This window comes from Suttonella indologenes, from assembly GCF_900460215.1.
Taxonomy (GTDB): Bacteria; Pseudomonadota; Gammaproteobacteria; order Cardiobacteriales; family Cardiobacteriaceae; genus Suttonella; species Suttonella indologenes.
This window is the reverse complement of the sequence record NZ_UHIA01000004.1, coordinates 668,357-1,591,102: the sequence shown is the minus strand read 5'-3', so window position 1 is coordinate 1,591,102 and position 922,746 is coordinate 668,357. Positions and strand designations below refer to the sequence as shown.

At 48.5% G+C, this 922,746-nt stretch carries 846 protein-coding genes, 15 tRNA genes, 3 other RNA genes, 51 pseudogenes and 1 CRISPR repeat array (1 of these 916 running past the window's edge); of the genes and pseudogenes, 422 read left to right on the top strand and 493 right to left on the bottom strand.

Features of this window, described 5'->3' with window-relative positions; genetic code table 11:
• On the bottom strand, positions 1-8 hold the start of the coding sequence (azu, locus tag DYC63_RS11820) for an azurin (RefSeq protein WP_115219382.1). It extends 484 nt beyond the left edge of the window; only the first 8 of its 492 coding nucleotides appear in the window; its start codon is at positions 6-8; its stop codon lies beyond the left edge, outside the window.
• Between the two features lie 216 nt (positions 9-224).
• On the opposite strand from azu, the gene aroG reads away from it, so the two are divergent.
• The 3 genes from aroG (at position 225) to DYC63_RS11805 (ending at position 2,197) form a co-directional block, all read left to right on the top strand.
• On the top strand, positions 225-1,277 hold the full coding sequence (gene aroG, locus DYC63_RS11815) for a 3-deoxy-7-phosphoheptulonate synthase AroG (protein ID WP_115219381.1): 1,053 nt from the start codon (positions 225-227) through the stop codon (positions 1,275-1,277).
• Positions 1,274-1,621 (top strand): hypothetical protein, encoded by a 348-nt coding sequence (locus DYC63_RS11810; protein WP_115219380.1) that lies wholly within the window; start codon positions 1,274-1,276, stop codon positions 1,619-1,621. Before aroG ends, DYC63_RS11810 begins: the two co-directional genes overlap by 4 nt.
• Before the next feature lie 129 nt (positions 1,622-1,750).
• A complete protein-coding gene (locus tag DYC63_RS11805; RefSeq protein ID WP_115219379.1) occupies positions 1,751-2,197 on the top strand; it encodes a hypothetical protein in 447 nt (148 codons plus the stop codon).
• Positions 2,198-2,421: 224 nt separating this feature from the next.
• Here DYC63_RS11805 and dhaK read toward each other — a convergent pair whose 3' ends face one another.
• The 4 genes from dhaK to DYC63_RS11785 all read right to left on the bottom strand — a co-directional run bounded on the left by dhaK (position 2,422) and on the right by DYC63_RS11785 (position 7,385).
• Positions 2,422-3,486, bottom strand: a complete 1,065-nt coding sequence (gene dhaK / locus DYC63_RS11800) for a dihydroxyacetone kinase subunit DhaK (RefSeq protein WP_115219378.1) — start codon at positions 3,484-3,486, stop codon at positions 2,422-2,424.
• A 76-nt stretch (positions 3,487-3,562) separates the two neighbouring features.
• Positions 3,563-4,297, bottom strand: a complete 735-nt coding sequence (locus DYC63_RS11795) for an MIP/aquaporin family protein (protein ID WP_115219377.1) — start codon at positions 4,295-4,297, stop codon at positions 3,563-3,565.
• Positions 4,298-4,300: 3 nt separating this feature from the next.
• Positions 4,301-5,794: a glycerol kinase GlpK gene (glpK, locus tag DYC63_RS11790; protein ID WP_115219376.1), complete on the bottom strand. Its 1,494-nt coding sequence runs from the start codon at positions 5,792-5,794 to the stop codon at positions 4,301-4,303.
• A 25-nt stretch (positions 5,795-5,819) separates the two neighbouring features.
• Positions 5,820-7,385 (bottom strand): glycerol-3-phosphate dehydrogenase/oxidase, encoded by a 1,566-nt coding sequence (locus tag DYC63_RS11785; RefSeq protein WP_115219375.1) that lies wholly within the window; start codon positions 7,383-7,385, stop codon positions 5,820-5,822.
• Positions 7,386-7,689: 304 nt separating this feature from the next.
• Between DYC63_RS11785 and brnQ the strand changes: the two genes are divergently transcribed.
• Entirely contained in the window at positions 7,690-9,024 is a 1,335-nt protein-coding gene (brnQ, locus tag DYC63_RS11780) for a branched-chain amino acid transport system II carrier protein (RefSeq protein WP_115219374.1), read from the top strand.
• Here brnQ and DYC63_RS11775 read toward each other — a convergent pair.
• The gene (locus DYC63_RS11775; protein ID WP_115219373.1) at positions 8,978-9,655 is read right to left on the bottom strand and encodes a thiamine diphosphokinase; all 678 of its coding nucleotides are present in this window, start codon (positions 9,653-9,655) and stop codon (positions 8,978-8,980) included. The two genes, brnQ and DYC63_RS11775, sit on opposite strands and share 47 nt — an antisense overlap.
• A 180-nt stretch (positions 9,656-9,835) precedes the next feature.
• Between DYC63_RS11775 and glpT the strand changes: the two genes are divergently transcribed.
• Positions 9,836-11,299: a glycerol-3-phosphate transporter gene (gene glpT, locus DYC63_RS11770; RefSeq protein ID WP_115219372.1), complete on the top strand. Its 1,464-nt coding sequence runs from the start codon at positions 9,836-9,838 to the stop codon at positions 11,297-11,299.
• A gap of 629 nt (positions 11,300-11,928) precedes the next feature.
• Positions 11,929-12,819, top strand: a pseudogene (locus DYC63_RS11760) (IS256 family transposase, variant Zn-binding type); the annotation flags it as partial.
• 388 nt (positions 12,820-13,207) lie between these two features.
• Here the strand turns inward: DYC63_RS11760 and lpdA (DYC63_RS11750) are convergent.
• Both lpdA (DYC63_RS11750) and trxB read right to left on the bottom strand, forming a co-directional pair.
• On the bottom strand, positions 13,208-14,956 hold the full coding sequence (lpdA, locus tag DYC63_RS11750; RefSeq protein WP_115219370.1) for a dihydrolipoyl dehydrogenase: 1,749 nt from the start codon (positions 14,954-14,956) through the stop codon (positions 13,208-13,210).
• A 21-nt stretch (positions 14,957-14,977) separates the two neighbouring features.
• Entirely contained in the window at positions 14,978-15,925 is a 948-nt protein-coding gene (gene trxB / locus DYC63_RS11745; RefSeq protein ID WP_115219369.1) for a thioredoxin-disulfide reductase, read from the bottom strand.
• An 89-nt stretch (positions 15,926-16,014) separates the two neighbouring features.
• Between trxB and ruvX the strand changes: the two genes are divergently transcribed.
• From ruvX to DYC63_RS13860, 15 genes and pseudogenes are all read left to right on the top strand, one after another.
• Positions 16,015-16,419 carry a Holliday junction resolvase RuvX gene (gene ruvX / locus DYC63_RS11740; protein ID WP_115219534.1) on the top strand — a complete coding sequence of 135 codons (405 nt, stop codon included), beginning with the start codon at positions 16,015-16,017 and terminating at the stop codon, positions 16,417-16,419.
• Between the two features lie 69 nt (positions 16,420-16,488).
• Positions 16,489-16,872, top strand: coding sequence for a response regulator (locus tag DYC63_RS11735; protein WP_115219368.1), 384 nt, complete (start codon positions 16,489-16,491; stop codon positions 16,870-16,872).
• A gap of 13 nt (positions 16,873-16,885) precedes the next feature.
• Positions 16,886-17,251, top strand: a complete 366-nt coding sequence (locus DYC63_RS11730) for a response regulator (protein WP_115219367.1) — start codon at positions 16,886-16,888, stop codon at positions 17,249-17,251.
• Positions 17,248-17,781, top strand: coding sequence for a chemotaxis protein CheW (locus tag DYC63_RS11725; RefSeq protein WP_115219366.1), 534 nt, complete (start codon positions 17,248-17,250; stop codon positions 17,779-17,781). The genes DYC63_RS11730 and DYC63_RS11725 overlap by 4 nt, the downstream gene beginning before the upstream one ends.
• 13 nt (positions 17,782-17,794) lie before the next feature.
• Positions 17,795-19,099: a methyl-accepting chemotaxis protein gene (locus DYC63_RS11720; RefSeq protein ID WP_245888195.1), complete on the top strand. Its 1,305-nt coding sequence runs from the start codon at positions 17,795-17,797 to the stop codon at positions 19,097-19,099.
• Positions 19,100-19,146: 47 nt separating this feature from the next.
• The gene (locus tag DYC63_RS11715) at positions 19,147-28,755 is read left to right on the top strand and encodes an Hpt domain-containing protein (protein WP_115219365.1); all 9,609 of its coding nucleotides are present in this window, start codon (positions 19,147-19,149) and stop codon (positions 28,753-28,755) included.
• Positions 28,748-29,191, top strand: coding sequence for a hypothetical protein (locus DYC63_RS11710; RefSeq protein ID WP_115219364.1), 444 nt, complete (start codon positions 28,748-28,750; stop codon positions 29,189-29,191). The genes DYC63_RS11715 and DYC63_RS11710 overlap by 8 nt, the downstream gene beginning before the upstream one ends.
• Complete coding sequence (locus DYC63_RS11705) at positions 29,191-30,153, top strand: acetyl-CoA carboxylase carboxyltransferase subunit alpha (protein WP_115219363.1); 963 nt, start codon at positions 29,191-29,193, stop codon at positions 30,151-30,153. Before DYC63_RS11710 ends, DYC63_RS11705 begins: the two co-directional genes overlap by 1 nt.
• Positions 30,154-30,256: 103 nt before the next feature.
• Entirely contained in the window at positions 30,257-31,528 is a 1,272-nt protein-coding gene (gene tilS, locus DYC63_RS11700; protein WP_115219362.1) for a tRNA lysidine(34) synthetase TilS, read from the top strand.
• Positions 31,529-31,547: 19 nt separating this feature from the next.
• Positions 31,548-33,182 (top strand): CTP synthase, encoded by a 1,635-nt coding sequence (locus DYC63_RS11695; RefSeq protein ID WP_115219533.1) that lies wholly within the window; start codon positions 31,548-31,550, stop codon positions 33,180-33,182.
• Positions 33,179-33,991 (top strand): 3-deoxy-8-phosphooctulonate synthase, encoded by an 813-nt coding sequence (kdsA, locus tag DYC63_RS11690; RefSeq protein ID WP_115219361.1) that lies wholly within the window; start codon positions 33,179-33,181, stop codon positions 33,989-33,991. Before DYC63_RS11695 ends, kdsA begins: the two co-directional genes overlap by 4 nt.
• 25 nt (positions 33,992-34,016) lie before the next feature.
• Positions 34,017-35,309: a phosphopyruvate hydratase gene (gene eno / locus DYC63_RS11685; RefSeq protein ID WP_115219360.1), complete on the top strand. Its 1,293-nt coding sequence runs from the start codon at positions 34,017-34,019 to the stop codon at positions 35,307-35,309.
• A gap of 6 nt (positions 35,310-35,315) precedes the next feature.
• Positions 35,316-35,855 (top strand): FtsB family cell division protein, encoded by a 540-nt coding sequence (locus DYC63_RS11680; RefSeq protein ID WP_115219359.1) that lies wholly within the window; start codon positions 35,316-35,318, stop codon positions 35,853-35,855.
• 99 nt (positions 35,856-35,954) lie between these two features.
• Complete coding sequence (aroB, locus tag DYC63_RS11675) at positions 35,955-37,049, top strand: 3-dehydroquinate synthase (protein ID WP_115219358.1); 1,095 nt, start codon at positions 35,955-35,957, stop codon at positions 37,047-37,049.
• Positions 36,988-37,820 (top strand): annotated as a pseudogene (locus tag DYC63_RS13860) (inositol monophosphatase family protein). Before aroB ends, DYC63_RS13860 begins: the two are co-directional and overlap by 62 nt.
• Before the next feature lie 199 nt (positions 37,821-38,019).
• Here DYC63_RS13860 and DYC63_RS11660 read toward each other — a convergent pair.
• Together DYC63_RS11660 and DYC63_RS11655 are read right to left on the bottom strand one after the other, a co-directional pair.
• Positions 38,020-38,556 (bottom strand): IS630 family transposase, encoded by a 537-nt coding sequence (locus DYC63_RS11660; protein WP_245888020.1) that lies wholly within the window; start codon positions 38,554-38,556, stop codon positions 38,020-38,022.
• Positions 38,556-38,858: an IS630 transposase-related protein gene (locus tag DYC63_RS11655; RefSeq protein ID WP_112863885.1), complete on the bottom strand. Its 303-nt coding sequence runs from the start codon at positions 38,856-38,858 to the stop codon at positions 38,556-38,558. Before DYC63_RS11655 ends, DYC63_RS11660 begins: the two co-directional genes overlap by 1 nt.
• Positions 38,859-38,901: 43 nt before the next feature.
• On the opposite strand from DYC63_RS11655, the gene DYC63_RS11650 reads away from it, so the two are divergent.
• The gene (locus tag DYC63_RS11650; RefSeq protein ID WP_115219355.1) at positions 38,902-39,753 is read left to right on the top strand and encodes a calcium/sodium antiporter; all 852 of its coding nucleotides are present in this window, start codon (positions 38,902-38,904) and stop codon (positions 39,751-39,753) included.
• 154 nt (positions 39,754-39,907) lie between these two features.
• On the opposite strand, the pseudogene DYC63_RS11645 reads toward DYC63_RS11650, so the two are convergent.
• Positions 39,908-40,798: pseudogene (locus DYC63_RS11645) on the bottom strand (IS256 family transposase, variant Zn-binding type); the annotation flags it as partial.
• Between the two features lie 392 nt (positions 40,799-41,190).
• Between DYC63_RS11645 and DYC63_RS11635 the strand changes: the two are divergent.
• Entirely contained in the window at positions 41,191-42,465 is a 1,275-nt protein-coding gene (locus DYC63_RS11635; RefSeq protein ID WP_115219354.1) for an O-acetylhomoserine aminocarboxypropyltransferase/cysteine synthase family protein, read from the top strand.
• 93 nt (positions 42,466-42,558) lie between these two features.
• A pseudogene (locus tag DYC63_RS11630) lies at positions 42,559-43,306 on the top strand (IS30 family transposase); the annotation flags it as partial.
• 296 nt (positions 43,307-43,602) lie between these two features.
• On the opposite strand, the gene DYC63_RS11625 reads toward DYC63_RS11630, so the two are convergent.
• Entirely contained in the window at positions 43,603-43,791 is a 189-nt protein-coding gene (locus DYC63_RS11625) for a ribbon-helix-helix protein, CopG family (protein ID WP_115217619.1), read from the bottom strand.
• Positions 43,792-44,075: 284 nt separating this feature from the next.
• Here DYC63_RS11625 and DYC63_RS11620 point away from each other — a divergent pair.
• Positions 44,076-44,360, top strand: a pseudogene (locus tag DYC63_RS11620) (IS30 family transposase); the annotation flags it as partial.
• Here the strand turns inward: DYC63_RS11620 and DYC63_RS11615 are convergent.
• From DYC63_RS11615 to DYC63_RS13255, 10 genes and pseudogenes are all read right to left on the bottom strand, one after another.
• Positions 44,337-44,606, bottom strand: coding sequence for a toxin-activating lysine-acyltransferase (locus DYC63_RS11615; RefSeq protein WP_218564626.1), 270 nt, complete (start codon positions 44,604-44,606; stop codon positions 44,337-44,339). The pseudogene DYC63_RS11620 and the gene DYC63_RS11615 overlap by 24 nt on opposite strands.
• Positions 44,607-44,735: 129 nt before the next feature.
• On the bottom strand, positions 44,736-45,263 hold the full coding sequence (locus DYC63_RS13575) for a hypothetical protein (protein WP_115219353.1): 528 nt from the start codon (positions 45,261-45,263) through the stop codon (positions 44,736-44,738).
• Complete coding sequence (locus tag DYC63_RS11605) at positions 45,250-45,504, bottom strand: hypothetical protein (RefSeq protein ID WP_115219352.1); 255 nt, start codon at positions 45,502-45,504, stop codon at positions 45,250-45,252. Before DYC63_RS11605 ends, DYC63_RS13575 begins: the two co-directional genes overlap by 14 nt.
• A gap of 62 nt (positions 45,505-45,566) precedes the next feature.
• A pseudogene (locus DYC63_RS11600) lies at positions 45,567-46,457 on the bottom strand (IS256 family transposase, variant Zn-binding type); the annotation flags it as partial.
• A gap of 72 nt (positions 46,458-46,529) precedes the next feature.
• The gene (locus DYC63_RS13010; protein WP_218564624.1) at positions 46,530-47,459 is read right to left on the bottom strand and encodes a VENN motif pre-toxin domain-containing protein; all 930 of its coding nucleotides are present in this window, start codon (positions 47,457-47,459) and stop codon (positions 46,530-46,532) included.
• Between the two features lie 25 nt (positions 47,460-47,484).
• Positions 47,485-47,805 (bottom strand): hypothetical protein, encoded by a 321-nt coding sequence (locus DYC63_RS11585; RefSeq protein ID WP_147284963.1) that lies wholly within the window; start codon positions 47,803-47,805, stop codon positions 47,485-47,487.
• Positions 47,799-49,352 carry a VENN motif pre-toxin domain-containing protein gene (locus DYC63_RS11580; protein ID WP_115219350.1) on the bottom strand — a complete coding sequence of 518 codons (1,554 nt, stop codon included), beginning with the start codon at positions 49,350-49,352 and terminating at the stop codon, positions 47,799-47,801. The genes DYC63_RS11585 and DYC63_RS11580 overlap by 7 nt, the downstream gene beginning before the upstream one ends.
• A 210-nt stretch (positions 49,353-49,562) precedes the next feature.
• Positions 49,563-49,862 (bottom strand): hypothetical protein, encoded by a 300-nt coding sequence (locus DYC63_RS13005; protein ID WP_218564623.1) that lies wholly within the window; start codon positions 49,860-49,862, stop codon positions 49,563-49,565.
• Positions 49,859-50,074, bottom strand: coding sequence for a hypothetical protein (locus tag DYC63_RS11570; protein WP_115219349.1), 216 nt, complete (start codon positions 50,072-50,074; stop codon positions 49,859-49,861). The genes DYC63_RS13005 and DYC63_RS11570 overlap by 4 nt, the downstream gene beginning before the upstream one ends.
• 93 nt (positions 50,075-50,167) lie before the next feature.
• Positions 50,168-51,367, bottom strand: a pseudogene (locus DYC63_RS13255) (IS256 family transposase); the annotation flags it as partial.
• A gap of 67 nt (positions 51,368-51,434) precedes the next feature.
• Here DYC63_RS13255 and DYC63_RS11555 point away from each other — a divergent pair.
• Complete coding sequence (locus tag DYC63_RS11555; protein WP_147284962.1) at positions 51,435-51,857, top strand: hypothetical protein; 423 nt, start codon at positions 51,435-51,437, stop codon at positions 51,855-51,857.
• 54 nt (positions 51,858-51,911) lie between these two features.
• On the opposite strand, the gene DYC63_RS11550 is transcribed toward DYC63_RS11555, so the two are convergent.
• Positions 51,912-51,998, bottom strand: a tRNA-Leu gene (locus DYC63_RS11550).
• 21 nt (positions 51,999-52,019) lie between these two features.
• A tRNA-Thr gene (locus DYC63_RS11545) sits at positions 52,020-52,095 on the bottom strand.
• 195 nt (positions 52,096-52,290) lie between these two features.
• On the opposite strand from DYC63_RS11545, the gene ttcA reads away from it, so the two are divergent.
• Positions 52,291-53,160 (top strand): tRNA 2-thiocytidine(32) synthetase TtcA, encoded by an 870-nt coding sequence (gene ttcA / locus DYC63_RS11540; protein WP_115219347.1) that lies wholly within the window; start codon positions 52,291-52,293, stop codon positions 53,158-53,160.
• A gap of 63 nt (positions 53,161-53,223) precedes the next feature.
• Positions 53,224-53,300: transfer RNA gene (locus DYC63_RS11535), tRNA-Arg, on the top strand.
• A gap of 356 nt (positions 53,301-53,656) precedes the next feature.
• Here the strand turns inward: DYC63_RS11535 and DYC63_RS11530 are convergent.
• Positions 53,657-54,154 (bottom strand): c-type cytochrome, encoded by a 498-nt coding sequence (locus DYC63_RS11530; protein ID WP_172459504.1) that lies wholly within the window; start codon positions 54,152-54,154, stop codon positions 53,657-53,659.
• 109 nt (positions 54,155-54,263) lie between these two features.
• Between DYC63_RS11530 and DYC63_RS11525 the strand changes: the two genes are divergently transcribed.
• Positions 54,264-55,199, top strand: a complete 936-nt coding sequence (locus DYC63_RS11525) for an RluA family pseudouridine synthase (protein WP_115219345.1) — start codon at positions 54,264-54,266, stop codon at positions 55,197-55,199.
• The gene (gene sppA / locus DYC63_RS11520; RefSeq protein ID WP_115219344.1) at positions 55,199-56,143 is read left to right on the top strand and encodes a signal peptide peptidase SppA; all 945 of its coding nucleotides are present in this window, start codon (positions 55,199-55,201) and stop codon (positions 56,141-56,143) included. The genes DYC63_RS11525 and sppA overlap by 1 nt, the downstream gene beginning before the upstream one ends.
• On the opposite strand, the gene DYC63_RS11515 is transcribed toward sppA, so the two are convergent.
• A complete protein-coding gene (locus DYC63_RS11515; RefSeq protein ID WP_115219343.1) occupies positions 56,087-56,677 on the bottom strand; it encodes a Maf family protein in 591 nt (196 codons plus the stop codon). The two genes, sppA and DYC63_RS11515, sit on opposite strands and share 57 nt — an antisense overlap.
• Before the next feature lie 28 nt (positions 56,678-56,705).
• On the opposite strand from DYC63_RS11515, the gene DYC63_RS11510 reads away from it, so the two are divergent.
• A complete protein-coding gene (locus tag DYC63_RS11510; protein ID WP_245888188.1) occupies positions 56,706-57,608 on the top strand; it encodes an LpxL/LpxP family acyltransferase in 903 nt (300 codons plus the stop codon).
• Here the strand turns inward: DYC63_RS11510 and DYC63_RS11505 are convergent, their stop codons facing one another.
• Positions 57,609-58,271: a heme exporter protein CcmB gene (locus DYC63_RS11505; RefSeq protein ID WP_115219342.1), complete on the bottom strand. Its 663-nt coding sequence runs from the start codon at positions 58,269-58,271 to the stop codon at positions 57,609-57,611.
• Between the two features lie 111 nt (positions 58,272-58,382).
• Here DYC63_RS11505 and DYC63_RS11500 point away from each other — a divergent pair, with 111 nt between their 5' ends.
• Positions 58,383-58,616, top strand: coding sequence for a hypothetical protein (locus DYC63_RS11500; protein WP_115219341.1), 234 nt, complete (start codon positions 58,383-58,385; stop codon positions 58,614-58,616).
• A 41-nt stretch (positions 58,617-58,657) separates the two neighbouring features.
• Here the strand turns inward: DYC63_RS11500 and DYC63_RS11495 are convergent, their stop codons facing one another.
• Genes DYC63_RS11495 through smpB form a run of 3 tightly spaced genes read right to left on the bottom strand, consistent with a single transcriptional unit; the run spans position 58,658 to position 60,129 of the window.
• Entirely contained in the window at positions 58,658-58,936 is a 279-nt protein-coding gene (locus tag DYC63_RS11495; protein WP_218564621.1) for a GNAT family N-acetyltransferase, read from the bottom strand.
• Positions 58,920-59,648: an MBL fold metallo-hydrolase gene (locus tag DYC63_RS11490; RefSeq protein ID WP_115219339.1), complete on the bottom strand. Its 729-nt coding sequence runs from the start codon at positions 59,646-59,648 to the stop codon at positions 58,920-58,922. Before DYC63_RS11490 ends, DYC63_RS11495 begins: the two co-directional genes overlap by 17 nt.
• 10 nt (positions 59,649-59,658) lie before the next feature.
• The gene (gene smpB / locus DYC63_RS11485) at positions 59,659-60,129 is read right to left on the bottom strand and encodes an SsrA-binding protein SmpB (RefSeq protein ID WP_115219338.1); all 471 of its coding nucleotides are present in this window, start codon (positions 60,127-60,129) and stop codon (positions 59,659-59,661) included.
• A 58-nt stretch (positions 60,130-60,187) separates the two neighbouring features.
• Here smpB and DYC63_RS11480 point away from each other — a divergent pair, with 58 nt between their 5' ends.
• The 18 genes from DYC63_RS11480 to lpxC all read left to right on the top strand — a co-directional run bounded on the left by DYC63_RS11480 (position 60,188) and on the right by lpxC (position 78,599).
• Positions 60,188-60,628 (top strand): type II toxin-antitoxin system RatA family toxin, encoded by a 441-nt coding sequence (locus DYC63_RS11480; RefSeq protein WP_245888185.1) that lies wholly within the window; start codon positions 60,188-60,190, stop codon positions 60,626-60,628.
• Positions 60,609-60,893: an RnfH family protein gene (locus DYC63_RS11475; protein ID WP_115219336.1), complete on the top strand. Its 285-nt coding sequence runs from the start codon at positions 60,609-60,611 to the stop codon at positions 60,891-60,893. Before DYC63_RS11480 ends, DYC63_RS11475 begins: the two co-directional genes overlap by 20 nt.
• Before the next feature lie 299 nt (positions 60,894-61,192).
• Positions 61,193-61,648 carry a division/cell wall cluster transcriptional repressor MraZ gene (mraZ, locus tag DYC63_RS11470; protein WP_115219335.1) on the top strand — a complete coding sequence of 152 codons (456 nt, stop codon included), beginning with the start codon at positions 61,193-61,195 and terminating at the stop codon, positions 61,646-61,648.
• Positions 61,645-62,571 carry a 16S rRNA (cytosine(1402)-N(4))-methyltransferase RsmH gene (gene rsmH, locus DYC63_RS11465; RefSeq protein ID WP_115219334.1) on the top strand — a complete coding sequence of 309 codons (927 nt, stop codon included), beginning with the start codon at positions 61,645-61,647 and terminating at the stop codon, positions 62,569-62,571. The genes mraZ and rsmH overlap by 4 nt, the downstream gene beginning before the upstream one ends.
• Positions 62,568-62,834 carry a cell division protein FtsL gene (gene ftsL / locus DYC63_RS11460; RefSeq protein WP_115219333.1) on the top strand — a complete coding sequence of 89 codons (267 nt, stop codon included), beginning with the start codon at positions 62,568-62,570 and terminating at the stop codon, positions 62,832-62,834. Before rsmH ends, ftsL begins: the two co-directional genes overlap by 4 nt.
• A gap of 2 nt (positions 62,835-62,836) precedes the next feature.
• On the top strand, positions 62,837-64,705 hold the full coding sequence (locus DYC63_RS11455) for a peptidoglycan D,D-transpeptidase FtsI family protein (protein ID WP_115219332.1): 1,869 nt from the start codon (positions 62,837-62,839) through the stop codon (positions 64,703-64,705).
• Positions 64,692-66,131: a UDP-N-acetylmuramoyl-L-alanyl-D-glutamate--2,6-diaminopimelate ligase gene (locus DYC63_RS11450; protein ID WP_115219331.1), complete on the top strand. Its 1,440-nt coding sequence runs from the start codon at positions 64,692-64,694 to the stop codon at positions 66,129-66,131. The genes DYC63_RS11455 and DYC63_RS11450 overlap by 14 nt, the downstream gene beginning before the upstream one ends.
• Complete coding sequence (locus tag DYC63_RS11445) at positions 66,128-67,450, top strand: UDP-N-acetylmuramoyl-tripeptide--D-alanyl-D-alanine ligase (protein ID WP_115219330.1); 1,323 nt, start codon at positions 66,128-66,130, stop codon at positions 67,448-67,450. Before DYC63_RS11450 ends, DYC63_RS11445 begins: the two co-directional genes overlap by 4 nt.
• 4 nt (positions 67,451-67,454) lie before the next feature.
• Complete coding sequence (mraY, locus tag DYC63_RS11440; protein ID WP_115219329.1) at positions 67,455-68,537, top strand: phospho-N-acetylmuramoyl-pentapeptide-transferase; 1,083 nt, start codon at positions 67,455-67,457, stop codon at positions 68,535-68,537.
• Positions 68,538-68,539: 2 nt separating this feature from the next.
• Positions 68,540-69,838 (top strand): UDP-N-acetylmuramoyl-L-alanine--D-glutamate ligase, encoded by a 1,299-nt coding sequence (gene murD, locus DYC63_RS11435; protein ID WP_218564620.1) that lies wholly within the window; start codon positions 68,540-68,542, stop codon positions 69,836-69,838.
• Complete coding sequence (ftsW, locus tag DYC63_RS11430) at positions 69,829-71,034, top strand: putative lipid II flippase FtsW (RefSeq protein WP_115219327.1); 1,206 nt, start codon at positions 69,829-69,831, stop codon at positions 71,032-71,034. The genes murD and ftsW overlap by 10 nt, the downstream gene beginning before the upstream one ends.
• Positions 71,031-72,125 (top strand): undecaprenyldiphospho-muramoylpentapeptide beta-N-acetylglucosaminyltransferase, encoded by a 1,095-nt coding sequence (gene murG / locus DYC63_RS11425; protein ID WP_115219326.1) that lies wholly within the window; start codon positions 71,031-71,033, stop codon positions 72,123-72,125. Before ftsW ends, murG begins: the two co-directional genes overlap by 4 nt.
• A complete protein-coding gene (gene murC / locus DYC63_RS11420) occupies positions 72,122-73,555 on the top strand; it encodes a UDP-N-acetylmuramate--L-alanine ligase (protein WP_115219325.1) in 1,434 nt (477 codons plus the stop codon). The genes murG and murC overlap by 4 nt, the downstream gene beginning before the upstream one ends.
• On the top strand, positions 73,552-74,481 hold the full coding sequence (locus tag DYC63_RS11415; protein ID WP_115219324.1) for a D-alanine--D-alanine ligase: 930 nt from the start codon (positions 73,552-73,554) through the stop codon (positions 74,479-74,481). The genes murC and DYC63_RS11415 overlap by 4 nt, the downstream gene beginning before the upstream one ends.
• Positions 74,478-75,296: a cell division protein FtsQ/DivIB gene (locus DYC63_RS11410; protein WP_115219323.1), complete on the top strand. Its 819-nt coding sequence runs from the start codon at positions 74,478-74,480 to the stop codon at positions 75,294-75,296. The genes DYC63_RS11415 and DYC63_RS11410 overlap by 4 nt, the downstream gene beginning before the upstream one ends.
• Complete coding sequence (gene ftsA / locus DYC63_RS11405; RefSeq protein ID WP_115219322.1) at positions 75,293-76,522, top strand: cell division protein FtsA; 1,230 nt, start codon at positions 75,293-75,295, stop codon at positions 76,520-76,522. The genes DYC63_RS11410 and ftsA overlap by 4 nt, the downstream gene beginning before the upstream one ends.
• The gene (gene ftsZ / locus DYC63_RS11400; protein ID WP_112863921.1) at positions 76,513-77,676 is read left to right on the top strand and encodes a cell division protein FtsZ; all 1,164 of its coding nucleotides are present in this window, start codon (positions 76,513-76,515) and stop codon (positions 77,674-77,676) included. Before ftsA ends, ftsZ begins: the two co-directional genes overlap by 10 nt.
• Entirely contained in the window at positions 77,676-78,599 is a 924-nt protein-coding gene (gene lpxC, locus DYC63_RS11395) for a UDP-3-O-acyl-N-acetylglucosamine deacetylase (protein WP_115219321.1), read from the top strand. The genes ftsZ and lpxC overlap by 1 nt, the downstream gene beginning before the upstream one ends.
• Before the next feature lie 99 nt (positions 78,600-78,698).
• Here lpxC and DYC63_RS11390 read toward each other — a convergent pair whose 3' ends face one another.
• The 7 genes from DYC63_RS11390 to DYC63_RS11360 form a co-directional block, all read right to left on the bottom strand.
• On the bottom strand, positions 78,699-79,241 hold the full coding sequence (locus tag DYC63_RS11390; protein WP_115219320.1) for a hypothetical protein: 543 nt from the start codon (positions 79,239-79,241) through the stop codon (positions 78,699-78,701).
• Between the two features lie 54 nt (positions 79,242-79,295).
• Positions 79,296-79,886: a PqiC family protein gene (locus DYC63_RS11385; protein ID WP_115219319.1), complete on the bottom strand. Its 591-nt coding sequence runs from the start codon at positions 79,884-79,886 to the stop codon at positions 79,296-79,298.
• 1 nt (position 79,887) lies between these two features.
• Positions 79,888-81,537, bottom strand: a complete 1,650-nt coding sequence (locus DYC63_RS11380; RefSeq protein WP_115219318.1) for a PqiB family protein — start codon at positions 81,535-81,537, stop codon at positions 79,888-79,890.
• Positions 81,518-82,141, bottom strand: a complete 624-nt coding sequence (locus tag DYC63_RS11375; protein ID WP_172459503.1) for a paraquat-inducible protein A — start codon at positions 82,139-82,141, stop codon at positions 81,518-81,520. Before DYC63_RS11375 ends, DYC63_RS11380 begins: the two co-directional genes overlap by 20 nt.
• Complete coding sequence (locus DYC63_RS11370) at positions 82,131-82,763, bottom strand: paraquat-inducible protein A (protein WP_115219316.1); 633 nt, start codon at positions 82,761-82,763, stop codon at positions 82,131-82,133. Before DYC63_RS11370 ends, DYC63_RS11375 begins: the two co-directional genes overlap by 11 nt.
• 51 nt (positions 82,764-82,814) lie before the next feature.
• Entirely contained in the window at positions 82,815-83,486 is a 672-nt protein-coding gene (locus tag DYC63_RS11365; RefSeq protein ID WP_115219315.1) for a Bax inhibitor-1/YccA family protein, read from the bottom strand.
• 114 nt (positions 83,487-83,600) lie between these two features.
• Positions 83,601-84,119: an adenine phosphoribosyltransferase gene (locus tag DYC63_RS11360; protein WP_115219314.1), complete on the bottom strand. Its 519-nt coding sequence runs from the start codon at positions 84,117-84,119 to the stop codon at positions 83,601-83,603.
• A gap of 108 nt (positions 84,120-84,227) precedes the next feature.
• Here DYC63_RS11360 and DYC63_RS11355 point away from each other — a divergent pair, with 108 nt between their 5' ends.
• The 5 genes from DYC63_RS11355 to acnA all read left to right on the top strand — a co-directional run bounded on the left by DYC63_RS11355 (position 84,228) and on the right by acnA (position 89,385).
• Positions 84,228-84,662, top strand: a complete 435-nt coding sequence (locus tag DYC63_RS11355) for a DUF1249 domain-containing protein (protein ID WP_115219313.1) — start codon at positions 84,228-84,230, stop codon at positions 84,660-84,662.
• Positions 84,659-85,162, top strand: coding sequence for a paraquat-inducible protein A (locus DYC63_RS11350; protein WP_115219312.1), 504 nt, complete (start codon positions 84,659-84,661; stop codon positions 85,160-85,162). Before DYC63_RS11355 ends, DYC63_RS11350 begins: the two co-directional genes overlap by 4 nt.
• A complete protein-coding gene (locus tag DYC63_RS11345) occupies positions 85,152-85,904 on the top strand; it encodes a TatD family hydrolase (RefSeq protein ID WP_115219311.1) in 753 nt (250 codons plus the stop codon). The genes DYC63_RS11350 and DYC63_RS11345 overlap by 11 nt, the downstream gene beginning before the upstream one ends.
• Before the next feature lie 2 nt (positions 85,905-85,906).
• Complete coding sequence (locus DYC63_RS11340; RefSeq protein ID WP_115219310.1) at positions 85,907-86,656, top strand: tRNA threonylcarbamoyladenosine dehydratase; 750 nt, start codon at positions 85,907-85,909, stop codon at positions 86,654-86,656.
• Between the two features lie 80 nt (positions 86,657-86,736).
• Entirely contained in the window at positions 86,737-89,385 is a 2,649-nt protein-coding gene (acnA, locus tag DYC63_RS11335; RefSeq protein WP_115219309.1) for an aconitate hydratase AcnA, read from the top strand.
• 104 nt (positions 89,386-89,489) lie between these two features.
• Here acnA and DYC63_RS11330 read toward each other — a convergent pair whose 3' ends face one another.
• Together DYC63_RS11330 and aspA are read right to left on the bottom strand one after the other, a co-directional pair.
• Positions 89,490-90,800: an anaerobic C4-dicarboxylate transporter gene (locus tag DYC63_RS11330; protein WP_425452126.1), complete on the bottom strand. Its 1,311-nt coding sequence runs from the start codon at positions 90,798-90,800 to the stop codon at positions 89,490-89,492.
• A gap of 59 nt (positions 90,801-90,859) precedes the next feature.
• Positions 90,860-92,257, bottom strand: coding sequence for an aspartate ammonia-lyase (aspA, locus tag DYC63_RS11325; RefSeq protein ID WP_115219308.1), 1,398 nt, complete (start codon positions 92,255-92,257; stop codon positions 90,860-90,862).
• 206 nt (positions 92,258-92,463) lie between these two features.
• Here aspA and DYC63_RS11320 point away from each other — a divergent pair, with 206 nt between their 5' ends.
• Together DYC63_RS11320 and DYC63_RS11315 are read left to right on the top strand one after the other, a co-directional pair.
• Complete coding sequence (locus tag DYC63_RS11320) at positions 92,464-93,744, top strand: putative DNA modification/repair radical SAM protein (RefSeq protein WP_115219530.1); 1,281 nt, start codon at positions 92,464-92,466, stop codon at positions 93,742-93,744.
• On the top strand, positions 93,722-94,483 hold the full coding sequence (locus DYC63_RS11315; protein WP_115219307.1) for a TIGR03915 family putative DNA repair protein: 762 nt from the start codon (positions 93,722-93,724) through the stop codon (positions 94,481-94,483). The genes DYC63_RS11320 and DYC63_RS11315 overlap by 23 nt, the downstream gene beginning before the upstream one ends.
• A 7-nt stretch (positions 94,484-94,490) precedes the next feature.
• Here DYC63_RS11315 and DYC63_RS11310 read toward each other — a convergent pair whose 3' ends face one another.
• The 3 genes from DYC63_RS11310 to DYC63_RS11300 are packed head-to-tail and all read right to left on the bottom strand — an operon-like array spanning position 94,491 to position 97,514.
• Positions 94,491-95,237: an amino acid ABC transporter ATP-binding protein gene (locus DYC63_RS11310; RefSeq protein WP_115219306.1), complete on the bottom strand. Its 747-nt coding sequence runs from the start codon at positions 95,235-95,237 to the stop codon at positions 94,491-94,493.
• Position 95,238: 1 nt separating this feature from the next.
• A complete protein-coding gene (locus DYC63_RS11305) occupies positions 95,239-96,342 on the bottom strand; it encodes an amino acid ABC transporter permease (RefSeq protein ID WP_115219305.1) in 1,104 nt (367 codons plus the stop codon).
• Positions 96,342-97,514, bottom strand: coding sequence for an amino acid ABC transporter permease (locus DYC63_RS11300; RefSeq protein ID WP_218564618.1), 1,173 nt, complete (start codon positions 97,512-97,514; stop codon positions 96,342-96,344). The genes DYC63_RS11305 and DYC63_RS11300 overlap by 1 nt, the downstream gene beginning before the upstream one ends.
• Positions 97,515-97,600: 86 nt before the next feature.
• Between DYC63_RS11300 and DYC63_RS11295 the strand changes: the two genes are divergently transcribed.
• From DYC63_RS11295 to DYC63_RS11285, 4 genes and pseudogenes are all read left to right on the top strand, one after another.
• Positions 97,601-99,535, top strand: a complete 1,935-nt coding sequence (locus tag DYC63_RS11295) for an ATP-binding cassette domain-containing protein (RefSeq protein ID WP_115219304.1) — start codon at positions 97,601-97,603, stop codon at positions 99,533-99,535.
• A 38-nt stretch (positions 99,536-99,573) separates the two neighbouring features.
• A complete protein-coding gene (locus tag DYC63_RS11290) occupies positions 99,574-100,119 on the top strand; it encodes a hypothetical protein (RefSeq protein ID WP_115219303.1) in 546 nt (181 codons plus the stop codon).
• Positions 100,120-100,249: 130 nt separating this feature from the next.
• A pseudogene (locus tag DYC63_RS13855) lies at positions 100,250-100,361 on the top strand (IS30 family transposase); the annotation flags it as partial.
• A 44-nt stretch (positions 100,362-100,405) separates the two neighbouring features.
• Positions 100,406-102,112, top strand: coding sequence for an AMP-binding protein (locus DYC63_RS11285; RefSeq protein WP_115219302.1), 1,707 nt, complete (start codon positions 100,406-100,408; stop codon positions 102,110-102,112).
• A 591-nt stretch (positions 102,113-102,703) separates the two neighbouring features.
• Here the strand turns inward: DYC63_RS11285 and ilvC are convergent.
• The 3 genes from ilvC to ilvB all read right to left on the bottom strand — a co-directional run bounded on the left by ilvC (position 102,704) and on the right by ilvB (position 106,122).
• A complete protein-coding gene (gene ilvC / locus DYC63_RS11280; RefSeq protein ID WP_115219301.1) occupies positions 102,704-103,717 on the bottom strand; it encodes a ketol-acid reductoisomerase in 1,014 nt (337 codons plus the stop codon).
• Positions 103,718-103,858: 141 nt separating this feature from the next.
• Positions 103,859-104,371 carry an acetolactate synthase small subunit gene (ilvN, locus tag DYC63_RS11275; RefSeq protein ID WP_115219300.1) on the bottom strand — a complete coding sequence of 171 codons (513 nt, stop codon included), beginning with the start codon at positions 104,369-104,371 and terminating at the stop codon, positions 103,859-103,861.
• Positions 104,368-106,122 (bottom strand): biosynthetic-type acetolactate synthase large subunit, encoded by a 1,755-nt coding sequence (gene ilvB, locus DYC63_RS11270; protein WP_115219299.1) that lies wholly within the window; start codon positions 106,120-106,122, stop codon positions 104,368-104,370. The genes ilvN and ilvB overlap by 4 nt, the downstream gene beginning before the upstream one ends.
• A gap of 278 nt (positions 106,123-106,400) precedes the next feature.
• On the opposite strand from ilvB, the gene DYC63_RS11265 reads away from it, so the two are divergent.
• Positions 106,401-106,661 carry a Killer protein gene (locus DYC63_RS11265; RefSeq protein WP_115219298.1) on the top strand — a complete coding sequence of 87 codons (261 nt, stop codon included), beginning with the start codon at positions 106,401-106,403 and terminating at the stop codon, positions 106,659-106,661.
• On the top strand, positions 106,658-106,951 hold the full coding sequence (locus DYC63_RS11260; RefSeq protein WP_115219297.1) for a HigA family addiction module antitoxin: 294 nt from the start codon (positions 106,658-106,660) through the stop codon (positions 106,949-106,951). Before DYC63_RS11265 ends, DYC63_RS11260 begins: the two co-directional genes overlap by 4 nt.
• Before the next feature lie 122 nt (positions 106,952-107,073).
• Here the strand turns inward: DYC63_RS11260 and DYC63_RS11255 are convergent, their stop codons facing one another.
• Positions 107,074-107,337: a helix-turn-helix domain-containing protein gene (locus DYC63_RS11255; RefSeq protein WP_115219296.1), complete on the bottom strand. Its 264-nt coding sequence runs from the start codon at positions 107,335-107,337 to the stop codon at positions 107,074-107,076.
• A pseudogene (locus DYC63_RS11250) lies at positions 107,321-107,694 on the bottom strand (type II toxin-antitoxin system RelE/ParE family toxin). The gene DYC63_RS11255 and the pseudogene DYC63_RS11250 overlap by 17 nt, the downstream one beginning before the upstream one ends.
• A 385-nt stretch (positions 107,695-108,079) precedes the next feature.
• Between DYC63_RS11250 and DYC63_RS13850 the strand changes: the two are divergent.
• A pseudogene (locus DYC63_RS13850) lies at positions 108,080-109,240 on the top strand (ESPR domain-containing protein); the annotation flags it as partial.
• A 269-nt stretch (positions 109,241-109,509) separates the two neighbouring features.
• On the opposite strand, the gene DYC63_RS13250 reads toward DYC63_RS13850, so the two are convergent.
• On the bottom strand, positions 109,510-109,746 hold the full coding sequence (locus DYC63_RS13250) for a hypothetical protein (RefSeq protein WP_245888180.1): 237 nt from the start codon (positions 109,744-109,746) through the stop codon (positions 109,510-109,512).
• Here DYC63_RS13250 and DYC63_RS11245 point away from each other — a divergent pair.
• A complete protein-coding gene (locus tag DYC63_RS11245; protein ID WP_245888178.1) occupies positions 109,745-113,854 on the top strand; it encodes an autotransporter-associated beta strand repeat-containing protein in 4,110 nt (1,369 codons plus the stop codon). The genes DYC63_RS13250 and DYC63_RS11245 overlap by 2 nt on opposite strands.
• A 67-nt stretch (positions 113,855-113,921) precedes the next feature.
• On the opposite strand, the gene DYC63_RS11240 is transcribed toward DYC63_RS11245, so the two are convergent.
• Entirely contained in the window at positions 113,922-114,683 is a 762-nt protein-coding gene (locus tag DYC63_RS11240; protein WP_115219294.1) for a methyltransferase domain-containing protein, read from the bottom strand.
• 295 nt (positions 114,684-114,978) lie between these two features.
• On the opposite strand from DYC63_RS11240, the gene DYC63_RS11235 reads away from it, so the two are divergent.
• Positions 114,979-115,791: a ferritin-like domain-containing protein gene (locus DYC63_RS11235; protein ID WP_218564616.1), complete on the top strand. Its 813-nt coding sequence runs from the start codon at positions 114,979-114,981 to the stop codon at positions 115,789-115,791.
• 78 nt (positions 115,792-115,869) lie between these two features.
• On the opposite strand, the gene pyrC is transcribed toward DYC63_RS11235, so the two are convergent.
• A complete protein-coding gene (gene pyrC / locus DYC63_RS11230) occupies positions 115,870-116,907 on the bottom strand; it encodes a dihydroorotase (protein WP_115219293.1) in 1,038 nt (345 codons plus the stop codon).
• 69 nt (positions 116,908-116,976) lie between these two features.
• Positions 116,977-118,776, bottom strand: coding sequence for a M61 family metallopeptidase (locus tag DYC63_RS11225; protein WP_115219292.1), 1,800 nt, complete (start codon positions 118,774-118,776; stop codon positions 116,977-116,979).
• Positions 118,777-118,873: 97 nt separating this feature from the next.
• Between DYC63_RS11225 and DYC63_RS11220 the strand changes: the two genes are divergently transcribed.
• From DYC63_RS11220 to DYC63_RS13845, 4 genes are all read left to right on the top strand, one after another.
• The gene (locus tag DYC63_RS11220; protein WP_115219291.1) at positions 118,874-119,185 is read left to right on the top strand and encodes an ATP-dependent Clp protease adaptor ClpS; all 312 of its coding nucleotides are present in this window, start codon (positions 118,874-118,876) and stop codon (positions 119,183-119,185) included.
• A gap of 14 nt (positions 119,186-119,199) precedes the next feature.
• Positions 119,200-121,491, top strand: coding sequence for an ATP-dependent Clp protease ATP-binding subunit ClpA (gene clpA / locus DYC63_RS11215; protein WP_115219290.1), 2,292 nt, complete (start codon positions 119,200-119,202; stop codon positions 121,489-121,491).
• Positions 121,492-121,779: 288 nt separating this feature from the next.
• Positions 121,780-121,905 carry a type B 50S ribosomal protein L36 gene (ykgO, locus tag DYC63_RS11210; RefSeq protein ID WP_115219289.1) on the top strand — a complete coding sequence of 42 codons (126 nt, stop codon included), beginning with the start codon at positions 121,780-121,782 and terminating at the stop codon, positions 121,903-121,905.
• A 211-nt stretch (positions 121,906-122,116) separates the two neighbouring features.
• A protein-coding gene (locus tag DYC63_RS13845; RefSeq protein WP_425452125.1) for an IS630 family transposase occupies positions 122,117-123,006 on the top strand; the annotation gives its coding sequence in 2 pieces (ribosomal slippage) (positions 122,117-122,432 and positions 122,432-123,006; 891 coding nt in all).
• On the opposite strand, the gene DYC63_RS11200 is transcribed toward DYC63_RS13845, so the two are convergent.
• From DYC63_RS11200 to DYC63_RS11170, 7 genes are all read right to left on the bottom strand, one after another.
• Entirely contained in the window at positions 122,988-123,221 is a 234-nt protein-coding gene (locus DYC63_RS11200; RefSeq protein ID WP_115219288.1) for a hypothetical protein, read from the bottom strand. The genes DYC63_RS13845 and DYC63_RS11200 overlap by 19 nt on opposite strands.
• 26 nt (positions 123,222-123,247) lie before the next feature.
• Entirely contained in the window at positions 123,248-123,964 is a 717-nt protein-coding gene (locus tag DYC63_RS11195) for a hypothetical protein (protein WP_115219287.1), read from the bottom strand.
• Between the two features lie 132 nt (positions 123,965-124,096).
• A complete protein-coding gene (locus DYC63_RS11190) occupies positions 124,097-124,831 on the bottom strand; it encodes a hypothetical protein (protein ID WP_115219286.1) in 735 nt (244 codons plus the stop codon).
• 11 nt (positions 124,832-124,842) lie between these two features.
• The gene (locus DYC63_RS13840; RefSeq protein ID WP_425452136.1) at positions 124,843-125,037 is read right to left on the bottom strand and encodes a DUF4261 domain-containing protein; all 195 of its coding nucleotides are present in this window, start codon (positions 125,035-125,037) and stop codon (positions 124,843-124,845) included.
• Positions 125,038-125,049: 12 nt separating this feature from the next.
• Positions 125,050-125,466, bottom strand: a complete 417-nt coding sequence (locus tag DYC63_RS11180; protein WP_115219284.1) for an AHH domain-containing protein — start codon at positions 125,464-125,466, stop codon at positions 125,050-125,052.
• Between the two features lie 36 nt (positions 125,467-125,502).
• Positions 125,503-126,231: a hypothetical protein gene (locus DYC63_RS11175; RefSeq protein WP_115219283.1), complete on the bottom strand. Its 729-nt coding sequence runs from the start codon at positions 126,229-126,231 to the stop codon at positions 125,503-125,505.
• A gap of 11 nt (positions 126,232-126,242) precedes the next feature.
• Positions 126,243-126,530 carry a DUF4261 domain-containing protein gene (locus DYC63_RS11170; protein ID WP_115219282.1) on the bottom strand — a complete coding sequence of 96 codons (288 nt, stop codon included), beginning with the start codon at positions 126,528-126,530 and terminating at the stop codon, positions 126,243-126,245.
• A 132-nt stretch (positions 126,531-126,662) separates the two neighbouring features.
• Between DYC63_RS11170 and DYC63_RS13835 the strand changes: the two genes are divergently transcribed.
• A protein-coding gene (locus tag DYC63_RS13835) for an IS630 family transposase (RefSeq protein ID WP_425452125.1) occupies positions 126,663-127,552 on the top strand; the annotation gives its coding sequence in 2 pieces (ribosomal slippage) (positions 126,663-126,978 and positions 126,978-127,552; 891 coding nt in all).
• A gap of 31 nt (positions 127,553-127,583) precedes the next feature.
• On the opposite strand, the gene acs is transcribed toward DYC63_RS13835, so the two are convergent.
• Both acs and gluQRS read right to left on the bottom strand, forming a co-directional pair.
• Positions 127,584-129,524, bottom strand: coding sequence for an acetate--CoA ligase (gene acs / locus DYC63_RS11160; RefSeq protein WP_115219281.1), 1,941 nt, complete (start codon positions 129,522-129,524; stop codon positions 127,584-127,586).
• 187 nt (positions 129,525-129,711) lie between these two features.
• Complete coding sequence (gene gluQRS / locus DYC63_RS11155; RefSeq protein WP_115219280.1) at positions 129,712-130,596, bottom strand: tRNA glutamyl-Q(34) synthetase GluQRS; 885 nt, start codon at positions 130,594-130,596, stop codon at positions 129,712-129,714.
• 333 nt (positions 130,597-130,929) lie between these two features.
• On the opposite strand from gluQRS, the gene DYC63_RS11150 reads away from it, so the two are divergent.
• From DYC63_RS11150 to secF, 9 genes are all read left to right on the top strand, one after another.
• Entirely contained in the window at positions 130,930-132,267 is a 1,338-nt protein-coding gene (locus DYC63_RS11150; RefSeq protein WP_115219527.1) for an anaerobic C4-dicarboxylate transporter, read from the top strand.
• A 186-nt stretch (positions 132,268-132,453) separates the two neighbouring features.
• Positions 132,454-133,416: a TAXI family TRAP transporter solute-binding subunit gene (locus DYC63_RS11145; RefSeq protein ID WP_115219279.1), complete on the top strand. Its 963-nt coding sequence runs from the start codon at positions 132,454-132,456 to the stop codon at positions 133,414-133,416.
• 79 nt (positions 133,417-133,495) lie between these two features.
• On the top strand, positions 133,496-136,156 hold the full coding sequence (locus tag DYC63_RS11140; RefSeq protein WP_115219278.1) for a TRAP transporter permease: 2,661 nt from the start codon (positions 133,496-133,498) through the stop codon (positions 136,154-136,156).
• A gap of 15 nt (positions 136,157-136,171) precedes the next feature.
• Positions 136,172-136,582: a universal stress protein gene (locus DYC63_RS11135; protein WP_115219277.1), complete on the top strand. Its 411-nt coding sequence runs from the start codon at positions 136,172-136,174 to the stop codon at positions 136,580-136,582.
• Between the two features lie 84 nt (positions 136,583-136,666).
• Positions 136,667-137,641 carry a peptidoglycan-binding domain-containing protein gene (locus DYC63_RS11130; RefSeq protein WP_115219276.1) on the top strand — a complete coding sequence of 325 codons (975 nt, stop codon included), beginning with the start codon at positions 136,667-136,669 and terminating at the stop codon, positions 137,639-137,641.
• Positions 137,642-137,752: 111 nt separating this feature from the next.
• Positions 137,753-138,868, top strand: a complete 1,116-nt coding sequence (tgt, locus tag DYC63_RS11125; RefSeq protein WP_115219275.1) for a tRNA guanosine(34) transglycosylase Tgt — start codon at positions 137,753-137,755, stop codon at positions 138,866-138,868.
• Between the two features lie 197 nt (positions 138,869-139,065).
• On the top strand, positions 139,066-139,479 hold the full coding sequence (gene yajC / locus DYC63_RS11120; protein WP_115219274.1) for a preprotein translocase subunit YajC: 414 nt from the start codon (positions 139,066-139,068) through the stop codon (positions 139,477-139,479).
• Between the two features lie 41 nt (positions 139,480-139,520).
• A complete protein-coding gene (gene secD, locus DYC63_RS11115; protein WP_115219273.1) occupies positions 139,521-141,386 on the top strand; it encodes a protein translocase subunit SecD in 1,866 nt (621 codons plus the stop codon).
• Between the two features lie 37 nt (positions 141,387-141,423).
• Positions 141,424-142,314: a protein translocase subunit SecF gene (gene secF, locus DYC63_RS11110; protein ID WP_245888175.1), complete on the top strand. Its 891-nt coding sequence runs from the start codon at positions 141,424-141,426 to the stop codon at positions 142,312-142,314.
• Between the two features lie 109 nt (positions 142,315-142,423).
• Here secF and DYC63_RS11105 read toward each other — a convergent pair whose 3' ends face one another.
• Positions 142,424-142,729 carry a chorismate mutase gene (locus DYC63_RS11105; protein WP_115219271.1) on the bottom strand — a complete coding sequence of 102 codons (306 nt, stop codon included), beginning with the start codon at positions 142,727-142,729 and terminating at the stop codon, positions 142,424-142,426.
• A gap of 45 nt (positions 142,730-142,774) precedes the next feature.
• Here DYC63_RS11105 and DYC63_RS11100 point away from each other — a divergent pair, with 45 nt between their 5' ends.
• The 8 genes from DYC63_RS11100 (at position 142,775) to DYC63_RS11065 (ending at position 151,485) form a co-directional block, all read left to right on the top strand.
• Positions 142,775-143,533, top strand: coding sequence for an ABC transporter permease (locus DYC63_RS11100; protein ID WP_115219270.1), 759 nt, complete (start codon positions 142,775-142,777; stop codon positions 143,531-143,533).
• Positions 143,530-144,099 carry a D-glycero-alpha-D-manno-heptose-1,7-bisphosphate 7-phosphatase gene (locus DYC63_RS11095; RefSeq protein ID WP_115219269.1) on the top strand — a complete coding sequence of 190 codons (570 nt, stop codon included), beginning with the start codon at positions 143,530-143,532 and terminating at the stop codon, positions 144,097-144,099. The genes DYC63_RS11100 and DYC63_RS11095 overlap by 4 nt, the downstream gene beginning before the upstream one ends.
• Position 144,100: 1 nt before the next feature.
• The gene (locus DYC63_RS11090; RefSeq protein WP_245888173.1) at positions 144,101-144,841 is read left to right on the top strand and encodes a lysophospholipid acyltransferase family protein; all 741 of its coding nucleotides are present in this window, start codon (positions 144,101-144,103) and stop codon (positions 144,839-144,841) included.
• A complete protein-coding gene (locus tag DYC63_RS11085) occupies positions 144,838-145,551 on the top strand; it encodes a methyltransferase domain-containing protein (RefSeq protein WP_115219268.1) in 714 nt (237 codons plus the stop codon). Before DYC63_RS11090 ends, DYC63_RS11085 begins: the two co-directional genes overlap by 4 nt.
• Positions 145,533-146,504 (top strand): tRNA 5-methoxyuridine(34)/uridine 5-oxyacetic acid(34) synthase CmoB, encoded by a 972-nt coding sequence (gene cmoB, locus DYC63_RS11080; RefSeq protein ID WP_245888171.1) that lies wholly within the window; start codon positions 145,533-145,535, stop codon positions 146,502-146,504. The genes DYC63_RS11085 and cmoB overlap by 19 nt, the downstream gene beginning before the upstream one ends.
• A gap of 45 nt (positions 146,505-146,549) precedes the next feature.
• On the top strand, positions 146,550-149,408 hold the full coding sequence (locus DYC63_RS11075; protein WP_281267776.1) for a DNA translocase FtsK: 2,859 nt from the start codon (positions 146,550-146,552) through the stop codon (positions 149,406-149,408).
• Between the two features lie 71 nt (positions 149,409-149,479).
• On the top strand, positions 149,480-150,178 hold the full coding sequence (gene lolA, locus DYC63_RS11070; protein WP_172459502.1) for an outer membrane lipoprotein periplasmic chaperone LolA: 699 nt from the start codon (positions 149,480-149,482) through the stop codon (positions 150,176-150,178).
• The gene (locus DYC63_RS11065) at positions 150,178-151,485 is read left to right on the top strand and encodes a replication-associated recombination protein A (RefSeq protein WP_115219265.1); all 1,308 of its coding nucleotides are present in this window, start codon (positions 150,178-150,180) and stop codon (positions 151,483-151,485) included. The genes lolA and DYC63_RS11065 overlap by 1 nt, the downstream gene beginning before the upstream one ends.
• Positions 151,486-151,575: 90 nt before the next feature.
• Here DYC63_RS11065 and DYC63_RS11060 read toward each other — a convergent pair.
• Positions 151,576-152,466: pseudogene (locus DYC63_RS11060) on the bottom strand (IS256 family transposase, variant Zn-binding type); the annotation flags it as partial.
• A gap of 592 nt (positions 152,467-153,058) precedes the next feature.
• On the opposite strand from DYC63_RS11060, the gene DYC63_RS11050 reads away from it, so the two are divergent.
• Both DYC63_RS11050 and DYC63_RS11045 read left to right on the top strand, forming a co-directional pair.
• The gene (locus DYC63_RS11050; protein ID WP_115219264.1) at positions 153,059-153,256 is read left to right on the top strand and encodes a CsbD family protein; all 198 of its coding nucleotides are present in this window, start codon (positions 153,059-153,061) and stop codon (positions 153,254-153,256) included.
• Positions 153,257-153,269: 13 nt separating this feature from the next.
• Positions 153,270-153,431 (top strand): DUF1328 domain-containing protein, encoded by a 162-nt coding sequence (locus DYC63_RS11045; RefSeq protein WP_115219263.1) that lies wholly within the window; start codon positions 153,270-153,272, stop codon positions 153,429-153,431.
• A gap of 93 nt (positions 153,432-153,524) precedes the next feature.
• Here the strand turns inward: DYC63_RS11045 and DYC63_RS11040 are convergent, their stop codons facing one another.
• The 4 genes from DYC63_RS11040 to DYC63_RS11025 all read right to left on the bottom strand — a co-directional run bounded on the left by DYC63_RS11040 (position 153,525) and on the right by DYC63_RS11025 (position 160,229).
• The gene (locus DYC63_RS11040; protein WP_115219524.1) at positions 153,525-153,890 is read right to left on the bottom strand and encodes a murein L,D-transpeptidase; all 366 of its coding nucleotides are present in this window, start codon (positions 153,888-153,890) and stop codon (positions 153,525-153,527) included.
• A 204-nt stretch (positions 153,891-154,094) separates the two neighbouring features.
• Positions 154,095-154,598, bottom strand: coding sequence for an outer membrane protein assembly factor BamE (locus tag DYC63_RS11035; RefSeq protein WP_115219262.1), 504 nt, complete (start codon positions 154,596-154,598; stop codon positions 154,095-154,097).
• A gap of 46 nt (positions 154,599-154,644) precedes the next feature.
• A complete protein-coding gene (locus tag DYC63_RS11030; RefSeq protein ID WP_115219261.1) occupies positions 154,645-159,588 on the bottom strand; it encodes a YadA-like family protein in 4,944 nt (1,647 codons plus the stop codon).
• Positions 159,589-159,770: 182 nt separating this feature from the next.
• Positions 159,771-160,229, bottom strand: a complete 459-nt coding sequence (locus tag DYC63_RS11025; RefSeq protein WP_115219260.1) for a DciA family protein — start codon at positions 160,227-160,229, stop codon at positions 159,771-159,773.
• Between the two features lie 130 nt (positions 160,230-160,359).
• Here DYC63_RS11025 and secA point away from each other — a divergent pair, with 130 nt between their 5' ends.
• Genes secA through metK form a run of 3 tightly spaced genes read left to right on the top strand, consistent with a single transcriptional unit; the run spans position 160,360 to position 164,614 of the window.
• Complete coding sequence (secA, locus tag DYC63_RS11020) at positions 160,360-163,059, top strand: preprotein translocase subunit SecA (protein ID WP_115219259.1); 2,700 nt, start codon at positions 160,360-160,362, stop codon at positions 163,057-163,059.
• Positions 163,059-163,469 carry a (deoxy)nucleoside triphosphate pyrophosphohydrolase gene (locus DYC63_RS11015; RefSeq protein ID WP_115219258.1) on the top strand — a complete coding sequence of 137 codons (411 nt, stop codon included), beginning with the start codon at positions 163,059-163,061 and terminating at the stop codon, positions 163,467-163,469. Before secA ends, DYC63_RS11015 begins: the two co-directional genes overlap by 1 nt.
• Complete coding sequence (gene metK / locus DYC63_RS11010; protein WP_115219257.1) at positions 163,466-164,614, top strand: methionine adenosyltransferase; 1,149 nt, start codon at positions 163,466-163,468, stop codon at positions 164,612-164,614. The genes DYC63_RS11015 and metK overlap by 4 nt, the downstream gene beginning before the upstream one ends.
• 104 nt (positions 164,615-164,718) lie before the next feature.
• Here metK and DYC63_RS11005 read toward each other — a convergent pair whose 3' ends face one another.
• Positions 164,719-166,080, bottom strand: a complete 1,362-nt coding sequence (locus DYC63_RS11005) for a Na+/H+ antiporter family protein (protein ID WP_115219256.1) — start codon at positions 166,078-166,080, stop codon at positions 164,719-164,721.
• Between the two features lie 229 nt (positions 166,081-166,309).
• On the opposite strand from DYC63_RS11005, the gene DYC63_RS11000 reads away from it, so the two are divergent.
• Genes DYC63_RS11000 through DYC63_RS10985 form a run of 4 tightly spaced genes read left to right on the top strand, consistent with a single transcriptional unit; the run spans position 166,310 to position 170,028 of the window.
• Positions 166,310-167,293, top strand: a complete 984-nt coding sequence (locus DYC63_RS11000) for an SPFH domain-containing protein (RefSeq protein ID WP_115219255.1) — start codon at positions 166,310-166,312, stop codon at positions 167,291-167,293.
• Between the two features lie 2 nt (positions 167,294-167,295).
• A complete protein-coding gene (locus DYC63_RS10995) occupies positions 167,296-167,748 on the top strand; it encodes an NfeD family protein (protein ID WP_115219254.1) in 453 nt (150 codons plus the stop codon).
• Complete coding sequence (locus tag DYC63_RS10990; protein ID WP_147284961.1) at positions 167,741-168,502, top strand: phosphodiester glycosidase family protein; 762 nt, start codon at positions 167,741-167,743, stop codon at positions 168,500-168,502. The genes DYC63_RS10995 and DYC63_RS10990 overlap by 8 nt, the downstream gene beginning before the upstream one ends.
• 14 nt (positions 168,503-168,516) lie before the next feature.
• A complete protein-coding gene (locus tag DYC63_RS10985; protein WP_115219252.1) occupies positions 168,517-170,028 on the top strand; it encodes a Ppx/GppA phosphatase family protein in 1,512 nt (503 codons plus the stop codon).
• Between the two features lie 118 nt (positions 170,029-170,146).
• On the opposite strand, the gene DYC63_RS10980 is transcribed toward DYC63_RS10985, so the two are convergent.
• From DYC63_RS10980 to rnpB, 3 genes are all read right to left on the bottom strand, one after another.
• Positions 170,147-170,887: a carbonic anhydrase gene (locus DYC63_RS10980; RefSeq protein ID WP_115219251.1), complete on the bottom strand. Its 741-nt coding sequence runs from the start codon at positions 170,885-170,887 to the stop codon at positions 170,147-170,149.
• 639 nt (positions 170,888-171,526) lie between these two features.
• Positions 171,527-171,602: transfer RNA gene (locus DYC63_RS10975), tRNA-Arg, on the bottom strand.
• 8 nt (positions 171,603-171,610) lie between these two features.
• Positions 171,611-171,943, bottom strand: an RNA gene (gene rnpB / locus DYC63_RS10970) — RNase P RNA component class A.
• A 59-nt stretch (positions 171,944-172,002) separates the two neighbouring features.
• On the opposite strand from rnpB, the gene DYC63_RS10965 reads away from it, so the two are divergent.
• The 3 genes from DYC63_RS10965 to DYC63_RS10955 are packed head-to-tail and all read left to right on the top strand — an operon-like array spanning position 172,003 to position 175,100.
• On the top strand, positions 172,003-172,566 hold the full coding sequence (locus DYC63_RS10965; RefSeq protein ID WP_218564615.1) for a LemA family protein: 564 nt from the start codon (positions 172,003-172,005) through the stop codon (positions 172,564-172,566).
• Positions 172,567-172,589: 23 nt separating this feature from the next.
• Complete coding sequence (locus tag DYC63_RS10960) at positions 172,590-173,192, top strand: LemA family protein (protein ID WP_115219249.1); 603 nt, start codon at positions 172,590-172,592, stop codon at positions 173,190-173,192.
• Between the two features lie 9 nt (positions 173,193-173,201).
• Positions 173,202-175,100 (top strand): M48 family metalloprotease, encoded by a 1,899-nt coding sequence (locus DYC63_RS10955; protein ID WP_115219248.1) that lies wholly within the window; start codon positions 173,202-173,204, stop codon positions 175,098-175,100.
• A 46-nt stretch (positions 175,101-175,146) separates the two neighbouring features.
• Here the strand turns inward: DYC63_RS10955 and DYC63_RS13830 are convergent, their stop codons facing one another.
• From DYC63_RS13830 to DYC63_RS10925, 6 genes are all read right to left on the bottom strand, one after another.
• On the bottom strand, positions 175,147-175,584 hold the full coding sequence (locus DYC63_RS13830; RefSeq protein WP_115219247.1) for a PTS sugar transporter subunit IIBC family protein: 438 nt from the start codon (positions 175,582-175,584) through the stop codon (positions 175,147-175,149).
• Between the two features lie 114 nt (positions 175,585-175,698).
• A complete protein-coding gene (locus tag DYC63_RS10945; protein WP_115219246.1) occupies positions 175,699-177,066 on the bottom strand; it encodes a patatin-like phospholipase family protein in 1,368 nt (455 codons plus the stop codon).
• A gap of 116 nt (positions 177,067-177,182) precedes the next feature.
• Positions 177,183-177,259, bottom strand: a tRNA-Asp gene (locus tag DYC63_RS10940).
• A gap of 4 nt (positions 177,260-177,263) precedes the next feature.
• Positions 177,264-177,339, bottom strand: a tRNA-Val gene (locus DYC63_RS10935).
• A 111-nt stretch (positions 177,340-177,450) separates the two neighbouring features.
• A tRNA-Asp gene (locus tag DYC63_RS10930) sits at positions 177,451-177,527 on the bottom strand.
• A gap of 4 nt (positions 177,528-177,531) precedes the next feature.
• Positions 177,532-177,607, bottom strand: a tRNA-Val gene (locus DYC63_RS10925).
• Between the two features lie 254 nt (positions 177,608-177,861).
• On the opposite strand from DYC63_RS10925, the gene typA reads away from it, so the two are divergent.
• The 3 genes and pseudogenes from typA to DYC63_RS10910 all read left to right on the top strand — a co-directional run.
• On the top strand, positions 177,862-179,688 hold the full coding sequence (typA, locus tag DYC63_RS10920; RefSeq protein WP_115219245.1) for a translational GTPase TypA: 1,827 nt from the start codon (positions 177,862-177,864) through the stop codon (positions 179,686-179,688).
• Between the two features lie 192 nt (positions 179,689-179,880).
• Entirely contained in the window at positions 179,881-182,121 is a 2,241-nt protein-coding gene (gene cas3, locus DYC63_RS10915; protein ID WP_115219244.1) for a CRISPR-associated helicase Cas3', read from the top strand.
• Positions 182,122-182,284: 163 nt separating this feature from the next.
• Positions 182,285-182,878 (top strand): annotated as a pseudogene (locus DYC63_RS10910) (IS982 family transposase); the annotation flags it as partial.
• A gap of 52 nt (positions 182,879-182,930) precedes the next feature.
• Here the strand turns inward: DYC63_RS10910 and DYC63_RS10905 are convergent.
• Positions 182,931-184,097 carry an IS256 family transposase gene (locus DYC63_RS10905; RefSeq protein ID WP_115219242.1) on the bottom strand — a complete coding sequence of 389 codons (1,167 nt, stop codon included), beginning with the start codon at positions 184,095-184,097 and terminating at the stop codon, positions 182,931-182,933.
• 51 nt (positions 184,098-184,148) lie between these two features.
• Here DYC63_RS10905 and DYC63_RS13825 point away from each other — a divergent pair, with 51 nt between their 5' ends.
• Positions 184,149-184,490, top strand: a complete 342-nt coding sequence (locus DYC63_RS13825; RefSeq protein ID WP_425452135.1) for a transposase — start codon at positions 184,149-184,151, stop codon at positions 184,488-184,490.
• A gap of 406 nt (positions 184,491-184,896) precedes the next feature.
• Here the strand turns inward: DYC63_RS13825 and DYC63_RS10895 are convergent, their stop codons facing one another.
• The 6 genes from DYC63_RS10895 to DYC63_RS10865 form a co-directional block, all read right to left on the bottom strand.
• Entirely contained in the window at positions 184,897-185,541 is a 645-nt protein-coding gene (locus DYC63_RS10895) for a DUF2959 domain-containing protein (protein ID WP_115219240.1), read from the bottom strand.
• Between the two features lie 62 nt (positions 185,542-185,603).
• Positions 185,604-186,290 carry a M48 family metallopeptidase gene (locus DYC63_RS10890; protein ID WP_115219239.1) on the bottom strand — a complete coding sequence of 229 codons (687 nt, stop codon included), beginning with the start codon at positions 186,288-186,290 and terminating at the stop codon, positions 185,604-185,606.
• 115 nt (positions 186,291-186,405) lie between these two features.
• Positions 186,406-187,803: an APC family permease gene (locus DYC63_RS10885; protein WP_245888162.1), complete on the bottom strand. Its 1,398-nt coding sequence runs from the start codon at positions 187,801-187,803 to the stop codon at positions 186,406-186,408.
• Positions 187,804-188,141: 338 nt separating this feature from the next.
• On the bottom strand, positions 188,142-188,552 hold the full coding sequence (locus tag DYC63_RS10875) for an OsmC family protein (RefSeq protein WP_115219237.1): 411 nt from the start codon (positions 188,550-188,552) through the stop codon (positions 188,142-188,144).
• 25 nt (positions 188,553-188,577) lie between these two features.
• A complete protein-coding gene (locus DYC63_RS10870) occupies positions 188,578-190,032 on the bottom strand; it encodes a sensor histidine kinase (RefSeq protein WP_172459499.1) in 1,455 nt (484 codons plus the stop codon).
• 55 nt (positions 190,033-190,087) lie between these two features.
• Positions 190,088-190,777 carry a response regulator transcription factor gene (locus tag DYC63_RS10865; RefSeq protein WP_115219235.1) on the bottom strand — a complete coding sequence of 230 codons (690 nt, stop codon included), beginning with the start codon at positions 190,775-190,777 and terminating at the stop codon, positions 190,088-190,090.
• A gap of 100 nt (positions 190,778-190,877) precedes the next feature.
• Here DYC63_RS10865 and DYC63_RS10860 point away from each other — a divergent pair, with 100 nt between their 5' ends.
• The 4 genes from DYC63_RS10860 to DYC63_RS10845 all read left to right on the top strand — a co-directional run bounded on the left by DYC63_RS10860 (position 190,878) and on the right by DYC63_RS10845 (position 194,522).
• Positions 190,878-192,296 (top strand): DegQ family serine endoprotease, encoded by a 1,419-nt coding sequence (locus tag DYC63_RS10860; RefSeq protein ID WP_115219234.1) that lies wholly within the window; start codon positions 190,878-190,880, stop codon positions 192,294-192,296.
• Positions 192,297-192,536: 240 nt separating this feature from the next.
• Positions 192,537-192,794, top strand: coding sequence for a hypothetical protein (locus DYC63_RS10855; RefSeq protein WP_115219233.1), 258 nt, complete (start codon positions 192,537-192,539; stop codon positions 192,792-192,794).
• Between the two features lie 11 nt (positions 192,795-192,805).
• On the top strand, positions 192,806-193,480 hold the full coding sequence (locus tag DYC63_RS10850) for a TonB-dependent receptor (RefSeq protein WP_115219232.1): 675 nt from the start codon (positions 192,806-192,808) through the stop codon (positions 193,478-193,480).
• Between the two features lie 133 nt (positions 193,481-193,613).
• Positions 193,614-194,522 carry a TonB-dependent receptor domain-containing protein gene (locus DYC63_RS10845; RefSeq protein WP_218564658.1) on the top strand — a complete coding sequence of 303 codons (909 nt, stop codon included), beginning with the start codon at positions 193,614-193,616 and terminating at the stop codon, positions 194,520-194,522.
• A 60-nt stretch (positions 194,523-194,582) separates the two neighbouring features.
• Here DYC63_RS10845 and DYC63_RS10840 read toward each other — a convergent pair whose 3' ends face one another.
• From DYC63_RS10840 to DYC63_RS10800, 9 genes are all read right to left on the bottom strand, one after another.
• On the bottom strand, positions 194,583-195,440 hold the full coding sequence (locus DYC63_RS10840; protein ID WP_115219231.1) for a polyprenyl synthetase family protein: 858 nt from the start codon (positions 195,438-195,440) through the stop codon (positions 194,583-194,585).
• Between the two features lie 5 nt (positions 195,441-195,445).
• Positions 195,446-195,754: an exodeoxyribonuclease VII small subunit gene (locus tag DYC63_RS10835; protein WP_115219230.1), complete on the bottom strand. Its 309-nt coding sequence runs from the start codon at positions 195,752-195,754 to the stop codon at positions 195,446-195,448.
• A 5-nt stretch (positions 195,755-195,759) separates the two neighbouring features.
• Positions 195,760-196,707 carry a ribosome small subunit-dependent GTPase A gene (rsgA, locus tag DYC63_RS10830; RefSeq protein WP_115219229.1) on the bottom strand — a complete coding sequence of 316 codons (948 nt, stop codon included), beginning with the start codon at positions 196,705-196,707 and terminating at the stop codon, positions 195,760-195,762.
• A gap of 3 nt (positions 196,708-196,710) precedes the next feature.
• A complete protein-coding gene (locus tag DYC63_RS10825; protein WP_245888160.1) occupies positions 196,711-197,457 on the bottom strand; it encodes an MlaA family lipoprotein in 747 nt (248 codons plus the stop codon).
• A complete protein-coding gene (locus DYC63_RS10820; protein WP_245888158.1) occupies positions 197,429-198,550 on the bottom strand; it encodes an AI-2E family transporter in 1,122 nt (373 codons plus the stop codon). The genes DYC63_RS10825 and DYC63_RS10820 overlap by 29 nt, the downstream gene beginning before the upstream one ends.
• Before the next feature lie 64 nt (positions 198,551-198,614).
• Positions 198,615-199,172 (bottom strand): hypothetical protein, encoded by a 558-nt coding sequence (locus DYC63_RS10815; RefSeq protein ID WP_115219227.1) that lies wholly within the window; start codon positions 199,170-199,172, stop codon positions 198,615-198,617.
• A 1-nt stretch (position 199,173) separates the two neighbouring features.
• The gene (locus DYC63_RS10810) at positions 199,174-199,368 is read right to left on the bottom strand and encodes a hypothetical protein (protein WP_115219226.1); all 195 of its coding nucleotides are present in this window, start codon (positions 199,366-199,368) and stop codon (positions 199,174-199,176) included.
• Positions 199,369-199,585: 217 nt separating this feature from the next.
• Positions 199,586-201,865: a nitric-oxide reductase large subunit gene (locus DYC63_RS10805; RefSeq protein WP_115219225.1), complete on the bottom strand. Its 2,280-nt coding sequence runs from the start codon at positions 201,863-201,865 to the stop codon at positions 199,586-199,588.
• A gap of 345 nt (positions 201,866-202,210) precedes the next feature.
• On the bottom strand, positions 202,211-203,380 hold the full coding sequence (locus tag DYC63_RS10800; RefSeq protein ID WP_115219224.1) for a uroporphyrinogen decarboxylase/cobalamine-independent methonine synthase family protein: 1,170 nt from the start codon (positions 203,378-203,380) through the stop codon (positions 202,211-202,213).
• Positions 203,381-203,567: 187 nt separating this feature from the next.
• Between DYC63_RS10800 and DYC63_RS10795 the strand changes: the two genes are divergently transcribed.
• The 9 genes from DYC63_RS10795 (at position 203,568) to DYC63_RS10755 (ending at position 213,948) form a co-directional block, all read left to right on the top strand.
• Positions 203,568-204,080 (top strand): hypothetical protein, encoded by a 513-nt coding sequence (locus tag DYC63_RS10795; protein WP_115219223.1) that lies wholly within the window; start codon positions 203,568-203,570, stop codon positions 204,078-204,080.
• A gap of 10 nt (positions 204,081-204,090) precedes the next feature.
• Complete coding sequence (locus tag DYC63_RS10790; protein ID WP_115219222.1) at positions 204,091-204,465, top strand: hypothetical protein; 375 nt, start codon at positions 204,091-204,093, stop codon at positions 204,463-204,465.
• A 6-nt stretch (positions 204,466-204,471) separates the two neighbouring features.
• Complete coding sequence (locus DYC63_RS10785) at positions 204,472-205,182, top strand: RDD family protein (RefSeq protein ID WP_115219221.1); 711 nt, start codon at positions 204,472-204,474, stop codon at positions 205,180-205,182.
• Complete coding sequence (locus DYC63_RS10780; protein WP_172459498.1) at positions 205,179-206,150, top strand: stage II sporulation protein M; 972 nt, start codon at positions 205,179-205,181, stop codon at positions 206,148-206,150. The genes DYC63_RS10785 and DYC63_RS10780 overlap by 4 nt, the downstream gene beginning before the upstream one ends.
• On the top strand, positions 206,137-207,519 hold the full coding sequence (locus DYC63_RS10775; protein ID WP_115219219.1) for a hypothetical protein: 1,383 nt from the start codon (positions 206,137-206,139) through the stop codon (positions 207,517-207,519). Before DYC63_RS10780 ends, DYC63_RS10775 begins: the two co-directional genes overlap by 14 nt.
• Positions 207,516-208,727, top strand: coding sequence for a DUF4350 domain-containing protein (locus DYC63_RS10770; protein WP_115219218.1), 1,212 nt, complete (start codon positions 207,516-207,518; stop codon positions 208,725-208,727). The genes DYC63_RS10775 and DYC63_RS10770 overlap by 4 nt, the downstream gene beginning before the upstream one ends.
• A complete protein-coding gene (locus tag DYC63_RS10765; protein ID WP_245888156.1) occupies positions 208,720-209,712 on the top strand; it encodes an AAA family ATPase in 993 nt (330 codons plus the stop codon). Before DYC63_RS10770 ends, DYC63_RS10765 begins: the two co-directional genes overlap by 8 nt.
• A 4-nt stretch (positions 209,713-209,716) precedes the next feature.
• Positions 209,717-211,024: a DUF58 domain-containing protein gene (locus DYC63_RS10760; protein WP_115219217.1), complete on the top strand. Its 1,308-nt coding sequence runs from the start codon at positions 209,717-209,719 to the stop codon at positions 211,022-211,024.
• Between the two features lie 83 nt (positions 211,025-211,107).
• Complete coding sequence (locus DYC63_RS10755; protein WP_115219216.1) at positions 211,108-213,948, top strand: valine--tRNA ligase; 2,841 nt, start codon at positions 211,108-211,110, stop codon at positions 213,946-213,948.
• A gap of 354 nt (positions 213,949-214,302) precedes the next feature.
• On the opposite strand, the pseudogene DYC63_RS10750 reads toward DYC63_RS10755, so the two are convergent.
• Both DYC63_RS10750 and aat read right to left on the bottom strand, forming a co-directional pair.
• Positions 214,303-215,009, bottom strand: a pseudogene (locus DYC63_RS10750) (IS30 family transposase); the annotation flags it as partial.
• A 290-nt stretch (positions 215,010-215,299) separates the two neighbouring features.
• Positions 215,300-216,112, bottom strand: a complete 813-nt coding sequence (aat, locus tag DYC63_RS10745) for a leucyl/phenylalanyl-tRNA--protein transferase (RefSeq protein WP_245888154.1) — start codon at positions 216,110-216,112, stop codon at positions 215,300-215,302.
• Here aat and bamA point away from each other — a divergent pair.
• The 11 genes and pseudogenes from bamA (at position 216,111) to DYC63_RS10690 (ending at position 229,567) form a co-directional block, all read left to right on the top strand.
• The gene (bamA, locus tag DYC63_RS10740; protein WP_245888152.1) at positions 216,111-218,411 is read left to right on the top strand and encodes an outer membrane protein assembly factor BamA; all 2,301 of its coding nucleotides are present in this window, start codon (positions 216,111-216,113) and stop codon (positions 218,409-218,411) included. The genes aat and bamA overlap by 2 nt on opposite strands.
• Positions 218,411-219,046, top strand: coding sequence for an OmpH/Skp family outer membrane protein (locus tag DYC63_RS10735; protein WP_115219215.1), 636 nt, complete (start codon positions 218,411-218,413; stop codon positions 219,044-219,046). Before bamA ends, DYC63_RS10735 begins: the two co-directional genes overlap by 1 nt.
• Before the next feature lie 9 nt (positions 219,047-219,055).
• On the top strand, positions 219,056-220,039 hold the full coding sequence (gene lpxD / locus DYC63_RS10730) for a UDP-3-O-(3-hydroxymyristoyl)glucosamine N-acyltransferase (protein ID WP_115219214.1): 984 nt from the start codon (positions 219,056-219,058) through the stop codon (positions 220,037-220,039).
• Between the two features lie 17 nt (positions 220,040-220,056).
• Positions 220,057-220,521, top strand: a complete 465-nt coding sequence (gene fabZ, locus DYC63_RS10725; RefSeq protein WP_172459517.1) for a 3-hydroxyacyl-ACP dehydratase FabZ — start codon at positions 220,057-220,059, stop codon at positions 220,519-220,521.
• Between the two features lie 17 nt (positions 220,522-220,538).
• A complete protein-coding gene (gene lpxA, locus DYC63_RS10720) occupies positions 220,539-221,312 on the top strand; it encodes an acyl-ACP--UDP-N-acetylglucosamine O-acyltransferase (protein ID WP_115219212.1) in 774 nt (257 codons plus the stop codon).
• Positions 221,313-222,467, top strand: coding sequence for a lipid-A-disaccharide synthase (gene lpxB, locus DYC63_RS10715; RefSeq protein WP_115219211.1), 1,155 nt, complete (start codon positions 221,313-221,315; stop codon positions 222,465-222,467). It abuts the gene before it with no gap.
• Positions 222,464-223,033 (top strand): ribonuclease HII, encoded by a 570-nt coding sequence (locus tag DYC63_RS10710; protein ID WP_115219210.1) that lies wholly within the window; start codon positions 222,464-222,466, stop codon positions 223,031-223,033. Before lpxB ends, DYC63_RS10710 begins: the two co-directional genes overlap by 4 nt.
• Positions 223,030-226,575, top strand: a complete 3,546-nt coding sequence (dnaE, locus tag DYC63_RS10705) for a DNA polymerase III subunit alpha (RefSeq protein WP_115219209.1) — start codon at positions 223,030-223,032, stop codon at positions 226,573-226,575. The genes DYC63_RS10710 and dnaE overlap by 4 nt, the downstream gene beginning before the upstream one ends.
• A 17-nt stretch (positions 226,576-226,592) precedes the next feature.
• Positions 226,593-227,585 (top strand): annotated as a pseudogene (msrAB, locus tag DYC63_RS10700) (bifunctional peptide-methionine (S)-S-oxide reductase MsrA/peptide-methionine (R)-S-oxide reductase MsrB); the annotation flags it as partial.
• The gene (locus DYC63_RS10695) at positions 227,575-228,828 is read left to right on the top strand and encodes an O-antigen ligase family protein (protein WP_172459497.1); all 1,254 of its coding nucleotides are present in this window, start codon (positions 227,575-227,577) and stop codon (positions 228,826-228,828) included. The pseudogene msrAB and the gene DYC63_RS10695, both read left to right, overlap by 11 nt.
• Positions 228,821-229,567: a pseudouridine synthase gene (locus DYC63_RS10690; RefSeq protein WP_115219206.1), complete on the top strand. Its 747-nt coding sequence runs from the start codon at positions 228,821-228,823 to the stop codon at positions 229,565-229,567. The genes DYC63_RS10695 and DYC63_RS10690 overlap by 8 nt, the downstream gene beginning before the upstream one ends.
• On the opposite strand, the gene DYC63_RS10685 is transcribed toward DYC63_RS10690, so the two are convergent.
• On the bottom strand, positions 229,533-230,057 hold the full coding sequence (locus DYC63_RS10685) for a Smr/MutS family protein (RefSeq protein WP_115219205.1): 525 nt from the start codon (positions 230,055-230,057) through the stop codon (positions 229,533-229,535). The two genes, DYC63_RS10690 and DYC63_RS10685, sit on opposite strands and share 35 nt — an antisense overlap.
• A gap of 69 nt (positions 230,058-230,126) precedes the next feature.
• Here DYC63_RS10685 and dapB point away from each other — a divergent pair, with 69 nt between their 5' ends.
• The 18 genes from dapB to DYC63_RS10595 are packed head-to-tail and all read left to right on the top strand — an operon-like array spanning position 230,127 to position 248,872.
• Complete coding sequence (gene dapB, locus DYC63_RS10680) at positions 230,127-230,924, top strand: 4-hydroxy-tetrahydrodipicolinate reductase (protein WP_115219204.1); 798 nt, start codon at positions 230,127-230,129, stop codon at positions 230,922-230,924.
• A 54-nt stretch (positions 230,925-230,978) separates the two neighbouring features.
• Positions 230,979-231,281: a lipopolysaccharide assembly protein LapA domain-containing protein gene (locus DYC63_RS10675; protein ID WP_115219203.1), complete on the top strand. Its 303-nt coding sequence runs from the start codon at positions 230,979-230,981 to the stop codon at positions 231,279-231,281.
• Positions 231,282-231,286: 5 nt separating this feature from the next.
• Entirely contained in the window at positions 231,287-232,435 is a 1,149-nt protein-coding gene (locus tag DYC63_RS10670; protein WP_115219202.1) for a lipopolysaccharide assembly protein LapB, read from the top strand.
• Entirely contained in the window at positions 232,432-233,145 is a 714-nt protein-coding gene (gene pyrF / locus DYC63_RS10665) for an orotidine-5'-phosphate decarboxylase (RefSeq protein ID WP_115219201.1), read from the top strand. The genes DYC63_RS10670 and pyrF overlap by 4 nt, the downstream gene beginning before the upstream one ends.
• Positions 233,142-233,891 carry a CDP-diacylglycerol--serine O-phosphatidyltransferase gene (gene pssA, locus DYC63_RS10660; protein WP_115219200.1) on the top strand — a complete coding sequence of 250 codons (750 nt, stop codon included), beginning with the start codon at positions 233,142-233,144 and terminating at the stop codon, positions 233,889-233,891. The genes pyrF and pssA overlap by 4 nt, the downstream gene beginning before the upstream one ends.
• Positions 233,888-234,592, top strand: coding sequence for a hypothetical protein (locus DYC63_RS10655; protein ID WP_115219199.1), 705 nt, complete (start codon positions 233,888-233,890; stop codon positions 234,590-234,592). The genes pssA and DYC63_RS10655 overlap by 4 nt, the downstream gene beginning before the upstream one ends.
• Entirely contained in the window at positions 234,589-235,266 is a 678-nt protein-coding gene (locus DYC63_RS10650; protein ID WP_172459496.1) for a TIGR04211 family SH3 domain-containing protein, read from the top strand. Before DYC63_RS10655 ends, DYC63_RS10650 begins: the two co-directional genes overlap by 4 nt.
• Before the next feature lie 32 nt (positions 235,267-235,298).
• Positions 235,299-236,123 (top strand): prolipoprotein diacylglyceryl transferase, encoded by an 825-nt coding sequence (lgt, locus tag DYC63_RS10645; RefSeq protein ID WP_115219197.1) that lies wholly within the window; start codon positions 235,299-235,301, stop codon positions 236,121-236,123.
• Positions 236,124-236,126: 3 nt separating this feature from the next.
• Positions 236,127-236,903: a thymidylate synthase gene (locus tag DYC63_RS10640; protein ID WP_115219196.1), complete on the top strand. Its 777-nt coding sequence runs from the start codon at positions 236,127-236,129 to the stop codon at positions 236,901-236,903.
• Between the two features lie 57 nt (positions 236,904-236,960).
• Positions 236,961-239,273, top strand: a complete 2,313-nt coding sequence (gene mrcB / locus DYC63_RS10635; protein ID WP_245888149.1) for a penicillin-binding protein 1B — start codon at positions 236,961-236,963, stop codon at positions 239,271-239,273.
• Positions 239,274-239,328: 55 nt separating this feature from the next.
• Complete coding sequence (locus DYC63_RS10630; RefSeq protein WP_115219195.1) at positions 239,329-240,294, top strand: tetratricopeptide repeat protein; 966 nt, start codon at positions 239,329-239,331, stop codon at positions 240,292-240,294.
• Positions 240,295-240,310: 16 nt separating this feature from the next.
• Positions 240,311-242,317, top strand: a complete 2,007-nt coding sequence (gene yoaA / locus DYC63_RS10625; RefSeq protein ID WP_115219194.1) for a DNA repair helicase YoaA — start codon at positions 240,311-240,313, stop codon at positions 242,315-242,317.
• Positions 242,301-242,963 carry a tRNA (adenosine(37)-N6)-threonylcarbamoyltransferase complex dimerization subunit type 1 TsaB gene (gene tsaB / locus DYC63_RS10620; protein WP_115219193.1) on the top strand — a complete coding sequence of 221 codons (663 nt, stop codon included), beginning with the start codon at positions 242,301-242,303 and terminating at the stop codon, positions 242,961-242,963. Before yoaA ends, tsaB begins: the two co-directional genes overlap by 17 nt.
• Positions 242,963-243,367 carry an acyl-CoA thioesterase gene (locus tag DYC63_RS10615; RefSeq protein ID WP_115219192.1) on the top strand — a complete coding sequence of 135 codons (405 nt, stop codon included), beginning with the start codon at positions 242,963-242,965 and terminating at the stop codon, positions 243,365-243,367. The genes tsaB and DYC63_RS10615 overlap by 1 nt, the downstream gene beginning before the upstream one ends.
• Positions 243,360-244,841, top strand: coding sequence for a GTPase (locus DYC63_RS10610; protein WP_115219191.1), 1,482 nt, complete (start codon positions 243,360-243,362; stop codon positions 244,839-244,841). The genes DYC63_RS10615 and DYC63_RS10610 overlap by 8 nt, the downstream gene beginning before the upstream one ends.
• On the top strand, positions 244,828-246,111 hold the full coding sequence (locus DYC63_RS10605; RefSeq protein WP_115219190.1) for a GTP-binding protein: 1,284 nt from the start codon (positions 244,828-244,830) through the stop codon (positions 246,109-246,111). The genes DYC63_RS10610 and DYC63_RS10605 overlap by 14 nt, the downstream gene beginning before the upstream one ends.
• A complete protein-coding gene (tldD, locus tag DYC63_RS10600) occupies positions 246,108-247,532 on the top strand; it encodes a metalloprotease TldD (protein ID WP_115219189.1) in 1,425 nt (474 codons plus the stop codon). The genes DYC63_RS10605 and tldD overlap by 4 nt, the downstream gene beginning before the upstream one ends.
• Positions 247,529-248,872 carry a TldD/PmbA family protein gene (locus DYC63_RS10595; RefSeq protein ID WP_115219188.1) on the top strand — a complete coding sequence of 448 codons (1,344 nt, stop codon included), beginning with the start codon at positions 247,529-247,531 and terminating at the stop codon, positions 248,870-248,872. The genes tldD and DYC63_RS10595 overlap by 4 nt, the downstream gene beginning before the upstream one ends.
• Positions 248,873-248,946: 74 nt before the next feature.
• Here the strand turns inward: DYC63_RS10595 and frdD are convergent, their stop codons facing one another.
• Genes frdD through frdA form a run of 4 tightly spaced genes read right to left on the bottom strand, consistent with a single transcriptional unit; the run spans position 248,947 to position 252,214 of the window.
• On the bottom strand, positions 248,947-249,297 hold the full coding sequence (frdD, locus tag DYC63_RS10590; protein ID WP_115219187.1) for a fumarate reductase subunit FrdD: 351 nt from the start codon (positions 249,295-249,297) through the stop codon (positions 248,947-248,949).
• A 10-nt stretch (positions 249,298-249,307) separates the two neighbouring features.
• Complete coding sequence (locus DYC63_RS10585) at positions 249,308-249,700, bottom strand: fumarate reductase subunit C (protein ID WP_115219186.1); 393 nt, start codon at positions 249,698-249,700, stop codon at positions 249,308-249,310.
• Positions 249,690-250,448, bottom strand: coding sequence for a succinate dehydrogenase/fumarate reductase iron-sulfur subunit (locus DYC63_RS10580; protein WP_115219185.1), 759 nt, complete (start codon positions 250,446-250,448; stop codon positions 249,690-249,692). Before DYC63_RS10580 ends, DYC63_RS10585 begins: the two co-directional genes overlap by 11 nt.
• The gene (gene frdA, locus DYC63_RS10575) at positions 250,445-252,214 is read right to left on the bottom strand and encodes a fumarate reductase (quinol) flavoprotein subunit (protein ID WP_115219184.1); all 1,770 of its coding nucleotides are present in this window, start codon (positions 252,212-252,214) and stop codon (positions 250,445-250,447) included. Before frdA ends, DYC63_RS10580 begins: the two co-directional genes overlap by 4 nt.
• A gap of 158 nt (positions 252,215-252,372) precedes the next feature.
• Between frdA and DYC63_RS10570 the strand changes: the two genes are divergently transcribed.
• The 5 genes from DYC63_RS10570 (at position 252,373) to DYC63_RS10550 (ending at position 255,626) form a co-directional block, all read left to right on the top strand.
• Positions 252,373-252,915 carry a hypothetical protein gene (locus DYC63_RS10570; protein WP_115219183.1) on the top strand — a complete coding sequence of 181 codons (543 nt, stop codon included), beginning with the start codon at positions 252,373-252,375 and terminating at the stop codon, positions 252,913-252,915.
• A 1-nt stretch (position 252,916) separates the two neighbouring features.
• On the top strand, positions 252,917-254,134 hold the full coding sequence (locus tag DYC63_RS10565; RefSeq protein WP_115219182.1) for a pyridoxal phosphate-dependent aminotransferase: 1,218 nt from the start codon (positions 252,917-252,919) through the stop codon (positions 254,132-254,134).
• A 69-nt stretch (positions 254,135-254,203) separates the two neighbouring features.
• Positions 254,204-254,279: transfer RNA gene (locus tag DYC63_RS10560), tRNA-Asn, on the top strand.
• An 8-nt stretch (positions 254,280-254,287) separates the two neighbouring features.
• A tRNA-Asn gene (locus tag DYC63_RS10555) sits at positions 254,288-254,363 on the top strand.
• Between the two features lie 285 nt (positions 254,364-254,648).
• Entirely contained in the window at positions 254,649-255,626 is a 978-nt protein-coding gene (locus tag DYC63_RS10550; protein WP_218564614.1) for a polyprenyl synthetase family protein, read from the top strand.
• 374 nt (positions 255,627-256,000) lie between these two features.
• Here DYC63_RS10550 and purM read toward each other — a convergent pair whose 3' ends face one another.
• The 7 genes from purM to DYC63_RS10515 form a co-directional block, all read right to left on the bottom strand.
• The gene (gene purM, locus DYC63_RS10545) at positions 256,001-256,996 is read right to left on the bottom strand and encodes a phosphoribosylformylglycinamidine cyclo-ligase (protein ID WP_115219181.1); all 996 of its coding nucleotides are present in this window, start codon (positions 256,994-256,996) and stop codon (positions 256,001-256,003) included.
• Complete coding sequence (gene purC / locus DYC63_RS10540) at positions 256,993-257,718, bottom strand: phosphoribosylaminoimidazolesuccinocarboxamide synthase (RefSeq protein WP_115219180.1); 726 nt, start codon at positions 257,716-257,718, stop codon at positions 256,993-256,995. Before purC ends, purM begins: the two co-directional genes overlap by 4 nt.
• Before the next feature lie 20 nt (positions 257,719-257,738).
• Positions 257,739-257,999 carry a hypothetical protein gene (locus DYC63_RS10535; protein ID WP_115219179.1) on the bottom strand — a complete coding sequence of 87 codons (261 nt, stop codon included), beginning with the start codon at positions 257,997-257,999 and terminating at the stop codon, positions 257,739-257,741.
• A gap of 18 nt (positions 258,000-258,017) precedes the next feature.
• Positions 258,018-261,734, bottom strand: a complete 3,717-nt coding sequence (locus DYC63_RS10530) for a phosphoribosylformylglycinamidine synthase (RefSeq protein WP_115219178.1) — start codon at positions 261,732-261,734, stop codon at positions 258,018-258,020.
• Positions 261,735-261,797: 63 nt separating this feature from the next.
• A complete protein-coding gene (locus tag DYC63_RS10525) occupies positions 261,798-262,262 on the bottom strand; it encodes a SoxR reducing system RseC family protein (protein WP_115219177.1) in 465 nt (154 codons plus the stop codon).
• Between the two features lie 46 nt (positions 262,263-262,308).
• Complete coding sequence (locus tag DYC63_RS10520; RefSeq protein WP_115219176.1) at positions 262,309-262,929, bottom strand: YcbK family protein; 621 nt, start codon at positions 262,927-262,929, stop codon at positions 262,309-262,311.
• 88 nt (positions 262,930-263,017) lie between these two features.
• Positions 263,018-263,094, bottom strand: a tRNA-Met gene (locus tag DYC63_RS10515).
• A 146-nt stretch (positions 263,095-263,240) separates the two neighbouring features.
• Here DYC63_RS10515 and DYC63_RS10510 point away from each other — a divergent pair.
• A complete protein-coding gene (locus tag DYC63_RS10510; RefSeq protein ID WP_115219175.1) occupies positions 263,241-263,426 on the top strand; it encodes a hypothetical protein in 186 nt (61 codons plus the stop codon).
• Here the strand turns inward: DYC63_RS10510 and DYC63_RS10505 are convergent.
• Positions 263,423-263,794, bottom strand: a complete 372-nt coding sequence (locus DYC63_RS10505; RefSeq protein ID WP_115219174.1) for a YraN family protein — start codon at positions 263,792-263,794, stop codon at positions 263,423-263,425. The two genes, DYC63_RS10510 and DYC63_RS10505, sit on opposite strands and share 4 nt — an antisense overlap.
• A gap of 8 nt (positions 263,795-263,802) precedes the next feature.
• On the opposite strand from DYC63_RS10505, the gene rsmI reads away from it, so the two are divergent.
• The 7 genes and pseudogenes from rsmI to DYC63_RS10460 all read left to right on the top strand — a co-directional run bounded on the left by rsmI (position 263,803) and on the right by DYC63_RS10460 (position 270,950).
• Positions 263,803-264,654, top strand: a complete 852-nt coding sequence (rsmI, locus tag DYC63_RS10500; RefSeq protein WP_115219173.1) for a 16S rRNA (cytidine(1402)-2'-O)-methyltransferase — start codon at positions 263,803-263,805, stop codon at positions 264,652-264,654.
• Positions 264,655-264,688: 34 nt separating this feature from the next.
• A complete protein-coding gene (gmk, locus tag DYC63_RS10495) occupies positions 264,689-265,300 on the top strand; it encodes a guanylate kinase (RefSeq protein WP_115219172.1) in 612 nt (203 codons plus the stop codon).
• Positions 265,301-265,390: 90 nt separating this feature from the next.
• On the top strand, positions 265,391-266,341 hold the full coding sequence (locus tag DYC63_RS10490; protein WP_115219171.1) for a DMT family transporter: 951 nt from the start codon (positions 265,391-265,393) through the stop codon (positions 266,339-266,341).
• Positions 266,342-266,398: 57 nt separating this feature from the next.
• Positions 266,399-267,268 (top strand): annotated as a pseudogene (locus DYC63_RS10485) (IS30 family transposase).
• A 228-nt stretch (positions 267,269-267,496) separates the two neighbouring features.
• Positions 267,497-268,543 (top strand): hypothetical protein, encoded by a 1,047-nt coding sequence (locus tag DYC63_RS10480; protein ID WP_115219170.1) that lies wholly within the window; start codon positions 267,497-267,499, stop codon positions 268,541-268,543.
• 266 nt (positions 268,544-268,809) lie between these two features.
• Positions 268,810-269,771: pseudogene (locus DYC63_RS13565) on the top strand (IS5 family transposase).
• Positions 269,772-269,909: 138 nt separating this feature from the next.
• On the top strand, positions 269,910-270,950 hold the full coding sequence (locus DYC63_RS10460; protein WP_115219168.1) for a DUF1848 domain-containing protein: 1,041 nt from the start codon (positions 269,910-269,912) through the stop codon (positions 270,948-270,950).
• Between the two features lie 159 nt (positions 270,951-271,109).
• Here DYC63_RS10460 and DYC63_RS10455 read toward each other — a convergent pair whose 3' ends face one another.
• Both DYC63_RS10455 and DYC63_RS10450 read right to left on the bottom strand, forming a co-directional pair.
• On the bottom strand, positions 271,110-272,219 hold the full coding sequence (locus DYC63_RS10455; protein WP_115219167.1) for an alpha/beta fold hydrolase: 1,110 nt from the start codon (positions 272,217-272,219) through the stop codon (positions 271,110-271,112).
• Between the two features lie 134 nt (positions 272,220-272,353).
• Positions 272,354-275,737: a chromosome segregation SMC family protein gene (locus DYC63_RS10450; protein ID WP_115219166.1), complete on the bottom strand. Its 3,384-nt coding sequence runs from the start codon at positions 275,735-275,737 to the stop codon at positions 272,354-272,356.
• A 132-nt stretch (positions 275,738-275,869) separates the two neighbouring features.
• Between DYC63_RS10450 and DYC63_RS10445 the strand changes: the two genes are divergently transcribed.
• Complete coding sequence (locus DYC63_RS10445) at positions 275,870-277,624, top strand: SulP family inorganic anion transporter (RefSeq protein WP_172459495.1); 1,755 nt, start codon at positions 275,870-275,872, stop codon at positions 277,622-277,624.
• Positions 277,625-277,807: 183 nt separating this feature from the next.
• Positions 277,808-278,278 carry a copper resistance protein NlpE gene (locus DYC63_RS10440; RefSeq protein ID WP_218564612.1) on the top strand — a complete coding sequence of 157 codons (471 nt, stop codon included), beginning with the start codon at positions 277,808-277,810 and terminating at the stop codon, positions 278,276-278,278.
• Between the two features lie 46 nt (positions 278,279-278,324).
• Here DYC63_RS10440 and DYC63_RS10435 read toward each other — a convergent pair whose 3' ends face one another.
• The 12 genes and pseudogenes from DYC63_RS10435 to DYC63_RS10380 all read right to left on the bottom strand — a co-directional run bounded on the left by DYC63_RS10435 (position 278,325) and on the right by DYC63_RS10380 (position 288,147).
• Entirely contained in the window at positions 278,325-278,768 is a 444-nt protein-coding gene (locus DYC63_RS10435) for a DNA polymerase III subunit chi (protein WP_115219164.1), read from the bottom strand.
• Positions 278,765-279,619, bottom strand: coding sequence for a D-amino-acid transaminase (locus DYC63_RS10430; RefSeq protein ID WP_115219163.1), 855 nt, complete (start codon positions 279,617-279,619; stop codon positions 278,765-278,767). The genes DYC63_RS10435 and DYC63_RS10430 overlap by 4 nt, the downstream gene beginning before the upstream one ends.
• An 83-nt stretch (positions 279,620-279,702) precedes the next feature.
• On the bottom strand, positions 279,703-280,692 hold the full coding sequence (locus tag DYC63_RS10425; RefSeq protein ID WP_115219162.1) for a hypothetical protein: 990 nt from the start codon (positions 280,690-280,692) through the stop codon (positions 279,703-279,705).
• A gap of 371 nt (positions 280,693-281,063) precedes the next feature.
• A complete protein-coding gene (locus DYC63_RS10415) occupies positions 281,064-281,951 on the bottom strand; it encodes a DMT family transporter (protein WP_115219160.1) in 888 nt (295 codons plus the stop codon).
• 5 nt (positions 281,952-281,956) lie between these two features.
• On the bottom strand, positions 281,957-283,774 hold the full coding sequence (locus DYC63_RS10410; RefSeq protein WP_115219159.1) for a peptidylprolyl isomerase: 1,818 nt from the start codon (positions 283,772-283,774) through the stop codon (positions 281,957-281,959).
• Positions 283,775-283,925: 151 nt separating this feature from the next.
• A complete protein-coding gene (gene pdxK / locus DYC63_RS10405) occupies positions 283,926-284,765 on the bottom strand; it encodes a pyridoxine/pyridoxal/pyridoxamine kinase (RefSeq protein WP_115219158.1) in 840 nt (279 codons plus the stop codon).
• Positions 284,762-284,959 (bottom strand): hypothetical protein, encoded by a 198-nt coding sequence (locus DYC63_RS10400; RefSeq protein ID WP_115219157.1) that lies wholly within the window; start codon positions 284,957-284,959, stop codon positions 284,762-284,764. Before DYC63_RS10400 ends, pdxK begins: the two co-directional genes overlap by 4 nt.
• A gap of 9 nt (positions 284,960-284,968) precedes the next feature.
• Positions 284,969-285,769, bottom strand: coding sequence for a Cof-type HAD-IIB family hydrolase (locus DYC63_RS10395; protein ID WP_115219156.1), 801 nt, complete (start codon positions 285,767-285,769; stop codon positions 284,969-284,971).
• A gap of 20 nt (positions 285,770-285,789) precedes the next feature.
• Positions 285,790-285,912 (bottom strand): annotated as a pseudogene (locus DYC63_RS13820) (IS30 family transposase); the annotation flags it as partial.
• 6 nt (positions 285,913-285,918) lie between these two features.
• The gene (locus tag DYC63_RS10390; RefSeq protein ID WP_115219155.1) at positions 285,919-287,445 is read right to left on the bottom strand and encodes an AmpG family muropeptide MFS transporter; all 1,527 of its coding nucleotides are present in this window, start codon (positions 287,443-287,445) and stop codon (positions 285,919-285,921) included.
• A gap of 122 nt (positions 287,446-287,567) precedes the next feature.
• Entirely contained in the window at positions 287,568-287,858 is a 291-nt protein-coding gene (locus DYC63_RS10385; protein WP_115219154.1) for a HigA family addiction module antitoxin, read from the bottom strand.
• A gap of 10 nt (positions 287,859-287,868) precedes the next feature.
• Positions 287,869-288,147, bottom strand: a complete 279-nt coding sequence (locus tag DYC63_RS10380) for a type II toxin-antitoxin system RelE/ParE family toxin (RefSeq protein ID WP_115219153.1) — start codon at positions 288,145-288,147, stop codon at positions 287,869-287,871.
• A 217-nt stretch (positions 288,148-288,364) separates the two neighbouring features.
• Here DYC63_RS10380 and leuB point away from each other — a divergent pair, with 217 nt between their 5' ends.
• From leuB to leuD, 3 genes are read left to right on the top strand one after another with little or no spacing between them, the layout of a single operon-like run.
• On the top strand, positions 288,365-289,414 hold the full coding sequence (gene leuB / locus DYC63_RS10375) for a 3-isopropylmalate dehydrogenase (RefSeq protein WP_115219152.1): 1,050 nt from the start codon (positions 288,365-288,367) through the stop codon (positions 289,412-289,414).
• A 10-nt stretch (positions 289,415-289,424) separates the two neighbouring features.
• Positions 289,425-290,822, top strand: a complete 1,398-nt coding sequence (gene leuC, locus DYC63_RS10370) for a 3-isopropylmalate dehydratase large subunit (protein ID WP_342769731.1) — start codon at positions 289,425-289,427, stop codon at positions 290,820-290,822.
• A complete protein-coding gene (gene leuD / locus DYC63_RS10365; RefSeq protein ID WP_115219150.1) occupies positions 290,822-291,397 on the top strand; it encodes a 3-isopropylmalate dehydratase small subunit in 576 nt (191 codons plus the stop codon). Before leuC ends, leuD begins: the two co-directional genes overlap by 1 nt.
• A 60-nt stretch (positions 291,398-291,457) precedes the next feature.
• On the opposite strand, the gene DYC63_RS10360 is transcribed toward leuD, so the two are convergent.
• From DYC63_RS10360 to DYC63_RS10350, 3 genes are read right to left on the bottom strand one after another with little or no spacing between them, the layout of a single operon-like run.
• Entirely contained in the window at positions 291,458-293,404 is a 1,947-nt protein-coding gene (locus DYC63_RS10360; RefSeq protein ID WP_115219149.1) for a sucrose-specific PTS transporter subunit IIBC, read from the bottom strand.
• A complete protein-coding gene (locus DYC63_RS10355; protein WP_115219148.1) occupies positions 293,401-294,342 on the bottom strand; it encodes a carbohydrate kinase family protein in 942 nt (313 codons plus the stop codon). The genes DYC63_RS10360 and DYC63_RS10355 overlap by 4 nt, the downstream gene beginning before the upstream one ends.
• A 12-nt stretch (positions 294,343-294,354) precedes the next feature.
• Entirely contained in the window at positions 294,355-295,770 is a 1,416-nt protein-coding gene (locus DYC63_RS10350) for a sucrose-6-phosphate hydrolase (protein WP_115219147.1), read from the bottom strand.
• A 233-nt stretch (positions 295,771-296,003) separates the two neighbouring features.
• On the opposite strand from DYC63_RS10350, the gene DYC63_RS10345 reads away from it, so the two are divergent.
• Complete coding sequence (locus DYC63_RS10345) at positions 296,004-296,288, top strand: hypothetical protein (protein WP_115219146.1); 285 nt, start codon at positions 296,004-296,006, stop codon at positions 296,286-296,288.
• A 36-nt stretch (positions 296,289-296,324) separates the two neighbouring features.
• Here DYC63_RS10345 and DYC63_RS10340 read toward each other — a convergent pair whose 3' ends face one another.
• On the bottom strand, positions 296,325-297,707 hold the full coding sequence (locus DYC63_RS10340; protein WP_115219145.1) for an alanine/glycine:cation symporter family protein: 1,383 nt from the start codon (positions 297,705-297,707) through the stop codon (positions 296,325-296,327).
• Positions 297,708-297,921: 214 nt separating this feature from the next.
• On the opposite strand from DYC63_RS10340, the gene DYC63_RS10335 reads away from it, so the two are divergent.
• The 4 genes from DYC63_RS10335 to pfkB are packed head-to-tail and all read left to right on the top strand — an operon-like array spanning position 297,922 to position 301,740.
• Positions 297,922-298,293: a DUF6394 family protein gene (locus DYC63_RS10335; RefSeq protein WP_115219144.1), complete on the top strand. Its 372-nt coding sequence runs from the start codon at positions 297,922-297,924 to the stop codon at positions 298,291-298,293.
• Positions 298,294-298,335: 42 nt separating this feature from the next.
• A complete protein-coding gene (locus tag DYC63_RS10330; RefSeq protein WP_245888147.1) occupies positions 298,336-300,006 on the top strand; it encodes a potassium channel family protein in 1,671 nt (556 codons plus the stop codon).
• Complete coding sequence (locus tag DYC63_RS10325; protein ID WP_115219142.1) at positions 300,003-300,755, top strand: alpha/beta fold hydrolase; 753 nt, start codon at positions 300,003-300,005, stop codon at positions 300,753-300,755. The genes DYC63_RS10330 and DYC63_RS10325 overlap by 4 nt, the downstream gene beginning before the upstream one ends.
• A 40-nt stretch (positions 300,756-300,795) precedes the next feature.
• Positions 300,796-301,740 (top strand): 1-phosphofructokinase, encoded by a 945-nt coding sequence (gene pfkB / locus DYC63_RS10320; protein ID WP_115219141.1) that lies wholly within the window; start codon positions 300,796-300,798, stop codon positions 301,738-301,740.
• Between the two features lie 109 nt (positions 301,741-301,849).
• Here the strand turns inward: pfkB and DYC63_RS10315 are convergent, their stop codons facing one another.
• Complete coding sequence (locus DYC63_RS10315; protein WP_115219140.1) at positions 301,850-302,626, bottom strand: exodeoxyribonuclease III; 777 nt, start codon at positions 302,624-302,626, stop codon at positions 301,850-301,852.
• 25 nt (positions 302,627-302,651) lie between these two features.
• On the opposite strand from DYC63_RS10315, the gene pyrE reads away from it, so the two are divergent.
• The 4 genes from pyrE (at position 302,652) to DYC63_RS10295 (ending at position 305,430) form a co-directional block, all read left to right on the top strand.
• The gene (pyrE, locus tag DYC63_RS10310) at positions 302,652-303,308 is read left to right on the top strand and encodes an orotate phosphoribosyltransferase (RefSeq protein WP_172459515.1); all 657 of its coding nucleotides are present in this window, start codon (positions 302,652-302,654) and stop codon (positions 303,306-303,308) included.
• Positions 303,309-303,415: 107 nt separating this feature from the next.
• Complete coding sequence (gene trxA / locus DYC63_RS10305) at positions 303,416-303,748, top strand: thioredoxin (RefSeq protein ID WP_115219138.1); 333 nt, start codon at positions 303,416-303,418, stop codon at positions 303,746-303,748.
• A 65-nt stretch (positions 303,749-303,813) separates the two neighbouring features.
• Positions 303,814-305,076: a transcription termination factor Rho gene (gene rho / locus DYC63_RS10300; protein ID WP_115219137.1), complete on the top strand. Its 1,263-nt coding sequence runs from the start codon at positions 303,814-303,816 to the stop codon at positions 305,074-305,076.
• A complete protein-coding gene (locus tag DYC63_RS10295; RefSeq protein ID WP_115219136.1) occupies positions 305,077-305,430 on the top strand; it encodes an ABC transporter in 354 nt (117 codons plus the stop codon).
• An 880-nt stretch (positions 305,431-306,310) separates the two neighbouring features.
• Here DYC63_RS10295 and DYC63_RS10290 read toward each other — a convergent pair.
• The 11 genes and pseudogenes from DYC63_RS10290 to ettA form a co-directional block, all read right to left on the bottom strand.
• A pseudogene (locus DYC63_RS10290) lies at positions 306,311-306,421 on the bottom strand (hypothetical protein); the annotation flags it as partial.
• Positions 306,422-306,426: 5 nt separating this feature from the next.
• Positions 306,427-306,606, bottom strand: a pseudogene (locus tag DYC63_RS10285) (FAD-dependent oxidoreductase); the annotation flags it as partial.
• A gap of 99 nt (positions 306,607-306,705) precedes the next feature.
• Complete coding sequence (locus DYC63_RS10280; protein ID WP_115219135.1) at positions 306,706-308,127, bottom strand: surface lipoprotein assembly modifier; 1,422 nt, start codon at positions 308,125-308,127, stop codon at positions 306,706-306,708.
• A gap of 259 nt (positions 308,128-308,386) precedes the next feature.
• Positions 308,387-308,989 carry a transferrin-binding protein-like solute binding protein gene (locus DYC63_RS12420; RefSeq protein WP_147284942.1) on the bottom strand — a complete coding sequence of 201 codons (603 nt, stop codon included), beginning with the start codon at positions 308,987-308,989 and terminating at the stop codon, positions 308,387-308,389.
• Complete coding sequence (locus tag DYC63_RS12720; RefSeq protein WP_172459494.1) at positions 308,980-309,543, bottom strand: hypothetical protein; 564 nt, start codon at positions 309,541-309,543, stop codon at positions 308,980-308,982. Before DYC63_RS12720 ends, DYC63_RS12420 begins: the two co-directional genes overlap by 10 nt.
• A 725-nt stretch (positions 309,544-310,268) precedes the next feature.
• Positions 310,269-310,661 (bottom strand): RNA-binding S4 domain-containing protein, encoded by a 393-nt coding sequence (locus tag DYC63_RS10265; RefSeq protein ID WP_115219134.1) that lies wholly within the window; start codon positions 310,659-310,661, stop codon positions 310,269-310,271.
• Positions 310,661-310,969, bottom strand: a complete 309-nt coding sequence (gene minE / locus DYC63_RS10260; RefSeq protein ID WP_115219133.1) for a cell division topological specificity factor MinE — start codon at positions 310,967-310,969, stop codon at positions 310,661-310,663. The genes DYC63_RS10265 and minE overlap by 1 nt, the downstream gene beginning before the upstream one ends.
• 3 nt (positions 310,970-310,972) lie before the next feature.
• Complete coding sequence (gene minD / locus DYC63_RS10255; protein WP_115219132.1) at positions 310,973-311,788, bottom strand: septum site-determining protein MinD; 816 nt, start codon at positions 311,786-311,788, stop codon at positions 310,973-310,975.
• Between the two features lie 32 nt (positions 311,789-311,820).
• Complete coding sequence (minC, locus tag DYC63_RS10250) at positions 311,821-312,561, bottom strand: septum site-determining protein MinC (RefSeq protein ID WP_115219131.1); 741 nt, start codon at positions 312,559-312,561, stop codon at positions 311,821-311,823.
• A gap of 78 nt (positions 312,562-312,639) precedes the next feature.
• A complete protein-coding gene (gene rapZ, locus DYC63_RS10245) occupies positions 312,640-313,500 on the bottom strand; it encodes an RNase adapter RapZ (RefSeq protein WP_115219130.1) in 861 nt (286 codons plus the stop codon).
• A gap of 396 nt (positions 313,501-313,896) precedes the next feature.
• The gene (gene ettA, locus DYC63_RS10240; RefSeq protein WP_115219129.1) at positions 313,897-315,561 is read right to left on the bottom strand and encodes an energy-dependent translational throttle protein EttA; all 1,665 of its coding nucleotides are present in this window, start codon (positions 315,559-315,561) and stop codon (positions 313,897-313,899) included.
• A 65-nt stretch (positions 315,562-315,626) separates the two neighbouring features.
• Here ettA and ubiA point away from each other — a divergent pair, with 65 nt between their 5' ends.
• Positions 315,627-316,484: a 4-hydroxybenzoate octaprenyltransferase gene (ubiA, locus tag DYC63_RS10235; RefSeq protein ID WP_115219128.1), complete on the top strand. Its 858-nt coding sequence runs from the start codon at positions 315,627-315,629 to the stop codon at positions 316,482-316,484.
• 390 nt (positions 316,485-316,874) lie between these two features.
• On the opposite strand, the gene DYC63_RS10230 is transcribed toward ubiA, so the two are convergent.
• The 5 genes from DYC63_RS10230 to ggt form a co-directional block, all read right to left on the bottom strand.
• Positions 316,875-319,043, bottom strand: a complete 2,169-nt coding sequence (locus tag DYC63_RS10230; RefSeq protein ID WP_115219127.1) for a TRAP transporter permease — start codon at positions 319,041-319,043, stop codon at positions 316,875-316,877.
• Positions 319,044-319,113: 70 nt separating this feature from the next.
• Positions 319,114-320,094, bottom strand: a complete 981-nt coding sequence (locus DYC63_RS10225) for a TAXI family TRAP transporter solute-binding subunit (protein ID WP_115219126.1) — start codon at positions 320,092-320,094, stop codon at positions 319,114-319,116.
• A 211-nt stretch (positions 320,095-320,305) separates the two neighbouring features.
• Complete coding sequence (locus DYC63_RS10220; RefSeq protein ID WP_115219125.1) at positions 320,306-321,013, bottom strand: YggS family pyridoxal phosphate-dependent enzyme; 708 nt, start codon at positions 321,011-321,013, stop codon at positions 320,306-320,308.
• Positions 321,006-321,479: a transcriptional repressor gene (locus tag DYC63_RS10215; RefSeq protein ID WP_115219124.1), complete on the bottom strand. Its 474-nt coding sequence runs from the start codon at positions 321,477-321,479 to the stop codon at positions 321,006-321,008. Before DYC63_RS10215 ends, DYC63_RS10220 begins: the two co-directional genes overlap by 8 nt.
• Before the next feature lie 92 nt (positions 321,480-321,571).
• The gene (gene ggt, locus DYC63_RS10210) at positions 321,572-323,338 is read right to left on the bottom strand and encodes a gamma-glutamyltransferase (RefSeq protein WP_115219123.1); all 1,767 of its coding nucleotides are present in this window, start codon (positions 323,336-323,338) and stop codon (positions 321,572-321,574) included.
• Between the two features lie 165 nt (positions 323,339-323,503).
• Between ggt and DYC63_RS10205 the strand changes: the two genes are divergently transcribed.
• Both DYC63_RS10205 and tadA read left to right on the top strand, forming a co-directional pair.
• The gene (locus DYC63_RS10205) at positions 323,504-324,460 is read left to right on the top strand and encodes a hypothetical protein (RefSeq protein WP_115219122.1); all 957 of its coding nucleotides are present in this window, start codon (positions 323,504-323,506) and stop codon (positions 324,458-324,460) included.
• A gap of 28 nt (positions 324,461-324,488) precedes the next feature.
• On the top strand, positions 324,489-324,962 hold the full coding sequence (gene tadA, locus DYC63_RS10200) for a tRNA adenosine(34) deaminase TadA (RefSeq protein WP_115219121.1): 474 nt from the start codon (positions 324,489-324,491) through the stop codon (positions 324,960-324,962).
• A gap of 35 nt (positions 324,963-324,997) precedes the next feature.
• Here tadA and DYC63_RS10195 read toward each other — a convergent pair whose 3' ends face one another.
• Positions 324,998-326,131 (bottom strand): DNA recombination protein RmuC, encoded by a 1,134-nt coding sequence (locus DYC63_RS10195; protein WP_115219120.1) that lies wholly within the window; start codon positions 326,129-326,131, stop codon positions 324,998-325,000.
• 74 nt (positions 326,132-326,205) lie between these two features.
• Here DYC63_RS10195 and DYC63_RS10190 point away from each other — a divergent pair, with 74 nt between their 5' ends.
• The 8 genes from DYC63_RS10190 (at position 326,206) to DYC63_RS10155 (ending at position 333,358) form a co-directional block, all read left to right on the top strand.
• A complete protein-coding gene (locus DYC63_RS10190; RefSeq protein WP_115219515.1) occupies positions 326,206-326,772 on the top strand; it encodes a pseudouridine synthase in 567 nt (188 codons plus the stop codon).
• Between the two features lie 10 nt (positions 326,773-326,782).
• Positions 326,783-327,811 carry an anthranilate phosphoribosyltransferase gene (trpD, locus tag DYC63_RS10185; protein WP_115219119.1) on the top strand — a complete coding sequence of 343 codons (1,029 nt, stop codon included), beginning with the start codon at positions 326,783-326,785 and terminating at the stop codon, positions 327,809-327,811.
• Between the two features lie 3 nt (positions 327,812-327,814).
• A complete protein-coding gene (gene trpC / locus DYC63_RS10180; protein WP_115219118.1) occupies positions 327,815-328,606 on the top strand; it encodes an indole-3-glycerol phosphate synthase TrpC in 792 nt (263 codons plus the stop codon).
• A gap of 8 nt (positions 328,607-328,614) precedes the next feature.
• Positions 328,615-329,265 (top strand): uracil phosphoribosyltransferase, encoded by a 651-nt coding sequence (gene upp / locus DYC63_RS10175; RefSeq protein WP_115219117.1) that lies wholly within the window; start codon positions 328,615-328,617, stop codon positions 329,263-329,265.
• The gene (locus DYC63_RS10170) at positions 329,252-329,959 is read left to right on the top strand and encodes a DUF3108 domain-containing protein (protein WP_115219116.1); all 708 of its coding nucleotides are present in this window, start codon (positions 329,252-329,254) and stop codon (positions 329,957-329,959) included. The genes upp and DYC63_RS10170 overlap by 14 nt, the downstream gene beginning before the upstream one ends.
• Positions 329,956-330,888: a glycosyltransferase family protein gene (locus DYC63_RS10165; protein ID WP_115219115.1), complete on the top strand. Its 933-nt coding sequence runs from the start codon at positions 329,956-329,958 to the stop codon at positions 330,886-330,888. The genes DYC63_RS10170 and DYC63_RS10165 overlap by 4 nt, the downstream gene beginning before the upstream one ends.
• A 184-nt stretch (positions 330,889-331,072) precedes the next feature.
• Entirely contained in the window at positions 331,073-332,386 is a 1,314-nt protein-coding gene (locus tag DYC63_RS10160) for a hypothetical protein (RefSeq protein ID WP_147284960.1), read from the top strand.
• 3 nt (positions 332,387-332,389) lie between these two features.
• The gene (locus DYC63_RS10155; protein ID WP_115219113.1) at positions 332,390-333,358 is read left to right on the top strand and encodes a KamA family radical SAM protein; all 969 of its coding nucleotides are present in this window, start codon (positions 332,390-332,392) and stop codon (positions 333,356-333,358) included.
• A 50-nt stretch (positions 333,359-333,408) separates the two neighbouring features.
• On the opposite strand, the gene DYC63_RS10150 is transcribed toward DYC63_RS10155, so the two are convergent.
• Positions 333,409-334,098: an NBR1-Ig-like domain-containing protein gene (locus DYC63_RS10150; RefSeq protein WP_115219112.1), complete on the bottom strand. Its 690-nt coding sequence runs from the start codon at positions 334,096-334,098 to the stop codon at positions 333,409-333,411.
• A 330-nt stretch (positions 334,099-334,428) separates the two neighbouring features.
• Between DYC63_RS10150 and DYC63_RS10145 the strand changes: the two genes are divergently transcribed.
• From DYC63_RS10145 to thrC, 4 genes are all read left to right on the top strand, one after another.
• Positions 334,429-338,895: a beta strand repeat-containing protein gene (locus DYC63_RS10145; RefSeq protein WP_115219111.1), complete on the top strand. Its 4,467-nt coding sequence runs from the start codon at positions 334,429-334,431 to the stop codon at positions 338,893-338,895.
• Positions 338,896-339,157: 262 nt separating this feature from the next.
• Positions 339,158-340,468: a homoserine dehydrogenase gene (locus DYC63_RS10140; protein ID WP_115219110.1), complete on the top strand. Its 1,311-nt coding sequence runs from the start codon at positions 339,158-339,160 to the stop codon at positions 340,466-340,468.
• 3 nt (positions 340,469-340,471) lie between these two features.
• Positions 340,472-342,148, top strand: a complete 1,677-nt coding sequence (recJ, locus tag DYC63_RS10135; RefSeq protein WP_245888141.1) for a single-stranded-DNA-specific exonuclease RecJ — start codon at positions 340,472-340,474, stop codon at positions 342,146-342,148.
• 17 nt (positions 342,149-342,165) lie between these two features.
• Positions 342,166-343,584, top strand: a complete 1,419-nt coding sequence (gene thrC, locus DYC63_RS10130) for a threonine synthase (RefSeq protein ID WP_115219109.1) — start codon at positions 342,166-342,168, stop codon at positions 343,582-343,584.
• Positions 343,585-343,654: 70 nt separating this feature from the next.
• Here thrC and ulaG read toward each other — a convergent pair whose 3' ends face one another.
• Entirely contained in the window at positions 343,655-344,746 is a 1,092-nt protein-coding gene (gene ulaG, locus DYC63_RS10125) for an L-ascorbate 6-phosphate lactonase (RefSeq protein ID WP_115219108.1), read from the bottom strand.
• A 243-nt stretch (positions 344,747-344,989) separates the two neighbouring features.
• Between ulaG and DYC63_RS10120 the strand changes: the two genes are divergently transcribed.
• From DYC63_RS10120 to DYC63_RS10105, 4 genes and pseudogenes are all read left to right on the top strand, one after another.
• Positions 344,990-346,813 (top strand): PTS ascorbate-specific subunit IIBC, encoded by a 1,824-nt coding sequence (locus tag DYC63_RS10120; protein WP_115219107.1) that lies wholly within the window; start codon positions 344,990-344,992, stop codon positions 346,811-346,813.
• 23 nt (positions 346,814-346,836) lie between these two features.
• The gene (locus DYC63_RS10115) at positions 346,837-347,313 is read left to right on the top strand and encodes a PTS sugar transporter subunit IIA (protein WP_218564655.1); all 477 of its coding nucleotides are present in this window, start codon (positions 346,837-346,839) and stop codon (positions 347,311-347,313) included.
• A gap of 27 nt (positions 347,314-347,340) precedes the next feature.
• Positions 347,341-348,012 carry a 3-keto-L-gulonate-6-phosphate decarboxylase UlaD gene (locus DYC63_RS10110; protein ID WP_115219105.1) on the top strand — a complete coding sequence of 224 codons (672 nt, stop codon included), beginning with the start codon at positions 347,341-347,343 and terminating at the stop codon, positions 348,010-348,012.
• Positions 348,013-348,168: 156 nt separating this feature from the next.
• A pseudogene (locus DYC63_RS10105) lies at positions 348,169-348,516 on the top strand (IS30 family transposase); the annotation flags it as partial.
• 182 nt (positions 348,517-348,698) lie between these two features.
• Here the strand turns inward: DYC63_RS10105 and DYC63_RS13435 are convergent.
• The 5 genes from DYC63_RS13435 to yjgA form a co-directional block, all read right to left on the bottom strand.
• Positions 348,699-349,649, bottom strand: coding sequence for a bifunctional transcriptional activator/DNA repair enzyme AdaA (locus tag DYC63_RS13435; protein WP_342769729.1), 951 nt, complete (start codon positions 349,647-349,649; stop codon positions 348,699-348,701).
• A 43-nt stretch (positions 349,650-349,692) separates the two neighbouring features.
• Positions 349,693-350,229, bottom strand: coding sequence for an IS630 family transposase (locus DYC63_RS10095; RefSeq protein ID WP_245888020.1), 537 nt, complete (start codon positions 350,227-350,229; stop codon positions 349,693-349,695).
• Positions 350,229-350,531 carry an IS630 transposase-related protein gene (locus DYC63_RS10090; RefSeq protein WP_112863885.1) on the bottom strand — a complete coding sequence of 101 codons (303 nt, stop codon included), beginning with the start codon at positions 350,529-350,531 and terminating at the stop codon, positions 350,229-350,231. The genes DYC63_RS10095 and DYC63_RS10090 overlap by 1 nt, the downstream gene beginning before the upstream one ends.
• A gap of 192 nt (positions 350,532-350,723) precedes the next feature.
• Complete coding sequence (gene hemW / locus DYC63_RS10085; RefSeq protein ID WP_115219103.1) at positions 350,724-351,869, bottom strand: radical SAM family heme chaperone HemW; 1,146 nt, start codon at positions 351,867-351,869, stop codon at positions 350,724-350,726.
• Entirely contained in the window at positions 351,869-352,456 is a 588-nt protein-coding gene (gene yjgA, locus DYC63_RS10080) for a ribosome biogenesis factor YjgA (RefSeq protein WP_115219102.1), read from the bottom strand. The genes hemW and yjgA overlap by 1 nt, the downstream gene beginning before the upstream one ends.
• Before the next feature lie 69 nt (positions 352,457-352,525).
• On the opposite strand from yjgA, the gene dacB reads away from it, so the two are divergent.
• The 6 genes from dacB to lpdA (DYC63_RS10050) all read left to right on the top strand — a co-directional run bounded on the left by dacB (position 352,526) and on the right by lpdA (DYC63_RS10050) (position 361,514).
• On the top strand, positions 352,526-353,941 hold the full coding sequence (gene dacB / locus DYC63_RS10075; protein ID WP_115219101.1) for a D-alanyl-D-alanine carboxypeptidase/D-alanyl-D-alanine endopeptidase: 1,416 nt from the start codon (positions 352,526-352,528) through the stop codon (positions 353,939-353,941).
• Positions 353,938-354,720, top strand: a complete 783-nt coding sequence (locus DYC63_RS10070; RefSeq protein ID WP_218564610.1) for a L,D-transpeptidase family protein — start codon at positions 353,938-353,940, stop codon at positions 354,718-354,720. Before dacB ends, DYC63_RS10070 begins: the two co-directional genes overlap by 4 nt.
• Before the next feature lie 30 nt (positions 354,721-354,750).
• A complete protein-coding gene (locus DYC63_RS10065; RefSeq protein ID WP_115219100.1) occupies positions 354,751-355,740 on the top strand; it encodes a TAXI family TRAP transporter solute-binding subunit in 990 nt (329 codons plus the stop codon).
• Between the two features lie 267 nt (positions 355,741-356,007).
• The gene (locus DYC63_RS10060) at positions 356,008-358,833 is read left to right on the top strand and encodes a 2-oxoglutarate dehydrogenase E1 component (protein ID WP_115219099.1); all 2,826 of its coding nucleotides are present in this window, start codon (positions 356,008-356,010) and stop codon (positions 358,831-358,833) included.
• Positions 358,834-358,855: 22 nt separating this feature from the next.
• Complete coding sequence (odhB, locus tag DYC63_RS10055; RefSeq protein ID WP_115219098.1) at positions 358,856-360,013, top strand: 2-oxoglutarate dehydrogenase complex dihydrolipoyllysine-residue succinyltransferase; 1,158 nt, start codon at positions 358,856-358,858, stop codon at positions 360,011-360,013.
• A 58-nt stretch (positions 360,014-360,071) separates the two neighbouring features.
• Complete coding sequence (lpdA, locus tag DYC63_RS10050) at positions 360,072-361,514, top strand: dihydrolipoyl dehydrogenase (protein WP_115219097.1); 1,443 nt, start codon at positions 360,072-360,074, stop codon at positions 361,512-361,514.
• A 53-nt stretch (positions 361,515-361,567) separates the two neighbouring features.
• Here lpdA (DYC63_RS10050) and DYC63_RS10045 read toward each other — a convergent pair whose 3' ends face one another.
• The 3 genes from DYC63_RS10045 to DYC63_RS10035 all read right to left on the bottom strand — a co-directional run bounded on the left by DYC63_RS10045 (position 361,568) and on the right by DYC63_RS10035 (position 365,927).
• Entirely contained in the window at positions 361,568-362,251 is a 684-nt protein-coding gene (locus DYC63_RS10045) for an energy-coupling factor ABC transporter permease (RefSeq protein ID WP_115219096.1), read from the bottom strand.
• Entirely contained in the window at positions 362,235-365,684 is a 3,450-nt protein-coding gene (gene mfd / locus DYC63_RS10040) for a transcription-repair coupling factor (protein ID WP_115219095.1), read from the bottom strand. The genes DYC63_RS10045 and mfd overlap by 17 nt, the downstream gene beginning before the upstream one ends.
• Positions 365,685-365,850: 166 nt before the next feature.
• Positions 365,851-365,927: transfer RNA gene (locus DYC63_RS10035), tRNA-Ile, on the bottom strand.
• A 334-nt stretch (positions 365,928-366,261) separates the two neighbouring features.
• On the opposite strand from DYC63_RS10035, the gene DYC63_RS10030 reads away from it, so the two are divergent.
• Positions 366,262-367,248: an asparaginase gene (locus DYC63_RS10030; protein ID WP_245888140.1), complete on the top strand. Its 987-nt coding sequence runs from the start codon at positions 366,262-366,264 to the stop codon at positions 367,246-367,248.
• A 222-nt stretch (positions 367,249-367,470) separates the two neighbouring features.
• On the opposite strand, the gene DYC63_RS10025 is transcribed toward DYC63_RS10030, so the two are convergent.
• From DYC63_RS10025 to DYC63_RS10010, 5 genes are read right to left on the bottom strand one after another with little or no spacing between them, the layout of a single operon-like run.
• Positions 367,471-367,929, bottom strand: coding sequence for a DIP1984 family protein (locus tag DYC63_RS10025; RefSeq protein WP_115219093.1), 459 nt, complete (start codon positions 367,927-367,929; stop codon positions 367,471-367,473).
• Positions 367,926-368,057 (bottom strand): hypothetical protein, encoded by a 132-nt coding sequence (locus tag DYC63_RS13430; RefSeq protein WP_281267775.1) that lies wholly within the window; start codon positions 368,055-368,057, stop codon positions 367,926-367,928. Before DYC63_RS13430 ends, DYC63_RS10025 begins: the two co-directional genes overlap by 4 nt.
• Complete coding sequence (locus DYC63_RS10020; protein WP_218564609.1) at positions 368,054-368,413, bottom strand: hypothetical protein; 360 nt, start codon at positions 368,411-368,413, stop codon at positions 368,054-368,056. The genes DYC63_RS13430 and DYC63_RS10020 overlap by 4 nt, the downstream gene beginning before the upstream one ends.
• Positions 368,414-368,418: 5 nt before the next feature.
• Positions 368,419-369,426: a multifunctional transcriptional regulator/nicotinamide-nucleotide adenylyltransferase/ribosylnicotinamide kinase NadR gene (nadR, locus tag DYC63_RS10015; RefSeq protein WP_115219092.1), complete on the bottom strand. Its 1,008-nt coding sequence runs from the start codon at positions 369,424-369,426 to the stop codon at positions 368,419-368,421.
• 2 nt (positions 369,427-369,428) lie between these two features.
• Positions 369,429-370,757: a deoxyguanosinetriphosphate triphosphohydrolase gene (locus DYC63_RS10010; protein ID WP_115219091.1), complete on the bottom strand. Its 1,329-nt coding sequence runs from the start codon at positions 370,755-370,757 to the stop codon at positions 369,429-369,431.
• 233 nt (positions 370,758-370,990) lie between these two features.
• On the opposite strand from DYC63_RS10010, the gene DYC63_RS10005 reads away from it, so the two are divergent.
• A complete protein-coding gene (locus tag DYC63_RS10005) occupies positions 370,991-373,507 on the top strand; it encodes a TonB-dependent receptor (protein WP_172459493.1) in 2,517 nt (838 codons plus the stop codon).
• Positions 373,508-373,577: 70 nt separating this feature from the next.
• Here the strand turns inward: DYC63_RS10005 and DYC63_RS10000 are convergent, their stop codons facing one another.
• From DYC63_RS10000 to DYC63_RS09980, 4 genes are all read right to left on the bottom strand, one after another.
• A complete protein-coding gene (locus DYC63_RS10000) occupies positions 373,578-374,690 on the bottom strand; it encodes an anhydro-N-acetylmuramic acid kinase (protein WP_115219089.1) in 1,113 nt (370 codons plus the stop codon).
• Complete coding sequence (gene ppk1, locus DYC63_RS09995; protein WP_115219088.1) at positions 374,690-376,825, bottom strand: polyphosphate kinase 1; 2,136 nt, start codon at positions 376,823-376,825, stop codon at positions 374,690-374,692. The genes DYC63_RS10000 and ppk1 overlap by 1 nt, the downstream gene beginning before the upstream one ends.
• 215 nt (positions 376,826-377,040) lie before the next feature.
• Positions 377,041-377,271, bottom strand: coding sequence for an HP1242/YdcH family protein (locus tag DYC63_RS09985; RefSeq protein WP_115219087.1), 231 nt, complete (start codon positions 377,269-377,271; stop codon positions 377,041-377,043).
• A 92-nt stretch (positions 377,272-377,363) separates the two neighbouring features.
• Complete coding sequence (locus DYC63_RS09980) at positions 377,364-380,279, bottom strand: mechanosensitive ion channel domain-containing protein (RefSeq protein WP_172459492.1); 2,916 nt, start codon at positions 380,277-380,279, stop codon at positions 377,364-377,366.
• A 179-nt stretch (positions 380,280-380,458) separates the two neighbouring features.
• Here DYC63_RS09980 and DYC63_RS09975 point away from each other — a divergent pair, with 179 nt between their 5' ends.
• On the top strand, positions 380,459-381,247 hold the full coding sequence (locus tag DYC63_RS09975; protein ID WP_115219085.1) for a hypothetical protein: 789 nt from the start codon (positions 380,459-380,461) through the stop codon (positions 381,245-381,247).
• A gap of 49 nt (positions 381,248-381,296) precedes the next feature.
• Here DYC63_RS09975 and hisA read toward each other — a convergent pair whose 3' ends face one another.
• From hisA to DYC63_RS09895, 16 genes are all read right to left on the bottom strand, one after another.
• Positions 381,297-382,466, bottom strand: coding sequence for a 1-(5-phosphoribosyl)-5-[(5-phosphoribosylamino)methylideneamino]imidazole-4-carboxamide isomerase (gene hisA, locus DYC63_RS12755; RefSeq protein WP_218564608.1), 1,170 nt, complete (start codon positions 382,464-382,466; stop codon positions 381,297-381,299).
• 10 nt (positions 382,467-382,476) lie between these two features.
• A complete protein-coding gene (gene argB / locus DYC63_RS09965) occupies positions 382,477-383,364 on the bottom strand; it encodes an acetylglutamate kinase (protein ID WP_115219084.1) in 888 nt (295 codons plus the stop codon).
• A gap of 22 nt (positions 383,365-383,386) precedes the next feature.
• Positions 383,387-384,013, bottom strand: coding sequence for an imidazole glycerol phosphate synthase subunit HisH (gene hisH / locus DYC63_RS09960; protein WP_115219083.1), 627 nt, complete (start codon positions 384,011-384,013; stop codon positions 383,387-383,389).
• Positions 384,014-384,604 (bottom strand): imidazoleglycerol-phosphate dehydratase HisB, encoded by a 591-nt coding sequence (gene hisB / locus DYC63_RS09955; RefSeq protein ID WP_115219082.1) that lies wholly within the window; start codon positions 384,602-384,604, stop codon positions 384,014-384,016.
• Positions 384,601-384,993 carry an MliC family protein gene (locus tag DYC63_RS09950; RefSeq protein WP_115219081.1) on the bottom strand — a complete coding sequence of 131 codons (393 nt, stop codon included), beginning with the start codon at positions 384,991-384,993 and terminating at the stop codon, positions 384,601-384,603. Before DYC63_RS09950 ends, hisB begins: the two co-directional genes overlap by 4 nt.
• Before the next feature lie 9 nt (positions 384,994-385,002).
• Entirely contained in the window at positions 385,003-386,871 is a 1,869-nt protein-coding gene (locus tag DYC63_RS09945; protein WP_115219080.1) for a lytic transglycosylase domain-containing protein, read from the bottom strand.
• A gap of 15 nt (positions 386,872-386,886) precedes the next feature.
• Positions 386,887-387,579, bottom strand: coding sequence for a lytic transglycosylase domain-containing protein (locus DYC63_RS12980; RefSeq protein ID WP_218564607.1), 693 nt, complete (start codon positions 387,577-387,579; stop codon positions 386,887-386,889).
• Positions 387,579-389,105, bottom strand: coding sequence for a lytic transglycosylase domain-containing protein (locus DYC63_RS09935; RefSeq protein WP_245888138.1), 1,527 nt, complete (start codon positions 389,103-389,105; stop codon positions 387,579-387,581). Before DYC63_RS09935 ends, DYC63_RS12980 begins: the two co-directional genes overlap by 1 nt.
• Positions 389,098-389,973: a DUF4339 domain-containing protein gene (locus tag DYC63_RS09930; protein ID WP_115219079.1), complete on the bottom strand. Its 876-nt coding sequence runs from the start codon at positions 389,971-389,973 to the stop codon at positions 389,098-389,100. The genes DYC63_RS09935 and DYC63_RS09930 overlap by 8 nt, the downstream gene beginning before the upstream one ends.
• A gap of 9 nt (positions 389,974-389,982) precedes the next feature.
• Entirely contained in the window at positions 389,983-391,056 is a 1,074-nt protein-coding gene (locus DYC63_RS09925) for a toxic anion resistance protein (protein WP_115219078.1), read from the bottom strand.
• Entirely contained in the window at positions 391,037-391,906 is an 870-nt protein-coding gene (locus tag DYC63_RS09920; protein ID WP_115219077.1) for a 5-bromo-4-chloroindolyl phosphate hydrolysis family protein, read from the bottom strand. The genes DYC63_RS09925 and DYC63_RS09920 overlap by 20 nt, the downstream gene beginning before the upstream one ends.
• Before the next feature lie 84 nt (positions 391,907-391,990).
• Complete coding sequence (locus DYC63_RS09915; RefSeq protein ID WP_115219076.1) at positions 391,991-392,419, bottom strand: DUF2147 domain-containing protein; 429 nt, start codon at positions 392,417-392,419, stop codon at positions 391,991-391,993.
• 66 nt (positions 392,420-392,485) lie between these two features.
• Entirely contained in the window at positions 392,486-392,995 is a 510-nt protein-coding gene (locus DYC63_RS09910; protein WP_115219075.1) for a YqiA/YcfP family alpha/beta fold hydrolase, read from the bottom strand.
• The gene (gene dksA, locus DYC63_RS09905; protein WP_115219074.1) at positions 392,995-393,432 is read right to left on the bottom strand and encodes an RNA polymerase-binding protein DksA; all 438 of its coding nucleotides are present in this window, start codon (positions 393,430-393,432) and stop codon (positions 392,995-392,997) included. Before dksA ends, DYC63_RS09910 begins: the two co-directional genes overlap by 1 nt.
• 58 nt (positions 393,433-393,490) lie before the next feature.
• Entirely contained in the window at positions 393,491-394,354 is an 864-nt protein-coding gene (locus DYC63_RS09900) for a metal ABC transporter permease (protein WP_115219073.1), read from the bottom strand.
• Positions 394,351-395,058: an ATP-binding cassette domain-containing protein gene (locus DYC63_RS09895; protein ID WP_115219072.1), complete on the bottom strand. Its 708-nt coding sequence runs from the start codon at positions 395,056-395,058 to the stop codon at positions 394,351-394,353. Before DYC63_RS09895 ends, DYC63_RS09900 begins: the two co-directional genes overlap by 4 nt.
• 43 nt (positions 395,059-395,101) lie before the next feature.
• Here DYC63_RS09895 and priA point away from each other — a divergent pair, with 43 nt between their 5' ends.
• The 5 genes from priA (at position 395,102) to dusA (ending at position 401,266) form a co-directional block, all read left to right on the top strand.
• Positions 395,102-397,285, top strand: a complete 2,184-nt coding sequence (priA, locus tag DYC63_RS09890; protein WP_115219071.1) for a replication restart helicase PriA — start codon at positions 395,102-395,104, stop codon at positions 397,283-397,285.
• A 61-nt stretch (positions 397,286-397,346) separates the two neighbouring features.
• Entirely contained in the window at positions 397,347-397,877 is a 531-nt protein-coding gene (locus DYC63_RS09885; RefSeq protein WP_115219070.1) for a DUF4112 domain-containing protein, read from the top strand.
• A 62-nt stretch (positions 397,878-397,939) separates the two neighbouring features.
• Complete coding sequence (gene argS, locus DYC63_RS09880) at positions 397,940-399,721, top strand: arginine--tRNA ligase (protein WP_245888136.1); 1,782 nt, start codon at positions 397,940-397,942, stop codon at positions 399,719-399,721.
• Positions 399,718-400,293, top strand: a complete 576-nt coding sequence (locus DYC63_RS09875) for an SPOR domain-containing protein (protein WP_115219068.1) — start codon at positions 399,718-399,720, stop codon at positions 400,291-400,293. The genes argS and DYC63_RS09875 overlap by 4 nt, the downstream gene beginning before the upstream one ends.
• On the top strand, positions 400,283-401,266 hold the full coding sequence (gene dusA, locus DYC63_RS09870; RefSeq protein ID WP_115219067.1) for a tRNA dihydrouridine(20/20a) synthase DusA: 984 nt from the start codon (positions 400,283-400,285) through the stop codon (positions 401,264-401,266). The genes DYC63_RS09875 and dusA overlap by 11 nt, the downstream gene beginning before the upstream one ends.
• A gap of 341 nt (positions 401,267-401,607) precedes the next feature.
• Here dusA and purN read toward each other — a convergent pair whose 3' ends face one another.
• The 3 genes from purN to hisN are packed head-to-tail and all read right to left on the bottom strand — an operon-like array spanning position 401,608 to position 403,706.
• On the bottom strand, positions 401,608-402,177 hold the full coding sequence (purN, locus tag DYC63_RS09865; protein ID WP_115219066.1) for a phosphoribosylglycinamide formyltransferase: 570 nt from the start codon (positions 402,175-402,177) through the stop codon (positions 401,608-401,610).
• Entirely contained in the window at positions 402,174-402,926 is a 753-nt protein-coding gene (locus tag DYC63_RS09860; RefSeq protein ID WP_115219065.1) for an SDR family NAD(P)-dependent oxidoreductase, read from the bottom strand. The genes purN and DYC63_RS09860 overlap by 4 nt, the downstream gene beginning before the upstream one ends.
• A 9-nt stretch (positions 402,927-402,935) precedes the next feature.
• The gene (gene hisN, locus DYC63_RS09855; RefSeq protein ID WP_115219510.1) at positions 402,936-403,706 is read right to left on the bottom strand and encodes a histidinol-phosphatase; all 771 of its coding nucleotides are present in this window, start codon (positions 403,704-403,706) and stop codon (positions 402,936-402,938) included.
• Between the two features lies 1 nt (position 403,707).
• On the opposite strand from hisN, the gene waaC reads away from it, so the two are divergent.
• The 11 genes and pseudogenes from waaC to DYC63_RS09800 all read left to right on the top strand — a co-directional run bounded on the left by waaC (position 403,708) and on the right by DYC63_RS09800 (position 418,204).
• Positions 403,708-404,745, top strand: coding sequence for a lipopolysaccharide heptosyltransferase I (waaC, locus tag DYC63_RS09850; RefSeq protein WP_172459491.1), 1,038 nt, complete (start codon positions 403,708-403,710; stop codon positions 404,743-404,745).
• On the top strand, positions 404,742-405,083 hold the full coding sequence (locus DYC63_RS09845; RefSeq protein ID WP_172459490.1) for a DUF423 domain-containing protein: 342 nt from the start codon (positions 404,742-404,744) through the stop codon (positions 405,081-405,083). The genes waaC and DYC63_RS09845 overlap by 4 nt, the downstream gene beginning before the upstream one ends.
• Positions 405,080-405,772 (top strand): NAD-dependent deacylase, encoded by a 693-nt coding sequence (locus DYC63_RS09840; protein WP_115219062.1) that lies wholly within the window; start codon positions 405,080-405,082, stop codon positions 405,770-405,772. Before DYC63_RS09845 ends, DYC63_RS09840 begins: the two co-directional genes overlap by 4 nt.
• Positions 405,773-405,810: 38 nt before the next feature.
• Entirely contained in the window at positions 405,811-407,958 is a 2,148-nt protein-coding gene (locus tag DYC63_RS09835) for a carboxy terminal-processing peptidase (protein WP_115219061.1), read from the top strand.
• A 17-nt stretch (positions 407,959-407,975) separates the two neighbouring features.
• Positions 407,976-409,961, top strand: coding sequence for a transketolase (gene tkt, locus DYC63_RS09830; RefSeq protein WP_115219060.1), 1,986 nt, complete (start codon positions 407,976-407,978; stop codon positions 409,959-409,961).
• A 54-nt stretch (positions 409,962-410,015) separates the two neighbouring features.
• On the top strand, positions 410,016-411,176 hold the full coding sequence (locus DYC63_RS09825; RefSeq protein WP_115219059.1) for a phosphoglycerate kinase: 1,161 nt from the start codon (positions 410,016-410,018) through the stop codon (positions 411,174-411,176).
• A gap of 456 nt (positions 411,177-411,632) precedes the next feature.
• On the top strand, positions 411,633-412,280 hold the full coding sequence (locus DYC63_RS09820; RefSeq protein WP_115219058.1) for a hypothetical protein: 648 nt from the start codon (positions 411,633-411,635) through the stop codon (positions 412,278-412,280).
• Entirely contained in the window at positions 412,277-412,732 is a 456-nt protein-coding gene (locus DYC63_RS09815; protein WP_115219057.1) for a hypothetical protein, read from the top strand. The genes DYC63_RS09820 and DYC63_RS09815 overlap by 4 nt, the downstream gene beginning before the upstream one ends.
• Positions 412,728-413,009: pseudogene (locus tag DYC63_RS09810) on the top strand (hypothetical protein); the annotation flags it as partial. The gene DYC63_RS09815 and the pseudogene DYC63_RS09810, both read left to right, overlap by 5 nt.
• 495 nt (positions 413,010-413,504) lie before the next feature.
• Positions 413,505-413,879: a hypothetical protein gene (locus DYC63_RS12710; RefSeq protein WP_172459489.1), complete on the top strand. Its 375-nt coding sequence runs from the start codon at positions 413,505-413,507 to the stop codon at positions 413,877-413,879.
• Positions 413,880-414,334: 455 nt separating this feature from the next.
• Positions 414,335-418,204 carry a calcium-binding protein gene (locus DYC63_RS09800; protein ID WP_115219054.1) on the top strand — a complete coding sequence of 1,290 codons (3,870 nt, stop codon included), beginning with the start codon at positions 414,335-414,337 and terminating at the stop codon, positions 418,202-418,204.
• A gap of 66 nt (positions 418,205-418,270) precedes the next feature.
• Here DYC63_RS09800 and DYC63_RS13225 read toward each other — a convergent pair whose 3' ends face one another.
• From DYC63_RS13225 to DYC63_RS09790, 3 genes are all read right to left on the bottom strand, one after another.
• A complete protein-coding gene (locus DYC63_RS13225) occupies positions 418,271-418,465 on the bottom strand; it encodes a hypothetical protein (RefSeq protein ID WP_245888133.1) in 195 nt (64 codons plus the stop codon).
• Positions 418,466-418,587: 122 nt separating this feature from the next.
• A complete protein-coding gene (locus DYC63_RS09795; protein WP_115219053.1) occupies positions 418,588-421,065 on the bottom strand; it encodes a molybdopterin guanine dinucleotide-containing S/N-oxide reductase in 2,478 nt (825 codons plus the stop codon).
• Positions 421,058-422,221: a NapC/NirT family cytochrome c gene (locus tag DYC63_RS09790; RefSeq protein WP_115219052.1), complete on the bottom strand. Its 1,164-nt coding sequence runs from the start codon at positions 422,219-422,221 to the stop codon at positions 421,058-421,060. The genes DYC63_RS09795 and DYC63_RS09790 overlap by 8 nt, the downstream gene beginning before the upstream one ends.
• Positions 422,222-422,506: 285 nt before the next feature.
• On the opposite strand from DYC63_RS09790, the gene moeA reads away from it, so the two are divergent.
• The 14 genes and pseudogenes from moeA (at position 422,507) to DYC63_RS09720 (ending at position 438,468) form a co-directional block, all read left to right on the top strand.
• The gene (gene moeA, locus DYC63_RS09785) at positions 422,507-423,727 is read left to right on the top strand and encodes a molybdopterin molybdotransferase MoeA (protein ID WP_115219509.1); all 1,221 of its coding nucleotides are present in this window, start codon (positions 422,507-422,509) and stop codon (positions 423,725-423,727) included.
• Positions 423,727-424,710, top strand: coding sequence for a GTP 3',8-cyclase MoaA (gene moaA / locus DYC63_RS09780; RefSeq protein ID WP_115219051.1), 984 nt, complete (start codon positions 423,727-423,729; stop codon positions 424,708-424,710). Before moeA ends, moaA begins: the two co-directional genes overlap by 1 nt.
• A gap of 11 nt (positions 424,711-424,721) precedes the next feature.
• Entirely contained in the window at positions 424,722-425,243 is a 522-nt protein-coding gene (gene moaB, locus DYC63_RS09775) for a molybdenum cofactor biosynthesis protein B (RefSeq protein WP_115219050.1), read from the top strand.
• A complete protein-coding gene (gene mobA / locus DYC63_RS09770) occupies positions 425,236-425,820 on the top strand; it encodes a molybdenum cofactor guanylyltransferase (RefSeq protein WP_115219049.1) in 585 nt (194 codons plus the stop codon). Before moaB ends, mobA begins: the two co-directional genes overlap by 8 nt.
• Complete coding sequence (moaC, locus tag DYC63_RS09765; RefSeq protein ID WP_115219048.1) at positions 425,807-426,298, top strand: cyclic pyranopterin monophosphate synthase MoaC; 492 nt, start codon at positions 425,807-425,809, stop codon at positions 426,296-426,298. The genes mobA and moaC overlap by 14 nt, the downstream gene beginning before the upstream one ends.
• Complete coding sequence (moaD, locus tag DYC63_RS09760) at positions 426,288-426,527, top strand: molybdopterin converting factor subunit 1 (RefSeq protein ID WP_218564605.1); 240 nt, start codon at positions 426,288-426,290, stop codon at positions 426,525-426,527. The genes moaC and moaD overlap by 11 nt, the downstream gene beginning before the upstream one ends.
• The gene (locus DYC63_RS09755) at positions 426,528-426,953 is read left to right on the top strand and encodes a molybdenum cofactor biosynthesis protein MoaE (RefSeq protein WP_115219046.1); all 426 of its coding nucleotides are present in this window, start codon (positions 426,528-426,530) and stop codon (positions 426,951-426,953) included.
• A 1-nt stretch (position 426,954) separates the two neighbouring features.
• A complete protein-coding gene (locus DYC63_RS09750; RefSeq protein ID WP_115219045.1) occupies positions 426,955-427,137 on the top strand; it encodes a hypothetical protein in 183 nt (60 codons plus the stop codon).
• A 4-nt stretch (positions 427,138-427,141) separates the two neighbouring features.
• Positions 427,142-428,152: a HesA/MoeB/ThiF family protein gene (locus DYC63_RS09745; RefSeq protein ID WP_115219044.1), complete on the top strand. Its 1,011-nt coding sequence runs from the start codon at positions 427,142-427,144 to the stop codon at positions 428,150-428,152.
• A complete protein-coding gene (modB, locus tag DYC63_RS09740) occupies positions 428,152-428,850 on the top strand; it encodes a molybdate ABC transporter permease subunit (RefSeq protein ID WP_115219043.1) in 699 nt (232 codons plus the stop codon). Before DYC63_RS09745 ends, modB begins: the two co-directional genes overlap by 1 nt.
• Positions 428,850-429,536 (top strand): sulfate/molybdate ABC transporter ATP-binding protein, encoded by a 687-nt coding sequence (locus DYC63_RS09735; protein WP_115219042.1) that lies wholly within the window; start codon positions 428,850-428,852, stop codon positions 429,534-429,536. Before modB ends, DYC63_RS09735 begins: the two co-directional genes overlap by 1 nt.
• A 63-nt stretch (positions 429,537-429,599) precedes the next feature.
• A pseudogene (locus DYC63_RS09730) lies at positions 429,600-429,851 on the top strand (transposase); the annotation flags it as partial.
• A gap of 902 nt (positions 429,852-430,753) precedes the next feature.
• Positions 430,754-431,329: a hypothetical protein gene (locus DYC63_RS09725; protein ID WP_115219041.1), complete on the top strand. Its 576-nt coding sequence runs from the start codon at positions 430,754-430,756 to the stop codon at positions 431,327-431,329.
• Positions 431,330-431,409: 80 nt separating this feature from the next.
• Positions 431,410-438,468, top strand: coding sequence for a SwmB domain-containing protein (locus tag DYC63_RS09720; RefSeq protein WP_115219040.1), 7,059 nt, complete (start codon positions 431,410-431,412; stop codon positions 438,466-438,468).
• Between the two features lie 615 nt (positions 438,469-439,083).
• On the opposite strand, the gene ccmA is transcribed toward DYC63_RS09720, so the two are convergent.
• From ccmA to rph, 11 genes are all read right to left on the bottom strand, one after another.
• Complete coding sequence (gene ccmA / locus DYC63_RS09715) at positions 439,084-439,740, bottom strand: heme ABC exporter ATP-binding protein CcmA (RefSeq protein ID WP_115219039.1); 657 nt, start codon at positions 439,738-439,740, stop codon at positions 439,084-439,086.
• Positions 439,737-441,020: a tetratricopeptide repeat protein gene (locus DYC63_RS09710; RefSeq protein WP_115219038.1), complete on the bottom strand. Its 1,284-nt coding sequence runs from the start codon at positions 441,018-441,020 to the stop codon at positions 439,737-439,739. The genes ccmA and DYC63_RS09710 overlap by 4 nt, the downstream gene beginning before the upstream one ends.
• Positions 441,017-441,487: a cytochrome c-type biogenesis protein gene (locus tag DYC63_RS09705; protein WP_172459487.1), complete on the bottom strand. Its 471-nt coding sequence runs from the start codon at positions 441,485-441,487 to the stop codon at positions 441,017-441,019. The genes DYC63_RS09710 and DYC63_RS09705 overlap by 4 nt, the downstream gene beginning before the upstream one ends.
• Positions 441,484-442,212, bottom strand: a complete 729-nt coding sequence (nfsA, locus tag DYC63_RS09700) for an oxygen-insensitive NADPH nitroreductase (protein WP_115219036.1) — start codon at positions 442,210-442,212, stop codon at positions 441,484-441,486. Before nfsA ends, DYC63_RS09705 begins: the two co-directional genes overlap by 4 nt.
• A gap of 4 nt (positions 442,213-442,216) precedes the next feature.
• Complete coding sequence (locus DYC63_RS09695) at positions 442,217-442,765, bottom strand: DsbE family thiol:disulfide interchange protein (RefSeq protein WP_115219035.1); 549 nt, start codon at positions 442,763-442,765, stop codon at positions 442,217-442,219.
• Positions 442,762-444,705, bottom strand: coding sequence for a heme lyase CcmF/NrfE family subunit (locus DYC63_RS09690; protein ID WP_245888132.1), 1,944 nt, complete (start codon positions 444,703-444,705; stop codon positions 442,762-442,764). Before DYC63_RS09690 ends, DYC63_RS09695 begins: the two co-directional genes overlap by 4 nt.
• The gene (ccmE, locus tag DYC63_RS09685; RefSeq protein WP_115219034.1) at positions 444,702-445,166 is read right to left on the bottom strand and encodes a cytochrome c maturation protein CcmE; all 465 of its coding nucleotides are present in this window, start codon (positions 445,164-445,166) and stop codon (positions 444,702-444,704) included. Before ccmE ends, DYC63_RS09690 begins: the two co-directional genes overlap by 4 nt.
• Positions 445,163-445,342 (bottom strand): heme exporter protein CcmD, encoded by a 180-nt coding sequence (ccmD, locus tag DYC63_RS09680; RefSeq protein ID WP_115219033.1) that lies wholly within the window; start codon positions 445,340-445,342, stop codon positions 445,163-445,165. The genes ccmE and ccmD overlap by 4 nt, the downstream gene beginning before the upstream one ends.
• Positions 445,342-446,061 carry a heme ABC transporter permease CcmC gene (gene ccmC, locus DYC63_RS09675; protein WP_425452134.1) on the bottom strand — a complete coding sequence of 240 codons (720 nt, stop codon included), beginning with the start codon at positions 446,059-446,061 and terminating at the stop codon, positions 445,342-445,344. Before ccmC ends, ccmD begins: the two co-directional genes overlap by 1 nt.
• Positions 446,062-446,179: 118 nt before the next feature.
• Positions 446,180-446,782, bottom strand: coding sequence for an RdgB/HAM1 family non-canonical purine NTP pyrophosphatase (gene rdgB / locus DYC63_RS09670; protein ID WP_115219031.1), 603 nt, complete (start codon positions 446,780-446,782; stop codon positions 446,180-446,182).
• Entirely contained in the window at positions 446,779-447,501 is a 723-nt protein-coding gene (gene rph, locus DYC63_RS09665; RefSeq protein ID WP_115219030.1) for a ribonuclease PH, read from the bottom strand. The genes rdgB and rph overlap by 4 nt, the downstream gene beginning before the upstream one ends.
• A 70-nt stretch (positions 447,502-447,571) precedes the next feature.
• Here rph and DYC63_RS09660 point away from each other — a divergent pair, with 70 nt between their 5' ends.
• Entirely contained in the window at positions 447,572-448,495 is a 924-nt protein-coding gene (locus DYC63_RS09660) for a YicC/YloC family endoribonuclease (protein ID WP_115219029.1), read from the top strand.
• A 206-nt stretch (positions 448,496-448,701) separates the two neighbouring features.
• Here DYC63_RS09660 and DYC63_RS09655 read toward each other — a convergent pair.
• The 5 genes and pseudogenes from DYC63_RS09655 to DYC63_RS09635 form a co-directional block, all read right to left on the bottom strand.
• Positions 448,702-449,324, bottom strand: a pseudogene (locus DYC63_RS09655) (IS5 family transposase).
• A 186-nt stretch (positions 449,325-449,510) separates the two neighbouring features.
• The gene (locus DYC63_RS12740; RefSeq protein ID WP_174892112.1) at positions 449,511-450,098 is read right to left on the bottom strand and encodes a hypothetical protein; all 588 of its coding nucleotides are present in this window, start codon (positions 450,096-450,098) and stop codon (positions 449,511-449,513) included.
• 36 nt (positions 450,099-450,134) lie between these two features.
• Positions 450,135-450,554, bottom strand: a complete 420-nt coding sequence (locus DYC63_RS09645) for a hypothetical protein (protein ID WP_115219028.1) — start codon at positions 450,552-450,554, stop codon at positions 450,135-450,137.
• A gap of 136 nt (positions 450,555-450,690) precedes the next feature.
• Positions 450,691-450,909 (bottom strand): annotated as a pseudogene (locus DYC63_RS13220) (transposase); the annotation flags it as partial.
• A 196-nt stretch (positions 450,910-451,105) separates the two neighbouring features.
• Positions 451,106-451,402 (bottom strand): hypothetical protein, encoded by a 297-nt coding sequence (locus DYC63_RS09635; RefSeq protein WP_115219027.1) that lies wholly within the window; start codon positions 451,400-451,402, stop codon positions 451,106-451,108.
• A gap of 217 nt (positions 451,403-451,619) precedes the next feature.
• On the opposite strand from DYC63_RS09635, the gene DYC63_RS09630 reads away from it, so the two are divergent.
• The 6 genes and pseudogenes from DYC63_RS09630 to DYC63_RS09610 all read left to right on the top strand — a co-directional run bounded on the left by DYC63_RS09630 (position 451,620) and on the right by DYC63_RS09610 (position 454,793).
• On the top strand, positions 451,620-451,868 hold the full coding sequence (locus DYC63_RS09630) for a hypothetical protein (protein WP_115219026.1): 249 nt from the start codon (positions 451,620-451,622) through the stop codon (positions 451,866-451,868).
• Between the two features lie 67 nt (positions 451,869-451,935).
• A complete protein-coding gene (locus DYC63_RS09625; RefSeq protein ID WP_115219025.1) occupies positions 451,936-452,175 on the top strand; it encodes a hypothetical protein in 240 nt (79 codons plus the stop codon).
• 25 nt (positions 452,176-452,200) lie between these two features.
• Positions 452,201-452,440, top strand: coding sequence for a hypothetical protein (locus DYC63_RS09620; RefSeq protein WP_115219024.1), 240 nt, complete (start codon positions 452,201-452,203; stop codon positions 452,438-452,440).
• A gap of 148 nt (positions 452,441-452,588) precedes the next feature.
• Positions 452,589-452,765 (top strand): hypothetical protein, encoded by a 177-nt coding sequence (locus DYC63_RS12705; protein WP_172459485.1) that lies wholly within the window; start codon positions 452,589-452,591, stop codon positions 452,763-452,765.
• A gap of 301 nt (positions 452,766-453,066) precedes the next feature.
• A pseudogene (locus tag DYC63_RS09615) lies at positions 453,067-453,575 on the top strand (IS5 family transposase); the annotation flags it as partial.
• Positions 453,576-453,779: 204 nt separating this feature from the next.
• Positions 453,780-454,793, top strand: a complete 1,014-nt coding sequence (locus DYC63_RS09610; RefSeq protein WP_115219023.1) for an IS5 family transposase — start codon at positions 453,780-453,782, stop codon at positions 454,791-454,793.
• A 349-nt stretch (positions 454,794-455,142) separates the two neighbouring features.
• Here DYC63_RS09610 and DYC63_RS09600 read toward each other — a convergent pair whose 3' ends face one another.
• From DYC63_RS09600 to DYC63_RS09570, 7 genes are read right to left on the bottom strand one after another with little or no spacing between them, the layout of a single operon-like run.
• The gene (locus DYC63_RS09600) at positions 455,143-455,499 is read right to left on the bottom strand and encodes a DUF59 domain-containing protein (RefSeq protein WP_115219021.1); all 357 of its coding nucleotides are present in this window, start codon (positions 455,497-455,499) and stop codon (positions 455,143-455,145) included.
• 11 nt (positions 455,500-455,510) lie between these two features.
• On the bottom strand, positions 455,511-455,951 hold the full coding sequence (gene sufU, locus DYC63_RS09595) for a Fe-S cluster assembly sulfur transfer protein SufU (RefSeq protein ID WP_115219020.1): 441 nt from the start codon (positions 455,949-455,951) through the stop codon (positions 455,511-455,513).
• Positions 455,948-457,189 (bottom strand): SufS family cysteine desulfurase, encoded by a 1,242-nt coding sequence (locus tag DYC63_RS09590; RefSeq protein ID WP_245888129.1) that lies wholly within the window; start codon positions 457,187-457,189, stop codon positions 455,948-455,950. The genes sufU and DYC63_RS09590 overlap by 4 nt, the downstream gene beginning before the upstream one ends.
• A complete protein-coding gene (gene sufD, locus DYC63_RS09585; protein ID WP_245888128.1) occupies positions 457,146-458,282 on the bottom strand; it encodes a Fe-S cluster assembly protein SufD in 1,137 nt (378 codons plus the stop codon). Before sufD ends, DYC63_RS09590 begins: the two co-directional genes overlap by 44 nt.
• An 8-nt stretch (positions 458,283-458,290) precedes the next feature.
• A complete protein-coding gene (gene sufC, locus DYC63_RS09580) occupies positions 458,291-459,058 on the bottom strand; it encodes a Fe-S cluster assembly ATPase SufC (RefSeq protein ID WP_115219018.1) in 768 nt (255 codons plus the stop codon).
• A gap of 13 nt (positions 459,059-459,071) precedes the next feature.
• On the bottom strand, positions 459,072-460,517 hold the full coding sequence (sufB, locus tag DYC63_RS09575) for a Fe-S cluster assembly protein SufB (RefSeq protein WP_115219017.1): 1,446 nt from the start codon (positions 460,515-460,517) through the stop codon (positions 459,072-459,074).
• A gap of 17 nt (positions 460,518-460,534) precedes the next feature.
• Positions 460,535-460,978 carry an SUF system Fe-S cluster assembly regulator gene (locus tag DYC63_RS09570; protein ID WP_115219016.1) on the bottom strand — a complete coding sequence of 148 codons (444 nt, stop codon included), beginning with the start codon at positions 460,976-460,978 and terminating at the stop codon, positions 460,535-460,537.
• Between the two features lie 250 nt (positions 460,979-461,228).
• On the opposite strand from DYC63_RS09570, the gene DYC63_RS09565 reads away from it, so the two are divergent.
• Both DYC63_RS09565 and modA read left to right on the top strand, forming a co-directional pair.
• On the top strand, positions 461,229-462,407 hold the full coding sequence (locus tag DYC63_RS09565) for a M20 aminoacylase family protein (RefSeq protein ID WP_115219015.1): 1,179 nt from the start codon (positions 461,229-461,231) through the stop codon (positions 462,405-462,407).
• Positions 462,408-462,417: 10 nt separating this feature from the next.
• Positions 462,418-463,176 carry a molybdate ABC transporter substrate-binding protein gene (gene modA, locus DYC63_RS09560; RefSeq protein WP_115219014.1) on the top strand — a complete coding sequence of 253 codons (759 nt, stop codon included), beginning with the start codon at positions 462,418-462,420 and terminating at the stop codon, positions 463,174-463,176.
• A 47-nt stretch (positions 463,177-463,223) separates the two neighbouring features.
• On the opposite strand, the gene DYC63_RS09555 is transcribed toward modA, so the two are convergent.
• A complete protein-coding gene (locus DYC63_RS09555) occupies positions 463,224-463,937 on the bottom strand; it encodes a hypothetical protein (RefSeq protein WP_172459482.1) in 714 nt (237 codons plus the stop codon).
• Positions 463,938-464,231: 294 nt separating this feature from the next.
• On the opposite strand from DYC63_RS09555, the gene DYC63_RS09550 reads away from it, so the two are divergent.
• Positions 464,232-465,215 carry an LLM class flavin-dependent oxidoreductase gene (locus tag DYC63_RS09550; protein ID WP_115219012.1) on the top strand — a complete coding sequence of 328 codons (984 nt, stop codon included), beginning with the start codon at positions 464,232-464,234 and terminating at the stop codon, positions 465,213-465,215.
• A 46-nt stretch (positions 465,216-465,261) separates the two neighbouring features.
• Here the strand turns inward: DYC63_RS09550 and DYC63_RS09545 are convergent, their stop codons facing one another.
• Positions 465,262-467,304 (bottom strand): M3 family metallopeptidase, encoded by a 2,043-nt coding sequence (locus DYC63_RS09545; RefSeq protein WP_115219011.1) that lies wholly within the window; start codon positions 467,302-467,304, stop codon positions 465,262-465,264.
• Between the two features lie 260 nt (positions 467,305-467,564).
• Here DYC63_RS09545 and glnE point away from each other — a divergent pair, with 260 nt between their 5' ends.
• A complete protein-coding gene (gene glnE, locus DYC63_RS09540) occupies positions 467,565-470,342 on the top strand; it encodes a bifunctional [glutamate--ammonia ligase]-adenylyl-L-tyrosine phosphorylase/[glutamate--ammonia-ligase] adenylyltransferase (protein ID WP_115219010.1) in 2,778 nt (925 codons plus the stop codon).
• Positions 470,343-470,401: 59 nt separating this feature from the next.
• Here glnE and der read toward each other — a convergent pair whose 3' ends face one another.
• From der to DYC63_RS09485, 11 genes are all read right to left on the bottom strand, one after another.
• Positions 470,402-471,781: a ribosome biogenesis GTPase Der gene (gene der, locus DYC63_RS09535; protein ID WP_115219009.1), complete on the bottom strand. Its 1,380-nt coding sequence runs from the start codon at positions 471,779-471,781 to the stop codon at positions 470,402-470,404.
• 9 nt (positions 471,782-471,790) lie between these two features.
• Positions 471,791-472,942, bottom strand: a complete 1,152-nt coding sequence (gene bamB, locus DYC63_RS09530) for an outer membrane protein assembly factor BamB (protein WP_115219008.1) — start codon at positions 472,940-472,942, stop codon at positions 471,791-471,793.
• On the bottom strand, positions 472,939-473,583 hold the full coding sequence (locus tag DYC63_RS09525; RefSeq protein ID WP_115219007.1) for a YfgM family protein: 645 nt from the start codon (positions 473,581-473,583) through the stop codon (positions 472,939-472,941). The genes bamB and DYC63_RS09525 overlap by 4 nt, the downstream gene beginning before the upstream one ends.
• A 2-nt stretch (positions 473,584-473,585) precedes the next feature.
• The gene (gene hisS / locus DYC63_RS09520) at positions 473,586-474,845 is read right to left on the bottom strand and encodes a histidine--tRNA ligase (RefSeq protein ID WP_115219006.1); all 1,260 of its coding nucleotides are present in this window, start codon (positions 474,843-474,845) and stop codon (positions 473,586-473,588) included.
• A complete protein-coding gene (locus DYC63_RS09515) occupies positions 474,838-475,833 on the bottom strand; it encodes a helix-turn-helix domain-containing protein (RefSeq protein ID WP_115219005.1) in 996 nt (331 codons plus the stop codon). The genes hisS and DYC63_RS09515 overlap by 8 nt, the downstream gene beginning before the upstream one ends.
• A 2-nt stretch (positions 475,834-475,835) precedes the next feature.
• Positions 475,836-476,603 carry a tetratricopeptide repeat protein gene (locus DYC63_RS09510; protein ID WP_115219004.1) on the bottom strand — a complete coding sequence of 256 codons (768 nt, stop codon included), beginning with the start codon at positions 476,601-476,603 and terminating at the stop codon, positions 475,836-475,838.
• Positions 476,600-477,700 (bottom strand): dual-specificity RNA methyltransferase RlmN, encoded by a 1,101-nt coding sequence (gene rlmN, locus DYC63_RS09505; protein ID WP_115219003.1) that lies wholly within the window; start codon positions 477,698-477,700, stop codon positions 476,600-476,602. Before rlmN ends, DYC63_RS09510 begins: the two co-directional genes overlap by 4 nt.
• Positions 477,701-477,702: 2 nt before the next feature.
• The gene (gene ndk, locus DYC63_RS09500) at positions 477,703-478,131 is read right to left on the bottom strand and encodes a nucleoside-diphosphate kinase (RefSeq protein WP_115219002.1); all 429 of its coding nucleotides are present in this window, start codon (positions 478,129-478,131) and stop codon (positions 477,703-477,705) included.
• Positions 478,132-478,217: 86 nt separating this feature from the next.
• Positions 478,218-478,877: an N-acetylmuramate alpha-1-phosphate uridylyltransferase MurU gene (gene murU, locus DYC63_RS09495; protein WP_115219001.1), complete on the bottom strand. Its 660-nt coding sequence runs from the start codon at positions 478,875-478,877 to the stop codon at positions 478,218-478,220.
• The gene (locus tag DYC63_RS09490) at positions 478,877-479,887 is read right to left on the bottom strand and encodes an aminoglycoside phosphotransferase family protein (RefSeq protein WP_115219000.1); all 1,011 of its coding nucleotides are present in this window, start codon (positions 479,885-479,887) and stop codon (positions 478,877-478,879) included. Before DYC63_RS09490 ends, murU begins: the two co-directional genes overlap by 1 nt.
• A gap of 4 nt (positions 479,888-479,891) precedes the next feature.
• Entirely contained in the window at positions 479,892-480,512 is a 621-nt protein-coding gene (locus DYC63_RS09485; protein WP_115218999.1) for a thiol:disulfide interchange protein DsbA/DsbL, read from the bottom strand.
• A 135-nt stretch (positions 480,513-480,647) separates the two neighbouring features.
• On the opposite strand from DYC63_RS09485, the gene hemB reads away from it, so the two are divergent.
• Genes hemB through DYC63_RS09460 form a run of 5 tightly spaced genes read left to right on the top strand, consistent with a single transcriptional unit; the run spans position 480,648 to position 485,149 of the window.
• Positions 480,648-481,664 (top strand): porphobilinogen synthase, encoded by a 1,017-nt coding sequence (gene hemB, locus DYC63_RS09480; RefSeq protein ID WP_115218998.1) that lies wholly within the window; start codon positions 480,648-480,650, stop codon positions 481,662-481,664.
• Complete coding sequence (gene aroE / locus DYC63_RS09475; protein ID WP_115218997.1) at positions 481,661-482,437, top strand: shikimate dehydrogenase; 777 nt, start codon at positions 481,661-481,663, stop codon at positions 482,435-482,437. The genes hemB and aroE overlap by 4 nt, the downstream gene beginning before the upstream one ends.
• Positions 482,434-483,486, top strand: coding sequence for an iron-sulfur cluster carrier protein ApbC (gene apbC / locus DYC63_RS09470; RefSeq protein ID WP_115218996.1), 1,053 nt, complete (start codon positions 482,434-482,436; stop codon positions 483,484-483,486). The genes aroE and apbC overlap by 4 nt, the downstream gene beginning before the upstream one ends.
• A 2-nt stretch (positions 483,487-483,488) precedes the next feature.
• On the top strand, positions 483,489-484,055 hold the full coding sequence (gene dcd / locus DYC63_RS09465) for a dCTP deaminase (RefSeq protein WP_115218995.1): 567 nt from the start codon (positions 483,489-483,491) through the stop codon (positions 484,053-484,055).
• A 2-nt stretch (positions 484,056-484,057) separates the two neighbouring features.
• Positions 484,058-485,149 carry an endonuclease/exonuclease/phosphatase family protein gene (locus DYC63_RS09460; RefSeq protein WP_115218994.1) on the top strand — a complete coding sequence of 364 codons (1,092 nt, stop codon included), beginning with the start codon at positions 484,058-484,060 and terminating at the stop codon, positions 485,147-485,149.
• Positions 485,150-485,196: 47 nt separating this feature from the next.
• Here DYC63_RS09460 and DYC63_RS13425 read toward each other — a convergent pair whose 3' ends face one another.
• The 5 genes from DYC63_RS13425 to DYC63_RS09440 all read right to left on the bottom strand — a co-directional run bounded on the left by DYC63_RS13425 (position 485,197) and on the right by DYC63_RS09440 (position 489,192).
• A complete protein-coding gene (locus tag DYC63_RS13425; protein WP_281267774.1) occupies positions 485,197-485,325 on the bottom strand; it encodes a hypothetical protein in 129 nt (42 codons plus the stop codon).
• A 70-nt stretch (positions 485,326-485,395) separates the two neighbouring features.
• On the bottom strand, positions 485,396-486,268 hold the full coding sequence (locus DYC63_RS09455) for a DUF368 domain-containing protein (protein ID WP_115218993.1): 873 nt from the start codon (positions 486,266-486,268) through the stop codon (positions 485,396-485,398).
• Positions 486,258-487,118 carry a hypothetical protein gene (locus tag DYC63_RS09450; RefSeq protein ID WP_112863912.1) on the bottom strand — a complete coding sequence of 287 codons (861 nt, stop codon included), beginning with the start codon at positions 487,116-487,118 and terminating at the stop codon, positions 486,258-486,260. The genes DYC63_RS09455 and DYC63_RS09450 overlap by 11 nt, the downstream gene beginning before the upstream one ends.
• A complete protein-coding gene (locus tag DYC63_RS09445; RefSeq protein ID WP_281267773.1) occupies positions 487,118-488,383 on the bottom strand; it encodes an HlyC/CorC family transporter in 1,266 nt (421 codons plus the stop codon). The genes DYC63_RS09450 and DYC63_RS09445 overlap by 1 nt, the downstream gene beginning before the upstream one ends.
• Positions 488,384-488,397: 14 nt before the next feature.
• The gene (locus tag DYC63_RS09440) at positions 488,398-489,192 is read right to left on the bottom strand and encodes a cytochrome C assembly family protein (RefSeq protein ID WP_115218991.1); all 795 of its coding nucleotides are present in this window, start codon (positions 489,190-489,192) and stop codon (positions 488,398-488,400) included.
• A gap of 117 nt (positions 489,193-489,309) precedes the next feature.
• On the opposite strand from DYC63_RS09440, the gene ffh reads away from it, so the two are divergent.
• Entirely contained in the window at positions 489,310-490,668 is a 1,359-nt protein-coding gene (ffh, locus tag DYC63_RS09435) for a signal recognition particle protein (protein ID WP_115218990.1), read from the top strand.
• Positions 490,669-490,810: 142 nt separating this feature from the next.
• Here the strand turns inward: ffh and DYC63_RS12975 are convergent, their stop codons facing one another.
• From DYC63_RS12975 to ribF, 5 genes are all read right to left on the bottom strand, one after another.
• Positions 490,811-491,281 (bottom strand): restriction endonuclease, encoded by a 471-nt coding sequence (locus tag DYC63_RS12975; RefSeq protein WP_218564602.1) that lies wholly within the window; start codon positions 491,279-491,281, stop codon positions 490,811-490,813.
• The gene (locus DYC63_RS12970; protein WP_218564601.1) at positions 491,224-491,742 is read right to left on the bottom strand and encodes a hypothetical protein; all 519 of its coding nucleotides are present in this window, start codon (positions 491,740-491,742) and stop codon (positions 491,224-491,226) included. The genes DYC63_RS12975 and DYC63_RS12970 overlap by 58 nt, the downstream gene beginning before the upstream one ends.
• Positions 491,743-492,100: 358 nt before the next feature.
• The gene (gene lspA, locus DYC63_RS09425) at positions 492,101-492,580 is read right to left on the bottom strand and encodes a signal peptidase II (protein WP_115218989.1); all 480 of its coding nucleotides are present in this window, start codon (positions 492,578-492,580) and stop codon (positions 492,101-492,103) included.
• Positions 492,577-495,354 (bottom strand): isoleucine--tRNA ligase, encoded by a 2,778-nt coding sequence (gene ileS / locus DYC63_RS09420; protein WP_115218988.1) that lies wholly within the window; start codon positions 495,352-495,354, stop codon positions 492,577-492,579. The genes lspA and ileS overlap by 4 nt, the downstream gene beginning before the upstream one ends.
• Before the next feature lie 2 nt (positions 495,355-495,356).
• The gene (gene ribF, locus DYC63_RS09415) at positions 495,357-496,295 is read right to left on the bottom strand and encodes a riboflavin biosynthesis protein RibF (protein ID WP_172459481.1); all 939 of its coding nucleotides are present in this window, start codon (positions 496,293-496,295) and stop codon (positions 495,357-495,359) included.
• A gap of 145 nt (positions 496,296-496,440) precedes the next feature.
• On the opposite strand from ribF, the gene DYC63_RS09410 reads away from it, so the two are divergent.
• Entirely contained in the window at positions 496,441-497,856 is a 1,416-nt protein-coding gene (locus DYC63_RS09410; protein ID WP_115218986.1) for an MBOAT family O-acyltransferase, read from the top strand.
• Entirely contained in the window at positions 497,843-499,246 is a 1,404-nt protein-coding gene (locus DYC63_RS09405) for an SGNH/GDSL hydrolase family protein (RefSeq protein ID WP_115218985.1), read from the top strand. Before DYC63_RS09410 ends, DYC63_RS09405 begins: the two co-directional genes overlap by 14 nt.
• A gap of 159 nt (positions 499,247-499,405) precedes the next feature.
• On the opposite strand, the gene DYC63_RS09400 is transcribed toward DYC63_RS09405, so the two are convergent.
• From DYC63_RS09400 to DYC63_RS09380, 5 genes are all read right to left on the bottom strand, one after another.
• Complete coding sequence (locus DYC63_RS09400) at positions 499,406-503,209, bottom strand: UvrD-helicase domain-containing protein (protein ID WP_115218984.1); 3,804 nt, start codon at positions 503,207-503,209, stop codon at positions 499,406-499,408.
• Complete coding sequence (truD, locus tag DYC63_RS09395) at positions 503,202-504,209, bottom strand: tRNA pseudouridine(13) synthase TruD (RefSeq protein ID WP_115218983.1); 1,008 nt, start codon at positions 504,207-504,209, stop codon at positions 503,202-503,204. Before truD ends, DYC63_RS09400 begins: the two co-directional genes overlap by 8 nt.
• Positions 504,202-506,289: a 3-hydroxyacyl-CoA dehydrogenase NAD-binding domain-containing protein gene (locus tag DYC63_RS09390; protein ID WP_115218982.1), complete on the bottom strand. Its 2,088-nt coding sequence runs from the start codon at positions 506,287-506,289 to the stop codon at positions 504,202-504,204. Before DYC63_RS09390 ends, truD begins: the two co-directional genes overlap by 8 nt.
• A 59-nt stretch (positions 506,290-506,348) precedes the next feature.
• On the bottom strand, positions 506,349-508,055 hold the full coding sequence (locus DYC63_RS09385) for a proline--tRNA ligase (protein ID WP_115218981.1): 1,707 nt from the start codon (positions 508,053-508,055) through the stop codon (positions 506,349-506,351).
• A 62-nt stretch (positions 508,056-508,117) separates the two neighbouring features.
• Positions 508,118-508,615: a hypothetical protein gene (locus tag DYC63_RS09380; protein ID WP_115218980.1), complete on the bottom strand. Its 498-nt coding sequence runs from the start codon at positions 508,613-508,615 to the stop codon at positions 508,118-508,120.
• Between the two features lie 157 nt (positions 508,616-508,772).
• Between DYC63_RS09380 and DYC63_RS09375 the strand changes: the two genes are divergently transcribed.
• Positions 508,773-509,756, top strand: coding sequence for a malate dehydrogenase (locus DYC63_RS09375; RefSeq protein ID WP_115218979.1), 984 nt, complete (start codon positions 508,773-508,775; stop codon positions 509,754-509,756).
• A gap of 77 nt (positions 509,757-509,833) precedes the next feature.
• Complete coding sequence (locus tag DYC63_RS09370; RefSeq protein WP_115218978.1) at positions 509,834-510,427, top strand: glutathione S-transferase family protein; 594 nt, start codon at positions 509,834-509,836, stop codon at positions 510,425-510,427.
• Positions 510,428-510,547: 120 nt separating this feature from the next.
• Here DYC63_RS09370 and DYC63_RS09365 read toward each other — a convergent pair whose 3' ends face one another.
• Genes DYC63_RS09365 through DYC63_RS09350 form a run of 4 tightly spaced genes read right to left on the bottom strand, consistent with a single transcriptional unit; the run spans position 510,548 to position 512,959 of the window.
• Positions 510,548-511,057, bottom strand: coding sequence for a hypothetical protein (locus DYC63_RS09365; protein ID WP_115218977.1), 510 nt, complete (start codon positions 511,055-511,057; stop codon positions 510,548-510,550).
• Between the two features lie 3 nt (positions 511,058-511,060).
• Positions 511,061-512,002: a D-2-hydroxyacid dehydrogenase gene (locus tag DYC63_RS09360; protein WP_115218976.1), complete on the bottom strand. Its 942-nt coding sequence runs from the start codon at positions 512,000-512,002 to the stop codon at positions 511,061-511,063.
• A 10-nt stretch (positions 512,003-512,012) separates the two neighbouring features.
• A complete protein-coding gene (locus DYC63_RS09355) occupies positions 512,013-512,600 on the bottom strand; it encodes a MarC family protein (RefSeq protein ID WP_115218975.1) in 588 nt (195 codons plus the stop codon).
• Entirely contained in the window at positions 512,600-512,959 is a 360-nt protein-coding gene (locus tag DYC63_RS09350; protein WP_172459480.1) for an ArsC/Spx/MgsR family protein, read from the bottom strand. Before DYC63_RS09350 ends, DYC63_RS09355 begins: the two co-directional genes overlap by 1 nt.
• 44 nt (positions 512,960-513,003) lie before the next feature.
• Here DYC63_RS09350 and DYC63_RS12965 point away from each other — a divergent pair, with 44 nt between their 5' ends.
• Genes DYC63_RS12965 through dinB form a run of 3 tightly spaced genes read left to right on the top strand, consistent with a single transcriptional unit; the run spans position 513,004 to position 514,726 of the window.
• On the top strand, positions 513,004-513,168 hold the full coding sequence (locus DYC63_RS12965; protein WP_218564600.1) for a hypothetical protein: 165 nt from the start codon (positions 513,004-513,006) through the stop codon (positions 513,166-513,168).
• Complete coding sequence (locus tag DYC63_RS09345; protein WP_218564599.1) at positions 513,165-513,653, top strand: LysE/ArgO family amino acid transporter; 489 nt, start codon at positions 513,165-513,167, stop codon at positions 513,651-513,653. Before DYC63_RS12965 ends, DYC63_RS09345 begins: the two co-directional genes overlap by 4 nt.
• On the top strand, positions 513,650-514,726 hold the full coding sequence (dinB, locus tag DYC63_RS09340) for a DNA polymerase IV (protein ID WP_115218973.1): 1,077 nt from the start codon (positions 513,650-513,652) through the stop codon (positions 514,724-514,726). Before DYC63_RS09345 ends, dinB begins: the two co-directional genes overlap by 4 nt.
• A 130-nt stretch (positions 514,727-514,856) precedes the next feature.
• Here the strand turns inward: dinB and DYC63_RS09335 are convergent, their stop codons facing one another.
• From DYC63_RS09335 to DYC63_RS09315, 5 genes are all read right to left on the bottom strand, one after another.
• Positions 514,857-515,693: an NAD-dependent epimerase/dehydratase family protein gene (locus DYC63_RS09335; protein ID WP_115218972.1), complete on the bottom strand. Its 837-nt coding sequence runs from the start codon at positions 515,691-515,693 to the stop codon at positions 514,857-514,859.
• On the bottom strand, positions 515,690-516,103 hold the full coding sequence (locus tag DYC63_RS09330; protein ID WP_115218971.1) for a hypothetical protein: 414 nt from the start codon (positions 516,101-516,103) through the stop codon (positions 515,690-515,692). The genes DYC63_RS09335 and DYC63_RS09330 overlap by 4 nt, the downstream gene beginning before the upstream one ends.
• A 123-nt stretch (positions 516,104-516,226) precedes the next feature.
• On the bottom strand, positions 516,227-516,712 hold the full coding sequence (locus DYC63_RS09325) for a DUF2269 family protein (RefSeq protein ID WP_115218970.1): 486 nt from the start codon (positions 516,710-516,712) through the stop codon (positions 516,227-516,229).
• Positions 516,709-517,086 carry a DoxX-like family protein gene (locus DYC63_RS09320; protein WP_115218969.1) on the bottom strand — a complete coding sequence of 126 codons (378 nt, stop codon included), beginning with the start codon at positions 517,084-517,086 and terminating at the stop codon, positions 516,709-516,711. The genes DYC63_RS09325 and DYC63_RS09320 overlap by 4 nt, the downstream gene beginning before the upstream one ends.
• Before the next feature lie 106 nt (positions 517,087-517,192).
• The gene (locus DYC63_RS09315) at positions 517,193-517,711 is read right to left on the bottom strand and encodes a GbsR/MarR family transcriptional regulator (protein WP_115218968.1); all 519 of its coding nucleotides are present in this window, start codon (positions 517,709-517,711) and stop codon (positions 517,193-517,195) included.
• 500 nt (positions 517,712-518,211) lie between these two features.
• On the opposite strand from DYC63_RS09315, the gene DYC63_RS09310 reads away from it, so the two are divergent.
• Entirely contained in the window at positions 518,212-518,616 is a 405-nt protein-coding gene (locus DYC63_RS09310; protein ID WP_115218967.1) for an LLM class flavin-dependent oxidoreductase, read from the top strand.
• Positions 518,617-518,631: 15 nt separating this feature from the next.
• On the opposite strand, the gene DYC63_RS09305 is transcribed toward DYC63_RS09310, so the two are convergent.
• Positions 518,632-520,014: a surface lipoprotein assembly modifier gene (locus tag DYC63_RS09305; RefSeq protein ID WP_172459479.1), complete on the bottom strand. Its 1,383-nt coding sequence runs from the start codon at positions 520,012-520,014 to the stop codon at positions 518,632-518,634.
• A gap of 57 nt (positions 520,015-520,071) precedes the next feature.
• Positions 520,072-520,854, bottom strand: a complete 783-nt coding sequence (locus DYC63_RS09300) for a hypothetical protein (protein WP_115218965.1) — start codon at positions 520,852-520,854, stop codon at positions 520,072-520,074.
• 151 nt (positions 520,855-521,005) lie between these two features.
• Between DYC63_RS09300 and DYC63_RS09295 the strand changes: the two are divergent.
• Both DYC63_RS09295 and dgt read left to right on the top strand, forming a co-directional pair.
• Positions 521,006-521,230, top strand: a pseudogene (locus DYC63_RS09295) (helix-turn-helix domain-containing protein); the annotation flags it as partial.
• A gap of 130 nt (positions 521,231-521,360) precedes the next feature.
• Positions 521,361-522,605: a dGTP triphosphohydrolase gene (gene dgt, locus DYC63_RS09290; RefSeq protein WP_115218963.1), complete on the top strand. Its 1,245-nt coding sequence runs from the start codon at positions 521,361-521,363 to the stop codon at positions 522,603-522,605.
• Here dgt and DYC63_RS09285 read toward each other — a convergent pair.
• Positions 522,494-523,246, bottom strand: a complete 753-nt coding sequence (locus tag DYC63_RS09285) for a zinc-binding dehydrogenase (RefSeq protein ID WP_245888229.1) — start codon at positions 523,244-523,246, stop codon at positions 522,494-522,496. The genes dgt and DYC63_RS09285 overlap by 112 nt on opposite strands.
• A 21-nt stretch (positions 523,247-523,267) precedes the next feature.
• The gene (locus DYC63_RS12415; RefSeq protein ID WP_147284957.1) at positions 523,268-523,489 is read right to left on the bottom strand and encodes an alcohol dehydrogenase catalytic domain-containing protein; all 222 of its coding nucleotides are present in this window, start codon (positions 523,487-523,489) and stop codon (positions 523,268-523,270) included.
• A 213-nt stretch (positions 523,490-523,702) separates the two neighbouring features.
• On the opposite strand from DYC63_RS12415, the gene tsaD reads away from it, so the two are divergent.
• Entirely contained in the window at positions 523,703-524,716 is a 1,014-nt protein-coding gene (gene tsaD / locus DYC63_RS09280) for a tRNA (adenosine(37)-N6)-threonylcarbamoyltransferase complex transferase subunit TsaD (RefSeq protein ID WP_115218961.1), read from the top strand.
• A 60-nt stretch (positions 524,717-524,776) separates the two neighbouring features.
• Positions 524,777-525,094: a hypothetical protein gene (locus DYC63_RS09275; RefSeq protein ID WP_115218960.1), complete on the top strand. Its 318-nt coding sequence runs from the start codon at positions 524,777-524,779 to the stop codon at positions 525,092-525,094.
• A gap of 97 nt (positions 525,095-525,191) precedes the next feature.
• Here DYC63_RS09275 and DYC63_RS09270 read toward each other — a convergent pair whose 3' ends face one another.
• Positions 525,192-525,710: a disulfide bond formation protein B gene (locus DYC63_RS09270; protein WP_115218959.1), complete on the bottom strand. Its 519-nt coding sequence runs from the start codon at positions 525,708-525,710 to the stop codon at positions 525,192-525,194.
• A gap of 136 nt (positions 525,711-525,846) precedes the next feature.
• On the opposite strand from DYC63_RS09270, the gene DYC63_RS09265 reads away from it, so the two are divergent.
• A complete protein-coding gene (locus DYC63_RS09265; protein ID WP_220116651.1) occupies positions 525,847-526,230 on the top strand; it encodes a YqcC family protein in 384 nt (127 codons plus the stop codon).
• Here the strand turns inward: DYC63_RS09265 and DYC63_RS09260 are convergent.
• The 18 genes from DYC63_RS09260 to DYC63_RS09175 form a co-directional block, all read right to left on the bottom strand.
• Complete coding sequence (locus tag DYC63_RS09260; RefSeq protein ID WP_115218958.1) at positions 526,227-526,874, bottom strand: FmdE family protein; 648 nt, start codon at positions 526,872-526,874, stop codon at positions 526,227-526,229. The two genes, DYC63_RS09265 and DYC63_RS09260, sit on opposite strands and share 4 nt — an antisense overlap.
• Positions 526,875-526,896: 22 nt before the next feature.
• Complete coding sequence (gene mnmE / locus DYC63_RS09255) at positions 526,897-528,249, bottom strand: tRNA uridine-5-carboxymethylaminomethyl(34) synthesis GTPase MnmE (RefSeq protein WP_115218957.1); 1,353 nt, start codon at positions 528,247-528,249, stop codon at positions 526,897-526,899.
• Positions 528,246-529,913 carry a membrane protein insertase YidC gene (yidC, locus tag DYC63_RS09250; RefSeq protein ID WP_245888120.1) on the bottom strand — a complete coding sequence of 556 codons (1,668 nt, stop codon included), beginning with the start codon at positions 529,911-529,913 and terminating at the stop codon, positions 528,246-528,248. The genes mnmE and yidC overlap by 4 nt, the downstream gene beginning before the upstream one ends.
• A 1-nt stretch (position 529,914) precedes the next feature.
• Positions 529,915-530,151 (bottom strand): membrane protein insertion efficiency factor YidD, encoded by a 237-nt coding sequence (gene yidD, locus DYC63_RS09245; RefSeq protein WP_115218955.1) that lies wholly within the window; start codon positions 530,149-530,151, stop codon positions 529,915-529,917.
• Positions 530,151-530,504 carry a ribonuclease P protein component gene (gene rnpA / locus DYC63_RS09240; protein WP_115219506.1) on the bottom strand — a complete coding sequence of 118 codons (354 nt, stop codon included), beginning with the start codon at positions 530,502-530,504 and terminating at the stop codon, positions 530,151-530,153. The genes yidD and rnpA overlap by 1 nt, the downstream gene beginning before the upstream one ends.
• 13 nt (positions 530,505-530,517) lie before the next feature.
• Complete coding sequence (gene rpmH, locus DYC63_RS09235) at positions 530,518-530,655, bottom strand: 50S ribosomal protein L34 (protein WP_115218954.1); 138 nt, start codon at positions 530,653-530,655, stop codon at positions 530,518-530,520.
• A gap of 240 nt (positions 530,656-530,895) precedes the next feature.
• Complete coding sequence (gene recR, locus DYC63_RS09230; protein ID WP_115218953.1) at positions 530,896-531,504, bottom strand: recombination mediator RecR; 609 nt, start codon at positions 531,502-531,504, stop codon at positions 530,896-530,898.
• A gap of 1 nt (position 531,505) precedes the next feature.
• Positions 531,506-531,832 (bottom strand): YbaB/EbfC family nucleoid-associated protein, encoded by a 327-nt coding sequence (locus DYC63_RS09225; RefSeq protein WP_115218952.1) that lies wholly within the window; start codon positions 531,830-531,832, stop codon positions 531,506-531,508.
• Positions 531,833-531,841: 9 nt separating this feature from the next.
• Positions 531,842-533,620, bottom strand: coding sequence for a DNA polymerase III subunit gamma/tau (gene dnaX / locus DYC63_RS09220; RefSeq protein WP_115219505.1), 1,779 nt, complete (start codon positions 533,618-533,620; stop codon positions 531,842-531,844).
• Positions 533,621-533,647: 27 nt separating this feature from the next.
• An RNA gene (gene ffs / locus DYC63_RS09215) (signal recognition particle sRNA small type) lies at positions 533,648-533,744 on the bottom strand.
• Positions 533,745-533,936: 192 nt separating this feature from the next.
• Positions 533,937-534,173, bottom strand: coding sequence for a hypothetical protein (locus DYC63_RS09210; RefSeq protein ID WP_115218951.1), 237 nt, complete (start codon positions 534,171-534,173; stop codon positions 533,937-533,939).
• Positions 534,174-534,387: 214 nt separating this feature from the next.
• A complete protein-coding gene (locus DYC63_RS12695) occupies positions 534,388-534,669 on the bottom strand; it encodes a hypothetical protein (protein WP_172459478.1) in 282 nt (93 codons plus the stop codon).
• Positions 534,670-534,726: 57 nt separating this feature from the next.
• Positions 534,727-534,921 carry an acyltransferase family protein gene (locus DYC63_RS09200; protein WP_115218949.1) on the bottom strand — a complete coding sequence of 65 codons (195 nt, stop codon included), beginning with the start codon at positions 534,919-534,921 and terminating at the stop codon, positions 534,727-534,729.
• Between the two features lie 324 nt (positions 534,922-535,245).
• Positions 535,246-536,016 carry a transporter substrate-binding domain-containing protein gene (locus DYC63_RS09195; protein WP_115218948.1) on the bottom strand — a complete coding sequence of 257 codons (771 nt, stop codon included), beginning with the start codon at positions 536,014-536,016 and terminating at the stop codon, positions 535,246-535,248.
• Entirely contained in the window at positions 536,013-536,753 is a 741-nt protein-coding gene (locus DYC63_RS09190; RefSeq protein WP_115218947.1) for an ABC transporter permease, read from the bottom strand. Before DYC63_RS09190 ends, DYC63_RS09195 begins: the two co-directional genes overlap by 4 nt.
• On the bottom strand, positions 536,753-537,490 hold the full coding sequence (locus DYC63_RS09185; RefSeq protein ID WP_115218946.1) for an ABC transporter permease: 738 nt from the start codon (positions 537,488-537,490) through the stop codon (positions 536,753-536,755). Before DYC63_RS09185 ends, DYC63_RS09190 begins: the two co-directional genes overlap by 1 nt.
• Entirely contained in the window at positions 537,490-538,248 is a 759-nt protein-coding gene (locus tag DYC63_RS09180; RefSeq protein ID WP_115218945.1) for a transporter substrate-binding domain-containing protein, read from the bottom strand. Before DYC63_RS09180 ends, DYC63_RS09185 begins: the two co-directional genes overlap by 1 nt.
• Positions 538,249-538,256: 8 nt before the next feature.
• The gene (locus tag DYC63_RS09175) at positions 538,257-539,033 is read right to left on the bottom strand and encodes an ABC transporter ATP-binding protein (RefSeq protein WP_115218944.1); all 777 of its coding nucleotides are present in this window, start codon (positions 539,031-539,033) and stop codon (positions 538,257-538,259) included.
• A 129-nt stretch (positions 539,034-539,162) separates the two neighbouring features.
• On the opposite strand from DYC63_RS09175, the gene dapE reads away from it, so the two are divergent.
• Together dapE and DYC63_RS09165 are read left to right on the top strand one after the other, a co-directional pair.
• Complete coding sequence (gene dapE, locus DYC63_RS09170; protein WP_115218943.1) at positions 539,163-540,308, top strand: succinyl-diaminopimelate desuccinylase; 1,146 nt, start codon at positions 539,163-539,165, stop codon at positions 540,306-540,308.
• A pseudogene (locus tag DYC63_RS09165) lies at positions 540,309-540,455 on the top strand (GlpM family protein); the annotation flags it as partial. It lies immediately after the preceding gene.
• 8 nt (positions 540,456-540,463) lie between these two features.
• Here DYC63_RS09165 and DYC63_RS13560 read toward each other — a convergent pair.
• The 4 genes and pseudogenes from DYC63_RS13560 to DYC63_RS09145 all read right to left on the bottom strand — a co-directional run.
• A pseudogene (locus DYC63_RS13560) lies at positions 540,464-540,541 on the bottom strand (DUF1287 domain-containing protein); the annotation flags it as partial.
• Between the two features lie 148 nt (positions 540,542-540,689).
• Positions 540,690-542,120 carry a GNAT family N-acetyltransferase gene (locus DYC63_RS09155; protein WP_115218941.1) on the bottom strand — a complete coding sequence of 477 codons (1,431 nt, stop codon included), beginning with the start codon at positions 542,118-542,120 and terminating at the stop codon, positions 540,690-540,692.
• A gap of 13 nt (positions 542,121-542,133) precedes the next feature.
• Positions 542,134-543,198, bottom strand: a complete 1,065-nt coding sequence (aroC, locus tag DYC63_RS09150) for a chorismate synthase (RefSeq protein WP_115218940.1) — start codon at positions 543,196-543,198, stop codon at positions 542,134-542,136.
• Positions 543,199-543,207: 9 nt separating this feature from the next.
• Positions 543,208-543,744 (bottom strand): adenylate kinase, encoded by a 537-nt coding sequence (locus DYC63_RS09145; protein ID WP_115218939.1) that lies wholly within the window; start codon positions 543,742-543,744, stop codon positions 543,208-543,210.
• A gap of 144 nt (positions 543,745-543,888) precedes the next feature.
• On the opposite strand from DYC63_RS09145, the gene gcvH reads away from it, so the two are divergent.
• From gcvH to DYC63_RS09070, 15 genes and pseudogenes are all read left to right on the top strand, one after another.
• Positions 543,889-544,251: a glycine cleavage system protein GcvH gene (gcvH, locus tag DYC63_RS09140; RefSeq protein ID WP_115218938.1), complete on the top strand. Its 363-nt coding sequence runs from the start codon at positions 543,889-543,891 to the stop codon at positions 544,249-544,251.
• Positions 544,252-544,253: 2 nt separating this feature from the next.
• A complete protein-coding gene (gene gcvP, locus DYC63_RS09135) occupies positions 544,254-547,103 on the top strand; it encodes an aminomethyl-transferring glycine dehydrogenase (RefSeq protein WP_115218937.1) in 2,850 nt (949 codons plus the stop codon).
• 398 nt (positions 547,104-547,501) lie between these two features.
• Positions 547,502-548,332 (top strand): archaetidylserine decarboxylase, encoded by an 831-nt coding sequence (gene asd, locus DYC63_RS09130; protein ID WP_115218936.1) that lies wholly within the window; start codon positions 547,502-547,504, stop codon positions 548,330-548,332.
• Positions 548,329-548,781: a ribonuclease HI gene (gene rnhA / locus DYC63_RS09125; RefSeq protein WP_115218935.1), complete on the top strand. Its 453-nt coding sequence runs from the start codon at positions 548,329-548,331 to the stop codon at positions 548,779-548,781. Before asd (DYC63_RS09130) ends, rnhA begins: the two co-directional genes overlap by 4 nt.
• A pseudogene (locus tag DYC63_RS13555) lies at positions 548,778-549,652 on the top strand (DMT family transporter). The gene rnhA and the pseudogene DYC63_RS13555 overlap by 4 nt, the downstream one beginning before the upstream one ends.
• Positions 549,653-549,718: 66 nt before the next feature.
• The gene (gene glyA, locus DYC63_RS09115; RefSeq protein WP_115218934.1) at positions 549,719-550,972 is read left to right on the top strand and encodes a serine hydroxymethyltransferase; all 1,254 of its coding nucleotides are present in this window, start codon (positions 549,719-549,721) and stop codon (positions 550,970-550,972) included.
• Positions 550,973-550,981: 9 nt separating this feature from the next.
• A complete protein-coding gene (nrdR, locus tag DYC63_RS09110; RefSeq protein ID WP_115218933.1) occupies positions 550,982-551,440 on the top strand; it encodes a transcriptional regulator NrdR in 459 nt (152 codons plus the stop codon).
• Positions 551,421-552,551 (top strand): bifunctional diaminohydroxyphosphoribosylaminopyrimidine deaminase/5-amino-6-(5-phosphoribosylamino)uracil reductase RibD, encoded by a 1,131-nt coding sequence (gene ribD, locus DYC63_RS09105; protein WP_115218932.1) that lies wholly within the window; start codon positions 551,421-551,423, stop codon positions 552,549-552,551. The genes nrdR and ribD overlap by 20 nt, the downstream gene beginning before the upstream one ends.
• Before the next feature lie 4 nt (positions 552,552-552,555).
• Positions 552,556-553,197: a riboflavin synthase gene (locus DYC63_RS09100; protein ID WP_115218931.1), complete on the top strand. Its 642-nt coding sequence runs from the start codon at positions 552,556-552,558 to the stop codon at positions 553,195-553,197.
• Positions 553,198-553,215: 18 nt separating this feature from the next.
• On the top strand, positions 553,216-554,322 hold the full coding sequence (gene ribBA / locus DYC63_RS09095; RefSeq protein WP_115218930.1) for a bifunctional 3,4-dihydroxy-2-butanone-4-phosphate synthase/GTP cyclohydrolase II: 1,107 nt from the start codon (positions 553,216-553,218) through the stop codon (positions 554,320-554,322).
• Positions 554,323-554,334: 12 nt separating this feature from the next.
• Complete coding sequence (ribH, locus tag DYC63_RS09090; RefSeq protein WP_115218929.1) at positions 554,335-554,814, top strand: 6,7-dimethyl-8-ribityllumazine synthase; 480 nt, start codon at positions 554,335-554,337, stop codon at positions 554,812-554,814.
• A gap of 72 nt (positions 554,815-554,886) precedes the next feature.
• Positions 554,887-555,381, top strand: a complete 495-nt coding sequence (gene nusB, locus DYC63_RS09085) for a transcription antitermination factor NusB (RefSeq protein WP_115218928.1) — start codon at positions 554,887-554,889, stop codon at positions 555,379-555,381.
• Between the two features lie 44 nt (positions 555,382-555,425).
• Positions 555,426-555,614 carry a 2-hydroxymuconate tautomerase gene (locus tag DYC63_RS09080; protein ID WP_115218927.1) on the top strand — a complete coding sequence of 63 codons (189 nt, stop codon included), beginning with the start codon at positions 555,426-555,428 and terminating at the stop codon, positions 555,612-555,614.
• Positions 555,615-555,617: 3 nt separating this feature from the next.
• Positions 555,618-556,253 (top strand): endonuclease III, encoded by a 636-nt coding sequence (nth, locus tag DYC63_RS09075; protein ID WP_115218926.1) that lies wholly within the window; start codon positions 555,618-555,620, stop codon positions 556,251-556,253.
• Positions 556,254-556,256: 3 nt separating this feature from the next.
• Positions 556,257-556,469: a hypothetical protein gene (locus tag DYC63_RS09070; RefSeq protein WP_115218925.1), complete on the top strand. Its 213-nt coding sequence runs from the start codon at positions 556,257-556,259 to the stop codon at positions 556,467-556,469.
• A 417-nt stretch (positions 556,470-556,886) separates the two neighbouring features.
• Here the strand turns inward: DYC63_RS09070 and gatB are convergent, their stop codons facing one another.
• The 11 genes from gatB to DYC63_RS09015 all read right to left on the bottom strand — a co-directional run bounded on the left by gatB (position 556,887) and on the right by DYC63_RS09015 (position 569,008).
• Complete coding sequence (gene gatB, locus DYC63_RS09065) at positions 556,887-558,308, bottom strand: Asp-tRNA(Asn)/Glu-tRNA(Gln) amidotransferase subunit GatB (protein ID WP_115218924.1); 1,422 nt, start codon at positions 558,306-558,308, stop codon at positions 556,887-556,889.
• Between the two features lie 60 nt (positions 558,309-558,368).
• Positions 558,369-560,570 (bottom strand): type IV pilus secretin PilQ, encoded by a 2,202-nt coding sequence (locus DYC63_RS09060; protein WP_115218923.1) that lies wholly within the window; start codon positions 560,568-560,570, stop codon positions 558,369-558,371.
• A gap of 23 nt (positions 560,571-560,593) precedes the next feature.
• Positions 560,594-561,160 carry a pilus assembly protein PilP gene (locus tag DYC63_RS09055; protein WP_115218922.1) on the bottom strand — a complete coding sequence of 189 codons (567 nt, stop codon included), beginning with the start codon at positions 561,158-561,160 and terminating at the stop codon, positions 560,594-560,596.
• A 12-nt stretch (positions 561,161-561,172) separates the two neighbouring features.
• Positions 561,173-561,844: a type IV pilus inner membrane component PilO gene (locus DYC63_RS09050; protein WP_115218921.1), complete on the bottom strand. Its 672-nt coding sequence runs from the start codon at positions 561,842-561,844 to the stop codon at positions 561,173-561,175.
• 17 nt (positions 561,845-561,861) lie between these two features.
• Entirely contained in the window at positions 561,862-562,458 is a 597-nt protein-coding gene (locus DYC63_RS09045) for a PilN domain-containing protein (RefSeq protein ID WP_115218920.1), read from the bottom strand.
• Complete coding sequence (gene pilM / locus DYC63_RS09040; RefSeq protein ID WP_115218919.1) at positions 562,458-563,477, bottom strand: type IV pilus assembly protein PilM; 1,020 nt, start codon at positions 563,475-563,477, stop codon at positions 562,458-562,460. The genes DYC63_RS09045 and pilM overlap by 1 nt, the downstream gene beginning before the upstream one ends.
• Positions 563,478-563,515: 38 nt before the next feature.
• Entirely contained in the window at positions 563,516-564,787 is a 1,272-nt protein-coding gene (locus DYC63_RS09035) for a citrate synthase (RefSeq protein WP_115218918.1), read from the bottom strand.
• Between the two features lie 86 nt (positions 564,788-564,873).
• The gene (locus tag DYC63_RS09030; RefSeq protein ID WP_115218917.1) at positions 564,874-565,119 is read right to left on the bottom strand and encodes a type B 50S ribosomal protein L31; all 246 of its coding nucleotides are present in this window, start codon (positions 565,117-565,119) and stop codon (positions 564,874-564,876) included.
• A gap of 105 nt (positions 565,120-565,224) precedes the next feature.
• On the bottom strand, positions 565,225-566,358 hold the full coding sequence (gene dnaJ, locus DYC63_RS09025; RefSeq protein WP_115218916.1) for a molecular chaperone DnaJ: 1,134 nt from the start codon (positions 566,356-566,358) through the stop codon (positions 565,225-565,227).
• A gap of 51 nt (positions 566,359-566,409) precedes the next feature.
• Positions 566,410-568,323 carry a molecular chaperone DnaK gene (dnaK, locus tag DYC63_RS09020; RefSeq protein ID WP_115218915.1) on the bottom strand — a complete coding sequence of 638 codons (1,914 nt, stop codon included), beginning with the start codon at positions 568,321-568,323 and terminating at the stop codon, positions 566,410-566,412.
• Positions 568,324-568,423: 100 nt separating this feature from the next.
• The gene (locus tag DYC63_RS09015) at positions 568,424-569,008 is read right to left on the bottom strand and encodes a nucleotide exchange factor GrpE (RefSeq protein WP_115218914.1); all 585 of its coding nucleotides are present in this window, start codon (positions 569,006-569,008) and stop codon (positions 568,424-568,426) included.
• A gap of 84 nt (positions 569,009-569,092) precedes the next feature.
• On the opposite strand from DYC63_RS09015, the gene DYC63_RS09010 reads away from it, so the two are divergent.
• From DYC63_RS09010 to DYC63_RS09000, 3 genes are all read left to right on the top strand, one after another.
• Positions 569,093-571,087, top strand: a complete 1,995-nt coding sequence (locus DYC63_RS09010) for a hypothetical protein (RefSeq protein ID WP_115218913.1) — start codon at positions 569,093-569,095, stop codon at positions 571,085-571,087.
• Between the two features lie 94 nt (positions 571,088-571,181).
• A complete protein-coding gene (locus DYC63_RS09005; protein WP_147284956.1) occupies positions 571,182-571,391 on the top strand; it encodes a hypothetical protein in 210 nt (69 codons plus the stop codon).
• A gap of 81 nt (positions 571,392-571,472) precedes the next feature.
• Positions 571,473-571,667, top strand: a complete 195-nt coding sequence (locus DYC63_RS09000; protein ID WP_115218911.1) for a hypothetical protein — start codon at positions 571,473-571,475, stop codon at positions 571,665-571,667.
• 24 nt (positions 571,668-571,691) lie between these two features.
• Here DYC63_RS09000 and DYC63_RS08995 read toward each other — a convergent pair whose 3' ends face one another.
• Positions 571,692-571,901, bottom strand: coding sequence for a SlyX family protein (locus DYC63_RS08995; protein WP_115218910.1), 210 nt, complete (start codon positions 571,899-571,901; stop codon positions 571,692-571,694).
• Between the two features lie 165 nt (positions 571,902-572,066).
• On the opposite strand from DYC63_RS08995, the gene DYC63_RS08990 reads away from it, so the two are divergent.
• The 8 genes from DYC63_RS08990 (at position 572,067) to DYC63_RS12410 (ending at position 577,067) form a co-directional block, all read left to right on the top strand.
• Entirely contained in the window at positions 572,067-572,822 is a 756-nt protein-coding gene (locus DYC63_RS08990) for a phosphatase PAP2 family protein (protein ID WP_115218909.1), read from the top strand.
• A 39-nt stretch (positions 572,823-572,861) separates the two neighbouring features.
• Positions 572,862-573,197: an outer membrane protein assembly factor BamE gene (locus tag DYC63_RS08985; protein WP_172459477.1), complete on the top strand. Its 336-nt coding sequence runs from the start codon at positions 572,862-572,864 to the stop codon at positions 573,195-573,197.
• Positions 573,198-573,203: 6 nt separating this feature from the next.
• The gene (gene serS / locus DYC63_RS08980; RefSeq protein WP_115218907.1) at positions 573,204-574,481 is read left to right on the top strand and encodes a serine--tRNA ligase; all 1,278 of its coding nucleotides are present in this window, start codon (positions 573,204-573,206) and stop codon (positions 574,479-574,481) included.
• A gap of 9 nt (positions 574,482-574,490) precedes the next feature.
• On the top strand, positions 574,491-574,829 hold the full coding sequence (locus DYC63_RS08975; RefSeq protein ID WP_115218906.1) for an HIRAN domain-containing protein: 339 nt from the start codon (positions 574,491-574,493) through the stop codon (positions 574,827-574,829).
• Between the two features lie 50 nt (positions 574,830-574,879).
• Entirely contained in the window at positions 574,880-575,212 is a 333-nt protein-coding gene (locus DYC63_RS13210) for a hypothetical protein (RefSeq protein WP_245888112.1), read from the top strand.
• Positions 575,098-575,580 (top strand): phosphate signaling complex protein PhoU, encoded by a 483-nt coding sequence (gene phoU / locus DYC63_RS08970; RefSeq protein WP_245888226.1) that lies wholly within the window; start codon positions 575,098-575,100, stop codon positions 575,578-575,580. The genes DYC63_RS13210 and phoU overlap by 115 nt, the downstream gene beginning before the upstream one ends.
• 68 nt (positions 575,581-575,648) lie before the next feature.
• Positions 575,649-576,413, top strand: a complete 765-nt coding sequence (locus DYC63_RS08965; protein WP_115218904.1) for a C40 family peptidase — start codon at positions 575,649-575,651, stop codon at positions 576,411-576,413.
• Between the two features lie 192 nt (positions 576,414-576,605).
• Positions 576,606-577,067, top strand: coding sequence for a hypothetical protein (locus DYC63_RS12410; protein WP_147284955.1), 462 nt, complete (start codon positions 576,606-576,608; stop codon positions 577,065-577,067).
• Here the strand turns inward: DYC63_RS12410 and DYC63_RS08960 are convergent.
• The 8 genes from DYC63_RS08960 to DYC63_RS08925 all read right to left on the bottom strand — a co-directional run bounded on the left by DYC63_RS08960 (position 577,000) and on the right by DYC63_RS08925 (position 583,731).
• Positions 577,000-577,898, bottom strand: a protein-coding gene (locus DYC63_RS08960) for an IS630 family transposase (protein ID WP_115218903.1) whose coding sequence is annotated in 2 segments (ribosomal slippage) — positions 577,000-577,583 and positions 577,583-577,898 — 900 coding nt in all. Because the reading frame shifts where the segments join, the coding sequence is not laid out codon by codon here. The two genes, DYC63_RS12410 and DYC63_RS08960, sit on opposite strands and share 68 nt — an antisense overlap.
• Positions 577,899-578,218: 320 nt before the next feature.
• Positions 578,219-578,998, bottom strand: coding sequence for a twin-arginine translocase subunit TatC (gene tatC, locus DYC63_RS08955; RefSeq protein WP_245888111.1), 780 nt, complete (start codon positions 578,996-578,998; stop codon positions 578,219-578,221).
• Between the two features lie 7 nt (positions 578,999-579,005).
• On the bottom strand, positions 579,006-579,515 hold the full coding sequence (gene tatB / locus DYC63_RS08950; RefSeq protein ID WP_115218902.1) for a Sec-independent protein translocase protein TatB: 510 nt from the start codon (positions 579,513-579,515) through the stop codon (positions 579,006-579,008).
• A gap of 17 nt (positions 579,516-579,532) precedes the next feature.
• Complete coding sequence (tatA, locus tag DYC63_RS13550) at positions 579,533-579,763, bottom strand: twin-arginine translocase TatA/TatE family subunit (protein ID WP_115218901.1); 231 nt, start codon at positions 579,761-579,763, stop codon at positions 579,533-579,535.
• A gap of 12 nt (positions 579,764-579,775) precedes the next feature.
• Positions 579,776-580,093 carry a phosphoribosyl-ATP diphosphatase gene (locus DYC63_RS08940; protein ID WP_115218900.1) on the bottom strand — a complete coding sequence of 106 codons (318 nt, stop codon included), beginning with the start codon at positions 580,091-580,093 and terminating at the stop codon, positions 579,776-579,778.
• Positions 580,083-580,469, bottom strand: coding sequence for a phosphoribosyl-AMP cyclohydrolase (gene hisI / locus DYC63_RS08935; RefSeq protein ID WP_115218899.1), 387 nt, complete (start codon positions 580,467-580,469; stop codon positions 580,083-580,085). The genes DYC63_RS08940 and hisI overlap by 11 nt, the downstream gene beginning before the upstream one ends.
• On the bottom strand, positions 580,462-582,540 hold the full coding sequence (gene pta, locus DYC63_RS08930; RefSeq protein ID WP_115218898.1) for a phosphate acetyltransferase: 2,079 nt from the start codon (positions 582,538-582,540) through the stop codon (positions 580,462-580,464). Before pta ends, hisI begins: the two co-directional genes overlap by 8 nt.
• 9 nt (positions 582,541-582,549) lie before the next feature.
• Positions 582,550-583,731, bottom strand: coding sequence for an acetate/propionate family kinase (locus DYC63_RS08925; RefSeq protein ID WP_115218897.1), 1,182 nt, complete (start codon positions 583,729-583,731; stop codon positions 582,550-582,552).
• A 659-nt stretch (positions 583,732-584,390) separates the two neighbouring features.
• Between DYC63_RS08925 and DYC63_RS08920 the strand changes: the two genes are divergently transcribed.
• The 6 genes from DYC63_RS08920 to DYC63_RS08895 all read left to right on the top strand — a co-directional run bounded on the left by DYC63_RS08920 (position 584,391) and on the right by DYC63_RS08895 (position 590,791).
• Positions 584,391-585,575, top strand: a complete 1,185-nt coding sequence (locus DYC63_RS08920) for an efflux RND transporter periplasmic adaptor subunit (RefSeq protein WP_172459476.1) — start codon at positions 584,391-584,393, stop codon at positions 585,573-585,575.
• Entirely contained in the window at positions 585,575-587,515 is a 1,941-nt protein-coding gene (locus DYC63_RS08915) for a MacB family efflux pump subunit (RefSeq protein WP_115218895.1), read from the top strand. The genes DYC63_RS08920 and DYC63_RS08915 overlap by 1 nt, the downstream gene beginning before the upstream one ends.
• Position 587,516: 1 nt before the next feature.
• Positions 587,517-588,920 carry an efflux transporter outer membrane subunit gene (locus DYC63_RS08910; protein ID WP_172459475.1) on the top strand — a complete coding sequence of 468 codons (1,404 nt, stop codon included), beginning with the start codon at positions 587,517-587,519 and terminating at the stop codon, positions 588,918-588,920.
• 300 nt (positions 588,921-589,220) lie between these two features.
• Positions 589,221-589,580 carry a roadblock/LC7 domain-containing protein gene (locus DYC63_RS08905; protein WP_115218893.1) on the top strand — a complete coding sequence of 120 codons (360 nt, stop codon included), beginning with the start codon at positions 589,221-589,223 and terminating at the stop codon, positions 589,578-589,580.
• Positions 589,581-589,605: 25 nt separating this feature from the next.
• A complete protein-coding gene (locus DYC63_RS08900; protein WP_115218892.1) occupies positions 589,606-590,064 on the top strand; it encodes a PAS domain-containing protein in 459 nt (152 codons plus the stop codon).
• A complete protein-coding gene (locus DYC63_RS08895) occupies positions 590,057-590,791 on the top strand; it encodes a PhnD/SsuA/transferrin family substrate-binding protein (protein WP_115218891.1) in 735 nt (244 codons plus the stop codon). Before DYC63_RS08900 ends, DYC63_RS08895 begins: the two co-directional genes overlap by 8 nt.
• Before the next feature lie 179 nt (positions 590,792-590,970).
• On the opposite strand, the gene galE is transcribed toward DYC63_RS08895, so the two are convergent.
• Positions 590,971-591,987: a UDP-glucose 4-epimerase GalE gene (gene galE, locus DYC63_RS08890; protein WP_115218890.1), complete on the bottom strand. Its 1,017-nt coding sequence runs from the start codon at positions 591,985-591,987 to the stop codon at positions 590,971-590,973.
• A gap of 60 nt (positions 591,988-592,047) precedes the next feature.
• On the opposite strand from galE, the gene DYC63_RS08885 reads away from it, so the two are divergent.
• From DYC63_RS08885 to DYC63_RS08870, 4 genes are all read left to right on the top strand, one after another.
• Positions 592,048-593,130, top strand: a complete 1,083-nt coding sequence (locus DYC63_RS08885) for a hydroxymethylglutaryl-CoA reductase (protein ID WP_245888109.1) — start codon at positions 592,048-592,050, stop codon at positions 593,128-593,130.
• Positions 593,127-594,164, top strand: a complete 1,038-nt coding sequence (fni, locus tag DYC63_RS08880) for a type 2 isopentenyl-diphosphate Delta-isomerase (RefSeq protein ID WP_115218888.1) — start codon at positions 593,127-593,129, stop codon at positions 594,162-594,164. Before DYC63_RS08885 ends, fni begins: the two co-directional genes overlap by 4 nt.
• Positions 594,165-594,166: 2 nt before the next feature.
• Positions 594,167-595,336: a hydroxymethylglutaryl-CoA synthase gene (locus tag DYC63_RS08875; RefSeq protein WP_115218887.1), complete on the top strand. Its 1,170-nt coding sequence runs from the start codon at positions 594,167-594,169 to the stop codon at positions 595,334-595,336.
• A 150-nt stretch (positions 595,337-595,486) separates the two neighbouring features.
• Positions 595,487-595,759 carry an IS630 transposase-related protein gene (locus tag DYC63_RS08870; RefSeq protein ID WP_245888108.1) on the top strand — a complete coding sequence of 91 codons (273 nt, stop codon included), beginning with the start codon at positions 595,487-595,489 and terminating at the stop codon, positions 595,757-595,759.
• Positions 595,760-595,833: 74 nt separating this feature from the next.
• Here DYC63_RS08870 and DYC63_RS13815 read toward each other — a convergent pair.
• The 23 genes and pseudogenes from DYC63_RS13815 to prfB all read right to left on the bottom strand — a co-directional run.
• Positions 595,834-595,941, bottom strand: a pseudogene (locus DYC63_RS13815) (IS30 family transposase); the annotation flags it as partial.
• 352 nt (positions 595,942-596,293) lie between these two features.
• The gene (betA, locus tag DYC63_RS08865; protein ID WP_115218886.1) at positions 596,294-598,006 is read right to left on the bottom strand and encodes a choline dehydrogenase; all 1,713 of its coding nucleotides are present in this window, start codon (positions 598,004-598,006) and stop codon (positions 596,294-596,296) included.
• A gap of 190 nt (positions 598,007-598,196) precedes the next feature.
• A complete protein-coding gene (betB, locus tag DYC63_RS08860) occupies positions 598,197-599,714 on the bottom strand; it encodes a betaine-aldehyde dehydrogenase (protein ID WP_115218885.1) in 1,518 nt (505 codons plus the stop codon).
• A gap of 893 nt (positions 599,715-600,607) precedes the next feature.
• Positions 600,608-600,904 (bottom strand): HigA family addiction module antitoxin, encoded by a 297-nt coding sequence (locus tag DYC63_RS08855; protein ID WP_112861265.1) that lies wholly within the window; start codon positions 600,902-600,904, stop codon positions 600,608-600,610.
• 9 nt (positions 600,905-600,913) lie between these two features.
• Positions 600,914-601,193 (bottom strand): annotated as a pseudogene (locus DYC63_RS08850) (type II toxin-antitoxin system RelE/ParE family toxin).
• 528 nt (positions 601,194-601,721) lie between these two features.
• A complete protein-coding gene (locus DYC63_RS08845; RefSeq protein ID WP_147284954.1) occupies positions 601,722-602,552 on the bottom strand; it encodes a hypothetical protein in 831 nt (276 codons plus the stop codon).
• A 462-nt stretch (positions 602,553-603,014) separates the two neighbouring features.
• Positions 603,015-603,104: a BrnA antitoxin family protein gene (locus DYC63_RS13205; protein WP_245888103.1), complete on the bottom strand. Its 90-nt coding sequence runs from the start codon at positions 603,102-603,104 to the stop codon at positions 603,015-603,017.
• A 7-nt stretch (positions 603,105-603,111) separates the two neighbouring features.
• The gene (locus DYC63_RS08840; protein WP_245888101.1) at positions 603,112-603,309 is read right to left on the bottom strand and encodes a hypothetical protein; all 198 of its coding nucleotides are present in this window, start codon (positions 603,307-603,309) and stop codon (positions 603,112-603,114) included.
• Between the two features lie 59 nt (positions 603,310-603,368).
• Positions 603,369-603,701 (bottom strand): addiction module antidote protein, encoded by a 333-nt coding sequence (locus tag DYC63_RS08835; RefSeq protein ID WP_218564596.1) that lies wholly within the window; start codon positions 603,699-603,701, stop codon positions 603,369-603,371.
• Entirely contained in the window at positions 603,698-604,003 is a 306-nt protein-coding gene (locus DYC63_RS08830) for a type II toxin-antitoxin system RelE/ParE family toxin (RefSeq protein WP_115218883.1), read from the bottom strand. Before DYC63_RS08830 ends, DYC63_RS08835 begins: the two co-directional genes overlap by 4 nt.
• A gap of 520 nt (positions 604,004-604,523) precedes the next feature.
• Complete coding sequence (locus tag DYC63_RS13415; RefSeq protein ID WP_281267781.1) at positions 604,524-605,093, bottom strand: VapE domain-containing protein; 570 nt, start codon at positions 605,091-605,093, stop codon at positions 604,524-604,526.
• The gene (locus DYC63_RS13410; RefSeq protein ID WP_281267772.1) at positions 605,090-605,848 is read right to left on the bottom strand and encodes a VapE domain-containing protein; all 759 of its coding nucleotides are present in this window, start codon (positions 605,846-605,848) and stop codon (positions 605,090-605,092) included. Before DYC63_RS13410 ends, DYC63_RS13415 begins: the two co-directional genes overlap by 4 nt.
• The gene (locus DYC63_RS08820; protein WP_115218882.1) at positions 605,845-606,042 is read right to left on the bottom strand and encodes a hypothetical protein; all 198 of its coding nucleotides are present in this window, start codon (positions 606,040-606,042) and stop codon (positions 605,845-605,847) included. The genes DYC63_RS13410 and DYC63_RS08820 overlap by 4 nt, the downstream gene beginning before the upstream one ends.
• Positions 606,039-606,212, bottom strand: coding sequence for a hypothetical protein (locus tag DYC63_RS12690; protein ID WP_172459474.1), 174 nt, complete (start codon positions 606,210-606,212; stop codon positions 606,039-606,041). Before DYC63_RS12690 ends, DYC63_RS08820 begins: the two co-directional genes overlap by 4 nt.
• Before the next feature lie 45 nt (positions 606,213-606,257).
• The gene (locus tag DYC63_RS08815; RefSeq protein ID WP_115218881.1) at positions 606,258-606,842 is read right to left on the bottom strand and encodes a tyrosine-type recombinase/integrase; all 585 of its coding nucleotides are present in this window, start codon (positions 606,840-606,842) and stop codon (positions 606,258-606,260) included.
• 217 nt (positions 606,843-607,059) lie between these two features.
• Positions 607,060-607,150 (bottom strand) — tRNA-Ser (locus tag DYC63_RS08810).
• Between the two features lie 9 nt (positions 607,151-607,159).
• Positions 607,160-609,241 (bottom strand): polyribonucleotide nucleotidyltransferase, encoded by a 2,082-nt coding sequence (gene pnp / locus DYC63_RS08805; RefSeq protein ID WP_115218880.1) that lies wholly within the window; start codon positions 609,239-609,241, stop codon positions 607,160-607,162.
• Between the two features lie 18 nt (positions 609,242-609,259).
• A complete protein-coding gene (rpsO, locus tag DYC63_RS08800) occupies positions 609,260-609,526 on the bottom strand; it encodes a 30S ribosomal protein S15 (protein WP_115218879.1) in 267 nt (88 codons plus the stop codon).
• A 111-nt stretch (positions 609,527-609,637) separates the two neighbouring features.
• Positions 609,638-610,102, bottom strand: a complete 465-nt coding sequence (locus DYC63_RS08795) for an S-ribosylhomocysteine lyase (RefSeq protein ID WP_115218878.1) — start codon at positions 610,100-610,102, stop codon at positions 609,638-609,640.
• 53 nt (positions 610,103-610,155) lie between these two features.
• Positions 610,156-612,345 carry a 3'-5' exonuclease gene (locus DYC63_RS08790; protein WP_115218877.1) on the bottom strand — a complete coding sequence of 730 codons (2,190 nt, stop codon included), beginning with the start codon at positions 612,343-612,345 and terminating at the stop codon, positions 610,156-610,158.
• Positions 612,346-612,395: 50 nt separating this feature from the next.
• Positions 612,396-613,325 carry a L,D-transpeptidase family protein gene (locus DYC63_RS08785; RefSeq protein WP_115218876.1) on the bottom strand — a complete coding sequence of 310 codons (930 nt, stop codon included), beginning with the start codon at positions 613,323-613,325 and terminating at the stop codon, positions 612,396-612,398.
• A gap of 78 nt (positions 613,326-613,403) precedes the next feature.
• Positions 613,404-614,909, bottom strand: a complete 1,506-nt coding sequence (gene lysS / locus DYC63_RS08780) for a lysine--tRNA ligase (protein ID WP_115218875.1) — start codon at positions 614,907-614,909, stop codon at positions 613,404-613,406.
• Positions 614,906-616,007, bottom strand: a protein-coding gene (prfB, locus tag DYC63_RS08775) for a peptide chain release factor 2 (RefSeq protein WP_115219502.1) whose coding sequence is annotated in 2 segments (ribosomal slippage) — positions 614,906-615,934 and positions 615,936-616,007 — 1,101 coding nt in all. Because the reading frame shifts where the segments join, the coding sequence is not laid out codon by codon here. Before prfB ends, lysS begins: the two co-directional genes overlap by 4 nt.
• 116 nt (positions 616,008-616,123) lie before the next feature.
• On the opposite strand from prfB, the gene purD reads away from it, so the two are divergent.
• The 7 genes and pseudogenes from purD to DYC63_RS08745 all read left to right on the top strand — a co-directional run bounded on the left by purD (position 616,124) and on the right by DYC63_RS08745 (position 622,233).
• Positions 616,124-617,383, top strand: a complete 1,260-nt coding sequence (gene purD, locus DYC63_RS08770; RefSeq protein WP_115218874.1) for a phosphoribosylamine--glycine ligase — start codon at positions 616,124-616,126, stop codon at positions 617,381-617,383.
• Between the two features lie 194 nt (positions 617,384-617,577).
• Positions 617,578-618,585, top strand: a complete 1,008-nt coding sequence (gene gap / locus DYC63_RS08765) for a type I glyceraldehyde-3-phosphate dehydrogenase (protein ID WP_115218873.1) — start codon at positions 617,578-617,580, stop codon at positions 618,583-618,585.
• Positions 618,586-618,672: 87 nt separating this feature from the next.
• A pseudogene (locus DYC63_RS13545) lies at positions 618,673-618,870 on the top strand (cold shock domain-containing protein); the annotation flags it as partial.
• A gap of 129 nt (positions 618,871-618,999) precedes the next feature.
• Positions 619,000-619,356 (top strand): guanyl-specific ribonuclease, encoded by a 357-nt coding sequence (locus DYC63_RS13540; protein ID WP_342769728.1) that lies wholly within the window; start codon positions 619,000-619,002, stop codon positions 619,354-619,356.
• A 1-nt stretch (position 619,357) separates the two neighbouring features.
• Positions 619,358-619,696: a barstar family protein gene (locus DYC63_RS08755; protein WP_115218871.1), complete on the top strand. Its 339-nt coding sequence runs from the start codon at positions 619,358-619,360 to the stop codon at positions 619,694-619,696.
• A gap of 2 nt (positions 619,697-619,698) precedes the next feature.
• Complete coding sequence (locus tag DYC63_RS08750; protein WP_115218870.1) at positions 619,699-620,547, top strand: DNA ligase; 849 nt, start codon at positions 619,699-619,701, stop codon at positions 620,545-620,547.
• A gap of 9 nt (positions 620,548-620,556) precedes the next feature.
• Positions 620,557-622,233, top strand: a complete 1,677-nt coding sequence (locus DYC63_RS08745) for a formate--tetrahydrofolate ligase (protein ID WP_115218869.1) — start codon at positions 620,557-620,559, stop codon at positions 622,231-622,233.
• A gap of 510 nt (positions 622,234-622,743) precedes the next feature.
• Here the strand turns inward: DYC63_RS08745 and DYC63_RS08740 are convergent.
• From DYC63_RS08740 to yiaK, 6 genes are all read right to left on the bottom strand, one after another.
• Positions 622,744-624,222, bottom strand: a complete 1,479-nt coding sequence (locus tag DYC63_RS08740; RefSeq protein ID WP_115218868.1) for an FGGY-family carbohydrate kinase — start codon at positions 624,220-624,222, stop codon at positions 622,744-622,746.
• 62 nt (positions 624,223-624,284) lie between these two features.
• Positions 624,285-625,262 (bottom strand): TRAP transporter substrate-binding protein, encoded by a 978-nt coding sequence (locus DYC63_RS08735; RefSeq protein WP_115218867.1) that lies wholly within the window; start codon positions 625,260-625,262, stop codon positions 624,285-624,287.
• Between the two features lie 23 nt (positions 625,263-625,285).
• Positions 625,286-626,566 (bottom strand): TRAP transporter large permease subunit, encoded by a 1,281-nt coding sequence (locus DYC63_RS08730; RefSeq protein ID WP_115218866.1) that lies wholly within the window; start codon positions 626,564-626,566, stop codon positions 625,286-625,288.
• Entirely contained in the window at positions 626,563-627,045 is a 483-nt protein-coding gene (locus tag DYC63_RS08725) for a TRAP transporter small permease (RefSeq protein ID WP_115218865.1), read from the bottom strand. Before DYC63_RS08725 ends, DYC63_RS08730 begins: the two co-directional genes overlap by 4 nt.
• Positions 627,046-627,054: 9 nt before the next feature.
• The gene (locus DYC63_RS08720) at positions 627,055-627,522 is read right to left on the bottom strand and encodes a NanQ anomerase/TabA/YiaL family protein (protein WP_115218864.1); all 468 of its coding nucleotides are present in this window, start codon (positions 627,520-627,522) and stop codon (positions 627,055-627,057) included.
• Positions 627,523-627,531: 9 nt separating this feature from the next.
• On the bottom strand, positions 627,532-628,533 hold the full coding sequence (gene yiaK / locus DYC63_RS08715) for a 3-dehydro-L-gulonate 2-dehydrogenase (protein WP_115218863.1): 1,002 nt from the start codon (positions 628,531-628,533) through the stop codon (positions 627,532-627,534).
• 348 nt (positions 628,534-628,881) lie between these two features.
• On the opposite strand from yiaK, the gene DYC63_RS08710 reads away from it, so the two are divergent.
• The 4 genes from DYC63_RS08710 to lhgO all read left to right on the top strand — a co-directional run bounded on the left by DYC63_RS08710 (position 628,882) and on the right by lhgO (position 633,925).
• A complete protein-coding gene (locus DYC63_RS08710; RefSeq protein ID WP_115218862.1) occupies positions 628,882-629,880 on the top strand; it encodes a TAXI family TRAP transporter solute-binding subunit in 999 nt (332 codons plus the stop codon).
• 137 nt (positions 629,881-630,017) lie between these two features.
• Entirely contained in the window at positions 630,018-632,144 is a 2,127-nt protein-coding gene (locus DYC63_RS08705; RefSeq protein WP_115218861.1) for a TRAP transporter permease, read from the top strand.
• A 28-nt stretch (positions 632,145-632,172) separates the two neighbouring features.
• Positions 632,173-632,622, top strand: coding sequence for a DUF302 domain-containing protein (locus DYC63_RS08700; RefSeq protein WP_115218860.1), 450 nt, complete (start codon positions 632,173-632,175; stop codon positions 632,620-632,622).
• 100 nt (positions 632,623-632,722) lie between these two features.
• Positions 632,723-633,925, top strand: coding sequence for an L-2-hydroxyglutarate oxidase (lhgO, locus tag DYC63_RS08695; protein ID WP_115218859.1), 1,203 nt, complete (start codon positions 632,723-632,725; stop codon positions 633,923-633,925).
• Between the two features lie 108 nt (positions 633,926-634,033).
• On the opposite strand, the gene DYC63_RS08690 is transcribed toward lhgO, so the two are convergent.
• The 6 genes from DYC63_RS08690 to DYC63_RS08660 form a co-directional block, all read right to left on the bottom strand.
• Positions 634,034-634,366 (bottom strand): zinc ribbon domain-containing protein YjdM, encoded by a 333-nt coding sequence (locus DYC63_RS08690; protein WP_115218858.1) that lies wholly within the window; start codon positions 634,364-634,366, stop codon positions 634,034-634,036.
• Positions 634,363-635,016: a fumarylacetoacetate hydrolase family protein gene (locus tag DYC63_RS08685; RefSeq protein ID WP_115218857.1), complete on the bottom strand. Its 654-nt coding sequence runs from the start codon at positions 635,014-635,016 to the stop codon at positions 634,363-634,365. The genes DYC63_RS08690 and DYC63_RS08685 overlap by 4 nt, the downstream gene beginning before the upstream one ends.
• Before the next feature lie 119 nt (positions 635,017-635,135).
• Positions 635,136-638,987, bottom strand: coding sequence for a calcium-binding protein (locus tag DYC63_RS08680; RefSeq protein ID WP_172459472.1), 3,852 nt, complete (start codon positions 638,985-638,987; stop codon positions 635,136-635,138).
• Positions 638,988-639,642: 655 nt separating this feature from the next.
• Positions 639,643-640,152, bottom strand: coding sequence for a hypothetical protein (locus DYC63_RS12405; RefSeq protein WP_147284953.1), 510 nt, complete (start codon positions 640,150-640,152; stop codon positions 639,643-639,645).
• Positions 640,153-640,373: 221 nt separating this feature from the next.
• Positions 640,374-640,694, bottom strand: coding sequence for a hypothetical protein (locus DYC63_RS08665; RefSeq protein WP_115218853.1), 321 nt, complete (start codon positions 640,692-640,694; stop codon positions 640,374-640,376).
• A complete protein-coding gene (locus DYC63_RS08660; RefSeq protein WP_147284952.1) occupies positions 640,687-641,196 on the bottom strand; it encodes a hypothetical protein in 510 nt (169 codons plus the stop codon). The genes DYC63_RS08665 and DYC63_RS08660 overlap by 8 nt, the downstream gene beginning before the upstream one ends.
• A gap of 393 nt (positions 641,197-641,589) precedes the next feature.
• On the opposite strand from DYC63_RS08660, the gene DYC63_RS08650 reads away from it, so the two are divergent.
• The 7 genes from DYC63_RS08650 to DYC63_RS08620 all read left to right on the top strand — a co-directional run bounded on the left by DYC63_RS08650 (position 641,590) and on the right by DYC63_RS08620 (position 651,600).
• Positions 641,590-642,546: a YheT family hydrolase gene (locus DYC63_RS08650; RefSeq protein ID WP_115219501.1), complete on the top strand. Its 957-nt coding sequence runs from the start codon at positions 641,590-641,592 to the stop codon at positions 642,544-642,546.
• On the top strand, positions 642,539-644,545 hold the full coding sequence (gene uvrB, locus DYC63_RS08645; RefSeq protein ID WP_115218850.1) for an excinuclease ABC subunit UvrB: 2,007 nt from the start codon (positions 642,539-642,541) through the stop codon (positions 644,543-644,545). Before DYC63_RS08650 ends, uvrB begins: the two co-directional genes overlap by 8 nt.
• Positions 644,546-645,354: 809 nt before the next feature.
• A complete protein-coding gene (locus DYC63_RS08640; RefSeq protein ID WP_115218849.1) occupies positions 645,355-646,512 on the top strand; it encodes an alpha-hydroxy acid oxidase in 1,158 nt (385 codons plus the stop codon).
• A 149-nt stretch (positions 646,513-646,661) separates the two neighbouring features.
• The gene (locus tag DYC63_RS08635; protein ID WP_115218848.1) at positions 646,662-648,257 is read left to right on the top strand and encodes an L-lactate permease; all 1,596 of its coding nucleotides are present in this window, start codon (positions 646,662-646,664) and stop codon (positions 648,255-648,257) included.
• A gap of 204 nt (positions 648,258-648,461) precedes the next feature.
• Positions 648,462-649,124, top strand: coding sequence for a BON domain-containing protein (locus DYC63_RS08630; RefSeq protein WP_115218847.1), 663 nt, complete (start codon positions 648,462-648,464; stop codon positions 649,122-649,124).
• Positions 649,125-649,144: 20 nt separating this feature from the next.
• Entirely contained in the window at positions 649,145-650,989 is a 1,845-nt protein-coding gene (gene ilvD, locus DYC63_RS08625) for a dihydroxy-acid dehydratase (protein WP_218564595.1), read from the top strand.
• A 65-nt stretch (positions 650,990-651,054) separates the two neighbouring features.
• Positions 651,055-651,600, top strand: a complete 546-nt coding sequence (locus DYC63_RS08620) for an NADPH-dependent FMN reductase (RefSeq protein WP_115218846.1) — start codon at positions 651,055-651,057, stop codon at positions 651,598-651,600.
• 56 nt (positions 651,601-651,656) lie between these two features.
• Here the strand turns inward: DYC63_RS08620 and DYC63_RS08615 are convergent, their stop codons facing one another.
• From DYC63_RS08615 to DYC63_RS08575, 9 genes are read right to left on the bottom strand one after another with little or no spacing between them, the layout of a single operon-like run.
• Positions 651,657-653,069, bottom strand: coding sequence for a DHA2 family efflux MFS transporter permease subunit (locus DYC63_RS08615; RefSeq protein ID WP_115218845.1), 1,413 nt, complete (start codon positions 653,067-653,069; stop codon positions 651,657-651,659).
• Complete coding sequence (locus tag DYC63_RS08610; RefSeq protein WP_115218844.1) at positions 653,070-654,254, bottom strand: O-succinylhomoserine sulfhydrylase; 1,185 nt, start codon at positions 654,252-654,254, stop codon at positions 653,070-653,072.
• Positions 654,255-654,261: 7 nt separating this feature from the next.
• Positions 654,262-655,092, bottom strand: coding sequence for a CvpA family protein (locus DYC63_RS08605; RefSeq protein ID WP_115218843.1), 831 nt, complete (start codon positions 655,090-655,092; stop codon positions 654,262-654,264).
• Between the two features lie 7 nt (positions 655,093-655,099).
• A complete protein-coding gene (locus DYC63_RS08600; RefSeq protein WP_115218842.1) occupies positions 655,100-655,798 on the bottom strand; it encodes an SPOR domain-containing protein in 699 nt (232 codons plus the stop codon).
• Positions 655,791-657,080 carry a bifunctional folylpolyglutamate synthase/dihydrofolate synthase gene (locus DYC63_RS08595; protein ID WP_245888098.1) on the bottom strand — a complete coding sequence of 430 codons (1,290 nt, stop codon included), beginning with the start codon at positions 657,078-657,080 and terminating at the stop codon, positions 655,791-655,793. Before DYC63_RS08595 ends, DYC63_RS08600 begins: the two co-directional genes overlap by 8 nt.
• Complete coding sequence (accD, locus tag DYC63_RS08590; protein ID WP_115218840.1) at positions 657,077-658,159, bottom strand: acetyl-CoA carboxylase, carboxyltransferase subunit beta; 1,083 nt, start codon at positions 658,157-658,159, stop codon at positions 657,077-657,079. Before accD ends, DYC63_RS08595 begins: the two co-directional genes overlap by 4 nt.
• A gap of 10 nt (positions 658,160-658,169) precedes the next feature.
• The gene (gene trpA, locus DYC63_RS08585) at positions 658,170-658,976 is read right to left on the bottom strand and encodes a tryptophan synthase subunit alpha (protein WP_115218839.1); all 807 of its coding nucleotides are present in this window, start codon (positions 658,974-658,976) and stop codon (positions 658,170-658,172) included.
• Between the two features lie 7 nt (positions 658,977-658,983).
• Complete coding sequence (gene trpB, locus DYC63_RS08580) at positions 658,984-660,189, bottom strand: tryptophan synthase subunit beta (RefSeq protein WP_115218838.1); 1,206 nt, start codon at positions 660,187-660,189, stop codon at positions 658,984-658,986.
• A complete protein-coding gene (locus tag DYC63_RS08575) occupies positions 660,186-660,809 on the bottom strand; it encodes a phosphoribosylanthranilate isomerase (RefSeq protein WP_115219499.1) in 624 nt (207 codons plus the stop codon). Before DYC63_RS08575 ends, trpB begins: the two co-directional genes overlap by 4 nt.
• Positions 660,810-660,951: 142 nt before the next feature.
• On the opposite strand from DYC63_RS08575, the gene DYC63_RS08570 reads away from it, so the two are divergent.
• The 3 genes from DYC63_RS08570 to DYC63_RS08560 all read left to right on the top strand — a co-directional run bounded on the left by DYC63_RS08570 (position 660,952) and on the right by DYC63_RS08560 (position 664,488).
• The gene (locus tag DYC63_RS08570; protein WP_115217415.1) at positions 660,952-661,416 is read left to right on the top strand and encodes an invasion associated locus B family protein; all 465 of its coding nucleotides are present in this window, start codon (positions 660,952-660,954) and stop codon (positions 661,414-661,416) included.
• 67 nt (positions 661,417-661,483) lie between these two features.
• Positions 661,484-662,152 carry an HAD-IB family phosphatase gene (locus DYC63_RS08565; protein WP_115217414.1) on the top strand — a complete coding sequence of 223 codons (669 nt, stop codon included), beginning with the start codon at positions 661,484-661,486 and terminating at the stop codon, positions 662,150-662,152.
• The gene (locus DYC63_RS08560) at positions 662,149-664,488 is read left to right on the top strand and encodes an ATP-binding protein (RefSeq protein WP_172459471.1); all 2,340 of its coding nucleotides are present in this window, start codon (positions 662,149-662,151) and stop codon (positions 664,486-664,488) included. The genes DYC63_RS08565 and DYC63_RS08560 overlap by 4 nt, the downstream gene beginning before the upstream one ends.
• 483 nt (positions 664,489-664,971) lie before the next feature.
• Here the strand turns inward: DYC63_RS08560 and rlmB are convergent, their stop codons facing one another.
• From rlmB to DYC63_RS08450, 22 genes are all read right to left on the bottom strand, one after another.
• Positions 664,972-665,703, bottom strand: coding sequence for a 23S rRNA (guanosine(2251)-2'-O)-methyltransferase RlmB (gene rlmB / locus DYC63_RS08555; RefSeq protein WP_115217355.1), 732 nt, complete (start codon positions 665,701-665,703; stop codon positions 664,972-664,974).
• Complete coding sequence (gene rnr, locus DYC63_RS08550; RefSeq protein WP_115218836.1) at positions 665,700-668,063, bottom strand: ribonuclease R; 2,364 nt, start codon at positions 668,061-668,063, stop codon at positions 665,700-665,702. The genes rlmB and rnr overlap by 4 nt, the downstream gene beginning before the upstream one ends.
• Positions 668,064-668,129: 66 nt before the next feature.
• Positions 668,130-670,013 (bottom strand): polysaccharide biosynthesis protein, encoded by a 1,884-nt coding sequence (locus DYC63_RS08545; protein ID WP_115219498.1) that lies wholly within the window; start codon positions 670,011-670,013, stop codon positions 668,130-668,132.
• A gap of 2 nt (positions 670,014-670,015) precedes the next feature.
• Complete coding sequence (locus DYC63_RS08540; RefSeq protein WP_115218835.1) at positions 670,016-671,197, bottom strand: DegT/DnrJ/EryC1/StrS family aminotransferase; 1,182 nt, start codon at positions 671,195-671,197, stop codon at positions 670,016-670,018.
• Positions 671,198-671,214: 17 nt separating this feature from the next.
• On the bottom strand, positions 671,215-671,958 hold the full coding sequence (locus DYC63_RS08535; protein ID WP_115218834.1) for a Fic family protein: 744 nt from the start codon (positions 671,956-671,958) through the stop codon (positions 671,215-671,217).
• 24 nt (positions 671,959-671,982) lie between these two features.
• Complete coding sequence (locus tag DYC63_RS13405) at positions 671,983-673,227, bottom strand: NeuD/PglB/VioB family sugar acetyltransferase (RefSeq protein WP_115218833.1); 1,245 nt, start codon at positions 673,225-673,227, stop codon at positions 671,983-671,985.
• Positions 673,228-674,361 carry a glycosyltransferase family 4 protein gene (locus DYC63_RS08525; RefSeq protein ID WP_115218832.1) on the bottom strand — a complete coding sequence of 378 codons (1,134 nt, stop codon included), beginning with the start codon at positions 674,359-674,361 and terminating at the stop codon, positions 673,228-673,230.
• 2 nt (positions 674,362-674,363) lie between these two features.
• On the bottom strand, positions 674,364-675,542 hold the full coding sequence (locus DYC63_RS08520; RefSeq protein ID WP_115218831.1) for a glycosyltransferase family 4 protein: 1,179 nt from the start codon (positions 675,540-675,542) through the stop codon (positions 674,364-674,366).
• Positions 675,539-676,102 carry an acyltransferase gene (locus DYC63_RS08515; RefSeq protein ID WP_172459470.1) on the bottom strand — a complete coding sequence of 188 codons (564 nt, stop codon included), beginning with the start codon at positions 676,100-676,102 and terminating at the stop codon, positions 675,539-675,541. The genes DYC63_RS08520 and DYC63_RS08515 overlap by 4 nt, the downstream gene beginning before the upstream one ends.
• A 4-nt stretch (positions 676,103-676,106) precedes the next feature.
• Positions 676,107-676,826, bottom strand: a complete 720-nt coding sequence (locus tag DYC63_RS08510; protein WP_172459469.1) for an O-antigen ligase family protein — start codon at positions 676,824-676,826, stop codon at positions 676,107-676,109.
• A 395-nt stretch (positions 676,827-677,221) separates the two neighbouring features.
• Positions 677,222-678,388 carry an MATE family efflux transporter gene (locus tag DYC63_RS08505; RefSeq protein WP_115218828.1) on the bottom strand — a complete coding sequence of 389 codons (1,167 nt, stop codon included), beginning with the start codon at positions 678,386-678,388 and terminating at the stop codon, positions 677,222-677,224.
• 66 nt (positions 678,389-678,454) lie between these two features.
• Positions 678,455-679,483, bottom strand: a complete 1,029-nt coding sequence (locus DYC63_RS08500; RefSeq protein WP_115218827.1) for an NAD-dependent epimerase/dehydratase family protein — start codon at positions 679,481-679,483, stop codon at positions 678,455-678,457.
• Positions 679,484-679,584: 101 nt separating this feature from the next.
• The gene (gene tviB, locus DYC63_RS08495) at positions 679,585-680,859 is read right to left on the bottom strand and encodes a Vi polysaccharide biosynthesis UDP-N-acetylglucosamine C-6 dehydrogenase TviB (RefSeq protein WP_281267771.1); all 1,275 of its coding nucleotides are present in this window, start codon (positions 680,857-680,859) and stop codon (positions 679,585-679,587) included.
• 38 nt (positions 680,860-680,897) lie between these two features.
• Positions 680,898-682,061 carry an LPS O-antigen chain length determinant protein WzzB gene (locus DYC63_RS08490; protein ID WP_115218825.1) on the bottom strand — a complete coding sequence of 388 codons (1,164 nt, stop codon included), beginning with the start codon at positions 682,059-682,061 and terminating at the stop codon, positions 680,898-680,900.
• A 15-nt stretch (positions 682,062-682,076) separates the two neighbouring features.
• Positions 682,077-683,369, bottom strand: coding sequence for an adenylosuccinate synthase (locus DYC63_RS08485; RefSeq protein ID WP_115218824.1), 1,293 nt, complete (start codon positions 683,367-683,369; stop codon positions 682,077-682,079).
• The gene (locus DYC63_RS08480) at positions 683,366-684,466 is read right to left on the bottom strand and encodes an ATP phosphoribosyltransferase regulatory subunit (RefSeq protein WP_115218823.1); all 1,101 of its coding nucleotides are present in this window, start codon (positions 684,464-684,466) and stop codon (positions 683,366-683,368) included. Before DYC63_RS08480 ends, DYC63_RS08485 begins: the two co-directional genes overlap by 4 nt.
• Positions 684,463-684,657: a DUF2065 domain-containing protein gene (locus DYC63_RS08475; protein WP_172459468.1), complete on the bottom strand. Its 195-nt coding sequence runs from the start codon at positions 684,655-684,657 to the stop codon at positions 684,463-684,465. The genes DYC63_RS08480 and DYC63_RS08475 overlap by 4 nt, the downstream gene beginning before the upstream one ends.
• Positions 684,654-685,541 carry a protease modulator HflC gene (gene hflC, locus DYC63_RS08470; RefSeq protein ID WP_115218821.1) on the bottom strand — a complete coding sequence of 296 codons (888 nt, stop codon included), beginning with the start codon at positions 685,539-685,541 and terminating at the stop codon, positions 684,654-684,656. The genes DYC63_RS08475 and hflC overlap by 4 nt, the downstream gene beginning before the upstream one ends.
• A 9-nt stretch (positions 685,542-685,550) precedes the next feature.
• The gene (hflK, locus tag DYC63_RS08465; RefSeq protein ID WP_115218820.1) at positions 685,551-686,882 is read right to left on the bottom strand and encodes an FtsH protease activity modulator HflK; all 1,332 of its coding nucleotides are present in this window, start codon (positions 686,880-686,882) and stop codon (positions 685,551-685,553) included.
• Positions 686,883-686,891: 9 nt separating this feature from the next.
• Positions 686,892-688,181, bottom strand: a complete 1,290-nt coding sequence (gene hflX / locus DYC63_RS08460) for a ribosome rescue GTPase HflX (RefSeq protein WP_115218819.1) — start codon at positions 688,179-688,181, stop codon at positions 686,892-686,894.
• 183 nt (positions 688,182-688,364) lie between these two features.
• Positions 688,365-688,664 carry an RNA chaperone Hfq gene (gene hfq / locus DYC63_RS08455; RefSeq protein ID WP_115218818.1) on the bottom strand — a complete coding sequence of 100 codons (300 nt, stop codon included), beginning with the start codon at positions 688,662-688,664 and terminating at the stop codon, positions 688,365-688,367.
• A gap of 147 nt (positions 688,665-688,811) precedes the next feature.
• Complete coding sequence (locus tag DYC63_RS08450; protein WP_245888096.1) at positions 688,812-689,681, bottom strand: prohibitin family protein; 870 nt, start codon at positions 689,679-689,681, stop codon at positions 688,812-688,814.
• 137 nt (positions 689,682-689,818) lie between these two features.
• On the opposite strand from DYC63_RS08450, the gene DYC63_RS08445 reads away from it, so the two are divergent.
• Both DYC63_RS08445 and DYC63_RS08440 read left to right on the top strand, forming a co-directional pair.
• On the top strand, positions 689,819-690,487 hold the full coding sequence (locus DYC63_RS08445; RefSeq protein WP_115218817.1) for a 4'-phosphopantetheinyl transferase family protein: 669 nt from the start codon (positions 689,819-689,821) through the stop codon (positions 690,485-690,487).
• Positions 690,488-690,660: 173 nt separating this feature from the next.
• Positions 690,661-691,047 carry a DUF4878 domain-containing protein gene (locus DYC63_RS08440; RefSeq protein WP_115218816.1) on the top strand — a complete coding sequence of 129 codons (387 nt, stop codon included), beginning with the start codon at positions 690,661-690,663 and terminating at the stop codon, positions 691,045-691,047.
• A gap of 103 nt (positions 691,048-691,150) precedes the next feature.
• Here DYC63_RS08440 and putA read toward each other — a convergent pair whose 3' ends face one another.
• On the bottom strand, positions 691,151-694,753 hold the full coding sequence (gene putA / locus DYC63_RS08435; RefSeq protein WP_115218815.1) for a bifunctional proline dehydrogenase/L-glutamate gamma-semialdehyde dehydrogenase PutA: 3,603 nt from the start codon (positions 694,751-694,753) through the stop codon (positions 691,151-691,153).
• Positions 694,754-694,951: 198 nt separating this feature from the next.
• On the opposite strand from putA, the gene lhpI reads away from it, so the two are divergent.
• Together lhpI and DYC63_RS08425 are read left to right on the top strand one after the other, a co-directional pair.
• Positions 694,952-695,893, top strand: coding sequence for a bifunctional Delta(1)-pyrroline-2-carboxylate/Delta(1)-piperideine-2-carboxylate reductase (gene lhpI / locus DYC63_RS08430; protein ID WP_115218814.1), 942 nt, complete (start codon positions 694,952-694,954; stop codon positions 695,891-695,893).
• Between the two features lie 79 nt (positions 695,894-695,972).
• A pseudogene (locus tag DYC63_RS08425) lies at positions 695,973-696,197 on the top strand (MFS transporter); the annotation flags it as partial.
• 136 nt (positions 696,198-696,333) lie between these two features.
• Here the strand turns inward: DYC63_RS08425 and DYC63_RS08420 are convergent.
• A pseudogene (locus DYC63_RS08420) lies at positions 696,334-697,326 on the bottom strand (sodium:solute symporter family transporter); the annotation flags it as partial.
• Here DYC63_RS08420 and DYC63_RS08415 point away from each other — a divergent pair.
• The 10 genes and pseudogenes from DYC63_RS08415 to DYC63_RS08370 form a co-directional block, all read left to right on the top strand.
• Positions 697,317-697,895 (top strand): annotated as a pseudogene (locus DYC63_RS08415) (HlyD family type I secretion periplasmic adaptor subunit); the annotation flags it as partial. The pseudogenes DYC63_RS08420 and DYC63_RS08415 overlap by 10 nt on opposite strands.
• Positions 697,892-699,379: a TolC family protein gene (locus DYC63_RS08410; protein ID WP_115218812.1), complete on the top strand. Its 1,488-nt coding sequence runs from the start codon at positions 697,892-697,894 to the stop codon at positions 699,377-699,379. The pseudogene DYC63_RS08415 and the gene DYC63_RS08410, both read left to right, overlap by 4 nt.
• Positions 699,380-699,913: 534 nt before the next feature.
• A complete protein-coding gene (locus DYC63_RS08405) occupies positions 699,914-700,276 on the top strand; it encodes a hypothetical protein (protein ID WP_147284951.1) in 363 nt (120 codons plus the stop codon).
• Positions 700,277-700,280: 4 nt separating this feature from the next.
• Complete coding sequence (locus tag DYC63_RS08400; RefSeq protein ID WP_147284950.1) at positions 700,281-701,774, top strand: hypothetical protein; 1,494 nt, start codon at positions 700,281-700,283, stop codon at positions 701,772-701,774.
• 3 nt (positions 701,775-701,777) lie between these two features.
• On the top strand, positions 701,778-702,299 hold the full coding sequence (locus tag DYC63_RS08395; RefSeq protein ID WP_115218809.1) for a hypothetical protein: 522 nt from the start codon (positions 701,778-701,780) through the stop codon (positions 702,297-702,299).
• A gap of 176 nt (positions 702,300-702,475) precedes the next feature.
• The gene (locus tag DYC63_RS08390) at positions 702,476-703,207 is read left to right on the top strand and encodes a hypothetical protein (protein ID WP_072281770.1); all 732 of its coding nucleotides are present in this window, start codon (positions 702,476-702,478) and stop codon (positions 703,205-703,207) included.
• Between the two features lie 18 nt (positions 703,208-703,225).
• Positions 703,226-704,926 carry a hypothetical protein gene (locus tag DYC63_RS08385; RefSeq protein WP_115218808.1) on the top strand — a complete coding sequence of 567 codons (1,701 nt, stop codon included), beginning with the start codon at positions 703,226-703,228 and terminating at the stop codon, positions 704,924-704,926.
• Positions 704,927-704,970: 44 nt separating this feature from the next.
• Positions 704,971-705,441, top strand: a complete 471-nt coding sequence (locus DYC63_RS08380; protein ID WP_147284949.1) for a hypothetical protein — start codon at positions 704,971-704,973, stop codon at positions 705,439-705,441.
• Between the two features lie 2 nt (positions 705,442-705,443).
• The gene (locus DYC63_RS08375) at positions 705,444-705,635 is read left to right on the top strand and encodes a TolC family protein (RefSeq protein ID WP_147284948.1); all 192 of its coding nucleotides are present in this window, start codon (positions 705,444-705,446) and stop codon (positions 705,633-705,635) included.
• A 403-nt stretch (positions 705,636-706,038) separates the two neighbouring features.
• Positions 706,039-706,674, top strand: a complete 636-nt coding sequence (locus DYC63_RS08370) for a hypothetical protein (protein WP_115218805.1) — start codon at positions 706,039-706,041, stop codon at positions 706,672-706,674.
• A 92-nt stretch (positions 706,675-706,766) separates the two neighbouring features.
• On the opposite strand, the gene DYC63_RS12685 is transcribed toward DYC63_RS08370, so the two are convergent.
• A complete protein-coding gene (locus tag DYC63_RS12685) occupies positions 706,767-707,024 on the bottom strand; it encodes a hypothetical protein (protein WP_172459467.1) in 258 nt (85 codons plus the stop codon).
• A 250-nt stretch (positions 707,025-707,274) separates the two neighbouring features.
• Here DYC63_RS12685 and DYC63_RS08365 point away from each other — a divergent pair, with 250 nt between their 5' ends.
• Positions 707,275-714,486 (top strand): putative Ig domain-containing protein, encoded by a 7,212-nt coding sequence (locus DYC63_RS08365; RefSeq protein ID WP_172459466.1) that lies wholly within the window; start codon positions 707,275-707,277, stop codon positions 714,484-714,486.
• Between the two features lie 127 nt (positions 714,487-714,613).
• Here DYC63_RS08365 and DYC63_RS08360 read toward each other — a convergent pair whose 3' ends face one another.
• A complete protein-coding gene (locus DYC63_RS08360; RefSeq protein WP_115218803.1) occupies positions 714,614-714,889 on the bottom strand; it encodes a hypothetical protein in 276 nt (91 codons plus the stop codon).
• A 110-nt stretch (positions 714,890-714,999) separates the two neighbouring features.
• Between DYC63_RS08360 and DYC63_RS08350 the strand changes: the two are divergent.
• Positions 715,000-715,890, top strand: a pseudogene (locus tag DYC63_RS08350) (IS256 family transposase, variant Zn-binding type); the annotation flags it as partial.
• A gap of 260 nt (positions 715,891-716,150) precedes the next feature.
• Here DYC63_RS08350 and putP read toward each other — a convergent pair.
• The 4 genes and pseudogenes from putP to DYC63_RS08330 form a co-directional block, all read right to left on the bottom strand.
• Positions 716,151-717,671 carry a sodium/proline symporter PutP gene (gene putP, locus DYC63_RS08345; protein WP_115217353.1) on the bottom strand — a complete coding sequence of 507 codons (1,521 nt, stop codon included), beginning with the start codon at positions 717,669-717,671 and terminating at the stop codon, positions 716,151-716,153.
• 263 nt (positions 717,672-717,934) lie between these two features.
• Positions 717,935-718,315 (bottom strand): annotated as a pseudogene (locus tag DYC63_RS08340) (amino acid ABC transporter ATP-binding protein); the annotation flags it as partial.
• Positions 718,316-718,458: 143 nt separating this feature from the next.
• A complete protein-coding gene (locus DYC63_RS08335; protein WP_115218799.1) occupies positions 718,459-718,995 on the bottom strand; it encodes a GDYXXLXY domain-containing protein in 537 nt (178 codons plus the stop codon).
• A complete protein-coding gene (locus DYC63_RS08330; RefSeq protein ID WP_115218798.1) occupies positions 718,992-720,239 on the bottom strand; it encodes a DUF2157 domain-containing protein in 1,248 nt (415 codons plus the stop codon). The genes DYC63_RS08335 and DYC63_RS08330 overlap by 4 nt, the downstream gene beginning before the upstream one ends.
• Before the next feature lie 281 nt (positions 720,240-720,520).
• Here DYC63_RS08330 and rsxA point away from each other — a divergent pair, with 281 nt between their 5' ends.
• From rsxA to DYC63_RS08285, 9 genes are all read left to right on the top strand, one after another.
• Positions 720,521-721,096 carry an electron transport complex subunit RsxA gene (rsxA, locus tag DYC63_RS08325; protein ID WP_115218797.1) on the top strand — a complete coding sequence of 192 codons (576 nt, stop codon included), beginning with the start codon at positions 720,521-720,523 and terminating at the stop codon, positions 721,094-721,096.
• Positions 721,093-721,653, top strand: coding sequence for an electron transport complex subunit RsxB (rsxB, locus tag DYC63_RS08320; RefSeq protein ID WP_115218796.1), 561 nt, complete (start codon positions 721,093-721,095; stop codon positions 721,651-721,653). Before rsxA ends, rsxB begins: the two co-directional genes overlap by 4 nt.
• Positions 721,640-724,093 carry an electron transport complex subunit RsxC gene (gene rsxC / locus DYC63_RS08315; RefSeq protein WP_172459465.1) on the top strand — a complete coding sequence of 818 codons (2,454 nt, stop codon included), beginning with the start codon at positions 721,640-721,642 and terminating at the stop codon, positions 724,091-724,093. Before rsxB ends, rsxC begins: the two co-directional genes overlap by 14 nt.
• Entirely contained in the window at positions 724,090-725,049 is a 960-nt protein-coding gene (locus tag DYC63_RS08310; protein WP_115218794.1) for an RnfABCDGE type electron transport complex subunit D, read from the top strand. Before rsxC ends, DYC63_RS08310 begins: the two co-directional genes overlap by 4 nt.
• Positions 725,049-725,648: an RnfABCDGE type electron transport complex subunit G gene (locus tag DYC63_RS08305; RefSeq protein ID WP_115218793.1), complete on the top strand. Its 600-nt coding sequence runs from the start codon at positions 725,049-725,051 to the stop codon at positions 725,646-725,648. Before DYC63_RS08310 ends, DYC63_RS08305 begins: the two co-directional genes overlap by 1 nt.
• Entirely contained in the window at positions 725,638-726,288 is a 651-nt protein-coding gene (locus DYC63_RS08300) for an electron transport complex subunit E (RefSeq protein WP_115218792.1), read from the top strand. Before DYC63_RS08305 ends, DYC63_RS08300 begins: the two co-directional genes overlap by 11 nt.
• An 11-nt stretch (positions 726,289-726,299) precedes the next feature.
• Positions 726,300-727,073 carry an NERD domain-containing protein gene (locus DYC63_RS08295; protein ID WP_115218791.1) on the top strand — a complete coding sequence of 258 codons (774 nt, stop codon included), beginning with the start codon at positions 726,300-726,302 and terminating at the stop codon, positions 727,071-727,073.
• A gap of 42 nt (positions 727,074-727,115) precedes the next feature.
• On the top strand, positions 727,116-728,705 hold the full coding sequence (locus tag DYC63_RS08290) for a peptide chain release factor 3 (RefSeq protein ID WP_115218790.1): 1,590 nt from the start codon (positions 727,116-727,118) through the stop codon (positions 728,703-728,705).
• A 62-nt stretch (positions 728,706-728,767) separates the two neighbouring features.
• Positions 728,768-730,585 carry a 3'-5' exonuclease gene (locus DYC63_RS08285; protein WP_115218789.1) on the top strand — a complete coding sequence of 606 codons (1,818 nt, stop codon included), beginning with the start codon at positions 728,768-728,770 and terminating at the stop codon, positions 730,583-730,585.
• A 213-nt stretch (positions 730,586-730,798) separates the two neighbouring features.
• Here the strand turns inward: DYC63_RS08285 and DYC63_RS13810 are convergent.
• From DYC63_RS13810 to aceE, 6 genes and pseudogenes are all read right to left on the bottom strand, one after another.
• A pseudogene (locus DYC63_RS13810) lies at positions 730,799-730,909 on the bottom strand (IS30 family transposase); the annotation flags it as partial.
• 11 nt (positions 730,910-730,920) lie between these two features.
• Positions 730,921-732,144, bottom strand: coding sequence for an HlyD family type I secretion periplasmic adaptor subunit (locus DYC63_RS08280; protein WP_115218788.1), 1,224 nt, complete (start codon positions 732,142-732,144; stop codon positions 730,921-730,923).
• 11 nt (positions 732,145-732,155) lie between these two features.
• The gene (locus DYC63_RS08275; RefSeq protein ID WP_115218787.1) at positions 732,156-734,363 is read right to left on the bottom strand and encodes a type I secretion system permease/ATPase; all 2,208 of its coding nucleotides are present in this window, start codon (positions 734,361-734,363) and stop codon (positions 732,156-732,158) included.
• Between the two features lie 35 nt (positions 734,364-734,398).
• Complete coding sequence (locus tag DYC63_RS08270) at positions 734,399-736,078, bottom strand: TolC family protein (protein ID WP_115218786.1); 1,680 nt, start codon at positions 736,076-736,078, stop codon at positions 734,399-734,401.
• A 22-nt stretch (positions 736,079-736,100) separates the two neighbouring features.
• The gene (gene aceF / locus DYC63_RS08265) at positions 736,101-737,723 is read right to left on the bottom strand and encodes a dihydrolipoyllysine-residue acetyltransferase (protein ID WP_115218785.1); all 1,623 of its coding nucleotides are present in this window, start codon (positions 737,721-737,723) and stop codon (positions 736,101-736,103) included.
• 22 nt (positions 737,724-737,745) lie between these two features.
• Positions 737,746-740,400, bottom strand: a complete 2,655-nt coding sequence (aceE, locus tag DYC63_RS08260) for a pyruvate dehydrogenase (acetyl-transferring), homodimeric type (RefSeq protein WP_115218784.1) — start codon at positions 740,398-740,400, stop codon at positions 737,746-737,748.
• A gap of 221 nt (positions 740,401-740,621) precedes the next feature.
• Here aceE and DYC63_RS08255 point away from each other — a divergent pair, with 221 nt between their 5' ends.
• Positions 740,622-742,007 carry an OmpP1/FadL family transporter gene (locus tag DYC63_RS08255; protein WP_218564591.1) on the top strand — a complete coding sequence of 462 codons (1,386 nt, stop codon included), beginning with the start codon at positions 740,622-740,624 and terminating at the stop codon, positions 742,005-742,007.
• A 68-nt stretch (positions 742,008-742,075) separates the two neighbouring features.
• Here the strand turns inward: DYC63_RS08255 and serA are convergent, their stop codons facing one another.
• From serA to DYC63_RS08240, 3 genes are all read right to left on the bottom strand, one after another.
• On the bottom strand, positions 742,076-743,290 hold the full coding sequence (gene serA / locus DYC63_RS08250) for a phosphoglycerate dehydrogenase (RefSeq protein ID WP_115218782.1): 1,215 nt from the start codon (positions 743,288-743,290) through the stop codon (positions 742,076-742,078).
• A gap of 569 nt (positions 743,291-743,859) precedes the next feature.
• Positions 743,860-743,936, bottom strand: a tRNA-Arg gene (locus DYC63_RS08245).
• Between the two features lie 79 nt (positions 743,937-744,015).
• On the bottom strand, positions 744,016-744,789 hold the full coding sequence (locus tag DYC63_RS08240) for a tellurite resistance TerB family protein (RefSeq protein WP_115218781.1): 774 nt from the start codon (positions 744,787-744,789) through the stop codon (positions 744,016-744,018).
• Between the two features lie 68 nt (positions 744,790-744,857).
• Between DYC63_RS08240 and DYC63_RS08235 the strand changes: the two genes are divergently transcribed.
• Entirely contained in the window at positions 744,858-745,361 is a 504-nt protein-coding gene (locus DYC63_RS08235) for a retropepsin-like aspartic protease family protein (protein WP_115218780.1), read from the top strand.
• 38 nt (positions 745,362-745,399) lie between these two features.
• On the opposite strand, the gene ilvE is transcribed toward DYC63_RS08235, so the two are convergent.
• From ilvE to DYC63_RS13805, 6 genes and pseudogenes are all read right to left on the bottom strand, one after another.
• Positions 745,400-746,395: a branched-chain-amino-acid transaminase gene (ilvE, locus tag DYC63_RS08230; RefSeq protein WP_115218779.1), complete on the bottom strand. Its 996-nt coding sequence runs from the start codon at positions 746,393-746,395 to the stop codon at positions 745,400-745,402.
• Positions 746,396-746,452: 57 nt separating this feature from the next.
• Entirely contained in the window at positions 746,453-747,247 is a 795-nt protein-coding gene (locus DYC63_RS08225) for a sulfite exporter TauE/SafE family protein (protein ID WP_115218778.1), read from the bottom strand.
• Positions 747,237-747,689 carry a hypothetical protein gene (locus DYC63_RS08220; RefSeq protein ID WP_115218777.1) on the bottom strand — a complete coding sequence of 151 codons (453 nt, stop codon included), beginning with the start codon at positions 747,687-747,689 and terminating at the stop codon, positions 747,237-747,239. The genes DYC63_RS08225 and DYC63_RS08220 overlap by 11 nt, the downstream gene beginning before the upstream one ends.
• A 2-nt stretch (positions 747,690-747,691) precedes the next feature.
• A complete protein-coding gene (gene glyS, locus DYC63_RS08215; protein ID WP_115218776.1) occupies positions 747,692-749,755 on the bottom strand; it encodes a glycine--tRNA ligase subunit beta in 2,064 nt (687 codons plus the stop codon).
• Positions 749,756-749,757: 2 nt separating this feature from the next.
• A complete protein-coding gene (gene glyQ / locus DYC63_RS08210) occupies positions 749,758-750,657 on the bottom strand; it encodes a glycine--tRNA ligase subunit alpha (RefSeq protein ID WP_115218775.1) in 900 nt (299 codons plus the stop codon).
• Positions 750,658-750,779: 122 nt separating this feature from the next.
• Positions 750,780-750,886, bottom strand: a pseudogene (locus DYC63_RS13805) (IS30 family transposase); the annotation flags it as partial.
• Between the two features lie 384 nt (positions 750,887-751,270).
• Here DYC63_RS13805 and cls point away from each other — a divergent pair.
• Both cls and DYC63_RS12680 read left to right on the top strand, forming a co-directional pair.
• Complete coding sequence (gene cls / locus DYC63_RS08205; protein WP_115218774.1) at positions 751,271-752,734, top strand: cardiolipin synthase; 1,464 nt, start codon at positions 751,271-751,273, stop codon at positions 752,732-752,734.
• A gap of 118 nt (positions 752,735-752,852) precedes the next feature.
• Entirely contained in the window at positions 752,853-753,011 is a 159-nt protein-coding gene (locus tag DYC63_RS12680) for a hypothetical protein (RefSeq protein WP_172459464.1), read from the top strand.
• Between the two features lie 108 nt (positions 753,012-753,119).
• On the opposite strand, the gene asd (DYC63_RS08200) is transcribed toward DYC63_RS12680, so the two are convergent.
• The 3 genes from asd (DYC63_RS08200) to gpmA form a co-directional block, all read right to left on the bottom strand.
• Positions 753,120-754,232 (bottom strand): aspartate-semialdehyde dehydrogenase, encoded by a 1,113-nt coding sequence (gene asd, locus DYC63_RS08200; RefSeq protein ID WP_115218773.1) that lies wholly within the window; start codon positions 754,230-754,232, stop codon positions 753,120-753,122.
• 348 nt (positions 754,233-754,580) lie between these two features.
• Positions 754,581-755,417 (bottom strand): hypothetical protein, encoded by an 837-nt coding sequence (locus DYC63_RS08195; RefSeq protein ID WP_115218772.1) that lies wholly within the window; start codon positions 755,415-755,417, stop codon positions 754,581-754,583.
• 242 nt (positions 755,418-755,659) lie between these two features.
• The gene (gene gpmA, locus DYC63_RS08190) at positions 755,660-756,403 is read right to left on the bottom strand and encodes a 2,3-diphosphoglycerate-dependent phosphoglycerate mutase (protein ID WP_115218771.1); all 744 of its coding nucleotides are present in this window, start codon (positions 756,401-756,403) and stop codon (positions 755,660-755,662) included.
• Positions 756,404-756,530: 127 nt separating this feature from the next.
• Between gpmA and DYC63_RS08185 the strand changes: the two genes are divergently transcribed.
• The 3 genes from DYC63_RS08185 to DYC63_RS08170 all read left to right on the top strand — a co-directional run bounded on the left by DYC63_RS08185 (position 756,531) and on the right by DYC63_RS08170 (position 758,825).
• On the top strand, positions 756,531-757,619 hold the full coding sequence (locus DYC63_RS08185) for a DUF3100 domain-containing protein (RefSeq protein ID WP_115218770.1): 1,089 nt from the start codon (positions 756,531-756,533) through the stop codon (positions 757,617-757,619).
• A 68-nt stretch (positions 757,620-757,687) separates the two neighbouring features.
• A protein-coding gene (locus DYC63_RS13800; protein ID WP_425452112.1) for an IS630 family transposase occupies positions 757,688-758,586 on the top strand; the annotation gives its coding sequence in 2 pieces (ribosomal slippage) (positions 757,688-758,003 and positions 758,003-758,586; 900 coding nt in all).
• A complete protein-coding gene (locus DYC63_RS08170) occupies positions 758,583-758,825 on the top strand; it encodes a hypothetical protein (RefSeq protein ID WP_115218769.1) in 243 nt (80 codons plus the stop codon). Before DYC63_RS13800 ends, DYC63_RS08170 begins: the two co-directional genes overlap by 4 nt.
• A gap of 122 nt (positions 758,826-758,947) precedes the next feature.
• Here DYC63_RS08170 and DYC63_RS08165 read toward each other — a convergent pair whose 3' ends face one another.
• From DYC63_RS08165 to DYC63_RS13795, 5 genes and pseudogenes are all read right to left on the bottom strand, one after another.
• Positions 758,948-760,228: a DUF2254 domain-containing protein gene (locus tag DYC63_RS08165; protein WP_115218768.1), complete on the bottom strand. Its 1,281-nt coding sequence runs from the start codon at positions 760,226-760,228 to the stop codon at positions 758,948-758,950.
• A 46-nt stretch (positions 760,229-760,274) separates the two neighbouring features.
• Complete coding sequence (dld, locus tag DYC63_RS08160) at positions 760,275-761,972, bottom strand: D-lactate dehydrogenase (protein ID WP_115218767.1); 1,698 nt, start codon at positions 761,970-761,972, stop codon at positions 760,275-760,277.
• Between the two features lie 347 nt (positions 761,973-762,319).
• Entirely contained in the window at positions 762,320-762,856 is a 537-nt protein-coding gene (locus tag DYC63_RS08155) for an IS630 family transposase (RefSeq protein ID WP_245888020.1), read from the bottom strand.
• The gene (locus DYC63_RS08150) at positions 762,856-763,158 is read right to left on the bottom strand and encodes an IS630 transposase-related protein (RefSeq protein ID WP_112863885.1); all 303 of its coding nucleotides are present in this window, start codon (positions 763,156-763,158) and stop codon (positions 762,856-762,858) included. Before DYC63_RS08150 ends, DYC63_RS08155 begins: the two co-directional genes overlap by 1 nt.
• A 176-nt stretch (positions 763,159-763,334) precedes the next feature.
• Positions 763,335-763,511 (bottom strand): annotated as a pseudogene (locus tag DYC63_RS13795) (IS5/IS1182 family transposase); the annotation flags it as partial.
• Positions 763,512-763,513: 2 nt separating this feature from the next.
• On the opposite strand from DYC63_RS13795, the gene DYC63_RS08145 reads away from it, so the two are divergent.
• The gene (locus DYC63_RS08145; RefSeq protein ID WP_245888088.1) at positions 763,514-763,945 is read left to right on the top strand and encodes a glutamine--tRNA ligase; all 432 of its coding nucleotides are present in this window, start codon (positions 763,514-763,516) and stop codon (positions 763,943-763,945) included.
• A gap of 97 nt (positions 763,946-764,042) precedes the next feature.
• On the opposite strand, the pseudogene DYC63_RS08140 reads toward DYC63_RS08145, so the two are convergent.
• A pseudogene (locus DYC63_RS08140) lies at positions 764,043-765,224 on the bottom strand (DEAD/DEAH box helicase); the annotation flags it as partial.
• 2 nt (positions 765,225-765,226) lie between these two features.
• On the opposite strand from DYC63_RS08140, the pseudogene DYC63_RS08135 reads away from it, so the two are divergent.
• The 4 genes and pseudogenes from DYC63_RS08135 to DYC63_RS08120 form a co-directional block, all read left to right on the top strand.
• Positions 765,227-765,460, top strand: a pseudogene (locus DYC63_RS08135) (divalent metal cation transporter); the annotation flags it as partial.
• 49 nt (positions 765,461-765,509) lie between these two features.
• Positions 765,510-765,848, top strand: a pseudogene (locus DYC63_RS08130) (Fe/S-dependent 2-methylisocitrate dehydratase AcnD); the annotation flags it as partial.
• An 80-nt stretch (positions 765,849-765,928) separates the two neighbouring features.
• Complete coding sequence (locus DYC63_RS08125; protein ID WP_115218765.1) at positions 765,929-767,854, top strand: nuclease-related domain-containing DEAD/DEAH box helicase; 1,926 nt, start codon at positions 765,929-765,931, stop codon at positions 767,852-767,854.
• A gap of 169 nt (positions 767,855-768,023) precedes the next feature.
• Complete coding sequence (locus DYC63_RS08120; RefSeq protein WP_115218764.1) at positions 768,024-768,824, top strand: cation efflux transmembrane domain-containing protein; 801 nt, start codon at positions 768,024-768,026, stop codon at positions 768,822-768,824.
• A gap of 56 nt (positions 768,825-768,880) precedes the next feature.
• On the opposite strand, the pseudogene DYC63_RS08115 reads toward DYC63_RS08120, so the two are convergent.
• The 4 genes and pseudogenes from DYC63_RS08115 to DYC63_RS08100 form a co-directional block, all read right to left on the bottom strand.
• Positions 768,881-769,231: pseudogene (locus tag DYC63_RS08115) on the bottom strand (hypothetical protein); the annotation flags it as partial.
• 245 nt (positions 769,232-769,476) lie between these two features.
• Positions 769,477-769,845, bottom strand: a complete 369-nt coding sequence (locus tag DYC63_RS12945; protein WP_218564586.1) for a hypothetical protein — start codon at positions 769,843-769,845, stop codon at positions 769,477-769,479.
• Positions 769,846-770,199: 354 nt separating this feature from the next.
• Positions 770,200-770,664, bottom strand: a complete 465-nt coding sequence (locus DYC63_RS08105) for a tRNA (cytidine(34)-2'-O)-methyltransferase (RefSeq protein WP_115218762.1) — start codon at positions 770,662-770,664, stop codon at positions 770,200-770,202.
• Position 770,665: 1 nt separating this feature from the next.
• A complete protein-coding gene (locus DYC63_RS08100; protein WP_115218761.1) occupies positions 770,666-771,433 on the bottom strand; it encodes an ATP-binding protein in 768 nt (255 codons plus the stop codon).
• Between the two features lie 144 nt (positions 771,434-771,577).
• On the opposite strand from DYC63_RS08100, the gene DYC63_RS08095 reads away from it, so the two are divergent.
• From DYC63_RS08095 to DYC63_RS08085, 3 genes are all read left to right on the top strand, one after another.
• Entirely contained in the window at positions 771,578-772,429 is an 852-nt protein-coding gene (locus DYC63_RS08095) for a hypothetical protein (protein WP_115218760.1), read from the top strand.
• A gap of 123 nt (positions 772,430-772,552) precedes the next feature.
• Entirely contained in the window at positions 772,553-773,311 is a 759-nt protein-coding gene (locus tag DYC63_RS08090; protein WP_172459463.1) for an esterase/lipase family protein, read from the top strand.
• 107 nt (positions 773,312-773,418) lie between these two features.
• Positions 773,419-773,649, top strand: a complete 231-nt coding sequence (locus tag DYC63_RS08085; protein ID WP_115218758.1) for a hypothetical protein — start codon at positions 773,419-773,421, stop codon at positions 773,647-773,649.
• A gap of 1,027 nt (positions 773,650-774,676) precedes the next feature.
• Here the strand turns inward: DYC63_RS08085 and DYC63_RS08080 are convergent.
• Positions 774,677-776,044 carry an L-serine ammonia-lyase gene (locus tag DYC63_RS08080; protein ID WP_115218757.1) on the bottom strand — a complete coding sequence of 456 codons (1,368 nt, stop codon included), beginning with the start codon at positions 776,042-776,044 and terminating at the stop codon, positions 774,677-774,679.
• 166 nt (positions 776,045-776,210) lie between these two features.
• Between DYC63_RS08080 and DYC63_RS08075 the strand changes: the two genes are divergently transcribed.
• The 4 genes from DYC63_RS08075 to DYC63_RS08060 all read left to right on the top strand — a co-directional run bounded on the left by DYC63_RS08075 (position 776,211) and on the right by DYC63_RS08060 (position 779,652).
• A complete protein-coding gene (locus DYC63_RS08075) occupies positions 776,211-777,110 on the top strand; it encodes a metal ABC transporter substrate-binding protein (protein ID WP_115218756.1) in 900 nt (299 codons plus the stop codon).
• A 73-nt stretch (positions 777,111-777,183) separates the two neighbouring features.
• Positions 777,184-777,960 (top strand): metal ABC transporter ATP-binding protein, encoded by a 777-nt coding sequence (locus DYC63_RS08070; RefSeq protein WP_115218755.1) that lies wholly within the window; start codon positions 777,184-777,186, stop codon positions 777,958-777,960.
• Positions 777,953-778,798 (top strand): metal ABC transporter permease, encoded by an 846-nt coding sequence (locus DYC63_RS08065; protein WP_115218754.1) that lies wholly within the window; start codon positions 777,953-777,955, stop codon positions 778,796-778,798. Before DYC63_RS08070 ends, DYC63_RS08065 begins: the two co-directional genes overlap by 8 nt.
• Entirely contained in the window at positions 778,795-779,652 is an 858-nt protein-coding gene (locus DYC63_RS08060) for a metal ABC transporter permease (RefSeq protein WP_115218753.1), read from the top strand. Before DYC63_RS08065 ends, DYC63_RS08060 begins: the two co-directional genes overlap by 4 nt.
• On the opposite strand, the gene DYC63_RS08055 is transcribed toward DYC63_RS08060, so the two are convergent.
• Positions 779,585-780,391, bottom strand: coding sequence for a carbon-nitrogen hydrolase family protein (locus DYC63_RS08055; protein ID WP_115218752.1), 807 nt, complete (start codon positions 780,389-780,391; stop codon positions 779,585-779,587). The genes DYC63_RS08060 and DYC63_RS08055 overlap by 68 nt on opposite strands.
• Positions 780,392-780,488: 97 nt before the next feature.
• On the opposite strand from DYC63_RS08055, the gene ybaK reads away from it, so the two are divergent.
• The gene (ybaK, locus tag DYC63_RS08050; RefSeq protein ID WP_115218751.1) at positions 780,489-780,968 is read left to right on the top strand and encodes a Cys-tRNA(Pro) deacylase; all 480 of its coding nucleotides are present in this window, start codon (positions 780,489-780,491) and stop codon (positions 780,966-780,968) included.
• Between the two features lie 93 nt (positions 780,969-781,061).
• Here ybaK and DYC63_RS08045 read toward each other — a convergent pair whose 3' ends face one another.
• The gene (locus DYC63_RS08045; RefSeq protein WP_115218750.1) at positions 781,062-782,153 is read right to left on the bottom strand and encodes a 5-methyltetrahydropteroyltriglutamate--homocysteine S-methyltransferase; all 1,092 of its coding nucleotides are present in this window, start codon (positions 782,151-782,153) and stop codon (positions 781,062-781,064) included.
• A gap of 155 nt (positions 782,154-782,308) precedes the next feature.
• On the opposite strand from DYC63_RS08045, the gene DYC63_RS08040 reads away from it, so the two are divergent.
• Both DYC63_RS08040 and DYC63_RS08035 read left to right on the top strand, forming a co-directional pair.
• A complete protein-coding gene (locus DYC63_RS08040) occupies positions 782,309-783,739 on the top strand; it encodes an SLC13 family permease (RefSeq protein WP_115218749.1) in 1,431 nt (476 codons plus the stop codon).
• Between the two features lie 60 nt (positions 783,740-783,799).
• A pseudogene (locus tag DYC63_RS08035) lies at positions 783,800-784,154 on the top strand (isocitrate/isopropylmalate family dehydrogenase); the annotation flags it as partial.
• Between the two features lie 81 nt (positions 784,155-784,235).
• On the opposite strand, the gene DYC63_RS08030 reads toward DYC63_RS08035, so the two are convergent.
• The 16 genes from DYC63_RS08030 to DYC63_RS07955 all read right to left on the bottom strand — a co-directional run bounded on the left by DYC63_RS08030 (position 784,236) and on the right by DYC63_RS07955 (position 800,644).
• Positions 784,236-785,231, bottom strand: a complete 996-nt coding sequence (locus DYC63_RS08030; RefSeq protein ID WP_245888086.1) for a glycosyltransferase family 90 protein — start codon at positions 785,229-785,231, stop codon at positions 784,236-784,238.
• Positions 785,222-786,193 carry an AEC family transporter gene (locus tag DYC63_RS08025; protein WP_115218747.1) on the bottom strand — a complete coding sequence of 324 codons (972 nt, stop codon included), beginning with the start codon at positions 786,191-786,193 and terminating at the stop codon, positions 785,222-785,224. The genes DYC63_RS08030 and DYC63_RS08025 overlap by 10 nt, the downstream gene beginning before the upstream one ends.
• A 232-nt stretch (positions 786,194-786,425) precedes the next feature.
• Positions 786,426-788,505: direct repeats of the CRISPR family, unit length 32 nt; unit sequence GTTTCAACACACGCACCCCTGCGGGGTGCGAC.
• A gap of 197 nt (positions 788,506-788,702) precedes the next feature.
• Positions 788,703-788,996, bottom strand: coding sequence for a CRISPR-associated endonuclease Cas2 (gene cas2, locus DYC63_RS08020; RefSeq protein WP_115218746.1), 294 nt, complete (start codon positions 788,994-788,996; stop codon positions 788,703-788,705).
• Positions 788,997-789,027: 31 nt separating this feature from the next.
• Positions 789,028-790,041, bottom strand: a complete 1,014-nt coding sequence (gene cas1c / locus DYC63_RS08015) for a type I-C CRISPR-associated endonuclease Cas1c (protein ID WP_115218745.1) — start codon at positions 790,039-790,041, stop codon at positions 789,028-789,030.
• Entirely contained in the window at positions 790,042-790,917 is an 876-nt protein-coding gene (locus DYC63_RS08010) for a PIN domain-containing protein (RefSeq protein ID WP_147284947.1), read from the bottom strand.
• Positions 790,893-791,168 (bottom strand): PIN domain-containing protein, encoded by a 276-nt coding sequence (locus DYC63_RS13390; protein ID WP_115218743.1) that lies wholly within the window; start codon positions 791,166-791,168, stop codon positions 790,893-790,895. Before DYC63_RS13390 ends, DYC63_RS08010 begins: the two co-directional genes overlap by 25 nt.
• Positions 791,169-791,187: 19 nt before the next feature.
• On the bottom strand, positions 791,188-791,787 hold the full coding sequence (gene cas4, locus DYC63_RS08000) for a CRISPR-associated protein Cas4 (RefSeq protein WP_342769727.1): 600 nt from the start codon (positions 791,785-791,787) through the stop codon (positions 791,188-791,190).
• A 97-nt stretch (positions 791,788-791,884) separates the two neighbouring features.
• Positions 791,885-792,253, bottom strand: a complete 369-nt coding sequence (locus tag DYC63_RS07995; RefSeq protein ID WP_115218741.1) for a hypothetical protein — start codon at positions 792,251-792,253, stop codon at positions 791,885-791,887.
• Positions 792,254-792,293: 40 nt separating this feature from the next.
• Entirely contained in the window at positions 792,294-793,136 is an 843-nt protein-coding gene (cas7c, locus tag DYC63_RS07990) for a type I-C CRISPR-associated protein Cas7/Csd2 (protein ID WP_115218740.1), read from the bottom strand.
• Positions 793,137-793,151: 15 nt separating this feature from the next.
• Positions 793,152-795,167: a type I-C CRISPR-associated protein Cas8c/Csd1 gene (cas8c, locus tag DYC63_RS07985; RefSeq protein WP_115218739.1), complete on the bottom strand. Its 2,016-nt coding sequence runs from the start codon at positions 795,165-795,167 to the stop codon at positions 793,152-793,154.
• Positions 795,164-795,898 carry a type I-C CRISPR-associated protein Cas5c gene (gene cas5c / locus DYC63_RS07980; protein ID WP_115218738.1) on the bottom strand — a complete coding sequence of 245 codons (735 nt, stop codon included), beginning with the start codon at positions 795,896-795,898 and terminating at the stop codon, positions 795,164-795,166. The genes cas8c and cas5c overlap by 4 nt, the downstream gene beginning before the upstream one ends.
• 22 nt (positions 795,899-795,920) lie before the next feature.
• The gene (gene cas3, locus DYC63_RS07975) at positions 795,921-798,356 is read right to left on the bottom strand and encodes a CRISPR-associated helicase Cas3' (RefSeq protein WP_115219495.1); all 2,436 of its coding nucleotides are present in this window, start codon (positions 798,354-798,356) and stop codon (positions 795,921-795,923) included.
• A 147-nt stretch (positions 798,357-798,503) separates the two neighbouring features.
• On the bottom strand, positions 798,504-798,965 hold the full coding sequence (locus DYC63_RS07970) for a hypothetical protein (protein WP_115218737.1): 462 nt from the start codon (positions 798,963-798,965) through the stop codon (positions 798,504-798,506).
• 2 nt (positions 798,966-798,967) lie between these two features.
• Positions 798,968-799,906: a hypothetical protein gene (locus DYC63_RS07965; RefSeq protein WP_115218736.1), complete on the bottom strand. Its 939-nt coding sequence runs from the start codon at positions 799,904-799,906 to the stop codon at positions 798,968-798,970.
• Positions 799,907-800,005: 99 nt separating this feature from the next.
• The gene (locus tag DYC63_RS07960) at positions 800,006-800,317 is read right to left on the bottom strand and encodes a helix-turn-helix domain-containing protein (protein WP_115218735.1); all 312 of its coding nucleotides are present in this window, start codon (positions 800,315-800,317) and stop codon (positions 800,006-800,008) included.
• Between the two features lie 51 nt (positions 800,318-800,368).
• Positions 800,369-800,644: a helix-turn-helix domain-containing protein gene (locus tag DYC63_RS07955; protein WP_115218734.1), complete on the bottom strand. Its 276-nt coding sequence runs from the start codon at positions 800,642-800,644 to the stop codon at positions 800,369-800,371.
• Between the two features lie 79 nt (positions 800,645-800,723).
• On the opposite strand from DYC63_RS07955, the gene DYC63_RS07950 reads away from it, so the two are divergent.
• Together DYC63_RS07950 and DYC63_RS12400 are read left to right on the top strand one after the other, a co-directional pair.
• A complete protein-coding gene (locus DYC63_RS07950) occupies positions 800,724-801,395 on the top strand; it encodes an XRE family transcriptional regulator (RefSeq protein WP_115218733.1) in 672 nt (223 codons plus the stop codon).
• A 155-nt stretch (positions 801,396-801,550) separates the two neighbouring features.
• Positions 801,551-801,952: a hypothetical protein gene (locus DYC63_RS12400; RefSeq protein ID WP_147284946.1), complete on the top strand. Its 402-nt coding sequence runs from the start codon at positions 801,551-801,553 to the stop codon at positions 801,950-801,952.
• Positions 801,953-802,274: 322 nt separating this feature from the next.
• On the opposite strand, the gene DYC63_RS12665 is transcribed toward DYC63_RS12400, so the two are convergent.
• From DYC63_RS12665 to DYC63_RS12660, 17 genes are all read right to left on the bottom strand, one after another.
• Complete coding sequence (locus tag DYC63_RS12665) at positions 802,275-802,448, bottom strand: DUF7210 family protein (RefSeq protein ID WP_172459462.1); 174 nt, start codon at positions 802,446-802,448, stop codon at positions 802,275-802,277.
• A 10-nt stretch (positions 802,449-802,458) separates the two neighbouring features.
• On the bottom strand, positions 802,459-803,208 hold the full coding sequence (locus tag DYC63_RS07940) for a phage tail tube protein (protein ID WP_115218731.1): 750 nt from the start codon (positions 803,206-803,208) through the stop codon (positions 802,459-802,461).
• Position 803,209: 1 nt separating this feature from the next.
• On the bottom strand, positions 803,210-803,680 hold the full coding sequence (locus tag DYC63_RS07935; protein ID WP_115218730.1) for a phage tail terminator protein: 471 nt from the start codon (positions 803,678-803,680) through the stop codon (positions 803,210-803,212).
• On the bottom strand, positions 803,680-804,147 hold the full coding sequence (locus DYC63_RS07930) for a phage protein Gp36 family protein (protein WP_115218729.1): 468 nt from the start codon (positions 804,145-804,147) through the stop codon (positions 803,680-803,682). Before DYC63_RS07930 ends, DYC63_RS07935 begins: the two co-directional genes overlap by 1 nt.
• Positions 804,147-804,413, bottom strand: a complete 267-nt coding sequence (locus tag DYC63_RS07925) for a DUF7210 family protein (RefSeq protein WP_115218728.1) — start codon at positions 804,411-804,413, stop codon at positions 804,147-804,149. The genes DYC63_RS07930 and DYC63_RS07925 overlap by 1 nt, the downstream gene beginning before the upstream one ends.
• Positions 804,410-805,357, bottom strand: a complete 948-nt coding sequence (locus DYC63_RS07920) for a major capsid protein (protein ID WP_115218727.1) — start codon at positions 805,355-805,357, stop codon at positions 804,410-804,412. Before DYC63_RS07920 ends, DYC63_RS07925 begins: the two co-directional genes overlap by 4 nt.
• Before the next feature lie 8 nt (positions 805,358-805,365).
• Complete coding sequence (locus DYC63_RS07915) at positions 805,366-805,683, bottom strand: hypothetical protein (RefSeq protein ID WP_115218726.1); 318 nt, start codon at positions 805,681-805,683, stop codon at positions 805,366-805,368.
• A 3-nt stretch (positions 805,684-805,686) separates the two neighbouring features.
• Complete coding sequence (locus DYC63_RS07910; RefSeq protein ID WP_115218725.1) at positions 805,687-806,619, bottom strand: peptidase; 933 nt, start codon at positions 806,617-806,619, stop codon at positions 805,687-805,689.
• Between the two features lie 266 nt (positions 806,620-806,885).
• A complete protein-coding gene (locus DYC63_RS07905) occupies positions 806,886-807,323 on the bottom strand; it encodes a phage virion morphogenesis protein (RefSeq protein ID WP_115218724.1) in 438 nt (145 codons plus the stop codon).
• Between the two features lie 105 nt (positions 807,324-807,428).
• A complete protein-coding gene (locus tag DYC63_RS07900) occupies positions 807,429-808,724 on the bottom strand; it encodes a phage head morphogenesis protein (protein ID WP_115218723.1) in 1,296 nt (431 codons plus the stop codon).
• A complete protein-coding gene (locus DYC63_RS07895; protein WP_115218722.1) occupies positions 808,717-810,174 on the bottom strand; it encodes a DUF935 domain-containing protein in 1,458 nt (485 codons plus the stop codon). The genes DYC63_RS07900 and DYC63_RS07895 overlap by 8 nt, the downstream gene beginning before the upstream one ends.
• Positions 810,175-810,250: 76 nt before the next feature.
• Complete coding sequence (locus tag DYC63_RS07890) at positions 810,251-810,622, bottom strand: hypothetical protein (protein ID WP_115218721.1); 372 nt, start codon at positions 810,620-810,622, stop codon at positions 810,251-810,253.
• The gene (locus tag DYC63_RS07885) at positions 810,619-811,080 is read right to left on the bottom strand and encodes a Panacea domain-containing protein (protein ID WP_115218720.1); all 462 of its coding nucleotides are present in this window, start codon (positions 811,078-811,080) and stop codon (positions 810,619-810,621) included. The genes DYC63_RS07890 and DYC63_RS07885 overlap by 4 nt, the downstream gene beginning before the upstream one ends.
• Positions 811,081-811,225: 145 nt before the next feature.
• Positions 811,226-812,677 carry a terminase large subunit domain-containing protein gene (locus DYC63_RS07880; RefSeq protein ID WP_115218719.1) on the bottom strand — a complete coding sequence of 484 codons (1,452 nt, stop codon included), beginning with the start codon at positions 812,675-812,677 and terminating at the stop codon, positions 811,226-811,228.
• Positions 812,678-813,217 (bottom strand): DUF3486 family protein, encoded by a 540-nt coding sequence (locus tag DYC63_RS07875; RefSeq protein ID WP_115218718.1) that lies wholly within the window; start codon positions 813,215-813,217, stop codon positions 812,678-812,680. It lies immediately after the preceding gene.
• Positions 813,217-813,528: a VpaChn25_0724 family phage protein gene (locus DYC63_RS07870; RefSeq protein WP_115218717.1), complete on the bottom strand. Its 312-nt coding sequence runs from the start codon at positions 813,526-813,528 to the stop codon at positions 813,217-813,219. Before DYC63_RS07870 ends, DYC63_RS07875 begins: the two co-directional genes overlap by 1 nt.
• 2 nt (positions 813,529-813,530) lie before the next feature.
• Positions 813,531-813,668, bottom strand: coding sequence for a hypothetical protein (locus DYC63_RS12660; RefSeq protein WP_172459461.1), 138 nt, complete (start codon positions 813,666-813,668; stop codon positions 813,531-813,533).
• Between the two features lie 11 nt (positions 813,669-813,679).
• Here DYC63_RS12660 and DYC63_RS07865 point away from each other — a divergent pair, with 11 nt between their 5' ends.
• Positions 813,680-813,988: a hypothetical protein gene (locus tag DYC63_RS07865; RefSeq protein ID WP_115218716.1), complete on the top strand. Its 309-nt coding sequence runs from the start codon at positions 813,680-813,682 to the stop codon at positions 813,986-813,988.
• A 9-nt stretch (positions 813,989-813,997) separates the two neighbouring features.
• On the top strand, positions 813,998-814,246 hold the full coding sequence (locus tag DYC63_RS07860) for a transposase (RefSeq protein ID WP_115218715.1): 249 nt from the start codon (positions 813,998-814,000) through the stop codon (positions 814,244-814,246).
• A gap of 50 nt (positions 814,247-814,296) precedes the next feature.
• On the opposite strand, the gene DYC63_RS07855 is transcribed toward DYC63_RS07860, so the two are convergent.
• The 4 genes from DYC63_RS07855 to lpxK all read right to left on the bottom strand — a co-directional run bounded on the left by DYC63_RS07855 (position 814,297) and on the right by lpxK (position 819,290).
• Entirely contained in the window at positions 814,297-816,309 is a 2,013-nt protein-coding gene (locus DYC63_RS07855) for a transglutaminase TgpA family protein (RefSeq protein WP_115218714.1), read from the bottom strand.
• Positions 816,309-817,241: a DUF58 domain-containing protein gene (locus DYC63_RS07850; RefSeq protein ID WP_115218713.1), complete on the bottom strand. Its 933-nt coding sequence runs from the start codon at positions 817,239-817,241 to the stop codon at positions 816,309-816,311. The genes DYC63_RS07855 and DYC63_RS07850 overlap by 1 nt, the downstream gene beginning before the upstream one ends.
• The gene (locus DYC63_RS07845) at positions 817,238-818,170 is read right to left on the bottom strand and encodes an AAA family ATPase (RefSeq protein ID WP_115218712.1); all 933 of its coding nucleotides are present in this window, start codon (positions 818,168-818,170) and stop codon (positions 817,238-817,240) included. Before DYC63_RS07845 ends, DYC63_RS07850 begins: the two co-directional genes overlap by 4 nt.
• 118 nt (positions 818,171-818,288) lie before the next feature.
• The gene (gene lpxK / locus DYC63_RS07840) at positions 818,289-819,290 is read right to left on the bottom strand and encodes a tetraacyldisaccharide 4'-kinase (protein ID WP_115218711.1); all 1,002 of its coding nucleotides are present in this window, start codon (positions 819,288-819,290) and stop codon (positions 818,289-818,291) included.
• Positions 819,291-819,444: 154 nt separating this feature from the next.
• Here lpxK and DYC63_RS07835 point away from each other — a divergent pair, with 154 nt between their 5' ends.
• The 6 genes from DYC63_RS07835 to bfr (DYC63_RS07810) all read left to right on the top strand — a co-directional run bounded on the left by DYC63_RS07835 (position 819,445) and on the right by bfr (DYC63_RS07810) (position 824,196).
• Complete coding sequence (locus DYC63_RS07835) at positions 819,445-820,389, top strand: AEC family transporter (RefSeq protein WP_115218710.1); 945 nt, start codon at positions 819,445-819,447, stop codon at positions 820,387-820,389.
• A gap of 90 nt (positions 820,390-820,479) precedes the next feature.
• On the top strand, positions 820,480-821,514 hold the full coding sequence (locus DYC63_RS07830; RefSeq protein WP_115218709.1) for a methionine ABC transporter ATP-binding protein: 1,035 nt from the start codon (positions 820,480-820,482) through the stop codon (positions 821,512-821,514).
• Positions 821,495-822,148 (top strand): methionine ABC transporter permease, encoded by a 654-nt coding sequence (locus DYC63_RS07825; RefSeq protein WP_115218708.1) that lies wholly within the window; start codon positions 821,495-821,497, stop codon positions 822,146-822,148. Before DYC63_RS07830 ends, DYC63_RS07825 begins: the two co-directional genes overlap by 20 nt.
• A 21-nt stretch (positions 822,149-822,169) precedes the next feature.
• Positions 822,170-822,952 carry a MetQ/NlpA family ABC transporter substrate-binding protein gene (locus DYC63_RS07820; protein WP_115218707.1) on the top strand — a complete coding sequence of 261 codons (783 nt, stop codon included), beginning with the start codon at positions 822,170-822,172 and terminating at the stop codon, positions 822,950-822,952.
• Positions 822,953-823,248: 296 nt separating this feature from the next.
• Complete coding sequence (gene bfr / locus DYC63_RS07815) at positions 823,249-823,713, top strand: bacterioferritin (protein ID WP_115218706.1); 465 nt, start codon at positions 823,249-823,251, stop codon at positions 823,711-823,713.
• 12 nt (positions 823,714-823,725) lie between these two features.
• Positions 823,726-824,196 carry a bacterioferritin gene (gene bfr, locus DYC63_RS07810; RefSeq protein WP_115218705.1) on the top strand — a complete coding sequence of 157 codons (471 nt, stop codon included), beginning with the start codon at positions 823,726-823,728 and terminating at the stop codon, positions 824,194-824,196.
• Between the two features lie 150 nt (positions 824,197-824,346).
• Here bfr (DYC63_RS07810) and DYC63_RS07805 read toward each other — a convergent pair whose 3' ends face one another.
• Both DYC63_RS07805 and DYC63_RS13185 read right to left on the bottom strand, forming a co-directional pair.
• Entirely contained in the window at positions 824,347-824,568 is a 222-nt protein-coding gene (locus tag DYC63_RS07805) for a (2Fe-2S)-binding protein (protein ID WP_172459460.1), read from the bottom strand.
• 159 nt (positions 824,569-824,727) lie between these two features.
• Positions 824,728-825,237, bottom strand: a complete 510-nt coding sequence (locus DYC63_RS13185; RefSeq protein ID WP_245888080.1) for an IS256 family transposase, variant Zn-binding type — start codon at positions 825,235-825,237, stop codon at positions 824,728-824,730.
• Positions 825,238-825,266: 29 nt separating this feature from the next.
• Here DYC63_RS13185 and DYC63_RS07795 point away from each other — a divergent pair, with 29 nt between their 5' ends.
• Both DYC63_RS07795 and DYC63_RS07790 read left to right on the top strand, forming a co-directional pair.
• Positions 825,267-825,569, top strand: coding sequence for an IS630 transposase-related protein (locus tag DYC63_RS07795; RefSeq protein ID WP_112863885.1), 303 nt, complete (start codon positions 825,267-825,269; stop codon positions 825,567-825,569).
• Positions 825,530-826,105: an IS630 family transposase gene (locus DYC63_RS07790; protein WP_115217955.1), complete on the top strand. Its 576-nt coding sequence runs from the start codon at positions 825,530-825,532 to the stop codon at positions 826,103-826,105. The genes DYC63_RS07795 and DYC63_RS07790 overlap by 40 nt, the downstream gene beginning before the upstream one ends.
• 9 nt (positions 826,106-826,114) lie before the next feature.
• Here DYC63_RS07790 and DYC63_RS07785 read toward each other — a convergent pair.
• From DYC63_RS07785 to metG, 6 genes and pseudogenes are all read right to left on the bottom strand, one after another.
• Positions 826,115-826,507: pseudogene (locus DYC63_RS07785) on the bottom strand (transposase); the annotation flags it as partial.
• Between the two features lie 518 nt (positions 826,508-827,025).
• Positions 827,026-827,658 carry a thiamine phosphate synthase gene (gene thiE / locus DYC63_RS07780; RefSeq protein WP_115218701.1) on the bottom strand — a complete coding sequence of 211 codons (633 nt, stop codon included), beginning with the start codon at positions 827,656-827,658 and terminating at the stop codon, positions 827,026-827,028.
• A 1-nt stretch (position 827,659) separates the two neighbouring features.
• Entirely contained in the window at positions 827,660-828,436 is a 777-nt protein-coding gene (gene thiM / locus DYC63_RS07775) for a hydroxyethylthiazole kinase (protein WP_115218700.1), read from the bottom strand.
• Between the two features lies 1 nt (position 828,437).
• Positions 828,438-828,878 carry a ribosomal protein S18-alanine N-acetyltransferase gene (gene rimI / locus DYC63_RS07770; protein WP_218564585.1) on the bottom strand — a complete coding sequence of 147 codons (441 nt, stop codon included), beginning with the start codon at positions 828,876-828,878 and terminating at the stop codon, positions 828,438-828,440.
• The gene (locus tag DYC63_RS07765) at positions 828,862-829,656 is read right to left on the bottom strand and encodes an alpha/beta hydrolase (protein ID WP_172459458.1); all 795 of its coding nucleotides are present in this window, start codon (positions 829,654-829,656) and stop codon (positions 828,862-828,864) included. The genes rimI and DYC63_RS07765 overlap by 17 nt, the downstream gene beginning before the upstream one ends.
• 19 nt (positions 829,657-829,675) lie before the next feature.
• On the bottom strand, positions 829,676-831,697 hold the full coding sequence (gene metG / locus DYC63_RS07760) for a methionine--tRNA ligase (protein ID WP_115218697.1): 2,022 nt from the start codon (positions 831,695-831,697) through the stop codon (positions 829,676-829,678).
• Positions 831,698-831,862: 165 nt separating this feature from the next.
• On the opposite strand from metG, the gene DYC63_RS07755 reads away from it, so the two are divergent.
• A complete protein-coding gene (locus tag DYC63_RS07755; protein WP_115218696.1) occupies positions 831,863-832,657 on the top strand; it encodes a TatD family hydrolase in 795 nt (264 codons plus the stop codon).
• A gap of 41 nt (positions 832,658-832,698) precedes the next feature.
• Here DYC63_RS07755 and DYC63_RS07750 read toward each other — a convergent pair whose 3' ends face one another.
• A complete protein-coding gene (locus DYC63_RS07750; RefSeq protein WP_115218695.1) occupies positions 832,699-833,037 on the bottom strand; it encodes a glycine zipper 2TM domain-containing protein in 339 nt (112 codons plus the stop codon).
• 70 nt (positions 833,038-833,107) lie between these two features.
• Positions 833,108-834,496: an argininosuccinate lyase gene (argH, locus tag DYC63_RS07745; protein ID WP_115218694.1), complete on the bottom strand. Its 1,389-nt coding sequence runs from the start codon at positions 834,494-834,496 to the stop codon at positions 833,108-833,110.
• A gap of 73 nt (positions 834,497-834,569) precedes the next feature.
• Here argH and hemC point away from each other — a divergent pair, with 73 nt between their 5' ends.
• The 5 genes from hemC (at position 834,570) to DYC63_RS07720 (ending at position 840,187) form a co-directional block, all read left to right on the top strand.
• Complete coding sequence (gene hemC / locus DYC63_RS07740; RefSeq protein WP_115218693.1) at positions 834,570-835,496, top strand: hydroxymethylbilane synthase; 927 nt, start codon at positions 834,570-834,572, stop codon at positions 835,494-835,496.
• Positions 835,497-836,225 carry a uroporphyrinogen-III synthase gene (locus DYC63_RS07735; protein WP_115218692.1) on the top strand — a complete coding sequence of 243 codons (729 nt, stop codon included), beginning with the start codon at positions 835,497-835,499 and terminating at the stop codon, positions 836,223-836,225.
• A 2-nt stretch (positions 836,226-836,227) separates the two neighbouring features.
• Entirely contained in the window at positions 836,228-837,766 is a 1,539-nt protein-coding gene (locus tag DYC63_RS07730) for a uroporphyrinogen-III C-methyltransferase (RefSeq protein WP_115218691.1), read from the top strand.
• Between the two features lie 10 nt (positions 837,767-837,776).
• Positions 837,777-839,033: a heme biosynthesis protein HemY gene (locus DYC63_RS07725; protein WP_115218690.1), complete on the top strand. Its 1,257-nt coding sequence runs from the start codon at positions 837,777-837,779 to the stop codon at positions 839,031-839,033.
• 77 nt (positions 839,034-839,110) lie between these two features.
• The gene (locus DYC63_RS07720) at positions 839,111-840,187 is read left to right on the top strand and encodes an AI-2E family transporter (protein WP_115218689.1); all 1,077 of its coding nucleotides are present in this window, start codon (positions 839,111-839,113) and stop codon (positions 840,185-840,187) included.
• Between the two features lie 304 nt (positions 840,188-840,491).
• Here the strand turns inward: DYC63_RS07720 and DYC63_RS13790 are convergent.
• Positions 840,492-840,601, bottom strand: a pseudogene (locus tag DYC63_RS13790) (IS30 family transposase); the annotation flags it as partial.
• A gap of 178 nt (positions 840,602-840,779) precedes the next feature.
• On the opposite strand from DYC63_RS13790, the gene DYC63_RS07710 reads away from it, so the two are divergent.
• A complete protein-coding gene (locus DYC63_RS07710) occupies positions 840,780-841,553 on the top strand; it encodes a formate/nitrite transporter family protein (protein WP_115218687.1) in 774 nt (257 codons plus the stop codon).
• A gap of 51 nt (positions 841,554-841,604) precedes the next feature.
• On the opposite strand, the gene manA is transcribed toward DYC63_RS07710, so the two are convergent.
• The 7 genes from manA to trmA all read right to left on the bottom strand — a co-directional run bounded on the left by manA (position 841,605) and on the right by trmA (position 848,396).
• Positions 841,605-842,798, bottom strand: coding sequence for a mannose-6-phosphate isomerase, class I (gene manA / locus DYC63_RS07705; RefSeq protein ID WP_115218686.1), 1,194 nt, complete (start codon positions 842,796-842,798; stop codon positions 841,605-841,607).
• Positions 842,795-843,283, bottom strand: coding sequence for a DUF986 family protein (locus DYC63_RS07700; protein ID WP_115218685.1), 489 nt, complete (start codon positions 843,281-843,283; stop codon positions 842,795-842,797). The genes manA and DYC63_RS07700 overlap by 4 nt, the downstream gene beginning before the upstream one ends.
• 150 nt (positions 843,284-843,433) lie before the next feature.
• Complete coding sequence (locus DYC63_RS07695; protein ID WP_172459457.1) at positions 843,434-844,285, bottom strand: PTS mannose transporter subunit IID; 852 nt, start codon at positions 844,283-844,285, stop codon at positions 843,434-843,436.
• Between the two features lie 11 nt (positions 844,286-844,296).
• Positions 844,297-845,097, bottom strand: a complete 801-nt coding sequence (locus DYC63_RS07690) for a PTS mannose/fructose/sorbose transporter subunit IIC (protein ID WP_115218684.1) — start codon at positions 845,095-845,097, stop codon at positions 844,297-844,299.
• Between the two features lie 11 nt (positions 845,098-845,108).
• Entirely contained in the window at positions 845,109-846,125 is a 1,017-nt protein-coding gene (gene manX, locus DYC63_RS07685) for a PTS mannose transporter subunit IIAB (RefSeq protein ID WP_115218683.1), read from the bottom strand.
• A gap of 117 nt (positions 846,126-846,242) precedes the next feature.
• A complete protein-coding gene (locus tag DYC63_RS07680; protein ID WP_115218682.1) occupies positions 846,243-847,277 on the bottom strand; it encodes an oxidoreductase in 1,035 nt (344 codons plus the stop codon).
• Positions 847,278-847,292: 15 nt separating this feature from the next.
• Positions 847,293-848,396 (bottom strand): tRNA (uridine(54)-C5)-methyltransferase TrmA, encoded by a 1,104-nt coding sequence (gene trmA / locus DYC63_RS07675; RefSeq protein ID WP_115218681.1) that lies wholly within the window; start codon positions 848,394-848,396, stop codon positions 847,293-847,295.
• A 141-nt stretch (positions 848,397-848,537) separates the two neighbouring features.
• On the opposite strand from trmA, the gene gyrB reads away from it, so the two are divergent.
• The 3 genes from gyrB (at position 848,538) to DYC63_RS07660 (ending at position 852,177) form a co-directional block, all read left to right on the top strand.
• The gene (gyrB, locus tag DYC63_RS07670; RefSeq protein WP_115218680.1) at positions 848,538-850,928 is read left to right on the top strand and encodes a DNA topoisomerase (ATP-hydrolyzing) subunit B; all 2,391 of its coding nucleotides are present in this window, start codon (positions 848,538-848,540) and stop codon (positions 850,926-850,928) included.
• Between the two features lie 70 nt (positions 850,929-850,998).
• Positions 850,999-851,691 carry an aspartate/glutamate racemase family protein gene (locus DYC63_RS07665; protein WP_115219493.1) on the top strand — a complete coding sequence of 231 codons (693 nt, stop codon included), beginning with the start codon at positions 850,999-851,001 and terminating at the stop codon, positions 851,689-851,691.
• 9 nt (positions 851,692-851,700) lie between these two features.
• A complete protein-coding gene (locus DYC63_RS07660) occupies positions 851,701-852,177 on the top strand; it encodes an EamA family transporter (RefSeq protein ID WP_115218679.1) in 477 nt (158 codons plus the stop codon).
• Between the two features lie 26 nt (positions 852,178-852,203).
• Here the strand turns inward: DYC63_RS07660 and DYC63_RS07655 are convergent, their stop codons facing one another.
• The 4 genes and pseudogenes from DYC63_RS07655 to DYC63_RS07640 form a co-directional block, all read right to left on the bottom strand.
• Entirely contained in the window at positions 852,204-853,625 is a 1,422-nt protein-coding gene (locus DYC63_RS07655) for an NAD-dependent succinate-semialdehyde dehydrogenase (protein ID WP_172459456.1), read from the bottom strand.
• A 53-nt stretch (positions 853,626-853,678) separates the two neighbouring features.
• On the bottom strand, positions 853,679-854,845 hold the full coding sequence (locus DYC63_RS07650) for an iron-containing alcohol dehydrogenase (RefSeq protein WP_115218678.1): 1,167 nt from the start codon (positions 854,843-854,845) through the stop codon (positions 853,679-853,681).
• 12 nt (positions 854,846-854,857) lie between these two features.
• Positions 854,858-855,648, bottom strand: a pseudogene (gene attM, locus DYC63_RS13380) (AttM family quorum-quenching N-acyl homoserine lactonase).
• A gap of 94 nt (positions 855,649-855,742) precedes the next feature.
• Complete coding sequence (locus DYC63_RS07640; protein ID WP_115218677.1) at positions 855,743-856,762, bottom strand: LacI family DNA-binding transcriptional regulator; 1,020 nt, start codon at positions 856,760-856,762, stop codon at positions 855,743-855,745.
• 162 nt (positions 856,763-856,924) lie between these two features.
• Here DYC63_RS07640 and DYC63_RS07635 point away from each other — a divergent pair, with 162 nt between their 5' ends.
• From DYC63_RS07635 to recF, 6 genes are all read left to right on the top strand, one after another.
• Positions 856,925-857,773: a toxin-antitoxin system YwqK family antitoxin gene (locus tag DYC63_RS07635; RefSeq protein ID WP_115218676.1), complete on the top strand. Its 849-nt coding sequence runs from the start codon at positions 856,925-856,927 to the stop codon at positions 857,771-857,773.
• Positions 857,766-858,635 (top strand): hypothetical protein, encoded by an 870-nt coding sequence (locus DYC63_RS07630; protein ID WP_115218675.1) that lies wholly within the window; start codon positions 857,766-857,768, stop codon positions 858,633-858,635. The genes DYC63_RS07635 and DYC63_RS07630 overlap by 8 nt, the downstream gene beginning before the upstream one ends.
• Positions 858,636-858,736: 101 nt before the next feature.
• Positions 858,737-860,050, top strand: coding sequence for a DEAD/DEAH box helicase (locus tag DYC63_RS07625; protein WP_115218674.1), 1,314 nt, complete (start codon positions 858,737-858,739; stop codon positions 860,048-860,050).
• Positions 860,051-860,146: 96 nt separating this feature from the next.
• Positions 860,147-861,157 (top strand): tryptophan--tRNA ligase, encoded by a 1,011-nt coding sequence (gene trpS / locus DYC63_RS07620; RefSeq protein WP_115218673.1) that lies wholly within the window; start codon positions 860,147-860,149, stop codon positions 861,155-861,157.
• 15 nt (positions 861,158-861,172) lie between these two features.
• A complete protein-coding gene (locus DYC63_RS07615) occupies positions 861,173-862,669 on the top strand; it encodes a YifB family Mg chelatase-like AAA ATPase (protein WP_115218672.1) in 1,497 nt (498 codons plus the stop codon).
• The gene (recF, locus tag DYC63_RS07610; RefSeq protein WP_115218671.1) at positions 862,669-863,745 is read left to right on the top strand and encodes a DNA replication/repair protein RecF; all 1,077 of its coding nucleotides are present in this window, start codon (positions 862,669-862,671) and stop codon (positions 863,743-863,745) included. Before DYC63_RS07615 ends, recF begins: the two co-directional genes overlap by 1 nt.
• 84 nt (positions 863,746-863,829) lie before the next feature.
• Here recF and DYC63_RS07605 read toward each other — a convergent pair whose 3' ends face one another.
• The 3 genes from DYC63_RS07605 to dtd are packed head-to-tail and all read right to left on the bottom strand — an operon-like array spanning position 863,830 to position 866,348.
• A complete protein-coding gene (locus tag DYC63_RS07605; protein ID WP_115218670.1) occupies positions 863,830-865,323 on the bottom strand; it encodes an Rne/Rng family ribonuclease in 1,494 nt (497 codons plus the stop codon).
• 9 nt (positions 865,324-865,332) lie between these two features.
• On the bottom strand, positions 865,333-865,908 hold the full coding sequence (locus DYC63_RS07600; RefSeq protein WP_115218669.1) for a Maf family protein: 576 nt from the start codon (positions 865,906-865,908) through the stop codon (positions 865,333-865,335).
• On the bottom strand, positions 865,905-866,348 hold the full coding sequence (gene dtd / locus DYC63_RS07595; protein ID WP_115219491.1) for a D-aminoacyl-tRNA deacylase: 444 nt from the start codon (positions 866,346-866,348) through the stop codon (positions 865,905-865,907). The genes DYC63_RS07600 and dtd overlap by 4 nt, the downstream gene beginning before the upstream one ends.
• Positions 866,349-866,410: 62 nt before the next feature.
• Between dtd and pyrB the strand changes: the two genes are divergently transcribed.
• Positions 866,411-867,457: an aspartate carbamoyltransferase gene (gene pyrB, locus DYC63_RS07590; protein WP_115218668.1), complete on the top strand. Its 1,047-nt coding sequence runs from the start codon at positions 866,411-866,413 to the stop codon at positions 867,455-867,457.
• A gap of 10 nt (positions 867,458-867,467) precedes the next feature.
• Positions 867,468-867,806: a P-II family nitrogen regulator gene (locus tag DYC63_RS07585; RefSeq protein WP_115218667.1), complete on the top strand. Its 339-nt coding sequence runs from the start codon at positions 867,468-867,470 to the stop codon at positions 867,804-867,806.
• A gap of 130 nt (positions 867,807-867,936) precedes the next feature.
• Here the strand turns inward: DYC63_RS07585 and purE are convergent, their stop codons facing one another.
• From purE to DYC63_RS07565, 4 genes are read right to left on the bottom strand one after another with little or no spacing between them, the layout of a single operon-like run.
• On the bottom strand, positions 867,937-868,464 hold the full coding sequence (gene purE / locus DYC63_RS07580; RefSeq protein WP_115218666.1) for a 5-(carboxyamino)imidazole ribonucleotide mutase: 528 nt from the start codon (positions 868,462-868,464) through the stop codon (positions 867,937-867,939).
• Positions 868,461-869,585, bottom strand: a complete 1,125-nt coding sequence (locus DYC63_RS07575) for a 5-(carboxyamino)imidazole ribonucleotide synthase (protein WP_115218665.1) — start codon at positions 869,583-869,585, stop codon at positions 868,461-868,463. Before DYC63_RS07575 ends, purE begins: the two co-directional genes overlap by 4 nt.
• On the bottom strand, positions 869,585-870,157 hold the full coding sequence (locus DYC63_RS07570; protein WP_115218664.1) for an L-threonylcarbamoyladenylate synthase: 573 nt from the start codon (positions 870,155-870,157) through the stop codon (positions 869,585-869,587). The genes DYC63_RS07575 and DYC63_RS07570 overlap by 1 nt, the downstream gene beginning before the upstream one ends.
• A complete protein-coding gene (locus tag DYC63_RS07565) occupies positions 870,145-870,699 on the bottom strand; it encodes a transglycosylase SLT domain-containing protein (RefSeq protein WP_115219490.1) in 555 nt (184 codons plus the stop codon). Before DYC63_RS07565 ends, DYC63_RS07570 begins: the two co-directional genes overlap by 13 nt.
• On the opposite strand from DYC63_RS07565, the gene DYC63_RS12655 reads away from it, so the two are divergent.
• Positions 870,698-870,904: a hypothetical protein gene (locus tag DYC63_RS12655; protein ID WP_172459455.1), complete on the top strand. Its 207-nt coding sequence runs from the start codon at positions 870,698-870,700 to the stop codon at positions 870,902-870,904. The genes DYC63_RS07565 and DYC63_RS12655 overlap by 2 nt on opposite strands.
• Positions 870,858-872,501 carry a glutamine--tRNA ligase/YqeY domain fusion protein gene (locus DYC63_RS07560; RefSeq protein WP_115218663.1) on the top strand — a complete coding sequence of 548 codons (1,644 nt, stop codon included), beginning with the start codon at positions 870,858-870,860 and terminating at the stop codon, positions 872,499-872,501. The genes DYC63_RS12655 and DYC63_RS07560 overlap by 47 nt, the downstream gene beginning before the upstream one ends.
• A 97-nt stretch (positions 872,502-872,598) precedes the next feature.
• On the opposite strand, the pseudogene DYC63_RS07555 reads toward DYC63_RS07560, so the two are convergent.
• Positions 872,599-872,951: pseudogene (locus DYC63_RS07555) on the bottom strand (restriction endonuclease); the annotation flags it as partial.
• A gap of 92 nt (positions 872,952-873,043) precedes the next feature.
• On the opposite strand from DYC63_RS07555, the gene orn reads away from it, so the two are divergent.
• From orn to DYC63_RS07535, 3 genes are all read left to right on the top strand, one after another.
• Positions 873,044-873,589 (top strand): oligoribonuclease, encoded by a 546-nt coding sequence (gene orn, locus DYC63_RS07550; RefSeq protein WP_115218662.1) that lies wholly within the window; start codon positions 873,044-873,046, stop codon positions 873,587-873,589.
• Between the two features lie 75 nt (positions 873,590-873,664).
• On the top strand, positions 873,665-874,087 hold the full coding sequence (locus DYC63_RS07540; protein ID WP_115218661.1) for a response regulator: 423 nt from the start codon (positions 873,665-873,667) through the stop codon (positions 874,085-874,087).
• Positions 874,084-874,296 (top strand): winged helix-turn-helix domain-containing protein, encoded by a 213-nt coding sequence (locus DYC63_RS07535; protein ID WP_115218660.1) that lies wholly within the window; start codon positions 874,084-874,086, stop codon positions 874,294-874,296. Before DYC63_RS07540 ends, DYC63_RS07535 begins: the two co-directional genes overlap by 4 nt.
• A gap of 348 nt (positions 874,297-874,644) precedes the next feature.
• Here the strand turns inward: DYC63_RS07535 and DYC63_RS07530 are convergent, their stop codons facing one another.
• The 3 genes from DYC63_RS07530 to DYC63_RS12650 form a co-directional block, all read right to left on the bottom strand.
• Positions 874,645-875,700, bottom strand: coding sequence for a mevalonate kinase family protein (locus DYC63_RS07530; RefSeq protein ID WP_115218659.1), 1,056 nt, complete (start codon positions 875,698-875,700; stop codon positions 874,645-874,647).
• A 90-nt stretch (positions 875,701-875,790) separates the two neighbouring features.
• Positions 875,791-875,916 carry a hypothetical protein gene (locus tag DYC63_RS13375; protein ID WP_281267768.1) on the bottom strand — a complete coding sequence of 42 codons (126 nt, stop codon included), beginning with the start codon at positions 875,914-875,916 and terminating at the stop codon, positions 875,791-875,793.
• On the bottom strand, positions 875,916-876,077 hold the full coding sequence (locus tag DYC63_RS12650) for a hypothetical protein (RefSeq protein ID WP_172459454.1): 162 nt from the start codon (positions 876,075-876,077) through the stop codon (positions 875,916-875,918). Before DYC63_RS12650 ends, DYC63_RS13375 begins: the two co-directional genes overlap by 1 nt.
• Before the next feature lie 98 nt (positions 876,078-876,175).
• Between DYC63_RS12650 and DYC63_RS07525 the strand changes: the two are divergent.
• A pseudogene (locus tag DYC63_RS07525) lies at positions 876,176-876,343 on the top strand (inorganic phosphate transporter); the annotation flags it as partial.
• Between the two features lie 45 nt (positions 876,344-876,388).
• Here the strand turns inward: DYC63_RS07525 and DYC63_RS07520 are convergent.
• The 13 genes from DYC63_RS07520 to ssrS all read right to left on the bottom strand — a co-directional run bounded on the left by DYC63_RS07520 (position 876,389) and on the right by ssrS (position 888,233).
• Positions 876,389-878,989: a restriction endonuclease gene (locus DYC63_RS07520; protein ID WP_115218658.1), complete on the bottom strand. Its 2,601-nt coding sequence runs from the start codon at positions 878,987-878,989 to the stop codon at positions 876,389-876,391.
• A 5-nt stretch (positions 878,990-878,994) separates the two neighbouring features.
• Positions 878,995-879,261, bottom strand: coding sequence for a type II toxin-antitoxin system RelE/ParE family toxin (locus DYC63_RS07515; RefSeq protein ID WP_072281006.1), 267 nt, complete (start codon positions 879,259-879,261; stop codon positions 878,995-878,997).
• Positions 879,261-879,539, bottom strand: coding sequence for a type II toxin-antitoxin system RelB/DinJ family antitoxin (locus DYC63_RS07510; protein WP_115218657.1), 279 nt, complete (start codon positions 879,537-879,539; stop codon positions 879,261-879,263). Before DYC63_RS07510 ends, DYC63_RS07515 begins: the two co-directional genes overlap by 1 nt.
• A 94-nt stretch (positions 879,540-879,633) precedes the next feature.
• Entirely contained in the window at positions 879,634-881,493 is a 1,860-nt protein-coding gene (locus tag DYC63_RS07505; protein WP_425452133.1) for a site-specific DNA-methyltransferase, read from the bottom strand.
• A 408-nt stretch (positions 881,494-881,901) separates the two neighbouring features.
• Entirely contained in the window at positions 881,902-882,342 is a 441-nt protein-coding gene (locus DYC63_RS07495) for a polyhydroxyalkanoate synthesis regulator DNA-binding domain-containing protein (RefSeq protein ID WP_115218655.1), read from the bottom strand.
• A gap of 2 nt (positions 882,343-882,344) precedes the next feature.
• On the bottom strand, positions 882,345-882,584 hold the full coding sequence (locus DYC63_RS07490; RefSeq protein WP_115218654.1) for a hypothetical protein: 240 nt from the start codon (positions 882,582-882,584) through the stop codon (positions 882,345-882,347).
• Positions 882,581-883,465 carry an EamA family transporter RarD gene (gene rarD, locus DYC63_RS07485; RefSeq protein ID WP_115218653.1) on the bottom strand — a complete coding sequence of 295 codons (885 nt, stop codon included), beginning with the start codon at positions 883,463-883,465 and terminating at the stop codon, positions 882,581-882,583. The genes DYC63_RS07490 and rarD overlap by 4 nt, the downstream gene beginning before the upstream one ends.
• Entirely contained in the window at positions 883,458-884,504 is a 1,047-nt protein-coding gene (gene metA / locus DYC63_RS07480; RefSeq protein WP_115218652.1) for a homoserine O-succinyltransferase MetA, read from the bottom strand. Before metA ends, rarD begins: the two co-directional genes overlap by 8 nt.
• A gap of 1 nt (position 884,505) precedes the next feature.
• Entirely contained in the window at positions 884,506-885,324 is an 819-nt protein-coding gene (locus tag DYC63_RS07475) for an ATP-binding protein (protein ID WP_115218651.1), read from the bottom strand.
• A 52-nt stretch (positions 885,325-885,376) separates the two neighbouring features.
• Entirely contained in the window at positions 885,377-885,667 is a 291-nt protein-coding gene (gene hpf, locus DYC63_RS07470) for a ribosome hibernation-promoting factor, HPF/YfiA family (RefSeq protein ID WP_115218650.1), read from the bottom strand.
• A gap of 245 nt (positions 885,668-885,912) precedes the next feature.
• Entirely contained in the window at positions 885,913-886,794 is an 882-nt protein-coding gene (locus tag DYC63_RS07465; RefSeq protein ID WP_115218649.1) for an alpha/beta fold hydrolase, read from the bottom strand.
• A gap of 1 nt (position 886,795) precedes the next feature.
• On the bottom strand, positions 886,796-887,845 hold the full coding sequence (locus DYC63_RS07460) for an NADP(H)-dependent aldo-keto reductase (RefSeq protein ID WP_115218648.1): 1,050 nt from the start codon (positions 887,843-887,845) through the stop codon (positions 886,796-886,798).
• A gap of 206 nt (positions 887,846-888,051) precedes the next feature.
• A non-coding RNA gene (ssrS, locus tag DYC63_RS07455) (6S RNA) lies at positions 888,052-888,233 on the bottom strand.
• Positions 888,234-888,445: 212 nt separating this feature from the next.
• Between ssrS and DYC63_RS07450 the strand changes: the two genes are divergently transcribed.
• Positions 888,446-890,311: a TonB-dependent receptor domain-containing protein gene (locus tag DYC63_RS07450; RefSeq protein WP_115218647.1), complete on the top strand. Its 1,866-nt coding sequence runs from the start codon at positions 888,446-888,448 to the stop codon at positions 890,309-890,311.
• Positions 890,312-890,326: 15 nt separating this feature from the next.
• Positions 890,327-891,280, top strand: a complete 954-nt coding sequence (locus DYC63_RS07445; RefSeq protein ID WP_115218646.1) for an ABC transporter substrate-binding protein — start codon at positions 890,327-890,329, stop codon at positions 891,278-891,280.
• Positions 891,281-891,326: 46 nt separating this feature from the next.
• Here the strand turns inward: DYC63_RS07445 and DYC63_RS07440 are convergent.
• Positions 891,327-892,404, bottom strand: a pseudogene (locus DYC63_RS07440) (IS30 family transposase).
• 448 nt (positions 892,405-892,852) lie between these two features.
• On the opposite strand from DYC63_RS07440, the gene DYC63_RS07430 reads away from it, so the two are divergent.
• From DYC63_RS07430 to DYC63_RS07420, 3 genes are all read left to right on the top strand, one after another.
• Positions 892,853-893,620, top strand: coding sequence for a transporter substrate-binding domain-containing protein (locus DYC63_RS07430; protein WP_115218645.1), 768 nt, complete (start codon positions 892,853-892,855; stop codon positions 893,618-893,620).
• A gap of 84 nt (positions 893,621-893,704) precedes the next feature.
• On the top strand, positions 893,705-894,463 hold the full coding sequence (locus DYC63_RS07425; protein WP_172459453.1) for a substrate-binding periplasmic protein: 759 nt from the start codon (positions 893,705-893,707) through the stop codon (positions 894,461-894,463).
• 240 nt (positions 894,464-894,703) lie between these two features.
• Entirely contained in the window at positions 894,704-896,032 is a 1,329-nt protein-coding gene (locus tag DYC63_RS07420) for an aminopeptidase P N-terminal domain-containing protein (RefSeq protein WP_115218643.1), read from the top strand.
• A gap of 181 nt (positions 896,033-896,213) precedes the next feature.
• On the opposite strand, the gene DYC63_RS07415 is transcribed toward DYC63_RS07420, so the two are convergent.
• The 3 genes from DYC63_RS07415 to DYC63_RS07405 form a co-directional block, all read right to left on the bottom strand.
• A complete protein-coding gene (locus DYC63_RS07415; protein ID WP_147284943.1) occupies positions 896,214-896,417 on the bottom strand; it encodes a hypothetical protein in 204 nt (67 codons plus the stop codon).
• 84 nt (positions 896,418-896,501) lie between these two features.
• A tRNA-Leu gene (locus DYC63_RS07410) sits at positions 896,502-896,588 on the bottom strand.
• A gap of 92 nt (positions 896,589-896,680) precedes the next feature.
• A complete protein-coding gene (locus DYC63_RS07405) occupies positions 896,681-897,814 on the bottom strand; it encodes a cysteine desulfurase family protein (RefSeq protein ID WP_115218641.1) in 1,134 nt (377 codons plus the stop codon).
• 207 nt (positions 897,815-898,021) lie between these two features.
• On the opposite strand from DYC63_RS07405, the gene fdnG reads away from it, so the two are divergent.
• The 6 genes from fdnG (at position 898,022) to hrpA (ending at position 908,750) form a co-directional block, all read left to right on the top strand.
• Positions 898,022-901,138 (top strand): formate dehydrogenase-N subunit alpha, encoded by a 3,117-nt coding sequence (gene fdnG, locus DYC63_RS07400; RefSeq protein ID WP_115218640.1) that lies wholly within the window; start codon positions 898,022-898,024, stop codon positions 901,136-901,138.
• Positions 901,139-901,156: 18 nt separating this feature from the next.
• On the top strand, positions 901,157-902,083 hold the full coding sequence (fdxH, locus tag DYC63_RS07395) for a formate dehydrogenase subunit beta (RefSeq protein WP_115218639.1): 927 nt from the start codon (positions 901,157-901,159) through the stop codon (positions 902,081-902,083).
• Positions 902,083-902,754, top strand: a complete 672-nt coding sequence (locus tag DYC63_RS07390; RefSeq protein ID WP_115218638.1) for a formate dehydrogenase subunit gamma — start codon at positions 902,083-902,085, stop codon at positions 902,752-902,754. The genes fdxH and DYC63_RS07390 overlap by 1 nt, the downstream gene beginning before the upstream one ends.
• Before the next feature lie 12 nt (positions 902,755-902,766).
• Complete coding sequence (fdhD, locus tag DYC63_RS07385; protein ID WP_218564580.1) at positions 902,767-903,615, top strand: formate dehydrogenase accessory sulfurtransferase FdhD; 849 nt, start codon at positions 902,767-902,769, stop codon at positions 903,613-903,615.
• Positions 903,612-904,502, top strand: coding sequence for a formate dehydrogenase accessory protein FdhE (locus DYC63_RS07380; protein WP_115218636.1), 891 nt, complete (start codon positions 903,612-903,614; stop codon positions 904,500-904,502). Before fdhD ends, DYC63_RS07380 begins: the two co-directional genes overlap by 4 nt.
• Positions 904,503-904,835: 333 nt before the next feature.
• Positions 904,836-908,750 carry an ATP-dependent RNA helicase HrpA gene (hrpA, locus tag DYC63_RS07375; protein ID WP_115218635.1) on the top strand — a complete coding sequence of 1,305 codons (3,915 nt, stop codon included), beginning with the start codon at positions 904,836-904,838 and terminating at the stop codon, positions 908,748-908,750.
• 94 nt (positions 908,751-908,844) lie between these two features.
• On the opposite strand, the gene DYC63_RS07370 is transcribed toward hrpA, so the two are convergent.
• From DYC63_RS07370 to DYC63_RS07345, 6 genes are all read right to left on the bottom strand, one after another.
• Positions 908,845-909,621: a metallophosphoesterase gene (locus tag DYC63_RS07370; protein ID WP_115218634.1), complete on the bottom strand. Its 777-nt coding sequence runs from the start codon at positions 909,619-909,621 to the stop codon at positions 908,845-908,847.
• Complete coding sequence (locus DYC63_RS07365) at positions 909,622-910,155, bottom strand: flavodoxin (protein WP_115218633.1); 534 nt, start codon at positions 910,153-910,155, stop codon at positions 909,622-909,624.
• A gap of 17 nt (positions 910,156-910,172) precedes the next feature.
• Positions 910,173-911,045 (bottom strand): bifunctional methylenetetrahydrofolate dehydrogenase/methenyltetrahydrofolate cyclohydrolase FolD, encoded by an 873-nt coding sequence (gene folD, locus DYC63_RS07360; RefSeq protein WP_115218632.1) that lies wholly within the window; start codon positions 911,043-911,045, stop codon positions 910,173-910,175.
• A 9-nt stretch (positions 911,046-911,054) separates the two neighbouring features.
• Positions 911,055-912,098: an N-acetyl-gamma-glutamyl-phosphate reductase gene (gene argC, locus DYC63_RS07355; RefSeq protein ID WP_115218631.1), complete on the bottom strand. Its 1,044-nt coding sequence runs from the start codon at positions 912,096-912,098 to the stop codon at positions 911,055-911,057.
• 3 nt (positions 912,099-912,101) lie between these two features.
• Positions 912,102-912,515, bottom strand: coding sequence for an HIT family protein (locus DYC63_RS07350; protein WP_115218630.1), 414 nt, complete (start codon positions 912,513-912,515; stop codon positions 912,102-912,104).
• A gap of 130 nt (positions 912,516-912,645) precedes the next feature.
• Positions 912,646-913,653 (bottom strand): amino acid ABC transporter substrate-binding protein, encoded by a 1,008-nt coding sequence (locus DYC63_RS07345; protein WP_115218629.1) that lies wholly within the window; start codon positions 913,651-913,653, stop codon positions 912,646-912,648.
• Positions 913,654-913,952: 299 nt separating this feature from the next.
• On the opposite strand from DYC63_RS07345, the gene DYC63_RS07340 reads away from it, so the two are divergent.
• From DYC63_RS07340 to epmA, 4 genes are all read left to right on the top strand, one after another.
• Positions 913,953-914,105: an entericidin A/B family lipoprotein gene (locus tag DYC63_RS07340; protein WP_115218628.1), complete on the top strand. Its 153-nt coding sequence runs from the start codon at positions 913,953-913,955 to the stop codon at positions 914,103-914,105.
• Between the two features lie 104 nt (positions 914,106-914,209).
• Positions 914,210-914,821, top strand: coding sequence for a pseudouridine synthase (locus tag DYC63_RS07335; protein ID WP_115218627.1), 612 nt, complete (start codon positions 914,210-914,212; stop codon positions 914,819-914,821).
• Positions 914,822-914,891: 70 nt separating this feature from the next.
• The gene (locus tag DYC63_RS07330; RefSeq protein WP_115218626.1) at positions 914,892-916,202 is read left to right on the top strand and encodes an NCS2 family permease; all 1,311 of its coding nucleotides are present in this window, start codon (positions 914,892-914,894) and stop codon (positions 916,200-916,202) included.
• A 38-nt stretch (positions 916,203-916,240) separates the two neighbouring features.
• A complete protein-coding gene (gene epmA / locus DYC63_RS07325; RefSeq protein ID WP_115218625.1) occupies positions 916,241-917,197 on the top strand; it encodes an EF-P lysine aminoacylase EpmA in 957 nt (318 codons plus the stop codon).
• Between the two features lie 129 nt (positions 917,198-917,326).
• Here epmA and grxD read toward each other — a convergent pair whose 3' ends face one another.
• Positions 917,327-917,650: a Grx4 family monothiol glutaredoxin gene (grxD, locus tag DYC63_RS07320; protein WP_115218624.1), complete on the bottom strand. Its 324-nt coding sequence runs from the start codon at positions 917,648-917,650 to the stop codon at positions 917,327-917,329.
• A 66-nt stretch (positions 917,651-917,716) separates the two neighbouring features.
• Here grxD and DYC63_RS07315 point away from each other — a divergent pair, with 66 nt between their 5' ends.
• The 4 genes from DYC63_RS07315 to hisF are packed head-to-tail and all read left to right on the top strand — an operon-like array spanning position 917,717 to position 921,220.
• Positions 917,717-918,889 carry an aspartate aminotransferase family protein gene (locus DYC63_RS07315; RefSeq protein WP_115218623.1) on the top strand — a complete coding sequence of 391 codons (1,173 nt, stop codon included), beginning with the start codon at positions 917,717-917,719 and terminating at the stop codon, positions 918,887-918,889.
• Positions 918,883-919,740, top strand: a complete 858-nt coding sequence (locus DYC63_RS07310; RefSeq protein WP_115218622.1) for a 23S rRNA (adenine(2030)-N(6))-methyltransferase RlmJ — start codon at positions 918,883-918,885, stop codon at positions 919,738-919,740. The genes DYC63_RS07315 and DYC63_RS07310 overlap by 7 nt, the downstream gene beginning before the upstream one ends.
• Positions 919,741-919,742: 2 nt before the next feature.
• Entirely contained in the window at positions 919,743-920,459 is a 717-nt protein-coding gene (locus DYC63_RS07305) for a glutamine amidotransferase-related protein (protein ID WP_115218621.1), read from the top strand.
• Complete coding sequence (hisF, locus tag DYC63_RS07300; RefSeq protein ID WP_115218620.1) at positions 920,456-921,220, top strand: imidazole glycerol phosphate synthase subunit HisF; 765 nt, start codon at positions 920,456-920,458, stop codon at positions 921,218-921,220. Before DYC63_RS07305 ends, hisF begins: the two co-directional genes overlap by 4 nt.
• Before the next feature lie 93 nt (positions 921,221-921,313).
• On the opposite strand, the gene DYC63_RS12925 is transcribed toward hisF, so the two are convergent.
• Together DYC63_RS12925 and DYC63_RS07290 are read right to left on the bottom strand one after the other, a co-directional pair.
• Positions 921,314-921,511, bottom strand: coding sequence for a hypothetical protein (locus tag DYC63_RS12925; protein WP_218564579.1), 198 nt, complete (start codon positions 921,509-921,511; stop codon positions 921,314-921,316).
• Complete coding sequence (locus DYC63_RS07290; protein WP_172459451.1) at positions 921,508-922,722, bottom strand: ATP-binding protein; 1,215 nt, start codon at positions 922,720-922,722, stop codon at positions 921,508-921,510. Before DYC63_RS07290 ends, DYC63_RS12925 begins: the two co-directional genes overlap by 4 nt.
• Between the last annotated feature and the right edge of the window lie 24 nt (positions 922,723-922,746).

Sequence of the window (922,746 nt, the reverse complement as noted above, 5' to 3'; positions counted from 1 at the left end):
TTTTTCATAGAAGTTCCTCTTCAGTTAATCAAAATAATGCAATTTGCATTGTGCTGATAATAGCGCAATTATCGTCTTGAGGTAAAGTTATTAAACAAAATGGTAAGGTGTTGATAGAAATCAATCCTAAGCGGGACTTAATAAGTCGGCGGAATACTTTGTCAATCTTGTTATTTAAGGCTATGATGCGATGTTTGATTATTGATTTGTCTTAATGAGGATTTATGAAAAATACAGATGATTTGCGCATTACCCAAATTCGCGAACTATTGCCGCCGATTGCTTTGCTGGAAAAATATCCCCTAAGCCAAGCGGCGGCGGAAGTTACGCAAAACACGCGCGATAAAATTCATGCCATGCTGCACGGGCAAGACCGCCGTTTACTGGTCATTATCGGACCTTGCTCGATTCATGATACCGAGCTGGCGAAAGATTACGCCCGCCGCTTGCTGCCGCTGCGCGAGCAATATCAAGACAGCCTTGAAATCGTTATGCGGGTCTATTTTGAAAAACCGCGCACCACGGTCGGTTGGAAAGGCTTTTTAAACGATCCTTTCTTAGACGGCAGCTTTGCCATCAATGACGGCTTGCGCCACGCCCGACATCTATTATTATCGCTCAATGAAATGGGCATGCCGGTGGCGACCGAATTTTTAGACATGATTACCCCGCAATACATTGCCGATATGGTTGCATGGGGCGCAATCGGCGCGCGTACCACCGAAAGTCAAGTGCACCGCCAATTGGCATCGGGCTTATCCTGCCCCGTAGGCTTTAAAAACGCCACTAACGGCGACATGCAGATAGCCGTTGATGCCATCGCTTCCGCCAATGCGCCGCACGCCTTTTTATCCGTGACCAAATTCGGGCATTCCGCCATTGTGAACACCAAAGGCAATGAAGATGCACATATTATCCTGCGCGGCGGCAGCAAAGCGCCGAATTACGATGCGCAATCGGTCGCCGACTGCGAAGCCCTATTGGAAAAAACAGGACTGCCGGCAAAAATTATGATTGATTTCAGTCACGCCAATTCCTTAAAGCAATATGAGCGGCAAATGCTGGTCGGTGCAGATGTCTGCGCGCAAATCCAAGCGGGAAATGCGGCGATTTTCGGCGTGATGATTGAAAGCCATTTGGTCGCCGGCAGCCAAAAATTGATTGACGGCAAAGCGGAAGTTTATGGACAAAGCATTACCGATGCCTGCATCGGTTGGGAAGATACCGAGAAAATTCTTGCCGAATTGGCACAAGCCGCCAAAGCGAGAATGGTATGAAAAACGTCTTTTTCATTGTCTTGATAGGGGCGGCATTGACAGGCTGCGCCAATCAACAGGGTACGGGCGTCGGGCAGCAGCTTGCCGCCACATGGCTGAATAATGAATGCCACCGCTATATCGAAGGGCAGCAAATTTGGCAGCTGGGCAAAATTGCCTTGGGTAATGATGCCGATTTCTATAAAAAGCAGGTCTGCCAATGCGCTTCGCAGGAAGCGGCAAAAAATATGAACACTGAGCAAATGATCGGGTTGGCGAACGAGCGTAAGCGCCCGCAGATTTTACTTGAGATGATTGCGCCGACGGTGGTGGTTTGTTATCGGGAATTAAAAGGTCTGTTTTAATCCTGCTGCAAAAGCATATGAGAAAGCGCTGAATACCGTTTTTTTGAAGTTAAAAGGCGATATTTATTAATAAGCGCTATAATAGGCGGCGCATTTAATTGAAATGCCCCTAACGTTTAAGGAATCAATATGAAAAAATTATTAGCGATGAGTTTATTAGCCGTATGCAGCCATCATGCCTTTGCACAAATGGAGAGCTTTGACGACATTTTCCACACAGGAGAGGAATCTGAGAAAGTTGCCGAATCGATGATGCAGGAAGTGATGATGTCGGTGATGACTGCCGCTATGGCAAACGGCGGCAAAGAAATCGATGAAAAAGAAGTCGCTCAAAAAATGTTTCAAGGTATGTCAAAACATGCTGAGCCCTTGAAAGCGGCGATGCAGAAAGATTGCGCTGCAGAGGAAGATGCCAAGGCTTGCGCTTGTTTTTATGATCAAGTCGATTTAAAAGAGATGTTTTCTGCGCTGGAAAGAGCGGTCGTGAATGCGAAATCTGAGGAAGATGTCGATAAATTGATGCGGCCTTATATGGAAGGCGTGGAAGCGAAAAAAGCGCAGTGTAAATTAGACTAAGCACGACGCATTGCCGATGAATATCATCAAAGAATGGAAAAATTTAATATAGTCAATTCATGACAAAGTTGCACACCTAAAAATACCAAGCTTTACTATTGTGCGGGCTAACATATAAAAGCTGTGTCTTTATTTGAGCTGAATTGACTATACATTGATTTTATGTTTCTACTTCTTTGATTCGCATAAAGGCTAGGAATTCCTAGCCTTTTTTATGTTCCAAATCACCAAGTCATGCCGGGGGTTTTGACCGGCGCATCCCAGTATTTGAGAAGCATGTCGTCCACGCGGGTTAAGGTAATGGAGATGCCTTGCATATCCAGCGAGGTGCAGTAAGAACCGACAAGACTGCGGGCAATTTCAATGCCCTGTTCTGCGCAGCGCTGCTGCAGACGATGATAGACGCCGTACAGTTCTGATACCGGTACGCTGCCGAGATTGTTCACTAAGGCAATGACTTTATCGCCGCTTTTCAACGGACTTTTCTCGCTGATTTCTTCGTCCCAAGCGCGACTTTCTCTGTTCCAGTTGCGCAGGGTGCGGCTGTAGGTGCCATTTTCAATCAAGGTAGCGAACATTTGATCGACGACGGTATCAAGATTTTGATATTGACGGCGTTCGATGCCAGGCTCGCCGTGTATGCCGACGCCAAATTCGATTTCGTTTTCCGTCAATATGAAAGACGGTTTGCCGGCTGCCGGCACGGTGCAGGCGTCTAGGGCGATACCGATGGAGAAGCCTTCGTTATTGATGTGTTTGCCGAGTTGCACCAATTCGTCAAGACTGACGCCGTCGCGCGCCGCTGCGCCGAGGAGTTTTTCCATGATGACGGTATTGGCAACGCCGCGTCGTCCTGTCGTCCACGTGCTGTCTTTAACCGCAACGTCGTCATCAACCAGTACAAAACCAACATCTATGTCTAAATCTTGTGCCAATTCGGTGGCGGTTTCAAAATTAAGCACGTCGCCGGTGTAGTTTTTCACAATCAGCAATACGCCTTTGCCGGCATCGACCGCTTGCGCGCAGGCCAATACTTGGTCGGGCGTGGGCGAGGTAAAGATTTCTCCGGGCACACCGCCGTCTAACATGCCGTCGCCGATAAAGCCGCAGTGCATGGGTTCGTGTCCGCTGCCGCCGCCGCTGACCAAGGCGACTTTATCGGCTATCGGCGCGTCTTTTCTGGTGATGAAAGTTGGGTCGCTGTGTAATTTCAATCCGTCATGGGCGCTGACAAAGCCTTGCAATTGTTCCGTTAAAACAGTTTCTACACGGTTAATGAGTTTTTTCATAATGTATCATTCCTTATTAAAAATAAAGGGCTTAGTACGGTAAAGCACCAAGCCCTTGTGTTTATTTAGCCATCGGCTAATTAAAAATATGATAAACGATGGCGGCTAAAATAGCACCTGCGACAGGACCGGCACATGGAATCCAGCCGTATTCCCAATCCGGACGGGTGTTGAATTTGCTGCCGATGAAGGTTAATACCGCGCGCGGCGCATTATCACGTGCCGGGTTGATGGCATAACCTGTGGTTCCGCCTAAGCTCAAACCGATTGACCACACTAAGAGCGCGACCGGTAAAGCACCCAATGAGCCTAAGCCGATAGGCGTTGCGTCCGCCGTGCCGGGAGCGAATTCCGCGCCGACAATGTAAAGAATGACGAATATCAAAACGAACGTGCCGATGACTTCGCTGATGAAGTTGTTGCGGTAATTGCGGATGGCAGGCTCGGTGCAGAAGCATGCACGTTTAGCGCCCTCATCTTCCGTTACTTTGAAATGGTCGATATACACGGTATAGACCAACAAAGCGCCCAAAGCACTGCCGATGAATTGCGCGATGATATAAGGTACGACGCTGCCCCAGGCAAATTTGCCGGCTGCCGCCAAACCGATGGTCACCGCCGGATTGAGATGCGCGCCTGAAGCGCCTGATACCAAGACTGCAACATAAACGGCAAATGCCCAAGCGGTGGTAATCACAATCCAGCCGCTGCTGTTACCTTTGGTGCCTTTCAGTACGACGTTTGCCACCACACCATTACCTAACAATATCAAAATCATGGTACCGACGAGTTCTGACATAAAAGGACTCATAGCTTACTCCTCAACCCACTGTTGTGCCGCTTTCACTGCTTTGTTCCAATAGCGCAAGATTTTTTCCAGTTTTTCTTTTTCCATCTCAGGACTGAAACTGCGATCTCGCTGCCATTGGTCGCTGATTTCTTCGGTACTGTTCCAGAAACCGACTGCCAAACCTGCCAAATAGGCGGCTCCTAAAGCAGTGGTTTCCAATACTTTCGGACGAATAATATCGAATTGGAAGACATCGGCTTGAATTTGCATGAGCAAATCACTGGCAGATGCGCCGCCGTCAACACGGAATTCTTGGGTTTCCTGACCAATGTCTTTTTCCATTGCCCGCACGATGTCATGCACTTGCAGAGCAATGCCTTCTAAGGTCGCGCGTGCGATGTGGGCGTCGGTGGTGCCGCGCGTGATGCCGATGATGGTGCCGCGCGCGTATTGATCCCAATAAGGTGCGCCCATGCCCGCCAAGCAAGGTACGAAATAGACGCCGCCGTTGTCTTCAACGGTTGCCGCCAAGCTGTTAATCGCATCGGAGGTACGGATGGCACGCAAGCCGTCGCGCACCCATTGAATGGCCGCTCCACCTACGAATACGCCGCCTTCCAGCGCATAAGTGATTTTATCGCCGATTTTCCAAGCAACGGTCGAAAGCAGATTGTTTTTCGATTCCACCACTTCCTCACCGGTATTCATCAGCAAGAAGCAGCCGGTGCCGTAGGTGTTTTTGACCATGCCTTTTTTGGTACACATTTGTCCGAATAAAGCCGCTTGTTGGTCGCCGGCAATCCCTGCAATCGGCACTTTGCCGCCCAGAATGTAGCGACTATCGACATAGCCGTAAATTTCGCTGGAAGATTTGACTTCCGGTAGCAGCGATTTAGGCACTTGGAAGAGTTCGAGCAATTCATCATCCCATTGCATGGTGTGAATGTTGAACAACATGGTACGGCTGGCATTACTCGGGTCGGTTACATGCACTTTGCCTTCGGTCAAACGCCATACCAGCCAGCTGTCCACCGTGCCGAATGCCAATTCGCCTTTTTCCGCTTTCTCGCGCGCGCCTTCGACATTATCCAAAAGCCAACGCACTTTGCTGGCGGAGAAATAGGCATCGATGACCAATCCTGTTTTTTTGCGGATGAACTCTCCGTGTTCTTCTTTCAAGCTGTCGCAATAGCGCGCGGTGCGGCGGTCTTGCCAGACAATCGCGCGCGCAATCGGTTCGCCGGTTTTTCTGTCCCAAATCATCGTGGTTTCGCGTTGGTTGGTAATCCCCACCGCCGCGATTTCATCTTCACGCACCCGCGCTTTGGCAATCGCTTCCTGCATGACGGAAAGCTGCGTACTCCAAATCGCCTCGGGGTTATGTTCTACCCAGCCCGGCTCCGGAAAATGCTGCGTGAAATCTTTTTGTGCAACGTTTACGATTTCTCCTTGGTGATTAAATATAATCGCACGCGAAGAAGTGGTGCCTTGGTCAAGGGCAATCACGTATTTTGTCATGTCTAATCTCCTGTTTCTCTATGATTTATGACAAAGTATATTGCGCGACTAAGGATTTGAAGCTCTCAATCTCGCTATTTAGGCGAACGCTGTCCCAATTCAGACGCGTCGCCATAAATTCTGCGACTTTCTGTGCCGCTTCGCCGGCAGCGCGGGCGTCTAAGAATAATAAACGGATACGGCGCGCCAATACGTCTTCCAGTGTCAGCGCCAGTTCATGCTCAATCGCCCAAGCCACTTGCGCCAAAGTATAAGGATAGTTAGCGTGAATTTTCTCTGCCAATTGACTGTCTTGTACAGCTAAAGCATTAATTTTTTCCGCATCCGAACCATAAACCGCCATATGGCTGTCGTCTAAATGCGCGCCGCTGAGGCTGCCATGCAATGCCATATCCACCGTTTGACAGGCTTTCTGCGGCAATAAGCCGGCATTAATCGCAGCATCGACGGTATCTTCGGCCATTTGGCGGTAAGTTGTCCATTTGCCGCCGAAGATATGTACCAAACCGGAATTGCTGACCTCGACTTTATGGCTGCGCGAGACTTCTTTAGTGGATTTGCCCTCTTCTTTCGGCGCGGCAAGCGGACGCAGTCCGACGAAAATGCTGCGCACATCGGCGCGCGTCGGTGCGCGTTTGAGGTAATCTTTGGCGGTTTTGAGAATGAATTCAATCTCTTCTTCCAAGGGCTTAGGCTCGTAATGCACGTCTTTAATCAAGGTATCGGTAGTACCGACCACTAATTTGCCATGCCAAGGTACAGCGAACAAGACGCGCCCGTCGCTGGTTTTCGGTACCATCAAAGCATCCTCGCCGGGCAGGAAATCGCCGTCGATAACGATATGTACGCCTTGACTAGGCACAATACGCGCTTTTTCGCCGGGTTCGTCCATCGCAATGATGTCATTGGCAAAAACGCCTGTGGCATTGATGATGGCTTTGGCTTTCAAATTGTATTCCGTGCCACTGATAGCGTCTTTGCAGCTCAGTCCGCAAATTTTGCCTTCCGCATTTTTCTCCAAAGCCGTAACCGCGCAATAATTGAGTACGGTCGCGCCTTTATCGATGGCAGTTTGCGCCAAAGTCAAAGCCAAACGCGCATCGTCGAATTGACCGTCGTAATAGCATACGCCGGCGCGCAGTTTTTCTTCTTTAACGCCGTTTAAACGTCGGCGTGATTCTTGTTCAGACAGATAGCGCGTTTTGCCAATACTGAGTTTGCCGGATAAGCGGTCATAAAGCCATAAGCCGAAGGTGTAATAGGGCGCGGTCCACCATTGTTCGCCGGGGATAATAAAGGCTTGGTTTTTAAACAAATGCGGTGCGTTTTTAGCAAGACGTCCGCGTTCGCGCAAAGCCTCGCGTACCAATGCCACATCGCCTTGTGCCAAATAACGCACGCCGCCGTGTACCAATTTGGTCGAACGGCTGGAAGTGCCTTTGGCAAAATCTTTGGCTTCCAATAATAGCGTGGCGTAACCGCGGCTTGCCGCATCAAGCGCCGCGCCCAGTCCTGTTGCACCGCCGCCGATAATAATCAGATCCCATTCTTCTTGGGTGGATAATTTTTCTATTCCAGCTGCTCTGTGCATATTACTGCTCCTCATGTTCGAAAATGCAGAATGTAGCACTTGCATGATTTTTTTGACAAGATAAATATGTCATGAAATTGATAAATAACGGTGTTTTTTAGCAATTTTAAGTGGGAAATTCCGCAAATTTTATGTGATTTTTTAGAAATCGTATTCATAAAGCTTAGAGTTGGGTAGCTTGTACCGTATAAAGTAACTTGCACCGTATAAAGAGGACAGCAGTGATTTTATTCGCCAAAGATGACATATAGGTAAGTTAAGCGGTATGATGCGGATTCGTTTAGACACCAAGGAGCTTTAGAGAATGTCTTATCAGAAAAAAAGAGTGCCGGTATTGGCACTGGGCTTAATGCTATTTGCTTTGTTTTTTGGCGCTGCCAATCTGATTTTTCCGCCTTTTTTAGGTTTACAGGCCGGCGAACAAGTGCAGTCTGCAATTTTAGGCTTTTTAATCACGGGCGTGGGCTTGCCGCTCTTAGCCATTGTCGCAGTTGTGCAAAGCGGCGAATATGAATTGGAAAAACTGGCAGGGCGGGTGCATCCGATTTTCGGAGTAGCTTTTACGGTGGCTTTGTATTTATCCATCGGTCCTTTATTCGCTATTCCGCGCACCGCAACGGTGTCTTATGAAATCGGCATCATGCCCTTTATCGGCGAGGCAAGCGACACAACAAAAGCGGTTTTGCTGTTTTGCAGCAGTGCGGTATTTTTCGGCATTGCCTGCTTTTTGGCATTAAGCCCGAGCAAATTGGTCGATCGTATCGGCAAAATCTTGACGCCTCTGCTGTTATTAGCGATTGCCGGCCTGATTGCCGCGGCAATTATCTCACCCTTAGGCGGAGAAGAAGCAGTGCTGCCTGCGGCACAGGCGGACTATGCCAGTCAAGCAATGGTTAAAGGCTTTTTAGAGGGATATAACACCATGGATGCTTTGGCGGCATTGGTCTTTGTGGTGATTGTCATCAATGCGATTAAGGCATTCGATGTGCAAGATTCCTTATTAGTCAGTCAATTGGCTTTTAAGGCTGCTTTGATTGCCGCCTTCTGTTTGGCAATGGTATATTACTTTATCAGTCTGCTTGGCGCCGCCAGCGTGCATTTGGGCATGGAAATGAAAAACGGCGCACAAATCCTTGCTGCCGTCACGCAGCATTATTTCGGCTTGGCGGGAAAAATCGTCTTGGCAAGCATTGTCTTATTGGCTTGTTTGACGACCGCTGTCGGTCTGATTAGCGCTTGCGCAAGCTATTTTACGCAATTATATCCGCGCCTTAGCTATCGCCAATACGCTTATTTATTCACCTTGGTCTCGTTGATTTTGGCTAACAAAGGTTTGAACGGAATTATCGCCTTTTCTATTCCGGTATTGGTCTTGCTCTATCCTTTAACGATTGTATTGGTTGCCTTGCTTTTGTTGGATAAATTATTTGCCGGCAAAACACATGTGTATGCCTTAACCATGTTTATCACCTTGGTATTTGCCTTAATGGATAGCTATCAGGTCAGTTTCGGTTTTAGCGATGTGCTGAAGCAATGGCTGAGCGAAAATCTGCCTTTGTACCAATACGGTCTGGCATGGTTGCCGCCGGCCTTTATCGTGTTTGTGATTTCTGCTCTGATTCCGCGCAATCATCGCTAATCTCCGGCAGGGACAGCGGCGCTAAAAATACTAAAGCCGTACCGCTGTTCCAAGACATGCCTGCCGTCTCTGCCTGCATCTCATTGCGTGCAAAGGCGGCAATATGCGCTTCTGCGGTGGCGTTTTCTACCGTCCAACGTAATCCCCGATAAGACAAAGCCTGCAAAGTATCAAAAGCAAAAAGGCTGACCTTATCTCCCACGCTGCCTTGCCACTGAATACTTACTTTTCCCTGTGCCTTCACAATTGTGGCATTGTTGCGCCAGAGAATCGCAGGTGCGGCAATTTGCGGCAAGACCCATAAATTGGCAAATTCATGATCCGCTTCATCACCGCCGCTGCCTAAGATATAGAGCACACTGTTTGGAAAATGCTTGTCCGCATATGCCAGTGCCAATTCAAAATCGGTTTGGGATTTATCGCTTGGGAATGTGCTGCGCACAATGGCGCTGCGCTTTGCGTTTATTTCGCTGCTGTCAAAATCGCCAATCCACAAATCCACAGTCCAAGCGCAGGTTTCGGCATATGCAATGCCGCCGTCAACAGCAATCACAAAATCCTCTTTATCAGGCGCAATAGGGGCAGGGCTATAATCGCCGGCAAGTAAAATCCAAACTTTTTTTCTATGCATCTGTGTTACTTCATGTGGAAAAGGGAGAAAATAAAACAAAATAAAACAAAATAAAAAATATGTAAATACGGATATTTGGCAATAAAACGGTAACAAACATTTGATAAGGTGCGCGGCAGAGTTTACACTGCTTATGCCCAAAAGGTAACTATCTTTATTTTTTATTGTTCAGGAGTGATTATGATTGGTTTTTTAAAACCGGCAGAACATAAGCCTCGCTTACCTGCCGAACAAATTGATCCCACTTATCGCCGCCTGCGTTGGCAGGTATTTGCCGGGATTTTCTTCGGCTATGCGGCGTATTATTTTGTCCGCCGCAATTTCGACCTTGCCATGCCGGGTATGATTGAAGCAGGCATGTATACCAAGGCGGAATTAGGCGGTATCGGCACGGCAATCGGTCTTGCCTATGGTTTGTCGAAATTCTTTATGGCATCCATTTCCGACCGCGCCAATGCCCGGGTTTTCTTATCGCTGGGTTTGGTCTTATCGGGCTTAACTATGATGGCAATGGGCTTGTTCCCTTGGGCGACCTCTAGCGCCTTCATCATCTTTGTATTGCTGTTTATCAACAGCTGGTTCCAAGGTATGGGCTGGCCGCCTTGCGGACGCACAATGGTGCATTGGTGGTCAAAATCCGAGCGTGGTACGATTGTATCGGTATGGAACTGTGCGCATAATGTCGGCGGTTTGATGCCTAGTGTGATGGTTTTATTGGCAGGTTTCATTTTCTCGCAAACCCACGGTGTAGAAGCCTCTCATAAAGATATTTGGCGCGAAGCCCTGTGGTATCCGGGTTTGGCAGCAACAGTTATCGCCATTCTTATTTTCTTCTTGATGCGCGATACGCCGCAATCTTGCGGATTGCCGCCGATTGAAGAATACAAAAACGATTATCCGGACGATTATGACGAAAAAACCTATGAGCATGAACTTTCAACCAAAGATATTTTCGTTACCTACGTCCTGAAAAACCGTTTGCTGTGGTACATTGCGGTTGCTAACGTCTTCGTTTATCTGATTCGCTACGGCATTCTTTCTTGGTCGCCGACCTATCTCAGCGAAGAGAAACACTTTGACTTCAAAGGCACCGCCTATGCTTACGGTATCTACGAATTAGCCGCCATTCCCGGTACCTTATTATGCGGTTGGGTATCGGATAAAGTATTTAAAGGCAAGCGCGGTTTGACAGGTTTTATCTTTATGATTTTAACCACGATTGCCGTTATCGCTTTATGGCTTAATCCGGCAACTCCGGTTGATGCGGCGGGTAATGTGGTGGCGGAATATGCCAATTTACCTTGGTATAAAAACCCTTATCAATTTACCGATTTCTTGCTCATGACCACCGTCGGTTTCCTTATTTATGGTCCGGTGATGTTGATTGGTTTGCATGCTCTGGAACTGGCACCTAAAAAAGCGGCAGGTACGGCAGCAGGCTTTACCGGTTTATTCGGCTATCTCGGCGGTACAGTGTCTGCTTCCGCCGTAGTCGGTTGGGCAGCGGAACATTACGGTTGGGACGGCGGTTTCTATGTGATGATCGCAGGTAGTGTTCTTGCCGTTATCTTGTTATTCATTACCATGATTGAAGAAGGAAAACATAAAGCGCGTATCGCTGAAAGTGAGCGTCTTAAGCCCTAATCTTCGATAGATAAGTAGAGAAAGGGAAGCATATGCTTCCCTTTTTTGCATTATGATGCGGGAAACTGAAAAAGTATAGTTGATTTATAATATACTCACCAAACCCCAAAATATAGTCGAAGAATTGAAAAACTGATACAAAGTGGCGAGTTGTATACGTTAGAGAAAGTACGGAAAAGTGAGTCAAAACTGTAACTCTTTTTAAATTCTTTGACTATAGAGCTTTTTCCATGTCTTTTACCCAGCTTTCATAGCGGTTGATGCTTTGAATGGCGCGCTCATTAGCGGCGTTGTATAGTTGAAGAATTGAAAAAATGGTACGAGGTAGCGAGCAGCAGGCAGTACAGTGAATGCGGCAAAGTGAATCGAATCTGTAACTCTTTTTAAATTCTTTGATTATATAGTCAATTCATAACAAAGTTGCACACCTAAAAATATCAAGCTTTACTATTGTACGGGATAACATATAAAAACTGTGTCTTTATTTGAGCTGAATTGACTATAGCATTCAATGTAGGCATTTAATTTCTCGGGGAAAGGGACATTTTAGGTGCTAAAAAGTTTGAAAAACCTTATTCTGTAAGGCTTTTAGCGAGGTCAAAAGCTTTGAACACAAAAAATGCTTTTTCTGTGGCTCAAAACAGGTCAAAAAAGACGGCAGACAAAATCATCAGCAACGATACAAATGCCGGCAATGCGGTAAGCGTTTTAGCAGCAAAAAGCGTCTTAACCCTCAAGAGTTGTGGACACTTTATAGTAGCGGCAAACAAAGCATGCAAGAGCTCGCCCAACGTTTTTCCTGCAGCCGTAAAACCATTGCTAGATATCTCAAACAAGCCCAACTTAGAGAGCCTGAACAACGGCATTTTTCATCAGTCAATATCATCATGGATACTACCTACTTTGGACGTAAATTTGGTGTGATGGTGCTGTATGACAGCATCAGCCGACAAGCCTTATCGGTCAGCGAGGTTAAATCAGAAAGCAATGCATTGTATCGACAAGCCATACGAGAGCTACAAGAAAAAGGAATACATATTCAGAGTATTATCTGCGATGGCAGAAGAGGATTAACCTCATTATTTCCCGATATTCCCATACAGCTTTGTCAATTCCACCAAGTCAAAACCATTAACCGTTATCTGACAAGAAAACCTCAAACAGCAGCGGCAGTAGATTTAAAACAACTTGCCTTAAGCCTAAAAAACAGCAGCAAAGCGGCATTTGAAGAGCATTTGAATAACTGGCATAAGCAGCATAAAGACTTTCTCAACGAACGTAGCTCAAATCCCGAAACAGGTAAATCACACTATAGGCACAAACGTTTAAGAAGTGCTTATAACAGTCTGAGGCGCAATCTGCATTGGCTTTTTACCTTTGAAGATTATCCGGAGTTAAACCTGCCAAAAACCACCAATTTGCTTGAAGGAAAATTTGGTGATCTGAAAAGACTTTTAGCTTGTCATTGTGGCATGGGAAAGGACAATAAGGTTAAGTTTATAAAAGATTATTTTGCTTAAAAAACGCTAGATAGCACCTATTTTGTCCCTTAGGGCTAAAGAACTCGAAAACAGCACCTAAAATGTCCCTTTGCTCAATTTCTCAGAATTGTTGTCCTGGGCAAAGCTAGGCAGGGTAGTCATCGCCAAAGCAATCGCGCAGCTGATAGATTTCATGTTCATCAATTTTTCTTATGTAAATAAAAGGGAGGGCGATAATAGCAGCAGATGAATAAATTTGCGACACTTTTTTAGAGCTAGAGCTAGAGCTAGAGCTAGAGCTAGAGCTAGAGCTAGAGCTAGAGCTAGAGCTAGAGCTAGAGCTAGAGCTAGAGCTAGAGCTAGGATAGGTGATTATATTATAAGCAAAAAAGCCCGCTGTGGCGGGCTTTTGAGTGTGAAAACGCTCTTAGCGTTTTTTCTGCGGCGGAAGGTCGGTGCAACTGCCTTCAAAGACTTCTGCCGCTAGTCCGATGCTTTCGCCCAAGGTGGGGTGCGGATGAATGGTCAGGGCAATGTCGGCAGGAACGGCGTTCATTTCAATCGCCAATGCGATTTCGCCGATCATATCGCCGGCATTCGGGCCGACAATGCCGCCGCCGATGACGCGACCGTTGTTTTTATCGACAATCAGCTTGGTAAAGCCGTCTTCGCAGCCGTTGGCAATGGCGCGTCCCGATGCCGCCCAAGGGAAGACGGCTTTTTCAATCGCGATGCCGTCGTTTTTCGCACTCGCTTCGGTTACGCCGACCCATGCCACTTCCGGAGAGGTGTAGGCAACGCCGGGGATGACGCGCGCGTCGAAGAAGGCTTTGTGTCCGGCGGCGACTTCGGCGGCAACGTGGGCTTCATGCACGGCTTTATGGGCGAGCATGGGTTGTCCGACGATATCGCCGATGGCGAAGATATGCGGCTGGTTGGTACGCATTTGTTTGTCCACGGGAATAAAGCCGCGTTCGTCCACGTTCACGCCTGCCGCTTCGATATTGAGGGCTTTGCCGTTCGGACGGCGTCCGACGGCGACCAGCACGCGGTCGTAGCGTTGCGCTTCGGCAGGCGCGCCTTCACCTTCAAAGCGCACGTAAATGCCGTCTGCTTTGGCTTCCGCACCCACGGTTTTGGTCTTGAGCATGAGGTTTTCAAATAAATCCGGATTGCGTTTTTGCCAGACTTTGACGAGGTCTTTGTCCGCTCCTGCCATCAGTCCGTCCATCATTTCTACGACGTCAATTTTGCTGCCTAAGGCGTGATAGACGGTCGCCATTTCCAAGCCGATGATGCCGCCGCCGACAACCAGCATTCTGGCGGGTACATCTTGCAGTTTCAGTGCGCCGGTGGAGTCAATCACGCGCGGGTCCTCGGGCATGAAAGGCAGTTTGACGCTTTCGGAGCCGGCAGCGATGATACACTGTTTGAATTGAATTTTTTTCTCGCCTTCAGCGGTGCTGACAGTGAATTCATGGCTGCCGCTAAAACGCGCTTCGCCTTGTATCACATTGACTTTGCGCGCTTTTGCCATGCCTGCCAATCCGCCGGTGAGTTTTTTGATCACGCCTTCTTTATGTGCGCGCAGGGCATCAAGATCGATTTCGGGTTTGGCAAAGCGGACGCCGCTTTTAGCAAGCGAGGCGGCTTCTTCCATGACTTCGGTAACATGTAACAAGGCTTTGGACGGAATGCAGCCTACGTTTAAGCATACGCCGCCTAAGGTGGAATAGCGCTCGATAAGGGTAACGTTCAAGCCTAAATCCGCTGCGCGGAAAGCGGCGGAATAACCGCCCGGACCGGCACCTAAGACGACTAAATCCACTGCGCCTTCAGGGGCTTTGCTCGATGCAGGGCTGTCGGCTGCGGAGTTTGCCGCCGCTGGTTCTGTTTTTTCGCTAGGCGTTTCAGTCGGTTGGGCAGTAGCGGTGTCGTCGGCGCTTTCAACGCTGCCGATTTGATCACCTGCTTTGACTTTATCGCCGACTTTGACGCTCAGATTGGTAATTTTACCCGCCGCAGTTGCCGGGACTTCCATTGAAGCCTTATCCGATTCAAGCACGATGAGTGAGTCGTCAAGAGCGACGGTGTCGCCGACTTTCACGAGAATTTCGATAACATCAACGGAATCAAAGTCGCCAATGTCAGGAATAATAAGAGGACTGTTAGCCATGGGAACTCCTGTGTGTGAAAATTAAGAAAGAGGATTGTGGGCAAGGAAACGTTCGGCATCAAGCGCCGCCATGCAGCCGCTTGCCGCCGAGGTAATCGCTTGACGGTAAATTTGATCGGCAACGTCGCCTGCGGCAAAAATGCCCGCGATGCTGGTTTGGGTCGCATTGCCCTGCGAGCCGCCTTGTACGCGCAGATAGCCGTTATCCATTTCCAGCTGTCCTGCAAAAATGCCGGTATTGGGCTGATGCCCGATGGCAATAAAAATGCCGTCAACGGCAATCTCTTCGCGCTGACCGTTATTATTGACTAATCTTGCGCCGGTAACCCCGCTCTGATCGCCCAGCACTTCTTCTAATTGGCTGTTGAGTTTGAGTGCGATTTTGTCTTCGGCGACTTTTTGCATGAGTTCGTCAATCATGATTTTTTCCGCGCGGAAGCTGTCGCGGCGATGCACGAGGGTCACTTTTTCGGCAAGATTGGCAAGATAAAGCGCTTCTTCAATTGCGGTATTGCCGCCGCCGACCACGAGAACGGGTTTTTTGCGATAGAAAAAGCCGTCGCAAGTCGCACAGGCGGATACGCCGCGACCTTTAAAAGCAGTTTCAGAAGGCAGTCCTAAATATTTGGCGCTGGCGCCGGTGGCGATAATTACGGCTTCGGCGCTATAGCTGTCGCGTTCGCCGTTCAGAGTAAAGGGGCGGGCGGAAAAATCGACCGATTGAATGTAGTCATTGATGATTTGTGTGTTGAAACGCTGCGCATGCGCCAGCATTTGTTCCATCAATACAGGGCCTTGAATGCCTTGGGCAGCGCCCGGCCAGTTATCGACGTCCGTAGTGGTGGTCAATTGTCCGCCGGGTTCCAATCCGGAAATAATGACGGGATTCAAGCCTGCGCGCGCGGCGTAAATCGCCGCCGTGTATCCGGCCGGGCCGGAACCGATAATGATTAAGCGGTGTTTTTGCATGATTTTTCCTTGTTTACGAGCCGTTCGGATACTTGCTCAACGATAGTTAGCAAGGCATTATAGCGGTTTCGGCACAAAATGGGGGAATGATGACAGTTACATGGGTTTTAGGTATCGATATCGGGCAGCGTAAAACGGGTTTGGCAATCGGGCAAAGCATGACCGGTTTAGCAAAGCCTTTGGCCTTATTGAAAATACCGGTGCGAACGCTGCAGGCGGCACATTTTCAGTCCTATATTAAGGAATGGAAGGTTAATGCGGTGGTCATCGGTTTGCCGCGTTTGGTAGACGGCAAAGCGCATCCTTTGCAAGCCGAGATCGAAAGAATTGCCGAGGCTTTGCGCCAAGCATATCAATTGCCGGTGCATTATGCCGATGAGATGTTGAGCAGCCATGAAGCGCGGCAGCGTTTCGGCAAAAGAGAGGAGTATGACAGCGCGGCGGCGGCGGTCATGGTGGAGTCGTATTTTGCAGAGAATTCTTATCGCATTTAGGGCGTATTTGCGCTATGCTATCAAATGATTTTGGAATATGTTCACAGTTAGGAATAATAAGGAGTAGTTGTGGCTGGAAACAATAGTGATGTCAAAGTGTTAATTGTAGATGATAGCGGCACGATTCGTAAAACAGCGGAAGCTATTTTAGGCAAGGAAGGCTTTACGGTGGCAACTGCTGAAGATGGTTTTGCGGCATTATCAAAGATTATCGCATTTAAGCCAAGTATTGTTTTTCTCGATATCATGATGCCGCGTTTGGACGGTTATCAGGTTTGCTCAGTCATCAAAAGCAATCCGGATTTTAAGACGACGCCAGTCATTATGTTGTCAAGTAAGGATAGTGTGTTTGATAAGGCGCGCGGAAAAATCGTAGGTTCTGATTACTTTATGACCAAACCCTTTTCGCGCGATGAATTATTAGGCGCAATTCAAAAACATGTTAAAAGTTAATTAAGGATAAAAGATGAGCGCAACTATTTTAGTCATAGATGATTCGCCAACAGAAGCAGGTATTGTTAAGAAAATTCTTGAGCAAGCAGGTTATCGCGTTTTGTGGTCTGAAAATGCGACTATTGGTATCGAAACAGCGATTAATCAGCAGCCGCAATTGATTTTGATGGATGTGGTAATGCCCGGCATGAGCGGCTTCCAAGCCACACGAAAATTAACTAAAAATCCGCAAACCCAACATATTCCAATTTTGATGTTAACTACAAAAGACCAAACCTCGGATGAATATTGGGGAATGAAAAACGGCGCCAGCAAATACATGATTAAGCCGCCAACGAAAGAAGTATTATTAGCCGCAATCGAAGAGTTATTAGTATGAGTGCCGATGTGCAAGCGGATGCGTCACCATTTCAGACCTTGCTTCATTATGCCGAGATGAGCCGTGAACGGCGTGAAATGCGCGTTAATCATGGCGATTATACGGACGGTTATTTGGCATTTAATGTTAGCGACGACTATTATTTGATAGGAATGACGCAAGTATTGGAAGTGGCGACTGATGTAGGCAATATTACGCCTTTGCCTTTTAGCCCTAATTGGCTATTAGGGCTGACCAGTCATCGCAGCGAAGTGTATTCTGTCGTGGATTTCGGACGATTTTTAGGTAAAAAATCGCGTCCGACAACAGGCAGACAGCAAATAAAAAACTTCATTTTATTACGCGATGTCGGACAGGGATATATCTTAAAAGTAGACCACGTTTATGGAATTCGTTCTTGCGAAATCGGCTTATTGCAATCTCAATATGGATGGATTGATGGGCATGCGCATATGGAAGAAAAGGATTGGATGCGGATTAATTTAGCAAATCTTGTTGCAGATACCGCATTTGTTCAAAGCATACAATAAGGCAGAAATAATTATGGTAAAAAATCGTAAAACAAATAAAACAGCAAGTAAATCGAGTGCTGTTTCTTCTTTAGTATTGGCATTGTTGGCGGTGACCGCGATTGCGACCTTGGCAACAATTCTCGGTTTATTGATGGGGAATGCAGAAGCGCCATTTTCATTATTCGGCGCGGTTGAATTAAGTACGGATAAAATAAAATATTTAGTAATAGGATTGGTTGCTCTTTATATCGCTTGTGCTTTGTTGTGGGCAGGTAGCGTATTGAAAGATTATAGTGAAGCAAAAGCAACTATTGCAGAGCAGGAAAGAAAAGCGGAGCAGGGTCAAGAAGCTATTTTGCGTTTGATGAATGAATTGTCCGAGTTCTCAAATGGTGATTTGACGGTTGAGGCTTTGGTAACCGAAGATATTACAGGCTCAATTGCCGATTCGGTAAACTATGCGATTGAATCGATGCGCGAGTTAGTAGGTACGATTAACCGTACTTCAACGCGTGTAGCCGATGCGACAGTCGGTACGAAACAAATCGCAGAAGAAATGCAGGCGTCTTCTATTCGTCAAGCAGATAAAATCAATTCCATTACAGACGTTATTGCCAACATGGTACATTCTCTTGACCATGTTGCTTCCAGTTCAACAGATTCTGCGGAAATCGCACGTAACTCGGTAAATATCGCCCAAGAAGGTGCGCGTCGTGTAAACGACACTATCAACGGCATGAATCTGATTCGAGAAAATATTCAAGAAACATCTAAACGTATTAAACGTTTGGGTGAAAGTTCGCAAGAAATCGGAAATATCGTTGAAATTATTAAAGGCATTGCCGATCAAACCAGTATTTTGGCATTGAATGCCGCTATTCAGGCAACCACTGCCGGTGAGGCGGGGCGCGGCTTTGCGGTTGTTGCCGACGAGGTTCAGCGTCTGGCGGAACGTTCGTCGAATGCGACCAAACGAATCGAGTCTTTGGTAAAAACCATTCAGACGGATACGAATGAAGCCGTGGCATCGATGGAAAAATCTACTCGCGAAGTAGTATCGGGCGCCAATATTGCGGAAGAGGCAGGTTCTTCTTTGAATAAAATTCAAGATGTATCCACATCGCTTGCCGGTATGATTGAAAAAGTTTCTGATTCTACGCGTAAAGTATCGCGTATGGCTGAAGGCGTGTCTGACGATATGCATGAGATTAATGCGATGGCGACCGTCACTTCAGCAAACGTATTAAAAACTTCTAATGCGATTACGAATTTAAGTCGATTGTCCGAAGATTTGGAAACCTCTGTTTCCGGATTCAAATTGCCGCAAGGTTATTAAGTTTTTCACCGCATTTCAGGAAGAATTAAGGCTCTTAAGGGGATTACATGAGTAACGAAATTGCCAATCAACTTTTGGTGCGTGTCCAAAATGAGATGGCACACAATATCACAACTGTTAAAAAGCAATTAATTGAATGGTTGGAACGTCCGGAATCCGGAGGCGTTGACGCTTTTGCTGAGCAGCTTTCAGAAGTAAGCGGCGGACTCGCGCTGCTTAACCGCAACAATGCCGCTCAATTATGTGCGGTTCTTGCTGACAGTGTAAAAACCTTAGATGATAAGTATCGCGATAAAACAGTACAGGAAAGCGAGTTTAGCGAAATTGGAGCAGAGATAGCCTCCGGCTTATTACTGCTTAATGACTATATTACTCGCTTATCCTTTATTGAGCCGACAGACGAGCGTCTTTTAAATGAGGCTGCACAAGCGATTGAATCGATTTTAGCCGGCAACGGTGTTGCGGCAATCACGGTGAAGCCTAAAATTGATCGCGAAACTTATCAAGCCTTATCTGCCAAAGTAACAGAAGTCTTAGAAACCAGTCGTAATCAAATTGAACAGTATGGTGTCCATGCGAATAAGCAATTCGATGTTACCTCTGTAATCGGACATAATAAAAATCTAATCAGTTTATTTGAAGTATTGGATTTAAAAGTACCGCAATTATTGCTTAAACAGATTAACCAAATGTTGGACGAGCAATTATCAGAATCCCAGTGGATTGATATTGCAGAAGCGATGATTTTAGTTGAAGAAACGCTAAAACATGCGCAATACGAAGCGGAAGATGTTGCCGATTATCGCAGCGCGATTACGGAACAAAGTGCTTATTCGCGTTCTTTAGAAATTCAAAAATTATTGCGTGACACAGGCGAAATCGCTCGACAATTTTATGAGAGTTTGCGCAAAAGTTTAACCAATATTGAAACGGTTTCAACTGAGCAGCCTTGGAAAGAAGCAGCTTTAAGAACTTCTCATTTTGCTTCTATAGCGCATTTAGTGGGAGAAAAGCATTTATCTGCCGCTTTGAACCAGTTGTCATTGCAATTTGCAGAAATCTCTTTGCAAACATCTGCGAATGCGGATGCTTATCCGGCAGCTATTGATGTCTTGATTGCTGCCGAATATATTTTTAATGATTTGAGCGATACCGCTAAAATCAATCATTCTGACGTAGATTATTTAAAACAAGTATCTGATGCTTTAAATACATTTTACAAGCCTTCAAATCAGGCGAAATCTTTACTGCTTGATTTTATTAAACATGAAGAGAAACTTGAGGAAGCTCAAGTTAAAAATGAAGATGCAGATCTTGCTAATGGTTTAGATGATTTATTAGACGGACTTGATGCTTTAGATTCGCATTTTGACGGTTCGCTTGCTGAGATTGAAAAAGATGTAGAATCTGATCAAGAAGAGGAACTGCCTTCTGCAGTTGCCATTACAGGGCAAGCCAATGAAGATCAGGCAGCTGCCGCAGCAGGCGCCTATCAAGCTTATTTTGCAGGCAAGTCTTTAAATGAGTTATCAACATTAAGCGTGCCGGCAGGAAAAGAAAATTTCCTAGAAAGCCATGACAGTGCCGTCATGGATGATGAAATTCGTGAATTTTTTCTTGAAGAATTAGCGGAGAAGATTCAAGAAATTCGAGATGAATTAGAACCTTGGCAAGCTAATCCTTATGAGCAAGAGCATATTGGCGTCGTACGCCGTGCATTCCATACCATAAAAGGTTCGGGACGCACGGTAGGTTATGAGGCTTTAGGAGAATGCGCTTGGCAGCATGAGCAAATGCTCAATCGGGTGATTGATAAAACCTTTGATGTTAATGCGACCATTCAGAACTTAATTACCGATACGGTTGAATTATTACGTATTCTTACCGTGGGCGAAGATTTTGTCGAGCATCAGCCAGCATTATTAATGCAAGCAAGCTTGGCGGAGCATATTACGAATTATCTGAGCGAGCATAAAGATGCGGATGAGCAAGTGCTTGCCCAATACGCTAATTCTGTTCGTGCAGCATTAACTGATGATGCAAAACATGCACCGCAAATTATAGAGAAAATCACGGGAAAATTAACGGCTGTAGAAAAACAGACTCCTCTTTCCGATTTATCTTCGGCTGAGTCAAATATTATCGGCGAAGCAACAAATACTGTTGCGACAGCTGCCACCATTCCGTCCTCTGGCGATTTTTCTACTGTAGATGAAAAATCTGTCAGCAGTGATGTAAGTCCTAAGTCTGATTCAGTATCTGATATTTCATTTGCCGATGAAAATGATTTGATTAGAACAGCAGAAAATTCTTCTGTAGATGCCGCTGCTGAAAAAGAACCGGCACAGACGTTTTCTCTTGATTTTGCAGATACTGAACGGTCTGAAGAAGCTTCTACAATAGCCGATTTATCTGTGCATTCAAATGAAAAAGCAGGTGAAGATTCCGGTATTTCTTTAGATGTTGATACTAAAGCTATTTCAGATAATGTATCGCAACAGACGAAAGGAGAGGACGCTTTTGTTGATCGCAGTGTAAGTAGTGATATTTCTTCTATTTCTTTAGATGCCGCAGAGAGTGAGGCGGATTTCTTAGCAGATGATATATCCGCAACTGTTGCGCAAGATCAATCAAGTACTCTTTCAGATAATGTAGAACACAAAGAGGAAATCCAAGCTGCAAATACATATGCTTTTGGACAGCCTTTCTATGCCGACAAAACCTTAGCTGATTTAGATAATATTTCATCTGTTGGTGATAAAAATGTAGTGTCTGATCAAGATCAACAAGCTGTAGATCAAGATATCTTAGAGATTTTCCTTGAGGAATTAGACACCACTGTAGAGCAGATCGATCAAACTTTGTCGCAATGGAAAAGTGCTCCGCAAGATAAGGGCTTAGTTGAAGAAGTTCGCCGGGCTTTCCATACGATAAAAGGTTCTGGAAAAATGGTGGGCTATCAAGACTTGGGAGATTTTGCTTGGCAATATGAGCATTTGCTCAATTCCATTGCTGAATCTTATTTTCCAACAAATGATTTAGTTCTAAATGCTGTAGCAGATGCAAATGATTTGCTGAAGATTTTGCGTACAGAAGACGGTTTTAACGAGCATAAAGCTTCTTTATCTCTGCAAGGACAGGTTGCCCATCAAGCGCGCGAGCATTTAATGGCAAGCCCTGAGATGTCTTCTGCAGAACAGGCGGATTTAGCGCGTAATTTATATGCTCAATTTGCTGCCAAGTCTGATTCGGCAGAAACAGTATCTCAAGATACTGTACATGCTGATCTTCAGATTGATAAAGTTACAGCAGCGGAAGAAGACACGATTTCTCAAACAGCCTTGCATGCAGATGTAGATCTGTTTGCAGATGAACAACATTCTATTTCGCAGCCTATTGATGCAAATATCTCTACCTCTATTGATGATTTTTCAAGAGAGCAGCAAGGGTCGCGATCATCAACTGTTTTTGTTACGCAAACGCTTGAATCGGCAGCTGTAGCATCGCCGCAGTCTGTTGCTCAGAAAACTCAAGCGCTGGATGATGCTTTTGAACCGGCGGCAACAGAGCAAAAAGTCGTATCGCCCGCCGCTTATGATGAAGCTATTGTAGAAAAATTAGCTAAAGAAGTCAGTGCGGTAATCGGACATGGTTTGCATAGTATCGATATTCATGATGAAGATGACAAGTCTTTGCTGCGTGATATGGTATCTGCTCGAATTTCTCAGCAAGAGCATTCCTTATCATCCGAGCAGATGGCTTCATTGAGTGCTCAGGTATCGGCGCAATTAGCAGGGAAAGTCACGATAGGCGATTTGTCGGAAATTTTGCCGGCCTCAGCGCTTGATGCGCAGGATTCTGCCGCACCCACGATTAGTGCAAGCGTATCTCATATCGTTGCATCGCCGGAGGCTGTCGCTTATCGCCATATCGCGAATATGCTACAAAGAAGTTTAGCTGCTCAGCCTTTAGATGAAGATGATGAAGCCATTTTAGCGCAGCAATTAGATAAAGAATTCAGCCGCTTGGGGCATTCTTTGGATGATGTGAAAGAACGTGCGGAACTACAGGCGCAATTATCAGCAGCCTTTTCCGGTTCTGCAGCAGATAATCCTGCTTATGAAAAGCTTTTATCTAATGTTTTGTCAAAAGCCGCGGAAAATGCGCTTAGCGATGATAATGTGCGTTTAGATGATGCTGTTATGCAGCGCCTAGTCGCTACGGTATCTCGTATGAGTGATATGCAAACAGATAGCGATGACGTTGAAATCTTAAGAGAACAAATTCAAGCGGCTATTGCTAAGCATACGGCAGATGTTGCACAGCAGGAAGTGCTTGAAGCATCGGTAGCTATCGCATTAAAAGAAAACTTTGCACAAGAATCGGCTGCTTCGGCATTACTTGATGAAGTTTTTGCAGATGAGGATGATTCAGCATCTATTCAAACAAGCGCTGCAACAGATCTTGCAGAGAATGTGATTGAAGATAAGCTGCTTAATACTGAAGTATCATTAGCATCGTCTGTGGAGAAAAGTCAAGCGGTTTCGTTTAGTGAAACAGAAGAGAGCAATGATGCGATTACGGAGTTCTTTGCCGATGCGGATAATGCGGAAGCTCAATTTGCATCGCCGGTAGAATCAAGTCATGTTGCTCCATCAACTGATGCGGCTTTGTCTAGCGGCGAGCAAGGATCAAGTGACGCGATTACGGACTTCTTTGCCGATGCCGATAATGCGGAAGCTCAATTTGCATCACCGGTAGAATCAAGTCATGTTGCTCCATCAGCTGATGCGGCTTTGTCTAGCGACGAGCAAGGATCAAGTGACGCGATTACGGACTTTTTTGCCGATGCGGATAATGCGGAAGCTCAATTTGCATCGCCGGTAGAATCAAGTCATGTTGCTCCATCAGCTGATGCGGCTTTGTCTAGCGGCGAGCAAGGATCAAGTGATGCGATTACGGACTTCTTTGCCGATGCGGATAATGCGGAAGCTCAATTTGCATCGCCGGTAGAATCAAGTCATGTTGCTCCATCAGCTGATGCGGCTTTGTCTAGCGGCGAGCAAGGCTCGAGCGATACGATTACGGACTTCTTTGCCGATGCCGATAATGCGGAAGCTCAATTTGCATCGCCGGTAGAATCAAGTCATGTTGCTCCATCAACTGATGCGGCTTTGTCTAGCGACGAGCAAGGCTCAAGTGACGCGATTACGGACTTCTTTGCCGATGCGGATAATGCGGAAGCTCAATTTGCATCGCCGGTAGAATCAAGTCATATTGCTCCATCAGCTGATGCGGCTTTATCTAGCGGCGAGCAAGGATCAAGTGACGCGATTACGGACTTCTTTGCCGATGCCGATAATGCGGAAGCTCAATTTGCATCGCCGGTAGAATCAAGTCATGTTGCTCCATCAACTGATGCGGCTTTGTCTAGCGGCGAGCAAGGATCAAGTGATGCGATTACGGAGTTCTTTGCCGATGCCGATAATAATGCTGAAGTGCAATTTGCAGATTCGGTAGCAGAAAATGAAGCGCATGAGATGGTAGATGCCTTAATTTCAGAGATTGAATCTCAGTCGGAGGTATCGGTAACAGATGAAGTAAATGCCGGTTTATCTAAAGATGATAAGCAAGATGCGGCTTCAGTTAATGAGATGGATGCTGATGATAAAGCCTTAATGGATGAGATGTTGAGAAATGTTGCTCAAGAATTGGCAGCAGAGCCGGCAGGTTTTTCCGATACGGCTAGCGAAACCTCTTTTGACGATATGCTACAAAATTCGGCTGAATCTCATGATGAGATTGCTTCTTCGTCAGCTGAGCATATTTCTGCAGGACAAAATGTTACAAGAGCAAAAGCTGATAAGGTGGATTATGTAGACAGCAGAAGCGGCGATATCGTTTTCAATTCCTCTGCTTCGAGCGCTACCGGTATTGCCGGCATGACACCTTCTTTAAGTAGTGCCAATGCGCCAAAAGCCAATGCACATTCCGCCAGCCGTTTATCTGATGAATTATCAAAAATCTCTGCGCATCCGAGTTTGGAAAATGCGGTAGGCGCAAAAGAGAGCGAACAGCATCAGTCAAGCGGTTTGGGTAAATTCTTAAATGCTGTTGATAAATTCGAGTCTTTATCACAGCAAGTAGAAGACAATAGTACCCCTGAAATGTTGGACAATTTAATCGAGTCTGTCTACGACATTGAAGATTCTATTGAAGCGGGCAGCGTTCCGGATTGGATTTGGCGGATGTTGGATGCTATTGAGCAGTTATTGTTAGCTCATCGCAACCAAGGTTCCGGTATTTCTTTGAGTGCTGCTTCTATTTTAAGGCAAAGCATTGATTTAATAGAGAACTTTGATGATGATAATAGTGCGGAAGAAGCCATTCAAACAATCAACAGTTTGATGCAAACACGACAAGAATTGGGTATTAGCAATACTCATATGACGCGTGAAATTGCGCCTATCGCGACTTCCGCTCCTGTCAGCCAAAATTGGGACGAATGGATTCCGGATCCTAATCATGGAACGGAATTGGCGGAAACGTTCTTGGATGAGGCGGTGCTTTTATTAGGTAGAAGTCAGTTAGAGGCAGAACGTTGGGATCAAAATCGCGGCAGTATTACACATCTGGATGCTATCCGCCGCGATATGCATACGCTAAAAGGCGGAGCACGTATGTCTGGTTATTTAGCCTTGGGCGATTTGACACATGCCATTGAATCCATGATTGAAAGTCTTGTAGATGGACACAGCGAAGCTAATAACCAAGCAGTTGCGGTATTAAGCGGCGCTTTGTGGCAAGCCATGATTATGTTGGATGCGGTGCGTGACGGATTCCTCCCGCAAACAGATCCTTATATGCTCAATAACATCAATCGCTTCTTAAATTTGCCATTACCTTATCCTGAAGTGGCAGAGCAGGAACTGCGTTTGCGTGAAGCTCAAGCTGAGGAAGAGCTAAGCAAAGAAAATGCGGCATCAATGCAAGAGGCGGCTGTTTCTGCAGCTGAAGAAATACATGAAGCTGAGGAAATGGCAACGGCTTTTGATGAGAATATCGACCCTATTTTGGTAGATATTTTCACTGATGAAGCACAGGAATTGATTGATCAGGCAGAAGCCTTATTTGCTCAGGATTTGAAAAATGAAGCCGTGGTAGAAGAGCTGAAACGCAATATGCATACCTTGAAAGGTGCAGCGCGTTTAGTAGGTTTGACCGCTATTGGCGATACTTCGCATCTGATGGAGTCATTGATTGAACAACTTGCCGATTACAATGAAACCAAAATGCGTCAGGCTAAAAATTTGCTCAATATGGGGCATGAAGCTTTATATGGCATGTTGGATAGCGTTTTACGCAAAGAAATGCCAATTCCTGCAAAATCTTTGAATGAATCTTTGACGATCTTTGCTAAAGAGGGACGTTTTGTGCAGCCGAATGCAGAAGCGCCGGCTGCTGCTGTTGAGTCTGCTACAAGCGATGAGACGCCTGTAGCCAAACAAGCACAAGCAGAGCAGCATCCTCCTGTTCAAGTATCGGATGTCGCCTCTTCTGCAGCAGTAGAACAAGCTCAAGATGCGGCTCCTTCTGCTTCGCCTGAAAACGATGTTAAGGCAGAAAAACCTGCTGAATCGCCACAAGAGAGTGCTCAAAAAGATGCTGCTTCTTCAAGCATTGCTAAAGAAGCGGCGCCGGATCCGTCTATCACCCAAGAAGCCGATAAACCGCAAGCGGCACAAAAAGAATCTCATGCTGCCGAAGCAGAGAAACCGGAAGCACCGAAACCGATTTCAAGCGCTCCTGAAGCGGCAAAATCTGATACGGCGCCGGCGGGAGTGCAGCGTTATGTGCGTGTAGATGCGGATTTGCTCGACGAGATGATTGCAATGGTCGGCGAAACGGCGATTATGCGCTCCCGTCTGGAAAACGTTTCCAGCGAATCGACATTTAACCTAAATGAGCTTACGCGTATTGCTAACCGTATTGATGAACAAATGCGGCGCTTGGATAATGAAACGGAAGCACAAATGCTCTTCCGACGTGAAGCACAGACGAATGATGACGAACATTTCGATCCTTTGGAAATGGACCGTTTTACTGAAATTCAGCAGTTATCACGCCAATTATCCGAAGCGATCAATGACTTGAAAAATGTGCAGGAAACATTGGCGCATGAAAATGCTTTGATACGCAATATTTCTATCCAACAGGGATTTATTCAAAGAGGCATTCAAGATCGTCTGCTAACCACCCAACTGCTGCGTTTTGACGTGAATGAGGCACGTTTGAAGCGTTTAGTGCGTCAAACGGCGAAATCCGTTGATAAGGATATCGAGTTAATTATTGAAGGCGGTCATGTCGAACTTGAAAGACGCTTGATAGAAGAAGTCTTGCCTGCTATCGAGCACATGATTCGTAACTCGGTAGGGCATGGTATTGAAACACCTGCCGAGCGTAAAGCTGCCGGTAAGCCTGCTCAAGGCATCGTCAAATTAACGGTTGCTGCGAAATCTTCAAATGTGGAAATCCGCATTTTAGATGACGGTCGCGGTTTTGATTATGACCGTATTCGCGAGAAAGCGCGCAGCAAAGGTTGGTTGGATGAAAGCAGAGCGCAAGATCAGCATTATCTCAATACCTTGATGATGCGCTCCGGTTTTTCAACAGCGCAAGCCGTAACCCAATTGTCGGGTCGTGGTGTCGGTATGGACGTAGTGAATGAAATGGTTAAGCAACGCCGCGGTCAATTGATTGCAGAATCTATCCCCGGCAAAGGCGCGCAATTTACCATTTTGATGCCGTTTACCATGAGTATTTCCGAAGTACTGTTGGTTGAAGTGGCAGAACAAACTTATGCCGTGCCGATGAACACAGTGGCGGCGATTGCTCAAGTGCCGCGCGAAGACTTGCAACGCAGCCATGCAGGCGAAGAAGTGTATATTCAATACGACGGTATGGATTACCGCCTCTATATGTTGGGTGATTACTTCAAATCCGATGAATATCAATTTGCAATAGATTCGGCGACGGCGCCGGCGCTCTTCATCAATGCCAGCGGCGAACCGACAGCCTTCTATGTGGATCGTGTCGCCAACCGCGTAGAAGTGATTGTGAAGAACGTTAACCGTCAAGTATTGAATATTCCGGGTATTTCCGGTGCAACGATTTTGGGTGACGGTAATGTGATTCCTGTGCTTGAGCCGCTTGATTTGGCTCGCCGCATCGGCAGCTTGAGTCAATACCACAGCAGCGCATCGGCGGAAGAAGCCTTTGTACCGAATATTTTGGTTGTGGATGACTCGGTAACTATGCGTAAGGTATCGACCCGACTCTTAGAGCGTAACGGCTATATTGTCGAATCTGCCAAAGACGGCTTGGATGCGATTGATGTGCTGCAACGCTTTACGCCGGATTTGATTTTGTTGGATATTGAAATGCCGCGTATGGACGGATTTGAGTTTGCCAGCCATGTTCGTCAGAACAGCCAAGTTTCGGAAGTGCCGATTATCATGATTACCTCGCGTACGGGTGATAAACACCGTGAACGGGCGGATCAGATTGGGATTCAAGATTATTTGGGCAAACCATACCGTGAAGACATTTTGATTGAAACTATTGAATCGTTATTGGGAGATAAGGCAAATGACTAATTTAGATGTGGTATTGCTGCCTTGCCGCGGTCAGCAATGGTTATTGTTTCCTCAAGCCGTCGTCGGGCGCGTATATCCTTATGCGCCGACCCTAACTGCCGAAAATGCGAGCGAATTTGTCGTCGGCAGTATGTTGGTGCAAAATGAGAAAATGCCTGTGTTGGATTTTGACTTTGCCGGCACGGAAGACAGCTATGACGGCGTGTATCGCATTTTATTGGTATCGACGATTACCAATCAGTCTATGTATCGCCGCTATGCGGTGATTAGTTATGGCGAGCCGGAATTATTGAATATTCACGAGGAAGACATTCAAACGCTCAAAGGCGGTCATCATCGTTTTATTCCGCAGCAAGTTGCTATTGTAGGGCATGAGAATAAAACGATTTTCCTGCCGGACTTGCCTTTATTCGAAAGCGAACTGAGGATGAGATAATGAATCCCGATTATTTGGATTTTGAGCAGCCGATTGCGGAATTGGAAAAAAAGCTAAGCGAATTACGCCAGTTTAGTGCGGAACGTCCTGAAATGAATTTCAGCGAGGAAATCCAGAAACTAGAAAATAAATCCAAAAGTCTGAGCAAAAGCATTTTTGAAAGTTTGGATGATTGGCAAATCGCACAAATGGCGCGTCATCCTCAGCGTCCCTATACCTTAGATTATCTGCCGCGCGTGTTTAGCGATTTTCGCGAATTACACGGCGACCGCCATTATGCCGATGATGCGGCAATTGTCGGCGGACTGGCGCGTTTGAACGGGCGCAGCGTGATGGTCATCGGGCATGAAAAAGGACGTGATACTAAAGCCAAAGTGAAGCGTAATTTCGGTATGCCGCGTCCGGAAGGTTATCGCAAGGCTTTGCGCCTAATGAAACTGGCAGAACGCTTCCAAATTCCCGTGATTACCTTTATTGATACGCCGGGCGCTTATCCTGGCATCGGCGCGGAAGAGCGCGGACAAAGCGAGGCGATTGCGCGCAATTTATATGAAATGGCCATCCTTGCTGTGCCGACGATTGCCTGCATCATCGGCGAAGGCGGCTCTGGAGGGGCTTTGGCGATTGGCGTGGCGGATAAGGTGATGATGCTGCAATACAGCATGTATTCCGTAATTTCGCCGGAAGGCTGCGCGTCGATTTTGTGGCGCGATGCGGCAATGGCGGCAGAAGCGGCGGAAGCCATGCAAGTGACCTCTAAGCAATTGCAAAAACTCAATTTAATTGATGAAGTGATTGCAGAGCCTTTGGGCGGTGCGCATCGTAATATTGAGGAAATGAGCCATATTCTGCGTGAGACTTTTTCGCGTACTTTGGCGGCACTGGAGCAAGAGGATAAAGCCCTGCGTATGCAAAAACGTTTTGAAAAATTGCGTGCTTACGGGCAATTTAGCGGTGAATGATGATAGCACTAACAAACGTCATGCTTTTGCATGGCGTTTTTTCTTTTCTCATTGTGCGAGCTTAACTGAGCATTTGGATTATGGGGCAGGGGAGTAATCTGCGATGTCCGGATTAGGAGAGGAGTTTTTCGCTTGGCAGGCACAGTACCGCCCGCGGGAATATTTGCTAGCTTGCAGCGGCGGCGTGGACAGCATGGTTTTGCTGCATGAATTGCATGATGCGAAAGCGCGGCTGAGCGCGCCGCTGCGAGTGATTTATATCAATCACGGCTGGCATGAGCAGGCGGCGGCATGGGGCGAGTTGGTGCAGAAAACCGCATACGATTATGGCTTTTCCTGTCAGATAGTGCCGCTGAATTTAGCCAAGCAGGGTAATGCGGAGGCGCAAGCGCGCGAGGCGCGTTATGCGGTATTTGCGCAGACCTTAGCCGAAAGAGGAGTCTTATTAACCGCCCATCATCAGGACGATCAGACGGAAACTTTTTTGCTTAATTTATTGCGTGGCAGCGGTATTGAGGGACTGTCCGCCATGCCCGCCAGACGCGCTTTTGCACAGGGCGAGCATTGGCGTCCTTTATTGATGAGCAGCCGTGCGGATTTGGAACACAGACTTGCCCTTTACGGGCTGAATCATGTCTGCGACGACAGCAATGCGGATGTCCGCTACCGCCGCAATTGGCTGCGGCATGAGGTCTTGCCCTTATTGCAAAGCCGCTATCCGCAAGCGATGGCTTCGATTGCACAATCCGCCGCCCATGTCGCAGAAGCCCGCGGACTGCAAGAGCAATGGCTGGATGGCTTGTTGTCGCAACATCAAACGGCTTTTCCGCTTGCACCCTATCGGGATAAATCTCTAGCGCAACTGGCGATTTTTCTGCGCCGCTGGTTGGTCTTGCAGGCTTTGCCGCTGCCGCCGCGTACGCGTTTGCAGGAGTTTTTGCGCCAAATCGCCGCAGGAGCGGATTATGCGGCGATTGAATATGCCCAAACGTTGCTCTATTACTATGACGATGCGATTTATTATCTGCCGCGGCAAGCGCCTAGTGCGCCGCCGCCTTTTGCCCTAACAACCGATTGGGTGGGTATCGGGCAGCTTGAGGTGCAGGCAGGGCAGGAATTATTGCGCGGCAAAGACTGCCGCTGGGCATTGTATCCGCCGGCGCAAGCCTTTCGCCCTGTCGGGAAAAGGCATGCCAAACCTTTGAAAGAATGGCTGCGTTTGGCAAGAATCGCGCCGCCGCTGCGCCGCCGTCTGCCCTTGCTGTGGGTGGACGGGCAATTGGCTTGGGTAGGAGAATTGGGGGCTGCGGCGGCATTTGCGGAGCTGGTTATGCTATGGCATAGAAAGCCTAATTCTGATACTATTGCGCGGTAAATTCAGCTTGGGATTAGCGATGACAAAATTCATATTTGTAACGGGCGGCGTGGTCTCCTCATTAGGTAAGGGCATCGCCGCCGCTTCTTTGGGCGCGATTTTGGAATCACGCGGTCTGCGTGTCACCATGATTAAGCTGGACCCTTATATTAATGTGGACCCGGGCACGATGAGTCCTTTCCAGCACGGCGAAGTATTTGTAACCCACGACGGCGCGGAAACGGATTTGGATTTAGGGCATTATGAGCGTTTTGTGAATATGCGCGCCACACAATTCAACAATTGCACTACAGGGCGCATTTATCAGGAAGTGATTCGGCGCGAGCGGCGCGGCGAGTTTTTAGGCGCGACGGTGCAAGTCATTCCGCATATTACCGATGCCATCAAATCCTATGTCTTGCGCGCCGCAGAAGGCGCGGATATTGCGATGGTGGAAGTCGGCGGCACGGTCGGCGATATCGAATCCCTGCCGTTTATGGAGGCGATTCGCCAATTGGGCACGGAAGTCGGACGCAGCCGTGCGATGTATATCCATCTGACCTTATTGCCTTATATTTCTGCCGCCGGAGAGTTGAAAACCAAGCCGACGCAGCACAGCGTTAAAGAATTGCGCTCAATCGGCATTCAGCCGGATATGCTGATTTGCCGCGCCGATCGCGAATTGCCCGAAGAAGAGCGGCGCAAAATCGCCCTATTTACCAATGTGTCCGCCGATGCGGTGGTCACGGGCTTGGATGTCGGCAATATTTATGAAATTCCGTTGCTGTATCATCATCAAGGCGTAGATGAGCTAGTTATGCGCCATTTTGCGATTACGGATGCGAAAGCGGCGGATTTGTCGCAATGGCAGCATGTCGTTGACACGATTAATACCATGCAGGAACAAGTTACCATTGCCATGGTGGGAAAATACGTCGATTTGACCGATGCTTATAAATCGCTTAACGAAGCGCTTTTCCACGGCGGCATTCATACGCAGACCAAGGTCAATATCCGCTATATCGATTCGGAAGATTTACACCAAAAAGGCACGCATTTGCTGGCGGGCGTGGATGCCATCGTCGTTCCCGGCGGCTTCGGCAACCGCGGCATCGAGGGCAAATTGCTGGCGGTGCAATATGCGCGCGAAAACAAAATCCCTTATCTAGGTATTTGTCTGGGCATGCAAATTGCCGTGATTGAATATGCGCGCAATGTTCTAGGTATTGAAAAAGCGGGCAGCACGGAATGGCAGGACGACAATCTCGAGCCGGTCATCGCTCTGGTCGCACAATGGGTCAACGAGCGCGGCGAGAAAGAGCATCGCGATGCGCAGGCGGATTTAGGCGGCACGATGCGTTTGGGCACATTGCCGGCAAAATTGAAATCGGGCAGCAAAATCGCGCACATTTACGGCGGCGAATTGATGAACGAGCGCCACCGCCACCGCTATGAAGTCAATACCCACTATGAAAAACGCCTGGAAGAAGCTGGGCTGAAAATTTCAGGCCGCTCGGCGGACAACGGTTTGGTGGAAGTGGTGGAAATTCCCGAGCATCCTTTCTTTGTCGCTTTACAATCGCATCCGGAATTCACCTCGACCCCGCGCAAAGGGCATCCGCTCTTTACGGCATTTGTGCAGGCGGCTAAACAGCATCAGGAGCAGAAAGCATGAAATTATGCGGTTTTGAAGTTGGTAATCGGCAGCCCTTTTTCCTCATTGCAGGCACTTGCGTGATTGAATCTGAGGCGATGACCATGTCCACAGCGGAAACGCTGAAAAAAATCACGCAGGATTTAGGCATTCCGTTTATTTATAAATCCTCTTTCGATAAGGCGAACCGTTCCTCCGGCAACAGCTATCGCGGCTTAGGCATGGCGAAAGGCTTGGAAATTCTGGCGAAAGTTAAAGCGGAATTGGAATTGCCGGTGCTGACGGATGTGCATGAATACACGCCCTTAGACGAAGTGGCGGATGTGGTCGATGTCTTGCAAACCCCAGCATTCCTATGCCGGCAAACCGATTTTATTACCAATGTTTGCCGGCAAGGCAAGCCCGTCAATATTAAAAAAGGGCAGTTTCTCGCTCCTTGGGATATGCAGCATGTGGCGGAAAAAGCCAAAGCAACCGGTAATCAGCAGATTATGCTGTGTGAGCGCGGCGCCTCTTTCGGTTATAACAATCTGGTTTCCGATATGCGTTCGCTGGCGGTAATGGCGGGTTTTGATTGTCCGGTCGTTTTTGACGCCACCCATTCCGTCCAATTACCGGGCGGGCAGGGCGCTTCTTCAGGCGGTCAACGCGAATTCGTGCCGGTGTTGGCACGGGCGGCGGTGGCGGTCGGCGTAGCGGGACTCTTTATGGAAACCCATCCCGAGCCGGAAAAAGCCTTATCAGATGGTCCGAACGCCGTGCCTTTGGCAGAGATGCAAGCCTTATTGAGCAGATTGCAAGCCTTTGATGCGGTAGCGAAAAGCCTTTAAAGATTTTTTACATAGGAGAAAGACAATGAGCGTAACGATTGAAAAAATCCAAGCGATTGAAATTTTAGACTCACGCGGTAATCCTACCGTTCAAGTCATTGCCCAATTGAGCGATGGTGCGGTCGGCAAAGCCGGCGTGCCTTCAGGTGCTTCTACCGGTTCGCGCGAAGCCTTGGAAATGCGCGACGGCGACAAAGCGCGTTATTTGGGTAAAGGCGTGAAAAACGCGGTGGCAAACGTCAATGAAAAATTTGCGCCGGCGCTGAAAGGCAAATCGATTGACGATTTGGAAGCCTTAGACAAAATCATGCTGGACATGGACGGCGATGCCTTTAAGAAAAACTTGGGCGCAAACGCCATCTTAGGCGTGTCTTTAGCCTTAGCCCATGCCAAAGCCGCCAGCGTGAAAAAACCTTTGTACGAAGTGCTACACGTAACAAATGACTACGTTCTGCCGGTGCCGATGATGAACATCATCAACGGCGGCGAGCATGCCGACAACTCCGTCGATATTCAAGAATTCATGATTATGCCGGCGGGATTTGATTCTTTCAGCGAAGCCTTGCGCGCCGGTGCGGAAATTTTCCACACCTTGAAAAAAGTATTGAACGACAAAGGTTTGAATACTGCAGTCGGCGATGAAGGCGGTTTTGCCCCTGATTTGCCTTCTAACGAAGCGGCTTTTGAAGTGATTATGCAGGCGATTGAAAAAGCAGGCTATAAAGCAGGCGAGCAAATTTATCTGGCGATGGACGCCGCTGCTTCCGAGTTCTACAAAGACGGCAAATACGTGCTGGCTTCCGAAGGAAAATCTTACACTTCAGCGGAATTCGTGGATTATTTGGCGGGTCTGTGCGAGCGTTATCCGATTGTATCGATTGAAGACGGCTTGGACGAAAGCGATTGGGAAGGCTGGAAATTGCTTACCGAAAAACTGGGCGGCAAAGTGCAATTGGTCGGTGACGATTTATTCGTAACCAATACTAGCATCTTGAAAGAAGGTATCGACAAAGGCATTGCCAATGCGATTTTGATTAAGCCGAACCAAATCGGCTCGCTGCAAGAAACCATGCAGGCCATCAAAATGGCAAATGATGCCGGCTATGCTGCGGTCATTTCGCACCGCTCCGGCGAAACCGAAGACACCACGATTGCCGACATCGCTGTAGCCACGACGGCGACCCAAATCAAAACCGGTTCTCTCTGCCGTTCAGACCGCGTTGCGAAATACAACCGCTTGCTGACCATTGAGGCTGAATTGGGTGAAAAAGCCAAATACGGCGGCAAAGCGGCTTTATTGGGCAAAATCAAAAACTAAGATTTTGTGAAAAAAAGCCGACGCTTTATCACGTTTGTCTTGTTGGCGGCGATTGCCGCCGGCTTGGCGGCGTTTAATTATTACCTTTGGCGACTGCAAGAAAGCAAGCGCCAACATATCTTCGGGCTTGAAACCCAAGTGCTTTGGCACGAAAAAGAAAATCAGCAATTGCAGGCGCGCAATCAGCGCAAAGCACAAGAAGTGGAAACCCTGCGTTCGCCGGAATCGTTTTTTATTTACGAAGAAAAAGCGCGCAAGGAATACGGCATGATCGGCGAGAACGAAACCTTTTTTATGCTGCGCGATGTCGACATCGGCCATATTGCCGATATTCAAGGCTTGCCCGATATGACGGACAATCCGCTGGGCGCCGAAATGGTGCGCGACAGCAGTGCCGTGCCGACAGCCGGTATCGACAGTATCCGCTTGGAATCAGTGGGCGAAGATGTGATTATGGCGCCTGATGTGCAGCCTGCCTCTGCCGCAGAGTCGCTTGAAAATTTGCCGGAGCCTGTTTTGCAGCTCGAGTCTTTACAAAGACCTTAAATCTCTATTTATCAATCCGTTTGCGGATTTTTCGCTTTCTAATTTACCTTATTTAACGGATAATTCGGCTTTCACAGCATCTGTCATTAAGGATTTCTTATGCAATTAAGCCTTCAATTACCGCCGGCAGCGGCGCATTCCTATCCCATTTTGATTGAATCGGGTCTGTGGCGGCAAGCCGATGTGTGGCGGCAATTGGCGCCGCATCGCCAAGTCTGCATTGTGAGCAATCCCTCGGTTGCGCCTTTGTATCTTGCGCAGATTAAAGCCGCTTTGGGCGATAAGGAAATCATTGAAGTGCTGATACCCGATGGCGAGCAGTATAAAAATCTCGAAGAATATGCCAAGGTGTTGGATGCCTTGATTGCGCACCGCTTCGGGCGCGATGCCTTGATTATCGCCTTGGGCGGCGGCGTGGTCGGCGATTTGGCGGGCTTTGCCGCGGCAAGTTATCAACGCGGTATGGATTTTATTCAATGTCCGACCACTTTATTGGCGCAGGTGGATTCCTCCGTCGGCGGCAAAACAGGCGTCAATCATCCCTCGGGCAAAAACATGATCGGCGCTTTTCATCAGCCGCTTGCCGTTTTGATTGATATCGATACCTTGAACACGCTGCCGGCACGCGAATTTTCCGCAGGTTTGGCGGAAGTGATTAAATACGGCTTGATTAACGATATTGCGTTTTTCGAATGGCTGGAAAGCAATATCGGCGGCATTATGGCGAAGGATAAAAAGCTCTTGATTAAAGCGATTGCGCATTGCTGTCAAAACAAAGCCGATGTCGTCTGCGCTGATGAAAAAGAGCATGGGCAGCGCGCCCTGCTCAATTTGGGGCATACTTTCGGACATGCTTTGGAGTCCATCAGTCTTTACCGTTTATGGAAGCATGGGGAAGCGGTGGCAATCGGCATGCGTATGGCGGCGGAATTGGCGCATTTGCGCGGCGAATTAAAGGCATCAGAATTGACACGCATTATTGCCTTATTGCAGGCGGCGCAATTGCCGATTGATATGGACGAAGAATTTAGCGTAGAAGAGGTGTATAATGCCATGTTTTTGGATAAAAAAGTACGCAGCGGCAAATTGCGCTTGGTTGCCATGAGCAGTTTGGGACAATGCCGCATTGACGATGAGATTCCCGCCGAGCAAATTCTTGCCGCCATCCGCCTTGCAGGAGTACGCCATGACTAAAGATGAGATTAAGCTTGCCTATACGCAAGCCATGCAATGGGTGCAGGAAGCGGGTGATTATCTGCGCCAAGCGATGCAGGAAGGATTTAGCGTCAATCATAAGGCTGACGCCCATGATTTGGTGACGACGCTGGATATTGAGATTGAAGAGCGGCTGAGTCAAGCCATTCGCCGCCATTATCCCGAGCACCGCATTTGCGGCGAAGAAAGCCAAAGCAGCGGCGCTACTCAGTTGAGCGAATTGGCCGGTGCGGTGTGGTTTATCGACCCGATTGACGGTACGATTAATTTTGTCAAACAGCAACGCGATTTCGGCATTATGCTGGCTTTATATATCGACGGCAAAGCCAGTTCGGGATTATTTACGATGTGATGCGCGATGATTTTTATCATGCTTCCTGCGGCGAGGGCGCTTATCTCAACAGACGGCGTATAGCGCCGCCACCTGATGCCCGATTGGCAGACAGCATCGTGATTCTCGAAAGCGGCGCAATTAAGCGCAATGATCCTTTAAGCCGCTATGCCTTAGAGCATTGTTTGAGTGCACGCGTGGTCGGCAGCACGGCTATTCTTACGGGCATTATTGCCGGCGGACGTGCCGCCGCCTTTATCAGCGTGCGGCAAATGCCTTGGGGTATCGTTCCTGCAATTGCCATTTTGGGCGAGCTGAATATCCACATCACGCAACATGACGGCAGCCCCATGTCTTTATTGCAGGGCGAAAACTGCCTGATTGCGCAGGAACAAGTACATCAAGAAATGTTGCGGTAATGCTTGGTGATTATAATGATGGGAATCGCGCCGATTAGGGCGCGCTTTTTTTTGGGAGAAGAGAAAAATATGTGGCTGTATTTATTAGCAATGATAGTGGGATTAAGCGTGTTGGTGTACAGCGCCGATGTCTTTATTGACGGTGCCAGTCATTTGGCTAAGAAATTTCATGTGCCAAAAGTTATTATAGTCAAGGAAATCAAAAAGAGTTACAAATCCACAAGAAGTAAAAGAATAGTTTATCGATGCAATTTAATCGCCAATCCTTGCGTTTACGTTTAAGCCAAGCCCACATTTTCTCGATTGGGTTCAGATCCGGACTGTATGGCGGCAGCCATAAAATATGATGTCCCGCATCTGCAATAAGCTCTTGGGTATCCTGTCTTTTGTGAAAGCTGGCATTGTCCATAATAATGACGCTGTTTTCAGGCAATTGTGTTAACAGCAATTCTTCTACCCAACAATGAAATACATCACTATTAATACTGCAATCGTAAAGCCCTACCGCAAACAACTTGTTCTTATGTATTGCCCCAATAGCATTGCTTTGATTCTTGAGTTGCCAGTTGTACTTTCCTAAACAAGGACAGCCTTTGTGGGAATAGCCGTAAGCTCTGTTCTCATGAGATTTAAAGCCGCTTTCATCTAAGTAAATCAGGGTTCTGCCTTCAGCTTCAAATGCCGCTAACTGCTTAAGAAATAATAGGCGCTGTTGTTTGTCTGCTTTCGGATGAATTAAGGTCTTTTTTTTCGAGTAATGCCGACACGTTTTAATGCTATGGCAATAGCTCTGTCGCTACAGTTAAAGCGTCTTGCCCGTTCATAGCAATAGTCATCAGGATAAGCTTGGACGTCAGCCATTAAAGCTTCATTATCGATTTTTGCCGGTTTGCGTTCGTACTTCTTGCGTTCTATGCTTTTCTTCCAACGTTGAATAGTTGTTGCGCTGAGTCGATATTCTTCAACAAGCTTTCTGTAGCTATGACCTGATGCCAGCTTGTTCAATATCATTTGTCTGTAATCTTTTGAGTATGCCATAAGTTTTAGTGTAACTGTTTTTTGATTCCTTGACTATATCGGCATGTTTATTATCGGCGTGGGCACCTCGGCACCCGAGATGGTGGTGTCTGTTTTATCTGCAATGGAAGGCAGTTCGGGTTTGGCACTGGGCAATGCCTATGGTTCCAATGTCGTTAATATTACTTTGGTACTGGGATTGACTGCCGTCATCAGCCCTTTATTTATTCAGCCGACAGTGGTTAAAAAAGATTTTATTTGGCTGTTTGCGATAACGGCGCTTGCTTTATGGCAATTATGGGATAAGCAGCTTAGTCGTTTTGAAGGTTTTATCTTATTGTTTGTATTATTTGTTTTATTAACGCAGCAATTTATAGAAGCCAGAAAATCGGCTAAAGACAGCGCTGCCGCCTTGGCAGAAGAGGAACTGTCGCAATTGCAGGAAATTAAAATACCGCTTGCTTTGGCAAAACTAACGGGCGGATTGATTGCCTTGATTATCAGTTCGCGCTTGATTGTATGGGGTGCGGTAGAACTGGCGCAGCTTTGGGGTTTATCTGAATTGATTATCGGTTTGACGATTGTTGCGATCGGTACTTCTTTGCCCGAATTGGTCTCATCTGTTATGGCGGCAAGGCGCGGCGAGCATGAAATGGCTTTAGGGAATGTAATCGGTTCTAATATTTTTAATACCTTAGCGGTGGTTGGTTTGGCGTCGGCGATTTCGCCTTTTAACATTGCTCCTGAAATTTTGCGCCGCGATATTTTTGTGATGGTGGCGCTTACGGTCTTGTTATTTGTGCTGTGTTTGTGGGCTTTGCGCAATGGCGGACGTATGGGCAGAAGTGCCGGTGCCATATTAACAGCTTCGTTTATTGTCTATACGCTGTGGTTATTACATGATGCTTTGACTTAAAGGTTTATCTGTTTGAAAAATAATTATAAGTTTATGTAAGGTGTTTTGCTGCAATGCAACATAAAAATCTCGAGTAATGAGCAAAGGGACATTTTAGGTGCTGTTTTCGAGTTCTTTAGCCCTAAGGGACAAAATAGGTGCTATCTAGCGTTTTTTAAGCAAAATAATCTTTTATAAACTTAACCTTATTGTCCTTTCCCATGCCACAATGACAAGCTAAAAGTCTTTTCAGATCACCAAATTTTCCTTCAAGCAAATTGGTGGTTTTTGGCAGGTTTAACTCCGGATAATCTTCAAAGGTAAAAAGCCAATGCAGATTGCGCCTCAGACTGTTATAAGCACTTCTTAAACGTTTGTGCCTATAGTGTGATTTACCTGTTTCGGGATTTGAGCTACGTTCGTTGAGAAAGTCTTTATGCTGCTTATGCCAGTTATTCAAATGCTCTTCAAATGCCGCTTTGCTGCTGTTTTTTAGGCTTAAGGCAAGTTGTTTTAAATCTACTGCCGCTGCTGTTTGAGGTTTTCTTGTCAGATAACGGTTAATGGTTTTGACTTGGTGGAATTGACAAAGCTGTATGGGAATATCGGGAAATAATGAGGTTAATCCTCTTCTGCCATCGCAGATAATACTCTGAATATGTATTCCTTTTTCTTGTAGCTCTCGTATGGCTTGTCGATACAATGCATTGCTTTCTGATTTAACCTCGCTGACCGATAAGGCTTGTCGGCTGATGCTGTCATACAGCACCATCACACCAAATTTACGTCCAAAGTAGGTAGTATCCATGATGATATTGACTGATGAAAAATGCCGTTGTTCAGGCTCTCTAAGTTGGGCTTGTTTGAGATATCTAGCAATGGTTTTACGGCTGCAGGAAAAACGTTGGGCGAGCTCTTGCATGCTTTGTTTGCCGCTACTATAAAGTGTCCACAACTCTTGAGGGTTAAGACGCTTTTTGCTGCTAAAACGCTTACCGCATTGCCGGCATTTGTATCGTTGCTGATGATTTTGTCTGCCGTCTTTTTTGACCTGTTTTGAGCCACAGAAAAAGCATTTTTTGTGTTCAAAGCTTTTGACCTCGCTAAAAGCCTTACAGAATAAGGTTTTTCAAACTTTTTAGCACCTAAAATGTCCCTTTCCCCCGAGTAATTGTATTTTTGTAACATATTGTTTTTATATAAAAACAAGCAGTGAATAAAAATTCATTATTTTTTATCAAAATTACTTGACGCAGTGCAGCAAACTGCCTATAATGCGCCCCAACATCATCGATGTTATCTCCTCTATATCCTCCTTTGGTGGTTGTTGGCCGAGTCGTTCGACTCGGCTTTTTTTATTCTGCATTTCCTGCCGCGGTTTTACTGCTTTACAATACCGCTTCCCGATAAGATTAATGGTCTGTCGGATATTCGATGAGAACGAGTAAGGAGTAGAGAATGAAACAAGCCACACAATTACTACATGCGGGCTATTCGCCTGATCCAAGCACGAAAGCCGTTGCGGTGCCTTTATATCAAACCGCAAGTTATGCCTTCGATAATACGCAGCACGGCGCGGATTTATTTAATCTTGAAGTGCCGGGTAATATTTATACGCGCATTATGAATCCCACCACCGATGTCTTGGAGCAGCGTTTGGCGGCAATAGAAGGCGGTATTGCCGCCTTATGTCTTGCCAGCGGTATGGCGGCGATTACTTATGCCATTCAAACCGTGGTAGAGGCGGGCGATAATATCATCGCCACCAAAACCTTGTATGGCGGCACTTTCAATTTATTTTCCCATAGCTTGCCCAAGCAGGGGATTGAAGTGCGTTTTATCGATGCAGATGCGCCTGAGCAAATTGCCCAATATGCGGATGCGCGTACCAAATTAGTTTTTGCCGAAAGTATCGGTAATCCTGCAATGAATGTATTGGATATTCCGGCTTTTGCCGCTGCGGCGCATGAGCAGCAATTGCCTTTGGTGATTGATAATACGGTAGCCAGTCCCGTTCTATGCCGTCCGCTGGCTTTGGGAGCGGATATTGTGATTGAATCTTTAACCAAATATATCGGCGGACACGGTACAAGTATCGGCGGCGCCATTATTGACGGCGGGCATTTTGATTGGACTCAAAGCGAGCGTTTTCAGGTCTTAAATACGCCGGATACTGCTTATCACGGTGTGAATTACACAGAGCATTTCGGTAAGGCGGCCTATATTGCGCGTGCGCGCGTCGCGCCTTTACGCAATATGGGAGCGGTAATCAGCCCTTTTAATGCTTTTTTAATTCTGCAAGGTTTGGAAACTTTGGCTTTGCGTATGGACAGACATTGCGAAAACGCTCTGAAAGTAGCGCAATTTTTACAGCAGCATCCGCAGGTGGCATGGGTAAATTATGCAGGATTGTCAGACAGTTCTTACCACGACTTGATTGTACGCGACTTTTCCGGCAAAGCTTCGGGCTTGCTAAGTTTCGGCATTAAAGGCGGTATGGCGGCAGGAATAAAATTTATCGATGCTTTGCAATTATTTACCCGCTTAGTCAATATTGGTGATGCCAAATCTTTAGCGACGCATCCGGCAAGCACCACGCATCGTCAGTTAAACGAGCAGGAGCTTGCCGCCGCAGGCGTGAGCACAGACATGCTGCGTTTGTCTATCGGGATTGAAGATATTGAGGATTTGCTGACGGATTTAAGGCAGGCATTGGCTGCAGCGGAAGTTTAATCATTCAAACGGCTTGAATTTACAATCCAAGTGCAAAAAAAGAAGCATTCATAATAGAGTATCATTTTGTTCCCCAACAAAAAAGACTCTAAAATGAACGCTTCTTACCGACATCCTACACTTTCAGAACGGGAAAGCATAATGATTCTGCTCGCTCAAGGCAAAAAACAGTCCGAGATTGCCCGACAATTAGGGCGGAGCTGCAGCACCATTTCCCGTGAGCTAAAAAGGCATGCACTCAAAGTATATCGAGCGAGTTCGGCGCACAGCAGCTATCAAAAGCATCGGAAAAAGTGCAAAGCGATACCCAAATTATAGTCTCTTAACTTCAAAATGAGATTATTCTAAGCGCTTCTCCTGACAAAATGTGTATCTCTAAGTCTCATTTTGAAGTTAAGGTACTATAAAACGGGCGGAATATCGTCATTTGCTGCAAAGCAAGGTGTTGGACGGCAAGTGGTCGCCCGAACAGCTCAGCAAGCGCTTAGAATTTGAACAATCTGATTTATCAATCAGTTTCAATACAATTTACCGCGCGATTCATCAAGGTTAGCTAGATATCGGTGAAGGCAAAGCAAGCCGAAAATTACGCCATAAAGGCAGAACAAGACGGAGAAAAAATCATCTTGAAAAGCGTGGAAAAATCACGATTTCGCACACATTGGAGGAACGCCCGATTTCAGCGCAAAACCGCAGCCATTTCGGACATTAGGAAGCGGATACGGTATTGGGTGTCGCAGGCGGTGCCTGTTTGCTTACTTTGACGGAACGCAAAAGCCGTTTTGAGTTGGTGAAAAAGATTGCAGGCAAAAAAGCATTGTTGGTGAAAGAGGCGATGATATGTAAGGCGCGGCGCATTTTTGCATTTTCCGCGCATTAATTTTGCATTGCTGCAAATAAAAGACGCGCAAAAACTATACCCCAAACTCAGTATAAACCACCGCCGGCGCTTCGCCCAGCACCTCTTTTGTCGCCACATCGTAATAGACGGTTTTCCCGTCTCGGCGCTGCCGTGCAAGATAACCTCCGTGCCGTTGGGCGTTTGTGCCACTAGCACACCACCACCGCGATTGCCCGTGATTTTTGCCGTGGCGCGTGGGTGAGCGGCAAAAAGCTGATTAAACTGCTGATAAAGGTTCATGCTATATTCTCTTGTTTTTTATAGGCTTCTAGGGCGGCGATAAATAAGGCATTATTTGCCAAGCCTTGCTCTGTGGCGATACGCTCGAATTCCTCGACGACGGCTATCGGCAGTTTAAAGGCTTTTAGCTTGACATCTCGCCGTGCATCGCTTTCTGCCTGTATTTGATTGCGTGTTTTTGCCATTTGCTTTTCCCTGTGTTTTTGTTATGATTTGGAGAACAGAGGCGGCTGCCACCGCCCCTGTTTTACTACACTACCAAGCTGGTACGCTTAGTAGGAGTAAGAGGATGAAAACTGTGATTTTCATCTTTATCTCCAGTCAGCCCCCATCGAAAGCTGGGGGTTTACTTTATCAGCGCCTTGCTGATGCGCATATTATAGGTTATCCTACTAAATGAAGCAAGTATTTACTTGCTTTTTCTTTGTTATTTATCCAAATATCTATCTAAAATAACAGTTTGCCACAGATAATACTGCTTACACCGCATAAATTACGGTCAATTACGCCGGACAGAGGCAAGGAATTTGCCAAACATAGTTTAGTTACGCAAGCATTAGGCGCAGCCTTTTATTTCCCCGAGCCGCATCAGCCGTGGCAAAGAGGTACAAATGAAAATACAAACGGGTTGCTCAGGGAGTTTTTCCCCAAGCAACAGGATATAAACCGGTGGAGCGATGATTATATTCAATCGGTCGTCGACAAATTAAATCTACGACCGAGAAAGTGTTTAGGCTGGAAAACACCTTATTAAGTTTACTTTAAAAAAGTATTGCACTTGGTTTGATAATTCAAGAGTTAAAATTCTCAAACCCTTATCCGAGCCTTTATGATATAAGGCACGTACAATCGTATTGGGAAATAACCGGCGTACCGCCAAGCGCATTTGATGGCTGTGTCCCAATGGCGCAAACCATTGAATCAGCCAAATATTGTCGCCACAGTTCCAATCGCTGTTGTCGCGCAAATGGCGGTCGGTTTGATACAAAGTTATATTCATATCAAAAACCAAAAAAAAAAGATATTTATGATGATAGACAGCCTGAAAAGGAGTTAAGGGTGCTGTGGTTATGTTGCACGGACAACGAGTGTTCACGCTATGCTTTCTAGTGATTCAGGATAATCACAATTAATATAAATACCTGAATTTTAATTTTTTTGAGACAATATAATCAATATCGTCTCTATTTATATAACCAGCAGCTTCTTTTATTTCAATATTATCTAATTTACCGTTCATTACAGGTAAAGACCCATAAATAATAAATTTATTTCTCAAAGTTTTTTTACTAATTAATATATCATCTTCCATAAGTAATTCAGCATAATTTTTCGCTTTTGTTTGAAATCTAAACAATATTTTTCCTGTGTAAATTCTTGCATATGTAGGAGAATTTATACCACAATTTTTGCATAGATGAACAATAGAAATACATTGTCCATCTATGCAATAATGAGCCAGTTTTTGTTGGTCAAGATAACGGCAATATATATAATACATACTGCAAAATATTATCACCAATAATGTAAAACTTATTTTTAGGATATATGTTTTACGATACCATATCGTATGGTATATACCGTATATTGCAAGAAATATCGGAATAAGTATTAGTAATAAAGAGGAAAAAATGACTAAATTATTAACGAATTCCATTAAATATCTCTCCAATACTTGGTATATTATTAGGAACTATATATTTTATGTTATCTTTTATCCATATTCTTTGTTGTCCTAAGTCGTAACCATATTTACTTTTATAGTATTGATACGGTAATTCACCATACATAGGAGCAGAACCATAAGTTTTATCAGTAAACACATTTAATAAAACTCCTGTCTTACCACCCTGTTGTAATGCTCCACTGGCTTGTTGAAATTCAGGGCAAAGGGACATTTTAGGTGCTGTTTTCGAGTTCTTTAGCCCTAAGGGACAAAATAGGTGCTATCTAGCGTTTTTTAAGCAAAATAATCTTTTATAAACTTAACCTTATTGTCCTTTTCCATGCCGCAATGACAAGCTAAAAGTCTTTTCAGATCACCAAATTTTCCTTCAAGCAAATTGGTGGTTTTTGGCAGGTTTAACTCCGGATAATCTTCAAAGGTAAAAAGCCAATGCAGATTGCGCCTCAGACTGTTATAAGCACTTCTTAAACGTTTGTGCCTATAGTGTGATTTACCTGTTTCGGGATTTGAGCTACGTTCGTTGAGAAAGTCTTTATGCTGCTTATGCCAGTTATTCAAATGCTCTTCAAATGCCGCTTTGCTGCTGTTTTTTAGGCTTAAGGCAAGTTGTTTTAAATCTACTGCCGCTGCTGTTTGAGGTTTTCTTGTCAGATAACGGTTAATGGTTTTGACTTGGTGGAATTGACAAAGCTGTATGGGAATATCGGGAAATAATGAGGTTAATCCTCTTCTGCCATCGCAGATAATACTCTGAATATGTATTCCTTTTTCTTGTAGCTCTCGTATGGCTTGTCGATACAATGCATTGCTTTCTGATTTAACCTCGCTGACCGATAAGGCTTGTCGGCTGATGCTGTCATACAGCACCATCACACCAAATTTACGTCCAAAGTAGGTAGTATCCATGATGATATTGACTGATGAAAAATGCCGTTGTTCAGGCTCTCTAAGTTGGGCTTGTTTGAGATATCTAGCAATGGTTTTACGGCTGCAGGAAAAACGTTGGGCGAGCTCTTGCATGCTTTGTTTGCCGCTACTATAAAGTGTCCACAACTCTTGAGGGTTAAGACGCTTTTTGCTGCTAAAACGCTTACCGCATTGCCGGCATTTGTATCGTTGCTGATGATTTTGTCTGCCGTCTTTTTTGACCTGTTTTGAGCCACAGAAAAAGCATTTTTTGTGTTCAAAGCTTTTGACCTCGCTAAAAGCCTTACAGAATAAGGTTTTTCAAACTTTTTAGCACCTAAAATGTCCCTTTGCCCGAAATTCATCAAAAGTTTTTCCATTAACAGCAGCATTCATACCTGCTAAGATGTTTCCAGCATCTCTCAATGAAATATATTTACCCTGAAATAAAAATCCATGATATGAACCAGCACCAGGATAATTGCTTTTTATATCGTATTCTCCTCCTGGAAGACTTTTTCTAGCAACAGTAGTATCCCATTGACCCCATGCTTTATCATTAAGTTGATAGATATATGGTTCTATATTTTCCCCAAAATGTATGATACCAAAAGATTTCCCTGATTCTGGACTAGTAAATGAGTCCTGCCACATTACTTGACCTACAACTTTTTTGGGTGAATTATACAATTCATCAAAGTCTGTCAAATTAGGACAATTATTTCTAGCAATAGGGTAGCAAACATAATCATATTGATAGATATTGTAGTCATCATTAGGAATATTACGGATAACTACCCCGTTTTTATCAACATAAAGGCTATTATTCTCCACCGCACTTTGCGCATTCAGGCTGCCTTGCGCTGCATCTGTTGCGCTGTTGCCCACTGCTGCACCCGTAGCTGTACCCAATAAATTTGTAATCGCTGTTACAGTCTCTTTCTCTTCTGCCGTTAAGTCGCTGCCTTTGTCTTTGCCATATAACCATTTACTGATGTAAGGCGCAACCGCCTCCGCACCACCTGCACTCAATGCGCCTGCTAGGGCGTTATTGTCTCCTGCTGCTGCAACCGCTGCGCCCAGTATCGCATGGGCCAGCACATGAGCAGCTTGTTGTTTTTCTGTTAATTTGCCATCAGCATTATCTTTAGCTAATTCTTTGAATTTTTGACCAATTTCATATGAAATCATCGGCGAAACAGTCGCTGCTGCAATACCTACGCCACTTTGCGTAGGCGCACTTAAGCCTGTAGCAATCATGTTCACTAAAACATTGCCATACCAACTACGCTTGCCGGTATCCTTTATGAAAATATTTATGATTTAAATATAACAGAAAAGATGAATAATTATTTTCTAACATTATCGTTGGATAATGATTATTTTCATAATAAAAATCTTGCAATTCCTCATTATTGTTAATAGATATTAATTCCTTTTTTATTTCATTTAAAATATTCTCCCCACAATAATCAATATATTCAATTGATTTATACCAATCTAATAAATCATCGATTGTATTAAAATTAGAAATCCATATATATTCTTCAGCACCATAATCTACAGCAATCTTGACTAATATTTTATTGTCATTCATAGTTACCATTTTATACCACCTTCATCTTCAATAAATTTGTTGATATATTTAGTTGTTCTTTTTGCATCTCTAGTATTCGGAAATATGGTTCCACCCATCGGATTTAAGGGATCAATAATTAAAATATCTTTTTTATCAGGAGATAGATATATAGTTTTGCCTGAATTAACAGATATTTTTTGCCCTGACATAACATATTCTATTTTATTGTATAATTGAACGTCAGTTAAATTAGCATATCTATCGCTACGTACAGTTCTTATTTTTTCAAAAATTGCAACTTGAGGCGCTTTCGTCAAAACGTTATCAGAAAGTTTCAATGCTTTTGTAGCTTTGCTTAATTTTCCAACAGGTACTAATTCCGTTACATTTGTTGGAATAAGTAATTCACCTGTTGCATAGGCCATCGCACCAACTGCTGCTTTAGGATTTACTCCTAAAATTTCATATCCACCAGAAGTTGCCCAGGCTTCAATTGCATCATCTAATTGAGATTTATATTTCTTCGTGAGTTCAATATCTCCTTTTTTGTAAGCATCAATCAAACCATCAAGAGCTTCTCTAGACTTTGTATCTAAATACTTTCTTGCATCGCCTAATTTTTTTAAAGCATCTTCTTTTAATCCATTATTCTGCACCGCATTTTGTGCTAATCCACCCGACACAATGACATCAGCACCACTATTTCCTACGGTCGCACCCATCGCAGAACCAGCCATTCCTAATATGGCACTAATCGTTTGTTTTTGTTTTGATGTTAGTTTATCGGCATCAGACGTTCCATACAAAAATTGACTTACTTTAGGTGCTAATACTTCTGCACTACCTGCTGCCAAACCTGCACTTAAAGCATTATTATCGCCTGCTGCTGCAACTGCTGCCGCAACCACTCCTTGAGCAACACCATGTAAAACCGTACCTTCATATTCATGTAATGCACCACCTGTTTTAAACAGTTCGCCAACCTTTTGCGTTACCAATGGGCTAGCAGTTGCAATCAGGTTACCTGAAACACTGTTGCTTGGCGTACTTAAACCTGCTGCAACGCTATCTAATACAAAGCCAATGCCATTAAGTTGCGCCACTTTCGCATCATATTCTGCTTGGGTGATTTCACCAGCATCTAATTGAGCTTTCGCCGTATCATGAGCTTTGTTAATTTCAGCTTTAGCAGCTTGGCGATTTTGGTTAAATGCCTGTGTTACTTTAACTTGCAAATCCAACTCGTTTTGCACCGCTTCTTGGTCAAATACGTTGTTCAGGCTGCCTGAATGTGCTTGTGCCGTTTCAGTTGCCGTTGTGGTGTAAATGGCTTTTTTGCTTTGCTCCGCCGTTTTGCCGGTTAGCCGGATTTGTGCGGCTTCGTCGGTAATGCGGATATTTTGGGTGTTGATGCCGCTTCGGGTTACGCTGCTTTGGCTGTCTTGGTCGCTGCCATAACCCACTGATGAACTTGTACCGTTTTTATCGGCTACGGTTTTTAAATGACTTTCTTGCGGATTGTTTTGTTCTCCTTGTCCCAGTGTTTTACCGCTTACGGCAACACTTGCACCCAATCCAAAACTTTTGCCTTCGTAATGGCTGTGGTTGTGGATGTCGCTGTGGGTGAGTGTGCCTGTTGTGATGCGATTTTTGCCTTTGTTTTCTACGCTTTGGGTGCTGGTGATGAGCTCGCCTTTGAGGTCTGTATGGTTTCCGACCTTGATTTGATAGCCGTCATCGCCTGCGTAAATACCGCTTTGTTCGGTAACAATAGTATTTCATTATTACTGCTCTCTGTGTTTCCGATCTGCCATCTTTTGCCTACGACGTATTTCAGATAAACGTATTAATCCTTTATCATTCATACATTGTTCTACTAATACTGAACCACCATTTCTCATATATTTGTCAGAACATTCTTTCCATGCAGCATTAGCTTTAGCTTTGCTAACATGACTACCAAGTGCAAAATCTCTATCTACATTATATCCTCCTCTAATACCGTATCCTATATCAAATATTCCATCTGGTGTACAACTACACATCAGGAGAATACAATATACCGTGGTTATATATTTCTTCATTTATGAACTCCTTGCTCTTTATATTCATCTGAAATATTTGGAACACCTGTTATTTCACTAATCCCTTTATAAATACCATCATAATTCCATCTGTTCCCTATTCCTTTTTCAGGTCTATTGCTACCACGCAATCCCTGTTCAACTGCTTCTACCGTTCCAATACCTTGTGTATTGTGAACTGATGTGCTGTTTTTCAAATTAAGCCAACGCATAAACCAGTTATTGGTTTTTCCTACTGGGAAACTGCTATAAGTGGGCGGATTATTACCAAGTAAGAGGGCGTTCAGAAATCTGTGTCAGTTCAATCAAAGGCTTATCACCTTATCTAAGCGCCCGGGGAAATGGATAGACAACTGCATCATAGTTTGTCCCCAATTGTTGATAGGTCTTGTCCATTTCTCACCGGCATTTAACATAGCCACATACAGTAATTTAAGCAAGCTGTTTTCATTGGGGAAAGCACCTTTAGTTTTAGTCAACTTACGAAACTGGCGATGCAGCGCTTCAACCGTATTGGTGGTATAAATGGGCTTCCTGACTGCCTCAGGGTACTTAAAATAAGCCGATAGTAAATGCCATTTCTCTCGCCAAGAAGCTATCACCGCAGGATATTTACTGCCCCAGAGTCTGTCGAGTTCATCAAGGGCCAATTCGGCAGATTCTTTATTAACCGCCTTATACACAGGCTTTAAATCACACATAAAGGCTTTTTGCTCCTTGCTGGCTATGTAACGAATACTGTTACGGATTTGATCAATCACGCACAACTGTACCTCGGTATTAGGAAATATCGCCTCAATGGCTTCAGGGAAGCCTTTTAAACCATCGACACAAGCAATAAGAATATCTTCTACACCACGATTGTGTAAATCCGTCAGCACAGACAGCCAATAATTGGCGCCCTCACTTTCAGAGCAGTAAAGTCCAATAAGCTCTTTATGCCCCTCGGTATTGAGGGCTAACAGTGTATAGACTGCTTTATTGACATAGCGTCCCTCATCTTTGACCTTTATAGTGAATAGCATCAAGCCATACGATATAGTCAAAGAATTGAAAAAGTATTACAGCGTTGGCTCGCCTTGCCGTACGCTCTTGTATTGTCTGCGGCTCGCCGCCTTGTACTACTTTTTCACTTCTCCGACTATAGGATAAACGCTATCCAGTGCTCTGGATTGCCAGGCTTTAAGTTGTGGAATAAGTTGGTCGGTGATACTGCTGATGGCGGCTTCTGAAACCTCAAGCTGATAAATCTCGCTAATATGCTCTTTGATAGCGCTATAGCTCATCCCGTGCGAGAACGGCGATAAGATATGATTGTCTATTTCAGGGCTGAGCTTAGTTTGGTGTTTCTTGACTAAGACAGGCTCAAATTCTCCATTGCGCTCACGAGGAGTTTCAAGTTCGAAGCTGCCAAGTGCCGATTTGACCGTCTTTTTACTGTAACCGTTACGGCGGTTATTACTATTGAGATTCTGCCCAAGATAACTTTCTATTTCAGCTGATAAAAAAGTCAAAGTGTTGCATAATGTCATTCCTTGTTTTCTGGATAGTTTATGGGAGTGACACAGTTTTTTGAACACTACCAAAGCCGTCGCTGAAGAGTTTAAGGCCATGTATCCATACCGCAGCGTCTTCATTGTCGGTGACAATGATCAACACAACGTCAGCAAAGGGCTTAACAATAGTGGTTTAGACAGTGCGCGGAAAGCCGCTCATGCCGTCAATGGCCGCTACGCTGTGCCAAAATTCACTTCAGCTCAAAGAGGCAAGGAGTTTAGTGATTACTCTGACTTACATCGCGTCGCAGGTTTGCAAGCAGTGAAGTGGCAAATCCAAGCTGGCTTAGTTATGGCACGTGTCAACGTCAATGAAGATAAAGAGCGTCATCAGTCTCAAGAGCGGAGTCATAATCGCGTGGAAGAGCAGAAGGAAGTGCGTAAGCACAAGCTTGAAGAGAAGGAGGCGAGAGAGAAAAAGCGCGGAAGGTTAATTTAAGTACGCCATCCTTACGCCAGTCATAAGAAAATTTTGTTAATAAACAGTTTTATGTGGTGCCCAGAAGAGGATTCGAACCTCCACGACCGTGAAGTCGCTAGCACCTGAAGCTAGTGCGTCTACCAATTCCGCCATCTGGGCTTTTGGGAAGTTTTAAAAGAATGGAGCCGGAGACAGGATTTGAACCCGCGACATCCTCATTACAAGTGAGGCGCTCTACCAACTGAGCTACACCGGCTGTGTATCAGATAGAGCGCGCATTTTAGCGGAAAAAAAGAGGCTGTCAAGCAAATTCAGAAAAAATTTTTTACTTGCTGTTATCATAGCGGCGCTTGAGATGGGCGGATTATGGTCTGTCTCAATATTTTAATAGCGATGTATGGCATTTCTATTTTACAAGATATTGAAAATAGAAACATAAAAAAGGATATTCATGAGCGTTACTTATAATAAATTGCATAAGCGTCTGCGGCGTTTGATAGGCAAGGCGATTCAAGATTTTCAGATGATAGAAGAGGGAGATCATGTGATGGTCTGCCTCTCAGGCGGCAAGGATTCTTATACTTTATTGGATATGTTGCTGTCTTTGCAGCAAAGCGCGCCTGTGGATTTTAAAATTACCGCGGTGAATTTAGATCAAAAGCAGCCCGGCTTTCCCGAACATGTGTTGCCTGAATATTTGCAGAGTATCGGCGTGGATTATCATATTATCGAAAGCGATACCTATAGTATCGTAACGGATAAAATCGAGGCGGGAAAAACGATGTGTTCTTTGTGTTCGCGTCTGCGCCGCGGGCATTTATATACTTTTGCGGAGGCGCACGGCATGAATAAGATTGCCTTGGGACACCATCGTTTTGACATTATGGAGACTTTTTTCCTGAATTTATTTCACGGCGGACAGCTTAAAGCTATGCCCGCCAAATTGCAAAGTGATGATGGTAAGCATATTGTGATTCGCCCTTTGGCTTACTGTGATGAACGTGATATTGCCAAATACGCGGCATGGAAGGCTTTTCCGATTATTCCCTGCAATTTATGCGGTTCGCAAGAAAACTTACAGCGTCAGGCGGTCAAAGAAATGTTATTGGAATGGGATAGACTGCAGCCGCAGCGGGTTGAGAATATTTTTGCCGCTTTGGGACGCGTACGCCCTTCACATTTATTAGATGGCGAGTTATTTGATTTCGCTTCATTAGGGGCAAAATCGGAAGCCAATAACTGGTTTGTTGATAATGACAAAGAAGATAAGGACGTTTTGCAGGAGATGCCCTTAATATTTTTCCCAAAAACAGCTGATTAAGTAAATAGTTTGGGTTTTACTTGACCAAAAAGACAATTTTACGCATAATGCGCGCTTCACAACGCGCCCGTAGCTCAGCTGGATAGAGTACCTGGCTACGAACCAGGCGGTCGGAGGTTCGAATCCTTCCGGGCGCGCCAAATCTAAGACCACCGAATCATCGGTGGTTTTTTATAGGTTTAACTTTCATAATCTATGACTTCTTTTTTTGATTTTGTATCAGCGATATTAAACGGTATTTTTAAAAATTGCCGGTTTAATGCTGCATCATGCTAATTGTCTGTCAATATTGTTGAGATGTGCCGGTATTTGACGTGAAGTATGAAATTGAAAAATCGCGTAGCTGCAGCTGCGGTGTCCTAAGGTTCTAGTAATTGCTAAAATTTATATTTGTCTCAGGCAGGGGTGGTATCGCCTGCATTTAAGATGTTTTTCAGCGAAGAATAAAGTAGATATATTGCTATAAAAAATGCCCCTTGCGGGGCATGAGATGAATTTATTGTGCTTCCGCGACAGGCAGGCTGCCGGTGTCGATGTCGGCTTTGATGAGCATGAAGGAGACCATTTTTTTGAAGTCTTCGTCGCTGATTGCCGCGCCGCCTTTTGCCGGCATAGCGTTGATGCCTTTAATGCCTTGTTCAGCAAGCGCTTCTACACTGCCACGTTCGTCAATTTTGGCTTGCCATGCGGCTTGGTTGCCTTGAACGGGGGCGCCTGAAATGCCGGTGGCATGACATGCGGCGCAGACTTTGTCGTAAGTGGCTTGCACGTCAAGTACGGCAGCAACAGCTTCGACAGGAATATCGCTGGATAATGTAAGTTTGCCGAAGGGAGCAAGGTTGCCTGCTTGCAGTTCGGTTTTGTCTAGGGTGTGCCCGGTGATGTCGGTGCCGCCATAGAAGAAGAAGGGAAGAATCAGGAAGAGGGGCATGAAGATGCCTGCAACCCACATGATTGCTTTTGCGTAAGGCGGTATGGTTTCGATTTTTGCCATGATGAACTCCAAAAAAGGTAGAATTACTTTTTTATAATGCGGACGAAATTTTAGCATAGTTTGCAGGAAAAGCGGCAATTGCTGTGAGGTGTTTTTTAAGGAGTTGTTTTTGAATAAACTTGATGTTGAAAGCGTGCATTTTATTAAGGTGGAGAGTGGCGACGAGGGGCAACGGATAGATAATTTTATCCGCAAGCGTTATCCGAGTTTGCCCAAGAATCGGATTTATCAGATGCTGCGCAAGGGCGAAGTGCGTTTGAATAAAAAACGCGTCAAGCCTACCGATAGGCTGACTGCCGGCGATGAGTTGCGGATGCCGCCGATTATTGATGCGCAGCGCGCTTTGACGACGGTGCCGCCGTTTTGGCTGGAGCGGATTCGGCAGGCGGTGATTTATGAAGATGCGCATTTTCTGATTTTGAATAAGCCTGCCGGTATCGCGGTGCATGCGGGCAGCAAGCAGCAGTACGGCTTGATTGATGCGGTGCGCGCGATTTGGGGCGAGGGTTATGCGGAATTGGCACATCGTCTTGACCGCGATACTTCCGGCGTTTTAGTACTGGGAAAAAACCGTGCCGCTTTGGCGGGTTTTCAGGCGGCGATGCATTCCGGCGAGGTCAAGAAGCGTTATTGGGCTTTGGTCAGCGGTAAATGGAATCCGCAAATTAAAGAGGTACGCATTCGTTTGGAAAAAGCAATGTTGCAGGGCGGCGAGCGCATGGTGCTGAGCAGAGGCGAGGGACAATGGGCGCGGACGTATTTCTGCATTTTGCGCGATTTTAAAGAAGCGACTTTGCTTGAGGCTGTTTTGGATACGGGGCGTACGCATCAGATTCGCGTCTCGGTGCAGAGCAAGGGACACGGTATCGGCGGCGACGGTAAATACGGCGACGATGCCTTTAACCGTCGTTTGCGCAAGGCGGGTTTTCACGGCATGTTTTTGCATGCTAAGGAAATTCAGTTTGCCTATGAGGGCGATGAGATTTGCGTGCAGGCGCCTTTGCCTGATGCGCATCAGCAATTGTTAGATAAGGGGAATTTTTAATGACTTTAGATGAAGAACGTGCTTTGGCAGCAGTGGCGCATGAGGCGATTAAGGAGATGCGCGCGCGCCGCCGTTGGAAGATTGCTTTTCGCATTGTGATGATTTTATTGGTGCTGCTGTATGTGGCGGCGATTGCTACCCGTGGTTTTAAAAGAGAGACTTTGCCGAAGGGCGATTTTGTAGCGATGGTGCGCGTAAACGGCGTAATCAGCGCCGATGATTACGCCAATGCCGAGGATGTGAATCAGGCTTTGGGCAAGGCTTTTGCCGCAAAAGGGGTGAAAGCGGTGTTTGTCGACATCAATTCGCCCGGTGGTTCGCCGGTGCAATCGGGCAAGATTTATCGCGAGATTATGCGCTTAAAGCAAGAGCATAAGGTTCCCACCTATGCCTTTATCAATGATATGGGGGCTTCCGGAGCTTATTATGTGGCGGCGGCGGCAGATAAGATTTATGCCGATCCTTCCAGCGTGGTGGGCTCGATCGGCGTGATTTCGCAGGGCATGGGCTACGGCGATTTGCTGGATAAATTGGGTTTGCAAAACCGTACTTATAAGGCGGGCGAACACAAGGATTTCCTCAATGGCGCCAAACCCGAAGATCCACAGGAATTGGCGCATATGCAGGGCTTGCTGGATAATTTGCACCAGCAGTTCATTACGGCGGTTAAGACAGGACGCGGCGAGCGTTTGCAGGATAATCCTGATTTGTTCAGCGGTTTGTTTTGGTCGGGCGAGCAGGCGTTGGCTTTAGGTTTGGTCGATGCTTTAGACGATATGACGGTGGTGCTGAAGTCCGAATTTAAGAACGCAGAGGTGGTCGATTACACCGCTGCGCGTTCGATGTGGGAGGAAGTGCTGCGCCATACGGCAATGCAGAGCAAGGCTTCATTGCGCCAGATAGGGGGCGTCGGTGAGCAGGTTGAGGCGATATTGCGCAAATAGCTCTTGCAGGGCGATGAGCGGCAAGCCGATGAGGGCATTGGGATCGCGTCCGATGAGGCGCGAGAACAGCAAAATGCCCAAGCCTTCCGATTTAAAGCTGCCGGCGCTGTTGAGCGGCAGCTCGCGTTCGACATAGATGCGGATTTCTGCGGGGCTGAGTTCGCGGAATTGGACGCTGAAAGGTTCGACAAGAGAATGCAGGATATCGCCTCGGCGCAGGCAGAGTCCGGTAAAAAATTGCACTTCCCGCCCTGAAAAGCGCGAGAGTTGCGCGATGGCATTGGTGATGTTGTGCGGTTTGCCGAGTATGTCGCCGTCGATGGTAGCGACTTGATCGCTGCCGATAACGAAGGCTTCTTTAGACGCATCGACGGCTCGGGCTTTGCTGCGCGCAAGGCGTTCGACCAGAGCCTGAGGGCTTTCATGCGGCAGGGGGCTTTCGTCGATATTCGGGCTTTGGGCGCTAAAGCGCAGCCTGAGGTTCTCCAATATGGCTTTGCGAAAGGGCGAGGTTGAGGCTAAGATGATTTCCATAATATTTTGCTCGTAAAAAGGACATAGTGTGCAGGATTTGAAGGCAATTCGCCATCTGAAATTTATCGCTTACTGGTTTTTGCTGGGCTTGCTGTGGTTGGCGGTGCAATTGCCTTGGCGGGCGCGTATGGCGCTTGGTGCTTGGATTGGACGCCTGATGTTTGCCCTGGCGAAAAGCCGCCGCCATATCACGGAAGTGAATTTGCGCCGCGTATTTCCGCAGCGCTCGGAGCAGGACTTGCAAAGAGCTTTGCGTCAATATGCCGAGAGCGTCGGGCAGGGTATGATTGAAACGGGCATGGGCTGGTTTTGGTCGGAGGCGCGTTTGCGCAAGATTTCGCAGATTGAGGGCGATGCGGCGGCATTGGCGAAAGTGATGGATAAGCAGCAACCGGTGGTTTTAGTGGGACTGCATACTACGCTGATGGAATTGGGCGTGCGTTTGCTGGGCATCTATGTGGATTCGGCGGGCATGTATCGCCCCTTAAGCAATCCTTTTTTTCATGAATGGATTAAGTATCAGCGCGGACGTTCGGCAACGGAATTGGTGCATTTCAAGGATATGCGCGCGGTGCTGAGGATTTTGCAGTCCGGCGGCAATTTATGGTATGCCCTGGATCAGGATATGGGTATCCGCACCGGCGTGTTCGCGCCTTTTTTCGGGATTGAGGCTTGTTCGGTAAATATTTTGCCGAAATTATCGCAGCGTACGGCGGCAGCGTGGATTCCGGTGTTTATTTGGCGTGAGGGGCGCGAGTATGTGGTGCGCGTGGGGGCGGAAATTCCTCAATATGAGGGGCAGAGCGATACAGAAGTAATGACGGCGGTCAATGCCGCTTATGAGGTGGAAATCCGCCAATATCCTGAGCAGTATTTTTGGCTGCACCGCCGTTTTAAAACGCGCCCCGAGGGCGAGAAGCCTTGGTATTAGTCAGGGCAATGCCTGCGCTTTGATTGCCATACTGCTGAAAGGCAGGGCGATGAGCAGGGAAAAAAGCATGAGGGCGCCGAGCAATGCCATTTGTCCGGTGCCGGAAAAGCCGAGCAGCACGTCATGCGTGGCTTGCACGCCTATAATTAGGGTGGGAATGTAAAAAGGCACAACGATAAGAAAGAGCAAAAAGCTGTTGTGCGATTCGCCAAGCGTCAGCGTCGCGCCGATTGTGCCGGTAAGCAGAAGACAAAGACTGCCCAGCATCAATAGCACCGTCAGTTGCGGCAACACGCCAAGCGGAATATGGAGCATAAAGGCAAAGAGCGGCAGGCAGAGCAAGAGCGGTAAAATAAAGCGCAGCCATGTGGCGATGATTTTGGCGGCAATGCTCAGCCATAAGTCCTCGAGATGGATGCGGTCTTGGGAAAGGGTGCCGTCGTTAAAATCGCTGCGCAAGAGTTGTTCCGCACCGAGCAGGGTGGCAAGCAAGAGAGCGAGCCATAGCGCGGCAGGGGCGCTATTTTGCAGTGCCTGATTATCCGCACCCAGAGATATGGGAAAGAGGCAGAGGGTCAGAGCAAAGAAAACGAGAGGTTGGATAATACTTTGCGGATTGCGCCAATTGGCAATTAGTTCGCGACGAATGAATAAAATAAGCATGTTTAAATAAATTTTATGTTAATTGCTTGCAGATTGGTTTTTCTTAAATATAATACCGCATAAAATTAGTGTAAAGTACTTCAATATACGGCTTTTGTGAGGCTATTGTAGATGAAAAAAGCAAGTTGGGACATCGATGATGTATTGCAACGTCATGGCACTTTAATGATTAAGCTGTGGTTGCAGGCGGCAAAGCGCAGCGGATTAACTAAAGAAGACAGCAGTTTAATATTAAGAGAAGCAACGACAGGCAATTATCTGCATTTGATTTCCACGCTGCAAAAATATAGTGTACCGACTGATAAACGTTTAGCTTCCGGACAGCAAAATTATATAGGTAAATAAAACGCCACGTTAAAAACCGCCGTAAGGCGGTTTTTTCATGCTCAATTACCGGCTATTACGTCGCGGTATTTTTCCGCATGGCGGTCGAACATGCTTTGCACATAGCTGCATTGCGGCACAATTTTGACTTGGTTTTCGCGGGCGTAGGCGGCAAGTGCGTCGAGCAATTGCTTGGCAATGCCTTGTCCGCGGGCGGCAGGGCTGACGTAGGTATGATCAGCGATGATTTGCTGCTCCGATGCCAAGGGGACGAAGGTAATTTCGCCTAAGATATCGGCGCCTTTGAGGTAGGAAAAACCGTTTTCATTTTGTTGAATCATCATCTTCTCCTGTGTTGTGTAGGACTGCTTGCAGCGCGCTGCGGCTGATAGGACCGTAGGGCATGCTGCGTGTTTTAGCCGCTAATTGATTGCGGTAGCGGATAAAATCGGCTTCATCATCTATCATGAGGAAAGGATTGCCGGCAAATTGTTCGCCGAGGGTGGATTCCTGCGCGATGCCGTAGTCGTGTCCGACCCAAATGCGCGTATGGGCGGGAAGTTGTTTTAGTTTTTGCAGGCTGTGGAATAGAGCGGCAGCATCGCCGCCTGTCAGATCGGCGCGTCCGCAGCCGTAAACAAAGAGGGTGTCGCCGGTGATGAGGTCGTCACCGATACGGTAGCAGGTGCCGCCTGCGGTGTGTCCGGGCGTGTCGATGACGGAAATCGTGCTATCTGCGAATTGGATTTCATCGCCCTCACTGAGCAAAATGGCGTCTTCGGGGCAGTCTTTCCATAGCGGATATTCTTTGGCATTGATGAAAAGGCTGACGGCTTCGTCATATAAATCCATGACGGCATTGACATGGTCATGGTGGCTGTGCGTAAGTAAGATGCCGACAAGTTGCAAACCTTCTTCCGCCAGCACTTCTTTGATGCCTTCCGCATCCCAAGCGGGATCGACGACCATGGCTTCTTTATGCACATGATCGGCGATGATGTGGATGAAATTATCGTGGTCTTCGGTAATCAGTTGAATGATTTCATGTGCCATGAGTTTGCTCCTATTGATGATTTTTCATAACGCGGGCTTTTTCGCGCTGCCAGTCGCGTTCTTTATTGACTTGGCGTTTATCGAATTCTTTTTTGCCTTTGGCGATGGCGACATCGACTTTGACAAAGCCGTTTTTCCAATACAGATTGATGGGGGCGAGGGTGTAGCCGTCGCGTTGTGCCGCGCCGATTAATTTGGCGATTTGATGTTTGTGCAAGAGCAGTTTGCGCGTGCGCTGCGGATCGGGGAAGACGTGCGTGGATGCCGACGGCAGGGGATTGATAAAGGCGGCGAATAAAAAGACTTCGCCGTTTTTAATCAGGATATGGCTTTCTTTGATTTGTACGCGCCCGGCACGCAAGGCTTTGACTTCCCAGCCTTCTAAGGCGATTCCCGCTTCAAAATGCTCTTCTAAAAAATAGTCGTGAAAGGCTTTGCGATTGGTGACAATGTTATTGTCCTGAGTTTTTTTCTTTTTCATGGTATCGATTTGCTTGGGCAGGGGTTACAATGCCGCTGTTGATATGAGGGAAGCTATTGTGCCACAAATCCGAAAATCTAAAAAATTACCTTTTTCTGCACAGCAGATGTTCGACTTGGTTGCCGATGTGGAGCAGTATCCGCAATTTCTGCCTTGGTGTGCGGCGGCAAGATTAGTGAAGCGCGATGAGACGGAAATCATCGGTACTTTGATTGTGGAAAAAGGCGGTTTACGCAAATCCTTTACTACGCGCAATCGCTATCAATATCCGCAATGGATGAATATTGCTTTGGTGGAAGGACCGTTTAAACATTTGTCAGGACGCTGGGAGTTTCTGCCGCAAGAGCAAGGCGGCTGCGAAGTGCGCTATGAAATGAATTTTGAGGTGCCGTTTTTCCTAGCCCCGATTTTAGGCGGCGTGATGGAGTATATGGCGAATACGATGGTGGGAGCTTTTGCAGAAAGGGCGGCGCAGGTATATGGACAAAGTGCTGATTAATATAGAAGTTGCCTACGGCGAAGCGGCTAAGCAAAAAATCATTGCCTTGCAGGTTTATGAAGGAATTACGGCGCATCAGGCGGTGGAACGTTCGGGGATTGTGCGCTTTTTTCCGCATTTGGATTTAAGCAATATAGAGGTCGGTATTTTTAGCAATGCCTGTGCTTTGGATACGCCTTTGCGGGCGGGCGATCGGGTGGAGATTTACCGTCCTTTGCTTTGCGATCCTAAAGAAATGCGCCGGCAAAGAGCGCGAAAAAAATAGCGGCGCTTGTGGATAAGTGCAAAAAAAACGAAAAAATTTTTTTCTTGACAAAAAATAGCGGAAAAAAATTAGTGCAGCGACGTTAAGTCGCTGTTTTTATGCTCGAAATAAATCATCCCACAATCTTGCACCAAAGATGGAAAAATAAGGTTTTTAGGTAGAAATCGGGCTTTTTATCCACAATAAAGGCGACTTATCCACAATCAGAGAAAGGCTAAGTTTAGGCTGCATTGCAAAAAAAAGAGAGCTGTCTATAATGTGGGAAAAAGTGCAACGTAAGACCAAAAAAGACCAAAATCATGTTTCGCGGTATCTATGAATTATCCTTAGACACAAAAGGGCGCCTTTCAGTGCCGGCGAAGCTGCGTGCGATTTTGGAGGAAGAAAGTGAAGGTTTGGTGACCTTAACGGCTGATTTAGATAAGAATTTGCTGATTTATACTACGAGCGAATGGCAAAAAGCCTCGAGCAAATTGGAAAGATTGTCCAGCGTCGAACCACGCGCACGCTTTATCAAGCGTCTTTATCTGGGTCATGCCAGCGATTGCGAATTAGACAGCACGGGGCGGATTTTGATTCCGCCGATGCTGCGCAAATATGCCAATTTGGATAAGAAAGTGGTGCTGACTGGTATGGGCAATAAATTAGAGCTGTGGAATCAAGAAGCTTGGGAGCAAATCAATTTGGCGGGTATCGAAGCCCTTTCTGCCGAAGGATTTGATTTCGGGGAAGAAATCGGGGCATTGTCTATATGAGTGCACATATTTCGGTTTTGCTGCAGGAATCGCTGTCAGCGCTTGAGATTCGTCCCGACGGCTGGTATTTGGACGCGACCTTCGGACGCGGCGGACATAGTCGCGCGATATTGGCGCAGCTTAATGAGCATGGGCGTTTGTACGCTGTGGATAGAGATGCGCAGGCGGCGGCGGAAGCGGCTTCCATTAGCGATCCGAGGTTTTATTTTGCCAAAACGCCTTTCGGGAATATTGGCGAGGCTTTTTCCGCCGAGCAAGGCTGGCGGACAGGCTGTTTGCATGGCGTTTTGTTTGATTTAGGCGTGTCTTCGCCGCAATTAGACGAGGCGATGCGCGGTTTTTCTTTTAATAAAGAAGGACCTTTGGATATGCGCATGGATCAGGAAAGCGGCATGTCAGCGCGCGATTGGCTGTTTTCGCATGATGAGGCGGCATTGGCACGCATTATTCGCGATTTGGGCGGCGAGCCGCATACGGTAGCGAAAAGAATTGCCAAGGCGGTTTTTGCAGTTCGCGAGCGTTTGCAGACGACGACGCAATTGGCGGAAGTAGTAGCGGCAGCGATGCCGAAAAAGTTTTATCGTCCTAATTTCCACCCTGCCACGCAGACTTTTCAGGCGCTGCGCATGGCGGTCAATGACGAATTGGGCGAGATTCAGCGCGGATTGGATGCTGCGGTGAATTTATTGACAAGCGGCGGTGTGCTGGCGGTTATCAGTTTTCACGGCGGCGAGGATGCGTTGGTCAAACGCTTTATTCGTGCGCAGGAAGGCGAGGCTTTGCCGGCGGAAATACCGAGCGATAGAGGGCGGGTCAATCAGGTTTTAGCCTTGGTTAACCCTGTGATTAAGCCGTCGGCAAAGGATGTGGCGGCAAATCCGAGATGTAGAAGTGCACGCTTAAGGAAGGCGGTAAAATTATGAAATGGTTGGCATTGATTTTTGCAGGATTATTGTGCGGCGTGGCAATCAACGGCGTGCGTACGGCGGTTTTCGCGCAGGAACATAATTCTTTAGTGGCTGAGGTTCAGCAGTTGAAAAATACCCGCAATCAGCTCAATGCCGATTGGACGCAATTATTGCTGGAGCAAAAAACTTTGGCCAATGACCATATGGTGGAGCAGGCGATTGCCAATGGTTTGAATCTGCATATGCCGCAGGCCAAACAAGTGGTGTATTTGCAATAGCCATGAGTATTAAGGCAAGACAATATGGAAAAAACCGCCGCCTAAGCTTTGTCTTAGGCATTTTGGCTTTAGCGACCTTGGGAATTGCCGCTAAGCAGGTATATTTGCAGACCGTTCAAAGCACGGAATTGATTAAATCGGCGGATAAGCGGACCGTGCGCGCAGTGTACGAGAGTGCTTTGCGCGGCATTATTTTAGACCGCGAAGGTGAGCCTTTGGCGGTGAGTTCGCCCGTGAGTTCGATTGTCGCCAATCCCAGACAGATGATGAGCACTTTGAAGGGTGATTTTCAGCGTTTATTGACGCAATGCCGCGAGAATGCACAGAGCGATGCGCAATGTCCGAGCGTTTTGGATAGCAATTTCAGCGAGGAATTACGCGAATTGCGTTATCGCAGAACGCGTTTGCAGCCTTTGGCGGATGTGTTGGCGATGGATGTGGTGGATTTGATTAACCGCGTGGAAGAGCGTTCTGCACGCGGTTTTTATTATCTCAAGCGGCAGGTGCCGCCTGCGCAAAGCGAGGCGGTCATGGCATTGGCTTTGCCGGGGATTAGTAAGGAGGACAGTTTTCAGCGTTTTTATCCTGACGGCGAATTGACGGGGCAGATTGTCGGCTTCACGGATGTAGAGGATAGAGGGCAGGAAGGCATCGAGCGGCAATACGACGATTGGCTGTCGGGACAGAAAGGCAAAATGCTGGTCTTGATCAATGCCAGACGCAATCCTTTGAGCGTGGTGCGCGAAGAGGTTGCCACGGCGCAAGGGCAGAATTTGCAACTCTCGATCGATAAGCGGATTCAGTATTTGATGCGGCGTGAATTATTGGGCGTGATGGAAAGTTATCGTGCTTTATCGGCTTCGGCGGTCATGGTAGACGTGCAGAGCGGCGAGATTTTGGGCATGGTTTCTTTGCCGGACGGCAATCCGAATAATCCTGCCGAACGTATTCCCGAATTGATGAAAAATCATGTGATTACAGATGTGTTTGAGCCGGGTTCGACAATTAAGCCGATTGCGGTGGCGGCGGCGATGCAGGCCGGTGTGATTAGTGCCAAAACGCAATTTTCCAGCGGTACGATGCGCATCGGCGCAAATAGGGTGCGTGATGTCCACAATTACGGTTCATTAGATACCACGGGCGTGATTCGCAAATCCTCGAATGTAGGCATGGCAATCATGAGTCAAAAATTGCCGCGCGGACAGTATTTCGATTTCTTGGGTAATATGGGATTCGGACAATTGTCGGGTTTGAATTTCCCCGGCGAGCAGCGCGGCTATTTGCCGGCAAATCAAAAATTAGGCGATTTCAGCTATGCCACGACCTTTTTCGGCTACGGTATTTCCACCACCGCCCTGCAAATCGCCCATGCTTACGCGACGATAGGCAATAACGGCGTGAAAGTACCGCTGACTTTAACCAAGCGCAATACGGCGGAAGCAGGGGTACAAGTCATCAAGCCGGAAGTGGCGCAGCAGGTGCTGGCGATGATGCAGACCGTGGTGGAAAAGGGCGGCACGGGCACGCGTGCGGCAATGGAAAGCTATACCTCGGCCGGCAAAACCGGCACCTCGCATAAAGTCGGCAGAGGTGGTTATATGAAAGATAAATACCGCGCTTTGTTTGCGGGGCTGGCGCCGGCTAAAAATCCGCGCATCGCCTTGGTGATTGTGGTGGACGAGCCGCAGGGCGAATATTACGGCGGCTTGGTCGCTGCACCTTCTTTTGCCAAAATTGCGGAAAGTTCGCTCAAATTATTAGGCGTGTTGCCGGATAACATCGGCAAGAGCAGCGAGGTTGAATTGACGGTGGATAAAGCCGTATTTGAAGACAATGATTTAGCGGGGGTATCCGCCTTTGAAACTGAGTAAATTTTTAGCCGCTATCGGGCAAGACTGTGCGCAAGAAGCGGATGTGCAGGCGATTAGCAATGATAACCGCCAATTGGATAAACGCACATGGTGGCTGGCGGCGCGCGGCGTGCATGGACATGCCCTGGATTATTATCGGCCTGCGCAAGATTGCGCGGGCATTTTCTATGAACCGCCCTATGACAATCCGCCGCTTCATGCGATTGCGGTGCCGGATTTGGCGCAGAAAATCGGCGTCTTGGCGGATGCTTTTTATGATTATCCTTCCCGACAAATGCGCCTTATCGGCGTGACGGGAACGGACGGCAAATCTTCTTTAGTGCATTTTCTGGCGCAGGCTTTGGATGCGGCGATGATCGGCACGATTGGTTACGGTCATTTGGCGGCATTGCAAAAGGCTTCGCATACCACGCCGGATGCCTTGCGCGTGCAGCAATTATTGCGGCAGTTCGCCGACGAAGGGCGGCAATGCACGGCAATGGAAGTCTCTTCTCATGCCTTGGTGCAGGGCAGGGTGGCGGCGGTGCGCTTCGATACGGCGGTATTTAGCAATTTAAGCCGCGATCATCTGGATTATCATCAGGATATGGAAGACTATTTTCTGGCAAAAGCACAATTGTTCGCGCGCCCGATTCGTCATGCCCTGATTAATACCGATGATGCTTACGGACGGCGTCTGATAGAAGAAGGGCACATTCATCCGCAGGCGGAGATTTGGTCGCTCAGCGCCGAAGGCAGACCTTTGTCCGCCGCCCATCATCAATTAAGCGCGCAGGACGTGCGGCTCAATGCCGAGGGTCTGGCATTTACCCTACATTACAAAGGACAGAGCCAAGCGGTGCAAAGCCGTCTGCTGGCACGTTTTAATGTGGCGAATTTACTCAATGTCGCTGCCTGCCTGCTCAGCGGCGGTCAGGATTTGGCACAGACGGCAGTGGTATTGGCGCGTTTGCAGGGCGTACCGGGGCGGGTGGAAAAAATCGATTTGGGCGAAGGCAGGGCGGCGATTGTCGATTATGCGCATACCGCCGGTGCGATTGAAAGCGTGCTGCAAGGCATTCGTCCGCATGTGCAGGGTAAATTATCGCTTATTTTCGGCTGCGGCGGCGACCGCGATGCCGGCAAACGTCCTTTGATGGCGGCAGCGGCAGAGCGTTTTGCCGATACGGTTATCGTTACCGACGACAATCCGCGCAGCGAAGACCCGCAGGCGATTATCGCCGATATCATGCAGGGTTTTGAGGCACCAGAAAAAGTGCAAATCATACAGCCGCGCGAGGCGGCGATTAGGGCGGCATTGGAGCAGTTGCAGGCAGGCGATACCTTGCTGATTGCCGGCAAAGGGCATGAAAACTATCAAATTATCGGCACAAGCGTATATGAATATTCCGATCGGGCGGTGATTAGGGCATGGAAAACAAAATGATATTGAGCAGCGCCGAAGTCTGCGCCATTACCGGCGGCAGCCTGATAGGCAATAGCGACTGGCTGTGTCAAGCGGTGTCGACGGATACGCGCAGCTTACAGGCGAGCGATGTGTTTGTGGCTTTGCGCGGCGCCAATTTTACGGGAGAAGATTTCTTGGCGGCGGCGGCAACAGCAGGCGCGGCAGCGGCAATCGTGCAAGAAGCGCGTCCAATCGATATACCGCAAATCGTGGTCAAAGACAGTTTGCAAGCCCTGAAAGACTTGGCGGCGGCACGGCGCGCGCGCAGTCGGGCGACCTTTATTGCCCTGACGGGCAGCAACGGCAAAACCAGCACCAAAGAAATGCTGGCGCGCATTTTGGCGCAGCGGGGAAAAACCTTGGCGACCTTGGGCAATTTGAACAATGACATCGGCGTACCGCTGACTTTATTGCGCCTGCAAGGCGACGAAGATTTTGCCGTGATTGAAATGGGGGCGAATCATATCGGCGAAATCCGCCGATTGGTTGAGATTGCCCGTCCCGATATCGCCTTGATTACCAATGTGGCGGCGGCGCATTTGCAGGGCTTCGGCTCTCTGGAGGGCGTGGCGGAGGCCAAAAGCGAAATATACCGCTACAGTGAGGCGGCTTTGGTCGTCAATGCGGCTTTGCCTTGGGCGGCGCAATGGCGGCAGGCATTTGCCGACAGACGCATAAAAACCTTTTCATTAACAGGGGATGGCGATATTATCGCGCCTTTTGTCGCACCTGACGGCAGCCGTTTTAGCCTTTCTGTTGCGGGCGAGACGGCGGAAATCGCATGGCAATTGCGCGGTCGGCACAATGTGGCGAATGCTTTGGCGGCTTGTGCGGCGGCATATTTGGCGGGCTTATCGCTGAGCGATATGGCGCAGGCGCTGAACGGCTTGGTCTTGCAGCAATCGCGTTTAAGCGCCTTTCGTTTCGGACGGCATGTGATTTATGACGACAGCTATAATGCCAATCCCGCTTCTTTCCAAGCGGGGATTGATGTGATTGCCGCCGCGCCCAATGCCTTGGTGATTGCCGGCGCGATGGGCGAACTGGGTGCAGACAGCGAGGCTTTGCATCGTGAGGTGGCGGAATATGCGCGCGCCAAAGGGGTTGCGCGTTTTTGGAGCTTGAATGCGCCGGCTTACGGCGCGCAGGATTTTTCTTCGCTGGAGGCATTGGCGGCGGCGTTTAGGACGGCTTTGGCGGAAGAAGAAGCGCTGACGGTATTGGTAAAAGGCTCGCGCAGTGCGCAAATGGAGCGTTTGTTTGCGGCGGCGCAGTTAGAAGACTATAGAAAAGGATAATATTATGCTTTACGCACTCGCCGAATGGCTGAATAATTATTTTACGCCTTTTAATGCATTTACTTATTTGACTTCGCGGATTATTTTGGGTGCGCTGACGACACTTCTGCTCTCCATCTTTTTAGGCGGCAAGATGATTGTGTGGCTGAAAAAAATGCAGATGGGGCAGTTTGTGCGTGATGACGGGCCGCAGACGCATTTGAAGAAAAGCGGCGTGCCGACCATGGGCGGCGCCTTGGTTATTTTCTCGATTGCGGTTTCGATGTTGCTGTGGGCGGATTTGCGGGTGGCTTATACTTGGATTACCTTGTTTGTGCTGATCAGTTTTGGTGCGGTAGGCTGGTTGGACGATTACCGCAAAGTGAAAAAGAAAAATAGCAAGGGGTTGAGTGTGAAAGAAAAATATCTGTTTTTATCGGCGGCAGCCCTGCTCACCGCGCTGTGTTTGTTTTGGCTGGCGAAACGCCCGATTGAAACGGCTTTGATAGTGCCCTTTTTTAAAAATGTGGAATGGCAGATGGGTTGGCTGTTTGTGCCTTTTGTCTATTTCGTGCTGACGGGCTCGAGTAATGCCGTCAATCTGACCGACGGATTGGACGGCTTGGCGATTATGCCGGTGGTATTGGTGGCGGCGGCTTTATGCGTCTTCGCTTATTTATCGGGCAGTCCGGCTTTTGCCAATTATCTGCATATTCCCGCCATTCCCGGCGCCGGCGAGGCGGCGGTATTTTGCGCGGCGATTGCCGGCGGCGGCTTGGGCTTTTTATGGTACAACGCCCATCCTGCGCAAGTCTTTATGGGCGATGTCGGCTCTTTGGCTTTGGGCGCGGCTTTGGGCGTGGTCGCCGTGATTGTGCGTCAAGAATTGGTGTTTGCCGTGATGAGCGGCATATTTGTGGCGGAAGCCTTGTCGGTCATCATTCAGGTCTCGGTGTATAAGCGCACGAAAAAACGCGTATTCCGCATGGCGCCTTTGCACCATCATTTTGAATTGAAGGGTTGGCCGGAGTCGCGCGTGGTGATTCGCTTTTGGATTATTACGGTGATTTTGGTCTTAATCGGTTTATCAACTTTGAAGTTCCGCTAATGATGATGCAGGAAAAATTAGCCGCTTTGCGTTTACCCGAACCGATTGCGGTCGTAGGAATGGGCGTTTCGGGTAAGAGCGCTTTTCGATATTTGCAGGCGGCAGGCTATCAGGTGCAAGCCTTTGACGGCAAAGCCCAAGGCGAGATTTTGCCCTTATGCTTGGATGATCCGGCGCAATTCGCCGCTTTTGCTACATTAATCGTCAGCCCGGGGATTGACCGCCGTACAGCGGCGATTGCTTCTGCTGGCGGCGAGGTTATCAATGATGTCGAGCTGTTTGCACGTTTGGTGGAAAAGCCTGTCTTGGCAGTAACCGGTTCAAACGGCAAATCGACGGTGGTGTCGATGTTGGCGGAAACCTTGAGCGCTTTAGGACAGCGTGTGCGCCTATGCGGCAATATTGGCCGTCCTGTTTTGGAGGCTTTGTTCGACGCGCCGCAAGAAACCGATTGCTATGTGGTGGAATTATCCAGCTACCAATTGGAAGTCTGTCCTTCTTTGCAGATTGCGGTGGGCGCGATTGTCAATATTACGCCCGATCATCTCGACCGCTACGACAGTTTTGCCGATTATGCGCAGGCAAAAGCCAATTTGGCGCGCCAATCGGCGGTCTGCGTGCTCAATGCCGACGATGCGCAATGCACGGCATTGGCGGATTTGGCGACACAAACGCTGTTTTACGGCAAGGGACAGGCGGTCTGTGTGCAAGATGACGCCCTATGGCTAGACGGCGAAAAAGTTTTGGATACCCGTCAATTAAGTGTTTACGGCGCGCATAATGCCGCCAATGCTTTGGTCGCTTTGCTGATGCTACGCGCTTTCGGAGCGGATATGGCGGAGGCTGCCGCGGCTTTATGTCTGTTTAAAGGTTTGCCGCATCGCATGGTTTTGGTCGGCGAATATGGGGGTGTGCGCTATCTGAACGATTCCAAGGCGACCAATATCGGCGCTACCGCCGCCGCTTTGGCGGGCATCAGCGCGCCGATATATCTGATTGCCGGCGGTGTGGGCAAAAATCAGGATTTTAAGGAGTTGGCGCAGGTGATTTTGCAGTCCAGCGTGAAAAAAGTCTTGCTTATCGGGGTGGATAACCGCGATATGCAAGCGGCATTGCAGACCGGCGGCATCGATTATGTCGATTGCGGCGAGATGCATCATGCGGTGCAATATGCCAAGCAGGCGGCACAAGCCGGAGATTGGGTGCTGCTTTCGCCGGCAACGGCGAGTTTCGACCAATTCAGCGGCTATGATGCGCGCGGTTCCTGCTTTGCCTATGAGGTGCAAAACCAATGCCAGTAAATTCACCGCACCTGTTTAATCCTGTGGCGGATTTTCACGCCCAGCAAGACCAAAATACCAATCGCTGGCAGGGCTTGGCCTTTCCGGATATTTGGCTCTTGTTGGCGATTATGTGCCTGATGTGCGTCGGCATGGTCATGGTAACTTCCGCTTCCGCGCCTTTGGCGGCGGCGCAGGGCAAAGAGAGCGTTCATTATGCGCTGCGCCAAGCGGTTTATTATGGCTTGGGTCTGTTTATGCTGGTGGCGATGCTGCGCATTGAAAGTGAGAAGCTGCGCCGCAGAAGTCATCTGATTATCGCCTGTTGTTTTATCTTATTGATTGCGGTGCTGATTCCGGGGATTGGGCGGCAAGTCAACGGCGCGCAACGCTGGATTAATTTAGGCATTTTCAATTTGCAGGCGGGGGAAGTGATGAAGCTGGGGGCGATTATTTTTGCCGCCGCGTTTTTTCATCGGCACCGCGTGAGTTTGCGCCATTCTTTTTGGAAGATTTCGCAGGTCATGATGTTTTTAGGCGTAACGGCAGGCTTATTGCTGGCAGAACCCGATTTCGGCACGACGGTCGTGGTCGGGGCGACGGTGCTGATTATGCTGTATTTGGCAGAGGCGAATCTTTGGTATTTGGCGCTGTACGGCTTAGGCGCATTGCTCTTAGGTGTAGCAGTGATTGTCATTGAGCCTTATCGTTTGCAGCGCATCACTTCTTTCTTAAAGCCCTTTGATTTCGCCGATGACGAGGGCTATCAATTGGTACATTCTTTGATTGCCATCGGTCGCGGCGAGATTGAGGGCGTGGGCTTGGGCGAGAGTATTTTCAAACATCAGTTCGTGCCGGAAGCACATACCGATTTCATTTTTGCAATTATCAGCGAGGAATTCGGGCTTATCGGCGCATTATTGGTCATGGGATTGTTTGCGCTCTTGATTTGGCGCGCTTTTGCTACGGCGGCGCTGGCGCATCGGGTGCGCAAAAATTTCGCCAGTTTGCTGGCTTGCGGCATCGGCACATGGCTGGGTATTCAGAGTTTGATTAATTTCGGCGTGGTTAACGGCAGTTTGCCGACCAAGGGTTTGACCTTGCCGCTGATTAGCTACGGCGGCAGTTCGGTCATCATTACCTGCATGGCATTAGGGATTTTGCTGCGCATTGATGCGGAGTCGCGCTTTGTGGCAAAACGCGAGGGGAAAATATGACAGAGTGGAGTGGAAAAACGGTGCTGATGATGGCGGGGGGGACGGGCGGACACGTCTATCCTGCTTTGGCGGTGGCGCAGGCTTTGGCGGTACGCGGCGCAGAGATTCATTGGCTGGGCAATGCCGACGGCTTTGAGGCGGCGAAAGTCGCGCAAGCCGGCTTTACTTTACATGATATTCAAGTCAAGGCTTTGCGCGGCAAGGGCTTGATTGGTTGGCTGAAAGCGCCTTTTATGATTTATGCGGCGCTCAAGCGCGTCAAAGCGGTTATGCGCCGTTTACGTCCGGCAGTCGTTATCGGTATGGGCGGCTTTGTCTCGGGGCCGGGAGGCTTGGCGGCAAAGCAGCTGCGCATTCCTTTGGTCATTCATGAGCAGAACGCCGTCATGGGCATGACGAATACATGGCTGGCGAAATGGACGGATAAGGTCTTGTTAGCCGATAAGCGTGCGGCGGATAAACTGCCTGTCGGCAAGGATTTTGTGGAAACCGGCAATCCGGTGCGTACCGATATTGCCGCCTTGGAAGCGCCTGAAAAACGCTATGCCCAGCATTACGGCAAAATCCGTCTGCTGGTTTTGGGCGGCAGTCAGGGGGCAAAAGCATTAAACGAATTATTGCCGCAGGCTTTGGCATTGATTCCTGAAGACAGCCGCCCGCGCGTGACTCATCAAGTCGGCAGCAAATGGCTAGAAGCAACCGAGGCTTTGTATGCGCAATCGGGCGTGAAAGCCAAGGTTTTGCCTTTTATCGAAGATATGGCGCAGGCCTATGCCGAAGCGGATTGGGTCTTGGCGCGTTCGGGCGCGGCGACGGTGGCGGAGATTGCTACGGTCGGCATTGCCGCCGTATTCGTGCCTTTCCCGCATGCCGTCGATGACCATCAAAGCGCCAATGCACAGACTTTGGCGGCACTTGGAGCAGCCGAGATTGTGCAGCAGAGCAATCTCGATGCGCAGACATTAGCTGCCTTGATTCAGGCGCGCGATTTGCGTGAAGATTTGGCGGCGCAGGCGGCGCTTGCGCGGCAAGTAAGCCATGCGCAGGCTTTGGATAAGATTTTGCACAATATTGAGGAAGTACTGCGATGAAAGCAGCAGATATTCATTTCGGGCGCATCGAGCGCCGTCAGATGCGCCGCGTACAAAACATCTTTTTTGTCGGTATCGGCGGCGTGGGCATGAGCGCGATTGCCGAGGTATTGATTAATTTAGGCTATCAAATCAGCGGTTCGGATCAAAAAGCATCCGCGATTAGCGAAAAATTGGCGGCGCAAGGGGCTAAGATTTTCTACGGGCATCATGCCGATAATGTCGAAGGGGCGCATGTGGTGGTTACCTCTTCCGCCATCGCCAAAGACAATCCCGAGGTATTGTGCGCACGCGAATTGGGCATTCCCGTGATTCGGCGGGCGGAGATGTTGGCGGAAATCATGCGTTTTCGCTTCGGAATTGCCATTGCCGGCACGCATGGCAAAACCACGACTACCAGCCTGACCGCCAGTATTTTGACCGATGCCGGCTTAGACCCGACCTTTATTATCGGCGGCGTGCTGACGGCGGCGGGAAGCAATGCGCGTTTGGGCGAGGGGCAGTATTTGGTCGCCGAAGCTGATGAATCCGATACCTCGTTTTGGCTGCTGCAACCGATGATTTCGATTGTAACCAATATCGACGCCGATCATTTGGAGAATTATGAGCACAGCTATGAGGTGCTGAAAGCAGGCTTTGTGCGCTTTTTGCATAATCTGCCTTTTTACGGCTTGGCGGTCTTGTGTATTGACGATCCCGGCGTGCGCGCGATTTTGTCGGAGGTGGCGCGCCCGATGCGCACTTACGGTATTTCCAAAGATGCGGACGTGCGCGCGCTTAATGTGCGTCAGGAAGGCATGCAGATGCGCTTTGACGTGATTGACGATGCCAGCAATACCACTTTCCCCGTGACTTTGAATATGCCGGGCAAACATAATGTACTTAATGCCTTGGCGGCGATTATTGTCGGCGAGGAATTGGGTCTGGATCGCGAGGCGATTATCAGCGGTTTGGCGGCGTTTCGCGGCGTAGGACGGCGTTTTACCCATCACGGTCGCTTGAAACATGCGCGCGGCGAAGCGGATATTTTTGAAGATTACGGGCATCATCCCAATGAGATTAAAGCCGTTTTGGCAGCGGCGCAGGAGGGCTTCGCAGGGCGGCGGATTGTGCCGGTCTTCCAGCCGCACCGTTTTACCCGCACCCGCGATTTGCTCGATGATTTCGCCGAAGTCTTGAGCGAGTGCGAAGTTTTGGTGCTGACCGATGTCTATAGCGCCGGCGAAGCGCCGATTGCAGGAGCAGATACCAAAGCCCTCAGCCGCGCCATTCGCGCGCACGGACGCGTCGAGCCGATTGTGATTGCCGATAAAAACGACATCACGGCCTATTTGCGCGAGCATTTGCTGCAAGATGAGGATGTGGTGATTTTCTTAGGCGCGGGCGATATCGGACGCTTGGCAAAAGAGATTGTGGCGGAGGAAGCATGAAGCAGTTTGGCAAGGTTGCCGTCTTATACGGCGGCGATTCCGCAGAACGCGAAGTCTCTTTAATCAGCGGACAGGCGGTATATGAGGCTCTGTGTCGTCAAGGCATCGATGCGCATTTGGTGGATAGTCGAGATCGTCAGGCAGTACTGAATTTAGGCAATCAGGGTTTTGATCGTGCTTTCGTGATGTTGCACGGTCGCGGCGGCGAAGACGGACAAATTCAGGGCGTCTTGCAATGGCTGGGCATTCCTTATACCGGCAGCGGCGTGATGGCTTGCGCCTTGGCGATGGATAAAATCATGACCAAGCAAGTCTGGGCGAGCTACGGTTTACCGGTGCTGAAAGACTATGTTTTGCAAGGCAATGAAAGCTATGATGAAGTCTGTGCTTTGCTTAAAGTGCGGGATTTTGCCGTCAAGCCCGCTTTGGAAGGCTCCAGCGTCGGGATTAGTCGCGTGCGTAATGCCGGCGAATGGCAGGCTGCTTTAAGCCATGCCAAAGTCGGCGAGCAGAAAGTGATGGTTGAGCCTTGGGTGGAAGGACGGGAGTTGACCTGTGCGGTCGTGGATAATCAAGTCCTGCCCTTAATTGAGATTATTACCGGCAAAACGCATGATTTCTATGATTTTCATGCCAAATACCAAGCCGAGGATACCTATTATCTCTGTCCTGCGCCCTTAGATGCGGACTTAAGTGCGGAAATCGCCGCGCTGACCGCCAAGGCTTTTGCGGTGCTGGATGCCCGCGCTTGGGGGCGGGTAGATATTATGTTAGACCAAGAAAACCGTCCTTGGCTCTTGGAAATCAATTTAGCCCCCGGCATGACCTCGCATTCTTTAGTACCGCAGGCGGCGGCACAAGCGGGCATGGATTTTGACGCCTTAGTGCTGCGCGTTTTGACGCAAACCTTAGAGAGTCCTGCATGATTGCCAATCAGCGTCCCAAGCGGAGAACTTCCGTCGGTTCTTTGACGCAGGATAAGCGCAAGCGTTCTGTGCTGGGATTTTTAGCCAGTTTGCTGCTGACGCTGTTTTTGTTGCTGGTTATCGGATTATGCTCTTGGCTTTTGTGCCAACGCTTAACTCAAGATGCCTTTTTGCCGCTTAAACGCGTGGTTTTGCTGCGTCCTTTGATCTATGCCGACGGCAATCAGCTGACGGAAAAAGTGCAACATTTCGGGCGCAACGATTTATTGCAAATCGATGTGAGCTTGCTGGCGGCGGAATTGCGCAAGCAAGATTGGGTCAAATCCATTGTGGTCAGCAAAGAATGGCCGGACGCGCTGCGCATTGACGTGCAGGAGCGCGTGCCGCTGCTGCGCTGGGGCGACAGGCATTTTTTGGATAATGAGGCGGCGATTTTCGCTTTGCCGGAATCGCCTGCTTTGGCGATGCTTTTCCCGGTGCACGGACCGCAGGGCAGCGAGGCGCAGGTCTTGGATATGTATCTGCATCTGAATCCTTGGCTGAACGCGCAAGGCTTGCCGCTGCGCCGTTTACGCTTAGATGAGCGTCATGTCTGGCATCTGTATTTGGCCAACGGCATCGAAGTGATTTTAGGACGCGAAGAATTAAATAAACGACTGAAAAAATTAGTGGTAATTAAAGAAAAAATGTTAAATCGTTATGGGCAGTATATTTCTACCTTAGATTTGCGTTATGCAGACGGCTTTTCCGTGCGTTGGAAAGCGGGGGTCAGTCCTGTGAGCGAGAAAATAAAAAACGAGAAGGCCGGAAAATGAGTGCAATAGAAAATATTCAAGCCGTCATCGATATTGGCAGTTCGCGTTTGCGCGTATTGATTGCGCAAAGCAATACGGAAGGAAAATTCAGTGTCTTAGGCTGCGGCGTGGTCAATGCCGAAGCGGTGAAAGCCGGCGTGATTAAAGATATTGCCGCCGCAAAACAGGCATTGCATTATGCGATTGAAGAAGCCGAACGCCAATCCGGCTATGAAATCCGCAATGTCGATGTGGCAATCGGCGGAGAATACGTCATGGGGCTGAATAGCGAAGCGCAGATTTTTGTTTCAAATCAGCAAGTCGGCAATGCTCATATGCGCGAATTGGTTTTGCAGGCGCGGCATAAAGTCAGCGAGCCGAGCCAGCAAATTCTGCATATCTTGGCGCAGCAATACGTTTTAGACGGACGCTATGAAGTAGCCTACCCCGAATCCATGCCGGCGCGGCAGGTGAATGCCAGTTATCACGTTCTGCGCGCCGATCAAACCATGTGCGCCACCATCAAGCGTTGCGTGGAAGCGGCAGGGGTCGGCGTGAATGCCATCGTTTCCAGCGCTTTGGCGTCTTCTTATATGGCGACCACCGCGGAAGAGCGCGAGATGGGCGTATGTCTCTTGGATATCGGCGCCGGCACCAGCGATTTTATGATTTGGTTAAACGGCGTGCCGATTGCCAGCGGCGGACTGACCATCGGCGGCGAGCAAGTTTCCAGCCATTTGGCAGGCAAATATTCCACCACGCGCCAATATGCGGAAATGCTCAAATGCCAGCAAGGCGCGATGCTGCTGCCGCTGATGAAAACGCAGTTTTTGGAATTGCCGCATACGGGGCTGCGCAGCGGACGCAAAATCGAAAGCGCGGATTTCGTTGCCGCCATCCATGAAAGCTATGCGCAATTATTCCAGCATTTTGAAGCCGCTTTGCGCCGCTTGGGCATGAGGGAAATCCCGATTCACAGCATCGTGATTACCGGCGGCGCGGCGCAACTGCCGGGGCTGACGCATTATTTAGAAGAAAAATTCGCTTTGCCGGCGCGTTTGGCGAAGCCGTATTTCATTGAAGGACTGGCCGATCACCTGCAATACGATGCAGGCATGACGGGTGTTTTGGGAATTGCCAAATTGCTATACGAGCCTTTGCCGGACCATGTTTGGGAAATTCAGCCAAAACGCGATATAATCCGCAAGTTAAAACACATTTTTGGAAGAGGTAGCCAATGGGCATAGAATTTGTCGGTCAGGAAGACAGTCGTAGCGAAACAGGTTCGCCGGTGCTTATCCGCGTAGTCGGCGTGGGCGGCGGCGGTTGTAATGCGGTCAAACATATGAGCGATTTTGATTTACAAGGTGTGGAGCTGATTTGTGCAAATACGGATTTGCAAGCGTTAAGAAACAGCCCTGTTCAACAAAAATTGCAATTAGGCGTGGAAACCACGCGCGGCATGGGTGCAGGCTCGCAGCCGGAAGTCGGACGCGCCGCCGCCGAAGAAGATCGCAAGCGTATTCGTGAAGTTCTGGAAGGGGCGGATATGATTTTCATTGCTGCCGGCATGGGTGGCGGCACCGGTACCGGCGCGGCGCCGGTGATTGCGGAAGTGGCGCGCGAAATCGGCATCACCACATTGGCCATCGTCACCAAACCTTTTGATTTTGAGGGTTCAAGACGTATGCGCATCGCCGAGCAAGGCGTTGAAGCTCTAAAAGCTAATGTGGATTGCTTGGTCGTCATTCCCAATGAGCGTATTTCGGAAGTGATGAGCGATGATATGCCGATGAATGAGGCTTTCCGCGCCGTGGATGATGTACTAAAAAACGGTGTACGCAGCATTGTCGGCGTTATCCAAAAACACGGACAACTCAATATCGATTTTGCCGATATTAAAACCATCATGTCCGCACGCGGTATCGCTATTTTGGGCTCAGGCGAAGCGCAAGGACCGGATCGTGCCGCCACCGCAACGCATAAGGCGATTTCTTCGCCTTTATTGGAAAATATCGATATTTCACGCGCCACCGGCATTATGTTTAGCGTATCTGCTCGCAAAGTCACTAAAAAAGACTTCACAACCGCGGGCAAACTGATTGAATCGGCTTTGCATTATCCGGATCCCTTGGTTATTGCCGGTATGTATGATGACGAAAGCATTCCGGAAGACGTGGTACGCGTTACCTTACTAGCCACCGGAATCAGCGATGAAGAAGATGCCTTTGACAGTGGCAATCTCTTCGGCTTCGGTACGCCGAACAATGCGCAAACTATCCCTGCTGCAGAAATGCCTATTAACCCTGCAGCGGAAAACACTCAAAAAGTCGGACAAAAAGGCGATGGGCATTTAAGCGGTTTGAATATCCCTTCAATCCTGCGCAGAAAGGCAAAATAATGCTGCGTCAGCGTACCATCAAGCAAGCCATTTCAGGTTCCGGCATCGGCGTGCATAGCGGCAAGCAATGCGATATCCGCCTACTGCCCGCGCCTGTCGGCACAGGTATCGTCTTTCGCCGTACGGATATCCATCCTATGGCGGAAGTGCCTGTTAATGCGCGCGATGTACGCGACACGCAATTATGCACCGCAATGGTTGTAGACGGCGTGCGCATCGCGACCGTCGAGCATCTGATGTCCGCCCTTGCCGGCTTAGGCATCGATAACCTCTATATCGAGCTGAATTCGCCTGAAGTGCCGATTATGGACGGCAGCGCCGCTCCCTTTATTTATCTCCTGCAACAGGCGGGCATCCGCGAGCAAGACGGGGCAAAACGCTTTATCCGCATCAATGAAAGCATTGAAGTGCGCGAAGGTGATAAATGGGCGCGGCTTTCGCCTTATCAAGGCTACCGCCTAGACTTTACCATTGCTTTTAACCATCCTGTCTTTCGCCATCGCAATGATCATGTGCGCTTGGATTTTTCCACGCGCGATTACATCCGCGATATTAGCCGCGCGCGTACTTTCGGCTTTTTGCGCGATATTGAATTTTTGCAAAGCCACGGCTTAGCCTTAGGCGGCAGCTTGGATAATGCGGTTGTGGTGGATGAATTTCGTATTATGAACGAGCAGGGATTGCGTTTTGACGATGAATTCGTGCGTCATAAACTGCTTGATGCCGTCGGCGATTTATACATGCTCGGCGCGCCGCTTTTGGCTTGGTATCAGGGCTATAAATCAGGGCATGATTTAAACAACAAACTCTGCCTCGCGGTACTTGAAACGCAGGGCGTTTGGGAATGGACGGGATTGGATCCCAATCAGCAACATAGCTTGGATTACGGCTACGGCAAACAGGATTTCTTAGCTTACGCTTAGTAGGCAGCATTCTTTAAGAATGAATGGCATCATCACTTGAGACGGCAAGCACAGCATTCTCATTTCTTCTGATTCATTTTATGCTCTGCGTTTAGCAGCTTAAAAAACATCATCTCCCTGATTCTTAGTATGACTTTCATTGTGATTTTCTTGATGGACAAAGAGTTTTTTTGCCAGACTTTCGCGTTCCTCGCTGTGGAAGCGTTGCCGCCATGCGTACATAACGGTATTACGCAGATGGTTTTGTGCATCTTCGAATTGTGAAATGATGCCTAATGAGGAGGCTATCGCCGCTTCGCGCAGATGATTGCTCAATTGTGTGAGAATAGGGTTGTTTTCAACAGTGTCGGCAATATCATTAGCCATAATGACATTTTTGCCTTGATAAAGACGTTGGATATTGATAAAAGCCAGCATTTGATACATGACGTCAGCGAGGGCGAAAAATTTTTCCTGCAAATCTTGCTGCTGCGCCTGGAGATGTTGATATTGCGCTGCTAAGGTTTGATAATGCTGTATAAGCGCTTGCGCAGAAAGTGCATTCTCTTGCGGTTTTTGTTCTGCGGCAGTAATCTGCACTTCTTCAACGTCTTCATCTAAAATATTTTTGAATACTAATGGGTTAAAGTCATTATTATCCATAGTTTTCCTCAGCAGTATTTATTAAAAGATTGAAATTTTTTGTGAATAGTACGGTTAGTTTTTATCTTTGGCAAGACTTTGGGCAATGGCGGCGCTAAGCGCTTCCAAGGCTTTTTGGTAGGTCTTTGCCAGCGTATTGCCGGCGGTATTTTCCAAGGGATATTCGCGATTGAATTGATGTAGCGCCAATCTGTTGCCGTCTTTATCATGAATCTGCCATGTGGCGGCGGCTTGGAAGCGTTGATTTTCGGCATAGCCGATCATTTCGATGATGCTGATGTCGATGATGCGGTCGGGGCGGATATTTTGTGCTAACGGATAGCTGTAGAATTCTTGGCTGTTCAGTCGTTTGCTGATATGCAGAGCGAGCAGGCGCTTGATATTGTCTTCAGGATAGTCCACCCAGCGGCGGTTGGGATCGCGGTTGACACTGCCGTCGGTATTAAAGAAGAGGATATATCGGTTGGTCAAATAATCAGGGATAGTGACGTAGCGCATGGCGTAAATGCCTTGGTCGGCAATCGGGCTGATGATTTCGCTTGGATCGGGCGGTACGACCGGTAGGAGGTAGTAGGTGGTGCTTTTTTTGGCGCAAGCGCTGAGAATGAACATAGCGCTGCACAGCAGAAAGGTTTTTATAGGCATATTAATCTCCGAAAATCAGTGAATTAGGCTTGGCATCAATTTGCAGCATGACGCGATCAATGCTTTTGGCGGTTTTTTCCAAGGCTTGCATGGTTTGGTTGAGGTTGAAGTAGAGATTGGAGCTTGGACTGATGCCGTAAAGAGTTTGTTCTAATTGTTTGCTCACACTGGCAATTTGGCTGTTGAGTCCGCGCAGCAGGGTATTGGCGCTTTGACTGGTGCTTTGTACGGAAGCAAGGGTTTGCTCGAATTGGGCGAGAGTGCTGTTAATCGAGCCGGCAAGTTCTTGTACTTCTTTTTGCGAGACGGCGTCATGGATTGCGCCCATTGTACTGTTTGCTTTGGCAAAAAGGCTATCAAAGGGCAGTTTTTTAACGCGTTCGACAATGATGCCGATGTCTTCGGTAATTTTATTTAGACCGGTGTTTTTGGTCGGCATGATGCTGTAGGCGCTATAGCTGTCTTTGGTCAGTTTGCCTTCCGGCTCTTTGTGATACATGCTCAGACGGACGAATTTTGTCCCGGTGATGAGGTTGGCGGATTCCAGACTGGCTTTAAGTCCTTTGCTGACAAGGTTATCAAAAATGGCGGCATCTGCTTCCAGATTCTCAAAGGCCTCTTCGCCATTAACGCGGGTGATGCGCTCCGGCTCGACTTCAATTAATACGGGCATCACGGCTTGTTCTTTTTTCTCGTCGTAAATGAGACGGATGTCGATGACTTGACCGATTTCAATGCCGTCGAATTCTACGCGGGCGCCGGCTTTCAGTCCGCGCAGGCTGTCGCTGAAATATAAGACGTAGTATTGTTTTTGATAGTTAATCGATTGGTAGATGTCTTTTTCATTTTCATAGAGCGTGAATAGGGTGTCTTCATCCAGATGTTTTTCTTCCTGATTAAGGCTCATCGGGGTGGAGAAGGTGATGCCGCCTAGGGCAAGAGTTTCAAGGGATTCCATTGAGATTTCCGCGCCATTAGGTCCGATGGCAAAGTTTACGCCGCTAATGTTCCAAAATTTGGTATTGCTGTTGATGAGTTGGTCATAGGGGCGGTTGATAAAGGCTTCAACATAGATGCGGTCGAATTCGTCATTGAATTGGACGGTCTCGATTTGTCCGACTTTGATGCCGCGATAGTACACCGGAGAGCCGCTATACAGTCCTTTAGCGGTGTTGGTTACCATGCGCACGCGGATGCCGATGTCACCGGCATCTATTAACGGTGCTTTGTCCAAGCCGACAAAACGGCGGGCTTTTTCTTCTGAAATGCCGGGTTCTATGGCGATAAAACTGCCGGAGACGATGGTATCCAAGCCGGTGATGCCGCTGAGGCTGATTTGCGGACGTACGACCCAAAATTTGGCATCTCGGCGCAGTAAGGAGGTGGCATTATGCGTCATTTGCGCGCTGACGATCACTTTTTTCAAATCTTCGGTAAAGGCAATACTGCTGACGGTGCCGATTTCCACGGCGCGATAGCGAATTTTGGTACGGTTGGCTTCAATGCCTGCCGCGTTTTCTAGCTCGATTTGGATGCTTGGTCCGAGTCGGTTATAGCGTGCATAGGCAAGATATAAGCCTGCTGCCAAAGCAAAGACTGGTAGCAGCCATAAGAAGGAAAAGCGGTTTTGTTTACGTTCTGGTTCTTGCATGATGTCGGTAATTATCCCAAAGAAGTCTGATATCGAAGGTTTCGGTTGCTATCATTGTGAAAACAACGACGCCCGTAAAAGCAAAAATACCTATACCCGGATTGATTTGCGCTAAGCGTCCGTGAATAAGTGCGCCGAGCAGGGCGACGACAAAGACGTCAATCATCGACCAACGCCCGATGAAATGAATGAATTTGTAGAGTTTGGTTTGGAGTTTAGGCGGTCGTTGCGGATGTTGGTGTAAGAGCAAATAAATCAGCACCGCGATTTTGAAAAAAGGGGTGAAAATGCTGGCGGTAAAAATAATGATGGCAATGCCGTAGGAGCCGTGATGCCATAGCAGCACAATGCTGCTGAAAATGGTATCCGCTTGACTAGGGCGGCTGAGATAGCTGGTATAGGTAATAGGCAGTAAATTGGCAGGAAAAAAGAGAAAAATTGAGGTCAGCAAATAGGCCCAAGTGCGACGGATACTGTCGGGTTTGCGGCTGTGCAGATGCGCATTGCAATGTCGGCAGCGCTGCGCCTGCATTGATACGACCGAGCCGCAGGCAAGACAGTTGATTTTTTGCGCATCGCGTGCGGTAGTAGGGCTAATTATCATGTTCTTCATAAGCTTGGAAGATGGCGTCATTCACGTCAAAGCGGCTTTCAATTAAGATTGAGCAGAATATCAGGGCGGCAAATGCCCAAAAACCGCTTTCGAATTTCACGCTTGCCATGGTCATGATTTTAACAAGCGTCACCACCACGCCTAAAAGATATACCTCCAACATATTCCAAGGGGAAATATGATGCAGCCAATGCAGGAAACGCCGCGTTAAGCGGTGCATAAATTGAAAACGAAAACTGATAATCACCCATAAAATGGCGCTTAAATAATAAAGCGGCAAGACCATGATAAAGAGCATGACCATCACGCCAAGCATGGGTAGGGCATTATCAAATAAGGATCTGACGCTGGAAAAAACCGATATGGTGGTGATTTCTCCGCGCATACTGAGTGTAATAAAAGGGAAGCTGTTAGCAATAATAAATAAAATCAGCGCGGTGAGTGTAAAAATAAAAGCTTGACGGAAGTCCGCGTGTCCGTCGATTAATCTGGTACCGCAAGCAGTGCAAAGAAGTTTTTCTTGAGCCCTGAGATCTTTCGGACGTTGGTAAAGCGCATCGCAGGCAGGACAGGCAATAAGTTCGCTATGCGGTTTTAAAGAATGGTGTGTCATCAGCAATAAAAATCCAGACACCGCAAGGGTGTCTGGATAGCGTATTTTATATTAATCGTTGCCAGCGATGCCGAGCAAATTCAGCAGGCTGACAAAGATATTGAAGAGGTTGATAAAGAGGTTTAAGGTGGCAAGGATGTAGTTGTCTTCTTCTCCGCGCATAATGCGGCTAGTGTCGAATAAGACATAGCCTGAGAAAACCATCAAGCAAGCGCCTGAAATAACAGCGCTTAATGCCGTCATGTTAAATAATAAAGCGCCGATTGAAGCCAATAAGACAACAATCATACCGACGAATAAGAAACCGCCTAAGAAGTTGAAATTCTTGCCAGTTTTCAATACATAAGCTGATAAGGCAAAGAAAATGACCGCTGAGCCGACTAGGGCTTTAACAACGACATTGCCTAAACCGTAAGCAACGTAGAAGTTGAGAATATTAGATAAGGAAACGCCCAAAAAGCCTGTGAAGGCGAAGAGCAGAATGATGCCTAAGCCGTTATTGCGGTTTGCGCTGATGCCGAAGGTCAGACCGAAGAAGCCGACAAGATAAATAAACCAAGGAATGCGTCCGATGCCCATTTTCATGCCGACAAAGGCGCAGAAGGCGCTAAAAAGTACGTTTGCCGCCAATAAAATATAAGTTTGGCGCAAGACTTTGTTGCGTGCTAAGAGCGAGCCTTCCGAGGCATAATCAATCGTGGTTTGAGTATTGTTAAATTGCATAGATGTTCTCCTGTCATGTAAAGTAAAGAAAGCGCAAGGATTGTAGCCGAGCATTGCTTTGCTGTAAAGCTGCTAAGGTTGACCTTCTTAATTTGTAATCTTTTAGCTTAGAAATTAGTTCTTAATCAGGCTTAAGACGGGAATATCGGGCAGTTTTTGCCGTCCGGCGAGGGCTTCGATTTCAAGCAAAAATGCGGCGCCGACGACTTCGGCTTGCAAGGATTGCAAAAGTTGGATGCAGGCACTCATCGTGCCGCCGGTCGCCAACACGTCGTCCACCATTAAAATACGCATGCCGGCTTTGACGTCGTCGCGATGTACTTCCAAAATGTCTTGTCCGTATTCCAAATCATAGACGGCTTGCGCGACAGGACGCGGCAATTTGCCGGGTTTGCGCAAAGGAATAAAGCCGATGCCCAGACGTTGCGCCAAAGCGGAAGCAAAGATGAATCCGCGCGCTTCGGGGCAAGCCAAGACGTCCGGACGGATGCCGTCTTGCAAACAGAATTGCGCCATTTCTTCAATGGCGGCGGAAAATCCCTGTCCGTCCGCCAATAAAGGCGTGATGTCTTTGAATTGAATGCCTGCTTTCGGATAGTCGGGAATGGTGATGACCAAGTCTTGCCAGCTCATGATTGCGCTCCGTAAAAAAAGTGTAGTGTAGCAAATTTGGTGCGCTTCGTAGCTTGAAAAAAATCTCTCGGGTCGCCACAATGCCGACTGTTTTTTAAGATTTAAATTATGTTACGTCCGCAAATTTTTCAACGCAAAGAGTCTTTATTGCCGCTTTATGAGCAGAACTATATGTTATTCCGCTTGATTTTGCCGAATATGCCGAATGAGAAGGGCTGGTTTGCTTTGGAAGCGCAGGGACGCCTGCCTGTTTATGTGCATCGATTAAGCGCTCAGCCCTATACCAGCGAATGGCTATTGGGGCATTTTTTTCCTCAACGCCAACGCCGTTTTTCGCCGGATTATACGATTCGCGTCTATCACGATGCACGTTTGGTAGAGGCTTTGCCGCCGATGCAAAAGCCGGTGGGCGAGGTCAGGGCGTATAAATTGGCATTGAACCGCGCTTTGGGAGAATGGCTGGATTATTGCCACCGTCATCGTTACCGCTTGAATGCGGCTGCGGCGACGGCAGATCTACCGCTCTTGGAGGATTTGAAATGAGCGCTTACTTGCAAGATGCGCCGTGGCGTCTGTGTCTGTTATTGCTGCTATGTGCCGGTTTGCTCTGTTTCGGGGTGGGGATTATGTTGCCGATGATGACGGTTAAAAAGCTGGTGCTGATGCGCAATACTTTTACGGTCTTGGGCGGAATCGGCGAATTATTGGCGGATAAGACTTTCGGCTTGGGCTTGCTCTTATTGTTTTTCAGCGTATTTTTCCCTTTAACGAAATTTTTGCTGATGATGGCTTATGTCTGGCGCTATCCGCAATCGCGCGATTTATTGGTTCATTGGCATCATTGGCTGACCAAGGCGGCAAAATTTTCGATGCTAGATGTGTTTGTGGTCGCGCAATTGCTGATGATTATGAAATTGGGCTGGATTGTGGAAGTGGAAATTCACAGCGGCATTTATTGGTTTACCGCGGCGGTCATGATTTCATTGGCGGCGGGTATGCTGATTGACCAGAATATTGCCAAGAGAAGCGGCCATGTTGATTGATAGCCATATCCATTTTGATTTTTTCGATGACGAGGAACGTGCGGCGCAGTGGGCGCGAGCGCAGGAGGCAGGGGTGTCGCAATTAATGATTCCGGCGGTGGCGCGCGTGCATTGGGAGAGAATCGCGGCAATTTGCGCGGCACAGGGCTTTTTGCCGGTCTATGGTTTGCATCCCTTGTATGTGGCGGAACATCGTCCGGAAGATATTGCTGCTTTAGCGGAGTTTATCCGTCTTCATCCTTGCTACGGCATCGGCGAATGCGGTTTGGATTATTATGTGCCGCTGGATAAAAAGCAGCAGGATTATTATTTTGAAGCGCAAATCGAGATAGCCCTCGCCCATGATTTGCCTTTGATTGTGCATGCGCGCAAATCTTTAGAGGCGGTTTTGCAGACCCTGAAACGCTATCCGAAAGTACGCTTTGTGGTGCATAGTTTTACCGGCTCGGATCAGCAATTGGCGCAATTATTGGATTTGGGCGGCTATATCGGTATCGGCGGCACGGCGACTTATCCGCGCGCCCAGCGTTTGCGCCGCCAATTGGCAGTAGTACCCGCAGAGCGCTATTTATTGGAAACCGATGCGCCGGATCAGCCTTTATTCGGCTATCAAGGACAATATAATGAGCCGATGCGCGTGGCGGAGGTGGCGGCGGTATTGGCGCAATTACGCGGCGAATCGCCGGCACAAATAGCCGCGGACAGCAGTCGCAATTTTCAACGATTATTTTTACAGGAGTAACTATGCCGTATTTTCAAGCGAGAACCGATATTTTAATCGGCGAAGCGGCACGGCGCTTTTTAAGCGAAAAAACGATGATGGTCGCGGGTTTGGGCGGAGTCGGCGGTCAGGCGGCGGAAGCCTTGGCGCGCGCCGGCATCGGACATTTGATTTTATTGGATCACGACAAAGTCTCGCCCTCGAATATCAACCGCCAACTGCTTGCCCTGCATAGCAATATCGGGCAATTGAAAACGCAAGCGGCGGCAGCGCGTTTAAAAGACATCAATCCCGAAATCCGCCTGACCTTATTGGAGCAATTTTTGCAAGCCGACGGCGCAGAGGCGCTGTTTGCAGAATATCGCCCCGATTATTTGCTCGACTGCATCGATTCTATCGCCTGCAAGGCGGCAATGGTCAAAGCTGCGCAGACGCAGAAAATTCCCGTGATTTCTGCTATGGGCGCGGGCAATTGTCTGGATGTTAGCAAAGTCGGCATCGCCAAATTGGAAAAAACCACGGCTTGTCCTTTGGCACGGGAAATGCGCCGCCATATAAAAGCCTTGCGAGGCAGTTTGCGCTATCCGGTGGTGTATTCCACTGAAGAACGCCGCCAGCCTTTGCCACATGCGCCGGTCGGCGGCGATAATCCCGGACGCGCACGCGCGGTAAACGGCACGATTTCCTATCTGCCGGGCTTGTTCGGCATGATGATGAGCGGATATGCAATCAATGACTTGCTGCAAAAAAGCGGCTTGCTTAGCGATAAATGAGAAAATGCTAAGCTCGGTCTAGCATTTGCCGACCGATTTAGCGTAAACTAGATTAAATTTACAAAAGAAGAGAGGCAGTGATGAACACAAATCCCAATAAAACAGATATTTTGAAGGTCAATGGCAAGGAATATACTTATTATCCGCTTGCCAGCGTAACCTCGTCCGAACATTTGGCAAAATTACCGTTTTCTATCAAAATCTTGCTTGAAAATCTGCTGCGTACCACAGACGAAGAAAGCGTAACCACAGATGACGTGATGGCATTAGCCACATGGACGCCGAGCAGCCTTAGTGAAAAAGAAATTTCTTTCAGCCCCAGCCGCGTGATTTTACAGGACTTTACCGGTGTGCCTTGCGTGGTCGATTTGGCGGCGATGCGCGATGCGATGGTCAATTTGGGCGGCGACCCTAATAAAATTAATCCGCAAGTGCCGGTGGATTTGGTTATCGACCATTCCGTGATGGTGGATTATTTCGGTAGCGACGAAGCCTTGGAAAAAAACGCCGAATTGGAATTCGAGCGCAACCACGAGCGCTATCAATTCCTGCGTTGGGGGCAAAAAGCCTTTAACCGTTTCCGCGTCGTGCCGCCGGATACCGGCATCGTGCACCAAGTGAATTTGGAATATTTGGCGGAAGTCGTCTTCCAAAATAATGACAGCGGCACAACGTTGGTCTATCCCGACAGTTTGGTCGGCACCGATTCCCACACCACCATGATTAACGGCTTGGGCGTGCTCGGTTGGGGCGTGGGCGGTATTGAAGCCGAAGCTGCCATGCTCGGACAACCGATTACCATGCTGGTGCCTGATGTCGTAGGCTTTGAATTAACCGGCAAATTAAAATCTGGCGTAACCGCCACCGATTTGGTCTTAACCGTCACCCAAATGCTGCGCAAATTAGGCGTAGTGGGCAAATTTGTGGAATTCTTCGGCGACGGCTTGGCGGATTTGCCATTGGCGGATCGCGCCACCATCGCCAATATGGCGCCGGAATACGGTGCAACCTGCGGTATCTTCCCGATTGACGACGAAACCTTGAACTATATGCGTCTCTCCGGTCGCAGCGAAGAATTGATTAACTTAACGCGCGAATACGCCAAAGCACAAGGCATGTGGCGCAATACCGGCGATCGTCCTAGCTATACCGAAACCCTGACCTTAGACATGAGCACCGTCGTACCCTCGGTTGCAGGCCCGAAACGTCCGCAAGACCGTTTGGATTTAAATCTGCTCAGCCAAAAAGCGCATGAATTTGTGCCGCAGGAACGCAAAAGCGCGCAAGTAACCTTAGACGGCGAAACCTTCATTTTGCAAGACGGCGACGTAGTCATCAATGCCATTACCAGCTGCACCAATACTTCCAACCCTTCGGTACTGCTCGCCGCCGGATTGGTTGCGAAAAAAGCGGTAGAAAAAGGGCTGAAACGCAAACCTTGGTGTAAAACCTCCTTAGCCCCCGGCTCGCAAGTCGTTACCGATTATCTTGCTAAATCAGGACTGTTGCCTTATTTAGAGCAAGTCGGCTTCCATGTGGTCGGTTACGGCTGCACCACCTGCATCGGCAACTCGGGACCTTTGCCCGATCCTGTCGGCGACGCCATTGACGCCCATGATTTAACAGTCGCCTCCGTACTCTCCGGTAACCGCAATTTTGAAGGACGCGTCCATGCCAAAGTCAAAATGAACTTCTTGGCATCGCCGCCTTTAGTCGTGGCATATTCCCTGCTCGGCACGGTATTGAAAGACATTACCACCGAAGCCATCGGACAAAATGACAAAGGCGAAGACGTATATTTGAAAGACATCTGGCCGAGCCCTGAAGAAGTGCAGGCGCAATTATCCGCCATTCAGCGCGAGATGTATGTCAGCGGCTATGACGATGTGTTCAAAGGTTCGGAAATGTGGCAAAACATCGAAATCAGCGAATCGCAAATCTATGATTGGGACGACAGCTCGACTTACATTAAAAACCCGCCGTATTTCCAAGGCATGAGCAAAGAAGCCCCCGAAAGCTTGCCGCAAATCAAAGGTGCGCGCGTCTTGGCGCGTTTGGGCGACTCGATTACGACCGACCACATTTCGCCGGCAGGTTCTTTCAAAGCGGAAACGCCGGCAGGTCAATATCTAGTGGCACGCGGCGTTGAGCCGAAAGACTTCAACTCCTACGGTTCGCGTCGCGGCAATGATGATGTGATGGTGCGCGGCACTTTCGCCAATATCCGCCTGCGCAATGAAATCGCCCCTGGCACGGAAGGCGGCTTTACCACCAATTATCTCAGCGGTGAAGTAGAAACCATCTATGAGGCTTCAATGGCTTATCAAGCCGCCGGCGTGCCGCTGATTGTGATTGCCGGTCAGGAATACGGCACAGGTTCTTCACGCGACTGGGCAGCAAAAGGCACAATTTTGCTGGGCGTAAAAGCCGTGATTACCGAGAGCTTCGAACGTATTCACCGCTCTAATCTGGTCGGCATGGGCGTACTGCCTTTGCAATTCAAAGACGGTGAGAATCGCGACAGCCTTGGTTTGAACGGCAATGAAGTTTTTGATTTCGATACCTTAAACAAAGGCGCGAAAGTCTTAGGCGTTACCGCCACTTCCCCTGACGGCAGCGTGAAAAAATTCGAAGTGCGCGTGCGCATCGATACGCCGAAAGAATGGGCGTATTACCAACACGGCGGCATTTTGCAATATGTGCTGCGTCAATTGGATAAAAACGCTTAATAGCTATTACACAAACAAAATGCCGCTTGCGCGGCATTTTTAATGCCCGTAAATAAAGCGCCTGCAGTAATCTGCAGGCGCTTGCTGTAGCGGATTTATCGGAATCAGATGAAGATGCCGCCTACTAAGAAACCGAAAGCGACGCTGAGTGCAATTGCTATCGTTCCCGGCAAAATGAAGGGATGGTCGAAAACGTATTTGCCGATGCGCGTCGAGCCGGTATCGTCCATTTCCACCGCTGCCAATAAGGTCGGATAGGTCGGCAGAATAAAGAGCGCGCTCACTGCGGCAAAGGAAGCCACCACAGATAAAGGACTCACGCCAAGAGCGATTGCCGCCGGCAATAAGGCTTTAGCGGTTGCCGCCTGCGAATAGAGCAACATACTGGCAAAGAATAAGACGACTGCTAAGAGCCAAGGATAATGTTGCAGTAAATTACCTGAAAATTCTTTGATGCTGTCGATATGACCGGTGACAAAAGTGTCGCCCAGCCAAGCAACACCAAGCACACAGATGCAAGCGCTCATGCCGCTTTTAAAAGTCGAGCTGTTCAGTACTTCCGAAGTGTTGATTTTAGCAAACAAGGCAATTAAAGCCGCCGCTAAGAGCATGAATGACATAATCGCTTCGTTTCTGCCCAAAGTCGGATTTTCAATGAGTTTGACGGTGTCGCTGATAGCAGTGGCATAGCACACGACAATCACGATGGTCGCCACAAAGATAGCCACTGAGAGTTTGGCATAGGGTTTAAGCTCAATTTGGCTGATGCCGCGCAATTGGGTTAAGCCTTTGGCTAAACGATCTTGATAAACGGGATCGTCTTTTAAGTCTTTGCCCATGAAGTTGCAGAAGAAAGCGGTAATCATGCAAGCGGTAAAGGTTGTCGGAATGCAGATGGCGAGCAGAGTCAAGTAACCGATGCCGAGCGGCTCAAGCATACCGCTCACCGCAACTACCGCCGCAGAAATAGGAGAGGCGGTAATTGCAATTTGCGAAGCCACAACCGCGATAGACAGCGGACGCGAAGGACGGATGCCCTGTTCTTTCGCTACTTCGGTAATCACCGGCAGAACGGCAAAGGCGGTGTGTCCCGTACCGGCCAAAATGGTGAGAAAATAAGTCACGGTGGGGGCGAGATAGGTGATGTGTTTAGGATGCTTGCGCAAGATTTTCTCGGCTATCGAGACCAAATAATCTAAACCACCCGAGACTTGCATGGCGGCAATGGCGGCAATGACCGACATGATGATTAAAATAACGTCAATAGGAATCTTGCCGGGATTCATGCCAAGCAATAAACATAAAACGACGACTCCGGCGCCGCCGGCATAGCCTACGCCGATCGAACCAAGTCGCGCGCCGAAATAAATCGCGCCTAAAACAACGGCGAGTTGTAATATCCAAATATATTCCATAACAAAGTCCTCATGATAAGCAATAAAAACCAAGCGCTATAAGCGCTTGGCATTTGTTTTTAGGCTTTACGCGGATAGACCATATTTTCAGGTGCGATAATCTCGTCTAATTTATCTTTATCGAGCAAACCTTCTGACAAAACGATGTCGTAAACGCTGCCGCCTGTCTGCTGCGCGACACGTGCCACATGGCTAGAAGCCTCATAGCCGATATGCGGATTCAAAGCGGTTACCAGTCCGATATTCGACAAGACTTGTTCGCGGCAATGTTCTTCATTCATTTCGATGCCGTCGATGCATTTTTGTGCGAAAGTTTCGCAAATATGCGCCAACATATTGATACCGGTGAATAAATTAAAGGCAATGACAGGTTCGAAAACATTGAGCTGCAATTGTCCCGCCTCGGAAGCCAAGGCGACGGAATGGTCGATGCCCATGACATGGAAGCAGGCTTGATTGACTACCTCAGGAATCACAGGATTGACTTTGCCCGGCATGATGGAACTGCCCGGCTGCATTTCTGGCAGACGGTATTGCGCCAATCCTGCACGCGGACCGGAAGATTGCAGGCGCAAATCATTGGCGATTTTCGATAAACGCGTCGCCAATAAACGCAAATTGCCGGATAGAGCGACATATACACTGGTGTCTTGCGTGGCTTGGACCAAATCCGCAGCGGTGTGATAAGGCTTGCCGGTCAGATTGGCAAGTGCCGCCGCACAAGCTTCCGCATAGCCCGCCGGTGCATTTAAGCCGGTGCCGATGGCGGTGGCGCCCATATTGATTTCATAGAGTTGCTCGCGGGTTTGCTCAATGCGCGCCATTTCTTTTTCAATCATGGTCGCAAAGGATTGAAATTCCTGTCCTGCCGTCATGGGCACCGCATCTTGCAAATGGGTGCGCCCCATTTTTAATTTGTCGCCAAAGGCTTTGCTTTTATTGAGGAAGCTGTCGTGCAAGATTTGCATTTTGCCTAAAAGACGGACGCAGTAATCGTCAAGGGCGAGATGCAGGGCGGTAGGGTAGGCGTCATTGGTAGATTGCGAGAGATTGACGTGGTTATTCGGGTGGACGAATTGATATTGTCCTTTTTCATGCCCCAGTAATTCCAAAGCTCGGTTGGCAATGACTTCATTGGCATTCATGTTGGTGGAAGTGCCGGCGCCGCCTTGGAACATATCCACGATGAATTGCTCATGTAATTGATTTGCCAATAATTCATCACAGGCAGAGCAAATGGCGTCTTTAATCTCTGCCGCCAATACGCCGACTTCATGGTTGGCAATTGCCGCCGCTTTTTTCACATTGGCAAAAGCGCGGATGAAGGTGGAAAATTGATGCAGACGCACATTGGTTACATTGAAGTTTTCAAAGGCACGCAGGGTTTGAATGCCGTAATAGGCATCGGCGGGAATGTCTCGATAACCGAGTAAATCATGTTCTTGACGAGTGCTCATTCAGTGCTCCTTTTCTCTGTTAATCACAGACGATATTATAAAGTTTTTAGCAAAAGATATAAAGGCTTTTGAGGTTTTTATTGTTTATTACTTTATTTTTCGTTGAAATTTTGTTGATTGATTTTGACTTGCTAGCTGTTACCTATTTTTCCGTCATGAAAAAAACATGGTTTTCTTTGTATAATGCGCTGCTTGGCGGGGGAAAAATGAATACGGAAAAATTACTGAAAAAATTAGGGATTTTGGCGGACGCTGCCAAATACGACGTCTCTTGCTCTTCCAGCGGCGGCAAAAGGCAGAACGGCGGCGCCGGAATGGGCAATTCCGCCGTCTCGGGCATTTGCCACAGCTTCACGCCGGACGGACGCTGCATTTCCCTCTTGAAAATCCTGCTGACGAACCATTGCATTTACGATTGTGCTTACTGCGTATCAAGACGCAGCAATGATATTGCGCGGGCGGCGTTTACGGTGCAGGAAGTTGTGGATTTAACGTTGAATTTTTACCGCCGCAATTATATTGAAGGACTGTTTTTGAGTTCCGGCATTTTCAAAAATCCCGATTACACCATGGAACGCTTGGTGCTGATTGCCAAAAAACTGCGCTTGGAGCATCAATTTCACGGCTATATTCATTTGAAGACCATTCCCAAAGCCTCACCGGAATTGCTTGATGAAGCGGGTTTGTATGCCGACCGTCTCAGCATCAATATGGAGATTCCGACCATTTCGGGCTTGAAATTATTAGCGCCCGAGAAGAATCATCAGGATATAACTCAGCCGATGCGCCATATCAATAACAGTATTATCGCGTATCAAGACAGCCGCCGCCGTTTGCGCAGCACGCCCAAATTCGCCCCCGCAGGACAAAGCACGCAGTTCATTATCGGTGCGACGGGGGAAACGGATAAGCAGGTCATTCAGGCGGCGGATCATTTTTACCGCGCATACGGCTTGAAGCGGGTTTATTATTCGGGCTATGTGCCGGTCTTGGCGGATAAGCGCCTGCCGGAGGTGTCGGCGCAAGTGCCGCTGCGGCGAGAAAACCGCCTTTATCAGGCGGATTGGCTGATGCGTTTTTACGGTTTTGCCGCGCAGGAGCTGGTCGATAACAGTCAGCCTTTTTTGGATTTGGATATTGATCCCAAATTGGCTTGGGCTTTGCGTCATCGCCATGTGTTTCCGATTCGCCTGCAAACGGCGGCTTTAGAAATGATTCTGCGCGTGCCGGGAATCGGTTTGAAATCGGCGCGGAAAATCATTCAGGCAAGGCGCTATCGGCGCATTACGTTGGAGATATTGAAGCAGATGGGCGTGGCGACGAATCGCGCCCGCTATTTCATCGATTTGGCGGAAACACTTACCAGCACCGCTGAATTGGATAATCCGCACCTGCGCGAGCTGCTGCTTGCCGACAGCCGCAGTAAATGGCAGCGCGGCAGCATGCAGCAAATGGCTTTGTTTGATGGCGTATCAACTGATTTATGACGGCAGCTTTGAGGGCTTATTAAGCGCGGTTTTCCATGTCTATGCGGCGAAACTGCCGCCGGAGGCGGTCGGGATTAGCGCGCAGATGCAGGCGCAAAGCGGGGATTTATTCGCCCAATCGATATGGATTGCCAGCAATGCCGAGCAGGCGGAGCGGGTTTTCAAACGCCTGCAACAGCAATTGCACAGAGGCGCGGACAGGCAATTGCTTTACGGTTTTCTGTATGCGCACCCTACGATGGCGGATACCTTTCTGCGCCTTGTGCGTCAGGCATTGGCGCATCCGCAGCGCGGCTTTTTTGCCGATAAGGGCAATCCCGATGTGCTGCAATGGGGAAAATGGGCGCAGGCGGTGAGCAAGGAAAAGCACCGCATGGAAGCCTTTGTACGTTTTGAAGCGCATGATAATGAGGTCTTTTTTGCCGGCATTGCGCCGGATTACGATATTTTGGCGCTGATTGCGCCGCATTTTCGCCGCCGCTATCCGCAGATGCGCTGGGCGATATACGATCGCCGCCGCGCCTACGGCATTTATCATGAAGACGGACGGCTCATGCTGCTGGATACGCTGCTGGAGCAGGCAAGAAAAACGCAGCTGAGCGAGGCGGAAGCGCATTATCAAGCGCTGTGGCGGCAGTATTTTAAGAGCACAACGATTGATAACCGGCGCAATACGGCGCTGCAAGCCAGACAGATGCCGCGCCGCTATTGGCGCTATCTGACGGAATTGCAGCCTTAGCGGCGGTTTAATGCTGATTGTGCAAAATTTGGCTGAGGAATTCTTGGGCGCGCGGATGTTTGGGTGCTTGGAAAAATTGCTCGGGACTGTCGATTTCGATGATTTGCCCTTTGTCCATAAAGACGACGCGGTCGGCGACTTGGCGGGCAAAGCCCATTTCATGGGTCACGCAGAGCATGGTGATATTGCTTTCTTCTGCCAATTCTATCATCACATCCAGCACTTCTTTAATCATTTCGGGGTCGAGGGCGGAGGTGGGTTCGTCAAATAAAATGACTTCGCAGTCCATGCACAGGGTGCGGGCGATGGCGACGCGTTGCTGCTGCCCGCCGGAGAGTTGTCCGGGAAATTTTTCCGCCTGCTCGGCAATGCCGACGCGTTCGAGGAATTGCCGCGCTTTGTTTTCCGCCGCCTGTTTGGGCAGGCGGTTGACCCAAATCGGTCCGAGCGTGAGATTGTCCAAGATGCTGAGATGCGGAAAGAGGTTGAATTGCTGAAAGACCATGCCGACTTTGCGCCGCAGATTGCGGGTTTGCTGCAAGCTGCCGTCCAACAGTTCGCCGTCTAGGTAGATATACCCTTCTTGGTAGTCTTCCAAGCGGTTGATGCAGCGGATGAGGGAGGATTTGCCCGAGCCGGAAGGCCCGCAGATGACAAGGCGTTCGCCGCGTGCGACTTCAAGAGTAATCTCTTTGAGGGCATGGAATTTGCCGTACCATTTATTGAGCGCCTGTATTGAAATCATGGGATTCATATTAGTGTCCTTGATGATAATGTTTTTCCACGCGGTAGCTGAAGCGCGTCATGCCGTAGCAGATAATGAAATAGACGAGGGCGGTAAAGGCATAGCCTTCCATGCCCAGCCCCAGCCATTCGGGGGATTGGCTGGCGGAATGGACGATGCCTAGGAAGTCGTATAAGCCGATGATAGAGACGAGGGTGGTTTCTTTGAACAGTCCCACATAGGTATTGGTAATGGCGGGAATGACGAGGCGCAGGGCTTGCGGCAGAATAATCAGGCGCATTTTCTGCCAGTAACTAAGCGCGATGCTGTCGGCGGCTTCGTATTGTCCTTTAGATAGTCCCTGCAAGCCGCCGCGTACGACTTCCGCCATATAGGCGGAGGCGAATAATGCCACGCCGATAAGGGCGCGGATGAGGTTATCTATCGTCATACCGGTCGGGAAAAACAGCGGCAGCATGATGGATGACATGAAAAGTATCAGAATCAGCGGCACACCGCGCCATAATTCGATAAAGCCGATGCAGAGCCAGCGAATCAGGGGCATGTCGGAGCTGCGCCCCAGAGCCAGCAAGATGCCCAGCGGCAGGGAAAAGAGAATGCCCGCCGAGCTGATGACAAGGCTTAACATCATGCCGCCCCATTTATTGGTCGGCACGGATTCCAAACCGAAGCTGCCGCCGCGCAGCAGTATCCAGCAGATAATCGGCATCAGGAGCATATTGGCAAGCACCGCCCAATGGCGGACGTGCTTTTTGGAGAAGATGACCGAGAGCAGAAACAGCGGCACAATCAAAAAGAATACCAAGCTTACGCGCCAGCGTTCTTCATCGGGATAGAAGCCGTAGAAAAATTGCCCCAAGCGTGCGCCGATAAAAGGCCAGCAAGCGCCTTCATGAAGGGCGCAGGCGGCTTTGTCGCTGCCCTGCCAAGTGGCGTCGATAATCAGCCATTTGACAAGCGGCGGCAGTATCCATGCAAGAAACAGCAGGCTGAACAGAGTCAGCAGACTGTTGCCCCAACTGGAGAAGAGACGTTGTTTGAGCCAAGCAGTCAAGCCGGTGCTGCCGGCAGGCGCGGGACGTTCGGGGAGATAGTCGTACATCTGCGGGGTCATTAGCGTTCCTTAATCGCGCTGCGGCGGTTGTAGAGGTTCATGGCGAGCGAAATCAGCAGGCTGATGCTCAGGTAGATCGCCATGGTGATGGCGATGATTTCAATCGCGCGTCCTGTTTGGTTGAGCGCCGTGCCGGTAAATACCGAGACCAAATCGGGGTAGGCAATGGCGGCGGCAAGCGAGGAGTTTTTTACGACGTTTAAATATTGATTGCTCAGCGGCGGAATGATAACGCGCAATGCCTGCGGCAGAATGACGAGCCGCATGATGCGGCTTTGCGGCAAGCCTAATGAGACGGCGGCTTCGCTTTGTCCTTTGGCTACCGATTGAATGCCGGCGCGGACGTATTCGGCGATGTAGGCGGCGCTGTATAGGGTCAGGGCGAGCCAGAGGGCGGCGAATTCGGGCAGGACGGTAATGCCGCCGCGGTAGTTAAAGCCGCTTAAAACGGGCAGTTCGTAGTCGTCGGGGCCGATATTGGCGAAATAGTAAATAAGCGGGGCGGCGATTATCAGCAGGGGATAGAGCCAAGCAAGGGAAAGAATGTTGCCGCTTTTTTGCTGGCGGCGACGGTTCCAATAATGCAGGGCGAAGCTGAGTATTAAAGCGGCAAGGGCGATCAGCAATGTTTGTTGCAAAAGCGGCTGCCAATGCGGGGCGGCGAGGCTGAGTCCGCGGTTGCTCAATACGGCTAGGCAGCTTTGGTTTTCGTCGCAGCCGAGGGTCAGGGTACTGGCGCGCGGCATGGGCAGAACGGACAGTACCGCGAAATACCAAAAGAAGATTTGCAATAGCAGGGGGATGTTGCGGAAAACGTCGATATAAATGCCGGTCAGGGCGGAAACCAGCCAGTTTTTAGACAGGCGCAGGGTGCCGCAGATTATGCCGAGTAGGGTGGCGGCGCTGCCGGCAAGAGCGGAGAGCAGCAAGGTGTTGAGCAGTCCGACGAGGAGAACGCGGGCGATGGAGTCGTCATGCGTGTAGGGAATGAGGCTTTGGTCGATGTCAAAACCGGCGCGGCTGCCGAGAAAAGCGAAATCCACGCTTTGCCCGATTTGTTGCAGATTATTGCGGGCGTTGTGGGCGAAAAAGGCAAGGCAGGCAATGACGAGCAGAAAGGCGATGAGTTGAAAACACAGGCGGCGGGTATTGGGTCGCGATAAAAAAGTCATAAATAGGTAGTCTCAAAACAAGTGCGCATGATACCGCAAAGCCGCTGATGCTAAAATAACCTTTTCTTATATGTTCGGGAATGCCTATGCCTTTATTAAGCGCGCGTGATTTGTCTTTGGCTTTCGGTTGGAAACCTTTGCTGGATAAAGTGAATTTCAGTATTGAAAAAGGGGAGAAAATCGCTCTTTTAGGTCGCAACGGCGAGGGAAAATCGACTTTGTTAAATGTGATTCGCGGTCTGCTCAGTCCTGACGAGGGCGAGATTCAGGCGGCGCAAGGTCTGCAAATCGCCTATTTGCCGCAAGATCCGCCGACGGCGGATGCGCGTTCGGTGGCGGAGGTTCTGCGTGAGGAAATGCAGGAAGTCTATCAGGCGATTGCTGATTATCAGCGTTTGTCCGCCGACTTCAAGGACAGCGACAGCGCGGAATTGGCGCGTTTGGAGAGTTTGATTCAAGCGGCGGACGGTTGGACTTTAGAGGCGCGGATTGAGCAGTTGCTGACGCAGTTCGGCTTGAATGCTCAGGCAAAGATGGCGGAGTTGTCGGGCGGTTGGCGGCGGCGCGTGTGGCTGGCGCGCGTGTTGTTGCGCAAACCGGATATTTTGCTGCTCGATGAGCCGACCAACCATTTGGATATCGGCGCCATTACGTGGCTGGAGCAGTTTTTGCAGCGTTTTGCCGGCGCGGTGATTTTTGTTACGCATGACCGCGCTTTCATGCGCGCGGTGGCTAATCGGATTTGGGAATTGGATCGCGGACGTTTGCTGGATGTGGCGGCGGATTATGCGCGCTTTTTGCGTACGCGCGAGGAAGTTCTGCATGCGCAGGCGCAGGCGCAGGCGCGTTTCGATAAGAAATTGGCGGAAGAGGAAGTGTGGATTCGTCAGGGCATCAAGGCACGACGCACGCGCAACGAAGGGCGGGTGCGGGCGCTGAAAGCCATGCGTATGGAACGCGCGCGGCGAATTGCGCAGCAGGGCAAGGCAAACATCAGCATCGATGCCGGAGAACGCAGCGGCAAGCAAGTGATTGTGGCGGAAAATCTGCATTTTGTGCATGAGCATGCGCCCGCCATGATTGTGAATTTCAGCGATATTATCGAGCGCGGCGAAAAAATCGGTTTAATCGGCGCAAACGGAGTCGGTAAAACGACTTTGCTTAATGTGCTGCTGGGCAAACTCGAGCCGCAGCAGGGTAGGGTACGCTTAGGTACGCAGTTGGAAATCGCTTATTTCGACCAGTTACGCAGCCAGTTAAATGAGCAGGACACCTTGCGCGAGAGTTTGGGGCAGGGCAAGGATTTCATCGAAATCAACGGCGGGCGCAAACATGTCACCGCCTATCTGCAAGATTTTCTCTTTCCGCCCGAGCGTTGGAATACGCCGGTGTCCGCGCTTTCCGGCGGTGAGCGGGCGCGTTTAATGTTGGCAAAATTATTGGCGCAGCCGGCGAATCTTTTGGTTTTGGATGAACCGACCAATGATTTGGATGTGGAAACCCTGGAATTATTGGAAGAAATGCTGGGCGGCTATAAAGGCACGGTGCTGATTGTCAGCCATGACCGTGAGTTTTTAGACGAAGTGGTAACGCGCTCTTGGGTGTTTAACCGTGCCAAATCGCGGATTGAGCAAGTGCCGGGCGGTTTTGCCGATTGGTTGGAACAAGGCGGAGCAATTGAGCAATTAGAGGCGGAAAATCCGCCGCCAAATGAGAAAAACAATTCCTCAAGACTTGAAAAAAATGCCGTTGCCGCAGACAATAGCAAGGCAAATGCTGAAAAATCAGAGAGCAAAGTCAAATTAAGCTATAAATATCAGCGCGAATTAGAGGCATTGCCGGCTGTTATCGAAGCCAAAGAAGCAGAGATTGCCCAGCTGGAAATGCAGATTGCCGCATCGGATTTTTATCAGCAAAGCCATGAGTTGCAAAACGCTGCTTATACGGCATTGCAAACGGCTCAGCAAGAACTCGATGCCTTGCTTGAGCGTTGGATGGATTTAGAAGCAGGAAATGTCTAATATCTGCTTGTTATGGATAATTCTTAAAGGGAGTGAATATGTCAGAGAATGTTAAAGATGTGTATTGGGTGACGCATACGCGCGAGATTGCCGGCAATTATAGCTACACCATCAATGGGCGTCAGGATACGGCGGAATATGTGGTTGAAGGCGAAGATGCGTTGCGTCAGCGTTATGAAGCCTTGATTAAGCAAAATAACTTGCATAATCTGGCACCTGATATTGCCGCTTTCCCCGGAGCAATCGATGCGGTTTTTTGCAGCAAGGAAAAAACCGTTGTTCTTTTCTGCGATCAAACCGAATTAAATAGCACGCATAAATTCAAAGGCGCGCATGATCAAATCGTGAAAATGCGTTTGAAAAACTTAGTTGCGGCGAGCAAAAACGGAGAGCGCGATTGGTTGATTGCTTCAGACGACTATCAAACCGTTATGGTCCGCAAATCGATTGTTAAACGGATTTATCAAGAAAATACACATGTAATGTTTGAGTTTAATAACGAACGTCCGGATTATTTAAGCGATTGGGATACGACGCCGAAGGCTACGGAATATTTGGCAAAATTCCAAGAGCAAATGTTTTAATATGCCAAAACAAGCGGTTTTGAGTTCTTCAAAACCGCTTTTATGGTTCTGTATTTCAAAAAATACGATAAATCTCTCGTCGAAATAACAAGACTTGAACGCAGTATTAGTATTATTTGAAAAATAGAGCTTATATAGTCGGAGAAGTGAAAAAGTAGTACAAGGCGGCAAGCCGCAGACAGTATCAAGAGAGTACGGCAAGGCGAGCCAACGCCGTAATACTTTTTCAATTCTTCGACTATATCAAACCTTGTGAAATGTTAAACCATAAATTGCGGAATAAAATATGATTGCAGATCCTGCTAGCCATAAACCTTGGTTGTCTCAATACCACAGCGACACACCTCATCATTTACCAGCAGCAGAATATACGAATTTAGCTGAATTCATTGAAAAAATGGTAGAACGCTACGGCGAGCTGCCGGCGTTTAGCAATTTTAATACAAGTCTCAGTTTTCAAACGCTATTACGCCGTGCAAAGGCCTTTGCCGCTTATTTGCAGCAAGAACTCGGCTATCAAAAAGGCGATCGTTTGGCTTTAATGATGCCCAATATTTTGCAATATCCGGTCGTATTATACGCCTGCTACCTTAGCGGTATTGCCGTGGTCAATATTAATCCGCTTTATACCGCACGCGAATTAAAACATCAGCTCAAAGATTCCGGCGCACGCGGAATCGTCATCGTTGAAAACTTTGCCCATACTTTTGCCCAAGTGCAATCTGAATTGCCGCAGGTGAAAGATGTGATTATTACCCGTTTTGGCGACGAGCATCACTTTTTAAAAGCTTGGATGGTGAATTTCGTCGTGAAATATGTACGCAAATTGATTCAGCCTTTTCAAATCGAGCGCGCTTTGTCTTATAAAGAAATCATGGCAAAAGGTATGCAATTATCCTTTCAGCCGGTCGAAATTGCGGCAAATGATATCGCCATGTTGCAATATACCGGCGGCACTACCGGCGTGGCGAAAGGCGCCATGCTCAGCCATGCGAATTTATTGGCCAATATCGCCCAAGTAAAGGCTTGGGTGGGCAGCGCGATTAAAGAACCTTCGCTGATTTGTATCACGCCTTTGCCGCTGTATCATATTTTCTGCTGTACGGTGAATGCATTATGTTTTCCTAGTTTGGGTATGCATAATGTTTTGGTAACCGATCCGCGCGATATGAAAAGTTTTATCGGCATTTTAAAACGCTATCCTTTTACTGTGATGACCGGTTTGAATACCTTGTTTAAAGGTTTGTTAAATCAAAAGGATTTTGCGCAATTGGATTTTAGCAAAGTGCGTTTTGTGGTCTCCGGCGGTATGCCGTTGGAGAAAATCGTCTCGGAACAATGGCAAAAAGTTACCGGCAATGTGATGATTGAGGGCTACGGTTTAACGGAAACCTCGCCGATTGTTTGTGCCAATCTGTTGGAAAATAAGCAGTTTACCGACGGTATCGGCTATCCGATGCCGGATACGGAAATCAGTATTCGCGATAATCAGGATAATCCTCTGCCTGTTGATGAAGCGGGCGAATTATGGGTACGCGGACCGCAAGTTATGATCGGCTATTGGAATCAAACGGAAGAATCGCAGAAAGCACTGACTGCCGACGGTTGGTTTAAAACCGGCGATATTGCGCGTATGAATGCGCAAGGTTTTGTGAAAATTGTCGATCGTAAAAAAGATATGATTTTGGTCTCAGGCTTTAATGTTTATCCTAATGAAGTGGAAGCTGTATTGTCAGAACATCCCGCAGTGCATGAATGCGCAGTCATTAGCGTAAAACATAGTAATACCGGTGAGGCGGTAAAAGCCTTTATTATCGCTAAGGGCAATCAGCAAATCAGCGAGCATGAATTGCGTGAATTTGCCAAGCAGCATTTGACGAACTACAAGCGCCCTAAAATTTACGAGTTTATCGAGGAATTGCCCAAATCTAATGTAGGGAAAGTCTTAAGACGCAAATTGAGCGAAAGTGAGCGGCAAAAAAATTCTGAATAATAGGTTCTTAGTTATAGTCAATTCATGGCAAGATTAATCATTTTTCAAACGGGTAGATCGGATACTTGTATCCGATCTACTTCTTTATAAATTAGTAATTTAGATATTTATATCCAATACAGTTTGTCATGGCGTGTGCTTTCAGCATAAACCGCCTAAGCTTAAAAATATAATGTTCGTATTTGTCATGGGTCAACTATATAACGATTGATTTTGTGCTGTAGTCGGAGAAGTGGAAAAGTAGTACAAGACGGCATTTACGCCGCTTTAAAGAAAAAATTGCTGCATAAAAAAGGGCTAAGCCCCGTATTATAGCTTCTTCAGATTAAAATGAAGCTATACAGAAACTTAGTCCTTTCTTTGCCGTTTGCAATAATTGCTTCTATAATCAAAGATTTCAAAAAGAGTTACAGTTTTGATTCAGTTTGCCGTACTCTCTATACTCATCTTGTGTCACTTTTTCAATTCTTCGACTATATCGGCAAACCGATTTGAGAAGGCTTTGGCACCGCCATATCGTCGAAGAATTGAAAAAACATGAGGGATTTGTCTTGCATGTTTTTCCGCTTCTTCGATCGGCTGATGAAAAACTTAGTTTTTCTCTTTATCTACCAAACGGTTGGCTTTAATCCAAGGCATCATGTCGCGCAGTTTGCCGCCCACGATTTCGATTTGGTGTTCCGCATTTTGACGGCGGCGGGCGGTCATAGCCGGTGCGCCCATGCGGTATTCGTTGATAAAGGATTTGGCATAGTCGCCGTTTTGAATGTTTTTCAGGCATTCTTGCATTGCCCAGCGACTTTCTTCGTTAATTACTTGCGGACCGGTAACGTATTCGCCGTATTCCGCATTATTAGAGATGGAGTAGTTCATATTGGCGATGCCGCCTTCGTAAATCAAATCCACAATCAGTTTGAGTTCGTGCAGGCATTCAAAATACGCCATTTCAGGTGCATAGCCGGCATCGACTAAGGTTTCAAAGCCGGCTTTAATCAGCTCGACTGCGCCGCCGCAGAGAACGGCTTGTTCGCCGAAGAGGTCGGTTTCGGTTTCTTCTTTGAAGCTGGTTTCGATGATGCCGGCTTTGCCGCCGCCGTTCGCCACGGCATAGGCTAAAGCGAGGTCGCGGGCTTTGCCGCTTTGGTTTTGATGCACGGCAATCAGATGCGGTACTCCTCCGCCGCCTTGGTAGGTGCTGCGTACGGTATGGCCGGGGGCTTTCGGTGCAACCATGATGACGTCTAAATCTTGGCGCGGATTGACTTGTCCGTAATGCACGTTAAAGCCGTGGGCAAAGGCAAGTGCGGCGCCTTCTTTAATGTCGGCTTCGATTTGCCGATAGACTTCGGCGATGTTTTCATCAGGCAGCAGAATCATCACAACGTCCGCGGCTTTAACGGCTTCATTGACTTCTTTGACCGTCAGTCCTGCATTTTCGGCTTTTTTCCAGCTGGCGCCGTTTTTGCGCAAACCGACGATGACGTTCACGCCGCTTTCATGCAGGTTGTTGGCATGGGCGTGTCCTTGCGAGCCGTAGCCGATGATGGCAACGGTTTTGCCTTGCAATACGCTCATATCGGCATCTTTATCGTAAAAAACTTTCATGGATTCTCCAGTTCGTTAAAGGTAAAAAAATGTGCGGCTTTGCCGCGTTTATATCGCTTCCGAAATCAAAACCAAGCGCGGTATTCAATCGCTTGATGCAGCAATTGAGCGGCATGCGCGTGGTTTTGATTTCAGAATACATTACAGATCAAGGCATTTGCCGGAACCTGTCACCGCCAATCCTGTCACGCCGGTGCGCGCGATTTCGCGGATTTTCTTGTGATCCAGCATGGCAAGAAAGGCGTCGAGTTTGCGCGGGCTGCCGCTGATTTCAATCACGATGGTGCTAGGGTGCATGTCGACCACGCGCGCACGGAAGACATCGCTTAATTGCAGCAGATTGGGGCGGTCTTTTTCATCGGCGATGATTTTGACCATCATCATTTCGCGGTCAATCAGCTCATGTTCTTCGATATTGACGAGTTTGATGACGTCTATCAATTTATTGAGCTGCTTATTGATTTGCTCGATGATTTGATTGTCGCAGAAGGTCGTGAGCGTGAGGCGCGAGATGCTGGGATCTTGCGTCGGCGCGACGTTCAGGCTTTCGATGTTGAAGCCGCGCGCGGAAAACAGCCCGACCACGCGCGATAAAGCGCCTGCTTCGTTTGCCATTAAAATGGAAATAATGTGGCGTTCCAGTTGTGTTTTCATACCAGCACCATGCCTTCGTCTGATTGTTTATTGGCTTTTTCATGATGCGCGCCGAGCATCATTTCGTTTTGACCGCCGCCCGCCGGAATCATGGGGAAGACGTTTTCGCTAGGGTCTGTGGCGATATCCACAAAGACGGTTTTGTCTTTCATGGCAATGACTTCCGCCAGTTTTTGCCGTAAATCCTGCGGTTTTTCAATGCGCACGCCGTGATGCCCGTAGGCTTCTGCCAGTTTGACGAAATCCGGCAGGCTTTCCATATAGCTCATGGAATAGCGTTTGTCATAGAAAAATTCCTGCCATTGCCGCACCATGCCTAAGTAGCCGTTATTCAGGCAAATGATTTTCACCGGCACATGATATTGCAAAGCGGTGGTCATTTCTTGCAGCATCATTTGAATCGAGCCGTCGCCGGTGATGCAAAACACGTCTTCTTCCGGACGCCCCAATTTTGCACCGATGGCGGCAGGATAGCCGAAGCCCATCGTGCCCAGTCCGCCGGAGTTAATCCAACGCCGCGGCTCATGGAAACGGAAATACTGCGCCGCCCACATCTGATGCTGTCCGACGTCGGAAGTAATCACGGCATTGCCGCCCGTCAGCTCGTACAAGGTTTGAATCACCTGCTGCGGTTTAATCACGTCTTCGCTTGGCGAAATGTCCAAGCAGCGGATGCTTTGCCACTCGGCGATTTGCTGCCGCCATTCCGCCGTTTGCGCCGGATCGGCAGTGCTGTCACCCAATAAGCGCAGCATCTCGCTCAATACGGATTTGACCGAGCCGACAATCGGAATATCCACTTTCACATTCTTCGCAATTGAGGAAGGATCGATGTCGATATGGATAATCTTGGCGGAAGGGCAGAATTTGGCGATATCACCGGTAACGCGGTCGTCAAAACGCGCACCCACCGCAAAAAGCACATCGCAATGATGCATCGCCATATTGGCTTCATAGGTGCCGTGCATACCGAGCATGCCCAAAAATTGCTTGTCATTACCGGGGTAAGCGCCCAAGCCCATCAGAGTATTGGTTACGGGCAAATTCAACTGCTTTGCTAAAACCGTCATCTGCTCCGCCGCATTATCCAACACCACACCGCCGCCCGAATACAGCATCGGACGCTTGGCGCGGCTCAGCAATTTCAAGGCTTTTTTGATTTGTCCGATATGACCATCCACCGTAGGTTGGTAAGAATGGATATGGATTTCATCGGGATAGCTAAAAGAAGCAAAGGCGGCAGTGACGTCCTTGGGCACGTCAATTAAAACCGGACCGGGGCGGCCGCTTGAAGCAATATAAAAAGCTTTTTTAATCGTCTCCGCCAATTTGTTAATATCTTTGACCAAAAAGCTATGCTTGACCACAGGACGCGTAATCCCCACCGCATCCACCTCTTGGAAAGCATCATTGCCAATCAAAGAAGACGGCACCTGTCCGGAAAACACCACCATCGGAATCGAATCCGCATAAGCCGTGCCGATGCCGGTAACCGCATTCGTCAAACCGGGACCGGAAGTCACAATCGCCACACCGACCTTGCCGGTGGCGCGGGCATAGCCGTCTGCCGCATGAATCGCGCCCTGCTCATGCCGCGCCAATACATGCACCAAACCCTCTTGTTGATACAAGGCATCATAAATATAAAGCACCGCACCGCCGGGATAACCGAACACATATTCCGTTCCCTCCGCAAGTAAGGCCTCCACAATAATTTCAGCACCGCTTAAATGATGTTTTTTCTTTGCCATATGAATCTTCTTTAATTAAGTCAAAGCGAGCGCCAAATGTAATCGCCGCATGCGTATCGGTCAAGCAAAAAAAACGCCGATTGCCGCAAGTAACAAAAAACAATCGCTTTTCATTTTGTCTTGCAGACAAGTGTTTTTGATATTTATTTATTTAAAAACAATTTATTAAATAAATACTTTCAAAGGAAAACATCCTCATCTCAATAAAAAATTTTTTGAAGTAAAAAGCAAAAACTCATTTTGTTGCGCAGTCCGCAACAGAGAATTATACTGACAGCATGATTACAGACATCCGACACGCAGGACTGGAAAAGTTCTACCGCACCGGCAATACCGCCGGCATCAATGCCGCTCACGCCAAAGCATTGCGCTTTGTGCTGCTGAGCTTGGACAGCGCCTATTGCGCGCAAGACCTGCCCCTACCGCATATGCAGCTTGAGCAAAACGGCGAAAACTATCGTCTCAGTGGCACATTCGGGAGCTTAGGCTTCCATTTTGCCCAAGGCAATATCGCCATTCGGGAGTATCAAGACGCATGAGCATGCACAATCCGCCGCATATCGGCGAAGTCATTCAGCACTTATATTTGCAGCCCTTAAATATCAGCCTGCGCGAAATGGCGCAATATTTGGACATCTCGCCCTCGACGCTCAGCCGCCTGCTCAACGGCAACAGCAACCTCAGTCCCGACATGGCATTGCGCCTCAGCAAAACCTTAGGACGCAGCGCGGAAAGCTGGCTGACTATGCAAAGACATTATGATTTATGGCAGGCGCGGCGGCGCGTATCCCTGATAGCGGTCAGTCGTCTGTATCCGGAAAAAGATTAGATGCGGTCAATCAAAATGACGGCATGGTATTGCCATGCCTATGCTGCGGTTTGCAGCTAAGTAATCCTTATTGATACGAACCGGACTATAGCTGTTGAAACATAAAAACTAGATAATTGATATTATTCAATGCTGATGTTTAATTTACCACCCAAAATTTGTACATAGCGCGCAAGCGTCGCTAAATTCAAATTTTGCGTATTCTCGATTTGACTAATTGCCGATTGCGAAATACCCATTTTCTGTGCAAGCTCGCTTTGACTAAGCCCCGCTTTTTTACGCAATTGCGCTAAATCCAACTGCAACAGCGTCTCTTGCGCCTGCATATGAATCTTTTCCCGCCGCTCATGCGGCAAAGCCGCCATTACATCATCTAAGCTTCTCATTTGATTTTCCTTTCAGAGACTGCAAATAATATTCTGATTGCAAATACTGTTTATAAATTTCTTCAGCAAGCGGTATCATTTTTTGATAAAAACGCTTATCGCCTGTCTTATCGCCCCACACAGCATCACTACTTGACGAATAGGGTCGAAAACAAAAAGTAGCCGATAAGGTTTTCCCTGATGTTGCACACGCAATTCCTTCAAATTAGATAAAGAAGCGCCCTTGAGCGTATCGACATAAGGTCTGCCAAGCTGTGAACCTTTGTTTTTTAACACATTGAGATAATGCAAAATGCTATCTTGCTCCTCATCATCCAATCCTTGAAACCAAGCATCAAAAGCATCAGTAAAAATCACCTGTCACATCGTTGTCATATCCAAGTTTTTTAGAAATTATAAGTTCTGACTTATTGCGTTTCAAGAAAAGTCGCTCAAATATAGAAGACAGAACACCGATGGACGAGGCGAAGGCATTATGATTTATGGCAGGCAAAAGCTATTGAAAGCTTAGTCATGGACTAGCGCTTCAGTAGCAAAGATGTAGTGATTCTTTGGAATTTTTATCAAAACGCAAAAATGTCGACTTTTCAGACAAAATTCCCTGTGCTTTTATTATAAAATATAAAAGCCTGTATTCCATTATTTGTACATATGAAAATGGTTTTAGGTCGAATGCAAAAACGGATTTGAATACCGTTTATAGCAAGCAATCCGGCATTTATCACATATTAGGAGATGTTTTATGAATCGTATCTATCGTATTGTTTTCAATTATGCCTTGGGTATTTGGCAATGTGTTTCCGAATGCGCTCGTGCGCAAGGAAAAGGGAGCAAGCCGAGAAGAAAGCTGTCTTCTATCATGCTCATCGGATTATTAAGCTTCGGAAAAACAGCTTGGGCGGTGGATTATACAACTGACACGATTATTTCTCATCCGAATGATTTAAACGGTGCCACACATACGATTAGCAATGGATCAATAGTTGATTTTAATAGTTATGCATTACCGCTGACAGTAGATAATGCTAATGTAAAAATCACGGACGGAAGCCTGAAATCCGTTGCTCGTTTAAGTGTTGGGGATATTTCGGGTAATTCAGGAAGCGTTCAATTATCTGATAATAATGCTCTTATAGAAGCAGAAAGCATGTATATCGGCAATAATGGAAACGGCGATGTTAACGTATCTGCAGGAACGATAAAAACTACAAGAATTCTTATTATCGGCAGTGAATCCGGCAGTATTGGTACAGTAAATCTTACGGGGTTAAATTCTAAAATTGAAAGTAATTATTATACAACTATAGGAAATGACGGCACAGGAACATTAAATTTAACAAATCAATCAAGCATTGATTCCAAGCGAATCGATATTGGTAATACAAGTAACGGCAAAGGAATAATGACGGTATCAGATAATGCTAAAATAACTTCCGATATCCTAGTCGTAGGTGTTAAAGGAAATGGTTTTCTTGAAATTAAAAATAGCCAAAATAATGTTATTGATCAGTTGAGCATTTCTAATAGTAAAGATTCTATTGGTAAAGTAGTTCTGGAGGAAAGTAGCTTAAAAGCAAACTCTCGATTAGGTGTCGGCTGGTTTAGCAAGGGAGAATTAACGCTAGATAAATCTAATCTTGAAACAAACTTTTTAGTATCAGGAGTATTCAATGATTCTTCCGGGAGTATAGATAGTAAGGATAGTGCTATTAATGCTGAAGAAGTTAGTATTGGATTTGGATCTGAAAGTCATGGCACTTTAAACTCTCTAAATACTACTATTAATAGCACAGATTTCGAGATAGGTGGTGACCGTAATAGCACCGGCATTGTAAGTATCAGTGATGACAGCACCATCAATACTAGCAAAACAATGGCAATAGGTTCATATGGAAAGGGAACTTTAAATGTCAAACAAAGTACTATTAATAATGAAAATACTATTATTAGCGATAAATCAGGTTCAAATGGAACATTTAACCTTATAGACAACAGCACATTGACTAATAATGGATATATCCATATCGCTAATCAAGAATCTACTGCCGGAACATTCAATATCACAAACAGCAAACTCGATATCAATAAATATCTTTTAGTAGGTAATGAAGGAAATGGAAAATTAGATACAAACAATGCCGCTATGACTATCAATTCCGGATTATTGCTTGCTTATAGTAATACCTCTACAGGCATGGTAAATACAAGTGCCAGTACGCTTAATGTTTCTGAAATAAGTATTGGCATCAGCGGAAAAGGACAATTTAATGTTTTTGATAATAGTGAGATAAATACAGGAACTTTATTTCTTGCTAAAAAGCAAGATGCCCAAGCAGAAATGAATATAAGTAACAGTAATATTACAGCAAGAAAAGATGTTGTTGTCGGTGGTTCTGGTAAGGCAAGCATGAATATTAAAGATGATAGCAGATTAAACAGCCCTATCTTAATAGCAGGTGATGAAGAAACAGGAGTCGGTACGATTCGTACAGAGAATGCTGAATTGAATATTTCTACTGAAGCTGCGATTGGCTACAAAGGTTTTGGAGAATTACATGCGGATAATAGTAAGATAAACAGCCAGCAATTCGATGTGGCATCAGGTTCGGGTACAGGCAAGGTCTCTCTTAACAATCAGAGTATACTTGCCGTACAAGATATAATACATATTGGCAGAGAAGGGAACGGAACACTAAGCGGCAGGGACAGTAGCATTGAAGCCAAGCGTACTATTATTGCTCACGAAACAGGCACAAATGCTGATTTATCGCTTAATAACAGTCAACTAAATTCCGAAACTTTTATTCTTGTAGGCAATCAAGGAACAGGAAAACTTTCCGCCGACAACAGCGTTATAACAAGTAAATACATGATGATCGGCTATGAACAAGGTAGTCAGGGCGAAGTTAAGCTAAATAATAATAGTCGCGCTACCTTAACGGATGTAGTATCTGTTGGTTCCTATGGAGAGGGTACTTTAAATGTCAAAAATTCAGCTATTAACGCTAAAGTCGTCAATATAGGAGAAAAAGCAAAAGGCTTAGCACAGTTTTCCGATGCCGCAAGTTTGAATACAGAAACGTTATTTATCGGTTTTGAAAGCACTAGTTCCGGAGAACTTACCATGATAGGCGATAATACCCTATTAGATGCTTCTGACATTACTTTTGGCAAAGGATCGAAAGCACATCTCAATCTGCATCAGGGAGCAATCGCCAGTACAGAAAATATCTTCAAAACAGATAGTACTGCAAACGACACCAAACTCAGCTTAGATAATGCCACTCTTCGCCTAACCGCTGATCAAAATGAATTGTTTAAAAATTTTTCTGATAATGACAAAATTGAACTGAATACAGGCGGCGCTACATTTGAAACCGATCATACTGTGAAAATAGTTGATACCGCCCGAATCAGCGGCAGCGGTAATCTGATTAAATCGGGCAGCGGCACTTTAAGCCTTAACATCGATAATAAAGCCTATACAGGCAAAACCACAATTGCCGACGGTGCGCTCAATATTCAAGCTGACCATGATGCGGCTTTCACTACGCCTATCGACGGCAGCGGTAATTTGATTAAATCGGGCAGCGGCACTTTAAGCCTTAACATCGATAATAAAGCCTATACAGGCAAAACCACAATTGCCGACGGTGCGCTCAATATTCAAGCTGACCATGATGCGGCTTTCACTACGCCTATCGACGGCAGCGGTAATCTGATTAAATCGGGCAGCGGTACTTTAAGCCTTAACATCGATAATAAAGCCTATACAGGCAAAACCACAATTGCCGACGGTGCGCTCAATATTCAAGCTGACCATGATGCGGCTTTCACTACACCTATCGACGGCAGCGGTAATTTGATTAAATCGGGCAGCGGTACTTTAAGCCTTAACATCGATAATAAAGCCTATACAGGCAAAACCACAATTGCCGACGGTGCGCTCAATATTCAAGCTGACCATGATGCGGCTTTCACTACGCCTATCGACGGCAGCGGTAATTTGATTAAATCGGGCAGCGGCACTTTAAGCCTTAACATCGATAATAAAGCCTATACAGGCAAAACCACAATTGCCGACGGTGCGCTCAATATTCAAGCTGACCATGATGCGGCTTTCACTACGCCTATCGACGGCAGCGGTAATCTGATTAAATCGGGCAGCGGTACTTTAAGCCTTAACATCGATAATAAAGCCTATACAGGCAAAACCACAATTGCCGACGGTGCGCTCAATATTCAAGCTGACCATGATGCGGCTTTCACTACACCTATCGACGGCAGCGGTAATTTGATTAAATCGGGCAGCGGCACTTTAAGCCTTAACATCGATAATAAAGCCTATACAGGCAAAACCACAATTGCCGACGGTGCGCTCAATATTCAAGCTGACCATGATGCGGCTTTCACTACGCCTATCGACGGCAGCGGTAATCTGATTAAATCGGGCAGCGGTACTTTAAGCCTTAACATCGATAATAAAGCCTATACAGGCAAAACCACAATTGCCGACGGTGCGCTCAATATTCAAGCTGACCATGATGCGGCTTTCACTACACCTATCGACGGCAGCGGTAATTTGATTAAATCGGGCAGCGGTACTTTAAGCCTTAACATCGATAATAAAGCCTATACAGGCAAAACCACAATTGCCGACGGTGCGCTCAATATTCAAGCTAACCATGATGCGGCTTTCACTACGCCTATCGACGGCAGCGGTAATTTAATTAAATCGGGCAGCGGCACTTTAAGCCTTAACATCGATAATAAAGCCTATACAGGCAAAACCACAATTGCCGACGGTGCGCTCAATATTCAAGCTGACCATGATGCGGCTTTCACTACGCCTATCGACGGCAGCGGTAATTTAATTAAATCGGGCAGCGGCACTTTAAGCCTTAACATCGATAATAAAGCCTATACAGGCAAAACCACAATTGCCGACGGTGCGCTCAATATTCAAGCTGACCATGATGCGGCTTTCACTACGCCTATCGACGGCAGCGGTAATTTGATTAAATCGGGCAGCGGCACTTTGACTCTCAACAGCAGTAGCAAACAATGGCTTGGCGAAACACATATTGATGAAGGAAGGCTCAAACTGATTGGCGATTATGCAATGCGTGGCGACGAGGTCTTAGCAATCGCTCTGCATGGTACTGGCAATGATGAGAAAGGTCAGTTGTCGGTTGAGGGCAATGCCCATTTGGACGGTACGCTGAAAATAAAAGCCTCTGATGTTATCAAAGGCTTAATCCATGGCGGTAATTTTAATCAAGAATGGTTCAATGTCGTTGAGACCACCGGCACAAGAAGCGGCGAATTTGCGCATTTAGCCATAGTGGATACAAGCGGTGCCGCAATTGACAATTCCGGCATTACGGCGGATTACAGCGACAACAAAGCCGTGCATTTAAAAGCCAGACCTGTTTTGGTCGATGGTTTTGTCGATGCGGTAAAGGCGGATAATAAACCTGCATTGCTGCCGATTGCAGATGCGCTGGACGACATGAGCACCGCTTCAAGTTTGGGGCAAGTGCTTAATCTTGGCTCGGCCGGATTAAGCGATGCTCAAAAAGCTCAGGGCATAGCGGAATTAAGCCCGATGGGCGCCAATCCTTGGCTAATTGCTAATCAGCAACACCACATGCAGATTGCCGTTGACAGGCGCGATATTGACCGCGAACGTCATATTTGGGCAAAAGGGATTGTCGGCGCAAGCCGCTTGAAAGCGGATAACAGCGGTTACTTAGGCTATGATGCCAAAGACAGAGGCATTGTTATCGGGGCGGATATGCCGATAAACGACGGCAATCTGGGCTTGGTCTTAGCTTATGTGAAAAGCGATGCCGACAGTCTGGGTTTGGCTCGGCAGCATATTGAGACAAAAAGCTATCAACTGATGCTTTACGGTGATTATGATTTTGCCGATTTTTCCGTACACGGCAAACTGGGTTTAGGACGCAGCAATATTGAAGGCAGCCGCCATATCAATACGTTGACTGCCGGCAACCCTGTCGTCGCCAAATCCGATTACGATGCCAATGCCTTCCAAGCGCAACTGGAATTGCGCCGCTCCTTCGCCGTCGGCAAAGGCAGCATTACGCCTTTCGCAGCGCTGCATTATGCCGATATTTCCAGCGATGCTTATCAGGAAAGCGGCGCAGGCGTGTTTAATTTAGGCGTAGGCAAAGCACGTTATCGAGATTTCAGTCCTTCTGTCGGCGTTTATATCAATCAGGCGATTAACCCTCAATTTGCCATTACTGGCAGTCTGTCCGCCGCTTTGCACACAGGCGACAGAAGCTTTGACAGCCGTGCGCATTTTATCGGTACGGATAACAGCGATTTTGCCATGCAAGGTCAAAAACTGGGCAAAGGCTCGCTGAACGCCGGCATCGGCCTTTCCTACCAAACCGGCGCAAACAGCAGTCTGCATTTGGACTACCAAGGCAAATGGCGCGGCGATTATCATAATCAAGGCGTGAATTTAGGCTTCAAGATGAAATTCTAAATACCGCTGATGCTGCTTTGTCAGCAAGGTTAAAAAATCGCTCTTATCGAGCGATTTTTTTTATGGATTAATCCTTGCGCCACAGGCTGTGAATATAGCGCGCGATAGACAGAAATTCCGCGCGTTCGGATAAGGCGACTTCATGTGCGATGATGTTTTCCGGCGTATTGGCTTCGCGGTCTTTAGGTTTCATATAGTCGTAAAAACAGCGGATCCCGCTGATACTTAGCGCCTGCAATCCCTGTGCGGCGGCTTGAGTCTGCACCCATTGCAACTCGCGCGGATAATCAGGCGTGAGTTTGGCGCGTTTTTTGGCTTTCAGCCCCGCATCGACATAATCGAAATTGCCGAAGACGTGTTGGGTAAATTCCAATGCCAAGCGGTTGTAAAACATAAAGGATAGACAGCCGCCTTTCTTTAATGCCTTGACGCAGGCGGCAAACAGCGCTTCGCCTTGCGCCACCCATTCCAAAACGGCATGACACAGCACGAGATCAAATTCGCCGACGGCAAGCTCGGGCGGCAGCGACAAGGCATCGGCTTCCAGACAATGCAAGGATAAGTGCGCGGCCTGCGCGGCGGCTTGGGCTTTTGCCAATAAGGGCGGCGATTGATCGATAAGGGTGACTTCATGCCCCAAACCGGCGCACCATAGCGCCATTTGTCCTGCACCGCCGCCGATATCCAGAATCTTCAGCGGCTCTTGATTAAGCAGCGGGGCTAAATCGCGTTGCAAGACGGCAAGGCGGATAGCGCCTTTGGGACTGTCGTAAATGGCTTTTAAAAAATGCGCGTCAATGGCGGCAAAATAATTCTCGGCGCGTGGCATGTAGGCTCTCGATGTTTAAAGCAGGCAGTATAGGCGATTGCGCCTGCGCCTTGCCAGAAATAGCTGTTTTTGCCGCTCATTCCTTAATTTTATGATGAGAGTATTCCAAGCGTTTCTCCTGAAAAAATCCGCATCTCTCAGCCTCATTTTGACCTTAAGGTACTATATAGCTTCTTCAGATTAAAATGAGATGAGAAAATTTTCAACATATTGAAAAATATTTCAATATGTTGCTTTAAGGCATATCATTTTAATCTGAAGAGACTATAAAATGCCTGTTTTTTAGGAGCAAAACATGCAAGCAGATTTATATCAAGCGATTTACCAAGCCTTGATGAGCAATGACCCTGACGACAAAATCCGCCAAACCTATGCTTTGTATTACGCTTATCGCGATGGTTTATTCGAGCGCAAGCCTTGTGCCGTGCAATCGGTGCCGGATGCGGGGCGCCCCGCCAAGCCGGTATTGGTTGCGCCTAAAGATGTACCGCGCCGCCGCATGGGCAGCAAAGAAGGTTTGCAGGCGATGCTGCATGCCATTGCCCATATTGAATTTAATGCGATGAATTTGTCGCTGGATGCGGCTTACCGCTTTCAGGAGATGCCCGAAGAGTATTACCGCGACTGGATTCGCGTGGCAAAAGAAGAGGCCTACCATTTCAGTTTAATTGTGCAGCGCCTGCGCGAGCTGGGCGCGGATTACGGCGATTTTCCCGCCCATGCCGGCTTATGGGAGGCCTGCGTGGAAACCGAGCATGATGTGATGGTGCGCATGGCATTGGTGCCGCGTGTGATGGAAGCACGCGGACTGGACGTTACCCCGCAAATCCAAGAAAAATTGCGCCAAGTCGGCGAGGAACGTACCGCCAGATTACTCGATATTATTTACCGCGACGAACACGGGCATGTGGCGATTGGCTCGCATTGGTTCAAATATTGCTGCGAGCTGCGCAATTTGGACTACCGCAGCACCTTTGCCGACTTGCTGACCGGCTATTTGCGCAACAAAATCAAAGGCCCTTTCAATATGCAGGCGCGTTTGCAGGCGGGTTTTGACGATTTGGAAATGGCGATGTTGGAAGAAATCGGCGCGGAAAACAGCGAGTGATGTGGGTGTTTGTTTACGCGATATGCCGCAATATTGCGGCATATGCTGATGATTTATTAAAACGTGCCTATTGTTGAATCAAATCTCCATAGACCATTGCCATTCGCTGCCGCCTTCCAGCGCGACGACCGTGCTGTCTTCCAAATAAGGCAGATGTTCGGGGATGCGCATGGCTTGTTTTTTCAGAACGATTTCGCCGCTGTTATACGGCAGTCCGTAATAATCCGCGCCAAAGCGGCAGGCGAAGTCTTTTAATTTGTCCAGTTTGCCGACGCTGTCAAAGACTTGTGCATAGAGTGCCGGCGCATGCCAAGCGGTGTAGCAGCCCGCGCAGCCGCAGGCGTTTTCTTTCGTGTGTTTGGCATGCGGGGCGCTGTCCGTGCCTAAGAAAAAGCGCGGGTCGCCACTGGTGGCGGCGTCAATCAGAGCGAGGCGGTCGCTTTCGGTTTTCAGAATCGGCAGGCAGTAGTAATGCGGTTTGACGCCGCCGACGAGCAGACGATTGCGGTTAAAGAGCAGATGCTGCGGCGTGATGGTGGCGGCGAGATGTTCGCTTTGGCTGCGGATGTATTGCACCGCTTGGGCGGTGGTGATGTGTTCCATCACGATTTTTAAGGCAGGGAAGTTGCGCCGCAGCGGCATGAGTATGCGCTCGATAAAACGGCTTTCGCGGTCGAAGATGTCGATGTCGGCATCGGTCACTTCGCCGTGAATGAGCAGCAGCAGTCCTTCTTTTTGCATGGCTTCCAAGACGGGGGCAAGGCTGTCGACGTTTGCCACACCTTGCGTGGAATTGGTGGTCGCGCCTTTGGAATACCATTTGATGGCGACGACGCCGGCGGCTTTGGCTTGGCGGACGGTGTCGGGGCTTAAATGTTCGCTGAGATAAAGACTCATCAGCGGCGTGAAATCATGCTCGGGCGGTATGTGGGCAATGATGCGTTCGCGATAGCTTTGTACGGCGGCGATGCTGTCCACCGCCGGCACGAGATTCGGCATGATAAGGGCACGCGCGCACCAACGGCTGGTGTCGGCAACGGTGCGTTTGAGCGCGGCGCCGTCGCGAAAATGCACGTGCATATCGTCAAAGCGCGGCAGGGTAATGCTTGTGGTCATGAGTCCTTCTCCTGTTTGGGTTTAGCATCTGTCTTTATTATAGTGAATTTGCCGCCGGGCGGCAGGCGTTCAGCGTTTGGCAGAACGTGTCCGCCACCATTGTCTGCGGCGGTCTGCCGCCTCGTTTTCCGCTTGTTCGTCAATGCTGAGCCAAGCGGTATCGTAATTGGCGAGACGGAGTTTCCATGAGTATTCATGGTGCAGCCCGTCGCGCAGAATGTGTATGCTGACGGTTTCGCCGCCGCTGCCGCGCATGAGGCGCCGCCATAGATTCGCCGCATTCGCCTGTTCGCCGCAGACGGCAATAATTTCGTCATTAGCGGCGATGCCTGCTTTTGCCGCCGGGCTGTCGGGGTCATTGAGGCGGACGTAGAATTTGCCTTGCTGTTCTTGCCAGCGGATGCCCGCTTCCGTGACGGCGGTCAGCTGATGATTGCCGATGGCGTTCGCTTCTTGCGGCGGCGCGTAGTATTTCAGGCGTAATCCGAAGGTTTCGGCGGCAAATTCCAAGGGCAGGTAGTCGCATTCATGTATGAGACGGCGGATGAAGTCCGCAAATTCCGCCTGCCGCTCGGGCGGCAATCGGCTTTGTGCGTGGCGGATAAAGTCCGCTTCGTCAATGCCTTGTGCGCGGTATGCCGCCTGTTGCCAGATTTCGGCAAGGCGCTGGTCGAGTCCTTGCCGATCCAAGCTGTAGCGGTGCAGATAGGCGTCGATACACCATGCGGCAAGCGCGCCGTGTATGTAGTAGTTGGTGGAAATATTGGGGGCGTTTTCTCCGCCGTTGTAGAGTTTGGTCCACGATTCGAGGCTCGAGCGAGCAAGGGTCTGATAGTGTTGCCCTTGTCTTTGCAGATGGCGGCTGATGTCTTGGCTGAAAAGGCGCAGATATTGCGCTTTGTCGATGGTATTGGCGCGCAGCAGAATGAGGCTGTCGAAATAGGCGGTAAAGCCTTCAAAGAGCCAAAGCATGTCGCTGATGTGTTCGTGTTCAAGTTCATAGCCTTTGGCATAGGCTTTGGGGCGCAGAGATTTGACGTTCCAAGTATGGAAATATTCGTGTGAGAATAAATTAAGTAGCTGAATATAAGATTGTTTATTGCCATGACTAAAGGCTTCGCGGGAAGAAATGAGCAGGGTGCTGCGTTGGTGTTCCAGTCCGCCGTAGCCGTTTTCGGTTAAGAAGAGCAGAAAACTGTAAAACGGCACGTCTTCGGGCAATCCGCCGAATTGGGCGATGGTATTGCGGCAGATGTCGGCAATATCATTGTCGAGCAATTTCAGCGCGATATCGTCTTCTTGTCCGTGATGTCCGCAGACGGCAATTTCATGGCGGATACCGCCGGCTTCAAATTCGCAGCGCAGCAAATCGCGGGCGAACATCAGCGGCGTGTCGATGAGCGTTTGGTAATCGTCAAATTGCCATTGATTATCGGTACTGGCAATGGCGCCGGCGCTGTGCCAATCGCGGCGGCTTTCATCGGGCTGCCAGATGAGATGATGCTCAGCTTGTTCCGCACCGCGCACGGCAAGGCAGGCGCAGGCAGGGTTTATCATCGCGCGGACGTCGTCTAAATAGCAGCCGCGCACGGAATAATCGCGAGCATAGACCTCGTATTCCACCAGCCAGTCGCCCGCCTCGCCCTGCGCCGACCAAGCGGAAGGATTATCGAGCTGCCAAGCAACGGTTTTACCGTTGTTTTCTACTTTGAGGATATTGAGATAGCGCGAGAAATCGCGGCGCGTGTAGCTGCCGGGAATCCAAATCGGCAAATAGCATTGCAATTTTTCGCCGGCTGAGGCAATCTGCAAACGGATGCGCAGGCGGTGCGCGCTATGGGGCATGAGGCGGTAAATGAGTGCGGACATGAGGATTTCCAAATTGAAAGCTAAGCCGCTATTGTGCGGCTTGATTTTGCCGCTTTCAACCCCATCAAGGCGAGAGCGAAAACAGGACAGGTGAATAATGACGGAGCGGCAGGGCGAATACGGCGCCGATGTGGAATTGGCAAAACCGGAGATTGAAGAACCGCGTTTATACGAGGTGGTGCTACTCAATGATGATTACACGACGATGGAATTTGTGATTGAGGTATTGCAACGCTTCTTTAAAAAAAACGCGGAGGAAGCGGAGACGATTATGTTTGCCGTGCATGAAAAAGGCTCGGCGGTGGCGGCGATTTATCCGCTGGAGATTGCCGAAATGCGCAAAGAACAAGTGATTGATTATGCGCGGGCGCATGGGTATCCTTTGATGCTCACGCTGCGTTCGCATTAAGGAGGGATTTTATTATGTTATCTAATGCTTTAGAACAGGCGATTGACCGCGCTTACCGCAGCGCACAGAGTGCGCATCACGAATTTTTAACACTTGAGCATTTATTGCTTGCGCTCTTGGACGAGCAAAGCGTGATTGACGCCCTATTGAATTTGGGCGCGAATTTGAACGAATTGCGCGAGCAGTTGAATCAATATCTGGAAGAATATTGCCCGAAACTGGCGCAGGAAAGCAGCGAGGGCACCAAGCCGACGATGGTTTTCCAAAGAATGATTCAGCGCAGCGTATTGAATGCGCGCAATGCCGGCAAAGACGAAGTGTCTTGCCTGAATGCGGTGATTGCGATTATTAGCGAGCGCGACAGCTATGCCGCTTTCTTTTTGCGCAAGCAGGAAATTACACGCTTGGATTTGGCGACTTACGCCGCGCACGGCAGCGCGCGTGCCGCCGAACACAACAACGAAAACGAAGAAGATGGCAAGCAGGCGCCGCGTCAGTCCGCCGTGCAGGAATTTACCGTGAATTTGAATGAAAAAGCACGGCAGGGACGCATCGATCCCTTAATTGGGCGCGATAAAGAAATTGAGCGCACCATGCAAAGCCTGTGCAGACGACGCAAAAACAATCCCATCTTGGTGGGCGAAGCCGGCGTAGGCAAAACCGCGATTGCCGAAGGACTGGCAAAGGCGATTGTAGACGGCAAAGTACCTGAAATTCTGGCGGATGCCACCGTATTCAGCCTAGACATCGGAAATTTGATTGCCGGCACCAAATACCGCGGCGATTTTGAAAACCGCATCAAAGCCTTATTGAAAGAATTGGCGCAAATTAAGAATGCCATTCTTTTCATTGACGAAATTCACACCATTATCGGTGCCGGCGCTACCAACGGCAGCACGATGGACGCTTCCAATCTCATCAAACCCGCCTTGGCAAACGGCGAATTGCGCTGCATCGGCGCGACCACCGACCAAGAATACCGACAAATTTTCGAGCAAGACCATGCCTTGGCGCGGCGTTTCCAAAAAGTCGATGTGGCGGAGCCGAGCTTGGGCGATGCGGTGGAAATCCTGCGCGGCTTGCGCAAGCGTTACGAAGATTTCCATGCGACGCAATATTTAGACGAAGCCCTTGATGCGGCGGTCAATCTGTCAGACCGCTACATCAATGACCGCCGCCTGCCCGATAAAGCCATCGATTTGATGGACGAGGCAGGAGCAAGATTGAAATTATTGCCGCAGGAAGAACGCGCCAATGCCATTGACGCCATCATGATTGAGCAATTGGTGGCATCGATTGCCAAAATTCCGGAAAAAAGCGTCTCTCAAGACGACCGCAATCTATTGCGTACCCTTGAGCGAGATTTGAAAACTGTCGTTGTCGGGCAAGACGAAGCGATTACCTCGCTGAGCAATGCGATTAAACTCAGCCGCGCAGGACTGCGGGATAAAGAAAAACCTATCGGCAGCTTCTTATTCACCGGCCCGACAGGTGTGGGGAAAACCGAAGTCTGCCGCCAATTGGCGCATGTATTGGGGATAAAATTGCTGCGCTTTGATATGAGCGAATATATGGAAGCGCATACCGTATCGCGCCTAATCGGCGCGCCGCCGGGCTATGTTGGCTATGAAAAAGCGGGACTGCTTACGGAAAAAATCCAGAAAAATCCTCATGCCGTGCTGCTCTTGGACGAAATCGAAAAAGCGCATCCCGATATTATGAATATTCTTTTGCAAATCATGGATCACGGCACGCTGACCGACGCCAACGGGCGCGAAGTGAATTGTCGCAATCTGATCATCATCATGACCAGCAACGTCGGCGCTTTTGAAATGGAGAAAAACCGCATCGGCTTCGGCAATACGGCGGATAGCAATTTGGCAAAAGGACGCTCGGAAGAAGCGATTAAACGCTATTTCACGCCCGAATTCCGCAATCGTCTGGATGCGATTATTCCCTTTGCGCCGCTGTCCAAACAAAGCATTGAGCATGTGGTGGATAAATTCATTATCGAATTGGAGCAGCAATTGGAAGACCGCCATATCAGCATCAGTCTCTCGCCCGAAGCGAAAAACTGGCTGGCGGAAAAAGGCTATGACCCCAAAATGGGCGCACGCCCGATGGCACGCCTCATTCAAAAGCATATCAAGCAAGCCTTGGCGGAAAAAATGCTCTTCGGCGAATTGGCGCAGCATGGCGGTCATGTGGAAGTCTTATTAAAAGACGGCGAATTACTGTTGGAAACCGAAATCAGCGGCGAATTTACCGACACTTCATTGCTCAATACCAATAGCGAACTGTATTAGAAAAGCATTTATGGTGTGATTCATAACAAAAACGAACGCTATATTTTAAATCTTAGATTAGGGTTCGTGCCTGATTAACACAAGTTATGACAAATTATATTGGGCATAAAATCCTAACTTACTAATTTATAAAGATGTAGGTCGGATGCAAGTATCCGACCTACAAGAGATTAATTTTGTCATGAATTGATTATATTTGCTGTTTAAACGCCGCTTCAGCGGCGTTCGACTTGCACAGTCGCGAAAAAAGCATATAATGTTACACTGTTTCAAATAAAGGAGCTCAACATGCAAGTATTATCTTCACTGAAATCGGCTAAAATACGCAGCCGCGATTGCCAAATCGTACGTCGCCGCGGCAAAATCTTCGTGATTTGCAAATCTAATCCGCGTTTTAAAGCGCGTCAGCGTTAAACGCCGAAACAGGAAAGCAGCCAAAGGGCTGCTTTTTTTATGCTTGAATTTACTATCAGAACTTATAGTCAATTCATAGTAAAATTAATTATTTTTCAATCGGGTAGGTCGGATACTTGTATCCGACATGACTTAAAATATAGTCGATTCAACCCGAAGCCAAACATATGATAAAATCTATCCCACCATCATTTGATAGGCTACACCCACAATGGCATACCCAATCGAACTGAAACAAAAAGCTTTAGCCTACCTAGACCAAATCGGCAACATCAGCAAAGTCTGTGTTGCCTATGGCATTTCTCGCAACACCCTATATGAATGGATTAAAAAACAGAAACAAGGAGATCTGTCCTGTAAAAGCGGCGGCAGCCGCGGGATAAAGCTGGATAGAGCGCAACTTAAAGCTTTTGTCGAACAAAATCCGGACCTATATCTACACGAGATAGCCCAACATTTCGGCTGTGCCAAAACAACCGTATTTTATGCCCTGCAATCGCTCAACATGAGTCTTAAAAAAAGACAAGCACCTATAAAGAGCAAAGCTGGGAAAAAATCAAAGACTACCAAAACACACTAAGCAGGCTGCTATCAACTCAAGATAGCGAGCTTGTTTATATCGATGAGACAGGCATTGATACTTATCTGTATCGAACGCATGCAAGAAGCCTAAAAGGACAAAAGGTATTTGATAAAGTGAGCGGCAAACGCTATCAAAGAATATCGCTTGTGGCGGGACAAATCGGCAACAAAGCTAAAGATCTGATTGCCCCTCTTATCTACAAGGACACCATCATAAGCAAATTATTTGAAACCTGGTTTGAACAAATGCTCTTACCTTGCTTAGACGAACACAGCGAACAGATAGGGAAGCCTTGTATCATCATTTTAGACAATGCAAGGTTTCATAGAATGAAGAAATTAACAGAGCTTGCTAATCAGACTAAACACAAGCACGTCATCTTAGCGCTACCGCCTTACTCTCCGGAGTTAAATCCCATTGAAAAGACGTGGGCTAATATCAAACAATGGTTGAGAAGCCATTTGTCAGAGTTTGAGACGGTAGAGAATGGATTGTCGTACTATTTTGGTTTGAATTGACTATAAATAAGTTTGCAAGATTTCATGTTCCATTGCTCTAGCATATTCTGTTCTGCTAGTACTTGGTGAAGTGCATCAGAAAAAAAGAAAGAACCTCGAAATGTACGGTCATGCCATACGTCAACATCACAATCAAGAGCGAATAAATTTTGAATTTGTGTCCCATAAGTTTCAAATACATTAACAGGAATAATGTGGTGAGCTTGTTGTGTCATAAAAATTTCTCCAAATAATTAAAAAATCAAACCAATTTACAAGTGTGCATATCCCAATATTTATCAAAGCCTGCTTGTTTCATCGCTTGATAGAGGTCATCAGACATAAAAATTGACCTTAATAACTTAGGGTCATGCCATAAATCTACGCTACAATCTAAAGCAAGCTTAGAAAGCTGATATTGGTCATCTCTAAAAAACTGTCCTGAAAAGCCAAATTTATCTTTGGCTATAGGCACTCGACTTAAACTGCTATCAGGCTGTTCTTCTGTAACATACTCATGTCTTTCATAAATATTTAGAAAATAGAAAACTTCATCTGTTACTCGTCCACCTGTTGATAACGCATAAATTTGTACAGGGGTTAAGAGATTTTCACCCATCTTAAATTGCTGTAAAATATCCGCACAGGCTTTTCTAAATAAAAAACCACCATTATCTATAAAAAACATTGGTTCTGAATCGACAGGAAGCTTACTGTTAGTATCTTCTATCCAAATACAATCAGGCGTTATCTTGCTTTGGGCAAAAAAATTACTAGTATTTGAAAGTTTTAAAGATAGAGCAAAATAATCTTCTTTTTTTTTCAATAATTCTGAATTTTCTGTTTGTTCATAACCTCGATAGATATTTCTATATTTTTGATATTCAAATTCCTTTGAATTAACAGAGGCTTCCATATCGTACTGCTTAACCATTTCGTAATTTTTATCAGCAACCCAAACATTTTTACCATTACTCATCTCAATTCTCCTCACACAATCGCAACTTTCAAAGAAAATTCATTTATAACGTAGCCGACAAAGACAGCTTCAGGAATAATGTGATGAACTTGCTGAATACCCATAAAAATTCTCCAGAATTAACAAAATAAATTAAACTAAGTTGCAGGTTTGCATATTCCAGTAACGCCAAACATTTGGCTCAAGACACTTGATCAACTCTGACTCTACTAACACTTGATGCAAGTTTTCAGACATAAATATTTTTCCTAAAAAGCTAGGGTCATACCATATATCCACGTCACACTCCAAGGCTGATTCAGAAACATCAAGTTTTCTATCTTTATTAACATAGCCTGTATATACCAGTTTATTTTCTCCGCTGGTCATAGCTTTAAGACCATTATCAGGTTGAGAAAAGCAGACATATTCACGTTGTTCACATAAATTTAGAACATAAAAAGTCTCATTTGACCATTGTTCACCAGTTTCTATGATATAAATTTTTACAGGAATTAAGGTGGTCTGTCCTAGTCGGAATTGATTAAAAATAGTGGCGACTTCTTCTCTAAAGATGATTCCATTACTGCTAATTCTAAATATCAGGTCTTTCTCTTTAGGAGAATCATTCTCATGATTTGATATCCATAAACTATCAGGTAATACTTCAAGTTTTCTAAAGTCATGATTAGCTTTTTCGAAGTAAAATTCGTGAGTGCTAAGTTCTTCAACTTTCTGAACCAACTCCGAACTAGCCCTGTTTTTACGACGTGCAATTTCAGCTTTGTAATAAGCAGGATAGTCAAATAATCCAGGTATATTTACCCCAATAGAATAATGCTCAATATTGGAATATTCACCGTAATATACATTCTTCTCATTACTCATCTCAACGCTCCTCACACAATCGCAATTTTTAAAGAAAACTCACACGGAGCATATACACTCTTAGACCGACTAATCTGCCACTTCTGCTCCGCACTAAATCCCACCGTTTCACCATATTTTAACACCACATCTGACCCAATAATATACGCACACATACTCGTCAAAGATGTATGTAACGTCCGAATATCGACCTTGCTATTTAAAATCGAGGAAATTGTTTAAAGCGGTTGCATCAAATCCATCACCATTGTTGATGGTGGGATACCTTTTGTTAAAGCCTCTTTTAAGCCAGCTTGTAAATCTAGCACCATTAACTTTTTATCAACATCGTTGATACTCTTATTATCAGGGTCAAAAATCTCTGCAAGTCGAGTCTTTACAACTGTATCGTAAGCAGGATGACTGCCAGAGTGAGATGTCGCTCCAATGGGAATATCACCAAATAAATTAGGATTTTCTGCTAGTAAATTACCAACTTTACTTGCATCACTATCTTGTGGGTGCAAATGGATGAAATTGCTACCTATTTGTTGAAATTCTCTGCCATTTTCTAAATCAAAAACTCTTGCAATATCTTCAGCATAAGTATCGAAAACATTTTTTGGGATAATATGATGAACTTGCTGAATACCCATAAAAATTCTCCTAAAATCAATGAACTAGTATAAAATTTAAACTAAAGTGCAAATATTCATAAACCAAACAGATATACCATCTCTAGCTTTCACTAAATTTGCATCAAGTAAAGCATGATATAGCTCATCAGACATAAAAATACTGCTTAGATATCTGGGGTCATGCCATATATCTACATCACAATCAAGGGCAGATTTAGAAACTTCTAATAATTCACTATTTTTGACAGAACCTGTAAATACCAGTTTGTCTTTTTCTGTAATCATCGTTTTAAGACTATTATTAGGCTGTGACATACAGACATATTCACGCTGTTCGCATAGGTTAAAAAAATAAAAAGTTTCATCTGACCATAATTCACCAGTTTCTATGATATGAATTTTTACAGGAGTCAATGTGGTTTGACCAAGTCGTAATTGATTAAAAATATTGACAACGTTTTCTCGAAAAACAATACCACCATTAATAATACTAAAGACATTATCTGAATCTTTTGGAACTTCTAAATTATCATTAGACACCCATAAGCTATCAGGTAATACTTCTAGCTTTTTAAATTTTTGGTTAGCTATCGCATAGTCATAGGCGTGAGCATTAAGTTCTTTGACTTTTTGAGACAATTCTGGGTTATTCCTGTCTTTACGCCGCGCTATTTCAGCTTTGTAATAAGCAGGATAGTCAATTAATCTAGGTATACTTGTTCCTATAGAACAATGTCCAATATTGCCATACTTGCCGTAATATACTTTTTGCTCATTATTCATCTCAACACTCCTCACGCAATCGCAATTTTTAAAGAAAACTCACACGGAGCATACACACTCTTCGACCGACTAATCTGCCACTTCTGCTCCGCACTAAATCCCACCGTTTCACCATATTTTAACACCACATCTGACCCAATAATATACGCACACATACTCGTCAAAGATGTATGTAACGTCCGCATATCCACCTTGCTATTTAAAATCTCCATCTCATCCTTGCCGAACTTCGGCATACCTGACGTATAAAGCTGATTTCCCTGCTCCGTCTGCCCCATCCCTACAAACACCCAAATCATGATAGGTAACTCACTATTTGGCAGATACTGCAACGCCACCTTGCGATAAAACTCCGCACTATAGTCGATTCAACCCGAAGCCAAACATATGATAAAATCTATCCCACCATCATTTGATAGGCTACACCCACAATGGCATACCCAATCGAACTGAAACAAAAAGCTTTAGCCTACCTAGACCAAATCGGCAACATCAGCAAAGTCTGTGTTGCCTATGGCATTTCTCGCAACACCCTATATGAATGGATTAAAAAACAGAAACAAGGAGATCTGTCCTGTAAAAGCGGCGGCAGCCGCGGGATAAAGCTGGATAGAGCGCAACTTAAAGCTTTTGTCGAACAAAATCCGGACCTATATCTACACGAGATAGCCCAACATTTCGGCTGTGCCAAAACAACCGTATTTTATGCCCTGCAATCGCTCAACATGAGTCTTAAAAAAAGACAAGCACCTATAAAGAGCAAAGCTGGGAAAAAATCAAAGACTACCAAAACACACTAAGCAGGCTGCTATCAACTCAAGATAGCGAGCTTGTTTATATCGATGAGACAGGCATTGATACTTATCTGTATCGAACGCATGCAAGAAGCCTAAAAGGACAAAAGGTATTTGATAAAGTGAGCGGCAAACGCTATCAAAGAATATCGCTTGTGGCGGGACAAATCGGCAACAAAGCTAAAGATCTGATTGCCCCTCTTATCTACAAGGACACCATCATAAGCAAATTATTTGAAACCTGGTTTGAACAAATGCTCTTACCTTGCTTAGACGAACACAGCGAACAGATAGGGAAGCCTTGTATCATCATTTTAGACAATGCAAGGTTTCATAGAATGAAGAAATTAACAGAGCTTGCTAATCAGACTAAACACAAGCACGTCATCTTAGCGCTACCGCCTTACTCTCCGGAGTTAAATCCCATTGAAAAGACGTGGGCTAATATCAAACAATGGTTGAGAAGCCATTTGTCAGAGTTTGAGACGGTAGAGAATGGATTGTCGTACTATTTTGGTTTGAATTGACTATAAAAAAAAGCGGCGTTTGCCGCTTTTTTCATTTATTCAAACGATTATGGATAAGGTCTTCTACGACTTGCGGATCGGCGAGGGTGCTGGTGTCGCCAAGGCTGTCGATTTCATTGGCGGCGATTTTGCGCAGGATGCGGCGCATGATTTTGCCCGAGCGGGTTTTGGGCAATGCCGGCGCCCATTGGATGATGTCCAGTCCGAAAATCGGCCCAAGTTCGCGGCGCACGAATTTTACGAGTTCGTTTTTTAAGGCGTCGGAGGGGTCGGCATCGCTCATCAAGGTGACATAGGCGTAAATGCCTTGTCCTTTGATGTCATGTGGATAGCCTACGATTGCCGCTTCGGCTACGGTGGGATGCAGTACCAGCGCGCTTTCCACTTCGGCGGTGCCGATGCGGTGTCCCGAGACGTTCAGCACATCATCTACACGTCCGGTGATCCAATAGTAGCCGTCTTCGTCGCGTTTGGCGCCGTCGCCGGTGAAGTATTTGCCGGCAAAGGCACTGAGATAGGTTTGAATGAAGCGTTCGTGGTCGCCCCAGATGGTGCGCATCATGCCCGGCCAGTCTTGTTTGATGATTAAGAGTCCTTCCGCCGCGCCTTCGAGTTCATTGCCTTCATTGTCCACAATTGCGGGATTGACGCCAAAGAAGGGCAGGGCGGCGGAGCCGGGTTTGAGTGCGGTCGCGCCCGGTAGCGGCGTGATGAGGTGTCCGCCGGTTTCGGTCTGCCACCATGTATCGACGATTTGGCATTGTCCTTTGCCGACGATTTCATGATACCAATGCCATGCTTCGGGGTTGATGGGTTCGCCGACCGTGCCGAGGATGCGCAGGGTGCTGCGGTCGGTTTTTTCGACGAATTGATTGCCTTCGCGCATGAGGGCGCGGATGGCGGTGGGGGCGGTGTAAAAGAGGTTGACTTTATGTTCGTCCACTACCTGCCAGAGGCGCGAGGCGTCGGGATAGTTGGGTACGCCGCCGAAAATCAGCGATACCGCGCCGTTGGCAAGCGGACCGTAGACGCAATAGCTGTGTCCCGTTATCCAGCCGATATCGGCGGTGCACCAATAGATGTCGCCTTCGTGATAATCAAAGGTGTATTTAAAGGTTGTCGCCGCATAGAGCAGATAGCCGGCGGTGCTGTGGACGACGCCTTTGGGTTTGCCGGTCGAGCCGGAGGTGTAGAGAATAAAGAGCGGGTCTTCGGCATCCATCGGCTCGCAGGGGCAGTCTGCGGAGGCGTTTTTCATTTCTTCGTGATACCAAAAATCGCGTCCTTGCTGCCAGTAGATTTGTTCTTTATTGACTTGCACCACAATGACGGCGCTGACTTGCGGGCATTTTTTCAGCGCTTTATCGACATTGCGCTTCACATGGGTGAATTTGTCGCCGCGATAGCCGGCATCGGAGGTGACGACCACTTTGGCATCGGCGTCATTGATTCGATCCGCCAGCGCATCGGCGGAAAAGCCACCGAAAACCACGGAATGCACGGCGCCGATACGCGCGCAAGCCAGCATCGCCACCGCGGCTTCTTCAATCATCGGCAGATAGATGACTACGCGGTCGCCTTTTTCCACGCCGCGTGCTTTTAAAACATTGGCGAATTTGCAGATTTGCGTATGCAATTCGCGGTAGCTGACGCGGTAAGAGCGCCCGAGTTCATTATGCTCGAAGATAAAGGCGGTTTGGCGACCGCGTTCGTCGAGATGGCGATCCACACAGTTATAGCAGACATTCAGCTCCGCGCCTTCAAACCAGCGGATGCGTCCTGTCTGCAAATCGGAATTGTGGACGGTGTCCCAAGTTTTGTAAAAACTTAATAATTCATCGGCTTTTTCCGCCCAGAACTGCTCGGGATGACTGATGGATTGCGCATAGAGTTTTTCATAGGCGGCTTGGTCAAGATGCGCATGTTCGGCAACCGGCGCAGGCACGGGATAGACGGCTTGGATACGGCTCATGTGATGCTCCTCATGGTTATTGTGAATGTGTTGCAGCTGACTTGTTAAGTCAAAGCGAATTTACGTATTTATATCTATTCCTCATAAAAGCATTTAAGCACAACAAGTGGCTTTTGCAAAGAATTTCGTTAACAATCGAGTTTATTTGTTTTATCTCACTTTCAAACACAATACTTATCATCAATTCTCATAAGGAGATGTCGGGCAAAGAGGCTCTCGACCATCTGGCGGCGGCACGGGCAAGAATATGCTGCGGACTGTCGCTGCTGCGTAAGCCGCTGCAATCCTGATGCAAAAAAGCCAAAGCGGTGAGCAAATTCGCGCTCGCTTGTCGGTCGTCAATGGCGGCGGCATGGTTTTGTTTGCTGAGTTTGCGTCCTTGCGCGTCCAGCGCTAAGGGCAAATGCAGGGTTTGCGGCATGGGATAACCGAGCAGTTCTTGTAGAACACGCGAGATGCAGGTCGCGGCGAGCAAATCCGCCCCGCGCACGATATGGCTGATATTTTGCAGGGCGTCATCCACCACCACCGCAAGCGCGTAGGCGATGTCGCCGTCACGTCGTTTTAATACGGGATCGCCGATTTCTGTTGTTAAATCATAGCGGCATAAGCCGGCATGTAGGTCTGTAAAGCGGCAGAGTTGTGCGGGCAGGGCAAGGCGCAAGGTGCGCTGCGGCGGCATTTCGCCCAATCCGTTTTGGCGGCAGGTTTGCGGATAGACTTTGCCTAATGCGCCCATATGCGCTTGGGCTTGCCAGTCTTTGCGGTGGCAGTCGCAGAGATAAAGGTGGGGACGCAAGCGCCGTAAAGCCTGTTCATAATCTTGAAGATGCCGGCTTTGAATGCGAATGTCTTCATCGGATTGCAGTCCGTGGGCGGCAAGGCTGTGCAAGATACTCGTCTGATGCGCGGCTTTTGAGCGCTGGCTGTCCACATCCTCAATCCGAATCAGCCATGCGCCTTGATGATGTCGCGCATCCAAATAGCTGCCCAAGGCGGTGCAGAGCGAGCCGAAATGCAGGGGACCGCTAGGGGTGGGGGCAAAGCGTCCGCGGTAAGAAGAGGTGTTCATAAAATTTTTTAGCTTTTGTATGGATTAAATTATTTCAAAATATTTAACAGGGAAATATCACGTTTTTTATAAAAAGCATGACAGCTAGGTATCAAAAGAGTATTCTATTACCTAGAAGTAATTAAGCATAATCATCTATAGTTTCTTAAATCAAAACGAGAGGAATATGTGCACAATGGCAAGAGAAAGCAATGTGATATTGTCTTGTTTTGATTTAAGAAACTTTGTGTTTGGGCTTGGCTGCTTCCTTCTATTCAGTTGATTTTATAGCAATGGGAGTGCGTTTATATGTTTGATGATTTTTCGGTTTATGCCTCAATGATTCATGAAATCATACTCTACGGCGGATTTTTGTTCTTGCTGCTCATGCTCTATACGGGTAGCCGTTTTGGAGGAATCGGGCTCGGCGTGGTGTCGGGTATCGGTTTGCTGATAGAGGTCTTCATTTTTCGTATGCCGATCGGTAAAGCGCCTACAAATGTGATGTTGATTATTTTAGCTGTCGTCACCTGTGCGTCTATCTTGGAAGCGGCGGGCGGCTTGAAATATATGCTGCAAGTTGCCGAGCGTATTTTGCGTAAAAATCCGAAACGCGTCACGCTCTTAGGTCCGATGGTTACTTATGTGATGACTTTCCTCTTAGGCACGGGGCATTCCGTGTATTCCATCATGCCGATTATCGGCGACGTGGCCTTGAAGAATAATATCCGACCCGAGCGCCCGATGGCGGCAGCTTCCGTCGCTTCGCAATTGGCGATTACTTCCAGTCCTTTGTCTGCCGCGGTGGCGGAGTATTTGCTGCAGATTGCGAAAATTCCCGGCTATGAGCATATTTCCCTGCTTAACATCATCAGCGTGACCGTTCCTGCGACTTTCTTAGGCATGTTGGCTTTGTCTTTATACAGCATGTATCGCGGCAAAGAATTGGAGGATGATCCGGAGTATCAACGCCGTTTGCAAGATCCGATTTGGCGCGATCGCATTCTTAATACTACCAGCACCAGTTTGAATGACACATTGCCGGCAGGGGCGAAAAAAGCGGTGTATTTATTCCTTGGGGCTTTGTTGGCGATTGTCGTGGTGGCGATGGTGCCGGAAATCCGCACAATCGGCGAGGGAGAGAAAATAAAACCGATTTCCATGTCCTTGATTATTCAAATGATGATGTTGGCATTCGGCGGTATTATTCTGATTGCGACCAAAATCAATCCCCAAACCGTACCCAATGGCGTGGTGTTTAAATCGGGAATGGTGGCTTGTATTGCCATTTACGGTATTGCTTGGATGAGCGATACCTATTTCCAATTTGCTATGCCTGAATTTAAAGAGACGGTAACGGGTATGGTGAATACCTATCCTTGGACTTTTGCCTTCGCGCTGTTTGCCGTATCCGTAGTGATTAACAGCCAAGCGGCGACGGCGGTGATGATGTTGCCGGTGGGCATTCAGCTCGGTATTGAACCTAAGGTCTTAATCGGTTTGATTCCGGCGACTTATGCCTATTTCTTCATTCCGAATTATCCCTCGGACATTGCAACGGTCAATTTCGATGTAACGGGCACCACCAAAATCGGCAAATACTATTTCAACCACAGCTTTATGCTGCCGGGCTTGATTGGGGTGACGGTGGCTTGCTTGGTCGGTATGGCAATTGCCAAAGTTTTGATTTAATCAATTAAGCTGATATTTTTTTATCAACCCAATCAGGTAATTGATTGGGTTGTTTTTTTAGCCTTAACTAAGCAGTGTGAAAAATTTTTGTTGTATAGATGATACTTGAATTCGAAGTGTTTTTAATGATAAAAAATAGACATGCGATACTCGCATTTTCACATTTTTATCATTTAGGAGATTAACATGCGTAAAACCTTACTCAAAACCTCTTTGGCAGTTGCTTGTTCGGCAATGGCGGCGACTTCAATCGCAGAATCTTTCGTCACTATCGGCACCGGCGGTCAAACAGGGGTCTATTATGTAGTAGGGCAATCTGTTTGCCGCTTGGTAAACCGTGATACCGCGACTACCGGCATCAAATGTAATAACCCTTCAACCGGCGGCTCGGTGGATAATCTGAATGCGATTGCTGCCGGCGAACGCCAGATGGGCACCGTACAATCAGACAGCGAATTTCGCGCCTATCGCGGTTTGGGCGAGTTTGAAGGTAAGAAAATTGAAAAATTGCGCACCATGTTCTCGATTTATCCGGAAGCCTTTACCGTGGTGGCGCGTGCAGATACCGGCGTGAAAACCTTTGACGATTTGAAAGGCAAGCGTGTGAATATCGGTAATCCGGGTTCCGGCACGCGTACCACGATGGAAGCTCTGATGAAAGAAAAAGGTTGGACGACCGCCGATTTCGCCGTGGCGGCAGAATTAAAACCTGCGGAAATGGCTTCGGCGCTTTGCGATAACAATCTGGACGTCATTGCTTATACCGTCGGTAATCCCTCAGGCGCGATTAAAGAAGCCGCCGCTTCTTGTGCTTCTACCTTGGTAACGGTCAGCGGTCCGGAAGTGGATAAACTCTTAGCCGATAACTCTTATTTCGCTAAAGTAACTATCCCCGGCGGCACTTATGACGGCAGCCCGAACGATACCGATACTTTAGGCGTGATGGCTTTGTTAGTCACTTCAAGCGATGTGCCGGATGAAGCCGTTTATCAAGTGACTAAAGCGGTATTTGATAATTTCGAGCGTTTCCAAAAACTGCATCCGGCTTTTGAAAACAGCACGCCTGAAAAAATGGTGACCGAAGGCATTTCTGCACCGTTAGCGGAAGGTTCGAAAAAATATTTTATGGAAAAAGGCTGGATTAAATAATCTAGCGCCGATTTAATGATACAGCCGCCTCGCTTTGGTGAAGGCGGCTGTTTCTTACAAATAAAATAAGAAGGGAAATATGACAGAAAAAGCCTTAGCAAGTTCTGAAGATTTGGAAGATCTTGTTGCCTCGAATGACACGGGCGGACGTCTGCCTAATAAAAAAGCGGTGCGCCGTTTGATATTTTGGGTGGCGGTTGCTTGGTCTTTGTTCCAAATTTACTATGCCTCGCGTCTGCCCTATGAATTTCAAAATTTATTGAATTCCATCGGATTGAATACTTGGAATGTAGTGGTGGATGATACGCGGGCGCGTTCTATCCATTTGGCATTTGCGCTTTTTTTGGCTTTTCTCTCTTATCCTGCCTTTAGAAATTCTCCGCGTCATTATGTGCCTTGGCAAGATTGGCTGCTCGCCTTCGGCGGCGCTTTTTTAGCCATGTATTACATTTTCTTTTATCAAGACTTGATTCAGCGCGTCGGCGCGCCGGTTACGCAAGACATCATTGCCGGTTGTCTGGGTATTTTAATTTTATTAGAAGCGACACGTCGCAGTCTGGGTCTGCCGCTGGTGATTATTGCAGGCGGATTTTTACTGTATAACTATGTGGGACAATTTTTCCCGATTGCTTGGATGGTCTCGCATCGCAGCGGCTCTCTGAGTCAAATGATTAATCAGCAATGGATTACCACCGAAGGGGTATTCGGCGTGGCTTTGGGCGTTTCGACCAAATACGTGTTCTTATTTGTCTTATTCGGCGCCTTATTGGATAAGGCAGGTGCAGGTAATTATTTCATCAAAACCGCCTTTGCTTATTTGGGGCATTTTCGCGGCGGACCGGCAAAAGCGGCGGTAGTCGCCTCTGGTTTGACGGGCATCATTTCCGGTTCTTCCATTGCCAATGTGGTCACCACCGGTACTTTTACCGTGCCGATGATGAAACGCGTCGGGTTTTCAAAAGAAAAAGCGGGGGCGGTGGAAGTCGCCTCGTCTATTAACGGACAAATCATGCCGCCGGTAATGGGCGCAGCGGCGTTTTTGATGATCGAATACGTCAATATGCCGTATAGTCAGTTGATTAAACACGCATTCTTGCCGGCAGTAATTTCCTATATCGCCTTGGTCTATATCGTGCATTTGGAAGCCTGCAAGCAGAATATGCAGGGTTTACCGCGCACCGACCCGCCTAATCCGCTTTTGATTAGCCTGATGCGTTTAATCAGTATGGTCAGTGTGACGGTTATGTTGGCATTTGCGGTCTATTACGGCATGGGTTGGCTGAAAAAACTCACGCCTGATTTTGCTTTCCCGATTTTATGTCTCATCTTATTCTCCGCCTATGTGCTTTTGGTGCGGCGAGTGGCACAATTCCCTGATTTAGTACCGGATAATCCTAATGATCCAGTGGTGAAACTGCCTTCTGTCAAGCCGACCGTCAATGCCGGTTTGCATTTCTTAATACCGGTGGTGATTTTGATTTGGTGCTTGATGGTAGAAAAATTATCTCCCGGCCTATCTGCTTATTACGGCACGATTGCCCTGATTTTTATCCAATTGACTCAGCGCCCTTTACTGAATTTCTTCCGCAAAACAGGGCATATCAAAGCCGCCTTTAAGCAAGGTTGGCAGGATGTATTAGACGGTTTGGAAACCGGCGCACGCAATATGATCGGTATCGGCATTGCCACGGCAACCGCAGGAATTATCGTGGGTGTAGTGGCTTTAACGGGCTTCGGCTCGCAGCTGTCGAATATTATTGAAGTATTGTCGATGGGCAATATTATTTTAATGCTGCTCTTGGTTGCCGTGTTCAGCCTGATTCTGGGCATGGGTTTGCCGACGACGGCAAACTATATCGTGGTCTCCTCTTTAATGGCGGTGGTGATTGTAGAAGTCGGGCGGCAAAACGGTTTGGTGGTGCCGCTGATTGCCGTGCATTTGTTTGTCTTTTATTTCGGCATCATGGCGGATGTGACCCCGCCGGTCGGTTTGGCAAGCTTTGCCGCAGCAGCGATTTCCGGCGGCGATCCGATTAAAACGGGCTTGGTTGCGTTTTGGTACAGTATGCGTACCGCTTTGCTGCCTTTCCTGTTTATTTTCAATACCGATTTGCTCTTATTGAATGTCGGCTTTATGCAGGGTGTGATGATATTTATTGTTGCCACGATTGCCATGTTGGCATTTACCGCCGCCAGTATGGGTTGGTTCTTGAGAAAAAATAACTGCTTGGATACCCTCTTGCTCTTATTGGTCACGGCGATTTTATTCCGCCCGGGATTCTTTATGAATTATATTTCGCCGAGCACACGCGATATTGCACCCGAGCAATTGGTCAGCGAGATTATGACGGTGCCGGTCGGATCGGATATGGAATTTTATGTCGGCGGTATGAATGAATATGGGCGTCCGATTACTTTTTATGCACATGTGCCGGTAGGAGAGGGCGATAACGGCGAAGAACGCCTGCAAAATATGGGCTTGACGATTATCGATACCGGCGAAGAAGAAGAGATTGACGGCGAAATGCGTCGTAAATTCCTCATTGACGATGTGGCCTTGGATTCTACTGCAAAAGCCGCAGGTTTGGATTGGGATCAAACGCTGATTTCTCTCAAAGTACCGGTGGCAGACAGTTTGTCGCGCTATTGGATGTATATCGTCGGTCTGGCATTATTGGCTCTGGCTGCATTCATGCAATTGAAAAGACGTGAAAAATCGCCCGATATTGCTTCTTCTTAAACTTGTGAGGTTCATATGTATCAGAAAATTTTTGTGGCGGTGGATTTGGAACATGAGGCTTCTGCCAAAAAGAGCATTCATGCTGCGCGGCAATTAGGCGGCGAGAGCGCACAATATATTATTGCCAGCGTTCTGCCTTTTAGCAGCAGTAGCATGGTCAGCAATTATTTGCCGAAAGATTATCGCAAACGTGTCAAAGACGAAGTACATGCCCGTTTGGACGAATTGGTAATGACCTTTCAATGGCAGGATAACGTCAAAACCGAGATTTACAGCGGTTCCATCTATGAAGAATTGACTGATGCGGCAAAAGCCTTACATTGCGATGTGCTGCTGATCGGTTCCGGTCGCAACGGACACGGATTGGGCGGCAATGCCCAACGCGTGGCGCAATTTTTCAATCAATCCGTTCTGATTGTGCGTTAAATTATTTTGATTATTGCTCGGTTTGGGCTAAAGTATGCGCTGTTGTAAAACAGCTTTGAAAAAAACTCTGATGAAGGAGACACTATGAAAAAGAAAATTTCTACCCTGCTGATTGCGGCTGCCGTGGTAAGCATGGCGCAAGCGCAAGAGGCTAGTACCCTTGCAGCTGACGAAGCGGCCATCGGCAGCAATGTGCAAAGTTTGCCGGTGCCGCAAGTCACTGCCGGACAATGCCAAGCCTTAGTGGTTGTGCCTGCGCAATTCGAACCGCGCTCAGAGCAAGTGGAAATCAAAGAAGCGGCGACAACGTTTGAAATCGTGCCGGCAGAATACGAGTGGACGGAAGAGCAAGTCATGGTCAAACCTGCGGGCGAAGAATTGAGAATCGTGCCGGCAACCTATAAAACCGTTACCAAAGAAATCGAAATCGAACCGGTTACCGTAGAAAAAACCGTTGTTCCACCGAAATACACCGAAGTCAGCGACGAAATCGAAGCGCGTCCGGCATATTTGACCGCGCATAATCAAGGCGGCAGCCGTACTTTCCAATCGGTAGGCGAGGCTTTGCGTTTGACTGAAGTGCCTGTGCAAAAAGAAAGCATCACGCGCCAAGTGGTGCAAGAGCCTGCGCGCGTAGAAGACAAAGAAATCGAAGCGAAATTTGAAACCATTGAAGTGCAAGAGCTGGACCAAGAAGCCACGGTCGAGCGCGTGCCTTTTGAAGCGGAATACAAAACCGTACGCGTGCGCAAACTCGTGAAAGAAGCCGAAGAGCGCGAAGTGGAAATTCCTGCCGAATACGCGGAACTGAAAGTGTTCGACAAAGTCGCCGATGCGCAAATGCGTTGGGAACAAGTACTGTGCTCGCATGAAGTGAATGAAAACACCATCCGCGCCGTGCAGGTCGCTTTGAATAAAGCCGGCTATAACACCGGTACGCCGGACGGCGCTTTAGGCCCTGCAACGATGAGCGCTTTGGAACGTTATCAGCGCGACAACAATTTAGCCACCGGCGGCGTGACCATGGAAACCATGCGTGCGCTGGGTGTGTCTAACTAATCTGTCCCTTAAGGACGAAGGAAGGCTTTAGCCTTCCTTTTTTGTTTTGAATTCAGGCTTGTTCGGCGCACAATGCGGATGTTGCACCGAACAGACGGCAAGGAAATCTAGATGAAATATACACTTTTGGCTCAAGACGGCAATGCGCGCCGCGGCTATCTTACTTTCCCCAATGGACAAGTGGTGCAAACTCCTGTGTTTATGCCCGTCGGTACTTTGGGTACGGTCAAGGGGCTTTCTGTTGAAGAATTGCATGGCATCGGCGCGGAAATTATTTTGGGCAATACCTTTCATTTAATGCTGCGCCCCGGTGAGGATATTGTGCAGGCGCACGGCGGTTTGCATCAGTTTATGAATTGGGACAAACCGATTTTGACTGATTCAGGCGGTTTCCAAGTCTTTTCATTGGCGAAAATCCGCAAAATCAGCGAAGAAGGCGTGCGTTTTCGTTCGCCGATTGACGGCAGCGAAGTCTTTTTAACGCCCGAGCGATCCATGCAGGTGCAGCGCGCGCTCAACAGCAATATTGTGATGCAGTTTGACGAATGCACGCCTTATCCCGCCACGCACATGGAAGCGGCGAATTCCATGCGCCTGTCTTTGCGCTGGGCGGCGCGTTCCAAAGCCGCACATGCCGGCAGTCCGAATCATTTGTTCGGCATCGTGCAAGGCGGCGTATATGAGGATTTGCGCCGCGAATCGGCACAGGCGCTGGCGGCTATGGATTTGCCCGGCTATGCCATCGGCGGCTTGGCGGTCGGCGAGCCCAAAGAAGCGCGGGAACAAACCCTAGACGTTACCATGCCTTTGATGCCTCAAAACAAACCGCGTTATTTGATGGGCGTAGGCAAGCCGGTGGATTTGGTGGAAGGCGTGCGCCGCGGTGTGGATATGTTTGACTGCGTCATGCCTTCGCGCAATGCCCGCAATGCCTATCTCTTTACGCGTTTCGGCGTCTTGAAATTGCGCAACAGCCGTTATAAAAACGATTTACGTCCGATAGAAGAGGGCTGCAATTGTTATACCTGCCGCCATTACAGCCGCGCATATCTGCATCATTTGGACAAATGCAATGAGATGCTTGGTGCGCGTTTAAACACCATTCACAATCTGCATTACTATGTGCATTTGATGCATGCGATGCGGGCGGCGATTGAGCAGCAGACTTTTGATGCTTTTGCGCGCGAATTTTACGCCTTACAAGCTGAGGGCGTAGCAGGGTATTAAGATATGTTATAGTCGAAGAATTGAAAAAGTATTACGGCGTTGGCTCACCTTGCTGTACTGTCTGCGGCTCGCCGCCTTGTACTACTTTTCCACTTCTCCGACTATAAGCCGCCTTGCAGCACTGCACTTGGACAAACAAGCCCTGTCGAATTAGGCTATAATCTCCGCTTTTCGTATTTAATCATTAAGGAGCAACCATGTTTTTGATTCAACCTGCTTATGCGCAAGCTGCCGCCCAACCTTCAGCCGCCGGCGGCGCTTTCAATTTGATTTTGATGTTCGCCATTTTCGGCGTGATGTGGTTTTTGATGATTCGCCCCCAGCAAAAACGCGCGAAAGAGCACCGCGCCATGATTGAAGCCCTGAAACGCGGCGATGAAGTGCTGACCAACGGCGGCTTGATGGGACGGATTGTCGCCCTAGGTGATTTTGCCGTCGATATCGAAATTACCAAGGGTACGGTCGTACGCATGCAGCGCCCTTTTATCGCCCAAGTATTGCCTAAAGGCAGCTTGAAAGGCGAACTCAGCAGCTCAGTTGCCGCCAATGATGAAAGTGCTGCTGTTGCCGCTGAAGAAAGCAGCGATAACAACGACAAACCTCAAGCCTGATTTTACTAGGGGTTTTATGCCCCTTTCACAAAGGATAGCGCATGTATAAAGCCTTCCCGACTTGGAAATATTTCCTGATTATCGCCGTTGTTACCCTCGGCTTTTTCTTTGCCCTGCCGAATTGGTTTGGCAAAAGTCCCGCCGTGCAATTGCAATTTAGCGATGCACAGGCGGCGCAAGCAGCGGCAAACGCCATTCCCACTGCGCTGGAAAGCGCGCAGATTGATTACCGCCGCCTGCAAGTCAAAGACAGCAAAATAGACGTTCTGTTTGCCGATACCGATGCGCAGATTCTGGCACGCGATCAATTGCAAAAACAATATCCTGCCGCGAATGTGGCGGTAAATCTTCTGTCCAACACGCCAAATTGGCTACAAAGCATGGGCTTGACGCCGATGAATTTGGGCTTGGATTTGCGCGGCGGCGTTTCTTTCTTGCTGCAAGTGGACAGCAAGGAATTGTTCGATCGTAAATCGGCGGAATTATTGGATTTGTCACGTAGTACTTTGGAAAAAGCCAATATCGCATTGGTAGATTCGCAAGCGCGCGACAGCGGCGGCGCAGTATTGTTCTTTGCCGATAGCGAGGCGCGCACGCAGGCGGAAAATCAACTCTTTACCGTCTTGCCTGCGGAAGTGCAGCGTTTGAGCAGTGAAGAGGGCGGGCGTTTTGCTTTGTCTTTGCAATACAGCGAAGAGGGCATCAATGCGCAGAAGCGCCGTGCAGCGGAGCAAAACCGTGTGCGCATGGCAGGACGTGTGAACAGTTTGGGCGTGGCGGAACCTTCGATTCAGGTGGTGGGCAATGACCGCATTTTGGTGCAATTGCCGGGCATTCAAGACGTAAACCAAGCCAAAGAATTGCTAGGTTCGACCGCGACATTGGAATTTTATCTTGTTGATGAAACAGGCGATTTGGCAACGGCGGCGCGTTTGAAACGTGCGCCTTTCGGCAGCAAATTGGCGTATTTTGAAGACGGTACGCCGATTTTACTCAAACGCCGCGTGATTATGAGCGGCGAGCATATTGTCGATGCCACCGCCGGCTATGGACAGCAATCCGCAGGTCCGCAAGTCGATGTGGTCTTGGATTCCGCCGGCGGCGCGCAAATGAACGACATCACGCGCGAAAATCTGCAAAAAGCCATGGCGACGGTGTATGTGGAATATATTCCTGTCACGAAAGCAGATGCCGAGGGCAAAACCTTTACCGAAGTGGAAAAACGCGAGACGGTGGTCAATTCCGCAACCATTCAAGGACAATTTTCCAGCCGCTTCCAAATCACGGGCGTTCATCCGATTGAGCGTGCGCAGAAATTGGCCGCGACTTTGCGCGCCGGCTCTTTGGTTGCGCCGGTCTATATCATTGAAGAGCGCACCATCGGGCCTTCGGCAGGACAGAAAAATATTGATCAGGGCGTGAATGCCGCCATTTGCGGCTTGGCGCTGATTATCGTCTTTATGTGGGCGTATTATCGCAAACTCGGCTTATTGGCGAATATCGCTTTGATAGTGAATTTAATGCTGCTGGTGGCATTGATGTCTTTCATCGGCGCGACCTTGACCCTACCGGGGATTGCGGGGATTGTGCTGACCTTGGGCATGGCGGTGGATGCCAATGTCTTGATTTATGAGCGTATCCGCGAAGAAATCGATGCGGCGGCTTTATCAGTGCGCGATGCGGTGCGGGCGGGCTTTAATAATGCTTTCTCGACCATTGTCGATGCCAATATCACGACTTTGATTGTCGCTATATTGCTGTTCAGCTTCGGCACCGGTCCGATTAAGGGCTTTGCAGTGACCTTATCCGTGGGGATTTTGACTTCGATGTTTACCGCGATTTTGGTCACGCGCGCCCTTGTGGAATATATCGTTTTGCGCCAAGCGCAGCCGAAAATCAGTTTGTGAGGCCGCTATGAGATTTACTTTTCCGAAACTTCCTTTTATGCGTTACAGCCGCCATGGCTTGCTGTTTTCGTTGGTATTAAGCATTTTGTCTATTGTGCTGATTACTTTTCGCGGCTTTAATTTCGGCTTGGAGTTTACCGGCGGCGCGACCTTGGAATTGCAATTTGCGCAAGCGGTCAATATTGCCGAAGTACGTGAAGAAATCGCCGGCATTCATGACAAAGCCAATGTGATTCAATACGGCAGTGCGCACGATGTGCAGATCAGCTTCGGCGAAGTGCAGGAAAAAAGCACCGATGCCATGATGGCGGAAATGTTCGGCACTTTGAAAAGCAAATATCCCGAAGTGAAATTAATCGGGCAGGCCAAAGTAGGCGGGCAATATCGCGAGGAATTGATTGAAAAAGGCATTACCGCCTTATTGCTGTCCTGCATCGGTATGATTGTTTATTTGAGCATGCGCTTTGAATGGAAATTCGCCATCGGCGCAGTCGCCGCGCAAATGCACGACGTATTGGTGGTGGCGGCATTATTTTCTTTAATGCAGTGGACTTTTGATTTGAATGTCTTGGCGGCGCTATTGGCGGTCTTGGGTTATTCGGTTAACGATACGGTGGTTTTATACGACCGCATTCGCGAGAATCTGAAGAAATTGCCTGCGCAAACGCCTGAAGAAGTGATCGATATTTCCATTCAGCAAACTATGATGCGCACTTTTGTGACCAGTTTGACGACGATGCTGTCTGTGTTTGCCCTGCTCTTTTTGGGCGGCGAAACCTTATTCGGCTTTGCGGCGGCGATGATTGTGGGGATTGTCTTTGGCACCTATTCTTCCATTTTCGTGGCAACCGCGATTGTGAAGACGATGCAGCTCAAGCATGAGGATTTATTGCCCAAAGCGCGACGACAAATCGATGATTTGCCTTAGGCGCTTTTGTATCATCGGCGCAGTGGAAAAACAAATGCCAGTATTGTCTAATACTGGCATTTGCCTTTGCTTATGCTGCAATATTCGCGCTAAGGCTGTGCTTTGAGGCTTATCCGTTTTGATGCAGCTTGTCCCATTCGCGGGTTTCGCGCGCGATGGATTCTTCAATCAAAAAGCGGTAAATCGTTTCCAGATAGCGGCGTTCGATGCCGAATTGATCGGCAAGCGGAGAGACTTTGCGGATAATCTCTTCAATGCGATCTTCCAAGCGCACGTTTTCACGCAGAGGCTTGAGGGGCGCGGCGCGATGAATGAGGAGCAGGCGGCGGCAGAGCAGGGTAGCCAGTTCTTGGTCGAGGGCGTCGATTTCTTGGCGCAGCGCGAGCAGGGCGGCGGAAGGTTGGAAGTCGTTCATCGTGTTTCCTTGTATTGAGTCGAAGATTTTTTAGGAATTGTAACAATGTTCAATGCTTTTTTCTCTCTTGTGGGGCGTGAAATCCGGCGTTTTCTGCGTCTGTGGACGCAAACGCTCTTGCCTTCGGTTGTAACCACTATTCTGTATTTCCTGATTTTCGGGCGCTTAATCGGGACGCGTATCGGCAGTTTTCAAGGCGTGGATTATGCGGCTTTTATTGCGCCGGGGCTGATTATGATGGCGGTCATCAATAATGCCTATAACAATGTGGTCAGCTCTTTTTACGGCGCGCGTTTTAGCAATTATGTCGATGAATTGCTGATTTCGCCGATGTCCAACGGCATGATTTTGCTGGGCTATGTCTTGGGCGGCGTGCTGCGCAGTCTGGCGGTGGGGATATTGGTGACGGCGGTGGCGATGTTTTTTACCGATATCCGTTTGGCGCATCCTGTGGTCATGCTGACGGTCTTGCTTTTGACGGCGGTGGTATTTTCTTTGGCGGGCTTTATCAATGCCTGCTATGCGCGCGGTTTCGATGATGCGGCGATTGTGCCGACTTTTGTGCTGACGCCTTTGATTTATTTGGGCGGCGTGTTTTATTCGGTGGCGATGTTGCCGCCGTTTTGGGCGACGGTATCGCAGATTAATCCGATTTTGTATATGGTCAATGGTTTTCGCTACGGCTTATTGGGGATTAGCGATGTGTCGCTGGTTTTGACGATCGGCTTTTTATTGCTTTTTATGGCGGTTTTGCTGTATTGGGCGCTGTATTTAATGGATAAGGCGGGGAAATTGCGCAAATGACGGCGGTAGATTTGAGTAAGGGCGTGGTTTTATTAGACCGCGACGGGGTGATCAATAAGGATCGCGGTACTTATGTCAGTAAGCCTAGTGAGCTGATTGTCTTGTCGAATGCTTTGCGCGCTATTGCGCGTTTGACGGCGGCAGGTATCCGCATCGGCATTTGCACCAATCAAGGCGGTATTGCGCGCGGCATTTATGATGAGGCGATATTGGCGGAGATTCATGCCAAAATGATGGCGGCGGTGCATGATTTCGGCGGCGAGATTGAGCATATTGTGTTCTGCCCGAGTTACGATAATGCCGATCCGCGGCGCAAACCCAATCCGGGCATGCTCTTGGAGCAGGCGGCGTATTTCGGTTTGGCGGATTTAGTCGGCGTGCCTTTTGTGGGCGATAATGTGGTCGATGTGCAGGCGGCACGTGCGGCAGGCGCTGTGCCCGTATTGGTAAAGACGGGCAAAGGGCGGCAGGTGGCGGCGCATCACCGCGATCAGCTGCAAGAGGTTAAGATTTATCCGAATCTTGAAGAAGCGGCGGCGGATTGGCTGAGAAAAAAGAGAGTCTAAAATGTTGATGAAAATTCGTACGGTATTGTTTTATGTGTGCTGGGGTATTGCTACGGCGATTTGGTCGCTGTTGATTGTGGCAATGATTGTCCTGCCTTATCGCCGACGTTTGCTGTGGGCGACGGGTTGGGCGGATACGAGTATTTGGCTGGCACGCGTTCTTGCCGGCATCGATTATCAGGTGCATGGGCGGGAACATTTGCCTGATAGAGCGATGGTTTTCGCCAGCAATCATCAATCGACTTGGGAAACTTTGTTTTTGCCGACTTTATGGCGCGATCAGGTGTGGGTCTTGAAAAAAGAATTGACCCAAATTCCGATTTTCGGCTGGGCTATGGCTTTGCTGCGCCCGATTGCGATTGACCGCAGTCAGCGCAAACAGGCGATGCAGCAGGTAATTGAGCAGGGCAGGGCAAAAATCGAAGCGGGTTTGTCGGTGGTCATGTATCCCGAGGGACACCGCTTTGCGCCCGAAGTGCCGTTGAAATTCAAATCGGGTGCGGCGCGTTTGGCGCATAATCTGCAAGTGTCGATTATCCCGATTGCCCATAATGCGGGACAATTTTGGCCGAGACGCGGCTGGCTGCATAGCGGTACGGTGCAGGTTTTTATCGGTAAAGCGATTGACCCTGCCGATTTCGAGACGGTAGAAGCTTTCAATCAGGCTTTGGAAGATTGGGTGCGTGTGCATCGCGATCAAGCCGTGCAAGCGGAAAATGCCCGCCGCGGGGTGAGTGCATGAGCGGTTTTGCGCAGGATAATTTATTTGATGCGCCGCAGGCGGTGGTGGATTTTCAATTTGACGAGCGCACGGTGGCGGTGTTTGCCGATATGATTCATCGCAGCATTCCCGCCTATGCCGGCTTGTTGCAGATGACGGCGGTGGTGGCGGGGCAATTTCTGCGCGACGGCGATCATGTCTATGATTTGGGCTGCTCATTGGGCGGCGTGAGTCTGGCGCTGCGGCAATTCGTGCCGGCGCAATTGCGGATTTCGGCATTGGATTTGTCGGAGGCGATGGTTAAGCGTCTGCGCGATTATCTATCCGGTGTCGGAATTGAGAATATCGAAGTCATTCAGGCGGATCTTCAAGATTATCCTTTGCAGCCTTGCCGCGTGGCGGTGCTGAATTTCGTGCTGCAATTTATTGCACCCGAAGTGCGCGATGCGGTGTTGGCAAACATTTATGCCGCTTTACCGCAGGGTGGCGCCTTATTGATTGCGGAAAAAACGCGTCCCGAAGATACGCGTATGCAAAGCTGGTATGAGGCCTTTAAGCGTTCGCAGGGCTATTCCGAATTGGCGGTGGCGCAAAAACGCGAATCTTTGGAGCATGTAATGAAAACCGATGTCGCCGCAGTGATTGAAGCGCGTTTGCATAAAGTCGGTTTTCAGCAGATTGTGCCTTATTATCAAGGTCTGCCTTTTAAGGCATGGGCGGCAATCAAATGAATGCTTTGTTTGATCGGCAATGGCAGGCATTATTGGCGCAGCGCCCCGATTGCGCAGCCTTGACGGCGCAAGTGCGGCAGCAGTTTGAAGACGTTTATGCGCGTCGGCATCGTCAGTTCGACGTATGGTTGGCGGCAATTGAGACTTTAGCGCTACCGGAGCAATGGCAGCAGACGCTAGATGCGCCGATTATCGCTGCGCAGGCGGCAGGTCTTGACGAGGCGGCTATCGCCGAATGTGCGCGCTTGCTGATGCCGTGGCGCAAAGGTCCTTTTCAGTTGGGCGGCTTGGCATTGGATTGCGAATGGCGCAGCGATATGAAATATCAGCGCTTACTGGATGCCGGATTGGATGTAAAAGGTCGGCAGGTATTGGATGTCGGCACAGGGAACGGCTATTTTCTCTACCGCTTATTGGGTAGCGGCGCGGATTTGGCGGTGGGCTTGGATCCCTCATGGCATTATTTTGTGCAGTTTTTGTTTTTGCAGAAGTTTATGCGTCAACCGCGCGCCGCCTTTTTGCCGCTGACTTTGAATGAAGCGCCCTTAAGCGGTTTTGACTGTACCTTGTGCATGGGCGTTTTATATCATCGCCGTGACCCGATCGCCTTTATCGGGCAATTGCGCGATACCCTGAAGCGCGGCGGACAATTGGTCTTGGAAACCTTGGTAGTTGAGGGCGACAGTCAAAGCGTCTATATGCCCGCAGGGCGTTATGCCGGCATGCATAATGTCTGGTTTTTGCCCAGCGTTGCCGCGCTTGAGCGTTGGTTAGTCCGCTTGGACTTTACGATCGAGCATAGCGGTCAGCCGGTGCCGACGACCGCTGCCGAACAAAGGCGTACCGCATTTATGACGAGCTATTCTTTAAGCGAATTTTTGCAAGAAGCGGCAGAGCAGGGATTGCACGAACCGTCACCGCAGCGAGCCATTGTGATTGCGCGCAAAGATTAGCCTTCAATCTGTTACAATAAGTTTTTAATACTAGCCACATCGATTATGCAAGAAGAAACAACGTCAACCTATCGTCCGAAATTTCATTCCATACTGTATCGTGGTTTTACCGACCCTTGGTTTTTGATTTTAGTGCCGTTGGCGGTGCTTATTTTCTTAATTCTGATTGGTTATCATGCCGGCGATCCGGGCTGGACGCATTCGGGCAGCAATCCTGAAGTGCGGCATTTTTTCGGCAAAATAGGGGCTTATAGCGCCGATGTGTTGCTGTCTTTTCTCGGCTATGCGGCTTATTTATTGCCCTTAGGCTTTTTGGCGACGGCTTGGGCATCGGCTAAAGATGAACGTGGCGGCGGGGAAATCGTATTATGGAAATCGATCGGTTTGGTCGGTGCGGTATTGAGCTTAAGCGGTATTTTGACTTTTCATTGGCAGAGCGCCATCAATAGCGTGGCGATTACCGGCGGCGGTATTTTAGGGCAGAAAATGTCGGGCGAATTGCTGAAAATGATGCCGATTTTCCTGCTGATGTTGATGTACAGCCTGATTTTTTTAGTGGCATTGACCCTGATGTTTAATCTTCGTTGGCTGTCGATATTGGCTGCGCTCGGCTATTTCCCTGCCAAAGTCTTGCAGGCGGTGATGGCAACCAAGGCAGCACATCAGCAAGAGCGTGAGCAGCCGACGCCGAATCCCGAGCAATCCCAAGCGCAGCGTGAAACGATTTCTTCGCGTCTGCAAGGGGAGCCGAGTATTGTGCCGTCGAGTCATGTTACAGCTAAAGCCAGTCCTGCTGCTATCTCTGCCGAAGAAGCGACGCAAGATATGACTTTGGCAGAGCGTATGGCATTGTTATCATCGCCGCAGCCGCCAAAAGAAATGCCGGAAAGGCCGGCGGAAATTGTCGATAATCAGCCTGTCGCGGTAGAAAATATCGAATCGCCTTTGCATCGTAGCGAGCCGGGTTTGAGTTTGAATTGGGCGGATTATAAAAAGCAGGCGGCGACGATTCCACATGCGCACACAAGCGATGAATCGGCAAGAACGTCGGAAGCGGTAAAGCAAGAAGCAGCGCCAATCCAAACGTATACATCGCCTGAAACACCTAAAGCCGCGCCGATTATCAATCCTCATACCGCGGCAAGCAACCCTTTTGCCGCTTATGATGCTTTTCAAGAAGAGAAAACGATTGTTAATCAGCCTGTTGTAACAGAAAACAGCACCGCTGACGACGAAGATTTCTTTGAAATTGAGGACAAAGCCGAATCGGTGGCGGCAGACACGGCAACGGCTGCCGTAGAAGCTGAAAATAATGATAAGAAGCAAACAGAAGATGGCAGCGTGTTGCGGATTCGCGCTTCCGCTTTAGCGTCGAATTTCCAATCTCAAGCTGCCGACAGCGATTATCAGCTGCCCAGTTTGGCATTGCTGAAAATCAGTCCGCCTAAGCGAACGCCGGACAGCGCCAGTCAATTCCGCCTGCTTGCGCCTTTAGTGGAAAGCGCTTTGCAGAATTACAAACTGGATGTGCGTGTGGTCGGGGTTGATGTCGGACCGGTAGTCACGCGTTTGGAATTGGAATTGGCGCCGGGTATCAAGGTAAATCAAATTTCTAATTTAGACAAAGATTTGGCGCGCAGCTTGTCAGTGTCGAGTGTGAGAGTGGTGGAAGTTATTCCCGGCAAGCCTTATGTGGGCTTGGAAATTCCGAACAAACAGCGCGAAATCGTGCATCTGCGCGATATTTTGGAATCGGCGACTTATCAAAAAGAACGTTCGCCGCTGACGGTGGTTTTGGGTTCGGATATTGCCGGTGCGCCGAAAGTGGCGGATTTGGCGAAAATGCCGCATTTATTGGTCGCCGGTACGACGGGCTCGGGTAAATCGGTAGCGATTAATGTGATGTTGGCAAGTATGTTGTTCAAAGCCACGCCTGATGAATTAAAGCTGATTTTGATTGATCCCAAAATGTTGGAAATGAGCATGTATGAAGATATTCCGCATTTGCTCACGCCGGTGGTTACCGATATGAACGATGCCGAAAATGCCCTGCGCTGGGCGGTGGCGGAAATGGAACGCCGTTATCTGCTGATGTCGGCGTTTAAAGTGCGCAATATCATCGGTTTCAACGATATGATTCGCGACAAACAAGCCCGAGGCGAACGCATTGACGATCCGCTGTGGCGGGCGGAAGATCATTTGGGCTTGGCGAATCAGCCGCCGCAAATCGAGCCTCTGCCTTATATCGTGATTGTGATTGACGAGCTTGCCGATATGATGATGGCGGTTGGGAAAAAAGTGGAAGAATTGATTGCGCGGATTGCGCAGAAAGCGCGGGCGGCGGGGATTCATTTGGTCTTAGCGACGCAGCGTCCTTCCGTGGATGTGATTACGGGCTTGATTAAGGCGAATGTGCCGACGCGTTTGGCTTTCCAAGTTTCTTCTAAAATCGACTCGCGTACCATTATCGACGGTCAGGGAGCGGAAACCTTGCTAGGGCACGGCGACGGTCTGTATGTGCCGCCGGGCAGTTCCGCGCCTTTGCGCGTGCACGGCGCTTTTATTGAAGACGGCGAAGTCGATGCCCTGACCGTCTATTTAAAAACCCAAGGCAAGCCGCAATACGAAGAAAGCATTACCAATCCTGTGCCGGCTTCATCATTGGGCGCATTCGGTGCGCAAGAGAAAAGCGATGATCCGGAGCAAGACCCTTTATATGACGAAGCCTGCCAAATCGTTTTAGAAAGCGGCAAAACCAGCATCTCTTATCTGCAACGCCGTCTGCAAATCGGCTATAACCGCGCTGCAAGAATTATCGAGGCAATGGAAGTCGCCGGTTTATTGAGCATGGCGGATAATAACGGTGCGCGCAAGCTTATCGGCGGCGGACAGCAGGATTACTAAAATGGCATATGCTGTTCATGGCACAGATAGCAAGGCTGTGTCAGCATAAGGCTTTTACTAGAGGAATACCCATGAAAAAATTATTATTGGTTGGCATCTTAGTGGCAACATCTACGATCACGCATGCGCAATTGTTCAATATCAATCCGCAGGAAAGCGCGACAAGCCAAACTGTAAACGCCGCCGCATCCGCAGACGTAAGCGCCTTTGTGCAATATTTTGCCGATACTCAAGATTTGCAGGGCAATTTCACCCAAACCGTACACGGACAACGCGGGCTTGAACAAAGCCAAGGCAAAATGTGGATTAGCAAACCGGGTAAATTCTACTGGGATTATCAAGGCGCCAATGCGCAGAAAATCATTAGCAACGGCAGCAAAGTCTGGCAGTATGATATAGATTTGGAACAAATTTCCGTGCGCGGTCGCGATGAACTGGTCGGCGATGTGGCGATGGATATTTTGAGCGGTACACGCGAAATTCAAGAACTCTTTGCCATTAACGCAGTGGCGCAGCCGCAATTACCGGTCGCCTTGCAGGCTTTGGCAAAAGACGGACAAAGCTACCGCCTCACTCCTTTAAGCGAGCAAGACGGCTATGATACGGTCTGGATCGTGATGAAAAACAATCAGTTAGCCGCTTTGGCGGTGGATACGGGGCGCGGTCAGCAAACCGTGATCGAATTTAGCCAATTGCAGCGCAATGTCGGCATTGCCGCCGGTCAATTTGAATTTACTCCGCCGGCGGGAGTAGATGTCATCGGCGAATAATGCAAGATTCCTTATTTGCCGCCGGCGTCAGCGCCCCCTTAGCGGAGCGTCTGCGCCCTAAAACATTAGCCGACTATGTCGGGCAGCATCATATCTTAAGTATCGGCAGCCCGCTGACAGCCGCGATTGAGCAAAACAAACCCTTCTCTATGCTGTTGTGGGGACCGCCGGGTTGCGGCAAAACTACGTTAGCCTTGCTGCTTGCCGATACCTTCGATGCCGCTTTTATCCGTTTGTCGGCAGTCTTTTCAGGTGTGAAAGAAGTGCGCGAAGCGGTAGCGCAGGCGCAAGCTAATCGCCGCCTCGGCAGACGCACCATTTTATTTATTGATGAGATTCACCGCTTTAATAAGGCACAGCAAGATGCTTTTCTGCCCTATGTTGAAGACGGCACATTGATATTGATTGGCGCGACGACCGAAAATCCGGCATTTTCGCTTAACAATGCCTTACTCTCGCGTTTGCGGGTTTTGCACCTGCAAGCCCTAGATGAAGAAGCCTTACGGCAAACGCTGAATAAGGCTTTGGAAAAGCTCGGTAAAAAGGAATTAAGGGATGCGCCCGCCTTAAGTATCATCGCCTATCATGCCGCAGGCGATGCGCGCAAAGCCTTGGCTTGGTTAGAAGAATGGCTGCTGCTGCTTGCGCAGGGATTTGATGCCGACGCCGCCTTGGAGCAAGCCATGGCAGATCAACCAAAAGCCTTTGATAAGCAGGGCGATTGGTTCTATGAATTACTGTCCGCATTCCATAAATCCTTACGCGGTAGCAGTCCGGACGGCGCGATGTATTGGTTTGCGCGCATGGTGGACAGCGGCGCAGATCCTTTAGTGATTTGCCGTCGTATGCTCTGCGTGGCAAGCGAAGATATCGGCAATGCCGATCCGCAAGCCTTAGGCATTGCGCTCAATACCTATCAAAGTTATGAAAGGCTCGGCGCACCCGAAGGCTATCTCGCCATTGCACAATGTATTACCTATCTTGCCCTTGCGCCGAAAAGCAATGCCGCTTATCTGGCGATGCAGACGGCATTTCAATACGTGCGCAATCATCCTAGCGCTGCGGTGCCGAAACATCTGACCAATGCGCCTACCGCCCTACATAAAGCCGAAGGGCATCATCGCGGTTATCGCTATTCGCATGACGAAGCTTTTGCCTATAGCGCAGGGCAGCGCTATTTGCCGGAAGGGATGGAGAATATCTCTTTTTATCAACCCAATGAACGCGGTTTTGAAATCAAACTCAAAGACAAATTAGCCAAATTGCGCGAGTTGGATGCTCAGGCACAGGCAAATAAAGGTATTTAAAATACTGAAATTTAGAGCAAAGGGACATTTTAGGTGCTGTTTTCGAGTTCTTTAGCCCTAAGGGACAAAATAGGTGCTATCTAGCGTTTTTTAAGCAAAATAATCTTTTATAAACTTAACCTTATTGTCCTTTTCCATGCCGCAATGACAAGCTAAAAGTCTTTTCAGATCACCAAATTTTCCTTCAAGCAAATTGGTGGTTTTTGGCAGGTTTAACTCCGGATAATCTTCAAAGGTAAAAAGCCAATGCAGATTGCGCCTCAGACTGTTATAAGCACTTCTTAAACGTTTGTGCCTATAGTGTGATTTACCTGTTTCGGGATTTGAGCTACGTTCGTTGAGAAAGTCTTTATGCTGCTTATGCCAGTTATTCAAATGCTCTTCAAATGCCGCTTTGCTGCTGTTTTTTAGGCTTAAGGCAAGTTGTTTTAAATCTACTGCCGCTGCTGTTTGAGGTTTTCTTGTCAGATAACGGTTAATGGTTTTGACTTGGTGGAATTGACAAAGCTGTATGGGAATATCGGGAAATAATGAGGTTAATCCTCTTCTTCCATCGCAGATAATACTCTGAATATGTATTCCTTTTTCTTGTAGCTCTCGTATGGCTTGTCGATACAATGCATTGCTTTCTGATTTAACCTCGCTGACCGATAAGGCTTGTCGGCTGATGCTGTCATACAGCACCATCACACCAAATTTACGTCCAAAGTAGGTAGTATCCATGATGATATTGACTGATGAAAAATGCCGTTGTTCAGGCTCTCTAAGTTGGGCTTGTTTGAGATATCTAGCAATGGTTTTACGGCTGCAGGAAAAACGTTGGGCGAGCTCTTGCATGCTTTGTTTGCCGCTACTATAAAGTGTCCACAACTCTTGAGGGTTAAGACGCTTTTTGCTGCTAAAACGCTTACCGCATTGCCGGCATTTGTATCGTTGCTGATGATTTTGTCTGCCGTCTTTTTTGACCTGTTTTGAGCCACAGAAAAAGCATTTTTTGTGTTCAAAGCTTTTGACCTCGCTAAAAGCCTTACAGAATAAGGTTTTTCAAACTTTTTAGCACCTAAAATGTCCCTTTCCCCGAAATTTAAGGATATAGTCGAATGATTGAAAAAGTATTACGGCGTTGGCTCGCCTTGTACTACTTTTTCACTTCTTCGATTATATTTTAGAGACTGGAAAGTAACACAAGCGAACTATATCGCAGTCATTTTTCAATTATTCGGTCATCGTCAAACACCAATCTTTAATATTAGTATGACTTTCTCTTCATAATTTTGAGAGAGTGAATATTAGATAGCCTGATAGTAAATTGCTTTTTGCTGTTAAATATCAAGAGATGAATATTTGTTATAGAATAAATGTCATGATAATCAAAAAATTAGTATTCTTCTTATGAATGTTATAATATCATAAGAAAATTTGTCATAGAAAACTATTTACCATCACTTTGCAGAATATGTGAATTTCTTTTCATTATGCTAGGCAAATCGCGATTTTGCAGTTATTATTTTACCCGTTAATTTTAACAATTAACAACCACAAACTAACTATTTTCAAAGATTAGGAGCTAATCATGAATAAAGATATTTTAGAAGGTAAATGGGAACAGTTAAAAGGAAAAGCAAAAGAGAAATGGGGTGAATTGACCAATGATGATTGGGATGTTGTTGCAGGACAACGCGACCAATTAGTCGGGCGTATTCAAGAGCGCTACGGTCGTTCTAAAGAAGAAGCTGAAAAAGAAGTTGACGATTGGTTTAGTAACAATTAATTAAGGAATATATATGCTGAATTATGCAATTGGATTTTTTGTCGTTGCTTTGATTGCTGCTGTTTTAGGATTCAGTGGTTTAGCGGGAGCAGCGGCAGGTATCGCAAAAATTTTATTCTATGGTTTTCTGATTTTGGCGATTGTATCGTTTATTTTCGGCAAAAGAAAAAAATAGAACGGCGAATGTTAAAAGGGGCTTTGAAGCTCCTTTTTTAATGCCTTGATTAATAATCTTATTTAGAGATAACGGTTCTCTTTTTTGACACGTTTATTCTATTTCTAAAATCACATATTGTTTTAAACGCTCATAAATGCTATCGCTTACATTGATGCAGCCGTTAGTCATGATACGATCGCTTATAATCGGCGAAGCAAGACGTTCCAAGCGGCGTTCCGCAGGTCTTTCCGTCCAAACACGGTGCAGGGCAAAGGTAAAATCCGCTGTCCAATGAAAGCCGATGACATCGCCGCCGTAGCCTTTTAAATCCGTTGCGACCAAGGTCATTTTAAAGCGGCCTTTGGGTGTAGTTTTCCCGACTAATACGGCATGGCAGTCGCCGCTGTCAGCAAAGCATAATTCTGCCTTATCCAAAGAAACGCGCACAATCTTTCCTTGTACTTGTGCCGCTTGCATTAAATAAGCTTCGCCTTCATCGCCTTCTAAAATGCGTACGCGTTCTTGCGAAAAAGCCGCCTGACTACTCAGCAAAGCTAGGCAGCAGGCGGCACGATATAGTACCTTAACTTCAAAATGAGACTTAGAGATACACATTTTGTCAGGAGAAGCGCTTAGAATAATCTCATTTTGAAGTTAAGAGACTATAAAACCAAGCAATCATTATTGGCGGATACGCACAGGCGGTTGTACCACCTCGCGGATAATGACTTTTTCCGCTTTAGGGACAGGTGGCGGGCATACGGCATCTTTAGGGAATACCGGATTCCAATAGAAGCTGCGGGCAAATTTGTTTTTGTCGTAAATCACTTTATATTGGCAAGTCGTGATGCCGTCAACGCCCGAGGTATTATCCGGATCTGCCGGCACGCCGGGGGTGTAGAAATGGAAGAGATAATCCCATTCGCGCACGCCGAACATGCCTTCGTCATAATGCGGACGACCTAAGATTTTATAGATATCGTCTTTAGTTAAACCCGGGCGCATTTTATCCAACTCGTCAGCAGTGGGGAAAGTACCGCGATCATTATTAAAAGTGAGCGAATAAGGCTCGGGGAAGACGGGATTATCCATTGTGCCGTCGGCTTTGACATTGCTTTTGGTGGCGCAAGCTGCCAAGCCTAATATGGCGACTGCCGCTACACTGATATTTAAGAATGTTTTCATTATATGTTCCTTTTATTGCTGCCGCCTTTAGCAGGCGGCAAATACTTTACCATTGGTAACCGATAGCGGCGCTTGCGCCAAAATGGCCGCGGGAATTACCATTGGCCGTGCCTTTGATAATCCAGTTGCCGCCGTCGCTGATGCTCGATACGCCAACCGCATAGCCCATTTCACCGCGATACACGCTTGTGCCGACGGCAATCATGTTTTTGCCCGGCAGATAGGCTTGCGGCAGACCTGCGGTCGCCATTGCCGCAGCAGTGCCGGCATTGGCATTGGCATTCACATCGCCGATACGCTGATCTAAGTAATTAATGGCATTGTTATTGGCAGATTGAACCGAACGCAATTGTGCGACGTTTACCGCATCATTATCACGCGAACCTGCCGCTACACCGGTGATTTGGCGGTTTTGCGTTTCGCTGCCGACGGCAACCGCGCCTAAAGTATTTTGCGCAGTCGCGAGCACTTCTTGGCGTGCTTGAGCAGAAGCGCCCGGCATTACGAATACCGTGCTGCCCTTATAGACTGTGCCTACAGCACCGCCGATTTGTGCGCTGCTTGTCGCAGCTGCCGTCATGCCGGCGCGAGTGGCGGCAGAATTTGCACCCAGTGCCACGCCGTCTTTCACTTCCACTTTGGTCGCATTACCCAAAGCGACCGCATTGCTCATATCGCCGTCATAAACTTTGATTTGATGCGTTTCTTGAACATATTTTCCAGCCGCCGCATCCCATTTCATGGTCGCAACAGCCTGCATTGTGCCGACGCCGCTGCCAATTTGCACATTATTACCCATAACGAACACATTCTGCGATTGTTGGTTAATGGCATTGTTATTGCCAATGCTGTAACTGTTATCGCCTTGAATCACGCTCGGATCGCCGATGGCGGCCGAATTATTACCGGAAACCAGATTGCCGGTACCGATGCTAATGCTATTATTACCTGTTGCTTGCGCACCGTTACCCATAGCAATCGCATTGCTGCCGGAAGCACTGGACTTAACACCGATTGCCGTAGCATAGCTACCTACCGCACTGGAGTCTTCGGTATTAATGAATGAGCCTGAATTATAATTTTTACCGTCATTGGTATGGAAGAAGCGGATACCTTCAGCATTCATGTTATTAATCGCTTCTTTTAGCGTGATATTGCGCTTCTCGGTTTGACCTTGAACATCGTAAGTTAAAATCGGATCAGTACCGATAATGTTATTGACAATATTATTTGTGACTTGATTGGTAATATTCTTGGTGACAACTGTATTTACATTTTGCATTACTGCCTGCAAATCACCGACATTCACCGCATTATTCAAGGTATTGCCGCCGGCATTATTAATGGCATTGGCAATTGCCGTTTTATCCGCAGCACTTGGTGCGGCAGGATTGCTGACCGTCACATCATCGCGCACGCCGCTGGCAACATTGCTTATTTGCACAGGATTATTGCCCTTGCCTTGAATGGCAACCGTGTCGCTCGGCGTAGATTGGTCGGCAAGATTACTATTAACATAAGCCAGCGGACTATCGACTTTAATCGTCGTATTTTTGCCATCCGTATTATCCACGCTGACCGTTGTGCCTCTACCGTTGACAAAATTCACGCTGTCGCCGGCATTGACCAAATCTTTTTGCACGCCGTTACCTTGCACATTCCAACCGGCATTGTTTAAAGTATTGCTGACTTCGTCAACAGTTGCCAATTTGCCTTTATCAGCATTATTAACGCTTGTCGAACCGTCGGTATTGATGCTGACCTTACCCGTATTGGCAGAAATTTTGCCGCCGTCAATCTTAATCGTATTGCCGTCAACATTTGCCGATACGGTGTAAGTGGTAGTTTTCGTGCCATTGGCATCACTAAGCGTATTTTCCGCCACCGTCATGCCGCTGCCGGCAGCCGTAACCGCCTTATCGGCATGCACTGTGTAAACGGTTTGACCATTTGCACCTTGCGTACTACTTACCTGCGTATTGCTCCCCGCCTGCACTTCGGTTTTCGCTGCGGAAATATCGGTATTGATGTTATTGACCACCGTTTGCAGATCGCCCACATTGACTACATTGGTTTTCACCACATTTGCGTCATTCAAATTCACGACATTGCCGTCTTTGTCTTTCAAGCCGCTGTCTGCGCCGCCAATAGTTTTTCCGCCGGCATTAATGCCATTATTGTTAATGCTGACCTTGCCGCCACCATCCACCGGCACTTCGATTGTATTCGTGCTAACTTTGGTAAATTCCACTTCATCTTTAGTGGCATAAGTAAAGCGATTACCGTTTTGCACCAAAGCCATATTTTTGCCGGCATCAAAAGTAAGGGTTTCTCCGAAGTTAATCAATTCGGAAGAAGCGCCTGATACCTTGCCGCCGTTAACGCCGCTACCGGCTGTAGCATTCCAGCCTGCTTTATTAAGGGCATTAGCTAAATTATCCCCTGTCACAAAGGTATTGCCGGTATTATTGTTGATGATTTTTCCTGAGTTGTCGGTATTTACATTGGCTTTTGCCACCGCAATATCAAAAACGGCATTACCGTCTTGATCATTAGTTTGTTTGCTAACAGTAACAGATTTATCTTCAGATTGAACAATAGTCACCGTGTCTTTGGTTTTCGGCAAACTGTCTGTATTAACCGTTAATTTGCCATCTACAATTTTGATGCTGCTATTGTCTACATTGACGGATAACTCATAGGCTCGAGTCATGTCAGTGCCATTAATAGTCGGTGTTATGTTTACACCGCCATTGGCTTTTGTAGAAACGGTGGTATCCCAAGCATTAACGGTGTATTCGTTTGCAGCGTTTGCTTTATTAACAGTGGTATTGTTACCGGCTTTGACAGTAGTCGTGGCAAATTTAATAGCATCGTGAATATTATTTTGACCAGTACCACCGATATTGGTAAAGGTAATGTCGCCTTGTTTCTTAGGGTTTAATGCAGCATTACCACCAAAGTTTTTGACAACGCTGTTGGCAAGGTTGCCCAAGACGTCGTTAGTCATATATAGCTGGCTACCGTTGATGGCATCGGTTGAATCGGCAGTGATACGACCGGCAGCCACGTTGGTAATGGTGCGTTTTTGCGTATCATTGCCTACCGATACGGTTGCAATCGGAGACTCACCGGCAAAACCGCTATAAGTAAGGCGGTTTACAGTCGCCTTATTGGTGCCGACGACTGCATCAGTAGCCGAACCGGAGCCTAATGCAACAGCATTAGCATGGTCGCTGTTTGCCTGCGCTCCGATAGCAACGGCACGGGAACCATTTTTATAAATACTTGCGCCCGAACCGATGGCCGCGGCATTAAAGGCTTGAGATTGTGCTGAGTTGCCTACTGCCAAACTGCCTCCTTTCATAGCACGAGAGCCGCTGCCCAATGCCGTGCCGTTGTTACCGAATGACCAAGCATCATTACCGAATGCAGTCGCATAATCACCCGTAGCCTGACTTTCCCTACCGACAGCCGTCGAGCGGTTGCCTGATGATTGTGCTGCGACGCCTACTGCCAAACTGTCTCCTCCTGTAGCACGAGAACCGCTGCCCAATGCCGTGCTGTTGTTACCGAATGACCAAGCTTCATTACCGAATGCAGTTGCATAAGCAGCTATCGCTCGACTTCCCTTGCCGACAGCTGTCGAGCTGTTGCCTGATGATTGTGCCTGATAACCGGCTGCTAAAGCATAAGCCCCGGTAGCATTGCCAACGCTATCGACAGCATCCAAGTTGTTTGTATCTTTTGCGTTAACTTCCCGATTCTCAGGATTGATATGGAAGTAGTTTTTAGCTGTCGCAACGGTTAATTTGCCATCTACAATTTTGATGCTGCTATTGTCTACATTGACGGATAACTCATAGGCTCGAGTCATGTTAGTATCATTAATAGTCGGTGTTATGTTTACACCGCCATTGGCTTTTGCAGAAACGGTGGTATCCCAAGCATTAACGGTGTATTCGTTTGCAGCGTTTGTTTTATTAACAGTGGTATTTTTACCGGCTTTGACGGTAGTCGTGGCAAATTTAATAGCATCGTGAATATTATTTTGACCAGTACCACCGATATTGGTAAAGGTAATGTCGCCTTGTTTCTTAGGGTTTAATGCAGCATTACCACCAAAGTTTTTGACAACGCTGTTGGCAAGGTTGCCCAAGACGTCGTTAGTCATATACAGTTGGCTACCGTTGATGGCATCGGTTGATGTGGCAGTGATACGACCGGCAGCCAGATTAGTCAATGTACGTTCTGCACCTGAATTGCCTATAGATACGGTAGAAGTCGGCGCATTACCTGCGAAACCCGAATAGGTAAAACTGCCTACTGTAGCGGTAGTGGTGCTGGCTACTGTTTGCGTAGCGGATTGCGCACCTAATGCCACATCACCTGCTTGAGCATTGGCAGCAGCATTTGCGCCTAATGCCACGCCGTTTTCAGCATTTACCCGCGTATTCAAACCAAATGCCAAAGCATTATTTGCACCAACTGCCACATTGACACCGCGTCCAAGCAAAATAGAATTTCTAGCGCTATTAATAGTGTTATTCACGCCAATAACCACATTATTGCGCGCATCGCCACTATCGCCAACCGATGCTGCGCCGGAATAAGGAGTCCCACTATCTGTTTCATTTTCGCGAACGGCTGTTGCGCCAACAGTATTAGAATTACCAATAACTACGCTTTGATTGACCGAATCGCCGTTTGGAGAAACAACATTGTAATTACCTACAATGCTATTTCCCGCGCCACCGACAGTATTAAAATTACCTGTAGCATTATTTCCTGTAGCATTATTTCCTGCCCATGCAGGTATAGCGACACCCAATGCTGCAAAAGCAGCCGAAAGAGCTGTTAATTTGAATAAGCGCAAGCTTGTCCTAGCAATGCCAAAAGAAGATTGTTTGCCCTGTGATTTGGCGAATTCGGGCACGGCGACAAAGATGCCTAAAGATGGGTTGAAGACTACTTTAAAGATATGGTTCATATTTTAAGTCCTTAGGTAAAGTTGATATGGGTAGTAAGGGAGGGTAATAAATTGTCTGCTTTATTTTATCTCTTATCTGCTAAAAAAATTTACTGAAACGATTAAGCAATATTATTGCCATTAACTTTTTTTGATTTTTATTCTGTTGAATATCTTCTGATGTGTCAATATTTGGCTTATCTTTAGTGTTTTTTTGCGGCAGCGGCAAGGAAGCGTTTAATGCTTTGCTCGGCTTCCGCCTCTGTGTAGGCTCTGGCGCTTTTCACGGCAATCGGGCGGCGCGTCTGCGGAATGATTTGCCACAGATTGGGCTGCACATGAATGCGCAGGCGTATCGGTTTGCTGAGATATTGATTCAGTGCTTGGCTGATTTCATTATGCAGAAAGCGCAATTTAAACGCGGCTTCGCTATTGGCGACGAGCAAATGCCATTCGCCTTTTTCAATTTTTTCAAAATAGACTTGATGCCGCCAAGCGGGCGGCAGGACTTTAAGCAGCAATCCTTGGTATTTTTCGTGCAAATGATAGTGCTGGCTGCCCATTTGCTGGCTGAGCAGCTGTTTAATCAGGGGATTGCTGTTTTTCAGCGGCAGAAAGCGGCGCTTATCCGCTTCATATTGCGGTGTTTCTTTGGATGACATCGGTTTCTCCCTTGAAAAAAGATATTTTGCCGCGATTTAAGGCTAATGCGGGTGCTAGGCAGGCGATTTTGCGCTATGATGCGCGGTTGTTTACCCGCTTTGGGATTATTTTAGAATAGGATATACGGTTATGCTAGGCATACTGATGAGAAAAATTTTCGGCTCGAGAAATGAGCGCATTATTAAGCAATTGTCAAAAAACGTAAGGGATATCAATGCGCTTGAAGCGCAGATGCAGGCGCTTAATAATGAAGCTTTAGGCGGTAAAACGCAGGAGTTTAAAAGCCGTCTGGCAGCCGGAGAAACCTTGGATCAATTGCTGGTCGAGGCTTTTGCGGTGGTGCGCGAGGCTTCGCGGCGCGTTTTGGGTATGCGCCATTATGATGTGCAGTTGATTGGCGGCATGGTCTTGCATATGGGCAAGATTGCGGAGATGCGCACGGGCGAGGGCAAAACCTTAGTCGCGACTTTGGCGGTTTATTTGAATGCCTTGAGCGGGCACGGCGTGCATGTGGTTACCGTGAATGATTATTTGGCACGCCGCGACGGCGAAGAATTGGGGCAGTTGTACAATTTCTTGGGGCTTTCTTGCGGCATTATTGTCTCCGGTATGTCGGTCGAGGCGAAAAAAGCCGCTTATCGAGCGGATATTACTTACGGCACGAATAATGAATTCGGCTTTGATTATTTGCGCAGCAATATGGCGGTTATGCCTGAAGATCGCCTGCAAAGAGAGTTGAATTACGCGATTGTGGACGAAGTCGATTCGATTCTGATCGACGAGGCGCGCACGCCGCTGATTATTTCCGGCGAAGCCAATATGAATACGGATTTGTATGTGCGTCTGAATGCTTTGGTACCTGCCTTAAGCGCGCAGGTGGAGGAAGACGGCGAAGGCGATTTCTCGATTGACGAGAAGAGCAAGCAGGTCGGCTTAACGGAGAGCGGTCACGAGCATGTGGAAGAGATGCTGCGCAAGGAAGGTTTGATTGCGGAAGGCGAGAGTTTGTACGACCCGAAAAATATCGGCGTCTTTCATCATTTGACTGCCTGTTTGCGCGCACATCATTTATTCCATAAGGATGTGGATTATATTGTGCGCAATGGCGAAGTAGTGATTGTGGACGAGTTTACAGGGCGAACGATGGACGGCCGCCGCTGGTCGGACGGTCTGCATCAGGCGATTGAAATCAAAGAGGGCGTGCCGGTTAAAAAAGAAAGTCAAACGTTGGCGTCTATTACCTACCAAAACTTTTTCCGCCTGTATGATAAATTAGCGGGTATGACCGGTACGGCGGACACGGAGGCTTTTGAATTTCAAGATATTTATGATTTGGAGACAGTGGTTATTCCTACCAACCGTCCGATTGCGCGGATAGATTACACAGATTTGATTTATCTGAAACAGGAAGGCAAATATCAGGCGATTGTCGAGGAAGTCAAGGTAAGCCAAGAGAAGGGACAGCCCGTATTATTGGGTACGGCGTCTATCGAGACTTCCGAATTATTATCCAATCTGCTGACGCAGGCGGGGATTAAGCACGAAGTGTTGAATGCCAAGCAGCATCAGCGCGAGGCGGAGATTATTGCCAATGCGGGTTTGCCGGGGCAGGTAACGATTGCTACCAATATGGCGGGACGCGGCACGGATATTGTACTAGGCGGCAGTTTGCGCGCCGCCTTGGCGGCTTTGGGTGAGGATGCGGGCGAAGCAGCGCAGCAACAAGTGCGCGAAGACTGGCAGCAGCGTCATGATGCCGTGATTGCCGCCGGCGGCTTGCATGTGATCGGCGCGGAACGCCATGAATCGCGCCGCATCGACAATCAGCTGCGCGGACGTTCGGGACGGCAGGGCGACCCCGGTTCCAGCCGTTTCTATGTGGCATTGGACGATAATCTGGTGCGGATTTTCGCCGGCGACAAGATGCGCAATATGATGCAGCGTTTCGGCATGTCGGAAGATGAGGCGATTGAGTCTAAAATCGTGACCAAGCAGATTGAAGGGGCGCAAAGAAAGGTGGAAGCGCATAATTTTGATGCGCGTAAGAGTTTGCTGGAATATGATGACGTCGCCAATGAGCAGCGAAAAGTGATTTATACCCAGCGCAGCCGCATTATGGACGAGCCGGTGATTTCCGAGATGGTCAATGAGATGCGCGCCAATGTGATTGCACGCCTGATTCATGATTATCTGCCCGAAGATGCGGTGCGCCAAAGCTGGGATTTGCGCGGTTTGGAAGCCGCTTTATTGGGCGATTTCGGCATTAAAGTGGATATTGACGGCGTGTGGCTGCAAGAAGAGCCGAATTTGTCCGCGCAGGAAATCGAGCAGCGTCTATTTGAGATTTTGCAGGCGGTGGATAAAAACAAACGCGAGCAATACGGCGATGAAGTGATGAATTGGGGTGAAAAATTTGTCGCTCTGCAAGTGATTGACGAACAGTGGAAATCGCATTTGAGCACGATGGATATGCTGCGTCAGGCGATTTGGATGCGTTCGCGTGCGCAAAAAGATCCTAAGCAGGAGTACAAGCGCGAATCTTTTGAAATGTTTAGCGAATTGCTGGATGCGATTCAATTCCAGATTGTACGCCTGATGGCGCAAATCGCTTTCCAACGTCCGCCGGAGGCACAGGAAATCAGCGCGGAAGAATTGGCGGCACGTGAAGATGCGGCGCAGCAGGCGCAGGCAGCGAATATGGAAAAGGCGCAATTCCAAGGTGGAGAGGGTGAATTGCCTGCCGATGCCATCGCCGGTGTCGGACGCAATGAGCCTTGCCCTTGCGGCAGCGGCGAACGCTTTAAAAACTGTCACGGCAAATTAGCCTGATGGCCAAGCAGGCGGTTGCGGCGGGCATTCTCATCAATCGCGCCCGGCAAGTGCTGATTGCCGAGCGTCCGCAGGGTAAGATTTATGCCGGCTACTGGGAATTTCCCGGCGGCAAAATCGAGGCGGGTGAGAGCGCGATTGCCGCCTTGCAACGCGAATTGCAGGAAGAATTGGGCATCGATACGCAGCAGGAAGACTGGCGTTTGTTTTACCAAGGCGACCGCGGCGAAGAAGTCGCCTTATCGTTTTTTATTGCCGAAAGCGAACGGGATTACGCTCCACAAGGTTTGGAAAACCAACGTTGGCAATGGGTAGCGCTTGCCGAGCTGAGCCGTTATCGCTTTCCGGAGCCGAATACGCAGGTGCTGCGATTATTGCAGCAGGAATATCAAGAAAAGGAGCAAAAATGAGCCGCTTTTTATTTACTTCTGAATCGGTTTCAGAAGGGCATCCCGATAAAATCGCCGACCAGATTTCCGATGCGGTTTTAGATGCGATTTTAGCCAAAGATAAACATGCACGCGTTGCCTGCGAAACCTTAATCAAAACCGGCATGGTCGTAGTGGCCGGAGAAGTGAGTACCAGTGCATGGGTGGATTTGGAAGATATTGTGCGCAACACCATTATCAAGATTGGCTATAACAGTTCGGATGTGGGCTTTGACGGGGCGACTTGCGCTGTCTTAAATGCGATTGGCAAGCAGTCTTCCGATATTGCGCAAGGCGTGGACAGAGAGGAAAAACGCAAGCAGGGTGCAGGCGACCAAGGTTTGATGTTCGGCTATGCCTGCAATGAGACCGAAACCCTGATGCCGGCGCCGATTACCTATGCGCACCGCTTAGTGGAGCGGCAGGCGCAATTGCGCAAGGATAAAGTCCTGCCGTGGCTGCGTCCCGACGCGAAAAGCCAGATCACTTTCCGTTATAAAAACGGCTTGATTACCGGCATTGATGCGGTGGTGCTTTCTACCCAGCATGATCCTGATATTAAGCAGAAAGATTTGCAGGAATCGGTGCGCGAACTGATTATTGAAAAAGTTTTGCCGGAGCAATGGCTGAGCAAAGATACCAAATATCATATTAATCCGACAGGGCAATTTATCATCGGCGGGCCGGTCGGCGACTGCGGTTTGACAGGACGCAAGATTATTGTCGATACCTACGGCGGCGCGGCGCATCATGGCGGCGGCGCTTTTTCGGGCAAAGATCCGAGCAAAGTGGACCGAAGCGCAGCTTATGCCGGTCGCTATGTGGCAAAAAATATTGTGGCGGCGGGCTTGGCGGAGCGTTGCGAAGTGCAGGTTTCTTATGCCATCGGCGTGGCAGAGCCGACTTCGATTATGGTCAATACCTTCGGCACAGGCAAGATTGCCGATGAAGAAATTGAAAAACGCGTACGCGCCGTATTTGACCTCACGCCTTACGGCATCATCGAAATGTTGGATTTGGTACGTCCGATTTACCGTCAAACCGCCAGTTATGGGCATTTCGGGCGTGAATTGCCTGATTTCACTTGGGAAAAAACCGATCGCGCAGAGGCTTTGCGTTCGGCATAAGATGTTAGCGTATGGTCGCAGTAGCGAAGCTTAGCTTATGGCGCTTTTTCAATTATCCGACTTTAGTAAAAATATCCCCCTGAATTTAGGGGGTATTTTTTGATTTATAGGATGAGTGCCGCTATCCAGCCGGCAATGAAAAGCGGGATATTGAAATGCAAAAAGGTCGGGATTACGGTATCGCGGATATGGTTGTGCTGTCCGTCGCCGTTTAAGCCGACCGTCGGTCCCAAAGTAGAATCCGAGGCGGGCGAACCGGCATCACCCAAGGCACCGGCGGTGCCGATAATGGCAATGGTAGCCAAAGCGGAAAAGCCCATTTCCATGCACAGCGGCACATAAATTGCCGCCAAAATCGGCAGAGTGGAGAAAGAGCTGCCGATACCCATGGTCACTAATAAGCCGACTAATAACATGGCGGCAGCGGCTAAGACACGGTTATTGCCGAATAGCTCCATCGCTCCGTTCACTAGAGAATCGATTTGTCCTGTGGCATTCATCACTTCGGCAAAGCCTTTGGCGGCAATCATGATGAAGCCGATCATCGCCATCATGCGGATGCCGCTGTCGAACACGCTGTCGGCATCTCGGCGCTTGACTACGCCTGCCAACATCAAGACGGCAAAACCTAACATGGCGCTCAGTAATAAGGCATTATCAACGAATAATTGAATGGCAAAAGCGACGATAATCGCGGCAATGGCAACGCCGCTGCGGTAGGTGCTGGGCGCGATGGCTGTGCTGTGCTGTTGTTGCTGTACTTCGCGGCTTTGATAGTGGCGCGCTTTGCGATAGCTGAAAAAGGCGGCAATTAGCAATCCTGCAAACATACCCAAAGCCGGAATCGCCATTGCCGTGACAACATTCAATCCCTGTGTATCTAAACCGAATTTGGCGGCATTGCCGAGCAGAATCTGCTTGAGGAAAATCTCGCCGAAGCCGTAAGGCAGGAACATATAAGTAGTAACCAAGCCGAAAGTCATCACGCAGGCAAGCAGGCGGCGGTCAATCTGCAACTGATTAAATACCATCATCAATGGCGGTACGAGCATGGGAATGAAGGCGATATGGATAGGGATAAGGTTTTGGCTCATGACCGACATCGCCAATAGACCTGCCATCAGCAGCCATTTCAGATTTAATGTCGAGCGGTTGCCGCGTTCCTGCTCCATTTTGCGAATGACAAGATGGGCTAATTGCTGCGGCAGACCCGAGTGCATGATTGCCATGGCAAAGGCGCCCAGCATGGCATAAGACAGGGCGATTTGCGCGCCGCCCGCCAAGCCGTTTTGAAAATGCTCCATCACGCCTAATTGTGTATTGCCGGCGCTGTCTGTCACCGTACTTAAAGGCAGCCCTGCATACAAACCGCCGATAAAGGCGGCAATAGCCAAGCTGAGCACGACATTGATACGCAGCAATGCCAATATCATCATCAGCACGACGGCTAAAACGACTGCATTCATAAATTTCTCCTTAATGAAAAATCGCTCATTTTAGGTAAAAAAGTGCGGAAAAAAAAGCTGTCGCCAATTCGGATATGACTCATTCCTATACAAATAAAACGGATATATCGAGAGCGGTTTAAAAGAGGATGAAAACAGCTACTCGGTTTTTGGGCGCTTTTGATTTAAGGCTTTAATTTAAGGAAGGATTTCTGTATTATGCGCAAAAATTAATGTATTGGAGGAAAGGATGAATCCTGAAAAAATATTCGACGGCTCAATGGTTTTTTCTATTGTGCTGATTGTAGTAGTCTTTTGGATTGCCAAAAAAGCCATTCAAATTGTGCCGCAGGGTATGGAATATACATTGCTGCGTTTGGGGCGTTATCAGAAAACCTTAGAGCCCGGTTTTAATTTATTGATTCCTTTTTGGCAAAGCGTCGGGCATCGCGTGAATATGAAAGAGCGGATGTTGGATGTGCCGCGTCAGGAAGTCATTACCAAAGACAATGCCATGGTCTCGGTTGACGGCGTTGTGTTTTTCCAAGTGGTGAATGCGGCGAAGGCGGCGTATGCGGTGGATGATTTGGAATATTCGATTATGAATTTGGCAATGACGAATCTACGTACCGTTATGGGCTCTATGGCTTTGGACGATTTACTGGCGCAGCGCGATGAAATCAATCAGCGCTTATTACAAACTATTGATTTGGCGACTAACCCTTGGGGGGTAAAAGTCACACGGGTGGAAATTAAAGATATTACGCCGCCGGCGGATTTGGTTGCGGCAATGGCGCGGCAGAAAAAAGCCGAACAAATTAAACGTGCGCAGATTTTAGAAGCGGAAGGACAGCGTCAGTCTGAAATTTTGCGTGCCGAAGGGGAAAAGCAATCGCAGGTCTTAGAAGCGGAAGGACGCAAAGAAGCGGCATTTTTAGATGCGGAGGCGCGCGAGCGTTTGGCGATAGCGGAGGCACGCGCAACGGCGACCTTATCGCGTGCGATTTCCGAAGGCAATATTCATGCGACCAATTATTTCGTTGCACAAAAATATGTCGAGGCTTTGGCTAAATTTGCCGAAAGCAATCAGCAAAAAACCTTTTTCCTGCCAATGGAATCTAATGGCATTTTAGGGGCTTTGGGCGGTATGGCGGAAATGTTGCGCCAAAATGTGAGTGACAGCAGTTTCAGCGCCGTAAATCCTTCCCAATCGAATAAGCCTACAGAGGAATAGCCATGTATTACATCGAACCAATTTTTTGGAATTGGCTGATTTTGGCTTGCTTGTTTTTGGCAATTGAGGCTTTTACGGCATCCTTCTTCTTTATTTTCTGGGCAATGGCGGCATTAATGCTGACTTTGCTTACTTGGCTGATGCCCGAATTGGGCATTCAAAGCCAAGCTTTGGCTTTTGCGCTCTTATCGATTATCAGCATTACAGCATGGTGGTTTATCACTAAAGTTTGGCAGCCTAAAAATCATAATGACGAGGCGGCTAAATTAAATAATCGCAGTCGCAATTTGATTGGACGGCATTTGGTTTTGGAAATGCCGATTGTGCATGGTAGCGGACGGGTTAAGATTGATGACGGCATGTGGACGATTCGCGGTGAAGATATGCCGGCCGGAACGACAGTGTTGGTGGTGAATGTCGATAGTTTAGTCTTAGATGTGGTGAAAGTTGGCTAAGCTAACATTCGTCTTTTTATTCTGTTTGTTCAGCAAAGCGATTGCCGCGCCCTTGCAATTTAGCAATGAGCGCGGCTTATTATTTGCGACGGCGGAATTTAAAGGCGTGGAATACCGTATTTTTACTGCTAATCCTGCGCAAATGCGTTTGCTGTGGCGTGATGAAGCGGGAAAAAATTACAGCAAATTGCGCGCCGCAGCGGCTGCACTGAGCGCTAAGGGCGAAAATGTTTTAATGCTGATGAATGCCGGTATTTATACGCAGGACTATCAGCCTGCCGGACTGTGGATTGAAGAAGGCAAAACTTTGCGCGCTTTAAACCGCAGCGCCGGCAAAGGCAATTTTCATATTCAGCCGAACGGTGTACTGTGGTTTGGCGGACAATCTGCAGGCATAATGCCGATCGAGCAATGGCAGAAACAGCCGAAAAAAGCCGCTTATGCCTTTCAATCAGGACCGATGATGATTATCGACGGAACAATCAACTCGCGTTTTATTAAAGATTTGTCTTCTCCTTACAAACGCAATGCCGCCTGTATCAATGAAGCGGGAGAGCTGTATTTTATTATCAGCACTGCTGTGCGGCAGGATAGCGAATGGCCGAGTTTTTATCGCATGAGCGAGGCGATGCTGTCTTTCGGTTGTCGGCAAGCCCTGTATTTAGACGGCAGCATTTCGCATTATTATGCAATCAGACAGAGCAATTGGTTTCATTGGCGACCGTTTGTGGGTATGATTGCCATCGTTGAATAAGCTTAGGACTGATGATGCACAAACAATCTTCTTATTATGCCGCCTTAGATTTAGGCTCGAACAGTTTTCATCTTATTGTGGTGCAAGTGACCGCCAGCGGCATTCAAGAAGTAGACAAAATCAAGCATATGGTGCGATTGGGGGAAGGTTTGGGCAAAGACAATATGCTTGATGACGCTTCCATCAAACGCGCTTTGACCGCCTTAGGGGAAATGCGTCAGCGTATTGAACATATTCCGCGTGATCAAGTGCGTGCGGTGGGAACCAATACCATGCGCGTGGCAAAAAACGGCGAAGAATTTCTGCGTAAAGCAGAAAAAGCTCTTGGCGCGGATATTGAAATCATCAGCGGCAATGAAGAAGCGCGATTGATTTATCTTGGCATCAGCGAGCATAACTTCTTTAAAGACGTCACATTGGTCATTGATGTAGGCGGCGGTTCGACGGAAGTTATTATCGGTGAAGGCGAAACGCCGAAAGTCTTGCGTTCGATGAAAATCGGCTGTGCCAATATGGCAAATAAATTTTTCCCGCGCGGCAAAATTACCAAAACAGGGATTAAAAAAGCCTTGTCGCATGTCGCTGTGACAATTGAACCGCATGTAAAAGAATTAAGTATGCATGAATATCAGCGCGCAGTCATGAGCTCGGGCACGGCTAAAAGCACGGAAAAAGTTCTGCAAAAATTGGGTATCAGTAATCAGGGAATTACGCAGCAAGGTTTGCATCGCTTACTGGAAGTGCTACTGGAAATCGGGCATGCGGATAAATTGGCGGAACGTTTGGAAATCGATCCTGCGCGTGCTTTCGGTTTTACCGGCGGCGTGTGTATTTTGGCAGGGCTCTGCGACATCTTGCACATTGAATCGGCTTTTGTCAGCCAAGCGGCTCTGCGCGAAGGCGTCTTGCTAGACTTAATGGGACGTGATGAAGACGACAGTCATGATGAACGGGAGCTTACCGTTGCCGCCATGCAGCATCGTTTTACGGTTGATACGCTACAAGCGGAACGCGTGGCAAAAATGGCACAGCATATTAATGCCGCCATGGCGCAAGAAGCTCCGCTGCGATTTGCACCGCTATTAGGCTTTGCCGCCCAATTGCACGAAATCGGCTTGGCAGTTGCGCGCGGCAAACAGCATCAACACGGCGCTTATCTCATGGAGCATGCGGATATGCCGGGCTTTTCTCAAGTCATGCAAAAAATGATGGCGATTCTGCTACGCGGACAGCGTAAGAAATTGCCTGCTAAATTAATTCGCGAACTAAATCCCGCTTATCAAGAATTTATTTGGCAATATTTATTGGCATTGCGCTTAGCCGTGCTGCTATACCGCTCGCGTGTGCCTTTGGCAGAATCGGATTGGCCAACAGTTAAATTGAAAGATAAAATATTGAGTTTGAGTTTTTCAGAGCAATATTTGCAAAAACATCCTTTAAGTGTGGCGGATTTGCAAGAAGAATTAAAATATTGGGATGATGCGCCTTTTTCTTTGCAGGTTAATTTTCCGGAAATAAAAAAATGAATTTTAAACCCAAGGACATTAAATGCTAATTTAGTAAAAAATAAAGGCAGAATAATCTGCCTTTATTTTGTCTGTAAATATAGAAATATTTGCAGAGTACTAAGCATTAGCTTATCTATTATTCTAAAATAACACGCGCATTTACTGCTTGCGGCGGACGGCTGTTATTGCCCATAATCGCTTCAATAGCTTTTACTTGCGCTTCGCTAGCACTGACAGTGTTTTTCAACAATAACCAGTTAACGCCTTCGCTGCAAGGAGGTATTGTTAAGGAACCGTTGAAACGGTAGTAATCTAAAGCTTCAGGCAACATTTCGGCAGGATTGATTTGCACTTTTAAAGCAATCGGTTGACCGGCTTCTTTAGGCATAGCCGCCCACACGGGAGAAAGTTGTGCATTTTCCGCGCCGACTTCATATAGCAAACCTAATACGGCAAGATTGTTATTGCTGTCTGCATGTACGAAATGCACTTCTAATGGGAAAGATTTGCCTTGAATGCGGTTTTCGCTTGGCGTATGGAAATGGAATTGTTTAAGCGTGAAAGTATTTCCATTTAGCGAGAGTTTATTGGCATCATCTTTGAAATTTACTTGAATGGTATGGCCATTATTCACGATTTCTGCTTTTACCGCCTTGTAATCCAAATTTAAAGCAGGCAGTTCGCCGCTGATAGTATCGACCACATCGATGGGCGATTGGTTTTTACCGCTTGAGCATAGGGCATAATTTGGAGAAAGTTCGCCCCATTTTTCGGGAGATTCGTGTCCTGTATAGCCCCAATGGGTGCCTTCATCAGCAGCAAAACTAGGACCGGTCACTAATAGGCTTTGTAAAAGCGCTAAGGATAGTTTTTTCATTGTTTCCCTTCCTGAATGAATTAGTAAATCGCTCCATGAGCGTGGTTACTTTATAATAAATAAGGATAAAGTAAAGTTCTTTCACCCTTCTTTTAATTTACAAGTTTCAATATGAAAATTTGTTACTGCTTTAGTCTTTGTTAATACAGCTGATTATGATGAGAGAGTTTGAAGTTAAAATTTGACAATAAATTAAATTACTTATGAAAATATTCCCTAGGTTGAGAAGTATAGCCAATTCATGTCAAATACGAACATTATATTTTTAACCTTAGTTTAGGCGTTCATGCCTGAAGGCATACGCCATGACAAATTGTATTGGGTATAAATTCCTAATCTACTAATTTGTAAAGAAGTAGATCGGATTCTTTAATCCGACAAATTGATATTTTAAGTAATGTCGGATACAAGTATCCGACCTACCCGATTGAAAAATGATTAATTTTGCCATGAATCAACTATAAAAAGCAATACGGGCAAGGAATTGCACGCAGTATGGCAAGTGGTGCCAATACCGTAGCGCTTTTTGCAGATAGATGAAACCTGTGCTTTGAGTCGTTTAATTAGCAGGAAGATTGTCGTCTTATTTTTGATATGCTACGGATAGCAAAAATAGCGTATATCAGGCGTCGGATAAATTGGCGCCCGAGGCCAGAGTCGAACTGGCACTCTTTCCCTTAGGAGGGGACTGCTTTATCCATTAAGCTACAAGGGCATTGAAAGAAAAAGAGTTCGCCGATAAGCCGGGTTCTGTCGTGGACAATCATTCCTCTGCGACGCTGATTACTCACCGCCTGTAGCGATCTACCCGAAACCGCGACGGGCAGCCGCAAAGGTTTCCTATTTGATCTTGCTCCGAATGGGGTTTGCCCTGCCACTTTTGTTGCCAAAAGCGCGGTGCGCTCTTACCGCACCATTTCACCCTTACCTCAAAGAGGCGGTATATTTTCTGTGGCACTTTCCGTCAGTTCGCACTGCCTGGGCGTTACCCAGCATTCTGCCCTATGGAGCCCGGACTTTCCTCCGGCTGATGCCGGCGATTGTCTAGCGAACTCGGCGCGGATTATAGGGGAATTTTTTTATTTTGTCTGCTGTTAATTGACTAGCATTTTGCTATGATTGAGATATTTCATACAGATAAAGGATTGGCGATGGGCATTGCTTTGGCGGTATTGACGGCATTCTTATTATGGGCGGTGTGGGTGTTCAACCGCTTAGTCAAAAAGCGCAATGAGATTGCCAATGCCCGCGCCCAAATTGAGGTGCAATTAAGCAGACGCTATGAATTAATCCCTAATCTGCTTAAAGTGGCGCAGCGTTATATGCAGCATGAGCAAGCGGTGCTGGAAGCGGTCAGCCAAGCGCGTGCGGTAGCCCTTCGAGAACCTTTGACGGCAGTGCAGGGGCAGCAAATGGCGGCGGCTTTGGGGCATTTTTTCCTACGTGCCGAGGCCTATCCCGCGCTTAAAGCCGACGAACAGATGCTGCGTTTGCAAGAGGAATTGCGCAGCACGGAGAATCGCGTGGCATTTGCGCGCCAGTATTTTAATGATGCCGTGAATGATTATAATGATGCTTTGCAGGTCTTCCCCGATTGCTTGCTGGCGCGTTGTTTTGCTTTTCAATCGCAGGAGCAATTGCTCTTGCCCCCTGTGCCAATCAAGGAATTGGTTTCTTAGATGATGTCTTCAAGGAGATAGTTATGACGTGGTTTGTCATTTCCGTATTTTTTCTGGCGGTGTTAATCGGCGTGCCGGTATTCGTGGTTATGGTGTATAACCAATTGGTGCGTTCGCGCAATGCGGTAGCCAATCAGTTTTCCGATATTGATGTGGTGCTGAACAAGCGCTATGACCTTATCCGCAATTTGGTCGAGGTGGCAAAGAAATATTTGCAGCACGAGCAGGCGACTTTGGTGCAGGTAACGCAAGCGCGCAATACGGCAGCCAGTGCGCTGAAGCAGATTCAGCAAAGCAGCGGCGGCAATGCGGCAAATATAGGCGCGCTTTCGCTGGCGGATAATCAGTTAACTCATGCTGTAGGCAATTTGCAGGTGGCTTTCGAGGCTTATCCCGATTTGAAAGCGGATACGCAAATGCTGAATTTGCAGCGCGAACTCAGCAATATCGAAACCGAAGTGGCGCGCGAGCGCAATTTGTACAATTCCTACGTCACGGAATATAACAATTATCTGCAAATCTTCCCAAATCATCTGATTGGCAAAGCCTTTTCTTTCCTACCCTCACCGTGGCTGGAAGTCGCCGATGCGAAAGTGCGCGAAGCGGTCAAGGTCGATTTCAGCTAAAAGTCCGTTATGGCAGCGCGAAGTTCTTTATTCCGCTTACATCATCAAGCCGCCCAGCAGGCCAGTCGCCGTCTTTCGGCGGTCTTTTGGCTCGGCGTATTGCTTAGCGGCGGCATTTATTTTGCGCTGGGCGCAGGCTTTATCGAATTATTCCGCTTTATCTTTTTACATGCGAAATTGCTTGAGCAGGAATGGTATTTGCACCGCTACAGTCTTTACTGCGGCGGCATTATCGCCGTTTCCTGCATAGCGGTGGTCATCGGCGAATATTTTGCCGCACTCGCCCTGTTGCAAAGAAAAACCGCCGCAGAATTGGCAAAAGAAATGTATGCCAAGCCGATTGATGAAAACAAATACATTCCGCGCTTTGCGATGCTGGCAAATATCGTCGATGAAATGTCGGTAGCCGGCGGCATACGTCCGCCGCCGGTGTTTTATCTGCCGCATGACGAGAGCATCAATGCTTTCGTTTTGGGCGGCAAAGGGCAAAGCGTGGCATTAGTGGTCAGTAACGGTCTGCTGGACTATCTGGAACGCGATGAACAGCAAGCGATTATCGCGCATGAATTCGGTCATATCAAAAACGAAGACGTCTTCATTTATGCCAAATTATCCGCCGTGCTCAAAGGCTATTATGCCATTAGCGAATGGCGGCACGGCGCGCCTATCGTATCGGTAGCACGCGAACATATTTTCAGCGGACTGCTGCGACGCGAAGACGGCGGCGACACGCCGCTGGATGTGATTCGCCGCTTACTGGGAACCACAGGCTTAATCCTCGCCATGCTCGGCGAACGTATTCAGGCGGCATTTAGCCGCGAACGCGAATGGATGGCGGATGCACGGGCGGTACAATATACGCGCAACCCTGCCGCCTTAATCATGGCATTTAAAAAAGCACTTGCTTTGCAATATTTGCAGATGCATCCCTATGCCATGCCCAGCAATCAAGCTCATCAATTATTTATCAATTATTTCACGCAAATGCGCACTCATCCGCCGTTGGAAACGCGCATCGCCCGCTATGGCGGCAAGGTTAATTCGCAGGAAATTGAAGCGCTTGCCTTTGAGATTCGGAGTAAAAAGTTACACTGTGTAGCAGATAATGCCATAGAAATTAATCGACAAGCTTTTGTGCAAAATGCGGTATTTCCTATTTTAACGATACAGGCAGCACAACTGCATACTTTGCCGCAATCACTCGGCCGTTTAAAACTGCGCAAGCAGCTATTGGCATTTTTTGTGTATCACAGCGGCATAGACAGCTTAAGCTTGGCATATAGTAAACATATTCCCGAGGCAGAAAAAGCAGAATTAAGCCAAGCAGTTGCCGCAGTGAATCTGTTGCCGCCGATGCGGCACTTTGTGATATTTCAACAAATTGTAAAGCAATATCAGGCGCAAAGCAGTGCTGAGGAACATTTGGCATTATGGCAGCAAATCCAGCATATTATGCGTGATGACGGCAAATTGACGTTTTATGAAATCTGCTATGCCGCTCAAGTGCAATTTGTTCTGCGTAAACCTGCGCAACATCAGCATTATCGAGATAATGCGATGGCGATTTATGAGGTCTTGCGTGCGGTGGCGAGTTTGTATCACAGCCAAAAAACGCCTTGGCAATCGCAAATACCCGATGCGCAAGTCTTGCTTAGGGAGCAAAAGCAATGTTTTGCACAACTGATACAGCAAAGCTTCCCGCTAAAAATACCGGAGTTTTATGCTTTAGAGATGACATCGCAGGAGGATTTGCGCTGCTTATTGCAGGCTTTACGTGCGGTTAGCACATTAAGCACCACCTATCGGCAATCCTTATGGCAAACATTAGATGCCCACTGGCGACGGCAAGGAAATGTAAATTTGCAGGAAGTACATTTACGCCAATTGCTGCAAGTTTTGCTCGCATAAAAATGCCGGTTGAAACCGGCATTTTAGAATGGGTTTAAAATTCTATTTAAGATAAGTTCTGATTATTGCTTAATGAATAAATTAGTTGCTCGTAAAATTTCCGATCAAGAAAATGTTTTAGTGATAAATGTGTCGCCTGCGGCAAACGTTGTTGCGCACGCGGTGTGAGGTCTTGATGAGTAATAACAAGTTTGGCATTTTCAGGCAAATCATTGATAGCGAGGTTTTTTACTTGATAAGGCAAGTCCGCTTCTTGGATTTTTTTACGCAGCATACTTGCACCGGTCGCACTGCTGCCCATACCTGCATCACAAGCGACATAAATAATATCTTGGCTATTTAAGGTTATTTTTTGATTGGGGAGCGTGAGCTCTTTTGGGTTGTTCGTTTTAGCTGCAGAGGTTTTGCGGATGAAAAATATAGCAATTATTGCGAAAATAATTAATGCGATGACTATTAAAAAAATAGAATTATTTTGCGACATGAGACTCTCCGTATAATTGCGTGTATGAAGTATTGATTAAATACATATTTAGTCCTTAAATGCGTTAAGTTGATGTAAAGATTATATGCTGTATTGCCCGTCAAATGTAAGCATCTAGCGTAATTGCTCAATAAGGGATTGATAGTCTGATGACTGTTTGAGTAATTCCGTTGCCGCTTGACGTAGTGCATTGACATCTTTTCCCGGTAAAGCAAAACTGGTGGGTATATTTAATACTTGATGGCGTAATGTTTCATCGGCAAGATCTTTTAATGACAATTCGATGAAATGCAGGGAGATTTTTCGCCCTTGTTGGTCGCGGTGTTCGGCTTGATTCCATTCATCGACTATTAGACGCATTTGCCGAATGGCATCGGCGGAGGATTGGTCAATCGGGATATTGATAATCGCATTGAGCGAGTCTTGAAAACCCGGTACGGCAGGGGATTGATCGATATCGCTGTCGATTTGATTTTGCGCATTAACATTAATCAGCACAATGCGATTGGCGCGCCCCTTAGTCAGCTGCATATAGAGATTTTTTTCATTACCGCCGCTGAGATTGACGATGGTCTGCATGGAGCGCAAGCCTAAATTGCCCGTCAAACCGCCGTCTAAAAGATGGAGATAAGGGCGCTTTTGGCTCTCCTGATAAGATTGGAACTGGGTGAGCATATCATTGCGAATTTTGGCTTGTTCCGAATGTTCTTCCGTATTTTTTGCCAGTAACTCGCTGTATTGCTGCGGATTGCCGCATTGTCCGCCGTGATTGTTCAGTGTAATCGGACTAAATACCAGCGGTACGGCGCTAGAGGCGGCAACGGCGCGCGCAATCGGTAAGGCGGATAAATCCACGCACAGCCAGTCGAAAAATTCTTGGGTAAAGTCTATTTGAATGCCTTGAGTCATATCGGTGGCGGAAATAACGGCGAAAGGCCCGCGCCGCCGGGCTAAATCGGCAAAAGTCGCCTCACCGAACAGACTGTTTTCAAATTCTTCTTGCAATAAATCGCCGCGTCCGAATTCGGGCGAGGTCAGGCGCGCCACATTGGCGAGAGAGAACACTTTTTCAATCAGCGTGTCTTGAAAATTATGGGCGAGAAAACGCTGTAAAAATTGCGGAATCGTATCTTTGCCATGCAGCGCGAAATACATCGCCAATACGGAACCGCCGGAAATGCCATAAACCAAATCGATTTCTTCCAGCAGATTGCTTTGGCGACCGTTTAATGCAATATTTTGTTGTGCCAAGGCTTCTAATACCCCGTAGCCTAATGCTGCCGCCCGACTGCCGCCGCCGGAAAGCGTTAAGACGACAAATAAATCTTCCTGATTCTGCTGCCGGTCTAAAGCCTGTCTGAGACGATAGCCTTTTTGATGATCAATCTGCTCGATTGTCGGAATAGGTTGGTAAGAGAGCTTGGCGCAAGCGCTTAATAAGCTGGCAAGAGCAATTAAGAGGATGTTTTTGGTGCTTGGCATCGGTATCTTTCACAGCATGAAAAAAGAAGTCATGATAGGGGAAGAGGGCGCTAAGCGCCAGCATTTGACAGGGAATAGGCAAAATAAAAGCCGCTTCTTAGCGACTTTTAGGAAAATGGCGGAATGGACGGGGCTCGAACCCGCGACCCCCTGCGTGACAGGCAGGTATTCTAACCAACTGAACTACCACTCCGCAGTGGTGGATGCTATAGGACTCGAACCTATGACCCTCGCCTTGTAAGGGCGATGCTCTACCAACTGAGCTAAGCATCCGTTCTCTTATCGAGAAAGGCGCATTATAGTCATTTTTGCCCGGACTGCAAGAATCTGATGCAAAAATTTCTATGCAAAATAAAAACCGCTTATGAGCGGTTTTTAGAAATATGGCGGAATGGACGGGGCTCGAACCCGCGACCCCCTGCGTGACAGGCAGGTATTCTAACCAACTGAACTACCACTCCGCAGTGGTGGATGCTATAGGACTCGAACCTATGACCCTCGCCTTGTAAGGGCGATGCTCTACCAACTGAGCTAAGCATCCGTTCTCTTATCGAGAGAGGCGCATTATAGTGATTTCTGATGAAAGCGCAACTGCGGAGGAGAAAAAAACAGCATTAATTTTATAGTGAATTGTTTTTCATAGCATCGGTTTTTTGCTTTTCCCTGATGTCATCTTTTTATCGGCGCATTTGATGCCAATAATGACAATTTAGCCGGTCGTTGGAAAAACATTCGCTAATTCGCATGGCTAACATTATAATGCGCGCCGTTTTTCTTTAATTTCGGATAAATTTTGTGAGCAATAACCAAGACGTTTCTAAGATTCGTAATATCGCCATTGTCGCGCACGTCGACCATGGCAAAACCACTTTAGTCGATCAATTAATCCGCCAATCCGATACGCTTGCCGAGCGCGCGGAAGTGCATGAACGTATGATGGATTCGATGGATTTGGAGCGCGAGCGCGGCATTACCATTATGGCGAAGAATACCGCGATTCGCTGGAAAGACCATCAAATCAATATCGTGGATACGCCGGGACATGCGGATTTCGGCGGCGAAGTAGAGCGCGTTTTATCAATGGTGGATTGCGTTTTGCTTTTGGTCGATGCGATGGACGGTCCGATGCCGCAAACGCGTTTTGTAACGCAAAAAGCCTTTGATATGGGTTTAAATCCCATTGTTGTGATTAATAAAATCGACCGCCCCGGCGCACGTGCCGATTGGGTATTAGATGAAACTTTCGATTTGTTTGACCGCTTGGGCGCGACTGATGAGCAATTGGATTTCCCGATTGTCTATGCTTCGGGTTTGAACGGCTATGCCGGCGATAATGCCGATATCCGCGAAGGCGATATGACTTATCTTTTTGAAGCGATTGTCAATCATGTTAAAGCGCCGCAGGTTGACCGCGAAGCGCCTTTCCGTTTGCAGGTCTCTTCATTGGATTATTCCAGTTATACGGGCGTTATCGGCGTCGGCAAAATCGAGCGCGGTCGGGTGCGCAAAAATACGCCGGTAAAAATCATTGGTCGCGAAGGCGAGGTGCGCAGCGGGCGTATTTTGCAAATCTTCAAATTCTTAGGGCTTGAAAAAGTAGAAGTGGAAGAAGCCGCCGCCGGCGATATTATTTCTTTTACAGGTATCGATCCTTTGTATATTTCCGATACGCTCTGCGATCCCAACCATGTGGAAGCCTTGCCCAGTTTGGATGTCGATGAACCGACCATGAGCATGACTTTCCAAGTCAATACCTCACCTTTTGCCGGGCGTGAAGGCAAATTCGTTACCTCGCGCCAAATCCAAGAACGTTTGGATCGCGAGCTGATTCATAACGTGGCTTTGCGTGTCGAGCAGATGGATGATCCCGATAAATTTAAAGTATCGGGGCGCGGCGAATTGCATTTGTCAGTCTTAATTGAAACCATGCGCCGTGAAGGTTATGAATTGGGCGTATCGCGTCCGGAAGTGATTTTCAAAGAAATCGACGGACAAAAGCAAGAGCCTTATGAATTTGTGGTGCTGGATGTTGATGAGCCGCATCAGGGTGCTGTCATGGAGCGTATGGGGCAGCGCAAAGGCGAGCTGCAAAACATGATTCCCGACGGCAAAGGACGAGTGCGCTTGGAATATATTATCCCGACGCGCGGACTGATTGGCTTTCAAACCGAATTTATGACCATGACTTCCGGCTCAGGCTTGAAATTCCAAACCTTCGACCATTACGGACCGATTAAAGAGGGTTTGGGTAAAACACGGCATAACGGCGTATTGATTGCAATGGCGGCCGGTAAGGCATTGGCCTATGCTTTGTTTAATTTGCAAGACCGCGGACGTTTGTTTATCGGGCATGGCGATGAAGTGTACGAAGGCATGGTCATCGGCATTCACAGTCGCGACAATGATTTGGTGGTCAATCCGCTCAAAGCGAAGCAATTGACGAATATCCGCGCGGCAGGCAGCGATGAAAACCTGATTTTAACACCGCCGATTCGCAATACTTTAGAGCAGGCTTTAGAGTTTATTGACGAAGACGAATTAGTCGAAGTGACGCCGCAATCCATTCGTATTCGGAAAAAATTATTAACCGAAAACGAACGCAAACGAGCAGGTAAAAAATAATAGTCTTTCCAAGCGCCTTCGGGCGCTTTTCTATTGTCATAAACTCGGATTAGTCGAGAAGTGCTACATTTAATAGACAAGAGGGAAGAAGTAAAATGTGTTGCACTTGCTTATCAATTCTTCCTCAATTTAATATGTTATGAAAGTAAAAGGTTTATCATCAGTAATAGATTCATTTATTAATTTCTTTCAATGCCTGTTATGAATTTTTATGCACACTCTCTTGAAAAACAGTCTGAAAATCTTTGGCAAACTTTAGACAGTCATCTTCATCAAGTTGGTGAAATGGCCTCCCAATTTGCTTATCATTTTAACGCCCAAGACATTGCTTACTACACCGGTTTATTACACGATTTGGGCAAATACAGTTTGCCTTATCAAGAGCGTTTGCATGGTGGTAGAAAGGTCAATCATTCTACCGCAGGTGCCAAAATTGCCCTAGAAAAATGGAACAATCCCATCGGAAAAATGATGGCGTTTTGCATTGCAGGGCATCATGCGGGTTTGGCAAATGGGGCAAAACAGGGCAATGGTCGTGGCACTTTAATCGATAGATTATCCGAACAATTTGGTAATCAAATTCCCAAACTGGAAAATACTTGGCAACAAGAAATCCATTTGCCCGACAGCATTAAATCGCCCAATCAATTTAAACCTTCAAAAAAACACCCGTATTTCTCATATTCATTTTTTACCCGCATGATTTATTCATGTTTGGTGGACGCTGATTTTTTGGATACCGAAAAATTTTATGTCATACATCAAAATAAACCCATTCAACGGGGTAATTATCCTGCGTTAAGCGAACTTCATACCCAATTTAATCAATATATTCAAACATTCAGGCAGCCTGAAAAATTTTCCGAACTCTATCAATTACGCACGCAAATTTTAGACCACGCCATTTTACAATCCACACAAGAAAAAGGCTTGTTTTCTTTAACCGTGCCGACTGGCGGCGGTAAAACATTCACATCTATGGCGTTTGCATTGGAACACGCCAAAGTGCATGAATTACGGCGGGTCATTTATGTAATTCCGTTTACCAGCATCATTGAACAAAATGCCCGTGAATTTAAAAAAGCCTTTGGCGAATTGGGCGAACAGGCGGTGCTTGAACATCACAGCAATTTTGATGACAGCCAGCTTGAAGACAAAGGCGACAGCCAAGATAAATTACGCCGAGCTTCTGAAAATTGGGATATGCCGATTGTGGTAACGACGGCGGTGCAGTTTTTTGAAAGCCTGTTTGCTGATCGTTCATCACGCTGTCGTAAATTGCACAACATTTCAGGCAGTGTGATTATTTTGGACGAAGCACAGTTGTTACCGCTTAATTTGTTGCGTCCGATTATGATGGCGATTGAAGAATTGGCACAAAATTACCGTTGCAGCGTGGTTTTGTGTACCGCCACTCAGCCTGCCATTCAAGCCAAACAAGGCTTTTATAACGGCTTTGAAAATATCCGAGAACTTGCCCCCAATCCTGATGAATTGTTTGACAAATTACGCCGTACGACCGTGCGTCATATTGGCGTGCAGAGCGATGAGCAATTATTGCAAAGACTGGCTGAAAACGAACAACTGCTCATCATTGTCAATAACCGCCGTCATGCCCGCTCTTTGTATGACGATGCCAAAGATTTGGACGGTGTGTTTCATCTGACCACGCTCATGTGTGCCAAACATCGCACGCTGATGTTGGAGAAAATTTGTGAACGGCTTAAACAAGGCAGTCCGTGTCGTGTGATTGCCACTTCGCTCATAGAAGCAGGGGTGGACGTGGACTTTCCTGCGGTCATGCGTGCCGAGACGGGGCTAGACAGCGTGGTTCAGGCTGCTGGGCGTTGTAATCGTGAGGGTAAAAGACAGTCTGAAAATAGCGTGGTATCGGTATTTGCCACAGAGGAAAAATGGACAATGCCACCTGAACTCAAAGGATTGTCTGCGGTGATGCGTTCGGTGGTACGCAGTCATGGCGATGATTTGTTGTCGCCAGAGGCATTGGACTGGTATTTTACGCAGGTGTATGAAATGAAAGGCGATGAATTGGATAAAAAAGGGATTTTAAGTGAAATTCACGCTTGTCAAACCGATTTTCCATTTCAAAATATTGCCGAAAAATTTCGCATGATTGAAAGTCATTTGTACCCCGTCATCATACCGTTTAATCAAGAAGCCGAAGAACTGATAGACAATTTGCGTTATGCCGAATACATCGGCGGAATTTCGCGTAGACTTCAGCCCTACACCGTGCAAATTCCAGAAAATGCTTTGGCGGAATTGTTTAAAGCAGGACGGATTGAAGCGATTAACGAGCCTAAATTTGGCAAGCAATTTTATGCCTTGATTGGCACGGATTTGTATGACCCTGTGGCAGGGCTCTCTTGGGAGAATGCGACGTTTTTGAGGGCGGAGGGGTTGGTATTTTAAAGAAATTTATTTTAATTAATTGGAAGCTAATTACAGCGGAGCATTTGGGTTTGTCGGGTATTTTGGATAACCTGAGTTCGGGATAGCACCCCACTAAAAAATAAAGAGCAATTGTGATAATCTACTGTTTTGACAAAACAAACCATCACAAAAGCCCTTTAACATGGAACATCTTACAACACTTTTCTGCCAAGTGGATGATTTTTGTAAAACATTTGAAGCAGACTTTAACCGCACACTCATCAGCAAACCCAACAGCAGAAACCGAAAAGCCTCTATCAGTACTTCCGAAATCATTACCGTATGGATCTATTTTCACCATATCCGCATACGTGATTTCAAAAGCTACTATCTATGGCAAATTAAAACCATTTGGAAAACAGCATTCCCCACCATGCCAAGCTACAATCGATTTATCGAATTAGCACAACGTGCATTACCTGCTATGTTGGTTTTTCTCAGTACTCAAATGGGGAAATGTACAGGCATCAGTATCGTGGATTCCACCATCTTATCTGTTTGCCACAATCGTCGAATTCATAGGCATAAAGTGTTTAAAAACATTGCTCAACGTGGCAAAAGCAGCATGGGTTGGTTCTATGGATTCAAACTTCATGCAGTGTTTAATCATGTAGGAGAGCTAGTCAATTTCTGCCTAACGCCAGGCAATGTTGATGACCGTAAAGGCTTACGACAAATGGCAAACAAACTGTTTGGATTGTTGGTTGGGGATAGAGGCTATATCAGCAAAGAGTTAAGATACCGTCCCAAAAAGTGTGTCTTTTTGCAAGAAAGTCAGCATAGGCAGTTTAGCTAAAAAGTAATGAATCTGCAAAACGGCTCAATGGGTAACGGTAAGTTGTTTCACCCATATCAATAGCAGTTTTACTCATCAGCGTTAATACAGAATCTACATTGGGCATGCTGTTGCGTATCTTTAAAGTGCGTTTAAAGGATTTGTTCAACTGCTCAATTTGATTGGTGGTGTAAATCATATTTTGTACCTCGTTTTCATAATGCAGATAGGTTAAATAGTAGCTTAGCTTGTCCTTATCAGCCAATATGGCAAGAGCTTGCGGGTAGTATTTCTTCCATTTCTGATAACAGGCTTTAGCACGTTCAGTAGATGCCGATAAACTGTCATGTTTGCCCACACAGAAGACGTCTTTTAAATCTTGTGCCAGCTCCGCTCTATGGCTGGTTTTGCTTTGACTGAGTAGGCGTCTTTTCAGGTGCAGTACGCACTTTTGTATGCGCCAGGCAAAGTGTTTTTCAATCCTCTGATCCAGCCCTTTCAAGTCATCGATGATAGCTAACTCAATGCGCTGTATCCCTCTTTCTTTCAGGTCTTGGCAGATGCTGTCCCAAGTGCTGGCAGATTCTGTGGGGGCGTTGTAGATACCGAGCACCTCGCGGGTTTTGTCCAGCTTCACGCCGAGCACAACATAGTACGCTTCGCTAGAGACGGTCTCACGTTTGGTTTTGACGTAGGTGGCATCCAAATAGATGATGGGATAATGGGGCTCTAGCGGTCGTTCTCGAAAGGCTTTCATGTCCTCATACAGGCTTTCGGTGATGCGTGATACCGCGCTTTTGGAAAGCTTTTTACCATAGATGTTTTCAGTAATGCCTTCGATCTGACGGGTAGTTAAGCCGTTGGCATATAACTCAAAACACAGCTCATTCAGCATATCCTGCTGCTCACGCATGACTTCTAGCAGAAGAGGCTTAAATTGTCCTAAACGATCTCTAGGAATCGCTAACTCAATCTGCTCACCAATACCCAGTCCGCGTAGACTTCGGTAGCCATTAGCTTTATTACCATGGCGATGATTTGAGACTAAAAAGTCCTTGCGCTCGGCTTTCATCAAGCTGTTCAACATAATAGATAGTAGCGTATTGATGCCATTGGGCTTGTTGGTAAAATCATGACAAATTTCTTGTAGCTGCTTTGGGCTTAGTTGTAAACTGTTCATAGGGTTTCTCTCTTTTTTGGATTGCGTTTGCTAAAACATTCTTACAAAAATTTGAGAGACCTTTTCTTTTGCCTCTCACCAGACACACTTTATGGGGCGGTATCAGAGTTAAGCGATTGCTTAGAAAAGAGATACAACATCACTTTACTGACAGGCAAGAAAAAGAATATGAAATCCCCGCCCCAAAGTCCTGAACAAAAAAGGTTGTTAAAACAAAGATGTGTTATTGAAACAATTTTTGATCAGTTAAAGAATCTATGCCAAATTGAATATACTCGCCATCGTTCAGAGAAGGGATTTTTGTTGAATCTGATTTCTGGATTAACAGCATATTGCTTGTTTCCGTATAAGCCGCAGATGTTTGGGAAGAATGCTTTGGCGGCTGCTAAATAGAGGTGGCTTATCCCGAACTCAGGTTATTTAAGTTGCACCCCGCAGGGGTGCGTGTGTTGAAACTTTGGGGCAGCAACCAGTGGCGCGGCGGAATTGGGTCGCACCCCGCAGGGGTGCGTGTGTTGAAACATTTTGCTTGCATTTAATCATGGCTCTAGTCTAACAGAGTAGTTCTGTCAGTCTAGAGCCTTGATAATATAGTCAATTCATGACAAAGTTGCACACCTAAAAAATATCAAGCTTTACTATTGTGCGGGCTAACATATAAAAAACTGTGTCTTTATTTGGGCTGAATTGACTATAAATTCAATATTTTTAATCTCTTAGTTGATGATGATTTTTAAATTCACCCGATAATTATCGTATTCGTATATGGCTAATTATCGGATGAGTTTTGAATTGTTGATTAAGGTTGCTGACGCATTTTGCTGATAAAGCGATCTGCTTCGCTGATAGATTGGTTCATCTCGGCAATCAGGCGGGCGACATTGTTTTCAATGTTGCGGTATTCTTGATGTAAAGCGGTAATCGCGCGGGCATTCAGATTATGTTTGAGATATAGCACTTGATCATGGAAGACTTGCAATACCGGTGGCATTCTTTGTTCAACCGTTTTAAGCGAACGTAATAGTTGAGCATATTCTTGCTTGGTGGTATTTAGCTGGGTTTGGCTGTCGGCGCGCAAATTGGCATTGCTATATTGAGCTAATTCTTTTTCCCATTCTTTAAATAAATCTTGCGCGACTTTTTCGATTGCGCGAATGCGTTCGCTGACTTCTTGTGCTGCCGCTGCACTGCGGTCGTATTCTTTTTGCAGGCGGTTATATTCTTTTTCCAAATTGCCGCCGTCAAAGCGTACAATGGAGCGGAATTGCGCCAAGGCGGAATCAAATTGTTCTTTGGCATCATTTTGTGATTTGCGTGCATCTTCGACGCGGTTTACCAGAATATCGCGTTTGTATACGCCGAATTTTTCCATTGCACCGTAATAGGCGGTAGAGCAAGCGGCAAGCAGAGCAGTGCAGCTGAGGATTAAAAGGTGTTTTTTCATGGGATTTCCTTTTGTCATAAAGCTTGTTAAGAATAATGCTTTTTTGAGCGCTTGCAAGGTTTTTATCGAATATAGCGCCGCGTGAGGGCATTCAGCCGCTGCGCTTTATCTTGCCAATTAGCATCGATGCTCTGCATAAGTGCATAAAAACGCGGACTATGGTTAAATTCTTTCAGGTGGCAGAGTTCATGAAGAATTACGTGCTCAATTAATTCCGGTGCGGCTTTTATCAAATGCGTATTGAAGGTCAGATGTCCTTTATGTGCGCAATTGCCCCATTGACGGCGCATACGGCGAATTCGAATTGGTGGTGTTTTTTCTACCCAAGGACATTGCGGCAGTACTTTGGCAAGATAAGTTGGCAATAATATTTGTGCTTGTTGTTTATACCAAGTATGTAGTGCGGCGGAGACAGTTTTTTCTTCAAAATTTTTCACACCAAGTCTTAAAATGGCGCCGTTTAAACTGCTGCCGCGTCCTAAAAATGCTTGAAGTTGAAGGCTTGCACCGAGAAAATCGTGTTCATCCTTTATTTCAAGTATGTTTTTCAGTTTTTCTTGTATCCAATCTTGATGGGCATATAAGAAATCAAGTAATTGCTTGCGGCGAATATGGAAAGGGGCACTGAGGCGGATTTGGCCGTTATTATTAATGCTTAAACGCAGATGGCGGTTATTTTTACGTTGTAAGACTTTAATAGGATAATCGCGATTTTGGAATGAAAAAGCAGGGAGAATAATAGATGACATATTGGAATGCAGAATATTATGAATTTGGGCTGATGTTTTTAGATAGATTCCCAATAGTTAAGAAAGGAATGAAAAAAGCGGCTGATGATTCAGCCGCTTTTTGACTTAACAGTTATTATTTAAATTCATTATGGACAGGTGCCGGACGTTTAAAGCCATTGGTTTTAATCGCCAGATAGACTAAACCGATAACGCCCCATATCAATCCCGCACGCAGGGCGTTCCATTCTACTTCCAACCATAGTAGTAGTACGGAGATAAAGCCCAAGGTCGGCATGATTAAGAAATGGAAGATTTCTTTAGCATTGTTGTAGCGTTTATCGCGCACGACACAGCGCGCAATCACAGATAAATTCACGAAGCTGAAAGCGGTCAATGCGCCGAAGCTGATGAGTGAAATGACGAAATCCAAATCTAAGAAGCCCGCTGTGAGCGCAACTACACCGACAATCAAAATATTGTAGGAAGGTACACGCAGCGTCGGGCTGATGTAGCCGAAGATACGCTTATTGATGACGCCGTCGCGTCCCATTACATACATCAGGCGCGATACGCCGGCATGGGCGGAAATACCTGACGCCATAACGGTAATAATTGCAAAGCCTAATATCCATGATTGGAAGATGGCGCCGCCGACGATTTTCAGCACTTCAGGCTGGGTTTCGCCGATGTTTTCAAAATAAGTTGCAGGGTCATTAGGGAAATAAAGCTGCATGAAATAGGTGGCGATGATGAAGATTACCCCTGCCATGAGCGAGGTTAAGACAATCGCTTTGGGCAAAGTTCTCTCGGTGTCTTTGGTTTCTTCCGCCAAAGAGCTGAGGGCGTCAAAGCCTGTGAAAGAGAAGCAGAGCAGAGTGGCGCCGGTAATCAGTTTGCCGACGTCGGTCATTTCCGTCCAAAACGGCTGCATGCTCCACAGACCTGCTACGCCGGCTTGTTTGGCGATTTCGCCGTCGGCATTAAATCCTGCATTAAGCTGCGAATAGACGAGGTAAGTGAAGTAGGCAATCACGGCTAATTGCACGAATACAATCCAGCTGTTGAAATTCGCCACGAATTTGGCACCGCGTAGATTGACGGCGGTCATTAATCCGGTCAGTCCCACAACCCATACCCAATGATTAACTGCAGGGAAAAGGGCTTGCAGATAAATCATGGCTAGGATGATATTGACCATCGGCGAAAGGAGATAGTCCAACCAAGAAGACCAACCCACCATAAAGCCCACATTCGGATGAATGGCTTGCTGAGCATATGTGTATGCCGAACCTGAAGAAGGGTAACGACGAATCATTTTTCCGTAGCTAAATGAGGTAAATAAAATAGCAACGAGGGCAAAGATATACGAAGTCGGTACATGGAATTGGCTTGCATCTGATACTAAGCCGAAGGTATCAAACAAAGTCATCGGCTGAATATAGGCCAAACCGATAATAATTACATGCCATAAGCTCAAGTTTTTACGCAATAATTGGGCGTCGGGCAAGGGGGCTAGAGGTACTTTTGTCAACGTCGTCGTCTCCTATGTTAAAAGTTAAAGAAGGGCCTAAAAAGGGGGCTTACTGTACAGCAAAATTTTGCTTGTGGGAAAAAAATGCATAACAAATTGTATTTGAATAGAAAATATGGAGAAAAACATGGGATTTTTCTGCTTTGCCGTTGCAATTTTCAGATGATGAGCTTTCTTCTGCTTCTCATTGAATGGCAAAAGGAATTCCGCATAATGTTGCAAGAAATACAATTAAGCGAAAATTTCAGAAAAATCCCCGCTTTTTAACAGGACGAATGATGCTCGGAAAAATGAAATGGGCATAGGCGGAGAGCCGCACTATGCTTTCAATGCTGTGTTTATAGGGTGTAGTGGAATTGCATGTCTTGTGTGAGCTCGCTGCTTAAGCTGTAGGCGACAGGGCAATGAAGAGCGGTTTGCTCGAGGATTTCGCGTGTATCACCGTCAAGATTAGCGGGTAGATAAATTTGCAGGCGGATTGCACTGACGCGACGCGGATTTGCCGCCATTTCTTTGCTGATTTGCGCATGAGCACCGGTCAGTTCTATACCTATACTTTTGGCTTTCATGCCCATCATGGTCATAACACAGGCGGCAAGGGCGGATGCGAGCAAATCCGTAGGTGAAAAGGCTTCGCCTTTGCCCTGATTGTCGGTGGGCGCATCCGTATGAATGATGCGCTTGCTCGGCAGGTGTTGCAGTTCATTATGCAGTTCGCCTTGGTAGCGGATGTCGGCAATGTGTGTCATGGTTTTTCCTTATGAAATAAATGGGTTATTTGTCTTTTTTATCTTTGTTACCGCAAATCTGATGTTTTTTGCAGAAAGTTGCGGCATTGGGAATGATAAGCTCGATTTTTAGCCCGGGATTGTTATCGCTGATCCGAATATTGCCGTCATGCAGATGGGTGGCGGCGGCAACCATAGAAAGCCCTAAGCCGTTGCCCGGAGTGGAGCGGGAGTTGTCGAGGCGGACAAAACGTTGCAATACGCGTTCGCGGTCATCGGCAGGGATGCCCGGCCCGTTGTCGCTGACGGCAATATGAATGTGCTTGTTTTTCTCGTAGGCTTGCAGATGAATGTTGCCGCCTGAAGGGGTGTATTTGACCGCATTATCCAACAGATTGGTAATGGCTTGGGCGATCAATTGGCGGTTGCCGAAGAGACTTAGATTAGGAGCTATTTGGCTGCTGAAATAATGCGAACCGTCTTCTTCGGCGAAGATTTCATAGAGTTCGGAGAGTTCTTCGCAAATCAGGCTGAGGTCTGTGGCTTTGAAATCGTCGCGGGCACGTGCTTCGATTTGGGCGATAGTAAGCATGGCATTGAAGGTTTGCAGTAATTTATCAATGTCTTCAATGCTTTCTCCGATGGCATCGCGTAATTCCGCGCTGCTGCGGTTGCGGTCGAGCAGACAAACTTCCATGCGGCTACGCAGGCGGTTCAGCGGGCTGCGCATGTCATGGGCAATATTATTAGTGACTTGTCTTTGGCTGCTGATAAGTGTGTCAAGACGTTCTAGCATGTGATTGAGATTATTAGCCAAACTTCTCATTTCATTGCTGTCGTCCGGATCAATGCTAATCCTTTCGCCGAAATCGCCGTCGACAATGCGTCTGGCGCTGTCGCTGATGCGTTTGGTATTGCGCGTAATAGAGCGGCTGATGTAAAAAGAACCGAAGAAGCTGGCGGCAATCAGCAAGATGCTGGAATAGATGACGGTAGAAAACATGCGGCGCAAAATGCGGCGTTCGTTTTTGGTGTCGTAGCCGGTAATTAAGGTGAGTCCGTTGTTTAAGGGCGTAATGACAATCCGCATCATGTCTTTATGTGTGTGCCATTTCATAATCGGCAATAAATTCGGCATGTTATCATCAATTGCTTGACGTGTAGATTGGCATAAATCATTGAAATGACTAGTGTAAAGATAATGATTTTCCACGATGCCGGCATTGTTGATGCTGGAAAATAAATTGTCGCTATCTTCAACATCTTGATTATAATCGTTGCTTAAACAATAAGATATGGTGGATTCGCTGCTGCTGCGTTCCGTAATGCCGATAACGGGCTGATGTAAGCTGAAAGCGCTGCGTTGCTCGTATTGCTGGCGGATGCGGCCGGCTTCGGCAATCAAGCGGTTATCGACTTGAGAGGAGATTTCCTGTCTGGCTTGCTGATAGGTCATCAGCATCGCCACACTGGTAATGACGGAGGCAATAAGAGTTGCCACTAAAGAGTAGCGAAAGACGCTACTCTTTTTGACTTGCGGTAAGTCTGTGTGAAATTTATTGATAATTTGTCGGATCATAAAGGCTGTATCCCGCGCCGCGTTCGGTATGAATCAGAGGTGGATCAAAATCTTTGTCGATTTTGCTGCGCAAGCGCGAGATATGGACGTCAATTACGTTGGTTTGCGGGTCAAAATGATATTCCCAGACTTTTTCCAGCAGCATGGTGCGTGTGACCACTTGTCCGGCATTGGTCATGAGATATTCTAATAAGCGGAATTCGCGCGGCTGCAAATTGATTTTTTTGCCGGAGCGGATGACTTTGCGCTTGAGACGGTCAAGCTGTAAATCCGCCACTTGCAAGACCATATTGTCTTGAATATCGCCGGAACGGCGGCGAGTCAGCGCTTGCACGCGCGCTAATAGTTCGGAAAAAGCATAGGGTTTGACCAAATAATCGTCGCCGCCGGCAGCAAGACCTTCTACACGGTCATCGACTTCGCCGAGTGCGGATAATATCAATACCGGCACGCTATTGCCGTTTTCGCGCACTTTTTGAATAATCGATAAACCGTCTAGTTTCGGCAGCATACGATCGACAACGAGCAAATCATATTGTCCGCTGAGCGCCATATTCAATCCTTCCGTGCCGGTATGGGCAGTGTCGACCACATAGCCGCTTTCGTTCAAGCCTTTAGCAATATAGGCGGCGACTTCTTTGTCATCTTCAATAATCAATACGTGCATAGGTTCTCCCTGAGTAAATACTTATTAATCTGCCATACATTGTTTTGAAAATGCCCTTGGCAGACAATGTGCGCCTATATTAAACCAATTAGGAAATAAGATGAAAAAAACTTTTTTAGCCTTTGCAATCGGTTTGGCGACTGTAATCAACACACCTGCTCTTGCTGATCCTGCACCTGATTTTACGATTTTAGTAGAAAAAGCGATGCCGGCGGTTGTGAATATCGAGGTCTCTAAAGCCGTTTCCGGTCATCGCTTAGGCAGAAGAGAGCGTATGCCGGATTTGTTTGAAGAATTCTTCGGTTCGCCTTTCGGCAGAATGCCGGAAAACTTCGGTATGACGCCGGAAGAGGGTATGCCGCATTATGAAGGCTCCGGTTCGGGTTTTTTCATTGACGAAAGCGGTGAGATTTTAACCAATGCCCATGTGGTTGACGGGGCGGATTCTGTGATTGTGCGCCTCAACGACCGCCAAGAATATCAGGCGAAAGTTATCGGCATAGATAAACGTAGTGACATCGCCCTGCTGAAAATTGAAGCTGAACAAGCGTTTCCGGTTGCCGTCTTGGGTGATTCGAATGCGGTAAAAGTCGGCGATTGGGTCTTGGCGATCGGTTCGCCTTTCGGTTTTGACGCCACCGCCACCAAAGGCATTGTCTCAGCATTGGGGCGTAATCTGCCTAGCGGCGCTTATACGCCTTTCATTCAAACGGATGCGGCAATCAATCCCGGAAATTCGGGCGGGCCGCTCTTTAACGGCAAAGGCGAAGTCATCGGCATTAACTCGCAGATTTACAGCCGCAGCGGTACGTTTAACGGCTTAGGCTTCGCGATTCCGATTAATGTGGCGAAAAATATTGCCCAACAGCTGAAAGCCGAGGGCAAAGTAAGCCGCGGTTGGCTAGGTGTGATGATTCAGGAAGTCGATCAGCAATTGGCGCAATCTTTCGGATTGGATAAACCGCAGGGTGCATTGATTGCCAAAGTCTTGCCCGATTCTCCGGCCGAAGCTGCCGGTTTGCAGGCAGGCGATGTGATTTTGCAATTTAACGGACGCAATATTGTCCGCTCCGGTGATTTACCTTCATTGGTTGCGATGACGAATATCGGCGAAACGGCAGCGCTAGAGATTCTGCGCGAGGGTAAGCGCGAAAAAATCGAATTTGAAGTGGGTAATATAGACAATGCCGATATGGACAGTATTTCCGGTGAAAATAAATCTATAGAGAATTGGGGTATGTCTTTGAAAACGCTTGACGAAGAAAGTCGTGAAGCCTTGGCATTCGAAGGCGAAGGCGTATTGGTTGCGGAAGTGAAACCGCGCAGTGCGGCGGCAAAATCAGGTTTACGCGCCGGCGATATTCTTTTGGCGGTGGGACGCACACCGGTCAGTAGTGTGAATGCGGCGGCAAAACTATTTGCGCAGCACGGCGAAAAATCCCAGCCGATTCCTGTGCTGATTCATCGTCGCGGACAAACGACGTTTTTGGCATTGGTGCCTGAAAAATCTAAGCAATAAATCCAATTTCCGATGTTTTTTAATCCTCCCTTGCGGAGGATTTTTTATTGGGGCTAAATGGCTGATAATTAAGTTATCTATAAAATATTATTGCTAACAATTGTCAAAAAGATTAGCATATTCTTAACCGTTACGATAATGTACAAATTCTGTCATTGCGAAAAGAATAGACATTTTTACGATGGTTAAAAGAACACTTAGTTTCTCTAAGTTTCAAATTTAACAGAGGAAAATATATTAGTGGATAAGAAACTCACTTTTAAATTGACGGCATTGTCTGCCGCCTTGGGCATGGCTTGTGCGCAGGCGCAAACCGCGGATAACAGTCAAGTGATACAGTTAGATCAAATCAATGTACAAAGTAATTTCGTCAGCGCCCGCCCGATTGAAGATTGGCGCGCCTTAGAAAAAGATACTTCTACAGACCTTAAAACGGCTTTGCGTGACCAAGTCGGCATACAGTTTGGCGGTGGTAACGCGGCGCATCGCAATGGGTAACGATTCGCGGCATGGGGCAAGACCAAATTGATTATGTGGTCGATGACACTTCAAGCAGCTCGCAAATTTTCCATCATCAAGGGCGTTTCAGTCTTGACCCTGCTTTGGTTAAAGTAGTGGCGATTGAAAAAGGCACAGGCTCGGCGAGTGCGGGATTTGGCGCGACTAACGGTAGAATCGAAGCGCGTACAGTCGATGCTGCGGATTTATTGCTAGAGGGCAAAGATGTAGGCGTGCGGATTAGCGGCGGCGTAAACAGCAATGAAGGTGCGAATACGGGATTGGCGGTATATGGTCGTGCGAATGGTTTTGACGGCATCGTAATTGGCAATTGGGTCAAAGAAAAAAATTACGAAGATGGTAACGGCAATAAAGCGCCTCACAATGCTTTGGGAAATCGTAGTTTTTTAGCCAAAGGTGCGTATCGCATTAATGAAAATAATCGGATTGAATTAAGTCATCGCCGCGAAGAACAATACGGCACGCGTGCTTTGCGTGAAGAATTTTTCACAAGCTCAAATAATGCACCAAATCATCGTCATCGTACCACGGATACTACTAATTTATCTTATGCAGGGCGGCAATTGGGTGTTTTAGGTTCTTTGGATGCCAATGTTTTCCATATTACATCGGAGCAAAAGAATAAATCTATAAACCCAAGCCTAAAACACGGGATAACGCATTAGACGGTATAGCCAAAATTGAAACAACAGGAGCTAATCTAGGCTTTACGACTCCTATTCCTAATACAAAACATTTAGTGAAATACGGATTGAATTGGCGCACAGAGTCTGTTAATAAAACAGGGGGGCAGCGAAAATTAACCCAAATGTTACGCATGCTCATGAAAAAGAAGATATTGGTGCTTATGTTGAAGGGATTTGGAGCTTTGCTCCTGTAACCTTAACTACCGGTTTACGCTATGACTATTTCAATTTTTCCGGCACAACAGGAGGTAAATCTTCGGATGGTGCTTTTAGCCCCAGCGTTGGCATAATTTGGGATGTAAATAAAAATTTTTCTTTAAATGCAAGCTACAATGTAGCTACTCGTAGTCCGCGTTTAAGAGAAGCCTCATTTGCAGCAAGAGATATTCGCGTAGCAGATGGATTAAAAGCCGAACGATCACGAAATGCAGAAATCGGCTTTAATTGGGAATATGAGGGCTTAAGTTTAGAAGGTGCTTATTTCTATCAAACGATTAAAGATTTGCAGAGCTTTAAGACAATCGGAGCAGGAGAGAATGCTTATAACGAAGTGGTGAGCAGCGGCAAGCTGAAAAACAAAGGTTATGAATTAAATGCCGCTTATCGCTGGCAGGGCTTGACTGCCCGTTTAGGCGTAGCGGATAGCGATCCTAAAATGAACGGCACCACGGCGGATTCCGTGATGACGGCGATTCCTTTGGGACGTCAATGGATGACGGGACTTTCTTATCAATTTGATAATCCGAAATTGGAAATCGGTTGGCGCGGTCGCTATGCCGAAGGAACCGAATATATGGGAATAAATAGAAGAACGCGTAATCCTGAATTGCAAGTACGTCCGGGTTATGGCGTGCATGATGTGTATTTGAATTGGCAACCCTTGGGCAAAGATCATTTTAATGTGAATTTTGCAGTCAATAACGTAGGCGATAAATACTATGTCTCTCACAGTCAAAGAGCGAACTCCACTTTTGCAGAGCAGGGCAGAGATTTCCGCTTGAGCTTTAATTACCGCTTCTAAACCAGATAGCGGATTTAAAAATGCCCGCTTCGGCGGGCATTTTTTATGCTTGTTTAGCGACTAATAAGTGCGGGAAAAAATGTGTTGAATTAGGGCGGATAAGGCTTGCTTGTGCGGCAATTGATCCAACTCGGTTTGGATTTGCGCATGGCTTTCTTCCAATAGCGCCCGACTGCGGTCTAAGCCGAGCAATTGCACATAGGTGTTTTTCTCTTGCGCCGCATCTTTGCCGGCGGTTTTGCCCAATTGTCGGCTGTCGGCGGTGGCATCTAAAATATCGTCATGAATTTGATAGGCAATGCCGAGCAGTTTGCCGACGGCGGCTAGGTGTTTTTCCTGCTGCGCAAATGTTTCTCCGGGGCTGGCGCCCATCAATATTGCCGCTTGAATCAGCGCGCCGGTTTTGCCGCAGTGGATGGTTTGCAGTTGTGCCAAATCGGTTTTTTTGCCGGTCAGGGCAATATCCAGACTTTGTCCGCCGACCATGCCCGCCCAACCTGCCGCTTGGCTGAGCAGACGGATGTGTTGAAGCCGAATGTCTGCGCTTAAGGGGCTGTTGCCGAGCAGTTCAAAAGCAAGGGTATTGAGGGCATCGCCGGCTAAAATGGCTTCCGCCTCGCCGAAGGCGATATGGCAGCTGGCTTTGCCGCGGCGTAGATCGTCATCGTCCATCGCCGGTAAATCGTCATGAATAAGCGAGTAGGCATGGATACATTCGATAGCGGCGGCGGCGGCATCGACTGCTGCTAGGTCTATGCCATTATCTTCGGCAGCGGCATAGATAAGAGCGGCGCGCAGGCGTTTGCCGCCGTTAAGTGCCGAATAGCGCATGGCAGCCGCCAGACTGCCGCTGTGTTCGGGCGGAAGAGCGTCGGCAAGGACGTTTTCAATGCGTGTTTGGTAGTCGGCGATGTTCATCTTGCTTAAAAAGGGATGTCGTCATCGGAATCCGCTTGGCGGCGTGCGGATGTTTTGGGCGGATCGTTTTCTTGATAAGGCAGCAGACGTTCTTCTTCGCTATTTGCCTGGGTCAGCAGACGCACTTTTTGCTCGGCGCTGTCTAGGGCTTGCTGGCAGCTGCGGATGAGTTTGATGCCTTGCTCGTATTCTGTCAGGGCTTGGTCAAGGCTGAGTTCGCCCTGCTCTAAGGCGCTGATGATGTGTTCTAATTGCGCGATATGCGTTTCGTAATTTTCCAGCGGATTGTCGTTTTTTTTGCTTTTCGTGCTCATGGTTTTCAGCTCAGTTCGGTAAGTAATTGTTGTAAACTTTCGTAGCGTTCGGCATGGATGTCGCCGCGCGCCAATGCCGCCTGCACGGCGCAACCCGGTTCGTTTTCATGGCGGCAGTCATTGAATTTGCAGTCGCCGGCGTATTGTGTGATGTCGGGAAAGCCGGCTAAGATTTGCTCTACTGTCAGATGCTTAACGGCAAAACCGCGCACGCCCGGCGTGTCAATCAGACAGGCTTGTTCTTGCCAAGGATAGCGGCGCAGATTGGTGGTGGTGTGTCTGCCCAAACCGGTGGCGGCGCTAATTGATTGCACCCAAATATCCGCCTCGGGAATTAAGTGCCGAATCAGACTGGATTTGCCTACGCCCGATTGTCCGCACAAAATGTTTTGCTTGCCTGCCATGTGTTCGCATAGGGCTTCAATGCCGACGCCGCTTTTGGTGCTGATGAAAAATATCGGGATATTTAACAGGCGGTAAGGCGCGAGGCGTCGTTCTATTTGCGCCAGTGCTTGATTGTCGGCAAGGTCTGTTTTATTGCAGATAATGGCGGCGGCAATGCCGGCTTCTCTGGCGGCGATGAGATAGCGGTCGATCAAAGTGGCTTGCCAATCGGGGGCGACGGCAATAGCAATCAGCAGTTGATCCAAATGCGAGGCAAGCGCCCTGCTTTGGCGCCCCTGCCATTTATAAAGGGTATGTTTGCGCGGGAAAACCGCTTCCACAACCGCGCTACCGTCCGCATTATATTGCAGCAAAACGCGGTCATTGACCGCAATATCGCCTAATTGTTTGCGCCAATCGCAGCTAATCAATTTGCCCTGATGCTGCGCGATGATTTGATAGCCCATATGCGCGACAATCAATGCGGCATCGGCAATATCGCCGTCGGCAAGTTTTTGCCGGCGTTGGGCGGCAATGCGGCTGCGTTGTTGCTGACTTAGGCGGCTCAAAATTTATTCCGCCGGCGCAAAGAGGGCGTCAATGTCTTCTTGCTGCGCATCGCTGACGGATTTGCCTAATTGCTGCCAGCGATATTGCAGCCAATAATCGCGCATGGCGGCATATTTGTCCGTCGCGCCGCCTTCCAATCGCTGCTCCAGCGGGAAGAATGCGGCGCGCGTATCCACAGCATTGAGCGCCACCAATGACCAATAAACCTTATCGTCTTTCACATAGCTGAGGGGATTTAGGAAGGCATCGGGAATTTTGCCCAAACCGTCGCGCAGGGTGCTAGGACCTAGGAGCGGCAGCACAAGATATGGCCCCGATTCCACGCCGTAGCGCGATAAAGTCGAGCCGAAATCTTTGCTGATTTTAGGATTACCCATCGGCGTGGCGACATCGAGAATTCCGCCTAAGCCGAAAATGGTGTTATTAATCAAACGTGCGCCGATGCCGGCAGTGGCTTGTCCGTCTAATTGCAAAATGGCATTCGCCAATGAGCCGACATCGTTTAAATTGCCGAAAAAGTTGCCGATGCTGATGCGCACGGGGCTTGGCACGATCGTTTCATAGCCGGTAGCGACCGGTTTTAAGACCGCCGTATCCACTGCTTCGTTAAAAGCAAAAATACCGCGGTTCATGCCTTCCCAAGGGTCTTGGGTATAGCCTTGGGAGTCAATGGCACTGCTGCAGGCAGTGAGAAAAGAAAGAAATAATAAAAATAGGGTATTACGCATCGTTTTGTGGAGTTTTTTCATGATTGATATATTGTTCTTGCGGCAGAACATAGGCACCTTCGTCGATATCCTTATACACATCGCTGTTTAAATAATGCTCTTTGAAATAGCTGAGGAAAACATTAATGATGGCGGTAACCGGCAAGGCAAGCAAAATACCCATAAAGCCGAATAATTGACCGCCCGCCAAGACGGAAAATAGTACGGCAACAGGATGCAGCCCTGTGCGTTCGCCGACAAATTTCGGCGTCAGTACCGTACTTTCAATGGTTTGTGCTACGCTAAACACGACAATAACGCCGATGACATGCATCCAATCTTGGAATTGCAGCAAAGCCATGATGCCTGCCATGACCATGCCCACAATCAGACCCAAATAAGGCACAAAGCTGACCAAGCCCGAAATCATGCCGATGACAATCGCCAAATCCAAGCCCATGAAAGATAAACCCAAAGAATATAGAATACCTAAGCCGAGCATGACTAGTAATTGTCCGCGCATAAATCCGCCTAAAACGTAGTCGCAGCGGCGCATGAGTTCATGGGTGATGGAGCGGTATTGCATAGGAATGAGTTCGTCGATTTTGCCGATGAGCAAATCCCAATCACGCAGCAGATAAAAGGTCACTACCGGCGTGAGGAATAAATAAGTGAAGAAAGTAATGACCGAGCCGATGGAGCCACTGATAGAGCCGATGAAAGACTGCGCCACTCCGGAGGCTTGGGCGAAATTCTCGCTAATCATGGCTTGTACGGATTCTAAGCTCACGGAATTCAAATCAATGGCAAAGAGTTTTTGTATGGTCGGCCCGGCTTTTTCTTTCATCCATACTACGTATTCGGGCAGCCGTTCGCCTAAGCGGCTTACTTGCTCGGCAACTGCCGGCAACAGCACTAAGACGATAAAAATCAGACCGACAAAAAAGCCCATAAAGACCATAATCACGGCAAAGGTGCGCGAGCGTCCCATACGCTCGATTCTATCGGCAATCGGATCGCCCAAATAAGCCAGTAAAGCGCCTAGCACAAAAGGCGTGAGAATAGGGCTGAGCAAATACAGCAAAGCCAAGAAAAGCAGCAATAAAGTCAGCCAGAAAAAGCGAGAAGCCAGCATAGAAAGCTCAAGGTTAAATAAAAGCGCGTATTGTAGCAGGATTGGCGAATATAACAGATAGAAATTAATAATTGCCGGTCTTGATGCCTTGTTTTTTACGTCGAATGCGACGGTATAGCCAGAAGGCAATCGCTATCATGAGTATAAACGGACTTGCCGCTACGCCGAAGACGACATAACTGTGCAAAACGCTGTTGCTGTTTTCTGCATAGAGACTGCGCATAATTAGGGTATCGGAGGCATCAGGCGCCTGTTCATACATTAGGGCATAGTATTTTTTCGGCCAGAAATTGCCTTTGCTTTCCCATAGCAGCAATTTATCGCTGCTGCGCAGTGTCCAGTTTTTGCCCAGTGTTTGATGCAATTCCTGCTGCCATTGCGGTAAGGCGCTGCGGGCAAGACGCACATCCTGCAGGCAGTAAATTTTCGGACTGCGGCTGAGTGTCATATCTGTGTGATTGAGTTGCTGTTCCCTTTGTTTGAGGATGTGTAAAGTGTCGTCGTCACTGCTTTGAAGCGGGCGGGCTTCTGTACTTTGAATTTGGCAAAGACGGCTGTCGGTTTCCTGCGCATAACTGATTTGCACATAGTTTAAGAGGATGAAAATGAGGTATTTATACATATCAGCGTCCGAATAAATGGGCAATCATATGAATTTGCTCTTCATCATAGCTTTGCACGCCCAAAGCGGCGGCAAGCGCAAATTCGCCGCTTAATTGCTGTTGATGGCGCAGTGTTTGCCAATCTTGTACCTGCTGTTTGGGAGTTTGTCTGTTTTTTATAGCGGCGATGCGCTTAGCAGCGTCTTGTGATGTCATAGGAGTCCTTATTTATCGATGGCTTCATCAAAATTTCCTTACTGGTTGAAACCCCTCTCTTTAGGGAGGATAATCTTGTGGGAGAGGTATAACCTCTTCCAATTCAGGGCAACACGTAGAGCGACGCTTTATGTGTCGCTCTGTGTGTTGAAACATTGAAGCATGTTTGCTCGAAAAAACAAAGCCCAGCCTAAGCTGGGCTTTGCAAGCCGGCAGATTATGCCGCAGGAGTGGCTTCTTGAGGAGCGGCTTCTTGCGGTTCTTTGTGCAATAAACCTTTTACGATTTGTATGCCGAAAGCGACCGCACCCATGATGAAGATTACATCGCCGAAGGTACGCACCCAACGCAGGGTATGGATAATCGGCGTTTGTTCTACAAATTCCGCACTGCGTGCCCACCATAGCCCTTCGCTAATTGCCGCATGGGCTTGGATGAAGCCGATGGGTAGCAAGCTGGTGAAGAGCATCAGGATTAAGCCTAAGTTCAAGAGCACGAAAGCGCTGTAGAGCATTTTGGTGTTCATCTCAAAGGTCGGACGAATGTAGCGTAAGACCATCAGCGAGAAGCCTAGGGCGAGGAAGCCGTACACGCCGAATAGTGCCGCATGTCCATGGTTAGGCGTGGTGTTTAAACCTTGCAGATAGTAGAGCGAGATCGGCGGGTTGATGAGGAAGCCGAATACGCCTGCACCCAACATGTTCCAGAAGGAAACGGCAATGAAGAAGCACAGCGGCCAGCGCATCGGACGCATCCACGGCGCTTTATGCTGAATCGTCCAGTTTTCAAAGGCTTCATAGCCTAAGAGCACCAAAGGCACCACTTCCAAAGCGGAGAACATTGCGCCCACTGCCATAATCGGCGTGGTTGTGCCTGAGAAGTACAGATGGTGGAAGGTTCCGGGAATACCGCCGATTAAGAAGAGCATTGCTGCCAATAATGAAGCGGTAGTCGCCGCGCGTTTGCTGACCATGCCCAGATTGTAGAAGATGAAGCCGACGGCAGTGGTGGCGAATACTTCGAAGAAGCCTTCTACCCACAGATGCACTACCCACCAGCGCCAGTATTCCATAATCGACATATGCGTATGTTCGCCGTAGAACAGGGCAGGGGCATAGAATACGCCGATAGCGGCAGCCGACATTGTAAAGAGAATGAGTAAACTTTTATCGCCTTCGATTTGCAATGCCGCCCAAATACCGCGCAGCATCAAAACAAGCCAGAAAACTAAGCCGATGAATAGGGCAATTTGCGGTACGCGTGCAATTTCAACATATTCATAGCCTTGATGACCGAACCAGAAGTTCAAAGCCGGCGTCATCCAACCTTTAATCGCTAAGAATTGTCCGATGTACGAAGTCACGACCACGACAATCAATGCCCAGAATAAGACGTCAACGCCTAATTTTTGGAATTTCGGATCGCGTCCGCCATTGATAATCGGCACTAGGAATAAACCGGCGGCAAGGAAGCCCGTCGCAATCCAGAAAATCGCCGATTGGATATGCCAAGTGCGGGTTAAACTGTAAGGCAGCCAGTCAGAAACAGGAATGCCGTAGAAATCCTGACCTTCGACAGTGTAATGTGCGGTAAAACCGCCGAGCATAACTTGCACGAAGAACAATGCCGCCACCACGAGCAAATATTTACCCACCGCTTTTTGCGAAGGAGTGAGTTTGACCAAAGACAGCGGATCTTGCTTCGGCACAACGATTTCATCATGCTCATGATGCACGCAGAATGCCCAAATCCAAATCACCAAGCCTACGCCGAAAATCAGAGTCACGACAGAAGCGATTGACCAAATGACGTTTTCCGCCGTCGGGTGGTTGCCGATTAAAGGCTCATGCGGCCAGTTGTTGGTGTAAGTGACGTCTAAATCAGGACGATTGGTATGCGCCGCCCATGCCGACCAGAAGAAGAAGGCGTTTAATTTTTCGCGTTTTTCCGCAGAAGGTAAAGAGTTTTCCTTCATCGCATAGGCTTCACGCAAATGCTTAAATTCGGGATCATTGCCGAATAAGCGGTCATAATAAGAAGCGGTAGCGCGAATCGCATTTAAACGTTGCTGCGATAAGGTAACGGTATCGGTTTCCTTATTATAAGTATTGGTGCGGAAAGCTTCCTCGGCATCATATTGCAATGTTGCTTTGTCGCGTTCGGATAAGGAATCATAGCTTTGTCCGAATACGTTTTGCGCTTGTTGCTCAAGCCATACCATCACATCACGGTGAATCCAATCTGCTGTCCAATCAGGTGCTTGATAGGCGCCATGCCCCCAAACCGTACCCACCGACATGCCGCCGATAGACTGCCATGCGGATTGCCCTTGCATGATGTCCTCATAGGTATAGACGACTTCCCCCGTTTCGCTCACAAACTGAGCGGGAATAGGCGGACGTTCGTGATACACTTCCTTGCCGAAATAGCCGAGCACCGTAAACGAGCCGACTAGGATAATGGCAAGCAGTATCCATAGTTTTTTATACTCTTTCATAAAAAGCCTCACAAATGTAAAACAGAACAGCTGAAGCTGCCGGCGCATTGTGGCAAAAATGACGATAGCCTTCCTTGATAAAAATCAATTAAGTGGAAATAAGTATTAATTTATTGTTTTGTATTTAAAAATATAAAAAATATGATTGAAGTTGAACGGCGCTCGCAGGATGCGCTTTTTATTCTTTAACAAGAGATAGCCTTTTTCTCTTAAAAATAATGGCTTATTGCTTGGATTTTACCTGAAGTTAGCGCCGATAAAAGGACGGCACATAAAAAAGGATAATCGGTAATGATTATCCTAAAATAATATTTTTATCAATATATTGCTGTGATTAGAAAGGTTTTATTCGCCCCAGAATTGACGGGCGATTTTTTGACCCTGCGCGATTTTCGCCCATTGCTGTGCTTCCGTTAAGGCATTGCCGTTATCACAGGAGGCGAAACCGCATTGATGCGAGAGATAAAGTTTGTCTTTGGCGACGTATTGCGTGGCTTCCTGCAAGAGTTGCAGCGTACGCGCTTCATCATCCAAATCCGTCGTCTTGCTGGATAAGAATCCGAGCACTACTTCTGCTTCCGGCTTATCGGCAAAGGCTTTCAGAGCGGTCAGATTGCCGGCGCGTTCATCGTCCCATTCCAGATAGAAGCGGTCGTAGTTTTGGCTTTTTAAGAACAAATCGGCGATGGTTTCATAACTGCCGTCTGCCATATTGCGCGAGTCGTAATTGCCGCGGCAATTATGAGTGTACACCTTGATGCCCAAATCATGCGCATAGGCGATGATTTCATTATTTAAATCAATAAATTCTTTGGCGATGTTTTGCACTTCTTCGGAATTGTAGTCCTTGCCGCTGAAGGGGCTGTGGTGATTGTCGCTGGCAAAGAGTTCCCATAAGCAGTCGTCAAACTGAACGATTTTGCCGCCTGCTTTTTTGAATTCGTTAAGAAAATCTTTATAAGCCTGCGTGAGGTCGGCTTTAAGTTCGTCACGGCTGGCATAGACTTTGCCGCTGACATTTTTGGACATCAAGCCGAGTTCGCCATACACATGCGAGGGCGAGGGCACGCATTGCTTGAGTTCCACACCTTCGGGAGCGAGTTCTTCAAGGCGTTGATAATGTTGGATAAAGGGATGATGATCGCAGCAGACGCGTTCTTTGAATTCGATGCCGATGTCGCGGCGGGTTTCGTATTTGCTGTCTTGATCGTGGTCGCGGAAGAAATAGCCGTGTTCGGCAATGTAGCGGTGCACGCCGCTCAAGCCCCAGACGAAATCCAAATGCCAAAGCGATTTGGAAAATTCGCCGTCGGTGATTTCCGGCAAACCTTGCGCGATTTGCGCCTTAACGATATCGGTGACCGCCGCATCTTCGACGGCTTCATAGCCCTCGAAATCTTGATAAAAAGGGTATTGGATATCGTCGCGTTTTTCGATTTGGCGTTTGTAAGTCAGCAGACTTTCCGGACGCAGCAATGAGCCGACGATTAAAAAGCGTTTAGAGGTTTCTGACATCTTGTCCTTCCTTATTTGTTGTGTGAACTATTGCTAAAGCCCCTGCATCATAAGGGCAAAAAGAGATAAAAAATAATGATAAAAAATCATTATCCTATAAGATTTTGTTATTAATTGCCGCAATATGAAATTCTAGTAAAAAAAATAGACTTTAGTTATACTGATGTGCGGTAATCAAGGAGTTTGTATGGATAATTTATATCGTGCGCCGCAGAGTAATTTGCGCCGCAATGTCGGTGAGGGTCTGAGCTTGGTTTTGGTAGAAATCTTGAGTTCGGGCAGTTTGTGGGCGCGCATGATTAGCGTGGTGAATTTTATTTCCCTGTTTTTCGGCGTGCTGTATTTGTTAGTGATGGTATTCGGCTTTTCTGCTGCCTTTAAGTACGGTGCGGGAAGCGATCAGGAAGAAAGCATATTCATCATCGCAGCGATTATCGGCGTTGTCGTCTCTATGCTGCCGATGCTGCTGATTTATTGGTTTTACGGCACATCTATGAACCGCTATGCCAAAACCGCCAAACAGCTGCGCCAAAGTCCTGATACCGAAGCAGACGTTGCCCAATGCTTTGCTTCCAGTTCTACATTCTTGAAAACAACTGGTATTTTTTTGCTTATTATGGCAGTTGTCATGCTTTTAGGCATTGCCGCAGCAATCGTTTTGCCGGCTTATCAAGAGTATTTAACTCGCGCCCGTTCTTAAGGAGCTAATAATGGAAGCTATTTTTCAACAACTGCCCAAAGCGATTCGCTGGAGCAAAATCTTAAGCGTTCTGTTTTTATTGGCCACTTTGTTTTTCTTACTAATATTTGTCGTCACTTTTCTAAAATCCGCCGTTGCCGCTTTTTTCCAATTGATTCCCTTATTGTTAATGGGATTTCAATATTGGCTGTTCCGCGGCTATAAAATTGCCTGCCAACAGGTTTTGGACAGCCGGGATATTGACGATTTGGAAACAGCAGCGCGCAAGCAAGTGATGATTATCAAATTTTTCGGCTTTCTAAGCCTGCTGATACTTATTCTTATGATTTTCGGTCTTATAGGTATGTTCTTCGGCGGCATTCAAGCCGTGCAGTTCGGGCGCTAAATACGCATGCGCCACAGCCTGCTTGATGATCGCATTTATGTCGAAACCGCCGAGGGCATTGTGCTGTCGGCGGTTTTGGCAGATCCGCTAAGCCGCGCTTATGCTTTGATTATCGATGTGCTGCTGATACTGGGCTTGCTGTTTGTCTGCTTATTCATCGCCGCTTTTCTGCCGGATATTTATGTGGCGCAGGGCTTTTTCCTGCTGATGTATTTTCTGCTGATGTGGGGTTATTTTTTCTTTTGCGAATGGCGCTTTAGCGGCAGAACCTTAGGCAAAAAAATGATGAATCTGCAAGTGGTGGGCGCGGATTTGCTGCCTGTGAGCGTCTCGCAGGCGGCATGGCGTAATGTGCTGCGCTATGTGGATTTTATGCCGGCGTTTTTTGCCTGCGGCATGCTGTCTGTGCTGATAAGCGACAAGAATCAGCGTGTGGGCGATTGGCTGGCGGGAACGGTGGTCATTTTCCGCCAAGAACCGCAATTGCCGCAGCAGGCTTTAGCGGCGGGCGAGGCGACGCCGCCTTTATGGCGTTTATCTCGCGCCGAGCAGCGTATCATTATGGATTTTGCCCATTATGCCCAACAGCATCAATTAGAACGCGCGATTGAATTAAGCGAGCCTTTTGCCGCCTTATTGCCCGAATGCAGCGGCGAGCAAAGAGTGGCGCGCTTAATCGCCTATGCACGTTATCTGCAAGGAGCGGCAAAAGCATGAAAGAGCAGCAATTTATCGCCGCTTATGAGCAAGAATGGCGGCAATTGGAAGCATTTTTGCAAGCCGATACCGTATCGCGTAAACAAACCTCTTCAGCGGCAATGGCGGCAGGGGATTTTCCGATGTGGTACCGCCGTCTGTGCGAGCAGTTAAGCTACGGCGAACGCGCAGGTTTTTCCGCTGCTTTGCTGGCGAGATTAAACCGTTTGGCGGTCTTGGGGCATCAATGTCTGTATCGGCGCAAACGCGGTCATGCCGGTCTGATTGCGGATTTTTTCCGCTGGCAATTGCCGCAGACGGTGCGCCGCTTTTGGCGCTATTTCGCGCTTTCCGGCGCTTTGTTTTTTCTGCCGCTGCTCTTTGCTGTCGGCTTCGGTCTACTGAATCCCGAATTTGCCGAAGAAGCGGCAGGGACTTATACCGAGATGTATACGCCCGATCCTGATAAACGTCTCGGCGAAAGCCGCGGCGCTTCCAGCGATGTGATGATGTTCGGGCATTATGTGCAGAACAATACCTCGATTGGTCTGCGTACCATTGCCGGCGGCGCCATATTGGGTATCGGAGTTTTTATCGTGCTGATACTGAACGGCTGGCACTTCGGTATTGTCAGCGCGCAAATGATTCATGTCGGCTATGCAGGGCAGACCTTCTTTCCTTTTGTGATTACCCATGCCGCTTTTGAAATCACGGCAATCATCTTTTCAGGCGCTTGCGGACTGGCTTTGGCACGCGCCCTATATTTGCCGGGGCGTTTGCGCCGCAGCGATTCGGTGCGGCAGATGCTGCAAGACTTCTTCCCTGTTTTGGTCGCGGTGGTGCTGATGTTTTTCCTTGCTGCTTTGGTCGAGGCATTTTGGTCGGCGATTTGGCTGCCGCCCGCCGTTAAATTCAGCGTCGGCGGCATCGCTTGGGCATTGGTTTTGGCATATTTTTTCTTGGCAGGACGCGGCGATGCAGGCGCTTGAAATCAAAGTGCGGGCGCGCACGAGTAAGGAAGCGATTAACCTCGGCTTTATGCTGGCGCGCCGCCATTATTTTTCCCTATTGCTGAGCGCCTTGCCTTGCTGGGCGGCGATTAGCGCGGTGGGCGCGGTACTGTGGTGGCAGCAAAGCTCGCCGCTGTATTTGCTGCTTATTACATGGTGGCTCAAGCCCTTATACGAACGCCCGCTATTGCTACGCCTCAGCCGCCTGATTTTTAAGCAGGAATCGGACTGGCGGGCAGAGCAAAAAGCCGTGTTCGCCCCCGCATGGCTGGCGGAAATCAGCTATTTGCGCCTCTTTCGCGTCTTCGCCCCCATCCGCCATGCCGTAAATTGCTTGGAAGGTTTGCACGGTAAGAAAAAACGTGAGCGGCTGCGCTTTTTTGCCGGCGGCGCTTCGGGCGGCGGCAGCGTATTGCTCTTGCTGTCCTTATTGGAAAGCGGATTATTGTGCATCTGCCTGTGGCAGCTGTTTGATTTGTCCTATCTCAACCTTGCGGCTTTTCTGCAAAGTCTGCTGCATCAACCGCAGCAATTACATCAAATCTTGGCGCTGTTTTATGCCTTGCTGTCGCTATTGGCGACGCCGTTTTATATCGGCGCGGGTTTTATGATTTATCTGAATTGGCGCATCATCAGTGAGGGCTGGGCGGTGGCGCTGGATATGCAGGCCTTGGTGGCGCGCCTGATGCAATGTGCGGCAGTCTGCGTTTGTGCGGCGCTATTGGCGTTCAGCACCAATGCAGAAGCCTTAACGGCGGAGCAGGCGGCGGCGGATAAGGCTTGGGTGCAGGCGGAAGTGCAGGGTAGCAGTGGTCCTTATGAGCATGTGTGGCGCAAAAATAAGCATGGCGATTCAAATTTTTCTCTCAATCTGCCTGATGGCAATTTCAGTCAAACGGTTAAATTTTTCCTGATTGCTGCCGCCATTGTATTTTTGCTGTGGCTGTTTTATCACATCATCCGCGGTAGCCATGTTAGCGCTCTGTCAGCGCGTAAACACAAGCAAACAGGAAGGGCAATCAGCCGCGCAGAACATCGTGCCGTGCTCGAAAATCTTGCAGCGGCGCAATCTGCCGCCGAAAAAGGCGAATTGCTGAGAGCGGTGGCGATTTTATACGCGCATTGGCGGCAAGACGCGCATTTATATCGCTTGCCCGAAATGATGCTTGACGAAACCGAAAACGATTATTGGCAACGCGTTCAAGGACAAAGCACTTTCGCACAGGCGCATTTTTTGCAACAGTTATTTTCTTTATGGCAGCAAGGCGCTTATGCTCAGCAGCGTTTAGATAAAACGGCGGTACTGGCTTTGCTTGCCGATTATCAGAATTTATGGCGGCAAGTATGAGAAAAATGACTTGGTCGTTATTTGGTTTAATCCTAATTGCCTGCTTATGGCTGTGGTTCGGTCATGGTGAAGCGCAAGAAGGCGAACGTGTGCGTGTACGCGTGTGGAAAGGCTGGAGCGGTAGCGCGAAGCATGACAATATGGCTTTAGCAAAAGCTTTTTTAGCCAAACGCGGTATTGTATTGACTGTAGAACAGATGGGTATATTGCCGCAGGCGATGGAAAGAAATGATGAAACGTTGCTATTAGATGCTGATGTTGATGGTGGTACTGAGACGGAAAAAGCGCAGCTGCGTGCTTGGGTAGAGAGCGGCGGTCGCCTGATTATATTGGCTAACCGCGATTGGGCGGCATATTTCAATATCGATTTAGAAGCAGAAGGATTGGTGTATCCTCATCAGTTTAAAAATAATACTTTGATCTGGCGAGAAAAGGGAGAGGCGATATTGACTGTCGAACCAGCAGCTATCATCACTGCTTTAAAATCCAAGAAGTATAGCAAGAAAACAGCGGCAATAGCAGGGGTGTATAGCAATGCTTATCCACAGTCAGCCTTCGGTAGGAAAATCGCTTTGGGCAAGGGAGAATTAGTGGTTTTGGGGCATTCTACAGGACTGTGGCATAACCATAGCCATCAGTATAAAGGGAAATGGCTTGATGAGGATGAGGAATATGTGCCGCTGGCGCACGCCGATAATGCTGCTTATTTGCATGCCTTATTACAGGGGCGAAGCAAAGCGCGGTTGCTTTATGCCAAACAAGAAGCTTCTTCAAAAAAACCGTTTGACTATATTTGGGACATTCCCGAATTGAAATGGTGGGCGACATTGACGACGGCACTGTTGGGGCTGTTGGCATTACTATGGCGCGGCGGACGGCGTTTCGGCGCTTTGATTATGCCGCAGGCAAGCGCAGGGCGCGATATGCAGCAGCATTTGCTTGCCGCAGGATATTTTTGGGCGCGGCAGAAAGATTATGGTTATGCCTATTTGGCGGGGCAGATGCGTCAGCGTTTATTGGCGCAGATGCCGATGCTGCAAAATGCGGATGCGGCGCCTGATGCCGAAATTATCGCCGCAAGCGGCTTGAGTGCGGCGCAATGCCAGCGGCTTGTGCAGGCGGCATTGCCGCAAACCGAAGCGGATTTTATTGATTTTGTGCGTGCGGCGGAGCAGCTGCGCGCAGCAGTAAGGAGAAAACATGAGTGAAGCATTTTCAAATCAGGCAATGAGCGAGCCTTTGCAGCAATTATGCCGCTTGGCGGCGGCTTTGCGCCAAGCGGTGCAGCGCGTGATTATCGGGCAGGAGCAGGTGGTGGAAGAAGCCCTGATTGCGCTTTTGGCAGGCGGGCATATTTTGATTGAAGGCGTGCCGGGTTTGGGTAAAACCTTGCTGGTGGAAACGCTTGCCAAAACCATCAGCGGCGATTATCAGCGTATTCAGTTTACGCCGGATTTACTGCCTGCCGACATTACCGGCAGTATGGTTTATGATCCTAGTGACGGGCGCTTTAAATTGCGCCGCGGTCCGATTTTTACCCATTTGCTGCTGGCGGACGAAATCAACCGCGCCCCTGCCAAAACGCAGGCGGCTTTATTGGAAGTGATGCAGGAGCGGCAGGTAACGATTGAGGGCAAAACCCTGCCTCTAGCGCCGCCATTTATGGTCTTGGCAACGCAAAATCCTTTTGAACAGGAAGGCACTTATCATTTGCCCGAAGCGCAGCTTGACCGCTTTTTGCTCAACAGCCGCATCGATTATCCCAGCCAAGCCGCCGAACAGGCCTTATTAGAACGTCTGCTGTCTTGGAAGCAGCCGCTGGCGAATAATACCGATGCGGCGCAGGCGATTTTAGCGGCGGCGGATTTGCCCAAATGGCAGCAATTATTATTAGAAGTGGTGGTCGATCAAAGGATTGTCCGCTATGTGCTGGCATTGGTACGCAAAACCCGCGAAATGGAGCAATTTGCTGTGGGTGCAGGCCCGAGAGCGGGCATTGCCTTATTGGTGGCGGCAAGAGCGCGCGCGGTCTTGCATCAGCGCGGCTATGTGCTGCCTGAAGACATCAAAGCACTGGCGCCGGCAGTCTTGCGCCATCGACTGCAACGTTCGCCCGAGGCGGAAATCGACGGCTTGACGAGCGATGACCTGATTGCCCAATTATTGCAGCGCGTTCCTTTGCCACGCGAATAAACACATGATTCCAAGCCGATATCAATTGTGGGGCTGGGCGGCATTGGCGGCAGGCGAATTGCTGCTGGCATTATTGGATATGCCGCTGATGTATGCTTGGGGCTTATTGCTGCTGTGGCTGGCGGCTTTGGCGGCGAGCGCATGGACGGCATGGCGCGAAGAACCGCGTTTTGCCTTAAGCCGCGATTACAACAGCGTGCAGCAAAGCGGCAAAACTTTTGAGATGCAATTAAGCGTGCATAATCAATTGGCACGCGATATTGCGCTGCAAGTCTTTGATCACTATCCCGCAGCGGCGGAAACGGACATTGAGGCAATCTCTGTGGCGATTGCCGCGCAAGACAAAGCGCATCTGCGCTATCCGCTTTGTATTCAGGCACGCGGACGCTTTGAATTCAGCCAAGTGCAATTGCGTTATCTCGGCAAAGGGCCGCTGCCGCTGTGGCAACGCGATGTGCATCTGCCTTGTACGGCGCAGGTGCGCGTGTATCCGCGTTTTGTACATTTGCATCAGCAGCGCTTTGCCAGCATTCACAGCAGCCAATTAGGCAATGTTCATCCTCTGCATATCCGCAGCGGCAACGGCGATTTTTCCCATCTGCGCGACTATTTGGCAGGCGATGCGATTGCGCGTCTTGACCACAAAGCACGGGCAAGACTGGGCAAATGGTTGGTGCGCGAATTTGAATTTGAGCATGAGCAGCCGGTATTGCTGATGGTGGATAACTCGCGCCGCCTGCAATCGCATTTTGCAGGGCATTCCTTATTTGACGAAGTGCTCGCCGCCGCCACGCAGCTTGCCCATGCCGCCCTTGCCGCAGGCGATGAAATCGGCATGCAATTATTTGCCGATACCCCTTTGTTTTATCTGCCTTGTTCGCGCCAAAGCGGACAATACCGCCGCTTGGTCGAGAGCCTTTTCGACTGCTATCCGCAAGCTGCACCGCCGGATTTTGCCGCCGCTATCCGCGAAGTCTATTTGCGTCAGCGCCGCCGCTCATTGATTATTCTGCTGACCGTCTTGGAAGCCGGCGATGAGCACATTCTGCGTTCGGCGCTGCAACTTTTACAAAAACGCCATCACGTCATGCTGATCAGCATTCGACCGCCTTATTTTGACGAAGCCGAGGACATCGCGCGCGGCGATGATGCCCTGATAGCGGCGGCAAGAGACGTTTATGCCGCCCAATGGCGGCAAACGGCGGAAAAACTCAAACAAAACAAATTAATCTTTATCGACAGCACGGCGAAACAGCTGCGCCCGCAATTATTGAATGCCTATATCGCCTATAAAAACCGACTGAAACGCTAAAAGCCTCCGCCGCCCTTTTGCGGCGCGCGAGGTAAGTCCAATCCTGCTATAATCCGCGTCTTTTCATACTTTTTGGACACATTATGGCGAATAAATATCTTCCTTCCGCAGTCGAAAGCAAATGGTATCAACATTGGGAAAAAGGCGGCTATTTCGCCGCCGATTTTAGCAAAAAAGACACTTTCAGCATTCAACTGCCGCCGCCCAACGTAACAGGCACGCTGCACATGGGGCATGCCTTCAATCAAACCATCATGGACGGCTTAAGCCGCTATTACCGCATGAAAGGCTGCAATACCGCATGGATCCCGGGTACCGACCACGCAGGCATCGCCACGCAAATTGTGGTGGAACGCCAATTGGCAGAACAAAACATATCACGCCATCAATTAGGGCGTGAACAGTTTTTAGAAAAAGTGTGGCAATGGAAAGAACAATCAGGCAGCACCATCACCCAACAAATGCGCCGCGTGGGTTGTTCCGCCGACTGGTCGCGCGAATACTTTACGATGGACGCGCCGCGCGCCGAAATCGTTACCCAAGTTTTTGTGAAATTGTACAATCAAGGCTTAATTTATCGCGGCAAACGTTTGGTGAACTGGGATCCTGTTTTGGGCACAGCCGTTTCCGATTTGGAAGTGGAAAACGTGGAAACCGACGGTTCTATGTGGCACATTCGTTATCCGATTGCCGACAATCCGTCTGAAAGCGTGATTGTGGCGACCACGCGCCCTGAAACTTTGCTGGGCGATGTGGCAGTGGCCGTCAATCCCAAAGACGAACGTTACGCCCATTTGATTGGCAAATCATTGATTTTGCCGCTCACAGGTCGTCAAATTCCCGTGATTGCCGATGACTATGTGGACAGCGAATTTGGTACAGGCTGCGTCAAAATCACGCCTGCTCACGATTTCAACGACTACGAAGTCGGCAAACGCCATGATACCGTTTTGATTAATGTATTGAGTTTAGATGCAAAAATTTTGGAAACGGCAGAAGTTTATGCTTTCCGCAATGATGTTTTAGAAGGCATCAAATTACCTGGAAAATACGCAGGTTTAGACCGCTTTGTGGCACGCCAGCAAATGGTTGCAGACTTACAAGAACAAGGATTCTTGGTTAAAGTTGAACCGCATAAATTAATGACCCCCAAAGGCGACCGCACAGGCAGCGTGATTGAACCCATGCTGACCAATCAATGGTTTGTTGCCATGTCTGCCAAACCCAATGGTGGCGAACCCGACAGCGAATTCAAAGGCATGAGTTTGGCAGAAAAAGCCAAATTTGCCACCGATAGCGGACAAGTGAAATTTATTCCCGAAAATTGGATTAACACCTACAACCAATGGATGAACAATCTGCAAGATTGGTGCATTTCGCGCCAACTGTGGTGGGGACACCAAATTCCCGCGTGGTATGATGAAAATGGTCGCATTTATGTTGCGAACAATGAAGAAGCCGCGCAAAAACAGGCAGGCAGCCTGAAACTCACACGCGAAGAAGACGTGTTGGACACATGGTTTTCGTCTGCACTTGTGCCATTTAGCACATTGGGCTGGCAAGACGGCGAACCCGACACCGAAGCCATGAACGCCTTTTTGCCGTCCAGCGTGTTGGTAACGGGCTATGAAATCATCTTCTTCTGGGTGGCACGTATGATTATGATGACCACGCACATTGTCGGCAAAGTGCCGTTCCGCGATGTCTACATTCACGGCATCGTGCGCGACCACGAAGGCAAAAAAATGTCCAAATCCGAAGGCAACGTCATTGACCCTGTGGATTTGATTGACGGCATTGATTTGGATAATTTGTTAGTTAAACGCACAACTGGTTTGCGTAAACCCGAAACCGTGCCACAAATCAAAGAAGCCACCAAAAAACTCTTCCCACAAGGCATTCCCGCCATGGGCGCGGACGCCTTGCGTTTCACAATGGCAAGCTACGCCAGCTTGGGGCGCAGCGTGAATTTTGACTTCAAACGCGCCGAAGGCTATCGCAATTTCTGCAACAAAATTTGGAACGCCACCAATTTCGTGTTGATGAACACCGAAGAAAAAGACTGTGGCTACGGTGCAACCGCCACCGAGCCACGCGTCTACTCATTTTCCGACCAATGGATTATCGGGCGATTGAACCAAGTGGAAGCCGAAGTTACCCAAGCCTACGAAAGCTATCGTTTTGATTTGGCGGCGGAATTATTGTACAGCTTTGTGTGGAACGACTATTGCGACTGGTATGTGGAACTCGCCAAAGTGCAACTGCAAACAGACTGCGAAAGCCGCCAACGCGCTACCCGCCACACCTTATTGCGCGTATTGGAAGCCAGCCTGCGCCTGTTGCACCCGATTATCCCCTTTATCACCGAAGAACTCTGGCAAGTGATTGCTCCGATGTGCGATGCCAAAACCGCAGACAGCATCATGTTGGCGCGTTTCCCCGTTGCCAATCCCGAATTCATTGATGCTAACGCCATGGCAAAAATGGCGGACTTGCAAGAATTGATTGGCGCGGTACGCAATTTGCGCGGCGAAATGGGCATTCAACCCAGCGTGAAAGCCCCCCTGTTCATTGAAACTAACGATGACGTGGCGGATTATTTGAAATATCTGCCGATGATGGCGCGTTTAACCGAAGCCACGCAAGTTGCCACGCTGCCTGAAAGTGAAGATTCGCCCGTTGCTGTGTGCAATGGTGCGCGTTTGATGTTGAAAGTGGAAGTGGACAAAGCCGCCGAAACCGCGCGTCTGAACAAGGAAGCCGAGAAATTGCAAAAAGCGTTGGACAAACTGAATGCGAAATTGTCCAAAGCAGGCTATGTGGACAAAGCCCCCGCGCATTTGGTGGAAAAAGACAAAGCGGAATTGGCTGATTTGCAAGAGAAAATGGCGAAGATTCAGGTGGCGTTGGATAAGTTGAAGTAATCTGCAAATCAAGAATTCAGGCAGCCTGAAAGTAAACAACAATTTTCTGAAATAACCACCAATCTGTTCTCTCTCTGTTTTCCAATATAGGAGAGAACAGATTGTAGGCAGCCTGAAAATACAAATTTAAGATGACAAACATGGTATTTTGATATATGACTTTGCTTATTTATGTAAAAGTACTCGACAAATTTAAATAAGGCTTAAAAATGAACACGCAACACTAGCGTAATTTCTTTATCTCAATCTTTCAATGCTTTTTTGGGAGATTGAGATGTCAAAAAATACCAAAAACAGCAATTTTTCTAACGCCTTGAATTGTCAAACCAAGTGCAATACTTTTTTAAAGTAAACTTAATAAGGTGTTTTCCAGCCTAAACACTTTCTCGGTCGTAGAATTAATTTGTCGACGACCGATTGAATATAATCATCGCTCCAACGGTTTATATCCTGTTGCTTGGGGAAAAACTCCTTGAGCAACCCGTTTGTATTTTCATTTGTCCCCCTTTGCCACGGCTGATGCGGCTCGGGGAAATAAAAGGCTGCGCCTAATGTTTGTGTAACTAAACTATGTTTGGCAAATTCCTTGCCTCTGTCCGGCGTAATTGACCGTAATTTGTGCGGCTTAAGCAAGGTTGTCATCGCCTCTTTAACCAGTAATGCTTTTTTGCCTGCAATCTTTTTCACCAACTCAAAACGGCTTTTGCGTTCCGTCAAAGTAAGCAAACAGGCACCGCCTGCGACACCCAATACCGTATCCGCTTCTCAATGTCCGAAACGGCTGCGGTTTTTCGCTGAAATCGGGCGTTCCTCCAATGTATGCGAAATCGTGATTTTTCCACGCTTTTCAAGATGATTTTTCTCCGTCTTGTTCTGCCTTTATGGCGTAATTTTCGGCTTGCTTTGCCTTCGCCGATATCTAGCCATCCTTGATGAATCGCGCGGTAAATCGTATTGAAACTGATTGATAAATCAGATTTTTCAAACTCCAAGCACTTACTGAGCTGTTCGGGCGACCACTTGCCGTCCAACACCTTACTTTGCACCAAATGACGGTATTCCGCCCGTTTTATAGTACCTTAACTTCAAAATGAGACTTAGAGATACACATTTTGTCAGGAGAAGCGCTTAGAATAATCTCATTTTGAAGTTAAGAGACTATAATTTGGGTATCGCTTTGCACTTTTTCCGATTTTGTTGGGGAACAAAATGATACTCTATTATGAATGCTTCTTTTTTTGCACTTGGATTGTAAATTCAAGTGCAAATTAGGAATCATAATCTGAATTATGAATTCAGGATATTATATAAAAAATTTTTTTGCTGATTTTGACAGTCAATTACATTTTCTTTACTGCGCTAAAATGTATAAATTAGCCCAATCGCCGCGCAGGCGCTCGGGATTGCCGCCTAAATAGCGCATATATTCTTGGCGGGGGATTTCCACGCCGCCCATCGATTGCAGGTGCGGGGTCAGGAATTGCGTATCCAAGACTTCGATGCCCTGCGCGGCAAAAAAAGCGCAGAGTCGGGCGAGAACGATTTTGCTGGCATTGGGCACAAGGCTGAACATCGATTCGCCGCAGAATACGCGGTCAAGGCAGACGCCGTACAATCCGCCGAGCAATGTGTCTTCATGCCAAAGTTCGCAGCTATGCGCCAGTCCCTGCTCGTGCAGGGCGATGTAGCAGCTGCGCATCTGCTCGTCAATCCAGCTTTCGCCGTGCACTTTAGCGCAGTAATCCATGGTGTGCGCGAAAGCGCGGTCAAAGCCGATTTGATAGGGCATGCGGCGCATGGCTTTGTCTAATGAGCGGCTGATGTGCAGGTCTTGGCAGAAAATGACGCCGCGCGGATTGGGTGCCCACCACAGTATCGGGCTGTCCGCCCCATACCAAGGAAACACGCCGCTTTGATGCGCCAGCCAGACTTGGGCGGGCGATAACTTACCGCCGATGGCGAGCAGGCCGCGTCTGTCGGCGCGTTCGACCGGCGGAAATGAGAAAGTGTGATGTGTCTTCATGGCTGTCTTGCTAGGAATTTGGCGGCAGGATAGCGCAATTTCGCGCTTTTTGTCAGTCGGCGGGCGGGCAGATGCGGCAAGCGATAGCAGAATGCTTTTGCCTTTGGTATGATGCGCGTTTTCGTTTTCTCGGAATATCATGCTTATGAATCTGTTTCGTCCTCAATTTTTAGCTTTAGCGGTGGCGGCAGCTGCGCAAAGTAGTGCTTTTGCAGAGTCTTTTGTGGTGCAAGACATTCGTGTCGAAGGTTTGCAGCGCGTGGCGCCCGGCACGGTATTCAGCTATTTGCCGGTGCAGATAGGGCAGCAGTTCGATACGGATAATAGCGCGCAGGCGGTCACGGATTTATATGCCATCAATCTGTTTTCGCGCATCAATTTGGCGCGCGACGGCAATACCTTGGTCGTGCAGGTGGAAGAGTTTCCCATCATTTCCAGTATCGAATTGAAGGGCAACAGCAGTTTGAGCAGCAGCAATGTCAAGCAGGCTTTTGCCAAAGCGGGCTTTGCCGAGGGGCAGCCTTTTAATCCGGCGATGCTGCAAGAGATGCAAAATCAGCTGTACGGACAATATCATGCGCAGTCGAAATTCCAAGTAAACATTGATGCGCAGGTCAATACCTTGCCGCGCGGTCGGGTCGAGGTAGTATTTACGATTGACGAGGGGCGCACGGCGCAATACAAATCGATTGATTTTGTCGGTAACCGCATTTATTCCGACGAGCAGTTGGCAAAATTATTCGACACCTCCACTACCGGCTGGCTGTCTTTCATGTCGAAAAACGATCAAATCAATAATGAGCGCATGCAGGCGGATTACGAGCGTTTGGAGAATTTCTACAAAGACCGCGGCTTTATGGATTTTGCCATCACTTCCGTGCAGACGGCTTTGTCTGAAGACAAAACGCGGATGTTTTTAACGGTCAATGTCGATGAAGGCGAGACCTACACCATCAAAGACTACCGCGTCAGCGGCGATTTGATTGTGCCGGAGAGCGAATTGCTGTCCTTGATTCAGGTGCAGAAAGAACAATTTTTCAACCACAGCGCGATTAAAGCCAGTACGGAGGCGATTCGCAACCGCTTGGCTGACGAGGGTTTCGGTAAGGCGGATGTGCGGATTGTGCCCGATGTGGATCGCTTGAAGCGCGAAGTCGCTTTGAATTTCGTCATCCAGTCGGGGCCGCGCGTGACGGTACGGCGAATCGAGTTTACCGGCAATGCCAAATCTTATGACAGCGTGCTGCGCCGCGAATTGCGCCAGCAGGAAATGGCGCCGTATTCCGCCTCGGATCTCGAGCGTTCCGAGCAGCGTATTCGCCGCCTGCCGCAGATTGAAAAAATTGAAAAAGCCTTGCGTCCGGTGCCGGGGCATCCCGATCAGGTGGATGTGGTTTATACCGTGGCGGAGCGCAGCACCAGCTATATCCAAGGCGGCATCGGCTACGGTCAGTCCAGCGGCGCTTTGTTCAGCTTGGAATACGCCGATGACAATTTCCTCGGCACGGGCAACCGCTTTAATATCAATTTTGGCAAAGGCTCTTATGTGCAGTCTTACGGTTTGAGTGTTACCAATCCCTATTTCACCGACGATGGCATCAGCGCGCGCTTTAGCTTTAATTACGACGAATATGATTATGACGAGGAAGATTTATCCGATTGGACCTCGGACAATTTGGCTTTGATGCTCAATTTCGGTTATCCGATTTCCGAATACCAAAGTGTTTTCCTTGGCGGCGGCTATCGTCAGGTTAAAATTCATACGGGCGCAAATGTCGCTTCTGAAATTAATGATTTCCTGAAAGATAACGGCAAAACCTTTAATGAATTTGTGCTGACCGGTTCTTGGCTGCGCGACACCACCGACGATGCCTATATGCCGACCACCGGTTCGCAGAATTCCCTTTCTTTGGAATTGGTCGTGCCGGGCAGCGATGCTACTTATTACCGCAGCGATTTTAAACACCGCAGCTTCTTCTCGGGACAAAGCGAAGATTCATTAGTCTTTTCTCTGCACGGCAATGTCAGCTACGGCAACAGCTATGGCGATCTTAAAGGCGGTCTGCCTTTCTATCGTCATTACTATGCCGGCGGCATTAACAGTGTGCGCGGCTATCAATACGGCTCTGTCGGCCCGCGTTATAAAAATAATGATTATGCCGGTGGCGATTTCCGCGTGACAGGCGGCGCGGAATTGATGTTACCGGTCTCTTTCAGCGGTCGCGAGCGTAATCTGCGCGTGGGGGCATTTGCCGATGCCGGCGGCGTTTGGAATAAAGTCAGCGATTTCGATACCGCCGATATGCGCTATTCAACCGGTTTGTTCTTGCAGTGGATATCGCCGATCGGGCCTTTGAATTTGAGCTATGCCGTGCCGCTGAATAAAAAGACCGGCGATGATACCGAAGCCTTCCAGTTTACGATCGGCACCACTTTCTAATGCGCCTGCGCTTTGCTCTTCTTTGCGTCGCGATAGGCGCCGCTTTGCCAAGCATCGGACAAGAAGCGGCGGCGGATTTTTTCGATCTTAGTCCGGCGGAATTGGCGGCAAGCGCCACACAAATCGCCGCACAATTGCCCAGTGCCGATGCGGCGTCTGTGCCTGAGATAAGCGATGCGCAGATACGGATCGGCTTTGTGAATTTCCGCCGCATTATGGCGACGATTCCGCAATTGGGTAGCATTCGCGAGATTTTGCAAAGAGAATTCCGCAGCCAGTTGCAAAGTTTGAACAATTTGCAGTCCGAACTGGCGAAGCTGGAGCAGCAATTAAATCAGCAAAGCGCCGGCAATCTGGATACGGAAGCCCTGACCCAGCAATTGATTGTCAAGCGGCGCGAATTGGCGCGCCAGCAGGCGGCGTTTCAAGATGATTACAATGTGCGGCGCAATGAGGAATTGGCGAAATTGCAAAGTATGGTTTTGGAAGAAATCGTCGGTTTGGCAAAGGCGGAAGGTTTTGATGTGATTTTAAACGACAACGGCGTGTTATATGTCAGTGAAAGGGCGGATTTGACCCAGCAAGTGATTGAGCGGCTGTTAAAGCGTACGCGCCAACATGGCGATGAAGATTAAGGAAACAATATGCAGGAAATTCGAGCGCAAGAAATTGCCGCCTGGCTAGGCGGCGAATTGATTGGCGCGGATGTTGCCGTCAATCAAGTCGGCACTTTGTTAGCGGGACAGAAAAATGCGGTGGGTTTTCTTGCCGAGGAAAAATACCGCAGCCAGTTAAGCACGACGCAATTGGGTTTGGTATTGCTTGCCCAGCCTGAAGCCGATCTTGCCGCTTCGCAAATTGTGGTTGCCGATGTGCGCCGCGCTTGGCGTATTTTAACCGAGCGTTTTCAGGCGGAAATCGATGCTGCACGAGCGCAAGGTATTCATCCGCAGGCGATAGTGGCGGCGAATGTGCAAATGGGCTCGAATGTGAGTGTCGGTGCCGGCGCCGTCATTGAAAGCGGGGCGATATTGGCAAAAGGCGTGCGCATCGAAGCGTTAGCTTATGTCGGCAGGGGCGTGGAAATCGGCGCCGATACGCATATCGGCGCCGGTGTGAAAATCTTAAGCGGTACGCGTATCGGCGAGCGTTGCCGCATTCTTGCCAATGCGGTTATCGGCGAACGCGGCTTCGGCAATCATTTTGAAGACGGGCGCTGGCTGGAAATCCCGCAATTGGGCGGCGTCTTAATCGGCAATGATGTGGAAATCGGCGCGGCGACTATGATTGACCGCGGCGCGGTCGGCGATACGATTATCGGCAATGGCGTCAAACTGGATAATTTGATTCAAGTCGCGCATAACGTGGAAATCGGCGACCATAGCGCGTTTGCCGGCTGCTGCGTGATTGCCGGCTCGGTGAAATTCGGCAAATATTGCGTGGTCGGCGGGGCGAGCGTCTTTGCAGGACACATCACGATTTGCGACGGTGCGCAATTTACCGGACATTCTTCCGTGAGCAAATCCATCACCGAAGCCGGCATGTATTGCTCGGCAATGACCGTGATGCCGATTAAACAATGGAAACGCTTTTTAGCAAAACTCAGAATTTTTGGGAAAGAAAAATGACAGAACAAGTACATACCCTGATGGATATTGAAGAAATCCGCCGCTATTTGCCGCATCGCTATCCTTTTTTATTGATTGACCGCATCACCGAAGTGGTGCCGCAAAGCCATATTTGCGCGATTAAAAACGTGAGCGCCAACGAGCCCTTTTTCCAAGGGCATTTTCCCGGTAAGGCGGTCATGCCGGGTGTCTTGGTTATTGAAGCGATGGCGCAGGCGGCAGGTATTTTGGGTGTGAAAAGCGCCAAAGCGGAAATGGGGCTGCCCGACGAACCTGAAGAAGACGGCATTTATTTCTTTGTCGGCATTGATAAGGCGCGTTTTCGCAAACCGGTAGTGCCGGGCGATCAATTATTGCTCGAGATTAAACTGCTGAAATCGCGCCGTGGCATTTGGTCTTTTGAAGCACAGGCGAGCGTAGCGGGGCAGGTGGTATGCAGTGCGGAAATTATGTGTACTTCCGCAGGTAAGGGTAAAGCCTAATATTGGAGAGAAAAGCCATGATTCATCCGACGGCGATTATCGATCCCAGCGCGGAATTAGACAGCAGCGTCAGCGTGGGTGCTTACAGCGTCATCGGCGCAAAAGTACAGATTGATGCCGCTACGACGATTGCACCGCATGTGCTCATCGAAGGTCCGACGCGCATCGGCAAAAACAACCGCATTTGGCAGTTCGCTTCCCTAGGTGCCGAGCCGCAGGATAAAAAATACGGCGGCGAAGATACATGGTTGGAAATCGGCGACGGCAATACGATTCGCGAATTCGTAACCTTTAACCGCGGCACGGTGCAAGACGGCGGTGCGACCAAAGTCGGCGATGACAACTGGATTATGGCGTATTGTCATTTGGCACATGATTGCGTGGTCGGCAACCATACCGTATTTGCCAACAATGCCTCTTTAGCAGGGCATGTGCATATCGAGGATTATGTGATTTTGGGCGGCTATGCTTTGGTTTATCAATTCGTGCATATCGGCGCTTACAGCATGGTGGCGTTTTCCAGCGGTGTGAAGCAAAACGTGCCGCCGTTTTCCACGGTGGCGGGTATGCCGGCTAAGGCAAGCGGCATCAATAACGAAGGTTTGCGCCGCCACGGCTTCCCTGCGCAGGAAACGGAGGCGATTAAAAAAGCCTTCCATCATCTCTATCAAGAAAATCTGCTTTTAAGCGAGGCGCGAGAAAAAATCAATGCTCTTGCCGCCGATTCACAGGCGGCGCGGCGGATTGCCGATTTTATCCAAGCCACCGGCAAACGCGGTTTGATTCGCTAAATGGATAAGCGCGCACCGCATATCGCCATTGTTGCCGGCGAAGTATCCGGAGACCGCTTGGGCGCGCCTTTGATGGCGGCTTTGCAAAAACGCTATCCCCAAGCGCGATTCAGCGGCGTGGGTGGGCGGCATATGCAGGCGCAAGGCTTATTATCCCTTGTGCCGATGGATACGCTGGCAGTGATGGGCTTGGCGGAAGTCCTGCGGCATTTGCCGGCAATTTTCCGTCTAAAAAAAACGATTTTGCAGTATTGGCAGGACAATCCGCCCGATTTGTATATCGGCATCGATGCGCCGGATTTTAATCTGCGTATCGAAACGGCATTGCGCAAACGGGGTATTGCCACCGTGCATTATGTCAGCCCTTCTTTATGGGCATGGAAGGAAAAGCGGATTTATAAAATCCGTCAGGCGGTGGATTTGATGCTGTGTCTGTTTCCCTTTGAAATCGATGTCTATGCCAAACACGGTGTGGAAGCGGTATGCGTGGGACATCCGATGGCAGACCGCCTCAGCCCGATGGATATCCGCTTGGCACGTCAGCAATTATCTTTGCCCAAGCAGGTGCCTTTGCTGGGGCTGTTCCCCGGCTCGCGGCGCGGTGAAATCGAGCGGCTGTTGCCGGTGTTTCTGCGTGCCATGATGCTGATGCAGGTACGGGAGCCGACTTTGCGTGCCGTGATTTCTGTTGCCGATGCCGCGCATCGCGGCAGAATCGCCGAAATCATCCGCCAAACTTGTCCGCCGCGCCAAGAAATTATGCTCAGCGATGCCGAAAGCGATGTCTTGATGTCGGCCTGCGATGTGCTGATGGTCGCCAGCGGCACGATTACTTTGGAAGCCGCTTTGCTGAATCGCCCGATGGCGGTGGCATACCGCGTGCATCCGCTGACGGCGAAAATCGCCAGACGCTTATTGAAAATCGACCGCTTCAGTCTGCCTAATTTGCTGTTACAACGCGATGTGGTCAATGAATGGATTCAAGAAGACTGCACGCCCGAGCATTTGGCGGACGATGCCGGTGCGCTCTTACACGACCATGCGCGGCGCGGCGCGCAATTGCTGGCTTTTGCGGAAATTCGCGCCGCCTTAGCCACGCAGGTCTCCGGACGTGCCGCCGATGCGGTGGCGAATTTACTTGAGCGCAAGGCATGATTGCCGGTGTGGACGAAGCGGGGCGCGGCGCATGGGCGGGCAATGTCGTGGCGGCGGCAGTCATCTTGCCGCCCGATTATGATTTGCCCTATTTGAACGACAGCAAAAAATTAAGCCCTAAGCGGCGCGAGCAATTATTTCACGCCATTGCCGAGCAAGCCTTGGCTTGGCGCTATGCGCAGGTCTCTGCGGCAATGATCGACCAAATCAATATCCATCAAGCGGCCTTGCTTGCCATGCGTTTGGCGATTGATGCCCTTTCGCTGCCGCCGCAGCGGATTTTGATTGACGGCAAATTCCTGCCGCCCGATTTGCTCTATCCGGCGCAGGCGATCATCGACGGCGATGCCTTAGAACCGGCGATTGCCGCCGCCAGTATCATGGCAAAAGTTATCCGCGACCGACAATTGATTGAATTAGACAAGCAGTATCCGCAATACGGTTTTGCCGCGCACAAAGGTTACGGCACGGCGCAACACAGCCGTGCTTTGCGCGAATACGGCATTATTGCCGAACATCGCCGCAGCTATGCGCCGATTAAAGCATTATTGAGAGAAGTCCCATGATTGCCCTACATAATCACAGTGAATATTCTTTAAGCGACAGTATTTTGCGCATTGAGGATTTAGTCGCCTACGCCAAAGCCGACGGGCAGGCCGCCCTTGCCTTGACCGACCGCAATAATGCCTACGGCTTGGTCAAATTCTACAAAGCGGCGCGCGGTGCCGGCATCAAGCCGATTTTGGGCTGTGATTTAAGCGTGCGCAATGCCCAAGGCGAGATTCATCAAATCCTGCTGTATGCACAAAACGAGCGCGGCTTCCGCCAGCTGAACGAATTGATTAGCTTTGCCTATGCGCAAGACCAGCATAACGGCGAAGTGGCGGTCAATATCGAACGTTTTACCCCCGCCCAGTGTAGCGATTTGCTGGCTTTAAACGGCGGTATGGCAGGCGATATGGCGGCGGCATTGTCTGCCAATGACAAAAACCTGATGCAGGCAAGGGCGGCGCATTGGCAGAGTATTTTTGCCGACCGCTTTTATCTGCAAATCAGCCGCAGCGGCGAAAGCGGCGAGCGCGAATACTGTACCGCCTGTGCCGAAATCGGGCAGGTATTGCAGATGGCAGCGGTGGCGACTAATTTGGCCTGTTTCGCCGCGCCCGAGCAATTTGACGTGCATGAAGCACGGGTCTGCATTGCCACCGGTCGCATTATTGCCGACAGCACCAGACCGCATGCCTTTACCGAGCAGCATTATTTGCGCACTCAGGCGGAGATGGCGGCGCTGTTTGCCGATGCGCCGCAATTATTGCTCAATAGCGACATCATTGCGCAGCGCTGCAATGTGCAGCTGACCTTGGGCAAGAATTTCCTGCCGAATTTTCCCCTGCCTGAGGGTATGGCGATTGAAGAATATTTGGTGCGCGAATCCGAGCGCGGTTTGGAAGAACGTCTGGAGCAGTTGTTTCCGGATGCGGAAAATCGTGCCGCTCATGCCGCCACTTATCGCGAGCGTCTGCATATCGAATTGAACGTTATCAATCAGATGGGCTTTCCGGGCTATTTTTTGATTGTGGCGGATTTTATTCAATGGGCAAAAGATAATGACGTGCCGGTCGGGCCGGGACGCGGCTCGGGGGCGGGTTCTTTAGTCGCCTATGCGCTGAAAATCACGGATTTGGATCCCTTGGCTTATGATTTGCTCTTCGAGCGTTTTTTAAATCCCGAACGGGTCTCGATGCCGGATTTCGACGTCGATTTCTGCATGGAAAAACGCGACCGCGTGATTCGCTATGTGGCGGATAAATACGGACATGAAAAGGTATCGCAAATCGCCACGCACGGTACGATGGCGGCGAAAGCGGTGGTGCGCGATGTGGGGCGCGTGCAGGGCAAATCCTACAGTTTCTGCGACGGCGTATCGAAGAAAATTCCCAAAACGCTGGGCGTTACCTTGCCCGATGCCTTGGGACGGACGGAAAAATCCAAGAAACAGCCGGAATTTTTCTCGCCGGATTTGGCGCAGGATTACGAGCAGAACGAAGAAACCCGCGAATTGATCGATACGGCTTTGCAATTGGAAGGTTTGGCGCGCAATGTCGGCAAACATGCCGGCGGCGTGGTGATTGCGCCGACCAAATTGACCGATTTTTCGGCGCTCTATACGGAAAGCGTGGGTGCGCCTTTGATAACGCAATTCGATAAAGACGATATCGAAGCGGTCGGCTTGGTCAAATTCGACTTTTTGGGGCTGCGCACGCTTACGGTGATTGATTGGGCATTGGATTTCGTCAATCAGCGTCATGCGCGGGAAGGCAAAGCCGCGCTGAAAATCGAAGCATTGCCCTTAGATGATCCCGCGACTTTCAAACTGCTCAAATCGACTCGTACCAGCGCAGTGTTCCAGCTGGAATCTTCGGGCATGAAAAATCTGATTCGCAAACTGCAACCGGATAATTTTGAAGATATTATCGCCTTGGTCGCCTTATTTCGCCCCGGACCTTTGCAATCGGGTATGGTGGATGACTTTATCAACCGCAAACACGGTTTGGCGGAAGTGGAATATCCGCATCCGGCGCTGGAAGGAATTCTGGAAAACACCTACGGCGTGATGGTCTATCAAGAACAAGTCATGCAAGTGGCGCAAATTCTGGCGAATTACAGTTTGGGTGAGGCGGATTTGCTGCGCCGCGCCATGGGCAAAAAGAAAGCCGATGTGATGGCGGAGCAGAAGGCGATTTTCGTCGAAAGGGCGATTGCCGGCGGCGTACACAGCAATGTGGCGAATGATATCTTTGATTTGATGGCGAAATTTGCGGAATACGGCTTTAATAAATCGCATTCCGCCGCCTATGCCTTATTGTCTTATCAAACCGCATGGCTGAAAGCGCATTATCCTGCGGAGCTGATGGCGGCGGTTCTGTCCTCGGATATGGATAAAATCGACAAGGTCGTGCCGATGGTCTCGGAAACCTTGGATATGGGGCTGGAAGTGATGCCGCCCTGTATCAACCGTTCGCAGTACCGCTTCAGCGTGGACGAAGCGGGGCGAATTTTATTCGGACTGGGCGCCGTCAAAGGCGTGGGCGAGAATGCGGTCGGCGATTTGATTGCCGAGCGCGAAGCTAATGGTCCTTATCAATCGCTTTTGGATTTATGCCGACGCATTGATTTGAAAATGATTAATAAAAATACCTTGGAATCCCTGATTAGTGCAGGTGCTTTTGATGTTATCGAGCCGAATCGCGGCGCTTTGACTGCGGCTTTGCCGCAGGCGATGAAGCTGGCAAACCAGCATCATAAGACCGAGCAGTCGGCGCAGCAGGATTTCTTCGGCGTTTTGGGCGGCGGCGATGAGGGAATCGGCGATGAGTTGCTGAGTCTTGATGCGAACGCCACTTGGACGGATAAGGAAAAGCTCGAGGCGGAAAAACAGTCGCTGGGCATGTATTTGACCGATCATCCGATTAACAGCGTGCGTCCGCGTTTGCAGGCGATGTGCGATCAGTCGCTGGCGGAAATCGTCGCCCATTTGCAGGAACTCGCACCGCCTGCCGATCTCAAGCAGCGGCGCGGTTCGGCACAATTATTGAGATTGGGCGGTATGGTCACGGAATTGCGCTCGATTCCCAGTAAAAAAGGCGGCATGCTGGCGTTTTTTACCCTTGATGATCGCAGCGCGCGCTATGAGTTTATGCTCTCCGGCAAAAATTATGAGCAGTTTATCGGCTTATTGGCCTTGGATAAGGTGCTGATGCTGGAAGTGGCGCTGGAGTATTTTTCATGGAAAAATGAATGGGGGCTGAGCGTGCAGGCGGTCTCGGATTTTGAGCATGAGCAATTCAGATGCCTGCGCAATCTCACGATTCGCAGCCCTTTGGCGGAAATAAATGTTGCGGAACTGACATGGCTGAAAGCACAGCGCATGCAGGCGGCAGTCGAAACGGAGCAGGGCGTCTGTCAGGGAGCGAAAGTGCATTTGCTCTTGCAGGGCGAGAATTATGAAGGATGGGCGGCTTTGGGTGGTCGCTATTGGATTGAGGCGCAGACGCTGCAGCGGCTGGAGCAGCAATTCGGTGCTAAAAATTTGATTTATCAATATTAAGGGAGAGAACAATGCAAAAAACGATTTATTTTGCCGGCGGTTGCTTTTGGGGCGTAGATGCCTATTTCGCCAGAATTGAGGGCGTAGTGCAGACGCAGAGTGGCTATGCCAACGGCAATACGGTCAATCCCTCTTATGAGCAGGTGCGCTCAGGGGCGACGGAGGCGGCGGAAACGGTCAAGATTGATTACGACGACAGCCGCATCAGTCTCGGCGAATTGCTGCAATACCTTTTCCGCATTATCGAGCCGACCAGTCTGAATAAGCAGGGCGCGGATGTCGGCACGATGTACCGCGTCGGCGTCTATTATGAAGATGCGGCGGATCAGGCGGTGATTGCGCGGGCTTTGGCACGTTTGCAAAGCGATTATGCCGAGCCGCTGGTGGTGGAAAATCTACCCTTGGGCAATTTCTATCGCGCGGAAGAATATCATCAAGATTATTTGGATAAAAATCCGAACGGCTACTGTCATGTCAATTTAGGCATTGCCGCTACGCCTTTGTCCCATGCCGAGCAAGTGCGTGCGCAGGAAGCGCAAATTGCGGTTGACGGCGCGGCTTATCATAAGCCGGAAGCGGAAGGTTTAAAGGCGCAATTGAGCGATTTGCAATGGCAGGTCACGCAGGAAGAAGCCACCGAACGTCCTTTCTCGCATGAATACGATCAATTGACACAAGAGGGTATTTATGTGGATATCGTCAGCGGCGAACCCTTGTTCAGCTCGGCGGATAAATATGATGCCGGCTGCGGCTGGCCGAGTTTTACCCGTCCGATTACAGAGGCGGTGATTACCGAGCATGAGGATTTGTCGCTGTCGCGCGTGCGTACGGAAGTGCGCAGTCGTGCGGCGGATTCGCATTTGGGACATGTGTTTGAAGACGGTCCGCAGGCAATGGGCGGTTTGCGCTATTGCATCAATGGCGCGAGTTTGAAATTCATTCCTTATGATGAGATGGATGCCGCAGGTTATGGCGCGTTCAAAGCAGCGGTGCGTCGTCATGGCAGTTAATTCTATTCGGCAAGGTTTTCAGTTGGGGCGTTTTTGGGTAGGCAGCTTTTGGCTGCTTGCCTTTGTTTTGGCTTTTGTTGTGCGCAGCAGTTACGGCTATGGCGCAGGCGCTATCGCTTTGGCCGGCATTTTGAGTCTGTTTACATGGCGGCAGATGCCGCCTTTATCGCAGGCAACACGGCAATGGTCGCTGCTGCTCTTAGTCTATGTCGGCTTGATGCTGCTGTTTTTATATGCAGGCGATGAGCCGATCGGCGCTTATGAGCGCTTGGGGCGTTATCTGTTGGCTGTGCCGCTTGTGATTGCCATTTGGCGTTGGCGCCCCTCGATGCACTGCTATGCGATTAGTCTGGTCTTGGGCATTGCGGCGGCATTTACGGTGGTCTTTATCGCGCGCGTGATTCAAGGCAAGGGCATCGGCAGTGGCTATGGCTACCAGAATCAAATCCAATATTCAGATATGGTGATGATTATGGGAACGGCGGCCTTATTTGCAAGCTTTGCTTATCGGCGTTTCGGGTTGAGTTGGTGGCTATTGCATGCAGCGGCTTTATTGGCATTGGCGGGAGCATTCTTGACCGGCGGACGCGGCGGCTGGCTGGTGCTCTTACCGACAATGGCGCTGTATATTGCGGCGCAGGAAGGCGGCAAACGGCTTAAAACCGCTATTGTTATGCTGCTGGGTGTATCCGCATTTATTGCGCTCTTATGCAGCATTCCGCAGCTGCATATTTCAGGACGTGTCATGCAAATTTGGTATGACATACAGCAATTTCAATCCGGCAATGCCCATTCCTCGCAAGGCGCGCGTTTGGCGATGTGGCAATGCAGCTGGCATCTCTTTGCCGAGCAGCCTTGGCTGGGTTTGGGGGGTGAATTAAAGCAGATGATGATAGAGGCAGCCGATCAAGGATTCTGTGCGACAGCCGTCAAAGGTTTTAACCATGTGCATAATGATTTTATCGATATCTTTGTGCGCTATGGGCTTTTGGGCGGTACTGCCACTTTGCTGATGTATGCCTATCCTGCCTATCTTTATCTGCGCGCTTTGCGTTTTCCTTTGACGGCGGAACAGAGAACGATGGCATGGTCGGGTATAGCAGTCTGTGCGGCGTTTTATACCTGCTCGATGAGTAATGCCATTTTGGCGCACAATATCACCAGCGTCTTTTTCCTGCTCTTTAATGCTTATTTGATTACAGGTTTGGGTAAACGACCGATACCAATCGGTACGCATGTCTGAAGCCTTAAGCATTTTATATCGGGACGATTATCTCATTGCGGTGCATAAGCCGGCAGGCTTGTTTGTGCACCGCAGCAATTTGGATCGCCGCGCGCAAGATTTTCTGTTGCAGCAATTGCGCGATCAAATCGGACAGTATCTGTATCCGGTGCACCGCCTTGATCGTCCGACCTCGGGCATCGTGCTGTTTGCCCTGCAATCTGCCACCGCCGCAGCGCTTAAGGCGCAATTTGACAGCGGAGGGGTAGAGAAACGCTATCATGCGGTGCTGCGCGGCTATCTGCAAGCACAGACAATCGACTATCCTTTAAAGCCGATTTACGATGCGATTGCCGACAAGCATCGTAAAGCCTTAACAGAAGCTAAAGCCGCATGCAGCCGATTCACGCCGCTGGCACAGGTGGAATTGCCTTTTGCCAGTAGCGCGCGCTATCCCACTTCGCACTACAGCCTTGCCTGCTTAGTACCGCAAAGCGGACGCAAACATCAATTGCGCCGCCATGCAAAACATATTTCCCACCCGATTATCGGCGACACCGCCTACGGCGATTTGCGCCAAAACAAAGCCTTCGCCGAACATCTCGACATTCACGGCCTATTGCTGCACAGCTATGCGCTGCGGCTGCGGCATCCGCAAACAGCTACAGCCTTAGAAATCGTCGATTCGGTCGTTACGCCGCGGTGGCAGCGTATTTATCAGCTGTTTAAGACTGACGGCGCGACTTTGCTTTCACTTTAACCGCCACCGCACCGCTTTTGCCATCGCTGTCACGCACCGAAACTGCCGCCGCTACCGCCTGATGCGTGCGCAGCAGCTCGAAAATGGCGTTTTTCAAAGGCGCCTTGTCATAAGGCGAGCTATTGCGCCCTTTGCCATGCACAATCAGCCAATATTCGGGCTGACGATTGCGCCGTTCATCGAGGGCATCGGTCAATAATTGTCTGGCATCCTCCACAAAATAGCCGTGGAAATCCCATTCCCGCACGATGCGCAGATGCAAACTCTGCATGGCACGCAACTCGGCGGGCGGCAATTGGGCGAAATTCTCCGCTAAAAATTCGGCGCTTTGCGGCTGGGTTAAGCGGCTATTTTGACTGGCAATGCGGCGTTCTTGGCGTATTTTAGGACGCTGACCGAACGCCGGCGACAGCGCCGCTGTTTTAATCGCATCCACCTTGCCGATTAAATCGGCGAAACTTTCGCCGGATTTTCTCTCTGCTTCAGACATATTTATAAGCAATCTCGTGTATCATGGCGGCATGATAAATGCCATGCGCTTTGGAATAAAGGAGTGAAGATGAAAATAGCCATTCATGGAGTTAATGGGAAAATGGGGCAGGAAATTGCGCGCGCGGCTTTGCTGGATAGCGACTGCGAGCTCAGCGCCGTTTCAGTGCGCGACTCGCACAGCTGGGCAAACCGCGCCTTAAACAGCATCTGCGACATCGACAGCCCTTTAAAAACCACCTCTAATCTGGAAATCTTGTGTCAGCAATCCGATGTGATTATTGACTTTACCCGTCCCGACGCCACCCTCAGCCTCCTGCCGATTTGCCAACGCTACGACCGCCCCATGATGATCGGCACCACAGGTTTTAATGCCGAAACCGCCGCTTGGATCGAACGTGCCGCCCGACACATTCCGATCGTCTTTGCCGCCAATACCAGCTTGGGCGTGAATGTGCTGATGGAAGTGGCAAAACGCGTGGCAAGCGTATTGCCCGCCGAAGATTGGGATGTAGAAATCTTTGAAAGTCACCACCGTCGCAAAGTCGATGCCCCTTCGGGCACGGCATTGAAGCTGGGCGAGCAAATCGCGCTGGGACGCGAGGTGAATTTGGCGGAACATATGGTTTATCCCTATGAAAATGCGCGTAAAACAGGCGATATCGGCTTTTCGGTCATGCGCGGCGGAGAAATCAGCGGCGAACACACCGTCTATTTTATTAACGACCACGAACGCTTGGAATTTACCCATCGCGCCCACGACCGCAGCATTTTCGCGCGTGGTGCTCTAATTGCCGCCAAATGGCTGCAAGGCAAGCCGGCAGGCTTATACAGCATGGCGGACGTCTTGGGTTTTCGTCAAGTCTAAGGCAGAATTTGCTATCATAGCGGCGTTTTTTTTGGAATGATTTAGGAGTTGAGTATGAAAAAATTAGGGTTATATCTTTCCGTCTTAGTCTTGGCGGTACTGTTTTTTGTCTTCGGCTTGTTTAATAAAGCGCAAGTGCAGTTCGACTACATCTTAGGCAGCACGCAATTGCCGCTGGTCTTTGTCATGCTCATCTGCTTTGTCTGCGGCGCCTTGTTAACGCAAATCGTCTTCGGATTGAAATTCTTATACTGGAAAAACCGCGCCGTTGCTTTGGAGAAAATGCTGGCGCAGGAATACAAAGCACAGGATAAAGTCCAAGTGCGCGCGGAATTCGAGCAAAGCCATCAAGCCTGATTAGCATGAGCGAGTGGCTGCTGATTCTCCTGCTGCCCTTGGCGGCATGGTCGGGCTGGTGGATCGCCATGCGTAAAGAGGCGCGCGACATGCGGCAATCGAAATCGCGTTCCGCCTATTTTGAAGGCTTGAGCTTCCTGCTCAACGACCAAACCGACCGCGCCGTCGACGTCTTTCTGCAAATGGCGAATATCGATCGTCAGACCTTTGACAATCAGCTGACTTTGGGTGCCTTGTTCCGCAAGCGCGGCGAATTGGACCGCGCTTTGCATCTGCACCGCCAATTGGCCGATCTGCCTTTTTTAGACAATACCCAAGCCTGTGCGGTCGATTTTGAATTGGCGGAAGACTATGCCCATGCCGGCATGTTTCGCCAAGCGCAAGCCTTATTGGAAAAAAGACAGGGCGAGAATTTCCGCACCCGCGACATCTATGCCGCCCTATGGCGGATTTACGAACGCACCGCACAATGGCAAAAAGCGATAGAGATTAGCGAATTATGGCAGGCGGCAGGCTATGGCAGTCGGGCGCGGCAAATCGCCCATTATTATTGCGAGCTGGCGGAAATCGCCCAAAGCGAAGGCGATACCTCGCGCATGCACACCTTATTAGACGCGGCGCTCGTGGCAGATAACCGCTGCGGACGTGCCTACCATATGCAGGCGCAATTAGCCATGCAGCGCGGCGAGCCGGTTTCCGCCATTCATCACTACCATTCCATTGGCGAACAAGCGGCGAATTTTTTACCGGAAATCCTGCCCTTACTCGCCGAAGCCTATGCCGAAATCGGGCGCAGCGAAGAATATCTGCAATGGTTATTGGAAAAAGAAGCGCAGATGCGGCAGGCGCGATTGAGCCTTGCTACCGCCGAAACCCTCAGCCGTCTGGGTAAAGCGGAAGCGGCGCATCAATTATTACAAAGCCGCTTGCAGGAACAGCAAAACCCGCTGCTATTGGCGGCTTATTTGCAGAGTCATCCCGAGCCGAGTTTGCAGGGGCTAAATACGCTTATCGGCAAAGGTATCAGCCCGCAGCACGTTTATCAATGCAATGAATGCGGTTTCCGCCAACAGCGCCTGATTTGGCATTGCCCCGCCTGTCATGCTTGGAGCAGTTTCCAGCCTTTGATTGAAGTAAAAGTAGAGCAAAGATGAGTGATCCTAAGATTTTATTGGCCTTTGATTTTGACGATGTGCAGACTGCTTACGCCTTGGCGGAGCAGCTCAATCCCCGTCTGTGTCGGATTAAAATCGGCAAAGCCCTATTTACCCGCGCCGGCGTGACGGTAGTCGAACGTTTGCAAGCCGGCGGTTTCGAGATTTTTTTGGATTTGAAATATCACGATATTCCCAATACGGTGGCGGATGCGGTACGCGCCGCCGCTGATTTGGGTGTCTGGATGGTCAATGTGCATGCCGGCGGCGGACGCAAAATGCTGACAGCCGCCGCAGAAGCGCTTGCGCAGCGCCGCCAAGCGCCGCTATTGATTGCGGTAACGGTATTGACCAGTATGGCGGAGACGGAATTGGACGATATCGGCGTCACGCGCGGATTAGCTGAACAAGTCGCGGCGCTGACCGCCTTAAGCTATGACTGCGGCTTGCAGGGTGTAGTCTGTTCGGCGCATGAAGCGGCGGCGGTAAAAGCCGCTACCGCCCGCGATTTCCTGACCGTTACCCCTGGCATTCGCCCGCTTGGCAGCGCTTCGGACGATCAAAGCCGCATCATGACGCCCGAGCGCGCCTTGGCAAGCGGCAGCGATTACCTTGTGATCGGACGCCCGATTACCGCGGCAGCCGATCCCTTGGCGGCATTAGAAAGCATTGCCGCCGACATTGCCCACTTTAACAAGGAAAAATCATGAACAATCAACATACAGGACGGCGACGCGGCATTTATATTCTGCCGAATTTATTCACTACGGCGGCGCTTTTCTGCGGATTTTATGCCATTTTGGCAGCTACGGACGGACGCTATGTCTTTGCCAGCGTGCTGATTTTCTTTGCGATGATTTTAGACGGCTGCGACGGACGCGTGGCGCGTTTGACCAACACCGCCAGCGAATTCGGCGTGCAATACGATTCCTTGGCGGATTTGGTTTCTTTCGGCGTTGCACCGGCAATGCTGCTTTATCATTGGACACTGCATTTGAGTGCGACTGCGCCTCTGGTGCCTTCCCGCTTAGGCTGGATGGCGGCATTTATTTACACCGCCTGCGCCGCATTGCGCTTGGCGCGTTTTAATGCGCAAGTCAATGTGGTGGATAAAGCCTTTTTCATCGGTTTACCCAGTCCTTCTGCCGCCGGCGTGATTGCCGGTTTTGTCTGGTTTGCCCAGCGCTACGGCTTTCAGCCGAAGAATCTGCTGCTCTTTAGCGCGGCATTATTGATACTGACCGGCTTGGCAATGGTGAGTAATTTCAAATATTTCAGCGGCAAAAGTCTGAAAATCGAAGGAAAACTGCCGTTTCGCTATGCTGCCTTGCCGGCGATTATTTTGGCGGGCATCTTTTTGGAACCGGCCTTGGCATTGCCGCTGATTTTCTTTACTTATGCCTTACATGGCCCTTTGTGGTCAATCTGGCGTTGGCAACGTAAGCGCTCAATGTGAACTCATTTTTAAATCCCACGGCAGCACAGCAAAAAGCTTGGCAATTATTAGGCTTGAAGCGCTACTTGCGGCGCAGCGATGTGCGTGCGCTTCACCGCCAACATCTCTCGACGCAAATTGCCAGTGGGCCGGTGCAGGAAAATCCGCAAAATCCGCAAAATCCGCAAAATGCTTTGGTGCAAGCCAAAGAGATATTGCCGCAGATATTTGCCCCTGAAACATCGACAACGCCAATGGCCGCACCGCCGTCTGCGGTTCGGGAAACAAGATCGGCACAGCGGCAAAAACTGGGCGATATCGATATTTTTGCTTTGGCGCAGTGTAGTCTTGTGCTGAAAGAAGAATTGGCTTTCGTGCTGCCGCCTTTATGGTTTGACGGCGCTTGGCGCTTATTTGCGCATGCGCAAGAGGCGGTATTGCTGCACAATGCCTTGGCGCGTTGCGATTATCCGCAGGCGGCGGCAATTTTTGCCACCCTGCAAGACTGGCAGAGCGATGCTGCGCCGCAAGGCGATACGCTGCCCGAGATCGCCTGCTCGAATTATGTGCTGCTAGGCGATGAGCATTTGGCGCAGCAAGCGCAAACCTTATTGAAGACTACAGGGCGCAGAATCACGCATCCTGCTTTGGCATTGCATGCTGCGCCGTCTAAGCGTCGGCTATGGTTGGATTTATTACAGTTACGGGGAATACTTTCATGAAGGCGATTATCAGCCGATGGCTGTTACTAGGATTATTGAGCGGTGCTGCTTTCGCTCAACAGGGAGAGTCCGCATGGATTAGCGATGAGTTGCAAACCTCTGTCAGCGATGCGCCGCAAAGCAGCGGCAAATATTTAGGTTCGCTGAAAGCGGGCGTGCCGGTACAGATATTGCGTAACAGCGAAGACGGACGCTATGTATTGGTGCAGGCAGGTGAATTGCAGGGTTGGGTCTGGGCGAAAAATATCATGCACAGTCCCAGTGTGCATAGCCAATTTGCCGAGCAAAGCCGTCAGCTTAATCTCGCCCAAGCGCAGCATGCGCAATTAAAGCAAGTCCATGATGCCGAATTGCTCAGCGTGCAAGAATTGCAGCAGGCTTTGGCGCAAAGCCGCCAACAGGCGGAAACGGCAAGGGCGGATTTGCTTGCTTTGCAAAGAGTATCGGCAAATGCGGTGGAAATAGACCGCCGCAACCGTGAATTGCAGGCGCGCGTCGTCAACCTAGAACAGGAAAATCTGCAATTGCAGCATCAAAACAGCCGCTTGCAAGATACGGGGCTGCGCCGACAAATGCTTTTAGGCGGCGGTTTAGTTTTATCGGGAGCATTTTTATCCGTGATTTTTTCTCTATTGGGGCGCACAAAAAGACGCCGCCAATTGCATGATTTATAGTATGATGCCGCGCTTTATGGCTTAGAACGATTATGGCTTTACAACATCCGCAGATTGATCCCGTGATTTTCGCCCTCGGTCCGATCAAGCCGACTTGGTACGGCTTGATGTATGTCTTGGGCTTTAGTTTGGGTTATTTACTGGGCGTCTATTATGCAAAACGCCGTCCCGCCTTAGGCTGGGATAAAGACCAACTCGGCGATTTGCTCTTTTGGCTGATGCTCGGCACCATTTTAGGCGGCCGCCTAGGTTATGTCTTATTTTATGTGCTGGTTCCTTACGGCATTGATATTTTGATAAAAGATCCGATGTTGCCGCTGAGAATTTGGGACGGCGGCATGTCTTTTCACGGCGGATTATTAGGCGTTACCATCGCCTGCATCGGCTATGCCTATAAATACGAACGCAAAATTTTAGACATCGGCGATTTTATCGCGCCCTTGGTTACCATCGGTTTATTTTTTGGACGGATTGGTAATTTTATCAACGGCGAATTATGGGGACGTCCGACCGATGTGGCTTGGGGCATGGTCTTCCCAAGCGCGGGAGATCATCTTGTCCGCCATCCCTCGCAGCTCTATCAGGCGGCATGGGAGGGTTTATTGCTCTTTATCGTGCTCAATCTCTATGCGCGCAGGCCGCGTTATCGCGGGCAAACCACCGGTTTATTCTTGTTGCTTTATGCCGTCGGACGTTTTTTAAGCGAATTTGTGCGCGAAAAAGATGCGCAAATGAGTTTTTATTTCGGCATGACGATGGGGCAATTGCTCTGCCTGCCGATGGCATTAATCGGGCTTTATTTATGGCTGCGTCCGCAGTCTGCGCCGCCCAAACCTTATTCTCTTTCAGCGGATTGATTCATGCACATTTATCAAGAATTACTACGCCATATCCTCACGCAAGGTAGTGAAAAAACCGACCGTACCGGCACCGGCACGCGTTCGGTATTCGGCTATCAAATGCGCTTTGATTTGCAGGCAGGTTTTCCCTTGCTGACGACTAAAAAAGTACATTTCAAATCGATTGTTTATGAATTGCTGTGGTTTTTGCGCGGCGATACCAATATTGGCTATTTGAAAGAACACGGTGTGAGTATTTGGGACGAATGGGCGGATGAAAACGGCGATTTAGGTCCGATTTACGGCAAGCAATGGCGGGATTGGCAGGGCATCGATCAAATCGCCCAAGTCATAGAGACCTTAAAACACAATCCCGATTCCCGCCGCATGCTGGTCTCGGCATGGAATGTGCCCGAATTGGGCAAAATGGCATTGCAACCCTGCCATGCCCTGTTTCAGTTTTATGTCGCCGACGGCAAATTATCCTGTCAACTGTATCAACGCTCGGCGGATGTCTTTTTAGGCGTGCCTTTTAATATTGCCAGTTATGCTCTATTAACCATGATGATGGCGCAGCAATGCGATTTGGCATTGGGCGATTTTGTCTGGACGGGCGGCGACGTGCATTTATATAGCAACCACTTAGCCCAAGCGCAGGAGCAATTAAGCCGCAGTCCGCGGCCTTTGCCGCAGCTTGAATTAGATAAAGCGCAAAGCATTGACGCTTATCGTTTCGAGGATATTCGCTTAATCGGCTATGACCCGCTGCCGGCGATTAAAGCGGCAGTGGCAGTATAGAGGAAGGCAATGATTATTCTGCGTTTTTTCAGAAATGTATTTTATTTTTGCGTCGTAATGGGTGTTTTCGGCATTCTTATCGCTTGGACCTATGCGAAGAAATTGGAAGCACAATATGAATTGGATTCCAATAATTTGGGCGGCGCGCTATGGTCGATGCCGGCACGCGTCTATGCACGTCCCTTGGAATTATATGCCGGCGCGCCCTTGAGCAAGGCTCAGCTGCTGCGCGAATTGGAACTCTTGGAATATCGCAAAGTAGCGGAAGTCTTGGAGCCGGGGCAATATCAAGACAATGGCGACAGCGTGATTTACTACGCAGCGGAATTTGCGTTTTGGGATCAGGTGCGTCCTGCGCGGCGGATGCAGATTAGTTTTGCCGAAGGCAAAATCAGCCGAGTGGAAAGCTTGAGTACTTTTGAAGAAATCGGCTTGGAGCGCCTCAATCCGCTGCGCATTGCCAGCATTTATCCGCAGCATCGCGAAGACCGCCTTTTGGTGAAATTAGACGAAGTGCCGCCGGTATTGATTGATACCATTTTGGCTACCGAAGACCGCAATTTTTATCTGCACCCCGGCGTTGATCCGCGCGGCTTGCTGCGCTCGATTTATGTGACCTATGTGCGCAAAGGCGATCAGCAGGGCGGCTCGACCATTACCCAGCAATTCATTAAAAATCATTATTTGAGCAATGAGCGCAGTATTTCGCGCAAAGTCAAAGAAATGCTGATGGCTTTGGTCTTAGAGCGTTACAGCACCAAAGAAAACATTCTTGAAGGCTATATCAATGAAATCTATCTGGGACAAGACGGGCAAAGAGCGATTCACGGCTTCGGCTTAGCCAGTGAATATTATTTCAATAAACCCGTATCCGAATTGAATTTGCATGAAATTGCCACTTTGGTTGCCTTGGTGCGTGAGCCGGGCAATGCCGATCCGCGCAAACATCCCGAATATGCCCTGCAAAGACGCGGCTTGATTTTGAAAGTCATGGTGCAGCAAGGCTTAATCAGCCAAGAAGATGCGGATTTAGCCGATGGTTTGCCGCTGGATGTGGCGCCCGTCGAGCGGACGCGGGAGCGGATTCGTTATCCTGAATTCATGGATTTGGTCAGCAGCCAATTGCAGCAGAATTACAGCCGTGAAGACTTGACCAAACAGGGCTTGAATATCTTTACCACTCTGGATCCGCAAATTCAGGAAAAAGCTCAGGAAGCACTGTCCAGCCAATTGGCTAAATTGGAGCGTGGTAAAGGTCTGCGCAGTAATTTCTTACAAGGTGCCGGTGTGATTGTAGAAACCAACAGTGCGGACGTGGTAGCGATTATCGGTTCGCGGCAAGGCGGCGAGCAGGGCTTTAACCGCGCCTTATCCGCCAAGCGGCAAATCGGTTCCTTGGTTAAGCCGGCGGTCTATTTAGCCGCTTTGGAATATCCGACGCGTTACAGCTTATCGACGATGATTGACGGCAGCCAATTGAATTACCGCAACGGCGGTGCCAAATGGTCGCCGAAAAATTACAGTACGCGCAGTTTTCCCGATGCTATGCTGATTGACGCCTTGGTCAAATCTTATAATATTCCCACCGCCAGAATCGCCTTGGACATCGGCTTGACGGATGTGGTGGCTACTTTGAAGCGACTGGGTTCGCGCGACGGTATTAAACCCTATCCCTCACTGTCTTTAGGCGCGGTGCAGATGACGCCCCTAGAAGTGGCGCAAATTTATGAAACCTTTGCCTCAGGCGGCTATTATCAGCCGCTGCGCGCCATTCGCGATATTACCACTCAGCAGGGCGAAGCCATTCGCCGCTTCGATATGCAGGGCATTCGTGTGGTTGAGCCGACGCCTTATTATCTATTGATGACCGCCATGCAGGAAATTCCGCGCAGAGGCACGGCGACATTGGTCTATCAACATTTCGACAAAAGCTATAATTTTGCCGGCAAAACAGGCACCACCGACGATTATCGCGACAGTTGGTTTGCCGGTTTTTCAGGCAATTACCTGACCGTGGCTTGGGTGGGTAATGACCAAAACCAATCCACGAAATTAGCCGGCGGGGCAGGCGGCTTACCCTTGTGGATTGCCTTGATGAAGCAAGTGCCGAATAAACCTTTGACCGTTAATCCCCCTGAGGGCATCGTGATGCGCAATATTAATCGCAGTAACGGTTTATTAGCGGGTAATGGCTGTAAGAATACGCTTTCTCTACCCTTTATCGCCGGTTACGAACCGAGTTGGGGCGGCAATTGCGCCGCACCTGCGCCGGTGGGAAATGATAGCGATATTTATGAAGGCAGTTTTGTGGTGCCGAGTTTCAATCAATCAGGCTTTTCCGAGCCTAGCGGTTCATTCTTCAACAATTAGGCGTTTTGTTTTACAATAGCGCGAATTTTTTAATGAAAAGATTAACGAGGGATTTATGAAATTAAAAAGGCTTAGTGTAATGGTTGCCGCGGCGATTTTATCAGGCTGTACCGGCATGATGTACGGCGGCGGCGTAGCGCCGGTGAATAATCAAAACACCTATTACGGACGTCAGCAGCAGCCGATGCAGGGCTGGCAGCAACAGCCGCAGCAAGCGCGGAATGCCTATGCCAACACGCGAATCGGCGTAAATACCGCCCAACAGCAGCAAGCACAAGCCGAAGCACTGCGTCAGCAGCAGGAAGCCGAAGCTCGCCGCCAAGCGGAAATTGCACGCCAACAAGCTCAGCAGGCGCAGACTCAAGCCGCCACGCAGGCGACTGCGGCATCGCCTTACGGCCCTGCCAATGCAGCACCTAACCCTGCACAAAATGCGGCAAATGACGGCTGGGCAGTGCGTCCTAATACCCCGCCTACCGCTACCGACATGCCGAAAGTCGAGCCGCAAGCCCCTATGGCGACGCCGGTAGCCAACAGACAGGAGCCGCAGCCGATTCGTCCGCCGGCGCGTGAAGACAATAGCCAAAATGCGCAGGCACAAGCGCCAAGCACGCCGCAGCAAGCAGCTCAGGCAAGCCCCGCTCAAGAATCGGCAAGACAAGTAGCAGCGGCACAACCTGCCGGCGAACGTCCGGCAGCGAGCGGCGGCAGCGCAGTCAGCAGCTTATTGCAAAAAGCCAATAGCGAATTGGGCAAAGGTAATTTGGACGGCGCGGCGGCCTATTTGGAAGACGCACACCGCATCGACAGCAAAAACGCCAATATTCTGTATGACATCGCCAATATCCGCTATCATCAGAAGCGTTACCGCGAAGCCGAAGCCGCTGCCGCACGCGCAGCGAATATGGGCGGCAATAACAGCGTGATGCGCAAAAGCTGGTCTTTGATTGCCAATGCGCGCAAGGCATTAGGCGATAATCAAGGCGCAATTGCGGCATCGGAAAAAGCCGCTTCTTTCTAAATTTTAAGTACCATCCGTGTCGATTTTAGAGCCATATTTTGCCCCGCAAGGGGCTTTGGCGTCTTTGGTGGACGGTTATCAGCCGCGCGAAGGGCAGCAGCAATTGGCAGAAGCGGTTTTCAATACCTTAAACGCCGACAGTGTTCTGCTTGCCGAAGCCGGCACCGGCACCGGCAAAACCTTTGCCTATCTTTTACCGATTCTGTTAAGCGGCAAAAAAGCCTTGGTTTCGACTGCGACGAAAACCCTGCAAGAACAAATTTTCAGCAGCGATTTGCCCTTAGTGCGCAAATTGCTCGCCAGTCCTGCCAAAGTGGCCTTACTGAAAGGGCGGAGCAATTATTTCTGCCATTATCATTATGGCAAATGGCAGGAAAGCGGCGCGAATTCCCCAATCGAGCGCGCGCAAAGACGGCGCGTGGAAACCTTTATCGACCGCAGTTTGGACGGCGATTTGGTCGCCTTGGAGCTTGCCGAAGACGATCCCGTGCGCCAGCGCATCAGCAGCACGACCGACAATTGCTTGGGACGCGACTGCGAATTTTTTGAAGAATGCTTTGTTCAAAAAGCGCGGCAGAAAGCCAAAGAAGCGGATGTGGTGGTTGTCAATCATCATCTGCTTTTGGCGGATTTCGCTTTAAAAAGCGACGGCTTTGCGGAAATTCTGCCGGATATTGAAGCCTTTATCATTGACGAGGCGCATCATCTGCCGCAGACGGCGGTTAATTTCTTAGGCGAACGTTTTTCCTCCCGCCAAGTGCAGTTATTTTTAGAGGAATTGCAGGCGGCGCAATTAGCCGATGCCCCTGATGCCTTGGAATTGCAAAAACAGATTGCATTGAGCCATCAAGGTTTGAATCAATTATTAAGCGAGCTGAAAAATCAGGTCGGCTTATTTGGCGAACAGCAGAGCGGCCGCGTAAGCGCCGGCAATCAATATTATGACGGCGAAGAATTGCGTAGCTTAAATGTTTTTTGGACGGCACTGCAGGCTTTGGCGGAATGTTTGGCGGCCCTCGATGCGAGCTTGAGTCCGCATCATGAGCGGAGCAAGGTTTTGGCGGCTTTGGCGGAGCGTTTGGGCGAATTGCGCAGTTTGCTGATTCGTTTTTTAGATGAATTTCATCATGATAAAGCAGCATCCGATGAGAGCGAAGAAGACAATGCCTTAACGGATACCGCGCAATGGCTGGATGTGGGGCAGCGTTCCTTTGTGCTCAATGCGGTACCGGTTAATGCGGCGAGCAAATTTGCACAATGGATTAGTCAGTCGCAGGCAGGTTGGTGTTTTCTTTCCGCCACCTTGGCGGTGGATAATAAATTCGACCATTTCCGCCGCGAATTGGGCTTGGGGCAGAATGTACAGACCTTGCTGCTAGGCAGTCCTTTTAACTACCGTCTGCAATCTCTGCTTTATCATCCGCCGCAATTGCCGCCTCCGAATGCCGAGCATTACACCGCCGCTTTGATGCAAGCCGCATTGCCGGTGCTTAAACGCAGCAAAGGACGCGCCTTTTGCCTGTTTACCAGTTATCGTGCCATGCATGAGGCGAAAGCCTGTTTGGAAGACGAGGATTTCACGCTTTTCGTGCAGGGAGAAATGCCGAAAACGCAATTATTAAGCGAATTTCGCCGCAGCGAACGTGGTGTGCTGCTGGCCACCGCCAGTTTCTGGGAGGGTGTGGACGTACGCGGCGACCGCTTGGTCTGCGTCGTAATTGACAAACTGCCTTTTGCCGCGCCCAATGATCCGGTAACCAAAACGCGACACCGTCTGCTGGAAGAAAAAGGGCTGTCGCCTTTTATTCACGACAGCCTGCCGCAGGCGGTAATCACGCTCAAACAAGGCGTGGGACGTTTGATTCGCGACAGCGCCGATTACGGCGTATTATTGATCGGCGATCCGCGTCTGACCGGCAAGGGCTACGGCAAGATTTTTCTCGACAGTTTGCCACGCATGACCCGCACCACCGATTTATCCATTGTTGACCGTTTCTTTACTTATCATGAACCATCATCCTGATTTATCGCGCCCGCTGTTGGCGATTGACACTTCCACGCCTGCCGCTTCCGCCGCCCTGCGTTGCCAAGGCATCATTACGGCGGAATGTCATCAAGGGCATGCCAAGCATACCGAAGTGCTGTTGCCGATGATTGATCGCCTACTGCAGGCGGCGGGACTGAATATCGCCGATTTGGGCGGTATCATCATCAGCGCAGGACCGGGGGCGTTTACGGGTTTGCGTGTGGGCGCGAGCATGGCAGCAGGGCTTGCCGCCGCTTATGATACGCCGCTGGGCTGCCTGTCTTCTTTGGCTTTATTGGCGGCAGCTTCTGCGCCGACAGAAGATAGCACCGTGCTGGCTTTGATGGACGCGCGCATGCGCCAGCATTATGCCGCTTTATATGAATATCGCGGCGGCTCATGGCAATTGGCTGCGGAAGAGGGCTTATTCTTTGCCCAAGATTTGCCCTCGCCTTGGCTGGAGACTGCCGACAACGTAATGGTTTCGGGCGATAATTATGTGGCGGATAAAATAGCGCATCTGCCGCAGCAGCAAACCGTACCGCAGGCGCGCGACGCATTTTCCGCGCTCAATCTCTGCCGCTGGCAATCGCCGCAGCAAGCGATAGATCTGCAATATCTGCGCAATGAGATTACCGGCTGATGGATAAGGTATTTACGACCGAGTTGGCGGTGCACATCGGCGATATCAATTACGGCGGACATTTAGGGCATGACCGCCTGATTACCTTGCTGCATCAGGCGCGTTTGGATTTTTTGCAGCAATTAGGCGCCAATGAATTGGATTGCTTCGGCTGCGGTCTGATTATGCGCCGCCTGCAAGTCGATTATTTAGCAGAAGCCTTTTTGCGCGATGTTTTGCACGTGGAAATGCGGGTAACGCAGCTCAAGCAGGCGCGTTTTAATCTGGCTTATCGGATTCGGCGCGGCGAAACCCTGATTGCCCGCGCAGAAACGCTGATGGTTGCCTTCGATTACCGCAGCCGTCAGGTCTGCGCTCTGCCCGAGGCATTTGTACAAGCTCTTAGTGAGGAAGCGCATGGATAGTGTGAAATTATTGCGCCGCATTTTAATGCTGCTGACGGTGGTCGTCATCTTGGCGGTTTTGCTGATTATTTTCCAGCTGACCGATTTCGGCTACCGCGCCTTTATGCAGTTGAAAGACAGCTCGCCGTGGCTCTTAGGCATTTATCTGGCGGTGGTGGCGGTAGTGGCATTGGCGGGTCTATATCTGGTCTTTAAGATTTGGACGCTGGGACGCAGCAAGCCGCAGAATAAAAAAAGCCGCGTCCGCCCCAGTCTGGAAAGCGTTCAGGCAAGACTGGAGCAGGCGCGCGAACAGGGCTTTGAAGCCGAGGAATTAGATGCGCAATTGGCGGCTTTGCCGAATGAGCAGGCGCAGGAATTGGAAGTCGCCTTTTTCGGCAAAATCAGCACCGGCAAAAGCTCTTTAATCCGCAGTCTGATTCCCGATGCGCGGGTGGAAACCTCGGTCATCGGCGGCTCTACCGGCAAAATCGAACGCTTTTATTATCAGGCGGCGCAGGGCTTAAGCCTGCAATTATTGGATATGCCCGGCACACATCAGGCGCAGACGGTGGCGCATTTGGCGGAAGAAGTCTTGGCGGCGGCAAGACGGGTGCATATTGTCTGCTATGTGCTGGATCAGGATATTACCGCTTCGGATAAGGCTTCGATTATGCAGCTCAACGATTTCGGCAAACCGCTGGTGGTGGTGCTGAATAAAATCAGCCGCTACAAAGAAAGCGAACGCCGCCAATTGCTCGAGCATATCCGCAGTGAAATTCCCGCCGATGCGCAATTGGTGGCGGTGGACAGCATTCATGCCAAAGAAGTACAGATTCAGGCGGCAGACGGCAGCCTGCGTAAAGAAGAGCGTTTGCTCGGCGGCGATGTGCATGCCTTGGTGCAACTTTTTGCCGATTTGGAAGCGCGGCGTGGCGAATTGAGCAGTAGTCAGCGTCAGGCGCTCATCGAATTGGCGGACGATACCTTATCGCAGCGTCTGGCGGCATTTCGTCGCGAACGCGGCAAAAGCATTGTCAAAACTTACTCGCGCAAGGCGATGTTCGGTGGGGTTGCCGCGGTCGGGCCGGGAACGGATGTGATTATCCAAGGCTATTTGGGCTTGGAGCTGATTAAATCTTTGACCAAACTCTACGGTGTTTCCACGCAGGACGTGGATTTACAGGGCTTATTGGAAGCTGCCGGCGGTAAAGTGCGCTCGCAATTGACCGTGATGCTTGCCTTAACCGGCAATGTCTGCAAGGCCTTTCCGGGCATCGGCACGGTTTTGGGCGGAGCGAGCCATGCCGTGGCTTACGGTCTGATTTTCGAGAGCTTGGGACAGGCGATTGTCGACACGCTGGACAAAGCGGAAACGCAGTTTACGACGCAAAACGTGCTCAATGCTTTTGAGCAGCAGATGCAGCACGATATGGAAAAACGCGCCGTTTCTTTAATTAAAACCGCATTGGGAGAGAAATATGGCGGCGCATAAACATTTGCAAATCGCCCGCGACAGCATCACGAAATTGCTGGAAGACAATCGTCTAAACGCCGGTGCTAAGGCGCGTTTGGGCGAGGATTACCGCCAATTGCAGCGCTTGCTCGACAAACTTGAGCGCGGCAATGTACATGTGGCGGTCTTCGGGCGTGTGAGCGTGGGCAAATCGGCTTTGCTGAACGCTTTGGCAGGGCGCGAGGTGTTTGAAACCAGCGTTTTGCACGGTCATACCAAACATAGCGCGGAAACTCTGTGGCAGAGTTTTGACAGCGGCGGCGTATTTTTGCTCGATACGCCGGGGATTGATGAAGTCAACGGCGCGGAGCGGGCGCAGATTGCCGATGAGGTAGCGCGGCAAGCCGATGTGATTTTGTTCGTAATTGACGGCGATATGACCGATATCGAGCATCAGGCTTTGCGCAGTTTGTATCAGCCGACCCAGCCGATTGTGCTGGTATTGAATAAAGCCGACCAATACGATGACAGGCAGGTCGCCGCTTTATTGGGCAATTTGCGTCAGCAGTTGCGCGATATTCTGCCTGCCGAACATATTGTCGCCGCCGCGGCAATGCCCGAAAAAACCTTGGCTTTTATCGAAATGCCCGACGGCAGCGAACAGGAACAATGGATTGGCGGCGAGCCGCAGGTTGAGGCATTGCGCACTCTTTTATGGCAGCTCTTGCAGGAAAAAGGGCAGAGTTATGCCGCCCTCAATGCCAGCGTTTTTGCCGGACGCATGAGCGAGAAAGTGGGGGCGGAAATTGTGGCGGCGCGCAAAGAAGTCGCAGAAAGGATTATCCGCCACTATGCCTTGTTCAAGGCGGTGGGGGTGGCGGTCAATCCCCTGCCGGCGGTGGATTTATTGGCTTTGGCGGCGGATTCGGGCATGGTGTTGCATTTGTCGAAAGTTTACGGCATCGAGCTGACCCGTCACGAAGCCGGCAAATTAATCCGCACCATTGCCCTGCAAACCGGTTTGCTGATGGGAACGGTCTATGGCGTGCAGGTCTTGTCTTCAGTCTTGAAAGGCTTGACGGGCGGACTGTCCACTGTATTGACCGCCGGTGCGCAGGCAGGCGTCGCCTTCTACGGCAGCTATGTTATCGGCAAGGCGGCGCAGCAATATTTTGCCCAAGGCGAGTCTTGGGGTAGCAGCGGCGCAAAGGCGGTAATTGAGCAAATCATGGCGGATTTGGATAAAGAAGCATTAATCGATGAGGCAAAATCTTCAGTCAAGCAAATTTTAGGCAAAGGAAAACAATGAACACAGCATGGTGGAACAGCGAGGCATTAAGCGCGCAGGATTTAAGCAAGGGATTGTCTTTGCTGGCATTTAAAGGCATTGACGACGGCGATATTTATTTGCAACGCAGCCGCAGCGAGCAATGGGCATTATCCGAACACAAAGTAAAAACCGCCGCCTATGATGCCGGCGCCGGATTGGGCGTGCGCGCGATTGTCGGCGAGCAGACCGGCTTTGCTTATGCCGATGCTTTGGACAGCGCTTCGCTGTTTGAAGCCTGCCGTTTCGCACGGCAAATCGGACGCCAACAGAGCGATATCCATCTGGCGGTGGAAGCCAAAGCGCAAAGCATTACGCCGCTTTATCCCGCCATAGACCCGCTGCAAACCTTAAGCGCGGCGGAGAAAGTCGCGCTGTTGCATTTGGCGGATGACTATGCTCATCAATTGGATAGCCGTGTGGTCGATGTGAGCGTTTCGCTGGCGGCAAGTGCGGAAGAGATTTTCGTGCTGCGTTTGGACGGCTATTTTGCCGAAGACGTGCGCCCTTTGCTGCGCTTTAATATTTCGGTCGTGGTGGAAGAAAACGGTCGCCGCGAAAGCGGTTATTCGGGCGGCGGCGGACGCGACGGCTATTTGGCATTGCTGCCGCAGGAACAGGTGCGCCGCTATGTCGAAGAAGCGGTGGCGCAGGCATTGTTTAATCTGCAAGCCCGTCCTGCGCCTGCCGGCAGTATGCCGGTGGTGCTGGGCAACGGCTGGACGGGGGTGCTGCTGCATGAGGCGGTGGGACATGGTTTGGAAGGCGATTTCAACCGCAAAGGCACTTCCGTGTTTAGCGGCAAGATTGGGCAGTCGGTTTGTTCGCCGTTGTGTACGGTCATTGACGATGGCACGATAGCGGGACGGCGCGGTTCTTTAAGCGTGGACGACGAAGGCACGCCGACGGCAAGAAACGTATTGATTGAAAATGGGATTTTGCAAGGTTATATGCAAGACCGTCTCAATGCGCGCCTGATGAAGGTCGCCCCTACCGGTAACGGACGGCGCGAAAGCTATGCCCATTTGCCGATGCCGCGCATGACCAATACTTATTTAGCCGCGGGCGAACATAGCCGCGAAGACATGATTAAAAGCGTGAAGCGCGGCATTTACGCCGAGCAGTTCGGCGGCGGACAAGTCGATATTACCAACGGACAATTCGTCTTTGCCGCCACTCAAGCCTATTTGATTGAAGACGGCAAATTGACTGCGCCGCTCAAGGGCGCGACCCTTATCGGCAACGGCTTGGAAGCGATGCAGAAAATCAGCATGGTCGGCAATGATTTAGCACTGGATAGCGGCATCGGCAGCTGCGGCAAGAACGGGCAGAGCGTACCGGTGGGCGTGGGCTTGCCCAGTGTGAAAATTGATGAATTAACGGTGGGGGGAACGGCATTATGAGCCTGATGAACGAAACAGTATTTGCTGAAAAAGCCGCAATCGTCCTAGAACGCGCCCAAGCATTAGGCGCGCAGGAATGCAGCGTACAACTCTATCAAAGCGAGGGGGAGTCCCTGCAATTGCGCGAAGGCCAATTGGAAGAACTGAACCGCGAGCAGGAATTGAGCGTCGGCATTTCTGTGTTGAAAAACCAAGCGATGGGACATTGCAGCATCAGCGATTGCACGCCTGATGCACTGTGCGCGGCGGTACAGGCAGCGATTGACGGCGCGACGTACACCGAAGCCGACGAATATTTCGGATTGCCGGAAGTGCAGTATTATCGCCCCTTATCCGCCCAAGCCTTAGCAGATTTGGAATTGGACAGCGGCGTCTTGCCGAGCAGCGATTGGCTGGAAGCACAGGCTCAGATAATGGAAAGCAGCGCCAAAGCCTATGATGCGCGGATTGTTCTCTGCGACGGCGCAGGCGCCGATGCCGGACGCAGCTATGTTTATCTTGCCCAATCCAACGGTTTTGCCGGCGGCTATAGTAGCAGCCATGCAAGTTTGTCCTTATCGGTATTGGCACGCGAACAAGACGACCAGCAAACCGATTTCAGCTGGGACAGCGCGCGTTTTTACCAAGATTTACAAGCCCCCGAAAGCATCGGCAGACAGGCGGCGCAAAAAGCGGTTGCCCATTTGCTGCCCAAAGCGATTACCAACGGCGAATATCCGGTGATTTTCGATCGCGAGATAGCCAACGGACTGCTGCGTCATGTGGTGCAAGCCCTTGAAGGACGGGCGCAATACCGCAAACTTAGTTTTTTAGCGGACAGTCTTGGCAAGCAAATCATGCCCGAATGGCTGAGTCTGCAAGAGCATCCGCATCTGCCGCGCGCACTTAGCAGCATTCCTTTTGACAGCGAAGGTTTGGCACCGGCAGACAGCGCCTTGATTAGCGAAGGCAGAGTCGCGCGTTATTTGCTCAACAGCTATGCCGCACGCCGCCTTAATAGTGCACCCACAGGCAACGGCGGCGGCGTGCATAATCTGAAACTGCACAGCCAAGCAGCGCCTTTGCCGCTCGAAGAGCTGTATCGGCAGATGGAGCGCGGTCTGATTGTTACTTCGCTGATGGGGCAGGGCGTGGATTTGCTGACCGGCGATTATTCGCGCGGCGCTTCGGGTTTTTGGGTGGAAAACGGTGTGATTAGTCATGCGGTGGAAGGACTGACGATTGCCGGCAATCTCAATGAGATGCTGCGCGATATTGTCGCGATTGGCGATGATGCCGATATGCGCCGCAGCATTCATGCGCCTTCGATATGGATTAAAAAAATGGTGGTAGCACAGTAGTTTTGGAGAAGCAAATTCTATTTGAGCGGATGTGAAAATGAATCAGGCTTAGCAGATGCTAAGCCTGTTTTGTTTTAGAACCAGCCGCAAAGCAGCGTGATGAGGAAGGCGCCAATCGCAAAGCCGTAAAAAGCGAGACGTGTGCGGTTGCCGACATGTATGTGCATATCATGCAAAATGTAATAAAAGCGGTGGCAGCCGTGCCAAAGCATGGTAAAGACGATACCCGTCAGCACTAAAAAGACCAATTTATGCGCGACAAAGGCATGGATATTAGCATAAAACTGCGCGGGATCGCCGAACATGCCTAGGGGCAGCATGATGCAGACGACTAAAACGACCGGCGCCAATGCCAATGCGGCCACGGTGCCGCCGACGGAAAATAATCCCCAATAAACAGGTTTGAGATGTTTGTGTTGCGACATAGCTCCCTCCTTAAGTCAAGCAAGCGGCGATGATGATTAAGACCAGCGTTACGCCGCCCAATGCAGCCCAGCTGCCCATGATAAGTATTTTATCGGCGACAAAGCCGTTGCCTTTCGGGATTTTGACCGCTTTCGGCATGGCTTCAAACCATGTTTTGCTATTGAGCAGCGAGCCGACAATTACGCCCAGATTAATCAGCACCATCAGAGGGTTTTTCTGAAAAGCCACCCAAGCTTGCCAACTGTCGAGACTGCTTGCCAAGGCAACCAGACCGCAAAAGAGGTTAAGCGCCGCAATAGCGGTCGTAATACTGGTCAGCTCGCGCAGCATATACCATTGATAAAAGCGGCTTGCCATGTACCAGTTATCCGGCTGTTTGTGTTGATAGGGTTTACGCGCCATGAGTCGCCTCCTCTTCTTTTTTCACCATACCCATTGCCCAATACGGCACCGCGGCGGCTTTCGCCTGCTGGATTGCGCCTGCCGGATCCACGTGTTTCGGGCAGACTTCGGAGCAGGCGCCGACAAAGGTGCAAGGCCAAATACCGTTTTCTTCGTTCAGCACCTTAAAGCGTTGTTTTGCGCCCTCATCGCGATTATCGAGATTGTAGCGCTGCGCCAATGCCGTTACCGCCGGCCCGAGAAATTCCGCATTGATGCCGATTTGCGGACAGGCTTGGTAGCAGAGCATGCAGTTGATGCACATGGTGTATTGCTTGAATTTCGCCAATTGCCGCGGCGTTTGCAGATATTCTTTATCGGCCAAGGCGCGCGGATTTTTCGTTACGATGAAAGGACTGATGCTTTCCAAGCGGTCGATAAAGGGCTCGACGTCCACAACCAAATCTTTTTCAATCGGAAACATATCCAATGCGCCGATGATGATTTCGCCGATGTCGGCGTATTCGCGCACGAATGTGGAGCAGGCGAGTTTGGGTTCGCCGTTGACCACCATGCCGCAGCTGCCGCAGACTTCCATGCGGCATGACCAGCGGTAAGCCAAGGTCGGGTCGAATTCGTCTTTGATTAAAGCGAGCGCGTCTAAAATCGACATATCCTGCGTCCACTCGATTTCAAAGGCTTGCGGCCAAGGGCGCTCATCCACTTCAGGCTGATAGCGCATGACTTTTAAAGTAACGGTATTGCTCATGATTTTTGCTCTCCTGCCGCGCCGTACACACGTTGAGCGGGCTGTGATTTTGTAATTTTGACGGGACTGTAATCAATGCGCGGCGCTTCGCCATGCTTGTAATAGGCAAGCGTATGCTTGAGGAATTGCTGGTCGTCGCGCTCCGGATAATCCAAACGCTGATGCGAACCCCGCGACTCTTTGCGTTGTGCGGCGGAATAAATCATCGCTTCCGCCACATCCAACAAATAGCCCAATTCAATCGTGGTCAGCCAGTCCGTGTTGAAGGTATCGCTGTGATCGGTCACTTTCACGCGCTGATAGCGCTGTTTTAAGTCTTGAATGACTGCAATCGCGCGTTCGCAGTTTTCCGCGCTGCGATAAATCCCGATTTCCGCTTCCATCATTTCGCCTAGGGCATTGCGGATATCGGAAGGACGTTCCGTGCCGTCTTTGCGCTGCAATAAATCAAGGAAAGGCTGATAGGTTTTATCGGCAAGGGCGTTAAAGGCTTGCTGATCCAAGGCATGCGCTTGGCTTTGCGCGTATTTAAGCGCGTCTTCGCCCGCCACTTTGCCGAACACCGACAGCTCAGATAAGGAATTCGAGCCTAAGCGGTTCGCCCCGTGAATGCCGACAGAAGAACATTCGCCGACGGCATACAGACCCGCCATTTTCGTTGCGCAGCGTCCATCGGTTTCAATCCCGCCCATCGTGTAATGCGCGGTCGGACGCACCGGAATCGGCTCATGCACCGGATCGACGCCGACAAATTTTTTCGCCAAAGAGCGGATAAAAGGCAGGCGTTCATTAATGTAAGCCTCGCCCAAATGCCGTAAATCCAAATTCACTACCGCACCGCGCGGCGAATCAATCGTGCGTCCTTTTTTCCATTCGTGATAGAAAGCTTGCGATAAGCGGTCACGCGGGCCGAGCTCCATATATTTGTTTTTCGGCTCGCCGATCGGCGTTTCGGGTCCGAGACCGTAATCCTGCAAATAACGGTAGCCGTCTTTATTGGTCAGAATACCGCCTTCGCCGCGACAGCCTTCCGTCATCAAAATCCCCGAACCCGGCAAACCGGTCGGATGATATTGCACGAATTCCATATCGCGCAAAGGCACGCCGTGCCGATAAGCCATCGCCATGCCGTCGCCCGTCACAATGCCGCCGTTCGTATTGTAGCGGAAGACCCGTCCTGCGCCGCCGGTGGCAATAATCACCGCTTTCGCCTGTATCGCCCGTACAATGCCGTTTTGCACGTCATAGCACAATACGCCGTGCAATTTGCCGTCTTCGACCAATAAATCTAAGGCGAAATGTTCGTCAAAACGCTGAATGCTCGGGAATTGCAGAGAGGTTTGGAACAGCGTATGCAAAATATGGAAACCGCTCTTATCCGCCGCAAACCATGTGCGCGGAATCTTCATGCCGCCGAAACGGCGCACATTCACATGCCCGTCGTCTTTGCGCGACCAAGGGCAGCCCCAATGCTCCAATTGCACCATCTCTTCCGTACAATGCTCGACGAAATATTCAACGACATCCTGCTCGCAGAGCCAATCGCCGCCGGAAACCGTATCATTAAAATGGTTTTCCAAACTGTCGTCATCGCGCACCACGCCCGCAGCGCCGCCTTCCGCCGCCACAGTATGAGAACGCATAGGATATACCTTAGAAATTAAGGCGATTTTTGCCTCAGGACTGTTGCGTGCAATTTCAATAGCAGCGCGCAAACCCGCGCCGCCCGCACCAACAATCGCAACATCGCTTTGTATGATTTCCATAAATTGCCTCTCTTGTTTATATATTGTGTCGCTATTGTATCAGACTTACTAAAAAAATATAGATTGTTTGTGATGTTTTCCTATTAAAGCAAATTGAAATCGCCAATCCGCCTGATTGTCTTCTGATAAAATATTGCCTTTTATTAGGCGGGAACAAAATGAAATTTACTTATCTAGCGCTTGTTGCTTGCGCTTTCTGCCAAGTGCAAGCACAGAATTACCAATATGAAGGCATCAATAGCAAACCGAGCTGGAAAGAGCATATCGGCGGCGGTTGGGAGAAGGGGACTCTGCGTTTTCGCACCAGCGTGTACACCGTGTATTACAATCCCAAACCCGAGCATAACAACCACCAGAAACTCATCAATGTGGAATATATCCGTTCTGACGACTGGCTGGTCGGTCTAGCGGTTTTTCGCAATTCTTTCGGACAGCCGACACAATATGTATATCTCGGCAAAGACTGGACCTTATGGCAGCCGACTCCAGACTGGCGGCTGCGCGGCACACTTACCGCCGGACTGCTTCACGGCTATAAAGACGAATACAAAAACAAAATTCCTTTTAATAATTTAGGTATTGCCCCTGCCATCCTGCCTATACTGGGCTTGCAATACAAAAATATCTTTCTTGAAGCGCATTTCTTTGCCACCGCCGGTGTGATGAGCACGGTGGGCTTTACCTATGACTTGGATAAATAAGATGAAAACAATCAGAAAATCTAGCAAATTGGATAATGTCTGCTACGACATCCGCGGTCCTGTTCTCGCCGAAGCCCAGCGTTTGGAGCGTCAGGGACACCGCATCATCAAACTCAATATCGGCAACCCCGCCCCCTTCGGCTTTGATACGCCGAGCGAAATCGTCGAAGACATCATCTCCAACATCCCTAAAGCGCAAGGCTACTCCGATTCCAAAGGCATCTTTGCCGCGCGCAAAGCCGTCGTCCATGAAACCCAGCGCATCGGCTTAAAAGGCGTCAGCGTTGACGATGTTATCATCGGCAACGGCGTTTCCGAACTCATCATGATGTCGATGCAGGCCTTGCTGGAAAACGGCGACGAAGTACTGGTGCCGATGCCCGATTATCCGCTGTGGACGGCGTCAATCCGTTTAAGCGGCGGCAATGCCGTGCATTATTTCTGCGACGAAGAGAACGGCTGGCTACCGGATTTAGAAGACATTCGCAGCAAAATCAGCGCACGTACCAAAGCCATCGTCATCATCAATCCCAATAATCCGACCGGTGCGGTGTACAGTCCGGAAATCCTAAAAGCCATCGCCGCCCTTGCGGAAGAACAGGGATTAATTGTGTTTGCCGACGAAATCTACGAAAAAATCATCTATGACGACGCCGTGCATCATCCGATGTCGCTCTTTGTCAATAATACCCTCTGCGTAAGCTTCAACGGCATGTCCAAGGCTTACCGCGCGGCGGGTTTCCGCGCCGGCTGGCTAGTATTTAGCGGCAACACCCAAATGGCGCGCAGCTACATCGAAGGCGTGGAAATGCTCTCTTCCATGCGCCTGTGCGCCAACGTCATGGCGCAATACGGCATTCAAACCGCCTTAGGCGGCTATCAAAGCATCAATGATTTAGTCGCGGAAAACGGACGTTTGCACGAGCAGCGCGATCAAATGTACCGCAGCATCAGCGCCATTGAAGGACTGAGCATGGTCAAGCCGCAAGGCGCGCTCTACGGCTTCGTTAAAATGGACGTCGAACGCTTTAATATCCATGACGACGAACGCTTTATTTTGGACTTATTGCAGCAAGAACATATCCTCTTTGTTCACGGACGCGCCTTTAACTGGCATCAGTCCGACCATTTCCGCGTCGTCTTTTTGCAATATAAACGCGACATTAGCGAAGCCTGCGAAAAACTTGGACGTTTTCTTCGCAATTACCGCCAAAAATAGCCGAAAAAAATGCAAAAGAGGCTTGACGCGTGCAGGGACTATCAGTAAAATGCGCGCTCTCTTAGCTACTCCCTGATAGCTCAGTCGGTAGAGCAAATGACTGTTAATCATTGGGTCGGCGGTTCGAGCCCGTCTCAGGGAGCCAAGAGTAAATTCCCGATAGCTCAGTCGGTAGAGCGACGGACTGTTAATCCGCAGGTCCCTGGTTCGAGCCCAGGTCGGGGAGCCAAATTCATCAAGCCTAAGTTGCAAAACTTAGGTTTTTTTATTGCACACCTATTCCGTAATGATTGATATAGTCGGAGAAGTGGAAAAGTAGTACAAGGCGGCGAGCCGCAGATAGTACAGAGCGTACGGCAAGGCGAGCCAACACCGTAATACTTTTTCAATTCTTCGACTAGAGTGCGCCAAGAAAAATCATCAAACTCATATAGCACAATTGCCGATTTCAAGCTGAAACCGCCGCCTGCTTGCGCTACAATAGCAGGCATTCCACAGGACAACAGAGAGAATAATGAAATACGCCAGCCTGCTTGAAATTCAAGCACTTGTTCAGCCGCAAATGCAAGCCACTGAAACCCTCATGCAAAAAGAAATGACTTCCGAAGTCCAGTTGGCTAATTTGGTCATGCAATATGCGCTGGGCAACGGCGGAAAACGTTTTCGGCCTTTGCTGACCTTACTCAGCGCGGGCCTATGCAATTATGCGGCAGGGCATGAAATTACCGCCGCCGCTTTTATCGAATTTATACACAATGCCACCCTGCTGCATGACGATGTGGTCGATGAATCCGACATGCGACGCGGGCAGCCCACCGCCAATATCGCTTTTTCTAATGCCGCCAGTGTCTTGGTCGGTGATTTTCTTTATACGCGCGCCTTCCAATTAATGGTGCGCACGCACAATACCGCCGTTATCGAAACCATGGCGCAAGCCACCAATCTCATCGCTGCAGGAGAAGTGATGCAACTTTCCAATATGCACGATCCTGACGTCGACGAAGCCCGCTATTACCGCGTGATAGAGCTGAAAACTGCCGTCTTATTCTCCGCCGCCTGTAAAATCGCCGCGCAACTAGCCGAACAGAAAGCGGAAAACATTCATGCCTTAGCGGAATACGGACGACGCCTAGGCATGGCATTTCAAATGATGGACGACGTCTTAGACTATATGGGCGATGCGCAAATCATCGGCAAATCGCTAGGCGACGATTTAGCCGAGGGCAAACCCACCATGCCGCTCATCCGCGCTCAGCAACAATTAAGCCCGCCTGAGCGCGCGCGCCTGCGTGCCATTATCGAAGCCGGCGAGCGCGAAGCGATAGACGAAGTTATCGCGCTGTTACATAAAACCGATGCGTTGGAATATAGCCGCATTAAAGCCGAAGAAATGGCGCAATCCGCTGGCGATTGCCTAAACATTTTTCCGGATAACGACTACAAAGAAGCGCTAAAAGCCGTCGCCTATCTTGCCGCGCACCGCAATGCTTAAGCGCCTATTGCTTTTAAAATAAGCGATTGGATTGGAAAACAGTCTATTAAACTTGCAAAACGAAACGCAAGAGTCAATTAAGCACATATCAGCTCAAAAAAATTATTCGGCACTTTTGTGTCGATATTGACGCTTTAAAGCGTTTTAACTCCAATACCATCAAACATTGTGGTATTGCATCTTTCAGCACTTTCACGTCAAAGAAAAAACATCGAATAAGTTTTGTTATTTTGCAGAGATTTTTTGCAAAATTTCCTTGAATATCAGATACTTTCCATATCTTCGATAAAAAACCTAGCGACCAATAATAATCGCTAGGTTTATGGATTATTCATATCGCGGATGATTTTGACGCCCACGTATATCAAGAATAATTACTGTAGAATTAGAGCTTCATCGCCTTTTTGCATCTTGCCGATAAGCAGCGGATTTTCGCCCTGCGCGCGTAAGGTCTCGCAGACGGCTTCCGCTTCTTGGGCAGGCACAATGAGCACAAAGCCGACGCCCATATTAAAAGTGCCGAAGCATTCTTCGCGTTTGACATGCGCTTCGATGGCGTGCATCAGCGGCAGACTTGGTAATACGGCGGTATCGACGATCGCGGTTAAGCCTGCACCATAGGCGCGTGGCAAATTTTCAGGCAAACCGCCGCCCGTGATATGCGCCATGCCGTGAATACGGTGCTTGGCAAGGGCGGCTAAGACGGCTTTAACGTATATGCGCGTCGGCGTCAGCAGATGCTCGCCCACCGTTTTTCCGTCAATCACCTGCGTGAAATCCGTAAAAATTTTGCGCAGCAGAGAATAACCGTTGCTATGAAAGCCCGAAGAGGGTAGAGCGATTAAGACATCTCCCGCCTGCACTTGGCTGCCGTCAATCATGGCGGATTTTTCGACCACGCCCACTGCAAAGCCGGCAATATCGTATTCTCCGTCTTGGTAAAAACCCGGCATTTCGGCGGTTTCGCCGCCAATCAATGCCGCACCCGCCTGTTGGCAGCCTTCGGCGATACCTTTGACGATATCCGCCGCCGTTTGCGCATCCAATTTGCCGCAGGCAAGATAATCCAAGAAATATTGCGGCGCCGCGCCATGACAGAGAATGTCATTCACGCACATCGCCACCGCATCGATGCCGATACTGTCGTATTTGCCTAAGGCAAAGGCGATTTTGAGTTTGGTACCGACGCCGTCGGTACCGGAAACCAAGACCGGATCGCGATAGCCGCTTAAATCGTAGAAAGCACCGAAAGCGCCGATTTGCCCGAGAACACGCGGATTATGCGTGGCGGCGGCATAAGCTTTGATGCGGCGAACGGTATCGTAGCCCGCTTCTTTATCCACGCCGGCTGATTTGTAGTCCAAACTCATTCTTCATCGTCTCCAAGGGCAATGAGGCGGCTCAATACTTCCTGATAGGCATTGGTCAGACCGCCCAAATCGCGGCGGAAGCGGTCTTTGTCCAATTTTTCATTGCTTTCCCAGTCCCAAAGACGGCTGGTATCGGGGCTGATTTCATCGGCCAGAATAATTTCGCCCTCTTCGGTTTTGCCGAATTCAATTTTAAAATCAATCAAATGAATATCGCAGGCATCAAATAAATCAAATAAAACGGCATTGATTTCATCGGTTAATTCATAAATGCGGTCTAATTCTTCGTAAGTCGCCAAGCCCAAGGCGACGGCATGATGATCGTTAATCAGCGGATCGCCCAAGGCATCGTTTTTATAGCAGAGTTCATAAATGACGTTTTCAGGCTCGGTACCTTCTTCAATGCCCAAACGGCTTGTCATCGAGCCGGCAATCACATTGCGCACAATCACTTCCAAAGGAATGATGCTGACTTTTTTGCACAGCTGTTCGCGTTCGTTTAGCGTATCCAAATGATGTGTGGGAATGCCGGCGGCTTTGAGGGCGGAGAAAATAATGGTACTGATTTTATTATTTAAAATCCCCTTATTTTCAATCACATCATGTTTCGCTCCATTGCCGGCGGTGGCATCGTCGTTGTAGTGAATAATCACTTGATCCGCCGCATCGGTGGCGTACACCGCTTTTGCTTTGCCCGTATACAGCAAGTCTCTTTTTTCCATCATCTATCTCCTTAAAAAAATCAGCCGCCTAAACCATATAAAACCATTAAAACATCAACCGCTTGATCGGAAGTCAAATCGCCGTTAATCACATGCTGTTCCAAATCACTACCGATGCCTTCGTCTTTGTCGCCGAAACGGCTGTTCGGCGAGCTACCCATTTTCATGCGTTCATGGCGTTGGGCAATGCCTGCGGGGCTACGGTCAATTCCCGCAAAACCATTGGCTTGGTTAGCGGCAATAATTTGCGCGAGAATTTCGCGGGCTTTGCTTTCATACATAATGCTGACTCCTGATGTTTAACGGAAGGCTTGAACGCCTGCTTGGAAAATATTCTGCGGACGGAAATTAGGGTGGTTTTTATACAATCCCGGACGGTAGCGCTCGCTGTGCCCCATTTTGCCCAAGATGCGCCCGCAAGGACTGGTAATGCCTTCAATGGCATAGCGCGAACCATTGGGATTGTGCGCGGGATTCAGGCTGGGATTCAATGTAAAGGGATCAATATATTGCGTGGCAATTTGTCCGTTGTTAATCAATAGATTGAGATTGTCTTCATCGGCATAAAAACGTCCTTCGCCATGCGAAAATGCCACGTCGTGCACCTCGTTAAGGGCAAAATTTGCCAGCCAAGGGCTTTGATTGTTCACGATTTTAGTACTGGCAATGCGGGCGATATGACGCTGAATGCGGTTATGCGCCAAGGTGGGATTGCCGATTTGCGGCGAACGGATTTCACCGAAAGGCAGCAATCCGCTTTTCACTAAGGCTTGGAAACCGTTACAAATGCCGAGAATCAAACCGTCACGCGCCAGAAAATCTTCTATTGCTTCGCGGATTTGCTGATTAAACAGCAGATTGGCAATGAATTTGCCCGAGCCGTCAGGCTCGTCGCCTGCGCTGAATCCGCCGCTTAAGACGAAAATTTGGCTGCTTCGCAGCGCTTCGCTTAATCGATTAAGCGAGGATTGGATATCTTCTTGATTGCGGTTGCAAATCACGCTTTCTTCCACAATACCGCCCGCCAAGCGGAAAGCGCGTGCCGTATCCAATTCGCTGTTGGTGCCGGGAAAGACGGGCAGACAGATGCGCGGCTGCGGCGTTTTATAGCTGATGGCTTTGGCTTTGGACAAATTCGCCGGAGCAATTTCTGGCGCACTGCCTTCCTGTTTTTCCGGATACAGCGGATAAATCTCGCTCAGAGTTTGGCTCAGCGGCATCAATTTGTCCAAATCAATTGATTTGCCGTCAATTGTGATAGCGGCTTTATCGCTGGTGTAGCCGATATGGCTGAGATGTTGGCTAATGCCCAAGCCGCCTTTGCTAGAGATGAGGAAACCGCCGTATTCCGGCAGGAATAAATCCGCTTCCTCCACATTATCAATCACGCAGCCGATGCGGTTGCCTAAGCAGCTTTCATAGAGCGCCTGTATCAAGCCGCCGTGGCGAATGCTGCGAATAGAACGTACCACGCCGTCTTCAATCGCTTCGCGGATAAAATCATTATGCTGCAAAAGGGCTTCAAAATCAGGACGACCTAATGAGTCTTGCGGGCAGCGCAGCCAATACAATTGATGCTCGGCGGCTTTAAATTCCGGACTGATAACGTCTTTAAGCAAGGCGGTGCCGACGGCAAAAGCAATCAAGGTCGGCGGTACGTCCAAATGGTTAAAAGAACCGCTCATGCTGTCTTTGCCACCGATTGCCGCGCGCCCCAAAGCGCTTAGGGCATGATGGGCGCCCAATAGAGCGGCAAACGGTAAGCCCCAGCGACAGGGATCTTGTCCCAATTTCGGGAAATATTCCTGCAAAGAGAAATGGCTGCGACGGATATCGCCGCCGGTGGCAATCAAACGTGCCGAGGCTTCCGCCACCGCATTCATCGCGCCGTGATAAGGACTGTCGGCGCTGCTGTCGGGATGAAATCCGTAGGCGAGAATCGAAGCGGTATCGCAGAGTGTTTCCGTTGGCAAGGCATAGGCACCGGCTTCAATCGGGCTGGCGCTAAAGCGTCCGCCGTACGGTTTAAGCACGCAGGCCGCGCCGACATTGTAATCAAAGCGATCGCCCAAACCGCGCAAATCGGCATGGTTGAGGTCTTGCAATTGAGTTTGCAAACGCGCGAGCCAATCGTCCTGCTCCGCCGTTTCTTGCCTCTCTGATGCGACATCGGCAATCTCTACCTGCGCCTGCACATTTTGCGCGCCGTTGCTGTCTAAAAACGCACGCGAAAGCGAGACGATTTCATCGTCGCGCCAAGTCATGACCAAACGCGCTTCTTCAGTAACCTCGGCAATCACGCTTGCGGCAAGATTTTCCGCCTGCGCCAATGCCTGAATTGCCGCCACATCTTCAGCCGCCACCACAATCGCCATCCGCTCTTGGGATTCGCTAATCGCCAATTCCGTGCCTGAAAGTCCTTGATATTTAACGGGAATAGCATCCAAATTAATCCGTAAACCTGCCGCCAATTCGCCAATCGCCACCGATACGCCGCCGGCGCCGAAATCGTTGCAGCGTTTGATTTTTTTGGCAAAAGCCGCTTGGCGGAACAGACGCTGCAATTTGCGTTCTTCCGGCGGATTGCCTTTTTGCACTTCCGCCGCGCTTTGGCTTAAAGAATCCTGATGCTGTTCGCGCGAAGAGCCGGTTGCGCCGCCGCAGCCGTCGCGTCCTGTCGTCCCGCCTAAGAGAATGACCACATCGCCTGCCTGCGGTTCTTCGCGCCGCACATGATCGGCAGGCGTGGCAGCGACTACTGCGCCGACTTCCAAATGTTTCGCCGCATAGCCTGAATGATAGAGTTCGACCACTTGTCCGGTGGCAAGCCCGATTTGATTGCCATAGGAAGAAGCGCCGGCGGCAGAACGCTGCGCAATCACGCGTTGCGGCAATTTGCCTGCCAAGGTGTCGCCGATATGCTGTCTCGGATCGGCAGAGCCGGAGAGGCGCATCGCCTGATACACATAAGCGCGTCCCGACAGCGGGTCTCGAATCGCACCGCCGATGCAGGTGGAAGCGCCGCCGAAAGGCTCGATTTCGGTGGGGTGGTTATGGGTTTCATTTTTAAATTGCAAAAGCCAAGGGCGGGTTTCGCCGTTTTCTTTAATATCGACAAACACCGAGCAGGCATTCACTTCGGCGGAAAATTCCACATCGGGCAAATTACCCTGCTGACGCTGATATTTGGCATCAATAGTTGCTAATTCCATCAGACTGACGGGATGTTGCGCCGCCGCAGCACCGTAAACAGCTTCGCGCTTGGCGAGAAAGTCTTGATAATCCGCCTGCATGGCTTGCCCCAAAGCACTATTGGGAAAACGGATATTTTCCAAAGTCGTAGCGAAAGTGGTATGGCGGCAATGGTCTGACCAATAGGTATCCAACACGCGGATTTCCGTTTCGCTCGGCGCGCGATTTTCTTGGCGGAAATAGTCTTGCACCAAAGCCAAATCGGCAAACGTCATCGCCAAGCCTTGCTGCTGGTGCCAAGCGGCTAATTCCTGCGCGGAGAGTCGGGTAAACGCTTCAAAACGCGGCACAGCTTGCGGCTCCTGCGCTTGCGGTAAACTTTTGTCTTCAAGATTTTTCTCACGCGCTTCAATCGGATTGATGAAATATTGCTTAAGACGCTCGAGCTCTTCCGTATTCAATTGTCCGCTGACCAGATAAGCAATGGCGGAGCGGACGGTCGTTTGCGCAAAGTCGGGATGCAAAAGCGCCAAACATTGTTCGGCGGAATCCGCTCTTTGGTCGAATTGTCCGGGCAGCGGTTCAATCACAAATACCGCATCCGCCGCCGGCAATTCCTCTAAAACTTCATCGGTAACGGGATCGGCAAAAACTTGCCGCAGCGCCTGCTCAAAATGCGCCTGCGGCGCCTCATACAGGTCATAAACGGCAATCGTTTCAATGCCGAGCAAATCGGCAATATTGAGTTGGGCTTTTAGCGTCGCGATATCGGCGGGGGCGCTGCGAAAGGCTTTAAGTTTGCGGATGTATAGGCGTTGAAACATAATTATGCGGTCATTTATAAAAAAAGAAATTTTAACATAAGGCGTTTGCAGAGATGCGAAAGATTAGGGGGTGTAGATTTTAGCATGGGGTAGGGCGTTGTCGGCATCGGGTGGCAATGCAAGCTGCAAATGCTTGCACAAATAGGCTTCGCGCCAATTCTTGCTCGCCCATACGCTGATGAATAGCGCCAAAAGCCCGGCGAAAAATTGCAGCCATGCGGCAAAATGCTGTGTTACAAACAATGCGCTTAAAAAACTCAAGAGCGGCAAACCGTAAATCATGAGCGTAAGACGCTGCAACGCCGTTGCGGATAATTGCAGTTCTAAAAAGCCGCTGTTTGCCGGTAAATCCTGCGGACGCGGCAATTCAAAAACATTTTCGCCGATAAAACCGCGAAACCAAGGATTCTGCCCGCAGCCTTTGCCTGCCGCGCATTGCGGACAATCGGCAATTTGATTGACGGCTTGTAGGCGCAATACCTTGCCGTTATCCGCACAAACCCGTACAGGAATCGAAAGCCAAGCCATTATTTGCGTCTAATAAAAAAGCGGCGCAATTGCCGCTCTTTTCTGATTAAGAATACACCCATTGACGTACAGGTCCTGAGTCTACATGAATAAAATTCGAGCCGCGATATTGTCCGATACCGCCGGCATTCAAACGCTGCGCTATTGTTTTCAATTGACGGGAATTATAACCTTTAATCGCAATATCCGCCGCCATTGCTTTCAAATGATAGCTGTTTTTGCCCACATTGCGCGAACGGCGCGCCAACATTTGGTTGGTAGCGGGAGAGCGGTAGCCGCTATTAAGCTGAATGACCTGATTATGCCCCACATTGCTTTGGATATAATGCAAAATATTCAGCAAATCAATATCCACCGGGTGTACGCTTTCTTGACGGAAATCGCGGAAAAAACGGCTGATTTCATCGATAGAAGGTTGGATATAGCCATAATCCGGCGCCCAATATACCGTGCGGATCGTTTCGGCGGTATGCGGGTTATACATGCTGATCATGCGTTCGCGACTGGAAGCGGCTTTAGCCCATTGAGCGGGCAGTAGTAATCCGGCAGTTGCCATCATGGCGGTTTTCACGAAAACACGGCGCGATTGGCGAGTGCAGCAAGGACAATCTTCAGGATGTGCAAAATCAGCCGTTGTTACAGGACGATAAGATGATGAGTGAGACATGCAAAAAATTCCGTTGAGATGTTGGGGCGCGAATATAAAAGAATTTTAGTATGAATGCAAGGCAATGTTCGCGTCATTTTTTGATGTTTGGTGGCTACGCCCTGACTCGAACAGGGGACCCCAACATTATGAGTGTTGTGCTCTAACCAACTGAGCTACGTAGCCATCAAGGGTGCGAATTATGCGCAAATGCCCCCAAGCTGTCAATGCCCTTTTCTACAAAAAAAGCATTTTTTCGCTAAAGTCATGAATTTTAGGCAATCATTATTTTGTCCGCAAAAGCCGCTACAATAGGCGCCAAAGGAGTAAACATGAAATTCGTCCTATTTTTTCTTATCACGGGGCTGATTGTCCGCCATTTGATGCAGCAAAGAAAACAAAACGCCCTGCAACAGCAGCGTTTGCAGCAGGAAAAAGCGGCAAAGCAGGCGGCTTTTGTCAAGGAAACCGATGCCTTAAATCCGCATTTGCGCCGTAAAGAACCGCCGACGGATTAAAGCAACACGCCTTTAATCCATTCGATAGCAATGATTTTTTCCTTATCCGCAGTCAGCAGCACGGCATCAAAGCGGCAATCGGGCATCTCGGTATAATGCTGCTGTAAATACTGTTGAGCGGCACGCTTCCATTTTTGCTGTTTGCTCATATTGATAGATTGGGCGGCGCTGACCATTGCATTTGCTTGACGCAGACGCACTTCCACAAAGACGAGACTGTCGCCGTCTTTGGCAATCACATCAATTTCGCCGCAGGGATAGCGGACATTTTTCGCTACAATATGCAGCCCTTGCCGCTTGAGAAATTGAACGGCGGCTTTTTCGCCTTCTTGTCCGCGCCGCAAATGGCGTGCTAATAATTTAATCATGGAGACTTATGGTCGGAAAATTGTATTTAGTGGCAACGCCGATTGGTAATTTGCAAGACATCAGCCACCGCGCGATTGCTATTCTACAACAGGTAGCGGCAATTGCCTGCGAGGATACGCGCGTCAGCCGTCATTTGCTGGACGCTTTAGGGATTGATAAGCCGCTCTTCGCCCTGCATCAGCATAATGAACACGGCGCCGCACAGGCGCTGTTGTCGCGCCTGCAAGCCGGCGAAGACATTGCCGTGATTTCCGATGCCGGCACGCCGGTTATTAGTGACCCCGGCGCATGGATAAGCCGATTAGCGCATGAGAACGGCATCACCGTCGTGCCGATTCCGGGCGCCAATGCCGTGATTACCGCTTTATGCGCCAGCGGTTTGACAGGCGATTGTTTTCATTTTGCAGGCTTTATTCCGGCAAAAAACGGCGAACGCTTGCAATTTCTTAGCCGTTTCCAAACGGCACGGGAAACCACAATTTTTTACGAAAGCCCTCATCGCATCGAAAACAGCTTAATCGCCATGCAAAGTTTGTTCAGCCCCGCCCGCCGCCTTGTGATTGCGCGCGAGCTGACCAAAACCTTTGAGCAAATCGTATCTTTGCGCATTGATAATGCTTTGGAATGGTTTAATAGCGACAGCAATCATCGCCGCGGCGAATTTGTACTGCTCTTGGCGGCCGAGGAAAATCCGACGGACAATCAGGCTTGGTACAGTTTCGCCGAAGAACTGCTAAATGAAGGCTTATCGCTGAAAACCATCAGCCGACTCATGCAAAACCATTGTGGCGCCAATAAAAAAGAAGTTTACAATTATCTGCTTACAAAGAAAGATGACATCAATGCAGCAAATCGCTAAAGTAAGCAGACTTTAAAACGGAGAATAATAACTTATGAAAGGTCAATTATGGGTTGTCGCCGCCCCCTCCGGCGGCGGAAAAACCTCACTCATTGCAGAAACACGCCGTCAACTGCCCAATGTGGTGGAATCGGTTTCCCATACCACACGCGAACGCCGCAACGGCGAAATCGAAGGCAGCCATTATTACTTCATTACCAAAGAAACCTTTGCCGCCATGCGCGATGCGGGGGATTTCTTAGAATACGCCGACGTCTTCCATCATGCCTATGCTACCTCAGCCAAGCAAGTCGATAAATTGCTGACGGAAGGCTATGACGTCATCCTGTCCATCGATTGGCAGGGTGCGGAGCAAGTGCGTGCAAAACGCGGCGACGTCAAAACCATCTTCCTGCTGCCGCCTTCTCTAGCCGCCCTGCGCGAGCGTTTGCAAAAACGCGGACAGGACAAACCTGAAGTGGTGGAAAAACGCATGGCGCAGGCAGAAGAACAAATCAGCCATTACAAAGACTTTGACTATGTGATTGTCAATGACGACTTCAACCGAGCCGCGAAAGAATTGCAGGCGATTATTACCGCCTCGCGTATGCAACGTTTACGCAGCCAAGACGATTTACAAGAGCTGCTCAGCCGCTTGCAAGGCTGAAAACCCACCTGAAACAGCCAGTATGCACTGGCTTTTCTTTTTGCCTCATATGCCTATTGAAAAGCATAAAACTATCTAAAAGGATTATTTATGAACACAGCCAAACGCCTGCCTTTTCCGCGCTTATTATTACTGCTGGCACCGATTATCTGGGCAAGCAGTAATGCCGTAGGCAAATTAAGCGTCGATTTGCTAACCCCCTATCAATTCACTTTTTACCGCTGGTTATTGGCGACGCTGATTCTAAGCCTCGTCTTTAAAAAACAGATTCAGCGCGATATGCCGCTACTACGCGCGCGCAAATGGTGGCTGCTCTGCTGGGGCGGCAGCGCTTTCTGCCTATTTAATATCCTGCTTTACACCGCCTTTGCCTATAAAGCCGCCGTCGTCAATGTAGCGATTGTGCACAGTCTCATTCCCATGTTTGTTTTGGTGGCAGGTGCAATCATTTATCGAGAAAAACTCCATGCTTTGCAATGGATAGGTGTGTTTGTCGCATTATTTGGCGTACTATGGCTGCTCAGCCGCGGACAATTAGGCAGCCTATTGCGCCTGACGCTGAGCACCGCGGATTGGCTGATACTCATCTCCGCCCTTATCTATGCCGCCTACTCGCTCGTGCTGCGCAATGCGCCTGCCGTGCATTGGGCGAGCCTGTTATGGGCAATGTGCCTTTCCGCTCTTCTTGTCGGCCTGCCTTTCTGGCTATGGGAATTGGTACATAGCGGACAATTATTAAAAATCGCGCAACCCGGCGCGGCAGAAATCGGCAAAGCCCTGTTATTGATTAGCTATGTCGCGGTATTTGTCGCCATCGTATCCAAAGTCTTTTACATGGAAGGCGTGATTGCCATCGGTGCGGCAAGAGCGGCAATGGCCATGAACCTTTTGCCCGTGTTCAATGCTCTTCTAGGCTTGCTCTTATTTGCCGACGAACGCGCCATGTTCGGCAGCGTGCATATCGTCGCGATTAGCTGTGTGGTTATCGGCATCGCCTGCTCGGAAACCGGCGCATGGCAGCTGAAAAAAGCGAAGACATAAATCTTATGGTTCATTTTAAATCGCTTGAATTTACAATCCAAGTGCAAAAAAAGAAGCATTCATAATAGAGTATCATTTTGTTCCCCAACAAAAAAGGACTCTAAAACGAACGCTTCTTACCGACATCTTACACTTTCAGAACGGGAAAGCATAGTGACTCTGCTCGCTCAAGGCAAAAAACAGTCCGAGATTGCCCGACAATTAGGGCGGAGCTGCAGCATCATTTCCCGTGAGCTAAAAAGGCATGCACTCAAAGTATATCGAGCGAGTTCGGCGCACAGCAAGGTGTTGGACGGCAAGTGGTCGCCCGAACAGCTCAGCAAGCGCTTAGAATTTGAAAAATCTGATTTATCAATCAGTTTTAATAGGATTTACCGCGCGATTCATCAAGGTTGGCTAGATATCAGCGAAGGCAAAGCAAGCCGAAAATTACGCCATAAAGACAGAACAAGGCGGAGAAAAAATCATCTTGAAAAGCGTGGAAAAATCACGATTTCGCATACATTAGAGGAACGCCCGATTTCAGCGCAAAACCGCAGCCATTTCGGACATTAGGAAGCGGAGACGGAACGCAAAAGCCGTTTTGAGTTGGTGAAAAAGATTGCAGGCAAAAAAGCATTGTTGGTGAAAGAGGCGATGATAACCCTGCTTAAGCCGCATAAATTACGGTCAATTACGCCGGACAGAGGCAAGGAATTTGTCAAACATAGTTTAGTTACGCAACAAACATTAGGCGCAGCCTTTTATTTCCCCGAGCCGCATCAGCCGTGGCAAAGGGGGACAAATGAAAATACAAACGGGTTGCTCAGGGAGTTTTTCCCCAAGCAAAAGGATATAAACCGGTGGAGCGATGATTATATTCAATCGGTAGTTGACAAATTAAATCTACGACCGAGAAAGTGTTTAGACTGGAAAACACCTTATTAAGTTTACTTTAAAAAAGTATTGCACTTGGTTTGACAATTCAAATGTAAAATAAGACAATGGGCTTGTGGTACTTGTAACGCCACGCATGACAGAAGATGTCAATGTAGCTTAATTTGGCTTAATGCAGCCAAGAGTATTTTGTGTCTGGAACGTCAGACACTAGCAGTAGGAAGCTCCTTGCTTGAGCAAGGAAAGTACGTCACTCAACAATCAAAAGGATGATCACATATGAGTATACAGACTATTCTAGCACGTCGCCCTTCATGGCGGGGTATTTTTGCAGGTCTTATTATGGGACTTGTGGTAACGATGATTATGCTTGCAATATCGCTTATCGTTGGGTCTTTTTTAAGCCTTGATTTGCGTGGTGCAAGCATTGCTGCTGGCATTTATGCCATTATCACGGCATTGATTAGTGCTTATGTGGCAGGTTTTTTTGCTGTCAAAGCATCTGCACCTGAAGCACTGTTTGGCGATGGCACAGATATTTTGCCAAAAGATGCGACACTAACAGGCATGTTAACAGCAGCCTGTATCGTGCTGTTGACCAGTTATGGTGCGATGAACAGTGCCACCAATATTTTATCAGGGGCATCAAGTGCCGTAGCCAGTACAGCATCGGGTGCGGCCAGTGTGGTGGGTTCAGTTGCAAGTGGTGTGGGTAGCTTGGCAGTGGCAGGTGGTACAGCTGCGGCACAAAGTAATGAAGTCAGCTCTCGCATTGAATCTGCTTATCAAAGTGCCATGGGTAAGGTTAGCCGTGAAGACATTCAAAACTGGTTTGCTAAAAATACCGAACTTGATAATGCTGAGATTGATGCCACCACCAGTGTGATTGAGCAAATGGTTAATCGTGAAGTACAAAGTCTATCAGCAATGGATTTTACGAACATTGACACATGGCAGAATCTTGATGAGCATCTAAAGTCTCGTGCTGCGTCTATTGAAGAGACGCTAAAAGGTGATGAATTGATTGCCAAATTACAAGCACAAGGCTTAAGTGAAGAAAAGGCCTTGCATGTACGCCAAACGGCAGTGGAAGCTTATAACGATGTGCGTGTCAGCACAGAAGAAAAAATCAACACCGCTAAAGCAGAAGTGTCTCAAGCGATTGAAACGGCAAAAGACACTGCACGTAAAACTGCTCTTTATAGTGGCTTATTTTGGTTGATCAGCACAATTTTAACCTTTGTGATGAGCATCACAGGCGCAAAAAATGCTGCCACCAAGTATCGTTTGACGTCACCATTAGTGGCACGTCGTGAAACACACTGATTGCAAAGTTTTATATAATAGATGTTCTATACGATAGACATTTTATATTATCAGTAAACGGATAAAAAACCTTTCTAAATGAAAGGTTTTTTTATCAGCAGTCTTTAGGGTCTGTTGAACATTGAAAAAGAAAATTTTGTCAAAAAAATAGCGAGATAGTACACTTTAAGCTCTAACCCAAAAAGAGAACTACTCGCTATGACTAAGCCCAGACTCATGCTAAATGATAAGCGCTAAATGATAAGCAATGGAAAAGACTTAAACCCATTTCACTTGAAATTGGATTATATGACAAATCCAAGTTACGAAAGACTGTAGAAGGTGTATTGTATCGAATGCGAGTAGGCTTACCATGGCGAGACCTACCCAAATATTTTGGGAAACACAATACAGTTTACAAAGCTTTCAACCGTTGGTCAGCCAATAACAAGCTCATTTTACTGTTTAACAAAGTATAGTCAATTCATGACAAAGTTGCACACCTAAAAATATCAAGCTTTACTATTGTACGGGCTAACATATAAAAACTGTGTCTTTATTTGAGCTGAATTGACTATAATAAACCAACCAGACATGGAATGGGTCTTTATTGATGGTAGCTACATCAAAGCCCATCAACATAGCAGTGGAGCAAACCCTAAAGACCAAGCGATTGCTAAAAGTCATGGGGTAATACAACTAAAATACATTTAGTCGTTGATGCTCATGGTAATCCAATTACCTTTATCATCACTGATGGCACAACCCATGACATCAAAATGGCAAAAGACTTGGTAGATAAAGTTGATTTAAGCAATGTTGTCATGCTAAGTGCTGATAAAGGCTATGATTCACAGGATTTTCGTGCGTATGTTGAAGAAAAAAACGCATGCAAACATTCCACGAAAATCAAATATAGTCGAAGAATTGAAAAAGTATTACGGCGTTGGCTCGCCTTGCCGTACTATCTGTACTGTCTGCGGCTCGCCGCCTTGTGCTACTTTTTCACTTCTCCGACTATAGTAAGCAATCCAATGACCATATGGATTGGTATTTATATAAGTTTCGGCATTTAGTCGAAAATGCTCTTTGCAAAATTAAAGATTATCGAGCGATTGCCACACGCTTTGATAAGCTAAAAAGAAACTTTGAAAATATAGTCAATTCAGCTCAAATAAAGACACAGTTTTATATGTTATCCCGTACAATAGTAAAGCTTGATATTTTTAGGTGTGCAACTTTGTCATGAATTGACTATGATGTGGCTCTAGCCTTTGCTTATCAATGGATTAAGATATGAATGTTCAACAGACCCTACTAAATTTCGGAAATATTTCGCAATTAAATTCTACCTTCAATCAAAATTTTATATAGCGGAATTTGAAAAATGATTATCAGTGCAAGCCGTAAAACAGATATCCCTGCTTTTTATTCAGATTGGTTTTTCAATCGGTTAAAAGTTGGTTTTGTACTGTATAAAAATCCGTTTAATGCTAATCAAGTTCATCGTGTTGAATTAACACCTGAAAATGTTGATGCCTTTATATTTTGGACACGCAACCCAAAGCCATTTATGGAACGTTTGGATTTACTTGAGCCGTATATCTATTATTTTCAATATACCATTACAGGCTATCCACGTTATTTGGAAAAATCCACGCCTAATCCATATAAAGCGATTGAGACTTTTAAAGAATTAAGCCAAAAAATTGGCAAAGAAAGGGTAATCTGGCGTTATGATCCGATTTTATTGTCTAACACTTTAACGATTGCCGAGCATAAACGCTTATTTGCAAAAATCGCAGGATTGCTGAACGGTTTTACCGATAAAGTCGTGATTAGTTTTGCCGATTTCTATGCAAAAACCGAACGCAACCTTAAAATTGTACAAATCCCTATTAAACAGGAAGCTGAAATTGAACAAAAATTTGAATTTTTTAATATTTTAGACCCAAAATTTGATGATGATTTGCGTGATTTGATTTCATTTATGATGCAAACTGCTGCTGAAAATGGCATGAATATAGAAACTTGCGCGGAAGAAATTGATTTAAAAAAACGTTATGGAATTAATATTGAGCATGGTAAATGTATTGACAATGAATTGTTAGAGAAAATTGCAAAAAATAAAGGTTTTCCCAGCAAGAAAGATAAAGGGCAGCGTAAAGAATGTGGTTGTGTGGAAAGTAGAGATATTGGCATCTATGATACCTGTGTGCATGGTTGTCAATATTGTTATGCAACAACCAAACATGATAAAGCTATTGAAAATAGAAAATTACATAATCCCAATAGCCCCTTTTTACTTGGTGATTTTCCTACAAGTTTTACTGTTGAACAACGTGAAGAGAAATTAAAAATGCCACAGCCAAACTCTAAGAAAAATGATAGTAAACAGCAACCAATTTTATTTAATTTTTTAGATTAATTGTTTATATTGCTTAAATTTATCTATTCCATGCTGTCAGTTTTGTTAGATGGTATTGGCTAATATTACTAGCCTAGCCAATCAGTACAACTAATTTTCTCACCCGTGTCTTAAAAATATTAAAATCAATATGATATGCATCTCTAAACAATTAAAATATCAATCGCATCTTCTCCTTTGCTGACTTAACCATTCCAATATGCCTGTTTCATGTCCGAAGCAGGCGTTTTCATACATCATCAAATACACGCCGTGTGCATTTACCGCCTGATTTTGCACCTGTACTGCGGCGGGAAAATCGCTACGCAGCGGATAATTCCTTGCCCGCAATAACTGCGCCCATTGCCGCGCGGGCTCAATCGGGGCAACCGTATCGCCCTGTGCATGCACAAGCCACAGCGGCACATTACCGCTAAATTCTGCCGCATCGGGCAATGCCGCCGGACAAGCCAGTGCCGCCGCGGCAAAATACTGCGGCGCAGCGACTAATAAACGCAAAGATTGATAAGCGCCCATAGAAGCGCCGATAAGATAAATGCGGCGACGGTCAATACGAGGCTCAAATGCCAATACTTGTTCGATAATAGTCTGCAAATCCGCTGTGTAATTGCGTGCCGCGCGACACAGGCGCTGATTGAAAACAAAATTATCCAGCCAATAAGTCGGGCATTGCGGCACTAGAACAAAAGCCTTCGGGAAATAAGGCTGCATATCGGCGCCGAACATCCAATGTGCCATCTTATCCGCCAATAGCGGACTGTGAATTTCTCCGCCGCTGCCGCCTTCGCCGCCGCCATGCAGACAGATAATCAAAGGCGCGGCTTGCTCTGACGTATTGGGACTATGCAGAAAATAGCGTATATCGCGGTAGGCGTATTCTTGAAATGCATCTAATGCCGAAATACGCGGCGGCAGAAGGCGCAATCGCAGTTCTTGTCCGCGCCACAGTATCCGCCATTGCGCTTCGGCTGAACGCTGGGTAAAGGCATCGGCATCAAAAAACTGGTATTTGCGTGCAGCGCTAAATTCATGAGCGGCAAAAGACAAATAATAGCCGCCATTTGGCAGCGGCACGACGCCTAAGATGGGCAGGGCTTGCCAAGAGGAAGCCGTATTTTTACTGCATAGAAAGATTTGCAGATGCCGAGCATCAAAATCACTCGGCAGGCGGGCAAAATACACTTCGAGAGCTGCAAACTGCGCGCCCAAGGCGGCAATATCAACAATCGGACGGCATTGAGCATCCATAACATGCGGATAAGAGGACATATTCTCTCCTATGATTTGCAGGTATCATAGCAATTCCCCATGTGGATGCCTATGGGGAGGAAAGATAAAACTTTCTATAAAAACAATGATAAAAATTAAATAACTGTTTCTGTAATAATATGTTTTTAATGATTTTATTTTTCTGCCACGTCTTCAAATTTGACCGAGACCAAACGCGACACGCCCGGTTCGCTCATGGTAACGCCGATTAGGCGGTCGCAAGACTGCATAGAGCGCTTATGGTGGGTAATCATGATGAATTGCGTATTAAGCGACATTTCGCGCAACAGGGCGCAGAGGCGGCCGACATTGGCATCATCCAACGGCGCGTCGATTTCATCCAGCAGGCAGAAGGGCGCCGGATTGAGTTTGAAGAAAGCAAATACGAGGGCAACCGCGGTAAGCGCTTTTTCGCCGCCGGATAATACGCTGAGATTTTTAACCTTTTTCCCCGGTGGACGCACTACCAAACTGATGCCGGCTTCCAAAATATCGCCTTGCGTCCATTGCATTTTGCCTTCGCCGCCGCGAAAGAGCAGAGGGAAGTACTCGCTGAAATAGGCATTGACGCTGTCAAAGGTGCTGCTGAGGCGGCTGCGCGTTTCATTGTCCAATACGGCAATCGCCTGTGTGAGCATATTGAGGGTATTGCGCAAATCTTCGCATTGCTGGTGCAGACTTTGATATTCGCTGTCGCTTTGCTTGAAGGCTTCGACGGCGGCGAGATTGACTGCGCCCAGTTTGTCCATCGCATTTTTTAAGCCGCGAATCCGCGTATTGAGCGCGTTTTCATCTATTGTCTCATCGGCGGCGAAAGCGATAATCGGGCGATCGTCTTGTTGGATAGCGGCTAATTGCTGCTGCAATTGGTTTTCCAGATTCTCCAGACGTTCATGGCGGTTGTCCAAACGTTCTGCGGCGAGCTGGCGCGCGTGCACACCGGCGCTTTGCCGCTCTTTGGCGTCTTGCAGGGCGATTTGGCTGCTATCCCAAGCGGCGAGGGCGCTTTGATAGGCGGCTTCGCTGTCTTCATCGATTAAGCGGCTGTTTTCAAGACTGAGCTGCTGTTCTTCCATTAAGTATTGCAATTCTTCCGCTTCCTGCTGCCAAGTCTCGATTTGGCGGCGGTTGTCCTGAATTTCGCGGGTCAAGCGTTGCTGCTGACGGCTTTGCGCTTCAATTTGCGTTTGCAGAGTGTGAATGTCTTGGGCAATCTGCTGACGGAGATTTTCCTGTTCGCGCAGCGCCGTTTGTGCCTTTTTCAATGCTTCATTTGCTTGGTCACGCGCCTGTTCTAAGCTGCCGATATCGCTTAAATGGGCGCTTTCGCGCTGCGCTTCCGCCAGTTCCTGCTGGGCATCTTGATAAACTTGTTCGGCGGCGGCAATGTCTTCTTGCAGGGCAAGCCGTGCTTGTGCTTCTTTGGCGCGCAAATTGCGCTGATGTTCGGCGCTTTGGCGCAGCAATTGCTGCTGATGCTGAAGTCCTTGCAATTGTTTTTCTTGGGCAGATAAGGCTTGTTGGGCTTGTTTTTCCGCCTCGCGCGCCTGCATCAAACGCTGCTCAGCGCTGTCCATTGCGGCGCCGCATTCAGCCAATCGCTGTTTTTGCGCTTCTTGTCGGGCTTCTAAGTCTTGCAGCTCGGCAAGGCGCTGCATCAAGCCTTGATTGTCGTGGGCGAGGGCGGGCAGATAGGCGTCTTGTCCGATGATGCTGCCGTCAAGGCTGAGGAAATATTGTCCTGCCGGCAATTGTTCGCGTGCAATGTCTGCATCGTATTGCGCCAAAGGCTGCAGATAGGCGAGCAAGGCGCCCAAGGCGGCAGGGCTGTCAATAATGTCTTGCCAAGCAGCAGGCGCGCTGCCCGCCGCCAAAATGCCTTCGGCATTGGGAATGTGGTTAATGCTGCTGTTAAGGCGCGCGGCAAAATGGCGTTCGATGGCAGTTTGCCATTGCGCGCTAATGGTTAATCGCTGATAGAGGGCTTCGCCGCCGTTATCTGTATCATTATGCTGCTGCGGCAGCCAATCGGCGAGGGCTTGCAGGCGGTGCTTAATCGCTTGCAGTTGCTTGTCGGCATCGCTGAATTGTGCAGCGGCATTGGCGGCGGCTGCTTGACAGCTTGCGCGCGTTTCTTGAGCGCTTTCATATACGGCTTGACTGTGCTCTAAGGCGATTTGCAGACTTTCTATCGCCATTTGATTTTCTTCTAAGGCAAATTGCTGCTCTTCATCCTCGCCCGCTTCCTGTTGCTGCTGCCCTAAGCGTTCATGCAGTTTTTCTTGCCGCGCTTTGGCTTCTTGGCTGCGTTGGGCGGCGCGTTCGATGCGAAATTGCAGGCGATTGTGCAATTGCCGCGCTTCTTCATAGGCGGCATGACGGCTTTGCTGCGCTTGTTCCGCCTCTGCGACTGAGGATTGATATTGCACAATATCTTGCTCAATCTGCTTCAGCGCGCTGCTTTTGCTGTCGCTGTCGGCTTGCCAAGCAAGAGTTTCATGGTCATCGGCTTGCAATTGGCTGTTAAAACGTTGCAAACGCGTTTGCGCTTCGGCAATGCGCTGCGCCAAATGTTGAGCTTGCTGCTGTTGCTGATGCAGTTGCTGTTCTTGTTGGCGTAACTGAGCTTGCTGCTGTTCACGATGCTGCCGCTGTCTATCATAGTCTTGACGTGCGGTTTGTGCCTGCTGCTGCGCCGCTTCGGCGGCTTGATTGGCTTGCTCTTCGGCAATCATGGCATCGGCAAGTGCCTGTTCTTCTTGTTGGTAATCCTTGTCCACATGGGCGATTTGCAATTGCAGGCGGTTGATTTTCCAACTGGCAAGGCGGTGGCTCAATTCGCTGTGTTCGCTTTGATATTCGCGATAAATCCTCGCTGTTTCCGCCTCTTGTCCCAAACGCTGGCGCTGCTTCGCCAATTGCTCGAGGCGGTCGTCATGGCGCGCCAAATGTTCGCGCGTTTGCTCCATGCGCTTTTCGCTGTCTTTGCGCCGACTTTTATACACGCCGATGCCCGCCGCTTCTTCAATAAAGGCGCGCAATTCTTCCGGTTTGGATTCGACGATGCGGCTGACCATGCCTTGTTCGATGACGGCATAGCTGCGCGCGCCGACGCCTGTACCTTGCAGCAGCTCGACTACATCTTTGCGCCGGCAACGCTGCTGATTGATGCTGTAATGCGACTCGCCGTCCGAGCTGACACGGCGCTGCACCACAATCTCGCCGTATTCGGCAAAAGCGCCGCCGGCGGCGCCTGCGCTATTATCAAAGTGCAGGGCAACCGTTGCCATGCCGCTGGCGCGGCGTGATTTTGCACCGCCGAAAATCACATCGGTCAGCGATTGTCCGCGCAATTGTTTTGCCGCGCTTTCGCCCAACACCCAGCGTACCGCATCAATGATATTGGATTTGCCGCAGCCGTTGGGTCCGATTATGCCGGTAACCGGCGCATCAACGGGAAATACCGTGTTATCGGCAAAAGATTTGAATCCGGCAAGGCGGATAGCGGTCAGGCGCATAGTGTCGTCGTCGTAAAAAGCCGCGCATTATACTGGAAAAGCCGCCGCTTGCAGCAGCGGCGATTTCTGTCTAGCTTTGCAGCGGCTTTATCTATATCATATTCATATTCTTTTATTTTTCCCCGCCTTAATATGTGGACAGAGATTAAACACGCCGCCATTCAATACCTTATCCGCTTATTTTCCATGCTATTCGCCATGCGCGCTTGGCTGGGCATCAGCAATGGACGCACGATTCGATATGATTTTTGGGCCGGGCTGACAGGAGCGGTGATGGTGCTGCCGCAGGGCATCGCTTTCGCCATGATTGCCGGTTTGCCGCCTGAGTTCGGCTTATACAGCGCGATTGTGGTGCAACTTATTGCCGGCTTTTTCGGTTCTTCTTGGCATATGGTCAGCGGGCCGACAGTGGCGCTTTCTATCGTCATACCGGGGATTGTCAGCAATTATGCCGTTATCGGCAGTCCGCATTATATCGGCTTGTCTTTATCGCTGATGTTTATGGTCGGGTTGATTCAATTATCTTTCGGCTTGTTCCGCTTCGGCAGTTTGGTCAATTTTATCTCGCATACCGTGATTATCGGCTTTACCGCCGGCGCAGGGCTTTTGATTGTGATGAGTCAATTGTCCACCGCTTTGGGGGTCAGCCTCACGCAGGGCTTGTCTTTTTTAGAAAAACTGCCTGCGCTGTGGGCGCAATTGCCGCATATACATCTGCCGAGCGTCTTAGTAGCGGCGGCGACCTTATGCAGCGCGATTGCAGTGCGCCGTATCAAGCGGTCTTATCCGCATATGCTGATCGGCATGTTGGTCGGCAGTATTGTCTGCGTCTTATTAGGCGATTACACAAAAGAAGTCGAGCGTTTGGGGGCATTGCCCGCCGCTTTACCGCAAATCGGCCTGCCAAGTTTAGATTTCGGCTTATTCGCCAATATGTTTCCCTCCGCCTTCGCCTTGGCATTATTGGGATTGATTGAAGCGGTCTCGATTGCGCGTTCCATCGCCATTCGTTCGCATCAAAGAATTGACAGCAATCAGGAATTTTTCGGGCAGGGCTTGTCGAATCTGGTCGGCAGCTGTTGCTCCTGCTATGTTGGCTCGGGCTCGTTTAACCGCAGCGCCATCAATTACGATGCCGGCGCGCGCACGCCCTTGGCATTGCTGTTTACCTCTTTGATTATTATCGCGGTATTGTTTTTCATCCCTTGGATAACGCGCTATCTGCCGCTGCCGGCAATGGCGGCGACCATCGTCTTGGCAGGCTATAATCTCTTTGATTTCTCTCATATCAAATTGATTGCCAAAAGCAGCCGCAATGAATTTTCGATTATTGTGGTGACTTTCCTCTCCACTTTATTCTTAAATCTGGAATTCGCCATTTACGCGGGCGTCATTCTGTCATTAGTTCTCTATTTGCAAAAAACCTCGCATCCTTTATTGAGTTTGGTGGATTTTTCCAGCGTACAACCGGTATTTGAAGAGGGTGTAGCACCGGTGAAACTCACGGTATTGCGCCTAGACGGTTCTTTATTTTTCGGCGCGGTCAATCATGTGCAAAATACTCTAGCGGATTTAAGCAAAGGCCGCGGCTGGCAACATGTGGTTTTGCTGACCGAAGGCATGAATTTGCTTGATGTTTCGGGCATTGAAATGCTGGTGGCGGAAAAGCAAAGACTGCAAGAAAACGGCGGCGATTTGTATTTAATCGGCATGAAGCCGCATGTGCGGCGCAAATTGCGCAAAACTCCGTATTGGCGGCAGCTGGGGGGGCAATACAATATCTTCGACAGCACCTATATCGCCTTCCGTAATTTGTGCAAGACGCTCGGCATTCGCAATTATCGCGAATTTATGAAACATCTGTTTCGCGATTACAACAAACTATAAGAATCGATTAAAAACAAATTCTTATTTTTAATCCTCTGTTGTATTTATGCAACATATTGAAAAATAGATGAATAATTTGGTGTTCGCTCTTGTCAGTCAAAGTGCATTAAGGCTAAGATGTGCGCTCGCGATTGCAAGCACAGCGCGATGTTGCTTGCCTAATAAAACCAGAAGAGAATAATGATGCAAAAAAACACACGCAGCGCCTACATGGCATTATTAAGCCTCAGCCTTGTATTAAGTGCTTGTAGCAGCACAGATACAGGCACTCAGCAAAGTAACAAAGCCATAGCAAGCTTAGCCGCCGGCGCCAATTACGCCGAAGTAGCCAATGCGCGGCAAAAATTGCAATGGACAGGTGTTTATCAAGGCATTTTCCCTTGCACGAGCTGTGAAGGTATTGCCACCATGCTCACCATCAAGCCCGACATGAGCTTCAGCTTACGCACGCGCGAACTGGGACGCGAAGACATTGATAAGAAAAGCGAAGGCAAATTCGTCTGGCTCAGCGATAACAGCCATATCCAATTACAAGGCACGGATAGTAAAAGAGTCTTCCGTATCGGCGACGGCTTCATGGAGCTGATGGGCGCCAATGGCAAACCGGTAACTACCGCCAACCGCAAAGATTTTATTCTGGAAAAAACGGATTAGTTTTTGGATAAGCATTTGAGTTAATAGCCGCGTAAAAGCGGCTTTTTTATTCGCTTTTCAAATGATGCGTTTCCAGCGATAATTCTCTTTCCTGATAATGCTTATAGCGCCTGCGCGTGGCAGCCAAAACCTGCGGCTCTTGAATCACAATCTCAAAAATGCGCGAACAGGCGCGCGGTATATCCGTCTGCGTTTCCAAACTTAAATTAATCAGCACATCGCAGTCGCCGGCGCGATTCGGCGCGGCGGCAAGCAAAATCTTCGCCTCATCCGCCTCTGCGCTGCCGACCACGGCATGCGGCAAAAAAGCCTGCTCGGGATACTGCCACAAATACACATCTAGCGCATGGCACATCGCCTCATCCGCACACAGAATGAAGACGCGCTGCGCCTGCGTCAAAGCCTTATCCGCCAATTGGCAGACCAGACGATAACGTGCCTGCGTCTGCGCATGGGCAAAGACATAAAAACGTACCAGCGGCTGACTCATTCGCTGCTAAGCTGCTCAAGCGCGGTAATATAGCGGCGGCGCAATTCCAAAGTAACCGCTCCCGCCTGTCCATTGCCAATCATCTCGCCGTCGATATTAACCACAGGCGTAGCCCAATTGCCGGCGGAAGTAATAAAAGCCTCATCCGCCAAAATCGCCTCTCTAGGCGTGAAAGCCTGCTCCACCACCGTCAGCCCCATCTCCTTGATAATGCCGAACATCGTGCGGCGCGTAATGCCGTTTAAAATCTCATTATTCGCATAGCGGGTAAAAATGCGGTCGCCTTTGACAATATAGGCATTATTCGCGCTGCCTTCGGTTACATAACCCTCGCTATCGACCATCCAAGCATCGTCAAAACCATGATGCGCGGCAATCGAGCGCGCCAGCGACTGCGCCAGCAGCTGCGTCGTTTTGATATCGCGGCGCAGCCAGCGGATATCGGGCAGCGTTTGCACCGCAATCCCCCGATTATCGGCATTGAGCGGATCAAAAAAGAGCGGAAACATCACTAAATTAGGCTGCATATCTTCCTTAATCAGGAAATCGCGGGGACCGCTGCCGCGCGTGATTTGCAAATAGACCTCACCGTTATCCAGCTGATTGCGCGAAATAACTTCCTTTTGAATACGAATAATCTCTGCACGATTGGCGGGACTGGGCATATTCAGCTCGCCCAAAGAACGGAACAGACGGTCAAGATGCGGTTCATTGTCAATCAAACACCCCTTGATAACCGCGCTCACCTCATAGACGGCATCGCCCATTAAAAAACCGCGGTCGAAAATAGAAATCTTGGCATCTTCGGCTTTACAGTATTCGCCGTTCACATAAGCAATACAATTATTCATCAAACTAACTCCGCAAAAAAGTGCATCATACCGCAGGGCGGCAGACAGGCAAAGCAGTATAAAAAGATATCTACGCCTATTAATTACTTAATTTTTTTATTTATAATATCATTAAATAATTTAAATAAAGCTTCTTGTTGCTCATAATTTTTCCAATAATCATAAAAATATGGAGTATGTGAAAAAAACGAACAAGAAATTGTTTTTTCAATATCTTCTTCAAATTTTTTCGTAAAAAACAGCATAGGCAATACAGGAATTGAACGCTTATACCCCCATATGTCTTTTCCGTTTAAACAAACATCATCCGATTGATAAAGTTTAAATATTTTTCCCCTATTAAAAAAAGCTTGATGTTCAAAACCTAAATTACATATCACAATACCATCTATATTAAATAATTCTTCTTTAGTTGGTACAAATTCCGAATTTTGATTTTTATTTTTAACACGCAAAATACCTATTTGTTCATTTCCCAAACATTCTAGTACATCTGCATATTCATCAAGATCATTACAACACAGGATAACAATATTTACATCATTAAATGATTTTTTTTCTGGCAATTGCCTATTAGCATCTTTTAAAAAATTACTAATTTTTGACATTAAGTTTGGGCTAAAATTTCTAGCACCTTGTTCATATAAAGATTTAATTTTATCCTTCGATAAAAAAAGTTTAATTGGGTCTTTGCCATCATAGCACATTGGTTTAATTGTTTTTATTTCTACATGAAAATTTATACCATTATTAGAAAATTTAACATCATAATTTTTAGGGGTATCAATTTTATTTCCTGTACTCGCTACTTGGCTAGGTATTTGATATAAAAACCCACTTGGAAATTCTTTAAAAAAATGATAAATCAAACTAAACTCACAAGCATGATGGATATAATCTGACTGACCAATACTATTCAATAATTTAGTAAGAATATCTTTAATATCAACTTTTACTTCAATTAATTCTTGAGACATTAACTCCAATTCTTTTAAATAATCCTGTATAAGTTCATTATCTGATTCTGTTTTTAACACTTCTGAAATCTTTTCTTCAAATTTTTTTAAATCCATTTTTTACTTCCATAGATTAAATTAGACCACTCCGCTCCAAGCGACAAATTCTCCTTAATCCCCAGACACCTATCTCGCAAAACCGCTACTTCATCAGAAGACAAATCGTGTGCCATTTACTGCAATTGTTTTTTTCAAGCGGACAATTTCAGTAATCATGCATGTCTCGTTTGTTGTAGATTTCGGTTTTTTGGTTTTTTCGTGGTTTCCAGGCTGCCTGAAACAGGGTATCATTATTCTCTAAATTGAGCACAATATTAATCAAATATTTGACTTTTTGTTGATTTTCTGCCCTATTCAGCATTAAAAGTAATTTCTTATTGTCGTGCATTGTCAGGCGCATCAATGCCCGACTATTATTGATGTTTTCATTACAACCACAGCAACAATAGCGCGGCGCAGCAAATCAGCATCAAGCCCAGACCGTCTTGTTTTTTCAATTGTTCTTTAAATACAAAGCGCGAAATCAGCAGCATAAAGAGGATTTCGATTTGCCCGACGGTTTTCACAATCGCCACATTTTGCAGGCTCATTGCGCTGAACCAAAACAGCGAGGCGATACAGGATGCCGCGCTGGTAGCAAGTAAGAGACGCGGTTGCGCCAATAGTCGGCGCAGGGCATTGCGGTCGCGCCACAGCAAATAGGCGCCGAGTCCGCAGGCTTCGATGAAAATCACGGCGAATAATGTCCAAGCGGCGGCGAGCAGGGGCGGTGCGGCAAGGCTTAAACTGGCTTGGCGCACCCAAAGTGATGTCAGGGCAAAGCATAATCCGCAGACAAGTCCCAAGCAGATTACGCGCGGCGAGAGGCTGCGCAAGGTGCCGCCGCTTAGGAGCAGAACGCCGTAACTGCCGAGTATCACGCCCAGCCAACCCAAGGGACTGAGCGGACTGCTGAAGAAGCAGACGCCGATAATCGCCGCCAGCATGGCTTCGCTGCGCGCCAAGCCGACGCCAATGGCATAGTTTTTCAAACGAAAGAGCTGCACCATTAGGGCAGTGGCGATGATTTGCGCGAGGCTGGCGGCAAAGCAATAGAGATAAAAGGCAAGGCTTAGCTGTTCCAAGCCGATGGCTTCGCCGCGCCCTTGGGCGAGTCGGCTTTGCGCCAGCAGATAAAGCAATGCCAAAGGCCATGCGGCGAGAAAGCGCGCCAGCGTAACGCCGAGGGTCGGCACGCTTTGGCTGAGCTGCTTTTGCAGGGCATTGCGTACCGCCTGAGTCAAGGCGGCAAAGAGCGTAAAAATCAGCCAAAGCATGGGGCTTAGTTCGCGACGGTGTCAGCGCTTAAGGCGGCATTATCCACGCGGATTTTGCTTTGCGCACGCAGCCATTGGTCCAAGCCTTCCTGCATAGCGCGGATTTGCGCGATGCGTTCTTGCTGACCGAGCACTTCGCGCAGCTGGGCATCGGCTTTGTCTTCCGGCAAAGGATAAACCGCCTTGATGCGCGCTACCACAATCGATTGGTCGGGTAATTCATGGCTGGCAAGCGGGGTGTTTTGCTCCATCAAGAAGCTGTACATGATGGGGTCGAGCTCTGCCTCGGGCGCGCTCAAATAGCTTAATTGGCTATAGTGTCCTTCTTCGCCCTGCGCTTGTGCGATTAGCTCGCCCAATTCGGCGGAGGCGTTTGCCAAGGCTTCTTCAATCGCTTTTGCTGCGGCTTGCTGGTCGGCTTTCGCCTTCTCGTTTTGATAGTCCTGCACCACTTGCTCGCGCACGTTTTCTAATGGCTGCGGTGCAGCTTCGCCGCGTTCATCAACGACCATAAACAAGCTGGCATTGCCTAAATCGATTGCCTGCACAGGCGCTTTGACCGCCAAGGCTTTGCCGCCGAACAAGGCTTCCTGCACTTGGGCATGGCTTAACCATTCGGCTTGCCGGCTGCTCGGATTGACGCCCTCTAAATGCGCTACGCTTAAGCCCGCCTGATGCGCCAAATCGGCTAAAGGCGTACCGCTTTGTGCGGCGTCAAACAGGCGATTGGCAATGTCGGTGAATTGTTCTTGGCTTTGCTCGCGTGCAATTTCCTGCCGCAGGGCGGCGTCATCAAGATTTTCCGCACCTTCGATGCTCCCTAGTTGCACGAGCATTGCGCCGTATTCGGTGTTAAAAACCGGCGATACGCCGCCGATGGTGTTGATGGCAAACAAGGCTTCATCGACTTCTTTGCTGATGCCTTTGCCTTTGGCATTCGGGTTCAAATCGCCCGCCTGCCCTGCAATCTCGCCTTGGCTAATCGCGGCGGAAACATCGGCGAAACTGCGATTGCCGGCGCCGATATCGGCAGCGGCTTGTTCGGCATCGGCGGCATGGTCGAAAATCAGATATTGTCCACCGCGCACCACATTTTCGGCGCGTTGCGCACGGGCGGCGGCTAACTGTTCTGCCGTAATTTGGCTAGGGTCGGCAAGCGCGGCAGGGTTGAGCAAAAGATAGCTGATATTGACCCAAGGCTGGCTTAAATATTCGCCTTGATGTTCTTGGAAATATTGCGCCAATGCCGCTTCGTCCACAGCGATTTGCGCGGCAAAAGGCGCAAGCGGAATGCGGATGCCGTGCACGTCGCGGGCAAGGCTTAATTGCGCCAGCAGGGCTTGGTTCGCTTCAGGTGCGGCAGCGGCGGCGCTGAGTATGCGGTAGTAGTTTTCCACGCTTTGGCTTTGGCGCAACCCTTCCTGATAGGCTTGCGCCGTGATGCGGTTGCTGTCCAGCATTTGCTGATAAGTGGCTTCGTCGCCGAATTCGCCTTTAATGTATTGATACAGAGCTTGATCGGATAATTGATAGCCGCTACCCAAGGCGTGCTGACGCAGCAGGACTTGGCTAATCAGCGCATCGAGGGCATTTTGACGCAAGGTGCTGTCGGCGATGTCGGGATTGGCGCGCGCGCGCAAATCGCTAAACATACGATCGACTTGATGACGGCTGATTTCCTGTCCGTTCACATCGGCAACCGCATTATCAACATGCTGATTTTGCGAGAAAGGATTATCGAGAAACAGCATACCTAAACCTGCCGCCGCAATCAGTGCATAAGCAAGTTTGGGAATTTTTTTGGGGGATTCTTGATCTGACATATTTAATGAAGGGTTTCTGAAAAAAGGGCATTTTAGGTAATGCGGCGCCAATGAGCAAGAATTGCGAAGACGGGCTTTTGATTGGCGTGCCTGGCGCTTGCTTTATAAAGGCGGACGCCATGCTTAAAGCATGTGCATGGCGTCGAGAAGATTATTGTTGCAGAGTGGCGATGAGTTGTAGTTCATTGCTGTCTTCGGCATTGGTGCGCAAGATGGTGCGCACCACTTGCTCGGAGGCGAGGCGGGTGGCTTCGCTGAGGCTTTTGCCTTTGAGCATCTGCGCGGCAAGGGTAGAGGCAAAGGTGTCGCCGGTGCCTTGGGCGGAGGTTTTGTAGTAGGCATGGCTTTGCACTTCATATCCGTCTTTTTGCACGATCAGGATTTGCATTTGTCCTTCTTGCCATGTTTCGGGCGCGGCGCTGGTGGTAATAATCCATTGGGTTTGCTCCGAAAGTAGGCTGCGTGCGCCGGCAATGGTTTGCTCGAGGCTTTGCAGTTTTTCACCGCACAGGCATTCTAGCTCGAAGTGGTTGGGGGTCATGCCGTGGGCGAGGTAGCGCAGTTTTTCGCGGTAGGCTTGGTTGAGGCTTTGATCGACGTAGAAGCCGCAGTCGATATCGCCGAGTACGGGGTCGATTTGTATGGTGATGTGCGGATGTTGTTGCTGCACTTTTGCCAGCCATGTGCTGAGAATGTCGGCTTGCGCGCTGCTGCCGAGATAGCCGAGCAGGATGCTGCGGCATTTGTTCAGCACGCCGCGGTCTTCAATGGCTTGCAGATAGCCGGTAAACCAGTCTTCGGGAATCACGCCGCCGTGAAGGCTGTTATAGAGCGGCGAGTTGGACAGATAGACGGTAGGGACGATGCAGACGTTTAAGCCATGGGCTTGCAGAACCGGCACGACGGCATTGTTGCCGACCATGCCGTAAACGACTTGCGATTGAATGGAAATGACGTCTATGTTCAGCGGATTGCTGTCGCTTTTGCTCATTGACCGATCTCCTCGAGTTGTTTGCTTTGTTCTTGGGTGGCTTGATTGACGGCGTTTTGCGCTTTGTTTGTGGTGTCATTTTGCAGTTTTAACATGGGGTTGTCTTCTGCTTTGCTTTGACTTTCGCTTTTGTTATTGTCGCAGGCATGGAGCATGAGGCTGCATAGGCCGAGTAAAATGAGGTGGGTTTTCACAGTTTCTCCTTAGATGAGTTGAAAATGGCGCAGGGCATTGGCAATGCCTTGCCGGTCGATGTCGTCGGTGATGTAATCGGCGACGGCTTTGAGTTCTTCGCAGGCATTGCCCATGGCGATACCGAGTCCGACGCTTTTGAGCATATCGATGTCGTTGAGTCCGTCGCCGAAGGCGGCGACTTGGCTGATGTCGATATTCAGGTTGTCGCAGATTTCGCGAATGCCGCGGGCTTTGCTGCCTTGGCTGGGAATGAGGTCGCAGCCGTATTCATGCCAAGGGGTGTAGATGTAGCGGTCGCTTAATCTTAATTGCGGCAGTTCTTGGGCGAGTTCGGCGGCTTCTTGACTGTTAATGAAGTAGCCGAATTGATGGATGGCGCTTTCTTGATGCAGTTTGGGATGGACAAACCACGGTTCTATGCCGTACATGGCCTGCATAACGCGGTGGTCGAGTCTTGAAACGCAGAGTGCTTCTCTGCCGTGGAGCAAATAGCCCCAGCCTTTATCTTCGGCAAGGGCGATGAGTTGCTTTAGATCTTCCTGCGGTATGGGATGTTCGTGCAGTATGTCGCCATGATGTAGGGCAACTTGTCCGTTTGCACCGCTGATGATATCGATGCCCGCCGTTTGGATAAGATCTTGGATGGCTTGCGGAATGATGCCCAAGCTGCGTCCTGTGGCAATGGCGGTAAGGATGCCTTTGGCTTTGAGGGCTTGCAGGTGGTCGGGCAAATCGGGCGGCAGATAGCCGTCTTCTTTGCGCATTAGGGTATCGTCAATGTCAAAGAAGATGATTTTGATGTTTGGCATGGGGGCAGACTCCGAGTAAATGAGCGGCTATAGTCGAAGAATTGAAAAAGTATTACGGCGTTGGCTCGCCTTGCCGTACGCTCTTGTACCGTCTGCGGCTCGCCGCCTTGTACTACTTTCTCACTTCTCCGACTGCATAGTATAGCGCGTCAGGGTTGTTGATGGGTAAATTCCATGCGCCGCCCGATAAAATGAATCAGCCATAAAACGGGCAGCCCGAGGGCGGCGGTAAAGCAGAAAAAAGCAGGGTAGCCGCCCATATTGTGGACCATGGCGCCGCTGTAGCCGCCGAGGATTTTCGGGAACAGGGTCATGAATGAGCTGAAGATGGCGTATTGCGTAGCGGTGAAGCGGATGCTGGTTAATGCGGATAGAAAGGCGACAAAGACGGTATTGCTGAGTCCCATGGCAAAATTATCAAAGCTGATCGTGAGATAGAGCATGGACATTTGCGGATAGTAGTGCAAAGCCGCAAAGAGCAGATTGGTCAGGCTGGCAAGCAGTCCGCCCAGCAGCATGAGGCGCATCAGGGCGATGCGCTGCGAGAGCAGTCCGCCTAAAAAGCCGCCGAATAGGGTCATGAATAAGCCGAAGACTTTGGAGACTTTGGCAATTTCGCTTTTGCTAAAGCCGCTTTCTTGATAGAAGGTGTTGGCAATTGCACCGGCGACGATGTCGGAGATGCGATAAAAGCCGATCAGCAGCAAGAGCCATAGAGCGGATTTGCCGTAGCGTTCAAAGAAGTCGCTAATCGGCATCAGCCATGCTTGCGCGGCAATGTTTTTGGCGATGAGTCCTGCGCGTATTGCTATATAAGCGGCGGCGGTGGCGGCGGCAATAGCGGTGGCAAAGCACAGTAATTCGCGGATAAAGGCGATGAGGGGACTACCGCCGAAGGTAAAAACGACGCCGCTCAAACGAAAGGCGAGAATGAAGGCGGCAATGCTGAGCAGAAATAGGGCGAAGAGGCGCAGATTATTGCCGGTGCTGATATGTGCGGCAGCATTATTGTCCGTTGTGGGCGTCGGCGAGAGCAGGGTAATCAGCAGTGCGATCGCCATCGTTAGCGCCATGCAAAGATAGGTGTATTGCCAAGCCTGATAGTGGTAAGCCTTGGTACTGGAGCCTAAATATTCGGCGAGATAGAGCGCGCCTGCACCGGCAATCAGCATGCCGACGCGATAGCCCGCCACATACATGGCGGAGGTCACGGCTTGCAGTTGAATATTGCCTTCGGCGATTTCAATGCGGTAGGCATCAATGGCGATGTCTTGGGTGGCGGAAAAAAAGCCGACCAGTACGGCTGCCGCCGCCATGATAAAGAGCGCCTGCGGCGTTTGCGGATTGGTCAGCGCCATCAGGCAAAGCGTGGCAACTACGCCGATTTGGCTGAATAAGAGCCAAGCGCGGCGTTTGCCCAAACGCGGCGAAAGCAGCGGCAATTGCAGGGAATCCAATAGCGGTGCCCAAATGAATTTGAAAGAATATGCCAGTGATGCCCAGCTGAATAAAGTGATGGTTTCGCGCTTAATGCCCGCTTCGCCCAGCCATAGAGTCAGGGTGGAAAAAATTAAAACATTCGGCAGACCGGCGGCAATGCCGAAAGCAAAGAGAATCAGGGCGCGCGAGTCGGTGTAGATACGGGTGGCTTGCAGATAACGGGAAATAGAGGTCATAGGGCGTTTTAAGCGCGATGTTTCATGCCTAGTACATCATGGGACTAGGCAGCGCAGCGCGCATGGTTGCTAAAAAAGAGAGGCTAGAATAGCAGAAATCGGGCGGATGATGCCGCCGGATGTTAAGTCTCCAGCGGTAAAGGTTCCGACAGCGGAATCACGAAATCGTGATTGCGTTGTTCTGCCTGCCATAAATCGTAGGCGGCTTGCATGTTAATCCACATGGTGCTGCTGGTTTTTAATAAGATGGATATGCGTACCGCCATTTCCGCGCTGATGGCGGCTTTGCCGTTGAGGATACGCGATAAGGCGGCGCGCGTAACGCCTAAGCGCTGCGCTGCTTCGGTAATGCTGATATCTTCTAAATATTCTCTTAAGACCAAGCCGGGATGTGCGGGATTGTGCATGTTCATTTTTTGCTCCTTAGTGATAATCCTGATAGTCAACAATTTCGGCATTGCCGTTTTCAAAGCGGAAAGTCAGGCGCCAATTGCCGTTAACGCTAATGCTCCAATGGTCTTTCAAATTGCCTGAGAGTTGATGCAATCGCCATGAGGGAGCATTCATATCCTGCGGACAAGTGGCGTTGTTTAAAGTGGTTAATTGCAGGCGTAATTTAGCCGCATGATTGGCTTGAATGCCCGCCGTGCTGCCTGTTTTGAAAAACTTCTCCAAGCCTTTATGTTTGAAACTTCGAATCATATCCGCTCCTGTATAGCAAGACTATACGCGGCTGAGAAAAATCCGTCAATCAGCGCTTTGGCGGCGCTACCTTTTACAACGCAGCGAAAAATATCTTATCGGCGCAAATTGTGAGTGTTTTTGCCTAATGTTTTGCCAAATACGCTCGTTTTTTAGTGAGAAAAAATGCAGGCAATGCGTATAATGCCTGTCTTTGCAATGAATACTAGGGAAAGAAATGCAGCAATATAACATTGTATGTTTGGCAGGCGACGGTATCGGGCCTGAAATTGTGGCGAGTGCCAAGCAGGTATTGGCGGCGGTGCAGACGCGTTTTGATTTTGCCATTGCGTGGCAGGATTTTGCTTTTGGCGGCGCGGGGATTGATGTCTACGGCGAACCGTTTGCCGCCCCTGTGCAGGCGGCAATTAAAGACTGCGATGCGGTGTTTTTGGGTTCGGTCGGCGGTCCGAAGTGGGATAATGCCGCACAGCGCCCCGAGCAAGGTTTGTTAGCTTTGCGCAAAGCGCTGGATGTGTTTGCCAATGTGCGTCCCTTGAAGGTTTCGGGCGCATTGCTTCAGCATTCGCCGATTAAGCCTGAGATTGTCGATGGCACGGATTTGGTGATTGTGCGCGAGTTATCCGGCGGCGCCTATTTCGGCGAACCGCGGCATTTGGGCGAGCAGGAAGCCTTAGATTCGATTACTTATACGGTCGTGCAAATTGATCGTGTCCTACATTATGCTTTCCGTGTCGCCCAGACGCGCCGCAAAAAGCTGGTGTCGGTGGATAAGGCGAACGTGCTGGCAAGCAGCAAATTATGGCGGCAGCGTGTGCAAATAGTGGCGGCGGATTATCCTGAAGTGCAGGTCAGCCATGAATATGTTGATGCGATGGCGATGCATTTGGTCACGCGTCCGGCGGATTTTGACGTGATAGTGACGGAAAATCTGTTCGGCGATATTCTTTCCGATGAGGCGAGCGTTTTAGGCGGCAGTTTGGGCGTATTGGCTTCGGCGAGTTTTAATGCGCAAGGTCCGTATTTGTATGAGCCTGCGCACGGCAGCGCACCGGATATTGCCGGCAAGGGTATTGCCAATCCGATTGCAACGATTTTATCGGCGGCGATGATGCTGCGTCATAGTTTGGGACAAAGCGCTGCCGCTGAAGCGATTGAAGCGGCGGTAGAGAAAATGATGCAGAGTAATCGTTTGACCGGTGATTTAAACAAAACCAATCCGCTTTCCACCGCCGAATTTACCGCCGAATTGATACGGCATTTATAAATAGGAAAACATCATGAGCAGTTTATACGACAAACTTTGGGACAGACATGTCATTGCAGGGCATGGCGAGGCCTTGCAATTACTGTATATCGACCAGCATTTAATCCACGAAGTGACGACGCCGCAGGCTTTTGACGGTCTGCGTATGACAGGGCGCAAAGTGCGCCGTCCGGATAAGACTTTCGCGACGATGGATCATAATACCCCGACCATTTTGGCAGATCGCCAAGCGATTCGCGATGAGATCTCAAAGGCGCAATTAGATGCTTTGGCGCGCAATTGCGCGGAATTCGGCATTGAATTGGCGGATATGTTTGATGATCGCAATGGTATTGTGCATATGGTCGGGCCCGAATTGGGGTTGACTTTGCCGGGTAAGACGATTGTCTGCGGCGACAGCCACACCGCTACGCATGGTGCTTTCGGCGCATTGGCGCACGGCATCGGCACCTCGGAAGTCGAACATGTGCTTGCCACGCAAACCCTGTGGCAGCCGAAATTGAAAAATCTCGGCATCAAAGTAACGGGCAAACTCAAAGTAGGCGTGTATGCCAAAGATGTGATTTTGCATATTCTGAACCGTTACGGCGTATCGGTCGGCAGCGGCTATGCGATGGAGTTTTTCGGCGATACGATTGAAAACATGAGCATGGAAGAGCGTATGACGCTGTGCAATATGTCGATTGAAGGCGGTGCGAAAGTCGGCTTGGTCGCGCCCGATCAAACCACTTTTGATTATGTCAAAGGACGCACTTATGCGCCTAAAGACGATGCTTATCTGGCGGCGGTGGAAGATTGGAAAACGCTCAAAACCGACAGCGAAAGCGATTATGATCAATTGATTGTGATTGATGTGAATACACTCACGCCGCAGGTTACTTGGGGCACGCACCCCGGCATGGGCGGCGGCATTGAGGAAAATGTGCCGGCACAAGCGGCGGCAAATGAAAAAGCCTTGGAATATATGGCGATTTCAGGAGGTATGGCGAAAAAAGATATTCCGCTGAAGCATGTCTTTATCGGTTCCTGTACCAATGGGCGGCTTTCCGATTTGCGCGAAGCGGCACATATTTTGAAGGGGCGCAAAGTCGCGGCGCATATTACCGCCGTTATTGTGCCGGGCTCGATGCAGGTTAAACACGAAGCCGAAGCGGAGGGGCTGGATAAAATCTTTATCGACGCCGGCTGCCAGTGGCGCGAACCGGGTTGTTCGACCTGTCTCGGCATGAACCCTGATTTAATCCCTGCCTATGAACATTGCGCCAGCACCTCAAACCGCAATTTTGAAGGCAGACAGGGCAAAAACGCGCGCACGCATTTGGTCAGTCCGGCAATGGCTGCTGCTGCCGCCGTCGCAGGACGCTTTATCGACATATCCCGTCCGGATTGGGAAAAGGAATTAGCATAATGAAACCCTTAACCGTTTATACCGCCACTACCGTGCCGGTGATGGCTGACAATATCGACACCGATATTATTATTCCCAAGCAATATCTTAAAAGCATTTTTAAAACCGGCTTCGGTGAATTTGCTTTCGATCCTTGGCGTTATCATGAAGACCGCCGCTTAAAAGAGGAATTCCCCCTGAATCAACCGCAATATCAAGGTGCGGGCATTTTGATTACCGGCGAGAATTTCGGCTGCGGTTCCAGTCGCGAACATGCCGCTTGGGCTTTGCAAGATACGGGGTTGCGCGTGGTCATCGCCGGCGGTTATTCCGATATTTTCTATAATAATTGGCTGAATAACGGCAATTTGCCGATTGTTTTGCCACACGATGTGCGCGAAAAACTCGCCGCCTTGCCGCCTTCGCAAGCAATTACCGTCGATTTGGAAAATAAAGTCGTGCGTGTAGGAGAAGACAGTTATGCTTTTGAAATTGGCGAAGATTGGCGGCAACGCCTGCTCAAAGGGCAGGACAGCATCAGCTTAACTCTGCTGCACGAAGAAGCCATTGCCGCTTATGAAACGCAGCACGGCTAAATAGCTAATCTTTCAAAAAATCCCCTCTTTATAGGAGGGGATTTTTTACGTTTGAAGGATTTATTCGCTCAGAATAGGGCGCTGATTTTCTATCCGTATCTTTTCGCCCTTATCCATGGCGGTAAAGACCACCGGCGTGATAATGCTCGGCACTTTGTCTTCAATGGCGGCGAAATCCACCGTCAGCAAGAGTTCGCCGGCTTGTACTGCCTGCCCTTCTTGCACATGCTGGGTAAAGCCTTCGCCGTTTAATTTCACGGTATCGATACCGACATGTATCAAGATTTCCAAGCCGTTATCCGCTTCAATGCCAATCGCGTGTCTACTAGGGAAGACGGCGGCAATTGTGCCATTAACCGGACTGATAACTTGATTGCCGCTAGGTACAATGGCAAAGCCTGCACCCATGGCACCTGAGGCAAAGGCGGGATCAGGCACTTGCTCCAAAGCGATAATCTCGCCTGCCAAAGGCATTTGCCATTCCTGCGGGAAAGGATTGCTACCCGCTACCGCAGGCACTTTTTCCACAACCGCAGTTTCTACCGCTTCAGCCTGATTGGTCTGCGGCGCAGGATTTGTCGCTGCCGCCTGAAAACGGCGCTGTTTGGAAAAGACAAAAGTCAGGGTAAAGGTAGCGGCAAAGGAAATTGCCATGCCGATAACATAAGGAATGATGCTGTCGGCGCGAATGGAAATAATGCCCGGAATCCCTGCCGCGCCCAACGCCACCGCTTTGACTTTAAACAGGGCGATAAAGGCGCTGGCAAGTGCCGTGCCGATTAAGGCGGCATAGAAAGGATAGCGCAGACGCAGATTCACGCCGAACATCGCCGGCTCGGTAATGCCCAAAACCGCGGAAATGCCCGAAGCGCCCGCAATGCTTTTGAGTTTGGCATCGCGACTAATCCACAATGCGGCAAAGGCTGCCGCCCCTTGGGCAACGTTATTCATGGCAGCTATCGGGAAAATGAAAGTGCCGCCTGATTTCGCCAAATCGGCAATCAGCTGGGTTTCCACCGGAATGAAGCTGTTATGCATACCGGTGATGACAATCGGCGCATAAACCGCACCGAAAATCGCCGCACCGATGGCGCCTGAACTGTTATACAGCCATTGCACGGCATCCGTAAAGGCGATACCGGCATCACGCGTTATCGGCCCGACAATGCTGAAGGTCAAAATCGCGGTGATAAAAATGCTGAGTAAGGGCGTGAGTAGCAAATCCAGACTGGCGGGCATCACACGGCGGATGCTGCATTCGAGTTTCGCCAGTATCCAGCTGCAGACCAAAATCGGCAGAACGGTGCCTTGATAGCCGACTTTGGCGAATTGATGGCCGAAAAATTCCCAATAGTCCAGAGTGTTCGTGCGTATGGCTTCTGCTAAGGCGTAATTATTGGTCAAATCGGGATGCACCATAATCATACCCAAAACCGCGCCCAAGAAAGGATTGCCGCCAAAAATTTTGGTGGCGGAAAAGGCGATTAAAATCGGCAGGAAGACAAAGGGCGCGTTGGCGAAGGTATTAATCATCTCGGCTAATGCCGCCCATTGCGGATAGACTTCAATCAGAGATTTTCCTTCTACAATCAATCCATTGGCGGTAAAAACATTATTCAGCCCCATCAATAAGCCGCCCGCCACAATCGCAGGAATAATCGGCACGAAAATATCGGACAGCATTTTGATAAAACGCTGGAAAATATTGCCTTTTTCTGCACCCAAGGCTTTGGCTTCGGTGGTGCTGACCGATTGCGCGCCCGTCAGTTGCAGCAGAGCTTGGGTTACGTTGTTAACCGTGCCTGTGCCGAAGATGATTTGGAATTGTCCTGCGGTCAGGAAATGCCCTTTGGCGGACTCAATCGCTTCAATAGCGGCGGTATCAATCAGACTTTCGTCTTTTAAGACCATGCGCAGACGGGTGGCGCAATGGGTGGCGGCTAAGATATTGTCTTTGCCGCCGACCGCTGCAATGATTTGTTCGGCAATGTGTTGATATTGGCTCATTTTGAATGCTCCTTAAGAAAAGCGTCTAATTCAGAACGTGTGGGAATACTATTGATTGCGCCGCGTTGCAAAGTCGTCATCGCGCCGGCTGCGGCGGCAAGGTGCAGCAGTCCGGACATCTGATGATGATGACTGTGCCAATGGGCAAGGAAAGTGCCGATAAAGGCATCGCCGGCACCGGTGGCATCGACTGCCTTGACGGCGATACTCTTAACCGCCGCCGTTTTGCCTGTCGCCTGATAATAGCTTGCGCCTTGCGCACCGGCGGTTAAGATGACATGACGCACCGCACCGACAAACAAAGACATCATGCCTTCTTCTGCCTTCTCGCTGCCGCTGACAAATGCCAATTCGTCATCAGAAATTTTCACGATATCGGCAAGCGGCAGAAAATCCCAGATGGCTTGATATAAATCTTGCGGATTTTCCCACAGCGGCAAACGCACGTTCACATCAAAAGAAATCAATCCCCCTGCCGCGCGAAAACGTTCTATTGCACGGCGATGCGCTTCACGCATAGGCGAGGGCATCAGCGCCACCGAGCAAAAATGCAGAATATCCCCAGCCTGCGCCGCAATTTCATCCACATATTCAGGCTGATAAAGCATATCCGCCGAAGGCGAGCGATAAAAAGAAAAGCTGCGTTCGCCGTTATCTAAGAGACTGACAAAGGCTAAGCCCGTCTTGGCTTGGCTGCTGCGGCGCAAATAACGCATATCCACGCCCACCGCCGCGGCTTTGCGCTCAATGAGCCGCCCGAAATCGTCATCGCCGACTTGGCTTAAGATATAACTGCTGCCGCCCATTTTGGCATAGGCGGCGGCGACATTCAGCGGCGCGCCGCCGACCGCAGGGCGGTATAGACTGTCATCATCAGGTGCGCCGCTTTGATTGGGAATAAAATCAATCAGACATTCGCCGATTGCATAAAGCGCCATACTATTTCTCCTCTAAAGTGCGTAAAACTCGATGCCGGCGTTATCCCCCAGCTGATATTGCAAGCCGTCGGCTGTGCTTTGCGGATAAATCCGTCCGCTCATGACAAATTCGCCCCGATTGATAAAGATTTCCAGCGAAGAACTGTCGGAAAATATCTGCACATCGGTAATTTTCTTAATTGCCAAACGCCGCACATGTCCGCCCTTGCCTGCCGGCAAGGCGATTTCAGGCTCGGGCAATAAGCCGCTGCGGCTGCGGTCAAAAACCAAATACTGTCCGTCATAATGCAGCAACGTTTCTTCGTTTTTGTCCTCGTATTCGCCCATGCGCAAACGCAAACTGAAAGGCGCATTATCAGGATTGCTGAGCAATAATTCGTAATGCACGCCGTCATGCGCGCTGCCTTTGCGCAATTCCGCCAAGGCGGGCAAAGGACGCTGATAGAGTTTTTCGCCTTCGATGCTTAAGACGCGCGGCAGACTCAGACAATGCGCCCAGCCGTCCACCGCCGTCGGGCAGCTCATATCGGGTAAACCGAACCACGCGATGACAATTCTTTCCTCCGCCTTGCCCAGCGTGCTTTGCGCGGCATAATATTCAAAACCCAAATCCAATTCCTGAAAGCCTTGATGCCGAAATATCCGCCGCACCTGATCAAAGCTGCCTAGTAAATAGCCGCATTGGTAAATATTGGGATAATCCTGAAGCCCCTGCGGGCAGAATATCAGCACGTCCCGACCGTCTAAGGGAAAATAATCAGGGCATTCCCACATATAGCCGAATTGCGGCAAGACGCAATCGACTTCGCCTTCCAACTGCCATTGCAGACCGTCTGCGCTGCGTAAATACAAAACCGTGCCGCTCAAATTCTCTCTTTGCGCCCCCAAGAGCATAGCATAGCTGCCGTCCGCGTTTTGCCACAATTTGGGATCGCGACAATGCTCGGTATAGCCCGCCGGCGCGCCGCATAAAAAGGGCGGATGTTTTTCCAGCTGATTGTCGGCGCTTAAAAAAGCGCTGCGTTGATAAGGAATCCGCTGCCAATCGGCATCGCGATGATTGCCCGTATAGGCAATCAGCATCTTGTCGCCGAAACTAATGGCGCTGCCCGAGTAAGCGCCGTGGCTGTCTTCAAGCGTATCGGGCGCAATGCCGATGCCCTGAGAAGTAAAATCCAGCAAATTATCGCTGACCAGATGATGCCAATATTTCAGACCATGCACCGGACCTAGGGGAAACCATTGGTAAAACAGATGATATTTGCCCTGATGATAGCAAAAGCCGTTAGGGTCATTGAGCAGACCTGCCGGCGGTTGAATGTGATAATGCTGCCGCCACGGGCTTTGCGCTGCTTGTCGGCATAAGGCTTCGTATTCCGCCATGCTCTCTTGGTTTAAAGGACGGTAACGCCGCTCGGTAGTCCACATATAATTTCCCTTAATATCATAAGAGTTTATATCTTAGGTTATTTCTGTAAAGATTGCTTTGATTGCTTGGCTTTTGATAGAAAAATTTTGCTAAGTTAAATAAAAACAGGGTGATTTTTATTTTTAAAAACGGAATGTGTTTTTTATGATGGGAAATAAGGAGATGAAGAAATCGCCTTGACCCTCTTTTTGCTAGGGCGGATAATCGCTTTCTTTTTAGGAGAAGAGCGAAAATGAGCGAATATCTTAATTTTGTTGATGAAATGACTCAGATTGATGCGGGAAATTTTGTCTTGGGGGAGTATTTGTATCTCGGGCAGATGAAAACCGCGGAAGGAAAAACCGTCGTGCTTTCGGTGGGTTATAAGCCGAATTACGCCCTGCGCAAGATGCAGGAGAATTTTGCCGCTTTGCGGGCAGGAGCGGAGATTCGCGAATGCTATTTGCGCAAAATCCGCGTGGGCGAGACCAATGACTGCGGCAAGATTATGTTGCCCTTGGAGATGTTGGGACAATAAGAGAAAGGCGGCAGGAGCCGCCTTTTTTCTTGAAGATTAATCGGGCAGTTCGCCGCTTTGGCGTTTTTGCTTGAAGTCGCGCGTTTCTTTCACAATCACGCCGGAAAGTAAGAGTAGGGCGACGAGGTTGGGAATCGCCATCAGTCCGTTGAAGGTGTCGGCAATCAGCCAGATTAAATCGAGTTTGACGACGGTGCCTGCCATGACGCTTGCCACATAAATAAGGCGATAAACGGGAATAAATGTTTCTCCGAAAACGTAGGCGGCGCATTTTTCGCCGTAATAACACCAGCCGAGAATGGTGGAGTAGGCAAAGAAAATCAGCCCGATAGTCACAATCCAACCGCCGATGCCGTGCAGCAGCAAATCAAAATTATGGGCGGTTAATGCCGCGCCTTTCAAAGTGGGGCTGAGATAGTTCATGTCATTGAGCGCCAGATTGCCCATGACGAGTACGATGCCGGTAATCGAGCAGACGACAATGGTGTCTAAGAAGGTGCCGGTCATCGAGACCAATGCTTGGCGCACAGGGTGGTCGGTTTTGGCGGCGGCAGCGGCAATCGGCGCCGAACCCAAGCCGGCCTCATTGGAGAACAAGCCGCGCGCCACGCCGTAGCGGATGACGGTGCCGATTGCCCCGCCGGCTACCGCCTGCCCTGTGAAGGCATCGGAGAGAATCAGCGACAGAGCAGGCATTACTAAATCCATGTGCGTAAAGATAATAATTAAACCGCCGAGCACATAAAACAATGCCATGAAGGGCACGATAAAGGAACTGGCTTTGGCAATGCCTTGGATGCCGCCCAAGATGACGACGGCAGTCAATACGGTCAGCGCAATGCCGCTCATCCATGTCGGGATGTCGAAGCTGTTGAAAATGGCTTCCGCTACCGAATTGGATTGCACGGAACTGCCGATGCCGAAGGAGGCGACGGTGCCGAAAAAGGCAAATAGCAGCGCCAGCCATTTCCAATGGCTGCCGAGTCCGCGTTCGATGTAATACATCGGGCCGCCCGACATTTCGCCTTTGCTGTTGGCGATGCGGTATTTCACCGCCAAAACGCCTTCGCCGTATTTGGTCGCCATGCCGAAAATTGCCGACAGCCACATCCAAAATACGGCACCGGGACCGCCCATGACGATAGCGGTCGCTACGCCGACGATATTTCCCGTGCCGATGGTGGCGGAAAGGGCGGTCATAAGGGCGGCAAAATGCGAGACGTCGCCTTCGTGTTCGCTGCCGTCAGCTTTTTTATCGTGCGGCTTAAAGGCTTGCTTGAGGGCGTAGGCGAGCATGCTAAATTGCAGACCGCGCAGCATGACGGTGAGCACGACGCCGGTGCCGACCAGTAAGACCAACATTGCCAAGCCCCAGACCCAACCGTTGAATGCTTTGAAAAAAGATTCGATGATTTCCATCATAAACTCCTGTGGTGAAGGTTTTTTGTATTCGTTTGGGTAAAATTATTGCTATAGCATAAAATGTGTATGTCAAACGAATGAATTTATTGCAACATAGCGAAGCAGGTTTGACAAGTATTAATTTATTGTGGAATCAGCTGTCGATTCTGACAGCCGTCGGATTTTGTGCTACTGTTTGCAGCCTTTGCCTGCGGCATGATGGGAGAAAAATATGCGTAGCGAGCGTTTGTGGTTTAGTTTTTTCATTTTATTGGCATTGACGCTGAATTTCGGTTTTGTTTACGGCGATATCGGCAATCCGGATCATCATCATAAATTTGAATTGTTCTTTGCTTTTCTGGTGAGTTTGGTTTGCACGATTATCAAATTCGGCGACCGCACGCATCTGGGCTCTTTGCTCTTGGCGACCAGTTTGGTGGCGGACGTGCAATTGTTTCTTGCGGTTTTGGTCTGGACCTTCAGTTCGGGTCCGTTGGACGGTAACGGCATGGCGACGATTGTTTCTTTTGCAGTCGGAGCTTTGGTAGCGAATGTGATTTCCGTTACCCTGATGGTAATTGAGGCAGCCAGTCTGCGCCGCTAAGGCTGTGTCGTGAACGAGGTTATTTATCTATTTTTGCAACGTATGCGGCGCCCGATTTTGGTGCTGCTGCTGAGCTATGCCGTGGCGGTATTGGGCATGGCGCTGATGCCTATGGTCGATGAAAACGGCGAGATGAACCGCCTGAGTATTTTCCAAGCTTTTTATTGGGTTAGCTATACCGCCACCACCATCGGCTACGGCGAAGTGCCGGTCGCTTTTTCGCAGTGGCAGCGGATTTGGGCGGCGTTTAGTATTTATTACACCGTTCCCGCTTGGCTCTATGCCGCAGGGAAAATCATCGCTTTATTGGGCGATCAAACTTTCCAAGATGCCCTAAGGGAAAACCGCTTTGCTCAGCGCGTAAGCAAATTGCACAGCCGCTTTGTGATTATCTGCGGCTTCGGCGAGGCGGGCAAACGTTTGGTGCATCGTTTGCAGGCGCAAAATTACGTCTGCGTGGTGGTGGATATCGATGCCGATCGCATTAACCGCATGGCGCTGGATCCGGCTTTGCACAATGTATTGGCGCTGAAAGGCAATGCCGCCGATGTGGAATTGCTGACGCGGGCAGGAATCCGCTCGCCTTATTGCCGTGCCGTTTTGGCGATTACCGATAATGAGGAAGTCAATATCAAAGTCGCTTTATCGGCAAGGCTGCTTTCTTCCGACCGCAACCGCTTTAAAATCATTTGCCGCACGATGTCGCGTCAAGCCAGCGCCAATGCGCATTCTTTCGATACGGATTTTGTGATTAATACTAGCCAAGTCTTTGCCAACCGCCTTACCGTCGGTTTGCGCCGTCCTTCGATTGCCAATTTGCTCAGCCGCTTGAACGGCACGCCGAATAATGTGTATGAAGCGCCGCCGCGACCGCCTACAGGTACATGGATTATCTGCGGCTACGGCGCATTGGGCAGAACCTTAGTCCGCTTTTTGGAATATGAAGGCATTGATACGGTGGTGATTAACCGCGAAGCACAGGGCAGTTTGCTGAAAACGCAAATCAAGGGCAAAGGTACGGAAGCGGTAACCTTGCGCGAAGCGCGGATTGACCGTGCCCAAGCGATTGTGGCGGGACTTGAAAACGATCCCGATAATCTCTCGATTGCTATGACGGCGAAGCAAATGCAGCCCTCGCTCTTTGTGGTGGGCAGGCAGAACGAAAGCAGCAATGCGCGTTTGTTTGAAATGGCGGGCTTCGACCAAGTTATGGAAGAAGCCGATTTATTAGTCAGCGAAATTTTTCCTTATTTGGCGCGCCCGATGCTCAGCCGCTTTATCCGCTTGGTGCGGCATCAAAGCGAAGAATGGGGGCGCTACCTCATGCAGCGGATTGATGATATTGCCGGTGATCATAATCCTAACCAATATCTGCTGCGGATTACCGAAAAACATGCCCCTACCGTGATTGAACATCTCAAAAGCGGACATTTGCTGCGTATGCAATCCTTATGGACTTTGGCCAATGACAGCAAGACCTTGAATCAGGCATTGCCTCTGTTACTGCTGCGTGAAGGCAAAGAAATCCTGCTGCCAAAAACGGCGACCAATTTACAAGTCGGCGACCAAGTACTGCTGCTTTATCATCAGTCGGAAGTCGCCACACGCATCAGCCGTAACTGCTTTGATAGCGGCGCCCTATATTGGACGCTGCATAATCGCGAGAAAGTCAATTCCTATCTGCTTAATTACCTCTTGAAGAAATTTGAATGATGATTCCTTATTACCAAACCTACGGCAGCGGCGCGCAAAGCCTTGTATTGCTGCATAGCGGCGGCATGGCGGGCGAAGAATGGCAGCCGCAAATCGCCGCCCTTTCCAAACGTTATCGCCTGCTGGTACCGGATTTGCCGGGACACGGCAAAACCTTATTACCGGATGATCAACTCAGCATCGGCAAATTAGCCGCCGCCGTAATTGCCATGTTAGACGCCGAAGGCATTGCCAGCGCCCATATCTGCGGTTCGTCTATGGGGGCGGCAACGGCAATGTATCTGAGTTTGCATTATCCCGAGCGGGTGGAAAAAGCGATTTTTTATCGTATTTCCTATCAAAAAACTGGCGGTACTTACGAGCAAACCCGCCTCATGGCAGATCCCGCCTATTGGCAACGCTTCGGATTGCAGGCATGGCTGTCCAAGCTGCATGAGCCGCAAGGCGGCGTTGAGGCTTGGCGGCGCGTGATTGAGCGCGTCTCCGAAGCGCTGAATCCGGCACATAGCGAACATAGCCACCGCTTGGAAGATTTTGCACGTTTGGACAAATCGGTGCTGATTATCACCGGCGACCGCGATCCGGTCTCGCCTTTGGCAGATGCTTTGGATTTATACCGCGTGATTCCGAATTGCGGATTATGGGTTATGCCTTTTGCCAGCCACATCACCGCCAGCAATACATGGCGCAGCGAAGCCTTTGCCGAAGAGATTATAAGATTTCTCGCACGCGAAGATAAAAGCAGCTAAAATGCTAAAAATTTATTGTTACTTAATGTAAGGAGAACCTATGAAATTTGTTACAGTAACCGCGAATCCGGCGATTGATTTGACGGTACACGCGCCGAATTGGCAGCGCGGGGAAGTCAGCCGCGGCGAACGTTTGGATAAAACCGCCGGCGGCAAAGGGATCTCAGTTGCTATCAATTTGGGCGATGCCGGCGAAAAAGACGTAATTGTCACCGGCTGGATGGGCGATCATAATGACGGTACTTTTACGGAAGCATTTGAAGAACACGGCGTAAAAGACGAATTTATCCGTATCCCCGGCGATACCCGCCGCTGCATCAAAATCATTGACGACAATAACGGCGAAACCACCGATATTAATTTGCCGGGATTGGAAATTCCCGCAGAAGCGGTTCAAAAACTTGAAGATTATCTGGAAAAAACCATAGACGGCGACAGCGTATTGGTTATGGGCGGCAGTTTACCGCCCGGCGTACCTGCGCAATATTACGCCCAACTTGTGGCAAAATATCGCGACAAATGCCGCTATGTGGTGGTAGATACCAGCGGTAAAGCCCTGACTGAGGTGATGCAGGCGGAGGTATTGCCGCATGTGGTTAAGCCCAATATTCACGAATTGGAAGAATTATGCGGACACGAATTGGAAGACGATGCGCATATCGTTGAGCAAGCGAGAAAATTCCTTGACCAAGGCGTGGAGTTGGCAGTGATTTCCATGGGCAGCCACGGCGCTTGGTTCGTACGCAAAGATCAGGCCATTCATGCCGCGCCGCCGCGCGTCAAAGTCATGAGTACGGTAGGTGCGGGCGATGCGATGGTCGCCGGCGTGGTGCGCGGTTTGGCTTTAGGACAAGACCTTGAAACCATCGCGCGCACTTCAACCGCCTATAGCGCAGCGAATATTCAGCACATGGGCGTGGCCTTGCCGGAACCTGAAGTCATTGAGCGTTTGATGAAGCGCGTAATGATTTCGCAATTGCCTTAAGCATTTAAAAAGCCATCGGGATTTATTTGCGATGGCTTTTGTGTTTTTGCCTACGGCAGAAGAATTAAAGCGTATTCGTTTTTAAGCGGTCAATAAGTTGACCGCTTTTTTATTTCAGCAAATCCTGATAAGTAATCACGACCGGGGCATGGTCGGAAAAAACTTCTCCGATATAAATTTCGGCATCAATGACCTGATCGGCGAGATTATTGGTAATAATGTGATAATCAATCCGCCAACCGACGTTTTTCTCGCGTGCGCGGCTGCGCTGGCTCCACCAGGTATATTGCAATTCTTCTTGGTTAATCAGGCGGAAAGCATCTTTGTAGTTCAGAGCGAAGAGATCGCTCAGCCATTGGCGTTCATGCGGCAAAAAGCCGCTATTTTTCAAATTTCCTTTCCAGTTGCGGATATCGCGTTCCATATGCGCGATATTGATGTCGCCGCAAAGAATCACGCGATGATTATCCGCCGCCAAATCATCTAAATAGGGGCGGAATTTGATCATGAAAGCATCTTTTTTCGCTTGGCGCTCTTCGCCGGAAGTGCCGGAATGCATATACAGGGAAATAATGTGCAAATCGCCGTAGCGGGCTTCCAAATAGCGTCCTTCGCAATCCACTTCTTCCCAGCCGATACCGGTTTTTACTTCATCGGGTTTGTGTTTCAGATACAATGCGGTGCCGCTGTAGCCCTTTTTCTCGGCATCATGATAGTAGTTATAGTCAAAGGGAAAAAAAACGGGATTGCCTTCCAATTGGCTTTGCTGCGCTTTGGTTTCTTGTATGCAGACGGCATCGGCGTTTTGCTGTTCAAGCCATTGGAAAAAGCCTTTTCTTTCTGCAGCGCGAATGCCGTTGGCATTAAGGGTAATGATTTTAAACATAAGTAAATAGAGGTTGCGAAAAATGTTGGCAGTATATCAAAATCGTTTCTTGGAAACCGCGCTTGCGGTCAATGCGCTGAAATTCGGCGAATTTACTTTGAAATCCGGACGCAAAAGCCCGTATTTTTTCAATGCGGGCGCTTTTGCCGACGGGCAATCATTGGCGGTAATGGCGCAGGCCTATGCTGCCGTGATTAAGCAAATCTTATCAGAAGGACTAAAGGTGGATTTGCTCTTCGGGCCGGCATATAAGGGCATTCCCTTAGTAGCGGCGGTGGCGACGGTCTTATCGCTGCAAGAGGGTATCCATCTGCCTTGGGCTTTTAATCGCAAAGAAGAAAAAGCGCATGGCGAAGGCGGTATGTTGGTGGGCAGTGATGTACGCGGGAAAAAAGTATTGATTCTTGATGACGTGCTAACTGCCGGTACGGCGGTGCGCGCTTCCTTGCAGCTCTTAACAGCGCAGGGCGCAGAACCCATAGCTTTGGTGGTCGCTTTGGACAGGCAGGAAAAAATCGGCGACAGCGATTTATCGGCTTTGGAACATATTCGGCAAGAACGGAATTTGCATACGCGTGCCATCGTCGGCTTGAGCGATTTGCTCCGTTTTGTGCAGGATAAGGAAGAATACTGCTCCTGCTTGGCGGATTTAGAGGCTTACCGGCAAGCCTATGGCGCTTAAGCGCTTACTTGCTATTTCGTCCAAAGCAGCATATACTCGCGCGACTTTCTTTTATGCGCTAGCCGCTATCTTTTTATCCGCCTCGGCGGAATCCATCGGAGAAATTTATGTCAAAACCTATTGAAGTCAATAAGGCCGATTTTAAGGCGCAAGTCTTAGAATCAGACGTGCCGGTATTAGTCGATTTTTGGGCGCCTTGGTGCGGACCTTGCCGTGCAGTTGCGCCGATTTTAGAAGAAATGGCACAGGAATACGCCGGCAAATTGGCAATTGCCAAGATTAATGTTGACGATAATAACGAGATTTCCGTGCAATACGGCATCCGTTCTATCCCAACCTTGCTGCTATTTAAAAACGGACAATTAGTAGATACCCATATCGGCTTGTCTGCGCGAGGCAAAAGCGAGTTAGTAGAATTCGTGCAGCCGCATTTAGGCTAATTTATCTCTTGCCTGCCGTCAGCGCAGGCAAACCTTTTATTCTCTAAGTAACACAATTACACTCTATGAATTTAAGCGATTTAAAGAAAAAATCGCCGCAGGTCATTTTAGAGCTTGCGGAACAAATCGGACTTGAGGACATCGCACGCAAACGTAAGCAAGACCTTATTTTTGCTATCTTAAAAGAACAAGCCAAAAACGGCGAAGAAATCGAAGGTGACGGCGTATTGGAACTGCTGCCCGATGGTTACGGCTTTCTGCGTTCCGCCATCAATTCCTATCAGGCAGGCGCTGATGATTTATACGTCTCGCCCAGCATTATCCGCCGCTGCAATTTGCGCACCGGCGACACTGTGACCGGCAAATTGCGCCCCCCTAAAGACAATGAACGCTATTTTGCCCTGACCAAGATTGATACCATCAATTTCGACCCGCGCTCGGCGGCAAAACATAAAATCTTATTTGAAAATCTCACGCCCCTGCATGCCGAAGAACAATTGCGCTTGGAATTAGGCAACGGCAGCAGCGAAGACATTACCGCGCGCATGATTGACATGATTGCCCCGATCGGCAAAGGACAGCGCGGACTCATCGTTTCGCCGCCCAAGGCGGGCAAAACCGTGATGCTGCAAAATATTGCGCAATCCATCAATATCAACCATCCGGAAGTCTATCTGATTGTCTTGCTGATTGACGAGCGTCCCGAAGAAGTGACCGAAATGGAGCGTAGCGTTAAAGGCGAAGTCGTTTCTTCAACCTTTGACGAACCGGCGCAGCGCCATGTACAAGTGGCGGAAATGGTAATCGAAAAAGCCAAACGACTGGTCGAGCATAAACACGACGTCGTGATTCTCTGCGACTCCATCACGCGCCTTGCCCGCGCCTATAACACCGTCGCGCCTGCTTCAGGCAAAATTCTGACCGGCGGCGTGGATGCCAATGCCCTGCAACGCCCCAAACGTTTCTTCGGCGCGGCGCGCAATACCGAAGAAGCCGGCTCGCTGACCATTATCGCTACCGCCTTGATTGATACCGGATCCAAAATGGACGAAGTCATCTATGAAGAATTCAAAGGCACCGGCAATATGGAAATCCATCTCAGCCGCCGCATTGCGGAAAAACGCATCTTCCCGGCGATTGACATCAACCCATCAGGCACGCGCCGCGAAGAATTGATGATTGACCCCGATATCTTGCAGAAAATTTGGATTTTGCGCAAAATCTTGCATCCGATGGATGAGCTACAAGCGATTGAATTCTTATTGGAACGCATGAAAAATACCAAAACCAACAAAGAATTCTTCGATTCCATGAAAAACGGCAAATAAGTGAAGCGACAAGGCATCGGCTATGTCTTAACCCTTACCGCCTTAGCAATCCTGCTAGGCGGTTTTGCTTTGGCGGCGTATTGCAGCAACGGCACTGTATTCCAACGCGCCTTAGGCGCGGCAATGACCTTATTGCCGCTCTTATTATTCACACCCCGCGCCATCAAGCGTGATTTGCGCGCCTATCAAGCCTTAGCCTTAATGGCGCCGGTGTATTTGTTTTTCGGCGGCATTATTTGGCTATGGCACAGCCCGTGGTGGGGCGCATGGTTCTGCTTAGGTGCTGCCCTATTGGAAATCGGCACGATTTTGCATAATTACCGCAAACGAGTGCGCAAAAAAAATAGGGGCTGAAGCCCTTATTTTTATTTTGGAGCTAATCTCTCAGCCCCTATTTCTATTTTAAACGACTATAGTTTTCGGCAATTGAAGATATTGTATTTCAAAGGTTTAAAATTTTTGGCATAGATGCTTTTGATTTTGAGAAGCGGTTTCATTATAATTTTTTTATTTATAGTCAATTCATGACAAAGTTGCACACCTAAAAATATCAAGCTTTACTATTGTGCGGGCTAACATATAAAAACTGTGTCTTTATTTGAGCTGAATTGACTATATATTGTCATCTTTTTCTGTTTTTGCCTTTTTTATAAGGACTTAATCATGTTTCCAAAAGCCTTGCCTTTATAAAGCGCGGCATTAGCCGCTGCCATTTCCTCCGTCTATGCCCAAGAAGCGCAAGAGATTCAGCTGCGTACGGTTCTCGTATCGGCGGAGCAAGAAAAAATTGCGTAAGAATATCGCGGTCGCGAGGATATAGTTAAAGAATTTAAAAAAAGTTACAGCTTCAACTCACTTTACCGTACTCTCTGTATTGCCTGCAACTTGCCACCTTGTGTCACTTTTCCATTTCTTCGACTATAGTCAATTCATGGCAAAATTAATCATTTTTCAATCGGGTAGGTCGGATACTTGTATCCGACATTACTTAAAATATAAATTTGTCGGATTCAAGAATACGACTTCCTCTATAAATTAGTAGCTTAAGCACTTATGCCCAACACAATTTGTCATGCGAGTACTTTCTGGCATAAACGCCTAAGCTAAGGTTAAAAATATAATGTTCATATTTGTCATGAATCAACTATACTTTTTCACTTCTCCGACTATCAAGTACAGAATTGCTTCGTACTTGCCGCTTGATGATTTGGGAAAATTGCTCAATTAGCGTTTTTTAGCGCAGCGTCACCAATTCTTCCGCGCTGGTCGGATGAATGGCGACCGTATCGTCAAAATCGGCTTTGCAAGCCTCCATTTTGACTGCCACCGCAAAGCCTTGCAGCATTAGAGCGGCGCATTATGCAAAGCCTCGGCAGTATTGGCGGCATACCAAAAGAGTTTTTTAGGCACGCAGCCCACATTCACGCAGGTGCCGCCGACGCGTGCTTTTTCAATCAGAGCGACTTTCGCTCCGTACTCCGCCGCACGTCTCGCCGTCGCCACGCCGACGCTGCCGTCGCCAATACAAATTAAATCAAAGGTTTATGCTGTCATCATGCGCTCCTAAAAATAAAAAAGTTATTATAACTAATTTAATCTCAGAAGCTGATTAATCATAATGTTATCTGGCTAAAAATCCTTGCTAATTTCAATAAATATATTCTGCTCAGCAGCTTGATCATAAGCAAAATGATTGCTGCGCTGCCGTTTCCATTGATAAGTTAGGCGCGGGATAAAATTTTGCCAATGCCAATCGCGTTTCCACAGACTGAGATTTAATCCGTAACGCTCATCTTGACGCTGAATTTGAATAAAGTCTTTTTCTGCATAGTCTTTTTTTAAAGCATGTATTTGTATCATACTTGAAATACCTTGCTGCCATTCTTTCCCCCAGCCTAAACGTAGTCCATAATAGTCATAAGCATTACTTCTATCTTTAGCGGCCTCCTTACCTAAGTCTATACCAAAGGTAAAGTATTGTTTTATATCTGGACGATAGAATAAGGTATTTCCTAAGCGCTGGCTAATGCCATCTAAATGTTTACGCGTAAAAAAACGGTTATCGGCAATTTCATAATTAGCGAACCATTTCCAATGCTCGTTAATCTGCCAATTTCCTTGTAGGCGCAAACCATTACCATAGGAATAGCTGTCGCTGCCATAAAATCTCCGCTCATGAAAAGGGAGTATACCCCATTCATTTTTGCTGTTTTTCCACATTAGACCTATGCTGCTACGTAGTAATAAATCATCGTATTCATGTTTTTGCCAAAAAGTTTTACCATTTGCGGAAGCAGAAACGGCTAAATACCAATGCCCATCTAGTGCCCAGAGTTTATCTGCCGATAAGCCATAAGCTAATCCATAAGCTTTTTCAGGCGGTGCGAATTTCCAAGCGCCGACTTGCTGTTTCACAGGACTACCATTGATATTACGCTCCATCAAACCATGTGCATGAAAGTTGAATTGCCACTCTAGTTGCTTAGCAATGCCTGCTTGCAGGTTTTTTATTGTTTGCCGTATTTCTGGCGGTAATTCTTCATTATTTAATTGTGTAAATTGCTCATTAGCAGCAGCTAATCTCTTGTCTGCTAAAAGAGATAAAGCCAGTTGAAAGCGAAGGGGGGAAGAATTAGGATAAGAGGTTAAAATTTCTTCGTATAATTGAACCGCTTCTTTAGGATTTTCTTGTAAAAAAAATAGCATTGCCTGTCCATACTTATAAAGCATTTCGTCTTTTTTCGGAAGCTGTGCATATAATGGCAGGAGCAATATCAAAGCAGACTCATCTTGTAAAGTGATAGCGGAATTTAATGCTTGAGTAAGCAATACAGGTTGGGCAAGCAATTCTTGAGAAGTCATATTTTGTTCTTGTATTACAGTTGATTGTTTCTCTTCTGTCTCTTGCAATAATTCAAGCGTATTTTTTGAGAGATGAAAAGTTGGCCGTTCATCTGGGGAAAGAGGTTCAACAGATTGCGAATATATGGAAGTAGATAAAAAAACTGTAGTAAGCATCAGTGCTTGAGAAAAGATTCTTAGAAAAAACATAAAACCTCTTGGCGGTAAATATAGACACAGATTTGTGAGATTATTCAATTTATTGATTTTGATAAAGAATAAATTAATTTATCATGTATAATTTAAAAATATAGTACCTTAACTTCAAAATGAGACTTAGAGATACACATTTTGTCAGGAGAAGCGCTTAGAATAATCTCATTTTGAAGTTAAGAGACTATATAATTTAAAAATACCAAACAAAAAGAAAGCGGATTTATCCACTTTCTTTAATGATAAAAGCTGCTTGTTACTCTTCTATGTGTCCTCTTGTGCCACCGAATGAGCCCATAAAGTTAAGGCCGTCTTTTACATATTTATGTTTACCATGATAAACACCGCCAATTTCTGATGCTTGCGGACCATAGAATCTACCTTCTACGCTTTCGATGTCACCGCCGAAGATTTCTCTGTCAATGCCAGTAAAGCTAGAGCCTTCAATTTTAGCTTTAATTGAACGTGCTAAATGTTCAGTTCCAATTCCTACAAAAATCGATTTATTAGCAAAATCTACAAGTGCTGCGAAGTTTCCTGATCGTTCATAGCCCTCGCCCTCTTCAGCAGCTGAATTATATACTGCTTCATAATATTTACCCTCATATCTCGCTTTACCTGCTGTTGGCATATCCGAGGTAATTTCGCCAAAACTGTAAAGGTAAGGCGTTCCGTCTGATAACTCAACTTTGCCGAAAGAAGAAAAAGATTGTGGGAAATTTTTAGTAAATTCAGCTGCTGGAACTAGAGAAATAGTCTGTCCATTAACAATAATACTTGTACGCGTATCATTTGTGAATTTATTACTTATGTATTTAAGAGGAGAAGAAGAATTTACTGAGGAAGGATCTATTGCCAATAACAGACCTTCGTATTTAGCAGTATTACCGCCAGTATTACCGCCAGTATTACCGCCAGTGTTACCGCCAGTGTTACCGCCAGTGTTACCGCCAGCATTGCCGCCAGTGTTACCGCCAGTATTACCGCCAGTATTACCGCCAGTATTACCGCCAGTGTTACCACCAGCATTGCTGCCGGTGTTACCGCCAGCATTGCCGCCAGCATTGCCGCCAGTGTTACCGCCAGTGTTACCACCAGTGTTACCACCAGTGTTACCACCAGTGTTACCACCAGTGTTACCACCAGTGTTACCACCAGTGTTACCGCCAGTGTTACCGCCAGTGTTACCGCCAGTATTGCCGCCAGTGTTACCACCAGTATTGCCGCCAGCATTGCCGCCAGTATTACCGCCAGTATTACCGCCAGTATTGCCACCAGTGTTACCGCCAGTATTGCCGCTAGTATTGCCGCCAGTGTTACCGCCGGTGTTACCGCCAGTATTGCCGCCAGTATTGCCGCCAGTATTGCCGCCAGTATTGCCGCCAGTATTGCCGCCAGTATTGCCGCCAGCATTGCTGCCGGTTTTACCGGTTGAGCCTGAAATATTTGAATCTGTTAAATTACTTTTATTATTGCTACTGCCACAAGCGGCTAAAGTTATTGATAAGACTAAAAGTAAAAGTGCTTTTGTCTGCATGATAATGTCTCCATAGAATTAAAAATAAAGTTTTGAAATTGAGACCTTCTGGACTTTTGTAAAGTCAACACATTTTTACAGCTACCTTTCAAATATATCTATATTTTGATATGGTCTGAAATCTTTGCAAACTGTATCTATATCTGGCTCTTAGATATAACTTAAGTCTAGTTTCATCCAGATCCAGATAAATAATGGGATGAAGGTCTCTTCTTGCATTATAGGCTAAAAGTACAGGGCATTTTGTCTGAAAAGTTGACATTTTTATCCCCTATCGCTGGAGAAGTGGAAAAGTAGTATAGTCTCTTAACTTCAAAATGAGATTATTCTAACGCTTCTCCTGACAAAATGTGTATCCCTAAGTCTCATTTTGAAGTTAAGGTACTATACAAGGCGGCGAGTTGCAGACGGCACAGAAATTACAGTGATGCGAGCTAATATAGTCTCTTAACTTCAAAATGAGATTATTCTAAGCGCTTCTCCTGACAAAATGTGTATCTCTAAGTCTCATTTTGAAGTTAAGGTACTATATTACAGGGTTAACATATTGATTATGATGTGAAAAACAATATAATACTTAGAAATAAAGCCGCATAGACGACTAAGATTGGCGATGTATATCGCGCAATTGGCGGCGTTCACGTTTATCCGGTCTTTGCTGCGGGTATTCGACTAAAGCGCGCGCTTGTTGCTGCAATGCGGCGAGTTTTTCGCGTTTTGCTTGGCTTTCTACGCTTTCTTCATAGAAAGTGGCGGCGATTTTGGCAGCAGGGCGGCGCGTTTCCAATACCAGTACGCGCACGGTGTATTCCTGCGTCGGGGATTTGTGAATGTCGATGATGTCGCCGATTTGTAGCAGGCGCGCGGGTTTGCAGCGCGCACCTGCGACTAAGATGCGTCCGTTTTTAATCGCACTGACGGCTAATTGGCGGGTTTTGAAAAAGCGTGCCGCAACGAGCCATTGGTCGATGCGGCAATGCGGGCTTTCTTGCATTAAGATTCTTGCGCGGCAGGGCTGTCATTGCCGCGTTTTTGCTGCTGCTTGTCGGGCAGGTTGATGTTGAGCACCAGTGCTTCCGCTTCGCCGTCGCGTTCGATATTGGTTTCAATATCTTGCGGCTCGATGTGAATGTATTTGCGCACCACTTCCAAGATTTCGCGCTTCATTTCTTCCATGAACAGCGGCTGTTCGTTAGGGGCGGAAATGCGTCCGTCGCGTTGATGCGCCACGATGATTTGCAAGCGTTCCTTCGCAATTTGCGCGGTATTGCTTTGCTTTTTGAAAATATCTAAAAATCCCATGCTTTAGCTCCCGAAGATTTTGGAGAAAAAGCCTTTTTTCGGAGCTTCTAAAAAGCGGTGCGGCAATTTGTCATTGCCTAAAAGACGTTCGACTAAATCGGAATAGGCTTGTCCTGCCGCGTCTTCACTGGCGAGAATGACCGGCGTGCCGCTGTTGGAGGCATTGAGTACGGCTTTGCTTTCAGGAATCACGCCCAGCAGTTTGACTTTCAGGATGTCGATGATGTCTTCAACGGAGAGCATTTCGCCGATTTCGACGCGCTCGGGGTTGTAGCGTGTGATGACCAGATGTTCTTTAACCGGTTCCTGCCCCAATTCGCTGCGGTGCGATTTGCTTTGCAATATGCCTAAAATGCGGTCGGAATCGCGCACGGACGAGACTTCCGGATTGGTGGTGATGATGGCTTCGTCGGCATAGTAGAGCGCCATCAATGCGCCGTGTTCGATGCCGGCGGGGCTGTCGCAGATGATGTATTCAAAGCCCATGCTTTTGAGTTCTTCGATGACTTTTGCCACGCCGTCGAAGGTCAGGGCGTCTTTGTCGCGGGTTTGCGAGGCGGCGAGGATGTATAAATCGCTGACGCTTTTATCTTTAATCAGGGCTTGGCTTAAATTGGCTTCGTTTTGAATGACGTTGACGAAATCATAGACTACGCGGCGTTCAACGCCCATAATCAAGTCCAAATTGCGCAGACCGACGTCAAAATCGATGACGACGGTTTTATGTCCTTTCAAGGCGAGTCCGGTAGCGATGCTGGCGCTGGTGGTGGTTTTGCCCACGCCGCCTTTTCCAGAGGTAATAACGATTACTTTTGACATATTTTTTCTCTCTTATTCAGTAAAGCGGCGCATTATAGCGACACAATCAACATGGTTTCATCTTTATTGAGCGTGACCAGACAATTTTTGCCGCCGCGATAGGGGTCTAATTGCTCGAAGTTTTGATAGCTGCCGGCAATCGAGACGATTTCCGCATCGAAATCATTGGCGAAAATATGGGCTTCGTCATTGCCTTGCGCACCGGCAAAGGCACGACCGCGCAGACTGCCCAAGATATAGACGTTGCCGTCGGCGATGACTTCCGCACCTGCTCCGACTGTGCCGATGACGGTCAAATCGCCGCCTTGTGCGTACACCCGTTGTCCGGAACGAACATTGCCGCGCAGGATTTTATTTTGCGCGGCAAGCGGCGGCGCGATTGCCGCAGCAGAAGGGGGAAGGGCGGCTGCGATAGTTTGGGGCTTGGGACTTTTTTCGGCATTGGGCTGAGGTTTTGCCGCTGCGCGAATGTCATTGATTTCAAATTTTGCCAGTCCTTGCGCAGCAATTTCCGCTTCTTCCAGCGAAGTACCGCTGATGCCGACCAAACTGAGTTTGTGTTGATTAAATACTTGTTTTAATTGTGCAAGGTCGCGCATTTCGCCCTCATTGATGCGGCTGCAATCCGCTACAATCGGCATGGCGGTAAAAAAATCCGGCGGCGCATGCGCGAGCTTTTCTTCAAGAACGGCGGCAATGCGGCTGAAATCGGTACTGTCTAAATACATTAAGGTGATATTTGCGCTGTAAGATTTGGATTCTAAACTGGGCATTGTTCTGTCTTTAATTCATAAGGGCTTCGATGCGCGCATGATAGCTTGCGGCGGGGCTTTACTCAAGGAATACCGCTGCTAGAGCGCCTGATATTCGCGCATATCGCGGTGTTCGATTTGCAAACTGGGAAAATCCGCTTGCAGAGTTTTGCCGATGCCTTCGGCAACATAGACGCTGCGATGCTGTCCGCCGGTGCAGCCGATGCAGATATTGAGATAGGCGCGGTTTTGATTTTGTACGAATTGCGGCAGCCAGTTCTGCAAATAGGCGGCGGTATTGGCGATGAATTGCTGCGGCTGCGGCTGGGCATCGAGCCAGTCGATGATGGGCTGCTGCGTGCCGCTGAAGGGGCGGATATCGGCTTCCCAATGCGGATTAGGCAAAAATCGTACGTCAAAAATAAAATCCGCATTGCTGGGAATGCCGTGTTTGAAGCCGAAAGATTGGATGGTCAGCATCAATTGCGGTGCTTGCGTGGACAGCAGGCGGATGATTTTTTCGCGCAATTGCGCGGTATTGTAGGTGCTGGTATCGACGATAATATCCGCCAGATTATTCAGCTCGCCCAAGAGGCGTTTTTCTTCTTCGATCGCCGTCAGCACATTGCTTTTCGCCTGATTGCCGGTATGCAAAGGGTGAGGGCGGCGGCTTTCATTGTAGCGGCGGACAAGGGTTTGATTATCCGCGGTTAAAAAGAGAATTTGCAGGGGATAATCGCGTTTGAATTGCTTGAGTTGTGCGGCAAGATTGACAATTCCTTGGGGGTTGCGCGCATCTAGGGCGACTGCTACCGGCTGATGATGCCGGCTGGCAAAATCGCGTAGAAAAGGCTCCAGCAGCAGGGTGGGCAAATTATCCACGCAATAGTAGCCGATATCTTCCAAGGTATTGAGGACAAATGATTTTCCCGCACCCGCCAAGCCTGTCACAATTAACATTTTTTTCTCCGTGTGGCAACATTGGGACGTGCATTAAGCCTCGTCCTAATTGTTATGATGTTATCCGAAAACTTCGATGCTTTCGATTATATAGTCTCTTCAGATTAAAATGATACGCCTTAAAGAAAATATTGTAATATTTTTCAATATTTTGAAAATTTTTATTGTCTCATTTTAATCTGAAGACACTATAGCCTCCGCTGCCGATTGCTTAATCGCGTGGGCGGCTTGATGTTTGTTTCAACACACAGAGCGACACATAAAGCGTCGCTCTGTGTGTTGCCCTGAATTGGAAGAGGTTACCCCTCTCCCACAAGATTATCCTCCCTAAAGGGAGGGGTTTCAAGCAGTAAGGAAATTTTGATGAAAAAGCCCGCGCGAGCGGGCAGGGTAGTTTTACTGAATGCGTTTGTATTTGATGCGATGCGGTTGGTCGGCTTCATCGCCTAGGCGGCGTTTGCGGTCGGCTTCATAATCGCTGTAAGAACCTGAGAAAAATTCCACATGGCTGTCGCCTTCAAAGGCCAGAATATGCGTGGCGACGCGGTCTAAGAACCAGCGGTCATGCGAAATAATCAAGGCGCTGCCCGGGAAGGCCAAAATCGCTTCTTCCAAGGCGCGCAGAGTTTCTACGTCCAAATCGTTGGTCGGTTCGTCGAGCAATAAGACGTTGCCGCCGCTTTTGAGCAGTTTTGCCAAATGCAGACGGTTGCGCTCGCCGCCCGACAAATCGCCGACGAATTTCTGCTGATCCGCGCCTTTGAAGTTGAAGCGTCCGATATAGGCGCGGCTGGGAATGGTGTAGTTGCCGACGATGATATTGTCCAAGCCGTCGGAGACTTCTTCCCACACGGTTTTCTTGTCGTCTAGCGCATCGCGGCTTTGATCGACAAAGGCGAGTTTGACCGTTTCGCCGATTTCAATGCTGCCGCTATCGGGCGTATCGCGACCGGCAATCAGGTTGAATAAGGTTGATTTACCGGCGCCGTTGGGGCCGATAATGCCCAAAATCGCGCCCGCCGGCAGATTGAAGCTTAAGTTTTCATAGAGAATTTTATGCTCGAAACCTTTGGCAAGATTATCGGCGATAATCACTTTGTCGCCCAAGCGGTCGCCGACAGGAATATAGATTTCCTGTGTTTCCGCGCGTTTTTGGAATTCTTTGCCGGATAACTCGTCAAAGCGTGCCAAACGCGCCTTGCTCTTGCTTTGGCGGCCTTTGGCATTTTGGCGTACCCATTCCAATTCCTGCTTTAAGGCGCGGCGGTGGGCGGATTCTTGTTTTTCTTCGATTTCCAGACGTTTTTCTTTCTGCTCCAGCCAAGAGGAATAATTGCCCTGCCAAGGAATGCCTTGTCCGCGGTCGAGTTCCAAAATCCAACCGGCGACGTTATCTAAGAAATAGCGGTCGTGCGTGACCGCAACTACCGTGCCGGGGAAATCGTGCAGATAGCGTTCCAGCCAAGCGATGGATTCGGCGTCCAAATGGTTGGTCGGTTCGTCTAAAAGCAACATGTCGGGATTGGATAGCAACAGACGGCATAATGCCACGCGGCGTTTTTCCCCGCCGGAGAGCGTACCGGCTTTTTGTTCCCAAGGCGGTAAACGCAGGGCATCGGCGGCAATATCCATGCGCCGCTCGTTATCATGACCGCCACCGGCGGAGAGTTTGTTTTCCAGTTCCGCCTGTTTGGCAGCCAAAGCCTCGAAATCGGCATCCGGCTCGGCATAGGCGGCGTAAACGGCATTCAATTCTTCTTGTACGGAAGCCATGTCGCTCATCGCTTCTTCCACGATTTCGCGCACGGTTTTTTCTGGGTCAAGCTGCGGCTCCTGCGGCAAATAGCCGATTTGAATATTCGGCTGCGGACGCGCTTCGCCGATGATGTCGGTGTCCACGCCGGCCATGATGCGCAGCAAAGTCGATTTACCTGCGCCGTTTAAACCCAAAATGCCGATTTTGGCGCCGGGGAAAAAAGAAAGGGAAATATCTTTTAAGATATGTTTGCCCGGCGGCACAACCTTGCCCACGCGGTTCATTGTAAATACATATTGACTCATAGTTCTTTGAGATTAAGGAAAGATAGCGGTATTCTATAAGACCTGTTAGGAAATACCAAACTTCTATGACCGCGAACAAATTCAATGCTTATATCCGCTTGATGCGTATTGATAAACCCGTCGGCACCCTGCTGTTGGCATGGAGCAGCCTGTGGGGATTATGGCTGGCAGGCGGGGGGCAGCCGCCGGCGGCGGTGTTTTGCATCATCATGCTCGGCACATGGACGATGCGCAGCGCCGGCTGTGCCGTCAATGACCTTGCCGACCGCCGTTTTGACGGCAAAGTCAAGCGCACGCACGGTCGCCCGCTTGCCACCGGTGAATTGAGCGTCAAAGAAGCCTTGGCTGCCGCCGCTTTGATGCTGTTTTTGAGCTTGCTCTTGGTCTTGCAATTGAATTGGCAATCGCTTGTGCTTGCCTTTGCCTGCGCGACGGTTGCCATTATTTACCCTTTTTGCAAACGCTTTTTGCCCACCCCGCAGGCGGTTTTGGGCGTGGCCTTTGCCAGCGCAATTTTGCTGGCACATACTGCGATTTTGGGGCGCATCACGGCGGCGAGCTTTTTTATGTTTCTCGGCAGCGTGTTCTGGGCATTGGTCTATGATACTTACTACGCCCTTGTCGATAGAGATGACGATATTCCGCTGAATCTGCATTCTTCCGCCATCTTCTCGCAGGGCTTTGAGCGGCGTTTCATTGCGCTGATGGCGGCGGCGATGCTCTTATGCCTTGTGATTGCCGGCATTTTGGCCCGACTCGGCGCTTATTATTACCTAGGATTGCTCGCCGCTGCCGCCTTATTGGTACAAGAACTGTATATGACGCGCCGCTTAGACCGCGAAAGCTGCTTTGCCGCCTTTCATCATAATAATTGGGTAGGCGCGGCGATTTGGGGCGGCTTGATAATTGAATTTTTACCTTAGATATTGTTCTGCAGAGATACAAAAAAATCGAATATAGTCGAAGAATTGAAAAACTGACACAAAGTGGCAAATTGCAGACGGTAGAGAGTATAGAAAAGAGAGGCGAAGCTGTAACTCTTTTTAAACTCTTCGGCTATAGTTGAAGAATTGTTCATCAAAATTTCCTTACTGGTTGAAACCCCTCCCTTTAGGGAGGATAATCTTGTGGGAGAGGTGCAACCTCTTCCAATTCAGGGCAACACACAGAGCGACGCTTTATGTGTCGCTCTGTGTGTTGAAACATTGCTCGACTATACATTGCTAAAAAATTATTCTGCAAAAATTATCTTGAGATAAGAAATAAAAATTAACAAGCCGATGCCCTGCATCGGCTTGTTTTTGCGTGATGATTTAGGATGCTTGCGTTTTTCGCTGTTTCTGTAAGAGAAAGAGGCCGATAGCAATCACAAGTCCAATCATATCTGTGAGGATGCCGCCATAAATCAATACCAATGCGGCAATAAGCAGCATTGCGCGTTGCCATTGCGCCAAATGGCCGAAGTAGTAGCCTTGCACCGCAGCGGAGAGTAGGAACATGCCGAGGCTGGCGGTCAGCGCCACATGGAGGATTTCCATTGTGCCGCCTTGCATGAGCATGGCAGGGCTGAAGAAGAACATGAAGGGCACGATAAAGGCGGCTAAGCCGATTTTAAAGGCGGCGACGGAGGTTTTCATCGGATTGTCGCCGGATATGCCGGCGGCGGCATAGGCGGCAAGAGCGACCGGCGGCGTGATGGCGGACATCACGGCGAAATAAAACACAAAGAAATGTGCAATCAGCGGCGAGATGCCGAGATTGATGAGTCCCGGAGCGACGACGGAGGCGGCGACTGCATAGGCGGCGGTAGTAGGCATGCCCATGCCGAGCAGGATAGAGATACACATGGCAAAGAACATGGCAAGCAGTTGGTTGACACCGGCTAAGTCGAGGAGCAGAGAGGAAAAGCGCGCGCCTAAGCCTGTGAGCGAAATCACGCCGACAATCAGCCCTGCGCAGGCACAAACGGCAATGATTTGAATCGACATGGTGGCGGAGAGCCGCAGGGCTTCAAGAATGCTGCGGATGCCCATGCGATGCGGCGTAAACCAACTGACGACGGCGGCGGCAAGGGTGGCGAGCGTGCCGGCGCGGATGACGGAGTAGCCCATAAAGAGGGCATAAATTAAGATGAGAATCGGCGCAAAGAGGAAGGCTTGTTTGATGAGCTTCTGAAATTGCGGAATTTCTTCTTTACTCATGCCGCGCATGCCGTTTTTCTGTGCTTCCAAATCAATCATGAAATAGATGGAGAGGAAATACAATGCGGCGGGAATGAGGGCGGCGATGGCGATGTCGCGGTAGGCAATGCCGGTGATTTCCGCCATGATAAAGGCGCCTGCACCCATAATCGGCGGCATGATTTGTCCGCCGGTGGAGGCGGCGGCTTCAATTGCGCCGGCGCTGCGGGCGGAATAGCCGACGCGTTTCATCAAAGGTATGGTCAGCGAGCCTGTGGAGACAACGTTGCCGGCGGAAGTGCCGTTAATCATGCCCATGAGTCCGGAGGCGAATATGGCGACTTTGGCAGGGCCGCCGCGGGCGCGTCCGGCTATCGAGAAGGCGAAATTAACGAAATAATCGCCGACTTTCGAGGCCTGCAAAAAGGCGGCGAAGATAATGAATAAAATAATGTAGGTTGAGGATACGGCGGTGGTTTGTCCGAGTACGCCGATATCGGTATAGACTTGGCTGAAAAAGCGTTGGACGGATAAGCCGGGGAAGGCGAGTACGCCGGGCAGGTATTTGCCTAAGAAGACGTAGAGCAGAAAAATCACGGAAATGATGACTAAGGCACTGCCTGCCACGCGGCGCGTGAGTTCCAAAATCAGCAATGAGGCGGCAATGGCGGCATAGGCGATGCCGACCGGCGCAAAGGGTGTGCCGGTGGACATGCGCAGGTTGGAATTGTAAATCAGCAGCAGATAGACGGCACTGGCGATGCTGGCAAGAATCAGCACGCCTTCGACCAAAGGCATTTTTTCGCGGCGTTTGTGGGTCAACCAAGCCAAGATGATTGCGGCGGCGGTGGCAAAGACTAAGGGATAGCCGAAATGATAGGTTTCGACCGCCGGCGCGATGCGTTTAGCACCATTGGCAAAGGCGCGCCACATCCAAAAGGTGCTGCCGAGCGCGTATAAGACCGGTAGATAGAGGGCGGCGGCGATGAGGGTAAATAATTTGTGGCTTTCTTCTGCCGCACTTTCGGCAAAGCGGTTGCCCGAAAACAAAATAAAGCCGAGGATTAAAGCGCCCGTGATGTGCAAAATACGGTACGACCAAGTTTCAATCGGATAAATATTGAGCACAATCAGATGAAATGCCGCATAGAGGATGCCTAGGGCGGCAATCAATCCTATGTGCCAGCCTTGATAAAGGCGGCGGTTGCTTTCGATGACTTCGGCATCGACATCTGTGGCTAATACGGGGGCGATAGGGGCTTCGCTGCCGCTGTGCTGCGGGCTATGTGTTGTAGGCGTCATGTAAATCTCGCAATATGGTGGTAATAGGAAAAACAAGCGGCCGAAGCCGCTTGTCTCTATATTTTGCTATTTATTTTTTGTAAATCAGCTCGGGGCTGATGGCATAGCCGTTTTCCGTAAACCAACGTGCGGCACCAGGGTGGAAGGGCAGAGCGTTGTTTTTAGATACGTTTTCCGGAATAGAGGTTTTGGCGCTGTTGTGAATAGCGATCATGCGCTCATTGTTTTCCATGGTGACGCGTGTGGCTTCATAGACCAATGATTCCGGCAAATCACAGGCGGCAATGGCGAAGTTCCACATCGACACTGCTTTGGCGTCTTCGTTTAAGGTTTTATAGGTATTGGCGGGAATGGTGAAGGCGGAAACTGGGAAGTTGTCCGTAATTGTTTGCAGCTCTTCATCACTTAGGGTCAGAATGTTAATTTTCGTCTGCACTTCTAATTGTGTGACCGCCGGCACAGGCACACCGACAGCAAAGCCGATCATATCAATCATACCGTCTTGCAATTGTCCGGATAAATCGCTCCAGCTGCCGTTGCGGCGCTCAAATTTTGCGCCGAGTTTTTCCAACATGGCAGGGAAATACACATCGGCGGTTGAGGCGGCAGGTCCGAAGCCGATTTTGGCATTTGCCGGAATTTTACTAATCGAGTCAATGCCGGAAGAAGCTAGGGTCACGATAGAAAAGGGCGTTTCATACATCGGGAACATCGCGCAGACATTATCCATCGGCATACCCGGCGCTAAGGGACTGTCGCCTTTAATCGCTTCTGCCGCCGGCCCTAAGGTGGTCAAGCCGAAGGCCATCTCGCCGGTATGGACTAAAGCCAGATTTTGCGTCGGTCCGCCGGTGACTTCCGCTGCGCCCGTTATACCCAATTCATTGGCAATCAAACCCGCCCAACCGGAGCCGTAAACGAAGAAAGTGCCGCCTTGACTGGCGGTGCCGATGGTAAAGCTTTTCGGCCAGCCTGTGCGGTCAACTTCCGCTTGGGCACTTACAGTGGCGGTAATCGCTAAGCTTAGGGCTAGGGTTTTGAAAATTTTCATGTGATGTCCTCTATATTGTTTGCAAATTCTTGGCAAATTGCGCAAGTGGCTAGAGTATTACGCAAAAATGACATTCCTGCAAGCAGAAATTGAGGGAATATGATGCTTTTATGAGTGTTTAATGCAGAATTGTAGTTTTTATTGAAGATACCGAATAAAAATGCTCATTTTCTGCCATTATTGAGAAAGAAAATGAGCTTGTGTTTATCTGTTATGATGCGGCGTAATCTCTGGCACCGAAAATGGCGCTGCCGACGCGCAGCAAAGTGCTGCCTTCTTCAATCGCGATTTTCATATCCGCGCTCATGCCCATAGAAAGCACGGCGAAATCGCTGTATGCGCCGTATTTATGCTGCGCGGCGATTTGCAATTGCCGCAATTGGCGGAAACAGGCGCGGATGGCTTCTTCATTGTCCGTATTAGCGCCGATGGTCATCAGCCCTTTAATCGAGAGCCGCTCAAATGCGCAGACGGCATCAATCAGGTCTAAGGCTTGTTCGGGAGCGATGCCGTTTTTCGAGTCTTCGCCGGAGGTATTGACTTGAATGAGAATATCCAGGTGGCTATCGACAAATTCCAGCCTTTGCTGCATTTTTTTCGCCAGTTTGAGACTATCGACCGATTGCACGCAGCTGACCAATCCAATCACGTCTTTGACTTTATTCGTCTGCAAATGCCCGATGAGATGCACTTGATGCGGCATATCGGCTAAGGCGGCGGCTTTGCTTTGGATTTCCTGCACTTTGTTCTCGCCCAAGAGCGGATAGCCGGCGGCAATCGCTTCGCGGATTGTTTCCGGCGCCACGGTTTTGCTGACCGGCATCAGCGTAATACTCTGCGGATTGCGGTCGCAGTGTGCGGCAATTTCCTGAATCTGCTGTTGAACGGCGGCTAATTTGGCGGCAATCAGACTAGACATCGGCGCCTTCCTCTTCCTCTTGCTGACAATCGGCGCACAGCCCTGCCAGCACCACCGGCGCATGCGAGAGCGCAAACTGATGTTTGGCACAAAAATCAATCAATTGATAAATTTCCTGATTGGCGGCGATTTCCGTGGTTTTGCCGCAGCGGTGGCAATTGGTAATCAGACTTTGATGCTCGTGCTCGAAATCGGGGCAGAAGACAAAGCCGTTCAGCGATTCCGTGCGGTGTAAAATACCCATTTCCACCAGAAAATCCAAGGCGCGATAGACGGTCGGCGGGGCGGCATTGCCGCGCAATTTCTGCAATCCGTTCAACAAATCATAAGCTTTGACAACGTAGGGATAAGACAGTATCAAACGCAGCACTTGTTCGCGGATAGTGGTCAGGCGCGCGCCGCGTTTTTCGCAATGCGCGCGGGCGGCGGCAAGGATGTGTTCGGTATCGGCAAGATGTAAAGTCATGAGTTATCTTCTCGGTTAAGGGTGTAGCAGAATAGTAGCAGATTTGCCGCTTGGCAAAAAGGCGGTAAAAATACCGCCTTTTTCTTGTGAAGTTAATAGCCTAAGGTTGCCGCATCCGGAATGCGCGGATCAGATGCGCCGTAAAGTCCTTGCGGCGTAATCATAATCGATTGGGTCGAGCCCATTACCGCACGACGCTCGACTTTATGCCCCATGCTTTCCAACAAGCGGATGGTGTCGTTATTCAAGGCATGTTCGACGCGGATTTCATCCGGCAGCCATTGATCGTGAATGCGCAGGGCATGCGTGGCTTCGGCGATATTCATTTCATGGTCGATGACATTGACGATGACTTGCAGCACGGTGGTAATGATGCGGCTGCCGCCCGGCGTACCCGTAACCAAATAAGGCTTGCCGTCTTTCAGCACAATGGTCGGACTCATTGAAGACAGCGGACGTTTGCCGCCTTCCACCGCATTGGCATCGCCGCCGATGAGACCGTAGCCGTTCGGCACGCCGGGTTTGGCGGAAAAATCGTCCATTTCATTATTGAGCAAAATGCCTGTGCCGTCCGCGACTAAGCCTGTGCCATAGCTGAAATTGATGGTATAGGTATTGGATACCGCATTGCCGTTTTTATCGACCACGGAATAATGCGTGGTTTGGTCGCTTTCGTAAGGCTGCGGCTTACCGGGTTTAATCTCGGCGGAAGGACGCGATTTTTCAGGATCGATTTGTCCGCGCAATTCTTCGGCATAGTCTTTGCTGATGATGCCTTTCAGCGGCACTTTCACAAAATCGGGATCGCCTAAATATTCCGAGCGGTCGGCATAGGCGAGTTTCATGGCTTCGCTCATATAGTGGATGGTCTGCGCAGTATTATGTCCGCTGGCTTTCAAATCATAACCTTCCAAGATATTGAGGATTTGAATAATATGCGCGCCTCCGGAAGACGGCGGCGGCATGGAAACGATTTCATAGCCGCGATACTGTCCTTTGACCGGTTCGCGTTTAATCGCCTGATAATTTTTAAAATCTTCCACACTCATCAATCCGCCGGCTTCATTTACCGCTTTCACGATTTTCTCCGCCGTTTCGCCCTCATAAAAACCTGCCGCGCCTTTTTCCGCAATCAGGCGTAAAGACTGTGCCAAATCAGGCTGTTTGAACAATTCGCCGGGTTGCAAAACATTACCGTCCTCGCGGAAAAAGATTTTGCGCGTGCTTTCCCATTTGCCCAAACGTTCTTTCAAGCCATTAAGAGAATTTGAAAATTCCGGCGTAACGATAATACCGTCCGCCGCCAATTTAATCGCCGGCGCCAATACTTGCTCGCGACTCATGCTGCCATGCTCTTCCAAGGCTTTGAGTAATCCCGCAACCGTTCCCGGCACGCCTACCGCTAAGCCGTGAAAACGCGATTTTTCTTCCACCGCATTGCCCGCTTCGTCCAAATACATATCGCGGAACGCCTTGGCAGGCGCCATCTCGCGATAATCCAGCGCGATGGTCTCGCCTGTTTTGGCATCATAAATCATCATAAAACCGCCGCCGCCGATATTGCCTGCGCGCGGCAATGTAACCGCCAAGGCAAAGCCGACCGCCACCGCCGCATCAACGGCATTACCGCCTTGCTGTAAAATCTCCAAGCCGACTTGCGAAGCCTGCTCCTGCTGTGAGGCCACCATGCCGTTCGCCGCCCATACCGGCTGATGAATGGCATTTTCAGAGAAAATAGCATCGCTATAAACGGGTTTTGCCGCCGGCGCAGCGGTTTTGGCGCCGACGAGGGCAGATTGTGTGGCGAGCAAAAGCGCTGCCGAAAGTAGTGCGGTTTTACGCGTAAAAATAGTGGTCATCGGTATCCTCTTTATTAATGTACGCACAATTGCGCGGTAGCTATGCTAATGTTTTTTAATGTGTAGGCAAAGCCTTTTTTTATGCAAGCGGTTTTTTTCTTGTATAAATCCGAGCTTACTTTTAGTATATGCCCACATTTTTCTATTCCTAAAAGGATGTTAAATATGATGGCTTATGTACGTGTGTTAGGGCTGAGTTTGACGGTGGCGGCAGCCGCTCAGGTTTGGGGGCAAGCGGTAAATGACAATTGGCTGGATAGCAGCCATTCTGCGGTTCAAGATACTTTGCAGCATACTGCCGACGGGATTAACAGTTGGTTCGGTCCTACCGAGGACGGCGATGCGCGCGTAAAACTGCGCGTGATGTTGGATAATCGTTGGAATGAATATGACGGCTATTCTTTACGCCCGCGTGTGCGCGGCAGCGTGCGTCTGCCGGCTTTGGAAAACCGCCTGAGCGTAGAGTTCGGTGATGAACGCTTGGAATACGAGCAAAGAAATCCTAATGACATCATGGCGGAATCGCGGCATTTGAGAGATGCTCGCCGTTTTAATTTTAATGAAACTCGCCGCGATAATTCCTCGCTTGGGCTGAATTGGTCGGCACCCAGTAAAGACAAAGGCTTTGATGCCGATTTAGGTGTGGGCATTCGTTCCGGCGGCGATATTTATGCCCGGGCAAAAATGAATAAAACTTGGTATCATCGCAACGACTGGCAGACCTTCGGCGAAGTGTTTTACCGCTATGGTTTGAAGAGTAAACATTATGTGCGCGGTAATTGGGATTTCAGTCATGTGCCGGCAAGCGGAATTATTCTAAGCAATCAATTGCATATTGATTATCGTCATAGTGACGACGAAGAAGGCTGGGGTTGGGGCAACAGTTTGTCGCGCAAGCATATGACGGGGCAAAATACGTGGTTTAACTACGGCGTATATGCCGGCGGCAGTTTTGAAGATAATCACGCTAAGCTCAATACTTACGGACCCTTTGCCGGTTTGCGGATGAATGTGTATCGTAATTGGTTCTTTGTGCAGCCTGAAATCACTTATTACAATGATAAAAAACAAGATCGCGATCATCATTTAGGCGCGATGCTGCGCTTAGAAGCGCAATTTTAAACACAGAGCGGCGTATGCCGCTTTTTCTATGATGTCAGCATTATCCCTTTCGCGAGACGAGTATTGGATGCGTCATGCGCTTGCGCAGGCAGAATTGGCTTTTGCCGCCGGCGAGGTGCCGATTGGCGCCGTTATTGTCATACATGATGAAATGATTGCCGCCGATTACAATCGTACGATTAGTAACTGCGACCCCAGTGCGCACAGTGAAATCTTAGTGTTGCGCGCCGCGGCGCAGCATATCGGCAATTATCGTTTGGCAGATGCCAGACTGTATGTCAGCGTCGAACCCTGCATTATGTGCATGGGCGCAATGATTCAAGCGCGTCTGCCCGCCTTGATTTTTGGTGCCTATAATGAAAAAGGCGGTGCCTGCGGCAGTGCCTATGATCTTAGCCGCGAGCCGACCTTGAATCATCATCTGCATGAAGTCAAGGGCGGGGTATTGGCAGCGCAAAGCCGCGCCTTAATGCAGGCTTTTTTCAGTCAGCGACGCAAGTAACCATTTCTAAAATAGTTAGTTATTTTTACTCAAGTTTAATGCGGAGATTCGCCTCGGTATTCATCGAGTTGGTGGAATTTTTCCGAGATGGATTGGGCGCTGCGGTGTATGTCGTTGACGTCTTGCTGGGCTTGTCCGATATGGCGGGCGAGGGCGTTCATGCGCTCTTGGAATTGCACGAAGTCTTGTCGCAGCAGGTAGAGTTGTTCGCGCAGTAGATGTGCTTGGCGGCGCGTAGCATCGTCTTTGAGTACGGCTTTGGCGGTGGTCAACACGGCGGCAAGGGTGGTGGGCGAGGTCAGCCATACGTTGCGGTGCTGGGCGTAGTCGATGATGTCGGGGTAATTGGCGTGCAGTTCGGCAAAGATGGCTTCGGCAGGGATAAAGAGAATTGCGCCGTCTGCCGTGTGCGGCGGGCAGATGTATTTGTCGGCGATGTCGTCAATGTGTTTTTTCACGTCTTTTGCCAGCTGGACGGCATATTGCGGGGCTTGTGCGATTTTGCGGTAGCTTTCCAACGGAAATTTGGCGTCGATGGCGAGGTCGCCGGTGGGTGGCGGCAGATGCAGCAGGCAGTCTGGTCGTTTGCCGTTGGGCAGGGTGTGTTGGTAGGAAACGTATTGGGCGGGAATGAGGTTGTCGATGAGTAGGTGCAGCTGGCTTTCGCCGAAGGCGCCACGGCTTTTTTTGTCTTGCAATATGTCTTTGAGGCTACCGACGTCGCCTGCCAGTTGGTCGAGGCGTTTTTGGGCTTCGTCTATTTTGGCAAGGCGTTCAATGATGTCTTTGACGGTGTGGTCTTGCTGATGAAAGCCTTGTTCAAGGCGTTCGCCGACATGGGCGCTGATGTCGAGCAGGCGTTTTTCGGTAATGGCGGAGAGATGATGGATTTCGCGGTGTAGGTGTTCGTTTTGCCGTGCCAATTGCGCATTGAGTTCGTTACGCAGTGCGCCTTGCTGCTGGCTTTGCAGGAGTTGTCCGTGTTCTTGTTGGCGCAGGATGAAGTCTTGCAATTTGCCGAATTGGTTTTGCTGGTGGGCGGCGAATTGCTGTAGGGTTTCGATTTGTTTATCGCGGTTGCTGTGCAGGGCGCGGCTGATGTATATCATGGCGGCGCTAATCAGGCTGATGCAGAGCGCAAAGGCGGTAAAGAGCAGGGTGTCGGTCATGTTTTATGGGGGCAGGCTGGCGCCGGCGGCGCAGGCTCGCTATTATGCCCAATCTTTTTTATGTGGCTCAAGTGATGAAGCAAAATATTCTGCGTCCTGCTGCCGGTAAGTCTTTATGGCTGTTCAATAAGCCTTACGGGGTGATGTGTCAATTCAGCGGCGACGGTTCACGGCGGACGCTGAAGGATTTTATTGAGGTGCCGAATATTTATCCGGCAGGACGCTTGGATTTCGACAGCGAGGGTTTGGTCGTATTAACCGATGACGGGCGTTTGCAGGCGCGCATTAGCGAGCCGCGCTTTAAATTGCCCAAAACTTATTGGGTGCAGGTAGAGGGCGAGATAGACGAGGCGGCGGTGCAGCGTTTGCGTACGGGAGTCATGCTTAAAGACGGGCTGACTTTGCCCGCCCAAGCGCGTCGGATTGCCGAGCCTTGTTTATGGGCACGCGAGCCGCCGGTGCGTTTTCGTAAAAGCGTGCCGACTTCATGGATTGAGTTAAGCATCAGCGAGGGCAGAAATCGGCAGGTGCGGCGTATGACGGCGGCGCTAGGTTTCCCGACCCTGCGCTTGGTACGCATTGCTATTGGCAGTTGGCGGTTGGCTGATTTATCATTAGGCGGATTGATTCGGATAAAATAGGGATAGCATAATGAAATCGGCAATCGCGCAATTGGTCAAAGGACAAGATTTATCAGGCGAAATGATGCAAGATTGCATGCGCCGAATGATGAGCGGACAGGCAAATGAGGCGGAAATTGCCGCTTTTTTAACCGCCTTAACAATCAAAGGCGAAACAGTTGAGGAAGTTTCTGCTGCGGCGCAGGTGATGCGCGAATTGGCTTTGGCGGTAGCGCTACCGGATAAAGAGGCGGTGATTGTCGATCCTGTGGGAACGGGCGGCGACGGCGCAAGTCTGTTTAATGTTTCAACCGCAGCATCAATTATCGCTTCGGCGGCGGGCGTTAAGATTGCCAAACACGGCAATATTGCGGCAAGCAGCGCTTCGGGCAGTGCGGATGTACTGCGGCAGGCGGGGGTGGAACTGACCTTGTCTGCACAGGCAGTGGCAGAGATGATTGAGGAATGCGGTTTCGGCTTTATGTTTGCCCAAGCCTTCCATTCGGCGATGCGCCATGTTGCGCCGGTGCGCCGTGCGCTCGGTATCCGTACGGTTTTCAATGTATTAGGTCCTTTGTCCAATCCTGCCGGCGTGAAATATCATCTGTTCGGTGTGTTTAGCCGCGCATGGCTGATGCCGATGGCGGAAGTGGCGAAAAATCTAGGTGCGAAAAAAGTCTTAGTGGTACACAGTGATAACGGATTAGATGAGTTTAGCATAACACATCCAAATACTTATGTAGAAATGCAGGCAGACGGCAGTTTATTGGAAATGCGCCTAGACCCACTTGAACTTGAGATGCGCTATAATGATCATCGCGCTTTACAGGTACAAGACAGTGCGCAAAGCTTGGCGTTGATTGAAGCGATTTTTGACGGCGGCGGTCCGGCTATCGGCTTGGATATGTTGGCATTAAATGCAGCAGCCATATTTAAGGTAGCAGGGCTTTGCGAAAACTGGCAAGATGGTATCGTGTTGGCTAAAGATACGATTCGTACAGGTAAAGCAAAAGCACAATTGGCGCGAATAGCAAGATTCAGTCAAGGGATAAGGAGATAATAAATGACGATTTTAGATGAGATTGTAGCGCATAAACGACAAGAAGTCGAAGCGCAGAAAGCAATGATTGACGAAGAGGTTTTGCTTGCGCATTTATACTCTTTATGTGATTCGCCGCGTCAGTTTATGCATCAGATGCGGCGTTTTCAAAATCTGGGTCGTCCTGCCGTGATTGCCGAAATTAAAAAAGCCTCGCCGAGCGCGGGCGTGATTCGAGAAGATTTCGATGTGCCGAGTTTGGCAAAAAGTTATGCTGATGGCGGTGCTTGCTGCTTATCGGTCTTGACCGATAAGCATTTTTTCCAAGGCAGTCCTCTGTATTTGCAGCAAGCAAGAGAAGCGGTACCGTTGCCTATTTTGCGTAAAGATTTCATTATTGATCGCTATCAAGTATTAGAATCCCGCGTATTGGGTACAGACTGTATTTTACTTATTGCCGCTATCTTAAGCGATGATCAATTGCGCGAATATACCCAATTGGCCCAAGATTTAGGTATGGATGTTTTAGTAGAAGTCCACGATGAAGCGGAATTCGAGCGGGCGGTACAGTTGCCGATTCTGGCAATCGGCGTAAATAACCGCAACCTGCATGATTTTAGTGTATCCTTAGATACCAGTTTACGTTTACAAGAAAAATTACCGCCTGATATGTTTTTAATTAGCGAAAGCGGCATTGCGGCAAAAGAAGATGTTGCTCGTTTGCAAGCGACAGATATTCATGCCTTTTTAATCGGCGGCTCGCTGATGAAAGAAGAAAATCCCGGTCAGGCTTTACGACATTTAATTAGCGCTTAGGAGGCAATATGCGCGAAAACAAACCATTTCCTGAAAATGTGCATGTGATTAATCATCCTTTGGTGCAGCATAAATTAACGACTTTACGCAATAAACATACCAGTACGATGGAATTTCGCAGCATCGCAGCCGAAATCGGTTTGATACTTGCCTATGAGGCAACGCGCGATTTGGCTTTACAAAGCGTGAGTATCGAAACACCTTTAGAGCTGACTGAAGGACAGGTTTTAGCAGGAAGAAAAACTTGCATTATTAGCATTTTGCGTGCAGGAAACGGTTTGTTGCAAGGCGTTTTGCAATTATTGCCGGCAGCGAAAGTGGGTTACGTGGGCATGGAACGCGACGAAGAAACCCATCGTCCACGCGCATATTATTGTAAACTACCCAAAGCCATGCAGGAACGCACGACATTAGTCGTAGATCCGATGTTGGCGACAGGCTTTTCTGCTATTGAGAGCATTCGCCAAGCAAAATCTTTAGGCGCACAAGATGTGCGTTTTCTTTGTTTGTTGGCAACGCCGGAAGGTATTGCCGCTATGCATGAGGCATTGCCGGAAGTACCTATCTATACGGCGGCAATAGACAGAGGCTTAGATGAAAACGCTTATATCCGCCCGGGCTTAGGCGACGCAGGAGACCGTTTATATGGGACTTTATAAAAAAATCACTTTATTAGGTATCGCATTAAGTGCAAGTATGAGTGCTTGGGCGGTTTCGAGTTATCGCGCTGTCTATGATGTACAGGTACGCGGTATCGGCGCAGGGCAAATTGTGCATGAGGCTTTTTTTACTAATGTAAGCTATCGTATTGATACGGTTGCTCATCCTTCGTTAGCAGCAAAAATGCTCGGCTTCGGCGAAGCAAGGGAATCCGTAAAAGGTTTGCTAAAAGGCTTTAGTGTTCAACCGCAAAGCTATCGACGCTCGATGGAAGGCAAACCCGAATATGCGCTTTATTATCGTTATGAGCCGGATAATCTCCAAGTTCAGATTAGTGCACAGGGCAAAGAAGCGAAAGCACATGCCTATGATAAAGATCTCAATCCTTTGGATTCTTTGTCGATGGTGGCGCAATCATTGATTGATATTGAAAATAGCCGTATGCCGACAGAGCATACTTTGGTTATTGAAGACGAAATCAATAGCTATCATGTGCAAAAACTAGCGGATGAAAATTGGAAGGATGCCGCCGGCAAACCGATGAAAGTGCAGGTTTACCGCCAAACTAACGGCAATAAACAAACTCAAATTTATTTTGCTGAAAATCCATTACGTTTGATTCGCTTAGAGCAATTACGCAAAGGCGAACGCCGCTTTTCGATGACGCTTACTGATTATCAAACTTTGCAATGAAAGCCTTATTGCTCTCAACGTATCAACAACAATCTATTGCTCAGTATTTGGTGACGGGACTTCGTCAACGCATCGGTACTTGCGAATATTTTGCATTGACTAATGATCAGCAAGAAAATCTAGAACGATTTTTTAATCGTAATATTCGTTTATCGCAATTTGATCGGATTGTGATAGAGGCACCGCAAGTATGGATTTATCAGCAAAGCTTGTTTTTAAGACAGTTGCCTTATTTATCCGTACTATGTTTGGATGCGTCGTATACCCCTAAAGATAAGCGATTGTTAAAGCGCAATTTGCATGTGATGCCTTGGATGCGTTTTATCACAGTCGAACATCAATTAGTACATGAGCTCAATACTAAGGGTTATGACTCTTATTGGATACGTCCGACATATATGTCTAGTATTTATCGGGTGCGTCGTAGTGGGCAAGGTTTAAAATGTGTTATATATCATCATAATAATCCTTTCATACAAGAGAAAATCCAAGCAGCTCATCCTAAAATGACGGTGCAGTTTTGTCAGAATACGGAAGAATTGGCATCTTTGCTTCATGAACAAGATATTTTTATCTATTTTCCTGAAGAAAAAATGACTACAAAAGATTTTGCGATTATTATTCGCGCTTTAGCTTGCGGAGCGATTGTTTTGATTCCGAATCCGGGGGCGGATGCCTGTTTACGCTATCATTGGCGAGACGGTAAAAATTGCTTGTTTGTTGAAGATTGGAGCGATGCTTTAAATAAAGCGGAAGCCTTATTTCGCGATCAGGCGCGTCGTGAAGTATTTGTGAAATACGGTGTGGATTTGGCACAGCGCTTTATGCCGGACAAAGTAGGAGAAATGCTAGGTGCCGCTTTAGAGCCGACAGTGCGTCATGCTTCAGATTATCCACGCAAAACCCGGATATTCGGCTTTGAATTGTAATTTATTTTTTAAACCGATAATTGAGACTAGCCGAAAATGGCTATTATCAGGGCAGCAATTTTTTGCTGCCTTACGTCCTTTTGAAGCGGGAAGACAAAGTTGGTATTGGCTGATAGTCTGCGTTAGTTTTCTCACGACTTTTATCATTTGGCAGAATGCCGATTACACTTTTTCAGAAGCTTCCGTGCGGCACATTTGGCAGGCGCGGCAAAAACCTTTCAATGCTTTTCAGTGGCTTTTAGCGCCTTTTGCCCATGGCGGCGAATGGGCTTGGTTTTTCTTTATCGCCTTATTGCATATTTACATCGCACTGGCTTTTGCATGGGTCGGAGAAAAGATTGGCATCGGGCGTATCAATTTGGGTTTGTTGCTGCTGCTGTTGAATTTTACTTTAGAATATAATGATTTTAGGCTGGAAATGAATCCCCAGCTTGTCTATGCCTGCCTATGGCTGACGGCGGTGACTTTTTTCTTGGCGATGCAGGAGCATTCGCTGATAAAGGCCTTTATCGCTTGGGCGGCTTGGATGTGGTTTGCCGCCTTGTTCAGCGCGCAAGCGGTCATTTGGGCATTGGGTTTTCCGCTGTTGTTTTTGGCTTGGCCAAGACATGAGCGTTGGAATTGGCGCAGACCATTTGGCGATCGCGAAAAATTTTTGTTGATTTATTATGCTCTTGTCTTTTTTCTGATTGCCTTAGTGCCTGATTGGCGCGATGGCGTGATAAATGTTGTGCGGCTGATGCAATTTCAATTTAGCCGCGCCACTTTGGAAATCTCGCTGTATATGAGTACGGATCAAGGCATGAGTTTAAGCACGATATCCGCGGTGCTGATTGCCATGCTCTTAATTGCCTATAAAACTCTGCTGATTGCCGGTTTGCCTTTGGCGGCGCTGCTTTGCTTATCCATGCGAGCAGGAACTGCTTCGGTGCTAAATGGTCGTGTGCGTTTGTTTTTTTGGTTCGCCGTCTGCTTTTTCTGGCTACTGAATGCGATAAATTTGCTGTATCAAGGCAGAATTCACAGCGATATATTCTATATTCCCGTGCTGTTGCTGCTGTTATGGCTGTCCTCAAATGGGGCTTATGCCTTAATTCAGCAATGGCGGCAGCCCAGCCGCAAACCCGAACGCCGCTTGATTGCCTTGTGGCTTTTGGTCGCCTATGCTCTTGCCAGCATGATTCAGTTTGCTCCTTCAATGGGGCATCGGCGTGAGGCAGGTTTATTTGCGCGCGCGCAAGCGGCGCCGATCGTGTATGCCAATTCGCCGCAAAGTCTTTTTTATGCGGGCTATTCGCCCATGCCCGCCAGTGTCGATTATTTGGAATTCGATACGCTGAAATATGCGCCGCGACAATATTTAGGCGATAAAGGATTGTATCTTTATTCTTTATCGCGACATGCGCAAATGCCGCCGGAATTAAAAGATAATTTTCAAATTGCAGCGGAATTTGCCAATCGCCGCGGCGATCGTAGCTTTGTCTTGCAAGCCAAATAATTCATGAAAACAGAAACCTTATTGGCGCATTTGCCTGCCCAAAGCCGCAAAGCCTTGCTGAAGAATTATCAATTTGCGATGACCGACACTATGCGGCAGGCATTCAGCCAATCCGAACAGGGGATTGGCGCGCAATTTATTCCCGATGTACGCGAACTCAACATTTTGCCGCAGGAACTTAGCGATCCGATTGCCGACGATCCCTTTAGTCCGCTGCCGTTTTTGGTCCATCGCTATCACAACCGCGTCTTATGGAAAATCGCACCGACCTGTGCCGTATATTGCCGATTTTGTTTTCGCAAAGAACATATCGGGCGCAAAGGAGAGCATCCGCAAACTGTCGATATCCAAGCCGCCTTAGCCTATATTGCCGCACATCCGCAGATTGAAGAAGTGATTTTAAGCGGCGGCGATCCCATGACCTTATCCGCGCCACGCCTTGCCGCTTTTTTATTGCCTTTGCGTGAGATAGGGCATGTGCAGCGGATTCGACTTCATACACGCGTACCGGTGGTTGCTCCTGATGATGTGCGCGAAGATTATTTGCAGGTACTGCGCGATAGCGGCAAGCAATTAGCCTTTGTGATTCATGTCAATCATGCGGCGGAATTCACTGCGGCGGCAGATGCGGTCATTGCTCGCTTGCAACATGAAGCCTTATTGCTGTCGCAGTCGGTGCTGCTGAAAGGCGTGAATGATTCCGTAGAAATATTAAAATCGCTGACCGATGCCTTATTAGTGCGCCGCATCCGTCCTTATTATTTGCATCATTTGGACATGGCGCGCGGTACCTCGCATTTTCGCTTAAGCCTTGACGAAGGCATCGCCTTATATCAAGATTTGCGTGCGCTTGTTTCGGGCATTGCTTTGCCGAATTATGTGGTGGAATTGCCCAACGGGGGCGGAAAAACGCCGGTTTTGCAGTTAAACGAAGTGCAACGCGCGGCATTGGCGGCGATGGGGATTGTTTAAGTGATGGCAAAATTGTCTATTTTTCCCGGCAAAATAGTTGAAAGCTGAGTTTACGACCGCCGATTGCTTCCAAAGGATTTGACTAGTACCGATACCGATAATCCGACGCCATCAGGAAAACAAGGTTCGCTGTTTTCATCGACCATCTGCCAATAAGAAATATAGCGACCGGCGATATTGGGCGCGGTATAGCCCATTTTAAAAGTGTAGGTTTGCTTGGGATAAACCACAGGCAAAGGCACCATTACCTCGTCAGGCAAAAATTGATAATCCGCTAAAGACTGTCCGTTGGGATAATGCTCAATGTGATAGGGGGCATCAAGGTGCATGAAATAGCGGTTCTCCCAGACGACTTCGCCGATATTTTGAATCGTCCAAGATTTTTCAAAATGTGAGCCGGTCATTACTAAAGTGCCGTCGGGGATTGTTTCTTCAATAAAACCGCTTAAATCAATCTTTTGTGATGCTGCACAAGGCAATTCGATATGATCTAATTCCCGCCATTTTAAGCGGAACAAAAAATAATGATGCACGCCCATCGCTGTTGCCAGTGCTAGCAAATGCGGAATTTTGGGAACGCTGTTTTCTTCTAATAAGTAATACAAAGTGCTGCGTGCAATACCGGCTTGTTCTGCGAGTTTGTCAAGGCTGATTTTTTTAGCGCGGCAATGTTTTCTAACATAAGTGGATAATGATTCCTTAGGCGTGCTTAATAAGGGTCGATAAGTCAATTTTGCCACCTCCTATAGCATTTTTTCAGCAAGCTTTTTGCAAAACAAGGGCGTTTTCATAGCACCTGAATTTCAAAACAGTAGATTTAAGTAGTTGATTATAATTAATAAATTATCATAAAGTCTGTCGTTTTCAAACCGCAGAGGAACTATTCCTTGCTTGTTCAGTATTTTTCAAGCTTTATCTACCGGCAAAAAAATGTCGACTTTTCAGACAAAATGCCCTGTGTTTTTCGCTTAAAATGTGAACGTTATAGTTTAGAGATAATTTTTATACTTGTAAACTATATCAATAAAACAGTTGTTTACGTTAAATAAAGTTAAGTCGAGGAATCTTTTATGAAAAATACTAATGTCAATATTATTGTTAACCAACAGTTTGTCCGCTCTGAGGATATTGTTAATCAAAGCCTAACCATCCAAGCAATACCGAATATGACGCTGGTATTAAAAGATGCCGAGACGGGGATGCCGCTGAGTGGGATTAAAGGCAAAAGAGTAGATGATGATTTGATTTTAAGCAAAGAAGATGAAGAAGTCGCATTGATAATAGCCGATTATTACAGCATGCCGAATGTTGAATTATCGGGGATTTCAGAAAATAGCATCATCGCCTATAACGCACCGGAAACAGTTGTTGAACATTCTCTGAGCGCAAATACCGCTAGCAGCACGGCAACAAGTGCCAATGATGGTAAAGCATGGATAATCGGAGGGTTGGCAACGCTTGGGGTTGTTGGTCTTGCGGCGGCAGCAAGCGGTGGTTCAAGCAATGACAATAAGCATGATAACAATAGCGGCAATAAACCAGCAGATGCAAGCGTCAGTCAAATTAACCTCGTCAAATCTTCCATTAATGAAGGCGAGGCCTTGAGCGCGACTGTAAAACTGAGCGATAAAAACGGCAATGCCAAGCTTGCTTTCAGTTTATCGGGCAAAGGAATTACGGCTGATGATTATGGAACAGCAAGCTTTAGCAACGGTGTCAGCAAAAATGCGGACGGTACCCTAAACGTGCCTAAAGGCGTGGATACGTTCAATATCACATTGCCGATTAAAGCGGATAAAGCGACGGAAGGAAACGAAACCTTAGCGATTAAAGTGGGTGATAAAACACAGAACGTCACAATTGCTGATACCTCTGTTGCGAGTAAAACACCTACTAAAGACGCAGCCGTGACTACACTAAGCACTGCCAAATCTTCCATTAATGAAGGTGATACCTTGAGCGCGACTGTAAAACTGAGCGATAAAAACGGCAATGCCAAGCTTGCTTTCAGTTTATCGGGCAAAGGAATTACGGCTGATGATTATGGAACAGCAAGCTTTAGCAACGGAGTCAGCAAAAATGCGGACGGTACCCTAAACGTGCCTAAAGGCGTGGATACGTTCAATATCACATTGCCGATTAAAGCGGATAAAGCGACGGAAGGAAACGAAACCTTAGCGATTAAAGTAGGCGATAAAACGCAGAACGTCACAATTGCTGATACCTCTGTTGCGAGTAAAACACCTACTAAAGACGCAGTTGTGACTACACTAAGCACTGTCAAATCTTCCATTAACGAAGGCGAGGCCTTGAGCGCGACTGTAAAACTGAGCGATAAAAACGGCAATGCCAAGCTTGCTTTCAGTTTATCGGGCAAAGGAATTACAGCTGATGATTATGGAACAGCAAGCTTTAGCAACGGTGTCAGCAAAAATGCAGACGGTACCCTAAACGTGCCTAAAGGCGTGGATACGTTCAATATCACATTGCCGATTAAAGCGGATAAAGCGACGGAAGGAAACGAAACCTTAGCGATTAAAGTGGGTGATAAAACACAGAACGTCACAATTGCTGATACCTCTGTTGCGGTGGTCCAAGGCATTAATCTTGATACGCGCGTGATTGATAACAAATGGGATTTACAGGGTGGACCGACAGAGAAAGATCGATTAGGTGACATTTATCATTTTTATGAAAAAGAAAATGGTAATTTTTTAAGCTATCTTTATCATCATACTGATGGTAAGGGAACTCTTACAACTAATGGAGATGATATTATCAGAGTGGGGGATTATGGAAGAGTTGAATATGGTGGAAAAGGTCAAATTTCACCTCGTAGTTCTGACACTGTTGTTTCTGTTGATTTGGCAGATGGTAATGATCATTTAAGTGCTTTTGGACAATATGAAGCTACTGTATATACAGGCAAAGGAAATGATGTTTATCATGTTAATTATATTGGAATTATTCGTGATAGTTCCAGTGATCCGAGTAATCAATTTTCACGAGTATTCATGGAAGAAGGTAATGATGAATTAGAAACTTTAAATATTTCTTTTTCACATATCTACCTTGGTTCTGGTAATGATAAGATAAAAGTTAAAAATGATGTGGAAGGAAGCATTATTAATTTAGGAACAGATAATTTTAAATATACTTACGATGGAAAAGAATATGATAATTATATTAAATATAAAGATATTTATTCTAATGCTCAAAGAGTATTAAGTAAAGCTGTGGATTCAGCTGATGCAAGTAATGAAGTAGTTATTACAGGTTTATTGAACGGTTCTACTATTTACGGTGGTGCAAGCAATGACCATATTAATATTAAGGATGCATACCAGAGTGTTATTAAACTTGGCGATGGTGATAATACTATTAGTGTAAATAATACTGCAGGAAGTTTATCGAGACAATATAATTCAACAATTACAACAGGATCAGGTAATGATATTGTTACTCTCAAAGGTACTGATAAGTTATTTGATATGAATTTAGGCTCTGGAAATAATAAGATAACAATTATTGAATCAGAAAATAAAAGCGATCTATCTTATGAACAAAAAGGAAATATTAATACCGGAGAAGGTAATGATATAGTAACGATAAAAGCTGGGTATTCAGAAGGAAACATTAATTTGGGAGATGGTGAAAATGAGCTGCATATTACTGTCAGTCATAAACATACCAGTAACATTATAACAGGAAAAGATAAGGATAGTATTAGTATTGTAGGTGTTATTGATGGCGGTAAAATTAGCACAGGTGGAGGTGACGATAAAGTAGAAATCAATGGTGGGGAATCACATAAATATCTATTGGGAAATGCTGAAATTGATCTTGGAGATGGTAATAATGAATTAATTTTCACTGGCAATATTAGTGAAAACTATTCTGTGATTGCACAAGGTGGAAATGATAAATTTACCGTTAATGGTAATACGGCGGCTTTTGTAAATTTAGGTGACGGTAAGAATGTTATCAAAGTAACCGGCTATGGTCTAGGAACATTTATCACAGGTAAAGATGATGATGTTATAGAATTAGGTGCTTCTTCGGATATTACCAAAATTGATGTAGGTGAGGGAAATAATAGAATTATCATCAATAAAGGTGATAAAGGTACTATTTTAGATCGTGATACACTTATTAAAGCAGGTGATGGCGATGACATACTTGAAATTGATGGTTCAATTACCGATATGACGTATCTTGTTCCAGAAACTGGAATCAAATTAGGTTCAGGTAAAAATACTATCAATATTACTGGGTATAATAATCTTAATATTGAGACAAAAAACGGTAATGATGAAATTACTATTGGTGATAATCAAGGAGGTTCTATTAATGTTGGAGAAGGTAATAATACTGTTAAAATAAGAGGTACATTTGGAAATACAAATTCTCTTACTGTTAGTGATCACAGCTTTACATCAGGAAATGGTAATGACATTCTTGAGATTGACAAAGCTTCTGTGGCTAGAAATATTAATATGGGTGATGGTAATAATACATTAAAAATAGGCAGCGTTAATAAATCTAATATTACTATGGGGAATGGAAATGATATTGTAGATATTAATGGAGAAAATTTGCGTGGTATTAATCTAGGTAATGGAGAGAATACTCTGTTTATCAATGGTGGAAGTGGACATGTTAACATTGCAACAGGTAAGGATATTACAACAGGTAAGGATAAAGATAATATTCATATCAAAGGCAGTGTATCTGGTGGTGAGAAAATTGAGACAGGTGATGGTGGGGACCGTTTAATCATTGAGGGGAATGTTGGTAATATTGATGGCACAACCATTAAGATGGGCAAAGATGCCAATGAATTAACTATTCAAGGCGAAATTAGGAACTCCAACTTAACTCTAGGTAATGGTGACGACATTATCGATCTTGCTGCAAATGTAACAGGAGACGAGACTCATCGTGCATTAACTAATAGCATCTTAGATGCAGGAGATGGTAATAATACCATTACACTTCATCGTGCTATTTGGGATAGTACTATCACAACAGGTAACGGTAATGACAATATTACCATTCACGATAAGGCAGAAGATAATAGTAAAATCTTTTTGGGTGATGGTAATGATGTTTTATCTGTTAAGAGTATATCTAATTATATTGATGAAATAAATGGAGGTAATGGTGTCGATATTTTAAATATCACAGGTGATAATTCATTCGGTAATGCCATTAATTTGCAAAATCATGGTTTTAAAGGTTATCATGGTATTAATGGTTTTGAGTTTATCGATATGACCAGTGCAAATGGAGAAGTTAATAAACTAAAAATTAACAGTGTTGATATTTATAAATCTTATGTGGATACACTTGATGATGTTGACGGATTGTATATTCGCGGCGATGTTAATGGTAATGAAAGAGATAAAGTTGAGGGCGTGTTAAATACATTTAATAAGACAAGCCAAACTACCCGTGAGAATGTTGTTTACGATATTTATGAAAATGCTCAGCATGGTTTGAAATTATATATCCAAGATGGCATTGAAGTTATGTAATCTGTTGCTGTAATTGAATTAATAATCCCAACTCTTTAGTTGGGATTATTTTTTATAGCCAATGATATTGAAGTAGCGTTTCTATAGTTTAAAAACGGCGCTAAGTTGAGCGAGAAAGCCGGATAGGTCAGTATGAAGCGGTTGTTTTTGAGTCGGTAAAGCAATCGCGTATTGGGGAAAATGCAGTGCTAATAAATTTGATGTCAGCAATTGACAGCGGCATAAAGCGCAATATACTGCATCTTTTTTACGGAAAAATCAGATGAAAAGCGTATCTATCGGCATTATTGGTTATGGCACTGTCGGACAAGGCGTTGTCGAGGTCTTAACCCAAAACGCGCGCGAAATCGAACGTCGCGGCGGTTATCAAATCCATATCAAAAAAGTAGCTAAGCGCAGTTGGGCAGGGATCGATACTGCTGCTTTGCCTTTTGAATGCACCGATGATGCGATGACGGTTGTCAATGATCCCGAGATTCAAATCATTTTAGAGCTGATGGGCGGCGATGAACCCGCCAAGACTTTGATTGAGACGGCTTTGACCAATCGCAAGCATGTGATTACCGCAAATAAGGCTTTGATTGCCAAGCATGGGCAAAGCCTGTTTGAATTGGCGCGCGCCAATGAAGTGGAGTTGTCTTATGAGGCTTCGGTAGCGGGCGGAATTCCGGTGATTAAGCTATTGCGCGAGGCCTTAACGGCAAATGCGATTTCTTCGGTTGCAGGGATTATCAACGGCACGGGCAATTTCATTTTAACGGCGATGACCGAGCAGGGACGGCAATTTGACGATGTGCTGAAAGAGGCGCAGGCTTTAGGCTATGCCGAAGCTGATCCCGCTTTCGATATCAATGGCACGGATGCCGCGCATAAAATCACGATTCTTGCTTCGATTGCTTTCGGTATTCCCCTGCAATTTGATGCGGTTTTCACTGAAGGTATTGATACTTTAACGCCTGCCGATATTGTCAATGCAGCGGAGTTGGGTTTTGTTATCAAACATTTGGGCATGGCGATTCGCCGCGAACACGGCATTGAGGTGCGCGTGCATCCGACTTTGATTCCGAGCAATACGATGCTGGCAGGGGTGAAAGGTGTGATGAATGCGGTGCAAGTGCAGGGTAATGCGGTGGACAACAGTCTGTATTACGGTCCCGGTGCAGGACGTTTGCCGACGGCTTCCGCGGTAGTGGCGGATTTGATTGATGCGGTGCGCGAGCTGAATTTGGACAGCGAGAACCGTTTGAATGAATTCGGTTTTACGGAAATTTTCGATAAAAACGTTCTGCCGATTCTGCCTGCCGAAGAATTTTTGACGGCTTATTATGTGCGCATGAGCGTGCGGGATGAGATTGGTGTGTTGGCGGAGGTCACGCGGATTTTAGCCAAACATAAAATTTCGATTGAATCGATTATTCAGAAAATCGAGCAAAAGCAAAACGGTGTTATTCCCCTGATTTTCTTAACCGATATTGTGCAAGAAAAATATTTGCGCGATGCGGTGAAAGAAATCGAAAGCATGGTGGCGGTAACGGAGCCTTTGCGTTATATCCGCGTGGAATATTTCGACTAAATCGTGGTGCAGATTATCCGCCGTCCCTTTCGTACGGCGCCGCAGCAGTTTTCGCCGGATTGGCATCCCGTGGTGCGCGATATTTACGCAGCGCGCGTGGACAGTGCGGCGGAAGTGGAAAAAAAACTGCAATTGCTGCAATCGCCGCAGGCTTTGCCGGATATTGCGCTTGCCGCAGAAACTTTAGCCCGAGCGATTCGCGGCGGCGAAGATATTCTGATTTACGGCGATTATGATGTCGATGGCGCGAGCGCGGCCGCTTTAATGATGCGGGTGCTGCGCAAATTGGGTGCGCGGGTGCGTTATTTTGTGCCTAACCGCATGGCGCATGGTTATGGTTTAAGTCCTGCAGGGCTTGCCGCCTGTTCACCTTTGCCGGATGTGCTGGTTACGGTGGATAACGGTACTCGTAGCCATGAAGCGGCGGCGGATTTGCTTGCCCAAGGCGTGAAACTCATCATTACCGACCATCATGAGCCGGATGCGCAATTGCCGCCGGCAGTGGCAGTGGTCAATCCCAAACGTCATGACAGCCGATTCGCTTCGCCGCATTTGGCAGGTGTGGGCGTGGTGTTTTATCTCTTACTGGCTTTGCGCCGCCATTATGTGGAGCAGGGCTGGGATTTTGCCTGTCAATTAACCGATTATCTGGATTTGGTTGCCCTTGGCACGGTGGCGGATATTGTGCCGCTGGATTTTAATAACCGCATTTTGGTGCAGGCGGGAATGCAGCGTTTGCAAAGCGCTAAGGGCAATCTCGGCTTGCGCGCTTTATGTGCGGTTGCCAATCTGAATCCAGCGGTGCTGCTGCCCAGCGATATCGGCTTTGCACTTGCGCCGCGCTTAAATGCGGTCGGACGTTTGGAAGATATGCATGACGGCGTAGAATTGCTGCTATGCGATGATTGGGCGACTGCCGGCGATTATGCCGAGCAATTGGATTTGTTGAACCGCGATCGCAAAGCCTTGGAAAGCGAGATGTGCAGCCGCGCAATGCAAGTGATTGATGAGAAACAGGCGATTGCCAGCGCCTATCTGCCTGATGCGCATGAAGGCGTGATCGGTATTGTGGCGGCGAGAATCAAATCCCGCTTTGCCCGTCCGGCTTTGGTGGCGACCGACGCGCAAGAAAGCGGCAAAATCAAAGCCTCGCTACGTTCGGTACAAGGCGTGAATATCCATGAATTACTAGCGTTTGCCGCGCAATCTCTACCGCCACAAGTACTGCAATTCGGCGGACATGCCTTGGCAGCAGGGCTGACGGTGCAGCAGGAATATTATGCGGCGCTTATTGAGGCGCTTAATGCCGCTTTTTACCAACATATCGGCTTGCAAGCACCTGAAGCGGCAATTTATGTTGACGGCGAATTGCCGCCTGATATGCTGCACATCGACTGGGCACGTTATTTGGAAAAACTCGAGCCTTGGGGCAGCGAATTGCCCGCACCGCAGTTTTATAATCGATTTCAAGTGATTGAATGCCGGCAATTGGGCGCACAACATACGCGCATGAATCTGCGCCATTTGCAGACAGGGCAGCAGATTGCCGCCACATGGTTTTTCCAAGTGGCGGATTTTCGCTATGGCGATACCATAGGCGCGGTGTTCCAAATGCAGGTCAACCGTTTTTTTGGCGATGAACGCCTGAATTTATTGATTAGCCATGCGGCGCTTGCTTAGCCGCAGAAGGAGAGAAGATGCATTATTTATCCACTCGTAGCAGCCATGATTTAGGCAGTTTCTGCGATGTTTTGCTGGCAGGATTGGCGCCCGACGGCGGTTTGGCAATGCCTGAATACATTCCGCAGATTGAACACGCCACTTTGTCCGCTTGGCAGAAATTATCCTATCAAGACCTCGCTTTTGAAGTCATGCGTCCCTATATCAGCGATATTCCCGAAGCGGAATTACGCGGCATTATCGCGCGTAGTTATACGGCGGAAAAATTCGGCAGTGAAGCGATTACGCCGCTGTCGCGCTTAGGCGCAAGCAATCTGTATCTATTGGAATTATCCAATGGACCGTCGCTGGCATTCAAAGACATTGCCATGCAGTTTCTCGGCGAAGTTTTTGAATATGTCTTGGCGCAGCGCGGCGAACGGCTCAACATATTGGGCGCAACTTCCGGCGATACGGGTTCGGCAGCCGAATATGCCATGATTGGCAAAGACAATGTCAATGTCTTTATGCTCTCGCCGCACGGACGTATGAGCGCCTTCCAGCAAGCGCAAATGTATTCCCTGCAAGAGCCGAACATTGTGAATATCGCCGTGCAAGGCGTGTTTGACGACTGTCAGGATCTCGTTAAAGCCGTAAATGCCGATGCCGACTTCAAAAGCCAGTACCATATCGGCGCAGTCAATTCGATTAACTGGGCGCGCATTCTGGCGCAGTCGGTGTATTATTTCAAAGCCTATTTGGCAAGCGGCGTTGCCATTGGCGAAGCGGTGGACGTCTGTGTGCCTTCCGGCAATTTCGGCAATCTTTTTTCAGGCTATCTTGCCAAAAGCATGGGCTTACCGCTGCGTCGTCTGATTGTGGCGAGCAATGAAAACGACGTCTTGCATGAATTTTTCAGCACCGGCAAATATCGCGTGCGTCCCGGCAAAGAAGTCGCCAAGACCTCTAGCCCTTCTATGGACATCGGCAAAGCCAGCAATTTTGAACGCTTTATCTACCTGATGAGCGACGGCGACGGTGCACAAATCACGCGCTGGTGGCAGGAAATCGAGCAAGGACATATCCCCAGTATTCATGAACACGGCACATGGCAAGCCGTTAAAGAAAGCGGATTAGGCGCAGGACGTTCTACCCACCAAGACCGTCTCAACACCATTGCCGGCATCGAACGTCGCTTTGCACGCTTAATTGATCCGCATACCGCAGACGGCGTATTTGTCGGCGAGCAATTCGCGGAAGAAAACGTGCCGATGATATGCTTAGAAACCGCCTTGCCTGCTAAATTTGAAGACACCGTGATGGAAGCGGTCGGACATCCCGCCGAACGTCCGGCACGTTTTGCAGACATTGAAAACCTACCTAAATATGTAGAAGTGATTGAGAACGATGTAGAGAAATTGAAGTCTTTAATCGCGGAGAAATTGGCGGAGTCTTAAAAAAGATTAGACAGAAAAACGAAAGGGAGCCTTTGCTCCCTTTCTTGCTTTTAAGCTTAACAACAGTCTTTTATAGCATAGATTTGAATTGAATATTCTGCTCTTGCTCAAAGCAATCATCAAAGCCGCGCGGATGATGATATTCGATTAAATCTTTATCTTGCGGATAAACGTATTTGCCGCCCACTTCCCAAATAAAGGGGTGGAATTTGTATTGCAAACGTTCTTTGCGCATTTTCCACAAAGCAATGATTTCGTCGGTGCTTGCCATGAAATTGGTCCAAATATCATGATGCACAGGAATGATGACTTTGGTGCGCAGCGCTTCCGCCATGCGCAATAAATCAATCGACGTCATTTTGTCGGCAATGCCTACAGGGTTTTCGCCATAGTTGTTAAGCGCGACGTCAATATCAAAATCTTTGCCGTGTTTGGCAAAATAGATGGAGTAGTGCGAATCGGCACCATGATAGATGTTTCCACCCGGGGTTTTGAAAACGTAATTCACGGCTTTACGTCCCATTTCCTCATCGCTCGGGCAGAGTCCTTTTAATTCTCCGCCTTGCGCTTCTGCACCTTCCACAGGCAAAGTGACCAAGCAGGTGCGGTCAAAGGAATCTAGCGCATGAATTTCCACATCTTTGAGTTTGACGACATCGCCTGGCTTAACGGTAATGCAGCGCTCTTCCGGCACGCCCCATTTTTTCCATAATTCCACGCAATGCCAAGGGCCTACGAATTTAACATGATCTAATTTAGGATTGTTGATGATAGCGGCGGCAACGTTTACGTCAATATGATCGCTGTGGTAGTGTGAAGCCAAGATAAAGTCCACTTCATTGATGGCAAAAGGATCCAAGACCATAGGCGCCGCACGCAGATTAGGCTGTAATTTGCGTACGCCCGCCATATTCGCCATTTGATGACCGCGCACCATGTCTTTCACTTTTTTGGTGTTTTTGCCACGACCGCACCATAAATCCATACAAATATTTGCGCCGCCGGGGGTTTTAATCCATACGCCGACACAACCCAGCCACCACATGGCGAAATTGCCTTCCGGCACAACTTCATTCTCAATTTCTTCATTTAACCAAGTTCCCCATTCCGGAAAAGTGGATAAAATCCAACTTTCTCTTGTGATTTCACTAATTTTGCTCATTTTTTCTCCGTTAAATTAAAGCGTCTTCACAGACAAAATGCGCAAGATGCGCAGATTTGTTATTGTAACTCTTTTTATTAATTTTTAACAATCATTATTTTCATATTAAAATCATATAGATGACCAGATAAAATAATAATTTGATAAAAATATTTTGTGCTATAATCGCGCCGCTGCATAATTTGCCGAATGGTAATTATTGAGCATAGTTTGGTTAATTTAAAAACAAAAGGCTAGGTTTGTATGGAGTTTTTAATACAAGTTTTAACACAAGCTTTAACAGTTATTAACACACAATTTCTGTCTAAAGCGCCTTTGCTGTTAGGTTTGGTTGCCTGTATCGGCTATATTTTGCTGAGAAAAAATGCCACAACGGTTATCAAGGGAACGATTAAAACGATTGTCGGCTTTATGATTTTGCAAGTCGGTTCGGGTGCTTTGGTAACCGGCTTTAAACCAATCATTGAAAAAATTGCCGAAGTGCATCAATTGCAAGGTGCGGTGATTGATCCTTACACCAGTATGCAGGCAACCATTCAAACGATGGGCGATGCGTATAGCTGGGTCAGTTTGGCGGTGCTCTTGGCATTGGCGCTGAATATTCTGCTGGTGGTCTTGCGCCGTTTGACCGGTATCCGCACGATTATGCTGACAGGGCATATTATGTTCCAGCAAGCGGGATTGGTAGCAGTCTTCTATATGGTATTAGGCGCAAGCATGATGGAAACCATCATTTATACCGCAATTATCATGGCATTATATTGGGGTATTTCCTCAAATATTATGTATAAGGCAACGCAGGCGGTAACCGGCGGTGCCGGATTTTCTATCGGACATCAGCAGCAAGTCGCTTCATGGATTGCGGTGAAATTGGCACCGAAATTAGGCGATAAAGAAGAAACCGTAGATAAATTGCAGCTGCCAAAATGGTTGCATATTTTCCATGACAGTATTTCTGCAACCGTTATCGTGATGACCGGCTTCTTTACCATTATTCTTCTGTCTTTTGGCATTGAAGAATTAACCAAGATGGCGGGTAAAACATGGTGGCCCATTTATATCTTTGAAACAGGATTGAAATTTGCCGTTGCGATTCAAGTAATTGTCGTCGGCGTGCGTATGTTTGTTGCGGAATTGTCCGAGGCGTTCAAAGGTATTTCAGAGCGTGTGATTCCTAATGCGGTCTTGGCTATCGACTGTGCGGCGATTTATGCGTATTCGCCCAATGCCATGGTATTCGGCTTCATGTGGGGGGCTATCGGCCAATTCTTGGCGGTAGGCATTATGCTCTTGGTCGGTGCGCCGGTTTTAATTATCCCCGGCTTTATCCCGATGTTCTTCTCAAATGCGACTATCGGCGTATTTGCAAACCAATTCGGCGGTTGGAAGGCTGTGATGAAGATTTGTTTTGTCATGGGTATGATCGAAGTCTTCGGTTCTGCTTGGGCGATTCAATTATTCAGCGAAAACGGTACTTCATTCAACGGTTGGATGGGTATGGCCGACTGGGCGTTGCTATTCCCGCCAATTATGCAAGGTATTATGGGGTCAGCGGCAATTCTGCCTAAGAATATGGCTTTCTTCGGCTTTATTTTGTTCTTAATTGCCTTGTCAATCATGTATATGATACCTGCGGCGAGAAATCTGCGCCAAGCAGAAGCGGCAGCGGCGGCAGCCGGCAAAACGCTGGAAGAAATGGACGGCTATGGCGATACGGAAAAAGCCCCTGTAGCTGAGCAAGCGACTGTGTTGGCAGCAAACGGCGAAAAACCGATTCGGGTGTTGGCGGTCTGCGGCTCCGGTCAAGGCTCTTCCATGATGATGAAAATGAAGATCGGACAATATTTGGATAAGCACAATGTCCCTAATATTATGGACTCTTGTGCGGTAACTGATTATAAAAGTAAGCTCGGTAATGTTGATATTATTGTGTCTTCAAAACATCTGGCAGGAGAAATTGAGGCAGGCGAATCGATTTCTGTTTTAGGCGTGCAAAACATGCTCAATCCGAATTCTTTCGGACAGGAATTGATTGCCTTAATTCAAAAACATCAGGCGGCGGAATAATTCCCCGTCTTTACATGAGGAAAATTATGCTCAAAGAGTCATTAATTGAAAATGCTTCTGTCAGCCTGCATCAGCAGGCTGATAATTGGCAGGAAGCGGTAAAAATCGGTACGGATTTGTTAGTGGCATCAGGTGCCATCGAAGCGCGTTATTACGATAACATCATTGCAAAAGTGGAAGAATTAGGACCTTATATCATCTTGGCGCCGGGATTGGCGATGCCGCATGCGCGTCCGGAAGAGGGCGTGATTCGCAGCGCTTTTGCCTTGGTTACCCTGCAAGAACCGGTCTATTTTGACGGCGAAGAAGCACCTGTTTCCGTCTTGATTACCTTAGCCGGCAGCGATAATGAGCAGCATATGCAAGGTATTATGGAAATCACGCAAATATTTGAAGATGAAGATCCTAATAGTGAAACAGGCGTGGATTTATCCAAAATATTGAAATGCCGCTCGGCGGAAGAAGTATATGCGGCGATTGACGCGGCATTAAACAAATAATGTTTGAATAATTGAAAAGGAACAATAATGGCAAAACCTTTATTACAAATTGCACTTGATTCTTTAAGCCTTGAAAAAGCGGTTGCGGATGCGAAAAATGCGGAAAGCGCCGTCGATATTATTGAAGTAGGAACTATCTTAGCTTGTGCGGAAGGTATGAAAGCGGTCAGCACGTTGCGCGCCCTGCATCCTAATCATATTATCGTTTGTGATTTAAAAACCACCGACGGCGGTGCGATTCTCGCTAAAATGGCTTTTGAAGCCGGTGCGGATTGGCTCACCGTATCGGCCGCGGCGCATATCGCCACTATTACGGCTTGTAAAAAAGTCGCCGATGAAATCAATGCCAGTCAAACATTGACACGTCCAAAAGAAATTCAAATTGAAATTTATGGCAATTGGACTTATGAAGATGCGCAAGACTGGGTAAATCTGGGCATTAAACAAGCGATATTCCACCGTTCTCGCGATGCAGAATTGGCAGGCAAAGGCTGGACGACAGAAGATATTGAAAAAATGGAGCGTTTAGAAGCGATTGGCTTGGAAGTCTCGATTACCGGCGGTATTGTGCCTGAAGATATTCATTTATTCAAAAGCGTGAAAAATGCAAAAGCCTTTATTGCCGGCCGCGCTTTGGTCGGTGAACAAGGTCAAGCCACTGCTGCGGCTTTGCGCGAGCAAATCAATCAATATTGGTAAACTTGCTATTCTTTTAATCGGCGGAATATCCGAGGATATTCCGCTTTTCTTATCTTGAATTTACAATCCAAGTGCAAAAAAAGAAGCATTCATAATAGAGTATCATTTTGTTCCCCAACAAAAAAGGACTCTAAAATGAACGCTTCTTACCGACATCTTACACTTTCAGAACGGGAAAGCATAATGACTCTGCTCGCTCAAGGCAAAAAAGCATTACTGGTTAAAGAGGCGATGATAACCCTGCTTACACCGCATAAATTACGGTCAATTACGCCGGACAGAGGCAAGGAATTTGTCAAACATAGTTTAGTTACGCAAACATTAGGCGCAGCCTTTTATTTCCCCGAGCCGCATCAGCCGCGGCAAAGGGGGACAAATGAAAATACAAACGGGTTGCTCAGGGAGTTTTTCCCCAAGCAACAGGATATAAACTGGTGGAGCGATGATTATATTCAATCGGTCGTCGACAAATTAAATCTACGACCGAGAAAGTGTTTAGGCTGAAAAACACCTTATGAAGTTTACTTTAAAAAACTATTGCACTTGGTTTGACAATTCAAGCTTTAATTACCCACAATACCAAAAAATTTGAACGGATAGAGGGCTTAAGATTTGGGAATTGGCTCTTGTGAGTTTTTTTAGATGTCCTACAAAAAAACACCGCTTTGGGGCAGGGCGCTAAGTAGTCAATATTTATTTGATGTTTCCAAATCAAGCAAATACTGTTTTCGCCATAGTCCGCCGCCATAGCCGGTTAATTCGCCGTTGGCGCCAATGACGCGGTGGCAGGGTACTAATATGGAAATGCTGTTCATGCCGTTAGCATTGGCAACCGCTCGAACGGCTTTGGGTTTGCCTAATAATTTGGCTTGTTCGCCGTAAGAACGGGTTTCGCCATAGGGTATGCTTTGCAAGATATGCCAAACTTGTTGCTGAAAATCCGTGCCGATAAAATGCAGGGGTACGCTAAATTTTCTGCGTTGTTTGGCAAAATATTCGTTTAATTGTTTTTCTAATGGCTGAAAGAAGGGATTGTCGCCTTGAATAATGAGAGCATTTTGGCGTTTAGCGATGTTTTTTAATTCGGTTTCCAGCATTTTTCGATCGCTAAATTCCAATAAGCAAATGCCTTGATTGCTGGCGCAAGCGATCATGGTACCGAGCGGTGTTTCTATGCGTTTTAAATCAATGATGTTTTGCTGTTTGCCTTGCTTAGGCGATACGCCGAATATTTTTTTAAAGGATTCTGAAAATCCGCTTAATGAATCAAATCCCGCATCAAAGGCGGTGTGGGCAATGGCTTCGCCTGATTGGATTTTTTTAAATGCCGAGTTGATGCGGTGCAGGCGGCAAAAGGCGTGAAATGTCATGCCGTGATTTTTTAAAAACCAGCGGCGAATGAATTTAGGCTCAATTCCCCTGCGCTGTAAATCATCGTCTTTTAATTTTAAACCGGGATTGTGGGCTAATTCATCAAGAAGGTTTTGGATTTCGGGCGGGGTTTGGTGCAGATGTTCTAGGGGGCGGCATACTTTGCAGGGGCGGTAGCCTTTTAAGATGCATTCTTTGCTGGTGGCAAAAAATTCTACGTTTTCGCGCTTGGGTTTGCGGGCGGTGCAGGAGGGGCGGCAAAAAATGCCGGTGGTTTTGACGGCGGTAAAAAAGATATAGTCAAGGAAATCAAAAAGAGTTACAAATCCACAAGAAGTAAAAGAATAGTTTATCGATGCAATTTAATCGCCAATCCTTGCGTTTACGTTTAAGCCAAGCCCACATTTTCTCGATTGGGTTCAGATCCGGACTGTATGGCGGCAGCCATAAAATATGATGTCCCGCATCTGCAATAAGCTCTTGGGTATCCTGTCTTTTGTGAAAGCTGGCATTGTCCATAATAATGACGCTGTTTTCAGGCAATTGTGTTAACAGCAATTCTTCTACCCAACAATGAAATACATCACTATTAATACTGCAATCGTAAAGCCCTACCGCAAACAACTTGTTCTTATGTATTGCCCCAATAGCATTGCTTTGATTCTTGAGTTGCCAGTTGTACTTTCCTAAACAAGGACAGCCTTTGTGGGAATAGCCGTAAGCTCTGTTCTCATGAGATTTAAAGCCGCTTTCATCTAAGTAAATCAGGGTTCTGCCTTCAGCTTCAAATGCCGCTAACTGCTTAAGAAATAATAGGCGCTGTTGTTTGTCTGCTTTCGGATGAATTAAGGTCTTTTTTTTCGAGTAATGCCGACACGTTTTAATGCTATGGCAATAGCTCTGTCGCTACAGTTAAAGCGTCTTGCCCGTTCATAGCAATAGTCATCAGGATAAGCTTGGACGTCAGCCATTAAAGCTTCATTATCGATTTTTGCCGGTTTGCGTTCGTACTTCTTGCGTTCTATGCTTTTCTTCCAACGTTGAATAGTTGTTGCGCTGAGTCGATATTCTTCAACAAGCTTTCTGTAGCTATGACCTGATGCCAGCTTGTTCAATATCATTTGTCTGTAATCTTTTGAGTATGCCATAAGTTTTAGTGTAACTGTTTTTTGATTCCTTGACTATACCTTCAAATGCGCTGTCTTTATCTAAAATGGCTCGGTACATTCTTTCGTGGCTTAAGTTTTTCATTTTTCATTACAAATATATGATGCGTACTATTGTAGATAGGGATTGCTGTTGCTACAACCGAAAAACGGACAAGTATTTTTAATGGTTGTTTATAAAAAGGCGGTCAGCACATCGTTAAGAAAAGCATAGCCTTGCGCGGTGCAGCGGTATGTCTGCGGATCGTCGGCAATGAGTTTTTTGGCGATGAGGGTTTCGAGAACGGGGGCGAGGTCGCTGTGTTGCAGCGCGGTACGTTGTGGAAGGTATGCACGCGCGACGCCGTCTTTCAGACGCAGGGCGTTCATCATGAATTCAAAGCCTTGTTCTTCGCGGGCGACAATTTGTTCTTGGTCTTGATAGGGATTGGCGCCTTGGCTGTGCGCGGCTTGGTAGCGGTTGGGGGCGCGGAATTTGCTGCGCCGCAGTATGTTGCCGTCGGCAAGGCTGATTTTGCCGTGTGCGCCGGCGCCAATGCCGAGGTAGTCGCCGAATTGCCAGTAGTTGAGGTTGTGCGCGCTTTTTGCGCCGCGCGTCCAAGCGGAGGTTTCATATTGCATGAAGCCTTGGCTGCGCAGGAAGGCGGCGCCTTGTTCGAAGATGTCTTGTCTTTGGTCTTCGTCGGGCAGGGGGGGCGGATGATGGTAGAAGGCGGTGTTGGGTTCAAGGGTGAGTTGATACCAGCTGAGATGTTCGCAGCCGTATGCGGCGGCGTTTTTCAGGTCTTGCAGGGCTTGTTCGGGGCTTTGATGGGGGAGTCCGAACATGAGATCGGTATTGATGCGTTCAAAGCCGGCTTGCTGCGCGGCGATGATGGCTTTATGGGCTTCTTCGTCGTTATGAATGCGCCCGAGATTGCGCAGTTGTTGCGGGGAGAAGCTCTGTATGCCTAGGGATAGGCGGTTGACGCCGGCTTGGCGGTAGGCATTGAATTTGGCTTGCTCGAATGTGCCGGGGTTGGCTTCGAGGGTGATTTCGATGTTGTCGGCAAAGTCCGCGCGCTGCCGCAGTTCGCCGAGCAGACGGGCGATACTTGCGCCGCTAAAGAGACTGGGGGTGCCGCCGCCGATGAAGATGCTGTGAATGGGGCGGGGGTTTAGGGCGTAGTCGATATCAAAGTCCGCCAAGAGGTGGCTGATGTAGGCGTCTTCATCGATGCGCTGTTTGAGGCTGTGCGAGTTGAAGTCGCAGTAGGGGCATTTTTGCACGCACCAAGGGATGTGGATGTAGAGGGCGAGCGGTATTGTGGAGGGCTGCATCAGGTTTCGCTGTCGTCGTAGTTAAGGCTGAGTCCTTGCAGGTATTTTTGCAGGCGGCGGCGGTATTTTTCCGCTTTGGGCGCGGGCGGGCTGCTGTCTGCGGCACTGTCGTCGCTATTGTCGCTGTCGGTATTTGAGAGGTGTTTTTGCGCTTCGCGCACGAGTTGTCTGACGTATTGCATGTCGAAATCGGCGTAATGGGCGAGGAGTTCGCCGTATATGTCTTTGTCATTGCCGAGCAGGCGATCGATTTCTTGTGCGATGCGGCGCATTTTGCTGCTGTCGTGGCGGTAGGGGTGGTTGATGTGTTCGTGTACGTAGCGCAGTTTGTCGAAGTCGGGGTGTTCGTCTAGGAGGCGCGTGAGGTAGTTAAGGTGGCGGCGCAGGGCGTTGCCTGTAAGGCGTTTGCCTTCAATCAGCGCCGCTTGCAGCTGTTCGCTGATGGGCAGAAGGGGGTATTGATGCGCCGGCAGTTTGAGAAGTTCTTCGGCAAATTGGCGGATGGCTTCGCGTTCGCGCTTGATTGCACTGCGGTTTTCGCGGATAACGCGGCCTTCTTCATCGTATTCTTTAGGTTTGTCGCTCATGTTTGGGAGTGATTTCAAAATTCGGCGCGCTATAATAGCCGCCTTTTGGACGAATTTCGAGGTAATTGCATGAAATGCTTATGGGGCTTGCTGATTGCTCTAGGGTTTTCAGGCTGGGCGGGGGCGCAAAACGTGCCTGCCAATATTGCGCAGCTGATGCAGAAAAATCAGATCTCCGCCGAGGGTTTGACTTTGATTATTCAGGATGTAGCGCAGGAAGTGCCTTTGGTCAGTTTGAATGCGCAGACGCTGCGTTCGCCCGCTTCTTTGGAGAAGGTGCTGACGACGGCGGCGGCTTTGATTCGCTTGGGCGGCGATTATTTATGGCAGACGAAGTTTTACGCCGATGCGATGCCCGATGCCAACGGCGTGATTCAGGGCAATTTGTATGTGAAGGGCGGCGGCGATCCTTTTTTGGTGGAGGAGCGTTTGCAGCAGATGCTGAAGGATTTGCGCGCGCGCGGGGTGCGCCATATCACGGGCAATATCGTGCTGGACAATTCTCTGTATTATTTGCCGCAGGAGGCGCGGAATACGCAGTCTTTCGACGGCAACGGCTGGTCGGCGTATAACGCGGTGCCGAGTCCTTTGATGGTGAATTTCCGCACGGTGAAAGTGCGTTTGTCGCCGCAGGGCAAGCAGCAGGCGGCGGTGGCTTTGTGGCCGAATATTATGAATTGGAAGATTGACAATCAGATGACTGTCAATGCCGGCAAATGCGATACCAATTATTCGCCGGCGGTGGATTTGCTGCGCGACGAACGCGGCTATGCCGTGGTGCAGTTGACGGGTAAATACAGCACGGCTTGCGGCGCGCGCGAATTGACGGTGGTCATGGGCGAGGAGAGCGAGCAATTTTATTATTTATTCCATGATTTATGGTATGCCGAGGGCGGCAGTTTTGACGGCGGCGGACAGATTGGTCCTGTGCCTGCCACAGCGCAGCCTTTGTACAGCGGCATGTCTTTGCCTTTGCGCGAGCAAATTCAGAAGATGAATCAGCTGAGCAATAATGTGATGACGCGGCAATTATTGCTGACTTTGGGCGCGGAGGTTTACGGCGTGCCGGGTTCTTTGGATAAAGGACGGCAGGCGGTTAGGGGAACCTTGGCGGCTTTCGGCGTGCCGGTTGAGGGGATGCTGATTGATAACGGCTCGGGTTTGTCGCGCGATTCGCGGGTCAGCGGTCATACTTTGGCAACCTTATTGCTTAATTTGTATGCTTCCGGCTATGCGATGGAGTTTATGCAGTCTTTGGCGGTTGCCGGCGAAAGCGGTACTTTGAACAGGCGTTTTGTCGGCGAGGCTTTGCAAGGGCGCGTTATCGGCAAGACTGGCACCATTGATGCGGTGCGCGGTTTTGCCGGCTATGTGCAGGCGCAAAGCGGGCATGTGTATGTGGTAGTGATTATTGGCAATGGCAAAGAGGCGGTTAAGAGCCGCGCTTTGCAAGATGATGTGTTGCGGTGGGTGTATCGACAATGAAACGGCGTACGGTATTAAAAACAGGGGCTTTGCTTTTAAGTGGCTGTGCGGGCTATGCGCCCAACGCCGAAAAAACCCCTTCAACGCAGGGCGCGGCGGTGGATTTTCAGCTGCCTATTTCGGATTTATCGCAATTGAGTTTGCGCGATCGTTTGCAGGCGCAGGGTTTTGCCTTAGGGGCAAAAACCTTTTTGCGTATTTTTAAAGAAGAAAGGGTCTTGGAGGCGTGGCTGCTGCGCGCCGACGGTCGCTATCACCTATACCGCAAATTTCCGATTTGTACCTATTCGGGCGATTTAGGTCCGAAACTGCGCGAAGGCGATAAGCAGTCGCCCGAAGGCTTTTATGCCGTGAGTGCGCAGCAGATGAATCCTAACAGCAAATATCATTTGTCTTTTAATCTCGGCTTTCCCAATGCCTATGACCGCGAACACGGCTACACCGGCAGTTATCTGATGGTGCACGGCGATTGCGTGTCGATTGGCTGCTATGCCATGGACAATCAGCAAATTGAAGTGATTTATGCTTTGGTCTCCGCCGCACATCAGCGCGGACAATATGCCGTGCCCGTGCATATTTTTCCCTTCCATCTCACGCAGCAGAATTTGATGCGCCATGCCCATCATCGCTGGCTGCCTTTTTGGCAAATACTGCAACCGGCTTACGATTATTTTGAGCATGAACACATTCCGCCGCAAATCAACGTATTGGCAGGGCGTTATCAGATTGCGCCGCATTCGGAATTGATTACCGGCAGAATGCTCGCCGATAATAATTAATCAATAAATGAAAACGATATAGAGGAAACGATGAAAACAATCCGTCTCAGCTTGCTGGCTTTATGCGCAGGGACGCAGGCGATTGCCGAAGACAATCAGGTGTTCTTGATTGACAGCGGCTATTACAACGGTCTGTATTATCAGACGGCGGCGATGATTTCCGCCTTAAACACGCAACCGCAGGGCGCTTTGCCCTGCAAAGCCGGCGGCAGTTGCGGCGTGGAAGGCGTCTTGCTGGTTAATCGCAGCAGCCACGGTTCAACTGAAAATTTGCAGCGTTTGTGCAGCGGTCAAGGCGATTCCGCTTTGGCGCAATCGAATCTGGTCTATATGGCGTATCAGGGCGAGGGCGCATTTGAAAAAGCCGAACCCTGCAAAAACTTGCGGGCATTGGCAAGCCTTTACACGGAAGTGCTGCAAATCGCCGTGCCTAAAGACAGCGGCATTCAGTCTTTAAGCGATTTGCCGGGCAAAAAAGTCGGCATCGGCGCCAATCATTCAGGCACGCATCATGCCGTGCAGGAACTGTTCGGCGCTGCGGGACTGAGCATTGCGGAGATTCAATTTCAGGTGCAAAGCGTCGGCGAAGCGGCGCAAGCGCTGAAAAACAAAGAGATTGACGCCATGATTTTCTTTGCCGGTATTCCTGCGCCGGCCTTTACGGGGTTGAATCAAGAATTGCCGTTGCGCTTTTTGTCTTTACAAGGCACGGGGATTGACGAGCTGGTCAAGCGTAGCCGCACATATCAAACCGTTGCGGTAAAAGCGGGGGCTTATGCAGGCAGCGAAGCCTTTGACAGTGTGAAAGTTCGCGCTTTATGGGTGGCGACCGATAAAATGGATAAAGACTGGGCGTATCAATTTACAAAAAACCTTTGGGATAGCACCTATTACCCTGATTGGCTGAAAGAAATGCGTATCGCCAATGCCTTATCCGTGGAAACCTCTTTAGAAGGCATCAGCATTCCTCTGCATGAAGGGGCGAAACGCTATTACAACGAAATCGGCAAAAGATTTTAAACAGCATAAATTTGTAAGATTTTCACAGCAGTTTCATTAAAAAACACAGATAGAAGCAGGGTATTGTTCTGCTTGATAGGTTTTTATCTTAGATAAATAAACTGCTTAAAATAAAATAGTGTTTACTTATGAAAATCTTATGTGCTGTAAAGCTTAGAGAATGTGGGATTCGGTTTGAGTAAAAGCGCGGAAGGGCGTATCATAAACAGCGATTTTGGTGGGTATTGCCAAGTATCTGCCGTTATTTTTCTATAAAAGGGTGTGAACATGTCCACATATAAAGAATTAAAAGCCAATTCAGGGATTTCAGGCGGTAATGCAGCTTTCATCGAGGCATTGTATGAAGATTATTTAGCGGATCCGGCTTCGGTCAGCGAGCAATGGCAGCGCTATTTTGCGCAAATCAAAGGCGACAGCGAGCAAGAAGTTTCGCGTTTGGACGTGCAGGAACGTTTTGAATTATTAGGACAACAGCCGCTGAGCGCATCGGCAGAAGGTACGGTCAGCGAAAAGCAGGTCGGCGTCTTGAATTTGATTCGCGCCTATCGCGTGCGCGGGCATCGTTATGCCGATACCGATCCGGCGAAAATCCGCGAACGTCATGAAGTCGAGCAGTTGCGTTTGTCTTATCACGGCTTGAGCGACAGCGATTTGCAGCAAAGTTTTGCCGTGGACGGTGTCTTCGGTCAGCAAGAGATGAAATTGGCGGATTTGCTGAAAAAATTGCAAAAAACCTATTGCGGACATGTGGGCTTGCAGTTCAGCCATGTATGGGAGCAAAAAGAGCTAGATTGGCTGACCGAGCAAATGGAAGCCGGCGCCGGCGACTATCAATTTTCCGCCGAAGAGAAAAAGAATTTTCTGCGCCAATTGGTGGCTGCCGACGGCATGGAAAAATATTTGCATAAACGCTATGTAGGACAGAAACGTTTCTCTTTGGAAGGCGGCGATGCCCTAATTCCTTTGCTCAATGCTATGATTAAGGCTTTGGCGGCAAACGGCGTGGAAGAAGTGGGTATCGGCATGGCGCATCGCGGCCGTTTGAATGTCTTAATCAATATCTTAGGCAAGAAACCGCAATTGCTGTTTGACGAGTTTGACGGCAAATTAGTACCGGCGGCCAATCGTAGCGGCGATGTGAAATACCATATGGGCTTCTCTTCTTTTGTGGAAATCGACGGCCAGAAAGTGGATTTGACCTTAGCCTATAACCCTTCGCATTTGGAATTTGTGAATGCGGTAACGATGGGCTCAACTCGCGCGCGTTTGGAGCGCCGCCGCCAAGAATTAGGCGCTGAAGCCAGTATTTTTGAAGTTGCGCATAAAGCCACGCCGATTCTGATTCACGGCGATGCCGCTTTGGCGGGACAAGGCGTTAACCAAGAAGTCTTGCAATTATCTCAATTGCGCGGCTATCAAGTCGGCGGTTCTTTGCATGTGGTCGTGAATAATCAAATCGGTTTTACGACTTCCAATTTATTGGATGCGCGTTCGTCCATGTATTGCACCGACATTGCCAAATCGGTGCAGGCACCGATTATCCATGTAAACGGTGATGATCCGGAAGCGGTGGTCTTCGCAGGACAATTGGCGGTGGCTTATCTCAATACATTCCAGAAAGATATTTTCATTGATTTGGTCTGCTACCGCCGTTTGGGACATAACGAGGCGGACGAGCCTTCAGCCACTCAGCCGAAAATGTACGAAAAAATCCGCGCCCATGACGTGCCGGCTAAGGTCTATGCCGACCGTTTGCAGCAATCCGGCATTATTGCCGCAGATGCTTATGAAGCCTATCAGGCGGATTATTTGGCACGTTTGGAAAGCGGCGAGCGCGTGGCGGAAGCCTCGGAAATCGACGGCAACGGCGATTTCCTCGCTCAAGAATGGAAGGCTTTGTCGAATCAGGATTGGTCTGCGCCGGTGGATACTAGCTTTGATACCGAGCGTTTGAAAGCCTTGGGCGTGCAAGCCTTCAGCGTACCGGATAGCTTTACTCCGCATGCGATTGTCAAACGCACCTTGGCGGCGCGTCAAGAAATGGCGACTGGCAAGCAGCCTTTGGATTGGGGCGCGGCGGAAAATCTCGCCTATGCCACCTTATTGGATCAAGGCTATCAAGTGCGGGTATCGGGCGAGGACTGCGGACGCGGAACCTTCTCGCATCGTCATGCGGTTTTGCATGACCAGAACACCGGCGAAAGCTATATGCCTTTGCAATATTTGAAGCCTAATCAACCGTCTATCCGCGTGATTGATTCCCTGCTCTCGGAAACCGGTGTATTGGGCTTTGAATACGGCTATTCGGTAGCGGAGCCGCGCGGCTTGATTATTTGGGAAGCGCAATTCGGCGATTTTGCCAACGTGGCGCAGGTCATTATCGACCAATTCATCGCCTCCGGCGAAACCAAATGGGGACGCTATAGCGGCTTGGTCATGCTGCTGCCGCACGGCTATGAAGGACAAGGGCCTGAGCACTCTTCGGCGCGTTTAGAGCGTTATCTGCAATTATCAGCCGATGAAAACTGGCAGGTATGCGTGCCGAGCACGCCGGCGCAAGTCTTCCATATGCTGCGCCGCCAAGTCTTGCGGCAATTCCGTAAGCCTTTGGTTGTAATGTCGCCCAAATCTTTACTGCGCCACAAATTGGCGGTCAGCGAATTGCAGGAATTGGCGAAAGGCCGCTTCCAAGAAATCATCGGCGAGATTGACGCTGTCGATGCCGCCAATGTGAAGCGTGTGATTATGTGTTCCGGCAAGGTCTATTACGATTTGCTGCAAAAACGCCGCGACGAGAATATTCAGGATATTGCGATTGTGCGCGTTGAGCAATTGTATCCTTTCCCAGAGCAGGCATTGGCGGATGTCTTGGCGCAATATCCTGTGCAGGCGGAATTGGTCTGGTGTCAGGAAGAGCCGCGCAATCAGGGCGCTTGGCATCAAATTTTCGAATCTTTGCAAACAGCGGTGGGCAATCGCGGCTTGACCTATTGCGGTCGCCGCGCTTCGGCTTCCACCGCCGCCGGCTATGCCAAAGTGCATGCGCAAGAGCAAGAAGCCTTAGTGAATCAGGCTTTAGGCTTGGCAAATTAATTTTTTAGTAAATGAGGTAGTTATGACAACAGAAGTAAAAGTTCCCGATTTGCCGGAATCCGTTGCCGATGCCACTTTGGTTAATTGGCATAAAAAAGTAGGCGATTATGTCGAAGCGGGCGAAAATTTGGTGGATTTGGAAACCGATAAAGTCGTTTTGGACTTGCCCTCGCCGGTAGGCGGTATTTTAAAAGCCATCAAACAGGAAGACGGTTCGACGGTTACCGGCGGCGATGTAGTTGCCATTATTGAAGCGGCGGAAAAACCTGCCGCTGATGCGGCACCGGCAAATACCGAAGCTGCTCCTCCTACCGCTGCGCCGACTGCGGCAAAAGCAGAAAGCGGCGATAAAAATGCTTCGCCTGCGGCGCGCAAAATGGCAGTGGAAAATCAAGTTAATGTGGCCGATGTTGCCGGCAGCGGTCGCGGCGGACGCGTTACCAAAGCGGATATGAAACAGCATATTGCAGGCGGCGGCTCGCGTCATGAAGAGCGTGTGGCGATGACGCGTCTGCGTAAGCGCATTGCCGAGCGTTTGCTGGAAGCGCAGCATTCGACAGCGATGCTGACGACTTTCAACGAAGTCAATATGAAGCCGATTATGGATTTGCGTAAGAAATACCAAGACCAATTTGTGGCGAAAAACGACATCAAATTAGGTTTTATGAGTTTCTTCGTCAAAGCGGCGGTTGCGGCGCTGAAAGAATGGCCGGCAGTCAATGCCTCGATTGATGGCGACGATATTATTTATCACAATTATCAAGATATCGGCATTGCCGTTTCCAGTCCGCGCGGTTTGGTCGTGCCGATTTTACGCAATGCGGAAACCTTAGGTTTCGCCGATATCGAAGCCGGCATTCGCGATTTTGCGGTCAAAGCCAAAAATACCACTTTGAGCATTGAAGAAATGACTGGCGGCACCTTTACTATCACAAACGGCGGCACTTTCGGCTCGATGATGTCCACGCCGATTCTCAATCCGCCGCAAAGCGCGATTTTAGGCATGCATAATATCGTCGATCGTCCGGTGGTGGAAAACGGTGAAATCGTGATTCGTCCGATGATGTATTTGGCATTAAGCTATGACCACCGCATTATTGACGGACGCGAGGCGGTCGGCTTCTTAGTGTCGATTAAAAATGCGATTGAAGACCCTGCGCGTTTGCTGCTTGGCGTATAGTATTGAATTCACAAAGATGCGGCGGGCGACCGCCGCTTAGCATTTTAAGGATGAACAGATGAGTAAAAGTTTTGATGTCATTGTGATTGGCGGCGGCCCCGGCGGTTATGTGGCGGCGATTCGCGCGGCGCAATTGGGCTTTAAAACCGCTTGCGTGGAAATGTGGCGCGATGAGGACGGCAAAGGGCGTTTGGGCGGTACCTGCTTAAATGTCGGCTGTATTCCTTCCAAAGCATTATTGGAATCCAGCGCTCTGTATCATAAGGCAAAAGAAGAATTTGCCGTGCACGGCATCAGCGCGGACGGGCTGAAAATGGATGTGGCGGCAATGATTGGGCGTAAAGCGGAAATCGTCGAACAACTGACCGGCGGCATTGGGCAATTATTTCAAGCCAATGGCATTGAATGGATTCAAGGCAAAGGGAAATTACGCGCCAATAAAAAAGTTGAAGTTACGACGCATGAAGGCGCGGTAGAAAGCTATCAAGCGCAAAAAGGCGTGATTTTGGCGTTCGGCTCCGTACCCGTGGATATTCCGGTGGCGAAAATGGACGGTAAACATATTGTTAGCTCGACAGGCGCTTTGAATTTTTCCGAAGTGCCTAAGCGCCTCGGCGTGATTGGCGCCGGCGTCATCGGCTTGGAATTAGGCAGCGTCTGGCAGGCTTTGGGTGCGGAAGTCGTGATTTTTGAAGCGATGGATACCTTCCTCGCCGTCGCCGATCAGCAATTAGCCAAAGAAGCGGCGCGCGCTTTTAAAAAGCAAGGCTTGGATATCCGCTTAGGAACAAAGGTCAAGCAAGCGCTTGTGCAAGACGATCAGGAAGTACATGTGTCGGTGGAAGATGGCTCGGGCGAGCAAACGTTGGTATTTGATAAATTACTGGTTGCCGTCGGTCGTAAGCCCAATACTTCGCCCGATTTGATCGAAGGCACAAAAGTCGTCATGGACGCACGCGGTTTTATCGAAGTGGACGAACATTGCCGCACCGCCGAAGACGGCGTCTTTGCCATCGGCGACTGCGTACGCGGCCCGATGCTGGCGCATAAGGCAGAAGAAGAAGGCGTAATGGCGGCGGAAATTCTGGCTGAACAGGCTGGACATGTGCGCTATGATATTATCCCTTCCGTGATTTATACCCACCCTGAAATGGCATGGATCGGCAAAACCGAAGAGCAACTCAAAGCCGAAGGTACAGATTATGTCAAAGGCGATTTTCCCTTTGCCGCCAACGGGCGCGCCAAAGCAATGAATGCCGCCAGTGGTTTTGTAAAAATCCTCTGCGATAAAGACAGCGATGAAATTTTAGGCGCGCATATTATCGGACCTTGCGCTTCCGAAATGATTCACGAATTGATGGTCGCCATGGAGTTTTATGCCGCCGGCGAAGACCTTGCCCGTATTATGCATGCCCACCCGACCTTATCCGAAGCGGTGCATGAAGCGGCATTGGCGGTTAGCGGCGCTGCCTTGCATAAAGTCAATCCTAAGCGTAAATAGATTTTTGCTATTTTTGCCATATTGTTAAAAGCCCCTCGGGGCTTTTTTGTGCTTTAAGGTTTATTTTGAAAATAGCGGTCGGGATCGAAAGCGCTGATCACATGCGGATGAAAGGCGACCAATCCCGATACAATCACGCCGTTGACAAAACCTTCAGGATAAACAATCACCAACATAAATTTAAGGTATTTCTGCCAGATAATGTCGGGCGGATAAATGCCGAATGCGTAAAGCAGCAGACTGCTGAGCAGCATGGTTGCCGCCAGACTGAGGATGCCGCCGAAAAAACCGCCGCCGAGCGTGAAGACAAAAGGATTCGGCGGCAGTAGGATTTGCAGCAGGCGGCTGAAATAATGGCTGCATAAAATCGGCAACAGCCCATAAAGCAAGCTGTTCCAACCCAGCAAGGCAAGCGGCTCGAATCCCGCCGCAGACATCATGATTTGCGCCAAAAAAGCGGCTAGAAAGCTGATTTTCCAGCCCATCATCAGCGTGGCGGCCGTCAGGGCGAAGAGATGTAATTGCAGCCCTTCTGCCAGCCCCGTGCGTCCTAAATTGAACAGGCACAGCAAAATACTCCACAGGCAGAAAATATGCAGGGTAAAGCGGTGCTGCCCTAAGCGCGCCCAGTCTAAGCGGCGCAGGCAATAGCATAAAACGGCAAGGCTTGCCGCCGAACTGAAGAGCAGCACGATGCCGGGTAAATGATGCGAAAGGGCGTTATGCAGGGGAAACATGCTTCGGCTTCAGGCTGATGTCGTCAATAAATTGCTCGATATGTTGTAGGCGTTCGCCAAGATTAAGGCTGCTGCCGTCTTGCAATGTCAAGCTGCTCGGGCCCGTCATGCGGTAGACATGCGGCGCGCTTTGCATTTTGGTAAAAAGGCGGTCGGGATTAATCGCCGCTTCCTGCCTAAAGGCGATGGCAATTTTTTGTCCTTCAAATGCCATGCGCTCAATACCGATACTTAAGGCGCGGTGTTTTAGGCGGCTGCGCTGAATCAGATATTTTGCTGCCGGCGGCAGACGTCCGAATCTATCAATCAATGTCATTTCGACTGCGGCAATGCCGGCATCGTCTTTGGCGCGCGCCAATTGCTGATAAATACTCAAGCGCTCCTGCGGATCGCGCACATAGTCGGCGGGCAGCAGTGCGGGCTCGTCCAGCTCAATCTCGGCTTTGCGGCTGTCCTCATCATCTTCAATGCTCAGACTTTGTCCCGCTTTGAGAGCGGCGGTGGCGCGATCCAAGAGGTCTAAATAATAGCTCATGCCGATTTGCTGAATTTGTCCTGATTGCTCGTCGCCCAAGATTTCGCCGGCACCGCGAATTTCCAAATCTTGGCTGGCGAGCAGAAAGCCTGCGCCGAGGCTGTCTAGGGTGGTAAAGGCGTCCAAACGTCTTTGCGCATCTTTGTTCAGCGTGGATAAAGGCGGGGTAATCAAATAGGCATAGGCTTGATGATGGCTGCGTCCTACCCGTCCGCGCAGCTGATGCAATTGCGCCAAGCCCAAGCGGTCGGCATGATTGATGATGATAGTATTGGCATTGGGAATGTCGATGCCGCTTTCGATGATGGTGGTCGCCACTAGAATGTCGTAATGGCGGTTATAGAAGGCTTGCATGACGTTTTCCAACTCGCGTTCGCGCATTTGTCCGTGCGCAATCGCAATACGCGACTCCAGCAGCAGTTCTTGCAAACTGCGCGCAATGCGCTCTATGCTTGCTACATCATTGTGTAAAAAGAAAATTTGTCCGCCACGTGCCAGTTCGCGTTCGCAGGCTTCTTCAATCGTTGCTAAATCCCAATCGCTGATAATGGTCTGTACCGATTGGCGGCCGCCGGGCGGCGTGGCGATAATGCTTAAATCGCGCAATCCCGTCAGGGCGAGATTTAAGGTTCGCGGAATCGGGGTGGCGGTTAGGGTCAGCAGATTTACATCTGCGCGCAGGCTTTTCAATTTTTCTTTATGCCGCACGCCAAAGCGCTGTTCTTCGTCAATAATGACCAAGCCCAATCGCGCAAAAGCCACATCGCTTTGCAAAAGGCGGTGCGTGCCGATGATGATATCGGTGCGCCCTTCTTTCAGAGCGGCTAAGGCGGCTTTTTGCTCCGCCGTGCTTTTAAAGCGGCTGATGCTGTCGATTGTCAAGGCGGTATCGGCAAAGCGGTCGGCAAAATGATGATAATGCTGGTCTGCCAGCAGCGTGGTCGGGGCAATCAGCGCCACTTGCTGTCCTGCCAGCACCGCCGCATAAGCAGCGCGAATCGCCACTTCGGTTTTGCCGAAGCCCACGTCGCCGCAAATAATTCTGTCCATCGGGCGTTCGCGCGCCAAATCTTCCAATACCGCATCAATGGCGGCTAATTGGTCGGGCGTTTCTTCATAAGTAAAACTATCGGCCAATTGCTGCATCGCCGCCGTATCGATAGCAATGCTTCTGCCCTGCGCCGCCTCTCTCGCCGCATAGACCGCCAGCAATTCTGCGGCGGTATCGTTCACATTTTGTTTGATTTTGCGCTTAATCTGCTGCCAAACTTTGCCGCCTAATTCATGCAAAGGCGCATTTTCCGGCGCACTGCCGCTATATTTGCTGATTAAATCGACATCACCCACCGCCACGAATAATTTGGCATTCTTGGCGTATTCAATCGCAATCAGCTCTTCATCGCCAAAACGCTCCAAGCCCAAATAACGCCCCACGCCGTGATCGATATGCACCACCGGCGCACCGATGCTTAAATCCTGCAGGCTTTGAATCAATTCGCCCGCATTTTTCTGTTTGTTCTCGCGCAAATTCGGCAAATGACTGCCGCTGTGCGTATCCGATTCCGCCAAATGCAGACATCCTTCAGCGGCAAAACTGTATTGCAGCGGCGAGAGTATCAATTGCCGCTGCGCTGCCGCAGCATCATTCGCCTGCCAATGCTCGACTAAGACGGCCGGCAAATGCGCTTTCTGCAAACGCTCAAACTCCTGCTCGCGCAAACCGTTGCCGGCAAAATGCAGGCACATCGGCTGATCTCGGGCAATCTGCTTCTGCCATTGTGCTTGGCGTTCATCGCTCTTGCCGCTAAAAACTATCGCTTTGGCATGTGTTCTCAAAGCAAGGGCGGGTAAAGCGCTCAAAGCGGCAATAGTTTCTTCCTCGCTTTGCCATAACTGTTCGGGGGCTAATAAGGCATGCTCGCGCATCGAATGCAAACGCGCATAACGTTTGCGGCAGTAATCGGCATGCTGCTTCAGCTCGGCAACGGGCAAAGGCATCTCGATACGCATCGTATGCGGCGGCAAATAATCGAATAAAGTCGCGGTTTCATCAAAAAACAGCGGCAGATAATATTCCAAACCCTGCGGCGTACGTCCGGCGCTGATGCTTTCATAAACACCGCTTTTTTCCACTTTATCGCCCAACAATCTGCGCGCGCTTTGGCGAAAACAGATCCGTCCCGCATCGGATAAATCTAATTCATGACTGGGCAAGATGCTGATTTGGCGCAATTTGCTTAAGGTAAACTGCGTTTGCAAATCAAAAGTGCGGATATGCTCAATCTCGTCATCAAACCATTCCAGACGAATCGGCGCCTGCGCCCCCATTGGAAAAATATCCAGCAAAGCACCGCGCGCCGCATACTCACCTTTTTCTTTAATCAAAGCATTATGTTGATAGCCTGCCTGCAATAAACGCTGAATAAATTGCTGGCGCGGCAAATGATCGCCCGTGCGCACATGAATGCCGTATTTATCCAAATGTGTTTGCGGACATAGACGCTGCGACAATGCCGCCGCACTCACAACCACAATCCCCTGCGGACAGGTCGGCAATTCCGCCAACACGCGCAAACGTTCGGAAATCAAATCGGGATGCGGCGTGTATTGGTCATAAGGCAAAGTCTCCCAATCCGAAAACCAATAAATCGGATAATCTCCCGCCGCCGTGCTTAATTGAAATGCCGCCCGCGAGGTTTGCGCTGCGGCAAAGGCTTTGCCTTGCTCGGCAGTCAGCGCCTCTTGCTCGGGCGAGGCTTTTTTCAGCCAAAATTTCAAATTTTCATAGACATAATGCCCCCATAGGGCATCGGGTACTACCAGCAAATGCACCGTATTCGGGCGCAATTGGCGGCTTAAATCATAGGCAATAAATTTGAAAGTATCTGCTGAAATCATGCGGTATCAATACGAAGAGACTTAAAAAACAGACGCATCTTACACGACTTTGTCCGCAAAACCCATCAATGCCGCCGCTGAAGGCCTACGGAAAACAAAGAGAGAGAATAAAAGCGGGCGAGATTTATTCCGCGCATAAAAAAACCGCAGAACGCTGCGGTGAAGATGGTAGGCCCAGAGGGACTTGAACCCCCGACCAAGCGATTATGAGTCGCCTGCTCTAACCGACTGAGCTATAGGCCCGAAAAGCGCGCATCATACTAGATTCTGCAGTATTTGTTAAGCGTTTTTTTCATGAGTATTTGTAATAAAAATGATATTATTATCTTTTGATAATCTAAATTCTTAGATTAAAATACACTCAGTCAACACTAATGCTGCCGATATTCCGCTATTGTAATTAGGAATTGTCTATGAAAAAATTGTTCATCAAAATTTCCTTACTGGTTGAAACCCCTCTCTTTAGGGAGGATAATCTTGTGGGAGAGGTGTAACCTCTTCCAATTCAGGGCAACACACAGAGCGACGCTTTATGTGTCGCTCTGTGTGTTGAAACATTTCTACGGTGTTAATGGCTATGACAGTATCTCAAGCAAGTTTTGCGCTTCCTCGGTTAAATATTTATGCTACCGGTGGTACGATTGCCGGCAGTTCCGCCAGTGCCACCGATACTTTCCAATATGAGACCGCTACTTTAGGCATCGACAAATTGATTGCCGCCGTGCCGGAATTGAAAAAAATCGCAGAGGTGAAAGGCGAGCAAATCGCCAGCGTGGACAGCAATGACATCAGCGTTGCCATTTTGCTGCAATTGGCGCAGAAATTACATCAGGATTTGGCGGGCGATACGGCGGCGGCAGTGATTACGCACGGTACGGACACTCTGGAAGAAACCGCTTTTTTTCTCTCTTTAACCACCAAAACCGACAAACCGATTATCTTGGTCGGCGCGATGCGCCCTGCCACCGCTATCAGCGCGGACGGCTCAATGAATTTATTGCAAGCAGCATCGGTAGCTGTGCATGAGGATGCGGCAAAACGCGGCGTGATGATGGTGATGAACGACCGTATCGGATCCGGTTTTTATATTACTAAAACGCGCGCCAATACCCCCGATGCTTTCAAATCGGTGGAAGCGGGCTATCTAGGTCTGATGATCGGTTTAGAGCCGCATTTCTATTATCTGCCGCAGCAGCCGAGCAACCGCCCTTATTTTGATGTCAGCGGGTACAAAGAATTGCCGCGCGTGGATATTATTTACGGCTATCAAAGCACCGATACGGCTTTATTGGATGCCGCGATTGAAAATGGCGCCAAAGCGGTGGTAATTGACGCTACGGGCGCAGGCAGCCTGTCCACGCCTTTATTGGAACGGGTTAAAGAATTGACGGCGCAAGGTTTTCCGATTGTGCGTGCCAGCCGCACGGTGGAAGGCTATATCAGCGTGCCTGAAGACGAAGGCACCGGCAGTGGCTTTTTAAATGCGCAGAAAGCGCGGATTATGCTGATGCTGGCTTTGGCGCAGCAGGACGATTTGGCAACAATCCGCAATTATTTCAAATAACTATTTGTTTTAATGAACAATAGAAAGAGCGGCATATGCCGCTTTTTCTATCCGCTTATCCCCAATCCCACCCTCATTGCTTCTAAACCGATACATGGTCGTCAGATTACACAGTACTTTATACAAGATGCTCGATACCGGGCTTACGCGATACTTGAATATGCCCGCCCCAAAGCTTCTTATGTTTTGTATCCGCTTTTAAAAACAACTACTCCTAAGCGATTATTCGACTAATGAATTTGCCCAGTTCGCCGCCTGAATTTGAATATCCAATTCCCTTGCCGCCTGCGCGAGACGATCGGCTTCTTGACGCAATTCTTTAACTGATAAGGCGGACAGCATTTTGATTTCGCTGCGGCTGTAACGTTGCTGCTCGGGCGTAGCGGCTTGGGCGGCAGCCATCAATACGGCATGGGCGTTTTTTAAGGCTTCGCGTTTGGCAAGTGCGGCAACCATGAGGGTGCCGTCGGCAAGCCGTATGCGGTTATTGCTGAGATTAATCGCCACAATCAAGCCTTCCAATTCCGTATTGCCTTGGCGGTAAAGCGCCAGTAATTCCTGCGGATCTTCGGCAGGCGTTTCCCCCTCCTGATGAAGGGCATTGGCTTGGATACGATGCTTGAGTTCGGCGAGATAGCGCTGCAAATCGGCGCGTTTGATAAGGGCTTCGGCTAGAATCATAGGTTTTCCTTTATGATTTTATGGATTTTTTGACTGCTGCGCCACCATTCATAGATGCCGATGATGCAGTTGATTTGGTAAATAATGGTTTGCACAAGAAAGATGCTGTTGTGATTGGCAAGATTCACCGCAAACCAGATGTTGTTTGCGCCGAACCATAGCCACCAGTTGTCGGTGCGAGCATCAAGCTTGTGGTGCCGCTGCCGCCTTGGGCGATGATTTCGCCACTATTGGCAAGTGCGCCCAAGCCGTTGCCGGCGCGGTTTTTGCGAAAGGCGAGGGCGACGACGTAGACCATACCGATAATGGCGACTAATAGTTTAAAGGCTTCAAAAAGTGTGGCATTGCGCGATAAACTTTGACCGCTAAATACGCCTATGCTGTCTATAAATCCCCACAGCAGCGCCAAAATACCGCAGATAAACCATGTGATAATCCATGAAATTTGCCATTCGTCGGTGAGTTTGTCGAGTAGTTTGAACATGTCTCTCAGTCCTGTGCATAAATGTGCTTTTGAATATAGTCTACCGCCAGTCGGTAGCGTTCTTGGTAGCCTGCGGCGCTAATCTCATAATAAGGAATTTCGTGTTCTTGATAAAGCTGTTTGAGCAGTTCTTGAAATTGTCGGCGTGCATTCTCCGTGCCGAGGCTGCGCAGGCCGTCATCGACCCATTTGGTGTTGTTAGCCAGCAATAGGGTGTGGTCGAAACGCATATGCAGGCTGTAGGCGGTGGTAATCGCATCGCGCTGTCCTTCATAGCTTTGGCAGAAGGCTTGGGTGGTAATGAAATCGGTGTCGATGATGGTAACGGGGGCTTTGGGCGTTTCCAAGGCAAGGTCGATGGCTTTGGCATGATCCTGCGAGATGCGGGCGTAATCGGAGTATTGCAGGGCGAGTTCCGAGCCGCCGAGAGCATAGTCCACATAATGCCGCCCCTGCTCAAGCACATAGTCGGCAAGGAAGTAGTTGGCGAGCTTATAGACGAGCGTAGTTTTGCCCGAGCTTTCGCCGCCGACAACGGCAATGGTTTTGCTATATTCACGTCTGGCAGTGGGATGGATATGTTGCCAGTAATGCACGGGGCGCTGATGAATGGCTTCGCTGTCGTATTCTTGATGCAGGGGCAGGGCGATAAATTGATCGGCGGCGAGCAAAGAAGTCCAACTGTGGCTTTCGTCGGAAATGAAAATCGCGTCTTCAGGTATGCCTAGACTTCGGCGCAGCACTTGCAATTGAGCATTGGCTTCCGCCTGTTCGGGATTGATATTGTCGATGGCGTAGGTGTGGATAGAGATAAAGTCAAAATTGTTGAATGCGCGTTGCAGCCAGCGAGCTTTGTCTTCCAGACTGACGGGATAGGCGGGATTGGGCTGCGGATGGCGCAAGATGACGATATGCAATTTGTCCACCAAGCCGACGGCATGTTGAATCAGGCGCACATGCCCGCGGTGCAGGGGTTCGAAATGTCCGATGAGATAGCCGATACGTTGGGTCATAATTACTCCGCTGGTAGGGATATGCCGGTGAGTTTTTTGTATAAAGACACGGCATAGGAATCTGTCATGCCCATGATGTAATCACAGACGGCAAGCAGGCTTTGATAGTTATTCTGATGATGGCGGCGGTAGCGATTGGGCAGGAGTTGAATCACCATGGCATCGCGTTTGCCGGCGCGTTTAAGATGTTGGTGCAAAATCGCCGTGCAGAAAATCTCAATCAATCCGTTGAGTACGCGATGCCCCGCAATCTGCATTTCCAATACGGAGCGGCAGTGATAAATATGGTCGACGGCATAATCGCGCAAAGCCTGAAGCGCCGTGGAGCTGCGGATATGATCAAGCAATGCGCCTTTGAAATTGCCGCCGAGCAGCGCTTGTTCGGACTGCCAGAAGACTTCAAGGGTTTCATGCACCAAGCAGCCGATCGCTTTGGCGCGCAAATAGGCTAATCGGTCGCTTTTGCTTTGCATTTTCTGCAAACGCACATCATCGACAAAAGGACGGGCAATGCGCTGTAGCAAATCGTAGGCATCGGAGAAGGGAATTTGCCCGATTTGGTAGGCATCCTCAATATCGGCAATCAAATAGCAACTATCGTCGGCAGCTTCCATGAGATAGGACAACGGATGACGCTGCCAGACATGCGGCGCGATTTCAGGCAGATGCAGCGCGGCAAAAACCGCCGCGTAGTCTTGCACATCATCGATATACACGCCGTTTTTCTTGTAATAAGCCTGATCTTGCACAGCAAATGCCGTGCAAGGGTATTTGGCGGCAGCGGCAAGCGTACTGGCGGTTAAGCGCAAACCGCCGTGATTATCGGGGCTTTCTAGGCGGTTGCAAATGCGAAACCCTTGTGCATTGCCCTCAATATGCGTTAAATCCGCGCATTCTGCGGGACTTAGCTGTAAGGCTTGCAACATATCGCGTCCATTATCGCTGACGAAAAAATCCCGCATTGCCTGCTCGCCCGAATGTCCGAAAGGCGGATTACCCAAATCATGCGCCAAACATGCTGCCGCGACAATATCGCCGACATCTGCCGCCGTGATGTGCTGCTGAAGCTCGGGATAGCGCATCAGTAAAGTCGTGCCGGCACTGCTGCCCAAACTGCGTCCCACGCAAGAGACTTCCAAAGAATGCGTTAAGCGGGTGCGGACATAATCGTTTTTTTCCAGAGGAAATACCTGGGTTTTATCCTGCATGCGGCGAAACGCGGCGGAGAATAAAATGCGGTCGCTGTCGCGCTGAAAATCCGAACGCACCGAAGGCTCGGGCTGCGCCGCCGAGCCGATGCGCAAGGTTGAGAAAAGAGAAGTCCAATTCATGCTGATTGCTGGAAAAAAGAAAGCGGAAGTATTATAGCATGCGTCGACAGTTTTACCCTGCCTTTTCAAGCAGAAATAAATGTTGTGAAAATAATTTCCAATAAGACCATCTGTGATGACTTGATTCTATAGAAGTTACGGTATAACATAAAATTTATGTAATTCTTTAGCAATTACTGTCGGAATAAATACATTATTTATTGAATAAAAAGGAATTATTTTAGATGCAGCTAATGAGCTTACGCACAGTCATTTATACTTTACCTTTGATGTTAAGCCCAAATCTTCAAGCGGATGCGGAAATTACTTTGCCGACAATCCATGTGAAGGCTAATTTTACGGATTCGGCATTTCATCGTCATTTAGATAGGGATCAGATTACCAATACAGCAAAATCGAATAATAGTATTGATGCTTTGCTGCGCACACATAGCGCGATACAGTTTGCCAGCGGTGCGGATAATTCCGAGCAGCTAGGGGAAATTGCGCCGGCAAATATTTCTTTTCACGGAGAGGCGTTTTATAACAATCAGTTTGCGATTGACGGCTTGAGTAATACGGTTAATTTTAATCCTGCTCATAATGGTACAAGTCCTGTTCCCGATGCTTTAACAATTAATAACCATACGCCTAATCAGTTGCCGGCAGGTCATACGCAGGCTTTTTGGATTTCTAATCAACTGGTCGATAAGGTTTCTGTGATGGATAGCAATGTACCGGCAAGATTTGGTAAATTTACCGGCGGCTATGTAGATGCGAAATTGATTGAACCGCAAACGGATAAACCTTCAGGCAGCATATCTTATCGGCAAAGCCGCGATGATTGGACGAAGTTTTATATTGATAATGCCTATGAAGCCGATTTTAGCAAAGGTATTTCACCGGAAACACAGCCCAAATTTGTTAAGCAGCAATTTCATTTTGATGTCAATGTGCCGCTGAATGAAAAAGCGGCGGTGTTGTTTGCCTATGACCGTGAAGAATCGCGGATTCCGCTTTTTCATCAACATTTGAATGAGCAGCATAAGCAGCAGCGCTTAGCGGAAACGTTTTATCTTAAAGGACGTTATGATGTAAATAATCAAAATCGTTTTTTAGCAGGACTAATTTATTCTCCGCATAAAGCGACCTATTACCCTGAAAATATTAAAGACGGACGCTATGAAGATGAAGGCGGCGGTTGGCGCGTTGATTTTACTTGGGAGCATAGCAATGATTTTGCCGATGTTGATACGCGGATTGCTTATCGGCAAATTCATGAGATGCAAGCTTATGATAAACAAAATTTATATCGTTATCAGGGTAATACGCCGACCATTGATTGGGTTAGTTTTCCTGATACCGAAGAGGCGACAGTCGGCGGCTTAGGGACGGTGAAAAATTTTTCTGATGAACTAATGCTCAAACAGGATTGGTTTTTCAAACCGATAAAAGGAGCGTTTTTCGATCAAGAATGGTCGGCAGGTTGGTCGTATCAATATGCGAGAGCGGGGATTAAGCGGGATAAAGCCAGCTATATTTATGCAGGTGCTGCGCCGACTGATGAGACCGATTGTTCTGATTGTATTCCGGGCGAGCAATATTTCACATGGTATACGCATATTCACCCTGTTCATGTACGCGTGCCTAATAGCAGCGCGGCAATTTGGGCTGAAAATCGTTTAAGCCGTGATAATTTGCACTTAAATTTAGGCTTGCGTGCTGATTATAATCAATTTTTGAAAAATATTGATATTGCGCCGCGCCTGAGTTTTAAATACGATTTTAGCGATAAGGGCTATTATGTCTCGGGCGGGGCAAATCGTTATTACGGCACAGAAATGCTTACTTATAAATTACAAGGGGCATTTAAAGATCAAGATAATTATAACCGCCGTTTTGGTGAGGATAATAATCAATGGATCGGTAAGGCACACATGTTTTTAGGTTTTGCCGACAGTCAATTAAAAACGCCTTATAGCGATGAACTCAATTTGGCAATTGGACAAGAAACCGATAATTATCTGTGGCAGGGAAAATGGGTGCGCCGTTTTAGTCGCGATCAATTTATGAGCAAACGCTATGAAGATGATAAAGGGCGTATTGTGCGTGAATTGACCAATGAGGGGCGGGGCAGGCATGATACCTTCAGTTTGAGTTTTGACAGCCTGCGTCCTTGGAAGCTAGGCATGGCGGAAATTGCTGTGAGTGCGGGGCTTGATTACCATCTGCACCAAAGTAGTTTGCATGGTCAAACCTTTAAACAAACCGAGTGGTGGAAAGAGCATAATGTGCAGCAAATGCTGGTAGATGGTAAGTTTTATCATCCTAAAGATATGCCGGCAATAAGCAGCTTCAATCGTCCTTGGGGCGGCTATCTTGCGGCGCAAATTAAGATTCCCGCATGGCATTTGACTTGGCAACCGCGTTTACGCTATGAAGCGGCGCGTAAATTTTATCAGCAAACCAATTTGCGTTGTCCGAATAGTAAACCTGCGCTTGATCGCCTTTGTGCAGGATATCAAGGCGGTAATTTAACTCGTTATGATGGTGTTGAATATTCATCGGCAATTTTAAACGACTGGCATTTTTCTTGGGATAAAGCTTTGGCTGAAGATTCTACCCTTAGCTTGAGTTTGGATATTTTGAACGTTTTTAACCGCAAAATTGTAGGTAAAAGAATTGTTACTCCTGCATGGGAAGAGAAGAAACGTGATGTCAGTTATCAACCCGGACGACAATTTTGGTTTGGCGTGAAATATCGCTGGTAGATAACATCATGGATAATAAATGCCGCTTTGAGCGGCATTTATCGTATATGGCTTTGCTGTCATCAGAAAGCTAATCCGCGCAGTGCAATGCGCCGAGAATGCAGCGGCGTTTTGCCCCTGTTACCGCAGGGAGGTTGGTGCAGATGCCTTGCAGATGGCAGTAGGCTAACCAAGCGAAGGCGGCGGCTTCCAAGTAGTCGCTGTCGATGCCGTAATCTGCGCTGCTTTGTATTGTCCAATCGGCTAATAATTGCGCCAGTCTTTGCATAAGCAGAGGATTATGCGCGCCGCCGCCGCAAACGATGATTTCTTGACGGTAGCGCTTGTCGGCATAGCGCTCGATTTCTGTGGCGATGCTACGGACACTAAATTCCAAGAGGCTGCGTTGTATGTCTGCCGGTGTGTAATCGGGCAGTGTGGCGAGTTGGGCGTCCAGCCATGCGAGATGAAATTTTTCTCGTCCCGTGCTTTTAGGTGCCGGTCGGCGGAAATATTCATCGGCGAGCAGTTGTTCCAATAAGCGGTTTTGCACTTGTCCCTGTTTGGCAAAGGCGGCGTTTTTATCATAGTCCAGTCCTGTGTGGCGCTGTGCCCATGCGTCCATGAGCATATTGCCGGCGCCGGTGTCGTAGCCAATGGTGTCCTGATGAGGTCGCAGGATGCTGATATTGGCAATGCCGCCGATGTTCAGCACGATGCGGATGCTGTCTTTTCGAGCAAAGAGGTATTCATGAAAGGCGGGCACCAGCGGCGCGCCTTGTCCGCCTACCGCCATGTCTTTGCGACGAAAATCGGCGACGGTGTCGATGCCGGTGCGCGCGGCAATCAGATGGGCGTCGCCCAATTGCATGGTGAAAGGATTGTCGCCTTGAGGATGATGGAATACGGTTTGTCCATGACTGCCGATGGCACGAATTTGGCGGGCGCTGAGGGTTTCTTGGGCGAGTAGTCCGAGTACGGCGTCGCTAAAAAGTCGTCCTAGGCGGTGGTCGAGTTCGCCGATGGCTTGCAGGGAGCGACTAGCGCCTTGCGCTAATGCCAAGATTTCTGCCCGCAGTAAGGCGGGAAAGGGTTCTTGGTAGGTAGCCAGTATGCGCGGCATGGCGGAAAAATCCGCTAATGCCACGTCTACGCCGTCCAAACTGGTGCCGGACATGATGCCGATGTAGTATTGCCCTGTCATTAGGTAAGCGATTTGGTTTTGCGCAGCCGCAGGCTGTGGGCTTCTTTGTAACGTTTTTGCGCGTCGTTGATGAAGCGTTCTTGGCTGCCGAGTTTGGTTTTGGGGTTATGGCGTAATTGGTAGCTACCGTCCGGACGCATGAGCCAAGCGTTTTTATTGTCGCTTAATTGGCTTTCCAAGAAGTGATTGAGTTTGTTGCGGATGCCGGTTTTTTCAATGCTGACTAGTACTTCTACACGGCTTTCCAGATTGCGATGCATGAGGTCGGCCGAGCCGATGAAGTATTCTTCTTCGCCGCCGTTATAGAAATAATAGATGCGCGCATGTTCTAAAAAACGCCCGACGATACTGGTGACGCTGATGTTTTCCGATAATCCCGCCACACCGGCAATCAGGCGGCAGCTGTCGCGCACAATGAGTTGGATTTTGACGCCCGCTTGCGAGGCGCGATACAGGGCATTGACGATGTCTACGTCTTCCAAGGCATTGGTTTTCAAGCGAATCAGGGCTTTTTTGCCTTCTTGGGCAAAAGCGATTTCGCGTCCGATGCGTTCCAATAATCCTGCTTTCATATGGCGCGGCGCAGGCAGGATGCGTTGATATTCGCGGTTGGGGCTATAGCCTGTGGTGAGGTAGTTAAAGAGTTCGGTTAGGTCTTCGCCGACGGCTTTATCGGCGGTAAAGAAGCCGAAATCGCTGTATTGGCGGGCGGTGCCGGAATGATAATTGCCGGTGCCGATGTGGGTATAGCGGCGCAGTCCGTCATAGTCTTGGCGGATGATGTGTATAATTTTGGCGTGGGTTTTCAGTCCGACGATGCCGTAGGTGACGTGAATGCCGGCTTCTTCCAAATAGTTTGCCCAGCGGATGTTGGCGGATTCGTCAAAGCGGGCTTTGACTTCCACCACGACGGTGACTTGTTTGCCGTTGCGGCTGGCTTCCACTAGATGCGAGATGATTTTGGAATCCGATGAAGTGCGGTAAATGGTCATTTTGATGCCGATGACTTTAGGGTCGCGGCTGGCATCGGCAAGCAGACGCTCCACCGTGCTGTTAAAGGATTCGTAGGGATATTGGGTCAGGAAGGGACCGTTTTTGCGGATGGCATGGAAGATGTTGTCTTCGCCGGCAAAAAATTCATGATCGACGGGATGATGCGGGGCAAATTTTAAATCATTACGCTCAATGCCGGCGATTTCGAATAAATCGCGCATTTCCATCAAGCCACTTGCGGCAAAGGTGTCTTTGTCTTCCTGCAATTGCAATTCTGCTGAGAGCATACCTTTGTGGACGGGGTCCATATTATTGTCGTATTGCATGCGCACGATAGGGGCAAAGCGGCGCTCGATCAGTTCGTCTTCAATCAGTTCGAGCAGATCGGCGGCGTTTTCTTCATTTTTTTCGGTAATCGCATTGCGCGTGACGCGGAATAAGTCCACTTTCTGCACAATCATATTGGGAAAGAGCAGGTCTAAATTATTGATGATGAGATCTTCAATGGTAATAAAGACATAGCTATTAGGATCCTGCGTGTTGATAAAGCGCTTGCTGCCTTGCCCGACCGGCACTTTGACGCGTGCGATGGAGCTGCGGTTGCTGTCGGGATAATTCAATTTTATCAGAAGGTTCAGCGATAGGTTGCTGACAAAGGGGAAGGGGTGCGCCGGATCCATTGCCTGCGGGGTAAGCAGAGGGTAGATGTTTTCGGCGAAATACTCGCGCAGTTGCGCCTGTTTATTTTTGGATAATTGGGCAAAGCGCGTAACTTCGATGCGCTCTTTTTTCAATTCGTTTTGCAATTGCTTCCAAACTTTGGCAATTTGCTGTTCGATTTCGCGGACTTTAGCATAGCAGAGATCGATTTGTTCTTGGGCGCTGCGTCCGTCGGCGGAAAGACTGTGAATACGGGCGGCGACTTGCTGCTTGAGTCCGCCGATGCGTTTCATAAAAAATTCGTCCAAATTATTATTGACGATAGCGAGAAATTTGACGCGCTCTAATAATGGATTATGACTGCGCGTGGCTTCAAACAGCACGCGTTCGTTAAATGCCAGCCAAGTGAGTTCTCGATTCAGATAGATGCTTTTCGGATCGGCGGTATTGATGTCGATGGTTTGCGAAGTCGCTTCAGTCATGTAGAGGTTCCAAAGGTGAGGATGTTAAAAATTCGGGATATTTTTTATGCTCATGTTTCAACACACAGAGCAACACATAAAGCGTCGCTCTGTGTGTTGCTCTGAATTGGAAGAGGTTACACCTCTTCCAATTTGATTACCCTCCCTAAAGGGAGGGGTTTCAACCAGTAAGGAAATTTTGATGAAAAAGCGCCCCGCTAAGGGGCGCTTTACGATCAGCCTTGCTGCTCTTTTTCTTTCTTTTGCAAATAGGCATAGATTTGATCTTTCAATGCCAATTTTTTCTTTTTCATTTCTTCTATTTCCAAATCGCGCGGTGCGGCGACAGGATCTTTCATCAAGCGGTTGATGTCTTCGTCAAGCGCATTATGTTCATCGAACAAACGCGCGAAGTGATTGTCGCTTTGACGCAGTTGGGCGATTAAATCACGATACTCTGGAAGCATATAGTCTCCTTTTTTGTTAATTGATGCGGCTATCTTAACTGATAGCCTTTGCCTTGTTAAGTGCGGCGCACGCTTTTTTCTTGTTTGCATGCCTATAGTTTGGGGCTTCGGTTATCCGTTATGCTAATCATCTGATCGGCCGCATAATTAGGCGAGAAATCTTGCCCAAGCTCGCGCATGGCGATATCGGCTTTCGGATAGGCGAATTCAAAACCGCGCTGTTCGCAGGTGCGCCACAGGGCGCGCATGACTTTGTGTCTGGTGCGCAGATAACCGTGATCGTCAATGTGCAGATAGAATAAGACGCGGTAGGTGACGCCGCGCTCGCTGTAATCCCAAGCGTAAACGCCGCATTCTAAATCTTGCTGATGAATCAGTTCGCCTTTTTTCGCCATTTCCATCAGGGTGTTCATCAGGGCCTGCTCCACATCATGCGGATCGTGGCGATAACTCAAATCAAAATGGCAGACGATACGCACGATTTGGTCGGTATGCGACCAGTTGATAAAGGCGGAGGTGACGAAATCCGAATTGGGCAGGATAACGCTTTCATTGTCGAAGGTAGTCAGCGTCAAGGTGCGCATACCGATGCGCTCCACCGTGCCGGTGTAGTTGCCGGCGGTGATGATGTCGCCGCCGCGCAGCGGTCGCTCGATTAAGAGCAAAATGCCGCTGATGAAGTTATTGGCAATGGTTTGCAAGCCGAAACCGATGCCCACACCCAATGCACCGGCAAAGACGGTAAAGGCGGTCAAATCCAAGCCGATAATGCGCAGCGCAAGGAAAAATCCCAAGGTTACCAAAGCATATTGCGTGAAAACGGCAAGGGAGTTGCGCATGCCCGTATCATGCACGCGCGCATAGACCCAACGGTAGCACAGCGATTTCATCCAACGCCCGAATTGGATAATCACATATAAAATCACCGCCAATAAAATTAGGTTCATTAGGGTGAATTGGCTGTCGTCGTCGCCGCTGAATAAGGGCTTGCGCAAGATGACGAACAAATCGCGGAAGACGGGAATATTGGCATTCCAATTATAGGTTTCGGCAAGCAGATAGAGCAGCAAAAGGAAGCTGCCGTAGCGGAAAATGCTGTGAATGGGATTGATGACATCCTGCGCCCAAAAAACGCTGTTATTGGTATGGCTGAGCACATATTTTTTTGCCGCCAAAGAAATATCTTTGCACAAGCCTAAAAAACTCACCCAAACAATGGTATAAAATAAGGCGATAAGCAAATAGCGCGCCATGAGCCAAGCCAAATTGAGATAACCGAATGCGCCGACGCAGCCGAAGAGGAAAAAGCCCAGCGGAATGACTTGCACAATCAGGCGCACGATGCGGTAGGTATAAAGAGCGCCGTGTTCTTCGGCAAGAAAATGCAGCATATTCTGCAAGATACGCCACAGCGGCAGACTAATCAGCAGGGTAAAAATGCAGAAGAACCAACGAAAACTGTCGATAATCAGTTTTTCCGAGAGAATCCATTGCGCCATAAACACTAATGCCAGCAGTAGGCTGCCGATGGCGGCAGCGGTGGTTACGCGGCGCACGCGGTAACGCTCGGTATTGCTAGTCAGCAAATGGCTTTCGCTGAGGGTGTGAACACAGAAATAGGGAATGGTGATGAGCAAAAACCAGATCGACAGCAATAAAATCAATTGCGAACCGGGAGCGGGAACTTTTGCCACGCGCAAGACCGCCCAAGTCATCACCAATAAGCCGATATAGGGCAGATTGTATTTACTCATGCCGAATGCGAATAAAATCAATCGTGTAGAAAAAGAAATTTTTTTCACATTACGATAATTGCGCACCAGATGATTAGCAAGACTGGTCAGCCAAGCGGTCAGCCCGATGATGGCTAGGCAAATTATGCCAAGATGGGTTTTCTTTCCTGTGCTTAGGGCTTGCAAAGAATGCCATAAGGCTTGGAAGGAAACCGCATATTGTCCTAAAAACGTGGTCAGCGCCTTGCCCAATTTTTCGCCGAAAGTGGCAGGATGGGCTAAGGCGGCGATAAAATCATAGCGGCTGGTAATATAGTTTTTGGATAATTCCGTGTATTGGGAATCCACGCCCTGCATAATCAATTGCTGCGCCGCTTGGGCATTGGTCAGTGCTTCGGCAAAGGCTTGATACTGCTCTTGCAATTGCTGATGTCTTGTGGCGACGCTCTGCGGAATTTGCTGCTGCTGACGCTGATATAAACCGTATTGCTGCTCCATAACCGTCATATTATTGGCTAATTGCTGCTGCATGGCGCCCAAGCGCTGCTCGCTTGCCTGCAATTCCGTCTTGACTTGATGAATCCGCTCGAGCGAGACGCTGCTCAAATCGGCAAATTGCAATTCCTGCAGGCGGTTGTCGATATTATGGAATTCGAATTGCAACTCGGCGATTAATATCTGCCTTGTAATCAATGCCATTTCAATTTGCTGATTGAAGCGGCGCATACGGTTGTCGCCGGTAAAGGGCAGGGCGGCACTGAGGCGGTCGCGCTCGGCTTTGAGTCTTTGCAATTGCTGGGATAATGCCGTGGCGGCGGCATAGGGCGTGTTTTCATTGGCGCGGCGGCTTTGCAGCCATAATTCATTATGGCGTTGATAGAGGCTTTCCTGCAGCCCTTGTTGGCGGAGAATTAATTGCTGCAAATTTTTCTGCAAAGTCAGTATCGTGCCGATGTTAAGCACATTTTCCTGACAGGCGGCGAATTGCGCAGCGGTATCGGATTCGCCGTTGCCGGCGGAATTTGTCAGCGGATTGGCTTGTTTTTGCAATTCCGCATTGAGCGCCTCGCATTGTTTTTGCGTATTGAGCAAATGCGCTTCTAATTCTTGTATGGCGATTTTAGCGCCGTCGGCGGCGATTTTGACTTGATCCACATTCAGGCGCAAGGCGCTAAGTTCTTCCTGTGAAATATGTTGTGCAGACTGCGGCGCCTGTTCGAGTTCTTGGTTGAGGGTGCTAATGACTTTTTCACGCCGCGTAATTTCCGTACGCAATTCTTCTAGGCTTTGCGCGCGACTTAGATTGAAACAGCATAAAAGTACAGGAAATAAATAAACAATAATTCTTGATAACATAGAAATAATAAAGGCTTGACTCAGCGCGGCTAGATTCTAAAAGGATTTATCGATATTCTACCGCAGAAATTCACATTTTCAGATAAAAAGGAAGAATGATGTCTAAAATTCACTTGCTCGCGCGCGGCGAGGCGCGTCCGCCGAATGAGGCAAAAGTTTGGTTTAGCGACGGTTTGCGTCTGATTCAAGCCGCACCTTGGCTATGGCTGTTGGTGAGCCTGAGCGGTGTTGCCATCAGCTTCGCCGCTTTGTTGGCAGGCGGTATTTTCGCCGCTATCCTGCCTTTATTAGGCTTGGTGCCGATGGTGGTGGCGCAATGCTTTATCCAAGCCGGTATGCTGATGATTTGCGCCAAACTCGCCGCCGGCACCAAGGCGGAAATGAACGATTTCTTTGCCGCGGCAGCGCGCATCAAAAACCGTTCTTTCTTGCAATTATGCCTGTTTATTCTGACGCTTGATCTCATTTTAGCCTTATTGCAAAGCCTGCTGTTCCCTCAGCCCTTGGTCTGGATTGAAAACGAGCAGATGCACATGGCGGAGGCGGCGCAAATTTATCAGGCCGCCGCCTTTATGGTCTGCGCACAGATGGTGATTCTTTTCTTAACTTGGGCGATTTTGCCGATTTTAGTGGAATTTCCCCGCCAATCTTTCAAGCAATTACTGGCTTTGCAGTTCGACGGCATGGCTAGTAATCTAAAATCGCTGATATTTTTCGGTTTATTATGCAGTGCGGCCTTGAGTGCAGCATTTTTTACCGTGCTACTCATAGCGCAAATTTCCTCTCTATTAGGCTTTTTGCTGCTGATTGTCTTAGGACTATGGGGTTGGCCGCTTTTAAACGCATGGACATTCAGCGCCGTGCGCCATATTTTCATGGATTGGTAAATCATCCATCAGCTTGCCGCAAGTGTTGTGCGGCAAGCTGATTAAGTCTTTACAAAGTTTTTTGCATATCGCGGTGCGAGATGTCGGCGTCCAGATATTCTTCGCTGCACACTTCATAGCCGAGGCTGCGGTAGAAATCAAGGGCATGTACCTGTGCACCTAAAACGGCAGTTTTCGCGCCCATTTTGCGCGCATGTGCTTCGGCGGCAAGCATAATCGCTTTACCGGCACCGCTGCCGCGCGCGCTTTTTGCCACGGCAACGCGTTGGATTTTCGCTTGCTCGGCATCTTTGAGATAAAAGCGCGCTGTCGCCAGCGGATTGCCTTGCGCGTCTTGCAAGACCAAATGGCGGCATCGGGCTTCGAGTTCGGGGCTGTCGATTTCTTCGGCTTCGCTGATGCCTTGTTCTTCAATAAAAACCGCACGGCGCAGAGCGAGGGCTTGAGCGTAAACGGCATTGTCGATACTGTCGCTAAAGCGAATCGGGCGCGGCGAGATGCCTGCCGTTTGATAGGCTTCGCTCAGGCTGAATGCGCCGTCATACAGAGCGCGTCCGATAATCGCACCGGCAATCGGCGTGCTGCTGTTTTTAAGCGCCTGAATGTCGGCGAGGCCGGATACGCCGCCCGAGGCAATCACGGGAATAGGGGTAGCGCGGGCAAGGGCGGCGGTTTGCTCGATATTCACGCCGCCCATCATGCCGTCTTTGCTGATATCGGTATAAATAATGGCGGCAAAATGTGTCGGATCGAATTCGGCTGCCAGTTCGGCGGCTTTGACGGCGGAGATATTTGCCCAACCGTCGGTGGCGACATAGCCGTCTTTGGCATCGATGCCGAGAATCAGACGCTGCGGATATTTGGCGGCTAAGGCGGCGACTGCCTGCGGCTGGCTGACCGCTTTGGAGCCGATAATGCAATATTGCACGCCTAAATCCCAATAATGGCAGGCGGTTGCTTCATCGCGGATGCCGCCGCCGATTTGCAGGGGAATATGCGGAAATGCCGCCATAATGGCGCGCACGACGTCGGCATTTTGCGGGCTGCCGGCAAAGGCACCGTTCAAATCGACCAAATGCAGGCGGGTTGCGCCTTGTTCAATCCAATGGGCGGCGGTTTGCACGGGGTCATGCGAAAAAACGGTGGCATCTTCCATGCGGCCTTGTTTAAGGCGCACGCATTGTCCGTCTTTGAGATCTATCGCGGGAATGGGTAACATCATCATCCTTTTATTCAGCTAAAATCATGGAGCCGACGCCGCTGTCGGTGAAAATTTCAAGCAGCATGGCATTAAGCACGCGTCCGTCAATGATGTGCACGGCTTTCACGCCTTCTGCGGCGGCATCAAGGGCGGAGGCGATTTTCGGCAGCATACCGCCGGAGAGCGTGCCGTCGGCAATCAGGGCTTCGATTTTTTTCGGGCTGAGATTGGTCAGCAGATTGCCGGCTTTATCCATCACGCCCGTGATATTGGTCATCATAATCAGCTTTTCCGCATTCAGTTCCGCCGCGAGGCGTCCTGCGACCACATCGGCATTGATATTGAAGGCTTCGCCGTTTGCACCGGCGCCAATCGGCGCGACGACCGGAATATAGCCGTCTTGCACCATTTCTTGCAGCAAACTGCAGTCGATGCGCTCGATTTCGCCTACTTGTCCGATATCGATACAGCCTTGTTCGGGCGTATTGAGCAGGAGTTTGCGCGCGCGGATGAAGTGGGCGTCGCGTCCGGTTAAACCGACCGCTTTGCCGCCATGCTGATTAATCAGCGAGACGATTTCTTTATTGACCTGCGCGCCCAAGACCATTTCTACAATTTGCATGGTTTCAAGGTCTGTTACCCGCATACCTTGCACAAATTCGCCCTGCTTGCCGATTTTCTCCAGCATGGCGTTTATTTGCGGCCCGCCGCCATGCACAATCACCGGATGAATACCGACCAATTTCAGCAGAGATACGTCTTTGGCAAAGCCTTCTTTGAGTGTTTCCTCCGTCATGGCATTGCCGCCGTATTTAATCACGAAAATACAGCCGGCAAAGCGGCGGATATAGGGCAAAGCCTCGCTTAGAATGGCGGCTTTGTCGCTGGCTTTAAGCGCGGGAGCGGATGCGTGCATGTTTCTCCTCTTTATAGATGTTTTAAGGTTGCCAGTTCACGAAATTGGCAAGAAATTGCAAGCCGGCTTGAGCGGATTTTTCAGGATGGGCTTGCAGTCCGGCGATGTTGTCGCGGGCAATGGCGGCAGGAAAGACGATGCCGTATTGCGTGCTGCCGATGCTGTGCGGATTGGACGAGAGATGGTAGCTATGTACATAGTAGAAATAGCTATTATCTTCAATGTGCTGCCACAGCGGATGCGCTTGGCTTTGTCGGATGCGGTTCCAGCCCATATGCGGAATTTTAATCGGTGCGTCGCCGTCGCGGTAATCGGGACGAAAACGCCGGACTTCGCCTTCAAAAAAGCCCAAGCCGTCCACACCGCCGTTTTCTTCGCTGCGCCGCATCATTAATTGCGGCCCGATGCAGATGCCTAAAAAGGGTTTTTCGCGCGCCGCCGTTTGCAGGGCGTCAATCAGGTCTAAGTCTTGCAAAGCGCGCATACAGGCGGCAATCGCGCCTTGTCCGGGCAATAAGATGCGGTCGGCTTGGCGAATGTCTGCGGCGGCGGTGGCAAGGCAGAGCTTGGCAGTCGGGGCAACGTTTTGCAAAGCCTTATGTACGCTGTGCAGATTGCCCATGCCGTAGTCAATAATCGCGATGCGCATTTATAAGCAGCCTTTGGTCGAGGGAATGGTGCCGGCGGCGCGCGGATCTTCTGCCGCCGCCATACGCAGGGCGCGCCCGAAAGCCTTGAAGATGGTTTCGATGATGTGATGATTGTTCACGCCGCGCAGATTGTCGATGTGGACGGTGGCGCGGGCATGATTGGCAAAGCCTTGGAAAAATTCAAAAAAGGCTTCGGTGTCGATGTCGCCGATTTTATCGCGGTTGAATTGAGCATGAAAATGCAGACCGGGGCGGCCTGAAAAATCGATAACCACGCGCGATAAGGCCTCGTCCAGCGGCACATAGGCATGTCCGTAGCGGTAAATGCCGCGTTTGTCTCCCAAGGCTTCGCGCAGGGCGTCGCCGAGCGCAATGCCGGTATCTTCAATACTGTGGTGGCAATCGACGTGCAAATCGCCTTCGACGTGCAGGTCTATATCCAATAATCCGTGGCGCGCGATTTGCTCGAGCATGTGGTCGAAAAAGCCCAGTCCTGTATTGAGGCGGGCTTTGCCCGTGCCGTCGAGATTAAGGCTGATGTCGATTTTGGTTTCATTGGTATGGCGTTCGATGCGGGTTTGACGTGTCATTTCAGTTCTCCTAAGCGGCAGCCGCTGCTCAGTACCGTCGGGCTGTGCGGATGACCGACGGCGGCGGTTTTGCCGTCGCTAAAAAAAGCAAGGTGGGTATTTTCAAAAATGGCGGGACGGGCGGAGGCGGCTTGCTGCAATTGCGCTTCGCGTCCTTGATAGCGCAGCTGTAATTGCCGTCCGTCGGCGCTTAAGCGCGTTTCGAGGCGGCTGCCGTCTTGGCATTGCCAAAGCGTCCATTTGTCCGCGCTAATCGGCAGTTTGACTTGCGGCGGCAGGGGAATGCCCGCCCCTTGCGCGGGATTTTGCGCTTCGATGCTGTCGCCGGATTGGCTGGCGCAGGCGCTGAGCAATAGGGCGCAGCTACAGGCAGAGATAAAGGTTTTCATCGGTTCTCCTTACCAAGGTCTGAGGCTTTGTTGGCGATAAGGTTTGTGCGCGATGCCGAGGCGGTATTCGTAAATACGCTCGTATTCCAGTACGCGTTTGACGTAATCGCGGGTTTCGTAAAAGGGAATTTGCGCTATCCATTCGTCCAGCGGCAGATTAGGGTGTCTGGCGCGCCATGTATTGACGCGCGAAGGCCCAGCATTGTAAGCGGCGGCGGCATAGGCAAGGTGTCCGAATTCTCTTAAGCGGTCGGCAAGATAGCGGCTGCCGAGTTGCAGATTGGTGTCGATATCAGTGAGCTGCTGACTGCCGCTGTAGGCGATGCCGCTTTGATTGGCGACGTGGCGTGCGGTGGCGGGCATGACTTGCATCAGTCCGATAGCGCCGGCACTGGATTTAATCTGCGGCTGGAAAATGCTTTCTTTGCGGATGATAGCGAAAATAGTGGCGGGGCTGATGTTGTTTTGCTGTGCCAGATGCCGTACTTTCTGCTCGTATTGCAGAGGGAAGCGGACATTGAGTGCGTCCCAGTCTTCGGTTTTTACTAAGCTGACCACGCTTTGAATCACCCAGCCTTGCTCGGCGGCGAGCAGGGCGGCTTGGCGCAATTCGGCAGGCGGCATTTTATAGGTTAAGCCATTGTATTCTTGCTGGGCGCGGCGCATGTCGCCCATGCGCAAGAAGGTTTTCAAGCGGTAGGCGGCCGGTTGCGCGCTGATTTGGGCGTAATGGCTGTCGCGCAATAGCGGTTTGTCGTTAAATTGCGGCGCTTGTCCGAGTTTTTCGGCGGCAAGAAAGCCGAAGAAATCGCGCTGCGCGGCGGCGGCTTGATAGTGTTGGCGCGCTTTGTCTGCCTGTCCGGTTTTTTCATAGGCTTTGCCGAGCCAATATTGCACTTCCGCCTGTGCGCCGGATTTGCCGCCCATATTGCTTAACAGCGGTATCAGCTGCTGCCAGCGTTGCAGGCGCAATTCGTAGGCGATGAGATCGAAGACGGCATTTTTATCGTGCAAGCCCTGCGGAATGGCGGCGAAGATGCTTTCTGCCAGCGGATTGTCTTCTTGCGCCAGTCGTGCCGCAACGCGCGATAAGCCTTTGGCGGCGGCTTCTTTCTCTAATGTGAATACGCCGGCTTGCATGCCTTGCTGCGCTATCGCCGCCACTTCATGCAGGCGTTCGCGTGCATAGCGGCGTAAAATGTCGCTGACGGCGGCGGCGCGCCATTGCGGCTCGTTGATGCTTAAAGCGCTATTAAGCGGCAGGCTGCCGCGGCGGATGGCGAGCCATGTGTCGGCGGCGGAGGCGGCATTGCCTTGCAGATGCGGGCGCAGACGATTGGCGAGACTGAGTTCGCCTTCCAGCATTACCAGACGGAAGCGCGCTTCGATTTTTGCGGCGCTCGGCGGCAATTGGGCAAAGAGCGGATCGCAGGCGGCTTCGATGCTTTTGGGCGACAGCCATAATGCTTCCAGCCCTTGCTGGGCTTGGGCGCGATTGCCGCTGCGCAGATTTGCCAAACGCCATTCGCATTCGATACTTTCATCGGCAAAGGCGGGGGAGTAGCTGTTGAGAATGGCTGCATAATCGCCGCGCGCCAGCCACAGCGGATAGGCATGTTCGGCCAGCCAGCCGGAAAAGGGTGCGCGCGGATGCAGACGCAGAAAATCGCTGATTTCTTGGCTGGGCAGGGTTTGCAAATGGTTACGGTAATGGCGGTATTGCAGATAGGGATAGAGCGGATGCGCGGCGAGATGTTGGTATTGGCTGAGCGGCGCACCGTTTTGAACCGCCGTTTCGGCTTGCAGGAGGCTTTCCGCCGCCTGCGAGGGCAGGCTAAAAAGAAACAGCATGAAGGAAGAGAGGTATTTAACGAGCATGAAAGGTCCTGTGGATTAGTAGATATGTGATTTCCATTCTTGGCGGTATTTGTCGCGGTAAGCGCTTACGTGTTTGACGTAATTCTGGGTTTCGGTATAGGGCGGAATTTGGTTGCCGTATTTGCTCACCGCGCTCGGACCGGCATTATAGGCGGCAATGGCAAGGGTGGTATTGCCGTTAAAGCGCCCGAGCAATTCTTTTAAGTAGCGGATGCCGCCGTCGATGTTTTGGCGGCTGTCGAAGGGATCGGCGACATTGAGATGGCTGGCGGTGTTGGGCATCAACTGCATCAGTCCGATGGCGCCTTTGCTGGAAACCACGTCGCTGCGATAGGCGGATTCCACGGTAATCACGGCATGCGCCAAAGCCGGCTCGATGCCGTGTTTTGCCGCCAAAGTATTGATGGTGGCTTTGAGTTGGTTGAGGCGTTCGCGCATGCTGCCCTGCGGCTCGACAACGCTTTGGGCGCCGGTTTTGCCGCTGGGTTTGACTACGCATTGATGACGTAATTTTACCGTTAAACCGTTGACTTTGATTTCCGCTTTGCAGGTCTGCCCTGCCGCGACGCTGCTTTTCAAGTCTTTGCCAAGCGAACAGGGGATTTGGTGGGTTTTGCCGTCTTTGACATAACTGCCGCAGGATTTTGCCTGTGCGGGAAGGAGGGCGCCTGTCCACAGACAGGCAAGGACGAGAAGGGTTTTGTTCATTATTGCAGTCCGATCAAAGCGGGGTTCGCCTTATATTTGCGGTAGTATTCCATGACTTTCGGTACATAGGCGCGGGTTTCGATAAAGGGCGGTATTTTATAGCCGTATTTCTTCACATTGCCTTCGCCCGCATTGTAGCCTGCGATGGCAAGTTGGTAATTGCCGTTGAATTCTTTCAGCAGCCATTTGAGGTAGGTGGTGCCGCCGCGGATGTTCTCGCCGGTGTGGAAAGAATCGGATACGCCGAAGCGTCGGGCGGTCGCCGGCATGAGCTGCATCAGACCTTGGGCGCCGGCATGCGAGACGGCACGGCTTTTATAGGCGGATTCGGCGGAAATAACGGCATGAACCAAATAAGGATCAACACCGATGCGCGCGGCGATTTCATTGATTTGCGCCGATAAGCCGCGCTGACGCTCCAAGAATGCGCCCGAGACATTGACCGAAATGGTTTTGACGTATTCGGCTTCGATGCGGCGCGCCTCGATTTTCAGCGCTTGCGGACAATCTTTGGTCGGGTCGAGATGCAGAACGCGACCTTCGGGCGTGGTAACCACGCCGCTACAACTGCCTTCCGAGCCGAAATAGTCCAAGCGGTGTGCGGCGATATTGGCACTGCGGTCGCCGAGAATGACTTGTCCGCCGGAAGAGCCGGGTGTCATGTCGAAAGAACGGGTGGCGCAGTTATATTCGCGGGTGCTGCCGTTAAATTCCACTTTTCCCGCACCGACGCAGCGCAGGGCGGCGGAAGCGGTGGGGGTTGGCGCTGCGCCGACGCCTTGTGCCGCCAATCGGGTTAAGGAAGGGGCTTGCGGCTGTCGGGCCTGTTGAGTGAAATCGGCTTTCGCGCCGGCATAGGAGCGTTGGAAGAAGCTGCAACGGCGGTATTTGTCGATTTGGTCGCTGGCGACAAAGGTCGGCAGTCCTTCCTGATCAAAGCATTTGTAAATATCGGTCGGCGGCGAGTCGGTGGCGACAATAGCACCGCTGCCGTCTTTGGTCGGCACAATCTGCGGTTCGGCAGTAGTTTTGGGTGTCGGCACGATGCCGCGCGGGTCTTGTACTTCGGCTTTGATACCGATGGAACGGCAGGTCGGTTCAGGCGGACTAGTGGCTTCAATCATACGCCCGCTGCGGTAATCGGGGCAATAGAAAATATGGATGGCGCCGGTTTCTTTGAAATCTTCTAGCGGTACAGAGGCGGAGTTTGCAGATGCTACTGCCTGCTGTTTTTCTGCGGCGATGACGTTGGCAAAGAGATTGCTGCTTTCGGCTTTATCGGTGAAATTTTCGGTGGCTTTGTCTAGGGGCATGACGGTGGCGCCGGCATTGTAATTGCCGAACATGCCTTTTTGATAAGGTTTGCATTTGCCGCTACGCTGGGCGGCGCTGACGATATTGGTGCTGCCGCTGCCGTTATCGCAGATATAGAGCTGATTGGCGGATTGCGCCTTACTCTCGGGGCTGAATAATAAAGCGGTACAGCAGGCGGCGATTAGGGCGAGTTGCAGAGAAAAATTAGTCATTGATTGTCTTGTCATGCCATTGAAATTCAGAAAATTGTTTGATGGCTTGCCATGAGTGTAAGCCCGGCTTCCATACAAGGGTTTGCGGTGTGATTTCGCCGCTGCTGATGAGATTTTGCAATTCTTGGCGCCGGTAGGGCCCTTGCTGACCGCCGTTCATGGCGCAGTAAAATTCTGCGACTTCGTTTTCCTGTGCTGTTGTCGTGAGGGAAGAAGGCGAAGCCGTTTCTGCGATCGGCGCCGAGGACTTTTCTGCGGCGTTTTCTTGCGCGGCGGTATCGGCGACGGGGATTTCATAATCGGCGCTAAAGCGGTCTAGCGTCATGCCTTGGGGATTTAATAGGCGCGCATTGAGAACGTCTTTAAGAAAGAGAGCAAGGCGCTGCGGATAGTCTTGTACGTCCTGTGCGGAAATTTGCTGTTCTTGCACGATATGCTCGATTTGCCTTACTAGCCACTGATCGAATGCGCTTAAATCGGGTATCGGCGACAGGCTTAAAAGCTGGCTTAAAAAGGCTTCGCTGTTCAAAATGCGTAATTGGTATTGCCCCTGCAGATGCAAGCCCTGATGCTGCCAGTCGCGCTGCAGGCTGTGTTCGATATGCAGGAAGATCAATTGTAGCGGCATATTGGGATTTAAGGCGCTGAGCGCTCTTGAAGAGAGGGCGTGTTCACCTTCTTGATAAATCGGGCTGCGCCAACCGTTTTGCACGAGGCAGACTTGCTGCTTGGCGGCGACACGCAATAAACAGGGCTCGGAAAATGTTTCGATGTGTTGAATGTGCAGACATTCTCCGACAGGCGCGGATTGCAAGATATTGGTTTGATTGTTTTGCTGCATAAAGCGGGCAAATAGATGATTCAGCATAAAAATCCCTTATTCAGCAGCGTGTTTTAAAGTGCTTTTCAGTTGCGCTTCGGCTTCTTGCAGACGCTGCTTGACGTCTTCGCGCGCTTTTTGCGCATTGGCATTGAGCTCGATGCTTTCTTCAATGGTGGCGATGAGGCGGCGGTTGGCTTCTTCTACCGCTTGGATATCGAAGACGCCGCGCTCGATTTGTTCGCGCGTTTCGCGGTTTGCCATTTGTAGATTCTCGGCATTTTTCAGGAGCAGTTCATTGGTCAAATCGCTGCTGGCCTTGAGCGCCTGCGCCGCTTCGCTGCTGCGGTGGATGGCCAAAGATTGCGCCAATTGCTGCCGCCATAAAGGAACGGTGTTGACAAGCGTGGTATTGATTTTATTGACCAATCCTTTGTCGTTTTCCTGAATCAGGCGGATGCTGGGCAGAGATTGCATCGCTACTTGGCGCGTGAGTAGCAAATCTTGCAGGCGGCGCTCGAGTTCATCGCGCTGGCTTTGGTAATCGCGCAGGACCTGCGCATTTTCCATCGTATTGTTTTTTTCCGCCCGTTCTTTGAGAACGGGCAGGGTCACTTCATCGGCATGACGTTTGGCCGCCTCGCCGGCGGCAATGAAATGTGCCAGTTCGCGGTAATGCTTCAATGTCACTTCATAAAGACGGTCAAGTCTATTGATATCGATTAAGAGGTTTTGTTTTTGGCTTTCCAAGCGGTTACTGATGGCATCGACTTGGTCGCTGACGGTGGTGAATTTCTGCATGAAGGCGAGAATCGGCTCTTGGGTTTTGCCGAAGAGTTTGGCCCAAAAGCCGTTTTTCTTTTTCAATTCTTCTTGGGCGTTTTGCAGACCTTTGAGGGTCAGCACCATTTGCGTGAGCAATTCGCCCGCTTGTCCGCTGTCTTTGATTTGCACGTTTTTCAGCATGGCATCGGCGACACTGGTTAATTCCTGCTGCGCTTTGGAGCCGAAATTCAGCACGCTTTGGCTGCTGTGGATGTCTAGCGAGCTTGCCAGACTGCGTACGCACTGCTCGTCCAGCTGCTCGTTATCGAGAAAAGTTTGGCTAGGATTAGTGCTGTTGTTTGTCATGGCTACTCTCTAATTGTTGACGCAAAACGTCCATTTTACTATGTAACTGAATATTGTCATGCGCAAGCAGGGCGCGGCTCTGTTCGGCAAAGGTGTGGTTGACGCTGTCTAATAAACGGTCTAATTGCGCCAAATGCTCACTCTGTTCCGGATTTTCTTGCAGGCAGGCTTGGCAAATGCTCAGGATTTCAGGCAATTGCACGATGAAAAAGGGACGCAGGCGGCGGATGTTGTCCGCTTCTTGGGCGCATAGACTGATTAAGCGTTGGGCGCGTTGCGCACTGATGCGTATTTTTTCGCTTAAAGCGCGTACCGCGCTTAAAGGGTGCTGCCGATATGCTTCGCTTAATTGCCATAATGCGGCGCTATGGTTTTCCGCATCTGCAATCATTGCCTGCAGGGTCGGGGATAAATGGCGGGTATCGTTGTGCGGCGGCGGATTATCCGCGCTCGGCGGCAGTTGCTGCGCTTGCATGTAATGAAAATAATAGCTGCCGGCGCCTGCCAATGTGCCGAGCAAAATCCACAGCGGATGGCGCAGAAGATAGGCGGATAACAGAAGTATGGCTAAGGTAAAGGCTGTCAGTCCCTGCCCGCGGCTGTCCCGTATTTCGCCCAAGGCTTGGTCTTCTTGCAGGACTTGGGCTAATTGGCGGTAGTAATGGCGCGTGCATTTGGCGGCATAGATAAAGCAGGCGCAGGCCAATAAACTAATGCCGACTTTAAGCGCGCGCGCTTGGAATAAGCCGATAATCGCGCTCAGGCTGAGCGGCAGGACGGGCAGCAGCAAACTGGAACCGCGCAGCAACAGGGCTTTGTTTTTAAGCTTTGTGAGCCAATGTTTTTTCATTAACGCAGAAGCATCATGCAGGAAGGAATGCTACTGACCCAAATCAGCAGACACCATGAAAAAAAGCGCAGGGAATAGGCGGATTTATTTTCTTCTGGTCCAGACATCGGCGCTTCCGAACCAAGAAAGGAATCCGTAGCTGTTGATTTTCAGCTCGGTGCCGGCGGCATTAATCGTCATTTGTACTTTGCTGACTTTGCCGGTCAGGGGATTGAGAATTTTGCCGCCGCTCCATTGATTGTCTTTTTCTGCCTGCAAGTCTGTGATAAGCACCATGCCGTGGATGGGTTTGTCGGCGTTTTTGCCTTCGCATTTGCTGCAGCGCGCATTTCTGTTAGGGATGTATTCAATCAATTTGGCAGAAAGCCCTTGTCTGTCTTGGAAAACGCGGATAATCATGATTGGCTGTCCCGTTTTGTCTTTTAATTGCCAGTAGCCGACGGGATTGGCGGCAAATGCAAAGCCGGATAGGCTTAAAAGGCTGATAAGCCATAATTTTTTAAGAGAAATCACGATAAACTCCTTGAAGAAACTTGGGCAATCATACCGCAAAAGCGGGGCTAAGGCATCGTCTTTAAATTATTTAATAACGCGTTGCAAATATTGACTGAATAACTCATCAATGCGCGAGAGTTGCGAGAGCATCATGTGTCCGCCGGGCAGAAGATGCAGGGGCGCATTGCATTCGCGGGCAAAACGCAGGGAATGTTCGAAGATTACCACGTTGTCCGACCAACCGTGTACAATCTCAACATTAATCAAATCATTGCTGTAACGATGTTGGGCGTAATGCGGCAAATAGAGGGCGGGGGCAACAAGAAATAATCCGCGTACTTGTCGGCATTGTTCGGCGGCAAGTACGGAGGTGTAGCCGCCCATGGAAAAACCCGCCAAAATGACCGGTTCTTGGGCAGGTAGGTTTTGAATGTTTTGAATTAAGCGTGCGGCGCGGGCTTCGGGGTCTTGCTGGATGTCGGTATCGTGGATGCTGCTGACAGCGTCGCAGAAGCGACCTGCGGTCTTTGCCAACTGCTGCATAATCGCATCATCAGGACTGCCGCCGCGCCCATGCGAGCAAATAATGTGCATCAGTGGTCTTCAAAAAAGCCTTTTTCGCGTCGTTCCGCAATTTGCTTGCAATCGATACATAATTCGGCGGTCGGGCGCGCTTCCAAGCGACGGAAACCGATTTCTTCGCCGCATTGGTCGCAGTAGCCGAAATCACCGCTGTTGATGCGTTCAAGGGTTTTATCGATTTTGTGCATGAGTTTACGTTGGCGGTCGCGCGTGCGCAGTTCCAGTGAGAATTCTTCTTCTTGGGTGGCGCGGTCGTTTAAATCCGCCGTATGGGTGTTTTCGTCTTTGAGATATGCGCGGGTACGTTCGCTTTCGTCAATGATTTCCTGCTTCCATTGATGAAGCAGTTGTGTGAAGTATTCCAATTGCTTGGCGGACATGTATTCTTCGCCGTCAGCAGGGCTGTATTTTTGATTGTTTTCAGTGGTTTGAGCTTTTTGTTTTGTCATAAAATATGGGGGTGGCTTGAAAAAAACCGCTGCATATTACGCAGCGGTCGGTATGAAGTCAAAGTTTTTCTTGTCTAATCGCAGAAGCATTAGATCCTGTGCCTGCATCTAAGCGCTTTGCCTCGGTGAAGTATAATTTTTGGTAACACAAGGCGGCGAAATAGCAGATGCCGCTGATGCCGACAATGGCGGGAGCGACCGGAAAATCCCATAAATACGCCATGCCGACGCCGAGCGTGGCGGTAATCGTCGAGAGTATCGCCGCCCAGAGCACGCATTGCTCCGGTGTGTGTGCGAAGCGGTTGGTGGTTTGAATGGGGATAATCAGAAATGCCATGACCAGCATCAGTCCTATAAATTGAATCATAATGCCGGTGAATAGTCCGAGCAGGAGCAGGAAAATGCCTTCGTAGCGATGCACATTCGGGATTTCGGTACGGGCGATGTCTTCGCTGACGGTCAGCAGAATCAGGGGCTGCCACAGCCATTTAATGAACAGGAGCGTGAGCACGGTGGCAATGGCGATGAGCAGTAAGTCTCTGCCGCCGGCGTTTAAGATGTCGCCGAATAAATAGCCGAACAGGTCGGTGCGGATGTTTTCCATTTTCGACAGGGCAATCACGCCTAATGCCAGCATGAAATGCGAGAGGGTGCCGAGGATGTTGTTGCCGTCTGCGCCGGTGCGGCGTTTGATGACATAGAGCAGGATGACTAATAGAGCGGTAATGCCCCAAATGCCAAGATAGATGGGTAGGCGGAAATATAATGCCAAGGCAATGCCCAGCCAGGCGCTATGAGCAAGGGCTTCGCCGAAATAAATCAGGCGCCGCCAAGAGATGATGCTGCCCAAGGGCGCGGCGGCGGCAGCGGATAAAACGGCGCAAGTCCAAGGAATCAAAACAAATTGTAAGAAGAAATTCATAAGTGTTGATGGTTGTGATGATGATGGTAGATGCCGAGTTCGGCGGCTTCGGCTTGTCCGAGCAGGCGCAGGAAATCGGGGTGCTTGGCAATCTCCTGCGGTTTGCCCATGCAGCAGATATGTCCGTTTAAGCACAGCACTTTATCGCTTGCCGCCATAACGAGATGCAGATCATGCGAGACTAAGACAATCGCGCATCGGGTTTTCAGCTGATAGTCGCGGATATGGTGGTAGTAATTGCCCAAGGCGGAAGGATCGATGCCCGCCGCCGGTTCGTCTAAAACGATTAATTCGGGACGATTGAGCATGGCGCGTGCCAGTAAAAGACGCTGTGTTTCGCCGCCCGAGAGATTTTGCAGGGGGCTGTCGAGCAAATGGCGGATGTTTAAGGAATCCAGCGGCGAGTCCGCTTGCTGATAATCCAAGCCTTTGAGAAAGCGGCGCATGCTAATGGGCAAATCGGAAGGGGTATGAAAACTTTGCGGCACATAGGCCAGTCGCAGTCCTTTGCGGCGTGTGATGCTGCCGCTGCTGGGGCGGTAATGTCCTAAAATCAGGCGCATCAATGTGCTTTTGCCGGCGCCGTTGGGCCCGACGATGGTTAATAGTTCTCCGCTTTCAATCGGCAGGCAAATGTCATGTAAAATGCTGCGTCCGCCGATGCGGTAATTGATATGTTCGAGGGAAATAAGTGGATCAGACATATAATCACAGAGTAAAAGTTCCGTTATAGGATAACATAATTTGATGAGTAAACCGATAGAATCGGGCGCGCTCTTTTGCATCAGCGTAGCGGTGCCGCGTCCTTTGTTCAGCGCATTTAGCTATTTGCATCACCGCCCTTTGACGGCGGGGCAGCGGGTGCGTGTGCCTTTTGGCAGAAAAGAAGAAATCGGGATTGTGTTGGCGTCTGCACCTTATGTAGAGGAAGAAGGTGCATTAAAAAGCATTGCCGCCGTTTTAGACGAAGCACCTGTCTTGGATACGGAATTGCTGGGCTTTTTGCAGCAGGCGGCACGTTATTATCAGCATCCTCTAGGGGAAGTGATTGCCAGCACCTTGCCCAATGCTTTGCTGCATGGGGCGGAGAATCGCCGCCGCTTGGCACGTTTTTATCGCTTGACGGCAGCGGGAGTCGCGGCATTAGACGGCAAATTAGGCAGCAAGCAGCGCGAGGTCTTAACTGCTTTGCAATCCGGGCGGCAGTCGGAACAAGCCTTGCGCGGGCAGTTTGGCTTAAGCCCCGCTTGGCTGCGCGATATGGTCGAACGCGGTTTACTGACGCAAGAAGAACAGTTTCAATATGAAGCGGCGGCGCCAATTCCCGCGCCCGATTTAAGCACGGAACAGGCGGCAGCCTTAGCATATTTGTCGAAGCGCAGCGGTTTTGTTGTGGATGTGTTAGACGGGGTAACGGGTTCGGGCAAGACGGAAGTCTATATCCGCCGCATTGAGCAATTGTTGAGCGGGGGCGGGCAGGTATTGGTATTGGCGCCGGAAATCGCCTTGGTGGAAATGCTGTATCGGCATTTACGTCCGCGTTTGTCTTGTGCGCTTGCCAAGCATCACAGTGCGATGACAGATGCGGCGCGTTTGACGGTATGGCAGGATGTACGCGCCGGCGATGTGCAGGTCTTAATCGGCACGCGTTCGGCTTTGTTCGGCGCTTTTGCGGATTTACGCGGCATCGTGATTGATGAATGTCATGATCAGGCTTATAAGCAGCAGGAAGGCTTTCATTATCATGCGCGCGATATGGCGGTTTTGCGTGCCAAAGCATTGAATATTCCTGTATTAATGGGTAGCGCGACGCCGCCTTTGGAAGTCTGGGCGCAGGTCGAGCGCGGCATATGGGGCGATATCCGTTTGCAGTCGAGGGTTTTGGCGCAGGCGCAGGCGCGAATTACCATTGACGACATGAACACGCCGGAGCAGGTGGACGGCTTGTCTTTCCGCCTGATTAGCGAAATTCACCGCCAACTGCGCGACGGGCATCAAGTGATGCTGTTTCTCAATCGGCGCGGCTATGCGCCCTTGCTGCGTTGTGAAGACTGCGGCGAAGCCCTGCAATGCAGCGCCTGTGATTGCGCGATGACGGCGCATTTGAGCAGTCGCAATTTGCAATGCCATCATTGCGGACGCAGCCGCGATATTCCGACCCATTGCCCTGCTTGCGGTAGCAAAGAATTGAAATTATTGGGTTATGGCACGCAGCGATTAGAACAAAGCCTGCGTCGGCAATTTCCGCAAGCGCGTATTTTACGCATTGATTCCGACGCTTATCGCAGCGCGGCGCAATTTCAACAGGCGATTGCGCAGGTGCAAGCCGGCGAGGCGGATATTATTTTAGGCACGCAATGGTTATCCAAAGGGCATCATTTTCCCGCCCTGCAATTAGTGGCGGTGGTGGATGCCGATGCCGCTTTTTACAGCAGCGATTTCCGCGCCGAAGAACATTTGGCGCAAACCCTGATGCAGGTCGGTGGACGCGCGGGGCGTGAATCGACAGGACATATTTGGATTCAGACCCGCCAAGCGGCGCAGCCGGTATTCCGCCTCTTTCAGCAGCCTTATCGCGATACCCTGCAAAGGCTTGCGGCAGCACGCAAACAAGCCCATTTGCCGCCTTATTCTGCGCAAGTCTTATTAACGGCGCGCCATCGCGACGGCGCGCGCGCCGCGCAAGCCCTGCAATTTACCTGCGAAGGCGCGCAGGCGGCAGGTATCGGGCAAGACTGGCAATGGCTGGGGCCTGCGCCGGCTTTGATGCTGCGCAAAGACGGATTGCAGCGCTATCAAGTCCTGATTCAATCGGATAATCGTGCCGCTTTGCAGCAGCAATTGCCGGCGCTCAATCAATGGCTGTTGGCGCAAGGCAAAGCCTTTGCGGTGCGGGTAGCGATAGACGTCGATCCTTTGTGGATAGATTAAGAGGCTATAAAATACGCTGCACTCAGCAGAAGCCCAGTCGGGCAATATTAAAGGACGGACAATGACTCAAGCACCCCCTCAACATACGCTTCGGCAATTACAGCGTTTGGCAAAATTCAGCCGCCTGATGGACGGCTGGATAAAAATCCCTTTTGTACGCAGAGGTTTTGGTTTGGACGCGATTTTATCCGCCGTTCCCGTCCTCGGCGATGCGGCAGGTTTTCTCTTAACGCTGTACAGCGTACGTTTGGCGCGTCGAGCCGGCGTACCGCATCGGCAATTGCTGCCGGCTTACCGTTTGGCGGTATTGGATTTTTTCGCCGGCAGCATCCCCGTGATCGGACTTGTTTTTGATATTGCGATGCGTCCCAGTACCAAGGTATTGGCAATCAGCGAAAACTATCTTGCCGCCCGACATCAGCTTGCCCCGCAATCCTTGGGCGTGCTGCAAGCGACGACGGCGCAGCCTTTGCTGTCGCGCAAACAGCGCTGGATATTAGCGGCGATTGTGTTTGCGCTCTTATTCTTGTTGCTTTTGCTTTCTTATCGGCTGTTTGTCGGCTTTCTGCATTTATTTGGCGGCAGTTTATAAGCATTTGGCGGCAAGCCCTGAGAGCGGTAAAATAGCGCGTTTTAATTTTTGCTGCGGAGCAGATGATGAAAGCCGAAATTCAAGATGGGTTGGCGAGTGCCTTATTATTATTAGCGAAAACCCACAATATCCCCACCGAAAATCTCAATCAAGCGATTGAAATCGAGCGCTGCAAAGACCCTGCGCACGGCGATTTCGCCAGCAATGTGGCGATGAAATTCGCCAAGATTTTCGCCATGAAGCCGCGCGATTTGGCGGATAAAATTATCGTCAGCGTGCCTTTGATGGACAGCGTGGCGGGTATGGAAGTGGCGGGGCCAGGCTTTATCAATATCCGCTTGGCAAAAGACAGCGCTACCGCCGTGTTGGCGGATATTGTGCGCGAGCGCGAGCATTTCGGTCGGCAGCAAGCGGTGCCGACGCAGAAAATTTTGCTGGAATTTGTTTCTGCAAATCCCACCGGACCTTTGCATGTCGGGCATGGACGCGGCGCCGCCTATGGCGACAGTTTGGCGAATTTGCTTAAGGTCAACGGGCATCAGGTCGATAAGGAATATTACGTCAATGATGCTGGACGCCAGATGGATATTTTGGCTTTGTCGGTGTATTGGCGTTATATGCAGCAATGCGGCGTGGATAAGGTGCTGCCTAAGGGGATTTATCAAGGCGATTATGTGATTGGCATTGCCGACAGTCTGAAAGCGGCGCATGGCGAAGCCTTATTGCATCAGCCTGAGCAATGGCTGCATGCCGAGCCTAAGGAGTGGAGCGAGGCGGAAGCGGCGGCAGGGGCGCGTGATCAATGGATTGACGGCGCGATTGCGGCATTGAAAGCTAAATTAGGCGCTGAAAACTACGAGACGGTGTTCCAAGCGGCATTGCAGGCGGAAGTAGAGGATATCAAACAGGATTTGCAGGAATTCGGCGTGGAATTCGAGCGTTGGTTCTCAGAGCGCTCTTTGTTTAGCAGTGGCATGGTGGAAAAAACCTTAGTCAAATTGCAGGAAGGCGGCTTTATTTATGAGAAAGACGGCGCTTTGTGGTTTAAGGCGGAAGAATTCGGCGATGAGAAAGATCGCGTGGTTAAGCGGGAAAATGGCGTAACTACTTATTTTGCTTCAGATATTGCCTATCATTTGGATAAATACGAACGCGGCTATGATGTGATGATCGATATTTTCGGCGCCGATCATCACGGCTATATGGCACGCGTGCGCGCTTCTTTAGCGGCATTGAATCTGAATCCCAGCCAATTGCATATCGCTTTGGTGCAATTCGCCGTTTTGTATCAAAACGGGCAGAAAGTGCAGATGAGCACACGCAGCGGCGAATTCGTTACCCTGCGGGAATTGCGCGAGCAGGTCGGCTCGGATGCGGCGCGCTTTTTCTATGTGATGCGCAAACCCGAGCAGCATTTGGATTTTGACTTGGATTTGGCGGTTTCCAGCAGCAAAGACAATCCTTACTACTATGTGCAATATGCCCATGCGCGGACTTGCCGCGTGATGGAGCGCGCCAAAGAAGCAGGGGTGGAATATCAGGTGGAAGACGCCCTGAAATTGCGCAATCAGTTGAATGAGGCGGAAGAAAAAGCCCTGATTCGCGAATTGGGACGTTACCGCGATATGCTGATCAGCGCCGGCGAGCAATTAGCACCGCATATGGTCATCGGCTATCTGCGCGATTTGGCGACCGCTTGGCATCAATTCTATGATGCGGGGCATAAGGTTTTGCACGAAGATGCGGAGATTCGCGCGGCGCGTTTGCTGCTGACCGATTGCGTGGGGCAGGTATTGCGTAATGCTTTGGCGGTTGTCGGTGTGCAGGCGCAGGAGAGAATGTGAGTAAAAAAGCCAGCGCAAACAGGCGCAAGCGTAATAAAAATGCGCTGCGCCCCAATAGCAAAGCCTTTTGGGCGCAGCGCATCATGGGCATGTTTTTGCTGTTCTTAATTTTGGGAATTTTATTGCTGATCGGTGTGAATTTCTTCAAAGAACACAAAGAAGGCTATGTGCGACCGGTGGCGGAAAAACCGTCTGTGCAAACAGAACAGCAAAACAACAGACAAGCCGTTCAAGCGGCGCAAACGCCGAAATATAGCTTCTATGAATCTTTGCGCAAACGCGATGAGCAAGTCAAGGCGGAATTGCAGCATAAAATTGCCCAAGCGGATAAAAGTAGCATCAAAGGGCGGCATTATCGCATTCAGCTCGGTGCATTCAGCGAAGAAGCGCATGCCGACCGTCTCAGAGCAAAAATGATTTTGCGCGATTATCCGGTGCAGATTATCAAAGACGGCACTTTATTCTTAGTGCAAATCGGGCCTTATGCGGAACGCGAGGAGGCGGTGAATATTCAAAACCGTCTGCAGCGTGAAGGCATCAAAGACCACGTTTTAAAAGCCTATGTCAATTGATGCTTTAGCCGCCGCGCGGCGTTTTAGCGTGGCGCCGATGCTGGATTGGACAACGCCGCAATGTCGGCGCATTCACCGCATTCTCTGTCCGCAGGCGCTGCTGTATAGCGAAATGGTTACTACCGGCGCGATTATCTTCGGCGATGCCGCGCGTTATCTCAAGCATAGCGGCGATATGCCCTGCGCCCTGCAATTGGGCGGCGGCAAAGCCGATGAATTGGCAAAAGCCAGCGCAATAGCGCAAACATTCGCCTATGCGGAAATCAATCTGAATGTCGGCTGCCCCAGCGACCGCGTGCAAAACAATCGCATCGGCGCCTGCCTGATGGCAGAGCCGCGTTTGGTCGCCCAATGTCTAAAAGCCATGCAGAAAGAAAGCGATGTGCCGGTAACGGTTAAGCACCGTTTGGGCATTGATGAGCAGAACGAGCGGCAAGTGATTGATTTTGTGGATTGTCTGGCAAGTGAAAGCGATTGCCGCGTGTTTATCGTGCATGCGCGCAAGGCATGGCTGCAGGGCTTAAGCCCCAAGGATAACCGCGATATTCCGCCGCTGAATTATGAATTGGTTTATGAACTCAAGCAGCGATTTCCTGAACTACATATTGTCATCAACGGCGGCATTAACAGCATTGCCGAAGCCAAACAGCATTTGCAGGCGGTGGACGGCGTGATGTTGGGACGCGCCGCTTACCAAGAACCGCGTCTCTTATTGGAAGCCGCCGAATTATTTGGATGTGAAATACCGATCATTGAGAGCGTTTTAGCCGCTTTGGAAGTTTTGTTGACAAAGGCTTTGGACAATAGGGAACGCCTCAGCGATTACACGCGGCATCTGCTCGGACTGTTTAACGGACAAGTCGGCGCCAAGCAATTCCGCCGCATTTTAAGCGAAGAAGCCAGAAGCGTTGAGGCGGGCATTGAGATTTGGCACAAAGCCCTTGCGGCGGTATTTTCAAAGAAGCTTTGTTAAATAGCTAGTAGATTCAAGTATGAAGTGTAAGGCGCTCAAAGCTAACTTTAATTTCTTAGATTCATATTGAATGCGTGTTTTATAGTCGGAGAAGTGAAAAAGTAGTACAAGGCGAGCCAACACCGTAATACTTTTTCAATTCTTCGACTATAGCAGAAACGGGAAGCGGATGCCGTAAAGCTTTACGGTTAAAAAAGAAAAATACAAAGCCCTCTAATATTTTAGTGGGCTTGGAAATTTGGCGTGCCTGTAACCCACCAATTTGTATCACTTTTTTAGTTCTTCAACCATAAAAAGCTTTCTAATTCGCCTCTTGCTCCTGCGCGTAAATCCGCATAGCTTTAATTAAGCACGCTATTGATGGCGGATACCAGCAATTCATGCTCTAGGGGCGCGATGCGCGCTTGCAGGCTTTCTGGGCTGTCGTCCGGCAAGACGGGGCAGCGGCTTTGCGCGATGATTTCGCCGGTATCAATGCCCGTATCGACATAATGCACGCTGCAGCCGCTTTCTGTTTCCCCCGCTGCGATAACGGCGCGGTGCACATGCATGCCGTACATGCCCGCACCGCCGAATTTCGGCAGCAGTGAAGGATGCAGATTGATAATTTTACGCGGAAATTTGGCAATGATGCTTTCCGGCATGATGCTTAAAAAGCCGGCTAGGACGACGAGGTCGCTGTGCGGCGCAATGGCGGCATCAAGGGCTTGGGCAAAGGCGGCGGCACCGAGTTTGCGGTCAATCATGGTAAAGGGAATGTCGGCGGCAAAGGCATGGGCTTTGCCGGTGCAGTCGCGGTCGGCGATGACTTGGCTGATGCTGATTTGTTTCAGCCTTTGCTGCCCGATGGCTTGGATAATGGCGGCGAGATTGCTGCCGCCGCCCGAGATAAGGACGCTGATGTGTTTCATGTTTCGCTTTTATAAACTTTTAAGCCGGCAAAGCTCTGCGCGGTGGGCATAACTTCCAAGCGGTTGATATTGATATGCGGCGGCAGTTCGGCGCACCAGATGATGATGTCCGCCATTTCTTCGGGACTGATGTTTTGCACGCCTTGATAAACGCTGTCGGCGCGCGCTTGGTCGCCATGAAAACGGACGGCGGAAAATTCGGTGCCGCTAATCAGTCCCGGTTCGATATTGCTGACGCGCACCGCCGTGCCGTATAAATCGGCGCGCAGATTCAGGCTGAATTGTTTGACGAAGGCTTTGCTGGCGCCGTAAACATTGCTGCCGGGGTAGGCGTAATTGGCGGCGGTGGAGCTGAGGTTGATGATGTGTCCGCGATTGTTTTTGACCATGCGCGGCAAGATGAGATTGGTCATTGCCGCCAGTCCGCGGATGTTGGTGTCGATCATTTGCAGCCAGTCGTCCAGTTGCGCTTCCTGTGCCATGTCCAGCCCGAGCGCCAAGCCGGCATTATTAATCAGCACGTCGATGTCTTGCCATGCTGCGGGCAGGCTGTGAATCGCCGCCTGCATGGCGGTGATGTCTTGAATATCGAAATGCAGCGGATAGAGCGCGTCGCCGAGTTCCGTCTGCAGGGCTTGCAGACGTTCGGCGCGGCGCGCGCAGGCGATGACGCGGTGTCCGCGCCGCACAAGTTCGATGCTGAGTGCGCGTCCGAATCCGGCGCTGGCTCCGGTAACGAGTACGAGCATATTGCCTCCTTAGTTGAGTAAAGCCATGGCTTGGCGGTGTAATTCAGGGGTGGCGGCGGCAAGAATTTCGCCGTTACTGCGCGTGGTCAGCGGTTGTCCCTGCCAGTCGCTGATGATGCCGCCCGCTTCTTCGATGATGCGAATCAGGGGCAGGAAGTCGTGTATTTTCATACCCGCTTCAACGACTAAATCGATCCAACCTGCCGCCAGCATGGCATAGGCGTAGCCGTCGCCGGTGTAGCGTTGTTGGCGGACTTGTCGCACCACTTGCTGATGGCGTTCGTATTGGCGCACGTCAAACATGCCGGGGTCGGTGCTGTAAGCCAAGGCTTGGCTGATTTCGCGGCATTGACTGACGCGGATGCTTTGTCCGTTAAGCCGGCTGCCTTCTCCGGCGGCAAGAAAGCGTTCGTCTAACATCGGCATGTCGATGATGCTTAAGACAGGTTTATCGTGGTAGAGCAGTGCAATCAGGGTGCAGTAAATCGGAAAGCCGCTGATGAAGCTGCGCGTGCCGTCGATGGGGTCGATAATCCAGCGATAGGGTGAGGCGCTGGTTTGTGCGCCGTATTCTTCGCCGATGATGCCGTGCTCGGGGTAATGTTGATTAATCAGGGCACGCAAGGCGGCTTCGGTTTCCTGATCGGCAACGGTAACGGGGCTGGCATCATTTTTATCAATAATGCTTAGGGCTTGGCGGAAATATTGCCGCGTAATGCCGCGCGCGCGGTCGGCTAATTGTTCGGCAAAGCTGAGAAGTTCTTTATCTAGTGGTAACATAGTGGCAAATTTTTATAAATGGATTGGTAATTTGGCACAAAATATTTTGTTGGTCAAACTTTCTTCTCTCGGCGATGTGGTGCACAGTTTTGCCGCCGTCAGCGATATGACGGCGCAGGTGGATGCGCGGATTACATGGGCGGTGGAAGAGGCTTTTGCGCCTTTGGCTGCTATGCATCCTGCGGTGGATAGAGTGGTGGCGGTGCCGATGCGGCGTTTGCGCAAACACAGCCGTCTATGGTGGCGCAGCGCCGAATGGCGGCAAGTGATTGCGGCATTGCGTGCGCAGGAATATGCGGCGGTCATTGATGCGCAGGGATTGATTAAAAGCGCGGTCTTGGCGTATTTGGCAAGCCCTGCACCGCATTGCGGCTATGATTGGCAGAGTGCGCGCGAGGGCTGGGCAAGCCTGTTTTATCAGCATAAAGCGCAGGTACCGCGCCTTCAGCATGCGGTGCTGCGTACGCGGCAATTGTGCGCCTCCGCTTTGGCTTACGCATTGCCGCCGACGGAAGATTTTGCCCTGCCGCAATGGCAGGAGCGGCAGAGTCGCGATTTGGTCTTTTTGCACGGTACGACTTGGGCAAGCAAATTATTGCCCGAAAGCACATGGCTGGAATTGATTCTCTTGGCGCAGCAGGCGGGCTATCGGGTGCGTTTGTTATGGGGCAATGCCGAAGAAGAAGCGCGCGCGCAGCGTCTGGCTGCCGCCTCGCAGGCGGAAGTGATAACAAAAATGCCTTTGCCCAAGATTGCACAGCTCTTGCGCGAGAGTGCGGCGGTCTTGTCGGTCGATACGGGCTTGGGGCATTTGGCTGCGGCGCAGGGCGTGCCTGTTTTAGGGCTTTTTGCCGCGACGGATGCCGCTTTAAGCGGTATGCGCGGCGCACGGGCGGAGAATTTGTCGCGCTCCCGTCCTTGCATGAAAAAAGATTGCCGCCGACACGGCGCGGCGACGGCGAATGCCTGTATGGCGGCATGGTCGGCAGCGGAGATTTGGACGGCTTTTCAAGACACAATTCAGAGGGTATCTTTATGAAAACTTGGCAGATAGTGGGTATTTCAGGCGCTTTGCTATGGCTTATCATCGGCGCGGCGACAGGGCATTACACGATGCCGCCGCAAGAGGCGGTGTGGATGGAAAAGGCACAGCGTTATCATATTGTGCATGCTTTGGCTTTATTGTGGCTGAGCGGACAAAGTCCCGCGCGCGCTAAAGTGGCGATGCTGTGGAGCTTCGGCGCGCTGCTGTTTTCAGGTTCTTTATATTTGATGGTGCTGACGGGTTTGCCGCTGCGCTATGTGGTGCCTGTGGGCGGTGTGTCGATGCTGCTGGGCTGGATATTATTGCTGTGGCAGGTGTTGAGGGAAAAATGAAGTCTATTTTTATCTTAACGGGCGCGGGGATTTCGGCGGAATCGGGGATTAAGACTTTCCGCGCCGCCGACGGCTTATGGGAAGATCATCGCGTGGAAGACGTCGCCACTCCCGAGGCTTTTATCGCCAATCCGGATTTGGTGCATCGTTTTTATAATGCGCGGCGTGCGCAATTGAAAACGGTCGAACCCAATGCCGCGCATCAGGCTTTGGCGAGATTGCAGCGCGATTATAAGCAAGGTACGGTAACGATTGTGACGCAGAATGTCGATGATTTGCATGAGCGCGCCGGCGCGGATGTGATTCATATGCACGGCGAGTTGAGAAAATTGCGCTGTACGCATTGCCGCACGGCATTCGAATGGACGGAAGATGCGCATAAGGAAATGTCTTGTCCGCATTGCGAACGCAGCGGCGATCTGCGTCCCGATATCGTCTGGTTCGGCGAAATACCTTATCACATGGAGACGATTAGACAGGCCTTGACGCAGGCGGCGATCTTTGTCGCCATCGGCACTTCGGGTGCGGTCTATCCCGCAGCGGGTTTTGTGCAAGAAGCGATTTTCAACGGCATAGAGACGCTGGAAATTAATTTAGAAAAAACACAAAGCTCGAGCCTATTTCATCGCAGCAGCTTCGGCAAAGCCACACAGAGCGTTAGCGATTGGGTGCAAGCGGTGCTAGAATAATTTGTTTTTTTGACCACTGTTCAGCATTAAGGAATGTCATGAAGTTTTCTTTCTCGCCGGCCGCCGCGCTGCTATGTTTGGCGCTGAGTTTTACCGGCTGCGCCCAAGCCGCCGATACTCACGAAGCGGCTTTTTCCAAGCCTGAAGCATTAATCATCACAGACGTACAAAAACGCGCTTTCCAATTAGGCAGCAATTTATTAAGCAAACAGCATTACCGCGGCAATTCTTTGCGCCAAATCAGCGCCGGCGTGTTTGACAATTATTTGGATACTTTAGATTTCAACCGCATTTATTTCTTAAAAAGCGATATTGAAGAGCTTTCCGTACATCGCAGCACCTTGGCGCAAACGGTGCGCAAGGCGGATTTGAGTCCGGCGGTGCAGATTTTCGAGCGTTACCGCGAACGCGCCAGCGCGCTCAATGCGTGGATTTTGCAACGCTTAAACCAGCCTTTTGATTTGGACGGCACGGCAACGGTGCATATTCCCAACAATCTGCGCCTAGGCAGCAGCCATTTGCCGTGGCGCGAAACGCTGGAAGAAGTGCATGCCTATCAAGAAGCGCGTTTGACCGATACCTTAATCCGCCTGCGCATGGGCGGACGCAGTCAGGAAGAAGCGATAAAAAAATTAATCAGCCGCTATGAAATGCAGCAGAAAAGCCTCAATCAAATGACGGTTGAAGATGTTTTCGATATGTATATGAACAATATCGCGCTGCGCTTCGACCCGCATTCTTCTTATCTTTCGCCGCGCAGCACGGAAGATTTCGACATCAATATGAGTCTGTCGTTGGAGGGCATCGGCGCGACCTTGAGCTATGAAGACGGCAAAATCACCGTTCGCGAATTGGTCGCCGGCGGCCCTGCCTTTAAAAGCGGCAAATTGCGCATCAATGACCGCATTATCGGCGTTGCCCAAGACAAGGACGGCGAAATGCAGCCGGTCATCGGTATGCGTTTGGACAAAGCCGTGCGCCTGATTCGCGGCAAAAAAGGCACGATTGTCCGCCTTCTAATCGAGCCTGCCAGTCCCAATATGCCTGAAACCGAAATTGCGCTTGAACGCGATACCATCAAGCTGGAAGACCAAGCCGCGCAGGGCTATGTGGAAAGCGTGGAAGCCAACGGCCTTACGCGCAAAATCGGCGTCATCCGTCTGCCTTCTTTCTATATGGATTTTGAAGGCGCGCGCAAAGGCAAAGAAAATTACCGCAGCACCAGTAATGATTTAAGCAACATTATCAAAAACATGAAAGCACAGCAAATCGACGGCATGATTCTCGATTTGCGCGGCAACGGCGGCGGTTCTTTATATGAAGCGGTGCGCACCGTCGGCTTGTTTATCGACGAAGGTCCGGTGGTCATGGTCAGCGATGTCGAAAACAGCGCCGAAACGCAGCACGACAGCGACAAAGGCGCTTTATACGAAGGACCTTTGGCGGTTATGGTGGATCACGGCTCCGCCTCCGCTTCCGAAATTTTCGCCGCCGCGATTCAGGATTACCGCCGCGGTATTGTGGTCGGTAGCAATTCTTTCGGCAAAGGCACGGTGCAAACCGTGATTGCTTTGAATCGTTTTGTCAGCAGCAAAGTGCCGCCTTTGGGCGAGATGAAAATCACCATCGCCATGTTCCACCGCATCACCGGCGAAAGCACGCAACATAAAGGCGTGGTACCCGATATCGCCCTGCCCACAAGCGCGGATATTGAAAAAGTCGGCGAACGCAGTCTGCCTTACGCTCTGCCGCTGAAATCGATTAAAGCCGCAGATTATCAAAGCAGTGATGAAGTCACACCTGAAACCGTCTCGGCATTGCAACGGCAGCACGAGCAAAGAATGCACAGCAAGCCCGCTCTGCTGCGCTATCAGGAATATATCAATCGCGAAATTGCCGAAAAAGAACGTAATGAATGGTCGCTGAATTTGGCGCAACGCGAGCAGCAGTATCAAGATTGGAAAAGCTATGTGGAAAATTATGCCGGCATACAGACGCAGGAAATGCCCGCTTTGCAGTCCGATCAAAAACGCCGCAAAGACATCGAAAAACGCAATGCCGTGATTGACAGCGAAGCGGATAAGGAATATTTCGTGCCTGATGCAGGCTTATTTGAAACGCTCTATATTTTGTTTGACTTTATCGAACATGCCCATGGTGGGCAGGTCTTGGATAAAGCCGCTTAATCTCAAAAGGAGAGACTATGAATGCACATCAGCTAATGGCGAATTCTATTCGCGCCCTCAGCATGGACGCGGTACAAAAAGCCAATTCAGGGCATCCGGGCGCGCCAATGGGTATGGCAGATATGGCGGCTGTTTTATGGCAGCGTCATTTGCGCGTTAACCCCGCCAATCCGCATTGGGATAACCGCGACCGCTTTATTCTCTCGAACGGACACGCCTCCGCTTTGCAATATGCTTTGCTGCATTTAACAGGCTTTGACGTCAGCCTTGATGATTTGAAAAACTTCCGCCAAATGCATAGCAAAACCGCGGGACACCCCGAAGTGCACGAAACTCCGGGCGTGGAAACCACCACCGGTCCATTGGGACAAGGCATTGCCAATGCCGTCGGCTTTGCGTTGGCAGAAGCGCATTTGGCAGCGCGTTTTAACCGCGGCGAACATAAGATTGTTGACCATTACACCTACTGCTTCTTAGGCGACGGCTGCCTGATGGAAGGCGTATCGCATGAAGCCTGCTCTTTCGCCGGCACTTTGGGACTGGGCAAACTGATTGTGCTTTATGATGCCAACGGCATCTCCATCGACGGCGAAATCGATCCCTGGTACAGCGAAGACGTGGCAAAACGCTTTGCCGCCTACGGCTGGCAAGTGGTTGAAGCCATTGACGGACACAATGAGCAAGCCATTCATCAAGCCATTGAATCTGCAAAAGCCGACACCACTCGCCCCAGCATCATCATCTGTCGCACCACCATCGGCTTCGGTTCGCCGAATCTGGCGGGCTCGGAAAAAACCCACGGCGCGCCATTAGGCAATGAAGAAATTGCCGCAAGCAAAGCCGCTCTAGGCTTGCCGGCAGAAGCCTTCAGCCTGCCCGAAGGCGCATTGGAAGCCGCCGATTTACGTGCCAAAGGTCGTCAATGGCAGGAAGCATGGGAAGCACAATTTGCCGCCTATGAAAAAGCCGAACCGGAATTGGCGGCAGAATACCGCCGCGTCATGAAAGGCGAACTGCCGGCAGATTTCGCTCAATACATGCAAAATGCCCTGCAAGCGGCGCAAGACAAAGGCGAAAAAGTCGCCACTCGCAAAGCCTCCGAATTGGCACTGAACGTATTGGCGGAAAAACTGCCCGAACTGGTCGGCGGTTCTGCGGATTTAAGCGGCTCGAACCTGACCTTCAGCAAATCCAGCAAATCCATTCTGCCGCAGCAATTCGGCGGCAACTATCTGCACTACGGCGTGCGCGAATTTGCCATGGCGGCGATTATGAACGGCATGGCATTGCACGGCGGCATCCGTCCTTATGGCGGCACCTTCCTCGTCTTCTCAGACTATATGCGCAACGGCATGCGGATGTCCGCCCTGATGAAATTGCCGGTCTCTTATGTACTGACCCATGATTCCATCGGCTTAGGCGAAGACGGACCGACCCATCAACCCGTCGAACATGTCTCTTCCCTGCGCCTCATCCCGAACCTGAACGTCTGGCGCCCCTGCGATACCGTCGAAACATTGGCCGCTTGGCAAAGCGCCATCAATCCCGAAACCCCGAGCGCTTTAGCCTTATCGCGCCAAGGGTTGCCCGTCATGGCACGCGATGGCGCACAAATTGCTAATATTGCCCGCGGCGGCTATGTGCTGAAAGAAGCGGCAAATGCAAAATTAAGCCTGATTGCCACCGGCTCGGAAGTCGAACTGGCATGCAAAGCCGCAGAAGCACTTGAGAAAGAAGGGATTGCCGCCCGCATCATCTCTATGCCTTGCTTGGATATCTTCTTGCAGCAAGATGCGGCATACCGCGAACAAGTCCTGCCGAAAGGCAGCGCGAAACTCGCTATTGAAGCAGGCTCAAGCCTATTATGGCAAGGCATTGTCGGCGATAAAGGCGCAGTCGTGGGTATGGACGGTTTCGGTGCTTCCGCACCTGCCGAGCAATTATTCCCATACTTTGGCTTTAGTGTTGAAAACGTCGTTAATACGGCGAAAACATTATTGTAAGTATCGAGCCGGCTTTGCTGGCTCTTTTTTGTGTAACGTAAATGAGGAAAGAAAATGCGTAATTTAGTGGATGTAGATGTCAAAAATAAACGTGTCTTAATGCGTTTGGATTTAAACGTACCGGTAAAAGATGGCAAAGTTAGCAGCGATGCGCGTATCACCGCCGCCCTGCCGACCATTGAACTGGCCTTAAAACAAGGCGCAGCCGTCATGATTATGGCGCATTTGGGTCGTCCGACCGAAGGCGAATATGCAGAAGAATTTTCATTAAAACCCGTTGCCGAACATCTGGGCAAATTACTGGGCAAAGAAGTGCCGCTGATTAAAGATTATCTGGAAAACGCACCGCAAGTGAACAGCGGCGAAGTCGTTATGCTGGAAAACGTACGCTTTAACAAAGGCGAGAAGAAAAACGACGCCGCTTTGGCGGAAAAATACGCCGCACTGTGCGATGTATTTGTCAGCGACGGTTTCGGTGTCGTACACCGCGCACAAGCCTCCACCGTCGGCGTTGCGGAAAAAGCCGCCCTTGCCTGCGCAGGACTCTTAGTGCAAAAAGAAGTGGAAACCTTGGAAAGCATCTTGAAAAATCCTGCCAAACCGATGATGGCAATTGTCGGCGGTTCAAAAGTATCCACTAAATTATTAGTCCTGAAAACCCTATTGGAAAAAGTGGACACCCTTATCCCCGGCGGCGGCATTGCTAACACCTTCCTAGCCGCCAAAGGCTACAACGTCGGCAGCTCGCTCTATGAGCCCGATTTATTGGAAGAAGCCCGCCAAATGCTGGAAAGTGCGCAAAAACGCGGTGTAAACATTCCTCTGCCGGTCGATGTGGTTGTCGGCGATGAATTTTCCGAAAATGCCAAAGTGCAAACCAAATCCATTAAAGACGTGGCGGAAAACGAAATGATCTTAGACATCGGACCGGAAACCGCCGCCAACTACGCACGCATGATTGCCGAAATGAAAACCATCGTTTGGAACGGCCCTGTCGGCGTATTTGAAATGAAACCCTTTGCCGGCGGCACCGAGGCCCTCTGCGAAGCCATTGCCAAGACCCAAGCCTTTACCTTTGCCGGCGGCGGCGACACCCTATCCGCCATCGCCCAATTCGGCATAGAAGACAAAGTGGACTACGTCTCAACCGGCGGCGGTTCCATGCTGGAATACTTAGAAGGCAAAGCCTTACCGGGCGTGGAAATTTTGAAATAATCTTCCTCATCCTTTCAAAAAAGCGGCGCAAGCCGCTTTTTTGCTAAAGACAAGACAAAGGCGGATTGCTCCGCCCTATGATTAGCCGCTTTAGCGATGAAGTAGAACTCAGTGCCGCTTAAAAATAAACGAACAATAAAAGCGGTATTGGGGAGGAAATTTATCGTAAATATAGTCGATTCATGACAAAGTTGCACACCTAAAAAATATCAAGCTTTACTATTGTGCGGGCTAACATATAAAAACTGTGTTTTTATTTGAGCTGAATTGACTATATATGAAGCTTTTTGCTTCAAACACTATGGGACAAAGCGGTTATTTTTTTTATAACTCTGTATATAAAATTGATTTTAAAATCATTTTTTATTATTGACTTATCGTAATCTCAAGCATAAGATAATGCCAATCTACTATCACCTACTGTTGAGAGCGAGTCTTAGAAAATGAGAGGAAGAGATGGGATTAATTAAACGTAGAGAACCGCCGTTTCAAACGGTTGAAGAAGCAAATGAGTTTATTAAAAAATATGGTGCAAATATTTTTACACACATTGTAATCAAATATCAGCAGAGTTTATGCATGACTTATATGCGATATATGGCGGTATTTTTTCCTATTTATATAGGTTTATCTTCAATTGTGCTGCTTTTTAATTATAAAGAAATAAATTATATAACTGGAAAAATATTAGAATTTTTCTATATTCCTGTAAAGGAACCATATGGTTGGAATGTAAGTCTTATTCTAAGTGCCGTAATGCATATACTTGCTTTATCCCTAGCGATAAGAACACATGATTTTTCTTTGTTAAGAAAAGTTACAAAACTTAGAATATCATTTAAGTATATTGTTAGAAATATCATGCTTTTTTTATGTATGTTAGCCTCTATTTTTGCTACTTATTACCTTACATTAACAAAACAAGCAGAAACTTGTACGCTATTAACAGCTTGTTTTTTGTATTCTGATAATATGTTTTTACATAGTAGTTTTACTTTGTATGTTATATTTTTTTTAGTTATTATTTTCGCCTATTCAATTCTATATGGATGTAGATTTGGAGAAGATTTTGATTTGGTTGATACTGAGGGTATGTTAAAATGAGTGATACATCGAATGTTCAAAATAATTATTTGCAGAATTTTTGGAATTCTGTCTTATTCTTTTCCTCACTTTCTAAAAATGAAAGTACTGGGAAGTATAATGGTTTAGGGAATCTTGCAGGAATAACTAGTGCTACTCTTGGTTTTATATCTGCCTCTTCCTCAAAAGAGGCGATAAAATCTTATTATGGGCCTAACTCAAATAAAACCTTAAATAATCTTATTGATGATGCTAAAGGAGCCCAAATTTCTAATAGGAGCGACTATAAATATCGACAGTTTTCAGCCAAGCTTTGGGAGGCTGCGGGTAAAGCTAATCATCCCATTCATTTGCAAATTCAGCAAGCAATTGGAGAGCTTGATGCAAAATATAATTTTAACAACAAAGTTTTGGATTCAGCTAATAATGCAAAAATGCTTGGCACTTTGGGAGGCTTGCTGAGGCAAAATTGATGCCCAAGATGCCGTGTTTGAACAGCTAAAAGTTTGGCGTGATTTAAACCAAGATGGGGTGAGCCAAGAGGGAGAACTTTTCACGCTGGAACAATTAGGCATTCAATCGCTAGATTTGAATCATCAAGCGGTCAATCAAAGACAGGGTAATGGCAATACCGTAGCACGCTTAGGCAGCTATACCACCACAGACGGCAGCACACACAAAATGGGCGATTTACTCTTTGATAATAACGCCATGATTAGCCGCTTTAGCGATGAAGTGAAACTCAGCGCCGCTTAAAAATAAACGAACAAAGCGGTATTGGGGAGGAGATTTATCGTAAATATATGAAGCTTTTTGCTTCAAACACTATGGGACAAAGCGGTTAGTTTTTATAATTCTGTATATAAATTTGATTTTGAAATCATTTTTTATTATTGACTTATCGTAATCTCAAACATAAGATAATGCCAATCTACTATCACCTACTATTGAGAGCGAGTCTTAGAAAATGAGAGGAAAAGATGGGATTAATTAAACGTAGAGAACCACCATTAAAGTTTATTTGGGGGTTGAATGTCTAGAATAGTATTTTTGAACAAAAATATGTTATTAATATTTTTAATTACATCCATTTTGTTTGCTCTAATTTACTATTGGATTTTAGGATTTTCATTTTATTTGATACTAATCTTAATAAATTTATTTTTATATCCTTTGTTGTTTGTTAAGCAGTCTTATTTAAAAATATCATCTTGGTTTTTATTAGGAATGCAGTTTTTCTTTTTTATGAATCATCCTACTATTGATTTTGATAATATAGAAAGTACTGAAAATATAAATATTGGTTATTCAAAAAGTTTTTTGACGCAAGAGTTTCTAACGCCACATTTTATAATAAGATGTTTCAATATTCGTTGTAATTTTTTTTATGTGACTGTACATTATAAAGCAAAAAAAGAGTATAAGAAAATATTATTCTCCTCTTCTGTTTTAAATGATAAAATAATAGAAGAAGATTATTTTAAACAAGAGTTGTATAGTATAAAGAGTAAGTTTTTTAGATATAAATTCATATATTTTGTGGTATTTATTCATGCATTTTTACTAATATTTCTTAATTCGTTTTATATTAGAGGAGAGAAAAAATGGCAACACCATTAACTGTTGTTTCAAAAACATTTACTTTGATTAAAAATGGGTTTTCTGGTGAAGATATTCTTAACACATTTACAAATGAAATTTTGAATATGAATCAGGAAGAAATTTTATATACAACAGGCTCAACTATTCAAATGGTTGAGAATATAGGTGATTTGCTTGGGTATGGCTCAATGGAATCTAACACTATGTCTGCAGTAATAACTTCAGGAATGGTATATAATCAGATCATTACTCTCAAGGATTCTATAGTTTATAAAGATGAAATAGATTTGCATAAATTAAATAATTTATTGGGTGATTTATTTATTATAGCAGGTGATTCTTTTACGGCAAATGGAATTAAAGGTGGGGTAATTCTGTCTGCAGCAGGTCTTTATATAAAAGAATATGGAGATGCTACGTATGGAAATGAGCCTGCAATAGTTGCAGCTAGTGAGTTCTTCAATAAGGAAAATATGCTTGGATTTATTGGAGATAGATTTGAAGCATGGTCAAAATTTGTATATAAAATTCTTCCTGATGCAATAAATCCGTGGTTAGATATTGAAGATGCTATTGAATATATAAATCTCAACCGCTCAGGTGAATACCATATTGTCGATCCGCTGACCTTAGATTTAGACGGAGATGGAATTGAAACGGTTAAAATAGACGGCTTAAACAGCATCTTATTTGACCATGATGCCGATGGGATTCGTACCGCGACAGGTTGGGTAAAAGCCGATGATGGCTTATTAGTATTAGACAGTAATGGTGATGGCAAGATTGATACTGGTCGGGAATTATTTGGCGATAATCGCTTGCTAAAAGATGGCAGCTTAGCGCCGACAGGATTTGCCGCCTTAGCAGAACATGATGATAATGGCGATGGCAAAATTGATGCCCAAGATGCCGTGTTTGAACAGCTAAAAGTTTGGCGCGATCTAAACCAAGATGGAGTGAGCCAAGCGGAAGAACTTTTCACGCTTGAGCAATTAGGCATTCAATCGCTAGATTTGAATCATCAAGCGGTCAATCAAAGACAGGGTAATGGCAATACCGTAGCACGCTTAGGCAGCTATACCACCACAGACGGCAGCACACACAAAATGGGCGATTTACTCTTTGATAATAACGCCATGATTAGCCGCTTTAGCGATGAAGTGGAACTCAGTGCCGCGCAAAAAGACAGTGTGAATCTACGCGGCATGGGAAGACTCCGCGATTTGCAACAAGCCGCGGCAAAATCTTCTGCTCTAGCGGATGTGATTCAAGACTATAGCGCTGCTCAAACCAAACAAGAACAACTCGCCCTGCGGGATAAATTAATCTTAGAATGGGCGAATACCGATATTAATCCAATGTACGCTTTTCATTTGGATAGAGTTTCTATACAAACCGCCTCAAGCGGTGTAGGACTTACTCCTGGACAACTAAAAAATGTATTCTTGGGTCCTGAACTTGCTAAAATTAATGGTGAATTTCATCAACTCAAAGACAAAATCCGCATTTTAGACAGCTTTACAGGACAACGCTCCAGCCTGATTGCTTATACCAACCTTGAAGATGCCAAACGCATTCTAAACGTTATTAAAGACAGCTACGACAAACTGGCGGAACAACTTTACGCAGGACTGCTCTTCCAAACCCGCTTAAAACCCTACACCGACCACATTAGCCTGAGCTTTAAAGACGACAAACTTGCATTAGACTTTAGCCAAACCGCAGCCGTATTTAACCAAATCCATACCAAAGACCCACAAAAAGCCTTTGTGGATTTAGGTGAATTTTTATATTACAGCGATGCGATGAAAAAAACCGATACCTTCGCTAAACTTTCTAGCCTATTTATGGAGTATGCCCAAAGTTCTATTAGCAGCGGCAATTTTGAAACCGACCTCGCTATCTTAGGCAAAGAGAAATTTATCGCCTTAGGACACCATCTCGGCACAGAACAAGATGAAACCCTTAAAGGCACTGATCTCGCTAACCTCATTAGCGGTGGTGCAGGCAATGACAAACTCTACGGCAATGGTGGAGATGACCGCCTAATTGGTGGAGAAGGTAACGACCGCTTAGAAGGCGGCAAAGGCAATGATGTTTATGTATTCTCTAAAGGACATGGACAAGACAGCCTTTACGACCCATACAACGACAGCGGCGACCGCATTGTCTTCACCGATTTAAACTATGCAGATATGACCTTCCGCCAAGACGGTAGCCATTTAATCCTAGCAAGCGGTGAAAACGATTACGTCAAAATCGACTACTTCTTTAGTAGCCAACAATACAAAATAGAACATTTTGAATTTGCCGACAAAACAATCTCACTTGATGAGATGATGAAAAACGGCTTAATCCTGCATGGCACAGAACAAAATGAAACCATCCAACATTGGCAAGGCAAAATGATTGCCTATGCAGGCGCAGGAAATGACAGCTTAATTGGTGCCGATAAAGACGATGAACTACATGGCGAAGCTGGCAATGATAAATTGTATGGTAATGCTGGAGATGACCGCCTAATTGGTGGAGAAGGTAACGACCGCTTAGAAGGCGGCAAAGGCAATGATGTTTATGTATTCTCTAAAGGACATGGACAAGACAGCCTTTACGACCCATACAACGACAGCGGCGACCGCATTGTCTTCACCGATTTAAACTATGCAGATATGACCTTCCGCCAAGACGGTAGCCATTTAATCCTAGCAAGCGGTGAAAACGATTACGTCAAAATCGACTACTTCTTTAGTAGCCAACAATACAAAATAGAACATTTTGAATTTGCCGACAAAACAATCTCACTTGATGAGATGATGAAAAACGGCTTAATCCTGCATGGCACAGAACAAAATGAAACCATCCAACATTGGCAAGGCAAAATGATTGCCTATGCAGGCGCAGGAAATGACAGCTTAATTGGTGCCGATAAAGACGATGAACTACATGGCGAAGCTGGCAATGATAAATTGTATGGTAATGCTGGAGATGACCGCCTAATTGGTGGAGAAGGTAACGACCGCTTAGAAGGCGGCAAAGGCAATGATGTTTATGTATTCTCTAAAGGACATGGACAAGACAGCCTTTACGACCCATACAACGACAGCGGCGACCGCATTATCTTCACCGATTTAAACTATGCAGATATGACCTTCCGCCAAGACGGTAGCCATTTAATCCTAGCAAGCGGTGAAAACGATTACGTCAAAATCGACTACTTCTTTAGTAGCCAACAATACAAAATAGAACATTTTGAATTTGCCGACAAAACAATCTCACTTGATGAGATGATGGAAAACGGCTTAATCCTGCATGGCACAGAACAAAATGAAACCATCCAACATTGGCAAGGCAAAATGATTGCCTATGCAGACGCAGGAAATGACAGCTTAATTGGCGCTGATAAAGACGACGAACTGTATGGTGAAGAAGGTAATGACCGTTTAGTCGGCAATGGTGGAGATGACCGCCTAATTGGTGGAGAAGGTAACGACCGCTTAGAAGGCGGCAAAGGCAATGATGTTTATGTATTCTCTAAAGGACATGGACAAGACAGCCTTTACGACCCATACAACGACAGCGGCGACCGCATTGTCTTCACCGATTTAAACTATGCAGATATGACCTTCCGCCAAGACGGCAGCCATTTAATCCTCGCAAGCGGTGAAAACGATTACGTCAAAATCGACTACTTCTTTAGTAGCCAACAATACAAAATAGAACATTTTGAATTTGCCGACAAAACAATCTCACTTGATGAGATGATGAAAAACGGCTTAATCCTGCATGGCACAGAACAAAATGAAACCATCCAACATTGGCAAGGCAAAATGATTGCCTATGCAGGCGCAGGAAATGACGGCTTAATTGGCGCTGATAAAGACGACGAACTGTATGGTGAAGAAGGTAATGACCGTTTAGTCGGCAATGGTGGCAATGACCGCTTATATGGCGGAGAAGGCGAAGATTATTTATACGCAGGTGCTGGCAATGACATGTTAAGTGGTGGGCAAGGTGCTGACCGCTTACATGGCGGTGCTGGGGCAGATGTGTTTATCTTTGATAGTCTTGATACAGTAGATACGCTGGAAGATTTCAATGCGAAAGAAGACAGTATCGCTTTAGATAAATCACTATTCACCGCTTTGGGTGAAAACATTGAAGCGGCGGAATTCGCCTTTGGCAGCCAAGCAGAAAATGCTGAGCAGCGGCTGGTTTTTGATAGTAAAACAGGGGCTTTGCTTTATGATGCTGATGGTTCAGGCGAGGCAGCGGCGGTGCATATTGCTACCATACGCGGTTCGGCTTTAAATGCTTTAAGCCACGAGCAGTTTGCGCTGATTTAGGCGTTTAGCGGTAAAAAAAAGTGGCGGTTAATCCGCCGCTTTTTGTTTTTGAATTTGGGTGTTTTTCTATTGGTCAGGGTTGTCTTTGATAAATTGCATGACTTTTTCGACCATGTTTTTGGAGCCTGTGAAGATAGGACAGCGTTGGTGTAGGCTTTGTGGTTGGATGTCGAGGATGCGTTGTTTATCGTCTGTGCGAGATAGGTCTGATTTTTGAATCCAATGAAATCTTTTGTCTGTGTTGCAAGATATCGGATACAAGTATCCGATATACTGGCACCGTAATGCTTTTTCGCTCTCCAATTATTAAAGAAACAAATCTAGATATACCTACAATAAATAACGGCGGATTGCTCCGTCGTTATTTATTGTTTATGTGCCGCTTATGCTGCGCCTTTAGGCGGCGTGAAAGCGGTGAGTTCAGGGGCTTCGCCGCTGTATTTCTCAATATTGACGACGGCGGTTTGTCCCGTATTGCCTTGGGCGAGCGAGGAGGTGCCGCGGTCAATCGCCAAGACGTTGCCGCAGCCGTTTTTGCACAGGGCATTGTCGCTGCCATCTGCTGGGTCGTACCAAGCGCCTTCGTGCAGGGCAAGCACGCGTTTTGCCACGCGTTCGGTCACTACTGCGCCTGCCAGCACTTGTCCGCGTCCGTTATAGATGCGGACTAAATCGCCGTCGGCAATGTCGCGCGCTTGCGCGTCTTCAGGATGTATCCACACCGGTTCGCGGTTAGCAACCGCATATTGCTCGCGCAGGCTGGTTTGGTTGAGCTGCGAGTGCAGGCGGTAGTGGCTGTGCGGAGTGACCATGTGCAGGGGATATTCTTCGGGTGCATTGCCGAGATATTCCACCGGCGGCAGCCATGAGGCGTGTCCGCGGCAGTCTTCGTAATTCATAGCTTCAATCGTTTTCGAGAAGAGTTCGATTTTGCCTGAGGGCGTGCCGAGCGGATTTAAGACGGGGTCTTTGCGAAAATCGGCATAGCGCACCCATTCGACGCCGCGTTCGCTGATTGGGTTTTCATAGACTTTGTTCTCATCCCAGAATTGGCGGAAACGCGGCATGGGGATGTGTTGCTGACGTGCTGCGGCTTCCACTTGTCCGTAGAGATGCGCCAGCCAGCTCATTTCGCCGCGACCTTCGGTAAATTCCGCTTCCACGCCGAAACGACGCGAGAGTTCGGCAAAGACTTCGTAATCGTCTTTGGCTTCGCCTTGCGGTTCGACGACTTTTTTCATCGGCACGATGTGCATATTGGAGTAGTCGCCGGTCATGGTGAGGTCGTTGCGCTCGTAGCTGGTGGTGGCGGGCAGAACGATGTCGGCATGTTTGGCGGTCGCCGTCCAATAGGGTTCGGAGACGATGATGACTTCGGGTTTTTGCCAGCCTTTGCGCAGGCGGTTCAAGTCTTGATGATGATGGAAGGGGTTGCCGCCGCACCACCAAATCAGGCGGATATGCGGATAGGTGCGCGTTTGTCCGTTGTAGGGGTATTGCGCGCCGGGATTGTGCAGGGCGTCGGAGATGCGCGCCACAGGAAAGGAGAGTTCGGTGGCGGTCAAGAGCCAGTCTTTGTTATTGGCAGAGCTGCCGCTGCTGGGCGTGATGCCGATATTGGGCAATACACCGGCTTTACGCTCGGGCACGCCACCGTTGGAATAATGGTAAGACAATCCGAATCCGCCGCCGGGCAGTCCGATTTGTCCTAGGAAAGCGGCGAGCGTTACCAGCATCCAATGGGTTTGTTCGCCGTGATGCTGGCGCTGCATCGCCCAGCCCGCCATGAACATGGTGCGATTTTCGTGGAAGAGTTTCGCCAGTTCGCGAATTTTTTCGGCACTGACGCCGCAGATTTCCGCCGCCCATTCAGGGGTTTTGGCGATGCCGTCTTCTTTGCCTTGGATATAGTCGGCAACGATGTCGGCGCCGACGCAGTATTTTTCCAAGAAGGCTTTGTCATGCCAATCATTGGCCATCAATTCATGGCAGATGCCCAGCATCAGCGGCACATCGGTGGTGGGGTTGACCGGAATCCATTCGCAGGCATCGCCCAAAATTTCTGCGGTTTCGGATAGGGTAGGGTCGATGGCGATGACTTTAATGCCGCTTTCTTTGAGCTTGAGCAGATAGTCGCGTCCTTGGCAATCCGATGCCGACCACGCGATTTGCGAGCTGTTGGCGATATTGGCGCTCCAAATGACCACGACTTTGCTTTCGCGCAGCACCACTTCCCAGCTGGTGGGCTGTTCATAGACTTCGACCGTGCCCATGACATGCGGCATGATGACTTGCGCCGCACCGGTAGAATAGTCGCCCAGATGCCCGACATAGCCGCCGGAAAGGGTCATGAAGCGTTGTAAGAGGGTAAAGGCTTTATGTAATACGCCTGAGGAACGCCAGCCGTAAGAGCCGGCGAAGATGCCGTCGGCGCCGTAGGCTTCGCGGACGCGGCGTAATTGTTTTTCGATTAAATCATAGGCTTCTTTCCAAGAAATCGGCACGAATTCGTCGTCGCCGCGTTTGCCGTCCGGCTGGGTGACGTTGTCCAGATTATCCAAAAAGCCTTTGCGCACCATCGGTTGCTTGATGCGGACTTTATTATAAATTTGATCAGCGACCACGGTTTGTAGGGGGTTTTTCAATTTCGCCGGCACGGCGGGCCCTGATGAAGTGACTTTGCCGCTGCTATCGACATTGATGACCAAGGGACCCCAGTGGGCGGCAGTGATGATTTGCCCGTTTTTAGCCGCCTGCGCGAAGGCTTTTGCCGACATTGTCGGAGACAGTGCGCCTGCGCCCGCCAGCAAGCCGCTGTTGCGGATGAAGCTGCGACGGCTGGAAGAGTGTTGTTTAGTCATGGTTAGCTCCTGTGACATCTTTCGAGTGATTTTGAAGGTAGTAGGTTAAGACTAATTTGCCGTTTTCGTTAATGGAGGTACGGTTTGCCATGCCGTTAACAATCGCGGGCCATTGGTTGGCGTTGTAATGATGCGCAGGGATAACCGCATGGCAACCGCCACAATAAGCGTTATTCAGCTCATCGCCATAATCCCATAGGGCTTGCACATCGGAAAGCATATGTTCCGCGCTAATCCATGCGCTGAATTGAACGGGGCGCCAATTGGTATCGCTGGCTTCATGGTGTCGGAACTCACCCTGCACGCTAATGTTTTCCAGCATCGGGTCGTTGATGACCGCCGCAATGATGCGTTTACCGTGCTGCGCGTAAATGACTTGCTCCGCGCCTTCCTGCTGGAAGCCCTCAATTTGCACTTGGCGCATACCGCCTTCGCCGGCAAGCACTTTCAGCGCGGTGCTGGGGAAGATTCTCGCCGCAGCCTTTTGCTTGCCGCTGTCGGCATAGCCTTCGATTTCGGCGATAGGGAAGAGAGCGGCGGCATTGTCGGCGGTTTTTGCCGCCAGTTCGTGCAAATGTCCGGCAGCGCGGTCGGCGTCTTCGGTAAATTCAGGCGGAAAATGCGCGATACCGCGGTGGCAGCTGATACAGGTCATGTTTTCGCTTTCCATTCTCTGATGTTCGCGCTGCGCTTTTTCGGATTGCGCATAAATGTCCCAAACTTCCGCTTTATGGCAGCTGCGGCAGGTGGCGGAATTGTTTTTCTCCATTTCTGCCCAGACGCGTTTTGCCATCTCGCCGCGTTTTTCTTCAAAGGCAGCGGCATCGGGGATGGTGCCGCGCATCTCGGCAATCATATCTTTCAAGCCGGTGGTGATTTTGGTTTTCACATACACCCAGTCGTTATCGTGCGGGATATGGCAGTCCGCACAACCCGCCTGAATGCCTTTGACATTGGAAAAATGTTTGCTGCTTTGCCATTCTTTCAAGGGTTTTTCCATCGAGTGGCAGCTGACGCAGAATTCGGTCGTGCTGGTGGCGCGCAAAGACCAATGCGTGGCATACAGTCCGATGGCTCCGATGAGCAATGCGCAGAAAATGATAAGAAATAAACCTTTTTTCGTCATGAAAAGCATTACTTTTCTATTATTTGCCATGATTGCCTCCGTTTTTTTTGTGTTCGTAGTATAGACTTAATCCATAGATTTGCAAATAAGCATATAATTGAAATAAAAAGGATTAAAAAGGTTCTAATTAAAGCAACTATAAGAAAATAATGTAAAAATAGAGAAAGTTGTTTTGGAAAAATTTAAAAATAATCTCAATTTTCAATAATTTTTTAACAAATCGCGTCAATTTTCGGTTGAAACAATCAAAAATCATCTTAAAAGCTGAAAAAAAACGATAGAAAGCGTACAATGCGGCGCAAAAAGAGAGGCAATATGCTTAGTGTAGACGAATTACAAGAACGTATCCGCGCGACGCTCGCCGCGCATCAGCAGCAGGAACAAGAACATGTGCCGCTTGATCAGGCACAGGGGCGTATTCTGGCGCAGGAGATGATTTCCAATGTGAATATTCCGCCGGCGGATGTGTCTGCTATGGACGGCTATGCCTTGGCGGAAGCGGCACAGGCGGATAGCGTTTTCAGCGTGATTGGCGAATCGATTGCCGGCAAGCCTTTTGAGGGCGCGGTGCAGGCAGGGCAGACGGTGCGGATTATGACGGGCGCAGTCGTACCGGCGCAATGCCGCTGCGTCATCATGCAAGAGCATGTGCGGCGCGAGGCGGATCGCATCGTCTTAACGAAAGATTGCCGCGAGGGTGCCAATATCCGTCGCGCCGGCGAAGAATTGCGGGGCGGCGATGCCGTTTTATATACTGGTCGCTGTCTGAATGCGGCGGATATTTTATTGCTGGCTTCTTTGGGCATTGCGCAAGTACCGGTGTTTAAAAAATTGCGCGTCGCCATCTTCTCTACCGGCGACGAATTGCTTGCCGTCGGCGAGACATTAAGCCGGGAAGGACAGATTTATGACAGCAACCGCGCGATGATTTGCGCCTTGCTGCGCCGTCTGCCGGTGGAAATTGTGGATATGGGCTTGATTGCCGACGATATAGAGGCGATTAAAGTGGCTTTGGCGCAGGCGGGGCAAGATTGCGATGCGGTGATTACTTCCGGCGGCGTGTCGGTCGGCGATTACGATTTCTTGAAAATGGCGGTGGAAGCCTTGGGTGAGATTCATACCTATAAAGTGAAGATGAAGCCGGGCAAGCCTTTTGTCTTCGGCAAAATCGGGCGGGCGGTATATTTCGGTCTGCCGGGCAATCCCGTATCCAGTTATGTGGGCATGAACCGCTTGGTCAACCCCGCTTTGCGCCAGATGGCGCATGCGCAAGCCTTGCCGGATTTGGTGCTGCATCTGCCTTTGAATCAAGACTTGAAAAAGGGCGCAGGACGGCGCGATTTTCAGCGCGGCGTGATGCAGATGGGCGCCAAGGGCTGGGAAGTGGGCAGCGCTTCGCGGCAGGATTCTCACCGCGTGCATGGTTTGTCGAGCGCCAATTGTCTGATTGATTTACCGGAAGAGATGGAAAATCCCACTGCCGGTACAATAGTCGCCGTGCATCCTTTCTTCAGCCATTTTTCAGGAGGCGATTGATGAGTTCCGCCGCATTGATTGACCCTTTCCAGCGCCGCATCGCTTATTTGCGTTTGTCTGTTACCGATTTTTGCAATTACCGCTGCGTGTATTGTCTGCCCGAAGGCTATCAAGGCTGCGCCACGCCCGATGAATTAAGTCTTGCCGAGATTGAAATCTTGGTGCGCGCTTTTGCCGAATCCGGCACGGAAAAAATCCGTCTGACCGGCGGCGAACCGACCATGCGCCGCGATATTGTCGAGATTGCGCAAATCTGCGCGGCGCAGGCGGGTATTAAGAAAGTAGCGATTACCACCAATGCGCACCGCTTGGACAAACTTTATCGTCCGCTGATTGATGCCGGCATCGCGCAATTCAATATTTCCGTGGACAGTTTTCGTGAAGAGACTTTCCGCCGCATGACAGGCAGAAACAGTCTTGCCGGCATTTTGCAGGCGGTGGAAAAAATGTTGGATGAAGGCTTTCGCCATATCAAGCTCAATGCCTTATTGATGCGCGAAACCGCGTCCGAGACTTTGGCGGATACTTTGGCTTTTGTGAAAGAACGGCCGCTGACCATGCGTTTTATCGAACTGATGCGCACCAATGACAATACCGCTCTTTATGAGAAATCGCATATCAGCGCGGCGGAAATCACGCAAATGCTGCTGGCGGAGGGCTGGGTGCTGCGCGAACGCACGCCTTTATCAGGTCCGGCATTGGAATTCAGCCATGCCGATTATGCCGGCGGTATCGGCATCATTGCACCGTACAGCAAGGATTTTTGCAGCAGTTGCAATCGTTTGCGCGTTACTTCAACAGGCAAAATGCATCTGTGTTTATTTGACAGCATTAACTATGATTTGCGCGATTATCTGCGCGCCGGCGACGTGCAGGGCTTGAAAGCCCAATTGCAGCGCCTGATTGCGGTTAAGCCCGCAAGTCATCAATTGCATAGTAATGATTCGGGCATCATGGCGCATTTGGCGCAAATTGGCGGTTAAAGGAGAAATTTATGAGCCATGCGGAAAAACAATTTTACCCTCTAAACATCGCGGTCTTGACCGTATCGGACACGCGGACTTTGGCGGAAGACACCTCAGGACAATATTTAGTCGAAGTGCTTCAGGCAGCAGGGCATCATTTGGCTGCGCGTGAATTGCTTACGGACGATAAATACGGTATCCGCGCACAAGTGGCGCAATGGATTGCCGATAAATCCGTGCAAGTGGTCTTAATCACGGGCGGTACCGGTTTTTATGGACGCGATAATACACCGGAAGCGGTATCGGTCTTATTCGACAAACAGATTGACGGTTTCGGTGAGGTTTTTCGCGCCGCTTCCATGCAAGAAATCGGCTTAAGCACCATGCAGTCGCGCGCTTTGGCGGGCATGGCAAACCGCACCGCGGTGTTCTGTCTGCCCGGTTCTACCGGCGCCTGCAAGACCGGTTGGGAAAAAGTTCTGTGCGAACAATTGGACAGCCGCACAGGTCCCTGTAATTTCTATCCGCATCTGACGCGCGCCGATGACTGATTGCCTCACGATTTTATGCGGCGGCGCTTCGACGCGCATGGGGCAGGACAAGGCATTGCTGCCGCTCGGCGATGAAAGCCTGCTGCAACGCCATGTGCACATGGCGCAAGAAGCGGGCTTTCGCGTGCAAATCGCCGCTGCCGGCGTGGATTATGCCGATTTGCCTGCCGATATTGTGCGCGTGCAAGACAAATTGCCGGAGCGGGCGGGGCCTTTGTCGGCATTGGCGGGGGCTTTGCAAGCTTTGGCACTTTGCGGCGGACAAGGTACTTATCTGATGCCGGTGGATACTTTGCTGACGGCAGCGCAATTGCGTGATGTGTTGGGCAAATCTCAACCGGCATCGTGGATAACCATCGCCGAGCGCGGACAATTGCATAATGTGTTCGCCTATGCCGAAGTCGCACTGCTGCCGCGGATTGAGCAATGGTTGGCGGGCGGCATTCGTGCTTTGCAGCCGCTGAATTCGGTGCAGGGGGCGAAATTGGTCGCCCTGCCGCAAGAGTGGTCACCGCTATTGGGCTTTAATACGCCGGAAGAATGGCAGCAGGCAAAGGAATATTATGAGCGGATTTAGTCATTTAGACGGAAACGGCGATGTGAATATGGTCGATGTGGGCGTAAAAAGCGTTACGACACGCAGCGCGCGTGCGCAGGCGGTAGTGCGTTTTCCGCCGCAAGTGTACCAAGCCTTGCGCGCCGTCAACGGGCAGACCAAAAAAGGCGCGATTACCGATGTGGCGCATATCGCCGGGATTATGGGTGCGAAACAAACCGCGCAATTGATTCCGCTCTGCCATCCGCTGCCGTTGGATAAAGTCGGGCTGCAATTTAGCTATGATGACGGGCAATGCTGCCTGAACATTATCAGCGAATGCCGCGTGACGCATAAAACCGGGGTGGAAATGGAAGCTTTGACGGCGGCGTCGATTGCCGCGCTGACGATTTACGATATGTGCAAGGCATTAAGCCATGAGATTGTCATTGAGCGCGTGCAATTATTGACCAAGAGCGGCGGCAAATCAGATTTTACAAGGACAGATGATGCAGATTAAAGTTTTATATTTCGCCCAATTAGGCGAAGAAGCGGCAAAAGCGGAAGAACTGCTGGAGACCACGGCAGATACCTTAGCCGCAGTTTATGCGCAATTGCGCGAGCGCTACGGCTTCAGCTTGGCGCAAAACCAATTGCGCGTGGCGCGTAACCAAGCCTTTGCCGACTGGCAGGACGGCTTGGCAGAGGGCGATGAAATCGCCTTTATTCCGCCGGTATCGGGAGGCTGAATGCGATTTCAGATTAGTGAACAAGCGATTGATATTGCAGCGGCACGCGCGAGTATATTGCGCTCTGATTGTGGCGGTTTCGTCAGCTTTGAGGGCTGGGTGCGCGATCATCATAACGGCAAGGCGGTGGACAAGTTGATTTACAGCGCTTATACCGCCATGGCGGAAAAAGAGGGCGCGAAAATTGTGAAAGCGGCGCTGGCGCGTTTTGATATTGAAGCGGCATTGTGCATTCATCGCGTCGGCGAATTGCAGATCGGCGATATTGCGGTGTGGATTGGCGTGAGCGCCGGACATCGCGGCAGCGCCTTTGAAGCCTGCCGCTTTATTATCGACACGATTAAAGGTGAAGTGCCGATTTGGAAACATGAGTTTTACCGAGACGGCAGCGCCGAATGGACATTGAACCATCATTGCTGTGGCTAAAATGAAAGCCGCTCCTGCGCGTTTATTGCTCAAATTATTGTATCTGCTGTTGGCGCTGGCATTGCTGGCGGCTTTTTTTACCGAAGGCAAAGTCAAAGCCGCCGTGATGCTGAGCATGGGGATTTTGCTGCTTATCGCAGGAGTTGCGCAGATACTGATTGCGCTGTTTATTCGTAAGGATTGAAAACATGATGGATTTTTCGCGCCAACTCAAAGTGCAGGGCATGAATGCAGAAACGCAAGCCCGTCTTGCCGCCGCCAAAGTGCTGATTTTCGGCGCAGGCGGCTTGGGCGCGACAGCCATTCCTTATTTGGCTGCGGCTGGCGTGGGCGCATTGATGATTGTGGATGACGATGCGGTAGCTTTGAGCAATCTGCATCGGCAAATTTTATTTACGCGCGGCGATATCGGCAGAAATAAAGCCGTCGCCGCCGCCGCATTTTGTGAGGCTCGCGCCGAAGGCAGTTTTCAGGCGATTGAGCGGCGTTTATCGACGGCGGAAATCGTAGCGGCAATGCAGGCGGCGGATATTGTTTTAGATTGCAGCGACAGCCGCCAATTAGCCTATCAATTAAGCGATGCCGCATTATTCACAGGGCGACCGGTCGTGTTTGCCAATGCGGCGGCAATGGGCGGACAACTCTTTACCATGCAGCCGCATGCCGATTTGCCTTGTTGGCGCTGTCTGTGGTCGGAAGAGGTGTTGCCGAGCGGCAATTGCGATGCTTTGGGCGTGTTAGGCCCTGTACCCGCGACTTTGGGGCTTTGGCAGGCATTGGAAGCGATAAAACTCATCACGCGTTTTGCACCGTCGTTGTCGGGCGAATTGCTGCAATATGATTTTGTTTCCATGCGGCAAATGCGCTTGCGCGTGGCAAAAGCGGCAGATTGCAATCATCACAAACAAGCCGCCGATATGGTTGATGAAGCGGTATTTGAAGGCGATTTTGCCGCCGCCAAAATGCAGGGTTTGCGCATTATCGATATCCGCAGCGCGGAAGAAATCGCGCAAAAACCTTTGCTGCAAGCCGATAACTGCATCCTGATGTCGGCTTTATTAGACAATCCCCTGCAATATATCGGCAGGCAAGAAGCGGTCTTGCTGGTCTGTGCAGCAGGACAGCGCTCGCGAAGCACGGCAAAGCTCTTGCGCAAACAGGGGTTTGCAGGCGTATCGGCATATCCCAAGGCGTGGTAATGCAAGACATCGCCCAGCATTGGCAGCAGGCTTTGCCGCCGCTACTCTTATCGCTGAAAGTGGCTACATGGGCAATCGGTATCAATCTTTGGCTGGGCATCGGCTTCGGTTATCTCTTGGCGCGGAAAAAATTTTGGGGACGCGAACTGCTCGATACGCTTTGCACCTTGCCGATGGTCTTGCCGCCGACCGTCTTAGGCTATTATCTCTTAGTCTTAGTCGGCAGCCGCAGCAACTTAGGGCAATGGCTGCGCAGCCACGATATTCAGCTGATTTTCACATGGCAGGGCGCAGTATTAGCGGCGGTAGTCGTTTCTTTTCCTCTGATTTTCAAACCGGCACGCGCCGCCTTTGAGCAAGTCGATCGTCAATACGAAGCGGCGGCGAAATGCTTGGGCATTTCCAATGCGGCGGTTTTTTGGCGGATTACCCTGCCTTTGGCTTGGCGCGGCATCTTAGCCGGCATCTTGCTCGCCTTTGCCCGCGCCTTAGGCGAATTCGGCGCGACCCTGATGGTCGCCGGCAGCATTCCGCACAAAACCCAGATTTTATCCACCGCCATCTATGAAGCCGTGCAGGCAGGGCGCGACGGCGACGCGCATTTCTTGGTCTTGGTCGTCTCGCTGATTTGCCTAGCCGTATTGCTCAGCGTCAGCGCATTGGCGGGCGGAAAAGTGCCGCAGGACGGATTGAAATAATGCTGGATATCGCGCTGAAAAAACGTCTGCCCAACGGCTTGCAAATTGAAGCGACGCTGAAAAGTGATGTGGCGCGCAATGTCATTCTCGGCTTTTCAGGTAGCGGCAAAACCTTGTTTTTAAAAATGATAGCAGGTTTGCTGACGCCCGATGAAGGACATATCCGCGTGCAGGAGCGCGTATTCTTCGACTCAAACGCCGGCATCAACCTCAGCACCCAAGCGCGGCAAGTCGCCTATCTGTTTCAAGATTACGCGCTTTTTCCGCATCTCACCGTGGCGCAAAACGTGGCATTTTCCCTGCGCCGCCGCTATTGGAATCCGCGCCGGCGTAGCAGCCAAGCATTAGCCGCGCAATGGTTGGCAAAACTAGAAATAGCCGCCGTCGCCGACAGCTACCCCGCCCAACTCTCGGGTGGACAAAAACAACGCGTCGCCTTAGCACGCGCACTGGTCAGCCAACCGCGCATTTTATTACTGGATGAACCCTTTTCCGCCTTAGATACCGCCCTGCGCGCCAGAACCCGCCGCCTAATTGCGGATTTGCAAAGCGAATACCACATTCCCATGCTCTTAATCAGCCATGACAGCGAAGATGCGGACTATTTCGGCGATGCCCTGTTTGAAATGCGGCGCGAAGACAATCGTGCTTGTTTGCAGCAGCGAAATATTGCAGAATATTCTTAGATAGTGTAGTCACAATCCAAAACATGAGATCATTCAACCTCACCCACAATGCCCAATGATGCCATGAACCAAGCAGCCCACCGCCGCCACGACCTAAGCGACCATCAATGGAGCCTTATTGAAAACCACCTGCCTGGACGCAAAGGCAGCAGGGGCGGTCAAGCCCGCGATAAGCGACAATTCATCAATGCCGTATTTTGGATACTGCGTACAGGCGCACCTTGGCGGGATCTGCCGCCAGACTATGGCGGATGGAGCAATACCCACCGCCGCTTTATTCGTTGGCGCAACAAAGGGGTTTGGACAAAGCTCATGCTGATTCCCATTTTTGAAATTAAAAACAATAACATCATGGGTAAAGCATCTTGGGATAATTCTAGAAAACGATTGTAGCTAGGCATATGTGGGAATTCATTTTGCCAGATGGTTTTGACCTGCCATTGGTAGTAAGTTTTATAGCCATTCAACCCAAAAATCTATTTATGCTGAAAACGTCCAGATTTCTGGCATTGCTTAATTCTTATGATTTATTTTTAACGCTGCGCTGTGCCGTACTTTCTTTGCGCTGCCAAAGAAAGTACGCAAAGCAATCACCAAAGAAACGCTAGTAAGCAACGTAAAGGCAGCCACTTGCCTTGCTCCGCTACGCGGAGTTCCCTTGCCAGCTTGCCAAATTAATTTTTATGGTTCGGCGCGCGTCAAAACGCTTCGGACTTCGTTAATCGCTCAAACAGTGACGCGCTTGTTCCCGAAAAATCCTGCGCTGTCTGTGGCAAGGCAAAAGGGAATTTTAAGTGCTCCGTAACTGGTTTTGTGGAAATTTGCAGTTTCGCCGGCTCTGCGTAGCGAGTTTTGCTCAAAACTTTGCTTTCTTTGCTCTTCGTAGGAAATTCCGTCTTGTTTTAAAGTTTAACGGCTATAAAATCGCGCATACGAATATGATGAAAGTAAAGCCAAATAGCAATAATTTCAGAAGTATTGATGCAAGGCTTAGGATTTCGAAATTTTCCATTTGAAATCAATTTACTATTAAATTCAGCTTCAATTTTTTTTGCAGAAGTCATCGATTTGACAGAAAAGTGCAGTAAGATAATCCATGATTAAAGGGTTTATGTGTTAATTGTTTATTTGGAAACAATGACTTATCACATTTGCCCTTTAATTTTGTAAATTTTTCTTATCCCGAACTCACCTTAAGCTAATCAAAGGATAAACTTATGAATATCACTTTAAAAATCAACAGTGCTAACGGTACTATCGAGACTGTTAAAATCAACACCGTCGGCACAGATGCCGTGCGCGTGCAAGCCCATAGCAATGTGAACTATGAATTAGTGAACGACTTGACTCAAGTTGCGCCGGAAAACATCATGGTGGCGCGCTCTGGCAATGATTTGCACATTGCCTTTGAAAGCTCAGAGATCTCCCAACCCGATTTAATCATTGAAGACTACTACAACGAAGCCGGCGACAATCTGTTGATTGGCTTGCATGAAAACGGCAACTACTATGCCTATGTGCCGGAAAGCGGACAACAGCTTGATGCAGTGGTGAAACTGGCGGATCAAGTTTCTGCAGGACAAGTATTAGGCACACAAGAATTTATCACCAGCCCGGTATGGGCATTTAATCCCGGTTGGCTGATCGGCTTATTGGCTGTGGCAGGGATTGCAGCGGCAGCAGGCGGCAGTGGCGGCGGTGATAATAATAAACCTGCCTCCCCCCCCCCCCCCCGCCGGCGGATAACAGCGTTGATAAACCCGACGTTAGCACCAATGCCGACAACAATGTAAACGTCAAGCCGAATGGTGATGCAACAAAAGTCACCAGCACTTATATTGACAAAAATGGCAATCCCCACACCATCATAGCGGTGAAAGACCCGCAAAGCGGCAATTGGACTGCCACAGATACTAATAACGGCAATCCCATTAGCAATACAGCCAGCGATACTGCGCCGAGTATCGACTCCAATACAGGCACAGTCACCATCCCCGGCACCATCGTGAAAGATAGCTCAGAAGTTAAGGCCGTCAGCCAAGACGACGCCGGCAATACCTCAAGTGATGATTTAAGCTTCAGTGCTCCCAAACTGCCGGTAGAACTGAATATGCAAGCCGGTGAATACAATCCTTCAGCCAAAACCTATGACGCCAAGATATCAGTTGCCCTAAAAAAAGGTGCGGATAAAGTAGTCTTTTCAATGCCGGGCGGTGGAGCTTTCACTCTCACAGAAGAAGATTTAGCACGTTTAGACGAAGATGGCAATGCAATCAATGGTTACAGCTTTGACCTTCACAAATTAGCCATCGACACTCGGCTAACAAATTTTGACAATGTCTTATATGGACAAGTGCTTGCACAAATCAAACAAGGACAAAAATTGTCAGTTGTTGCCAGCAAAACAGGCTATAACGATGGTACTGATGACAGCAACTTAAGCGCCTCACCTACAGTCACTTCCACTCCGACAGGCGGTGCGACGGTGAAAATTGCCGATGATGCAGGCGAAACCATCATTACTTATAAAGACTCTAACACAGGCGATGATCGCACGATTACCGTGAGCAATGGTGTTGCCACCCTCGATAATGGCACTAGATTGCCTGCAGAATCGCCTAAAGGCGCCGAGCCCAGCTTTGATCTGAGCACAGGCACAGTGCGCATTCCTGCCAGCCAAGTGCAAGATCATACAGACGTTAAAGCCGAAACCACTAAAGACAGTGGCGGCAATCCTGCGCCATCCTTGCCGGAGCAAGGCACAGTCTTAGGCGAAAATAATAAACCTAAAGTTGTGGCAGAAGACGATGGCAGCGCCACCATCACCCCGACGGCAAGCGCGACAGAAGTCATCACCGACTACACAGACGAAAAAGGAGATGAACATAAAATCACCACAACGAAACAGCCTGATGGCACATGGGCAGGCACAGACAAAAAAGGCAATCTGATTAGCGACATGCCGAGCAAGGACAAACCGAGTATCGACCCCAAGACCGGCACAGTGACTCTGCCGCCAGCAGCAGTAAAAGACGGCTCAACAGTCATCGCTGAGCAAACAGGACCTGATGGTACGGGTTCAGACAGCTCTAGCACCATTGAAGACAATACCCCCAAACCAGAAGTGAGCGCCGAGAAAAATGGCGATGTGATCATTAGACCGAATGATAAAGCCATCTTCAGCACCACTACCTATACAGATGATGAGGGCAACACACATCAAATCGAGGCTAAAAAAGACCCGAGTAATAACACATGGGCGGCAACAGATAAAACCATGGGCAACAATCCAATTGCCACTGCTCCTAATGGCGACAAACCATGGATTGATCCCAATACAGGCGTCATCAGCATTCCTGATAAAGCCGTTAAAGACGGCACCGACGTGGGCGCAAGCCAAGTAATTGACGACAATGGCAATCGCAAATCCAGCGGCGAAGCCACCGCCACCGCCAAAACACCGCCTGCGATCAACACAGCAGATGTGGATGCGGATGATAAAGGCAATGTCACCATCAGCCCTAGCGGCGATGCCACCGGCACCAACACCAGCTATGTGGGCGAAGACGACAAACCGAAAACCATCGTTGCGACCAAAGATCCGAACACTGGCAAATGGACAGGCACCGATCAAGACGGCAATCCGATTAGCGACACGCCGAGCAAGGACAAGCCTAGCATTGATCCGAACACCGGCGTAATCAGCATTCCTGATTCTGCGGTCAAAGACAACAGCACTGTGGAAACCACACAAGAAACTCCGGATGGCACTAGCCGCCCAAGCACCGCCATCACCAATGGCGACATACCGCCGGCGGACATTGATGCCAAAGAAGATGGCTCAGTCAAAGTCAAGCCAACCGAAGACGCCACCGGAGTGAACGTGAGCTATGAAGACGAAAATGGCAAACCACAAACCATCACCACAACGAAACAGCCTGATGGCACATGGAAGGGCAAAGACCAAGTCGGCAATCCGATTAGCGACATGCCGAGCAAGGACAAACCGAGTATCGACCCCAACACCGGCACAGTGACCCTGCCGCCAACAGCAGTAAAAGACGGCTCAACAGTCACCGCCACGCAAGACACCCCTGCAGGCACCAGCAAAGACAGCAGCGCCACTGCTAAGGACAACATTCCTGAACCGGAAGTGAAAGCGCATGAAGATGCCTCAGTCACCATCAAACCCAGTGAAGATGCCTCAAGCACAACAACTAATTATGTGGATGACAAGGACCTGCCTAACACAATTATGGCGACCAAAGATCCAAACACTGGCAAATGGACAGCAAAAAACCAAGACGACAAAGCGCTAGACACCACGCCTAGCGAGCAATACCCATGGATTGATCCGAATACCGGCATCATCAGCATTCCTGATAAAGCCGTTAAAGATGGCAGCATCGTCTCTGCACAACAAGAAACTCCGGCAGGCACTAGTGGCAAAGACACCGCTGTGGCAAGCACTGCGCCTGATACCACGCCGCCGAAGATTACTGATGCGCAAGTCAGCAGCGATGGCAAAAGCATAGTGCTTAGCTATGATGAAAATCTGGGCGGCACCAAGGCAAGCACAGACATGTTCACCGTCAAGCTAGATAGCGGCAAGACCGTCACCGTCACAGACGTGAGCATTAAGGACAAAGAAGTCACCTTAAAATTGAACACCCCAATCTACCAAGGCGACAACGTTAGCATTGACTACAGCAGTGGCGACAAAAAACACCAAGATCCCAGCAACCCTGCCACCCAAGACAAAGCAGGCAATGATGCGGATGATCTCTCTGGCTATACAGTGAGCAATGGCAGCAGTGTTACCGAGCCTAGCCTGAACATCACGCACGCCATTGATAACGTTGACCCCCAAACCGGCAACGTGATGCATGATGGACACAGCAACGACAAAACCCCGACTCTGGTCATCACCTTAGATAGAGACTTGGAAGAAGGCGAAGTCGTGACTGTCTATGACAAAGCAGGTACAAAACTTGGCGAAGCTACTGCCGAAACCAACGCCGCCGGCGGCACTGAATACCACTTCACCACCGCCGAGCTGTCTGAAGACACCGCAGAATTCACCGCCAAAGTGCACAAAGGCAAAGATCTGGTCACCAGCAGCAACAACTTCAGCCTCAATATTGATCTCACCGCACCGGACTACAAAGCCACTGTGGAGATCCAAGACGGCGGCGATGGCATCATCAATGCCGCCGAAAAAGAAGCCGATGTTAAAGTCAATATCACCGCTCCTGCCGAAGCAAAAGAAGGCGATGTGATTGAAGTGAAAGTGGGTAATGATGTGATTGCCACATACACCGTGGGCAAAGACATCAAGGCAGGCAAAAGCAAAGAAGCCGATATCCCAACCGGCAAAATCCCAGCAGATGGCAAGGATGCGCTGAAAGTCACCGCCACCATTACCGACAAAGCAGGCAACACAGGCGAAGCTTCAGAAGCTACAGCCACAGTCGATACCACGCCGCCGAGCATTGACGGCACGCCGACAATTGACAAGACAGGTAAAGAACTGAAAATTCCATTCAATGAAGAGCTAAAAGGCGGTGACGCTAATGCACCAACTGCTAAAGACTTTACCATCACTGTTAACGGCACAAATATCAAACCAGATGGTGTTAGCATCAAGGACAAAGAAGTCACCCTGAGATTCAACACCCCAATCGCTAAAGACGCCGAAGTCACGCTGGCTTATACGGACAGCACACCGACTGACGCAGCAGGCATTGTGGACACAGCTGGCAACTCAAATACCAGCATTACTCAAGGCACAACGGTGAGCAACGGCAGCAGTGTTACCAAGCCTAGCCTGAACATCACGCACGCCATTGATGACGTTGACCCCCAAACCGGCAACGTGATGCATCAGGGACACAGCAACGACAAAACCCCGACTCTGGTCATCACCTTAAATAGAACCTTGGAAGAGGGCGAAGTCGTGACTGTCTATGACAAAGCAGGTACAAAACTTGGCGAAGCTACTGCCGAAACCAACGCCGCCGGCGGCACCGAATACCACTTCACCACCGCCGAGCTGTCTGAAGGCATTGCAGAATTCACTGCAAAAATTGTTGATGCTAATGGCAAAGAGGTGGCAAGTAGCGGCGAATTTTCCTTAAACATCGACGGCACTGCGCCAATCCTTGACAACATGAAAGTGGAAATCCTTGATGGTGGTGATAATTACATCAATGCCGCCGAAAAAAAAGCCGGTGTTAAGGTGAGAGTCACCGCCTCTCCTAAAGCAGTAGAAGGCGATATTATCAAGCTGAATATCGGCGGTAAAACTAAAGAAATCACTATTGGCAAAGATGAGGGGCAAGTCGCTCCTGGTGAATTCATAGATATTCCTGTGGATAAGGATCAAATCAAAGACGGAGAAACACTCAATGTTGAAGTCGTTAAAGTTAAAGACCAAGCGGGCAATACTGCATCTAACGATACACTGAAAGATAGCAGCACAGTCAATTTGACTGCGCCTACTCGCACAGCGAACGAGCCAAGCATTGATGCCTCTGGCAAAAAAATCACCATTCCTTATGATGAAAACTTGGCTACGGGCGATAAAGCACCTGAACCTGCCGCCTTTACGGTGACAAAAAACGGCAGTACCGTCACCCCAAACAGCGTCACTGTAAACGGTAACAATATTGAGCTGAACTTCACCATACCGTTTGTGAGCACCGACAACGTCAAAGTTGCTTACACAGATCCAAGCGCTGGTGACGATACAAAAGCCATCCAAGATGCGGCAGGTAATGATGCAGCGACTTTTGCGGCAAAGGAAGTGAAAAATAATAGCACTAAGGAAGCACCTGCAATTAACATCCATACCATTGCAGGACAATCTGAAGCGCAAGACAAGGGTAGCAGCAAACATATCGATTCAGACGGATATGCACGCCTCACTGATAAATTGATTAAAAGTGGTTTTGAAATTGCAGGCACAGCAGAAAACATTGCCAATGGCACTGATGTTAAAGTGCAAATCCTAGATGAAAAGGGTGCTGCAATATGGACTGAGACCGTCAAAGTGGCTGATAAAAAGTGGAATGCTACTGTTGTTCCAAAAGCTATTAATGATTTTGATTCCACTAAAGTTTACAAAGTCAAAGCAGAGGCAACAGTCAATGGTGAGTCTAAAATTGATGAAGATTTATTGAAATCTCCAATTAAGATTGAAAACTTGCAAGGCAAAGATGATGTTGGCGCCAATACCAGTCCAACGCCTGCGGGTTACAGCGGTGGGCATAAAGGCACAATTAGCAATGAAAAATCAACTTCTTACACTGAATTGAAAACAGGCTTAACTAACGACAAAAAACCGGAAATAAGCTTTGAAATAGACCGTGAGTTAGCTGAAGGTGAAAGTGTAGTCGTGGTGCGTCAAGCCGTTAGCCGTGATAGCAAGGGTGATATTATCGGTAAATCTGCTGAGCAAACCGTGCATGAAATAGATGCCTCAAACACTAAACCAGGCACTAAAAAATTCAGTTTTACAGACAATTTAGAAGACAGTTACGGCACTGAATATATCTACACCGCCAAAGTTATCGATAAAACGGGTGTATTGGCAAAAAAAGAATTCAGCATAAAACTGGATACCATGATAGAAGCCTTTGATACGGAAACTGTTGTGCAAAGTGATCGTAATGGCACCACCATTACCGGCACAGCCGAAAAAGGCGCCAAAATCACCCTTACTTATCGAAATACCGATGGTACTTCAGGCTCACAGCCTGTCAATGTAGATGATTCAGGCAAATTTAACTTAACTCTGCCTTCAACATGGGATCGCAAATCTAAAAATGCGCAATTGGTGATTGAAGATCAAGCAGGAAATGTTTCATCAGTTAATCTTTATACAATCAGAAATTTGTATACCGATTTAAATACTAAAAAAGGCTTAACTTTTGCTACCATAGACAATATTAATGGTTTCCAAAGAATGGACTCGGATCCTAAAAAAGCCATAATTATGTCTGTCGAAGGTGATTGGATCTTCATTAGAGAAAATCTGGGAGGACAAGCAGGATCAATAAAACCTAATATTGATATGGCGGGCGGCGATGATTATTTATATGTTCCTAATACAATCACCAGTGGACCTCAAATTGATATGGGCGCCGGTAATGATAAGATTCAAATCGGTGGTGGTTTGGCTACTGGAAAATATACCTTTAATTTAGGTAATGGAAACGATATTTTAGATATTGGTAAAGACGTAGTTAACCTTGCATTTACAAATGTAGATGCTGGTGATGGTAGTGACCTCATTCGTGTTGGTTCTCATTGGGACGGAGGTGGTGATGTTAAGCTTGGTCAAGGAAACGACGAAGTTATTGTTAATGGTTATATTGCCGGTAGTAAAAAATTTTATTTTGATGCAGGTGATGACAGCTTGATTGTTAATGACAAGGGAACAGGCGGCATTTCTATTTTTGGTTTAACGAAGATAGATATGGGTGATGGTAATGACACAGTCATGCTTGCAGGCAATATAGGAAGTAGTGTTCATAAAGATGTTCGTGTTGATGGTGGCGAGGGCAATGACAGCTTGTTTTTTACCGGATCTGGTGTACACACCAGTCTGGATCGAGTGTTTAATTTTGAAACTATCGATCTTACAGGAACAGGTAACAATCGCTTAGATGTATCTATTAGTGCGGTAAAACTAAATGGTAATACTACTATCGATATTGATGGTATTAGCTATACAGGTCTATTTATCAACGGCAATGAAGGCGATACTGTAGATTTGGGTGCTAATGGTGGCAGCGTCGATAGACCAAATTTTAGTAACGACTTTAAGGAATATACAGGCGATAATAAACCTAAAGGCTACAACGCCTATTGGAATGGATCTGATAAAGAGACGATGGTTTATATCCAAGACGGTATTAGCATCATCTAAACCTGATCCTTAAACCCTTAAAAAACGCCCTGAGCAATCAGGGCGTTTTTAATGGCTATTATAGCCATTCAACCCAAAAATCTATTTATGCTGAAAACGTCCAGATTTCTGACATTGCTTAATTCTTATGATTTATTTTTAACGCTGCGCTGTGCCGTACTTTCTTTGCGCTGCCAAAGAAAGTACGCAAAGCAATCACCAAAGAAACGCTAGTAAGCAACGTAAAGGCAGCCACTTGCCTTGCTCCGCTACGCGGAGTTCCCTTGCCAGCTTGCCAAATTAATTTTTATGGTTCGGCGCGCGTCAAAACGCTTCGGACTTCGTTAATCGCTCAAACAGTGACGCGCTTGTTCCCGAAAAATCCTGCGCTGTCTGTGGCAAGGCAAAAGGGGATTTTAAGTGCTCCGTAACTGGTTTTGTGGAAATTTGCAGTTTCGCCGGCTCTGCGTAGCGAGTTTTGCTCAAAACTTTGCTTTCTTTGCTCTTCGTAGGAAATTCCGTCTTGTTTTAAAGTTTAACGGCTATACAAGGCGGCGAGCCGCAGACAGTACAAGAGCGTACGACAAGGCGAGCCAACGCCGTAATACTTTTTCAATTCTTTGACTATAGAGCCTGTTAAAAACTGTCCTCATCCCAGTCGTGATTTGCTCCTGCGGTGCTTTGCGCAGGGCTTAAATCGCTAAGGTCGATTTGCCTGAGTTTGTTTGCCGTCATGGGAAAGTGTTGGTGCGAGGTCAGGAGGATGGCGCCGCCTTTGTCGATGTGGTTTTCACAATGTGCGGCGAGTACGGCGGCAGTTTTGATATCCAGTGCGGTCAGGGGTTCGTCCAGCAGCCATAATGCGGGGCTAGGCAGCCATAAACGGGCGAGTTGCACGCGGCGCTGCTGCCCTGCGGAGAGGTGGCGGGCTTGGCGTTGGGCAAGATGTGCGATGCCCATTTGTGCTAGGGCTTGAGGGATGGCGGCATGAGCTGCTGTTTTGTTCATGCCGTGATAGAGGCGTGCTGCCATGTAGAGGTTTTCAGTGACACTGAGCAGCCCTTTGATGCCGGCGCGGTGTCCTAAATAGAGTAGTTCGCTATGGCGGATAATGTTGCCGGCGCTAATTGGTAACAGTCCCGCGAGGGCTTGCAGCAGGGTGGTTTTGCCGCTGCCGTTTTCGCCAATCAGATGAATGGTTTGTCCTGCCGGAATATCCAACGAGGCTTGGCGGATGATGAGATGCTGACCGCGTAAGATGCTGATGTTTTCTGCACTGATGAGTAAGGTCATGGCTTGAAGTGCAGTTCGATGCGGCGGCTGTCGTCTGCCGCTGTTTCCAAAAGATAGACGGCATTGTCGCCGACGGTACCCGAGGGGCTGAGCAGGGCGCGGATGACCAGTTGCGGATATTCGCTCAGCGAGGCGCCTGCCATGCTGTCGGCATCGCTGATGTTGATGTCTTGCGCGGCTTGCGGCGGGAGCATTTTTACCGCTAAGGGCATTTTCTGTCCTGCCGGCGCGATGATGAGGAATAATCGGGCGGTGGCAGGCAGTTGCGCTAGGATTTCGGGCGCAATGCTGACGCTGACCGCATAGCTTTTGTTTGCGCTGGCGTTTGCTTGGTTTTGAGTGTGAGGATTATCGCCGCTGATGTTCTGCTCTTGGCTTGCGCTGCCAGAGTCTAGCTGTTGTCGGGCCTTGTCTGCCGCTTGGCGTATGGCAGGGTAAAGTGGGTCGTCTTGAGGAAGGAGTGTCAGCAATTGCTGCCATAGGGGCAGGGCTTTGTCCATTTGCTGATGCTGCTGATAGGCGGAGGCTAGAAAGAGCAGGGCGAGGCTGTTATCCGGCTCGACGGCGAGCAGTTTGTGCAGTTTCTGCATCACTTCCGGCGCCGGCGGCTGCTCGGGATTGGCAAGGGTTTTGGCTTGTGCCCATGCCAAGATATGGTTGGTGGCATCGGGTTGCAGATGGTCGATGCGATCATAGACCGGCGCGGCGAGTTCAAACAGTCCTAATTCGCTGTAGCAATGTCCTAGGGCGTCCAGCTGAATGATGTCGCTGCGATCCAGTTGGCGTTGCAGGGCTTGGCAATAGACAAGCAGCGGGGTGTGGCGGCTGCCTGCGGGGAAAAAGCCGGAGCTGTTGACCCGTTGATTGATGTTTTGTCTAAAGGCGGCTTGATCGAGCAGGTTTTTGCCATAGATTTTATGTTGGGCGATTTCTGCGCCGATGCTGCGATATAACCCCTGCCAGCGCTGCATTTCCGCGCCGCCGCGCAGCTGCCATGCCATGATGGCAAGGCAAAAGCATGCCGGCACCAGCAGATATATGATGCCGGAGAGTTTGCCTTGCGCGCCGCCATTGTCTTTGCCGAGCAGGGCGGCGAGCTCTTGGTAGAGACGGTAATCTCTTTCGCTTTTTCCTTGCGGGTCTTTATCGGCATCGCTGTGTTCTTGGTATTGGGCGATGAGGCGGCGGGCTTCTTCTTCGCGCGCGATAATCGGCGCCGGGCGTCCACCCAGTAGGTAGATGAGGCTGGCGATGGTCAGCAGTATGAGCAGGTAAATCATGAGCCCACCTTGCCGTATTGTTTGAGCCATGCCTGTAATTGCGCTTCTTGTTCCGGATTGAGGCGCTGCTGTTTATATTGTCGGCTGTGGCGGATAAAGAGCCAGAAGCCGAGGGCAAAGAGCATGAATGTGATAGGTGCAAACCATAGAACGACGGTGTTTTTTTGCAGGCGCGGCGCATAAGTAATGAAATCGCCGTAGCGTTCTACCAGATAATCCGTGATTTCATCGCCGTTTTTTCCGGCTTTGATTTGCTCGGCGATGAGGTCGCGTAATTGTTTGGCAAGCGGGGCATTGGATTCGGCGATGTCTTGGTTTTGACAGGTGGGGCAGCGGATGACGCGCACCATTTCCTGATAGAGGGCTTTTTCTTCCTGCGTGTTGAATTGGCTGCCGCTGTCAATGGCTTGCGCATGGCTGACATGGATGCCGAAGCTGAGTGCGAGTATGCAAATAAGGCGTTTCATAACTGCCAAAATCCCTGTGATTGTAAAACGTCGGCAATTTCTTGACGGCGTGGTCGGCTGAAAAAGTCGCGCATTTGCGTCGTCCATTGCTGGTTTTTTTGTCCGCGTGCGCGGGCGGCATAATAGGCTTGTACTTGCGCGTCGTAATCGGCGAGATGTCGGGCGCGTTCGCGGCTGTCGTAGCGGTTTTGATGATAAATTTCTGCCATCGGCAGGCGCGGTTTTTGTTCGCTGTCGGCATCGGCGGCGGGATAGCCCAGAGCGATGCCGAATAGAGGGAAGGTAAAGCGTGGTAATTCTAATAAGCGAATGATTTCTGCGACTTGATTGCGTAATGAACCGAGATAGCAGCAGCCGATGCCCAGACTTTCCGCAGCGATGCAGAGGTTTTGCGCCGCAAGGCTGGCATCAATGGCGGCAACCAGTAGATTTTCGGCGCTGCCGAGGTGTTGTTTATCTTCCAGTAACTCGGCATGGCGGTTGAAATCGGCAATAAAGACGAGTAAACGGGCGTTGTTCAAGGCATGGGCTTGTCCGGAGATAGCGGCAAGGGCTTGTTTGAGCGCGGGGTCTGTGATGCCGATAATGCTGTAGGCTTGCACATAGTGTGAGGTGGGCGCGGCTTGTGCGCCGGCAATCAGGCGCTGTAGGGTTTCTTCTGCAATGCTTTGCCCGCTGAATTGGCGCACGCTGTGATGAGAAAGAAGTAAGTCGATAGTATTCATAGTCTTATTTTTTGAGCAATGGGAGGAATTGCTGTTGCCAAATGTCGGCGTTTAATGGGCCGGCATAGCGGTGCAAGATGCTGCCGTCTGCGCCGATTAAGAAGGTTTCGGGCGCGCCGTAAACGCCTAGATCGATAATGGTCGTGCCGCTAATATCGGTCAGGGTTTGCTGATAGGGATTGCCCAGTTCTTGTAAAAAACGTTGGGCATCCGCCTGTTCATTAGGATTATTTGCCGGCCAATTGAGTCCGACGATGGGAATGGTTTTGCTTAGTTGCAAGAGATAGGGATGCTCGGTGTAGCAGGCGGGACACCAGCTGCCCCATACGTTGAGCAGATAGGGCGGCAGCGGCATGTCGGCAAGACTGCGCATTTCGCCGCTGAACAAATCGGGCAGTTCTAATTTGATTTGCTGCGTGCTGTTGATGTTTTTACCGACGGCGGTATTTTCCAAGCTGCGCGGGTCTTTGCCCAGTCCTTTGACAAAGAAAAAGAGCAGCCCCGCAAAAGCACCCAATAAAATAACGGCAAGTAGAATTTGTTTGTTTTTCATGCGATATCCTCTTTGAGGCGGCTACGGTAGGCGCGGTCGAAAGCGGCGACGATGCCGCCTAATGCCATGATTAAGGAACCGATCCATACCCAGCTGATAAAGGGTTTGTATTGCACGCGCACCGCCCATGTGTTCGCGCCGATTTCTTCGCCCATCGCGATGTATACATCATGGCTGGGGGTAACGAGGCGGTCGGATTCGGTCATCGGCATGGTTGAGGAGAAATAATTGCGTTTGGCAGGCAGAAGCAGGGCGGCAAATTGCGCATCGCTGTCTTTTTGCAGCAAAAAGCGTCCTTGCACGGAGCGGTAGTTTGCACCGCTGTAGCTTTGCAGTCCTGTGAGTGTGATACGGTAATCGTGCATCTGAATGCTGTCGCCTTCTTTGATGCTGATATCGCGTTCTTCATCATAAAGAGAAGCGCCGGTAATGCCGAAAATCATCACGATTAAACCCGCGTGAGCCAGCAGCATGCCGGCAATGGCACCGCGCGGTTTCAGGGCTTTGCTGCCTTGCTGCTTAATCCGCTCGAGGTAATCAATCAATACCGCCGCTAAAGCAAAGGCGCTTAAAAAGATGCTGAGAGCGGCGGTGTGTTGCCAATGCGGCAGCAGCCATTTCATGCAGATTGCGGTTAATACGGCGGCGAAAACAAGGGCAATGCCAAGATGCGGCTTGAGGCGCTGTAGGCGGTCGCGCTTCCAGCGCAGGAGCGGATAAAAGCCCATTAAAAAGAGCATCAGCAACGCCAGCGGCACGGTAAAGCGGTTGAAATAGGGTGCGCCGACCGAGATTTTGCCTAGTGAGAGTACGTCTGCCACTAAGGGATAAAGGGTGCCGACAAAGACGACCAAGCATAATCCCGAGAGCAGCCAATTATTGATGAGCAGCCCCGTTTCTTTGGAAAAGATGGCGTAATCGCCGCTATGGCTGATGGTATTGGCGCGCATAATCAATAGGATAAGCGCCGGTAAGCTGATGGCAATCAAGAGGGCGAGAATAAAGATGCCGCGCGTGGCATCGCTGGCAAAGGCATGGACGGACGTCAGCACGCCGGAGCGGACTAGGAAGGTGCCGATCAGACATAAAGAGAAGGTCGAAATGGCAAGCAGCGCCGTCCAAATGCGGAACAGGCTGCGTTTTTCCGAGGCGATTAAGCTGTGAATCAGGGCAGTGCCGAGCAGCCAAGGCATCAATGAGGCGTTTTCTACAGGATCCCAAAACCACCAGCCGCCCCAGCCGAGTTCATAATATGCCCAATAGCTGCCGAGGCTGATGCCCAATGTCAGACTCAGCCATGCCCAGAGTGTCCACGGACGGGCGCGGCGCAGCCATAAACTGTCCAAACGTCCCTGCCATAAGCCGGCAAGTACAAAGGCAAATGCCACGGCAAAGCCGACATAGCCGGCATAGAGCAGAGGCGGATGGAAGATGAGTCCGGGGTCTTGCAGGAGGGGATTGAGATCGCGTCCGTCAAAGGGCGCAAAATCATAACGCGCAAAGGGGTTGGAGGTCAGCAATATAAAGAGATAAAAGCCTAGGGCGATATAGGAGAGTATGCCCAATACGCGAGTGCGGAAACCGGCAGGCAGGCTGCGGCTGAAGATGGCGACGCAGTATGTCCATAAATTGAGCATCCAAATCCAAAGCAGTAAGGAGCCTTCGTGTCCGCCCCAAATCGCAGTAATGCGGTAATACCAAGGCAGGAGGCTGTTACTGTGATTGGCGACGTATTGCAGGGAAAAATCATTGTCGTAAAAGGCGATGCCTAAGCTCAACATGCTGAAGCTGCATAAATAAAACTGCAATTTGCTCGCTTGCAAGACTAGCTGTGTGCTGCGGAGTTTGTCTGCGGCGAATAAGGCGCTGACGACGGCAATCGCGGCAACCGCCGCAGCTAAGATAAGCGCGTAATGTCCGAATTCTCCCCAGTCGATCAAGGCGCACTTCCTTGCTGGCTTTTGTGTTGGTAGCCGCTTTTTTCCATATCCGCTTTGACTTCGGGCGGCATATAGTTTTCATCGTGTTTGGCTAAAATTTCGGTGGCGCGGAATTCGCCGTCGCTGCCGAGTGTGCCGCGGGCAATAACGCCTTGTCCTTCGCGGAATAAATCAGGCAGGATGCCGCTGTAGCGAATCGGCAGTTCGGGATGACGAAAATCGGTAATGCGGAAAGAGATGTTCAAGGTTTCGCCTTCGCGTTGCAGACTGCCAGCCGCCACCATGCCGCCGACACGGATGCCCGCTTGGTCTTTAGGCGCTTCGCCGGCGGCGATTTGCTCTAATGAATAGTAATGGTTTAAATCGCTGCCCATGGCATAAATCATCAGTCCGATGGCGATGGCGCAGACGGAAAAAATCCCCGTAACAAGGTATAGACGTTTCTTTTTGACCGGTTTCATGATGATGTATCTGCCTCTTTTTTGAGCGCGGCAAGCTGTGCTTGCAGGCGTTTATAACGGATATGGGTGATGAGATGAATAGCGATTAATCCCGTTATTACAAGGGTGTAAGCCGTCCATACATAAGCGCCGTGCTTGCCCATCTGTAAAAATTCTGCGAAATTGGCAAATGCCATTAGACCTCCAATAAACGCTTAATCCGCGTTTTTAAAATTTGATTCTGCATTTCCCGAATCACATAAGCGAAAAAGAGCATATAAAACGCTGCCAGACAAATCAGCAGCGGATACAGCATGCTACTGCTAATTGAGGGAGCGGAAACTTTGAATAAGGTCGCGCCCTGATGCAGGGAATTCCACCAAATTACGGAATAGTGAATAATCGGAATATTGATGACGCCGACAATGGCGAGAATGGCGCTTAGGCGATCGGCTTGATCGCGATTGTCAATGCTCATTTGCAGGCTCATGTAGGCAATATAGATAAAGAGCAGAATCAATTCGGAGGTCAGGCGGGCATCCCAAGTCCAATAGGTGCCCCAAGTAGGTTTGCCCCAAATTGCGCCGGTTAATAAGGCAAGCGCGGTGACTAATGCGCCGAAAGGCGCAGCGGCACGGGCGAAAATCGCCGCCAAGCGTATGCGCCAGACAAAATACACAAAAGAAGCGACCGCCATCATGAGATAAATCGACATCGACAAAGCGGCACTCGGCACATGGATATAGATGATGCGGAAAGAGTTTTTCTGCTGGTAATCCATCGGCGCAAATGCCAAGCCCCAAATGATGCCGACTGTCAGCAGTAGCCAAGCCAAGGGGCTGAGCCAAGGCAGGATATTACCGCTTAAGCGGTCAAAACCTGCCGGACTGTTCCATTGATGCGCCCATTTTTCCAGACGTTTCCAAAAATTCATGATGATAATGCCATTATTAAAATTTAAGGGCTATTATAGCCTCGAGCTAAGTAAAAAAACCGCCGGCAAATGAATGAAATGGCATTTGCCTAAAAATGCTCTAGCTTTCTTTTGCATAAAGCGGATGCAATTGTCGCATCAAGGACTGCATGGCTTGACCGCGATGGCTAAGGGCATTTTTCTCTTCGGGGCTTAACTGCGCGCTGGAGCAGTTCATGCCTTGCGGGATAAATAGCGGGTCATAGCCAAAGCCGTTTGCGCCGCTGACAGAGTGCGCAATGCTGCCTTGCCAGATGCCCTGCGCGATAATCGGCAAAGGGTCGTCGGCATGGCGCAGATAAGCAATGATGCAGACGAAATAGGCTTCGCGCGCTGCGCTATCTGCAAGTTCTGCAAGCAGTTTGGCATTATTGGCGGCATCATCGCCGTGGCGGCCTGCATAACGTGCGGAATAGACGCCGGGCGCGCCGCCCAATGCAGGAACGACTAAGCCCGAATCGTCTGCCAAAGCCGCTTTGCCGCCGGCTTTGGCGGCATGACGCGCTTTAATCAGGGCGTTTTCGACAAAGGTGTCGGCATTTTCTTCCGCTTCGCCGATGCCTAATGTGCCTTGGGCGATAATGTTTAGATTTAAGCCTGAAAACAGGGCATTGAACTCGGCGATTTTGCCGGCATTATTGCTGGCTAAGACGATGTCGCTCATGCACCCAATCCTAAGACGCGACGCTGCTCCTCCATGATTCCCCGAATGCCTTTTTCCGCCAAATCGAGCATTTGATTCATTTCTTCGCGGCGGAAAGCATGTCCTTCGGCAGTGCCTTGTATTTCGATGAAAGCACCGGCATCGTTCATGACGATATTCATATCGGTTTCCGCTTCGCTGTCTTCGGCGTATTCCAAATCCAGCACGGGGCTGCCATTGTAAATGCCTACCGATACCGCCGCCAATTGTCCGTGCAGGGGATTGTTTTTCAATTTGCCTTGCGCCATTAATTTGCGGATGGCTGTCGCCATAGCGACAAAGCCGCCGCTAATGGCGGCGGTACGCGTGCCGCCGTCGGCTTGCAAGACATCGCAGTCGATAGTGATGCAATGTTCGCCTAGAGCTTGTAAATCGACAACGGCGCGCAAAGCCCGTCCGATGAGACGCTGAATTTCTACCGTGCGCCCTTGCTGCTTGCCGCGGGCGGATTCGCGTGCCGTGCGTTCGTGCGTGGCGCGTGGCAGCATGCTGTATTCCGCCGTGACCCAGCCTTGATTTTTGCCGCGCAGAAAGGGCGGTACTTTGTCTTCGACGGTAGCGGTGCAGAGTACTTTCGTCTTGCCAATGCTGATGAGGGCGGAGCCTTCCGCATAGCAGTTCACATCACATTCAATACTGAGCGGACGCATTTGATCCGCAAGACGATGACTGGGGCGCATAATTATCCTTATCTATAAAAGTTTGAAATAAAAACGCGGCATTTTAGCAAAAAAAGCGGCGGTAAAAGCAATGAAATTGCCTGCAAAAACGTGTACAGTGGGCTTTTTGCAGCTAAGACCAAAGGATTATGTCGTGAGAATGAGTATGACCGCATTTGCGGGGAGCGAAGGAAGTTTTGCGGATTTTTCTTACTCGATTGAAATTAAAACGGTGAATCATCGTTTTTTGGAAGTGCAGGTCAAATTGCCCGAGGGAATGCGCAGCATTGAAAACATTATCCGCCAAAAATTTCAGCAAGCCTTGTATCGCGGCAAAGTGGATATTTGGATTGGCGTGAAGCGGCTGCAGGCCGGTCGGGAAGTGAGCTTGAACCCGTCGATTATGAAACGCTGGTTATTAGCTTTCTCCGACAGCGGCGTGATGCAGTCGCTAGGCAAACCTGATTGGCAGACGATGCTGAATTTGCCCGGCGTATTGGTCGAATCGGCGGTTGACCAAGAGGAGCTGAATCAGGCGATTTTGGAATCTTTAGATACCGCGATTGCCAATTTATTGGAGATGCGCCAGCGCGAAGGCGAACAAATCAAGCAGGTGTTATTAGAGCAATTGGAGCAGATTGAACAGCAGATGCAGACAATTGATGCCGCAGTGCCGCAGATTGAACGGCAGCGCCGCGAGCAATTGCAGGAGAAAATCGCCGCTTTGCAGATGGAAATAAATCAAGACCGGCTTGAGCAAGAGATTGTTTTTATGCTGAATAAAAGCGATATACGGGAAGAAATCGACCGCATTCGCTTTCATATTCAGGAAGCGCGGCAAAGTTTGAACGAGCAAAGCGCTATCGGGCGCAAAATGGATTTTCTCATGCAGGAATTTAACCGCGAAGCCAATACGCTTAGTGCCAAAGCCGGCGACAATCTATTGAGCAAAGCGGCGGTGGATTTGAAAGTGATTATCGAACAAATGCGCGAACAAGTGCAGAATTTGGAGTAAGTTCATAAGTATAAATCTGCCTAAAGTTCATATTTTTTGTTCTTAGATTCAAGTTTGAAGTACGGCATTTAGTACATGTTTGTTTTTTGAGCTGCGTCTTTATTAGTTGGTCTTGTTTAGTCCTACTTTTAGGAGCGCTCATTTAAGAGCAGCTACAAACGCAGACAGATACCTGTTGATAGTTATTATTAGAGTCTGTTGAACATTCATATCTTAATCCATTGATAAGCAAAGGCTAGAGCCACATTATTTTCAAAGTTTCTTTTTAGCTTATCAAAGCGTGTGGCAATCGCTCGATAATCTTTAATTGTGAATCATAGCCTTTATCAGCACTTAGCATGACAACATTGCTTAAATTAACTTTATCTACCAAGTCTTTTGCCATTTTGATGTCATGGGTTGTGCCATCAGTGATGATAAAGGTAATTGGATTACCATGAGCATCAACGGCTAAATGTATTTTAGTTGTATTACCCCCATGACTTTTAGCAATCGCTTGGTCTTTAGGGTTTGCTCCACTGCTATGTTGATGGGCTTTGATGTGGCTACCATCAATAAAGACCCATTCCATGTCTGGTTGGTTTATTACTTTGTTAAACAGTAAAATGAGCTTGTTATTGGCTGACCAACGGTTGAAGGCTTTGTAAACTGTATTGTATTTCCCAAAATATTTGGGTAAGTCTCGCCATGGTAAGCCTACTCGCATTCGATACAATACATCTTCTACAGTCTTTCGTAAGTTGGATTTGTCATATAATCCAATTTCAAGTGAAATGGGTTTAAGTCTTTTCCATTGCTTATCATTTAGCATGAGTCTGGACTTAGTCATAGCGAGTAGTTCTCTTTTTGGTTCAGAGCTTAAAGTGTACTATCTCGCTGTGATATTAAAGCGGTAGTTAAAAGTAGAAGATATATAAAATCTTTCTGCTGAACTAATAGAAAATAAAATAATATAAAAGTTAAAACATTGATTAAAATATAAATTTATTAAAATAAAACTTAAATTTAATTAAACTCACTTTAAGCATTTGTCAACCCCTGTGAACCAACCAGCACCAAATGCTACTCCTGTGCCAGCTACAAACTGAATTAAACTCCGCATAGTAAGAGTTAATTGACCTAACCCCAACCGAATCCCAAACCCAAAACCTAGTCCTAACAAGAAACATGACCTAGCAAACTCGTTATCTTTTATAGTATCCCAGAACAAATACAATAAAACTGTAATTGCAGCAATAGCGAAAAGAATATATGGAGTAAATAAAACAGCAACACCTACACTTACAGGAGCCATAGGTAGAACAATCAAAGCTAATAATGACCCCAATGCTGCTCCGACTGCAAAAGCCAGTCCCCCATTCGCCCCACCATCAATCAAATAAGCCCCAGCCCCAGTAGTCGGGACAAGAATGACATAACCCAAACCAGTCCAACCTTTTACACTAATATTTCTTTCATGAGCAGTCACTTCACGACCTGCAGATATGGCATCACGGATATCACTCATCACATGAGAACTTAACTTTAATTGAGGTAAAATCTGACTGTAATTATCTTTGGTAATATGGTAAATGATTTGTCCTTTTTGACTTGCTACTTGCAAGGCTTTTCCGCAGATACCCCCTTCAGCTTCTTTCTATTATTTTGTATTTGACTCCTTACTTTCCATTTTTTGAATTAAGAATATTTTTTTATGGTTAAGAATTATCTCTTTAAAATTTTCTTTGATTTCTTTCAAATAGTTAGAATTCATATAAATAACATCTAGGGGAATTGAATTAAATTCACTTTTCCATGATGTCAATGCAGAATATTCTTCATCAATTATTACCTTAATTATATAGTTTCTCTGTTGGTTTAAAGCTGAAAATATTGGATTACCATTTTCTTCATTTTCAAAAAAAGGAGTATTGAAGAAAGGAATTTTCCAAAATTTAATATCACCGTCGATACACCTTAGAGTATCTTGAAATATTTGGAAAATATAATCTTCAATAATCTTATACTTTTTTAAATTTCTAGCCCAATCTTTATCATTTAAAATATTATCAATTTCCATTATTCGAACGCCTTACCTGTCCTAATTTCAATATCTACCCTTTCATGAGCAGTACCAGAAGCTAAGTTAGACCAGGAAACGGGAGCATCACATCCGTTTGTTGTTTTACAATTAAGTATAAATCTTTCTGCTTATTGGCTGACCAACGGTTGAAGGCTTTGTAAACTGTATTGTGTTTCCCAAAATATTTGGGTAGGTCTCGCCATGGTAAGCCTACTCGCATTCGATACAATACACCTTCTACAGTCTTTCGTAAGTTGGGTTTGTTATATAATCCAATTTCAAGTAGAATGGGTTTAAGTCTTTTCCATTGATTATCGTGCTTATCGTTTAGCATGAGTCTGGACTTAGTCATAGCGAGTAGTTCTCTTTTTGAGTCAGAGCTTAAAGTGTACTATCTCGCTATCTTTTTGACAAAATTTTCTTTCTCAATGTTCAACACGCCTTAAAGAACGTAGAAGGAACGTTCTTGCTCTTGGCTAAGCCTAAAAAAATCAAAAAAGAAAACAGTTCGTAGAAGAAAGATTAACAATCTTGTTTTTAACAACACTTTAAACCAAAAAATCAGTCAAGAAAAAAGCCGCAAAATCGAACAGAATTTGCGGCGCAGAAAAAGGCTTAAATTTGGGCGCATATAGCGCCCTCTCGTTGATAGGGCTAGGGGGAAGCCCGCTGTCTTTTGTGATGTCTATGCCGTGTTTTGACAGCAAATAGCGACGATGCCGTGAGTAGGTCTCGGCGCTTGTAATGTATTTGCTTGAGATACCTAAACGCCATAGCAAATAAGTTGCGCGTATGCCATGAGGCATACGCAGCAACATCAGGATTTCGTTTTTCGATAGCTGCATGTCTGCTCCTTGTTGGGAGCAGGGTATTTATCAGATTATAACCAAGCCGTCAAATATTCTTTTGGCGCGCGCGAAGTGCAAGCTAAAAGTCGGGTATAGTAGTACCTGACTTTGTACCATTTTTGGTACTAATCTAACAAGCCTGTAATGTTTATCTGATTTTGGCAGCAGTCTCACTCGAAACACCGCCTATGAGGAGCGCAGGTCTTTTAATCCGATGACCGACTATGTGCCGCGTATTGAGGCGATACCCGAAACCGCCCCCGCCTATGACGATTTGCGCAAGCCTGTTGATTTTCCGCGGCCTCAATGTGTGTCTTCGAAAAGAAACTGTATCTGCTACACGCAGCAAGGCACGCTGATGCGAGATTATCCCCAAAGCGTCTGCCGCGCTTATGTCAAAGAGGGCTATTTTGATGCGACTAAGCCAAGAAATAATAAAGCACAACAAGACAATAAGACTTGACTTAAGCTATAATTACAGATGCTAATCCATGTCGGATTTGGCGTATCACTTAATTTAAGGAGTTATTATGACAACTTTAGAAGCTGAGAAATTAAAAGCGGAAATCAATTTAATGTTGGCGCAAATGCAGAAGATTAATGCGGAAATGCAAAAGATGAATGCAGAAACCCAAAAAATCAATGCAGAAACGGAAAAAGTACAAAAAGAAAGCATGAAATTGATTAAAGAAACGGTCTATTATCCGTTGGTTGTTGGAGCAGGTGCATTTGCAGCTGTTTATGCGGTTATCAAACTGTTCATGCATTAACGGAGGGGGCGCAAGCCCCTTTTTTATGAAACCTGAAAAACTTAATAAAAATCTTGATATGCAGCATCTGCGTCAATTGGTTGATGATATTGGATTGGCGCAAAACGAAATTGCGCGCGTCCTCGAGGTGCCTAAACGTGAATTTAGAGCCTATTTGAGCAATCCTCAAAATGCCAGTTATCGCCAAATGCCCTATGTGGTCTATTACGCATTGAGCGTCTGGGCAGCCTACTGTCGATATGAGCGCAAGAATGCCAATCCATAGCCTTTACTAAGTAGCCGCGCCCCTCATCGTCACGCAAGCTGCGCAGCAGCGTAGCGCGTGATGAATCTTGTTCGGCGTAAGCGCGGACGTAGTCCGCCCCTAACCCCTGAGCCTTAGGCTATCGATTAGCCTTAGGTGGCAGCCCCTCATGCCCTTATCGAAGCACTCAATTATCACGCCCTTGGTCAGCCAAAAAAAACTCCAAAGATTACCGCTCGGCATGTACCGTGCGCAGCACGGCGAAACCGGCGAAACCGGCGAAACCGATATTCGCAGAAGGAACGTTATGTTAAATTCAAAATATAAGACTTATATTGCCTGTTGATTTAGGATTTAGATTTGTATGATTTTTGCGATTTTTGTCATGAATTTACATAATTCATTGGACGAAATTATTCCGACTTACCGTAGTATAGTCAATTCAGCTCAAATAAAGACACAGTTTTTATATGTTAGCCCACACAATAGTAAAACTTGATGTTTTTAGGTGTGCAACTTTGTCATGAATTTACTATAACTCTGTATCAAAAAGAAAGTTTACGCTTAAAGAAATGAAAAACTCTACAAATTTAGGGGCTGTTGACATACGTTGAATTGATGGCATGCTATTGATATGAAACAGATTAATGCTAAGTGATGCCCAATGGGCCAAGATAGAGCCGCTTTGTGCCGGTAAAGTCACAGATGACGGAAGAAGCGCAAAAGACAACCGATTGTTTATCGAAGCAGTGTTGTGGATTATTCGTACAGGCAGTCCCTGGCGTGATTTACCTGAAGAATTCGGTAAGTGGAACAGCGTGTTCCAACGCTATCGCAGATGGGTCAAGGCTGAGCGTTTTGCCGTAATCTTTGAAGCACTGCGGGGAGATCCTGATATGGAATACGCTATGATTGACGGCACCATTGTTAAAGTCCACCGCCACGGACAAGGTGCAAAAAGGGGACTTCAAATCAGGCTATTGGTAAATCCAAAGGTGGTATGAGTACCAAAATCTTGGCCTTGGTCGACGCATTGGGCAATTGGGTTTCATTCACCCTATTACCCGAGCAACGTCACGACATTGTCGGTGTCGAAGCGCTAATTAAAAACAAAGAGTTTAATGCTTTACTGGCAGACAAAGCCTTTGATGCAGATTGAAACCTTTGCAAAACCCCAAAAAATCCTCTAAATTTCCCCAACCCAGAATTTAGAGGACTTTTCCATGAGCAGCTTCTTCTATAGTTGAAGAATTGAAAAACTGATACAAAGTGGCAAATTGCAGACAGTAGAGAGTATAGAAAAGAGAGACAAAGCTGTAACTCTTTTTAAACTCTTCGACTATACCACTCCGCCCAAACTCTGTTAAACCAATACGCTGACCGTTTCCCCTTGCTTAAAATCACCCAACTGCTCGATTGGCAAGCCATTGAACACACACTTGCCAGTAAAAAAGTGGCTGATTTGCGCGACCACGGCGATCGTCCTGCTTATCCGTTGTTGCCGATGTTTCGTGCAATATTGTTGGGACAATGGCACAGTCTTTCCGACCCTGAATTAGAACGCAGTCTGGTTACCCGATTGGATTTCATGATTTTTTATCAATTTCCAGACGAAATGAATTTGCCCGACCACAGCACACTCAACCGTTTTCGTAACTGGCTGATACAAGATGGTTTGTTGGACGAACTCAATCAACAAATCAACCAACAACTGGCTCAAAACAAACTCAAAGTAGAAAAAGCCCAAACCGCCATTGTGGATGCCACCATTATCCAAACCGCAGGCGACAAACTCAAGAAAGCCATTGAAGTCAGCGAACATACCGAACAAACTGAAAATCAAGAACAAACCAAAATCCAAGTAAGCGATACGCCAGCGAGCAAAGACACCGATGCCAAATGGACGATTAAAAGCGGACACTGGCATTTGGGCTACAAACTGCATGCGCGTACGGATGCGGAAGGTTTTATTGAACAAATCCACGTTACTCCTGCTAATGCAGTAGATGTCAAACATTTGGCAAGTGTGTTAGACCATGTTGAAGAAGGCGTAACCATATATACCGACAAAGGTTACGACAGCAAAGAAAATCGGACTTTTTTAGAAAAGCACAAATTAAAAGACGGGATAATGCGTAAAGCCCATCGTAAGCAACCATTGAACCGAGATGATATTGAGCGCAATAAGGGACTATCAAAAGTTCGCTATCGTGTAGAGCAGAGCTTTGCCATTTTGCACCGACTGTTTAAGTGTAAACGGGCGAGCTATTTTGGTTTGGAAAAAGTCAAAGGGCAAATGGTGTTGAAGGTGATGTGTTTGAATTTGTTGAAAGCAGCCAACAAGTTAAGGCTAATTGCGCCTATTGCTGCCTGAAAAGGCAGTAGGCAGCCTGAAATAGGCTGTTTAATCAGGGGGAATGGGTAAAATTTGGGCAGATGATGCCATTCTTGTTGAAAACCCCAAAGCAACTTAGGTGCTTTGGGGTTTTGCAAAGGTTTCAGATTGGCTGTTAGAGGAACTGAACGAAGAGCTTGCCAAGCGGTGATTCCGCCGACGAGCAAGCGAAAACTGCAATGTGCTTATGACCGGCATATGTACAAATGGCGTCATTTGGTAGAAAATGTTTTCTGTGATTTAAAGGAGTTTAAGAAGATAGCCATGCCTTCGGAGAAAACAGACAGCTCCTTTGCGGCAAACATTTACCTCGCTGCAACCATTCGGTTTAAATCATGTTTAATTCGATTTTTGCTCGCAGGCTCATCATGTCCATGCGCCAAGGCGGATCCCATTCCATATGCACTTCGCAATGCTCTACGCCGTCAACTCTTTCTACCGCTTCTTTGACCCAATCCGGCATGACGCCTGCCACAGGACAGCCCGGCGCGGTCAGGGTCATATGAATATCGGCTTGTCCGGTTTTTTTGTCGTATTGAATGTCGTATATCAGTCCTAATTCATAGATATCGACAGGAATTTCAGGGTCATAAACGCTTTTTAGCTCGGTGATGATGTCGCGCTCGAGCGGCGATAAGGCGGGGTCGTCAATATCTTTTTGAAAGGGGATTTGCTCAAATTCCATAATGCTTCCTGTTATTCGGTTTTGGCGCTGTCTTGATGATGTAAGGCGGCGTCTAAGGTATGCCAAGCCAAGGTGGCGCATTTGACGCGCGAAGGATAGTCGCGTACCCCTGCCAAGACTTGCAGTTTGCCGAAATCCGCTGGAATCGGCTCTTGTGTGGTCGCTACTTGATGAAATTGGGCATAGAGTTGCTGAAATTCTTCTATGCTTTTGCCTTTTGCCATTTCCGTCATCAAAGAGGCGGAGGCTTTGGAGATGGCACAGCCGTCGCCGACAAAGCTCACATCCTGTATGATACCGTTTTCCACCCGCACAAAGACTTTCAGATTATCGCCGCACAGCGGATTATGTCCGGTTGCAGCATGGCTATGGTGCTCTAGTGCATGAAAATTGCGCGGTTTTTTGCTGTGATCAAGAATGACTTCTTGATAAAGGGTTTTTAAATCATTCATGCGAATAAATCCTGAGTGGTTTTGACTGCTGCGACTAAACGCGCAATGTCCGCGCTGTCGTTATAGGCGGCAAATGAGGCGCGGATGGTGGCGGGAATGCCGAAGAAGCGCATAATCGGTTCTGCGCAATGATGTCCGACACGTACGGCGAGACCGCGGCTGTCCATAATCGTTCCCGCATCATGGGGATGAATGTCTTGCAGGGTAAAGGAAATGACCGCAGCTTTTTGTGCCGCTTGTCCGTAGATGCTTACACCGTTCAATTCGCTCAGTGCGGCTTCCGCTTCTATGCGCAGCTGTTCTTCATGCGCGGCGAGATTCGGTAAACCGATGTCTTGCAACCATTCCAATGCTGCGCCCAAGCCGATGACTTCCACAATCGGTGGCGTGCCGGCTTCAAATTTCAGCGGCGGCGGTGCGTAAAGGGTTTTTTCAAAGCTCACGGATAAAATCATGTCGCCGCCGCCTTGATAGGGCGGCATGGCTTCTAAAAGTTCGTAGCGACCGTAGAGAACGCCGACGGCGGTCGGTCCGTAGAGTTTATGCCCTGAAAAAACATAGAAATCGCAGTCCAGCGCCTGCACGTCCACCGGCAGATGCGCAACCGCCTGCGCGCCGTCAACAATCGTGGTAATGCCGCGCGCTTTGGCTTTGGCGATGAGCGGCGCGATGGGGTTGATACTGCCCAATACGTTTGAGACGTGGCAGATAGAGAAAATTTTGACGCCGTCTAAGTAGGTATCAAAGTCTTCTATAAGCAGTTCACCTTTGTCGTTCATCGGCAAAACAAGCAATTCCGCACCGAAGCGGCGGCAGGCGATTTGCCAAGGCACGATATTGGCATGATGCTCCATGGCGCTGATCAATACTTTGTCGCCTGCTTGCAGCAGTAGTTCGCCTAAAGAAGAGGCTAAGAGGTTCAGCGCCTCGGTCGTGCCTTTGGTAAAGACGATTTCTTGCGCGGATGCGGCATTAAGAAAGGCGGCGGTTTTTTCGCGCACGCGGTCATATTGCTGCGTCAGTTGCTGCGAAAGAAAATGCACACCGCGATGAATGTTGCTGTATTCATGCTGCAGACAATGCTGCATGGCTTCAATCACGCGCAGGGGTTTCTGCGTGCTGGCGGCATTGTCTAAATAGGTCAAGGGATGGCCGTGTATTTGACGGCTGAGAATGGGAAATTCGCCGGCTAAATCAGTCTTCATCGCCGCCTGTCCATGTTTGGCTAATCGCTTCATGCAAATTGGCAGCTAAGGCTTCATGCTCCACGACCACCGCTTCATGCAAGAAGCTGCTGATCAGCATCACTTGCGCGGTTTCTAGGTCAATACCGCGTGATTGCAGATAAAACAGCGATTCAGGGTCTAAAAAGCCGACTGTCGAGCCGTGCGCGCATTGCACGTCATCGGCATAAATTTCCAAACGCGGCACGGAATGCGATTTGGCTTCGTTCGAAAGCAGGATATAGCGGCTGTCTTGCTTGGCATCGGTTTGCTGTGCGCCGTGGGCGACATAAATCATGCCGTCGAAAATGCCGTTGGATTTGTCGCGCAAAGCACCGCGCACGACTTGATTGCTTTGGCTGCCTTCGCTCATATGGCGCACGTTCACATGATAATCGCCGACTTGCTCGCCGCTGAGCATCTGTACGCCGCCGAATAAAAATTCCGCCTCTGCGCCGTGAATCTCGGCTTGCACGTCCACTCGCGCCAATGCCGCGCCGTTTTGCACCGCATTGATGCGCAGTTTGCTGTGTGCTTGCTGCTTGGCGCCGATATAGGCGCACTGCGTATTCGCCGCACCCTCATCCGCCGCGCCCAGCCACAGCACCATATCGAATTCGCTGTTTGCGCCGACTTCCAACGCAATCAAAGGCAGTTGCGCCGCCTCGCGTTCGGCACGCATATCCAGCCATAAAGCCGCTTTCGCCTCTGCCGCCACTTCAATCAACATCCGTGAAAATTGCCATTTTTTGCCCACGGCATCCAAATGAATCGCCAGCGGTTGCTCGAATGTTTGCGCGGGAATGCGGATGTGCAGCACATCATCGGCTAATGCCATATTGACGGCGGCAAAAGGCGCGTCGATTTGGCTATGCAAGAAAGCCATATCCAAATCGCGCGCTTCGTCGGTTTCAGACACCTGCACCGCATCCGGAAAATCATATTGGTAAGCGGCGCAGTCCACGCGGCGGCTGATGCTGCGTAAGGCTTTCAAGGGCGTCCAGCGCCATGATTCGGCACGCGACAGGCTCGGATAAACCAAGGCTTTTTGCTTGGCAGCGGAATCGCCGGTATGCACCAGCAATTCTGTAATCATCGAATCAGACATCATGCCTCCTAATTGCGCGATGCGCCTGCTTCTTCGCCGCGGTATTCCTGATAACCGCGCGCTTCCAGCTCCAATGCCAATTCTTTGCCGCCGCTTTGCACAATCTCGCCGTTAACCAATACATGCACCACATCAGGCACGATGTATTCCAATAAACGCTGATAATGCGTAATCACTAAGAAAGAACGGCGGGCATCGCGCAAAGCGTTCACGCCTTCCGCGACCACGCGCAAAGCGTCGATATCCAAGCCGGAATCGGTTTCGTCAAGCACCGTCAATTTCGGTTCTAAAACTGCCATTTGCAGGATTTCATTACGTTTTTTCTCACCGCCCGAAAAACCGACATTCACGGCGCGGCTGAGGAAATTTTCTCCCATTTTGACCTGCTTCATGCGTTCTTGCAGCAACGCATGAAAATCCATCGCATCGATTTCCGGCAATCCTTGATGCACGCGTTTGGCGTTTAAGGCGGATTTCAAGAAGTACAAATTGCTGACGCCGGGAATTTCCACCGGATATTGGAAGGCTAAAAATAAACCTTCGCGGGCGCGTTCTTCAGGGTCGAGCGCCAGCAAATCCTTGTCTTCATACCAGATATGTCCTTCAGTGACTTCATAGCCTTCGCGACCTGCCAGCACATTTGCCAAAGTCGATTTGCCCGAACCGTTGGGACCCATAATCGCATGCACCTCTCCGGCAGGAATTTCCAAAGAAATGCCATTAAGGATTTTTTTTCCGTCTTCTAATTCAACATGTAAATTTTCAATTTTTAACATTTTTCTCTTACTCTTAACCAACACTGCCTTCCAATTTCAGCTCAATCAGACGTTGCGCTTCCACCGCAAATTCCATTGGCAATTCCTGAAATACCTGTTTACAAAAACCGTTCACAATCAAACTCACCGCATCTTCTTCGGATAAGCCGCGCTGCATGCAATAAAAAATCTGATCTTCGCCGATTTTGGCGGTAGTCGCCTCATGTTCGACTTGCGCGCTGGGATTTTGCGTAATCAAATAGGGGAAAGTATGCGCGCCGCAATCGCTGCCGATTAATAAAGAATCGCATTGCGAGAAATTGCGTGCATTTTCCGCCGTCGGCAAAATCCGTACCAAACCGCGGTAGGCATTTTGCGCGCGACCTAAAGAAATGCCCTTGGAAATAATCGTCGATTTGGTGTTCTTGCCGATATGAATCATTTTCGAACCGGTGTCCGCCTGCTGATAATCGCGCGCCAATGCCACCGAATAAAACTCGCCGACCGAATCGTCGCCGCGCAAGACGCAGCTAGGATATTTCCAAGTAATCGCCGAACCGGTTTCCACCTGCGTCCAAGAAATCTTGCTCCGCGCGCCCTGACACAATCCGCGTTTGGTCACGAAATTATAAATTCCGCCTTTGCCGTCCTTATCGCCGGGATACCAATTCTGCACGGTGGAATATTTCACGCTCGCGTCTTCGTGCGCATAAATTTCTACCACCGCCGCATGTAATTGATGTTCTTCGCGTTTGGGTGCGGTGCAGCCTTCCAAATAAGAGACATAACTGCCTTTGTCCGCCACAATCAATGTCCGCTCAAATTGCCCCGTATTGGCGGCATTGATGCGGAAATAGGTGGATAATTCCATCGGGCAGCGCACGCCCTGCGGAATATAGCAAAAGGAACCGTCGGTAAAGACCGCCGCATTTAAGGCGGCAAAATAATTGTCCTTCGGCGAAACCACCGTGCCTAAATATTGTCTGACCAGTTCGGGGTGCTCCTGCACCGCCTCGGAAAAAGAACAGAAAATAATGCCGTCTTTTGCCAAACGCTCTTTATAACTGGTGGCAACGGAAACCGAATCGAAGACCGCGTCTACCGCCACACCCGCCAGCATTTCCTGCTCTTCCAGAGGAATGCCGAGCTTTTTATACGTCTCCAGCAACTCCGGATCGACCTCGTCCAAACTCTTAGGCCCGTCTTTTTTCGATTTGGGCGCGGAATAATAAGAGACCGCCTGATAATCAATCGGCGCGATATTCAAATGCCCCCAATCGGGCGCCTCCATTTCCAGCCATGTGCGATATGCCGCCAAACGCCATTCCAACAGCCATTCCGGCTCGCGTTTAATCGCGGAAATCTGACGGATAACCCCCTCATTCAGCCCCGGCGGCAGAGTTTCCTGCTCAATCTGGGTTTCAAAGCCGAACTGGTATTCAGTCGCGGCAATTTGTTTCAATTCTTCATTTTGACTCATGATTAACCTTAGCTTGTTTAAACCGCATGCGGATGCGTTTTCATATGCCGCAGGCGGCGCTCGTCGCGCTGCATATCCGCCAAATTTTTCCCCGCCAACATCTGATTGATCTCCTGATTCAGCTGCTGCCAAAAAGGGCTGACCGTGCAATACTGCGCCAAGGCGCAAGAGACCGCATGATGGGCGCAATCGACCAATTCCGGCACGCCTTCCATCGCCTCTACCACCTGCAAAGCGGAAATCTCATGCGGCGCTCTTGATAAGACATAGCCTCCGCGCGAACCGCGCGTAGAAATTAAAATATCATGACGAACCAATCGCTTGAGTACTTTACCGGTCATAGGGGCGGCAATCCCTGTCAGCTGCGCTAGTGTCGTTGCACTTTTCGGGGTATCATCTTCGGCGAGCAAGGCGCTCAAAAGCAAAAAAGCGTACTCGCTTTCTTTGGTGATGCGCAGCATCCAGCTCTCCCTAAATAATATAGAACGACAAACGTACTATATACTGCTAACCCCTTATTATCAAGCCTTAAGTCCGTTTTTAAGCAGAAATTCATGCTTTAAAAAGCTCATCAAGCATTCTAAAAATAATTTGTTTTGCAAATCGTTCTCGTTTAGCGGTTTTCTTTTTGTCTTTGGGCGGCAAATTTGCCGGCTTGCAAGGCTGAAGTCGCGGCGTATAATACCGTTTTTTCTTTGAATAAGAGCTACTATGCAGGCAATTCTATCTGGGAGCGCGATTGATCAATTGATGCGCGCTTGGCGGCAGGATTTCCATCGTCATCCCGAAACCGCTTATGAAGAAGTTCGCACCTCAGGCATTGTGGCGCAGCTGCTGCGCGATTGGGACATCGAAACGCATCAAGGCTTGGCGAAAACTGGCGTAGTTGGTGTGCTGAAAGGTAATCAAGCCGGTCCGATGATTGGTCTGCGCGCCGATATGGATGCGCTGGATATTCTTGAAGCCAATGAATTTGCCCATTGCTCGACCGTCAAAGGCAAAATGCATGCCTGCGGGCATGACGGACATACCGCCATGCTCTTGGGCGCTGCCAAATATTTAAGCGAACACCGAGATTTTGCCGGCACCGCCGTGTTTATTTTTCAACCTGCCGAAGAAAACGAATGCGGCGGCGGACGCATGATTGCGGAAGGATTGTTCGAGCAATTCCCTGTCGATGCGGTATTCGGCATGCACAATTGGCCGGATTTGCCGCTTGGCAAAGCGGCGGTGCATGATGATGAAGTCATGGCGTCTTTTGATTGCTTCGATATCGATATTCGCGGACGCGGCTGTCATGGCGCGCATCCCGAGCAGGGTGTGGACAGCGTTGCGGTTGCCGCGCAAATTATTTCCGCCTTGCAGCTTGTGGTCAGCCGCAATATTGCTGCGACGGATAAAGCGGTATTGAGCGTAACCCAAATGCACGGCGGCGATATGTACAATATCATTCCTGCGCAAGTGCGCTTAAGCGGCGGTACGCGTTCTTTCCGTCCGCCAATCCGCGATTTATTGGAAAGCCGTATCCGTGATACCGCCCAAGGAATTGCGCAGGCATTGGGCGCGCAGGCGGAAGTACATTATGACCGCCGCTATCCGCCCACGCGCAACCATCTCGCCCAAGCGCGTTATGTCTTAGAAATCAGCCGCTGCTTGCTTGGCGCGGAGAACGTTATCCATAATCCGCCGCCCAGCGCCGCCGCGGAAGATTTCGCCATTATGCTGGAACACAAACCCGGCGCCTATTTTTGGATAGGCAACGGTCGCCATCATCCTGATGCGACATTGCATAATCCGCACTATGATTTTAATGACGAATTATTGGCAATCGGTGCTAGTTTATGGATCGCGCTGATGCAAAACGCCGCGACAGGTCTTGCTTTGACATAATGAGGTAAAAATGAAATCCGCATCTTTGTTTCTTGCTTTAAGTGCCGCGCTTAGCTTCGGCGCTCATGCCGCCGATTTAACCGTCTCCGCCGCCGCCAGTCTGACCGATGCCTTTAATGACATCGGCAAGGCGTACACAGAACAATATCCACAAGATAAAGTCTTTTTCAATTTTGCCGGTTCAGGCGCTTTGCTCAAGCAATTGCAAAACGGCGCGCCGGCAGATATTTTCGCCAGCGCCGATCAATTGCGCATGGATACCGCGGAAAAAGAACAGCTGATTAAGCCCGAAAGCCGTGCGAATTTTGCACAAAACGCTCTTGTGCTTATCGCGCCAAAGGACAGCTATATTGCGCTCCAAGATCTCGCCGCCCTTGTCGAACATGCCGAGATAAAGCACATTGCCATTGCGAATCCCGAAAGCGTACCGGTCGGCACTTATAGTAAGACCGCCTTAGAAAAAGCCGGATTATGGGAAAAAATCGGCGAACGTAATATTCCCACGCAGAACGTGCGGCAATCCTTGGATTATGTGGCGCGCGGCGAAGTGGAAGCGGGATTTGTCTATGCCACGGATGCCGCAATCATGAAAGATAAAGTCAAGACGCTCTTTCAAGTGCCATTGGACGAAGCGCTTTCTTACCCGATTGCGGTAAGCGCCAATAGTCAAGCGCCCGAAGCGGCGCAACGTTTTGTGCAATTTGTGCTTTCCGAACAGGGGCAGAATATTTTGCGCAATTACGGCTTTTTAGCCCCTGATGCAAAATAAAAATCCTGTTAATTAAGACTAAGCGCCCTACTCTTTTATATGAAGCTTTAATCCGTATTTTTAGCCGCAAATGCCGAGCGGATAATTAAGGGGCGGAAGCGTTTGCCGTTAAGGCTCACACGACCGCGCTCATCGATTTTGACCGGACTGGGGCGACTTTGCCAAGCATAGGATGTCGGCGGTTCGTTTTTCACGCCCTGTGCGTGGATTTCTCTGGCTAGTTGGTAGTCCACGCTTCTTGCACTGTCGAAAAAATCGGCAGGATAAGTGCCGGCAGCATAAATTTCCGCCTCTTCCGGTGCATAGGAAAATTTATAGACGCTGTCGTCTTTATTACGCAATGCCGGCGGGCGGAACTTAGGATCTACCGAGGGATAAGAAGATATCCAAAAAATCGAATGCATCGGAATGATGCGTAGCGGCGGCGAATAGCGGGTATAAACGCTGACGTCCAATGCTTCCAGCTGTTTATTGTATTGTTCGATAGTTTTATCCAAGAGAGCGATTTCTTCCGCGCTCAACTCGCTTTTGAGATAGGCTTTTGCCAACAGCTTTTCAGGCAGCCCGGCAAATAATTTTTGGGATAAGGCAACGCTGCGCTCGGGATTAAGGTTATCTATTCTCAGATATTCATGAACCAGATGAAATTCCGGCGTTAAAAACAGCAGGGTTTCGCCATGATAAAAGATCCTGAGCGATGTCGTTTGCGAATAATAGGAATAATATGGCGGGGAGGGGCTTTCTACTGCAATTGATGCCACCACAGGGACGCAAACGACAACCCGACAAGGCGGTTAGTGCCACTGAAGACAAGCTCAGTGTGATAAATTTTCTTCTATCCATAATGTCTCACTTTATTTCATTTTGACTATTTTCTACGATGACAACAGATTTGTCATGGCGTATTAAGCAAGCCGTCTTGTGCCCATTCTAACTGATGCCCCAATTTATAAAGCAAAAAATTGGGCAACATTTATTCTCGCTTGCTTTCTCCTCTTATCGGCGCTAACTTAGCGGCAACACCTATCATCAGCAAACATAATTTTAGGAATAATATGACGACCGCCTTAAGCCTTCTCAACCTCGTGCCGCTGCGCGCAGGACAAAACAGCAAACAAGCCATCGATGCCGCAGTGCGGCTGGCGCAATTTACCGAATCGCTGGGCTATACCCGCTATTGGATTGCCGAACATCACAATACGCCCAATCTTGCCAGCTCCGCCACGCAATTGCTCATCGGGCACGTCTTATCGCAGACCCAAAGCATCCGCATAGGCTCGGGCGGCGTCATGCTGCCCAATCACAGTCCGCTTATGGTAGCGGAGCAATACGGCACGCTTGCCACGCTCTATCCGCAACGCGTCGATTTAGGACTGGGACGCGCGCCCGGCACGGATCAGCGTACTGCTGCCGCCTTGCGCCGTCATTTCTCCCATCAGCCTTATGATTTCGCCCAAGATATTGGCGAATTACAATATTATTTCTCGCCGCTGCAAAGTGAAGACAGCGTGCGCGCCTACCCTGCGGCAGGGATTGATGTACCGCTGTATATTCTCGGCTCTAGCACGGAAAGCGCCTATCTTGCCGCCGCCTTAGGGCTGCCCTATGCTTTTGCCGCCCATTTCGCGCCCGCCCTGCTCTTGCAGGCGGCGGATATTTATCGCCGCCATTTCCAAGCTTCGCCGCAATATGCCCGACCCTATTTCATTGTCGCGCTCAATGCCATTGTGGCGGAAACAGAGGCGGAAGCCGCCTATCTTGCCAGCTCGCAGCAGCAATTTTTCCTGAACGTCCTTACCAACAGCCGCCGCCCCTTGGCACCGCCAATAGACAATATGGACGCGCTATGGACGCCTGCGCAGCAATACCAAGTCGAACATATGACCGCCTGCAGCATGATCGGCAGCCCCGACAGCGTGAAAACACAAATCACTACCCTGCAAGCGCAAATTCATGCCGATGAAATCATGGCGGTCAGCTATATTTACGATGAAGACTTGCAGCATCGCTCTTATCAATTGCTCAAAAACCTGTTCTAAGAAAAAAGCCGTGCATGGCACGGCTTGACAAGAGAAATCATCGCCTTTATTGCGCGATACCGCTATGGCGCAGCAAGGCATCAATATTAGGTTCGCGCCCGCGGAAAGCGATAAAACTGTCCATGCTGCTGCGACTGCTACCCACCGCCAGTATTTCGTTACGGAATTTTGCGCCGGTCTGCGCATTTAAAACACCTGTTCCTTCAAAAGCGGCAAAGCTGTCTGCGGATAAGACTTCCGCCCATTTGTAGCTGTAATAGCCTGCCGCATAGCCGCCAGCAAAGATGTGCGAAAATTGCATGGGGAAGCGGTTGTTCGGATAATCGGGCGTGACGCTCACGGCTTGACGCACGGCTTTAAGTACCGCCAATACTTCTTGATCCTGATTGTTCTTATCGTGTATGCGCATATCAAAGATTGCAAATTCCAATTGGCGCAACATTGCCATTGCCGATTGGAAATTTTTTGCCGCCAGCAATTTCTCAAACAATTCCTGCGGCAGAGCGGCGCCGCTTTCCTGATGCGCGGTCATCATGGCAAGGCAGTCGCGGTCGTAGCAGAAGTTTTCCATAAACTGACTGGGCTGCTCCACCGCGTCCCATTCCACACCGCTGATACCCGAAGCGCCGTATTCATCGACTGTCGTCAGCATATGATGCAGGCCGTGCCCGAATTCATGGAATAAGGTGGTCACTTCATCATGTGTGATATAGGCATCGGCATCGCCCACAGGCGGCGTGAAATTGCAAACCAAATGCGCTACCGGCAATTGCAATTGTTCGCCGTCGCGAAAACGCGATACGGCGCTGTCCATCCATGCACCGCCGCGTTTTTTCTCGCGCGCATAAGGGTCGAGATAGAAACGCGCCTGCAATTGTCCCACCGCATCTAGTACATCATAAACGCTGACATCTTTATGCCATACGCTAAGCTGCGTATTGCGAGCAAAACGCACGCCGAATAGTTGCTGCGTAATGGCTAACATGCCTTCCATGACTTTGCCGAAAGGAAAATAGGGGCGCAAATCTTCTTGCGACAAAGCATAGCGTTGCTGGCGCAATTTTTCCGCCGCATAGCTGACGTCCCAAGGCTGCAAATCGGCAAGGCTCAGCGTCTCTGCGGCAAATTCGCGCAAAGCCTGCATTTCTTTCTCCCCCGCCGCCTTAGATTTGTGCAGCAAATCCTGCAGGAAATCCGCCACTTTCTGCGGGGTTTCCGCCATTTTATTGTCATCGGTAGAAAGGCTGGCAAAATCGGCATAGCCCAATAATTGCGCCAATTGCTGACGGATGTGCAAAATTTCTTTAACGATGGCGGCATTATCGAACTGTGCATCGTCGCTTAATTCCGAAGCACGCGCGTTATAGGCTTTATACACCGTTTCGCGCAATTGGCGGTCTTCGGCATAACTTAATACGGGAATTACGACGGGCGCGTCTAAGGTCAGACGATAGCCCGACTGTCCTTGCTGCTGCGCCAAAGATTGCATCAAAGCCAATGCGGAAGCCGGCAAACCGCTTAGGCGGCTGTCGTCATTGTTCAGCAGCAAATGCCAAGCATTGGTCGCATCTAAAACATGATTGGAAAACTCCGTTCCCAATTCCGACAAACGCAGGCTAAATGCTTTAAATTGCGCTTTTTTCTCATCCGGCAAAGCCACGCCGCCGCGCTCGAAATCGGCAATCTGATCACGAATAATTTTCTGCTGCGTTGCATTTAAGCCGGCAAATGCCGCGCCCGATTGCAGGCGTTTGATTGCCTCATACAAGCCCTTATGCTGCGCCATATCCGCACCGTATTCCGACAATGCCGGCAATAGCGCTTCATAAGCCTCGCGCCATTCCTGCGTGCTTAATACACTGTGCAAATGCGCAATCGGGCTAAACGCCAAAGACAGGCGGTTATCCATGCGCGCCAAAGGCAGCATCAAGCTCTCCCAAGTCGGCTGCTCTTGAGCAATCAAGACATCTACCGCCGCGCGGTTTTCCTTAAGAATTTCCAAAACCGCCGTATGATGCTCCGGCTTAATCTGATGATAATCAGGCTCGGTTGAAGGCTGATAAAGGGGATTGTGAGAAAAATCAGTCATCGCATTTTCCTTAATAAAAAATATTTCCGCTTAAATGGCGCTGAAAGCGAATAATTCAATTTAATTGCCGTTTTTATTATTCAATATACTGATTTAAATTAAAATTAATTATATGTTTTGCTATTCTCCGCCGCTTGACAGGAAAATCCCTTGCGCTTTATTCGCTTTGCTGTGCATAAAAAAGCCCACGGCACCGCTCTCCCCTTGCCAAGCCTTGCGCTTTGCCTACAATAAGGCTTTTATAGCTCTAAGGATTTTTGATGTTTTCGCTCTCACAATGGCAAAGCGATAGTGCCGCCTATTCTTGGGCGCAGCGAGAAGATATTCTTCTGCTGGTTCAGGCCAGCCCTTATGCCGCGCAGCAATTGCTCAATCAGCCCGAAATACTCGATTTATTCGACTGCGATTGGCAGAATTTTGATTTCAGCACCGTCGGCAGTTTTTGGCAAGACTGCGGCGATGAAGCGACATTGATGTGCGAATTGCGCCGCTGCAAACACCGCTATCAAAGTGCATTGATTTATGCCCTGCTCTGCCGAGGGCTCAGCCAAAGCGCTTTTCTGCGTAATCTGTCCGCCTTGGCCGGCGCCTTGGTGGAAGCCGCTTTACTGTGGCAAGAGCGACAATTGCAGACGCGCTACGGACAGCCGCTGGATGAAAACGGCAAACCCTTGCGCCTGACGATTCTCGGCATGGGCAAATTAGGCGGTGCGGAGCTGAATTTTTCTTCCGATATCGATTTGATTTTCGCCTACCGCAATCAGGGCGAAACCCAAGCCGCGGCAGGACAAAAATCCATTGAACATGAAGTCTTTTTCCGCAAATTGGCGCAAAAACTCATCGCCTGTCTAGATCAAATGACGGCGGAGGGTTTTGTTTATCGCGTGGATATGCGCCTGCGTCCTTTCGGGCAAACCGGACCTTTGGCATTGTCCTATACCGCATTGGAGAACTACTACCAAAACCATGGACGCGATTGGGAGCGCTATGCGATGATGAAAGCCCGTCCCGTGGCAGGCGATATTGAGGGCGGCATGGCATTGCTCGGGCAGCTGCGTCCGTTTATGTACCGCCGCTATTTGGATTATGCCGCATTGGATTCGATTGCCCAAATGAAGCACAGCATCAATCAGCAGATTCGCGCCCAAGGCATGAAAAATCACATCAAACTCGGGCGCGGCGGCATTCGTGAGGCGGAATTTTCCGTCCAAGCCATGCAGCTTGTGTACGGCGGTCAATATCCGACCTTGCAATCGCCGCATTTTCTCAGCGTACTGGAGGATTTGCACTGTCTGAATTTATGGCAGGCGCAGGAATGCCAAGCCCTGCGCGAAGCATATTTGCTGCTGCGCACGGTAGAAAATGCTCTGCAATTCGCCCACGAACAGCAAGTGCATGAACTGCCGCCGATTGACGACAGCGCCGCATGGCTGCGTCTAAGCCTTGCCTGCCGCTTCGACAGCGTAGAAGCTCTGCAAGCGGCACTGAATCAGGCGCGTGAAACCGTCGACCAGCGCTTTCGCCGCATTTTCGCCAGTACGGAAAATGACACTGCCGCTGAAAACAGCATCAGTGCCAATTGGCAGCAGATTAACGGCGAGCAATTGCGCGTCGATTTAATCGCGCAAGACTATTCTGCCGAGCAGGCCGCAGCCATCAGCCATACCCTGCAGCAATTCAGCGCCGCCCTACCTTGGCAGCGGCTTTCGGAAAAAGCCGGCAAAAGAATCGAAACCTTATTGCCGCTTTTATTGCACATCGCCGCACAAGAAAAAGCCGAAGCCGCCGCCATCGGCGAAATCCTCGCCTTGATTGAAACCGTCGCCTCGCGCAGCGTGTATATCGACATGCTGTCGGGCAATCCGCAATTAATCCGCCATCTGCTGGCGATTGCACGCGACAGCCGCGGCTTGATGGAATTTATCCGCGAACATCCGCTAGTCATTGACGACATCTTAAGCGAGCGCAGCCTCATTCAAGATGCCACGCAATTAGACAGGGATTTATCCGCGCGTCTTGCCAATACCGATGACGAAAACTGGCTGCATGCCATTCGCGATTTCAAACATGCGCAATTATTCAAAATCGCTTGGGCAGAACTATACGGTAATCTGCCGCTAATGGCAGCCAGTGACCATCTCAGCCATCTGGCGGAACTGATTATCGACAAAGCCTTACAGCGCGCCTGGCAGCAACTCAGGCAACGCCACGGCATACCGCGTAGCAGCGACGGCGAAGCGGCGCGTTTCGCCATCATTGCCTACGGCAAATTGGGCGGATTGGAATTGAGCTACACCTCCGATATCGACCTTGTCTATCTCTATGACGACAAACGCAGTCAAGGCAGTACCGACGGCGAGAAAAGCATCGCCAATCAAGTCTTTTTCACCCGTTTGGTGCAGCGCATCAATAATTTGCTCTCCGCGCCATCCACCAGCGGCGTTTTGTATGAAATCGACACCCGCCTGCGCCCCGGCGGACGCAGCGGCATGCTTATCGCCTCTATCGAAGCCTTTGCAGATTATCAGCAAAAACAGGCCTGGACATGGGAGCATCAAGCGCTCACGCGCGCGCGCCCCATCGGCGGCGACGTGAGCTTATGTGCGAAATTCAGCGTCCTACGGCAAACGGTGCTGCAAAAAGCCCCACCTGTCGATTTGCGCCGACAAGTCTTGGATATGCGGGAAAAAATGCAAAATAACGAACATTTAGCTAAAGAAGGCTTTCATTTGAAAAAATCCGTCGGCGGACTGATAGACATCGAATTTATTGTGCAATATCTGCTGTTAAAACATGCACATCAGGAACCGATTCTGCTGCGCATGAGCGACAATATCCGCCAACTCGCCGCGCTGGAAGCCACAGGGCTGCTTTCCTCGATTGACGCCAACACCCTGCGCGATGCCTACCGCCGTCTGCGCCAAGCCGCACACCGCCGCGCACTTAATCGGCAAAGCAATGTGGCGGATAGCCTAGAATGGCAGAACACGATTAACCATGTCTGCCGTATTTGGCGAAAAGTGTTTGAAATTAATTAAAAAACGCTGTTTTCTATGTAAGAGAAAACAGCGTGATAGCCTTCGAGATGAAAGCGGTATTATTTGTCCTTATTGCCATAAGGATTGTGTTTGTCGCGGTAAGAAATGCGAATCGGCGTGCCGTGCAAATCAAAATGGCGACGGAAGAATTTGCTTAAATACTGCGTGTAAGAAGCCGGCACATTTGTGGTGCGCGAGCCGTGGATGATGATATGCGGCGGATTGCGTCCGCCTTGGTGGGCGTATTGCAATTTAATCGCATGACCGTTGACCAAAGGCGGCTGATGGCGACGATACGCCAATTGCAGGGCTTCAGTCAATTTATTGGTGGAAATTTCCGCCAAGGCGCTTTCATAGACGCGTTTGACCGCCGGCAGAAGATTGCGGATATTGCTGCCGTGCAAAGCGGAGATGTAAAAGACTTCGGCATAATCGACAAAATGCAGTTTGCGCTCAAATTGCAATTTGACCGCTTCGCGCGTTTCCTCGTCTAAATGATCCCATTTGTTTACCGCGATGATAAGACCGCGTCCGCGTCGTGTGATTTCGCCCAATAAATGGGCATCCTGCTCGGCAACGCCTTCATGCGCGTCCAGCATTAAAATCACCACATTCGCTCGCTCGACAGCTTCCAAGGCTTTGACAATCGAGAATTTTTCCACTTTATCATGCACGCGCGCCTTGCGGCGGATACCGGCGGTGTCGATTAAGGTAAAAGGCGTGCCTTCATTATCGACGTAGGGAATCATAACCGCATCGCGTGTGGTGCCTGCCACAGGGCTGGCAACCAGACGGTCTTCGCCGAGCAGACGGTTTAATAGGGTGGATTTGCCGGCATTTGGTCGTCCTAAAACGGCTAATTGAATGCCTTCATTAATATTTTGCGCATCGCTGTCGCTTTGGCTAATAAATTGCTCTTCAGGCAAAGCAGAGAGCATCTGTGCAATCATATCGCCTAATTTATTGATATTTCGGCGATGTTCGGCAGCAATGGCAAGTATATTCGCCATGCCTAGGACATAGAAATCCGCCAAAATAATATCCGGATCGGCAAAATCGGCTTTATTGACCGCCAATAAGACAGGCTTTTGCGTGCAGCGCAATTCATGGGCGATTTTTTCATCGACTGCGGTCAAACCTTCGCGCCCGTCAACCACAAAAACCACAATATCGGCTTCTTCAACCGCCTGCCGCGCTTGGCTGTCCACGCGAAAATCGATTTCGCTTTCTTCTTCCCGCAGCATGCCGCCGGTATCGATAATGCGGCAGGCAATGCCGCCTAAATCGGCATCGCCGTAATTGCGGTCGCGGGTCAATCCCGGCATATCGCTGACGATAGAATGGCGGCTGCGGCTCAGGGTATTGAATAGGGTCGATTTGCCCACATTAGGGCGACCAACCAAGGCGATAATCGGTTTGCGTGGATAAGCTCTTTGCATCAAATTTCCTTATTGCGGCCGCAGCGCAACAATGCCGCCGTTATCTAATTGCCATACAATCACATCAGGCAGAATCAGCGCTTCGCTTTTGCTGCCGCTGGCGGCAATTTTGCTGCGCGCAATCATATTGCCGTTGCGGCTGTCCAGCCAAGTCAGATAACCTTCGAAATCCAATACGCCGACAAGACCGGGAATAGCTAATGGCGGCGACAGACGGCGGCCGACTAAATCGCTGTTCCGCCATAATTCATTGCCCGTATCTTGATCGAGGGCGACTACGTGATCTTCGGCGGTGCTGAGATATAACTCCGTCGGACTGATGGCAAAATCCACTCCGCTTGCCGCCCTTTCATTGCGCCAGAGCGGCGCGCCGCTTTGCAGGTCAACGGCATAGGTTTCTTTGCCGTAAGCACTGGCAAAAAGGCGGTTGTTATTGATTTTAGGACTGGCATCTTGGTCGATAATCGCCGCCACGGTGCTCGCCGCTCCTGCCTGCACGAGATTGTCATTGGCAATGCTGATGCCTGTGCGCGCGTCTAAGACTTGCAATGCGCCGTTTTCATCGCTCAGCATAACGACGCCACCGCCGATAATCGGCGAGGCATTGCCGCGCATAGACAGCATCGGCACTTTACTGTGGTGACGCCAGATTAATGCGCCGTCCGCCGGATTGAATACGCTTAATTGTCCGTCGGAGGCATAAACCGCCAATAAGCCGTCTCCAAAGGCAGGACGCGATAATAAGACGGAGCTCAAACGGCTGCGCCACATGATTTGCCCGTCTTCCAAGCGAATCGCCATCACATCGCCGTTTTTGGTGCCGAGAAAAGCGAAATTGCCTGCAACGGTTAGCCCAGAACTGATATCGTTTCTTAAATCCACGCGGTAGATTTCTTTGCCGCTGTCTTTGTCAAAGCGGTAGAAATATCCGTCGGCACTGACGGCATAAACGTGTTGCCCGTCACTGGCAGGGCTTAAGCGCAAACCGCGCTCGCCGCTTTCGTCGCCTAAGTTTTTTTGCCACAGAATTTGCGTATTAAATTGCGATTGCACTTCGCGTAATTCATTGGGTTCGGGATAGTTACTTTCGCCGTAAAACCAACTTGAACAGGCGCTTAGGGAAAGAGAGGCAATGGTAAGCGCAAGAAGAGAGGATTTCATTGAGTCTCCTGAGCAGATTGAAGGGCAATTTGGGTTTCCAATTGGCGGATACGCGTTGCCAACAGCGGCGAGGCTTGCTGCACTTGGCTTTGCTGATAATGCTTGAGCGCCGCTTCGCTGTTGCCGCGCAAATAGTCGATATCGCCGCGCAATAAGGGCAGCTGCGACTGGTAAACCGAATGTTCCAATGAATTCAAAGCCTGCATGGCGCCGTCGAAATCTTTGGTGCCAATCTTCACGTGCGCCAACTGCCATTGTGCCGTTTGGGCGATTAATGTATCGGATGCCGTACCGGCTTTTTCCAAGGCGGCAATCGCTTCCTGCGTTTTGTCCTGCTGTTGCTGATGTTGGGCGAAAAGCAGGGCGGCAAGGGCGCCGTAATTGCTTTTATCTGCTTTTAAATCCGCAGTATAGGCGGCGTTTACGGCGGCATCGTTTTTAGCGGCGACCGCTTTTTCTAAGGTGTCGATTTGATAAGACAAACGGTAATTGGCTTCCAGCGCCCGTTTATCCCACCATTTCATACTGAAAATAATCAGTAAGGCAATCGCAATGCCGGCAAAAATCACGGGCAGATGGCGCGCCAGCCATTCTTTGACTAATTCGGCGGTTTCCGCATCGCTTCTATCATGATCAAACATGTTTATTCCTCAATATTCATGGCAATCACAGCAGCCAAATCCAGCTGCTGCTGCTCGCCTGTCGCTAAATTTTTTAACGTCGCCAAGCCCTGCTGCACTTCTTCGCTGCCAAATACCAAGACAAAGCGCGCCTGCGCCGCATCCGCCTTGGCAAATTGTTTTTTCAGGGCTTGCAATTGATGATGGACAATAATTTGCCAATCGGGACGTGCGCGGCGAATTTCCATCGCCCAGCGCATCGCTTCGGCTTGTTCTTCAATTCCTGTGGCTAAAATATAGATATCGGGGTAAGACATATCAATCGGGTGCATATTTTCCCACAGCATGAAGATGCGCTCGATGCCGAAAGCAAAACCGGCTGCCGGTGTCGCCTTGCCACCTAATTGCTCAACTAAACCGTCATAGCGTCCGCCGGCACAGATAGTACCTTGCGCGCCCAACTCTCGGGTTGTCCATTCAAAAACGGTATGGCAGTAATAATCCAATCCGCGCACCAAGCGGGGATTGATGTGATAAGCAATGCCTAATTTTTCCAAAATGCCGCAGACTTGGGCGAAATGCGCTTTGCTTTCCTCACCTAAATAGTCATGCAGCAGCGGCGCCTGATTTAATATTTCTTGGGTTTTGGCGTCTTTGCTGTCCAAAATCCGCAGAGGATTGGTCTGTAAGCGGCGTTTGCTGTCTTCGTCCAAATCCTCGATATGAGCGCTGAGAAATTGCACCAGCGCTGCCTGATAGGCTTTGCGCTCCGCGGCAAGACCGATACTGTTGATTTCCAAGCTCACTACTTCGCGGATATCCAACTGCGTGAATAATTCATGCCCGATAGCAATTAATTCCGCATCGAGAGAGGGATTTGCCAAGCCGAAACATTCCACGCTTACCTGCGTGAATTGGCGGCTGCGTCCTTCCTGCGGTTTTTCATAGCGAAACATCGGACCTTCGACGAATAAGCGCGTGATTTGCTGCAAACGCCCGTTTTCAATCATGGCGCGCACCGCGCCGGCAGTAGCTTCGGGACGCAGAGTGATGCTTTCCTGATTGCGGTCGTCAAAGCTGTACATTTCCTTGGACACAATATCGGTTTCTCCGCCGATGGTGCGCTTGAATAATTGAGTTTTTTCCAAAAGCGGCAATTCCGCCGGCAAATAGCCGAATTGTTGCAGCAATTGGCGGATGATTTGCAATAATCGGGCGCGTCTGCTGCTGTGCGGCGGCAGAATATCATTCATGCCGCGTAAGGATTGGATGGCTTCACTCATTGATAGTTACCTTGAAACGACGGGATTTTCCTACGCGATATTGCATTAAATCGGCAGCTTGTCCATTGATTATCAAGCTTGCTGCATCCGGGCGGCCGATATTGAATTCATAAGGACCGTTGCCAAGGGGAATATCGATGGAATCGCCTGCCTGATAGACTTTAGAGGCGACAATACGGTGCTCTTTATCACGCACTTCTACCCAATTCTCGCTACTAACGCGTAATTGAAGGGAAGGCTGAGCTGCTTGAGTAAGGACATTGTCTTGGCTATTTTTCTCTGCTTCTGATACGGCTATCGGCGCATCTTCGGAAGCATTGCTCTGTACGGGAGAGACTGTCGATGTTGCGATGTCTTCAGCACCGCTATTATCTATAGCGCTCAGGCTTAATGTTTCCGATGTCGATGACGAGGGCAGAGTTTGTGCCGGCAATGATGTTAAGCTGGGCATTTCTTCAAATGAATTTTCTACCGGCTGGGTGATTGTTGCGCCGTTATCTGCTGCGATTTGCAGGGTGATTTGAGTATCGCTGCTTCCCGTATTTTCAACAAGCGGCGCACGTTCTTTATCAAAAGCCTGTTTAAATTGGCTGATTAGCCAAGAGTTGGGATTAAATACTTGGGTTAACACCACGCCTGCCAAAGCTATCAGCGGCACAATACTCAGCCAAGTACCGAAATGATAGCGTTTGAAGGAATGACTTTGGCTAGCAATATTGGCACTGCTTAAACGAATTTCACTGTCTTTAAAGCCCAATCGGTTGAAATCGGCTGCCATCACATCCGCATCGAGCCCCAAAAAACGACTGTAGTGCATCAGATAACCGCGCGTAAAAACCGGCGCGGCTATTTCCGAAAATCGATTAGCTTCTAATTTTTCTAGAATATCAATGCTTAAACGTGTTTGCATTGCAGCACTGGCAATACTGATGCCTTTTGCTTCACGGGCGGCGCGTAAAATCGCGCCAATATCTTGCGCATCCATCATGCTTAAATTCCTAAGGTTCTTGCTTGTTCCGAACCCTGATAACTACCGCGCATCACGCGCATTAAATCATTTTCTTTTTGCGCATTACCCAAGCCGCGTGCCGCTAAAATGCCGATGCGGACGCTCTCGGCGCTATAGCCGATATAGGTGTGCACGACTTCGACATAATTGGCAGCCGCTTGGTAGTTGCCTTGGCTTAATTCGATATCCGCTAATGGCAATAAAGCGCCGGCGGCATGGTTGTCAAAGGTCAGGGCTTGGCGGTAGGCGCTTGAAGCCGCTGCCAGATTATTTTTGCTTTGACGACAATTGCCTTCGGCAATATAAGATAAGGCCGAGAATGAGGCGCCTTTGGCGCGCATACGCGCATATAAATTGTCTAATTCCGGATTGCGGTCAAATTTGCATAGAAAGGTAGCGTAATTCATAAAGCCTAGAGCATAGTCCGGATGACTGGCCAAAAGCTTTTGATAGACTTGATCGCCGGCGGCAATATCGCGTTTTTCTTCATATAAGACCGCTAAAATGTTCCATGCTTCGGGCGGACGAGAATTAATTTCAATGGCGCGTTTGAGCTTAGGTTCTGCTAAATCATAGCGTCCGCGGCGCACATATTCGGCGCCCAATTGCAGATAATCTTGATAGGCTTGACCATAATCCGCTTGAGTGCCGCTAGAACCGCCCACAGTTTTGGTCGTCGTCATGGTTGATGTACAAGCGCTTAGCCCAAGAGACAAAGCCATTATTGCCGATAATTTTAAAAATTTCATACGCTCTCCTCCACTCGTCGTAATTTACGCTCTCGCTTGCTGCGGTCATTCACTTGACCGACCAACTGACCGCAAGCGGCATCAATATCCTCTCCGCGGGTTTTGCGAATCGTGACTACAAAACCTTGTTCGCTGAGATAGCGTTGGAATTTCATCATGGTATTGCGTGACGAACATTCGAATTTGCTACCCGGGAAAGGGTTAAAGGGAATTAAATTGATTTTGCCCGGCACGTCTTTTAATAGATGCGCCAATTGTCGGGCATGCTCCGGCTGGTCATTGACATCGCGCAGCATCACATATTCCCATGTGACGCCGCCGTGCTGACGGTTGTGTTCTACATAAGCTTTGCAGGCCTCCAATAGAGCGGCTAAGCCGTAGCGTTCGTTAATCGGCACGATTTGATTGCGCAATTCGTCTGTGGGCGCATGCAAAGACACCGCCAAACTCAAATCCGTGACCTCGCGCAATTTATGAATTGCCGGCACGATGCCGGAAGTGCTCAAGGTCACGCGGCGTTTGGATAAGCCGAAGCCGAAATCGTCCATAAAAATTTCTGTGGCGGGCAAGACTTGGTTGAAATTCACCAAAGGTTCTCCCATGCCCATCAAAACGATATTGGTGATTAAACGCGGATTGCCCTTGCGTTCGCAGCCTAATAATTCTTTTGCCATCCAGACCTGCACCACAATTTCGCCGGTAGTTAAATTGCGGTTAAAGCCGGCATGGGCGGTCGAACAAAAAGGACAAGCCAAAGCGCAACCTGCCTGTGATGAAATACATAAAGTGCCGCGGTCGTCTTCCGGAATATACACGCTTTCGATGCTGTTGCCGCAGGCATAGCGGAAGACCCATTTGCGCGTGCCGTCGGAAGCGGTTTTATCCACAATGATTTGCGGGAATACGAGTTCCGCTTCTTGTTTAAGGCGTTCGCGCAGGGTTTTGCTGATATCGGTCATCAGGTCAAAATCGCTGACGCGTTCATGATACAGCCATTTCATCAATTGCCGCGCACGAAAAGGTTTTTCGCCGCGCTCGGCAAACCATGCTTCGAGCGCGGGACGCGGCAAATCAAACAGATTGGTTTTGTCTGTCATCTTTATTGACGAGGACAGATTTCTTCCGCGCTGAAGAAATAGGCGATTTCTTGTTTGGCGGTTTCAGGGGCATCGGAACCATGCACGGCATTGGCGTCGATGCTTTCGGCAAAATCGGCGCGAATGGTGCCGGCGGCGGCTTCTTTAGGATTGGTCGCGCCCATGATTTCGCGGTTTTTGGCGATGGCGTTCTCGCCTTCCAACACTTGAATCATCACAGGGCCTGAAATCATAAAATCCACCAAATCTTTGAAGAAAGGACGTTCTTTATGCACTGCATAGAAGCCTTCCGCATCCGCGCGGCTTAATTGCTTCATTTTGGCGGCGACGATTTTCAAGCCTTGGTCTTCAAAGCGGGAATAAATTTTACCGATAACGTTTTTGCCGACCGCATCGGGTTTGATGATAGAAAGGGTTTGTTCAATTGCCATGTTTACTCCTAATGGTTCTTGGGTCAAAAAATCAGCGCGTATGGTATCACAGGCTTATAAAAAGCCGATAGCGCTAAACACAATTCTTATTGGTATTGCGCCTGCAAGGAAGCCAAACGTTCGGGCGTACCGACGTCTTGCCATTGACCGGCAAATAAACAGCCGCTCAATCTACCTTGCTGCGCGGCGCGGCGCAAGAAAGGCGCCAGCGCTAAAAAGCCGCCGTTTTCGCCGGCGAACAGGCGCGGATGAATTACGGAAATGCCGGCAAAAGTATAAGTGTCGCCGATAATCACGCGTTCGCCCGCCAAATCGAAATCGCCGCTGTTTTTCCAAGCAGGCGTGGGCACCAAGAGCAAATGCGCCAGCATTTGCTCCTGATAATCGCTGATAAAACGCCGATAATCAGGCGCGCACCAAACATCGGCATTGGCGACTAAGAAAGGCGCTTCGCCCAATAAAGGCAGCGCCTGAATGATGCCGCCGGCGGTTTCCAAGCCGCCTTCGGGCTCGGGAGAGTAGCTAATCTGCACGCCGTATCGGCTACCATCGCCCAAGGCAGCGGCGATTTGTTCGCCTAAATACGCCAGATTAACCACAAATTCTCTGATGCCGGCAGCCGCCAAACGCTGAATTTGCCATTCGATTAAACGGTATTTCCCGATTTTTAGCAAAGGCTTGGGGGTTTTTTGGGTTAATACGCCCATACGCGAACCGCGTCCTGCCGCCAAAATCATCGCTTTCATCATAATCCTCTTTGCTCAAACTGCATGTGCACCTGCGCCTGCATATTAGCGCACAGCGAAGCGATATAGGGCAATTGTTCGGCTAAGGCGCGACTTTCCCAGAGGGTATTTGCCCAGACCTGCGGCAAATTCGCCAAATAGCGGCTTTTGCCCTCCTGCATCGCCAAGCGTACAAATAAGCCGAGAATCTTTAGATGTCTTTGCAAGGATTGGGCATGGCAATGGATTTGCCAATCCCCGCTGTCGATATGCGGCAAATAGCGGCGACGGAAATCTTCTTCCCAAGCCAGTCGCTGCGCATTGTTATAAACAACATAGCAATCCCGCGTGAGGGAAACCGCATCATAGCTTGCCGCTCCCCATAACGCATCTTGGTAGTCGATTAACACCAGTCGCCCATCGGGGCTGCGCATCAAATTGCGGCAATGAAAATCACGATGCACCGCCGCTCTTTGCTGCGCCAGAATCATCCGAATCAGGCTTTGCGCCTCTTGTTCAAAAGCCTTACTTGCGGCGGCACTTGTCGGAATGCCGACAAAATGCGGCAAAAACCATATTTCAAAACGCGACAATTCTTCGCGCAGAATGTCCGCGCTATAGGCGGGTATCTGTCCCTGCAATGCCGAAGTGTTGCGCTGCCATTTGCCGAGCAAATCCAAAAGCGGCGGCATAGCGGCTTCGGCATCGGCGGCTAAGGCAGCGTCTAAGCAGGTATCGCCCAAATCCTCTATCAATAAGCAGTCGTCCTCGGCATTAACGGCATAAATCTCCGGCACAGGCAATGCCGCTTTCTTTAATAAGGCGCTCAAACGCAGAAAACGCGCACAGCCTGACTTGTCTGCACGGCTATCAACCAATATCACGCTTGCCGGCGTCGCTTGTCCGGTAGCAAGGCGGTAATACCGGCGCGCCCCCGCATCGCCCTGCATCGCCTGCATAGATTGCACATGCGGAAAAAAACGAACCGCGAACTGCCACAGCGGTTCGCGGTCTGAAAGAAGAGCTGTCATTGCCTTATTTGGCTAAGGATTCAATGATGTCGAAGCTGCGACCGTATGCAGATTTGCCGTCGCCGGCAGGATGCACGATGTATTTGCCGTTAACGACAAAAGCCGGTACGCCGTCTAAACCTGTTTTATCGAATAAATTTTCGGCGCGTTGCAATTGCTGCTTCACTTCGAAAGAATTCCATGCTTTGTCGAAATCTTCCGAGCTGATGCCGTTGCGAACAAAGAAAGCCTTGATTTCGCTGTCGCTGCCCAACATGCCGCGATTGCGCTCCGTGAAGATTTCTTCAAAATAAGCGTCAAATAAATCCAGTTTCAATGCCTTCATGGTGTAATAAGCGCGAGCAGGACGCTGCCACATCTCGGAATCGATATAGGCAGGGATGAATTCAAATTCCATGCCCTCAGGGAAACCCTCTTTCAACCAATCGTTTACCGCCGGACGCAGATTGTTGCAATGCGGGCAGCCGAACCAGAAAAATTCGATTACTTTGGGTTTGTCGGTCGTCTCGATAGGCGTTTCCAAGACGATGTAGTCCTGCCCTTCGACGTATTTCAATTGCGCATTAGCGCTAAAAGGCAAAATAGCGGCGGCAAATAAAGCCATCAATGATAATTTACGAAACATGTTAATTCCTTTGTACGGTGTAAAAAAAGCAAATTATAAGCGCTTTTTCGCAAAAACCTAGCCTTGCAACCTTACCGTCAATTTAGCCGACGGCGATGTGCTATAATCCGCGCAAATTTTTCAGACTGACAGATTATGCAAATTATCCCGACCCACTATCCCGCGACCCGCAAACGCCGCAACCGTTTTAAAGATTTCTCACGCTGCCTTGTGCGCGAACACCGACTCAGCACCTCCGATTTGGTGCTGCCGGTCTTTATCTGCGACGGCAAGCGGCAGCACCAAGCCATCGCTTCTATGCCGCAGATTGAACGCTTAAGCATTGATTTGCTTCTGCATGAAATTGAGACCCTGCTCAGCCTTGGCATTCCGGCAATTGCACCCTTTCCGCAAATCGAGCAGGCGCATAAAAGCCTTGATGCTGCCTATGCCTATGATGAAAATGGCTTGATACCGCGCGCCATTCGCGCGATTAAAGCGCGCTTTCCGGAAATGGGTATCTTTATGGACGTGGCGCTCGACCCCTACACCAGCCACGGACAAGACGGCGTGATTGACGACAGCGGCTACATTATCAATGATGTAACCAATCAAATCTTGGTCAAACAAGCCCTGCTCTATGCCGACTGCGGTGCAGATTACGTCGCGCCCTCCGACATGATGGACGGACGTATTGCCGCTATCCGCGCCGCTTTTGAAGAGGCGGGATTCGTCAATACCGGCATTATGGCGTATTCCGCCAAATATGCCAGCAGCTACTATGGACCTTTCCGCGATGCCATCGGCTCTGCCGGTAATCTGGGCAAAGCGGACAAATTCACCTATCAAATGGATCCCGCCAACAGCGACGAAGCCCTTCATGAAATCGCGCTCGATATCAGTGAAGGTGCGGATTTTGTGATGGTCAAGCCCGGCATGCCCTATCTGGACATCGTACGCCGCGCCAAGGAAACTTTTGCCTTTCCCACCGCCGTTTATCAGGTCAGCGGTGAATACGCCATGCTAGAAGCGGCATTTGCCAATGGCTGGCTGGATCGCGACAAAGTCACGCTTGAAACATTGCTTGCCTTCAAACGCGCCGGTGCCGACATGATTTTCACCTATCATGCCAAAGCCGCCGCTAACCTTCTCCGCCAACAAGGACAGGCATGACTTACCGCTGCGCCGTTATCGGCAATCCCATTGTACATTCTCAATCGCCGCAGATTCACGCCGCCTTTGCCGCCAAACAGGGCATCGATTTGCAATACGATAAAATCCTTGCCACAGAGGAAAATTTTACCGCCGTCGTGCAGGACTTCTTCGCCCAAGGCGGACACGGCTTGAATATTACCCTGCCTTTTAAAGAAAAGGCTTACGCCCTCGCACAACAACACAGCCCCTATGCCCGCACCGCAGGAGCGGTCAATACCTTATGGATGGAAAACGGCGAACTCTGCGGCGATAATACCGACGGACGCGGCTTAGTCCGCGCGCTCTCGCAGCAACACGGCATCGACTTAAGCGGCAAACGTCTCTTATTGCTCGGTGCAGGCGGTGCGGCACGCGGCGTCATACTGCCGCTTTTAGAAGCGCAAGTATCGCAAATTGACATATTAAACCGCAGTCCCGACAAAGCCCGTGCGCTTGCCGACTTATATGCTGAGCGCGTGGCGGCAGTCGAGCATCCTGCACAGGGCTATGATCTCATCATCAATGCCACTAGCGCAGGACTCGGCGACAGCGCATTCACGCTATCCCCTACTACATTACACGAACAAACCCTATGCTATGACATGATGTACGGCAAGCAAACGCCCTTCATGCAATGGGCGGCGGCACAAGGCTGCACGCAGATTGCAGACGGCTATTCCATGCTGGAAAACCAAGCATGGCTCGCCTTTCACATCTGGTTCGGCACAATCATAAAGAAGGATAATATATGACAATCGAAGCAATCATCCACGGCTTTTACGACGAAGACAGCGGCTGCACCTTATTCAGCGGCTGCAAAATCAAACAAGAGGGCGAACACATTGAAATCCAATGCGGCTTTTTCCTCAATGCCGATGCCGAGCGGCTGAAAAAAGCCCTGCTCGAGCATTTGCAGGCACAGGGCATAAGCGTCGCCGATATTACATTCCTCAGCAAAATCGCCAAACATCAAGTCCAAGCAGGGCTGAAACCGCTGCCCGAAGTGAAAAACATCATTGCCGTCGCCTCCGGTAAAGGCGGCGTGGGCAAATCCACCGTCAGCGTGAATCTGGCGGCTGCCTTAAGCCTGCAAGGCGCCAGCGTCGGTATCTTAGACGCCGATATTTACGGTCCCAGCCAAGCCGTCATGCTCGGCGGCGCGCAACGCCCCGAAACCAAAGACGGCAAAAGCATGGAACCCATCATCCGCCACGGCATGCAGACCCTCTCGATTGGCGACATCGTGGAAGAAAACACCGCCATGATTTGGCGCGGTCCGATGGTTACCCAAACTCTGATTCAGCTGCTTAACGAATGCAACTGGAAAAGCCTCGACTACCTGATTATCGACCTTCCCCCCGGTACAGGCGACACTCAGCTGACGCTCTCGCAAAGCATCCCTGTGACCGGCGCAATTATCGTTACCACGCCGCAGGACATCGCCTTATTGGACGTTAAACGCGCCAAAGCCATGTTCGACAAAGTCCGCATTCCCTGCTTAGGACTGGTGGAAAATATGAGCGTTTTTCATTGCCCGAATTGCGGTCATGAAAGCCATATCTTCGGTAATCAAGGCGGTATCGCCCTTGCCGAGCAATACCATCTGCCCGTATTAGCGCAGTTGCCGCTCGACATGACGACTCGCGAATGCGCCGATCAAGGTACGCCGATTGTCCTTGCCGAAGCACAAAGTGCCGCCGCGCAACACTACCGCCGCATGGCATTGCGCAGCGCTTGGGAATTGGCGCAAAAAAGCAAAGAATTCTCGCAAGTCTTCCCCAAAATAGTCATCGAGCGATAAATATGAGCATTAAAAACGACCGCTGGATACAGCGAATGGCAAAAGAACAAGGCATGATCGAGCCTTTCGAGCCGCAATTGATTTCTTCCCGCGAGAGCGAGCGCATCATTTCCTACGGTACATCCAGCTACGGCTATGACGTGCGCTGCGCCGACGAATTTAAAATCTTCACCAATATCAACTCCGCCGTTGTCGATCCCAAGCAATTCGATTCCAAAAGCTTTGTAGACGTAAAAAGCGATGTCTGCATCATTCCACCCAACAGCTTCGCCTTAGCACGCACGGTAGAATATTTCCGTATCCCACGCGACGTCTTGACCGTCTGCCTCGGCAAATCCACCTATGCGCGCTGCGGCATCATCGTCAACGTCACGCCGCTGGAACCCGAATGGGAAGGACATGTCACGCTGGAATTTTCCAATACCACCCCCTTGCCCGCCAAAATCTATGCCAATGAAGGCGTGGCGCAAATGCTCTTTTTCCAATCCGACGAAGTCTGCGCTACCTCATACCGCGACCGCAAAGGCAAATATCAGGGGCAAACCGGCGTCACTTTACCGCGAACCTAAACATGTATCTCTGCGCTCAAATTCTCTGTGCTTTGCTCGTTTTCATCAGCCTATGGGGACTGATTCCCTCCGACCGCTGGTGGATACGCGCGGCGGATTTTCCGCGCATTCAAAGCATCGCCATCGGCGGCAGCGCTTTTGCCGTCCTGCTCTGGCATTATTCCCAATGGGGAGGATGGCAATATGCCTTGGCTATAGGCAGTCTACTCGCTCTTAGCTATGAATCGGCAATGGTTCTGCCTTATACGCCGTTGTGGAAAAAACAAGTGCGCGGCGCAAAAGAAGAACTGCCTGATGCGCGCTTGAGTCTATTGGTTTCAAACGTATTAACGCCCAATCAGAACTACCAAGCCCTGCTGGCGCTGATTCAAGCGGAAAATCCCGACATCGTATTGACCTTAGAGAGCGACCATATTTGGCAAGAGCATTTGGACAGCTTGGACGCCGATTATCCGCACAGCGTCAAAGTACCCTTGGATAATCTCTACGGTATGCACCTTTATTCCAAATTGCCGCTGATAGAGCCGAGCGTGCAATATCTTGTCGTTGAAGATATTCCTTCCATTCACACCCGCATCCGCCTACGCAACGGCAAAATCGTTTGGCTCTACGGTCTGCACCCCATGCCGCCCAGTCCCACCGAAGCCGATAAATCCATCACGCGCGATGCCGAGCTTTTATTAGTCGGTAAATGTATTCGCGAACGCGATGAGGCGGCAATCTTATTCGGCGATTTGAACGATGTGGCATGGTCACGCACTACCCGCGCTTTCCGCCGCATTTCCGGCTTATTGGATCCGCGCATCGGGCGCTATTTCGTCAATACCTTCCATGCCAAACTGCCCTTTCTGCGTTGGGCATTGGATCATATCTTCCACAGCCCCTGCTTCAGTTTGGTCAAAATCCGCCGTCTACCCAAAATCGGTTCCGATCACTTTCCCGTGCTGACGATTTTGCAGTATGAAGCATCCGACAGCAGCATCCGCCAAGAACAAAGTGCCGAAGCGCCCGAACCCGTGCAGGGCGATATTCAAAATCTGCATGAAACCATTCAAGCAGGATTGATTGAAGGCAAAAAAATGGCGGCAGGTTAATCTGCCGCCCATAGAAACGGGAGCCTTCGCTCCCATTTTGATATTCTCTAGCTACTCAAATGCGGTTCGACAAAATCAATAATCGCGCAGATTTTATCTTGATCGTCCCAAGCATCGATTTTCTTTAAAATCTGCGCTTCGCTCAATTGCGTATTTTTCCGGCCAAACAATCCCATATCAGCTCCTTATGAAAAAATCTTCATAACAGCCTAGCATAACGTATTCAAAAGAAATTGGAATAAATTTTCAGCGATAACGTTTGCCCAGATATTCTAGAGTTAATACTGCGCCGGCGCCTAATGCGATAAAAAACAGCGGCACTATGCTTTGCATAAACCAACCTGCCTCGGCAGGCATATGCGCCCAAGGCTGTATTTTGACTAATGAGCCGATGATAAAGCCCGTCAATGCGGCTAAAGTGATGTCGTGATAATGGGCGAACAGGTATTTTAATATTTGCGCGAAGCTCAGCAGTCCGATGCAGGCACCACCGATAAATACGGCGATGACGGTGAGATTTTTATCATGTACCGCGCCAATCACAAATTCATAAGTCCCGAGCAGAACCAAAATAAAAGAGCCTGAAATACCGGGCAGAATCATGGCGCAAATTGCCAGCATGGCACAGAAAAAGAGGTAGGCAAGGGAAATATCGGCAGCAGCGGCAGGCGGCAGGTATACGATAATTAAGGCGGCAATGCAGGCTATCGCGGCAGTCATTATTTTTTTGGCATCCCAATGCGCAATGCTGCGGTATAAAAACCATATGCTTGATGCCACCAGTCCGAAGAAAAACGCCCAAATTATGACCGGCTGCTGCAACAGCAAATATTTAATGATGCCGGCTAAGAGAAAAATCGCCGACACGATACCTGCCAATAAGGCGCAGAGAAAATTGCCGTTGATCGTCCGCCATAGAGCGGCAAAGCCCTGTTTTTTCCACAGCTGCCACAGCTGCGGCTTAATGGCGGCGATGCTGCCGATCAATTCTTCGTAAATGCCGGCGATAAGGGCAATTGTGCCGCCCGATACGCCGGGAACGACGTCCGCCGCCCCCATCGCCATGCCTTTGAAATAAATCGCCGCATAATCACGCAAACGTCTTGTTTTATTTTCCATCGGAGAGTTCCTTTCTATCTGCTTCTGCAATTTGCTGCAAGAGTACCCAGCGCATGATGCGGCTCATTTCGCGTTCGTTATAATCCAAAAGCGCCAGATAAAAGGCTTTTTGAAAGCCGCAGCCGCCTTCGGCGATACTGCTGATGACTTCGCCTTCAAATTGCTGATTGAGTTGCGCCAATAATTGGCGGTATTGCCGCGCTGCACCGCGTTGTTCCAAATAGTTCATACGATGACGCGCATCCGCACTGCCGAAAGCGCTGAGCATCAAGGCTTGAATAAAACCGGCATTGCGCTGCATAAAATTCACTGAAGCCGCAATACCTGCTTGATTGTGTTCGCTAAAATCAATATGCCGGCAGTGATCGTCGGCAATCTCGCCTAAAGTATCCGCTTCATTGTAGCGGTAGCGGATATAGCGCATGACGCTGTCTAAAGAAGCATAGGGCAGTTCGCGCTGCCATTGCAGACGCAATTCATGCAGATATTGCATCCAAATTTTATTGTGCTGTGTCGCACTGTCGCTGTCGCGCGCTTGGGCATGGCGCACGTCTTGGACAAAGCTGTCGTAAATATGCGGTCGGTGGGCACGCATCACATCAACCAAGGGCATCTGCATGAGTTGGTAATTCAGGCGCGATTGCACATAGCCCTGATACAGCAGGGGTATGCACATGAGCAATAACAGGGATAAGACGATAGTGCTGATTTGCATGAAATGTTTTTCTTCCGGCAGACTTTGCATTTCATTGTCAGCATCAATATGTCTTAGGCGAAATAACCATACCGCACGCACAATGCTCCATGCCAAGAGCGGCATCAGAAGCATAAGCAATAGGATGAGCCACATTAATTATCTTCGTCCTCTGGCGGCAATAACTCGATTTCGCTTTGCTCGACAATGCCGTTGGCAAATGCCTTCACGCGCACGATACAGCCCTCTAACGCTACTTCCGTACCGACTTTGGGGAAATTGCCCAAGGTTTCGATAATCAAGCCCGATAAAGTATTCGGGCCGTCCAAAGGCAGACGCAGCCCTAATTCGCGGTTTAACACGCGCAGACTGATGCCGCCCTGTACATCATAGCGCTGCTCGCTAAGCGCCACGATTTCAGGCAGGGCTTCTTCTTCGGTTTCGCTGATATCGCCGACGATATGCGTCAGAATATCTTCTAAGGTAACCATGCCTTGAATATCGCCGTATTCGTCCACTACTAAGCCGGCGCGCTGTTTTTGCTGACGAAACAGCAGAAGCTGTTGGCGCAATAAGGTATGTTCAGGAATAAATACGCAGGGGCGCATAATTTCTGTAATTGCCTGCACATTAAAACGCTCGTCACGATATAAGGAAATAATGTCACACAGATGCAAAATACCTTCCACTTGATCTAAATGATCGCGATAGACCACCAAACGGCTATGCCGGGTTTGATGAATTTGCGCGCTGATATCCTCCCAACTGTCATTTAAATCGATGCCGACAATCTCCTGGCGCGGCACCATAACTTCATCCACCGTCGCATCTTCCAGCTCTAAAACGTTTATCAGCATATCTTGATCGCCGGAAGCACTGGGCGGCACGGCGGTCATAACGATGGTTTTCAGCTCCTCATTGGTCAGCAAGTCTTTGTTACTGCTTTGGCTGTCTATGCCGAAAGGTTTAAATAGCAGAGCAATAAGGCGGTTTAAGACCCAGACTAAGGGATAAAGCACGGCAACTAAAAACAGTAAAACGCGCGAAGCCGGCATGGCAATGCGTTCAGGCATAATCGCGGCAAATGTTTTAGGCGCGATTTCTGCAAAAATCAGTACGACAATCGTTAAACTAATCGTGGCAACCAATACGCCGTAATCGCCGAATAAGCGCAAGCCCAGTATCGTTCCTAAAGAAGTCGCCAAGATATTGACGAAATTATTGCCGAGCAAAATCGTACCTAAAAGACGGTCGGGGCTTTTCAGCAGTTTTTCGGCGCGTTTTGCCGCCGCATCGCCTTCTTCAACGCGGTGCTTCAGACGGTAGCGGTTTAAAGACATCATCGCCGTTTCAGAAGAAGAAAAGAATGCAGAACAGCATAAACATAAAAATAAGATGAAAAATAATAAACCAGTCGGCATACCTTCCACGATGTTTATCCTTTAGTGATAATAAATTGAAGAATCACATTGCTCACCACATAGCCGGTCAGCAGAATTCCATAAGCCGTTAAAGACCAATAAATCAATAAGGTACTGCGGCGGCGTTTCGCATAATAAGACCACAGCACCCAAGCGTAAACCGCGGCGGCACACATCGTCAGCACCGTTTTATGCCAAAGATGTTGAGCAAACAAATTATTCACGAACATCCAACCGCTGAGCAAAGCAAACATTAAAATAGCCCAGCCGATTAATGTGTAATACATGCTCAAGCGCTCCAAATACGCCAAAGCCGTCATCTTCAAATTGCGCAACTGCTTTTTCTTCAGGCGGTTGAAAAAATAAAGGTAAAGTACGCTGTGAATCAGGGCGATACTCAGCACCGTCCAGGCGGCGATTGAAAGCAAAATATGCCAAACCAAGCCTTCATTACTGGCATGAAGAAAAGGTTTACTGCTATGCAAGAGCGCGGAAATAAAGACTAATACGGCATTAATCAGGCTAATCATCACGCCGCCCAAAGCCATTTCAGGACGGCGAAGCCAGAAAAAGGACAGGCAAGACAGCGTCCAAGCGAAAATAGACACCACATTGAAAATCGAGAGATTGATCACCGCATTGCCGCCGGCAGAGACGGTTTTAATCAGCAGAAAAGCATGCAGTTGGCAGGCAAGGAATAATAATGCCATCGCCCATAAATAGCTGAATTTCGCTTTTGCACTGGCAAAAAAAGCTGTGCCGGTAATAAGATAAATGCTGATAACGAGTAAAGGCAGCCAGAGCTGCATAGTAAATCCTGATAATTGCGATACAACTGGTTATAATACACCAATGTTTTACGTAAAGGCATGGGCTTTGGCAAATTTCTTGCTCATTGCCTAGCAATTCTTAACAAAGGAAATCACATGTTTGAAAGTTTAAGCGAACGCCTGCAAGGGACGATTAAAAAACTGCGCGGACAAAGCCGTATCAGCGAAGAGAATATCAGCGATGCGCTGCGCGAAGTGCGCATGGCATTGATTGAAGCAGACGTAGCTTTGCCGGTAGTCAAAGACGTCGTCGAAAGCATAAAAACGGCCGCTGTCGGACAAGAAGTCAGCCAAAAATTATCCCCTGACCAAGCTTTTATTAAAATCGTTCAGGCAGAGCTTACCCGCATCATGGGCGAGGAAAACGCCACGCTAAATTTAGCTACCCAACCGCCGGCGGTTATTTTGATGGCGGGTCTGCAAGGTTCGGGCAAAACCACTTCCGCCGCAAAACTGGCGCGCCGCCTCATCAATGAGAAAAAGAAAGTCGCATTGGTCTCTGCCGACATTTACCGCCCCGCCGCAATTCAGCAATTAGCGACCCTTGCCGAGCAAGTGGGCGCAACCTTCGTGCCCTCCGAAACTTCCGAAAAAGCCACCGATATTGCCAAACGCGCCCTGTCTTTCGCCAAATTGCAGCAATTCGACGTATTGATTGTGGATACCGCCGGACGCCTGCACATTGACGACGAACTCATGGCGGAAATCAAAGCGATTCACAGCACGGTAAACCCGATTGAAACCCTGTTTGTGGTTGATGCCATGACCGGACAAGATGCCGCCAATACCGCCAAAGCTTTCCATGACGCCCTGCCGCTGACCGGCGTGGTGCTGACGAAAATTGACGGCGATGCACGCGGCGGTGCCGCCCTGTCTATCCGCCACATTACTGGCAAACCGATTAAATTCTTAGGCGTGGGCGAGAAAACCGAAGCCTTGGAAGCTTTCCACCCCGAACGTATCGCTTCGCGCATTTTGGGTATGGGCGACGTACTGAGTTTGATTGAAGACATCGAACACCAAGTCGATCAGCAAAAAGCGGAAAAATTGGCGCGCAAAATGGCGAAAGGCAAAGATTTCGACCTTGACGATTTCCGCGAACAATTGCACCAAATGCTCAATATCGACATGGATAAAATGTTGGAACGCATTCCCGGCATGAGCAAAATTCCGCAAGAAATTAAAAATCAGCATTTATCGCCGCAGAAAATCAAGCGTCAAGAAGCGATTATCTTATCCATGACCATGGAAGAACGCCGCAATCCCGACATTATCAAAGGTTCGCGCAAAAAACGCATTGCGGCAGGCTGCGGATTAGATGTGCCGGAAGTCAATCGTTTGCTCAAGCAATTCAAAGAAATGCAAACACAAATGAAAAAATTCCGCAGCGGCAAAATGGCGAAAATGCTGCAACGCCACGGACCGATGCAAATGGGCAAACTGCCGTTTAAATAATTGACGCTCTCATGCAAAAAAGCCTCTAGTAAAATCACTAGGGGCTTTTTTTAGTCTGAGAAGTGAAAAAATACAATTGAAGAAGTATTAAGGTATTAGCTCGTCTTGTACTAATCTCCACTTTTCCGACTATAGATAGTATTCAGCCTCTAAATTTAATTAATTGTGGCACCTCGATAATTCCTAAGCGTTCTTTTGTCGCTTGTGACAATTTATCTAAATTGCTATGAATCCAATCGACCAAATCGCTTCCTTCCATCGTATTAATTTGCATCTCTTCTGCTTTTTGTTTGGTAGTTTCGCTTAATGTAGCGGTTGTGATTAACCATTTCTGCACATTTGCTTCATCTTGGCTGTCATACTCAATCAATTGGTTTAAGCCATGCGATCCTGAAATTCCCGAATGATATTTCACTTGAATAAACAAATGCGACTCGTTAAAACGATCGATTTTTTCAGCTTTAATATCAATATCCGCCAGATCGGATGATTGATTTTTAGCTTGAATATTGGCGTTATATCCTTCAATTCTTAATAGCTCAACAATAAGGCGCTCTAATCCATTACCGCCGGCAGATAACCGAGTATTGCCTGATGCGATAGAATGAAGCAATTCTTGTTTAAATGCTTCTTTTTTGATTTCTTCTTGTTCCAAATAAGCGGAAGTGGCTTGATAAGTACTTTTTCTTTCAGAGAGATAATAATTTTTTCAATTTCTTCCCGAAAATCATGCAAACGCGCGATTGCTTTTCTGATTTTTAAGCGGCTGGACAAACCTTCGGAAAGATCGTTTCTGGGAATACGGATAATTTTACCCTCATCATTACAGAAAAAATCAACCGATACCTGATTGCAGGCATTAAGATTAGCAAATTCAGGCACAAATCGTTTGTTACCACTTACAATGCCAATGGCAATCGCGCGATATAAAGGCACTACAACAATATCGCCTACAGACAAATTAAAAAAATATCTGATACTGTTCGAATTTCTGCCGACATCTTTCAATGTTTTCAAAACCTCTTCGGCTGAAGCATGTTGAGAGAAATCCACCCTTCCCCAACCAACACCCACATAGCTTTGATTAAGTACTTTACTATCCGTTCTGACTAATAAAATTTGGATAACGCAATCTCCATCATAATTTATCGTTAAGTATTATAGTCAAAGATTTCAAAAAGAATTACAGTTTTGATTCACTTTGCCGTACTCCTATAACACTCGCAGCTTGATATTTTGTGTCACTTTTTCAGCTCTTCGACTATATTTTACATAATGTCCGCTTGATATAGACAAAGAATTGAAAAAGTATTCGACTATAAAAATTAAAATCAATACGCAGCAGTCAAAAGTAGCGCTATTACTTTTGCAATATCTATAAAAAACTTCCCTATTTACCCAAAGATAAATAGGGAATTTAAGCATTACGTATTCAGCTTAAGGCTCTGGTGCTGGAAAGCCAAGTGCGGATACCGGAGATAATGATTGCCGCCACGCCAATGGTGATGGCGACATCGGCGATATTGAAAATCGGCCAGTAATAGTCCTGATAATGCCATTGGATGAAATCCACCACATGACCGTAAACAAGACGGTCATGGGCATTGCCCAAAGCGCCGCCTAAAATGGAGGCATAGCCGAAACGCGAGAGACTGTCGAGGTTTTCTACCATTAGGACATACAGCAGCCATAGGGAAATGAGCACCGCCAAACCGATAAAAAACCATTGCTGCCAGCCGCCTTGATTGGCTAAGAAGCTAAAAGCCGCCCCTTTATTGAAGGCGAGGTGGAAATTCATATAGTCATTGACCTTGATGCTGTGCTGCGCAAGGCTGTCCAATGCCCATAATTTGCTGAAATAGTCTGCCGCAATCCATGCAGCGGCGATGATGAGGGAAAGGATTTGCTTCATAGGAATGCGCGGGTTTCGCCTGCACCGTCTACATTCTCAATGCAACGGCTGCATAAGGTCGGGTGTTCGCTGTGGCTGCCGACATCAGGCAGATAATGCCAACAGCGTTCGCATTTCTGCCCCTGCGCTTTTTGCACGCTGATGCTGCGCTGCGCCGCTTCTTGCAAATGCACTTGCGAAACAATCAGTCCGAAATGCAGTTCTTCGCCAAAGCGACTGATTACTTGGTATTGCTCGCTTGGCAAGGCGATATGCAATGCCGCTTCCAAGCCCGATTTAATCAAGCCTTCGTTGCGCACTTTTTCCAATTCCGCGTTGACTGCTTCGCGTAATTGCAGGAATTGCTGCCAGTCGCTTTCCGTGAACGGGCTGTCGCCCAAGCCTTGCAAGCCTTCGTAGAAGGTAGTGAGGAATACGGACTCGGCGCGTTCGCCGGGTAAGTGCTGCCAAATTTCTTCTGCCGTAAAAGAGAGAATCGGCGCAATCCAGCGCACCATCGCTTCAAGAATGTGGTAAATCGCTGTTTGAGCAGAACGACGTGCCGGCGTATTGGTGGCAACGGTGTATTGACGGTCTTTGATGACGTCTAAATAGAAACCGCCCATGCTGACCGAGCAGAAATTAAATAAGAGCTGGTAAATGGTGTGGAATTCGTAGCGTTCATAGAGGCTGATCAGTTTTTCCTGCAAATCCGCCGCCAATGCCACCGCATAGCGGTCGAGCGCTACCATGTCTTCAAAAGCGACTTGATGTTGTGCAGGATCGAAATCATGCAAATTGGCGAGCAAGAAGCGGCAGGTATTACGGATGCGGCGATAAGCCTCGGCGCGTTGTTTGAGGATATTGTCGCTAAGGCTGACTTCGGCGGAATAATCCGCTGACGAGACCCACAGACGCAAAATATCCGCGCCCATTTGCTTAATCACTTGGTTGGGATCAACCACATTGCCCAATGATTTACTCATTTTACGGCCTTGCTCATCGACCGTGAAGCCGTGCGTGAGCAGGCCTTTATACGGCGGACGCTGATGAATCGCCGCGCCGGTAAGTAAAGAAGAATGGAACCAGCCGCGATGCTGGTCGGAGCCTTCTAAATACAAATCTGCCGGTGAGCACAATTCGAGACGTTGCTCTAAAACGGTGTAGTGCGTAGTGCCGGAATCAAACCAAACGTCCAGCACATCATTGAGTTTTTCATAATGCGGAAGGTCTTCGGCGGGAATCAGTTCTTCCAAGGCTAAATCAAACCAAGCCTCAATGCCTGCTTCATCAATTTTAGCGGCGGCTTTTTCCATAATATTCAGAATGTCCGGATGCAGTTCATTGCTTTCTTTATGCACCACAAAACACATCGGCACGCCCCAATAGCGTTGGCGCGAGATGCACCAGTCCGGGCGTTTAGCAATCATATCCATCAAGCGCGGCTTGCCCCATTGCGGGGTAAATTCCACTTTGTCCAATCCCGCAAGGGCATCGTCGCGCAATCCGGCTTTTTCCATGCTGACGAACCATTGCGTAGTGGCACGAAAAATGGTCGGCGATTTATGTCGCCAGCAATGCGGATAGCTGTGCTTGATTTTGCTGAGATGTTGCAGACGGTTGTTTTCTTTCAGGGTATCAATAATTTGTCCGTCCGCCTTGCTGACATGCTGTCCCGCAACCAGTGGGGCATCGGAGGAAAATACGCCGTCCGCCATCACATAGCTGACAAAGGGCAATTCCGGATATTTTTTGCAGACTTCATAGTCGTCCGCACCATGCGCAGGAGCGGTATGCACGCAGCCGGTACCAGTATCCAAGCTGACGTAATCGCCGTTGATTAAGAGCGAATCGCGCTCAACGAAAGGATGCTGCAAACGCAGTTTTTCCAGCGCTTTGCCCGCAACCCGCGCATGCACCGTCCATTCGCTTTCCGATTGCCAGCGCGCTTTCAAACTGGGCAGCAATTCTTCCGCCACGATAAAGAAACGTCCTTCGGCTTCTACTAAGGCATAGCTGAATTCGGGATGGATGACGACCGCGACATTGGAAGGCAGCGTCCAAGGCGTGGTCGTCCAGATAATCACATCCACGGCATCGGTCTGCACTTGGCAATTCATGCGCTTGAGCAAATCCGCCACATCTTGCACGGCAAAGCGCACATCAATCGAATAGGATTCTTTGTCCTGATATTCGACTTCCGCCTCAGCTAAAGAAGAGCCGCAGTCAAAGCACCAATTAATCGGTTTAAAACCGCGCACGATATGCCCGTTTTTCACAATCTCGCGCAGGGCGCGCACAATGCCGCCTTCAGTTTTGAAATTCATGGTCAAATAGGGCTTATCCCAAAAACCGAACACGCCCATGCGGATAAAGCCCGCTTTTTGCAATTTCACCTGCTCCGCCGCATATTTGCGGCAGGCGGCGCGAAAGGTCGCAGCATCGACTTTCACGCCGGGTTTACCCAGTTGCTGTTCCACTTTCTGCTCAATCGGCAGACCGTGGCAGTCCCAACCCGGCACATAGGGGCTGTCAAAGCCCATAAAATGTCGCGATTTGGTAATGATATCTTTCAGGGTTTTATTTAAGGCATGTCCGACGTGAATTACGCCGTTAGCATAGGGAGGCCCGTCATGGAGAATGAATTTTTTACGTCCGGCAAAAGCTTCGCGTTGTTTTTCGTAAATACGGTTTTCTTGCCAGAATTTGAGCATTTCCGGCTCGCGTTCGGGCAAATTGCCGCGCATGGGAAAATCGGTTTGCGGAAGATTGAGCGTATGTTTGTAGTCTGCCATGTTTAGCCTTCGTTAAGTTGAGCGGCGATAAAAGCCTTTGCCGCATGAATATCTTGTTGGATTTGTTTTTGCAATGCGCCGCTGTCGGCAAATTTTTGCACCGGCCGCAGATAATGCCGGAATGCCACCTGCACGCTGTGTCCGTATAAATCCAATTGCGCCTCTAATAAATGCACTTCGAGCTTTCGTCTAGTGCTGGCGAAAGTCGGCGCGCCGCCGAGATTCGCCACCCCCCAATGCGCCTCTTGGGCATTGCAAACACGCATTTTTACCACATAGACCCCATCAGGTAAACACCAATGCGCCGGCACATGGATATTTGCCGTTCTGGCGGCTAATGCCCGTCCCCGTCCTTCGCCCGCGCGCACCCGCCCCGTAAAGGTCAATTCATGTCCCAGCAATGCCTGCGCCAATGCAAAATCATGCGCTTCCAATGCCGCGCGCACCGCCGAGCTGGATACGCGTTCGCCGTCGTGTTCAAACGTGTCGATGCTGTCGAGTTGATAATTCTGCGCGGCGGCAAAAGTGCTTAATAATTGCCAATCGCCGCTACCACGATAGCCGAAGCGAAAATCGTCGCCGACCAAGAGATAATGCGGACGCAGTTTTGTCTGCAAATAATCCCGCAAAAAATCCTCTGCACCGATGCGGCGGAAGCTGGGCGTAAACGGCACTAAAATCCAATCGCTGATACCGTAATGCGCCAACCAATAAGCGCGGTCGTGCAAAGTGCTCAATAAGGCAGGTGCTTTGCCCTGCACCACCGTACGCGGATGCGGATAAAAACTCATCGCCACCGCCGGCATGCTCTTGGCGGCACATACCGCCTGCAAACGCGCAATCATCGCCTGATGCCCGCGATGCACGCCGTCAAAATTGCCAATAATCAGACCGCAATCCTGCCCGAAGCGGAACTCGCTTGTCCAACGATGAATCTGCATTGCCTTGCCCATTGAAAAAAGAGGCGCATTATAGCGAATATCGACGGCAACTGCTTCATTTGCGCGGCAATTCTGCTATGATTTGCCGCCTCTTTCTCGCCAAGGACGGACGATGTTTGCCCACCGCTTAGGAAATTAAGCCCTTATGCCGATTCTCTCGATTGAATTTGCGCTGTTTTTTCTCGCCTTTTTTCTGCTCTATTGGGCGGTTGCCGGCTTTGTGTCCGTGCAAAATCTGCTCTTGCTCGCCGCCGGCTTGGCATGGCTTTATTGGCTGCATCCTTGGTTTTTGCTGGCATTATGTCTCTACACCCTCATCATTCATGTGATTGCGCAAAATATGGTATTCAGCCTTAGCGCGCAGGCAAGGCGGGCTTGGCTGATCAGCGGCATTGCGGCGGCAACGGCAATCTTGCTCTTTTTCAAATACATCGATTTTCTCCGCCCGCTGGTTTATGCCGGCACACAGTGGGAAATCATGGACATCTTGATGCCGCTGGGCTTGTCTTACTATGTTTTTCAATCGATTGCCTATCTCGGTGCGGCATACAAACGCCGCATTCCCGCCCTGCGTTTTCACGAACTCTGTCTGCATTTCGGCTTTTTCCCCACTATTACCGCCGGACCTATTTTTCGTGCCTCGCGCTTTAAAAGCATCGGCGGTATGCAGGCAGGTGCGGCGGTGCAATTGCTTGAACCGCGGCGCTTATTATTCCCTGCCCTTGCCATCAGCCTAATTCTGCTCGGCATTCTCAAATCTTGGGTACTGTCCGCGCACATCGACAGCCATTTCGTCGCACCGATGTTTGACAATCCGCAGCAATATTCCGCCGCCGCTCTGCTCGCTGCCGTGTACGGCTACAGCATCCAGCTCTTTTTCAATTTCTCGGGCTATAGCGATTTGGTCATCGGCATGGCATTATTACTCGGCTTTCGTCTGCCGCAGAATTTTGCCGCTCCCTTTTACGCCGTCAATATCCGCGATTTTTGGAACCGCTGGCACATCTCGCTCTCGACGTGGATACGCGATTATCTCTACATTCCCCTCGGCGGCAGTCGACAAGGCTTTACGCGCGCGCAACTTAATCTCCTTATCGCCTTCGGCTTATCCGGCATTTGGCACGGCAGTGGCTGGTGCTTTTTTCTCTGGGGCATTTTGCATGCCCTTGCCCTGATTAGCCTGAATATTAAAGAGCTTTTCTTCGGCAAAATCCGCCGCCGCGCCTATTGGCAGAAACTGCTCGGCATCGTCCTGACCTTTAATTTCATCAGCTTCAGCTTTATTCTCTTTGCCGTACCCAGCCTCGGCGAAGCCAGCGATTTTCTGCGTGCCTTGCTGAATAATCCCAATTCCGGCCATGCAGCCGAATGGCTGTGGATTGCCGCCGTCTATGTCGGCATTTTGCTCTATCCGCTGTGGGCATGGTGCCTGCAAAGCATCATCGCCCTATTTAAGCGCCTGCCGCCGTGGCTGTGGTTCGCGCCGATTGCGCTGGCGCTGCAAGCCATGATTTATTTTGCTCCTGAGGGCATACCGGGATTTCTATATGCCAATTTCTAAATCTCGCCTCGGCGGACTGTATTTGAGCTTGAGCATCACTGCCGCCGCTGTCTTATGGTTTAACCAAGACTCTGTCGAAACCTATTGGCAGCAGCAATATCATCAAGCCAGCCCCTTTGCCGCATTACGACAATATGAGTGGTGGACGGCAGGCGCGCAATGGCGGCACAGGCTTTTTGCCCAAGAAGAAAACGCTACAATTTTTGCGGAAAGCAACGAAACCACCGCAGAAGACAACTTGATTCCGCCGCTCTTAGCCCCTGCTGCCGATAACAACGGGCACGCAGCAATCGAACTTGCGGAAACCTCATCGGAAAACCTTAATCCGCCAAGCGCATTAAGCCTAGAAAGTCTCGGCGAAGAAAATTCGCTTGAAAAACCTATAACAGAAACGAATCATCCGCTAGAAGACACCGCCACGCTAACCTTGGAAAGCCTAAGCGAAGAAAATTCGCTTGAAAAACCTATAGCAGAAACGAATCATCCGCTAGAAGACACCGCCACGCTAACCTTGGAAAGCCTAAGCGAAGAAAACACATCTGACATTCCGATAACAGAAATAAGCCAAGCACCGGAAAACGCCGCCACGCTAACCTTGGAAAGTCTGAACGAAGAAAGCAGATTGGAAAACCCGATAGCGGAAACGCAGCCAGCAGACGAAACTATCGCTGCACAAAATATCGCGCCTGAACCCGACAGCAACCCTAGCCTAGAAAGCGAAGCGCCGCCTAATCTTCCCGCGCATACCGCCGCCGGTAATGACAAAATCCTGCTCGACGCCGGCGACCACGTCTTATTTATCGGCGATTCCATGATGCAAAGTTTTGCACCGCATATGCAAAAATGGCTGAAAAACGAGCACCATATCAATTCCAATAATCTCGGACGCCACAGTACAGGGCTAAGCAATCAGCAGTATTACGACTGGCCTCTGGAAGCGGAAAAACGCATCGCCGCAACCCCGCAACTCAAATTGGTCGTCGTCATGATGGGTGCTAACGACCCTTGGAATATCGAAACCGCCTCAAAACGGGTGTTGAATTTTAAAAGCCCCGAATGGGCGGCGGAATACGGCGCACGCGCCTTGCGCATTGTGGCGGCGGCAAAACGCCAAGGCGCGGAAGTCATCTGGATTGGGCTGCCGCATATGCGCCTTGCCAAATATAATCCCAAAATCCGCTTTCTTGACGACACCCTTGCCCAACATTTGGCAGGACAGGTCATTTATATCCGCAGCCATGAATTGCTTGATGGCGGCAGCGGCAAATACCGCGACAGCATCGAAAAAGACGGCAAACTGATCCGCGTCCGCCACAAAGACGGCATTCATCTCAATGCTGTCGGAGAATTGCTGATTTTAGAGGAAGTAAAAAAATATATTTCTTTTTAGTCTTGAATTTACAATCCAAGTGCAAAATGTGATTCAGCAAGCAGAAGTCATCGCGCAAGATTTGGCATTATCAGAAAGCGAGGCTTAATCTATAGTCTCTTAACTTCAAAATGAGATTATTCTAAGCGCTTCTCCTGACAAAATGTGTATCTCTAAGTCTCATTTTGAAGTTAAGGTACTATAAGTCCTCTCTTCTTCTTGTCGCAGCAGCGCGTCAAATTTAAATAAAATCTCCAGCGGCACAAAGACTCGCAGGTGTCCGTCGCTGTCGGCACCCAAGCCGCAGCCGCGCACAAAAAAGTATTCCACATCGCCGAGATGCTGCTGCGCCTGATAATCGGGCAGGCGTTTGCCGAGCCAGCGGTGCAAGGCGGTTTGGTAAATCAAGGCTTGCAGCCAGTAATGGTGTTCATCCATTGCCCTTTCCAAGGCGTTTTGCTCATAGTCCTGCGCTTTATTGCCGAGATGGTTGGATTTGTAATCCAGCACGTAATAACGCCCCTCATGTTCATAGCAGAGATCGATTTCACCGCGCAGAAAGCCGATTAAGCTGCGCTGATCTTTCAGGCGCATATTTTTGCCCCATTCTTCAAATAAGGCATTGATTTTGTCAAAGGGCATCGGGCGCTGCGCATTCACACCCAAGACAAATTTCATTTCATTGGCACGGCGATTCAGCGGAATTTGGGCAAGGCTGCTGCCGCTAATGAGGTTTGATTGAGTGATTGTTTCAAACCATTGCCGCAATGCCTGCCGCGTGCGTTTTTCTTCTTCTGCCTCTTGTGCGGGATAAAGAGATGATTTTAATTGCGAGAAGAGCGTATCGTAATTGCTAAAGTCTTCTGCTTTCAGTCTTTCCAAGAAGCTGTGCAAAAAGCTTCCTGCCCGTGCGCCGCGCGGAAAGTCAAGCTGAAAATTTACGTTCTCTGCTATGTCGCTTATTGTCTGTTCATCAAAAATAAAATCCGGCAGTTCTACGTTACCTGCTTGCAGCGGCGTATCAAAATCGCGCGTCAGCGCCGTAAAGCTGCTTTTATGCCAGCCTTCAAATCTAAGTTTAGACGGCTGGGCTATGTTTTGCTCGGCGGCGGTCGTGTTTGCTGCTACCGTATCTTCAGCGCTTTTAAGCGGCGTATGATCTTGGCGCAATGCCTTAATCAGATCATTTGCTTCAAGCGGTTCTTTTAAAAGTCGGATGCTATCGCTATTTTCCAATTCAAAGGGTTTTAAATGTTCCAGCGGCGGAAAGGCGTATTTATCCTTACCTTTTTTGATACCGAAAAAGAGCAAATCCGAGGGGCGGGTCAGCGCCACATATAATAAGCGCGCCAATTCTTCGTTGTGTTCATGCTCGAGGGTTTCTGTGCGCGCTTCGTCTTTCGGCAGCACGGACAGGCAAGCCTCTCCTTTATCATTATGATAAATATAAATATTATCCTGTTCATTTCTAATGCCGCCTAATGCGCTAATCACCACAGGCGCTTCCAAGCCTTTGGCGGAATGAATGGTCATCAGGCGCAGAGCATTGTCAGCGGATAAGGGACTGGCTTTCGCCCATTCATTAGTCGGCGGATTGCTAAGCGCTTGCTGCCACCAATGCAGGAATTGCGCCGGCGGCATTTTGCTGCCGCGATCAGCGATAATTTGCTGAATTTTGCGTAAATCCAGCAAATAGCGTTCGCAAAAAGGTGAGGCAAAGCCGGCAAGATGTTCCCAAATGCTGCGCCCTGCCAGAAACTTTTCGCTTAGTAGGCCTTGCAAGGCGGCAAGGGGCTGCTGCCTCTGCCATTTTTCATTTGCTTTTTGCAGGGCTTCGCTTAGCCGCTCTATCGTCAACATCTGCTTATCCGCAGGGATTTCTCCGGCGCTAATGGCTTGTAAGCGTGCCAAATCGTTCTGATTTTGGCTGAATAAGATGCCGGATAAGAGGCGCCGCAATAGCGGTAGATCTCGCGGCTGATCGATAGCTTGGAGCAATATGCCGATTTCCTGTGCCATTTCATCGGCAAAGATAGAGGCGGATTCTCCAAATTTTACCTCAACACCTTGCATTTGAAAGGTTTTTTGTAATTTGCTTAACTTGTCATTACCGCGCAAAAGAATCAATATGTCCTGTAAGCGAATGGGGCGCAAAACGCCGTTTTCTTTCAAGGCATAGGGGCTATGCTCGCTGCTTAATAATTGCACCAAGGCGATGATTTGCGCCTGTTCTTGTTCGGCGGAATCGAAGGCATAGAAATGAATGCTTTGTGTGATTGCGCTGCCATCAGCTTTGACGATGCGCCGCACTTCTTCGGCGCCGCTGCTCATATGCTCATAATGGATATCTTCGGCTAATTTTTTGCTGTTTTCGTTTTGTCCGTAAAGATCGTTCAAGCCGTCAATCAGGGGCTTGGAGGAGCGGAAGCTCTCGCTGAGCGTATAGCGTTGCGAAGCGGCAAAATGTTCGCGCAGGCGCAGGTAATTATTCACATCACCGCCGCGAAAGCGGTAAATTGCCTGCTTGGGATCGCCGACCAGCAGCAAAAAGCCTGTGGGCGGAAAATGGCGCAGATGCAATTGCTCCAACAATTGAGCTTGGGCGGCATTGAGGTCTTGGCTTTCATCAACCAAGATGACTGGATAGCGGTGGCTGATATAGCGTGCCAATACGCTGCCCTGCTCGCCTGCTAAGGCGCGGTTCAAACGCGCTAATTTTTCGCTGAAGGTAATTTGCGCGCTGCGTTCTAAATAATCGGGAAAGGTTTGGCGCACATATTGCAGGGCGCTGAAGCGGTAAAGTATGTCATAGTTTTCTCGATATTTTTTTTCTTCATGAATGTGCACGCGTGCAAGCGTTTTAATGGTTTGTGCTACAGGGCTTTTCAAAGCGGCTGCAACATTTTGCATGGCTTCTTTAGGCCTTTTCTTAGCAAAAGAAAGCGTATCGTCTGAAAATAGCAGAAGAAAATCGATTGCCGCAGCACTTAAAGCTTCTTCGCTACGCAATTGTGCGCATAATGCGGCGATGTCGTAATCCAAAATAGGAACATAATCATTCAAGATAAAGCCCTGTGCCACAATCTCTTTCTGCCAATGGCGGGCAAAGGCGACAATCTCTTCCTCGCTAATACCCCGTAAGGCTTCTAAGGCGGCCGAATAAGACGGATCGGCGCGCAAATCGGCACGCTGACGCTCTATAGCGGCAATTTCCGCCGCCGTATTCGGTAAAGGTTCAAGATTTAAATCGGCAAAATTCTGTTTTTCCTTAATTTGCTCAATCAATTTTTTATAACTGTATTGATTTGCTTGCTTGCTGCGCCACCAGATAAATGCCTCTTCGCTCATATCATGGAATTCGCGGCGCAGATGCTGATGGACCAATTCGGTGATTTTCTCTTCTTCTTCCGTTCCTTCGAGCAAATCAAGTCGGGCATCGCTGCCGGTTTCAAGGGAGAATTCATGCAGCCAGCGCTGGCATAGTCCGTCTAAGGTGCCGATGTAGAGTTCGTCGATGCTTTGGCTGCACAGGTCGCAACGTTGCAATAGAGCAATCAAAGCATCTAAGCCTTGTTCTGCGGCATGGGTCAATAAATGGCAATTAATCTTGTCTTGTGCTGCCGCTTGTAGGGCTGGTTCATCACTTTCCTGCCAATCTTGCAATAATTTTTCTATGCGTGTCTTTAAGCCTGCGTCATCAGCAAAAACCTCAGGGTTTTTCTGATAGATTTCTGGCAATTGCTTGGCGAGCAGCAAAAAGCTGTCAAAACGCGCCTGTACGCGGCGGCGCATTTCTGCGGCGGCTTTGCGCGTAAAGGTGGTGGCGATGATTTCGCGCGGCTCTCTTGTGCCGACGGGGCTGTCTTCCAGCAATAGGCGCAGCAAAATGCCGGTCAGGGTCCATGTTTTGCCGGTGCCGGCTGAGGCTTCAATCAAGGCTTTGTCTGCTAAGGGAATGGCAGTGGCAGGTGTGGAATTAGTCATGCGAGATGTCCTCCGCTTCTTGATAGTCAGGCAGCAAATGGGCGATTAAGGCGGTAGCAAAAGCGCCGCTTGGCAAAAGGAAACTGAGCGTTAATGTCTGCGCATCTTGCCATTGCCATTGCAGTTGCTGCGGCAATACGCGCAAAGCCCGCCAATCGCCCTGCATATATTGGCATAAATATCGGTTTTCCTTTTCCCAATCGGCAAGGGCTTGGGCGGCAATTGCAGCGGCTTGTGTCTGCAAAACGATCTCGCTTTTGCCCGGCAAATAGCCCGCAGGAGAAAGATCGCCGCTTGCCGTTCGCGCGATTAAGTCTTCATCCAATTGCTCAACGGCAAAATGGCTGTGGCTACCGCTGAGCATAGCGCGATCACCCGCGATGAGACGGTGCCAAGAATGATTCGCCACTCTTGCCGCCAATTGCGCATTAAATAAGGCGGCACGCAGGGTAGATAAAACGCGGCTGCGCTCTTCGGGCTTTTTCGGCAAGACGCCTCTGGCCACCCATTGCTGCGCTTGGGCAAGATTATTGCTGCCAAAGCGTTGTTCGCCGAAGTAATTGGGAAATCCCTGCGCTTGAATTGTCGCCAGTTGTTCTTCAATTGCCATGCGACGTTCGGCAGCAATGCGGCGGATGATAATGCGGAAGAAATTTTCGCGATGACTGCCGATGCGCAATTTGCGGCTGTGCACCTGTTTGTCGATAATCCGCCAGTATTCGCTCTCAAGCCTTTGTTCTTCAGGCAAACTGGCGACGTATTTCAGCGGCAGGCTCAGCCATTGGCGGGTAATGGCGCGGCGGTCTTTGAGTCCGCTGTGTCCGATGTCTTTCTGCGGACAGCCGCTTAGGCGCGCGATTTGGCGTTTGAGGTAGACAGTATTCATGCCGCTTTTTTCAATCAGCAGCCATAGATGTTCGCCGCTGCCCTCAAGGGGAAAATGCAGGCGTTCTTCCACATAAAAATCAGCAGGACTTTGTTTGATGATGGGCTTAGTCATGGACGGTATTGTTGAGATAGCGGAAAAAAAGTGCGTTTTCACTCTGTAAAAAATGCCGCAGCGATAAGACTTGTTGCTGATCTTCCGCTGCTAAAAGCGCAATCAGTTCGCGGTAACGCTGTGGATCAGGACTGCTTGCGCTGCGCCTCAGATGCCATTCAAGGTCTTCGGCATTGGGTTTATACAGAGGATAGCGCATGGCACGACAGCTCTCGCTCTCAATCCAAGCATCTGCCATTTTGCGGCTCATGCGCGCCAATTGGCTGCGGTTCATCACGTAGCGGTCATGGCTGCGTAATAAGCCCATATTGCGTGCACCATGTATGCTGTGAATACCGCCGCCATGCAAGAGTTTGTCAATCACGGTCGCCGTCTGCAGACGCGATAATTCCGGACTTAGCTGCGGTAAACGGCGCAGCCATTCAAACCAAATACCGCCGATGCCGGTTAAGCCCTGTGCAAAAGTGGTCAATTGCCAGCTTAAATCGGCTTCGCTAATCACGCGGTCGGCTTGCAGCATCAAAGCCATACCGGCGTCTAATATCACGCCGCCGCCGGAGAAAATCACAAAACGCGGATGCATGCGCAATGCCATAATACAGTCTTGTAAAAGATTGATATTTTGCGAAAAATCAATTTGTTCTGCGGCTTGCTGCCAGTTTTTCGTAATACCGAATTGGCTGCCGTGATGATAAATCATCAGGGCATGATGGGCGCGGCGGGCATGTTCTATGGCTTGCCGCAATTCGCTTAATAAGGCGCTGTTAATATCGACGATTTCCGCCTGCGGCTGCCAAATCAGTATGTCGCCGCGATATAGATATTGGCGGCTCAGCTTGCTTTCATTGAGCAGAGAAGCGGCATGTGTGAATTCGTCGCCGGCATAAATCGGCGTGCTGCTGCGCGCACGCCGCCGCCAATGCGTACTCAGCGGATAAGATAATTCGCTTTGCTGATGCAAGGTGGTTTCATACACCTTTTTAGGCTCGAATTCCTGCAATAATTGCCAAGGCATAAAACCCCAACCCAAGCCGTCGTATAACAGATTATCCAATGCTTTGCCGCTTAAGCCGCTGTTTTGGCTGCTATGGGCTAAGAATTGCCAGCAGTCACGCAGATAACGGCAAATAAAAACGGCGCAAGGGTGCTGATGTTGCTGAAGCCCCGCCCAATCGCGGGCATTCCACAATTGCTGCAGCTCCGCAGGGAGATTTTTTTGCAGGATACGCGAGGAAAACAAGGCCATCGGTTTGTCTAATGCGCTGTCCCACTGCAATAAAGAACCGAATTTTTCTATCAAAGCTTGATCAAGGCGCCGATAGGCGGCCCGACTGCCGGATAAACCGACAATATGCTGTAAAAAATAATAAATACCGCCTTGATGCTGAAATAATAAGGCGGTCGCCGCTTCTCTTTGAATGGCGCTCAGCGATTTGCTATGGGCAAAAGCCGAGCAAAGCATAAATAACCATAAGGGCAAAAAGCTGAAATTTGCCTGATCTTCGACAAGATACGGCTTTAATCCAACCGTATTTTTGAGAAATTGCTCGAATTTTTCAACCAGTCTTTCTTCGCTGCGCGCAGTCGGTACCAACTCTACCAAGCGTTGCAGGCGCGGAAAAGCGCTAAAACGCGCTCCCATAAAATGCGGACGCATACCGGCAGGTAAGACAGCGCCTAATTCAGATACCGGCTCACCTTGGCTCAGCGATACGATTAAGGCGCTGCGCGAAAAATGCGGCGCCAAACGCGTCAGCCATGTTTGTTTGGCCGCCTGCGGCAAATCATAGGCTTCGATAATGAGATCATGCTCGTTTAATTGCCGTCCATGCTGTGCAAAATCGCAGGGACTAATCAAACTGGCGGCTTCAATGCCGGAGAGCGGCGACGGGTCTAATTGGAATAAACGCTCGATAGCGGCTTCTGCCGGCGACAATTCTCCGTCCTGTTCTGCCGCCACATCATAGAGTTTGACGCGTAAGCCGGCATTCGCTAAAACCGCGGCAATCTGTATGCCCGAATCGCCGCTGCCAAGCACTGCCGGCTGTTGGAAGGAATGCCTGCTGTTGGCAGAAAGCATCTCTTATCTCCTGCAATAGCAAATAAGAGAGGCTTTTTTCGCGGGCATACAAAGGCGCATCATTGGAATAAGCGGCTAATCTCGCTGATTTTCACGCGCCGGGCTTGCTCTTCTTTACGGCGTTTGAATTCGACTTCCCCTTCTGCCAAGGTTTTCTCGGAAATCACAATTCGCGCGGGAATACCGATTAAATCCATATCGGCGAACATAAAGCCGGGACGTTTGCCGCGATCATCTAAAGCGACATCAATACCTTGCGCCAGCATGTCTTGGTACAACTGCTCCGCTGCCGCTGCGACTTCCGGCGATTTATGCGCATTGATAGGCAAAATCGCTACTTGGAAAGGCGCTATCGCCTCCGGCCAAATAATGCCGTTTTCATCATGATTTTGCTCAATCGCCGCCGCCACGACGCGCGTTACCCCGATACCGTAACAACCCATTAAAACACTGCGATTACTACCGTCTTCCATCGGCACGTTTAAATTCATGGCTTTGGAATATTTATCGCCCAATTGGAAAATATGTCCGACTTCGATGCCGCGCATAATCGACAAACTGCCTTTGCCGTCCGGCGAAGGATCGCCGACCACCACATTGCGGATATCCGCCATGCGCGACAAGGCTACATCGCGCTCCCAATTGACATTGAAATAGTGATAGTCTTCTTCGTTCGCGCCGACGGCAAAATCCGCGACCACTGCGGCAGCATGATCGACAATCACGGGAATGCCCAATCTATCCAAACCCACAGGGCCAAGCGAACCGAAACCTGCGCCGCCGGTTGCCGCACGCACTTTGTCTTCGCCCGCCATGGTAAGCGGCTTCGCCACTTCCGGCAAATGCTCCGCCTTAATGGCATTAAGGCTGTGATCGCCGCGAATCATCAAAGCGACCAATCCGCCTTCAGCACCTTCTACCAATAAGGTTTTCAATGTGCGTTCAATCGGCAAATCATAATTTTCCACTAATGCCGCGATGGTTTTGGTATGCGGCGTATGGCGTTTTTCCATTGCCGCCGTCGCTGCCGGGCGAGGTGTTGTCGGCGGCAGAGCCTCGGCTTTTTCAATGTTGGCGGCGTAATCACTGCTATCGGAGAAGACCACATCATCCTCGCCCGTTTGCGCCAAGACATGAAATTCATGCGAACCCGTACCGCCAATCGCGCCGTTATCCGCCATTACCGCACGATAATTCAGCTGCAATCGATCGAAAATATTGCAGTAGGCGCGATACATTTTCTCATAAGAAGCCTGCATCCCCGCCTCGTCCAAATCAAAGGAATAGGCATCTTTCATAATGAATTCGCGTCCGCGCATCACGCCGAAACGCGGACGCACTTCGTCGCGGAATTTGGTTTGAATTTGATACAGATTAACCGGCAATTGTTTGTAACTCGATAAATCGCGCTTGAGCAAATCGGTAATCACTTCTTCATGCGTCGGTCCCAAACAATAATCGCGTTTATGGCGGTCAATTATGCGCAGCAATTCCGGACCATAATCCTGCCAACGCCCCGATTCCTGCCACAATTCTGCCGGTTGCACGCCCGGCATCAAGACTTCAAGCGCGCCGGCGCGATTCATTTCTTCGCGTATAATCGCCGACACTTTATTCAAAACACGCAAACCTAGAGGCAACCAAGAATAAATGCCTACGGCAGTTTGGCGAATCATGCCCGCCCGCAACATCAATTGATGACTAATCACTTCTGCATCAGCAGGAGTTTCACGCTGAGTAACCAGCCAGAACTGTGAAAAACGCATAAGTATTTCCTAAACAAAAAAAGCTAATCCGCCATCTGCGGATTAGCTATAAAAATCAAAATTTATTGACAGAATTCAGCAACTTGAGCTTGTGCTTCCTGCATACGCTGAGCTACGGCATCATCTGACAAAGGCACTAAATTACCATTGCCGTCATCTTCGTAAACCGTCGTTTTATTGCGCATCATACCGATGTTTTCGCGAGCCAAATCACAGCGTTGCTCGCGTGAAATACTGCCTTGCGGCAGGTTTTCATCGGCGGCTGCATTGCCGTCTTGACCTGCCATTTCCATTGATTCCGGACGCACGGGGCGAATAATATTGCTGCCGGTTTCATTGGCATAAGGGCGATCTTTGCGGATTTCCATGCCATATTCATTAAGCGTAATATAATTGCTTACGCCGCGCGGCGGGGCTTTGCCATAATGCGCCACACCGTTTTCAAACCATTTATAAATCACAAATTGATTATCTAAAGAGACCGATCCATCCCTGTTCTGCGCTTGTGCAGATGCAGCGGCACAAGCTGCTAAGACCACGCAAAGTAATGTCTTTTTCATGTTTGATTCCTTTCCACGTTTAGAAAAACTATCTTATTCTAGCGCAAAATTTCTCTTTGTTCACAGAAAGATTAAGGATGTTCAATTTTTTGACCGCTTTTAAAGACGCGTTCTGCTAAAATGGCGGCTCCGTCAATTCAATACTAGGAGAAATCAGATGAAACCTGCTGTTCGTGTGACCATTACCGGTGCAGCCGGCAATATCGGCTATGCCATGGCATTTCGTATTGCTGCCGGAGATATGCTCGGGCCGGATCAGCCGATTATCTTGCAATTACTTGAAATTACGCCGGCACTTGAAGCACTTAAAGGCGTGGTGATGGAATTAAACGATTGCGCATTTCCCTTGCTGCAAGACATTATTGCCACTGACGATTTAAGTGTCGCATTTAAAGACTGCGACTATGCCATGTTAGTCGGCGCGCGTCCGCGCGGTCCGGGTATGGAGCGCAATGATTTGCTAGCTGCCAACGGCGCGATTTTCGGTCCGCAAGGCAAGGCAATCAATGATTATGCCTCACGCGATGTCAAAGTCTTGGTAGTAGGTAATCCGGCAAACACCAATGCCCTGATTGCACAAGCCTCGGCGCCTGATTTGGATCCTAAGCAATTCACCGCCATGACGCGTCTTGACCACAACCGCGCTTTATCACAATTAGCGGAAAAAACCGGCGCGCATACTACCGAAATCAAGAATATGACCATTTGGGGCAATCATTCCTCAACGCAATATCCCGATCTCAATCATGCCAGCGTCGGCGGCAAACCTGCGACTTCATTAGTCGATGAGGCATGGATTAAAGAAGAATTCATTCCTGTGGTGCAACAACGCGGCGCGGCAATTATCAAAGCGCGCGGCGCTTCTTCTGCCGCATCCGCCGCCTCGGCAGCGATTGACCATATGCGCACATGGGCATTGGGCACAGCCGAAGGCGATTGGGTCAGCATGGGTATTCCGTCCGACGGCTCTTACGGCATCGAACCGGGCATCGTGTATTCTTATCCCGTTACCTGTAAAGACGGCAAATATGAAATCGTGCAAGGTTTGGCGATTGACGCCTTCAGCCGCGAAAAAATGGATGCCACCGCACAAGAATTACGCGAAGAACGCGTAGCGGTGCAAGATTTGCTCGACAAATAATCCGATAAATCCTCTGAAAACCCGCCGTATCGGCGGGTTTTCAACATCTGCAACTCATTATCCGATAGGAAATTCTAATGCAACTTTATCTCTCTACACGCTCTCCTTACGCCCGTCTTAGTTTGATTGCCGCCTACCGTGCAAATAAGCAGGATTTGAATCTACACTTTGTCAAGCCTTGGGAAAATCCCGCCGAACTGGAAGCCGTCAATCCCTACAGCCAAATCCCTGCTTTAGTGCATGACAACGGCTTAGTCATCACAGAATCCCTCATTATCATGCAAAGCTTTGCCGGTAATCTGTTTAGCGGCGGACGCAGCGATGCCCTGCTCGGCTATGCGATGGCGACTATCAATCAAATCGTGCGCTATGTCAGCATGAATATGGTCGCCGGCGATACTGCCGGCAGCGCCATGCAGGCGCGTTCTCTCGCCGCCTTGGAAAAAGCCCTGCCGCATGCGCCGCTACTCAATCCGCAAGGCAATGATTGGGGCAATATTTGCTTAGGCGTCGCTTACCGCTATTTGGAAATGCGCCTGCCGGAAATCTATGCCCGCCGGCTCAGCGCCGACAATAAAGCGGCGCTGAAGATTTTCTGCCGGCGTGATTTTATGCGCAAAACCGAAAGCGCCGAATTGGAAAAATTACCTAAAACCCTTGCGGATTTATAGGTATTGATAGATATGGTCGGAGAATTGGAAAGCACGGCGGTATTAACCCGCTCTGTATTGCGGCTTCCCTTCTCCGACTAAGGCTGAACACTTGAGCAAAAACAAGGCTATGGCAGGCATTTACGGAGCTTGATAATCCAATAAACACTGCGCAAGACTTTCTTTAAAAGGTATTTTTTTACCTTCGTAATATTCAAAAATCTCACTGACACGACATTTTTTATTCTGACATTCCAATACATAATCTACTTTACTGTCTTCATAAAAACGCACTTCTATCACTTCAGGCGTTTGCGGATTCGGGCTAATTTTTAAGGTTTCTTTTAATTTGGGCAGATCATAATCCTGTCCCTGCACGATATAGTCATGCTCTAAACACACCACCGTTTCATCACGCTGCGCCAATAATTTATCTAGGGCGATCACAGCTTGAAAACTGGGTGAAAACATTTTTTCCACCACAGTCAATTCTTCAATTTCCGCGCTTTGATTTTCAGCAAGAGATTGCTGCTCTTTTTCCAAGCCCATTAAATAGGTTTGGTATAAATGCTGGACAAATTGCAGTTGCTCGGTTTGTGCATAAGCAGAAAGGCTGAACCCGAAAGCAAGACATAGCAGATAAGACTTCATGATTTACTCCTCTGTTTGCGCAATAAAATCATTCACTTGCTCTGTGAGAATCGTCCACAATTTGCGCTGCGCATATTCGCTTGCCCAAGCGATATGCGGCGTGAATAAAACGCGCGGATGTTCGCTGATGCGTAGCAAGGCTTCATCCGCTGCCGGCGGTTCTTGGATGAAGACGTCGCCGCAGTAGCCCAGCAATTCTCCGGCTTCAACTGCATCGACCACCGCTTGGCTTTCTACCACAGGCCCGCGCGCGGCATTGATGAGCAGCGGTTTTTTCTTCATTAAAGCGATGGTATCGCGCTTAATTAGAGATTTGGTTTCATCGGTCAGCGGACAATTAAGCGAAATCACATCCGCTTTTGCCAGCACTTCTTCAAAGGGCAGATAATCGCTGTTGCGCGGCGCTTTGTCGCGGCGTTCCGCCCACAGCACCTGCATGCCGAATGCGGTGGCGCGTTGTGTGATGGCTTTGCCTACATCGCCGGCACCGATAATGCCTAAGGTTTTGTTGTGCAAATCCAAAATGCTCGGTTCGGTGAGACAGAAACGTCCGTCCGCCTGCCAGCTGCCGTCTTGCACCGCTTGATGATAGGGTTTTAAACCGCGCAAGGCGGCGAGCATGAACATCATGACGTGTTCCGCCACACTTTCCACCGAATAAGCGGCAACATTTTTTACGGCGATACCGCGCGCCTGCGCCGCCGGAATATCGACATTATTCATGCCGGTGGCGGTAATTTGAATCAGTTTGAGTCGAGGCAGACGGGCGAGCAAATCGGCGTGTAATACGACTTTATTTGTGATGATGATTTCGGCATCTTGCGCGCGCTCATAGACTTCTTCTGCGCTTGTGCGATCAAATACCTGCCAATCGCTGATTTTTTCCGGTGCGACTAAGGTAATTTCGGCGGAAAAAGTGGCGCGGTCTAAAAATACGGCTTTCATCGGTATCTCCTTAAATTTGTAAACTCGATAGGGCGTTAAGCATCATTTGCACGGCTAGACAGATAAGAATCATGCCCATCAGGCGCTCGATCGCTTTTAATCCGCGATGACCTAAGATGCGAAACAGAAAGGGGGCGGATAATAAAATAACGGCGCTGACCAACCATGCTAACGTCATGGCGAAATAATTCGTCCAAAAATGCGTAGGTGCATTTTCCGTCAATAAAATTAATGTGGCAAGTAAAGAAGGGCCGGCGACCAAGGGAATGGCAAGCGGCACAATCAGCGGTTCGCCGCTGATTTCTTCATCGCCCATCACGCCGCCGCGCGAAGGAAAAATCATACGCAAAGCAATGATAAACAATACAATTGCGCCGCCGATACCCACCGCCTCGCGCGACAGTCCCAAAGCTTTCAGTATCACTGCTCCGGAGAGCAAAAACAAACACATAATCCCGTAAGCAATCCATAATTCGCGGCGCAGCACAATGCCGCGCCGCGCCGGCGGCACGTCTTTGAGTACCGCTAAAAAGACAGGAATATTGCCCAAGGGATCCATAATCAAAAACAGCAGAATCGCGGTGGAAAACAGCTCCATTATGCCTCCTCGATTTCGGCCAAAATATCGGCTAATGCAGCGGCGGGACGACAAACAAAGACTTGCTTTGCCGTTTCCAAGACAGGGCGGTTGAGCAAAATCGGCTCGGCGGCAATCGCCGCGATAATCTCGGCATCATCCGCCTGCGCCAAAGGCGCTGCGGCGGCTTCTTTGCTGCGCAAGAGATAATCGGCGGATTTACCGCTTTTGACGACCAATTCTTGCAGCTTTGCCGCGCTTAAAGCTTGTTCGAGATATAGAATGATTTCCACATCAATCCCCTGCTCTTCTAGTTGTGATAACACGGTGCGTGATGTGCCGCAACGCGGATTATGATACAAACGGATATGGGCGGACATAGCAACTCCTTTATTTACAGCAATCGATAATGACATTATGCCTGATGGCTCTATACAATGGCGAATTTTACTCCGAGAACAAACCCATGATAAGTGCCCTGATTGACGGCTTTCTTTTCAGTCTTTCGCTGATTCTCGCCATCGGCGCGCAAAATGCCTTTGTATTGCGCCAAGGCATGATGGGAAAACATATTTCTGGATCTGTATGATTTGCGCATGTTCGGATGCCCTTTTGATTCAAGTCGGCGTCTTCGGCTTGGCGGCGATAGAAGACCTTATTCCTTCCTTTGCCTTGCTGATGCGTTACGGTGGCGCCGCTTTCTTATGTATTTACGGCATTCTGCGTTTGCGTTCGGCATGGCAGGGCGGCGAAAGCTTGAAGATTCAAGACGGCGCACAGGCGCAAGGCCTGAAATCCACCGTCCTGACTGCTCTTGCCATCACATGGCTGAATCCGCATGTCTATCTTGATACCGTCATGCTCCTAGGTAGCGTCGCCTCGAATTATCGCCCTTGGCAACAGAGTTTTGCCATCGGCGCGAGCCTCGCCTCATTCTGTTTTTTCTTCTCGCTAGGCTACGGCGCGGCAAGTTTGCGTCGCTATCTCGCCCGTCCTGCCGTATGGCGGATAATCGAAGTCTTAATCGGCATCTTTATGCTCTATTTAGCTGTGCATCTCCTTTTTGTACCATGACAGAGACGCACAAAATCATCCATATCGATATGGATGCGTTTTACGCCTCCATTGAACAGCGCGATTTTCCCGAATTGCGCGGTAAAGCCGTGATCGTCGGCGGTTCGCCGCAATCGCGCGGCGTCGTCGCCACCTGCAGCTATGAAGCACGCCGATTCGGCATCCGTTCCGCCATGTCCTGCGCGCAGGCCTACCGTCTGTGCCCGCAGGCGATTTTCGTACCGCCGCGTTTTGATGTTTACCGTGCCGTCAGCGACGAAATCCGCCGCCTATTCCTCGCCGTTACGCCTTTGGTAGAACCACTTTCTTTGGACGAAGCCTATTTGGACGTTACCCACAGCGGCATTTTGCAAGGCTCTGCCAGCCGCATTGCCGATTTGCTGCGCCGACAGATTTTCGAGCACACCCGATTAACCGCCTCCGCCGGCGTCAGCTATAACAAAATGCTGGCGAAAATCGCATCCGACCTCAATAAACCCAATGGTATGGCAGTCATTCTGCCGCAAGACGGCGCCGCCTTTGCCGCCGCCCTGCCTGTGCATAAATTTCACGGCATCGGCAAAGTTACCGCCGCCAAAATGCACAGTCTGGGCATTCGCAGCGGCGCGGACATGCTTGCCGCAGGCGAAAAAGAGCTGCTGCGCCATTTCGGCAAAAGCGGCTTGTTTTATTACCAAATCGCCGGCGGCAACGACCCGCGCCCCGTGCAATCTCGGCGCGAACGCAAATCGATTGGCGCGGAAACCACCTTCGCCCACGATTTATATCAGACGCAAGACATTCTCGCCGCCCTTGCCGCCCGCAATGCGGAAGCCTTTGCGCTCTTGGAAAGCAAAAACCTGCATGCGCGCACCCTCAGCATCAAACTCAAATTCGGCGATTTCAGCCAAATCACGCGCAGCATCAGCATCAAGCCCTATTTTTTCACGGCGGCCGACGCATGGCGGCATATTGAGCGGCTTTACCGCGATTGCCCGCAAAAACAAGCCGTGCGCTTAGTCGGCGTGAGCTTCTCGGGACTGCAAACCAAAGACATTCCCCTGCAACCCGATTTATTTGAAAAAACAAACTAAAAAATTATAAAATCATTAGCTTAGATAAAATACCTAAACAATAAGACCGTCTTAGAAATAAAACCATCATCAGAGAATAATTGCATTCGAGTAAAATGACAGTCGCCTTATTCATCATCAAGCTCATATTTCAATACACAAACTCCCGCACTCCCAAAGGTACATGCCCCAATAATTGCGCGAAATCGGCATTGTCCGCACAGGAACCCTGCGCCAACAGTTTCATATTACCTGCGCTCACAAAACCATTGCTCAAAATATTCATAATAGGCAAAACAGGCTGAATCAAAGCCATCGGAATCGGGATGATTTTCAAACGATTTTCTTTGTGATGAATGACTTGTCGCAAAGTTTGCAGATAATTCGCCAAAGTGTGCTGCGTTGCGCCTGTCATGTTCACGATTGTGCCGTGCGGACGTGGCTTATCGGCAAAATTCGCCAAACCTTCCGCCACATCAAACACATGCACAGGCTGAATATCAAATTGACCGCCATTGGGCAAAGTGATAACAGGCAGTTGCGCCATCTTCAAAAATATTTTGCTGCTTTCGCCGCCGCGCCCAAACACCAGCGAAGGTCGCGCCACATTCACAAGCAAACCACTAGATAATAAAGCCAAATCGCCACGCCCTTTACTACCGACAAAATTGACTTCATGGTTTTCGTCCGCGCCCAAAGCGGATAATTGCACCCAACGTTTCGCGCCCAATTCCTGCGTCCATTTTGCCAGCTGCACGGGCGCATGATGATGCACGGTTTCCAAAACAGCCGCATGGCGACTCATCACGCCCACCGCATTAATGATGACTTCCTGATTTTGTAAAACTTTTTTCGCAGCAGCTTCATTCATATTCAAAAAATCAATCTCTTGGCGTGTGGAGATATGCACATGATGTCCGCGTTCGCGCAAAATGCACGCAATTTGGCTGCCAATAAAACCGTGTCCGCCTAAAATCAGAACATTCATGATATTACCTTATTTTCTGTATTTTCCGAAATGATATTTTGCTGTTTTTCAGTCTGCCTCAACAGTTTTTCCTTCTGCAAAACCTGAATTTGCTTGCGAACCAAATACGCCAACACCAACAACAAACTCACGCCACCAAATATCGACCAACGCAATGAATACAAGATTATTTTGCCCAAATCATGCTGCCCATTCGGCACAAACAGCAACACACATAACATCGGCAAAAACAGCGTCAAACCCAAATATAAACGTTGCCAAAATATCGCCGCTACCTCTTTCACACCATCACGTTCATCATCGCACAAAAAACCCAAAGTTTTGGTCAATGGCACGTTCAACAAGCCCCAACACACCGCACTGATGATTAAGGCAATCACGCCCATGGCAAACAATTCAAATAATTCCATGATTTAACTCCAAATTGTTGAAAATAACATTATTCAATGATAATCGGGAACAAACGGCACATCATGAGAGCCGAAAAACCTTTGTTTCTGCATTTCAGGCTGCATGAATATGGATGTTCCATTTTAAGACATCGGTTTCAGAACCATCAGAAAGAACACAATCAGCATCGCTAAAAATGCGGGATAACCCAAGCATTCCCAAGCCCGTTGGTAACGACGATATTCGCTAGGCAAGGTATTTTCGCCTTTTGCATAAGCATCTTGTGTCATTTTCGCCATTTTGATTTGCAACCAAACCACAGGCAGCCAACAAGCACCGGCCAGTGCATACAAAGCCAATGTCCATTTCACCCACAGCCACGCGCCGTCCCAAGTAAATGGCATGCCCATTTGATGCAACAGCCAAATTCCAGACAAAGGCTGAAAAATTACCGCAGGCGTGGTGAACCACCAATCGGCTTTCATCACCCATTTGGAAACCACAGCTTGCGCGGCAACCGAACCGCTGCGATTCGCCCAAAACAGATAAAATGCCGTGCCAAAACCCGTCCCCACCATCACAACCGATGAAATGATGTGCAATGTTTTAACAATTAAATAAGTATTCATTTTTTAATCTCCTGTTTTTTCTGTTGAAAAAGAAAATAAAGAACCGCCAAAATCGGGATATTTTTGATTAAAGGCGCAAACGGGTGCGACCACATTTCAGGCAGCCTGAACGCAATAATTATGCTGTACACCAAGATAGTTGCAAATTGAAATAAATAAAACAAAGGCTTATTTTTTAATACGGTAAAATAGGCGATAGCCAACGCCACATCCAAACCCGCCGAAGCATAAAACACGGCTGCTTGCCATTCATGCGGAATACCAACTTGCGCCAGCAAATCCAATGAAAATTCAGTTGCAAAAATAACGGGTTGAATGCCGCTCCATGCCCACAGAAAAGCTATTGAAGCATAAATATAATGCGGTGTTTTCATTTTTAATTACCAAAACTTCTGTAAAAACAGAAATAAAAATTGAAAAAATTTTGTGCTTTTGTTTTAGGCAGCCTAAACATTTAAACTGCCTGAAAATCTATTTAAATCAACGCAATAACTTCTGAATGCTCGCGCCCAATTTCAGCACTTTTGCCATTGTTGCGGTGGACAATTTCAGCATTTCATTTGTCCAACCGGTTAATGTAGCAATGAAATCATGGGTTTGGGAAATGCGCTTTTTCACGGCTTCGTTTTCATTCACGAACTCGGGTTCTTGCATCAACTGGTGCAAAAATTGCAAGGTCGGTTCGATTTCGCGGCGTTGACGGTGCTCCACAATGATGCGGAACATCGTCCACACGTCTTCATAAGTGGTGAAATAATCGCGGCGGTCGCCCAAAATGTGCGTAACTTGAACCAGTTGCAAATTCTGCAATTCTTTCAAACTGGTGGAAACATTGGAACGCGCCACGCCCAAGGTTTCACAAATTTCATCGGCATTCATGGGTTTGCCCAAAATGTAGAGCAGCGCGTGAATCTGCGCAACTGTGCGGTTCACACCCCATTTCGCACCCATTTCTCCCCAATGTAAAACGAATTTTTCGGTAGTAGGATTAAGTTTCATCTTGTCTTCTTCCTGCTTTCAGCTATCTTGAAAATACAATAACGGTAGTCTAGCCTCTTTTATAATTTCTGTCAATACTGAAATTAAAGAATACTTAAATTGAAATCCTGAGCTTCTCAATGTAGATAATCAAAACGATAGGTATTACATAATATTCATATATATCATATAGATATAAAATCATTCAAAGGCATCATACAGAAATACTCCAAAAATGTGGGATTGACAAAAACTTCAGCTGAACAGCATTTTCCCCATTGCCATATTCTGGCATAATTTTTTTACATTTCATTCAATAAATTAAAATCAAACCTCTGATTTAAAACATGACATATACTTTAAAACTGCCTGAAAATAAATTTCCATTTCTAAAAACTATCTTATCATTTATCGTCATTATTTTATAAAAAATAAAACATTATAATATCTTCATTCCATAAATATTCACTTTATTTAATTTAAGAAGCGATAATGAGTAAACAAATGCTTATTGGGCTGGTATGACAGATACGTTTGGAGCCAGTCAAAGAGCCTGGCTTGACCCTGCGGTTGACACCAAAACTCACCCCGATTTTGATGCCGACATTCGTGCTGCCAAACTTGCCGAGCAGGGCAAATTTCAGTTTTTGTTTTTGGGCGATTTTCCTGCGACCGTGCCACAGGATAACTCTTTTGTGGGCGGTATGGCGTTAGAGCCGATTGTCGCATCGGCAGTCATTGTCATTGCACAGGCAACGAGTCATATCCGCATAGCGGCGACAATGGCAACGTCGTGGAGCATTCCTTATACGCTTGCTCGCCAATTCAAGACGCTTGATGTGATGAGTGGCGGACGTATGGCATGGAATGCGGTAACAGGGGCAAAACGCCGCTGCATTCTCGGCGCATTGCACTGCGCGGATTAGTCTTTAATCCAATATTTAGAAATCTTTAAAAATACTGAAATAAACACGGCTATTTGTCTTATCATATAATTCGGATAAATTGCTATCGGTATTTACATATTGATAATTCAAAATAGGCGTTATACCCTGCCAAGAAAAATGAGGAGAAAAAACACCCAGTCTTGCTCTATGTTCAATATCTTCTCTGGCATCGGGATAAAAAGTATTGGCTTGATCAAATTTACGCGAAACCACCTGCCAATCCGCTTGAATACCAAATGAATTTTCAAAGACATACTGTCCGCCGGTAAATAAACTGGCTTGCGTTTCCCGCTCTTGCTCGCTTTGTGTGTGCCTGCGGTTAGCGGCAATGCCGCCATATAGGTAATAATTGGATTGTTGATTTAATAACATCGCATTTGCGTGGTATTTATTGGCATTCAAATGAGAAAGTTCATCATATTTCTCATGACTGATACCTGCACCGAATCTTGCCTGCCAATTAGGATGAAATCTATATTTATATTCCACATTCATGCCTAATTCTTTATTATAATCATCACTGCCTAACCAATTTTTACCGATATACGGCTTCACATCCCATTGATGCCGCAAAGTTTGATAACGATAGCCGGCAAATATTCTCGATTTATATTCATTATAATCTTTGCTATCTGCATAAGCCAAAGCATTGAGATTAGCCCCCAGCTGAAAATGATGCGCACCGTAAATCGGAAAGAGGCGATGAATATCTGCAGAAAGCTGCATACCGGTATCGGATTGCGGCAAGGATTTTGGATTTTTAGATAAAACCAAACCTTGCACAACAATGTTTTCATGCTTGCCGGCATGGTTGATATTGTCATTTTTCTCTATACTGGCTTCAAATCGATATTGATTACGATAAAATTTATCGATTTCTTGCAAATATTTTTCTAATAATATTCTGCTATTTTCGCTTAATAAAGATTGATTGATTTTTAATATTTCTGTTCTCGCCAAATCATATTGTCTGTCTTCAAACAGCGCTTGGGCATAAGCAAGGCGGACAAAATCATAATCCGGCCGTAAAGCCAAAATTTTCTCATAAAAAGGCAAAGCCGAATGAGGATAGAATTGCTGTCTAAGCATCGCAGCTTGTGCAAAATCCGCTAATATAACATCCGCATTGGCTTGTTGGCGGTACATCGGCAGATATTGCTCTAAAAATTCATAATCTTTTTGAATTAAAGCATATTCAATCGCTTCTTCCGCACTCAGCGATATTTCTTCTTTATTTGAATATTCGATATTATCTTCAGGCGCATGTATTTTACTTTCAGCCACATCAACACCGAAATCCCTCAAATGATTCGGCAAATTTTGCGCCGAAATGCCGCTAGCGGCCAAATACAGAATAAAATATATTTTTTTACGCATGAATACATCCATAAAATTAAAAGAAGCAGCAAATGCTGCTTCTCGTAATTAGGATAATTACTGTTTTCCAGCAAATCCGCCTTGATAAGTAGCGCCGTTAACTTCACGGCTAAATGTGCCGCCCATTTCTTTGGCTTCGCCGTATAAATGGGCTTGCGCTGTGTTGCTGGAGAATTTGCTGCCTAATTGATCGCTAAAATCTAATTCGCTGGCAGCTACGATAGGATTATAGCGATTGCCGATATTATTCGGCGATTTCATGCTGTCTGTAACACGTACTTCTAGTATTTTCCCTGCAGCGCCCCAAGCCAAATCAGCGTGCATGTTTGCAATCACTTCGCTTGTGCCGTTATGCACTCCCATTGCCACCCCATGATAAGAAGCATTAATTTCTGCTGCATCAGCCGGTGTATAAACTTGTCCGATATTAACAAATCCTGCCGATTTTCCGGTCGTATTATCAATGACTTGACCAAAAGTCTGATATTCCCAACCTGCTGCGCTCGGATCACGCAGATAAACGGAAACACTGCCGTCATGGTTATCATAGCCTTTAACCGCGGCAAAAGCAGGATTCACATTTTCACCATTTTTGATTGCATTCATGCCGGCATCATAACCGGATTGACCAGTTGCCGAACCGTTGAAATCAGCTTTTTTCAAGCTTAGTTTGCCGTCCGCTCCAACGACGACTTTGCTATTCATGAAATTCACTTTACCTGCATCAGCCGTTTTAGAAGACAGCAAACCCAAGTCTTCTACACGATTCCTATCGCCATGCGAGCAAGCCGCTAATAATAGCGCCATGCCTAAAACCGAATAAATTTTAAAATTTTTCATACTGTTACCTCTTAAATAAAAGAATGTTTTCCATCTCTCCTTAGCAGAGAGAACTGCATTATATGTCACAATCAGTGTACATGTCACGATTAGTGTACATGTCACGATTAGTGTACATGAGAAATTTAGCGGCTATATGAAAATTAGCCGAATGAAATCGCTAACAAAAAAATTCGGTCATCGCATAAAGTATCTACGCACCATGCGAGGCTATTCCCAAGAGCAATTTGCCGAAAAATGCGGCTTTGCCCGCACTTATATGAGCCGAATCGAAACAGGAGGCGCTAATCCCTCATTAATTGCATTAGAGGTTTTAGCAACCGCTTTGGAAGTGAGTTTGTCGCAATTATTAAATTTTGAGGAAAAAGACTCCGAGTCAAAACCTTAATTTTTATACATCACTACATTTTTCTTATCTATTCATAATCCCTGAATTTCTTTGTGCTAAAGGCGGTAAAGCCGCCATCACATGCTATACTTCCGCTTTCTTTTTTCCAGCAATCAGCATGAATTGGACTTCTCTTTTCTCAACCTTGCGCATCGGCTCGGCGGCGCAGCCCGAGCCTTCGGTGCGTTCGGATTTTCAGCGCGACAGCGACCGCATTTTATTCTCCGCCGCGTTTCGCCGCATGCAGGATAAAACGCAGGTATTTCCTCTGGAAAAAAACGATTATGTCCGCACCCGCTTAACGCATTCTTTGGAAGTCTCTTGCGTGGGACGCAGCTTGGGCAGCAGTGCCGGCACGACTTTGCTGATGCGCTATCCCGAGCTTCAGCAATACATCACGGCGGCGGATGTCGGCGATATTGTCGCGGCAGCATGTTTGGCGCATGATTTGGGTAATCCGCCTTTCGGACATTCGGGCGAGCAGGCAATGCGGGATTTTTTCGTCAGCGATAATGGACGCGATATGTTGCAAGCCTTACAGCTAAGTCCCGCAGAATGCGCGGATTTAACGCATATTGAGGGCAATGCACAAGGATTTCGCATTTGCAACCGCCTAGAAAGCCCCGATAATCACGGCGGTTTGCGCTTAACCGCCAGTACGCTTGCCGCTGCCGCCAAATACCCTTGCACGGCATTTGCTGTGCAAGATCAGGCTTATTACAAGAAAAACGGCGTGTATATCGATGATGTGCAAGACTACGCGGCGGTTTTTGCCGCGCTGCATCTGCCTGAAATCGCGCCGCATGTCTGGCAGCGTCATCCGTTGTCCTATCTCATGGAAGCTGCCGACGATAGTTGCTATTTGATTGCCGATATTGAGGATGCCTACCAAATCGGGCAAATTCCCTTCTCCGATGCCTACGATTTGTTGCAGCGCATTGCCCGTCCTTTTGTCGATGATGTGCGTTTGCAGAAAATGCAAAGCAAAAGCGACCGATTAGCCTATTTGCGCGCCAAAGCGATCGGCTGCTTGGTGCATGAAACCCTTGAAGTCTTCTGGCAGTCCGAACAAGCGCTGCTCGGCGGCTATTTCAAAGGCGCATTGCTTGATCATATCCGCAGCTCCACGGCGCTTCTTCATCATCAATATCTTCAAGCGCATCGGCAAAGGCGGCAAGAATTTTGTCTAAAGATTGCTCGGGCGGACAGAATAGTTCAAGCAAACATTCTGCGGCATCAATTTGTGTGCTTTTATAAGGAGAGAAACTCATTTGCGCTTCCTGTGTTAACAATAATGCGTCCTGCGGGACGCTTCGCCCAATCTCGGCATACGGGAATAACTTCATCTAAAAAGATTTCTTGATAAGGCATGTGCGCGACAAAATCGCTGTCGAATAATTTTGCCAGCCAAGACCAGATTTGCTCCCGCTGTCCGCTGCGGCAATCGCCGGAGCTAATGCCGTACAAAGTCACACCGCGCAAGATAAAGGGCATAACAGAGCCCTGCCAAGCACTGCCTTCCGCCATACCGATTGCACAGACTGCGCCATGCGGCTGAATTTTGCTCAATAATGCCGCCAAACTCGCACCGCCTAAGGTATCAATCGCGGCGGAAAATTGCGCCGAATGCAGGGCTTTGGGATTGTCCTTAACCTCTGCCAAAGACAGAATTCTTTGTGCACCCGCTTGATAAAACAAGGCTTCATGCTCATCAGGCGAACGCGCCGATGCCACAACATCATAGCCCAAATAGGCCAATATCCGCACCGCCCACAAGCCGACCGCGCCATTAGCTCCTGTAACGGCGATTTCGCCGTCTTCAGGCACAATGCCATGTTTGAGCAATTTATCAACCGCCAAAGCAGCGGAAAATCCTGCCGTGCCTAATAACATCGCGGTTTTGCTCGTCCAAGCGCTTGGTATGGGAACGATACTGTCGGTATTGACCGCAATCATTTGCGCCAAACCGCCGTTCACTTGCTCGCCCAGACCGGCACCCGCCACCAAGACCGCATCGCCCTTTTGCTACCTAGCATCCGCAGAAGCCTGCACTATGCCCGCCGCATCAATACCGGCAATCAGCGGATACTGCCGCATCACTTTTCCGCCGCCGGTAATCGCCAGCATATCTTTATAATTCAGAGCACTATATTGCACCGCAATTTGCACTTCTCCGCTAGGCGGCACAGCATCTTCCACCAGACAAGCATTTGCCTGCGGATATCCATAAATTCGTATGGCTCGCATGAATCCCCCTGAAAAAGGCATAGTGTAAGCAAGGAATTGTCTTTATGCCACAATCGGGCGATAATCCGCGCCTGCTAAGGTTTCAACACACAGGACAACACATAAAGCGTCGCTCTAAGTGTTGCCATGAACATGAATAGGAAGCGCTTACTGCTGCTCCCGATAAAATCCTACTGCCATCAATGGCGGGGGTCAACCGAAAAGGAATTTTTGATGAAAGCTAACATTATTCTGGCGGTGGAATCGTCCTGCGACGAAACAGGCGTGGCGATTTACGACTGCCGACGCGGCGCGCTCGCCAATCAAGTATTCAGCCAAATCGACATGCACCGTGCCTACGGCGGCGTAGTACCCGAACTGGCGGCACGCGACCATCTCAAACGCCTACCGCCTCTGCTGCAACAAGCCCTTGCCGAGGCAAAATTAAGCCTGCAAGACATCGATGCGATTGCCTACACCGCAGGTCCGGGGCTGCTCGGTGCATTAATGACCGGCGCAGGCTATGCTCGCAGCCTTGCCTATGCGCTTAATATCCCTGCCTACCCCATTCATCATATGGAAGGACATCTACTCTCGCCCTTATTGGCGGCCGAACAACCCGAACTACCCTTTCTCGCCCTACTGGTTTCAGGCGGACACACGCAAATCCTCGCTGTCGATGCCATCGGACAATACCGCCTGCTCGGGCAAACCCTAGATGACGCCGTAGGCGAAGCCTTCGACAAAACCGCAAAAATCATGGGACTTCCCTACCCCGGCGGACCGGAACTTGCCGCCCTTGCCCGACAAGGCAACCCGAAACGCTACGACATGCCGCGCCCTATGACCAACCGCCCGGGGTTGGATTTCAGCTTTTCGGGGTTAAAAACCCATGTCCGCCTGCTTATCGAACAAGAACCCGCCGAGGCGCATGCCGACATTGCCGCCAGTTTTCAACACACCATTGTCGAGACCCTGCTCATCAAATGCCAACGTGCTTGGCAGAAAAGCGGCTACCGCGATTTAGTCATCGCAGGCGGCGTATCCGCCAACCAAGTCCTGCGCAGCGGACTGGAAAAAAAAGCGCAAGCCTTAAAACGCCGGGTCTTCTTTCCCGAACTCGCGCTATGCGGCGACAATGCCCTAATGATTGCCCATGCCGCCGCCCGCCGCCTTGACATCGGCAAAAGCGCGGATTTATCCCTAGACATCAAAGCGCGTTGGTCATTGGAAGCGCTCTCCGCCTAAAATGCGTCGCTTGCCTAAAGCCGCTCGGCAAGCGACAATGCGCCTTTTTCCGAGGACAATATGGCGGACTTCTCTCGCATCGAACTGCTGGCCGATAGCAGCATTCTGGAACAACACGAATTTCCTTTATTTGAATATACGGGACTCTATCTGCAACTGCGCAGCCAAGCGCAAACCATGGACTACTGCTGTATTGTGGTTGACCAACAAGAAGCGCAGGATGCCGATGATGAAAAACTGCTCAATCTTGTCGCCGCCTCGGGCTATGTGGACGATGACAGCGATATTACCTTCCGCATCAGCAAAGCCGAGCAATATTTCTATACCTATTTCAATTTCAAAGCGCATGATGCGCATCTAAGCGATTCAACGGACTAATGCCGGCTTTTTTATTCAAGAGAGGATAAAAAATTATCCCCGAACATCAACTGAAATCTTCGGGGATAAATCGGCATCTAAAACAAGGATAAGATTATTAGTGCTGCTGTCTATGCGGAAAATGCTCGCGCGGATTGCCAAAAATCATGGCAATCATCAATAAAGCGGCGAATGCCAAAAGAGACCACAGCGGAATGGATAAGCCTAAAAATTTATCGACGACGGCACAATCACCGGTGCCCTGCATTGATTGCAACAAACCATTCCAAAATCCATTCTTATCTAAAGTGCCCCAGAAATCGAAGCCGCAGGCAGGAATTTCGCCGGCAGGCAAACTTTGAATATGCAAATGTCTGGCACTTAAGCCCAAGCCGAAAAAAATGCCCGCATATTTGCCAATCATCAATATCGTGCGGCTTATCGGTTTTACAGGCCAAAAAACCGCTTCCAATATCATAAAGCTTCCTGCTATTGCGAATGCGAGCCGCTGCATCATGCACAGCGGACAAGGTGCCAGATAAAGCGTTTTTTCCAAATACAGCCAAGCAAAAAGAATTAAGCCCCAAGCGCCTAGGCCGCTTATAAATAAAGCAATACGTTTATGTGTCTCTAACATGCTTTTTCCTATCTAATCTATAAGGCGCGCATTGTAGCAAATGCTCTTTGTACTTGGCTAAATTATCGTAAATGCCTTGTATTTTTCATAGCTGCCGCCATTGATGATACCTGTATGCAAAAAATTCGGATATCAAATGAGCGTAAACAATCAAGATCTTGTACTTAATGAAATGCGGGCAGCATTAGCCTTGCTGGAAACGGAAATGCGGACAATCGGCTGGTGGCAATCCCAAGCGCCGCCGGTAGAAGCACTGAACAGCAAAGAGCCTTTTTGCATAGATTATTTGCGTTTTAGCGAATGGCTGCAATGGGTGTATATCCCTAAAATGCAGGCCTTTATGAATCAAACAGGCCGTCTGCCTGCCCAAAGCAATTTACTAGCGATTGCAGAAGAAGCATGGAAAGGCAGCGACCACGACAGCACGGGCTTATTGCAAATAATTGAATTATTAGATGCCTTAGTCATGGGCGATGCCAAAGACAAATGGCAGGCCGTCATCGGGCAAAGATTATCTTAACCGGGAAAAACGCATTGTTTCAGCTGAATCATTTGCGAGTCCTCGGCATGATGCAACAACATCTGAGATACGCGTTCCTGCCATAATCGGGCAAAACGGCTTTGCTCTTGCGCATCCGCCAATCCGCTCATCACTTTCGGCATTAAAGCGCGCATCTCTTCCGACCAAGGCACAATCTCCGTATTCAGCGCGATGCTTACCGCATCGCCGTTATCTTGGCGGCGCATCAGCATTACTGCTTCAATATCGGCATTAAATTGCAATAAATTTCTGCGCTTAAACAAAGCTTGCGCGCCAATGCCGGCAAAGCCCGTATCGCTTGCCGCGCCCGTGAGCAATTGCACAATACTCGCCATGACGCCGGTAGTGCCGCTATCCGGCGATTGAGCAAAAAATACTTCTATTTCGCCGCGTTGGGCAAGCTCTTCGCCGTATAAAGCTTTAATGCCTGCCAAGGTCATTAAATAGGCGGCGGCAACCGTCGGACAAGAATGCCCCGCCAATTTTACGGCATCCGCATAGCGGTATTGCAGCAATCCCGAATCTGCCGCACCCAAAAACCATGCCAATTTATCTTGAATATGCAAGATAGGCGCTTGGGCGAAAAAATCCGGAAAACCTTCGCTGTCAAAGATGAGGCTCATACTGTACTCCTAATAAGATATATTATTTGCCGATGCAAAATCCTGAAAAGATTTCGCCTAATAAATCATCGGCATGAACTTTGCCGGTAATTTCGCCCAAATCATCATGCACAAGCCGCAAATCTTGAGCCAATAATTCGGCAGCGCGATGTCCTTGGAATGCCTGCCATGCCTGTAGAAAATGCCGCTGTGCCTTATCCAAAGCGCGAATATGGCGCTCCCGCGCAATAAAAGGCGCCTCGCTTTCCGTTTTGCCTGCCAATTGGGCGATTTTCTTGCGCACCGCTTCCAAACCCTGCCCCGTTTTGGCGGATAGCCATAAGCCGTCTTGATATTGTGCTTGCAGCGAAGCATCCGCCAAATCCGCTTTGTTGTAGAGTTTTACAATCGGGCTATTGCCGGCGCGCTCGCGCAACTGCGTTTCCAAATCTAGGATTTCTGCCGCATCCATATCATCTGCGGCAATCAGCAAGGCAATCAGTTGGGCATGCTGAATCGCCTGATGGCTGCGGCGAATGCCCTCTTGTTCGACAATATCTTCGCTTTCGCGCAATCCCGCCGTATCCACCAGATTGATGGGAATGCCTTCAATGATAATGGATTCGCGCAAGATATCGCGCGTAGTGCCGGCAATATGCGTCACAATCGCGCGATCTTCGCCGGAAAGCGCATTTAAAAGGCTGGATTTGCCCGCATTCGGTTTGCCTGCCAAGACTAAATCGATGCCCTCATTAAGCAATTTGCCTTGCTCGGATTGCTGCAATAAGGCGGAGAGTTTCTCGCCCCAAGCTAAAAGACGCGCTTCGATATTGCCTTCGCTGATAAAATCGATTTCCTCTTCCGGAAAATCCAGCGCCGCTTCGATATAAACGCGCAGCTGCAAAATCTCATCAGCCAAGCTATTTACCTGACGAGAAAATTCCCCTTGCAAGGAACGGTTTGCCGCCTGCATTGCCGCCATAGAACGCGCGGCAATCAAATCGGCGACCGCTTCGGCTTGGCTTAAATCCAATTTATCGTTTAAAAAGGCACGCCGCGTAAATTCTCCCGCCTCAGCCAGTCGTGCACCGCTATCCAATGCCGCGCCGAGCAAGGCATTAGCCACTGCAATCCCGCCGTGTCCCTGTAATTCGACCACGTCTTCGCCGGTAAAAGAATGCGGGGCTTGGAAATACAGCAGAATGCCTTGATCGATTAAGCTTCCGTCTTGTGCGTAAAAATGGGCAAAATGCGCATGACGTTTGCGCACATCTTCTATTTTGCTCAATTGCTTGGCAATCGCCAATGCCTGCGTGCCGCTGATGCGGATAATGCAAACGCCCCCTGTTCCAGAGGGCGTTGCAATCGCGGCTATCGTATCATGCTGTCCAATCATGAGGATTGTTTGGCATGATGATTTTGCGGCGCTTTGTTCGGTTCGCCGTAGCGTTTATTCATCAGCCATTGCTGAACAATGCCGAAGGCGTTCGATACCGTCCAATACAGCACCAAACCTGAAGGGAACCACATAAACATAAAGCCGAAAATCAAAGGCATCATGAGCATGACTTTTTGCTGCATGGGATCAGCCGGCGGCGGATTGAGTTTTTGCTGTAAGAACATCAAGCCCATATTGATAATCGGCAGGATGAAATACGGATCCATTGCCGACAAGTCTTGAATCCAGCCCATCCAAGGCGCATGGCGCAATTCCACCGATTCCGCAAGCATGTAGTAGAAAGCAATGAAGAAAGGAATTTGCAGCAGCATCGGTAGGCAGCCGCTGGCAGGATTGACTTGTTCTTTCTTATACAATTTCATGATTTCTTGGCTCATGGCTTGGCGGTCATTGCCATAGAGCTCGCGCAGCCGCGTCATTTCAGGTTGCAGAGCGCGCATTTTCGCCATCGATTTGTAAGCCCAAGCCGAGGGCACGAAAAAGAGCAATTTAATCAACAGGGTCATGACCACAATCGCCCAGCCCCAGTTGCCAATCACTTTATGAATCAGCTCCATGACTTTAAACATGAATTCCGAAATCATAAAGAGCATGCCGTAATCAACGGTTTTATCCAAATACGGCGCTACCTGATCAAGGTCTTTAACGATTTTCGGCCCGACATAAGCGCTGCTGCTGAATTCGTATCGGCTTCCTGCGGGAATGCTCAGCACTTCCGATTTCACGCCGACGATATGATCGCCGTTATTGGGATTATATTGCGTGTAAAGCACATGCGGCACGCTGTTTTTCGGCACTAAGGCGGCGATGAAATAATGCTGAATCATGGCTACCCAGCCGTCTGTACTATTAACGGATTTCGCGGCTTTTTTAGTGTCTGCGATATCGCTTAATTTGATTTTTTCATAGCGATTATCTGCTGATGATAAGACCGCGCCGGTAAAAGTGGCGATATTGGATAAGCCTTGCGAGCCTTGAGCTTTGCCGAAAGCAATTTGATTATAAGCAATACCTTGCCATGCGTTTGCGCTACTGTTGTCTAATTGCTGCAACAATTCGAATTCATATTTGCCGCGGTGGAAAGTAAAGGTTTTGCTGACGCTGAGACCTTGTTCGTTCTGCCAGGTAAAAGGTACCGTCAGGCTGTCTTGTCCTTCCGCCAGCACATATTCGTTTTGCGCGCTCTGCCATAAGGCGGTATGCGTGGGCGAGGCTTCATCGCGTACAGCGCTGACCATACCCGAGGTCATCTGCATGCGGTTGGGATTATTTTGACGAATCAAAGCCAATGCCTGATCGTCTTTCAAACTCACGGGGTATTTCAGCAAATCGGCCTGCATCAGCGTGGCGCCGCGCGTACTGATTAAGACGTCCAGCACATCGGTGCGCACGCGGACAAACTGCTCCTGAGCATTGGCATGAGCGGCAACCGGCGCATTCATCGACGTATTTGGAGCGCCGGCCGACGGTACACCGGCATCGGAAGAAGAAGGATCGATTTGTATTTGTGCGGTAGGGTTTTGCGGCATATTCGCCAATTGCCAGCGCTGCCATAAGATGAAAATTAATCCTGCTGCCAAAGCATACAAAATTACACGCATATTACTTTTCATATTTCTCCACACTTTTTTCTGGAACGGGGTCATAGCCGCCCTTAGACCAAGGCCCGCAGCGGCAAATGCGTTTAACGGTAAGCCAAGAGCCGTACAAAGCGCCGTGGGTTTGAATTGCCTCTTCGCCGTAATGCGAACAGCTCGGTTCAAAACGGCATTGCCGACCGATATAAGGACTAAGGGTTAAGCGGTATAATTTAATCAATCCGATCAGGAATCTTTTCACTATTGTATTCTATGCCAATGTTTTTGCAATGAAGCAAATAAGCTCGCATTATCCGCTAATGCCGCCGCTGATTTCGGCATCACGATAATATCTATGGTTTTCGCGTCCGAGCTTAACATCTGCAAACGGAAAGATTCGCGAATAATACGTTTGAGGCGATTGCGTTCATGCGCTTTTGCAACACGCTTTTTCGCCACCACCAAACCGAGACGGGAAAACTTAGGCGATTCCATACAATAACGCCCCAGCACAGTGAAATAGCGGTCGCTGCTTCTCTGTTCAGGGGCGGAAAATACCTGATCAAACTGCGCGCGCTGCGTCAGTCGCGCTTCTCGCACAAAGGCGGCACACACGCGCAAGTAAATATTACACGGTCAAACGATGACGGCCTTTGGCGCGGCGGCGGCTTAAGACTTTGCGTCCATTGGCGGTAGCCATGCGCGCACGGAAACCGTGAGTACGTTTGCGTGATACATTACTAGGTTGGAAAGTACGTTTTGACATTATTGTCTCCTATTAAAATTCAAAGCGCGAGATAATACGGCGTTTATTAAAACAAGTCAAATATTTCAACACATAGAACTTCACATAAAGCGACGTTCCAGCGGTTGCCCCGCATCGGGAAAGCCTTAGCCTCTTCCGATTGCATTATTTTCCCTTGAATTTACAATCCAAGTGCAAAAAAAGAGATTTCAACTAACAAGGCATTTTGGATAAAAACCGTCTTTGCCATCTCTTTTTCTATTATTCATTCGATTGATAAATAGCGCGGGTTTTAAATGCCAAAGATAAAGTGCCTTTATCAATATAAGCCAATTCCCCGCCGATCGGCACGCCATGCGCCAAGCGCGTCGCACGAACATGATGTTTAGCCGCCAATTCATTAAGAAAATAGGCAGTTGCCTCGCCTTCCAAGGTGCTGTTGGTTGCCAATACCAATTCCTTAATTTCTCCTTGAGCCAAACGCTTATCCAAGATATCAAGCCCCAAAGCCTCCGGACCTATACCGTCAAGCGGCGAAATATGTCCCATTAAGACAAAATACAAGCCTTGATAATCGGTGGATTGCTCGATTGCTAGCACATCGGCCGGCGCTTCCACAACGCAAAGCGTCTGCTGGTCGCGATGCGCATTACGACAAATCAAACAGATCGCTTCATCGCTCAAATTACGGCAAGATTCGCAGCGTTGCGCCGTATGCAGAGCGTATTCTATCGTTTCCGCCAATTGCGCGGCTTGCGTTTGCTTTTTCAGCAGCAAATCCAAAGCCATTCTTTGGGCGGTTTTTGCGCCTACCCCGGGCAGGCAGGTCAGCGCTTCGACCAATCGGTCGAAGCTGGGGGAAAAAGACATCTTAAAACGGTAGTTTGAAACCTGCCGGCAATCCTATGCCCGCGGTAACTTTGCTCATTTCCGACTGCGTCATTTCCTGCACTTTCACAGCCGCATTATTTACCGCGGCGGCAAACAACGCTTCTAACATCTCTTTGTCTTCATTCATCGCCTCGGCGCTAATCTGTACGCGCGTGCAACCGTAATGACCGTTCAATTCCACTTCGACCGCGCCACCGCCGGCTTGCCCCGTCACTTTCTTATTGACCAGCTCAGCCTGCATTTTTTGCATATTTTCCTGCATTTCCTGAGCTTTTTTCATCATGCCGCCCAATCCACCTTTTAACATCATTCACTCCTAATGTGATTCACTGTCTAAAAAACGAATTGAATTCTCATCAATTCGCGCATCAAATTCTTTTTCCAAGGCTTGTACGGCGGGGTGTTGAAGAAATTCTTCCCGTAATTGCAGTTCCTGCGTCTGAAGTTGCGCATGCCGATGCTGAAATACGGTTTGCTGTTCTGCTTGTTCTGCGAGAGAAACTTGGATTTTTTCCCCTACAGCGGCGCTTAATTGCTGCGCCAATTGCTGCAAATGCGCCGCACTTGCCCAAACTTTGCCCGCCTCATCCGCCGCCATCTGCAAATGACCATGGGCATAGCTGACGGGATACATATTTTCTTTGACAAAAAAACTATTTGCCAAAGGCAAAGCCTGCGCCACCTGCTGCCAAACGGCAGGGGCATTGATACTGGCTTCCAATAATTCTCGGCTGATACGCGGCGGCATCTCCGATTCATCCGAAGCGGCTTGCGCCGGAGATGCTACTGCTTCTTCCCAAGGCGGCATCTCCTGCGACTCATGAAAAACACTGTCCTCAGAAACCGGCACCGCCTCTCTATCATCAGAGGGCAAAGCCGGTGCAACAGTATGTGCGTTCTGTTCCTGTTCTGCCGCTTCCTGCAATTGTTCTGCCAAATGATGCAAATCCGGCACAGCGGACGGCTGCAATGCCGCCTCATCAATCGGACGCACCTGTGCCAAATCTTGTTCGGGGAAGACCGGCTGCAATGCCAGCATGCGCAAGAGCATCATTTCAACCGCCATTGCGGCATCGGGTTGATAAGGCAGACTCTGCCAAGCATCGGTAGCGATTTGATACCACAACTGCACCAATTCAAGCGGCAATTGCGCCGCCAAATCCACCATATCGGCATGCACTTCGTCGGCAAAACGCTGCGCCTGCAATTGTGCGATGGTCAAGGATTGCAAGGTCTGCAAAATGCGGCGCAGCAAATCGCTGTAATCCGGCGCATAGCTTTCCAAAGCCGCATATTCCTGCCGCAACGCCTGTGCATTTCCCGCCGCCAAGTGACGAAATAAAGCCCTGACGCGCACCGCCGGCACCGCACCTAACAAAGCGGCGACATCTTGAGTCAATACCCTGCCCTGTCCGTAAGCAATCGCCTGATCTAATAAACTCAGACTATCGCGCATACTGCCCTGCGCCGCCTCTGCCAGAATACCCAAGGCTTCCGTCTCAAAAGCCGTTTGCTGGCTTTGCAAAATATGCTGCAAATGCGCGGCAATCTGTGCCGTACTCATGTTTTTAAGCTGAAATTGCAAACAGCGCGAGATGACGGTAGCGGGGATTTTCTGCGGATCGGTCGTGGCAAGGATAAATTTCACATGCTCCGGCGGCTCTTCCAAGGTCTTGAGCAAAGCATTAAAGCTGCCGTCAGACAACATATGCACTTCATCAATCAAATATACTTTGAACCGCCCTTTAATCGGCATATACGGCACACTGTTAAGCAATTGCCGCGTATTATCCACCTGCGTGCGGGAAGCGGCATCCACCTCGATTAAGTCCGGAAAATTGCCCGCATCGATTTCGCGGCAATGCTCGCATTCTCCGCAGGGTTGGGAAGAAATACCGTTAGTTAAGCAATTAATTGATTTGGCGAAAATTCTGGCAATGGTCGTTTTGCCGACGCCGCGTGTGCCTGTAAATAAATAAGCGTGATGAAAATGCTGATGATCAAGGGCGTAACTCAAAGCCTGAGTCACATGCTGCTGTCCTACGAGTTCTTGAAAATTTTTCGGGCGCCACTTTCTGGCTAATACTTGATGCATAAGACCGTCAGCTAAAAAAGAAAAAGGTCTACACCAGCGCTCCTCGGCACCCAAGATCACCACTACCGTTGCTTCCTTCCGGACCTGGCGGGGTTCGCGGCTTATTGTTGCGAGGTACCAATGTAGACCAGACGCGCATTATAGCGGCTGCCTGTTAAAATGCAAGCAATGTTTCAACCCTCAGAAGGACACATAAAACACCCCTTGTGTATTGCCCTGAATTGCAAGAGTTTACACTTCTCCGACTATAAATCATCATAAAATAATTGCCGAACAAAGCGCCGTTTACAGCCTTTGATTTCACGAATTTGTCGGCTTATTTCAAGCCGAAGATCAAACGCGTCCACACAAAGCGGCGAATGATTTCATATAGAGCGAAACTCAATAATAAAGTAAACAGACTTATCGCCGCATAATATTGCCCTGCCGAGAAATTCGCACTATCCAAAAGCCAGGCAATCATAATCACAATCGCCGACTGAATCAGATAGCAAATCACTGTACCGCTCTGATATTGCAGATGATAGCAATAATAGAATAAGAGAAAAGTCACACCACCTGAGGAACAGGCATGCAATAGACGATAGGTAAAGCCGCCGAATGCCGGAAGATAATCTTGCAGTTTGATGAATTTAAGCCCAAGTAGATAATCGATGATAAAACTTATAGTCGAAGAATTGAAAAAGTATTACGGCGTTGGCTCGCCTTGCCGTACTATCTGTACTGTCTGCGGCTCGCCGCCTTGTACTACTTTTTCACTTCTCCGTCTATAGCATTGTAATTATCAGCAATATGGCAATCTGTTTCTTAGTGATGCGATGCAAGAACTCGCGCCGCGCATAAAGCAAAGCGCCGCAATAATAAAAAGGAAAAAATTGTAAGGTATTAACGATGAAAAAATTAAATAAATTGCCGTCAATCGAGCCGAAGAAATGCCAATATTTGCCATTTAAATACAGCGCAAGAGGATAGACTGCCGTAGCAATTAACAACATAATGAGAAACTGTTTCCACCATGCGCTGAAATAAATTTTTTCAGGAATCAGCATGTCCAAACAGGCGCAAACAAAAAGCGTAATCAAAAACCAGCCGTGCATGATCATGCGTCATAAATCAAAATTTTTCCAAGCAAAATCCATATAATAAGCGCCGAATATTTGCAATAACAGATTGCCGCCAAAGCAGCCCAATAATAAAGGCAGCAAAACGCGCTTAATTCTTGCTTGAAAAAATACCTTTTTGCCCTTGCGGCTGCGAATCATGCAGGCTAAAAATCCTGAGACGAGGAAAAAAGTTTCCATGCGGAAAATATGCTCGGATAGACGAGCGCAAAAATCGCAAAGCTTTTATGATGAACGCTGGAATAAACAAAAGTATAGTACCTTAACTTCAAAATGAGACTTAGAGATACACATTTTGTCAGGAGAAGCGCTTAGAATAATCTCATTTTGAAGTTAAGAGACTATAAATTGCGGCAAAATTACCGACACCGCATGCCAAAATACACCGACAATCATCAGCACGGCACGCAGCATATCCATACCGTGATAGTAAGTAGCAGAAGATTTTGTCATTAATAAAAAACAAAAGCTGCCTGTTAAACAGGCAGCTTTTTCAAAAGATTTTTAATAAATATCGAAATCAAAATATTGCTGGTTGATTTTTTGATATTCCCCATTGTCGCGAATACCTTTAATCGCCGCATTTAAACGCTGGCGCAATGCTTCATCGCCTTTGCGCACGGGAATGGAAACCCCTTCGCCGTAAAATTCCGGATCATTAAACAAAGGTTCGGCGAATGCAATGCCTTTTCCCATCTCTGTTTTCAAAAAGCCCGAAGATAATGCGGTCTGATCGGCTAAAGTGGCATCTACGCGCCCTGCCACAAGGTCTAAATTTACTTCGTCTTGCGTATTGTAACGCTCAATGGAAGATACGACTTGGGCAAATTTCGCAGTGGCGTAATAGTCGTGAATGGTCGAGGTTTGCACGCCGATTTTTTTGCCTTTCAAATATTCCATTAAATTCTCTTGCGTGATGGCTTCCGCTTGTGCGGCGGCAAGCGCCAATTGCCCGTTATTAGAATAATATTTGTCTGTGAAATCGACGGTTTTTTTCCGTTCTTCGGTTGCCGACATCGAAGCGACGGCAAAGTCAATCCGCTCGTTCAACAATGAAGGTATAATGCTGTCCCAATCCATTTTTACCAACTCGCATTCTGTCTGCATTTCCTTGCATAAGGCTTTGGCGATATCGACATCAAAGCCGATTAATTCATTGCTTTCATTGACTGCAGAAAACGGCGGATAAGCGCCTTCGATGCCGATGCGCAAGGTTTGCGCCTGTGCCGAAACGGCGCTTGCGAAGATTAAAGCGGCAATTAAGAGTTTTTTCATTTTCTTCCCCTTTCTTGGATAGGTTGTAAATGGCGATAAATTCGCTTTTCTAACAATTTAAATAACACAAAAATACATAGCGTAATCAAAAGATAAATGACGGCTGCTGTAGTAAAGGCGAGATAAGGTTCGTAGGTTTTGCCATAGGCGCTGCGTACCGCCTGCGTCAAATCCATAATGGCGATGGTCGAGACGATTGCCGAACCGTGCAGCATGAAAATCACTTCATTGCTGTACGCCGGCAAGGCGCGGCGCAAGGCGCCGGGCAAGATAATGCGTCTGGCGATTTGCGCTTTGCTCATGCCGAAAGATTTCGCCGCTTCGATTTCCCCCAGCGGCGCGGTTTCGATAGCCCCGCGCACGATTTCGGAAGTATAGGCGGCGGTATTTAATGCCAGCGTTAAAATCGCCCAAAACATTTTATTGCGCAATAAATCCTGCATAAACTGCGATAAATTCGTGATTTCTGAAATCCATAAGCCTAATGCGAAATAAATTAAATAAAGCTGAATCAGCATCGGCGTGCCGCGAAAGATATAGCTGAAAGTTAAGGCGGGCAGGCGCAACACAAAGGACAGGCGCGATGCCATCAGCATGCCTAAAGGAATGGCCAAACATAGTCCAATCAATAGAGAGGTAGGCACCAGCCACAGGGTATTGAGCGTGCCTTTCCAAATATCGCCGCCGTATTGGCTGAAAAAACGAATCAGATATTCCCAAAAACTTTCATCACGCATTAAGACACCGTCGCAAAGCCTTTAGAAAAATGTCGTTTTAAGGCGAATACAATCATAAGGGAAATCGTCGTAAAAAATAGATAGCCCAATGCGCCGATCATATACATGGCAAGGCGCAGTACAAAATCCGATTTAATCATAGGATTGCTGGTCGCCGCTTCTTTGATGACCTTCGTCAAATCATCCACTTGCACTAGAGACACTAAGGCGGTGGTTTTCATCAAGACCAGCCAATTATTGGAAATGCCCGGTAAGGCGTAACGCAGCATTTGCGGGAAACTGATGCGGCGAAAAGTTTGCCAAGGCGACAAGCCGTAGGCTTTTGCCGCTTCAATCTGTCCTTTGGGAATTGCCAGATAGGCACCGCGGAAGGTTTCCGCCATATAAGCGCCGAACATCAAGCCGATGGTAATCACGGCGGTGGAAAAATTATTCAAGGCGAGGTCTTGCAGTCCCAAAAAGCGGGCGGTATCGGTTTTGCGAAAAATCAGCAATAGCCGCTGCAAACCATAGAAAAACAGGAATAATTGCACCAAATCGGGAATGCCGCGCAATACGGTGGTATAGACCGTCGCCGGCATGCTCAGCCACGATCTGCGCGATATTTTGGCAAAACAGGCAATCAAACCGATTACAAGTGCCAAGATAAGCCCGAGCAAAGAAAGCTCAAGCGTTATCTTTGCGCCCTCAAAGATACGGTCTTGATAACGCCAAAGGACTGAAAAGTCTTTATCCATTATTTGCCGTAAATATCGTAGCTGAAGTATTTGTCATTGACTTTTTTATACTCGCCGTTGGCACGGATATTTTTCAAGGCTTGATTAAAGGATTGGCGCAATGCTTCGTCTGCTTTACGCACGCCGATAGAAACCCCTTCGCCGAAATAGGCGGGTTCATTGATTTCCTCGCCGAACTGCTCGAATCCGGTACCGATTTCACGATCTAAAAAGCCGTCTTGTAAGACGATTTTATCGGCAAACAAAACATCTACCACGCCTTTTTTAGCATCTAAATTGGCATCGTCCTGCGTGGTATAGCGGTCGATTTTCGCCCATTTAGCAAAATGATCGGTGGCATAGCTATCAAATACGGAAGCGGATAACACGCCGATGGTTTTGCCTTTCAAGCCGGTTTCCGTCATTTCGACGTCGCTGCCTTTCAGGCGCACGAAAATACCGGGGTTGTGATAATAAGGTTCTGTAAACTCAATGACTTGACGGCGTTCGTCATTGGCATTCATAGAGGCGATAATCGCATCGATTTGCTCATTATTCAAAGCGGGAATCAGCCCTTCCCAGTCAATTTGCTTAAACTCGCATTCGCGCTGCATTTCCGCACATAAAGCCTTGGCAATATCGATATCAAAGCCGAACATATTGCCGTTGCTGTCGATTTCCGAAAACGGCGGATAGGCGCCGTCGGTGGCGACAATTAAAGGTTTTGCCATGACGGGCAATGTCGCTGCCATGCAGAATGTCATCAATAATTTTTTCATAATTACCTCTAGCCTTTTAATGAGTTGGACAAAAACTGGCGAACGCGCTCCGAATCGCTATGATAAAAGATTTTGTCAGGCGTGCCTTCTTCTTCAATCTGCCCTTGATGCAAAAACATCACATGATTAGACACTTCGCGCGCAAATCCCATTTCATGCGTGACTACTATCATCGTGCGCCCTTCTGCCGCCAATTCCTGCATGAGCTTTAACACATCGCCGACCAATTCGGGGTCGAGCGCAGAAGTCGGCTCGTCAAAAAGCAGGGCATCAGGCTCCATCGCCAAGGCGCGGGCAATGGCAACGCGCTGCTGCTGCCCGCCGGATAATTGCGCCGGATAATAATGCCGTCTTTCGTACAAGCCCACTTTATGCAAGAGGGCTTCGGCGCGAGCGACGGCTTCTGCTTTCGAGAGTTTGAGCACCAGCATCGGCGCTTCGATCACATTTTGCAGCACCGTCATATGCGCCCACAGATTGAAACTTTGAAAAACCATCGTTAAGCGGCTGCGCAGACGCTGGATTTGTTTTTCCGATACCGCCAAACGCTCGCCTTTGCGATCCGTCTTAATCTGAATATCTTCGCCGGCGACAATAATCTCGCCGCTATTAGGCATTTCCAAGAAATTCAGACAACGCAGAAAAGTGCTTTTGCCCGAACCCGAAGAACCTAAAATAGATACCACATCGCCTTTATGCGCGGTCAAAGAAATGCCTTTGAGCACCTCATGGCTGCCGAAAGATTTGTGAATATTACGCGCCTCAAGCGCGGGAATCGCTGTCAATGAAATGCCCTAGACCGTAGAAAGCGATTTATTGTACACGCTGCTTGCCGCCTGTAAAGCAAAAAACGCAGACAATGTTATCTTGGCAATCACTATCGCTTATACTGCGCTTTTTTTCCGAGAACCGCTATGCAAACCGCCATTCAAGATTTACTTGCGGCATTGGTCAGCCGTCCTTCGATCAGCCCGAATGATGCCGGCTGCATGTCGCTCATCAGCGATTTTTTACGCGACACGCCCGCCCGCATCCGCCTCATCCGCATTGAAGACACGGACAATTTATTCATCACGCACGGACAAGGCGCGCCGCATATCTGCTTTGTGGGACACACGGACGTCGTACCGGCAGGCAATGAAAGCGACTGGAGCAGTCCGCCGTTTACTCCCAGCATACGCGAAGGCAAATTATATGGACGCGGCAGCGCGGATATGAAAGCGGGCGTTGCCGCCATGAGCTTTGCCTACCGCGAACTGATTCAAAGCCATCCGCAGCATCAAGGCACGCTGTCTCTGCTGCTGACCAGCGACGAAGAAGCCGCCGCAACGCACGGTATCCAAGCCGTGCTCCCCCTATTGCAAGCCGAAGGCATACACATAGATTATGCGATTGTCGGCGAACCGACCGCTAAAGACGCGCTCGGCGATTTTGCCCGCAACGGACGGCGCGGCTCGCTCAATCTCAAATTGCAGATTAGCGGCAAGCAAGGTCATGTCGCCTACCCCGAAAACATTTGTAATCCCATCCACGGCTTAGGACACATCATTGCGGAAATCGCCGCCATTGAATGGGACAGAGGCAATGCGCATTTTCCACCTACCTCCTGCCAATTCAGCAATCTGATTGCCGGCACCGGCGCGGAAAACGTCGTTCCGCAAACCGCCACCGCGCTGCTCAATTGGCGCTTTAATACCGAGCAAACGGAAGCCGGCATCAAAACGCGCGTGGAAACATTGGTCCGCCGCATCTGCGCGGAAAAACAGCTGAGCGCAGCATTTGACTGGAAACTCTCCGGACTGCCCTTTTCCACCGCCAATCAAAAACTCCTCCAAGCTCTGAGTAAAGCCGTGCGGAAACATTGCGGACGCGACATCGTCTTTAACACCGCCGGCGGCACCTCCGATGCCCGCTTTATGGCGCAATACGGCGCGGATACGGTGGAATTCGGCACCCTCAATGCCAGCATTCATCAAATTGACGAGCATGTGCTGCTGGCGGATTTAGCGCTGATGGCAGCAGTGTACCGCGACTGCGTACAGCATCTGTGGGCGGCATAAATGCTTTGGATTAAAGCCGCCATCGGCGCTATCAGCGTCATTATCATTCAATTGCTGGCACAAAGCCGCCATTATTATCTGGCGGCGCTGGTGCCCTTATTCCCTACTTTTGCCTTAATCAGTCATTACATCTTGGGCAATAGCCGAGCGCCGGCGACATCACCCATAGGATAGGCAAGTGTTTGATAGCTGCCGTCATAGCCGGTGGTTACGCCGATTTGCGCCCTTGCCGCCTACACCAAGACTTCGCCCTGCTAAATTTGCGCCCAATTTTGACGGCTGGATAGCAAAAGCAGCAGTAATAAGATGTTTCTCATCATTTCCTCCCATTGTTCAATGACATATAGCCTCTATATCATTATCTTTCCTGAAACATAACCTTCAAGCCTGTCGATGAAGGCGGATATGGCTTGCGCCTTGATGTCGACTGCGGATATGTTGCGCTTGATAGCATAGGCGGTAGGCATTATTTTCCCAAAATGCTTCGAGGCTCGGGCTGGCGCCATAAACGCAGCCGAATTGCCAATCGGCAAGCTGCCGATGCGCAGCATTCAGCAGGCGGCTGGCAATTTGGCGTCGGCGGCAATCGGGATGCACGGCAATTCTTTGCACGCGTGCAAAACCCTGCTGCGCCCAATGCAGCTCGCCGCTGCGCTGCAATAGTTGCTGCATCAGCAAGCGTCCGCGCGGTCGGCGTTCGCCGGCAATAACTGCTTGAGCCAATGCCGTATCCAGCGGCGTTTCCAAAGCGATTTGCAGCACGCCTAAGCATTCGCCCTGCGCATTTGCCGCCATAAATAAGGCTTGATCCGGCATATCCAGCAAACGCTTTAAGTCTTCCGGTCGGCTGCGGTAATGCGCCTGATTCAGCAAAGACCAATAGCTGCGCAACAACTGTTCATCGGTGGCTAAGTCTTGAGCTTGCAGCGCAATAATCTCTTTCATTTCATGTGATTGCAGCCTTTCCGCCTGCCCTGTGGGAAACAGGAAAAGTCTATTCATCAGGCATTCCAAAGGGTCGCCGCTGTGATAACGATAATTACCCTGCAAATGCACAATCTGCTCTTGCCTGATGCCGAGCGCCGGCAATGTATTTAAGCAAAAATGCTGTGCGCTGCCTTCATAGCCGTCGCTAGTGCTAGCGAGGGTAAAGGCAGGATAATGCCGACACAGGGCAATCAGTTGAGCCGGCGCAAGTGCCGCCGCTTCATCGACAATCAAGGCTTGCGCAGCAGGCAGACGGCGCAAGGCTTCATCCGGCGGCAGGCAAAGCAAGGGGACTTGCGTATGCGCGGCAATGGTTTGGCGATTCTGTGCAAACGGACTCACAAGCAACAGCGGCGCAATCTCTGCGTCGGCAAGGGCATTGATTTTCTGCGCTAAAAAATGGCTTTTGCCGCTGCCGCGTTTGCCGAGGATAATTTGCGGCTGCGGATGGCTAAAGCGTGCAATCGCTTGATGTTGCGCGAGCGGCGGCGCAGCTGCAGCATTTTGCTGTGCCGCCAAACGCCGCAAGCGCTGATGAAAATGATCGGCGCAAGTCTCAATTGCTTCGCCATACGCCAGCCATCGTCTATGGTCGGGGTCGCCGTCGGGATAATGTGCCGGCAAATGCAGATACAGATGATGCCCTGCGCCAATCGTCCCCGCCACAGCGGCAAAGGCATTAGGAAATAAGCCTTTGCCGGCATCATAAAACACATCGCCTTGCGTCGTGCCGAGATAGCGGCGGTAATCCTTAAGCGCAATATCGCGTCCAAAAACGCCGAGCGGCGGTAAATCCGCCGCTTCGATAAGATGCAATTGCCGCATAGCGCACAATAGATTAGCGATTATTCTGTCCGCGTTGGCGGATAAAATGATCGCAAAGCACCAATGCCGCCATAGCTTCCACAATCGGACAGGCGCGCAGTCCCACGCAGGGGTCGTGTCGTCCTTTGGTTACTACTTCCGTGTCTTGATTGTGAATGTCGGTGGTTTTGCCGGCAACGAGAATGGAGCTGGTCGGTTTGAAGGCGGCGCGCAGCACGATGCTTTGCCCTGTCGAGATGCCGCCCAAGATACCGCCGGCATGATTGCTTAAAAAGCCTTGTTCCGCCGCGCGTTCGTCGCGAAATTCGCTGCCGCGCTGCGTGATGCAGTCAAAACCGTCACCGACCGCCACGCCTTTCACCGCATTGATGCTCATCAAGGCATGCGCCAAATCCGCGTCCAAGCGGTCAAAGACCGGTTCGCCCAAGCCCAGTGGCACATGCTCGATGACAAGGGTGATTTCCGCGCCGATACTATCGCCGTCTTTGCGGATGTCGTATAAATAGCGGTCCAGCATTTCGATTTGATGCGTATTCGGGCAATTGAAAGGATTGCCGCCCACATGCGCCCAATCGACAAATTCCAATTTATGCTCGCCGATTTGCGAAACATAGGCGCGGATTTGCGTGCCGCAGAGGTGCTGCAACACCGCTTTGGCAACCGCACCGCCGACCACGCGGCTCGCCGTTTCGCGTGCCGAAGAGCGTCCGCCGCCGCGATAATCACGGATGCCGTATTTCTGCCAATAGCTGTAGTCGGCATGTCCGGGGCGGAATTTTTCCGCAATCGCGCTGTAGTCTTGGCTGCGTTGGTCTTCATTGAAAATCACAAAACCAATCGGCGTGCCGGTGGTTTTGCCTTCAAAGATGCCGGAGAGGATTTGCACGCTGTCGCTTTCTTTGCGCGGCGTTACATGGCGGCTGGTGCCGGGTTTGCGGCGGTCCAAATCCGCCTGAATGGCGGCAATATCCAAATCGATGCCGGCAGGGGCGCCGTCAATCACGCCGCCAATCGCTACGCCGTGACTTTCGCCGAAGGTCGTCAGCACAAAATTCTGACCGATGCTATTGCCGCTCATATTGCTTCCTTACAGAATGGCTTGCTCAATCCGCGCAGCGATTTCTTCTACACCGCCCTTGCCGTGAATCTCGCGCAATTTACCTTGCGCGCGGTAAAAATCAATCAAAGGCTTGGTTTGCTGCTCAAATACATTGATGCGGTTGCGAATGGTGGCTTCATTATCGTCCGCACGTCCGCGTGCCAGCATTCTTTGCACGATTTCTTCATTATCCACATCTAAAAACACGACATGATCAATCTGCTGAGCATTCTCAGCCAATAATGCGTCCAAAGCCTGCGCCTGCGCCAAGGTGCGCGGGAAGCCGTCAAACAGCGCGCCTTTGTCGCTTAGACGTTTGGCAATCATGCCGATAACGATGTCATCGGAAACCAATTCGCCCGCATCCATGATTTGCTTTGCCGCCAAGCCCAATTCCGAGCCTGCGGCAATTTCGGCGCGCAGCATGTCGCCGGTAGAAAGGTGCTGCAAGCCGTGCTTGGCAATCAATTGTTCGGATTGCGTACCCTTGCCGGAACCCGGTGCGCCTAGGAAAATAATGTTCATATCCGCCTCACTATGCAAAATAAATCAAAGCGCGGATTGTAGCATGAAAAATATTGTCGCGCTGTGCCTGCATCAAGACTTGATTCTTTAACTAAACTTCATGTTAAGATAAGGCTCTTTTAATATATGTAGAGAGGAAGCAAGATGAAGTTTTATACCCAAGACCATGAATGGATTAGCGTTGACGGCGAAATTGCGACCATCGGCATTTCAGAACATGCCCAAGACGCCTTAGGCGATATTGTTTTTGTGGACTTGCCCGCTATCGGCGCGCAAGTCAGCACCGGTGCGGAAGCGGCAGTGGTGGAATCGGTCAAAGCCGCCGGCGAAGTCAATGCCCCCGCTTCCGGAGAAGTGCTTGAAATCAATGAAGCCTTGGTCGATCAGCCCAGTTTGATTAATTCATCGGCGGAAGACGAAGGTTGGATTTTCAAAATCAAACTCAGCAATCCTGCTGAAATTGACAGTTTGATGGATAGCGCTACCTACCAAGCATTTTTGGAGTAATTATGCTGCAAGAAGATCAATTTGCGCCGCGCCATATCGGTGCGCGGCATTCAGAAATCAAAGCGCTGCTAGAATATATCGGCTTTAAAAACGTGGCACAATTCACGCAAAGCATTGTGCCGCCGAATATCCGCCGCAAAGGCATGAACCTGCCCGATGCGCTCACCGAATCGCAAGCACTGGCGGAAATACGCGCTATTGCTCAGCAAAACAAACCTTTGCGCTCTTTAATCGGACAAGGCTATTATGCCACGCGCACGCCTTCGGTGATTTTGCGTAATGTCTTGGAAAATCCCACTTGGTACACCGCTTATACGCCCTATCAACCGGAAATTTCTCAAGGCCGTTTGGAAGCCATGCTCAATTTCCAAACCATGATCTGCGATTTGACGGCAATGGATATTGCCAATGCCTCTTTGCTTGACGAAGCGACCGCCGCCGCAGAAGCCATGACTCTTGCCAAGCGCCATTACAAAGGCACAAGCAAAACCTTCGTGATTGACCACGGCGTACATCCGCAGACCATCGACGTACTGCTCACACGCGCACGCTATCAAGACATCGATATTATCGTCGCCGATTGCTACGAGCTGGCAAAAGAAATCGATGACTGCTTCGGCGTGCTGCTGCAATATCCCTGCACGCAAGGACGCGTTGCCACTAAAGAAGAAATCAGCGAACTTGCCGACAATTTGCACAGCCGCGGCGCCACGCTTTCTGTCGCCTGCGATTTGCTCTCGCTCACTCTCATCAATCCGCCCGGCGAAATGGGTGCGGATATCGTCATCGGCAGCGCGCAGCAATTCGGCGTCCCCCTAGGCTACGGCGGTCCTCATGCCGCCTTTATGGCAGTGCGCGATGTGCTCAAACGCCAAATGCCGGGACGTTTGGTCGGCGTATCCGTGGACAGCCGCGGCAAAGCCGCCTACCGCTTGGCATTGCAAACCCGCGAACAACACATCCGCCGCGAAAAAGCCACTAGCAATATTTGCACCGCGCAAGCCCTGTTGGCAATTATGGCTTCCAGCTATGCGGTGTATCACGGCCCGCAAAGGCTCAAGCAAATTGCCGAGCGCGTCCATAAACTTACGACTCAAATCGCACAAGCCTTAGAACAAGCCGGATTAAAAAACCGCTACCGTCATTATTTCCGCACCCTCATTTATGAATTCGGCAGCATTGAAGATGCAGAACTCGTGATGCAAAGAGGACTCACCGCCGGCATCAACTTCCGCCGCCACAGCTCGACCGAAGTCGGCTTCAGCCTAGATGAATGCAGCAGCGAAATGGAAGTGGCAGTCATTATCGAATGCTTTAGCAATATTGAACTCAGCACGCTGCCGGAAGCCTCGCCAAGCGTTTTGCCTCGCGCATTTCGTCGCAGCAGCGAATACCTCAACCATCCCGTGTTTAACTGCTATCACAGCGAAACCGAAATGATGCGCTACCTGCGCCGCCTCGCCGATTATGATTTGGCGCTTGACCGCAGCATGATTCCGCTCGGCTCCTGCACCATGAAACTCAATGCCGCCAGCGAAATGATGCCCATCACCTGGCGCGAATTCAGCGATATTCATCCTTTTGCGCCTAAGGACCAAGCCGCCGGCTATCATCAGATTTTCCAAGAATTGGAAAGCTGGTTGGCGGAAATCACCGGCTATGATGCCGTCTCCCTGCAACCCAATTCGGGCGCACAAGGCGAATACGCAGGACTACTCGCCATTCGCGAATATCATAAAAGCCGCGGCGAAGAGCGCAACATCTGCCTCATCCCCGCCTCTGCACACGGCACCAACCCTGCTTCCGCTCATTTGGCGGGCTTAGACGTCGTGGTCGTCAAATGCCGTGATAACGGCGATGTGGATATCGACGATTTGCGCGCCAAACTTGATGAACACGGCAGCAATACCGCCTGCATCATGATTACCTACCCTTCAACACACGGCGTATTTGAAGCGCATATCGGCGACATCTGCGAACTGGTTCATGCCGTGGGTGCACAAGTCTATTTAGACGGCGCGAATTTCAATGCCCAAGTCGGACTTGCTGCACCGGGTTTATACGGTGCGGACGTATCGCATCTCAATCTGCACAAAACCTTTGCCATACCGCATGGCGGCGGCGGACCCGGTGTCGGGCCGGTGGCGGTGAAAGCGCATCTCAAACCTTTCTTGCCTAGTCGCAGTGTGATTGCTACCGGACACGGCGGTCTGGCTGTCAGTGCCGCACCTCACGGCAGCGCACTCATTACCCTCATCTCATGGATGTACATCCGCATGATGGGTAGTGTGGAGCTGACCGCCGCTACCGCCTCCGCCATGATTAATGCCAATTACATCGCCAAACGTTTAGGCGAAGCCTATCCCGTGCTTTATAGCGATGCCAATGGCTATGTGGCGCATGAATGTATCTTGGATATGCGCGGTTTTAAAGACAGCGCAGGCATTCAAGTGGACGACATCGCCAAGCGCCTGATTGACTACGGCTTCCACGCACCGACCATGAGCTTCCCCGTTCCCGGTACGCTGATGATCGAGCCGACGGAAAGCGAAAGCAAAGCCGAACTCGACCGCTTCTGCGACGCCATGCTCGCCATTCGCGAAGAAATCCGCCAAATTGAAAACGGCGACTTGCCTCAAGATGACAATCCGCTAAAAAATGCACCGCATACCTTGGCAGATTTGGTCGATGACTGGACGCATCCCTATGACCGCAAAACAGCGGTTTTCCCTCTGCCGGATATGAATCCCGCCAAATACTTTGCACCCGTCAACCGCATCGATAATGCACATGGCGACCGCCAACTGTTCTGTTCTTGCCCGCCGTGGAAAGATGACGACAGCAGCAACTAATGAGAGAACAGGGCTGAAAAGCCCTGTTTTTCCTTACTCAGCCGCTTCTTTTACCGGCATTTCAAAACCGCATGTTTCAACACACAGAGCGACACATAAAGCGTCGCTCTGTGTGTCGCCCTGAATTGGAAGAGGTTACACCTCTCCCACAGATTATCCTCCCTAAAGGGAGGGATTTCAACCAGTAAGGAAATTTTGATAAACAAATAGAAAACCCTTGCTTCTTGCCTTGCTGCTACAATGCCAAGCCTTTTTGACTAAGCCGATAATCGCCATGTTTCAACACGTAGAGCGACACATAAAGCGTCGCTCTACGTGTTGCCCTGAATTGGAAGAGGTTACACCTCTCCCACAAGATTATCCTCCCTAAAGGGGTTTCAACCAGTAAGGAATTTTTGATGAATCTTGCCCTCTACAAACTCATTCCGCGCGCTTTGCTGACCAAAGCCTTCTATCATCTCGCCCGCATCGAGATGCCGCCGCTGAAAAACGCCATCATCTGGACATATCAGAAAATCACCGGCGCCGACACCGCCTTTGCCGCAGAAAAAAATCCCTACCGCTACCGCAGCCTTAATGATTTTTTCACTCGCGCCCTAGCCGCAGACGAACGCCCGATAGACGAAGAGCCGCAAGCCTTTATCAGCCCTGTGGACGGACGCTGCGCCGTATTCGGCAGCATCGAGGCAGGACAATTGCACCAAGCCAAAACCCGTCAATACAGCCTCGCCGCCCTGCTCAATTCCGCCAAATACGCGGAAGCCTTTGAAGGCGGCAGCAGCGTTACCCTCTATCTTGCCCCTGATGATTACCACCGCATCCACATGCCCTGCGACGCCCGCCTGACCGCCATGTCCTTCTGCCCTGGCGACAAACACAGCGTTGCCATTGACTTGCTCGAACACATCCCGAATTTGTTTGCCGGCAATGAAAGACTGGTCTGCCATTTCGACACCGAATTCGGCGCCATGGCGCTGATTATGGTCGGCGCCCTGAATGTCAGCAGCATTGAAACCGTCTGGCACGGCGAACTGCGCGACAGCGGCGACAACCACTACCGCTACTCGCCCGCCAAAACCTTTAAAAAAGGCGAAGAAATCGGACGCTTCAACCTCGGCTCGACCGTCATCCTCTGCTGCAGCGAAGACATGATTGACTTCAACAATCCCAAACTCGGCAACGGCAATAAAATCCGCATGGGCGAAGCCATCGGCACGCTACGCTTATGAGCAGCACCATTTTAGAAATCTATACCGACGGCGCCTGCAAAGGCAATCCCGGCATCGGCGGTTGGGGCGTGTATATGCGCTACGGCAAACATGAAAAAAGCCTCAAAGGCGCCGATTGGGAAACCACGAACAACCGCATGGAGCTGATTGCCGCCATCGAAGCGCTGAAAGCGGTAAAACGCGCCTGCCCCATTCATCTAACTACCGACAGCAACTACGTTAAAAACGGCATTACCGACTGGCTGCCCAAATGGAAAGCGAAAAACTGGCGCACCGCCAATAATCAGCCCGTGAAAAACGTGGAATTATGGCAAGCCCTAGACGCCTTGGTGCAGCAGCATGACATCCGATGGTTTTGGGTCAAAGGACATAGCGGCCACCCCGGCAATGAAATGGCGGACAGCCTCGCCAATCAGGCAATCGAAGCATTACGCAAGCAATCATCATGAAACATACAAACGCTCCCTCCGCCATCGGCGGTCTGCTCATCGGCAGCATCATTTTCGGCTTAGGCAGCCTGATCGTCGCCCATGTGCCTCTAGGCAGCTATGCCATCGCTTTTTGGCGGATTTTCATTGCCTTTTGGGTCTTTGCCGCCCTGTGTTATCTGCGCCGCCTGCCCTTACCGCGCCAACCTTATGCACGGACATTCATTGCCGCAGGCGGTTTTTTCTTCGCCTTTGATTTGGCATTGTGGCATGAAAGCATTCATGCGGTAGGCCCGGGCATTTCCACCCTCTTAAACAGCCTGCAAATTTTCTTTCTAACCGCCATCGGCTTCTGTTTTTTCGAGAACGCCCCAGCCGTCTGCAACTGCTGAGTTTGCTGCTCGCCATTATCGGCGTGGCATTGATTGCCAGTCCCGAATTCAGCCATAATCAGCGCGCCCTATGGGGCTTTGCCAGCGGTATCTTATCCGGTGCGGCATTGGCGCTTGCCATGAGCTGCGTGCGCAAAGTACAAGATTATGAAAACACCGCACTGCTTCCGCTGATGTGCTTATTTAATCTCTTTGCGATGCTGACCGCCCTGCCCTTTGCCTTCTTATCCGATGCGCCCTTTATGCCGCAGACAGGCAACAGCTGGTTTTGGGTCGCCGTTTACGGCATTGTGATGCAATGCGGCGCATGGGGATTGGTTATTTATGCTATCCGCCGCCTCTCTTTAGCGCTTACCGGACTGATTTTGCTCAGCGAACCGGTCGCCGCCATTATGATTGATGCGGTTTGGCTCGATAAAGCCATCGTGCCTTTGCAATGGCTGGGCTGCGCCGTAACTCTAATCGCTATTTATCTTGGGAGTTTACGCCGCCACGCTTAGCAAATTACTTGCCCCCGGCTCTGCTTGCGTTTACCATACGCGCTTTTCAAATCACCAGGTAAGACAATGTTTAGCAAAGACATGACCATTGCGAGTTTTGACGAAGAGATTGCCAAGGCGATTGCCGCCGAAGAAAAGCGCCAAGAAGCGCATATCGAGCTGATTGCCTCGGAGAATTATTGCAGCCCGCGCGTGATGCAGGCTCAAGGCAGCTATCTGACGAACAAATATGCCGAAGGCTACCCCGGCAAACGCTATTACGGCGGCTGCGAACATGTGGATACGGTCGAGCAATTGGCGATTGACCGCGCCAAAACCCTGTTTTCCGCCGACTATGCCAATGTGCAACCGCATTCAGGCTCGCAAGCCAACGGCGCGGTTTTCCTTGCTTTATTAGAACCGGGCGACACCGTCTTAGGCATGGATTTGGCGCACGGCGGACATCTGACCCACGGCGCGAAAGTCAATTTCTCCGGACGCAGTTATAACGCCGTCGGCTATGGTCTTGACCCCGAAACCGGACTGATTGACTACGACAATGTGCAAAAACTTGCCGAAGAGTACCGCCCCAAAATGATTATCGCCGGCTTCTCCGCCTACTCGCAAGTTTTGGATTTTGAACGTTTCCGCGCCATTGCCGATTCGGTCGGCGCCTATTTATTAGTCGATATGGCGCATGTGGCGGGTTTGGTCGCCGCCGGCTTATATCCCAATCCGATTCCTTTTGCCGATGTAGTAACCACCACCACGCACAAAACCCTACGCGGACCGCGCGGCGGACTGATTTTGGCACGCGCCAACGAAGAGATTGAGAAAAAACTCAACTCCGCCATTTTCCCCGGCATTCAAGGCGGGCCTTTGATGCATGTGATTGCGGCAAAAGCCGTTTCCTTCCTCGAAGCCCTCGACCCCTCTTTCCAAACCTACCAAGAAGCGGTATTGGAAAATGCCAAAGCGATGGCAAAAGTCTTTAACAGCCGCGGCTATGACGTGGTTTCGGGCGGCACCAAAAACCATCTCATGCTGATTAGCCTGATTAGCAAAGGACTGACCGGCAAAGCCGCCGACGCCGCCTTAAGCCGCGCGCATATTACCGTCAATAAAAATTCCGTGCCCAATGACCCGCAATCGCCTTTTGTAACCAGCGGCATCCGCATCGGCACGCCCGCCATTACCACGCGCGGCTTCGGCGTCGCGGAAGCGAAAAAAGTCGCCACATGGATTTGCGATATTTTAGACGACATCGACAATGAAGAAATCATTACCGAAGTGCGACATAAAGTCGGCGAACTCTGCGCGCAATTCCCTGTTTACGCATAAGGTTGTGCCTTGCATTGTCCTATTTGCAATCATCCTGAAACCAAAGTCGTGGACTCGCGTTTGGTGGCGGAAGGCGAAAAAATCCGCCGCCGCCGCGAGTGCCTCAATCCCGATTGTCTGGCACGTTTTACCACTTATGAAGTGGCGGAAATCCATATTCCCACCGTCATCAAACAAAACGGCGACCGCGAAAGCTATTCGGCGGACAAACTACGGCGCGGACTGCTGCGCGCCTGTGAAAAACGACCGGTCAGCGCCGAGCAAATCAGCGCCCTGATTCATCACATTGAGCAGCAAATGCGCAGCAGCGGCGAACGCGAAATCTCTTCCGAGCAAATCGGACAATGGGTTATGGAAGGCTTGAAAACCCTCGACCATGTCGCCTATATCCGCTTTGCCTCCGTGTATTTGAGTTTTGCCGACATCGCCGCCTTCCAACAAACCATTGATGAACTCAATAAATCCTAAATCCGGCGACGCCTCCCTGCCTCCGCATGAATATTGGATGCGTCATGCCCTGCATCTTGCCGCGCAAGGCAAATATTCCGCCGCGCCTAATCCGCGCGTGGGCTGTGTCATTGTTAAAAACGGCGCCTTAATTGGCGCAGGCTTTCATCAAACCGCCGGCACCCCGCATGCCGAAGTACATGCTCTGCGCATGGCAGGTGCGCAGGCACGCGGTGCCGTCGCCTATGTCAGCCTTGAGCCCTGCGCCCATTTCGGACGCACCCCGCCCTGCGCAGACGCTTTGATTGCCGCCGGTATTGCCGAAGTTATCATCGCCTGCCGCGACCCGAATCCGCAAGTCGCCGGCAAAGGCATCGCCAAATTACAGACGGCAGGCGTTGTCTGTACCGTCGGCGTTTGCGAGCAGGAAGCCTTAGATTTGAATCGCGCTTTTTTTCATCGTATGCGGACAGGGCTGCCCTTTGTCAGCCTCAAACTCGCCGCCTCTATGGACGGACGCACGGCGCTGGCTAACGGCGAAAGCCAATGGATTACCGGTGCCGCCGCGCGCGAAAACGTGCATGAACAACGCCTTGCCGCCGACGCGATTCTTGCCGGCAGCGGCAGCGTCATAGCAGACAATGCGCGTTTGAACGCACGTTATCCGACTGCACGCGCGCAGCAGCAGCCGATACGCGTCATTATCGACAGCCGCCTGCGCATTCCTGCCGATGCCGCGCTATTTGCCGAAGCAAGTCCCGTCATTATCGCCACGCTAGAAACAGCGCCTGCACGCCCCGAACTTGCCGCACGAGCGGAAATTCTGCGCTTTGCGCCCAATCCGCAAGGCAAAGTGCCTTTGCGCGCCTTATTGGAAGCATTAGGCAGGCGGCAAATCAATCATGTTTTCGCAGAAGCCGGCGCAGCTTTGGGCGGCGCCATGCTCGACGAAGGACTGGCGGACGAAGTGCAGCTCTATCTCGCCCCCGTATTTCTCGGCGCGGACGCCCGCCCCCTACTCCTGACCGCGCCTTTGCCGCACTTATCTGCTAAAATAGCCTATCGCATTTGCGGCAGCCGCATGCTGGGCGAAGACTGGCATTTCACGCTGCGCCGCGCCACACAGGATTAAGACCATGTTTACAGGCATCATTGAAAACACAGGGCAATTGCGCCAACGCGAGCAACACGGCGAAGACCAAAGTCTGCTCATCGCCTCCGAGTACTTCGATTTCAGCACTTCGCAATTGGGCGACAGCATCGCCGTTAACGGCGTGTGCCTGACCGCAGTAGAATTGGGCAAAGATTTCTTCCGCGCCGATGTGTCGGCAGAAACCCTAGCCTTAACCACATTAGGACAATTAAGCGTCGACGAAACCGTGAATTTGGAACGCGCCCTAACCTTATCCACCCCTTTGGGCGGACATTTGGTCAGCGGGCATGTGGACGGCATCGGCACCTTATGCGACCGCTTTCCCGACGGACGCAGCGAACGTCTGATTTTTGCCGCGCCGCGCGAACTGGCACGCTATATCGCCAAAAAAGGCTCGATTTGCATTGACGGCATCAGCCTGACCGTCAATGAAGTGCAAGACCATCTATTCCACGTCAATATCGTGCCGCACACCATGCAGCGCACCAGCTTAGGCACATATGCCGTCGGACGGGAAGTGAATTTAGAAGTGGACTTGCTCGCGCGCTATTTAGAACGCCTGCTCAGTCAGCAAAGCGAAGGCGAAGGTTTGACGGAAGCGAAATTGCGCGCCTTCGGCTTTTAAACATTTTTAGGAGAAGCTATGCAACTCAACAGCACAGAAGAAATCATTGCCGATTTGGCCGCGGGAAAAGCAGTTATCTTAATGGATGACGAAGACCGCGAAAACGAAGGCGATTTGGTCGTTGCCGCCGAACATATCACCCCTGAACTGATTAATTTCATGGTCAAACACGCGCGCGGATTGGTCTGCATGACCATCACCCAAGAGCGCGCCAAACAACTCGGACTGCGTCCGCAAACCGAACACAACACCGCCGCTTACGCCACCGCCTTTACCGTCTCGATTGAAGCGGCGCAAGGCGTAACCACCGGCATTTCCGCGCAAGACCGCGCCTTGACGATTCAAGTCGCCGCCGCCCGCGATGCACGTCCTGAAGACGTGGTACAGCCGGGGCATATTTTCCCGATAGTGGCACGCGAAGGCGGCGTGCTGGTACGCGCAGGGCATACCGAAGCCAGCAGCGATTTGGCGCGTTTAGCAGGGCTTGAGCCGGCCGCCGTGATTTGCGAAATTTTAAAAGAAGACGGCACGATGGCGCGCCGTCCCGATTTGGAAATCTTCGCCCAAGAACACGGCTTAAAAATCGGCACCATTGCCGATCTCATCACTTACCGCCTTGCTCGCGAACAAACCGTTACCGCCGTCGCTTCCTGCGAATTGCCCACCGCCTACGGCAATTTTGCCTTGACCGCCTATCAAAGCATCTTGGATAAAACCCTGCATTATGCCCTCGTCAAAGGCAAAATCAGTCCTGAAACGCCGACCTTTGTGCGTGTGCATGTGCAAAATGCCCTAGCCGATTTATTCCAAGCCGATTTGTCGGAACGCAATTTTCAATTGGATGACGCCTTAAAACGCTTGGCACAGGAACCGCAGGGCATTATTGTCGTGATTGACGACGGACAAAACACCAACGATATTGTGGCGCGCATGCATGCCTTTGCCCACAATATCGCGCCGCCGAAACGCAAGCAGGAACAAGACCTGCGCACCTACGGCATCGGCGCACAAATTCTTGCCGCCCAACATGTCGGCAAAATGCGGCTGCTTTCCGCGCCCTACAAATTCACCGGACTCTCCGGCTATCAGCTGGAAGTACATGAATTTATTGGCGATACTCACTAATCAAGGACTATTATGACAGACCAAATCAAAAGAATCGAAGGGCAATTCAGCCCATTAGACAATGCCAGCTTTGCCATTATCTGCTCGCGCTTCAACGACTTCATCGTCAATAAACTGGAAGCCGCCGCCATCGATACCCTCAAACGCCACGGCATCAGTGCGGACAATATCCACGTTTACTATGTGCCGGGCGCACATGAACTGCCGATTGCCGCCCAGCGCTGCGCCGCAACCAAGAAATATGATGCGATTATCGCCCTCGGCGCCGTCATCAAAGGCTCGACCGGGCATTATGACGTCGTGGTCAACGAACAAGCCAAGGGCTTGGGACAAGTGGCATTAAAATACGATCTGCCCGTACTGACCGGCGTTTTGACCACCAATAATATCGAACAAGCAATCGAACGCGCCGGCACGAAAGCAGGCAATAAAGGTCATGATGTGGCGATGGCGGCGATTGAAATGGTCAGCCTGCTCCGTCAAATCGGCTAATCCCTCTTTTTCACCGGCATTGTCGCAAGCGGCAATGCCGATGTTCTTTTACAGCGCGGCAAATCCAACTCTATGACCAGTAAAACTCCCAATCTCAAACGCCAAGCCATTAAAGCGCGTTCGCAGGCTCGCTACGAACTGCTGCAACTGCTCTATCAATGGCAATTACAAGACGACAGCCCCGAATATGTACGGTGCAACAGCTTTGAAAACAATGCCCGACAAGACATTGACAGTTTTTATTTCGATGAAGCATGGCATTACATCACTGCACACAGCCTCAAACTCGGCGAACTGTTTCTGCCCTTTCTGCAACGCCGCTCCTTCTCCGCCCTTGACCCGATTGAGCGCGCTATTTTATGGATTGCCGCCTTTGAACTCACGCGGCGCAAAGACATCCATCCGACCGTGATTATCAATGAGGCGGTGGAACTGGCGAAAAAATTCGGCGCAGACGAAAGCTATAAATTTATCAACGGTATTTTAGACAAACTCAGCAAAAATCTTCCCGAAGAAGCGCCGGTGTCCTCCTCTGTTAGCGCCCAATCCTCTCAAACTGCGGAATAGACAGACTCGGTTTTCATCAGCAACATCTACATTAGGAACCTCATATGCCAATCGTTAACATCAAAATCATTGAAGGTCGCAGCATCGAACAAAAACGCGAAATGACCCAAAAAGTTACCCAAGCCATTGCCAGCAGCTTAGGCATTGCGGAAGCTGCGGTCTGGATTAGTATTGAAGACTTAAAACCTGAAAATCTGTGCCAAGGCGGCGAACTTCGTGCCGATAAAAAATAAGGCATGAAGAAATCTGATATCGACACTTTTTTTGCGCGTTTACAAGCAGCAAATCCCAAACCAAGTACCGAATTAGAATACGATTCGGTATTTGAGCTGCTGATTGCCGTCATGCTATCTGCGCAAGCCACCGATGTCGGCGTCAATAAAGCGACACGCAAACTCTTCCCAATTGCCAATACGCCGGAAAGCATCTTAGCCCTTGGCGAAGAAGGCTTGAAAAGCTATATAAAAACCATCGGCTTATTCAATAGCAAGGCAAGCAATATCATCAAAACCTGTGCTTTGCTGCTAGAAAAATACGATGGAAAAGTTCCCGATCAACGCGAAGCTTTAGAAAGCCTGCCGGGCGTAGGGCGCAAAACCGCAAACGTTGTCCTCAATACCGCTTTCGGACAAATTGCCATGGCGGTCGATACGCATATATTCCGCGTGTCTAATCGCACAGGACTTGCGAAAGGCAAAAACGTTCGCGAAGTGGAAGACAAATTACTGCAGCGCGTGCCTGAAGCTTATCTGTTAGATGCCCATCATTGGCTGATTTTGCATGGCCGCTATACCTGCACCGCCCGTAAACCCAAATGCACCTCTTGCATCGTTTCCGATTTATGCGAGCAACCTGTGAATATGGAAGAATAAAGCATGTTTTTTCTCACGCTATTTATTCTAATCTTTATCTGCGGTTGGCTGATTAGCGCATGGCATTGCCGGCATCAGCGACAAGAATTGCTGCGCCATTTTATTTTGCCTACTTATGCCTTTATTGCCGCGAGAGAAAATGGACTCTGGCATGCCGTTTTGCTGCAAATCATCGGCGGCATCGGATTAGCGATTACGCTCATTATTCAACAATAAAATATAGTCAATTCATGGCAAAATTAATCATTTTTAATTGGATAGATCGGATACTTGTATCCGACATTACTTAAAATATAAATTTGTCAGATTCAAGAATCCGACCTACTTCTTTATAAATCAGTAACTTAGATATTTATGTCCAACAAAATTTGTCATGTGAGTGCTTTCTGGCATAAACGCCTAAGCTAAGGTTAAAAATATAATGTTCGCATTTGTCATGAATTGAGTATAACTCTTCTTAAAAAACAAAACCGCCCGTAAAACCTAAATGGTTTTATGAGGGCGGCTATATAGTCAGAAGTGAAAAGTAGTACAAGGCGATGAGCCACAGACAGTACAAGAGCGTACGGCAAGGCGAGCCAACGCCGTAATAGCTTTTCAATTCTTCGACTATATATTTAAAAACTTCCGTGTTTAAGCCAATAATTTCTGCAATAATTCATTGACTGATTTCGGATTTGCTTTTCCTTGTGATTTCTTTAATACTTGTCCGACTAAATAGCCTAGCATTTTCACTTGTCCGCCTTTATATGCCGCTACCTGATCAGGATTTGCAGCTAAAACTTCTTCCGCCCATTGCTGCAATTGTCCGTCATCATTAACCTGACGCAAACCTTTAGTATCAATCAAAGCATCTACGGAAATATCGGCATTTCCCCATAATTCAGGCAATAACTTTTTCGCGGCATTAGCAGACAACGTATTATCCGCCACACGGGCAAGCAAAACAGCAAATTGATTGGGATTCAGCAGACAATCAGCAAAGCCCTGTCCTTCCGGCAATAATTTCACCAATTCAGACTGCATCCAAATCGCCGCCGTTCTTGCCTCTGCACCGGCATTCAATGCCTCTTCAAAATATTGCGCAGTTGCTTTGTCTTGCACTAAAAAACGTAAACTGTCTTTATCTAAAGCATATTGTTCTGCATAACGTTGCTCGCGCAAATGCGGTAATTCCGGTAAATTTTGACGTATTTGCTCAATCCATTCTGCGCTTAATTGCAAAGGCAACAAATCAGGATCCGGGAAATAACGATAGTCATTGGCTTCTTCTTTAGAACGCATCGTGCGCGTTTCCATCTTATCAGGATCAAATAAACGCGTTTCCTGTTCAACCGTGCCACCGTTTTCCACTACATCAATCTGTCTTTCGATTTCAAGCTCAATTGCCTGCTCAACAAAACGGAAAGAATTGATATTTTTTAACTCAACACGAGCATTATAAACTTCACTACCTTTCTCACGAATTGAGACATTCGCATCACAGCGGAAAGAGCCCTCTTGCATATTGCCGTCACTAATACCTAAATAACGCACAAGATGATGAATTTTCCGCATATAAGCCACCGCTTCAGCCGCACTGCGCATATCAGGTTCAGAGACTAACTCAATCAAAGGCACACCTGCACGATTTAAATCAATCCCCGTACGATCTGTAAAAGCATCATGTACGGACTTACCCGCATCTTCTTCCAATTGTCCGCGATTAATCCTCACTTGCCGTTCGAACTCCGGTAAATCTACCAAACCACCTAAAATAATCGCATCAGCTAACTGGCTAATTTGATAACCTTTCGGCAAATCAGGGTAGAAATAATTTTTGCGCATAAAAAAAGCATTCGGGTTAATTTGACTACCTAAAGCCAAACCAAATAATACCGCATATTCAAGCGCTCGCTCATTTAATACCGGTAGAACCCCCGGATAGCCTAAATCAATTTCATTAACATGAGTATTGACCTCCGCGCCAAAAGATGCAGAAGAAGAAGAAAATAATTTACTTTCCGTTGCCAACTGAATATGCAACTCTAAACCAATAACCGCTTCATAAATCATAACAATACCTAAAACGAAAAGCCCCACCATGCAGTGGGGCAAAATTATAAGCAAAATAAACTACTGACGCAAATTGCTGAATTTATCAGTATCTGTTAGTTTTCTATCGATAATTCGAGGTGTAATAAACACTAATAATTCATCCTTATTAAATATTTTATTAGTATTTTTAAACACATTGCCAATTACAGGGATATCGCCTAATAATGGAACTTTTGCCTCTCCTGTTGTTTGCGTCTGTTCATAAATACCACCCAAAACAATAGTCTCGCCATTTTGTACTTCAACTTTAGTTAGAATTTCATTAGTATTTATTCCAGGCTCACCATTAACTAGTCGATTAGAAACATCATCTTTAGTAATATGGATTTCCATACTTACACGATCATTAGGCGCTATGCGTGGTGTAACTTCCATACTCAATTTAGCATCTTTAAATTCAGTCTCTGTACCAGAATCACTTACTTTTGAATAAGGAATTTCCTCACCTTTAGAAATAAGGGCTTTATAACCATCTTGAGTAACCACTCGAGGACTAGAAACAATTTCCGACAAACCTTCTGCTTGTAAGGCGCGTAATTCTAAATCAACTAATACTTCTTGACCTAAAATTGAAATACCATACCCAGCTGTAGGATTCGTACCTGTTATATCGGTTGACAAGAAATTTGGAGCAAGATTAACTCCTAAACGATCACCTAGAGTTCCCGCACTCGTACCACTTAAAGTCCCACTTCCACTCCAACTATCAGTTCCTTTGTCTCCTCTAAAGCTTATTCCAAAACGAGAACCAAAAGCTCTAGAATATTCATCAGAAGTAATTACCAAACGCGAATCTATTAACACTTGGCGTACAGGCTCATCTAATTTAGCAATTAAATCTCTAACTCTTTGAATATTTTCAGGAATATCAGTTACCATTAAAGAGTTAGTACGTTCATCAACAGCAACACTACCCTTTGAAGATAATATAGAATCTTCATTTCTATCACCAACATTAGCATTATTATTACTATTGATATTATTACGTGATTCTAAAATTATTTTCAAAATATCAGAAGCTTTTGCATATTTCAACTGAATAAGCTCTGTATTTGAAGGTTGTAATCCTTGTTTCTCTTTATAAGCTGCTAAAGCATCAATTTCCATTTTATTCAATTCTGCTTCAGGTGCGATATAGATCACACGATCTACTTTGCGCATGGCAAGACCTTTGGTCTTCATAATAATATCAAGCGCTTGATCCCAAGGCACATTATCCAAACGTAAAGTAATATTACCAACTACAGTGTCACTTACCACAATATTATTGTTTGTAAATTCCGCAATAATTTGTAATACAGCGCGCACTTCAATATCTTGGAAATTTAATGATAAAGGCTGTCCTGTATATTGTTTTCCGGAGCCAAAACCGCTCAATTCACGTAGGCGTTGAGCATTCTCATCTGTTGAAGGACGTTTAATCTCGATATTATATTCATTGCCATTGGTATAGGTTACGTATTCATAAGCATTACGCCCCATATTTAAGACAATTTTACTGTCTGCACCACTAGGTAAAATATCTACATAACGAACAGGTGAGCCATAATCAGCCACATCTAAACGTTTTTGACCAGCTTTAGGCACTTTATAGCTAGAAATTGTTGCAACAATAGAAGCACCTTCTGTTTTTACAGATACCAATGTATCTTTACTTGGTAAAGTGAAAGTAAGTACACCGCCCTTATCTGCATTTTTATGGAACATCGGCGCCAAATCAGGTACAGATTTTGCCATATTATTAATAGGTGCAGGAGCTTGAGTATTTAATGCTACCGGAACCATTGGTGCTGCTGAAGTTTGGTTAAACAAAGCAGAGTTATTAGAAGTATTTATCGCAGGAGCTGCTGCAATTACCTGGTTCCCTCTTAAGGCGACATGAACATCCGAGCCTACTAAGCGAACGTCATAAGCAGCTGGAGCTGCTAAATTAATTACTGCTCGAGTACGCGCATCTCCAGGAATAACATTTACAGAGTAGATACCATTTTGATTGACAGCTGTTTCTCTATTAGCTAAAGCAGAACTTGTATTAGGAAAATCTAATACAATTGAAGCAGGAGATGTTGTATTAAAGGACGTTGGCAATACTGCTGCATTTTTAAAGACAATTTCATAAGCACCAGACGGTGCATTCGAAGCATTAACAGCCGTAATTGCTGCAGCAAAACTTCCAGAACTAGCTAATAAAATACAGCTACATAATATTTTTTTCATCATAAGTCTATCCTAAACTCAAATTATTAAAACAATTCCAAAGTGACCGTTCTATCCTGCCAGCCTCTAGGTACTTTATATTTTTCCTCAATCACAATATGATCAGGTTTAATACTTTTAATCAAACCATGATTTCTTCCGATATATTCCCCCACTCTAGCTTCTTGAATACCCGAATTAGGAGTTTTTACTAAAGCGATTATTTGTTTATTTGGAGATAACATCGTGCCTGTCATCTGTAAAAAAGAAAGCTCAAAACTCTCTAAATAATATGGTGTATGAGCAACAGGTGCAGAAGCACTACATTCACTAGAATTACATTCAGCTTCTGCTAAAGGCGCTCCTGTTTCTTTTGAAATTTCTACAACAAAAGGCTTAAGCTTAAATGGATCTTCAATACCTCCTTTATATTCATAAGCTTCGTAAGGCTTAACTTCTGGTAAGGGTGAAAGATCTAAATTAGCACTAGGTTTAGTTTGCGCTTTGACTTGTCGTAAAAAATCACTTGCATCTGACTCTGCATCTCCAAAAACAAAGCCCGTTATGCCTAGATAACTTGATACAATAGAAATCAATAATATATTCCGTTTCATCACTTTTTCCTATTATTTAGCTGCTGTTGAAGATTGTGGCAATTCCCCTTTGCGGAGCTTCTCTATATCACCATTATAGATATATGTTTGCAGCTGCGTATCTGTAACAGCAATTGCATTTTCTGCCCATGTATCAGAAGAATCTCTACTATTAGATGAATTTTTTAAAACAACTAAATTAAAATCTGAGATATTCATAATCCTTTGCAGATTAGTTAAACCTTCAGAAAAATTAGCAAAATTAGTAAAATAAGTTGTAGTATTCAAGGCTATTGGTGCAATATCATAATATTCTGTTGGGAGATATTTATCAGCCGGTTTGAATCCACTAAGATTAATTCCTGCATCGGCAGCGGCAGTGTTGACCTCTTCAATCGATGTTGCTATTTGATTTTGTGCAGGTAAATAAGTAAGTAAAGATTCTAAACGATCTAAAAGCTCTTCACTTCTTGCTTTATAAGCGTCTAAATCAACAGTATATTGCAACAATTCACGATATGTTTTTTCTTTTTCTTGAATAGTATTGTTATTTCTATTTTCCATATCAACCATTTCAGTTAATTTAAAATGATTGAACGCAAATAAAATACCACCAAAAAGTAAAATCCAAATAATAGCTTTATAATATATCGGCCATGTGCCTGGATTACTCTGATCTAATTGATTAATTGGTACAAATTTCATACATCATTCCTTAATAATCATTTTGCAGCTATATCTGCTTCTGTTCCGAATTTAGGCTCAACTGTAATCACTAAAGTAAAGACCCTAACCCCTGTTTCATCTGTCACAGAATAGCGATTTCCTGTTTTTGCTTTTTGCATATCTACTAAGCGAACTATTGAAAAATGTTTAAAATCGTTTAATACGCGTATAAATGAAGATACTCCTACATCATTTTCAGCAGTACCGGTAATGGTAATTTGCCCTTGTTTGTAAGAAATACTATCTAGAAATACAGACTTAGGCGTGTTTATCGCAAGATAATCTAAAATTTCTACCGAAAGACTACGCTGATTTTGCAATCCTTGAATTACTAAAATCTGCTTAAGCACTTCTTCATTAAGCGCTTTCATTTTATTAACTTCTGCTTCGGTTTTTTTCAATTCAGCGATATTATTATCTAACAAACTAATTGCACGATTTTGACTTTCTAAATATTGATTTTTAAAATACCAATATCCTCCGCATAATCCCGCTGCTACTAAAAAAACCACTGCAGTAGCTGTCATGAAATCTTTTTTCTGCTTGGCTCGTAGTTCCGCACGCCAAGGTTGTAGATTAAATTTTCTTGCCATTATTTACCTTCCAATGCTAATGCGATTGCCAAACCATGATTAATACCATCTTGCAGCAAATCAGTTTGCTTTGATTGCAATTTAATAAACTGAGAAAGATCTAACAATTCCAATGGCACATTAACTTTTTCTGTCAACGCTAGCACTAAGCCTTTCAGCTGAGCACCACCGCCTGTGATATAAATTTTTTCGATAGCCTTAGCATCAGGGCTACTTGCTTCGTAGAAATCTAAAGCAAGGTTCATCTGCTCGCTTAAAGAAGAAACATAAGGCATCAGGACAAGTTCTTGATATTCTTCACCTAGATTTTGATTTAGTTTTTTCGACTCTGCCGATTCCAAATCCAGATCATAAACATCTCGAATAATTTCACTTACTTGATTGCCGCCGATCTGAGGCTCTCTGACAAATACGTATTTACCGTCTTGATAAACACTGATTCGAGAATGCGTATAACCGATATCCATTATGGCAATAGTTGATCCGTATATTCTTCCTGCTTGCACAAGATTTTCAACTAAACGTTCGTAAGCAAAAACATCTACATCCACTTGCGGATTATTCAAAGTTTTTGCTTTGCCTGCAAATAATGCCGTTTTATCATCAATTAAATCCCGACGTGCCGCAATAGCTAAGTGACCGCCATTTGCATCTTTTGTTTCGTCAAAATCAAAATAAACTTGATCCAGACTAAAAGGCAATGATTGTCCTAAATCTAATTCAATAGCACCTTCAACAGCTTCTTGGCTAGTATTTTCGGGCAATACGATATTGCGCATAATCGTATCACCGGAATTGACATGAATCACCGGCTGACCTTTTATGATTTTATGGGTCTTTAGGATTTTCGCAATTAGGTTTTTTAAGCCTTCCTTATCTTTGCCGCCACGCATTTCTTCTGGCAAAATTTCATAAACAAAGTAATTGCTTACAAAGCTTTTTCCAGCTTTTTTTACGCGTGCAATTTTTATTGCATACTGCCCGATATCTATTCCGATATATTCGGGATTTCCCAACATAATTAACTCCTTTTAGTTGCCGGGACTAGGTCACGGTTTCAAATGCTTCTTTCTTTCTCACCCATATACATTTGGCGAGGTCTGCCAATACGATAGCCCTCACTAATCATTTCATTCCAATGAGAAATCCAGCCAGCTGTACGCGATACAGCAAACATTGCTGTAAACATGTTAACAGGAATGCCGAGCGCACTGTAAATAATTCCTGAATAAAAATCAACGTTCGGGTAAAGTTTTCTTTCGACGAAGTAATCATCTTTCAATGCCGCTTCTTCCAAACGCATCGCTAATTCCATTCGAGGATCGTCGCCATAATGCTCAAGCACCTCATAGCAAACTTTCTGGATAATTTTAGCACGCGGATCGTAATTGCGATAGACTCGGTGCCCAAATCCCATCAGTTTAAAAGGATCATCCTTGTCTTTAGCGCGTGCAATATATTTATCGATATTGGCGACATTACCAATTTCATCAAGCATATTAAGCACTGCCTCATTTGCACCGCCATGCGCATTACCCCATAGAGCGGCAATACCTGCTGAAATCGCAGCATAAGGGTTTGTCCCTGTGCTTCCTGCTAGACGAACGGTAGAGGTTGAAGCATTCTGCTCGTGATCCGCATGTAGGATAAACAAAAGATTCAGCGCCTTAACAGCCAAAGGATCCGCTTCAAAACGGCTACCCGGACGAGAAAACATTGTACGCAGGAAATGTTCGAAATAATCATCTTCTTCTTTCGGATAACCGAAAGGATAACCCTGAGCATGCCGATGTGTGCTGCCTGCGATAGTCGGCATTTTGGCGATTAATCGCATCGCTGTGATATAGCGATCTTCAGGATTATTGATATCCAAACGATCATGGTAGAAAGCCGCTAATGAACCGACGACTCCCGTCATCATTGCCATGGGATGCGCATCATGATGAAAACCTTCAAAGAAATTCTGCACCCGCTTATTAAGCATGCGGTAGTAACGAATTTGCTCATTGAATTTTTTACTTTCTTCTTCATTAGGCAGCTCGCCGTGGTAAAGAAGATAAGCCACGTCTAAGAAAGAAATATTTGCTTCACAGAGACTTTCGATAGGATAACCGCGGTACATGAGTTTACCGGCACCACCGTCAATGAAAGTAATTTTACTTTCGCAAGATGAGGTAACGCCGAAACCGGGGTCATGCGTAAAATAACCCAATTCCTTTGGCAAAGTCGCAATATCAATTCCCGGACGACCTAAAACAGGTTGAATAACAGGAAGTTCTACTTGTTTTTGCGCTTCTTTATCAATAACGATGATTGTTTTCTCACTCATAAAAAAATCCTCCATTAAGGTAACTTATTTTTGATTAAGTTACCTTAATGGAGGATTAGGGTCAAGCGCAAAGGCGCTTTTGACGCTTATTTTTTTCCGTATTTACGGCGGAAGCGGTCAACGCGTCCTGCGGTATCGACAATATTTTGCGTGCCGGTATAGAATGGGTGCGATTTACTGCTGACGTCCACGCGAACTAAAGGGTATTCTTGTCCGTCTTCCCATTTGATGGTTTCATTTGTATGAACAGTTGATTTTGTTAAAAAAGCAAAATCTGCGCCTACATCTTGAAAGACAACCGGACGATAATTAGGATGAATATCTTTTTGCATTTTAGCTCCAAATTTGTGTATTGCTTAAAAAGCGGCTGATTATAGAGGGCAAGCTACTGCATTGCAAGCATTTCCCTAGCATTAGCCGCAAAAACGTCCATTTATTTACAAACCGTCAAAAAAATCTTTTACCCGATTGAGAAAACTGCTCTCTTTCGGCGCATGACGCTGACCGCCCTCATGCAAACTACGGTCAAAATTTTTCAACATTTCTTTCTGCTCTTTAGAGAGATTCACGGGCGTTTCAATCACGACCGTACACAGCAAATCGCCTGCCGCGGCACCGCGTAATGGCTGCATGCCTTTGCCGCGTAGACGGAGTACTTTGCCGGTTTGCGTTTCCGCAGGAATGACCAATGAGACGCGCCCTGAAAGCGTAGGCACTTCAATCTCTCCGCCCAAGCAGGCGGTTACAAAGCTAATCGGCATCGTGCAATATAAATGCGCGCCCTCGCGCGTAAAAATGTCATGCGGACGCACATGGACTTCGATATACAAATCTCCTGCCGGCGCCCCCATTTCTCCCGCTTCTCCTTCGCCGCTTAAACGGATACGGTTGCCGGTATCCACGCCGGCGGGAATTTTTACGGTTAAATTGCGCGTATTTTTGACTCGACCTTCTCCGCGGCATTTATCGCAGGGATTTTCAATAATCTGCCCTTTGCCATGACAAGTCGGACAAGGTTGTGCAATCGAGAAAAAGCCTTGCTGCGTTCGCACTTGTCCGGAACCGCGACAGGTCGTACAGGTTTTCTTCTTCGATTTTTCAGTCGCGCCGCTGCCATCGCAATGCGTACATTTGACCAAAGTCGGAATTTTAATATTCAGCTCTTTGCCGTTTGCCGCTTCTTCCAGCGTTAATTCCACCGTATAGACCAAATCGCTGCCACGATGCTGCTGCCTTCTACCTCCTGCGCCGCCGCCAAAAACATCGCCGAAAACATCGCCGAAAATATCGGAAAAATTCCCGCCGCCGAAACTTGCACCGAATCCGCCTGCTCCCGCCTGTCCCGTTGCCGCATCAAAACCGAAACGATCGTAAGTCGCACGTTTTTCCTCATCAGAGAGGATTTCATAAGCCTTGCTGATTTCTTTAAACTTTGCCTCCGCCTCTTCTTTTTTATCCGCATTGCGGTCAGGATGCCATTTCATGCTGAGCTTGCGGTAGGCTTTTTTTATCTCGTCAGCGCTAGCGGTTTTGCTCACGCCTAAAATTGCATATAAATCTTTTTCTGCCATGTTCTTATAGGGTAAAAAGGGCGGTTTCCCGCCCTTTGTTCAATGAAACAATTAGTCTTTTTTCTCGTCTTTCACTTCTTGGAAATCGGCATCGACAATACCGTCGTCACCGGCAGCATTGTTTTCCGCGCCTGCTTGCGCCTGCATTTTCGCAAAAGATTTTTGCATTACCGGCGAAGCGGCAGTCATCAGCTCTTCCGTACGCGATTTAATCGCTTCTACATCTTCGCCTTTCATCGCTTCGCGCAAGGCGCTTACCGCCGTATCAACCGCAGATTTCTCATCGGCGCTGACTTCATCGCCTAATTCCGTAATCGCTTTCTCCACGCCGTTAATCATCGATTCGGCGCTATTATTCGCTTCAACACGCTCTTGGAATTTTTTATCTTCCTCGGCATGCGTTTCCGCATCGCGCACCATACGCTCGACTTCCTCATCGCTCAGACCGGAATTGGCTTTAATCACAATCGATTGCTCTTTGCCGGTTTCCTTATCTTTTGCCGATACGTTCAAAATGCCGTTTGCGTCAATATCGAAAGACACTTCGATTTGCGGCATACCGCGCGGTGCGGGACGAATATCGTTTAAGTCGAAACGCCCCAAAGATTTATTGCCCGATGCCTGCTGACGCTCGCCTTGCAGAACATGAATCGTTACCGCGGATTGATTATCTTCCGCCGTTGAGAACACCTGCGCCGCATGGGTTGGAATCGTGGTATTTTTCTCGATCAGCTTAGTCATCACGCCGCCCATCGTTTCAATACCCAAAGACAAAGGCGTTACGTCCAACAACAACACATCTTTAACCGTACCGCCCAAAACGCCGCCCTGAATCGCCGCGCCGATTGCCACCGCTTCATCAGGGTTCACGTCCTTACGCGGCTCTTTGCCGAAGAAATTTTTCACCGCTTCTTGCACTTTCGGCATCCGCGTTTGACCACCGACCAAAATCACATCGGTAATATCGCTGTTAGACAAGCCCGCATCTTTCATCGCAATGCGGCAAGGCTCGAGCGAACGCTCAATCAAATCCGCCACCAGCGATTCCAATTTCGCGCGGCTAAGCTTGATATTCATATGCTTAGGACCGGTCGCATCTGCTGTGATATAAGGCAGATTGATATCGGTTTGCTGGCTGGAAGACAATTCAATCTTCGCTTTTTCCGCCGCTTCTTTCAAACGCTGCAAAGCCAAGGCATCATTAGACAAATCGATGCCCTGATCCTTTTTAAACTCGCTGACCAAATAATCAATCACGCGGCTGTCGAAATCCTCGCCACCCAAGAACGTATCGCCGTTGGTCGCCAAGACTTCAAACTGCTGACCTTCTTCATCCAAATCTATCGTTTCGATGATAGAAATATCGAAAGTACCGCCACCTAAATCGTACACGGCGATTTTGGCGTCTTTCACTTCATGATCCATACCATAGGCCAAAGCGGCAGCGGTCGGTTCATTGATAATCCGTTTGACTTCCAAACCGGCGATACGACCCGCATCTTTCGTCGCCTGACGCTGACTGTCGTTAAAATACGCCGGCACGGTAATGACTGCTTCGATCACTTTCTCGCCCAAATAATCTTCGGCGGTTTTCTTCATTTTCATCAGCACGCGTGCAGAAATCTCAGGCGGCGCCATTTTTTTGCCGTCCACATCCACCCAAGCATCGCCGTTATCCGCTTTCACAATGTTATACGGCACCAGCTTAATATCTTTCTGCACTTCTTTTTCATCGAAGCGGCGGCCAATCAAACGCTTAATCGCAAACAAAGTATTTTTCGGATTGGTAACCGCCTGACGTTTAGCAGGCTGTCCGACCAAAACCTCGCCCTCTTCGGCAAAAGCCACAATCGAAGGCGTGGTACGCGCGCCTTCCGCGTTTTCAATCACACGCGCCTTGTCGCCGTCCATAACCGCAACACAAGAGTTAGTCGTTCCCAAATCGATACCGATAATTTTACCCATTAGATTTTCCTCATAAAAATAAAATAAAAATGTTTTGATGCACGCTATATGCCGCCGCTTTTTCCAATTTCAAGCCGTCTGCGGCATTTTTTTGCCTGCTTTAACTATTCTTCACAATCACTACTTGCGCCGCGCGCACCGTACGCCCGTTCAGCACATAGCCAATCTGCGCCACATGCATGACCGTATTGTTTTCCAATTCAGGATTCGGCAACATCGCCACCGCCTCATGCACATCGGGATTAAATTTATCGCCGCTGGCGGGATTGACTTCCTCCACTCCGTGCTTGGCTAAATTTTCGCGTAACATCTTCAGCGTCAATTCCGAACCCTCGATAAACTGCGCCATCGCCTCGGGCTTATCCGCGCTTTCCTGCGCCGCTTTCAGCCCTAAAACCAAAGAATCTAGCACCGGCAGCAATTCCTTCACAATCCGCTCATTGGCAAATTTATGCGCATTCAACAATTCTCTTTCCTGACGCTTGCGCAAATTCTCATTTTCCGCGCGCTCGCGAATCACCTGATCCTTTAATGCCGCCACCTGCTCCGCCAATTGCGCCACCTCTTCCGATTGCGCATTCAGCACCGTATCCACATCTAACATCGGCTCTTCCGCCGCCATCTCCATCGCTTCAGATACCTCTGCTGCAGCTTGAGCATTCTTTTCCATTTCTTCGTTTGACATAACACACCTATGTTTTCTCTTAAATCATTGTCCGACAATATGAGGACGGCTATTTTTTTTTCAAGGCTCGTGCATAATATCGGCATGAAAACGCCCTTTTTACTCAGCTTTTGCCTGTCATTTCTCTGCGCATGGACACTTGAAATCGACATTGGCAACGCCCGCATCGGCGACAGCCGCAGCGAAAATATCCGTATCCGCGCCAACAGTACCAACGGACGCGACTGGCAGATTAGCGCCCAAGCCCCGCAACTCAAGCACCCGCAAGGCAATTGGCAGCAACTGCGCGCCGAAACATGGCTACACTATAAAAACGGGCAATTCTCCCTAAGCCGCCCCCGATTTTCCGCGCAGGCAGAAAAAAACGCCTTATATTTTTCCGCTCCGCAACACATCGCCTTACGGCAGAAACTCGACCTTGCCCCGCTCAGTCTGCACATCAGCCGACAAGCACAAGCCTCGCCCTTCCTGCAACTGGACTGGCATCATCAGCAACGCGAATTACAACTCGTCAAAAAAAACCTGAACATAGCGGAACTCAATGCGCTACTTGCCTTCTTACACCTGCCGCCGCTACCGCCCCTAGACGGCGACATCAGCCTCAAACTGCTGCTAAAACAAAAGCGCGACATATGGCAACTCAGCGGCGACATCGACTTACGCATCCGCAACTGGCACAGCCCGGACCACCTGCAAGCCGTAGAAAATCTTAGCGCTAGTCTCAATATCTCCATGCAATATCAGCCCGAACAAGGCTGGCAGGGACATCTTCGCGCACACATCCCGCAAGGCGAAACCCTCTTCCAAGGACTCTATCTCAACTTCAAACAAGCACCGCTACAACTGGAAAGCGACTGGCAATACCGCAAGGAAACACTTAGCCTTAAAAACCTGCGCGCTAATGACGGTCAGCTGCACATCGCAGGCGGATTGAGCTACAACAGTCGCACACAGCAATTAGAACAACTCTCCTTGCAACAATTTTCAGGCGCAGCGCAAGCCCTCTACCAACACTACCTCAAACCCTACCTCGGCACAGACAGCCTCTTTGCCGACAGCGACTGGCAAGGCAGCTTCTACGCCAGCGGCGACTGGCACAGAAACAGCGGCTTGCGCAACAGCGTACTCGTGCTGCACCGCTTCGGCATCACCGACCGCCAAGAACGCTTCCGCTTTCCCAGTATTGATGGACAAATCGGACAAAGCGGCGAATCGCGCCTCGACATCGCCGCCGCCACATGGCGCAAACTGCCGCTCGGCGCATCCAAACTGCGTTTTCTCTGGCAAGACAAATCCATTAAGCTGCTCGAACCTTGGCGCATCCCCATACTTAACGGCGCATTAGTCATCAACGACATCCGCGCCGACCGCGACAGACAACATCTGCTCAACATCAGCCTAGACCCCATCGACCTCGCCGAACTCAATCGTGCCCTTGAACTGCCCGTATTTCAAGGCGACATCAGCGCGGAACTGCCCGAAGTCCGCCTCAGCAGCAACAGCCTTGTCCTCAAGCGACCGGTACATCTCAACGTTTTTGGCGGACACATCCTCATCAGCGACCTGCGCATCGAAAAGATCTTCAGCAACCAAGCCCAGCTCTACTTCTCGCTCGGGCTGAACATGATCGATTTACAACGCCTGACCAGTGCATTCGGGATTGCGGAAATCCGCGGACGCGTCAGCGGATTCATCACAGACGTCGTTCTTGCCAACTGGCGACCCATCGCCTTTGACGCCAGCATCATGACCGACGAAGACAATCCCGGCGAACGCCGCATCTCGCATGAAGCCGTACAACTGCTCACGCAAATCGGCGGTTCTTCCGCCGCCATCGGACAATTCGTGCGCATTCTCAGCAGCTTTCCCTATGAAAAACTCGGTTTTAGCGCCACACTGCGCGGCGATTTATTAACTATTGAAGGCGTAGAAAAACACCCTGACGGCGGCTTCTATCTCGTCAAAGGCAGCGGCTTACCGCATCTTGACATCATCGGACACCAAAGGCGCAGCAGCTACCGCGAACTCAGCGCACGCATCAAAGCCGCCCTAAACAGCGACGAACCTACAATTGAATAAAGCCGCATCTTATTGAATAAAAATGGATACCGCCTCAAACCTTTTATTTATCCTATTCGCGCTTGTTGTCGCTTATAACCTCTGCGCATGGCTCATGCAAAAACATATCCTACCGCTAATCGGATTCATCCTCTTCGCCCTTGCCTGCATATTAAGAACGGAAGCAGCACCTGCCCTTTGGCTTTTTCTATTTGCCGATGCCGGCACATGGCTGCTTTGCCTGCTTCTTATCCCCGCCTCTATCCAAGACCTACGCGAAAAAAACCGTTTTACGCTTTACGCCATCTATCAAAACGACAAATAAATACTCAAACTTTATCGCAGCAAAGGCAGGCAGATTTTTGAATGGGAATACACCGCCGACATCCAAGAAACCGCACATCCTATGCTTAGCGGATTTACAGGCGATTGGACAATCAGCGCACATCAAATTCAACTCTTAGCAGGCAATGAAATTATCACTATCGCCGATATCCAACATGATGATTTGATGTTTGAAGAAAACATCAATCCTCATTATGATTTCTTAGCCAAAAACCGTTTAACTACCGCCCACTCGATAAAATTCTACTCTTTTTGAGCCGCTTTATTACAGCAGACAGATTTAATAATGCGGCGGAATCTCTTGCACAGCACTGTTGCTCGCCGCACCGCCCTGAATGCTTTGTATCTCGCGATACAGCAATTGCAATTGTCTTTGCAAAGCCGCCTGTTCGGCATTTAATTGCGCCACCTGCGCATTCAGCGCATCCAACAAATCTTCCTGCCATGCCAAACGTTCTTCCAAACGCGCTATTTTTTCATCTGAATTCATCTCTTAGTCCTTGTTCAATATGGATTGTATAGCTTCTTCAGATTAAAATGAAATAATAAAAATTTTCAAGATATTGAAAAATCTTTCAATATGTTGTGTTAAAGGCGTATCATTTTAATCTGAAGAGACTATATTTCGCCGTATAATACGGTTTTTTGGATACAAATGACGACTTCACTACCGCCGCGCCGTGCCTCAAGGGCATATTGCGCTTATACCGTCCTGCTTTGCCTTGTGCCGCTTGCTTTTATCTTCTGCAATTGGCAGTGGCACAGCGCAGCAGATCAAAATTTGCCTTTATTGCCGCTCTTATTGATTACCGAAAGCGGCTCAATGCCTTATGCGGTGGCTACTAGCGCCCTCTTCATCGCCTTGCTCTGTCGGCACAACCGCCGCCGTCTACCGCTCAAAGCCTTTCTATGTCTGATTGCGCTAAGCATTATCTGCACGCAATTAGAACAAAAATTGCTCAAACAGCATTTCGCCCTAGCACGTCCCTATATTGCCGCTATCAACCAAGAACAACAACGCAGCAATCAAGATTTTTACGCTCTTGAGAAAACGGAAAAACAAGCCATCGTGCGCGACTGGCATCAGCAGCAGGGCAAAAACGCTTGGCTCAGCCGGCACCGCATCCAAGAAATTGCCTACCGATTTCCTTCGGGACACAGTATTTTCAGCGTCAGCTGGGTGCTGCTGTTCGTCGTTTTCTGCTCCTATCGCTGGCTGACATTTGCCCTTGCGCTATGGTCGGCAGCAGTCATGGCAAGCCGCGTATGGCTAGGTATGCACCTGCCGGCGGATTTGCTCGGCGGTATCTTCTATGCCTTTTGGACGAATCTTTTGCTGATTGCGCTGTTTTACCAATATCTGAAGCGCTATCAAGAAAAGACTCAGGAAAGTCCCCATTCTCAAGCATAGTTTTATATAATGCCGCCATCATTAACTAAGAGAAATACTATGATTCATGTACGCTCCCTTTGTCTGATCAGCCTGATTGCCCTTAGCGGCTGCGGCTTTACGCCTTTTTTATACAAACCCGACATCACGCAAGGCAACGTTTACTCCGCCGAGCAAATTGCCGCTATCGGCATCGGCATGCCGCGCGAACAAGTGCGCCAAATCTTAGGCACCCCAAGCCTGATCGATCCTTTCCACCCCGATATCGACATCTACGCTTTCAGCTTTAAAAGCGGCAGCGAAGACCGCCGTTATCAGCGCCGTCTGCACATCCAATACACGAACAATCTCGTCAGCAGCGTGCAAGAAATCCCTCTTACCATAGAAGCCAAATAAAAGACCATGTTAGACAGCAAATTACTACGCAATGACCTTGACAGCATCGTCAATCGCCTAGCCGCACGCGGCTTTAACTTCCCTGCCGCCGAATACGCCGCTTTAGAAGCCGCTCGCAAAAGCAGCCAAACCCAAAGCGAACAGCTTCAATCCGAGCGCAAAAAACTCTCGCAAGCCATCGGGCAAGCCAAAGCCAAAGGCGAAGACAGCGCCGCACTCATGGCGGAAGTCGCCGCATTAGACGCCTCACAGCAACAAGCCGATGCCGAATACAGCCGCGTGCAAAGCCAATTAGACGCCCTGCTTGCCGGCATTCCAAACCTGCCGGACGAGCAAGTCCCGCAAGGTGCGGACGAAAACGACAACGTCGAAATCCGCCGCTGGGGCGAGCCGCGCCAATTCGATTTCACGCCCAAAGAACACGCCGATTTAAACGGCATCGGATTGGATTTTGAAGCCGGCGCCAAACTGGCAGGAGCCAGATTTACCGTGCTGCGCGGCAAGCTTGCCCGCCTACACCGCGCGCTCAGCCAATTCATGCTCGACACACACACCCAAGAACACGGCTACACCGAGCATTACCTGCCCTATATGGCAAATGAAAACACCCTCTTCGGCACGGGACAACTGCCCAAATTTGCGGAAGACTTATTCAAAACCAACATCAGCGAACGCCATTTTTACCTTATCCCCACCGCCGAAGTGCAGCTGACCAACCTCGTTGCCGACAGTATTCTTGAAGAAAGCGCATTACCGCTGCAACTGGTTGCCCACACCCCCTGCTTCCGCTCCGAAGCAGGCTCGGCAGGACGCGACGTGCGCGGCATGATTCGCCAACATCAATTCGACAAAGTCGAAATGGTACACATCACGCGCCCCGAAGACTCCGACGCCGCCCTTGAGCGTATGACCGCCCATGCCGAAAACATTCTGCAAAAACTCGGGCTTTCCTACCGCGTCATCATTCTCTGCACAGGCGACATGGGCTTTTCGGCACGCCGTACCTACGACATCGAAGTCTGGCTGCCGGGGCAAAACAAATACCGCGAAATCTCCTCATGCAGCAACTGCGGCGACTTCCAAGCCCGACGCATGCAAGCGCGCTATCGCGCCAAAGACCAGAAAAAACCCGCCTTAGTCCATACCTTAAACGGCTCGGGGCTTGCCGTCGGGCGTACGCTTGTCGCTATTTTGGAAAACTACCAGCAAGCCGACGGCAGCATTCTGGTTCCCGAAGCCCTGCATCCCTATATGGCGGGCATTGAAAAAATCGAGGTGCAATAAGCAATGACCATGCTAAAACGCTTTAGCAGACTCTTCGCCAAAAAAGGCGCGCCGATTATCGCGCGCCTACCCATAGCCGGTTTGAAATACTACCGCGCCGCCGAACTTGCCACCCTCATGCAGCGCGGCGACATGCTCAGCCTTGAACACGAAGCCAATAATCCGCACGACCCCAATGCCGTCATGATCTTTTGGAATCGCAATAAAATCGGCTATGTGCCTAGCGAACATGCCAAACTGCTGCATGAACTCTTAGCCAAACACCAAAAACTCAGTGGCAAAATCGTCGAAATCGACCCTGCCGCCGGCGAAAGCCGCTGGGTCAAACTCAACATCTATCCGACATAAAACGGACACAAACCTTCTCTACACTACTCATTTTCATTTGAGAAAGACCTATGGCATTGGACAAACACACCCACAAACGCTACGACGAAAAATTGCAAAACCTGCAAAATCTCTTAATGGAAATGGCACGGCTTTGCGAAAGCCAGTTATACAGTGTCAGCAAATACTTGCGCCGCGAAGCCAACCTCGACATCTTAGAAAACATTGAAGCACGGATAACCGCATCAACCAATACCACATCGATATTGATCAAGAATGTATCCGCCTCATCGCCAAACGTGTACCTGTCGCTATCGACCTACGCCATATTACCGCCAGTTTCAATATCGCCACCGATTTGGAACGCATCGGCGACGAATGCTGCAAAATCGCGCGCTTCTTAAAAAACAGCGAGGTCGAGCTCGAAAATGCCATTTGGAAAGAACTGCGACCTGCCACCAGACTGGCTAAAAACCTGCTTTCCCGCACCATTGATATACTGGCACGCAACGACACCGAAGCCGCCTACATCCTTATTAAAGACGATGAAGAACTTGACGTGCAATATCACAACGCCATTCGCGTCATCTCAAGCTATATGATCGAAGACACCAGCAAAATCACACAAGGCATAGACGTACTCATGGCAGCCAAAGCCTTGGAACGCATTGGCGATCATTGTATCAACATCGCCGAATCGACTATTTTCGCCACCGAAGGCGAAGACATTCGCAAACACGCAAAGCGTGACATTCGCGCCTCGAGCAGGTAGAATGCCAAGGCTTTCGCGAGCGACCAAAGCGGTCGCTCATTTTTTAATTCATATTCAAATAGATAAAAATGTTCCGACCGCTTATCATCAGCCTCAGCCTCGCTGCTTGCGCTTACGGCTCAGCTAGCCCTATCAGCAGTTTGCAATTTTCCAACGAACAAACACTACGCAATCCTAGCTCCGCAAGCATTCGACTCACTAGCAACCCCATCGCTACCGCTGTCAATAGCAGCACAAACAATAGCCAAGACATTCAAATCACTTTAAATCTCGTTAGCAAAGCTACTCCCGCAGCAAACAAAAGCACCCAACAAAGCAGTGCTTCGACACACCATACGTCTCAACAACGCTCACAACGCGAACAATTGATTCACCTTGGACGCAGCTTAATCGGCACTCCTTATCTATGGGGTGGCACCACACCTAAAGGCTTTGATTGCTCGGGTTTTGTCAGTTATGTGTACGGTAAACATGGCTTTAGTCTGCCGCGCACCAGCAATGAACAATTCAGCAAATTACATGCCGTAGATACGCCGGCTCCCGGCGATTTAGTTTTTTTCCGCGGTAAATCCGGTCGAATTACGCATGTAGGCATGTATATCGGCAACGGCAACATGCTGCACTCGCCGCAAAGCGGCGAAAAAGTGCGCATTGAAAGCATCGAAAAACCGAACTGGAAACGCCGATACGCCGGCGCCCGCCGCATACTGCCGCAAGGTAATGAAAACGGCGCTAAAGCCACTATGGTTGCTGCTAATGACGCTACAAAACAGCAGCAGCGCATACAGCTTAATACACAAACAAACACCGGCAATTTATTTCATATCAAATAAAAACGCCTGGATTTAAAAATAATAAATATAGTTAATTTACAATAAAAACAAATACTTAATTGTTAAACTATCTGTTATTTGAACTGATGCGCAAAAGTCATATGTTGTTTTATTCTGCATTGACTATATAACTGGCAATTACTTAAACAGACAATACAATTTCTTTCTCAATCAGTTATTTAGGAGTAAGCTATGTCTAAGAGATATTCTCGTCCTTTATCCGCTATCGCCAATAAACTTCCTACAGAAGTGAACAATAACTCGTCTCGAGAGTTAGTAGGCGTTTCCAGCCAATGTGGTTTAATCAACGCTAATGGAGACTTTGTAGGCTGCTTTGAAGCCAACGATTTAGCTTTCCGTAAGCCATATTCACTAACCGTAAGTGCTAATACACCAACACACATCAAGCAGTCCAAGATGATGTCAGAAGGCATTTATAATGCCCTAATGAGATTAGCAGAAGAACTGCTTGATTCTGATGACAACGAGATGATTATTACATCTTCTGACGATAAGTATCTTGGGCATTTCCTGTCCAAGTTTCCTGGATTAGCCATTAGACTATTCAAACGAGGTAATATACTCATCAAACCCCAAAATAACACTTCAAACCTTCCTCCATCGTATCAAGATCTGGTGACAGATGACTTCTAAGCCATCTTTTAATCGTTGCCCAAGTTTGCTCTATTGGGTTTAGCTCAGGTGAGTAAGGTGGTAATGGTAAGATGATGTGTTCATATGGTGTGTTATTGATAAGCTCTTGCAAGTGTTTCATTCTGTGAAATCTTGCATTGTCTAAGATGATGATACAAGGCTTGCCTGTTTGTTTGGTGTGATTGTTAAGACAAGGCAGTAGCATTTGTTCAAACCACGTTTCAAACAAAGCACTTGCCATTGTATTGTTGTAGATGAGTGGAGCAATCAAGTTTTTGGCTTTGTTGCCTATTTGTCCTGCCACTAAGGAGACTCGTTGATAGCGTCTGCCACTGACTTTATCATAGGCTCTTTGACCTTTTAGGCTTCTTGCATGAGTACGGTATAGGTAAGTATCAATGCCTGTCTCATCTATATAGACAAGCTCGTAACCGTGTTTGGACGTAGCTTGTAGTTGTGTTAATTTATCTTGGAATTCTTTGACTTTGTTTGGGTCTTGCTCGAAGTAAGTTGTGGTCTTTTTTTAAGAGTAATGTTCATTGCTTTGAGTGCTTTATGGATTGCCATATCACTACACCCAAATACTTCACCAATTTCACGTAGGTATTTGTCAGGATTTGCTTCTACGTAAGCAAGAAGCTCTTTTCTGTCAAACTTTCTGGGTCTGTTGGTGGGTTTTTTACAAGACAGATTGCCTGTTTCTTTAAGTTGTCGTCTCCAACGAAACACGGTGTGTCTTGATACACCAAAAGCTTCTATAACAAGGTCAATGTTCTTGCATTTGTCATAATAAGCCAAGGCTTTTTGTCTGATTTCTAGTGAATAAGCCATTTGAAGTAGTGATTAGTAAATGGTGATGGAGATATGGGGATGGTTGGTGTTGTTTCAAGGTTTATTGGTTATAACAGCCTTTATAGTCGGAGAAGTGTAAAATTAGCACAAGGCAGAGAGCTGAAGAAAGTATAGTCTCTTCAGATTAAAATGATACGCCTTAAACAACATATTGAAATATTTTTCAATATGTTGAAAATTTTTATTGTTTCATTTTAATCTGAAGAAGCTATACAAGAACGTACGGCAAGGCGAGCCAAGTCCGTAATACTTTTTCAATCCTTTGACTATAGCGCCTCAATCAAGCATTAAAAAAGCCCTTAGCGGGCTTTTTCTTCTTCACTCTCTTCAGTATTTCCTTGCCAATATTTCGCTACCAAAATGCCGATTTCAAATAGCACAAGCATCGGCACTGCCAATAAAGTCTGTGAAAAAATATCGGGCGGTGTCAGTACCATTCCCACCACAAAAGCGATCAGAATGATATAAGGCCGCTTGGCGGTTAAGGTTTTAATTTCCACCACACCCATGCGGATTAGAATCACAGTTGCCACCGGCACTTCAAACACCAAGCCGAATGCCATGAACATCGCCAAGCTCAGGCTGACATAGCTAGTAATATCCGGCATTAATTCAACGCCTTGCAAAGACGCTCCCGTTTTGACTAAGAAACTGAACATCAGCGGCAAAATCACAAAATAGGCGAATAAAACGCCTAAATAAAATAAAAGCGTTGAAGACACCACCATCGGCAGCATCAGGCGCTTTTCATGCCGATACATGCCCGGCGCGACAAAGCGCCAAATTTGATACAGCGTCCACGGAATGCTAATCAACACCGCCATGAAAAAACAGACTTTAATCGGTGTCAGAAAAACATCTATCGGCTGCTGCGCCAACATTTTTTGCCCCGGCATCAGGTTCATCAAGACAGGACGGGCAAAGAGTTCGTAAATGGATTGATTAAAAGGCAGCATTAAGACGAATACGCCCAGCATCACCAATAAGATATTGATCAGGCTGCGGCGCAAATCGACCAAATGCTCGACTAAAGACATTTCTTCGTCTTCATTTTCAGTATTAGGCGCTAAAGTACTCATAAATGATTCAGCTCGGCTTGGCGGAAGAAGCGGTTTCGGCTAAAGTGTCGGAGGCAGGATTATCGACGGCGGCGCCGATATGCTCGATGCCGCTGTCTCGCTCGGCTTCGGCATCAGATTGGGCAGGTGCCTCATATTGCGTTATCCGCTCATGTCCACCCGCAGTTTGTTCGCGCTCATCGGCAATATTTTGCAGAGATTTTTCAACAGCTTTAACCTCCGAATCAATATCTTGCAAAATTTTCTTACCTTCCGAACGCACTTCTTTGTCAGCATCGATAACCGATTGATTTAATTTGCGGATATGTTCTTGCAAATCCATTTCATCCACGCTGCGCCGCACTTCGTCCAAATGCAGTTCGCGTTCGATGTCGCCGCGCACATCGCCGAACATACGCTGTATTTTACGCACCATGACCATAATGCTGCGCACCACTTCAGGCAATTTGTCCGGACCGACCACGACGATACCGATAACGGCAATCACAGCCAGCTCCCAAAAGCCAATATCGAACATGGCTTGTTTCCCGACGCTTAAACGGTTTTGTCTTTTGAAGTCACTTCGCCGTCAATTACGCCATCATCTCTTTGCTCATAACTGACGCGTTGCTGCGGCTGCGAAGTTTCTTCCTCGCTTTTCATTTCGTTTTTAAAGCCTTTGATGGCGCTACCCAAATCCGAGCCTAAGGTGCGCAGGCGTTTGCCGCCGAAAATCAAGACCACAATGACTAATACGATTAACAGTTGAATAGGACTAATACCCATAAGAATACCTCATTATTTACGATTTGCTTTTTCTTCCAAGCCCGAGAGGGCGAAACGTCGCGCTAATTCTAGCGAAATATCTTGCAAAGCGATACCTTCGCGCGCCCATAAGATCATTAAGTGATAGATAAGGTCGCAACTTTCATACAATACGGCTTCGCGTCCTTGACCGGCCGCCGCAATCACGACTTCCGTCGCTTCCTCCCCGATTTTTTTCAGCAATTTTTCAGGCGCCGCCTGCAAGAGCTGTGCGGTGTAGCTGTTCTCAGCAGCGGCGCTGCGCCGTGCAGCGATAATTTTTTCCAATTCCGATAAGGCATTATTTTCCATAAATGGCCTCCGCTGATTTTAAAACGGGCAGGCATTCCTGCCATTGCCCGTCAATGAATTGGCGATAAAAGCAGCTGCGGCGTCCGGTATGGCAGGCGATGCCGCCTTTTTGCCGCACTTCCGCCAGCAAGCTGTCGCCGTCGCAGTCCAAATACAGGGCTATCAGCGTTTGCGTATGCCCTGAAGTTTCGCCCTTATGCCACAATTGGCGGCGCGAACGGCTGTAATAGACCATTTCGCCGCGGGCAATCGTAGCTTGCAAGGCTTCGGCATTCATCCATGCCTGCATGAGCAGTTGGCGGTCGTCGGCATCAATTGCACTGACTGCCACCAATCCTTGCTCATTGAAACGTACTTCCGACAGCCAATCAGTCATTTTGCGCCGCTTGAATTGCGGTAATGGCAATCGTATAGACGATATCGTCAATCAAAGCGCCGCGCGACAAATCATTGACCGGTTTGCGCATTCCCTGTAAAACCGGGCCCATGGAAATGGCGTTTGCCGAACGCTGCACTGCTTTGTAGGTCGTATTGCCGGTATTTAAATCGGGGAATACGAATACATTCGCCTGACCGGCGACCGGAGAATTCGGCGCTTTGCTTGCCGCTACGGAAGCGACTGCCGCCGCATCATATTGCAAGGGGCCGTCAACAATGATGTCCGGACGCAGTTCACGTACTTTTTCAGTCGCCGCTTTGACTTTTTCCACATCTTCGCCGCTGCCGGAAGAACCGGTGGAATAAGAAATCATCGCCACGCGCGGATTCAAGCCGAAAGCTTTGGCGGTATCGTTGGACTGAATAGCAATTTGCGCCAATTCATCGGCATTAGGCTTCGGCACAATCGCACAGTCGCCGTAAACCATCACGCTGTCGGGCAGGCACATGAAGAAAACGGAAGACACCATTTTCGCTCCCGGAGCGGTTTTGATGATTTGCAAAGGCGGACGCATGGTATTGGCCGTGGTATGTACCGCGCCAGAGACCAAGCCGTCCACTTCGCCGGCTTCCAACATCATCGTACCGAGCATCACATTATCGCGCAATTGCTCGCGCGCCATGACTTCGGTCATGCCTTTGTTGGCGCGCAATTCCACCAAACGCGCCACATAATTTTCCCGCACCGCGTCGGGGTCGATAATCGTAACGCCTTCGCCCAAGGTAACGCCTTGCTGCTCCGCCACTTGCGCCACGCTGGCAGGAGTGGCCAATAAGACGCAACGCGCCATGCCGCGTGCAGCTACTTGGCTTGCCGCCACTACCGTACGCGGCTCGTCGCCTTCGGGTAGTACAATGTTTTTATCTGCCGCAATCGCGTCTTTCACCAATTGATAGCGGAAAGAAGCCGGCGATAAGATATTTTCGCGCACGTCTTGCAGATAATCCTGCACCCAATCATAGGCAATATGATCGGCAAAAATTTCCTGCGTTTTGTTCAAACGCGTCGAGTCGTCAAGAGGCAGATAGCGGTTAAAGCCTTTCATTAAATCCACCAAGCCCCAAGTGCTGGAATCTACATGCAGTAATGGCAGACCTGATTTTTCAATCAAAGGACGGCATAATTCCAATACCGTTTTTGAGGGCTCCGTCGGACCTGTGAGAATCAAGCAGGCCAACTGTGTGCCTGCGGAAGCGGAAATCGTAACCGCCATCAAAGCATCGTCGCGGTCGCCCGGGCAGAAAATACAATTATTGGGAATGAGATATTGTCTGGCATTGGGGACGGTGCGGGCAAAAATCACAAACTCCTGCACACGTCTGTTTTCCATTTCACCGGCAAATAAGACGCTGGCATTAAGATGCTTTTGCAAATCGCTGACGCGCGGCGCGCTTAATTCCGGCTTGGAAGGAATAGCGCCTAAGAGCAGGAAATTCGTCTGTTTAAAACAGGCCAATCCCTCTACCTGTACTCGGCTGAGTCCTTTCCCGTCCACATGGTTGATAATCGCGCCCAGCAATTGGCGACCATTAAAACCGCCGAATTGCTCCGCCACGAAGGCAATTTGATTATCTAAACGCGAGGCGGATTCTACATCCGCACTGCTGACGATAATGACTTCCGCATTTAAAGCGCGGGCGACCGCCTGATTGACCTGCGCCGCATAAGGCACGGCGGAGGATTCCAATAAGCCCTCTAAAATCACGACATCCGCATCGCCGCGCGCATCTTCGTAGCGACGCAATAATTCTTCCATCAACTCGTCAAGCGAATGGCTGTCCAGCGCTTCCTGCACCGTTTCGGGGCTTAAAGGCTCGGCATTGCCGCGGCAATATTTCGCCATCAAATCATAGCTGACATCGCTTTGCTGACCTTCGACATATTGCATCACAGGTTTGAAAAAACCGGTTTTCACTCCTTTGCGGTCCAGCGCGTGATATAAACCGAGCGCGGCGGAAGTCAGACCTACTCGCGCATAAGTACCGACTAATAAAATACTTTTACTCATCAATTTTCCTTATTTAGCTGCTAAAGCGGCGGTATCGCGGGCAATCAATAATTCCTCATTGGTCGGCACTACCCAAACCGGCAAACTGCCTTGAGCATGAATCGCGCCGGTTTTGCCGAACAGCACTTCTTTATTGCGCGCTTGGTCGAGGCTGAAGCCTAAGAAAGCCAAATGCTCGACGGTGCGGCGGCGGACATAATCGGAATTCTCTCCGATACCGCCGGTAAAGACCAAAACATCGCAGCCGCCTAAAGCCACCAATTGCGCGCCGATATGTTTGGCTAAACGATAGCAATAGACTTCCATCGCCCGAATCGCCGCGGCATTGCCTTTTTCCATTTCTTCTTCCAAAGTGCGACAATCATTGGAAATACCGGATAAACCGAGCAAACCGGAACGTTTCCATAAAATATCGCTCATTTCTTTGGTATCAACATCGAATTGTTCCATCAAAATGCTGGGAATGGCGGGGTCGATGTCGCCGGTACGCGTGCCGTGCACCAAACCTTCCAGCGGCGTTAAGCCCATAGTGGTATCCACCGAATGGTCGCTGTCAATCGCCGCCACAGAACCGCCGTTACCTAAATGGCAAACAATCGATTTGACTTTTTCCTTGCCCAGTAATTCAGGCAATTGAGAAGCGATATAGCGGTATGAAGTGCCGTGGAAGCCGTATTTGCGAATATGCCAGTTCGTGTAATATTCATAAGGCAGCGCGTATAAATAAGCGTTTTCCGGCATTTGTTGATGGAAAGCGGTATCAAAGACCACCGCCTGCGGCAAATCGCCGAAATGATGCAGGGCGGCATCGATGCCTTCTACATGCGCGGGATTATGCAAAGGCGCCAAACGGATGCAATCGGCGATTTTCGCCCGTACGTCTTCATTAACCAAAACCGATTCGGAAAAATATTCGCCGCCATGTACCACACGATGCCCGACCGCCTGAATGCTTTTCATCAGATTTTCGGCTTTCAACACCTCAACCAAAACTTCCAAAGCCTTTTCATGCGTGCCCGGATTCAAATCATATTGCGTTTTGCCCGAAGCGGTTTTTGCCGTGAACATTCCGACCGGATGCCCCAATTTTTCGGCTAAGCCTTTTAAAGGCGAATCGCCTGTGACCGGATCGATTACTGCATATTTCAGGCTTGAAGAGCCGCAATTAATGATGAGAACATACTGAGTCATAATTTTTCCTTAGTTTGTGAACAATAAAATTTTGCGCCTATTTTAGCGCAAAGCAAGAACCTCCGCAGACTTAATCGATAGCAAACAGATTTCAAGACAAAAAAAACCCCGACCAATGGGTCGGGGTAAAATCATCATGAGGCAATGTGACAGAGTACATGACAGCTCTGTCGCGGTTAATAATAATAAATGGCATTAAGAATAGCAAATATATTTTTGACAAAATCAGCAACTTACTTACAAGACAATGATTTTAAATGATTTTTAATTATCTACCATTAACAAGCATAGCAATATTTCTGTTTTGCGGAGTCGGATGCAGCGACGCTGCAAATTTTTATTTGGCAAAGATAATAAAAAACGACAATAAAAATTCAAAAAATCAATTATTTAATATAGAACCTTTTTCATACTATATTGTTTTTAAAGAAAAACTTGCATCACCGCCTTTTTCTCCCTATAATGTGCTCCATCGCAATGTGACAGAAATATATGCCCCGACACACGGGGCTTTTTTTTGCCCAAATGAAACCCAATCGTAGCGCTTAGCATCAATTCAGTACTTATGCGGCTGATGCAAACATGTATCAAGGTTACCGCCTTGTAGTCTATCTTAGGGCACACATCACTATAATTGCCGCCGAATGAGGAAGGACACTATGCAGCAATCAATCCGTAGCCGAGGTTTTTCTTGGCTGAAATTTCTAATTATTCTCGTTATTTTGGGCAGTGCAGCCTATGCTTGGCAGCAGCATCAGGCCAAGCGGCAGGAAGCTGATTCGGCGCAGCAATATATTACCGAAAAGGTTCGCCGCGGCGATTTGTCTTATTTAGTAAACGCCAGCGGCAAGGTATATCCGCAGAAAATCGTGCAGGTCGGCGCGCAGGTTTCGGGGGAAATCGCGCAATTGCATGTTGAGATTGGCGATACGGTTAAGGCGGGCGATGTGATTGCCGAGATTGATGCCCGTTCGCAGGAGAATGCAAAATCGACTGCTGAGGCGCAGTTGAACAGTCAGCAAGCCGCTTTGGCGCGCGCGCAATCGACGCTGACACAGGCGCAGCAGGCTTATAATCGCGCCAATAATTTGTACAAACAAGGCGCGGGCTCAAAAGAAGCGCAGGAGAATGCTTTGGCAAGTCTGAATAGCGCCAAAAATGCGGTGATTGAAGCACAGGCGAATATTCGCCAAAGTGAGCTGACAATTGCCAATGCGAATTTGAATTTAGGTTATACGCAGGTACGCGCACCGATTGACGGCACGGTGATTGCGGTAGCGGTAGAAGAAGGACAAAGTGTGAATGCGGTGCAATCCAGCCCGACGATTGTTACTTTGGCACGTACGGATGTGATGACGATTAAAGCGGAAATTGCGGAGGCGGATATTGCCGTGATGAAGGTCGGCTTGCCTGTGAAAGTGGTGCTGCTCGGCAAGAACAGCCAAAGTTATCAAGGCGTATTATCCGCTATTGATCCGGCGCCGAAAGAAATTTCCGATAACGGCAGTATCAGCAGCAGTAGCGCGATTTATTATTACGGGCATATTGATGTGGATAATGCAGAGGGATTTTTACGCTACGGTATGACAGCGACGATTGCCATTGAGGTCGATAAAGCGGAGGATGCGCTGTTAATTCCGATGACGGCGATTGAATACGCCCCCAATGGCGAGGCAAGGGTATCAGTTTTAGTCAATGCTCAGGCGGAGAAACGCCATATTGAAGTGGGCTTGGAAGACGGCGTGCAGGCACAGGTCTTGAGCGGTTTGCAAGAAGGCGAAGCGGTAATTGTCAGCCACGGCGGTGCTTCGCCGCATTCGCCAATGGGCCCGAGAATATTCTGATGCCTCCGGTCTTGATTAAAACGCAGAATTTGACTAAACGCTATGGCAGCGGCGAAACCGAGGTCACGGTCTTGCATGGCTTGGATATTGAAATTCATGCCGGCGAGATGATTGCGATTATCGGGCAATCGGGTTTGGGCAAATCGACCTTAATGAATATTTTAGGCTGTCTTGACCGCCCTAGTGCCGGCAATTATTGGTTGGAGGGCGAAAATACCAAGCAATTGAGCATTCGCGCACGCGCACGTTTGCGTCGCGAACATATCGGTTTTATTTTTCAGCGTTATCATTTGCTCAATGATTTGACGGCGCGTGAAAATGTCGCGATTCCTGCCGTCTATGCCGGCGTAGATAAGGCGCAACGTTTGACGCGCGCCGATGCTTTGCTGAGCCGTCTCGGATTAGGCGAACGCCGCAGCTATAAACCCGCGCAATTATCAGGCGGACAGCAACAGAGGGTATCTATTGCCCGTGCTTTGATGAACGGCGGAAAAATTATTTTTGCCGATGAGCCGACTGGCGCGCTGGATAGCGAATCGGGACGCGAAGTGATGCGGATTTTGCGCGAATTGCACAGCGAAGGACATACCGTGATTTTAGTCACGCATGATCCTGCGATTGCCGCCGGCGCCGATCGTATTATCGAGCTCAAAGACGGACGGATTATCAGCGACAGCAGCAAGCAGACGCGCAATGCGAAGCCGCCGCAGCCTAAAACTTTCGCCCGCGGTCGCGATTTTTTGGCCATTAAAGCCTTAAGCTCGGCTTTTACCATGGCGGTGCGGGCGATTATGGGACATAAATTGCGCGCTTTTTTAACTATGCTCGGCATTATTATCGGCATCGCTTCGGTTGTGAGCATGGTGGCGCTTGGGCAAGGCTCGCAGCAGCAAGTGTTGTCGCGCATCAGCGATTTGGGTTCGAACACCATTCAAATTTTTCCGGGCCGCTTCGGTGATCGGCATGCAGGACGTATCCGTACCCTGTCCAGCGATGATGCCGATATCCTAGCCCAGCAAAGTTTTATTGATTCCGCAACGCCAAGTGTCAGCAGCGGCGCCGTTTTGCGTATCGGCGGACAGGAAATCAACGCTTCCATTACGGGCGTAGGCGAGCAATATTTCCAAGTGCAAAATATTCCGATTATTCAGGGGCGCAAACTCATGCCTGCGGATATCGAGCAGCATAAGGCGGTCGCCTACCTAGACAATACCGGCGCTCAGCAATTATTCGACCGGCAAAATCCGCTAGGACAGACGGTGCTTGTCAATAACGTACCGCTGACGATTATCGGCATTGTGGATGTTAGCAATCAAAACCGCTTTTCCAATAGTAACAGTCTTAATATTTGGTCGCCCTACACTGCCGTCATGAGCCGTTTATTGGGGCAAACTTACGTCTCTAACATCATTCTGCGTATTTCCGACAGCGTGGACAGCGCGGTCGCAGAAGACGCGGTAAAACGGATTTTGATCCGCCGCCACGGCAGAGAAGACTTTACCTTATTCAATAACGATTCCATCCGCCAAACCATCACGCAAACCACGCAGACCCTTTCCCTGCTCATTTCCGCGATTGCGGTCATCTCCTTGATTGTCGGCGGTATCGGCGTGATGAACATCATGTTGGTATCGGTTACCGAGCGTACGCAGGAAATCGGCATCCGCATGGCGGTCGGCGCGCGCCAAGGCGACATCATGCGGCAATTTTTAATTGAAGCCATATTGCTGTGCTTAATCGGCGGCATTATCGGCATCGGATTGGCATTCGGCTTAGGCAAAGCCATCGCGCTCAGCGGCAGCAGCTTCAGCATGATTTATTCCACCCAATCCATCATTCTCGCCTTTGCCTGCGCCACCGGCATCGGCATACTCTTCGGCTATTTGCCGGCAAAAAATGCCGCCAAACTCGATCCTGTGCAAGCCCTCAGCGGAGAATAACATGCCATTGAATAAAAGCACTCTATTCTTAACCTTATTGCTTGGCGCATGCAGCATTGCGCCGATTAAAAATATTGAAACGGAACTGGCGCGGGAAATCCACATTCCGCAGCAATGGATGCTTGCCGCCGCCAAGCAATCCGAAGCTCGGCAACAGGCATGGTGGCAGCAATTTGCCAGTGCGGAATTAAACGCGCTCATGCAGCAAGCCATGCTCGGCAATCAAGATTTGAAAGCCGCCGCCCTTATTTGGCAACGTGCGCGGATTGCTCTTGACAGTCAAGCGCTGGCGCAAAGCATTATTAGCAACGGCAATCTCGGCGCCAATGCCGCACATCATTACGGCACTAACAGCAATAGCAACGGTTTTAGCGCCTCTTTCTCCGCCGCCTACCAACTGGATTTATGGCAAAAACTCGCCGCCGCCACTCAAACCGCCGCTTGGAACGCAGATGCCGAAGCCCAAGACCTGCTTGCCGCCCGTCTTTCCCTGCAAGGCGAAATCGCCAACGCTTGGCTACAACTGCTTTACGCTCAAGCACGACTCGAACTCAATCAAGCCCAAATCGCCTACCAAGAACAAACCTACCGCCTCGTCGGCATACGCCTTAGCGAAGGCGCGGCAAGCGAATTGGAACACAGCAATGCCAAACAAGCCCTTAGCGCACTTGCCGTCAGCAAACGCAGTCTTGAAGCCGAAATCGAACAAGCACAAATCACGCTCAGCATTTTACTCGGACAAGCTCCGCAAAGCTTCATAAGCTCCAGCCGCCTGAATGACATCGCTATCGAGGCAATCGCGCCGCAGTTGCCTGCCGCCCTGCTGCATCAACGTCCGGATTTGCGTGCGGCGCAATACCGCTTGCAAGCGGATTTGGGCAATATTGCCGTGGCAGAACGCGATTTTTATCCCGACATCAACCTTAACGGCGGTATTTCAGGCAGCAGCAACATCTTAGGCGATTTACTGCGCAATCCGATCGCCAGTCTTGCAAGCAGCATCAGCCTGCCCTTTTTGCAACAACGTGAACGCAATTTGGCGCTGCAAAACGCGCAAACACAATATCAGGCTAATCTGGCGAACTTTACACAAACGCTCTATCGCGCCTTTGCCGACGTTGAAAAAGCTCTGAGCAAAGTGGTAGAAAGCGACGACAACGCCGCCCACATTGCCGCACGTTTGAAAAACGCGCAAAAAATTGAACGACTTAGCCAAATCCGCTATCAGGCGGGCGCAGACAGTCTGCAAACACTGCTGGATGCGCAGCAGTCGCGCCGCGAAATCGAATCAGCCATGCTGGACAACCGCTATCAGCGCATCAGCCGTCGCATCGCACTCGCACTTGCCTTAGGCGGCAGCGAAAATCTGGACAATCTTTATAGCCTGACAACGCAAAGAAAATAATTCATTAAAATCAATTTATTAAAATAATAAAGATACGCCTAATATCTCCGCATATAAAATCATCAGTATCTACTAATCAATATGAATGTTTCTCATCTGCAGTTAATTTTTTCAATACTATTCAATAAAAAATTTGCAAATATTAATCGTTGAAAAACAAAAATATCTTAAAAATTATTTAATTAGCCAAAATGGTAAAAAATAAATATTTTTTTATTAAAAAATTTAATAGCGTAAACATTACCCCTTCAGAAATATTTTGCATAAAATAGTCATAATTTTTTTCTGAAAGGATGTTGTATGTCAGACTCACTCAACGATATTATCCAAAACCTTAGCGACTCCCATGCGGATATCGAATCCGCCTATCTCTTTACGGTTGACGGTTTAATTTTATCAGGAAATCAGAGAGATACATTAATTGACGAAATTGGCGCCACCGCTGCCGCCATTAAAAGCATCGCCGAAAGAAGCAGTCATCTCTTATATCGCGGCGAAATGCAGCAAGTGCATATCTTTAGCAAGCAGGGCTCTCTAATTATGACCGGAGTCAAAGACGATATGATTTTAGTCGCTCTTATCAGAGAACAAGCCAATATCGGCATGATATTTCACGAAATCAAAACCAGCGCTCAAAAAATCTCCCACTTATTCTCTTGAATTTACAATCCAAGTGCAAAAATCCATGAAAACAATAACACATCAATTCTATGACGGAAGACAAGAAGAAATTAACTATATTAATGAAGAATTTCCTTATCCGGAAGGACAGTTAATTATTTCCAGAACAGATTTAGCGGGCAACATTACCCATCTTAATCAAGCCTTTGTGATTCTCAGCGGCTATACCCGAGAAGAACTGCTCAAACAACCGCATTCTATTTTACGTCATCCCGATATGCCGAGAGCCGCATTCAAAGACTTATGGGATACCGTCCAAGCAGGTAAAAAATGGCACGGCTATGTGAAAAATCTGCGTAAAGACGGACGTTTTTATTGGGTTTATGCCACCGTGGTGCCGAATTATCATGGCGATATCATTGAAGGCTACACCTCCGTCCGCCGGCAACCTTCTCGTGAAAAAATAGCCTATTACACTGAGGTATATAAAAAACTACTTGAGGAGGAAAAAGAAAATGGCTGAGTTATCCCTATTGATTGCTCCGGATTATCCGCCCCGTTACATACTGGATTGGTACCGCCTAACAATTGCCTTAGGACATTTTCTTGCCCGTCCCATACATTTACAACTGGCGATTAATTTCAATGATTTTTATCACTATATGGAACTTAATCCTACTCTGGTGCATGTAGGATCTTACGATACCGCCAAAATTATGCGCAATTACCAATATCTGCCTCTTGCGCGCCCCGAAGCCGCCAGTGATGAAGTCATTATTTTCTCAGATCGCGACTCTCTCATTCTGTGTTTAGACGATATTGATAAAACCACCAAATTTATCTGCTTAAATGATGTCAATGTGCAAAGAATCGGAGAAATCCTATTAGAGCCGCGCAGTATTTACCGCAAAGAAGTCGATTGGCAGAGAATGGATAACTATCAAAGCATCTTACGTTTAGTACGCGGCAGTATTAATACGGTCGGCATCATGCGTAGCAATGTTTTCCATCAATTGTCGCCGAATCTCAAACAACGCTATTGCCCGATTATTACCAGCTCATTATCAGTGCTGTTTCATACTATGCTGTTATCACCTAGCTTTGCAGACGAACATCAAACTTTTCACAAAGCCGTGCAATCGCTTAATGAAAGAAAAGATATTTTGCAAGGACTGGATATGCGCAGCATCAAACCCATGAATAATGAAGTCGGCTTATTTATCTGCGATATTGTCGATACCCTGATTTAAGAAGCAGTATGAATAAACCATGCAAACAGGCGCTTTAAGCGGTATAGAGGCACAAAAGCTTAGATGCTTGACAAGAACAGCCGTTGCAGGGTTTATCAGTATAAATTCTAATATGCCAAACATACGCCGCCTATCAAAGAAGGCGGCGTTTTTATGATTTTATCCTTTTGAATAAGCGTTTATGCTTTCGGATAGCCTTCGGGGTTTTGCGATTGCCAACGCCAAGTATCCGCCATCATCTCTGCTAAACCGCGTTTTGCCGTCCAACCCAGCTCCGCTTTCGCTTTACTCGGATCGGCATAGCAAGTCGCAATATCGCCGGCGCGGCGCGGCGCGATTTCATAAGCCAAGGTTTTGCCGCAAGCCTCTTCAAAAGCCTGCAGCATTTCCAGTACCGAATAGCCCTGCCCCGTGCCTAAATTCCAAATAGACAAGCCCTGCTGATTGCGGATTTTTTCCAGCGCACGCAAATGCCCTTCCGCCAAATCCATGACATGAATATAATCGCGTACGCCTGTACCGTCGGCAGTCGGATAATCATTGCCAAAGACGCGCAAATGCGGCAATTTGCCCACCGCTACTTGGGCAATATACGGCAACAGATTATTCGGCAAACCGTTAGGATCTTCGCCGATCATGCCGCTTTCATGCGCGCCTACCGGATTGAAATAACGCAAAATGGCAATTCGCCACTCCGGATCGGCGATTTCTACATCCATCAGCATATCTTCAATCATGAGCTTGCTGCGTCCGTAAGGATTGATCGGGCGACTGGTCGGGCAAGCCTCGCTAATCGGCATTTGCTGCGGCTCACCGTAAACCGTGGCGGAGGAGCTGAAAATAAAGGTTTTCACATTCGCCGCCTGCATCGCCTCCAGCAAAGTCGCCGCGCCATGTACGTTAACCTGATAATACAGTAAAGGTTTTTCGACACTTTCACCCACCGCTTTCAGTCCGGCAAAATTAATTACCGCTTCAATCGAATGTTCCGCAAAAAGACGGTCAAGCAAAGCGCGGTCTCGGATATCGCCTTTGATGAATTGCGCCGCTTTGCCACAGAGCGTTTGCACGCGGCGCAAAGACTCCTCGCTGCTATTGCTCAAATTATCCAAAACCAAAACCTCATAGCCTGCCTGCAAAAGCAAGAGAACCGTATGCGAGCCGATATACCCCGCGCCGCCGGTGACTAAAATCATTGCTGTTCCTCATGTTTGCTGATGTGCCTATTATAAACCGATTAGCCGATTTCAGCATCTATGCTATACTTCGCCCATCGTATTTATGGCTTGTTTATGTCTTCCACTATCGCTTACACGCCCATTCCCACCCAATGGGTCGGACCAATCAAAATCAGCGGCAATACCGTTAACGAAAGCATCAGCGTACCGCTCGCCACCTATGAAAGCCCGCTTTGGCCTTCCTGCGGACGCGGTGCCAAAATCTCTTGCTTATTGGAGCAAGGCATTATGGTCAACGTCTTAGATGCCCGCATGACGCGCTCGGTTATTTTCGACTGCCAATTTGCCGCTCAAGCCCAAGCATGCGCCCAAGAAATCTCGGCACGCCAAGCGGATTTACAAGAAGTAGTGGCACAAAGCAGCCGTTATGCCAAATTGCTTGATATTCATCATGAGATTGTCGGCAACCTGCTGTTTCTGCGTTTTGCTTTCAGTACCGGCGATGCCTCAGGACACAATATGGCGACCAAAGCTGCCGATGTCCTGATTAACTACCTTTTAGCCAATTATCCGACCATGCGCTACGGCTCGATTTCGGGCAATTACTGCATTGATAAAAAAGCCGGTGCCGTCAATGGCATTTTAGGACGCGGCAAACGTGTTGTAGCGGAAATCCTGATTCCGGAAAAAATCTGCCGCCGCTATTTGCGCAGCGATGCCGAGACCATCGTCGCGCTGAACACGCGCAAAAACCACATCGGCAGTAATTTGGCAGGCTCGATACGCAGCGCCAATGCGCATTTCGCCAATATGCTCCTCGCCTTTTATCTCGCTACAGGACAGGATGCCGCTAATATTATCGAAGGCTCGCAAGGTATCGTCCATTGCGAAAACCGCGACGGCGATTTGTATTTTTCCTGCACCCTGCCCAATTTGATTGTCGGCACGGTCGGTAACGGCAAAGGACAGGGCTTGGAAGTCGTCGAGCAACATTTGCAGCAACTCGGCTGCCGCGAACAACGTGATTCGGGCGACAATGCGCGCCGTCTTGCCGCCTTATGCGCCGCCGTGGTGCTGTGCGGCGAACTCTCTTTGCTCGCCGCGCAAACCAATCCGGGCGAACTGATGCGCGCCCACCTTGCTTTGGAACGCAAAGCATGAAAGAACAATTTGCGCGTATCAATCAACGCAAACGCGAACATCTCGACATTATCGCCGACGACCAAGACATCGAACGCAGTCAAAACGGACTCGACCGCTACCATCTGCAACACCGCGCCCTACCCGAAATCGCCTTAGACGACATCGATACACGGGTAAATTTTCTCGGCAAAACCCTATCATTTCCGCTGATTATCTCCTCCATGACCGGCGGCGATGACGAACTGATATGCCGCATTAATCGCAACCTCGCCCAAGCGGCAGAAGCCTGCCAAGTAGCGATGGCGGTCGGCTCGCAGCGCGTCATGATGCGCGAAAAAGGCGCCCAAGCCAGTTTTGATTTGCGCGAATATGCCCCTAATACCGTCCTCATTGGCAATCTGGGCGCCGTACAACTCAATTACGATTTCGGCATCCGCGAATGCCAGCAAGCGGTAGAAATCCTCTCCGCCGACGGGCTCTATCTGCACCTTAATCCCTTGCAAGAAGCCATTCAACCCGAAGGCGACACCGATTTCAGCAACCTCAGCGATAAAATCGCGCAAATCAACCGCGATCTGAACGTCCTTGTGCTGCTTAAAGAAGTCGGCTGTGGGCTCAGCCTTGCCGACATCGCATTAGGCATTAAAGCCGGTATCCGTTACTTCGACATCGCAGGGCGCGGCGGCACCTCGTGGAGCCGCATCGAATACCACCGCCGCCGCAATCATCAAGACACTCTCGGGCTCATTTTCCAAGATTGGGGATTGCCGATGGCAGGCGCACTCAAACAAGCCTATCAACACCATCCGGAACAATTCTTCATCGCCAGCGGCGGCATTCGCAACGGCATCGACATGGCAAAATCCATCATCCTAGGCGCGCAACTATGCGGCATCGCCGCGCCCTTCTTAGCTGCCGCCCAAGAAAGCGCAGAAGCCGTCATCGCCCAAATTCAACAACTACAGCAGCAATACCGAACCGCCCTCTTTTTGCTCGGATGCAAAAATCAGCAACAATTGCGCGGACAATGGCAATACTTCCTTCAGGACTAAACATGACAGCAATAGGAATCGATAAAATCGCCTTCTACACCCCCGCCTATTATTTAGCGCTTGCCACACTCGCCGAACGAGACGGTATAGACCCGCAAAAATATCATCAAGGCATCGGGCAAGACCGCTTTGCCGTCCCCAGTCATGACGAAGACTGCGTTACCCTTGCCGCCAATGCTGCTGCCGGCATACTAAACGCGGAAGATATCGCCGCCATCGACAGCATCTTTCTCGCCACCGAAAGCGGCATCGACCAATCCAAAGCCGCCGCCGTCTATGTACACGCCCTGCTCGGACTGCGTCCCAACTGCCGCGCCGTAGAACTCAAACAAGCCTGCTACAGTGCCACCGCAGGACTGCAAATGGCCTGTGCCTACGTCGCCAGCCATCCCGAGCGCAAAGTTCTGCTGATTGCCAGCGACATCGCGCGCTACGACATGCACGGCGCCGCCGAAGCCACACAAGGCAGTGCCGCTGTTGCCATGCTCATCAGCGCAAACCCACGCATCGCCGCATTAGAAGGACCTGCCGGCTGTTACACCCAAGACGTCATGGACTTCTGGCGCCCCAATCACCGCAATACCCCATTAGTGGACGGCAAACTATCTACCATGATTTACATGCAAGCGGCAGAAAAAGCGTGGCAAGACTATCAAGCACAAGGCGGCGCGGCATTTTCCGACTTTGCCCAATACTGCTACCACCTGCCCTTCAGCAAAATGGGCATCAAAACCCACCAACGCCTATGCAAAAGCAATAACTGCGCGCAAGACAACAGCAAAATCGCCGCCGGCATGATCTACAACCGCGAAATCGGCAACAGCTATACCGCCGCGCTTTACCTCAGCCTCTGCTCCGCTCTTGACCACCGCGACGATTTAAGCGGCGAACTCGTCGGCATGTTGAGCTACGGCTCAGGATGCGTCGCCGAATATTTCGCCCTGCGTGTTCAAGAAAGCTATCTTAGCCAACGTCGCAAAGAAAACCATGCCGCCCTGCTTGTGCAACGCAGCGCCCTCAGCCTTGGCGAATACGAAGACTTTTGGAAGCGCCAAGACTACGGCAGCAAAGAAAACCTTGCCTTAGCCCCGCAAAGCCGCGGCAAATTCCGCCTTGCCGGCATTGAAAAAGACGAACGCCGTTATCAAACAAACGAAGCATTTAAAGCTTGAACAATAAAAATCGCTTTGTTTCAAAAAACGCTGACCTAATAGAATAACTTTGCCAGATCAGAGTCAAAATAAAAACAAGCTGAATTTTTCCTTAGGGCTAAAGAAATCGAAAATATAGTCAAGGAATCCAAAAAGGGTTCACTAAAACTTATGGCATACTCAAAAGATTACAGACAAATGATATTAGACAAGCTGGCATCAGGTCATAGCTACAGAAAGCTTGTTGAAGAATATCGACTCAGCGCAACAACTATTCAACGTTGGAAGAAAAGCATAGAACGCAAGAAGTACGAACGCAAACCGGCAAAAATCGATGCTGAAGCTTTAATGGCTGACGTCCAAGCTTATCCTGATGACTATTGCTATGAACGTGCTATGAACGGGCAAGACGCTTTAACTGTAGCGACAGAGCTATTGCCATAGCATTAAAACGTGTCGGCATTACTCGAAAAAAAAGACCTTAATTCACATCCGAAAGCAGACAAACAACAGCGCCTATAGTCAAAGAATTGAAAAAGTATTACGGCGTTGGCGAGCCTTGCCGTACGCTCTTGTACTGTCTGCGGCTCGCCGCCTTGTACTACTTTTTCACTTCTCCGACTATATTATTTCTTAAGCAGTTAGCGGCATTTGAAGCTGAAGACAGAACCCTCATTTATAGTCAATTCATGGCAAAAATTAATCATTTTTCAATTGGATAGATCGGATACTTGTATCCGACATTACTTAAAATATAAATTTGTCGGATTTAAGAATCCGATCTACTTCTTTATAAATCAGTAGATTAGATATTTATATCCAACAAAATTTGTCATGTGAGTGCTTTCTGGCATAAACGTCTAAGCTAAGGTTAAAAATATAATGTTCGCATTTGTTATGAATTGAGTATAATTTGTATTTTGCAATGAAAAATACAAAACAAAAAGGGCGAATAAATCCGCCCTTTATAATAAACCCTTAAAGCATCGTACTCGGGTCAAACGCTCGTACAGGCTCTTGTCTTAGCACATTAGGGTCGGCTTTGTAGTAACCTGCCGTTGATTTTGGCAATTTTTGCCCACGCATGACATCGGCGATTTTTTCTGCCATCATAATGGTGGTGGCATTTAGGTTGCCTGTGATGATAAGGGGCATGATAGACGCATCAACGACACGCAAGCCCTCTAAGCCATGCACACGCCCCTGTCCGTCCACCACCGCCATATCGTCCATGCCCATTTTACAGCTACAAGACGGATGATAAGCAGTCTCGGCATGATTACGCACAAATTCATCAAGCTCGGCATCGGTTTGAGCGTTACGACTTGGGCTAATCTCACGCCCACGGTACTCATCCAAAGCAGGCTGGTGCATAATCTCACGCGTGATACGAATACCGTCTCTAAACTCCTGCCAGTCTTGCTCGTGCGACATATAATTAAACAAAATGCTTGGGTGTTCGTGGGGGTTTAGCGATTTTAGGCGGATACGCCCACGAGACGGCGAACGCATGGAGCCAACGTGTGCCTGAAAACCATGCTCTTCTACGGCATTTGAGCCGTTGTAGTTAATGGCAACTGGCAAAAAGTGATACTGAATATTTGGCCATTCAAATTCAGGACGGGTACGGATAAAGCCCCCTGCCTCAAACTGATTGCTTGCCCCAATGCCCGTTCCCAAGAACAGCCACTCTGCCCCAATGGCAGGTTGATTGTACCATTTTAGGGCAGGATACAGCGATACGGGTTTCTTGCATTCGTATTGCAGATACATCTCCAAATGGTCTTGCAAGTTCTCGCCCACCCCTGGTAAGTCATGCATGACAGGGATTTTAAATTCATCAAGCAAACTTTTTGCCCCAACGCCCGAACGCTGTAAAATCTGCGGAGACGCAATCGCTCCTGCTGAGAGTATCACTTCTCGTTTGACGTGGACGGTTGTGGGGTTTGTGTCGTTGCCTTGTAAATACTGCACGCCAATGGCACGCTTACCTGAAAATAGGATTTTGTCGGTTACGGCATGGGTTTTTATGGTAAGATTGGGGCGTGATTTTGCCATGTCCAGATAACCCCGAGCCGTGCTAGAACGGCGTCCTTTTGGTGTAACCGTTCTGTCCATAGGTCCAAAACCTTCTTGCTGATAGCCGTTCAAATCATCGGTGCGTGGATAACCTGCTTGCACGCCTGCCTCTACCATGGCATTAAACAGCACACTACTACCAATTGCCGTGCCACGCTGTGAAGTCGCTACGCTCACAGGACCTGTGCCACCGTGATAGTCGTTTTCGCCCACATCACGGGTTTCTGATTTTTTATAATAAGGCAAGCAGTCGGCATACGTCCAGTCTTCTAGTCCGTCCATTTTTGCCCAATTGTCCAAATCCATGGCATTGCCACGAATGTAGCACATACCATTGATAAGCGATGAACCGCCAAGCCCCTTACCACGTCCGCACTCCATACGGCGATTATTCATATAAGGCTCAGGGTCGGTCAAATACGCCCAGTTGTAGCGTTTGCCTTGCAAGGGGTATGCCAGTGCCGCTGGCATTTGCGTACGAAAATCCAAACGATAGTCAGGGCCACCTGCTTCCAAAAGTAGCACGCTCACATCGCTGTCTTCTGTCAGACGTGTGGCAAGCACATTACCTGCCGAACCTGCACCGATGATAATATAGTCATATTCTGTCATAAGTTTTTCCTTTAAGTTAATAGGTATTGTTTAATAAAGATATATTTTAAAATTTGGACATGTAGGGGCGAATTACATTCGCCCAAAAATCAACATTTTAACACGGGGCAATTGTGATTTGCCCCTACAAATCTACCCAAAGGTATGATTAATTAACAATGCCAGTTAATAAATTTTGATGATATGCCAGTTATTTAAAAATAGACTCGAATTTACCCATTTCTATCTGAATGGATTTAACTTGGGTATAATGTTCTAGCGTCATGATGCCATTTTCACGCCCAACGCCTGATTGCTTATAGCCACCCACAGGCATTTTGGCATCCGACTCGCCCCATGTATTGACCCAGCAAATGCCCGCTTGTAAGGCGTGGGTAATGCGATGAGCTTTATTTAAATCAGACGTAACCACGCCCCCTGCCAAGCCAAAAATCGTGTCATTGGCACGCTCTATCGCTTCATCTTCATCATCATAAGTCAAAATGCTCATGACAGGCCCAAAAATCTCATCGGTAACAATGCTCATCTCATCGGTGCAATCAGTAAAGACAGTCGGTAGCACAAACGCCCCCTTGGACAGCGACTCGCCATGCTCGGCAAAATCATCCGCCACCGCACGCCGTCCACCAAACAGCACCGTTGCCCCTGCTTTTTTGCCCTGCTCCATATAATCAAGCACTCGCTCCATGTGGGCAAAGCTCACCAAAGGACCCATGTTGGTTGTCTCATCAGTTGGGTCGCCCAAGCGAACCTTGGGCAGGCGTGCCAAAATAGCTTGTTCAAAGGCGTGTTTTTTGGCACTTGGTACAAAAACTCGTGTGCCATTGGTACACACTTGTCCTGTGCTATAAAAGTTTGCCATCATCGCCACGTCCGCCGCCAGCTCAATGTCGGCATCATCACAGACAATCAAGGGCGACTTACCGCCAAGCTCCATGGTTACGTCTTTTAGTGATGATGCTCCTGCAAGACTCATCACTTTTTTGCCTGTTGCCACCGAGCCTGTAAATGAGATTTTGGCAATATCAGGGTGTTCGGTCAGATACGCCCCCACATCACCACCACCTTGCACGACATTAAACACCCCGTCAGGCACGCCAGCTTGGGTATAAATCTCGGCAAGTTTTAGGGCGGTCAAAGGCGTAACTTCGCTTGGCTTAAAAATCATGGCATTACCAGATGCCAACGCAGGAGCCGATTTCCATAGGGCGATTTGAATGGGATAATTCCACGCCCCAATCCCTGCCACCACGCCAAGCGGTTCTCTTTGGGTATAAAAAAAGCTCTCTTCTTTGCCCGTGCGAAGTGGCACTTGCACCCCTTCAACGGCGGTGGCAAGCCCTGCATAATACTCCAACACATCCGCCCCTGTAACAATATCCACATAGGCGGTCTCGCTGATTGCCTTGCCTGTATCAGCCGTCTCCAAGCGTGCCAGCTTGTCATTTTCTTCACGCAAAATTGCCACCGCTTTTAGCAGTATCCGAGAACGCTCCACCGCTGTCATGCTTGCCCAGATTTTTTGTCCTTCTTTGGCACTTTGTACCGCTTTATCCACGTCCGCTTTTGAAGCACTTTGCAGTTTGGCAAGCGTGTCTGCCGTGGCAGGATTGACCGTCTCAAAAAACTCTCCACTGCTGGCGGATACATACTTTCCACCGATGTATAGCGATGTTTGTTCTACGTTTGGTAGTGATGACAATGGCATAACAAGACTCCTGTATTTTTAAAAATTTATCATCAAAACTTATAAATTTTATTCAAAGGTTGATGAAACCAAAAAGATAGGTCATGATAACAAAAAATCATCTATAACGCAAATAATTGATTTTTAATGAATTTATTGTTTAATTTGTGTTAAATGATTGTGTATTGCAAATTGATTTTTGTAAATTTATTAGGTTTTTTGAAAATATTTAGAGCGTGTTAAACCTTGATAACATTTTCATAAAATAAGATGAAATTTAGCACTTCAATCAATTTTTGCATGAAAAAATGGCTAAACCTTGTTTTTCTGCACCAAAAACCTGCCTGATAGAATAACTGTCAGCCTACGTTTTTTCCTTGAAAAACGTGCAATCTTTCTCATTTTTCATTGCAAATACCACCAGTCTTGTGCTAGGTTTTCCCTATCTGTGCGCCAACCTTGCTACGTGAGTTGTGGCTTGGGCATTTGAGGGAATAGGTTAAATGCGCTGATTGCCCCTGCTGTAAATACCTGTTTGCTGTTTTGCATACTTGCTTCTCCTTTCTAGGTTTTATGATACTGAATTAAGGTGGGGGGCAATGAATAGCGGCTCTGTACGGTGTGTGGGGGGGGTAGCGATAGCGTTTGATGGCTCTCATGCGCGCGCGCGAGGGTTTGCATTTTCTTCGTACAATTTCCATGATTTTCATACAAAGACGCGCAAATGTTCAGCAAAAAAAATGAAAAAACTCGGTTAGCGTTAACGCGTCTGAATGGGCGGCGGTCTAGGGCTTGGCGCTTCTGAAGTTTTAGCCCGCCCCTCCTATGTGTCGCTGCTGTTGCCGGCTCTATCTGCGCTGTCGCTGCATGCTATTTCCTAATGTCGATGGCATGCTTCCCTTTGTAAGGTTTTCTTAGGCTTTGTGATATTGATAGCTTTGTATTTGCGGGCGCGGTTTTTGCAGCGCCTGCCACAAGTCATAGTTTGCCTGTTGGTGCAGCCAGCTTTCAGGGCTGGGGCTGTCTGTGCCTAGCCATTGATGCAGTCTTATCGCCATGTCGGGTGTGATGCCTGTTTTGCCGTTGAGTAGGCGCGATAGGGTTATGCGGGCAATGCCTAGTTGTCGGGCGGCTTGTGTGATGTTCAGGTTTAATGCGGGCAAGATGTCTTCTTTGATGATTTCGGCAGGGTGCGGGGGATTGTGCTGCATGTTGTTTCCTTAGTGGTAATCTTGATAATCCACAATTTCAGCATTGCCGTTTGTCAGTTTAAACGTGATGCGCCCAGTTGCCATTCACTGATACGCTCCAATGCTGTAATAAATCGCCTTTTAAGGGGTGTAATTGCCAGCCTGCGATATTCATATCGGCGGGCGTTTCTGCGCTGTCTAAACGTGCAAGAATACGGCTTATGCGGGCTGCATGTTTTGCTTGTATGCCTGCTGTGTTGCCTGTGCGGTAAAAGCGCTCAAGCCCTTTATGTTTGAAGCTGATAATCATACATACCCTTTACAGCCTGCCTACACTGTATCGCTATAAGATACAAAAGGCAATAAACCGGCAAGGGATGCCGCTTGTTGTCTTTTGTCATTGCCCGCAATTCCCGCTTATTTCTGCCGTCGTTTTGTTAATGTTTCCGCCTGCCGAAAAAAATGCTGTATAGATGCAAAAAAGTAGTGGGAATGGTGGGAATGGTGGGAATAGTGGGAATAGTGGGAATATTGGCTTAATTGCATGTTTCAGCGTGAAAAAATATTCCCACTTTTGGCTTTCGGCAGTGAGAATATTCCCACTCGGGTGTGGGAATGCAAAAAATATTCCCACTCATTTTTTCGAGTGGGAATGACAGTGGGAATATTTTTCCTAATAGAATGAGATGTGTATATGAATATTCCCACTATTCCCACTATTCCCACTGGTTTTACGCGTGCGTGTAGTGTTTTTTATTTGATGACTTGGTTTTAATCTTTCGGCAATCTTTTCTGTGGTGTGCGGGCAAAGAAAAAGCCGCACTGCGGCGGCTGTTTTTCACTCGTCGGCGGGTGGTGGTTCAGGGCTTGGGGTTTCTGGCGGCTGCATGCCAATCAGTACATAGTAGCGGGTATTATTCCCCCGCTTGCAGGTGTGATGTTTGCCTTGGGTTTTGAGCCATTGTGCGTCTTTCAGCACGGTAATGACTTTCTTTTCTTCATAGCTTTTGCAGATTTCGGCGCGGAATACGGCAGGGATTATCCAAAATTCCTGCGGTTTATCGTCGTCTTCCTTCGGTATTCTGCCTAGGAAGTCGGGCGGGCTTCTATAGCGGCGGTAGCCTGCATGGTCTCTCTCGGTCATGGTATGCCCCCACTCGATAAGGCGCGGGCTGTAGGCATTGGTTTGCAGCCAGTCGATGGCGGTTTCGATGATTTGCCTGTCTTCGTATTTCCCGCCGCCGTTGAGGCTGTGCCATTCGTCAAAGCATTGGCGGATACCTAGGCTGCTTTGGTTGTGGGGAATGATGCCGTATTCTTTGGCAAGGCTGAGGGCGGCGGCAATCAGGGCAAATCGTTTTGCAACGCGCCGCGCCTGCCCGCTTTTCTGCGGCAATGTTGCCATAAAGGCGCTTATTTCGCTGTTTAAGCGTTTAATCGCGTTTTCCCTGTCTGTCTGTATAGCTTGGATAAACGCCCGCCCCGCGCTGCCGTAATAGCGGTTGGCGGCTTGCTCCAAATGTTCGGATAGAAGCGCGCCGTTGTCAAAGCCGTGCAGATGGTCATAGATGCCATAGCCTTTGCCGGCATTGGCGGCGATGGCGATGCCCAGCTTTTGCAGGGGCTGCCATTGGTTGCCGATGATTTCCATCGGGATAACGCCGCGCACGGGCTGGCGGCTGTGCGGGTCTTTCCATTGAATCAGGCGGTAGTAGTCGCCGTTGGCATCTTTGCGTAAAAAATGGGCTGCGGCGTTGGTATTTCGGTATTGTTGGTATTTTTTCTAAGACTCGATACCTACCTAAAGCCTTATCCCACGCGCTTTTTACTGCCCTTGTTGGTATTTTTTTTAGACTATGATAAAAGATACCAACAAAAGATGCTGCTTGCACTTGATGCCCTTTGAGGGTGTATGAGGTAAAAATTCAATGAAATCAGACATTAAATAGGCAATAAAAAAACGCCTTGAGGGCGTTTGAGGTAAGGTATGGCGGAGAGAGGGGATATATTCCTTGCGCAAAAAACCACTTTATAACAACAATATAGAAAAAGGCTCGAAAGAGTTTTTACCCCCTCGTTACCCCCTGTTTTTCTATGCTAAGCATAGCATTTTTTGGTACTAAATTGGTTGTTATTTCATGGTATCAAGCATGGCTTTGCATAGAATGGCATTAATGCGCGTTTGGTAGCCTTTTCCGCTTTGTTTGAGCCATAGCAGCACATCTTTATCAATGTTGACGGATATATTTTTCTTTTTGAGGCTTGAGCTTATATAAACCGCCCTTCAGCGCTTGGGCAAAAAATTTATCGTCCAAAGGGGGAATGTCGCTGTAATCAATAGCTTCATCAGAAATAGCGGCAATGCGTTTGATGCTTTCTTCCGTCAATTCAGGCAGGTTATTTAAATCATATTTGATAGTTGTCATTAGGATTAAAGGGCTGTCAGGGTCTGCCTGTAGCGTGTCACCGCTTCGGCAAGCAGCTGTTATTTATGCGTTAGGGTAATTTGATAACCTAGGGCGTCTATGATTTTTCGAATAGTGCTAAAGCGTGGATGTGCATTTTCTGATAGTGCTTTGTAAAGGCTAGTGCGGCTCATGCCTGTTATTTCGGCTATATCTGTCATGCCGCGGGCTTTGGCAATATCCCCTAAGGCAGTTTGTAAAAAGGCATTATCGTCTTCTTCTAGGGCGGCTTGCAGATAGCAAAGCTGGTCTTCTTCCGTTTGTAGGTAGTCTTGTATGTTGAATGGTGTAATTTCTGCATCCTCTGCTGTCAAGCCTACAGCAGCAAGGCGTTCCATTTGTTCTTCTGTCATGCTTTCCCCTCTATGGTCATTAGTACGCGAGCTTTCTCTATGTCTTGTTGTTGGCTGCTTTTATCGCCGCCAATAAGCAAGATGATAACGGTTTGTCCTTTGTGGCAATAATAGATGCGATAACCTGCGCCGTGATGTTCTCTTATTTCGTAAAGCCCACCGCCTAGGGCTTTACTATCGCCAAAATGTCCGCTTTCCTCAATGCGTCGCAAGCGAGCTGTAATGCGTTTTCTTGTAATCATGTCAGGCAGCTTATTTAGCCATTTTTTGAATATGCCGGTATGGGTAACAACGTATTTCATAACTTAATTGTATCCACTCAAAGACAGTAAGACAAGTTAATTGAAATGAATTTGTATAAGTCATGATTGATTGGCTTTCGCCATGGTGTTTGCTTACCTGTTTGGGCTTCGTCAGGGGGTAAAAAGCGGGGGTAAAATTTGCCTAATTTTCTGCTTGTGTCGCAACACTTGACCTTTTTTGAAAAAATAATAAAAGCTAATAAAATCAGTAATTCCCTATTTTACCCCCCCTCTAAAGAAAAGAAAAAAGTGTTGCACCGTTTCAACAGGGGTAACTAGTTGATTAAAATATAGAAAAAGTGCTACATGATAGTGTAGCACTTCCGTTGCAAGTGTAGCGTTTTTAGTCTAAAGTTTGGCGGAAGATTTTCTAGTGTTGCAAGCGTTGCACTTTTGACTTTTTTTCTTCTTTAATTTCAATACCTGCAACATATGCAACACTAGAAATGAAAGACTTTGCCAGAAAATAGGACTTGGCTATCCTTATGACTTTTTTTAGGGGCTGTCAATTTCAAGCGCATCAATTCTCCGCCGAACTTTGCCGCTTGTAGCCTCTTGCTGCGCCATAGCGTTTGCCGTAGCGATAATTGCCTTGCTCCCATCCTGCTTTACGCATGATGTTGGCGATGCGTTTGCTGTTATTGCAGTTCATCTTGTCAATGGGCAGTTGAAGGCATTCTGCCCAAATTTCTAAACTTGCCACGCGGTCGCGTTCTAGCCATTGGCAATATTGAGGGTCTCTTATGGGGGTGCTGCCTGCTTCGCATTCCCAATGGTCATCGCGGATTTTCTCGTCTAGCCAAGGCAAAATGACGGCTTCCCAAGGGTCGCTGTAACTGGCTTTGCTTTGGGCGATTTCCGCCTGTGCTAGGGCTTCTTTGCCTTGCAGGATTAAAGGGCTGTCAGGGTCTGCCTGATAGCGTGCTACCGCTTCGGCAAGCAATTGCCCGCGCATTGCCGACAGGGCTGCAAAATCTAGCTTTTTATTGCAGATAATCGGAAAGAAGCGCCTATTGCCGGTGGCATCGCGCAAATAGTCATCGGCATTGGTGGTGCCGACAAAGACGGTGCGTCTTGGAAAGCTCTCTATTCGCCGTCCATATATGCCATTCTCGCGCGGTCTTCCGTGCGCGTGATGAAAGCCTTGATTTCCTCTACTTCGGTCTTGCTGAAGCCCTGTAATTCGGGGATTTCCCCGATGAGTACGCCTTGCAAAGCCTCAATCGCTTCTTTGCCCTCAAATTTACGGATAGCGTCCGAATACCATTCGCCGCCAAGAATACGCAGAAAACTGCTTTTGCCGATGCCTTGCCCGCCCTGCAAGACAATCACATAGTCAAACTTCACGCCGGCTTGATAAATGCGCGCGGCAATCGCTCTGAAAAACAGCGCAGATACGCCCATGGTATAGGCATTAAGCTCTGCCCCCAGATGGTCATGAAAAGCGGTGGCTATGCGCGGTATGCCGTCCCATCGTAGGCGGTTGACATATTGCTGTATCGGGCAAAACAGGCGCTCCCTCGACAGCATCATAATCGCTTGGTCGATAGTCTCAGTGGCAAAGATAACGCCGTATTGGTCGCCGATATAGCGCAGGCATTCCAAGGTATCGCTATCTTTCCATTCCGTGCCGTCTTGAGGATTTTGGCAGGCTCGCCAAGGCATATCGCGCAGGAAAACCACATAATTTTTTAACGTGTTGAAGGCAATGCTGCCGATTAAGCGCTCGTCTTGTTCAAAGAAGGCAATCACATTGCGGTAATCTCTGGCGATGCGATTATTCTCAAGCACAAAGTCAATGGCAGGAAATGCCGCATTTTGCGGTGCTATGGTCTCGGTTTTCATAGATACACCTTATCCCTTTGCTGATTGATGAGCTTATCTAGCAAGGCACGTGCATCAGGGCTTATATGAGCAATGCCATAATCGTATGCCTGCAAAATCGCTGCACATTCGCTTTGGCTAAGTTCTAGGCTTACATGGCAATCACGGACAAGAGGAAGATAATCTGCAAGCGCTGTGGGGGCAAATGAATTCATGATTGAGCCTCCAATGCTTGAATAGCGCTTTGGGTAAGACTCTGCGCTAGACTTAGCATATGTGTATCAACCGAAGAATTTAATTCGATATGGTCTAAAACCGAAATTAAATGAGATAAGGCTTCTAAAGCATTCTCTTTAGCATCCTTATAGGGGAATTGAATCAGCATTTCTATAAATATTCCTTATTTGAATTTGTCAAATATCGCCAACTGTCAATTTGGCGATGCGTAAACGGCGGGTTGACAGACTGGCAAATAAGGAACCAGCAAGCCTTTCGGCTTCCCACCGCTACGCACCATTGCTGGAACATTTATGCGGAATATAGGGTCAATGATGCGCATGATGTCGGCGACGCTAATCGTATTAATGGGCTGTTTGCCAATCACAGGAAAGACGTATTGCTTCAAAGTGTTTATGACTTGTTGGGCTGCTTTGGCATTGCTATAGCTTGGCTTTCTGCGCTCATACCATTGGCATGCGATATGCTCGAAGCTCTGCGCTTGGCGTATGCTGTCTTGCTGTTGCCGCTTTTGCTGCATTTTTTGTTGATGCGGGTCTATGCCCTGATGCAGCAGGGTTTGCACATCACGGTGCAGCTGTCTCGCCTGTTTTAAGCTGATATGCGGATAACAGCCTAATGACAGGGTGCAATCTTTGCCTTGATAACGGTAGCGAAAGCGCCAGTATTTGCCGCCTGTTTCCGTAATCATCAGATGCAGACCGCCGCCGTCAAAGAGTTTCAAACGCTTTTTGCCTGCGGTGTCGGCATGTTTAATGGCTTTATCGGTTAATCTCATCGTTCATTCCTGCATTTTCTGCGGAATTTACGCTAGAAATTTTACCCCCTCAATTACCCCCACAATACCTTTGCTTGCTTTGTTTTTCTTAAGATTGCTTAAGATAACTTAAGACAATTAAATTTTAGCAAGAATTTGATTTTGTATTCTTTTATTCTAAACTTTAGACTTGTTCAGACGTAAAAAAACCGCTTAAAACTAAGCGGTTTCAATAGGTTGGCGGAGAGAGGGGGATTCGAACCCCCGATACGCTATTAACGTATACACACTTTCCAGGCGTGCGCATTCGACCACTCTGCCATCTCTCCGTTTTTAGTTTAACTGTTTAATGCTTCTTTAATAGATAATCTTACTCTACCTTGTCTGTCGATTTCCAGTAATTTTACTTTCACTTCATCGCCAACAGCCAATTCATCTGCAACATTTTCAACACGATGTGCAGCGATTTGAGAAACATGCACCAAACCTTCTTTGCCGGGCAGATAACTTACAAAAGCGCCGAAATCGGTTAATTTAACGACTTTAGCTTCATAAATTCTGCCTACTTCCGGCTCGGCAGTAATTTCTTCAATCATGCGGCGTGCTTCATCCGCTGCCGTTTTATCCGTTGCGGCGATTTTGATGCTACCGTCATCTTCAATTTCAATGGTAGTACCTGTTTGTTCGGTAATAGAACGAATAGTCGCTCCACCTTTACCAATCACGTCTTTAATCTTATCAACATCGACGCGCATAGTTGAGAAACGAGGCGCATAATCAGATAATTGCTGACGCGGCTGACTAATCGCTTCATTCATGATATTTAAAATATGCAAACGCCCTTCATGTGCCTGTTTAAGCGCTTGCTCCATAATTTCTTTGGTAATGCCGTCAATCTTAATATCCATCTGCAATGCAGTAACACCTTTTGCAGAACCGGCTACTTTGAAATCCATATCGCCTAGATGGTCTTCATCGCCTAAAATGTCGGTTAAAACGGTAAAATGTTCGCCTTCTTTGATTAAGCCCATAGCAATACCTGCTACCGGTGCTTTTGTCGGCACGCCGGCATCCATTAAGGCAAGACTTGTGCCGCAGACTGATGCCATTGAGCTAGAACCGTTGGATTCTGTAATTTCGGAAACTACGCGCAGTACATAAGGAAATTCTTGTTCATTCGGTATGACTGCTGCAACACCGCGGCGAGCTAAACGTCCATGACCGATTTCACGGCGTTTCGGCGAACCTACACGTCCGACTTCTCCTACAGAGAAAGGTGGGAAGTTGTAATGCAGCATGAAATTATCTTTGATTTCGCCAGCCAAGGTATCAAGCAATTGCGCATCGCGTCCTGTACCAAGCGTTGCCACGACTAAGGCTTGTGTTTCGCCCCGCGTAAATAAGGCAGAACCATGCGTGCGCGGTAAAACACCTGTGCGGACAGTAATCGGACGTACGGTTTTCGTATCACGTCCGTCAATACGCGGTTCATTAGCAAGAATACGATCGCGCACGGTGCGATATTCCAATTCATGTACATAATTGCTAACGGTTTTTTCATCCCATTTGCCGTCTTCAGTAACTAAGGCGGCTTGCGCGGCAGCATGCACTTCTGCTACAGCTGCTTGACGGGCTTGTTTGTCCGCTACTTGATAGGCGGCAGTCAATTGTGCCGCAAATTGTGTTTTGATAGTGCTATCTAATACTTCATCACGCGGTGGCGTCTGCCAATTCCAAGCCGGTTTTCCTACTTTCTCAGCCAAGGCATTAATTTCGTCAATGACAATCTGCTGTTGTTCATGACCGTACATGACCGCACCTAGCATAATTTCTTCAGATAATTGATCAGCTTCGGATTCCACCATCAATACCGCGCTGGATGTACCTGCCACCACCAAATCCAATTGCGATTGTTTGAGTTGTTTACGCGAGGGATTAAGCACATATTGTCCGTTAATATAACCTACACGCGCTGCGCCAATCGGTCCTTGGAAAGGAACACCGGAAAGTTTTAATGCTGCTGAAGCACCAATCATTGCCGCAATATCCGGATTGATTTCCGGATTAAAAGAAATAACGGTCGCAATAACTTGAATTTCGTTGAAAAATCCTTCAGGGAATAAAGGACGAATCGGACGGTCAATCAAGCGGGAAATCAGAGTTTCTTCATCGCTTGGACGACCTTCGCGTTTCAAAAAGCCGCCCGGGATTTTTCCTGCGGCATAGGCTTTTTCCTGATAGTCAACGGTCAGCGGAAAAAAATCCTGCCCATCGGCTACGCTTTGTTTCGCCACAACGGTAACCAAAACCGTTGTGCCTTCCATATTTACCAGCACGGCACTGTCGGCTTGACGGGCGATTTCGCCTGTTTCCAGAACAACTTGGTGCTGTCCGTATGTGAATGTGGCAGTAGTTTTCACGCTTGACCTTTTTCTTAATTAACGACGCAAACCTAAATCGGCAATCAGGCTGCGGTAGCCTTCAAAATCTGTGCGCTTGAGGTATTCCAACAAACGACGGCGAGAGCTGACCATACGCAATAAACCGCGGCGCGAATGGTGATCTTTTTTATTGTGTGCGAAGTGTTTTTGCAAATCTTCGATACGTGCGGTCAAGAGCGCGACTTGCACGGCAGTCGAACCGGTGTCGCCTTCTGCCTTTTGGTATTTTTTAATAATTTCAGCTTTGTTTTCAATAGTTAGCATTTTAAACTCCAATTAATTAACGCTTTGCCGATGGCGTTGGCATGGCGAAAGCGCGGCAGTGTAGTGTAAAGCGGGAATAAAGGCAAGTTTTTCCCTGCGTTTTTGTTTCGATTAGGCGAAAACCATTTCCCATTCGTCGCGTTTGGCGAGCAGGTCTTTTGCCAAGGCTTGCGCGCCGGCGAGCGAGTGGCTTGCCGCCCAACCGCATTGGATTTCATTGCAGGCGGGCACTTCCGTTGCCGCCAAAACATCATGCAGGGTTTTTTCTACCAAATCCAAGGCGCTTTGATAATCGGGTTCGTTGATTAAGGAAATATAAAAACCGGTTTGACAGCCCATCGGCGAGATGTCCAAGACTTGCGTGCTGTGGTTGCGGGATAATTCCGCCATCAAATGCTCCAACGAATGCAGGGCGGGCATTTCCATATGGGCTTTATTGGGCTGGCAGATGCGCAAATCGTATTTAAAAATCGTATCGCCGTGCGCGCCTGTTTTTTTATCGGCTAAACGCAGATAAGGGGCTTTGACTTTGGTGTGGTCGAGATTAAAACTTTCCACATTCATTTTTTGACTCATGTTATTTCCTTAATTATCCTAAAATTTAGATTATTACAGTATCAAATCGGAGGCTAGATTTTACTTAATTTCGCATAAGCAAGCACCAGCCATTTTTCCTGTTTGTCGGTAAATCGCACTAAGGCGCGCGAATGTTCGCCCTGTCCTTCCAAATGCGTGATTGTGCCTTGTCCGAAACTGGGGTGCAAGACATCTTCGCCGATTTGAAATGTTTGCCCTTCGCTGCTGCTTTGTGTTTTATGTTGAATCTCCGTCTCATGACGCCACGGCATTGCTTTATGGAAAACCAAGGGACGCACGGCATGCAGTAAATGCTCGGGAATTTCCCCCAAATAGCGCGAAGGTTCCGGATATTTTTCATTCCCTTGAAAGCGACGGCGCTGGGCAAAAGAAATGGTGAGTTTCTGCATGGCTCTGGTAATCGCCACATAAGCCAAACGCCGTTCTTCTTCCAGAGATTTTTTATCATTCAGAGAATGATAATGCGGGAAGATGTCTTCTTCGCAGGCAACCACGAACACTTGTGGAAATTCCAAACCTTTGGCGCTGTGCATGGTCATTAATTGCACCGCATTACCGTCTTCTTCCGCCTCATTATCGCCGGCATCCAAGGCGGCATCGGCAAGGAATTGCTCGATACGCTCGCCAATCGGCACCGATGCACCCTGATAACGCGCATCGGCATAAGCCGCGGCGCTGACTAATTCTTGCAGGTTTTCCAAGCGCGATAAGGCATCTTCTTTTTTGCTTTGCTCGTACATGGCATTCAGACCGCTGTCTTTCAGCAAGATTTCCATGGCTTCTTTCAGCGTGTTTTGCGCCGCCAGCGCATCGCGCAAATGCAGAATCAGACTGCGGAATTGCAATAAGGCATTAACGGCCCTTGTAGCGATATGGCGACGCAGCAAGGCTTCGTCTTCCAACAATTGCCAAAATGACAGATTGCCTTGTTGGGTCAGACTGCGCAAATCTTCCACCGTCTTATTGCCAATCGCGCGCGCCGGTACATTTACAATCCGCTCGAAGGCATTGTCATCATGCGGCTGCAGCGCCATACGCAAATACGCCAAAGCATCTTTAATTTCCGCCCGCTCAAAAAAGCGCAGACCGCCGTAAACGCGGTAGGGAATCTGATGACCGGTAAAGACTTTTTCAAATACGCGCGAAATCGCATTGGAACGGTACAAGACCGCACAATCGCGGTAATTTCCGCCCTGCTCCAATATGAGCAGCACTTGCGCCGCCACGTATTCCGCCTCGTCATATTCGTTATAAGCGGGATAGACGACAATTTTTTCGCCGGCATTGCCCTCGCTCCACAGCCGTTTGCCCAAACGCTGTGTATTTTCCGCAATCAGGGCATTTGCCGCTTCCAAAATGGTTTGGGTAGAACGGTAATTCTGTTCCAGACGCACCGTTGCCACTTCCTGCGGAAAACGCTGTTCCAATTCCAACATGTTTTCCACGCGCGCGCCGCGCCATGAATAAATCGACTGATCGTCGTCGCCGACGACAAACAGGCGGCCGCTCGGCGATAACAGCAATTCGATTAATTGCATTTGCAGACCGTTGGTATCTTGAAACTCATCGACCAAAATCGCTTCAAAACGGCGGCGGAAACTCTCGCGCACATTATCGTGGCTTTGCAATAATTCCACCGTTAGCAATTGCAATTCCGCGAAATCCATCCGCCCCTGCTCTTTACTGCGATATTCATACTGCTGGTAAAAATCGCGCATCACGACTGCTTGCGCGGATTTGACGACCACCGCATTCGCCCGCAAGCCCTGCTCTTTCTGCTTATTGATATAATTGCGCAAATCCTGCGCACTGATGGTATCATCCGACCATAAATTATCCCGCATCAGGCGGCGGATAAAGCTCAACTGGTCTTCGCTGTCCATGACAACAAAGTCCTTAATCCAGCCCATTTTCTCCGCATGACGGCGCAGAATGCGATAGCAAATGCCGTGAAAAGTCCCCATCCACAAATCCGGCAAACGGCTTTGCACACCGACTTCCAAACGCTGCTGCATTTCGCGCGCTGCCTTATTGGTAAAAGTCAGGGCAAGCAAAGCCTGCGCCGGCAATCCCTCCACCTTCATCAGCCACAGCATTCTCTGCACCAAGACCCGCGTTTTGCCGCTGCCGGCGCCGGCAATCACGCGCACAATCCGCTCATGATGGCTGACCGCCTCGCGCTGCTCGGCATTCAAGCCTTCTAAAATCTCGCTAACATCCATAAATCATCCTTTGCAAGAAGAACGGCGGATAAATCCGCCGCTTGCTTTCTTTACATACCGTGGCGCTGATAAGCCACCGAGACCGGCATACCGGTAGCTTCATTGACCACCGCGCGAATCACGTTTTCTTCCACCGTCAAACCGTATTGCGCCGCTTTGCGGTTGACCAAATCAATCGCCTCATACATCGCCTGTTCGGAGGAAATATTATCCTCTTCCAAAGGCGGGTGATATTCCAAATATAGCTCATCACCAAACCAACCGACCTTCATTTCCTCTTTTAGGATATTGACCTTAGTGCCCACGCCAACCAGCTCGAACAATTCCTCCACCCCCTCAGGATACATACGAATACAGCCCGAAGAAACGCGCATCCCCACGCCCCAAGGCTTGGCGGTGCCGTGAATCAAATAACTGGGATTGGTCAGGCGCATCGCGCGCGTACCCAAAGGATTATCAGGCCCTGCCGGCACCACCGCCGGCAGAATATGCCCTTGCGCCGCATGTTCGGCGCGAATCGAAGCCGGCGGCGTCCACGTCGGATTGCGGCGCATTTCGGTAATCGCCTGCACGCCCAGCGGCGTATCGCGTCCTTCGCGTCCGATACCGATAGCATAGACACGCACCGTCTGTGCCTGTTTATCGAAATAATACAGACGCATTTCCGGCAAATTCACCACAATGCCCTCACGCGGCACATCGGGCAGAATATAGCGCGTCGGTACCAAGACATTGCTGCCGGCGCCGGGATACCAGAAATCCACGCCGGGATTGGCGTTTCTCATCGCATCGCCACCCACATTAAAGTGGCGTCCGATATCGAGCAAGGTATCTTGATCGCCCGCCTGCACTTGGCGCACCATGCCGATAACATCAACGCCCTGCGGCGGCAGGCGCACCACTTCGGTTACCTGCGCCATACTCACTGCCGAGAAGCAGAGCATCGCAGCGGCGGTCAATAAACTGTTTAGTTTTTTCATATTCACTCTTTACATCAGAAAAACGCGCATTCTAGGCAAAAGCTGAGCACAGAATGTTAATTTTCTGTAGCGCGGCGTTTATTCGGGACGCATTTGCGGGAATAACAAGACATCGCGAATCGAAGGGCTGTTGGTCAGCAGCATGACCAAGCGGTCGATGCCGATACCCTGTCCCGCGGTGGGCGGCAAGCCGTATTCCAAAGCGCGCACGAAATCGCCGTCATAATGCATAGCTTCGTCGTCGCCGGCATCTTTCGCCGCCACCTGCGCTTTGAAACGTTCCGCTTGGTCTTCGGCATCATTAAGCTCCGAGAAGCCGTTGGCAATCTCGCGTCCGCCGATAAAGAGCTCGAAACGGTCGGTTACCGCGGGATTTTCATCATTGCGGCGCGACAAAGGCGAGACTTCTGCCGGATATTGCGTGATAAAGGTCGGCTGAATCAATTGATGCTCTACCCCTTCTTCAAACAACAGGGTCAGCAATTGTCCTTGCGCCATCGCTTCATTGGCATCAATTTTAAAGCGTGATTTGAGCAAGGCGACCATCGCCGCTTTGTCGTCTAAAATCTCCGCCGCCTCAGGCAAATACTGCTTAACCGCCTCGCGCATCGGCAATCGCGTGAAGTCTTTGCCAAAATCAATCAGAGTGCCTTGATAATCCACCGCCGTATTGCCCAAGACTTCCTGCGCCAAGCCGCGCAACAGTTTCTCGCTCAGACTCATCAAATCCTCATAATCGGCATAGGCTTGATAAAATTCCAGCATGGTAAATTCCGGATTATGGCGGGTAGAAATCCCCTCATTGCGGAAATTACGGTTAATTTCAAACACCCGCTCCAAACCGCCTACCACCAAGCGTTTCAAATACAATTCCGGCGCAATCCGCAGATACAAATCCATGTCCAAGGTATTATGATGGGTTTGGAAAGGCTTTGCCGCCGCGCCGCCCGGAATCGGGTGCATCATCGGCGTTTCAACCTCTAAAAAACCCTCATTTTCAAAGAAATGACGGATATAACTGATGATTTTTGAGCGCGTGACAAAAACCTCGCGACTCTGCGCGTTCATAATCAAATCCACATAGCGTTGGCGGTAACGCGTTTCTTGGTCGGTCAATCCGTGGAATTTTTCAGGTAAGGGACGCAAAGACTTCACCAACAAGCGGATTTCCCGCGCATGAATGGTCAGCTCGCCGGTCTGGGTGCGAAATAAATAACCGCGTAAAAAGACGATATCGCCCACATCCCAAGTTTTGAAATCGGCATATACGCCCTCGGGCAATTCGTCGCGCGCCACATAAGCCTGCATACGCGCACCGCTACCGTCCTGCAACTGAGTAAAGCTCGCTTTGCCCATAATGCGTTTTGCCATCATGCGCCCGGCAATGCTGACCTCGCCGACTGCCGTCAATGCCGCTTCGTCTGCGTTGTCATACTCGGCATGTAAGGTTTGTGCCTGATGAGTGGGACGCGCGTCATTCGGAAAGGCCACCGCCTGACTGTCGCGGATTTTTTGCAATTTCTGGCGGCGCTCGGCGACTAATTTGTTTTCATCTGCTGCGATGTGATTGGGCTGCTCACTCATGCCTCAACTCCCTGTTTCAAACTTTCTTTAATAAACGGATCCAAATCGCCGTCTAAAACGGCTTGCGTATTGCTGGTTTCATAGCCGGTGCGCAAATCTTTAATGCGCTGCTGATCCAGCACATAGGAACGAATCTGATTCCCCCAGCCGATATCGGATTTGCTGTCTTCCATCGCCTGCGCGCTGGCACTGCGCTTTTTCATCTCCAATTCATAGAGTTTGGCGCGCAACTGCCGCATACAAGTGTCTTTGTTCTGATGCTGGCTGCGGCTGTTTTGCGACTGCACCACGATATTGGTCGGCAAATGCGTAATCCGCACCGCCGACTCCGTTCTATTGACGTGCTGACCGCCCGCGCCCGAAGCGCGGTAAACATCAATCCGCAAATCCGCCGGATTAATGTCGATTTCCACATTATCGTCAATCTCCGGCGACACAAACACCGCCGCAAAAGAAGTGTGGCGACGGTTGCCGGAATCAAAAGGCGATTTGCGCACCAAACGATGCACGCCGATTTCCGTGCGTAGCCAGCCGTAGGCATACTCGCCTTCAAATTGAATCGTAGCGGATTTAATCCCCGCCACATCGCCGGCGGATTCTTCAATCAATTCGGTTTTAAAACCTTTTGTCTCGCCCCAGCGCAGATACATACGCAAAAGCATCGACGCCCAATCCTGCGCCTCGGTGCCGCCCGAACCCGCCTGAATATCCAAGAAAGCATTGTTACCGTCCAATTCGCCGGCAAACATGCGGCGGAATTCCAAACTCTCAATCTGCGCTTCCAAGCCGCGCAAATCTTGCAAAGCCTCATTGACCATGCCTTCGTCGTCCGCCGCTTCCGCCAGCTCGATAATCTCGCGCGTATCGATAAGACCGCTATTGATGTGGTCGAGATTATTGACCACCGCCTCCAGCGACACCCGCTCTTGATTGAGCTTTGCCGCCTCATCGGGATTATTCCACACATCAGGCTGCTCCAGCTCGCGGTTTACCTCATCTAAACGCTCGGATTTGCCCTCGTAGTCAAAGATACCCCCGAAGCGCCTTCGCTCGCTCGAGCAGCGCGTCAATATGGGCATAAGTGCTATTTAATTCCATAAACGATCCATTGAAAAAACGGCGCATTATACGCCTTTTACTCGGCAAGCTCTATGTTCATCGCCGCATAAAATCAGTAAAATGTCGCATTCTTCCACTTAAAGAAAAGGACAGCCATGAAAGCCCTTATCATCGGAAACGGCGGACGCGAACACGCCATCGCTTGGAAATTGGCGCAAGAGCCGCGCATCACGCATATCTATGTCGCGCCCGGTAACGGCGGCACCGCCTCGCTGGAACGCGCGGAAAATCTCGCCCTCACAGACAGCGACGCCCTGCTGCAATTCGCGCGCAATAACGATATCGGGCTGACCTTCGTCGGCTCGGAAGCATGGCTGGTAGACGGCATCGTGGACAGATTCCAAGCCGCCGGCTTGAACATCTTCGGACCGCATCAAGCGGCGGCGATGCTGGAGGGCAGCAAGCGCTTTGCCAAAGCATTTATGCAGAAATACGGCGTTAAAACCGCCGCCTACCAAAGTTTCGATCAAGCCGAACAAGCCCTTGCCTATCTGAAAACCTGCCCCTATCCGACGGTGGTCAAAGCCAGCGGTTTGGCGGCGGGCAAAGGCGTGATCATTTGCCAAAACCAAGCCGAAGCCGAAAAAGCGGTGCGCGATATTATGCTGAAAAACCGCTTCGGCGCGGCGGGAACGGAAATCGTAATTGAAGAATTTTTAGAAGGATTTGAAGTTTCTATCCTCAGTCTTTGCGACGGCAAAAACATCGTGCCGCTGAAAAGCGCCAAAGACCATAAAACCATCGGCGAATACAATCAGGGCGAAAACACGGGGGGCATGGGCGTCGTAGCGCCGCATCCGAGCTTTACGCCGACGCAATACCAAGCCTTTATCGACGACATCATGCTGCCGACCCTGCGCGGCATTCAGGCCGAACAACTGCAATTCGCCGGCATTATCTTCTTCGGCTTGATGGTCAACGAACGCGGCGTATTCCTGCTCGAATACAATATGCGCCTCGGCGATCCCGAAACCCAAGCCGTGCTGGCGCTGATGCAAAGCTCGCTTTTAGACGCCGTCTTAGCCTGCATCGACGGCAAATTGGCGGACATCGAACTGCAATGGTCGCCAAAACACGCCGTATGCTTAGTCGCGGCATCGGGCGGTTATCCCAATGAATACGCGGTCGGATTGCCGATTAGCGGCGTGGAAAAAGCCAGCTGCTTCGCCCAAGTCTTTATCGCGGGCGCGAAAAAAGTCGATAACGGTTTTCTTAGCAGCGGCGGACGCGTATTAAACGTGGTCGCGCTCGGCGACGACCTTGGCAAAGCGCGCACGCAGGCCTACAGCGCATTGGAAAAAATCCAATTCGAGCGTATGGTCTACCGCAAAGACATCGGCGAAATCCCGTCTTAAGCCCCGATTTTGTGAATAAACTGTGAAATCACAATACGGAAATTTACTAAAAAACAAGCGGTTTTATTTCTAAACCGCTTTTCTTATTGAATATTATCCGACGAGAAAGGTATAATCCGCCGTTCAAAGGCTCTGCCTTTCTGCCTCGACGCGAATGCGCGTCGAATCAACCCCATCTCACTCAGGAGTTTTTAATGAGTATTAAAGTTGCAATCAATGGTTTCGGTCGTATCGGTCGCTTGGCATTACGTCAAATGACAGAAGTCGAAGGCTTGGAAGTCGTCGCTATCAATGACCTCACCCCTGCCGACATGCTCGTGCATTTGTTCAAATACGACACCACGCAAGGCCGTTTCAAAGGCGAAGTAACCCTGAAAGACGACGCCATCGTTGTCAATGGCAAAACAATTAAAGTCTTCTCTAATGCCAACCCGAGCGAATTGCCTTGGGGCGATTTGGGCGTTGATGTAGTATTGGAATGCACAGGCTTCTTCACCAGTAAAGACAAAGCCGAGCAACACATCCAAGCCGGCGCGAAAAAAGTGGTGATTTCTGCACCGGGCGGCAATGACATCAAAACCATCGTATTCAATGTAAACCACGACATCTTAGACGGCAGCGAAACCGTCATTTCCGGCGCTTCTTGCACCACTAACTGCTTAGCACCGATGGCAAAAGTCTTAAACGACAAATTCGGCATCGTTACCGGCATCATGACTACTATCCACGCCTACACCGGCGACCAAATGACGCTTGACGCGCCGCACCGCAAAGGCGATAAACGTCGTGCGCGCGCTGCCGCCATGAACATCGTGCCGAACAGCACCGGCGCGGCAAAAGCCATTGGTCTGGTTATCCCCGAACTCAACGGTAAATTAGACGGCGCGGCACAACGTGTGCCTGTGGCGACCGGTTCTGTAACCGAATTGGTATCCGTGCTTGAGAAAAACGTCACTAAAGACGAAATCAATGCCGCGATGAAAGCCGCAGCCAACGAATCTTACGGCTACACCGAAGAAGAATTGGTCTCATCCGACATCATCGGCTCTGAATTCGGCTCGCTCTTTGACGCCACGCAAACCAAAGTGATGGAAGTCGGCGGCAAACAATTGGTGAAAACCGTTGCTTGGTATGACAATGAAATGTCTTACACCAACCAATTAATCCGCACCTTGAAATATTTCGCCGGCTTAATCAAATAATCCGCGAAAAACTGATGAAAACCGCCGCTGAGACGGCGGTTTTCTTATGCCAAAAAAGAATTGCCGAAATCATAACCACTCGCTACAATGCCTCCAAATTATTTATTGGGGATAGTGATGCAAGTCGGCACCATCAAACATTGGAACGCAGGCAACAGTTACGGATTTATCCGCCCTGAGAAAGGCGGCGCAGACATCTTTTTCCACCTCTCGGCATGGCTTGGTAAAGAAGCGCCGCGTGAAGGCTTAACCGTTTATTATCAATACGATCCCAAAAGCGGCGGACGTCCGGCAACAGCCGCCGTCAATACCGCTCCGCATTTGCCGCCGCTTGCACCGCAAACTAATGCCGCAGCGCCAGCAAACGGCAAAACCAAACTCAGCCCTCTAGGCAAACTCTTCAATACCGCACTCATCATTATCCTGCTGATTCTCGGCAGTATTTTTGGCGTGAATTTTTTCACCCTCAGCGATGAAAGCGAGCTAAGCCACAGCAGCTTCGCCCATACCCAAGACCCCGAACTCAGACGCAGTTTGGCGCGCATTGAAGCCGGCGGCCCTTTCCCTTATCCCGAACATGACGGCAAAGTCTTTTACAATCGCGAAGGGCTGCTGCCGCGCAAAGAACAAGGCTATTATCGCGAATACACGGTGCCGACGCCCGAAGCGCACGATCGCGGCACCCGTCGCATCGTAACAGGAGGTAATCCGCCCGAAGTGTATTACTACACCGAAGACCATTACCGCAGTTTCCGTCAATTGGAGAAATGACATGAGCCGCAGTCCCGCCATTCAATACCGCAGCAGCAAAGAGCAAGCGCCAGCCCAAGCGATCGAACTGAACATCGGGTCGAGTGTAGACAAAAACCGCATTCTGACCGCATTGGGCGAAGCCTGCCGTTTTCCCGATTACTACAATAGCAAAAGTTGGGATGCCGCTTGGGACTGTCTGCAAGACAGCGAAATAGAGCATCTGGTTTTGGATTTGCACGGCGTCGACCAACTGAACAAAACGGCGCTAAAAGAATTCATCAGCCTGATTGTCGATGCCTACGACGCTTGGCAGCAGCCGCAACTGTGGATTATTCAAGACAAAGATAAAAAAGGCTAAACATGCGCACAATCCTCATACCTTTATATGCGACAAGTTTTGCACTCGGCATGGGATTATTGACGCCGGCGACGGCGCAACCAGCGCAGCAAGCCGGTATTGCATCGCCCCTCATGCTGGCGCAGAGTTACCGTCAACAAAGCGTAAACGGCTGGCTTGCCAGCGAGAAATTAGACGGCGTGCGCGCCTATTGGGACGGCAGACATCTGTATTCGCGCAAAGGCAACATTTTTGACGCACCTGCCGATTTTCTTGCACAACTGCCGCCCTTCCCTTTGGACGGTGAACTTTATCTCGGACGCGGACGCTTTCAAGAAACCCTCAGCCGACTGCGCAATAAGCAATGGCAGGACATTCGCTACCACATCTTCGACGTACCGCAGGCAGGCGGCGGTTTGAATGCCAGACTTCAAACCTTTACCGACTGGCTGGAAGGACAGCCGCAAAATCAACTGCGGCTAATTGAACAAATCCCGATTCGCGACATTGCCCATGCCGAAGCATTAAGAGCCAACATCGAAGACGCAGGCGGCGAAGGCTTAATCTTGCGCGCGCCCGAAGCGCCCTATCTCGCCACGCGCAGCGAATTCATGCTCAAGCTCAAAAGCCATGACGACGCCGAATGCCGCGTATTAGCGCATCTCGAAGGACAAGGTAGACATCAGGGACGCTTGGGTGCGCTGCTCTGCCGCCTGGACGACGGCAGAATCATCCGCATCGGCAGCGGCTTTTCAGACGCCCAACGCCAATCGCCGCCACCGATTGGCAGCCGTATCACTTTCCGCTTTCGCGGCTATACCGACAAAGGATTGCCGCGCTTTGCTACCTTTTGGCGCATCCGTGAAGAATAAGGAGTTAGCATGAGCCATCTGACAGACGCTGAAATCGCCCGCCAAGCCAAGATTCGCCCCATTCAAGACATCGCCGCCACACTCGGACTATCCGCCGCTCAATTGGAACCCTACGGACATTTCAAAGCGAAAATCGCGCCTCAAGACGCCTATACCCTGCCGGCAAAACAAGGCAAACTCATTTTAGTTACCGCCATTAACCCCACCCCCGCCGGCGAAGGAAAAACTACCGTTACCATCGGACTCGCCGACGCGCTGAATCACATAGGCAGACAAGCCATTGTCGCCATACGCGAACCTTCGCTAGGACCCGTCTTCGGCATCAAAGGCGGTGCGGCAGGCGGCGGCTACGCGCAAGTTGTGCCGATGGAAGACATCAACCTGCATTTCACCGGCGATTTTCATGCCATTACCGCCGCCAACAACCTGCTTGCCGCCCTCCTAGACAACCATATCCATCAAGGCAATACCTTAAACATCGATCCGAAACGCATTCTGTGGCGGCGTGCGCTGGATATGAACGACCGCCAATTGCGCCACATCGTCAGCGGCATGGGCAAAAGCAGCGACGGCGTGATGCGCAGCGACGGCTTTGACATCAGCGTCGCCTCTGAAGTCATGGCAATCTTCTGCTTAGCCAAAGATTTACAGGATTTAAAACAACGCCTTGGCAACATCTTAATCGCCTACAGTAAAACGGGCGAAGCCATCTATGCCCGCGACATCCAAGCACAAGGCGCCATGACCGCCCTCCTCAAAGACGCCCTAAAACCCAATCTCGTGCAAACCCTCGCCGGCACGCCCGCTTTCGTACACGGCGGACCTTTTGCCAATATCGCGCACGGCTGCAATTCCGTCATCGCCACCCGCCTTGCCCTGCATCTCGGCGATTATGTCGTAACCGAAGCAGGCTTCGGCGCGGATTTGGGCGCGGAAAAATTCTGCGACATCAAATGCCGCCTTGCCGGTCTGCAACCCGATGCCGCCGTCATTGTCGCCACCGTGCGCGCCTTGAAATACAACGGCGGACTTGGCAAAGAACAACTCAACGACGAAAACCTCGAAGCCTTGCATATCGGGCTAAGCAATCTGCGCCGCCACATCTGCAATATGCAACAGGCATTCGGCTTGCCGGTAGTCGTCGCCCTCAACCGCTTTAATAGCGACAGCGACAAAGAACTTGTCGCCGTGCAAGAGGCTTGCGCCGCCGCAGCTGCGGATATCGCATTGACGGAAGTCTGGGCGAAAGGCGGTGCAGGCGGTATCGAACTGGCCGAAAAAATCATCAAAAACATCGACGCCGCAAACCCCTCCTTTCGTTTTGCCTATGCGCTGGAAGACAGTATCGAAGACAAAATTGCCGCGCTTGCCAAAAAAATCTACGGCGCGGCGCAAGTCGAATACAGCAGCGAAGCCAAGCAAGAACTAGAACAACTCAATGTCCTCGGCAAAAGCCAACTGCCGATTTGCATTGCCAAAACCCAATACTCTTTCAGCGATAATCCGCAATTGCTGGGCGCGCCCGAAGGCTTCAGCCTCCATGTACGCAACCTCAGCCTCTCTGCCGGTGCGGGATTTATCGTCGTTATCTGCGGCAACATCATGAAAATGCCCGGACTGCCGAAACAGCCTGCCGCACATCAGATTGACGTGGACGCAGAAGGCAATGTGATCGGTCTGTTTTAAATAAATCGTTTTGCTCTGACAACAGATATAATCGCCAAAACATCCGTAGTTTGGGCATTGATGCCCGAAAAAACAAACCATGATAAATGAGCTTGGACATAAACATCGAAGCCATTAATTTATAATCAATTTACGAGAAAGACCAATACTTGAAGCCTTAAGCTTCCTATTATAGTCTCTTAACTTCAAAATGAGATTATTCTAAGCGCTTCTCCTGACAAAATGTGTATCTCTAAGTCTCATTTTGAAGTTAAGGTACTATATTTCAGTAGCTCTTTAAAAATCATACGCTATAGTCGAAGAATTGAAAAAGTATTACGGACTTAGCTTGCCGTACAGCCTTCCTGTCTGCGACCAGCGACTGATACTATTTTTCTACTTCTTCGACCATAATCGATTAGCGATAAGTCTCTATTATAGTCTCTTAACTTCAAAATGAGATTATTCTAAGCGCTTCTCCTGACAAAATGTGTATCTCTAAGTCTCATTTTGAAGTTAAGGTACTATATTTTAAGCACTCAGCAATTGATTGAAAGCTTGCAATTGTTCCGTTAATAATTGATAGCGGCGATATTTTTCCGCATAAGCGGCTTGATGCTCAGGATTGGGAATGTAACGCACAATTTCATGCTTCAAAGCAGCGGCGGCGCTGTTAACATCGGGATAAAGTCCTGTGCCGACCATAGCCGCAATTGCGGCACCCAAACAGCCGGTTTCTTCAATTTGCGGAATCTCCACGATTTTTCCGCTGATATCCGCCAACATTTGCATCCATACCGCGGATTTCGCCGGCCCTCCCGTTACACGCAAGATTTCTACCTGCGGAAAACGTATGCTCATGCGCTGAATATGTGTCATCAAGCTGAACAACACGCCCTCGAAAACCGCCTGATAGATATGCGCTTTTTGATGGAATGATTGCAAACCGTATAAGCCGGCCTGCATGCCTAAGCCTGCATTCGAGCCATAGAGAAAAGGTAGGAAAAATACGCTGCTTGCCGCCGGCGGCAAATCGGCAATCATCCGATTGACGGTCCGATAGTCCTGATTGCCCAGCAAATCATTAATCCATTCCAAATTAGCGGCTGAGGTCGGACTCGCTTCATGCACGATATATTCCCCTGCTTGTGCCGATTTGCCGTACACAAAGGCTAGGTTTTGGCTGTCGTCGATTTCCCGAGTGATGCCGGTGACTACCGACCAAGTGCCTAATACGACGTTAAGCATATGCTCGCCCGCCAAACCGGCACACATGGCGGTGGATACGACGTCAAACAATCCGCCGACAATCGGCGTTCCGACTGTCAGCCCCGTCAAAGCGGCGGCTTCTTCGCTTACCCTGCCTGCGATTTCGGTGGCGGCAACGATTGTCGGCAAATGTTCGATAATTTCGCCGATGCCCAACAATTCAGCGAGGTTTTTATCATAATTCCCTGTATTGAAATTATATAAATTGGATTCGGAAATATTGGTTTCTTCGCAGGCAATACTGCCGCTTAAGCGGTAGCGCAAATAATCATGCGACATCATCACGGCACCGATGGCTTGATAACGCTCGGGCTGCTGTTCTTTCAGAGCGCGCAGAATCGATACCGGATGCCCTGTCCATAAGGTTTGCCGCGTATGCGGATAGAGTTTGGCGGGAATTTCTTGGGCTTGATAGGCTTTGACGATCGGCAGGGCGCGTTGATCCGAAGATAAAATGCCTCGCCCAAGCGTATTACCCTTTTTATCCAAGGTAAACAATCCTTTGCCTTGCGCGGAAATACCAATCCCGCGAATGGAATCGGCAGAAATTTGCGCACATATTTCGCGAATCACTTCCGCCAATACCTGCCATAATTGCTCACCGTCACGCTCGGCATATCCCGGCTGTTCGCTGATTACGGCAAGATTGCGTCTTGCCAAACAGACAGTTTCGCCGCTCGCCTTTACCGCGGCGGCTTTGATAAAAGTACCGCCACAATCAATTCCAAGCCAATAATCCATTCTTTCCTCTCCTATTAAGAAAAGGGGAACAAGTCCCCTTTTTTCTAAAAAGCCTTATGCGCTTATTCTGCTAAAGCGTCAATCGCTTTGGGTAATTCATCGCCGTGTTGGTCGATAAACATTTTCCGCACTTCGCCGCCAATCGCTTCGCGAAACGGCGTGGTATCCACATCACGAATGATTTGCAGGCCTTCTTTTTCCATTTGCGCTAGCATTTCCGCTTCTTTATCTGCATTCAGCTGACGTTGATAAGCGCCCGCTTCTTTCGCGGCACTGATTAAGGCTTCCTGCTGCTCCACCGGCAAAGCATCGAATTTTGCCTTGTTCATCACAACCAACAAAGGCGTGTAGCCATGATTGGTTAAAGACAGGTGTTTTTGTACTTCGTATAATTTTACGGAATATAAAATGCCCACCGGGTGCTCTTGCGCGTCAACGGTTTTGGTTTCCAAAGCGGTGTAGAGCTCTGCCAAAGGCATCGGTACCGGATTGGCGCCTAAGATTTCAAATGCTTTGATATACATCGGGTTTTGATTGGTACGGATTTTAAGCCCTTTCACATCCGCCGGCGTTTTGACCGGCTGCTTGGAATTGGAAATAGCACGGAAGCCCACATCCCACCAAGCCAAAGGTTTTAAGCCTTGCCCTTCCAAATCTTTCATTAGACCGTCACCGATTTCGCCGTCCAGTACTTTGAAAGCATGTTCTTTGTCGCGGAAAATAAAGGGAATATCAATTACGTTCAAACGCCCTGCCAAGCCCGTGAAATTCGGCGAACCTGACATTTCGATATCCAAAGTACCTGAGCGCACGCTGCTGATCATCGCTTGTGCATTGCCTAGGGCGCTATCTGGGAACAGCGATAAATCCAATTCGCCGCCGGTTTTTTCTTTCAACAATTCTTGGAAACGTTTGGCGGCAATATGCTGCGTATCGCTGCGCGGCGCTTCATAGCCGAATTTTAATTTGGTTGCCGCCTGTGCCGGCGCAAATGCCAATGCCGCGGCAGCGATGACTGCTGCAAGTAAGGTAGGTTTCATATTGTTCTCCTCGTGAGTAAAAACTAGCCGCTAAAGAATTTATACGGCGCAATAATGAGTTGCGGGAAAATGATAAATAAAATCAGCAACCCGATTAATAAGGCGACATAGGGCAGCATACCCTTCGCCGCTTTGTCGAACGGCATTTTAGTCACGCCCGTGATGACGTTGAGCACATTACCGACCGGCGGCGTAATCAAACCGATAGAAGTGTTTAAGATAAACAAGACGCCGAAATACACGGGATCAATGCCGGCTTCTTTGACCAAAGGCATCAACACCGGGGTAAGAATTAAGACCGTCGGCGTCAAATCCATCACCATGCCGATGACAAAGACAAAGACCATAATCATCGCCAGCAATAAAGTCGGCGAATCCAACATCGGCTCCAATAATTCCGCCAGCATTTGCGGCAATTCCGCAATGGTGATAAACCATGAAGGCACGCTGGCCGCCGCTACCAAAAACATCACGACCGCAGTCGTTTTCGCCGAGGCTAAAAATACGCCGTATAAATCGCGCATTTTTAATTCACCGTAAATGAGCATAGCGACGAACAAGGCATAAGCGGCCGCCACCGCTCCCGCTTCGGTCGGTGTGAAAATCTTCATACGGAATCCGCCGATAATAATCACCGGCAGCAGCAAAGCCCAAAAACCTTTTTTCAATGCCTGCCGCACTTCCACCCATGAGGCTTTTTCCCGCACGTCCAATTGCATATGACGCGCTTGGAAATACCACATCAATGCTAAAGCACAGCCCATTAAAATGCCGGGAAAGATGCCTGCCATGAAAAGTTTGGTAATCGAGACGCCGCTGGTTACGCCGAAAATAATGAAGGGAATCGAAGGCGGAATAATCGGCGCGATAATGCCTGCCGCGCCGATCAAGCCGGCGGAACGGTTCTCAGGATAGCCTGCCGCTTTCATCATGGGAATCAGCATGGCGGCGACCGCTGCGGTATCTGCCACCGCCGAACCGGACAAACTCGCCATAATCATCGCCGCCATAATCGCCACATAGCCCAAGCCGCCGCGTTTATGCCCGACCAATTTCATCGGCAATTCAATAATGCGGCGCGATAATCCGCCGGCATTCATGATTTCCCCCGCCAGAATAAAGAAGGGAATTGCCATCAGCGAGAAACTGTCCGCACCGCCGACAATGCTTTCGGCAATAATCTGCACGCTGAATTCGTCAAGATAAATCATCATCGCCAAGCCGCAAAGCAGCAGCGAAAAAGCAATCGGCACGCCGGCAACAATCGCACCCAAGAGCGTGATGAGGAAAACGGCGATAATCATGCAATCTCTCCTCTTTTGACAATGAGGACACGTGCCACAATGCGGCTAATCAATATCACGACAAACAGCAAGGCCATCATACAAGCGGCAAGATAATTCACGCCTGTCGGAATGCCGGTAATCGGCATATGATTGCTCATGTTTTGCAAACTTAAGCGCACACAACCCAAAAGCAATAAGCCGCTTAAGCCCAACATCAGTACATCCAAGGCAATCAGCCAAAGGTTTTGCCAAAAAGGCGGGGCTTTATGTAATAAAACGTTCATCGACACATGCTCGTCTTTATCCAAGACCAAAATGGCGCCGATAAAAGTCATCCAGACAAAGAGCACGCGTGACAGCTCTTCGGTCAGCGTAATACCGGAATTAAAACCGTAGCGCAGCACCACATTCAGCACCACTAAAAAAGTCATCAGCGCCAGATTCGCCACCACGAGCAAAGCCAGCACTTGATTAATTTTATCGAGAATTTGCCGCATAAGTCCCCCCTAGAGGCTATCGACGCGAATTTTTACCACGATTTTGCGCACCGCCGCAGGCGTCTCGTCAAGCGCAATCCCCGGACGATGGACGTCGGTCGGGAAAAAGACCGCAAACTGCCCCGCATTGACGATAAGCAGGCTTTCTTGGGCGGGAATTTCGTAGAACAAAATATCGCGGTTTTCATCATAAGGCGTATGCAAAACATTTTGTCCCGTCTCAATCGAAACCGCCATCTGCTCCGCACCGCGGTAAACGCATTGCACGTCAAGATAAAGACGATGTCGCTCCGCTAAAATTTCCGATGATAATTTCGTCTCATGATCAATCACCTGAGCGAACATTATCTCGCCCTCAACCTCTTGCCGACCTGCCGGCAAAGCCGACAAGTCTTGCGCGCGCAACCATTTTATCGCCTGAGCGATTTTGCCAGGATAAAGGGATAATTGCGCGCTGGCTAAGGTATCAAAAAACATGGCATTTCCTTATAAAGAACGGATTTTTTCCCAAACGCTGTCTGCAACGGGAATACCGTTTTTATCGTGCTCGGCTTTGATTTTGGCGGCATTATGCCCGGGCAGACGTACTGTTGTTCCCTCCTCTGCCGCAGGACAAGAAGTCACATAATCCATAATCCGCTGTAATTTCTCTTCTTTCGTTTTACCGTCAATCAATTTATTCACATCAATCGCAATGAAAATTTCCGTAACGCCAAACTCGCCGCCTTGATCTTCGGTAATCTCCGGCACAGTTAATCCGCCGCCGGAAAGCAGCATACCGAGCATATCCAATACAATCGATAAGCCGGAACCTTTCCAATAGCCCGTCGGCAACAAACGGCGGTTTTTCTCAATCACGCCCGGATCGCGGCATAAATTCCCTTCGTCGTCAAAGCCCGCGTCAATCGGCGTTTGTTTGCCCGCCAAACGCGTAACTTCTAATTTTCCATAAGAAAACATCGAACAAGACATATCCACATAAGTAATCGGATTGCTTGGCACGGCAATAATTATCGGATTAGTACCGATACGCGCCTCTTTGCCGCCCCAAGGCGGCATTGCCGCAATCGAATTGGTCCAACAAATGCCGATATAACCTTTTTCCGCCGCCTGTACGCCGTAACTGCCGCCGCGCATCCAGTGATTGGCATTACGCAAAGCCACTACGCCGATACCGTGCGTATCCGCCAAAGCCATGGCGCGATCCATCATTTTCTTGGCGGTTAAATTGCCAATTGAGAGCTTGCCGTCCCATTGCTCAATCGCGCCTAATGACAACACTTTTTCCGCCTCTGCCCCCGGTCGGATATCTCCCTTATCCATCTGCTCGATAAATTTGGGAAAACGATTGACACCATGCGAATACACGCCCGCATAAGTCGTATCGGCAAACATCACCGCGCAAGCCTCTGCTTTTTCCTCGCTGACCTGACGCGAGCGCAACACACGTTTAAATTCTTGTTTTAATTCGGCATAAGAAAGTTGCATATTTCCTCCCTAAGAAAGTTTTGTGAAAAATATTGTAAAAAATAATCGCTTTTAACATTTCTGTGAATTTTACGAACAAATGTGAGGATTAGCAACGATTTTTTCTGTGATAATGTTGTGCATATATGAATTTTACTGTGCTAAATCCACTTAAACACTAAAAATCCCAATCGATTTGTCTAATTTACCTATGAAACAACACAATCAATCACTCTTTAATTCAAATTAAAAACAAATACATAAACGAAACAATAAATCATTTCCCACTCAGTTTAGCCGCCAGAATTTGTCACAAATAAATAACATGACTTATAATCGCCATTAACTATTAAACCAAAGGAGACTAACATGTTGAAAAAACTCATTCTTGCCTTAAGTGCCGCCGCTGTTTTCGGACATGCGCAAGCCCAAGAACGCGAATATATTCTCGCCACCGCCACGACAGGCGGCACTTATTATCCCGTCGGCGTTGCTATCTCCACGCTCACCAAAGTAAAAGTTCAACCCGAACATGGTTTTAGTTTGTCAGCCATCAGCTCTAGCGGCTCGGATGAAAACATCAGCATGTTGGCTAAAGACGAGGCGCAGTTCGCTTTGTTGCAAGGTCTGTACGGCTATTATGCTTGGACGGGAACAGGTCCGATGGAAACGGCAGGCAAGCAGGAAAAATTGCGCTCCGTTTCCATGCTGTGGCAGAACGTGGAGCATTTTCTGATTGATGCCAAGCATGTAGACAAAGGCACGGTCAGCGATTATGCCGCGCTTAAAGGGCAGCGCATGGCATTGGGCGCTAAGAACTCCGGCACTATCGGCTCGAATGCCGCCATGCTTGAAGGTTTAGGCATCGATATTTTCAAAGATTACAACTTAATTTATGGCGGCTATGATCCGAGCGCGGAGGCTCTGCAAAACCGCCAAGCGGCAGGTACTTCTATTCCTGCCGGCGCGCCTGCGGGTTCCGTGACGAAATTATTTGCATCGGTTGGCAAACAGATTGCCATTTTAGACGTTACGGATGAAGAGCTTGCGAAAATGGATGCCGGACGCAATTTGTGGACGCGCTATGTGATTCCGCAAAATACTTATGTTTCCGTAGAACGCGATATTCAAACGATTGCCCAGCCGAATTTCCTCGCCACAACCGCCGATGTTTCCGAAGAAGATGTTTACCATCTCACAAAGGCGGTATATGAAAACCTTGGTTTCTTGCAAGGCATTCATTCCGCTACCAAAGTAATGGCATTAGAAAAAGCGATCGAAGGATTACCGATACCTTTGCACCCCGGCGCCGCACGCTATTATCAAGAGCAAGGCATTGATATTCCTGAGCGTTTGCTTGCTAAATAATCTCAGCGATTACCGCTATTTTTATTATCAAGATTTCTTAGGTCATTGCCGCCCTAAGAAGTCTTTTATCGTAGTCATGGTGCTTTCTTCCCTAAGCCTGTAAGGCAAGTCCTATTTCAACCGGTAAGGAATGTTTGATGAATAATCCTCTTCGATTTACTGACGAACACAGCAACCATATGCCGCCCAAGGTGCTGATGCTCTTCAATTTCACTGCATTGATCTTGGCTTTATTTTGCATCGTCAATGCTTTTTATCCGCTGGTATCCGGCTTAGAACGCAATATGCTGCACGGCGCGGTATTCGTGCTATTGGCGGTGAATTATCATCCCCTGTTGAAAAAAGACGGTAAAAGCAAAAGTTTTGTTTTTGATACGGTATTAGGCTTTTTGACGGCAGCCGCCATTATTTGGTTTATGCTGGGCGAAGATGCGGCTGCCACGCGCCAAAACGCACAGCAAACGCTATTTTCCGCCGTCGATTGGTTTTTCGCCACCTGCTTATTATGCGGATTTCTCGAACTGACCCGTCGCACCACCGGTTTGATTATTCCCATCTTGATGCTGCTGTCGCTTTCCTATATGACATGGCTGGGCAAGCTCATGGGCGGCGTATTTTCCTTTAAAGGCTTGTCTTTTGACACTGTCCTCTATCGCACGCTGTACGGCGATGACGGCTTATTCGGCTCTATCGCCTCCATCGCCAGCACCTATGTGTTTTTATTTATTATTTTCGGTGCTTTTCTATTAAGAAGCGGTGCCGGCGATTTTGTGGTGGATTTGGCGCGCGGCGTGGCAGGACGTTTTATCGGCGGTCCGGGCTGGGTGGCGGTGATTGCCTCGGGACTCACCGGAACAATTTCAGGCTCTGCGGTCGCCAACACCGCCTCCACCGGCGTAATTACCATTCCTTTGATGAAACGCGCAGGTTTTCCCGCCAAATTTTCCGCAGGCGTTGAATCCGCCGCCTCCACTGGCGGACAAATTATGCCGCCGATTATGGGCGCAGGCGCTTTCGTGATGGCAAGCTACACCCTGATTCCTTACGAACACATCGTAAAAGTTTCCTTCCTCCCTGCCCTTTTATATTTCTTTTCCGTCGCCGTTTTTGTGCGCATCGAAGCGAAAAAACATAATCTGCAAGCTGTTGCCGATACGGAAGTCAAACCGCTAAAACAGGCGCTCAAAGACCAAGGTGCAAGTTTCATCATCCCGATTGTATTGCTCATCGTGCTACTCGGCATAGGCTATACCCCCACCTACGCCGCTGTTGCCGGCATCGCCGCCATCATTATTTCCAGTTGGTTTACCAAAACCAAAATGGGCATACGCGCCTGCATGGAAGCGCTGATTAGCGGCAGCCGCGGCATGATTATGATGGGCGTCTTGCTGATTGCGGTGGGCATTGTCATCAATACCATCGCCACAACCGGCATCGGCAACACCTTCTCGCTGATGATTAACCAATGGGCGAACGGCAACCTGTTGATAGCGATTGTCCTGATTGCCATCGCCTCATTAGTGCTGGGCATGGGACTGCCGGTTACCGCCGCCTATATCGTCTTGGCAACGCTCTCCGCACCGGCGCTGACCGCCATGATGGTGGACAACGAAATACTGCACCTGATCGCTGCCGGCAACCTGCCTGAAGCCGTCAAACCCCTGCTCATGCTTGCCGACCCCAGCATCACGGAAGCACTCAATGCCCCCATGCCGCCTGAAGCTGCGCGCGAACTCTATGCAAAACTGCCCGATGCCCTGCGCTATTCTCTGCGCGAACAAGCGGTAAACAAAGAATTTTATGAAGTCGCGCTTCTATCCGCACATATGATTATTTTCTGGCTCTCGCAAGATTCTAACGTTACCCCGCCTGTCTGTTTGGCAGCCTTTACCGCCGCCACTATCGCCAAAACGCCGCCCATGGCAACCGGATTTACCAGCTGGAAACTGGCAAAAGGCTTATACATCATGCCGATTCTTTTTGCCTACACCCCGTTTTTAGCGGGCGATTTTAGCGAAAGCCTTAAAATTTTTGCTTTTGCCTGCGTGGGCATCTATACTATAGCCGCCGCCATGCAAGGCGGCATGGAACGCCCCTTGCCGTGGCTATGGCGGATACTCTGCGGCTTCTGCGGCATCGCGCTGTTGTGGCCGCATGATGCCTACCGCCTCATCGGCCTGGCCGCCTTCGCCCTCCTGTTTATCGCCCAATTCAAACTACTGAAACCCGCCGCCCCCTCCGCCGACAACGGTCAGGACTGGTAAAGCGGCATTCACAACCCAAGGAGACACTATGAAAAAATCCCTGCTCACCCTCACCGCCGCCCTAGCCGCCTTGAGCTTATCCGCCCGCGCCGACGACGCCGTCTACCGCGTCATCCCTTCGGCGGCGGACTTTGACACCACCGTCGCCAAACTCAGCAGCGCCATCGAAAGCAAAGGCATGATCATCTTCGCCGTCATCGACCATAAAGCAGCGGCGGGCAAGGCGGAACTCGACATGCAGCCCGCCACCGTCATCATCTTCGGCGCGCCCAAAGCCGGCACGCCGCTGATGCGCAAAGACCCGCGCCTGGCGCTGCAACTGCCGCTCAAAGTCCTGGTGACCGAAGGCGAACAAGGCGTGCAAATCGTCTTCACCCCCACCGCGCGCGTGATCGAAGGCAGCAGCATCACGGCGGACGAAGTGGCCGACACCCTGGCCAAAGCAGAAACGCTGCTGGAAAACACCGTCAAAGAATAATTCATCATATTGCAAAATATAGTGATTTTTTACCACACAGAAGCGCTTATCGTGAGAAAAATTATCGCGATAAGCGCTTTTTTATGAGAAAAAATACCGAATGAACACCGACATCCTCATCATCGGCGCAGGCATAGTCGGACTATCCACCGCAATGGAAGTGCGCCGTCGCTTTCCGCATCTCTCTCTTACTTTAGTGGAAAAAGAATCCCGCCCTGCCGTTCATCAAACCGGACACAACAGCGGCGTCATCCATGCCGGCGTCTATTATCCGCCCGGCAGCCGCAAAGCAGAACTCTGCCGCGCCGGCAATGCCGCTACCAAAGCCTTTTGCGATGAACACGGCATCGCCTACGATATCTGCGGCAAAGTCATCGTCGCCACGCAGGAAGAAGAAATGCCGCGTCTGCAAGCACTTTATCAACGCGCGGCAGAAAACGAACTGGAACGCCACTGGTGGAGCGGCGCCGAACTTGCCGAACGCGAACCCAATATTTGCGGCTTGGCGGCATTTTTTGTCCCCTCAAGCGGTATCGTTTCCTACCGGCAAATCGCCGAAAAAATGGCGGCATTACTCGAAAAAGACGGCGTCAGCCTACACTTTGACTGCGAAGTACAAAGCATCCGCGAGAGCAGCCAAGAAGTCATCGTGCAGGCGGGCGACAAAGAAATCCGCGCCCGCTACCTCATCGCCTGCGCAGGACTGCATGCCGACCGCATTGCCGAGATGGTAGGACTTCAGCCGGATTTCCGTATCTGCCCGTTTCGCGGCGAATACTATCAACTGCCGCCAAGCCACAATGCCATCGTCAAGCACCTCATCTATCCCGTGCCGGAATCCGGCGTCCCCTTTCTCGGCGTGCATTTGACTCGCATGATTGACGGCTCCGTTACCGTCGGACCTTCCGCCGTATTGGCAATGGCGCGCGAAGGCTATCGCAAACGCGACATCAGTCCGCGCGATCTCTGGCATATGTTTTCCTATGCCGGCATCCGCAAAGTGCTGAAAAAAAATCTGCGCCACGGACTAAAAGAACAACGCAATGCTTGGTTCAAACGCGGTTATCTCGGTGAAGTACAGCGCTATTGCCCATCAATACGGCTCGAAGATTTACGCCCCTATCCTGCCGGTATCCGCGCCCAAGCCGTCAGCGCCGACGGCAAACTGGTAGAAGATTTTCATTGGCTGCAAAGCGAGCGCAGCCTGCACGTCTGCAATGCGCCCTCGCCTGCCGCCACCTCTGCCATTCCGATTGGGCGCGAAATTATCAAACATATTGAAAATGTCTTAAACAGTTTATAAATTCAATCAAAAAAACGGTGATTTTGACTTCACCGCTTTTCATTTTATAACAAACACTTGCACTGATAAATCATTGCCATATGGCTATTTTATTCATCAATACAACAGCTAAGCCTTTTTCACAAACTCCGATTTCAGCATCATTGCCACGCCGTCGATTTTGCAATCGATATTGTGATCGCCCTCAGGCACTAAGCGGATATTTTTCACTTTGGTGCCTTGCTTGATGGACTCATTGCTGCCTTTTAATTTCAGCGCCTTGATTAAAGTAACCGTATCGCCGTCGCTCAATACATTGCCGAAAGCATCTTTAACCGCTTGCTCCGCTTGCGCCGATACCTCGCCCTCCTGCCATTCATGCGCGCATTCCGGACACACATTATTCACGCCGTCAAAATAACCGTATTCGCCCGCACATTGCGGACAAGCGATTCCCGTCATAAAACCCTCCAATCCATACTAATCAAGCCGCCTTCCAATTCGCCATGCAGATGATCGCCGCTGGTCAATGCGCCCACGCCGGCAGGCGTACCGGTAAATAACAAATCACCTTCTCTTAAAGAAAAATGGCGGCTGATAAAGGCAATTTGCTCGGCAATCGAGAAAATCATCAGACGAGAATCGCCTTCTTGGCGCAATTCATCATTGATATGTAGAGAAAAATTCACATAAGACCAGTCGGCAATCGTATCCGCGCTGACAAACTCCGATACGCAAGCGGCATGTTCAAAACCTTTTGCCAATTCCCAAGGCCATGATTTGGCTTGCAGTTTGCCTTGTACATCGCGGGCGGTCAAATCTAAACCGACGGCAATACCGCCGATATGCGACAAAGCCTCCGCCTCGGCAATATCGCGTCCGCCCTTGCCGATTTGCAAAACCAATTCCGTTTCATAATGCACATCCTGCGAATAGGCCGGCAAACGGATATCCGCCGCCGTATTCAGCGCAGTAATCGGTTTGCAGAAAATCACAGGCATATCGGGCTTGCTGTTATTCAGCTCCTCAATATGCGCCACATAATTGCGCGCGATACAGAAAATCGTACCGACCGGGCGCGAACTCCCATCTTGAAAACGAATCTCATACATTGCTTGCTCCTTGTTCCAATCATCAATCTCTCGCCGACAAAAATTAGCCGGCAAGACACCGGCTATTGTCTTTGAAAACACAAGCTAAGGCGAGTGTTTTTATAAAATTTCGTAAAACATTAGAGAATTTCTGCCACTATCCAATCATCAATTTGCTGATGAGTCATACTGCTATTTTTGAAATAAATCGTCTCTATTTTGCCTTGCCTTTGCCAATTCTGAATCTTAATACTATCTTCTGCATCAATATCTAAAATTAAATCCTTTTCGTGCAAAATAAAGCGCACATCTTCAGCGGCAATATCAATTAAGCGTAGGCTATCCACGCCTTGGCTGTCATGAATAATATCCTTGCCATCGCCTAAACGATACAGGTACAAATCATTTCCCCAACCACCCTTTAGCAAATCATGACCACGCCCACCTTGCAAAATATCATTGCCTGCGCGGCTATCAAGATGATCATCGCCATCATCACCAATCAGATGATCGGCAAAAATGCTGCCACGCAAATGATCATTACCACCGCCGCCTTGCAAAAAGCCGCCATACCAAGCCGTATTTTGCGTTAAATCTTCAGGCGCTTTACCTAATTGATCTATTTGAGCGCGATACCATGTGCTGCCATCATCAAAGCGGATCTGATCCAAAGCATGATCATACAAAGTTTGCGGGTTGGCAAAATGATTGCTGAGAATAATCTGATCTTGCTCACTGTCTGAAAAAAGAATATGCAAATCATCGTCATATCTTTCTAAGACCACGGACTTAGCATCAATGCCCGACAAATACAGCGTATCGGTAGCCGTTGTTAAATCATAAAAATCATATTGATCTTTCCCGCCGCCACGATGATAGATAATGCGATCATTACCGCCTTCCGGACGATACACATCATTAAAAGGCGTGGAATAAAGAATATCTCTACCTGCACTGATACTCGGCAATAATTGCGCCAAGTGCTTAGCCTGCCAAATACTACCGTTATCAAATACAATCTGCGCAATTTTGGGAAGATTTCCATCAAAATAACGCTCAAAAACCAATTGCTCACCAGTTTCATGAAGGCGCAAAATTAAATCTTGTCCTGATTGTTGCGCACTCAAGAAATGAGGATTGATGCCATGCAAAGACAAACGATCTTTATCACTCATCGCCGCATCTGCCTGACTAATCCGATCATTACCATCGCCCGCCCGGTAAATATAATGATCATCGCCGCTGCCGGCTTGCAGATAATCATCTCCCAAGCCGCCTGTTAAGCGGTCATTACCCGCGCCGCCATACAAACGATCATTGCCCACCATGCCCAATAATTCATCATTTCCGGCGTAGGCATACAAAACATCATCACCGGCATAGCCCTGCAAGCGATTATTTTGTGCATCGCCCTGCAAGAGCATTTGCTTAATATCCTCCGTAGTCCACTGCCCATCTATGGTCATCACTGCCACTAAAGCATAGCCGCTTACGGCATCTGCATGGAAAAATGACTTCACACGCAACACCGCCGCATCAGGCAATAAAAACAGCAAATCCGCCCCATCTCTAGCTAAGCGCAGTTGTTGACTATGCACATCGACAAACTCAAGTGTATCAACAGCGGTATCACTATCGCCTGTGTGGATCACGTCCGAACCATCGCCCAAAGCATAACGATAACGATCCGCCCCGCTGCCACCATATAAGACATCATGCCCACGCCCTCCGGTGAGCACATCATCACCAGCCCTGCCTTCTAAACGATCCTCACCGCCTCTGCCTTCAATCCAATTCGCCTGAGCATCGCCAATCAAATGATCATCTTGCTCTGTGCCGATTAAATACTGCTTCTTCAGTATCTCTGCCGCCCACACGCTGCCATCGGCAAACTGCACGGACAAAGTATTCGCCTGATGCGCAAAAAATCCCTGCAGGCGCACCTCCCCCTCATCGACAAAACGCAAAATCAAATCCTGCGACTCTCGAATCAAACGCACCGCCTCCGGAAGAATATCCTGCAAAACCAAGACATCATCATCGCCCTCTGCCGCCTGATTATGAATACGATCCTTGCCATCGCCAAAACGATACACATAGCGATCATTCCCGGCAGCACCACTTAATTCATCATTGCCGCCCTTGCCCTCTAAAACATCATCACCTAAATTCCCGAAAAGCTTATCCGCACCAGTACCGCCGCGCAAATGATTGCCGCCACGATAGCTATACAAATGATTAGATTCAAAATGCGCTTGCAAGACTAAATCCTTCACCCGCTCAATCTCCCAGACCTGGGCATCTGCAAACTCAATCTTGCCGACCGCCGAGCCGCTCTTCCCATCTGACACAAAATAATCACGCAGCGTCAGCACAGCAGCATCGGGCAAATGCAGCAACAAATCTTGCCCCAAGCGCGAAGCCTTCACCGCATCTGAAGCAATATCTTGCAATTTCAATCGATCTTGCTGACCGAGCTTATCCGCATTCACAATCACATCATTGCCATCACCCAAATGATAAACATACACATCATTGCCAAGCCCACCGCTCAAGACATCATCGCCACGACCGCCGATTAATAAATCATCGCCATCGCCGCCGCGCAAATCATCACGCCCCTCGCCGCCATGCAGCAAATCATTCCCATCATGCCCCGATAAACGATCATTGCCCGCAGCGCCAAAAATCATATCCTCGGCAGCACTGCCCTCAACCCGATCATCTCCGGCACCGGCGCTCACATACGGATCTTTCTCAGTCAAATGGAACACATCATCACCATCACGCAAAGCCGCACGCATCTTCTCTCTTGCGCTAAACAACAAAACACCTGCAGCCTGCTCGGCAGAAGCTAAAAACGCCTCCAATAAAGCCGACTGATGCGGCGTAATATGGCTTAAAGCAAATTGAAAATCGCGCAACAGCTCACTCGCATCGCCACCCTTGGCAAAAAGCGCGGCAAAATAAGCCGCCGTAGCCGTGAAATCGCCCTGCCATTGCCCATTTTCCTGATGAAAAATAATCGAATTCCACAAATCCTTAAAATGACTCTGCATCACCAACTGCGCATACACATAATCACGCAACTCAGCGTAAGAAGCCTTCAAACGCTCGGCATACACCCCATTAGGTAGCGCTTGCAAAGCAGCCTGCCCCCAAAACTTCTCCATCACCGCCACATGACGGGCATCCACCGCCTTGCCGCGCGCTGCAGGATGAACCCCATCTTGTCCTGCCCAAGTCATCAGCAAATCCTCGATCAAGTTATGGCGAGTCGCCACATCCTTCTCTTCGCTAAAAGCCCGCACCACCGCCTTCAACTTAGCACTGGCATCACGCTCCATCGCCTCATGCAAGCTATACACATTGCCAAAGCCAAAAGCATTGGGCAGCGCCGTTGTCGTAGGCGATAAAGCAATGCCCGCACCATGATGCACATCTACAGGCACCGTCTGTACACGATCACTATCAAACCATAAAGTATGCACCGCCTGAGACTCACCCTGAAGATTGATGAAATGCCCAAACTCGCGATGCTCAACCCCATTTTCATCAGTAAAACCGCCCTTAGCCTCATAATCCAAGCTAATAGCAGCCACGCCTGCCGCAGTTAAAGACAGCAACTCATCTTTTTGCGCAATCCCATCGCTATTGCGATCCTGCCACACACGCAAATCCGCAAAATTCGCATCGCGCTTATCCACCAAGCCATCAGCATTTGTATCAAACTCCGCCAAAGCCGCAAAACCATTTGCCGCCAAAGAACCGTCTTTTAGCAGGGTTTCAGTGCCAAACAACTCCGCACCGCCGTCAATCCTGCCATTGCCATTGCGATCATAAACCAGCACGCCCTCAGAAGGCGCAAACCACGCCGTATTCTCGGCAAAACCGCTATTATCCAAATCAAAAAATACGCCGCTGCCTTTAGGCAAAGTCGCAATCACGCCATCGGTATTTAAATCTAAAGTTAAAGGATCAGAAGGCGGCAAAGGAGGAGGGGTTAAAGGAAAATAAAATAGGCTCATATAATCACTAAAACCATTATTATTTTTCTCAATTGGAATATCTGCATCTTGAGATTCATCTTTTTCTAAAATATCAACGCCCGCTCCAGGTAGAATAAAATTATCAAACTCATGATTTTCTAAACCTGCTGCTTTTATCAAAGTATAAGCAACTGAATTACTATTAACACCTAATCCGAAAAATGGATAATCTAAATCCATAGCATTTATTTTTCTCCCAGCCTCCATCATTAGATGAACTTTTTCATTGACTTCTTCATAACTTCCACTAAAAATAACTGCTTTGTTATTATTATAGTCTTGACCATAAGAGTCATTAAAATGATTATCTTCAAATTTTCTATACTCTAATCTATCATTGAAAAATCCTATCACCTGCTCATCATTTGTTTTTCTATCAACAGCCAAACCATGAAATTCGTGTTTAATATTCCCATATTGGTCATGAACAACAATATACTCATGAGCAGTGAAATTAGATATCCAAGTATTGCTCCAACTACCTGGAAATTCTTCTTTTGAACCCCAAGATCTTCTATTATTATCCCCAATAGGGAGTTGCACTTTACTAATAGTCCAATTACTATCAACAGAAGACACAAAATTAAACCGTATTGAATTACTCATATGAAACTCCATTTTTTTTATCCATCAACATAATGCTATAACGATCTTCTCTACTCAGATTAATTCCATAATTTGTAGCATCAAAAACTATAGAATCAATTCCTTTATCAGGAAATACAGAAATTAGCAATAACGGGTTTACCCCCTCTCTAATATCTCCAATATGTTTTAGATAAATTTTATATCTACATTCAATCTCCTTACTATTATTAAAGTACATACAATACATACCGATATTTTCCAAATCTCTATAGATTTTTTTCTTATTTCTTGTAGATTGAGCAAGAATTTCTTCAATTTTATTATAAATCCTCAACATTTTTTCTTGCTCTGCATCTGGTTTTCCTTCAAATCTTCCACTGAAGGTTCCTGACATTCCTTCTAAGTTGCCGCCAATAAAATTATTATGCGGATAATCTTTTGGCAAAGGAGGAAATATAATGCAAGCGGACAAAAAAGAAGATAAAATGATCAAATGTGAAATATATACCGATCGTTTCATGTTAACTCTCCAAAAAATATCAATACAGTATTATCTATATTCTAAACCTAAAATTTTCAGAAATTTCAGATTAGATTTACCATCACCTAGCGCATCGCCTAAAGCAACAAATGAAATTCAGCCAATCCTTTCATTCAAAACTTTTTTAGTCAATATACATTTAAAAAATCATCAAAAAACAGAATTACTTATAAAAAAATCAATTAGTCTTAAGAAATATATTAAGAATCATTAAAATGATTATCTTCAAATTTTCTATACTCTAATCTATCATTAAAAAATCCTATCACCTGCTCATCGCTTGTTTTTCTATCAACAGCCAAACCATGAAATTCGTGTTTAATATTCCCATATTGATCATGAACAACAATATATTCATGAGCAGTGAAATTAGATATCCAAGTATTGCTCCAACTACCTGGAAATTCTTCTTTTGAATCCCAAGATCTTCTATTATTATCTCCAATAGGGAGTTGCACTTTACTAATAGTCCAATTACTATCAACAGAAGACACAAAATTAAACCGTATTGAATTACTCATATGAAACTCCATTTTTTTTATCCATCAACATAATGCTATAAGACTCTTCTCTACTCAGATTAATTCCATAATTTGTAGCATCAAAAACTATAGAATCAATTCCTTTATCAGGAAATACAGAAATTAGCAATAACGGGTTTACTCCCTCTCTAATATCTCCAATATATTTTAGATAAATTTTATATCTACATTCAATCTCCTTACTATTATTAAAGTACATACAATACATACCGATATTTTCCAAATCTCTATAGATTTTTTTCTTATTCTTTGTAGATTGAGCAAGAATTTCTTCAATTTTATTATAAATCCTCAACATTTTTTCTTGCTCTGCATCTGGTTTACCTTCAATCCTTCCGCTGAAAGTTGTCAACATTCCTTCTATATTGCCGCCAATAAAATTATTATGCGGATAATCTTTTGGCAAAGGAGGAAATATAATGCAAGCGGACAAAAAAGAAGATAAAATGATCAAATGTGAAATATATACCGATCGTTTCATGTTAACTCTCCAAAAAATATCAATACAGTATTATCTATATTCTAAACCCAAAATTTTCAGAAATTTCAGATTAGATTTACCATCACCTAGCGCATCGCCTAAAGCAACAAATGAAATTCAGCCAATTGTTTCATTCAAAACTTTTTTAGTCAATATACATTTAAAAAATCATCAAAAAAAACAGAATTGCTTATAAAAAATCAATTAGTCTTAAGAAATATATTCTGATTTACATAAGTATTTTTTAAATAACTTTTAGTATTAAATAATGTTGCAACACAGCAAATCAGCATAACAAAACATAAGAGTAAGCCTAGTGAACGCCGGTACAAGATTTATCCATACACGACAAAGCCCGCTATAATGCCCTTTTGTTTTTTTGATTTAAATTCTATGTCTCATGCTGCTTTAATTGCTGCTTTGCCGCCTTTGCACACGCCGCCTTGGTTGCGCGGCGGCAATATCGAAACCCTATACGCCAAAAGTCTGCAATCTCCTGCGCCGCCTTATCGCCGCGAGTTGCTGCCCAATCACGAAAACAGCGGCATGCTGGCTTTTGATTTTTTAGACAGCCCCCATCTCGATGCGCCTTTACTGCTGCATTTTCACGGACTGGAGGGCAGCAGCCGCAGTCATTATGCGGTGGCCTTGATGCTTGCCGCGCAAGCGCGCGGCTGGCACGCGGTAGTGGCGCATTTTTCCAGCTGCGGCGGCGTGGCGGCACAGAAGTATTATCACAGCGGCGACACGGCGGCGATTGCCCATGCCCTTAAGCTGATGCAGGCACGCTATCCGCGCATTTACGCGGTCGGCGTGTCTTTAGGCGGCAATGCTTTGGCGAAATATTTGGGAGAATGCGGTCGTGCAAATATTTCTTGCGGTTTGCAGGCGGCAGCGGCGGTTTCCGCACCGGTGGATTTGACCGCTTCCAGCCTAGCGATTAGCCAAGGTTTACCGCGTCTGCTTTATACGCCCTATTTTCTCAGCAGTTTGCGCAAAAAAGTGCCTGCCGATGCCAAAGCGGTCAAACTCCGCTCTTTAGCCGATTTCGACAATGCCTACACCGCGCCGCTCAACGGCTTTATTGATGCCGCCGATTATTACCGCCGCGCCGCCGCCAAACCCTATCTGCGCGATATTCGCCTGCCCACTCTACTGATTAACGCGCATAACGACCCCTTTTTACCGCCTGAAGCGATGCCGCAAGAAGCGGAGGTTTCGCCGCAAGTCTATTTATTGCAACCGCGCAGCGGCGGACATGTCGGCTTTGTCTCAGGCAGAGGACGCGGACATCTGCGCTGGATGCCCGAAACCGTATTCCGATTTTTTGACGAGATTAGCCATGCATGATGATCACTTTCAACTGGTCGCCGATTACGCCCCTGCCGGCGACCAACCCACTGCAATCGCCGGCATTTTAGCCGGACTGGAAAACGGGCTTGCCAAGCAAACCCTGCTCGGCGTTACCGGCTCGGGCAAAACCTTTACCATGGCAAACGTCATCGCCAAAGCCAACCGCCCTGCCCTGATTCTTGCGCCCAACAAAACCCTTGCCGCCCAGCTTTACGGCGAAATGCGCGAATTTTTTCCGCATAATGCGGTGGAATACTTCGTTTCTTATTACGACTACTACCAGCCTGAAGCCTATGTGCCGGCTTCAGACACCTTTATTGAAAAAGACGCCTCCATCAATGAACACATTGAGCAAATGCGCCTTTCCGCCACCAAAGCCATCTTAGAACGCCGCGACACCATCATCGTCGCCTCCGTTTCCTCCATTTACGGCTTGGGCGATCCGCGCCTTTACATGCAGATGGTGCTGCACTTAAACCGCGGCACCCGCATCGACAGCCGCGAAATGCTCTCGCGCCTCGCCGAACTGCAATATACCCGCAACGACACGCAACTGCTGCGCGGCACTTTCCGCGTCCGCGGCGACATCATCGACATCATGCCGGCGGAAAGCGATTGGTATGCGGTGCGCGTAGAACTCTTTGACGACGAAATCGACAGCATCCGCTACTTCGACCCGCTGACAGGCGAAATGCTCGACCAAATCCCGCGCATCACCATCTACCCCAAAACCCACTACGCCACCCCGCGCCACACCATCTTAGAAGCCATTGAAAGCATTAAAATCGAGCTGCGCGAACGCCTTGCCCAATTGCAGGCGCAAAACAAACTCGTGGAAATGCAACGTCTGGAACAACGCACCCGCTTTGACATTGAAATGATGCAGGAATTGGGCTACTGCTCGGGCGTGGAAAACTACTCGCGCTACCTATCGGGACGCGCCGCCGGCGAACCGCCGCCGACCCTGCACGACTACCTGCCGCCCGATGCCCTGCTGATTATCGACGAAAGCCACGTGACCATTCCCCAGCTCAACGGCATGTACCGCGGCGACCGCTCGCGCAAAGAAACCCTAGTCGAATACGGCTTCCGTCTGCCCTCCGCCCTAGACAACCGCCCGCTGCGCTTTGAAGAATTTGAAGCCATCGCCCCGCAAACCATCTACATCTCCGCCACCCCCGGCGCTTACGAACTGGCGGAAAGCGGCGACATCATCGAACAAGTCGTGCGTCCCACCGGTTTACTCGACCCCGTCGTCGAAGTCCGCCCCGTATCCATACAAGTCGATGACGTACTAAGCGAAATCCGCAAACGCGCCGCCATTGACGAACGCGTACTCATCACCACCCTGACCAAAAAAATGAGCGAAGATTTAACCGACTTCCTCATGGAACACGGCGTGCGCGTGCGCTATATCCACAGCGACATCAACACCGTCGAGCGCATGGAAATCATCCGCGATCTGCGCTTAGGCGAATTTGACGTCCTAGTCGGCATCAACCTGCTGCGCGAAGGCTTGGACATGCCGGAAGTCTCCTTAGTCGCCATCTTCGATGCCGACAAAGAAGGCTTTTTACGCGGCGAACGCGCCCTGATTCAAACCATCGGACGTGCTGCGCGCAACGCCAACGGCATGGCGATTCTCTATGCCGACCGCATCACCCAATCCATGCAAAAAGCTATGGACGAAACCGCGCGCCGCCGCGAAAAACAAATCGCGCACAATAATGCCCACGGCATCACGCCGCAGACCATCCGCAAAAAAGTCGCGGATGTGATGGAAGGCGCGAATATCGCCGTCAAAGCGAAAAAAGCCCACCAAGAGAAAAGCGGCAAAGCACCTGAGCAAATGAGCGCGGCGGAAGCGGAAAAGCTGATGAAAAAACTGGAAAAAGACATGCTGGCGCATGCTCGCGATTTGGAATTTGAAAAAGCCGCCGCCCTGCGCGACCAAATCAAAGCCTTGGAAAAAATGATTTATATCGACCAAGCTTAAATATACGACATCCGAGCTTTACAAAAAACAACTATAGTCAATTAAGGACAAAATGCCACATGATTTTGACGTATCAGAATAAACATATAGGGAATCTAACACTGATTGTATAGTCAATTCAGCTCAAATAAAGACACCGTTTTTATATGTTAGCCCGTACAATAGTAAAGCTTGATATTTTTAGGTGTGCAACTTTGTTATGAATTGACTATATATAGTCAAAGAGTTCGAAAAGAGTTACAGATTAGACTCAGCTTGCTTTAATTTCTGTAATGCTTACCACTTGCCGCCTTGTACTACTTTTTCAATTCTTCAACTATATATAGTCGGAGAATTGAAAAAGTAGTACAAGGCGGCAAGCCGCAGACAGTACAAGAGCGTACGGCAAGGCGAGTCAACGCTGTAATACTTTTTCAATTCTTTGACTATAGTTTACTCATTGGAGTACTACGGAATTGATCGCTTTGTCATGCGCTCGTTATGTCTGCGGTTCACCACCTTGCATCGCTTTACACTGCTTCGACCATATCCATTACAATAAAATAATGTAACAATTATTATAAACCCCATCACATTCTATTTCTTAGTATTCAATTGATTAAAATATATATTTTCGTATCGTTATTAACAAATTCAAATAAGTATAAAAAATATAATAAACAAACACTTATCATGCAATTTAAACAAAACAACATTAATTTGAACAACCTGATCCTACAGATTTTCTTTTAAACTTATTGTTTTTTCCTAATGATTGCGTAAAAATGAATACTTCTCAACTTTAATTCAACAATAAAAAAGGAAAAATGATGGCTAAAGACCTCAAAAAAATCACAAACATAGAAGATTTGCGCCGTATTGCTCGCCGCAAAGTGCCAAAAATGTTTTTCGACTACACGCGCTCAGGCTCATGGACGGAAAACACCCTGCGCCATAACAGCCGCGATTTCGACGAGATTAAATTCCGCCAGAAAATTTTGATCGATATGACCAACCGCAGCTTAGAAACGACTATGGTCGGCGAAACCGTCAAAATGCCTGTCGCCATTGCACCGACAGGCTTTACCGGCATGATGCATGCCGACGGCGAAATTCATGCCGCACGCGCTGCGGAAAAATTCGGCGTTCCCTTCTGCCTGTCCACCATGTCTATCTGCTCGATTGAAGATGTGGCAGAAAATACGGAGAAACCGTTTTGGTTTCAGCTATATGTCATGAGAGACCGCGAATTCATGCAAAATCTCATCAGCCGCGCTAAAGCCGCGCATTGCTCGGCGCTCGTTCTGACCGTCGATCTACAAGTACTCGGACAACGCCATCGCGACATCAAAAACGGCTTATCCGCACCGCCGAAACCGACTTTGCTCAACATGCTAGATTTAGCTCTGCGACCTGAATGGTGTTTGAAAATGCTTGGCACGCAACGCCGTACATTCCGTAATATTGTCGGTCATGCGAAAAACGTCAGCGATATGTCCTCGCTTTCTTCTTGGACGACAGAGCAATTCGACCCGAAACTCAGCTGGGACGATGTCGCAAGAATCAAAGATTTATGGGACGGAAAATTAATCATCAAAGGCGTGATGACGGCGGAAGATGCTGAAAAAGCGGCACAAAGCGGAGCAGATGCCTTAGTCGTTTCCAACCATGGCGGTCGGCAATTAGACGGCGCGCTCTCTTCCATCAAAGCCTTGCCGGAGATTGTTTCTGCCGTTGGCAATAACATAGAAGTCTGGCTTGACAGCGGTATTACCAGCGGACAAGACGTGCTGAAAACCATGGCTTTGGGCGCCAAAGGTACCATGATCGGCAAAGCCTTTTTATACGGCTTAGGCGCCTACGGCGAGGATGGCGTCAGACGCTGTTTGGAAATTATTTACAATGAGATGGATATCACGATGGCATTCTGCGGACATACGGATATTAAAAAAGTTGGAAAAGAAATTCTCGTCCCCGGCACTTTCTAAACAACAAAAAAGCATTTTATTCTCGATAATAAAATGCTTTTCTATTATTTCTACGTTTTAAAATAAAATTATACCAAATTATTTTACAAGATAAACATAATTTAATTTTAACCCCTAGAAACCCTATACACCAGCAAAGGATAATTATCATGGATCTCGTACTCAGTATTTTTCCCATCATACTATTAATCTTTCTGATGATTAAGAAAAATGCAATGCCTTCTTATCATGCATTGCCATTAATTGCCGCTTTAGTATTTTTAATTCAGCTCTTATATTTCCAATCCAATTTTATCGAATTAAGCGCCTATGTCGGCGCCGGCATCATTAATGCCGCCACACCGATTACGGTTATTTTCGGCGCGATTTTCTTTAACCGCATGATGGAGGAAACTGGTTGTACCAATAATATCCGTCATTGGTTAAGCAATATCAATCCCAATCCCGTTGCGCAATTAATGATTATCGGCTGGGCATTTGCCTTTATGATTGAAGGCGCTTCCGGATTCGGCACTCCTGCCGCCATCGCCGCGCCGATTTTAATGGGCTTAGGCTTTAGTCCTTTCAAAGTCGCCGTCTTCGCCCTCGTCATGAACTCCGTGCCGGTATCTTTCGGCGCCGTCGGCACGCCCACTTGGTTCGGCATGAAGCCCTTAATGACCGCGCCTTACGACATCAACATGGAGCAAGTTATTGAAATCGGGCAAAAAACCGCATTAATCCATTTTGTTGCAGGCTTTATCATTCCTATCATTGCCTTGCGCTTTATTGTTTCGAACAAACAAATAAAAGAAAACATCGGCTTTATTTATATTTCCATTTTAAGCTGTACCATTCCTTATGTTATTTTGGCACAATTTAATGAAGAATTTCCTTCATTGGTTGCCGGCGCCATCGGCTTGGGTATTTCAGTTTTTGTTGCCAATAAAGGCTGGGGACTAAGCAAAGAAGGACAGGAAAATAAAACCTCGCCTTTGGCATTCAATATTGTCTTAAAAGCGCTGTTTCCTTTAATTATGTTGATGGCAATCTTAATTCTTACCCGTATCAAGCAATTGCCGTTCAAAGATATGCTCAATGACAATACGCCGATTTGGGGATTTTCTATTAACGGTTTATTTGATTTCCAATTAAGTCAGGCGCTGATTTTCAATTTCAACAATCTGTTCGGCACGAATATCAGCGAAAGCTATAAATTCTTATACGTTCCCGCCTTTATTCCGTTTGTCGTTACCGTCTGGGCATCCTTGCTATTCTTCAGAACCAATATGAAAAGAAGTTTTCATGTCTATATCGGCACCTTGTTCCAAACATTCAAACCCTTGATTGCATTAATCGGCGCATTAATCATGGTCAAGCTGATGATGGCGGGCGGGGATAAATCGATGGTCAAAGTTATCGGCAGAGAATTCGCCGAATTGACAAAAGATAATTGGATATATTTCGCCTCTTATCTGGGGGCTATCGGCTCATTTTTCTCCGGCTCGAATACGGTATCCAATTTAACCTTCGGCACGATTCAATATGAAATCGCCCAGCAGACAGGTCTGAATCCGACGACTGTTCTTGCGGCGCAATCCGTGGGTGGAGCAATGGGCAATATGGTCTGCATCAATAATATTGTCGCAGTTTGCTCGGTATTGAACGTGAAAAATCAAGAAGGGGCTATTATCAAAAAAACCATTATTCCAATGCTGCTTTACGGCATCATTACCGCTATTTTTGCTTATCTCTTTTTAACTTAATTTTAAATCCAATCGATTAAAAACCGGCTGCTTTCAACAGCCGGTTTTTAATGTCAATAATGACCTCATCTCAGGTATCATACATTAAAAATCATATCTCATTGTTGTAATTTTAAAAAAAAGTATAATATGTTTAAAAACCTTAAATACACACATAGCCTGCAAAATCGCTATAATGCAAGCTTTTCGCTTTAGGGGAATGAAATGAAAAAGATCGCTTTATTGACTGCGTTAAGCGCAGCGTTTTTGCAAGGCTGCGCGCCTTTGCTCGTGGGCGGCGCCGCAACCGGCGTGATGATTGCCGACGACCGCCGCACTACCGGCACCGTCATTGATGATAAAACCTTACAACTCTATATCAGCAACCGCATTGCCAGCATTCCGCGTCTGGCAGAAAACAGCCATGTCAACGTCAATACCTTCAACGGCTTAGTCTTGCTCACCGGCGAGGCGGCAAATGAAACCATTCGCCAAGATATTGAAACGGTAGCGCGGGCAATGGAAGGCACGGTGAATGTGAATAACCACATGATTATCGGACCGATGAGCAGTTTGATTAACCGCAGCTACGATGCCGCGCAAACAGCCAAAGTCAAAACCGTGATGTTGGATGTCAAAGTCGAGGGCTTTAATCCCAATCGCGTCAAAGTGGTTACCGAGCACGGCATCACTTATCTGATGGGTATTGTGACTCAGCAAGAAGCCAATGCCATTGCCAATGTGGCGAGCCGCGTTTCAGGTGTAGCGCAAGTGGTGACGATGTTTGAAATCAATAATCAAATCAATCATCTCAATCAGCCTTTTGCCAATGAGCAAATCCCTAATGTGCGTCGCTACGACAGCCAAAATCTTCAAAATCAACCATAAATCATAAAGAAGGATACATCATGAGTCGCAAAATTCCTCTGCGTTCGCATACTTCTACCGCAGGACGCAATATGGCGGGTGCGCGCGCTCTATGGCGCGCCACCGGCATGACGGATGCGGATTTTAAAAAGCCGATTATTGCCGTGGTCAATAGCTTTACCCAATTCGTCCCCGGTCATGTGCATTTGAAAGACATGGGACAACTGGTTGCCAAAGAAATTGAGGCGGCGGGCGCAGTAGCAAAAGAATTCAATACCATCGCCGTGGATGACGGCATCGCCATGGGGCATGACGGCATGCTGTATTCCCTACCTAGCCGCGACATTATCGCCGACAGCGTGGAATATATGGTCAATGCGCATTGCGCCGACGCCATGGTCTGCATTTCCAACTGCGACAAAATCACCCCCGGTATGCTGATGGCGGCGATGCGCTTAAATATTCCCACCATTTTCGTCTCCGGCGGCCCGATGGAAGCCGGCAAAACCAAATTATCCGAACATAAACTCGATCTGGTCGATGCCATGGTTTATGCCGCCGATCCCAATGCCGATGATGCGGTCGTGGACGAATTCGAGAAAAACGCCTGCCCGACCTGCGGCTCCTGTTCGGGCATGTTTACCGCCAATTCCATGAACTGCCTCACCGAAGCCATGGGCTTATCCCTGCCCGGAAACGGTACGGTACTCGCCACCCACGCCGATCGCAAGCAATTGTTCTTACAAGCGGCACGCCAAATCGTCGCCCTCTGCAAACGCTATTATGATGAAGGCGACGAGAGCATCCTGCCGCGCAGCATCGCCACATACGAAGCCTTCCAAAACGCGATGACTCTCGACATCGCCATGGGCGGCTCCACCAATACCATTTTGCATTTACTCGCCGCCGCGCAAGAAGCGCAAGTGCCTTATACTATGCAAGATATTGACGCCCTGTCGCGCAAAATTCCGCAACTGTGCAAAGTCGCGCCCAATGTGCCGGACTACCATATCGAAGACGTACATCGCGCCGGCGGCATCATGAACATTCTTGCCGAACTTAACCGCGCCGGTCTGATTCATGCCGATTTGCCGACCGTACACAGCCGCAGCCTAGACGAAGCCATTGCGCATTATGATTTGAAAAACCAACCTGATGCAGAAGTAGTCGAATTTTATAAAGCAGGACCGGCGGGGCTGCGCTCACAAACCGCCTTCTCGCAGGACTGCCGCTACGACAGCGTCGATGACGACCGCGCGCAAGGCTGCATCCGCAGCATCGAACACGCCTATTCCCAAGAAGGCGGACTGGCAGTGCTCTACGGCAATATCGCCGAAAACGGCTGCGTGGTCAAAACCGCCGGCGTAGACGAAAGCATTCACCGCTTTAGCGGCAAAGCTATTGTTTTTGAAAGCCAAGACGATGCCGTGCAAGGCATCTTAAAACGCAAAGTCAAAGCCGGCGATGTCGTCATTATCCGCTACGAAGGACCGCGCGGCGGGCCGGGCATGCAGGAAATGCTCTACCCGACCAGCTATCTGAAATCCATGGGCCTAGGCAAAGACTGCGCCCTGCTGACCGACGGACGTTTCTCAGGCGGCACCAGCGGACTCTCCATCGGGCATGCCTCACCCGAAGCCGCAGCAGGCGGCGCCATCGGCTTGGTACGCGACGGCGACACCATTCACATCAACATTCCCGAGCGCAGCATCCGTTTGGACATCAGCGAAGAAGAAATGGCGGCGCGCCGTAGCGCACAAGACGCCAAAGGCTGGCAACCCGCCGCGCCGCGTCCGCGCAAAATATCCACCGCATTGAAAATCTACGGACACTTCGCCACCAGTGCCGACAAAGGCGCAGTACGCGATCTCAGCCGGCTTAAATAAACGCCGAGCAGCTGCGCCTCATCGGGCAGCTGCCTCATTTCTAACCCTAAACAAGAGAGTAAACTATGACTAAACACATTGCGGTTCTGATTGGCTCAGCCAGTAAGACTTCTTTTAACCATCTGGCAGTCAAGCATCTGCAAAAAATCGCACCGGAAAATCTAGAGCTTAATATCATGGAAATCGGTGATTTACCGCTTTATGATCGCGATTCGGACGAGCAGGAAGTGCCGACCTATACGCGCGTACGCGAAGCGATCAAAGCCGCCGATGCCGTGATTTGGGTCAGCCCCGAGCATAACGGCAGCTATTCTGCGATGATCAAAAACGCCATCGATGTGGTCTCACGTCCGGCAGGACAAAGCCTGTGGATCGGCAAACCTTTAGGACTGATGAGCGTTAATGCCAGCGGCAGCAATCGCGCCGTCGACGCCCTGCGTACCATTGCTGCCAGCACCTATGTCAATATGCCGGTTGCGCCCTTTGCAGCTACAATCGGCGGCATCTTCGCCGGCGCATTCGATGAAAAGGGCGAACTGGTCAGCGAAGCGGCAAAAGCCACTTTGCAGGGCTTTATCAAAGCCTATGCGGAATTCATCGCAAAATTCTAATTTTTAGTCTTTTCCAGCCTTTCATTGCAAATTTGTTTTGCAATGAAAGGCTGTCGCTATTTCGCCCCTACCAAACTCGAACCGTCACGCGGATGCAAAGCGCGAAAGACCCAACTGGAGAGAAAGGTTACGCCGCCTAAAATCATAAAGGTGTAACGAAAAGCCTGCGGCAAATCATCCTGAAAAGCCAGATTGGCGCTTAACTGATTTAATAACATCGCGCCGAAGGCAATACCGAAAGCAATCGATAATTGCTGATTAACCGCCAAAAGGCTATTGCCGCTGCCGGTTTGCCAAGCACGCAAATTGGATAAGGCAATGGTATTCATGGAAGTAAATTGAATGGAGTTAGAAGCGCCCATGATAAAAAGCAATATGATTGCCGGCACGATCGGCGTATCCGCATCCAAAAATGCCAATAAGGCAATCAATATGCCCAATAAGCGCGTATTCATGACCAAGACGCGGCGATAACCGAAGCGCCGCATTAAAGATTTGATGAACGGTTTTGCCAACATAGTGGCTATGGCAATCGGCACCAACATCCAAGCGGAAGCGGAGGCGCTGTAAGCAAAAGCGACCTGAAACAAGAGCGGCAATAAAAAAGGTACCGCACTCATGCCCAAACGGCTGAGCATATTGCCCAATAAACCGAGGCGGTAGGTGCGCACCTGCAATAAATTCGGCTGATAGAGCGGCTCGGGATCATGATACGCGTGCCGCCAATAGGCATATAAACTGGCAATGCCGAGTAAGAATAGCATCAAGGCATACATTCTGAGCCTAGGATATATGAAGATCTCCGCGGCAAAAGTCAGTCCGGCGGCGGCAAAAGCAAAGAGCAGAAAGCCGCTGATATCTAAGGGATAAATCCGCCCGACGGCATAGAAATCCGGCATGATTTTAAAGGTCAGGAACAATCCGAGCAGCCCTATCGGCACATTAATCAGAAAAATCCAATGCCAACTGGCATAATCGACCAAATAGCCGCCGACCAAAGGCCCAAGAATAGGCCCAACCAAAGCCGGCATAAGCATAATATTGAGGATATTCAGCAATCTGTCCTTACTATAGGCGCGCATCATAATCATGCGCGGCACGGGCAACAGCATCGCACCGCCAATGCCTTGCACGATACGCGCAGCGACTAACATAGTTAAATTCTGCGCTGCTGCACAAAGCAAGGAACCTAAAACAAAGACGAATATCGCGCCGCCGAAAATGCGCTTTGTGCCGAAGCGATCGCATAAATAACCCGAAAGCGGCATGATAAGTGCCAAGGTCAGGGCATAGGAAATCACGGCGGATTGCATGCGCAGGGGCGATTCCTGCAAATCCGCGGCAATACTGGGCAAGGCGGTATTGAGAATGGTGGCATCCAACATCTGCATAAATGCCGACACCGCTAAGAGATATGGCAGAAAGCGGTGCGGTGCCGACGGATTTGATGCAGAGGCTTCGAAGGGCATTTAGGCGGGCAATCCTTGGCTGAGCGCGGCTTGAATATCTTCGACATGCTCTAAGCCGATCGATAAGCGGATAATGCCGCCGGTGATGCCGACACGGTCTTTTTCTTCTTGGGCAACACGAAAATGCGTGGTGGTGTCAGGGTGGGTAATCGTGGTGCGGGTATCGCCCAAATTGCCCGTAATCGACAACCATTGGCTGTTGTCAATCAGATGCCAAGCGGCTTCTTTGCCGCCTTGCAGCTCAAAGCTGACCATGCCGCCAAAACCGCGCGGCATTTGCGCTTTGGCTAATTGATGCTGCGGATGGCTGGGCAAACCCGGATAGAAGACGCGCTTCACCGCCGTCTGCTCTTCCAACCATTGGGCAATCTGCAAAGCATTGTGGCTGTGTTTGTCCATACGCAGCGCCAAGGTTTCCAAACTTTTGACGAACAGCCATGCCTCAAATGCGCCCATCGTGGTGCCGCAGCTACGCATGAGCTGATACATCTTTTCGCCGTCTTCTTCGGTTTTGCTGATAATGCAGCCGCCTAAGGCACGTCCCTGCCCGTCAATGTATTTGGTGGCGGAATGCACGGAATAATCCGCCCCTAATACCAAGGGCTGCTGCAAATAAGGCGTTGCCAAGCAATTATCCACCACCACTTTAATCCCATGCTGATGCGCCAATGCGCTTAATGCGGCAACATCGCCGATATCCAACAAGGGATTGGCAGGAGTTTCCAGAAAAAACAGTTTGGTATTGGGGCGAATCGCCGCCTGCCATTGCTCAAGACTCTGCAAGTCCACCAAGGTGCTGTCCACGCTGAATTTGGCAAAAGTCTTGCCAATCATGTTTAAGGTCGAGCCAAAGCAATTGCGCGAACAGACCACATGATCGCCGGCGGATAATTCCGCCATCAGCAAGGTTAAAATCGCGCCCATGCCGGTTGACGTGGCGGTGGCTCTTGCACCGCCTTCCAACAAAGCCATTTTTTCTTCAAACATGCTGACGGTCGGATTGGCAAAACGGCTGTAGCTAAAGGTGCGGATGCGTTCTGCAAAAATATCGGCGGCATTTTCCGCATCGCTGAACACATAAGACGAAGTCAGATGTAGGGCGGGCGAATGCTCGTTAAATGCGCCGCGCTGCTCGGCTTCGCGGATGGCACGAGTTTCAAATCGGGCTTTGTTTAGTTTGCTCATAAAATTCCTAAGGTTGCAGCGATTCTAATTGCAGCGGCGCAATACCGCTTTCAGCCTCTTCCGGCACGGCCTCGATTTCGCCTTCATAATTCTGATCTTGCAAAGATTCCAAACGCAGACCTGCGTTTTCCGCTTCGGGGCCGGCAATATTGGACAAAGCATTACTTTGCGCGCTTTGCTGACGGGCTTGCTCGGCACTCAATTGAGGACGCGCCGCCTGAGAATTTTCAACGGCATTAAGCGAAGAGAGTTCGATCGTCGCAGGATGATTTTGTCTCTCTGTGTTCGGCGTTTGCGCAGGTAAAATCACTACTTCATTCGGATTCATCCACGAGTCGGCATAGGCGCGCACATGTTCGGGAATGCGCTTAATCCCCCAATTGGCAAGATTGGAAAAACCCGGCACCAATTGCGATTGCTGCCAAGAAGGCAATTTTTCAATCCCGGGATATAAACGCGCGAAAAAGATTAGCACTGCGCCGATAATCGCCCCGCGCGCCAGACCGAAGAGCATCCCCAACAAACGGTCAAAACCGCCCAATCCTGTGGCTTTGAATAAAGAAGTAATTAATAAATTCAATAGCCCGATTAAAAATAAAGCCAGTAAAAATACGCTGCCGAAAGAAGCGATATAGGCAATATGCTTATCGCTGATAACTTGCTGCACAAATTGTTGGGAAACCATTTCCGCAAAGGTAAATGCCGCCCATAAAGCCGCTACCCATGCCACAAGTGACAACATCTCGCGCAGCAAACCGCGTGCGATGCCGATAATGGCGGAAATCAGGACAATACCGCCCAATCCCAAATCAAAAATATTTAAACCCTGTAAATCCATAATGTCCTCAACGATTAATCTGCCGCGCTTTCACACCCATTGCCGACAAACTGTCTAAAATGTCTGTTAGACGGTTGCTCGCAATCGGACCGACATAGACGCGATGATAGGTTCGACCATTTACGGTCGCAGGCTCCACGATTGCAGGCAAGCGTTTGCTGCGAATATTTTCTGCTAAACGGTCGGCATTGGCTTTTTCGCCGAAAGAGCCGGCTTGAATCCATGTAGAGCCCTGTGCTTGCGCAGACGGAGCGGCAGTTGGCTTGGCGGGAGCCGTTGCAGGCGGTGTTGCCGCCCTATTATTGCTTTGGGCATTCGCCAAGCTTTCTAATTGAATATTGTTATTTTGCGCTGTCGCTGCGCTTTGATTGCTCTGTGCTGCCGGCGGCGCATGAGTTTCGGGCATATTCGAGCTGCTATCCGTGCTTTGATTCGGACTTGCCAAGACCGGCGGCGCACCTCTATCGCTTTCCATACCCTGCAAAGAAGTCAGGGAAATCTCGGGCTGCGGCGGCTGGGCGGTTTCGGAAGGACCTTGTTCCGCTAGGGTTTTGCGTCCCTCAGGCGTCAAGGCGATTACCTCTTCGTTTTTTTTACCCTCCAATATTGCAGGCGGCACTTTGGGATTAAACCAACCGTCATAAAAAAACACAGCAACCACCGCGAGAATAATCACGCCTAAAGCGCGTGCCAACCATTTATTCATTACTATTCCATTGAGTTAAGACTTCAGTTACCGTCACAAAAGACCCCATTATTACAATCGCATCATTCTCTGCCGCCTGCCGCACTGCCGCCGCCAATGCGCCTTGCACATCCTCATATGCCGCGACGGTTTTGCCGATTAAGAGCGGCACGACTTGCGCGGCAATTTCCGCCGCATCGCTGCCGCGCGCGCCTTGCAAAGAGGCAAAATACCAAGCATCGCCGACTTCTGCAAGATGCGCCACAATCGCGGCATGATCCTTATCTGCCAACATACCGCAGACGATATGAAAACGCTCCTGCGGGCGGCGGATACGATGCAAAAAAGCCGCCAATACTTCGGCGCTGTCCTGATTATGCGCCACATCAATCACATAGCGCGGACGCCCATCTTTAAGCATCAGACGCGCGGGATTATATGCCTGTCTTAATGCCTGACTCAGCACCGCCCGATTCAGCGGCAGACAGTCTGCCAAAGCCGCGGCAACGGCGGCAAAATGCCCGTATTGATGCGCACCTTGCAACAAAGCCGGCAAGGGCAAATCTGCAAATACCGCCTGCGGCAAATGCAAAGACAGGCTATCTGGCGCCGCTTGCACGCTGAAATCGCGTCCGTATTGCATGACCGGCGTATGCAAGGCTTGCGCGGCATCAAACAAAGCGGCAGGCGCATTGTGATCAGCAAAGAAGATTTTTTGCCCCTGCCGCATAATCCCGGCTTTTTCGGCGGCAATTTCCGCTACCGTTTCGCCCAGCCATTGCTGATGATCCAAACCGATTCTTGTCAATACAACGGCATCCGCATCAATCAAATTGACCGCGTCCAAACGCCCGCCTAAGCCGACTTCCAAAATCGCGACTTGCGGTCGCTTTTGCGCCATCAAATAAAAGGCTGCCAAAGCGGACCATTCGAAATAGCTTAAAGAAATCTCGCCGCGTGCGATATCGACCGCGTCAAAGGCGGCACAAAGTTCCGCCGCATCGACCATTTGTCCGTCAAAACGAATCCGCTCGCGGTAATCGAGCAAATGCGGCGAGGTAAAACTCGCCGTAGAAACGCCTGCTGCTTGACAGATTGCCTCCGCCCACGCCACGCAGGAACCTTTGCCGTTCGTGCCGGCAATGCTGAGAATGTAATCGGCTAGACGCGGTGCGCCCAAAGCCTGCCAGACCGCCGAAATTCTCGTTAATCCCAAATCCCAACTTTTCGGATGCGCCTGTTCCTGCCAAGCCAACCAAGCCGCCAAATCATTTTGCCCGCGCGGTGCGGCTACCATACTCATGATTTCTCTTCTGCACTCTTCTCATTCTCAGATACGACCGCTTCTTGGCTGTGCTGCGCAGCGGCTTCTGCCGCCTCTTCGCGCACAGGGTGGGCAATGCCGCCGCTGTCCGCCGCCGTTTCCTGCAAATCATCTTGCGCAGATTCTTCGGCAATATCGCCAGGCGCCGCCTCGGCCATTTCCGTTTTTGCGCTGACAAGCACCGGCTCGCAGTCATATTCCGGCGCCGCCTCGTTCAGCAACATGGCACAGATGCCTGCCAATTCTTCGCGCATACGGCGACGATCGACAATCATATCAATCGCACCTTTTTCAAGTAAAAATTCGCTACGCTGAAAGCCTTCGGGCAAGGTTTCGCGCACCGTTTGCTCAATCACGCGCGGGCCGGCAAAGCCGATTAAAGCACCCGGCTCAGCGATAATCAAATCGCCCAACATGGCAAAAGAAGCGGACACCCCGCCCATCGTGGGATCGGTTAAGACCGAGATAAAGGGCAATCCCGCCTTATGCAGCTGCGTTAGTGCGGCGGAGGTTTTCGCCATTTGCATCAAAGAGGTCAAGCCCTCCTGCATTCGCGCGCCGCCGCTGGCGGCAAAGCAGACAAAGGGCGTTTTATGTGCAATGGCATATTCCACCGCGCGCACAAAGCGTTCGCCCACTACAGAGCCCATCGAACCGCCCATATAGGAAAATTCGAAAGCCGCCGCCGTGAAATCGCGCCCTAAAATTTTGCCTGCCATGGCAATCAGCGCATCGCTTTCGCCGCTGGCCTTATTGGCTTGGCTAATCCGATCTTTGTAGCGTTTGCTGTCTTTGAATTTCAAAAAATCAATCGGCTGCAATTCTTTGGCAATTTCTTGAATTTCCGTATCCGCATCAAAAAGATTCTGCAAACGCTCGCGTGCACTGATGCGCATATGATGCTCGCATTCGGGGCAGACATATTGCGCGTTTTTCACGTCTTGCCGATACAAGGTGCGGCTGCAACTGCTGCACTTCAGCCATAAACCGTCCGGAATTTGCTGATTTTTATTTTTGGTTTTGATGCGCGAGGGCATCAAATTATCAAACCAACCCATGTTTTTCCTCTCAATTATCCAGAGCTTGTCGGATAGTTTCTACAAATGTTCTTGCCGCCTGCGGCACATCCTGCCCCTCTTGCGCGGCCTGCCATAATTTGGCGACCAAAGCCGAACCGATAATCACACCGTCGGCAAATGCCGCCATTGCCTTGGCGGTAGCACCGTCGCGAATGCCAAAGCCAATGCAGACAGGCGTTTTTGTTTGAGTTTTGATGTCTTCTACCGCATGGCGAATCGCTTGCGCCTGCGCTTCCTGTTTGCCCGTGACGCCGCGCAAAGATACATAGTAAATAAAGCCTTCTGCAGCGGCGATAATTTTATGTTGCCGCTCGGCGCCGGTGGTAGGCGCCAATAATTGAATCGCGGTCATATTATTCGCGCTCAAGTCCGCCGCATAATCCGGCAAAGCCTCAATCGGGCAATCGACCAAAATGACTGCATCCACGCCGCTTTGCGCCGCCGCCTGCATGCTCTGGGCAAAGCCGCGCCGCTCAAAACTGTTCAAATAACCCATTAAAACAATCGGCGTTGCGCTGTCCTGCTGGCGAAATTCCGCCGCCATCGCCAAAACATCCGGCAGACTCACGCCGCGCGCCAAAGCACGCTCATTAGCTAATTGAATCGTTTCGCCGTCTGCGGCTGGGTCGGAGAAAGGAATGCCCAATTCCAGAATATTCGCCCCGCCCGCCACCAAGGCATGCATCACGTTCACACACTGTTCCGGCAGCGGATCACCGGCAGAAATATAGGGAATCAATGCTTTGCGGCCGTTTTCTGCCAAAGCGGCGAAAACCGCCTCCATTCTCTTACTCATGCTTACCTCACAAAGTGATGCCGTCTAAGGCGGCAATCGTATTAATGTCTTTGTCGCCGCGCCCTGAGAGATTGACCACAATGCGCTTGCCCTTGCCCAATTCTTTTGCCAATTTCATCGCATGCGCCAAGGCGTGCGAGGATTCTAAAGCAGGAATAATCCCTTCCAAATGACATAAATCATGGAAGGCCGCCAAGGCTTCCTCATCTGTCGCCGCCACATATTCGGCGCGGCCGCTGGCTTGCAAAAAGGCATGCTCGGGTCCGACGCCGGGATAGTCCAAACCGGCGGAAATCGAATGCGTTGCGGCGATTTGTCCGTCTTCATTGCTCATAATCCGCGTGCGGTTGCCGTGCAGTACGCCGATGGGCGCACCGACACTTAAAGGCGCGGCATGTTCGTCCGTATGCAAACCGCGTCCTCCGGCTTCCACACCGATAATGCGCACGCCGGCATCGTCATAGAAAGGATAGAACAGCCCGATCGCATTCGAACCGCCGCCGACGCAAGCCACCACCGCATCTGGCAAAGCGCCGAATTGCTCTTGACATTGCGCTTTGGCTTCCTCGCCGATAACTTTTTGAAAATCGCGCACCAACATCGGATAAGGATGCGGACCTGCCACCGTACCGATGATGTAAAACGTATCGTCGATATGGGCGACCCAATCGCGCATCGCCTCGTTCATCGCATCTTTGAGCGTCCGCGAGCCGGATTTCACCGCCACCACTTCCGCGCCGAGCAATTTCATGCGATAGACATTCGGCGCTTGACGCTGCACGTCATCAGCGCCCATATAGACCACGCATTCCATGCCCAAACGTGCGGCGACCGTCGCCGTTGCCACGCCATGCTGCCCCGCGCCGGTTTCGGCAATCACGCGCCGTTTTGCCAAACGCTCCGCCAACAAGGCTTGCCCAATCGTATTATTGACCTTATGCGCGCCCGTATGATTCAAATCCTCACGTTTCAGCCAAATTTCCGCGCCGCCTACGCGTTCGCTCAAACGTTTGGCGAAATACAAAGGCGAGGGACGTCCGACATAATGGCGCAATTCCTCACGATAACGCTGCCAAAAAGCAGGCTCATTGCGCGCGCTTTCATAAGCGTCCTGCAATTCCAAGACGGCCTGCATTAAGGTTTCGGCAACAAATTGTCCGCCGAATTGGGCGAAATAACCGCGTGCATCAGGATATTGATAATAATCTGTCATAAAGCTGCTGCTCTTGCTTGAGAAATAAAAGCCTGCATTTTAGCAAATGATTTCCGTGCCGGCGCACTTTCCACACCCGAAGACACATCGACCGCCCAAGGACGCACCGCTTTTACCGCCGCCGCCACATTCTCGACATTCAAGCCACCCGCCAGAATCAGCGCTTTAGACATCGCGGGAATCTTTTTCCAATCAAATACTTTCCCACTTCCACCGTTGGATTGCGCCCCGAAAGCATCTAATAAAAAACCGTCCGCCTGCGCATAAGTGCTGCAATACTGCGCGACCGCGGCGCTGTCGGGCAAATCCTGCATCGGCACCGCCTTAATCCAACGCCGCCCGAAACCGGCGCAAAATGCCGCTTCTTCCTGACCGTGAAATTGCAAGACCTCCAGCGGCACTTTCTCTAATACCGCCCGCACAAATGCCGCTTCAGGATTCACAAACAGCCCTACGCTTTGCACAAAAGGCGGCACCGCCGATAACAATGCCGCCGCCTGTTCAATCGAAACCGCGCGTTTTGAAGGCGGATAAAAGACAAAACCCAAAGCATCCGCCCCCGCCGCCGCCGCCGCCTGCACATCTTCCGCGCAGCTTAAACCGCAAATTTTTATCCGCATAAAGGTTCCTGAAAATAAGGCATCATAGCATAGGCATCGCATCCCGCTCGGCTGCGCCAAGCATTGCGAAATGAAAATCTGCTTGCCTAAGACGATATAATTGATACACTGATACAAATTTTCATTTATATGGAGAGGAACCATGAAATTCAAACAACTCTTGATTGCCGCCGTTTTAGGCACCGGTCTTGCCGCCCAAGCCGCCGTTACTAACGGACAAAAATACGGCGACTGGCAAGGCGTTTGCCAAGAAGGCATGTGCGGCATCATGCAAGAAGCGAAAAACCAAGCCGGTACCGTTGTCGGCTTATTAGCGATTAGAAAAGTGCCTGAAGCCAATAATCAGGCGGTTTTATTCATTACTGTACCTTTAGGCGTAGTCCTACATGCCGGCATCGGCATTGCCGTTGATACGAAAGAAGTGAAAAGTGTTCCCTTGGATTACTGCTCGCCGGGCGGCTGCCATGTTGCCATTCCTTTAGAAAGCGATATATTAAATAAAATCAAAGCAGGTAATAAATTGCAAATCGCCACCTTCGCCGGCGGTCAGCAGCAAACCGTAGAATTTTCCTTAAAAGGCGTTACTTCAGGCATTAACGCACTTTAATGCCATCATAAAAAAGCCGGATAAAACCGGCTTTTTTATTGTCCGCTTTTCTCACACAGGATTGACCATGCCCTTTTTTTCCCTGCCGCAAGCCCTTATTTTTGATTGCGATTCCACCCTAAGCACGATTGAAGGCATTGACGAACTGGCGGCGGCAAAAAATTGTCGTGTCGAAATCGCCGTCCTTACCGACCGCGCCATGAACGGCGAAGTGCCGCTAGAAGCCGTTTACGCCAAAAGGCTGGAGATTATCCGCCCGAGCCGCAGCGACGTGCGGGCAATTGCGGATTTATATGCCGCCAATCCCTGTCTGCATGCGCAAGAAATTGTGCGCCATTTGCAGGACAAAGGAGTACGGGTCGGCATTGTTAGCGGCGGTTTACTGGACGCGGTGCTGCCCTTCGGACAATCGCTGGGCATTGCCGAGGAAGATATTTTCGCTGTTGCCTTGGATTATGATGTGCAGGGCAATTATCGCGGCGTGCTGCCCAGTCCCTTAACGACCGCCGTCGGCAAATTCGAGATCGTGGCGCAATGGAAAGCTCGTCATCAATTCAAAAGCCTGTATTTGGTCGGCGACGGTATGAGCGATGTTGCCGCACTCGGAAAAGCGGCGGCAGATGTAGTTATCGGCTACGGCGGCGTCATTGCCCGCCCTGCCGTACGCGAACAAGCCAGCATTTTTATCGAGCAGGCGGATTTGCTCGCATTGCTCGCCTTATGGGAGGACGCATGAATCAAATTCCTGAAAACATCGGACAATTTTATCTGGGCAATGAAATTCAGCCGGAGCAACGCCCCCTGCTCTACGATGCCGCGGATTTATGCACTCATGCCGTGATTATCGGCATGACCGGTTCAGGCAAAACCGGATTGGGCATCAGCCTCTTGGAAGAAGCGGCATTAGACAATATCCCCGTCATCGCCATTGACCCCAAAGGCGATTTAGGCAATCTCTTGCTCAATTTTCCCCGTTTGCAGGCAGAAGATTTTCTGCCTTATGCCGATGCCGACGTCTTAGCCCAGCAAGGCATCGATGCGCCGACATGGGCGGAAAACACCGCCGAGCAATGGCGGCAAGGCATTGAACAATCAGGGCAAAGCAGCGAACGCATGCAAATGCTCAAAGCCGGCAATCCCGTACATCTCTACACGCCGGGCAGCAGCCTTGGTCTGCCGCTGGCACTAATCGGCGATTTCCCGCCGCCGCCCGCCGAAATTCAAACCAATCGCGAAGCCTATGCCGACTATCTTGACAGCAGCGCGGCAAGTCTGCTTGCCTTGCTCAAGCAAGACAATGACAGCCTGTCGCCGGCGCATGTCTTCCTCACGCACATATTCAATCATTTCTGGACGCAGCAGCAAAGCATAGACTTAGGCGGCTTAATTGCCGCCATCAGCCGACCGCCTTTTGAAAAAATCGGCATCTTGCCGCTTTCGCAAGTCTTTCCGGAAAAATCACGCCAATCCCTTGCCTTAGGACTGAACAATCTTCTTGCCGCACCGGGCTTCGCCCAATGGCGCAGCGGCAAAGCGCTGGATTGCGAAAACCTGTTTTACAGCCCTGAAAAACGCGCCCAAACCAGCATTTTGAACATCGCGCATTTAAGCGACAGCGAAAGAATGTATTTTGTCAGCCTGCTACTGACGAAACTAATTGCCTGGATGCGCCGCCAACAAGGCACTTCCACCCTGCGCGCCATTCTCTATATGGACGAAATCGCCGGCTATCTGCCGCCTAACAGCAATCCCGCCAGCAAAGCCGCTTTCCTGACCCTGCTCAAACAGGCGCGCGCCTTTGGTCTCGGACTCGTTCTGTCCACGCAAAACCCGATTGATTTGGACTACAAAGCCCTTTCCAATGCCGGCACATGGTTTATCGGACGCCTGCAAACCGCGCAAGACCGCAAGCGTCTGCGCGAAGGTCTGCTCAGCGCAGGCGAAGCCGGTTTAAACGCCGCCGAACTCGATCAATGGTTCGACCAACTGGGCAAACGTCAATTCCTAATGAAAAACATTCATGAAAATGCGCCCTGCATCCTGCAAACCCGCTGGGCAATGAGCTATCTGGCAGGACCGCTCGGCGCCGAACATATCCGCCGACTCAGCCAAAGCACCGACGGCGCCGACAATACTTCAAAAGACAAACATCTTCATTCGGCGCATCAGCATCCCGCCCTGCTGCCCAATGGCATTGCCACCTATTATGCGCCCGGTGGCAAAAACGGCGCGCCGGCGCATTATTTTCCGACCCTGCTTGCCGCCGCTACCTTGTTCTATCAAGACGCCAAAGCCGATATCCGCACTGAAAATAAAATCTTACTCAATGTCGCCCTAGAGGAAAATGGCGATATCGATTGGACGCAAGCCGCTCCTCTGGCGCTTAATCTCGAGCAATTGCAAAGCAGCCCGACACAGCCGGCGCATTTCCACCCTGCACCGCCGAGCCTAGGCGACAACAAATGCTGGACGGCATGGGAACGCAGCCTCAAAACCGCTTTGCGCCAATTCAAGAGCCTAGAGATTTTCTATGCGCCGGACTTTAAAATTTACAGCGAAGCAGGCGAAAGCGAACAGACCTTCCGCAACCGTCTCAGCACCGCCGCGCACGAACAACGCGACCAAGCCGTGCAGAAACTGCGCCAAAGCTATAACAGCAAGCAAATGCGATTAGCGCGCCGGCAAATCAGCGCCGAACAAGCCCTTGAAAGAGAAAACGCGCAAGCCTCAAATAGCCTGCTCAGCACAGGCATTGCCATCGGCGGCGCCTTGCTGGGCGCATTCACAGGGCGCAAGGTGCTGTCGCAAAGCAATATTAACCGCGCCGCCGGCGCCATACGCAAAGCCGGCAATATCGGCAAAGAACGCCAAGATCTTGCCGCGGCAAAAGAAAAAGCTGCTTTGATTGAGCAGGAAATTGCCGCCGTAGAGCAGGAATTGGCGCAAGCCCTTGCCGATATCGAATACCACTATCGCGTGGAAAATCTCAATATTGAACGCAAAAACATTCATGCCAAAGCCGCCGATATTCGGATTGATTTCTTAGCGCTTTTATACCAACCTTTGGTTTAAACACAGTCAATTCATGACAAATACGAACATTATATTTTTAACCTTAGCTTAGGCGTTTATGCCAGAAAGCACTCGCATGACAAATTGTGATGGATATAAATATCTAAGCTACTAATTTATAGGGAAGTAGGTCGGATTCTTGAATCCGAAAAATTGATATTTCAAGCAATGTCGGATACAAGTAGCCGATCTAACCATCAAAAAGTGATTGATTTTGCTATGTTTCAACACACAGAGCGACACATAAAGCGTCGCTCTACGTGTTGCCCTGAATTGGAAGAGGTTACACCTCTCCCACAAGACTTATCCTCCCTAAAGGGAGGGGTTTCACCAGTAAGGAAATTTTGATGAATTTACTATAGTACCTTAACTTCAAAATGAGACTTAGAGATACACATTTTGTCAGGAGAAGCGCTTAGAATAATCTCATTTTGAAGTTAAGAGACTATATAATTTGTCATGCTTGTGTGAGTTCAAATACGCTTAGGCGCCCGACAAACGCTGCCTTCTCGCTTCAAACAGCATCACGCCGCAGGCAACCGATACATTCAGACTTTCCATGCCCTCCGCCATCGGAATGGCGGCGAGATAATCGCAGCACTCCCGCAATCCGAAGCGGATGCCCTCGCCTTCATTGCCGACAATCATCACCAGTCCGCCGCGCAAATCAAGACTGTAGAGGGAAACGCTTTCTTCGCCGGCGCCGCCGACAACCCACAGCCCTTTTTCCTTCATCGCCTCGACTTCGCGCTTGAGATTGGCAACGCGGGAAATCGGCAGCACTTCCGATGCACCGCAGGAAACTTTATGCACGACCGGCGTAATATCCGCCGAACGACTGTTGGGCAGCAATACGGCATCCACGCCCGCTGCCAAAGCGCTGCGCAGACAAGCGCCGAGATTATGCGGATCTTGAATACCGTCCAAGACCAATATCAGCGGCTGCTCAATGCCGGCGATTGCTGCCTGCCAATTCGCCGCCTGCTCCGCCACAAGGCATTCCGCGGCAATGCCTTGATGGCGCACGTCGGGCAGACGCATATCAATGCCGTAAAGCGGCACGCGTTCAATCGCAATACCCTGCGCCAGCATATCTTCCAGCAATAAAGCCAAATTCTTGCTTTTTTTGCCTTCGACGATTTCCGCCCGCAGAATGCGTTTATCCGTCAAGGCTTGGCGGACGGCATGTATGCCGCCAATCCATTGTGTTTTCATTTGATTTTCCTTTTTTTCTTCGTCGCTTTTTTCTCGACGGCAGGTTTTTTAGTTTCTACGCGCTGATGCTTGCTGCTTTTGACTTTCTTTTTCGCACGCTTCTCCGCTTTGGTCGCCTCATGATTGGGCGCGGAAGCGGCGGTTTTATGGCGTTTGCCGGCATGATTGAGCAAAGCGAAATCGATTTTGCGGTCGTCGATATCGACTTTTGCCACGCGCACCCGCACTTGGTCAAGCATGCGGAATACATGTCCGCTGCGCTCGCCCGTCAGCGAAACCGTGTCCGCATCATAATGGTAATAGTCGTTAGTCAGGCTGGAGACATGCACAAGCCCGTCAATGAAATAATCGTCCAAAGTAATGAATAAACCGAAGCTGGTAATATTGGAAATCTGGCCGCCGAATTCTTCGCCGATGCGATGGCTCATAAATTCGCATTTCAGGAAATCCATCGCCTCACGCGTAGCATCGTCGGCACGGCGTTCGGTCATGGAAGTATGTATCGCCAGTTCCGTCATTTGCTCGCCGTTGTAGGCATAATTTTCCGCTGTGCCGCCGCGCAAAATATGGCGAATGGCGCGATGGACGAGCAAATCGGGATAGCGGCGGATAGGAGAGGTAAAATGGGCGTAGTTTTCCAAAGCCAAGCCGAAATGTCCGCGGTTTTTAGGCGAATATACCGCCTGCTCCATCGTGCGCAACAGCATTTTCTCAATCAAGGCATAATCGGGCCGCCCTTGCGCCAAAGCCAAAACTTGCGCCAATTGCTGCGGACTGACGCTGTCGCCGATGCGGATTTTGCCGCCCAGACCAATCCGCGACAGATATTGCTTGAGCTTGCCTAAGCGGTCAATCCCCGGCGTGTCATGCACGCGATAAAGCGCGGGAATCTTATGTTTGCTTAAAAATTTTGCCGCCGCAATATTCGCCACAATCATACATTCTTCAATCAATTTATGCGCTTCCAAACGTTCGCGTGCCTTAATGCTTTCGATTTTGCCTTCGCTGTCGTATTCAAACTCCGCTTCCGCAAACTCGAAATTAATCGTATGCCGCGCTTCGCGCGCCGCTTTTAAAATCTCATACACCGCCGCCAGCGTGTCCAAGGGGCGCAGCAATTGGGCAAAACTTTCGCGCAATAAAGCATCGCGGTCAAAAATGATTTTCTGCGCCGTTTCATAAGTCAGGCGCGCATGCGAATGCATCACCGCCTCATGAAATTTGCTCCGCTTAATGCTGCCGTCGGGCGCCAGCGTGATTTGGCAGACCATACATAATCTGTCCACATGCGGATTAAGCGAACACAATCCATTGGATAATTTTTCCGGCAACATCGGAATCACACGGTCAGGGAAATAGACGGAAGTGCCGCGCAAATGCGCCTCTTCGTCCAAAGGACGCCCCAGCTTCACATAATGCGACACATCGGCAATCGCCACATACAGGCAATAATTCGCGCCGCGCTTCTCTGCAAACACCGCATCGTCAAAATCGCGCGCACTAATGCCGTCAATAGTAACAAAAGGCAAATGGCGCAAATCCAACCTATTTTCATAATCTTGCGCACGCAAAGCCTCCGGCACAGCCGCCGTTTCCTGCTGCACCGCCTCAGGAAACTCCCGCGGAATATTATGATTTTCCAAGGCGATTTCCACTTCCATGCCGGCAGCGCGCTCTTCGCCCAAAACGTGCAAAATTTTCGCCATCGCCTGGCTGTGGCGCGTGGGATATTCCACAATTTCAGCCACCACGATTTCGCCGTTTTTCGCTCCGTTGCGCTTATCGTCAGGAATGAAAAACTGCCGATTTAAACGGCGGTTCTCAGGCAAAACAAACCACAAACCCTGCAAATGGCTTAATTTGCCCACAATCCGCGCCTGACCGCGCTCCAAAATCTCCACAGGCGCATAATCCTTGCGCCCCTGCCGATCGATATCGCTGACACGTGCTAGGATTTTGTCATCATGCATCAACTCATTCATATACTTAGGCGGAATAAAGCCATCAGGCTCATCGCCTTCAAAATGCAGAAAACCATAACCTTCAGGATGCGCAATCACACGCCCCGCCACCAAATCCATCTTGCGCGACAAACCGATTTGTCCCTGCCGATTCGACATCAACTGCCCCGCACGAATCATGGCTTTTAAACGATGGCCGAATAATTCCGCCCGCGCCTCATCAAGCTGGAAAATATTGATAATCTCGGCGAAACTTAATAAACGCCCCTCTTTTTCCAAGCACTGCATAATGAACTCGCGACTCGGCAAAGGATTCTCACCGTATTTTTCAATTTCACGCTGATAATACGGATCCTGCCGTTGCCAATGATGCAAGGATTGAATTTTTTTCTTTGCCATCTCTAGTTCTCCAAATATTATGAGAAAAAATATTAGAACAGCATCTCAACTTGAAATGAAAATATTTTATGCCGAATAATTGCGCACATCTTGACTACGCTTATAACCGTCAACATAATATTCTAACTGTTCCAATACCCATTCTAAATCATTTTCCGATTCTTCTAATACTGCCATGCGTTCAATCACAGTAACAATTTCATCATAAGGAAAAAGCTTCTCTCTTGCTAAAAAAATAGAATCATGTAGGGTTTTTTGGGCATTTTCTTTATCAATGAGTAATTCCTCATATAATTTTTCGCCTGCACGCAATCCTGAATATTGGATTTCAATATCGCCTTCTTGATTAGCTTGCTCTTTAAATGTTAAACCGCTTAATTTGATCATTTGACGAGCTAAATCTTGAATCCGAACAGGTTCTCCCATATCTAATAAAAATACATCGCCCCCCGTTCCCAAAGCTCCGGCCTGAATGACCAACTGTGAAGCCTCTGGGATAGTCATAAAATAGCGAGTAACATCAGGATGGGTAACCGTAATTGGTCCGCCTTTGGCAATTTGCTGTTTAAACAAAGGTACAACCGAACCGGAAGAACCCAATACATTGCCAAAACGTACCATGCTAATTTGAGTTTGATGTTGCTTTTCTGCCATTGCCTGACAATACAGCTCCGCCATACGCTTAGATGCGCCCATCACATTAGTAGGTCGAACAGCTTTATCTGTTGAAATCAAAACAAATGTTTCAACACCTTTGTTGACAGATGCATTGACACTGAAAGCCGTACCAACCGCATTGTTTTTCAAGCCTGCAATCGGATTAGCCTCTACTAAAGGAACATGTTTGTATGCAGCCGCATGATAAACTGTTTGCACTTGATATTGCTCAATAATACGTTCCAATTTAGCTTGTTCTAACACTGTACCTAAAATAGGAATAAGATTACATTGAGCAGACTGCTGCAATTCTTTTTCTATGGCATATAAAGCAAATTCTGTTAATTCATATAAAATTAATAACCTTGGCTGATTTTTAATGATTTGGCGACACAATTCCGAACCGATTGAACCGCCTGCACCTGTTACCATTACCACTTTATTTTTAATATTCTTAGATAATAATTCTGGAATAGGAGCCACAGGATTTCTTCCCAGCAAATCAACAATATCGACATCTTGAATATCGGAAATACGAATATTCCCATCAACTAAGCGAGTTAAACCCGGTAACTCAGTAATTTTTATTGAAGAATCTTCTAAAAATTTAACAATTGCTTGTTTACGCTCACGGCTGACTGAAGGTAAAGCAATTAAAACTTCATCAATCTGATATCTTGCAAAACGTTGTTTAGCTTGCTCAGCGGAATAAACTTTCAATCCGCCTAAAATACGACCATTTAAAGCGGGATTATCATCAATAAAATATAAGGGCAAATGATCTTCGGAGCGAATTAAAATACCTGCAACTTGTTGCCCTGCCGCTCCTGCTCCATAAATCACCATACGTTTACGCAATTTATGAGTTTGCAGAAATAATATCCTAATAAAGAAACGAATTACACTTCGACTAAACCAGACCCAAGCAAACATAGTAAAGCCAAACATCAACGGAATACTATTAGGAATAAAAGCAGATGTGGTACGAGCCAATAAATACAACACGATAACGGTTAGAATAGTTGCCATAGCTAAGCGACCAATCATCATCTCATTGAAACTACGCACAATAAAACGATATACACCTGTTAAGAACAAACTGAAAACCGCAACTAACGAGACCAACCATTCTCCCAACATTAAATTGGGAACAGCATCTACTGATAAATCAAATAGACGTATTACATAGCAGCCCCATAATAATAATGGGAATACAAAAAAATCAAGAAAGCTCAAAAAACTTTGTTTTAGCCTTCTTGATGCAGCAGTTAATGGGAAAATGATTGCTTTAATATTCATAACAATTCATCTATTTTTTTACATATAAAAGAAATTGCTTCTCGAGTTTTTTGTATATTTTCTTTGCTTAAGGTCGGATGCACTAAGAACATTAAACTGCTTTCACCTAACTGTTTTGCATTCGCCAAACGCTCTTTAGGAATCCAAGGGGTACCTTCAAATGCTTTTTCTAAATAGACTTCTGAGCAAGAACCGCTATAACAAGGAACACCAAAATCATTAATTTCTTGCATAATACGGTCTCTTGACCAACCATCTGGCAATTTATTCAAATTAACTTGCACATAACATCTATAAGCAGCATGCAGATAATCATCAGTCGGTTTAAATACGGTAAAATAAGGACTATTGCTAAAAGCAGATAAAATTGCATTCATATTTTCATTGCGTTTCTTCGTCCATTCAGGCATTCGTTTAAGCTGAATGCGCCCAATAACGGCCTGTACTTCCATCATGCGCCAATTTGTTCCGAAAGACTCGTGCAACCAACGAAAGCCGACAGGATGTTGCCGATTATATACTGCATCAAAACTTTTACCATGATCTTTATACGACCACATTTTGTTCCACAGATTCTCATCATTGGTCGTTACCATACCGCCTTCGCCACCGGTTGTCATAATTTTATCTTGGCAGAAAGACCAAGCACCAATATGTCCGATAGAACCGGCTGAACGATCTTTATACATTGCACCGTGAGCTTGGGCACAATCTTCAATGACATATAAGCCTTTTTCTTGTGCCAATGCCATTATCGGATCCATATCGCACATTAAGCCGGCAAGATGTACACAAATAATCGCTTTTGTATTTGGCGTTAAAACCGCTTCTATCGTACGGCGAGAAATATTTTGCGAGTCTAGCTCTACATCAGCAAATACCGGATTAGCTCCAGCCGTAACAATAGAACTTGCTGAAGCAAGGAAAGTACGAGATGTTACGATTACATCATCACCAGCACCAATGCCTAGTGCCTTTAAAGCGACATCAAGTGCTAAGGTACCATTGGCTAGTGCCACAGCATATTTAGTTTGAGTATAGTCCGCAAATTCTTTTTCAAATTCACGGCACTCTTGCCCTGTCCAGTAATTGACTTTGTTGGAAAGAATTGTTTTTGATACCGCATCTGCTTCTTCTTGCGTAAATGATGGCCAAGGTTCAAAAGGGGTATTTAGCATAAGTTATCCTATTTTTATCAATAATTTTCCAAAGTTTCTAATATAACACCGAGCATAAATTCAATAAATACGGTTGAATCGTTTTCTTTATCCGCTTGTGCCAAGACTTGGTAATATTCCGCTTGATGAGCGTATATAATCGTTTCGATAGGGATCCAAGCAAAAATGGGATTAGCACGACTCAGGATGACATTCTGCCATAATCGACCTATTCGACCGTTTCCATCATTAAAAGGATGAATCATTTCAATTTCATAATGGACAACCGCACTTTTAATTAAATCCGGCGTATCATCATTCTTTGCCCAAGTAAATAAATCACTAATCAGCTTTTCAACAAACTGCGGTCTCGCTCCCATATGAACTAATTGTCCGGAGGCATTATAAATACCGACATCTTTACTTCTAAAATTCCCTGATTCATCAACTATTGTTTGAGTTAATAAATGATGAGTTTTTAGAAAATCCTGTACGGAATAAGGATCGTAACTAAGTATTTCATCATAAGCATCATAGGCATTTTTAACTTCTTGAATTTCTTTTGGATGCCCTAAAACTCGTTTACCGTTAAGTACCGCTGTTACTTGCTCAAGCGTCAGACTATTATTTTCAATCGCTAACGATGAATGAATAGAGCGGATACGATTTTCTTTACGCAAATGTAAATTCCGCTCATACTCAATCTGTAATGTGCCTAATTTATAGGATATTTTTACCATAAGATTAAGCATTTTATTTGTAATGAAAAATGGTGGTTTCATCTTAAATTTCCAAACAGCAAAATCTTATTTCTTTAAAATTCTAGCGGGATTGCCAACAACAGTAACATCATCAGGAATATCGTTAATCACAACAGCTCCCATTCCTATTACAACATTTTTGCCAATTTTAAGCGGTTTATCAGGTGTTCCTTGCTTAATCATTGCTCCAGCTCCAACATAAGTATGGTTGCCAATATGCACATTGCCATTGCATTTTACGCTCGGAGCAAAGGTAACATAATCACCAATAACACAATCGTGTTCTACATAACTATAAAGATTGGCGTGAAAAGATTTCCCTATTTGCACATTCGATCCTAATGTAACAAAAGGACTGATCGCACAATCTTCTTCAACTGAAACTGAATCCATAATAACCGCACTTTGTGAAATAACCGACCACAATTTAATGTCGTCAGCAGTTAATTTATTGCAAATTTTTTCACGAATTTGACCGCTTGCAATTGCTATTAAAACCGCTTTTTCTGCATATTCTTGTTGCTTAAAAGCCTCATAATTCATTGCTCGATATCCGTTAATTTTTGCTTCTTCAGATAAACTATCATCAATGAAACATAACTCAGCTTGCTTATCTTGTTTTTCTAGATATTCTTTGGCAACAGGCATTAAGCTACGCCCACAACCGGAAGCACCATAAACGGCAAAAATTTTGTCTGATTTTGTACCGGTAAATTTAGAAATTGTGGCTTCTCCTTCCGCACTAATATTTTCTTTAAAAAAGACTTTTTTTACTGTTTTAAATAAAATTTTAATATCTAGCCAAAATGATTGATTTTCAACATACCAAGTATCTAATGCAAATTTTTGCTCCCAGCTAATTGCATTTCGCCCATTTACTTGAGCATAACCGGTAATACCCGGGCGAACATTATGCCGTTTCGCTTGCTCTTCATTATATAGCGGTAAATATTCCATTAACAACGGACGAGGACCAACTAAACTCATATCGCCTTTTAATACATTCCAAAGTTCCGGCAATTCATCAAGGCTAGTAGCACGCAACATTTTTCCAAATGGCGTTAAACGCTCACTATCCGGCAATGGATTCCCTTGAGCATCAACAGCGTCTTTCATTGTTCGAAATTTAATCATCTCGAAAGGCTTACCGTTCAATCCCGGGCGAATTTGACGGAATAAAACTGGAGAACCTAGATTTTTCTTTACTTTATAAGTAACAATCGTATAAATTGGTAAAAATAAAATCAACGCAACAATTGAAACTGTAATATCAAATAGGCGTTTTAGCATTTAAATCTCCATTTCTTGAATCATATGCTGATTAACTTTATTTACATCATATTTTTCAGCTACTAATTCACGTGATCTTTTTCCCATTTCAATGATCAAAGATGGATTTAGAATAAATTTTTCCATAGCTTGTTGTAAGCTATCCACCGATTGTACTTCCACTAGATAACCATTTTCTCCATTTACCACTGTCTCACGACATCCTGGAGCATCTGTTGTGATTATAGCTCGCCCCATTGCCATTGCTTCCAATACTGTTCTAGGCGTTCCTTCACGATAAGACGGTAAAACATAAATAGAACTTGCAACAATAGCAGGACGAACATCTGAAAGTTTTCCCCAAAAGTGGATTATGCCACTTTGAATCCATTCATTTAACTCCGACTGACTAATTGAGGAAGGATTGCTATCAATCCACCCTACTAGATGAAATTCTGCTTGTGGATAAATCTTTTTAATTTCTTTAGCTGCATTAAAATATTCTCTGATTCCTTTATCTACTAGCAATCTAGCAATAAGTAAAAATGAAGCTTTAGGGTAACCAGTATCATTTAACGGTAATTCAACAACATTAAATTTAGAAAGATGTACACCCGAACCATTTACAATTACAGAGGGAGTATTAGGAATCAAGTTTAATGCTTTGAATAATGCCTTATCATCAGGATTTTGAAAAAAAACTTTACTGCTTCGTGCTAATGCAAATTTATACATATGGCGGATTATCTTTTGTAATTTTGTTGGTTTATCATTTGATTGAAAGGCATAGCCCAAGCCTGTAATTAGTGCAAACCGTTTAGGTACATTTGCAAACCAAGCAGAGGACATTCCATAAATGACCGGCTTAATTGTATAAGCTAATACATAATCAGCTTTAACTTCTTTTAGAGTCTTATAAATAGCCCACATCATTTTAAGATCAGATAACGGATTCATCCCTGTACGCTGCATAGGGATTTCTATTAAATGATATCCTTGTTCTGATAAAAATTGTGCTTCATTGGGGAAATCTTGCAAATTAGGTGATAAAATATAAATTTCATATCCCTTACTTGCTATTGCTTCTAAAAGCTTTCCTCTAAAATTTATAATTGAAGGAGGAAAATTACAAATAACAACAAATTTAAAATTCATAATTATAAATCTTTAACCATTATTCTAGCAGTAGTCCAAAATTTTTGCCTTTTTTCTTTTAAGATATCTGAATCATATTCTTTCGATTTTTCATAATTTAATACACCTTGCTCATATCTTATTTTTTGAGATGATATTAAAAGTTGTAATTTATCACTTAAAGCTATAGAAGAACCTGGTTCTATTAAAAAATCTGAACTTAATAGCTCAGGAATTCCTCCTACATTCGTAGCTACAATGGGTAGTCCTCTAGCCATTGCTTCAATCAATGCTCTAGGTAATCCTTCTGTATAACTAGGTTGTATATATATATCTAAACTATCTAACCAAAAATTGATGTCTGCTCGTGAGGATAAAATTCCATCAAAAAAAACTTGGTCTAATAAATTTAAATTTTCTGCATGTTTCTTATAATTTTCTTCTAATTTACCTGAACCTAATATCCTCAATTTTAAATTAACACCTTTGTTCTTCAATAATTTAACAGAATCTATCGCCATACCTATACCTTTATAAGGATTATTAAACGAAGCAATAATCCCAATTACTATTTCTTTATTCTTTATTTTATAACTTTCCACAGAAAGATTTATCTTTTCAATATCTATTTCTACATTAGAAGCACATTCTTGATAAGAAAATGTAGGGTATTTCTTTTGAAGAATTTTATTTGTCACATAGATAACGCCACTAGCTTTTTTTAAGACTAATTTATTTAACAATACAATTATATTAATTGCAAATAAAATAAACAAATTTTTATTTGTAATTGCATTTAATAATGCATCTTTAGGGTCACCAACAAACTCAACAAAAAACTTTCTTCTAAATATAAGATTTAACAAAAAAACTAGTAGACCCAAAAAACTTGGCATTCTTAAAATAAGATAATCAGTTTTTTTTAACATTTTGAATATCAAGCATATATTCTTAAATAAATTTATGAAATATATTTGAAAAATAGTTATTCCAAACACTGGATTAAAAATAACTTGAGTATTCTTAATTTCAGTGAATAAACTGGCATTTTCCTTCTCTTCCATTCTAGACAAAACATAAATTTTATCTTTAGAATTGAAAATATAACGACAAAATGTTTCATCAGTTATTTTGCCCTCACTATATATATTTCGTCCATTTTTTTTGAATATATGATCATGTACATATAGAATATTTATCATAATATAGCTCTCAATTTTTTTGCAGGAATACCTCCATAAAGATAACCAGATTCTAATCTTCCCTTAACTACAGCACCTGCAGCAACAACAACTCGATTTTCAATAACGGAACCTGCTAAAATGCGAACCCCGCAACCAATCCAAACATCATTCCCTATAATTATAGGAGATAACTTTGTTGAATTATACTTAATAGGAATAGAAAAATCATTCCAAGTATGCTCAAAAGAAATTAATGAACAACTATGAGCAATTGACACATTACTTCCAATACTAATGCCGCCAACAGCATCTATATAACAAAATTCATGAAAACTAGTATTGTTGCCTATTTTTATATTTTTAGAATTTTTAATAATTATATAATTAGCAATATAAACATTACTTCCAATAGTTGAAGAATTCATTTTTAAATCAAAATATCGAACTAGAAGTCCAACTCTGCTAGAATTTAATAAAAAAGCAATTAAGCTTCGAATAAATTTAGGTATTAATTTATATATTTTGAATAAAAATTTTATTTTTAAGTTGTGCTTTAAAAAAATTTCTCTACCTTTCATTGGATTACCTTGCTCCCTCCCAATCATGTTTGGAATTAACTATGAGTATGCAAATTAATAAAAAAGTGTCTTTTACTATAAAAAAATCATTTGAGATCCATGTGATTAAAATAGGAAGAAAAATAAGAAAAATTTTATTTTTACTTATTGTTTCAATAAATTTATAAAACAAATAAACAATAAAAATAAAACCTAAGATTCCAAATTCATATAACATTCTCAAATAGCTATTATGAACTGTGTTACTAACCCCCAAATATTCAGTGTTTTCTATGAAATTATTAAACCCAAATCCAAATAATATATTTTTTAGATTCAGACTCCATACTTCATAACCAATAATCCAAGTAGTTACTCGACCACTTAGATCACCTGTCTTTAAATTTTCTAACCTATATTCCAAAGTTTTATATAAATCATCAATATTCATATCTAGTAATGTAAAAATATTAGATAAATAAAAAAATAAAATTAACAAAACAAATATTGGAATAAGTTTGTATTTAATTTTGAATACAAAATATACCAACATACCTAAAATAACTCCTCTGGAAAAACTTAATAAAATAAGAAAAGCCATCATAAATAAAAGTATTAATTTTATTTTTCCTTTAGAAAAAAACGAATCTAATAATAAGAAAGAAATAAAAGTACTATATGCAAAGTAGTTAGGGTTATACATTAGACCACTAGCCCTTATTCCACCATCTCTAATATAAAACATATAATTAAAATCTGATATTTGAAGAAGATTTAGAAGAGAACATATAAATACTACTGCTAAAATACATCCTAAAGAAATAACAAAGTATTCAGTTGATTTGTTTTCGAGTGAAAAAATGAAATACAATGGAATTATTATTGAAAAATAATATATTATCCTAAAATCTAATACATTATTAACTATACAGTTAACAAAAATATAGATTAGAAATAACAAAAAAGGAGTACTTAAACGAAATGGTATTATTATTTTATTTCTTCTGACATAAATAAAAAAGCAATAGAAACCATAAAACCATATAAATATATCTAAAAATGAAAAAAAACCTCTGCTTACAAATAAAAAAGCCAGAATGAACATCAGAATAAAATTGATCATATTATTCACTTATCAATCTACTCAATATAATTCTTTTTACATTCCATAAGAACATAAAAAATGCTAAACAATAATATAGAGAAATAAAAAACAGTCTGAGACAAAGATAAAATAAATAAAGATCCATAAAAAATTGAAATAAATATAAAAAATAATGAAATGCTTATTGAAAAAAACAAAGCCTTTAAAGCAATTTTTTGCTTTTTAGTCATGATTAAAACATTATAAAAAGGTGCCGATATTACATTAAAAAAACTAGCTATTAGAAATACGAAATATATGTTGCCATATTTGATATAATTAAATTTAGAAAATAAAAAATAAGCGTCTTTTATATAGAGCATAAATAATACAAAAAACAAACCTAAAATAATTGAGATTCTTATAGACTGAATAAAATATATTTTCAATTCAGACCAATTTGATTTATATTTAGCATAATATGGTGAATATAAACTACTTACAGCAACAATAATTACTCCAGAACTCATTGATATTTGTTCAATTACTTTATATGAAGCCAAATCTTCAAGATCAAAATATACCATTAATACTAATATCGGTAAAAATCTTAACAAATGCCCAAGATAAGCAATAATTATAAAACCCTTTAGTTTAAATAATATATAAAAAAAATCGCCAATATCTATGACTTTTATTTCTCTCACTACTTCAATAAACCATGCTTTATCATAGAAAAAAATCAGAAGGGATTGAATAGCTATACTCATACAATATAAATATATAACATTATCTAAATTCATATTTTTTTCTCTAATGAAGAAGTGAATTAATAATAAAATTAATAATATGCTATAAATGAATGAGTTTTCAAACAATATGGAAAAATTCGATTTAAATTTAGCTTTAAAATAAGAAGAGATAATGTTATTAAAAATCATTAGATAAAGAAAAAACACCATCCAGATATATTTGATATCAAATATTAAGAACCATGCTAGTGAAAATACGAAAAAAGGATATAAAGATATAGATAAAGCATTAGCTATAATTTTAGAATCTGTTTTTGATTCTATTACTTCTGGAATTAAACTTTTGTCTTGCCCCAAACGTGAAAATAAAGCGAAAGCAATCAAAAAAGAAACTATGTTAAAAAAAAGACCTGCTTCTGAAGGGGAGAGCCATCTTGAAATACATAATACAGATAAAAATCCTCCTAACAATCCTCCTCCTCTAAGAATTAAGGAGTAAATACTTTTTATGACGATCATGAGATATAATTATTTTGTTTATTCGGAAATTTTGCTAACATACCAAGTTATGGATATTCTAATCCCTTGATTAACATTGTATTGTGGATTATAAGATAATTTACCTTGAATTTTCTTGATATTTGCTTGAGAATGTCTTACATCTCCAGGTCTAAAATCTTTATAAAACGGTTTTTTATCATATTTAATTGATTTTTTTTTGAGTGAAATTTGAATTTCATTAAATAATTCATTTAATGTTATACGCTCACCAACAGCAACATTGTAAACTTGATTTTTAGCTTCCTCATTTTGAGTTGTCGCTGCTAAAATATTAGCTTGAATAACATTTCCTATATAACAAAAATCACGACTAGTTTCACCATCACCATTGATAAAAATATCATCTCCTTTAATCATAGCAGCCGTCCATTTTGGAATGACAGCCGCATAAGCTCCATTAGGGTCTTGTCGCTTACCAAATACATTGAAATAACGTAATCCTATAGCTTTGAAATCATAACTTCTAGCAAACACAGAAGCATAAAGCTCATTTACATATTTTGTAACTGCATATGGAGAAAGTGGATTTCCGATATTTTCCTCAACTTTAGGCAAAGCAGGATGGTCTCCATAAGTAGAGCTACTTGCAGCATAAGTAAAACTTTTTACTTTTGCATCTCTAGCAGCCACAAGCATATTCAAGAAGCCTGTAATATTTGCACTATTTGTCGTTATAGGATCTGCAACAGAACGAGGAACTGATCCTAACGCGGCTTGGTGCAATACATAATCCACACCCTCACAAACTTTTTGGCAATCTTCTAAATTACGGATATCACCATGATAAAAAGTAAAATAAGCCCACTGTTCTGAAGAAACTAGACTTTTTACTTCATCTAAATTATGCTGATGACCTGTAGCAAAATTATCTAAACCAATAACTTTTTGATTTAATTTCAATAAGGTCTCTAATAAATTAGAACCAATAAAACCGGCAACTCCTGTAACTAACCATACCTTTTGACTTTCATTAAGCTGTCCGCAAATTTCTTCAAATTTTGTCATATTAAACTCTATTATATCGATCAGGTGTAAAATCCTCTCAATTTATATTTTTATTACGCTACAAATTGAGAGCAGAGTATCAAATATATACTGTTTATAAATTATAAACGTATATCAACATCATTTTGACTTAATACATATTTGAGATCATATAGTATATGCACTGGTTTACCTAAGTTATGAATTTGTTTAGCCCCCATTTCTTTAAACTCATTATGAGCTACTGCAAGAATAATTCCATCATAAGAATTATCATTTAATACTGAAATTGGTGTAATACCATACTCCTCTTCCGATTCTTTTGCATCAATCCAAGGATCATAAACATCTATATTCATATTATACTCTTTTAATTCTTTAACAATATCAATAACTTTAGTATTTCTTAAATCAGGGCAATTTTCTTTAAATGTTAAACCCAAAATCAAAACTTTTGCTCCTTCAACTTGAATTTTCTTCTTAATCATTCCTTTAACAAGCTGAGTTGCAACATAACTACCCATAGAATCGTTCAAACGACGACCCGCTAAAATAATTTCAGGATGGTAACCTATCGCTTGAGCTTTGTGTGTCAGATAATAAGGATCAACACCAATGCAATGTCCGCCTACTAAACCCGGACGGAATGGTAAAAAGTTCCATTTAGTTCCTGCTGCTTTTAATACATCTTCAGTGTCAATTCCCATTTTATTAAAAATAAGAGCTAGCTCGTTAATTAGAGCAATATTGACATCACGTTGAGTATTTTCAATAACTTTTGCAGCTTCGGCTACTTTTAAACTTGGTGCTTTATGAGTTCCAGCTTCAATAATTAGGTTATATACTTGATCAACATAGTCTGCAACTTCTGGAGTTGAGCCTGAAGTAACCTTCAAAATATTTGTTACACGGTGCTCTTTATCGCCGGGATTGATTCGTTCTGGGCTATAACCTGCATAAAAGTCTTTATTAAAAATTAGATTGCTATTTTTTTCTAGTACAGGAATACATACCTCTTCTGTAGCACCTGGATACACTGTAGATTCATAAACTACAATATCTCCTTTTTTTAACACTTTTGCGATAGTTTCTGAAGCTTTAATTAGCGGTGTTAAGTCTGGCTGTTTATAATCATCAATAGGCGTAGGAACAGTTACAATGAAAAAATTGCATTCTTTTAATTTTTCTAACGATGTTGTATAAGAAATGTAATTAGCCTGTTTCAACTCTTCACTTGTTACTTCTAAAGTATGATCCTGATGCTGATTAAGATCATCAATTCTATTTTGATTAATATCAAACCCAACTGTTGTAATTTTTTTACCAAACTCAACTGCTAATGGTAGACCAACATAACCTAAACCAATAATGCCAATTTTCAATGATTCTAAATGCATAATAGATAACCTTATATTAAATTACCTGGTAAAACAACTTAATTAATATTTTTCTTGATTGAACTATTTTTAAACAATGACAATAAAATTATCCATACTATTGATAAACAGAAACCTAAAAACATACCTAATACTAAAATTATAGCTTTTTTAGGCTTATCTCTCCTCACAGGATAATCAGGTGAAGCATGATAATGATAAGTTTGTGCTTTTATTTGTTTAGCTTGTTCTAATAATGCTTCAAGTTGTTTGACCTGCGAGTCAATTTGATAGTACCGCGTAGAATAAATTTTACCTTTTTCCGTCAAAGCTTCAATTTGTGCTTTTAAGTATTTTTTACCAAGCATGAATAAGTAGTTACTATTGAACAATTGTGAATCTACTAAAGATACTTGTGCTTGTGCTTGTGCTTGTGCTTGTGTTTGTGCTTGTTGTGTTACATCTTGAGAAACATTATCATTAAGGAAAAATTTATAATAATCTTCAACTCCTGCTCTGTCAGCAGTTTCATAGGCTTTATTCAAATAATCCAGTTGTACTTTTTGCAATAAATTTACATTCTCATCATGTACGAATTTTTCGTACCTAAGCGTTTTGAGCGTATTCTCAAAATTAATCAAAAAGCTATCTAATTCTATTTTGAGCGTTTCAGCATCCACAAAATTTACAAAAGCTTCTAAAGTTTTTTTTGCTTCTGTTGGCGTTTCAGCGAAGAAAGAGATTTTGTAACCAATCGTATTAGGTTCTTTTTTAGCATCCGGAATAATAAATTTAGTTGTTTGATTGCTCAAACTAGATAATGCGATAATTTTTCCAAACTCATCTTTACCTTCTGTGAGTTGTTTGTAAATATCAGATTGAGCAAAAAATTCGTTTCTGACATCCGTTGAACGTGCTAATTGGCTAAAATTGGCAAATAAATTAGCTGACAATGCATTAGGATCGATGGCTTCGGTTTGCAATATGCGATTATATTCACGGCGAATAGCCAAATATTCACCCATATCGCTTAGTGTGGGAGCAACGACTGTTGTTTTTGATGTCCATTGCTGCTTGGCAGTAAAAGCATAAGCCGCAGCTAATATTGTTGTAATCGCTGTAACGGCGATAATTTGCAGTTTGTTTTTCCACAAAACGCGGATAAGTTCAATCAGGTCAATTTCGTCATCTGCTTGATGATATTGCTGAATATTGTTTGTCATATAATTTACCTCTTTTTATTTTAATAAAGATTTTCGAATAATCGTATGTTGTCTGTCTGGTCCGGTGGAAACAATCACGATTGGCAGTCCTAACCATTGTTCTAATGCGGCAAGGTAATCGCGCGCTTTCTGCGGCAATTCCGCTTCGTTACGTAAGCCGAAAGTATTAGATTGCCAACCTGGCACGCTTTCATATACCGGCTCGCAAGCAGCTAAATCATCTGCGCCCAGAGGAGCAATGCTTAATAATTCACCACGCAAGCGGTAATGGGTACAGACTTGCACGGTTTCCAATTCATCTAAGACATCTAATTTGGTAATACACAGTCCATCAAAAGATGAATTCAGATGTGCGCGGCGTAAAGCAGGCAAATCAATCCAGCCGCAGCGGCGTTTGCGCCCTGTGGATGCGCCGATTTCCTGTCCGACTTTACCTAAATGTTCGCCAATGTCATTTAATTGTTCGGTAGGGAAAGGTCCGCTGCCGACGCGCGTGGTATAGGCTTTGGTAATTGCCAAGATATAGTCTAGCGCATGCACGCCAACGCCGCTGCCAGATGCCGCACCACCGGAAGAAGTGGTAGAAGAGGTCACATAGGGATATGTGCCGTGGTCGATATCGAGCATCGCACCTTGCGCGCCCTCAAAAATCACATGTTTGCCTGCTTGATGATGCTGCTCGATTTCAACGCTGACATCAGCAATCATTGGCAAAACGGTTTCTGCATAAGCCAACCATTCTTCAATTACCGGCTCAACGGCTACTGTTTCCGCCTGCAAATAATGCTCCAATAAGAAATTATGGTAAGCCATCAATTCTGTGATACGGCGGCGGAATAAATCAGGGTTATGCAAATCCGCCAAGCGCAGACCGCGTCTTGCCACTTTATCTTCATAGCAAGGCCCGATGCCGCGTCCGGTCGTGCCGATTTTGCCCTCGCTGCGCGCTGCCTCACGCGCCTGATCCAAAGCGATATGGCTGGGCAAAATCAATGCGCAGGCAGGAGAAATGCGCAAACGCTCGCTGACAAGCACACCTTCCGCTTGCAAGGCCTGCATTTCTTTGATTAAAGCACGCAAGCATAAAACGACACCATTGCCGATATAACTGACGACGCCCTCATGTAAAATTCCGGAGGGAATCAGATGCAGTACCGTTTTTTTGCCATTAATGACCAACGTATGCCCTGCATTATGACCGCCTTGAAAGCGCACCACTGCCGCGGCTTTTTCTGTCAACAAATCAACAATTTTTCCCTTACCTTCATCGCCCCATTGCGCGCCGATAATGACCAAATTGGTACTCATGATTCTCCCTCATGTTCAAAAATGACTGCAATACCGCTTCGTCTTTTTGACAAAGCATCTTGAAAAATCTTGCTGTTTTGCGACCAAGCCTGTTTTTCGGGTCTTTGTGCAGACACAGGCAAAGGCAATAACTGTCCTAAAGTCAGTAAATCGATACTAAAACCTGTAGCAGGGCGCGCTTTGCCATAGACCTCGCCCAAGCCGTCATACCGACCGCCGCGCGCCAAAGCATCATAATGCCCCTGTGCATAAAGGGCGAAGACTAAACCCGAATGATAGCCGTAAGTACCGATGCTACTCACATCCACTACTATTTCCTGCTGCGGATATGCCGCGCGCAACATCGCTTCTGCCGCTTCTAAATCGGCAATTGCCTGATCGAACAAAGCATGGCGACCGCCGAACTGCTGTGTTAAATCCGCCAAACCCGCTCTATGCAAAGGCGCATCTAATAAAAAAGCAATATCCGCCAAACAGGCGGCACTAAAGCGTTTCGCTGTTTGCCATTGCGACAAAGTTGGACGCTGCACGCCGCTAATCGCTTCTTTTACCGCGCGACTGTCCTCAGCGCTTAATCCATGCACAGCCACCAATCCTGCAAAAATAGCGGAATGCCCGATATCCAAAACGCTTTGCTCCACACCGCAGGCATTCATGCAATCCAATAATAAGCCCATCACTTCCATATCGCCGGACACATTTGCCACGCCGTATAATTCCGCGCCGACAATCAAAGGATTACGCCGCGGCTGCGTGCTTTCGCTGCGCGTACGCAGAACATCGCCGCAATAAGCAAAACGGCGCGTGCCCGTGCCTGCCATACGGTGCGCATCAATCCGCGCAATTTGCGGCGTTAAGTCCGCCCGCACGCCCATGAGACGCCCGCTGGCTTGATCCGTGATTTTAAAAGTTTGAATATCTAAATTTTCACTACCTGCGAGCAAAGAATCTAAAAATTCCACCAAAGGCGGCTTGACCAATTCATAGCCCCATAAAGCCATACTATCGAGCAATTTACGCCTCAAACTTTCAATATGCGAGGCTTCCTGCGGCAATAATTCAATCACGTCTTCAGGCAGCATCCAATAACGCGTCATGACTGCATCCACCGCAATAAAAAGAGCAAAAGGAAAGCGCAGGTGACTAAAATGCAGCCGACTTTACGCAAAACAGCGGGCGGCAATTGCGTGATTTGCCGCATGGTCTGCTGCCATTTTTCCGGCGCAATCGCGATAATCGCACCTTCAAAAAAGAGAATAATCACTGCCGCCAATAGCCAAGGACTCACTCTGCCGCCTCGTCTGCTTTCGATGCCGGCGCAAAATACTTAAGAAAATCATTGTTAGGGTCAAGCACTAAGACATTATTTCCTTTGCCAACAAAGCCTTCGCGATAAGCATTCATGCTGCGCCAAAACTCGTAAAACTCTAAATCTCTGCCGTAAGCATCCGCATAAATTTTTGCCGCCTGCGCATCGGCATGACCGCGGATAACCTGCGCCTCTGCATCTGCCTTAGCTAAAATCTCGGCTGCTTCGCGCTCGGCATTGGCACGAATACCCTGTGATTTTTCCTGCCCTTGGGCGCGCAAATTGCGCGATACGCGTTCACGTTCGGCGCGCATCCGCTCAAAGACGCGATCGCGGATATCATCGGAGAAATCAACGCGCTTCAAACGTACGCCGACAATTTCCACGCCGTAACGTTCGCTGTCTTTGCTTAGCTCATTATTTAAATGGCTCATAATCGCATTGCGGTCTTGCGAAATCACTTCCGATACCGAACGACGGGCAAATTCATTGCGCAAACCGTCTTTGACCAATTGATCGAGCAAGGTTGCCGCGCGTTGGAAATTGCCTTGTGTGGTGGTATAGAAACGGCGGATATCGCCTACTTTCCATTCCACATAATAATCGACAATCAGATATTTCTTTTCATTTGTCAAAAACAATTCGGGATCGACGTTTAGGCGCTGAATCCGCTTGTCAAAAAATTCCACATGCTGAATAAAGGGGATTTTCATCTTCAACCCTGCGCTTTCTGTCGTACCGACCAAACGCGAGAACTGCGTGGTAACCGCCAATTGCCGCTCATTGACGACATAAAAAGCACCGCTAAAGACCAAAGCTGCTAAGATTGCCGCCGGAATTCCAATAACTTTTAATCCTTTCATACTTTCTCCTTAGCGACCGCGACTGCGCAAACGACTGCGTTCGTCTTGAGCGGCGGCATTGCCGAACGAAGACGCGCTACTGTTGTTTTGCGGACTTGCATTCGAGGTTGCGCTGTGATTGCCTGTCTGCTGCTCCGCCTGTTGATGAGCGGCGGCGATTTGTTCCAGCAACTTCTGCCCTGTTTGATCGTTTGCCATGCCGTTCATATTGATAATCGGCGTCGCATCGCCTTCCAGCACCACTTTCGGATTATCCGCATAGACCGCGCTCATGGTTTCCAAATACAATCGGCTGCGCAATGCCGCTTTATCCTGCTGATAGGCATCGAGCAAAACCGTAAAACGCGTCGCATCCGCCGCCGCACGCGCTTCAATTTGCGCTGCATAAGCCTTAGCGGCCTGCACCTGCTGCTCGGCATGACCGCGGGCAATCGGCAAACGCTCATTGGCAAAGGCTTCGGCTTGCAAACGCAAGCGCTCTTCATCTTCACGGGCGCGCACCGCATCTTCAAAGGCATCCTGCACTTCTACCGGCACCCGCGCATCTTGCAATTCTAGGGCGACGACTTCAATCCCCAAACCATAGGCGGCAATCGTTTCTTCGATAATTTTGCGCGCCTGCTGCGGCCATTCGTTACGGCGGTCGGTTAAAATATCGTCCACCGTATTGGCGCCCACTACTTCGCGAATCGCACTGGTTACCACATCGCCCAAAACTTCCACCGGATCGGCGGCATTGAATTGAAAAGCGCGGGCATCGCTAATGCGGTATTGCACCGCCGCGCCAATCTCAACGATATTTTCGTCTTTAGTCAGCATTTGTCCTACGCGCTGGTCTTGAGTACTCACACTGCCTTTCTGCGTTTTAAACTCGCCGACGCGCATGGTGGAAATCGATTGCACATCCACAATTTCCACACGTCCAAAAGGATAAGGCACGCGCCAATTCAAGCCGGATTTAGAGGTACTGCTGTATTTGCCTAATACCGTTTCTACGCCGTTTTCACGCTCTTTGACCGTATAAATGCCGGAACCCAACCATAATGCCAACAGCACTGCGCCGGCCAAACCCGCCAGTTTGCTATTAAACTGAAAATTCATCGGCGGCAGAGAACCTCCGCCGCGGCGATTGTCGCCATTATCTCCGTTGTCGCCGCTATTGCTATTGCGCCGTCCAATCAATTTATTGAACAATTCATCCAAATCCGGCGGCTGATCGCGACCTTTCGAATCATTCTGCTGATTGTCCTGCCGACCGCCCCAAGGGTCTTGCGCCATTTGCAAGCCTCGCGCGGCGCGCTGCTGCGCAATATATTGACTTAACGTTAATATCGTAAACATACTCACCTATTAGCTATTTGGTTGCGACTGTAATTCTATGGCGCGATTATACTGGGATTGCAAACGCCGCCTATCTTTTTCTGCAAGACGAAGCTGCAAAGCCATGCCGCCGTCTGCCAAAAACGTCTCGTTTTCGACGCTTTGCAAGGCAAACAATTCCGCCCGCAAAGCCCCTTCTTGCGGCGACAGCAACAGCCAACCCCGCTGCTCTTGTCCGCCGAAATGGCTTTGCAAAGCCTCGATTAACAAATCCATGCCCGCCCCTGTCAAAGCCGACACAAAAACCGTATGTGCATTGCCTTTCTCATCGCGCAAAACGCGCGCGGATTCGTCTTTCAAATCAATTTTATTAAATACGCGAATCATCGGCACATCGCCTGCGCCGATTTCCTCTAATACGCTTTCCACCACCGCTTCGCGATCAATATGATCTTCATCATGATAATCCACCACATTTAAAATCAAATCGGCAAAAGCGGTTTCTTCCAGCGTCGATTTAAATGCCGCCACCAATTCATGCGGCAAATCGCTGACAAAACCCACCGTATCGGCAAGCAAAATCGTTTGCCGCCCCTCATGCACCAATTTGCGCCAAGTCGGGTCTAGGGTGGCGAATAATTGATCCTTTGCCAAAACCGCCGAATCCGTCAGACGGTTGAATAAGGTCGATTTCCCCGAATTGGTATAACCGGCTAAAGCAACGGTCGGCATATCGCGGCGATGGCGGCTTTTGCGCGTTTCAAAACGCTGCCGCTCCACCTTTTCTAATTTTTTCTGCAACTGCTTAATCCGAATGGCGAGCAAGCGGCGGTCGGTCTCCAACTGCGTTTCGCCGGGACCGCGCAAGCCGATACCGCCTTTCTGCCGCTCCAAATGCGTCCAACCGCGCACCAAGCGCGTGGATAAATGGTTCAGCTGCGCCAATTCCACCTGCAATTTTCCCTCATGACTGCGCGCTCTTTGGGCAAAAATATCCAAGACCAAACCGCTGCGGTCTAAAACGCGCGCGGAAAACAGCTTTTCTAAATTGCGTTCTTGCGAAGGAGATAATGCCGCATTAAAAATAACCAGCTCAATACCATGAGCCTTTACCGCCTCTGCAATCATTTCCGCCTGACCTTTGCCAATCAGATATTTAGGCTCGGGTTCGGTACGGGAAAATTGCGCCGTCCACAGCGCCTGCGCGCCCGCAGAAGCCGCCAGCAAATGAAATTCTTCTTCCACCGCCGCCTCATAAGGGCGATTAATATCGACCTGAATCAAAGCGGCTTTTTCTCCTGTTTGCGGACGCTCAAACAAAAATTTTCTCTCCTGTTTCAACACACAGAGCGACACATAAAGCGTCGCTCTACGTGTTGCCCTGAATTGGAAGAGGTTTCACCTCTCCCACAAGATCATTTTCCCTAAAGGGAGGGTTTCAACCAATAAGGAAATTTTGATAAAGCCAACAAGCGGCGCTGCGCTTACCGGCATAAGAATAAATTAATACAAAGGATCGCTATGCGCCGCCGGAGCCGCTGCTGCATTGCCAATTTCAGGCTCTGCGCTTTCTTCTTGCTCCGCCTCGTCGCCGAAACGCACATTGCGCGAAGGCACGATAGTAGAAATCGCGTGTTTATACACCATTTGAGAAATATTATTGCGCAGCAACAAGACAAAGGCATCGAAAGACTCGATTTGTCCCTGCAATTTAATGCCGTTAACCAAATACACCGATACAGGTACGCGCTCGCGGCGCAAAGCATTCAAATACGGATCTTGCAGTGATTGGGATTTGCTCATTCTTATTAGACTCCTTATTAATAGATAAATTCACTAGCTATATGCCAAGGCATCACCAAAGCCAGCGCATCATATCACGGCAAGCCCAAAGGGCAAGGAAAAATGCGCTTAAGAGCAGGATTCCCGCCGTCTTTCGCTGCGCGCAAATTATTGCTTAGGCACCGTCAACATCGGCACCGCACCATTAGGCAGCATCGTGCTCGGCAGTTGTCCGTTCCATTTTTCCGCCTGCATCAAAGCGATAATATTCGGATTTTCCTTCAATGCCTCCGATTTCTCGCGAATCGCCTGCGCTTCCGCTTGAGCGCGTAAAGCAATCGCCTTTGCCTCGCCTTCAGCAAATTTCACTTTCGCCGCCGCTTCTGCTTGCGCACGCGTAATCGCGATTTGCGCCTCCACTTTCTCACGCTCTAAATTCTGCTTATAACGCTCGACTTCCACTTCCGCTTTCATGCGGTCTTCAATCGTCTGTTCATAAGCCTTGGAATAATCGATGTTTTCAATCTGTACACCGCGCAAAATCAGATAAGGATAAGGCTGAAGAATCTTCTCCACCGCCACCTCGACATCAATATTGAGTTTTTCACGCTGCTGCACCGCCCGCAAAGCCGTATATTGCCCAAACACCGTCTTTAATTCCTGCTTCACTAAAGGTATGACTGCCAGCTGATAAGCATTATCCAAATTTTTGAATTGCTGATACAGCTCTCCCACGCCGCTCTCCGATACCGCTAAAGTAATAGATACCGTAATATCGGCAGGCTGCTGATCGGAAGAATAGGCAAACACTTTATCCAAAGTCCCCGTTGTCGTGCGCACAGGAATTTTTACCACCTTATTGACCATAGGAATTTTAAAATGCAAACCGGCATCGGCAATTTTTTCAAACTTGCCATAAGACAGCACTACGCCTCTCTCGCCCTCATCAATCGTATAAAAAGTCCCCATCAGCAAAGCAAAACTAAAAAATCCGATCATCGACCATAAAACCAAACCGAATACAGAACGTAAGTTCATCGCCACTCCTTTTCCTATCAAGTCATTTTCCTACAGATGCTGTTTTACCCTTAAGATAGCACAAATGCAGAACGCGAAAAATCCACGCTTGCCTTTGCCTGCAAAAGCGCCTACTCTGCGCTTTTTTAGCCTTAACCATGACCGCCGCCCTATTTTATTGCCCGCCGCAGCTTGCGGCATATTATCGCCGCTGCCGACTGGACGAACAAGACCAAACGCGCCTTGCGCAAAATCCGCAACTCGTCAAAAGCATTAGCTGGCAAACCTCGCGCGTCGGCAAACACCTCGCCAAACAATACTATCCTCAAGGCAAACTCTGCCTCAGCCATAAAGACGGACACAGCCTGATTGCCGTCGGCACCGGCAAAACAGGCGTAGATTTGGAATATCTCCGCCAACGCGACTACCTTGCGCTGGCAGAAAAAACCTGCTCGGCAGAAGAAATCCGACGCCTGCGCCATCTCGAAGCAAAGGCGCAGCAAGAATTGTTTTACCGCCTGTGGACAGTCAAAGAAGCGCTCATCAAAGGACAGGATTTGCGCTTCCCAAGCGATATGCCCGCCATCGGCTTTACTTGGAAAACACAAGAATCCTTTGCCGAAGGCATCATCATTCGCAGCCCGTCGCCGCGCCTTGTCCGCACTTGGCTCAGCGCTGCTTTGGCCCCTGATTGGTATTTTGCCGCACTATGGTTTGAGCCGGTCGGCGAAATCGCACTTTACAGCCTTATTGACTTGAATATTCACGACATAATCGGCTCATCGGCGCTAGAAATAAAATACCGCCCCTTGTCGCTTGCTTTTTAATTACCATGCTTTACAGTAAGCCGCTTCATCAAAATTTCCTTACTGGTTGAAACCCCTCCCTTTAGGGAGGATAATCTGTGAGAGAGGTGTAACCTCTTCCAATTCAGGGCAACACGTAGAGCGACGCTTTATGTGTCGCTCTGTGTGTTGAAACATCATATTAGGAAAAATCTATGAAAAAACTCCTTGTCTTATCCGCATTAAGCCTGATGCTTTTAACCGCCTGCGGCAAAGAAGCCCCTGCCGAAGCGGCGGAAACCTTCTTTACCGAACTCTTGCAAGGCGATGTTAAAAAAGCCCTTTCTATCGTCTATCTGCCTGCGGAAGTCAATAATCCTTTCGGTCTGGACTTATTGGAACAAGTCTTCAATGCCATGCAGGAAGAGCTGAAAAAACAAGGCGGAGTCAAAAAAATCACAGCGGAAAAAGTGACTTATAACAGCGATAAGACTCAGGCAAGCGTTGTGCTGAAAATCGAAACCAATAACGGTCAAGTAAAAAGCAGCGAGTCGATTAATGTGGTTAAAGATAACGGTGTATGGAAAGTAAAAATGCAATAAAGCAAAGGATTATTATCGTATTGCATCAGGCGGTGGGCATTTTGCCGCTTGAAATATCCAGAACATCAGGCTGCTCTTTAAGCAGCCTGATTTTTTAAGCATGTTAATCCGCCATCGCCATCAGGCTGGCATTGCCGCCGGCGGCGGTGGTGTTGATGCTGCATGAAATTTCTTCAAATAGTTGCAACACGTCCACGCCTTGTTCGGAAGGCAGGATTTTCACCAAGGCGCCGTCGCTGCCGGCAAGCTGCTGTTTGACGGCAAGCGGCAGGTTTTCCAAGGCAATCACATGGCTGATACCTTCTGCCGTCGGATCGGTGCTGATGCGGATTAGGTCTTCCAAGCCGGCTTGGTGGGCGGCTAAAGGGGAATCGGCGGCAACAATCGCTTCCATGCCCGAAGCGGCCAATACGGTCAATGCGGCAAAAGCCTGCTGCAAATCGCCGCCGTAGAGCCATACTTTTTTCGGGGCATGCCAGCTGAGCACATTGCGCTCGCCAGTCGGACCGGTGAGTACGCTTTCGGCGCCGCATAAGGTTTGCAGACGTGTCCGCCCGGCAATGGCGGCAAGATTGAGCTTCTGCTCTTGCGATAAAGGCAGCTGATGCAATTGGGCTTGAATGCGTGCCAAGGCGGTTTCGTCGACGCTGCCGATGCGGCTGAGGGTCGGCTGTTTCCAGTGCGTGATGCCGCTGAGTTTTTGCAGGTAGAACGGGCCGCCGGCTTTCGGGCCGGTGCCTGACAGACCGTGTCCGCCGAAGGGTTGCACGCCGACCACGGCGCCGACGATATTGCGGTTGATGTAAACGTTGCCGGCTTCAATGCGCGATCTGATGTGTTCCACCGTGCCGTCGATGCGGCTGTGTACGCCGTGGGTCAGCGCGTAGCCTTTGCCGTTGATTTGGTCGATGATGCTGTCCAGTTCGTCGGCGCGGTAGCGCACCACGTGCAGCACAGGACCGAATACTTCGCGCTGCAATTCGTTTAAATTGTTCAGTTCAAACAAAATCGGGGCGATAAAGGTGGCATTGTCGGCGTATTCAGGCAGCTTAATCTGATGATAAGACTTGGCGGCCGTTTTCATTTTGTCGATGTGGTTTTGCAGGTTTTGCTGCGCTTCGGCATCAATCACGGGGCCGATGTCGGTGTGCAGGCGCATCGGGTTGCCGACACGCAATTCGTTCATCGCGCCTTTAATCATGCCAATCATATGCTCGGCCACGTCTTCCTGCACGCACAAAATACGCAGCGCCGAACAGCGTTGGCCGGCCGAATCGAAGGCGGAATTGAGCACATCGGCGCAGACTTGTTCCGCCAAGGCGGTGGAATCGACAATCATGGCGTTTTGGCCGCCGGTTTCGGCAATCAGCACGGGGTTGTCCTCGCGTTTGGCCAAGCTTTGGTTAATCAGGCGCGCCACTTCGGTCGAGCCGGTGAAAATCACGCCGCCGATACGCGCATCTTGCGTGAGCGCCGCGCCTACTTCGCCTGCGCCCAATACCAGCTGCAAGGCTTCGAACGGCACACCTGCCTGATGCAGCAGCTGCACGGCATAATGGGCAATCAGGCTGGTCTGTTCGGCAGGTTTGGCGACCACGGTATTACCGGCAGCCAATGCCGCCGCCACTTCGCCGACAAAAATCGCCAGCGGGAAGTTCCAAGGGCTGATGGCGACAATGGTGCCGACACCTTGCGCGCTTTCAGGCAGCGTTTGCTCGGCTTCATCGGCATAGTAGCGGCAGAAATCTACCGCTTCGCGCACTTCGGCAATCGCGTTTTGCAGGGTTTTGCCGGCTTCGCGCACCGCCAGCATCATCAATGCGGCTGTGTGCTGTTCCATCAAATCGGCAAAACGGCGTAGACAGGCGGCACGTTCGGCAGCCGGCGTTTGGCGCCAAGCCGTTTGTACGGCCACCGCTGCGGCAATCGCTTCTTGCGCCAAGGCGGCATCGGCAAAGGCGACCGTACCGACCACATCATTATGATCGGCAGGATTTTTGACCGCTTGCGGCGCAGTTGCTTCACGCGGCTTGCCGTTTACAATCGAGGCTGCCTGAAAATTGTGCGCGGCGGCTTGGTTCATTTGCTGCTGCAAATCCTGCAACACATGTTCATTGCTCAAATCCACGCCTTGCGAATTTTGGCGGTCTTTGCCGTATAAATCGCGCGGCAGCGGCAAAGCTGCATGTAAATGAATACCTTCTTCGGCGATAGTATCGAAAGGGCTACGAATCAGTTCGTCAATGCTGATTTTTTCATCGACGATTTGATTCACAAACGAGGAATTGGCACCGTTTTCCAACAAACGGCGCACCAAATACGCCAACAGCGTTTCGTGCGTCCCCACCGGTGCGTAAATGCGCACGCGGCGACCCAAGTTTTGCGGACCGACCACTTGGTCGTACAGGGTTTCGCCCATGCCGTGCAGGCATTGGTGTTCAAAATCCTTGCCCTTGCCCATTTCGTAAATCGCCGCCAACGTGTAGGCATTGTGGGTGGCAAATTGCGGGAACACGGCATCTTGCGCGTCCAGCAGTTTGCGCGCGCATGCCAGATAGGAAATGTCGGTATGCACTTTGCGGGTATAGACAGGATAGCCGTTGAGTCCGTCCACCTGCGCCCATTTGATTTCGCTGTCCCAATACGCGCCTTTTACCAAGCGAATCATCAATTTCTGATTATTGCGGCGCGCCAAATCCACCAAATAATCAATCACAAAGGGGCAGCGTTTTTGGTAGGCCTGCACCACAAAACCGATGCCGTTGTAACCCGCCAAATCAGGATCGGACACCAAAGTTTCCATCAAATCCAGCGACAATTCCAAGCGGTTGGCTTCTTCGGCATCGATGTTCAGGCCGATATTATATTGTTTTGCCAATAAAAACAGCTGTTTCAATTTCGGCAGCAGTTCGGTCATCACGCGCTCGTGTTGGGCGCGGAAATAGCGCGGATGAATCGCCGATAATTTCACCGAAATGCCGTTGCCTTCATACACGCCCTGACCTGCCGCATCCTTGCCGATGGCGTGAATCGCGGTAAGGTAATCCTGATAATAGCGATCGGCATCGGCTTGGGTAAACGCCGCTTCGCCCAGCATATCGAATGAAAAACGGTAGCCCAGTTTTTCGCGTTCTTTGCCGTTTTTCAATGCTTCTTCAATAGTTTGCCCGGTCACAAACTGCTTGCCCAGCATGCGCATGGCATAGTTCACGCCTTTGCGAATTAGGGGCGCACCGCCTTTGTTTAAGACGTTTTTCAGACTGCCTGAAAGCGATTCGCTGCTGGGTGCGTTGGTCAGTTTGCCGGTAATCAGCAAGCCCCAAGCGGCGGCGTTTACAAACAGGCTCGGGCTGTTGTTCAAATGGCTTTGCCAATCGCCGTCTGCAAGCTTGTCGGCAATCAGTTTATTGCGCGTAGCATTGTCGGGAATGCGCAGCAGGGCTTCTGCCAAGCACATCAGCGCCACCCCTTCTTCGCTGGACAAGGAAAATTCGTGCATCAGCGCATCCACGCCGCTGGCTTTGCGGCGGCTGGCGCGCACTTGGGTGACCAAACGGCGCGCCAAATCATCGGCGGCACGGCGCTCTTCATCGCTCATCTGCGCCTGTTGCAGCATATCCTGCACGGCTTTGATTTCATCGCGGCGATAAGCCTCAGTCACTGCTCGGCGTAAGGGCGTTTGTTCGGGGTGGGCAAATTGGAACATGGTGATTTCTCCTTAGTTTCTCCTGAAAAACAGATGGCATTCAATCATAGGCTAGAAAAACATTATTCATAAAACATGATGTCTTAACAGCTTTCAATATTAAGCATCGCTTAAATTAATTTACACTTAAATATTGACAGCTTTTATTTTACAAGATAAGTTTTCAAGCAATAAAGCTTTTTAAGCAAAGGTCTCCTCATGCTACATTACGACTCTTCCCAAACTTCCGCCGCTCTACCGTTTCCCGAATTGGTGGCGGCGGTAGAAAAACTGTTTGCCCAAGGCTGCGAAGTGCCGCTGCGCCACAACCATGCCATTACCGATGCACAAAACAACAAAATCGGCACCCTGCTGCTGATGCCCGCTTGGCAGCCGGAACGCTGGTTGGGCGTGAAAACCGTATCCATTTTTCCGCAAAACGCCCGACACAATCTCCCCAGTCTGCACTCGGTTTACATTTTATACAGCGCAGACACCGGCAAACCGGCCGCCATTTTTGACGGCGACAGCATCACTTCACGCCGCACCGCCGCCGCTTCCGCATCGGCCGCACGCTTTTTAAGCCGCAAAGACAGCAAAACCTTGCTGATTGTAGGTGCCGGTCGTGTGGCGGAACTGCTGCCCGATGCCTATTTAAGCGTGCGCCCGATTGAACGTTTTATCATCTGGAATCAAACTCAGGATAAAGCCGAAAGTCTGGCAGTTCGTCTGCGCGACAGAGGTTTGCAGGCGGAAGCCGCAAGCGACTTGGCTTCCGCCGTGAAGCAGTCCGACATCGTCAGCTGCGCCACTTTGTCCACCGCCCCTTTGATTTTGCGCGAATGGCTGCAAGCGGGCACGCATCTGGATTTAATCGGCGGCTTCGCCCCCGATATGCGCGAAACCGACGATGCCTGTTTTGCCGATACCAGTGTGTTTGTGGATACCGAAGAAGCCTTGATGAAAGCCGGTGATTTACTCTCCCCGATTGCGGCTGGTGTGTTCGCCCCCGAACGTGTTCGCGCCACCTTAAGCGATTTATGCCGTCTGCAACACAAAGGACGCGAACATGCCGAGGAAATCACTGTATTTAAATCCGTCGGCAGCGCCTTGGAAGATTTGGCGGCGGCGGTATTGGCTTACGAACACCTGAATTCTTAAATTTATAAAAGCATCCAAACAGATCGTTTGGATGAAATCATGAGCAATAATAAAACAACACTACATTTGGAAAAACATCATACAAAACCCTCAAATATCTAAACGCGTGCTGCTGGCCAGTTTAATCGGCAGCTCCATCGAATGGTTCGACTACTTCCTCTACGGCACGGTTGCCGCACTGGTGTTCAACCAATTATCCTTTCCGGCAGAAGACCCGACCGTCGGTACCATGCTGGCATTTGCTTCTTTTGCCTTATCGTTTTTTATCCGTCCTTTCGGCGGCATTTTGTTCAGCCACAGCGGAATATGCGCCCAAAGAACAGCGCGGCTTTTTCGGCAGCGTAGCGCATGTTAAGGCGCTCTTATCAATCAGTCATAAAGCCGATTAAGATTGTAGAGTAAGACATTCATCGTCTTTTCATTTCATAATCGGCTATCTCTCAATATATTGCGCGATAATCCGCATCTGCTTTTTCGAATTTTTCCACCACTTCGCGCTCAGGCGTTTTGCTCAATAAGGATACGGCAACCACCGCCAAGCCGCACAAAATAAATCCGGGCACGATTTCATACATGGTCGGCAAACCCGCTTTGCTCAATGCCGGATTCACTTTTTCCGCCCATAGCACCACCACGACTGCGCCGCTAATCATGCCGGCCAAAGCGCCTGAAGCCGTCATGCGCTTCCACATCACCGATAAAATCACCACCGGTCCGAAGGCTGCGCCGAAGCCCGCCCAAGCATAGGACACCAAGCCCAGCACTTTGCTGTCGGGATTACCGGCAATCAAAATGGCAATAATCGCCACCGCCAATACCATAATCCGCCCTACCCAGACCAATTCGTTTTGCGCAGCATTCGGGCGCAGAAAGCCTTTGTAAAAATCTTCGGTAATGGCGCTGGAACAGACCAAGAGCTGGCAAGACAGCGTAGACATCACCGCTGCCAAAATCGCACTCAAAATGACGCCGGCAATCCAAGGGTTAAACAATAAGGTTGCCAAAGCAATGAAAATGCGTTCGTCATTACCGCCTAATGCCTCTATTTCCTCGGGATGACCGCCGAAATAAGCAATGCCGAAATAACCGGCCGCCACCGCACCGCCCAAGCAGACAATCATCCACGTCATACCGATGCGGCGTGCACTATTAAGCGATTTTACATTTTCCGCCGCCATAAAGCGCGCCAAAATATGCGGTTGTCCGAAATAGCCTAAACCCCAAGCGGCGGTAGAAATAATGCCTAAGAAGGTCGTACCGGCAAACAAGCTGCCGTATTCTTTGCCGGTATTGGCAGCCACAGCCTGCACCGCCGCGCTCATTTCCGCCGCACCGCCCAAGCTGAGATAGACCATAATCGGCGTTAAAATTAGGGCAAAGAGCATCAGCGTCGCCTGTACGGTATCCGTCCAGCTCACCGCCAAAAAGCCGCCGCGTTAATGAGCAGAACCTCCGCCGTGATACCCTAGATGCCATTCGCCAAGCGAATGAACAAATTGCGCAACTCAGTCCGCAAATTGAAAAAGCGCAGCAGCGGCAACAACTGCTTACCCTCAAAGCACCCGTATCAGGCACCGTGCAGCAGCTGGCAGTACACACAATCGGCGGCGTTGTGACCGCAGCCCAAAGCGTCATGGTCATTGTGCCTGATGACTATCAGCTCCACGCGAGCGTATGGATACTGAATAAGGATATCGGCTTTATTCGCCAAGGGCAGCCAGCGGTCATTAAAATCGAAGCCTTCCCCTATACACGCTATGGCTATATCACTGGCAAAGTCGAACATATCAGCTACGATGCCATCGAAAATGAGAAACTTGGCTTAATCTATGCCGCAACCATTAAACTGGATAAAGACACCCTAATGATTGACGGTCAACCTGTCCGCCTAAGTGCAGGCATGAACCTTACCGCAGAAATCAAAACGGGCAAACGCAGCGTGCTGGACTATCTGCTCAGTCCGCTGCAAACCAAACTTGACGAAAGCCTCAAACAACGATGACCAGAAACAATCACTACTGCCGGCTGCTTATCGCCGCCATACCGCTTTTGACCCTAACAGCCTGCGTACAAAACGCTTTACAACAGCCATCATCTAACACGCTTGCCCCTACCCAAGACAGCCGCAAAGCTGCCGAGCATACAGCCTATGCCGTGCCTAGTCCGCCAAGCCTGCACACGGATAAACCAAACGAATTTTCACAAACTGGCGAACTGCCTATATCCCGTACAGAAAAAACATCTTTCTCTCTCATAGAAGCATGGCGGGCTGCGCAGCAATATGCAGCCACTCATCATGCTGCAGAATATGCTCGTGATGCCGCTCAAGAACCGCAAAACCAAGCAAAAGCCCAGCTTTTGCCGCATATATCAGCGAATGCCAACTACAGCGACCGCGCTCAAGATGCTTATGACAAATACCGTACACATGGCTGGAATATCCAACTCGTACAGCCGCTTTACGACAAAGCACATTGGGCGCAGTACCAAGCGGAAAAAATCACCGCACAGCTTGGAGAAGCTCAGCTGCAGTGCAGCGATGATGACCTCATGTTAGAAGTCGCGAAAGCCTACTTTGAAGTCTTGGCGGCGCAAGAAAAACTAAAAAGCCTCGCTGAAGAAAAAACCGCCTACCAAGCCCAAATTCAACAGACACAAGGCAATTTCCAGCTTGGACAAGGCACGATTCTTGATACCTATGAAGCGCAAGCAAACTATGATGCTGCCGTTGCCAAAATCATCAAAACCCAAACAGACCTGACTTCAGCACAAAATAAACTCGCAGCTTATACAGGGCATAACGCTACCCGTCTTACCCCGATCAAAACAGGGCATCTTCCAGACCTCAGCAGCCGTTATACAGAAAACGACTGGATTGATATGGCACTCGCCAACAGCAACACCCTACGCAACAAACAATTAGAAATCGATAAAAGCCAAGCTGATGAAGCCGTTGCCAAAAGCGGGCACTATCCACAAGTATCACTCACCGCAGGCTACCAAGATAATCACAACAACATCGGCTATACAAACGGCAGCAACAATAACACCCGTAACAAAGGGACGTATGTCGGCATTCAATTCACCCTGCCGCTTTATAGCGGCGGCGAAACATCAAGCAAAATCCGCCAGCAAGAAGCATTAGTCAAACAGAAACAAGCTGAATATCGTGCTGAAAAAGAGCAGCTTATTTTGAACGTCAAACAGCAATATACCGCATTGCAAGGGTGGAAAGCACAAATAGCGGCCCAAGAAAAACTGCTTGCAACCAACCAAGCCAAACTAAAAGCCACCAAACTCGGCAATCAATACGGCATGAGCTATCCGCTTGAAATTCTGCAAGCAGAAAAAGACCGTGCCAATGCCGCTGAACAGCTGCAAGAAGCAAAATATCAATACATCACCACATGGATCACCTTACTACAGCTTAGCGGCTTGATCCGGCAGGAAACGCAAATCAACGCTTTAAAGATGCTGTTTGAGTAGTACATCACAATAGAAATATGAGACCTTTGCAAAACCCCAAAAACTGGAGAAGCTCAAGTTTTTAAAATTAAAAAAGTGAATTTAAATCAGTACCTTGATTTTTCTAGCAGTAGAGAAAATTCGTGTAAAACGGAATTTTACAAAGGTCTCAATATATTAGCTACCCACAGATGATATATGCCATTACGCTGAGAAAACATAAGGTTGTTATAAGCCTAGTAGACTATTTTGAGCTGAGAAAGCTGGCTATAAAGTTCAATGCAAGTGGCTAGATAAAAATGAAAACAATTTTGACGAGTTTGAAAGAGGTTGATAAAATTTATGTATATTCATAAAATTATCAGTATATATATTTATGCAATTTATTATAAAGTTATTCTGTATGAAGATAAAATATTTCGTTAGCTTAATATTGGTTCTGATTTCATATGTCTGTTTTGGTTGGTCTATCCTATTTTTAGGAGTTATTTTATCTATTCCTTATTCTTTTTGGGTATCGAATGGAAAACGTTTTTTATGACAATGTGTACCATAATGATTGGACTTGTGTTGTTTTTTTCAACAAAAATTCCAGAAGATATTGATTTTAATAATCAAAAGAATGATGTTGTTATTTTAGATAAAGGGATTGGCTATTCTTTTAACTTATTTGGCAAACTTTATTCCCCAGAATATTTTGATGTGTGTCATAACAAAGAGACGAAAATATCTTATGTTGACATTTATTCGCCTGGTGATAAAGAAACAAGGAAAGTTATTACTTCTGCATCATGTAAAAATTCACAAGAATATAATCAAATATCAACTATAAAACTCGAAATATTAAAATTTAAAGTCGGATTGATGGTTCTTTTAGTTTTTTCAGCTTTTTTCTTTTTGTTAGATAAGAGGAGATAGGGAAATGATATATTCAACATTAAGACAAATGTATGACTTTTATAGTGATGGAATGTCTGCTACAGATATAGCTAACTCTTATATTAACGATTTAGCTAATAAATCTACTAGAGATGTTTTAGAAGATACTATATCTATGGTTCAGGTTGTTGCCAATATGGGAGATTCCTTAGGGAAGGGTAATGAATTAACAAATAACGCATCTTCATCACTTTCTACATTATCTTTGGCTAATGATGCGGCTAAAATATATCAATCTATAACTCAGAAAAATGAAATTAATCTACATGATTTAAATAATCTCCTAGGTAATTTATTTGTTGCGGCAGGAGATGGTTTAGCTTCTCGTGGCTTTAAAGCAGGAGAGATTTTTTCTGTAGCTGGTATATTTATTAAAGAATACGGCGATCATACTTATAATGATGGTAACTCAATTATGGCGGCTGATGACTTCTTTAACGCTGATAATTTCAAAGGTTTTCTTTGGGAAAAAGCTGAAGATTGGTCAAAATTTGTTTATTCTGCTTTCCCGGATTGGATGAATCCATGGCTAGATTTGGATCGTTCAAAGGAGCAAAAATACTATTTCACCGATCCCTTGATTATTGATCTTGATGGCAATGGGATTAAAACCCTTGCAGCAGCGGTAAACCGTGCAGTGATGTTTGATGATAATGCCAACGGCATCCGCAATGCGATAGGTTGGGTGGATGCCAATGACGGTATTTTAGTCCGCGACATTAACCAAGATGGCAAGATCAATAATGGCCGTGAGATTTTTGGTGACGCCTATGAACTTAAAAGCGGTGCGCTTGCTAAAAACGGCTATGAAGCATTAGCGGAATTTGACAGCAATCAAGACGGCAAAGTGGATGCCAATGATGCTGATTTTGCCGAGCTGCGGATTTGGAGAGACGTAAACAGCAACGGTATTACCGATGACGGCGAATTATTAACGCTTGAAGCCGCCGGCGTAAAAGCACTGAACCTTGAACACACCGCTGTTGATGAGAAACTTGAAGGTGATAACACGATTACCCAAAAAGGCAGTTATGAAAAATTAGATGGTTCAACTGCTGAGATGGGGGATGTAAACTTTACGCGCAATACTTTGGTTTCTGAATATGTAGAAAAAATTCCTCTCACATCAGAACAATTATTATGGATGAACTTAAAAGGCGTAGGCAATTTGCGAGATTTACGCGAAGCGGCGGCAACCTTTGAACCTTTAGCTGAAACTAAGCGTGAATCTTTGCTAGATGACTTAATTTATCGCTGGACAGGCAGTGAGGATGTTGATCCTTATAGCCGCGATCCTAAGAAAATTTATCCGCATGTGATGGATGCCCGCCAATTAGTGACGCTTGAGCATCTCACAGGGCATGGCTATCTGGGTACTTGGTGCTGGGGTTCAACTATGGGAGACCATCTCAGCACCTCAAAACTTTGCAGAAATGGTGTGAAATTTAATGCTAATCTACTTCAGCCCCAAGAATAAATTATGAGATATACTCCCATCAATCAATTTTTTGTATTGTTTTTTTTTCCAGCATGTATTTATTGTTTTATTTTTTTTCCATTTGCGTGGAATAATTCTCTAGATGCGTATTTTAATTTCGATTACCATAATAATTTTTATACAAATTTTATTTCTTTAGGGGCAGCTTTTGACGCAAAAAATATACATACATTTTTAAGAGCTTATATAACCATTCCATTAGGTATCTTATTTTCTTTAATTTTTACATTAAGCTTGTTTAAATTTAATAAACAAAAAAATATTCAATGGGCTGTAGAGTTACCATATTATTTTTCTAGGAAATTAAAATATGGCATGCTCTGGATCTATTCAATTATAGGTTATATTTTAATTGGCGCTGAACATGCCTATACTAATAAATCTCATCTTACTGAAAGCAGTTCTTTCCTTGTCGGAGGAGCAGAATTTCTAATTATGATGACTATTTGTTATTGTATGGGCTACTTTGCAATACTTGCTTTAAGGAGAGAAAAAAATGAGTGAATGTGATAATAGAGATAATATGGGAAAAAGTTCTTCTGATGATATCATGACAGTTGCTATCTCTGTCTATAATGGTGTTGATGTTTTACCTCAGAGTCTGCTTATGACTAGATTCGTCAAGCCTGTGCACCTTTTTTATTTTTGATTTAAATAAAATAAATTTTCGGAGTCTATAGATGTCTGATAGTGAGTTCACTAATAAGTTGATAGATTTTTCAACTAATGTTTTGAAAGAAGATTTTTATAATAGAGAGTTTAAAATATATAATATTATTCATATGCAAGATAGAAAATTCTATATTGATTATTTTAATCTTTATAAAAAATCTGAACAAAATAAAGAAAGGCGAATAGCTGAAACATTGGGAATATATTTTATTCCCCCATTTGTTATGGTATCAATAATATCTGGGTTTCTTATTTATAATTTCTACGATTATTTTTATTTTGATTCAATAAATAAAGTAGGTATTTTTTTTAGTATTACTAAAATGCCAGAAAAGCAATATCTACTAAAAGGTTATTTTTTTATATTTATTATTTTGTATACTTTGATGGTTTTGTTTCTTGCAAGAAAATATTTTGTCATTGTTAGGAATTTTGATTCTTGGAAAAATTTTTTCTTATATTATGCTGATATAATTGTAGTATCTTTTGTAATTTTAGTTTTATTATTGGCGGCACCAATGGTTGAGGTACTATCTACTTATAGTAATGTGACTAGGTATGATTTTGATATCTCTCCTGCTGGAATAATAAACTATTTTTGTCTTCTTTTTTTTATTGTTTTCTTTTTAATATACAGGTTATGTTATTTTAGCCTATTTTTTTATAGAAAATCAGAAATGGATGCAATTACCACATCCATAGCTTCATCATACGCTTTTTATAAATTTTGTGAGAAATAAAACTTAAGGAGAATTACTATGAGTAATGTCTGTGAGAATAAACAACCTAAAGATTACTCTGAACTTGCTAATGATCTTAATAACTGGGTTCAGATGTATGCTAATGCAGCATCAATTGATGAAGCATCGGAAAAGTTTAAATTCTATAAACAATTTCTATTGGATAAATATGGTTCTGACTATTTTGCTAAAAAGGTTATAAATAGGCATAGTACATTGAGAGGAGTTCTTAATGAATTAGGGTCTGATAAATTTAGAAAAGATATCTCGAATCAATTTAGTCAATTTGTTAAAAATAACTATAATACAGGACAAAGAGTGTATGATTATATGTCTTCTAAAGGATATATATATTCTGAAGCGGATAAACAATACTATTGGAAAAAGGCACAAACTTATTATGAAATAAGGGATGATATTAATTCAATCCAAAGAAACGCCCAAAAATTTGCAACACAACTAGGTAAGAATTTAAGTGTTGCTGGAAATGTAGCTAATGCAATTGTACCTATAGTTGATATAGTTGGAAATTGTAATACTGCTCAAGCAGCAAAAAATTCATTCGTTGCAGTCTCATCAAATTTTATAACTAGAGGATTACTTTCTTTTATTCCTGCTGTTGGTCCAGTTGCGGCTATGCTTGGTGGAGCTTTACTAAGTTACCCTGTTAGCACAGGACTAGGTTGGCTTTATGACAAAGCTTATAAAGCTTTTACTGGGAACGAAATTCCTAAAGGGAATCAATGTACAGATAATCAACCCAATATATCTGAAGCGGAATGTACCACATCACCTTTGGTTATTGATTTAAACAAAAATGGTATTCAAACTTTTCCTTTAGGTATTTCTACACGCTTTGACTTAGATAATTCTGGTTTTGCAGAGCGAACTGGTTGGCTAGATGAGCATGACGGCTTACTAGTATTAGACCTAAACGGCAATGGAAAAATTGATAATGGTGCGGAGCTTTTTGGTAATCATACCGCATTAAAAGATGGGACTTTAGCTTCTGATGGTTTTGCCGCTCTTCATCAATATGATGAAAACGGCGACGGTATCATTTCATCGACCGACTCTATCTGGTCAAAACTCAAAGTTTGGCGGGATAAAAATATTAATGCCAAAACGGAAGATGGTGAATTATATTCACTTGATGAACTTGGTATCGCATCTATTAGCGTACAGGCTCAGACTGTCAAAGAAACCGATGAGTCGGGAAATCAGATATCACACCGAGCCGAAGTTAATTGGACAGATGGTGGCGTATCTAATATTGAAGACGTATGGTTCAAGGTCAATACAGCTGACTCAAAATATCTTGGTGATGTGGATATATCTGATGAGATTTTATCTCTTCCTGATGTGTATGGTTTTGGCAATGTACCTAACTTACAGATAGCAATGAGCAAAGACAGCAAGCTCAAAGCAATGGTAGAAGAATATATTGCCGCAGATGAAACTAAGCGTGAATCTTTGCTAGATGTCTTAATTTATCGCTGGACAGGCAGTGAGGACGTTGATCCTTATAGCCGCGATCCTAAGAAAATTTATCCGCATGTGATGGATGCCCGCCAATTAGTGACGCTTGAGCATCTCACAGGGCATGGCTATCTGGGCACCTGGTGCTTCGATTTAATTATGAGACACCGTTTCAGCAGCTCAGAACTCTGCGGAAATGGTGTGAAATTTAATGATAATCTACTTCAGCCCCAAGGATAAAATATGAGATATACTCCTATCAATCAATTTTTTGTATTGTTTTTTTGCCAGCATGTATTTATTGTTTTATTTTTCTGCCTCTTTCATGGAATAGTTTATTTTCTGAATTAAATAAGTCTCTTGATAATTATGGTATATACATAAATATAATTTCTCATGCTGCAAATGCAGATGCACAGCATGTGTTTTTTAGAACCTACTTAACCATACCTTTAGGAATTTTATTTTCTTCTTTTTTTATATTAAGTCTGTTTAAATTTAATAAACAAAAAAATATTCAATGGGCAATAGATATCCCTCGCTATTTTAGCAAAAAACTAATATTTGGTCAGCTTTGGATTGCGTATCTAATGGCGTACAATTTGTTTAGCTCTAATCAAGATTATGGTTATTCTAGTACTGGTCACCCTAACCTTGTTATCGTTTCAGGTTCAGAATTATTAGTTATGGTCGCAATTTGTTATAGTATGGGCTACTTTGCAGTCCTTGCTTTAAGGAGAGAGAAAAATGAGTGAATGTGATACAAGAAAAACTGCTTGCAACCAACCAAGCCAAACTAAAAGCCACCAAACTCGGCAATCAATACGGCATGAGCTATCCGCTGGAAATTCTGCAAGCAGAAAAAGACCGTGCCAATGCCGCTGAACAGCTGCAAGAAGCAAAATATCAATACATCACCACATGGATCGATCACCTTACTACAGCTTAGCGGCTTGATCCGGCAGGAAACGCAAATCAACGCTTTAAAGATGCTGTTTGAGTAGCACATCAGGATAGCCATACGCCAGCAATCACCAGTCTTAGACGGTGCAGTCAAGGAGGCTGAGAAAGCACAAGGCTGTTAGCAGCTGGGGCTGTTGTTGTCAGATGAGCAAGATTGGCATAAAAATTAATGCAAACGGCAGGTTGCAGATAAAAATAATTCTTGACAAAGCCAGAAAAACAAAATATCTTCATAATAAAAAAGAGTAGCTATCGTGTCACTAGTATCCAAAAATATGTTATTAATGCTTATAAAAGTAGGTTGGTGCTTAAAATTATACATAATAAGTTGAAGATATTATCTCATAGGTATTAAAAACACCAATTTTTTTGATGCGAGAACATTCTTTATGAGTTATAAAAAATACGGAAAAATAAAAACCGAAGAAGGGTTTTATATCGTAAACTTTCCTTCCTTTAAAACTAATCCAGTGTTATACACTTATTTAAAACTAAAAAGTTTTTTAGCTTATAAAGAAGAATCATTAGGAGAATGTATTTTAAGCCTTCTTTTTTATGCATTTCTTGCATTTTACTCTTACTACTATTCAGTCTATACTTTCTACGATAGTCTGAATGTAAGTAGAGAAGAGTATGTAATAAACGGTCCATTTACAATCAGATATCGTTTACCTGAAGTAAAATTTGGTAGTCCCATTTTAACAGTTACTAAAGATAATCAAACATGGTGTTTCTCATGTATAGGAACTTGGGAAGATTTCTGTAAGAATAAAAAAGGTATTTATAACTTTTCAGATGATTATGTTTTATTCTATCAGAATAGATACAAAAATATTACTGAAAATAGCATTGCAATAAGTAGAATAGTTAATAAAGAAAAAAAAGAAAATATTTTTATTAACAAAGAAATGAAATTTTTTTATAGAAAAATAACTCTTTATTTTTGCTTTCACTTCTTCTTATTGATTTATTCTGTTTACATAATTTTTAATATTGCAATTAGTATTTATAAATCTTGGAGGTAGATTATGGGCAGTCCATTTATGACTACTTTTGATGTTATAGTAAAACTTACATCAAGTTCAGCAAGTTCTCTAAATAATTTAGTAGGAGCTAGTTATGATTTTGATTGTGAGAGAAATATTAGAGGTAGCGTTAAGTCAGTTAATATTATATCTGACGGCTTATATGCTGCCAGTTCAGGTATGTATGAAGAAGGTATTGTAAGAAAACTAGCGAAATTTACTGGTGCTTTAGGTATAATTACTTTTGCTGCTAAGGTTATAAATAGAAATGAAAAATTAACTTGGTCAGATACTCTCGGCTTTTTATCTGCTGCATTTACTATGGCAAACAAATTTAATGTAGTAGGCATGGTGTTCAGTTTTGCATCTATAGGTTTGACATTTATAGACTTATCTGAGGAGGGATATCCAAAAGGTTCTAATGATAAGCTATGTAATAAGCCTCCAAAACCAACATCTCATCCTAATATAGATGATGCTGAGAGAACCGTTTCTCCACTTGTAATAGACTTAAACAAAGGTGGTATTGAAACTACCTTTTTAAGAAATGGTGTATTTTTTGATCTAGATAATAGCTTATTTGCTGAAAAAACAGCATGGTTGAATAGAAATGATGGATTTCTCGCTTTAGACCTAAATAGTAATGGAAAAATTGATAACGGTGCGGAGCTGTTCGGCAATCATACCGTTTTACAAGATGGAACGCTTGCCGCTGATGGATTTGCAGCCCTGCGTCAGTATGACACGAACGCCGATGGCGTTATTTCTGCTCAAGATGCGATTTGGTCACAGCTCAAAGTTTGGCAGGATAGAAACTATAATGGCAAAACAGATGCTGACGAACTCTCTTCCTTGTCTGATTTAGGTATTGCTTCTATCAATCTTCAAGCGCAGCAAGTTCATGAAACAGATGACGCTAATAACGATATTTCCCATCGTTCGCAAGTTACCTGGACAGATGGCACTCAGTCCGACATTGAAGACGTATGGTTTAAAGTCAACACTGCGGATTCTCGTTATACTGGAGCGGTAGACATTCCTGAGGATGTAGCTACTCTGCCCGATGTTCATGGTTTTGGCAATGTACCTAACTTACAGATAGCAATGAGCAAAGACAGCAAGCTCAAAGCAATGGTAGAAGAATATATTGCTGCAGATGAAGCTAAGCGTGAATCTTTGCTAGATGCCTTAATTTATCGCTGGACAGGCAGTGAGGACGTTGATCCTTATAGCCGCGATCCTAAGAAAATTTATGGTCATGTGATGGATGCCCGCCAATTAGTGACGCTTGAGCATCTCACAGGGCATGGCTATCTGGGCACATGGTGCTGGGGCGAACGCGATCCTAATCCTCATGGGCATGCAGCACCTAAATTAATTGTTGAATATCAGAAGTTTGCTAATTATGTGCGTGCCGCTATTGCCGATCAAGTGGATTATGGTGGTTTATTTTCACCTGAAAACACCAATAGCCCACTTATATGGACTATTGTAGACCAACTACTTACCCAAGCCTATGAAAACGGAGATGAAACGAGAATATTATCTTTGGTTCAACATATGGAGGATTTGGGAGCTTATTATGGTGATTATCAAACAACACTTGCCTCTCATTTAGAAGCATTAAGCAATGAACGTGGTGGTATTTTTTCAGCACTCATAAATCACCGCTACTACAAGGGTACAGAAGTTGCCGACAAGCTGCTTGGTACAGATAAGGATGAGGCGTTTGACGGCCGCGGCGGAAATGATTTGCTCCAAGGCGGTGCAGGTAATGATATTTATCGCTTTAGCGGCAAATTTGGCGATGACCGTATTTATGACAGCGCTGGTAACGATTCAATTGTATTCACGGACGCGTCTATTACCGCACAAAACATCAGCTTCACTCGCGATATATCAAGCGTTACGATTCATACTCCGCAAGGTACGATTCAGTTAGATAATTTCTTCAATTTTGACGGCTCTGTTTATCAAGGCCGTATTGAAAAACTGCAATTTGCTGATGGTTCAACCGTATCATGGGAAGATATTGTCGAAACCTTGAAACCTAATCCTACTGAACAAGCCGATAAGCTATACTACACTGCTGAAACAGATAACATCTCTGCACTTGCTGGCGATGATGAGATTTACGCTGGTGATGGAGCAAATGTTATCGATGCAGGTGCTGGCAATGATACCGTTTATGCGGGTAATGATGACGATAGCATTACTGGCGGATATGGTGATGACGTATTGAATGGCGCAAATGGTGCAGATACCTATCACTATCGTCTTGGAGACGGTAACGATACCATTGTTGACCATTTTGAGGCGACAGGGCACAACAATCGATTAGTATTGCATGAGCTAAGCAAAGACGATATTCAAATGGCACGTGTTAATGGGGATGATTTACGCATCACCATTAAACAAACAGAACATACAATCACCGTTAAGAACTACTTTAATGGTCAGGCGATAACAGGGTATGTTTTTGACCGCATTGAGTTTGATGATAACACTGCTTTTGAAACAGATGAAATTCGCACGCTCGTCCAACAAGGAACGGAGCAGAACGACACGCTATACGGCTACAGCACGGATGACGTGCTGCATGGCGGTGCAGACAATGACATTCTCTACGGCAACGATGGCGACGACATCCTTGATGGCGGCGAAGGCGCCGACCGCATTGACGGCGGCGAAGGCAGCGACAGCATCACCGGCGGCAAAGGCAGCGACACCTTAAACGGCGGCGCTGGCGATGACACCTACATTTACCGCTTAGGCGATGGCAGCGACACCATCACCAACAAAGACGAAAACAGCGGCGGCACCGACACGCTGAAACTTGAAGGCATCAGCCAAGCGCAGGTAACCGCTGCACGCGACGGCAATACACTGCTGCTGCACCTTGCCGACGGCGCAGTCATTAGCGTAACAGACTACTTTGACGGCAGCGATGCCAGCAGCAATGCCATTAACGTTATCGCCTTTGCCGATGGGCAATGGGACATTGCTGCGGTGAAAGAGAAAGTCCAAATCAGCAGCGGACAAAACGACAAGCTCTACGGCTATGACAGAGCCGACAGCCTCGACGGCGGCGCCGGCAATGATGAACTGTATGGCTACGGCGGTGATGACACCTTAAATGGCGGCGAAGGCGCCGACCGCATTGACGGCGGCGCAGGCAACGACAGCATCACCGGCGGCAAAGGCAGCGATACCTTAAACGGCGGCGCTGGCGACGATACCTACTACTACCGCTATGGTGATGGCAGCGACACCATCAATAACTACGGCGGCGGTACAGATACCCTAGCGCTGCAAGGACTGACGCCTGCCCAAGTAACCGCATCACGTGATGGCGGCAGCCTGATTCTCACTCAAGACAATGGCCAGACCATTACCGTTAACGGTTATTTTGACACGCACGGCGCAACCAATGCTGCGCTTGCACAAATTACCTTCGACAGCAGCGCTGAAGTCTGGACGCCGGAAATTATCAAAGCCAAAGTTCAGGAAACTACCGAGCGCAATGACAAGCTCTATGGCTACGACGGCGCAGATGCCTTAGATGGCGGCGCAGGCAATGACCAGCTCTTTGGCTATGCTGGCAACGACACCTTGAGCGGCGGTGAAGGCAATGACTACATTGACGGCGGCGAAGGCAATGACCTCCTCGCTGGCGGAGAAGGCAATGATACGCTGAGAGGCAGTTCAGGCAGCGACACCTACCTTTACCGCCATGGCGATGGCAATGACACCATCATCAACAGCGGCAATACCGACGGCGATCGCGACACCTTACAGTTCGCAGATATCCGCTCCGATGCCGTGCGTGCCGTCCGCATCAACGATAATCTTGTCCTGCACTTAGATAACGGCCAGCACATCACCGTGCAAGACTATTTTGCCAACGATGCCGAAGGTAAAGACACCCTGCAGAGCATCGCATTTGCAGATGGCAAAACATGGGACATTGCAGCTGTTAAAACACTCGTACAGCAAGGTACCGAGCAGGCTGATACCCTGTATGGCTACCGCGATGCCGATACACTCGACGGCGGTGCCGGCGATGACACCCTTTATGGCCGTGCCGGCAATGACGAACTGCATGGCGGACTAGGCAGCGACAGACTCTATGGCGAAGACGGCGAAGACCGCCTCTACGGGGATAATGGCGCGGACAGCCTCTATGGCGGCAAAGGCAATGACCGCCTAGAAGGCGGAAATGGCAACGACACCCTATCAGGCGGACAAGGCGATGATGCCCTGCTTGGCGGTGCCGGCAACGATACCTATATCTTCCATAGCGGCGATGGCCATGACACCATCTTGCACGCAAGCCTCACCGACTATGAGACCAACACCCTGCGCCTGCAGGACATTGCGCCAGAAACCGTTAACCTCAAATCTGACGGCGATGACCTGCTGATTGTGATGAACGCCACGAAAGAAAGCGTACGCGTTCAAGGCTATTTTGCAGAAGGCGCAGAAAAACGCGGTATTGATCGAATCGTATTTGATAACGGTACCGTTTGGCAGGAATCCGACATTGCCCAGCACACCCTGCACGAAACCGACGGCGATGACGTCCTCGTCGGCAGCGTATTTGATGATGTGATTGATGCCAAAGGCGGCAATGACAGCATTACAGGCGGCAAAGGCAATGACACCTTGAACGGCGGCGAAGGCGACGACACCTATTACTATCAGCTTGGCGATGGCCATGACACCATTACCGATATTGCAGGAGACGACCGCATTATCTTTGGTGCAGGCATCCGCCGTGAAGACGTCAGCTTCAGCCGCGTTGACAATCATCTGTTAGTCTCCGTCAATGGCGATGCGGCCATAACCATCACAGATTGGTTTACCGACGCAGACCACCGTATCGAACACTTCCAGTTTGCCGACCAAACAGAGTGGCGCATCGACGACCTGAAAGCGATGAACATTCCCAGCCAGTTTGCTGACGGCGATGACGTCGTACAAGGTTGGGACGGCATAGACACCATAGATGGCGGTGCCGGAGACGACCAGCTCTTTGGCAATGGCGGCAGCGATACGCTGATAGGCGGTTTAGGCAGCGATGTACTAGACGGCGGCGCAGATGCCGACACCCTAATCGGCGGCAAAGGCGACGACACTTACCGTATTGACAGCCAAGACACCATCATAGAAAAAGCAGATGAAGGCTACGATACCGTTGAAACCGACTCAAGCTTTACCCTCGTCAACACCAACCTAGAAGCAGTTACCTTATTGGGCGATAAAGACGCCGATGCTACAGGCAACGATGCGGATAACCGCCTCACAGGAAACAGCGGCAATAACCGCCTAGACGGCGGCGCAGGCGCAGACATCATGCAAGGCGGTGCCGGCGATGATTATTATGTTGTTGACCGTTATGACAGCGTGGCACAAGACAGCAGCTGGAGCAGCTACTTAGTAGCGGGCGATAAAGTCATCGAAGCAGCCGATGGCGGCATTGATACCATTGAGCGCCATGCCGATCCATTCATCATCAGCAAAGACAGCATGGGCAACCCTGTTAACACAGGACAATACGCCGACCTAGAAGACAATGTTGAGAATCTGATTCTCAAAGGAAGCGCCGCTGCAGCCTATGGCAACGCACTGGATAACGACATCGTCCTCAATGCAGCCGATAACATCGTCAATGCCCGCGGCGGCAACGACACCATTCACTATCAAATCGGCGGCGGAAAAGACGAGATGAACTTCTTGGATAACACAGCCGCCCGCGACAGCCTGCATATCTCAGGCGTAAACGATAAGGATGCAAACGTCCGCCGCAGCGGCGATGATATCGTCATCACCTTCAATCATGATGCGCACGATCAAATTACCCTCAAAGACCACTTCAAAGCCAGTACCAATCATGGCAGCAGCGTCTATGACAGCAAAGTCGACAGCATCGTCTTTGATGATAACGGCCGTGAGTGGACGACAGACTATCTGGAATACCTCGCGCAAGGCGGCACGCACTCCACAGCGCCGACAGCCGTAAACAACACACGCCTCAATGCCATTGAAGCAGAAACCTTAACGGCGAACCTGAATGACTACTTTACCGACAGAGAAGGCGATGCCCTGCACTTTACCGTCAGCACCGCCGATGGCAGCGCCTTGCCGGATTGGCTGCATATTGACTTAGCAACAGGCGCCATCAGCGGCAAACCGCCAATCGGCGCAGCAGACCTGACCCTCAATGTGACCGCATCCGAAGCCTCCAGCCTCAGCGCCAGCACGACAGTCGATCTGGTGATTGCTGATAACCAAGCACCGCGGCGGCTGCGCCATCCTGATGATATCGCCGTCACCGAAGCCGTCGCCTTTACCATCAGCCTGCCGGACAACCTCTTTGCCGATCCGGAAGGACATGCGCTCAGCTATACCCTGACCGCGCAAGACGGCACCGCATTGCCGGCGTGGCTGCAGTTTGATGCAGATACCCGCACGCTGAGCGGTACAGCGCCCGCGGACGTATCAACACTGGGCTTGCGCCTGCAGGCAACAGATGCGGCGAATTTACACAGTGAAACCGCATTTGCGCTGAATATTGCGCCGAACCAAGCGCCGGTATTGGTATTGCCGTATAACGACATCCGCATCAACGAAGGCGAGAACCTCCAGCAAATCCTCGACCTGAGCCGCTTTAACGACCCAGAAGGCAGCAGCCTGACCTTTACCCTGACCCAAAGCAATGGCGATGCCCTGCCGGCATGGCTGAGCTTTGATGAGCAAACAGGGCAATTAAGCGGACAGGCACCGCTTGGCAGCCAAGACCTCAGCCTCAAAATCCAAGCGCAGGACAGCGCAGGAAAACGCAGCGCCGATAACTTTGACCTGCATATCAATGCAGCGCCGCAGCTGCAGGGAGACCTAGGCGCCCAAGCCGCTGCAGAAGGCAAAACCTGGCGCTACTATCTGCCGCTCTGGCAATTTAAAGATCCGGAAAACGGCGCCCTCAGCTACCGCATCACCATGAATGATGGTGCTGAACTGCCCAGCTGGATGCACTATGACGAGTACACCCATGCCATCACGGCAGAAGTGCCGATCGGACAAGACGACTTTACCCTGAGCATCACCGCGACAGATGCATACGGCTTAAGCAAAACCGGCAGCATTCCCGTCAGCATTACCCATACCGACCGCGAACTCCATACCCCATGGAACGGCGGTACCGTTATCGGAGAAAGCGGCAATGACAAGCTTTACGGCAGCTGGTTCAATGATGTGCTCTCTGGCGGTAAAGGAGACGACACCTTAATCGGTTTGATAGGCAGCGACCTCCTGATCGGCGGCAAAGGTAATGACCTGCTGCAGGGCGGGCTTGGTAGCGACACCTACCAATACCAAAAAGGCGATGGGCAGGACATCATTGATGATGAGGGCGGAGTGAATGACACCCTGATACTGCAAAACTACCGTCTTGAAGACATCCGGCTGGAGCGCAAGAATAATGACCAGATTCTGCACTTTGCAGGCAGCGATGACACCATCACGATCAAAGACCGCTATGCGGCTGCAGACAAAGGCCGGATAGAGCATTTTGTCTTCGACAATGAGACGATGGACTATCGCGGCTTTGAAGCAAAAGTGCAGGCTTACAGCGCGGGCGGCAATCGCGATGCCAATGACCGCAGCGCGGCTCAGGCGAACCAATTGGTCAATGCCATGGCATCCTTTGGTTCAGGGGCTGCAGCGCCGGCAGATGCGCCTAACAGTCTTGGTGCAGACGCTGCGCTTCTGGCCGCAGGCGCAGTAAATGATCCGAATCGGATTGGCGGGTAATAAATGCAGTTTTGCTTAAATTAATATTTGCACTAACGCCTCATCAAATTCTTGGTGGGGCAAATATAAACTTAGGGGCTGAAGTAGATTGATGCTTATTTCAATCTGCTTCAGCCCCTAAATTTATTCAAGACTTAGCAAAAAATTTCCACTTAAAGCCGCGCTTGTTTTTTATAGAGTTATTAATAACATCAATATGCTTCTGTACCAAATCTTGGCGAAGAACTTCCAGATGTTTTTCAATAATATCTTCTGCTGAGATAGCGACATCATTTAAAAAGGTCTTTTTCTGCAGCATCAGCTGTTCGTTAAATTCCGAAAATGACCTTACAAGCATATCAAAATCTTGTGTCATGATGTCAACAGCATGCGTGAGCTTTTCAAGCTGTTTTTCAAGCCCCATTATGGCGTATAAGGGGAAAGGGACATTTTAGGTGCTAAAAAGTTTGAAAAACCTTATTCTGTAAGGCTTTTAGCGAGGTCAAAAGCTTTGAACACAAAAAATGCTTTTTCTGTGGCTCAAAACAGGTCAAAAAAGACGGCAGACAAAATCATCAGCAACGATACAAATGCCGGCAATGCGGTAAGCGTTTTAGCAGCAAAAAGCGTCTTAACCCTCAAGAGTTGTGGACACTTTATAGTAGCGGCAAACAAAGCATGCAAGAGCTCGCCCAACGTTTTTCCTGCAACCGTAAAACCATTGCTAGACATCTCAAACAAGCCCGACTTAGGGAACCTGAACAACGGCATTTTTCATCAGTCAATATCATCATGGATACTACCTACTTTGGACGTAAATTTGGTGTGATGGTGCTGTATGACAGCATCAGCCGACAAGCCTTATCGGTCAGCGAGGTTAAATCAGAAAGCAATGCATTGTATCGACAAGCCATACGAGAGCTACAAGAAAAAGGAATACATATTCAGAGTATTATCTGCGATGGAAGAAGAGGATTAACCTCATTATTTCCCGATATTCCCATACAGCTTTGTCAATTCCACCAAGTCAAAACCATTAACCGTTATCTGACAAGAAAACCTCAAACAGCAGCGGCAGTAGATTTAAAACAACTTGCCTTAAGCCTAAAAAACAGCAGCAAAGCGGCATTTGAAGAGCATTTGAATAACTGGCATAAGCAGCATAAAGACTTTCTCAACGAACGTAGCTCAAATCCCGAAACAGGTAAATCACACTATAGGCACAAACGTTTAAGAAGTGCTTATAACAGTCTGAGGCGCAATCTGCATTGGCTTTTTACCTTTGAAGATTATCCGGAGTTAAACCTGCCAAAAACCACCAATTTGCTTGAAGGAAAATTTGGTGATCTGAAAAGACTTTTAGCTTGTCATTGCGGCATGGGAAAGGACAATAAGGTTAAGTTTATAAAAGATTATTTTGCTTAAAAAACGCTAGATAGCACCTATTTTGTCCCTTAGGGCTAAAGAACTCGAAAACAGCACCTAAAATGTCCCTTTGCTCGAAAATTAGTACAAGGCGGCGAACCGCAGATAGTGCAAGCGCGTACGGCAAGATGAGCCAAATCCGTAATACTTTCTCAATTTTTCGACTATATGTTAAGGCGCTCTTATCAATTAGTTACAAAGCCGATTAAGATTGTAGGAAAGGACATTCATCGTCTTTTCATTTCATAATCGGCTATCTCTCAATGTATTGCGCGATAATCCGCATCTGCTTTTTCGAATTTTTCCACCACTTCGCGCTCAGGCGTTTTGCTCAATAAGGATACGGCAACCACCGCCAAGCCGCACAAAATAAATCCGGGCACGATTTCATACATGGTCGGCAAACCCGCTTTGCTCAATGCCGGATTCACTTTTTCCGCCCATAGCACCACCACGACTGCGCCGCTAATCATGCCGGCCAAAGCGCCTGAAGCCGTCATGCGCTTCCACATCACCGATAAAATCACCACCGGTCCGAAGGCTGCGCCGAAGCCCGCCCAAGCATAGGACACCAAGCCCAGCACTTTGCTGTCGGGATTACCGGCAATCAAAATGGCAATAATCGCCACCGCCAATACCATAATCCGCCCTACCCAGACCAATTCGTTTTGCGCAGCATTCGGGCGCAGAAAGCCTTTGTAAAAATCTTCGGTAATGGCGCTGGAACAGACCAAGAGCTGGCAAGACAGCGTAGACATCACCGCTGCCAAAATCGCACTCAAAATGACGCCGGCAATCCAAGGGTTAAACAATAAGGTTGCCAAAGCAATGAAAATGCGTTCGTCATTACCGCCTAATGCTCCTATTTCTTCGGGATGACCGCCGAAATAAGCAATGCCGAAATAACCGGCCGCCACCGCACCGCCCAAGCAGACAATCATCCACGTCATACCGATGCGGCGTGCACTATTAAGCGATTTCACATTTTCCGCCGCCATAAAGCGCGCCAAAATATGCGGTTGTCCGAAATAGCCTAAACCCCAAGCGGCGGTAGAAATAATGCCTAAGAAGGTCGTACCGGCAAACAGGCTGCTGTATTCTTTGCCGGTATTGGCAGCCACAGCCTGCACCGCCGCGCTCATTTCCGCCGCACCGCCCAAGCTGAGATAGACCATAATCGGCGTTAAAATTAGGGCAAAGAGCATCAGCGTCGCCTGTACGGTATCCGTCCAGCTCACCGCCAAAAAGCCGCCGATAAAAGTATAGGCAATCGTTGCACCGGCACCTAACCACAAAGCGGTGTTGTAACTCATGCCTTCAAACAGACTTTGGAATAAACGCGCCCCCGCCACAATACCTGAAGCACAGTAAATCGTGAAGAAAAACAGAATAATCACGGCGGAAATGACTTTCATTGCCTGCCCTTTGGCACCGAAACGGTGATAAAAATAATCGGGCAAGGTCAAGGCATTATTAGCGTATTCGGTATGCACGCGCAAACGTCCCGAGACAAAGAGCCAGTTCAGCCAAGCGCCGATTGTCAAGCCGATGGCAATCCAGGCCTCGCTCAAACCGCTGGCATAAATCGCACCGGGCAGCCCCATCAGCAGCCAACCCGACATATCGGAGGCGCCGGCGGACATCGCCGTCACATAAGGCCCGAGACTGCGCCCGCCCAAAATATAATCGTCAAAATTGCGTGTGGAAAAATAAGCCGCCAAACCAATCAGCAGCACGGCAATCAAATAAATGCCGAAGGTAATATACATCGGATTATTCATACAAACTCCTCAAGGTGGCACCGCTGAATGCGGTTTTTCTAACATATCGATTAAAACAATGTGTCAAATTGACACGCAAGGATTATTATAGATTTACCTTATTTTGTAAACTGTTACATTGAGTGATTGTAAATTATTTTATTTATACGGTATTTCATCAAAATCAATTGTTTTCAAGCTTGAGGAACAAGCCCTTAGAAAAATTAGCATTATCATTCCATATCAAAGCAAAAGCACAAAAAGCAAAGCCCCTAAGGGCTTTTTTAATGACAGATTTTCTGCAAGAAACTGCGCGTGCGCTCATGCTGCGGATTTGCCAGCAAGTCTTTCGGCGCGCCCTGCTCGACCACCAAACCTTTATCCATGACCAGCATCACATCCGCCACTTCCAAGGCAAATTGCACTTCATGCGTTACCACCACCATTGTCCAGCCGTCGGCAGCAAGCGCTTTCATACTGTCTAAAACGTCTTGTACCAATTCGGGATCAAGGGCGGAAGTCGGTTCGTCAAACAGCAATAATTCGGGACGAATCGCCAAAGCCCGTGCAATGCCGACGCGCTGCTGCTGTCCGCCCGAGAGTTGATAAGGATACAAATCCGCCTTATCTGCCAAACCGACTTTACCGAGCAATGCCAAACCTTCGCCAAGGCTGCCGCCGTGAATATGCGTTTAAACATCGCAATGTCCTCCTAAAAAAGAAAGGCGCATTGTAGGCAAAGACAAGTGTCGGGATGAGAGCAAAAAGTTATAAGCTTATAGCTTTTAGGCGGAGAACCTCTGCCGCCCTAGGGCTGCGCCGCTGCCGGCAAAATCAAACGCTCCACCGCATAGCGTCCGCGATAAACAGCCACCTGCAAAAAGGTTTGCTCGGGATGTTCGCGTGCGGCAACTTCCATCGGCAAAGCTTCGTTTTCATTGGCATAATAGCGTTTAAAAGGCAGGCTGAAATGCAATGTTTTGCCTGTGCAGTAACCATCGTTAATCCTGACATAATCGTCGCCCTGCGGCGGATGACGCGATACAAAATCAATCTCCGCCAAACCTTGTGCATTCTGCTTCAGACGGGCATACAATTTGCCGCTCACGACCTGATAATCTTCCGTTTGGCAGACATCATTGGCGATTTCCTTGCCGCTGTCGGCGGCAAAATTCAGCGCCACATACTGACCGCGAAAATAATCGCGCGGATCAATCGGCTCGGTTTGAAAGAGAAAATGCCTGCCCTTGCTTTGCGCCTCATAATGCCCCCAAATCACATAAGCCAGCGCAAGGCTTTGCAATATAAAAGCGGCGATTAAACCGTAAAAATAGCCTTTTTTCATGCTGCTTTCCTTTTCTTCATCAAGAAGAGATTGGCGAAAAGTAAAATCAAACCGATGATAATAAACACAACACCGCGCAGCATAAAGCTATACACTTCGTCAAAAAATGCAGCAGCCAAAGCATTGCAGAGCAACAGCAAAGCGGCATTGAATTTCAGCCAACGCTGCTGTCGTTCCGCCACTATCGCCAAGCATAGTCCCAAGGTAAAGCTCATCAACAAAAAACCTTTATTTGCCAAAGTATTGGTCATCAAATCGGACGTCTGCAACCAATAATTGGCAAACAGCATCAGCGGCAATAAAGCGGCAAAAGCGGCCTGCTCAAAGCGCAAGCGCTTTTGCACGGCCAAAACGACTGCGACGACTGCCAAGCCCGCAGCAAGATAGACAAAAATCGCCACCCAAATCGGTATTCCCCACAAGAAATTATTAGTAAACAACCCTCTATCATCCCAAGCGGATAACAAAGCCAAGAGCAAAATGCCCGCAGCGCCGATGCTCGCCAAAGGATTGCGGGCATAATCCTGCCCGCAGAAAACGCGCCCTAAGACATAATACAGCGGCACCGCCACATAGACCGCCTGCCAAGCCACCTCATCCATATAATCAAACAAAAGCCGCATCAGTAGCAAGAAAGCGAATAAAGCGACAAACCATGCCAAGACACTGCCGCGCTGCCGCCACAGCAGAATGCCGCTCGCCGCCGCCAGCAGCCAATCCGTCGGCATTAAGATATTTTGGAACAATAAGCCCGCGACAAATAAAATAAAAGCACAAGCGCTGCTTTGCGCGGGATAAAGCAATGCCACCGGCAACAGCAGGATGGCGCTATTGCGCAGCAAATCCCAGACATCGCCGCCGCTATGATAGGTCTGCCCAATCAAAGCCAAAGCGGCAATCAAAGCAAGGGCATGAAAAGCACCGGCGCCCTCTTTTGCCGCCTGCTCCTTGCCATAAGCCGCCAGCAAAGTGGCATAACTCAGTGCCAGCGGCACATAACTCAACACCGCACGCACAGGACGCGACAAATCCGCCCAATTATGCGCCAAAAGCAAAATAATCCCACCGCCTACCAAAGCGGCGGCTAAAACAAACAGCAAAACCTGCCAAAAACGGGTGCTTGCCGCCTGATAGCGGCTTAATATCTGCGCGCTTTGCTGCTCGCTAATCAGCGCCTCTTGCTCCGCCTGCTGCAAAACAAGCTGCAAAAAGCGGTAATATCTGGGGGCAATCGCTTCTGCCATCGCATATTCCTTGATTCAGTAATAGAAGAAATTTATCTGGCGCGATTATAACCAAAGCCAATCGCGACAGAGCATATTTTTCACCGCTAGGCGGAAAGCGAATCGAAACAAACCTGCAACAAGTACTCTGCTTGTACATATCGTTGCCCGACGGATAACGAATGTCTCTACTAATTAAAGCCAAAATTTCTGTATTTGCAATAATTATTCAACACCCAAGCCGCGCTAAAGCATGGCAAGGCATTTTGCGCTAAAATACGCAAAAAATCTTCGAGGCATTTGTGCAATACTACCTAACCATTATTTTCGCTACGACTTTGGTGAATAATTTTGTTTTAAGCCAATTTTTGGGACTTTGCCCCTTTATGGGCGTGTCGCGCAAATTCGACACCGCGCTGGGCATGGGGCTTGCCACCGCCTTTGTGCTGACCCTCTCCGCCTGCAGCGCCAATCTCATCGACACCTATCTTCTGCGCCCCTTCAATCTGCAATATTTGCGCACCATTTCTTTTATCGTCGCCATTGCCGTTCTAGTCGGGCTGACCGAAATGTTCATCGCTAAAACCAGCCCGCTATTGCACCGCCTGCTCGGCATCTATCTGCCGCTGATTACCACCAATTGCGCCGTGCTCGGCGTCGCCCTGCTCAATGCCAATCAAGAACACAGCCTGCTCGCCTCCGCTGTTTACGGACTGGGCGCAGCCTTAGGCTTTACCTTGGTGCTGATTCTCTTTGCCGCCATTCGCGAACACTTAGAAGCCGCGGACGTGCCGCTGCCTTTTCGCGGCACCCCTATCGCTCTGATTAGCGCCGGCATTTTGGCAATCGCCTTTATGGGCTTCGGCGGTTGGGCATGAGCATCGTCGCACTATTCCTATTGCTCGCCCTCATCGCCCTATGCGGTTTGCTGCTGGGCTATTTTGCGCAGAAATTTAAAATCGAAGGCGATCCGATTGTCGAAAAAATCGAAGCCGTTTTGCCGCAAACCCAATGCGGACAATGCGGATTCGCCGGCTGCAAACCCTATGCCCAAGCGATTGCCAAAGGCGAAGCCGACATCAACCGCTGTCCGCCCGGCGGACAAGAAGGCGTACAAAAACTCGCCGATTTGCTCGGACTCGAAGCCAAGCCCTTAGACGCCGAAGTCGGCGAAGAAAAGCCGCCGCAAGTCGCCTTTATCGTCGAAGACTGGTGCATCGGCTGCACCAAATGCATCAAAGCCTGCCCCGTCGATGCCATTATCGGCAGCAATCAAAAAATGCACACCATCATTGCCGACGAATGCACAGGCTGCGAACTCTGCGTAGACCCCTGTCCTGTGAACTGCATTGTGATGAAACCGCGCGATGCGACTTTATGGCAATGGACGCAGCCGCAAGACGGCAACACAGGAGCAGACCATGAAAATCCTTGATTGGCTGTTGGGCGGCCGCCCTGAACAACACGGCTTTCACGGCGGATTGCACCTGCCGGCACATAAAGCCATGTCCACGCAGCAGCCGGCACAAATCCACCCGCTTGAACCACGTTACATACTCAGCCTGCGCCAACGCGACGGCAACTGGCTGGAACCGCTCTGCCACATCGGCGACGCCGTCCTTAAAGGACAAGCCATTGCCCAAGCCTCGACACCGGCAGGGCTGATGCTGCACGCCCCGACTTCCGGCATCATTGCCGACATCGCACCGCAGCCAGATATACACCGCAGTGGCGAAGCCGCTCTTAGCATCATCATCGAAGCGGACGGCAAAGACCAAGCTGCCGCCCCGCTGCCGCCGCTGGATGAAAACACCCCGCCCCATCTCTTGCGCGAACGCATAGCCTTCTGCGGCATCGCCGGACTGGGCGGCGCCGGCTTTCCCACCGCCCGCAAACTGGCGAACCAAGCCAACATCCTGCTCATCAACGCCGCCGAATGCGAACCCTATATCAGCTGCGACGACATGCAAATCCGCGAACACGCGGCGGCTATTGTGCGCGGCGCGCAATTAAGCGCCTACATCGTCCATGCCCAAGAAATCGTCTTCGGTATTGAAGACGACAAACCGCAGGCGATTGCCGCCTTAAAACAAGCGATTGAAAACAGCGACGATACGCGCATCAAGCTCAGCGTCGTGCCGGTGCGCTACCCCTCGGGCAACTCGCGCCAATTGATCGAACTCACCCTCAAGCGCCGCCTGCCCGCCGACGCCCATGCCGCCGATGCCGGCATCATCTGCCACAATAGCGCCACCATGAAAGCCGTACATGACGCCTTATTGCTCGGCATCCCCCTCATCGAACGCTACCTCAGCATCACAGGCGAAGGCATCATGCAGCCGCAGAACCGCATTGTCCGCCTCGGCACCCCCATCGCCGCCTTAATCGCCGCCGCAGGCGGACAAAAAGCCGGCACTCGCCTGCTTATCGGCGGACCGATGATGGGCGAACCGCAGCATTCTCAAGCCGCCGGCATCGGCAAAACCACCAATTGCCTGCTGCTACTGCCCATGCCAAGCGAGCAAGCCGCCACCGACTGTATCCGCTGTGCACGCTGCTCCGATGCCTGCCCAATCAGCCTCATGCCGCAGCAACTCTACTGGTACAGCCGCAATCTGGAAGAGAAAAAACTCAATCAATACCGCCTCTTCGACTGCATCGAATGCGGCATCTGCGCCAGCGTCTGTCCGGCACACATCCCGCTGGTGCAATACTACCGCGACAGCAAAAGCGCCCTGCGCAGCGCCGCCCGCGACAAAGCCGCCGCCGAACGCGCCAAAGCCCGCCATGAAGCCCGCGAAGCCCGCCTAGAGCGCGAAGCCGCCGAACGCCAAGCCAAAATGCAGGCCAAGCGCGAAGCCCTGCAACAGCGCAGCCAAGGCGGCGACAAGCAAGCCAATCAAGCCATCGCAGAAGCGGCGCAAGCCGCCAAACGCGAAGCCCATGCCGCCAATGCGCAAAGACATCTCGGCAATTTCGACCCCACCACCGGTACGCGCAGTATGCCCAACCCTGCGCAAACAGGACTCGCCCCGCAAGCCCTCAGCCCTGAAGACAGCGGCAAACAAAGCGCCATTGAAGCGGCAAAAGCCAGAGCTGCCGCCAAGCGCGCGGCAAGACAGCAGCAACTCAGCCCCGAAGAACAAGCCGCTGCGGAAAAACAAACCAAAATAGCCGCCGCACTTGCCAAAGCCGAAGCACGCCGCGCCCAAAGACAGGCGGAAAACAGTGAAAACAGCATAAAAAACAATAAAGAAGAAAAACACATAGCGAACAAACAGGCAGCAATCGAAGCCGCCAAAGCCAGAGCCGCCGCCAAACGTGCGGCAAGACAAGAAGCGGCGGCAGAAAATACCGCTGCACACAGCGAGCCTAATGTCGTCGCAGAACGCGAAGCCAAACTCGCCGCCGCGCGTGCCAAAGCCGAAGCCAGAAAAGCGGTAAGGCAACATGAAGCAAGTAGCAACAGCGGCGCTGATGAAAATACCGCTGCACACAGCGAGCCCAATGCTATCGTAGAACGTGAAGCCAAACTCGCTGCCGCGCGTGCCAAAGCCGAAGCCAGAAAAGCGGCAAGACAACACGAGGCAAGTAGCAACAGCGGCGCTGATGAAAATACCACTACACACAGCGAGCCCAATGCTATCGAAGAACGCGAAGCCAAACTCGCCGCCGCGCGCGCCAAAGCCGAAACCAGAAAAGCGGCAAGGCAACACGAGGCAAGTACCGACAACAACGCTGATGAAAGCACCGCTGCACACAGCGAGCCCGACGCCACCGCAGAACGTGAAGCCAAACTCGCTGCCGCGCGTGCCAAAGCCGAAGCGCGCAAACAAGCCAGACAAGCACAACGCAACTCAGGAGAACCCTCATGATTCGCCGCTCTCAATCTATTGGCGTGCCCTATTTCCACGTCGCGCCCTCCAGCGCGCGCATCATGTGGTCAGTCATTGCGGCGCTGCTGCCGGGAATTGCCGTACAAATCTATCTTGAAGGCAGCCGCTGGTTGGGATTGCTTGGCATTGCCCTGATGAGCGCTTGGCTGCTCGAAGGCAGTTTGCTTGCCCTGCGCGGCAGAACAGGAAAGCAAATCCTATTCGCACTCAAAGACGGCAGCGCCATGCTGACCACCCTCCTGCTTGCGCTCTGCCTGCCGGTACTGGTGCCTGCTTGGCTTGTCATCCTCGGCTGCGCTTTCGCCCTGATTTGCGGCAAACACGTCTATGGCGGACTGGGCATGAATCCCTTTAATCCCGCCATGGTCGGCTATTGTTTTTTGCTGGTCAGCTTCCCTGCCATCATGGGGCAGCACAGCGCAGAAAGCCTAGATTTTTTCAGCCTATTCAACTCGGTAGATGCCCGCACCGCCGCCACGCTGCTCGACAGTAGCCGCCAAGCGCGCATTGCCGACACCGCGGTGAGTCAAATCAGCGCGACTTACCTGCCTAGTCTGATGCAGGCCGCCGCTTGGAGCTTGGGCGGCATATGGCTGGCATGGAAAAAATACCTTGATTGGAAAATCAGCGCGGCGGTATTAATTTCCGCCTTCATTACCGCCGGACTATTCTGGCTGTACGACAGCCATGCCTATCTCAATCCGCTGCAACAGCTTTTCTCGGGTGCACTGATTTTCGGCGCCTTTTTCATCGCCACCGACCCGATTACCGCCGCCACTACGCCGCTCGGACGCCTGCTCTACGCCCTACTCATCGGCATACTCTGCATCGCCATCCGCAACCTCGGCAATTTCCCCGACGGCTTCGCCTTTGCCGTCTTGCTGGCAAATGCCGCCGTAGCGATTTTAGACAACCTCAGCCCCAAATACCGCTAATGCTGCTCTTAAATACCGACTCCCGCCGCGCCATGTTCCGCCTCAGCAGCTTTGCCGCCGTCTGCATCAGCCTGCTCTCTCTCGCCTATCTCACCTTTAGCGGACGCATTGCCGCGCAAAAAGAACAACACCTGCTCGGCACCTTTGCCGAAATCTACACGGCGCAGCCCCTCAATGCCGATCTGTTGCATAATGTCCAAAGTCTCAACCTCGGCGGCATTCCCGTTACCCTCTATCAAGCCAAAGACGGCGAGCGCCTGTTGGCAAACTTCATCAGCACCTACACTCTCAAAGGCTACAACGGCTATATCGGCGTGCTGATCGGTATCGCTCCGGACAATCGCCAACTGCTGGGCGTCCGCGTCTTAAACCATAAAGAAACCCCCGGACTGGGCGATAAAATCGAACGCCGCGTCAGCGCATGGATCGAAGATTTCCGCGGACACAGCCTGCAAAGCCGCCGCTTTCAAGTCAAAAAAGACGGCGGCGATTTCGATGCCTTTACCGGCGCGACCATCACCCCGCGCGCCGTCACCGAATTAGTCGGCAAAACCCTGCAAGACTGGCAAGACCATCAGGAGAATCATCATGGACGCTGAAAGCCGCAAACTGCTGAAAAACGGACTCTGGGACAATAACCCCGCATTGGTGCAAATCCTCGGACTCTGCCCCCTGCTCGCCGTTTCCAACACCTTCATCAATGCGCTGGGGCTCGGCATCGCCACCATTTTCGTACTAACTCTATCCAACAGCCTCGTCTCGCTTACGCGCGGCTTTTTGCGCAATGAAATCCGCATTCCCGTCTTTGTGCTACTGATTGCCAGCGCCGTTACCCTCTGCGAAATCCTGATTCAAGCCTTTGCCTATCCGCTCTATCAAAGTCTGGGCATCTACCTTTCCCTAATTGTTACCAACTGCGTGATTATCGCGCGCGCCGAAGCCTATGCCGTGAAAAACACCGTCAAATACGCCGCCCTTGACGGACTCTTTATGGGCATCGGCTTTGCCCTTATCCTGCTGCTGCTCGGCGCCATTCGCGAAATCCTCGCCCAAGGCACCTTGTTTAGCGGCGCGCATCTTATTTTCGGCGATGACGCGGCAGACTGGCGCATTCAAGTCATTAAAATAGACAACGGCATGATACTCGCCGCCCTGCCTGCCGGCGCCTTTATCTGCTACGGTTTTTTAGTCGCCGGCAAACAAGCGGCGGATAATTTATTAAAAAACAAAAAAGATTAAAGCATATTTTCATGGAAATATTATTCATCGTTTTACTTATCGTCATTATCTGCTTAGCGCTACTGTTCAGCGCCACATCAGGTACGGAAGAAAAGAAAAAAATCCATGCGCAAGAAAAAGGCAGATTAGGCGAAAGACGCGTACAGGGCATTCATGACTGGAATTTAGGCGCTGATTATCATGATTTTGATGATGTTTTACTAAAACTGCCAAACGGCGAAAGCACGCAAATCGATCACATCGTCATTTCCATATACGGCGTATTTGTCGTGGAAACCAAAAACAAATCAGGCTGGATATTTGCCCAAGAACGAGAAAGACAATGGACGCAAACCTTTCCTAATGGAAAAAAATACCGCTTTCAAAATCCGCTGCATCAAAATTACAAACATTGTCAGGCGATTGCCGATCTCTTAGCCATTCCGAGAGAAAAAATCCATTCTGCCGTTGTTTTTATCGGAGATGCGGAATTCAAAACGGATATTCCAAATCAAGTTTATTGCGGCAAATCCGCTTATGCCGCCTTATACGAACAGAAAAAAGAAATTCTATTCGAAGAAAAGGAAATTCCGTCCTTAATTGCCCGCTTGCAACATGCCAGATTAGAAAATAACGCAGACAATCTGCAACAACATATCGAGCAATTACACCGCACGCCTCGCTGCCCGAAATGCGGCGCAAAAATGCTGGAAATAACCGCGAAAAAAGGAGAATTTACCGGTCAGTATTTTTACGGCTGCTCGCGTTTTCCGCACTGCCGCCACACACAGCCAATAAGCCAATAATATGTTAAAATCCGCGCCTTTCTAATCTTGAACACATGATTTATGAGCGAATTACTTTCTAATGACTGGCGCGACCGCCGCACTTTTGCCATTATCAGCCACCCTGATGCCGGCAAAACCACGCTAACCGAAAAATTGCTGCTTTTTGGCGGCGCCATTCAGATGGCTGGCACTGTTAAAGGACGCAAAGCCGCGCGCCACGCCACTTCCGACTGGATGAAAATGGAGCAGGAACGCGGTATTTCCGTAACCTCATCGGTCATGCAGTTCCCCTACAACGGCAAGGTTATCAATCTCTTGGACACACCGGGGCATGAAGATTTTTCGGAAGATACCTACCGCACCTTAACCGCCGTGGACAGCGCCTTGATGGTCATCGACTGCGCCAAAGGCGTTGAAGAACGCACGATTAAACTCATGGAAGTCTGCCGCCTGCGCGATACGCCGATTTTTACCTTTATAAACAAGCTCGACCGCGAAGGGCGCGATCCCATGGAATTGATGGACGAAGTGGAAAGCGTGCTGAAAATCCGTTGCGCACCGGTAACTTGGCCGATCGGTATGGGGCGCAATTTAAAAGGCGTTTACCATTTGCTGCGCGACACCGTCTATTTTTACGAGCCGGGCAAAGGCGCGCTAATTAATAACGGCGAAGAAGTACAGGGATTGGACAATCCGCGCCTTGATGAATTATTGCCGGAGATGATTGATGATTTTCGCGCGGAAGTCGAATTACTGCGCGAAGCCAGCAATCCCTTTGAGCGCGAAGCCTATCTCAAAGGCGAACTGACGCCGGTATATTTCGGCTCTGCAATTAGCAATTTCGGCGTCAACGAAATGCTCAGCGATTTTGCCGACTATGCTCCCTCGCCTTTGCCGCATCAGGCAACCTCGCGCGCCGTGCAGCCCGAAGAGGCGAAATTTACCGGTTTTGTGTTTAAAATTCAAGCAAATATGGATCCCAAACACCGCGACCGCATTGCTTTTATGCGCATCAATTCCGGCGAATTCAGCCCCGGTATGAAATTGCGCCAAGTACGCCTTGCCCGTGATGTCAAAATCCCCGATGCGCTGACTTTTTTAGCCGCCGAACGCGATCATGCCGAAAAAGCCCTTGCCGGCGACATCATCGGCATTCACAATCACGGCACAATCCGCATCGGCGATACCTTTACCGAGGGCGAAGATCTGCAATTCACAGGCATTCCGGATTTTGCACCCGAGCTGTTCCGCCGCGTGCGCCTCAAAGATCCGCTGAAAATGAAAGCCCTGCTCAAAGGCTTGGAACAGCTCTGCGAAGAAGGCGCAACGCAATTTTTCAAGCCCATGATCGGCAATGATTTGATTCTCGGCGCGGTAGGCGTATTGCAATTTGATGTGGTACAGCAAAGGCTGACGACCGAATATAATGTGAGCTGCCAATTTGAAGGCGTTAATGTTTCTACCGCGCGCTGGATTGAAGCGCCGAATGATAAAGCCTTAAAGCAATTCATCGATAAAAACCAAGCCAATTTGGCACACGACCACTACGGTCAATTGGTCTATGTCGCGCCCAGCCGCGTTAATTTACAACTGACGCAAGAACGTTTTCCCGATATTGTCTTTAGCGCCACACGGGATCATTTGGCGTAATAGATAGAGAAATATAGGAATATAACGATGGCTACTTTTCTCACTCCACTGAAAAAAATAAGATGACTGCTGGCGAACGCCGTTTTGCTGAACTACTGCAAAAATATCTTGATGATGAATATCTGGTTTGGTACAACACCGCTTCACTAGGAAAAACACGCCGCTATCCCGATTTTTTAATTTTCCATCCACGCTACGGTCTATGGTGCTTGGAAATCAAAGACTGGTATATGGGCAACATAAAGGGAATGACTAAAGAAAACATTCGGTTGCGCGTTTCCGAGACAGAGGAAATAAATAATGCCGTCCACCCGATAGAGCAGGCACGCACCTCTTGCCTGCCTTTTGTCGACCGTATGAAAAAAGACCGTTATTTGCGCCATGCACACGGGCAATATCAAGGTAAATTACTGTTTCCCTGGGGCTATGGTGCCGTAATGAGCAACTGGCAGCGCGACAAAATCCGGGAAGAGGCGCGGGAACAACTGGAAAACTGCTTCCCTCCCGCATTAACTTGGTACAAAGAAGACCTGATAGAAGGCGGCCTAACGCAAGATGCCTTCCTGAGCAAATTGCACGATATGTTGCCCTATCATTTCCCCGTAGCGCTGGATACGGCGCAAATCCAGCGCATCCGCGCCCATATTTATCCGGAATTTATCATCGGCAAACAGAGCATCCTCTTCGAAAAGCAGTCCGAATATCCCGATATCGTTAAAGTGATGGATATTCGGCAGGAGCAGGTAGCACGTGATTTAGGCGGAGGACATCGCGTCATCCACGGCGTAGCCGGTTCAGGTAAGACGCTAATTCTTCAACACCGCGCGCGTAAACTGGCGGAAGAAACCCAGGGAAAACCCGTTCTGATAATCTGCTACAACATCATGCTTGCCAGTATCCTGAAATCGCGCCTAGAGGATAATCCGCGCATTGAAATCTATCATTTCCATGATTGGTGCGGCAAACTTAAAAAAGCCTACGGACTATCGATTCCTTACGGAGACTATTATCCCGATCGTCTGGCGGATGCCGTATGCCGTGCTGTAGAAGACGACACCATTCCTTCCGGACAGTATCACGGCGTACTTATTGACGAAGGCCATGATCTAACCGCTGACTGGTTGCGCACTCTCACCCGTATGCCTGACCCGGATGAAAATCACCTACTCTTGCTTTACGATGGCGCACAAACGCTCTATCCTGGACGAAATGTATCACTCTCTTCTGTTGGCGTCATGGCGCGGGGGCGTACCCGCATTTTGCGCACCAACTACCGTAACAGCGAAGAAATCCACCGCTACGCCAACCGCTTCATCCATCACTTTCTCAGCGATACCCCGCTACCGGATGAACAAAATGCGATTTTCGACTTAGATGAGAAAGAAGAATCCAATGACACAGATATAATTCCGGTGGTAGGCAGCGAAAGCAGCGGCGGACAAACGGGAATCCTTCCCGAAATGCGCCTCTGCACCGACCGCACGCAGGAAATCAATATAATCATCTCCAAAATAAAGAATTGGCATAAAGATGGTGCAGCTTGGGGAGATATCGCTGTGCTGTATTACAGTAAAAAGCAAGGAATAGAACTGGCGAACAAACTCCGCAGCGCCGGTATTCCACTGGAAAATCCGGTAACGACAGAAGAACGCACTGCATACCGCCCCACTCCCGATACCTTGCTGCTATGTACCATCCACAGCAGCAAAGGCGGCGAATTCCCTCGCGTAATCGTGAGTGGCATTAACACCTTGCCCGATATAGACGAAGAGCAGCAACAAACTTCCGCACGTCTGCTTTACGTCGGATTTACTCGTGCCCAAACCCACCTCTGCGTGACTGCCGCGCGGGAAAACACTTTTACCCGGCTTCTTTCATAACAACAAAATTCCGAGTTACAATCAAAAACCGGAGATTTTTATAAAAATTCGGTTTTGAAAGACCTAAGCAGATTAGCGGTCATGATAGGGCTGTCAATCTCTGCTTTATCGAAAATAAAAAAGGTATCGTAAGCGATACCTTTTTTATTTTCTATAATCAAGAGATTGAAAGAGTATTCGGTATTGCCTAGCCTTGCACGTCCCATTTTTCTGACTATAGTCAAAGAATTGAAAAAGTATTACGGCGTTGGCTCGCCTTGCCGTATGTTCTTGTACTGTCTGCGGCTCGCCGCCTTGTACTACTTTTTCACTTCTCCGACTATATCAATCGTGTTCTAACGTTCTCTAAACGCCTGCTTCATACGGGTAACAGGACGGGTAAGATAATCAAAGACGCTTTTCTTGCCTGTTTTAATATCTACCGTCGCCACCATGCCGGGAATAATTTCCAAGGGCTCGCCGTTTCTATCGGTCAGTTTGCTGTCATTGGTTTCCACCAATACGCGGTAGTAGGACTCGTTAGCATTCAAATTCAGCTGACTGGGACGACGATCGTCTTGCAAGGTATCGGGGCTAATCAAAGTAACAACCCCTTCCAAGCCACCATAAACGGAATAATCATAGGCACTGAGTTTGACGACCGCTTCTTGTCCCGGACGGATAAACGCCACGTCTTGCGGACGGATATAGGCTTGCACCAATAAATTTTCCCCTATCGGCACGATTTCCATAATATCTTCGCCGGCGCGGATAACTCCGCCGATGGTATTGAATTTAATATTATTGACGATACCGTCCACAGGCGAATAAATCACCGCTCTTGCCACAGGGTCGGCATTTTTCGCAACGTTTTCGCGTGCTTGTGCCAATTCTGCGGCGGTGCGTACCAAATTATCATTGGCATCGGTAGTGTATTTGTTCTGCGTTTCATTGATTTTCAAGGTAATATCGGTAGATTGCTGCTGCATACGCAGTAATTCGATCTCTGAAGATACACCGCGCTGCACCATTGCCGCCGTGCGACGGATTTGCTCGTCTAAAATCTGCTTAGATTTGTGCAGACCGCTTAAGGTTTCTTCCAAGGCTTTTTTGCGCGCCTTATAAGCAATGGTTTCGCGATTACGCAATTCTTCGCTGACATTATCGGGAAATTGCAAAGGCGTGCCGTAAGCTTCCGCCGAATAACGCGCCGTCATGGCTTCCAAATTCAGCATTTTTGCCTTGCTTTCCGCTAAAATCGCGGAATAGCGGGTATCGTCAAGGGTGACTAAGACATCGCCGCGTTTCACGGACTGCCCTTCGCGCACTTCAAGCGATTTTAAAATCCCGCCGTCAAGGCTTTGCACCATTTGCTGACGCGAACTTGGAATTACCGAACCTTGCCCGACCGTCACTTCTTCCAGCTCGCTGTTATACGCCCAGTAAATAAACACAATCATTAAACTGGTAATCAACAATACGCCAAGCCATAAACCGTAATGGGTCTCTTCCTGCATGGCGGCATTGAGGTCGTTAACGAGTTTTAAATCGCGTTTGCTCAGTTTATCTTTTCTTGCCATAGGTAATGCCTTTAGATATTTTCTTGCGGACGACGCTGTACCGGTACGTCAGCTAATTTGACGGTATTATTATGTGCTGCGGCAGGATGTTGGGCCTGCTGAGGCGGCGGTGCTTTACCGGATAATTGCGCCAAGACGGCTGCTTTCGGACCGTCCATAACAATCTGCCCCTGCTCCATCACAATGATGCGGTCAACCAAATCCAATAATTGCGGACGATGCGTGACTACTATCATCGTTTTATTGCCAATCCATTCGCGCAAAGCCGCAAGCACCTGCATTTCGGTGTTTTGATCAAGCCCGCTGGTCGGCTCGTCTAAGAGCACTACCGAAGGGTCTTTCAAAGTCAGGCGTGCCAATGCCACGATTTGTTTTTGACCGCCCGACAAACCGGCGCCGTCTTCACCGATCGGCATATCCAAGCCCATCGGATGATTTTGAATAATGCGTGCCAAGCCGAAACGCTGCAAGGCATGAATCAGGCGTTCGTCGGAGAAAAATCCGTCTGCGCGTGCCATATCGAGGTTTTCGCGCAAACTGCCTAAAAATAGGCGCGGCGATTGTCCCAGCAAGGCAACATTATGACGCAGGAAATACGGGTCAATCTGACGGATATCCACGCCGTCAAGACTAATCATGCCTTCTTGCTGCTCATACAAACCGGTTAATAATTTTAAGAGCGTAGATTTGCCGCTGCCGATACGTCCTAAAATCGCTATTTTTTCGCCGGCACGAATTTGCACCGTCACATTAGCCAAGGCTTTGCGTGTATCTTGGGCATAAGCGAATTGGCATTTATCCATGAGAATATCGCCGCGCACATGATCAAGGGTGATGTATTGGCGATCCGGACTGCGCTCAATCGGGCGTTCCGCAATGCCGTTAACGCCGCGCAAAGCCATTCTGGCTTGCTGGAAGCGCACGGCTAAGCCGGCAATTTGCGCGATCGGCGCTAAAGCACGTCCCGATAAAATCACACAAGCAATCAAAGCGCCCATCGAAATGCGATTTTCTTGCACGGGATGATTAATCAAATAGGTTCCCCACAAAACCAAACCGACGGTATTCAATTGCTGCATGGCGGTAGAGAAACTCGTTACCATCATGCTGTAATCTTTGGTTTTAATATTGGATGCTGCCGTTTTGGCGGTGTAATTGTCCCAACGTTTCTGCGCCCAAGAGAAAGCATTGTTGGCTTTTAAGGTTTCCACTCCTTCAATGGCTTCAACCGCCAGACCTTGGCGCTGTGAAGATTCACGCATCGATTCGTTAATCGAACGCGCCAAAGGAATCTGCGCAAACATACCTACAATCACGACCAAGGGCATGACCAAGGTCGGCACAATCGCCAAAGGGCCGGCAACCATATACATCACGAAGATGAAAAGGAAAAAGAAAGGCAAATCGACAAATGCCAAGAGGCTGGCGGAGGTCATAAAATCACGCACCGATTCGAAATCGCGCAGATTGTTTGCATAAGAGCCTGAAGAAACAGGCTTATCTTTCATTTTAAGCTGCAAGACGCGACGAAATAAGGCCGAGGAAATGATTAAATCCGCTTTTTTTCCCGCAATATCAGTTAAATGTCCGCGTATCAATTTGGCAATAAACTCAAAAATAATCGCCAGAACCACGCCGATGCTCAATGCCCATAAGGTTTCATAAGTCTTATTCGGAATCACGCGGTTATAGACATTCATCACATATAAGGAGCTGACCAATGCCAAAAAGTTAATCACGAAAGTCGCAATAATGACTTGATAATAATATTTGCGGAAACGGAAAATCACCCGCCAAAACCAACCTTTAGGCAAATCGTATTCCGGCAGTTCGGAACGGGTATCGGCTTCTGTTTTAGGTTTTAAATGCCAGACATAGCCCAAATATTGCTCGTCAAGTTCTTTTAAGGTTACCGTTTGATCGCCAAAACCGTTCATTTCAATCACAGCGGTTTCGCTCTGCGTATCAATGCGTTTTAATACGGCGGCTTGCTCGTCGCGCAGTAAAATGACTGCCGGCAAGGTCAGATTATGAATTTTTTTCAAAGGCGCTTGGCGTAATGAATTATCAAAGCCCTGATGTTTTAATTCTTCTGCCAAGACTTTGTAATCATAATCCCCCGCATTATCGCGCGGGGTAAGGCTTGCCAAGGTAATCGCAGATACAGGTGTACCGTGTATGCGGGTAAGTAGGCTTAAATGTTCAAGCAATGCTTGCATATAAAACTTCCTGAGACAAAATAATAAATATTGCGTTAATGCTTATGGATGACGACATCGCTGCTTTCATCAACCTGAATAAATTCCTTTGCCGTCGACTGTACCTGAGGCGGCAGGAAATAATCGCCGCGCGGATAGGAAAAATAAGGTTGCTCAGCCACATAAGGCTCAACGACAACGATGCCGGTTTTTAATTGGGGAGTCTGCTTGATCTGCTGCATAGAAACGGCATTGTGCTGAATATTTGACGCATTTACTTCAATATCTTGACTCGCCAAAACCACTGTTTCCGTTGCCGGAGCAATATTTCTCTGCTCTATAAATACTGTTTGCCCGGAAGATTCGGGTAAACGCGCCAAAGCATCGTCATTTCGCCGTGCTTCTTGTCGGCTGATTTGCACGAGCGGCTGCGCATCAATGACCACATGTGTGTTTTGTTCGATATCGGCATCTGCCGGCGTACGGCCGAGCAAGGCATCTCTGTGCAAAGTCATTTGCGCCCATTTGGTTAATCCGCCCACCGCCACCAAATAATCTAATTTGGCGCGCATCAGCGAATATTGCATACTCACTTTGCTTTGTTTGGCTGTCGCCAATTCGCTGTAAGCATCGACCACATTCAATAATGTGCGGGTAGCAATTTTAAATTGATCTTCATAATCGACAACCACTTGCTGCAAAGCCATAATTTGACGGTCAATCACTTTGATTTGCGCTGCCACCCGCTCCATTTCAATCAAAGCTAATTCCGCCTGTTCGCTTAAAGAATCCGCCATTTGCGAGATTTTTGCACGCGCCGCTTCAATTAAATATTCTTGCTGACGAATGGCCGGCGCTTTTTTGCGGTCAAAAATATCCACCGACATGTTGAAATAAACCATCGCATTATCTTTATTTGCATCGGCTCGAATATCGATATTGGGATAAATTGAACGCTGTGCGACTTTTAAATTGGCTTCGTTTTTCAGCAACTCCTGCTCTTGCGCCAGATAACTGGAATTGCGACGCTGCCATTCTTCCGTCATCGGGAAAGTATCGATTAAATATTGCGGACTTAACTGTGCAAAAGGATCGTTTAATTCCGAAGCCGTTACCGCAGGCTGCACATAACGCCCCATGCGGCGGAGATTCAAATCCAAATTTCTGCGGTAACTGACAATGGATTCTTCCACGTTCTTCTGCCGTGATTCGGCTTGCGTTAATTCAGAACGCCGCCCGGGATCGTATTGATTGATAATCCGCATTTGATCGACAATATGATTATGCAAAGCCAAATTGTCCTGCGCGGCTTCGAGCTGTAATTTCGCCATAACCGCATCCAGATAATAGCCGGCAAATTTAAACGCCCATTGTTCGGCAGTTTCGCTGACTTTTAAATTTTGATAAAAAGTTTCGATTTCATCGGCAGCAATCTGTGCGGATAATTTGCCAAAATCGTATAAAGTCCACTGTGCGGAAATGCCCGGCGAAAAGGAATAACCGCCTCCTGTGGATAACATCGGCTGACTGGCTGTTGCTTGCACAACCGGATACCGCGCGGCACGACTTTGCTCCAATGCCGCTTGCGAGACCGATTCATTAGCCAAGGCTTCCATTATTTCAGGATTTCTTACGATGCCGTCGCGCAAAATTTGCGGCAAATCCCTCGCCTGTATCATAATCGGCACCAACAGCAGCGCTGATAACAGCGCTCTGCGGGGCAAATGAAAGTACATAGAAGTCCTTTCTATCTTTAATTTACAACAAAGTTTTTTTCATATCTGTGAGCATTTGACCGATGAAAACGGTCAATCTCGCAGCCAAAGCACCGTCAATCACACGATGATCAAAAGACAATGACATCGGCAGCATCAAACGCGGTTCAAATTCTTTGCCGTTCCATATGGGCTCCATAGTTGAACGCGAAACTCCTAAAATGGCCACTTCCGGCGCATTGACAATCGGTGTGAAATATTCTCCGCCGATACCGCCTAAACTGGAAATCGTCATTGAAGCACCGGACATATCTTTCGGGCTTAATTTACCGTCGCGCGCTTTTTTGCTTACTTCCATCAAATCGGCTGATAATTCGTAAATGCCTTTTTTATCCACATCGCGAATAACCGGCACGACCAAGCCGTTAGGCGTGTCCACCGCAATACCGATATTATAGTATTTTTTCAAAATCAGCGATTTGCCGTCAGGAGATAAAGAAGAATTAAAGCGCGGATACTCTTTTAATCCCGCTACCAATGCTTTCATTAAGAAAGCCAACATAGTAACGCGCACGCCGCGTTTTTCGGCTGCCGCTTTCAAAGACTGGCGGAAAGCTTCAAGCTCCGTGATATCACATTTATCATGTTGGGTCACATGAGGAATATTCAGCCAGCAACGTGTCATCGCTTCGCCGGTTAAGATGTTGATGCGCGATAATTTTTGCTCTTCAATTTCGCCGAATTTGCTGAAATCGACTGCCGGAATCGGCGGAATACCCGTCCCGCTTGCCGTACCCGAAACACTGCCGGAAGCCACAGAAGCTAAGGTTTGCTTAATCCATGATTTAACATCTTCTTCCAGAATGCGATTATTACGACCGGTTCCGTTAATTTTGCCCAAATCCGCCCCGAGTTCGCGTGCAAAACGGCGTACCGCCGGGCTTGCATAGGCTTTGGCAAAAGCGTCTTCATCAATAGCAATCGCAGGTGCTTGCTCTTTAACAGGCGCATCAGAGGTTTTTTGTGCTGTGCTTGGAGCAGTTTTAGCTTCTTCTTTCGCCGGCGCGGCTTTATTCTCTGCTGCCGCTTGTGCAGATTGAGCAGGTTTACCGCCCGCTGCTTTGACAGTACCGATCACTGTTCCCTTAGAAACTTTATCGCCGACTTTCACATTCAAGCTGACTAATTCGCCGGCAAATTCCGCAGGCACTTCCATTGAAGCTTTATCCGATTCAAGCGTGATTAAGGTCTCATCTTTGGCAATGTTCTGACCTAGGCTCACATTGACTTCAATCACGCTCACACTATCAAAGTCGCCAATATCCGGCACGGTTAGCTCTTGAGTTTCGCCACTACCCTTATCGTTTGATGATGAAGTTTCTTGCGCCGCTTCATTTTTCGGCTGGCTATCTTCTTCAGCAGCTGCTTTCTCGCCGCCGCTTAAAACAGCAATCACATCGCCTTCTTTGACTTTATCGCCGACTTTGATATTAACGCTTTCTACTACGCCGCCGCTGCTAGCCGGCACTTCCATTGAGGCTTTATCCGACTCTAAGACTAAAACGGATTGCTCCGCTTCGATGTTATCGCCAGCTTTAATCAATACTTCAATGACGTCCACTGCATCAAAATCGCCAATATCTGGAACACGAATTTCAATACTCATTTTTTTCTCCTGTAATCAGCAATTAACGGTACAAAGCAAAGCCATTGTCAACAATATCGTATTTGGCAATCGCATCCGCTACTTTTTGCGCTTCAATTTTACCGCTGTCAGCCAATGATTTCAGCGCGGCAAGCACAATATAATAACGGTTCACTTCAAAGAATTCACGCAATTTTGCACGCGTGTCGGAACGGCCGAAACCATCTGTACCCAATACCGTCATGCGGCAACCTTCCGGCAAATAAGCGCGCACTTGTTCGCCGTAAGCACGAATATAATCCGTCGCGACAATAACAGGTCCTGTGTGATCTTCTAATTGCTGGGCAATAAATGATTTTTTCGGAGTTTGCATCGGATTTAAGCGGTTGTAACGCTCCACTTCCATGCCGTCGCGTGCCAATAAGGTAAAGCTGGTAGCACTCCACACATCTGCCGCCACCCCCCAATCGGATTCTAATAAAGCCGCCGCTTCAACGACTTCGTTCAAAATCGTGCCTGAGCCCATCAATTGTACACGCAATTCAGAATTTTTTTCTGAAATTTTTAGTGAATACAATCCTTTAAGAATCTCTTCTTCAATACCTTCACGCTCAGGCATCGCCGGCTGATAGTAATTTTCGTTCATCACCGTCAGATAATAGAAAATATCCTCTTGCTCTGTGTACATACGGCGCAAACCGTCTTGGACGACAACAGCCAATTCGTAGCCATAAGTAGGATCATAAGGCATACAGTTAGGAATCAAACCCGCTTGAATCAAACTGTGCCCGTCTTCATGCTGCAAGCCTTCGCCGTTCAAGGTCGTGCGTCCGGCAGTACCGCCTACCAAGAAACCGCGGCAACGCTGATCCGCCGCAGCCCAAGCAAAATCGCCAAAACGTTGGAAACCGAACATGGAGTAATAGATATAGAAAGGCACCATCGGCTGATTATGTACGGAATACGCCGTGCCTGCTGCAATAAAATCACAAATGCCGCCGGCTTCATTGATGCCTTCTTGCAAAATCTGACCTTTTTTGTCCTCACGATAATACATGAGTTGTCCTTGATCCTGCGGCACATATTGCTGACCTTTTTGATTCCAAATACTGTATTGGCGGAACATTCCTTCCATACCGAAAGTCCGCGATTCGTCCGGCACAATCGGCACAATACGCGAGCCGATATTCTTATCTTTCATCAGGGTATTCAGCACGCGCACAAAAGCCATCGTCGTTGAAATTTCGCGCCCTTCGCCGGAACCTTTCAATACGGCATCAAATGCGGATAAATCAGGAATTTCCAAAGCTTCGGATGTTTCGCGCCGCGTCGGCACATAGCCGTTAAGCGCCTTGCGACGTTCGTGAAGATAGTTGTATGCCTCACTGCCTTCTTCAAGTTTGACAAAACCTACTTCTTCGACAATATCATCACTCACATCTATTTCGAAACGCTCACGGTAATGACGCAGCTGCTCGAGCGTCATTTTTTTGGCCTGATGCGCAATATTCTGTCCTTCACCGGCTTCGCCCATACCGAATCCTTTGACCGTCTGCGCAAGAATCACGACAGGTTTGTCGCTACGCACGGCTCTGTGATAAGCAGCATAGACTTTTTCAACATCATGCCCGCCGCGGCGCAATGCCCACAAGTCTTCATCCGTCCAATCGGCGATCAGCTCTTTCAGTTCCGGGGTATTGAAGAAAAAGTCACGCAAATATTGACTGTCTTTGGCGCGGATAGTTTGATAATCGCCGTCTAATACTTCGGTCATGCGTTTTTGCAAGAGACCGTCTTTGTCTTTGGCAAAAAGTTTGTCCCAACCGCTGCCCCACAACACTTTAATCACTTCCCAACCACAGCCGTGAAACTCGGCTTCAAGTTCCTGCACAATCTTGCCGTTGCCGCGTACCGGACCGTCCAAGCGCTGCAAATTGCAGTTAATGACAAAAATCAAATTATCCAAATGCTCGCGACCGGCAGTTGCTAAAGCACCGCGCGATTCCGGCTCGTCCATCTCGCCATCGCCGCAGAAGCACCAGACTTTACGATCATTCTCAGGCAAGAAGCCGCGATCTTCCATGTATTTCATAAAGCGCGCCTGATAAATCGCCATCATTGGACCTAAGCCCATGGACACGGTGGGGAATTGCCAGAAATTCGGCATCAACCAAGGATGCGGATAAGAAGAAATGCCTTTGCCGTCCACTTCTTGACGATAATGATCTAATTGCTCTTCGTTCAAACGACCTTCCAAATAGGCGCGGGCATACATACCCGGCGAAGAATGGCCTTGGAAAAATACCAAATCCCCCAAATGATCGTCTTCCTGACCGCGCCAAAAATGATTCTGCCCGACTTCATACAGCATCACCGCTGAAGTAAAGGAAGCGATATGGCCGCCGACGTTGGTATTTTTACCGGCACGCAGAACCATAGCGATAGCATTCCAACGAATGGCATTACGAATCGTTCTCTCCAAAAGCATATTGCCCGGATAAGTCGGCTGATCTTCGTGAGAAATTGTGTTGATATAAGGGGTTACACCTGTACTGACAGCAATTTTGGCTTGTTTTGCCAATTCCGCCAATAAGAATTGGATGCGTTCCTCGCCGTCGCGTTCTTGAACATTTGCTAAGGCAGCAAGCCATTCCCGAGTTTCTTGTGGATCGATGTCTTTTGCAATGTGATGAGTCATTTTACTTCTCCGCTGAATGAATAAAGCCGAAGCGCTAGCCCGGCAAAACTCGCCCAGTTTACCACAAAATCGCAAGACAACAGACGCAACTTATTTGTAAAAATACCGTTAGCGGAAAAGGAGCAAGAAAATCAGATAAGCATGGAAAGTTTTTCATCTTAACTATTTCATTAAGGTAATTTTATGCTAAAGTAAAGATAGGAACACAAATTGATATAGATATGATGTATAGCTTACAAAAAATCTTACTCGGCAACTTAGTAGCCGCTTTTGCCAGTACCGTCTTTGCCTCCGGCTATAATGTCGGCGGACAAAGCATTTCCGTCATGAGCACCGCCGATGCCTCCGCCGCAGAAGCGGCAGATGCAGGCACCATTTTTTATAACCCTGCGGGATTAAGTTATTTAAACAGCATGCAGATCAGCGGAAATGTTTTATTAGCACGCCCGAATGCCAGATACTATGATGCACAGGCAAACTATCCTGCTTATGCAGGCAGCGGCTCGGTTGGCGGGAACTCAAGCGGTAAAATCGCCGATCAATGGAAAATGATTCCACATGCTTATTTTGCCTATCCAATCAATGAGAATATTACCGCCGGACTCGGTATTTACGTTCCCTTCGGTACTTCAACAGAATATGATCATCAAAGCGTCAACCGTTATGCGATTAATCGCACGGAATTGCAAACTCTTGCCATCAATCCTTCGATTGCCTTTAAAATCCATCCGCAACACAGCATCGGCATAGGATTTATCGCCCAACATGCCGATGCCAAATTGCGCAAATATGCCAACTTTTCCCCCGCACTCTCAAGAGCAAGCGGCACCCGTATTGCTAATGGTCTAGCAGACGGCTTTGCCGAAATTGATGCGGATGACTGGGGCTTCGGTTTTAATTTAGGCTGGATGTGGGATGTAAACGAGCAAACACGTTTAGGACTAAGCTATCGCAGCTCTATCAAACATACCCTGAAAGGACAGGCAAACTGGTCGTTGGAAGGTCCTGCATTCGCTAATCCTCTTGCGGTTGCCGGCGTACGCGCTAAGGGCTATGCTGCAGAGGAAGGCGTCAGCGGTAAAATCGCCACGCCTGAATCGATATCTTTGCATGGCATGTATCAAGCCAATCCGCAATTGGATCTCTTTGCCAATGTAACTTGGACGCGCCATTCGCGTTTTAATGAATTAGATATTACCTTTGAAAACAAGAAAGCCGTCGTGGGCGGAGAGACGGAAATCAGCCGTATTTCTCCGCACTGGAAAGACACATGGCGCATCGGACTTGGCGGCAGCTACCAAATTAGCGAACCTTTGCAATTACGCGCAGGTATTGCTTGGGACCAAGCGCCCATCAGAGATGTCGAACACCGCCTCGTGACCATGCCGGATAATGACCGCTTTTGGCTGTCTCTTGGCGCTAAATACGATCTCAATGACAAAAGCAGCATCAATCTCGGCTACAGCTATGTAACCGTTAAAGATTCCGAAGCAAAATTTAGCGGATGCAGTATTAACCCTTGCGTTGATTCCGGCGTGATCGGCTCAAGCAAATTCAAAGCAGATTCGCATTTCATAGGACTGCAATACACGCACCGATTCGAATAAACGATACAAGAAAGCCGCTCCTCACAGCGGCTTTCTTATATTTTTGCGAAAAGAATTTCTACAGACAATCAGCTTAATAATCTCGCGCGAATTGTACCCACCACACCGCGAATTTTTTCCAAAGCAACCGTCGAACTGCTATCGTCAATATCCATCAGCAACATTCCGATATCATTACGCGTCATCAATGCCTGCGCACTAATATTGATGCCATTTTCTGCAAATAAATGAATCACATCCGCCAACACGCCCGGCTGATTGTGATGAATATGCAAAATACGGTGCGCTCCCTCCTGCTTTGGCAATGAAATCTCAGGAAAATTCACCGCAGACACCGTAGAGCCCGTAATAATGAATTTCGCCAATTTTTCCGCCACTTCCAAGCCGATATTGGCTTGCGCTTCCTGCGTAGAACCACCGATATGAGGCGTTAAAATGACATTTGGCAAACCGCGCAAAGGGCAATCCAAAGACTCATCATTGCCTTTGGGCTCAATCGGGAACACATCCAAGGCGGCGCCGCCCAAATGCTTAGATAATAAAGCGGTATGCAAATCTTCTATCGACACACAATGCCCGCGTGCCGCATTAATAAACATCGCCCCCTTCTTCATCAAGGCAAACTCTCGATGCGTCATCATATTCTTTGTCGAAGGCAATTCAGGCACATGCAAACTCACCACATCCGACTCTTTTAACAAACTATCCAGCGACATCGCCGGTTCGGCATTACCAAGCGGCAGCTTGGTTTCCACATCAAAATAAATCACGCGCATACCCAAAGCTTCGGCTAAGACGGATAATTGCGCGCCGATATTGCCGTAACCGACAATACCTAAAGTTTTTCCGCGCGCCTCATAAGATCCCTTTGCATTCTTAGGCCATTTGCCGATATGCACCATATGGCTTTTATCTGTCATGCCGCGCAAAAGAGAAATGATTTCCGCCAAGACCAACTCCGCCACCGAGCGCGTATTGGAATACGGCGCATTGAAAACGGGAATGCCTAACTGCTGCGCCGTCTGCACATCCACCTGATTCGTGCCGATGCAAAAACAGCCGATGGCGCGTAAATGCGGCGCCGCCTGCAAGACTTCGCGACTAAGCTGCGTACGCGAACGAATACCGACCACATCCGTCTGCGCCAAAGCCTCCTGCAACTCCTCGCCTTCCAAAGCCTCAGGCAAAGCGGTAATTTGCGTAAAGCCCTCACGCTGCAAACTATCCACCGCATTTTGGTGAACCCCCTCTAATAATAAGACACGCGATTCTTGATTAGCCATAACCTTATATTCCGCAAAAAGGCGGATTATATAGCGCAGCCCTTTTAAATACCACTAGGAAAATATCACCATATCATGCAAATACTTATCATCGATGACAAGAAAAATACAATAAGGCAATAAGCCGCAAAGAATAAAGCAAGACAGGGTTGTAGCAGCATTTAACCCCTCAGGACTATATAGTCAAAGAATTGAAAAAGTATTACGGACTTGACTCGCCTTGCCGTACGTTCTTGTACTGTCTGCGGCTCGCCGCCTTGTACTGTGTTTTGACTTCTCCGACTATAGCGAAAAAATGCCCTAATAGAGAATAGGCGTATTTTATAATCAATTCGGCTCAAATAAAGACACAGCAAGGCAAGGTGGATAACTTGTTACCCACGCAGTTTAATCTTTGGATCTGCCCAGTCAATTCATCTCAAAACAACACAAAATATAACTTTTACATATCGGCGTAAACAATAAGGAATATAAGGCGTTAAGCGTTCTTCTTTATCATGAATTAACTATACATTTGTCCGTAAAAAAGCCCGCAGAAGCGGGCAAACACACAAAAGGAAACCTAAAAATGGCCCGCCCGAAGGGATTCGAACCCCTGGCCTTTGCCTCCGGAGGGCAACGCTCTATCCAGCTGAGCTACGGGCGGACAGCGCGCATTCTAGCACTAGTATCAAACAGGCGCCAATAAAAAAGCACCTCGAAGGTGCTTTTTTAAGCGGTATTGTTTAAAAACCCGCCTGCTTTTCCAATAACTCCACAAAAGAATCACGCAAACCAAGCGCTTGCTGCAAATTCGCCAAATAAATAATTTCCTTGCGATCCAAATCACCGCAGACAATACGCGCCGCTAAATACACCTCGGCCGCCAATCCTTGATCACTGCCCACCTCTGCGGCAATCTGCTGCACAGAAGGCGGATTGGCAATAATACTTTGCAGCCATTGCTGCACCTCGCGATCTTCAGCACCGATCTGCTCAACAATCGCACGTTCCTCATCCGCACTAATCTCGCCGTCCGTCTTAGCCGCAGAAACCATCGCTTTTAAAATCAGGCGGCTGTTATTTTCCACTTCGACACTGCCGCGTTCCGCGGTCGGCACCATCACCTCGCCACGGTTGGCAGCGCCGGTCTGAGCCGCCGCTCCTTGCTGCACAGAGCCTTCATTATTGCGCTGCCAATCCTGATAGGCCTTATAAGCCAGAGAACCTACCGCCGCTAAAGAACCCATTTTGGCTAAAGAACCCGCCATACCGCGCGAACCATTGCTGCCGCCTAAAATCATCGACAAAATACCGGCAGCAGCCGCGCCACCGCCCAATTTTTTCAATTGATCGCTATTTTGCAGCAAGCCGCCTAAACCGCCGGCGCCGCGGGCATTATTTGAACCGCCCAAAGCGCTTTGCAGCAAACCGCCCAATCCTTTGCCGCTGACGCTGCCATTGCGGCTATACTGCTGACCGGCACCTAAAACTTGATTTAAAATATTATTGATATTCATCATTCGCTCCATCGGTTAAAATACATAAGAAACCTTGCGCAAGATAACACTAATCCACACTCGAAAAAATGAACACATTCTCACCTAATGCACAAAATAATTTCGGCTTTTATTTCAGCACACTGGCATTTTTAGGCATTTTACTGCTGATATTCCTTCATTTTGGCGGATATTTGAGACAAAACAGCAGCATAGAAAGCATCAACGGCATTCAAACCCTCAAACTCCAAGCCTCTAACGGGCATCATTACCGCGTAAAAGGCGGTATCAACGGCATAACCGTCAACTTTTTGCTCGACACTGGTGCCACAGGCATCGCCGTCAATGAAAAAATCGCCGATTTAGCCGGTTTGGAACGCGGCGGCTACGGCACAATGCAAACTGCCAACGGCAGTGTTGAGGCACGCGTCAGCCGCATTGCACGACTGGAAATCGGACCGATTCTGATGAAAAACGTTCCCGTGTGGATTATGCCGAACATGGACGATGAAGTCCTGCTCGGCATGAGCGTCTTGCGCCAACTCAATTGGCGGCAGGAAGACGGGGCTTTATTGATTGAAATTCCTCAATAAAAAAGCAGGAACCGCCCTGCTTCTCTTTTGCAAACCGATTAAACTTTCGTCAGCCAGCCATGCTTATCTGCACTGCGGCCGTATTGGATATCGGTAATCAGGCTGCGCAATTTCAAGGCTTCGCTTTGACTTTTCACCGCCACGTCTTGTCCTTCAATAATCAAGACGGTTACCGGCGACAATACCGCCGCCGTGCCGCTCAGCAATGCTTCCGCACCATTGGCAATCCGTTCTTTCATTTCATCAACGGTAAAATGGCGCTCTTCGATACTATAGCCGTGGTCTTTTGCCACCGTCAGCAGACTTGAGCGCGTAATGCCGTGCAAAAATTCACTGGTCAGCGGTTTGGTAATCAGGGTCTTGCCGTCAATCAAAACGAAATTGGAAGCTCCTGTTTCCTGCACATCGCCGTTGGGACAGAACAATACTTGCTTGGCATGATGCTTTTCCAACGCCTGCATCGTCCAATAGAGGGCGGAAGCATAATTGCCGCCGGTCTTGATGCTGCCCATATGCGGCGCGCAGCGCAGATGGTCGGTTTCCACCAATACGCGCAATTCCGAACCTTGTTTGAAATAATCGCCCACCGGAGAGAGCAGCACGAATAATGCCGCGCTTTTGCTCGGCGAACCCGCACTACCGATATTCGGCTCGGTACCGATTAAGGCGGGGCGGATATATAAGGCACCGCGTTGGTCGGGCACTTCTTCCTGCGCACGGCGCACCGCCTCGACAATCATATTTTTCAGCAATTCCACCGGTGGCACCGGCATGCTCATTGCCGCCGCGCTTTTGCGCATTCTCTCCACGCCGGCATCCAGGCGGAAAATATGCACCGAGCCGTCTTCATGGCGAAAGGCTTTCATGCCCTCGAAAATCTCGCTGCCATAATGCAGGCAATGCGCGGCAGGATGGATTTTCAGCTCATTGCTGGGCTGCCATTGCAGCTCGCCCCAAGCGCCGTCTTCACAATATACAATCGGCATTTCCGGCGCAAATACACTGCCGAAGACCGCCGGAATTTCTGTTCTCATCGCTTTCTCCCTTAATCAAAAAATGCTTACATTACGCTTTTCATTCTGCAAACACAATTAAAACCACAAAGCGGCAATCACCGCCGCCACCGTCATTAAAAACAAAATCCAGCGGATGCTGTTTTGGCTAATCGAGAGGGCAAAACGTACACCGATTAATGCGCCGACGGAATTGCCCAGCGCCAATAACAAGCCCACTTTCCACAACACCTGCCCCTGCCAGATGAAAATGCCCAAAGCAATACTGGTAAACAGCATGGTGCAGACCAATTTCAAGGCATTGGCACGGCGCAAATCATAATGCAAAGCACCCGCCAAAGCGGTCAGCAAGACAAACCCCACGCCCGCCTGCACAAAACTGCCGTACAAACCTGCCGCAAACAGCCAGCCCCATGCCGCCCTGCTTTGCTTGACGCTCAATTCCGTATTCGGCGCATGCATTACCGCCTGCGGTTTAAATAAAAACATCGCCGCCACAAAAAGCATCGCGCCCAATAAAATCATCTTCATCAGCCATTCGGCAGAAACCTGCTCAAAAGGCAGCCAAGCAACAATCACATCCAATTTTGCCGCCAAGACAGCGCCGACAAGCGCGCCGCAGACCGTCGGCAGCACAATGCCGCCGATATCCTGCGTGGGCAAAGCCTTGGCGCGGCGAAAGCCGAATAAACCCGCCATGCCCTGAAACCAAATCCCGACGCGGTTGGTCGCATTGGCGGTTTGCGGATCCAAGCCGAATATCATCAGCAGCGGCAAAATAATATTCGAACCGCCGCCCGCCAAGATATTGATAATGCCGCAGATAATGCCGAGCAAGCCTAGCAAAAGATAAAAAATCCAATTAAATTCCATGTTCTGTCCTTATTGCACACAGACCTTGAGAGGTTTGGACATCTCCGGCGGCAATAAAATCGTACACATAAACAGCGGCATAAGCGGCAATACCGAGCAAAAAGGCACAAATCAGAAAAAAGCCTGCCGCTCTCAGCCGCGCTTTACCACCGTAAACATAAGGCGTGGGGCGATAGGTTTTCATGCCCTGCGGCGGATATTGCCGCTGCCGCCACACGCGGTAAAACATTCTGCCGTTTAATGCCAATAATCCCGCCGCCAAGAAACTCGGATAGCCGGCAAAGACGGCATAGAGCATGATGACATTGCCATCGTGCCGACAAGCCAACCACCGTTCCAATACGGGTTTAGCCCATTCTATAGCCGCCACCGCCAGAAAAACGCAGGCGGCGCCGATGTGGCGGATTTTTTCTTTCGGGCTATATTGCGGCGCCTGCTCCATGCCTAGCCTTGCAAGAGCGACAAATCAGCAATTTGCGCAAAGCCTTGCTGCATGGTTGTCAGCAATGCCAAGCGGTTGGCACGCAAAGCGGCATCATCCGCCATCACCATTACATCGGCAAAGAAAGCTTCCAATGGCGCTGCCAATTCGCCCAAGGCTTGCAGTGCGGCAAAATAATCTTTTGCCGCCACCGCCGCCTGCACCTTGCCGCTAATGCCCAGCCAAGCCTGCCATAAGGCTTTTTCCGCCGCTTCCTGCAGCAGATTTTCCGCGACCGCCTGCGTGTTTTCGCCGTTCTTTTTCAAAATATTGCGAATCCGCTTGGCGCTCGCCAAAAGACTCAGTGCATTGGCGCTGCCTGCAAAAGTGTGCAAGGCATGAATGCGGCGGTCGAAATCCAGTAAATCATCGCCGTCTAGGGCGCGCACCGCCTGATAGCTTTCAATGGCAATTCCTTGGTCGCGGTAATAACCCTGCAAACGTTCCAGCACATAATCGCGCACCTCAGGCAGAACTTTTTCCGCCTGCAAAGCGGCAGTAAAGCTCGCCGCGCTCCATGCGAATAATTCCTGCAAAGGCAGGCTGATGCCTTTTTCCACCAGCAGGCGGATAATGCCGATAGCCATGCGTCGCAAAGCATAAGGGTCTTTGCTGCCGGTAGGTTTTGCGCCGATGGCAAAGCCGCCGATGAGGGTATCGACTTTTTCCGCAATCGCTAAAGCCGTGCCGACGCCTGTTGTCGGCAAATCGCCGCCTGCGCCCAAGGGGAAATATTGCTCTTCCAATGCCTGCGCCACTTCTTCGGCAAGCCCTTCGCGGCGTGCATAATATTTGCCCATCACGCCCTGTAATTCAGGGAATTCCATCACCATTTCGCTTTGCAAATCGCATTTGCACAGCCGTGCCGCTTCTGCCGTCGCTGCCGCATCCGCCTGCACTAGCGGCGCGAGTCGCTTGACCAATTCCTGCACGCGGCGTGATTTTTCCGCCAAAGAACCGAGTTTTTCCTGATAGACCACTTTTTCCAAACGCGGCAAATAATCCGCCAAGCGGCGTTTCAAATCCTGCTGCCAGAAAAATTCCGCATCGGCAAATCGCGGACGAATCACTTTTTCATTGCCCTTGCTCACAGAAACGGGATCTTTGGATTCCAGATTAGCTACCGCGATGAAATGCGGCAGCATTTTGCCGTCCTTATCTAGCACGGCAAAGGTTTTCTGATTGTCCTGCATGGTCGTAATCAACACTTCCTGCGGCACAGCAAGGAATTTTTCTTCAAAATGTCCGGCAATCGCCACCGGCCATTCGGTCAAACTCGCCACCTCATGCACTAAATCTTCCGGCATCAATGCCTTGCCGCCCAATGCCGCAGCCGCCGCCTGCACCTGCTCGCCAATCAAAGCCTTGCGCTTTTCAATATCGGCAATCACATAGGCGCTTTCCAAAGCGGCTTCATAATCATCGGCATGGGTAATCCGCACCGCTTGGCTGTGATGCACGCGATGCCCCTGCGAGTAATTGTCGGCTTGCACGCCGAAAAACGCTAATGGCAGGATTTCGTCATCCGCCAAGGCAATCAAGGTGTTGACAGGACGCACAAAGGCTTGCTCGAAATCACCCCAGCGCATTCGCTTGGCAATCGGCAATTGCTTGATTACTTCGGCGAACAGCTCGGGCAGCAAGTCTTTAAAAGCACGCCCTTTTTCCTTGCCGTAAAACATCAAAGCCGCGCCCTTATCGGTCTCTGCCTGTGCCAAATCTTCCACCGCCACACCGCAGGAAGCGGCAAAGCCTAAAGCCGCCTTGCTCCAATTACCGTCTTTATCCTTGGCGGCGGCAAGCATCGGGCCTTTGCGCTCGATTTTGCGGTCGGCCTGCTGCATCGCAAGCCCCTTGATGCGCCAAGCCAAGCGGCGCGGACTGGCGAAAGAAACAATTCCCTCATGGGCAAGCGATTGTTCGGCTAACACTTTCTGCCATAATTGACTGCCGGCTTCCGCCAAATCGCTGACGGCAGCGGTCGGTAATTCTTCCATGCCGATTTCGATGAGTACGTTTTTATTCATGATTATTTGCCCTCCTTGCACAATGGGAAGCCCAAGGCTTCGCGCGATTCATAATAAGCCTCGGCTGCCGTTTTCGAGATATTGCGCACGCGCAAAATAAAACGCTGCCGCTCGGTAACCGAAATGGCGCGGCGTGCATCTAAAAGATTGAATAAATGCGAGGCTTTCAGCGCCTGTTCATAGGCGGGCAGGGCTAATTTTTTCTCGGCAAGCGCCAAAGACATACGCTCCGCCGCATCAAACTGCGCAAACAAATCCTCAATATCGGCATGCTCGAAATTATATGCCGACTGCTCGCGCTCGTTTTGCTGATGCACATCGCCGTAAGTCAGCACGCCGTTGCGCGTCTGCGTCCAAATCAAATCATAAACGCTGTCCACATTTTGCAAATACATGGCAATGCGCTCCAAGCCGTAAGTCAGCTCGCCCATTACCGGCTTGCATTCCATACCGCCGGCTTGCTGAAAATAGGTAAATTGCGAAGCCTCCATGCCGTTAATCCAAACTTCCCAACCCAAGCCCCATGCGCCTAAAGTCGGACTTTCCCAGTTATCCTCGACAAAACGGATATCCTGCACCGCGGGATCGATGCCGATGGCAAACAAAGACTGCAAATACAGTTCTTGAAAACGCGCCGGCGAAGGCTTCATCACCACTTGGAATTGATAATAACGCTGCAGGCGGTTCGGATTTTCGCCGTAGCGCCCGTCAGTAGGGCGGCGGGAAGCCTGCACATAAGCGGCATTCCAAGGCTCGGGACCTAATGCGCGTAAAAAAGTCGATTCATGGAAAGTGCCTGCGCCCACTTCCATATCATAGGGTTGCATTATCGCGCAGCCCTGGTCCGCCCAAAAATTTTGCAGGGCAAAAATCATGTCTTGAAAACTCAGCACCTTGCTCATTAGTTACTCTCACAAAAGAAAACGCGCTATTTTACCTGCTCTTTAGGCAAAATGGGCGCTTTTCGCGGCGGATGCGCCGGCAATAGGCAAAAAGAAAGGCTGCCCTAGCAGCCTTTTGAGATATAGTCGAAGAATTGAAAAAGTATTACGGTGTTGGCTCGCCTTGCCGTACTATCTGTACTGTCTGCGGCTCGCCGCCTTGTACTACTTTTTCACTTCTCCGACTATAGCTTGTCCAATATCATTTGTCTGTAATCTTTTGAGTATGCCATAAGCTTTATGTGTAACTGTTTTTTGATTCCTTGACTATATTATCTGCTGATTCCCGAAGAAATCGATCCCAGCCGCAAAATGCGCAAAGTCATGCTCTTTCAAAACCAATTCGGCGAAGCGCGTAAAGTCAATTTGCGCAACATCTGACGAACTGTTGCGCTATCTAAATGATAAGGAAAAATTATTTCTAGCCGGCGACGCCGCTTTATTGCTGCAAAGCCATCAACATTTTGCCAATCGGACATAATATTCAAGCCTTTCTTTTAATTAAAAAGAAAGGCTTTTTTGCTGCAAAGCTGAGAAGGCTGCTATCATTTCATTTTGATTCAAGGAAGCGCAAATGGACTGGTCAAGCATCTTTTTTTATACGCATTTTGCTCTCGCGGTGCTTGCCAGTATCCGCATCATCTACTCGCGCCGTTCCAGCAGTGCCGCCTTAGCTTGGCTGACTTTGCTTTATGCTCTGCCCGTATTCGGATTGCTGCTCTATGCCTTAATCGGCGAACCCCAACTCGGACGGCAACGCGCACGCCGCCAAGCAGATTTGCTAGCCTTTCACACTGAATTTGCCGACCGTTTTTTACCGCCGGACACGATTCCGCTCTGCGACATCCGTTTTCGCCAACTCTCCGAATTCATTAAAAAAGAATGCTATTTTGCCGCCTTAAGCGGCAATCGTGTGCAGCTATTGCAGAATACCGACAGTATGTTAAACAGCATGATTGCCGACATTCATGCGGCAAAGCATTGTTGCTTATTAGGATTTTACATTATCGACGTGGAAGGACGGATTGAGGCGCTGATGCGCGCCCTCATCAGCGCCGCTACCCGCGGCGTACGCTGCCAAATACTGGCGGACAGCGTGGGCAGCAAAAACTTCTGGGAATCGGACTGGCCGCAGCGATTACAAAAAGCCGGCGTGGAAGTTACCGCCGCTCTGCCGGTCGGCATCGCCAGCTCCCTATGGGTGCGCAGTGATTTGCGTAATCACCGCAAAATCATGGTCGTGGATTATCGCATTGCCTATACGGGCAGCTACAATCTGGTTGACCCCAAATTATTCAAACAGCAATCAGGCGTAGGTGAATGGATTGATGCCATGATGCGCTGCGAAGGCATGGTTGCCCAGCAATTAGCCGCGATCTTTTACGGCGATTGGGCGGTAGAAAACGATTACAATCTGAAAGCTACTCTGACGCAACTCAACGGCTATTTGCAGGAAATGCCAGACCATATCGAAATGCAGCAATTAGGCGGCGATTTATTGCAAACCCTGCCTTCGCAGCCCGGCAGTGATCAAGCCCTGATTTATGACGTCATTACCGCCGCGCTTTACCGCGCCCAAAGCCAGATTATGATTTGCTCGCCTTATTTCGTGCCGGACGAAGCCCTGCTCAATGCCCTGATTACCGCTGCCAAACGCGGCGTAGCGGTCAAACTCATCATGCCCAAGCACAATGATTCCCGTCTGGTCTATTATGCCAGCCGCGCTTATTATCAATCTTTGCTCGATGCCGGCGTGGAAATCCTCATGTATCAGGGCGGTTTGCTGCACACCAAAACCGTTTTGGTCGATAGGCAATTCGCCTTATTCGGCACCGCCAATATGGACATGCGCAGCTTTTATCTCAATCTGGAAGTCACGATTGCAGTCTATACGACTGATGCGATTGCACAAATCGAAAGATTGCTGGAAGATTATCTCGCTGATTGCCAGCCGGTGGAATTGTCGAAATGGCAAACGCGCGGACGTTTGCAGCGTTTTTTAGAGCGTTGCGTGCGTTTGATTAGCCCTTTGCTATAGTCGAAGAATTGAAAAAGTATTACGGCCTTGGCGCGCCTTGTACTAATTGACTATATGAATTTCGGCGTAAAATCGCTATGCTGCGCAGTATTGCCCGTATATAGAAAAGGAGAGTAGGATGCGATTTATATCATTTTTAATCAATTGTTTACGCAGATTTTGGGAAGACTTGGACAAGCATAATCTGCCGCGCTCTTGTCCCTGTATACCGATTAATGCCGAAAAATTAGCGGCGGATAGAACCTTCAATGCCTTGCACAAAGAAGAGAAAAAATAAAACGGTATCGCGAGATACCGTTCTTTATGTCTAGGTTTTTATGTCTAGATCTTTGATGAGAAGTGAAATTATTATATTGATATTCCGCTTCTTTAAGGAGCTTAGGGCTTAAATTTTGCCGGTTAAAATATTGAGCATGCGGCGCAGCGGTTCTGCCGCCCCCCATAGCAATTGGTCACCGACCGTGAAGGCGCTGAGATATTCGCCGCCCATATTGAGTTTGCGCAAACGCCCCACAGGTACGCTTAAAGTGCCGGAAACGGCGGCAGGCGTGAGTTCTTTCATGCTGAGTTCGCGTTCATTGGGAATGACCTTGACCCAATCATTATGCGCGGCTAAAACGCTTTCGATTTCCGCCAAAGGAATATCTTTTTTCAGCTTAATCGTCAAAGCCTGCGCATGAGAACGCATGGCGCCGATGCGCACGCATAAGCCGTCGATAAGAATCGGATTGGCTTCGCGCTGCATGATTTTATTGGCTTCTACTTGCGCCTTCCATTCTTCTTTGCTTTGTCCGCTGTCCAAGGCTTTGTCAATCCAAGGAATAAGACTGCCCGCCAGAGGCACGCCGAAATTCGTGGTGTCGATGCCGCCGTGTAGGGCTTGAGTAACTTTGCGGTCGATATCTAAAATATTGCTGGCGGGATTGGCAAGCAAATCATGTACGCTGTTTTCCAAGCCGTCCATTTGGCTTAAGAGTTCGCGCATATTTTTTGCCCCTGCGCCGCTGGCGGCCTGATAGGTCATCGGCGTAATCCATTCTACCCAATCATTGGCCAAGATGCCGCCTAAGGCAATCATCATCAATGAGACGGTGCAATTGCCGCCGATGAAGTCTTTTTTGCTTTCGCTGAGGGCGCGGTCGATAACGTCACGGTTGACAGGATCTAAGACAATGATGCTGTTCTTTTCCATGCGCAAGGTAGAGGCGGCGTCAATCCAATAGCCTTGCCAGCCTTGGGCGCGCAATTGCGGATGGACGGCGCTAGTGTAATCTCCGCCTTGGCAGGTAATGATGATGTCCATTTCCGCTAAGGCGGCAATATCATTGGCATCTTTGAGCGTTTTGCCGGCGCCGGCAAAATCAGGAGCGGCTTCGCCTGCCTGCGAGGTGGAAAACAGCGTGGTGTCCACGCCGGCAAAATCGTTTTGCTCGCGCATACGCTCCATTAAGACTGAGCCGACCATGCCGCGCCAGCCGACAATGCCGAGTTTTTTCATCGTTTCTCTCTCCTATTTGAAAAGGGCTTATTTAAACGTGAATTTCACAGGCTTGCAATCACTTTTTTAGGAAATATTGCTAGAAGAGAAGAAAAGGCCGTCCAAGGCGGCGTGCCGCAGACAGTTCGGAAGCTGCAGCAAGCTGAGCCGCAGCTGCAAGACCTGTCTGCGGCGGTAAAGACGCTGTTGCTTTGAAAACGGAAAAGGATCAGGGTTTTGGCATGAAAATCCGTGTAGATAGGAATCAGGCGCTGATTGTCTATCCATTTATAGTCTCTTAACTTCAAAATGAGATTATTCTAAGCGCTTCTCCTGACAAAATGTGTATCTCTAAGTCTCATTTTGAAGTTAAGGTACTATAATCTCAAAGAAATATTGATTTTCCTGCAAATGCAGCTGTCCTTTTTCACAAGGCGCGGCAAGCAGGCGTCCGCCATGGAATACAGCGTCTGCACTTCGCCGAAGGCTTTGCGCAAAATCAGGCGGTCGCGCGTACTGAGCATACCGTTTTCGCAATATAGTCAAAGAATTGAAAAGTATTACGGCGTTGGCTCGCCTTGCCGTACGCTCTTGTACTGTCTGCGGCTCGCCGCCTTGTACTACTTTTTCACTTCTCCGACTATAGACCTGTTTAGGCTGAATCTTGAGTTTGTCTGCCAATTTATCATAGGCCAATTGCAGCAATGTGCCGTGCGGGGCGATGAGAATATCCGGCTGTTGCTGCTCGATTTGCTCCACATGACTTTTATAACTGCGAAATAAATCATATAAACGGTAATCCGTTTCTGAAAGCGGCGGCAGGCGATGCATAATATGGCTGAAGTAGAAAAAATGAGCAATGCGTACTTGCGCGGTACCGGCATTGCGGCTCAATACCGCAATAAAATGCGCCATTTTTTTAATTTGCTCTTTTTTATCATAAACTTGCAATTTCCAACCGCTGTGGCGGACCGATTGCATGAAGGTGAAGTATTCCGCTTCTTTATGCCAATCGCCGCCGCGTGCATGAATGCGCATCCCTTCGGCAAACAGTCTGTGATAATCCAAGGCGGGCACGGTACAGAGTGTGGAAAAATCTTGCGCGATGCCTCTGGTGTCCATCATCGGAATTAGGCTGCTGGGCTTGCCCAACCAAGGGCGGTAATACAAATTATTAGCGAGTTGCTGACGGAAATATTGCTGCAATTTCTCGCGTTGATATTCTGCAAGTGCTTATTTGTCTTGGAAATTAAGCCGGTTTAATCTCCGCATGGCGTTATTGATGTCTTTTTCGCCAATCATATATCTGAATATTGAAGATAATTTCCCGAAGGATTGTATCATTATTCATTTTTTTGACAGAAAAATTCAATATAGCGAGGGCTTCGTTTAAAAAAATAAAACGCGCTCTTGTTAGAGAGCGCGTTTTTCGGCTGTTGAAGCGGAAATTATTTTTTGCCTTGATTGGCAACTGCTTCCTGCAATTTGCGGATTTCTTCCGCATCGCCTAAAAAACGGTCGCTGACTAAATTCATATTGTCATCAAATTCAAACAAATATGGGATACCTGTCGGCAGATTGAGGTTTACAATATCTTCGTCTGAAATGCCTTTCAAATGCTTGACGATACCGCGCAAGCTGTTGCCATGGGCGGCGACGATGATTTCCCCTTCTTGTTCCAGAGCAGGTTTGATGTGGTTTTCCCAGTAAGGCAGAATGCGCTCAATCGTATCTTTCAAAGACTCGGTCAAGGGCAAGGCGGATTGATCGAATGCCGCATAGCGCGAATCTTGCTGCGGTGCGCGTTCGTCGGTGGTTTCTAAGGCGGCAGGCGGCACGTCATAGCTGCGGCGCCAAATCAATACTTGCTCTTCGCCGTATTTTTCCGCGGTTTCGGATTTGTTCAGGCCTTGCAAAGAGCCGTAGTGTTTTTCATTTAAGCGCCAATCTTTTTCGACGGGAATCCAATCCAAATCCATCGAATCCAAGGCGAAATTCAGGGTTTTAATCGCGCGTTTGAGGTAGGAAGTAAAGGCTTTTTTGAAGACTAAACCTTCTTTTTTCATCACTTCGCCCGCTTTTTTGGCCTCTGCACAGCCTTGCTCGGTCAAATCGACATTCGTCCAACCGGTAAACAAATTCAGTTTATTCCATTCGCTTTCGCCGTGGCGTAATAATACTAAGCGTTTCATCGCTGCTCCTTTTTGAAAAACAGCGCTTAGTATATATAAAACGATACGATTTCTACAATCAGCATTTTCAAGATATGAATAAATTGTTAGGCTATGTGTTTTTCACACGAGGATACAGAGGATACACATGGAAAATCATCCACAACCGCCGCGCTTGGCATTGCTGCTCGATTGGCGCTTACACGTTTTTGCCGCCGTTTTGGCGTTAGCAGCCGAATATGTGGGCATTGCGCGCCTGCCGATCGGCATCGGCACCTTGGTTTTATTGCCGCTTTTATACGCTTTTATCGTCGCCTTGCTGCTCAATCCGAATGTGATTGCGCCGATGGAAACAATCATGCCAGCCAAAACGGCACGCTGGTCAACCTATTTGGTGACCCTGAGCGTCATGCCCTTTATTGCCAAATTCGGCTTCGGTATCGGGCCGAAAATCGAAGAAATTTTAGCCGCCGGTCCAGCCCTGCTTTTGCAGGAAGTCGGCAATGTGGCGACCGCGCTGTTTGCGCTGCCTATTGCTGTTCTCGTGTTCGGTATGGGGCGTGAAGCCATCGGCGCAACGCATTCGGTAGCGCGCGAACCCAATGTTGCCTTGATTGCGGATAAATACGGTTTGAAAAGCCCCGAAGGCATCGGCGTTATGGGTGTTTATGTGATGGGAACGCTGTTCGGCGCGATTTATTATTCGCTTTTATCGAGCATGATTGCCTCATGGAATCTGTTTGACGTCCGCGCTTTGGCGATGGGCTGCGGCGTAGGCAGCGGCAGCATGATGGGCGCCTGCGCGGCGGGTTTGTCGGAAGTCTTGCCCGAACACAAAGAAAGCATTACCGCTTTCGCCGGCAGCTCCAATCTCCTGACTTATGCCACAGGCTTATTTGTCAGCGTCTTCATTGCCCTGCCTTTTACCGAAAAATTTTATCAATTGCTGAGCAAATGGCGCAAAAATCCAGAACAGGCGCAATTTGCCGCAGAAGACAGTCAATTGCATAAAGACGCACCTTTGTCTTTTGCCACAAAAGCAATTGTTTTAGCGATGATTATGCTGATTATGGCATTGTCCAACTGGATGGGCAGCAAGGCTTCGGTCAATCCGATTGAAGCATTCGGCGGTTTATTGATTATTTATCTCTGCTGCTTGGGCGGCATTTTGCTGCGCGACCTCATCCCTGTGGATATTCCTGCGATTGCTTGGATTTCCGTCTTAGGAATTGTATAACCAACAAACCTTGAAAAAATACCAACCATCCCCATATCTCCATCACCATTCACTAATCACTACTTCAAATGGCTTATTCACTAGAAATCAGACAAAAAGCCTTGGCTTATTATGACAAATGCAAGAACATTGACCTTGTTATAGAAGCTTTTGGTGTATCAAGACACACCGTGTTTCGTTGGAGACGACAACTTAAAGAAACAGGAAATCTGTCTTGTAAAAAACCCACCAATAGACCCAGAAAGTTTGACAGAAAAGAGCTTCTTGCTTACGTAGAAGCAAATCCTGACAAATACCTACGTGAAATTGGTGAAGTATTTGGGTGTAGTGATATGGCAATCCATAAAGCACTCAAAGCAATGAACATTACTCTTAAAAAAAGACCACAACTTATAAAGAGCAAGACCCAAACAAAGTCAAAAACTACCAAGACAAATTAACCCAACTACAAGCTACGTCCAAACAAGGTTATGAGCTTGTCTATATAGATGAGACAGGCATTGATACTTACCTACACCGCACTCATGCAAGAAGTCTAAAAGGTCAAAGGGTTTGTGACAAGATAAGTGGCAGACGCTATCAACGAGTATCCTTAGTGGCAGGACAAATAGGCAGCAAAGCTAAAAACTTGATTGCTCCACTCATCTACAACAATACAATGACAAGTGCTTTGTTTGAAACTTGGTTTAAACAAATGCTACTGCCTTGTCTTAATAATCACACAAAACAAACAGGCAAGCCTTGCATCATCATCTTAGACAATGCAAGATTTCACAGAATGAAACACTTGCAAGAGCTTATCAATAACACGCCATACAAACACATCATCTTACCATTACCACCTTACTCACCTGAGCTAAACCCAATAGAGCAAACTTGGGCAACGATTAAAAGATGGCTTAGAAGTCATTTGTCAGAGTTTGATACAATCGAAGAAGGTTTGAAGTGTTATTTCGGGGTTTGTTGAGTATATTATCCCTGCCTTATTTCCCTGCCGCCGAATTTCTGCTGGCGCAAGTGAATAAAGTCGATGCCTTGCCGCTGCTCACGCCCGTCTTGGTCTATGCCGGCTTTGCAATTTCGCACATGGAAGTGAATTTATTCAAAAAATCCGGCGTGAAAATAGCGCTGGTCGCTTTATTGACCTTTACCGGCACTTATCTCGGCTCCGTATTGATTGCTCAAGCGTTTTTACCTAGCGCTTAAATATAGAACCGCCGCAAGGCGGTTTTTTATTGGCTTTGCATAGTCAAAGAATTGAAAAAGTATTACGGCGTTGGCTCGCCTTGCCGTACGCTCTTGTACTGTCTGCGGCTCGCCGCCTTGTACTACTTTTTCACTTGTAGCGCAGATACCTTGTCCGCTGCAAAGAGCATACGGTGCTGTTGCAGGAGTTTTTGTCGATCGTCTTCAAAATCCAGTATTTGTTGGAAGCGCTTTAAAGCGGCTTGGGCGGTATCGGCGGCTGCAACGGCTATTTGCGGGTCTCGGCAATCGGCGGCAATGCCGGCTAAAACGCTTTGCATACTGGCGCCGACTTCGACAACGCCGGCGCCGTCGCGTGCGATGGGCAGGAAGGTGTGGGCAATCCAGTCTTGCACATCGGCGGCGATGATTGAGAGCCGATCGTATTCCCCTTTCTCCCGCTCGGGCATTTTTTTGCTCAGCAATGCCAAGATGATGACCATGATATTGATAGCGGTACCGGGATCGTTGGTGCCCGGCGAGAGCGCGCGCTGTGCCGCTTCGCTGAGGACGTTCAGCCCCCATTGCGGGTCTTGCGCATAAGTGCGCTCATAATTGACGACAAAGCAGTCGGCAAATGCTTGGGCGGCGGAGGCTTCCACTTGCGCGGATAGGCAGGCGATTACGCTGTTTTTGGTCAGCAGTTTGCCGGGTCTGACGGTAATCGAAAGATAGGTATCGTGTTTTTCAGCCAGTTTTTGCAGGGAAGCCATGTCGATATGGGTGAGATAGCCGGCTTGTCCGGCATGGATGGCTTGGGCGGGGTGCTGCAAATTGCCCTGCCATACGGCGCCCATATCAGGGGATTTGTAATAGTTTTGCAGAGCATCTTCGGTTTTGGCGCTGATTTTGTGCAGGGTATTGCTCAGGCTGCCTAGTTGCGACAGGGTCGAGACCCAACGGATGAGGGTAACAATCAGATAAAACACGACGATAATCGTGCCGATGAATAAGATAAAGCGTCCGTTTTGTCCGTAATATTCCATGCCGATGGCAGTTTTGGCAATCATGGCGTAGATAAAGGCGGCGATGAAACTGGCAATGGTGGTACGCGTATTGTCATCTCCCATAACCAAGCCCATGGCACGCGGCGTGGTGCTGTTCGCGGCGGATGAAAATGCCGAGACCATGATGGATAGAGAAAAGGTACTGACCGAGAGCATGCTGGAGGCAAGAATAGTGAGCAAGTCTTCGAGAGTGCTGCGTTCGATGTTCGGCAGAGCGTCGGTTTTAATCATTTCGCCGAAAAGTCGTGCGATAAAAGCCAGTATGACGGCAAATGCCGCCCAATAGGCAGGCACAAGCCAGATTTGATTGCCGGGTTTTTTCAGGACAATCAGCCAGCGATACAGTGTATTTGTCATAATGATAAGGGGCCTTAAAAGTTTTATTTTTATGGAGGGACGGCTCTTAGCAGCCGCAGTCCGTCCAATGTTTGCCTTTGGGCGTTTTGCCGATGCCGGGGTTTAGGGCGTTGCAGGGGTCTTTGGATTGATAGAAGGCGCGCAGGACGGCTTTGGCATGATAGAGATGTCCCACATTGTGTTCGGCGGGGTATTCTGCGCCGCGACTGTCGAAAAACGCCAGCAGTTGCGCTTTGATGGCTTCGGCGTCCGCGCCTTTTTTCAGGATGTAGTCTTGGTGCATGACGTGGCAGAAGAAATGTCCGCAGTAGAGTCTTTTCTCGATTTGCGCATCGAGTTCGGGCGGCAGTTGTTCAAACCATTGCGATTCGTTGCGCTTGAGCGCGATATCTAAGGACATGATGTCGCCGACGTCTTTGTGATGCACTTGCCAGTAGCGTCCCGTTGCGCCGCCGATAACAAAGCGGTGCAGAATGGCTTTGTCGCCTTCTTTTTGATTGCAGGCGTAAAAATCACCTTCGCGTTTGCGGAAAAAGGCGCTGAGGTAGTCGCGCGCCGCTTCAATGCCGCTGTCGCTCATTTTAAGGATGAGATGATGCTCGAAGCGCTCGCGGTAGCTGCGCATAAAGGCGGGCAGATGGCTGGGCAGAAGGTTCATGCAGCATTGTGTGAAGCGGTCAGCAAAAAAACGCGGCATGAAGGGCAGTTTGGCGCAGAGGCGGTCGACGGTGTTTTTCAAGGCGAAGAAGGCGGGAATGCGCTTGGTGCCGAAGCTGTCGATGATGCGGAAGGTGTCGCGTCCGTAGCGTTCGGCAAGATCGAAGAAGCCGCAGTGGATGTATTCGCCCGAGACGGGCAGTTCGGCGAAATGCTGCAAGATGTGGCGGCGGATGTCCGTGAGGTCTTGCGGATGATTGGTGCCGATATAGAAGACTTGTTCGCGTTCGGGCTTGGGAAAGGTGTCGATGCGCACGGCAAAGACGATGAGTTTGCCTGCCGAGCCCGATGCGCCGTAGAGGCGGCGTCCGTCATTGTTAAAGCGTGAGGGGCTGTCGGCATCAACATCGCGCACGCGCTGTTCGTATTCGCGATCGGAAGCGGCTTTGTCCTCGTTGCGGATGTCGCTGTCTTGATAGCGGCGGTTTTCCAAATTTTGCAGGATTTCTTCGGGACTATCGCCGAGTTCGATGCCGAGTTCGTTATGCAGCTCAAGTTCGCCTTGGGCATTGAGTTGCGCGTATAAGGAGAGTTCGGTATAGGCGGGGCCGCGCTGAATCAGGGCGCCGCCGGAATTATTGCAGATGCCGCCGATAATCGAGGCGCCGATGCAGGACGAACCGATGACGCTGTGCGGCTCGCGATGATGCTCCGCCAGCATGTCTTCAAGCTCGAAGAGCGATGCGCCGGGCAAGGCAACGGCTTGTGTGGCTTGTTTAATCAGATGAATGCCTTTTAAGCGGCGCATGGAGAGAATGACGACCGGACGGTCGTAATCACCTTCGGGGGTGGAGCCGCCCGTGATGCCGGTATTAGCGGCTTGGGCGATGATAATCATGTCTGCTGCCGCGCATAATTGCGCCGTGCGCCACAATTCGAGCAAAGAGCCGGGCAAAATTACGGCAAAGGCGCTGCTGTTGCCGTAGCGGAAGCCGCGCGTGTAGGGCAGCATCAGGGCAGGGTCTTGCAAAACGGCATCTTTGCCGACAATGGCGGCGCTTTTTTGGATAAATTCGGTCGGAAGCATGGTTCTCTTTTCGTCGCTTAACATGTGGATTGAATGTATTGTGTGTTTTTGTATAAATAACGTTATTTTTTGTTTTTTATGCTTGGTTTAACATAATTGGGTCTGTTGACAATCACCTTAAAGCCATAAGTGTTGCAGCGAGGTAAATGTTTGCCGCAAAGGATCTGCTGTTTTCTCCGAAGGCATGGCTATCTTCTTAAACTCCTTTAAATCACAGAAAACATTTTCTACCAAATGACGTCATTTGTACATATGCCGGTCATAAGCGCGTTGCAGTTTTCGCTTGCTCGTCGGCGCAATCACCGCTTGGCAAGCTCCTTCGTTCAGTTCCTCTATAGTCAAGGAAATCAAAAAGAGTTACAAATCCACAAGAAGTAAAAGAATAGTTTATCGATGCAATTTAATCGCCAATCCTTGCGTTTACGTTTAAGCCAAGCCCACATTTTCTCGATTGGGTTCAGATCCGGACTGTATGGCGGCAGCCATAAAATATGATGTCCCGCATCTGCAATAAGCTCTTGGGTATCCTGTCTTTTGTGAAAGCTGGCATTGTCCATAATAATGACGCTGTTTTCAGGCAATTGTGTTAACAGCAATTCTTCTACCCAACAATGAAATACATCACTATTAATACTGCAATCGTAAAGCCCTACCGCAAACAACTTGTTCTTATGTATTGCCCCAATAGCATTGCTTTGATTCTTGAGTTGCCAGTTGTACTTTCCTAAACAAGGACAGCCTTTGTGGGAATAGCCGTAAGCTCTGTTCTCATGAGATTTAAAGCCGCTTTCATCTAAGTAAATCAGGGTTCTGCCTTCAGCTTCAAATGCCGCTAACTGCTTAAGAAATAATAGGCGCTGTTGTTTGTCTGCTTTCGGATGAATTAAGGTCTTTTTTTTCGAGTAATGCCGACACGTTTTAATGCTATGGCAATAGCTCTGTCGCTACAGTTAAAGCGTCTTGCCCGTTCATAGCAATAGTCATCAGGATAAGCTTGGACGTCAGCCATTAAAGCTTCATTATCGATTTTTGCCGGTTTGCGTTCGTACTTCTTGCGTTCTATGCTTTTCTTCCAACGTTGAATAGTTGTTGCGCTGAGTCGATATTCTTCAACAAGCTTTCTGTAGCTATGACCTGATGCCAGCTTGTTCAATATCATTTGTCTGTAATCTTTTGAGTATGCCATAAGTTTTAGTGTAACTGTTTTTTGATTCCTTGACTATAACAAGCCAATCTGCATCAAAGGCTTTGTCTATAGTCGAAGAATTGAAAAAGTATTACGGCGTTGGCTCGCCTTGCCGTACTATCTGTACTGTCTGCGGCTCGCCGCCTTGTACTACTTTTCCACTTCTCCGACTATACCAGTAAAGCATTAAACTCTCTGTCTTTAATTAGTGCTTCGACACCGACAATGTCGTGACGTTGCCCGAGTAATAGGGTGAATGAAACCAAATTGCCCAATGCGTCGACCAAGGCCAAGATTTTGGTACTCATGCCACCTTTGGATTTACCATCCGCCTGCCAAATGGAAACGCCTCGCCTTGGGCGAAAGCGTACGCCTGCGCGGTTCTTACGTCATCACCTGTGAAGAAGTTATCAAAGACGAAACCGGCAATATCATCGAACTCAAATGCCGTCATGACCCCGATACGCTAGGCAAAAATCCTGAAGGCTACAAAGCCAACGGCGTGATTCATTGGGTCTCCGCTCCGCATGCCGTCGATGCCGAAGTCCGCCATTACGGGCTCTTATTCAATCAAGCCAATCCGATGGCGGCGGAAAACTTCCTCGACACGCTGAACCCCAACTCCCTGCAAGTGCTGGATCATGCCAAAGCCGAACCCGCGACAAGAGCGGATATCGGCACCAATTACCAACTGGAACGGCAAGGCTATTACGCCATCGACCCCGACAGCAATGCGGACAAATTGGTCTTAAATCTTACCGTCAGCCTGCGCGAAACAGGCAAATAAAACGATAAGCGCCCTAGCGGCGCTTATTTATTTTCCTTCTTCATCACAGTGATAATGACTTAGGCAAACTTTATAATCGGAGAAATAAATATTAACACTATGGTTCTTTTATAATTACCGTATTATATAAGCCTATATGACCCTCTTTTTTATCAATCCCCGCATATTCAAGACTGGCATCTTCATAACGCTTAAATTTATACACCGCATCATTCATCACCGCTTCATCAAAAACATTTAAAGAGACGAGCAAAGAAAAATCCGCCTGTGATAAACCTGTTACCTTAGTAAATAAATCCGGCTCCAATTCCTGAATCACGTCTTTTAAACTATGTTCCCGATAATCGCTTAAATACATAAAAATCGGAATGCGTGTGGCAAATTTAATCAGTTTATCTTGAATTTGTTTTCGCAGGGATTTTTGTTTCTTTTCTTCATCGCTTAATGTTTTTTTATCCTCTTTTGATAGTTCGCCGTCATTGTCTTTGGCTTTTTCTTTTAAGCCTTTAATTTTTTCCGAGCGATTAATGACCACTTCAATATCATCATTTAGGCTTCTAAACTCTTCAATTTTCATCAAAGCGTCCATGGCTTCTTGATTGCTCATCAGATTTTTTAAGGTGATGTCATCAACATTGACCAATAACGCACTTTGCCAGCGTCTTGCCAACAGCGTGGCGGTCGTGCCGCTCATCGCCATGTCCAACAATAATTTGGCATCCACCTGTTGCATGGCACTGCCGTCATAGGCAAGCACGGGCAAAAAGGCAATGAATTCGGCGACTTTACTCTCTGGATTGCCCTCTTTTGGGTTTAGTTGATGGGCATAATCAGCGATTTGGCGTAAGGCACGATTGGGGGCAAAGTCAAAAATATAACATTGATTTTTAATCACAGTTATCCCATCATCGCCTTGCACTGTCCAAGGCGTTTGCACCCGAAATCCTGCCTGAAAATAAGTCTCAGGGCTGGCACAATTTCTGAGCATAAAAATCCCCGTCCACGCAGGCACGCTAACGCCCGTCATCAGCTTACCGCAAGATAGGGTAATGGTTTTTGTACTCAAAGGATTATTGCCAATGGCATCATTAACAGGGGCTAACGCCTTATCGCCCATGCCTGCCTGATTGCCTGCCGCCACAATGATTGTGTAGTCATGATAAAATTTATTATTGGGGGCTTTTAATAAATTTGCCATGGCATAACAACTGGCAACACTTGGCAAAAACCAAAGTGTGTGCAATAAACTGTTTAATAAATTATCATCACTAAATGGCATGATTTGGTGGGTTTATTGTCATTGCTTTTTTTACAGGTCAGCTTGGCAATATGCTCAAATTTGCCATGAGTTCTGCGTTTGTGTCTGCGCCTGTTTTTGCGTGGCTAAACTACTCTTTGGTACGCTCAGAACAAAAGCTGTCATCTGACATTCAAGCGTTGTCAATCATCGGTTTTATGTTTTTGCTTGGATTTGCTTTGTTATATGTTGCCAATACCATGGGCATTTTTGGCTAGCAAGCAAATAAACTAAAATTAAAAAATCAGGGCTGATGGTTAAGGCTAAAGCCGAGACTGGGCAGCCAAAGGTGTGCGATTAGCTGGCGTGGAAGCCATTGTTGCCGAAGGGCTTGAACGCATTCACAGAACCAACCTTGTGGACATGGGCGTGTTGCCATTGCAATTTGTGGGTGGCGAAAATCGTCATACGCTAAAATCAGACGGTATTTATGGCGTAAAAGGCGAAATTAGCCCCCATTGTGGTGAATTGACACTAACACGCACCAATGGCGCGATTGATGAAGTGCCTGTAACTTGTCGCTTAGATAGCGATGCGGAAGTTAAGACTTATAAAGCAGGTGGGGTGTTGCAGCAGTTTGCAGGGGAGTTTTTGGTGGATAGATAAACTTTAGTTCCTTAATTAGTTAAGGTAAGGCGGTTTTGTGGTAAAATCATCTTTTCATTAACTTAACAAGGTTGTTAAATATGGCTATTATATATCCAAAAATAGAAAGTATTAAAAAATGGGTGATTCAACCTACAGAAGGTGAATGGTTTTTATTAAATTATTTAAAAGATAATTTAGACAATTCTTTTGAAATATTTTTTAATCCGTTTTTAGATGGAGATAGACCAGATTTTGTCGTTTTAAAGAAAAATGTTGGTGTTTTTATAATTGAAGTTAAGGATTGGAATATTAATAGCCAAAAATATAGAATAGATTTATTTAATAAATGGTATTTTAATTCAAACTCAGGATATAAAGTAATTAAATCTCCATTCTCACAAGCATTTAACTATAAAAAGAATTTTTATGATATACACATTCCATTATTGGGAATTAAAAATGTTATCAACCCTTATTTTTTCAATGTTATTGATATTTTTGTATATTTACATTGTACTGATAAAGATGTTTTTGAAAGGTTTTATGAACAAAATAATCAAATATTTAACCAATATGTTTCAGATTTCAGCAAGGGAGTGTATGTAAATTTCCCTATGGATAAAATTGAATATTATAGAAAAAAACAACAAAGAGATAAAAATTTGGCAATATTTCAAGAAAATACTGATAGAATGGTTAGGCGGATTATGAATAGAAATCAACACCCATTATTTACTGATGACATATATGATGAGTTTAAACGCAGATTATCGCCGTCACAATTTATTTTAGAGCAAGGAAAAATTATTTATTTAGATAAAAAACAGGAAAAACTTGCTCAAAGTAGTGTAGGTTTACAGAAAATCAAAGGAGTGGCAGGTTGTGGCAAGACGGAAGTTTTGTTAAATAGGGCTATTAATGCAATTAAAAGAACCAATACAAACAATGTTTTGATTTTAACCTATAATAATACTTTAAAACCATATCTAAAATATAGGTTATATGGTATTTTAAGACGAGTAAATAAAGAAAAATTTGATGAAATAGAACGAGATATATTTGAAATTACAAATTATCATCGTTTCTATATAGCACAAGCCAATAACTTGAACATAGATATTCAAATCATGAATACTGATGGATTAATAAATGAAAATCAATCCAGGAAAAATATATTCTTAAATAATAAAGAAAAATATGATGTAATCTTGATTGATGAAATTCAAGATTATGAAGCAGATTGGATAAAGATTATCCGAGATAGTTTTTTAGCTGAAAATGGCGAAATGGTAATTTTTGGTGACCAGACACAAAATATCTATAAAAGAGACATTAAAAATAGAGAAAGCTCGTTGGTTCACGGTTTTGGAAAATGGCAAGCATTAAATAAATCTTATCGATCTTATTTAAAGTTAATTGATGTTTTTTCAAAGTTTAAAGAAAGCTTTTTAATTGAATACAAAGAAGAAGAGAGTTATGAGTACAAAGAACCAGCACAGGGTAGTTTTGATATAGGACACGAGGCTATTATTCATCAGAATATTAACTCCTTAAATGATGCTTGTGAGTGCATTAGAGCTATTATCAGAGATAACAAGTTGATTCAAAATGATACTTGCGTTTTATCATCAAAGATTTTGACTTTACAACAAATAGAAAATAAGTTTTCCGATTATGAGAAAACAACAACAGCATTTGAAACATTTTCAGATATTAAGGATATTGAAATATCAATAGATAAAATTCCTAATGAGCAATTAAAGAAAAATAGTAGAAAATTCAAAATTGAAAAGCTCAGAAAAATTAAAAAAGACCATTTTCATATAAATTCTGGATTGGTTAAATTTTCTACCATTCATAGCTTTAAAGGTTTAGAGATAAAAAATGTATTTATTATTGTCCATCAAGATGATAGTCCAGAGATTATATATACAGGAATAACTCGCTCTATTGAAAATTTATTTATTATCAGTATTGGTAATACACAATATAATGATTTTTTCAAATCTGTTGTAACTGGCTAAAAAGGAGCAAATCATACAAACCCCTACCCGTGCCACCTACATGCGTGGCGGTACTTCCAAAGGTAAATTTTAACCTAATCAATTTACTCAAACCATCCAAAAATTACCAAGCAGCAATATAAACACAGATTTATTTGAGCCAACCTGATCAAAACAAGGAACTAAATAGATGAAAAAGACCATTTTTAACATTGCTAAAATGGACTGCCCGTCCGAAGAGCAGCTCATTCGCATGCGTTTAAAAGATGTATCTGATATTTATGAATTACAGTTTGATATTGCTGGGCGGTGCTTAACCGTCTATCACGATAATCAAGATACAACGATTTTACAAGTACTTGAACCGCTTAATTTTGATAGTCATATCATTTTCACCGAAGTGATTGTTGATAAGATAGTGTTTAATAAGCCTGATGAGCGCTTAGAAAAAAGATTATTATATCAAGTGCTCATGATTAACTTTGTGTTTTTTATCATAGAGTGTTCGGTTGGTATTTTTGCTAATTCTATGGGGCTGATTGCTGATAGTCTAGATATGCTGGCGGACAGCTTTGTCTATATATTGGCGCTATCAGCCATTGGTATGACGCTGGCGTATAAAAAACGTGTGGCATTTTTGGCGGGGATAACGCAGATAATATTGGCGTTATTTGGGGTGATAGAAGTGATTAGGCGTTTTATCGGTACTGAGCAGCTGCCCAATTATCAACTGATGATTGGCACGGCATTTTTGGCATTGATTGCAAACTGGCTGTGCTTATATCTACTGAGCAAAAATCAAAATAAAGAAGCCCATATCAAAGCCAGCATGATTTTTACATCCAATGACATTATCATCAATATCGGTGTGATAGCGGCGGGAGCATTGACGTTATTGACTCATTCTAGCTATCCTGATTTAATCATTGGCATGATTGTCTTTGTCATTGTACTATTTGGTGCCAGAAATATTTTAAAATTGGCAAAATAATTCCTTTCACCAGCAAAGGAGTTTTTATGCAAATATCGGTCAAAGCTACCTACATACGTGGCAGTACTTCCAAAAACTTGATTTTTTAAAATGTGGTTAATGCGAGTTTGTTTATCTGGTATTTGATTTTTTAAGCCTTTATCCAAGCGTTTGACAATTTCACGCAAAAATACCCCAGATTTACACACAGGGTCTAAGAATGTCGCCTTTGGATTTGACCAAATCTCAGACGGCAATAAATCCAGCATTTGATTGGCATGTTTTGGCGATGTGAAAACCTCATCATTAGACAGACTGGATAAACAGTCCAATACATCGGGATTATAATTGCCTTCAAAAAGTGATAGTTGTTCTTGAGTTAATCTGTTTAAATCCTTAATAATATTACTATCAATCTGAATATCCATCACATTATCCTTGCTCTGATAATTTTAAAAAGTGAGTAGGTAGGTATTTTTTATGGGTAGCATAGTTTGTTCGATAATGTTTATCTTCTACTAGTTTTTGATAGACATACTCTGTACGACAAACCATTTCACCCATAAAACTCCATTCGCTGAATATAACCGGTGAGCTGAATAAAGCATCACCATTCACAATATTTTTCTCTAATAAATATTCAGAAATAGAAATGATATACTGTTTTACTTCTTCAAAATTTTTTTGATAATGCTTGTTCTATAAACAAATTTAATAATCTTTCACGGCATTCCAGACAATTGTCAGGCAGTATTTCTATACCATAAATAGAAGATATGGATTGAATCGCATAATATTCATAATTAAATTGCCAATGTATTTTTTTAATTTTTTTAGATTGCAGCATCTGCAAAATCATATCTAATTTTCGAGCTAATATTTCAGCTAAAAAATTACCATTCCCGCAGGCAGGCTCTAAAAATTTGCTATTAATCTTTTGCCAAATTTCATTCGGCAAAAGATTGAGCATGGCTTTGACTTCACGCTCGGCGGTAAATACTTCGCCATGATCAGCCACACGCTGACGTGATTTAACCTGCATGTTTGCCCCCACTGCAGGTTAATAAAAAAAGATAAGAGAATAATAATCTAGGAAAATATAAGCAATTTAGATTAAAATCGCTAAACTGACTGACTGACTGACTGACTGACTGACTGACTGACTGACTGACTGACTGACTGACTGACTGACTGACTGACTGACTGACTGACTGACTGACTGACTGACTGACTGACTGACTGACTGACTGACTGACTGACTGACTGACTGACTGACTGACTGACTGACTGACTGACTGACAAATATTCTATCATTTTCAACAAATTAAATTATGCTTTATTAAAAGATTGTCGCAATTTTATGTGAGAATTTAGAATAAAGCAATGCCATTAATATTCATGGCAAGCCCGTCTGCCGCAGGGCTTCATACAATACCACCGCCGCCGCATTGGAAAGATTCAAGCTGCGGGAATGCGTCTGCATAGGCAGGCGCAGTTTTTGTTCGCTTGCCAGCGCCCGATGAATTTCCTCGCTCAAGCCTGCGGTTTCGCTGCCGAAAAGCAGCACGTCTTCGGCGGCAAAACGCGCATCAAAGACATTATGTGTGCCGCGCGTAGTCAATGCCCAAATGCGCGACTGCGGCAAATGTTGCGCGACATAAGCGGCGAAGTCCTGCCATGAGTCATGATGCTGCACGCTGGCAAATTCGGCATAATCCAGTCCGGCGCGGCGCAGGCGTTTGTCGTCCCAGCCGAAAGCGGTGGGATGGATAATATGCAATTGCGCACCGGTATTGGCGCAAAGGCGGATAATATTGCCCGTATTGGGCGGTATTTGCGGTTGAAACAAGGCTAAGTGCATTTTATTGCCCTATTTGGCGCACGAATTGTTCGGCAACGCGGGCGCTACGGCTGCCGCGTGCCAAAGAAAATTGCAATGCCTGCTGTTGCAAACTGTCATCATAAGTCAAGCCGTGACGCAAAGCCCAATGCGTCACCATATCCAAATATTGGCGCTGCGACAGCGGATGAAAAGACAGACGCAAACCAAAGCGCTCGGCAAGAGAGATTTGCTCTTCCACATCTTCTTCAGGATGAATGGCATCGTCAGAATGATGACTTTCGCTGAGTAAATGGCGGCGGTTAGAGGTCACGCAGAGCATTACGTTTTTTGCCATGCCGGCAATCGAGCCGTCCAGCACGGCTTTTAAGGCGCGGTAACTGTCATCATTATCCGAAAAGGATAAATCATCGATATAAATCAGGAATTTGTCTTGGGTTTGCGCCAATACCCACAGCAAAAAAGCCAAATCCTGCAAATCATCGCAAGCCAATTGCAAGAGTTTTAAGCCCTGCCCCGTCAAAGTCTGAAAAGCGGCACGAATCAAAGAAGATTTCCCTGTGCCTCTCGCGCCCCAAAGCAGCATATGGTTGTAGGGTTTATCCTGCATAAAGCGCTGCAAATTCTCCATTACCGCCGTTTTTTGACGCTCAATTTCCAATAAATCTTCCAATTGCAGGCTATTGTCCACTGCCACCGGCAATATATAATTTTGCCCCTGATAGCGCATGCGGCAAAATGCCTGCCCTTGGGAAAATTGCGCCAACAATTCCCGTTTAATGGCTTCCATGTTCTCTCCTTATCGATTTTGCGCTTATTGTACGCGATTAGGCGGCAAAAAAGCCGTTTAGCGGCATAATTTATCAAGTCTAAAATGTGTTATGATAGCGCCGCTACATCCTATCTATCATACGCAGATTTATAGAAAAACATCATGTTCATTCTCGGCAGTTTTCCCGGCTTTGCCCAAAGCACCCGCCCCTATATCAAACGCATGGGACATTTATCGCCTTTTTTCACTTACCTGATTTGCGCCATGCTTTTTGCTCTAGGCTGTGCCATTTTCTATATGGAACGCGACAATACGCGCACACTATGGCAAGACTGGCGACTACGCCATCATTATCAACCGGTGCCGGAAGCAGAAGTCCACCCCGAAAGCTATTGCTGGCAAAGCCGCAGCATCAGCACCTGCCGCATTTTCATTTACTATCAGAACGGCTTCCTCAAACAAAAAACCGTCTTTTTCGGCAGCCGACCTAAGGCTTTGCCGCCCTTGCAATTACTTAGCGACGGCGGCAATCCGCCGCGCTTTAGCAACAGTTTTGCCATGGAAAAACTTGGCAGCCGCAGTCTGGCATGGTTGTTTTTCCATGCTCTCAGTTTTGTTTTGATTGGTATGACCTTATTCACACTATTTTTATGGCTGCCGTGGAGTCGACGCCGATTAGCCGCTTTATACGCATGGCAAGGACAACCTTGGCTGTTGGTCGGATTGGAGGATTTTCACCATACGAAAAAGCGCTATATCGTCAATATTCCGCGAAAAAACCCTAAGAAAAAGCCCTATCGTTTACTTATTGACGGCAAATATTTCTCACCCTATCTTTTTGAACATCAGGGCAATGCCTATCTCTTGGCAGTCATGCCGAAAAACGGCGGTATGCCCGTGCCTTTGGATTTAAATCTGGAAATTGTCGGGGGTTTGACCGAATCGCAGCGCCGCCAATGCCGAAGACATATCGAAACGCTGATACAAGCTGAAAACCACAGCGAAAATCCATAGCAATTTCAGTTAATGTGTAAGAAAACAGCGCTTAATAACAAAAATAACTTTAATTCAATCTTTTAGTAATGATAAAATCGCACCCGGCATTATTGCCCTTCCTTAACTTAACTGGAGATGTTTATGAAAAAACTATGGCTTGCCCTTATTCCTTGCTTGGCAATCGCGGCACAAGCGCAACCGGCTACGCAAAGCAAAGATACGCCCGTCTTATTAGTACATGGATTTATGACATATGACTCTGCCAGCATCAACTGCGGCCAATTATGGGGACCTATCTTAAAAGAACTAAAAACGCAAGGATTTACCAACGTTAAAACAGTTACTTATTACAAAGCCAGCAAAAATTGCGATGTTAATTTAGCGAAGCTATACGGCAATACAGGTCGTGATAATACTTGGAAAGAACTAGGACGCACGCTTTCTAATTATGTTTTTGATCATTACACAAAATATAATCAAAAAGTTGATTTAATGGGACATTCTATGGGCGGTTTGGTGATTCGCAGCGCCGTGCAAGGCGGAAGCGAATACGAATCGGGCTTTAGAAATATTCTCGTGGAAGATGCGGTTACCATTGCCACACCGCATAAAGGCTCAGATTTTGCCAATCTCTGTATCCACCGCCAATGCAAATCCCTGCAAGTAAGCCATCCGGACTTCAAATGGCTTGCAAGCAATCCTAATCCGCAGTCGTTGATGAAAACAAACTGGCATTTACAAGCTTCTAATTTAGATAGCTTGACCACTATCGACAGTGGTTTTGCGATGAATGTGGATGCGCAGCATAAAAAATTATTCAAAGGCTTATCGCATAATGCCCAATTAAGAAACAAAGCCTCTATTTATCATGCCGTACAAAGTCTGGTTAAAGATAAATAACATTATTTTCTTACCTTATTGATATAGGCTTCAGCATAACATCATTTTATGCTGAAGCTTTTTTATTTTGAAAAAGAAAACATTAAAAACTTCTCAAAATTCACTCTATGATTCATTTAGGCTATTTTCCAACAACAAATCGCGTATTGCAGGCAAAAAAATTTTCAATGACTGCCCCAAGAATTGTAGGAATCATTGGTTTGCTACTTGTCATCTCAATTGTTGGCATGAATAACAGCATGAATGGTCAGTTAAAAGAAGATTGGCATATCTGGCTTAATGACTCACAGGAAATCGGCACTATGTTTACCGTCCCCACCGCCAAAACCTTGCCATAGTTTTCATGATGTCAGTTTACGCAGCGCCTGCCATAATACCGCATATTATAAATAGCATTTAGCCTCTTCAGAAAAATCCGCAACAGCCGAAATTCGTTCTGCTTACGGACAATGCAGAGACTCGAGAAGAAACAAATATTGCCAGTTTATTTTTACTTACGATGCTATAGTCGGAGAAGTGAAAAAGTAGTACAAGGCGGCGAGCCGCAGACAGTACAGATAGTACGGCAAGGCGAGCCAACGCCGTAATACTTTTTCAATTCTTCGACTATAAGCGCTATAAACAAACATTCTCAGCCAGTAGCGGTTTTAACAATCCCGAATACATTACGATACTTTCAAGCCTCAATGCACCATATCGTTTTAGCAATTCCTTTGCACAACAAACGATTATTCGGCGCAGCATATTTATGTTTGTCATGATAAGTATGGCTGTTTTTTATTATTCGCCGCTATTGTCATATTCGGCTTTTCAGGCTTTTATTATACTGTCTTAGATTTATTCAATCGCGCTGACAATCAACCTTGGGAAATTGTAGCTATCAACGATTGGGAATATTTCAAATATGGGAAAAAAATAGATAAATACGTTATTTGCTATCCGGCGGGAACTTTAATGAAAAACAGCTATCAAATACAGATTGGAAGAAGCAACTTCAAACCATGGATTTTTAAAAAATAAGATAAAAACTCTATCTATCTCGTCAAAGAATATTTAGTCGTTGCAAGGATTCGCGGCAGCCATTTTCTATTGCCGCTCGATCAGCATTTCACTTATATTAAAGGACTGAGCAAAGCTGAAAAAACCGCATTACGCAAACATATCGACCGACTCATTGCTCATTATGAAGCTTTTCAAGTCTGCGGTATAAGTTTTCAAAAAAATATCTTTATAGACAAATAATCAGAAAATAAATATAGCTTAATCATATTCAATTATTTTTAAACCACATACAAAAAAATCTATGCCAATTGTATATTGGCATAGATTTAATTGAAAAGCCGCTAAAATAAATCGTACTTTGTCTTAGCAAGGCACATTCATCGCCAAGCCGCCTGTTGAGGTTTCGCGATATTTTTCATTCATATCCTTGCCGGTTTCATACATGGTTTTAATCACTTCGTCTAAAGAGACGACCGGCTTGCTTCTGCGCATCAGAGACATCCGCGCGGCATTGACCGCTTTAACGGCTGACACCGCATTACGCTCGATACAAGGCACTTGCACCTGTCCTGCCACCGGATCGCAGGTTAAGCCCAAATGATGCTCCATAGCGATTTCTGCCGCCTCGCAGACTTGTTCGGCAGTTCCGCCTTGCAAATCCGTCAATCCGGCAGCCGCCATAGAACAAGCCACGCCTACTTCTCCTTGGCAACCCACTTCCGCGCCCGAAATAGAAGCATTCATTTTGTAAAGACTGCCGATAGCGCTGCAAGTCAGTAAATAACGGGTGATTTTGTCTTCATCAAGCGGATGCACGAAGCGTTCGTAATAAGCCAAAACCGCCGGCACAATACCGCAAGCCCCATTTGTCGGCGCGGTTACCACACGCCCGCCGGCGGCATTCTCTTCATTCACCGCCATCGCCACCATATTCAGCCAATCAATCAAAAACATCGGATCTTTGCTTAAATTATCGCCGGCATCTTCCAATTGGCGATGCAACTGCGCCGCACGGCGCGGAATGCGCAGTTTACCGGGCAAAACACCTTCATGTTCCAATCCGCGTGCAATACAATCGCGCATTACGCCCCAAACTTCTTGACAGTAATCGCGCACTACCGCCTCTTGATGCAATGCGCTTTCATTGCGCAGCATCACCGTCGATAAACGCAAATTCTCTTTTTCGCAATGCGCCAGCAAATCGGCCGCATTTTTATAAGGATAAGGCACCGGCAAATCTTCTTGCCCTAAAGCGGTACTGAAATCTTCCTCTTCAACAACAAAACCGCCGCCGATAGAATAGTAATTTTTCTCCAACAGCAGCGTATCTTGCGCATCAAAAGCTTGCAAAGTCATTCCGTTTTCATGCAAAGGCAAACGCGTTTTATGGAAAACAAAATCTTTTTCCGTATCCAAAGCAATCGGACTGCGATCAGGCTGCGCAACTGCTTTATTCGCCCGAATATCCGCTATCAATTGCGGCATTTTGTCGGTATCTACGGTTTTCGGATCTTCTCCCGCCAAACCTGCCAAAATAGCGCCGTCCGTACCGTGCCCAATCCCTGTCAAAGATAAAGAACCATAAACATGCACGGCAAAACGTGCTGTTTGCGCATAACAATCCGCTGCTTTTAATGCCTGCAAAAACAAACCGGCAGCCTTCATCGGCCCTACGGTATGCGAACTGGACGGTCCGATACCGATTTTAAACATCTCAAATATGCTAATCATGCTTCACTCTCCGTTTACCACTGCTGATAACGTAAATTGTAAAATGTTAGCAAGAAATTTCAAAATAAATCATTAGCAATGAAATGAATTGTCTATCATGCAATTGACAAGCATTACTACTTGAAATAGAATAACAACTCCTTTTAATCTTAAATAGGTATTCATCATGTTGAAAACACAAACAAAAGTTTTACTTACTGCCCTGCTTGCCGCTTGCGCAATTCCAAGCCTTGCCGCCGATAAACTCAAAGTCGCCACCACTTTCACGATTATCGCAGATATGGCGCAAAATGTTGCCGGCGAACACGCACAAGTCGTATCCATCACCAAACCCGGCGCGGAAATTCATGACTACGAACCCACACCGAAAGACCTTGCCACCGCTCAAGATGCGCAATTGATTTTGTGGAACGGCATGGGCTTGGAACGCTGGTTTGAAAAATTCTTCAGCAATATTAAAGGTGCGGAATCCGTCAATGTTTCAGAAGGCATCACGCCGATTGCCATCAGCAGCGGCGAATACAAAGGCAAACCTAACCCACATGCGTGGATGTCTGCCAGCAATGCCAAAATCTATGTGGACAACATCGCTGCCGCTCTAATCAAGGCAGACCCTGAAAACAAAGCGCATTACGAAGCCAATGCCCAAGCCTATAAAGCGAAAATCGAGGAAATCGAGAGCAAAAGCCGCGAAGCGATTGCCAAGATTCCCGAAGCACAACGTTGGTTAGTCAGCAGCGAAGGCGCATTCTCTTATTGGACGGCGGATTTCGGCTTTAAAGAAGCCTATTTATGGCCGATTAATGCCGAACAGCAAGGCAGCCCGCAGCAAGTGGCGGCTTTGATTAAAACCGTGAAAGCGGAAAACATTCCGGTCGTCTTCAGCGAAAGCACCATTTCCGACGAGCCTATCAAACAAGTGGCGAAAGAAACCGGCGCGGCATACGGCGGCGTGTTGTATGTGGATTCACTATCCGAACCGGATGGCGTAACCCCTACCTATTTGGATTTATTGGACGTTACCACTTCAACCATCATCAAAGCCTTCCAAGAACAGGCAAAATAAGCCGCGGGCAAGAGAAAGCTGCCTTTGTGCGGCTTTTTTCGTTATCATATGCCCATCATCATAAGGACAATACATGACTTCGTTCCCTGTTTCGCTATATGCGGATAATATCCGCGTAACCTATGCCAATGGGCATACCGCGCTGCATGAGGTTTCTTTTCAACTCTCAGGCGGCAGTGTCTGTGCGCTAATCGGCATGAACGGCAGCGGTAAATCCACTCTTTTTAACAGCATCATGGGCATTATCCGCCCGCAAACGGGGCAAATTTTGCTCAGTGGCATGCCGTCCAAACAAGCGGTGAAATGCAATGGCGTCGCCTATGTGCCGCAGGCGGATAATATCGACTGGCATTTTCCGATAGTCGTCAGCGATGTAGTTATGCAGGGACGCTACGGACATATGGGCATGCTGCGCCGCCCATCTTCCCAAGATAAGCGGATTTGCCAAGACGCTATGCAACGCTTAGGCATTGCCGCATTAGGCAATCGGCAAATCGGCGAATTATCCGGCGGGCAGAAAAAGCGCGTATTTTTGGCGCGCGCCTTGGCGCAAGAAAGCCGTCTGATTTTGCTCGACGAACCCTTTACCGGCGTGGACATTCAAACCGAGCTGGCGATTATGCAGCTCTTGCAGGAACTGCGCAGCGCGGGCTTTCTGATTTTAATCTCCACGCATAATCTAGGCAGCGTGCCGGATTATTGCAATGAAGTGATTATGCTCAATAAAAGCATTATTGCTCAAGGCAATATCGCCGACACCTACAATCGCGAAAATCTTGAACGCACCTTCGGCGGCATTTTGCATCATTTGCACATCGGCGACATCGCTAAAGAAGCCGCCCATGCTTGAATTGCTGCTCGAACCTTTCAGTTTCGGCTATATGCGCCATGCCATGTTCGCTTCCAGCATCGTGGGCGGCATTTGCGCTCTGCTGTCGGTATTTTTGCTGCTCAAACGCTGGTCATTAATCGGCGACGCGCTTTCTCATGCCGTCGTGCCGGGAGTAGCGGGTGCTTATGCCTTGGGGCTGCCTTACAGTTTAGGCGCATTTTTTACCGGCTTTTTAGCCGCCGCCGCGATTTTAGGCTTGGGGCGTATTCCCAAATTCAAACAAGATGCCGTCATCGGCTTAGTCTTCAGCAGCTTCTTTGCCGCCGGCTTGTTGCTGATTTCGCTCAAACCCACCGCCATCAATATCTCCGCCGTTATATACGGCAATATTCTCGCCATCAGTGATGCGGATTTATGGCAAATCAGCGCCATTTCTCTGTTTACACTGATATTTATCATCTGCAAATGGCGCGATTTCCAACTGCTTTTTTTTGACGAAACCCAAGCCATTACCGCGGGGCTCGCCGTAAAAACGCTTAAAGTCTTCTTCTTCGCCCTGCTATCCGCCGCTATTGTCGCTTCTCTGCAAACCGTCGGCGCAATCTTAGTCATCTCTCTCATGATTACACCGGGAGCGACCGCCTATTTCTTAAGCGACCGCCTCAGCCGCGTACTCATCATTGCCGCTTTTTTAGGCATCAGCACCTGCTTCTGCGGCAGTTATCTCAGCTATTTCGTCAATCTGCCCACCGGCGCGCTGATTGTGGCATTGCAAAGCCTGTTCTTTGCCCTCGCCTTCTTCGCCGCACCGAAATACGGACTGCTCGCCCAAGGCCGCCATCAGAGACAACCATGAATTTTCTGCTCGAACCCCTGCAATACCCCTTTATGCAACAAGCCCTCATCATGGCAATCGTCATTGCCGTGGTCTGCGCCCTGCTGTCTTGTTTTTTAGTACTCAAAGGCTGGGCATTGCTCGGCGATGCCATCTCGCATGCCGTATTGCCGGGCATCGTTCTCGCTTCGCTGCTAAATATTCCTCTTGCCATCGGCGCATTCGCCGCCGCCGTCGCTTGCACACAGGCAAGCAGCTTCATTGAAAGACACAGCCGCCTCAAACAGGACGCCGTGCTGGGTATCGCCTTTACCAGCCTGTTTGCGCTCGGCTTATTGCTCTATCATGCCGGCAGCAAAGGTCAGCATCTCATGCACATCCTCTTCGGCAATATCCTCGGCATCGAAAGCGTCAGCCGCTACCAAGTTTGGGCTATTGCCGCCGTCGTCTGCAGCGTGTTTGCGCTCAAATGGCGGGATTTCCTGCTCTATGTTTTTGACGAACATCAAGCCCGCCTCAGCGGTCTGTGTATTCCCTGCCTGCAACATAGCCTCTTGATTTTGCTTGCCCTTACCTGCGTTGCCGCCATGCAGGCGGTAGGCGTTGTCTTGGTTGTCGCCATGCTCATCGCCCCTGCTTTGACCGCACAACTCTTATGCAAACGCTTCGCCCCCCTATTGCTGTGCGCCTGTATCAGCTCCGTGCTTGCCGCCGTCTGCGGCGTTATCATCAGCTATCATCTAGATGCGGCGACCGGCGCTTGTATTGTCTTATGCCAAAGCAGCGCCTTTATCGCCGCTCTCTGCTTTAATGCCCTGCGCCAGTCGCGCTACCGCCGTTTAAAGCAATCGCAAAACGACGCTGCTTCAGCATAGGCAAACGTTCGCGCACCGCCGCTAAATGCGCTTTATCGACTTCCGCGCACAATAATCCTTCCTCCTGACCAAGCTGCGTACGCACCATGCCCAGCGCATCGACAAATAAGGAATGCCCGATGCGGTTGCCGCCGCACATATCCGCGCCCAATACATAAACGCCGTTTTCCAAAGCGCGCGCCGCGCAGAGCAATTGCCAGTGATATTCCTTATCCGCACCGGCAAACCACGCCGCCGGCAGCAAAATAACATCCGCGCCCTGCTCGGCTAAAGCACGCGCCGTTTCGGGAAAGCGCAGGTCATAGCAGGTCATCACGCCGAATGTGATGCCTTCGCAGTCAAAAACAGGCGGCAAATCCTCGCCTTGTGCAATCCGCTCGCTTTCCTGCACCGCAAAAGCATCATACAAATGCAATTTGCGATAAGTCCCTAATAATCGCCCCGCTTGCAGCACAACTGCCGTATTAAAAGCCCGTTCCTGCGGCGCCGGCTCAAACATACCCGCGACAATCGTCAGTCCGTATTCGCGCGATAAGTCTGCCAACAGCGAAACAAATTCGCCGTCTAGGGATTGCGTCATCGTCGCTTCGCTTTCTTGGGCGCGCAGAAACATCGCCGCCTCCGGCAATAGCAATAGTTTTGCGTCGGCTTGAGCGGCAAGGCTCGCGCTGTGTCGGCAAATACGCAGATTGCGCGCATAATCGTTTCCGCCCGCCATTTGATACGCTGCTATTTTCATTCTTCCCTCCTTATGCAGAGCATCAGAATAAACCTTGAAAACCCTAGCGACAAGCCCATAATCCCTTATAATCGTTTTTTTCGATTATCTGTCAGCCATGAGTAAAAAATCCTATCCCATTACCCCCGCCGTCCGTTTTCTGCGCGAGCATCAGATTGCTTATGAAGCGCATCTTTATGATTATGAAGAACACGGCGGTACGGCGCGCTGCGCACAAGAATTACATGTTGACGAACATTGCGTGATTAAAACGATTATTTTGCAAGATGATAAAAAACAAGGGCTGATTATGCTCATGCACGGCGATAAAGAAATCTCCACCCGCCAATTGGCGCGGATTATCGGCGCACGCCATATCGAGCCTGCCAGCCCAGCCCAAGCCAATAAATGGAGCGGCTATTTAGTCGGCGGCACCAGCCCTTTTGCCTGCAAAAGTGCGCTGCCCGTTTATGTGGAAAGCAGCATTTTGGATTTAGATACCATTTACATCAACGGCGGCAAACGCGGCTTTTTAGTCGCCATCGCGGCTAAGGATTTGCAGGTGTTGCAGCCGCAGGCGGTAGAAGCGGTCGCATAGCCGCTTCAATGCTATCGACTGGTCTTGTTTTGATTTTAATCAATTGAATATCATAAAAATACCGCACGAACGCGGTATTTTTTACTTTGGCGATTAATCTTCGCCCCAGACTTCCTTGGCAATTTCTTCCACTAAGCGCACTTTCGCCCATTGTTTCGCTTCGCTCATGATATTGCCCTCCTCGATTGAGGCAAAGCCGTATTGCGGCGACAACGCCAGCTGTTCCAAAGGCACATAATTCGCCGCTTCCGCAATCCGCGCCTTAATCGCCGCCTTATCTTCCAATTCGGGGAATTTCGAGGTAATCAAACCCAGCACCACCCGCCCTTTATGCGGATTGTTTTGGAAATGCTTCAGCGGTTCAAAGCCGCCGCTGCGCTCATTATCATATTCCAAGAAATAGCCGTCATAAGCGGTTTTGTCGAACAAATCTTCCGCCACCGGATCATAAGCACCTGTAAGCAAATAAGAAGATTTGTAATTGCCGCGGCAGACATGAGTGGTAATCGTCATATCCGCCGGTTTAACGCTTAAAATATCCTGAATATTTTCCAGCGCATAACGTTTATTTTCTGCAAAATCCGGTTTGTCGTAATGATTGCAGAGCGTTCCCCAATACACATCGTCAAATTGCAAATAGCGGCAGCCGGCATCATAAAAGACCTGAATCGCTTCTTTATAGGCTTGGCGTACGTCCTCGCAATAGCTTTGTTTATCGACATAAAAACCCGTATCCCAAATAAAGGGATACATCAACTGATTCGGGTTGGGAATGGTAAATTTCACGATTCCGCGTCCGCCTACAATCTTGGCTAGGGATTTGAAATGCTCGAGGAAAGGATGATTGACATTCCAAGACACTTTGCCACAGCAGCGCGTATTGTATTTGCGCACCTCCGTATCTTTGAAAGCATAGACCTGCTCGGGAATAAAGCCCTCAATGCCATTCAGATTTTCCAAAAAATCGATATGCCACCAGGAGCGGCGGAATTCGCCGTCGGTCAATACCTGAATGCCGGTCGCCAATTGCGCCTGCACAAGTTTTTCGATTTCTTGGTCTTCGATTTGCGTGAGTTGCTCGCGGCTCATCTTGCCGGCGGCAAAATCGGCGCGCGCCGCTTTTAAAGGTTCGCTACGCAAATAGCTGCCGACAGTATCGGCATGCAAAGGGAATGTTTTGCTCATCGTCCTTCCTTTCAGTTGTAAACAGCCTTCATCACACTACTAAATTTATGCGCAGCTCAATGTTTATGAAATTCTTTTACCTGAAAATGACTTTTTTGTTAGACTAAGCTCGTTAAAATTTCATTTTTTATCACATAAAAACAAAGGAGATTCACTTGATAACACAGCAACCTGCGTCCGAGAACGTGCAAAACTCGGAACTGCTGACTACCCAGCAATTCGCAACGAATTTCCGCGGCTTGGTCATCACAGGCATTGCCGCTGTCGCCGCCTACGCTTTCTATTTGTGGCTGAAAAGCCCTACAGGTGCAGGCTATGAACTCAATGCCAGCAAAGGACTGGCGGTGCTGCTCTTTGTCGCCATCATGTGGTTTACCGAAGCCGTACATATCACGATTACCGCCCTCATGGTGCCCGTGCTTGCCGCCACCCTCAAATTCCCCGACACCAACATCAAAACCGCCTTAGCCGGTTTTGCCGATCCCACAATTTATATCTTCTTCGGCGGCTTTGCCTTGGCGGCGGCACTGCACATTCAAAAACTCGACCGCAAAATCGCCATTTGGATTTTATCGCTCTCGCGCGGCAATATGCTTATCGCCGTCCTGCTTCTCTTCGGCGTAACCGCCTTTTTATCGATGTGGATCAGCAACACCGCCACCGCCGCCATGATGCTACCCTTGGCACTCGGCATGATGGCGCATTTAGACCGCGGCAAAGAACGCAAAACCTTTGTTTTCGTGCTGCTCGGCATCGCTTACTGCGCCAGTATCGGCGGCTTGGGTACATTAGTCGGCTCGCCGCCGAATATGATTGCCGCCAAATCCCTAGGGCTGGATTTCTACGGCTGGATGAAAATGGGCATACCGATGATGCTCCTCATTCTGCCGCTGATGGTATTTTCGCTCTATGCGCTGCTTAAACCCAATCTCAAAGAAAAAGTCTCGATTCAAGAAGAAAACATCCCTTGGACGCTGCACCGCATCATTGCCATGCTCATCTTTATCTGCACCGCCGGCGCATGGATATTGAGCAGCAAAATCAAAGCGCATTTCGGCATCGCCAATTCCGATACCGTCATCGCACTTGCCGCCGCCATTGCCGTCATCGTCTTCGGCACCTGCCGCTGGAAAGACATCGCCAATAACACCGACTGGGGCGTACTCCTGCTCTTCGGCGGTGGTCTCAGCCTCAGCGCCCTATTGCAAAACACCGGCGCCTCTGCGGCCTTAGGCAAGCAAATGGCGGAAACCTTCGGCGGCACACATCCGCTTATCATCATACTTGCCGTATCCGCCTTTATTATTTTCCTCACCGAATTTACCAGCAACACCGCTTCCGCCGCCCTGCTCGTGCCGGTCTTCACCGGCATTGCCGCACAAATGGGCATGCCCAAAGAAGTCCTCGTCTTTGTAATCGGCATCGGCGCTTCCTGTGCCTTCATGCTGCCGGTTGCCACACCGCCGAATGCCATCATCTTCGGCAGCGGCCTGATTGAGCAAAAAGAAATGCTCAGCGTCGGCTTACTGCTGAACATACTCTGCGTACTGCTTGTCGGACTGTGGGCATATTTCGTATTAATATAAATACACGCGCCATCGATTGATGGCGTATTTTTTTGGAGAAACAAGATGAAAACACAATTTCGCATCGCCGCCATCGCGCACAACTACCCCGACGTTGCAGGACAAACAGCACATTGACGCCCTTGTCGCGCAATTTGTGCTCAACCCCGAACGCCGATTCCCCTCATTATTTGAACCCGTACACGGTTCCGCACCCGACATCTACGGCAAAAACATCGCCAACCCCATCGCTATGATATGGTCGGGCGCGCTGATGCTGGAATGCTTTGCCGAAGAAAACCCTGCCACGGCACAAGCCGCCGCCCGCATCATGAAAGCAATTGAAGAAACGCTGAAAAGCGACTGCAAAACCCCCGATCTTGGCGGCACTGCCGGCACCCAAACACTCGGCGACGCCATCGCCGCCGCTATCTAAAACACAGCCTCATGCCAAAAGCATGAGGCTGAAATATTCAAATAGCTCTTATTTTAGAAAGTTTGTGAATAATCACATTTATCATAATTGCCCGGAAAGGCGAAAATATTTCTCCATCACTAAAAGACTCAACAAACGCTCCTTATCTTTATCCATAAATTGCTGCATCCACATCTGCGCATTATGAATAATATCTAAAGCCGCCTCCGGATGACTCTCGAAATAATCCAATTTTTCTTCTATATCGGCATAATCATCGCGCAACAACACATAATGCACATTAGGTTCTAAAGCGCCTTCCATCAGCCAAGTTTCATAACGCGGCCTACACATAAAACAAAGAGAATTGGAATAGAAAATCCATTTTAAATTAGTCGCCACATCATTACCCTCAATACTTAAAATATATTTATATTCTAATTGCTCAGGAATCGTTAAATAAGAACCATGATAAGCTTTATCACGCGATTTTTCATGCACGCAAGCCACATCCAAACGCGGCAAATGATGATAACGCTCTAAAAAATCTAAGCGATGCGTTTGATGTGCCGCACCGCGCCATAACAACATAGACTTTTTCTTTTTAAAAGGGATATGATCGGGCAGAACATAAAAATGCCGAACACTATCTAACTTCAATAGAATAGAATTTTCATTTCCCTGATTCATAATAGGGCGACTTTTCACAAAACTTGGTACTTTCGGCACATGAATAACATCGCCAAACTCATAATAAAATCCATTATTCTCAGGAAAATAATGCAATAAAGGTGCTAAATCATAATAATAAGCAGAGGGTTTTTGACGAGGAAAATTGCCGCAATAAGCATCAGGATTATCTATATAAAAACTTGAATTCAAGCGATGATAATAATCACAACGCGATAAAATGCGTACTCTCTTATCATCTGTTAACTTTTCCATATCTGCCAATACGTTTTTATAATCCTTTTCTAGCAGAAAATTCGGCAACAATTCTAAACCCGCATGAGAGAAATAAAACGCAAATTTATGCAGACGACGATGATAACGACCTAATTTTTTAGCCAATAATGAATTCATATCAATTACACCCAATCTAAAGCATAAAACAAAGCAATTAAAGGCGCTACTACAAGCAAAGAAGCAGCGGTCGTAATAGCAATAATATTCGCCGCCGCTATCGCATTGCCACCCAAAGCCTTTGCCATAATATAGCCGGCATTTGCCGCCGGCACAGCGCCCATCAGGCATAAAATCGCCAAATCACGCCCTGTCAAACCCAATAATAAGCCGCAGCATAAAAAACATAAGGGCGATACTAGCAAACGTCCCACGCTTGCCCAAACCGCCATTTGCCCGGCGCCGAAAATGCCGCGCAAATCAAAAGCCGCACCAATGCTAATAAGAGATAAAGGTAGAGTCAAACGGGTAAACAAATCGCCGAAAGAAAACACTGCTTTCGGCAATGGTACATGCAAAATCTTTAAGAAAAAACCGCATAAAATGGCAATAATTAACGGATTTTGCAGCATCTTTTTCAAAAGCTGCATCATGCTTTGCCAAGCGGAAAACCCCGCCTGCTGCTGCATGGCTTTGTTCAGGCAAATCACGCTTAATACATTAAGCTCCAGAGCAATCGCACCCGCTAAAATACCTCCGACTTCACGCCCGTAATCACCATACGCTTGAATAACAAATGCCAAACCTAAAATGGCTAAATTACCGCGGAATACTCCTTGCACAAATACACCTCTATCCGCAGGAGAAGCTATCATTTTATTAGCAATTAAACTACTGACCAAATACAGCAAATAAGTAGCCAAATAACCTGCCGCCACTAAACGCCATTGCGACATCAGACTTTCTTGACTTTTCAAAATACTGAAAAATAATAAACCGGGAATTCCGTAACGATACAATAAAGCATTAACATCTTGCAAAAACTGTTCACGAATTTGACCGCTCATTCGCAACCAGCGACCTATCCAAATCAAAGCAATCAAAGGAAAAATAATATTTCCTGCAAATAACATACCTTGCCAAAAATCTTCTATCATATTTTTTCACATATCATTTATACAAAAAAACAATATCAAAATAAAAATCTATAAACATCAATAAACTTTTAATATCATGAATATCGAATTAATAACTTAAAAACACCTTATCATAAACATAAACTCAATAAGATTGAATGTTTTGAATTACTAATTTTATAGATATTTAATTGTAACACAGACCTCTATGAGGATGACTTATGGTTTTGCCGGTACCCATCTCCCCATTGAGATTTCAACACACGCATCCCTGCGGGGTGCGACTCATATCAGGAGTAAAGCGATAACTAGTCACGGTGTTTCAACACACGCACCCCTGCGGGGTGCGACTTTTTATGCGCGGATTTACGCTTACGCGTAAAAGTTTCAACACACGCACCCCTGCGGGGTGCGACCTCTCTAAGCTCTAGCCGCTCGGCGGCATATACTGTTTCAACACACGCACCCCTGCGGGATGCGACTTTTCTCCCATTGGTTATTACCACTGGTAACAGTGTTTCAACACACGCACCCCTGCAGGATGCGACCGGTGATCCGCCCGCCATGCCCGACCGTCCCAATTGTTTCAACACACGCACCCCTGCGGGGTGCGACCTAACTGGGGTGTCCAATCATTATAACCTCGATGTTTCAACACACGCACCCCTGTGGGGTGCGACGGCGCAGATTACTTTGCCTGTCGGGATTAGCTCTGTTTCAACACACACACCCCTGCGGGGTGCGACCTGCCCCTTCATATCTTTTTCGTATACAACGTCTGTTTCAACACACGCACCCCTGCGGGGTGCGACGTCTGACCGCTGTCCGTAGGACTAGCAATAGGGGTTTCAACACACGCACCCCTGCGGGGTGCGACTGGATTTGCGACAGCGTCGCATCCAGTTTTGCAGTTTCAACACACGCACCCCTGCGGGGTGCGACCTGCCGCGCACCGCGGCGGTAGAAGAGGCACTAGCTGTTTCAACACACGCACCCCTGCGGGGTGCGACGCGAGCGCTATTGCCTGCAATCGACTAGCAAAACTGTTTCAACACACGCACCCCTGCGGGGTGCGACCCGGCATATTGTTTCGCCATCGAGGTTAATTGCCCGTTTCAACACACGCACCCCTGCGGGGTGCGACTCGCCATCCGAGATAAAGCCTCATGCCGTGTATCGTGTTTCAACACACGCACCCCTGCGGGGTGCGACTTGCCGCCACCCTGCGGGGCGTTGGCAAAGGGATGTTTCAACACACGCACCCCTGCGGGGTGCGACATCCGCAGAAAGCCGCAATCAAAACCCATCATATGTTTCAACACACGCACCCCTGCGGGGTGCGACTAACGGCACCTCATCATTAATAAAATCATTATCAGTTTCAACACACGCACCCCTGCGGGGTGCGACCTCACCGGCAGACAGGGACGACCATATCCGCCGGCGTTTCAACACACGCACCCCTGCGGGGTGCGACCCGCCGGTGCGCTTCCAGACCACATCAGTAGGTCGGTTTCAACACACGCACCCCCGCGGGGTGCGACTCCGGCGACAGCGCCGCCCTTAAACGGCGAAATTGTTTCAACACACGCACCCCCGCGGGGTGCGACCTGGATGATGACTACTACTACCCAGACGAATTAGTTTCAACACACGCACCCCTGCGGGGTGCGACGGCGAGCGCAAGAAAGGCAAATTCCACGCATTTGTTTCAACACACGCACCCCTGCGGGGTGCGACGTCCCAACTGGTTACGCCATAAACCTTTGATTGCGTTTCAACACACGCACCCCTGCGGGGTGCGACTCATATAAATTGTCGTAGGTCACGTCGCGGTGTATGTTTCAACACACGCACCCCTGCGGGGTGCGACAAAATCACACTGGAATGTGCGCAAGACGTTTTCGGTTTCAACACACGCACCCCTGCGGGGTGCGACGACTGTACGCCTTGACGGTCAAAGTGATGTTGATGTTTCAACACACGCACCCCTGCGGGGTGCGACTTGCGCAAGGTCGATGAGCAGGTGGCGACGTATTGGTTTCAACACACGCACCCCTGCGGGGTGCGACAAGTGGAAGCGCAAGCCTGCGCATAATTTAAAGTTTCAACACACGCACCCCTGCGGGGTGCGACACAGTTTCAATCGCCGATTTTGCGCAGTGTCGAGTTTCAACACACGCACCCCTGCGGGGTGCGACTTTTGCCACGCTTGAGGCTAAATATGCGGCGATGTTTCAACACACGCACCCCTGCGGGGTGCGACTTGACTAATACCGTCAGCGTTAAATATTGGAATATGTTTCAACACACGCACCCCTGCGGGGTGCGACTGCCTCTTTGTAAAGGCAGGATTTCTAAGGCTTAATATCAGCGGTATCGCTAAACTAAGTCTTAAAAAGACTATCATTATAAATGGACTTAAGCAAGATCGATATTGTGAGATAATTCATGAGATTATTTTATCGCTAAGCTAAGGGGGTTTTAATGTGAACTCCCTTTTAGCGATGGTTATTAAGGTTGATTGATATCACAAAATTAACACATCTTGAAAGACATCCACCGCAGGTTTTGCGCCGTGATGTTCAACTTTGTTGTGCCATTTGCTGCCCAAATGGTAGAAGCGCAGGCTGTCTACGTCGGGATTGTAGATTGCCAATAATTTGTTTTTCAGCACAACCCACTGGTCTGGCGCGATGTCACATTCAAACACAGAATATTGCACACGCACGCCATAATCCAGACAATGTTTAGCAATTTGGCGTAAGCGTTTTTGTCCGTCAGCATCGTCAAGCGAAATATCGTATGTAATCAACATCATCATGATTGTTTCTCCTTTTCAGGCTGCCTGAAAATTACCGCATCAAAAACGGTGGATATTCCGCCAAATCGCCACGCAAATGCCTTGTCAGCAACATCGCTTGAATATGCGGCAGCAAACCGATTGCCACTTCTTCCTGCAAAAACGGGTGGACGATTTTTTCTTGTTTTTTGTTTTGCAATGTTTGGAAAATGAGTTTGCGCGCATCGGCTTTGATATTGACCGCACCACTGGCTTCTTGCGTGAAATCTTGCGCTTTGATTTGCCCGCGATTTATCAGCGACAACACCATTCTATCCACCCACCACGCGCGGAATTCTTCCAAAATATCCTGCGCCAAACTGTCGCGCCCCGAACGGTCGGCGTGCAAAAAACCGACTTGCGGGTCAAGTCCTACGCCTTGTAATGCGCCACTGATGTCTTTTCCCAATATGCTGTATAAAAAAGACAATAATGCGTTTACACCATCGCGTGGCGGTCGGCGGTTGCGCCCGTCAAAGGTCAAATCGCTTTTTTCCGCCAACAAATGCCCAAATACGCCAAAATAACGCGCCGCCGCATCGCCTTCAATACCGCGAATGTTATCCAAACTGTCCGCGCGTTTCAGTTGCTGCAAACTGGCATTGAGCGCGGCAATAGCAGCCTGAACCGCTTCATTTTCGCCATGATTGCGGATTTGGCGTTGCAAAACGCGTTTGCTGGCTTGGATTTTGGCGGCGATGATGTTGCGGGCAATCGGTATCGGGTTGTTTTCTGATTGACGATATTGCGCGCGCCGCAACAACACATTGCCACTTTGACGACCGACAAACCGCCCCAAAAATCGTCCATTTTCAGTGAAAAATGCCAAATTCACCCGATATTCACCGCAAAATTCCAATAAAAACGGCGACACCAGCACATTCCCAAAACAAAAAATATGCCCGATGGAATGAATAGGCAGTTGGGCGACTTTTTTGCGGTCTTGCTCCACGACAAGGGTTTCGCGTTCTTTGTGCAGGTAAGTGCCTTGTGTGGTGATGTAGAGGGTGTTTTGGAGTTTTTTCACTTAATAATTACCTTCATCATAATCCTCAAATGGGTGAACGTAACCCATATCTATAGTAACATCAGTATGAGTAATTTCTATTTCATTTATATCCATTGATTCCAAACCATTTATAATATTACCTGTTAGTGTTATAACAATTTCTGTACTAAATGAATCTTCAATGCTTTTATGGCTAGAGCCTAAATTAACATCATCTTTATCAATAGAATCTTTTACAAAAAAACAAAAACTAGCTTCAGCATAATAATCCACTTTACAATCAATCATTATTGTAATTGATTCTGAATCTGAATCTGAATCTATTAGGCGTATATTCGAAATCTCTATTATTTCATTTACTTGAATCATTTCATCATCAATTTCATATTGAAATGGAGATTCTGCGTAAATTTCAGATATATATAATTTTGCTTCTATCTCTTCTTTAATATTTTCCAAAAATAAACTATAAGGTTCCTTGAATAAATTATTTTGAATATCAATCACTAAATCTTGCAATGAATTATCACAAATTGAACGTAAAGTTTCTATCGCAGTTCCTAAATCATCTACCACATCAATCCAATCTTCGTTTTCTGCAAATTTTTTCCAATCCTTATCATCGCTAACAGCCAGAATCATTTGATTATTATCAACAGCCCATTTTTTAAATGCCAACAAAGCTATTGCATCAGGAAATTCATTTTTCTTCTTACCAGATTCTGAAAATGGTGCTTTACAAGAAAAATATAAATTTATTAATTCATCAATGCTAACATTACCTTCTGATTCAATGATATTAATATCACAATCATTAATAAAATCTCTCCATAAATTATTCGTAAACATATCATCTTGATTATGAATATTTAATAGCTTATTTTTATGTAACAAAATCTATCATCACAACCCAAATAATTAGATAAATCATCGTCTTTGGTTGCTGATTTAATTTTTTCAATAACCTCCATTTTTTTATTTAAATGCTTAATCACCTCTCTTTCCACAATATCACTTAATATAAAATTGATTGGTAGGTCTTTGAATTGTTTAAGCGTAGCCAACGCACCTTTTTTAAGCTTAAGAGCATTTTGGTCAAATATGCTTGTATCGATTGTTAATGCAGTATATTTTTTTGTATTCATAAAAATTCTCAAAATAAACTTACAACTCCCCAAACAACCCCTTCACATACCCCACCGACCTATCCTTCTCCAACAACTTCGGCTGACACATCTCCACCAAAGAACAGGCTTTGCAATGCTTGCCATATTCAGGCGGCGGTGTGGTGCCGCTTTCCAATAATGCGCGGACTTGGGCAATGATTGCCAGCGTTTGCTGTCTGATGCCGTCTGAAAACACCACAGGCAAGCGGTGGCGCGTTTGCATGTACCACAACGCGCCATCGTTGATGGTTTGACCGGTCATTTCTTCCAAACACATGGCTTGTGCGCAGAGTTGGATTTCGTCCATCAATACGGGTTTGGGTTTACCGCGTTTGTATTCCACGGGTTTCAGGCTGCCTGAACGTATATCGTGTTCAACCATATCCAAAATACCCGACAAGCCCAAATGCTCCGCCGAGACGTGCACGCTGCGTTCAAAGCGCACACCTTTGCGAGTTTCGGGTTCGCCTGAATCAACGCGTTCATGCAGAGCTTTGCCTTGTGCGGTCAAGAAATTCTCCGCCCATGCTTGTTCATTGTGAATCAAGGCACATTGACGCGGACAAAAGGCGTAATGTTGCAGGGCGGAAAGGAGAATCGGGTGACTTTCCTTTGTCCCATTTTTCCCTGCAAGTGATTGTTTTTTGGTAGAATTTTTCAAATTTACTTCCTAATCAAATAGGTTGTATGAAAAGTTATAAGCAAAAGATTTTTTCTATCCAAACATCTTTTTTGTACGGACCGTGAATACTTTTAAAACACCCTCTGCTTTCAACACTTCTATCCAAATTTTGAACCAGCCAATCCACTACACAAATGATTTTATTCGTCTCAGAAATAACTCCTTTAACAATGCCGATATGTAAAATTTTTATTTCAGACGAACCTTGTCCTTTCATACGTTTAATTGCAATTCTATCACCCACTTCAATTTTCTCTCCTTTCGCAAATTGGTCAGGCTGCTGAGACGATTCCCATCCCAACACCCAATAACCGTTTTTTACAAAAAATTGATCTTGATGATCTTGTCCGCCCCAAGAAGCCCCAACTAGCCAATAATTCATACTTATTCTCCAAAATCTATGAATCTACAAACTACTGTATTTAGAAACCGTCTATTTCTTCGGGTTTTAATCCATCAAGATTATCCAATTGATAGCTGCCGTCAGTATTCATTTTCAGGCTACCATGCACTTTGGCAGAAGAATATTGACCTGATTTACAGTTGTGTTCCCACCAAATCAATTTAAGCACTTGCATGCTGCCTTCGGGACGCGCCGATGATGCATCGCCTTCAAATAATTTGCTTAAAACAGCTTTGATGGTTTGAGCATCACCATCAGAAAATCCTGTACGCTCGGCAAGTTGTGGCGACATGGCACCAAAAGCCACATAAACACCGCTATCAACACGGTGTTTCATGCCCATGGTATCGGATGCTTTTTTGCTGCCATCGCCTTCACCACTCACGCTTTTGGTAATTTGGGTGCTGGTTACGCTAACAGGTTCAATACTGAATGCCGAATGCAGGGTTACAGGCCCACGAACGGCAATCGATACGCCCGCGCCATCATTGCTTTTACCGAAAGCGAATACTTGCCCGAAGCTGCGCACGTCCAGCCATTTTTCACAGGCTTTTTTGGCGGTCTCATCACGGCTTGATTTTTTGGCGTTAAATGCGTCTGCACCCAAGCCGACACCTTTGTCTTTGGCACGGTTGGCAAGACTGGTCATGCCGTCTGTTTTCTTTTCATCGGATTGTACGAAAATGCTTTCGCCTGCATCTTGCAAGCGGTCGCGGATTTTGCGTTTTAAACACACATCGGTGATTTCGCCAAAACCTTGAAAGTCCGTACGCGGACGGTTGCCGTTGAGTGGGTCGCCGTTGGGGTTGGCATTTTTCACGCGAATGATTAAAGCGAAGTCAATTTTTTTGCTTAAACTCATGGGAATGCTCCTAAATTAAGATGATTGGGTTGCGTTGTATTGCTCTTTTTGCTCGGATTGGGCAGATTTGCGGTAAGCCATTTTTTGGCTGTGGTAACCGAGTAAAAATTCGCCATCAAGCGGATTGTCTAATGAACAACCAGTTTGCTCTTTTAATTCATCTAAAACAGACATGATTTCATCCATTTCTTTCTCACGATTTTCCAAAAAACCTGCATAGTGGTTGCGGCGTAAGCGATTCTTATAAGGCTCAAGGCTTAACTCTAATTGTAGCCAAGTGCTTAAGGGACGCACAGCAAAACGTTGCATATAGCGTTCAGCATTGGTGACACGGTTTTCATCGGCAATTCTTAAAGCAGTGCTTTCCAATTTTTCCGCCACTGCCAATAATCTGCCAAACAAATAATCGCGTGAGCGGTTTTCTTTATCTAAACTCATGGTATAAGTTCTCCGTTCTGATGAATCATGATGACGGGCGCGCCAGCCTTTATACAAAGCGCAAGCAACCCCAATATTGCGTTGCCATTCCCAGTTTTCACAGCCATTTGGATTACAGGCTGCCTGAAAGCTTTTTTGTACCAAATCATAGGGAATGGGTACAGTCAAACCGCCAGCAATCACGGGCAACAGGCGGGCATACAGTTGTTTTTTCAAGTTGTCGCTTAACGATGCGCCATACACCGCATGGGCAATCGCAAATGGCGATGGTGGGGTAAATGCCCAAACAGTCCGTTTTTTATCGGATTTTTTGGCATCGGGCTGTTCAATGCTGTAACGTTGATACCACGCGAAATCGTCAATCCAAGCATCTAAATTGGCAAAATAATCACTGGGCAAAAATTCTTGGTAATAAGTCAAAGCCATGCGACCGGGAGTAGCCGAATCAAGCATCAGCAGAGAAATTTGCTCATGTTCGTCCAATTTGGCTTGATAACCGTGCAATTTTTGTTTAATTAACGCTGCGGCTTGCTGCCCAAAATTAACCGACCAATCCTTTTTATTACCACTCTCATTTTTTTCAGGCTGCTCATTTTCATCAGTCATGCTTTCATCAACGCTGGTATCCAAAGCATCAATATCACTAGCATAATCTTGCAATGGCGAGGGTACTTTCTCACCACTTATCGCCCATGCCACCGTAACTTGCTCACCGTTGCGAATGCCTTGTCTATGAATTAGCCAACGCAATGCACTATGCGCTTTGGCAGAGACTTCCGCGGATATGCTTGCCGCTTCTTCCGCCGTTTCAAACTTGCCGCGATAAGTGTAACCATCTGTATCATTAGATGAAATAAGTTTAGCCTTATCGCCTGTGTGGCGCAATTTGGCTGGGTGCATGGCGGCAATCGGCATTTCTTGACCTTGAACCAAACAAAATCCGCGCTGAGCATCTGCCAAAGCCAAATAATCCGACCATGATGCTTGCACACTGCTATCTGTCCACGTATCGCATTGTGGGTCGCCGACAATTTGCACCGACCAACACACCAGCGCTGAGCCGAATTCAATTTCCCCCTTTGTTTTTGGTAAAACTGAAAAAATGGCTGGCGCATCTCCTTCTTTATCCCACTTACTCAAAACCCGCTGTTCATCATCAACAGGTAAAACGCCAACCCGAACCAAATCGGCAATCACGCTGCCTTTTTGCACATAATTCAAGACCGCCTGTACCTTAGGATGCGCCGCAGAAGAATCGCACCACGCTGCCAACTGTTTCAAATAGCCATCAAAATAAGATCTTTTCTCACCGCCGTAATCAGGATAATCTTTTGCCACATATTGCAATTTATCCGCCAAAGGATGTGGTGCTTCGCCACTGGTGCGGTTTTCTGATGATTCTGTCGCGGGCAACATAATCGCCGTTTTGGGCGGCATGACGTTTGCCGTCTGAAAATCGCCTTGCCCATTGATGATAATCATAATATGGGCATTTTGCATGGTATGCCCAATCGGTGTCAAAGGGGTTTCATTGCTGGTATTCTGTTCCGAAACCGCTTCATACGTCCGATACAATTTTTGAATCCACGTCATAATCCCAACTCCTTGGCTTCTTCTTCCACAAGTTTGACATTTTCGCCACGTTTAAATGGTTTTTCGGGCTCCATGTCGCGAATACGACGAATTTTCAGGCTGCCTGAATCATGAACGCTGGGAAATTCAACCACACCATACACCATTTTTGCCGCCCAAAAACGGCTAATCAATTCATGTTTGCCTGTTTCTTCAGGATAGCCAAAACTGTGGAACATCAACCCAAAATCCACATTGTCGATTTCATCGTAAAAACCAGCTTGCCCATCACGGCTCGGGCTGTTGAATTCGCACGGCTCAACATAACCCTGACAATCACGCGTACCCAAAAAAATATCCTGCCGCCCGCCGCGTTCCAGCATTCTTCGGGCGATTGCCATATGTTTACCAGAATTGCGGTCGTCTTTAAGCTCTTCCCAATTTTCATTCCAAGTGAAATACGCCTCAACTTGATATTCCACATCTTGCAGAAAGGTGTAAATGGCTAAGGTATTGCCGCCGTTCCAATCTTGCGGTTTGGTGGATTTGCTTTGAGTGCGAATGGGCTTCATCACCCGAATGCGCTTGATGTGCCAAATCAAGGTCGGTTTCCAATAAATGCTTTTTAAAATACCTTTAATCGCTTCATAAGTCGGCACATGATAAGTGAATTTTTCACCGCCGATTTTGGTAATCGGGTCGGTGAACAAGGCTTGCTTGCCCCAGACCCGAAAAGTAATGGTATCACTCATAAATCGACTCATAAATTGCTCCTTAGAAATTCAACAGCGACCTTTCGCCTGTTTCATCAACTGATAAACCGTATTCCGAAGTGTAATGCTCTTCTTTTAAATAATAAATATTTGAGCCAGCCTGAATTTCCTGTATCGCTTGCTGATTAATTAAACTTTGCCACACATTCGGAAAAACATTCACGCTAAATTGCTGTGCCTGTGCCAACAAACCCGACATTTGTTTGGGCTGCCATGCACCACATAATTGGGCAATCAAATCAACGCCTTTACCATACGGCACAATGACGGCGCGTGTCGGTGCATCAATTGCTTGAAAGGCTCGTCCTGCGCTTTTAAAAGATTGCATCAATAAAGGCAGTTTCGGGCGACGGCGCATATTCTTTTCCGCGTAAACATTCAAAGCATTATCCGATAACCAGTCAAACAAACTGCCTGATTTGCTTTCTTTCAAGCGATAGGTCATTTCATCACTTCTTTGATAAAAATAGTAATGGAAATATTGCTGGATTGCCTGCGGTGTCAAAATCTCATTTTGCCCCACCTCGCCCAACACCCTTTCGCCACATAATTGCCCTTGATGAATATCAGGCAGCACGGTGGCAAAATTCGGCTCTTGCAAATTCAACACAAAAACCTGCCCTTTGTCTGCGTTTTCGCCATGACGATTGCAACGCCCCGCCGCCTGTGCAATCGAATCCAAGCCACCCAATGCCCGTACCACACAAGCAAAGGAAATATCCACCCCCGCTTCAATCAACTGCGTACTGATGCACAACACAGGTTTACCCGCTTTCAGACGACATTTTATTTCATCAAAAATCGCCCTGCGATGAGCCGAACATTGATTGGTACTTAAATGAAATAACGCTTTTTTGGGAATATGGCGTGTTTGGCAATATTGATATAAATCGCTTGCCCATTTTTTGGTATTGACAATAAACAAACAGCTTGAGGCAGCCCGAAATTGCGTCAATAAAAATTCGCCCGCACTTTGCACATCATAACCGCCCGTTTTCGGACAATAATTCACTTCCACTCGGGATAAATCGTTAAATAATTGATTTAAATTTTCGCCGCCCATCAATTCATGATGATGCGCCAATTTCACTTGCCCCCACTGCGAATGCTTTAATTGATGCAACAAAGGTTGTGTCGCGGTACACAACACCGCGCTGCTTCTACCAAATTGATTCAACCAATTCAACACATTACAAAACAAATGCACACATTTAATCGGCAAAGTTTGAATTTCATCAAAAATCAGTACACTATTTGTCATGGCATGTACATGCCGCGCACCGCGCGTGCCGCCGCCAAACCAGGCATCTAAAAACTGCACCATCGTCGTGAAAACAATCGGTTTATCCCAATTTTCAGATAACAATTTATCTTGCCAGTTTTGCTTTTCGGGTTCAAGGTTAGAATGGTGTTCCAACACCCAGTCTTCACCCAAAATATCGCGGACGGTACTGGCATTTTGGTCAATAATGGACGTATAAGGAATGATGTAGATAATGCGGTCAAGATGATGTTTTTGAATGTGATGCAAAGCATAACGCAGACTGGCTAGGGTTTTGCCACCGCCTGTTGGCACGGTCAACGTGTAAATGCCCTGCGGGTCAGTGGCACGTTTCAGGCAATCATCGGAAATTTGTCGGCGAATTTCATCAATCGGATAACGCATTTCAAAATTTGCCAAATGCGTTTCCAATTTATCAATGGCTTCTTGCCAATCAGGAGATTGATTCAGACGGCGGAATGATTTTTGCTGTTCGCGCTCAAAATCGGCGCTGTTGATGCGGTCGGCATCAATTAAACAACTAAAAAGAAATCGGGTTAAACAACCCAAATAAAATTCCTGAATTTTCGATGTATTTTGAATTTCAGGCTGCCTGAAAAGCGGAGAAATGAAAGCCAAAAATTGTTTGACCAATGCTTCCACAGCCAGATTTTGCGCTTGTTGAAGAACGGCTGGCTCGGCTTTATTAAGGCATTCTTGCAAATGGGTTAAATCATCAGATTTGCGCAATCGTTTCAGCCATACCGCATCGCCTTCGGGACTCAAACAATCAATCAGCCCTGCGCCGTGATGCGAAGCAATGCACAAACCCAGCATTTGTCCAAGCAAATCACCGATGCCATTTTTTTTGCCAAATTTGCACAATGTTTGATAAACCCACTGCGCTCCTGCGGTGGAATGGTCAACTTTTTTACCATTGGGCAAGACATAATCATTGTCAATATCGGCATCCGAGCTTGTCATCGCCCGAATATAATCCTGAAAATCCTGCGCGTATTTACCAAAATCGTGCATCAAACCCAACAATTCCCCTGCATCTGGCAAATCCAATTTGCCTGCCAATACCCGCGCAAGGGCAGCCGTTTCACTTAAATGGGTTTGTAATGATTGTTCGACACCGTCTGATTGACGAACATGGGCGATAAATACTTCCATAAAAAATCTTACATCAATTTCAGGCATTACATTATTCAAATTCAGCTTAATATAATTATCGCTTAGATTCAAGATTGAAGTGCAACGTTTAATAGACAAGAGAGAAGATGTAAGACGTGCGGTGTTGCACTTGCTCATCAACTCTCACTAGTAGAGTACGCAGTAAGAAGGGTCAATCTGCCACATCTGATTGGGATGACTGGTAGCGAGATTAATATGCGGCGTATCGCGGCGCATCTGCTTAACCGACAGCCCTTTGCGGCGTAATAAGCGGTTAACCGTGGCGGGGTGCAGCTCGCGCTCGAGCAAGCCATTAGCAGCGGCAATCGCCTGCGCATCGCCGGCGCTCATCATATCCTTGCCGTTTTTGCGCTGTGTGGCACGTTGCATCGCCGCAATGGCTTGCAGCTCCTCATCGCTCAAAGCCGCCTTGCCTTTGTCGGCACGCGCCTTGCGCCCACTTGTCCAGCCCTGCTTTTTGAGATGGCGATAGAGCGTCACCTTGCTTATGCCCAGCATTGCCGCAGCATCGGCGACATGCTTGTCGCGCTCGCCGCGCCCCAAACCTGTCAATTGCTGCATCAACTCGCGCACCACTGCCACGTCCATATCTACTCCTGCCCCGCACGACCGGCATTAATCGCCGCCTGCGCGTCCGCCATCCAGTCATCATCGGGATTGCTGACAGCTGCCAAACCGTACTCAATCTGCAAAGACGTAATCGTCTCCTTAAGCTCATGCAAAATGTTTGCGGCAGTTAAGCGGACATTGTGATCGTCGGTCTCATTGACGCGTCCTAAACAAGCCTCAAGCTCAGGTAAAAACCGCAATACATTAATCTGTGCTTTGTTTAAATCGAGCAGCAGCGCTTCTTTTTGCTCATCAATGCTGCGACTTTCCTGCACAATCAGTTTGTCTTGCAACTCGGCGATCCGCGCCTCCTTATCCGCCACGATACGTTCCGTTGCCTTGGCTTCCGCCTGCGCGGATTTGAGTTGTTTTTCAAGCGCCGCCTCGGTTTTTTTATGCTTGGCTGCCATATCTGTGATGAGATCGACAATGGCGTCTTTATCGCCGACTGCCGCCTCGATTTGTCCGATAACTACTTTTTGATCTTGGACATCTAATGCCCGCAAATTGCGCAGCTCACGCGTGGTCATGCCCAGTTCGGTGGCGCGGTTTAGAGCTTGTTCGCCGAGCAATTGCAGATTTTGCAACTGCTCATCAACTGTGCTGCGGCTAGTACCGACAGCCATACAAAAACCATCCCATGTATCTAAATGGATGTCTTCGCCATTAACCAAAATTGTTTGACCTTTTAAGCGTCGATATAATTTTTCTTCTTTTATTTGCTTGAGTTGCGCAAAAGAAAAGGCTTCCAGCATGGTCGCGATAGAATTAGTCGCTTGAATACGCCCTAAAACCTGATTCATCTGCAGCTGCTCGCCGCTTAATAATGCGGCTTGCATATGCACCGCAGCGGCTTTTGCCTCATCTTGCTCGGCAACGGGATTGCTATCCACTTTAGCGATGACGGTTGATTTACTCATTTAATTATCCTTTTAAAACTGCCGACGCTCGGCGATTTATTTACACAATATTCAAAAAATCAGTTGCTTAAGAATTTAAAACTGCCGACGTCGGCGGATTTAGCACTGTTGCTCGGACAAACCATAGCGCTGCGCAACCTCATCCAATCTTTGCCGAGCGCTTTGCACTTCGTTGAAAATCTTGATGGCATGACGACCAAAACTTGGTGCGATACGCCATTGCTTATTTGGCAATTGCTCTGCCAGACCCGAGGCTGCCATTGTTTGCAAATCGCGCAACACCGTCGCCTTGCCGAGCCCGAATCTATCGGCAAGTGTTTGGCAAGAAACACCATTCATTTCATAGCCAAACAAAGCCTTAAACAATTCGTATCCGCGTGTTTGGGTACTAGATAAATTCTCTTTTTTCATAATTCCTCTATCTTGTTATTTGTAACTTGGTTCAAAATAATTGGTTTTAGGTTATAGCTGGGCTATAATTTTCCTAACTTCCGCAATCTTTTGGCAAGCCTCCCCCTCTTTAGGGTTAACGCGAGGGCTAACATGCTGATATTCGGGAAAAACCTCAAACAACGGACTATTGATAATTTTGGCAATCGCCTCAGCGATGCGGAAACTGGTTTGGCGGCGATTAATCACATTGCCTACCGACACAGGGCTAACCTCTAGCGCTTGGGCGACAATTCGCAAATTAAGCCCCTGTGCTGCAATTGCTTGTCGAATATGTGCTGGTTTCATTTTTATGACCGTTTTTGGTTTAGATAGGGTTATTATTAGCCTAATTATGGGTTAAGTCAAATTATTTTTTGGGTTATTTATGGTTAATTTACAAGCTTTTGATAAAGAAATAGATATAGACAAGGTTTCTGAGCGTCTATTAAGCGAAAGACAAAGACTAGGTCTGTCTCAATCAGATGTCGCCGATAGGCTGAATGTGGACTATAAGACGGTGGCGCGCCTAGAGAAAGGAACGGAATTAGGCGTTAGCAAATTGAGCGGACTGGCACAATTAGGCTTTGATATTGCCTATATTTTGAGCGGCAATCGCTATCAAAACAAAGAACAGCCTAAAGATATTGATGATGACTACGCCTTTATCCCCTTATACGACATCGACGTAAGTGCCGGCGGAGGCAGTTTTTTTGACAGCGAGCGTATCAAAACACGGCTGTCATTTACACGTTACTCGCTGAAACAGCAAGGATTGTCGCCCGAACATTTGGCTTGCGTGCGTTGTCGCGGCGACAGTATGCTGCCGACAATCGCCGAGCGCGACACGATAATGATTGATTTGCGCCGCAAAGCCGTTGACGGCGGTATTTTTGTTTTTCGGCATGAGGACTCGCTGTTTGTGAAGAGACTTATCCGCGAAAAGGGCGGCATACGAGTAATATCGGATAATCAGATTTATCCGGAATGGTTTATCGAGCCTGAGGATAATTATGAAATTATTGGCAAAAAAGTATGGCAGGCGCGATGGGATAGGTAAAAGGGCGCTGCTGCGCCCTGATAATTTAAGGATTGCGGATATTGATGCGGGTGGGATGCCCCTCCCAAACATGGCAAACCGCCAGCATCCGCGTGATTTGGACTGTGGGGAATTAGTGAGTATAAGACCACGTTGCCGTGGGAATGGAGTAAATAATGACACCTAGACAACAAATACATCTAAACCTATTAAAAATGAATAAACCGCAACCCGAACAATACGAAGAAGCGGCTTATCTGATTGATAAAAAATTACTTAAAGGTGATTATCGCAGAAGCAATGGTAAAGATGATTACGGAGAAATATTCGATATTTTAATCGATCGCCTCACTCCTGACGGCATGGATTATCTCGAAAAACTAGAACAAATAGCTGCCCAAGCAAAATCCCAAGAGCAAGCCCAGCAGCATCGAATAACCGCGCAAAATTTCTCGCCCATGCAAATGCAGCAAGCGTCTAAACTCTGGCATGAACGTAGCGGATGGCGCGCATTTGTATTTCTGGTTGTTGTTGGGTTGACGGTGGCTGCGATAGCAGCACTTTTCAACTTTGGCTAAATAGCGCGGCAAACAAAGCAGATATGCCAAAAAATACGCTAATCCAAAAGCTTTAGGTGCTTTTTGTGCGGTGGCAATCACTGCTTTTTCTCCTTGCTCTTCAGCATTTAACCATAGCTCAATGCTTTGATACTCCGTTTGCGTGGGATGGATACTGCTCTTACTATCTCCTACCAGCACTATCGGCAAAACGCCAATTTTTTCGTGATCATCTCTTTTTAAATACAGGCTTTTGCTTGTTTCATCATAATAAAATGTACCTTGCATACATCTGTTCCTTTTTGTAAAAAAACCCTCATCGAAGGGCAATCGCTTAGGAATATTATTCTTTATCTGCTTGGGGCTTGATTTTCGCCGCCCCTTGCACAATCAACCAGTCGGCGGTAGCGGGGCTGACCGCCACCGTGGCGCCGCTTTTAAAATTCACGTTCTCTAACGTGATGTCGCTCGTCAGTATGACTGGCACGACTGGCACGCTGTCTTTTTTTTGTTTCATTTTGCCCTCCCTAAGCATACAGCTCAACCGTATAAGGCGCTTCGCCGTTCTTCCCCACTGCCGCCGAGCCTTTCATTGTCACGGAGTTAAAATCCTCGCTGAACCAATCAAACTCGCCATCTACCGCCAAAGTAACGTTAGGGATAATCAATTTAGCGCGTTTTTTGGTCACCTCGTTTTGCCCGTCAATCTCAATCCGCCCTTTAAAGCTGCTGACACGTGCGCCATCAATCACAATTTTTTTGACGACTTTTGTTTTGTAAGATACGGTTAAATCGTCATCTTCTGCCGCCGCGCTGCTGTTCGTTATTTGCAGCATGCCCATCTCGGCATTGAGTGTGTATTTGTCCTTATCTACCGCAACACCGGCTTTTTTGACCTCGACGGTCTCGGGATCAATATCGCCGTTTTTAAGGCGATGATAGCCATTTAATCGTGCTTTAGCAGGCTCATCGGCAATGGTCTGCGCCTGCGTCTCCTGTTCCGCCGCTTTACCCATCATTGCCATTGCCCAAGTTAGGGGTTGGAAGGTATCGGTTTGCAGTGTTACCTCGGGTGCATTAGGGGTCGTGATACTGTCTAAAATTGCGCCTGCATCATGACGGCGGCGCGATTTGCGCGTTTTGCTCTCCGATGAGAGCGCGATTTTGGCTGAAATCGGGTTGCCGAAATATAACGCCGTAGCATCGGGATCATCAGGGATAAAATACGGAATACCCGTGCCGATAAAGCCGTAGTCTTGGTTAATACTGTTTTGCATATTATTGTCCTAAATTAATGATATCAATCTCAAAGGCGAGGCTATACAATGCCCAGCCATGCGGCGGATAGACGGTGTCATCGCCCTGTGTGAGGGTAAATTTTTTGCCAAAGGCAGGGTTGCTGTTGGTATCTCCGTCTTTAACGACCAAGCCCTGCACATGACTAATCAGTCTTGAGAGCAGCTCGCCTGCCTCGTCCATACCATGCCCATTGCCGCTGCGCGGCGGCTGATTGTTTTGCCAAGCCAACACGACGCTATATTGCTGCGTCATTTTGACGTTGCGCGCCTGATGGCTGACATTGCGATATTTGTCGTAAATCACATAGACCGCGGCGTGTTGCAGGGCAATCTTACCCTCGAGGCAGTCAGCAAACTCATGGGCTTGCCCCACATAGCGCAGATCACCTTGCTCGACTAGCTGCTGCAAATGCGCCGTTAAGGCTTTGCGCGGTAAAAATAAATCACTCATCACCATGCCTCCAAAGTCTCTGCTGTAAAAACACTATCAGGCGCAGCCGTTTGGGCGCTACCGCCGCCCTCACGATTAACCGCTGCTTTGCCTGTGATTAAGCGGTCAAAAAAGCTGTGGCGGGCATCGTTAAGCTGCTTAATCACAGACTCCTCGGACAAATGCTCAAACAAGCGATACAGTGCCATATCCATGCAGGCGGCGTGCAGCGTTTCCGGCGGCAGCTCAATATCCGGCACAAGGGCTAAATAGCCCTTGATATCGCCGCCGGCAAGGGCAATCGCTTGCGCCACGCGCCCCTGCAGGGCTTGCAATGCCTCCTCAAAGCCCACCGCTGCTTGTCCTGTGGCAAAATAGTCCAATACCGCCTGCGCGTCCGGCAGGGCGGCAAAATCGCTACCTGCCAGCTGCCCGACCAACCTTGCGCGGTTGGCATGAGCGATAAGATCTAATGGCGTGCAATACATTATTCCTCCTTGTCCGGCGAGGTTTTGGCTTTGCTTTTGGGCTTGGCTTTTTCCTCTGCCGGCAGTGCTTCTGCCTCTGCCGGCGGCGCAGTATCGGCAGGGGTAGATTTTGCCGCATCTGAGATTTCGCCCGAGACCGCCAGACCAATTACCTGCATTTTCAGCAGCGGCAGGGCTTGCTCATCACTAAGCTCGATCAGCTCGCCGATTGCATAGCGCTTGCCGTCATGGCGCACAGGTGCGCATACAATGTATGTAGACATCATTTAATCTCCGCCGTATTGGTAAACAAAAACCCTGCATGATTCGATGTTAGGACAGCCGCATCCGCCATCAGCACAGGGTAGTGCCATGAGCGATCGCTGTGCTCAAAATATCCTTTTTCCACTTTCGGCAAGCCCTGCAAAACATAGGTGTAGCCAAAGGACGGCACACGCATTGAGCGCAGATTGGGCGGGGCAACATAGGCAAGCACGGTGTTATTACCCCATATTTCGGTAAATTCCGATTCGGCATCGGGCGTGTAAAGCGCTTTAGCCGCCACTACTTTTTCCACGTCAAAATAAGTGGCGAGCATGTCTAGGCTGATGCTGTCCTTGCCCGTGTAGCGAAAATGCTCTTTGATTTTCGGGTGTCGCTTAAGCGCCTCATAAGCGTAAATATCTAGGTGCAAAACGTTGGGATAACGTCCTGTAGATTTACGAATTTTGGCTTTGGCATCGCTAATCGCCTCCTCGGGGTTAGAAGCTGGGTTATCCCACATATCTGTGCCGCTTAATGCCTGCGTATGATCGCTGGCATAATGGCTAATCGTCGTTGCCAACTGCGCTTTGTCGTATTCACCCTCACGGCGCATCGAGTTCATGATGAGATTTACCGCTTCGGTTTGCGCCTTAATATTGGGCAGTTTTTGCATTTCTGTGAGCAGCTCTTCCGGCACTTTGCCCTCAAGCAAACGATTCTCCAGCGCGTAACTATCGTCGCTGTAGCTAAAGCCGATACTGCGCACCGTCTCGCCGGGGGCGCGTTTAGTGTTGCGGATGACAAACGCCTCTTTGCCGAATTTAATAATCTTACCGCCCATTGCCGGCACCGGCACATCGGGGAAGAGATGATGCCCCGTAAATTCATCGTTTAAATCATAACCTAAGACGACTTTGCTTAAGATGGTATCGACGACACGCGCCTGTCTTAAAAGAGTTTGACTCATTTTCCCTCCTATTTAATTAAAATTTCTGCGCTGTTTGCGCCGACCGCCACAACCACCGCAAAGGCTTCGTCCTTGCTTGCCGCTTTTTCGGCGGCACCGGCATTGGCTTTGACGTAATCGCCGACCTCTGCGTCTGATAAGGCTACGTCCTCCAGTCCAATCATCGTCACAGCGATTGCCTCGCCGATCTCACCCTCGTATTGGGCGATGCCTGCCGGCTCATGGCTGCCGGTGCTGGCAAGATGTCCGTCAAAAGAGACAATCTGCCCTTTCTTCACCGCTTCTTTAAGCGTGATTTTGCTACTTACTACATTAAAATGCGGCATGATTTACTCCTCAAATTGGGCGGCGGCTTGGGCAAAAGTGAGCCCGTGTTTATCGGCAAAATCTTGGATCTTTTGCATCTTTTGCGACTCATCTGCGTTATCGCCAATCATCTGCGGTTTGGTAGTCTGATTGGGATCGCCTGCGCCGTACTCGGCAAAATCCACGCTGACCGGCAGCTTGCCAAGCAGCGTCTTCAGCGCCGCGCGACTGTTTTCTTTGACGGTTTTCCCACCCTCGGCAAAGTCAAAGCTTTGGTCTTTCTCTACACTGAGTAAGACGGATACCACCGCCGCTTTTTCGCGCGGCAGTAGCCGACCTTGTTTGACCAAGCCTTCGGCAAAATCATCCGCCTCTGCTCGCTCACGCTCGGCTGCTTCTGCCGCCAGCGCCTCTTCGCGCTTTTTCAGCTCGGTTTCTCGCGCCGCAAGGGCTTGTTCGGCTTTCGCCAATTCCGCTTCTTTGGCTTTCAGTTCTTCTTCGTCCATAGTGTTTTCCTCTGTTGTTTCACTAAACTCAAAAATCGGTGCGGTTTGCGCCGCAAAATCCGCCAAGCCTTTGACTGCCGGCGGCTGTGCGCCCAAAAAACCGACGTGGCGCAGGTATGGCTGCCCCGGTGTCGGATTGCCGGCGGCATTTGGCGGGTAAAAACTGGCGCTGCGCTTTTTAAAGCGCCCCTGCGCCAACAAATCGGCAAACTGCGGCTCGACTTGGGCAATGTCGGCATAGAGCGTGCCGCTTGCCTCGTCAAAGCTGATGCTTTCCACCCAGCCATAGGCTGGGGCATTGTCTTGGGGGTGTCCGACAACTATCGGCGCTTCGTGTTTGGATGTGTCATAGGCGGCAACGACTGACTTTGCCCAGTCGGCATCGGCATTCAGCCATTCGCCGCTGGTGGCTTGATGCCGTCCGGTTTTAAAAATCGCGAGATGTTTCATCTTTGCCTCAATCTCTTTGGGATAGTGGCATTATCGGCTTGGGCGGCGTGCTAAACGATTAGACTGGTTGGGGATTTTTTGCCTTGCAGCGGCAGATTTGATAGATAGCAATACCTGCGCGTGCCAAGCGGCAGACGGACGGCGCGGATGATGCTTTTATGGCGATTGCTAAAAGGGCAAAGAGCGGCGATTGGCGCGGCGGGCAATCCCAGTCGCGCTCAAAGCTCAAAACGCCGCAAAACGCCGATTTGGGGCGTTTTGGCGATTTAGGGCTGCATCGCCTCAAAAGCATCTTGCAGCGTACCCATAATGGCTTGCTCGTCCTCATCGCTGATGCCCAGATAAGGACGGGCAGGGATTTGCCCAAAGCGCGTGCGTCCGCCGTATTGATGCATGACGGCATAGATGCGATTTGAGCCGATGCTGACGCTGGCATCGGTCGCCTGCATGGTCAGGGTGTCGCGCAGATGTCCGCGCATTTTGAGAATTTTGCTGCCGTAGCCGCGTTTGCGCTTATAGGCAGCATACTTTGGCGAGAGCGGCTGCCACGGTGTGCCGTCGGGCGCTTGCTGCCTGTCAAATCGGGTATCGGTGCTTTGCAGCAATGCCTCGCCGATGGCTAAAAACAGGGTTTTATTAACAAATTCCGCATTGCCGATTTGTTGTAAATAGCGGCTGATGTCATGGATGCTATGACTTGGCATTGTTTTATCCTTTTGCTATAGTGGTAATTAGCGAGGCACAGTAATTTCCTACCGGTAAAGGTTGCTGACCCCAGCATTATCCACGTTCGAGTCGTGGGCTGTGCCTCACTCAATACCTCCATAAAGCAAGTCATATTGCATAAAGCTTTCGCGCATTTTTTTATCCCATTTAATCGGCTTCCCCGAACGCAGATGATTCAGCGTCATTTTGCTTTGTTTTCGCTCGCCGTTTTGTACCTTAATAAGGTCTTCTAGTTTTAATATCACTTTGCCTTTATCTTTTACATCAATGATATATAGCAATGTTGGCACGGCTTTTGTTTTATCAAAATAAATGGCTTCGGGCTTGCTGATGTACTCGACAATGTTGCGCCAAAAATCAGCAGGCAAAGCATCTTTACCCGGGCGCAAAGCATGATAAATATCGGCTTCAAGCAGGCTAATCACACTACTTCTTAGCTCAATCCCTTTTGCAGCAAGCGCATCAATAATTTCTGCCGGCAAGACACCAATCGATTTATTGATGATTAAATCCCCTATATAACCTCTTGTCCCAGCTGCTTGATAGGCGTGGGCTTTAGCAACTGCTGCCTCAACTCTATCCACCATCGCCGCCACCTCTTGATTAAGCAATTTGCGCACCTCGGGAATTTGCAGGGTGCTTTGCATCACGCGGCTTGCCATCAACGGCGGCACGACGCTGGCTTTGTCAAACAAAAACTGGGTGGGATCGGCGTTACGGCTTGACCCCGGAATGCGGTCAAAGCCGGCATCTAAGCCTTTGGGCACTTGCACCGCACGCGGATTGTCGCTGTTTTTGCCGATAATTTGCGTCTCGTACTCAATCGGCGGGGCGACGCCGACCTTAAGCCCTTTGCGCTCAAGGTCGCCTTTGCTGTGGGCAAAGACGCTGCATTTGCAGTTGTAGGCATTAATCGGGTAATGCGTCTGCCACCAAGGATCATCGCAATGCAGGATAAGCCCATGCCATGCCTCATGCTCTTCGCGCGGGTCTTTTTGCCCTGCGCGGTGGCGATACTCCCAGTAAGGTTTGAGCTTTGCCATCTCGCGCTGCTGCTCGTAACGTCCAGCTTGATAGCTGCCATAAAGATTGGTGTCATAGATAGTGCGGCTGCGCCAATTGCGTCCGCCCTTATAATCCCAGCCGTATTTGGCGACGATGGAATCAAAATCTTTGCGAAATTCCTCCAGCGTTGTGCCGTCAATAATCGCCTTATCTACCGCCGCCCGAAAATCCGCCAACATATCAAGGCGATTAGCTCCTGCCACCACAAAAGCATGGTCGTGCTCCTCGCCCAAAATATCGGCATAGCTTTCGGTGGGTAGATTGAGTTTGGCGCGATGGTAATTAATCTGCTCGGCAAAGGGGAGTTTAGCCATGTTTTGCCTCGTCCTTGACGCTTGAGCGCCCTAAAAGCCGCGCGGCGGCACTGGCTTTAGCAAAAACTTTGGCGTAATCGTCCAAACTCAACTGCTCCGCTAAGCCGTCTAGCCGCTCTCTAAATTGCAACAGAGTTGCAGATGCTGCCAATTCTTGGCTGATGCGCTCAATCCATGCCTCGCCTTTGGGGGCGATTTGCGCCGCCAATTGCTCGCTCATATCGTCAAGCGGATCTGTCGCCGGCGGCTCGGCATAATCTAGGCTGTTTTGTTTATCAGCAGCATTGGGTAAAGCTAATCCCTGCGGCATCTCCTCCCATTGCCCGCCGAAGACCTCTTGCACATAGTCTATCGTCGGGCGATAGCCTAGCGCCGCCAGTTTGGCAAAGGTAGCGGCAAGCGCCGCCGTGTCTTTGCTCTCTTTAGTTAATAGCCATAATTTAGGCGGCTTAGCGTTTGGAAAATTCCACTCGGTCAGCCATTTAGCAATACTGCTATTAAAGGCGGCACAGAGTAAATCCGCATCAGCGGCGACGATGTCGTCTTTGACACTGTCTTGTACCTCAGCTTTGTATTGTCCGCCGACGGCTTGGCTGGTCATTACTTGCCCTAAGACAACAAGAGCGATCATCTCGTCCATATATTGGCACAGGGTTTTATAATCGGTGCTACCCGCCTCGCCTTTGAGCAGCTCAATCATGCTGCCTGTCGGCGTGACCGTCGCCGCGCCATTTTTAATCGCGCTCAAAGCACGCAGCAGCAGCTCTTTATCGCGCTCGGCGGTGGGCGAGCGCGGGTCGAATTGACCATGCGGCACGCTGCTGGCAGCTTTTTCGTTCCCCACCAACCAAAATTTAACATTGGATTTTTTAAATAAGACCGGCCAGTACAAAAAATGCGCCAAACCAAGACCATAGGGATTATCCGTCACATCGCCGCCCGCCGAAAACGTCCAAAATTTCTGCTCCGGCATTAACTCCTGCGCGCCATTGCCGGTGTAGAGTAGCCGCTGCTTGAGGTCAAATTTAAATTTTCCGCGATCGCGTACCTTGATGTCATCGAGCACCACGCGTCCGTCCTCAATACCCCACATAATCTCGCCCACCGCATAGCCGTAAAATACGCCCCAGTGCATGGCTTTGATGATTTGCTCAAAATTAATCCGCGCCAGCTGCGCCTGCACAAATTCCGCTGCCTCTACATCGGCGGGGGTGTCGGGGTCATGCGGCAGCACTTGGCGCTCTAATTTGACTAAGGCAGTTTGCCGCTGCTGCCATGTGCCGAGTACGTTGTTATCGGTTAAGAGGTCGCGGTAGAGGTTGATATCGCCGCCAAGGCGGCTCTCAAGGATACTGTCTAGCAACTCAATCTCTGTCAGATTGCGCTCAATGGCAAGCTCGGTAGAGGGTTTGGTGGGTCTATTAAGTTGTGGGAGGTTACTTACTGGCATGGCAGTCTCTCAATAATGGGATATTGCCATTGTGCGCCGCTTAAGAGTAGGCGGCGATTAGACGGGTTGGGGAAGATTAGAGCTTAGGAAAAAGCCATTTAGCGGCAATGGCAAAAACGCCTAAAACGGTAGCAGTGGAAGTGGTCATTAAAGCAATTAATACAGCATCTGTTAAACTAGGCTTGCCAAAAGCAACGAGAATAAAATGTAATACTATGATAATAGAAATAAAATTTAGCCAATTCTTGATGAGTTTATATAATTTCTTATATTCGTCTTTTCGCAAATCGTGAAGCTCTTTTTCTCGGTCTAAACGATCTTTCCCTTCTCGATAAGCAAGTTCTTCCGCTTCAGATGTTGGTTTATCCTCAGGGATTAGCTTATCTGCACTATTGCGGTTATCAATAGCTCTATTAGGAGAAATAAGATTGGTATCTATTCTACTCATTGAGCCAACATAACCTTCTGATAATAATCTCTAATTTCATCAGGTGAAATGATGCCTTTTTGTCTTACTGACCAAGTATTTGACCAAGGAGTATTGGGTAAATGAGTTAAATGCACCAATTGTCCAGCCGTTAAATTCTTGTATTTATTATAAACCGCTTGAATGAGCTCATATGCTTCACTAGATTCAGGAATGCTGCTTTCCTTCAAAATCGGCTCTTGGATAAAATTAGCACCATACCGCGCTAAGCGGTAATACAGCTCAGGAATCACAGGCCCATATTGCCATGCTTCTACGGTATCTTGAAATAGCTGAAAATTGGTAAAACCTAGCCAATAGCCATAAACAATATAGGTTAGCTTTTGGATCTTCATGTTAGTGAGCGGTTTCTTTTCTGCTAAAGATAGGCGCACAAGCGCATCAGCAACATCAACTGCGTGGTAAACCGGGTAACTCATGCTGTCTCCTTATGTGCTTACAATATCATAAAAAAATATAATCAGACCGGCTTTTCTCACTTCTATTTTTCTCTTGTTCAGGTCTTGACTGTAACTCTTAAGTATCATAACGCAAATAAGCAATTATTTAAACTCGGTTGCAATATCAATATTCCCGATACGCCACCATATCCAAAAACCTATCCTCGCTGTCCTCAATCGCCACCTCCACCGGCAATACGTTATCCGCACGGCTGGCGGCATAGGCAAGACAGAGAGCGATAGCGCTGTCGCCGTGGCGGTCTTTGTCTTTGCCTGTGCGTTTTTTGCCCAGCTTGATGATGCCGTCAATACGCTCAAGGGCGCGCAGGTCATCAATCATCTCGCTGTCTTTGGCGATGCGTAGCGCATCGTCTTCCAACGCCGCGATAAACGGCGGCATATGCTCGCTATACCAAGCATTGCTGAGTTTGACCGGATTAATACGTTTGCCGTAGCGGTCATATGCCGCCTCGGCGAGATACTCGCCGTTGCCGGTAGCATCCAGCCATGCCGCCGAAAAGCGCGGCAGGCGGTCAAGCAGGTAAAACAATATTTGCCGCTGCTGGGCGTGAGGGATATTGCGCAGCTCGACCGCAAAAGGCAGGCGGCGCTGCATGTTTTGCTCGATGACCAGCGGCGTGATAACGGATAAGTCTCCACTGCGGGCAAAGTCCATCCCTAAGACATGCTCACGGCTCTCATCAAGGTTTTGAGTGAGCGGCAAAAGATTTATGGCACACCAAATATCTATTTCCGCTTGCCGCACAGATTCGGCAACCTCTTTCCAATCATCTGATTTTTCAAGCCTTACAATATCAACCTCATCGCCGCGCCGCTCTAATAGCGCACGCGAGAGTACCGTGCCGCTGCTGTTGGACGGGATAACGCGCAGCTCCTCGTCTGCCGCCTGTCCGTATTGATCATAGAGCGCCTGCGCCCAGTCACGCTCAGCCTTGACGCTCCACTCAAGCCCGCGCACTTGGCAAATGCGACGATATAATCCTTGGGCACATGCCTCGTCAAAAGTCGTCCGATGCAATGCGTAGGGCTTTTTGCCTGCACGGATGTCGTTGCAGAGCTGATTAAAAGGATTATCCACGCCGTCATGGGTGCTAATAATCGCCACCTTGCCGCCCCACATCAACAGCGCAATCGCCGCCTTAATCAACTCATCAAGCTGCTCGTGGAATGCCGCCTCATCAATAATCACATAACCTTGTTTGCCGCGTAAATTAGAGGGACGACTGGATAAAGCCGTGATGCGATGCCCTGAGGCGCAGCGGATGACAAAGGTTAAAATATCCTTATCACCGTCTTTAATGACCTCCTCGGCAACGGCATCTGCCACCAGCTGATAATGCTTAATCCAATCGGCGCTGTCGCGGATAAATTCTTCCGCCATATCTTTGTTATAGCCGATATACCAGACATCCATGCCCGAGGCGGCAGCGGCAATTAGCGCTGCTTCGGCGGCAGTCGACCAACTAATCCCGATGCGCCGCGATTTTTCATAGACGCGCACCTGCGCAGGGTCATTAATCCAGTCCATTTGATACGGCAGCAGCACCCCAGCCATTTAGCCTCCTAAAATTTTTTGTTTAATCAATGCCACCGCCTCATCTGACAAGCCTTGCGCCTTCGCGCTTTGCTCGGCGGCGGTGGCGGCTTTGGCAAGGGCGGCGCGTTCGATGTCGGCTTGGCGTTTTTCGTTCAGATTGCTTGCCTGCTCTAATTTTTCAATCGCAATCGCCAACTCTCTCAAGAGTTTAGGCTCTACCGCCTCCTCGTTTTCCGACAGCCGCAGTGCGGTGCTAAAGGCTAGATTGCGCACCATCTCATTGAGCAATGCGCCGACTTTGCCCTGCGGCGCATTGCCGAAACGGGCAATCCACATATCGGCAATCTCGCGGCTTTGCTGGATTTTGTCGCCCACCGCCTGCATCTGCATGGCATAGCGATTAACCGCGGACTTGCTGCGCGGTTTTTCGCCCAGCTCCACCAGCAGGGTATTAAGTCTATCCGTTGCTTCCAGCTGCGTGATGCTAGGGTCGCGCAGCCATTCCTGCAATTGCTCCAGCAGTGCCGACGGCAGGGTTTTGATGCTCGATTGTGCCATTAGCGCTGACTCATCTCGGCAATTTCAGACGGGCGCAAATCGCGGATACCGTAGGCTTTGGCTTTGCCGCGTGCAATCTCAAGCCCACGGTCAGTCAAGCTAATCACGGTAATCGGTAATAACTCACGCCGCACATAGCCTTGCTCCTCCAGCCATTGCGCCTCGGTTTGCAATTGGTCGTAAGTGCTGTTTTGTCCTGTTGCCTCCAGCGCCGCGCCAATCATATCAAGGCTGAGGCGATAATCGCTGTCATAAGCCAGCACCGTCATCATTGCGCGGCGGATATACTGCCGCTGTAAATCTTGCATCATGTTCAATCTCCTTTTTTCAAAAGTATCTCTAAAATCAGGTTGTTATTGTCTGCCATGCCTTTAAGCTGCCCCTCTAAGCTGTGCAAAATTTTGGCTTGTTCATCGAGACGCTTTAACTGTAGCGACAGAGCTATTGCCATAGCATTAAAACGTGTCGGCATTACTCGAAAAAAAGCCCTTAATTCATCCGAAAGCAAACAAACAACAGCGCCTATTATTTCTTAAGCAGTTAGCGGCATTTGAAGCTGAAGGCAGACTCCTCATTTACTTAGATGAAAGCGGCTTTAAATCTCATGAGAACAGAGCTTACGGCTATTCCCACAAAGGCTGTCCTTGTTTAGGAAAGTACAACTGGCAACTCAAGAATCAAAGCAATGCTATTGGGGCAATACATAAGAACAAGTTGTTTGCGGTAGGGCTTTATGATTGCAGTATTAATAGTGATGTATTTCATTGTTAGGTAGAAGAATTGCTGTTAACACAATTGCCTGAAAACAGCGTCATTATTATGGACAATGCCAGCTTTCACAAAAGACAGGATACCCAAGAGCTTATTGCAGATGCGGGACATCATATTTTATGGCTGCCGCCATACAGTCCGGATCTGAACCCAATCGAGAAAATGTGGGCTTGGCTTAAACGTAAACGCAAGGATTGGCGATTAAATTGCATCGATAAACTATTCTTTTACTTCCTGTGGATTTGTAACTCTTTTTGATTTCCTTGACTATACTATATTTCGTTCTTTAGCCTTTTTAATTCAATAAACTATAACTTGGCAACATAGCGAATTTGCCTGAGTAGAGCGGCTTCATCACCACGTTCTTGATAGCGGAATTGCTCGTAGGCATCGGCTAATGCCAGTAAAGCGGTACTGTGTTTGGGCTGCTTTTCTTTGACGATGCGGCGCAAAAACAGGGAGACGCTTTCTTTACGCGATTTATACCAAGCGCGTTTTTCCAAACGCAGTAGCAAACGGCGCATGGCTTTTGCCACCGCATCTTCTTCAATATGCACGCGTTTGCGCCACAGATGCCATAGCAGCCACAGCAATCCCAAGACAAGACCGCCTATCAGTAAGATGACGATGCCGGCACCTAAGCCGAATTTGCCCAATAAGCCGAGCAGGCTGCCTTGGCGGTCATTATTGAGGTTAATGACCCAGTTTTGCCAAAATGCCTGTCCGGCATCAATGGCATCGCGCAACCAAGAGACCGTCGTATATTGCTCGGCAAAGCGCGATAAGATGCTGCGCGATTCCGCGCCGCCTAGATTTTCGCTGGACAATCCGCCACTTTCCACCCGCCAAGGCGCAACTGCCGCAGTAGGGTCGAAGCGTGTCCAACCTTGTCCTTCCAGCCATAATTCCACCCAAGCGTGCGCCTGTTCTTCGCGCACGACGAAATCGCCTGATACGGCGTTAAAAGTGCCGCCCTGATAGCCGATAATCACGCGCGAGGGAATATCGACGCTGCGTGCGGCAACCGCCATGGCATTGGCATAGTGCTGACAAAAGCCGAAGCTGCTGCCGAAGAGGAAGTTTTCCACATGCTGCGCGCCGGGAATCGGCTCAAGGGTGTAATAAAATTCATTGTCGCGGATGTGGGCGAGGAATTGCTCGGCAAAGCCGGCGGCGCTGCTGCCGCCTGCCTGATACAATTCTTGGGCGAGAGCGCGGGTGCGCGTCAAGTCCAACTCGGGCGGCAATCGCGTTGCCATGCGGCGGTCGTATTCGGGCAAGGCGCCGGCTTGCAATTGAAAGCGCGTTGCCGCAGTAAGTTGAAAACGTTCTTCGCCGCGTTTGGTGCGCGGCAGACGGATTTGATGCGCGCTGCCGCGCCAAAAACGTCCTTCTCCGCCGATTTGCATTTCCAAGGCGGGCAGCCAGATTAAATCGTTTTTGGCGATGGTAAGGGTGTAATCGAGGCGTTGCGAGCGGTCATAATGCAGGGGTTCCGGCGGCGCACGTTGGTCTTCTTCGCGTTGCTGCCATTTATTGCCGTCATAATGCCATAGCACGGGACCGCGCCAATACAGCATGTCGCCGCGCGGAATATTGCCGTCTGCAAATTGCACGCGGAAGGTGATTTCATCGGATTGGGCGAGGGAAGATAGGCCGTCCATGCTCATTTCTTCAGGCAAGCCTGTAATCCCTTGCGAATTTTGCCGCGGCAGTCCCCAAATAGGGTCAAAACGCGGGAAGGTGAAAAAGACGATGATCGTAAAAGGTAATGCCAAGAGCAGCAATTTGCCGACATCGCGCCAGCGTCCGAGGCTGACGCGCAGACTGTCGCGCTGGCTAATCTGCAATTGGGCATACATATTGGCTGCTACCGCCAGCAGCAGATAGAGGAAGATGAGTACCGATTGACTGAACATTAAAAAGCTCAGCATCAGTACCAAATTGATGAGAAAGAGAATGCGGGTATCGCGGACATTGCGCGATTCCAGCATTTTGCAGACGCTCATTACTGCCAATAAAGCCAGAAAACTGTGTGTCAGTCCTACTTGCCAAAAGCCCGAAATAACGACTGCCACACTCAGCGGAAAGACGATAAATACCGCCACCAGCGCAATGCTCGGTCGTCCCAGCCATAGGCTCAACCCTTTTGCTACGACCGCCAAGAGTAAAATCGCGCCGATTTGCGGCGGAAAGAAGATAATCAGCGGCAGTAGGCAAATGCTCATCGCGCCTAAGGCAATCCGCCAATGACGCGGCGTTAAGCGCTCATGGAAGGCAGCGGCGGAAATCCATTGGATTTTGGCGAAATTCAGCTTCATCACAGCACCGCCAATGCGCTGAGGCAGGCATGATAATGCGCCTGACCGCGACTGTAGTCGCTGCTGAAATTCGGCAAACGCAGGGCATAGAGCAAACCTGCCGCTTCCGCGTCCAAAACCCAGCGCGTCAATTGCGCGATGCGGGTTTCTTTGTCGCCGCCCATTTTTTGATAATCCAACAGCACTTGTTCTGCTCCCATGCCTGAAAATTGCTTAATCAATAATTCGCCGCGGCTGCTTTGCTTCCAAGCGACTCGCGATAGGGGATCGCCGGGATGATAGCCTTGCAGACCGACCAATTCGTCCTCGCCGCGTCCTTCGCTCATTAAACTGCCATTGGCATTGTCGGCAAACATCGGCAAGGGCAAATCGCCGGCAGGTTGCGGATAAACCAAGCCTTCTCCTGCCAAATGCCGCCATTGCCAGGCAACGAACAAGCCCAGCGGCATCGTGGTGTAGATTTCCAGCGGCAGCAGAGAAGTCCAGCCGCGTTCGGCGGTCGGCTGGGCAAGTTTCACTTCGGTACCGCTGTGCGCCTCAATGCCGGCGCAGTCCGCCTGATAAAAGGCATTGCGCAGCGTAAAGGCGGCACGCGGACGTGATTCTTCGTTTTCAATCGCAATCGGAAAATAAATATCTTCGCCGGCAAACACGGGTGCGGCTTCGCCGCAGCGCAGGCGCAATTGGCTAAAAGTGCTGACGGTTAAGGCGGCGCTGAATAAGGCGACAAAAGCCAAGAGAAAAATCAGAGCATAGCCCAAATTGAGCTGATGGTTGATGGTCCAAATAAACATCACGATTAAGACGAAAAAAAATGCCAAGCCAAAACTGCTCGGCACAATCGGCATTCTCAACGGTCGCGGCAAATGCACTTCCGCTTCCACATCGCGCCGCGCCAGACTTTTTTGCCGCAGCCAAGCAATCAGGCTCATAGCGGTACGTCCACTTGCGCTAAGACGGCGGCAATCGCTTCGGCATGTGCGTGGTCGTCGCGTCCTTTTTTCGGCAAACGATGCCAAGCCAAAGCGGGAAATACTTTCTGCACATGCTCGGGCAATACGGCTTCTTTGCCCAAAATCAGGGCATAAGCCTGTGCGACGCGCACCAAACCCAGGCCGGCGCGTGTGGATAAGCCTTGGGCGAAATGATTGCGGTCGCGCGTATACGCCAGTAGTTTTTGCACATACTGCGCCACTGCTTCAGATACCGTAATCTCGCGTACCGCCTTTTGTAATCGCAAAACATCGGAACGGCTTAATTGCGCCTGCGCTTGCGCCAGCATTTCTTGGCGCGTGTCGCCGCGCAGAATTTCCACTTCCAATGCCGCGCTGGGATAGCCTAGGGACAGGCGCATCAAAAAGCGGTCTAACTGCGATTCGGGCAAAGCGAAAGTGCCGATTTGCTCCAGCGGGTTTTGTGTGGCAATCACGAAAAAAGGCTCGGGCAAGGGACGCGATTCATGTTCCACCGTCACTTGCCGCTCTTCCATCGCTTCCAATAAAGCGGACTGGCTTTTCGGCGAAGCACGGTTGATTTCATCGGCTAATAACAGGCTGGTGAAAATCGGGCCTTCTTGGAAAACCAATTTATGCTCGCCGGGGTGCAGCAGTGAAAAACCCACCACATCGGCAGGCAATAAATCCGAAGTAAACTGAATGCGGCGATAATCCATGCCTAAAGTGGCGGCAAAAGCCTTTGCCAAAGTGGTTTTCCCTGCGCCGGGCAAATCTTCCAGCAAGACATGTCCGCGCGCCAATAAGCAGCTCATCGATAAGGCAATCACATCATTTTTGCCTACCACGATGGTGGATAATTGTTTAAGTGCGGCATGTAAACGCTGGCGCAAAGCGGCTTCTATCATTCTCTTTCCCTGTGGTGTTTGATTAAAACAAGACTTTATACCTGATAGGAGTGATTACTGACAATAGCATTTATCTCAGCATGTGGTAATCTTTCGGAACATAGACATAAGATCTGTTTTATGCGCTGTCCAATAAACACTCCAATAATTCGGGCGGTAGCTCCGCTTTATATTGTAATACTCGCACCCGCGCACGCAAAGCTGCCGGCCAATCATGGGTTTTGACGGCATCTTTGCCCGTCATCAACAGCAGACTGTCCGCCGGTGCAAAATCCGCCGCTGCGGGCGGCAAAGCCTGATGATCCGCCAATAAAGAAACTGCACTTGGCCTAATCCCCAAAGCCTGCACGCGCTGCAAAAAACGCTCAGGGCGCGCTATTGCCGTCAATACCGCGCAGGCTTGATTTTGAATCTCCGCCAAGGGTAGCGTTTCGGCGGCTAAAGTCTGCCACTGCGTATTGTGCATCTTCAGACAATATTGCGCAGGGCGGCAATCGCGAAAATGTGCCGCCTCGCCGCTAAATAAAATTGCATCTACCGTTTGTAAACGCGCAGGGCTTTCACGCAAAGGACCGGCAGGCAATAAAAAGCCATTGCCCAAACGCAAATCCGGCGCAACCACCAGCCATTCCGCATCACGCGGCAAAGCATAATGCTGCAAACCGTCATCGCTGATGATCCATTGTGTCTGCGGAAAATGTCGCAGCACATACTCAACCGCCTTCTGCCGCGCTTTGCCGACGATCACCGGACAATCCGCTGCCATAGCAATTAATTTCGGCTCATCGCCGCATAGTGCGGCATCGGTATCGGCATCGACCGCCATCACCTGCTTGGCTGTGCCGCCATAGCCGCGGCTAATCACCGCCACCGCGACCCCCTTTGCCTGCAAAGCACGAGCTGCTGCAATCACAACCGGCGTTTTGCCGTTGCCACCCACGCTGAGATTGCCGACCACGAGAATTTTCGCCTGAACATCTTGCGCCACCCGCCATTGCTGCGCCGATATTTGCAAACGCCGCTTACGCCATGCCGCCGCCATACCGAACAGCCAAGCAAGCGGCAACAACAGCCAAGTCAGTATCGTTTTTTGCCGCCAAAAAGCAGGAATATCCGCCATGATTCACTCCATATTCAACTTTCGCCATTATATAACCTTCTAATCAAAATAAGACGGCATACCCATGATTCTCTATTTAATTATTGAGGATTTATTCGGCTGTTTCGACGTGAAAACACTATAATAGCGCCCTATTTTGCAGGAAATTATTTTCATGTTCGCCATTCTTAATCTCGTCATTCCCATCTTTATCATCATCGGCATCGGCTATTTTGCCATTGCGCGCCGCTTTTTGTCGCAAACCGCCCTACGCGGCATGGGACGTTTCGTCGTTACCTTCGCCCTGCCCGCCCTGATTTTCCAAGCCATCATCAGCCAGCCGATCGGTGCGATTATGAATCCCGTTTATTTTCTCGGCTATGCCGGCGGCTCGCTTATTTCTTTTTTCATCGGCTTTGCGATTGCCAAGCTGCGCCGCCAAACCTCGGTCGCGGCGGTGGTCAACGGCTTGGGACAATCCGCTTCCAATACGGGCTTTATCGGCTATCCCCTGCTGCTGACCCTGATTGGCGAGAAAGCAGGGATTTTCTTCTCACTCAACGTCTTGGTGGAAAATTTGCTCATTCTGCCGCTCTTTTTGATTTTAGGCGACAGTTTCGCCGCAAAAGGCGGAAAGCGTTGGCAACTGATTAAAACCATTCTCGGCAATTTACTGAAAAATCCGATGATTCTCGCCATGTTGGCCGGTTTGCTCTGCGCCCTCTTTGGGCTTGGCGACAGTTTGCCCTATGCACTGAAAAAAGCCGTGAACATGCTTGCCAATGCCGGCGGCGCAATTGCCCTATTCGTTATCGGCGGCTCTCTCGTCGGCTTGAAAATCCGCGGTAGTATGCCCGATATCATTCAAATCACGCTCGGCAAACTCATTATCATGCCGCTGGCGGTATTCGCCCTGCTCAGGCTCTTCGGCGCAGGCGACGATGTCATGTTGGCAGGCGTTTTATTGGCAGGTGCGCCGATGGCAAGCATGTATCCGCTGATGGGCGCACGCTACGGGCATCAGCGCCGCGCCGCTGCCGCCCTGCTCGCCACTACCGTCTTGTCCTTGTTAAGCACCAGCACAATCATTTATTGTTTTCAGCATCTTGTTCCGCAATAAGGCGCATCTATAAACAAAGCCTATGCACTTATAAAAAAATACCATAAACCGGCTCTTGCGTCCCGCTAAGGCTTTCGCAATAATTGCGGCATGATTACTTTACACAACATTAGCAAAATTTATCAGCAAAGCGGACGCGAAATCACCGCTTTGCACCCCACCAGTTTGCACGTCAACGCAGGCGAAATTTATGGTGTGGTCGGCGAAAGCGGTGCAGGCAAAAGCACGCTGATTCGTTGCGTGAATTTACTCGAACGCCCCAGCAGCGGCGAAGTGATTGTGGACGGACAAAGCCTGACCACGCTCAGCCCGGCGCAACTGCTCAAAGCGCGGCATAATATCGGCATGATATTCCAGCATTTTAATCTGCTTGCCAATCGCAGCGTCGCGCAAAATATCGCCCTGCCCTTGGAACTCATCGGCACGCCTAAAGCACAAATCCAAGCTAAAGTGCAAACCCTCTTGGAACTCACGGGATTAAGCGAACGCGCGGCTTACTATCCCTCGCAATTATCGGGCGGACAAAAGCAGAGAGTGGCGATTGCGCGCGCCTTAGCCAGCGACCCGAAAGTCCTGCTCTCCGACGAAGCCACCTCCGCCCTCGACCCCAAAACCACAGAATCCATCTTGCAATTGCTCAAAGAAATCAATCAGCGCCTAGGCGTAACGATTTTATTGATTACCCATGAAATGGAAGTCGTGAAAAAAATCTGCGACCGCGTCGCGCTCCTAGACAAAGGGCAATTGGTGGAAAACAACAGCGTCGAAGCCTTCTTTACCGCCCCGCAGTCCGAACTCGGCAAACACTTTGTGGCGCAAATCCGCCAATTCGATTTGCCGCCGCAATATGCCGCACGCCTGCAAGCTGAAGGCGATTATCCCGTGCTCAAGCTCATTTTCCAAAACGAAGCGGTGGATGAACCGGTCATCTCCGCGATTACCCGCCGCTTTGATGTGGACGTCAGCATTATTCAAGCCAAAGTGGAAAATATCGCCACCATTACCGCAGGACTGCTGGTCGCCGAACTGATTGGTAAACCTGAGAATATCCAAGCCGCGCTGGCTTGGCTCAATACCCTCCCCCTAAGCACAGAGGTACTCGGCTATGTCCGCGCAAACGCTTAATCTGCTCTACACCGCAACCCTAGAAACCCTTTACATGACCTTTGTCGCCGCTGCCATTGCCGCATTGGTCGGCATCCCTCTAGGTGTGCTGCTTTATGCCACCCGCCCGAATAATTTCCTTGCCAAACGCAGCATTTATCTGCCCCTAGGCATTGTAATAAATATCGGACGCTCCGTGCCCTTTATGGTGCTGATGCTGGCGATTATCCCCTTTACCCGCTTTGTAGCCGGCAGCGCTATCGGCAACACCGCCGCCCTAGTGCCACTATCGATTTCCGCCATTCCCTTTATTGCCAGAATGGTGGAAAACATCATCAACGAAGTCCCTAAAGGGTTGATTGAAGCCGCGCAAGCCATGGGGGCAACGCCGATGCAAATCGTCGGCAAAGTGCTCTTGCCCGAAGCACGTGCAGGACTGATCAATACCATGACCATCGTCATTATCGCCCTCATCGGCTACACCGCGATTGCCGGCGCAATCGGCGCAGGCGGCTTGGGCAAAGTGGCGAAAAGCTACGGCTACGACCGCTACAAACCGGAAATCATGTTTGCCTGCGTTGTTATCCTCGTGATAATGGTGCAGTGTATTCAATCACTTGGCGATTATCTCTCAAAACGAGCAGACCGCCGCTAATTCACTAACCTTGGAGAAACCATGAAAAATATCAAACACCTGAGCCTTGCCATTTTGGCAGCCATCAGCCTTGGCGCAACTGCGGCAGATTTAAAAGTCGGCTCAATGGGCGGACAAGAGGCGGATTTAGTCCACACGGCGGCTAAAGTCGCCAAAGAAAAATTCGGACTGGATGTGGAAGTCGTAGAATTTGATGATTATGTCATGCCGAACGTGGCGCTGGCCGAAGGCGAAATCGATGCCAATGCCTTCCAGCACAAACCTTATCTGAATGCTATGGTTAAAGACCGCGGATTTAAAATTGTTCCTGTTGCCAACACTTTTATCTACCCTATCGGTGCATATAGTGAAAAAATCAAAGACATCAGCGAATTAAAAGACGGCGCAAAAATCGCCTTCCCTAACGACCCTTCAAACGGCGCGCGTTCTTTGATTTTGATGCACAATCAAGGTCTGATTAAGCTCAAAGACCCTAGCAATTTAGAAGCTTCTAAATTAGACGTGATTGAAAACCCACGTAAATTCGACCTTATTGACGCCAATGCGGAATCGCTGCCGCGCGTTCTGCCTGATGTAGATTTAGCCTTCATCAATTCCAACTACGCCGTCAATGCCGATTTGCTGCCTAAACGCGACGCCTTATTGGTCGAGCCTGAGGACAGCCCGTATATGAACGTCATTGCGGTACGCGAAGGCGACGAAAAGAATGAAAACATCCAAAAATTCATTCAAGCCTACCAAACCGATGAAGTCGCCGCTTCTGCGGAAAAAGTCTTCAAAGGCGCAGCGGTAAAAGGCTGGTAATTCTCATAAAAATCCCTATGCAAATAGGGATTTTTCACATACATTATTAAAAGCAAAACATTCGAAATAAGAGAAATACATATTCAAATACTCAAAAGCATACTCCCTTAGCACAACAATAAAAACAAATAAAAAATTTTCCTATTAACATTCTTTCTAGCCATTGATTCCTAATTAAATTCCAAAATAAAAACAACTCCTTTTTATATTTTTATTCAATCATAAAATTTAAAAAACCTATTTACATTTACTTTTTATTGACTATAATTGAAGACCTCGTAAATTAGGAGAAAATCATGAAAGGCAATGAAAAAGTTATTAACTATTTAAATGAAATGATTGCCGGCGAACTCGCCGCCCGCGACCAATATTTCATCCACGCACAAATGTATGCCGATTGGGGATACGACAAACTCTACGAAGCCAATCATCATGAAATGGAGCATGAAACCGAACATGCCACATCCATGATTAAGCGCGTCCTATTTCTTGAAGGCACGCCGAATATGAAACCCGAGCCTCTGAAAATCGGCACAGATGTCGTATCTATGATGGAAAGCGATTTGGAATTGGAATACCGCGTGCGCGACAACCTCAAGCGTGGCATCGCCCTATGTGAGCAAGAGCATGACTACGTTACCCGTGATTTATTAGTGCTGCAATTAAAAGACACGGAAGAAGATCATGCCCATTGGCTTGAAAAACAATTACGTCAAATCAAAGACATGGGCTTACAAAACTATCTGCAAAGCCAAAAATAAGGCGACATAGTCATGAAAACAGAAGAGCATATTAACGAAGCGCTCAATACTGTCTTGCGCCATGAGCTTACCCTCATCAACCAATATTTTCTCCATGCACGCATGTTGAAAAATTGGGGCTATGAAGCGGTCGGCAAAAGCATGTACAAGCAATCCATTACTGCGATGAAAAATGCAGACGAACTGGTTCAGCGCATTTTCTTCTTGGAAGGACTGCCCAACCTGCAAGATTTAGGCAAATTGCTACTGGGTGAAAACGTGCAAGAAGCTATCAGCTGCGACCTTAAAGCAACACTGGCGCAACACGAAGCCCAAATTGCCGCTATCGAACTATTGAGCAAATCGCAAGACTACGTATCGCGCAAACTATTGCGCGAGCAGTTGAAAACAACGGAAGCCTATATTGATTGGCTAGACGAACAGCAAGGACAAATTGAAGATCTCGGCTTAGCCAATTATCTGCAATCTGCTGTTGCGGGCTAATCACTCAAAAAATTAAAAGCGATTGTTTTACAATCGCTTTTTTCTTTTGCATTCTATAAATACCTTGAGGTCAAAATGAGACTTAGAGATGCGCATTTTGTAGGAGAAGCGCTTGGAATAATCTCATTTTGAAGTATAAGAGACTATACTTTATGCCGTCGCGCTCTGCGGATAATACATTGCCGCGTCACTATAGAATTTCTGCCGTGTTTTCGCTTGCGCCAACATATCGTCAATCATATCGCCGCAGCGTCCACATTTTGTTCCGGCACCGTGTATTGCCGCCGCCACAGCCAAACGGCTATCCGCACCATTATCAATCGCCGCTTGAATTTCAGCATCATTCACACGGTAGCAAACGCAAACAATCATAAAACACCAAATGATAAGAATTCTGATTTTGCGCAAGAATAACCAGTTTCTCAGCATTAGTCAATAGAGTTTCCAGCTCATTTGAGCAAAGGGACATTTTAGGTGCTGTTTTCGAGTTCTTTAGCCCTAAGGGACAAAATAGGTGCTATCTAGCGTTTTTTAAGCAAAATAATCTTTTATAAACTTAACCTTATTGTCCTTTCCCATGCCGCAATGACAAGCTAAAAGTCTTTTCAGATCACCAAATTTTCCTTCAAGCAAATTGGTGGTTTTTGGCAGGTTTAACTCCGGATAATCTTCAAAGGTAAAAAGCCAATGCAGATTGCGCCTCAGACTGTTATAAGCACTTCTTAAACGTTTGTGCCTATAGTGTGATTTACCTGTTTCGGGATTTGAGCTACGTTCGTTGAGAAAGTCTTTATGCTGCTTATGCCAGTTATTCAAATGCTCTTCAAATGCCGCTTTGCTGCTGTTTTTTAGGCTTAAGGCAAGTTGTTTTAAATCTACTGCCGCTGCTGTTTGAGGTTTTCTTGTCAGATAACGGTTAATGGTTTTGACTTGGTGGAATTGACAAAGCTGTATGGGAATATCGGGAAATAATGAGGTTAATCCTCTTCTGCCATCGCAGATAATACTCTGAATATGTATTCCTTTTTCTTGTATAGTCAAGGAATCAAAAAACAGTTACACTAAAACTTATGGCATACTCAAAAGATTACAGACAAATGATATTGAACAAGCTGGCATCAGGTCATAGCTACAGAAAGCTTGTTGAAGAATATCGACTCAGCGCAACAACTATTCAACGTTGGAAGAAAAGCATAGAACGCAAGAAGTACGAACGCAAACCGGCAAAAATCGATAATGAAGCTTTAATGGCTGACGTCCAAGCTTATCCTGATGACTATTGCTATGAACGGGCAAGACGCTTTAACTGTAGCGACAGAGCTATTGCCATAGCATTAAAACGTGTCGGCATTACTCGAAAAAAAAGACCTTAATTCATCCGAAAGCAGACAAACAACAGCGCCTATTATTTCTTAAGCAGTTAGCGGCATTTGAAGCTGAAGGCAGAACCCTCATTTACTTAGATGAAAGCGGCTTTAAATCTCATGACAACAGAGCTTACGGCTATTCCCACAAAGGCTGTCCTTGTTTAGGAAAGTACAACTGGCAACTCAAGAATCAAAGCAATGCTATTGGGGCAATACATAAGAACAAGTTGTTTGCGGTAGGGCTTTACGATTGCAGTATTAATAGTGATGTATTTCATTGTTGGGTAGAAGAATTGCTGTTAACACAATTGCCTGAAAACAGCGTCATTATTATGGACAATGCCAGCTTTCACAAAAGACAGGATACCCAAGAGCTTATTGCAGATGCGGGACATCATATTTTATGGCTGCCGCCATACAGTCCGGATCTGAACCCAATCGAGAAAATGTGGGCTTGGCTTAAACGTAAACGCAAGGATTGGCGATTAAATTGCATCGATAAACTATTCTTTTACTTCTTGTGGATTTGTAACTCTTTTTGATTTCCTTGACTATAGCTCTCGTATGGCTTGTCGATACAATGCATTGCTTTCTGATTTAACCTCGCTGACCGATAAGGCTTGTCGGCTGATGCTGTCATACAGCACCATCACACCAAATTTACGTCCAAAGTAGGTAGTATCCATGATGATATTGACTGATGAAAAATGCCGTTGTTCAGGCTCTCTAAGTTGGGCTTGTTTGAGATATCTAGCAATGGTTTTACGGCTGCAGGAAAAACGTTGGGCGAGCTCTTGCATGCTTTGTTTGCCGCTACTATAAAGTGTCCACAACTCTTGAGGGTTAAGACGCTTTTTGCTGCTAAAACGCTTACCGCATTGCCGGCATTTGTATCGTTGCTGATGATTTTGTCTGCCGTCTTTTTTGACCTGTTTTGAGCCACAGAAAAAGCATTTTTTGTGTTCAAAGCTTTTGACCTCGCTAAAAGCCTTACAGAATAAGGTTTTTCAAACTTTTTAGCACCTAAAATGTCCCTTTCCCCTCATTGAGGAATTTTTGCACCAAGACATTCACTGCTCAAATTATCCTCAATGCCGCTCTATTGACAAGCGCATGCGAGAAAAACTACTGCTTGACAAACTATAGTCAATTCATAACAAAGTTGCACACCTAAAAAATATCAAGCTTTACTATTGTGCGGGCTAACATATAAAAACTGTGTCTTTATTTGAGCTGAATTGACTATATATAGTCGGATAAGTGGAAATTAATATAAGGCGGCGAACCGTAGACAATACAGATAGTACGGCAAGGCGAGCCAACACCGTAATACTTTTTCAATTCTTCGACTACATCTGTTTGTTTAACATTAAGCGGTAATCTTTCATGCACCCCTCACTTCAAACGACAGCTTACTGTGGTTTATGATTTCAAGCTTAAATCTAAACAAGAAAAAAGCGGCTTATTCGCCGCGTTTTAGTTGATGGACTGCTTGCGCAATATCCTCTGCGCGGCAAATTGCCGAAATCACGGCAATGCCTTCGCCGCCGCAGGCTCGCACTTGTGCGACATTGCTAGAATCGATGCCGCCGATAGCAACACCGGGCAGATTTTTCACAGCGATAATCTCGCGCAGTCCCGCCAATCCCAATACCGGATCCGGAACGGCTTTGGATTGCGTGCTATACACAGGTCCCATGCCGATATAATCTACAATACGCGTATCCGCCGCCTGTGCTTGCGCGGCATTATGCGTGGATAAACCGAGAATTTTATGTTCGCCCAGCAGTTGTCTGGCAATCTCGGGCGGCAAATCGTCTTGCCCGATATGCAGACCATCAGCATCTACCGCCAAGGCAATATCGATTTCATTATTGACTATAAAAGGCACGTCATATTGCGCGCATAACTCTTTCACTTGCCGCGCCGTATCCAGCCAAATGCGCTTTGTCCATTCGGGATGATGACTGCGCAATTGCAAGATACTCACGCCCACCGCCAATGCCTGTGTCGCCACTTGCAGTAAACGCTCTTGATTGCCGCAGCTTTGGGCATCAAGTACTAAATATAAAGATAAATCTAATGTTTTTTGCATGTTAGGATAATTTATCGATCGTTAAACCGTCTAGCAGGGCGCTGGCAAATGAGCCCAAACCTCTGCTATTCAGGGCGGCGTATTCTCCTGCGTGTTTCATTACCACGCAGGCGGCTGCCGCCGCTCTTAAAAAATCATATTGCGCACAAGCGGTAGCCCCCATAATCGCGGATAAGGCGCAGCCGGTACCGGTAACTCTTGCCATTTTCGGATCGCCGCCCATAATGCAAAAGGTTTCTTTGCCATTGGTAACATAGTCTTTTTTACCGCTGACAACCACCACACAATTTTGGTCGCCGGCTAGTAATTTGGCGGCACGCAAAGCTTCGTCTGAGGAGCTGAGACTGTCTGCACCGCGGCTGCTGCTTTTTTCTCCTGCTAAAAACATAATTTCCGCCGCATTGCCGCGGATAATCGCAGGATAATAACGCAGCAGCTCGCGAGCAAAAGAACTACGATAGAATAAACTCTCGCTGACTGCCGCCGGATCTAATATCCAAGGTTTGCCGTTTTCATGCGCTGTTTGCACTGCCATGGAAATGCCGCGCAAACGATAATCGACTAAAGAACCCACATTGACCACCGTGGCATCCGCTACCAAAGTAAAAGCACTAATTTCTGCAGAAGCTTCCACCATTGAGGGCGAAGCGCCGACTGCCAATAAAGCATTTGCCACGAAATTTTTTGACACATTATTGGTCAAGCAATTTACTAAGGGCGTATTTTTTTGCAGCCACGACAATACGGGCGCAGCATCTTCAAAGCCAAATGATTTCATCTCAACACTCCTTTTGCATCAGCACGGCATCTTCTCTCTCAATTTCATTGCGCAGAGGCGGATAATAAGCGTGCCGCCGCCCTATCTCTCTGAATCCACAATGTTTATACACAGATTGTGCGATAAGATTATGCTCACGCACTTCTAAAAATATGATTTTAAGCGCTTGCGCTTGCCACAAAGCAATCAATTGAGATAACAAACGCTTACCCAATCCTTTTCCACGACATATCGGTGCAACGGCAATCGCTAGCAATTCCGCCTCATCAAGCACGCTGCGCCAACAAGCAAATGCAAGCAGTATGCCATCTTCCCATATAGCGGCAAGAGCATCAGCTGCCTGCGGCGAATACACTTGCGCCTCGACAGCCAATGCCTGCACCTGCATTTGCTGCTCAAGAGTCAGCTGAGAAAAATAGTTATGTTTAATCAATATGTTCAAACACAGAATGAAAAACAAAATGTTGGCGAATCTGCGAATGCACAAAATAGAAAGAATGATCATATTTTTTATGGAAGCGATACCATAAATTCTCGCTATTTTTATGATCGCCGAAAGCCTGCTGAATTCTATCCGGCTGAATTTGCGCGCCTAAATAAGGATCTTCCGTGCCTTGGTCAATCCAAATCGGCGGACAGTTTTCCGCCGCATCTCCTTGCACAAAAGCCATTGCCGGATCGATAGAAGCATCAATGCCCAAAGCCTCGACATTTGCCTTGCCCCAATCCGTTCCCCAAAATCCGATCCACGGCGCCAAAGCCGACACACCGCGAAAATGTTCAGGATAAGCCAAACCCAGATTCAGCATCACCGTACCGCCGAAATCATAGCCCATGCCGCCCTGCACATCGTAAATATAGAAATGTTCCGCCATCAGCGCAGGCAATTCTTCAATAATAAACTGAGCGATTTTCTCGCGCTCAGCCCAATATTGCATCAATTTTTGTTGGCGATTGCCGCGATAAGCAGAAAAAATATCCGGAATCACTACCATTAAATCATAGCGATTGGCATAACGTTGATAATCGCTTTGCGAAGCCAATAATTCCGCATCGCTGCTTAAACTCGGCAAATAATACAGCACCACGCAAGATTTCTCTTTCAGCTGCGCTACCGGCACATAAATCTGCAAATCCAATTGGCGTTCCAAGACATTGGAATAATAACGATACAGTCTCTGCTCACCCTTAAAACTGACATGACTTTCTAAAAATTTCATTTGATTATCCATTCTGACCTCAGCTAATTTTCATACCTTCGACTGCACGACCGCCGGCAAGCAAAACCTGCAAAGTCTTATCATCGCTTGCCGATAAAATCATCCCCTCGCTCATGCCGAAACGCATTTTGCGCGGCTTGAGATTGGCTAAAAAGACCACCAATTGCCCGACCAATTCTTCAGGCTGATGGAACTGCTTAATTCCGGAAAAGACATTGCGCTGCCCCAATTCGCCCACATCGAGCGTAAATTGCAGCAATTTGTCCGAACCCTCCACCGCCGTACAACTCACAACGCGCGCCAAACGGATATCCAATTTATTAAAATCTTCAATACCGATTTCCGCTTTCGGCGAAGCGATAAACGCATTCTCCTGCCCCAACTGCTGCTCTTTCAATAAATCCTGTTTCGTATCTTCCACAATCGCCTCAATCGATTTTTGTTCAATTCGCTGCATCAGCGGCTTAAAAGCGGCAATCTGCCGTCCCAGCAAAGGCTGCTGCGCCGCCTGCCACGTCAAGGCAGGCACCTGCAAGAACGCGCGCGCATCTTCCGCCACCTGCGGCAGAATCGGCTGCAAATAAATCATCAGCTGATAAAAAGCATTCAAACCGACGGTAGCAATCGCCTGCACCTGTGCCGCATGCTCAGGCGATTTTGCCAACACCCAGGGTTTTTGCGCATCGATATAGGCATTCGCAGCGTCCGCCAAAGTCATGATTTCGCGCACCGCCTGCCCGAACTCGCGTGTTTCGTACAAATCCGCCAACTCCTCCGCCTTAGCGGCAAATTGCCGAAATAAATCCGCATCGTCTAAAGTCTCGCTTAAGCGGTTATCCGCCGCACCTTGCAAGAAAGGTGCGCAGCGGCTTGCCAAATTCACCAATTTGCCCACCAAATCGCTATTGATTTTTTGCTGAAAATCCTGCAAATTCAGATCCAAATCTTCCACGCGTGAAGTCAGTTTAGTCGCAAAATAATAGCGCAGATATTCAGGGCGCAAATGCTTGAGATAAGTCTCCGCCTTGATAAACGTACCGCGTGATTTGCTCATCTTCTTGCCGTCCACCGTCAAAAAACCGTGGCAATTCACGCCGGTCGGCGTGCGATAACCTGCGCCGTGCAAAACCGCCGGCCAAAACAACATATGGAAATACGCAATATCTTTGCCGATGAAATGATACAGCTCCGTATCCTTACCCTCGCGCCAAAAATCATCGAAATCAATCCCTTCTCTTGCGCACAAAGCCTTGAAACTCGCCATATAGCCCACCGGCGCATCCAACCACACATAGAAATATTTATTCGGCGCATCGGGAATTTCAAAGCCCCAATAAGGCGCATCGCGGGAAATATCCCAAGGCTGCAAACCTTCGACAAACCACTCCTTGAGCTTATTGCGCATACTCTCCTGCAAATGCGCATCCTTCAGCCAATCTTGCAAAAAGCCCTCAAACTGCGGCAAATCAAAGAAATAATGCTCGCTTTCCTTCTCAATCGGCGCGGCTCCCGACAAAACCGAATAAGGCGCAATCAATTCCAGCGGCGAATACGTTGTACCGCAGACCTCGCAATTATCGCCGTATTGATCTTTGGCATGACATTTAGGACATTCCCCTTTCACGAAACGATCGGGCAAAAAGAGCTCTTTTTCAGGATCATAAGCCTGCAAAATCGTCTTACGCAGAATATGCCCCTTAGTCTGCAAAGCTTGATAAATCGCCGAAGTAATCTCGCGATTCTCCTCGCTATGCGTACTGTGAAACTGATGATGATTGACTAAAAAGCCTGCGAAATCGCGATGATGTTCCGCCTTGACCTTATCAATCAATGCCTGCGCACTAATCCCCTCTTTTTCCGCACGCAACATAATCGGCGTACCGTGGGCATCATCGGCGCATACATAATGGCATTCATGACCGCGCAACTGCTGAAAACGCACCCAAATATCGGTTTGAATATATTCCACCATATGCCCCAAATGAATCGGGCCGTTGGCATAAGGTAATGCGCTGGTTACTAAAATCCGCCGCTGAGTCATCTTCCTTCCTAAATCATCATAAAAGCGGCTATTTTAGCGCAAGCGCGGTAGCTGCGCCATGTTAGCGGCGGCTTTCGCTTTGCATATTTCAAGAGGCACCGATGTATCCTGTTTGAAGCGCGAGGCGCTCAGACTATAATGCCCGACCTTATTTAAGGAAAAACAATGCATGCAATAATCGACATCGGCTGCAATCTCAGCAGCCCGCGCCTGATGAAACATCTGCCGCAAGTGCTGGAAAGCGCCAGAACCGCCGGCGTCATCGCGCAAATTCTTACCGGCACGGATACGCAGAGCAATGAAAGCTCGCTCGCTCTTGCCAATGAGTATCATGATTTATACAGCACTATCGGTTTTCATCCGCATCATGCCGATCAATGGCAGCCGCACAGCCACCGCACTTTGCATATTGCCGCCGCCAAAGAGGCGCGCGTGGTTGCGGTGGGGGAAATGGGCTTGGATTATTTCCGCCATTTAGCCGGTATCGCCAATCAGCAGCGTTGTTTTGCCGACCAATTGGCGATTGCGGCGCAGGTGCAAAAACCCGTGTTTCTGCACGAACGCCAAGCCTTTGCCGATTTCCGCGCCATTTTGAGCGAGTATCTGCCGCATATCAGCGGCGGCGTCTGGCATTGCTTTACGGGCACGGGCGAGCAATTGGAATGGGCTGTCGAAGCAGGGCTTTATATCGGTATTACCGGCTGGATTGCCGATCCTGAACGCGGCAAAACATTGCGCGATATCGCCAAATATATTCCTGCCGACCGCCTGATGATTGAAAGCGATGCGCCCTATCTCACGCCCAAGACTCTGCAACCGACGCCGCGCCTCAATGAGCCGCAATATCTGCCGGAGGTGCTGCGCGTTTTAGCCGAATGCCGTCAAGAAGATATCGGTGCTTTAGCGGCGATAACAACCGCCAATGCCAAGACTTTTTTCCGCCTGCCTAGAGATGCATAAAAAAACAGCGCCGCAGCGCTGTTTGCCGAGAATAAGCGGCATTAGTAGCCGTAGTTATAATAACCGTTATTGTGATAGCCGTTATTATATTGATTATTCACAGGATAGCTTTGCTGATTATTTGGATAGCCGTTATTGTAGTAGCCATTGTTTTGGTATTGGTTGCTGCCGGTATTGACTTGCGAGCCGATAATACCGCCGATAACCGCGCCTGCTGCAGTGGCTTCGGTATTTCTGCCGATGGCCTGACCTAATAAACCGCCCGCCGCTGCGCCTAAGCCGGCATTGCGCACCATATCAGGATTATTATTGTTTGACACGCAAGCGCTCAAGCTTACAGAAAGCGCCAGCAATCCGATGATTTTATAAGTTGTTTTCATACATTCACTCCAGTTTGTTTAAAGAAATCTTACTCTACTGCTATTTGCAATATTCTATCATTACCGCAAGCTAAGAAAGGGCTTTGATTGCCGCTATTCTGGCTTTTACTTGTGCGGGCGCGGTGCCGCCGATGTGGTTGCGCGCATTTACCGAGCCTTGCACCGTTAAAACGGCATAGACGTCCTCGCCGATTAAGGGGCTTAAGCCTTGCAAATCCGCCAGCGGCAATTCCGGCAAATCGCAGCCTTTGTCAATCGCCAATGCCACCGCTTTGCCCACCACTTCATGCGCATCGCGAAATGCCAAGCCTTTGCGTACCAGATAATCCGCCAAATCGGTGGCGGTAGAAAAGCCCTGTTTAGCGGCGGCAAGCATATTGTCGCGCTGGGCTTGAAGGTGCGGCAGCATATCGGCAAAGGCGCGCAGGCAGCCGAGCACGGTGTCCACCGTGTCAAATAAAGGCTCTTTATCTTCCTGATTGTCTTTGTTATACGCCAACGGCTGACTTTTCATCAGGGTCAGCAAAGCGGTTAAATGCCCGTAAACACGCCCTGTTTTGCCGCGCACCAATTCCGGCGCGTCGGGATTTTTTTTCTGCGGCATGATGGAAGAGCCGGTGCAGAAGCGATCGGGCAAATCCACAAAGCGAAACGCCGCGCTGTTCCACAAAATCAATTCTTCGGCAAAGCGCGATAAATGCATGAGCAAGGTAGCGGAGGCGGCGCAGAATTCAATCGCGAAATCGCGGTCGCTGACCGCATCTAAGGAATTTTGGCAAACGCCGTCAAAGCCTAATAATTGCGCGCTGCGCTCGCGCACAATCGGATAAGTCGTGCCCGCCAAAGCTGCCGCCCCCAAAGGCGATACGTTCAAACGGCGGCGGCAATCCTGAAAACGCCCCTTATCGCGGCACAGCATTTCATACCATGCCAAGAGATGATGCCCGAAAGTAATCGGCTGCGCGGTCTGCAAATGGGTAAAACCCGGCATGATGGTATCGGCTTCGCGTTCGGCAACCGTCACTATGCCTTGTTGCAGACGCTCGATTTCTGCCGTAATCCGATCAATCGCCGCACGCGTATAGAGGCGGATATCGGTCGCCACTTGATCATTACGCGAACGCCCCGTATGTAAACGTTTGCCGGCATCGCCGATTAAATCGGTCAGGCGCTTTTCAATGTTCATATGCACATCTTCCAAAGCCACCGACCATACGAACTCGCCGGCATCAATCTCCGCCTGCACCTGCGCCAAACCTGTGCGGATGGCTTCGCCGTCTGCGGCGGATAAAATCCCTGCTTCCACCAGCATTTGCGCATGCGCTAAGGAACCGGCAATATCCTCTGTCGCCATGCGGCGGTCAAAATTCACGGAGGCGGTAAATTCCGCCACAAAAGCATCGGTGCTTTCTTGGAAACGTCCGCCCCATGCGCTGTTAGTTGCTTCTTTCTGACTCATTTTATCTCTCTATCTTGCCCAATAGCAGTCAAGCCGCTATGCTAAAAGGCAGGAATTGTAACCGAGTTTTTTTATGTCTGCACCGTTGTCTATCCGCATCGCCACCCGCCAAAGCAAATTAGCCCTGTGGCAGACCGAACACGTCGCCGCCCTTTTAAGCCAACGCTATCCGCAAACCAAGGTAGAACTGGTGCCGATGACGACGCAGGGCGACAAAATTCTCGACACACCGCTGGCAAAAATCGGCGGCAAAGGCTTATTCATAAAAGAATTGGAAATCGCCATGCAGGAAGACAGAGCGGATTTGGCGGTGCATTCGATGAAAGACGTGGGCGCATTTTTTCCGCAAGGCTTTGGCTTGGCGGCGATTCTGCCGCGTGAAGACCCCAGCGACGCCTTTGTCAGCAATCAATACGCGTGTTTGGAAGAGCTACCGCAAGGCGCCGTCATCGGCACCTGCTCCCTACGCCGACGCATGCAAATCGCCCGCTACCGCCCCGATTTACAACTGCAAGACCTGCGCGGCAATGTGCAAACCCGCCTTGCCAAACTCGATGCAGGACAATTTGACGCCATTATCCTCGCCAGCGCCGGACTCAAACGCTTAGGACTTGCCGAACGCATCCGCAATCCCCTGCCTTTTTCCCTGTCGCTGCCGGCAATCGGGCAAGGCGCCATCGGCATAGAATGTCCGCTCGACTCGCCGCTCCTGCCCTATCTGCAAGCCTTAAACGACGAGCAAACCGCCCTATGCGTGCGCACCGAACGCATCATCAACGAAATATTGCAAGGCTCTTGCCAAGTACCGCTTGCCGCCTTTGCTCAACTATGCGGACAAGAGATTCAGCTTGATGCCAGAGTCGGCTATCCGGACGGCAGCCAAATGCTCGCTTTCAGCGACCGCGCCCCGATTGCCCAAGCGCAGGATTTGGGCAAACGCGCCGCTGACAGTCTGCTGGCACAAGGCGCGCAAGCCATTTTAGACAGCCTCGCCCACTAAATGCGCCTGCTTGAAGACTGCACCGTTCTTTATACCCGTGCCGCCGCCCATTTCCCTGCATTTGCCGCCAAAATCCACGCATTAGGCGGCATTGCCGAGCATCTGCCGCTGGTGGATACGCGCCGCATCGCTCTTGATGCCGATAGCGCCGATTACTGCCGCCAAGCGGATATGCTGATATTTACCAGCGCCGCCGCCGTCGAACATTTTCCCCGAGAACTATGGCGGACGCAGCGCAATGTCGCCATCGGACCCGCCACCGCCGCCGCCGTCGAAGCCAAACAACAAGCGCTGCATCTCGCCGCACCGCCGCCGTTTAACAGCGAAAGCCTGTTAAGTATCTTTCAGCCGCAAGAGCAAAACATCGCCATCATTGCCGCCCGAGGCGGACGGCAACTCTTGCATGAACAACTCAATCGGCACAACCGCGCCCGATTCGCTTTCGTTTATGAACGCTACAATCCCAGTCCGCATTGGTGCGCCGACCTTTCCATACCGCAGGCGCTGATTCTCTCCAGCCAAGCTGCCCTCAATCACTTAATAGAAATTACCGCTCAAGCCACGCTGAATCTGCTACAATCGCGCACAGCCGTGATTGCATTAAGCCCGCGCATCGGGCAAGCAGCACAAGGCGCAGGATTTCAACAGGTTTTCGCCGCCGCGCAAGCCGACGAAAACGCCCAAATTCAGCAACTTTGCCAATGGTGGCAAACAATTAAGGAGTACTGAACATGAGTGAGAAAACCCCTCCACAACCTAAAACGCCAAACCCAAACAATCAGCCGCCCAAAGCGACTGAAAAGCCTGCCGCTCCTGCCCCCGACAATAAAGCAGAAAACAAAGTCCCTAGCGCAGAAGCCGCGCCTAAAGACGGCAAAACCAATCCTAGCCCTGCTGCAAGTAAAATAGAAGAAAAAGCAGCGCCAAAACCGAGCGCAGCAACGCCTCCACCTGCTCAAGGCAATAAAACCCCTCCGCCCGCCCAAGGCAATAAAACTCCGCCGCCACCGCCTCGTGCAACTGCCGAGAAAAAAAGCGGCAACGGCTTGGCAATCCTCGCCCTGCTCTGCGGCTTGGGCGGTTTAGGCACAGGCACTTACGCCTTCCTGCAGCAAGCTCCCCTACAAAGTACGGCGGAAGCGGCGGAAAAAGGCGCATTGGCGGCTGAAAAACGCGTCGTTGAAGCGGAAAAAACCCTTGCCGCCCTGCAACAACATGTTGCCAATGCCGCACAAGGCTTGGATAAATCGCAAGTCAGCCAATTAGTTGCCGCCGCTTTGCAAGATTACGCCAAATCGCAGCCGCAGCTGCCGAATGCGGAAGAAATCCAAGCGCGGATTGACACGCAAATCGCCGCCGCCATGCCGCAAAGCATAAAAATCGAAGACGTACAAAGTCTGATTGATCAAGCCCTGCTCAACAGCCATAGCGACACCCCGATTGATTTCACCCAAACCATTCAAGCGATTAACCAAAGCAATGCCCAAGCGCAAGAAGCCCTGAACAATCTCAGCCTGCGCAGCGAGCAAATTCAGCAAAGCCTCAGTCAGCAAGCCGACAAACTGGTGGCGGATCTGAAAATCATCGCCGACAGCCGCCCTAATCCGCAACCGCTGATTAGCGCGCTTACCCTTGCCGACATTGCCGTACAAAACGGCGACTACACGGTGGCGGACAAATACCTTGCCCAAGCGGAAAACAGCTTTGCCGACTTCGGCTTAGACAGCTCCGCTTTCGCTGATTATAAAACCCGCATTGGACAATTGCGCGGCGAAATCGCAGGACGCGCCGACGGCTTTACCATTACCGCGCGCATCGACCGCGTTATTCAAAGCATTCCGGACTGGCCGTTTAAAAATCCTGCCGCCGCTCAGCAAGCGATTGCCGAAGCTCCGATCCAAGGCGAAACCGTCGCCGAGACCGCCGGCAATATCGGTCAGAAAATCTTAAATCGCACCTTTAAAGTCGTGCATAACGACGAAGCGGGCTTAACATGGATTGACGCGCACAAAGACCTGCAGACCCTCATCCGCGAAAACGTCCGCCTTGATTTGGCATTTGCTCGCAATGCTTTGCAATTGCGCCACGGCGACGCCTATCGCCGCAATATCGAGCAATTAGTGCCGCGCATCGAGCAATATTTCAATACCGAAGATGCGGTCGTGGCTGACGCCCTGCAACAGCTTAAAGCCCTTGCCGAGCAAAACAGCGTGCCGGCGCCCGATATTGCCGCCTTGATTGCCGCCGTCAAGCAAACCGCCCAACAATAAGGAGATTACGATGATTCGTACCCTAATCGTTCTATGTATTTTAGGCATCTGCGCCTTTATCGGTTATCAGGTGCAAACCTTGCCGCTCTATGTGCGCTTTTATAACGACCTGAACAACAGCTATTTCCAAACCCCGTTTCTGGCATGGATACTCATCTCGCTATTAGCGGCGATGCTGCTGTTTTTGATATTTAAAGTCCTATGGTTTGTCTGGCGTTCGCCGAAAATCTTTAGCCGCAGCAGTCAAGCGCGCAAAGAATCCAAAGCCCACCGTCTCTTGCAGCAAGGGCTGAGCGCCTTAAGCCTCGGCAATTACCGTCAAGCCGAGAAAAAACTGGTTAAAGGCGGACAATTAGCCGCCCAAATCGGTCAATCGCCCGTTTTATATTACGAATACGCGGCGAGCGCGGCGGATTATCAGCAAGCCAATGAGCGGCGCGACCAATATTTCCTCTTAGCACGCGAATATGCCAATAATAAGGAAAACCTCTTGGCTCGCCTAAACGAAGCGGAAAGCCAAGTAGCGAACGGCGAATATGCCGCCGCTATCAAAAGCTTGCAGCAATTGCAGAATAAAGACCCACGCAATCCTAAGATTATCAACCTATTAGACAGTGCCTACGTACATTCCGAGCAATGGGCTTTGGCATGGCAAAACCTCAGCGGACTGCGCAATCATATCAGCGAAGCAAACTACCGTGAACGCCGCAAACTCTATGCGCGCGGCATGTTGCAAGACACCAGCGCGGTGGAGACTTTCGAGCAATTGCAAACCGCTTGGAAAAATCTCCCTGCCGATATCCGTGCCGACAAAGGCATGCTGCTGCAATACGCCAATTCATTGGTAGAAAACGGCCATGCCGAACAGGCGGAAAAATTATTGGCTGCCGAACTCAAGCAACATCAAGACTTGGATTTGCTGCAAGCCTACAGCCAATTGCGCGGCATCAATTTTGCCAAAGCATTAAAAAATCTGGAAAATCTGCAAGCGCATTTCCCCGACAATGCCGTCTATCTTTACTGCCTCGCCCTAGTGGCTTACCGCGCGGAAGATTTGAACAAAGCCGCTCAATATGTGGAAAGCTCGCTCAAACTGCAGCCTAGCGCGGAAGCCTTCGCATTATGGGGACGGATTTTAGAAGCGCGCCAACAGCCCGAAGCCGCCCTTGCCGCCTATCGCCAAGGCGTGAGCGGATTATTGGAGCAAGAAGCCTTGGCAGGGGAATTGTTACCACCGCCTGTGCAAACGCCCGCGGCTATCAAATAAACAATATTCAATCTTTATCGGGAAAGCACAGTTTCATACTGTGCTTTCCTTATATTTACTCATAGGCAATCGTTGATATGAAATTACTCATTTTGCGCCCCATTGAGCGTATTTTAAATAATCCCTCTCTCGTCGCCCTCATCTTTTTCGGGCTGACGCTTTGGCTGGGATTTTATTTTGTCGGGCAATGGATGCTGCCGGTGATTATCTCCGTCATCATCGCCTATTTACTGGAAGGCGTAGTGAAAAAATTGCAGAAAATCGGCGTACGCCGTTTTTTTGCCGTGTGCATCGTTTTTCTCAGTTTTTCCGCTTTGATTGTATTTATTCTTTTAGCCGCCGTGCCGACCCTGATTGCGCAAAGCAAAGGACTGATTGCCAATCTGCCTACCTATTTGGCTTATACCAATGCGCATTTGCAAGTGCTACCGGAGCGTTTTCCCCAATTTATCAGTCAAGAAAATATTAATCAACTCATTCAATCGATTAACTTAATGGTCAGCGATTTCAGTCGCAGTTTTTTTTCGGGACAATTCGTCGCTTCCATCATGTCGGCATTCAGTTTGGTCGTCTATGCCATCTTAATTCCTATCTTAGTTTTCTTTATGCTCAAAGACAAAGTGCAGATTCTGCAATGGCTCGACAGATTTTTACCTGAAAATAAACAAATCATCACCGATATTTGGTCTGAAGTCGATGTACAAATCGGCAACTATATTCGCGGCAAATTTATCGAAATCTTAGTTATTTGGGCGATGTGCTTCGTTTCTTTCAGTATTTTCGGGCTGCAATATTCCCTGCTCCTCGGTTTGATGGTCGGCTTATCGGTGCTGATTCCCTATGTGGGGGCGACGGTGGTTACCGTGCCCGTGCTGATTGTCGCCTATATGCAATTCGGTTTCGACTCTAATTTTTGGTGGATTACTACGATTTACGTCATCATCCAAATTCTGGACGGCAATGTGATTGTGCCGATTATTTTCTCGGAAGCGGTCAGCATTCATCCTGTCGGCTTGATTATCGCGATTTTAATCTTCGGCGGCTTATGGGGATTTTGGGGCATTTTCTTTGCCATTCCCTTGGCGACGCTTGTCAAAGCGATTATTGAAGCATGGCGGCGTTATGAACAACCTTCCGAAACGCTCCATCTCTAAGAACCCGTTTTATAGTCAATTCATGGAAAAATTAATCATTTTTCAATCGAGTAGATCGGATACTTGTATCCGACATTACTTAAAATATAAATTTTTCGGATTCAAGAATCCGACCTAAGGTTAAAAATATAATGTTTGTATTTGTCATGAATCAACTATACAAATCATGCGACAAATTTTCTCTTACTCAGCAATATGCCGCCTCGATTTCTTACCGCCATATTCCCCATGACAGTAAGAAATCGCACTATAGTTGAGAATTGAAAAAATATTACGGTCTTGGTTCGCCTTGCCGCACTCTTGTACTATAGTCGAAGAATTGAAAAAGTATTACGGCGTTGGCTCGCCTTGCCGTACTATCTGTACTGTCTGCGGCTCGCCGCCTTGTACTACTTTTTCACTTCTCCGACTATATTTGCGGCTCGCCGTTTTATGCTACTTTTTCACTTCTGCGACTATAAATGCGGATACTCAATTTTCAGTTAATCTCATCAGCAGCACGCTGCTGCTGTTCTGTATAAAAACCTTTTGATTACTACTGACAATTATAAAAAATAAAGTAGAATATACCGATTTTTACACAGGACATCAGATGAGCGATTTATACCCTGCACACATTCTGCAAGCCACGATTGACAAAGGCGTTGCCAAGGCGCGTTTAGATACTATTCCGATGATTGTTTTAGGATTTTTAGGCGGCGCCTTTATCGCTCTAGGTTATCTCGCCTATATCCGCCTTGTCGGCACTATGCCGCATGACTGGGAGGGATTTTCCGTATTCATGGGCGCCAGCGTCTTCCCTATCGGCCTAATCTGCGTCTTGCTCGGCGGCGGCGAATTGATTACAGGCAATATGATGGCGCTGCCTGCGGCATGGTTTACACGCCGCATCAGCCTTGCCGCCCTATGCCGCAATTGGGGCATCGTCAGCGCTATGAATTTGCTCGGCGCCATGGCGGTTGCTTGGTTTTTCGGACATTATTTGGGACTCACCGAAGGCAGCGTCTGGGAAAAAACCGCAGCGGTGGCGCAAAGCAAAGTCGATGCCGATTTTTTCCGCGCTCTCGTTTCCGGCATCGGCTGCAACTGGATGGTCTGCATGGGTGTGTGGCTGTGTTATGGCGCGTCCAGCTTTTCGGGCAAAATTTTAGGCATTTGGTTTCCCGTGATGATTTTTGTGCTAATCGGCTTTCAGCACGTCGTCGCCAATATGTTTGTTATTCCTGCCGCCATTTGGGGCGGTGCGGCGATTTCTTGGGGAGAATTTATAGCCAATATGATTGCCGTATATATCGGCAATGTCATCGGCGGCGCGGTCTTTATGGCAGGGGCTTATGTGATGGCATATCCCCAAAGTCCGCACTAAGGCATCACAACTAAAACTCAGGCGGTCAGAAATCTTTTTACTCGCCTAGCTTTAAGCGATGTCGCTGCTGGCGAAAATCACATCACTCTCTGTATGCGCTCGCAACACAAGACGGTGTCCAAAGCCGATTAAAGCGGCTTTGGCATGAGACAATTCCATCTCTTGCCCTTGTGCCGACACACACACCCTGCCCTGCACCGGCAGTACAATGCCGGCTTGCGGACAGTTCAGACTTATCTCATCGCCTGCCGCCAAATGTACGCTGTAAAAACAATAATCCGCCACCGGCGCAGGATAGCGATGCCAAACCTTGCTGCCCTCGGCAGGCGGCGCAATAATCTCCGGCTTAACGGCGGCGGTATCTACAATCCGCAGTAACTCGGGAATATCCACATGCTTGGGTGTTAAGCCTGCGCGCAAAACATTATCCGATGCAGCCATCAGCTCGACATTCTGTCCGCGCAAATAAGCATGCGGCAAACGCGCACGCTGAAAAATGCCTTCGCCGACATTCATGCGCACAATATTGAAAAGATAAAAACTGATTAAGCCCGCATCCAGTTTCTGCGGCGAAATCTCCATCGCCTGTACGGCATAATGCAGCCAATAATCGGGATTATCAGAGACTTCCTGCGGCGCGCTTTGCGCCAACAGCGGCGACAGCCAAGCGCTTAACTGCGTTTGATCCGCCCGCATAATCTCCTGATAAGCCTGCGCCACGCCCTTATCGCGAATCCATTGTCCCAGCGATGCCAATGAAGGGCGGCTGTTAATCCGCTCGAGAATCAAAGATTCTTCCGCAAAACCGTGTAAAAGCCAGAATTCCGACAAAGCAATCATATTTTCAGGCTTGTGATTATCGTCTTTATAATTGCGCTCGGCGGCATTGTGCGCCACGCCCTGCGCGTTTTCGCGGGCAAAACCCGCTTCCGCCTGCTGTTTGTCGGGGTGTAGCTGAATAGACAGCGGCAGGCGCACGTCTAAAATTTTGAGCAGAAAAGGCAAACGTCTGCCGAAACGCGCAATCGATTGCGGACTCAATATGTCTTCGGCATGCTCCTCCAACCATTGATTCAAAGGCTGAACGCCGCCCTTAATCTCAATGCCGGCAGGGGCTTGGGCATGATCGCCGAACCATAATTCCGCCGCCGGCTGTCGGTCGGGCGGATTGCCCAAAAGCCGAGGAATATAATCATAGCCACCCCAAGCATAGGGCTGCACATTGCCGTGAAGTAAATACATCATGAGTTTTTCCCTGCCAAAAAATGATTCAATGCCTCTTCGCCAGCAAAAAATGCGGCGGCACGCTCTAGCTCGCGCAGATGCGCGGCGGGCAAATACAATTGCTGCCCCGAAACTAATGTCAGCAGCAATACGCCGTCTTCCGAAAGCTGCATACTTTTGATAGCGGCATACGTCCAATAACGTCCGCCGAAAGTAAAGCCCTTGGCTTTCAAACGCCATTTGGGATAGCGCAGTCCATGATACAGAATCAAGCCCATTAACAGTACTAAGGCGATGCGATTGAAAACGGAATTGCCTTGCGTGAATTCATAATACAAACCCGCCGCCACGATTAGGCATAAAAAAACGGCATCGGCGGCACGGCGTTTTAAACGCATCGCGACCAATGTTTTACCGAAGCGGTAATGCTGAACAAGTTCGTCATAAATCAAGAAAGCGGCATAGCCGCCTGCCAATAGTGCCAAACCGATATTGCTAAGAGTCATTCAATTTCCTTAGAAAACATATAGTACCTTAAGGTCAAAACAAGACTTAGAGATGCGTATTTTGTCAGAAGAAGTCTTTGAAATAATCTCATTTTGACCTTAAGAGACTATAAAAAATTTCCCGCCGCAGCGGGAAGTTTTGCTTGAGGATTAAGGCGCGAGGAAACCGAGCCAATACCCCAAAATGCCGATGACGAATATGCCGAAAATCAACCAAAGGGCATTGATACCTTTGCGCAGTAAGAACATGCACAAGAAGGTCAGTCCCAAAGCGGGCAATCCGGGCATCAAATCGTCCAAGACGCTTTGAACGGTCGTTACATTCGTTTCGCCGAGTTGGTTGGTAATTTCCGCCAATTGATAGGGTATGTTGATATGCGTCCATTTATTCACAAGCGCGCCCATGACGAACAGACCCAAAATAGAGGCGGCTTCGGTAATTTTCTGCAAAGCACCGCCGCCCATATCCGAGACGACTTCCAAACCGCGGCGATAACCGTATTGGATGCCCCAATAGCGGAAAAACAGACGAACGATATTAAACATCAGGAAGAAGAAAATCGGACCCAAAATGCTGCCTTGCTGTGCCATACCGGCGCCTACCGCCGCAAATACAGGTCTTGCCGTTCCCCAGAAAATCGGGTCGCCCACCCCTGCTAGAGGTCCCATTAAACCGACTTTTACGCCGTTAATCGCCGCATCATCGATGGGGGCGCCATTGGCGCGCTCTTCTTCCATCGCCAAATTCACGCCCAAAATCGGCGCGGTCATGAAAGGCTGGGTGTTATAAAATTCCAAATGCCGATTAATCGCGTCTTTGCGCTCTTGGCTATTGGCATCGGGATAGAGACGGCGAATCGCCGGCGCGATGCCGAAGCAATAGCCTAAGGCTTGCATGCGCTCAAAGTTCCATGAACCTTGGAGCAAATTGGAACGTAAAAAACAGGCGGTAATATCGCTTTTGGTTAAGCGCAGACGCTTTTCAGTTTGCATTGTTTCCATTGAGAGGCTCCTTAGTCTAATTCATTATCTAATTTACTTTTGCCGGCCGCTTTTGCCGCGCCTGCCAGCCCTTTATGGTATTTTGGATGCATTTGGATATAGAAATAAGCCAATGCCACGCCCAACACGCCCAGCGCCACTAAATTGAACTGCGTGAAAGCCGCCACCACAAAGCCGACAAAGAAAAACATCATCAAATGCGGCGCGCGCATCATATTAATCACCATCGCATAACCGACGACGACAATCATGCCGCCCGCCACGTTCAAACCGCCGGTAATCACTTCCGGAATGCTTTCCAAGAGCGATTTCACCGCATCCGTGCCGACAGTCGCCGCCACGATAACCGCAGGAATGGCAATCCGCATCGCCTGCAAGAGCAGTGCGGACAAATGCAAGACGGTAATCGTCGTCAGATTGCCGGTTTTGACCGCCTTATCCGCCGCATGTTGGAAACCGACGGTAATCGTGCGCACTAAAATCGTCAATACCTGACCGGCCGCGGCAAGCGGAATCGCCAAGGCAATTCCTGCGCCGATTTCCTGTTTGCCGGCAATAACCAAAATCGTCGAAATAATCGATGCCAAAGCGGCGTCCGGTGCGATTGCCGCCCCAATGTTCATCCAACCTAATGCCATCATTTCCAATGTGCCGCCGACGATAATTCCCGTGGTCATATCGCCCAAAACCAAGCCGGTTAAGGTACAGGCAATCAAAGGACGGTGGGTTTGAAATTCGTCTAAAACTGCTCCCATGCCTGAAAGACAGCCGACTAAGAAGATTAAAATAATTTGAAAAACAGAAATTTCCATATCCGCCTCCTTTATGGACGATATTTTTGCGCAATCAATTCAAGCACCGGTACTTTCTTGTCCGAAGCCACCTTGCGCACCTCGAGCTCGATGCCTTTGCTGTCTAATTCCTTAAAGGCTTCAATGTCTTTCTCATCGACTGAGACCGACATATCCAGCATCACGCGCCCTTCCTTATACGCCATGCCGCCGATATTGATGGAATCGATTTTCACGCCGCGGCGCACCAATTCCAAGGCATCGCTGGGATTCGTAAAGAGCAGCATCACTCTTTCTTGCGCATAATCGGGATTGTTATACACACGCATCATCTTATCTACGCCGACCACATGCGCGGTAACGCCCGGGGGCGCGGCTTGCTTGAGCATGGAGCTGCGCGTTTTATCGGCGACGATACTGTCATTAACCACAATAATGCGGCTGATGCCCGTTTCTTTCGTCCAACGCGTCGCCACCTGTCCGTGGATTAAGCGGTCGTCAATCCGCCACAGACCGAAACTCATATGCGGACCTTCATTGGCTTGCTGCGAAGCCTCATGGCGCAAACGCTGAATTTCCGGATCGTTTTCATCAAAATCCACTTCCACAACCTCAGCATTTTGCACCGGCGCCGCCGCGGCTTTTGCCAAAGCTTGAGTACGCACACCTTTGATGCCGTCCGCGGCTTCGCTTAAGGCGGTTTGGCATAATGAAGACAAATCATCCTCATCATCACGCCCCATCAATACCGATACCAACATCGGCACATTGACGCCCGTCAGCACCTCTGCCGAAGCTACTTCTTCCGCAATTTTGCTGCTGGCGTGAAAAGGCGTGCCGCCCCATAAATCCACCAATAATAATAAGCCCTGAGAAGTGTCCAAAGACGGCAAGGCTTGGCGGATTTTCTCCGCCAACACCTCGCCGTTCTCCCCCGGCATAAAGTCTATACAACAAACATTGTCCTGCTCGCCGATAATCATCTCCGCTGTCGCCAGCAGAGCCTTGGCTGCCTGACCATGCGTTGCAAGCACAACCGCAATCGTCATTATCTAACTCCTTTGATAAAACGCTAGAATACCTTTCTAGACACCCAAACATTATCTTGAGTGCAAGAAAAGTATAATTAAAATTTTACTATTAAGCAATGAGAATAAATGAACGGCTTAAATTCCCTGAAACGGAAGAGTTTGCCCTAATTTATCGCTTTCCATCGCCAAATCGATTAAGGCGGTTGTGATTAAGACTTCTTCTACTTTTACCGCCAATTCCGCTCTCGATTCAATCGCTGCCGCGATATTTCGATAATAAGCGGGGAATTGACCGCGTTCGCTGGCAATGCGCCGCGCTTCGCCATCCGGCGAATAGAATATGCCGTCATGGATACTATCTTCTATGCCGAAGGCGGCATCATCGGGCAAAATGCCGTTTTTCAGCTGCATTTCTTGGCAATCCAAGCCGTATTTGACATAAGTGCCTTGATCGCCTTGCAGCATATAGCGCGGATTCGGGGCGGCATTAAAGGGAGAGGTGTGCAACAGCACTTCAAAATCGGGATAATGCAGTTGCACATGGACGTAATCCACCGTAGGGCTGCCGTCGCGCAAGGCGCGCAGACGAGCATGAAGCGCTTGCGGCGCACCGAATAATTGCAGGGTTTGGTCCAGCAAATGCGGCCCGAGGTCGTACCAAATGCCGGTACCTGCGCCCGCATTTTCGCGCCAGCGGTTGCGGTATTGTGGGCGGAAGCGGTCCCAATGTGCGGCAAAATAGCGGACTTTGCCGACTTCGCCGCGTGCAATCAAGGCTTTGAGGGTTAAGAAATCGCCGTCCCAACGGCGGTTCTGAAATACGGACAATACCAAGCCTTTTGCCTGTGCAAGGGCTTGCAATTCCTGCCCTTGCGCCACCGTCAGCACCATCGGTTTTTCCAGCACCACATGTTTGCCGGCGTTCAAGCATTGCTTAGCCATCGGATGATGCAAATCATTGGGCGCGGTGATGACGACTAGATCCGCCGCATCCGCCGCCAGCATGCCGTCGATGTCGGCAAACTGCCGCGCCTGCGGATAGGCGCTGAGATCCAGCGCCGTTTGGCGGCTGACGATTGCGCTGATTTCAAAGGCAGGATTGCTCCGCAAGAGCGGCAAATGAAAGGTTTGCGCCGCCATGCCGTATCCGACCACTGCTACTCTGATCATATTGTCCTCGCTGTTTTAAGTGAATTTGCGCAAACAGACCGCGCTTTCGATATGTTCGCTGAAAGGAAATTGGTCGAATAAAGCGGCGGCTTGCACTTGATGGCTTGCCGCCAATAGCGCCAGATTGTCCGCTAAGGTTTTGGGATTGCAGGAGACATAAATAATCTGCTCAAAACGGCTTAATAATGCCAAAGTTTGCGCATCAATGCCCGCACGCGGCGGATCTACAAAAACGCAGGAAAAATCATAATCCTGCAAGCAGATACCGTCTTGGTGCAGGCGTTTGAATTCACGCTCGCCCCGCCAAGCCTGACTGAATTCTTCCGCCGACAAGCGTGCCACCGCAATATTATCCGCTTGGTTTAACTTCACATTCTCACGCAGGGCGGCGATGCCCGTTTTGCTGATTTCGGTCGCCAGTACGCGGCGGAAATACTGCGCCAACGGCAAAGTGAAATTGCCGTTGCCGCAATACAATTCCAATAAATCGCGCTGCCCTGCACCGCTTTCCGCCTGCCGGCAAGCCCATGTCAGCATTTTTTCGCATACTTGCGCATTGGGCTGGGAAAAACTTTGCTCGATTTGCACATAATCAAAAGCGCGTCCGCCGACTTGCAAACGCTCCCGAACATAATCGCGTTCCAGTACGATTTTCTGTCCCCGCGAACGCCCGATTAGCGCAACGCCCAATTGCTCTTGTAACTTTACAGCCGCTGCCTGCCATGTCTCGTCCAAGCGGCGATGATAAATAAGCGTAATCAGGCTGTCGCCCTGCAAGGTCGCCAAAAATTCCACCTGAAACAATTTGCGCGACAGCAACGGCTCGGCATTGATTGCCGCCAATAAGGGCGGCATAAGCCGATTAATCGCCAGACAGGCGGCTGGAAACTGCGTGAGCTTAATCACATTACCCCCGTGCAGACTTTCCCCTTTGGGGCTCATGGCATAATGCGCGCCCTGCTCGTCGTGCCAGATGCGGAATTCCGCACGCATGCGGTAATGCTCGGGCGGCGAATCGAAGACTTCAATGCCGCCCTGCCAATAAGGGCTTAACAACTGCTGTAAATATTGCTGCTTGTCGCTTAATTGCGCTTGATAGGCGCGAGCTAAATCGTTCATATTCGTTCAAGTAAAAAGGCGATTGTCGGCGCTTTAGGACACACTGTCAAAAATTATCCGCCGCCGACGCCGAAAAAGAGTGCCGCTGTCCTTTTATGCTATAATCCGCCCCTTATTTTGAATGGACACAACGGATTTCCTATGAGTTACGATTCCTCCAATATCCGCGTATTAAAAGGACTGGAAGCGGTGCGCACCCGCCCGGGCATGTATATCGGCAATACTGATGACGGCAGCGGTCTGCATCATATGGTCTTTGAAGTGGTGGATAACTCGGTGGACGAAGCATTGGCGGGCTATTGCGACCATATCGTCGTGACCATTCATCAGGACGAATCGGTATCCGTGCGCGATAACGGACGCGGTATTCCTGTGGATATCCATCCCGAAGAAGGACGCAGCGCGGCGGAAGTTGTGATGACCGTCTTACATGCCGGCGGCAAATTTGATGATGACAAAGTCTCAGGCGGCTTGCACGGCGTGGGCGTTTCCGTCGTGAACGCCCTGTCCGAAAAACTCGAAATGACCATCTGGCGCGACGGAAAAATCCACACGCAAACCTTTGTCCACGGCGAACCGCAGGCCCCGCTTGCCGTCATCGGCGATACCGAAGAAGCCGGTACGCAAGTGCGCTTCCTCGCCAGCATCGACACCTTCAAACTGGTGCAATACGACTATGAAATTCTTGCCAAACGTCTGCAAGAACTCGCCTTTTTAAACTCGGGACTGCGCATCGAGCTGCATGACGAACGCAACGGCGACAGCGATGTCTTCCAATATGACGGCGGACTGCGCGCTTTCGCCGAACACCTCAACCGCAACAAAACCGTCCTGCACAATGAAATCTTTTATTGCCAAGGCAAACAAGGCAATATGAGCATCGAAATCGCCATGCAATGGAACGACGGCTATCAAGACAACACCTATTGCTTTACCAACAACATTCCCCAACGCGACGGCGGCACGCATCTGGAAGGCTTCCGCCTCAGCCTCACCCGCGTCTTAAATGCCTATCTGGAAGAAAGCGGACTGCTTAAAAAAGCCAAAATCTCCACCAACGGCGAAGACATCCGCGAAGGGCTGACCGCCATCGTCTCCGTTAAAATCCCCGGTCCGAAATTCAGCTCGCAAACCAAAGACAAGCTGGTCTCCAGCGAAGTCAAAAGCACGGTATCCGGCATCTTCGGCGAAAAATTCAAAGAATTTCTCTTAGAACAGCCCAATGACGCCAAAATCATCGCCGGCAAAATCGTCGAAGCCGCACGCGCAAGAGAGGCGGCACGCAAAGCCCGCGAAATGACCAGACGCAAAGACGTCTTAGACATCGCCGGACTGCCCGGCAAACTCGCCGACTGCCAAGAAAAAGACCCCGCGCAATCCGAACTCTTCCTCGTGGAAGGCGACTCGGCAGGCGGCTCCGCCAAGCAGGGGCGTAACCGCAAATTCCAAGCCATCTTGCCGCTGAAAGGTAAAATTCTGAACGTGGAAAAAGCGCGCTTCGACAAGATGCTCGACTCCGCCGAAATCGGCACCCTCATTACCGCGCTCGGCACCGGCATCGGCAAAGAAGATTTCGACCTCGGCAAATTGCGCTACCACCGCATCATCATCATGACCGATGCCGACGTGGACGGCGCTCACATCCGCACCCTACTGCTGACCTTCTTCTACCGCCAAATGCCGCAATTGGTCGAACAAGGACATATCTACATCGCCCAGCCGCCGCTGTATAAAGTCAAAAAAGGTAAGCAAAGCCAATACTTAAAAGACGACAACGAACTCAATGAACTGCTTCTGACCCAAGCGCTGGACGATGCCGCCCTCTATGTATCGGCACAGGCGCCGGCAATCAGTAAAACCGCCTTTGAACAATTGGCACGCGATTATCTGCAATTAGAACAACTGATTGACCGACTCTCGCACCGCTACGACCCCCGCATTCTGCGCGCCCTGATTGAAACGCCGGCGCTTAGTCGCGATATGTTCCAAGACTACGCGCAATTGCAGACATGGATCGACGATTATCAAAAGCACCTAAACCGCTTCTCCGGCGCAGGCATACGGCTGACCGCCCAAGCCATCGATCCCGAGCAGCCACGCATTCATGTCCATATCAACCAGCATGCCAACGACATGCACAATTTTTTTACCGCCCATTTCGTGGATTCGCCCGAATACCGCAAAATGTCCGCTTTCGGCAAAGAAATTCATAATTTACTGCAAGAAGGCGCGTATTTTGAAAACAGCAAAGGCAAAATTCCCGTGCGCTATTTCAGCGAAGTCATTACCGCCCTCTTTTCCGAAGGCAAAAAATCCTATGATATTCAACGCTATAAAGGTCTGGGCGAAATGAACCCCGAGCAATTATGGGAAACCACCCTCGACCCTGAAGTACGCCGCATGCTGCAAGTCAATATCCAAGACGCGCGCGTCGCCGATGAAGTCTTTACCATGCTGATGGGCGAAGAAGTCGAACCGCGCCGCGCCTTTATCGAAGAAAACGCCATCCGCGCCGGCAATATCGATATTTAAACCCTTCTTTCCGACGACGCGAAAGCCTAAACCTTTGCGCGTCGGCATCCTCCAAAAATCCGAAAAACATATGAAAACTCTAGGCATTATCGGCGGCATGTCGCCCGAAAGCACCGAAATCTATTACCGCGACATCAACCGCTTGGTTAATCAAGCCGCCGGCGGCAACCGCTCCGCGCCGATTGTTATGCTCAGCGTGGACTTTGAAGAAATCGTCCGTCATCAAAAAAACGGTGCATGGCAGCAAACCGCCGCCATCTTGAGCGAAGCCGCCCGTAAACTCGAAAGCATCGGTGCAGAAGGCATTTTGCTTGCCACCAATACCATGCACAAAAATGCCGAAGACATCGCCGCCGTCATCTCCGTTCCTTTCCTGCACATTCTCGATGCCGCCGCGCAAGCCATTCAGGCGCGGCAACTCCGCAAAATCGGCGTATTAGGCACGGCTTTTACCATGCAAGATAATTTCTACCGCAAAGGTTTGGCTGAACGCGGCATTGATATGCTCGTGCCCGAGACGACAGTGCAGACGAAAATTCATCGCATCATTTTTGAAGAGTTGTGCCTAGGGAAAATACTGCCGCAAAGCCGCGCCTTTTATCTTGATGCGGTGCAGGCTCTAGCAGCGCAAGGCGCAGAAGGTATTATTTTGGGCTGCACCGAAATCGGTCTGCTGATTCGGCAAGAAGACCACCATTTGCCCTTCTTCGACACCGCCGCCCTACATGCGCAAGCGGCAGCGGATTTTGTCCTTTCCGACTAATTAACGCCTATGTCTTGGTTATTCTACGCCCTGCTCGCCGCCCTATTCGCCGCTTTAACCGCCATTTTCGCCAAAATCGGCTTGCAAGGCATCAACAGCGATTTCGCTACCTTTATCCGCACCGTGATGATTGTCTTCATCATCGCGCTCTGGGTCAGCTATCTGGGCAAATGGCAATCTTTCGCCGATATCAGCGGCAGGCAATGGGGCTTTTTATTTTTATCCGCCGCTGCCACAGGCTTTTCTTGGCTCTTTTATTTCAAAGCTCTGCAAATCGGACAAGCCGCCCATGTCGCGCCGGTGGATAAATTATCGGTAGTCTTCGTGGCCGTCTTTGCCACCCTGTTTTTGGGCGAACGCCTAAGCGCACGCGAATGGTTCGGTATCGTCCTGATTGTCGGCGGCGTTTTATTGCTGACTCTCAAAGCCAATCCTAGACCCGCCCCCGCACAAACAACGCCGACACAGCATCATTCCTCATCATAAAAAAGCGGCAGATACGCCGCTTTTGTTTAATACTGCAACAGCAGATATTTGCTTTCGATGTAATCTTCAATCCCTTGTCTGCCGCCTTCGCGTCCCAGCCCTGATTGCTTGATACCGCCGAAAGGCGCAGCTTCGTTGGAAATGATGCCGCTGTTGATGCCGACCATGCCGTATTCCAAAGCATCCGCCACACGATGAATGCGCCCGATATCGCGGCTGTAGAAATAAGCCGCCAGACCGAATTCCGTATCATTGGCTTGAGCAATCACTTCTTCTTCGCTGTCAAAGCGGAAAATCGGCGCCAAAGGCCCGAAGGTTTCTTCTTTGGCGACTTTGGCATCATAGGGCACATGACGCAAAATGCTGGGTTCAAAGAATAATTCCCCTGCGCTGTGTGCTTTGCCGCCGCAGACCAATTCCGCGCCTTTGGCAAGGGCATCATCAATATGCTCCTGCACTTTAAGTAGCGCATTGCTGTCAATCAAAGGCCCGAAATTCACGCCTTCCGAGAGACCGTTGCCAATCTTCAGTTGTTCTACCGCCGCTTTAAGCTGGCTGACAAAGGTGTCATACACGCCGCTTTGCACATAAATGCGGTTGGCGCAGACGCAGGTTTGCCCCGCATTTCTGAATTTGCTGGCGATGGCGCCCTGCACGGCTTTACCGATATCGGCATCGTCAAAGACGATAAAGGGTGCATTGCCGCCCAATTCCAGCGAGACTTTTTTAATCGTGGACGCGCATTGCTGCATGAGTAATTTGCCGGTAGCGGTTGAGCCTGTGAAGCTGAATTTGCGCACCGTATCGCTTTCGGTCAGCACTTTGCCGATGGCTTTGGCTTCGCCGGTAATGACGTTAAACACGCCTTTGGGAATGCCCGCCTCTTCTGCCAATGCCGCCAATGCCAACGCAGAAAGCGGCGTTTGACTGGCGGGACGAATGATAAAGCTGCAACCTGCCGCCAAAGCGGGCGCGGCTTTGCGGGTAATCATGGCATTGGGGAAATTCCACGGCGTAATCGCCGCGCACACACCGACAGCCTGTTTTTGCACGATAATTTTCTGATTCTCGCCCGCAGCAGGTATGGTTTCGCCGTAAATGCGCTTGGCTTCTTCCGCATACCATTCGATATAGGAGGCGCCGTAAGCGATTTCGCCGCGCGCTTCCGTCAAAGGCTTACCCTGTTCGCGGGTAAGGATTTCCGCCAGTTCGTCCTGATGTTGCATGATAAGGTCAAACCATTTGCGCAAAATCTTGCTGCGTTCTTTGGCGGTTTTATCGCGCCATGCAGGTAAAGCCGCTGCCGCCGCTGCTACCGCTTGCTCCGCCTCTGCTGCGCCGAAATTCGGCACATGGGCAATGATTTCTCCTGTGGCAGGATTGCTCACGGCAATCTCGCCTGTGCCCAGCCATTGTCCGTCAATATAACATTGTTGTTTTAAAAGCATATTTACCTCTTTTATCCGCAGCGCGGCGATACTGCCGCGCCCTTGATGATAAATTAAAACGTCTTGCCTTCCCAAGCGGCGCGGTAAATTTTTGCAATATCCGCTTCCTGCAAAGGCATGGGGCTGCGCGCCAAAAGCCGCGTTTGCTTGCAGCCGTCGGCAACCAGCGAGGGCAGCGCCGATTCGGGAATATCAAAGGCTTGCAGACTGTTGGGAATGCCTACGTCTTTAACCAATTCTTCCAGACGGGCGATGCAGGCTTGCGCGGCTTCGCTTTGCGATAAATAAGCGGCGCTAAAGCCCATCGCTTCGTAAATGTCTTTTAAGCGTTTTTCGCATGCCGACGCAATATAGCCCATCACATAGGGCAGCAGCACGGCATTAGATTCGCCGTGAGCAATATGGAATTGTCCGCCCAAAGGATAGGCAAGCGCATGCACGCCCGCCACGCCGGCATTAAAGAAAGCAATCCCTGCCAAATAGCTGCCGTAGCTCATGTCTTCGCGCGCTTGGCGGTCTTCTCCGTTTTGCACCGCCGTACGCAGAGAACGGCTAATCAAGCGAATCGCCTGCAAAGACAATGCTTCGGTTACAGGGTTGGCATGAATGGAAACATAGGATTCCACCGCATGCGTAAGCGCGTCAATACCGGTAGCGGCGGTAACGCGCGGCGGCACGGATACGGTCAATTCAGGATCGACAATCGCCACGTCCGCCAGCAGAAAATCATGCGCAATCACGTCTTTAGTGCTTTCTAAAGACAATACGGAAATATTGGTAATCTCCGAACCGGTGCCGGAAGTGGTGGGAATCATGATTTTCGGCAAACCGCGCGTGCTGAGGCTTTTGCTGCCCGAGAGGTTCAAATATTCGCGTACCTCGCCTTCCTGCTCGGCAAACACCGCTGCCAATTTCGCCAAATCCAGCGCGCTGCCGCCGCCCAAGCCGATAACCAAATCCGCCGCCTGCGCCCGCGTGAAATCCACCAAAGATTGCGCCAAAGCCAAGGGTGGTTCTGCCGCGACTTCGTCATAAATCACGCTGTCCACGCCGATGTCCTTAAGGCGAGCGGCGATATTATCCGCCATGCCGTTGCGGCGTAAAAAAGGGTCGGTAATCAACAGCGCTTTTTTCGCGCCGAGCCGCTGCACTTCTTCGGCTAAAACCGAAAGACAGCCCCAGCCGCTGTAGTTTTTTCCTACAAATGTGGTCTTAATCATCTTATTTCCTCTCTAATTATAAAAATCGGGAGCTTTTTTGAAAGTTCCCCATGCATCAGGGTCATGTCCTGTTACAACAATGGCTTTTTCTCTTTCCGCTAAAGTGCGTAATTTATCGACTGAGCGCACCGCATCCACAGTAGAAGCCAAGAAACCCGGTAAAGCCCTTTTTTCCCAATGATCAATAGTATAAGCAGCATCAATTGTAAGTATCATCGGCGCCGTATTTGGAAGTCTTACTAAAAAAGACTGATGTCCCGGCGCATGTCCCGGTGTGAATATCGTCGTCAATGTCCCATCGCCGTAAACATCATAAAATCATCCGATGTGCCATTCAAAAACTGCCATTTCAGTCCGGGACGATCAAAATCCTTACGGATATAACCACCGGCAGCGAACCAGTCAGGAGTAAAGGCATATTCATATTCACATCGCTGCACGATATAAGTGGCATTGGGAAAACGCCCCACCGCGCCGGTGTGATCCAGATGCAGATGCGATTGCAAGACATATTTCACATCATTAGGATCAATATCCAAAGCTTTCAGTTGCTCGACACAGCCTTGTTCCTTAGTCATCACAGGGTTATATACATCGCAAATATCTCCCCAATATTCTCGCGGATTTTCTGCTACTTCCACCGCATTGCCGCCATCAATGATAGTGTGTCCTTCAGGGTGGGTTAGCAAAAAGAAAGGAACTGGGATTTCATAATCAGCGCCATCACCTTGATTCATTTTGATATTGTGCACTTTGCATTTCAAACTGCCGGATTGCAGCATATATAAACGAATTTCTTTCATGCTAATCTCCTAATTAATATTTAAGGATACGTAACCATTTTATTGGTTACGTATTCATCTTAGTTAATTAACCAAGCGATAGCAAGCATTTTTCTTAAAGCAAGGCGCGCGTTGTGCGGCGTTCGTATAAAGTAACGGGTTCAGTAATGCGAATTTCCGGCAATTGGCGTCCGTCTTCTTTGGCTTCAATCATTGCAAATAATGCCTGCACGGCGGTAAAGCCCAATATCTGCCCTTTGGCGCAGCCCACCGTGCTTAATTCAATCAGGCGGCTGCCGCTCAAACGCACATTATCAATGCCAATCACGCTGACCTGCTCCGGCACCGAGCAATCTAAAGCCGCCAAAGCATCTAAGACATCAATCGCCATCGCATCGGTTGCGGCGCAAATCGCGCTCGGCATGGTGTCAGTTTGCGCCAAACGTTCCAGCAAACCGAAGACATCGGGTCTGTCCAATTGTTTGAAATTAATCACGCGACTGCGCAAAGTCTCGCCGAAACGGCTTTTTGCCGCCTGCATGGCGGATTGATAACCTAAAAAACGATTGGCAAAGGTGCTGACGCGCGGATAAGCGCCAATCCATAAAATATCGCGATGCCCCAATGCCAGCAGATGCTCCGCCGCCAGCTTGCCTGCCGCCAGATTATCGATTTCCACATAATTGCCTTTCTCGCGGTGGCGGCGGTTAAAACTGATAAAAGGCAATTGCAAATGTTCCAAACGCTCAACCACGGGATCATCCAACAACATGCAGGACATAATCAAACCGTCGGTTTTATTCGCCAATGCCGCATCATAGGCATCCGCCACTTCGTCGCTGCCGACAAAATGCACGTTCACGCGATAGCCGGCACGGTTGGCGAAATTGATGATTTCAGTCGTGGAATCGACAAAAAAAGGATTTTCCAAGCCGCCCGAAATCAAAGAAATGCTATAGGATTTTTGCTGCACCAAACTGCGGGCATTCGCATCCGGCACATAATTGAGCGCCGCAATCGCCGCCAGCACTTTGTCTCGCGTTTCAGGACGCACTTGCTCGGGCGCATTCAGCACGCGCGAAACGGTTGTCTGCGACACCCCCGCTTTTTTCGCCACATCTTTGGAAGAAGCCATAAATCCTCATCAGCAATCATAATCTTGCTATTGCACAGCAGTTTAGCCGCCTTTTCAATAGGCGGGCGAAAAAACTGCCGCCGCTTTTCTAAAATCATTGAATTACCATAGGCAATCACGCATAATTCCGAAATATTTCTCATAAAGTTTAAGGAGATTGAAGTGAAAAAATTACTACTTACATTGGCTCTCGCTTTGTGCGCGATACAGCCCGGCTTTGCCGAACACCGCCATGAAAAAAACAGCATAAAAGCCCAATATGAAGACATCGACGCAATATTGGACAAAAGCCTCATGCCGCCCGATTTGGCGGAATTTCAAATTCGTCCTGAATTTATCGATCTGCTGCACATCGACAGCAAGACTTATCAAAACGAGCTGGAATACACCGCCGCTAAAGAGAAAAAGCAATATTATTTTGATAAAGACGGTCAATCCGTCGATGCTCCGGCGACAGGCGGCCATTACCGCGAAATCTTAGGCACAAGCGCAGACGGCAAACCCGTCGCACAGAATTTCTACCAAGACAGCGGTGCGCCGCAAACCGCACCTTTTATCCTAATTCCCGGCAAGGAAAATGATTTGTCTACCGACGGTATTGATGGGCGCCTCGTTTGGTATAACCCCGAAGGAAAAGTTACCGACATCGTCGTCTTTTCCCAAGGCAAACGGCAAGGCGGGCATTTATTTATTACCGAGAAAGGCTTAAATATGATTGATTTTGAAAAAGAACAATCTATTTTCTATTCTCTGGACGGCAAATTGCTCTCCCATATCGACCAACAAAAAGAGCAGGAGTTTTTCTATTATCACAGCGGCAAAATTATGCTGATTTTCCAAGAAAAAGACGGAAAACCTTATTATCGTGCTTGGAATGAGGCAGGCAAAGAAGTCAAAATTTTGGAAATTGCACCGCAATTTATGGGCGCTTACGAATTGCGCCAAGAAATCTATCAATCCGTCTTAAAAAAAATAGAAGCAGCACTGGAAGAAGCGAAAAATCATGAATAAATATCTCTTGTTAGCCGCCGCATTATTCGCCGCTTGCGCCCATAGTGAAAGCCGCAAAAATACGCTACCCGAAAAACCTATTGAAACCGCAGTCAAAAGCCATAAAAACATACTGCCGACAGCACAAGCTACGGCGGATACGGCGGCACCGCATATCCGTCATCTGAACATACAGCCGAATTTTGATACGGCGCTCTTTAGCGTTGACGCCAAAACCTTTCTCAATGATTTGCAGTTTACGCCTGCAGAAAAAGAACAACGCTACTATTTTCATGGCGCCGATCAGGAACATGGCAGCAGCGAACAGGCGCAAGGCGGCGGCTATTACCGCCTGATTCTCGGCAGCACCGCTCAAGGCGATTCCGTTGCACAAGATTTCTACCAAGACATCGAAGCGCCGCAAACCGCGCCCTTTTTGCTGGTCAAAGGTAAAGAAAAGGATTTCAGCACCGACAGCAGCAACGGGCGCACCATTTGGTACACACCTGAAGGCACGGTCGAGTCGATTGCCGATTTCGCCGCAGGCAAAAGAATCGGCTGGAGCTTAATCCTGCGCGAAGGCAAGCCCATCATGCGCATACATACTATCGACGATAAAACGCAGGCATCCGAACATGTGATTTTCAATGCCGAAGGCAGAATTGTGATTCACAGCCGCAATAACAGCGAATACACCTTTTTCTACCCTAACGGTTCGGCGATGTTTTACGTCGATGAAAGGCGGCAGCCGGTCGAGCCGTTGGCTTGGGATGAAAACGGCAAGAGCATAGATCCGTTTGAGGTTCTCAATCAAATCAATGAATTGATACTGCGTCAAGATGAAGTCATCCAATACATTCTTGACAGCAACGACATCAATTAATCCGACACTTCCCTTTGGGCGCCATGCTTGGCTTTTTGCTATGGCATACGCGCCCACAATGCTATAATCCCTGCTTTCACAATTCATTACTTAAACAACCTATGTCAGAACATCTCAGCTTTGCCGATTTCGCCCTAGATCCCGCCATTCAAGCCGCCATTGAAGACTGCGGATTCAGCCGCCCCACCCCCATCCAAGAAAAAACCCTGCCGCTTACGCTAAAAGGCTACGACGTCATGGGCATTGCCCAAACCGGCACAGGCAAAACCGCTGCATTTCTGATTTCCTTACTCAATTATCTCCTCAGCAACCCCGTTCATCCCAAAGCCAAAGGCCCGTGGGCAATTGTGCTGGCGCCGACGCGCGAACTTGCGATTCAAATCAAAAAAGACCTCGACCAACTCGGACGCTATACCGGCTTGACCAGCCTCGCCATCTACGGCGGCACCTCCATCGAGCATCAAAAAGCCCTATTTGAAGCGGCGAATATCGACATCATCATCGGCACGCCGGGGCGGATTATCGACCTTTACAAACAGCGGGTATTCCGCCTGAAAAACATCGAAGTCTGCGTATTGGATGAAGCCGACCGCATGTTCGACCTCGGCTTTATCGACGACGTGCGCTTTCTGCTGCGCCAAATGCCGCCTGCCGACGAGCGTCTGAACCTCCTGTTTTCCGCCACCATGGCGCAGAAAGTGCAGGAATTGGCTTATGAATATTTTAATGCGCCGCAAAATTTGAGCGTGGAAAGCGAGCAAACCACCGCCGATAATATCCGACAATCGCTCTACCATACCGCCAGCCATGAAAAAACGCCCCTGCTACTCGGCTTATTGGTAGCGGAAAAACCGGAACGCAGCATGATTTTCCTCAACACCAAACGCGATTTGGAACGCCTCAGTTTGGTACTTAGCAGCAACGGCTATCCCAATGCTGCCCTCTCGGGCGATTTGGCGCAGAAAAAACGCGAACAAGTGATTAAAGACTTCCAAGAAGGCAAAGTGAACATCGTCGTCGCCACCGACGTTGCCGCGCGCGGTATCCATGTGTCGGGAGTTACGCATGTATTTAATTACGACCTGCCGCAAGTGGCGGAAGATTACGTGCACCGCATCGGGCGCACCGCACGTGCCGGTGCATCAGGTACCGCCATCAGCTTTGCCTGCGAAGAATACGTCTATTCCCTGCCGGAAATCGAACATTACATCGGGCAGAAAATCGAAGTCGCCACATTGCATGACGAACTGCTTGCCGACGTCGTTCCCCCTGCGGAAGAAGACCTGCAAGCCCTGCGCGACGAACGCAAACAACGTCAGCAGCGCAACCGCCCGCAAAACGGCAATCAGCGCCATCGCAGCAGCAATCCCAACCGCCGCAGACGCCCCGCGCAAGACGGACAAGCCTCATCTTAAACCCTAGACGCATTTGCCGCCGACATCGGCGGCAAATCTATTGATACCCCTTGGCATGAAACCTTTCCCATACCTGTCAGCATATAAAGGAAAACCATGAAAAAACGCGTTCTTACAGGCATCAACACCACCGGCATACCGCATTTAGGCAATTATGTAGGCGCTATCCGCCCCGCGATTGCCGCCGCCAACCGGCAAGCCCAAGGCGAATCCTTTTTATTTTTAGCCGATTTGCACGCCCTGATTAAATGCCACGACCCCGAAACCGTGCATCAATCCTCCCTTGCCATTGCCGCCACATGGCTTGCCTGCGGTTTAGACCCTGAAAAAGTAACCCTGTACCGCCAATCGGACATCCCCGAAATCACGGAACTCAATTGGATATTCAACTGCGTCTGCGCCAAAGGGCTGATGAACCGCGCCCATGCCTATAAAGCGGCGGTAGATGCCAACAACGCCGATAATAATGCCGACCCCGACCACGGCATCTCTATGGGACTGTTCTGCTACCCCGTTCTCATGGCGGCGGATATTCTGATGTTTAACGCCACTCATGTACCCGTAGGGCGCGACCAAATACAACATCTTGAAATGGCTCGTGATATTGCCGCGCGTTTCAACCACCGCTATGAAAACCTATTCGTCATGCCCGAAGCCGTCGTCGATGACAACGTCGCCCTGCTCACCGGCACGGACGGACGCAAAATGAGCAAAAGCTATGGCAACACCATCGCCCTCTTTGAGCCGGAAAAAGCCCTGCGCAAACAAATCATGAAAATCGTTACCAACTCCCAAGCCCCCGGCGAGCCGAAAAACCCCGACGACTCCGCTATCTTCGACATTTACCGCGCCTTTGCCGGCGCCGAAGAAATCGCAGCCATGCGCCGACACTATGCCGAAGGCATCAGCTGGGGCGATGCCAAACAAATGCTCTTTGAACGCATCAATACCGAACTCAGTACCCCGCGCGAAATCTATCACTCCCTCATGGCAGAGCCGGCAAAAATCGAAGCCGTTCTGCAAGCAGGCGCAGAAAAAGCGCGTCGGGAAAGCCGCGCCTTTTTGGCGCAAATCCGCCATGCCGTCGGCATCCGTCCGCTCGCCTAAAGGAATCAAAGCCGCATGAGTCTCGCCACCGTCTTCTCGCGCGCCCCCTTGAGCTTGAATGCTCCCTTGGTGCGCGTAGAAGTACATCTGGCGTCGGGTTTGCCGGCGCTGACCCTAGTCGGACTGCCCGAAAAAGCCGTCAAAGAAAGCAAAGACCGCGTCCGCGCCGCAATACTCAACAGCGGCTTTGAATTTCCGCAAAAACACATCACCATCAACCTCGCCCCTGCCGACCTTCCCAAAGACGGCTCGCGCTACGATCTTGCCATCGCTCTAGGCATTCTTGCCGCCTCGGGACAAATCCCCGCCGCCGCCTTAACTGACTACGAATGGCACGGCGAACTGGCGCTATCGGGCGAACTCCGCCATGTACAGGGTATCTTGTCCTGCGCATTGGCGGCAAAACAAGCCCAACGCCGCATCGTCGTCGCCCCAAGTAATGCGGCGGAAGCCGCCTTAGTCGCAGAACACAATCTCGCCAGCGCCCACAATCTGGCGGAAATCGCCGCCGTCTTATCGGCGCGGCAAGACTGGCAAAGCACGCCGCAGATTGCGCCGCAAGCACCGCATTACCCTGATTTTGCCGACGTCATCGGACAACAGGAAGCCAAACGCGCCCTGCTCATCGCTGCTGCCGGCGCACATCACGTCTTGATGAGCGGGCCGCCCGGCACCGGCAAATCTATGCTCGCACAACGCTTCGCCGGCATACTGCCGCCCATGACCCAAACGGAAGCCATTGAAAGCGCCGCCATCCAATCGATCAGCCCGCAAGGCTTCCAAGCCCAAAATTGGCGGCAACGCCCCTACCGCGCCCCGCACCACAGCAGCTCTGCGGCGGCATTAGTCGGCGGCGGTAGCGTTCCCAAACCCGGCGAAATCTCGCTCGCCCACCACGGCGTACTGTTTTTAGACGAACTGCCCGAATTTGACCGCCGCGTCCTCGAAATGCTGCGCGAACCTCTGGAAAACGGACACATCAGCATCTCACGCGCCGCCATGAAAAGCGATTTTCCCGCACGCTTTCAACTCATCGCCGCCATGAACCCCTGCCCCTGCGGCTACTACGGCGACCCGCAGCGCCATTGCAGCGACACCCCCGACCAAATCGCCCGCTACCGGCAAAAAATCAGCGGCCCTCTGCTTGATCGCATCGACCTGCACCTGACCATCGCCCGCCTCAGTCCGCAGCAACTACGCCAACAGCACCATGCACAGCAAAACAGCGCCGAACTGCGTGAACAAGCCGCCGCCGCGCGCCGCATCGCCCTCGACAGACAAGGCTGCCCCAATGCCCTACTCAGCGGACAAGCCCTCGAGCAACACCTCTGCGCCGAAGCCGCCGTCTATCAACTGCTCGATCGCGCCGCCGAAAAAATGCAACTCTCCATGCGTAGCTACCACCGTCTGCTCAAAGTTGCCCGTACCATCGCCGACCTTGCCGCCAGCCCCCTCATCAACAGCACACATGCCGCAGAAGCCCTGCAATACCGCACTTGGAACAGCCGCTAATGCACATCAGCTCATTACGCGGCGAACAATTTCGCAACCTGCAAACATTCGAACTCCGCTTTCATCCGCAACTCAACCTCATACACGGTGCCAACGGCAGCGGCAAAACCGCCCTATTGGAAGCTCTCTACATGCTCGGACGCGGCAAATCCTTCCGCGAAAGCCAAACTCGCCACATCATCAGCCACGGACAACACTACTTCCGCCTTATCGCCGAATTGCACAGCCACAGCCGCAGCCACCTGCTCGGCATAGAACGCCACAGCCGCGACTACCTCCTGCGCCTTGACGGCGAAAACCTGCGCAGCCTCAGCGAACTCGCCCAACTCGTCCCCATTCAAATCATCAACAGCGACCACTTCGCCCTCATCGACCAAGGACCCGAACACCGCCGCCGCTTTACCGACTACGGACTCTTCTACCACGACAGCAACTTCCTCAAGGCTTGGCAGCACTACCAATACGCCCTTAAAAACCGCAACGCCGCCCTGCGCCAACAATGGGCGGACGAATACATCGCCCCTTGGCATCAACAACTCGCCGACTACGGCGAATGGATAGACCGCCTCAGACAAGACTACCTCACCGACTTAGAAAAAACACTCAACCACTACCACGCCGAACTCGGCGGACTGGAAACCCTGCACATCCGCTACTATCGCGGCTGGGCGGCAGAACGCCCGCTTGCCGAACTCCTCAACGCCCACCTTGAACGCGACCGCCAACTCAAACACACCCGCGACGGCATCCATCGCGCCGAATGGCGTATCGCCACCACTAAAGACCAAGACGCCGCCCACCACTTCTCGCGCGGACAGCAAAAAACCCTCATCTGCGCCCTCATCTTGGCGCAAACCCAACTCATCGCGGAAAAAAGCGGCAAACAACCCGTCATTCTCGTGGACGACATCGCCGCCGAACTCGACCGCACACGCCGCCAACTCCTCATCAACTTCCTGCTCAACAGCGGCTCGCAACTCTTCATCACCGCCATAGAAAGCGATGCGGACAGCCAAGACATGGACGCCGTCCGCTTTCACATCGAGCAAGGCAACATCACGGCATCAAAGCTCTGAAAAAAATAAAAATCTTGGATAATATAGCCAATCCACAACAAAATTAATTGACTATATAAATCCCACTTCTTCGACTATAGCCCTCTAAGACACCGCAATATCGTACTGTCCTTTGCCGTAACTGGGATCGCTTTGCAGGCGGATTGGGGTTTTGAGCAGGATTTGCAAATCCGAGAAAGTCAACGACTCTTCTTCGCGGATAAAGTCGATAAAGGCGGGGGCGGCAATGACGGTCAGCTGTTTGGGCGCGTATTCGCGCACTTCCCGCATCAAATCGCGAAAGAGTTCATAGACTTGGGTTTCGATGGTTTTCACATAGCCGCGTCCGCCGCAACTCGGGCAGGGTTCGCACATAACTTGGCGCAGGCTTTCGCGCGTGCGTTTGCGCGTCATTTCGATGATGCCCAGCGGCGAGATGGGGCTGATGGTGTATTTGCTTTTGTCTTTGCCCAGTGCGGAAAGCAAGGCTTCCATCACGCCTTGCTGATGCTGACTGTCGTTCATGTCGATGAAATCAATCATGATAATGCCGCCGAGATTGCGCAGGCGCAGTTGGCGCGCAATAGCTTTCGCCGCCTCAAGATTGGTTTTGTAGATGGTGTCTTCCTGCGAGAGTTTGCCGACAAAGCCGCCGGTGTTCACATCAATGGTGGTCATGGCTTCGGTTTGGTCGATAATCAGATAGCCGCCCGATTTGAGGGCGACATGGCGGTCTAGGGATTTTTCGATTTCTTCTTCAATGCCGTAGCGTTCAAAGAGGCTGCGGTCGCTGTCGTAAAAATTCAGGCGATCCGCCATTTCCACGAGGAAATTGCCGGCAAATTGCGCCATATGGCTATAAGCAATGGCATCGTCAACGGTTACGCGGATAACGTTCGGCGACACATAATCGCGCAGCACTTTTTGATACAAAGGCAAATCGCCGTAAATCAACGCGCCGGATTTGGCATTGCGGTAAGTGTATAAAATCGCTTCCCAGACGCGGTGCAGATATTGCATATCGGCGCGCATTGCCCAGATATCGGCGCTTTCGATGGCGGTACGCACGATAAATCCGCCCTGCTGCCCCTGATGAAAGCCCAGCATTAAATCGCGCAGGTTCTGCCGCTGTGCTTTAGAGGCGATTTTAATCGAGACGCCGATATCATCGGCATTGGGCAGATAGACTAAAAAGCGCGAGGGAATGGATATTTCGGTGGTCAAACGCGCCCCTTTGGTGCCGATAGGGTCTTTCAGCACTTGCACCAGCAGACTTTGCCCTTCATAGAGCAAATCGCTAATCCGCTGCGCTTCGGCTTGCGCGCCGTTGCGCACGATGTTTTTCATATGCAAAAAGCCGGCGCGTTCCATGCCGATATCGATAAATGCCGCATCCATGCCCGGCAAAACGCGCTGCACTTTGCCTTTGTAAATATTGCCCACGATGCCGCGCCGCCGCTCGCGCTCCACCATCACGTCCTGCAATACGCCGTCTTCCATAATCGCTACGCGCGTTTCATAAGCGGTATGATTGATGAGAATTTCCACGCTTACATCAGGCGGTGGCGGCGGTAAAGTGATGGGAATCAGCGAGTTCATGCAAAATCCTTATGGGCGGGCGAAGGGCATAATGCCAAAGGTGTGCAGTGTGGCACAAACCGCGGCAATCGGCAAACCGACCACGGTATAAAAATCGCCCTCGATTTTCTCCACCAATACCGCGCCCTGTCCTTGAATCGCATAGGCTCCCGCCTTGTCCGCGCCTTCGCCGCCGTCCACATAGGCTTGCAATAAGGCGGCGGAGGAATGGCGCATATAAACGCGTGCGATATGGGTTTCGCTCAAGCATTGCGCGCCTTTTTGTATTGTTACGGCGGTAGCGACTTCGTGCATGCGTCCGTTCATAGCGCTCAGCATGGCAAGCGCCTGCGCCGCATCACGCGGTTTGCCCAGCAATTGTCCTTCCAAAATACCGATGGTATCCGCCGCCAAGACCCATTGTTCGGGATATTGACGCGCTATCGCCGTCGCTTTTTCCTGCGCCAGACGCGCTACCGTTTGCAAAGGGCTTTCTTGCGGCAAGGGGCTCTCGTCAATATCGGCGACGACAATGCGATGCGCAATGCCGACCTGCCGCAGTAAGGCACTGCGCCGCGGCGAGGCGGAAGCTAAGATAATGCTCATGGCGACACCTGCAAAGAAAAAGTCACCGGACCGTCATTGATTAATGCCACCTGCATATCCGCACCGAATTGTCCCATTTGCGTGGCAGGATGCAGACTGCACACATAATCGCAAAAACGCGCAAACAACGGTTCCGCCAATGTCGGCGCCATGGCAGGGTCAAAGCCGGCGCGATTGCCCTTGCTCGTATTCGCCGCCAAAGTAAATTGCGATACCAGCAGCACTTCGCCGCCAATCTGCCCCACATTCAAATTCATTTTGCCCTCGCTGTCGCTAAACAATCGATAATTAAGCACTTTCTGCGCCAATTTTTCCGCCTGCGCCCAGCTATCCTGCTTTTCTATGCCGACCAAAACCAATATTCCCTGCCCGATAGCGGCAATTTCCCGCCCATCAACCGTCACGGAAGCCTGCCACACACGCTGCACCAATCCAATCATCACACGCTCAACATTCAAATAAAAATGGCATAATAGCGCAGAATTCACACAGGAGCCTCCCCATGTCGCTTATCGGTCGCCATCTGCTGTCCATCGACAGCCTCAACCGCGCAGAACTCGAAGAATTGCTGGCAATTGCCAAACGCCTCGAACCCGTCGCCAAACGCCAAATGCGCTGCGACGTGCTGCAAGGCGCGGTGCTTGCCAATCTCTTCTTTGAAGCCAGTACCCGCACCCGCATGAGTTTCCACACCGCCTTCGCCCGTCTGGGCGGCGCCGTCGTCGATACCACGGGCTTTACCTTCTCTTCGCTCTCCAAAGGCGAATCCCTAGAAGACACCGCCCGCGTCATCGCCGGCTATGCCGATATCATCGCCATGCGCCACCCCGAAGAAGGATCGGTCGCGCAATTTGCCGCCCCAATCAATGTACCGGTTATCAATGCCGGCGACGGCGCCGGCGAACATCCCTCACAAGCCCTACTGGACTACTACAGCATCAGCAAAGAATTCGAACGGCTGGACAAAAGCATAGACGGCATGAGCATCGCCATGGTCGGCGATTTAAAACACGGACGCACCATCCATTCGCTCTGCAAACTGCTTTCTCTGTTTAACAACATCAAATTCCGCTTTATCGCGCCGGATAATCTGCGCGCACCGGCATCCTTAATCGCTCTGCTGAAAACGCGCGGACATGAAGTAAGCGAATGCGACAGCTTGGCAGCAGGACTGCCGCATAGCGACGTTATCTACGCCACCCGCATACAGCGCGAACGCATACAAGGCGGCGAAGAAATGGAAGGATACGGCGAACAATTCCGCATTAATGCCGCCGCCATCACTCGACACGCCCAGCCCGACACCGTCATCATGCACCCCCTGCCGCGCGACAGCCGCGAAGGCGCATTTGATTTAGCCACCGACCTCGACCGCCTGCCGCAACTTGCCATCTTCCGCCAAGCGGACAACGGCGTTATCATGCGCATGGCGATTTTCGCCGCCATCCTCGGCGTGGCGGACAGATTAGAAGCACACTTCGCACCGCTCACGCTCTACCGCCCGGCAAGACTCTCCGACCACGACGCCGATTTTTACACCTTCGACTAAGGACAAAGCCATGTACATGATTACCGCCATCATCAAACCCTTTAAACTCGACGACGTGCGCGAAGCCCTTTCCGAAATCGGCGTGCATGGCATCACCGTAACCGAAGTCAAAGGCTTTGGGCGCCAAAGAGGACATACCGAACTCTATCGCGGCGCGGAATACATCGTGGACTTCCTGCCCAAATTAAAACTGGAAATCGCCGTCAGCGAAGAAGCCTGCGAAGAAGTCATACAAACCATCCGCCAAGCGGCGAATTCCGGAAAAATCGGCGACGGCAAAATCTTTGTTACACCGCTCAGCCGCGTTATCCGCATCCGCACCGGAGAAATGGACGAAGACGCCATCTAGCAGCGCATCTCAGGCGGTATCGACAGGAGGCAGACTTAGGCTGATGATGAAGATTTTTCAAACCTAAGACCGAAGCAAAACACAAAAATGGCTGTCGGGCATAAAAGCCCGAACACGCCTTATCTCTAGCTTATTCAGGCTTAAATTCGCAGGGATACAGATGCCGCAGCTGCTCCGCTTTCGTCAAAACAGATTGCGCCATTTCTTCTTGATAAGACAGCATTTGCTCGCGAATGTTCTCATTGCTTGCCGCTAAAATACGCAGCGCCAGCAAGCCGGCATTTTTTGCGCCGTTTAATGCCACCGTTGCCACAGGCACGCCGACAGGCATTTGCAAAATCGAGAGAACCGAATCCCAGCCGTCAATCGAATTGCTCGATAAAATCGGCACGCCGATGACCGGCAGCGGCGTCAGCGAAGCCACCATGCCCGGCAAATGCGCCGCGCCGCCGGCGCCGGCGATGATGACTTCCAAACCGCGCAAATGCGCCATTTTGCCGTATTGCAAAAGCCGCTCCGGGGTGCGATGGGCGGAGACGATGGTCAATTCCGCCGCAACATTAAATTCCGCAATCACTTGCGCCGCCGCCTGCATAATCGGCAAATCGCTGTCGCTGCCCATAATGATGCCGATTTTCGCTGATGTTTTTTCTGTCATTTTTTCGCCGTAATCTCTAAATGAATCTCTTGTTTAAGCGCTGCGATTTTCGCCTTCAGCGCCGCCGTATCGGACGCAGTCAGGGTAATATGCCCCATTTTGCGCCCCGAACGCACCTGATGTTTGCCGTACCAATGCAAATACACCTGCTCTTGCGCCAATAAGGCGGGCAAATCGCGCATTTCCGCCGCGCCTTGCTCACCTTCCGCGCCAATCAGATTAATCATGGCGGCGGCGGATAATAATTGCGTGCTGCCCAAAGGATAATTCGCCAATAGGCGCAGCATTTGGTCGAACTGCGAACTGGGGCAAGCCTCGATACTGGGATGCCCGCTGTTATGCACGCGGCAAGCGGTTTCATTGACCCAGACCTCGCCGCTCTGTGTAACAAACATTTCCACCGCAAAGACACCCGCACCGGCAAAGGCCGCCGCCAATTGTCGGCAAATCTTATCGACTTGCGCCGCAATCTCGGAGCTGATTTCTGCCGGCATCTGCACCACGTCCACCAAATTCAGCACGGGATCAAAAACCATTTCCGCCGCCGGATAAGTGCGCACATCGCCCTTGCCATCAGCGACAAAAATCAAGGCGATTTCCTTGGCAATCGGGCACAAGCTTTCAATCACACTCGGCACATCCCATAATTGCGCCACATCCGCCGCATTTCTGATGATTTGCACGCCCTTGCCGTCATAGCCGCCGGTACGCGTTTTCTGCACAAAGGGCAATGCCTGTGTATCAATATCCGCGGCATTGGCGGCAAGATAAAACGGCGCAGTAGGAATGCCGTGCTCGGCATAAAAGGCTTTCTGCCGCCCCTTGTCTTGAATGATTTCCAGCACCGCCGGCTCGGGTATAATCCTTTTGCCCTGCGCCTGCAAACGTTTCAGCGCCGCGACATTGACATGCTCAATCTCGATGCCGATTGCATCGCAGTCCTGCCCGAAAGCAAAAACCGTCGCCTCATCATTAAAATCCCCGCAGACGAATTCATCGCACAAATGCGCGCAAGGCGCCTGCGGATCAGGATCCAATATTTTGACTTGCAACGGATAATTCGCCGCTTCCTGCAAAAACATCCGCCCTAACTGTCCGCCGCCTAAAATACCGATTTTCATTATTCCCTCAATATCGCTTTTGTTTGCCAATCTATAATTCTGCTCGGACGCTTCGCGCCCTCCACCTCGCCCATCACACAGGGCAAATCCGGAAAATAACGGCGCACCTGCGCCAAATCCAAGGCCGCCGTCTGTCCTGCCGGATTGGCGGATGTCGATAATAAAGGCTGTCCCAGCAAGCGGCACAATGCCTGCACCGTCTGATGATGAGAGATCCGCACCGCCACCCGTCCTGTCGCCGCATCGCAGACCGCTGCTGCCGTTTTATGTCCTGCTTTTACTACGAAAGTCGTGGCGCGTTCGTGCTGCAAGTCCTGCATCGCCACAATCTCGTTAGCTGCTAAAGGCGTAATCCAGCCGTTCAACTGCGACCAATCCGCCGCCACCATAATCAAGCCTTTTTCCGCAGGACGCGCTTTCAAGGCAATCACCGCCTGCACCGCCGCCTCGTCGGCAGGATTGGCACCGATACCCCAAACCGCTTCTGTCGGATAAGCAAAAGCCCAGCCCGCCGCAAAAGCCGCCCGAATCGCCGCATTATCCTGCGGCATCTGCCAAATCAAATCGGACATTCCAACAATTGCGCCTGATAAAAGGTGGCGCGATCCCTGACCTTATCCGAAACCGTCAGCAGCCAAGGCTTTGCCAGATAACTGCCCGATTCAAAACCGCCCATGCCTTCATGATAGGCAAGATATTGGTTTTTCACGTCATTTAATTGAACACGGTTGCGCTTCACATTTTGATTGGCATAAAAACCGATAAAATCCACCGCATCGTCAAAACGTTCGCGACCGCCGCCCTTATTCTGCGTTTTGAGCAAATACCAATCCCAACTGTCATCTTTAATCTGCGCATAGCCGTAGGCAAAAGACGAGCTCAGCGCCGTCGGATTAAAACGCGACTCCTGATGCAAAAACGCCAGAATAAACGCCGGCTCCATATTCCAACGCAACTTCACATCCTGCAAAGCCCCCCGCCAATGGGGGCGCTGCGCCAGCAAATCGCAGGCGCTGTCCTGCAAATGCACCGCCGGTTGGCTTTCATTATGAAAACGTCTGTCCGCATGGCTAGCCAAAACATAATATTGCGCAGAATAAGGTACCGTCTGCATGTGTGCGGATGATGAAGGCGCCGAACTGCTGCAGGCACAAAGCCATAAGCTTGCCAAGCCCAAGGACAGGAAAAAGAATGAAGAGCGAATGCGCATAGGCTTTTCCAATCTGCTAAAATGCGGCATTTTAGCAGTCTATCAGGCAAAAAGAGAATATTATGAGCGAAATACCAGCGGCGAATTTTATCCGCAATATCATTGCTAATGACCTTGCGGCAGGCAAAAACGACGGCAAAGTCTGCACGCGCTTTCCGCCCGAACCTAATGGCTATTTACACCTTGGACACGTCAAATCCATCTGCCTGAATTTCGGCATGGCAAATGAATTCGGCGGCAGCTGCAATTTGCGCTTCGACGACACCAATCCTGAAAAAGAAAACGCCGAATACATGGACTCGATTAAAAAAGACGTACATTGGCTCGGCTTTGAATGGCACAAACTCCGCCATGCCTCGGACTACTTCCCCGAACTACTCGAATACGCCTACCAACTCATCGACCAAGGCGCTGCCTATGTGGACTCGCAAAGCAGCGAAGAAATCCGTGCCAACCGCGGCACCTTAACCGAGCCCGGCACCAACAGCCCCTACCGCGACCGCAGCCCCGAAGAAAACCGTCAACTATTCGACGAAATGGTCGCCGGCAAACACCCCGACGGCAGCCATGTTCTGCGTGCCAAAATCAATATGGCATCGCCCAATATCAACATGCGCGACCCTGTGATTTACCGCATCCGCCATGCCGCCCACTTCCATGCCGGCGACGATTGGAAAGTCTATCCCATGTACGACTACACCCACTGTCTCTCGGATATGATCGAAGGCATCACGCACAGCCTCTGCACCTTGGAATTTGAAGACCACCGACCGCTCTACGACTGGGTGCTCAGCACGCTGGAAACCCCCTGCCATCCGCAGCAAATCGAATTTGCACGTTTAAACATGGAATACACCGTCCTGTCCAAACGCCGCCTCATACAATTAGTACAGGAAAACCACGTCAACGGTTGGGACGATCCGCGTATGCCCACCATTGCCGGACTGCGTCGCCGCGGCATCCCGGCTTCGGGGCTGCGCCGCTTCTGCGAAAAAATTGGCATCAGCAAAGCCGACGGCACCATCGAAATCAGCTATTTTGAAAACGTCATCCGCGACACGCTTAACACCGAAGCCGCGCGCCGCATGGTCGTGCTCAATCCGATCAAACTCAGCATTACTAGCCTCCCCGAAGGACATGAAGAAATCTACCGCCTGCCCAACCATCCGCAAAATCCCGAAATGGGCGAACGCGAAGTTCCCTTCTCCAACACGCTTTACATTGAAGCGGAAGATTTCAGCGAAAATCCGCCCGCCAAATGGAAACGCCTTGCCTTGGGCGAAAGCGTGCGCCTGCGCGGTTCTTACGTCATCACCTGTGAAGAAGTTATCAAAGACGAAGCCGGCAATATCATCGAACTCAAATGCCGTCATGACCCCGATACGCTAGGCAAAAATCCTGAAGGCTACAAAGCCAACGGCGTGATTCATTGGGTCTCCGCCCCGCATGCCGTCGATGCCGAAGTCCGCCATTACGGGCTCTTATTCAATCAAGCCAATCCGATGGCGGCGGAAAACTTCCTCGACACGCTGAACCCCAACTCCCTGCAAGTGCTGGATCATGCCAAAGCCGAACCCGCGACAAGAGCGGATATCGGCACCAGTTACCAACTGGAACGGCAAGGCTATTACGCCATCGACCCCGACAGCAATGCGGACAAATTGGTCTTAAACCTTACCGTCAGCCTACGCGAAACAGGCAAATAAAACGATAAGCGCCCTAGCGGCGCTTATTTATTTTCCTTCTTCATCACAGTAATAATAACTTAGGCAAACTTTATAATCGGAGAAATAAATATTAACACTATGGTTTTTTTATAATTACCGTATTATATAAGCCTATATAACCCTCTTTTTTATCAATCCCTGCATATTCAAGACTGGCATCTTCATAACGCTTAAATTTATACACCGCATCATTCATCACCGCTTCATCAAACACATTTAATGACACAAGCAAAGAAAAATCCGCCTGTGATAAACCTGTTACCTTAGTAAATAAATCCGGCTCCAATTCCTGAATCACGTCTTTTAAACTATGTTCCCGATAATCTGATAAATACATAAAAATCGGAATGCGTGTGGCAATTTAATCAGTTTATCTTGAATTTGTTTTCGCAGGGATTTTTGTTCCTTTTCTTCATCGCTTAATGTTTTTTATCTTGGATTGTAAATTCAAGAGAGAAAAACCGCCGCCGGCAATAGGCGCGTGATACACTGCCCTTTTCGATACACATAGAAAATAGCATATGAAAACCGAATACGGACGCCTCATTTGGATTGATTTGGAAATGACGGGGCTGGACCCGCAGCGTGATGAAATCATTGAAATCGCGACCATTGTCACCGATGCCGAACTGAATATTCTCGCCGAAGGACCGGTGATTGCCATCCATCAAAGCGATGCCATTATGGATCATTTAGACGATTGGAACCGCCGCCATCACGGCGCTTCGGGCTTGATTGAGCGCGTTAAAGCCAGCCGAATCGATATGGCGGAGGCGGAGAAGCAAACTCTTGAATTTTTAAGCCAATATCTTCAAGCCGGCAAATCGCCGATGTGCGGCAACAGCATCTGCCAAGACCGCCGTTTTCTTGCCCGCCATATGCCGAAGCTGGAAAAATTCTTTCACTACCGCAATTTGGACGTTTCGACGATTAAAGAGCTGGCGGCGCGTTGGTATCCGCAACATCAATACCACAAACGCAACACGCATCAGGCTTTAGCCGATATTCAAGAATCGATTGCCGAACTCAAACATTACCGCCAGCACATCTTTCAATCGCGCTCATGAGCAAAAAACGCCTCTTAATTATTGAAGACGAAAGTTCCATCGTGCAATTACTGCGCTTTGCCCTTGAGACGCAATATGAGATTCACGCAGTCGATACGCTGCGCGCCGCCGAAGCCGCCTTACGCGCAGAAATACCGCACATCATTATCTTGGATTGGATGCTTGCCCGACGGCAACGGCGTTCAGCTGCTCGCGATGCTGCGCCGCGATGCGCGCTACCGTCACCTGCCGATTCTGATGCTCACCGCACGCAGCAGCGAAACCGACATCACCAAAGGATTGGAAACAGAGGTGGACGATTATCTGATCAAACCCTTTTCCGTCGCGGAATTACAGGCGCGCTTAAAAGCCCTGCTACGACGCAGCGGTGAAGAAGAACACAACCAAGAACTGCATTATCCGCCCTTGAGCATGGATTTAAGCAGCAATCAAGTCTTTTATCAACAAACCCCATTCTCCTGCACTGCCGCGAATTTGCCCTGCTGCGCTGCCTCATGAAACACAGCGGCAAAGTGCTCTCGCGCGAACAGCTGCTTGATCAGGCATGGGGCGATGACGGCGAAATCGCCGACCGCGCGGTGGACGTATCCGTGCGCCGGCTGCGCAAAGCCTTTGAAGACCAAGGCTATGATTTGCCGATTAGCACCGTGCGCGAACTGGGTTATCGTCTGGATAAAATCGATATAGCTGGAGAAGTGGAAAAGTAGTACAAGGCGGCGAGCCGCAGACAGTACAGAGCGTAGGGCAAGGCGCAGCAATATCCTAATATATTGATTCATGACAAATATGAACATTATATTTTTAACCTTAGCTTAGGCGTTTATGCCAGAAAGTACTCGCATGACAAATTATGTTGGGAATAAGAACCTAAACTACTAATTTATAAAGAAGTAGGTCGGATTCTTGAATCCGACAAATTTATATTTTAAGTAATGTCGGATACAAGTATCCGACCTACCCGATTGAAAAATGATTAATTTTGCCATGAATTGACTATACTTTTTCAATTCTTCGACTATAGTGGTGATAACAACCGAGCATAAAGCCCCTATTTATTAACTATGCGGTGAAACGATCGCCGCACCTTCTACCGCCACCTGCAAACGCCCCCAAGACAATTGCGGATAGTCTTTTTCCAACAGGGTGCGCAATGCCGCCTCGTCTTGATGATAAATCAGCAACATTCCACCGGCATTGCCGCGAATACTGCCGGCACCGCTGATTTTTGCCGCCCCGCCGCTATTCTTTATCGCAGCGATAATGGCTTGGCTGGTCGGCGGCACAATGCCGATTCTGTGCAATAAAGATTGATTGTCGTCGATGGCGGCGGTAATCGCCTGCGTATCCTGATGCTGCAATCCCGTCTGCAAGGCGGCGCTGCAAGCGCCGAAAGCCTGCCACAAGGCCTCGTCTTTGCCGAACTGTTCCCGTACCGCCGCCACGCACTCGCCGGTGCTGCTTTGCGGAATCCCCGTCAGCAGCCAGTAACAATCCTTTAGCGACACATCCAAAGGCTGCGGTTCTTGATTGGCCAGAAGCTGCACGCCGCCGTAAGTAACCGCCGCCGCATCAATCGCGCTGCCTTTGCCATGCTGCAAACGTTCGCAAAAGCGAATCCGTGCAAAGCGTTCTGCCAAGCTCTGCGGTTGATTGAGCAAATGCTCGTACAAGACCATCGTCGCGGCGATAATCGCCGCCGAAGAGCCCATGCCGGCACCCAAAGGCAAATCCGAGCGGGTATGCAATTGTCCGGCACGCAGGCGCCCTTCTCCGTCGCGCGTGGGCAGGAAATGTCCGGCAATTTGTGCCAAAGTGTAAAGCATCAAATCATCAGGACGCTGCAAAATGTTTTTCACCGCCAAATCGCCTTTGGCAAAGGCTTCAAAGCGCGCATCGAGTTTGTCGCGCAAACTCTGCAAGGCGCTCAGCGGCGTACGTCTGCCGGTGGCGATGCCTGCCAAAGCGGTGCGCAAACTATTGCCGCGCGAGAGCAGATGAAATTGCACGGTGGTATAACGCGCAACCGCCGCTACGATCGCCGGCTGCCCGTAAACCACCGCATGTTCTCCGCTTAATATGATTTTTCCCGGCGATTGTGCCGTAATATTCATGACCATTCCCTCATTTTTTGCGCAGTATAGCATTACCGGGCAATAAAAAAGCCAAGACGGCTTGTCTTGGTTTTATTCGCGATTGCGCGATTATTTTTGCGCTTTAGCGGCTTCAATGATCATTTTCATTTGTTCGACGCCGACTTTGCAACCTGCAAGTGCCTGCTCTTGCTCGGCAGCGCTCATTTGAGTCCAAGCTTCGAGAGAAGTTTTCATCATGTTTCTTTATCCATGCCCAAAGATTCTTTCATTTCCGGCATGACTTCGGCGGCTTCGAAAGTCAGGTCAATCAATTTACGGCATTCGGCAGGATAATCCGCAGCTTGAGCAGAAAGAGCGGCAACAGAAGCAAACACAGTAAATACAAATTTTTTCATAAAATCCTCATCTATTAAACGTTGCACTTCAAGCTTGAATCTAAGCCCTGATAAAATCGACAAAAGCCCGCACAATGCTGGAAGGATAACGATGCGCCGTATCCAGCACGCACATTCTTGTCGGCGCCGTGCTGGGCATCGGCTTAGTCAACCGTAATGCCAACTGGGCTTTGATGAAACCCATCGGACTGGCATGGATTATCACCCTACCCTCCGCCGCTTTCCTATCCGCGACCAGCTTCCTAATCCTGCGCGCGATTTTCTAATTGCAAACTCTACCTCAAATTTTAGGGAAATTGGCGGAATTACACTTATAACTCCGCCAATTTCTCCACCACCCGATAATCCACATCATCAAATAAATCAAAATGCGTTTGGGCGCATTCAATTTTTTGCTGTTCTGGTAAAGACAATTTGTCTAAATCCACACCATCTTGAATGCCCTTGCCCGTGTTTTTCGTTTCCGCCACAAAATAAACGCGCTCACGGTTTTTCATTACCACAGCCCAATCGGGATTGTAATTGCCAATTGGCGTAGGCACTTTAAACCAAGAGGGCAATTTGAAATACAAAGCCACATCTTCGTGATTTTCACAATCCCGTGCAAAATCGTGTTCGGTTTGCGAATCCAAGTTGATGTAATCGGCAAAAATGGTTTTATCCTGATTTTGAACGGAAAAAGTATGTGCATTGATGAAAAATTCCGTGCCATTTTGTGCCAAATTTTCCCATTGCAACAAACTTTGCCGATACGCCAAATCGCTGTTTTCAGGCAGCCTGAAATATTCAATCCCTTCAACCATCAAACCATTTAATGCCAACAAAATCTTTTCGCTTGCCAAATCAATAAAACGCTGCGGATTATGGGCAATCTCGCCAATCCGACCCGATTGTTGCAAAATTTCAAAAATGCTTTGGCGCGTCAATTTGGTTTTCTTTTGGATAGCCAATAAAACATCAGGGATTGCCCAATCGGCATTTTCCACTTGTACGGTTTGAGCATGGGTTTGTTCGCCCCAAATGCCATCGGTTTGGCTTTGATTGATTTTGGCTTTTTGCACCACAATTTGCAGCTTATGAATCGCAGGCATATTTTGCACCAATTTACAGGCAGCCTGAATCAAATCATCACGCGAAAATTGCACCGCATAGCGTGTTTTATGCAGCAATTTCTGCCAAATTGCCAAAAACACAGGGTCAAGCGTAAAACCTTTGCGGAAAGTTTGCCGTTTGCGCTGATTGGCATTTTTCGCACCGCCATTGCTGAATTTGATGCCGCATTCATTTTCATATTCTTGTTGCAAATTGGCAGCAAAACTTTCGTAACTTTCATTGGGAATCACGGTCAAAATATTCACGCTGTCATCACGCACACGTTCGCCCTGCTGATTCACCGCCAAACGCAAACCGCGCCCGATTTCCTGCCGTTTTTTAATCGGCGATTGGGTTTCATTGAGCGTACAAATCTGAAACACATTCGGATTATCCCAACCTTCTTTTAAAGCAGAATGCGAAAAAATAAAACGCAAAGGCGAATCAAACGACAATAATTTTTCCTTATCTTTCATAATCAAAGCATAAGTATCGTCATCGGCTTTGGTTTTACCGCTTGTGTCTTTGTCTTGCGAAAAATAGCCGTCATGCACACCGTCCGCGCTTTGTCTCGCTTCTTGTTGGTAAATTTCTTCAAACCATTGGGCAAATTTGCCACCGTTTCGGTAATTCGCCACTTTATCAATAAAAAACAAAGACAAAACTTTAATGCCGCGTGGATTTAAACGTTTTTCTTTTTGCAAATGTTCTTTAATGGTTGCCGCCATTTGGTTTTTCATGATTTCATCACGAATCACATCTTGGTCTTCTCCCAAAGTCAAAACCGTGCCGTTGGACAATGCCAGCGTGCCGTTTTCAGCGTCCAACCCATTGATGATAAAGCCATAACGATAGGTTTCATGATTTCCAGATTTCACAAACAAATCATCGCCCGAAACCACCGAAACCGTTTTCTTTTTGGTTTCTTTTTGATTTTGAAAATAGATTTCCACTTTGGCGGTCAATTTGCGTTTGCCCGATACAAATTCTTTCAACGCCACATACGCACCATTGACATCGTTTTTTGCCAAAACCGATTTCACTTCAATTTGTTTGACCAATTTCTGATTGTAGGCTTCAATCGGATTTAAACTGAATACTTTGTGATACGGCTGTTTGTGGGTGGCAGAATAACGCAACACAAACAAAGGATTGAGCGCATCAATTGCCTGTTTTGCCAAATCCGTTTCCATATTTTGCGGCTCATCAATCAACACAATCGGGCGTGTTTGGCTGATGTTTTGAATCGGTATTTCGCCACTTTCATTCATGCGCTTAATCACATTGTCTTCTTTTTTAAACGCATCAATATTCATAATCAAAATTTCAATATGCGAACTTTGAGCAAAATGGCGTAAAGCATTCAAACGCTCACTGCGGTAAATATCGGCATGAACAATGGGTTTGTTAAACTCGGTTTCAAAATGCGTTTTGGTGGCGCGTATGCTTTGCAACACGCCTTCACGAATCGCCACGCTCGGCACGACAATCACAAATTTACGCCAACCATATTGCTGATTCAATTCAAAAATCGTCCGCAAATAGACATAGGTTTTGCCTGTCCCCGTTTCCATTTCAACGGTAAAATTCAAGCCGTATTGCCCCAATTGGGTTTCAGGCTGCCTGAAACGATTTTGCACCGCTTTCAAATTTTTTTGGATTTCATCGTGGTTTAAATCCAAACGGTTTGCCACAATCGGGCTGCCGCCATTTGCGGTTAATTCAAATGATTGTGTGTGATTGGGTTCGCCTTGAAAAAGATTCACAATGGCGGAAATGGCATCTTTTTGATAAGCCAAATGTTCAAATTTCAATTGCATGGTTTTTATCCAAATAATTCTGAATGACTCCCCAAGCGCACCAAAATCAATTGTTCTGCTTCAATTTTGTAAATCAGCACCAAATCATTTTTAATATGACAATCGCGAAAACCCTGCCAATTGCCCGTTAAAGCGTGGTCGCGATATTGGGCAGGCAAAGGCTTTTCACCGTGCAAACAATGCAAAACTTCGGCAAATTCCGCACTGCTTAATATTTCAGGGGCGATTTTGCGTAAATCACGTTTGTATTCTTTGCTGATTGCCAATCTCATCACTTGGTTTCCTGCGCCATTTTTTGCATCAAAACAATGGCTTCATCAACCGTATCCACAGCAAGCATTTCCACTTCGCCCCGATTAACGGCTTGCATTGCAGCAATGGTTTCAGGTTTGGGCTGATAATCCAAACGCAAAGGAATGGTGTGGGTAAGCGCAATTTCACGCAAAAACATATTGATGGCTTGGGTAGGGGTTAAGCCGTAATTTTTAATCACTTCAAATGCTTGATTTTTAATGTCTTCTGGGACACGAAAACTGTATGCACCGCTCATGATGTTCTCCTGTTTGGGTTCAAATACGGCTTGATTATAAACAGATTTGTATTTCAATGAAATACAAATCACTCAAAAAGCACCTTCAGGCAGCCTATAAAGTTTCAAATTGCACGCCAGCGTCTTGGCATTGCAAAAAGGCATTGGTTTTCAGTGCGTCATTGCCTTGAAAAACGCGGTCTAGGGCAAAGATTTTTTGTGGCGATTGTTGCAAACATGCGTGCAACAATTCATCGCTGAATGTTTGCAAAAACAGGGCGGTTTTGCGTGTGCCTGCTTGATTGTTCAACCAAACCACGCTGCCTGAAAAATCAAACTCATCCGTTAATTGGAAACCCAAACGCAAAGCCAATTCATACGCCAGATTTTCCACGCTGGCGTTTTCATCAACCACATTTTGAAACAATGCCAATTGTTCGCCCAAACTTTCGGCATCAGATTTTTCAGGCTGCCGCCATTGTTTAAAAGCGCTTTGGGCAAGTTTGAACACTTTGAAACCTGTATCCACGTTTTGATTTTCTTTCAGGCTGCCTGAAATGTGTTTTCCTGCGCGGCGTATGCGTTCTTTGGCGATTTCGGCAATGGTGGCGTAACCTGCTTTGTGGGCTTCGGATTTTTCGTCTGTTTCTTCGGGCAACTGCACGCAAATGTAGCGGCGATTGCCACCGTCTTCGGCATTGAGTTGCATAACCGCGTGGGCAGTTGTGCCAGAGCCTGAAAAGAAGTCTAGGATTAGGTCGTTTGGATTTGTTGCACAAAGCACAATTTTGTTTAATAAGGCAACAGACTTAGGGCTTTCAAATACTTTTTCTTCAAACAGCTTTACTTGCTCCTTAGTTGCAGCTTGATTTAAATATGAATTATCGACTAACAAACTATCTAACATTGCATCAGCGTTTTTAATTTCATTTTTGTAACGTTTCAAAATAAAACCACGTTCTTTTTCTGAATGTGTTTTTTTAAATTTAATTTTTCCTGTTTTAACCCATAATTCAAAATTTTCTTTTGAAAAAAACCAAGCGCGTCCCTTTGGTGGAATATCCTCCCTACCTGTAAATGGATTAACAATCGGATAACGGTCGCCATCTCTTGGGGCAGTTGGGTTATCAGAAATCCATTCACCATTTGGGTCATTATCTGGATTTTGATAATTTGAAAAATCTTTTTCCTCACCTTTCAAATAAGCAAATTCTTTATTTTTTGCATAACAGATTAAATATTCATGTTGAATGTTAATTCCTGTTTTTTCAACATTAGTAACGCTTTTTGTCTTGCGGATAAATTCCACTAAAAAATTCTCCGCACCAAACACTTCATCACACAGCAATTTCAATTGCGCCTGTTCATTGTCATCAATGCTGATAAAAATCACGCCGTCTTCGCGCAACAGCGTTTTCGCCAAATGCAGGCGTGGCAACATCATATTCAGCCAGTTGCTGTGATAATGCCCACTGTCTTTGCTGTTTAATCGGAATGCGCCTTGAAACACCCCATCGCGTTTCAGGTAGCCTTCTGTGTCTTTGTCGCCCACGCGTTTGGCGTAGTCATCGCGGGTTTCTGAAAATTTGTCGGGATAAATAAAGCTGTCTTTGCCTGTGTTGTAGGGCGGGTCAATGTAAATCATTTTGACGCTGCCTGCGTAGGCTTTTTGCAGGATTTTCAAGGCTTCCATGTTTTCCGCTTCAATAAACACGTTTTGCGTGGCATCAAAATCCACGCTTTCGGCTTGGCAGGGAATCAGGGTGTTGAAGGTGGGCGTTTGCAAAGCACGGTATGCGGCGGTTTTGCCTGCCCAGTTGAGTTGATAGCGTTCGTTGCTGTCGCAAAGGTTTTCCGTACCCAAAATGAGTTTGAGTTTTTCAAAATCAATCTGGTTTTCGCAGAATATTTCAGGGAAAAGTGCCTTGAGTTTTAGGATATTATTTTGAGTTAAATCATTTTGCAAACCATGTATAATTTCGGTTCGGTTCGGTTCGGTTCGGTTCGGTTCGGTTCGGTTCGGTTCGGTTCGGTTCGGTTCGGTTCGGTTCGGTTCGGTTCGGTTCGGTTCGGTTCGGTTCGGTTCGGTTCGGTTCGGTTCGGTTCGGTTCGGTTCGGTTCGGTTCGGTTCGGTTCGGTTCGGTTCGGTTCGGTCATATCTCTATCCTTTTGAAATAAATAATTTTTAAATAGCACCCTAACTTATCTATAGTCTCTTCAGATTAAAATGATACGCCTTAAAACAACATATTGAAATATTTTTCAATATGTTGAAAATTTTTATTGTCTCATTTTAATCTGAAGAAGCTATATATTTACAGCTAAGGCACTTGCTTTCATTTTGTTGATTGCTGATAAAGGTATTTTTCTTTCTCTCAATCCGCTAAGACGCTGCTATTTTCGCCGCGCTTTCCTGCAGCAGAGCATCTTGCGCGACGGCGAGTTTTTCAATGGTCGAGAGCGGGTCTTCAAGGTCAAAATTCTGCATTTGCGCTTGAAATAGGTCGCGGTGTTGAATAAAGAGTTTCAGGCTTTTTTCCAAATATTGTGCGGCAAGTCCCGCCAGCAGTTCATCATCAAAGCGCAGGGCTTCGCTGAGCATGGCTTCGCTGAAGATGGGCGCAGCCTGTTCGTCCGCCGCTTCTTCCGCCAGCATGCTGAATAGCACGGAGCGGGTAATATCGCGCCCTGTTTGCACGTCTATGACGCTGAGTCTTTCACCTGCGAGCAGGAAGGCGCGCAAGTCTTTGCTTTTGATATAAGCGCTTGCGCCTGTGTCGTATAGACGGCGGTTGGGGTATTTTTTAATTTTGCGCACCGCCATGCTTAGAACAACCAACGCTGCTTTTTCAGCTCGCGCGGTTCAAAGCTGCCGCCGATCATGTCGCAGACGTATTTGACGCTTTCGTCATTGACTTGCCGGCATTGTCCTTGGGTATCGCAGAGCGGAATGTCCGTGCAGCGTCCTTTGGATAAATTGTGTTCACCGATGGCTTCGGGCGTGATGGGGGCTTTGCAGGCGGCTAATGATAGGGCAACAAGGCTTAAAACGAGGATTTTACTCATACTGTGTTTCTCCGATAATGATAGATTAGCCGCAGACTGTAGATACCCAAGCCTGTCCAGATGAACAGGAAAGTGATGAGTTTTGTCCAGTCGAACGGTTCATGAAAATAAAAAATCGCCAGCAAGAATTGCAGGCTGGGCGTGCTATATTGTGCCATGGCAACGGCATTGAGCGGTAGATGCTCCACGGCATAGAGATAGAGCAAGAGCGGCGCCAGCGTAATCACGCCTGCCCCAAGGCAGTAGATAATCATACTCGGCTGCGCGGCATAGTCGAATGCCTGCCCCTGCGCCGCCAACCACAGCCAAGCCGCAAGCACGAAGGGACTGAGAATCAGCATTTCGGCAAATAAACCTGCCACCGCCGGCAATTGGAATTTTTTGCGCAGACTGCCGTAGCAGCCGAAGCTGCCGCCGATGGCGAGCGCCAGCCATGGAAATTCGCCGAAGACGAGAATTTGATAGAGCAGACCGATGCTGGCGCAGCCAAGCGCCAAGGCGCGCCATTTGTCCAATTTTTCCCCGAAAAGACAGATACCTAATGCCACGTTAATCAGCGGCGTGATGAAATAGCCCATGCTGGCTTGGCTGGTCAGGTTTTTATTGACCGCCACAATGTAAAACAGCCAATTCAGGGCGATGAGTACGGCGGTAATCAATAGGCTCAGGCAGGTGCGCGTTTGGCATAGCGGACGCAGCAGGCTTGCCATCCGCCCTTGGTAGAGATAAATAATCAGCAGTATCAATAGGGAAAAGATGACGCGTACATAGAGCAGTTCTTCCGCGCGCATGGCACTCATCAGGCGCACAAAGAGCGGAAAAAATCCCCATGTGCCAAAGGCGGCAATGAGCGCCAGCCATGCTTTGCCCTGATTAGTCATGGCGTTTGCCGGCCAAAGGATCGTTTGGGTCTATGCCGTCCATAAATTGCAGGCGGCGATCATAATGCGTCAGTTCATAAATCAGACCTAGCCAATTGGCAAAAATGCCTTTGGCGGTGTCGCGCCATGTGATGTCGATTTCTTCCGTCAATGCTTCGACGGGGAAGTCGCTGTCGCCGCGCAAATAGGCGTCAATCAATGCCTGCGCATGTTCATTGAAATAATGCGCAGGCAAGGCGGGTTGATAAGACAATTTCCCCGCCTGATATAACACCGCATCACGTTGATATTCTTTCAATAAACTTTGCACATCGTATTCGGGATGCCCCTGTAGATAGATTTGGCGGAAACCGTCGGGCGAAGTAGCTAAGGCAACGCCGCTTTCTTTTCCCGCCACCAAGACTTTCAAGCCGTGCGCTTGCATTTGCGCCGCGCTGACATCGTTGCGCCGCGAATGCGGCATATCGAAACGGGTATTGATATTGGATAAAAGCGGGTGTTTTTTGTCTAAGACCCGATGCTCGAAAACGCCGAAGAGTTTTTGCGCCAAGGGTTGGCGTTTGATGCCGTAAAAAATCTCAAAGGCGGCATGCGAGGCAAGGCAGGAACAGACCACGGAGGTTACATTATCATCCGCCCAGCGGAAAATTTTTCGAATTTCATCCACATAGGGTTCATCGCTTAAGTGCTGATGGACGGGATTGGTACCGGTGACAATCAAAGCATCTAAGCCCTGCTCCGCCAAATCAGAAAATTTTTCATAATTTTCTTCAATATATGCCTGCATTTCCGGACTGCGCGGCACGCCCTCAATGGTAAAAATATGCACATAGAATTGCGCGATGCGGTTGCTGTTGCCGATAAGGCGCAGAAATTGCCGCTCCGTCGCCTGCAAAGCGCCGTCGGGCATCATGTTGAGCAAACCGATGTGCAGCTCGCGGATGTCCTGACTATGCGCGCGGCGGATGTCTAAGACTTCCTGCCCTTCTTTTTGAATGCGCTGCAAAGATTCTAAGGGGCGGTGCGCGACTAATGGCATCTTATCCTCTCTGTTCTTGATAAGCGCGGCTTAATAAAGCCAAAAATTCATCGGCGTTGCGACAAGCCCAAACGGCTTTGACCGGCAGTAAAACACCGTATTGCGCCGCTAAAGCGCGATAATTCTCGCGGCGGTGGCGCAGTAATTGCGGACCGACAAAGCGCAAAAAGTCGTCGCTGTCAAAATCATCGGCATGCCTGATACCTGTTTTAGCGCCGTATTGCTCGACCATCTGCGCCAGAAAATCAGGATGATAGCAAATCGGTTTGGGATATTTTGCCGCACGGGCTTCCAATTCTTGCTGCAAATCCTCATCCGCATCCAGATAGACCAGCAAAGTGCGCTCGGCAATAAAATTCATCAAAGCGCCGTCGGCGGCGTATTCGCCCAAACTGCCGCCGGCATCATTGATAAACCATGCGGCTTGATGACGCGCGCGCGCCAAGGGCATAAAACGCTCGATATCGTACATCGCCTGCTTTTCCGCCGCCGCAAAGGCTTGCTGGCGCGCGCAAAATTCCTGATAAGGCAATCCCTGCCGCCCGATTTTACCGATATAGGCGGATAAGACCGCCAATTGCTCAATCCGCACTTTTCCGCCAATTTGCAAGGCATCGCGCGCCAATAAGGCGGCAAATATCGGCACCGTCGCGGCAATAGCCGCCAGCCAATCGCTAATTGCTTCGTTTAAATAGCGCGTGGCAATGCGGTAATCGCCCGAATAATGGTACCAACCCGCCTGTTGCAGCAAATGGCTCAGCGTGGTTTTGCCGATGCCCGAATGACCGAGCAGGGTAATGGCTTGATGGGGAATACTCATGATGTCTCTGAAAAAATAAAAGGCATACGCCTAAGCGTATGCCTGTGTTTGATTAATGCGCGTCGGCTTTGTTTTTGATTTTTTGCAGCTGACGCTCCAGTTTTTCCTCTAACAGGCTCAGGGCTTGATACATATCTTCATGCCGTGCATCGCCGTGCACATCTTTGCTGCCTGCAATGTGAAGCGTTGCTTCGGCAAGTTTTTCGTGCTTTTCCACTTGCAAGGTAACTTGGGCGCTAGTGACATGTTCGTTCACCTGCTCCAAACGCGTCAGCATGGCTTCCACTTGTTCGCGCAGCGCATCACTAATGTCTAAATGTTTACCTGTGATATTAAATTGCATGGAAAACTCCTTTCATCTAGTTTGCAGACCATCTACACTGCTGACAGTAGCAAATCTTGCGCAAGCCTGCAAGCATTCACAGGCGCTGATGCTTAAGCTCTAAAGACTGTATCCGTAAATTCAAGAAAAGAAAGCCTTGGGGCTTATGAGGGGTTAATCGCATTAATCTGAAACACTTCAATATGCGCATATTCAGGCATCGCCAATAATGCTTCTCCGCTGCGAGAATACTCGACTCTAGAGCCTCATATATTATCCATATTCATTTCTAGCGGACGGCTGCGCCAAAATTCCCGTAAACAGGCGGCTACCGCCAAAGGCGCATCCATATGCACATGATGCACACCCGTCAAACGCTGCACTTGAATATCACGCGTCGCGGCGTAACGCGGCGGCAAAAACGCCCAATGCGGCGCATAGCCCTGCTCGGCTTCAATCATCAAGACGGGGGCTTCGATCGCTTCAATAAAGCTCATCATCTGCGCCTCGCTCAATAGGTTGGGCTGCCAAATGCGCAAGCGGCGATCGCTTAAAAAGCGGTAGCCTTCATAGCCTTTGCTGGTATTGCGCGAGAGCAGCAAAGCCGCATTTTCCGCCCGCATCTCGCCTGCGCTCAAACGCGCCCGCATCAGGGCGTCAAAATCTTGATAGACTTTTTCGGGACGACTTTGCATATAATCCAATTGCATCAGATTGTTGCGAAAACGCTGCGGCAACGGTTCATCATCGGAAACGCTCGCCACGCCATACAATTCGATGCAGGCCAAACGCACCACGCGCTCGGGAAAAGCGCCTGCCAATAAGGTCGCCACCGCCGCGCCCATAGAATGACAAAGCAAATCCAAACGTTGAATACCCAGATAATCCGCCGCCAAAATCACATCGCGCAAATAATCGCTGAAATGATAGCCGCTGGCACGCGGGCGATGGGCGCTATGCCCGTGTCCGGCAAAATCTAAAGCGATAATCGTCAGATCATCTTGTGCCAAAGCATCCGCCAAGGGCGCAAAGCTCATGGCATTATCCAACCAGCCGTGCAGGGCGAAAACGATATGCCTGCCCTGCCCGAAGCGCAATCCCGCCAAGCGGATATGCGGCAAATCAATAACAATTTCTTCGCCTCGCATTTTAGGGACAAGGATTGCTGATATCGGCATGTACCGCATCAATCGCGGCTAAAGTATCGGCACTTAAACGCACTTCATGGCTGGCAATATTTTCCGCCAATTGCGTCAAATTGGTCGCGCCAATGATATTGCTACTTACAAATTGACGCTGATTGACAAAAGCCAATGCCATCGTAGCCAAGCTCAATCCTGCCGCTTCGGCAATAGCGGCATAGCGTTCCACCGCTGCAAAAGCCTGCGGTTTGGTATAGCGCACAAAGCGATCAAACTGCGTCAAACGCGCACCCTCCGGCTTAGCGCCGTGGCGATATTTTCCCGATAACACACCGAATGCCAAAGGCGAATACGCCAATAAACCCGCCTGCTCGCGGATAGACATTTCCGCCAAACCCACTTCATAGCTGCGATTGAGCAAATTATAGGGATTTTGCACGCTTACCACCGGCGGCAAGCCCTGATTCTCATGCAAACGCAAATACTGCATCAATCCCCAAGGCGTCTCGTTCGACAAACCGATATGGCGGATTTTTCCGGCTTGCTGCAACTCCTGCAAGGTTTCCAAAACTTCCACAAAAGGCGTTTCCTTTCCCGTATCTTGCACGGCATCAAAATCCAAACGCCCGAAGCAATTTGTCGGACGCTCCGGCCAATGCAATTGATACAAATCCAAATAATCAGTTTGCAAACGCTTTAAACTGGCATTACAAGCCTCATGCAATTGCGCTTTGCTGAAATTCGCACCGCCGCGGATATAGTTTTGATTGTCATTGCCGCGCGCAGGACCGGCCGCCTTGCTGGCTAAGACAATATCATCGCGCTTGCCGCGTTTTTTCAGCCAATGACCGATGATTTCTTCCGTACTGGCATAAGTTTGCTCGCGCGGCGGCACCGGATACATTTCGGCGGTATCAATAAAATTCACCCCATGCGCCAAGGCATAGTCCAATTGTTCATGCGCCTGCACCAAAGTATTTTGCTCGCCCCAAGTCATCGTGCCTAAGCAAATTACGCTGACTTCGATATCGGTCTTTCCCAATCTCCGCTTTTCCATTTTTCCTCCCAATCAAGGTGTTATAGTTTCTTCAGATTAAAATGAGACAATTAAAATTTTCAACATATTGAAAAATATTTCAATATGTTGTTTTAAGGCGTATCATTTTAATCTGAAGAGACTATAATACGCCGCCTGCTGCCGCAGCAAAGCAAGCGTGCAATAAAAAAGCCACTTGTCGTATCAAGTGGCTTTAAGAATTAGGAGGTGCAACCGTTATGGCCGTTCTTACCATATGCCCTTGAACCGAGGAGGTTCAAGTGGGTGTCTCTGCTCATCTTTGGGCTTCCTGCTCGAGGCAGGCTTGCTCGCCCGACTGCGTCTAACTCCCAGGCAAAATGCAATTAGGGTCAAGGGGTCTTTGGAAACACGCGCCTAACAGCAGCACCATGCGCACACTATATGCCAAATCCCCGATGCTGTAAAGCCCAAATAACAACAAATTTTTACATTTTTCATTTCTTTGCCGCTGACCATTTTGTCTTTAAAAATCATTTTTATTTTTAAATAGATAGAAAAAATTATGCTCGGACTTGATATAAATCATGCGAATATTAAACAGAATGTTTATCATTTGATAAACAATTTCAAGGAGAGACTATGCGTTTACTTACTTATTTACCGCTGCTAGCGGTATCCGCTGCCATGGCGGAAGAAGCCTTAAACCTTGCCAGCGCAGAGCAATACGGCATGCAGCTTAGCTTTGCCCCGCCGCCGATTATCACGCCGCAGACGGATTTCCTTCAACCACAGGAATTGCAATTCGACTATCTGCCTGCTTGGAGCCATGTCGGCGTGGCGCAAGACGTCGCCGGCAATATTGAGCGGCCTTTCCATACCGCCGCAAGTGTAAGCGCGCATGGCAATACGCAAAGAATGCTATACCGCCAACGCGGCGCCAATGCCTATGTGGTCGCGCAGGCATACCGCCAAGAACTCAAAGATTATCAAGACGGCAACGGCAATTCCGTCAATGCCGGCTATAAACGTGACGGACAAATGCTGATGTTCGGCTTCGTACCCGACAGCAATCAAGAATACCGCCTTGGCGCTATCCGCGACAATATCCGTGATGACAAACAACCTCAGCATAATATAGATGCGCTCGACACGCGTCGTAGAGTTTTCACTGCCGGCGCAAAAATCGGTGCGCAAGACCAAAGCAATACCTTTAATTTCAATATCCGCCATGTGGATTTGGCGCGTTCCGCCAGCAATTTCGACTTGCGAACGCCGGCAAACCCCAATCAGCGCATCAAAATGGAAATCGACCGCCAACGCTTATTCCTTGATGCCGACTACCGCCTGCAATACGACGAACACCGCTCACAATTCGGTCTGAAATACGAGCATGACGAACATCAAGCCGAACGTTTTCTCATCAATCCGATGGGCGCAGCGCTGCGCAACGCCTTCCGCTTTCCAGACGTACACAGCGAACGCTTCCATATTTTCTACGACCATATCTGGCAAATCGCGCCTGAACATCGCCTAAGCGCCGGTATCAGCTACGATCATTTAACTGCCGATCCCAGAGCGCGAAATACCGCTACGGCAACACCCGCGCCAAATAATGTCTGGTTTATGCATTACGGCAAGCGCGTAGATGACAAACTCACGACCGACGGCGTCGGCGTCGCGGTAGCTTATGAATTTGCGCCGAACGAACAGCATAAATACCGCATAGCACTGGACAGTCTGATTCGTCAACCTGACAATACCGAACGTTTTCATGCTCTTGTCGGACAAAATGGTCTCGGCTGGATTGGCAATCCCTTCCTTGAACCGGAACGCCATAACCGCCTAAGCCTTAGCGGACAATGGCAGGGCAGCGCTTGGCGCGATTACGGCAAAATTGCCGGCGGCGACGCGGCAGAGGCTTGGCAAATCAAAGCCAGTATAGACTATGACAAAGTCAATAATTTCATCACCCTAGACCGCATCCGCCGTCCGGCTATGCCGCTAAATGGCAATATCATCAGCCGCAATGTCGATGCCACCCTCATCGGCGCGGAACTTGAAGCCGCCAAGAGCTTTAGCCACAATCTCGCTGCGCGCGCCAAAATCCGCTACCAATACGGCGAAAACGACAGCGACAAACGTCCGCTCTACAATGTACGCCCACTTACAACCGATGTCGCCCTTGATTGGCGGGATTACACCGCCTTCGGCAGCTACAACCTCGGCGCAAACCTGCATTATGCCCATAAAAGCAAGCGTCTGGACAGCAATCGCGCCGCAGGTCTTGGCTTTGACAATCCCAAGCATTATCAAAGCTATGCTGCGGTAAACCTCTACGGCGGACTGCAATGGAACGACCGCTTTGCCCTCAGCGCCGGCGTAAACAACCTCTTTGACCGCCAATATTACGCCTTTAACGAGCAACCGCACGTTGCCGCGCAAAGGCCAATCGCCGTCGCCGCCCCCGAACGTACCTTCTGGCTCGGCTTTAACTTCAATTTCTAAATCAGGAGACAAACGATGAAACGCCGTCATTTCCTAAAACTCGGCAGCGCAGCCGCTGCTGCTAGCATCTTACCGCTACACGCCCAAGACAAGCTCACCCTATGGGGGCCGCCGGTCAGCCCGACCGTTCTGCTTGCCATTGCCGCACAAATGGGCAAAGCGAAAAACATCCGCCCCTTTTCAGTTAAAAGCTGGCTCAGCCCCGATCAACTGCGCGCAGGCTTGGTCAGCGGCAGCATTCAAGCCAGCATCGTACCGAGCTACGTTGCCGCCAATTTGCGCAACCAAGGACAATCCGTCCTGCTGCACAACATCATGACCAGCGGACTGCTCTCTATCATGAGCAAAAACAGCCCGCTCGGCGAAGCGACACAACTTATAGGACAAAAAATCGTCATGCCTTTTAAAGGCGACATGCCCGATTTAGTCATGCAAATCCTCTGCAAACGCGAAAACATCACACTCGGCGATATCACCTACACCGCCACGCCGCCCGAATCTGTAGGACTCTTCCTCAAACAAGACTTCCCTTACGCCCTTCTGCCGGAACCGCTTGCCAGCGCCTCTATCCTACGCGGCAAACAAGTCGGCATTAGCGTCGAACGCGGTATCGTATTGGACACATGGTGGAATCGCAGCTTCGGCAGCAGCAAAGGTATACCGCAGGCAGGTTTAATGATTTCCGAAACATTTGCCGCTGAAAACGCCGAATTCCTTGCCGCACTCGATCAAGACCTGCTGGATGCCGTCGATTGGGTCGCCGCCAACCCGAAAAGCGCTGCGGAAATCGCCGCCGGCTACATGCCCGCCCCCGTCCCTGCGCTGCAACAAGCCCTACCCCATTCGGGCTTAATGGCGGTCAGAAGCACGCAAATGCGCGAAGAAATCCTCCATTTCTTCCAAGAACTCTACAACCTCAATCCTAAAATCATCGGCGGCGGCGCACCCGATACCGCCTTAATTGCTTAAGACAGATAAAAAGCCGCTTCAAAGCGGCTTTTTATTACTTGAATTGTCAAACCAAGTGCAATACTTTTTTAAAGTAAACTTCATAAGGTGTTTTCCAGCCTAAACACTTTCTCGGCCGTAGATTTAATTTGTCAACGACCGATTGAATATAATCATCGCTCCACCGGTTTATATCCTTTTGCTTGGGGAAAAACTCCCTGAGCAACCCGTTTGTATTTTCATTTGTCCCCCTTTGCCACGGCTGATGCGGCTCGGGGAAATAAAAGGCTGCGCCTAATGTTTGCGTAACTAAACTATGTTTGGCAAATTACTTGCCTCTATCCGGCGTAATTGACCGTAATTTATGCGGTGTAAGCAGGGTTATCATCGCCTCTTTAACCAACAATGCTTTTTTGCCTGCAAGCTTTTTCATCAACTCAAAACGGCTTTTGCGTTCCGTCAAAGTAAGCAAACAGGCACCGCCTGCGACACCCAATACCGTATCCGCTTCCCAATGTCCGAAACGGTTGCGGTTTTGCGCTGAAATCGGGCGTTCCTCCAATGTATGCGAAATCGTGATTTTTCCACGCTTTTCAAGATGATTTTTCTCCGTCTTGTTCTGCCTTTATGGCGTAATTTTCGGCTTGCTTTGCCTTCGCTGATATCTAGCCAACCTTGATGAATCGCGCGGTAAACCGTATTGAAACTGATCGATAAATCAGATTTTTCAAATTCTAAGCGCTTGCTGAGCTGTTCGGGCGACCACTTGCCGTCTAACACCTTGCTTTGCACCAAATGACGATATAGTCAAAGAATTGAAAAACTATTACGGCGTTGGCTCGCCTTGCCGTACGCTCTTGTACTGTCTGCGGCTCGCCGCCTTGTACTACTTTTTCACTTCTCCGACTATATTCCGCCCGTTTTAATTTGGGTATCGCTTTGCACTTTTTCCGATGCTTTTGATAGCTGCTGTGCGCCGAACTCGCTCGATATACTTTGAGTGCATGCCTTTTTAGCTCACGGGAAATGGTGCTGCAGCTCCGCCCTAATTGTCGGGCAATCTCGGACTGTTTTTTGCCTTGAGCGAGCAGAATCATTATGCTTTCCCGTTCTGAAAGTGTAAGATGTCGGTAAGAAGCGTTCATTTTAGAGTCCTTTTTTGTTGGGGAACAAAATGATACTCTATTATGAATGCTTCTTTTTTTTGCACTTGGATTGTAAATTCAAGCTCAAAAAAACTTGATTCTATACGGATGATACCGTATGATTGCCGCACAAAAGACATGAAGTATTTTGTGAAAACAGAAATTTTTTCTCATTTCTTTCCCCCTAATTTGCCGTACTTCACCATTTAAAGTACGGCTTTTTTTTTTGCAAGAATTCTACAATTTAAGTTTCTCCAGTTAAATTTCTTGGAATTTTTCTCTAAAAAACTTATACAATCTTTTTATTAACAACAGGGTAAATACATATAATAAAAATATCAAATCAAAGATAATAGTTTATTTTTTCATCTTATATATAATACAAATGCTGCAAGTATGAACTTAGCGGCTATATGATTAATTTTACCTATCTTAAATCGAGAATAAAATGTTATATCTTAAAAAACTAAGTAAATTTGCTGCAATAACTCTTGTCAGCACTTGCTTCAACGCTGCAATACAAGCAGAAACTTTAAAAATGGGCGTAAACCATAAGGCTCCGCCTTACATCTATATTGATGAAAAAGGTGATTTAACGGGATTTACTATTGAACTCGCTAAAGCGATTGGTAAAGAAGCCGGCTTCGATGTAGAAGTCGTAGCCTTACCCTTTGTATCGGTTATCAAGGCTATGGAAAATAAAGAAATCGATATCATTGGTCATATGTATAGTTCTGCCGAACGCGCTAAAATTTACAATTTTGTAAATAGCTATGACGATCAATTTAAATTTATTCGACTAAAAGATAGAACTTCTGCAGATTTAGTCTCGCCTTTGAACGAGAATACCAGAGTCTCTGTTATTGAGGGTTCGCCTCAATTTAAAGAATTGCAAGCAATGAAATCACAAGATTATCCTACAATCGAAATCCGTGATTTAGACACTAACTTCCTAACATTTAAGGAATTATTTCAAAAAAAATCTGATATTATGTTCGCACCTATTTCTGAAATAAATTCATTACGCAATAATTACAAAGAATATGAATTTCAAATTTTAGACATACCTAGCCAGTATTCGCACATTCAAGCAACTTCAATCAATTACGCCACCCGCAAAGAAGAAGAGGCTTTGCACGAGCGCATATCAAAAGGTTTTGAAATTGCTAAATCTAATGGCGTGTATGATGAATTAATTAAAAAATACAATTTATAATTTTTATCAATGATATGGTATTTAAACTGCATCATTGATTTTTACATAAAAATCTCAATTTTATCTTATGGTTGCAAAATACTAATGAAAAAATTAAATACATACGCCGTCATTGCTATAACAGCTATTTGCTTTAATACGTCAGCACAAGCAGAAATCTTAAAAATGGGCGTGAATCATAACGCCCCTCCTTATATCTATCTTGACGGAAACGGTCATTTAACCGGTTTTACCATCGAATTAGCAGAAGCTATCGGTAAAGAAGCCGGCTTTAATGTAAAAGTCGTTCCGCTGCCTTTTGCATCCGTATTGGCAGCAATGGAAAATAAAGAAATTGATATTATTGGTCAAATGTATGGTTCTGCCGAACGTGCTAAAATTTATGATTTCATTAATAGTTACAATGATGAATTTAAATTTATTCGCTTGAAAAATAAAGTACATGCCAAGCCGGCAGCGGTCTTAAGCGAAAATACGAAAGTTGCGGTTATTGAAGGCTCTCCGCAATTCAAAGAATTGCTAACTATGCAAAAACAAGATTATCCCAGCATTGTCATTCGCGATGCCGATACGAATTTTCTAGCATTTAAAGAATTATTTCAAGAAAAATCAGAAGTTATGTTCGCCCCGATTTCCGAAATCAATTCATTGAGAAATAATTATCAGCAATATGAATTTGAAATTTTAGATATTCCTCCGCAATATTCACATATCCAAGCAATTTCAATCAATTATGCCACCCGTAAAGGTGAGGATGATTTGCATCAACGCATTCTCAAAGGCTTTGAAGCGACTAAGGCAAGCGGCGCTTATACCGCCCTGCTTAAAAAGTACAATTTATGATGCAACCAAATCATACCGCTATTTATAGTTGAAGAATTGAAAAAGTATTATGGCATTAGCTCGCCTTACCGTACGCTCTTGTACTACTTCTTCACTTCTCGACTATAACACAGCGGCTTTTTATTTACGTTTGCAATAATCTCTTTTATTGAAACCCTTTTTTGATACTCGTATAATCTTGACGTTTTGTAGATTGGCTACCGATTATTTTTTTATTTTAAATCATTTATGTAGGTTTTTATGATTCAAGCTGTGATTTCCTCTGCAAGTTTTGCAGAACGCCGCCAGCGTTTACTCTCTCAACTGTCTGAAGGTTCGGTCTTGGTATTGTTTGCCGCGCCGGAGGCTTTGCGCAACGGCGATGTGCATTATCCTTTCCGTCAAAACAGTTATTTTTGGTATCTTACCGGTTTTCCCGAGCCTGATGCGATTGCTGTGCTGCGCAAACAGGGCAATGGGGTGCATTACACGCTGTTTAATGCGGTTCGCAATCCCGAATTGGAGATTTGGCAGGGCAAAATTATCGGACAGGAAGGCGCGCTGGCAGATTACGAGGTCAATGAGGCTTATCCTCTTGAAGAAGCCGCACAGCGTTTGCCCAAACTCTTAGCGGACAGTACGAGAATTTATTCCGTTTTAGGTGTCAATTCCGCCAATGACCAACGCCTAAGCGAGTTACTGCGCGAAGTTCATCGTCTCACGGGACGCGGGGGAGCACCGATTGAGGGTTTGTTCGATATCCGCCGCGAGCTTGACGAAATGCGCATGATTAAATCGATTGAAGAACAAAATCTTCTGCATGAGGCGGGGCGTATTTCCGCCGCAGGACATCGCGCCGCCCTACTCGCCGCACGTCCGGGAGCCTATGAATATACCGTGCAAGCCGCGCTTGAGGCGGAATTCCGCCGCCATCAAGGCTGCCATTGGTCATTTGCGAGCATTATTGCTTCCGGCGCCAATGCCTGCTGTCTGCATTACCACGATAATAATGCGCCGCTTAAAGACGGAGAATTGATTATGGTGGATGCCGGTGCGGAATTCGGCGGCTATGCGGGCGATATCAGTCGTACCGCGCCGATTAACGGCAAATTCAGCCGCCAGCAACAGGCGCTGTATGAAATCGTTCTTAATGCGCAAAAAACCGCGATTGCCAATGCCCGCGCCGGCATTCGCCATCTCGATTTGCACCGCCAAACCAGTATTTTGCTCATGCAAGGCATTATTGATTTGGGCATTGTGGACGGCAATGCGGAAGAAATGGTCGATAGCGGTGAAGTCAAACGCTTCTATCCGCACGGCACAGGGCATTGGTTGGGCTTAGACGTGCATGATGTCGGCATTTATAAAATTGACGGAGAATCGCGCATTTACCGCCCGAATATGGTGATTACCATTGAACCGGGCCTGTATTTACAGGCAAACGATACGACGATTGAGGAATCTTGGCGCGGCATCGGTATACGTATTGAAGACGATATTATCATTACTGAAGGCGAGGCTGAAGTCACCACCGCCGACGTGCCGAAAGAAATCCGCGAGATTGAGGCTTTACTAGCCGAGCGGCGCTAAAAAATATAGTGCTCGGATAAGTGGAAAAGCAATATCGCTAGTAAGCAAGGCAAATAATAACGTCGTTTTTTCCACTTATCCGACTACAAGAAGATATAGAAAAATAAAATCAATTTTATCATTAAAAAAGCGGTAACAACCGCTTTAATTTATTGAAATTTAATTCACAAATTTTTCAAAATTACTTTGCATAACGACTTGGATAATTCTGACGCAGAAACATATCGTAGTTTGCTTTACTTGCTTCGCTGAGTAAGGTTTCTTTCATTGTTTTGGCTTCTCTGGGATTTCCGCCTTTCGCTTCAAAAGCCGAGATTGCTTTTTCTAACTGCTCTTTGCTGCTATCAATCCCAAGGCCTAGCACGACATAATAATCCGCCATCATAATACACACCCCGCTATTGCTTTTTGCATTTAAGATTTTTTCAACAATAAAAAAACAGCAAATAATTTGCTGCCCTAATAAATTTGGTGCCTAAGAAGAGACTCGAACTCTTACGGTGTCACCACCGGCGGATTTTGAATCCGCTGCGTCTACCAATTCCGCCACTCAGGCTAAGTGAGAGGCGCATTATAGGCGTTTTTCAGTCAATAGCAAGCGGATTTTTGATTTTTGCACTTAAACTCGTCTAAGCATTTTTAATTTCATCATATTTTCTTTGCCGCTTTTCGCAATTGAGCGAATAAATCGGCAAGATAGGCACCCGCTGTGTCAATATCCTCCATGCGTGTGTTACGCCCGAAACTCAGGCGCAAACTGCGTCGTGCCAAAGCCTCGTCCAGCCCCATGGCTTGCAAAACGTATGAAGACGCCAGATAAGCCGAAGCGCAGGCAGAACCGTTTGAACAAGCGATTCTCTCTATCAGACCCAATACATTCTCTTCGACAATGCCATGCAGGCTCAGATTCACATAATGCGGCGCGCCGCCGAACTGATGATTGCATTGCACATAGGATAAATCCAAATGACTCAGCAAACGCTGGCGCAGACATGCTGCGTGCTGCCAATCTTGTTCGCGCTCAAGAGCAGCAAGATACGCCGCCTCGCCCATACCGACAATTTGCGCCGTCGGCAATGTGCCGCTGCGCAAACCCTGCTCTTGAGCGCCGCCGTGCATTTGTGCCAACAATCGCAAATCTGTGCGCCGCCGCTTATATAAAACGCCCGCGCCTTTAGGCCCGTAGGCTTTATGCGCGGACAAACTCAGCAAATCAATCGGTATTTCTTGCAGATTGATTGCCACCTTGCCCAAGGCCTGCGCGGCATCTACATGTAAAAACACGCCGCTTTGCCGACAGATTTCCGCAATCCCTGCAATATCCTGAATAAAGCCCGTCTCATTATTGACCCACATGATGCTTACTAAGAACGTATCGGCGCGGATGGCATCGGCTAAGGTGTCCAATTCCAGCTGTCCGTCGGGACGCACCGGCAAATAACTGAGCGCAAAGCCGCGCCGTTCTAAGGCACGCGCACTTTCTAACACGCTGCTATGCTCTGTCGCTGCCGTGATGATATGTCCCTGCCCTTGCGCTTCAGCCAAGCCTTTAATCGCCAGATTATTGGCTTCTGTCGCGCCGCTGGTAAAAATCACTTCCGCCGCTTGGGCGCAAATAGCTTGGGCGATTTGTTTTCTTGCTTTTTCCACCGCCTCTTCCGCCCGCCAGCCGTAGGCATGAGCGGAAGCGGAATTGCCGAATTGCTCTTTAAAATAAGGCTGCATGGCGGCATACACCCGATCGTCAAGCGGGGTTGTAGCGGCATAATCCAAATAAATCATTTAGTTACTCACTTTGATTTGCTGTGAAAGTGCTGTGCAATGATAGATAATTTTTGTGCAATAAGTAAATTTTTTCTACATGACTTAGACAAGACTTATGATAAGCTAGGCATGAGGCAAATTAATAAGTAAGGCTTAATAAAAGTCACTCGCATTTCATCGAAATGCGGCAAAAAACTAATGGCGAAGCCATTAAAGGACATCATCATGAAGGTTACACGTCGACAATTTTTTAAGGTAACCGCTTCAGGTGCAGGCGCTTGCACCGCTGCGGTCATGGGAGTCATGCCGGCACCGGCTTTTGCAGAAGTGCGGCAATACAAACTCAGCGGAGCTTTTGAAGCGCGCAATAACTGCACTTATTGCTCGGTAGGTTGCGGTACGATTTTATACAGTTTGGGCGACGGCGCCAAAAACGCGAAAAAGAAAATCTTTCACATCGAAGGCGATCCCGACCATCCGGTCAGCCGTGGCTCTCTCTGTCCCAAAGGCGCTTCTTTGCTGGATTTCGTCAATAGCGAAAACCGCCTGCATTATCCTGAAGTGCGCGAACCTTTCAGCGACGAATGGAAACGCATTTCTTGGCACGAAGCCTTACAACGCATCGCCCGCCATATCAAAAACGATCGCGACGCCAATTTCATTGAGAAAAATGCCGAGGGCGTTACCGTTAACCGTCTGCCTTCTTTAGGCATGCTGACCGCTTCCGCCTCTTCGAATGAAACGGGGATTCTGACGCAGAAATGGATGCGTTCTTTAGGCATTATCGCCACCGACGCGCAGGCGCGCGTCTGCCACGGTCCGACCGTTATGGCATTGGCTTCCACCTTCGGACGCGGCGCGATGACCAATACTTTCTGTGATATGCAAAACGCCGATTTCATCATGGTTATGGGCGGCAATGCGGCGGAAGCTCACCCCGTCGGCTTTAAATGGGTGATTGAAGCGAAAAAGAAAAAAGGTACGAAGCTCTTTGTGGTCGATCCGCGTTTTAACCGCACCGCCGCCGTCGCCGATTTCTACGCTCCCATCCGTTCAGGCAGTGACATCGCCTTCTTAGGTGCATTAATCAATTGGCTGATTGAAAATGATAAAATCCAATGGGAATACGTCAAAGCCTATACCAATGCCAGTTTTATCGTCAAAGAAGGCTATGATTTCCATGAAGGCTTGTTCTCCGGCTACAATCAGCCCGATACCGAACGCACCAAGCGAGGCGAAAAACAGCCGGAAACCAGCAGCCGCACCGATATTAATCAACCTACCTATAACAACGAAACATGGTTCTATGAATTAGATGAAAACGGTCATGCCAAAACCGACCTGACCCTGCAAGACCCGCGCTGCGTCTTCCAACAACTGAAAAAGCATTATTCACGCTATACGCTGGATATGATGAACCGCATTTGCGGCACCAGCAAAGAAGACTTCCTCAAAGTCGCAGAGGCTTGGGGCGAAATGGCGGCGCCCGATAAAGCCGGTACGATTTTATACGCACTCGGCTGGACGCAGCACACCACAGGCAGCCAAATCATCCGCACCATGGCGATGGTACAATTATTGCTCGGCAATATCGGTATGGCAGGCGGCGGCGTCAATGCCCTGCGCGGACACTCTAACATTCAGGGCTTATCCGATTTGGGTCTGCTCTCCACCTCCCTGCCGGGTTATCTGACCCTGCCCAACGAGACCAATCACAAAACCTTCCAAGACTATCTCAACAAACAGACGCCTAAAGCCCTGCAAGCCAATCAATTGAACTATTGGCAAAACACACCGGCTTTCTTTGTCAGCTTCCTCAAATGGATGTACGGCGACAATGCCACCCAAGAGAACAACTGGGGCTATGATTGGCTGCCCAAATGGGACAAGATGCGCGATATTTTGCAATTGACCGAATCCATGTATCAGGGCGAAGTGCAAGGTTTGTTGGTGCAAGGCTTTAATGCCCAAGGTTCTTTCCCTGACGCGCATCGCGTGACCGAAGCCTTTTCCAAACTCAAATACATGGTCGTGATGGATCCCATCAAAACCGAAACCGCTTCTTTCTGGGAAAACCACGGCGAAGCGCATGATGTTGATCCCAGCCAAATCGGCACGGAAGTCTTCCGCCTGCCGACACCCTGTTTTGCCGAAGAAGCCGGCTCGATTGTTAATTCCTCGCGCTGGCTGCAATGGCATCATCCGGGCGCGGAACCGCCCGGCGAAGCCCTGCCCGATTTGGACATTTTGGGCGAACTGCACCTCTTGCTCAAAGAAATGTACGAACAGGAAGGCGGCGTTGCGCCAGAGCCGATTACCAAACTGTCTTGGAAATACGCCAAACCGCATGCGCCCACGCCTGAAGAAATGGCAAAAGAATCCAACGGCTACGCGCTGGCCGATTTATTCGACCAAGACGGCAAACTCATCCGCAAAAAAGGCGAATTATTGGACGGCTTCCATCAATTGCGCGCCGACGGCAGCACCGAATGCGCCACATGGATATTCTCCGGCTCTTGGACGCAGGCAGGCAACCAAATGGACCGCCGCGACAACACCGATAGCGGCTTAGGCAACACGCCTTACTGGGCATGGGCATGGCCGGCGAACCGCCGCATCGTCTATAACCGTGCCTCCTGCGATCCGAGCGGTAAGCCTTGGGATCCGAAACGCGTCCTTATTAAATGGGACGGCGAAAAATGGGGCGGTGCGGACGTTGCCGACTTCAAAGCCACCGAGCCGCCCGGCTCCGACATGAACCCCTTTATCATGAACGAAGAAGGCGTCGGACGCCTATTCTGCGCCCGCAAAATGGTGGACGGGCCTTTCCCGGAACATTACGAACCGATGGAATCACCGATCGGCACCAATCCGCTACATCCGAATGTGGTGCAATCGCCTGCGGTACGCCTCTTCGACAGCGTCAAAGACCGCTTCGGCACACATGTGGAATACCCCTATGTCGGCACCACCTACCGCCTGACCGAGCATTTCCAATTCTGGACGAAATCCGTCAAATTGCTGATGATTGCGCAGCCGGAACAATTCTGCGAAATCAGCGAAGAATTGGCGGCGGAAAAAGGCATCCGCAAAGGCGACTGGGTAAAAATTTTCAATAAACGCGCATGGATACGTGCTAGAGCAGTGGTAACCAAACGCATCAAGCCGCTGCAAATCGACGGCAAAACCGTGCACCAAGTCGGCATCCCCCTGCACGGCGGTTGGGAAAACGTTTCAGGACAAAAACAGTTTATCGTGAATTCGCTCACGCCCTTTGTCGGCGATTGCAACACGCAAACCCCTGAATTTAAGACATTCCTCGTAAATATTGAAAAAGCATAAATATAAAGGAACATCATCATGGCACTGCAATCATTAGACATCAAACGCCGCTCGGCAACCTCCGGCATCATGCCGCCACCCGCTGCGCGCGACCATCAAGTAGAAGTGGCAAAACTCATCGACGTAACCACCTGTATCGGCTGCAAAGCTTGCCAAGTCGCCTGCTCGGAATGGAACGACATCCGCGACGAAATCGGCACCAACCACGGCGTCTACGACAACCCCATCGACCTGACCTCCAAAAGCTGGACGGTCATGCGTTTTGCCGAAACCGAAGAACACGGCAAATTGGAATGGTTGATTCGCAAAGACGGCTGTATGCACTGTAGCGAGCCGGGCTGCTTGAAAGCCTGTCCTTCGCCCGGCGCGATTATCCAATATCACAACGGTATCGTGGATTTTCATCAGGAAAACTGCATCGGCTGCGGCTACTGCGTCTCGGGCTGCCCCTTCAACATCCCGCGCATGGACGCTGACGACCACCGCGCATACAAATGCACCCTCTGCTCCGACCGCGTCGCCGTCGGACAAGAACCCGCCTGCGCCAAATCCTGCCCGACAGGCGCGATTCAATTCGGAAGCAAAGCCGACATGCTGCGCGTGGCGGAAGAACGCGTCCGCGATTTACAGGCGCGCGGCTATGAAAACGCCGGCATTTACGACCCGCAAGGCGTGGGCGGCACGCATGTAATATATGTGCTTCATCATGCCGGCGAGCCGGAACTCTACAGCAATCTGCCTAAAGACCCGAAAATCAGCACCACCGTCAAACTATGGAAAACTCTGCTTAAACCGTTAGTTACCTTGGGCATTGTGGCAGCCACCGCTTCAGGCATCTTGCACTACCTCACCATCGGCCCGAACCGCACGCGCGAAGACGGCGAAGACAATCCCGAAGTCATCAGCAAAGAAGGCAAAGTCTTATCAGGACAGGAGAAAGCCTAATGAAACGCCCACTCATCCAACGCTACAACAAAGCCGAGCGCATCAACCATTGGTTCGTCGCCTTTTGCTTTATCCTGCTCGCCGTCTCCGGTCTGGGCTTTTTCTACCCCTCCTTCTTCTGGCTGACCCACATTTTCGGCACGCCGCAATTGGCGCGCATATTGCATCCCTTGGTCGGCGTACTGATGTTTGTCGGCTTCTTTATCCAATTCTTCCGCTATGTGCGCCTGAATTTCCTCGATAAAGAAGACAAAAAATGGTTAAAAGACATCGGCAAAGTCATGCAAAATCATGAAGTCGGCGATGTCGGCAAATACAATGCCGGACAAAAACTGATGTTTTGGCTGATGACAAGCTGCATGGTCTTGCTGCTGCTCAGCGGACTGATTGCCTGGCGCCCCTATTTCGCCCCGCATTTCCCCATTCCCGTCATCCGCTTTGCCTTATTAGTGCATTCTGCCGCCGCCAGCCTCTTAATCATCGGCATTATCGTGCATGTCTATGCCGCCTTGTGGATTAAAGGCACCTTGCGCGCCATGGTAGAAGGCGTGGTCACTCAAACATGGGCGGAAAAACATCATCCGCGCTGGTATCGCGCCGTAATGGAAAAAGCGCGGCAATCCCAAGCGGATAAGGCAGATGCGTCCGCCACGCCGCCTTCTCATTTCTAAACCCTTAAGCAATTGCCTCTCAGCGGGGCGATTGCTTCATCAAGACTCCGCCATATGCAGCCGCTTTCCAGCCATCCCATTCTCCGCCGCCAAGGACAAATGCTCAGTCCTTCCCAAGACATACTGGCGGAAGAAGTACCGATTGCCCTCGTCTATAACGGCATCTCGCACGCCGTATTGATGGCAAGCCCGCAAGACCTTGCCGAACTCGCCATCGGCTTCAGCCTCAGCGAAGGCATCTTAAGCCGCATCGAACAACTCTACGACCTGCAAATCGAAGAACAGCCCCTTAATGCCTACAGCCAAGCCCTGCGCATAGAACTGCGCATTGCCGGCGAACGCTTTCACCTCCTCCAGCAACGCCGCCGCCACATGAGCGGACGCAGCAGCTGCGGACTATGCGGCATCGACAGTTTGCAGGCCGCCTTGCCGGACATCGCCCCCGTTGCGCGCCGCAATCCCCTGCCGCTCAGCGATATTCAGCGCGCCCTTGCCGATATGGACGCCGCACAAATCCTGCGCCGCCAAACAGGTTCGCTGCATGCCGCCGCTTGGGCGGTCAAAGGCGACATTCTCGCCCTATACGAAGACGTCGGCAGACATAATGCCCTCGACAAACTGCTGGGACATCTTGCGCAAACAGGCTTCAATTCCGAAGACGGCGCCGTCCTTATCTCCAGCCGCGCCAGCTACGAAATGATTGCCAAAGCCGCCGGCATGGGCATCTCCTGCCTTGTCGCTGTTTCCGCCGCTACTGCACTTGCCCTGCGCCTTGCCGAGCATAGCGGCATCTGCCTGATTGGCTATGCCCGCCCCGAACAGCAAAACATCTACACCCATCCGGAACACATTCAAGCATGAACACTCTCCCAAGCCCTGAAGAAATCAAAGCCAAACCCTTTTTTCACAAGCCCTTTTTCATCGCACCGCCGAGCGACGTCTTTGCCAAACGCGCTGCTCGCTTCAGCGCCCTAGCGCAGGAAGAACAAGACCTCAGCTGGCAGGCCTATCTCAACCTGCTGGCGGCACTCTGCCAAACGCAAGACCAATTCCTAAGCCGACAAGAAAAAATCCGCGACATCCCGCCGCAATTGCCGCGCGACGAAACATGGCTGTCAGACAAGCTCGCCGCACAACTGCCGGATTTCTGCCAAGCCCTCCTGCAAAATCCCGCCCTGCCCGAAACTGCCCGCCGCCAAATCCAAAGCCTTGCGACGAATGCGGCGCAATTATCCGCCATGCCGGCAGAAGCCGTGCAAGACAACATCTGGCTGCAAGCCCTTGAGCAAGTCCTATGGACAGCATGGAGTAGCCAACTGGCGGAAGACGATGTGCCGAGCGTAAAGGAACGCAGCCATTGTCCCTGCTGCGGCGAAGACGCCGTCGCCTCTATTATTCTCAGCGGCGGCGATGATGACAATCTGCGCTACCTGCATTGCCCGCGCTGCAATAGCCGCTGGAACGCCCTGCGCGCCAAATGCACCTTCTGCAACCAGCAATCCGGCATGCAATTACAGCAACTCAGCGCCCCGAACGCGGAAAAACACCATCTGCCTAGCGCGCTGCGCGGCGCACGCGCGGAAAGCTGCGACCGCTGCAAACACTACCGTAAATTCTTCTTCCTGCGCGAACAAGCGCTTGCCGACCCGATTGCGGACGATCTTGCCAGCCTCGCCTTGGATATTCTGATTGGCGAAAAAGACTACAGCCGCGGCGGCTACAATCCTTTTTTAATCCGCCAAAACTGAAAACATTTTATAGTCGATTAAAATAAAAATGAGACAACACCGTATCATTACAATGTTAATCGACTATACAAAGTCCATCCGATTGTTCCTGCAAACCATGGCAAAATAGCGCTTTTTCTTGCAAGCTATAGTCTCTTAACTTCAAAATGAGATTATTCTAAGCGCTTCTCCTGACAAAATGTGTATCTCTAAGTCTCATTTTGAAGTTAAGGTACTATATAAAGACAACATGGCAGCCAAACCCTCGGCGGGACTCATGCACTTTTCAATAATAGCCTTGAAGCTGCCTACATCAGCCCCATATTTGTTTTTATTTTCGCCATTAAACGCTTCATGACTACCAGCCTTCCCCAAAATTTTTCCCATATTCTTTGCCAAGACCGCCATGCTTTGCGTAGTTTGGCGTATAAAATCCGCCAACGCGAGCGGCGCGGATTACCAGCCGAGCAGATGCACGAGAAATATCTCAAGCAATATCAATCCTCAAATACCGCTTACCAGCAGCGGCTGGCGCAATTACCCAAGCCTGCATTAAACGCGGATTTGCCGGTGCTTGCCAAGCAGGCGGAAATCCGCCACCTGATTGAGCATCATCAAGTCGTGATTATCAGCGGCGAAACAGGCTCGGGCAAAACCACGCAATTGCCGCAAATCTGCTTGGATTTGGGCTTGGGCGCGGCGGGCATGATTGCGCACACGCAGCCGCGGCGTATTGCCGCGCGTTCGGTTGCCGACCGCATTGCCGAAGAATTGGGCGTGGCTTTAGGCAGCAGCGTCGGTTATCAAGTGCGTTTTGACGAGCAAATCAGCGAACAGACCGCGGTCAAACTGATGACCGACGGCATGCTGCTGGCAGAAACCCTGTCCGACAAATTTCTCTCGCAATATGAAGTTATTATTGTTGACGAAGCGCATGAACGCAGTCTCAATATCGATTTCCTGCTCGGCTATCTACGCCAATTACTGCCCAAGCGCCCCGATTTAAAAGTCATTATCACCTCCGCCACCATCGACACGGAAAAATTCGCCGCCCATTTTAATAATGCGCCGATTATCAATGTCTCCGGACGCAGTTATCCCGTAGAAATTCGCTATCGCGAAGCACTGCCCGACAGCGATATGCAGGACAATATCCTGCAAGCGGTGGAAGAACTCGACCACGAAAGCCGCGGCGATATTCTTATCTTCTTCCCCACCGAACGCGATATCCGCGAGGCGGCGGACAGCCTGCGCAAAGCCAATCTGCGCGATACCGAGATTCAGCCCTTGTTCGGACGTCTCTCGCTGGCCGAACAAAACGCCGTCTTCCACCCCAAAGGCAAGCGGCGCATCGTCTTAGCCACCAATGTGGCGGAAACCTCGCTGACCGTACCGCGAATTAAATACGTCATCGACACCGGCACCGCGCGCATCAGCCGCTATTCTCTGCGCAGCAAAACCCAACGCCTGCCGATCGAAGCCATCTCGCAGGCCGCCGCCAATCAGCGTGCAGGGCGTTGCGGACGCTTAAGCGCCGGCATCTGCATCCGCCTCTACAGCGAAGAAGATTTCAAACAGCGTCCCGCCTTTACCGAGCCGGAAATCCTGCGCACCAATCTTGCCGCCGTCATCTTGCAAATGCTGGTCTTGCATCTGGGCGACATCGCCGCCTTTCCCTTCGTAGACAGCCCCGATCAGCGGCAAATCAACGACGGCTACCGCCTTCTATTCGAACTACGCGCCGTTGATGAAGACAACCGCCTTACCGCCCTAGGCAAGAAAATGGCGCATCTGCCGGTCGATCCGCGCTTTGCCCGTATCGTCTATGCCGCCGAAGACAATGCCTGCCTGCATGAAGCCCTAATCATCATTGCCGCGCTCTCGATTCAAGATCCGCGTGAACGCCCCTTTGGAGCCGAAGCGCAAGCCGATATGCGCCAAGGGGAATTTGCCGACAAGCACAGCGATTTCCAAACCCTGCTCAATCTCTTTGCCGCCTATTCCGATGCCAGGCGCGAATATTCCAACAACAAGCTCCGTACTTGGTGCAAACACTACTTCCTCAATGCTCAGCGCATGCGCGAATGGCGCGAACTCACCAATCAGCTCATGCGCGATGCCCACCAGCAAAAACTACGCATCAACGACTTCAAACCTGCGCCCAACCGCCGCCAACAAGACAATCTCGTCGAAGGCAGCAAAGGCAATCTCGGCTTCGACAATCCGCATCTGCCGCTCCTGCACCGCAGTTTGCTGGCGGGCTTTCTCGACCAAGTCGGACTCTGGGACGAACAAAACAAAGACTACACCGGCCCTCGCCACCGCAAATTCTCCATCTTCCCCGCCAGTGTCTTGGCAAAACAGCGCCCGCAAGCCATCATGGCGGCAAGCATTGTGGAAATTAACCGCATCTTTGCTCGCCACTGCGCCCCCATCGAACTGCACGAACTGGAAAACCTCGCCGCCCACATCACCAAACGGCAATACAGCAATCCGCATTGGAGCAAAAAAGCCGGCAACGTCATGGCGGAAGAAAGCCTGCTGCTCTACGGTCTGCCGATTGTGGCAGGACGTAAAAAACCCTTTGCCAAACAAAACCCCGCCCTTGCCCACGACATTTTCGTACAAGAAGCCCTAGTGACCGGCGAAATCCACAGCCGCCTCAGCGTCATTGCAGAAAACATCGCCCTTTGGCAAGAACTGCAAACCTTGGAAGACAAAACCCGCAGTCGCGGCATACTGATTGACGAACAAGCCCTTGCCGACTTCTATTTCCAACGCCTGCCGGAAAAAGTCCATTCCGTCGTCAGCTTGGAACAATGGGCGAAGCAAAAAGGCGAAGCCGCGCTGAAAATGCAAGCCTCCGACCTGCTGCAAAACGAAGCCGACATCTCGGCACAAGAATATCCGGAACATATCAACATTCGCGGACAACGCTTCCAACTCCAATACCAATTCGATCCCGGCAGCGAAGCCGACGGCGTAACCGTGCTTGTGCCGCTGACCGCACTCAATGCCTTGGAAGCTGAAGATTTTGAACGCCTTGTGCCTGCCATGCTGGAAGAAAAAATCGAAGCCCTGCTGCGCCGCCTACCCAAAGTCTGGCGGCGGCAACTCGTGCCCATACCCGACTTCGCCCGCGCCCTGCACGAACGCCTGCAAGACAGCGCCGCGCCCTTGGCGCAAGCCCTCTCGAACGGCATTTGGCAAATGAAAGGACTGCGCATTCCCCTAGAAGACTTTGACGAAAGCAAACTCGAAGCGCATTACCGCATGAACTTCCGCCTCCTCGATCCACGCAAACGCCCCCTTGCCGAAGGACGCGACCTAGCCGCCCTCAAAGTCCGCTACCAAGCGCAAGCCGCCGCCCAATTCCAAGAACGCAGCCGCAGCAAACTGGCAGACGGACAGCCCGTACAAGACTGGCAATGGACGCAACTGCCCGACAGCGAAAAAATGGCAGGCGGCATTATCGGCTACCCCGCCCTCACGCTGGAAAAAGGACAACTCTTCATGCGTCTGCATGACAACCCCGAACAAGCCGCCCGCGCCCATCATGAAGGACTGCGCCACCTACTCGCACAAAAACTCAGCAGCCAAGGCAAATACCTCAAAAAAAACCTGCCGCAACTCAATACAATGAGCCTGCACTACCGCAAAATCAGCCATGACAATCTGCTGGCTGACGACATCTTCATGGCGCTGATTGAACGCGTCTGCCTCAGCGAGGGCAAAGCCCTGCGCAGCCAAAGCCAATTTGATGCGGCGCTGGCGCAAGGCGAAAAACACCTCATCAGCGCCGGTAACGAACTCGCCGCCCAACTCAGCCAATTATTAAGCGAATACAGCCGCCTGAACGAACGCCTGCGCCAATGCAAACACAAAAGCGCCAAAGCCGACATCAGCGCACAAATCACGCGTCTCGTCTTCCCCGACTTTATCCGCCAAACTGCCGCCGCCAAACTGCCCGACCTCTTGCGCTACATCAAAGCCGCCAATCTGCGTCTGGACAAACTCGAACGCGAACCGCTGAAAGACGCCATGCGCCAATCCGCCCTCAATCCTTGGCAAGCATTACTGGATAAAAGCCTGAGTCAGCAGGGCATCAGCAAGCCGAGCGACAGCCAAAACGCCGCACTGCTCGCCTATGCCTATGCCTTAGAAGAATACCGCATCCAAACCTTCGCCCAAGAAATCGGCAGCAAAGGCAAAATATCGGAAAAAATATTGGCGGACTTGGCAGAAAAATTGCCGCATGGCAAGGAATAGCAAGCGGCATAGACATTGATTTTATTGACCGCTAAATTTATTCAATATATATGTTCAAAACATATTACACGGTATGAATGAAGCATAGAGCTGCTTAAATCTCCAGCATAAAATCCGGACGATAACCGCTCGAGGGACGATAGCGGTTATATTCGCTAAAATAGCCGCGCTGATTGCTGATAAAGCGCGTATGCCCCAGCGTGCATTCGATATTTTCATGGCTATGCCCATATGCCCAGACATCGGCAAAGGCATATAATTCCGGCAAATCGCTGCTCCAATAAGCGCTTTTCATCAATGCCTCTTGACTGTAGCCGTATTGCTTGCCGACCAGCTCTTTCGCCGGCAGAAAATGACTGAACACGACTTTTTTGCGCACGCTCTGATACTGCGTCAAGGCATCATGCAAAAATTGCCGCGCCGCCTGATGTTCCGCCAACATGTCTTCCGGCGAGAACGCACTGAAACCGCATTGAATCAAATGAAAATCCGGTATATTATCCCGCGCCCAATCCATGCTGCTCGCCGCATCGCCGGCTAGAGCGAAATCCGTCCATAAGGTTGTGCCGCAAAACAGCACATCATCGATGATGAGGGATTTGTTTTCCAATAGGCGGATATCATAGTCGGCGGCAAGGCGGCGGTACTCCGCCAATCCCTGCTCCCATTGCAGATACCAATGTTCGTGATTGCCCAAAATATACAGCACCGTGAGTTGCGGCGCTTGTTTGCGCAGCTTGTAGAAAAACTGCGGCAAGGTCTGCATATCGCTGATATCGCCTGCCAACAGCAATACATCCGCCTGTGCCAAGCCTTGCAATTCGCATAGGCTTACTTCGGTATGCAAATCGCTGTGGAGTGCGATTTTCATTTAGGGCAAAGCGGCGAATTGCGGCAGAATTTGCGCCAGCCAAGCTTCAAGACGCTCGTCGGTCAATTCGGGCTGCGAATCTTCGTCAATGCCGAGCCCTAGGAAATTGCCGTTTTTCAACAAGGCTTTAGAAGTCTCAAATTTATAGCCCTCGGTCGGCCATTCGCCGATAAAGTTCGCGCCCTGCGCAGCAAATTGTTCCGCCAGCATGCCCATGGCATCAAGGAAATATTCCGGATAGCCGACTTGATCGCCCAAACCGAACATGGCAATGGTTTTGCCGTGCAAATCGGCAGCAGCGATTTTATCCACCACCATTTCCCAATCGTCTTGATATTCGCCGTAATTCCATGTCGGCTGTCCGACGATAAGTTTATTGTATAAAAACATATCGTTAGGATCATCCAAATCAATGATATTAATCGGCGTGAGTGTGATGCCGTGTTTTTCTTGGGCAATTTTCTCAATTTTAAACGCCACGTCCTCGGTCATGCCGGTAGTGCTGCCGTAGAAGAGTCCGATTTCTTCGCTCATGGTATTCCTCTGTTTATTTACATCTGTGTTGATAATTGCTGCAATTGCAGGGTGTTGCGTAGCAGACAGGCAATAGTCATCGGCCCGATGCCGCCCGGCACGGGCGTAATTGCGCCTGCAACCGCTTTGGCGGCGGCGAAATCGACATCGCCGACCAATTGCGCTTTACCGTCTCGCTCAATGCGGTTAATGCCCACATCCAACACTATCGCTCCTGCCTTAATCCAATCGGCTTTGACTAATTCCGCTCTGCCTGCCGCCACCACTAAAATATCCGCCTGCCGCGCCACTTCCGGCAAATTCGGCGTTTTGGAATTACAAACCGTCACGGTGGCGCGCATCCGCATCAGCAAAGCCGCCATCGGTTTGCCGACAATATTGGAGGCACCGATAACCACCGCTTTTTTACCCTCCAAATTGCTGCCCAAATGATGTTCTAAAATCAAAGAACAGCCGAGAGGCGTGCAAGGCACGGGGCAGTCTTTTTCGCCCAGCCATAATTTGCCGACATTGTGCGGATGAAAACCGTCCACATCTTTATGCGGCGCAATCGCGGCAATCACGGCTTCTTTATCCAGATGCGCCGGCAAAGGCAATTGTACCAAAATGCCGTGAATGGAGGACTTATGATTTAATTCCTGAATCAAATCCAGTAATTGCTGCTGCGTAGTCTCGCCGGGTAGACGATGAGTTTCACTATAAAAGCCTGCCGCTTCCGCCGCAATACCTTTATTGCGCACATAAACATCGCTGGCGGCATCGTCGCCGACCAAAACCACCGCCAAACCGGGGCGAACACCGCCTTTTTGAAGATTTTCTTCTACTTGCAAGCGCACTTGTTCGCGAATATCTGCGGCAAATGCCTTGCCGTCAATGATTGTTGCTGTCATAGTTCTTCCTTATGGCATCAAAGCGATATGTTGCAAACCTAGGGTTTCGGGCAAACCGCAGACAATATTCATACATTGCACCGCCTGCCCTGCCGCACCTTTGACCAAATTGTCTTCCACCACCGTAATCACCGCCATGCGCTGATCCACGGAACGATGCACTGCCATACGCACCATATTGCTGCCGCGCACGCTGCGCGTACTCGGATGCTCACCGGCAGACAAAACATCTACAAAAGGCTCATTCGCATAAGTATCGACATATAATTGCTGCAAATCCACATGCGGATCTTTCAACACTGCATATAAGGTGGCTTCAATGCCGCGAATCATCGGCAGCAAATGCGGCACAAAGGTAATCGCCAGCTCTTTTCCTGCGATTTTTGACAATTCCTGTTCGATTTCAGGCTGATGACGATGTCCCGAAGCCGCATAGGCCTGAAAACTCTCGCCCATCTCGGAAAACAGATTTGCCACTTTCGCCGCCCGCCCTGCACCGGATACGCCCGATTTGACATCGGCAATCAAGGGATAGGTTTCCACCAAATCATGCGCCAATAAAGGCTTAAAGCCCAATTGCACCGCGGTCGGGTAGCAGCCGGGATTAGCAATCAGACGCGCATGGCGAATCTTATCGCGCTGCAATTCCGGCAGACCGTACACCGCCTGCTTGAGCAATTCGGGCGCGCTATGCGCCATGCCGTACCAACGTTCAAAACTTGCCGTATCTTTCAAACGGAAATCACCCGAAAAATCAATTATCTTTATACCGGCATCTATCAGGCGCTGCGCCTGCGCCATGCACACTCCGTGCGGCGTGGCAAAAAAGACCACATCGCATTGCAATAAAGCCTCGTCGTCCAAAGCGACAAAAGCCAAATCCACCACACCGCGCAAATGCGCATACAATTCCGAAACCGCTTTGCCGACTTCCGTCCGCGCCGTAATGCAGGCAATCTCAACGGCAGGATGGGCGGCTAAAATGCGCAGCAATTCCGCGCCCGTATAGCCTGTCGCTCCGACAATGCCGACACGAATCTTCTTTTCGCTCATGATTTACGCCTCTAAAGCTGCCGCCAATTGCGCGGCTTGGGCTTGCAATTCCGCCAAATCTGCCGCTTTGTCGCCATGCTGTTCTTCTTTTTGCCCGGCATAGACAGGCAATAAATGCATATGGTAGTAAAACACGGTTTGCCCTGCCGCCTCGCCGTTGAATTGCATCACGCGAATCCCTTCGGGAGCAAAGACTTGCCGCTGCGCACGCGCCAAACGGCGGCTGAAACGGATAATATGCGCCAAAGGCTCTTCCGGCATCTCGAACAAATTTGCCGCGCCTTCTTTGGCGATAATCAAGGCATGACCTTTTGCCTGCGGAAAAGCGTCCATAAATGCAAAAATATGGGCATCTTCATAAATTTTGGCGCAAGGAATCTCGCCGCGCAGAATTTTGTGGAAAACTGTATCGCTCATTATTCTCCCCTGATATGCAAAAGACGCATTCTAGCAGTTTTACCCGCACCGTGGCGAGCAGAAAACGCGAAAGACTTGCATTTAAAGCAAAGAAAAAGCCGCTGAAAAGCGGCTTTTTCACATATCTCAATTAACGCAGCGGTGGTGCATACATAATCCCGCCGTCATTCCACAATTTATTCAAACCACGCTCGATTTTCAGCTCGGAATCCGCGCCCACGTTTTTCGCAAACACTTCGCCGTAATTGCCGACTTTCGTCACAATGCGCTGGCAGAAATCTACGCCGACACCCAATTTTTCCGCACCGTTGGCTTCCAAGCCCAGCAGACGGCGCACATCAGGATTGTCGCTCTTGAGTTTTTCCGCCACATTTTGCGAACTTACGCCCATTTCTTCGGCATTGACCATGCAGAAATGCGTCCAGCGCGCCAAATCGGCAAAATGATTATCGCCATGGCGCACCAAGGGACCTAAAGGCTCTTTGGAAATCACTTCCGGCAAAATCACATGCTCATCAGGATTTTTCAGCAATTTTCTTTGCACATACAAACCTGAAACATCGGAGGAATAGGCATCGCAGCGTCCATTGTCATAAGCGGTTTTCACCTCTTCGGATTTTTCAAAAATCACAGGCTTATAGCTCATACCGTGAGATTTGAAATAATCGCTCATATTCACTTCTGTAGAAGTGCCGGTATTGGTACAGATAGAAGCGCCGTCTAATTCTTTAATGCTTTTGATGCCTAAAGATTTCTGCACCATAAAGCCTTGACCGTCATAATAGTTCACAGCGGTAAAATCAAAGCCCAAATCCGCATCGCGCGACAGCGTCCATGTAGTAACGCGGGCAAGCACGTCAATCTCGCCTGATTGCAAAACGGTGAAACGCTCTTTGGAAGAAGTCGGGCGGAAAGTCACTTTATTCGGATCGTCAAAAATCGCTGTGGCAATCGCGCGACAATAATCCACATCCAAACCCGTCCAATTGCCCTTATCATCGGCAACCGAAAAACCTGCCAAGGCTTGAGTTACGCCGCAGCGCAATTCGCCGCGCTGCTTAATGTCGTCAATCGTGGCGGCTTGAGTCGTCGTATGCCAAGCGGCTAAGCATAGGGCAAGCGGTAAAATTTTCTTCATAATATCCTCCTAGACAATCGAGGTGGGCATTGTGCCATATTCTTTGCACCTTGCCTGATAAAAATAGAGGCTTATGCCTATTTTTCATAAGCTTTGTGAATGCACGTGCAAAATCGTTCATTCTTAATCTGCTTTTGATAAAACAACAAATAAAGCCTCAAAGAAAATATTTTTATTTAACAAACCGATATTTTTCCAGAGCTTTATTTGACTATTTGGTTTGGAAAATTTTGCTTGTGAATAATAAAAAGCTTTGCTACTGTAAAGTCTGTTTTCACATCAACCTAAAGGAGCATATCATGCGTAAAATTTTATCTGTATTGGGCTTGGTTTCCGTACTGGCTTTAGCCGGCTGCAACGCTGTCAAAGGTGTGGGTCAAGACGTGCAAAAAGCCGGTTCAGGCTTGGAAAACGCAGCCGAAAGCACCGGCGGCACCGGCCGCAGCATGTAAGCCAAGCCCTGATCTTTTTTCAGGATGAAATAAAAGCGCGCTCGCCGCGCTTTTATTTTTGCCTGTTGATCCTGCGCGTATAATGCGCGTTTTTGCCCGAAACTATGGACATTATTTTTGAAGACGCCGACATTGTGGTCGTGAACAAACCTGCAGGTTTGCTTTCCGTACCCGGACGCGGCGCGGACAAGCAAGACAGCGTGGAATGGCGGATTAAGCAGCAATATCCCGGCGCAATGGCGGCGCACCGTCTGGACATGGCGACCAGCGGCGTGCTTCTCGTTGCCAAGCATAAAGATGCCGAACGCTATTACAAACAATGCTTTGCCCAAAGAGAAACCGAGAAAACCTATCAAGCCCTTTGTCATGGGCATATTGCCGCGTCACGCGGCGAAATCGATTTTCCCCTGCGCTGCGACTGGGAACGCCGTCCGCGGCAAATGGTTTGCTACGAACAGGGCAAAAGCGCACTCACGCGCTATAAAGTCTTAAATTACGAAGGCGAAAGCACCCGCGTCGCGCTCTATCCCTTTACCGGACGCAGTCATCAACTGCGCGTACATTTGGCGGAAATCGGACATCCCATTATCGGCGACAATCTATACAGCTATCCGCAGGACGCGCAGCTGCCGCGCCTTTTGCTCCACGCGCAGCAATTAAGCATTACCGACCGCAAAGGCAGGCAGCGGCATTTTTACGCGCCCCTGCCTTTTTAATCTTACTTGCAGATGAGCATTTGATAATAATCGGCTATAATCAGCACTTTCTTTTCTCTCGGAAAATATCATGCTCAATAAACTATTTGCGCTTGATGCGCACAAAACCACGGCTCGCACCGAATTTACCGCTGGTTTGACCACCTTCCTGACGATGGCATACATCATCTTCGTCAATCCCAGCATTCTGGCTCAATCGGGTATGGACAGCGGCGCCGTATTTGTCGCCACCTGTATTGCCGCCGCAGTGGGTTGTTTTATCATGGGATTTGCCGCCAACCTCCCTGTCGCCCTCGCCCCCGGTATGGGATTAAACGCCTTCTTCACTTTCACGGTCGTTTTGGGCATGGGCAAAAGCTGGCAAATCGCCTTGGGCGCGGTATTTCTCTCCGGAATTCTCTTTATCCTCATCAGCCTGTTTAAAATCCGCGAATGGCTGATTAATGCCATTCCTAATACTCTCAAACGCGCGATTGCCGCCGGTATCGGGGGATTTTTGATGCTGATTGCCTTCAAGCAAACCGGCATTATCGTCGATAACCCCGCCACGCTCGTTTCGCTGGGCAACCTAACCCACTACACGCCGCTGATGACCTTTTTCTGCTTCTTCCTCATCATCGTTTTGGAATCGCGCCATATCCGCGGCGGTGTCTTAATCGCCATTCTTGCCACCAGTGTCATCAGCATTCTCTGCGGACATACCGAATTTAACGCACAAATCATCTCCGCACCGCCATCGCTTGCCCCTACTTTCATGCAAATGGACATCATGGGCGCACTGAGCATCAGCATGATTTCCGTCATTTTCGCCTTTTTCTTCGTCGATTTATTCGACACCGCCGGCACGCTCGTCGGCGTTACCAATCGCGCGGGACTCATCGCTACAGACGGCAAAATCCCCAATCTCAAACGCGCTTTGCTCGCCGATAGCGGCGCGACCATCGTCGGCGCAGCGCTCGGCACATCCAACACCACCAGCTATATCGAAAGCGCTTCCGGCGTTGCCGCCGGCGGACGTACGGGCTTAACCGCCGTAGCGGTCGGCATCTTCTTTTTATGTGCCATCTTCTTCTCGCCTTTGGCGGGCATGGTACCGATTGAAGCCACCAGCGGCGCGATTTTATACGTCTCCGTGCTGATGATGTACGCCCTCGGCGATATCGATTGGAACGACATCAGCGAAGCCGCTCCTGCCGCCATTACCGTCATGGGTATGACCTTGACCTACTCCATCGCCGATGGCATCAGCCTTGGCTTTATCGCCTATGCGGTGATTAAATCGCTGACCGGCAAAATGAACCAAGTTTCTATCAGCGTTTGGGTCATCACGCTGATTCTGATTGCCCGCCTCGTGCTGATGGCGACGCAATTTGCCGCCTAAACAGAAAAAGCCCTGAATCTTCAGGGCTTCTTTATGATATGAACATTACCGAACTCATCCCCTTTCGCGCCCGATTTCTTGCCGAAATCCGCGCCTTTTTCGCCGCCGCCCGAGTGCTTGAAGTCGATACCGCCCTGCTGCGACCCTATGGCGTCAGCGATGCACAGCTGCATAATCTTGCTGCGGATACGGGCTATCTCATTACCTCGCCCGAATACGCCATGAAAACCTTGCTCTGCCAAGGCGCGCCCGACATCTATCAACTTAGCCACGTTTTTCGCGGCGAAGAACTGGGACGCAAACACCGCCAAGAATTCATGCTCTTGGAATGGTACCGCCTAGGCTTCGACCTCCCGAAGCTGATGCAGGAAGTCGCGGATTTATTCGCGTATCTGCTCAAACGTCCGCTGCCTATCCGCCGCCGCAGCTACGGCGAACTGTTTCAACATTATCTGCACATCGACTGCTTTGTCATCAGCGATGCCGATTTAGCCGCATTCTGCGGCGAAAAAATCCCCGAAAGCCGCGCATGGCAGCTGGACCGCGACGGCTATTTGGATTTGCTATTCACGCACTATATCGAAGCGCAATTGGGCAAAGACTGTCTTGAATTCGTCTATGCCTACCCTGCCTCACAAGCCGCATTGGCAAGACTTGAACGCAATGCCGCGGGGCAATGGGTCGCCGCCCGCTTTGAAGCCTATATCGACGGCATCGAACTGTGCAACGGTTTTCACGAACTCGGCAATGCAGCAGAACAACGCGCACGATTTGAAGCGGATAACCGCGAACGCGCCGCGCTGGGATTGCCGCCAATCGCCATTGACGAAGACTTTTTGCAAGCCCTCGAACAAGGCTTGCCCGATTGCGCAGGTGTGGCGGTAGGCATCGACCGCCTGATGATGATTGCCGGCAATGCCGAGCATATTCAGGAAATTCAATATGTTTCAACACACAGAGCGACACATAAAGCGTCGCTCTACGTGTTGCCCTGAATTGGAAGAGGTTACACCTCTCCCACAAGATTATCCTCCCTAAAGGGAAGGGTTTCAACCAGTAAGGAAATTTTGATGAAAAAAGTCCCTAGTCGGGACTTTTCACAGCGTTTCAGCATGGCAAAGAATTTATTGCTCCGGCCATTCGATTCCGCTCAGCAAGTCCGCCAATTCGCCGCTCTCGTGCATTTCCACGATAATATCGCAGCCGCCTACCAATTCGCCTTTCACCCATAATTGCGGGAAAGTCGGCCAATTGGCATATTTAGGCAATTCCGCACGAATTTCAGGGTCTTGTAAAATATTGACATAGGCGAAAGGCTGTCCTTCGGCCTTCATGCACTGCACCGCGCGGGCGGAAAAACCGCATTGCGGAAAATCCGGCGTGCCTTTCATATAGAGCAATACGGGCATTGAGCCGATTTGCTCTTTAATTCTTTCGATCGTTTCCATAAGATACCTCTTGATTTACACAATAAAGCGCATACTATACCTTCTTTTCGCCCTAAAACCGACACTATGAATACAAAAGCCACCGCCCTCATGAACAATTATGCGCGCCTGCCGATTGCCTTTACACACGGCGAAGGCGTTTATTTATTTGATAGCGCAGGAAAAGCCTATCTTGACGCCCTTGCCGGCATTGCCGTCTGTGGGCTGGGACATGCGCATCCCGAATTGGCGCAGACCCTCAGCGAGCAAGCGGCACGCCTCTGGCACGTCTCCAATTTATTTGAAATTCCCGAGCAAGCGTCCGCCGCCGAGAAAATCGCCGCCCTTTCCGGCATGGATAAAGTAATGTTCTGCAATTCCGGCGCGGAAGCCAATGAAGCGGCGATTAAATTAAGCCGTCTACACGCGCGGCAAAAAGGCATTGACCGCCCTGCCATTATTAGCTTTTACGGCGGTTTTCACGGACGCACCTTCGGCGCCATGGCGGCGACCGCCAATCCCAAAATCCGCCGCGGGTTTGAACCGCATCTTAATGATTTTATCCATCTTCCCTTTAATGACATTGCCGCCGTCGAAGCGCAGCGCTACCGTCCCGATATCGTGGCGGTCATGTTGGAATGTTTGCAGGGCGAAGGCGGTATTTATCCTGTAGATAAAGACTATTTGCGCCGTATCCGCCAACTATGCGACGAACGCGGCTGGCTGCTGATTTGCGATGAAGTGCAAATCGGCATCTGCCGCAGCGGCAAATGGTTCGGCTATCAGCATTACGACATTCAGCCCGATATCATCACGCTTGCCAAAGGCTTAGGCAACGGGCTGCCGGTCGGTGCCTGTGCGGCGCGCGGCGCAGCAGCGGAATATTTCCAAGCAGGTTTACACGGCTCGACCTTTGCCGGCACGCCGCTGGTCATGTCTGTCGTCAATAAAACCCTAGACATCTATCAGCGCGACCGGATCGCCGAGCATGTGCAAACGACCGCCGACTATTTGCGCCGTCAATTACAGCGGCGTTTGGGCGATTTGCCTCTGCTCAAAGAAATTCGCGGACAAGGTTTGATGATCGGCATCGAGCTACAACAGCCTGTGCCGCAATTAGTAGAAAAAGGCTTGAATAAAGGCGTCATTTTCAACATCACCGCGGAAAAAGTCATCCGTCTTCTGCCGCCGCTGATTTTCAAGCTCGAACACGCAGACGAATTAGTCGAAAAACTCTATCAAATCCTCAGTACATGCTAAGTTACCGCCATCATTTCCATGCCGGCAATGTTGCCGACGTTCTCAAGCACTTCTGCCTATATGAAGTGCTGAACTATTACAAACGCAAAGATAAACCCTTTCTTTATCTCGATACCCATGCCGGCGCGGGACTCTATCAACGCCAAGACCCGCGCTTAGGCGAAAACCGCGAGTACGCCGGCGGCATGGACATTTTATTCCAAGCCGCATCCCTAGCCGCGCCATTGGCGGCATTTGCGCAAGACATGCAAAACTGGCTGGCACAAGCCTCTGCCCACAGCGTGGCGGGCTCGCCGTGGATTGCCGCGCAGATGCTGCGCCCCGGCGACAGTCTGCGTGCCTGCGAATTACACCCCAGCGACTATCCGCAATTAGCGGCCAATATCCTTCGTCTACGACCGCGCCGCAATCTCATCGAGCAAAGCGACGGCTTTCAAAGCCTGATAGCGGCATTGCCGCCACCGCAACACCGCGCCGTCGTTCTAATCGACCCGCCCTATGAAGACAAAAACGACTGCCAACGCCTTGAACACAGCCTGAAAAAAGCCTTTGCACGCTTTCCGCAGGCCTGCATCTTGGTCTGGTATCCGCTCTTAAGCCACCAAGGCACGCATCAGCTCATTCACAGCCTGCCCGCCCTTGCGCAGCATTATCAACTGGACTATCTCCAAGCCACGCATTGCGTCTGCGCGCCGAGCGACAAAGGCTTTGGCATGTACGGCAGCGCCATGATGATTTACAACCCGCCCTACACCCTAAGCCAAACCCTTGCCGACTGCGCCGCCGATTTGAAACAACACTTTGCTCAAGACGCCGACGCAGATTTTATTCTTCAGTCCCACAGCCGCTAAACATGAACCCGAAACGCATTCAAATCCTTCTGCACAATCCGCAAGGCTTCACGGGGCTGGTCGGCGAAAAACTCTCCGCCGCAGGACATCAGCTTTCCATCTGCTGCCCCCTGCACGGAGAAAGCCTGCCCGAACTCGACAGCTACGATGCCGCCGCCGTCTTCGGCGGCAAAATGAGCGTCAATGACTGCGACACCGTTCTGCCCGCCCTGCATGAAGAAATCCGCTGGATACGGCGCAGCGTGGAAGCCGGAAAACCCTATCTCGGCATCTGCCTCGGCGGACAACTCCTTGCCCGTGCCTTCGGCGGCACCGTTACGCGCCATCACAAACACTATGTAGAAATCGGCTACTACAATCTTTATCCCACCCTTGAAGGCTTTGAAGACATCTTTGCCAATGCCCCTGAAAAATTCTTTCAATGGCACAATGAAGGCTTTACCATTCCCGAACACGCCGTCAAACTTGCCGCCAGCGATTTATATCCCAACCAAGCCTTCCGCCTCGGCGAACGCGCCTACGGCTTTCAATTCCACCCCGAAGCCACGCCGGAACAAATCCAATACTGGCACCAACGCGACCCCGAAGAACTGGCAGGACCGGGCGCGCAAACCGTTCGCGCCCAAATCCGCGACATCGACACCTACACCCCCGCCATCAGCGCATGGCTAGACGATTTTCTCGCCCACTGGCTACAAGACCCCAAGGACCATTCATGAACACCCAACTCGCCAAACGCATCATCCCCTGCCTTGACGTAGATAACGGTCGCGTCGTCAAAGGCACTAACTTCGTCAATATCCGCGATGCCGGCGACCCCGTCGAAGCCGCCCAACGCTACAACGAACAAGGCGCGGACGAACTGATCTTTCTCGACATCACCGCCACTTCCGACGAACGCCGCACCACCTTGTACATGGTCGAACAAGTCGCCGGTAAAGTCTTTATTCCGCTGACCGTCGGCGGTGGCGTACGCACATTAAAGGACATCCGCCAATTGCTAAACGCCGGCGCGGATAAAGTCGCCATCAACAGCGCTGCCGTGCAAAACCCTGAATTTGTGCGGGAAGCCGCCGAGCATTTCGGCAATCAATGTATCGTCGTTGCCATCGATGCCAAACAAACCGCAGCCGAACAATGGCATATCTTCACTCACGGCGGTCGCCGCCAGACCGAGCTCAATGCAATCGAATGGGCAAGCCGCATGGCGGCATACGGCGCCGGCGAACTGCTTGTAACCAGTATGGACAGAGACGGCACCAAAGCAGGCTTTGACAACACCCTCTTAAGCCGCATCGCCACCGAAGTACAAATCCCCATCATTGCCAGCGGCGGTGTCGGCAATCTGCAACATCTTGTGGACGGCATCACTATCGGCAAAGCCGATGCCGTACTTGCCGCCAGCATCTTCCATTTCGGCGAATACAGCATTGCGCAAGCCAAAGACTATATGCGCGCGGCAGGCATCAGCGTACGCTAAGATTCAAGCGTTTTTGCCCTGATAAAATCGACAAAAGTCCGCACAATGCTGGAAGGATAACGATGCGCCGCATACAGCATCGACACATCGTAGCTATAGTCGGAGAAGTGAAAAAGTAGTACAAGGCGGCGAGCCGCAGACAGTACAGATAGTACGGCAAGGCGAGCCAACGCCGTAATACTTTTTCAATTCTTCGACTATAGCAATCGGCACGTCCAAGCGCGCGGCGGTTTTGGACAAACTGCCGTCTTGGCAAACGCCGACAAATAGACGCAAAGCATTTAAATTCATAGGCTTTCTCTCAAAATCTCCGTCATAAATTCAATAAAACTCATACATTTAATGCCATTGATGCTGTTGCCCTCAAATTCATCAAGCGTTACCACATATTTGGGATAATTATCGGCAATCTTGAGCAAATTGCCGAATTCTCTTTCGACGGTTTTATCGCCGTCAATACTTAAGGCCACCTGCACATAAATGCGTTCGCCGTTTTTATCCGCCACAAAATCAATTTCTTGGCTATTTAAACCGCCGATTTTAATATCAAATCCTGCGATTTTTAAATGATGAAACACCATATTTTCCAATATTTTGCCGCGATCAGAAATGCGATAACCGATTAAGGCATTTCTAATCCCCAAATCTTCAAAATAATATTTTTCGCCGATTTCAAAAATGCGTTTTCTTTCAATATCATAACGGCTTACTTTATGAATCAAAAAAGCATTATTCAAATATTCGGCATAATTTTGTACCTGAATATTAGACATATTGATTTTTTGTGATTTGAGAAAATCGCTGATTTTTTTAGCCGAAAACAAATTACCGATATTATCCGCCAAAAATTGTGTCAACTGCTCCAAAAACAATCCATTACGAATATTGTAGCGGTTAACGATATCGCGCACGACAATAGTCGAATAAATATTTTTTAAATATTCGAAAATCACATCATCCTGTAGGGGTAATTCTTTCAAAAACGGCAATCCGCCGTATTTAAAATACAAAGCCAAGGATTTATTATTGTTTTCCAATTGCATAAATTCTAAAAACTCGAAATAAGACAGAGCATACACTTGAATTTCTATCGCACGGCCGCTTAATGTACCTGCAATATCGCTTGATAATAATTGGGCATTTGAGCCCGTGCAATACAAATCCAATTCATCGTCTAATAATAATGAACGCAATGCCTGTTCAAAATGGATAATTTCCTGAATTTCATCAATAAAAATATGATTTTTAAGACCTGTTTTTTTATTTTCCGAGATAAAATCCGCCAAATCTTGGGCGCTTTTGATATGGCTGAATTGCAAATTCTCTTTGTTGATATAAATGACATGGGCGGCATTATCTGCCTGCTTGATTTTTTCAATCAGCTGAAACAATAAATAACTTTTACCGACACGGCGCTGCCCTGTGATGACTTTAATCACTTGCTTGCCCATAAAGGGGGTGATTTTGTCCAAATATTGCTTACGAAAAATGAGATTTTGCATGTTTTTCAATTCGTTTTTTAAAGT

Bases quoted from the DNA above. Each gene is read 5' to 3' on its own strand.
- DYC63_RS10815 (WP_115219227.1), bottom strand. From the start codon at position 199,172: ATGTATAAATACCTCATTTTCATCCTCTTAAACTATGTGCAAATCAGT.
- DYC63_RS08070 (WP_115218755.1), top strand. From the start codon at position 777,184: ATGACTTCGTTCCCTGTTTCGCTATATGCGGATAATATCCGCGTAACC.
- DYC63_RS08895 (WP_115218891.1), top strand. From the start codon at position 590,057: ATGGCTGAGTTATCCCTATTGATTGCTCCGGATTATCCGCCCCGTTAC.
- DYC63_RS11310 (WP_115219306.1), bottom strand. From the start codon at position 95,237: ATGAATCCCATGATTTCAATACAGGCGCTCAATAAATGGTACGGCAAA.
- DYC63_RS11295 (WP_115219304.1), top strand. From the start codon at position 97,601: ATGCCTTTATTAAGCGCGCGTGATTTGTCTTTGGCTTTCGGTTGGAAA.
- DYC63_RS08920 (WP_172459476.1), top strand. From the start codon at position 584,391: ATGCAGCAATCAATCCGTAGCCGAGGTTTTTCTTGGCTGAAATTTCTA.
- ribBA (WP_115218930.1), top strand. From the start codon at position 553,216: ATGCAACTCAACAGCACAGAAGAAATCATTGCCGATTTGGCCGCGGGA.
- moeA (WP_115219509.1), top strand. From the start codon at position 422,507: ATGCTTAGTGTAGACGAATTACAAGAACGTATCCGCGCGACGCTCGCC.
- DYC63_RS07425 (WP_172459453.1), top strand. From the start codon at position 893,705: ATGAAAAAATTAAATACATACGCCGTCATTGCTATAACAGCTATTTGC.
- DYC63_RS09705 (WP_172459487.1), bottom strand. From the start codon at position 441,487: ATGAAACGCCTTATTTGCATACTCGCACTCAGCTTCGGCATCCATGTC.
- ilvC (WP_115219301.1), bottom strand. From the start codon at position 103,717: ATGAAAGTTTTTTACGATAAAGATGCCGATATGAGCGTATTGCAAGGC.
- DYC63_RS09355 (WP_115218975.1), bottom strand. From the start codon at position 512,600: ATGGAGCTGTTTTCCACCGCGATTCTGCTGTTTTTGATTATGGATCCC.
- DYC63_RS12690 (WP_172459474.1), bottom strand. From the start codon at position 606,212: ATGCTGATTCAATTCCCCTATAAGGATGCTAAAGAGAATGCTTTAGAA.
- DYC63_RS10850 (WP_115219232.1), top strand. From the start codon at position 192,806: ATGGGGCAAGACCAAATTGATTATGTGGTCGATGACACTTCAAGCAGC.
- DYC63_RS10550 (WP_218564614.1), top strand. From the start codon at position 254,649: ATGAAATACGCCAGCCTGCTTGAAATTCAAGCACTTGTTCAGCCGCAA.
- DYC63_RS13250 (WP_245888180.1), bottom strand. From the start codon at position 109,746: ATGCTTGCCTTACCAGAACCACCGACAACAACATCTTTTCTTGCTGTA.
- ilvB (WP_115219299.1), bottom strand. From the start codon at position 106,122: ATGGCAAAGAAAAAACATCATTTAAGCGGTGCTGAAATTATTGTGGAG.
- DYC63_RS07510 (WP_115218657.1), bottom strand. From the start codon at position 879,539: ATGAGCGGTGCATACAGTTTTCGTGTCCCAGAAGACATTAAAAATCAA.
- DYC63_RS07935 (WP_115218730.1), bottom strand. From the start codon at position 803,680: ATGAGTGATTTATTTTTACCGCGCAAAGCCTTAACGGCGCATTTGCAG.
- DYC63_RS07600 (WP_115218669.1), bottom strand. From the start codon at position 865,908: ATGAGCATTATCTTAGCTTCCGCCTCGCCGCGGCGCAGTGCCTTACTG.
- DYC63_RS08600 (WP_115218842.1), bottom strand. From the start codon at position 655,798: ATGAATAAATGGTTGGCACGCGCTTTAGGCGTGATTATTCTCGCGGTG.
- DYC63_RS12925 (WP_218564579.1), bottom strand. From the start codon at position 921,511: ATGAATTTAAATGCTTTGCGTCTATTTGTCGGCGTTTGCCAAGACGGC.
- odhB (WP_115219098.1), top strand. From the start codon at position 358,856: ATGACAACAGAAGTAAAAGTTCCCGATTTGCCGGAATCCGTTGCCGAT.
- DYC63_RS09260 (WP_115218958.1), bottom strand. From the start codon at position 526,874: ATGAGCCTCATCTTTGACAGCGAAGGTTTTCCGGATTTTTTCGCCCAA.
- DYC63_RS09745 (WP_115219044.1), top strand. From the start codon at position 427,142: ATGATGGATTTTTCGCGCCAACTCAAAGTGCAGGGCATGAATGCAGAA.
- DYC63_RS09305 (WP_172459479.1), bottom strand. From the start codon at position 520,014: ATGCGTAAAAAAATATATTTTATTCTGTATTTGGCCGCTAGCGGCATT.
- DYC63_RS12405 (WP_147284953.1), bottom strand. From the start codon at position 640,152: ATGAAACGATCGGTATATATTTCACATTTGATCATTTTATCTTCTTTT.
- DYC63_RS08105 (WP_115218762.1), bottom strand. From the start codon at position 770,664: ATGCACTTAGCCTTGTTTCAACCGCAAATACCGCCCAATACGGGCAAT.
- DYC63_RS10605 (WP_115219190.1), top strand. From the start codon at position 244,828: ATGGCGGCGCATAAACATTTGCAAATCGCCCGCGACAGCATCACGAAA.
- DYC63_RS07880 (WP_115218719.1), bottom strand. From the start codon at position 812,677: ATGGCTGGGGTGCTGCTGCCGTATCAAATGGACTGGATTAATGACCCT.
- DYC63_RS08730 (WP_115218866.1), bottom strand. From the start codon at position 626,566: ATGATTATCGCCGTTTTCCTCATCACGCTCTTGGGTGCGATTGTTGCC.
- aroC (WP_115218940.1), bottom strand. From the start codon at position 543,198: ATGAGCGGCAATAGCATCGGTCAGAATTTTGTGCTGACGACCTTCGGC.
- DYC63_RS07495 (WP_115218655.1), bottom strand. From the start codon at position 882,342: ATGGCGGTGCGCAAAATTAAAAAATACCCCAACCGCCGTCTATACGAC.
- DYC63_RS11380 (WP_115219318.1), bottom strand. From the start codon at position 81,537: ATGCAAGAACCAGAACGTAAACAAAACCGCTTTTCCTTCTTATGGCTG.
- DYC63_RS10670 (WP_115219202.1), top strand. From the start codon at position 231,287: ATGAGCGAGTGGCTGCTGATTCTCCTGCTGCCCTTGGCGGCATGGTCG.
- DYC63_RS11340 (WP_115219310.1), top strand. From the start codon at position 85,907: ATGCCGTATTTTCAAGCGAGAACCGATATTTTAATCGGCGAAGCGGCA.
- nadR (WP_115219092.1), bottom strand. From the start codon at position 369,426: ATGACCCAACGTATCGGCTATCTCATCGGACATTTCGAACCCCTGCAC.
- mraY (WP_115219329.1), top strand. From the start codon at position 67,455: ATGCTTTACGCACTCGCCGAATGGCTGAATAATTATTTTACGCCTTTT.
- DYC63_RS07350 (WP_115218630.1), bottom strand. From the start codon at position 912,515: ATGAGCGATACAGTTTTCCACAAAATTCTGCGCGGCGAGATTCCTTGC.
- aspA (WP_115219308.1), bottom strand. From the start codon at position 92,257: ATGAGCACTCGTCAAGAACATGATTTACTCGGTTATCGAGACATTCCC.
- DYC63_RS08485 (WP_115218824.1), bottom strand. From the start codon at position 683,369: ATGAGTACCAATTTGGTCATTATCGGCGCGCAATGGGGCGATGAAGGT.
- serS (WP_115218907.1), top strand. From the start codon at position 573,204: ATGTTAGACAGCAAATTACTACGCAATGACCTTGACAGCATCGTCAAT.
- dgt (WP_115218963.1), top strand. From the start codon at position 521,361: ATGAATTGGACTTCTCTTTTCTCAACCTTGCGCATCGGCTCGGCGGCG.
- DYC63_RS10695 (WP_172459497.1), top strand. From the start codon at position 227,575: ATGGCAGTTAATTCTATTCGGCAAGGTTTTCAGTTGGGGCGTTTTTGG.
- DYC63_RS11490 (WP_115219339.1), bottom strand. From the start codon at position 59,648: ATGGCACATGAAATCATTCAACTGATTACCGAAGACCACGATAATTTC.
- DYC63_RS08915 (WP_115218895.1), top strand. From the start codon at position 585,575: ATGCCTCCGGTCTTGATTAAAACGCAGAATTTGACTAAACGCTATGGC.
- der (WP_115219009.1), bottom strand. From the start codon at position 471,781: ATGCAAAGAGCTTATCCACGCAAACCGATTATCGCCTTGGTTGGTCGC.
- DYC63_RS08280 (WP_115218788.1), bottom strand. From the start codon at position 732,144: ATGGCAAGAAAAGATAAACTGAGCAAACGCGATTTAAAACTCGTTAAC.
- DYC63_RS10765 (WP_245888156.1), top strand. From the start codon at position 208,720: ATGAGTGAAGCATTTTCAAATCAGGCAATGAGCGAGCCTTTGCAGCAA.
- DYC63_RS09385 (WP_115218981.1), bottom strand. From the start codon at position 508,055: ATGCGTTTTTCACAGTTCTGGCTGGTTACTCAGCGTGAAACTCCTGCT.
- gcvH (WP_115218938.1), top strand. From the start codon at position 543,889: ATGAAGTTTTATACCCAAGACCATGAATGGATTAGCGTTGACGGCGAA.
- DYC63_RS07905 (WP_115218724.1), bottom strand. From the start codon at position 807,323: ATGCCAAGTCATAGCATCCATGACATCAGCCGCTATTTACAACAAATC.
- acnA (WP_115219309.1), top strand. From the start codon at position 86,737: ATGAACACAAATCCCAATAAAACAGATATTTTGAAGGTCAATGGCAAG.
- DYC63_RS10985 (WP_115219252.1), top strand. From the start codon at position 168,517: ATGCACAAACAATCTTCTTATTATGCCGCCTTAGATTTAGGCTCGAAC.
- DYC63_RS10530 (WP_115219178.1), bottom strand. From the start codon at position 261,734: ATGTTTCAACGCCTATACATCCGCAAACTTAAAGCCTTTCGCAGCGCC.
- DYC63_RS08940 (WP_115218900.1), bottom strand. From the start codon at position 580,093: ATGGAAAATAATGCCTTATCGGAATTGGAAAAAATTATCGCTGCACGG.
- DYC63_RS07710 (WP_115218687.1), top strand. From the start codon at position 840,780: ATGAGCGATTTATACCCTGCACACATTCTGCAAGCCACGATTGACAAA.
- DYC63_RS10145 (WP_115219111.1), top strand. From the start codon at position 334,429: ATGAAAAATACTAATGTCAATATTATTGTTAACCAACAGTTTGTCCGC.
- DYC63_RS09570 (WP_115219016.1), bottom strand. From the start codon at position 460,978: ATGCTGCGCATCACCAAAGAAAGCGAGTACGCTTTTTTGCTTTTGAGC.
- DYC63_RS08565 (WP_115217414.1), top strand. From the start codon at position 661,484: ATGCCCTTTTTTTCCCTGCCGCAAGCCCTTATTTTTGATTGCGATTCC.
- glyS (WP_115218776.1), bottom strand. From the start codon at position 749,755: ATGAATAAAAACGTACTCATCGAAATCGGCATGGAAGAATTACCGACC.
- DYC63_RS09835 (WP_115219061.1), top strand. From the start codon at position 405,811: ATGAAGTTTTCTTTCTCGCCGGCCGCCGCGCTGCTATGTTTGGCGCTG.
- DYC63_RS10340 (WP_115219145.1), bottom strand. From the start codon at position 297,707: ATGGAAATCATCGAATCTTTTTTCAAAGCATTCAACGGTTGGGTCTGG.
- DYC63_RS11075 (WP_281267776.1), top strand. From the start codon at position 146,550: ATGCAAGAAGAAACAACGTCAACCTATCGTCCGAAATTTCATTCCATA.
- DYC63_RS07850 (WP_115218713.1), bottom strand. From the start codon at position 817,241: ATGAGCCTGATTGCTTGGCTGCGGCAAAAAAGTCTGGCGCGGCGCGAT.
- DYC63_RS07855 (WP_115218714.1), bottom strand. From the start codon at position 816,309: ATGAAGCTGAATTTCGCCAAAATCCAATGGATTTCCGCCGCTGCCTTC.
- modB (WP_115219043.1), top strand. From the start codon at position 428,152: ATGCAAGACATCGCCCAGCATTGGCAGCAGGCTTTGCCGCCGCTACTC.
- serA (WP_115218782.1), bottom strand. From the start codon at position 743,290: ATGGCTAATCAAGAATCGCGTGTCTTATTATTAGAGGGGGTTCACCAA.
- ftsA (WP_115219322.1), top strand. From the start codon at position 75,293: ATGAGTGCAATAGAAAATATTCAAGCCGTCATCGATATTGGCAGTTCG.
- DYC63_RS09820 (WP_115219058.1), top strand. From the start codon at position 411,633: ATGGGATTAATTAAACGTAGAGAACCGCCGTTTCAAACGGTTGAAGAA.
- DYC63_RS10165 (WP_115219115.1), top strand. From the start codon at position 329,956: ATGAAAGCCTTATTGCTCTCAACGTATCAACAACAATCTATTGCTCAG.
- hemW (WP_115219103.1), bottom strand. From the start codon at position 351,869: ATGCAGCCCTCCACAATACCGCTCGCCCTCTACATCCACATCCCTTGG.
- DYC63_RS11355 (WP_115219313.1), top strand. From the start codon at position 84,228: ATGTTACGTCCGCAAATTTTTCAACGCAAAGAGTCTTTATTGCCGCTT.
- DYC63_RS11025 (WP_115219260.1), bottom strand. From the start codon at position 160,229: ATGTCATCCAAAGAAACACCGCAATATGAAGCGGATAAGCGCCGCTTT.
- DYC63_RS11530 (WP_172459504.1), bottom strand. From the start codon at position 54,154: ATGGCAAAAATCGAAACCATACCGCCTTACGCAAAAGCAATCATGTGG.
- DYC63_RS07490 (WP_115218654.1), bottom strand. From the start codon at position 882,584: ATGAGTAAAATCCTCGTTTTAAGCCTTGTTGCCCTATCATTAGCCGCC.
- DYC63_RS09840 (WP_115219062.1), top strand. From the start codon at position 405,080: ATGAAGTCTATTTTTATCTTAACGGGCGCGGGGATTTCGGCGGAATCG.
- DYC63_RS10820 (WP_245888158.1), bottom strand. From the start codon at position 198,550: ATGCTGGCTTCTCGCTTTTTCTGGCTGACTTTATTGCTGCTTTTCTTG.
- DYC63_RS10595 (WP_115219188.1), top strand. From the start codon at position 247,529: ATGAGCCTGATGAACGAAACAGTATTTGCTGAAAAAGCCGCAATCGTC.
- DYC63_RS07895 (WP_115218722.1), bottom strand. From the start codon at position 810,174: ATGCCAGTAAGTAACCTCCCACAACTTAATAGACCCACCAAACCCTCT.
- DYC63_RS08440 (WP_115218816.1), top strand. From the start codon at position 690,661: ATGAAAAAACTCCTTGTCTTATCCGCATTAAGCCTGATGCTTTTAACC.
- gap (WP_115218873.1), top strand. From the start codon at position 617,578: ATGAGTATTAAAGTTGCAATCAATGGTTTCGGTCGTATCGGTCGCTTG.
- rsmI (WP_115219173.1), top strand. From the start codon at position 263,803: ATGGTCGGAAAATTGTATTTAGTGGCAACGCCGATTGGTAATTTGCAA.
- DYC63_RS09935 (WP_245888138.1), bottom strand. From the start codon at position 389,105: ATGACTAATTTTTCTCTGCAACTCGCCCTAATCGCCGCCTGCTGTACC.
- thiM (WP_115218700.1), bottom strand. From the start codon at position 828,436: ATGAAATCATTTGGCTTTGAAGATGCTGCGCCCGTATTGTCGTGGCTG.
- DYC63_RS11015 (WP_115219258.1), top strand. From the start codon at position 163,059: ATGGCCAAGCAGGCGGTTGCGGCGGGCATTCTCATCAATCGCGCCCGG.
- DYC63_RS10435 (WP_115219164.1), bottom strand. From the start codon at position 278,768: ATGAGTCAGCCGCTGGTACGTTTTTATGTCTTTGCCCATGCGCAGACG.
- DYC63_RS09005 (WP_147284956.1), top strand. From the start codon at position 571,182: ATGCAAAAACATATCCTACCGCTAATCGGATTCATCCTCTTCGCCCTT.
- dcd (WP_115218995.1), top strand. From the start codon at position 483,489: ATGAGCATTAAAAACGACCGCTGGATACAGCGAATGGCAAAAGAACAA.
- DYC63_RS09945 (WP_115219080.1), bottom strand. From the start codon at position 386,871: ATGCTCGTTAAATACCTCTCTTCCTTCATGCTGTTTCTTTTTAGCCTG.
- tsaD (WP_115218961.1), top strand. From the start codon at position 523,703: ATGAAAGCTAACATTATTCTGGCGGTGGAATCGTCCTGCGACGAAACA.
- ttcA (WP_115219347.1), top strand. From the start codon at position 52,291: ATGAGCGTTACTTATAATAAATTGCATAAGCGTCTGCGGCGTTTGATA.
- DYC63_RS10735 (WP_115219215.1), top strand. From the start codon at position 218,411: ATGCGCCTGCGCTTTGCTCTTCTTTGCGTCGCGATAGGCGCCGCTTTG.
- DYC63_RS10155 (WP_115219113.1), top strand. From the start codon at position 332,390: ATGAAAACAGAAACCTTATTGGCGCATTTGCCTGCCCAAAGCCGCAAA.
- DYC63_RS08390 (WP_072281770.1), top strand. From the start codon at position 702,476: ATGTCTGATAGTGAGTTCACTAATAAGTTGATAGATTTTTCAACTAAT.
- DYC63_RS08835 (WP_218564596.1), bottom strand. From the start codon at position 603,701: ATGACAGAAGAACAAATGGAACGCCTTGCTGCTGTAGGCTTGACAGCA.
- hpf (WP_115218650.1), bottom strand. From the start codon at position 885,667: ATGCAATTTAATATCACAGGTAAACATTTAGACATTAGTGATGCGCTG.
- trpD (WP_115219119.1), top strand. From the start codon at position 326,783: ATGAAATCGGCAATCGCGCAATTGGTCAAAGGACAAGATTTATCAGGC.
- DYC63_RS10000 (WP_115219089.1), bottom strand. From the start codon at position 374,690: ATGACAGGGCAATACTACATCGGCATCATGTCCGGCACCAGTTTGGAC.
- betB (WP_115218885.1), bottom strand. From the start codon at position 599,714: ATGCCATTGTCATCACTACCAAACGTAGAACAAACATCGCTATACATC.
- thrC (WP_115219109.1), top strand. From the start codon at position 342,166: ATGCATTATTTATCCACTCGTAGCAGCCATGATTTAGGCAGTTTCTGC.
- tadA (WP_115219121.1), top strand. From the start codon at position 324,489: ATGATGTCAGCATTATCCCTTTCGCGAGACGAGTATTGGATGCGTCAT.
- eno (WP_115219360.1), top strand. From the start codon at position 34,017: ATGAGCGTAACGATTGAAAAAATCCAAGCGATTGAAATTTTAGACTCA.
- DYC63_RS07445 (WP_115218646.1), top strand. From the start codon at position 890,327: ATGAAACGCCGTCATTTCCTAAAACTCGGCAGCGCAGCCGCTGCTGCT.
- DYC63_RS10490 (WP_115219171.1), top strand. From the start codon at position 265,391: ATGAACACAGCCAAACGCCTGCCTTTTCCGCGCTTATTATTACTGCTG.
- DYC63_RS09630 (WP_115219026.1), top strand. From the start codon at position 451,620: ATGACCGACTATGTGCCGCGTATTGAGGCGATACCCGAAACCGCCCCC.
- DYC63_RS11005 (WP_115219256.1), bottom strand. From the start codon at position 166,080: ATGAATGCAGTCGTTTTAGCCGTCGTGCTGATGATGATATTGGCATTG.
- DYC63_RS11810 (WP_115219380.1), top strand. From the start codon at position 1,274: ATGAAAAACGTCTTTTTCATTGTCTTGATAGGGGCGGCATTGACAGGC.
- aroG (WP_115219381.1), top strand. From the start codon at position 225: ATGAAAAATACAGATGATTTGCGCATTACCCAAATTCGCGAACTATTG.
- DYC63_RS10005 (WP_172459493.1), top strand. From the start codon at position 370,991: ATGAGCTTACGCACAGTCATTTATACTTTACCTTTGATGTTAAGCCCA.
- DYC63_RS10840 (WP_115219231.1), bottom strand. From the start codon at position 195,440: ATGAACATCGCCGACTACCAAACACGCATTGAAAACGTCCTTGCCGAC.
- sufB (WP_115219017.1), bottom strand. From the start codon at position 460,517: ATGAGTCAAAATGAAGAATTGAAACAAATTGCCGCGACTGAATACCAG.
- ulaG (WP_115219108.1), bottom strand. From the start codon at position 344,746: ATGAGCAAAATTAGTGAAATCACAAGAGAAAGTTGGATTTTATCCACT.
- aroE (WP_115218997.1), top strand. From the start codon at position 481,661: ATGACTTACCGCTGCGCCGTTATCGGCAATCCCATTGTACATTCTCAA.
- aroB (WP_115219358.1), top strand. From the start codon at position 35,955: ATGCAATTAAGCCTTCAATTACCGCCGGCAGCGGCGCATTCCTATCCC.
- DYC63_RS09325 (WP_115218970.1), bottom strand. From the start codon at position 516,712: ATGAATACTTATTTAATTGTTAAAACATTGCACATCATTTCATCGGTT.
- DYC63_RS08025 (WP_115218747.1), bottom strand. From the start codon at position 786,193: ATGATAGAAGATTTTTGGCAAGGTATGTTATTTGCAGGAAATATTATT.
- fdnG (WP_115218640.1), top strand. From the start codon at position 898,022: ATGAAGGTTACACGTCGACAATTTTTTAAGGTAACCGCTTCAGGTGCA.
- DYC63_RS10525 (WP_115219177.1), bottom strand. From the start codon at position 262,262: ATGGCTTGGCTTTCGATTCCTGTACGGGTTTGTGCGGATAACGGCAAG.
- DYC63_RS13210 (WP_245888112.1), top strand. From the start codon at position 574,880: ATGGCATTGGACAAACACACCCACAAACGCTACGACGAAAAATTGCAA.
- priA (WP_115219071.1), top strand. From the start codon at position 395,102: ATGAGTAAACCGATAGAATCGGGCGCGCTCTTTTGCATCAGCGTAGCG.
- DYC63_RS07315 (WP_115218623.1), top strand. From the start codon at position 917,717: ATGAATACAAAAGCCACCGCCCTCATGAACAATTATGCGCGCCTGCCG.
- DYC63_RS07530 (WP_115218659.1), bottom strand. From the start codon at position 875,700: ATGAATATTACGGCACAATCGCCGGGAAAAATCATATTAAGCGGAGAA.
- ilvN (WP_115219300.1), bottom strand. From the start codon at position 104,371: ATGAAAACACAACTGGAACGCCACATTATTTCCATTTTAATGGCAAAC.
- purC (WP_115219180.1), bottom strand. From the start codon at position 257,718: ATGGAAAAAAGAGACTTGCTGTATACGGGCAAAGCAAAAGCGGTGTAC.
- DYC63_RS09550 (WP_115219012.1), top strand. From the start codon at position 464,232: ATGACGACCGCCTTAAGCCTTCTCAACCTCGTGCCGCTGCGCGCAGGA.
- DYC63_RS07330 (WP_115218626.1), top strand. From the start codon at position 914,892: ATGCTCAATAAACTATTTGCGCTTGATGCGCACAAAACCACGGCTCGC.
- DYC63_RS11415 (WP_115219324.1), top strand. From the start codon at position 73,552: ATGAAGCAGTTTGGCAAGGTTGCCGTCTTATACGGCGGCGATTCCGCA.
- dnaX (WP_115219505.1), bottom strand. From the start codon at position 533,620: ATGCATCAAGTATTAGCCAGAAAGTGGCGCCCGAAAAATTTTCAAGAA.
- ftsZ (WP_112863921.1), top strand. From the start codon at position 76,513: ATGGGCATAGAATTTGTCGGTCAGGAAGACAGTCGTAGCGAAACAGGT.
- DYC63_RS12655 (WP_172459455.1), top strand. From the start codon at position 870,698: ATGTGTGCGGATGATGAAGGCGCCGAACTGCTGCAGGCACAAAGCCAT.
- DYC63_RS08360 (WP_115218803.1), bottom strand. From the start codon at position 714,889: ATGGGGCTTGAAAAACAGCTTGAAAAGCTCACGCATGCTGTTGACATC.
- DYC63_RS11345 (WP_115219311.1), top strand. From the start codon at position 85,152: ATGTTGATTGATAGCCATATCCATTTTGATTTTTTCGATGACGAGGAA.
- DYC63_RS12965 (WP_218564600.1), top strand. From the start codon at position 513,004: ATGGCTCTATACAATGGCGAATTTTACTCCGAGAACAAACCCATGATA.
- DYC63_RS08605 (WP_115218843.1), bottom strand. From the start codon at position 655,092: ATGGATTTACAGGGTTTAAATATTTTTGATTTGGGATTGGGCGGTATT.
- DYC63_RS12410 (WP_147284955.1), top strand. From the start codon at position 576,606: ATGTCTAAGAGATATTCTCGTCCTTTATCCGCTATCGCCAATAAACTT.
- DYC63_RS09515 (WP_115219005.1), bottom strand. From the start codon at position 475,833: ATGATGGATGCGCAAGATATTGGCGCGATTTTACGCGCCGCCCGTGAA.
- dapB (WP_115219204.1), top strand. From the start codon at position 230,127: ATGAAAATAGCCATTCATGGAGTTAATGGGAAAATGGGGCAGGAAATT.
- DYC63_RS11505 (WP_115219342.1), bottom strand. From the start codon at position 58,271: ATGCTTATTTTATTCATTCGTCGCGAACTAATTGCCAATTGGCGCAAT.
- DYC63_RS09510 (WP_115219004.1), bottom strand. From the start codon at position 476,603: ATGAAATTTTTAAAATTATCGGCAATAATGGCTTTGTCTCTTGGGCTA.
- DYC63_RS07520 (WP_115218658.1), bottom strand. From the start codon at position 878,989: ATGCAATTGAAATTTGAACATTTGGCTTATCAAAAAGATGCCATTTCC.
- DYC63_RS10225 (WP_115219126.1), bottom strand. From the start codon at position 320,094: ATGAAAATTTTCAAAACCCTAGCCCTAAGCTTAGCGATTACCGCCACT.
- DYC63_RS11715 (WP_115219365.1), top strand. From the start codon at position 19,147: ATGAGTAACGAAATTGCCAATCAACTTTTGGTGCGTGTCCAAAATGAG.
- DYC63_RS09525 (WP_115219007.1), bottom strand. From the start codon at position 473,583: ATGTTTGATCATGATAGAAGCGATGCGGAAACCGCCGAATTAGTCAAA.
- DYC63_RS08090 (WP_172459463.1), top strand. From the start codon at position 772,553: ATGAAAAAACTATGGCTTGCCCTTATTCCTTGCTTGGCAATCGCGGCA.
- DYC63_RS10380 (WP_115219153.1), bottom strand. From the start codon at position 288,147: ATGATTCGAAGTTTCAAACATAAAGGCTTGGAGAAGTTTTTCAAAACA.
- pdxK (WP_115219158.1), bottom strand. From the start codon at position 284,765: ATGAGCAAAAGCGACAGCAATCCGCTGAACATAGACGTCATTTCCATT.
- DYC63_RS10220 (WP_115219125.1), bottom strand. From the start codon at position 321,013: ATGTCTAGTCTGATTGCCGCCAAATTAGCCGCCGTTCAACAGCAGATT.
- DYC63_RS09050 (WP_115218921.1), bottom strand. From the start codon at position 561,844: ATGAAATTTGTACCAATTAATCAATTAGATCAGAGTAATCCAGGCACA.
- DYC63_RS10675 (WP_115219203.1), top strand. From the start codon at position 230,979: ATGAAAAAATTAGGGTTATATCTTTCCGTCTTAGTCTTGGCGGTACTG.
- DYC63_RS10585 (WP_115219186.1), bottom strand. From the start codon at position 249,700: ATGGCGCGTAAACCCTATCAACACAAACAGCCGGATAACTGGTACATG.
- lpxK (WP_115218711.1), bottom strand. From the start codon at position 819,290: ATGGCGGATATTCCTGCTTTTTGGCGGCAAAAAACGATACTGACTTGG.
- DYC63_RS10410 (WP_115219159.1), bottom strand. From the start codon at position 283,774: ATGTCAGATCAAGAATCCCCCAAAAAAATTCCCAAACTTGCTTATGCA.
- tviB (WP_281267771.1), bottom strand. From the start codon at position 680,859: ATGCATTTAGAATCATTGAAAATTGGCATTATTGGTTTAGGTTATGTT.
- DYC63_RS09400 (WP_115218984.1), bottom strand. From the start codon at position 503,209: ATGACTAATTCCACACCTGCCACTGCCATTCCCTTAGCAGACAAAGCC.
- DYC63_RS08975 (WP_115218906.1), top strand. From the start codon at position 574,491: ATGCTAAAACGCTTTAGCAGACTCTTCGCCAAAAAAGGCGCGCCGATT.
- tatB (WP_115218902.1), bottom strand. From the start codon at position 579,515: ATGTTCGATATTGGCTTTTGGGAGCTGGCTGTGATTGCCGTTATCGGT.
- DYC63_RS08060 (WP_115218753.1), top strand. From the start codon at position 778,795: ATGAATTTTCTGCTCGAACCCCTGCAATACCCCTTTATGCAACAAGCC.
- DYC63_RS07965 (WP_115218736.1), bottom strand. From the start codon at position 799,906: ATGAGTAAATCAACCGTCATCGCTAAAGTGGATAGCAATCCCGTTGCC.
- trpC (WP_115219118.1), top strand. From the start codon at position 327,815: ATGACGATTTTAGATGAGATTGTAGCGCATAAACGACAAGAAGTCGAA.
- DYC63_RS08075 (WP_115218756.1), top strand. From the start codon at position 776,211: ATGTTGAAAACACAAACAAAAGTTTTACTTACTGCCCTGCTTGCCGCT.
- DYC63_RS07335 (WP_115218627.1), top strand. From the start codon at position 914,210: ATGGACATTATTTTTGAAGACGCCGACATTGTGGTCGTGAACAAACCT.
- betA (WP_115218886.1), bottom strand. From the start codon at position 598,006: ATGACAGAATATGACTATATTATCATCGGTGCAGGTTCGGCAGGTAAT.
- DYC63_RS11605 (WP_115219352.1), bottom strand. From the start codon at position 45,504: ATGTCCCTTTGCCCTGAATTTCAACAAGCCAGTGGAGCATTACAACAG.
- DYC63_RS08790 (WP_115218877.1), bottom strand. From the start codon at position 612,345: ATGGATGTTAGCGAGATTTTAGAAGGCTTGAATGCCGAGCAGCGCGAG.
- DYC63_RS07570 (WP_115218664.1), bottom strand. From the start codon at position 870,157: ATGTCCGATTTGATTTGGCAGATGCCGCAGGATAATGCGGCGATTCGG.
- DYC63_RS08445 (WP_115218817.1), top strand. From the start codon at position 689,819: ATGACCGCCGCCCTATTTTATTGCCCGCCGCAGCTTGCGGCATATTAT.
- DYC63_RS07725 (WP_115218690.1), top strand. From the start codon at position 837,777: ATGATTCGTACCCTAATCGTTCTATGTATTTTAGGCATCTGCGCCTTT.
- DYC63_RS10570 (WP_115219183.1), top strand. From the start codon at position 252,373: ATGAAATTTACTTATCTAGCGCTTGTTGCTTGCGCTTTCTGCCAAGTG.
- minD (WP_115219132.1), bottom strand. From the start codon at position 311,788: ATGTCAAAAGTAATCGTTATTACCTCTGGAAAAGGCGGCGTGGGCAAA.
- accD (WP_115218840.1), bottom strand. From the start codon at position 658,159: ATGGGTTGGTTTGATAATTTGATGCCCTCGCGCATCAAAACCAAAAAT.
- yajC (WP_115219274.1), top strand. From the start codon at position 139,066: ATGTTTTTGATTCAACCTGCTTATGCGCAAGCTGCCGCCCAACCTTCA.
- DYC63_RS07835 (WP_115218710.1), top strand. From the start codon at position 819,445: ATGTTCGCCATTCTTAATCTCGTCATTCCCATCTTTATCATCATCGGC.
- DYC63_RS08540 (WP_115218835.1), bottom strand. From the start codon at position 671,197: ATGCTAAATACCCCTTTTGAACCTTGGCCATCATTTACGCAAGAAGAA.
- DYC63_RS12980 (WP_218564607.1), bottom strand. From the start codon at position 387,579: ATGAACAAAACCCTTCTCGTCCTTGCCTGTCTGTGGACAGGCGCCCTC.
- DYC63_RS08400 (WP_147284950.1), top strand. From the start codon at position 700,281: ATGATATATTCAACATTAAGACAAATGTATGACTTTTATAGTGATGGA.
- DYC63_RS11225 (WP_115219292.1), bottom strand. From the start codon at position 118,776: ATGTCCGCACTCATTTACCGCCTCATGCCCCATAGCGCGCACCGCCTG.
- hflK (WP_115218820.1), bottom strand. From the start codon at position 686,882: ATGTTTACGATATTAACGTTAAGTCAATATATTGCGCAGCAGCGCGCC.
- lpxA (WP_115219212.1), top strand. From the start codon at position 220,539: ATGATTCATCCGACGGCGATTATCGATCCCAGCGCGGAATTAGACAGC.
- DYC63_RS08275 (WP_115218787.1), bottom strand. From the start codon at position 734,363: ATGCAAGCATTGCTTGAACATTTAAGCCTACTTACCCGCATACACGGT.
- DYC63_RS08125 (WP_115218765.1), top strand. From the start codon at position 765,929: ATGGCTATTATATATCCAAAAATAGAAAGTATTAAAAAATGGGTGATT.
- trpS (WP_115218673.1), top strand. From the start codon at position 860,147: ATGAAAAAACGCGTTCTTACAGGCATCAACACCACCGGCATACCGCAT.
- DYC63_RS09190 (WP_115218947.1), bottom strand. From the start codon at position 536,753: ATGCGTGATGAAAGTTTTTGGGAATATCTGATTCGTTTTTTCAGCCAA.
- DYC63_RS11370 (WP_115219316.1), bottom strand. From the start codon at position 82,763: ATGACACACCATTCTTTAAAACCGCATAGCGAACTTATTGCCTGTCCT.
- DYC63_RS09750 (WP_115219045.1), top strand. From the start codon at position 426,955: ATGAAAGCCGCTCCTGCGCGTTTATTGCTCAAATTATTGTATCTGCTG.
- lhpI (WP_115218814.1), top strand. From the start codon at position 694,952: ATGCTACATTACGACTCTTCCCAAACTTCCGCCGCTCTACCGTTTCCC.
- DYC63_RS09265 (WP_220116651.1), top strand. From the start codon at position 525,847: ATGAGCGTAAACAATCAAGATCTTGTACTTAATGAAATGCGGGCAGCA.
- DYC63_RS10430 (WP_115219163.1), bottom strand. From the start codon at position 279,619: ATGAATAATTGTATTGCTTATGTGAACGGCGAATACTGTAAAGCCGAA.
- DYC63_RS10785 (WP_115219221.1), top strand. From the start codon at position 204,472: ATGCGCCACAGCCTGCTTGATGATCGCATTTATGTCGAAACCGCCGAG.
- DYC63_RS10780 (WP_172459498.1), top strand. From the start codon at position 205,179: ATGAAAGAGCAGCAATTTATCGCCGCTTATGAGCAAGAATGGCGGCAA.
- DYC63_RS09860 (WP_115219065.1), bottom strand. From the start codon at position 402,926: ATGCTCGTACTCGTTACCGGAGCCAGCGCCGGATTCGGACGCGCACTC.
- DYC63_RS08520 (WP_115218831.1), bottom strand. From the start codon at position 675,542: ATGATAAATATTCTATATGTACATGATCATATATTCAAAAAAAATGGA.
- DYC63_RS09545 (WP_115219011.1), bottom strand. From the start codon at position 467,304: ATGACTGATTTTTCTCACAATCCCCTTTATCAGCCTTCAACCGAGCCT.
- DYC63_RS09800 (WP_115219054.1), top strand. From the start codon at position 414,335: ATGCTTGGATTTATTGGAGATAGATTTGAAGCATGGTCAAAATTTGTA.
- yjgA (WP_115219102.1), bottom strand. From the start codon at position 352,456: ATGAGCGACAAACCTAAAGAATACGATGAAGAAGGCCGCGTTATCCGC.
- DYC63_RS09080 (WP_115218927.1), top strand. From the start codon at position 555,426: ATGCCAATCGTTAACATCAAAATCATTGAAGGTCGCAGCATCGAACAA.
- DYC63_RS07960 (WP_115218735.1), bottom strand. From the start codon at position 800,317: ATGAAAAAAGAGAATTTATCTAGTACCCAAACACGCGGATACGAATTG.
- ilvD (WP_218564595.1), top strand. From the start codon at position 649,145: ATGAGTCGCAAAATTCCTCTGCGTTCGCATACTTCTACCGCAGGACGC.
- DYC63_RS08185 (WP_115218770.1), top strand. From the start codon at position 756,531: ATGGAAAATCATCCACAACCGCCGCGCTTGGCATTGCTGCTCGATTGG.
- DYC63_RS10960 (WP_115219249.1), top strand. From the start codon at position 172,590: ATGACGTGGTTTGTCATTTCCGTATTTTTTCTGGCGGTGTTAATCGGC.
- DYC63_RS09225 (WP_115218952.1), bottom strand. From the start codon at position 531,832: ATGTTAAAAGGTGGATTGGGCGGCATGATGAAAAAAGCTCAGGAAATG.
- thiE (WP_115218701.1), bottom strand. From the start codon at position 827,658: ATGCAAAAAACATTAGATTTATCTTTATATTTAGTACTTGATGCCCAA.
- DYC63_RS10010 (WP_115219091.1), bottom strand. From the start codon at position 370,757: ATGAATTGGACTTCTCTTTTCTCAACCTTGCGCATCGGCTCGGCGGCG.
- acs (WP_115219281.1), bottom strand. From the start codon at position 129,524: ATGAGCCGTATCCAAGCCGTCTATCCCGTGCCTGCGCCGGTTGCCGAA.
- DYC63_RS11300 (WP_218564618.1), bottom strand. From the start codon at position 97,514: ATGACTTTTTTATCGCGACCCAATACCCGCCGCCTGTGTTTTCAACTC.
- dtd (WP_115219491.1), bottom strand. From the start codon at position 866,348: ATGATTGGATTGGTGCAGCGTGTGTGGCAGGCTTCCGTGACGGTTGAT.
- galE (WP_115218890.1), bottom strand. From the start codon at position 591,987: ATGATTTTAGTCACCGGCGGCGCGGGGTATATCGGCTCGCATACGGTT.
- DYC63_RS09910 (WP_115219075.1), bottom strand. From the start codon at position 392,995: ATGCACATTATTTGCTCGCATGGGCGCGGCGGCAGTCCTGATGATGCG.
- trpA (WP_115218839.1), bottom strand. From the start codon at position 658,976: ATGAGTAAGAGAATGGAGGCGGTTTTCGCCGCTTTGGCAGAAAACGGC.
- DYC63_RS11615 (WP_218564626.1), bottom strand. From the start codon at position 44,606: ATGAATATAACTTTGTATCAAACCGACCGCCATTTGCGCGACAACAGC.
- DYC63_RS10440 (WP_218564612.1), top strand. From the start codon at position 277,808: ATGCAAAAAAACACACGCAGCGCCTACATGGCATTATTAAGCCTCAGC.
- DYC63_RS09045 (WP_115218920.1), bottom strand. From the start codon at position 562,458: ATGGCAAGAAAATTTAATCTACAACCTTGGCGTGCGGAACTACGAGCC.
- DYC63_RS11290 (WP_115219303.1), top strand. From the start codon at position 99,574: ATGTCAGAGAATGTTAAAGATGTGTATTGGGTGACGCATACGCGCGAG.
- DYC63_RS07310 (WP_115218622.1), top strand. From the start codon at position 918,883: ATGCTAAGTTACCGCCATCATTTCCATGCCGGCAATGTTGCCGACGTT.
- DYC63_RS07420 (WP_115218643.1), top strand. From the start codon at position 894,704: ATGATTCAAGCTGTGATTTCCTCTGCAAGTTTTGCAGAACGCCGCCAG.
- DYC63_RS11285 (WP_115219302.1), top strand. From the start codon at position 100,406: ATGATTGCAGATCCTGCTAGCCATAAACCTTGGTTGTCTCAATACCAC.
- DYC63_RS11030 (WP_115219261.1), bottom strand. From the start codon at position 159,588: ATGAACCATATCTTTAAAGTAGTCTTCAACCCATCTTTAGGCATCTTT.
- DYC63_RS09445 (WP_281267773.1), bottom strand. From the start codon at position 488,383: ATGCCGACTGGTTTATTATTTTTCATCTTATTTTTATGTTTATGCTGT.
- DYC63_RS09330 (WP_115218971.1), bottom strand. From the start codon at position 516,103: ATGGAATTATTTGAATTGTTTGCCATGGGCGTGATTGCCTTAATCATC.
- DYC63_RS09455 (WP_115218993.1), bottom strand. From the start codon at position 486,268: ATGGAAAATAAAACAAGACGTTTGCGTGATTATGCGGCGATTTATTTC.
- DYC63_RS08500 (WP_115218827.1), bottom strand. From the start codon at position 679,483: ATGACAAAATTTGAAGAAATTTGCGGACAGCTTAATGAAAGTCAAAAG.
- DYC63_RS07625 (WP_115218674.1), top strand. From the start codon at position 858,737: ATGTCAGAACATCTCAGCTTTGCCGATTTCGCCCTAGATCCCGCCATT.
- rarD (WP_115218653.1), bottom strand. From the start codon at position 883,465: ATGACTAATCAGGGCAAAGCATGGCTGGCGCTCATTGCCGCCTTTGGC.
- DYC63_RS10945 (WP_115219246.1), bottom strand. From the start codon at position 177,066: ATGCCAAGCACCAAAAACATCCTCTTAATTGCTCTTGCCAGCTTATTA.
- DYC63_RS08745 (WP_115218869.1), top strand. From the start codon at position 620,557: ATGAGCCATCTGACAGACGCTGAAATCGCCCGCCAAGCCAAGATTCGC.
- DYC63_RS11240 (WP_115219294.1), bottom strand. From the start codon at position 114,683: ATGCCACGCGCCGAGAATTATTTTGCCGCCATTGACGCGCATTTTTTA.
- DYC63_RS13005 (WP_218564623.1), bottom strand. From the start codon at position 49,862: ATGAAGAAATATATAACCACGGTATATTGTATTCTCCTGATGTGTAGT.
- DYC63_RS12695 (WP_172459478.1), bottom strand. From the start codon at position 534,669: ATGCTGATTCCTGAAAAAATTTATTTCAGCGCATGGTGGAAACAGTTT.
- cas5c (WP_115218738.1), bottom strand. From the start codon at position 795,898: ATGAGTGATACCATTACTTTTCGGGTCTGGGGCAAGCAAGCCTTGTTC.
- dinB (WP_115218973.1), top strand. From the start codon at position 513,650: ATGACAGAGACGCACAAAATCATCCATATCGATATGGATGCGTTTTAC.
- DYC63_RS12720 (WP_172459494.1), bottom strand. From the start codon at position 309,543: ATGCTGGCGGCAATACTGGCGGCAATACTGGCGGCAATACTGGCGGCA.
- DYC63_RS12710 (WP_172459489.1), top strand. From the start codon at position 413,505: ATGAATCATCCTACTATTGATTTTGATAATATAGAAAGTACTGAAAAT.
- DYC63_RS07465 (WP_115218649.1), bottom strand. From the start codon at position 886,794: ATGCGAGGCGAAGAAATTGTTATTGATTTGCCGCATATCCGCTTGGCG.
- nusB (WP_115218928.1), top strand. From the start codon at position 554,887: ATGACCAGTAAAACTCCCAATCTCAAACGCCAAGCCATTAAAGCGCGT.
- hemC (WP_115218693.1), top strand. From the start codon at position 834,570: ATGTCTGCACCGTTGTCTATCCGCATCGCCACCCGCCAAAGCAAATTA.
- truD (WP_115218983.1), bottom strand. From the start codon at position 504,209: ATGACTAAGCCCATCATCAAACAAAGTCCTGCTGATTTTTATGTGGAA.
- DYC63_RS09380 (WP_115218980.1), bottom strand. From the start codon at position 508,615: ATGAAAAAGACATTACTTTGCGTGGTCTTAGCAGCTTGTGCCGCTGCA.
- DYC63_RS09885 (WP_115219070.1), top strand. From the start codon at position 397,347: ATGACTCAAGCACCCCCTCAACATACGCTTCGGCAATTACAGCGTTTG.
- metA (WP_115218652.1), bottom strand. From the start codon at position 884,504: ATGCCATTAGTCGCGCACCGCCCCTTAGAATCTTTGCAGCGCATTCAA.
- DYC63_RS08560 (WP_172459471.1), top strand. From the start codon at position 662,149: ATGAATCAAATTCCTGAAAACATCGGACAATTTTATCTGGGCAATGAA.
- DYC63_RS07995 (WP_115218741.1), bottom strand. From the start codon at position 792,253: ATGAATTATTGGCTAGTTGGGGCTTCTTGGGGCGGACAAGATCATCAA.
- DYC63_RS13425 (WP_281267774.1), bottom strand. From the start codon at position 485,325: ATGGGATTGTTTGGCCGGAAAAATACGCAATTGAGCGAAGCGCAGATT.
- DYC63_RS08165 (WP_115218768.1), bottom strand. From the start codon at position 760,228: ATGACAAATACACTGTATCGCTGGCTGATTGTCCTGAAAAAACCCGGC.
- DYC63_RS10325 (WP_115219142.1), top strand. From the start codon at position 300,003: ATGATGATTCCTTATTACCAAACCTACGGCAGCGGCGCGCAAAGCCTT.
- DYC63_RS07820 (WP_115218707.1), top strand. From the start codon at position 822,170: ATGAAAAATATCAAACACCTGAGCCTTGCCATTTTGGCAGCCATCAGC.
- DYC63_RS11085 (WP_115219268.1), top strand. From the start codon at position 144,838: ATGAGCGGTTTTGCGCAGGATAATTTATTTGATGCGCCGCAGGCGGTG.
- DYC63_RS11190 (WP_115219286.1), bottom strand. From the start codon at position 124,831: ATGAGTAATGAGAAGAATGTATATTACGGTGAATATTCCAATATTGAG.
- rapZ (WP_115219130.1), bottom strand. From the start codon at position 313,500: ATGTTAATTGTGACAGGCTTGGCGGGTGCGGGAAAATCATTTGTCCTC.
- clpA (WP_115219290.1), top strand. From the start codon at position 119,200: ATGTTATCTAATGCTTTAGAACAGGCGATTGACCGCGCTTACCGCAGC.
- mfd (WP_115219095.1), bottom strand. From the start codon at position 365,684: ATGATTTCAGCAGATACTTTCAAATTTATTGCCTATGATTTAAGCCGC.
- DYC63_RS11775 (WP_115219373.1), bottom strand. From the start codon at position 9,655: ATGCATAGAAAAAAAGTTTGGATTTTACTTGCCGGCGATTATAGCCCT.
- DYC63_RS10860 (WP_115219234.1), top strand. From the start codon at position 190,878: ATGAAAAAAACTTTTTTAGCCTTTGCAATCGGTTTGGCGACTGTAATC.
- DYC63_RS08535 (WP_115218834.1), bottom strand. From the start codon at position 671,958: ATGAAACCACCATTTTTCATTACAAATAAAATGCTTAATCTTATGGTA.
- DYC63_RS07365 (WP_115218633.1), bottom strand. From the start codon at position 910,155: ATGAGCGAAGAAATCGGACTCTTCTACGGCAGCACTACCGGCATGACC.
- DYC63_RS11200 (WP_115219288.1), bottom strand. From the start codon at position 123,221: ATGACACAACAAGCTCACCACATTATTCCTGTTAATGTATTTGAAACT.
- DYC63_RS07305 (WP_115218621.1), top strand. From the start codon at position 919,743: ATGAACCCGAAACGCATTCAAATCCTTCTGCACAATCCGCAAGGCTTC.
- DYC63_RS09900 (WP_115219073.1), bottom strand. From the start codon at position 394,354: ATGAATTTCTTCTTACAATTTGTTTTGATTCCTTGGACTTGCGCCGTT.
- DYC63_RS07915 (WP_115218726.1), bottom strand. From the start codon at position 805,683: ATGCCGCATTTTAATGTAGTAAGTAGCAAAATCACGCTTAAAGAAGCG.
- tatC (WP_245888111.1), bottom strand. From the start codon at position 578,998: ATGAGTACTTTAGCGCCTAATACTGAAAATGAAGACGAAGAAATGTCT.
- murG (WP_115219326.1), top strand. From the start codon at position 71,031: ATGACAGAGTGGAGTGGAAAAACGGTGCTGATGATGGCGGGGGGGACG.
- DYC63_RS08820 (WP_115218882.1), bottom strand. From the start codon at position 606,042: ATGAATTCATTTGCCCCCACAGCGCTTGCAGATTATCTTCCTCTTGTC.
- rnr (WP_115218836.1), bottom strand. From the start codon at position 668,063: ATGGCAAAGAAAAAAATTCAATCCTTGCATCATTGGCAACGGCAGGAT.
- DYC63_RS12400 (WP_147284946.1), top strand. From the start codon at position 801,551: ATGACACCTAGACAACAAATACATCTAAACCTATTAAAAATGAATAAA.
- ettA (WP_115219129.1), bottom strand. From the start codon at position 315,561: ATGAGTCAATATGTATTTACAATGAACCGCGTGGGCAAGGTTGTGCCG.
- DYC63_RS11305 (WP_115219305.1), bottom strand. From the start codon at position 96,342: ATGACCCCGCAGATGTACGACTATCTCCCCGAACGTCCCGCGCCTGCC.
- DYC63_RS09365 (WP_115218977.1), bottom strand. From the start codon at position 511,057: ATGAAGTCTTATCTGCTATGTCTTGCTTTCGGGTTCAGCCTTTCTGCT.
- DYC63_RS10330 (WP_245888147.1), top strand. From the start codon at position 298,336: ATGCGGCGCCCGATTTTGGTGCTGCTGCTGAGCTATGCCGTGGCGGTA.
- DYC63_RS07900 (WP_115218723.1), bottom strand. From the start codon at position 808,724: ATGGCTAAACTCCCCTTTGCCGAGCAGATTAATTACCATCGCGCCAAA.
- DYC63_RS09735 (WP_115219042.1), top strand. From the start codon at position 428,850: ATGCTGGATATCGCGCTGAAAAAACGTCTGCCCAACGGCTTGCAAATT.
- DYC63_RS10800 (WP_115219224.1), bottom strand. From the start codon at position 203,380: ATGTCAGAAACCTCTAAACGCTTTTTAATCGTCGGCTCATTGCTGCGT.
- DYC63_RS09180 (WP_115218945.1), bottom strand. From the start codon at position 538,248: ATGAAAAAATTATTGATGACATTCTGCATGGCAGCGACATTGCCCGTC.
- trxA (WP_115219138.1), top strand. From the start codon at position 303,416: ATGTCAAAACCTATTGAAGTCAATAAGGCCGATTTTAAGGCGCAAGTC.
- lpxB (WP_115219211.1), top strand. From the start codon at position 221,313: ATGGATAAGCGCGCACCGCATATCGCCATTGTTGCCGGCGAAGTATCC.
- DYC63_RS09920 (WP_115219077.1), bottom strand. From the start codon at position 391,906: ATGAAAAAACATTGGCTCACAAAGCTTAAAAACAAAGCCCTGTTGCTG.
- DYC63_RS11260 (WP_115219297.1), top strand. From the start codon at position 106,658: ATGAGCATGCACAATCCGCCGCATATCGGCGAAGTCATTCAGCACTTA.
- lpxD (WP_115219214.1), top strand. From the start codon at position 219,056: ATGCAGGAAATTCGAGCGCAAGAAATTGCCGCCTGGCTAGGCGGCGAA.
- DYC63_RS10205 (WP_115219122.1), top strand. From the start codon at position 323,504: ATGATGGCTTATGTACGTGTGTTAGGGCTGAGTTTGACGGTGGCGGCA.
- DYC63_RS10170 (WP_115219116.1), top strand. From the start codon at position 329,252: ATGGGACTTTATAAAAAAATCACTTTATTAGGTATCGCATTAAGTGCA.
- DYC63_RS11705 (WP_115219363.1), top strand. From the start codon at position 29,191: ATGAATCCCGATTATTTGGATTTTGAGCAGCCGATTGCGGAATTGGAA.
- asd (WP_115218773.1), bottom strand. From the start codon at position 754,232: ATGAAAAAACTCGGCATTGTCGGCTGGCGCGGCATGGTCGGCTCAGTC.
- hisS (WP_115219006.1), bottom strand. From the start codon at position 474,845: ATGAGTGAAGCCATCCAATCCTTACGCGGCATGAATGATATTCTGCCG.
- DYC63_RS08985 (WP_172459477.1), top strand. From the start codon at position 572,862: ATGATTCATGTACGCTCCCTTTGTCTGATCAGCCTGATTGCCCTTAGC.
- DYC63_RS09845 (WP_172459490.1), top strand. From the start codon at position 404,742: ATGAAAACTTGGCAGATAGTGGGTATTTCAGGCGCTTTGCTATGGCTT.
- DYC63_RS10640 (WP_115219196.1), top strand. From the start codon at position 236,127: ATGCACATTTATCAAGAATTACTACGCCATATCCTCACGCAAGGTAGT.
- DYC63_RS08100 (WP_115218761.1), bottom strand. From the start codon at position 771,433: ATGGAAGCCATTAAACGGGAATTGTTGGCGCAATTTTCCCAAGGGCAG.
- DYC63_RS09950 (WP_115219081.1), bottom strand. From the start codon at position 384,993: ATGAAAACCTTTATCTCTGCCTGTAGCTGCGCCCTATTGCTCAGCGCC.
- uvrB (WP_115218850.1), top strand. From the start codon at position 642,539: ATGCATGATGATCACTTTCAACTGGTCGCCGATTACGCCCCTGCCGGC.
- nth (WP_115218926.1), top strand. From the start codon at position 555,618: ATGAAGAAATCTGATATCGACACTTTTTTTGCGCGTTTACAAGCAGCA.
- pyrF (WP_115219201.1), top strand. From the start codon at position 232,432: ATGAGTGATCCTAAGATTTTATTGGCCTTTGATTTTGACGATGTGCAG.
- DYC63_RS08120 (WP_115218764.1), top strand. From the start codon at position 768,024: ATGAAAAAGACCATTTTTAACATTGCTAAAATGGACTGCCCGTCCGAA.
- DYC63_RS11195 (WP_115219287.1), bottom strand. From the start codon at position 123,964: ATGAGTAATGGTAAAAATGTTTGGGTTGCTGATAAAAATTACGAAATG.
- gmk (WP_115219172.1), top strand. From the start codon at position 264,689: ATGAAAGGTCAATTATGGGTTGTCGCCGCCCCCTCCGGCGGCGGAAAA.
- glyA (WP_115218934.1), top strand. From the start codon at position 549,719: ATGTTTAGCAAAGACATGACCATTGCGAGTTTTGACGAAGAGATTGCC.
- DYC63_RS07830 (WP_115218709.1), top strand. From the start codon at position 820,480: ATGATTACTTTACACAACATTAGCAAAATTTATCAGCAAAGCGGACGC.
- DYC63_RS10190 (WP_115219515.1), top strand. From the start codon at position 326,206: ATGAAGCAAAATATTCTGCGTCCTGCTGCCGGTAAGTCTTTATGGCTG.
- DYC63_RS08310 (WP_115218794.1), top strand. From the start codon at position 724,090: ATGATTCGCCGCTCTCAATCTATTGGCGTGCCCTATTTCCACGTCGCG.
- DYC63_RS07735 (WP_115218692.1), top strand. From the start codon at position 835,497: ATGCGCCTGCTTGAAGACTGCACCGTTCTTTATACCCGTGCCGCCGCC.
- tatA (WP_115218901.1), bottom strand. From the start codon at position 579,763: ATGGGTATTAGTCCTATTCAACTGTTAATCGTATTAGTCATTGTGGTC.
- DYC63_RS09100 (WP_115218931.1), top strand. From the start codon at position 552,556: ATGTTTACAGGCATCATTGAAAACACAGGGCAATTGCGCCAACGCGAG.
- DYC63_RS07430 (WP_115218645.1), top strand. From the start codon at position 892,853: ATGTTATATCTTAAAAAACTAAGTAAATTTGCTGCAATAACTCTTGTC.
- DYC63_RS09815 (WP_115219057.1), top strand. From the start codon at position 412,277: ATGAGTGATACATCGAATGTTCAAAATAATTATTTGCAGAATTTTTGG.
- DYC63_RS09055 (WP_115218922.1), bottom strand. From the start codon at position 561,160: ATGAAACGGAATATATTATTGATTTCTATTGTATCAAGTTATCTAGGC.
- glnE (WP_115219010.1), top strand. From the start codon at position 467,565: ATGTTTTCGCTCTCACAATGGCAAAGCGATAGTGCCGCCTATTCTTGG.
- sppA (WP_115219344.1), top strand. From the start codon at position 55,199: ATGACTTTAGATGAAGAACGTGCTTTGGCAGCAGTGGCGCATGAGGCG.
- kdsA (WP_115219361.1), top strand. From the start codon at position 33,179: ATGAAATTATGCGGTTTTGAAGTTGGTAATCGGCAGCCCTTTTTCCTC.
- DYC63_RS10120 (WP_115219107.1), top strand. From the start codon at position 344,990: ATGGAGTTTTTAATACAAGTTTTAACACAAGCTTTAACAGTTATTAAC.
- DYC63_RS07415 (WP_147284943.1), bottom strand. From the start codon at position 896,417: ATGATGGCGGATTATTATGTCGTGCTAGGCCTTGGGATTGATAGCAGC.
- DYC63_RS09485 (WP_115218999.1), bottom strand. From the start codon at position 480,512: ATGTTTCGTAAATTATCATTGATGGCTTTATTTGCCGCCGCTATTTTG.
- DYC63_RS11090 (WP_245888173.1), top strand. From the start codon at position 144,101: ATGTTGATGAAAATTCGTACGGTATTGTTTTATGTGTGCTGGGGTATT.
- DYC63_RS08990 (WP_115218909.1), top strand. From the start codon at position 572,067: ATGACGACTTCACTACCGCCGCGCCGTGCCTCAAGGGCATATTGCGCT.
- DYC63_RS08700 (WP_115218860.1), top strand. From the start codon at position 632,173: ATGAAAAAATCCCTGCTCACCCTCACCGCCGCCCTAGCCGCCTTGAGC.
- DYC63_RS08615 (WP_115218845.1), bottom strand. From the start codon at position 653,069: ATGCCCTTCGAAGCCTCTGCATCAAATCCGTCGGCACCGCACCGCTTT.
- rlmN (WP_115219003.1), bottom strand. From the start codon at position 477,700: ATGACAGACAAAACCAATCTGTTTGATTTGCCGCGTCCCGCGCTCGAA.
- DYC63_RS07405 (WP_115218641.1), bottom strand. From the start codon at position 897,814: ATGATTTATTTGGATTATGCCGCTACAACCCCGCTTGACGATCGGGTG.
- DYC63_RS10760 (WP_115219217.1), top strand. From the start codon at position 209,717: ATGATTCCAAGCCGATATCAATTGTGGGGCTGGGCGGCATTGGCGGCA.
- glpK (WP_115219376.1), bottom strand. From the start codon at position 5,794: ATGACAAAATACGTGATTGCCCTTGACCAAGGCACCACTTCTTCGCGT.
- DYC63_RS10460 (WP_115219168.1), top strand. From the start codon at position 269,910: ATGATTATCAGTGCAAGCCGTAAAACAGATATCCCTGCTTTTTATTCA.
- DYC63_RS07795 (WP_112863885.1), top strand. From the start codon at position 825,267: ATGGCATACTCAAAAGATTACAGACAAATGATATTGAACAAGCTGGCA.
- DYC63_RS11390 (WP_115219320.1), bottom strand. From the start codon at position 79,241: ATGGATAATAATGACTTTAACCCATTAGTATTCAAAAATATTTTAGAT.
- DYC63_RS08515 (WP_172459470.1), bottom strand. From the start codon at position 676,102: ATGAAAGGTAGAGAAATTTTTTTAAAGCACAACTTAAAAATAAAATTT.
- DYC63_RS07845 (WP_115218712.1), bottom strand. From the start codon at position 818,170: ATGATAGAAGCCGCTTTGCGCCAGCGTTTACATGCCGCACTTAAACAA.
- DYC63_RS11475 (WP_115219336.1), top strand. From the start codon at position 60,609: ATGGACAAAGTGCTGATTAATATAGAAGTTGCCTACGGCGAAGCGGCT.
- DYC63_RS08910 (WP_172459475.1), top strand. From the start codon at position 587,517: ATGCCATTGAATAAAAGCACTCTATTCTTAACCTTATTGCTTGGCGCA.
- DYC63_RS13410 (WP_281267772.1), bottom strand. From the start codon at position 605,848: ATGAAAACCGAGACCATAGCACCGCAAAATGCGGCATTTCCTGCCATT.
- DYC63_RS07875 (WP_115218718.1), bottom strand. From the start codon at position 813,217: ATGGCACAATCGAGCATCAAAACCCTGCCGTCGGCACTGCTGGAGCAA.
- DYC63_RS10070 (WP_218564610.1), top strand. From the start codon at position 353,938: ATGAAACGGCGTACGGTATTAAAAACAGGGGCTTTGCTTTTAAGTGGC.
- ccmD (WP_115219033.1), bottom strand. From the start codon at position 445,342: ATGGCATTTGCCAATTTCGCAGAATTTTTACAGATGGGCAAGCACGGC.
- DYC63_RS09155 (WP_115218941.1), bottom strand. From the start codon at position 542,120: ATGCGGCAATTGCATCTTATCGAAGCGGCGGATTTACCGCCGCTCGGC.
- ftsL (WP_115219333.1), top strand. From the start codon at position 62,568: ATGAAATGGTTGGCATTGATTTTTGCAGGATTATTGTGCGGCGTGGCA.
- DYC63_RS08480 (WP_115218823.1), bottom strand. From the start codon at position 684,466: ATGACGCGTTATTGGATGCTGCCTGAAGACGTGATTGAATTATTGCCG.
- mobA (WP_115219049.1), top strand. From the start codon at position 425,236: ATGACTGATTGCCTCACGATTTTATGCGGCGGCGCTTCGACGCGCATG.
- DYC63_RS10480 (WP_115219170.1), top strand. From the start codon at position 267,497: ATGAGTATACAGACTATTCTAGCACGTCGCCCTTCATGGCGGGGTATT.
- DYC63_RS09035 (WP_115218918.1), bottom strand. From the start codon at position 564,787: ATGAGTGAGAAAACAATCATCGTTATTGATAAAGAAGCGCAAAAACAA.
- DYC63_RS11095 (WP_115219269.1), top strand. From the start codon at position 143,530: ATGACGGCGGTAGATTTGAGTAAGGGCGTGGTTTTATTAGACCGCGAC.
- secF (WP_245888175.1), top strand. From the start codon at position 141,424: ATGCGTTACAGCCGCCATGGCTTGCTGTTTTCGTTGGTATTAAGCATT.
- DYC63_RS09370 (WP_115218978.1), top strand. From the start codon at position 509,834: ATGCAACTTTATCTCTCTACACGCTCTCCTTACGCCCGTCTTAGTTTG.
- DYC63_RS07750 (WP_115218695.1), bottom strand. From the start codon at position 833,037: ATGAAAACAACTTATAAAATCATCGGATTGCTGGCGCTTTCTGTAAGC.
- DYC63_RS10995 (WP_115219254.1), top strand. From the start codon at position 167,296: ATGTATTACATCGAACCAATTTTTTGGAATTGGCTGATTTTGGCTTGC.
- lpxC (WP_115219321.1), top strand. From the start codon at position 77,676: ATGCTGCGTCAGCGTACCATCAAGCAAGCCATTTCAGGTTCCGGCATC.
- DYC63_RS09590 (WP_245888129.1), bottom strand. From the start codon at position 457,189: ATGAAGCGATTAGCCAAACATGGACAGGCGGCGATGAAGACTGATTTA.
- DYC63_RS10565 (WP_115219182.1), top strand. From the start codon at position 252,917: ATGAAAACAATCAGAAAATCTAGCAAATTGGATAATGTCTGCTACGAC.
- DYC63_RS07870 (WP_115218717.1), bottom strand. From the start codon at position 813,528: ATGATGCAAGATTTACAGCGGCAGTATATCCGCCGCGCAATGATGACG.
- DYC63_RS08095 (WP_115218760.1), top strand. From the start codon at position 771,578: ATGTTCATTCTCGGCAGTTTTCCCGGCTTTGCCCAAAGCACCCGCCCC.
- DYC63_RS07615 (WP_115218672.1), top strand. From the start codon at position 861,173: ATGAGTCTCGCCACCGTCTTCTCGCGCGCCCCCTTGAGCTTGAATGCT.
- glyQ (WP_115218775.1), bottom strand. From the start codon at position 750,657: ATGAGCAAGGTGCTGAGTTTTCAAGACATGATTTTTGCCCTGCAAAAT.
- epmA (WP_115218625.1), top strand. From the start codon at position 916,241: ATGAACATTACCGAACTCATCCCCTTTCGCGCCCGATTTCTTGCCGAA.
- DYC63_RS11495 (WP_218564621.1), bottom strand. From the start codon at position 58,936: ATGATTCAACAAAATGAAAACGGTTTTTCCTACCTCAAAGGCGCCGAT.
- moaD (WP_218564605.1), top strand. From the start codon at position 426,288: ATGCAGATTAAAGTTTTATATTTCGCCCAATTAGGCGAAGAAGCGGCA.
- dapE (WP_115218943.1), top strand. From the start codon at position 539,163: ATGCAAACCGCCATTCAAGATTTACTTGCGGCATTGGTCAGCCGTCCT.
- DYC63_RS10280 (WP_115219135.1), bottom strand. From the start codon at position 308,127: ATGTTTTTTCTAAGAATCTTTTCTCAAGCACTGATGCTTACTACAGTT.
- DYC63_RS09795 (WP_115219053.1), bottom strand. From the start codon at position 421,065: ATGACTAAACAACACTCTTCCAGCCGTCGCAGCTTCATCCGCAACAGC.
- gatB (WP_115218924.1), bottom strand. From the start codon at position 558,308: ATGATTTATGAAGCGGTTATTGGTTTAGAGTTGCATATTCAGTTGGCA.
- DYC63_RS12415 (WP_147284957.1), bottom strand. From the start codon at position 523,489: ATGCGAGCCATACGAATTTATGGATATCCGCAGGCAAATGCTTGTCTG.
- DYC63_RS10060 (WP_115219099.1), top strand. From the start codon at position 356,008: ATGTCCACATATAAAGAATTAAAAGCCAATTCAGGGATTTCAGGCGGT.
- ggt (WP_115219123.1), bottom strand. From the start codon at position 323,338: ATGACCACTATTTTTACGCGTAAAACCGCACTACTTTCGGCAGCGCTT.
- tkt (WP_115219060.1), top strand. From the start codon at position 407,976: ATGAATGCACATCAGCTAATGGCGAATTCTATTCGCGCCCTCAGCATG.
- DYC63_RS10685 (WP_115219205.1), bottom strand. From the start codon at position 230,057: ATGTCTGAAGCAGAGAGAAAATCCGGCGAAAGTTTCGCCGATTTAATC.
- DYC63_RS07585 (WP_115218667.1), top strand. From the start codon at position 867,468: ATGTACATGATTACCGCCATCATCAAACCCTTTAAACTCGACGACGTG.
- DYC63_RS08690 (WP_115218858.1), bottom strand. From the start codon at position 634,366: ATGACGGGAATCGCTTGTCCGCAATGTGCGGGCGAATACGGTTATTTT.
- DYC63_RS11140 (WP_115219278.1), top strand. From the start codon at position 133,496: ATGACAGAAAAAGCCTTAGCAAGTTCTGAAGATTTGGAAGATCTTGTT.
- DYC63_RS13010 (WP_218564624.1), bottom strand. From the start codon at position 47,459: ATGATTGCTACAGGCTTAAGTGCGCCTACGCAAAGTGGCGTAGGTATT.
- frdD (WP_115219187.1), bottom strand. From the start codon at position 249,297: ATGTCGCAACACAAACATCTCAAACCTGTTTATTGGGGATTATTTTCC.
- DYC63_RS11365 (WP_115219315.1), bottom strand. From the start codon at position 83,486: ATGCAATTTAACAATACTCAAACCACGATTGATTATGCCTCGGAAGGC.
- dksA (WP_115219074.1), bottom strand. From the start codon at position 393,432: ATGACAAAACAAAAAGCTCAAACCACTGAAAACAATCAAAAATACAGC.
- DYC63_RS07885 (WP_115218720.1), bottom strand. From the start codon at position 811,080: ATGAGTTACCCGGTTTACCACGCAGTTGATGTTGCTGATGCGCTTGTG.
- tsaB (WP_115219193.1), top strand. From the start codon at position 242,301: ATGAACCATCATCCTGATTTATCGCGCCCGCTGTTGGCGATTGACACT.
- cas3 (WP_115219244.1), top strand. From the start codon at position 179,881: ATGCCTGTTATGAATTTTTATGCACACTCTCTTGAAAAACAGTCTGAA.
- lspA (WP_115218989.1), bottom strand. From the start codon at position 492,580: ATGAAGCAAATCCTTTCCCTCATCATCGCCGCTGCATGGATTGCGGCA.
- DYC63_RS07665 (WP_115219493.1), top strand. From the start codon at position 850,999: ATGAAAACTCTAGGCATTATCGGCGGCATGTCGCCCGAAAGCACCGAA.
- DYC63_RS10690 (WP_115219206.1), top strand. From the start codon at position 228,821: ATGTCTGAAGCCTTAAGCATTTTATATCGGGACGATTATCTCATTGCG.
- DYC63_RS09335 (WP_115218972.1), bottom strand. From the start codon at position 515,693: ATGAATGTTCTGATTTTAGGCGGACACGGTTTTATTGGCAGCCAAATT.
- DYC63_RS10065 (WP_115219100.1), top strand. From the start codon at position 354,751: ATGAAAACAATCCGTCTCAGCTTGCTGGCTTTATGCGCAGGGACGCAG.
- cas2 (WP_115218746.1), bottom strand. From the start codon at position 788,996: ATGATGATGTTGATTACATACGATATTTCGCTTGACGATGCTGACGGA.
- putA (WP_115218815.1), bottom strand. From the start codon at position 694,753: ATGTTCCAATTTGCCCACCCCGAACAAACGCCCTTACGCCGAGCAGTG.
- orn (WP_115218662.1), top strand. From the start codon at position 873,044: ATGAAAACCGAATACGGACGCCTCATTTGGATTGATTTGGAAATGACG.
- DYC63_RS08885 (WP_245888109.1), top strand. From the start codon at position 592,048: ATGCTATACTTCGCCCATCGTATTTATGGCTTGTTTATGTCTTCCACT.
- DYC63_RS10710 (WP_115219210.1), top strand. From the start codon at position 222,464: ATGATTGCCGGTGTGGACGAAGCGGGGCGCGGCGCATGGGCGGGCAAT.
- rlmB (WP_115217355.1), bottom strand. From the start codon at position 665,703: ATGAAAACACAATGGATTGGCGGCATACATGCCGTCCGCCAAGCCTTG.
- DYC63_RS08240 (WP_115218781.1), bottom strand. From the start codon at position 744,789: ATGAATATCAATAATATTTTAAATCAAGTTTTAGGTGCCGGTCAGCAG.
- DYC63_RS08665 (WP_115218853.1), bottom strand. From the start codon at position 640,694: ATGAGTAATTCAATACGGTTTAATTTTGTGTCTTCTGTTGATAGTAAT.
- DYC63_RS10455 (WP_115219167.1), bottom strand. From the start codon at position 272,219: ATGTCCTCTTATCCGCATGTTATGGATGCTCAATGCCGTCCGATTGTT.
- tldD (WP_115219189.1), top strand. From the start codon at position 246,108: ATGAACACAGCATGGTGGAACAGCGAGGCATTAAGCGCGCAGGATTTA.
- DYC63_RS12945 (WP_218564586.1), bottom strand. From the start codon at position 769,845: ATGCAGGTTAAATCACGTCAGCGTGTGGCTGATCATGGCGAAGTATTT.
- metG (WP_115218697.1), bottom strand. From the start codon at position 831,697: ATGACTCAGCGGCGGATTTTAGTAACCAGCGCATTACCTTATGCCAAC.
- DYC63_RS10615 (WP_115219192.1), top strand. From the start codon at position 242,963: ATGGATAAGGTATTTACGACCGAGTTGGCGGTGCACATCGGCGATATC.
- DYC63_RS07390 (WP_115218638.1), top strand. From the start codon at position 902,083: ATGAAACGCCCACTCATCCAACGCTACAACAAAGCCGAGCGCATCAAC.
- purN (WP_115219066.1), bottom strand. From the start codon at position 402,177: ATGAAACACATCAGCGTCCTTATCTCGGGCGGCGGCAGCAATCTCGCC.
- DYC63_RS11785 (WP_115219375.1), bottom strand. From the start codon at position 7,385: ATGCACAGAGCAGCTGGAATAGAAAAATTATCCACCCAAGAAGAATGG.
- DYC63_RS08285 (WP_115218789.1), top strand. From the start codon at position 728,768: ATGACTGCTGGCGAACGCCGTTTTGCTGAACTACTGCAAAAATATCTT.
- hisI (WP_115218899.1), bottom strand. From the start codon at position 580,469: ATGACTGATTGGCTGTCGGAAGTACGTTTCAATGAGCAAGGATTGGTG.
- DYC63_RS09490 (WP_115219000.1), bottom strand. From the start codon at position 479,887: ATGACAGCTCTTCTTTCAGACCGCGAACCGCTGTGGCAGTTCGCGGTT.
- DYC63_RS09660 (WP_115219029.1), top strand. From the start codon at position 447,572: ATGAAATTGCCTGCAAAAACGTGTACAGTGGGCTTTTTGCAGCTAAGA.
- ppk1 (WP_115219088.1), bottom strand. From the start codon at position 376,825: ATGACTGAAGCGACTTCGCAAACCATCGACATCAATACCGCCGATCCG.
- minC (WP_115219131.1), bottom strand. From the start codon at position 312,561: ATGCCCAGTTTAGAATCCAAATCTTACAGCGCAAATATCACCTTAATG.
- DYC63_RS11045 (WP_115219263.1), top strand. From the start codon at position 153,270: ATGCTGAATTATGCAATTGGATTTTTTGTCGTTGCTTTGATTGCTGCT.
- DYC63_RS07475 (WP_115218651.1), bottom strand. From the start codon at position 885,324: ATGAGTATTCCCCATCAAGCCATTACCCTGCTCGGTCATTCGGGCATC.
- DYC63_RS08725 (WP_115218865.1), bottom strand. From the start codon at position 627,045: ATGCGGCAAATTCTCGATAAAATTAATCAAGTGCTGGCTTTGCTCGTG.
- DYC63_RS11220 (WP_115219291.1), top strand. From the start codon at position 118,874: ATGACGGAGCGGCAGGGCGAATACGGCGCCGATGTGGAATTGGCAAAA.
- DYC63_RS09975 (WP_115219085.1), top strand. From the start codon at position 380,459: ATGTCTAAAATTCACTTGCTCGCGCGCGGCGAGGCGCGTCCGCCGAAT.
- DYC63_RS11695 (WP_115219533.1), top strand. From the start codon at position 31,548: ATGACAAAATTCATATTTGTAACGGGCGGCGTGGTCTCCTCATTAGGT.
- murC (WP_115219325.1), top strand. From the start codon at position 72,122: ATGAAAGCAGCAGATATTCATTTCGGGCGCATCGAGCGCCGTCAGATG.
- mraZ (WP_115219335.1), top strand. From the start codon at position 61,193: ATGTTTCGCGGTATCTATGAATTATCCTTAGACACAAAAGGGCGCCTT.
- DYC63_RS08255 (WP_218564591.1), top strand. From the start codon at position 740,622: ATGATGTATAGCTTACAAAAAATCTTACTCGGCAACTTAGTAGCCGCT.
- DYC63_RS08720 (WP_115218864.1), bottom strand. From the start codon at position 627,522: ATGTTTTTTGATACCTTAGCCAGCGCGCAATTATCCCTTTATCCTGGC.
- DYC63_RS11100 (WP_115219270.1), top strand. From the start codon at position 142,775: ATGTTCAATGCTTTTTTCTCTCTTGTGGGGCGTGAAATCCGGCGTTTT.
- DYC63_RS10755 (WP_115219216.1), top strand. From the start codon at position 211,108: ATGGCGAATAAATATCTTCCTTCCGCAGTCGAAAGCAAATGGTATCAA.
- DYC63_RS09345 (WP_218564599.1), top strand. From the start codon at position 513,165: ATGATTTGCGCATGTTCGGATGCCCTTTTGATTCAAGTCGGCGTCTTC.
- DYC63_RS07765 (WP_172459458.1), bottom strand. From the start codon at position 829,656: ATGAAATTTTTAGAAAGTCATGTCAGTTTTAAGGGTGAGCAGAGACTG.
- DYC63_RS11065 (WP_115219265.1), top strand. From the start codon at position 150,178: ATGCAAGATTCCTTATTTGCCGCCGGCGTCAGCGCCCCCTTAGCGGAG.
- DYC63_RS07690 (WP_115218684.1), bottom strand. From the start codon at position 845,097: ATGGAAATTTCTGTTTTTCAAATTATTTTAATCTTCTTAGTCGGCTGT.
- rsmH (WP_115219334.1), top strand. From the start codon at position 61,645: ATGAGTGCACATATTTCGGTTTTGCTGCAGGAATCGCTGTCAGCGCTT.
- DYC63_RS11170 (WP_115219282.1), bottom strand. From the start codon at position 126,530: ATGATTTGGGTGTTTGTAGGGATGGGGCAGACGGAGCAGGGAAATCAG.
- DYC63_RS10825 (WP_245888160.1), bottom strand. From the start codon at position 197,457: ATGAAAAAACTCCACAAAACGATGCGTAATACCCTATTTTTATTATTT.
- DYC63_RS09600 (WP_115219021.1), bottom strand. From the start codon at position 455,499: ATGGAATTTGAGCAAATCCCCTTTCAAAAAGATATTGACGACCCCGCC.
- DYC63_RS07630 (WP_115218675.1), top strand. From the start codon at position 857,766: ATGAATAAATATCTCTTGTTAGCCGCCGCATTATTCGCCGCTTGCGCC.
- DYC63_RS08510 (WP_172459469.1), bottom strand. From the start codon at position 676,826: ATGTTTTATATTAGAGATGGTGGAATAAGGGCTAGTGGTCTAATGTAT.
- dhaK (WP_115219378.1), bottom strand. From the start codon at position 3,486: ATGAAAAAACTCATTAACCGTGTAGAAACTGTTTTAACGGAACAATTG.
- DYC63_RS08335 (WP_115218799.1), bottom strand. From the start codon at position 718,995: ATGAAAAAAGGCTATTTTTACGGTTTAATCGCCGCTTTTATATTGCAA.
- DYC63_RS08705 (WP_115218861.1), top strand. From the start codon at position 630,018: ATGAATAATCCTCTTCGATTTACTGACGAACACAGCAACCATATGCCG.
- murD (WP_218564620.1), top strand. From the start codon at position 68,540: ATGATGCAGGAAAAATTAGCCGCTTTGCGTTTACCCGAACCGATTGCG.
- DYC63_RS12650 (WP_172459454.1), bottom strand. From the start codon at position 876,077: ATGAAAAAATTTGTATTTACTGTGTTTGCTTCTGTTGCCGCTCTTTCT.
- rdgB (WP_115219031.1), bottom strand. From the start codon at position 446,782: ATGAGCGACATCGTCTTAGCCAGCAATAATGCCGGCAAAATCGCCGAG.
- purD (WP_115218874.1), top strand. From the start codon at position 616,124: ATGAAAGCCCTTATCATCGGAAACGGCGGACGCGAACACGCCATCGCT.
- DYC63_RS07450 (WP_115218647.1), top strand. From the start codon at position 888,446: ATGCGTTTACTTACTTATTTACCGCTGCTAGCGGTATCCGCTGCCATG.
- DYC63_RS08640 (WP_115218849.1), top strand. From the start codon at position 645,355: ATGGCTAAAGACCTCAAAAAAATCACAAACATAGAAGATTTGCGCCGT.
- DYC63_RS09315 (WP_115218968.1), bottom strand. From the start codon at position 517,711: ATGAAACTTAATCCTACTACCGAAAAATTCGTTTTACATTGGGGAGAA.
- DYC63_RS10790 (WP_115219222.1), top strand. From the start codon at position 204,091: ATGGAAGCTATTTTTCAACAACTGCCCAAAGCGATTCGCTGGAGCAAA.
- DYC63_RS09625 (WP_115219025.1), top strand. From the start codon at position 451,936: ATGACAACTTTAGAAGCTGAGAAATTAAAAGCGGAAATCAATTTAATG.
- rpmH (WP_115218954.1), bottom strand. From the start codon at position 530,655: ATGTCAAAACGTACTTTCCAACCTAGTAATGTATCACGCAAACGTACT.
- DYC63_RS08290 (WP_115218790.1), top strand. From the start codon at position 727,116: ATGAGCGAATTACTTTCTAATGACTGGCGCGACCGCCGCACTTTTGCC.
- DYC63_RS07340 (WP_115218628.1), top strand. From the start codon at position 913,953: ATGCGTAAAATTTTATCTGTATTGGGCTTGGTTTCCGTACTGGCTTTA.
- DYC63_RS08065 (WP_115218754.1), top strand. From the start codon at position 777,953: ATGCTTGAATTGCTGCTCGAACCTTTCAGTTTCGGCTATATGCGCCAT.
- DYC63_RS08410 (WP_115218812.1), top strand. From the start codon at position 697,892: ATGACCAGAAACAATCACTACTGCCGGCTGCTTATCGCCGCCATACCG.
- yidC (WP_245888120.1), bottom strand. From the start codon at position 529,913: ATGCGTGTAATTTTGTATGCTTTGGCAGCAGGATTAATTTTCATCTTA.
- DYC63_RS09825 (WP_115219059.1), top strand. From the start codon at position 410,016: ATGCGTAATTTAGTGGATGTAGATGTCAAAAATAAACGTGTCTTAATG.
- DYC63_RS10835 (WP_115219230.1), bottom strand. From the start codon at position 195,754: ATGAGCACGAAAAGCAAAAAAAACGACAATCCGCTGGAAAATTACGAA.
- DYC63_RS09010 (WP_115218913.1), top strand. From the start codon at position 569,093: ATGAAAACGCCCTTTTTACTCAGCTTTTGCCTGTCATTTCTCTGCGCA.
- pyrC (WP_115219293.1), bottom strand. From the start codon at position 116,907: ATGACCACAAGCATTACCCTGCCGCGCTTTGACGATATGCACGTGCAT.
- trpB (WP_115218838.1), bottom strand. From the start codon at position 660,189: ATGACAGATTATTATCAATATCCTGATGCACGCGGTTATTTCGCCCAA.
- DYC63_RS11720 (WP_245888195.1), top strand. From the start codon at position 17,795: ATGGTAAAAAATCGTAAAACAAATAAAACAGCAAGTAAATCGAGTGCT.
- DYC63_RS10535 (WP_115219179.1), bottom strand. From the start codon at position 257,999: ATGTATGAAAGCAAAGCCCGCGAAATTCTCGCGCAAATTATTGCCGCT.
- DYC63_RS10110 (WP_115219105.1), top strand. From the start codon at position 347,341: ATGGCAAAACCTTTATTACAAATTGCACTTGATTCTTTAAGCCTTGAA.
- DYC63_RS09405 (WP_115218985.1), top strand. From the start codon at position 497,843: ATGCCAATTTCTAAATCTCGCCTCGGCGGACTGTATTTGAGCTTGAGC.
- DYC63_RS12665 (WP_172459462.1), bottom strand. From the start codon at position 802,448: ATGAAACAAAAAAAAGACAGCGTGCCAGTCGTGCCAGTCATACTGACG.
- DYC63_RS10610 (WP_115219191.1), top strand. From the start codon at position 243,360: ATGGATAGTGTGAAATTATTGCGCCGCATTTTAATGCTGCTGACGGTG.
- DYC63_RS08785 (WP_115218876.1), bottom strand. From the start codon at position 613,325: ATGAAAAAACTAAACAGTTTATTGACCGCCGCTGCGATGCTCTGCTTC.
- DYC63_RS09300 (WP_115218965.1), bottom strand. From the start codon at position 520,854: ATGAAAAATTTTAAAATTTATTCGGTTTTAGGCATGGCGCTATTATTA.
- DYC63_RS08710 (WP_115218862.1), top strand. From the start codon at position 628,882: ATGTTGAAAAAACTCATTCTTGCCTTAAGTGCCGCCGCTGTTTTCGGA.
- gluQRS (WP_115219280.1), bottom strand. From the start codon at position 130,596: ATGAACACCTCTTCTTACCGCGGACGCTTTGCCCCCACCCCTAGCGGT.
- DYC63_RS07460 (WP_115218648.1), bottom strand. From the start codon at position 887,845: ATGGAAAAGCGGAGATTGGGAAAGACCGATATCGAAGTCAGCGTAATT.
- DYC63_RS10355 (WP_115219148.1), bottom strand. From the start codon at position 294,342: ATGGCGCTTTATGCAATCGGCGAATGTCTGATTGATTTTATTCCCAAT.
- DYC63_RS10390 (WP_115219155.1), bottom strand. From the start codon at position 287,445: ATGACCTCTATTTCCCGTTATCTGCAAGCCACCCGTATCTACACCGAC.
- DYC63_RS10350 (WP_115219147.1), bottom strand. From the start codon at position 295,770: ATGTGGACTACCGAGCGGCGTTACCGTCCTTTAAACCAAGAGAGCATG.
- DYC63_RS09925 (WP_115219078.1), bottom strand. From the start codon at position 391,056: ATGACAAACAACAGCACTAATCCTAGCCAAACTTTTCTCGATAACGAG.
- DYC63_RS07640 (WP_115218677.1), bottom strand. From the start codon at position 856,762: ATGGCTTCTTCCAAAGATGTGGCGAAAAAAGCGGGGGTGTCGCAGACA.
- DYC63_RS09460 (WP_115218994.1), top strand. From the start codon at position 484,058: ATGTATCTCTGCGCTCAAATTCTCTGTGCTTTGCTCGTTTTCATCAGC.
- lhgO (WP_115218859.1), top strand. From the start codon at position 632,723: ATGAACACCGACATCCTCATCATCGGCGCAGGCATAGTCGGACTATCC.
- DYC63_RS11130 (WP_115219276.1), top strand. From the start codon at position 136,667: ATGAAAAAGAAAATTTCTACCCTGCTGATTGCGGCTGCCGTGGTAAGC.
- DYC63_RS13405 (WP_115218833.1), bottom strand. From the start codon at position 673,227: ATGCTAAAACGCCTATTTGATATTACAGTTTCAATTGTTGCGTTGATT.
- DYC63_RS11050 (WP_115219264.1), top strand. From the start codon at position 153,059: ATGAATAAAGATATTTTAGAAGGTAAATGGGAACAGTTAAAAGGAAAA.
- DYC63_RS11625 (WP_115217619.1), bottom strand. From the start codon at position 43,791: ATGGCAAAAACACGCAATCAAATACAGGCAGAAAGCGATGCACGGCGA.
- DYC63_RS09320 (WP_115218969.1), bottom strand. From the start codon at position 517,086: ATGAAAACACCGCATTATATTTATGCTTCAATAGCTTTTCTGTGGGCA.
- DYC63_RS08660 (WP_147284952.1), bottom strand. From the start codon at position 641,196: ATGAAACGATCGGTATATATTTCACATTTGATCATTTTATCTTCTTTT.
- DYC63_RS08300 (WP_115218792.1), top strand. From the start codon at position 725,638: ATGGACGCTGAAAGCCGCAAACTGCTGAAAAACGGACTCTGGGACAAT.
- DYC63_RS07695 (WP_172459457.1), bottom strand. From the start codon at position 844,285: ATGGAAACAATGCAAACTGAAAAGCGTCTGCGCTTAACCAAAAGCGAT.
- DYC63_RS09015 (WP_115218914.1), bottom strand. From the start codon at position 569,008: ATGTCAAACGAAGAAATGGAAAAGAATGCTCAAGCTGCAGCAGAGGTA.
- rho (WP_115219137.1), top strand. From the start codon at position 303,814: ATGAATTTAAGCGATTTAAAGAAAAAATCGCCGCAGGTCATTTTAGAG.
- nfsA (WP_115219036.1), bottom strand. From the start codon at position 442,212: ATGAATACTATCGACTTACTTCTTTCTCATCACAGCGTGCGCCAATTC.
- DYC63_RS08610 (WP_115218844.1), bottom strand. From the start codon at position 654,254: ATGAGCAAACTAAACAAAGCCCGATTTGAAACTCGTGCCATCCGCGAA.
- DYC63_RS09710 (WP_115219038.1), bottom strand. From the start codon at position 441,020: ATGATTTACCTGCTCATACTGCTGACCATCGCCAGCCTCATCTACCTA.
- aceE (WP_115218784.1), bottom strand. From the start codon at position 740,400: ATGACTCATCACATTGCAAAAGACATCGATCCACAAGAAACTCGGGAA.
- lpdA (WP_115219370.1), bottom strand. From the start codon at position 14,956: ATGGCTAACAGTCCTCTTATTATTCCTGACATTGGCGACTTTGATTCC.
- DYC63_RS10360 (WP_115219149.1), bottom strand. From the start codon at position 293,404: ATGAGCCAATATCAACACATTGCCGAACAAATCATTGCAGCGGTCGGC.
- DYC63_RS08795 (WP_115218878.1), bottom strand. From the start codon at position 610,102: ATGAGTCAAAAAATGAATGTGGAAAGTTTTAATCTCGACCACACCAAA.
- putP (WP_115217353.1), bottom strand. From the start codon at position 717,671: ATGAATAATCCGATGTATATTACCTTCGGCATTTATTTGATTGCCGTG.
- DYC63_RS08635 (WP_115218848.1), top strand. From the start codon at position 646,662: ATGGATCTCGTACTCAGTATTTTTCCCATCATACTATTAATCTTTCTG.
- DYC63_RS09725 (WP_115219041.1), top strand. From the start codon at position 430,754: ATGAATATCACTTTAAAAATCAACAGTGCTAACGGTACTATCGAGACT.
- DYC63_RS09060 (WP_115218923.1), bottom strand. From the start codon at position 560,570: ATGATGAAAAAAATATTATGTAGCTGTATTTTATTAGCTAGTTCTGGA.
- DYC63_RS08385 (WP_115218808.1), top strand. From the start codon at position 703,226: ATGAGTAATGTCTGTGAGAATAAACAACCTAAAGATTACTCTGAACTT.
- DYC63_RS08870 (WP_245888108.1), top strand. From the start codon at position 595,487: ATGGCATACTCAAAAGATTACAGACAAATGATATTAGACAAGCTGGCA.
- DYC63_RS08620 (WP_115218846.1), top strand. From the start codon at position 651,055: ATGACTAAACACATTGCGGTTCTGATTGGCTCAGCCAGTAAGACTTCT.
- DYC63_RS08225 (WP_115218778.1), bottom strand. From the start codon at position 747,247: ATGGAATTTAATTGGATTTTTTATCTTTTGCTAGGCTTGCTCGGCATT.
- argB (WP_115219084.1), bottom strand. From the start codon at position 383,364: ATGCACGCATCCGCTCCCGCGCTTAAAGCCAGCGACAAAGCCGCCATT.
- rsxB (WP_115218796.1), top strand. From the start codon at position 721,093: ATGAGCATCGTCGCACTATTCCTATTGCTCGCCCTCATCGCCCTATGC.
- DYC63_RS10895 (WP_115219240.1), bottom strand. From the start codon at position 185,541: ATGAAAAAACACCTTTTAATCCTCAGCTGCACTGCTCTGCTTGCCGCT.
- fni (WP_115218888.1), top strand. From the start codon at position 593,127: ATGAAAGAACAATTTGCGCGTATCAATCAACGCAAACGCGAACATCTC.
- DYC63_RS09030 (WP_115218917.1), bottom strand. From the start codon at position 565,119: ATGCAAAAAGATATTCATCCTAATTATCGTCCGGTTGTCTTTCAAGAT.
- DYC63_RS11570 (WP_115219349.1), bottom strand. From the start codon at position 50,074: ATGCGTTGGCTTAATTTGAAAAACAGCACATCAGTTCACAATACACAA.
- DYC63_RS10425 (WP_115219162.1), bottom strand. From the start codon at position 280,692: ATGGATTTAAAAAAATTTGAAGAAAAGATTTCAGAAGTGTTAAAAACA.
- DYC63_RS11040 (WP_115219524.1), bottom strand. From the start codon at position 153,890: ATGCAAGCGGCACAAGTACAAGGAAAGATTGTGCGCGTTTCTTTGGAT.
- DYC63_RS08815 (WP_115218881.1), bottom strand. From the start codon at position 606,842: ATGAGATTAACCGATAAAGCCATTAAACATGCCGACACCGCAGGCAAA.
- DYC63_RS10445 (WP_172459495.1), top strand. From the start codon at position 275,870: ATGTGGACAGAGATTAAACACGCCGCCATTCAATACCTTATCCGCTTA.
- cls (WP_115218774.1), top strand. From the start codon at position 751,271: ATGGACTGGTCAAGCATCTTTTTTTATACGCATTTTGCTCTCGCGGTG.
- lpdA (WP_115219097.1), top strand. From the start codon at position 360,072: ATGAGTAAAAGTTTTGATGTCATTGTGATTGGCGGCGGCCCCGGCGGT.
- argC (WP_115218631.1), bottom strand. From the start codon at position 912,098: ATGAGCGAAAAGAAGATTCGTGTCGGCATTGTCGGAGCGACAGGCTAT.
- DYC63_RS11635 (WP_115219354.1), top strand. From the start codon at position 41,191: ATGAAACAAGCCACACAATTACTACATGCGGGCTATTCGCCTGATCCA.
- DYC63_RS10650 (WP_172459496.1), top strand. From the start codon at position 234,589: ATGAAGGCGATTATCAGCCGATGGCTGTTACTAGGATTATTGAGCGGT.
- DYC63_RS10045 (WP_115219096.1), bottom strand. From the start codon at position 362,251: ATGTTTCCCCTGCATAACGCCCTTTCGCATCATTTACCCGGCATCGTG.
- dnaK (WP_115218915.1), bottom strand. From the start codon at position 568,323: ATGGGTAAAATTATCGGTATCGATTTGGGAACGACTAACTCTTGTGTT.
- DYC63_RS11360 (WP_115219314.1), bottom strand. From the start codon at position 84,119: ATGAGCTGGCAAGACTTGGTCATCACCATTCCCGACTATCCGAAAGCA.
- DYC63_RS10215 (WP_115219124.1), bottom strand. From the start codon at position 321,479: ATGACTTTACATCTTGCCGATACCGAACACATCCTTGCCGCCGCCCGC.
- DYC63_RS07825 (WP_115218708.1), top strand. From the start codon at position 821,495: ATGTCCGCGCAAACGCTTAATCTGCTCTACACCGCAACCCTAGAAACC.
- DYC63_RS08735 (WP_115218867.1), bottom strand. From the start codon at position 625,262: ATGAAACCTACCTTACTTGCAGCAGTCATCGCTGCCGCGGCATTGGCA.
- DYC63_RS08840 (WP_245888101.1), bottom strand. From the start codon at position 603,309: ATGACAACTATCAAATATGATTTAAATAACCTGCCTGAATTGACGGAA.
- ribF (WP_172459481.1), bottom strand. From the start codon at position 496,295: ATGCAGATTCATCGTTGGACAAGCGAGTTCCGCTTCGGGCAGGATTGC.
- lgt (WP_115219197.1), top strand. From the start codon at position 235,299: ATGGCTTTACAACATCCGCAGATTGATCCCGTGATTTTCGCCCTCGGT.
- DYC63_RS09310 (WP_115218967.1), top strand. From the start codon at position 518,212: ATGACAGATACGTTTGGAGCCAGTCAAAGAGCCTGGCTTGACCCTGCG.
- DYC63_RS11315 (WP_115219307.1), top strand. From the start codon at position 93,722: ATGGCGTATCAACTGATTTATGACGGCAGCTTTGAGGGCTTATTAAGC.
- hrpA (WP_115218635.1), top strand. From the start codon at position 904,836: ATGACTACCAGCCTTCCCCAAAATTTTTCCCATATTCTTTGCCAAGAC.
- DYC63_RS10875 (WP_115219237.1), bottom strand. From the start codon at position 188,552: ATGACACACATTGCCGACATCCGCTACCAAGGCGAACTGCATAATGAA.
- gpmA (WP_115218771.1), bottom strand. From the start codon at position 756,403: ATGAAACGCTTAGTATTATTACGCCACGGCGAAAGCGAATGGAATAAA.
- sufU (WP_115219020.1), bottom strand. From the start codon at position 455,951: ATGAATGATTTAAAAACCCTTTATCAAGAAGTCATTCTTGATCACAGC.
- DYC63_RS10810 (WP_115219226.1), bottom strand. From the start codon at position 199,368: ATGACATCACAAGACGCTGCTAAGCGCATCGCCGCTATAAAAAACAGA.
- DYC63_RS09410 (WP_115218986.1), top strand. From the start codon at position 496,441: ATGCCGATTCTCTCGATTGAATTTGCGCTGTTTTTTCTCGCCTTTTTT.
- rpsO (WP_115218879.1), bottom strand. From the start codon at position 609,526: ATGCTAACTATTGAAAACAAAGCTGAAATTATTAAAAAATACCAAAAG.
- DYC63_RS09450 (WP_112863912.1), bottom strand. From the start codon at position 487,118: ATGTGGCTCATCCTATTGCTTATGCTTCTGATGCCGCTCTTGGCATGG.
- DYC63_RS07920 (WP_115218727.1), bottom strand. From the start codon at position 805,357: ATGAGTCAAACTCTTTTAAGACAGGCGCGTGTCGTCGATACCATCTTA.
- DYC63_RS08270 (WP_115218786.1), bottom strand. From the start codon at position 736,078: ATGTACTTTCATTTGCCCCGCAGAGCGCTGTTATCAGCGCTGCTGTTG.
- DYC63_RS07575 (WP_115218665.1), bottom strand. From the start codon at position 869,585: ATGAAAATCGGTATTTTAGGCGGCGGACAGTTAGGGCGGATGTTTTTG.
- DYC63_RS10030 (WP_245888140.1), top strand. From the start codon at position 366,262: ATGACAGTATCTCAAGCAAGTTTTGCGCTTCCTCGGTTAAATATTTAT.
- dacB (WP_115219101.1), top strand. From the start codon at position 352,526: ATGAAATGCTTATGGGGCTTGCTGATTGCTCTAGGGTTTTCAGGCTGG.
- DYC63_RS08650 (WP_115219501.1), top strand. From the start codon at position 641,590: ATGTCTCATGCTGCTTTAATTGCTGCTTTGCCGCCTTTGCACACGCCG.
- DYC63_RS07370 (WP_115218634.1), bottom strand. From the start codon at position 909,621: ATGAAAATCGCACTCCACAGCGATTTGCATACCGAAGTAAGCCTATGC.
- DYC63_RS12705 (WP_172459485.1), top strand. From the start codon at position 452,589: ATGCCCTTATCGAAGCACTCAATTATCACGCCCTTGGTCAGCCAAAAA.
- DYC63_RS09070 (WP_115218925.1), top strand. From the start codon at position 556,257: ATGTTTTTTCTCACGCTATTTATTCTAATCTTTATCTGCGGTTGGCTG.
- DYC63_RS08595 (WP_245888098.1), bottom strand. From the start codon at position 657,080: ATGAGTATGGTAGCCGCACCGCGCGGGCAAAATGATTTGGCGGCTTGG.
- hisF (WP_115218620.1), top strand. From the start codon at position 920,456: ATGAACACCCAACTCGCCAAACGCATCATCCCCTGCCTTGACGTAGAT.
- DYC63_RS07890 (WP_115218721.1), bottom strand. From the start codon at position 810,622: ATGAGTAGAATAGATACCAATCTTATTTCTCCTAATAGAGCTATTGAT.
- argS (WP_245888136.1), top strand. From the start codon at position 397,940: ATGATGAAAGCCGAAATTCAAGATGGGTTGGCGAGTGCCTTATTATTA.
- DYC63_RS10770 (WP_115219218.1), top strand. From the start codon at position 207,516: ATGAGAAAAATGACTTGGTCGTTATTTGGTTTAATCCTAATTGCCTGC.
- DYC63_RS10775 (WP_115219219.1), top strand. From the start codon at position 206,137: ATGCAGGCGCTTGAAATCAAAGTGCGGGCGCGCACGAGTAAGGAAGCG.
- folD (WP_115218632.1), bottom strand. From the start codon at position 911,045: ATGACAGCAACAATCATTGACGGCAAGGCATTTGCCGCAGATATTCGC.
- DYC63_RS10395 (WP_115219156.1), bottom strand. From the start codon at position 285,769: ATGCCAAACATCAAAATCATCTTCTTTGACATTGACGATACCCTAATG.
- DYC63_RS07560 (WP_115218663.1), top strand. From the start codon at position 870,858: ATGAGCGAAATACCAGCGGCGAATTTTATCCGCAATATCATTGCTAAT.
- trxB (WP_115219369.1), bottom strand. From the start codon at position 15,925: ATGCAAAAACACCGCTTAATCATTATCGGTTCCGGCCCGGCCGGATAC.
- pyrB (WP_115218668.1), top strand. From the start codon at position 866,411: ATGTCGCTTATCGGTCGCCATCTGCTGTCCATCGACAGCCTCAACCGC.
- recR (WP_115218953.1), bottom strand. From the start codon at position 531,504: ATGTCTTTTTCCCCCAGCTTCGACCGATTGGTCGAAGCGCTGACCTGC.
- rnhA (WP_115218935.1), top strand. From the start codon at position 548,329: ATGAGCAGCACCATTTTAGAAATCTATACCGACGGCGCCTGCAAAGGC.
- DYC63_RS09360 (WP_115218976.1), bottom strand. From the start codon at position 512,002: ATGAAAGCCGTATTTTTAGACCGCGCCACTTTTTCCGCCGAAATTACC.
- dld (WP_115218767.1), bottom strand. From the start codon at position 761,972: ATGCTTCCGACCGAATTTATCCAAAAAAGCGCCGCCATTGTCGGCAAA.
- apbC (WP_115218996.1), top strand. From the start codon at position 482,434: ATGACAATCGAAGCAATCATCCACGGCTTTTACGACGAAGACAGCGGC.
- mnmE (WP_115218957.1), bottom strand. From the start codon at position 528,249: ATGATTGGACAGCATGATACGATAGCCGCGATTGCAACGCCCTCTGGA.
- DYC63_RS10805 (WP_115219225.1), bottom strand. From the start codon at position 201,865: ATGAAAGAGTATAAAAAACTATGGATACTGCTTGCCATTATCCTAGTC.
- leuD (WP_115219150.1), top strand. From the start codon at position 290,822: ATGAAACCCTTAACCGTTTATACCGCCACTACCGTGCCGGTGATGGCT.
- DYC63_RS07660 (WP_115218679.1), top strand. From the start codon at position 851,701: ATGTCTTGGTTATTCTACGCCCTGCTCGCCGCCCTATTCGCCGCTTTA.
- DYC63_RS13830 (WP_115219247.1), bottom strand. From the start codon at position 175,584: ATGTCGCAAAATAATTCTATTTTTTTAATAGTCATCGCATTAATTATT.
- leuB (WP_115219152.1), top strand. From the start codon at position 288,365: ATGCAGCAATATAACATTGTATGTTTGGCAGGCGACGGTATCGGGCCT.
- dnaE (WP_115219209.1), top strand. From the start codon at position 223,030: ATGATTGCCCTACATAATCACAGTGAATATTCTTTAAGCGACAGTATT.
- hisN (WP_115219510.1), bottom strand. From the start codon at position 403,706: ATGTTACCACTAGATAAAGAACTTCTCAGCTTTGCCGAACAATTAGCC.
- yiaK (WP_115218863.1), bottom strand. From the start codon at position 628,533: ATGCAACTTTCTTATGCCGAATTAAAACAAGAATTTAAACGTGTGTTG.
- DYC63_RS10580 (WP_115219185.1), bottom strand. From the start codon at position 250,448: ATGAGCAATACCGTTACTTTAAAAGTCATGCGCTATCAGCCTGAAGTG.
- rph (WP_115219030.1), bottom strand. From the start codon at position 447,501: ATGCGCCCCAGTCATCGTCTTGCGGATCAAATGCGTCCGCTCAGTATT.
- secA (WP_115219259.1), top strand. From the start codon at position 160,360: ATGCTAGGCATACTGATGAGAAAAATTTTCGGCTCGAGAAATGAGCGC.
- DYC63_RS09895 (WP_115219072.1), bottom strand. From the start codon at position 395,058: ATGTCTGATCCACTTATTTCCCTCGAACATATCAATTACCGCATCGGC.
- DYC63_RS07655 (WP_172459456.1), bottom strand. From the start codon at position 853,625: ATGCTTTTAAAACAACAATGTTATATTGACGGACAATGGCTGGGCACA.
- DYC63_RS09000 (WP_115218911.1), top strand. From the start codon at position 571,473: ATGCTTAGCGGATTTACAGGCGATTGGACAATCAGCGCACATCAAATT.
- DYC63_RS07680 (WP_115218682.1), bottom strand. From the start codon at position 847,277: ATGATCAGAGTAGCAGTGGTCGGATACGGCATGGCGGCGCAAACCTTT.
- DYC63_RS10315 (WP_115219140.1), bottom strand. From the start codon at position 302,626: ATGTTTAAAATCATTACCCTTAATGCCAACGGCATTCGCGCTGCAGAA.
- ccmE (WP_115219034.1), bottom strand. From the start codon at position 445,166: ATGAAACCGGTCAAAAAGAAACGTCTATACCTTGTTACGGGGATTTTT.
- DYC63_RS11035 (WP_115219262.1), bottom strand. From the start codon at position 154,598: ATGAAAACATTCTTAAATATCAGTGTAGCGGCAGTCGCCATATTAGGC.
- DYC63_RS10890 (WP_115219239.1), bottom strand. From the start codon at position 186,290: ATGTCATCTATTATTCTCCCTGCTTTTTCATTCCAAAATCGCGATTAT.
- modA (WP_115219014.1), top strand. From the start codon at position 462,418: ATGAAATCCGCATCTTTGTTTCTTGCTTTAAGTGCCGCGCTTAGCTTC.
- DYC63_RS10090 (WP_112863885.1), bottom strand. From the start codon at position 350,531: ATGGCATACTCAAAAGATTACAGACAAATGATATTGAACAAGCTGGCA.
- DYC63_RS10520 (WP_115219176.1), bottom strand. From the start codon at position 262,929: ATGTCTCACTCATCATCTTATCGTCCTGTAACAACGGCTGATTTTGCA.
- dnaJ (WP_115218916.1), bottom strand. From the start codon at position 566,358: ATGGCAGAAAAAGATTTATATGCAATTTTAGGCGTGAGCAAAACCGCT.
- DYC63_RS07565 (WP_115219490.1), bottom strand. From the start codon at position 870,699: ATGCAGACGGTACCTTATTCTGCGCAATATTATGTTTTGGCTAGCCAT.
- DYC63_RS11455 (WP_115219332.1), top strand. From the start codon at position 62,837: ATGAGTATTAAGGCAAGACAATATGGAAAAAACCGCCGCCTAAGCTTT.
- moaA (WP_115219051.1), top strand. From the start codon at position 423,727: ATGAGTTCCGCCGCATTGATTGACCCTTTCCAGCGCCGCATCGCTTAT.
- glpT (WP_115219372.1), top strand. From the start codon at position 9,836: ATGATTGGTTTTTTAAAACCGGCAGAACATAAGCCTCGCTTACCTGCC.
- tgt (WP_115219275.1), top strand. From the start codon at position 137,753: ATGAAATATACACTTTTGGCTCAAGACGGCAATGCGCGCCGCGGCTAT.
- ybaK (WP_115218751.1), top strand. From the start codon at position 780,489: ATGAGTAAAAAATCCTATCCCATTACCCCCGCCGTCCGTTTTCTGCGC.
- DYC63_RS11795 (WP_115219377.1), bottom strand. From the start codon at position 4,297: ATGAGTCCTTTTATGTCAGAACTCGTCGGTACCATGATTTTGATATTG.
- DYC63_RS12680 (WP_172459464.1), top strand. From the start codon at position 752,853: ATGCGATTTATATCATTTTTAATCAATTGTTTACGCAGATTTTGGGAA.
- DYC63_RS09375 (WP_115218979.1), top strand. From the start codon at position 508,773: ATGAAACCTGCTGTTCGTGTGACCATTACCGGTGCAGCCGGCAATATC.
- cmoB (WP_245888171.1), top strand. From the start codon at position 145,533: ATGGGCGGCAATCAAATGAATGCTTTGTTTGATCGGCAATGGCAGGCA.
- murU (WP_115219001.1), bottom strand. From the start codon at position 478,877: ATGAAAGCGATGATTTTGGCGGCAGGACGCGGTTCGCGTATGGGCGTA.
- ileS (WP_115218988.1), bottom strand. From the start codon at position 495,354: ATGGCAGACTACAAACATACGCTCAATCTTCCGCAAACCGATTTTCCC.
- DYC63_RS08080 (WP_115218757.1), bottom strand. From the start codon at position 776,044: ATGATTAGCATATTTGAGATGTTTAAAATCGGTATCGGACCGTCCAGT.
- DYC63_RS07700 (WP_115218685.1), bottom strand. From the start codon at position 843,283: ATGACTCTTAGCAATATCGGTTTGGCACTATTGGCAGGCGGCTATGCC.
- lolA (WP_172459502.1), top strand. From the start codon at position 149,480: ATGAAAAAATTATTATTGGTTGGCATCTTAGTGGCAACATCTACGATC.
- DYC63_RS09185 (WP_115218946.1), bottom strand. From the start codon at position 537,490: ATGGATAAAGACTTTTCAGTCCTTTGGCGTTATCAAGACCGTATCTTT.
- brnQ (WP_115219374.1), top strand. From the start codon at position 7,690: ATGTCTTATCAGAAAAAAAGAGTGCCGGTATTGGCACTGGGCTTAATG.
- sufC (WP_115219018.1), bottom strand. From the start codon at position 459,058: ATGTTAAAAATTGAAAATTTACATGTTGAATTAGAAGACGGAAAAAAA.
- smpB (WP_115219338.1), bottom strand. From the start codon at position 60,129: ATGAAAAAGAAAAAAACTCAGGACAATAACATTGTCACCAATCGCAAA.
- DYC63_RS08235 (WP_115218780.1), top strand. From the start codon at position 744,858: ATGAACACATTCTCACCTAATGCACAAAATAATTTCGGCTTTTATTTC.
- DYC63_RS11375 (WP_172459503.1), bottom strand. From the start codon at position 82,141: ATGATAATTAGCCCTACTACCGCACGCGATGCGCAAAAAATCAACTGT.
- DYC63_RS08405 (WP_147284951.1), top strand. From the start codon at position 699,914: ATGATTGGACTTGTGTTGTTTTTTTCAACAAAAATTCCAGAAGATATT.
- DYC63_RS08905 (WP_115218893.1), top strand. From the start codon at position 589,221: ATGTCAGACTCACTCAACGATATTATCCAAAACCTTAGCGACTCCCAT.
- DYC63_RS10025 (WP_115219093.1), bottom strand. From the start codon at position 367,929: ATGATTCTAGCCGAAGCCCTTATCAAACGCGCCGATTTGCAGCGCTAT.
- cas8c (WP_115218739.1), bottom strand. From the start codon at position 795,167: ATGACGTGGATTCAAAAATTGTATCGGACGTATGAAGCGGTTTCGGAA.
- DYC63_RS08685 (WP_115218857.1), bottom strand. From the start codon at position 635,016: ATGTATGAGATTCGTTTTCAAGATGGGAGTTCGCGCCCGGTCGGTACG.
- DYC63_RS11500 (WP_115219341.1), top strand. From the start codon at position 58,383: ATGAAAAAAGCAAGTTGGGACATCGATGATGTATTGCAACGTCATGGC.
- DYC63_RS08330 (WP_115218798.1), bottom strand. From the start codon at position 720,239: ATGGCAGAAGCGATTGCCCCCAGATATTACCGCTTTTTGCAGCTTGTT.
- DYC63_RS09440 (WP_115218991.1), bottom strand. From the start codon at position 489,192: ATGCAGCTCTGGCTGCCTTTACTCGTTATCAGCATTTATCTTATTACC.
- DYC63_RS08830 (WP_115218883.1), bottom strand. From the start codon at position 604,003: ATGAAATACGTTGTTACCCATACCGGCATATTCAAAAAATGGCTAAAT.
- DYC63_RS12660 (WP_172459461.1), bottom strand. From the start codon at position 813,668: ATGGCAATAGCTCTGTCGCTACAGTTAAAGCGTCTCGATGAACAAGCC.
- DYC63_RS09195 (WP_115218948.1), bottom strand. From the start codon at position 536,016: ATGAAAAAACTCTTAATTGCCGCTTTAATCTTCGCAAGCGCCGTTTCG.
- aat (WP_245888154.1), bottom strand. From the start codon at position 216,112: ATGATATTCCGAGAAAACGAAAACGCGCATCATACCAAAGGCAAAAGC.
- DYC63_RS11105 (WP_115219271.1), bottom strand. From the start codon at position 142,729: ATGAACGACTTCCAACCTTCCGCCGCCCTGCTCGCGCTGCGCCAAGAA.
- purM (WP_115219181.1), bottom strand. From the start codon at position 256,996: ATGAGTTTGGACTACAAATCAGCCGGCGTGGATAAAGAAGCGGGCTAC.
- DYC63_RS13375 (WP_281267768.1), bottom strand. From the start codon at position 875,916: ATGAAAACTTCTCTCGAAGCTTGGACTCAAATGAGCGCTGCCGAGCAA.
- DYC63_RS07805 (WP_172459460.1), bottom strand. From the start codon at position 824,568: ATGATTGTTTGCGTTTGCTACCGTGTGAATGATGCTGAAATTCAAGCG.
- DYC63_RS07290 (WP_172459451.1), bottom strand. From the start codon at position 922,722: ATGCAAAATCTCATTTTTCGTAAGCAATATTTGGACAAAATCACCCCC.
- DYC63_RS09620 (WP_115219024.1), top strand. From the start codon at position 452,201: ATGAAACCTGAAAAACTTAATAAAAATCTTGATATGCAGCATCTGCGT.
- hflC (WP_115218821.1), bottom strand. From the start codon at position 685,541: ATGAAAGGATTAAAAGTTATTGGAATTCCGGCGGCAATCTTAGCAGCT.
- DYC63_RS10230 (WP_115219127.1), bottom strand. From the start codon at position 319,043: ATGACGCCTACAACACATAGCCCGCAGCACAGCGGCAGCGAAGCCCCT.
- ribD (WP_115218932.1), top strand. From the start codon at position 551,421: ATGAACTCAATAAATCCTAAATCCGGCGACGCCTCCCTGCCTCCGCAT.
- DYC63_RS11650 (WP_115219355.1), top strand. From the start codon at position 38,902: ATGTTTATTATCGGCGTGGGCACCTCGGCACCCGAGATGGTGGTGTCT.
- cas7c (WP_115218740.1), bottom strand. From the start codon at position 793,136: ATGAGTTTAAGCAAAAAAATTGACTTCGCTTTAATCATTCGCGTGAAA.
- tilS (WP_115219362.1), top strand. From the start codon at position 30,257: ATGTCCGGATTAGGAGAGGAGTTTTTCGCTTGGCAGGCACAGTACCGC.
- DYC63_RS11730 (WP_115219367.1), top strand. From the start codon at position 16,886: ATGAGCGCAACTATTTTAGTCATAGATGATTCGCCAACAGAAGCAGGT.
- DYC63_RS08855 (WP_112861265.1), bottom strand. From the start codon at position 600,904: ATGCAGCACAATCCCCCGCACCCTGCCGAAATCATCAAAGAAGACATC.
- moaC (WP_115219048.1), top strand. From the start codon at position 425,807: ATGAGCGGATTTAGTCATTTAGACGGAAACGGCGATGTGAATATGGTC.
- DYC63_RS08055 (WP_115218752.1), bottom strand. From the start codon at position 780,391: ATGAAAATAGCAGCGTATCAAATGGCGGGCGGAAACGATTATGCGCGC.
- secD (WP_115219273.1), top strand. From the start codon at position 139,521: ATGTATAAAGCCTTCCCGACTTGGAAATATTTCCTGATTATCGCCGTT.
- hisA (WP_218564608.1), bottom strand. From the start codon at position 382,466: ATGTTACCCATTCCCGCGATAGATCTCAAAGACGGACAATGCGTGCGC.
- argH (WP_115218694.1), bottom strand. From the start codon at position 834,496: ATGAGTCAGAAAGAAGCAACTAACAGCGCATGGGGCGGACGTTTCCAA.
- pfkB (WP_115219141.1), top strand. From the start codon at position 300,796: ATGAAATTTGTTACAGTAACCGCGAATCCGGCGATTGATTTGACGGTA.
- lysS (WP_115218875.1), bottom strand. From the start codon at position 614,909: ATGAGTGAGCAGCCCAATCACATCGCAGCAGATGAAAACAAATTAGTC.
- DYC63_RS10630 (WP_115219195.1), top strand. From the start codon at position 239,329: ATGAAATTAAAAAGGCTTAGTGTAATGGTTGCCGCGGCGATTTTATCA.
- DYC63_RS10865 (WP_115219235.1), bottom strand. From the start codon at position 190,777: ATGCACGTATTGATTATTGAAGATGACAAAGAAGTCGCCGCCTATATT.
- grxD (WP_115218624.1), bottom strand. From the start codon at position 917,650: ATGGAAACGATCGAAAGAATTAAAGAGCAAATCGGCTCAATGCCCGTA.
- mrcB (WP_245888149.1), top strand. From the start codon at position 236,961: ATGGGTGTTTTCGGCATTCTTATCGCTTGGACCTATGCGAAGAAATTG.
- DYC63_RS10195 (WP_115219120.1), bottom strand. From the start codon at position 326,131: ATGACCGACACCCTGCTCTTTACCGCCTTTGCGCTCTGCATCAGCCTG.
- DYC63_RS08525 (WP_115218832.1), bottom strand. From the start codon at position 674,361: ATGAATTTTAAATTTGTTGTTATTTGTAATTTTCCTCCTTCAATTATA.
- DYC63_RS09270 (WP_115218959.1), bottom strand. From the start codon at position 525,710: ATGTTAGAGACACATAAACGTATTGCTTTATTTATAAGCGGCCTAGGC.
- DYC63_RS10265 (WP_115219134.1), bottom strand. From the start codon at position 310,661: ATGCAAGAAAGCCCGCATTGCCGCATCGACCAATGGCTCGTTGCGGCA.
- DYC63_RS08875 (WP_115218887.1), top strand. From the start codon at position 594,167: ATGACAGCAATAGGAATCGATAAAATCGCCTTCTACACCCCCGCCTAT.
- DYC63_RS07605 (WP_115218670.1), bottom strand. From the start codon at position 865,323: ATGAACTCGCTGATTCCCATCACTTTACCGCCGCCACCGCCTGATGTA.
- DYC63_RS11445 (WP_115219330.1), top strand. From the start codon at position 66,128: ATGATATTGAGCAGCGCCGAAGTCTGCGCCATTACCGGCGGCAGCCTG.
- DYC63_RS09985 (WP_115219087.1), bottom strand. From the start codon at position 377,271: ATGCTTCCAGAGTATCGTGATTTAATCGCCCAACTGCGTCAAAGCGAC.
- rsxC (WP_172459465.1), top strand. From the start codon at position 721,640: ATGAAAATCCTTGATTGGCTGTTGGGCGGCCGCCCTGAACAACACGGC.
- DYC63_RS07955 (WP_115218734.1), bottom strand. From the start codon at position 800,644: ATGAAACCAGCACATATTCGACAAGCAATTGCAGCACAGGGGCTTAAT.
- DYC63_RS07950 (WP_115218733.1), top strand. From the start codon at position 800,724: ATGGTTAATTTACAAGCTTTTGATAAAGAAATAGATATAGACAAGGTT.
- recF (WP_115218671.1), top strand. From the start codon at position 862,669: ATGCACATCAGCTCATTACGCGGCGAACAATTTCGCAACCTGCAAACA.
- hfq (WP_115218818.1), bottom strand. From the start codon at position 688,664: ATGAGCAAATCCCAATCACTGCAAGATCCGTATTTGAATGCTTTGCGC.
- DYC63_RS09200 (WP_115218949.1), bottom strand. From the start codon at position 534,921: ATGGAAACTTTTTTCCTCGTCTCAGGATTTTTAGCCTGCATGATTCGC.
- upp (WP_115219117.1), top strand. From the start codon at position 328,615: ATGCGCGAAAACAAACCATTTCCTGAAAATGTGCATGTGATTAATCAT.
- DYC63_RS08450 (WP_245888096.1), bottom strand. From the start codon at position 689,681: ATGAACTTACGTTCTGTATTCGGTTTGGTTTTATGGTCGATGATCGGA.
- DYC63_RS07345 (WP_115218629.1), bottom strand. From the start codon at position 913,653: ATGAAGAAAATTTTACCGCTTGCCCTATGCTTAGCCGCTTGGCATACG.
- gcvP (WP_115218937.1), top strand. From the start codon at position 544,254: ATGCTGCAAGAAGATCAATTTGCGCCGCGCCATATCGGTGCGCGGCAT.
- metK (WP_115219257.1), top strand. From the start codon at position 163,466: ATGAGCCGCTTTTTATTTACTTCTGAATCGGTTTCAGAAGGGCATCCC.
- DYC63_RS07755 (WP_115218696.1), top strand. From the start codon at position 831,863: ATGCATGCAATAATCGACATCGGCTGCAATCTCAGCAGCCCGCGCCTG.
- DYC63_RS09145 (WP_115218939.1), bottom strand. From the start codon at position 543,744: ATGAACATTATTTTCCTAGGCGCACCGGGTTCCGGCAAGGGTACGCAA.
- manX (WP_115218683.1), bottom strand. From the start codon at position 846,125: ATGACGATTGCGGTTGTGCTTGCAACGCATGGTCAGGCAGCCAAGGCT.
- DYC63_RS08925 (WP_115218897.1), bottom strand. From the start codon at position 583,731: ATGACTCAGTATGTTCTCATCATTAATTGCGGCTCTTCAAGCCTGAAA.
- DYC63_RS08045 (WP_115218750.1), bottom strand. From the start codon at position 782,153: ATGAGCAAAACATTCCCTTTGCATGCCGATACTGTCGGCAGCTATTTG.
- purE (WP_115218666.1), bottom strand. From the start codon at position 868,464: ATGACAGAAAAAACATCAGCGAAAATCGGCATCATTATGGGCAGCGAC.
- ftsW (WP_115219327.1), top strand. From the start codon at position 69,829: ATGCCAGTAAATTCACCGCACCTGTTTAATCCTGTGGCGGATTTTCAC.
- ffh (WP_115218990.1), top strand. From the start codon at position 489,310: ATGTTTGAAAGTTTAAGCGAACGCCTGCAAGGGACGATTAAAAAACTG.
- bamA (WP_245888152.1), top strand. From the start codon at position 216,111: ATGCTTATGAATCTGTTTCGTCCTCAATTTTTAGCTTTAGCGGTGGCG.
- DYC63_RS07515 (WP_072281006.1), bottom strand. From the start codon at position 879,261: ATGAGATTGGCAATCAGCAAAGAATACAAACGTGATTTACGCAAAATC.
- DYC63_RS10795 (WP_115219223.1), top strand. From the start codon at position 203,568: ATGGATAATTTATATCGTGCGCCGCAGAGTAATTTGCGCCGCAATGTC.
- DYC63_RS10140 (WP_115219110.1), top strand. From the start codon at position 339,158: ATGAAAAGCGTATCTATCGGCATTATTGGTTATGGCACTGTCGGACAA.
- DYC63_RS07930 (WP_115218729.1), bottom strand. From the start codon at position 804,147: ATGTATTGCACGCCATTAGATCTTATCGCTCATGCCAACCGCGCAAGG.
- pssA (WP_115219200.1), top strand. From the start codon at position 233,142: ATGAACAATCAACATACAGGACGGCGACGCGGCATTTATATTCTGCCG.
- hemB (WP_115218998.1), top strand. From the start codon at position 480,648: ATGCAAATTATCCCGACCCACTATCCCGCGACCCGCAAACGCCGCAAC.
- DYC63_RS08740 (WP_115218868.1), bottom strand. From the start codon at position 624,222: ATGGATTATTGGCTTGGAATTGATTGTGGCGGTACTTTTATCAAAGCC.
- DYC63_RS11320 (WP_115219530.1), top strand. From the start codon at position 92,464: ATGAATACGGAAAAATTACTGAAAAAATTAGGGATTTTGGCGGACGCT.
- DYC63_RS07730 (WP_115218691.1), top strand. From the start codon at position 836,228: ATGAGTGAGAAAACCCCTCCACAACCTAAAACGCCAAACCCAAACAAT.
- DYC63_RS08755 (WP_115218871.1), top strand. From the start codon at position 619,358: ATGAGCCGCAGTCCCGCCATTCAATACCGCAGCAGCAAAGAGCAAGCG.
- DYC63_RS09790 (WP_115219052.1), bottom strand. From the start codon at position 422,221: ATGGCAAATAATAGAAAAGTAATGCTTTTCATGACGAAAAAAGGTTTA.
- DYC63_RS13390 (WP_115218743.1), bottom strand. From the start codon at position 791,168: ATGAATACAAAAAAATATACTGCATTAACAATCGATACAAGCATATTT.
- DYC63_RS07970 (WP_115218737.1), bottom strand. From the start codon at position 798,965: ATGGACGTGGCAGTGGTGCGCGAGTTGATGCAGCAATTGACAGGTTTG.
- manA (WP_115218686.1), bottom strand. From the start codon at position 842,798: ATGATGTATTTACTTCACGGCAATGTGCAGCCCTATGCTTGGGGTGGC.
- hisH (WP_115219083.1), bottom strand. From the start codon at position 384,013: ATGCGCATCGCGATTATTGACTACGGCATGGGCAATCTGCACAGCGTA.
- DYC63_RS10450 (WP_115219166.1), bottom strand. From the start codon at position 275,737: ATGCGCCTGACCGCTATCCGCCTTGCCGGATTCAAATCTTTTGCCGAT.
- DYC63_RS07380 (WP_115218636.1), top strand. From the start codon at position 903,612: ATGAACACTCTCCCAAGCCCTGAAGAAATCAAAGCCAAACCCTTTTTT.
- DYC63_RS10415 (WP_115219160.1), bottom strand. From the start codon at position 281,951: ATGCTTTGGCTGATTTTTACGCTCTTTGCCGCCTTGACTCAGGCGGTA.
- bamB (WP_115219008.1), bottom strand. From the start codon at position 472,942: ATGAAATCCTCTCTTCTTGCGCTTACCATTGCCTCTCTTTCCCTAAGC.
- DYC63_RS12685 (WP_172459467.1), bottom strand. From the start codon at position 707,024: ATGCCTACTACATTAAATTTGTTTGCCATAGTAAATGCAGCAGATAAA.
- pta (WP_115218898.1), bottom strand. From the start codon at position 582,540: ATGAGTAAAAGTATTTTATTAGTCGGTACTTATGCGCGAGTAGGTCTG.
- DYC63_RS08150 (WP_112863885.1), bottom strand. From the start codon at position 763,158: ATGGCATACTCAAAAGATTACAGACAAATGATATTGAACAAGCTGGCA.
- DYC63_RS07540 (WP_115218661.1), top strand. From the start codon at position 873,665: ATGAGATTCACGCAGTCGATACGCTGCGCGCCGCCGAAGCCGCCTTAC.
- DYC63_RS10955 (WP_115219248.1), top strand. From the start codon at position 173,202: ATGGCAGCGCGAAGTTCTTTATTCCGCTTACATCATCAAGCCGCCCAG.
- cas3 (WP_115219495.1), bottom strand. From the start codon at position 798,356: ATGGAAGTATTTATCGCCCATGTTCGTCAATCAGACGGTGTCGAACAA.
- DYC63_RS08295 (WP_115218791.1), top strand. From the start codon at position 726,300: ATGGAAATATTATTCATCGTTTTACTTATCGTCATTATCTGCTTAGCG.
- DYC63_RS09755 (WP_115219046.1), top strand. From the start codon at position 426,528: ATGCGATTTCAGATTAGTGAACAAGCGATTGATATTGCAGCGGCACGC.
- DYC63_RS07940 (WP_115218731.1), bottom strand. From the start codon at position 803,208: ATGCAAAACAGTATTAACCAAGACTACGGCTTTATCGGCACGGGTATT.
- DYC63_RS11385 (WP_115219319.1), bottom strand. From the start codon at position 79,886: ATGCCTATAAAAACCTTTCTGCTGTGCAGCGCTATGTTCATTCTCAGC.
- DYC63_RS11145 (WP_115219279.1), top strand. From the start codon at position 132,454: ATGCGTAAAACCTTACTCAAAACCTCTTTGGCAGTTGCTTGTTCGGCA.
- DYC63_RS11330 (WP_425452126.1), bottom strand. From the start codon at position 90,800: ATGGAATATATTTGGATATTACAACTCGCCGTTGTTTTAGGCGCGATT.
- DYC63_RS08570 (WP_115217415.1), top strand. From the start codon at position 660,952: ATGAAATTCAAACAACTCTTGATTGCCGCCGTTTTAGGCACCGGTCTT.
- DYC63_RS10335 (WP_115219144.1), top strand. From the start codon at position 297,922: ATGCGTAGCGAGCGTTTGTGGTTTAGTTTTTTCATTTTATTGGCATTG.
- sufD (WP_245888128.1), bottom strand. From the start codon at position 458,282: ATGTCTGATTCGATGATTACAGAATTGCTGGTGCATACCGGCGATTCC.
- DYC63_RS11350 (WP_115219312.1), top strand. From the start codon at position 84,659: ATGAGCGCTTACTTGCAAGATGCGCCGTGGCGTCTGTGTCTGTTATTG.
- ribH (WP_115218929.1), top strand. From the start codon at position 554,335: ATGACAGACCAAATCAAAAGAATCGAAGGGCAATTCAGCCCATTAGAC.
- ilvE (WP_115218779.1), bottom strand. From the start codon at position 746,395: ATGAGAACAGAAATTCCGGCGGTCTTCGGCAGTGTATTTGCGCCGGAA.
- pilM (WP_115218919.1), bottom strand. From the start codon at position 563,477: ATGTTGGGAAATCCCGAATATATCGGAATAGATATCGGGCAGTATGCA.
- DYC63_RS10020 (WP_218564609.1), bottom strand. From the start codon at position 368,413: ATGTTCAAACTACTCGACAAACTCACCGACGAATGGCAAATTTCATGG.
- DYC63_RS08995 (WP_115218910.1), bottom strand. From the start codon at position 571,901: ATGAATTCAGATGAAAAAATAGCGCGTTTGGAAGAACGTTTGGCATGG.
- DYC63_RS11255 (WP_115219296.1), bottom strand. From the start codon at position 107,337: ATGAGAAGCTTAGATGATGTAATGGCGGCTTTGCCGCATGAGCGGCGG.
- DYC63_RS11655 (WP_112863885.1), bottom strand. From the start codon at position 38,858: ATGGCATACTCAAAAGATTACAGACAAATGATATTGAACAAGCTGGCA.
- DYC63_RS11410 (WP_115219323.1), top strand. From the start codon at position 74,478: ATGATTGCCAATCAGCGTCCCAAGCGGAGAACTTCCGTCGGTTCTTTG.
- frdA (WP_115219184.1), bottom strand. From the start codon at position 252,214: ATGGAAATCATACAAAGCGATGTTGCGATTGTTGGTGCGGGCGGCGCG.
- DYC63_RS07910 (WP_115218725.1), bottom strand. From the start codon at position 806,619: ATGAAACATCTCGCGATTTTTAAAACCGGACGGCATCAAGCCACCAGC.
- gyrB (WP_115218680.1), top strand. From the start codon at position 848,538: ATGAGTTACGATTCCTCCAATATCCGCGTATTAAAAGGACTGGAAGCG.
- DYC63_RS10385 (WP_115219154.1), bottom strand. From the start codon at position 287,858: ATGAACATGCACAATCCCGCACATCCCGGCTTGGTCTTAAGAGAATAT.
- DYC63_RS10510 (WP_115219175.1), top strand. From the start codon at position 263,241: ATGAAATTCGTCCTATTTTTTCTTATCACGGGGCTGATTGTCCGCCAT.
- DYC63_RS11805 (WP_115219379.1), top strand. From the start codon at position 1,751: ATGAAAAAATTATTAGCGATGAGTTTATTAGCCGTATGCAGCCATCAT.
- hisB (WP_115219082.1), bottom strand. From the start codon at position 384,604: ATGACACGTCAAACCCGCATCGAACGCCATACCAATGAAACCAAAATC.
- DYC63_RS09635 (WP_115219027.1), bottom strand. From the start codon at position 451,402: ATGCAGCTATCGAAAAACGAAATCCTGATGTTGCTGCGTATGCCTCAT.
- DYC63_RS08965 (WP_115218904.1), top strand. From the start codon at position 575,649: ATGTTCCGACCGCTTATCATCAGCCTCAGCCTCGCTGCTTGCGCTTAC.
- DYC63_RS11515 (WP_115219343.1), bottom strand. From the start codon at position 56,677: ATGGAAATCATCTTAGCCTCAACCTCGCCCTTTCGCAAAGCCATATTG.
- aceF (WP_115218785.1), bottom strand. From the start codon at position 737,723: ATGAGTATTGAAATTCGTGTTCCAGATATTGGCGATTTTGATGCAGTG.
- DYC63_RS09645 (WP_115219028.1), bottom strand. From the start codon at position 450,554: ATGGAAATTGATAATATTTTAAATGATAAAGATTGGGCTAGAAATTTA.
- DYC63_RS08305 (WP_115218793.1), top strand. From the start codon at position 725,049: ATGCTGCTCTTAAATACCGACTCCCGCCGCGCCATGTTCCGCCTCAGC.
- bfr (WP_115218706.1), top strand. From the start codon at position 823,249: ATGAAAGGCAATGAAAAAGTTATTAACTATTTAAATGAAATGATTGCC.
- DYC63_RS07535 (WP_115218660.1), top strand. From the start codon at position 874,084: ATGAAACACAGCGGCAAAGTGCTCTCGCGCGAACAGCTGCTTGATCAG.
- DYC63_RS08370 (WP_115218805.1), top strand. From the start codon at position 706,039: ATGAGTTATAAAAAATACGGAAAAATAAAAACCGAAGAAGGGTTTTAT.
- trmA (WP_115218681.1), bottom strand. From the start codon at position 848,396: ATGAACGATTTAGCTCGCGCCTATCAAGCGCAATTAAGCGACAAGCAG.
- DYC63_RS11000 (WP_115219255.1), top strand. From the start codon at position 166,310: ATGAATCCTGAAAAAATATTCGACGGCTCAATGGTTTTTTCTATTGTG.
- DYC63_RS11265 (WP_115219298.1), top strand. From the start codon at position 106,401: ATGATTACAGACATCCGACACGCAGGACTGGAAAAGTTCTACCGCACC.
- DYC63_RS11710 (WP_115219364.1), top strand. From the start codon at position 28,748: ATGACTAATTTAGATGTGGTATTGCTGCCTTGCCGCGGTCAGCAATGG.
- DYC63_RS09275 (WP_115218960.1), top strand. From the start codon at position 524,777: ATGGCGGACTTCTCTCGCATCGAACTGCTGGCCGATAGCAGCATTCTG.
- ndk (WP_115219002.1), bottom strand. From the start codon at position 478,131: ATGGCAATTGAACAAACCCTTTCTATCATCAAACCCGATGCGGTCGGC.
- DYC63_RS10505 (WP_115219174.1), bottom strand. From the start codon at position 263,794: ATGATTAAATTATTAGCACGCCATTTGCGGCGCGGACAAGAAGGCGAA.
- DYC63_RS07720 (WP_115218689.1), top strand. From the start codon at position 839,111: ATGAAATTACTCATTTTGCGCCCCATTGAGCGTATTTTAAATAATCCC.
- DYC63_RS11235 (WP_218564616.1), top strand. From the start codon at position 114,979: ATGCAAGCAGATTTATATCAAGCGATTTACCAAGCCTTGATGAGCAAT.
- DYC63_RS08395 (WP_115218809.1), top strand. From the start codon at position 701,778: ATGAGATATACTCCCATCAATCAATTTTTTGTATTGTTTTTTTTTCCA.
- ykgO (WP_115219289.1), top strand. From the start codon at position 121,780: ATGCAAGTATTATCTTCACTGAAATCGGCTAAAATACGCAGCCGCGAT.
- DYC63_RS08220 (WP_115218777.1), bottom strand. From the start codon at position 747,689: ATGGAGCAGGCGCCGCAATATAGCCCGAAAGAAAAAATCCGCCACATC.
- DYC63_RS11175 (WP_115219283.1), bottom strand. From the start codon at position 126,231: ATGAATAATGAGCAAAAAGTATATTACGGCAAGTATGGCAATATTGGA.
- DYC63_RS11245 (WP_245888178.1), top strand. From the start codon at position 109,745: ATGAATATTAAAGATGATAGCAGATTAAACAGCCCTATCTTAATAGCA.
- ubiA (WP_115219128.1), top strand. From the start codon at position 315,627: ATGACCGCGAACAAATTCAATGCTTATATCCGCTTGATGCGTATTGAT.
- DYC63_RS13575 (WP_115219353.1), bottom strand. From the start codon at position 45,263: ATGGAATTCGTTAATAATTTAGTCATTTTTTCCTCTTTATTACTAATA.
- DYC63_RS08575 (WP_115219499.1), bottom strand. From the start codon at position 660,809: ATGCGGATAAAAATTTGCGGTTTAAGCTGCGCGGAAGATGTGCAGGCG.
- bfr (WP_115218705.1), top strand. From the start codon at position 823,726: ATGAAAACAGAAGAGCATATTAACGAAGCGCTCAATACTGTCTTGCGC.
- DYC63_RS08490 (WP_115218825.1), bottom strand. From the start codon at position 682,061: ATGACAAACAATATTCAGCAATATCATCAAGCAGATGACGAAATTGAC.
- DYC63_RS07650 (WP_115218678.1), bottom strand. From the start codon at position 854,845: ATGATTAAGACCACATTTGTAGGAAAAAACTACAGCGGCTGGGGCTGT.
- minE (WP_115219133.1), bottom strand. From the start codon at position 310,969: ATGGGATTTTTAGATATTTTCAAAAAGCAAAGCAATACCGCGCAAATT.
- DYC63_RS08900 (WP_115218892.1), top strand. From the start codon at position 589,606: ATGAAAACAATAACACATCAATTCTATGACGGAAGACAAGAAGAAATT.
- DYC63_RS08085 (WP_115218758.1), top strand. From the start codon at position 773,419: ATGATTCATTTAGGCTATTTTCCAACAACAAATCGCGTATTGCAGGCA.
- DYC63_RS09350 (WP_172459480.1), bottom strand. From the start codon at position 512,959: ATGTCCGCCCATATCCGTTTGTATCATAATCCGCGTTGCGGCACATCA.
- DYC63_RS10965 (WP_218564615.1), top strand. From the start codon at position 172,003: ATGATTGAGATATTTCATACAGATAAAGGATTGGCGATGGGCATTGCT.
- DYC63_RS11725 (WP_115219366.1), top strand. From the start codon at position 17,248: ATGAGTGCCGATGTGCAAGCGGATGCGTCACCATTTCAGACCTTGCTT.
- asd (WP_115218936.1), top strand. From the start codon at position 547,502: ATGAATCTTGCCCTCTACAAACTCATTCCGCGCGCTTTGCTGACCAAA.
- DYC63_RS11585 (WP_147284963.1), bottom strand. From the start codon at position 47,805: ATGGTAACTATGAATGACAATAAAATATTAGTCAAGATTGCTGTAGAT.
- ccmA (WP_115219039.1), bottom strand. From the start codon at position 439,740: ATGACCTTACTCATCAGTGCAGAAAACATCAGCATCTTACGCGGTCAG.
- DYC63_RS10905 (WP_115219242.1), bottom strand. From the start codon at position 184,097: ATGAACAGTTTACAACTAAGCCCAAAGCAGCTACAAGAAATTTGTCAT.
- DYC63_RS10345 (WP_115219146.1), top strand. From the start codon at position 296,004: ATGAGCGAATATCTTAATTTTGTTGATGAAATGACTCAGATTGATGCG.
- DYC63_RS09695 (WP_115219035.1), bottom strand. From the start codon at position 442,765: ATGAAAAACAAACAAATTCTACTTGCCGTTATTTTATTGGGTGCTTTT.
- DYC63_RS09930 (WP_115219079.1), bottom strand. From the start codon at position 389,973: ATGCTGAATCATCTATTTGCCCGCTTTATGCAGCAAAACAATCAAACC.
- DYC63_RS11135 (WP_115219277.1), top strand. From the start codon at position 136,172: ATGTATCAGAAAATTTTTGTGGCGGTGGATTTGGAACATGAGGCTTCT.
- DYC63_RS09565 (WP_115219015.1), top strand. From the start codon at position 461,229: ATGCAGGCAATTCTATCTGGGAGCGCGATTGATCAATTGATGCGCGCT.
- dusA (WP_115219067.1), top strand. From the start codon at position 400,283: ATGTCAATTGATGCTTTAGCCGCCGCGCGGCGTTTTAGCGTGGCGCCG.
- DYC63_RS08750 (WP_115218870.1), top strand. From the start codon at position 619,699: ATGCGCACAATCCTCATACCTTTATATGCGACAAGTTTTGCACTCGGC.
- DYC63_RS10980 (WP_115219251.1), bottom strand. From the start codon at position 170,887: ATGAAAAAACTATCCTTAGCGCTTTTACAAAGCCTATTAGTGACCGGT.
- DYC63_RS07925 (WP_115218728.1), bottom strand. From the start codon at position 804,413: ATGATGTCTACATACATTGTATGCGCACCTGTGCGCCATGACGGCAAG.
- DYC63_RS11180 (WP_115219284.1), bottom strand. From the start codon at position 125,466: ATGGGTATTCAGCAAGTTCATCATATTATCCCAAAAAATGTTTTCGAT.
- fdxH (WP_115218639.1), top strand. From the start codon at position 901,157: ATGGCACTGCAATCATTAGACATCAAACGCCGCTCGGCAACCTCCGGC.
- moaB (WP_115219050.1), top strand. From the start codon at position 424,722: ATGAGCCATGCGGAAAAACAATTTTACCCTCTAAACATCGCGGTCTTG.
- DYC63_RS08630 (WP_115218847.1), top strand. From the start codon at position 648,462: ATGAAAAAGATCGCTTTATTGACTGCGTTAAGCGCAGCGTTTTTGCAA.
- ruvX (WP_115219534.1), top strand. From the start codon at position 16,015: ATGACAGTTACATGGGTTTTAGGTATCGATATCGGGCAGCGTAAAACG.
- DYC63_RS09390 (WP_115218982.1), bottom strand. From the start codon at position 506,289: ATGCTTTCTGCCAACAGCAGGCATTCCTTCCAACAGCCGGCAGTGCTT.